At 73.3% G+C, this 922746-nt stretch carries 756 protein-coding genes, 12 tRNA genes, 3 rRNA genes, 1 other RNA gene, 2 pseudogenes and 1 riboswitch (2 of these 775 running past the window's edge); of the genes and pseudogenes, 313 read left to right on the top strand and 461 right to left on the bottom strand.

Features of this window, described 5'->3' with window-relative positions; translation table 11 throughout:
- The 6 genes in view from OUQ99_RS10925 to OUQ99_RS10900 are tightly spaced (at most 57 nt apart) and all read left to right on the top strand, a layout consistent with a single transcriptional unit that may run on beyond the window.
- Window positions 1-2009, top strand: the 3' portion of a protein-coding gene (locus tag OUQ99_RS10925; protein ID WP_267949324.1) for a hypothetical protein. 433 nt of this gene lie to the left of the window's left edge; the window shows 2009 of its 2442 coding nt (coding positions 434-2442); its start codon lies off the left edge, out of view; it ends in the stop codon at window positions 2007-2009.
- Window positions 2006-3130, top strand: coding sequence for a hypothetical protein (locus OUQ99_RS10920; RefSeq protein WP_267949323.1), 1125 nt, complete (start codon window positions 2006-2008; stop codon window positions 3128-3130). Before OUQ99_RS10925 ends, OUQ99_RS10920 begins: the two co-directional genes overlap by 4 nt.
- A gap of 18 nt (window positions 3131-3148) precedes the next feature.
- Window positions 3149-4189 carry a TRAFAC clade GTPase domain-containing protein gene (locus OUQ99_RS10915; RefSeq protein ID WP_267949322.1) on the top strand — a complete coding sequence of 347 codons (1041 nt, stop codon included), beginning with the start codon at window positions 3149-3151 and terminating at the stop codon, window positions 4187-4189.
- A complete protein-coding gene (locus OUQ99_RS10910; RefSeq protein ID WP_267949321.1) occupies window positions 4186-5748 on the top strand; it encodes a hypothetical protein in 1563 nt (520 codons plus the stop codon). Before OUQ99_RS10915 ends, OUQ99_RS10910 begins: the two co-directional genes overlap by 4 nt.
- 46 nt (window positions 5749-5794) lie before the next feature.
- The gene (locus OUQ99_RS10905) at window positions 5795-6214 is read left to right on the top strand and encodes a Fur family transcriptional regulator (RefSeq protein WP_267949320.1); all 420 of its coding nucleotides are present in this window, start codon (window positions 5795-5797) and stop codon (window positions 6212-6214) included.
- A gap of 57 nt (window positions 6215-6271) precedes the next feature.
- A complete protein-coding gene (locus OUQ99_RS10900) occupies window positions 6272-7777 on the top strand; it encodes a catalase (RefSeq protein ID WP_267949319.1) in 1506 nt (501 codons plus the stop codon).
- Window positions 7778-7962: 185 nt separating this feature from the next.
- On the opposite strand, the gene OUQ99_RS10895 is transcribed toward OUQ99_RS10900, so the two are convergent.
- Window positions 7963-8808, bottom strand: a complete 846-nt coding sequence (locus OUQ99_RS10895) for an SDR family oxidoreductase (protein WP_267949318.1) — start codon at window positions 8806-8808, stop codon at window positions 7963-7965.
- Between the two features lie 384 nt (window positions 8809-9192).
- The gene (locus OUQ99_RS10890) at window positions 9193-9570 is read right to left on the bottom strand and encodes an ankyrin repeat domain-containing protein (protein WP_267949317.1); all 378 of its coding nucleotides are present in this window, start codon (window positions 9568-9570) and stop codon (window positions 9193-9195) included.
- Window positions 9571-9796: 226 nt separating this feature from the next.
- On the opposite strand from OUQ99_RS10890, the gene OUQ99_RS10885 reads away from it, so the two are divergent.
- Window positions 9797-11242: an acyl-CoA synthetase gene (locus OUQ99_RS10885; protein ID WP_267949316.1), complete on the top strand. Its 1446-nt coding sequence runs from the start codon at window positions 9797-9799 to the stop codon at window positions 11240-11242.
- Window positions 11243-11430: 188 nt separating this feature from the next.
- Here OUQ99_RS10885 and OUQ99_RS10880 read toward each other — a convergent pair whose 3' ends face one another.
- Window positions 11431-12117, bottom strand: coding sequence for a glycoside hydrolase family 11 protein (locus OUQ99_RS10880; protein WP_267949315.1), 687 nt, complete (start codon window positions 12115-12117; stop codon window positions 11431-11433).
- Window positions 12118-12705: 588 nt separating this feature from the next.
- Window positions 12706-13794, bottom strand: a complete 1089-nt coding sequence (locus OUQ99_RS10875; RefSeq protein WP_267949314.1) for a type I restriction endonuclease — start codon at window positions 13792-13794, stop codon at window positions 12706-12708.
- Between the two features lie 783 nt (window positions 13795-14577).
- Between OUQ99_RS10875 and OUQ99_RS10870 the strand changes: the two genes are divergently transcribed.
- Both OUQ99_RS10870 and OUQ99_RS10865 read left to right on the top strand, forming a co-directional pair.
- A complete protein-coding gene (locus OUQ99_RS10870) occupies window positions 14578-16311 on the top strand; it encodes a hypothetical protein (protein ID WP_267949313.1) in 1734 nt (577 codons plus the stop codon).
- A complete protein-coding gene (locus OUQ99_RS10865) occupies window positions 16308-17240 on the top strand; it encodes a hypothetical protein (RefSeq protein ID WP_267949312.1) in 933 nt (310 codons plus the stop codon). The genes OUQ99_RS10870 and OUQ99_RS10865 overlap by 4 nt, the downstream gene beginning before the upstream one ends.
- A gap of 87 nt (window positions 17241-17327) precedes the next feature.
- Here the strand turns inward: OUQ99_RS10865 and OUQ99_RS10860 are convergent, their stop codons facing one another.
- The gene (locus tag OUQ99_RS10860; RefSeq protein ID WP_267949311.1) at window positions 17328-17687 is read right to left on the bottom strand and encodes an MmcQ/YjbR family DNA-binding protein; all 360 of its coding nucleotides are present in this window, start codon (window positions 17685-17687) and stop codon (window positions 17328-17330) included.
- A 295-nt stretch (window positions 17688-17982) separates the two neighbouring features.
- Here OUQ99_RS10860 and OUQ99_RS10855 point away from each other — a divergent pair, with 295 nt between their 5' ends.
- Both OUQ99_RS10855 and OUQ99_RS10850 read left to right on the top strand, forming a co-directional pair.
- Window positions 17983-19041, top strand: a complete 1059-nt coding sequence (locus tag OUQ99_RS10855; protein WP_267949310.1) for a type III polyketide synthase — start codon at window positions 17983-17985, stop codon at window positions 19039-19041.
- Window positions 19042-19074: 33 nt separating this feature from the next.
- Window positions 19075-19506 carry a nuclear transport factor 2 family protein gene (locus OUQ99_RS10850; protein WP_267949309.1) on the top strand — a complete coding sequence of 144 codons (432 nt, stop codon included), beginning with the start codon at window positions 19075-19077 and terminating at the stop codon, window positions 19504-19506.
- Window positions 19507-19555: 49 nt separating this feature from the next.
- Here OUQ99_RS10850 and OUQ99_RS10845 read toward each other — a convergent pair whose 3' ends face one another.
- Entirely contained in the window at window positions 19556-20575 is a 1020-nt protein-coding gene (locus OUQ99_RS10845; protein WP_267949308.1) for a methyltransferase, read from the bottom strand.
- A gap of 636 nt (window positions 20576-21211) precedes the next feature.
- On the opposite strand from OUQ99_RS10845, the gene OUQ99_RS10840 reads away from it, so the two are divergent.
- The 9 genes from OUQ99_RS10840 (at window position 21212) to OUQ99_RS10800 (ending at window position 32966) form a co-directional block, all read left to right on the top strand.
- Window positions 21212-21916, top strand: a complete 705-nt coding sequence (locus OUQ99_RS10840; protein WP_267949307.1) for a class I SAM-dependent DNA methyltransferase — start codon at window positions 21212-21214, stop codon at window positions 21914-21916.
- Window positions 21917-22260: 344 nt separating this feature from the next.
- Window positions 22261-23208, top strand: coding sequence for a SagB/ThcOx family dehydrogenase (locus tag OUQ99_RS10835; RefSeq protein WP_267949306.1), 948 nt, complete (start codon window positions 22261-22263; stop codon window positions 23206-23208).
- Between the two features lie 4 nt (window positions 23209-23212).
- Complete coding sequence (locus tag OUQ99_RS10830) at window positions 23213-24484, top strand: MFS transporter (RefSeq protein ID WP_267949305.1); 1272 nt, start codon at window positions 23213-23215, stop codon at window positions 24482-24484.
- 425 nt (window positions 24485-24909) lie between these two features.
- Window positions 24910-26508, top strand: a complete 1599-nt coding sequence (locus tag OUQ99_RS10825; protein ID WP_267949304.1) for an ABC transporter substrate-binding protein — start codon at window positions 24910-24912, stop codon at window positions 26506-26508.
- Complete coding sequence (locus tag OUQ99_RS10820) at window positions 26508-27467, top strand: ABC transporter permease (RefSeq protein ID WP_267949303.1); 960 nt, start codon at window positions 26508-26510, stop codon at window positions 27465-27467. The genes OUQ99_RS10825 and OUQ99_RS10820 overlap by 1 nt, the downstream gene beginning before the upstream one ends.
- Window positions 27464-28363 carry an ABC transporter permease gene (locus OUQ99_RS10815; RefSeq protein ID WP_267949302.1) on the top strand — a complete coding sequence of 300 codons (900 nt, stop codon included), beginning with the start codon at window positions 27464-27466 and terminating at the stop codon, window positions 28361-28363. Before OUQ99_RS10820 ends, OUQ99_RS10815 begins: the two co-directional genes overlap by 4 nt.
- Window positions 28360-30213, top strand: a complete 1854-nt coding sequence (locus OUQ99_RS10810; protein WP_267949301.1) for a dipeptide ABC transporter ATP-binding protein — start codon at window positions 28360-28362, stop codon at window positions 30211-30213. Before OUQ99_RS10815 ends, OUQ99_RS10810 begins: the two co-directional genes overlap by 4 nt.
- A gap of 81 nt (window positions 30214-30294) precedes the next feature.
- Window positions 30295-32298 carry a CocE/NonD family hydrolase gene (locus OUQ99_RS10805; protein WP_267949300.1) on the top strand — a complete coding sequence of 668 codons (2004 nt, stop codon included), beginning with the start codon at window positions 30295-30297 and terminating at the stop codon, window positions 32296-32298.
- On the top strand, window positions 32295-32966 hold the full coding sequence (locus OUQ99_RS10800) for a TetR/AcrR family transcriptional regulator (RefSeq protein WP_267949299.1): 672 nt from the start codon (window positions 32295-32297) through the stop codon (window positions 32964-32966). Before OUQ99_RS10805 ends, OUQ99_RS10800 begins: the two co-directional genes overlap by 4 nt.
- Window positions 32967-33170: 204 nt before the next feature.
- Here the strand turns inward: OUQ99_RS10800 and OUQ99_RS10795 are convergent, their stop codons facing one another.
- From OUQ99_RS10795 to OUQ99_RS10785, 3 genes are all read right to left on the bottom strand, one after another.
- Entirely contained in the window at window positions 33171-33734 is a 564-nt protein-coding gene (locus OUQ99_RS10795) for a CG0192-related protein (protein WP_267949298.1), read from the bottom strand.
- A gap of 76 nt (window positions 33735-33810) precedes the next feature.
- Window positions 33811-35115 (bottom strand): PP2C family protein-serine/threonine phosphatase, encoded by a 1305-nt coding sequence (locus OUQ99_RS10790; protein ID WP_267949297.1) that lies wholly within the window; start codon window positions 35113-35115, stop codon window positions 33811-33813.
- Window positions 35112-35924 (bottom strand): alpha/beta fold hydrolase, encoded by an 813-nt coding sequence (locus OUQ99_RS10785; RefSeq protein ID WP_267949296.1) that lies wholly within the window; start codon window positions 35922-35924, stop codon window positions 35112-35114. The genes OUQ99_RS10790 and OUQ99_RS10785 overlap by 4 nt, the downstream gene beginning before the upstream one ends.
- A gap of 529 nt (window positions 35925-36453) precedes the next feature.
- On the opposite strand from OUQ99_RS10785, the gene OUQ99_RS10780 reads away from it, so the two are divergent.
- The 7 genes from OUQ99_RS10780 (at window position 36454) to OUQ99_RS10750 (ending at window position 44347) form a co-directional block, all read left to right on the top strand.
- Window positions 36454-36960 (top strand): hypothetical protein, encoded by a 507-nt coding sequence (locus OUQ99_RS10780; RefSeq protein WP_267949295.1) that lies wholly within the window; start codon window positions 36454-36456, stop codon window positions 36958-36960.
- Between the two features lie 238 nt (window positions 36961-37198).
- On the top strand, window positions 37199-37642 hold the full coding sequence (locus OUQ99_RS10775; protein WP_267949294.1) for an immunity protein YezG family protein: 444 nt from the start codon (window positions 37199-37201) through the stop codon (window positions 37640-37642).
- Window positions 37643-38191: 549 nt separating this feature from the next.
- The gene (locus OUQ99_RS10770; protein WP_267949293.1) at window positions 38192-38521 is read left to right on the top strand and encodes a DUF6507 family protein; all 330 of its coding nucleotides are present in this window, start codon (window positions 38192-38194) and stop codon (window positions 38519-38521) included.
- A gap of 243 nt (window positions 38522-38764) precedes the next feature.
- On the top strand, window positions 38765-41584 hold the full coding sequence (locus OUQ99_RS10765) for a DNA/RNA non-specific endonuclease (RefSeq protein WP_267949292.1): 2820 nt from the start codon (window positions 38765-38767) through the stop codon (window positions 41582-41584).
- A gap of 3 nt (window positions 41585-41587) precedes the next feature.
- Window positions 41588-42028, top strand: coding sequence for an immunity protein YezG family protein (locus OUQ99_RS10760; protein WP_267949291.1), 441 nt, complete (start codon window positions 41588-41590; stop codon window positions 42026-42028).
- Window positions 42025-43473: a DUF6177 family protein gene (locus OUQ99_RS10755; RefSeq protein WP_267949290.1), complete on the top strand. Its 1449-nt coding sequence runs from the start codon at window positions 42025-42027 to the stop codon at window positions 43471-43473. Before OUQ99_RS10760 ends, OUQ99_RS10755 begins: the two co-directional genes overlap by 4 nt.
- A gap of 277 nt (window positions 43474-43750) precedes the next feature.
- A complete protein-coding gene (locus OUQ99_RS10750) occupies window positions 43751-44347 on the top strand; it encodes an HD domain-containing protein (protein WP_267949289.1) in 597 nt (198 codons plus the stop codon).
- 417 nt (window positions 44348-44764) lie between these two features.
- Here the strand turns inward: OUQ99_RS10750 and OUQ99_RS31660 are convergent, their stop codons facing one another.
- The 8 genes and pseudogenes from OUQ99_RS31660 to OUQ99_RS10715 all read right to left on the bottom strand — a co-directional run bounded on the left by OUQ99_RS31660 (window position 44765) and on the right by OUQ99_RS10715 (window position 54102).
- Window positions 44765-45094, bottom strand: coding sequence for an N-6 DNA methylase (locus tag OUQ99_RS31660; protein ID WP_431061496.1), 330 nt, complete (start codon window positions 45092-45094; stop codon window positions 44765-44767).
- Between the two features lie 290 nt (window positions 45095-45384).
- Window positions 45385-46167 (bottom strand): hypothetical protein, encoded by a 783-nt coding sequence (locus tag OUQ99_RS10745; RefSeq protein ID WP_267949288.1) that lies wholly within the window; start codon window positions 46165-46167, stop codon window positions 45385-45387.
- Window positions 46168-46747: 580 nt separating this feature from the next.
- A complete protein-coding gene (locus OUQ99_RS10740; protein WP_267949287.1) occupies window positions 46748-48079 on the bottom strand; it encodes an FAD-binding oxidoreductase in 1332 nt (443 codons plus the stop codon).
- Window positions 48080-48458: 379 nt separating this feature from the next.
- A pseudogene (locus OUQ99_RS31655) lies at window positions 48459-48854 on the bottom strand (DNA helicase UvrD); the annotation flags it as partial.
- Between the two features lie 57 nt (window positions 48855-48911).
- Window positions 48912-49070 carry a type II toxin-antitoxin system RelE family toxin gene (locus OUQ99_RS10730; RefSeq protein WP_267949285.1) on the bottom strand — a complete coding sequence of 53 codons (159 nt, stop codon included), beginning with the start codon at window positions 49068-49070 and terminating at the stop codon, window positions 48912-48914.
- A 445-nt stretch (window positions 49071-49515) separates the two neighbouring features.
- On the bottom strand, window positions 49516-50058 hold the full coding sequence (locus OUQ99_RS10725) for a class IV adenylate cyclase (protein ID WP_267949284.1): 543 nt from the start codon (window positions 50056-50058) through the stop codon (window positions 49516-49518).
- 314 nt (window positions 50059-50372) lie between these two features.
- Window positions 50373-52202, bottom strand: a complete 1830-nt coding sequence (locus OUQ99_RS10720) for a UvrD-helicase domain-containing protein (RefSeq protein ID WP_267949283.1) — start codon at window positions 52200-52202, stop codon at window positions 50373-50375.
- Complete coding sequence (locus tag OUQ99_RS10715) at window positions 52192-54102, bottom strand: ATP-dependent nuclease (protein WP_267949282.1); 1911 nt, start codon at window positions 54100-54102, stop codon at window positions 52192-52194. The genes OUQ99_RS10720 and OUQ99_RS10715 overlap by 11 nt, the downstream gene beginning before the upstream one ends.
- 233 nt (window positions 54103-54335) lie before the next feature.
- Between OUQ99_RS10715 and OUQ99_RS10710 the strand changes: the two genes are divergently transcribed.
- A complete protein-coding gene (locus OUQ99_RS10710; protein WP_267949281.1) occupies window positions 54336-54776 on the top strand; it encodes a hypothetical protein in 441 nt (146 codons plus the stop codon).
- Between the two features lie 205 nt (window positions 54777-54981).
- Here OUQ99_RS10710 and OUQ99_RS10705 read toward each other — a convergent pair whose 3' ends face one another.
- The 10 genes from OUQ99_RS10705 to OUQ99_RS10660 all read right to left on the bottom strand — a co-directional run bounded on the left by OUQ99_RS10705 (window position 54982) and on the right by OUQ99_RS10660 (window position 68585).
- Window positions 54982-59019 carry an Eco57I restriction-modification methylase domain-containing protein gene (locus tag OUQ99_RS10705; protein WP_267949280.1) on the bottom strand — a complete coding sequence of 1346 codons (4038 nt, stop codon included), beginning with the start codon at window positions 59017-59019 and terminating at the stop codon, window positions 54982-54984.
- Between the two features lie 560 nt (window positions 59020-59579).
- Window positions 59580-60167: a hypothetical protein gene (locus OUQ99_RS10700; protein WP_267949279.1), complete on the bottom strand. Its 588-nt coding sequence runs from the start codon at window positions 60165-60167 to the stop codon at window positions 59580-59582.
- Window positions 60168-60866: 699 nt separating this feature from the next.
- Window positions 60867-62852, bottom strand: a complete 1986-nt coding sequence (locus OUQ99_RS10695) for an N-6 DNA methylase (protein ID WP_267949278.1) — start codon at window positions 62850-62852, stop codon at window positions 60867-60869.
- Window positions 62849-63442 (bottom strand): restriction endonuclease subunit S, encoded by a 594-nt coding sequence (locus tag OUQ99_RS10690; RefSeq protein ID WP_267949277.1) that lies wholly within the window; start codon window positions 63440-63442, stop codon window positions 62849-62851. The genes OUQ99_RS10695 and OUQ99_RS10690 overlap by 4 nt, the downstream gene beginning before the upstream one ends.
- A gap of 89 nt (window positions 63443-63531) precedes the next feature.
- On the bottom strand, window positions 63532-63957 hold the full coding sequence (locus tag OUQ99_RS10685; protein WP_267949276.1) for a hypothetical protein: 426 nt from the start codon (window positions 63955-63957) through the stop codon (window positions 63532-63534).
- Between the two features lie 633 nt (window positions 63958-64590).
- Window positions 64591-65175 carry a DUF4276 family protein gene (locus OUQ99_RS10680; protein ID WP_267949275.1) on the bottom strand — a complete coding sequence of 195 codons (585 nt, stop codon included), beginning with the start codon at window positions 65173-65175 and terminating at the stop codon, window positions 64591-64593.
- Entirely contained in the window at window positions 65176-66354 is a 1179-nt protein-coding gene (locus OUQ99_RS10675) for an AAA family ATPase (RefSeq protein ID WP_267949274.1), read from the bottom strand.
- Between the two features lie 92 nt (window positions 66355-66446).
- Window positions 66447-66926, bottom strand: a complete 480-nt coding sequence (locus OUQ99_RS10670) for a hypothetical protein (RefSeq protein WP_267949273.1) — start codon at window positions 66924-66926, stop codon at window positions 66447-66449.
- A complete protein-coding gene (locus OUQ99_RS10665) occupies window positions 66926-67456 on the bottom strand; it encodes an ATP-binding protein (RefSeq protein WP_267949272.1) in 531 nt (176 codons plus the stop codon). The genes OUQ99_RS10670 and OUQ99_RS10665 overlap by 1 nt, the downstream gene beginning before the upstream one ends.
- Window positions 67457-67610: 154 nt before the next feature.
- Window positions 67611-68585, bottom strand: a complete 975-nt coding sequence (locus OUQ99_RS10660) for a helix-turn-helix domain-containing protein (RefSeq protein ID WP_267949271.1) — start codon at window positions 68583-68585, stop codon at window positions 67611-67613.
- 223 nt (window positions 68586-68808) lie between these two features.
- On the opposite strand from OUQ99_RS10660, the gene OUQ99_RS10655 reads away from it, so the two are divergent.
- Entirely contained in the window at window positions 68809-69651 is an 843-nt protein-coding gene (locus tag OUQ99_RS10655) for a helix-turn-helix domain-containing protein (RefSeq protein ID WP_346660242.1), read from the top strand.
- On the top strand, window positions 69651-69863 hold the full coding sequence (locus OUQ99_RS10650; protein WP_267949269.1) for a DUF397 domain-containing protein: 213 nt from the start codon (window positions 69651-69653) through the stop codon (window positions 69861-69863). Before OUQ99_RS10655 ends, OUQ99_RS10650 begins: the two co-directional genes overlap by 1 nt.
- Window positions 69864-69927: 64 nt before the next feature.
- On the opposite strand, the gene OUQ99_RS10645 is transcribed toward OUQ99_RS10650, so the two are convergent.
- The 3 genes from OUQ99_RS10645 to OUQ99_RS10635 all read right to left on the bottom strand — a co-directional run bounded on the left by OUQ99_RS10645 (window position 69928) and on the right by OUQ99_RS10635 (window position 83380).
- Window positions 69928-73914, bottom strand: coding sequence for an Eco57I restriction-modification methylase domain-containing protein (locus OUQ99_RS10645; protein ID WP_267949268.1), 3987 nt, complete (start codon window positions 73912-73914; stop codon window positions 69928-69930).
- Complete coding sequence (locus OUQ99_RS10640) at window positions 73914-76970, bottom strand: DEAD/DEAH box helicase (protein ID WP_267949267.1); 3057 nt, start codon at window positions 76968-76970, stop codon at window positions 73914-73916. The genes OUQ99_RS10645 and OUQ99_RS10640 overlap by 1 nt, the downstream gene beginning before the upstream one ends.
- Before the next feature lie 182 nt (window positions 76971-77152).
- Window positions 77153-83380 (bottom strand): protein kinase domain-containing protein, encoded by a 6228-nt coding sequence (locus OUQ99_RS10635; protein WP_267949266.1) that lies wholly within the window; start codon window positions 83378-83380, stop codon window positions 77153-77155.
- A gap of 492 nt (window positions 83381-83872) precedes the next feature.
- On the opposite strand from OUQ99_RS10635, the gene OUQ99_RS10630 reads away from it, so the two are divergent.
- Window positions 83873-85543 (top strand): HsdM family class I SAM-dependent methyltransferase, encoded by a 1671-nt coding sequence (locus OUQ99_RS10630; RefSeq protein ID WP_267949265.1) that lies wholly within the window; start codon window positions 83873-83875, stop codon window positions 85541-85543.
- Window positions 85544-85720: 177 nt separating this feature from the next.
- Here the strand turns inward: OUQ99_RS10630 and OUQ99_RS10625 are convergent, their stop codons facing one another.
- Both OUQ99_RS10625 and OUQ99_RS10620 read right to left on the bottom strand, forming a co-directional pair.
- Window positions 85721-85849 carry a hypothetical protein gene (locus tag OUQ99_RS10625; RefSeq protein ID WP_267949264.1) on the bottom strand — a complete coding sequence of 43 codons (129 nt, stop codon included), beginning with the start codon at window positions 85847-85849 and terminating at the stop codon, window positions 85721-85723.
- Window positions 85846-86022, bottom strand: coding sequence for a hypothetical protein (locus OUQ99_RS10620; RefSeq protein WP_267949263.1), 177 nt, complete (start codon window positions 86020-86022; stop codon window positions 85846-85848). Before OUQ99_RS10620 ends, OUQ99_RS10625 begins: the two co-directional genes overlap by 4 nt.
- Window positions 86023-86161: 139 nt before the next feature.
- Between OUQ99_RS10620 and OUQ99_RS10615 the strand changes: the two genes are divergently transcribed.
- The 4 genes from OUQ99_RS10615 (at window position 86162) to OUQ99_RS10600 (ending at window position 92841) form a co-directional block, all read left to right on the top strand.
- Window positions 86162-87103, top strand: a complete 942-nt coding sequence (locus OUQ99_RS10615) for a serine/threonine-protein kinase (RefSeq protein ID WP_267949262.1) — start codon at window positions 86162-86164, stop codon at window positions 87101-87103.
- 381 nt (window positions 87104-87484) lie between these two features.
- On the top strand, window positions 87485-89593 hold the full coding sequence (locus OUQ99_RS10610; protein ID WP_267949261.1) for a UvrD-helicase domain-containing protein: 2109 nt from the start codon (window positions 87485-87487) through the stop codon (window positions 89591-89593).
- Window positions 89594-89640: 47 nt separating this feature from the next.
- On the top strand, window positions 89641-91914 hold the full coding sequence (locus OUQ99_RS10605; protein WP_267949260.1) for a GmrSD restriction endonuclease domain-containing protein: 2274 nt from the start codon (window positions 89641-89643) through the stop codon (window positions 91912-91914).
- A 42-nt stretch (window positions 91915-91956) separates the two neighbouring features.
- The gene (locus tag OUQ99_RS10600; protein WP_267949259.1) at window positions 91957-92841 is read left to right on the top strand and encodes a hypothetical protein; all 885 of its coding nucleotides are present in this window, start codon (window positions 91957-91959) and stop codon (window positions 92839-92841) included.
- A gap of 691 nt (window positions 92842-93532) precedes the next feature.
- Here OUQ99_RS10600 and OUQ99_RS10595 read toward each other — a convergent pair.
- On the bottom strand, window positions 93533-93808 hold the full coding sequence (locus tag OUQ99_RS10595) for a hypothetical protein (protein ID WP_267949258.1): 276 nt from the start codon (window positions 93806-93808) through the stop codon (window positions 93533-93535).
- Window positions 93809-94067: 259 nt separating this feature from the next.
- Here OUQ99_RS10595 and OUQ99_RS10590 point away from each other — a divergent pair, with 259 nt between their 5' ends.
- Together OUQ99_RS10590 and OUQ99_RS10585 are read left to right on the top strand one after the other, a co-directional pair.
- Window positions 94068-94313 carry a hypothetical protein gene (locus OUQ99_RS10590; RefSeq protein WP_267949257.1) on the top strand — a complete coding sequence of 82 codons (246 nt, stop codon included), beginning with the start codon at window positions 94068-94070 and terminating at the stop codon, window positions 94311-94313.
- Entirely contained in the window at window positions 94310-95242 is a 933-nt protein-coding gene (locus OUQ99_RS10585; protein WP_267949256.1) for an SRPBCC family protein, read from the top strand. The genes OUQ99_RS10590 and OUQ99_RS10585 overlap by 4 nt, the downstream gene beginning before the upstream one ends.
- Window positions 95243-95305: 63 nt before the next feature.
- Here OUQ99_RS10585 and OUQ99_RS10580 read toward each other — a convergent pair whose 3' ends face one another.
- Complete coding sequence (locus OUQ99_RS10580) at window positions 95306-96286, bottom strand: bile acid:sodium symporter family protein (RefSeq protein ID WP_267949255.1); 981 nt, start codon at window positions 96284-96286, stop codon at window positions 95306-95308.
- 349 nt (window positions 96287-96635) lie between these two features.
- On the opposite strand from OUQ99_RS10580, the gene OUQ99_RS10575 reads away from it, so the two are divergent.
- Window positions 96636-97157 carry a restriction endonuclease gene (locus OUQ99_RS10575; RefSeq protein ID WP_267950336.1) on the top strand — a complete coding sequence of 174 codons (522 nt, stop codon included), beginning with the start codon at window positions 96636-96638 and terminating at the stop codon, window positions 97155-97157.
- Window positions 97158-97235: 78 nt separating this feature from the next.
- Here the strand turns inward: OUQ99_RS10575 and OUQ99_RS10570 are convergent, their stop codons facing one another.
- The gene (locus tag OUQ99_RS10570; protein WP_267949254.1) at window positions 97236-98204 is read right to left on the bottom strand and encodes a TIGR03557 family F420-dependent LLM class oxidoreductase; all 969 of its coding nucleotides are present in this window, start codon (window positions 98202-98204) and stop codon (window positions 97236-97238) included.
- 337 nt (window positions 98205-98541) lie between these two features.
- Here OUQ99_RS10570 and OUQ99_RS10565 point away from each other — a divergent pair, with 337 nt between their 5' ends.
- The 3 genes from OUQ99_RS10565 to OUQ99_RS10555 all read left to right on the top strand — a co-directional run bounded on the left by OUQ99_RS10565 (window position 98542) and on the right by OUQ99_RS10555 (window position 102738).
- On the top strand, window positions 98542-100059 hold the full coding sequence (locus tag OUQ99_RS10565) for a hypothetical protein (protein ID WP_267949253.1): 1518 nt from the start codon (window positions 98542-98544) through the stop codon (window positions 100057-100059).
- Window positions 100060-100089: 30 nt separating this feature from the next.
- Window positions 100090-100728 carry an NUDIX hydrolase gene (locus OUQ99_RS10560; RefSeq protein ID WP_267949252.1) on the top strand — a complete coding sequence of 213 codons (639 nt, stop codon included), beginning with the start codon at window positions 100090-100092 and terminating at the stop codon, window positions 100726-100728.
- A 324-nt stretch (window positions 100729-101052) separates the two neighbouring features.
- Window positions 101053-102738: an ABC-F family ATP-binding cassette domain-containing protein gene (locus OUQ99_RS10555; protein ID WP_267949251.1), complete on the top strand. Its 1686-nt coding sequence runs from the start codon at window positions 101053-101055 to the stop codon at window positions 102736-102738.
- Window positions 102739-103066: 328 nt separating this feature from the next.
- On the opposite strand, the gene OUQ99_RS10550 is transcribed toward OUQ99_RS10555, so the two are convergent.
- From OUQ99_RS10550 to OUQ99_RS10520, 7 genes are all read right to left on the bottom strand, one after another.
- Window positions 103067-103999 (bottom strand): hypothetical protein, encoded by a 933-nt coding sequence (locus OUQ99_RS10550; protein ID WP_267949250.1) that lies wholly within the window; start codon window positions 103997-103999, stop codon window positions 103067-103069.
- Window positions 104000-104161: 162 nt separating this feature from the next.
- The gene (locus tag OUQ99_RS10545; RefSeq protein WP_267949249.1) at window positions 104162-105415 is read right to left on the bottom strand and encodes a cytochrome P450 family protein; all 1254 of its coding nucleotides are present in this window, start codon (window positions 105413-105415) and stop codon (window positions 104162-104164) included.
- A complete protein-coding gene (locus tag OUQ99_RS10540) occupies window positions 105415-106632 on the bottom strand; it encodes a cytochrome P450 (RefSeq protein ID WP_267949248.1) in 1218 nt (405 codons plus the stop codon). Before OUQ99_RS10540 ends, OUQ99_RS10545 begins: the two co-directional genes overlap by 1 nt.
- A 158-nt stretch (window positions 106633-106790) precedes the next feature.
- Complete coding sequence (locus tag OUQ99_RS10535; RefSeq protein WP_267949247.1) at window positions 106791-107414, bottom strand: GTP-binding protein; 624 nt, start codon at window positions 107412-107414, stop codon at window positions 106791-106793.
- Window positions 107395-107754 (bottom strand): DUF742 domain-containing protein, encoded by a 360-nt coding sequence (locus OUQ99_RS10530; RefSeq protein WP_267949246.1) that lies wholly within the window; start codon window positions 107752-107754, stop codon window positions 107395-107397. The genes OUQ99_RS10535 and OUQ99_RS10530 overlap by 20 nt, the downstream gene beginning before the upstream one ends.
- On the bottom strand, window positions 107751-108155 hold the full coding sequence (locus OUQ99_RS10525; protein WP_267949245.1) for a roadblock/LC7 domain-containing protein: 405 nt from the start codon (window positions 108153-108155) through the stop codon (window positions 107751-107753). The genes OUQ99_RS10530 and OUQ99_RS10525 overlap by 4 nt, the downstream gene beginning before the upstream one ends.
- Window positions 108155-109525 carry an ATP-binding protein gene (locus OUQ99_RS10520; RefSeq protein ID WP_267949244.1) on the bottom strand — a complete coding sequence of 457 codons (1371 nt, stop codon included), beginning with the start codon at window positions 109523-109525 and terminating at the stop codon, window positions 108155-108157. Before OUQ99_RS10520 ends, OUQ99_RS10525 begins: the two co-directional genes overlap by 1 nt.
- Before the next feature lie 898 nt (window positions 109526-110423).
- Between OUQ99_RS10520 and OUQ99_RS10515 the strand changes: the two genes are divergently transcribed.
- Window positions 110424-110807 carry an RNA polymerase-binding protein RbpA gene (locus OUQ99_RS10515; protein WP_267949243.1) on the top strand — a complete coding sequence of 128 codons (384 nt, stop codon included), beginning with the start codon at window positions 110424-110426 and terminating at the stop codon, window positions 110805-110807.
- A gap of 228 nt (window positions 110808-111035) precedes the next feature.
- On the opposite strand, the gene OUQ99_RS10510 is transcribed toward OUQ99_RS10515, so the two are convergent.
- The 5 genes from OUQ99_RS10510 to OUQ99_RS10490 form a co-directional block, all read right to left on the bottom strand.
- Window positions 111036-111836: an HAD-IIA family hydrolase gene (locus tag OUQ99_RS10510; RefSeq protein WP_267949242.1), complete on the bottom strand. Its 801-nt coding sequence runs from the start codon at window positions 111834-111836 to the stop codon at window positions 111036-111038.
- 205 nt (window positions 111837-112041) lie between these two features.
- Window positions 112042-112794, bottom strand: a complete 753-nt coding sequence (locus OUQ99_RS10505) for an SCO1664 family protein (protein WP_267949241.1) — start codon at window positions 112792-112794, stop codon at window positions 112042-112044.
- Between the two features lie 64 nt (window positions 112795-112858).
- Window positions 112859-113440, bottom strand: coding sequence for a DUF3090 domain-containing protein (locus OUQ99_RS10500; RefSeq protein ID WP_267949240.1), 582 nt, complete (start codon window positions 113438-113440; stop codon window positions 112859-112861).
- Between the two features lie 133 nt (window positions 113441-113573).
- On the bottom strand, window positions 113574-114365 hold the full coding sequence (locus tag OUQ99_RS10495; protein ID WP_267949239.1) for an MSMEG_4193 family putative phosphomutase: 792 nt from the start codon (window positions 114363-114365) through the stop codon (window positions 113574-113576).
- Window positions 114366-114464: 99 nt separating this feature from the next.
- Complete coding sequence (locus tag OUQ99_RS10490; RefSeq protein ID WP_267949238.1) at window positions 114465-115304, bottom strand: undecaprenyl-diphosphate phosphatase; 840 nt, start codon at window positions 115302-115304, stop codon at window positions 114465-114467.
- A 245-nt stretch (window positions 115305-115549) separates the two neighbouring features.
- On the opposite strand from OUQ99_RS10490, the gene OUQ99_RS10485 reads away from it, so the two are divergent.
- The gene (locus OUQ99_RS10485; RefSeq protein WP_267949237.1) at window positions 115550-116503 is read left to right on the top strand and encodes an aldo/keto reductase; all 954 of its coding nucleotides are present in this window, start codon (window positions 115550-115552) and stop codon (window positions 116501-116503) included.
- Window positions 116504-116576: 73 nt separating this feature from the next.
- Here OUQ99_RS10485 and OUQ99_RS10480 read toward each other — a convergent pair whose 3' ends face one another.
- Complete coding sequence (locus OUQ99_RS10480; protein ID WP_267949236.1) at window positions 116577-118853, bottom strand: LLM class flavin-dependent oxidoreductase; 2277 nt, start codon at window positions 118851-118853, stop codon at window positions 116577-116579.
- A gap of 98 nt (window positions 118854-118951) precedes the next feature.
- Here OUQ99_RS10480 and OUQ99_RS10475 point away from each other — a divergent pair, with 98 nt between their 5' ends.
- Window positions 118952-119497 (top strand): MarR family winged helix-turn-helix transcriptional regulator, encoded by a 546-nt coding sequence (locus OUQ99_RS10475; protein ID WP_267949235.1) that lies wholly within the window; start codon window positions 118952-118954, stop codon window positions 119495-119497.
- Window positions 119498-119620: 123 nt separating this feature from the next.
- Entirely contained in the window at window positions 119621-121582 is a 1962-nt protein-coding gene (locus OUQ99_RS10470; protein ID WP_267949234.1) for a helix-hairpin-helix domain-containing protein, read from the top strand.
- 55 nt (window positions 121583-121637) lie between these two features.
- Here the strand turns inward: OUQ99_RS10470 and OUQ99_RS10465 are convergent, their stop codons facing one another.
- From OUQ99_RS10465 to OUQ99_RS10435, 7 genes are all read right to left on the bottom strand, one after another.
- A complete protein-coding gene (locus OUQ99_RS10465) occupies window positions 121638-122264 on the bottom strand; it encodes a TetR/AcrR family transcriptional regulator (RefSeq protein ID WP_267949233.1) in 627 nt (208 codons plus the stop codon).
- Between the two features lie 154 nt (window positions 122265-122418).
- Complete coding sequence (locus OUQ99_RS10460; RefSeq protein ID WP_267949232.1) at window positions 122419-123180, bottom strand: SDR family NAD(P)-dependent oxidoreductase; 762 nt, start codon at window positions 123178-123180, stop codon at window positions 122419-122421.
- Window positions 123181-123367: 187 nt separating this feature from the next.
- Complete coding sequence (gene fabI, locus OUQ99_RS10455; protein ID WP_267949231.1) at window positions 123368-124132, bottom strand: enoyl-ACP reductase FabI; 765 nt, start codon at window positions 124130-124132, stop codon at window positions 123368-123370.
- Between the two features lie 98 nt (window positions 124133-124230).
- On the bottom strand, window positions 124231-124935 hold the full coding sequence (locus tag OUQ99_RS10450) for a beta-ketoacyl-ACP reductase (protein WP_267949230.1): 705 nt from the start codon (window positions 124933-124935) through the stop codon (window positions 124231-124233).
- 249 nt (window positions 124936-125184) lie between these two features.
- Window positions 125185-125553, bottom strand: coding sequence for a VOC family protein (locus tag OUQ99_RS10445; protein WP_267949229.1), 369 nt, complete (start codon window positions 125551-125553; stop codon window positions 125185-125187).
- Between the two features lie 116 nt (window positions 125554-125669).
- Window positions 125670-126329, bottom strand: coding sequence for a response regulator (locus OUQ99_RS10440; protein WP_267949228.1), 660 nt, complete (start codon window positions 126327-126329; stop codon window positions 125670-125672).
- 115 nt (window positions 126330-126444) lie between these two features.
- A complete protein-coding gene (locus tag OUQ99_RS10435; RefSeq protein WP_267949227.1) occupies window positions 126445-127704 on the bottom strand; it encodes a sensor histidine kinase in 1260 nt (419 codons plus the stop codon).
- Between the two features lie 364 nt (window positions 127705-128068).
- Between OUQ99_RS10435 and OUQ99_RS10430 the strand changes: the two genes are divergently transcribed.
- From OUQ99_RS10430 to OUQ99_RS10420, 3 genes are all read left to right on the top strand, one after another.
- Window positions 128069-128836, top strand: coding sequence for an ABC transporter ATP-binding protein (locus OUQ99_RS10430; protein WP_267949226.1), 768 nt, complete (start codon window positions 128069-128071; stop codon window positions 128834-128836).
- Window positions 128837-128839: 3 nt separating this feature from the next.
- Window positions 128840-131611, top strand: a complete 2772-nt coding sequence (locus OUQ99_RS10425) for an ABC transporter permease (protein WP_267949225.1) — start codon at window positions 128840-128842, stop codon at window positions 131609-131611.
- Between the two features lie 96 nt (window positions 131612-131707).
- Entirely contained in the window at window positions 131708-133321 is a 1614-nt protein-coding gene (locus tag OUQ99_RS10420; protein WP_267949224.1) for an MFS transporter, read from the top strand.
- A 282-nt stretch (window positions 133322-133603) separates the two neighbouring features.
- On the opposite strand, the gene OUQ99_RS10415 is transcribed toward OUQ99_RS10420, so the two are convergent.
- The 4 genes from OUQ99_RS10415 to OUQ99_RS10400 all read right to left on the bottom strand — a co-directional run bounded on the left by OUQ99_RS10415 (window position 133604) and on the right by OUQ99_RS10400 (window position 136058).
- The gene (locus OUQ99_RS10415) at window positions 133604-134029 is read right to left on the bottom strand and encodes a hypothetical protein (RefSeq protein ID WP_267949223.1); all 426 of its coding nucleotides are present in this window, start codon (window positions 134027-134029) and stop codon (window positions 133604-133606) included.
- Window positions 134030-134104: 75 nt separating this feature from the next.
- Window positions 134105-134923, bottom strand: coding sequence for a polyprenol monophosphomannose synthase (locus tag OUQ99_RS10410; RefSeq protein WP_267949222.1), 819 nt, complete (start codon window positions 134921-134923; stop codon window positions 134105-134107).
- Between the two features lie 143 nt (window positions 134924-135066).
- Complete coding sequence (locus OUQ99_RS10405) at window positions 135067-135873, bottom strand: DeoR/GlpR family DNA-binding transcription regulator (protein ID WP_267949221.1); 807 nt, start codon at window positions 135871-135873, stop codon at window positions 135067-135069.
- A gap of 50 nt (window positions 135874-135923) precedes the next feature.
- Window positions 135924-136058 (bottom strand): hypothetical protein, encoded by a 135-nt coding sequence (locus OUQ99_RS10400; protein ID WP_267949220.1) that lies wholly within the window; start codon window positions 136056-136058, stop codon window positions 135924-135926.
- 95 nt (window positions 136059-136153) lie between these two features.
- Here OUQ99_RS10400 and OUQ99_RS10395 point away from each other — a divergent pair, with 95 nt between their 5' ends.
- Window positions 136154-136933 (top strand): 4'-phosphopantetheinyl transferase family protein, encoded by a 780-nt coding sequence (locus OUQ99_RS10395; protein ID WP_267950335.1) that lies wholly within the window; start codon window positions 136154-136156, stop codon window positions 136931-136933.
- Window positions 136934-137128: 195 nt separating this feature from the next.
- Here the strand turns inward: OUQ99_RS10395 and OUQ99_RS10390 are convergent, their stop codons facing one another.
- Window positions 137129-138286 carry an acyl-CoA dehydrogenase family protein gene (locus OUQ99_RS10390; protein ID WP_267949219.1) on the bottom strand — a complete coding sequence of 386 codons (1158 nt, stop codon included), beginning with the start codon at window positions 138284-138286 and terminating at the stop codon, window positions 137129-137131.
- 235 nt (window positions 138287-138521) lie between these two features.
- Here OUQ99_RS10390 and OUQ99_RS10385 point away from each other — a divergent pair, with 235 nt between their 5' ends.
- On the top strand, window positions 138522-139547 hold the full coding sequence (locus OUQ99_RS10385) for a LysR family transcriptional regulator (protein WP_267949218.1): 1026 nt from the start codon (window positions 138522-138524) through the stop codon (window positions 139545-139547).
- Between the two features lie 485 nt (window positions 139548-140032).
- Window positions 140033-141361: an ABC transporter substrate-binding protein gene (locus OUQ99_RS10380; protein WP_267949217.1), complete on the top strand. Its 1329-nt coding sequence runs from the start codon at window positions 140033-140035 to the stop codon at window positions 141359-141361.
- A gap of 39 nt (window positions 141362-141400) precedes the next feature.
- Here OUQ99_RS10380 and OUQ99_RS10375 read toward each other — a convergent pair whose 3' ends face one another.
- The 12 genes from OUQ99_RS10375 to OUQ99_RS10320 form a co-directional block, all read right to left on the bottom strand.
- A complete protein-coding gene (locus tag OUQ99_RS10375) occupies window positions 141401-142060 on the bottom strand; it encodes a TVP38/TMEM64 family protein (protein ID WP_267949216.1) in 660 nt (219 codons plus the stop codon).
- 24 nt (window positions 142061-142084) lie between these two features.
- Window positions 142085-143161 (bottom strand): AI-2E family transporter, encoded by a 1077-nt coding sequence (locus OUQ99_RS10370; protein ID WP_267949215.1) that lies wholly within the window; start codon window positions 143159-143161, stop codon window positions 142085-142087.
- Window positions 143162-143174: 13 nt separating this feature from the next.
- Window positions 143175-144581, bottom strand: coding sequence for a sensor histidine kinase (locus OUQ99_RS10365; RefSeq protein ID WP_267949214.1), 1407 nt, complete (start codon window positions 144579-144581; stop codon window positions 143175-143177).
- A gap of 116 nt (window positions 144582-144697) precedes the next feature.
- Window positions 144698-145546, bottom strand: coding sequence for a TIGR03943 family putative permease subunit (locus OUQ99_RS10360; protein ID WP_267949213.1), 849 nt, complete (start codon window positions 145544-145546; stop codon window positions 144698-144700).
- Window positions 145543-146625, bottom strand: a complete 1083-nt coding sequence (locus OUQ99_RS10355) for a permease (RefSeq protein WP_267949212.1) — start codon at window positions 146623-146625, stop codon at window positions 145543-145545. The genes OUQ99_RS10360 and OUQ99_RS10355 overlap by 4 nt, the downstream gene beginning before the upstream one ends.
- Before the next feature lie 132 nt (window positions 146626-146757).
- Window positions 146758-148362, bottom strand: a complete 1605-nt coding sequence (locus OUQ99_RS10350) for an alanine/glycine:cation symporter family protein (RefSeq protein WP_267949211.1) — start codon at window positions 148360-148362, stop codon at window positions 146758-146760.
- A gap of 289 nt (window positions 148363-148651) precedes the next feature.
- The gene (locus OUQ99_RS10345; RefSeq protein WP_267949210.1) at window positions 148652-150277 is read right to left on the bottom strand and encodes a DEAD/DEAH box helicase; all 1626 of its coding nucleotides are present in this window, start codon (window positions 150275-150277) and stop codon (window positions 148652-148654) included.
- 418 nt (window positions 150278-150695) lie between these two features.
- The gene (locus OUQ99_RS10340) at window positions 150696-151535 is read right to left on the bottom strand and encodes an enoyl-CoA hydratase/isomerase family protein (protein ID WP_267949209.1); all 840 of its coding nucleotides are present in this window, start codon (window positions 151533-151535) and stop codon (window positions 150696-150698) included.
- Between the two features lie 73 nt (window positions 151536-151608).
- Window positions 151609-151815 carry a helix-turn-helix domain-containing protein gene (locus OUQ99_RS10335; protein ID WP_267949208.1) on the bottom strand — a complete coding sequence of 69 codons (207 nt, stop codon included), beginning with the start codon at window positions 151813-151815 and terminating at the stop codon, window positions 151609-151611.
- Window positions 151816-152033: 218 nt separating this feature from the next.
- Complete coding sequence (locus OUQ99_RS10330; RefSeq protein ID WP_267949207.1) at window positions 152034-153632, bottom strand: ABC-F family ATP-binding cassette domain-containing protein; 1599 nt, start codon at window positions 153630-153632, stop codon at window positions 152034-152036.
- 284 nt (window positions 153633-153916) lie between these two features.
- On the bottom strand, window positions 153917-155245 hold the full coding sequence (locus OUQ99_RS10325) for an AI-2E family transporter (protein WP_267949206.1): 1329 nt from the start codon (window positions 155243-155245) through the stop codon (window positions 153917-153919).
- A gap of 126 nt (window positions 155246-155371) precedes the next feature.
- Window positions 155372-155779 (bottom strand): YccF domain-containing protein, encoded by a 408-nt coding sequence (locus OUQ99_RS10320; protein ID WP_267949205.1) that lies wholly within the window; start codon window positions 155777-155779, stop codon window positions 155372-155374.
- A 789-nt stretch (window positions 155780-156568) separates the two neighbouring features.
- Between OUQ99_RS10320 and OUQ99_RS10315 the strand changes: the two genes are divergently transcribed.
- On the top strand, window positions 156569-156868 hold the full coding sequence (locus tag OUQ99_RS10315; RefSeq protein ID WP_017588640.1) for a WhiB family transcriptional regulator: 300 nt from the start codon (window positions 156569-156571) through the stop codon (window positions 156866-156868).
- Between the two features lie 150 nt (window positions 156869-157018).
- Here the strand turns inward: OUQ99_RS10315 and OUQ99_RS10310 are convergent, their stop codons facing one another.
- Both OUQ99_RS10310 and OUQ99_RS10305 read right to left on the bottom strand, forming a co-directional pair.
- A complete protein-coding gene (locus OUQ99_RS10310; protein WP_267949204.1) occupies window positions 157019-158326 on the bottom strand; it encodes a phosphoribosyltransferase family protein in 1308 nt (435 codons plus the stop codon).
- 133 nt (window positions 158327-158459) lie between these two features.
- Window positions 158460-159020, bottom strand: a complete 561-nt coding sequence (locus tag OUQ99_RS10305; protein ID WP_267949203.1) for a GNAT family N-acetyltransferase — start codon at window positions 159018-159020, stop codon at window positions 158460-158462.
- 248 nt (window positions 159021-159268) lie between these two features.
- Here OUQ99_RS10305 and OUQ99_RS10300 point away from each other — a divergent pair, with 248 nt between their 5' ends.
- Window positions 159269-160522 (top strand): MFS transporter, encoded by a 1254-nt coding sequence (locus tag OUQ99_RS10300; protein ID WP_378554707.1) that lies wholly within the window; start codon window positions 159269-159271, stop codon window positions 160520-160522.
- Window positions 160523-160643: 121 nt separating this feature from the next.
- Here OUQ99_RS10300 and OUQ99_RS10295 read toward each other — a convergent pair whose 3' ends face one another.
- From OUQ99_RS10295 to OUQ99_RS10280, 4 genes are all read right to left on the bottom strand, one after another.
- Entirely contained in the window at window positions 160644-161369 is a 726-nt protein-coding gene (locus OUQ99_RS10295) for a DNA primase (RefSeq protein WP_267949202.1), read from the bottom strand.
- A gap of 47 nt (window positions 161370-161416) precedes the next feature.
- Window positions 161417-162883 carry a hypothetical protein gene (locus OUQ99_RS10290; RefSeq protein WP_267949201.1) on the bottom strand — a complete coding sequence of 489 codons (1467 nt, stop codon included), beginning with the start codon at window positions 162881-162883 and terminating at the stop codon, window positions 161417-161419.
- Between the two features lie 460 nt (window positions 162884-163343).
- Window positions 163344-164120 (bottom strand): hypothetical protein, encoded by a 777-nt coding sequence (locus OUQ99_RS10285; protein ID WP_267949200.1) that lies wholly within the window; start codon window positions 164118-164120, stop codon window positions 163344-163346.
- A gap of 185 nt (window positions 164121-164305) precedes the next feature.
- Window positions 164306-165316 carry a YihY/virulence factor BrkB family protein gene (locus OUQ99_RS10280; RefSeq protein ID WP_267949199.1) on the bottom strand — a complete coding sequence of 337 codons (1011 nt, stop codon included), beginning with the start codon at window positions 165314-165316 and terminating at the stop codon, window positions 164306-164308.
- Window positions 165317-165703: 387 nt separating this feature from the next.
- Here OUQ99_RS10280 and OUQ99_RS10275 point away from each other — a divergent pair, with 387 nt between their 5' ends.
- The 9 genes from OUQ99_RS10275 (at window position 165704) to OUQ99_RS10235 (ending at window position 176270) form a co-directional block, all read left to right on the top strand.
- On the top strand, window positions 165704-167401 hold the full coding sequence (locus tag OUQ99_RS10275; protein WP_267949198.1) for a nitrite/sulfite reductase: 1698 nt from the start codon (window positions 165704-165706) through the stop codon (window positions 167399-167401).
- 99 nt (window positions 167402-167500) lie between these two features.
- On the top strand, window positions 167501-167707 hold the full coding sequence (locus OUQ99_RS10270) for a hypothetical protein (RefSeq protein ID WP_267949197.1): 207 nt from the start codon (window positions 167501-167503) through the stop codon (window positions 167705-167707).
- Window positions 167704-168405, top strand: coding sequence for a phosphoadenylyl-sulfate reductase (locus OUQ99_RS10265; protein WP_267949196.1), 702 nt, complete (start codon window positions 167704-167706; stop codon window positions 168403-168405). The genes OUQ99_RS10270 and OUQ99_RS10265 overlap by 4 nt, the downstream gene beginning before the upstream one ends.
- A complete protein-coding gene (locus OUQ99_RS10260; RefSeq protein WP_267949195.1) occupies window positions 168402-169175 on the top strand; it encodes a sirohydrochlorin chelatase in 774 nt (257 codons plus the stop codon). The genes OUQ99_RS10265 and OUQ99_RS10260 overlap by 4 nt, the downstream gene beginning before the upstream one ends.
- 237 nt (window positions 169176-169412) lie before the next feature.
- A complete protein-coding gene (locus tag OUQ99_RS10255) occupies window positions 169413-170117 on the top strand; it encodes a pyridoxine/pyridoxamine 5'-phosphate oxidase (protein WP_267949194.1) in 705 nt (234 codons plus the stop codon).
- A gap of 169 nt (window positions 170118-170286) precedes the next feature.
- On the top strand, window positions 170287-171918 hold the full coding sequence (locus OUQ99_RS10250; RefSeq protein ID WP_267949193.1) for an acyl-CoA dehydrogenase family protein: 1632 nt from the start codon (window positions 170287-170289) through the stop codon (window positions 171916-171918).
- 372 nt (window positions 171919-172290) lie between these two features.
- Window positions 172291-174438, top strand: coding sequence for a glycogen debranching protein GlgX (glgX, locus tag OUQ99_RS10245; RefSeq protein WP_267949192.1), 2148 nt, complete (start codon window positions 172291-172293; stop codon window positions 174436-174438).
- Between the two features lie 79 nt (window positions 174439-174517).
- On the top strand, window positions 174518-175324 hold the full coding sequence (locus OUQ99_RS10240; RefSeq protein WP_267949191.1) for a pyrimidine reductase family protein: 807 nt from the start codon (window positions 174518-174520) through the stop codon (window positions 175322-175324).
- A gap of 166 nt (window positions 175325-175490) precedes the next feature.
- A complete protein-coding gene (locus OUQ99_RS10235) occupies window positions 175491-176270 on the top strand; it encodes a GntR family transcriptional regulator (RefSeq protein WP_267949190.1) in 780 nt (259 codons plus the stop codon).
- 76 nt (window positions 176271-176346) lie between these two features.
- Here the strand turns inward: OUQ99_RS10235 and OUQ99_RS10230 are convergent, their stop codons facing one another.
- Window positions 176347-176778 carry a hypothetical protein gene (locus OUQ99_RS10230; protein WP_267949189.1) on the bottom strand — a complete coding sequence of 144 codons (432 nt, stop codon included), beginning with the start codon at window positions 176776-176778 and terminating at the stop codon, window positions 176347-176349.
- Window positions 176779-176983: 205 nt separating this feature from the next.
- On the opposite strand from OUQ99_RS10230, the gene msrB reads away from it, so the two are divergent.
- The 3 genes from msrB to OUQ99_RS10215 all read left to right on the top strand — a co-directional run bounded on the left by msrB (window position 176984) and on the right by OUQ99_RS10215 (window position 179160).
- Window positions 176984-177427 (top strand): peptide-methionine (R)-S-oxide reductase MsrB, encoded by a 444-nt coding sequence (gene msrB, locus OUQ99_RS10225; protein WP_267949188.1) that lies wholly within the window; start codon window positions 176984-176986, stop codon window positions 177425-177427.
- 268 nt (window positions 177428-177695) lie between these two features.
- Window positions 177696-178364, top strand: coding sequence for a phosphatidylserine decarboxylase (locus OUQ99_RS10220; RefSeq protein ID WP_267949187.1), 669 nt, complete (start codon window positions 177696-177698; stop codon window positions 178362-178364).
- Window positions 178351-179160, top strand: coding sequence for a CDP-alcohol phosphatidyltransferase family protein (locus OUQ99_RS10215; protein WP_267949186.1), 810 nt, complete (start codon window positions 178351-178353; stop codon window positions 179158-179160). Before OUQ99_RS10220 ends, OUQ99_RS10215 begins: the two co-directional genes overlap by 14 nt.
- Before the next feature lie 233 nt (window positions 179161-179393).
- Here OUQ99_RS10215 and hemQ read toward each other — a convergent pair whose 3' ends face one another.
- Together hemQ and hemG are read right to left on the bottom strand one after the other, a co-directional pair.
- The gene (gene hemQ, locus OUQ99_RS10210) at window positions 179394-180104 is read right to left on the bottom strand and encodes a hydrogen peroxide-dependent heme synthase (RefSeq protein ID WP_267949185.1); all 711 of its coding nucleotides are present in this window, start codon (window positions 180102-180104) and stop codon (window positions 179394-179396) included.
- A complete protein-coding gene (gene hemG / locus OUQ99_RS10205) occupies window positions 180101-181747 on the bottom strand; it encodes a protoporphyrinogen oxidase (protein ID WP_346660248.1) in 1647 nt (548 codons plus the stop codon). The genes hemQ and hemG overlap by 4 nt, the downstream gene beginning before the upstream one ends.
- Before the next feature lie 110 nt (window positions 181748-181857).
- Here hemG and OUQ99_RS10200 point away from each other — a divergent pair, with 110 nt between their 5' ends.
- On the top strand, window positions 181858-182964 hold the full coding sequence (locus OUQ99_RS10200; protein ID WP_267949183.1) for a DUF4349 domain-containing protein: 1107 nt from the start codon (window positions 181858-181860) through the stop codon (window positions 182962-182964).
- 108 nt (window positions 182965-183072) lie between these two features.
- On the opposite strand, the gene hemE is transcribed toward OUQ99_RS10200, so the two are convergent.
- Window positions 183073-184098: a uroporphyrinogen decarboxylase gene (gene hemE, locus OUQ99_RS10195; RefSeq protein WP_267950333.1), complete on the bottom strand. Its 1026-nt coding sequence runs from the start codon at window positions 184096-184098 to the stop codon at window positions 183073-183075.
- A 298-nt stretch (window positions 184099-184396) separates the two neighbouring features.
- Here hemE and OUQ99_RS10190 point away from each other — a divergent pair, with 298 nt between their 5' ends.
- The 6 genes from OUQ99_RS10190 (at window position 184397) to OUQ99_RS10165 (ending at window position 192276) form a co-directional block, all read left to right on the top strand.
- On the top strand, window positions 184397-184972 hold the full coding sequence (locus OUQ99_RS10190) for a DUF3000 domain-containing protein (protein WP_267949182.1): 576 nt from the start codon (window positions 184397-184399) through the stop codon (window positions 184970-184972).
- A 181-nt stretch (window positions 184973-185153) separates the two neighbouring features.
- On the top strand, window positions 185154-186404 hold the full coding sequence (locus OUQ99_RS10185) for a ribonuclease D (RefSeq protein ID WP_267950332.1): 1251 nt from the start codon (window positions 185154-185156) through the stop codon (window positions 186402-186404).
- A 202-nt stretch (window positions 186405-186606) separates the two neighbouring features.
- Entirely contained in the window at window positions 186607-187611 is a 1005-nt protein-coding gene (locus OUQ99_RS10180; protein ID WP_378554633.1) for a tetratricopeptide repeat protein, read from the top strand.
- Window positions 187612-187966: 355 nt separating this feature from the next.
- Window positions 187967-189166, top strand: a complete 1200-nt coding sequence (locus tag OUQ99_RS10175; RefSeq protein WP_267949181.1) for a thiolase family protein — start codon at window positions 187967-187969, stop codon at window positions 189164-189166.
- Window positions 189163-191256: a 3-hydroxyacyl-CoA dehydrogenase NAD-binding domain-containing protein gene (locus OUQ99_RS10170; RefSeq protein ID WP_267949180.1), complete on the top strand. Its 2094-nt coding sequence runs from the start codon at window positions 189163-189165 to the stop codon at window positions 191254-191256. The genes OUQ99_RS10175 and OUQ99_RS10170 overlap by 4 nt, the downstream gene beginning before the upstream one ends.
- A gap of 195 nt (window positions 191257-191451) precedes the next feature.
- Window positions 191452-192276 carry a hypothetical protein gene (locus OUQ99_RS10165; RefSeq protein ID WP_267949179.1) on the top strand — a complete coding sequence of 275 codons (825 nt, stop codon included), beginning with the start codon at window positions 191452-191454 and terminating at the stop codon, window positions 192274-192276.
- A gap of 50 nt (window positions 192277-192326) precedes the next feature.
- On the opposite strand, the gene OUQ99_RS10160 is transcribed toward OUQ99_RS10165, so the two are convergent.
- The gene (locus tag OUQ99_RS10160; RefSeq protein WP_267949178.1) at window positions 192327-193418 is read right to left on the bottom strand and encodes an NAD-dependent epimerase/dehydratase family protein; all 1092 of its coding nucleotides are present in this window, start codon (window positions 193416-193418) and stop codon (window positions 192327-192329) included.
- A 78-nt stretch (window positions 193419-193496) separates the two neighbouring features.
- Between OUQ99_RS10160 and OUQ99_RS10155 the strand changes: the two genes are divergently transcribed.
- Window positions 193497-193958, top strand: coding sequence for a MarR family winged helix-turn-helix transcriptional regulator (locus OUQ99_RS10155; protein WP_267949177.1), 462 nt, complete (start codon window positions 193497-193499; stop codon window positions 193956-193958).
- Window positions 193959-194010: 52 nt separating this feature from the next.
- Here the strand turns inward: OUQ99_RS10155 and OUQ99_RS10150 are convergent, their stop codons facing one another.
- From OUQ99_RS10150 to OUQ99_RS10120, 7 genes are all read right to left on the bottom strand, one after another.
- Window positions 194011-196230 (bottom strand): MMPL family transporter, encoded by a 2220-nt coding sequence (locus OUQ99_RS10150; RefSeq protein WP_267949176.1) that lies wholly within the window; start codon window positions 196228-196230, stop codon window positions 194011-194013.
- A gap of 22 nt (window positions 196231-196252) precedes the next feature.
- On the bottom strand, window positions 196253-197428 hold the full coding sequence (locus OUQ99_RS10145) for an alpha/beta hydrolase (protein WP_267949175.1): 1176 nt from the start codon (window positions 197426-197428) through the stop codon (window positions 196253-196255).
- Between the two features lie 53 nt (window positions 197429-197481).
- A complete protein-coding gene (locus OUQ99_RS10140; RefSeq protein WP_267949174.1) occupies window positions 197482-198651 on the bottom strand; it encodes an alpha/beta hydrolase in 1170 nt (389 codons plus the stop codon).
- On the bottom strand, window positions 198638-201022 hold the full coding sequence (locus OUQ99_RS10135) for an MMPL family transporter (RefSeq protein ID WP_267949173.1): 2385 nt from the start codon (window positions 201020-201022) through the stop codon (window positions 198638-198640). Before OUQ99_RS10135 ends, OUQ99_RS10140 begins: the two co-directional genes overlap by 14 nt.
- 144 nt (window positions 201023-201166) lie before the next feature.
- A complete protein-coding gene (locus tag OUQ99_RS10130) occupies window positions 201167-202822 on the bottom strand; it encodes an FAD-dependent monooxygenase (RefSeq protein WP_267949172.1) in 1656 nt (551 codons plus the stop codon).
- Window positions 202819-203496 carry an HAD family hydrolase gene (locus tag OUQ99_RS10125; RefSeq protein ID WP_267949171.1) on the bottom strand — a complete coding sequence of 226 codons (678 nt, stop codon included), beginning with the start codon at window positions 203494-203496 and terminating at the stop codon, window positions 202819-202821. The genes OUQ99_RS10130 and OUQ99_RS10125 overlap by 4 nt, the downstream gene beginning before the upstream one ends.
- Window positions 203487-204524, bottom strand: a complete 1038-nt coding sequence (locus OUQ99_RS10120) for a ScbA/BarX family gamma-butyrolactone biosynthesis protein (protein ID WP_267949170.1) — start codon at window positions 204522-204524, stop codon at window positions 203487-203489. Before OUQ99_RS10120 ends, OUQ99_RS10125 begins: the two co-directional genes overlap by 10 nt.
- Before the next feature lie 558 nt (window positions 204525-205082).
- Between OUQ99_RS10120 and OUQ99_RS10115 the strand changes: the two genes are divergently transcribed.
- A complete protein-coding gene (locus tag OUQ99_RS10115; RefSeq protein WP_267949169.1) occupies window positions 205083-205871 on the top strand; it encodes an AfsR/SARP family transcriptional regulator in 789 nt (262 codons plus the stop codon).
- A 171-nt stretch (window positions 205872-206042) separates the two neighbouring features.
- Here OUQ99_RS10115 and OUQ99_RS10110 read toward each other — a convergent pair whose 3' ends face one another.
- Window positions 206043-208265, bottom strand: coding sequence for an MMPL family transporter (locus OUQ99_RS10110; protein ID WP_267949168.1), 2223 nt, complete (start codon window positions 208263-208265; stop codon window positions 206043-206045).
- 149 nt (window positions 208266-208414) lie between these two features.
- On the opposite strand from OUQ99_RS10110, the gene OUQ99_RS10105 reads away from it, so the two are divergent.
- Window positions 208415-209197, top strand: a complete 783-nt coding sequence (locus tag OUQ99_RS10105) for a TetR/AcrR family transcriptional regulator (protein WP_267949167.1) — start codon at window positions 208415-208417, stop codon at window positions 209195-209197.
- Window positions 209198-209294: 97 nt separating this feature from the next.
- On the top strand, window positions 209295-210782 hold the full coding sequence (locus tag OUQ99_RS31575) for a neutral zinc metallopeptidase (RefSeq protein ID WP_346660240.1): 1488 nt from the start codon (window positions 209295-209297) through the stop codon (window positions 210780-210782).
- On the opposite strand, the gene OUQ99_RS10095 is transcribed toward OUQ99_RS31575, so the two are convergent.
- The 7 genes from OUQ99_RS10095 to OUQ99_RS10065 all read right to left on the bottom strand — a co-directional run bounded on the left by OUQ99_RS10095 (window position 210783) and on the right by OUQ99_RS10065 (window position 220457).
- The gene (locus OUQ99_RS10095) at window positions 210783-212180 is read right to left on the bottom strand and encodes an FAD-dependent oxidoreductase (protein ID WP_267949166.1); all 1398 of its coding nucleotides are present in this window, start codon (window positions 212178-212180) and stop codon (window positions 210783-210785) included.
- A 118-nt stretch (window positions 212181-212298) separates the two neighbouring features.
- On the bottom strand, window positions 212299-214227 hold the full coding sequence (gene dxs / locus OUQ99_RS10090; RefSeq protein ID WP_267949165.1) for a 1-deoxy-D-xylulose-5-phosphate synthase: 1929 nt from the start codon (window positions 214225-214227) through the stop codon (window positions 212299-212301).
- Between the two features lie 361 nt (window positions 214228-214588).
- Window positions 214589-215380 carry a sulfite exporter TauE/SafE family protein gene (locus OUQ99_RS10085; protein WP_267950329.1) on the bottom strand — a complete coding sequence of 264 codons (792 nt, stop codon included), beginning with the start codon at window positions 215378-215380 and terminating at the stop codon, window positions 214589-214591.
- A 242-nt stretch (window positions 215381-215622) separates the two neighbouring features.
- Entirely contained in the window at window positions 215623-216903 is a 1281-nt protein-coding gene (locus tag OUQ99_RS10080; protein ID WP_267949164.1) for a sugar ABC transporter permease, read from the bottom strand.
- On the bottom strand, window positions 216900-217700 hold the full coding sequence (locus OUQ99_RS10075; RefSeq protein WP_267949163.1) for an ATP-binding cassette domain-containing protein: 801 nt from the start codon (window positions 217698-217700) through the stop codon (window positions 216900-216902). Before OUQ99_RS10075 ends, OUQ99_RS10080 begins: the two co-directional genes overlap by 4 nt.
- A gap of 85 nt (window positions 217701-217785) precedes the next feature.
- Window positions 217786-218925: a substrate-binding domain-containing protein gene (locus OUQ99_RS10070; protein WP_267949162.1), complete on the bottom strand. Its 1140-nt coding sequence runs from the start codon at window positions 218923-218925 to the stop codon at window positions 217786-217788.
- A 356-nt stretch (window positions 218926-219281) separates the two neighbouring features.
- Window positions 219282-220457 carry an ROK family transcriptional regulator gene (locus tag OUQ99_RS10065; RefSeq protein WP_267949161.1) on the bottom strand — a complete coding sequence of 392 codons (1176 nt, stop codon included), beginning with the start codon at window positions 220455-220457 and terminating at the stop codon, window positions 219282-219284.
- Between the two features lie 112 nt (window positions 220458-220569).
- Here OUQ99_RS10065 and OUQ99_RS10060 point away from each other — a divergent pair, with 112 nt between their 5' ends.
- A complete protein-coding gene (locus tag OUQ99_RS10060) occupies window positions 220570-221175 on the top strand; it encodes a uridine kinase family protein (RefSeq protein ID WP_267949160.1) in 606 nt (201 codons plus the stop codon).
- Between the two features lie 91 nt (window positions 221176-221266).
- Here the strand turns inward: OUQ99_RS10060 and OUQ99_RS10055 are convergent, their stop codons facing one another.
- Window positions 221267-222139 carry an alpha/beta hydrolase gene (locus OUQ99_RS10055; RefSeq protein WP_267949159.1) on the bottom strand — a complete coding sequence of 291 codons (873 nt, stop codon included), beginning with the start codon at window positions 222137-222139 and terminating at the stop codon, window positions 221267-221269.
- Window positions 222140-222297: 158 nt separating this feature from the next.
- Here OUQ99_RS10055 and OUQ99_RS10050 point away from each other — a divergent pair, with 158 nt between their 5' ends.
- Complete coding sequence (locus tag OUQ99_RS10050) at window positions 222298-222963, top strand: TetR/AcrR family transcriptional regulator (RefSeq protein ID WP_267949158.1); 666 nt, start codon at window positions 222298-222300, stop codon at window positions 222961-222963.
- A gap of 147 nt (window positions 222964-223110) precedes the next feature.
- Here the strand turns inward: OUQ99_RS10050 and OUQ99_RS10045 are convergent, their stop codons facing one another.
- From OUQ99_RS10045 to OUQ99_RS10010, 8 genes are all read right to left on the bottom strand, one after another.
- Entirely contained in the window at window positions 223111-224832 is a 1722-nt protein-coding gene (locus tag OUQ99_RS10045; protein ID WP_267949157.1) for a serine/threonine protein kinase, read from the bottom strand.
- Window positions 224833-224872: 40 nt separating this feature from the next.
- Window positions 224873-227191 (bottom strand): serine/threonine-protein kinase, encoded by a 2319-nt coding sequence (locus OUQ99_RS10040; protein ID WP_267949156.1) that lies wholly within the window; start codon window positions 227189-227191, stop codon window positions 224873-224875.
- Between the two features lie 171 nt (window positions 227192-227362).
- A complete protein-coding gene (locus OUQ99_RS10035) occupies window positions 227363-228721 on the bottom strand; it encodes a hypothetical protein (RefSeq protein WP_267949155.1) in 1359 nt (452 codons plus the stop codon).
- On the bottom strand, window positions 228711-230729 hold the full coding sequence (locus OUQ99_RS10030; protein ID WP_267949154.1) for a hypothetical protein: 2019 nt from the start codon (window positions 230727-230729) through the stop codon (window positions 228711-228713). Before OUQ99_RS10030 ends, OUQ99_RS10035 begins: the two co-directional genes overlap by 11 nt.
- Before the next feature lie 35 nt (window positions 230730-230764).
- Complete coding sequence (locus tag OUQ99_RS10025) at window positions 230765-232756, bottom strand: hypothetical protein (RefSeq protein ID WP_267949153.1); 1992 nt, start codon at window positions 232754-232756, stop codon at window positions 230765-230767.
- A 146-nt stretch (window positions 232757-232902) separates the two neighbouring features.
- A complete protein-coding gene (locus OUQ99_RS10020) occupies window positions 232903-233328 on the bottom strand; it encodes an SRPBCC family protein (RefSeq protein WP_267949152.1) in 426 nt (141 codons plus the stop codon).
- Between the two features lie 324 nt (window positions 233329-233652).
- The gene (acnA, locus tag OUQ99_RS10015; RefSeq protein ID WP_276567190.1) at window positions 233653-236376 is read right to left on the bottom strand and encodes an aconitate hydratase AcnA; all 2724 of its coding nucleotides are present in this window, start codon (window positions 236374-236376) and stop codon (window positions 233653-233655) included.
- 396 nt (window positions 236377-236772) lie between these two features.
- Entirely contained in the window at window positions 236773-237708 is a 936-nt protein-coding gene (locus OUQ99_RS10010; protein ID WP_267949150.1) for an LLM class F420-dependent oxidoreductase, read from the bottom strand.
- Window positions 237709-237833: 125 nt separating this feature from the next.
- Here OUQ99_RS10010 and OUQ99_RS10005 point away from each other — a divergent pair, with 125 nt between their 5' ends.
- The 6 genes from OUQ99_RS10005 to OUQ99_RS09980 all read left to right on the top strand — a co-directional run bounded on the left by OUQ99_RS10005 (window position 237834) and on the right by OUQ99_RS09980 (window position 244444).
- Window positions 237834-238421, top strand: coding sequence for an RNA polymerase sigma factor (locus tag OUQ99_RS10005; RefSeq protein WP_267949149.1), 588 nt, complete (start codon window positions 237834-237836; stop codon window positions 238419-238421).
- Window positions 238418-239218: a zf-HC2 domain-containing protein gene (locus OUQ99_RS10000; protein WP_267949148.1), complete on the top strand. Its 801-nt coding sequence runs from the start codon at window positions 238418-238420 to the stop codon at window positions 239216-239218. The genes OUQ99_RS10005 and OUQ99_RS10000 overlap by 4 nt, the downstream gene beginning before the upstream one ends.
- Window positions 239215-240189, top strand: coding sequence for an ATP-binding cassette domain-containing protein (locus OUQ99_RS09995; protein ID WP_267949147.1), 975 nt, complete (start codon window positions 239215-239217; stop codon window positions 240187-240189). The genes OUQ99_RS10000 and OUQ99_RS09995 overlap by 4 nt, the downstream gene beginning before the upstream one ends.
- A complete protein-coding gene (locus tag OUQ99_RS09990) occupies window positions 240186-241814 on the top strand; it encodes a hypothetical protein (protein ID WP_267949146.1) in 1629 nt (542 codons plus the stop codon). The genes OUQ99_RS09995 and OUQ99_RS09990 overlap by 4 nt, the downstream gene beginning before the upstream one ends.
- Window positions 241815-242044: 230 nt before the next feature.
- On the top strand, window positions 242045-243163 hold the full coding sequence (locus tag OUQ99_RS09985; RefSeq protein ID WP_267949145.1) for a hypothetical protein: 1119 nt from the start codon (window positions 242045-242047) through the stop codon (window positions 243161-243163).
- Between the two features lie 342 nt (window positions 243164-243505).
- A complete protein-coding gene (locus tag OUQ99_RS09980) occupies window positions 243506-244444 on the top strand; it encodes an EamA family transporter (RefSeq protein ID WP_267949144.1) in 939 nt (312 codons plus the stop codon).
- Window positions 244445-244698: 254 nt separating this feature from the next.
- On the opposite strand, the gene OUQ99_RS09975 is transcribed toward OUQ99_RS09980, so the two are convergent.
- Together OUQ99_RS09975 and OUQ99_RS09970 are read right to left on the bottom strand one after the other, a co-directional pair.
- Entirely contained in the window at window positions 244699-245079 is a 381-nt protein-coding gene (locus tag OUQ99_RS09975) for a DUF427 domain-containing protein (protein ID WP_267949143.1), read from the bottom strand.
- A 116-nt stretch (window positions 245080-245195) separates the two neighbouring features.
- Window positions 245196-246488: a class I SAM-dependent RNA methyltransferase gene (locus OUQ99_RS09970; protein WP_267949142.1), complete on the bottom strand. Its 1293-nt coding sequence runs from the start codon at window positions 246486-246488 to the stop codon at window positions 245196-245198.
- Between the two features lie 225 nt (window positions 246489-246713).
- Here OUQ99_RS09970 and OUQ99_RS09965 point away from each other — a divergent pair, with 225 nt between their 5' ends.
- Together OUQ99_RS09965 and OUQ99_RS09960 are read left to right on the top strand one after the other, a co-directional pair.
- Entirely contained in the window at window positions 246714-247409 is a 696-nt protein-coding gene (locus OUQ99_RS09965; RefSeq protein ID WP_267949141.1) for a potassium channel family protein, read from the top strand.
- Window positions 247402-248094, top strand: a complete 693-nt coding sequence (locus OUQ99_RS09960) for a potassium channel family protein (RefSeq protein ID WP_267949140.1) — start codon at window positions 247402-247404, stop codon at window positions 248092-248094. The genes OUQ99_RS09965 and OUQ99_RS09960 overlap by 8 nt, the downstream gene beginning before the upstream one ends.
- A 145-nt stretch (window positions 248095-248239) precedes the next feature.
- On the opposite strand, the gene OUQ99_RS09955 is transcribed toward OUQ99_RS09960, so the two are convergent.
- On the bottom strand, window positions 248240-249079 hold the full coding sequence (locus OUQ99_RS09955; protein ID WP_267949139.1) for a DUF3159 domain-containing protein: 840 nt from the start codon (window positions 249077-249079) through the stop codon (window positions 248240-248242).
- A gap of 339 nt (window positions 249080-249418) precedes the next feature.
- Here OUQ99_RS09955 and OUQ99_RS09950 point away from each other — a divergent pair, with 339 nt between their 5' ends.
- Entirely contained in the window at window positions 249419-250522 is a 1104-nt protein-coding gene (locus OUQ99_RS09950; RefSeq protein ID WP_267949138.1) for a serpin family protein, read from the top strand.
- Window positions 250523-250652: 130 nt separating this feature from the next.
- Here the strand turns inward: OUQ99_RS09950 and OUQ99_RS09945 are convergent, their stop codons facing one another.
- The 5 genes from OUQ99_RS09945 to valS form a co-directional block, all read right to left on the bottom strand.
- Complete coding sequence (locus OUQ99_RS09945; RefSeq protein ID WP_267949137.1) at window positions 250653-251447, bottom strand: alpha/beta hydrolase; 795 nt, start codon at window positions 251445-251447, stop codon at window positions 250653-250655.
- A 397-nt stretch (window positions 251448-251844) separates the two neighbouring features.
- Window positions 251845-252585, bottom strand: a complete 741-nt coding sequence (locus OUQ99_RS09940) for a PIG-L deacetylase family protein (protein WP_267949136.1) — start codon at window positions 252583-252585, stop codon at window positions 251845-251847.
- Window positions 252586-252639: 54 nt separating this feature from the next.
- Window positions 252640-253497 carry a DUF3710 domain-containing protein gene (locus tag OUQ99_RS09935; RefSeq protein ID WP_267949135.1) on the bottom strand — a complete coding sequence of 286 codons (858 nt, stop codon included), beginning with the start codon at window positions 253495-253497 and terminating at the stop codon, window positions 252640-252642.
- Between the two features lie 57 nt (window positions 253498-253554).
- Window positions 253555-254031: a dUTP diphosphatase gene (gene dut, locus OUQ99_RS09930; protein WP_267949134.1), complete on the bottom strand. Its 477-nt coding sequence runs from the start codon at window positions 254029-254031 to the stop codon at window positions 253555-253557.
- A gap of 166 nt (window positions 254032-254197) precedes the next feature.
- The gene (gene valS / locus OUQ99_RS09925; protein ID WP_267949133.1) at window positions 254198-256774 is read right to left on the bottom strand and encodes a valine--tRNA ligase; all 2577 of its coding nucleotides are present in this window, start codon (window positions 256772-256774) and stop codon (window positions 254198-254200) included.
- A 188-nt stretch (window positions 256775-256962) separates the two neighbouring features.
- On the opposite strand from valS, the gene OUQ99_RS09920 reads away from it, so the two are divergent.
- Window positions 256963-257241: a DUF4235 domain-containing protein gene (locus OUQ99_RS09920; protein ID WP_267949132.1), complete on the top strand. Its 279-nt coding sequence runs from the start codon at window positions 256963-256965 to the stop codon at window positions 257239-257241.
- Between the two features lie 234 nt (window positions 257242-257475).
- On the opposite strand, the gene OUQ99_RS09915 is transcribed toward OUQ99_RS09920, so the two are convergent.
- The 3 genes from OUQ99_RS09915 to OUQ99_RS09905 form a co-directional block, all read right to left on the bottom strand.
- Entirely contained in the window at window positions 257476-257772 is a 297-nt protein-coding gene (locus OUQ99_RS09915; protein ID WP_087100666.1) for a DUF4193 domain-containing protein, read from the bottom strand.
- A gap of 555 nt (window positions 257773-258327) precedes the next feature.
- Entirely contained in the window at window positions 258328-259578 is a 1251-nt protein-coding gene (locus OUQ99_RS09910) for a sensor histidine kinase (protein ID WP_267949131.1), read from the bottom strand.
- A complete protein-coding gene (locus OUQ99_RS09905) occupies window positions 259575-260228 on the bottom strand; it encodes a response regulator transcription factor (RefSeq protein WP_267949130.1) in 654 nt (217 codons plus the stop codon). Before OUQ99_RS09905 ends, OUQ99_RS09910 begins: the two co-directional genes overlap by 4 nt.
- A 686-nt stretch (window positions 260229-260914) precedes the next feature.
- On the opposite strand from OUQ99_RS09905, the gene OUQ99_RS09900 reads away from it, so the two are divergent.
- Complete coding sequence (locus tag OUQ99_RS09900) at window positions 260915-261079, top strand: hypothetical protein (protein WP_267949129.1); 165 nt, start codon at window positions 260915-260917, stop codon at window positions 261077-261079.
- A gap of 75 nt (window positions 261080-261154) precedes the next feature.
- Here OUQ99_RS09900 and OUQ99_RS09895 read toward each other — a convergent pair whose 3' ends face one another.
- On the bottom strand, window positions 261155-261967 hold the full coding sequence (locus OUQ99_RS09895; protein WP_267949128.1) for an inositol monophosphatase family protein: 813 nt from the start codon (window positions 261965-261967) through the stop codon (window positions 261155-261157).
- 586 nt (window positions 261968-262553) lie between these two features.
- On the opposite strand from OUQ99_RS09895, the gene OUQ99_RS09890 reads away from it, so the two are divergent.
- Entirely contained in the window at window positions 262554-262736 is a 183-nt protein-coding gene (locus OUQ99_RS09890; RefSeq protein WP_267949127.1) for a DUF397 domain-containing protein, read from the top strand.
- Window positions 262737-262969: 233 nt separating this feature from the next.
- Here the strand turns inward: OUQ99_RS09890 and OUQ99_RS09885 are convergent, their stop codons facing one another.
- Together OUQ99_RS09885 and OUQ99_RS09880 are read right to left on the bottom strand one after the other, a co-directional pair.
- The gene (locus tag OUQ99_RS09885; RefSeq protein WP_267949126.1) at window positions 262970-265006 is read right to left on the bottom strand and encodes a S9 family peptidase; all 2037 of its coding nucleotides are present in this window, start codon (window positions 265004-265006) and stop codon (window positions 262970-262972) included.
- 268 nt (window positions 265007-265274) lie between these two features.
- A complete protein-coding gene (locus OUQ99_RS09880) occupies window positions 265275-266288 on the bottom strand; it encodes a ferrochelatase (protein ID WP_267949125.1) in 1014 nt (337 codons plus the stop codon).
- A gap of 148 nt (window positions 266289-266436) precedes the next feature.
- Between OUQ99_RS09880 and OUQ99_RS09875 the strand changes: the two genes are divergently transcribed.
- A complete protein-coding gene (locus OUQ99_RS09875; RefSeq protein WP_267949124.1) occupies window positions 266437-267735 on the top strand; it encodes a D-arabinono-1,4-lactone oxidase in 1299 nt (432 codons plus the stop codon).
- A gap of 124 nt (window positions 267736-267859) precedes the next feature.
- Here OUQ99_RS09875 and OUQ99_RS09870 read toward each other — a convergent pair whose 3' ends face one another.
- Window positions 267860-268936 (bottom strand): hypothetical protein, encoded by a 1077-nt coding sequence (locus tag OUQ99_RS09870; protein WP_267949123.1) that lies wholly within the window; start codon window positions 268934-268936, stop codon window positions 267860-267862.
- 568 nt (window positions 268937-269504) lie between these two features.
- Between OUQ99_RS09870 and sepH the strand changes: the two genes are divergently transcribed.
- Window positions 269505-271076: a septation protein SepH gene (gene sepH, locus OUQ99_RS09865; protein ID WP_267949122.1), complete on the top strand. Its 1572-nt coding sequence runs from the start codon at window positions 269505-269507 to the stop codon at window positions 271074-271076.
- Window positions 271077-271217: 141 nt separating this feature from the next.
- Here sepH and OUQ99_RS09860 read toward each other — a convergent pair whose 3' ends face one another.
- On the bottom strand, window positions 271218-272717 hold the full coding sequence (locus tag OUQ99_RS09860) for a PH domain-containing protein (protein WP_267949121.1): 1500 nt from the start codon (window positions 272715-272717) through the stop codon (window positions 271218-271220).
- A gap of 743 nt (window positions 272718-273460) precedes the next feature.
- Window positions 273461-274048, bottom strand: a complete 588-nt coding sequence (locus OUQ99_RS09855) for a PH domain-containing protein (RefSeq protein WP_267949120.1) — start codon at window positions 274046-274048, stop codon at window positions 273461-273463.
- Between the two features lie 145 nt (window positions 274049-274193).
- Here OUQ99_RS09855 and OUQ99_RS09850 point away from each other — a divergent pair, with 145 nt between their 5' ends.
- Window positions 274194-275168 carry an ATP-binding cassette domain-containing protein gene (locus tag OUQ99_RS09850; protein WP_267949119.1) on the top strand — a complete coding sequence of 325 codons (975 nt, stop codon included), beginning with the start codon at window positions 274194-274196 and terminating at the stop codon, window positions 275166-275168.
- Complete coding sequence (locus OUQ99_RS09845; protein ID WP_267949118.1) at window positions 275165-275998, top strand: ABC transporter permease; 834 nt, start codon at window positions 275165-275167, stop codon at window positions 275996-275998. Before OUQ99_RS09850 ends, OUQ99_RS09845 begins: the two co-directional genes overlap by 4 nt.
- A 64-nt stretch (window positions 275999-276062) precedes the next feature.
- Here the strand turns inward: OUQ99_RS09845 and OUQ99_RS09840 are convergent, their stop codons facing one another.
- The gene (locus OUQ99_RS09840) at window positions 276063-279344 is read right to left on the bottom strand and encodes an ATP-binding protein (protein ID WP_267949117.1); all 3282 of its coding nucleotides are present in this window, start codon (window positions 279342-279344) and stop codon (window positions 276063-276065) included.
- Between the two features lie 268 nt (window positions 279345-279612).
- Between OUQ99_RS09840 and OUQ99_RS09835 the strand changes: the two genes are divergently transcribed.
- The 3 genes from OUQ99_RS09835 to OUQ99_RS09825 all read left to right on the top strand — a co-directional run bounded on the left by OUQ99_RS09835 (window position 279613) and on the right by OUQ99_RS09825 (window position 285727).
- Window positions 279613-280248 (top strand): YbhB/YbcL family Raf kinase inhibitor-like protein, encoded by a 636-nt coding sequence (locus OUQ99_RS09835; protein WP_267949116.1) that lies wholly within the window; start codon window positions 279613-279615, stop codon window positions 280246-280248.
- Window positions 280249-280602: 354 nt separating this feature from the next.
- Window positions 280603-283014, top strand: a complete 2412-nt coding sequence (locus tag OUQ99_RS09830; RefSeq protein ID WP_267949115.1) for a hypothetical protein — start codon at window positions 280603-280605, stop codon at window positions 283012-283014.
- A gap of 346 nt (window positions 283015-283360) precedes the next feature.
- Window positions 283361-285727: a bifunctional SulP family inorganic anion transporter/carbonic anhydrase gene (locus tag OUQ99_RS09825; RefSeq protein ID WP_267949114.1), complete on the top strand. Its 2367-nt coding sequence runs from the start codon at window positions 283361-283363 to the stop codon at window positions 285725-285727.
- Here the strand turns inward: OUQ99_RS09825 and OUQ99_RS09820 are convergent.
- Window positions 285676-285825, bottom strand: a complete 150-nt coding sequence (locus OUQ99_RS09820) for a hypothetical protein (protein ID WP_267949113.1) — start codon at window positions 285823-285825, stop codon at window positions 285676-285678. The genes OUQ99_RS09825 and OUQ99_RS09820 overlap by 52 nt on opposite strands.
- Before the next feature lie 496 nt (window positions 285826-286321).
- Here OUQ99_RS09820 and OUQ99_RS09815 point away from each other — a divergent pair, with 496 nt between their 5' ends.
- Window positions 286322-286531 carry a hypothetical protein gene (locus OUQ99_RS09815; RefSeq protein WP_267949112.1) on the top strand — a complete coding sequence of 70 codons (210 nt, stop codon included), beginning with the start codon at window positions 286322-286324 and terminating at the stop codon, window positions 286529-286531.
- A 262-nt stretch (window positions 286532-286793) separates the two neighbouring features.
- Here the strand turns inward: OUQ99_RS09815 and rnpB are convergent.
- The 5 genes from rnpB to OUQ99_RS09790 all read right to left on the bottom strand — a co-directional run bounded on the left by rnpB (window position 286794) and on the right by OUQ99_RS09790 (window position 290618).
- Window positions 286794-287181: RNase P RNA component class A (rnpB, locus tag OUQ99_RS09810), an RNA gene on the bottom strand.
- 14 nt (window positions 287182-287195) lie between these two features.
- On the bottom strand, window positions 287196-287876 hold the full coding sequence (locus OUQ99_RS09805) for a histidine phosphatase family protein (RefSeq protein ID WP_267949111.1): 681 nt from the start codon (window positions 287874-287876) through the stop codon (window positions 287196-287198).
- The gene (locus tag OUQ99_RS09800; protein ID WP_267949110.1) at window positions 287873-288634 is read right to left on the bottom strand and encodes a zinc ribbon domain-containing protein; all 762 of its coding nucleotides are present in this window, start codon (window positions 288632-288634) and stop codon (window positions 287873-287875) included. The genes OUQ99_RS09805 and OUQ99_RS09800 overlap by 4 nt, the downstream gene beginning before the upstream one ends.
- A gap of 111 nt (window positions 288635-288745) precedes the next feature.
- Window positions 288746-289615 (bottom strand): Nif3-like dinuclear metal center hexameric protein, encoded by an 870-nt coding sequence (locus OUQ99_RS09795; RefSeq protein ID WP_267949109.1) that lies wholly within the window; start codon window positions 289613-289615, stop codon window positions 288746-288748.
- Between the two features lie 4 nt (window positions 289616-289619).
- The gene (locus tag OUQ99_RS09790) at window positions 289620-290618 is read right to left on the bottom strand and encodes a helix-turn-helix transcriptional regulator (RefSeq protein WP_267949108.1); all 999 of its coding nucleotides are present in this window, start codon (window positions 290616-290618) and stop codon (window positions 289620-289622) included.
- 88 nt (window positions 290619-290706) lie between these two features.
- Here OUQ99_RS09790 and OUQ99_RS09785 point away from each other — a divergent pair, with 88 nt between their 5' ends.
- On the top strand, window positions 290707-292236 hold the full coding sequence (locus OUQ99_RS09785; protein ID WP_431061522.1) for an FAD-binding oxidoreductase: 1530 nt from the start codon (window positions 290707-290709) through the stop codon (window positions 292234-292236).
- Between the two features lie 198 nt (window positions 292237-292434).
- A complete protein-coding gene (locus OUQ99_RS09780; RefSeq protein WP_267949106.1) occupies window positions 292435-293301 on the top strand; it encodes a deoxyribonuclease IV in 867 nt (288 codons plus the stop codon).
- On the opposite strand, the gene OUQ99_RS09775 is transcribed toward OUQ99_RS09780, so the two are convergent.
- The 3 genes from OUQ99_RS09775 to OUQ99_RS09765 form a co-directional block, all read right to left on the bottom strand.
- A complete protein-coding gene (locus OUQ99_RS09775; protein WP_267949105.1) occupies window positions 293204-294757 on the bottom strand; it encodes an MFS transporter in 1554 nt (517 codons plus the stop codon). The two genes, OUQ99_RS09780 and OUQ99_RS09775, sit on opposite strands and share 98 nt — an antisense overlap.
- 52 nt (window positions 294758-294809) lie before the next feature.
- Window positions 294810-295520, bottom strand: coding sequence for an ArsR/SmtB family transcription factor (locus OUQ99_RS09770; protein ID WP_267949104.1), 711 nt, complete (start codon window positions 295518-295520; stop codon window positions 294810-294812).
- Window positions 295521-295586: 66 nt separating this feature from the next.
- On the bottom strand, window positions 295587-296954 hold the full coding sequence (locus OUQ99_RS09765; RefSeq protein WP_267949103.1) for an MFS transporter: 1368 nt from the start codon (window positions 296952-296954) through the stop codon (window positions 295587-295589).
- Between the two features lie 208 nt (window positions 296955-297162).
- On the opposite strand from OUQ99_RS09765, the gene OUQ99_RS09760 reads away from it, so the two are divergent.
- On the top strand, window positions 297163-297513 hold the full coding sequence (locus OUQ99_RS09760; RefSeq protein WP_267949102.1) for a hypothetical protein: 351 nt from the start codon (window positions 297163-297165) through the stop codon (window positions 297511-297513).
- Between the two features lie 542 nt (window positions 297514-298055).
- Window positions 298056-300437, top strand: a complete 2382-nt coding sequence (locus OUQ99_RS09755; protein ID WP_267949101.1) for a Tex family protein — start codon at window positions 298056-298058, stop codon at window positions 300435-300437.
- Window positions 300438-300663: 226 nt separating this feature from the next.
- Here OUQ99_RS09755 and OUQ99_RS09750 read toward each other — a convergent pair whose 3' ends face one another.
- Window positions 300664-301131 carry a MarR family winged helix-turn-helix transcriptional regulator gene (locus OUQ99_RS09750; RefSeq protein ID WP_267949100.1) on the bottom strand — a complete coding sequence of 156 codons (468 nt, stop codon included), beginning with the start codon at window positions 301129-301131 and terminating at the stop codon, window positions 300664-300666.
- A gap of 72 nt (window positions 301132-301203) precedes the next feature.
- On the opposite strand from OUQ99_RS09750, the gene OUQ99_RS09745 reads away from it, so the two are divergent.
- The gene (locus tag OUQ99_RS09745; RefSeq protein ID WP_267949099.1) at window positions 301204-301578 is read left to right on the top strand and encodes a cupin domain-containing protein; all 375 of its coding nucleotides are present in this window, start codon (window positions 301204-301206) and stop codon (window positions 301576-301578) included.
- Window positions 301579-301620: 42 nt separating this feature from the next.
- On the opposite strand, the gene OUQ99_RS09740 is transcribed toward OUQ99_RS09745, so the two are convergent.
- Window positions 301621-302367 (bottom strand): GTP pyrophosphokinase, encoded by a 747-nt coding sequence (locus tag OUQ99_RS09740; RefSeq protein ID WP_267949098.1) that lies wholly within the window; start codon window positions 302365-302367, stop codon window positions 301621-301623.
- A gap of 73 nt (window positions 302368-302440) precedes the next feature.
- The gene (locus tag OUQ99_RS09735; RefSeq protein WP_267949097.1) at window positions 302441-303943 is read right to left on the bottom strand and encodes a carboxylesterase/lipase family protein; all 1503 of its coding nucleotides are present in this window, start codon (window positions 303941-303943) and stop codon (window positions 302441-302443) included.
- A 166-nt stretch (window positions 303944-304109) separates the two neighbouring features.
- Here OUQ99_RS09735 and OUQ99_RS09730 point away from each other — a divergent pair, with 166 nt between their 5' ends.
- A complete protein-coding gene (locus OUQ99_RS09730; RefSeq protein ID WP_267949096.1) occupies window positions 304110-305066 on the top strand; it encodes a quinone oxidoreductase family protein in 957 nt (318 codons plus the stop codon).
- Window positions 305067-305210: 144 nt separating this feature from the next.
- Here the strand turns inward: OUQ99_RS09730 and OUQ99_RS09725 are convergent, their stop codons facing one another.
- The gene (locus OUQ99_RS09725; RefSeq protein WP_267949095.1) at window positions 305211-305504 is read right to left on the bottom strand and encodes a GNAT family N-acetyltransferase; all 294 of its coding nucleotides are present in this window, start codon (window positions 305502-305504) and stop codon (window positions 305211-305213) included.
- Between the two features lie 151 nt (window positions 305505-305655).
- On the opposite strand from OUQ99_RS09725, the gene OUQ99_RS09720 reads away from it, so the two are divergent.
- From OUQ99_RS09720 to OUQ99_RS09705, 4 genes are read left to right on the top strand one after another with little or no spacing between them, the layout of a single operon-like run.
- Complete coding sequence (locus tag OUQ99_RS09720; RefSeq protein WP_267949094.1) at window positions 305656-306411, top strand: SDR family oxidoreductase; 756 nt, start codon at window positions 305656-305658, stop codon at window positions 306409-306411.
- A gap of 1 nt (window position 306412) precedes the next feature.
- On the top strand, window positions 306413-307189 hold the full coding sequence (locus tag OUQ99_RS09715; RefSeq protein ID WP_267949093.1) for an SDR family oxidoreductase: 777 nt from the start codon (window positions 306413-306415) through the stop codon (window positions 307187-307189).
- Entirely contained in the window at window positions 307186-308208 is a 1023-nt protein-coding gene (locus OUQ99_RS09710; protein WP_267949092.1) for a phosphotransferase family protein, read from the top strand. The genes OUQ99_RS09715 and OUQ99_RS09710 overlap by 4 nt, the downstream gene beginning before the upstream one ends.
- Entirely contained in the window at window positions 308208-309419 is a 1212-nt protein-coding gene (locus OUQ99_RS09705; RefSeq protein WP_267949091.1) for an acyl-CoA dehydrogenase family protein, read from the top strand. The genes OUQ99_RS09710 and OUQ99_RS09705 overlap by 1 nt, the downstream gene beginning before the upstream one ends.
- Before the next feature lie 216 nt (window positions 309420-309635).
- Here OUQ99_RS09705 and OUQ99_RS09700 read toward each other — a convergent pair whose 3' ends face one another.
- The 3 genes from OUQ99_RS09700 to OUQ99_RS09690 form a co-directional block, all read right to left on the bottom strand.
- Window positions 309636-310250 (bottom strand): TetR/AcrR family transcriptional regulator, encoded by a 615-nt coding sequence (locus OUQ99_RS09700; RefSeq protein ID WP_267949090.1) that lies wholly within the window; start codon window positions 310248-310250, stop codon window positions 309636-309638.
- Between the two features lie 104 nt (window positions 310251-310354).
- Window positions 310355-311194, bottom strand: coding sequence for an HD domain-containing protein (locus OUQ99_RS31570; protein ID WP_344184088.1), 840 nt, complete (start codon window positions 311192-311194; stop codon window positions 310355-310357).
- A 77-nt stretch (window positions 311195-311271) separates the two neighbouring features.
- Entirely contained in the window at window positions 311272-311688 is a 417-nt protein-coding gene (locus tag OUQ99_RS09690) for a VOC family protein (protein WP_267949089.1), read from the bottom strand.
- Between the two features lie 77 nt (window positions 311689-311765).
- On the opposite strand from OUQ99_RS09690, the gene OUQ99_RS09685 reads away from it, so the two are divergent.
- Window positions 311766-312362 (top strand): TetR/AcrR family transcriptional regulator, encoded by a 597-nt coding sequence (locus tag OUQ99_RS09685; RefSeq protein ID WP_267949088.1) that lies wholly within the window; start codon window positions 311766-311768, stop codon window positions 312360-312362.
- Between the two features lie 53 nt (window positions 312363-312415).
- Window positions 312416-312943, top strand: coding sequence for a GbsR/MarR family transcriptional regulator (locus OUQ99_RS09680; RefSeq protein WP_267949087.1), 528 nt, complete (start codon window positions 312416-312418; stop codon window positions 312941-312943).
- 10 nt (window positions 312944-312953) lie between these two features.
- Here the strand turns inward: OUQ99_RS09680 and OUQ99_RS09675 are convergent, their stop codons facing one another.
- From OUQ99_RS09675 to OUQ99_RS09655, 5 genes are all read right to left on the bottom strand, one after another.
- Window positions 312954-313736, bottom strand: coding sequence for an ABC transporter ATP-binding protein (locus OUQ99_RS09675; protein WP_267949086.1), 783 nt, complete (start codon window positions 313734-313736; stop codon window positions 312954-312956).
- On the bottom strand, window positions 313733-314809 hold the full coding sequence (locus OUQ99_RS09670) for a FecCD family ABC transporter permease (protein WP_267949085.1): 1077 nt from the start codon (window positions 314807-314809) through the stop codon (window positions 313733-313735). The genes OUQ99_RS09675 and OUQ99_RS09670 overlap by 4 nt, the downstream gene beginning before the upstream one ends.
- Window positions 314806-315771: a FecCD family ABC transporter permease gene (locus OUQ99_RS09665; protein WP_267950327.1), complete on the bottom strand. Its 966-nt coding sequence runs from the start codon at window positions 315769-315771 to the stop codon at window positions 314806-314808. Before OUQ99_RS09665 ends, OUQ99_RS09670 begins: the two co-directional genes overlap by 4 nt.
- Window positions 315772-315841: 70 nt before the next feature.
- Window positions 315842-316882, bottom strand: coding sequence for an iron-siderophore ABC transporter substrate-binding protein (locus tag OUQ99_RS09660; protein WP_267950326.1), 1041 nt, complete (start codon window positions 316880-316882; stop codon window positions 315842-315844).
- 254 nt (window positions 316883-317136) lie between these two features.
- The gene (locus tag OUQ99_RS09655; RefSeq protein WP_267949084.1) at window positions 317137-318819 is read right to left on the bottom strand and encodes a glycoside hydrolase family 13 protein; all 1683 of its coding nucleotides are present in this window, start codon (window positions 318817-318819) and stop codon (window positions 317137-317139) included.
- A 174-nt stretch (window positions 318820-318993) separates the two neighbouring features.
- Between OUQ99_RS09655 and OUQ99_RS09650 the strand changes: the two genes are divergently transcribed.
- The 5 genes from OUQ99_RS09650 (at window position 318994) to OUQ99_RS09630 (ending at window position 324042) form a co-directional block, all read left to right on the top strand.
- Window positions 318994-320250 (top strand): MFS transporter, encoded by a 1257-nt coding sequence (locus OUQ99_RS09650; protein ID WP_267949083.1) that lies wholly within the window; start codon window positions 318994-318996, stop codon window positions 320248-320250.
- A 216-nt stretch (window positions 320251-320466) separates the two neighbouring features.
- Complete coding sequence (locus OUQ99_RS09645) at window positions 320467-321249, top strand: ABC transporter ATP-binding protein (RefSeq protein ID WP_267949082.1); 783 nt, start codon at window positions 320467-320469, stop codon at window positions 321247-321249.
- Complete coding sequence (locus OUQ99_RS09640; protein WP_267949081.1) at window positions 321233-322087, top strand: ABC transporter permease; 855 nt, start codon at window positions 321233-321235, stop codon at window positions 322085-322087. Before OUQ99_RS09645 ends, OUQ99_RS09640 begins: the two co-directional genes overlap by 17 nt.
- Window positions 322084-323103: an ABC transporter substrate-binding protein gene (locus OUQ99_RS09635; protein ID WP_267949080.1), complete on the top strand. Its 1020-nt coding sequence runs from the start codon at window positions 322084-322086 to the stop codon at window positions 323101-323103. Before OUQ99_RS09640 ends, OUQ99_RS09635 begins: the two co-directional genes overlap by 4 nt.
- Before the next feature lie 132 nt (window positions 323104-323235).
- On the top strand, window positions 323236-324042 hold the full coding sequence (locus OUQ99_RS09630) for a cyclase family protein (RefSeq protein ID WP_267949079.1): 807 nt from the start codon (window positions 323236-323238) through the stop codon (window positions 324040-324042).
- Window positions 324043-324102: 60 nt separating this feature from the next.
- Here the strand turns inward: OUQ99_RS09630 and OUQ99_RS09625 are convergent, their stop codons facing one another.
- The 3 genes from OUQ99_RS09625 to OUQ99_RS09615 form a co-directional block, all read right to left on the bottom strand.
- Entirely contained in the window at window positions 324103-325320 is a 1218-nt protein-coding gene (locus OUQ99_RS09625) for a PP2C family protein-serine/threonine phosphatase (protein ID WP_267949078.1), read from the bottom strand.
- A 116-nt stretch (window positions 325321-325436) separates the two neighbouring features.
- Window positions 325437-326723, bottom strand: coding sequence for an ATP-dependent Clp protease ATP-binding subunit ClpX (clpX, locus tag OUQ99_RS09620; protein ID WP_267949077.1), 1287 nt, complete (start codon window positions 326721-326723; stop codon window positions 325437-325439).
- A gap of 454 nt (window positions 326724-327177) precedes the next feature.
- Window positions 327178-328275, bottom strand: a complete 1098-nt coding sequence (locus OUQ99_RS09615; protein WP_267949076.1) for a TetR/AcrR family transcriptional regulator — start codon at window positions 328273-328275, stop codon at window positions 327178-327180.
- Window positions 328276-328648: 373 nt separating this feature from the next.
- Between OUQ99_RS09615 and OUQ99_RS09610 the strand changes: the two genes are divergently transcribed.
- Window positions 328649-330769 carry an acyltransferase family protein gene (locus tag OUQ99_RS09610; RefSeq protein WP_431061495.1) on the top strand — a complete coding sequence of 707 codons (2121 nt, stop codon included), beginning with the start codon at window positions 328649-328651 and terminating at the stop codon, window positions 330767-330769.
- Between the two features lie 121 nt (window positions 330770-330890).
- Here OUQ99_RS09610 and OUQ99_RS09605 read toward each other — a convergent pair whose 3' ends face one another.
- Window positions 330891-331289 (bottom strand): ArsR/SmtB family transcription factor, encoded by a 399-nt coding sequence (locus OUQ99_RS09605; RefSeq protein ID WP_267949075.1) that lies wholly within the window; start codon window positions 331287-331289, stop codon window positions 330891-330893.
- 213 nt (window positions 331290-331502) lie between these two features.
- On the opposite strand from OUQ99_RS09605, the gene OUQ99_RS09600 reads away from it, so the two are divergent.
- The 4 genes from OUQ99_RS09600 to OUQ99_RS09585 are packed head-to-tail and all read left to right on the top strand — an operon-like array spanning window position 331503 to window position 336615.
- Window positions 331503-333113, top strand: a complete 1611-nt coding sequence (locus OUQ99_RS09600; RefSeq protein WP_267949074.1) for an ABC transporter substrate-binding protein — start codon at window positions 331503-331505, stop codon at window positions 333111-333113.
- Window positions 333101-334144 carry an ABC transporter permease gene (locus tag OUQ99_RS09595; RefSeq protein ID WP_267949073.1) on the top strand — a complete coding sequence of 348 codons (1044 nt, stop codon included), beginning with the start codon at window positions 333101-333103 and terminating at the stop codon, window positions 334142-334144. Before OUQ99_RS09600 ends, OUQ99_RS09595 begins: the two co-directional genes overlap by 13 nt.
- Window positions 334137-335918 carry a dipeptide/oligopeptide/nickel ABC transporter permease/ATP-binding protein gene (locus tag OUQ99_RS09590; protein WP_267949072.1) on the top strand — a complete coding sequence of 594 codons (1782 nt, stop codon included), beginning with the start codon at window positions 334137-334139 and terminating at the stop codon, window positions 335916-335918. Before OUQ99_RS09595 ends, OUQ99_RS09590 begins: the two co-directional genes overlap by 8 nt.
- Entirely contained in the window at window positions 335902-336615 is a 714-nt protein-coding gene (locus OUQ99_RS09585) for an ABC transporter ATP-binding protein (RefSeq protein WP_267949071.1), read from the top strand. The genes OUQ99_RS09590 and OUQ99_RS09585 overlap by 17 nt, the downstream gene beginning before the upstream one ends.
- A gap of 129 nt (window positions 336616-336744) precedes the next feature.
- On the opposite strand, the gene OUQ99_RS09580 is transcribed toward OUQ99_RS09585, so the two are convergent.
- The 6 genes from OUQ99_RS09580 to OUQ99_RS09555 form a co-directional block, all read right to left on the bottom strand.
- A complete protein-coding gene (locus OUQ99_RS09580) occupies window positions 336745-337476 on the bottom strand; it encodes an urease accessory protein UreD (RefSeq protein WP_267949070.1) in 732 nt (243 codons plus the stop codon).
- A gap of 34 nt (window positions 337477-337510) precedes the next feature.
- Entirely contained in the window at window positions 337511-338212 is a 702-nt protein-coding gene (ureG, locus tag OUQ99_RS09575; RefSeq protein WP_267950324.1) for an urease accessory protein UreG, read from the bottom strand.
- A gap of 79 nt (window positions 338213-338291) precedes the next feature.
- Complete coding sequence (locus tag OUQ99_RS09570; RefSeq protein WP_267949069.1) at window positions 338292-338978, bottom strand: urease accessory protein UreF; 687 nt, start codon at window positions 338976-338978, stop codon at window positions 338292-338294.
- Between the two features lie 8 nt (window positions 338979-338986).
- A complete protein-coding gene (locus OUQ99_RS09565; RefSeq protein ID WP_267949068.1) occupies window positions 338987-340696 on the bottom strand; it encodes an urease subunit alpha in 1710 nt (569 codons plus the stop codon).
- Window positions 340693-341232 carry an urease subunit beta gene (locus OUQ99_RS31650; RefSeq protein WP_267949067.1) on the bottom strand — a complete coding sequence of 180 codons (540 nt, stop codon included), beginning with the start codon at window positions 341230-341232 and terminating at the stop codon, window positions 340693-340695. Before OUQ99_RS31650 ends, OUQ99_RS09565 begins: the two co-directional genes overlap by 4 nt.
- Window positions 341229-341531 carry an urease subunit gamma gene (locus tag OUQ99_RS09555; protein ID WP_267949066.1) on the bottom strand — a complete coding sequence of 101 codons (303 nt, stop codon included), beginning with the start codon at window positions 341529-341531 and terminating at the stop codon, window positions 341229-341231. Before OUQ99_RS09555 ends, OUQ99_RS31650 begins: the two co-directional genes overlap by 4 nt.
- A gap of 755 nt (window positions 341532-342286) precedes the next feature.
- On the opposite strand from OUQ99_RS09555, the gene OUQ99_RS09550 reads away from it, so the two are divergent.
- Window positions 342287-343618, top strand: a complete 1332-nt coding sequence (locus tag OUQ99_RS09550) for a cytochrome P450 (protein ID WP_267949065.1) — start codon at window positions 342287-342289, stop codon at window positions 343616-343618.
- Window positions 343600-344700, top strand: coding sequence for a cytochrome P450 family protein (locus tag OUQ99_RS09545; RefSeq protein ID WP_267949064.1), 1101 nt, complete (start codon window positions 343600-343602; stop codon window positions 344698-344700). Before OUQ99_RS09550 ends, OUQ99_RS09545 begins: the two co-directional genes overlap by 19 nt.
- Window positions 344701-344752: 52 nt before the next feature.
- Here the strand turns inward: OUQ99_RS09545 and OUQ99_RS09540 are convergent, their stop codons facing one another.
- A complete protein-coding gene (locus OUQ99_RS09540) occupies window positions 344753-345982 on the bottom strand; it encodes an MFS transporter (RefSeq protein WP_267949063.1) in 1230 nt (409 codons plus the stop codon).
- 273 nt (window positions 345983-346255) lie between these two features.
- Between OUQ99_RS09540 and OUQ99_RS09535 the strand changes: the two genes are divergently transcribed.
- Complete coding sequence (locus OUQ99_RS09535; RefSeq protein WP_267949062.1) at window positions 346256-347242, top strand: aldo/keto reductase; 987 nt, start codon at window positions 346256-346258, stop codon at window positions 347240-347242.
- A gap of 190 nt (window positions 347243-347432) precedes the next feature.
- On the opposite strand, the gene OUQ99_RS09530 is transcribed toward OUQ99_RS09535, so the two are convergent.
- Window positions 347433-348992, bottom strand: coding sequence for a pectate lyase family protein (locus tag OUQ99_RS09530; RefSeq protein ID WP_431061494.1), 1560 nt, complete (start codon window positions 348990-348992; stop codon window positions 347433-347435).
- A 490-nt stretch (window positions 348993-349482) separates the two neighbouring features.
- On the opposite strand from OUQ99_RS09530, the gene OUQ99_RS09525 reads away from it, so the two are divergent.
- Entirely contained in the window at window positions 349483-349788 is a 306-nt protein-coding gene (locus OUQ99_RS09525; protein WP_267949061.1) for a hypothetical protein, read from the top strand.
- 274 nt (window positions 349789-350062) lie between these two features.
- On the opposite strand, the gene OUQ99_RS09520 is transcribed toward OUQ99_RS09525, so the two are convergent.
- From OUQ99_RS09520 to OUQ99_RS09505, 4 genes are all read right to left on the bottom strand, one after another.
- Window positions 350063-350136: transfer RNA gene (locus OUQ99_RS09520), tRNA-Val, on the bottom strand.
- Between the two features lie 44 nt (window positions 350137-350180).
- Window positions 350181-350651, bottom strand: coding sequence for a peroxiredoxin (locus tag OUQ99_RS09515; RefSeq protein WP_267949060.1), 471 nt, complete (start codon window positions 350649-350651; stop codon window positions 350181-350183).
- Window positions 350652-350781: 130 nt separating this feature from the next.
- The gene (locus tag OUQ99_RS09510; RefSeq protein ID WP_267949059.1) at window positions 350782-351207 is read right to left on the bottom strand and encodes a DUF3052 domain-containing protein; all 426 of its coding nucleotides are present in this window, start codon (window positions 351205-351207) and stop codon (window positions 350782-350784) included.
- 192 nt (window positions 351208-351399) lie between these two features.
- Complete coding sequence (locus tag OUQ99_RS09505) at window positions 351400-351810, bottom strand: secondary thiamine-phosphate synthase enzyme YjbQ (RefSeq protein ID WP_267949058.1); 411 nt, start codon at window positions 351808-351810, stop codon at window positions 351400-351402.
- Between the two features lie 128 nt (window positions 351811-351938).
- Here OUQ99_RS09505 and OUQ99_RS09500 point away from each other — a divergent pair, with 128 nt between their 5' ends.
- On the top strand, window positions 351939-353597 hold the full coding sequence (locus tag OUQ99_RS09500; protein ID WP_267949057.1) for an alkaline phosphatase D family protein: 1659 nt from the start codon (window positions 351939-351941) through the stop codon (window positions 353595-353597).
- A 110-nt stretch (window positions 353598-353707) separates the two neighbouring features.
- Here the strand turns inward: OUQ99_RS09500 and OUQ99_RS09495 are convergent, their stop codons facing one another.
- Both OUQ99_RS09495 and OUQ99_RS09490 read right to left on the bottom strand, forming a co-directional pair.
- Window positions 353708-354805, bottom strand: coding sequence for a hypothetical protein (locus OUQ99_RS09495; protein ID WP_267949056.1), 1098 nt, complete (start codon window positions 354803-354805; stop codon window positions 353708-353710).
- A 334-nt stretch (window positions 354806-355139) separates the two neighbouring features.
- Window positions 355140-356417, bottom strand: a complete 1278-nt coding sequence (locus OUQ99_RS09490) for a PucR family transcriptional regulator (RefSeq protein WP_267949055.1) — start codon at window positions 356415-356417, stop codon at window positions 355140-355142.
- 252 nt (window positions 356418-356669) lie between these two features.
- Here OUQ99_RS09490 and OUQ99_RS09485 point away from each other — a divergent pair, with 252 nt between their 5' ends.
- The 5 genes from OUQ99_RS09485 to OUQ99_RS09465 all read left to right on the top strand — a co-directional run bounded on the left by OUQ99_RS09485 (window position 356670) and on the right by OUQ99_RS09465 (window position 361797).
- Window positions 356670-357653 carry an ACP S-malonyltransferase gene (locus OUQ99_RS09485; protein WP_267949054.1) on the top strand — a complete coding sequence of 328 codons (984 nt, stop codon included), beginning with the start codon at window positions 356670-356672 and terminating at the stop codon, window positions 357651-357653.
- A gap of 2 nt (window positions 357654-357655) precedes the next feature.
- On the top strand, window positions 357656-358612 hold the full coding sequence (locus OUQ99_RS09480; RefSeq protein WP_267949053.1) for a beta-ketoacyl-ACP synthase III: 957 nt from the start codon (window positions 357656-357658) through the stop codon (window positions 358610-358612).
- A 106-nt stretch (window positions 358613-358718) separates the two neighbouring features.
- Window positions 358719-358961, top strand: a complete 243-nt coding sequence (locus tag OUQ99_RS09475) for an acyl carrier protein (RefSeq protein ID WP_267949052.1) — start codon at window positions 358719-358721, stop codon at window positions 358959-358961.
- Window positions 358962-359095: 134 nt separating this feature from the next.
- Complete coding sequence (gene fabF, locus OUQ99_RS09470; protein WP_267949051.1) at window positions 359096-360334, top strand: beta-ketoacyl-ACP synthase II; 1239 nt, start codon at window positions 359096-359098, stop codon at window positions 360332-360334.
- A gap of 236 nt (window positions 360335-360570) precedes the next feature.
- A complete protein-coding gene (locus OUQ99_RS09465; RefSeq protein ID WP_378554928.1) occupies window positions 360571-361797 on the top strand; it encodes an EAL domain-containing protein in 1227 nt (408 codons plus the stop codon).
- A 169-nt stretch (window positions 361798-361966) separates the two neighbouring features.
- Here OUQ99_RS09465 and OUQ99_RS09460 read toward each other — a convergent pair whose 3' ends face one another.
- Window positions 361967-362860 (bottom strand): SGNH/GDSL hydrolase family protein, encoded by an 894-nt coding sequence (locus OUQ99_RS09460; protein WP_267950322.1) that lies wholly within the window; start codon window positions 362858-362860, stop codon window positions 361967-361969.
- 744 nt (window positions 362861-363604) lie between these two features.
- Here OUQ99_RS09460 and OUQ99_RS09455 point away from each other — a divergent pair.
- Window positions 363605-365971 (top strand): hypothetical protein, encoded by a 2367-nt coding sequence (locus tag OUQ99_RS09455; protein ID WP_267949049.1) that lies wholly within the window; start codon window positions 363605-363607, stop codon window positions 365969-365971.
- Between the two features lie 164 nt (window positions 365972-366135).
- Entirely contained in the window at window positions 366136-366894 is a 759-nt protein-coding gene (locus OUQ99_RS09450) for a DUF2470 domain-containing protein (protein ID WP_267949048.1), read from the top strand.
- Window positions 366895-367020: 126 nt separating this feature from the next.
- Here the strand turns inward: OUQ99_RS09450 and OUQ99_RS09445 are convergent, their stop codons facing one another.
- The 8 genes from OUQ99_RS09445 to OUQ99_RS09410 are packed head-to-tail and all read right to left on the bottom strand — an operon-like array spanning window position 367021 to window position 373668.
- The gene (locus tag OUQ99_RS09445; protein ID WP_267949047.1) at window positions 367021-367398 is read right to left on the bottom strand and encodes a metal-sulfur cluster assembly factor; all 378 of its coding nucleotides are present in this window, start codon (window positions 367396-367398) and stop codon (window positions 367021-367023) included.
- Complete coding sequence (gene sufU / locus OUQ99_RS09440; protein WP_267949046.1) at window positions 367398-367874, bottom strand: Fe-S cluster assembly sulfur transfer protein SufU; 477 nt, start codon at window positions 367872-367874, stop codon at window positions 367398-367400. Before sufU ends, OUQ99_RS09445 begins: the two co-directional genes overlap by 1 nt.
- 19 nt (window positions 367875-367893) lie before the next feature.
- Complete coding sequence (locus OUQ99_RS09435; RefSeq protein ID WP_267949045.1) at window positions 367894-369195, bottom strand: cysteine desulfurase; 1302 nt, start codon at window positions 369193-369195, stop codon at window positions 367894-367896.
- Between the two features lie 3 nt (window positions 369196-369198).
- A complete protein-coding gene (sufC, locus tag OUQ99_RS09430; RefSeq protein ID WP_267949044.1) occupies window positions 369199-369960 on the bottom strand; it encodes a Fe-S cluster assembly ATPase SufC in 762 nt (253 codons plus the stop codon).
- A gap of 9 nt (window positions 369961-369969) precedes the next feature.
- Complete coding sequence (locus OUQ99_RS09425) at window positions 369970-370305, bottom strand: non-heme iron oxygenase ferredoxin subunit (protein WP_267949043.1); 336 nt, start codon at window positions 370303-370305, stop codon at window positions 369970-369972.
- Complete coding sequence (gene sufD / locus OUQ99_RS09420; protein ID WP_267949042.1) at window positions 370298-371458, bottom strand: Fe-S cluster assembly protein SufD; 1161 nt, start codon at window positions 371456-371458, stop codon at window positions 370298-370300. Before sufD ends, OUQ99_RS09425 begins: the two co-directional genes overlap by 8 nt.
- Before the next feature lies 1 nt (window position 371459).
- Window positions 371460-372872 carry a Fe-S cluster assembly protein SufB gene (sufB, locus tag OUQ99_RS09415; RefSeq protein WP_267949041.1) on the bottom strand — a complete coding sequence of 471 codons (1413 nt, stop codon included), beginning with the start codon at window positions 372870-372872 and terminating at the stop codon, window positions 371460-371462.
- Window positions 372873-372891: 19 nt separating this feature from the next.
- Window positions 372892-373668: a helix-turn-helix transcriptional regulator gene (locus OUQ99_RS09410; RefSeq protein ID WP_267949040.1), complete on the bottom strand. Its 777-nt coding sequence runs from the start codon at window positions 373666-373668 to the stop codon at window positions 372892-372894.
- A gap of 296 nt (window positions 373669-373964) precedes the next feature.
- On the opposite strand from OUQ99_RS09410, the gene OUQ99_RS09405 reads away from it, so the two are divergent.
- The 3 genes from OUQ99_RS09405 (at window position 373965) to OUQ99_RS09395 (ending at window position 376612) form a co-directional block, all read left to right on the top strand.
- On the top strand, window positions 373965-374906 hold the full coding sequence (locus tag OUQ99_RS09405; RefSeq protein WP_267949039.1) for an ABC transporter ATP-binding protein: 942 nt from the start codon (window positions 373965-373967) through the stop codon (window positions 374904-374906).
- On the top strand, window positions 374903-375748 hold the full coding sequence (locus OUQ99_RS09400; RefSeq protein WP_267949038.1) for an ABC transporter permease: 846 nt from the start codon (window positions 374903-374905) through the stop codon (window positions 375746-375748). Before OUQ99_RS09405 ends, OUQ99_RS09400 begins: the two co-directional genes overlap by 4 nt.
- A 66-nt stretch (window positions 375749-375814) precedes the next feature.
- Window positions 375815-376612, top strand: a complete 798-nt coding sequence (locus OUQ99_RS09395; RefSeq protein WP_267949037.1) for an inositol monophosphatase family protein — start codon at window positions 375815-375817, stop codon at window positions 376610-376612.
- A 54-nt stretch (window positions 376613-376666) separates the two neighbouring features.
- Here OUQ99_RS09395 and OUQ99_RS09390 read toward each other — a convergent pair whose 3' ends face one another.
- Window positions 376667-377356, bottom strand: a complete 690-nt coding sequence (locus tag OUQ99_RS09390) for an RICIN domain-containing protein (protein WP_267949036.1) — start codon at window positions 377354-377356, stop codon at window positions 376667-376669.
- Between the two features lie 133 nt (window positions 377357-377489).
- Here OUQ99_RS09390 and OUQ99_RS09385 point away from each other — a divergent pair, with 133 nt between their 5' ends.
- The 4 genes from OUQ99_RS09385 (at window position 377490) to OUQ99_RS09370 (ending at window position 380718) form a co-directional block, all read left to right on the top strand.
- A complete protein-coding gene (locus tag OUQ99_RS09385; protein ID WP_267949035.1) occupies window positions 377490-377927 on the top strand; it encodes a hypothetical protein in 438 nt (145 codons plus the stop codon).
- Between the two features lie 6 nt (window positions 377928-377933).
- Window positions 377934-378878 carry an EamA family transporter gene (locus tag OUQ99_RS09380; protein WP_267949034.1) on the top strand — a complete coding sequence of 315 codons (945 nt, stop codon included), beginning with the start codon at window positions 377934-377936 and terminating at the stop codon, window positions 378876-378878.
- A gap of 248 nt (window positions 378879-379126) precedes the next feature.
- Window positions 379127-379327, top strand: a complete 201-nt coding sequence (locus OUQ99_RS09375) for a hypothetical protein (RefSeq protein WP_267949033.1) — start codon at window positions 379127-379129, stop codon at window positions 379325-379327.
- Window positions 379328-379584: 257 nt separating this feature from the next.
- Entirely contained in the window at window positions 379585-380718 is a 1134-nt protein-coding gene (locus tag OUQ99_RS09370; protein WP_267949032.1) for a COX15/CtaA family protein, read from the top strand.
- On the opposite strand, the gene OUQ99_RS09365 is transcribed toward OUQ99_RS09370, so the two are convergent.
- Window positions 380645-381940 carry a PrsW family intramembrane metalloprotease gene (locus OUQ99_RS09365; protein ID WP_267949031.1) on the bottom strand — a complete coding sequence of 432 codons (1296 nt, stop codon included), beginning with the start codon at window positions 381938-381940 and terminating at the stop codon, window positions 380645-380647. The two genes, OUQ99_RS09370 and OUQ99_RS09365, sit on opposite strands and share 74 nt — an antisense overlap.
- A gap of 183 nt (window positions 381941-382123) precedes the next feature.
- Between OUQ99_RS09365 and OUQ99_RS09360 the strand changes: the two genes are divergently transcribed.
- Window positions 382124-382525 carry a hypothetical protein gene (locus OUQ99_RS09360; protein WP_267949030.1) on the top strand — a complete coding sequence of 134 codons (402 nt, stop codon included), beginning with the start codon at window positions 382124-382126 and terminating at the stop codon, window positions 382523-382525.
- A 72-nt stretch (window positions 382526-382597) separates the two neighbouring features.
- Here OUQ99_RS09360 and OUQ99_RS09355 read toward each other — a convergent pair whose 3' ends face one another.
- The 6 genes from OUQ99_RS09355 to OUQ99_RS09330 all read right to left on the bottom strand — a co-directional run bounded on the left by OUQ99_RS09355 (window position 382598) and on the right by OUQ99_RS09330 (window position 396981).
- Window positions 382598-384535, bottom strand: coding sequence for a hypothetical protein (locus tag OUQ99_RS09355; protein ID WP_267949029.1), 1938 nt, complete (start codon window positions 384533-384535; stop codon window positions 382598-382600).
- A gap of 286 nt (window positions 384536-384821) precedes the next feature.
- Complete coding sequence (locus OUQ99_RS09350) at window positions 384822-388700, bottom strand: DUF5682 family protein (RefSeq protein WP_267949028.1); 3879 nt, start codon at window positions 388698-388700, stop codon at window positions 384822-384824.
- A 5-nt stretch (window positions 388701-388705) separates the two neighbouring features.
- The gene (locus OUQ99_RS09345; protein ID WP_267949027.1) at window positions 388706-389848 is read right to left on the bottom strand and encodes an ATP-binding protein; all 1143 of its coding nucleotides are present in this window, start codon (window positions 389846-389848) and stop codon (window positions 388706-388708) included.
- Window positions 389849-390031: 183 nt separating this feature from the next.
- The gene (locus tag OUQ99_RS09340; protein ID WP_267949026.1) at window positions 390032-394885 is read right to left on the bottom strand and encodes a hypothetical protein; all 4854 of its coding nucleotides are present in this window, start codon (window positions 394883-394885) and stop codon (window positions 390032-390034) included.
- Entirely contained in the window at window positions 394882-395775 is an 894-nt protein-coding gene (locus OUQ99_RS09335) for a DUF4132 domain-containing protein (RefSeq protein ID WP_267949025.1), read from the bottom strand. Before OUQ99_RS09335 ends, OUQ99_RS09340 begins: the two co-directional genes overlap by 4 nt.
- Before the next feature lie 240 nt (window positions 395776-396015).
- The gene (locus OUQ99_RS09330; RefSeq protein WP_267949024.1) at window positions 396016-396981 is read right to left on the bottom strand and encodes a heme o synthase; all 966 of its coding nucleotides are present in this window, start codon (window positions 396979-396981) and stop codon (window positions 396016-396018) included.
- 669 nt (window positions 396982-397650) lie between these two features.
- Between OUQ99_RS09330 and tkt the strand changes: the two genes are divergently transcribed.
- The 6 genes from tkt to OUQ99_RS09300 all read left to right on the top strand — a co-directional run bounded on the left by tkt (window position 397651) and on the right by OUQ99_RS09300 (window position 405061).
- Window positions 397651-399744, top strand: a complete 2094-nt coding sequence (gene tkt, locus OUQ99_RS09325; RefSeq protein ID WP_267949023.1) for a transketolase — start codon at window positions 397651-397653, stop codon at window positions 399742-399744.
- Between the two features lie 84 nt (window positions 399745-399828).
- Complete coding sequence (gene tal, locus OUQ99_RS09320; protein WP_267949022.1) at window positions 399829-400935, top strand: transaldolase; 1107 nt, start codon at window positions 399829-399831, stop codon at window positions 400933-400935.
- 150 nt (window positions 400936-401085) lie between these two features.
- Window positions 401086-402651, top strand: a complete 1566-nt coding sequence (gene zwf, locus OUQ99_RS09315; RefSeq protein ID WP_267950321.1) for a glucose-6-phosphate dehydrogenase — start codon at window positions 401086-401088, stop codon at window positions 402649-402651.
- Window positions 402652-402679: 28 nt separating this feature from the next.
- Complete coding sequence (locus OUQ99_RS09310; RefSeq protein ID WP_267949021.1) at window positions 402680-403606, top strand: glucose-6-phosphate dehydrogenase assembly protein OpcA; 927 nt, start codon at window positions 402680-402682, stop codon at window positions 403604-403606.
- Window positions 403603-404349 (top strand): 6-phosphogluconolactonase, encoded by a 747-nt coding sequence (gene pgl, locus OUQ99_RS09305; RefSeq protein WP_267949020.1) that lies wholly within the window; start codon window positions 403603-403605, stop codon window positions 404347-404349. Before OUQ99_RS09310 ends, pgl begins: the two co-directional genes overlap by 4 nt.
- 109 nt (window positions 404350-404458) lie before the next feature.
- On the top strand, window positions 404459-405061 hold the full coding sequence (locus OUQ99_RS09300; protein WP_267949019.1) for a pyridoxamine 5'-phosphate oxidase family protein: 603 nt from the start codon (window positions 404459-404461) through the stop codon (window positions 405059-405061).
- Between the two features lie 82 nt (window positions 405062-405143).
- Here the strand turns inward: OUQ99_RS09300 and OUQ99_RS09295 are convergent, their stop codons facing one another.
- From OUQ99_RS09295 to OUQ99_RS09265, 7 genes are all read right to left on the bottom strand, one after another.
- Entirely contained in the window at window positions 405144-406004 is an 861-nt protein-coding gene (locus OUQ99_RS09295; RefSeq protein WP_267949018.1) for a MerR family transcriptional regulator, read from the bottom strand.
- A 214-nt stretch (window positions 406005-406218) separates the two neighbouring features.
- On the bottom strand, window positions 406219-407721 hold the full coding sequence (locus tag OUQ99_RS09290; RefSeq protein ID WP_267949017.1) for a UDP-N-acetylmuramoyl-L-alanyl-D-glutamate--2,6-diaminopimelate ligase: 1503 nt from the start codon (window positions 407719-407721) through the stop codon (window positions 406219-406221).
- Window positions 407722-408208: 487 nt separating this feature from the next.
- Window positions 408209-410335, bottom strand: coding sequence for a multicopper oxidase family protein (locus tag OUQ99_RS09285; RefSeq protein WP_267949016.1), 2127 nt, complete (start codon window positions 410333-410335; stop codon window positions 408209-408211).
- Window positions 410336-410569: 234 nt separating this feature from the next.
- The gene (locus OUQ99_RS09280) at window positions 410570-412180 is read right to left on the bottom strand and encodes an alpha/beta hydrolase (RefSeq protein ID WP_267949015.1); all 1611 of its coding nucleotides are present in this window, start codon (window positions 412178-412180) and stop codon (window positions 410570-410572) included.
- 142 nt (window positions 412181-412322) lie between these two features.
- The gene (locus tag OUQ99_RS09275; RefSeq protein ID WP_267950320.1) at window positions 412323-413897 is read right to left on the bottom strand and encodes an alpha/beta hydrolase; all 1575 of its coding nucleotides are present in this window, start codon (window positions 413895-413897) and stop codon (window positions 412323-412325) included.
- 328 nt (window positions 413898-414225) lie between these two features.
- The gene (locus OUQ99_RS09270) at window positions 414226-416388 is read right to left on the bottom strand and encodes a CRISPR-associated protein (RefSeq protein ID WP_267949014.1); all 2163 of its coding nucleotides are present in this window, start codon (window positions 416386-416388) and stop codon (window positions 414226-414228) included.
- A gap of 164 nt (window positions 416389-416552) precedes the next feature.
- Window positions 416553-416927 (bottom strand): hypothetical protein, encoded by a 375-nt coding sequence (locus tag OUQ99_RS09265; RefSeq protein WP_267949013.1) that lies wholly within the window; start codon window positions 416925-416927, stop codon window positions 416553-416555.
- A gap of 375 nt (window positions 416928-417302) precedes the next feature.
- On the opposite strand from OUQ99_RS09265, the gene OUQ99_RS09260 reads away from it, so the two are divergent.
- Window positions 417303-418454, top strand: a complete 1152-nt coding sequence (locus OUQ99_RS09260) for a hypothetical protein (protein WP_267949012.1) — start codon at window positions 417303-417305, stop codon at window positions 418452-418454.
- A gap of 145 nt (window positions 418455-418599) precedes the next feature.
- Here OUQ99_RS09260 and OUQ99_RS09255 read toward each other — a convergent pair whose 3' ends face one another.
- From OUQ99_RS09255 to OUQ99_RS09230, 6 genes are all read right to left on the bottom strand, one after another.
- Window positions 418600-420882, bottom strand: coding sequence for a TIGR03986 family type III CRISPR-associated RAMP protein (locus OUQ99_RS09255; RefSeq protein WP_267949011.1), 2283 nt, complete (start codon window positions 420880-420882; stop codon window positions 418600-418602).
- Window positions 420876-421637 (bottom strand): hypothetical protein, encoded by a 762-nt coding sequence (locus OUQ99_RS09250; RefSeq protein ID WP_267949010.1) that lies wholly within the window; start codon window positions 421635-421637, stop codon window positions 420876-420878. The genes OUQ99_RS09255 and OUQ99_RS09250 overlap by 7 nt, the downstream gene beginning before the upstream one ends.
- Before the next feature lie 48 nt (window positions 421638-421685).
- Window positions 421686-423320: an RAMP superfamily CRISPR-associated protein gene (locus tag OUQ99_RS09245; RefSeq protein ID WP_267949009.1), complete on the bottom strand. Its 1635-nt coding sequence runs from the start codon at window positions 423318-423320 to the stop codon at window positions 421686-421688.
- On the bottom strand, window positions 423317-425284 hold the full coding sequence (locus OUQ99_RS09240; RefSeq protein WP_267949008.1) for a hypothetical protein: 1968 nt from the start codon (window positions 425282-425284) through the stop codon (window positions 423317-423319). Before OUQ99_RS09240 ends, OUQ99_RS09245 begins: the two co-directional genes overlap by 4 nt.
- An 82-nt stretch (window positions 425285-425366) precedes the next feature.
- Window positions 425367-426047 carry a hypothetical protein gene (locus tag OUQ99_RS09235; RefSeq protein ID WP_267949007.1) on the bottom strand — a complete coding sequence of 227 codons (681 nt, stop codon included), beginning with the start codon at window positions 426045-426047 and terminating at the stop codon, window positions 425367-425369.
- Window positions 426044-427948 (bottom strand): hypothetical protein, encoded by a 1905-nt coding sequence (locus tag OUQ99_RS09230; protein WP_431061493.1) that lies wholly within the window; start codon window positions 427946-427948, stop codon window positions 426044-426046. Before OUQ99_RS09230 ends, OUQ99_RS09235 begins: the two co-directional genes overlap by 4 nt.
- A 303-nt stretch (window positions 427949-428251) precedes the next feature.
- Between OUQ99_RS09230 and OUQ99_RS09225 the strand changes: the two genes are divergently transcribed.
- Window positions 428252-428431 (top strand): hypothetical protein, encoded by a 180-nt coding sequence (locus OUQ99_RS09225; RefSeq protein WP_267949006.1) that lies wholly within the window; start codon window positions 428252-428254, stop codon window positions 428429-428431.
- A gap of 263 nt (window positions 428432-428694) precedes the next feature.
- Here OUQ99_RS09225 and cas6 read toward each other — a convergent pair whose 3' ends face one another.
- Window positions 428695-429654, bottom strand: coding sequence for a CRISPR system precrRNA processing endoribonuclease RAMP protein Cas6 (gene cas6 / locus OUQ99_RS09220; RefSeq protein WP_267949005.1), 960 nt, complete (start codon window positions 429652-429654; stop codon window positions 428695-428697).
- Window positions 429614-430273, bottom strand: a complete 660-nt coding sequence (locus tag OUQ99_RS09215) for a DUF1697 domain-containing protein (RefSeq protein WP_267949004.1) — start codon at window positions 430271-430273, stop codon at window positions 429614-429616. The genes cas6 and OUQ99_RS09215 overlap by 41 nt, the downstream gene beginning before the upstream one ends.
- Window positions 430274-430468: 195 nt before the next feature.
- Here OUQ99_RS09215 and OUQ99_RS09210 point away from each other — a divergent pair, with 195 nt between their 5' ends.
- Window positions 430469-431494, top strand: coding sequence for a hypothetical protein (locus OUQ99_RS09210; protein WP_267949003.1), 1026 nt, complete (start codon window positions 430469-430471; stop codon window positions 431492-431494).
- Between the two features lie 12 nt (window positions 431495-431506).
- Here OUQ99_RS09210 and OUQ99_RS09205 read toward each other — a convergent pair whose 3' ends face one another.
- Complete coding sequence (locus tag OUQ99_RS09205; protein WP_267949002.1) at window positions 431507-433300, bottom strand: solute symporter family protein; 1794 nt, start codon at window positions 433298-433300, stop codon at window positions 431507-431509.
- Complete coding sequence (locus OUQ99_RS09200; RefSeq protein ID WP_267949001.1) at window positions 433300-433731, bottom strand: DUF485 domain-containing protein; 432 nt, start codon at window positions 433729-433731, stop codon at window positions 433300-433302. The genes OUQ99_RS09205 and OUQ99_RS09200 overlap by 1 nt, the downstream gene beginning before the upstream one ends.
- A gap of 529 nt (window positions 433732-434260) precedes the next feature.
- On the opposite strand from OUQ99_RS09200, the gene OUQ99_RS09195 reads away from it, so the two are divergent.
- On the top strand, window positions 434261-434536 hold the full coding sequence (locus tag OUQ99_RS09195) for a hypothetical protein (protein WP_267949000.1): 276 nt from the start codon (window positions 434261-434263) through the stop codon (window positions 434534-434536).
- A 160-nt stretch (window positions 434537-434696) separates the two neighbouring features.
- Here the strand turns inward: OUQ99_RS09195 and OUQ99_RS09190 are convergent, their stop codons facing one another.
- From OUQ99_RS09190 to OUQ99_RS09160, 7 genes are all read right to left on the bottom strand, one after another.
- Window positions 434697-435794 carry a GNAT family N-acetyltransferase gene (locus OUQ99_RS09190; protein ID WP_267948999.1) on the bottom strand — a complete coding sequence of 366 codons (1098 nt, stop codon included), beginning with the start codon at window positions 435792-435794 and terminating at the stop codon, window positions 434697-434699.
- Between the two features lie 198 nt (window positions 435795-435992).
- Window positions 435993-437198: an imidazolonepropionase gene (gene hutI, locus OUQ99_RS09185; protein WP_267948998.1), complete on the bottom strand. Its 1206-nt coding sequence runs from the start codon at window positions 437196-437198 to the stop codon at window positions 435993-435995.
- The gene (locus tag OUQ99_RS09180; protein WP_267948997.1) at window positions 437198-438586 is read right to left on the bottom strand and encodes a formimidoylglutamate deiminase; all 1389 of its coding nucleotides are present in this window, start codon (window positions 438584-438586) and stop codon (window positions 437198-437200) included. Before OUQ99_RS09180 ends, hutI begins: the two co-directional genes overlap by 1 nt.
- A gap of 68 nt (window positions 438587-438654) precedes the next feature.
- Window positions 438655-439896: an allantoate amidohydrolase gene (locus OUQ99_RS09175; RefSeq protein ID WP_267948996.1), complete on the bottom strand. Its 1242-nt coding sequence runs from the start codon at window positions 439894-439896 to the stop codon at window positions 438655-438657.
- Window positions 439893-441551 carry a urocanate hydratase gene (gene hutU / locus OUQ99_RS09170; RefSeq protein WP_267948995.1) on the bottom strand — a complete coding sequence of 553 codons (1659 nt, stop codon included), beginning with the start codon at window positions 441549-441551 and terminating at the stop codon, window positions 439893-439895. The genes OUQ99_RS09175 and hutU overlap by 4 nt, the downstream gene beginning before the upstream one ends.
- A 56-nt stretch (window positions 441552-441607) precedes the next feature.
- Window positions 441608-443155 carry a histidine ammonia-lyase gene (gene hutH / locus OUQ99_RS09165; protein ID WP_267948994.1) on the bottom strand — a complete coding sequence of 516 codons (1548 nt, stop codon included), beginning with the start codon at window positions 443153-443155 and terminating at the stop codon, window positions 441608-441610.
- A 139-nt stretch (window positions 443156-443294) separates the two neighbouring features.
- Window positions 443295-444050 carry a TioE family transcriptional regulator gene (locus OUQ99_RS09160; protein ID WP_267948993.1) on the bottom strand — a complete coding sequence of 252 codons (756 nt, stop codon included), beginning with the start codon at window positions 444048-444050 and terminating at the stop codon, window positions 443295-443297.
- A gap of 283 nt (window positions 444051-444333) precedes the next feature.
- Here OUQ99_RS09160 and OUQ99_RS09155 point away from each other — a divergent pair, with 283 nt between their 5' ends.
- The gene (locus OUQ99_RS09155; protein ID WP_267948992.1) at window positions 444334-445095 is read left to right on the top strand and encodes an IclR family transcriptional regulator; all 762 of its coding nucleotides are present in this window, start codon (window positions 444334-444336) and stop codon (window positions 445093-445095) included.
- On the opposite strand, the gene OUQ99_RS09150 is transcribed toward OUQ99_RS09155, so the two are convergent.
- Window positions 445087-445767, bottom strand: coding sequence for a hypothetical protein (locus OUQ99_RS09150; RefSeq protein WP_267948991.1), 681 nt, complete (start codon window positions 445765-445767; stop codon window positions 445087-445089). The two genes, OUQ99_RS09155 and OUQ99_RS09150, sit on opposite strands and share 9 nt — an antisense overlap.
- Window positions 445768-445900: 133 nt before the next feature.
- Here OUQ99_RS09150 and OUQ99_RS09145 point away from each other — a divergent pair, with 133 nt between their 5' ends.
- Complete coding sequence (locus OUQ99_RS09145; RefSeq protein WP_267948990.1) at window positions 445901-446158, top strand: hypothetical protein; 258 nt, start codon at window positions 445901-445903, stop codon at window positions 446156-446158.
- Between the two features lie 374 nt (window positions 446159-446532).
- Here the strand turns inward: OUQ99_RS09145 and OUQ99_RS09140 are convergent, their stop codons facing one another.
- From OUQ99_RS09140 to uvrC, 10 genes are all read right to left on the bottom strand, one after another.
- Window positions 446533-446907 carry an RNA polymerase-binding protein RbpA gene (locus OUQ99_RS09140; protein WP_267948989.1) on the bottom strand — a complete coding sequence of 125 codons (375 nt, stop codon included), beginning with the start codon at window positions 446905-446907 and terminating at the stop codon, window positions 446533-446535.
- A gap of 81 nt (window positions 446908-446988) precedes the next feature.
- Complete coding sequence (gene secG / locus OUQ99_RS09135; RefSeq protein WP_267948988.1) at window positions 446989-447225, bottom strand: preprotein translocase subunit SecG; 237 nt, start codon at window positions 447223-447225, stop codon at window positions 446989-446991.
- Between the two features lie 290 nt (window positions 447226-447515).
- A complete protein-coding gene (gene tpiA / locus OUQ99_RS09130; protein WP_267948987.1) occupies window positions 447516-448292 on the bottom strand; it encodes a triose-phosphate isomerase in 777 nt (258 codons plus the stop codon).
- Window positions 448293-448364: 72 nt separating this feature from the next.
- Window positions 448365-449549: a phosphoglycerate kinase gene (locus tag OUQ99_RS09125; RefSeq protein WP_267948986.1), complete on the bottom strand. Its 1185-nt coding sequence runs from the start codon at window positions 449547-449549 to the stop codon at window positions 448365-448367.
- A gap of 136 nt (window positions 449550-449685) precedes the next feature.
- Complete coding sequence (gap, locus tag OUQ99_RS09120) at window positions 449686-450690, bottom strand: type I glyceraldehyde-3-phosphate dehydrogenase (protein ID WP_267948985.1); 1005 nt, start codon at window positions 450688-450690, stop codon at window positions 449686-449688.
- 331 nt (window positions 450691-451021) lie between these two features.
- Window positions 451022-452002 (bottom strand): DNA-binding protein WhiA, encoded by a 981-nt coding sequence (gene whiA, locus OUQ99_RS09115; RefSeq protein ID WP_267948984.1) that lies wholly within the window; start codon window positions 452000-452002, stop codon window positions 451022-451024.
- 201 nt (window positions 452003-452203) lie between these two features.
- A complete protein-coding gene (locus OUQ99_RS09110) occupies window positions 452204-452596 on the bottom strand; it encodes a DUF488 domain-containing protein (protein ID WP_267948983.1) in 393 nt (130 codons plus the stop codon).
- Window positions 452597-452632: 36 nt separating this feature from the next.
- Entirely contained in the window at window positions 452633-453607 is a 975-nt protein-coding gene (locus OUQ99_RS09105; RefSeq protein WP_267948982.1) for a gluconeogenesis factor YvcK family protein, read from the bottom strand.
- Window positions 453608-453892: 285 nt separating this feature from the next.
- Window positions 453893-454777: an RNase adapter RapZ gene (gene rapZ, locus OUQ99_RS09100; RefSeq protein WP_267948981.1), complete on the bottom strand. Its 885-nt coding sequence runs from the start codon at window positions 454775-454777 to the stop codon at window positions 453893-453895.
- Entirely contained in the window at window positions 454774-456801 is a 2028-nt protein-coding gene (gene uvrC, locus OUQ99_RS09095) for an excinuclease ABC subunit UvrC (protein WP_267948980.1), read from the bottom strand. Before uvrC ends, rapZ begins: the two co-directional genes overlap by 4 nt.
- A 231-nt stretch (window positions 456802-457032) precedes the next feature.
- Between uvrC and OUQ99_RS09090 the strand changes: the two genes are divergently transcribed.
- Complete coding sequence (locus OUQ99_RS09090) at window positions 457033-458166, top strand: mechanosensitive ion channel family protein (protein ID WP_267948979.1); 1134 nt, start codon at window positions 457033-457035, stop codon at window positions 458164-458166.
- A gap of 95 nt (window positions 458167-458261) precedes the next feature.
- On the opposite strand, the gene OUQ99_RS09085 is transcribed toward OUQ99_RS09090, so the two are convergent.
- The 14 genes from OUQ99_RS09085 to OUQ99_RS09020 form a co-directional block, all read right to left on the bottom strand.
- On the bottom strand, window positions 458262-458648 hold the full coding sequence (locus OUQ99_RS09085; protein ID WP_267948978.1) for a Rieske (2Fe-2S) protein: 387 nt from the start codon (window positions 458646-458648) through the stop codon (window positions 458262-458264).
- 133 nt (window positions 458649-458781) lie between these two features.
- A complete protein-coding gene (locus OUQ99_RS09080) occupies window positions 458782-459483 on the bottom strand; it encodes an RDD family protein (protein ID WP_267948977.1) in 702 nt (233 codons plus the stop codon).
- A 231-nt stretch (window positions 459484-459714) separates the two neighbouring features.
- Entirely contained in the window at window positions 459715-462549 is a 2835-nt protein-coding gene (gene uvrA / locus OUQ99_RS09075; RefSeq protein ID WP_267948976.1) for an excinuclease ABC subunit UvrA, read from the bottom strand.
- Between the two features lie 333 nt (window positions 462550-462882).
- Window positions 462883-463902 carry a TerC family protein gene (locus OUQ99_RS09070; protein WP_267948975.1) on the bottom strand — a complete coding sequence of 340 codons (1020 nt, stop codon included), beginning with the start codon at window positions 463900-463902 and terminating at the stop codon, window positions 462883-462885.
- A gap of 374 nt (window positions 463903-464276) precedes the next feature.
- The gene (locus OUQ99_RS09065) at window positions 464277-465359 is read right to left on the bottom strand and encodes a glycosyltransferase family 4 protein (protein ID WP_267948974.1); all 1083 of its coding nucleotides are present in this window, start codon (window positions 465357-465359) and stop codon (window positions 464277-464279) included.
- On the bottom strand, window positions 465356-466978 hold the full coding sequence (gene murJ, locus OUQ99_RS09060; RefSeq protein WP_267950318.1) for a murein biosynthesis integral membrane protein MurJ: 1623 nt from the start codon (window positions 466976-466978) through the stop codon (window positions 465356-465358). The genes OUQ99_RS09065 and murJ overlap by 4 nt, the downstream gene beginning before the upstream one ends.
- 10 nt (window positions 466979-466988) lie before the next feature.
- Window positions 466989-467969: a hypothetical protein gene (locus tag OUQ99_RS09055; RefSeq protein WP_267950317.1), complete on the bottom strand. Its 981-nt coding sequence runs from the start codon at window positions 467967-467969 to the stop codon at window positions 466989-466991.
- 86 nt (window positions 467970-468055) lie between these two features.
- Window positions 468056-469159 carry a copper transporter gene (locus OUQ99_RS09050; protein ID WP_267948973.1) on the bottom strand — a complete coding sequence of 368 codons (1104 nt, stop codon included), beginning with the start codon at window positions 469157-469159 and terminating at the stop codon, window positions 468056-468058.
- Window positions 469156-470328 (bottom strand): putative cytokinetic ring protein SteA, encoded by a 1173-nt coding sequence (steA, locus tag OUQ99_RS09045; RefSeq protein ID WP_267950316.1) that lies wholly within the window; start codon window positions 470326-470328, stop codon window positions 469156-469158. The genes OUQ99_RS09050 and steA overlap by 4 nt, the downstream gene beginning before the upstream one ends.
- Before the next feature lie 207 nt (window positions 470329-470535).
- Window positions 470536-472245, bottom strand: coding sequence for a DNA repair protein RecN (gene recN, locus OUQ99_RS09040; protein WP_267948972.1), 1710 nt, complete (start codon window positions 472243-472245; stop codon window positions 470536-470538).
- Between the two features lie 75 nt (window positions 472246-472320).
- On the bottom strand, window positions 472321-473247 hold the full coding sequence (locus OUQ99_RS09035; protein WP_267948971.1) for an NAD kinase: 927 nt from the start codon (window positions 473245-473247) through the stop codon (window positions 472321-472323).
- 111 nt (window positions 473248-473358) lie between these two features.
- Window positions 473359-474159: a TlyA family RNA methyltransferase gene (locus tag OUQ99_RS09030; RefSeq protein ID WP_267948970.1), complete on the bottom strand. Its 801-nt coding sequence runs from the start codon at window positions 474157-474159 to the stop codon at window positions 473359-473361.
- A 21-nt stretch (window positions 474160-474180) separates the two neighbouring features.
- Complete coding sequence (locus OUQ99_RS09025) at window positions 474181-474360, bottom strand: hypothetical protein (protein ID WP_267948969.1); 180 nt, start codon at window positions 474358-474360, stop codon at window positions 474181-474183.
- A 30-nt stretch (window positions 474361-474390) separates the two neighbouring features.
- A complete protein-coding gene (locus tag OUQ99_RS09020; RefSeq protein WP_267948968.1) occupies window positions 474391-475122 on the bottom strand; it encodes a membrane fusogenic activity family protein in 732 nt (243 codons plus the stop codon).
- 195 nt (window positions 475123-475317) lie between these two features.
- Here OUQ99_RS09020 and OUQ99_RS09015 point away from each other — a divergent pair, with 195 nt between their 5' ends.
- Entirely contained in the window at window positions 475318-475668 is a 351-nt protein-coding gene (locus OUQ99_RS09015) for an SCP2 sterol-binding domain-containing protein (RefSeq protein WP_267948967.1), read from the top strand.
- Window positions 475669-475720: 52 nt separating this feature from the next.
- Window positions 475721-477010, top strand: coding sequence for a DUF1015 domain-containing protein (locus OUQ99_RS09010; protein WP_267948966.1), 1290 nt, complete (start codon window positions 475721-475723; stop codon window positions 477008-477010).
- Here the strand turns inward: OUQ99_RS09010 and OUQ99_RS09005 are convergent.
- Entirely contained in the window at window positions 476991-478490 is a 1500-nt protein-coding gene (locus OUQ99_RS09005) for a serine hydrolase domain-containing protein (RefSeq protein WP_267948965.1), read from the bottom strand. The two genes, OUQ99_RS09010 and OUQ99_RS09005, sit on opposite strands and share 20 nt — an antisense overlap.
- A gap of 281 nt (window positions 478491-478771) precedes the next feature.
- Between OUQ99_RS09005 and OUQ99_RS09000 the strand changes: the two genes are divergently transcribed.
- Window positions 478772-479779, top strand: coding sequence for an HAD-IIA family hydrolase (locus tag OUQ99_RS09000; protein ID WP_267948964.1), 1008 nt, complete (start codon window positions 478772-478774; stop codon window positions 479777-479779).
- Between the two features lie 17 nt (window positions 479780-479796).
- On the opposite strand, the gene OUQ99_RS08995 is transcribed toward OUQ99_RS09000, so the two are convergent.
- Window positions 479797-480315, bottom strand: a complete 519-nt coding sequence (locus OUQ99_RS08995) for a single-stranded DNA-binding protein (protein WP_346660239.1) — start codon at window positions 480313-480315, stop codon at window positions 479797-479799.
- Between the two features lie 350 nt (window positions 480316-480665).
- On the opposite strand from OUQ99_RS08995, the gene OUQ99_RS08990 reads away from it, so the two are divergent.
- A complete protein-coding gene (locus OUQ99_RS08990; protein WP_267950314.1) occupies window positions 480666-481664 on the top strand; it encodes an MBL fold metallo-hydrolase in 999 nt (332 codons plus the stop codon).
- Window positions 481665-481729: 65 nt separating this feature from the next.
- Window positions 481730-482677 (top strand): GNAT family N-acetyltransferase, encoded by a 948-nt coding sequence (locus tag OUQ99_RS08985; protein WP_267948963.1) that lies wholly within the window; start codon window positions 481730-481732, stop codon window positions 482675-482677.
- Here the strand turns inward: OUQ99_RS08985 and OUQ99_RS08980 are convergent.
- A complete protein-coding gene (locus OUQ99_RS08980) occupies window positions 482653-483081 on the bottom strand; it encodes an NUDIX hydrolase (protein WP_267948962.1) in 429 nt (142 codons plus the stop codon). The genes OUQ99_RS08985 and OUQ99_RS08980 overlap by 25 nt on opposite strands.
- Before the next feature lie 65 nt (window positions 483082-483146).
- Window positions 483147-483836, bottom strand: a complete 690-nt coding sequence (locus OUQ99_RS08975; protein ID WP_267948961.1) for a tetratricopeptide repeat protein — start codon at window positions 483834-483836, stop codon at window positions 483147-483149.
- Between the two features lie 54 nt (window positions 483837-483890).
- Between OUQ99_RS08975 and OUQ99_RS08970 the strand changes: the two genes are divergently transcribed.
- Complete coding sequence (locus OUQ99_RS08970) at window positions 483891-484841, top strand: hypothetical protein (RefSeq protein ID WP_267948960.1); 951 nt, start codon at window positions 483891-483893, stop codon at window positions 484839-484841.
- A gap of 232 nt (window positions 484842-485073) precedes the next feature.
- Here the strand turns inward: OUQ99_RS08970 and rrf are convergent.
- The 4 genes from rrf to tyrS all read right to left on the bottom strand — a co-directional run bounded on the left by rrf (window position 485074) and on the right by tyrS (window position 492362).
- A 5S ribosomal RNA gene (gene rrf, locus OUQ99_RS08965) occupies window positions 485074-485189 on the bottom strand.
- A gap of 107 nt (window positions 485190-485296) precedes the next feature.
- A 23S ribosomal RNA gene (locus OUQ99_RS08960) occupies window positions 485297-488390 on the bottom strand.
- Window positions 488391-488723: 333 nt separating this feature from the next.
- Window positions 488724-490255: ribosomal RNA gene (locus tag OUQ99_RS08955) — 16S ribosomal RNA — on the bottom strand.
- The 16S, 23S and 5S rRNA genes sit together here, the layout of an rRNA operon.
- 808 nt (window positions 490256-491063) lie before the next feature.
- Window positions 491064-492362: a tyrosine--tRNA ligase gene (gene tyrS, locus OUQ99_RS08950; RefSeq protein ID WP_267948959.1), complete on the bottom strand. Its 1299-nt coding sequence runs from the start codon at window positions 492360-492362 to the stop codon at window positions 491064-491066.
- 242 nt (window positions 492363-492604) lie between these two features.
- Here tyrS and OUQ99_RS08945 point away from each other — a divergent pair, with 242 nt between their 5' ends.
- From OUQ99_RS08945 to OUQ99_RS08935, 3 genes are all read left to right on the top strand, one after another.
- Window positions 492605-492820 carry a hypothetical protein gene (locus OUQ99_RS08945; RefSeq protein ID WP_267948958.1) on the top strand — a complete coding sequence of 72 codons (216 nt, stop codon included), beginning with the start codon at window positions 492605-492607 and terminating at the stop codon, window positions 492818-492820.
- Entirely contained in the window at window positions 492813-493421 is a 609-nt protein-coding gene (locus OUQ99_RS08940; RefSeq protein WP_267948957.1) for a TetR/AcrR family transcriptional regulator, read from the top strand. Before OUQ99_RS08945 ends, OUQ99_RS08940 begins: the two co-directional genes overlap by 8 nt.
- A gap of 418 nt (window positions 493422-493839) precedes the next feature.
- A complete protein-coding gene (locus OUQ99_RS08935) occupies window positions 493840-494529 on the top strand; it encodes an HNH endonuclease family protein (protein WP_267948956.1) in 690 nt (229 codons plus the stop codon).
- A gap of 49 nt (window positions 494530-494578) precedes the next feature.
- Here the strand turns inward: OUQ99_RS08935 and OUQ99_RS08930 are convergent, their stop codons facing one another.
- The 32 genes from OUQ99_RS08930 to OUQ99_RS08775 all read right to left on the bottom strand — a co-directional run bounded on the left by OUQ99_RS08930 (window position 494579) and on the right by OUQ99_RS08775 (window position 534043).
- On the bottom strand, window positions 494579-494989 hold the full coding sequence (locus OUQ99_RS08930) for a hypothetical protein (RefSeq protein ID WP_344186025.1): 411 nt from the start codon (window positions 494987-494989) through the stop codon (window positions 494579-494581).
- A 245-nt stretch (window positions 494990-495234) separates the two neighbouring features.
- Window positions 495235-496458 (bottom strand): L-2-hydroxyglutarate oxidase, encoded by a 1224-nt coding sequence (lhgO, locus tag OUQ99_RS08925; RefSeq protein ID WP_267948954.1) that lies wholly within the window; start codon window positions 496456-496458, stop codon window positions 495235-495237.
- A gap of 186 nt (window positions 496459-496644) precedes the next feature.
- Window positions 496645-497100: a DUF742 domain-containing protein gene (locus tag OUQ99_RS08920; protein ID WP_267948953.1), complete on the bottom strand. Its 456-nt coding sequence runs from the start codon at window positions 497098-497100 to the stop codon at window positions 496645-496647.
- Window positions 497090-499732 (bottom strand): sensor histidine kinase, encoded by a 2643-nt coding sequence (locus OUQ99_RS08915; protein WP_267948952.1) that lies wholly within the window; start codon window positions 499730-499732, stop codon window positions 497090-497092. The genes OUQ99_RS08920 and OUQ99_RS08915 overlap by 11 nt, the downstream gene beginning before the upstream one ends.
- A 273-nt stretch (window positions 499733-500005) precedes the next feature.
- On the bottom strand, window positions 500006-500923 hold the full coding sequence (locus OUQ99_RS08910; RefSeq protein ID WP_267948951.1) for a sirohydrochlorin chelatase: 918 nt from the start codon (window positions 500921-500923) through the stop codon (window positions 500006-500008).
- A 157-nt stretch (window positions 500924-501080) separates the two neighbouring features.
- Window positions 501081-501677 (bottom strand): GTP-binding protein, encoded by a 597-nt coding sequence (locus OUQ99_RS08905; protein WP_267948950.1) that lies wholly within the window; start codon window positions 501675-501677, stop codon window positions 501081-501083.
- Window positions 501658-502152, bottom strand: a complete 495-nt coding sequence (locus OUQ99_RS08900; protein WP_267948949.1) for a DUF742 domain-containing protein — start codon at window positions 502150-502152, stop codon at window positions 501658-501660. The genes OUQ99_RS08905 and OUQ99_RS08900 overlap by 20 nt, the downstream gene beginning before the upstream one ends.
- Window positions 502149-502583 (bottom strand): roadblock/LC7 domain-containing protein, encoded by a 435-nt coding sequence (locus OUQ99_RS08895; protein ID WP_267948948.1) that lies wholly within the window; start codon window positions 502581-502583, stop codon window positions 502149-502151. Before OUQ99_RS08895 ends, OUQ99_RS08900 begins: the two co-directional genes overlap by 4 nt.
- Before the next feature lies 1 nt (window position 502584).
- Window positions 502585-505113 carry a sensor histidine kinase gene (locus OUQ99_RS08890; protein WP_267948947.1) on the bottom strand — a complete coding sequence of 843 codons (2529 nt, stop codon included), beginning with the start codon at window positions 505111-505113 and terminating at the stop codon, window positions 502585-502587.
- A 459-nt stretch (window positions 505114-505572) separates the two neighbouring features.
- On the bottom strand, window positions 505573-506991 hold the full coding sequence (gene argH, locus OUQ99_RS08885) for an argininosuccinate lyase (protein WP_267948946.1): 1419 nt from the start codon (window positions 506989-506991) through the stop codon (window positions 505573-505575).
- 100 nt (window positions 506992-507091) lie between these two features.
- The gene (locus OUQ99_RS08880; RefSeq protein ID WP_267948945.1) at window positions 507092-507625 is read right to left on the bottom strand and encodes an arginine repressor; all 534 of its coding nucleotides are present in this window, start codon (window positions 507623-507625) and stop codon (window positions 507092-507094) included.
- Window positions 507622-508569: an ornithine carbamoyltransferase gene (gene argF / locus OUQ99_RS08875; protein WP_267948944.1), complete on the bottom strand. Its 948-nt coding sequence runs from the start codon at window positions 508567-508569 to the stop codon at window positions 507622-507624. Before argF ends, OUQ99_RS08880 begins: the two co-directional genes overlap by 4 nt.
- On the bottom strand, window positions 508566-509774 hold the full coding sequence (locus tag OUQ99_RS08870) for an acetylornithine transaminase (RefSeq protein ID WP_267948943.1): 1209 nt from the start codon (window positions 509772-509774) through the stop codon (window positions 508566-508568). The genes argF and OUQ99_RS08870 overlap by 4 nt, the downstream gene beginning before the upstream one ends.
- A complete protein-coding gene (gene argB / locus OUQ99_RS08865) occupies window positions 509771-510775 on the bottom strand; it encodes an acetylglutamate kinase (RefSeq protein ID WP_267948942.1) in 1005 nt (334 codons plus the stop codon). Before argB ends, OUQ99_RS08870 begins: the two co-directional genes overlap by 4 nt.
- Window positions 510772-511548, bottom strand: a complete 777-nt coding sequence (locus tag OUQ99_RS08860) for a bifunctional ornithine acetyltransferase/N-acetylglutamate synthase (RefSeq protein WP_267948941.1) — start codon at window positions 511546-511548, stop codon at window positions 510772-510774. Before OUQ99_RS08860 ends, argB begins: the two co-directional genes overlap by 4 nt.
- A gap of 18 nt (window positions 511549-511566) precedes the next feature.
- On the bottom strand, window positions 511567-512595 hold the full coding sequence (argC, locus tag OUQ99_RS08855; RefSeq protein WP_267950313.1) for an N-acetyl-gamma-glutamyl-phosphate reductase: 1029 nt from the start codon (window positions 512593-512595) through the stop codon (window positions 511567-511569).
- A 150-nt stretch (window positions 512596-512745) separates the two neighbouring features.
- The gene (locus OUQ99_RS08850) at window positions 512746-514161 is read right to left on the bottom strand and encodes an NAD(P)/FAD-dependent oxidoreductase (protein WP_267948940.1); all 1416 of its coding nucleotides are present in this window, start codon (window positions 514159-514161) and stop codon (window positions 512746-512748) included.
- Between the two features lie 195 nt (window positions 514162-514356).
- Window positions 514357-514851 carry a MarR family winged helix-turn-helix transcriptional regulator gene (locus OUQ99_RS08845; RefSeq protein ID WP_267948939.1) on the bottom strand — a complete coding sequence of 165 codons (495 nt, stop codon included), beginning with the start codon at window positions 514849-514851 and terminating at the stop codon, window positions 514357-514359.
- A 244-nt stretch (window positions 514852-515095) separates the two neighbouring features.
- Window positions 515096-516322, bottom strand: a complete 1227-nt coding sequence (locus tag OUQ99_RS08840; RefSeq protein ID WP_267950312.1) for an aspartate aminotransferase family protein — start codon at window positions 516320-516322, stop codon at window positions 515096-515098.
- Window positions 516323-516807: 485 nt separating this feature from the next.
- Window positions 516808-519297, bottom strand: a complete 2490-nt coding sequence (gene pheT, locus OUQ99_RS08835) for a phenylalanine--tRNA ligase subunit beta (RefSeq protein ID WP_267948938.1) — start codon at window positions 519295-519297, stop codon at window positions 516808-516810.
- Entirely contained in the window at window positions 519297-520415 is a 1119-nt protein-coding gene (pheS, locus tag OUQ99_RS08830; protein WP_267948937.1) for a phenylalanine--tRNA ligase subunit alpha, read from the bottom strand. The genes pheT and pheS overlap by 1 nt, the downstream gene beginning before the upstream one ends.
- 178 nt (window positions 520416-520593) lie before the next feature.
- Window positions 520594-521832, bottom strand: a complete 1239-nt coding sequence (locus OUQ99_RS08825; protein ID WP_378554910.1) for a sensor histidine kinase — start codon at window positions 521830-521832, stop codon at window positions 520594-520596.
- A gap of 533 nt (window positions 521833-522365) precedes the next feature.
- Window positions 522366-523208 (bottom strand): TrmH family RNA methyltransferase, encoded by an 843-nt coding sequence (locus OUQ99_RS08820; protein WP_267948936.1) that lies wholly within the window; start codon window positions 523206-523208, stop codon window positions 522366-522368.
- A gap of 28 nt (window positions 523209-523236) precedes the next feature.
- Complete coding sequence (gene rplT / locus OUQ99_RS08815; protein WP_267948935.1) at window positions 523237-523608, bottom strand: 50S ribosomal protein L20; 372 nt, start codon at window positions 523606-523608, stop codon at window positions 523237-523239.
- A 168-nt stretch (window positions 523609-523776) separates the two neighbouring features.
- On the bottom strand, window positions 523777-523971 hold the full coding sequence (gene rpmI, locus OUQ99_RS08810; RefSeq protein ID WP_267948934.1) for a 50S ribosomal protein L35: 195 nt from the start codon (window positions 523969-523971) through the stop codon (window positions 523777-523779).
- Between the two features lie 183 nt (window positions 523972-524154).
- Window positions 524155-524721 (bottom strand): translation initiation factor IF-3, encoded by a 567-nt coding sequence (gene infC, locus OUQ99_RS08805; protein WP_267950310.1) that lies wholly within the window; start codon window positions 524719-524721, stop codon window positions 524155-524157.
- A 423-nt stretch (window positions 524722-525144) separates the two neighbouring features.
- Window positions 525145-525966 carry a shikimate dehydrogenase gene (locus OUQ99_RS08800; RefSeq protein ID WP_267948933.1) on the bottom strand — a complete coding sequence of 274 codons (822 nt, stop codon included), beginning with the start codon at window positions 525964-525966 and terminating at the stop codon, window positions 525145-525147.
- Complete coding sequence (mltG, locus tag OUQ99_RS08795; protein WP_267948932.1) at window positions 525966-528680, bottom strand: endolytic transglycosylase MltG; 2715 nt, start codon at window positions 528678-528680, stop codon at window positions 525966-525968. The genes OUQ99_RS08800 and mltG overlap by 1 nt, the downstream gene beginning before the upstream one ends.
- A complete protein-coding gene (gene ruvX / locus OUQ99_RS08790; RefSeq protein WP_267948931.1) occupies window positions 528680-529165 on the bottom strand; it encodes a Holliday junction resolvase RuvX in 486 nt (161 codons plus the stop codon). The genes mltG and ruvX overlap by 1 nt, the downstream gene beginning before the upstream one ends.
- A 1194-nt stretch (window positions 529166-530359) precedes the next feature.
- The gene (alaS, locus tag OUQ99_RS08785) at window positions 530360-533029 is read right to left on the bottom strand and encodes an alanine--tRNA ligase (RefSeq protein ID WP_267948930.1); all 2670 of its coding nucleotides are present in this window, start codon (window positions 533027-533029) and stop codon (window positions 530360-530362) included.
- Window positions 533030-533363: 334 nt separating this feature from the next.
- A complete protein-coding gene (locus OUQ99_RS08780) occupies window positions 533364-533654 on the bottom strand; it encodes a hypothetical protein (RefSeq protein ID WP_267948929.1) in 291 nt (96 codons plus the stop codon).
- Entirely contained in the window at window positions 533651-534043 is a 393-nt protein-coding gene (locus OUQ99_RS08775) for a DUF948 domain-containing protein (RefSeq protein WP_267948928.1), read from the bottom strand. Before OUQ99_RS08775 ends, OUQ99_RS08780 begins: the two co-directional genes overlap by 4 nt.
- A 385-nt stretch (window positions 534044-534428) precedes the next feature.
- On the opposite strand from OUQ99_RS08775, the gene OUQ99_RS08770 reads away from it, so the two are divergent.
- Window positions 534429-535991, top strand: a complete 1563-nt coding sequence (locus tag OUQ99_RS08770; RefSeq protein WP_267948927.1) for a serine/threonine protein kinase — start codon at window positions 534429-534431, stop codon at window positions 535989-535991.
- Window positions 535992-536240: 249 nt separating this feature from the next.
- On the opposite strand, the gene OUQ99_RS08765 is transcribed toward OUQ99_RS08770, so the two are convergent.
- Both OUQ99_RS08765 and OUQ99_RS08760 read right to left on the bottom strand, forming a co-directional pair.
- The gene (locus tag OUQ99_RS08765; RefSeq protein WP_267948926.1) at window positions 536241-537644 is read right to left on the bottom strand and encodes a replication-associated recombination protein A; all 1404 of its coding nucleotides are present in this window, start codon (window positions 537642-537644) and stop codon (window positions 536241-536243) included.
- A 76-nt stretch (window positions 537645-537720) separates the two neighbouring features.
- The gene (locus OUQ99_RS08760) at window positions 537721-539775 is read right to left on the bottom strand and encodes a SpoIIE family protein phosphatase (RefSeq protein WP_267948925.1); all 2055 of its coding nucleotides are present in this window, start codon (window positions 539773-539775) and stop codon (window positions 537721-537723) included.
- Window positions 539776-540357: 582 nt separating this feature from the next.
- Here OUQ99_RS08760 and OUQ99_RS08755 point away from each other — a divergent pair.
- The gene (locus OUQ99_RS08755; RefSeq protein ID WP_267948924.1) at window positions 540358-540501 is read left to right on the top strand and encodes a hypothetical protein; all 144 of its coding nucleotides are present in this window, start codon (window positions 540358-540360) and stop codon (window positions 540499-540501) included.
- Window positions 540502-540604: 103 nt separating this feature from the next.
- Here OUQ99_RS08755 and aspS read toward each other — a convergent pair whose 3' ends face one another.
- Entirely contained in the window at window positions 540605-542365 is a 1761-nt protein-coding gene (gene aspS / locus OUQ99_RS08750; RefSeq protein ID WP_267948923.1) for an aspartate--tRNA ligase, read from the bottom strand.
- A gap of 266 nt (window positions 542366-542631) precedes the next feature.
- On the bottom strand, window positions 542632-543309 hold the full coding sequence (locus tag OUQ99_RS08745; RefSeq protein WP_267948922.1) for an MBL fold metallo-hydrolase: 678 nt from the start codon (window positions 543307-543309) through the stop codon (window positions 542632-542634).
- A gap of 451 nt (window positions 543310-543760) precedes the next feature.
- Between OUQ99_RS08745 and OUQ99_RS08740 the strand changes: the two genes are divergently transcribed.
- On the top strand, window positions 543761-544993 hold the full coding sequence (locus OUQ99_RS08740) for a DUF349 domain-containing protein (protein ID WP_267948921.1): 1233 nt from the start codon (window positions 543761-543763) through the stop codon (window positions 544991-544993).
- 92 nt (window positions 544994-545085) lie between these two features.
- Here OUQ99_RS08740 and OUQ99_RS08735 read toward each other — a convergent pair whose 3' ends face one another.
- From OUQ99_RS08735 to pyrR, 14 genes are all read right to left on the bottom strand, one after another.
- Window positions 545086-545775, bottom strand: coding sequence for a hypothetical protein (locus OUQ99_RS08735; protein ID WP_267948920.1), 690 nt, complete (start codon window positions 545773-545775; stop codon window positions 545086-545088).
- Between the two features lie 182 nt (window positions 545776-545957).
- On the bottom strand, window positions 545958-547151 hold the full coding sequence (metK, locus tag OUQ99_RS08730) for a methionine adenosyltransferase (protein WP_267948919.1): 1194 nt from the start codon (window positions 547149-547151) through the stop codon (window positions 545958-545960).
- A 299-nt stretch (window positions 547152-547450) separates the two neighbouring features.
- Window positions 547451-548641: a bifunctional phosphopantothenoylcysteine decarboxylase/phosphopantothenate--cysteine ligase CoaBC gene (coaBC, locus tag OUQ99_RS08725; protein WP_267950309.1), complete on the bottom strand. Its 1191-nt coding sequence runs from the start codon at window positions 548639-548641 to the stop codon at window positions 547451-547453.
- A 211-nt stretch (window positions 548642-548852) separates the two neighbouring features.
- The gene (gene rpoZ / locus OUQ99_RS08720) at window positions 548853-549119 is read right to left on the bottom strand and encodes a DNA-directed RNA polymerase subunit omega (RefSeq protein WP_267948918.1); all 267 of its coding nucleotides are present in this window, start codon (window positions 549117-549119) and stop codon (window positions 548853-548855) included.
- Window positions 549120-549262: 143 nt separating this feature from the next.
- On the bottom strand, window positions 549263-549850 hold the full coding sequence (gene gmk, locus OUQ99_RS08715) for a guanylate kinase (protein WP_267948917.1): 588 nt from the start codon (window positions 549848-549850) through the stop codon (window positions 549263-549265).
- Between the two features lie 319 nt (window positions 549851-550169).
- Entirely contained in the window at window positions 550170-550493 is a 324-nt protein-coding gene (mihF, locus tag OUQ99_RS08710; RefSeq protein ID WP_267948916.1) for an integration host factor, actinobacterial type, read from the bottom strand.
- 414 nt (window positions 550494-550907) lie between these two features.
- The gene (gene pyrF, locus OUQ99_RS08705; RefSeq protein ID WP_267948915.1) at window positions 550908-551615 is read right to left on the bottom strand and encodes an orotidine-5'-phosphate decarboxylase; all 708 of its coding nucleotides are present in this window, start codon (window positions 551613-551615) and stop codon (window positions 550908-550910) included.
- A 319-nt stretch (window positions 551616-551934) separates the two neighbouring features.
- Window positions 551935-552876, bottom strand: coding sequence for a dihydroorotate dehydrogenase (locus OUQ99_RS08700; RefSeq protein ID WP_267948914.1), 942 nt, complete (start codon window positions 552874-552876; stop codon window positions 551935-551937).
- Window positions 552877-552913: 37 nt separating this feature from the next.
- A complete protein-coding gene (locus tag OUQ99_RS08695) occupies window positions 552914-553813 on the bottom strand; it encodes a dihydroorotate dehydrogenase electron transfer subunit (protein ID WP_267948913.1) in 900 nt (299 codons plus the stop codon).
- Window positions 553814-554121: 308 nt separating this feature from the next.
- Window positions 554122-557424, bottom strand: a complete 3303-nt coding sequence (carB, locus tag OUQ99_RS08690) for a carbamoyl-phosphate synthase large subunit (protein WP_267948912.1) — start codon at window positions 557422-557424, stop codon at window positions 554122-554124.
- A gap of 16 nt (window positions 557425-557440) precedes the next feature.
- A complete protein-coding gene (gene carA, locus OUQ99_RS08685) occupies window positions 557441-558586 on the bottom strand; it encodes a glutamine-hydrolyzing carbamoyl-phosphate synthase small subunit (protein ID WP_267948911.1) in 1146 nt (381 codons plus the stop codon).
- A 59-nt stretch (window positions 558587-558645) separates the two neighbouring features.
- Entirely contained in the window at window positions 558646-559947 is a 1302-nt protein-coding gene (locus OUQ99_RS08680) for a dihydroorotase (RefSeq protein WP_267948910.1), read from the bottom strand.
- Between the two features lie 159 nt (window positions 559948-560106).
- The gene (locus OUQ99_RS08675; RefSeq protein ID WP_267948909.1) at window positions 560107-561015 is read right to left on the bottom strand and encodes an aspartate carbamoyltransferase catalytic subunit; all 909 of its coding nucleotides are present in this window, start codon (window positions 561013-561015) and stop codon (window positions 560107-560109) included.
- Window positions 561015-561638 (bottom strand): bifunctional pyr operon transcriptional regulator/uracil phosphoribosyltransferase PyrR, encoded by a 624-nt coding sequence (gene pyrR / locus OUQ99_RS08670; RefSeq protein ID WP_267948908.1) that lies wholly within the window; start codon window positions 561636-561638, stop codon window positions 561015-561017. The genes OUQ99_RS08675 and pyrR overlap by 1 nt, the downstream gene beginning before the upstream one ends.
- 558 nt (window positions 561639-562196) lie before the next feature.
- Here pyrR and bldD point away from each other — a divergent pair.
- Complete coding sequence (bldD, locus tag OUQ99_RS08665; protein ID WP_013154123.1) at window positions 562197-562691, top strand: transcriptional regulator BldD; 495 nt, start codon at window positions 562197-562199, stop codon at window positions 562689-562691.
- 271 nt (window positions 562692-562962) lie between these two features.
- Window positions 562963-563577, top strand: coding sequence for a GNAT family N-acetyltransferase (locus OUQ99_RS08660; RefSeq protein WP_267948907.1), 615 nt, complete (start codon window positions 562963-562965; stop codon window positions 563575-563577).
- On the opposite strand, the gene metF is transcribed toward OUQ99_RS08660, so the two are convergent.
- Window positions 563489-564418 (bottom strand): methylenetetrahydrofolate reductase [NAD(P)H], encoded by a 930-nt coding sequence (gene metF, locus OUQ99_RS08655; RefSeq protein WP_267950308.1) that lies wholly within the window; start codon window positions 564416-564418, stop codon window positions 563489-563491. The genes OUQ99_RS08660 and metF overlap by 89 nt on opposite strands.
- Before the next feature lie 202 nt (window positions 564419-564620).
- Between metF and OUQ99_RS08650 the strand changes: the two genes are divergently transcribed.
- The 4 genes from OUQ99_RS08650 (at window position 564621) to OUQ99_RS08635 (ending at window position 569255) form a co-directional block, all read left to right on the top strand.
- Entirely contained in the window at window positions 564621-565712 is a 1092-nt protein-coding gene (locus tag OUQ99_RS08650) for a polyprenyl synthetase family protein (RefSeq protein ID WP_267948906.1), read from the top strand.
- Between the two features lie 110 nt (window positions 565713-565822).
- Window positions 565823-567136, top strand: a complete 1314-nt coding sequence (locus OUQ99_RS08645; RefSeq protein WP_267948905.1) for a DUF418 domain-containing protein — start codon at window positions 565823-565825, stop codon at window positions 567134-567136.
- 68 nt (window positions 567137-567204) lie between these two features.
- On the top strand, window positions 567205-568098 hold the full coding sequence (locus OUQ99_RS08640; RefSeq protein ID WP_267948904.1) for an SDR family oxidoreductase: 894 nt from the start codon (window positions 567205-567207) through the stop codon (window positions 568096-568098).
- 152 nt (window positions 568099-568250) lie between these two features.
- Window positions 568251-569255: a zinc-binding dehydrogenase gene (locus OUQ99_RS08635; protein WP_267948903.1), complete on the top strand. Its 1005-nt coding sequence runs from the start codon at window positions 568251-568253 to the stop codon at window positions 569253-569255.
- Window positions 569256-569392: 137 nt separating this feature from the next.
- Here OUQ99_RS08635 and thiE read toward each other — a convergent pair whose 3' ends face one another.
- Together thiE and OUQ99_RS08625 are read right to left on the bottom strand one after the other, a co-directional pair.
- Window positions 569393-570061 (bottom strand): thiamine phosphate synthase, encoded by a 669-nt coding sequence (gene thiE, locus OUQ99_RS08630; protein WP_267948902.1) that lies wholly within the window; start codon window positions 570059-570061, stop codon window positions 569393-569395.
- A gap of 138 nt (window positions 570062-570199) precedes the next feature.
- The gene (locus tag OUQ99_RS08625; RefSeq protein ID WP_267950307.1) at window positions 570200-570577 is read right to left on the bottom strand and encodes an Rv2175c family DNA-binding protein; all 378 of its coding nucleotides are present in this window, start codon (window positions 570575-570577) and stop codon (window positions 570200-570202) included.
- Window positions 570578-570684: 107 nt separating this feature from the next.
- A riboswitch (TPP riboswitch) is annotated at window positions 570685-570798 on the top strand.
- Between OUQ99_RS08625 and thiO the strand changes: the two genes are divergently transcribed.
- From thiO to thiI, 7 genes are all read left to right on the top strand, one after another.
- The gene (gene thiO / locus OUQ99_RS08620) at window positions 570794-572035 is read left to right on the top strand and encodes a glycine oxidase ThiO (protein WP_378554912.1); all 1242 of its coding nucleotides are present in this window, start codon (window positions 570794-570796) and stop codon (window positions 572033-572035) included. It overlaps the preceding riboswitch by 5 nt.
- A gap of 8 nt (window positions 572036-572043) precedes the next feature.
- Window positions 572044-572259 (top strand): sulfur carrier protein ThiS, encoded by a 216-nt coding sequence (thiS, locus tag OUQ99_RS08615; protein ID WP_267948901.1) that lies wholly within the window; start codon window positions 572044-572046, stop codon window positions 572257-572259.
- Window positions 572260-572261: 2 nt separating this feature from the next.
- Window positions 572262-573044 (top strand): thiazole synthase, encoded by a 783-nt coding sequence (locus OUQ99_RS08610; RefSeq protein ID WP_267948900.1) that lies wholly within the window; start codon window positions 572262-572264, stop codon window positions 573042-573044.
- A gap of 494 nt (window positions 573045-573538) precedes the next feature.
- A complete protein-coding gene (gene pknB / locus OUQ99_RS08605) occupies window positions 573539-575506 on the top strand; it encodes a Stk1 family PASTA domain-containing Ser/Thr kinase (protein WP_267948899.1) in 1968 nt (655 codons plus the stop codon).
- A 176-nt stretch (window positions 575507-575682) separates the two neighbouring features.
- Window positions 575683-576339: a response regulator gene (locus OUQ99_RS08600; protein WP_267948898.1), complete on the top strand. Its 657-nt coding sequence runs from the start codon at window positions 575683-575685 to the stop codon at window positions 576337-576339.
- A 164-nt stretch (window positions 576340-576503) separates the two neighbouring features.
- Window positions 576504-577529, top strand: a complete 1026-nt coding sequence (locus OUQ99_RS08595; RefSeq protein WP_267948897.1) for a 6-phosphofructokinase — start codon at window positions 576504-576506, stop codon at window positions 577527-577529.
- A 340-nt stretch (window positions 577530-577869) separates the two neighbouring features.
- Complete coding sequence (gene thiI, locus OUQ99_RS08590; RefSeq protein WP_267948896.1) at window positions 577870-579159, top strand: tRNA uracil 4-sulfurtransferase ThiI; 1290 nt, start codon at window positions 577870-577872, stop codon at window positions 579157-579159.
- Window positions 579160-579225: 66 nt separating this feature from the next.
- Here thiI and aroF read toward each other — a convergent pair whose 3' ends face one another.
- Window positions 579226-580272, bottom strand: a complete 1047-nt coding sequence (gene aroF / locus OUQ99_RS08585) for a 3-deoxy-7-phosphoheptulonate synthase (protein WP_267948895.1) — start codon at window positions 580270-580272, stop codon at window positions 579226-579228.
- A 453-nt stretch (window positions 580273-580725) separates the two neighbouring features.
- Between aroF and OUQ99_RS08580 the strand changes: the two genes are divergently transcribed.
- Window positions 580726-581310: a molybdopterin-dependent oxidoreductase gene (locus tag OUQ99_RS08580; protein WP_267950305.1), complete on the top strand. Its 585-nt coding sequence runs from the start codon at window positions 580726-580728 to the stop codon at window positions 581308-581310.
- On the opposite strand, the gene macS is transcribed toward OUQ99_RS08580, so the two are convergent.
- Genes macS through OUQ99_RS08565 form a run of 3 tightly spaced genes read right to left on the bottom strand, consistent with a single transcriptional unit; the run spans window position 581274 to window position 584317 of the window.
- A complete protein-coding gene (macS, locus tag OUQ99_RS08575) occupies window positions 581274-582548 on the bottom strand; it encodes a MacS family sensor histidine kinase (RefSeq protein WP_431061521.1) in 1275 nt (424 codons plus the stop codon). The two genes, OUQ99_RS08580 and macS, sit on opposite strands and share 37 nt — an antisense overlap.
- A gap of 57 nt (window positions 582549-582605) precedes the next feature.
- Complete coding sequence (locus tag OUQ99_RS08570; protein WP_267948894.1) at window positions 582606-583523, bottom strand: hypothetical protein; 918 nt, start codon at window positions 583521-583523, stop codon at window positions 582606-582608.
- Window positions 583520-584317, bottom strand: a complete 798-nt coding sequence (locus OUQ99_RS08565) for an alpha/beta hydrolase (RefSeq protein WP_267948893.1) — start codon at window positions 584315-584317, stop codon at window positions 583520-583522. Before OUQ99_RS08565 ends, OUQ99_RS08570 begins: the two co-directional genes overlap by 4 nt.
- A 404-nt stretch (window positions 584318-584721) precedes the next feature.
- Here OUQ99_RS08565 and OUQ99_RS08560 point away from each other — a divergent pair, with 404 nt between their 5' ends.
- Window positions 584722-585549 carry a lysophospholipid acyltransferase family protein gene (locus tag OUQ99_RS08560; RefSeq protein WP_267948892.1) on the top strand — a complete coding sequence of 276 codons (828 nt, stop codon included), beginning with the start codon at window positions 584722-584724 and terminating at the stop codon, window positions 585547-585549.
- Between the two features lie 97 nt (window positions 585550-585646).
- On the opposite strand, the gene OUQ99_RS08555 is transcribed toward OUQ99_RS08560, so the two are convergent.
- Both OUQ99_RS08555 and OUQ99_RS08550 read right to left on the bottom strand, forming a co-directional pair.
- Complete coding sequence (locus tag OUQ99_RS08555; RefSeq protein WP_267948891.1) at window positions 585647-586594, bottom strand: ROK family glucokinase; 948 nt, start codon at window positions 586592-586594, stop codon at window positions 585647-585649.
- Between the two features lie 141 nt (window positions 586595-586735).
- Window positions 586736-587230 carry a hypothetical protein gene (locus OUQ99_RS08550; protein ID WP_267948890.1) on the bottom strand — a complete coding sequence of 165 codons (495 nt, stop codon included), beginning with the start codon at window positions 587228-587230 and terminating at the stop codon, window positions 586736-586738.
- Window positions 587231-587769: 539 nt separating this feature from the next.
- Between OUQ99_RS08550 and OUQ99_RS08545 the strand changes: the two genes are divergently transcribed.
- Window positions 587770-589569, top strand: coding sequence for an AMP-dependent synthetase/ligase (locus OUQ99_RS08545; RefSeq protein WP_267948889.1), 1800 nt, complete (start codon window positions 587770-587772; stop codon window positions 589567-589569).
- A gap of 380 nt (window positions 589570-589949) precedes the next feature.
- Here OUQ99_RS08545 and qcrB read toward each other — a convergent pair whose 3' ends face one another.
- The 4 genes from qcrB to ctaE are packed head-to-tail and all read right to left on the bottom strand — an operon-like array spanning window position 589950 to window position 594323.
- Entirely contained in the window at window positions 589950-591602 is a 1653-nt protein-coding gene (qcrB, locus tag OUQ99_RS08540) for a cytochrome bc1 complex cytochrome b subunit (protein ID WP_267948888.1), read from the bottom strand.
- A gap of 3 nt (window positions 591603-591605) precedes the next feature.
- Window positions 591606-592748, bottom strand: a complete 1143-nt coding sequence (gene qcrA, locus OUQ99_RS08535; RefSeq protein ID WP_267948887.1) for a cytochrome bc1 complex Rieske iron-sulfur subunit — start codon at window positions 592746-592748, stop codon at window positions 591606-591608.
- Complete coding sequence (gene qcrC, locus OUQ99_RS08530) at window positions 592741-593679, bottom strand: cytochrome bc1 complex diheme cytochrome c subunit (RefSeq protein ID WP_431061492.1); 939 nt, start codon at window positions 593677-593679, stop codon at window positions 592741-592743. The genes qcrA and qcrC overlap by 8 nt, the downstream gene beginning before the upstream one ends.
- Before the next feature lie 17 nt (window positions 593680-593696).
- Window positions 593697-594323 (bottom strand): aa3-type cytochrome oxidase subunit III, encoded by a 627-nt coding sequence (ctaE, locus tag OUQ99_RS08525; protein ID WP_431061491.1) that lies wholly within the window; start codon window positions 594321-594323, stop codon window positions 593697-593699.
- A 481-nt stretch (window positions 594324-594804) separates the two neighbouring features.
- Here ctaE and OUQ99_RS08520 point away from each other — a divergent pair, with 481 nt between their 5' ends.
- The 3 genes from OUQ99_RS08520 (at window position 594805) to trpD (ending at window position 596624) form a co-directional block, all read left to right on the top strand.
- A complete protein-coding gene (locus tag OUQ99_RS08520; protein WP_267948885.1) occupies window positions 594805-595242 on the top strand; it encodes a hypothetical protein in 438 nt (145 codons plus the stop codon).
- A gap of 20 nt (window positions 595243-595262) precedes the next feature.
- Entirely contained in the window at window positions 595263-595385 is a 123-nt protein-coding gene (locus tag OUQ99_RS08515) for a hypothetical protein (protein ID WP_267948884.1), read from the top strand.
- A gap of 147 nt (window positions 595386-595532) precedes the next feature.
- Complete coding sequence (gene trpD / locus OUQ99_RS08510; protein WP_267948883.1) at window positions 595533-596624, top strand: anthranilate phosphoribosyltransferase; 1092 nt, start codon at window positions 595533-595535, stop codon at window positions 596622-596624.
- Window positions 596625-596720: 96 nt separating this feature from the next.
- On the opposite strand, the gene OUQ99_RS08505 is transcribed toward trpD, so the two are convergent.
- From OUQ99_RS08505 to OUQ99_RS08490, 4 genes are read right to left on the bottom strand one after another with little or no spacing between them, the layout of a single operon-like run.
- Window positions 596721-597149, bottom strand: coding sequence for a protein-tyrosine phosphatase family protein (locus OUQ99_RS08505; protein WP_267948882.1), 429 nt, complete (start codon window positions 597147-597149; stop codon window positions 596721-596723).
- 6 nt (window positions 597150-597155) lie between these two features.
- Window positions 597156-597431 carry an Lrp/AsnC family transcriptional regulator gene (locus OUQ99_RS08500; protein ID WP_267948881.1) on the bottom strand — a complete coding sequence of 92 codons (276 nt, stop codon included), beginning with the start codon at window positions 597429-597431 and terminating at the stop codon, window positions 597156-597158.
- A gap of 55 nt (window positions 597432-597486) precedes the next feature.
- On the bottom strand, window positions 597487-598251 hold the full coding sequence (locus OUQ99_RS08495; RefSeq protein ID WP_267948880.1) for a rhomboid family intramembrane serine protease: 765 nt from the start codon (window positions 598249-598251) through the stop codon (window positions 597487-597489).
- Entirely contained in the window at window positions 598229-599953 is a 1725-nt protein-coding gene (locus OUQ99_RS08490) for a DEDD exonuclease domain-containing protein (protein ID WP_267948879.1), read from the bottom strand. The genes OUQ99_RS08495 and OUQ99_RS08490 overlap by 23 nt, the downstream gene beginning before the upstream one ends.
- A 131-nt stretch (window positions 599954-600084) precedes the next feature.
- On the opposite strand from OUQ99_RS08490, the gene OUQ99_RS08485 reads away from it, so the two are divergent.
- From OUQ99_RS08485 to OUQ99_RS08465, 5 genes are all read left to right on the top strand, one after another.
- On the top strand, window positions 600085-600366 hold the full coding sequence (locus OUQ99_RS08485) for a hypothetical protein (protein WP_267948878.1): 282 nt from the start codon (window positions 600085-600087) through the stop codon (window positions 600364-600366).
- Window positions 600363-601754: an NYN domain-containing protein gene (locus tag OUQ99_RS08480; protein WP_267948877.1), complete on the top strand. Its 1392-nt coding sequence runs from the start codon at window positions 600363-600365 to the stop codon at window positions 601752-601754. Before OUQ99_RS08485 ends, OUQ99_RS08480 begins: the two co-directional genes overlap by 4 nt.
- A 388-nt stretch (window positions 601755-602142) precedes the next feature.
- Window positions 602143-603144 (top strand): C40 family peptidase, encoded by a 1002-nt coding sequence (locus OUQ99_RS08475; protein WP_267948876.1) that lies wholly within the window; start codon window positions 602143-602145, stop codon window positions 603142-603144.
- A gap of 344 nt (window positions 603145-603488) precedes the next feature.
- Window positions 603489-604523: a C40 family peptidase gene (locus tag OUQ99_RS08470; protein WP_267948875.1), complete on the top strand. Its 1035-nt coding sequence runs from the start codon at window positions 603489-603491 to the stop codon at window positions 604521-604523.
- A gap of 310 nt (window positions 604524-604833) precedes the next feature.
- Entirely contained in the window at window positions 604834-605982 is a 1149-nt protein-coding gene (locus OUQ99_RS08465; RefSeq protein WP_267948874.1) for a glycosyltransferase family 4 protein, read from the top strand.
- Between the two features lie 22 nt (window positions 605983-606004).
- Here the strand turns inward: OUQ99_RS08465 and OUQ99_RS08460 are convergent, their stop codons facing one another.
- The 4 genes from OUQ99_RS08460 to ctaC all read right to left on the bottom strand — a co-directional run bounded on the left by OUQ99_RS08460 (window position 606005) and on the right by ctaC (window position 610610).
- The gene (locus OUQ99_RS08460) at window positions 606005-607306 is read right to left on the bottom strand and encodes a L,D-transpeptidase (protein WP_267948873.1); all 1302 of its coding nucleotides are present in this window, start codon (window positions 607304-607306) and stop codon (window positions 606005-606007) included.
- A 252-nt stretch (window positions 607307-607558) separates the two neighbouring features.
- Window positions 607559-607984, bottom strand: a complete 426-nt coding sequence (locus OUQ99_RS08455; RefSeq protein ID WP_267948872.1) for a cytochrome c oxidase subunit 4 — start codon at window positions 607982-607984, stop codon at window positions 607559-607561.
- A 10-nt stretch (window positions 607985-607994) separates the two neighbouring features.
- Window positions 607995-609662 (bottom strand): aa3-type cytochrome oxidase subunit I, encoded by a 1668-nt coding sequence (ctaD, locus tag OUQ99_RS08450; RefSeq protein ID WP_267948871.1) that lies wholly within the window; start codon window positions 609660-609662, stop codon window positions 607995-607997.
- On the bottom strand, window positions 609663-610610 hold the full coding sequence (ctaC, locus tag OUQ99_RS08445; protein ID WP_431061490.1) for an aa3-type cytochrome oxidase subunit II: 948 nt from the start codon (window positions 610608-610610) through the stop codon (window positions 609663-609665). It abuts the gene before it with no gap.
- A 412-nt stretch (window positions 610611-611022) separates the two neighbouring features.
- Here ctaC and OUQ99_RS08440 point away from each other — a divergent pair, with 412 nt between their 5' ends.
- Window positions 611023-611271: a sulfurtransferase TusA family protein gene (locus tag OUQ99_RS08440; RefSeq protein ID WP_267948869.1), complete on the top strand. Its 249-nt coding sequence runs from the start codon at window positions 611023-611025 to the stop codon at window positions 611269-611271.
- A gap of 176 nt (window positions 611272-611447) precedes the next feature.
- Here the strand turns inward: OUQ99_RS08440 and rpsD are convergent, their stop codons facing one another.
- From rpsD to OUQ99_RS08405, 7 genes are all read right to left on the bottom strand, one after another.
- A complete protein-coding gene (gene rpsD, locus OUQ99_RS08435) occupies window positions 611448-612059 on the bottom strand; it encodes a 30S ribosomal protein S4 (RefSeq protein ID WP_267948868.1) in 612 nt (203 codons plus the stop codon).
- Window positions 612060-612422: 363 nt separating this feature from the next.
- Window positions 612423-613394: a carbohydrate kinase family protein gene (locus OUQ99_RS08430; protein ID WP_267948867.1), complete on the bottom strand. Its 972-nt coding sequence runs from the start codon at window positions 613392-613394 to the stop codon at window positions 612423-612425.
- A 233-nt stretch (window positions 613395-613627) separates the two neighbouring features.
- The gene (locus OUQ99_RS08425; RefSeq protein ID WP_267948866.1) at window positions 613628-613975 is read right to left on the bottom strand and encodes a HesB/IscA family protein; all 348 of its coding nucleotides are present in this window, start codon (window positions 613973-613975) and stop codon (window positions 613628-613630) included.
- 292 nt (window positions 613976-614267) lie between these two features.
- A complete protein-coding gene (gene pspAB, locus OUQ99_RS08420; protein WP_267948865.1) occupies window positions 614268-614867 on the bottom strand; it encodes a PspA-associated protein PspAB in 600 nt (199 codons plus the stop codon).
- Window positions 614868-614911: 44 nt separating this feature from the next.
- Entirely contained in the window at window positions 614912-615835 is a 924-nt protein-coding gene (gene htpX, locus OUQ99_RS08415) for a zinc metalloprotease HtpX (RefSeq protein WP_267948864.1), read from the bottom strand.
- 347 nt (window positions 615836-616182) lie between these two features.
- A complete protein-coding gene (gene pspAA, locus OUQ99_RS08410) occupies window positions 616183-616461 on the bottom strand; it encodes a PspA-associated protein PspAA (RefSeq protein WP_267948863.1) in 279 nt (92 codons plus the stop codon).
- Window positions 616458-617225 (bottom strand): PspA/IM30 family protein, encoded by a 768-nt coding sequence (locus OUQ99_RS08405; protein WP_267948862.1) that lies wholly within the window; start codon window positions 617223-617225, stop codon window positions 616458-616460. Before OUQ99_RS08405 ends, pspAA begins: the two co-directional genes overlap by 4 nt.
- Before the next feature lie 96 nt (window positions 617226-617321).
- On the opposite strand from OUQ99_RS08405, the gene OUQ99_RS08400 reads away from it, so the two are divergent.
- Both OUQ99_RS08400 and OUQ99_RS08395 read left to right on the top strand, forming a co-directional pair.
- Entirely contained in the window at window positions 617322-617996 is a 675-nt protein-coding gene (locus OUQ99_RS08400; protein ID WP_267948861.1) for a DUF3043 domain-containing protein, read from the top strand.
- A gap of 145 nt (window positions 617997-618141) precedes the next feature.
- Entirely contained in the window at window positions 618142-619149 is a 1008-nt protein-coding gene (locus OUQ99_RS08395) for an aldo/keto reductase family protein (protein ID WP_267948860.1), read from the top strand.
- Window positions 619150-619354: 205 nt separating this feature from the next.
- On the opposite strand, the gene OUQ99_RS08390 is transcribed toward OUQ99_RS08395, so the two are convergent.
- Window positions 619355-619561: a hypothetical protein gene (locus tag OUQ99_RS08390; RefSeq protein ID WP_267948859.1), complete on the bottom strand. Its 207-nt coding sequence runs from the start codon at window positions 619559-619561 to the stop codon at window positions 619355-619357.
- 206 nt (window positions 619562-619767) lie between these two features.
- On the opposite strand from OUQ99_RS08390, the gene OUQ99_RS08385 reads away from it, so the two are divergent.
- From OUQ99_RS08385 to OUQ99_RS08360, 6 genes are all read left to right on the top strand, one after another.
- Window positions 619768-620763, top strand: a complete 996-nt coding sequence (locus OUQ99_RS08385) for a bifunctional adenosylcobinamide kinase/adenosylcobinamide-phosphate guanylyltransferase (protein WP_267950302.1) — start codon at window positions 619768-619770, stop codon at window positions 620761-620763.
- Window positions 620764-620834: 71 nt separating this feature from the next.
- On the top strand, window positions 620835-621593 hold the full coding sequence (locus OUQ99_RS08380; protein WP_267950301.1) for an adenosylcobinamide-GDP ribazoletransferase: 759 nt from the start codon (window positions 620835-620837) through the stop codon (window positions 621591-621593).
- A 306-nt stretch (window positions 621594-621899) separates the two neighbouring features.
- Entirely contained in the window at window positions 621900-623417 is a 1518-nt protein-coding gene (locus OUQ99_RS08375; protein WP_267948858.1) for a leucyl aminopeptidase, read from the top strand.
- A gap of 142 nt (window positions 623418-623559) precedes the next feature.
- Window positions 623560-624936 (top strand): dihydrolipoyl dehydrogenase, encoded by a 1377-nt coding sequence (lpdA, locus tag OUQ99_RS08370; protein ID WP_267948857.1) that lies wholly within the window; start codon window positions 623560-623562, stop codon window positions 624934-624936.
- Between the two features lie 104 nt (window positions 624937-625040).
- On the top strand, window positions 625041-626831 hold the full coding sequence (gene sucB, locus OUQ99_RS08365) for a 2-oxoglutarate dehydrogenase, E2 component, dihydrolipoamide succinyltransferase (protein WP_267948856.1): 1791 nt from the start codon (window positions 625041-625043) through the stop codon (window positions 626829-626831).
- Window positions 626832-627040: 209 nt separating this feature from the next.
- Complete coding sequence (locus OUQ99_RS08360; RefSeq protein ID WP_267948855.1) at window positions 627041-627607, top strand: NADPH-dependent FMN reductase; 567 nt, start codon at window positions 627041-627043, stop codon at window positions 627605-627607.
- Between the two features lie 231 nt (window positions 627608-627838).
- Here OUQ99_RS08360 and OUQ99_RS08355 read toward each other — a convergent pair whose 3' ends face one another.
- Both OUQ99_RS08355 and OUQ99_RS08350 read right to left on the bottom strand, forming a co-directional pair.
- Window positions 627839-628888, bottom strand: a complete 1050-nt coding sequence (locus OUQ99_RS08355) for a glucose 1-dehydrogenase (protein WP_267950300.1) — start codon at window positions 628886-628888, stop codon at window positions 627839-627841.
- Window positions 628889-629023: 135 nt separating this feature from the next.
- Window positions 629024-630247, bottom strand: coding sequence for an FUSC family protein (locus tag OUQ99_RS08350; protein ID WP_431061489.1), 1224 nt, complete (start codon window positions 630245-630247; stop codon window positions 629024-629026).
- A gap of 577 nt (window positions 630248-630824) precedes the next feature.
- Between OUQ99_RS08350 and OUQ99_RS08345 the strand changes: the two genes are divergently transcribed.
- The 4 genes from OUQ99_RS08345 to OUQ99_RS08330 all read left to right on the top strand — a co-directional run bounded on the left by OUQ99_RS08345 (window position 630825) and on the right by OUQ99_RS08330 (window position 634458).
- The gene (locus OUQ99_RS08345; RefSeq protein ID WP_267948854.1) at window positions 630825-631757 is read left to right on the top strand and encodes a TIGR01777 family oxidoreductase; all 933 of its coding nucleotides are present in this window, start codon (window positions 630825-630827) and stop codon (window positions 631755-631757) included.
- A gap of 9 nt (window positions 631758-631766) precedes the next feature.
- Window positions 631767-632468, top strand: a complete 702-nt coding sequence (gene lipB, locus OUQ99_RS08340) for a lipoyl(octanoyl) transferase LipB (protein ID WP_267948853.1) — start codon at window positions 631767-631769, stop codon at window positions 632466-632468.
- A 96-nt stretch (window positions 632469-632564) separates the two neighbouring features.
- Window positions 632565-633518, top strand: coding sequence for a lipoyl synthase (gene lipA, locus OUQ99_RS08335; protein WP_267948852.1), 954 nt, complete (start codon window positions 632565-632567; stop codon window positions 633516-633518).
- 214 nt (window positions 633519-633732) lie between these two features.
- Window positions 633733-634458, top strand: coding sequence for a DUF4191 domain-containing protein (locus OUQ99_RS08330; RefSeq protein WP_267948851.1), 726 nt, complete (start codon window positions 633733-633735; stop codon window positions 634456-634458).
- A gap of 629 nt (window positions 634459-635087) precedes the next feature.
- On the opposite strand, the gene OUQ99_RS08325 is transcribed toward OUQ99_RS08330, so the two are convergent.
- From OUQ99_RS08325 to OUQ99_RS08315, 3 genes are all read right to left on the bottom strand, one after another.
- Window positions 635088-636470, bottom strand: coding sequence for an LCP family protein (locus OUQ99_RS08325; protein ID WP_267948850.1), 1383 nt, complete (start codon window positions 636468-636470; stop codon window positions 635088-635090).
- Window positions 636471-636658: 188 nt separating this feature from the next.
- Window positions 636659-638092 (bottom strand): LCP family protein, encoded by a 1434-nt coding sequence (locus OUQ99_RS08320; protein WP_267948849.1) that lies wholly within the window; start codon window positions 638090-638092, stop codon window positions 636659-636661.
- Between the two features lie 170 nt (window positions 638093-638262).
- Window positions 638263-638745 carry an RDD family protein gene (locus tag OUQ99_RS08315; RefSeq protein ID WP_267948848.1) on the bottom strand — a complete coding sequence of 161 codons (483 nt, stop codon included), beginning with the start codon at window positions 638743-638745 and terminating at the stop codon, window positions 638263-638265.
- Between the two features lie 330 nt (window positions 638746-639075).
- On the opposite strand from OUQ99_RS08315, the gene glnA reads away from it, so the two are divergent.
- Both glnA and OUQ99_RS08305 read left to right on the top strand, forming a co-directional pair.
- The gene (gene glnA / locus OUQ99_RS08310; protein ID WP_267948847.1) at window positions 639076-640500 is read left to right on the top strand and encodes a type I glutamate--ammonia ligase; all 1425 of its coding nucleotides are present in this window, start codon (window positions 639076-639078) and stop codon (window positions 640498-640500) included.
- A gap of 596 nt (window positions 640501-641096) precedes the next feature.
- A complete protein-coding gene (locus OUQ99_RS08305) occupies window positions 641097-644147 on the top strand; it encodes a bifunctional [glutamine synthetase] adenylyltransferase/[glutamine synthetase]-adenylyl-L-tyrosine phosphorylase (RefSeq protein WP_267950298.1) in 3051 nt (1016 codons plus the stop codon).
- A 54-nt stretch (window positions 644148-644201) separates the two neighbouring features.
- Here the strand turns inward: OUQ99_RS08305 and OUQ99_RS08300 are convergent, their stop codons facing one another.
- Together OUQ99_RS08300 and OUQ99_RS08295 are read right to left on the bottom strand one after the other, a co-directional pair.
- Window positions 644202-645341 carry a sensor histidine kinase gene (locus tag OUQ99_RS08300; protein ID WP_267948846.1) on the bottom strand — a complete coding sequence of 380 codons (1140 nt, stop codon included), beginning with the start codon at window positions 645339-645341 and terminating at the stop codon, window positions 644202-644204.
- A complete protein-coding gene (locus tag OUQ99_RS08295) occupies window positions 645338-646012 on the bottom strand; it encodes a response regulator transcription factor (protein WP_267948845.1) in 675 nt (224 codons plus the stop codon). The genes OUQ99_RS08300 and OUQ99_RS08295 overlap by 4 nt, the downstream gene beginning before the upstream one ends.
- Window positions 646013-646180: 168 nt before the next feature.
- Here OUQ99_RS08295 and OUQ99_RS08290 point away from each other — a divergent pair, with 168 nt between their 5' ends.
- Window positions 646181-646795 (top strand): M15 family metallopeptidase, encoded by a 615-nt coding sequence (locus OUQ99_RS08290; protein WP_267948844.1) that lies wholly within the window; start codon window positions 646181-646183, stop codon window positions 646793-646795.
- Between the two features lie 175 nt (window positions 646796-646970).
- Here OUQ99_RS08290 and OUQ99_RS08285 read toward each other — a convergent pair whose 3' ends face one another.
- The 3 genes from OUQ99_RS08285 to OUQ99_RS08275 all read right to left on the bottom strand — a co-directional run bounded on the left by OUQ99_RS08285 (window position 646971) and on the right by OUQ99_RS08275 (window position 650253).
- Window positions 646971-648767 carry a carbohydrate-binding module family 20 domain-containing protein gene (locus OUQ99_RS08285; protein WP_267948843.1) on the bottom strand — a complete coding sequence of 599 codons (1797 nt, stop codon included), beginning with the start codon at window positions 648765-648767 and terminating at the stop codon, window positions 646971-646973.
- A 411-nt stretch (window positions 648768-649178) separates the two neighbouring features.
- Entirely contained in the window at window positions 649179-649517 is a 339-nt protein-coding gene (locus OUQ99_RS08280; protein ID WP_267948842.1) for a hypothetical protein, read from the bottom strand.
- An 88-nt stretch (window positions 649518-649605) separates the two neighbouring features.
- Window positions 649606-650253 (bottom strand): hypothetical protein, encoded by a 648-nt coding sequence (locus tag OUQ99_RS08275; RefSeq protein WP_267948841.1) that lies wholly within the window; start codon window positions 650251-650253, stop codon window positions 649606-649608.
- Window positions 650254-650517: 264 nt separating this feature from the next.
- Here OUQ99_RS08275 and OUQ99_RS08270 point away from each other — a divergent pair, with 264 nt between their 5' ends.
- The 3 genes from OUQ99_RS08270 to OUQ99_RS08260 all read left to right on the top strand — a co-directional run bounded on the left by OUQ99_RS08270 (window position 650518) and on the right by OUQ99_RS08260 (window position 655593).
- Complete coding sequence (locus OUQ99_RS08270; protein WP_267948840.1) at window positions 650518-650697, top strand: hypothetical protein; 180 nt, start codon at window positions 650518-650520, stop codon at window positions 650695-650697.
- A gap of 212 nt (window positions 650698-650909) precedes the next feature.
- The gene (locus OUQ99_RS08265) at window positions 650910-653927 is read left to right on the top strand and encodes a helix-turn-helix transcriptional regulator (protein ID WP_267948839.1); all 3018 of its coding nucleotides are present in this window, start codon (window positions 650910-650912) and stop codon (window positions 653925-653927) included.
- 304 nt (window positions 653928-654231) lie between these two features.
- Window positions 654232-655593 carry a glutamine synthetase family protein gene (locus tag OUQ99_RS08260; protein WP_267948838.1) on the top strand — a complete coding sequence of 454 codons (1362 nt, stop codon included), beginning with the start codon at window positions 654232-654234 and terminating at the stop codon, window positions 655591-655593.
- Window positions 655594-655823: 230 nt separating this feature from the next.
- Here the strand turns inward: OUQ99_RS08260 and OUQ99_RS08255 are convergent, their stop codons facing one another.
- The 4 genes from OUQ99_RS08255 to OUQ99_RS08240 all read right to left on the bottom strand — a co-directional run bounded on the left by OUQ99_RS08255 (window position 655824) and on the right by OUQ99_RS08240 (window position 662731).
- The gene (locus OUQ99_RS08255) at window positions 655824-658832 is read right to left on the bottom strand and encodes a helix-turn-helix transcriptional regulator (protein WP_267948837.1); all 3009 of its coding nucleotides are present in this window, start codon (window positions 658830-658832) and stop codon (window positions 655824-655826) included.
- A gap of 118 nt (window positions 658833-658950) precedes the next feature.
- Window positions 658951-660123, bottom strand: a complete 1173-nt coding sequence (locus OUQ99_RS08250) for a globin domain-containing protein (protein WP_267948836.1) — start codon at window positions 660121-660123, stop codon at window positions 658951-658953.
- A gap of 465 nt (window positions 660124-660588) precedes the next feature.
- The gene (locus OUQ99_RS08245) at window positions 660589-661044 is read right to left on the bottom strand and encodes an RrF2 family transcriptional regulator (protein ID WP_267948835.1); all 456 of its coding nucleotides are present in this window, start codon (window positions 661042-661044) and stop codon (window positions 660589-660591) included.
- Between the two features lie 100 nt (window positions 661045-661144).
- On the bottom strand, window positions 661145-662731 hold the full coding sequence (locus tag OUQ99_RS08240; RefSeq protein WP_267948834.1) for an MFS transporter: 1587 nt from the start codon (window positions 662729-662731) through the stop codon (window positions 661145-661147).
- 411 nt (window positions 662732-663142) lie between these two features.
- On the opposite strand from OUQ99_RS08240, the gene panB reads away from it, so the two are divergent.
- The 3 genes from panB to OUQ99_RS08225 all read left to right on the top strand — a co-directional run bounded on the left by panB (window position 663143) and on the right by OUQ99_RS08225 (window position 666290).
- Complete coding sequence (panB, locus tag OUQ99_RS08235) at window positions 663143-663997, top strand: 3-methyl-2-oxobutanoate hydroxymethyltransferase (protein WP_267948833.1); 855 nt, start codon at window positions 663143-663145, stop codon at window positions 663995-663997.
- 204 nt (window positions 663998-664201) lie between these two features.
- Window positions 664202-665083, top strand: coding sequence for a sulfurtransferase (locus tag OUQ99_RS08230; RefSeq protein ID WP_267948832.1), 882 nt, complete (start codon window positions 664202-664204; stop codon window positions 665081-665083).
- Between the two features lie 166 nt (window positions 665084-665249).
- Window positions 665250-666290: an LLM class F420-dependent oxidoreductase gene (locus OUQ99_RS08225; RefSeq protein ID WP_267948831.1), complete on the top strand. Its 1041-nt coding sequence runs from the start codon at window positions 665250-665252 to the stop codon at window positions 666288-666290.
- A 63-nt stretch (window positions 666291-666353) separates the two neighbouring features.
- Here OUQ99_RS08225 and npdG read toward each other — a convergent pair whose 3' ends face one another.
- Together npdG and OUQ99_RS08215 are read right to left on the bottom strand one after the other, a co-directional pair.
- Window positions 666354-667049: an NADPH-dependent F420 reductase gene (npdG, locus tag OUQ99_RS08220; RefSeq protein ID WP_267948830.1), complete on the bottom strand. Its 696-nt coding sequence runs from the start codon at window positions 667047-667049 to the stop codon at window positions 666354-666356.
- 45 nt (window positions 667050-667094) lie between these two features.
- The gene (locus OUQ99_RS08215) at window positions 667095-667292 is read right to left on the bottom strand and encodes a hypothetical protein (RefSeq protein ID WP_267948829.1); all 198 of its coding nucleotides are present in this window, start codon (window positions 667290-667292) and stop codon (window positions 667095-667097) included.
- 124 nt (window positions 667293-667416) lie between these two features.
- Between OUQ99_RS08215 and map the strand changes: the two genes are divergently transcribed.
- The 7 genes from map to OUQ99_RS08180 all read left to right on the top strand — a co-directional run bounded on the left by map (window position 667417) and on the right by OUQ99_RS08180 (window position 675329).
- Window positions 667417-668268 (top strand): type I methionyl aminopeptidase, encoded by an 852-nt coding sequence (map, locus tag OUQ99_RS08210; protein WP_267948828.1) that lies wholly within the window; start codon window positions 667417-667419, stop codon window positions 668266-668268.
- 203 nt (window positions 668269-668471) lie between these two features.
- Entirely contained in the window at window positions 668472-669305 is an 834-nt protein-coding gene (locus OUQ99_RS08205) for a M55 family metallopeptidase (protein ID WP_267948827.1), read from the top strand.
- Window positions 669306-669381: 76 nt separating this feature from the next.
- Complete coding sequence (locus OUQ99_RS08200; protein ID WP_267950297.1) at window positions 669382-670767, top strand: M20/M25/M40 family metallo-hydrolase; 1386 nt, start codon at window positions 669382-669384, stop codon at window positions 670765-670767.
- Between the two features lie 287 nt (window positions 670768-671054).
- The gene (locus tag OUQ99_RS08195) at window positions 671055-671984 is read left to right on the top strand and encodes a S66 peptidase family protein (protein WP_267950296.1); all 930 of its coding nucleotides are present in this window, start codon (window positions 671055-671057) and stop codon (window positions 671982-671984) included.
- A 166-nt stretch (window positions 671985-672150) separates the two neighbouring features.
- Window positions 672151-672441: a helix-turn-helix domain-containing protein gene (locus OUQ99_RS08190; RefSeq protein WP_267948826.1), complete on the top strand. Its 291-nt coding sequence runs from the start codon at window positions 672151-672153 to the stop codon at window positions 672439-672441.
- Between the two features lie 120 nt (window positions 672442-672561).
- Window positions 672562-674532 (top strand): acyl-CoA dehydrogenase, encoded by a 1971-nt coding sequence (locus OUQ99_RS08185; protein ID WP_267948825.1) that lies wholly within the window; start codon window positions 672562-672564, stop codon window positions 674530-674532.
- Window positions 674533-674690: 158 nt separating this feature from the next.
- Entirely contained in the window at window positions 674691-675329 is a 639-nt protein-coding gene (locus OUQ99_RS08180) for a PadR family transcriptional regulator (RefSeq protein ID WP_267948824.1), read from the top strand.
- 90 nt (window positions 675330-675419) lie between these two features.
- Here the strand turns inward: OUQ99_RS08180 and OUQ99_RS08175 are convergent, their stop codons facing one another.
- From OUQ99_RS08175 to OUQ99_RS08165, 3 genes are all read right to left on the bottom strand, one after another.
- Window positions 675420-676268 carry an ABC transporter permease gene (locus OUQ99_RS08175; RefSeq protein WP_267948823.1) on the bottom strand — a complete coding sequence of 283 codons (849 nt, stop codon included), beginning with the start codon at window positions 676266-676268 and terminating at the stop codon, window positions 675420-675422.
- Complete coding sequence (locus OUQ99_RS08170) at window positions 676265-677284, bottom strand: ATP-binding cassette domain-containing protein (RefSeq protein ID WP_267948822.1); 1020 nt, start codon at window positions 677282-677284, stop codon at window positions 676265-676267. Before OUQ99_RS08170 ends, OUQ99_RS08175 begins: the two co-directional genes overlap by 4 nt.
- A 196-nt stretch (window positions 677285-677480) precedes the next feature.
- A complete protein-coding gene (locus OUQ99_RS08165) occupies window positions 677481-678272 on the bottom strand; it encodes a glyoxalase (protein ID WP_267948821.1) in 792 nt (263 codons plus the stop codon).
- A 179-nt stretch (window positions 678273-678451) separates the two neighbouring features.
- On the opposite strand from OUQ99_RS08165, the gene OUQ99_RS08160 reads away from it, so the two are divergent.
- Complete coding sequence (locus OUQ99_RS08160; protein WP_267948820.1) at window positions 678452-679741, top strand: MFS transporter; 1290 nt, start codon at window positions 678452-678454, stop codon at window positions 679739-679741.
- A 71-nt stretch (window positions 679742-679812) separates the two neighbouring features.
- Window positions 679813-681138 carry a GH1 family beta-glucosidase gene (locus OUQ99_RS08155; protein WP_267948819.1) on the top strand — a complete coding sequence of 442 codons (1326 nt, stop codon included), beginning with the start codon at window positions 679813-679815 and terminating at the stop codon, window positions 681136-681138.
- 54 nt (window positions 681139-681192) lie between these two features.
- On the opposite strand, the gene OUQ99_RS08150 is transcribed toward OUQ99_RS08155, so the two are convergent.
- From OUQ99_RS08150 to OUQ99_RS08120, 7 genes are all read right to left on the bottom strand, one after another.
- Entirely contained in the window at window positions 681193-681381 is a 189-nt protein-coding gene (locus OUQ99_RS08150; protein ID WP_267948818.1) for a hypothetical protein, read from the bottom strand.
- A 101-nt stretch (window positions 681382-681482) separates the two neighbouring features.
- A complete protein-coding gene (locus OUQ99_RS08145; protein WP_267948817.1) occupies window positions 681483-682046 on the bottom strand; it encodes a hypothetical protein in 564 nt (187 codons plus the stop codon).
- Window positions 682047-682176: 130 nt separating this feature from the next.
- Window positions 682177-682791: a TetR/AcrR family transcriptional regulator gene (locus OUQ99_RS08140; protein ID WP_267948816.1), complete on the bottom strand. Its 615-nt coding sequence runs from the start codon at window positions 682789-682791 to the stop codon at window positions 682177-682179.
- A gap of 113 nt (window positions 682792-682904) precedes the next feature.
- Entirely contained in the window at window positions 682905-684077 is a 1173-nt protein-coding gene (locus tag OUQ99_RS08135) for an acyl-CoA dehydrogenase family protein (protein ID WP_267948815.1), read from the bottom strand.
- A complete protein-coding gene (locus OUQ99_RS08130) occupies window positions 684074-686164 on the bottom strand; it encodes a biotin carboxylase N-terminal domain-containing protein (protein WP_267948814.1) in 2091 nt (696 codons plus the stop codon). Before OUQ99_RS08130 ends, OUQ99_RS08135 begins: the two co-directional genes overlap by 4 nt.
- A gap of 10 nt (window positions 686165-686174) precedes the next feature.
- Complete coding sequence (locus OUQ99_RS08125) at window positions 686175-687773, bottom strand: acyl-CoA carboxylase subunit beta (RefSeq protein WP_267948813.1); 1599 nt, start codon at window positions 687771-687773, stop codon at window positions 686175-686177.
- A 67-nt stretch (window positions 687774-687840) separates the two neighbouring features.
- Window positions 687841-689577 carry an acyclic terpene utilization AtuA family protein gene (locus tag OUQ99_RS08120; RefSeq protein ID WP_267948812.1) on the bottom strand — a complete coding sequence of 579 codons (1737 nt, stop codon included), beginning with the start codon at window positions 689575-689577 and terminating at the stop codon, window positions 687841-687843.
- A 151-nt stretch (window positions 689578-689728) separates the two neighbouring features.
- On the opposite strand from OUQ99_RS08120, the gene OUQ99_RS08115 reads away from it, so the two are divergent.
- The 4 genes from OUQ99_RS08115 (at window position 689729) to OUQ99_RS08100 (ending at window position 693454) form a co-directional block, all read left to right on the top strand.
- On the top strand, window positions 689729-690205 hold the full coding sequence (locus OUQ99_RS08115; protein ID WP_267948811.1) for a hypothetical protein: 477 nt from the start codon (window positions 689729-689731) through the stop codon (window positions 690203-690205).
- Window positions 690206-690727: 522 nt separating this feature from the next.
- Window positions 690728-691309 carry a hypothetical protein gene (locus tag OUQ99_RS08110; protein ID WP_267948810.1) on the top strand — a complete coding sequence of 194 codons (582 nt, stop codon included), beginning with the start codon at window positions 690728-690730 and terminating at the stop codon, window positions 691307-691309.
- A 184-nt stretch (window positions 691310-691493) separates the two neighbouring features.
- Window positions 691494-691943, top strand: a complete 450-nt coding sequence (locus tag OUQ99_RS08105) for an Rrf2 family transcriptional regulator (RefSeq protein ID WP_267948809.1) — start codon at window positions 691494-691496, stop codon at window positions 691941-691943.
- Between the two features lie 86 nt (window positions 691944-692029).
- Window positions 692030-693454: an MFS transporter gene (locus tag OUQ99_RS08100; RefSeq protein ID WP_267948808.1), complete on the top strand. Its 1425-nt coding sequence runs from the start codon at window positions 692030-692032 to the stop codon at window positions 693452-693454.
- A 137-nt stretch (window positions 693455-693591) separates the two neighbouring features.
- Here the strand turns inward: OUQ99_RS08100 and OUQ99_RS08095 are convergent, their stop codons facing one another.
- From OUQ99_RS08095 to OUQ99_RS08050, 10 genes are all read right to left on the bottom strand, one after another.
- Window positions 693592-694881: a thymidine phosphorylase gene (locus OUQ99_RS08095; RefSeq protein ID WP_267948807.1), complete on the bottom strand. Its 1290-nt coding sequence runs from the start codon at window positions 694879-694881 to the stop codon at window positions 693592-693594.
- A gap of 94 nt (window positions 694882-694975) precedes the next feature.
- On the bottom strand, window positions 694976-695416 hold the full coding sequence (locus OUQ99_RS08090; protein WP_431061488.1) for a cytidine deaminase: 441 nt from the start codon (window positions 695414-695416) through the stop codon (window positions 694976-694978).
- The gene (locus OUQ99_RS08085) at window positions 695395-696654 is read right to left on the bottom strand and encodes an ABC transporter permease (protein WP_267948805.1); all 1260 of its coding nucleotides are present in this window, start codon (window positions 696652-696654) and stop codon (window positions 695395-695397) included. The genes OUQ99_RS08090 and OUQ99_RS08085 overlap by 22 nt, the downstream gene beginning before the upstream one ends.
- The gene (locus OUQ99_RS08080) at window positions 696651-698234 is read right to left on the bottom strand and encodes an ABC transporter permease (protein WP_267948804.1); all 1584 of its coding nucleotides are present in this window, start codon (window positions 698232-698234) and stop codon (window positions 696651-696653) included. Before OUQ99_RS08080 ends, OUQ99_RS08085 begins: the two co-directional genes overlap by 4 nt.
- Window positions 698231-699838 carry an ABC transporter ATP-binding protein gene (locus OUQ99_RS08075; RefSeq protein WP_267948803.1) on the bottom strand — a complete coding sequence of 536 codons (1608 nt, stop codon included), beginning with the start codon at window positions 699836-699838 and terminating at the stop codon, window positions 698231-698233. Before OUQ99_RS08075 ends, OUQ99_RS08080 begins: the two co-directional genes overlap by 4 nt.
- Before the next feature lie 244 nt (window positions 699839-700082).
- Window positions 700083-701138 carry a BMP family lipoprotein gene (locus OUQ99_RS08070; protein ID WP_267948802.1) on the bottom strand — a complete coding sequence of 352 codons (1056 nt, stop codon included), beginning with the start codon at window positions 701136-701138 and terminating at the stop codon, window positions 700083-700085.
- A gap of 318 nt (window positions 701139-701456) precedes the next feature.
- Window positions 701457-702188 carry an alpha/beta fold hydrolase gene (locus OUQ99_RS08065; RefSeq protein ID WP_267948801.1) on the bottom strand — a complete coding sequence of 244 codons (732 nt, stop codon included), beginning with the start codon at window positions 702186-702188 and terminating at the stop codon, window positions 701457-701459.
- Window positions 702189-702336: 148 nt separating this feature from the next.
- Window positions 702337-702681 (bottom strand): biotin/lipoyl-containing protein, encoded by a 345-nt coding sequence (locus OUQ99_RS08060; protein ID WP_267948800.1) that lies wholly within the window; start codon window positions 702679-702681, stop codon window positions 702337-702339.
- Window positions 702682-702688: 7 nt separating this feature from the next.
- Window positions 702689-703717, bottom strand: coding sequence for an alpha-ketoacid dehydrogenase subunit beta (locus tag OUQ99_RS08055; RefSeq protein WP_267948799.1), 1029 nt, complete (start codon window positions 703715-703717; stop codon window positions 702689-702691).
- Window positions 703714-704715 (bottom strand): thiamine pyrophosphate-dependent dehydrogenase E1 component subunit alpha, encoded by a 1002-nt coding sequence (locus OUQ99_RS08050; protein WP_267948798.1) that lies wholly within the window; start codon window positions 704713-704715, stop codon window positions 703714-703716. The genes OUQ99_RS08055 and OUQ99_RS08050 overlap by 4 nt, the downstream gene beginning before the upstream one ends.
- An 879-nt stretch (window positions 704716-705594) precedes the next feature.
- On the opposite strand from OUQ99_RS08050, the gene OUQ99_RS08045 reads away from it, so the two are divergent.
- Window positions 705595-706086 carry an Lrp/AsnC family transcriptional regulator gene (locus tag OUQ99_RS08045; RefSeq protein WP_267948797.1) on the top strand — a complete coding sequence of 164 codons (492 nt, stop codon included), beginning with the start codon at window positions 705595-705597 and terminating at the stop codon, window positions 706084-706086.
- Between the two features lie 6 nt (window positions 706087-706092).
- On the opposite strand, the gene OUQ99_RS08040 is transcribed toward OUQ99_RS08045, so the two are convergent.
- The 5 genes from OUQ99_RS08040 to deoC form a co-directional block, all read right to left on the bottom strand.
- Window positions 706093-707772, bottom strand: a complete 1680-nt coding sequence (locus OUQ99_RS08040) for a phospho-sugar mutase (RefSeq protein ID WP_267948796.1) — start codon at window positions 707770-707772, stop codon at window positions 706093-706095.
- A 13-nt stretch (window positions 707773-707785) separates the two neighbouring features.
- Entirely contained in the window at window positions 707786-708583 is a 798-nt protein-coding gene (locus OUQ99_RS08035; RefSeq protein ID WP_267948795.1) for a purine-nucleoside phosphorylase, read from the bottom strand.
- Between the two features lie 163 nt (window positions 708584-708746).
- Window positions 708747-709715: an aldehyde dehydrogenase family protein gene (locus tag OUQ99_RS08030; RefSeq protein ID WP_267948794.1), complete on the bottom strand. Its 969-nt coding sequence runs from the start codon at window positions 709713-709715 to the stop codon at window positions 708747-708749.
- Entirely contained in the window at window positions 709708-711138 is a 1431-nt protein-coding gene (locus OUQ99_RS08025; protein ID WP_267948793.1) for an aldehyde dehydrogenase family protein, read from the bottom strand. The genes OUQ99_RS08030 and OUQ99_RS08025 overlap by 8 nt, the downstream gene beginning before the upstream one ends.
- A 4-nt stretch (window positions 711139-711142) precedes the next feature.
- A complete protein-coding gene (gene deoC, locus OUQ99_RS08020; protein ID WP_267948792.1) occupies window positions 711143-712090 on the bottom strand; it encodes a deoxyribose-phosphate aldolase in 948 nt (315 codons plus the stop codon).
- A gap of 417 nt (window positions 712091-712507) precedes the next feature.
- Here deoC and OUQ99_RS08015 point away from each other — a divergent pair, with 417 nt between their 5' ends.
- Complete coding sequence (locus OUQ99_RS08015) at window positions 712508-713188, top strand: GNAT family N-acetyltransferase (protein ID WP_346660238.1); 681 nt, start codon at window positions 712508-712510, stop codon at window positions 713186-713188.
- Between the two features lie 34 nt (window positions 713189-713222).
- Entirely contained in the window at window positions 713223-713912 is a 690-nt protein-coding gene (locus tag OUQ99_RS08010; protein WP_267948791.1) for a hypothetical protein, read from the top strand.
- Here OUQ99_RS08010 and OUQ99_RS08005 read toward each other — a convergent pair.
- Complete coding sequence (locus OUQ99_RS08005) at window positions 713887-715158, bottom strand: heparan-alpha-glucosaminide N-acetyltransferase domain-containing protein (RefSeq protein ID WP_267948790.1); 1272 nt, start codon at window positions 715156-715158, stop codon at window positions 713887-713889. The genes OUQ99_RS08010 and OUQ99_RS08005 overlap by 26 nt on opposite strands.
- A gap of 108 nt (window positions 715159-715266) precedes the next feature.
- Window positions 715267-715584, bottom strand: coding sequence for an ArsR/SmtB family transcription factor (locus tag OUQ99_RS08000; RefSeq protein ID WP_267948789.1), 318 nt, complete (start codon window positions 715582-715584; stop codon window positions 715267-715269).
- A gap of 146 nt (window positions 715585-715730) precedes the next feature.
- Between OUQ99_RS08000 and OUQ99_RS07995 the strand changes: the two genes are divergently transcribed.
- Window positions 715731-716660: an alpha/beta fold hydrolase gene (locus OUQ99_RS07995; protein ID WP_267948788.1), complete on the top strand. Its 930-nt coding sequence runs from the start codon at window positions 715731-715733 to the stop codon at window positions 716658-716660.
- Between the two features lie 111 nt (window positions 716661-716771).
- Here the strand turns inward: OUQ99_RS07995 and OUQ99_RS07990 are convergent, their stop codons facing one another.
- The 4 genes from OUQ99_RS07990 to OUQ99_RS07975 all read right to left on the bottom strand — a co-directional run bounded on the left by OUQ99_RS07990 (window position 716772) and on the right by OUQ99_RS07975 (window position 720757).
- Window positions 716772-718766: an acetoacetate--CoA ligase gene (locus OUQ99_RS07990; protein ID WP_267948787.1), complete on the bottom strand. Its 1995-nt coding sequence runs from the start codon at window positions 718764-718766 to the stop codon at window positions 716772-716774.
- A 237-nt stretch (window positions 718767-719003) separates the two neighbouring features.
- Window positions 719004-719678: an HAD family hydrolase gene (locus OUQ99_RS07985; RefSeq protein WP_267948786.1), complete on the bottom strand. Its 675-nt coding sequence runs from the start codon at window positions 719676-719678 to the stop codon at window positions 719004-719006.
- A 53-nt stretch (window positions 719679-719731) separates the two neighbouring features.
- On the bottom strand, window positions 719732-720382 hold the full coding sequence (locus tag OUQ99_RS07980) for a DUF4126 domain-containing protein (protein WP_267948785.1): 651 nt from the start codon (window positions 720380-720382) through the stop codon (window positions 719732-719734).
- Between the two features lie 129 nt (window positions 720383-720511).
- Window positions 720512-720757, bottom strand: coding sequence for a DUF2630 family protein (locus OUQ99_RS07975; protein WP_267948784.1), 246 nt, complete (start codon window positions 720755-720757; stop codon window positions 720512-720514).
- Window positions 720758-721011: 254 nt separating this feature from the next.
- On the opposite strand from OUQ99_RS07975, the gene OUQ99_RS07970 reads away from it, so the two are divergent.
- Window positions 721012-721302, top strand: coding sequence for a metal-sensitive transcriptional regulator (locus OUQ99_RS07970; protein WP_267948783.1), 291 nt, complete (start codon window positions 721012-721014; stop codon window positions 721300-721302).
- 113 nt (window positions 721303-721415) lie between these two features.
- Here the strand turns inward: OUQ99_RS07970 and OUQ99_RS07965 are convergent, their stop codons facing one another.
- Window positions 721416-722792, bottom strand: coding sequence for an NAD(P)/FAD-dependent oxidoreductase (locus OUQ99_RS07965; protein WP_267948782.1), 1377 nt, complete (start codon window positions 722790-722792; stop codon window positions 721416-721418).
- Between the two features lie 301 nt (window positions 722793-723093).
- Between OUQ99_RS07965 and OUQ99_RS07960 the strand changes: the two genes are divergently transcribed.
- Window positions 723094-723786 carry a hypothetical protein gene (locus tag OUQ99_RS07960; RefSeq protein ID WP_267948781.1) on the top strand — a complete coding sequence of 231 codons (693 nt, stop codon included), beginning with the start codon at window positions 723094-723096 and terminating at the stop codon, window positions 723784-723786.
- A gap of 179 nt (window positions 723787-723965) precedes the next feature.
- On the opposite strand, the gene OUQ99_RS07955 is transcribed toward OUQ99_RS07960, so the two are convergent.
- From OUQ99_RS07955 to OUQ99_RS07940, 4 genes are all read right to left on the bottom strand, one after another.
- Entirely contained in the window at window positions 723966-724235 is a 270-nt protein-coding gene (locus OUQ99_RS07955; RefSeq protein WP_267948780.1) for a DUF6510 family protein, read from the bottom strand.
- The gene (locus OUQ99_RS07950; RefSeq protein WP_267948779.1) at window positions 724232-724966 is read right to left on the bottom strand and encodes an FAD-binding oxidoreductase; all 735 of its coding nucleotides are present in this window, start codon (window positions 724964-724966) and stop codon (window positions 724232-724234) included. Before OUQ99_RS07950 ends, OUQ99_RS07955 begins: the two co-directional genes overlap by 4 nt.
- Complete coding sequence (locus tag OUQ99_RS07945) at window positions 724966-725565, bottom strand: sulfite oxidase-like oxidoreductase (protein WP_267948778.1); 600 nt, start codon at window positions 725563-725565, stop codon at window positions 724966-724968. Before OUQ99_RS07945 ends, OUQ99_RS07950 begins: the two co-directional genes overlap by 1 nt.
- A 191-nt stretch (window positions 725566-725756) precedes the next feature.
- Window positions 725757-726347 carry an SACE_7040 family transcriptional regulator gene (locus OUQ99_RS07940; RefSeq protein WP_267948777.1) on the bottom strand — a complete coding sequence of 197 codons (591 nt, stop codon included), beginning with the start codon at window positions 726345-726347 and terminating at the stop codon, window positions 725757-725759.
- A gap of 146 nt (window positions 726348-726493) precedes the next feature.
- Here OUQ99_RS07940 and OUQ99_RS07935 point away from each other — a divergent pair, with 146 nt between their 5' ends.
- From OUQ99_RS07935 to OUQ99_RS07925, 3 genes are read left to right on the top strand one after another with little or no spacing between them, the layout of a single operon-like run.
- Window positions 726494-728104 carry a carboxyl transferase domain-containing protein gene (locus OUQ99_RS07935; RefSeq protein ID WP_267950294.1) on the top strand — a complete coding sequence of 537 codons (1611 nt, stop codon included), beginning with the start codon at window positions 726494-726496 and terminating at the stop codon, window positions 728102-728104.
- Between the two features lie 7 nt (window positions 728105-728111).
- Window positions 728112-730238, top strand: a complete 2127-nt coding sequence (locus tag OUQ99_RS07930; protein ID WP_267948776.1) for an acetyl/propionyl/methylcrotonyl-CoA carboxylase subunit alpha — start codon at window positions 728112-728114, stop codon at window positions 730236-730238.
- Complete coding sequence (locus tag OUQ99_RS07925) at window positions 730235-731392, top strand: acyl-CoA dehydrogenase family protein (protein WP_267948775.1); 1158 nt, start codon at window positions 730235-730237, stop codon at window positions 731390-731392. The genes OUQ99_RS07930 and OUQ99_RS07925 overlap by 4 nt, the downstream gene beginning before the upstream one ends.
- Window positions 731393-731436: 44 nt before the next feature.
- Here the strand turns inward: OUQ99_RS07925 and OUQ99_RS07920 are convergent, their stop codons facing one another.
- From OUQ99_RS07920 to OUQ99_RS07900, 5 genes are all read right to left on the bottom strand, one after another.
- Window positions 731437-731985: a MauE/DoxX family redox-associated membrane protein gene (locus OUQ99_RS07920; protein WP_267948774.1), complete on the bottom strand. Its 549-nt coding sequence runs from the start codon at window positions 731983-731985 to the stop codon at window positions 731437-731439.
- Between the two features lie 5 nt (window positions 731986-731990).
- A complete protein-coding gene (locus OUQ99_RS07915; RefSeq protein ID WP_267948773.1) occupies window positions 731991-732446 on the bottom strand; it encodes a S26 family signal peptidase in 456 nt (151 codons plus the stop codon).
- Entirely contained in the window at window positions 732440-734314 is a 1875-nt protein-coding gene (locus OUQ99_RS07910) for an ABC transporter ATP-binding protein (protein ID WP_267948772.1), read from the bottom strand. The genes OUQ99_RS07915 and OUQ99_RS07910 overlap by 7 nt, the downstream gene beginning before the upstream one ends.
- Window positions 734315-734317: 3 nt before the next feature.
- On the bottom strand, window positions 734318-734872 hold the full coding sequence (locus tag OUQ99_RS07905) for a hypothetical protein (RefSeq protein ID WP_267948771.1): 555 nt from the start codon (window positions 734870-734872) through the stop codon (window positions 734318-734320).
- Between the two features lie 83 nt (window positions 734873-734955).
- Entirely contained in the window at window positions 734956-735159 is a 204-nt protein-coding gene (locus OUQ99_RS07900; RefSeq protein WP_267948770.1) for a hypothetical protein, read from the bottom strand.
- 360 nt (window positions 735160-735519) lie between these two features.
- On the opposite strand from OUQ99_RS07900, the gene OUQ99_RS07895 reads away from it, so the two are divergent.
- A complete protein-coding gene (locus tag OUQ99_RS07895; protein ID WP_267948769.1) occupies window positions 735520-736299 on the top strand; it encodes an AfsR/SARP family transcriptional regulator in 780 nt (259 codons plus the stop codon).
- 107 nt (window positions 736300-736406) lie between these two features.
- Window positions 736407-737672, top strand: a complete 1266-nt coding sequence (gene fxlM / locus OUQ99_RS07890) for a methyltransferase, FxLD system (RefSeq protein ID WP_267948768.1) — start codon at window positions 736407-736409, stop codon at window positions 737670-737672.
- 63 nt (window positions 737673-737735) lie between these two features.
- Here fxlM and OUQ99_RS07885 read toward each other — a convergent pair whose 3' ends face one another.
- Entirely contained in the window at window positions 737736-743222 is a 5487-nt protein-coding gene (locus OUQ99_RS07885) for a carboxyl transferase domain-containing protein (RefSeq protein ID WP_267948767.1), read from the bottom strand.
- An 806-nt stretch (window positions 743223-744028) separates the two neighbouring features.
- On the opposite strand from OUQ99_RS07885, the gene OUQ99_RS07880 reads away from it, so the two are divergent.
- Both OUQ99_RS07880 and OUQ99_RS07875 read left to right on the top strand, forming a co-directional pair.
- Window positions 744029-744670 carry a hypothetical protein gene (locus OUQ99_RS07880; protein WP_267948766.1) on the top strand — a complete coding sequence of 214 codons (642 nt, stop codon included), beginning with the start codon at window positions 744029-744031 and terminating at the stop codon, window positions 744668-744670.
- Window positions 744671-744773: 103 nt separating this feature from the next.
- Window positions 744774-744935, top strand: a complete 162-nt coding sequence (locus OUQ99_RS07875) for a hypothetical protein (RefSeq protein WP_267948765.1) — start codon at window positions 744774-744776, stop codon at window positions 744933-744935.
- Window positions 744936-745052: 117 nt separating this feature from the next.
- On the opposite strand, the gene thrS is transcribed toward OUQ99_RS07875, so the two are convergent.
- Window positions 745053-747026 carry a threonine--tRNA ligase gene (thrS, locus tag OUQ99_RS07870; RefSeq protein WP_267948764.1) on the bottom strand — a complete coding sequence of 658 codons (1974 nt, stop codon included), beginning with the start codon at window positions 747024-747026 and terminating at the stop codon, window positions 745053-745055.
- A 580-nt stretch (window positions 747027-747606) separates the two neighbouring features.
- On the opposite strand from thrS, the gene OUQ99_RS07865 reads away from it, so the two are divergent.
- Window positions 747607-747915: a PGPGW domain-containing protein gene (locus OUQ99_RS07865; protein WP_267948763.1), complete on the top strand. Its 309-nt coding sequence runs from the start codon at window positions 747607-747609 to the stop codon at window positions 747913-747915.
- A 107-nt stretch (window positions 747916-748022) separates the two neighbouring features.
- Here the strand turns inward: OUQ99_RS07865 and OUQ99_RS07860 are convergent.
- Window positions 748023-748096, bottom strand: a tRNA-Val gene (locus tag OUQ99_RS07860).
- A 475-nt stretch (window positions 748097-748571) separates the two neighbouring features.
- Here OUQ99_RS07860 and OUQ99_RS07855 point away from each other — a divergent pair.
- Entirely contained in the window at window positions 748572-748994 is a 423-nt protein-coding gene (locus OUQ99_RS07855; protein ID WP_267948762.1) for an SsgA family sporulation/cell division regulator, read from the top strand.
- A 135-nt stretch (window positions 748995-749129) separates the two neighbouring features.
- Here the strand turns inward: OUQ99_RS07855 and OUQ99_RS07850 are convergent, their stop codons facing one another.
- Window positions 749130-749972, bottom strand: a complete 843-nt coding sequence (locus tag OUQ99_RS07850) for an aminotransferase class IV (protein ID WP_267948761.1) — start codon at window positions 749970-749972, stop codon at window positions 749130-749132.
- A 381-nt stretch (window positions 749973-750353) separates the two neighbouring features.
- Between OUQ99_RS07850 and OUQ99_RS07845 the strand changes: the two genes are divergently transcribed.
- The 5 genes from OUQ99_RS07845 (at window position 750354) to OUQ99_RS07825 (ending at window position 751400) form a co-directional block, all read left to right on the top strand.
- Window positions 750354-750785 (top strand): roadblock/LC7 domain-containing protein, encoded by a 432-nt coding sequence (locus OUQ99_RS07845; protein WP_267948760.1) that lies wholly within the window; start codon window positions 750354-750356, stop codon window positions 750783-750785.
- Between the two features lie 172 nt (window positions 750786-750957).
- Window positions 750958-751030: transfer RNA gene (locus OUQ99_RS07840), tRNA-Gly, on the top strand.
- A 73-nt stretch (window positions 751031-751103) separates the two neighbouring features.
- Window positions 751104-751176, top strand: a tRNA-Gly gene (locus tag OUQ99_RS07835).
- A 48-nt stretch (window positions 751177-751224) separates the two neighbouring features.
- Window positions 751225-751296, top strand: a tRNA-Cys gene (locus OUQ99_RS07830).
- 30 nt (window positions 751297-751326) lie between these two features.
- A tRNA-Val gene (locus OUQ99_RS07825) sits at window positions 751327-751400 on the top strand.
- A gap of 288 nt (window positions 751401-751688) precedes the next feature.
- Here OUQ99_RS07825 and OUQ99_RS07820 read toward each other — a convergent pair.
- Window positions 751689-753266 (bottom strand): BCCT family transporter, encoded by a 1578-nt coding sequence (locus OUQ99_RS07820; RefSeq protein WP_267948759.1) that lies wholly within the window; start codon window positions 753264-753266, stop codon window positions 751689-751691.
- 235 nt (window positions 753267-753501) lie between these two features.
- On the opposite strand from OUQ99_RS07820, the gene OUQ99_RS07815 reads away from it, so the two are divergent.
- The 14 genes and pseudogenes from OUQ99_RS07815 (at window position 753502) to OUQ99_RS07755 (ending at window position 767430) form a co-directional block, all read left to right on the top strand.
- Window positions 753502-754386, top strand: coding sequence for a TetR/AcrR family transcriptional regulator (locus OUQ99_RS07815; protein WP_267948758.1), 885 nt, complete (start codon window positions 753502-753504; stop codon window positions 754384-754386).
- A gap of 115 nt (window positions 754387-754501) precedes the next feature.
- Window positions 754502-755401, top strand: a complete 900-nt coding sequence (locus OUQ99_RS07810) for a 3-keto-5-aminohexanoate cleavage protein (protein WP_267948757.1) — start codon at window positions 754502-754504, stop codon at window positions 755399-755401.
- Between the two features lie 52 nt (window positions 755402-755453).
- Window positions 755454-756443 (top strand): 3-hydroxyacyl-CoA dehydrogenase NAD-binding domain-containing protein, encoded by a 990-nt coding sequence (locus tag OUQ99_RS07805; RefSeq protein WP_267948756.1) that lies wholly within the window; start codon window positions 755454-755456, stop codon window positions 756441-756443.
- Window positions 756440-756892: a thioesterase family protein gene (locus OUQ99_RS07800; protein ID WP_267948755.1), complete on the top strand. Its 453-nt coding sequence runs from the start codon at window positions 756440-756442 to the stop codon at window positions 756890-756892. Before OUQ99_RS07805 ends, OUQ99_RS07800 begins: the two co-directional genes overlap by 4 nt.
- A 352-nt stretch (window positions 756893-757244) precedes the next feature.
- Complete coding sequence (locus OUQ99_RS07795; RefSeq protein WP_267948754.1) at window positions 757245-757988, top strand: SDR family oxidoreductase; 744 nt, start codon at window positions 757245-757247, stop codon at window positions 757986-757988.
- On the top strand, window positions 757985-758509 hold the full coding sequence (locus OUQ99_RS07790) for a nuclear transport factor 2 family protein (RefSeq protein ID WP_267948753.1): 525 nt from the start codon (window positions 757985-757987) through the stop codon (window positions 758507-758509). Before OUQ99_RS07795 ends, OUQ99_RS07790 begins: the two co-directional genes overlap by 4 nt.
- Window positions 758510-758856: 347 nt before the next feature.
- On the top strand, window positions 758857-759570 hold the full coding sequence (locus tag OUQ99_RS07785) for a response regulator (protein ID WP_276567189.1): 714 nt from the start codon (window positions 758857-758859) through the stop codon (window positions 759568-759570).
- Between the two features lie 54 nt (window positions 759571-759624).
- Window positions 759625-760029, top strand: a complete 405-nt coding sequence (locus OUQ99_RS07780) for a twin-arginine translocase TatA/TatE family subunit (protein ID WP_267948752.1) — start codon at window positions 759625-759627, stop codon at window positions 760027-760029.
- 175 nt (window positions 760030-760204) lie between these two features.
- A complete protein-coding gene (locus tag OUQ99_RS07775) occupies window positions 760205-760375 on the top strand; it encodes a hypothetical protein (RefSeq protein ID WP_267948751.1) in 171 nt (56 codons plus the stop codon).
- 264 nt (window positions 760376-760639) lie between these two features.
- Window positions 760640-761350, top strand: a pseudogene (locus tag OUQ99_RS31645) (ATP-binding cassette domain-containing protein); the annotation flags it as partial.
- 183 nt (window positions 761351-761533) lie between these two features.
- Window positions 761534-762442: an ATP-binding cassette domain-containing protein gene (locus OUQ99_RS31640; RefSeq protein ID WP_431061520.1), complete on the top strand. Its 909-nt coding sequence runs from the start codon at window positions 761534-761536 to the stop codon at window positions 762440-762442.
- Window positions 762443-762452: 10 nt separating this feature from the next.
- Entirely contained in the window at window positions 762453-762815 is a 363-nt protein-coding gene (locus OUQ99_RS07765; RefSeq protein WP_267948749.1) for a UBP-type zinc finger domain-containing protein, read from the top strand.
- A 202-nt stretch (window positions 762816-763017) separates the two neighbouring features.
- Complete coding sequence (locus OUQ99_RS07760; RefSeq protein WP_267948748.1) at window positions 763018-766392, top strand: pyruvate carboxylase; 3375 nt, start codon at window positions 763018-763020, stop codon at window positions 766390-766392.
- 192 nt (window positions 766393-766584) lie between these two features.
- The gene (locus OUQ99_RS07755) at window positions 766585-767430 is read left to right on the top strand and encodes an NAD-dependent protein deacetylase (protein WP_267948747.1); all 846 of its coding nucleotides are present in this window, start codon (window positions 766585-766587) and stop codon (window positions 767428-767430) included.
- A 110-nt stretch (window positions 767431-767540) separates the two neighbouring features.
- Here the strand turns inward: OUQ99_RS07755 and OUQ99_RS07750 are convergent, their stop codons facing one another.
- The 5 genes from OUQ99_RS07750 to OUQ99_RS07730 all read right to left on the bottom strand — a co-directional run bounded on the left by OUQ99_RS07750 (window position 767541) and on the right by OUQ99_RS07730 (window position 771342).
- Window positions 767541-768533, bottom strand: a complete 993-nt coding sequence (locus OUQ99_RS07750; RefSeq protein ID WP_267948746.1) for an alpha/beta fold hydrolase — start codon at window positions 768531-768533, stop codon at window positions 767541-767543.
- Between the two features lie 109 nt (window positions 768534-768642).
- Window positions 768643-769224, bottom strand: coding sequence for a PadR family transcriptional regulator (locus OUQ99_RS07745; protein ID WP_267948745.1), 582 nt, complete (start codon window positions 769222-769224; stop codon window positions 768643-768645).
- A 122-nt stretch (window positions 769225-769346) separates the two neighbouring features.
- Window positions 769347-769724, bottom strand: a complete 378-nt coding sequence (locus OUQ99_RS07740) for a hypothetical protein (RefSeq protein WP_267948744.1) — start codon at window positions 769722-769724, stop codon at window positions 769347-769349.
- Window positions 769721-770752: a serine hydrolase domain-containing protein gene (locus OUQ99_RS07735; protein ID WP_267948743.1), complete on the bottom strand. Its 1032-nt coding sequence runs from the start codon at window positions 770750-770752 to the stop codon at window positions 769721-769723. The genes OUQ99_RS07740 and OUQ99_RS07735 overlap by 4 nt, the downstream gene beginning before the upstream one ends.
- Window positions 770753-770808: 56 nt before the next feature.
- Complete coding sequence (locus OUQ99_RS07730) at window positions 770809-771342, bottom strand: ArsR/SmtB family transcription factor (RefSeq protein WP_267950292.1); 534 nt, start codon at window positions 771340-771342, stop codon at window positions 770809-770811.
- A gap of 256 nt (window positions 771343-771598) precedes the next feature.
- Between OUQ99_RS07730 and OUQ99_RS07725 the strand changes: the two genes are divergently transcribed.
- Window positions 771599-772108 (top strand): DUF7144 family membrane protein, encoded by a 510-nt coding sequence (locus tag OUQ99_RS07725; RefSeq protein WP_267948742.1) that lies wholly within the window; start codon window positions 771599-771601, stop codon window positions 772106-772108.
- A gap of 150 nt (window positions 772109-772258) precedes the next feature.
- Here OUQ99_RS07725 and OUQ99_RS07720 read toward each other — a convergent pair whose 3' ends face one another.
- From OUQ99_RS07720 to OUQ99_RS07710, 3 genes are all read right to left on the bottom strand, one after another.
- Complete coding sequence (locus OUQ99_RS07720) at window positions 772259-774079, bottom strand: AMP-dependent synthetase/ligase (protein ID WP_267948741.1); 1821 nt, start codon at window positions 774077-774079, stop codon at window positions 772259-772261.
- Window positions 774080-774347: 268 nt separating this feature from the next.
- Window positions 774348-774794 carry a carboxymuconolactone decarboxylase family protein gene (locus tag OUQ99_RS07715; RefSeq protein ID WP_267948740.1) on the bottom strand — a complete coding sequence of 149 codons (447 nt, stop codon included), beginning with the start codon at window positions 774792-774794 and terminating at the stop codon, window positions 774348-774350.
- Window positions 774795-775357: 563 nt separating this feature from the next.
- Window positions 775358-776851, bottom strand: a complete 1494-nt coding sequence (locus OUQ99_RS07710) for an FAD-dependent monooxygenase (RefSeq protein ID WP_267948739.1) — start codon at window positions 776849-776851, stop codon at window positions 775358-775360.
- Window positions 776852-776970: 119 nt separating this feature from the next.
- On the opposite strand from OUQ99_RS07710, the gene OUQ99_RS07705 reads away from it, so the two are divergent.
- Entirely contained in the window at window positions 776971-777558 is a 588-nt protein-coding gene (locus OUQ99_RS07705) for a TetR/AcrR family transcriptional regulator (RefSeq protein WP_267948738.1), read from the top strand.
- 368 nt (window positions 777559-777926) lie between these two features.
- On the opposite strand, the gene OUQ99_RS07700 is transcribed toward OUQ99_RS07705, so the two are convergent.
- Together OUQ99_RS07700 and OUQ99_RS07695 are read right to left on the bottom strand one after the other, a co-directional pair.
- Window positions 777927-778634: a response regulator gene (locus OUQ99_RS07700; protein ID WP_267948737.1), complete on the bottom strand. Its 708-nt coding sequence runs from the start codon at window positions 778632-778634 to the stop codon at window positions 777927-777929.
- A complete protein-coding gene (locus OUQ99_RS07695; RefSeq protein ID WP_346660237.1) occupies window positions 778634-779935 on the bottom strand; it encodes a sensor histidine kinase in 1302 nt (433 codons plus the stop codon). Before OUQ99_RS07695 ends, OUQ99_RS07700 begins: the two co-directional genes overlap by 1 nt.
- A 150-nt stretch (window positions 779936-780085) precedes the next feature.
- Here OUQ99_RS07695 and OUQ99_RS07690 point away from each other — a divergent pair, with 150 nt between their 5' ends.
- Together OUQ99_RS07690 and OUQ99_RS07685 are read left to right on the top strand one after the other, a co-directional pair.
- Window positions 780086-780859 (top strand): ABC transporter ATP-binding protein, encoded by a 774-nt coding sequence (locus OUQ99_RS07690; RefSeq protein ID WP_267948736.1) that lies wholly within the window; start codon window positions 780086-780088, stop codon window positions 780857-780859.
- Window positions 780844-782514 (top strand): hypothetical protein, encoded by a 1671-nt coding sequence (locus OUQ99_RS07685; protein ID WP_267948735.1) that lies wholly within the window; start codon window positions 780844-780846, stop codon window positions 782512-782514. The genes OUQ99_RS07690 and OUQ99_RS07685 overlap by 16 nt, the downstream gene beginning before the upstream one ends.
- A gap of 80 nt (window positions 782515-782594) precedes the next feature.
- On the opposite strand, the gene OUQ99_RS07680 is transcribed toward OUQ99_RS07685, so the two are convergent.
- Window positions 782595-783236, bottom strand: coding sequence for a TetR/AcrR family transcriptional regulator (locus OUQ99_RS07680; RefSeq protein WP_267948734.1), 642 nt, complete (start codon window positions 783234-783236; stop codon window positions 782595-782597).
- 254 nt (window positions 783237-783490) lie between these two features.
- Here OUQ99_RS07680 and OUQ99_RS07675 point away from each other — a divergent pair, with 254 nt between their 5' ends.
- A complete protein-coding gene (locus OUQ99_RS07675) occupies window positions 783491-784666 on the top strand; it encodes an acyl-CoA dehydrogenase family protein (protein WP_267948733.1) in 1176 nt (391 codons plus the stop codon).
- Window positions 784667-784759: 93 nt separating this feature from the next.
- On the opposite strand, the gene OUQ99_RS07670 is transcribed toward OUQ99_RS07675, so the two are convergent.
- Both OUQ99_RS07670 and manA read right to left on the bottom strand, forming a co-directional pair.
- Window positions 784760-785134 (bottom strand): FKBP-type peptidyl-prolyl cis-trans isomerase, encoded by a 375-nt coding sequence (locus tag OUQ99_RS07670; RefSeq protein WP_267948732.1) that lies wholly within the window; start codon window positions 785132-785134, stop codon window positions 784760-784762.
- Window positions 785135-785255: 121 nt separating this feature from the next.
- Entirely contained in the window at window positions 785256-786440 is a 1185-nt protein-coding gene (gene manA, locus OUQ99_RS07665) for a mannose-6-phosphate isomerase, class I (RefSeq protein ID WP_267948731.1), read from the bottom strand.
- A 359-nt stretch (window positions 786441-786799) separates the two neighbouring features.
- On the opposite strand from manA, the gene OUQ99_RS07660 reads away from it, so the two are divergent.
- The gene (locus OUQ99_RS07660; protein WP_267948730.1) at window positions 786800-787297 is read left to right on the top strand and encodes a GNAT family N-acetyltransferase; all 498 of its coding nucleotides are present in this window, start codon (window positions 786800-786802) and stop codon (window positions 787295-787297) included.
- A 71-nt stretch (window positions 787298-787368) separates the two neighbouring features.
- On the opposite strand, the gene OUQ99_RS07655 is transcribed toward OUQ99_RS07660, so the two are convergent.
- Window positions 787369-787920, bottom strand: coding sequence for a TetR/AcrR family transcriptional regulator (locus OUQ99_RS07655; protein WP_267948729.1), 552 nt, complete (start codon window positions 787918-787920; stop codon window positions 787369-787371).
- Between the two features lie 180 nt (window positions 787921-788100).
- Here OUQ99_RS07655 and OUQ99_RS07650 point away from each other — a divergent pair, with 180 nt between their 5' ends.
- Window positions 788101-789834 (top strand): MFS transporter, encoded by a 1734-nt coding sequence (locus tag OUQ99_RS07650; RefSeq protein WP_267948728.1) that lies wholly within the window; start codon window positions 788101-788103, stop codon window positions 789832-789834.
- A gap of 208 nt (window positions 789835-790042) precedes the next feature.
- Here OUQ99_RS07650 and OUQ99_RS07645 read toward each other — a convergent pair whose 3' ends face one another.
- Window positions 790043-791299, bottom strand: a complete 1257-nt coding sequence (locus OUQ99_RS07645) for a molybdopterin molybdotransferase MoeA (protein WP_267948727.1) — start codon at window positions 791297-791299, stop codon at window positions 790043-790045.
- Window positions 791300-791556: 257 nt separating this feature from the next.
- Here OUQ99_RS07645 and OUQ99_RS07640 point away from each other — a divergent pair.
- The 9 genes from OUQ99_RS07640 to OUQ99_RS07600 all read left to right on the top strand — a co-directional run bounded on the left by OUQ99_RS07640 (window position 791557) and on the right by OUQ99_RS07600 (window position 799806).
- Window positions 791557-791629, top strand: a tRNA-Gly gene (locus OUQ99_RS07640).
- Window positions 791630-791670: 41 nt separating this feature from the next.
- Window positions 791671-791741 (top strand) — tRNA-Cys (locus OUQ99_RS07635).
- 15 nt (window positions 791742-791756) lie between these two features.
- A tRNA-Val gene (locus OUQ99_RS07630) sits at window positions 791757-791833 on the top strand.
- Between the two features lie 415 nt (window positions 791834-792248).
- Window positions 792249-792776 carry a lytic polysaccharide monooxygenase auxiliary activity family 9 protein gene (locus OUQ99_RS07625; protein ID WP_267948726.1) on the top strand — a complete coding sequence of 176 codons (528 nt, stop codon included), beginning with the start codon at window positions 792249-792251 and terminating at the stop codon, window positions 792774-792776.
- A 363-nt stretch (window positions 792777-793139) separates the two neighbouring features.
- Window positions 793140-793583: a GNAT family N-acetyltransferase gene (locus OUQ99_RS07620; protein WP_267948725.1), complete on the top strand. Its 444-nt coding sequence runs from the start codon at window positions 793140-793142 to the stop codon at window positions 793581-793583.
- 586 nt (window positions 793584-794169) lie between these two features.
- Complete coding sequence (locus tag OUQ99_RS07615; protein ID WP_267948724.1) at window positions 794170-795813, top strand: pyridoxal phosphate-dependent decarboxylase family protein; 1644 nt, start codon at window positions 794170-794172, stop codon at window positions 795811-795813.
- Window positions 795810-797258: a lysine N(6)-hydroxylase/L-ornithine N(5)-oxygenase family protein gene (locus OUQ99_RS07610; RefSeq protein ID WP_267948723.1), complete on the top strand. Its 1449-nt coding sequence runs from the start codon at window positions 795810-795812 to the stop codon at window positions 797256-797258. Before OUQ99_RS07615 ends, OUQ99_RS07610 begins: the two co-directional genes overlap by 4 nt.
- Window positions 797255-797875 carry a GNAT family N-acetyltransferase gene (locus OUQ99_RS07605; RefSeq protein WP_267948722.1) on the top strand — a complete coding sequence of 207 codons (621 nt, stop codon included), beginning with the start codon at window positions 797255-797257 and terminating at the stop codon, window positions 797873-797875. Before OUQ99_RS07610 ends, OUQ99_RS07605 begins: the two co-directional genes overlap by 4 nt.
- Window positions 797872-799806 (top strand): IucA/IucC family protein, encoded by a 1935-nt coding sequence (locus OUQ99_RS07600; protein WP_267948721.1) that lies wholly within the window; start codon window positions 797872-797874, stop codon window positions 799804-799806. Before OUQ99_RS07605 ends, OUQ99_RS07600 begins: the two co-directional genes overlap by 4 nt.
- A 120-nt stretch (window positions 799807-799926) precedes the next feature.
- Here OUQ99_RS07600 and OUQ99_RS07595 read toward each other — a convergent pair whose 3' ends face one another.
- From OUQ99_RS07595 to OUQ99_RS07520, 16 genes are all read right to left on the bottom strand, one after another.
- On the bottom strand, window positions 799927-800730 hold the full coding sequence (locus OUQ99_RS07595; protein WP_267948720.1) for a methyltransferase domain-containing protein: 804 nt from the start codon (window positions 800728-800730) through the stop codon (window positions 799927-799929).
- Window positions 800727-802343 carry a class I adenylate-forming enzyme family protein gene (locus OUQ99_RS07590; RefSeq protein WP_267948719.1) on the bottom strand — a complete coding sequence of 539 codons (1617 nt, stop codon included), beginning with the start codon at window positions 802341-802343 and terminating at the stop codon, window positions 800727-800729. The genes OUQ99_RS07595 and OUQ99_RS07590 overlap by 4 nt, the downstream gene beginning before the upstream one ends.
- The gene (locus tag OUQ99_RS07585) at window positions 802340-803983 is read right to left on the bottom strand and encodes a CoA transferase (protein ID WP_267948718.1); all 1644 of its coding nucleotides are present in this window, start codon (window positions 803981-803983) and stop codon (window positions 802340-802342) included. The genes OUQ99_RS07590 and OUQ99_RS07585 overlap by 4 nt, the downstream gene beginning before the upstream one ends.
- Window positions 803980-805587, bottom strand: a complete 1608-nt coding sequence (locus tag OUQ99_RS07580; protein ID WP_267948717.1) for a class I adenylate-forming enzyme family protein — start codon at window positions 805585-805587, stop codon at window positions 803980-803982. The genes OUQ99_RS07585 and OUQ99_RS07580 overlap by 4 nt, the downstream gene beginning before the upstream one ends.
- Window positions 805584-806933 carry a protoporphyrinogen/coproporphyrinogen oxidase gene (locus OUQ99_RS07575; protein WP_267948716.1) on the bottom strand — a complete coding sequence of 450 codons (1350 nt, stop codon included), beginning with the start codon at window positions 806931-806933 and terminating at the stop codon, window positions 805584-805586. Before OUQ99_RS07575 ends, OUQ99_RS07580 begins: the two co-directional genes overlap by 4 nt.
- Window positions 806930-807901 carry a UbiA family prenyltransferase gene (locus tag OUQ99_RS07570; protein ID WP_267948715.1) on the bottom strand — a complete coding sequence of 324 codons (972 nt, stop codon included), beginning with the start codon at window positions 807899-807901 and terminating at the stop codon, window positions 806930-806932. Before OUQ99_RS07570 ends, OUQ99_RS07575 begins: the two co-directional genes overlap by 4 nt.
- Window positions 807898-809043 (bottom strand): DegT/DnrJ/EryC1/StrS family aminotransferase, encoded by a 1146-nt coding sequence (locus tag OUQ99_RS07565; RefSeq protein WP_267948714.1) that lies wholly within the window; start codon window positions 809041-809043, stop codon window positions 807898-807900. Before OUQ99_RS07565 ends, OUQ99_RS07570 begins: the two co-directional genes overlap by 4 nt.
- Window positions 809040-810245, bottom strand: coding sequence for a DegT/DnrJ/EryC1/StrS family aminotransferase (locus OUQ99_RS07560; RefSeq protein WP_267948713.1), 1206 nt, complete (start codon window positions 810243-810245; stop codon window positions 809040-809042). The genes OUQ99_RS07565 and OUQ99_RS07560 overlap by 4 nt, the downstream gene beginning before the upstream one ends.
- An 88-nt stretch (window positions 810246-810333) precedes the next feature.
- On the bottom strand, window positions 810334-810864 hold the full coding sequence (locus OUQ99_RS07555) for an EF-hand domain-containing protein (protein ID WP_267948712.1): 531 nt from the start codon (window positions 810862-810864) through the stop codon (window positions 810334-810336).
- A 159-nt stretch (window positions 810865-811023) separates the two neighbouring features.
- Window positions 811024-811494, bottom strand: coding sequence for a DUF6917 domain-containing protein (locus tag OUQ99_RS07550; RefSeq protein WP_267948711.1), 471 nt, complete (start codon window positions 811492-811494; stop codon window positions 811024-811026).
- Window positions 811491-812414: a Gfo/Idh/MocA family protein gene (locus OUQ99_RS07545; RefSeq protein ID WP_267948710.1), complete on the bottom strand. Its 924-nt coding sequence runs from the start codon at window positions 812412-812414 to the stop codon at window positions 811491-811493. The genes OUQ99_RS07550 and OUQ99_RS07545 overlap by 4 nt, the downstream gene beginning before the upstream one ends.
- On the bottom strand, window positions 812411-813499 hold the full coding sequence (locus tag OUQ99_RS07540) for an Ldh family oxidoreductase (protein WP_267948709.1): 1089 nt from the start codon (window positions 813497-813499) through the stop codon (window positions 812411-812413). Before OUQ99_RS07540 ends, OUQ99_RS07545 begins: the two co-directional genes overlap by 4 nt.
- Window positions 813500-813543: 44 nt before the next feature.
- Entirely contained in the window at window positions 813544-814824 is a 1281-nt protein-coding gene (locus OUQ99_RS07535) for a M20/M25/M40 family metallo-hydrolase (protein WP_267948708.1), read from the bottom strand.
- A complete protein-coding gene (locus tag OUQ99_RS07530; RefSeq protein WP_267948707.1) occupies window positions 814821-815699 on the bottom strand; it encodes a sugar phosphate isomerase/epimerase family protein in 879 nt (292 codons plus the stop codon). The genes OUQ99_RS07535 and OUQ99_RS07530 overlap by 4 nt, the downstream gene beginning before the upstream one ends.
- On the bottom strand, window positions 815683-816699 hold the full coding sequence (locus OUQ99_RS07525) for an oxidoreductase (RefSeq protein ID WP_267948706.1): 1017 nt from the start codon (window positions 816697-816699) through the stop codon (window positions 815683-815685). Before OUQ99_RS07525 ends, OUQ99_RS07530 begins: the two co-directional genes overlap by 17 nt.
- 232 nt (window positions 816700-816931) lie before the next feature.
- Entirely contained in the window at window positions 816932-817240 is a 309-nt protein-coding gene (locus OUQ99_RS07520) for a hypothetical protein (RefSeq protein ID WP_267948705.1), read from the bottom strand.
- 513 nt (window positions 817241-817753) lie between these two features.
- Here OUQ99_RS07520 and OUQ99_RS07515 point away from each other — a divergent pair.
- Entirely contained in the window at window positions 817754-818965 is a 1212-nt protein-coding gene (locus OUQ99_RS07515) for an FAD-dependent monooxygenase (RefSeq protein WP_267948704.1), read from the top strand.
- 69 nt (window positions 818966-819034) lie between these two features.
- On the opposite strand, the gene OUQ99_RS07510 is transcribed toward OUQ99_RS07515, so the two are convergent.
- From OUQ99_RS07510 to OUQ99_RS07485, 6 genes are all read right to left on the bottom strand, one after another.
- Window positions 819035-819445, bottom strand: a complete 411-nt coding sequence (locus tag OUQ99_RS07510; protein ID WP_267948703.1) for a spore-associated protein A — start codon at window positions 819443-819445, stop codon at window positions 819035-819037.
- A 183-nt stretch (window positions 819446-819628) separates the two neighbouring features.
- Window positions 819629-820423, bottom strand: a complete 795-nt coding sequence (locus OUQ99_RS07505) for an SDR family NAD(P)-dependent oxidoreductase (protein ID WP_267948702.1) — start codon at window positions 820421-820423, stop codon at window positions 819629-819631.
- Window positions 820424-820452: 29 nt separating this feature from the next.
- Window positions 820453-821778, bottom strand: coding sequence for an MFS transporter (locus OUQ99_RS07500; protein ID WP_267948701.1), 1326 nt, complete (start codon window positions 821776-821778; stop codon window positions 820453-820455).
- 88 nt (window positions 821779-821866) lie between these two features.
- A complete protein-coding gene (locus OUQ99_RS07495; RefSeq protein WP_276567188.1) occupies window positions 821867-823297 on the bottom strand; it encodes an FAD-dependent oxidoreductase in 1431 nt (476 codons plus the stop codon).
- Window positions 823290-824123: an SDR family NAD(P)-dependent oxidoreductase gene (locus tag OUQ99_RS07490; protein ID WP_267948700.1), complete on the bottom strand. Its 834-nt coding sequence runs from the start codon at window positions 824121-824123 to the stop codon at window positions 823290-823292. Before OUQ99_RS07490 ends, OUQ99_RS07495 begins: the two co-directional genes overlap by 8 nt.
- 57 nt (window positions 824124-824180) lie before the next feature.
- Window positions 824181-824594: a nuclear transport factor 2 family protein gene (locus tag OUQ99_RS07485; protein ID WP_267948699.1), complete on the bottom strand. Its 414-nt coding sequence runs from the start codon at window positions 824592-824594 to the stop codon at window positions 824181-824183.
- A gap of 118 nt (window positions 824595-824712) precedes the next feature.
- On the opposite strand from OUQ99_RS07485, the gene OUQ99_RS07480 reads away from it, so the two are divergent.
- Window positions 824713-825417: an IclR family transcriptional regulator gene (locus OUQ99_RS07480; RefSeq protein WP_267948698.1), complete on the top strand. Its 705-nt coding sequence runs from the start codon at window positions 824713-824715 to the stop codon at window positions 825415-825417.
- Window positions 825418-825633: 216 nt separating this feature from the next.
- Entirely contained in the window at window positions 825634-826533 is a 900-nt protein-coding gene (locus OUQ99_RS07475) for an SRPBCC family protein (RefSeq protein WP_267948697.1), read from the top strand.
- A gap of 176 nt (window positions 826534-826709) precedes the next feature.
- Here OUQ99_RS07475 and OUQ99_RS07470 read toward each other — a convergent pair whose 3' ends face one another.
- Complete coding sequence (locus OUQ99_RS07470; RefSeq protein WP_267948696.1) at window positions 826710-827210, bottom strand: hypothetical protein; 501 nt, start codon at window positions 827208-827210, stop codon at window positions 826710-826712.
- Between the two features lie 455 nt (window positions 827211-827665).
- Between OUQ99_RS07470 and OUQ99_RS07465 the strand changes: the two genes are divergently transcribed.
- A complete protein-coding gene (locus OUQ99_RS07465) occupies window positions 827666-828889 on the top strand; it encodes a PucR family transcriptional regulator (protein WP_267948695.1) in 1224 nt (407 codons plus the stop codon).
- Between the two features lie 27 nt (window positions 828890-828916).
- Here the strand turns inward: OUQ99_RS07465 and OUQ99_RS07460 are convergent, their stop codons facing one another.
- On the bottom strand, window positions 828917-829882 hold the full coding sequence (locus OUQ99_RS07460) for an LLM class F420-dependent oxidoreductase (RefSeq protein ID WP_267948694.1): 966 nt from the start codon (window positions 829880-829882) through the stop codon (window positions 828917-828919).
- Between the two features lie 285 nt (window positions 829883-830167).
- Here OUQ99_RS07460 and OUQ99_RS07455 point away from each other — a divergent pair, with 285 nt between their 5' ends.
- The 4 genes from OUQ99_RS07455 to OUQ99_RS07440 all read left to right on the top strand — a co-directional run bounded on the left by OUQ99_RS07455 (window position 830168) and on the right by OUQ99_RS07440 (window position 833420).
- Entirely contained in the window at window positions 830168-830698 is a 531-nt protein-coding gene (locus tag OUQ99_RS07455; protein ID WP_267948693.1) for a YbhB/YbcL family Raf kinase inhibitor-like protein, read from the top strand.
- A gap of 224 nt (window positions 830699-830922) precedes the next feature.
- Window positions 830923-832032: an ATP-grasp domain-containing protein gene (locus tag OUQ99_RS07450; RefSeq protein WP_267948692.1), complete on the top strand. Its 1110-nt coding sequence runs from the start codon at window positions 830923-830925 to the stop codon at window positions 832030-832032.
- Window positions 832029-832835, top strand: coding sequence for an inositol monophosphatase family protein (locus OUQ99_RS07445; protein WP_267948691.1), 807 nt, complete (start codon window positions 832029-832031; stop codon window positions 832833-832835). Before OUQ99_RS07450 ends, OUQ99_RS07445 begins: the two co-directional genes overlap by 4 nt.
- A gap of 114 nt (window positions 832836-832949) precedes the next feature.
- On the top strand, window positions 832950-833420 hold the full coding sequence (locus OUQ99_RS07440) for a DUF1707 SHOCT-like domain-containing protein (protein WP_267948690.1): 471 nt from the start codon (window positions 832950-832952) through the stop codon (window positions 833418-833420).
- Between the two features lie 99 nt (window positions 833421-833519).
- Here the strand turns inward: OUQ99_RS07440 and OUQ99_RS07435 are convergent, their stop codons facing one another.
- Window positions 833520-834014: a DUF3145 domain-containing protein gene (locus OUQ99_RS07435; RefSeq protein ID WP_267948689.1), complete on the bottom strand. Its 495-nt coding sequence runs from the start codon at window positions 834012-834014 to the stop codon at window positions 833520-833522.
- A gap of 460 nt (window positions 834015-834474) precedes the next feature.
- Between OUQ99_RS07435 and OUQ99_RS07430 the strand changes: the two genes are divergently transcribed.
- From OUQ99_RS07430 to OUQ99_RS07420, 3 genes are all read left to right on the top strand, one after another.
- A complete protein-coding gene (locus OUQ99_RS07430) occupies window positions 834475-835086 on the top strand; it encodes an RNA polymerase sigma factor (protein ID WP_267948688.1) in 612 nt (203 codons plus the stop codon).
- Window positions 835083-835517 carry a hypothetical protein gene (locus OUQ99_RS07425; RefSeq protein WP_267948687.1) on the top strand — a complete coding sequence of 145 codons (435 nt, stop codon included), beginning with the start codon at window positions 835083-835085 and terminating at the stop codon, window positions 835515-835517. The genes OUQ99_RS07430 and OUQ99_RS07425 overlap by 4 nt, the downstream gene beginning before the upstream one ends.
- A gap of 236 nt (window positions 835518-835753) precedes the next feature.
- Window positions 835754-837925: a CHAT domain-containing protein gene (locus OUQ99_RS07420; protein ID WP_346660236.1), complete on the top strand. Its 2172-nt coding sequence runs from the start codon at window positions 835754-835756 to the stop codon at window positions 837923-837925.
- Between the two features lie 61 nt (window positions 837926-837986).
- Here the strand turns inward: OUQ99_RS07420 and OUQ99_RS07415 are convergent, their stop codons facing one another.
- The 4 genes from OUQ99_RS07415 to OUQ99_RS07400 form a co-directional block, all read right to left on the bottom strand.
- Window positions 837987-838640: an MBL fold metallo-hydrolase gene (locus tag OUQ99_RS07415; RefSeq protein WP_267948686.1), complete on the bottom strand. Its 654-nt coding sequence runs from the start codon at window positions 838638-838640 to the stop codon at window positions 837987-837989.
- 115 nt (window positions 838641-838755) lie between these two features.
- Window positions 838756-839577 carry an enoyl-CoA hydratase-related protein gene (locus OUQ99_RS07410; protein ID WP_267948685.1) on the bottom strand — a complete coding sequence of 274 codons (822 nt, stop codon included), beginning with the start codon at window positions 839575-839577 and terminating at the stop codon, window positions 838756-838758.
- A 355-nt stretch (window positions 839578-839932) separates the two neighbouring features.
- A complete protein-coding gene (locus OUQ99_RS07405) occupies window positions 839933-840508 on the bottom strand; it encodes a DUF5998 family protein (RefSeq protein ID WP_267950289.1) in 576 nt (191 codons plus the stop codon).
- A gap of 86 nt (window positions 840509-840594) precedes the next feature.
- Complete coding sequence (locus OUQ99_RS07400) at window positions 840595-843315, bottom strand: GNAT family N-acetyltransferase (protein WP_267948684.1); 2721 nt, start codon at window positions 843313-843315, stop codon at window positions 840595-840597.
- 320 nt (window positions 843316-843635) lie between these two features.
- Here OUQ99_RS07400 and OUQ99_RS07395 point away from each other — a divergent pair, with 320 nt between their 5' ends.
- Entirely contained in the window at window positions 843636-844571 is a 936-nt protein-coding gene (locus OUQ99_RS07395; RefSeq protein WP_267950288.1) for a carbohydrate kinase family protein, read from the top strand.
- Between the two features lie 104 nt (window positions 844572-844675).
- On the opposite strand, the gene OUQ99_RS07390 is transcribed toward OUQ99_RS07395, so the two are convergent.
- Window positions 844676-846841, bottom strand: coding sequence for a RecQ family ATP-dependent DNA helicase (locus OUQ99_RS07390; protein ID WP_267948683.1), 2166 nt, complete (start codon window positions 846839-846841; stop codon window positions 844676-844678).
- A gap of 295 nt (window positions 846842-847136) precedes the next feature.
- On the opposite strand from OUQ99_RS07390, the gene OUQ99_RS07385 reads away from it, so the two are divergent.
- From OUQ99_RS07385 to OUQ99_RS07365, 5 genes are all read left to right on the top strand, one after another.
- The gene (locus OUQ99_RS07385; RefSeq protein ID WP_267948682.1) at window positions 847137-850031 is read left to right on the top strand and encodes a glycosyl hydrolase; all 2895 of its coding nucleotides are present in this window, start codon (window positions 847137-847139) and stop codon (window positions 850029-850031) included.
- Between the two features lie 279 nt (window positions 850032-850310).
- Window positions 850311-852791, top strand: a complete 2481-nt coding sequence (locus OUQ99_RS07380) for a DNA gyrase/topoisomerase IV subunit A (protein ID WP_267948681.1) — start codon at window positions 850311-850313, stop codon at window positions 852789-852791.
- A gap of 82 nt (window positions 852792-852873) precedes the next feature.
- Window positions 852874-853404, top strand: a complete 531-nt coding sequence (locus OUQ99_RS07375) for a beta-class carbonic anhydrase (protein WP_267948680.1) — start codon at window positions 852874-852876, stop codon at window positions 853402-853404.
- 223 nt (window positions 853405-853627) lie between these two features.
- On the top strand, window positions 853628-853954 hold the full coding sequence (locus OUQ99_RS07370; protein WP_267948679.1) for a tetratricopeptide repeat protein: 327 nt from the start codon (window positions 853628-853630) through the stop codon (window positions 853952-853954).
- A 202-nt stretch (window positions 853955-854156) separates the two neighbouring features.
- On the top strand, window positions 854157-855299 hold the full coding sequence (locus OUQ99_RS07365) for a PLP-dependent cysteine synthase family protein (protein WP_267948678.1): 1143 nt from the start codon (window positions 854157-854159) through the stop codon (window positions 855297-855299).
- 68 nt (window positions 855300-855367) lie between these two features.
- On the opposite strand, the gene OUQ99_RS07360 is transcribed toward OUQ99_RS07365, so the two are convergent.
- Window positions 855368-857473 carry a DNA gyrase/topoisomerase IV subunit B gene (locus OUQ99_RS07360; RefSeq protein WP_267948677.1) on the bottom strand — a complete coding sequence of 702 codons (2106 nt, stop codon included), beginning with the start codon at window positions 857471-857473 and terminating at the stop codon, window positions 855368-855370.
- A 470-nt stretch (window positions 857474-857943) separates the two neighbouring features.
- Here OUQ99_RS07360 and OUQ99_RS07355 point away from each other — a divergent pair, with 470 nt between their 5' ends.
- Window positions 857944-858168 (top strand): DUF7455 domain-containing protein, encoded by a 225-nt coding sequence (locus OUQ99_RS07355; RefSeq protein WP_267948676.1) that lies wholly within the window; start codon window positions 857944-857946, stop codon window positions 858166-858168.
- An 87-nt stretch (window positions 858169-858255) separates the two neighbouring features.
- On the opposite strand, the gene OUQ99_RS07350 is transcribed toward OUQ99_RS07355, so the two are convergent.
- Window positions 858256-858945 (bottom strand): GNAT family N-acetyltransferase, encoded by a 690-nt coding sequence (locus OUQ99_RS07350; RefSeq protein ID WP_267948675.1) that lies wholly within the window; start codon window positions 858943-858945, stop codon window positions 858256-858258.
- A gap of 281 nt (window positions 858946-859226) precedes the next feature.
- Here OUQ99_RS07350 and yaaA point away from each other — a divergent pair, with 281 nt between their 5' ends.
- The gene (yaaA, locus tag OUQ99_RS07345) at window positions 859227-860024 is read left to right on the top strand and encodes a peroxide stress protein YaaA (protein WP_267948674.1); all 798 of its coding nucleotides are present in this window, start codon (window positions 859227-859229) and stop codon (window positions 860022-860024) included.
- Window positions 860025-860327: 303 nt separating this feature from the next.
- Here yaaA and OUQ99_RS07340 read toward each other — a convergent pair whose 3' ends face one another.
- Window positions 860328-862016 carry an RNA polymerase sigma factor gene (locus OUQ99_RS07340; protein WP_267948673.1) on the bottom strand — a complete coding sequence of 563 codons (1689 nt, stop codon included), beginning with the start codon at window positions 862014-862016 and terminating at the stop codon, window positions 860328-860330.
- A gap of 238 nt (window positions 862017-862254) precedes the next feature.
- Entirely contained in the window at window positions 862255-864306 is a 2052-nt protein-coding gene (locus OUQ99_RS07335; protein WP_267948672.1) for a SpoIIE family protein phosphatase, read from the bottom strand.
- A gap of 570 nt (window positions 864307-864876) precedes the next feature.
- On the opposite strand from OUQ99_RS07335, the gene OUQ99_RS07330 reads away from it, so the two are divergent.
- Together OUQ99_RS07330 and OUQ99_RS07325 are read left to right on the top strand one after the other, a co-directional pair.
- Window positions 864877-865164 (top strand): three-helix bundle dimerization domain-containing protein, encoded by a 288-nt coding sequence (locus OUQ99_RS07330; RefSeq protein ID WP_267948671.1) that lies wholly within the window; start codon window positions 864877-864879, stop codon window positions 865162-865164.
- 202 nt (window positions 865165-865366) lie between these two features.
- A complete protein-coding gene (locus OUQ99_RS07325; RefSeq protein ID WP_267950287.1) occupies window positions 865367-866983 on the top strand; it encodes a hypothetical protein in 1617 nt (538 codons plus the stop codon).
- A gap of 42 nt (window positions 866984-867025) precedes the next feature.
- Here the strand turns inward: OUQ99_RS07325 and OUQ99_RS07320 are convergent, their stop codons facing one another.
- The 4 genes from OUQ99_RS07320 to OUQ99_RS07305 all read right to left on the bottom strand — a co-directional run bounded on the left by OUQ99_RS07320 (window position 867026) and on the right by OUQ99_RS07305 (window position 872235).
- The gene (locus OUQ99_RS07320) at window positions 867026-867823 is read right to left on the bottom strand and encodes a tyrosine-protein phosphatase (RefSeq protein WP_267948670.1); all 798 of its coding nucleotides are present in this window, start codon (window positions 867821-867823) and stop codon (window positions 867026-867028) included.
- A 45-nt stretch (window positions 867824-867868) separates the two neighbouring features.
- On the bottom strand, window positions 867869-868600 hold the full coding sequence (locus OUQ99_RS07315) for a nucleotidyltransferase family protein (protein ID WP_267948669.1): 732 nt from the start codon (window positions 868598-868600) through the stop codon (window positions 867869-867871).
- A gap of 258 nt (window positions 868601-868858) precedes the next feature.
- Complete coding sequence (locus OUQ99_RS07310) at window positions 868859-871330, bottom strand: AAA family ATPase (RefSeq protein ID WP_267948668.1); 2472 nt, start codon at window positions 871328-871330, stop codon at window positions 868859-868861.
- Window positions 871331-871536: 206 nt separating this feature from the next.
- Window positions 871537-872235, bottom strand: coding sequence for a ribonuclease HII (locus OUQ99_RS07305; RefSeq protein ID WP_267948667.1), 699 nt, complete (start codon window positions 872233-872235; stop codon window positions 871537-871539).
- Between the two features lie 442 nt (window positions 872236-872677).
- On the opposite strand from OUQ99_RS07305, the gene OUQ99_RS07300 reads away from it, so the two are divergent.
- The 3 genes from OUQ99_RS07300 (at window position 872678) to OUQ99_RS07290 (ending at window position 874416) form a co-directional block, all read left to right on the top strand.
- A complete protein-coding gene (locus OUQ99_RS07300) occupies window positions 872678-873250 on the top strand; it encodes a DoxX family protein (protein ID WP_267948666.1) in 573 nt (190 codons plus the stop codon).
- A 74-nt stretch (window positions 873251-873324) separates the two neighbouring features.
- Window positions 873325-873981 carry a hypothetical protein gene (locus OUQ99_RS07295; protein WP_267948665.1) on the top strand — a complete coding sequence of 219 codons (657 nt, stop codon included), beginning with the start codon at window positions 873325-873327 and terminating at the stop codon, window positions 873979-873981.
- 243 nt (window positions 873982-874224) lie between these two features.
- On the top strand, window positions 874225-874416 hold the full coding sequence (locus tag OUQ99_RS07290) for a hypothetical protein (protein ID WP_267948664.1): 192 nt from the start codon (window positions 874225-874227) through the stop codon (window positions 874414-874416).
- Between the two features lie 127 nt (window positions 874417-874543).
- Here OUQ99_RS07290 and OUQ99_RS07285 read toward each other — a convergent pair whose 3' ends face one another.
- Window positions 874544-876010: an SPFH domain-containing protein gene (locus OUQ99_RS07285; RefSeq protein ID WP_267948663.1), complete on the bottom strand. Its 1467-nt coding sequence runs from the start codon at window positions 876008-876010 to the stop codon at window positions 874544-874546.
- Window positions 876011-877801: an SPFH domain-containing protein gene (locus tag OUQ99_RS07280; protein ID WP_267948662.1), complete on the bottom strand. Its 1791-nt coding sequence runs from the start codon at window positions 877799-877801 to the stop codon at window positions 876011-876013.
- Between the two features lie 314 nt (window positions 877802-878115).
- Between OUQ99_RS07280 and OUQ99_RS07275 the strand changes: the two genes are divergently transcribed.
- On the top strand, window positions 878116-878415 hold the full coding sequence (locus OUQ99_RS07275; RefSeq protein ID WP_267948661.1) for a hypothetical protein: 300 nt from the start codon (window positions 878116-878118) through the stop codon (window positions 878413-878415).
- Between the two features lie 119 nt (window positions 878416-878534).
- On the opposite strand, the gene OUQ99_RS07270 is transcribed toward OUQ99_RS07275, so the two are convergent.
- Window positions 878535-881369, bottom strand: coding sequence for a vitamin B12-dependent ribonucleotide reductase (locus OUQ99_RS07270; protein WP_267948660.1), 2835 nt, complete (start codon window positions 881367-881369; stop codon window positions 878535-878537).
- Window positions 881370-881523: 154 nt separating this feature from the next.
- Window positions 881524-882027 (bottom strand): transcriptional regulator NrdR, encoded by a 504-nt coding sequence (nrdR, locus tag OUQ99_RS07265; protein ID WP_267948659.1) that lies wholly within the window; start codon window positions 882025-882027, stop codon window positions 881524-881526.
- Window positions 882028-882682: 655 nt separating this feature from the next.
- Between nrdR and lexA the strand changes: the two genes are divergently transcribed.
- Window positions 882683-883402 carry a transcriptional repressor LexA gene (gene lexA / locus OUQ99_RS07260; protein ID WP_267948658.1) on the top strand — a complete coding sequence of 240 codons (720 nt, stop codon included), beginning with the start codon at window positions 882683-882685 and terminating at the stop codon, window positions 883400-883402.
- 230 nt (window positions 883403-883632) lie between these two features.
- Window positions 883633-884730 (top strand): alpha/beta hydrolase family protein, encoded by a 1098-nt coding sequence (locus OUQ99_RS07255; protein ID WP_267948657.1) that lies wholly within the window; start codon window positions 883633-883635, stop codon window positions 884728-884730.
- 41 nt (window positions 884731-884771) lie between these two features.
- Here the strand turns inward: OUQ99_RS07255 and OUQ99_RS07250 are convergent, their stop codons facing one another.
- The 3 genes from OUQ99_RS07250 to leuS form a co-directional block, all read right to left on the bottom strand.
- The gene (locus OUQ99_RS07250) at window positions 884772-885398 is read right to left on the bottom strand and encodes a hypothetical protein (protein ID WP_267950286.1); all 627 of its coding nucleotides are present in this window, start codon (window positions 885396-885398) and stop codon (window positions 884772-884774) included.
- A gap of 44 nt (window positions 885399-885442) precedes the next feature.
- Window positions 885443-886015 carry a hypothetical protein gene (locus tag OUQ99_RS07245; RefSeq protein ID WP_431061486.1) on the bottom strand — a complete coding sequence of 191 codons (573 nt, stop codon included), beginning with the start codon at window positions 886013-886015 and terminating at the stop codon, window positions 885443-885445.
- A 99-nt stretch (window positions 886016-886114) separates the two neighbouring features.
- Window positions 886115-888610: a leucine--tRNA ligase gene (gene leuS, locus OUQ99_RS07240; RefSeq protein WP_267948655.1), complete on the bottom strand. Its 2496-nt coding sequence runs from the start codon at window positions 888608-888610 to the stop codon at window positions 886115-886117.
- 310 nt (window positions 888611-888920) lie between these two features.
- Between leuS and OUQ99_RS07235 the strand changes: the two genes are divergently transcribed.
- Entirely contained in the window at window positions 888921-890498 is a 1578-nt protein-coding gene (locus tag OUQ99_RS07235; RefSeq protein ID WP_267948654.1) for a long-chain-fatty-acid--CoA ligase, read from the top strand.
- Window positions 890499-890576: 78 nt separating this feature from the next.
- On the opposite strand, the gene OUQ99_RS07230 is transcribed toward OUQ99_RS07235, so the two are convergent.
- Window positions 890577-891359, bottom strand: coding sequence for a carbohydrate ABC transporter permease (locus OUQ99_RS07230; protein ID WP_267950285.1), 783 nt, complete (start codon window positions 891357-891359; stop codon window positions 890577-890579).
- Window positions 891360-891656: 297 nt separating this feature from the next.
- Here OUQ99_RS07230 and OUQ99_RS07225 point away from each other — a divergent pair, with 297 nt between their 5' ends.
- On the top strand, window positions 891657-891944 hold the full coding sequence (locus OUQ99_RS07225; protein WP_267948653.1) for a hypothetical protein: 288 nt from the start codon (window positions 891657-891659) through the stop codon (window positions 891942-891944).
- Between the two features lie 38 nt (window positions 891945-891982).
- On the opposite strand, the gene OUQ99_RS07220 is transcribed toward OUQ99_RS07225, so the two are convergent.
- The 5 genes from OUQ99_RS07220 to OUQ99_RS07200 all read right to left on the bottom strand — a co-directional run bounded on the left by OUQ99_RS07220 (window position 891983) and on the right by OUQ99_RS07200 (window position 897941).
- Window positions 891983-892888: a carbohydrate ABC transporter permease gene (locus OUQ99_RS07220; protein WP_267950284.1), complete on the bottom strand. Its 906-nt coding sequence runs from the start codon at window positions 892886-892888 to the stop codon at window positions 891983-891985.
- 108 nt (window positions 892889-892996) lie between these two features.
- Complete coding sequence (locus OUQ99_RS07215; protein WP_267948652.1) at window positions 892997-894283, bottom strand: sugar ABC transporter substrate-binding protein; 1287 nt, start codon at window positions 894281-894283, stop codon at window positions 892997-892999.
- 198 nt (window positions 894284-894481) lie between these two features.
- Window positions 894482-894982, bottom strand: a complete 501-nt coding sequence (locus OUQ99_RS07210; RefSeq protein WP_267948651.1) for a hypothetical protein — start codon at window positions 894980-894982, stop codon at window positions 894482-894484.
- A 160-nt stretch (window positions 894983-895142) separates the two neighbouring features.
- Window positions 895143-896429, bottom strand: coding sequence for an SAM-dependent methyltransferase (locus tag OUQ99_RS07205; protein ID WP_267948650.1), 1287 nt, complete (start codon window positions 896427-896429; stop codon window positions 895143-895145).
- 60 nt (window positions 896430-896489) lie between these two features.
- On the bottom strand, window positions 896490-897941 hold the full coding sequence (locus OUQ99_RS07200; RefSeq protein WP_267948649.1) for an FAD-binding oxidoreductase: 1452 nt from the start codon (window positions 897939-897941) through the stop codon (window positions 896490-896492).
- Between the two features lie 243 nt (window positions 897942-898184).
- Here OUQ99_RS07200 and OUQ99_RS07195 point away from each other — a divergent pair, with 243 nt between their 5' ends.
- Window positions 898185-899018 carry a glutamate racemase gene (locus OUQ99_RS07195; protein WP_267948648.1) on the top strand — a complete coding sequence of 278 codons (834 nt, stop codon included), beginning with the start codon at window positions 898185-898187 and terminating at the stop codon, window positions 899016-899018.
- A gap of 44 nt (window positions 899019-899062) precedes the next feature.
- On the opposite strand, the gene OUQ99_RS07190 is transcribed toward OUQ99_RS07195, so the two are convergent.
- A complete protein-coding gene (locus OUQ99_RS07190) occupies window positions 899063-900607 on the bottom strand; it encodes a hypothetical protein (RefSeq protein ID WP_267948647.1) in 1545 nt (514 codons plus the stop codon).
- 220 nt (window positions 900608-900827) lie between these two features.
- Here OUQ99_RS07190 and OUQ99_RS07185 point away from each other — a divergent pair, with 220 nt between their 5' ends.
- Window positions 900828-901175, top strand: a complete 348-nt coding sequence (locus OUQ99_RS07185) for a hypothetical protein (protein ID WP_267948646.1) — start codon at window positions 900828-900830, stop codon at window positions 901173-901175.
- Between the two features lie 174 nt (window positions 901176-901349).
- Entirely contained in the window at window positions 901350-901877 is a 528-nt protein-coding gene (locus OUQ99_RS07180; protein ID WP_267948645.1) for a DUF6315 family protein, read from the top strand.
- Between the two features lie 119 nt (window positions 901878-901996).
- Here the strand turns inward: OUQ99_RS07180 and OUQ99_RS07175 are convergent, their stop codons facing one another.
- The 4 genes from OUQ99_RS07175 to OUQ99_RS07160 form a co-directional block, all read right to left on the bottom strand.
- Complete coding sequence (locus tag OUQ99_RS07175) at window positions 901997-904105, bottom strand: ATP-dependent DNA helicase (RefSeq protein ID WP_267948644.1); 2109 nt, start codon at window positions 904103-904105, stop codon at window positions 901997-901999.
- A gap of 96 nt (window positions 904106-904201) precedes the next feature.
- A complete protein-coding gene (locus OUQ99_RS07170) occupies window positions 904202-904675 on the bottom strand; it encodes an SRPBCC family protein (protein WP_267948643.1) in 474 nt (157 codons plus the stop codon).
- Complete coding sequence (locus tag OUQ99_RS07165; RefSeq protein ID WP_267948642.1) at window positions 904668-905039, bottom strand: ArsR/SmtB family transcription factor; 372 nt, start codon at window positions 905037-905039, stop codon at window positions 904668-904670. The genes OUQ99_RS07170 and OUQ99_RS07165 overlap by 8 nt, the downstream gene beginning before the upstream one ends.
- A gap of 398 nt (window positions 905040-905437) precedes the next feature.
- A tRNA-Ala gene (locus OUQ99_RS07160) sits at window positions 905438-905510 on the bottom strand.
- A 180-nt stretch (window positions 905511-905690) separates the two neighbouring features.
- On the opposite strand from OUQ99_RS07160, the gene OUQ99_RS07155 reads away from it, so the two are divergent.
- Window positions 905691-905897: a hypothetical protein gene (locus OUQ99_RS07155; RefSeq protein WP_267948641.1), complete on the top strand. Its 207-nt coding sequence runs from the start codon at window positions 905691-905693 to the stop codon at window positions 905895-905897.
- A gap of 66 nt (window positions 905898-905963) precedes the next feature.
- On the opposite strand, the gene OUQ99_RS07150 is transcribed toward OUQ99_RS07155, so the two are convergent.
- Together OUQ99_RS07150 and OUQ99_RS07145 are read right to left on the bottom strand one after the other, a co-directional pair.
- Window positions 905964-907349, bottom strand: a complete 1386-nt coding sequence (locus OUQ99_RS07150) for a CoA transferase (protein WP_267948640.1) — start codon at window positions 907347-907349, stop codon at window positions 905964-905966.
- A 425-nt stretch (window positions 907350-907774) separates the two neighbouring features.
- Window positions 907775-907847 (bottom strand) — tRNA-Ala (locus tag OUQ99_RS07145).
- 154 nt (window positions 907848-908001) lie between these two features.
- Here OUQ99_RS07145 and OUQ99_RS07140 point away from each other — a divergent pair.
- Window positions 908002-908295, top strand: a complete 294-nt coding sequence (locus OUQ99_RS07140; protein WP_267950283.1) for a GroES family chaperonin — start codon at window positions 908002-908004, stop codon at window positions 908293-908295.
- Between the two features lie 75 nt (window positions 908296-908370).
- Here the strand turns inward: OUQ99_RS07140 and OUQ99_RS07135 are convergent, their stop codons facing one another.
- Window positions 908371-908970, bottom strand: a complete 600-nt coding sequence (locus OUQ99_RS07135; RefSeq protein ID WP_267948639.1) for a TetR/AcrR family transcriptional regulator — start codon at window positions 908968-908970, stop codon at window positions 908371-908373.
- A gap of 138 nt (window positions 908971-909108) precedes the next feature.
- Here OUQ99_RS07135 and OUQ99_RS07130 point away from each other — a divergent pair, with 138 nt between their 5' ends.
- Window positions 909109-910866, top strand: a complete 1758-nt coding sequence (locus tag OUQ99_RS07130; RefSeq protein ID WP_267950282.1) for an ABC transporter ATP-binding protein — start codon at window positions 909109-909111, stop codon at window positions 910864-910866.
- Window positions 910867-911134: 268 nt separating this feature from the next.
- Entirely contained in the window at window positions 911135-912298 is a 1164-nt protein-coding gene (locus tag OUQ99_RS07125) for an alpha-hydroxy-acid oxidizing protein (RefSeq protein WP_267948638.1), read from the top strand.
- Window positions 912299-912485: 187 nt separating this feature from the next.
- Here OUQ99_RS07125 and OUQ99_RS07120 read toward each other — a convergent pair whose 3' ends face one another.
- From OUQ99_RS07120 to OUQ99_RS07110, 3 genes are read right to left on the bottom strand one after another with little or no spacing between them, the layout of a single operon-like run.
- Window positions 912486-913385 (bottom strand): carbohydrate ABC transporter permease, encoded by a 900-nt coding sequence (locus OUQ99_RS07120; RefSeq protein ID WP_267948637.1) that lies wholly within the window; start codon window positions 913383-913385, stop codon window positions 912486-912488.
- Window positions 913385-914230: a carbohydrate ABC transporter permease gene (locus OUQ99_RS07115; protein ID WP_267950281.1), complete on the bottom strand. Its 846-nt coding sequence runs from the start codon at window positions 914228-914230 to the stop codon at window positions 913385-913387. Before OUQ99_RS07115 ends, OUQ99_RS07120 begins: the two co-directional genes overlap by 1 nt.
- A 56-nt stretch (window positions 914231-914286) precedes the next feature.
- Window positions 914287-915594: an ABC transporter substrate-binding protein gene (locus OUQ99_RS07110; protein ID WP_267948636.1), complete on the bottom strand. Its 1308-nt coding sequence runs from the start codon at window positions 915592-915594 to the stop codon at window positions 914287-914289.
- 220 nt (window positions 915595-915814) lie between these two features.
- On the opposite strand from OUQ99_RS07110, the gene OUQ99_RS07105 reads away from it, so the two are divergent.
- Window positions 915815-916837 carry a LacI family DNA-binding transcriptional regulator gene (locus tag OUQ99_RS07105; protein WP_267948635.1) on the top strand — a complete coding sequence of 341 codons (1023 nt, stop codon included), beginning with the start codon at window positions 915815-915817 and terminating at the stop codon, window positions 916835-916837.
- A gap of 111 nt (window positions 916838-916948) precedes the next feature.
- On the top strand, window positions 916949-918571 hold the full coding sequence (locus OUQ99_RS07100; RefSeq protein WP_267948634.1) for a glycoside hydrolase family 13 protein: 1623 nt from the start codon (window positions 916949-916951) through the stop codon (window positions 918569-918571).
- A 61-nt stretch (window positions 918572-918632) separates the two neighbouring features.
- Here OUQ99_RS07100 and OUQ99_RS07095 read toward each other — a convergent pair whose 3' ends face one another.
- Both OUQ99_RS07095 and OUQ99_RS07090 read right to left on the bottom strand, forming a co-directional pair.
- Window positions 918633-919271, bottom strand: coding sequence for a dihydrofolate reductase family protein (locus OUQ99_RS07095; protein ID WP_267948633.1), 639 nt, complete (start codon window positions 919269-919271; stop codon window positions 918633-918635).
- A 159-nt stretch (window positions 919272-919430) separates the two neighbouring features.
- Window positions 919431-920408 (bottom strand): helix-turn-helix transcriptional regulator, encoded by a 978-nt coding sequence (locus OUQ99_RS07090; RefSeq protein WP_267948632.1) that lies wholly within the window; start codon window positions 920406-920408, stop codon window positions 919431-919433.
- A gap of 63 nt (window positions 920409-920471) precedes the next feature.
- Here OUQ99_RS07090 and OUQ99_RS07085 point away from each other — a divergent pair, with 63 nt between their 5' ends.
- A complete protein-coding gene (locus OUQ99_RS07085; RefSeq protein ID WP_267948631.1) occupies window positions 920472-921716 on the top strand; it encodes an epoxide hydrolase family protein in 1245 nt (414 codons plus the stop codon).
- Between the two features lie 217 nt (window positions 921717-921933).
- Here the strand turns inward: OUQ99_RS07085 and OUQ99_RS07080 are convergent.
- The 3 genes from OUQ99_RS07080 to rsfS all read right to left on the bottom strand — a co-directional run.
- A tRNA-Ala gene (locus OUQ99_RS07080) sits at window positions 921934-922006 on the bottom strand.
- A 76-nt stretch (window positions 922007-922082) separates the two neighbouring features.
- Complete coding sequence (locus OUQ99_RS07075) at window positions 922083-922706, bottom strand: histidine phosphatase family protein (protein WP_267948630.1); 624 nt, start codon at window positions 922704-922706, stop codon at window positions 922083-922085.
- 37 nt (window positions 922707-922743) lie between these two features.
- Window positions 922744-922746, bottom strand: partial view of a ribosome silencing factor gene (gene rsfS, locus OUQ99_RS07070; protein WP_267948629.1) — the final stretch only. The gene runs 396 nt beyond the window's last position; 3 of the gene's 399 nt are visible here — the last part of the coding sequence; the start codon falls outside the window, past its right edge — the gene reads right to left on this strand; it ends in the stop codon at window positions 922744-922746.

The raw sequence follows: 922746 nt of genomic DNA, 5'->3' as shown, positions 1-922746 counted from the left end.
TGGAGCTGAGCGGCGAGCTGCCCGAGGCCGCCGCCTCGCCCGGCCTGTGCTGGTCCGAACCCGACAGGGGCGGCGGCGCGGCCGATTCCGCGCTGGCCGCGGCCCTGCGGCGGTACGCCTCCGGAGGGGGCGCGTCCGGGGGCGGGACCGGAACGGTCCCGGCCGCCGCGCCCTCCCGGGGGAACCTGCTGGCGGACCTCGTGGCGGGCGCCCACCGGCCCCGCCCCGTCGACGTCGTCGGCGGCACGGGGGAGCTCGGGGCCCGCGAGCGCCACGCCCGGGACGCGGCCGCCGCGGCGGAGGAGGCACTGGCCTCGCTCTCCGCACCGGGAGGGGCGTTCGCGCGCACCACACCCGAACGCGTGCGACGGGAGGAACTGCGAGCGGCCGGGGAGGCGCTGGACGCCTACCGCGCCCATGTCGACCGGCTCTTCCGCGAGCTCTCCCCCCTGACCGGGAACCGGCTCGCGGCCGCCCTGGGCCGGGCCGGGGTCGTGGGCGCGCCGCCCACCCGCGAGGAGGTCGACGAGGCGCTGGGCGCGCTCGCCCGGCTCCTGGACGAAGGGGTGCGCGGGGGCGTCGCGCTCGACGGGCTCGCCCGGGACCTGGAGGAGGTCTCCCGGCGCGTCGCCCCCCGTGACGGCGCCGCCCCTCCGCAGCCGGGCCCGGAGGACCCCGACGACGTGCTGCGGTCCCTGGCGGACCCGCCCCCCTTCCCCCTGCCGGGGCCGCTGTCCCCGCTCCTGCTCCCGGCCTTCCTCCTGCCCGTGCTGCCCGCGCTCGCCGGCGGCCCCGCGGGGATCGCCGGGGGGATCGCCACCGCCCTGGCCTGGGTCCTGGCGGTCACCGCGGGCGCACGGAGGGCCCGCGGCCCGGGCGGCGGGCTGCCGACCGCCGTCGCGCACGCGGTGGCGGCGTTCTCCGGGGTCCTGGCGGGGCTGGGCGCGGGCGGTGTGCTGCAGCTCGGCCTCGTGGTGCCGCCGCCCGTGTGGCTGTCCCTGGCGCTCCCCGCCTGCGCGGCGGCCGGGGGCGGCGTGCTCCTGTACACGTGGTCCCGGCTCGCCCGCAGGTGGCGGGACCGGATCGCCCCGGAGCGGGCCGACGCGTCCGTCACCGCCCTGGCGGCGCTGGTCGACCGGCGTGCGCGCGAGTCCTGGTACCCGGGGGCCGCGCGGAGCGGGGTGGCCGACGCCGCCCGGTCCGCCCAGGGGGCGGTGCGCGCCGTCGCCGACGCCTTCGCCGGGGCGGCCGCCGCCCTGCCGCCGCCCTCCTCGCACCCGGAGGAACTGGAGGCGGTGGTGCGCTCGGACCTGTCGGCACTGGCGCGCGCCGCGCTGGAGCCGGTGCTGGCCGGGCTGCGCTCGGGTACGCCTGTCGGCGACCTCTCCCGGAGGGTGCACGGCACGGCGACCGACCTGTTGGAGGGGTACCGGGAGCACCTGGCCCGTGCGGGCGCCCACGTCCCGCCCCGCTTCGCCGACCCGGACACGCCCCGGCAGGTCCGGGGCGGCCCCGACCTGAACCGGGCGCTGGACACGCTGCGCCTGGCCCCGGAGGACCGCATGTTGCAGCTGTGCGACCCGGGCCACCTGTCCCTGCTGGGCGAGAGCGCCCCCGCGGTGCGGGCGGTGCGCTTCGCCCCGTACTCGCTGCGCGCGGGGGCCGCTGTGTACGGGGACCCGGACTCGGCGTTCCCGGACCGTTCGGCCGTGTGGACGCGCGAGGGGGCGCTCACGGGAGTCCTGCGGCTCGTCCCGCTGCGCCCGGGGGTGGTGCGTACCCGGTGGTCCCGGACGGAGCCGTCGGACGGCGGGCACGGGGGCGCGGCGGGGCGTCCCGTTCCGGACCCGGAGGAGGACCCGGCGGGCGCGTTCGCCGCGGGCGCGGCCGGGGGGCCGGCGGAGGCGCCGGAGGCGCCCTTCGGGGAGGACCCCGCGGACAGGCCCCGCGGGGGCGCGGAGGGCAGGGGGGCCGGGACCGACCGGCCGGAGGAGGACTACCTGCGTTGAACGAGCACAGTGCCGTGGAGGCCGCCTACCTGACGCCCCGCCGGGAGGGCGCGCGGTGCCGCCTGGTCCCGGCCCCGGACCGGACCGTCGACGCGCCGGCGCACCCGCTGCTGGACCTGGTGGCGGTGCACGACGAGGTGTCCGGGCGCGACCTGCTCAGGCTGTCCGTGCGCCCCCTCGACGGCGAGCGCGTCCAGGACCGGGCCCGGGCCTTCGCCGCCCTGGACAACGAGATCCTCGCGGGGGTCAGGCTGGCGAGGGCCTCGCACGGTCCCCCGCCGGCGGAGCTGAGCCGCCTGGTCGGCTACCGCGACGACCCCGCGGAGCCCTTCGCCCTGCTGGAGCCCTACCGGGGCGAGCCCCTCGACGCGGTCCTGGGCAGGCGGCTGCTGTTCGAGGAGGAGCGGGCGGCCTTCCGGGAGGGCCTGTTCCGGGCCCTGTTCTGGCTGCAGGCCTGCGAAGTGGTGCACAGGGACATCCGGCCCGGGACCGTCCGCTGGGACGGCGGGGGCGGGGGCGTGCAGGTGTGCGGCTTCACCAGCGCGACCGTGGCCGGTGTGGCGCGCGAGTCGGTGGGCGTCGGCCCGTGGGCCTCCCACGAGCAGCGCGCGGCGGTGGGGCGGTGCGACCCCCGTGACGACGTGTGGTCGGCCGGCCTGGTCCTGTTCCAGGCCCTGAGCGGCCACGACGTGTCCGGCGGAGGCATCCTTCCGCTGGACGGGCACCCCGGGCTGGCCGTGCAGCTGGAGGGGGTCTTCGCCAGGGAGGCGGAGGAGCGTCCCGGGGCCGGGGAGCTCCTGGCCCGGGTGTCGGGCGCGGTGCCGCCCCACCGGACCGGGGTCGGCGACCACCTCCGGCAGGGCCGCACGAGGTTCCGGGAGAACAGGGAGCGCAAGAGGCTCGCGGCCGGGTGGGTCCCGCCGGACGGGGACGGGTCCGCGCCCGAGGGGCCCGCGCCCCGTGCCCCCGCCGCGCCCGCCCCGGGCGGGCCCCCGCTCCAGAGCCCCGTCCCCGACGTGGAGACCGCCCGCGGGACGGGCCGGTCCGGCTACGTCGGCCTCGCGCTCCTGCTCGTGCTGATGGTGGCCGTGTCCGTCGCCCTGTTCCTCCGTTTCGGCTGACCGAGAGGCTGACCACCCATGACCGACGACTCCGCGGACGCCCCCCGGGTCCTCTGCCCCGTGTGCCTGAGCCGGGTCGGACCGGACAGCGGGGAGCTGAGGGAGTGGCGGGACGGCGAGTACCGCCCGCTGTACGTCCCGGACGGGGCCACCGAGCACATGCGGCTCCGGATCATGCGCACCCGGGCCCAGGTGCTGTGCCCCAACAGGGGCAACGAGTACCCCGAGCACCACCTCCCCTACCAGTACGTCAACCAGCGGCGCGACCCGGTGGTGGTCGCCCTCGTCGGGGCGCCGCGGTCCGGCAAGACCCACCTGCTCGCGTCGATGGTCGGCGCGATCCAGGAACAGGGCCTGAACCGGTTCGGCCTGTCGGCCTCCCCCCTGGACGTCAACGCGTACGAGCGGTTCACCAACACCCGGGTCCGCCCCCTCCTGGGCCAGGGCCGGGTCCTGGCGCGCACCAACGACGACGTGTGGGAGTTCGAGGTCGGACTGATGGTCTCCGACGGCTCCGACCAGCGCGCCGTGGCCTTCTTCGACGTCGCGGGAGAGGTCATGGACACCGTCGGCAAGGTCTCCCGGCAGGCGTTCTTCGACAAGGTGGACGGGTTCGTGTTCGTCGTCTCCCCCGACGACCTGGAGGACGACCGCGCCGACACCACCTTCTCCGCGGTCCTGGACGTGGTCGAGGACAAGCAGGACAAGGCGGCCGTCGTGGTGGTGGGCAAGGCGGACGTGTACCGCTACGAGCACCCGGTGGACCGGTGGCTGCGCGACGGGGTGTGCCTGGACGACGCCTCCCGCATCGCGGCCGAGACGGAGGACCTCTACGCGTTCATCGACCGGTACGACAAGGGCGGGAGCTACCTGAGGCCGTGGACCGAGTTCGGCAGGAGCGCGATCCACGCGGTCTCCGCGACGGGGGGAGCCCGGCTTCCGGACAGTCCCAGCTACTCGCGCCCGGTCCGGCCGCAGCGCACCCTCCAGCCCTTCCTCACGCTGATGGCGATGACCGGGGTCGCGACGGCCCCGGGGGCGCGGGGGGTGGGGCTGTGACCGCGGAGCAGGGCGCCGGGGGGACCGGCAGGGAGCCCTTGGAGCGGATCTCGTTCGGCTACCGCAGGCAGGGCCTGCTGGGGACGGGCATCGGACCCGTGGGAACCTCGCTGTCCGACAGCGCCGAGGGCTACATGCGGCTCGTCACGTGGCGGGACCGGCTGGACGGGGTGGTGGCCCCGGAGCTGCCTCCCGAGCACACGGCGCCGAGCTACTGGTACCGCAGGTTCCAGGACGGGCAGGGCGTCCTCCTGCGCCGCCTGCCCGAACCCGCCCCGTCCGACCGCCGGGGCAGCCGCGCCCAGGCGGTGGTCGGCGACGACCTGAACGCGCCCCGCGCGCTCCTGGTCGCGCTGGAGGCCGTGCCCGAGCTGAGCGCGTGGCTGTCCGAGCCCTGGGACTCCGAGCGGGGGTGGGCCTGCACGGCTCCGGCCCTCGTCCCCGGGAGCTTCTCCGACCTGCCCGGGCGGCTGAATCGCGAGGCCGCGGCCCAGGCGGGCCTGGCGCCCCTGGTGGCGAGGCTGCTGCAGGCCCCCGGCTCCCCCGTGGACGTCGTCGTCCCGGCGGGCGCCCCCGCCCCGGACGAGAGGACGAGGCTGCTCCTGCTGTGGGGCGCCTACGTGGTCCTGCGGGACGTGGTCGGCACCGAGCGCAAGCCCCGGGGCGGGCGGTCCGACTGGTCGTTCTCCACCTACGAGCCCTGGCCGGAACGCGGCACCGTCCCGACACGGCCGAAGATCGCGTTCCGGCCGCCGGGGCCCGCGGCCGGCGCGGGGTCCGGCACCGCGCTCGACGTCCTCTCCGGCGGCGACGGGTCCTTCCACCACGACCTCGCCCGCTGGCTCGTCGGGCACCTGGAGGCGGGCACCCTGCCCGAGGCCACCGAAGGGCTGCAGGAGGACCGCGCGTCCGAGCACCCCCGGGTTCTGGAACTCCTGGCCGGGCGCATGCGGCGGTCGTCGGCGCGCCCCTCCCGGTGGGGGAGCGCCCCCTGGGGCGGCCCGCCCCGGTTCTCGCCCAGCGCCATGGAGGACGCCCTGCGGCCGGCGGAGCCCACGGCCCCGAACGCCTCCGCGGGCCCCGCCGAACCGGCGGAGCGCACCGGCCGGGCCGGGCACCGGGCCCCTCCGCTCCGGCGCCCCTCGTCGCGGACGGAAGGGGCTCCGGGCACGGTCCCCGGTTCCCCCGCGACCGGCGGGCCGCGTGTTCCCCCGGCGGACCGGGGACCGGCCCTCCGGCCGGACGCCGACCCGGCGCCCGGGACCGTCGTCCCCTCCCTCGGGCGCCCCGGCCGGCCGGAACCCGCGGCGGTGCCTGCGGACCGCGCCCCGGAGGAGCTGCTGCGGCTCCTCGACGAGTTGGGCCGGACCCGGGACCCGGACCGGATCAGCGACCTGGCCACCCGGATCGTCGAGCACCGCTACCCGGGGTTCGGGCGCAGGCTCGTGGTGCGCGGAGCCGCGGCGGGCGGGTGGGAGGTCCGCCCGGGGCTCGTGGCCGCCCTGATCGTGCAGCTCCTCCTCGTGCTGATCGCGGTGGCGGTGTTCACGGGCAGTTAGGATGGCCTTTGTTGGAATCATTCCAGAAAAGTGCTTGAATGGGCCCATGCACCAGACGGAGACGGAGGCCCTCCTCCGGGAGGCCTCGCTACGCGTGACCCGGCCACGGGTGGCGGTCCTGGAGGCTGTCGGGGCTCATCCGCACGCCGATGCCAGCACCGTCCTCCAGGCGGTCCGCGGCCAGCTCGGTGCGGTGTCCACACAAGCGGTGTACGACGTGCTCAGGGCTCTGACAGACGCCGGGCTCGTCAGGAGGATCGAACCGGAGGGGTCGGCGGCGCGCTACGAGCGGAGGGTGGGGGACAACCACCACCACGTGGTCTGCCGCAGCTGCGGCGTGATCGCGGACGTGGACTGCGCCACCGGAGCCGCCCCCTGCATGACGGGTTCACAGGACCACGGCTTCGCCATAGACGAGGTCGAGGTCACCTACTGGGGCGTATGCCCCGCCTGCCAAGAGGCCTGACACACGACCGGTGCTCCACCGCAGCACCAAGAGATCCCACCTTAGGACGAGGAACGAATGTCGCACGACAACACCAAGCCGCTGACGACAGCCAACGGCGCCCCCGTCGCGGACAACCAGAACAGCCTGACCGCGGGCCCGCGCGGCCCGATGCTGCTCCAGGACCTGTGGTTCCTGGAGAAGCTCGCCCACTTCGACCGCGAGGTCATCCCCGAGCGCCGGATGCACGCCAAGGGTTCCGGAGCCTTCGGCACCTTCACGGTCACCCACGACATCACCCGGTACAGCAAGGCCGCGATCTTCTCCGAGATCGGCAAGCAGACCGAGATGTTCGCCCGCTTCTCCACCGTCGCCGGTGAGCGCGGCGCGGCCGACGCCGAGCGCGACATCCGCGGCTTCGCCCTGCGCTTCTACACCGAAGAGGGCAACTGGGACATCGTCGGCAACAACACCCCGGTCTTCTTCTTCCGCGACCCGCTGAAGTTCCCCGACCTCAACCGCGCCGTCAAGCGCGACCCGCGCACCAACATGCGCTCGGCCGAGAACAACTGGGACTTCTGGACCAACCTCCCCGAGGCCCTGCACCAGGTCACCATCGTCATGTCGGACCGCGGCATCCCCGACGGCTACCGCCACATGCACGGCTTCGGCTCGCACACCTTCTCGTTCGTCAACGAGGCCGGCGAGCGCTTCTGGGCCAAGTTCCACTTCCGCACCCAGCAGGGGATCAAGAACCTCACCGACGAGGAGGCCGCCAAGGTCGTCGCCGAGGACCGCGAGTCCTCGCAGCGCGACCTGTTCGAGGCTATCGAGCGGGGCGACAACCCGAAGTGGACGTTCTACGTCCAGATCATGCCCGAGGCCGAGGCCGCGGACTACCGCTTCCACCCCTTCGACCTCACCAAGGTCTGGTCCAAGAAGGACTACCCGCTGATCGAGGTCGGCGAGTTCGAGCTCAACCGCAACCCCGAGAACTACCACGCGGACGTCGAGCAGGCCGCCTTCACCCCGGCCAACATCGTCCCGGGCATCGGCATCTCGCCCGACCGCATGCTCCAGGGCCGCCTGTTCTCCTACGGTGACGCCGCCCGTTACCGCCTGGGCGTCAACCACCACCAGATCCCGGTGAACTACCCGCGCGGCGCCAAGCTGGTCAACACCTACCACCGCGACGGCGCCATGCGCGTGGACGGCAACCAGGGCGGCGTCCCCGGCATCGAGCCCAACTCCTACGGCCGCTGGCAGGAGCAGCCCCAGTACGCCGAGCCGGCGCTGGCCGTGGGCGCGACCGCCGACCGGTTCGACTACCGCGAGGACGACGACAACTACTTCGAGCAGCCCGGCAACCTGTTCCGCCAGATGACGCCGGAGCAGCAGCAGGTCCTGTTCGAGAACACCGCCCGTGCGATCGACGGCGCCTCCCAGGCCACCATCGAGCGCCACATCGGCAACTGCACCAAGGCCGACGCCGCCTACGGCGAGGGCGTGCGCAAGGCCATCGAGGCCCTGCAGGCGGGCAAGGTCTCGCCGGCCGAGGCCAACCCGAACAACGTTCCGGCCTGATCACACGCCTGAACGCCTGAGCACCCGGGTGCCAGGACACCGAGCCGACGCGGTCCCGACCGCGTCGGCTCGGCCCGTTTCCGGGACGGGCCGGGGACGGAGGCCGGGCACGGCGAGGATGCCGGCGCCCGGGGAGGGAGGGGAGCACGCCCGGCGCCGTCCCCGTGCGCGCCGCAGTGGGAGGGTCAGGCTTCGACCGGTGTACCGGGGGCGATGTCGTACGCCTTCCGCACCAGGTCGGGGCGGCGTCCGTCGTTGAGCCGCCGGCCCCACTGGGCGTCGACCTGTGCGCGGACCTGCGGCTCCATCTCGGCGGGGAGCAGGTGCCGGTAGCGGCGGTCCTCGCCCAGCAGCACCTCGACGGTCCGCCGGTAGACCGGCTCGGGGTCGTACTGCTCGTGCGGGAAGGCGAGTTCGGCGTAGTCGTAGAGGCGGTCGGCCGGGTCGTCGCGCCACTCCTTCCACGTCTCGAACATGGTGTCGTTGAACCCGGTGAGGAAGGGGCCCGGGTTGATCGTCGCCACCGTGACACCGAACTCCGCGAGTTCCTGGTCCAGGGCGTCGGCGAACGCCTCCACCGCGTGCTTGGAGCCCGCGTAGGCGCCGGTGAACGGGTCGACGGTGAGGCCGGCGACCGAGGACATGAACACGATGCGCCCGCCGCGGCGGGCCGCCATCTGCCGGGCGATGCCCTGGGTGAGCAGGACGGGACCGAAGACGTTCACCTCGAACTGGCGGCGCAGCCGCTCCTCGGGGATGTCGGCCGTGGCGCCGCCTTCGGAGACACCGGCGTTGTTGAGGAGGACCTCCACGTTCCAGGTCCAGGCCCTCTCCCGGTCGCCGGGGTCGGTCACGTCGAGCTTCTCGACCCGCAGTCCGACGCCCCGCTCCCGGGCCTCGGCGCGCAGGACGCCGACCTGGGCGATGATCTCCACGCCCGCGATCACCTCGTGTCCGGCCTCGGCGAGCCGCAGCGCGACCTCCTTGCCGAAGCCGCTGCCCGCGCCGGTGATGAGAATCGGTCCCGCCATGTCGTCGCACCTTTCCCCTGCTGGGTGTCCGGCCCCTCCGGACCACGGATGTCCTCGGCCCGCCCGTACGCCGACACCGGCACCGCTGTTCCCGCAGGCGCCGGCGGGATCCGGCCCCCGGGCGGCCCCCGGGCGGCCCCCGCAGGGCCACGTTAGGTCCCCGGCGGGCACGGCCCCCTCGTGGCACACGGGGACGGAGGAAAAAGCCTTCGCCGGCACCGGCACCGCGTGTGCCCGCCGAGGAGTGGGCCGCGTCTCCGCCGCTGCCCCGGCCGCGCCCATTGGAAGGGCCCCGGTCCGGGGGCTCCCGGGGCGGGAGTCCGCGGACCGGGGCCCGGAGCGGGGCCCTCGCAGGCGCAGGTCAGGGGCAGCGGCCGTCCCGGATCAGGGCAGCAGGTCGGTGCGGCCGAACATCTCGGCGGCGGCACGGGCGCTCGGCGTGCCCGCGTCGAGGTCGGCCCCGGCCTCGACGAGCGCCGCGACCACACCCTCCTCGCCCTTGAACAGCGCCCCGGCCACCGGCGTCTGGTCCTTGCCGTTGCGCAGGTCCACGTCGGCGCCGCGGTTGACGAGGGACCTGACCGTCCCCTCGTGGCCGTGGTAGGCGGCGAGCATCACCAGGCTGTTGCCCTGCTCGTCCTGGGTGTCCACGGGCAGGCCGTGGTCGAGGAACTCCATGAGCTCCTGCGTCCCGCCCTCCCGGGCGAGGTCCATGGCCAGGGCGATGATCCGCCCGGTCTGCTCGGGTGAGAGTTCGTTCATGGGTTCCATGCTAGAAGTGCCCCTCTGCCTCGCCCGACACGTGCTCGCCTCCGGCGCGGTGAGGGCGGCCACGCTTTTGGGGAGCACACCGCGGTCGGCGGCCGGGGCCGCGTGCGCACCGCCTCCTCACGGGGAGTCCACGTGGTCCCCTCCGGGGCGGTGGCGGCCGACGGCCTGTGGTGTACTGGCTCGCGACCGGATCGGAAGCGACGGACGGGAGCGGGGCATGCTGCTGAACCCCAGTGCAGGCGAGGGGTCCGCGGTGCGGGTCGGCGAGGCGGGACTCGACCGCGAGGAGCTGTGGGCCGCGGCGGGCGCCGTGGCCCGCCGGATCTCCGGGGCCGGGGCCGTCGCCGTCCACGGGGAGGCCTCCCTGTCCACGGTCGTCGCGGTCGTCGGCGGCCTGCTCGCCGGGGTCCCCGTGGTCCCCGTGCCCGCGGACGCGGGCACCGCCGAACGCCGCCACATCGTGCGCGACTCCGGGGCCGCCCTGTGGCTGGGCGCCCCGCAGGAGGGGATCGACCTCCCGGTGGTGCCGGTCGACCCGGCCGAGCGCGCCCCGTTCACGGCCCCCGAGCCCCCGCCCGGGGCCGCAGCCCTGATCATGTACACCTCCGGGACCACCGGCCGTCCCAAGGGCGCCGTCCTGTCGCGGCGGGCCGTCGCCGCCGACGTGGACGCGCTCGCCGACGCCTGGGACTGGACCTCCGAGGACGTCCTGGTCCACGGGCTCCCGCTGTTCCACGTGCACGGCCTGGTCCTGGGCGTGCTGGGGGCCCTGCGCGTGGGCAGCTCCCTGCTGCACACCGTCCGCCCCACCCCCGCGGCCTACGCCGCAGCGGCGCGCGGGGACCACGCGGGCCCGGCGGCGCCCGCGAGGAGCGGCGCGAGGGACAAGGGGCGCGGAACCCTGTTCTTCGGGGTGCCGACCGTGTGGTCGCGGATCGTCCGCGACCCGGACTCCGCCCGCGCCATGGCCGGTGCGCGGCTGCTCGTGTCCGGGAGCGCGGCGCTCCCCGACCCGGTGGCCGAGGGCCTGCGGGCCGCCTGCGGACACAGCCCCGTGGAGCGTTACGGGATGACCGAGACCCTGATCACCCTGGCCGCGCGCGCCGACGCGCCCCGCCGCACCGGCTGGGTGGGGACGGCGCTGCCCGGCGTGGAGTCGCGGCTGCGCGGCGAGCACGGCGAGGAGGTCGCCCCGGACGGGGAGGCCGTCGGCGAGCTCCAGGTCCGGGGCGCCACCCTGTTCGACCGCTACCTCGGCCTGCCGGAGGCCACCGCTGCGGCGTGGACCGACGACGGCTGGTTCCGCACCGGCGACGCCGCTGTGATCGACGGGGACGGCTGGCACCGGGTGGTGGGGCGCATGTCGGTCGACATGATCAAGACCGGCGGCTACCGGGTGGGCGCCGGAGAGGTCGAGTCCGCGCTGCTCGGCCACCCCTCGGTGCGCGAGGCGGCCGTGGTGGGCGAGGCGGACGACGACCTCGGCCAGCGGATCGTCGCCTACCTGGTGGGGGACGGCGTCAACCCCGGGGCCGTCATCGACCACGTCGCCGCCCAGCTGTCGGTGCACAAGCGCCCGCGCGAGGTGCGGGTGGTGGACACGCTCCCCCGCAACGCGATGGGCAAGATCCAGAAGAACCTCCTGGGCGGCGCGGCGGGCTGAGCCCCTCCCCCGCCGCCCGGAGTCGGGTGTCCGCGGGGGTGGCGCGGCGGCCGCGGTCCGCCGCGCCACCGTCGCGAGGGGCGGTGTCACAGGTGCAGGGGCGCGAGGGGCCGGCGTTCAGCGGGTTCCGGGGCGGGCCGTCCCCCGGGAGCGCCTGCCGTGCGGTCCCGCCCCCGCGGACCGGCCTCTCAGCCGCTGACCGCGAGGTTGGAGTTCCCGCTGCTCTGGTACCCCTCCGTCGCGAGGACCATGTAGTAGTTGAAGGCGCCCAGCCCCATGCCCGCGCGGTTCCACGCGTCGAAGTGGTTGCCGCTGGTGATGGTCCCGCCCGTCCTCCTGGACTGCCGCACGCTCCAGTACTGCGGGAACGTTCGGATGCCCTCGACGGAGGGGGCGTTGTAGCGCATCGTGCGGTAGATGTCGTACGTGCCGCCGTCGGTGTTGACCGTGCCCCGGTACTCCCCCGTGGGCCGGTACGTCCCGTAGTTGTCGACGACGTAGTACTCCACCAGCGGGTTCGACGTCCACCCGTACAGGCACAGGTAGCCGTTGCCGGACGGGTTGAAGCTGCCCGAGTAGTTCACGTTCCTGCGGCTGCCGTTGCCCCAGCCCTTGCCGCAGACGAAGTTGCCCGTGTTCCTCCACGAGGTGCTGTAGCTGCCGCCGGAGCCCAGCGTCATGGAGACCGACCCGCCGCCGTCGGTCCAGAAGGAGTAGTAGAACCCGTTGTGGGTGCCGGTCTGGTTCTCGGTGATGGTCGTCCGGGCCAGGGCGGGGCCGGCCATCAGCCCGGGCGCCGCCACCGCCAGGGCGCCGGCGCCGCCTATGCCGATGAATCTCCTGCGGTCGAACGGGCGGAGGGGGTTGTCGGTCATGGTCGCTCTCCTCTTCGTGAGGCCGGCGCGGAGCCGGGCGGCGCGGCACGACCCGGTGGGGATGACGGCGACCGGGGGCGGTCACCGCACGTCGGTGCCGTACGGCGCTGGGGGAACGGCGGATTGCCGTGACCGGCAGTATTCGTCCGCCTCCTCGGGGTTGTCAATGGTTTCCGAAATGTTTCGTAAACTGATGCGCGCCACGGATGGCCAAAAGTCCAGTTCAGGAGGTTGCAGAAAGCGAAATCCGGATCATCCCACGACTTGTCGACACACAGAGCCGGGACTCAGGTCCGTTTTTTCGAAATATTTCGAAACCTCTCGGTCTTCCTCGGCCGGGCGGTTCGAGGGAACCGGGGCGCACGGGCTCGGCCGGGACGGACGGGTGGCGACGTCTCCTCACCGGGGAGCAGCGGAGTCGTGACCGGGGTGCCTCGCGCCAGCAACGGACGAGGGCGGGTCCGGCCACGGCCCGGGCCCCACGTGAGCGGGGCGCCGACGGTCCGCACAGAAAAAGACCGCCGGACGCCCCTGGCGGTCCGGCGGGTACAGCGGCGCAGAGCCGACACGGAAGCCGTCGGCACGGCGTCAGGACAGGTAGCTCCGCACCACCTCGCGGATCTTGTCCGCGTGGAGGTAGATGTCGTCGATCGACCCGAGCAGGTGGCGCGTCTCGTTCTTGTCCGCGTCGAAGACACCGAGGTACTTCTTCGACCGGGCGTTGAAGTGCAGGCGGGCGATCGGCCTGCGGTTGTTGTCGTCCAGGAGGATGGCGAAGTAGCTCTTGGAATCGCGGTGGGCGATCCGCTGCGGCTTGACCTCGCTGCACGCGATCGCCTTGACGACCTGGTAACCCTCCAGCTCCTCCAGAGTGGTCTCGATACCGGTGCCGCGCTCCAAGTCCTCGTCGGCGGCCTCCCGGCTGCCGACCGCTTCCTCCTCCGCCTCCGTCTGCGGGCGGGTGGACTCCAACGCCTTCTTCAACCGCATGTTGACCTGGTCGTCGAGGAAGGCGGCAGCGGCCTCCCGGACGAGAGGTGTGAACTGCTCACGAGCCCGCTTGGTGAAGGACTTGTCGTAGACGCGGCTGGCGAAGAACTTCACCCATTCGTCCTCCGGGTCCTGGAACTCCTCGGCCAGGGTGCGCTTGATCGCACCGAGGTACTTGAGCTTCTCCGCGGCGTCGATCACGGAGTTCAGGTCGAAGGTCTCCTTCGTCAGCTTGCGCAGTTCGGGGAGCAGGCTCTCGTCGACATCACTGAAGTCGAGCACCATGAACGGCTTGGAATCCATGCGGTTGGGCGCTTCGAGGTCGGTGTAGAACTGGTATTCCACACCGTTGGTGAGGACCGCGATCCGGGCGTTGGTGACGGAGAAGTAGCGGTAGAGCTGGGAGGCGTGCTCCACCTTCAGCTCGCCGTTCGCCTTCTTGCACTCGATGAGGATCTGCACCTCGTTGTCGCGCACGATGGCGTAGTCGACCTTTTCGCCCTTCTTCATGCCGACGTCCGCGGTGAATTCGGGAACCACCTCACGCGGGTCGAAGACGTCGTAGCCGAGAATGGTCGCGATGAAGGGCATGACGAAGGCGTTCTTCGCCGCCTCCTCCGTCTGGGTCATGTCACGCTGCTTCTGCACCTTGGAGGCGAGCGCCGACACCTTCTCTTCGAACTGCATGACACACCCTTCGTGAAATCCCGGACAAGGGAAACGACAAGAGAGAACCAGGGACCGCCGCACACGCGCGGCAGCACCTCGTCAGCCGAGAACCAGCGCCGCCGTGTCGTGCCCACCGCTCTCGACGACGGGAACGGCGGGCCTTATCCGGGGCGGTGGAGGGTTCTGGTCTTGCCGTAAGCGCCTCTGGGAGAGCACGCGCACCTCCGGGGGGATGAATTGAGGAGGCACCGTGCCCTCCTGAAGCGGCGGACACGGCACCGCGTCCGAACCGGAAGGCAGACCCACCGGACGGACGCACACCTCTGCGACGCTCCGGACAACCAGGTGGATTACACGGGCTCGCGTCGGAGGGCCTCCGGCCACCTCGGCCTTTCCCTTCCCAGGACTGCGCCCCGAGGCGGACGGCGCCGAACTCCCGAGGCCGAGGCAGCACTCCCAGCGCCGTGACCAGCCACAGCGGCAACCGTCCAGGATCGGGTCCCGAAGACGGTGGCGGCGCAGCCCCTCGGCCGAGCCGGAACCGCCCGCCCCGAACCGGCCTGTCCCCTTCGACGAGGGCACGGCGTGCCGAGACCGGCCTCTCCGGCACGGGGTCCGCACAGGCCAGCACGTTAAGACACCGGACTGTCACACCCTGTCGCAATGATGTCGGCATGCCGAGGTGCGGAAGCACCCCACACCCTTTCGCCCTCGATCCATCAGCACTCCTTAGAGTCGCCTTGACCAAAACTCGATACAGAGTTAAGGTCCGACTGACCATTTCCTTGAGCGGGGAGCCCAATGAGCGCTGTCCAGACCCCACCAGGCCGTGAGACCTTCGAACCTCCCACTGGCGCAACCCACCACCTGTGCATCGGCACGTACGTCGACGAGGAGTTCCGCAACCTCGTCATCGACGAGGTCTGCACCGCCCCCTACCGCCGCGTCGCCCCCTCCTACGGGTTCGACCTCGTCCCGGTCATGCGCCATGCCTGGTGGGCCACCCATCTGCAGGCTCTACCCCGCCTGGCGATCGCCGCGTGCGTCCTCGTGCCCCTCGTAGGCGGACAGATCGTCTCGGTACTGCTGTCGCTGTGTGCGCTCGCCTCCCTCCTACTCCTGAGGCGTGCCTGCCAGCTCTCAGTCGCGATCTCCTTCGACAGGCCGTCTCTGAGCCCGTTGTCCAAGAAGAAGCCCTCCCGTGCACGCCTCTCTCCCGAAGCATGGCGAGGCAAGCGCTGGGAGAAAGCAGCCCTGCAGAAGACAGGGATGGGGCTGCTCACCATCGCGGCGGCCTGGGTCCTGCTCACAGGTTCCTTTCCCGGCCAGGCCCTGCTGTCGGCGCTCCTCTTGCTGACGGTGCCCGTCGCAGCCGTACTTGCGGGGACGCTCAGCCAGATCCGGATCAACAAGGTCAGGGAGAGCGTGGATCTACGTCCCCGATGCATCTCACCCAGGGAAAAGGCAGTTGACGCCCAACAGGACCACGCGTGCGTGGTGTACCAACGTCCGGCGCACGACAACAGCGAGGACGACGAAGAAGCCGTCTTCACGCTCTTCGGCGACGACTCCCCCTTCATCGGGGCCGGCGAACTCATCCACCAGTGGAATCCCCCGATGAGCATCCCCCTTTTGCGCCCCGGAAGCGATGAGCAGCCCCTCCACGAGCGCGAGTACGAGACCCCGCCGTTTCGCGCCCACGAACTGGTGGAATACCTGCGCGGCTCCGTCGAACAGTTGCGTTGGGACCAGGAGGACGTGCGTCTGCCTGTGGAGGTACGCGATCGCGTGTACATCGCGGAGACCGATGTCTCGATCGATCGTGAACTGCTGAAGGAGCCGGTGGGACCCGCGGCCATGCGCCGGATCATCGACGGACAGAGCGCTTCGCGACACCACTTCCTGGAGGTGAGTGTTCCTGAGGCGGGCTCCGAGCTCACCGCCACCGTCCTGCTCCAGGTGAACTTGCAGGGCCGTACGTTGAGCCTGTCCTTCGCCGCGTGCGTACTGACCCGCACACCACGAAAGTTCCAGCAGGTCAACGAATTCGGCCAGTACGGAAAAGGCGCCGTACTCCGTGCTGCACTGCGAGAGCTGATACGGCTACCGCGGTTGGTCGAGTCGTCCCCGCGAGTGTTCCGCTACCCCTGGGTGCTGGCGAAGGCCCTGGTCCTGCCTTCCGAACTCACCCACTCCCCTATTCGCAATGTCCTCATCGGTACCCGCTTCAGCGTGCGCGAACACCCCGCACAGGAGTGGCGCAAGGTGCAGTTCGAGAAGACACGGCTCCTGGGCCAGATCAAGACGATCGAGCGCAGGCTCCTTCGTGCCGCCAGCGACTTTCTCACAGCCTCGGATGTGGACACCTCCGAGTTCAACAACCGGGCGACGCAGATCGTCAACAGCGGAATCCTCAATCTGGGCGGCAACAACGAGATCTCCCACTCGTCGGTCGGCAGTAACGCCCAGACCCACAACACGGCACCCTCACAGCAGCCTCCAGCCGGCTCGACACAGAACGGAAGTGCGGCATGAACCACCACAGCGTCCCGGCGGGAAACCAGGGCATCGTCAATCAAGGCGGCAGCAACCATATGAGCGGTAACGCGGTCGGGCACGGAGCCAGCGTCACCAACACGCTCCCGCCCACCGCGCTCCTCACACCCGCCGAGGCGTCCGACTCCACCGCGACGGACCGCTGGGACCTGGGTGTGGTGACGATCCTGCCGGTGGAGACACGGGCCGTGGTCGACGCCTTCGCACTCCGCTCGGAACGCGACAGCACGGGCCTCTACTTCCGGACCGGAACGGTGCGCGAAGGCGACCAGACCCTGCGCATCGCCGCCATGCAGACGCACAGCCCCGGGCAGCGCTCGGTGATGTCGACCCTGGGACACCTGGGCAGCCGATTCGCTCCCAAGCGGTGGGTCCTGCTGGGGATCGGAGGAGGACTCGACCCCGTGGACGCCCGTATCGGCAACGTCATCGTCTCCACACGTGTCGTCTACTACGACCAGCGCAAGATCACCGAAGGCGAGTCGGTGCAGCACCGCGGGGAGGACAGGGAGGCGCCGGCCGAGATCGTCCACGCGGTCAACGCCTACTTCAGCGACCGGGGCTCTCCGGCTCCCCTGCGGGGTCAGGCGCCCGGCTACGAGACCGAGCCCTACGCGGCCCTCCCCGGGTTGATCGGCTCCGGGGAAGCCGTGATCGCGGCCCGCGACAGCGAGGTCCGCGGATACCTGAAGCACTACAACGACAAGGTCCTGGCCGTGGACATGGAGTCCGGAGGGCTCAGCCAGTACTGGCAGGAGAACTCCGTGGGCGGCAGTACCAATCCGAGTTGGCTCGTGGTCCGGGGGATCTCCGACAACGCCGACCAGAAGAAGAACGACGACAGCCACGACCTGGCCGCACGCAACGCCGCCCACGTCCTCCGTGAGCTGCTCCCCTACCTCTGCTGACCTTCGCTCGGCCCCGGCCCGGCGGGCCGGGGCCGAGAGCACAAAACTCTGATGAGCAGGCCGAGGCTCGGCTGCCCGAGATCCGGGTCAGGCCTCGACCAGGGCCGCCGGGGTCGGCGGAACGGTGAGCAGCTCCTCGGGCGCGGTCAGGTACCAGGCCTCCAGGGTGAGCTCGCTGAGCTCGTCCAGGTCGATTCCGTCGAGGTGGACGACCACCCAGCCGAACCCGCCCGCCGTGAACTGCACCTCGAACACCTCGGGCCGCTCGGCCACGAGCGCGGTCTGCTCCAGCAGGGTCTGCTTCAGCCCCACGGTGGCAGTGTCCGGCCACAGGTAGCCGAACGGCTTGCCGCGCACACGGAACGTCGTGTACCGGTCCGACTCCGTGTGCTCGCACCCCGGCAGCGCTCGCACCAACCGCAGAAACCGCTCGATCTCAACACCCATGGGGTGAGACAACCACATCCCACCGACACCGCGCGCCCGGTGGGGGTTGGGGAACGCTCGTCCGCCCGTGCCCTGGTCCACGCGGATCGGAATCCCGGTGGGCACGACCAGCAACACAGCGGAGGCCGTCGGGGAGGAAGCGTGTCCCGGCCCTAGCCAGGGGGCACACCGTGATTCTGGGTAGAGAAGTACACAAAAGGGAGGAACTGGGGCACATTCCCCGACCGGGGCGAGCGGCGGGTACCCGGTGGACACGGCGGTACGGCGTCCACCGGTGCGGCGAGGAGGCTTCGACATGGAAGCGGTGCAGATCAGCAGTATCGGTACGGCCCTGCCGCCCGCTGCCCTGGACCAGGCGGAGCTGCCCGGTCTGCTGCCCGCCGACCACCCCGGGGAGCGGCTTCTGCGCAGGATCCTGGCAGGTTCGGGGATCCGCAAACGCCATCTGGTGATCGACCCCCGCGTCGAAGACGGCTCACACTGGTCCACGTCCACCCGGATGCGCCGGTTCCAGGACGAGGGCCTGCCCCTGGCGACGGAAGCGGTCGGGGAAGCGCTCGACCGGGCAGGGGTCCCGGCGGAAGAGGTCGGCCTGCTGTGCCTCGTCTCCTCGACCGGCTACGGCACCCCCGGGGTCGACTCCCGGCTGCTCCGCGACCTGGGGATGCGCCCCTCCACCCGGCGGCTCGTGGTCGGCCACATGGGATGCTTCGCCGCGCTTCCCGGCCTGGCCGCGTGCGTCGACTTCGCGAGCTGCCACCCGGAACCCGCGGTGCTCCTCAGCCTCGAACTGTCCTCGCTGCACCTCCAGCCCCCGCCGTGGGACGTGGAGCAGTTCGTCATCAACTCCCTGTTCGGCGACGCGGCCGTGGCCCTGGTCGTCGAGGGGGACGCGGGCCGGCCCCCGGACCACCCCGCGCCGCTCGTGCTGGACCTGGCCTCCCACACCGACCACGGGCACGAGGAGCACATGACCTGGGAGGTGGGGGACCAGGGGTTCAGGATGGGCCTCTCCGCGGCCATCCCCGACCTGATCGCCACCTGCCTGCCCGGCCTGGTCGCCGACCTGCTCTCCCCGCACGGGCTGACCCCCGGGGACGTCGACTGGTGGGCGGTCCACCCCGGCGGCCGGCGCATCATCGAAGCCGCCGAGGAGAGCCTCTCCCTCGGCCCCGCGGCGACCCGGGCCTCACGACACGTCCTCCAGGAGTACGGGAACTGCTCCTCCGCCGGGCTCCCGCTTGTCATGGCCGAGCTCCAGGACACCACCCCCCTGGCTCCCGGGAAGCACGGGGTCGCCATGACCTTCGGCCCCGGCCTGACCCTGTACACCGCCTTGCTCCAGGGCACGTGAACCGCGCCGCCGCACCGAACTCGGGGAGGGACCGTGCACGAGGAGACCGCGCGCCTGCGCTCGCTGTTCGACCGCGCCGACATCTACGACCTGCTGGCCGAGTTCGTCCGCTGCCTCGACGACCGGGACTTCACCGGATACGCGGCGCTGTTCACCGAGGACGGGGTCCTCCGCATGCCGGGGAGGGAGCACCGCGGCCGCGCCGGCCTGGCCGAGTACGTGGAGGCCGACCTGGGGCACTACCACCGGACCCACCACCTGAGCGCCAACCACCGGGTGGAGGTCGACGGCGACCGCGCCACGTCCCGCTCCTCCATGCACGCCGTCCACCTGCGCAGCGCGGACGACCCCACGGACTGGTGGTCGGTCGGCGGCTGGTACGACAACACCTACCGGCGTGCGGGCACGGCCTGGCGGTTCCACACGGTGGACATCACCCCGGTCTGGCTCGGTGAGGGACCCTGAGCCCGGTATCTTCCCTCCCCGTTGGGAGGCGGTGCGCGACAGGAGCGGTTCAGCGGGGCACGGCCTCGACGAGACTGTGCGGCGAAGAGGTCGGGACGACGCGTCGGAGTTCCAGGTCCGCCCCGGCCAGCAGTTCGGCGAACTGCTCCTCGGTGCGCTCCCGACCACCGGAGAGGACGAGCATGGACAGGTCCATGGCCTTCCCCGGGTGGGGAGCGCCGTCCGACGGCAGCACCGACTCGATGAGAAGGAGTTTCGCGTCCTCGCCCATGGCCCTTCGACAGCTGCGCAGGATGGCGGTCGCGCGCTCGTCGGACCAGTTGTGCAGGACCCACTTCAGCACGTAGAGGTCGCCGCCCGGCGGCACCTCGCGGAAGAAGTCCCCGCCGACCACCGAACACCGGTCCGCCAAACCCTCGTTCCGGATCCTCTCCCGGGCGGAGTCCGCGACCCCGGGGGTGTCGAAGACGACCCCGCTCGCGCCGGGCTCGCGGTGCAGAACCGCGCTCAGCAGGGCCCCTGATCCGCCCCCGACGTCGACGATGCGGGAGGCGCCCGCGAAGTCGTAGGCGTCGAGCACCGCGGGCGCCGCGACCCGGGTCAGTTCCCGCATCGCCTCGTCGAACAGGCGGCCGTGTTCGGGGTGGTGCGCCATGTAGTCGTAGATGTGCTCCCCCGCGACCACGGGGAAGGTGGCCTCGCCGGTGCTCAGGCTGTGCCGGACTCCCCCCAGGACCAGGGGCGCCACCGTTCCCGCCAGGGCCAGGACGGAACGCACGGACGCCGGGTGATCGGAGCGGAGCGGGCCGCCCGTCTCAGTCAGCTCGAAGACACCGGGCCCGGTCTCGTGGAAGAGGCCGCGGGAGGCCAGCAGCCGCATCATGCGGTGGAGGGCTCCGGGGTCGGAGTCCGTGCGCTCCGCCAGGTCCTCGGACGAGCGGGGCCCCGAAGCCAGGAGGTCGGCGATGCCCAGTTCGGCCGCGATCTGCAGCGCCCGGGCGTGGACGATCTCGTCGCCCAGGTCGAGCAGGGCGTAGGCCCGCTCCTGGTCGCTCCTGTCACAGGCCACGCGTTCCCCCTGTCCCGGCCCCTCGGCACACCCGTCGGCCACCGGCCGGACTGCCACCGACTGTAGGTTCCCCCAGGTGGGGGTTCGGGTAGGGCCCGCGCGTGGCGTGTCGGTCCCGAAGGTGCCCGGAATGACCGCCCGTCCGCTGCCCCTCCTGCTCCTCCGAGCCGCCGACGCAACCACAACCGATGGGGGTGTCGGCCGATGGGCTCGACCGCGCGGCGGGGGACGTCGGGCACGGCAGAACCGGGACGGACGCGGAGCCGCCGGTTCAGGGGACGATCCTGTTATGGGATATGACCTATCGGGATCTTCGCAACTGTCCGGGGTCAAGTCAGGCCCATAGCGCCTCTTTCCCGACCACACCAGCCCCCTATTTCATTGGAAAAACTCGGCCGCATGGCCCTTCTCCGGATATCACCAGTTTGGATGCCCCGTCGTTCCCCCGCTGTCCGTATGTGGCCAGAGCCTTGACCGAAGATAGGGCCTACCATAATTTTTACTCAATAACCTCAGGGTTGATTTTGGAGGCCGAAGATTTCCACTCATCCCCCCTCGGCGTCTCCCCTGGAAGCCTATGAAGGGCTTGCCAGCCAATATGACGCGACATCGAGAACTTCCGACTACCACCGTTGGATGAACCTTTTCGGCGATCTCCTGAAAGAATTCGGCGCACCGGGAGAGCGACTTGTCGACCTCGGCTGCGGCACCGGAAACAGCTCTGTGGAACTCCAGAAGATCGGCTACAGGGTCACCGGAGTCGACCTCTCGCCCGCGATGGTGGCGGCGGCCAGGGGCAAGGAGGAGATGCGGAGGATCGATTTTCTCGTCGGAGGGTTGACCGACCTCCCCCTCCCGCCTTCGACATTCGATGCCGCGATCTCCGCGGGCGAGGTGTTCCACTACCTCTCGGGGGACGAGGAGCTGGACGCGGCCTTCGCCGAGGCTGCGCGTGTGCTGGTCCCCAACGGCCTTCTGATCGTGGAAGTGAACACCGAGCTGTCCTTCCGTGTGCTCTCCCAGGCTCCCAACATCCGCAGGTCCGACAACGGGTTCATCTCCTTCTCGCCGCTGGCGCCGGCCGACTTCTCCCCCGGCGAGGCCATCGACCTCGAGGTGGACTCCTTCGCGCGGGTGGCGGGCGACCTCTGGGAGCGTTCCGTCACGCGGCACCGGCTGCGTCACCTGACGCACGAGCGGATCCTCGCGAGCATCGCCTCCGCCGGCCTGGAGTTCGTCTCCGTCCGCGGTTTCCACGGAGGGGCTCTGGAGGACGGCCTGGACGACGGAAGACACCCCAAGGCTCTGTACGTCGCCCGACGTACAGATTCCGTGGCTTGACCGCGGAAATCCCCCAGTTGGAACTCCGTTCCAACAGCTAAGGAGAAGGCCATGATCAAGATCGAGCCCGTCGAAGAGCTGACCATCATCATCCAGTTCAGCCCGAGCTAGCACGCGGTCAGAGGAGGTCGGCCCCCTGGCGGGGCCGACCTCCTCCTTTTACAGGGAGCACCACTGTGAAGTACAGGTCGGCAAAACACCTCGAATGCTTCTGGGATGCATCCGGTTTCTTCGTCAAGAACCCTCTGACCAAGGCGAAAATCAGCACCGATCCGATCACCGCGAGCGTTCTCCACAGCTTTTCCGAGTTGCGGTCCGTTTCTGATGTCGCACAGGAACTGGGGTTGGACGAGGACGTCCTGGACAGTGCGGCGTCCTCCCTCTATTCCCTGGGATTCCTCGAATCCGAGGAGCAGGACGGAGCAAGAGGCGGCACAGAGGGTTTCGACGCCTGGGCGCCCTGGGGAAGGGAGGGCCTCTCGTTCCACTTCTCCACCAGGGACGCCCCTTTCACGGAGAGCACCGACGAGATCCGTGAGGAGCTCACCAAGGACCCGTCGCCTCCCCTGTTCAAGGAGTACAAGGACGCGGACAGGATTTTCCTCCCCCGGTACCAGGAAGATCCCGGCCGCTCCTACCGGGAGGTCCTCTACCGGCGGAGGACCCATCGGGACTTCGCCGACGCGCCTGTCGGACGGGAGGTCTTCTCGACCCTCATGGCGATGACCTTCGGGGTGAAGGACTTCATCGACGCCCAGCAGTTCGGCGCCCTCATGCTGCGCACCAGCCCCGCCGGCGGCGCCCGTCACGAACTGGAGGCGTACACGGTCGTCACCGGCGTAGCCGGGATCGCCCCGGGGATATACCACTACAACGTCCGGGAGCACTCCCTGGAACTGCTCAAGGAGGGCGAGTTCCGGGACAGCCTGACCCGTGCGTGCGACTCGCAGTCGGGGGTGGGCGAAGCGCCCTTCTCCGTGGTCCTGACCGCGGTCGTCCCACGCCTGAGCTTCAAGTACCGGCATCCTCGCGCCTACCGGGTCATGCTGATGAACTCCGGGCACCTCGGCCAGACCTTCGTCCTGACGGCGACGGCGCTGGGGCTGGGCCCCTTCCAGACCGCGGCCTTCAACGACTCGGCCGTCGAGGAGCTGCTGGGCGTCGACGGGGTCCGGGAGACCGCGCTGTACGTCCTCTCCGCCGGTGTCCCCGCCGTGGACGCCAACGGCAACGCGGTCCTCTCCCACCCGCCGATGAGTCTGGAGGGCTCCCGGAAGGCCAGGTTCGAGTAAGCGCATGGACATCGACTCCTCGCAGGCCAGGGGCGATCCGCCGGCGGTGGGGCTGGGGGGAGCCTTCCACCGCTTCTGGGCCGGACACACGTCGGCCAATCTCGGCGACGGCGTCCTCCTGACCCTCTTCCCGCTCATGGCCGCTGCCCTGACCTCCGACCCCCTCGCGGTCTCGATGCTGACCGCGGCGGCCTACACCCCCTGGCTGCTGTTCGGCCTCCACGCCGGGGCGCTGATCGACCGGATCGACAAGCGTCGCGCCATGGTCGTCGGCAACCTCCTGCGCTGCGTGCTGCTCGGGGTGCTCGCGGTGCTCTCCTGGTTCGGCCCGGTCCCCGTCTGGGGGCTGTGCCTCTTCGTCCTCGCCCTGGCGGTCTGCGAGGTCTTCCACGACGGCTCGGCCCGAGCGCTGCTGCCCGCGCTGGTCGCGCGGAACCTCCTGATCAGGGCCAACAGCCGCCTGCAGGGGACGCGTGTGGTGGCCTCGGACTTCCTCGGCGGCCCGATCGCGGGTCTGCTGTTCGCCCTCTCCACGGGGACGGCTCTGCTGTTCAACGCGGGGGCCTACCTGGTGGGGGCGCTGTTCCTGCTCTCCGCGGCCGTCGCGGCCCGTTCCCTCGGCGGGGAGGGGAAGGACGAGGGCGAGCGGGCCCCGGACACCGGTCGCGCCTCGCTGACCCGCGAGGCGCTGGACGGGCTCCGGTTCGTCAGGGACGACCGCGTCCAACGGGGGTTCGCCGTGGCCGCCGCCTTCTCCGGGTTCGCCACCGGCGGGGTGTCGGCCATCCTGGTGCTCTACGTGACCCGGACCCTCGACGTCCCGGAAGCACTGTTCGGGGTCTACACGATGCTGTCCGCGGTCGGCGCGCTCACGGCCTCGTTCCTGTGCGCCCCGCTGGGGCGGTGGTGCGGCCACGGGCTCCTGCTCATCGTCGCCCACATCCTCGGGGGCGGGGTCCTGCTGACCATGGGGCTCTTCCCCCACGTCGTCGTGGGAGCCCTCGCACTCGGTGTGTTCGGCCTGGCGGCGACGACGATCTCCGTGAGCGCCGCCTCCATCCTCCAGGCGGTGACGCCGATGCCGATCCTGGGGCGCGCGTCCATGGCCCGCATGCTCCTCGCCCAGGCCTCCGTCCTCCTGGGGGTCTTCACCGGCGGCCTGTTGGGAGGGTTCGGGCTCCACGTGCCGTTCGTCGCCGGAGGGGCCCTGCTCCTGGCGGCGCCCCTGGTGTTCGGCCGTGTGTTCCGGGAGGGGGCGAGGCGCGCTGCGGTGTGACCGGCTCCCGCCACGGGTCAGGGGGTTCTTCCGCGCCATCGGTACCCAGGTCGTGGCTCCGCTCACGCGACCGGGCCACACGAAGCGGGCAGCAGGAACGCACAAGGGGTCTCTCGCGCGGCTCCCCGAACACACCGGCACCCATCCGCCGGACTGTCACGGCACCGCCTCTTCCCGTCGGCGGGCGGTGGGCACCGTGCAGGCGGCCGGTGCGCGCGGCGTCGGCGCCGTGTCGGCGCGCGGAACGCCTACCGTCCGCTGACACGTCTGACCTGCGGTGATCGTCGGCGGGCACACGTGACCCCTCGCGTTTACCCGCTTTACCACCCGTTGAACCATCGTCTTCCGACCTCTATCGTGCATGAGTCGTATCAATCGTTCAGTGAACGATTGATCCGTTCGCAGCACACCACGGAGGGGAAGACATGCCGCGTACACCGGGGGCCGAGGGCGCCCCGCCGCGGATCCCGCGCAGAACTGCTCTGCTGGGGGGAGCCGGGGTACTCGGGGCGGCGGTCCTGCTCCCCGGCTGCGCCGCGTCCGGTCCGCAGGCGGCGCCGGCGCTCCCGGAGGCCGCGGCCACGGGCGCCACGGCCGACGGCGGCGTGCTGCGGATGGCCCGGCCGCCGGCGTCGCAGGCCGAGACCCTGGACCCGGCCAGCTCCCTGTCGGCCTACGAGTACCTCGGCGCCCTGTACAGCCGGCTGGTCCGGATGGACGCGGAGGGGCAGACCGTGCCCGACCTGGCCACCGGGTGGGAGTCCGACGACGCCGGTCTGGTGTGGACCTTCCGGCTGCGCGACGGGGTCCGCTTCCACGACGGCCGCGGCTTCACCTCCGCGGACGCCGCCTACACGCTCCGCCGGATCGTCGACCCCGACCTCGCCTCGCCGCAGGGGACGGTGCTGGGCCCGCTGGTCGACCCGGGCCGGGTGCACACCCCCGAGCCGGGCGTGCTGGTGGTCGAGCTGACCACGCCCAACTTCGAGTTCCCGGCGCTGCTCACCAACTACCACTGCTACGTCGTCCCCGACGGGGACGGCGACACGATCGGCGCGACCGGCATCGGCACCGGGCCCTTCCGCCTCGACTCCTTCTCCCCCGGCGGCCGGGGCCGCATCGTCGCCCACGACGACCACTGGGAGGGGCGGCCCGCCCTGGACGCCATCGAGATGTTCTCGATGACCGACATCCAGGCGCGGACCAACGCGCTGCTGGCCGGCCAGGTCGACCTGATCTCGCAGACCAACCTGGACTTCGCCACCGCCCGCGTCGTCGAGGCCTCCGAGCGCGCGACCATCGCGCGCTCGGTCAACGCCCAGTGGTACGTGCTGCCCATGCTCACCACGGCCGAGCCGTTCACCGACGCGCGCGTGCGCCGGGCGATGAAGCTGGCCTACGACCCGCAGCACGTCATCGACGTGGCCCTGCAGGGCACCGGCGTACCGGGCAACGACAACCCGGTCCCGCCCGACACGCCCTACTGGACCGACTACGCGCTCGAACGCGACCCGGACCGGGCCCGCGCCCTGCTCGCCGAGGCCGGGCACGAGGGCCTGAGCCTGGAGCTCTACACCTCCGCCTACGACCCGGTGTTCACCCCGATGGCGCTCGCCTACCGCGACTCCGCCGCCGAGGCCGGGATCGACATCACCGTCCGCAACACCTCGGCGGACTCCTACTACACCCAGATCTGGATGCAGAAGCCGCTGATGGCGACGTACTGGTACACGGGGCGTCCGGCCGACCAGCTGCTCAACCAGGTCTTCCGCAGCGGTTCCTCCTACAACGAGACCGCCTGGTCCGACGGCGCCTTCGACGACCTGCTCGACGCCGCCCGCGCCACGGCCGACGAGGACCGCCGCCGCACCCTGTACCAGGACGCCCAGCGCATGGTCGTGGACGAGGGCGGCGCGATGACCCCGATGTTCGCCGACCGGCTGGTGGGCCTGTCCCGGGACGTCCTCAACTACCACGAGTCGGGTTTCGAGTTCGACTACCTCAACATCGGATTGAGGCCCTGATGATCGTCTACATCTCCAGGCGGCTGCTGTCCGCGGTCGTCACCGTGCTCCTGGCGTCGGTGATCGTGTTCGCCGCCGTGCAGCTGCTCCCGGGCGACGTGGCCACGCAGGTGCTCGGCCAGGACGCCACCCCCGACGCCGTGGCCGCGCTGCGCGAGCAGATGGGCCTGAACCGCCCGGCCGTCCTGCGGTTCCTCGACTGGATCACCGGTGCGGTGCGCGGCGACTTCGGGGTGTCCCTGGTCTCCGGCGAGCCCGTCTCCGCGACCCTGTGGCTGCACCTGCGCAACACCATGCTGATCGCGGTCGCCACCATCGCCGTCGCGGTCACCTCCTCGATCGTGCTGGGCGTCGTCGCCGGCCTGTACCGGGACCGCTGGCCGGACACGGTGGTCTCCACCCTGACGCTGATCGGGATGAGCGTGCCGGAGTTCGTCGTGGCGACCCTGCTCGTGCTGGCGCTGTCCATCACCGTGCCGGTCCTGCCCGCCGTGGTCCTGGACGAGGCGTCCGCGCCGGTCGCCGACCTGCTGCCCGCGGTCGTCCTGCCGACGATCGCGCTGTCGGTGGTGATGACCGCCTACATCGTGCGGATGACCAGGACCAGCGTCATCGACGTCATGGAGAGCGAGTTCGTGACCACCGCGCGGCTCAAGGGCCTCGGCACGGGCCGGGTCGTGGTGCGCCACGCCCTGCCCAGCGCGCTTCTGCCCACGCTGAACGTGATCGCGATGAACGTGGCGTGGCTGGTCGGCGGCGTGGCCGTGGTCGAGAACGTCTTCAACTACCCCGGCGTCGGCCGGATGCTGCTGGAGGCCGTGCACAACCGCGACCTGCCGGTCCTGCAGGCCATCGCCGTGGTCAGCGCGGCCGTGTACGTGCTGTGCAACCTCGCCGCCGACCTGGGGGCGATGGCGCTCAACCCGCGCCTGCGCACCGGAGAGAGGAGCGCCCGATGACCGGGTCCCCGCACGGGGCCTCCGGGCCCGCCGAGACGACCGGGTCAACCGGAACGGCCCGCACGACGCTGCGCTCGCTGGCGCGGTCCACGCCCGCCGTGGTCGGGCTGTCCCTGGTCGCCCTGCACGTGCTGCTGGCGCTGCTCGCACCGCTGCTCACCTCCTACTCCCCCACCGCCAACGACCCCGGCAGCGCGCTGCTCGGCCCGGGCGCCGACCACTGGGCGGGCACCGACGCCTACGGCCGCGACGTGGTGAGCCGGGTGCTGTACGGCGGCCGCTACGCGCTGACGGTGTCCTTCGCCGCGACCGCCTGCGCGGTGGCCCTCGGCACCGTCGTGGGCTGTGCGGCCGCGCTCAAGGGCGGCCGGCTCGACGACGCGCTGATGCGCGTGCTGGACGCGATCCTGGCCATCCCGCCGATCCTGGCGCTGCTGGTCGTGGTGACCGTGCTGGGGACGGGCCCGGCGGTGATCGTCCTCGCCGTGACCGTGGTCTACGCGCCCCAGGTGGTGCGCGTGGTGCGCGCCGCGGCGCTGGGCGTGGCCCCGCTCGACTACGTGACCGCCGCGCGGGCGCGCGGTGAGCGCACCGTCTCCATCCTGGTCCGCGAGGTCCTGCCGAACATCGCCCACGTGGTGTCGGTGGAGTTCGCGATGCGGGCCTCGTGGGTCGTGCTGCTGATCAGCTCGCTGTCCTTCCTCGGGTTCGGCGCCAACCCGCCCACCCCGGACTGGGGGCTGATGGTCGCCGAGAACCGCACCGCCATGGTCGTGGTGCCGTGGGCGACGCTCGCCCCGATCATCGCCCTGGCGACCCTGGTCGTCGGGCTGAACCTGTCCGCCGACGGCCTGTCCCGGGCCTGGGGCGTCGACCGCGCGAAGGAGAGCTCATGAGCGGCACCGAGTCAGGCCCCCTGGTGCGGGTCGAGGGGCTGTCCGTGGCCTACCGTTCCGGCGGCGCCGACGTGACCGTGGCCCGCGAGGTGTCCTTCGAGGCGGCGGCAGGGGAGACGGTGGCCGTGGTCGGCGAGTCCGGCAGCGGCAAGTCCACCGTCGCCGGGGCCCTGCTCGGCCACCTGCGGCACGGCTCCCGGGTCACCGGCGGCCGGGTACTGGTCGACGGCAAGGACGTCCTGTCCCTGGACCGGCGGGGCCTGCGGGAGCTGCGCACCCGCGACATCGCGATGGTGGGGCAGAACGCGGGGCACGCGCTCACGCCGTCGATGCGCGTCGGCGCCCAGATCGGGGAGTCCCTGCTGTCACAGGGGCTGACGCGCGCGCAACGGCGCGAGCGGGTCCGCTCCCTGGTGGAGAAGGTCGGGCTGCCCGATCCCGGGAGGATCGTGCGCCGGTACCCGCACCAGCTCTCCGGCGGGCAGCAGCAGCGGGTGGCGATCGCCATGGCGCTGGCGGCACGGCCCAAGGTGCTGGTGCTGGACGAGCCCACGACCGCCCTGGACGTGGTCACCCAGGCGCGGATCCTGGACCTGGTGGCCGGGCTCGGCGAGGAGTTCGGCCTGACGTCGGTCCTGGTCAGCCATGACCTGGGGGTCGTCGCCCGGATGGCCGGCCGCGTCGTGGTCATGCGGGAGGGCGAGGTCGTGGAGGCGGCCGGGGCGGCCGAGCTGTTCGACGCTCCGCGGCACCCGTACACGCGCCGCCTGCTCGCGAGCGTGCCCAGGATCGGCGACCGGGGACTGGCCGAGGTCGCCGAGGACGGGACGCGGACCGTGCGCGAGCGCGTGCCGGTCCCCGACGACGCGCCCGAGGTGGTGTCCCTGCGCGACGTCACGATCGACTACGGCGCGCACCGGGCCGTCGACGGGGTCTCGCTCGGTCTGCGCCGGGGCGAGGTGCTGGCCCTGGTCGGGGAGTCGGGCAGCGGGAAGTCGACGCTGGCCTGGTCCCTGGCGGGCCTGCGCGCACCGTCCTCCGGAACCATGCGGCTGCTCGGCACGGACACCGGGGGCGGGGACCGCCCCGGGGACGGAAACCAGGACGGCGACGGCGACCTGGCCGTGCGGGCGCGGCTGCGTCCGCCGGGCGTCCGCCGCCGCGTCCAGCTCGTGTTCCAGAACGCCGACACCTCCCTCAACCCGCGGCGGATCGTCCGCGAGGCCGTGCGCCGGCCGCTGCGGTTCTTCGGCCTGGCCGAGCGGTCCCGCGCCGACGACCGGGCGCGCGAGCTGATCGCGGACGTCGCCCTGGACCCGGCGCTGTCGGACCGGCTGCCCGGACAGCTCTCCGGCGGGCAGCGCCAGCGGGTCGGCATCGCCCGCGCCCTGGCCGGGGACCCGCGCGTGGTGGTCGCCGACGAGGTCACCACGGCGCTCGACGTGTCGGTCCAGGCGGCCGTGCTCGCGCTGCTGGACGACCTGCGCACCGAGCGGGACCTGGCGTTCGTGTTCATCAGCCACGACCTGGCGGTGGTGCGCGGGATCGCCGACCGGGTCGCGGTCATGCGCGACGGGCTGGTCGTGGAGGAGGGCCCGGTCGAAGCGGTCTTCTCCGGTCCCAACCACCCCTACACCCGGCGGCTGCTGGACGCGGTCCTGGAGCCGCGGCCGGTCGGGGCGGGCGGCGGCACGACCGCGCAGGCGTCCGAGCCGGCCGGGGAGACGGCCGGGGACACGGCCGCCCTGCCCCGGGACCTGGCGGAGGTCCCCGACCCGGAGTGGATCGACCTGGGCGGCGGCCACCGGATCCGCCGGTGGGACGCCGACGGGACCGGCCCGCGGTCCTGACACACGGGTCCTGACACACGGTTCCTGGCACACGAACGGTCCCGTCACGCACGGGCCCACACGAGAGACGAACGGGGGAGCATGCGCTACCGAGAGGACTTCGCGCGCGAGGTCGAGGTCCGCGAGGACTGGATCCCGATGGCCGACGGCACGCGGCTGCACGCGCGCGTGTGGCTGCCGGCGGACGCCCTGGCGGACCCCGTCCCGGCGCTGCTGGAGTACCTGCCCTACCGCAAGGGCGACTGGACGTCGCCGCGCGACGCCCAGCGCCACCCCTACTACGCGGGCCACGGCTACGCGTCGGTGCGGGTGGACCTGCGGGGGTCCGGCGACTCCGAGGGCGTGATGCTCGACGAGTACGCCGAACAGGAGACCGCCGACGGGGTCGCGGTCGTGGAGTGGCTGGCCGCACAGCCCTGGTGCACCGGCCGGGTGGGGATGTTCGGCATCTCCTGGGGCGGGTTCAACTCGCTCCAGATCGCCGCCCGGCGCCCCGAGCCGCTCAAGGCGATCGTCACGGTGTGCTCGGCCGACGACCGCTACGACAACGACGTGCACTACATCGGCGGCTCGGTGCTGGGCATCGACATGGCCGGCTGGTCCGGCACGATGCTGGCGTTCACGTCGCGTCCGCCGGACCCGATCACGGTCGGCGACGCGTGGCTGCCGATGTGGAAGGAGCGCCTCGACGCGCTGGAGCCGTTCGTCCACACCTGGCTGGACCACCAGACCCGGGACGACTACTGGCGGCACGGCAGCGTGTGCGAGGACTACTCCGCGATCGACGCCGCGGTGCTGGCCGTCGGCGGCTGGGCCGACCCCTACCGGGACACCGTGCTGCGGCTGGTGGAGCACCTGCCCGGCCCGGTGCGCGGGCTGCTGGGGCCCTGGGCGCACCAGTACCCCGACATCGCGCGGCCGCCCGGCCCGCACATCGGCTTCCTCCAGGAGACCCTGCGCTGGTGGGACCACTGGCTCAAGGACGCGGACAACGGCGCCATGGACACCCCCCGGCTGCGCTCCTGGGTCCAGGAGCCGGTGCCGCCCGCGACCGCCTACACGGAGCGGCCCGGCCGCTGGGTCACCGACGACGCCTGGCCCTCCCCGGCGACCCGCTGGTCCGAACAGGCCCTCGGCGCGGCGGGCTGCGCGCCGGTGACGGTGCACAGCCCCCAGCACACGGGCGTGGACGCGGGCCGCTTCTTCCCCTACGGCAACGCCACCGACCTGCCCCCCGACCAGCGGGAGGAGGACGGCCGGTCGACGTGCTTCGACGGCGAGCCGCTGGCCGAGCGCGTCGAGGTCCTGGGCCGGGCGCGGGTCCGCCTGCGCCTGGACGCCGACAGGCCCCGGGGCACCGTCATCGTGCGCGTGTGCGACGTGGCCCCCGACGGGGCCTCGACCCTCGTCACCCGCGGCGTGCTGAACCTGGGCAGCCGGTACGGGCGGGACCGGTCGGTGCCGTGGGAGCCGGGAAACCCCGAGGACGTGGAGGTGGAGCTCACCGGGACGGGATACGCGTTCCCCGCCGGGCACCGGATCCGCGTGGCGGTGTCCACCGCGTACTGGCCGTGGGTGTGGCCGCAGCCCGACGACCCGTCCCTGACCGTGTGGCCCGACCGGAGCGCGCTGCTGCTCCCGGTGCGGCCCGCGGGCACGGACGAGGGGCGCGCGCCGGTGGAGTTCGAGGGGCCGGAGCAGGCGCCGCCGCTGGCGGTGGAGCTGGGCGCGTCGGAGCCCCGGCCCGAGCGCCTGGTGTCGCACGACGTCGGGACCGGCGAGTGGGTGCTCGACGTCGATCCCAACTACGGCGGGTCGCGCACCTACCCCAACGGTCTCGTGTACACGGAGAAGGCGCGGGAACGGTACCGGATCCGGGTCGACGACCCGTTGTCGGCCATGGCAGGATCCGAGTGGGAGATCACCATGCGCCGGGAGGACTGGGACGTTTCCGTGCGGACGTCGAGCGAGCTGACCGCCACCGCGGACCACTTCGTCGTGCACAGCACGGTGGAGGCCCGCTCCGGGGGCGAGGTCGTCGCCACCCGGCGCTGGGAGCGCGAGATCCCCAGGACCGCGGGATGACCGGCCCTGCCGAGGGGGCGCCGGCCGCCGGGACGGCGGGGGCCAGGCGCCGCGCGGTCGCACCGGACAAGCGCACCCGCCAGCCCACCGAGGTGCGGCGGCGGCTCATCCTGGAGGCCGTCGTGCCGCTGGTGATCGAGCACGGGGCGAGCCGGGTGGGCGTGCGCGACATCGCCCGCGCGGCGGGGGTGTCCGTGGGCACGGTCACGTACCACTTCGGCGGTGTGCGGGAGATCCTCAGCGAGGCGGTGTCGATCGAGATCGACGCCTACTACCGCCCGCTCGGCGAGCGGATGCTGGCGTGCCCCACCGCCGCGGAGGGGCTGACCACGCTCATCGAGGGCGTGTTCAGCGCGGAGACCGACCGGCACTGGCGGCTGTGGTTCGACAACTGGGCGGCCGACGCCAGCCTGGAGCCGGACTCGCGCCAGCACCGCCGGTACGAGGAGTGGTCGGACCGGGTGGCCGAGCTGATCGCCCGGGGCCGCGACCGGGGTGAGTTCCGCTGCCGCGACGTCGCCGAGACCACGACCCGCTTCAACGCCCTGGTCGACGGTCTGGCCCTGCGCCGCCTGCGCGGGGCTCCGCCGCTGAGCATCGAGCAGGCCCGCGCGCACCTGCGCCGGTTCCTGACCGGGGAGCTGGGCCTGGAACCCTCCCCGGCCTGAGCCGCACGGGACCGTTCCCTCCTCACTTCTCGGTGGGGAGGGAGCGGCCCCGGCGGCCTGCGCCGTCCGATCCGGTTCGCGGGGGACGTCGGCGGGCCGTATCCGGGCGGAACGGCCGGGGCCGGCGGAGTCGACCGCATCGTCCGCGATCCGCCGGGGCTTCGGTGGAGCACACGACGGAGGCCGGGGTCGGAGGACCTCGGATCAGGACAGGGTCGCGACCACCACCTGCAGGTCCCCGCACCGGGCGCGGAGGCGCGACCTGCCCTCGGCCTCGGCGTCCAGCACGCGCGGGATCAGCACCTGCCCGCCCTGGGCCGAACCGGCACCGGTGTTCTCCTCACCGGATTCCCTGGAGACCAGGACCTGCTGCGGCCTGCGTCCCACGACGCGTCCACCCTCGTGGATCTCCAGCTCCGCCTGTTCCTGCTCGCCCGCCAGGGCCCGCCGGAAGCACGCGAGCGCCACCCCGTCCCGGGTTCCGTCGTAGACCCAGCGCGGCCCGAGGACGGAGTGCTCCAGGGTTCCGACGAGGTGCTCCTCGTGACCGGCAAGGGGCGCGCCCCTGTAGGTCAGCGGCACGTGGAGCAGGCGGTCCCCGCGCCGGACCAGGAACGCCTCCACCCCGACCTCGCCCTCCGGGTCGTCGAACCGGTACGCGCCCAGCACCTCGTCGGGCCCCTGCCCCGCCCACGGACGGCCGTCCAGCCAGGCCCCGATCAGGGCCGGTTTGCTCGGTGTGAGGGTCGCACTGTGAATGATCGCCATGGGCACCAGTATCCGCCAGCGGCTCCGCTGAAGCAGGTCCGGGGGCCGCCCGCGACGACACAGCCCCCGGCGGCCCTCACGCGGTGGCCGCCCTCCCGGCAGCGGTACCCGGGACAGCGGGCACCCCGAGCGCGAGCAGCGCGGTGTCGTCGTCGAGCCCCTCACCGAAGCTCCAGAGCAGGTCGCTCAGGGCGTTGATCACCTCGGAGGGGCTGGAGGGGGCGTGTTCGGCGGCGAAGGCGAGCAGGCCGTCCTCGCCGTACAGGGTGTCGCGCCGGGGTCCCGTGCGGGCCTCGGTCAGGCCGTCGGTGTAGAGCAGGAGGGTGTCGCCGGGCGCCAGGACGGTCTCGGCCGTGGCGAATTCGGCGCCGGGCAGCACACCGACGAGCATCCCTCCGGGGGTGTCCAGGAGGTCGGCCCGGCCGTCGGCGCGCAGGACCAGGGCCGGCGGGTGGCCGCCCGAGGCCAGGCGGACCCGGGCGGTCCCTCCGTCGCTGCCGGGTTCGAGGGTGCCGAGGACGACGGTGCAGTGGCGGGCCTCCTCGTCGTGGGCCTGGCCCTCCAGGAGGACGGTGTTCAGCGTGCCCAGGGCCTCGGCCGGCTCCGAGGTGTGCAGGGCGGCGGCGCGCAGGGCGTAGCGGGCCCGGGAGGTCAGGGTCGCGGCCTCGGGGCCCTTGCCGCGCACATCGCCGAGGAAGAAGACCCAGCGGGTGTCGTCCAGGCGGAGGAGGTCGTAGAAGTCGCCGCCCAGCTGGTCGGGAGAGGCCGGGTGGTAGTAGGAGGCCGCTTCCATGCCCGGCACGGCGGGCAGGCTGTCGGGCAGGAGGGCCTTCCGCAGGACCGTGAGCGCGTCCTTCAGGCGGGCCCGGTCGGTGTCGGCCCGCTCGCGCGCCCGGTCGGCCTCGGCATGGGCCCGTTCGGCCTCCCTGCGCCGGTGCAGCAGCTCTTCCTCGTAGGCGCGGCGTTCGGTGGCGTCGAAGACGTTGGTGTGGATCAGCAGCGGTTCGCCCGCGCTGTCGTGCTTGACGGCGGAGGAGACGAGCACGGGCAGGCGTGCGCCCCCGGCGACCCTCATCTCCAGGGCGATACCGCTGACCTGGCCCCGCATGTACAGCAGCGGCGCGAAGTGCGTCTCGTGGTAGAGCCTGCCGCCCACGGTGAGGAGGTCGCTGAAGCGCATCCGGTCCACCACGGCGTCGCGTTCCAGGCCGAGCCACTCCAGCAGCGTGGCGTTGATCCGGACGATCGTGCCGTCCATGAGCGTCGACAGGTACCCGCAGGGCGCGAACTCGTAGAGCTCCTCCTCCCCCTGCTTCAGCAGCGCGCCGACGGCCGTGTCGGGGCGGCCGCTCCTCTCGGACGGTTCGGCTTCCCCGGTCACGGCGTGCGCCGCAGGGTGTCCAGGAAGCCCAGGATCGCCTCCGCGGTGGCCTGCGGTGCGCTCAGCTGCGGGCAGTGGCCGGTGGCCTCCAGCGTGACCAGCCGGGAGGAGGGGATCGAGTCGTGGACGAAGGCGCCGACCCCGCGGGGCGCGATGAGGTCCTGGGAGCACTCCAGAACGAGGGTCGGGACCTCCACGCCCTTCAGGTCCGCGCGGTTGTCGGACAGGAAGGTGGTGCGGGCGAAGACCCGGGCGATGTCGGGGTCGGTGGCGCAGAAGCTGTCGGTCAGCTCCTGGCCCAGCTCGGGCCGTTCCGGGTTGCCCATGATCATCGGCGCCATGGCCGACGACCAGCCCAGGTAGTTGGACTCCAGGGAGTCCAGCAGTTCGTGGATGTCCTGTGTGCTGAAGCCGCCGCGGTAGTCCCCGTCGTCGATGTAGCGGGGCGAGGGGGTCACCATCACCAGGGCGCCGATGCGCTCCGGCACCGCCTGAGCGGCCAGAACGCCGACCATGGCGCTGACCGAGTGGCCCACGAACACGGCTCCTTCGAGGTCCAGCGCCCGGCTCAGCTCCACCACGTCCTGGGCGTAGCCCCCCAGCGAGGAGTACCTCTCCTCGCTCCAGGAGGCCAGGTCCGACCCGCCGGAGCCGACGTAGTCGAAGAGCACCACCCGGTACCGCTCAGCGAGGGCCGGCGCCACCAGGCGCCACAAGTTCTGGTCGCAGCCGAACCCGTGGGCGAGGACCACCGTGGGCCCCTCGTCCGTCCCGGTGATCGTCACGTTGTTCCTGCGGAGGACGTCCACCCCGGACACCCCTTCACCTGGTCCAGTCCACCGAAAAAGATATCTGATCCCATCAGACCATATTCGGTGGCAAACCTCGTGTTTCAGGCTCTTGGGGGTGAGCGGTTCCTCGGGTCGGCGCCGTATCCGGATTCGGTGTGCGCCCCGGTCGGCTTCGCTCATGGGCCGTTGTCCGTCCGGCGCTGCGGCACCCGCCGCCCGCGTCACCTCTGCCGACCGAGGAGGTCGCGACCACCGGCTTGTTCGGCGCAGGAGTCCGGGTACGGTTCTCGGCTTCCTGCGTGCCCTCTGTCCGTACTGCGCCCGAACCGGGCCGCTTCTGCGGTCATGGACCCGAGGCGTGGGACGGCGAGGCCCACTCCCCCATCCCGATCAGCACGGTGCCCACGACATGCCTTCCCCGAGGACAACAGAGCCGTCTTCAGGCCCTGGAGGAGTCACGGGATGATGGAACCACTCTTCGGGATCGCCGATGTTCTCTCCGACTTGGACGAGATCGTGAATATTTCCATGGAATTCGAGGACCGCTTTGAAAGACCACGCCTCCGCACTGACCGAACGCCTGATCCGTGCCGATTGGCACGGAGGCTTCAACCACACACGGTCCCGAGTCGCCCTGATGAAGGAGTATCTTCGGCGCGCGGCCCTGTGGTCGCACCAGCTCCGCGCCGAGCAATGGCCCTTTTTCGACGCGGCCGCACTGGCCAACCCGAATGTGCGCGCCGGCGAGGAACTCGTTTCCGAAATCATCGAGAAGGAGGAGATAATCCATCAGTTCCCCTTGGTCATGGACACCTGCGTCTGGGCGCTTCATTTCAGCGCACTGCGCGACTCGGGAGAAGCCCTGCCAGATTTGCCGGACATGTTCGATCCGCTGGTCATATTCTATGAACGCGGAGGAGGCTTCGGCATCGACACCACAGGAATGATTCAGGTAGACTACGCGGCCATGAAGCGAGGATCCCCCGCGAGCCATCGGGCCGACAAAGCAAAGACATCCATCGATGCAGAAGCATTGGATCTCTTGGACCGGTAGCCCCTGACACCCGACAGTTCCACCCGGGAAAAAACCCTGCATGATGGTTCCACCCGAGAGCACCGGCGGCCAGGACCCACCCGATGGCACGAAAAACGGTACCGGACCTCCGACGTCAGGGTCGAGTTCTGCGTCCGGGCATTCGGAGAACAGACCTGACTCCATCGACAGGAAACATCCCTTGCGGCTGCTTCTGAGAGAGTCCTCCTGGTCGAACCAAAGGTCGAAGGAACAAAATATGAACGTCGAAGGCACACAGGAGCACCTACAGAAGATCGGCACCGTTCTCTTCGGCTCGGCACCGGAGGGGTGGACGTCGGTCGAAGCCCGCATGTCAGCGGTCGGACACGTGGGCCAATGCCTGGTCTACGTTTCCCCAGGAGGCCGAGGCGAGACTCGAATCACCACGCCAGGCAAGATCTCGGGACACTTCATGCGTCTTCGGGAACTGATGTACCACGAAGGAAAGGGCGCATGGTACACAGCGACCTTCACTTTGGATAACAACGGTTCCTTCAATGTCGATTACGACTACAATGACGAACCGGATTTTCTCCCTCCCGAACCCGGACCTCACGAATACCGACTCGACCACCAGCGTTTCCCCCGCGACGAGGAGCACATCCCTGAGTGGCTGCTTCAGAAACTCCGGGAAGCGGGGCAGGACCGAGAAACCCCCTGACGCATGGCGTGGTCGCCCTGCTCGAGAAGGCGCCCATGCTGCGCGGCATGACCAGGGCCCTGGTCCAGGGAGGGCCACCATGCCGACGGCGCGGTCGTCCGACCAGTCGGCAGATGGTCGGTCCGCTGTGAGCTTCCGGTGTGCCCTCCGCCGGCCCTGCGCGCGAACCGAGCTCTCTGCAGCAAACACCCTGTCAGCAGGTCCCTCTTCCGTCTGTATGGCAATGCGGGGACCGGGTGCCTTCGGTGGGTTGCCCGTGCAATGGCGAACGAAGGTGGTCGAGGCCTGAGTCCGACACTTGATCGGCCATGATCGCGCTGGAATGCCCATGCCTTCCGAAGCGCATGGGACCGACACAGTTGGGCCCAGGCCCACACCTCTCTTGTGCCCTGCCGAAGCAGTACTGGCCGGAATCGGCCACCGATCGTCCGCTTGACCTCTGAGGACGCGGAAACAGTGATGCACGGGGCGAAACCATGGCAATAGAGTCTGCATCGCCACCAGAAATACCACCCCGTCCCCACGCCCCGAGACAGAGGGGAGACCCCCATGTCAGCCTGGAACATCCAGACCGGAGAGGTTTTCGGCGTCCTCTCAGGCGTCTCCGGACACATAGGCGACGAAGAGGGCAGCCAAGGGCTCACCTCGCACTTGAATTCGATGGAAACGCATCTGAACGAGGCCAACAGCGCGGCCAACAGCGACCCGATCGGGGTAGCCCTCTCCGAGTTCGCCGAGCACTACTTCGACGAGGTCGGCGGCATGGTCGAAAAGAGCGCCAGTGCGGTCGGGGGCGCCAGCGATGCCACCTTGCACTATGTCAACGGCAACCTGCAGATGGCCGCGGACGCCCAGGCCAACGCGGGAGAGATCGCGTAAGGACGCTCCCTCCAGGGATCACGTCCACTCCATGAACGTGCCACCCGAACTCCCCGACGGAGGAAGGGACAGCCTCCACAGCGCCTTCCGGCCCCACGGCACTGCCGCAGGCACTCCTTCTCCGACGACCCGTACCAAGGTCACGAGACCCCTCCTCCGCGGACGCGACGTAAGACGACACACAGACCGGCCTCGCCCCAGCCACCGCTGAAGTGCACCCCCTACACGGATAGCGAATGCTCAGTGAGTGATGACCTGATCGACCCGGATGCGATCCCCGTCCCCATCGTGAACACCGTGCTGCTGGAGAGCGCGGCCGGCGGCCTCAGGACCGACGGCGAGAACATCGCCGAATCAGGACAGAGCATCAAAAGCTCATGGGCCGGGCTCCAGGCCGTCTACAGCGCACCCGAGGCCGAGACCCTGTACTCGGCGGTCGACCCCGTCGCCACCACGGGCGACTCGGTGGAAACCGACTTCGGCACGGCGGCCACCGCACTGGAGACCTTCGCTGAGAGGGCGCGTGAGCTGCGCTCCGAGTTGGTCCAGGCCCGCCAGGACGCCAGAGACCTGGTCGCGGAGATCCGGAGCGACGACGACTGGGACGACGGCGGCTTCTTCGGCGGCGAGAGCGACAAGGTCGAGGAGCACAACAACCTGCTCAACCACGTGAACTCGCTCCACCAGCAGTACCAGGAGGCCGAACGGGAGTGCGCCAACGCCATCACCGCACTGTTCGGCGGCACCACCTTCATCGCGAGCAACGCCGACGGAACCACCCAGCCCAACGCCGGCGAGGCCGTCTACGGCTTCGAGGAGGCACCCGAGGACGTCGGGACCCCGTGGGGATCGCCTCAGGGCACCGACCACATGTGGTACGTGGACGCGATCCACGGGGGCGGGGACGTCCTCATGGGCAGCCTGGAGGACATGGGCGGCGCGGTCGGGATCCACGGTTCCGAGGGCTGGTTCACCGGAGGCTGGGGGGGCAACTTCACCTCGTACTGGGGCGACTCGATCGCGGGCCTCGGAGCCATGACCGGCTTCTACAACCCCCAGACCGGTGAGATGGTGAACAGCCCCGGCGAGTGGTGGCACACCGCCAGGGGCGCCTGGGGCGACGCGATCCACGGTTTCTTCCCCTGGACCGAACTGGGAGAGCGTCCCGGCTACGTGTTCGGCACCGTTCTGACCAACATCGGCATGATCGCGGGTGGCGCGGCGTTGAGCGCCACAGGTGTCGGGGCAGTGGTCGGTGTGCCCATGATCGCCGCCCGGGTGTCGCGCATCCTGGGAAGCGCCGGCACCGGCGACGGCCCCATCAGCGGGGGCATCGACGCGGGCGGCTCCGAGGGTTCCGACGGCTCCTCCAACTCCGCGAACAACGGGTCCAGCCCCACTCTCCGGCCTGACGGCACCCACCCGGACGCGCCTACCGCACCGGACAACATCGAGCCCGACGGAAGCGGCGTCCCCGCAGGTCTCGGGGACATGCACGAGTCTCTGAGCGGCCTGGAGGCCCATCAGAACCAGGGGCCGCAATCGGACCCGGCCCCTGCACCGGGCAACAGCCCGGATCCGACGCCGGAACCCTCTGCACCACCCGCCGAGCCCGCCACCCCGGAGAGCAACCCCCCGGAACTCCCGGAGTCCGACAGGGACGGTGCCGGTTCTCAGGACACCGACACACCCGGTCAGCGAGCGGACGAGGATGTGCGACGCGACCCGACGACCGCGGAGGTCGACGCGGCCTTCTCCGAGATCGCGCGGCGCAACGAGGATCTCGCCGATGACATGGACACCGCCGACGGCGGCCGGATGGCCGAACTCGACGGTGAGGCGTCCTGGACCATCGACGCCCTGGAGAACAGCGGCTCCGCCGGACGTGGGGACGGCCCGGGCGGCAACGAGAACTCCCGGGTCCCTGTCACCCCCGACGGCATGGAGATGCACGCCGACGGCACGATCGACAACAGCGCCGACGGCGACGGGCCCCGGCTCGACGAGGACAGCGACCCGGTCACCGTGCACGAGGACGACCGCAATTCCCATGGTTCCAGCGGCCATGGTGGCACAGCCGGATCCGGTGGGAGCGGGGGCGGAGGCCCCGAGAACCCCGGCGCTGGTCCTGAACCGCCTGCCCACGGCGACGGACCGCGCACCTCCGACTCCGGTACGATCTCACTTCCCGAGAACACCGGCGGCCAGAACCCACCGAACAGCGCGGGGAACGGTACTGGATCCGCAGCCTCGGGGCCGAGCGATGTGGTCAGACAGGCGACGAACGGACCTGTCGTCATCGGCCGGGACCATCCCTTGCGACCGCTTCCGCGAGAGCCCCTCGGTGTCGAATTCCCTCTCGAACCCAATACGAAATACGAGATCCCAGACTCACCTGACCGCCCGGGTGCCACCTACTACACCGATGACACCGGGAGAATTGCCGAGGTGCACACTGAGTTCGGCAAGCCAGGAAGATGGAACCCCGACCTGAGATACCCGCTTCCCGACGTCACATATAAAATCGGCAAGGACCTCACGATATCCACGGACGACCTCGGGAGGACGTCCAGGGTGGAAGGAAGCCTGTCCCTTTCCAAAGCCCCCCGTGGGGCGGACCAGACTCCCATGGGACACTTGGGGCGCGACGAGCACGCCGACTTCAATGACAAGGCCGAGGAGCAGCTGGCCGAGAGCCTCTCGGAAGGTGATATTCAGCAGTTCGAGGATGCGGACTGGGATGGCGGACACCTCATCGCCAATGAGTTCGGCGGCGGGGCGGAAAAAATCAATATGATTCCTATGCTACGCACACTCAACCGCGGAAACGGGGCAGACGACGCCTGGGAAGGCAGCTGGAGGGAGATGGAGAAACACTGGGAAAAACTCATATCGGATGATCCGTCCACATCCATTCAAGTGTCGATGGAAATCGTATACCCGGATGACGTTTCCATTTCAAACATCCCGGAGAGGATCGAAGTAGCCTACACGGTGAACGGCGGAACACCCATCCCGAGAAGCTTCGAGAACCTCCCACTATCCCAAAGGCCGAACGATTAAAATATGAGCATCGAAGGCACACAGGAGCACCTGCAGAAGATCGGCACCACTCTATTCGGCGCAGCGCCGGAGGGGTGGACATCGATCGAAGCCCGCATGTCAGCGGTCGGACACGTGGGCCAATGTCTGGTCTACGTTTCCCCAGGAAGCCAAAACGAGACTCGGATCACCACGCCAGGAAAAATCTCGGGGCACTTCATGCGCCTTCGCAAACTGATGTATCACGAAGGGAAAGGTGCATGGTACACAGCGACCTTCACCTTGAAGAACACGGGTTCCTTCAATGTCGATTACGACTACGATGACGAACCGAATTTCCTCCCTCCCGAGCCCGGTCCTCGCGAGTACCAACTCGACCACCAGCACTTCCCCCGCGACGAGGAGAACATCCCTGAGTGGTTGCGCCAGAAACTCCGGGAAGCGGAACAGGGCAGAACCCCATGACACATGACGTGGTCGCCCTGCTCGAAAGGGCACCCACCCTGCGCGGCATGACCAGGGCCCTGGTCCAGGCGGGGCCGGAGCTACAGGTCCGTGCCGTCGCCGGCGGCGCGGTCGTCCAGCTCCGCGACGGGTCGGGACGCATGGTCTCGGCCGTCCAAGCGGCACAGAGGCTCGCGCTGTCCTCCGAGGCCGACCGCCTGCTCGCCGAAGGGATCGCCGACGACCTGCCCGCCCAACCGTGGTGGGTGGAGGCACGCGGAGCCGAGACCGGCCCGGGAGGGGAGGACACGGCAGGGGCGGTCCGCGGCTTCGCCGATGCCCTCGTAGCGGAGTTCGGAGGCCTCGTCTGGGAGCCCGAGCTCCGACTCGACCGCGACGATCCCCTGCTGACCGGCGCCACCGACCACCCCGCGATCACTCGCGTCACGGACCGGGTGGCGCTGACCGTCCAGGACCGCCCGGTGGTCCCGCTCTCCACATGGCTGGTGGACGCTGTCGCCGAGCACGCGAAGGAGGGCCGGGCGTTCCAGCTGGTGACCCCTTCGGGTTCGCGTATCACCCACGCACTGCGCTCGGTTCTGGGCAACCCGATGGCCCGCTGGGTGGCCCGGGCTCCGGACGGCCGGTACTACGACGGCTTCTCCGGGGTTCCCCTGGCCTGGAACGAGGAGGCCGGTTTCGTCCGCGACACGACCGCGGCCCCCGAGGACGTGCCGCATTCGGCCTTCCGGGGAGCGGAGGAGAACCAGGGGAACCAGATCCTCGTCGATCTGAAGGTCCTGAACCCCGCCGATGCCGGGCTCCGCCTGGGGAGGTCGGTGGAGTTCCTGTCCCAGACCCTGGCCGGCTCCGTACCGGCCCTGTGGGGGACCGGTGAGCCCGCCACCCTGGCGTGGGACACCGCGGACCTGACCGCGTTGGCCCGCGAACGCGCTCCAGAAAGTTCGTGGTTCCTCTTCACCGGCCCACCGAACGCCCTTCGCACCGAACCGGTCCGGCCGTTCTCCGGAACCCTGCTCGTCACCCGCGTGCCGGAAGGGGTGAAGGAGAGCATCACGCTCGCTGTCGGACACCCGCCGGGTGAGGAGCCCGACCTGTCGGTCCTGTCCGCTCTGGTCGAGGAGTTCACCTCACGAGGGGTCCTCCAGACGATCAGCGTGCACCGTCGCACCGGACGACCTGACCTGGGCTATGAGGCACGCCGTTCCGGCCCCTCCCTGCCGATCGGTCTGGGCATCGGCGTGGAGGGGGTGGCCTCGATCGGGTCGGAACGGGCACTGGCCGCCCCGGTGCCCGCGGTCCCGGTCGGGCCGCCCCTGACCCATGCGGCCTGGTACCGGATCGGTGACGGCACCGAAGCCGACTCCCAGGAGCGCTTCCGAGCGCTCATGGCGCACCTCCACCCTGGTGGATTCCCCGCCGTCCAACAGCGGACCGGCGGCTGACCGCCGTTCCCGGGGTCCATGCACACAGCGGCCTCTGGGGGCCGGACCCGACCGCCGGTCCGCCACGACGCCTGTCCACCTGGCCGGCGCCGATCCGATCACCGTGCGCCACTGCCTCTGAGGCCCCTCGTGCACCGCCGCGCCCGTGGGCGGGTCACATCACCCCGCAGAAGCTGGCACGGGACAACACACACCCCGGCGCCGACCCCGGCCTGTGCGAGCGCGCCGCGTCGCAGCCCCGTCCTCGAGCGGTCTCCATGCCGGTTACCGTCTGAGCATGGTGATCCCGAACGACGAAGAGATCCGTGCGCTGCACGAACGGTACGCGCCCACCCGGGAGGCGTTCGACCTCGTCCACACCCACTGCGAGATCGTCTGCGCCATCGCCGAGCAGCTCATCGACCGCTCGGACCTCGCGCTGGACCGCGACCTGGTGCGGGCCGGATGCCTGCTGCACGACATCGGGGTCTACCGCCTGTACGACTCCTCCGGCCGGCTCGACCACGCGCGCTACGTGAGCCACGGGGTGCTCGGCCACGAAATCCTCGCCCAGGAGGGGCTGCCCGAGGCACTGTGCCGTTTCTGCTCGCACCACACCGGGGTGGGCCTGACCCGCGAGGACATCCGCGACCAGGGGCTGCCCGTCCCGGAGGCGGACTACCTGGCCGAGTCGGTCGAGGAGGAGCTGGTGATGTTCGCGGACAAGTTCCACAGCAAGCGGAACCCGCCGGTGTTCTTCTCCGCCGACTCCTACGCCGCGTCCGTCGCCCGCTTCGGCGAGGACAAGGTGACCCGCTTCAAGGAACTGCGGACACGTTTCGGCACACCCGACCTGGCGCCGCTCGTGGCGGCCCACGGTCACGCCCTGTTCTGACCCCCTGGCGCTGCGGTGGGCCGGGAACCACACGCAGCGGGGAAGGAGTGGCGTACACGGTGACGGCAGCGAGTGGCTGACAGCCGTGTTTCTCCTGGGAGTGGCACTGGCCACGGCCTTCACTCTCGCCAACACCGGCTTCCTCCTCGGCACGAGCACGGAGGAGGCCACTCCGGACGAACCCTTGGCGTGGATGACATCGTCAGTGCGACGCCCCTGTGTTCGCCGTTTCCCATCAGGTCGTCTGCAGAAGCAGGGCGGGAGCGGACCAGCCATACCTGACGGGACGAGAAGGGAGGAAATCCCTCACCGGAGCAGCCCGTCCTCCCTTTCCGCTGTCGGGCCCGGGTCCAGACCGAGTTCCCTGAGCCTGTCCTGAAATCTGCGGTCCGCAGCGGCGCTCCGCTCCCACAGTGCTCACCCCAGGCATGAACGGTGTGCACGAGCGCTTTCCGCCGGGTCCGGATCAGCTCCCTGGCCTGGGCGAGCAGAGACTCGTCCAGGCCCGCGCAAGAAAGTCTCCAGAGCCGGCGCACCCACGCGCGCAAGAGCGGTCACCAGGGTTCCACCGACTCCCGCGTAGAAGTCGCCCACGAGCATGCCCAGGCGCAGGTCAGCCCGGCGGACGATGAGCTCGTTCACGGAACGGGGGGTGAAGAACTCTCCACCGGCCCTGCCCATACGCTCCCCGGCCAGGCTCCGAAAACGGTCGAAGACCTCCCCGATCCGCACCTCGTTCTTCCGCATCTCGCTCCGGGAGAGAAGGGCACGGACAGCCTGGCGACCTCGCCGAGTCGCGCCTCCGGAAAGTCCTCGAAGGGGGCGCTGTCGGGGAACAGCCCTTCGCTCCTCTGCTTCGTACGCCACTGCTACCACTCGCTCCGCAGAGTGGCCGCCGGCAAGGGGAACACACTGGCATTCTGCGCCGACTCCGCTCCGACGGTTTCGCAACGCCGCCGCGACCGGCGGTGGGTGGACACCTGTGGTCAGCGCTGACGGTGCGTGTCCGATCCGGCAGGCCTGCGGGCCACCCGGCCTCAGGGTGCGGAATCGGTCAGGTAGGCCTGCTGCAGCCGGGTCAGGGTGGTTTCGGCGAGCACGCCCTCGCCCAAGGGGAGGAATCCGCGCCGGACGATGAGCGGGTGGCGTGCGGGGGCGGGGCAGATGAACAACGACATGAACCGCATGAGTCGGACAAGGTTGGCGAAGTCACCGAGGAGGACGTACCCGGCGCACTTCCAGACCGCGGTCAGTGCGACCTCCGCCACGTGGTCCTGCACCTGCCCCCAGCCCGGAGGGGTCTCGCCATCGAGGAGGAGTTCCGCGGCGACCTGGGGGACCCGGTCCGAGTAACGCTGGACGGTATCTCCCGCACCTGAGAGCTGGACCAGGAGGGAGCACCAGAAGTGGCCGGGGAGAACCCTGTCCAGTTCTTTCAGGTCGGGCAGCTGTGCCGAGTGGCGACCAGCGTGGTCGCGCAGCTCCGGCAGGGCCTCCTCATGCAGCCCGCGGCCCAGACGGCGTCCCCGGGCAACGCGGGCGGGGTCGTGGGCGAGCCAGGTCAGCGCGTCGGCGACCGCGCTGTCGTTCGCGGCCTTCCTCATGCGCAGGGTCGGAGCCTTCAAGTGGTTCTGTTGCCGCTTACCGGTTCCGAGTGCCGAGAGCCATTCCAGGTCGGTGTGGCGACGGAACCGTTCGCGTTCGGGTTCAGGTGCTTCGGCGCGGTCGAAGTAGCCTGGCCAGCCGTGCAGGCTGCCGGCACAGCCGGCACACGCGCAGCCGGGGTTCTTGGCGTGCGCGCAGGAATGGTTGTGCGCCATGGGACCTCCGAGAGGGATGCCGACGAGGGACCCGGCGGGGAATGTCGGGACCCTCCGTTCTTCCTCTCATGGGAGGGGCGGTATCCGGTATCCGAGGGACGGCCACTGTGCTGTGACCGGGTGGTGACAGAGTCGTGTTGGTGCTCGGCGCACAGGTGACGGAATCGTGTGGGAACAGGCTGCTGCGAGGACAGGTAGGGGCCGAACCCGTACCCGCGCCAGTGCCTCCGTCGTATCCAACACGGAACAGTGCCGGGAATTCGTCGGGCAGTGCGTGTGGTCGGAGTCGAACGGACCCGCAGTCGCAGCCCGAACATCACCGGTAGGTGCAGGAGCTGACAAGCGCGGTCGCTCGGACCGTATGCGGCTTCGAGGCGGTCCACCGGCGCTCTTGCAGCTCAACCGCAGAAGTCAGGGCGGCACCTTCGCAAGTCTTCTCCGACGAACTGCTGCCGGGCTCCCGTTGGGCTCGTTCAACAGATGGCGGGTCTGCACCGTACCGGGCCTGGAGGTCGAACCGTTTTTCCTGTAGGTCCTCCGGGGCTTCCATGAGCATCCGGAGCCGTGGCCCGGACCCCGGTCACTCCACCGGGATGTTGTGGTTCAGGTGGAAGATGTTCTGCGGGTCGTACCGCCGTTTGAGTGCAACGAGCCGGTCCAGCTTCTCGGATCCGTAGACCGCCCGCGCCGCCTCGTGCCGGTCAGTCCCCTCGTCGCGGCCGAGGAAGTTCACGTACAGCCCGCCCGAGGAGAACGGCTCCATCTCATGGGCGAAACCGCGCACCCAGGCGGTGCGCGTCGCGTCGTCGGCCGGATCGGGCCAGGCCCCGTAGACGTTCAGCCAGAAGCGCGAGGTGCGTGCCGGGAACGGCGTCGCGTCCTCGGGAACTCGGGCGAACGCCCCACCCATGTGGTGGACGTCGATACCGGTACCCACCCAGCGCTGCTCGCGTGCCCGGTGCAGCAGGACCTCGATCACCGCGTCGTCCAATGTGTCGAACGAGGTGTTCTTCCAGTACCCGCGCAGTCCCTTGCGCCCCAGCACGTCCACCGCGGACTGCCAGGCCGTCCAGTCGGTCTCGGCCTCCTCCGCGTCGGGTGGGACGGCACGCCGCAGGTCCTCGAGGAGCCGCTCCCCGGTGGCACGGTCGTCGGGGTCCGACCAGAACGCGGACAGTAGGAGCAACGGCTCGTCGCCGGCCTCGAGTTCGGCCGGTGGAACGATGAACGTCATGATCGACTGCATCGGGTCCGGCAGGTCACGGGTCCACTCCTCCCACGCGCGCACGGCTTCGGGCCACCGCGGTTCGGCGTAGATGAAGTTGACCGCGCACAGCTCCGTCGGCAGGCGGTGGGCGCGGAAGGTGAACTGCGTGACCACGCCGAAGTTGCCTCCGCCTCCCCGCAGGCCCCACAGCAGTTCGGCGTTCTCGGTGTCGCTCGCGCGGACCCGGTCGCCTGTGGCCGTCACGAGGTCCGCGGCCAGGAGGTTGTCAGCGGAGAGGCCGTAGGAGCGGGTGAGCCAGCCGATCCCGCCGCCGAGCGTCAGGCCGCCGACACCAGTCCGCGAGACGACGCCGAGGGGTACCGCGAGCCCCTGGGGAGCTGTGGCGCTGTCGACGTCGCTGAGCGTGGCGCCGCCGCCGACCCGAACCCTCTGCGCGTCGTCGACTTCCACGGTTCTCAAGTCACCCAGGTCCACAACGATGCCACGGTCGACCGTGCCGTTCCCCGAGACCCCGTGGCCGCCGCCCCGTACAGCGAGTGGGAGGTCGTGGTCACGCGCGTAGGCGATCACCGCCGCGATGTCGTCCTCGTCCGCCACCCGCACCACCGCCGAGGGGTGCTTGTCGATGATCCCGTTCCACACGCTGCGGGCGAAGGCGTAGCCCTCGTCCCCAGGGGCGATCACAGGCCCCTTCACCCGAGACCTCAAGTCGATCGCGGCGGTCGGTGCCGCCGCCGTTCCATCGTCCATGGCGCACCTCGATCGCGACTGCTCCGCAGGGAGCAGATCAATCCTATCGCGCACCTTTGACCTGGCCCAATGCGTAATTTCCGCCCTAACGGGGTGTCTCTGGAGCTTCAGGTCGCCCCGCCTGCGTGCGCGCGTCCGCACGGTCTCCTGCCCCACACGACCACCTCCGAGCCGACGACGCCTCTCCGAGAGCGACCCTCTCGACCGGAGGCGAGGAACCGGTCACCTGTCGGCCGGAGCGGAGCAGTCCTCAGGGGGCCGCCCCACCGTCGTCAACCGTCACTTCCGTCACGGCCTTGTTCTCCCGATCAGGTCAGGCGATGCCCGCCTCGGCCGGGAAGGGGCTGGGCTTCCCTGATGCACGACACGTACGGGTGGTCGTGCGCACGGGTGCAGGCGACGAAGAGCAGGCACCGCTCGGCCATCAGGTCGGTCCGGTACTGCAGGGGGTCCACAGCTTCGGATGTGACCGCCTTTATGAAGGGCAAGGTTCCGTCGTTGATGTCGATGGCGGCGACACAGCGGAACGCCAGCCCCTTGAGTGAGTGCATGCTCCCCGCCCTCACCCCCGGAATCCTCCTCACCGGCCTTGCGCAGTGCCCGCGCGGCGACGGCGATGGAGGCGGGTTCGATCCACTCGCGCACCCTGTCCACGAGCGCGTCGAACTCCCCCGCCCGAGGCATCCGCGGCGTGCTCGGTGGGCCTGGGGGCGGACGGCGACCACCAGATCGACCGCCGTCACGCCCCCGGGCGGCGCGGCGGGGCTCACAAGTCGCGGTAGACCTCGCGGCGGTGCGCCACGGTCAGCACGAGCACCAGAAACCGGCCGTCGTGCACGGTGTACACCACCCGGTGGTCGCCCACCCGGACCCGCCAGAACGGGCGCCCCCGGCGAGGTCGTCCATCACGACCTTCAGTGCGCACAGGTGGCTGTCGGGGTGCGGGCGAGGTACACCTTGTCCATACCGCCCGCGCCGAGGCGGGCCAGGATACGGTGCGGGCCGATGTGGCGGGCGTTCCCGGAGCGAGAGGCTGCACGCGAGCGTTCCTCGCAGCGTCGGGGCGCGCGGGCGGGCGTGATTCCTTGGCCGGAATTGACACCGACGATCCAGGGTCCCAGGGCGATGGCCGGGAAGGAGCCCCTCCCCGAGCGTCGGACCGGGAGGGACGGTCGGAGCAGGGACCCGGCGAGGTGGTGGGCGAGGACGCCGGTCGCGGCGGCCGTGACCAGGGGGCTGTTCGGCGCAGGAGAAGCCGGACACCCGTGGTCATCGGTGCGGCCCCGGGCATCGCCCTGGCCTGGTCAGTGTCCTCCACCACTGGTTCGTGCCGTGTGCCCGTCGCACAGCGGGCACACGGCACTCCGGTGTCAGCTCCCCTCGAACCGCAGATCCGTTATCGCGGCCAGGTCGATGCCGTGCCGGGCGTAGACCTTGGTGGCGTTCTCCCCCGTCAGCTCCGCCTTGGTGTAGCCGAGCAGGGCGGCGACGCGCACCACCTCGGCACGGCTGTCCGCTTCGATTTCCAGGTAGGCGGGGATACGCGGCCAGGAGTCGATCTCCAACTGGGCCCCGTCCAGGGTGAAGCTTCGGCGGCGGTTCGCCTGGTAGGCCTTGGGGGTGTGGCCGAGCTTGCCCAGCAGGGCGTTGGCGGTCTCGAAGTCGCCGACCTCGGTCTCGGTCTCGCGGGTGCCGCCGATGGCGTCGGAGTCGATCTCTTTGACCGTGAGCGTGACCTGGCTTCCGGTGTCGCGCAGGCGCACCCACCGCGATGCGTCCCCGGGCTCGATGTCGTACACGTAGCGGCGCTGCAACACCTCGCCCAGGTCTTCCCCGCCTTTGTCGAGGATGCTCTGAGCCACGTGGTCGACGTCAATGTCCAGGACCTTGGCCTCGTACTCGATCACGCTCATGGATCGGATCCTTCCTCTGTACTCGCCGGCTCTCGAAAGGATGTGTCCTCACCGACAGGACATGAGTCATGAGCCATTGCTCTCCAGAGAGAGTGAAGCAGGCTGTTCGCCAGAGGTGGACGATGGGACAGCCCAACCAGATGTTCTCGTCAGATGGTGAGGTCCCCTACCTCCGCCGGTGACGGCCCCGCCTTCCGTGGCGGGGCCGCGGTATCGACACCAACCCCCAGTTCTAAGACAGCACGGAGTCTCCGAGGCCGGCGGCAACCGGCTCTCTTCACATACCGATCCGGCAAGCCGGCAGGACCACTGGTTCAGAGGATGCCGATATCGAAGAGCGCGTCCGGAAGAGGCACGGATTTTCTCGGCTCCTGCCGGACTCGCCGATGGTCCACACCGTATCGGTGAAGAACCCGTGCGGCCCGGTCCAGGTCGTTGGGCGGCACAGCCAGACCCACCAGCTTGCGGGCCCTGGTGACCGCGACGAAGTACACCCGGAGCGTCTCCGCCTCGTCCCGGGTCAGAGGCCGACGCCCTCGCGCCTCCCACAGGGCAACGGCGTTTCCGGGCATGACGACCAGGACGGCGTCAGCCTCCTCACCCTTGACCTGGTGGATGATGCCGGCCCGACCGATGGGCTCGGCCCCCGTGACACCGGCGGTGAACCCGGCCGTCTTGTAGACCGGCGCCGAGGAGGTGCCCCTCGGGCAAGCGCTGTCGAACACCACTCGCCTCGGGTGCACGGAAGGGCGGTCCAAGGCGGACAGGGTTTTCATCGCCTCTTCCTTCCACACCCGTGTGGTGCGGTCGTCGAGCGGCGGTAGCTCGCGGAGCACCCTGGATGCCGCCCGGATCAGTTCGACCGGTTCCACGTTCGCCATGGCCAGGCGTTCACGCTCGGTACCACCTCCTTCCAGGCCCCAGTGATCCAGAAGGCACTCCTTGAGAAGCCCGAACGCATCGGCTCTCCTGGCCGCGGGTGACTCGCCCGAGCGAAGGGTCCCCACCGACCAGAGCAACCGTCCCAGCGGGGAGCTGTGGGGCGGGCGGCGCGTGCCACCCACTCGGGTGGGGAGGGCCGACCCGTTGTAGGCGAGGAGCATCCGCTCATTCACCGGGATTTCGAGCCGCTCCGCCTCCTTGGCGAAGTCGGCCTCTGCACCTGCTCCGCGTTCGTGAGGCAGGAGGAGTACAGGAGGGCCAGAGGCGGAGTCGAGACCGGTCGCGATGTCAGCGGGACGTTCGTGCACTCGCAGGCCGGCCGCAAGGTCACACACCGTCTGACTGCTGCGCCAATTGTGGGTGAGTTCCTTGCGATCGTTGATCACGAGCTCCGGCAGGGCCGGCCGCCCCGTCGATTTGCTCCGGAATCCGTAGATGCTCTGATCAGGATCTCCGACCAGGACCAGGGGTAGCCCGGCAGCGCTCAGATGGTGCAGGATCGCGCGGTCCTCCTTGGAGCAGTCCTGGGACTCGTCGACGATCATCTCGGCGAACCGACTGGTCACGATGGTGGAAATGAGTGCGCCGAGTGCGGGGTCCTGGAGATGGTTGAGTGCGGCGTCTCGCATCAGGTCGCCCGTGAAGTAGCCCTTTTCCCAGAGTGCTCTGATGGTCGTGGTCGCCCACGGTTCCAGGATCCGCCGCTCCGACTCCGAGAACTCCCGACCCTTCGCAGTCCTTCCCCGGAGGGTCGCTCTACCGATGTGCAGGCCGCTCCGGGCATCGAAGGCGTAGTCGAAGTCGTCGAGGCTCACCCCCTTGTGACGCGCCAGCGGGAGCTTGCTCCACGACTCCAGGCGGGTCCAGACACGGTCCGAAGGCTTCCTGGAAAGGTAGGGGCGGACCAGGTGGCGCCACAGGAAGGTGTCGAGCGTACCCACGAAGTGAGGGGATTCCAGAAGTTCGTCCCGTCCCTCCTCGTGGCAGCGTCTGCGGATCTCGCGCCCGGCCACCCGGGTGAAGGAGACCACGGCGCGGCCCTTGCGCGCGGGAACGGGGACGGTCAGGTGTCTCTCGACGATGACGCGGGTCTTGCCCGCTCCGGGGCAGGCCCGGATCTCGACCACTCCTCCTGCAGGAACGGCCAGTCGCACAGCGGCCTGCTGGGCGGCCCTTGCCCGATTCTGGTTGTCAGCGGACATCGTGGTCCTCCTCGGTGATCCACGTGAGCGCTTCGTGCAGGTAGGTCGGGGCGACCAGTCTCTCCTTATGTTCCTTCTGCGCAGCCGAGCAGGCGACCAGGTCCTGGATGAAGGTGCCCTTGCTGATTTTCAGGCTCTTGAACTTCCCCATCAGGAAATCGGCCTGTACGGCCCCTGCCATGGTGTCGATCTCCGCCCAGTCCGCGGTGCTGCTGTTCGGGCGCTGGTGGCTCCAGGCCTCTTCGAACAGAGCCCGGTTGTGGCCACCGGCCTGGAGCAGCGCGGGCTCCAGCGTGGTCTCGTTGTTGAAGACCCGGGCGACCTGGGGTCCGGCCTTCGCGTCGATCAGCATGCGGAGTTTCTGCGGGCGATCGCTTCCGTTGTCCCCGTCGGTGACCACTGCGACCCGGCGAGCGATCCTTTGCCGGGTGACGGTGTCCGCCGACAGCAGGATGTTGAGGTAGGTCGTGAAGTGTGTGCCGTCGATCGGCACCAGAGCGGTGCCCAGGAAGCGTTGCTGACGCGCCTGGGACAGGTGCGTGCGGGCCAGCTCCGGCAGGAGGACCGCTTCGGCGATCCCCTCGACGAGGAGCACCCTGGGGCCGAAGAGCATGGTGCTGCGCGTGGCATTGAGGTACTGGCGGATCTTGTACCTGTCGTGAGGGGACAGGGACATGTTGGCCACTGCGGCACCGGTGGTGAAGTACCTTCGCCGAGGTTCTGCCTGACTGCTCTCCGCCTCCTCGGGTCCGCTCCCCTTCTCCTGACCGGCGCTGTCCGTGTCGGGGACCTGCTGCCCGTGGCGCTGGAGTACCACGAGGTTCTCCGGATCGGTGGCCGTGGCGATGTACGGCGAATGGGTGGTGACGACCACCTGCACGCGTCCCAGCCAGGATGTGCCCGCCGTGACCTGTTCCCTGCTTCGTTCGGCCTCGGCAGCCAGGTGTTGCATGAGGATGCTCTGGAGCTGGGGGTGCAGGTGGGCTTCAGGCTCCTCGACCAGCAACAGGGTCAGGTCCGCCTCTGCGGCCTTGTCGAGCTTGGCCAACACGGCGGACATGAACAGCAGGTTGGCGTAGCCCAGACCGCTGGACGCGAGAGCCTGCACGTCCACTCCCTGCTGCTCCATGCGCAGCCGCAAGGAGCGGATCACCGAGCCGATCGACACGTCGGCGAAACCGAGCCCGGCCTGCTGGTGGCGGGCACCTTCGGTGAGACCGCTGAGGCGTTTCTGGAGCGATCCGAGGGACTGGGGCAAAGGCGAAACCTTCTCCATCTCCTTGAAGTGCTTCTGGAGCGCGTTCTGGAAGTCCCTGCTCTGGCTTTCGTCCGCGAACTGGCTCTCGACGAGGTACTGGATCATGCCGCCGCTCCCGGAGGCGAGTTCGCGTTGGGCGTCGCGCAGGGGTGGCAGGTACAGGTGGCGGATGCGTTCCCGGGCCACCGGATCGGGATCCGGATCAGCGGTAGTGGCATCCCCCGTACGCCAGGACACCTTGCCCCTCTGCTGCCCCCACCGAGGGGGAGCGTAGGTGAGGTGGTGGCTGAGGGAACCGGCGCCCTCGTCGAGCGCCTGGTCGAAGACGGCGAGCGTGGCGACGTCCGCGGAGGCGTAGCGCGCCGAGAGTTCCACGGCGGAACGGCACTTCGAGGTGTGCTTCGCCTCCACGCAACCGTCGCGATGGAGGTCCTCGGCGCGAAGATGGAGATCGCGTCGGCCGTCGAGCGGTGGTGTGAGGTGCCTGATGGCGTCCATGACGTTGGACTTGCCGGCGTTGTTCTCCCCTACGAGGACTGTCACCCCCGGACGCAGGGAGACCTCCGCATCGGCGACCGAACGGAAGCCCTTGATGTGCAGCTGCTCCAGGTACACGAGCCACTCTCCTTGATGTTCAGTCAACAGGACCGTAAAGTCTGTGAGCATAGTTAACAGCACGTTGTGTTGAGTATGACGCACACGCCCGACAGAAGGTTCCCGTTCCCCGGATTTCCCGGGGGCGACTTGCCGATATCGGCGAGGCTCACACTACAGAAAACTTTTCCTGTAACATCTACAGCATCACAGAGGTCGGGGCGACCGTTGTCGGTCCACAGCGAGTTCCACCCGCCTCCCCCAGAAGGAGCGAGAATTCCATGTCCCAGGTCATCCGGGTCGACAGCGACGTGTTCGCGGAACTCCAGAGGCGCGCGCAGCCTTTCGTGGACACCCCCAACGACGTGCTGCGGCGCGTGCTGGAACTCAACGTTCGCGCCAAGGCGACGAAGGAGGCCCCGTCCGTGCCTCTGGCATCTCCCGCGGTCTCGGACAACGAACACGACATAGGCGCCCTGGCCGAGATGATCAGGAAGGGAGACCTCACGGTCGGAGAGAAATTGGTCTGGGCACGGCCCAGGCTCGGCAGGACCCACCTCGCCACCGTGACCGCCGGAGGGCGGATGCGCCTCGACGAGGAGGACGTTCCTCCCTTCAAGACGCCGTCCGGCGCAGCCCAGGCCCTTTCCGGGCATGCGATCAACGGGTGGATCCAGTGGCGCCGTGTCCGGGACGGGGTGCTCCTCCAGGACCTGCGGTAGGGCGCCGCAGGCTACGCCGAAGATCCCATGGGCTCTACTTCCGCAGAGGAGCCTCTATCGGTGGAGCCCATGGGGTCTCATCCCAGGACGGCGGAACGACTATCGATGCGCCGACCACGGTGCCCGCGAATCGACAAGGGGGATGTCGACCTCCCACGTCAATCTCTCCACAGAGGAGCACGACCACAGTTCCGGCCGGCCTGCCTCAGCGGGCGTGGCGCCCCGGCCAAGGGCTGAGGACCGAGGTGTACTCCCGACCGTCCCGCAACGGTCGGTCGAGGGCGACGCCTGCCGAAGCCATCCGGTCGAAGGCCTCCAGCACGAGGTCCTTGGTGCGATAGGCGCCGTACCGGACGATCTCATTGTTCTTCAGCCCGCCCCTGCCGGTCTGGAAGGTCTCCAAGATGTAGTCCACGTCCTCACGGCCTATGCCGTAGAGGTGGAGGCAGTAGGCGTCCAGTTCTGCGCGGATGAGGGCCCTGCGCTCCGCGTCCCACTGAAATGGTGGGCCTTCATGGCCCAGATCCCGGGCCAGGGGCTCCATGTCGTGAGCGGTGTAGACGAGTTCGAGTACCCGGGGGACGAGGAAACCGGTGTGCGGCTCCAGGTCGGCGGGAAGAGGGACAGGCAGCTGTTTCCAGGTCGAGAGGGCCATGTGGATGCCGCTGATCTTCTGCCTGCTCACGTAGTCGAAGACCAGGGAGCTCTGGACGGCACACAACGCTGCTACAAGTCCCGGGCCTTTCAATGAGAGCATCAGCGGAAAGGTGTGCCCGACACCGCCGCGGGGCAGCATCGCCGGGATAGAAGTGCGTTCGTCCGTGGCCCGGCAGACATCCCTCCACCCGTAGAGCCATCCCCGGTCCCAACCCACGGCGGACAATCTTGCGGCCACCCCCTCCTGAACGGAGGGCCGCCCCGCGCGATCGGTCCCGCCGGTCGGCACGTCGTGTTCGGGCACCCAGTAACGGGGCCGGGCGACCACGCTCGAATCGCACTTCTCCCCAGGGGACAGAGACCGAACGCTGTCACTTCCCGTCCCGGTGAAACTGTTCCACCGGTGGTCGAAGTGGTGGGCCATCTTGCCCTCGTACAAGGGCAGCATCCGCTCACCGTCCCGCACGAAGGTGTTGCCCTCCGACTCCCAACCATCGACCTCCAGTTCCTCCCGTGTGTGAAAGAGGCCGGAGTCGTCGGTCATGTGGAAGAGCGTCGCTTTGAAGCGCACTGCCCAAGCGTTACCGTCCCGCTTGGACTCGTCCCACAGAACCGGGAACCGACGATAGACGGATGTGGTGAGGTCGGCGTCACGGCGGGAGCGGAAGACCGGCAGGGTTCCGGTGTTGGGGTTGAGTAGGGAGACCTCCTCCGGGCTGAGCTCGAACACCCTGCGAGCGTCGTCGATCTCTGCCGCTTGACTGAGAAGGAAGGCGATCCTGGCCACGGGCACCGGCGCACTCCTGCCCACCAACGCCAGAAGGCAGAACTTGTGTCGTGCGTCAACAGCGGGAAAGATCTTTTCGGTGTTGTCGAAGTCGTACAGCGAGGCCAGCGACTTCCGGTCGACGAGGCTTCGGAAGAGGTGTTGCCCACCCGCCCCGGTGGCGACCGCAGTGGGAACAACCGCTCCGACCCTTCCCTGACGATGTGCGACGGCGGTAAAACGTTCAAGGAAGAGATGATCCGTCTGTAGCGTGGTCACCCCCTTCACACTCAGACCCTTCGAGCACTGCGCGTAGGAACCGGACCTCGCCGCGAAGTGGAAAGTGGCCTTCACCTGGCGCCGCGCCTGCCGATAGCGCTCCCCCGCCTCGGGAAAGTCCTCCTGCCACTCGGTGATACGCCGCCTGCGCGCCATTCCGGTCATGAGCGCGATGGAAGGTTCTGCCACCGCGAAGTACTTCTTGTCCTCGAAGTCGACCTTGTCCCAGGGCGGGTTGGACAGCACGACGTCGAAGCCACCATCCCATCCCATCTCCGGGTCCACCCCGAGACCGTCCTCGGGCACCCGGAACACGTCGGGGAACTCCAGGTGCCAGTGGAAGAAGCGGTAGCGCTCGCGCAGGCGGGCGATCTCCTCGTGGGTCCGGGCCGAGGCCGCGGCCCTTTGAGGGTCGTCCATGGCCCGGAAATTCTCGGCCGTCACCGGATACGGGGTTTCCGCGGTCTTCTCCCACATGAAGTTCGCGCACCAGGCGTCGGCGACGTGCACGTCCCACAGGTACTCGAGCGACCGGCGCCAGACCTCGTACACCTTCTCTTGGCGGTGGACGTCGCGCAGGCTTCCCGTGCGGATCGCGTAGATCTCGTTCAGGCCCTCGGCGAAAGTGGTGTTGGCGACCTTGACCGCCCCGTCCCCGGTGTCGAAAAGGGTGGCCTGCCCCTCGCGCTCACGGGCATTGGCCTGCATGAGCGCGGTGGCGACCTTGGGATCGTCCCCCTCCACCGCGACGAAAGCGGCGTCGGGAACACCCTCACGCAGTTGCTTCGGGGTGGCGCCGAGAAGGGCGTTGCCATGTTTGAGGTGGGGATCGAGCAGGTCCAGGGGGCGGCCGGGCTCCATCCCCTCCAGCCACAGCGCCACCTTGGCCAGTTCGATCGCCATGGGGTTGATGTCGACGCCGTACAGGCAGCGGGCGACGGCCTCGTGCATGGCGCGGCGGAAAGCCTCCTCCGACGGTTCGGGGGTGTGCTCGCGCACCGCGGCAACCCGTTTGGCGATCCGGTGGGCCGCAGCCACCAGGAAGTGGCCGGAGCCGCATGCCGGATCGCACACGGTCACCGAGAGCAGTTCCTCGGCTATGGTCTCGCCGGCGTCCACCTCACCCCACCCGGCCGCCTTGGCCTCGCCCTGTTTGACCGCATCGTCCAGAACCGGATCGAGAGTGGAGTCCAGGAGGCGCTCGATGAGAGAGGTCGGCGTGTAGTAGGCGCCGGTCCTCTTGCGCTCGTTGCCAGCACGTGCGACGAGGATGAAGGACTGCTCGGCGACGTCGTACTCGGGCACGGTCTCCAGGAGCGCCTCGTAGACACTGCCCAGTTCCCTGGCGGAGAGCGAGGCGTAGTCGACCACGCGCCACCGCCGGCTCCGCGGATCCCATACCTGGGTCAGGTGGCGCACCGCCTCCAGCAGGGCGTGGTTGGCCAGGTGCAGTCCCTTCAGGAGTTCGTCGTCGCGGGTGTGTGTGAACAGCCCGCCCAGGCCGGAGAGCCCCAGTTCGGGACGGCCCTCCTCGTCACCGAGCGCATCGAGCACGACATGCAGGGTCTCGTACAGGTCGTGGTGGGAAGTACCCGCTCTCGCCCGGGCACGACGGCGCAGTCGGGCTGAGGAGAAGTAGGCGGCGTAGCGCTCACGGGTCCGCTCATCGGCTCCGGGCGGGTGCAGGAGGTCCCGGTCCTCGATGACGAACCAGAACAGCAGACGGTAGGTGAGCCGGAGCAGGGCCCGGTGCAGGGTGGCGGCGTCGGTGCGCCGGCGGAGGGCGCTGTTGGCCGGGTGGCGTAGGAAACCCGTGCCCAGAGCGGTCAGGGCACACTCGACGTTGTCCCTGAGCGCGTCCAGGGCGCGGACACCGGATCGGGCCGCTTCGACACGCCACTTCTCCATCCAGCAGGATGAGGGCGTCTCTCCCTCTCCCACCTCGAAACGCGAGGCGTGGAGCATGCGGTAGAGCAAAACGAAGTCACTGAAGAGCTCGCCGTCGAAAATCGCTTCGAGATCGAATTCCACGTACGCGGACATGGAAAAGGTGTTGGAGTCCCGCATCAACCGAACGGCCCGGCCGTTGGTCAGCATTCCCCACTGATGTGCCCGCGTGCTGTTGAGCGCTTCCTGGAGCACGGACCGGGGCGAGGGGATGCCCCGCCGCTCCGGCCTGTCCAGGCCGCTTCCCCAGGCCACGACGTGGATCGGGACATGCTGCCACCGGTAGCCCACGGGGAAGAGCCGCCCAGGGTCGTCATCGGCGCGAATGCCCTCGATCCGAAGAGCACCGAGACGTCCGAAGCCCAGCTCCTCCAGGAGCGGAGCGATCCACTGGTGGACAGCCGAGCCCGTCGGGTCGGACCGGTTCTCTCCCTCGCCGGTCGGCGGGAGCCTGCGGCGGAGCTCGCGCCAGGCGCCGAGGAGGTAGTCCCAGTGCCTCTCGGCCTCGTCCGAGACCGATCTGGCACCGACCACGCCGTAGTCGGCGGGGGTTCCACCCGGGATTCCCCTCCCCTCCCCCACTCGAACGAGCATGTCCTCCGGCAGGAGGGCGCCCATGCTTCGGACGGACGGAAAGGGATGGCGGCGGGGGACAACCGGCATCGAAGGGCCTCCGGCCAGGTCGTGAGCGGGGCAGGGAACACGGCAACAAGAGTCTCGAAGGCGCGCGGGAATTAATCAATCCCGAGGAGGTGGTTTATTTTTCAAGCGAAATCGACTCCCGAAAACAGCAGCAACACCACTCCCTTCAGCACCACCCAAAACAGCCAATCCATCAAAATACCAAACATGCGTTCGATTTTCCCGAGTGTCAGGTTCGGACCGAAAGAAAAAGAGCCTCAGAGCGATCCGCCTGCGCTCGGTATGCCCGGCAGCCTGGTTGTCGCTCTTATCGACTCAACGCATGTGACAGATTCCGAAGCACCGCGCCCGAGCGCATACTCCCGGATCCGGAGAGAGCTGTGGCTGTCGGCTGGCCGTCAGGGACACGGGGCGGCCTCGGGTCCCGGAGCCGTTGGCGCCCTGTGGAAGGCGGGAACCCGAGGTGTCCGCTCAACGACTGGAGGCCGACAGGCAGGGGCGCACACCCGGTCTCAGGGCGCGGGGTTGGTCGAGTAGGCCTGCTGCAGCCTGGTCAGGGTGGATTCGGCGAGTACACCTTCGTCCAGGGGAAGGAAGCCACGTCGGACGATGAGCGGGTGGCGGGCTGGGTTGGGGCAGATGAACAACGACATGAACCGCATGAGGCGGACGAGGTTGGCGAAATCACCGAGGAGAACGTACCCGGCGCACTTCCAGACCGCGGTCAGCGCGACCTCCGCCACGTGGTCCTGCACCTCGCCCCAGCCTGGTGGCCTCTCGCCCTCGAACAGGAGTTCCGCGGCAAGTTGGGGGACCCGGTCCGAGTAACGCTGGACGGTATCTCCCGCACCCGAGAGCTGGACCAGGAGGGAGCACCAGAAGTGACCGGGAAGGATACGGTCCAGCTCTTTCAGGTCCGGCAATTGTGATGCGTGGCGACCGGCGTGCTCACGCAGTTCCGGTAGTGCCTCCTTGTACAGCCCTTGGCCCAGCTTGCGCCCCCGATCGATGCGGTCGGGGTCGTGGGCGAGCCAGGTGAGCGCGTCGGCAACCGCGCTGTTGTTCGCGGCCTTCTTCATCCGCAGGGTCGGGTTCTTCAAGCGACTCTGCTGCCGCTTACCCGTTCCGAGCACTGTGAGCCACTCCAGGTCGGTGTGACGGCGGAACCGTTCGCGTTCGGATTCGGGGGCTTCGGCGCGGTCGAAGTACGCGGGCCAACCGTGCAGGCTGCCGGCACAACCGGAACACGCACAGCCGGGGTTCTTGGCGTGCGCGCAGGAGTGGTTGTGCGCTATGGGACCTCCGTGAAGGGGGTGGGGGAACCGACAGGAAGTGTCGGCGTCTCCGCTCTTCCTTTCACGGAAGGAGTGGTACTCGGTATCCGACGGGCGGCCACTGTGCTGTGACCGATCGGTGACACAGACGTGCCGAAGCTCGGCGCGGAGGTGACCGACGTGTGTCGCAGGGGATAGCGGTGAGGACATGTGCAGCCAAGTCCTGATGCCCACCAGAGCTCTTCGCACCGGCGAAACAGCATCACCCTTCACCGAGGGCAGGCCTCGACGGAACCGCTGAGCAAGAAGGGCGGCGGGCGATTGCTCGACCGCCGTCAGCTACCGCCTCCTGGACGAGGTTCCCGAGCCCGTCCGGGTCGCCCGATTCAAGTGGGCGACCACCCGGACGAACCCTCCCTCGGTGAACAGCACTTCGACCACCTCAGGCCGCTTTCCCACGGGCAGGGTATGTTTCAGCAGGATCTGCTTCATACCCACCGTTTCGGTCGCCGACCACAGTCTCGATCAGGCATTGCTCACGTCAGTTCGAGTGTCGATGATCCTCTCATCAGGGTTTCCCCCCAGATCCAACCCCAGTTCCCGAAGCCTCGCGGCGAACCTGCGATCAGCCGTTTCGCTCTGTTCCAGCAAGTGGCTCAAAGGTTGTCCGTAGCGTTCGCCCCAGTTACGAACGGTGTCCTCGAGCGACCTCTGTCGAAGCCTGACCAACTCCTTGATCTGATCCCTCAGCGGCACTGCGAGCCGCCGACCAAGACAGTCCAAAAGTTCCTGACGATCGTCATGGAACCTTGCCTGGATCTCCTGGGCGTACTCGGCCCACCATTGCGCGAACACACCGGCGAGTTCGTACTCGTCCAGCACCCCAGATTCTGTGAGACGTGCACAGAAACCGTCGACCAGGGACTGTCGAAAGGCATCGAATGTAGGGCGCGCCGTGGGCGGATGTGCCTTTCGGACGATCTCGGGCCAAGAGCGATCGTGCTCCGATGTGACCAGTTCTTCCGCTGGGGCACACAAATCCGGAAGGCGCTCGACCACGTCGGCGAAACCGCCCTGATTTGAAGGAGCCAGGTAGCCGTCGGCTCGTCGATGGAAAAGATCGTCAGGAGCCAAGCCGAATGCGGCGAACCTTTTTCGGGTGATCTCTACTTCATACGGGGGAACCCCTCCGTTCACCATGGCCCCGAGATCGAGGACAGGCGCGTCCTCGGCGAGGGGTTCGACATACCGGCGGATGTTGAGGTTGTAGGAGTTTCGGGCGAGGTCCTCGAACGAGATCACGGCGGAGAAGCCAGGAAGCTCTGCCCGTTGGTGGAACACCCTGGCAATCTTCTCTATATGGCGTGGCTCCAATCGGTTCTGGTTGCGTCCCGTGAGAACTTCTCTCTCTGCGTTGATGAAGAGAACACCGGGTGGCGTCGGTTGAGTGGTGCCCGTGCACCTGAGCACGAGAAGACACGCCGGAATGGCTGTCCCATGAAAGAGGTTGGGGCCGATACCGACAACGGCCTCGATATCCCCGCGCTCCAGAAGCAGGCGGCGGATGGACTTCTCCTGCCCCTCGCGGAAGAGCGGGCCGTGAGCCATCGCCATGATGACGCGCCCTCCCGGCCTGATCGACGCCCGCATCTGCTGAAGCATCATCAGTTCGGACTTACTGCTCGGTGTACGGCCGAGCAGGTCTCGCGGGGCTCGGTACTCGTCCTCGTCGTAGTAGAGGGAGAAAGGTGGATTGGAGAGAATCCTGTCGAAACTCCTGCCCTGGTCGTCCGTGGGCCGCCATGAGGTGAGGGTGTCCTCGTTGCGGATGAGGCCGGGATCCGCGCCGTGGAGGAGAAGGTTGATCCTGGCCAGGAACACGATCTCCCGATTGAGTTCGGCTCCGCTGATGGGTGTCTCCCCCCAGGCCGGAACCCCCACCTGAGCCAGCGCCGCGACCAGCGTTCCTCCGACACCCGCGTAGAAGTCACCTACGACCATGCCCAGACGTAGTTCAGCCAGACGGATGATGAGTTCGTTGACCGACCTGGGTGTGGTGAACTCACCACTCGACTTTCCCCTGCGTTCGCCGACCAGGCTCAGAAAGCGATCAAATACGTGACCGATGTGGGTCCCATCGTCCCTCGACCGTCGATCCACCAGGTCGTGGACGGCCTTCGCAGCCTCCTTCAGGCGTCCCACCGGAAACTCACGGAAGGGCGTCTCGTCCGCAAACAGGTCTGCGCGTCCTCCCACACGCAGCCAGTCCTCCCAGGCGGCCTGCAAGGAGCCTGCCCCACGCAAGGAGGAAGGTTCGATCGCACTGGCCAATCGGCTCCGAGGCGCCTCCACGTCCCAGAGGTCATCGAAGTTCTCCTGATTGGCTTCCGACCCCAATACGAGCATGGCGGCAATCGCCCGGGTGGGAGCTACCTGACCCTTACCCGCGAGTCTTTCGGCGATCCGCAGCAGTTCCTCGGCGTCCGCGGCCTCCACATTGGTGCCACTCATACGGATTCCCTTTCGAGCAGGGCGGCAAAAACAGAAGGGCGCAGAGCTTCCATGCGTTCCACGACGGCGATCTTGGCCGCGATGGCCTCGTCCATGTCGGCCAGAACCTCCACGATTCGGCCTTGCCGGCTGAGCGGGGGCACAACGACCTCCATGCTGCGAAGGGCTCCGGCGTTGAAGGAGGGAATCGTCCCGGACAGGGCGGTCCCCTTCAGCCGTTCCACGGTCTGGGGTTGTGACAGGTAAGCGGCCAGGTATTCAGAGGTCACTTCGACCCCGTCTTTCAAACGCACTCGCAAACAGGAGGAACCGTAAACCCATGTCTCCTGAGCCGGACCGATGACGGCAAGTCGCCCCAGAGTGCCCTGGCGGACGACGAGCAGGTCACCGGCACGCAGCCGATACGCCTCCAGGTGCTGACCCGCCTCCTCGGGGACGCGGCGCACATGCAAGGGACTGACACGGTGATCGACGGTGAAGTCGGAGGGTGTGATGACGGGAACCCCGCGAGGATGGTCACCGAGTTCTTTGAGACGGGCTCCCGAAGGTCCGGCCTTGATCTCCGCGATCTCACCGAGCGAGGATCGCACCGGGACCGCGCCTCCTGACGATCGCACAGGTTCTCTTCTCCCTTGTCGACGAAGTGAGGGGGTGCCCCGTGAGGGGCACCCCCAGAGGGTCAAGCCGGGCAGGCCCGGCATCCGATCAGCGACTGGAGCATATCGGCGAGGAACTCCTTGGCCCTACCCTTGGCCTCCAGCGAGACGTTGTCCACCACGTAGACGATCAACGCGCCGAGGAAGGGCACCGGGTTCTCGTGGGCACCGCCGATGACACCGGCGATGAGGAGTACGACGATGAGGAGCACACCTCGCATCCGGCGGGACAGCTTTCCCGTCCTGCCTCCACAAACCGGGGCATCCTGTTCATCGGGAGTGTTGATCACGCGATTCCTTTCTTTCTCCGTGATAGTCACGGGGAGTTGACCCGCATCGCCCTTCGGGGCATCAACCGTGCGGGACGGTGCGGTGATATCGACTGACAGAGCCGGTGCAAGACCGGACGCCGGGACTCGGAACCGATGGACCACTTCGGCTTCGACCACACCCTCAGGCTAGCAGCAGAAAACTAGCAAAGCTAGCTTCGATTCACTGCAGGGCGACGAAAGGAGGGCGCACTCGAGAAGCTTCACGCCCAACGAGGCTGAGAAAATCGGACACTGAGCAACACAAGCACATCAAATAACCAAGCAGCCTGGGGGCGAGGAAGATTCTCGAGCACAACGCATGTGACTCGCATCACGCAACTCGCACAAGGGCGCTTCATTGAGAATCTTTAGTGGCGAAGTTGACTTCGCTCAACGACTCCGGTGTACTCGGCAGAGCTTCCGGAGACCTGCACCCGGCAACGGCGGTTGATCGCTCCCTGCCAACACACTCATGACTGTTGGCGGGGGTGTCACCGGTGAGGAGCTCGGGCAAAGGTCGACGGCCACCCGGTGACCGAAGGGCGGTCACGTCCGGCGCAGACTTGGCGGCGGTGGTGGAAGCCCGTCGTCAGGTTCGGGTCGTTGACGCGGCATCGGGAGCACGTCCGAGCGTTCCGACCGACGTTCTCGGGGGCAACGGGCCTCTGGGGGATCTCCATCCAGACGGGCGACTCATCTGGAGAGCGGCGTACTGCCGGCGGTGCCTGGCCCGGTTCAGGTCGAGGCACACTTCCACTTCTCTTCGGGGCCCTACCCGCTCAGGGAGCGGATCGCGTTGACCATGCGGCGGAAGGATCGGCTTCGCTCCACTGCCAGGTTCAGGTCCATCACAGCGGTGAACTTCGCCTGGTGGAGGGTCTTCTTGTCGGACTCGTTCATGATGCCGCGCAGCTGAGTCTTGGCGTCGCGCTTGCCTTCAGGGTCCTCAGGAGCCTGCGCGTCATCGTGGACCGAGGGGTGCGAGCGCAGGGATTCTGCGGCGGCCAGAAACCATGCCTCGTACTCATGGCGGGCGATCACGATTTCCACGGGCACGGTGACCAGGTCCGGCTCCGGGGCAAAGGACGCAGCAAGTTCGACCGGGCAGGTGATGTCGGAGCCGTCGCCGTCACGAAGGACGAGGACACCTCCGCGGTCTCGAACCCGCGCTGACTGGAACCTGATCGCCTTGGCCAGCTCCTCGAGTTTGCGCATCTTCGCCGGAGCGAGCCGGAGCGGCTGAGTCACCTCGACGTAGGTGCTGATCGGTCCACGACTGATCCGGTCGATGAGGCTGCGGACCACGGGCATCTCTCCATGGCCCTCGACGATGGGGGCAATCGTCACCTGCGGCATTCAGTTCCCCTTCAACCGCGGGGAGAGCGGTTCCGGTTCGGGGAGCAGCTGGTCGGTGCGGAGCAGTTCGCCCGGGGTGTAGAGGTGTTGGCGCATCGCCATGGCGCCGACCGTGTCAAGCGGGCCGATCCTCGTTTCGCCTCCCACGGAACGGACCGCGCAGAGCTCTTCGGTCCCGAAGTCGTCCCGGTCCAGCAGGTCCGGGCTGTGGCTGGTGATGATGACCTGCCGTCGTTCGCTGGCATCGCGCAGGGCGTCCAGGAGCACACCGGCAGCCGCTGGGTGCAGAGTGCTCTCAGGTCCCTTGATCCCGATGGTGCTCAGTGTGGGCCCGGTGTCGGCGAAGAGCGCGACGAGGACCCCCAGAGCACGCAAGGTGCCGTCGGAGACGGACCGGGCCGGAAAACGCCACGGGTTGTCAGAGCCTTGGACGTCCTGGGCGAACTCCAGGGTCTCCCAGTTGCCGAGGTCCTTGCGCAACATCCCGCGCATCCCGGGAACGATGTGCCGCAAGTAGTCCTCGATACGGCCCTGCGCGGTGTTCTCCAGCCGGTGCAGAACGCTCGCGACGTTGGACCCGTCCCTGCGGAGGAATTCCCCCGAGTCCGGTGTCCGGGGATCTCGCATGGCGTCGGGGTTGAGTCTGAAGACGTTGATGCCGGCGAGGCCTTCGAAGACCGGCTCGAAGATGCCGATACCCGCAGCGGAAACCAGGTACAGCCGCTTCTCACCCGGGGGAGGCATGACAGGCTCCGACTGCTCCGCCAGCTTCCCTCCTCGGATCTTGAAGTATCCGTGTCGGGACTCGCCCTCACCGGTGGTGTGGACGCGGCACTCCTCGCGAGTGATCCTGAAACCGCCGCCCTGGACAGCGCCGACCTCGAAGCCGTACGAGCCCGAGAAGTCAGGCCCCCGGAACTCCAGGTCGATACCGAAGTGGTTCGAATGACCGGTGGAACGGCGACGTACCTCCGCCACCCCGCCCCGACTGCGCAAGGCCTGGTCGAGTGACGTCTGGAGAGCTTCGGAGAGCAGTCTCAGCGCGTCGAGGAAGTTGCTCTTGCCCGAGCCGTTGGGGCCCACCAGGAAGAGCAGATCGCCGAGCCCGACGTCGGTCTTCGCAATGCTCCTGTAGTGCTTCAATCGCACCCGGGTGAGCGAGAACCGGTCGTCCTGCATGGGTTCAGTCTTTCAGGATCTTGAGCTCTGGACGCCACCACGACCCGCGAGGCCGGGCAGCGGAAGCCACCCGGCCTGGGGCGTGTCCAGGGTCAGAGGATGAGGGTGGACAGGTGGTAAGCGAGGGCGCCGACCGCGGCGTCGAGGGTGTAGGCGGTCAGGCGCCAGGCGGCGCGGGCCCGGCGACGCGGCTTGCGGTGGCTGTGCGGTCGGCGGGGCAGGGGCGGTCGCGTCCGGCGCGGGGCGGGCACCGGTGACGGAGGTCCGTCGTCGGAGGCGGGTCGTGGGCGCGGCACCGAAAGCACGGCCGGACGTGACGGCGGGGGCGCGGGAACCGCGGGCCTCTGGGCCAGGCGTGCGTCCTGGATCTCCATCCAGGCGGGCAGGACGCCGTGTTCGAGGCGGTAGGCGACGCGGGGGTTGTCGCGCATCTGGGCGAGGAGCCGCTGTTCGCGGGCGCTGTGACCGGTCGTGGCCGCAGGGCACGGGTGGGTCGCGCCGGAGTGGGCGGAGCGCTGTCCCCGAGGTGTGTCCAGGACCCGGCGGACGCGGGTGGAGGGTTCGGCGCTCATCAGCACCCCGCCGCAAGGCCGGAGGAGCAGGCGGTGTGGGTGAACTCGGCCCAGACGACCATTCCCAGCGCGCCGCAGAACGGGAAGTCGACGACGGCGCGTGTTCCCCACGCCGCGGCGAGGTTGGCGACGAGCAGCAGGCCCCGGCCGCACTCGGCGTCCTCCCACTCCTGGGCGGTGCGCTGGACCGGGATGCGGGGAAGCCCGGCGCTGTCATCGGGAAGGCCGTCGTCGATGACGGACAGGCGCAGGGTGCTCCCGCGGTCGGTGGCGGCGGGGACGGACAGGGTGCGAACGACCCGGCCGTCGGCATGGCCGGAGCGCGTGTGGTTGACCGCGTTGGCGAACATCTCGCTGCCGCACAGGAGGAGGTCGTCCAGCAGGTCGGGAGCGCTTCCGGCGAGTTCGGCCAGGTCGTGGCGGAGGTCCTCGCGGAAGCGCGCGGTGGTGGCGAGGGTCCCGGGGTACAGGCGGGCGTTCCAGGACCGCCCCGGGTAGGCGGACGTGGCGGTCTGCGGCACAATGGCCATGTCAGTGTTTCCTTTGCTTGAGGGTTGGCGCTGGCCGTGCTCTGGGGGTGCTTCGACCCACCCGCCAGAGCTCATTCATGCCCGGCCAGGGGCATGTGGGGGATGGAACAGGGGTCCGGGAGCCATGGGCTCCGGACGTCGGGGCGCGGACCTGTCAGTGACCGAGCACGTGCGCCGGAACGTGTCCCGTGGTCAGCGCCCGCAGCTCGGCTTCAGGGAAGGGTTTGCCGGGGGACGGCTGGGACGGTACGGCCGTGCCGGGGCTCGGAGTCGATGCGGGCGGTGAGAGCCGTTCGACGGCCTTCTCCAGGAGCCGGACCGAATCGTGGGCGGGCAGGGCCACGCCCTGGAGGGTCGCGAAGAGGTCGGAGTAGCCCTTGACCTGGACAGCGTCCGTGACGAGGTGGCCGGGGCCGCGCGGGTGCGGGGTGTAGGCGAGCGCGTGCCGGGGCGAGAAGGACAGCGTCCAGAACGCGCCGCGCAGGCCGGGGTGGTGGGTGACGTCCTCACGGATGACGTGGAGGGCGACGCGTTCGCGTGTGGTGAGCTCATGCAGGTGTTCGAGCTGACGCCGTGTGACTCCGGCGTCGGCGACGACGCGGGTGAGGGCGGCCTCGTCCACCACGAGCCCGAAGTAGGGCGGTCCGGAACCGGCGGTGTGGTGGCTGCCGATGCGGGGTCGGTCCTTGAGCCGGCGGTGGTCCTCCAGGGGGCGTTCGATCCGGTCGAGAGCCCCGGAGTAGTCACCGATGAGGAAGGGTTCGGGAATCATCAGAGGCGCGTAGGCGCGCAGCTGGAAGGCCTGCTCCAGGAGGTCGGCGACGGTCGCGCCCTCCTTGAGCCGCGTGGTGATGTGGGTCTGCGCCCACGCGTCCCAGAGGACACCCTCGGCGTTGAGCGCCCGATCCAGGCCCATCGCCGTGCGCAGGTCGGGGATCTGGTCCCCCTCCTCGATCAGGCTGATCTTTCGGTGGTCGGTGACCAGGTCCGAACCGACCTGCTGGAGGGAGATCCCGGCGCTCTCCCGCGCGGCCCGCACCCGTGTCCCGAACCGAAGCCACGGGTTTGGGGGCGGGCTATCGGTGCCACCGCCGCTCGCATGCTTGCGTATCCGCTGTTCAACGGCCATGACAGTCCTCCATGAAGTTTCCGTGTGCTCGCTCATCGCCGAGCCCGGCCAACGTCCGTCCGGGCTCCGCTTCCACCCCTAAGCTAGATACCTCCCATCAAACTTACAAGGCCTGTATTTAAAGTGGCCCGCATTATGAACACATGTCCTCTTTGGATGCGGTGAGATGATGTCCCCGACCTGCGCCGACCGGCGCGACGTCTTTGGAACGAAGGAGGCTGCCGTGGCCCAGGGCTCCCCCGTCCGCAGGCACTACCTGGTGAGCCAGCTCAAACGGCTGAGAGCTCAGGCCAAGCTGTCTCAGGAACAGGTCGCCGACGAACTGGGCTGGGACACCAGCAAGCTCTACCGAATCGAGAACGGCAGGTTCGTCCGTCTGACGACGGAGGCGGTAGCCGCGCTCTGCCGCCTGTACGGCGCAAGTGATGCCCTTCGGGAAGAGCTGGTGGAGATCGCCAAGGCCGCTCGCAAGCAGAAGCCCTGGTGGTTCCAGCACGAGGACGTAGCGGGAAACGCCTTCTACAGCCTCGAGAACGAGGCCCCCAAGATCCAGCAGTATGCGATGGGCGTCGTTCCGGGACTTCTCCAGCACCCCGACTACATCGAGGCATTGATGTCACGCGGGTTCGTAGCGGATCCGAAGGAGCGACAAAAGCGCGTCGCAGCCCGGATCGAGCGCTGCACCAGCATCCTGGACCGCGACAACCCGCCCCGGATCTGGGCGATCATCGACGAATCAGCGCTTCGCTGTCTCGTCGGCGGGCCAGAGGTGATGCGAACCCAGTTCCAGCATCTGATGGAGCTGAACAAGCGCCCGAATATCGACATTCAGGTCCTGCTACTGTCCAAGGGAATGGCGCAGCCATGCGGCTACACCCTGCTGCATCTCGGCGAAACCGACCGGGTCGGATACATCGACGTCCTTCCGAGCGGACACTTCTTCGAAGGACCCAAGGAGCTGGCCGATCACGAGAGCAGGTTCGAGTACATGCTGGCCGCTGCTCTGCCGTTGGATGACACGCAAGACTTCATCCGCGACCTCGCGGACGAACTGGAGAAGCCCTGATGACTGAGCAGGAAGCCACCGAGACGAGCTTGGTCCACACCGCCACCTGGCATACCTCCAGCTATAGCGCTGAGCGCGGCGAGTGTGTAGAGGTCTCGGAAGGACCGGTCACGGGGGTCCGGGACACCAAACACCGTGAACTGGGCGCGCTCTTCTTCACCGCTGACGAGTGGCATGCCTTCCTCAGCACCACACGGAGAGACCTCCTCTGACACTCCCCAGAGCATTCGGCCCCGCCTGCTGCGAGTCAGCGGGCGGGGCCTCGTGCTTGGTGGGTCAGGCAGGGGCATGCCGAGGACCGTGGCCCGGCGGCGGGGTGAGAGCAGAGGTGAAGTTCTCGCCGTCGATCAGCGGGGTGTCGAGCGAGACACCGGCTTCCGCCATCCGGTCGTAGATCTCCAGGATGCGTTCCTTGGTCCGGTAGGTACCATCGTGCTTCGCCTCATCCTTCCGCTTCACGATCGGGAAGGTCTCCATGATGTAGTCCACGTCATCACGGTTGATCCCGTAGAGATGGAAGAACAGCGCGTCTAACTCCGCCCGCATGATGGCACGACGCTCCTCGTCCCACAAGAACGGCCCCTCTTCATCACCTATATCTCTGGCAAAATCAGCCATAGCATGCGATGTGTAGACCAATTCAAGAGAGCGTGAATCGATAAAACCCTTATGCCCATCAATGACAAGTGGGCCAACGACGGGCATCTGCCTGAGGTAGTTCATCGTCAGATGCGTCCCAGCCACCTTTTGGCGCGCCAAGTAGTCCAATACAAACGAAGAAAGATTTGCAATCAAACAACCCGCAAGTCCAGGGTGGTTCACATTCGCCATTGGAAGCGTATTTGCAAAAGCAGACCTGGGCAGAGCAGAGAAAATAACAGTTCGCTCATCCGTGGATCTGCAGATATCACGCCATCCGAGCATCCACCCCCTATGCCAACGACCATCCAGACGACCATCAACGAGACCCGCAGGAACCCAGTAGCGCGGCACCGGCTCATCAAAGGCGCTCGTACGATCAATCCCCTCAGACCCATAAGTGAGCCAGCGATGATCGAAATGATGCATCATCTTGGCTTCATAAACTGGATACACCCGACTTTTCCCCATTGGAGCAGCAATCAAGCTACTAGCAGCGTGCGAAAGGTGCAGCACCTCAATATAGGAGAAACCCCACTCCCCCTTGGGCGCCCCCCCCGCCTTTGCCAATACCGGAATTCTTCTATAAATCCCGAGGGAAATCTCCGCATCACGACGGGAGCGGAAGACTGGACAGGTCCCCGTGTTGGGGTTGAGGAGAGTGATCTCCTCCGGGGTCATAGTGAATGACTTGTCGACAGCTTCGAGTTCCGTTGGGTCTTGCAGGAAGAACGCGAAGGAGGCTTCGGGTTCACGTGTTTCCCGGCCAGCGAGAGACAGAATACAGAACTTGAATGAGCGATGCACCCCCGGGAACAATGGTGCTGCGTTCTCGAAGTCGTACAGGGCAGCAATCGAACCGTTCAGCACCAGGTCCTTGAAGAAGTACTGTGTGGTCGCGTCCGTGGCGATACCCGTAGGCACGATCACACCCATACGACCGTGCGGACCAGTCAAAGTGCGGTCGGTTTCAGAGAACACTGCATAGGTGTTGATGTCCCCTCGTCCAGTAAGCGGGTAACGCCCCCCAGCACGAAGGAAGTGGCTTTCGCCTTCCGCCCTGCGCTTGGCGTCCTCGAAGTCCTGGTACAGGCCTGAACGGTCCGGGTCGTTCTTCAAACCAGAGATCAGCGCCTTACGGGCAGCAGCATTACGCGCGGTGGCAATCTCCTCGTCGCGCTGGGCGAAAAACTCCTGTTCCTGGAGCTTAATCCGCTCCCACGGAGGGTTTCCGAGCACGCAGGCAAACCCACCCGCCCAACCCGTGAACTCGTCCACTCCCCCATTACCCTCGGGGACGCTGAACACGTTCGGGAACTCCAGGTGCCAATGGAAGAACCGGTACTGGTCGCGCAGCCGGTCGATCTCCTCAACCGTTGTGAACGGCGCCCCGTTGCCCTGCTTGGCCTTGGACAGGTTCCGGAAGACTTCCTGGGTCACCGCGCGCGGAGCATCCTCCGCCTTCTTCCACACGAACGCCGCGCACCAGGCATCCGCCGCCCGTCGATCACGGACGTAGTCGTCCGCACTGGTCCACTCGCGGTAGGCGGCCTCCTGCTGGCGCACCTGCGCCAGCGAATCCGCGCGAGTCGTGGTGATCTGGCGAAGCTGCTGGGCGAAAGCGGTATTGGTGACCTTCACCGACACATCGCCGATATCGAGGACGCTGAGTTGACCTCCGCGCTCCTCCTTGTTGGTCTTGGCGAGGAAACGCGCGTACTTCCTGTCATCACCCTCGATCGGCTTGAACGCCTCATCCGGGATACCGTCCTTCATCAACTTCGGAGTCGCACCGATGAGCGCGTTACCCCGCTTGACGTGGGCATCCAGGAAGGTCAGCGGCTTGCCCGGCTCCAGCGCCTCCAGCCACAGCGACACCTTGGCCAGCTCTACCGCCATCGGGTTGAGGTCCACACCGTAGATACACCTCGCCACCACCTCGTGCATGGCATGGCGGACCGCATCAAGCGTCGGCTCAGGGTTGCGCTCACGCACGGCTGCCACCCGCTTGGCAATGCGCCTGGCAGCCGCCACCAGGAAGTGCCCCGACCCGCACGCCGGGTCGCAGACGGTCAGCTTCAACAGCTCCGCGACGATCGTCTCGGAGGCGTCGAGCTCCCCCTTCTTGGTGGCCTGCTCCTCACCGCGCTTGACCGCATCGTCAATGACCGGGTCCAGAGAGGAGTCCAGCAGAGTCTCGATCAACGATGAAGGCGTGTAGTACGACCCCGTGGTCTTGCGATCGTTCCCGGCCACCTCCACCAGCTCGAAGGTCCGGTCAGCCGCGCTGTGCCGGGGCACCAGCTCCAGCAGGGACTCGTAGACCGAACCCAGTTCTTCGGCGTCCAGGTTGCGGTAGTCCACCCCGCGCCACCGGCGCGACCCGGGGTCGCGTACCTGGGCCAGATGGCGAACAGCTCCGAGCAGCGATTCGTTGGACAGCTCCAGCCCGCGCAGGGGTGCATCTGCCTCTGTGTCGGTGAACAGGCCGCCGAGAGCGGGCAACGCCAGCTCGGGACGCCCGTCCTCGTTCTGCTCACCGTTTCCACCCAGGGCATCGAGCACGATCCGCAGCACCCGGTACTGGTCTGCGTGCGTGGTGCCCCGGCGCCTGCGCGCGTGACGACGCAGCCGCGCTGAGGAGAAGTAGGCCGCGTAGCGCTCCTTCGCCTGTTCGGGGGCGTTCGGCGGGTGCAGGGCGTCCCGGTCCTCGGCCACGAACAGGAAGAGCAGCCGGTACACCATCCGCAGCAGCGCGCCGTGCAGCTCCTTGGTGTCCAGGCCCTCGCGCAGGCGGGTGTTGGCGGGGTGCTTGAGGAAGCCGGTGCCCAGGGTGGTGATGGCTTCCTGTACCCCCTTCCGCAACTGCTCCAGAGCGCGGGTACCCGAGGTGACAGCGTCGGTCCGCCACTTCTCCAGCACACAGCTGGACGGGGCGGCGTCCTCGGCCACCTCGAACCGGGAGACGTGCAGCAGCCGGTACAGCAGCACGAACTCGCTGAACAGCTCACCGTCGAAGATCGCCTCGAGGTCGAACTCCACGTACGACGCCGTGGCGAGCGCGCTGGAGTCGCGCAGCAGCCGCAGCTGGCGGCCGTTGGTCACCACGGCCCACAGGTGGTCGGAGGTCCGGTTGAGCGCCTCCTGCACCAGCGACTGCGGCGGCACGGTCCCGGCGCCGCCGGGACGCCTGTCCAGCTCGGTCCCCCACACCGGGACGTGGATCGGCACGTGCCGCCAGCGGTGACTGAGGGGGAAGGTCTTCTCAGGGTCGTCATCGGCGGTGATGCTCCCGCCGGCCACCGACGTCAGGACTCCGAAGCCGAGTTCGCTGAAGAGCGGTTCCACCCACTGGGTCAGGGCGAGCCCGGTGGGGTCGGAGGCCGGGGAGCCGTCCTTGTCCGCGGGCAGCTGCTTGCGCAGGTCCTTCCACACGGACTTGAGGTACTCCCAGTGGCGTTCGGCGTCGTCGTTGACCGACCGGGAGCCCACCACCTTGTAGTCGGCGGGCTTGGCCCCGGGCACGTCCTTGCCCTCGGCGATGCGCACGAGCATGTCGGCGGGCAGCAGCCCGCCCACGGTGTGCACGGCGGAGAACACCTGGTTGCGTGCGATGGCGGACATCAGGCGTTGCCTCCGGCGGGTGTGGCGGTTGCGGTGGAATCGGACGGGGCGGACGGGGCTGGCATGTAGACGTAGACGCCGAGGATGTCGGCGGGTTCCTGGGCCTTAACCCTCAGACCGCGCCGGATGTCGCCGGAGGCCCCGCGCACGCGGCGGTGGGAGTCGGCGAGTCCGTCGGCCAGTTCCCGGCCGTACGCGGCGAGGTGGTCGGCGGTGTGGGCCAGGCCGTCGAGGGTCTTGGCCATGGTCCGCTCGCCGTAACCGGGGTCGGTGTTGGCGTCGGCCCGGGCCTCCAGCAATGTCAGGGCCTGCTGCGGGTCCACCCACACGGCGCGTTCGGGCGCGCCCTGGAAGGCGACCAGGCGGGCGTCCTCGGCGACCAGCTGACGGGTGCCGTGCCGTGAGGGCAGGGTGAGGTGGAAGCGGTAGCGCACCAGCAGCATCGTCGTGCGGGTCTCGACCGCACGGGTGCGGACCACGCCGCAGCGGCGGGCGGGCCGGGGCCCGGCCACGGCCTCGTCCAGGGCGGTGTCGAGCACGTGGGAGGCCAGGGCTCCCACGGCCGGGTCGGTGCGCACCAGGGCGGCCTCGCCGCGCGCCACCGCGGCGGTGTCGCGGAACGGGAACGGCTTGCCGTCCTCCACGGCGGCCGGGCCGATCACGGGGGCGAGGGCGTCGCGCAGGCCGGCCGGGGTTCCGGAGACGTCCGCGGTGAACCCGTCGGCCCCTCCCCCTCCGGGGCTTCCCCCCTCGCCCAGGGGCCGCAGCAGCGCACCCAGCGCGCGCAGGGACTCCTCCGCGAACGCACGGACCTCCCCCGTGCCGCCCAGCACCTCGCGGACCGCGGCGACCTCCCGGGCCACCTCCTCGGGGTGGATGGAGCGCTGCGCGTACTTGGAGCGGGACAGCTTCTCCCGGTCGGCGGCCGACTTCCACTCGGCCTCCAGCGCGTCGCCCTTCACGCTGACCTCGTCGGTGCCGAACAGGGCCTCCTGCTCGCCCTGGCGGGAGCGCAGGAGCACCCACTCGACGATGGCGTCGGTGACGCCGGAGGACATCTCGTCGGGCACGGACACGGCGATGCCCAGGTCCTTGCGGATCTGGCGGTACTTGCGCAGCAGCACCTCCAGCACCTTGCCGTCGATCCCGTTGTCGTCCCCGTACAGGGTGATGACCCGGACCTCGTCGCGCTGCTGGCCGTAGCGGTCGACCCGCCCCTCGCGCTGGTCGTGGCGGGTGGGGTTCCACGCCAGGTCGTAGTGGACGACGGCGTCGAAGTAGTGCTGGAGGTTGACGCCCTCGGACAGGCAGTCGGTGGCGATGAGGACCCGGCGGGCGGCGGCGCCCTGCCCGCCCTCGGCCAGGCGGGCCGCCTCGGTGGCGGTCTCCTCGGCCAGCTCCTCGATGCGCTGGACGCGCTGCTGCGGGGACAGGGATCCGGTGACCGCCTTGACGGTGGTCTTCCAGCCCCCCTTGCCGCCCTTGTTGAGCAGGTTGCGCCCGCTCCTGCCCTCCTCCTCGAACTCGCCGGACAGGTAGGAGGCGACGTACTCGGCGGTGTCGATGTAGTGGCAGAAGACGATGGGGTTGTAGCCCTCGGCGAGCAGCCCCTTGAGGTGCTTGACCAGTGCCTTGAGCTTGGCGTCGTGGTCGGTGCCCTCCAGCGCGGCGGCGCGGGCGGCCAGCTCCTTCAGCCTGGCCGCCGGGCTGCCGTCGGGCCTGACGTCGGCGCCGGGGGCGGTGTCCATGCCCTCCAGCGCGGCGGCGTCGGCGGAGTCCCGCACCAGCGGCGCGCCGAGCTCGTCGGCCTCCTTCGCCGTCTTCGCGGCAGCGGTGGCCGACCGTGTGGTCAGGGTCTTGGCGGCGGCGCGGGGAGAGGAGACCAGGGAGCGCAGCATGGCGATCGCGGACCACCAGGCGACCCGGTACTCCCGCTCGCCCAGGGTTCCCGCGTGCTCGACCCGCTCGCCGGCGTAGGCGATGGCGTCGTCCAGCAGGGACCGGTAGGCGGGCGAGAGCTTGTACTTCTCGTCCTTGAAGGCGCGGTCAGAGGGGAAGGCCGTCTTCTCCGCGAGACTGTCGTCGACGAGGCCGTCGCCCTCGCGGGTCAGGTACTGGCGCACGTCGGCGCGCTTGCGCTGGACGAAGTGGCGGGCCAACAGCTCCCGACCGACTCTGGTGTCGAAGTCGGCGGTGGCCAGCTCGGGGTTGACCAGGCCGAGGAGGTTGCGGAAGGCCGACTCCTTGCCGCTGTGCGGCGTGGCGGTCACCAGGAGCAGGTGGCGCTCCTCGTCGGCGGCGACCTTCTGGAGGAGCTCGTAGCGCAGCTGGTTCTGGTTCGTCCTGGCCTCGTCGGAGGACACGCAGGTGTGCGCCTCGTCCACGATCACCAGGTCCGGGCAGTGGCGGACGAAGTCGTCGCGGTGCCGGGTGGATTTGATGAAGTCAGTGGAGATGATGACGTGCTTGTGCCTGTCGAACAGCGACTGCCCCAGGTCCAGGCCGCGCTCCAGGCGGGAGACGGTGGAGGAGAGCACGAGTTCGGCGTCGATGCCGAACTTGGTGCGCAGCTCCTCCTGCCACTGCTCGGCCAGCGCCGGGGAGCACAGCACCGCCAGTCCGCTCGCCTCGCCCTGGGCGAGGAGTTCGGCGGCGATGAGGCCCGCCTCGACCGTCTTGCCGATGCCGACGTCGTCGCTGATGAGCATGCGCACGGTCTGCTGACGCAGCGCCATGAGCAGCGGGACGAGCTGGTAGGCGCGGGGCTGCACGGCGATCCCGCCCAGGGAGCGGAAGGGGCCCGCGCCGGAGCGGAAGCCGATGCGCAGCGCCGAGCGCAGCAGCCCCGCGGCACGGGAGTCTCCCAGGTCGGCGGCGTCGGGCGGGGCGAAGCTGGCCGCCTCCACGGGTTCGAAGGCCGGGAAGAGCGCGGCCACGTCGTCGTCGCTGCCGCCCAGGGGGCGCAGCACCAGCATGTCGGGGGCGCTCTCGGGGAGCACCACCCATTCGCGGCCCCTGGCGGAGACCAGGGAGCCGGGGGCGTACGCGGTGGTCATGCGGAGGGGGTCCTCACGTCGTGTCGGGTGGTCGGGAAGAGCGGGGCGGGCGGGGCCGACAAGGGCCGGTGGGAAGCCTGTGCCGACCCCTGTCACGGTGCCCCTGTACTTGTAGCGTGCCCGGGCGTCGGACCTCGCCACAAGTACAGGATCACGTGGAGGCGGAAGGAGATCTGCGAAGGTCAGCGGCGGGATCCGGGGCCGAAGAAGGATTCGTAGCGGGCGATGATCGGAGCCCACTCCGCGTCGTGGGGGACGCGGACGACCTCCCACCCGGCGTCCTCCAGGCGCTCCTCGGCCTCGGCGTCGCGTTCGGCGACCCTGGCGTCCCGGTGCACGGGACCGTCGACGAACACCGCGACCTGGGCGCCGGGGAGCCGGTAGACGAAGTCCGGCTTGGCCGAAGCCTCGGCGACGAGCACCTGCGCGTCGTCGGGGAGGCGGTGGCCGTGGTCCTTGAGCCAGGTGACGAAGTCCTGCTCCAGGCTGGTGTCGGACTCGAAGCTCAGCCGCTTCATCTGCTCGGTGCGCGAGACGCCCTGACCGGTCGGCAGCGTCTCGGAGTCGGCCAGGCGCAGCAGCAGGTCGCGGATCAGGCGACGGTCGATGACCTGGTGGTCGCCCTGGTTGCCGTAGGTGAGCAGGCAGTCGTAGCAACCCCGGGCACAGGGCCTGCCGGTGTCGACCCCGTCCTCGTCCATGTGGCAGATGCCCAGCGCTGTCCGGGCGGCCCTGGCGAGCTTGTCGGGTTCGGCCTGGAGCTGGCGCAGCACACCTGCCCCGCCCTCGGCGGCCTCCGTGAACAGGATCCGGTCCCGGGGACCGTCTTCGGGGGGCAGGAGCTCGCTGGTGAGTTCGGCGTCCTCCAGCTCGAAGGCCGCCTCGATCCCCCGCTCCAGGGCGTACATGAGTGTGAGGGCCTGCTCGCGGGGCAGGGGCTGGGCCAGTTGCAGCACCACGATGTTGCGCCGGTCCTCGACGAAGGGGATGACGCGCTTGCGGTGGCCGCGCTCCTCCCCGCCGTCCTCGATCAGGGGCAGTTCGTCGGTGTCTCCGGTCGCCTTCTTGGCGTCCTGCTCGTTGAGCCACTTGCCGGTGCCCGGGTCCATCCAGAATCCGTCGGGCTCGTTGTCCTTGGCCCGCAGGCGCCCCAGGTTGGTGATGCGCACGGTCGCCGAGTCGCCGTAGTGCAGGGTGGCCAGGGCCCCCGCCGGATCCGCGACCTTGGCGTCCTGGCGGCCGAGCCGCTCGCCGTGGTCCTGGAACCGGTAGGAGGTGACCAAGCGGAACCCGGCCCGGCGGCGCTCCTCCTCGTCGGAGGAGATCTTCTCCCGCTTGGTCGTGTACACGGTGTGCAGCTGGAGCAGGCCGTAGGTGGAGGTCAGCGGCTGGTCGCACAACTGGCAGTTGTCAGCGAAGTGCTCCGGGGCGTGGTGGTAGCCGCAGTTCCCGCACCGTGACGCGGTGCCGGTCGCCAGGTCGCCTGTGGCGTCCGGCGGCAGCTGGACGCGCGTCACCTGGTAGCGGGAGCCCTCGTGGTAGATGAGGGCGCCGGGGCCGAACTCGCGGATGGCCACGAACCGGGGTCGCTGGAGGAAGTCGCCGTCGTCGAAGCGGGTGCGGCGGGTGGGGATGTAGGCGGCCAGGGGAAGACGCGGGAACGAATAGCCGGGAAGGAAGCCCTCGCTGGCCAGGTAGCGGTAGGGGTTGAAGTCGCTCAGCAGGGACTTGCTGTCCTGGCTCTCGTTCTTGAGCAGCTTGATCTGCGTCTCGGCCTCGGCCCGGCGGCGTCCCGCGTTGTGCCGGTCCCGCTCGCCGAGGCTGTGGTCCAGCACGCGCCGGTTCTGCTCGGCCTGGTCCACCAGGGCGGCGCGGAACAGGTCCCGCCAGCGATCGAACGCGCGGTCGAAGACCTCGGGCGCGTTGCGGACCCTGCGCTCCAACCAGGCGTCGTCCCACCAGACCATGGACTCCAGCAGGGGGAGGACGTCGTCGAACACCATCCGGGCGGCGGCGATCGCGCGGCGCTGGGCCGCCGGATCCTCGATCTTGTTCCGGGGGTCGTCCTGGAGCCGAAGGACCGGCGCGGGAACGCGCTGGGTCTCGTCGTAGTCGACGTCCACGACGTCCGGGACGGCACGGCCCAGGGAGAGGCCGGTCTCGGAGAGCCAGATGGCCTGGAGGTGCGCCACGACGAGGTCCTCGTTGGCCAGGTCCAGGCGAGGCGCCTGCACCACGCCGGCGACCATCCGGTCGGACCTGCGGAAGTAGTACTGGTCGTGGCTGTTGCCGGTGGCGCAGTAGGTCGTGATGAGGGCGGGTTGGCCGCTTCGCCCTCCGCGTCCGCTGCGCTGCGCGTAGTTGGCGGGAGTGGGCGGGACGTTGCGCATCATGACCGCGTTGAGCTCCTTGATGTCCACCCCCAGCTCCATTGTGGGCGAACAGTACAGGAGCTTCAGCTCGGCCTCGCTGAACTGCTCCTCGCGCTCCTGTCGGATCTCGGGCGGAACCTGGGCCGTGTGCTCGCGGGCGACCAGGCCCGTCAGGGACGCGGCGGCGCCCCGGTACAGGTCACGGAAGAAGGTGTTGACACGAGGGCCGTCGCCGCTGGCGTAGGTACGGGTGAGCGGATCCTGCGCGCCGAACCTGCCCTCGCCGGCCTTCCAGACGAGGCAGGCCGCATCCACCTGGTATCCGGTGACGGAGTCGCCGTCGGTGCGGCGGAACCTGTTGTGGCGCCCCTGCGGGGCCTCCTTCGTCCGGTGGAGGAGCCCGGCCTCCGCGAGGACTTCGAGGAGTTGACCGATGATGTGCTGGAGGTCGTCGGCGTGGAGGTCCCTGAAGTGCACCCGTCCGAGGTACTTGGCAAACTTGCCGCGCCCGGACAGGAACAGGCCGGTCCGGTTCATACCGGGGCTGGACGGGCGCGGGTAGGCGATCCCCACCCGCGGCCGGTCGGTCTTGGACAGCACCCACGGGTCGACCAGGCGGGTCTCGCTGGCGCCCTGGAGGGACTCGAAGGACTCGTCGCGGAAGAACGGCGTGTCGATGGCCAGCCCTCGCCGCATCTCGTCCATGAGGGCGCGCAGGACCACCCGCCGCACGTGGGGTTCGGCGCCGCGCAGCTCGGGGACGGTCTCCTCCCAGCGGCCCTCCTGCTCCGCCACCCAGTCCAGATCCGCGTAGTCCACGCGGAGCAGCCCGGTCTGCTCCAGGTTGGGCATGGTGACCCGCCAGCCGCGTTCCAGGTCCAGGTACAGGCGGAAGGCGATGACGTCGCGCAGGGTACTGGCGGCCTGACTGGCCAGCCGGGGCGGCGGGTTGGCGCTCTTGGAGTACTCGGCGGGCTTCAGGGCCAGGGTCTCGGCCACACGGGACGCGAGGTGTTCGGAGGTCAGCCCCTCTTCCCCCGCGGCCACCAGAGCCCGGTACAGGCCTCCTCGCAGCTCGGTGACCTGGACGAAGTCGTTGAAGTGACCGGCCTGAAGGGAGGCGTCCTGGCGGTTGTCGACGAAGGTGAGGAGCTTGCGGGCCGCCTGGGGCAGGGAGTCCTCGGGCACGGCCTTGAGGGCGCGCACGATGGTGCCCGACACCAGGGACGTCGCGGAGGAACGACCCTCCTGGTCCAGGCTGGCGAGCTTGCCGAAGTCCCTGCCTCGCTTCTGTTCGTAGCTGATCCCGCAGTGGGGGCAGAACAGGAAGGGCGCGGGGATGAAGGCGGCCTGGAGCTCCCCCCGCCCCTCGACGCCCTGCGCGTCGACCGTGACGGCGCGCGGGACGTGGGCGAGGAAGTTCTTGCGGACGTTCTCCTGGTGGGCGTCGTCCACCTCCAGCCAGGACTCCGGCAGGAGGCGCTTCTCGAGAACGGTGTCCAGGCCGGACGGCCACGGGGCGTCCGGGGAGACGTACAGGTAGCCCTCGACGGCACCCTTCTCCTCGGCGGTGGCGCCGCGTCGGGACTGGTAGACGGTGCCCGTCGGCTTCTCCACCCTCCGAACGGTCATGAAGTCCTGACCGCACTCGCGGCAGAACGCCAGCGGCAACAGGATGTGGCCGTCCGTGCCGGGCTGTTCCAGCTGGTACTCACGAGTGAGGAAGCGGGTCTCGGGATCCTCCAGGGTGACATGGACGGTGTCGCCCTTGGACAGGAACTGGTGGAGCCGGAAGGCGAACAGGGGCCGGCGGTTGCCGGGGTGGAAGGCCTCGGCCCCCGCTTCCAGGGTGCGCCGGATCGCCTCGACGCACTGCTCCTGGGGCACACCGCTGTCGCGGGACAGTTCGGCGGCGGCCGTCTCGACCCGCGTGGGCTTCTGTCGGACCAAACGCCCCCTGGGGTCGGTGGTGAGGCCGAACGTGCTCTCGATCCACCGGGCCAGGGGGTCGCGGTGCAGATCGTCGTAGGAGCGCGGGGCGTCCGGTGCGCTCAGGCGCTCGGCCTCGACCTGCGCAGGGGCGTAGGAGGTGGCGCGGACGAGCGTCTCGGTGATGACGTTGTCGGGGCGTACCGGGGTGCCGAAGATCTTGGTGCCGACGTCGGCGACCACCTGCTTCTGTTCGTCCGCGGTGCCCTCGGAGGACATCGTGGCGGAGGTCCCCACGCACTGCACGTTCGGCGCCTCGCACGCCTGGCGGACCCGCCGGATGAGCATGGCGACGTCGGCTCCCTGGCGGCCGCGGTAGGTGTGGAGCTCGTCGAAGACGAGGAAGTCCAGCCCCCGGGCCATCTTGATGAGGGAGGATCGGTCGGCGGGCCGGGTGAGCATCAGCTCCAGCATCACGTAGTTGGTGAGCAGGATGTCCGGCGGGTTGTCCCGCAGCTCCTTGCGCCTCTCCTCGCTCTCCTGGCCGGTGTAGCGGGCGAAGGTGACGGGCTCCCGTCCCGCACCGTAGCCGTTGGTCAGGAACTTCTGCAGCTCCTTGAGCTGGCTGTTGGCCAGGGCGTTCATGGGGTAGACGATGATCGCCCTGACCCGGTTGGTCCGGTGCCCCTCCGCCTTCTCGCGGTCGCGTTCTCGCAGGACCCGATCCACGATCGGCACGATGTAGGACAGCGACTTTCCGGAACCTGTGCCGGTGGTCAGGATGTAGGAGCCACCGGTTCCGGCCGTCTCCACAGCCTCGCGCTGGTGCTTGTGCAGGGTGAGGGGGCGCCCGTCGCAGACCGTGCCGCCCTCGGTCTTCCCCTCCTGGAAGATCCTGGCGCACTCCTTGTGCAGCAATCCCTCGTTCACGAGTTCGGGGAGCGTGCCGCCGGAGGCGAAGAAGGGGTTGAGCGACAGCCAGGGATCGGGCCACTGGGACTTCTCGTCCAGGTTCTTCTTGAGGAAGTCGGCGATGCGGTCGTCGCGGATCACCGTGCCGCCCTCGGTGAAGGCCCGGTACTCGTCGATGACCTGCTTGTGCAGCGTGAAGACGTCCATGACGCCGAGCGGCGCGTCGTGGACACGTCGGGCCGTGGTGGTGTCGGGCAGTACGGCCGCGGGGGTGGGAGCGGGCAGGTAGGCACGCGGATCGAAGTCGGACCAGCCGTCGACCTCGCCTTCGCCGGCGGCCAGCGGGCGCAGTGCCTCGCGGACCTCCGCTGCGCTCGCGGGCCGATCGGACGGCTTCTTCGCCAAGAGCTGTTCGAGCAGGTAGGTGAGCGGCGGGGGGATGTCACCGCGCAGGAGTCCCAGCGGGGGGACCTGGTCGAACTTGTGCTTGGGACCCAGATCGTAGGGGCCCGTGCCGATGAAGGGCGGGGTACCGGTGAGGAGCTCGTACAGGACACAGCCCAGGGCGTACAGGTCGGCAGCGCTGGAGACCTTGGCCCCCTCGAACTGTTCGGGGGCCATGTACCGGGCGGTACCGACGGTGGCGTCGGTACCGGTGATCCGACTGATGTCGGGGTCGTCGATGATCAGACCCATACCGAAGTCGAGGACCTTGACGCGGCCGCCCCGGGTGATCATCACGTTGGCGGGCTTGAGGTCACGATGGATGATCCTCTCCCCGTGCGCGGCGTAGAGGGCGTCGGCGATCTGGGCACCGATCGCGGCCACCCAGGAGACGGGCAGCTGGGGTTCCTCATCGCCAAGGTCGCGCAGGGTACAGCCGTCCAGGAGCTCGATGGCCAGGTAGGGCAGGTGACCGCCCCCAGCCGTGTCCACCCCGCCGTCGACGACATGGGGAATGCCGGGGTGATCGAGGCGTCGCATGATCTCGACCTCACGAGCGAAGCGTCGTGCCGACGCCTCGCCGGGATCGACCGGCGCTCCCGACCGGCGGCGCAGGATCAGCTTGACCGCGACCTCGCGGTCTGGAGCGTCCTCGGGCGCCGCCGTATCCTCCGCCCGGTGGACCTCGCCCATGTTCCCGCGGTCGATGAGCCCGTCCAGGCGGAACCGCTCCGCCACGTACTGCCGTTCCATTGCTCGTCCCTCACGTTCTGCCGTGTCAGCACCTGCCCCTGGGCGCGTGGCCCATGCTCCCAGGGCCGGATTCACGCCTGCGCGTACACAGATCACCATCACATGACAAGTTGTATGCTGTTTACTTCGCAAACATACATGCCTGATGTGACGAAGGACAACCCCGCGAGAACACTGGGACATCCGAAAACGGGACGGGGAGGCATCTCCTGCAGACCACGCCCGGACAACAGAAAGGACGCCCGAGGCGCCGGGGCGGATTACCCGGACCGCAGCCCCATCCATCCGCCCTTGGTCCCCTTCCCAAAGAATCAGCGCCTCCAACAGGCCTTTGGTCCCTTGTTCACGTGCACAGGGGACCATGCAGAGCAAGGACCCCGCCTGTTCGGCAGGTACACGGAGGCGTGCCTTCCATCCTCGACCCATGGAAGCGTTGACGACGCAAACACCCTGGTTCGGTCCCCCCTGGGGGCTCCCGTGTACTGTGACCGCATGGATTCCAGCGACCAGTCTGTCAGCGACGAGCAGCAGGTCACCGCAGCCGACATCGCCCGCCTCGCCGGTGTCACCCGCGCCGCCGTCTCCAACTGGCGGCGTCGCCACGACGACTTCCCCTCCCCGAGCAGCGGGACCTCCTCCAGCCCCCTCTTCGCCGTCTCGCAGATCCGAGCCTGGCTGGACAGCCAGAACAAGGGTGTCGAGGAATCCACGGAGGTCCAGCTGTGGCAAGCGCTGCGGGCCGAGTACCCCGCTCACATGCTCCGGGGCCTGGCCGACGTCGCCGAGTACCTGACAGAGGGGCACACGGAGGAGCTCGGAGAGTCCACCCTCCGGCTCGTACGGTCTCTGGTGGAGGAGACCTCACCGTCCCACGTCACCTCCGCGCTGACGACGCGTTTCCTCAATTCCCACGAGCGCTCGGGAACCGCGTCGGCGTCCACCACACGGCTGACCAGAGCGCTGACCGCCCTCACCGACCGTTCGGCCACCAGCGTCCTCGACCCCGCCTGCGGCACCGGTTCACTGCTGTTCGCGGTGGGCACCCCATCGGCCTCGCGCACAGGGCAGGACATCGACCCCGACGCCGTCCGATTCGCACAGGCCCGTTCTGCCCTGGAACACGGTGAGACGGCGGACATCCGCGTTGGAGACTCTCTGCGCTCCGACCAGTGGCCCGACCACCAGGTGGAACTCGTGGTGTGCGATCCGCCCCCCGCGACGACCGACTGGGGTCGCGAGGAACTCCTCATGGACCCGCGCTGGGAACTGGCCCTGCCACCCAGGGCGGAGAGCGAGCTGGCCTGGCTCCAGCACGCCTACGCGCACACCGCTCCCGGCGGTCAGACCGCCGTGGTCATGTCCACGTCGTGCGCCTACCGGCGCACCGGCCGCCGCATCCGTGCCGACCTCGTGCGTCGGGGCCTACTCACCGATGTCATCGCCCTGCCCGCCGGCCTGGCAGCCGCGCACGCACAACCCGTCCACCTGTGGCTGCTGAGGAGACCGGTCTCCGACAGGGACAGCGCGTCCGCCGTCCGCATGTGGGATCTGACATCGGTCCCGCCCGACGGCCCGTGGCAGTTGCCGGAGGAGCCGGACGCGGAGGTCCCCCTCATCGATCTGCTCGGCGATGCGGTCGACCTGAACCCGGCAAGGCATGTCACACCCGATGTCAGCGACCTGCCGAACGCCTTCGCCGACGCGCACGAGAAACTGCGTGCCCTGGCCGACCGCCTGGGCGACGGCCTTCCCCCGCTCGCCGCGGGAGGGCCGGCCGTGGCCGAAAGCCGGGTACGGATAGCCGACCTGGTCGACGAGGGCCTGGTGAATGTGGACGGGGACTCCCTGCGAGCGGTGGACGACCAGCTGGACACCGACTTCCTCAACGGGTTCCTGCGCAGTGCGTCCAACACCCGGCGCTCCACCAGCACCAGCGGTACCTTCCGCACCGATGCCCGGGCCTCGTACGTACCGAAGCTGGGTGTGGAGGAGCAACGCCGGTACGGGGCCGCCTTCCGTGCCGTCGCGGACTTCGAGCGGCAGGCCCGGGAGTTGTCGGCACTCGCCGCCACTGCTGCGGAACTGGCGAGGGAGGGGCTGACGAGCGGGATGTTGAGGCCGGACACACCTGCCACTCCTGAGGACACCTCCGCTCCGGAGTGAGCGATCCAGCGACGGTTACGAGGATCCGAACGTCTGGCCGACCCGTACACCGGGCTCCGAGGGCACAGAACCGTCGGTCGAGGCCGTCGTTCCTTCGCGTTGCCAGTGACTTGTCACCCCCTGTAGCGTGACCTGCGCAACTGACCGATCGCCCGTTGGGCGGGGAGGCCTACCCTGTCATTGGAGCACAACGTCCATCAGGGGCACTTCGGTGAGCATTTCGCCCGGGTCCTGGCCGCCGCTGCCGGCCTGACGGTGTCCAAGCCCGAGCCTGATTTCGGCGGGATCGATCTGAACATCGCTCATCCCGGCCCCTCGGCGGCCGGCGTTTCCCCTCCATCGATGTCCAGATCAAGTCGTGGAGCCGTCCGGCGGGCACCGAGACCCACTGGAACTACGACGGCCTCTCCCAGACGCAGTTCAACGCACTCGCCGGCCGGGACATCCGTCTCCCGCGCTTCCTCCTCCTCGTGGTCCATCGACGGCCGTCCTCCGGACGGACGGACGTGACCCCTGTGTCAGCGCCCGATACGGTGGCCTTCCTCCGGCGCGGCCGGGCCTCGACGGCGAAGGCCCGCCGCACAGCCTCCAGACCCGTTCCCCAGAAATGACGACGGTATGAACCCGGCCCCCTCCTCCAACAAGCCCCGCTTGCTCGCGGGCCGTTACGAGCTCGGACGGGCTCCCCTCGGCCGCGGGGGCATGGGGCAGGTGTGGGTCGGTCACGACATCCGCCTCGACCGGGAGGTGGCCGTCAAGTTCCTCCACTTCCCCCAAGGCGTGGAGGACACCGACATGGTGCGCCGCTTCCACCGGGAGGCGCGCATCACCGCCGGCCTCCAGCATGCCGGGGTGCCCGCAGTCTTCGACACCGGCACCGCGGACGGGCTTCCGTACCTGGTGATGCAGCGCGTCCACGGCATCGGCGTGCACGATCTCATCGCCGAGCAGGAAAGGCTGTCGGTGGGCTGGGCCGCCTGCCTTACCGCGCAGGTGTGCTCGGTTCTCGGCTCCGCCCACCGGGCCTCCCTGGTACACCGGGACCTGAAACCCGGAAACCTGATCCTGGAGCCCGAGGGCAGCGTGAAAGTCCTGGACTTCGGTCTGGCCGTCGCTCTGGGCCGCACCGACATGTCCCAGATCACCCGGAGCGGGGACATCCCCGGCACGCCGGCCTACATGGCGCCCGAGCAGCTGCTGAACGGGGAGAGCACGGCGCACAGCGACCTGTACTCGCTGGGTTGCGTACTGCACGAGATGCTGACCGGACGACGGCTGTTCACGGCGTCCACCGCGTTCGCCCTGGCGTCCAAACAGGTCGGTGAGAAGCCCGATCGGATACGCGACCTGCGACCCGAGGTTCCGGTCGAGCTGTGCGAGGTGGTGGCCGCGTTGTTGGAGAAGGAACCGGGCAACCGACCTCGGAACGCGATAGAGGTGTACGACCGCGTCATCAGTTTCGTGACGGACCTCGAACCGATTCCCGGGGTGCTCCATCCCCCGTCGTTGCCGAGCCCGCACAGAATGTACGGGTTCGCCCTGGGGCGGGTCTTCCGTTGAGCAGATCGTCGCAGTCACCACCGGGTGAGTTCCCCGGACACCGCACGACGCCTCTGAGGTGCGTGGGCACTCGAAGGCGGACGAACCAGAGCGACCAAGTCATTCCGGATAACGAGTGGGCAACCGGGACGAGAACACCCAAGCAGTGAAAGCTCGGAAACGTTAGGTTGAGGAGGCACGTTCTGGTACTCGGAACCACCCGCTCCGGTTCCCGTCGTCCCCTCCCGGCAAGGATCCGTTTCATGCGCCGCGGCACCCCCACCCCTCGGGCCTCCGACGGGCCGCCCCTGCCCCATGTGCGGCCTCCTCTGCCGAGCCGCCCACCGCCAAGGCCTCCACTTCCTCTCTCCCCCGGACATCCCCGACGCTAGGACACCAGCCGTGGCCCAACTCGCCCTCGACAAGGATTTTCTCCTCGAGTTCCCCAGTCTCGAAAAGCAGGTCAGGGAACGTGTGAGCGAGGTGTTCGCCAAGTTCGAGCACGCCACCCACGCCGGTCTGCACCTGGAGAAGATCACCGGCGCCCGCGACGACCGCATGCGCACCATCCGCATCGACCAGTTCTGGCGCGGGGTGTTGCTGGCCCCGCCGAACGGCGACACCTACACCCTGCTCAAGGTGTTGCCGCACGATGCCGCCTACGACTGGGCCAAGAGGCGCAAGGCGTCGGTGAACGCAGTCACCGGCGCCATCGAGATCCGTGACATCGCAGCGCTGGACGCGAGCATCCCCCATATGAAGCGGATGGCGGAGTCCGTCCCTGAACGCCTCTTCGAGCACGTCAAGGATGCGGACCTGCGACGGCTGGGTATCGACGAGCACACCCTGCCGCTGGTCCGGGTGCTCACGGCCTCCTTCCAGCTCGAGGCCGCACGTGGGCTGCTGCCCCCGGTCCAGTGGGACGTCCTGTACGGGCTCGCAGCCGGGCTGAGCCCCGAGGAGGTGTGGGACGAACTCGGTGCGTCGATCGTCGGGGACGTCGACCCCGAAGACCTGGACGCGGCGGTCCGGCGCAGCTCGGACCGCGTGCTGCTGGTCGAGGGCCCCGACGAGCTGATGGCCGCACTGGCGCACCCGTTCGACCTGTGGCGGATCTACCTGCACCCCGTGCAGCGCGCAGTCGTCGACGCCTCCTACAAGGGATCCGCCCGGATCAGCGGCGGCCCGGGGACCGGCAAGACCGTGGTGGCCCTGCATCGCGCCCATCGTCTGGCCCGGGCCGGCGGCAGGGTCCTGCTCACCACGTTCACCTCCACCCTGGCCGAATCGCTGCAGGCGAGTCTGACGCTTCTCGCCGAGACCACCGGCGCAGGCGAGGCCCCCGACGTGTTGTCCAGGGTCCGGGTGGAACACGTCGACCGGTTGGCCCACAGGGTGTTCCGCGAGGCGCACGGCTTGCCCGAACTGGTGACCGCACAGCGCGAACGCCGCCTCTGGGAGGAGGTGACGGACCAGCTCGGCCTGGACCTGTCCGCGACCTTCCTCGCCGAGGAATGGCGCCAGGTCGTCCTGGCCCGGGGCGCGCGCACGGCTGCCGAATACCTCAGCGCCAAACGCACCGGCCGGGGGCGGGGGCTCGGTGCGTCGGCCAAGGCACAGGTCTGGCAGGCGGTGACGGCCTTCCAGGAGTTGCTGGCCGAGCGCGGCCTGTGGACCTACGAGACCGTCGTGGAGGAGGGGGCCCGGCTGCTCTCCGAACGCGACGACAAGCCGTTCGACCACGTCGTCGTGGACGAGGCCCAGGACCTGTACCCGGGGCAGTGGCGGCTGCTGCGCGCGGCAGCCGCCGAGGGACCCGACGACATGTTCGTCGCCGGCGACACCCATCAGCGCATCTACGGCCCCCAGGTGAGTTTCTCCGAGGTCGGCATCAACGTCCGCGGTCGCTCGTCGAAGCTGCGGATCAACTACAGGACCACCGCGCAGATCCTGCGCTGGAGCCTGGGACTGATGCGCGGGCAGGCCGTGGACGACATGGACGGCGGACTCGACTCCGTGGCGGGCTGCCGCTCCGAGATGCGCGGAGCGGAACCGGTCCTGAAGGGATTCACCAGTTGGGACACGGAGCTGCGCCATCTGACGGAGACCGTGCGCTCCTGGACCGACGCCGAGGTCCTGCCCGAGGAGATCGGCGTGGCCGCACGGTCCAACAAGACAGTGGAACAGGTGGTCGCCGCTCTCGAGGCAGCCGGACTGCCGGCGCGGGCCCTGGCGAAGGGCGCGCACGAAGGCAAGGGGGTGGCGGTCGGCACCATGCACCGGATGAAGGGACTGGAGTTCCGGTGCCTGGCCGTGGTCGGAACAAGCGGTGAACAGCTGCCCGCTCCGAGGAGCGTCACCCCGGAGGACGAGGATCCGGGAGCCCACGCCCGGGACCTGCTGCGTGAACGCAGCCTGCTCTTCGTCGCGTGCACCCGCGCCCGGGAACAGCTGACCGTGAGCTGGCACCACTCCCCCAGCCCGTTCATCGACGCGGTCCTGTCCGACTGACGCTCCACGCCCCTCGCCCCTCCTCCCCCGAAACGAAAGACTGCCCCATGGCGAAACTGTCCACGCTCCTCGACCAGATCGACTCCGGAACCGTCCTGCTGCCCGAGTTCCAGCGCGGCTACGTATGGAACCAGGACCAGGTGCGAGGACTCATGCTGTCGCTGTACAGGGGTCACCCCGTGGGCAGCCTGCTGTTGTGGGAGACCTCGGCCGACGACATGGCGGTGCGCGGGGGCCTGGTGGGAAGCGGCACCCACCTGCTCCTGTTGGACGGTCAGCAGCGGGTCACCTCGCTGTACGGGGTGGTCCGGGGGCGGGCACCCGCGTTCTTCGAGGGCAACGCCAGGGCGTTCACCGGCCTGTACTTCAACGTGGACACGGAGAAGTTCCGCTTCTACCAGGCCAACCTCATGAACGGGGACCCGCACTGGGTGGCGGTCACCGAGCTCTTCCAGAACGGCCCGGTGTCCTTCCTGACCCGCTTCTCCGAGAATCCGGCCGAAGCGAGGCTGTACCTGGAGCGGCTCAACCGGCTGAGCCAGATCACCGAGAAGGACTTCCCGCAGGAGAAGATCACCGGCGCGGAGCGGACCGTCGACGAGGTCGTGGACATCTTCAACCGGGTGAACTCCGGCGGGACCAAGCTGTCCAAGGGCGACCTGGCGCTGGCCAAGCTGTGCTCGCAGTGGCCGGAGGCGCGCTCGTCCATGCGCGGAGCCCTGGCGCGCTGGGAGGAGGCGGGCTTCTCCTTCAGCCTGGACTGGCTGCTGCGCAACGCGAATGCGGTCGCGTCCGGACGCGCCCTGTTCGACGCCCTGGAGAAGGTGTCCACCGAGCAGTTCCAGCAGGCCCTCTCGGGTTCGGTCGACCACGTCGGCACGTTCCTGGACGCGGTGTCGGGCCGCCTGGGACTGGACCACGACCGGGTTCTGATGGGGCGTGCGGCAATCCCGGTCGCCTCCAGGCTGCTGGAGCTCAACGGCGGGCGCTTCACGGACGCCGGCCACCGGGACCGTGTGCTGTTCTGGTACGTCCACAGCGCCCTGTGGGGGCGCTACGCCGGATCGACCGAGACCTACTGGCAGCAGGACTACGACACCGTCGCCGAGTCCGGCGTGGACGGCCTGATCGCCAACCTGGAGCGGGCCCGGGGCGGAAGCCTCGAAGTGCATTCCCACGACTTCGAGGGCTCCACGAAGGGGTCGCGGTTCTACCCCCTGCTGTACATGCTCACCCGGGTCAAGGGGGCACGCGATTTCGGCAGCGGCCTGGAGCTGAAGGCGGAACTGCTGGGCAAGCTGTCCTCGCTCCAGGTCCACCACGTCTTCCCCAAGCGGGCCCTGCGAGACTCCTACGAGCGCGGTCACGTCAACGCCCTCGCCAACTTCTGCTTCCTCACCCAGCAGACCAACCTGGAGATCTCCGACCGCCACCCCGAGGAGTACTTCCCGGAGGTGGAGGAGCGCCACCCCGGTGTGCTGGCCTCGCAGTGGATCCCGATGGACCCCGACCTGTGGAAGGTCGAGAACTACCTGGACTTCCTGGCAGCGCGCCGGGAGCTGCTGGCCGACGCGGCCGACTCCTTCCTGTCCGAGCTCGCCTCGGGCTCCGACTCCACCGCCGAAGCGGTGGAACCGCTGAGGCCGGTCGTTGTGGTCGCCGGCGAACCGGACGATGCCCGGTCCATGCAGGTTCGGGAGATGGTGGACGAACTGCTGCGTCTGGGGTACGCCGAGCCCGAGCTGGACGCCTCGATCAGCGACCCCGAGCGGGGGCAGGTGATCGCGGTGGCCGAGGCCTTCTGGCCGGACGGCCTCCAGCACGGCTGGGGCAAGCCGGTGGTGCTCGAACTGGACCCCGACCAGGCGGACCTGCCGAGGCTGCAGGAACTGGGCTACGAGGTGTTCACTTCGGTGGACTCACTGCTGGGGTTCGTGAACCGGCGCGACCAGGACGCGGCGGGCGAGCCTGCGGAGGAGGCACGGGCGCAGGGGGAGGCTCCGGCGGACAACCCTGTGACCGCCGACTTCGGCCGTGCAATGCTCTCAGTCTACGAGCGCGGAAAGGCCGAGGCGGACTACACCGCGTCGTTCTTCCTGGGCATGCTCTCGGATCTGGGCCCACTGGGCACGGCGCGCAAGCTGCTGCACGCCCCTGCGGTCTCGGACGGGTTCGCGAACCTGTGGGAGAGGGGACGGCTGGACCTGACGGTGGAGGCGCTGGTCCTTCAGCCGGAGTTCTCACCGCTGTTCACCGAGGAGGAGCTGAACCGGGCCCGGACCAGGCTGGAGCAGTTCGGGCACCGCTTCCTCGACGCCTGACATCTTGCACGCCTGATCCGCCCCCGGTCCGACGAGGAAGCGATGCCCGAACCAGACGAGACAGGAAAGGCCCGGGGGGCCGGGCAGTCCTCCGGCAGCGAGAACCGGTTGCACGGGGACATCCACAGTCCGACCGTGATGGCGCGTGACATCGACGGCGGCGTGTACTACCAGCAGATCACCGTATTGACCCGGAAACGGGAAGGTCTGGACGACGAGGAACGGGAACTCCTCGCCACCCTCGGAGCCGAGACGCTCCGGGCGGGGCAGCTGGCGGGGGAGGTCTCCTCCCTCCGGCATCAGTTGGAGGAACACCGCAAGAACTCGGCGACCGAACACGGCCTCCTGCGCCGACGCATCGCCCACCTGGAAGAGGAGCGCACGCATGCTCTCCACAGGATCGAACAGCTGCACAGCGAGCTCAAGGAGTCGCGTGAGCAGCGTCTGCGGGTCGAGGCCGAGCGGGACGAACTCCAGGAGGACCAGGTCATGCTGCACTTCGCACGGGCGGAGTCGGAGCTGCAGCGCAACGAGGTTCTTCGGAGGGAGATCACGGAACTCTCGCAGCAACGCGATCTCCACTACGAGTGGGCGCAGGAGGAAGAGCGGCGCGTCGCCGGAACGCGTGACGAGCTCGTCCGTGCGCGTCAGGAGGCAGAGGCCCGGGAGAGCGAACTCCTACAGGTCCAACAGGAGCTCGAGCGGACGGTGGCAGAACTGGCCGACCAGCGCGACCTCCACCGGGAGCGGGCCCAGAACGAGGAGCGGCGTGCAGCCGAAGCCCTGTCGGAGCTCGCACGGCTCAGAGAGCGAAGCGGACGGGGGACGCACACGGCATCGGTCGGGCGCTGGCGCGTCCTCCCGTGGCAAGCCGCTTTCCTGGGCCTGCTCGTCGGCCTCGTCCTGATGGCGGTGCTGCTCACCTGACCGCACTGCACGGCGCGGTGTCCGACTCCGCGCAGGCCCGCTGCAGGTGTTTCGATGGCAGCGCGTGAGGGTCGGCCGGTCACGGCCGCGGCCCCGTGTTACCGACCTCCGGGGCCTGGCCTGCACCTCCCGGCCGGGGCTGACCCGAGGACGCACACGCACGCTCCCTGCCCGGCCAACGGCCCGCTGACGGAGTCGCCCTGTCAGCGGGGGTCGGCCTGTCCGTCGGGTGTTCGTTCCACGGTCGAACAGGCTCACGGCGCTGACAGTGCAGCTCACAGGCCCGAAGGGTGTTCGTGTCAGAACCCCGACTTCTATGCGGTTCCCCCGCATCTTCTCTCTCGGTCGGGGCGGGGGTCGACATCCGGGGTTCGGGGCGGGCGGAGCGGCGGAACCGGTCCTCCTCCGAACGCGGTGTCCGATCGCCGCCGGCACACGCGCGGTCCCTGCGGGCCGGGTGGTGGGATGACGACGACACCGACAGACGGCGTGGCAGTACTGGAGGGCACGTACGCGGCCGGGGCCCGCCACCCGGCGGCGGGCGGCCCGGGCAGGGCCGACTTCGCCGAGCCGACGCCTGCGCTGTCCCGGGGCCGGAGGTCTGAGGGCGCTTTGTCGGCGCACCGTGGCACCCCCTGGGGGCCGGCGCCCGGGTCCGCCACGGCCCCGGGCGCCGACGTCTGGGTGGGGGTCAGTCGAAGTGGCAGCGGGGGTGCGGGACCCGGCCCAGGGGGCGCTTCGGGGGCCGGGGGCAGCGGGTGAGCGCGCGGACGCGGTCGTGTCCGCCGCGGGCCCGGCGGCGGGCGGCCGTCTCCCGTTCGTCGGCGGGGACGGGGGCCGGGGCGGCGGTCTGCGTGGGAGGCGCGCAGGGGGCGAGGAGCACGTGCGGGTTTCCCAGGGCTGCGGTGAGGGCGAGCGCGAGGAACCCGGAGCAGGGGATGAAGAGCGGACGTCGTTGCTCAGGCATACACGAAGCCTGACAACAATCACGCTGGGTCGTGCGCCGATCACAGGAAGAGCCGTGTCCGGTTCAGGCCATGTGGAGGACACATGAACCCCGTCCGACACGGGTAGCGCTTCGGCACCGAGGGCGACAGAACAGTTCCTTTGGGCGTTTTCGACCCCATGACACCCGGAGCGCCCTCCTTCCCGGCTGCACGGACGTGCACCGGCACACACGCGCAACCCAGGTTGACAGTCAAGGTCGCGCAACCTAGGTTGACAGCATGGACGCGGTAGAACTGGCAGCCGTCGCATCGGACACGTCGACCCCCGTACAGGGGCTGCGCGCCGTCGCCTCGTTGCGCGCGGTGGTCGACTCCCTGGAACTGCGGCAGGTCGAGGAGGCTCTGCGCTCGGGCGAGTCGTGGTCCTCCATCGCCGCCGCACTCGGGGTGACCCGTCAGGCCGTCCACAAGAAGTACGGGAAACGGCTGCGTCATATCGAAGCGACCGAAAGAGGACAAGGATGACGAACCCGTCACCGAAGCAGGGTCTGCTCAGCAGGAGTTACGACCGGGCCGCGATCCAGGAGGCCGCGAGCCGTGAGGCGGCGCGCGCGGGCCGGTACGAGGTGGGCTTCGAGCACCTGCTCCTGGGGATACTCGTCAACGGCGGCCCGGGCGCCCGTCTGCTCATGAACGCCGGGGTGAACCTGTCCGAGGGACGCTCGGCGATCGACGGGATCCTCCGCGAGGATCTCGCCCTGCTCGGGATCGACGCGCCCGTGCCGCCCCCCTCAGGTGGTGGGCAGCCAGGGCTCCTTCCGCTCAACCCCCGCCTGGAGGAGATCGAGACCGACTGCCCGTGGAGCGGGGGCGACGCAGCCCTGCTCGCGGCGCTGATCGACGACGAGGGCGGCCGGGTGCGCAGGCTGCTGGACCAGCTGGACGTGGACACCGACAAGTTCCGGCGCGACCTCGACGAGCCGGTGGAGGCCCCCGAGCCGTCCCCGGCGGACGGCTCCCACCTCGACGGTCAGCCGCCCGAGGGGCGGGAGTACACGACCTACGACCTCGAGGTGCCCGTGTCGGCGGAACGGGTCTGGGAGCTGGTCAGCGACCCGGAGCGCCGGAGCGAGTGGGAGCCGTCCGCCGTGTCGTCGCGGCAGCTCGGCGGCGGTGTCGTGGAGCTGACCGCCATGTCGGGGCAGACAAGCCGGGAGTCCGTCACGCACAGCGCCCCCGACCGCGAGGTCACCTGGACGCGGGACCCGGACTCCGAGACCCCCCGCAGGGTCCGGATCGTCGTCGAACCGGTCGGCGACCACGCCCGACTGCACCTGCTCATGGACTGGCCCAACGCCGTGCGGGGCCGGATCGCCAACCGCATGCTCCGGTGGATCAGCCGGAACATGCTGCGGGGCAGTGCCCAGGCCATCGCCCACGCCGCCGCGTCGTAGCGGGGCCGCCGGGCGGAGGACCCCGGTCGGTGCCCGGAGGACCTCCGCCCGTGCCGCTGCGGGTCAGTCCCGGGGCGACGCCTCCGTGGAAGCGGCCTCCTCCGTGCCGGCCGCGTCGCGGGGCGCGCGCCGGGCCCAGTAGGTCGCGACGAGCGCGCCCGACAGGTTGTGCCACACGGAGAAGAGCGCGGCGGGCAGTGCCGCGAGCGGGGCGAAGTGCGCGGTCGCGAGGGCGGCGGCGAGCCCGGAGTTCTGCATGCCCACCTCGACGCTGACCGCGCGCCGGGCGCTCTCGGGCATCCCGCCGACCATGCCGACCAGGTATCCCAGACCCAGGCCGAGGGAGTTGTGCAGCACCACGGCCAGGGCGACGAGGAGTCCGGTGGACAGCACCGCGTCGGCGTTGGCGCCGACCACCGCGGCGACGACGAGGACGATGCCCACGACCGACACCAGCGGCAGGACCGGCAGGATCCTCTCCACGAACCGCTTCGCCGCCATGCGCAGCAGCAGACCGGCGACGACCGGGAAGAGGACCACCTGGAGGATCGACAGGAAGAGGTCGGAGGCCGAGACGGGCAGGGACGACCCTGCCAGGCCCAGCACGAGGAGCGGGGTCACGAACGGGGCGAGCATGGTGGAGATGGAGGTCATCGCCACCGAGAGGGCCACGTCGCCGCGGGCGAGGTAGACGATGACGTTGGAGGCGGTGCCTCCGGGCGCGGAGCCCACCAGGACCATGCCGACGACCAGCAGGGGCGGCAGGCCGAGCGCGTGGGCGATGCCCCAGCCCAGGAGCGGCATGACCGTGTACTGGGCGAGGACGCCGAGGACGACGGCCTTGGGGTGCTTGGCGACGATCGCGAAGTCGACCGGACGCATCGTCAGGCCCATGCCGAACATGATGACGCCGAGGAGCAGGGAGACGTGCGGGGCGACGAGCGCGGCCTGGTCGGGGACCGCGAGGCCCACGGCCGCTCCGGCCAGGACCAGCAGGGCGAACCACCGGCCGACGAAGTCGGCGATGTTCTTGATGACCGTCATCGGACTACTTCCTTGTGTGCCCCGGGGGCGGTGGGTACTGTCCCCGGACGGTTGCCGCCGTTGCCGGTCGACACCGCGCGGCCATGGTAGTCCGCCGGTGACGCCTGTGTTTCGTCCGGGGTGCCCGCGGACCAGGGACGGGACCCGGGACCGTCCCGTCGCGCACCGCCCGGCTCCGTGGGAACCGCCACAGGGCCGCGGCCCGGATCCCCGTGAGGAACGGCGTTCCCGGGGAAGGGGTCCGGCAGAGGACCCTGCCCCCGGGAGGAACGTGGACGTCGGAACGAGGGAACGACGGTTCGTGTGGAGGCACCGGCACGGCGCCGTGCTCGCCGCGGTGGTGGCGCTCATGGTCGGCGCGTGGGTGGCCCAGAGCGCCCCGAGGCCCCTGCTGTGGGTCGCGGCGGCGGTGGCGGTGGCCGCCCTGTCCTGGTGGGCCGTGGGCCGTGTGCGCAGGACCCGGGAGAGGCGGGCGCTCGCGCGGACCGACCTGTCGGAGCTGGACCTGATGTCCGGCACGGAGTTCGAGGAGTACGTCGCGGGCCTGATGCGGGTGCACGGCTACACGGCGGTCATCGTGGTCGGCGGGGCCGACGACGGCGGGGCGGACATCACCGCGCGCTCCCCCGGCGGGAGCGAGGTGGTGGTCCAGTGCAAGCGGTGGCGCCACCCCGTGCCCCCGAACGACGTCCGCGCCTTCATCGGGATCCTGAACAGCAGCTTCGAGGGCTACCAGGGGATCTTCGTGGCCTCCAACGGGTTCACCGAGGCCGCGGCCCGCGAGGGCGCGGAGCACATGGTCCTGGTGGACCGGGACGGGCTGGCGCGGTGGATGGGCGGCGTCGAGGTGCCGGAGCCCCGGCGGGCCTGAGCGGCTCGGTCCCCGCGGGCCTGAGCCTCGCGCTCCCCGCCGTCCGCCGGGCACTGCGGGCCCGGCGGACGGCACGGCTCAGGACGGGGAGAGCGCGCGCAGGGGTCCGTCCAGCTCGCGCCGGTAGAAGTCGACGAACCCGTCGGGGTCGGGCCCCGCGTTCTGCATGACCAGGCGGTCGAAGCCCGCGTCCACGTACTTGCGGGCGGCCTCGACGTAGCGCTCGGGGTCGGGCCCGCAGGCGAAGTGCGCCAGGACGTCCTCCTCCCGGACCGTGGTGGTGGCGGCCGCGAAGTTGACCGGGTTGGGCAGCTCGCTCATGACCTTCCACCCGGTCAGGGCCCAGCGGGAGGTCTCCAGGGCCGCCTGCGCGGCGGTGTGCTCGTCCTGCGCCCAGGCCATGGGCACCTCGGCGTAGCCCGGACCGTCGCCGCCGGCGTCGCGGTAGTCCCGCACGATCTCGCCCTTGGCCTCGGTGGCGAACAGCCCGTCGCCGAACTCGGCCGCGAGCCTGGCCGACACCCCTCCGCTGGCCGCCACGGCGATCAGCGGCAGGGTGTCGGGCAGGTCGAAGACGCGGGCGTCCTCCAGGCGCAGGTAGTCGCCCTCGTAGGACTGGTAGCCGCCGCTCCAGAGCAGGCGGATGATCTCCAGGGCCTCGCGCAGCATGTCGTGGCGCACGTGGACCGAGTCGGGGAACTCCTGGCCGACGACGTGCTCGTTGAGCCGCTCCCCGGAGCCGACGCCGAGGACGAAGCGCCCCTGGGAGACCAGGGCCAGGGTCGCGGCGGCCTGGGCGATGATCGCCGGGTGGTAGCGCACCGTCGGGCAGGTCACCCCGGTCACCAGCCCGATCCGCTCGGTCCTGGCCGCGATGGCGCCGAGCACGGTCCAGGTGAACGGCGAGTGGCCCTGGTTGTCCAGCCAGGGGTGGTAGTGGTCGCTGATCTCCACGAAGTCGAACCCGGCGCGCTCGGCCAGCACCGCCTGCCGGATGAGCTCCTCGGGCCCGAAGGCCTCGGTCGCCAGCTTGTACCCGATCTGCATGCGTCCCCCTGCTCGGTGGTGGTCCCGGGCGCCCGGCCGCACTCCCCCGGCCCGGCCCCGTTCACGTACGGGTCGGCGGACGGGCGCCCCGGCCCCGTCCCCTCTCCCCGAGCACCCATACAACTACCGCGCGGGGCGCGGGCGGCGCTCCGACACACAGTGGGTCCCGGCCCCGGGCGCCGGGCCCTGCTGAGCGCGTTCCGGCAGGTCACCGGGGTCCGGACCGCGCAGGGAACCCCGCTGTCCGAGAGGCGACGGGGAGGCCCTCCCGGTCCGCGGGTCGGCCACTCCGCCCCGGCTCCGCCCCGCGGGCACTTCCCGAGGAAGGGCCGCCCCCATGCCCCCTCCGCCCGTCACCGACGACCGCTCCCCCGACGACGGCGCCAGGCTGGGCTTCGACGACCTGCCCGACGCCCCGGCCTTCGCCCAGGCCCTGGACAACCAGTGGATGCCCCCCGACCTGGCGGCCGAACGCCAGGACGCCAGGCCGTGGGACGGCACGGACGAGGTCGACGCCGCAGCCGGCGCGGAGCTGCGCCGCGCGCTGGTCAACAGCGGAACGCTGCTCGTCAACCGTGCTTTCCTGCTGAACAACCCGGTGCTCAACCGCCACTACGCCCCGGGGTGCGACCCCGGGGAGCGGGCGGCCCTGGCCACCCTGCTCGACGAGCGCGCGATCATCCCCTACCTGCTCTACGAGCGGTCGGCCGACGAGAGGCCCGCGTTCACGGTGGACGACGGCGTCTTCGACGCGTGGACCGAGCTCGTGCGCCAGACCCGTCCCGCCTGCCTGCGCTACTCCTGGGACGACGAGGCCAACTCCGCCTTCACGGCCGACACCAACCGGTTCTTCACCGAGCGCGTGGCACGTGTCCACGAGCTCGACCCCCACCGGCTGGCCGAGGGCCTGGGCCTGCCGCGCGAACAGGTGGACGACATGCGCCGGACCCTGCTGCGGGAGGTCGCGGCCTTCGCGGCCGGGGCCGAGCAGGACACCGGGCAGATCACCCGCAGCACGGTCTACCAGCGCTTCCTCACCCGGGAGGGGACCCTGCCGCACGAGCGCCTGCTCCGGGAGGGCGACCACGTCGTACCCGTCAAGCACCTGGTGGACCTCGTGTACAACACGGCCCTGCCCACCCTGGGCGGCGCCAACGCCCACACCCCTCCCCAGTCGCCCCCGAGGAGCGTGCTCCAGGAGCTGGACGGCGCGGGACCGGAGGCGGACCCCGAGGCCCTGGCCCGCCTGCTCACCACCTTCCGCGGCGTCTACGCCGACACCCTGTACCGCGCCCTCGACGGCCCCAACTCCTACACGGACCTGTCGCTGGAGGCCGTCGTCCGGCTGAGGGCGAGCGGGGAGTGGAGGGCCTACACGGACGCGGTGGGCCGCCTGACCACCGGTCTGAGCTGGGACCGGGTCCCCGACCCCGAGGAGTTCGCGGAGCTCACCCGGGCCGCGGCCCGGTCGCACGCGCAGATGCTGCGCACGGCGCGCAGGCTGGGCGGTCCGGCGGCCGGACGGGGCGGTCCCCGCTCGATCGTCACCGACCTGGTCCTCCAGGCGCCGGGGATGACGGTCACCGTCCTGTCGGAGGACAACCTCGTCCTGGCGGGACTGGGGGTGGCCGCGGCCCAGGCCCCGCTGGTGGCGCGCCTGGTGTTCCGCGACCGGTTCTCGCCCGCCGCGAGGAGCCTGTCCCACAGCATCACGTTTCCGACCATGCGGCTGGGGAACGCCAAGAGCGACCTCGACGACATCGTCCGTCTGTTCAGGGAGGACCGCGGCCGGGTCCACGCCGACGACAGTGTCGCCGGCCGCCCCTCCGACCAGCAGGTCAACGACGAGGAGTGACCCCTGGACGGGCCCGACCGTGGGAGACCCGTGGATCCCTACACCGCGTTGCGCGCCTCCCGCCCGGAGGAGTTCACCAACCTCTCCGGGGGGATCGAGATCCTCACCGACCCGGAGGACGTGGCCAAGGCGCGGGAGCGCGCGGGCGGGAGCGTCGGCGTCGTCTACGCGGACGAGTACGTCACGGTGGTGCGGGACGCCGTGCGCTTCCCGGACGGCCGCCTGGGCGCCTACGTGCGCGTGCTGGGCTCGGACCGGGAGCCCGGCGCCGTCGTCCTCCCCCTGCTGGGCGACTCGGTGGTGCTGGTCGAGCACTTCCGGCACGCCACCCGGGCCTGGCACGTGGAGGCCCCGCGCGGGTTCGGCGAGGACGGCGAGCCCGGCGAGGCGGGGGTGCGCCGCGAACTCCGCGAGGAGCTCGGCACGGAGGCCTCGGAGCTGTTCGACCTGGGCTCCGTGCACCCGGACTCGGGGCTGTTCGGCGGGCACGCCCGGCTGTGGGCCGCGCGGGTGGCGTCGCTGGGCCCGCTCGACGTCGGGGAGGGGCTCCGCCGGTCCCTGGTGGTGTCCCCAAGCGAGGCCGAGGGGATGGTCCGCGACGGGCGGATCACCGACGCCTTCACCATCGCGGTCCTGACACGTGCCCGGATGCACGGGCTCCTGGACTGAGTCCGGCGGCGGAGGGTCCCGGCCGGGCGGCGGTGGCCGCTCTCGGCGAGGGCCCGGACCGGGGCTCCCCGGGACCCCGGGCCGACCCGGCGGCGGCCCGGCCGCGCGGCGCGGCCCCCTCGCGCAGGACCGCCGTCACCTCGGCCACGGACTGTCCGGCCGCGCGGCGCGGGCCCCGGTCCGGGGCGCGGTCCCGCCCGCCCGGTCGGGCGGGACCGCGCCCCGCGGAAAACGGGTTGCCGACGCGGAGCGGGGCGTGGAAGCCTTCCGGGACGCGCCCGGCGACCCCGCGCGTCCCGGCAGAACCCCACGTGGAGAGCGGTCTTGGGTTACATCGACGTCAACCAGGTCAGTCACACCCTTCCCGACGGGCGGGTCCTGCTGGACGCGGTGTCCTTCCGGGTGGGCGAGGGTTCCAAGACGGCGCTGGTGGGCGCCAACGGCGCGGGCAAGAGCACCCTGCTGCGGATCGTGCGCGGCGATCAGCGCCCCGGGGAGGGAGCGGTCACCCTGGACGGCGAGCTGGGGGTGATGCCGCAGTTCATCGGGCACGTACGCGACGAGACCACCGTGCACGAGCTGCTGGTGTCGGTGTCCCCGGCGGCGGTGCGCGAGGCGCACGCCGACGTGGAGGCCGCCGAGGCGGCGATGATGGTCGACGACGGCGAGAAGACGCAGATGCGCTACGCCGGGGCGATCGCCCGCTACGGGGACGCCGGGGGCTACGAGGCCGAGGTGGTGTGGGACCAGTGCTGCACGGCCGCACTGGGCGTCCCCTACGAGCGCTGCCGGTGGCGCGAGGTGCGCACCCTGTCGGGCGGTGAGCAGAAGCGCCTGGTCATCGAGGCCCTCCTGCGGGGGCCGTCGCCGCTCCTGCTGCTGGACGAGCCGGACAACTACCTGGACGTGCCCGGCAAGCGGTGGCTGGAGGACGCCCTGCTGGCCTCCCCCAAGACCGTGCTGTTCGTCTCCCACGACCGCGAGCTGCTGAGCCGGGTCCCCGACCGCATCGTCACGGTCGAGCTGGGCGCCGCGGGCAACACCGCGTGGACGCACGGGGGCGCCTTCGGCACCTACCACGCGGCGCGCCGCGAGCGGTTCGAGCGCCTGGACGAGCTGCGGCGGCGCTGGGACGAGGAGCACGCCAAGCTGAGGGCGCTGGTGGCCACCTACAAGCAGAAGGCGTCCTACAACTCGGACATGGCCTCGCGGTACCAGTCGGCCCGGACCCGCCTGCGCCGGTTCGAGGACGCGGGGCCGCCGGAGAACCTGCCCCGGGAGCAGAGCCTGCGGATGCGGCTGCGCGGCGGGCGCACCGGCAAGCGGGCCCTGGTGTGCGAGGGGCTGGAGCTGACGGGGCTGATGCGCCCGTTCGACCTGGAGGTCTGGTTCGGCGAGCGGGTGGCCGTGCTGGGCTCGAACGGGTCGGGGAAGTCGCACTTCCTGCGGCTGCTGGCCGGGGGCGGCAGCGCCCCCGAGTCGACCCCGCTGTCGGAGGAGGAGCGGGCGCGGGTGCCCTCCGTGGAGCACTCCGGGACGGCCCGGCTGGGCGCGCGCGTGCTGCCCGGGTGGTTCGCGCAGACCCACGAGCACCCGGAGTTCGCGGGCCGCACGCTCCTGGACATCCTGCACCGGGGCGAGGGGTCCCGGCGGGGGATCCCGCGGGAGGAGTCGGGGCGGGCGCTGGACCGCTACGAGCTGGCGCCGGCCGCGGAGCAGGCGTTCGACACGCTGTCCGGCGGCCAGCAGGCGCGGTTCCAGGTGCTGCTGCTGGAGCTGTCGGGGACGACCATGCTGCTGCTGGACGAGCCGACGGACAACCTGGACGTGGTGTCGGCGGAGGCGCTGGAGTCGGCGCTGGAAACCTACCAGGGCACGATCCTGGCGGTCACGCACGACCGGTGGTTCGCGCGGGGGTTCGACCGGTTCGTCGTGTTCGGCGCGGACGGGGGCGTGTACGAGGCCCCCGAGCCGGTGTGGGACGAGGCCCGGGTGCGCCGCGCGAGGTAGGGCGGGCGCGTCCCGGGGCGCTCCCTGTGGGAGTCTCCTCGACCGCGCACGTGCTCGGCCTCGCCGGTCCCCGGGCGCTCCCGGCGGGAGGCCGGGCCGCTCCCCCGGGGGGTAGGGGGAGCGACCCGGCCCGTCTGCGCGGCAGCCGGGCGCCGGGCCGCGTGGTCACCCGCGGTGTCCGGACCGGGGGCGCGAGCCCGGGGTCCTCATAGCTTTCGTACGAATTGCGCCGTGTGGCGCCACAATCTATCACCGGGGCCTCCGTGGGGCCACAGCCCCGACGACGCCGGAGGGCGGCCCCCGCCCGGTTCCGCCACGGCCCCGGCGCTCACCGGACGGGCACCGCCAGTTCGACGAGCGAGGAGCACTCCTCCAGGCAGCCGCCCACCCGGAGGACGCCGCCCGAGGAGGCCCCGGGCAGGTGGAAGGCGGCGCGGGCGAGGGTCCCCGCGTCGAGTTCGCGGCGTCCCGCGACGGCGTCCACCCGGCTCTCGTGTCCGCTCCCGCTCCGGTAGACGGCCTGCCCCAGGTCGAGGTCGGCGTTCTCGCGCGTCTCGAAGCCGACCGTCACCACCAGGGCCTTGGCCGTGGTCGACCGGTAGGCGGTCAGCAGGGTGGCGCTCACCCCCGCGGACTCCGCCCGGGGACGCGTGCCCGGGGCAGGGACCAGCAGGCCCGGACCGGGGTCGCCGCCGTTCACGCGCAGGCCGCCGACCAGCCCGTCCTGCGCGGTGAAGCCCCGGTACCCGGAGCAGCCCGGCGCGCCTCCGGGGTCGGACTCGCGGCACAGCTTCCAGCCGTGGGCGGTGCGCTCGGCCTCGAAGACCGCGGCGGGGCTGCCCCCGTCGGCCCCGGCGCGGGCGACGGACACCTGGTGGGCGAGGTAGTCGTGGGCCGTGGAGCCCTCGGCCGCGTACGCCAGCCCGGCGGCCATCCGTGCGGGGTCGCCGGAGGCGAGCGCCTCCATGTACGCCGCGACGGCCTCCTCGGGGGCCTCCTCCGGCTCCCGCGCCTCCCCCGTCGCGGGGTCGGAGGCGGAGGGCCGCTCCTCCGGGTCCGTCCCCGGACCGGTGCGGGGCCCCTCCTCCCCGCCGGGGGTGCGGGCGGGCCCGGGCGCCGGGCGCGCGCCGTCGGGCTCGGACGGCGCGGCCGGCGCGTGCCCGCCGCCGGGCGGGAGGCGCACCCCGGCGGCGTCGCAGCCGGCCGCGGCGGCCCCGAGGAGGATGACGGCCGCGGCGGCGGCCAGCCGGATCGACGCCATTCCCGTTTCCCCCGTGTTCTCCGCGAGAACCCACGACCCGCCGATTTTATGACTCGGCGTCGTCAATGCAGGGGTTTGTCGGCGTAAGGAGTTGTCGACGGTTTCCCGCTCCGCCGGGGCAGGGGCCGCCCCTCCCTGGGGCCCCTGCCCCGGCCGGACCGTCTACGGGCGCAGGACGACGGGGAACTCCCGCAGGCTGGTCACCGACAGCGCCGCCACGACCTCCAGCTCCTCGTCCGGGACCGCCAGGCGAAGGTCGGGGAAGCGCTCGAAGAGCATCGGCAGGATGATCCCGGCCTCCAGGCGCGACAGGGGCGCGCCGGGGCAGATGTGCGGACCGTACCCGAAGGAGATGTGGCGGCCCTGCGTCCGGTCCGGGTCGAACACCGACGGGTGCGGCTCCTCCCCGAACTCCTGCCGGTCCCGCGTCGCGGCGCCGTAGTGCGTCATCAGCGCCTCGCCCTTGCGGATGGTCTGGCCGCCGATCTCGACGTCCTCGGTGGCGAACCGGAACATCATGACGTTGTTGGGCGGGTCGTAGCGCAGGGTCTCCTCGACCACCGCGTCCCACGTGACCTCGCCGCGCCTGAGCCGGTCGAGCTGCCCGGGGTGGGCGAGCAGCGCGCGCACCACGTTGTTGAGCAGGTTGACCGTCGTCTCGTGCCCGGCCGCCACCACCGTCAGCAGGGTGACGGCGATCTCCGTGTCGCTGAGGGCGTCGTCCTCCCCCTCGCCCGCCCGGAGCAGGTCGGCGGTGAAGTCGTCGTGCTCGTCCACGGCCGCCCTCTTGCGGGCCGTCATCTCCGCGAAGAACTGGAACAGGGTCGCGTAGATCTGGAGGTGCTCCCCCTCCTCGGTGGTGCCGGAGAAGAGCTTGGCGTACATCTCGCCCAGGTTGGTGTACTCCTCCTCCGCCACCCCGTACAGCTCGCCGATCACGGCCATGGGCACCTTGAACGTGAACTCCGACCGCAGGTCCAGCCGCTCGCCCGCCCGCTCCTCCAGCGCGTCCAGGGCCTTGGAGGTCAGCGCCTCGATGCGCGGGCGCAGCCTCTCGACCCGGCGCGCCGAGAAGGGGCTGGCGATGAGCCGGCGCATCCTGCGGTGCGGCGCGCCGTCCAGGGCGAGCATGTTGGTGTCGTCGGTGGGGATGGTCCCCATCAGCGGCCACTCCGCGGTGACCGCGCCGCTCTGGAAGTCGGCCCAGTGCGCGACGCTCTTGACGAACCGGGGGTCGTTGAGCGTGGCCCGGCTGACCTCGTGGTGGGTGGTGGCCCACGCGCGCACGCCGCCGGGCAGCTCCACCCGCACGACCGGGCCCTCCTGGTACAGGCGCTCGCGGTCGGCCTGCACGTCCTCGGGCACCGCGTGGACGAGGACCGCTCCGTCGGGGGTGTGCTGAACGGGACAGGGCATCAGATGACTCCTTGGGGGGGTGCTGGAGTGAAGGTGACCGGGAGGGAGACGACCCCCCGGACCCAGGGCGACGGACGCCACCGGACCTCGTCGGCGGGTACCGCCAGCTCGATGTCGGGCAGACGGTCGAGCAGGACCTCGATGGCCGTGATGGCCATGGTCTCGGCCGTCCCCCGCGCGGCGTGGGGGCAGCCGTGTTCTCCGTGGGAGAAGGACAGGTGGGCGTGGTTGGTCCCGCCGCCGGGCGCGCGCGGGCCGGCGTGCACGCGCGGGTCCTTGTTGGCCGCGGCGTACCCGAGCAGCAGCAGGTCGCCCTTGCGGACGACCTTCCCGCCCAGCTCCACGTCGTGGACGGCGAAGCGGCCGGCGTTCATCTGCGACGGGGAGTCCTCCCACAGGACCTCGGTCAGGGCCTCCTGGACGCTGCTGCGCGCCCCGGACAGGGAGGCGGAGAACCGGTCGTCGGTGAGCATCAGGCGCAGCGCGTTGCCGATCCACTCCGAGGTGGTCTGGTGGGCCCCGCCCAGGACCGCCACGAGCTCGGCGACCAGGTCCTCCTCCGTGTAGGCGGCGGGGTGGGCGATCATCCGGGAGACCACGTCCGGCCCGGGCTCGGCCCTGCGGGCGGCGATCAGCCCGGCCAGCTCGGCGGCGATCTCGGCGTGGGCCCTCTGGGAGTCGGGGCCGGCGTCGAAGACGGTCCCCATGAGGGAGGCGATCCTCTCGCCCCGGTCGTCGTCCATGCCGTACATCCAGCACAGGAGCAGGGAGGGCAGGCGCTGGGCGTACTGGGAGCGCAGGTCGGCCGAGGAGGAGGCGCAGAAGCCGTCGACGAGGCGGTCGGCGATGCGGGTGGCGACCATGCGCAGCTCGTGCGGGTCGGCGCCGTCGAGGGCGTCGTTGACCGCCCGCACCCGCCGCCGGTGGTCCTCGCCCTCCGCCGAGAGCAGGTTGGGGAGCGGGACCAGCACCGGCAGCAGCGGCCAGTTCTCCGGCACCCTGTCCCAGGCGTTCCAGCGCCGGGGGCTGCGGGCGAACACGCCGTGGTCGCTCAGCACGTGGTGGAGCTCCTGGTAGCCGATGACCAGCCAGGCGGGGACGTCACCGTCCATGAGCACGGGCACGACCGGCCCGTGCTCCTCGCGCATGGACCGGTAGAAGCCCTCTGGGTCGGCGTTGAACGCGGGGTCGTACAGCTTGACGGGCTGGCCTCGCACGGGGTTCCTCTCCTGGAGGGGGCGCTGCCCCGCGCCGACCGGCTCGTGCCCGGTCGCGCGCGTGGCCTGGGGATGGGCGTGTGCCGGACCTCGGCGGCGCCGGCACCGGTGCTAGTGCCGCGCGGGCGGCCGGGGCCGGGGGGCCTCGCCGGGGCCGCTCACCGGGCGCTCCGCGCCGCGACGAGGGAGCGGACGTGCCGGACCAGCGAGATCAGGACCTGCTTGGCCGAGTCGCGCTCGCGGGCGTCGCAGCGCACGAGCGGGACGGCCGGGTCGAGGTCGAGGGCGGCGCGCACCTCGTCGAGGCCGTGGGAGGTCTCCCCGAAGTCGTTGTGGGCGACGACGAAGGGGGTCCCCTGGGCCTCCAGCCGGTCGATGGCGTACCAGGACTCCTCCAGGCGGCGGGTGTCCACGAGGACGACCGCGCCGAGCGACCCGGCGAAGAGGCGGTCCCACAGGAACCAGAAGCGCTCCTGGCCGGGCGCCCCGAACACGTACAGGACGGCGGTGGCGTCCAGGGTGATGCGGCCGAAGTCGAAGGCGACGGTGGTGGCGCGCTTGCCCTCGACGCCCTCCAGGTCGTCGACGGCCGCGCCCGCCCGCGTCATGGTCTCCTCGGTGTCGAGCGGCCGGATCTCGCTGACCGAGCGCACCAGGGTGGTCTTGCCGACGCCGAAGCCCCCGAGGACGGTGATCTTGAGGGCCTGCTCCGTGGTCCCGGGCAGCGGCGCCTCGGCGGTGCGGGGCCCGGGTGCGGGGGGCTCAGAGGTTGTGGAGTGCAACGAGGACCTTCTCCAGGACGTCCGGTGAGGCGAGGGGCTGGGCCGGCGAGGGGGCCGGCCGGGGGTGGCGCGCGGTGATCCTGCCGGTGTCCAGGAGGTCGGTGAGCAGGATGCGCACGACCGCCACGGGCAGGCGCAGGTGCGCCGACACCTCCACCACCGCCGTCGGGTTCCGGCACAGGCGCAGGATCTCGGCGTGCTCGGACTGCATGCCGGGCACGGCCTCGCTCTCGGCCACGACGAGGGTGACCGCGTCCAGCGACTCGTCGGCTCCCCCGCTCCGGCCGGAGGTGATCACGTAGAGCCGGTCGGGCCCCTCGTGGCGGTGGGCGCCGCTCATGCCGGTCCGGGGACCGCGCGCGGCGGCGTGGTGAGGTGCTCGCCCATCTGCTCGACGAGTTCGTTCATGTTGTGCCCGACCAGGCCGGGCTCGGCCTCCGCCGACGTGATGACGGCGAGGTGGGCCCCGTGCCCCGCCTCGACGATGAACAGCAGCCCGCCGTAGAACTCGGCCATGGCCTGGCGGACGCCGCCCCCTCCGTCGCCGAACTCCACCGACGCGCTGTGCGCCAGGCTCTGCACCCCGGCGGCGATGGCCGCGAGGTGGTCGGCGCTGTCGGCGCGCAGGCCCGCGCTGTGGCACAGCTTGAGCCCGTCGCGTGACAGGACGAGCGCGTGGCGGGTGCCGGGCGTGCGTTCGAGGAGGCCTTCGAGAAGCCAGGTCAACGTGTCGAGGTCCATCATGCGTCCTTCGGTGATCCGGTCGGGTCCTGGCCGCGCACAGCGGAGCGGAACGCGCCGAACCCCTGGGCCGCGGTGGCGGGACGTGTCGTACGGGGTCGGGGCCCGGCGCTCTCGGCCGCCGCGAGGGTCTGCCCGCGGCGGCGCTGGGGCAGCCCGCCGTCCGCGGCGGCCGGCGCCGCGGCGGGGAGCGGTCCGGTCCCGGTGTCCGCGGTCCCCGGGCGGACCGGGGTGGAGGGGGCCTCCTCGGGCTCCGGTCGGACCGGGGGCTCGGGCAGCGGTTTGACGAGTTTGCGGGGCAGGAGCAGGACGACCGCGGTGCCGCCGCGCGAGGAGGGGCGGAAGGAGACCGACAGGCCGTACCGGTGGGCGATCCGGCCCACGACCGACAGCCCCAGTCGCGTGCCGGAGATGGCGGAGAGGTCGAGGCGGTTCTCGACCGCGCTGCGGGCCCGGCGCAGGGCCTCCTCCCCCATGACCAGCCCGCCGTCCTCGACCATGACGGCGATCCCGGCCTGCACCTCCTCCACGTGCACGTGGACCTCGGCGGTGGGCGGCGAGAACTTGGCCGCGTTGTCGAGGACCTCGGCGAGGGCGTGGATGACGCCCTCGGCGGCGAACCCGGCGACGGCCTGCTCGGACACGTTGTGGACGCGGACGCGCCGGTAGGCGCCGATCCGCCCCATGGCTCCGCGGACGACGCTCTCCATCGCGATGGCGCGGCCCCAGCGGCGGCCGGAGCGCGCCCCGGTCAGGACGGCGATGCTGTCGGCGATGCGTCCCGCCTGGGCGGTGCTGTGGTCCAGGTGCATGAGGTCGCCGAGGACGTCGTCGCCGGAGCCGTCGCCGTGGCGCTCCTGCATCCGGCGCAGGTCGGCGAGCATCGTGGTGGTGAGCGCCTGGACCCGCCCGGCCGCGGTGGCGCAGGCGACCATGGCGGCCGACCTGCGGCGTTCGGCGGCGGCGATCTCCGCGGCGACCGCCTTCAGCGCGGCGTGCGCTCCGGGGTCGTCGATCCGGGGCAGCCGGTGCAGGGCGGTCTCGGCGGAGTCCCCGGCGCGCAGGCGCTCGACCAGCCGGGGCAGGTGCTCGTCGGCGAGCGCGGCGGTGTCGGTGCGCAGGCCGGCGAGCTCGGCGCCGAGCTCGCGGACCCGGCGGTCGCGGCGGTCCAGGAGCAGGGCGAGGGCCACGAGCAGCAGGAGGGGCGCGGCGGACGCCGCGGCGGCCGGGAGTTCCCGGAGTCCGGGGACGGCCCACAGGGTCCAGCCCCAGAAGGGCAGGGCGGCCAGCGGGAGCAGGAGGAGCCGGCGCGGGGCGCGCGTCCCCTGCGGCGCGCCTCCCGGGGGGAGGGGGGTCTTCCAGGCAGTCATCGGGCTCCACGTCCGGCGGCGTCTTCACTTGCGGGCAGTGCACGAGGGCACGCGGAAAGATCGTTTTCCGCATACGGGAGTCCACCGAAAGGAAGGACGTAATTGTCTCAACCAGCGCTTTTCGGCGCACAGCGAGTCAACATACCATCAGACGATGGAAGCGACCATGCCAGGACAATGAAGAATCAATGGGGGACACGGCACAGGCGCCCGCATCCCGCCGGGCAGAGGACTTCCCCAACGTGATAGGCACTTTCGCAACCCCTCGGAAAATGAGCAAACGCCATTGTCCGGACAATCCGGGCGCACATATCGTGAACAGCCACGACAGCATGCACAAGCGCCCCGTGTTACAGATGTGGCAGATGTGACTAGCGCGCCCACGGGGTCGCGGAACAGCCGGGCGGCCGCCCCGCCGAACCGCGCGTCCGCGGCGCGCCTCTCCCCGCACGGGCGACCGCACCCCGGGAACGGCGGCGACCTGACGGACACGGAGCGCATGTGCGCGCCGTTCCGCCGGGGGGCCGAACCGGCCTCCGAGCGGACGGCGGCCGGTCGGACCGCCCCACCCCGCGGCGCGGGAGCACCCGGCCCGCACCGTCGGACACGCGGCGCCCGCGACCGGCACGTGAACCGCGACGCGCCGACCGATGGAACAAAGGGGGTGTACGGGATGTTTTTCTTCCAAGGACGCGCGGAATAGAGACACACCCGAAAAGGGCACCCTGGAGTGCCGCAGGTCACATGTGCCAGACTCTGCGCGCCGGACGAAGTTTCCGAGGACGAGTGGCCCCGAGAGCTCCCGGGGTGATTCGACCTCAGGTCAGCGGGGAATCTTGACGTGGAACGACGTGTTACACCCCGCGAGACCGCACAAGCGCCTGGAGGCACCCACACGATGGCCGAGCGAGCACTTCGCGGCACCCGGCTCGGGGCGACGAGCTACGAGAACGACCGCAACACCGACCTGGCTCCGCGGCAGGAAGTCACCTACGACTGCACCCGGGGCCACCGCTTCTCGGTCACGTTCGCGACCGAGGCCGAGATCCCCGTCGAATGGGAGTGCCGCTTCTGCGGCGACCGCGCCCTCCGACGGGACGGCAACGGCGAAGAGCCCAAGAACACCAAGCCGGTGCGCACGCACTGGGACATGCTGCTGGAGCGCCGGAGCATGGAGGACCTCGAAGAGGTCCTCGCCGAACGCCTGGCCCTCCTGCGCGCCCGCCGCCGCGAGGAGGCGGCCAAGGTGGAGGAGCTCGCCAAGCAGCGGCAGAGCGCCTGACCACCCCGCGACACACGGGGGCGGTGGACGATGCGTCCGCCGCCCCCGTCGTCGTGTGCGGGGGTCCGCCCCTCGGGACGGGCGGCCGTGCCCCCCGGCCGCGGCCGAAGGGGTCGGCGGCCCCGCCCCGTGGTCTCGTACCCGCGGCGGGGTTCGGCGTCGGCCGCACGTACGAGGTCATCCGGGCCGGGGCCCTCACGCCGCACGGGCGGCGGTTCCGGTCGGCCCCTAGCCGCGGTTGAAGGGGTCCTGCGTGTGGCCGACGAGCTCCTTCACCGACTCGAGCACCCGTGTGGGGCGGTAGGGGAACTGCTCGGCCGTGTCCCGGCCGGAGATGCCCGTCAGCACCAGGACGGTCTGCAGGCCCGCCTCCAGGCCGCTGAGCACGTCGGTGTCCATCCGGTCGCCGACCATCAGCGTGTTCTCGGAGTGGGCGCCGATCCGGCGCAGCGCCGACCGCATCATCAGGGGGTTGGGCTTGCCGATGAAGTAGGGGCGCCGCCCCGTCGCCTTCTCGATCAGCGCGGCGACCGCGCCCGTGGCGGGCAGCGGGCCCTCGGCGCTCGGACCGGTCTCGTCGGGGTTGGTGGCGATGAACCTGGCCCCGCCGCGGACCAGGCGGATCGCACGGGTGATGGCCTCGAAGCTGTAGGTGCGCGTCTCGCCCAGGACCACGTAGTCGGGGTTGCGCTCGGTCATCACGTAGCCGACGTTGTGCAGGGCGGTGGTCAGCCCCGACTCGCCGACGACGTAGGCGGAGCCTCCGGGGCGCTGGGTCTGGAGGAACTGCGCCGTCGCCAGCGCCGACGTCCAGATGGACTCCTCCGGGATGTCCAGGCCCGTGTTGAGCAAACGCGCGCGCAGATCACGCGGGGTGTACATGGAGTTGTTGGTCAACACCATGAACGGGGTCCCGTGTTCGCGCAGCTCCGCGATCAGCGTGTCGGCGCCGGGGATCAGGTGTTCCTCGCGTACGAGGACGCCGTCCATGTCGAAAAGGTAGTTCCACTCGTTGCTCACGTGCACCATTGTGCATGCCGTGGTCGGTAGTGCACCATTCCTACCCCCCGGTAGTGGACACGACTCACACCCGCCCGTCCGGGACGGGGCGCGGGAGAACACCGCTCGTCCACGCTTCCGACACCCAGGGCCGCCCGCCCCCGCGTCCGGATCATCGCGCCGGAGACCGGCGTGCCGGGGAGGGGCGCGGGCGGGGGCGCCGCGCGGGCCGCGGTCAGACCGGGGGCCAGGGGACGGCCGGCCAGTCCGGGGCGGGGTAGGGGTGGATGCCGTGGCGCACGAGCAGCTCCACCCGGCTGCGGACCGCGTAGGCCTCCGGGCCGGTCAGGTGGCGGCGCAGGGTCGCGGACAGGGCGCTGCCGGAGTCCTCGAGCTGGGCCCCCACCGCCCCCAGCCGCTCCACGACGTCCTCGGGCAGGGGCTGCCCCTGCCACTGCCACAGCACCGTGCGCAGCTTGTAGTCCTCGGCGAAGGTGACGCCGTGGTCGCAGCCGTACAGGTGCCCCCCGGGGGTGGGCAGCAGGTGGCCGATCTTGCGGTCGGAGTTGTTGACGACCGCGTCGAACACCGCCATGCGGCGCAGGCCGGTGTTGTCGGTCTCCCTCGACAGGGCGACCAGGTCCACCGTCGTGTCGCCGTGCACCCACAGCTGCACCATGCCCTCGCCGAAGGGGCCCTCGCGGTGGACCGTGGGCGGCACGACCGCCCAGCCCAGAGCCTCGGAGACGGCGTAGGCGGAGACCTCGCGGCCGGCCAGCGTCCCGTCGGGGAAGTCCCACAGTGGCCGCTCCCCCGCCACCGGCTTGTACACGCACGCCGCCGAGCGGACGCCGTCGGAGACCGTGCAGTACAGGGTGGCGTTGGACGCGGCGGTCAGGCGCCCCTCCACGGTGATCTCCCCGTGGAGGAGGAGTTCGAGCCCCACGGAGGGGCTGAGGCCGTCGAAGGCGTCGGCGGTGTCCCTCATGGCGGCCCTCCGGGGGTCGGGAGTGAGCGTGTCGGGACCGCCGGCGGCGTCGTCGACGGCGAGGTCAGACGAGGCGGTCCGGGCGGTAGCCGTTCTGGCGCGCGCAGATGTGGCCGTTGGGGTCGAGCGGGCGCCCGCACAGCGGGCAGTCCGGGCGGCCGGCGGCGACGACCTTCATCGCGCGTCCGGCGAACGCGCGGGCGGCGCCGGGCGTGAGGTAGACGCGCAGGACGTCGCGGTGGGCGGGGGCCTCCTCGGCGAAGACCTCCAGCTCCTCCTCGTCGTCCTCGACCAGGTCCTCGCCGGCGGTCTCGTCGACCTCCTGCGCCTCGATGATGACGCGGGCCGCCTCGGCGTCCCAGGCCAGGGCGAGGGTGCCCACGCGGAAGTCCTGCTCGATGGGCTGCTCGAGGGGGCCGTCGTCCTCGGGCGAGGCGACGTCGTCCGGCGGGGAGCCGAAGCGCCGGTTCACTTCTTCCAGCAGTTCCTCGATACGGGTGGCGAGCGCCTCGACCTGCGCCTTCTCCAGCACGACGCTGGTGATGCGCCCCTCTCCCACCGCTTGGAGGAAGAAGGTGCGGTCTCCCGGCTGGCCCACGGTTCCTGCGACGAACCGCTCCGGCGGGTTGAACTGAAAGACGGGCATGGAAAGAACCTTAAGGGATAGCGCGGGCCCCGCGCCAAACCCCCCGGATCCGCTGGTGGAGCGTCAGGGCCGGGCGGGGCGGCCCGGCGCCGGGTCCGGACGGGGTCCCGGCGCCCACGCCCGCCCCGGCCCCTCAGGCGGTGCCCGGGGCCGGCGCCCGGCTCCCCGCTCCCCCGCCCACGGCCGCTTCCCCGCCCGCCTCCGCCGGGGTGGGCAGGCCGGCGGCCAGGCCCTCGCCCGTGTCGTTGAGCTTGTTGAGGAACGGGCGGGTGCGCGCGTAGGTGATGGAGGTGACCGAGCAGGGGTCCACGCGCAGGCGCTGGAAGAGGTCCAGGTGCATGCCGAGTGCGTCGGCGACGATCGCCTTGATGATGTCGCCGTGGCTGCACACCACGTACACGGGCGGCGCGGCCGGTGCGTCCCCGTCCCCGGCGGGGGACGGTACCGCCGCCCCCGCCGGGGGCAGCAGCAGGCGGGTGTTCCAGTCGCGGACGGCCCCGACGGCGCGGGCCGAGGCGGCGGCGAGCGACTCGCCGCCGGGGAAGCGGGCGGCGCTGGGGTGGTCCTGCACGACGCGCCACAGGGGTTCGCCGGACAGCTCGGCCAGCGAGCGCCCGGTCCAGGAGCCGTAGTCGCACTCCAGGAAGCGCTCGTCCTCGGTGACGGGGACGCCGAGCCGTTCGGCGACGGCCCCGGCCGTCTCCCGGCAGCGTTCGAGCGGGCTGGAGACCAGGGCCGCCGGGCGGAGTCCGGCCAGGCGGGCGGCCAGGTCGGCGGCCTGGGCGCGGCCCGTGTCGTTGAGGTGGACCCCCGCGGCCCGCCCGGCCAGGCGGGGCCCTGTGGCGTCGGTCATCCCGTGCCGGACGAGGAGGAGGGTGACCGCCTCGGGCGCGGTCGGGGTCTCGTGGGGTGCTGGTGTCGCCATGGGCACCAGGGTAGGCCCGGTCGGGGCCGCCGGGCCGGAGTCCGGGGGCGCGCCCGCCGATTGGGCGGGCCGCGCCCCCGGACCGCTCGGGGAAGCCGGTCAGCCGACCCCGGCTCCGCCCTCCGGGGCGAGCACGCCGAAGAGGACCAGGGCGAGGATGACGACGCCCAGGGCGATCCGGTAGATGACGAACGGCATGAAGCTGTGGGTGGAGATGAACCTCATCAGCCACGCGATGACCACGTAGCCGACCACGAACGCGACCAGGGTGCCGACGAGGGTGGCGCCCCAGCCCGCGTACTCGTTGCCGCCGATGTCCAGCATCTTGTAGAGGCCGGAGGCGAACACGGCGGGCATCGCGATCAGGAACGCGAACTCCGCCGCCGCCGGCCGGGTGAAGCCCAGCAGGCGCCCGCCGGTGATGGTCGCGCCGGAGCGGGAGACGCCCGGCACGAGCGCCAGGCACTGGAACATGCCGAAGACCAGGCCCCGGCCGAGGGTGAGGTCCTCCAGCTCGTTCTGGCGGCGGGCGTAGTGGTCGACGGCGCCGAGGATGACGCCGAAGACGATGAGGGAGAGCGCGATCAGCCGCAGGTCGCGGAACACGCCGTCGATCTGCTCCTCCAGGAGGAGGCCCAGCACCCCGATGGGGATGCTGGCGATGATGACGTACCAGCCCATGCGGGCGTTGACGTCACCGCGCAGGTCGCGGTCGACCAGGGACCGGCACCAGGTGGTGATGACCGCCCAGATGCGTCGGCGGAAGTAGACGACCACGGCCAGTTCGGTGCCGATCTGGCTGACGGCGGTGAAGGCCGCACCCGGGTCGGGCCAGTTGAAGAAGGCCGCGAACACCCGCAGGTGGGCGCTGGAGGAGACAGGCAGGAACTCGGTGAGTCCTTGGATGAGGCCGAGAACGACCGCCTCGAAGATGGACACGCGGTTTCGGACTTTCTGGATAGTCCGGTGCCAGGGGGCGCCGGAGCACTGCTGGGGAACGGCCCGGCCGGGGCGCGCGTACGCGGAGGGGCGGGCTGTGTGCCACCCGGGGGACGGAGAGGGTTCGGTCCCCGCCGTGTTCGAGCCGCGATCGTGGCGAACGTCCCCGGTCCGGGCTGCGCCGAGACTACGCGGCGAGGGTGTACTCGGGGCCGACTCCGGGTGAACAGGGTACTCTCCGCCGCATGGAACAGCGACAGGTGGGCAGATCAGGGCTCTGGGTGTCTCGTACCGCCCTCGGGACGATGACCTGGGGAAAGGACACCTCCGAGGAGGAGGCCGGGCAGCAGCTCACCGCGTTCGTGGACGCGGGCGGCACGCTCGTGGACACCGCCGACATCTACACGGGCGGGCAGAGCGAGCGGATCCTGGGGCGGCTGCTGCGCGCGGCCGTGCGCCGGGACGACGTGGTGGTGGCCACCAAGACCGGCCACACCCCCGAGGGCTACCGGCCGGTGGACGCCTCCAGGCGGCACCTGCTGGCGTCCCTGGACGCCTCGCTGCGGCGGTTGCAGACGGACTACGTCGACCTGTGGCAGCTCCACGTGTTCGACCCGGCCACCCCGCCGGAGGAGTCGCTGGCCGCGATGGAGGCCGCGGTCGCGGCGGGCAAGGCGCGCTACGTGGGCGCGGGCAACCTGGAGGCCTGGCAGTTCGCCACCCTGGCCACCTGGCAGAGGGCGCAGCCCGACCGTGTCCCGCTGGTGAGCGTGGGCACCGAGTACTCCCTGCTCAACCGGGGCGCCGACCGGGGACTGCGGCCCGCCGCCGCGGCCGCGGGCGCCCACGTGATCGCGTGGGCGCCGCTGGGCCGCGGGGTGCTCAGCGCCAAGTACCGCAACGGGACGCCGCCGGACTCGCGGGCGGCCTTCCCGCACATGGCCCCGTACGTGGAGCCGTACCTGGACGACCGCAGCCGCCGCGTCGTGGAGTCGGTGTGCACGGCCGCCGAGGGCCTGGGCGTGCCGCCGCTGGCGGTCGCGCTGAGCTGGGCCCGCGACCAGGAGGGCGTGGCCGCCGCCGTCACCGGTCCGCGGACCCTCGCCCAGCTGGAGGAGGTCCTGGGGGTGGAGGGCGTGGAACTGCCGCCCGAGATCCGCGACGCCCTCGACGACGCGACGGCGCGTCAGGAGCGCTGACCCCTCCGGCCGCCGGCTCCCCCGGTCGGACGCCGCACCCCCGGCCCTCCCCCGGCCGCGCCCTCCCTCCCGCTCACTCCCGGGTCGCGGGCGGGATCGGGAAGTTCTTGTCGAACAGGTTCCCGGGGTCGTACTCGGCCTTGAGGCCGCGCAGTCTGCCCAGGACGGGTTCGGGGAAGGCCCGCGCGAGGACCTCCGGCCCGGTCCTGGTGTCGAAGCTGAGGTACATCCCCTCCAGGTGCTCCTCCAGCTCCGCCCAGCGCTCGTCCATGCGCGGCACGCGCGGCCCCGAGGACATGGTGGCCAGGCAGAAGTTCTGGGTCCGGTGGGCGTAGGCGGTGGCGTCGGCGGGGACGTCGTTGACGGCCCCGCCGACCTGCCGGAGCTGCATGAAGTACGTGTCGCCGGAGGCGAGCAGCTCGGCCATGCCCCCGGCCAGCTCGGGCGTGATGTGCCGCAGCAGCCCGCTCCGCGACGCGGGCAGCCCGTGGCCCCGGTGCGGGGCGTCGTCATGGGGCAGGATCGCCGGGTAGGGCGCGACCTGGGCGCGCTGGTCCAGCACCGGCCCCGCAGCGAGGAACGGTTCGAGGGCCCGCACCGCCAGGTCGGTGTCGTCCCCGGCGTAGACCACCATCGCCTGCGCGACGGGGCCGCCGCCCCCGCGCCCGGGACCGGTGGTGAGGAACGCGGTGACCTCGCGGGGCGCGGCCTCGGCGATCTCGCCCCAGGCCCGCAGGAACCCGGCCGTGTCGCTCGCGTCGTAGGCGAACTGGCCGAGGACGACGTCGCGGAGCGGTGCGGCGGTGGCCTCGACCGCGGTCAGCACCCCGAAGTTGGCGCCCGCGCCGCGCATCGCCCAGAACAGGTCGGGGCGGTGGTCGGCGTCGGCCCGCACGAGCTCCCCGTCGGCGGTGACGACCTCGACGGCGGTGATGTTGTCGATGGTCAGCCCGTGGGCGCGGGAGAGGTAGCCCAGCCCGCCGGTGGTGGCCAGGCCGCCGACCCCGACGCCCCCGTGGTCGCCCGAGCCGAGCGCGAGCCCGTGGGGTGCCAGCGCGGAGGCGACGGCGCCCCAGCGGGCCCCGGCGCCGAGCCGCACCAGTCCGGTGCCGGGGTCCAGGACCCGGACGCCGTCCATGCGGGAGAGGTCGACCACGACTCCGCCGTCGCCGGTGGAGCGGCCGCTGATGCCGTGGCCGCCGCTGCGGACGTGGAGCGGGGCGTCCTGGGCCCGTGCGTAGGCCAGGGCCGAGGCGACCCCTTCGGCGTCGCCCGGCCGCAGGACCAGCCCGGGGCTGCCGTGCTGCATGTAGCCGTGGCGGACCTTGGCGTAGCCCTTGTCCCCGGGCTCGACGGCGTCGGCGCGCAGGGCCTCGGGGACGGCGTCGTAGTCGATGCCGGTGCGGCGGGCGGCCAGGGCGGCGACGGGGCGGACCGGCCCCGTCGGGGTGCCCGCTCCGGCGCGCTCGGCGGCCACGGCCTCACGCAGGGCCGGGGCGACCTCGGCCGCGAGGGTCTGGAGGGTGCGGGGGTCGTCGGAGGCGGCGATGAACGTGGAGAAGCCGTGTTCGAGGACGAGCGGGAGCAGCTCCTCCACCCACTGCTCGGGCGGCCCCTGGAGGAAGCCGCGGTTGGTCGGCAGGAAGGCGTTCTGGGCGAGGTTGAGCATCCGGCGGACCTGTCGGGGGTCGCGGCCGGCCTCCAGGGCGGCCTCGTCGACGGTCTTGTTGGACGAGGCCATGTCCTCGGGCCGCAGGTAGCCGAGGCTGGGCAGCCAGCCGTCGGCCTTGGCGCCGACCAGGCGGAGCATGCGGGGCTTGTAGGCGCCGAGGTGGATGCCGATGTCGTGGGCGGGGGCGGGTCCCCGCTTCATGCCCCGGACGGAGTGGTGCTCGCCGTCGAGGCGGACCCCGCCGCGGGCGTCGGTGTCCCAGACGGCCCGGATGACGTCGATGCCCTCGCCGAGCGCGTCGACGGACTCGCGCGGGGTCAGGCGTCGCGCGCCCATGGCCTCGATGCCGTCCCAGAAGGCCCCGGCGCCGAGGCCGAGCTCGAACCGGCCGCGGGAGAGCAGGTCGAGGCTGGCCGCCGAGCGGGCCAGCATCGCGGGGCCGCGCAGGGGCAGGTTGAGCACGTTGCCGGACACCCTGATCCGGGTGGTGCGGGCGGCCACCCAGCTGAGCAGGGTCCAGGTGTCGAGGAACGCGGGGTTGTAGGGGTGGTCCTGGTAGGTGACCAGGTCCAGCCCCGCCTCGTCCGCGATTTCGGCCAGGGTGACGGCCCGGTCGGGGTCCTGCGCCGCGGGCGTGACGAAGGCGCCGAACTCCAGCGGGTGTCCGTAGTCGGGCATGGGGCTTCTCCTCGGAGGGGGCGAAACTAGTTTGTTCAGCAAATGATGTTGGCAACAACTTATCTTAGCCACCACGTATTCCTGGTACTCTCGGGGACATGACGACCACCACTCCGGACAGCGGACCCGGCACGACCCTGGGGTGGTCCCTGGCCGTCGTGCTGCGCCGCTGGCACGAGCTCACGGAGGCCTCGCTCACCGACATCCCGCACGGCAGCCGCGGCTACCACGTCCTCACCGCGGCGGTCCACGCCGAGCCGCCCACCCAGGCGGCCCTGGCCGAGCGCCTGCTGATCGACCGCAGCGTGATGACCTACCTGCTCGACGACCTGGAGGAGGCCGGGCTGGTGCGCCGCCGGGTCGACCCCGGCGACCGCCGGGTGCGGCGGGTGTGCGCCACCGAGCGCGGGCGCGAGGTGCTGGCCGGCGCCCGCGACCGGGTGGACCGCGTCGAGGAGCGCGTGCTGGCCGGCGTTGACGAGCCCGCCCGGGCCCTGTTCCGCGCGAGCGCCCTGCGCGCGGCGACCAGCATCCAGGAGTCCTCCCCGACCACCGACCCCTGTCTCGCGGTGCGCGAGGTCGTGGGCGGGGGCGACGGGCCCGCCGGGGGGCGCGGGGGCGGGCGCGCGCGGCGCGGAGCCTGAGCGGACGCACCCCGCCGCCGGCCCGCCCGCAGCTCGGCGCGGGTCGGCGCCGGACCGGAACGTCACCGCGAGTCGATAGGCTCCCAGGGTCCACGAACCGCGTGACGAGGGGAACCACCCGAGGTGTCCGAGGCTGTCGAACAGGTCAACGCCGTCCTTGACCGGATGGGCGCCCCCGGCGCCCTGGCTCCCCGGCTGCTGGCCGCACTGGGACCGGGCGCCGCCGCGGACCTGGACGCGAACCCCTGGCTGCTGCTGCGCCTCCCGCAGGTGACCGTGGAACAGGCCGACTTCTGCGCGCGCAGGCGCCTGGGCGACGCCGCCCGCCCCGACGACCCCCGCCGCCTGGCGGCCCTGACCGCCCACGTGCTGCGGCTGGCCGCACGCCGCGGCAACACCGTCGTGGAGGAGAAGCGGCTCGCGGCGGCCGTCGGCAAGCTCGGGGTGGCCGCCCCCGCGGCGGCCCTGGAGGCGGCCGCGGCCGACGGGAGCGCGGTGGTGCTGGAGAGCACCGACGAGCCCGACGACGACTTCGACTTCGAGGAGGGCGGGGTCCCGGAGCTGCCCGAGGACACCGACCGCTACTACGCCCTGGCGGACGTGGGCCGCGCCGAACAGCGCCTGGGCGAGGAGCTGCTGCGGCTGATCAGCGGCAACGACCCGATCATGGACACGGCGACCGCCGGGGAGACCGTGGAGGCCGCCGAGGAGCGGGGCGGGTTCTCGGTCTCCGACCGGACCCGCGAGGCCGTGGTGACCGCGGCCCTGCGCCCGGTGACCGTGCTGAGCCACGGACCGGGCGACACCGGGGAGCTCGCCAGGGCCCTGCTCTGCCTGCACGCGATCGCCGCCGACAGCCGGGTGGGGATCGCGGTGGCCGCGCCGACCGCGCAGGCCGCGGCGGCCCTCGACGCCGAGATCGCGCGCATCCGCGGGACGGACGCCGGGCCCGGCGACGGCCCCGCGCGGGACGCCTCCGGCGAGGGGGACCGGGCGGCGGCCCCCGCCCCGGCCGGGGACCCCGGCGGCGGGAACGGACCGGCCGAGGAGGAGGGCTCCGGGACCCCCGGCGCCCCCGGGGAGGACGCCGGGGACGGGGAGGACGCCGGGGACGGCGGACAAGGATCTCCGGAGGGCGGGGACGCCGGGGACGGCCCCGCAGCGCCCGCGCCCCTGCGCGCGGTCCCGCTGGCCGCCCTGACGGCCGGGGCTCCCCTGGCGGTCGGGCTCGTCGTGCTGTGCGAGGCCATGTCCGTGGGCGCCGCCCGCGCCGCCGAACTGGCCGCGGCGTGCCCCGACGGGGCCCACCTGGTCCTCGTGGCCGACCCCCACCAGGCCCCGTCCGCCGCACCGGGGCGGGTCGCGCTCGACATCGCCGCCTCGCGGACCGCGCACGTGGCGGAGATCGCCGGCGCCGAGGCCCCCGGGCCCCTCGCGGAACTCGCGGAGGCCGTGGCCGCCGGCGGCTTCCCCGAGGTGGAGGCGCCCGGGCGCGAGGTCGTGCGGGTGCCCGCCTCCTCCGCGGAGGAGGCCGCGCACCGGGTGGTACAGCTGGTGACCGACTCCATCCCGCGCGCGCTGGGCATCGGCGCCGAGGACGTCCAGGTGGTGGCCGCCCGCGAGGACGGGCCGGCGGGCACGCGCTCGCTCAACGCCGGGTGCAAGGAGCGGTTGAACCCCGGCCCCGGCGCGCACGGGGGGTTCGACGTCGGCGACCGGGTGCTGCTGGCCGCCTCGGGACCCGGCTTCGCCCCGGGCGACACCGGGTACCTGCGCGAGGTGGACGGGGAGGCGGTGGTGGAGCTCTCCGGCGGCGCCCGGGTGAGGGTCGCCGACCCGGCGGCGCTGCGCCACGGCTGGGCGGTGACGGTGGCCGCCGCGCACGGCGGCCTCTGGCCCGCCGTGGTGGCGGTGTTCCCGCCCGAGGTCCCCGTGTCGCGCCCTCAGGTGTACACGGCGCTGACGCGCGCCACCCGGCACGTGTCGGTCGTGGACGCCACCGCGGGCGCGCTGGAGACGGGCGTGCGCGACAACGCCGCCCTGGAGCGCTCGACCCTCCTGGTCCGGATCCTGCGCGAGGGGTAGCCCCACGCGGTCGCCCCGGGCTCGGCGTCCCGGCCGGGACGGGGCGGGGCGGCCCTCAGCGGGCGTACTGGCGGCACTCACCCGTGAAGACGGAGGCGAGTTCGGCCCCGAGCACCGCCCGCGCCAGCTCGGCGGCGCCGGGGCTCCCCCGGTGGACCCGGGTCGCCAGCCCCTCCGTGACCGCGCCCAGGCGGGCGGCGGCCGCGTCGGCGTCGAGGTCGGGCGCCACCTCGCCGCACTCCACGCCGTTGCCCACGGCGCGGACGAGTTCGGCGTGCATGGCGGCTCCGGCGCGGGCGTCCACCTCGGCCAGGGCCGGGTTGTCCAGCGCCCGTCCGGCGAAGGTCCGGATCACGCGGAACTCCGCGCGTCGGGGCCCGTCCAGCGGCAGGTGCTCGGCCAGGGCCGCACCGAGGATCTCGGCGATGGTCCGCTCGTGGCGGGCGCCCGTCCTGACGATGTCGGCGACACGGGCGGCGACGTCGCCGCTGACGCGCTCGAACGCGTGCAGCAGCATGTCGTCCTTGGACGGGAAGTAGTGCTGCACGAGCCCGACCGACATCCCCGCGCGGGCGGCGGTGCGGGCCACGGTGACGGAGCCGAGGCCGCTGTCGGCGATCAGCTCGCACACGGCCCCGGTGATCTGCGCCCGCCGGTGGGCGTGGTCTGCGGTTCTGGGCACCGCAAGACGGTACCAGGGCACCGACGTGACCATACAGCCCTACGGCTGTGGCGCGGGCGCCCGCGCGGAGGGCGGCATCGGGCAGCTGGAGGAAAACGTGGCCGGGCGGTGGCGCGGAGGAGGGGTGCGCGCCCCGCCGACCGGTGCCCCGGGGTCAGACCCGGTCGAGGAAGCCCCCGTCGACGACCAGGTTCTGCCCGGTGACGAACGAGGCCGCCGGGCTGGCGAGGAAGACCACCGAGCGGGCGACCTCCTCGGGGCGGCCCAGGCGTCCGCAGGGGATGCGCTCGCGGATGCTCTCGTAGAACGCGGGGTCGTTCTCGCGGCGGCGCTCCCACCCCCCGCCGGGGAACTCGGTCGGACCGGGCGAGACGGTGTTGACCCGCACCCCGTCCGGCGCCCACGCACGGGCCAGCGAGGACGCGTGGTGGTTGAGCGCCGCCTTGACGGCGCCGTAGGACCGCGGCCCGGCGGGCGCGGTGGTGTGCAGTGCGGAGGTCGTGGAGACCAGCACGACCGCGCCGCCGCGCCCGGAGGCGCGCAGGTGGGGGCCGGCCGCCCCGGTCAGCCGCACGAACGGCATCAGGTCGGCGTCGAACCCGCGCTGCCACTGGTCCGCGGTGGGGGCGCTGCCGCCGGACACGTTGGACACCAGCACGTCCAGCCCGCCGAGCGCCGTCACCGCCTCGTCGACGAAGGACGGCAGCGCGTCGTGGTCCGTGACGTCCAGCTCGCGGGAGAACACCTTCACGCCGGTCCCGCGCAGCTCCTCGGCGGCCCTGGCGAGGGGTTCGGGGCCGCGGGCGCAGATCGCGAGGTCCGCGCCCTCCTCCGCGAACGCCTGGGCGACGGCGCGGCCGATCCCGCGGCTCGCCCCGGTGACGACCACCCGTGCCCCTGACAGTCCCAGATCCATCCGTCCGTACCTCCGACGCCGTCGTGCTTCCCGGGTTTTCGCGGCCGTCCACCAGGGTCACACGGAAGGCGCCGGGCACACGGGTACACACGCCGCGACCGGCCCCGGGACGACACGCGGTCGGGAGCCCCGGGGCCCCCGACCGCGTCAACCTACCGCACCGGGGTGCGGGCCTCCGGCGGCCGGGTCAGGCCCCGGTGGAGTGGAAGCCGCCGTCGACGTGGACGGTCTCGCCGGTCGTCGCCGGGAACCAGTCGGACAGCAGCGCCACGACGGCCTTCGCCGCGGGCTCGGGGTTGGTCATGTCCCAGCCCAGCGGGGCGCGCTCGGGCCAGTTCTGGGCCAGTTCGGCGAAGCCGGGGATGCTGCGGGCTGCCATGGTGCTGAGCGGCCCGGCGGAGACCAGGTTGACCCGGATGTCCCGGTCGCCGACGTAGCGCGCCAGGTAGCGGGCGGTGGAGGCGAGCGCGGACTTCGCGACGCCCATCCAGTCGTAGGTGGGGTAGGACACGCTGTTGTCGAAGTCGAGGGCCACGACCGAGCCGCCCCCGCCCATCAGCGGCATCAGGGAGGTGGTCAGGGACTTCAGGGAGAACGTGGACGTGTGCATGGCGGTGGCCACGTCCGGCCACTCCGTGTTGAGGAAGTTCCCGCCCAGGGCGTCCTGCGGCGTGAACCCGATGGAGTGGACGATGCCGTCGAGGCCGTCGACGTGCTCGCCGACGCGGGCCGCGAGGGTGCCGAGCTGCTCGTCGTCGGTGACGTCGAGCTCCAGGACGGGGGGCGTCTCGGGCAGGCGCTTGGCGATGCGCTCCACCAGGCTCATCCGGCCGTAACCGGTGAGCACGAGCGTGGCGCCCTGCTCCTGGGCGAGGCGCGCCACGTGGAAGGCGATGGAGGAGTCGGTGAGCACCCCGGTGACGAGGATGCGCTTACCTTCGAGGATTCCCATGGTTCGGGTGGTCCGTCCTGTCTTGCTGTTCCGGAGGGGAGCTCCGGTGGCTGCGGTCTGCGGGGTGCGGGGAACGGCCGGCGGCCGGGTGGGGCGGCTCAGTGCCCCATGCCGAGGCCGCCGTCCACGGGGATGACGGCGCCGGTGATGTAGGCGCCCCCCGGGCCGGTGAGGAAGCCCACGGTCCTGGCGATGTCCTCGGCCGAGCCGAGGCGCCCCAGCGGGACGTTCTTCTTGATCTCCGCCTGGCGGTCCTCGCTCAGGACCGCGGTCATGTCGGTCTCGACGAAGCCGGGGGCGACCACGTTGACCGTGATGTTGCGCGAGCCGAGCTCGCGGGCGAGGGAGCGCCCGAAGCCGACCAGGCCGGCCTTGGACGCGGCGTAGTTTGCCTGGCCGCCGGAGCCGAGGAGGCCCACCACGGACGAGATGAGGACGACGCGGCCGGAGCGCTTGCGCATCATGCCGCGCACCGCGCGCTTGGTGACGCGGAACGAACCGGTGAGGTTGGTGTCCACGACGGACGAGAAGTCGTCCTCGCTCATCAGGGCCAGGAGCTGGTCCTTGGTGATCCCGGCGTTGGCGACGAGCACCTCGACGGGGCCCTGCGCCTCCTCGACCTCCTTGAAGGCGGCGTCCACCTGGGCGGAGTCGGTGATGTCGCAGCGGACGCCGAGCAGGCCCTCCGGCGGTTCGCCGGAACGGTAGGTCACCGCGACGGAGTCTCCACCGGCGGCCAGCTCACGGGCGATGGCCAGGCCGATTCCGCGGTTGCCGCCGGTGACCAGTACCGAGCGCGACATAGGGGCTCCTCTTCTCCTGCGGCTGCTGTGATCAGCCACGACGTGATGTTCCGGGGGTGGGATCGCATTGCAGCGTACCGAGCTACCGGCCGGTAGACGCAACTGAGACGGAGAGCGACATCGCCCTCCATATCGCCACCAAGCGGCCGGACCTGCCCCGATGCGGCCCCACCGCGTCGGCGCGGGCGGCGCCGCCCGTCGCCGCGCCGCGCGGAGTGACCGTTGTCTCGCCGGACGGGATACGGGCTCTCAGCCCCTCACCAGGCAGAAGGGATGGCCGGCCGGGTCGGTGAGGACCCGCCACACCCCCTTGCCCGGCTGGTGGTCCGGTCTGCCCGCGCCCAGCTCCAGCAGCCGGGCCTCCGCCTCGTCCAGGTCCTCGACCGCGAAGTCGAGGTGGAACTGCTGGGGGACGGTCTGGTCGGGCCAGCGCGGAGCCCGGTAGCCGTCGACCCGCTGGAAGCCGACGAAGAGCCCGTCCCCCCGTGTGAGGCCGGCGAAGTCGGCACCCGATCCCGGGTGGGGTTCGAGGCCGGTGGCCTGCTGGTAGAACGCCGCCAGGGCCACAGGATCAGCGCAGTCGAGTGTGATCGCGGTCAACTTCATCAGTGGGGACATGGGCACCTCCGTGCCGGTCGGTGGACGTGCGCGGGATCTGTCGGAGACGGATGTCCTCCTGCCGCGTCGGGCCTCGGACGACAGCCGCGGCCCGCGCCGGGGCTCCCCGCAGCGGTTCAGGCCCACCCCGCGTCGTGGGCGAGGATGGCGGCCTGGACCCGGTTGGACATGCCCATCTTGGCCAGGATGCGGCTGACGTGCGCCTTCACCGTGGCCTCCCGCATCCCCAGGGCCCGGCCCGCCTCGGCGTTGGACATGCCCTGGGCCACCGCCACGAGCACCGACCGCTCCCGCTCGCTCAGCACCGACAGGCGCCGCGCCGCCTCCTCGCGCCCCGCGGCCGAGTCGGCGGGGGCGGGCGAGGCGAAGCGTTCGAGCATGCGCTTCGTGACGCTGGGGGCCAGCATGGCGTGGCCCTCGTGCACGGTGCGCACCGCGGCGATGAGGTCGCGCGGCGGCGTGTCCTTGAGCAGGAAGCCCACCGCCCCGGCGCGCAGCGCGCTGTGCACGTACTCGTCCAGGTCGAACGTGGTCAGCAGGACCACGCGGGGCGGTTCGGGCAGGGACGTGAGGCGGCCGGCGGCGGTGATCCCGTCGGTGCCGGGCATGCGGATGTCCAGCAGGACCACGTCGGGGCGGAGCTCCTCGGCGAGGCGTACGGCCTCCTCCCCGTCTCCCCCCTCCCCCACGACCTCGATGTCGGGGGCGGAGTCCAGGATCATCCGCAACCCCGACCTGACCAGGAGTTCGTCGTCGACCAGGAGTGTGCGGATCACCGTGCGGGTCCTCTCGTGTCGGTGTGCGAAGGCAGCGGCGACCGTACCGGCCGCCGTCGGCGGGTCCGGGCGCGGCGGCCCGGCGGGCCGGGACGCGCGGTCCCCTCGGCGGGGGTCACTCCGCGTCCCGGTCCGGGCTGCCGTCGGTTGGCAAGATAGCGCGCATCCGCCACCCCCCGTCGGGGCACACCCCCGCGCTGAGGCTGCCCCCCGCCAGCACCACGCGCTCGTGGAGGCCGGTCAGCCCGAACCCGCTCTGCGGCATGGGCACGGTCGGCGCGGGCGCGGGCTCGTTGGCGACCTCGACCTCGATCTGGCGGGGGCCGTGGTGCAGGCGCACGGCGACCTCCGCGCCGGGGGCGTGCTTGGCCGCGTTGGTCAGCCCCTCCTGGACGATCCGGTAGGCGGTGCGCTCGACCCCCGGCGCCAGGGGCCGCACCCGCCGCGTCTCCTCCCTGCGCACGACCATGCCCGCGGTGCTCCACTCGCCGATGAGCCGGTCCAGGTCCGCCAGGACGGGCTGGGGCGCCGTGGGCGCGGCGGCGGTCGTCTCGTCGCGCAGCACTCCGAGGATCCCGCGCAGCTCGGACAGCGCCTCCCGTCCCGTGGTGCGGATCAGCCCAGCGGCCTCCACCGTCCGGGCGTCCTCCGAGGACACCTCCAGCCCGCCCGCGTGCAGCACCATGAGGCTGACCCTGTGGGCGACCACGTCGTGCATCTCCCGCGCGATACGGGTGCGCTCGGTGGTGAGGGCCTGCTCGGCCATCAGGTGCTGTTCGCGTTCGAGCCGCTCGGCCCGCTCGTGGAGCCGTTCGACCAGCTGGCGCCTGGTCCCGATCCACAGGCCCGCCGTCACCGGGACGACGAGGAAGAACACCACGGCGATGACGTACATGAGGCCGTTGGTCCCGTATCCGCCGCCGGTGGCCAGGCACAGCAGGGCGAACCAGGCGGCCAGCAGCCTGCGGTCGTCGAAGTAGACGGCGTACGAGTAGATGGCGATGGAGGCCGGGACGGAGTTGCCGAAGCCCGCCAGGAGGACGACCGCGATCAGGAGCAGCCACTTGGGGTGGGTGCGCCGGAACATGATGGCGGCGGCCGCCACGAAGGCCGGGACCACGGAGAGGACGACGGCGAGGCCGAGCAGCGCGATCATCGCACTCACGGACCCGGAGCGCGAGAGGACGGCGGATCCGGACTCGATCGCACCTCGGAAGAGACCGTTCGCGCCCATCTGGAGGAGCAGGCTCAGCGGCAGGGTCCCCAGGGCGTAGAGCCAGTCGGCGATGCGGAGCCTGCGGTCCCACCACCACTGCCAGTTGTTCCGCCACCGGGCGCCGACGGACCGCCCCCTGTCGTTGACCCAGGTCCTCATGGTGCGGATTCTACGGGCGCCTCCCGCCGGCCCCCCGTGTCCGGCGGCCGCCCCGCCGCGCCGTCACGACCACTCGACTTTCGCGTCATCGCAGTTCAGGACCACCGTTTCGGTTGATCAACACGGACGGTGACGGGTCCACCCCCGACGAAAGTCGGCGGGTCGGCCAGACGAAGGAGTCCCGAACCCGGCGCGCACCCCTCCTTCGGCCGACCCCGGGATCGGCCCAGCGGTGGACGCCCGGGCGGTCCCCGCGGACCTAGCGTTGTGGTGTGCCGGGCCGGACGAGGGGTCCCCCGGCGGGCAACACCGATCAACCACTCCCCGTACATCCGTCGTCCCACCGTCTCTGGAGCTGTCTGTCGTGACCGAGTCCACTGTGAAAACCGTCCCCCCGGTCGCCTCGCCACCGGTCGTGGTCGCGCGGGGCCTCACCAAGACCTACGACACCGGCGACAGCAAGGTCCACGCCCTGGCCGGGGTCGACGTGGAGTTCCACCGGGGCGCGTTCACCGCGATCATGGGCCCCTCCGGCTCCGGCAAGTCCACGCTGATGCACTGCCTGGCCGGGCTGGACGTGGCGACGTCCGGCAGCGTGCACCTGGGGCGCACCGAGATCACCGGTCTGCGCGACGCCGAGCTGACCCTGCTGCGCCGCGACCGGATCGGGTTCATCTTCCAGTCGTTCAACCTGCTGCCGATGCTCACGGCCGAGCAGAACATCCTGCTGCCCTCCCAGATCGCCAGGCGCGCGGTCGACAAGGAGCGCTTCGAGCACATCGTCGACGTGGTCGGCCTGCGCGACCGGCTCCACCACCTGCCCGCGAAGCTCTCCGGCGGGCAGCAGCAGCGCGTGGCCGTCGCCCGTGCCCTGCTCAACGCCCCCGAGGTCGTCTACGCCGACGAGCCCACCGGCAACCTGGACTCGCGTTCGGGCTCGGAGGTCCTCGCCTTCCTGCGCGGCTCCGCCCGCGACCTGCACCAGACCATCGTCATGGTCACCCACGACCCCGTCGCGGCCTCCTACGCCGACCGCGTGGTGTTCCTCCGCGACGGCCGCCTGGTGGACGAGGTCCTCGAGCCCACCGCCGAACTGGTCTCCGCGCGGCTGCTGAAGCTGGAAGAGGTCTGATCCATGCTGCGCACCACACTCGCCGGGCTGCGGATGCACAAGTCCCGGTACTTCACCACGGTGATGGCCATCCTGCTCGGCGTCATGTTCGTCTCCGGCACGATGGTGTTCGCCGACACGCTGAACGCCAACTACGAGAAGTCCGTCATGGGCTCCGCGACCAGCGTCGACGCGATCGCGGTCCCCGCCGCCGAGGAGCCGGCGGACCCGGCGGAGCCCTCGGAGCCGGAACCGCTGACCGAGGCCCAGCTGGACGGTGTCCGGGCCCTGCCCGAGGTGGCCGGGGCCGACGGCATCGTCAGCGGACAGGCCGTGCTCCTGGACCGTGACGGCCGCGCGTTCGGCTTCATGCCGCCCGCCGCCATCTCCATCGGGGAGACCAGCCGCTTCTCCGCGGCCGAGGGCGAGCTGCCCGGGGGCCCCGACGAGCTGGCCCTGGCCGGCTCCACCGCCGAGCAGGCCGGCTTCGGGGTCGGCGACACGGTGACGGTGCTCGACCCCGCGCAGGAGGAGCGCGAGTTCACCGTGACCGGCCTGGTCGACTTCGGCGTGGACCCGGGCTACAGCTACGGCGGCGCGCTCGTCTTCTCCCCCGACACCGTCGGGGAGATGACCGGCGCCACCGGCTACACCGAGATCGACGTGCTCGCCTCGGAGGGCCACACCGACGAGCAGGCCGCCGAGGCCGTCGCGGCCCTGCTGGGCGACAGCGCGGACGTGCAGACGGGCGAGGCCTTCGGCCTGGAGATGGCCGAGTCCGCCGGCGGCGACACCGCGATGATGCGGACCGCGCTGCTGCTGTTCGCGTTCATCGCCATGTTCGTGGCGGGGATCGTCATCTACAACACCTTCGCCATCCTCATCGCGCAGCGCCAGCGGGAGATGGCCCTCCTGCGCTGCGTCGGCGCCAAGCGCGGCCAGGTGTTCCGGTCCGTCCTGCTGGAGTCGGTGGCGGTGGGGCTGATCGCCTCCGCCCTCGGCGTCCTGGCGGGCGTCGGCATCGGCATGGCCGGTGCGGCGTTCGGCGGCCCGCTGCTGGGTATGGGCGGTTCGGTCCCCGTGGTGATCACGCCGTCTGCCGTGATCGTGGGCCTGGCGGTCGGCACCGTGGTGACCGTCTGCTCCGCCCTGGTCCCGGCCACGCGGGCCACCCGGGTCCCGCCGCTGGCCGCGCTGCGCACCAGCGCGACCGCGGGCGGCCTGGAGAAGGGCACCGGCTGGATGCGCGTCGTGTTCGGCGTCCTGACCTTCCTGGTCTCGGCCGCGCTGGTGGCCCTGACGCAGGTGTCCGGCCCGAACCAGATGGGGCCGGTCATCGTGACGGCGGCCGCCCTGATCGCCTTCGTGGGCGTGGTCGTGCTGGGCCCGCTCCTGGTGCGCGGCATCGTCCGCCTGGTCGGCGTCCCGCTGCGCAGGGTCGGCGTGCCCAGCATGCTGGCGGTGGACAACTCCACCCGCAGCCCGCGCAGGGCCGCCACCGCGATGATCGCCCTGACGGTGGGTGCCACGCTCATCACGGGCTACTCGGTGGTCAGCGCCTCCCTGGAGTCCACCATGACCCGGATGCTCGACGAGCAGTTCCCGGTGGACTACCAGGTCAGCGCCCAGTACTCGATGGACGGCGCCTCCGGCGGCGACACCGTCGCCGAGGAAGCCCCCGCGGAGGACGGCGCCGGGACGGACGGCGTCCCGGCCGAGGACACCGTGCAGCCCCCGCCCGAGAGCACGCAGGAGGGGCAGGAGGGCGAGGCCCCGGCCGACGGCGCCTCGCCCGAGGACTCGGCGGATGCCGAGGACGGCGGGGCCTCCCCGGAGGAGGGGGCCGACACGTCCGCGTCCGGGGAGACCGGCATGCCCCTCGTCCCCACCGAGGTCGAGCACGCCCTCGCGGAGAGCCCCCTCCTGGACAAGGTGATCGCCCAGCGCGGAGGCACGGTCGAGGGCTACGACGCCTCCCCCGTGGGTTCGCTCCCCGTCAGCACCTACGACGGCGCCGAGCTCGGCGTCGACATCACCGGCGAGACCGTCGAGGGCGAGATCTCCGGTTTCGGTCCCGGCGAGGTGCTGCTCTCCGAGGGGCTGGCCGACGGCCTGGGCGTGGGCGACACCCTCACCCTGCCGTCCCCGGACGGCGAGGTCGACCTGGAGGTCGCCGCGGTCCTGGCCGACGCCCAGACCCTGCGGGGCGCGGTCGTCTCCCCGGAGGACTTCGCCACGCTGTTCCCCGACACCACCGACAGCGAGATGGTCTACGTCCGCGCGGCCGAGGGCGCCGACGCCTCCGAGGTGCGCGACGCCGTCTACACGGCGGTGGACGACCACCCGACCATGCAGGTCATGTCGGTGGCCGAGATGAAGAACCAGTTCTCGGACATGATGGACATCGCCTTCTACACCATCGCGGCGATGCTGGGCCTGGCGATCGTCATCGCGGTGTTCGGCATCTCCAACACGATGGCGCTGTCGGTGCTGGAGCGCACCCGCGAGTCCGCCCTGCTGCGCGCGCTGGGCCTGGCCAAGGGGCAGCTGCGCCGGATGCTGGGCGTCGAGGCGGTCCTGCTGTGCCTGATCGGCGCCGGCATCGGGATCGTGCTGGGCGTGGTGTTCGGCTGGGCGGCGGGCGCGGCGACCCTGCCCGACATGGTGCTCACCGTTCCGGCCGGGCAGATCGCGGTGTTCATCGCCGTGGCCGTGCTCGCGGGCCTGCTGGCGTCCGTGCTGCCCGCCCGCCGGGCCGCCGGGGCCTCCATCACGGGGGCGCTCGCCAGCGAGTAGGCGCAGGTCACATCCTGCACAACTCGGGGACAAGAGACGCGGACCCCCGCCTGCGGGCGGGGGTCCGCGCCGTACTGTGGACCGGGGGTGTGTGCTGTGTCTGGATCTGCTTCGGTACCGGCGACGAGCGGCGCGGTGGCCTGGGGGACGCCGGCCGCCCGGTGGATGCTGACCGCCACCGTGCTCGGCTCGGGGATGGCCTTCCTCGACTCGACGGTGGTGACGGTGGCGCTGCCCGCCGTCCAGGAGGACCTGGACACGGGGCTGTCCGGGTTGCAGTGGATCGTCAACGGCTACATGGTGACGCTCTCCGCGCTCATCCTGCTCAGCGGCTCCCTGTCGGACCGGTTCGGCAGGGTCCGCCTGTTCATGGCGGGCGTGGCCGTGTTCGCCCTGGCGTCGGCGCTGTGCACGTTCGCGCCCACCCTGGAGTGGCTGATCGCCGGACGCGTGGTGCAGGGCGTGGGAGGCGCCCTGCTCACCCCGGGGAGCCTGGCCATCCTCCAGGCGGGCTTTCGCGAGCAGGACCGCGCACGGGCGATCGGGGCGTGGTCCGGGCTGACCGGGGTGGCCTCGGCGGTGGGGCCGTTCGTGGGCGGCTGGCTGGTGCAGATCGGCGACTGGCGCCTCATCTTCCTCATCAACCTGCCGATCGCCGCGGCGGTGCTGGCGATCGCCTGGTTCAAGGTGCCGGAGTCGCGCGACGCCCAGGCCCCCCGGAGGCTGGACTACCCGGGCGCGCTGCTGGGGGTCGTGGCCCTGGGCGGGATCACCTACGCGCTGATCCAGTGGGGCGCGGTCGGCGGCACCCCGGCCGTGTGGACCGGCGTGGTGGTCGGCGTGCTGTCCCTGGGCGCCTTCCTCGCGGTGGAGGCGCGCACCGCGAACCCCATGCTGCCCCTGGGGATCTTCTCCTCCACCCCGTTCAGCGTGACGAACGCGGCGACGGTCCTGATCTACGGATCGCTGGGGCCCCTCCTGTTCCTGCTGGTCATCCACCTCCAGGAGGTGGGCGGGTACTCGCCGGTCGCGGCGGGGGCCGCGTCGCTGCCGATCACGCTCCTGATGCTCGCCCTCTCCGCGCGCTCGGGCAAGCTCGCCGCCCGGATCGGCCCGCGGCCCCAGCTGGTGGCGGGCCCGCTGCTGCTGGCCGCGGGGTTCGTGCTGCTGTCCCGCCTGGGACCGGACGCGCCCTACCTGACGGGGGTGCTCCCCGGGGTCCTCCTGGTGGCGCTGGGGCTGTCGACGACGGTGGCGCCGCTGACGGCGACGGTGCTCGCGTCGGTGTCCGAGCGGCACGCGGGGCTGGCGTCGGGGGTGAACAACACGTTCGCGCGCGCCGCGCAGCTCATCGGCGTGGCCGCCGTCCCCGTCCTGGCGGGGATCGGCGGCTCCGGGAGCCAGGGGTCCGGATCGGGCGCCGCGTCGGCGGAGATAGCCCAGGGGTTCGGCCCGGCGATGCTGATACTGGCGGGCCTGTGCGTCCTGGCCTCCCTGTGCGCGCTGGCGCTGCCGCGCGGGCGGATGCCCGAGGCCGCTGAGGCGGCCGAACGCGGTGCGATGGCCGAAGAGGCCAGTGCCGTGGCCCCGCGCGCCGACGACCAGCCGCTGCGGTTCTGCGGTGTGGCGGGGCCGCCGCTGCGCTCGTGCCCGGGTTCGACGGCCGGGGAGATCTCGGACGGCCGGGGGCCGGGCGCGCCGTCCTCCTGAGGGACCTGTCCTCCTGAGGGGCACTGTGCGCGAGACCCCGGCCCCTTCCCCGGCTTCGGGGCGCACCGCCCTTCCGAGGGACACGGGGCCGGCCGCGTGCGGGACCCCGGAACTGCCGCCGGGGAGGAGCGCCCGCCCGCCGGGCCGGGGCAGCGCGCGGCCCCGGCGGCCGGAGGGCCTGCCGGGGCCGCGAGGGGTACGGCCGCGTGGCGCCGGCCGGATACGGCGGGCCGGTCCCGGGCCGGGTCGTCCGGGCCCCGGTCTCCCGCCACGGGTCCCGGATCAGGCGTCCGGCGCCCCGGTGTCCTTGGGGTCCTCCGCGTCGGGCACGTAGCCGGCCGGGTCCGCGGTGCGGTCGCGCTCGTCCGCGCCGTGCGCGTCGGCCCGGTGGGCGTCGGCCTCACCGGGGTGAGGGCTCCTCACCGCCGCGCCCTCGCCGACGTCGGGGGAGTACCCGTCGTCGATCTCGTTGACGGCCTCCTCCTCGGCGCTCCGGGTCTCCCCGCCCCAGCTCTGCCGCGGGTACACGTCGTTGCGCTCGTCCCGGACCGCTTCGCTGATCCCCCGCTCACCCCGGCTGTCGTCGTCCTCGAAGTCGTACTCCTGGATGTCGTAATCCGGTTCGATACGCCGCTCGAGCTCGGCGGCCTCGCTCTCCTCGGGGTCGTCACCCATGTCGGTGTCCACGTCATAGGGCTCTTCGGTCACTGTTTTCTCCCCCTTCCCACGTTTTCACCGATGCTCTCAGACGAGCGGGCGGATGTGAAGGAAGGCGGGCCGGAGCTAGCGCCTGCGGGACCTCTCGGCGCGACGCAGGCGCAGCGGGCGCAGGGCAGCCTCCAGGGCGACGGCGCCGTCGAGCTTGCTCTCGCCGGCGACGCGGTCCTCGAAGTGGATGGGGATCTCCATCATCTTCTGGCCCCTGCGGTGGGCCCGGTAGTGCATCTCCACCTGGAAGGCGTAGCCGGTGCTCTCGATGCTGGGCAGGTCGAGGACGCGCAGCGCCGAGGCCCGCCAGATCTTGAACCCGGCGGTGACGTCACGCACGGGGATGGACAGCACGGCCTTGACGTAGGCGTTGGCCCAGCCGCTGAGGAGGCGCCGCCGCACGCCCCACTGCTCGGAGAGGCTCCCGCCCGGCACGTAGCGGCTGCCGATGACCACCCCGGCGTTGGTGGAGTGCAGGGTGCCCAGGAGCTGCGGGACGTAGCCCACCGGGTGGCTGAGGTCGGCGTCCATCTGCACGACGTAGTCGGCGCCCTCCTCCAGTGCGCGGTTCATGCCCTCCACGTAGGCGCGGCCGAGGCCGTCCTTGGCGGTGCGGTGCAGGACGCCGACCCGCCCGGGGAACTCGACGGCGAGCTTGTCCGCGACCTCGCCGGTGCCGTCCGGGGAGCTGTCGTCCACGACCACGACCCTGAGGCGGGGCAGGTCCAGGCTCATGAGCTGCCCGACCAGCACGGGGAGGTTGGCCGCCTCGTCGTAGGTGGGGACGACGACCGTCAGGCGCGAGTCCGCCCAGGGCTCGGGGAGCGCCACGGGCTCGGGGGTGACGCGCACCGGTTCGGACGGGACGTGCGGCGGCGTCGGCTGTGAGGGCATGCGCGGCGGCTCCTGCGTATGGGCGGCGGTCGGTCGGGAGGGCGGACTGGGGTGGGCCCAGGATCACGCACCGGGCGCCGATAGCGCAATGGGCGTGAACGGTAGGGTACGCGGTCCTTCCGACCGGTCGCGGCGGGGCGGTCTCACTCGCCCCGTTCGTCGGCGACCACGGCGACGTGGACGAGTGCCCCCAGCTCCTCCAGGGTCATCAGCACCTCGGGGTCGGCGCTGCTGTCGGTGACGAGGTGGGCGATCTCCTCCGGGGCGACGGTGGGCACCATGGTGTCGGCGCCGATCTTGGTGTGGTCGGCCAGGACGATGGTCTCGTCCGCACAGGCCGCCAGCGCGCGGTCCACACTGGCCACCGCGGGGTTGGGGGTGCTCAGCCCGCGGTCGGCGCTGACCCCGTTGCCGGAGAGGAAGGCCCGGTTGACGCGGAGCCCGGACAGGCTCACCTCCGCCGCCGCCCCGACCAGCGCCCGTATCGGCCCGTGCAGGGTGCCGCCGGTCACCACCACCTCGACCCGCGCGGCCTCGGCGAGGACGTCGGCGACGCGCAGGGAGTTGGTGACCACGGTCAGGTCGTGGCGGGTGAGGAGCTCCTTGGCGAAGGCCTCCGCGGTGCTGCCGGGGCCGATGCTGATGGCGTCGCCGGGGCGGACCAGGCGTGCGGCGGCCACCGCGATCGCGGCCTTCTCCGCGGCGCACTGGCCGCTCTTGCCCGAGTAGCTCTGCTCGTGGCCGATCCGGCCGGGCAGGGCGACCCCGCCGCGCCGGCGGTCCACGACCCCCTCGGCCTCCAGCGCGCGCACGTCGCGGCGGACGGTGACCTCCGAGGCGCGGACCTTGGCTGCGATGTCGCGCAGGGACATGGTGCCGTTGGCGCGCACGAGTTCGAGAATGCGCTCCCGTCGCTCGGCGGCGAACGCCGGACGGCTTTCCTCGGCCATGTGGACCCACCTTCACCCGTGCCATCGCACGGGCGTGGTCCCGCGCCGCTCTAGAGTACGGACCGCTCCCGGGCCGCGGGTTGCTCCGCCTCGGGCTTCTCGGTCAGGAGGGTGACGATGACGACCGCCGTCAGCGTGACCAGGCCGATGAGCGCACCTGCTCCGAACAACACGAAGACAGACATTCGGGCCTCCCCAGGGGACGGGCTGACCTGCCATTAACCGAATTCCCGGTTTGGGTTGACCTCACACCACCCAACGCGGGGAAAGTCGGGTGACAATGAGGAGCATGAAGCTCGACCCCGCGCCCCCGGCCCACGAGGTCTGGTGGGCCCACACCTCCACCGCCGACGACCGCCTGCTGCGCCTGCTGGACGAGGAGGAACGGGCGCGCAACGCCCGCTTCCGCCACCAGGCCGACCGCGACCGGCACCTGCTGGGCCGTTCGATGGCCCGCCTGGTCCTTGCGGACCGGGCCGGCTGCCCGCCCGAGAAGGTCACCTTCGACCTGCGCTGCCGCTCGTGCGAGGAGAAGGAGCGCACCGGCGCGGGCACCGGGGACGCCGCTCCGCACGGCAAGCCGCACCCCTCCGGGCCCGCCCAGGGATGGGAGGTCTCCGTCAGCCACTCGGGCGAGTGGGTCGTCCTCGCCGTCTCCGGGGGCGTGCCCGTGGGGGTCGACGTCGAACGGGTCTCCGAGGCCCGCGACCTGGCGGGGCTGGCGGGCTACACGCTGGCCGCGCCCGAGCACGCGGCCTGGGAGCGCCTGGCGCCCGAGGACCGGGTCGGCGCCTTCTTCCGGTACTGGGCACGCAAGGAGGCCCTCCTCAAGGCGACCGGGCTGGGCCTGTCGGGCGGTCTGCGCAGGGTCCTGGTGAGCCCGCCCCACGACGACGCGGCGCTGCTCTCCTGGGAGGGCGGCGGCGGCCCGGAGTCCGCCGCCCTGACCGACCTGGAGTGCGCCGAGGGGTACCGCTCGGCGCTGGCCGCTCTGGCCCCGGGGCCTCTGGAGCCCGTGGTGCGCACCGCCGGGGACACGGCGGGGCTGCTCCGCTCCTAGGCCGTGGTCCGCGGGTCGTTCCGGGCTCGCGAGCGCCGAGCCCGCCGAAAGCATCCACCGAACACGCCCTGGGCCGTGGCCGGGGGTGTGCGGCCCTGCCGCCCCGTACCCGTGACCGGCCACGGGTACGGGGTCATCGGGGCCGGGGCCCCTCGCGCCGGTGTGACGGGACCGGCCGCCGGGTCCGCCGTCCGGTCAGCTCCCCTCCTTGGCCAGGTGGCGGCTGATCACGAGGCGCTGGACCTGGTTGGTGCCCTCCACGATCTGGAGCACCTTGGCCTCGCGCATGTAGCGCTCGACGGGGAAGTCGCGCGTGTAGCCGTAGCCCCCGAAGACCTGGACCGCGTCGGTGGTGACCCGCATCGCGGTGTCGGTGGCCATCAGCTTGGCCATGGCCGCCTGCCTGCCGAAGGGCCGGCCGGCGTCGCGCAGCGCGGCCGCGGACAGGTACAGGGCGCGGGAGGCGGCGATCTGCGTGGCCATGTCCGCGAGCATGAAGCCGACGCCCTGGAAGTCGCCGATCGCGCTGCCGAACTGGCGGCGCTCCCGGGAGTAGGCCACGGCGGCGTCGAGGGCGGCCTGGGCGACGCCCACGGCGCAGGCGGCGATGCCCAGGCGGCCGGAGTCGAGCGCGGACAGGGCGATGCCGAACCCCTGGCCCTCCTCGCCGATCAGGGCGTCGGCCCCGATCCCGACGTCGTCGAGGAGGACCCCGGCCGTCGGGGAGGAGCGCATGCCCATCTTGCGTTCGGGCGGCGCCGAGCCCAGCCCCGGGGTGCCGTCCGGGACGTGGAAGCAGCTGATCCCCCGCGCCCCCGAGTCCGGCGCGCCGGTGCGGGCGAAGAGGGAGTAGTAGTCGGCCTCGCCGCCGTGGGTGATCCACGCCTTGGCGCCGTTGAGCCGGTACCCGCCCTCCACCGGCTCGGCGCGGGTGGTCATGGCGGCGGCGTCGGACCCGGACGCGGTCTCGGAGAGGCAGTAGGCGCCGAGGAGGTCGCCGCCGAGCATGGCGGGGAGGAGGGCGGCCTTCTGCTCCTCGCTGCCGAAGGCCGCGAGCGGGTAGCAGGACAGGGTGTGGACGCTGACGCCCAGCCCCACCGCGAGCCACCCGCGGGCCAGTTCCTCCACCACCTGGAGGTAGACCCCGTAGGGCTGGTCGCCGCCGCCGTACTCGCCGGGGTAGGGGAGCCCGAGCAGGCCGGCCCCGCCCAGGACCCGGAAGACCTCGCGGGGGAAGACCCCCTCCTCCTCGTCCTGGGAGGCGCGTGGGGCGAGCTCCTTGTCGACGATCTCCCCGGTCAGATCGAGAAGCTGTTCCGCCTCGGGTGTGTGCAGCATGCGTTCGACCGTCATGAGCCTCTCCCACGGTTCCGCGCCGGCCCCATCCAACGACTGGATGTAGTAGGACGTCCAACTATATGGTGACGAGCGGCACCCTATCCCAAGGCGCGGTCGCGCACGAGGCCCGGGGCGCCCGCCTCTCGACAAAGGGGAATCGGACCCCCGATCCCCTGGACGGCCCGACTCGCAGCGGCCTCCGCGACAGCACGTCTGTACACGGGCCCCCTCCCCGTCCTAGATTCCACGCATGGACCTCGAACTCCGCCACCTGCGCACCATCTGCCTCCTGGCTGACACCGGCAGCGTGACCAAGGCGGCCGCGGCGCTCTCCACGTCCCAGCCCGCCCTCACGACGCAGCTCCAGCGGATCGAGCGGGAGGTCGGCGGACCGCTCTTCCACCGCGGGCGCTCGGGGGTCCGCCCGACCGAGCTCGGTGAGTTCGTCCTGGTCCGCGCGCGCTCGGTCCTGCTCTCCATGGACGACCTGCTGCACGACATCACCGCGCGCGGGGCCTCCCCCTCCACGCTCCGCGTGGGCGGCGTCGGGCCGCTGACCATCGAGCTGTCGGCGCGGCTCCCGGAGGTCTTCCCGAACGTCCCCGTGCACGTGCGCACCGAGTACTCCCCCAAACTGGTCACCGACCTGGTCCGCGCCGGGCGCCTGGACCTGGGGACCACCATCGACTACGTGGACCGCGACCTGTCCACCGACGGCCCGCTGGCCTGGGCGATGCTCTCGGTGGAACCCCTGCACGTGGCCCTGTGGGCGGAACACCCGCGCGCGCACCAGACACTGATCCGGCTGGGCGACCTGGCCGAGTCCCCGTGGGCGCTGACCCCTCCGGACGGCACCGGATGGCCCGAGTGCTTCTACCTGGCCTGCCAGCGCGCGGGCTTCACCCCCGAGGTGCCCTACCGGCTCTACGACCGGTCGGAGATCCGCGACCTCATCGCCGACCGCCGGGCGATCGCCCCCTGCCAGTCCGACTTCGACACCGGTGAGGACGTGGTGATACGTCCGCTGGAGGGCGCACCCATACAACTGCGGCACCTCCTGGTCTGGCGGCGCGACAGCGCGGTGCACCAGGCCTCCGACGCCGTCGCGCGGCTGGCGCGCGAGATCCTGCGGGGGGCTCCCCGGCCCGCGGGCTCGGTCAGCTCGGTCGAGGCCGTCGCCACCGCCGCCGAAGGCGGTGTCCCCTCCGGCGACGGCACCCCCCGGGCCCTGGCCGGCCCCTCCGGCGGACGGACGTCCGACCGGCCCGACAGCTGATCCCACCCCCGGCGGAAGCCCGCGGGAGCGTCCGGGGACGGCGGCCGGGGACGGCGCCCCTCCGACCGCGGCGGGCGCCGCGTGCGTCGGGAGCGGCGCCTCACGGCCCGGCGCGAGCGGCCCGGCAGCGCGTTCCCGCACCCGCCCCGAAAGGGGCCCTGCCGTGGCGCCCCCGCGCCCGCCGCGCGGTGATCCGCGCCACGGTTCTCGCGCGCCCCACGCCTGTGGCGGCGCGCCGCACACCGGCTCCGGACCGCGATCCCGTACGGGGCCGCCCCTGCGCCCGCCCCCGGCCACGGCGCCCGCGGCACGCGCGGAACCCGCTCGGGTTGCAGTGGTGTGCGACACGCGTATGGTGTTTACTCGCAAGTAACGTACCCGCCAGTAGGGTTTCCCCCCGATTTCCTCTCCCCCATCCGCCCACTACTCCCCCAGGGGCCACCCACCCAGTCTGATCAGGCGCGACCTAGTCCAGGACACCATTCATGCGACCACTGAGCACCATCGCCTCGGCACTCGCCGTCGCGGTTCTCGTCTCCTCCTGCTCCGGCGGACGGACCGCGGAGGAGGAAGCCGCGGCCCTCGAGGCCGACACCCGGGGGGTCAGTGACGACGCCGTCGTCATCGGCACGCACCAGCCCCTCACCGGACCGGCCTCACCCGGGTTCCGTCACGTGTCCACGGGCGCCCGCGCGGTGTTCGACTACATCAACGACAACGGCGGCATCCACGGGCGCCGGATCGAGTACCAGGTCCAGGACGACGCGTTCGACCCCGCGCAGACGATGGAGGCCACCGAGACCCTCATCGAGGACCAGGAGATCTTCGCGATGCTCGGCGGCCTGGGGACGCCGACCCACGAGGCGGTGATCGACGACCTCAACGAGGAGGGCGTCCCCGACCTCTTCGTCTCGTCCGGCGCCCTCGCCTGGGACCAGCCGGAGGTCTACCCCTACAGCTACGGGTTCCAGGTCGACTACTCCAAGGAGGCCAAGGTCCAGGGCAGCTTCATCGCGGAGAACTTCCCCGGTGACGACGTGGGCCTGCTGTACCAGAACGACGACGTCGGCCCCTCCTCCCACGCCGGGATCGAGCAGTACCTCACCGAGGAGATCGTGGCCTGGGAGTCCTACGACCCCGGGGTCCCCGAGCTCGCCGGACAGGTCGCCGAGCTGAAGGCGTCCGGCGCCGACATCGCCGTCTGCTACTGCATCCCCGCGTTCCTGGGCATGGCCATCCTGGAGGCCGCCTCCATCGGGTACACCCCGCAGTGGGTCGCCCCCAGCTTCGGCGGGGACGTGGAGATCATCACCGGGCTCATCGAGGAGTACGCGGAGGGCACCGCCGCCGAGGACGTCCCGCCCGAGTCCTTCACGGACGGGCTCATCATCACCGCGTTCCTGCCGATGGCGGCCCAGCGCGAGGACCCGTGGACCGAGTTCTACCTGGAGATCCACGAGGAGTACAACGAGGGCACACCGTTCACCGACACGACCGTGTACGGCATGGTGCAGGCGACGCTGTTCGCCCAGCTGCTGATGGAGGTCGGCACCGACCTGACCCGGCAGAACCTGGTCGACACCCTGCACGCCAACGAGTGGGCCGGCCCGGGCCTGGTCCCGTTCGTGGCCACCGAGGACGACCACAGCGGGTACTCCGGTGTCATGGTGGTGCGGAACAGGACCGGGGAGGAGCCAGAGGTCCTCCAGGAACCGATGGTCACCGACAGCGACGGCGGGGAGATCCTCCCCTTCGAGCTGGAACGCCCCACCCCCGACGAGGTGGCCCTCTTCGACGGCGCCTCCGGCGGATAGCGCGGGACGGGCGGCGGTCCCGTCCCGGGACCGCCGCCGTCACCCCCCGGTCCGCGCCTCGGACCGTGCGCGCAGCCACCACGCGGCGCCGATCACCACCGTGAGCAGCACCCCGGCCACGGTCACCGGCACGCCCAGGTCGGCTCCCCCGCTCCCGACGAGCACCAGCGCCGCCGTCGCGGGGACCGCACCCGCCAACGTGCCCGCCGCGAAGGGCCACACGCCCGCCCGGGTCAGCCCGAGACCGTAGTTGACCGCCTGGTAGGGCACCACCGGCAACAGCCGCAGCTGGAGCACCGCCACGAACGCGTGACCGCCCACGAGGGCGTCCAGCCGTGCGCGGATGCCCGGGGGCAGTCGCCGTGCCACCGCGTCGCCCGCCACGTGCCGCGCCACCGCGAACTGGGCCAGGGCCGCGCACACACCGCCCGCCAGGGCCAGCACGAGGCCGAGGGGGAACCCGAACACCAGTCCCGCCAGGGCGTTCAGGGCCGGCCGGGGCACCAGCGCGAAGACGGCGACGACGTAGACGACCAGGTAGACCGCGGGGCCGGCCGCGCCCGCCTCCTCCACCCGGCTCCGCAGGGCGTCCGCCCCGGGCACGTGGAGCAGGGCGAACACCACCACCGCCGCCCAGGCCGCGAGCAACAGGAACCGCGACACCCGCACCCCGCGCCCGCCGCCCGTCCCCTCCCCCATCCCGAAAGCCTATGCGGCTCCGCGTCAGCGGCGCTCCAGGCGCGGGAACACCACCTGCTTCAGGATGATCGTGAGCGCCGCCACCGTGGGGATCGCCAGGAGCGCGCCGACGAGCCCCATCAGCGTCCCGCCGACCAGCGCGGCGGTGATGTTCGCGGTCGGCGCCACGTCCACCGCGTGGCGCATCACCCTCGGTGAGATCACGTAGCTCTCGATCTGCTGGTAGACCAGGAAGAACACCAGCGTGACCAGCCCCAGCAGCGGGCTCCCGAGGGCCACCGCCGCGGAGGCGGCCAGCGCGCCGATGGTGGTGCCCACCAGCGGGATGAGCGCGGTCACCGCCACCACGAGCGCCAGGGTGAGGGCGTAGGCCGAGCCGACCGCCCACAGGAAGAAGAACGCCACCACCCCGCCGAAGGCCGCCACCACCAGCTGGCCGGCGATGAACGCACCGATGCGCCGGACGATCTCGTCTCCGATCCGGCGCACCCCGTCGCGGTTGGAGCGGGGCACGAACCGGTAGGACACGTCCAGGATCCCCGGCAGCGACGCCATGAAGAACAGCGTCAGGATGAACACCGTGGACGTGGCGAACAGGGTGTTGAACACGACCTGGCCGACGCCGACCAGCCCTCCGAAGACCTGCTGCCCGAAATCGGGGGCCGTGACCAGGCCCTCGATCCGGTCCAGGACGTCGTAGCGCCGCTCCAGGTCCGCGAAGAACGGCGTGCGCCGGAGGCTGTCCACCGTGTCCGGAAGGTTCGCGGCGAAGCTCGCCGCCTGTTCGGTGAGCGGGGGCGCGATCGCCCAGACGAACACGGCGGCGAAGAGCACCATCGCCAGGCACACCGTGAGGACGGCCCCCCAGCGCGGCATGCGCGCGCGGTCGCGCAACCCCTCGATCACGGGGTTGAGCCCGACCGCGAGGAACAGCGCGACGAGGATGTACACCAGGACCGCGCGGACCCCGATCAGCGCCTCGACGAGGAGCCAGGCGGTGAGGACGCCCAGGGCGCCGACGAACCCGAGGAGGAAGTAGTTGGGGTGCCTCGGCCCGTCCCCGCCCGCGGGCAGTGCGGTCAGTCCGCTTCCGGGTGGCATGTCCCTGTCCCGACTACTCGGTCGTGTCGGGGATGCGGAAGGTGAAGACCGCACCGCCCAGCAGGTCGCTGTGCCCGGCCACGAGGCTGCCTCCGTGGGACTGGACGATCTCACGCGAGATGGCCAGACCGAGCCCGCTCCCGCCCGGGTCGCGCTCACGCGACTCCTTGAGCCGCGCGAACCGCTCGAAGATCCGTTCACGGTCCATGGAGGGGATCCCCGCCCCGTCGTCGTGGACCTCCACCACGGCCGCGTCACCGTCCCGCTCGACGACGATGTCGATCCTGGACCGCGCGTGGCGTTCGGCGTTGGCGACCAGGTTGGTGAGGACGCGGACCAGGCGGAGCCGGTTGACGGTCGCCCGGACGGGCCCGGAGGAGTGCATCCGCAGCGCGGGGTGGCGCCGCTCGTCGACGAACTCCTCCCTGATGAGCGCCTCCAGGTCCACCTCCTCCCGTTCGCGGGCCACGTCCTTGTCCAGGCGGGCGAGTTCGAGCAGGTCCGAGACGATGTTCTCCAGCCTCTCGGTGTCGGAGAGCAGGCCGGTGAGCAGCAGTTCGCGCGAGCGGGCGTCGGGGTCGGGGTCGGAGAGCTCGACCTCCAGCTTGGTGCGCATCCCGGCGATGGGGTTGCGCAGCTCGTGCGAGGCGTCGGAGACGAACCGCCTCTGCCGGGTGACCGCCTCGTCGAGCCGCGCCAGGCTCGCGTTGGCCGTGCGGGCCAGGTGGGCGATCTCGTCGTGGGTCCCGGGGACCGGGAGCCTGCGGTTCAGGTCGGTGACGGAGAGCATGTCGAGCTGGGCGCTGATCCTCTCCACGGGCCGCAGCGCACGCCCGACCCAGAACCAGATGACGGTCGCGGTGATCACGAGGAAGGCCACGGAGGTCCCCACCAGGACCGCCTCGACCAGGGACGTGCCCAGGATGCTGGGCGACCTCGCCGCCGCCAGGACCAGTACCTCGCCGTAGGCGGAGTCGGCGAGGCCGTACCCGACCACGAGCAGGCAGTCCCTGGGCTCGGGGCCCGCGATGTCGCCGCAGACGGTGGTCTGGAGGCGGAAGTCCCCCGGCTTCGGACGCTCGTCCGTCACCGGGGGCTTGCCCTCCATCGCGTCGGTGGCCGCGACCACTTCGCCCGTGTCCCAGTCGACGACCTGCACGCGCAGGACCGTCTCGCCGTCGGGGATCGGGCCCTGGTAGCGCTCGGTGGCGATCCGTTCGGAGACCCGGCGGGCCTCGTCGTCCGCCTGGTCCCTGATCTGGGTCAGCGAGATCTCCCGGATCAGGAAGCTGCTGAGGGAGAGCGACAGGCCGGTGATCAGGATCAGGGTGACCACGGCCCCGGTGGTGACCCTGGCACGGATCGACCGGGGGCGCAGTCGGCCCCACCCTCCCCGGCTTCCGTCGCTCCGCTCTGACACCCGCCCATTGTCACTCAGTGCGACCATAAACCGGCGAATGGTGAACGGTGTGGCGAAGAGTGAGCAGGAGAGGGGCCATCGTCCGACTCAGGGAGGAACCGGACACCCTCCAGGGGCTACTCGTAGGGGTCCGGCGGGTTGGTGACCTCCTGGACCTCCAGGGCCGTCAACTCGTGCTGGCTCACCTCGGAGAGCTCGCCCTCGGGCTCCACCCAGGTGCCGCGCACCGTCCACCAGGTGTCCGCCTCGGGCGCGGGCTCGTTGGAGATGTACACCTTGTTCACGACGGCGTCGGCGGCGCAGCAGGCCATCTGGAGGCGGGCGAGGTACCACCCGTCGCCGTCCTTCTCCGGCACCGCGAACCCGGTGAGCTCGACCTCCTGGCCGACCAGCAGGCGGTCCTCGTCGATCCAGGCGCGCATCACGAACTGGCGGATGTCCATGGAGACGACCTCGCCCGGAGCGGCCTCCTCGACCCCGTCGTCGAAGGCGCCCGCGCGCCGGTCCTCCGGGGGCGGTCCGGAGGAGCCGGAGGTGGCCTCCACCGTGTAGGAGCCCAGCGCGGGCGGGGCGACGACGAACACGGCGAGCACCGGCAGCAGGAGCAGCCACGCGACGCCGGGCGCCCGGGAGTGGTCGTGCCCCTGGGTACCGCGCCCGCGCCCGTACGCCTCCTCGTAGTCCCTCTCCACGGCGGACGCGCTCTCCTGCGCCGACACCGTGTTCCCGGCGGCGACGACCTCGGCGTCCGCCCCGTGCCCGTGCTCTTCCTCCGCCTCGTCCTCGCCGCGCAGCTCGGAGGCGATGACGAGCACGCCGAGCAGGACCATGGCCACGCCTGCGGCGATGAGGAAGGGGCCGAAGCCCGCCTTGACCCAGTTGAGGTAGAGGTCGGTGGGGATCGTGCTGGTCAGCGCGGCCGCGCCGAGCAGGACCAGGGTGAGTCCCTGGGCGATGCGGTTCACAGGATCAGTCCTCCGATCAGGAACGTGCTGAGCAGGCCGACCAGCAGGCACAGCGGGGCGAAGCGGGCCACGAAGCGCCAGCCGAACACGCCCGCCTGCATCGCGAGGAGCTTGAGGTCGACGATCGGCCCGATCACCATGAACGCGAGTTTGGCCGTGGGCGAGAAGTCGGTGAGGCTGACGGCGACGAACGCGTCGGCCTCGGAGCAGATGGACAGCAGGATGGCCAGGAGGGCGAGCACGAGGACCGAGACCACCGGCATGCCGGCGACCGCCAGCAGCCACTCGCGGGGCACCATGATGTTGAGGGTGGCGGCGGCGAGGCCCCCGACCACCAGGTAGCCGCCCGCGTGCATCATGTCGTGCAGCATCGACTCGCGGAAGACCTGCCACCGGGAGGCCCCGGGCGCGTGGTTGTGCGTGGGCAGGCGCAGCCAGTCGGCACGGCCGAAGCGCACCCAGATCCATCCGATGACCACGGCCGCCAGCAGGGAGGCCACGAACCGGGCGAGGATCATCTCGGGCTGCCCGGCGAAGGCCACCGCCGTGGCGATCATGACGACCGGGTTGATGGAGGGCGCCGCCAGCAGGAAGGTGAGCGCGGCGGCCGGGGCGACCCCGCCCTTGATGAGGCTTCCGGCGATGGGCACCGAGGCGCACTCGCAACCGGGCAGCAGGGCCCCGGAGGCCCCCGCGACCGGCACGGCGTGGCTGGGCTTGGACGGGATGAACCGCTGGTAGGCCGAGGGCGGCACGAACGCGGTGAGCGCGGCGGACAGCGCCACACCGAACACCAGGAAGGGCAGTGCCTGGAAGCTGATCGCGGTGAAGATGGTGGCCCACGCGAGGAAGGCCTGACTGGTCAGCTCGTCGGAGATCCAGGCGTGCCCCAGCGCCATCGCGGTGATGAACAGGGCGAACAGCCAGACCGTCCCGGTCCTGCGGCGGCCCCGGGCTCGTCCCCAGTCCTCCGGGGGGAGCTCCTCGCCGCGGTCCGCCCACCCCCCGGCGAGGGAGTCGCCGAGCGAGCTGCTCGGGGGCGGGCCGGGGTCGGTGGCCGGTGTGGTCCGGTCGGGCACGTCGGTCTCCGTGGTGGTCGGGCGGGATCTTCACGCATAGTACCGAAAATCGTTTTCGCCCGGGACGACCCGGCGTTTCCTGTGGACGACGCTCCCCCGGTGGCAGGAGCGCGTCCGCCCGGCGGGACGCGGCTAGCGTTCCCCGGGGCCCTCGTCGCGGCCGTCGTCGGAGGGGCCCTCCTCCTCACCGGGGTCCGCGTGGGCTCCGCCCGCCCCGCCGTCCCGCGTGTCCGCGTCCCGCTCCGCCAGCGCCGAGGCCGGGTCGCCGGGCGCCTCCCCCTCCCCGCGCTGGACGTCGTCGGGAAGGGAGCCGGACGCGGGCCCCCAGCACTCCACGTTCCGCAGGTCGGGCATCTTGGACAGCGTGAACTGCGGGTCGAGCCCGTTGCGCAGCTGGCGGCTGTAGTCGCCCAGCAGCCGGAAGGCGACGGCCGACAGCGGCGCCAGTGCCACGAGGTTGACGGTCGCCATGACGCCCATGGAGATGTCGGCGAGGTTCCACACCAGCGTCAGCGGCGCCACGGAGCCGATGAACACCGCGGCCAGCACCGCGTAGCGGAAGTAGGTCATGTGCTGCGGGTCGGCGTCCAGGAACCGGAGGTTGGACTCGCCGTAGTAGTAGTTGCCCAGCACGGAGGTGAAGGCCAGCAGGAACAGGATCACCGTGAGGGCGTGCACCGACCAGCTCCCCAGAGAGGACTGGAGCGCCCGCTGGGTGACCTCGGCCCCGGTCTCGGTGGTGAAGTCGGGGTTGTACACGAGGACGATGAACGCGGTCACCGAGCACACCAGCCAGGTGTCGAAGTACACACCGAGGGTCTGCACGAGCCCCTGCTTGGCGGGGTGGGAGACCGACGCGGTGGCTCCGGCGTTGGGGGCGGACCCCAGGCCCGCCTCGTTGGAGAACATGCCCCGCCGCATGCCCTGCACGAGCGCCGCGCCCACGCCGCCGGCCGTGAACTCGCGCAGCCCGAACGCGGAGGCGAAGATGTCGCCGACGACCCGGGGCAGCTCGCCGATGTTGAGGACCACCACGGCCAGGCCGAGGAGGATGTAGAGGATCGCCATGAGGGGGACGAGCGCCTGGGCGACCGTCGCGATGCGCCGCACCCCGCCGAAGACGACGGCGGCGGTCAGCCCGACCAGCGCCAGCCCGACCAGGACGCTCAGGAACCAGCCGGTGGGCGCGCCCAGCTCCTGCATAGAGGTGGAGATGGCGCCCGTGATGCTGTTGGCCTGCACGGAGTTGAAGACGAGGCTGAAGGTGACGGTGATGAGGACCGCGAAGAGGGCACCCATCCACCTCTGGCCCAGCCCGTGCAGCATGTAGTACGCGGGTCCGCCCCGGAACCCCGTGCTGGTGCGCACCTTGTACAGCTGGGCCAGCGTCGACTCCACGAACGCCGCGGCCCCCAGCACGCAGGACATGGCCCACATCCAGAAGACAGCGCCCGGCCCGCCGAGCATGATCGCGGTGGCCACGCCGACGATGTTCCCCGTCCCCACCCGGGAGGCGGCGGAGATCGCGAAGGCCTGGAAGGACGAGATCTCCCTGCCACCGTCGGGCGCCGTCCCCGGGCTGCTCCGCAGCACCCGGAACATCTCGGGGAGCAGGCGCAGCTGCACGAAACCCGACCGCACCGTGAAGTAGACGGCGAGAACGACCAGGAGCGGGATGAGGAGGTAGCTCCAGAAGAAGTCGTTGACGGTGACGAGAAGGACGTTGAGGACGTTCACGCGTTCCCCTTCAGGCGGCGTGGTGGTCCCGAGTGCGACATCGGGGCTGTCCCGCAACTGTCCACGCCCCCTGCGGTTCCGGGCGATTCGGACACGCGAAGGGGCGGTAAAGGACCGTAATGGGTCACCACCCCCGGGCGGGCCCGTGGCCGCGCGGCGGCCCTCCCTACGACCGCCCCGTCCCGGGGCTCGGACCCGCGCGGGGCGCCGCTGTCCGAGAGAGGTGTACAACCCCGGAAAAGGCTCGGGCCCGGCAGGAGATCCTGCCGGGCCCGGGTCCGTTCACACCCTAGTGCTGCGGGGCGGAGTCGTAGCGGTCGGTGCGGGGACGGTCGCCCCGGTAGCCGCCGCCACCGCCACTGCCGCCGCGGTAGCCGCCGCCACCGCCACTGCGGTCACCGCGGTAGCCGCCGCCGCTGCCGCCCCGGTAGCCGCCGCCACCGCGGTTGTCACCGCGGTAGCCGCCCTCGGAGCGCGGTGCGTACTCGCGGCGCTCGCCGCCGCGGTAGCCGCCGCCCTCGCCGCGGGGGCGCTCGCCCTCACGGAAACCGCCGCCCTCACCGCGGTCGGTGCGGGGACGGTCGCCCTGGTAGCCGCCGCCACCGCCGCCGCGGTAGCCGCCGCCACCGCCACTGCGGTCACCGCGGTAGCCGCCGCCCCGGTAGCCGCCGCCACCGCCGCCGTAGCCTCCACGGCGGGGGCCGCCGCGTCCGCGGCGCTCGCGCACGGGCTCCGGCGGCTCGATCCACGGCTCCCAGGAGGGCTCCTTGGCCCCGGTCACCTCGGTGAGCAGCTCGTCGCCCGGGTTGACCAGGTGCTGCTTGGCGTCGACGCCGGCGTCGCTGAGCAGGCGGCGGGCCATGCGGCGCTGGTTGGGCGCGACCAGGGAGACGACCAGGCCGGAGGCGCCGGCGCGGGCCGTGCGGCCTCCACGGTGCAGGTAGTCCTTGTGCCCGGTGGGCAGGTCGATGTTGACGACCATGTCGATGCCGTCGACGTGGATGCCGCGGGCGGCGACGTCGGTGGCGACCAGCGCCTGGATCTTGCCCTCGCGGAACTTGGCGAGGGTGCGGGTGCGCACGCTCTGCGTCTTGCCGCCGTGCAGGGACGCGCAGGGCACGCCCGCCGCCGCCAGCTGCTCGCTGATGGCGTCGGCGCGGTACTTGCTGCGCACGAACAGGATCGTGCGGCCGTCGCGCGCGGCGATCTGGGTGATGATCTTGTTCTTGTCACGGGGCAGCACCTTGAGCAGGTGGTGCTCCATGGCGGTGACCTGGGAGACCGGCGGGTCCACGGAGTGGGTCTGCGGGTCGTTCATGTACTTGCGGACCAGCTTGTCGACGTCGCCGTCGAGCGTGGCCGAGAACAGCAGCGTCTGGCCGTCGGGGCGCACCTGGTCGAGGAGCTCGCTGACCTGGGGCATGAAGCCCATGTCGCACATCTGGTCGGCCTCGTCCAGCACCGAGACCTCGACGTCGCTCAGGTCGCAGGCGCCCTGGTCGATGAGGTCGCTGAGGCGGCCCGGGGTGGCGACGAGGATCTCGACGCCGCGGCGAAGTTCGTTGATCTGGCGGGTGTAGGAGCTGCCGCCGACGACGTCGCCGACGCGCACGCCCACGATGCGGGAGTAACCGCGAAGGGCGTCGCGCACCTGGTGGGCGAGTTCGCGCGTGGGCACCAGGATCAGGGCCCTGGGGCGGTTGGCGGCGGCGCGGCGCTCTGCGGCGCGCATCAGGACCGGCAGGCCGAAGGCCAGGGTCTTGCCCGATCCGGTACGACCGCAGCCGAGGACGTCGCGGCCCTCGATGGCGTCGGGAATGGTGGCGGCCTGGATCGGGAACGGGGTGGTCACACCGTTCTTGGCCAGCTCGTCGACGATGTCCTGGGGCAGACCCAGGGAGTCGAAAGCGGGCATTACGGCAGTGTCCGTCGTCAAGTGACGTGTACCTTCCTCATCGTTTGGCGGCGTTTCGAGGAAGGCTCCACACGGCCACAGCGGACCCAGCGAAGAAATCACACAAACGCGCCTGATCACACGCGGAAGCGGACCCCTTCGATTCTCGGGGCTCCTGTGCTCGGTGCATCCCACTGAGTGGATACGAGCAACTCTTCTGGCAAGAGTGGCGCCGACGGGGTCGACACGCTCTCCGCGTCTTGTGCGGCCTCGGCGCGCTCGGATGCGCGCGGCATTACTGGACGACCGCTTGCAGAAGCGTACTAGACATCGTCCGGAAACGGGGACGGGATGGGGGTTTTTCACCGGTGATACGGGTCTCCCCCATCCCTCCGGGGGCGGCGCGGCGCCGGCGCGGTGCGGCGCCGAGCCCGCCGGGTCAGCGGTTGTCGGCCGCCATCGTCCCGGCGAGGGCGGTCAGGCGGGCGACCTGCGCGCGGCGTTCGGCCGCGGCCTGCTCCTCGAGCGTGTTGCCCGCGGCCTGCCGGAGGAGGGCCTTGGTGGCGGCGGCCGCCTCGGCGTTCGTGGCGAGCAGCGCGGCGACGACGTCGTCCACGGCGCCGGGGAGTTCGTCGGCGGGCACGACCAGCTCGGCCAGTCCGAGCTCACGGGCCTCCTGGGCGCCGACGCGGCGGGCGGTCAGGCAGATCTCGACGGCGCGGTGGACGCCGACGATGTCCACGAGCGGCTTGGTCCCGGTGAGGTCGGGGACGAGGCCGAGCGCGGGCTCCTTCATGCAGAACTTGGCGTCGTCGGCGAGGATGCGCAGGTCGCAGGAGAGCGCCAGCTGGAAGCCCGCGCCGATGGCGTGGCCCCGGACCGCGGCGACGGTGACCAGGTCGGGGCGGCGCAGCCAGAGAAAGCCCTCCTGGAGGCCGGCGATGTACTCCTCGACGTCGGCCCCGGTGGAGGAGCCGTCGAGGATGCCGCCGACCATGGAGCGCTCGCCGTCCACGCCCTCGGGGGTGAACATGCCGAGGTCGATCCCGGCCGAGAAGATGTCGCCCTCGCCGGCGATCACCACGATTCGGACATCGGCCGGGAGGGTGTGGCCGATGTGGGCCAACGTGGTCCAGGTGCGCCCGGTCATCGCGTTGCGCCGCTCGGGGCGGCTGATGGTGATGCGGGCGACCGGCCCCTCCACGGCCAGTCCGAGCCCGGCCCGGGTCAGCTCCGCTTCCGTGGGCAGCCGCCCGGGCCCGTTCGACGCCTGTGCCATGGGGTTCCTCCGTCGTGCTCGGTGTCACCCTCGATATTACCCATCGGTAACCACCGGTCGCGCGGGCGGGGCCTCAGGCCTTGCGGGTCGCCCCGCCCCGGCCGCGCAGCTCGGCCCCGGCCTCGCTGAGCAGCCGGTGGACGAAACCGTAGGAACGCCCGGTGGCGGCCGCCAGCATGCGGATGCTCTCCCCCGAGTCGTAGCGCCGCTTGAGCTGGGCCGCGAGCTCGGAGCGGTCCGTTCCCGCCACGCGGGTGCCCTTCCTCAGCGCATCGTCCACAGTCCACTCCTCCGGGTCGTCCGGTCAACGCTTCTGGAATCCCTGCCATGATCCGGCATCGCGCTCACGCCCCGCCACATTCGCCGCGCGCCGCGCCGGGCGCCCCCTTCTCTGCCCGGGTTTCGGAGCGCCGCAAACGTCGTCCGAAAAGGACGGAGGTGAACCTCCCAGCATGCTGGGCGTCCACCTCCGCCGCCGGGGCCCTCACGGCCCCCGGCTCACGCCAGCGAGATCAGGTCCTCGAAATCGGCGTTCCACACGTCCTCGACGCCGTCGGGCAGCAGGATGACGCGCTCGGGCTGGAGGGCGTCGACCGCGCCCTCGTCGTGTGTCACCAGCACGATCGCGCCCTTGTAGTTGCGCAGGGCCGCCAGGATCTCCTCGCGGCTGGCCGGGTCCAGGTTGTTTGTGGGCTCGTCGAGCAGGAGCACGTTGGCGCTGGAGACGACCAGCGTGGCCAGGGCCAGCCTGGTCTTCTCGCCTCCGGAGAGCACGCCCGCCGGCTTGTCGACGTCGTCACCGGTGAACAGGAACGAGCCCAGCGTGCGGCGCGCCTCCACCTCCGGGAGCTCCGGGGCCGCGCTCATCATGTTCTCCAGCACGCTGCGGCCCACGTCCAGGGTCTCGTGCTCCTGGGCGTAGTAGCCGAGCTTGAGCCCGTGCCCCGGGACCACGGCCCCCCGGTCGGGCTCCTCGACGCCGCCGAGCAGCCGCAGCAGCGTGGTCTTGCCGGCGCCGTTGAGCCCCAGGATCACCACGCGGCTGCCCCGGTCGATCGCCAGGTCCACGCCGGTGAAGATCTCCAGCGAGCCGTAGGACTTGGACAGCCCCTCCGCCATCAGCGGCGTGCGGCCGCTGGGAGCCGGGTCGGGGAAGCGCAGCTTGGCGACCTTGTCGGACTTGCGGACGCCCTGCACGCCGTCGAGGAGCCGGTCGGCCCGGTTGAGCATCTGCTGTGCGGCGCGCGCCTTGGAGGCCTTGGCCCGGAACTTGTCCGCCTGCTTGCGCAGGGTGTCGGCCTGCTTCTCGGCGTTGGCCAGCTCGCGCCTGCGCCGCCGCTCGTCGGCCTCGCGCTGCTCCAGGTACAGCTTCCAGCCCATGTTGTAGATGTCGATGACGCTGCGGTTGGCGTCGAGGTAGAACACCTTGTTCACCACGTGCTCGACCAGGTCCACGTCGTGGCTGATCACGATGAGCCCGCCCTGGTGCGACTTGAGGAAGTCGCGCAGCCAGACGATGGAGTCGGCGTCCAGGTGGTTGGTGGGCTCGTCCAGCAGCAGCGTGTCCGCGCCGCTGAACAGGATCCGCGCCAGCTCGATACGGCGGCGCTGACCGCCGGAGAGGGTGTGCAGGGGCTGGGAGAGCACCTTGTCGGGCAGGCCCAGGCTGGAGGCGATGGCGGCGGCCTCGGACTCGGCGGCGTACCCGCCCAGCACGTGCAGGCGCTCCTCCCACCGGGAGTAGGCGCGCACACCCTTGTTCCGGGTCTTGGTGTCGGTGCTGGCCATCTTCTTCTCGGCCTCGCGCATACCGCGCAGGGCCTCGTCGATCCCGCGCGCGGACAGCACGCGGTCGCGGGCGATGACGTCGGGGTCGTCGGTGCGGGGGTCCTGCGGCAGGTAGCCGATGGTGCCGGAGGAGGTGACCGTGCCGCCGGTGGGCAGGCCCTCGCCCGCCAGCACCTTGGTCATGGTCGTCTTGCCCGCACCGTTGCGGCCGACCAGTCCGATCCGGTCCCCGGCGGCGACGCGGAAGGTGGTCGGCTCCAACAGGAGTCGAGGACCGACACGCAGTTCGAGGTCGGTGGCGATCAGCATGGTGGGGCTTCCTACGAGGTGGTGGGACGGTTCGGTACGGCCGGACGCGCACCCGCGGTGCACGGGAGCGGCGGCTCCTCCGCGTGGGTGGGGGGTGGTGGCCTTCGGGCCGACCGACCCAGCCTAACGGCACGGGCGGGGGGTGCGGCGATCCGTTTTCCGGGAGGCCCCCGGACACGGCCGCGCCCCCGCCACCCGGTCAACGGGTGCGGGGGCGCGCCGCATTCCCCGCGGCCGGGCGGCGCCGGTCACCCCGTCGCACGCCCCGCCGCTCCTGAGGGGCCCTATTCCTCCTCGGGAGCGGGGTGCGCGCCCTCGGGCTCCTTGTCCTTGGGGACCTTGGCCACGACGACCGCCGCCGCGACGGGCGGCTCCCCCCCGGTGCCCTCCGGGGACTCCTCGTCGGAGTCCCCGGGCTTGCCCGGCGGGCGGTTGCGCAGCAGGGCCGCCAGGACGGCGGCCACCGGCGTGGCCAGGAACATGCCGGGGACGCCCCCGACCACGGCGCCGACGGAGATCGCGATCAGCACGACGGGCGAGGGCAGGTCGAGCGAGGCCCCGTAGATGCGCGGCGCGAAGACGTTGCTCTCCAGCTGCTGCACGAGGATCACCGCGCCGACGACGACGAGCGCGACGATCCAGCCCTCGGTGACGAACGCGACCAGGGCGGCGAGCAGCCCGGTCAGGAAGGCGCCGATGATCGGCAGGAAGGCGCCGACGAAGGTCAGCACGATCAGCGGGATGGCCAGGTTGATGTCGATCAGGAAGACCAGGGCGATGCCGATGCCGACGGCGTCGAAGAAGCCGACCGCGGCCACACCGCGCACGTACCGTCCCATGACGCCGTAGGCGACGTCCCCCGCGTGGCGCAGGCCCGGACGGGACCGCGGCGGGAACAGGGTGAGGAACCAGTCCATGAGCTGGTCGCCCGAGTGCACGAAGTACACGGTCAGGGCGATGATCAGGACGATGCCGACGAGAACCGAGATGACGGCCGCGCCCGCGGTCCAGGCGCCGCTGAGCAGCTGGTCCTGGTTCTCGCTGATCATGGCCTGGATCTGCACCCAGGCGTCGTCGATCATGTCGGTGAACAGCGCCGGGTCGAGCCCGAAGGGCACCTGGATGTCCTGGAGTTCGCTGACCGCGCTGGTGACGCTGTCGACCAGGGGGCCGAACCCCTGCACGGCGGGCGTGACGATCATCGAGATGACGCCGCCGAACACGATGAGCCCGACGAGGATCGAGATCGTCGTCGACGTGCCCCGACCCAGGCCCTTGCGGCGCAGCAGGTTGGCGAGCGGCATGAGCAGGGCGGTGATGAACACCGCGAGGATCATCGGCAGGGTGACGACCGACAGGTAGACGAGCCCGTAGAGGAGCAGCCCGGCGACGACACCGATGAGGAGGAAGCGCCAGGCGACGTCGCTGACCGACTTCAGGATGTCCCCCGCGCCCACGTCGTCCTGTTCGGCCGGCCCCTGGTCCGGGGACTGGGGTTCGGGCTCGGAGTGCTCCTTCTGAGCCTCCAACTGGGCGAGGCGCTCGGCTCGCGCCCTGCGGGCGGTGAGCCATTTGTTCAGGAGCGCCCACACTCCCGGCCGTTGGGCTTGCACATGGACTCCATTCTCGGGGTGCTGCGTGGTGCCCGCACGGGAGGCGACGGACACGCGGGGGCGGTACCGGGGGGATGCGCGGACGAGGGTCCTGGTTCTCCCGTGTCCGTCGGGAACTCAACGGCGTCAGAACTGCCAGGGTTCCCTGGGACGGCCACTGTGCACGATCTCGTTGCCGAACGGCGCGAGCGCCACGGGGATCATCTTCAGCGAGGCCCACGCCATCGGAATCCCGATGATAGTGACGGCCAGGCCGATCGCGGTGGCGATATGGCCGAGCGTCAGCCACCAGCCCGCGACGATCAGCCAGATGACGTTGAGGAAGGTGCTGCCGCCGCCCGACCCCTGCCTGCGCACCAGTTCGCGACCGAAGGGCCAGATCGCGTAGCTGGCCATGCGGAAGGAGGCGATCCCGAACGGGATGGTGACGATCAGGATGCAGCAGATGACTCCGGCGATCACGTAGCCGACTGCCAGCCAGAAGCCGGCGACGAAGAGCCAGATGACGTTCAGGATGAGCCGCAAGAGGGCCACGGTGTTTCGTCTCCTTCGATCGGGTCCCGGTCGCGGGTGCGCGACCTCCTGGGGGAAGAGTCCCCGCACCCGTTGCTTTCTATCGTCTGGGACGCCGCCGCACCACGAGCCGTTCCGGGCGGTTCCCCTGGTCCTTCCCCTAGGGGCGGGGGGACGGGGCCGCGGGGCCTCCCCGGCACGGGTGCGGGACGGCGCGTCGCGCGGGGACGGGGAGGACCGGGGAAGGGGTCGATCCGGTTCACCGGGGGTCGCCGGCGGGCGTGGCGCCCCCCGGCTGGTGCGACGCAGCGTGAGGACATACGGTCACGCCATATCTCGGAGCTCCAAGCAGACCACAATGTGATCGGCGCATCAGGAGAACCCCCTAGGCAGGAGGGACATCGCACCATACGATGTGCTGTGTCCTGCTTAAGACCGTAGATCTTGTGATTTACGACAAACTCGGACAAACGACCGAAGACCGGTCAGTAGACATCAGGTTTCGGTAACGGTTGGGCGAGTAATTTCCCCACCCCCCGTGCAGGATCGGGAGTGGGGATGGCATGATTACGTACCGGCTCGGACGGAGGCCGTCACCGCCTCCGCAGCCGTTCGCGTGAGAGCACTCCGTCAGCAGCACATCCTGCCGCGTGGTCTGTGCTTCTCGTGGTCTCAGCCACACCGGGGAACATCGTCTGCACCGTCCGGCGTTTGCGTCGTGCGGGGTGGCTCACGCCGCATGACCAATCTTTTGGTGACTGAAGCTTTTTCCGACAGCTTACTAGTGATTTCAGTAGAGGTGGTTCAAGCATGTCTCAGGTACGTCGGCAGGCCGCGCTGCGCCCCCGCCCGAGCTGGGGGTGGCAGGATGCCGCCGCGTGCCGGGGCGAGGACCTTGTGCTCTTCTTCGGCCCGGACGGCGAACGCCAGCCGGAGCGGGAGATCAGGGAGCGCAAGGCCAAGGAGATCTGTGCGGCCTGCCCTGTGCGAACCGACTGCCTGGACTACGCGATCTCGCGTCCGGAGAAGTACGGTACCTGGGGCGGTCTGAACGAGGACGAGCGCGCCTCCGAGCGCCGTCGCCGTATGCGCCGCGCCAACGCTGCCTGACCGAGGTCCACGGACCACGGCACAGCGGATCTCCCCCGGTGGCCCCGGCCCCCGATCAACCCGCGGCGCCCCGACGAGCAACGTCGAGGGCGCCGCGGGTTTTCTCGTGCCCGGCGGGGACGCGGTCCGCGGGCCGGAGCCGCGGCCGGGTCACCCCTCCCGGCCCCCGAGGTGGCGGTCGAACCAGTCCAGGGCCTCCACCGCGACCTGTCTCCACTCCTGCGCGCCGGGGAGCAGCTGTTCGACGCCCGGCACGACCCGCAGGTCGGTCGTCCCGCCCATCCGGCCCCGGGCCCACTCCCCCAGTTCGCGGACGAAGGAGTCCCCGCTCTCCAGCAGGACCAGGACCGGGGCCCGCACGTCCGACAGGTGCGGCTCGGCCAGGTCGATCCGCCCGCCGTGGACCACCACGGCGGCCACCTCCCGGGGGCGCTCCGCCGCGGTGACCAGCGCCGCCGGCGCCGCGCTCCCCGACCCCAGCACGCCCAGGGGCCGGTCCGCCGCGTCGGTCGCGCTGCGGAGCCAGCCGACGGCCGCGCCCAGCCGCTCGCCCAGCGCACCGGCGTCGGCGTCCGCCGGACCCGACGCCTGCTCCTCCGCGGTCAGCAGGTCCAGGACCAGGGTCGCGTACCCGGCCCGCTGCAGGGCCGACGAGACCACCCTCCGGCGCGGGTCCGACCTCCCCTCCCCCGCGGCCAGGACCACCGCGCCGCGCAGGGCGGGGGGCACGGTGAGATCGCCGTCGAGGTAGACCCGGCCGGCGCGCACCCGCACGCCGCGGGCCTCCTCCCCCGGGGGACGGACGCGTCCGTGCTCGTCGAGGATCGCGGTGACGTTCCCGTCGGAGAGCTGGCCGAAGTCGCGGTACCACTCGCCCACCGAGTGGAAGTTGTCCGGCGCGCCGAGCACGACCATCTCGTCGACGTCCTCCCGCAGCGCCTCGACCGCCTCGGGCGCCGCGACCGGCACGGCCAGGATCAGCCGGGACGGCCCGGCCCGGCGCACCATCCGCAGCGCGGCGCGGGCGGTGCCGCCCGTCGCGACCCCGTCGTCCACGACCACGCAGTCGCGCCCGGCGATGCGCGGCGCCGAGCGCTCGCCCCGGTAGACCCGGCGGCGGCGGTCGAGCTCGTCGCGCTCGGCCGCGACGGTCTCGGAGAGGGCCTGGCGGGGCACCCGCATCCGCGCCAGGGCACGGTCGTCGAAGAACACCTGCCCGTTCTCGGCGATGGCCCCCACCCCCGTCTCCGGCCGGCCGGGCAGCCCGATCTTGCGGACCATGAGAACGTCGAAGTCGGCGTCGAGCCGCCGGGCGAGCTCCGCCCCGACCGGGACCCCGCCGCGCGGCAGGGCCAGGACGAGGGGGTCGTCGACCACGAGGGGGCGCACCCGCTCTGCGAGGCGGCGCCCCGCCTCGGACCGGTCGGCGAAGGGCAGTGAAACGGGAACCGGGTTCATGTCCTCACCGGCACCGGGACCGGGGCCCCGGCACCGCTCCTCTCGGCTGTGTGGATGAGCCGCTGGAAAGTGCTACCGGCATACCCCCCGACCCCGCGGTCCCAACCCCGGCACCGGGCAAAAACCGTATGGCTCAGCTCCGCCGGAACCCGCTCCTGAGCACCCCCATCAGCAGCTCGTCGTGGCGGCGCCCCTCCCAGAGCAGCGAGTCGCGCATCCGCCCCTCGACGGAGAAGCCGCAGGAGCGGTAGACGGCGATGGCACGCATGTTGAAGGCGTAGACGTGGAGCCATACCCGGTGCAGCCCGATGTGCTCGAAGGCGTACTCCAGGACGAGCTGTGTGGCCTCCCGGCCCAGGCCCTGGCCGGTGAACTCGATGGCGGACAGGGCGATGCGGTAGCCGGCGCTCTCGTTCTCCGCGGCCACGGCGTAGACGGACAGCTCTCCCAGGTAGCGCCCGTCCCCGGGCGCGAGGATGGCCAGGTCCAGCCGGTCGGTGCTGCCCGCCCGGGTCGCACACCACTCCCTGGCCTCCGCGTAGGTGAGGTGGCGGTGGGTGCCGGTGAGTCTGCGGACCTCCTCGTCGAGGCCTGCGGTGAAGTAGGCGTCGGTGTGCTCCGGCCCCAGGGGCACCAGATGGACGCGTTCCCCGGTGAGAGTGGGTTTTTCTCGCAGCGCGCTCGTGTTGATCATGGGATCTTCCGGTTCCGTCCGGGCCCGCGTGTGGCGGTTCCCGGCGTGGGGGGAGACGGCGGACGGCAGGCTGGGGCCCCGCGCGGGAGCGGGCCCCGGGGCGGGCCGGGTCAGGGCCCCGGGTCTCGGGGTGGCCGAGCGGTCCGGGTCGGAAGCCTCTCGGATACGGAGCGGACCCCCTATGTAAATCGGGTCCGCGTCCTATGGCAAGCCCGCCCGACGCGGTGGCCGAAAACGTCTGTCGTCCCATGAGCGGACTGGATAGCATCTGCGCGCACGGAACCGTCCACGTGGGAGCCGCCTTGAGCACGTCCGCCGAGAAGACCGCAGCACCGCCCCCGGAGGCCCGCCGGGCCCGGGTCGCGGTCTCCACCCTCTTCTTCGTCAACGGATTCACCTATACCAACGCGGTGCCGTGGCTGCCGGTGATCAAGGACCGGCTGGAGCTGAGCAACGCCGAACTGGGCCTGGCGATCGCGGCCATGCCCACCGGGGCGATCCTCACCGGCATGCTGGCGGGGCCGCTGATCCACTGGTTCGGCAGCGGCCGGGCGGCCGTCGGGACCAGCCTGGTCTCCCTGGGAGCGCTTCCATTCATCGCCCTGGCGCAGAACTGGTGGATGCTGGCGGCCGCGCTCTTCGTCCTGGGCAGCGCGGACGCCTGGACCGACTCCGCGCAGAACTCGCACGGGCTGCGCGTCCAGCGGCGCTACCGGCGCAGCATCATCAACACCTTCCACGCGGTGTGGAGCCTGGCGGCGGTCGCGGGAGGACTGCTGGGCGCGGCGATGGCCGGACTCGGGGTGCCGCTCCTGTGGCACCTCGGCGCCGTTTCCGCCGTGCTGCTGGTGGTGAACCTCGTGGTGAGCCAGATGCTGCTGCCCGGACCGGACAGCAGTGAGCGCGAGGACGGGACCAGCGGCGAGGACGGGCGCCGGCTGCGCGTCCCCGGCCGCGCGCTGGTCCTCCTGGTCGGGCTCGGCGTGCTGCTGATGTTCGCCGGGGGCATCGAGGACTCGGCCGCGTCCTGGGGCGCGGTGTACATGACCTCGGAGCTGGACGCGTCGCTGTTCCTCGCCGCACTGCCGTTCGTGGCCTGCCAGGCGATGATGACGCTGGGAAGGCTCGCCGGCGACCGGGTGACCGACCGGTTCGGCGCGGTGGCGGTGGGACGCGCCAGCGGGCTGCTTGCGGGTGGAGGGATCGCGTTCGCCCTGCTCCTCCCCCACCCCGTGACCACCGTGATCGGTTTCGGCGTGATGGGCCTGGGCGTGGCCACGCTGTTCCCGCTCACCCTGGCCGCGGCCGGGAACGTGCCGGGGGTGCGCACCGGCGACGGCGTGACCGTCGTCGGCTGGCTGGGACGCGCGGGGTTCCTCGGGTTCCCGCCCCTGATCGGCCTCCTGGCCGACTCGTTCAGCCTGGGGGCGGCCCTGTGGGTGATCTCCGGTGCGGGCGTCACCGCGTTCCTGCTGGCGGCGGCACTGCGTCCGCGCGGGTGAGCGAGCCGTGCGCCGGGGCGGGGAGCGCCCCCGCCCCGGCACACGGGCAGGGCCCCCGGTCGTGGGACACGACCGGGGGCCCTGGTGCGTCCACGGTCGGGACCGTGGGACGCGGGTACCGCTAAGCGACCGGGGACGGGCGCCGCGCACCGGCCCACAGGGCCAGAACGCCGATACCCGTCACGACGGCGCCACCGAGCACGAAGCCCTGCATGTCGACGCCGGTCTGGGCGAGGGTCTCGTCGGCGCCGCTGTTGACGGGAGCCGGGGCCTCGGGCGTGGTGGTACCACCGGGGGTGGTGCCGCCGGGGGCCTGGCTCTCGTCGCCGTCGTCGTCACCGGGGTCGGTGCCCTCGCCCGGGTCCGGGTCGGGGCCCGGGTCGGGGTCGGGATCCGGGTCGGGATCCGGGTCGGGATCCGGGTCGGGGTCCGGGTCCGGATCGGGGTCGGGATCCGGATCGGGGTCGGGATCCGGGTCGGGGTCCGGGTCCGGATCCGGGTCGGGTCCGGGCGTCTCACCGTCTCCGGGGTCCTCGCCGTCACCCGGGTCACCGGGGTCCGGGTCGACCGGCGGGTCGGGGTTGCCCGGGTTCTCACCATCGCCCGGGTTCTCCGGGGAAGGGGGGAAGTCGGCCGGGAACAGGTCCGGCACAGTGATCGGCGCGTCCTCCAGGACGACCTCGTCGAGGACGGGGAGGACAGGGGACTCGACCGTTGCCTCGGTCACCGCGGGGGCGACGTCGGGGGTGGTCTCGTCACCGGTCACGGCGAACGCCGGGCTGACGGAGAAACCGGCCATGAACAGACCGGCCGCAGTCACGGTCAGAACGCGCTTCTTGGGGGACATCCCACTCCTTTCTCTTCTCTGCGAGTGATCTGCTCAGGGGGAGAGATCTACTCAGGGGGGATGGCATAGAGGTGGTCGTCGTGGACCACCACGGCCCGCTCACCGAGCAGGCCGTTGGGCTGGACCGAGCCTTCGGGGGCCTCGGACGGCTCTCCGGAGGCGTCGACGGCGACGAGTGCGCCGTCGAGCCGGCCGAAGACCCGTGCGCCGACCGCGATCTCGGGGATGAAACCGGGGACCACCGCGGACTCGCCGGTCGCCGGGTCCAGGACCATGGGCCCGTAGGCGACCACGTCGGTCCCGACGGGGCCGGAGCGGTGGCGGACGTCCTCCAGGAGGGCGGGGTCGACGGCAGCGGTACCGATCACGCTGCCGTCCTCGCTGTCGTGGAAGGCCAGGATCGTCTCGTCGCCCTCGCGGGGCTCCCAGCGCACGATGACGTAGTCGCGCAGGGCGGTGACGACCGACTCCATCTCACCGGCCTCGTCCGGGCGCTCGGCGTTGACCTCGACCGGGTCGCCGTCCGGGGAGACCCACGTCCAGGGCCCGCTGAGGACGGCGGCGAGGACGTTCTCCCCCTCGGCCAGCATCGGGGCTGCGCTCCCGGGGACCTCCACGGGCTCCAGCGCGTCCGCGACCGGGACGTAGGCCTCCTCCTCGCTGCGCACGAGCACCGAACTGCCCACGTACTGGGCGGAGGCGTTCTCCGGGATCGGGATGTCGACGGGCTCCCCGCCGTCCGCGGGCCAGAACCAGAGGGTTCCCGCCGTCTCCGCCACGATCGCGGGCCCGCCCCCGTACTCCACGAACCTGGGCGAGCCCAGGAGTTCGCCGGAGCCCATCGGCAGGTCGGCCGCCCAGAGGCGTGAGCCGTCGGCGTCGAACAGGTTGAGCCGGTCCTCGGGGTCGACGTAGGCGAGGAGCTCGCCGTCGCGGCTGACCCCGGGCTGGCTCCCCGTGGCGAGCGCCTCGCTGAAGTCGACGGTCTCGGAGAAGTGGGGCGGCGCGGGGTGGTTGAGGGTGACGTCGTCGGCCGCCTGCTCCGCGGGGTCGGCGCCGCCACTCGGGAGGAAGCGCGTCACGACCACGCCCGCGCCCACGAGCAGGACGAGGGCCAGGGCCGCGGCCCCGGCGATGACCAGGCCGCGCCTGCGCCCGGAGCCCGCGGGCCGGACCGGACTCGCGGAAGGCGTGGGAGTCGCGGGGGCCGCGGGCGGGGGCGGGACCGGGGCGGCGACGGGCGCGGGAGGCTCGGCGGCCTGGACCACCCCGTCGGGCGTGGCGACCAGGCGCCAGACGCCGTTGGCGTCACGGGCGTCGACCAGGACCGGCTGCCCGATTCTGGCGGCATAGCCGGTGGCGACGTCCAGGGCCGCGCGCCGGGTCTCCTTCGGGGCGCGGCCGGTGACGACCTGGCGCTGCCCCTCGATGACGATCTCGGCGCTGTGTTCGTCGGGCGCGATGACGATGACGGCGGTGGGCCGGGACTGCCCCGGTCGGGACGCCCGGCTCATGGTGCCTCCGAAGGCATGGGAAACGTGGACCTGTTCGTGTACGGGTTACGGGAGACCTCGGTCAGCGGTGACGGTAGGTCGCGGCCTGGGTGGTCACCAAGCGGTGGTGCCGGCACACGCGTAGTCGATGCTGCTGGAGATGATACTGATGGTCGTCCTCCGGACCTATTCCGGCCATGGGCCGGTGGACCCGGTATCCGCTGCGAAACTTCCGACAGTGTTTCCGTTGTCCCTCCCCCGACCTGCAAGATCACCCCGGCACGGGATGCGGACCGGACTTTCCGCGCTGTCCCGCCCCTGTTGTGGACCCTCCGACCCGTCGTGAGGTTCACACCGAAAATGGCCGGATCCGGCCAGGGTCCCGCGGTTCGATCCGCCCCGGAGCGCGCACGGCCCCCGGCCGACCACGGCCGGCGCGGTTCCGGGACCGCGCGTCGGCCCCGCCGGGGCGGTGTACCGGTCAACCGGGGAGCCTGAAGAGCCTGATGTACTCCTGGGGCCGGTTCCGCTGGTCGGCGGCCGCGGTGGCGGCCGTTCCCCCCGGTTCGCCCACGAGGTGGACGGTGACGCCCGGGACCGCCGCGAAGGACACCGGGACACTGGAGAACCCGGCGTACGCGCACCGGACGCTGTGCGGTCCCGGGGGAAGGCCCACGACGAGGCTCTCCCCAGGAGCCACCGTCCCCACCCTGTCGCCGTCCACGTGGACCCGATAGTCGACGAGCATGTCCCGCATGCCCGCATGCGGCCGGTGGACCACCACCGGCACCCACCCCCGCGGCACCTGTCCCGGGCTGCGCAGGCCGATCACCTTCGGCCCGGTGAGCACCGGTTCCGCCGCGGCCTCCAGCCGCGCCGCACGCTCCCTCCTCAGGTGGACCCAGGCCAGGACGGCGGACCCGCAGGAGACCGCCAGCAGGGGCATCATCGTCCAGGCGGAGTTGAAGACGACGAACGCCAGGGCGAGCAGGGTGAGGGGGACGGAGGTGACGAGGTTGAACCGGGTCGTCACGGAGAAGAAATGCTCTCCCCCCGCCCAGCGGATCCTCTCCGAGAACGTCATCTCCGTGTGGGCGACCGTCGTGCAGCAGGCGGCGGCCCACCCGAGGAACAGGGCGAGGAAGATCCCGGCCGCCACCGGCACGGGATTCCCCGTGAACCGCACCACCGGGAGGATCACGAAGCAGGCCAGAGGGCCTGCGCTCGCACAGGCGGCGAGCAGGGGCGACGCCCTCATCCGCCGTACCCCCGCTCAGGGGCGGCGACACGGGGCCGGGGGCCGGCGGGGGACGGGGGGACGGTCATGGGGGTGACCTCTCGTGGTGCGGCGTCCGGACCCGGGGCCGCGGGGCCGCGGCCCTCCTCCCGGACGGCTTCCGCGACGGTACCGGGGCGGAGCGACCTTCGGCGAGTCGGCGGGCCTCAGCGGCCGTTGCCCTCCACGATCGTGTCGATGACCGCCTGCTCACGCCGCTGGACGAGGCGGTCCGCCCGCTCGAACCGGCGGTTCGCGAGCTCGGCCCTGGCCGCGGCGGTGCGGACGGTCGGCCACATGGCGTCGATCTCGGAGTTGAACGAGGACCCGACCAGGACGGCGACGGCCATCACGTACAGCCAGGCCAGGATGGCGATCGGCGCCGCCAGCGAACCGTAGATGCTCACCTGGCCCAGGGAGGCGTCCAGGTAGGCGCGCAGGGCGGCCGACCCGCCGATCAGCACCAGCGTGGCCAGCAGCGCGCCGGGCAGGTGGCGCCACAGCGGGGTGCGCACCGGCACGCTCAGCGCGTACAGCAGCGTGACCGCCGCGATGGCGAGCAGCACCACGGTCGGCCAGTAGAGGAGGTTGAGGCGCCCCACGGTGATGGGCAGTAGCGCGTGCACGATGTCGGGCCCGGCCACCAGGACCGGCAGGACCAGGACCGCGAACAGCAGCCCCCCGAGGTAGGCGACGAACGCGAGGACCCTCTGGCGTATCCAGCCCCGCAGCTCGTCCAGCCCGTAGGAGATGGTGATGGAGCGGATGAAGACGTTCATCGCCCGCGACCCCGACCACAGCGACACCGCGAACGTCACCGAGAGGAGCCCGCCCTGGGCGCCGCCGAGGAAGTCGTCGACGAGCGGCCTGACGACGCTGTCCACCGTGCCCGGGGTGAGCACACGCGCGGCCAGGTCCAGGATCCAGACCCGGATCTCCTCCACGATGTCGTCGCCCAGCACGGCGGCCAGCGGCCCCAGCGCCCCCAGCAGGCACAGCAGCAGCGCGGGCAGCGAGATGAGGGTGAAGAACGCCGACTCGGCCGCGAGGCCGACCACCCGGTCCCGGGCGAACGCCCGCACGGTGCGCAGGACGAGCAGCATTCCGCCGTGCGCGCGGGGGTGCCGTCTCAGCCATGCGTCGACGGCGTGCCACAGCGCCTCCCAGAATCCCACCACGGGGAGAACGTTAGCGGGCACAGGCCCCACCGGGCGACGCGGTGAGTGACGTGACTCACGTCGGGGGCCTTTCGGCGCGTCTGGACAAAGTCCGGAAGCCCGTGACATTCTCATTGCATGATCGCTGCCCTGGACCCCATGCTCTGCGTGCGCCGCCACGTGGACTTTCTTCGGGTCCGCAGTGCCATCTGTTGCAGCGTCGGTTAATCTCGCCGCCTTTTGACGCACCCCAGGGGTGCGCGCGGCCCCGGCGCTCTCCCCCTTCTTCGCTTCCCCACACGCGGATCCCACCCGTGACGCCCGACACGACGACGTGCGGCGCCCACGGGCCGGCGGTGCGGGCGCCGGGACTGTGAGCACCCCGCGACCCCATCGGAGACACCCGCGATGCCTCCCTCTTCCGCGCAGCCCGGCAGGACAGCGACCGCGGCCACGCCGCGACGCCGCCGTGGCGAGGGCCAGTGGGCCCTCGGCTACCGCGAGCCGCTGAACAAGAACGAGGAGAACAAGAAGAACGACGACGGGCTCAACGTCCGCGATCGGATCATCAACATCTACTCCAAGCGCGGGTTCGACTCGATCGACCCGGCCGACCTGCGGGGGCGTTTCCGCTGGTTCGGGCTGTACACGCAGCGGGCACCGGGCATCGACGGCGGCAAGACCGCCGTCCTGGAGCCGGAGGAGCTGGACGACAGCTACTTCATGCTGCGCGTGCGGATCGACGGCGGCCAGCTCTCCGCGGCGCAGCTGCGCGCCATCGGCGAGATCTCCCGCGACCACGGCAGGGACACCGCCGACATCACCGACCGCCAGAACGTCCAGTTCCACTGGATCCGGGTCGAGGACGTGCCCGCGATCTGGGAGAAGCTGGAGTCGGTCGGCCTCTCCACCACGGAGGCCTGCGGCGACACCCCCCGTGTGATCATGGGCTGTCCGCTGGCGGGCGTCGCCGAGCACGAGGTCATCGACCCCACACCGCAGATCCGCCAGATCTACGACGAGCACATCGGCAGCCCGCTGTACTCCAACCTGCCCCGCAAGTTCAAGACCTCGCTGTCGGGGTGCAGCTCCCACTGCGTCAACCACGAGATCAACGACATCGCGTTCGTGGGCGTGCGCGACGGGGCGGGCGAGGCCGGCTACGACCTCTTCGTCGGCGGCGGCCTGTCCACCAACCCGATGTTCGCCCAGCGCCTCGGGGCGTTCGTCCGCCCCGACCAGGTCAGCGAGGTGTGGGCGGGCGTCTGCTCGATCTTCCGCGACTACGGCTACCGGCGCCTGCGCACCCGCGCCAGGATCAAGTTCCTCATCAAGGACTGGGGCGCGGAGAAGTTCCGCCAGGTGCTGGAGGAGGAGTACCTGGGGTACGCGCTCCAGGACGGCCCCGCGCCGGAGCTGGACCCCGGGCTGGAGCGCGACCACGTGGGCGTGCACCGCCAGAACGACGGGCGGTTCTACGTCGGTTTCGCACCCAGGGTGGGGCGGGTCTCCGGCACCTCCCTGCTGCGCATCGCCGAGATCGCCGAGGAGCACGGTTCGGACCGCATCCGCACGACCGCCGACCAGAAGCTGGTGATCCTGGACGTCGAGGAGGAGCGGATCGACTCGATCCGCGCCGCCCTGGGCGCGGAGGACCTCCAGGTCGAGCCGAGCGTGTTCCGGCGCCAGACGATGGCGTGCACCGGCATCGAGTTCTGCAAGCTCGCGATCGTGGAGACCAAGGCCCGCGCCTCGACCCTGATCGACGAGCTCGAGAAACGGCTGCCGGACTTCGGCGAGCCCCTGACCATCAACCTCAACGGCTGCCCCAACTCGTGCGCCCGCATCCAGGTGGCCGACATCGGCCTCAAGGGCCAGCTGGTGATGAACGCCGACGGCGAGCAGGTGGAGGGCTACCAGATCCACCTGGGCGGCGGCATGGGCATGACCCGGTCCTTCGGCAAGAAGATCCGCGGCCTGAAGACCACCGCCGACGACCTGCCCGACTACGTCGAGCGGGTGCTGCGCCGGTTCCAGGACCAGAAGAAGGACGGTGAGTCCTTCGCGTCCTGGGTCGGCCGGGCGGACGACGCCGACCTGAAGTAGCGACCGGAGCGGCCCGGCCGGGGCGGGCTCCCGCCCCGCGGGCCGCCCCGGCCGTGCCCGAGCAGGACCCGTGGAACACGACGAAGGAAGAGGTGCGCCATGTCCGAGAGGGCCGCGCCCCACTACTGCCCCTACTGCGGTGACGAGGACCTGGTTCCGGAGGAGGGAGCCGCCGTCAAGGGCGAGGGCTACCCCTGGGCCTGCCTGTCCTGCGCCCGCGTGTTCCGCGTCAAGTACGTCGGGTTGCGCTCCGCGTCGTTCTCCGGCGCGGACGCCCCCTCCAGACCGACGGAAGGGAACTCATGAACTCCACCATCACCGCCGCGGGCGGCCCCGAGCTCGCCGTGCGCGCCGCGCGCGAGCTGGAGGAGGCCTCCGCCCAGGAGATCATCGCCTGGGCCGCGGAGACCTTCGGGGACCAGCTCTGCATGACCTCGTCCATGGCGGACGCGCTCATGGTCGACCTGGCCTCGAAGGCCGCGCCCGGCATCGACGTGATCTTCCTGGACACCGGGTACCACTTCCCCGAGACCCTGGGCACCCGCGACGCCGTCTCCTCCGTGTACGACATCAACCTGATCAACGTCGAACCCGTCCGCACGGTGGCCGAGCAGGACCTGGCCCTGGGGCCGCGCCTGCACGGCCGCGACCCCGGCATCTGCTGCCACCTGCGCAAGGTGGAGCCCCTCCAGCGGGCGCTGGCGCCCTACGCCGCCTGGTTGACCGGCCTGCGCCGCGAGGACTCGGTGACCCGCCGCGACACCCCCGTCGTGCAGTGGGACAAGCGGCGCCGGATGACCAAGGTGAACCCGATCGCCCGCTGGACCCAGGAGGAGGTCGACTCCTACATGGCCGAGAACGGGGTGATGGTGAACCCCCTCCAGTACGACGGCTACCCCTCGATCGGCTGCGAGCCGTGCACGCGGCGCGTGGAGCCGGGCGAGGACCCGCGCAGCGGCCGCTGGGCCGGGACGGGCAAGACCGAGTGCGGGATCCACGTATGAGCGCCGGGACGCCGGGGTGGCGCCCGTCGGCGCCCCTGCTGGCGGTGGCGCACGGCAGCCGGGACCCGCGGTCGGCCGAGACGGTCGCCGCGGTCCTGGACCGGGTGCGGTCGCTGCGCCCGGGGCTGGACGTGCGGGCGGCCTACCTGGACCACGTCGCGCCGGGCGCGGACGAGGCCCTCGGAGAGCTGGCCTCGGGGGGCGCCGGCGAGGCCGTGGTCCTGCCCGTGCTGCTGACCGCGGCCTACCACAGCAAGGTGGACCTGCCGAGGGCGCTCGCCGCCGCGCGCGGGCGCAGCCCGTGGCTGCGGGTGCACTACGCCGACACGCTGGGGCCGCACCCCCTGCTGCTGGACGCCGTGGAGCGGCGCCTGGCCGAGGCGGGGGCGGACGCCGGGCCGGGGACGGCGCTGGTGCTGGCCTCGGCGGGGTCCGGCGACCCGGAGGCCAACGCGACCGTGGGGGCCCTGGCGGAACGGCTGGCGGAGCGCGGGCCGTGGCGCGAGGTGGTGGCGGCCTTCGCCTCGGCGGCCCGCCCCTCGCCGGGCGAGGCGGTCGCCGCCCTGCTCGGCCGGGGGGCGCGGCGGGTCGCGGTGGCCACCTACCTGCTGGCCCCGGGCTTCTTCGCCGACCGCATCCGCTCGCAGTCGCTGTCCGCGGGGGCCTCCGTGGTCTCCGAGGCCCTGGGCGACGTGCCGGAGCTGGCCCGGGTGGTCCTGGACCGGTACGACTCCGCGGTCGCGGTCCGGCGCGCGGTGGTCCGCGCCTGAGAGGCGGCGGGCGGGCCCGGCCCCGGGTCCGCCCCCGCAGGCCCCGCCCCGGTCCGGCGTCCGCCGGCTTGTCGCCGCTCCCGGCCGCCCCGGCCCCCTGACCGGTGCAGACGCCCCCCCGACACGGTCGTCCACAGGCGGGGGGCGTCCCTTGTGCCGGGCGGCGCGGGCGAGAAGAATCAGGACCGGCGGCGCTCCGGCCGGACGCCGCCGGCCGTACGAGCCGTGGAGGTGGCCGTGCCCGGGGACCGGAGCGCGCCGGAGCCGCAGGGGGCTCCGGCGAAGGACGGCATCAGGGACCTGCTGAGGGGGCTGCCGGTGTTCGCGGGCCCGCTGCCGGGGTTCGACCCCGCCGCGGCGCCCGACGACCCGGCGGAGCTGTTCCTGGAGTGGTTCACCGCGGCGCTGCGGGACGGGGTGCCCGAACCGCACGCGATGACGGTGGCCACCGCGGACCAGGCGGGCGCCCCGTCGGCGCGGGTGGTGATCATGAAGGACTTCACACAGCGGGGATGGTGGTTCGCCACCACGACCACCTCCCGCAAGGGCCGGGAGCTGGCCGCCAACCCCGCCGCGGCACTGCTCTTCCACTGGGGGCCGCAGGGGCGCCAGGTGCGGGTGCGGGGCTCGGTGGAGCTCGCCTCCCCGGAGCAGTGCGCGGCCGACTTCCTCGCGCGTCCCCTGGAGTCGCGGGTGGCCGGCCTGCACGGCAGGCAGAGCCGGCCCCTGGCCGATCCCGCCGAGGTGGACAGGGCCGCGGACCGGGGCCGGGAGCTCCTGGAGCGCGAGCCGGGGCTGGCCCCCGGGGACTGGGGCCTGTACGTGGTCTCCCCCGCCGAGGTCGAGTTCTGGCAGGCCGCCCCGGACCGGCGCCACACGCGCCTGCACTACTCCCGCACGGGGCCGGACGGGTCCTGGGAACGCGGTCTGCTCTGGCCCTGACGCATGGGAGGGCTCCCATGCCCCGCGGTCCGCCGCGCCCGGTCTGATCAGGCAGGGGGCGGGGGAAACGTGTGTCCACAGCGTTACCGAATCCTGTTCCGTTCGGCGTCCCGGGCACGGGTAGGATTCCGGAACCCTCCGAACACCGAGCCAGAAGGACGGTAGGTCGATGCCCCCGACACACGAGGTGTTCAACCAGGCCGCACCGCTCGGCGACTACAGCGCCGGGGAGGACCCCGCCCTCCTCGAAGGACTGCGGCGCGAGGGCGCCGAGTGGGCCGAGGCCGACGTGCGCGCGGTCGGCGACGCCGCCGGGTCGGAGCGGGTGCGCGCCTGGGGCGAGTCCGCCAACGCCTATCCCCCGGTGCTGCGCACGCACGACCGCTACGGCCACCGCGTGGACGAGGTCGACTACCAGCCCGCCTACCACGTGCTGATGGACCAGGCGGTCGAGCACGGCATGCACGCCGCCCCGTGGGCGGAGGAGCGGGCGGGCGCGCACGTGGCCCGCGCGGCCAAGTTCTTCCTGTGGTCCCAGGCGGAGAGCGGTCACGGCTGCCCCGTCTCGATGACCTACGCGGTGGTGCCCGCGCTGCGCCACGCCCCGGAGCTGGCGCAGCGGTACGAGCCGCTGCTCACGGCCCGTACGTACGACTTCGGGCTGCGGGCCCCGCACACCAAGCACGGGCTGCTCGCGGGCATGTCGATGACGGAGAAGCAGGGCGGCTCGGACGTGCGCGCCAACACCACGCGCGCGGTGCCCTCCTCCGGGGGGCACTACCTGCTCACCGGGCACAAGTGGTTCACGTCCGCGCCGATGAGCGACTTCTTCCTCACCCTCGCGCAGGCCCCGGAGGGGCTCACCTGCTTCCTCGTGCCCCGTGTGCTGGAGGACGGCAGCCGCAACGGGCTGTCCGTCCAGCGGCTCAAGGACAAGCTGGGCAACAGGTCCAACGCCTCGGCCGAGCTGGAGTACGACGGGGCCGTCGCCCACCTGGTCGGCGAACCCGGCCGGGGTGTGCCCACCATCATCGAGATGGTCAACAGCACGCGGCTGGACTGCGTGATCGGCTCGGCCTCGGGCATGCGCGCCGCGGTCGTACAGGCGCTGCACCACGCCGAGCACCGCCGGGCGTTCGGCGCGGCGCTGGTCGACCAGCCCCTGATGCGCAACGTGCTCGCCGACCTGGCGCTGGAGTCCGAGGCGGCGACGGCCCTGATGACGCGCCTGGCCGGGGCGGTGGACCGCTCGGTGCGCGGCGACGGATCGGAGTCGGCGTTCCGGCGCCTGGGGGTGGCGGTGGGCAAGTTCTGGGTGACCAAGCGCCAGCCCGCCCATGCCGCGGAGGCCCTGGAGTGCCTGGGCGGCAACGGGTACGTGGAGGAGTCGGGGATGCCCCGCCTGTTCCGCGACTCGCCGCTCAACTCGATCTGGGAGGGTTCGGGCAACGTGGCGGCGCTGGACGTCCTGCGCGCGATGGGCCGCAGCCCGGAGTCGGTGGAGGCGTTCTTCGCGGAGCTGGGCACCGCCGCCGGTGTGGACGACCACTACGACGCGGCCGTCAAGCGCCTGGAGCAGTCCCTGGGCGACCAGGAGGAGGTCCAGTACCGCGCCCGGTCCGTGGTGGAGCTGATGGCCCTGACCCTCCAGGCGTCGCTGCTGCTGCGGTACGCGCCGACCCCGGTCGCGGAGGCGTTCACCGCGTCGCGTCTGGGCGGCGAGTGGGGGCACGTGTTCGGCACCCTGCCCCGGGGGACGGACACCGGGCTGATCCTGGACCGGGCCCGGCCGCGCAGCTGAACCGCGTCCGGCCCGCACGGCCCGCGGGCCGGACGCGCACGGCCCGCGGGCCGGACGCGCACGGCGCACGCCGGGTCGGCCGTCCCGCCGCCCCTCCCCGTGCGGCGGCCGCCGCACGGGGAATTCCGGGGGCCGCCCGCCGAGCCGGTGACAACAAATTCCCACAAAGGACACGAAGAGGGACGCCCCTCGACGATCATCGCCCGGGGTCGGCATACTTCGCCCGTCGCGGCGGAAGGAAGAAGTCGTCACGAAACACGTCCGCCCGCTTTCGGGCAGGGGCGTGACGGACGACCACCCTTCCGAACGGAACGGATTCGCGCCGTCCCGTCCAGACCCGAAGGCCCCGACACCAAGAGACCGACAGATCCTATGGTGGAAGTCTGGCCAGGTAGTTCCTATCCGCTCGGTGCGACCTACGACGGGTCCGGCACCAATTTCTCCCTGTTCTCCGAAGCCGCCGAACGGGTGGACCTGTGTCTGTTCGACGACGACGGCGAGGAGACGCGCGTACCGCTGACCGAATACGACGGATTCGTCTGGCACGGGTACCTGCCCGGAATCGGCCCGGGGCAACAGTACGGGTACCGGGTGCACGGCCCCTACGCCCCGGAGCACGGTTTGCGGTGCAATCCTGACAAACTGCTCACCGATCCCTATGCGAAAGCCCTGAACGGCAATCTCACCTGGCACGAGTCGCTGTTCAGCTACCGCTTCGCCGACCCCGACCGCAAGAACACCGACGACAGCGCCCCCTACGTGCCCAAGTGCGTGGTGGTGAGCCCGTTCTTCGACTGGGGCAACGAGTCCCGCCCGCGCACCCCGTACCACCGGACGGTGATCTACGAGGCGCACGTGCGCGGCCTGACGATGCGCCACCCGGGCATCCCCGAGCACCAGAGGGGCACCTACTCGGGACTGGCGCACCCGGTGGTGATCGACTACCTCACCTCGCTGGGGGTGACGGCGGTCGAGCTCATGCCCGTCCACCACTTCGTGCCCGAGCACGCCATGGTGGCGCGCGGGCTGACCAACTACTGGGGGTACAACACCCTCTCCTTCCTGGCCCCGCACAGCGGGTACGCCGCCCGCGGCTCACGCGGCCAGCAGGTCCAGGAGTTCAAGGCGATGGTGAAGTCCCTGCACGAGGCGGGCATCGAGGTCCTGCTCGACGTGGTGTACAACCACACCGCGGAGGGCGACCACATGGGCCCCACGCTGTCCCTGCGCGGCATCGACAACCTCAGCTACTACCGGGTGAGCGACGAGGACCAGCGCTACTACCTCGACTACACCGGGTGCGGCAACAGCCTGAACGTCCGCCACCCGCACTCGCTGCAGCTCATCATGGACTCGCTGCGCTACTGGGTCCTGGAGATGCACGTGGACGGGTTCCGGTTCGACCTCGCCTCGGCCCTGGCCCGGGAGTTCCACGACGTCGACCGGCTCAGCACGTTCTTCGACATCGTCCAGCAGGACCCGGTGATCTCTCAGGTCAAACTGATCGCCGAGCCCTGGGACGTGGGTCCGGGCGGATACCAGGTGGGCAACTTCCCGCCGCTGTGGACCGAGTGGAACGGCAAGTACCGCGACACCGTCCGCGACTACTGGAGGGGCGAGCCCGTGATGGGCGAGCTCGCCTCGCGCCTGGCCGGGTCGAGCGACCTCTACCAGGACGACGGCCGCCGCCCGGTGGCCTCGATCAACTTCATCACCTGCCACGACGGCTTCACGCTCGCCGACCTGGTCTCGTACGACCACAAGCACAACGAGGCCAACGGCGAGGGCAACCGCGACGGCACCGACGACAACCGCTCCTGGAACCACGGGGTGGAGGGGGACACCGAGGACCCGGCGATCATCACGCTGCGCCGCCGCCAGGTGCGCAACTTCCTCACCACCCTGTACATGTCGCAGGGGGTGGTGATGCTCTCCCACGGTGACGAGGTGGGCCGCACCCAGGGCGGCAACAACAACGCCTACTGCCAGGACAACGAGATCGCCTGGATCGACTGGAAGAGCGCCGGGCTGGGGGAGGACGAGGAGCCCGACAACGACCTGCTGGACTACGTGCGCGGGCTGGCGCGCCTGCGGCGCGACCACCCGGTCTTCCGGCGGCGCCGCTTCTTCCGCGGCGGCCCGGTGGAGGAGGCCGCCGCCGGGGAGGGCGGCCTGACCGACATCGCGTGGCTGCGGCCGGACGGCAGGCCGATGTCCGGTGACGACTGGGACCCGGCCGGCCAGGCGCTGGGGGTGTTCCTCAACGGGGACGCCATCACCGAGCCCGATCCGCGCGGGCGGCGCATCCGGGACAGCTCCTTCCTGCTCCTGCTCAACAGCGGCGCGGACGCGGTGGACTTCACCGTCCCGGGAACCGAGTACGGGATGGCGTGGGAGACCGTCCTGGACACGGCCGAGCCGGATGTGTCCGGGAGGCCGTTCGTGGCCGCCTCCGGCCCGGTCCGGGTGATCGACCGGGCGCTGCTCCTGCTGCGCCGCGTGTCGCACAGGAACTCCTGACCCGGGGCCCGGGGAGGGCCGGGGCCGACCCCGGCCCTCTCCGGGCGGCCCGCCCCCGCACCCCCTACGCTGAGTGACCATGTCGACCGAACACGCCGGCGGCGCCGGCACCTCCGCTCCCGTCACGTTCCGCGAACTCCTGCCCTCGCCGGGCGCCGCAGGCGTCGACCCGGCCCTCGCGTACGCCTATCCGCCCGGCCTGGACCGCCCCTGGGTGCGAGCCAACATGGTGGCGAGCGCGGACGGCGGCGCGGTGGGGCCCTCGGGCCGCAGCCGCGACCTGTCCTCCGCTCCCGACCGCAGGCTGATGGGGGTGCTGCGCGGCCTGTGCGACGTGGTGCTGGTCGGAGCGGGCACGGCGCGCACGGAGGGGTACGGCCCGGTCCGGGCCAGGAAGGCGTGGGAGGGGTTGCGCGCCGGACGCGCCCGGACCCCCGCCGTGGCGGTCGTCTCCCGCTCGCTCGACCTCCCGGAGGAGCTGCTGACGGAGGCCCCCGAGGACGCCCGCACACTGGTCCTCACGACCAGGGGCGCGCCGGAGGAGCGGCGGCGGCGGGTGGCCCGGTACGCCGACGTCGTGGTGGTGGACGGGGCGTCGGTGACGCCGGCGCACGTGGTCGGGGAGCTGGCCGCGCGCGGGATGCGCCGGATCCTGACGGAGGGGGGACCGCACCTGCTGGGCGAGTTCGTGGCCGCCGGGCTCCTGGACGAGCTCTGCCTGACCCTGAGCCCGCACCTGCTGGGATCGGGGCCGCCCCGCATCGTGGCGGGAGGCCCCGGAGCCCCCGGAGCGCCGGAGGCGTGGTCACAACAGAGCACACCCGTGCGCATCGCGCACCTGCTGGAGGCGGAGGGGAACCTGTTCGCGCGTTACGTCAGGGGCTAGGGCGTCTCGCGGGGACGCGGCTGTAACCGGTCGGTTTCGGCCGCCCCACAACGACGCATGAACCATCCCGCAATCGGACATACCCGATGTGTGCCCTCCACTGGAATCACCGCCACGGGACACACCGCATTGACGGGGCTTACCGGCTTGGCCCCCGGCCGAGAGGATGAACGTAGTGCCGACGTCCGAAAACGGGTCCCCTCCGGTCTACCGGGAGATAGCCGAGGAACTACGCGGACAGATCCGCTCCGGGCGGTACGCCGACGGCGACCGCCTTCCCGGGGAGAACACCCTCATGGAGCGTCACGGAGTCGCCCGGGCGACGGCCCGGCAGGCGCTCTCCGTGCTGATCAACGAGGGCCTGGCCGTGGCCGTACGCGGCTCGGGCATCTACGTCCGCCTGTTCCGGCCGGTGCGAAGACACGGTGCGCGCCGCCTGTCCAAGGAGCTGTGGGGCCAGGGCCGGGCGATCTGGCAGACCGACGGCGAGGAACGGGGCTACGAGGTCGACGGGCTGTGCGTGGACGAGACCGTCGCGGACGGGCACGTGGCCCGCGCCCTGGGGCTGACCGAGGGGGGCGGGGTGCTCCGGCGCTCGCGCCGCTACCTCGTGGAGGGGAGGCCGGTCCAGCGCGCGGTCTCGTACCTGCCCCTGACGGTCCTGGTGGACTCCGCCGCGGCCAGGCGCGTCCGTGAGCACGACAGCGGCCCCGGCGGGATCTACGCTCGGCTGGCCGAGCTCGGGCAGGCGCCTGCCCACTTCACCGAGGAGATCCGGGTGCGCATGCCCACCCCGGAGGAGAGCCAGGAGCTGAGGCTGGCGCCCGGGACACCGGTGCTGGAGGTGGCGCGCACCGCGCTCACCTCCGAGCACCGCCCCGTGGAGTTCAACGAGATCACGATGGACGGCTCGGCGTACGTGCTCCAGTACGACTTCGACGCCTGACCGCCGCCCCGCCCGCGCACCGGCCCGTACACGGCGGGAGGGGCGCCGTTCCCGGCGCCCCTCCCCCGAACCCGGCTCAGCGACAGCCCCGCTTGGAAGCGAACACCAGGTACGCCAGCGACAGGAACACGAGTCCCACCGCCGGCGCCCCGGCGGCTGCGAAGAGCAGGGAGTTCGACTCGGTCATCGCCCACCGGGCCATGCCGGCCCCCAGGACGGTCGCCACGGCGAGCGCGCACACCGCGAGCACCATGGCGGAGACCAGGAGCTTGCGGTCGCTCCAGGGCTCGGGCCTGGCCAGCTCGGCCCGCCTCGTCGTGGTGCGGAGGCTCAGCTCCGCGGCCCACGCCAGCTCGCGGCCCGCGGCGGCCGCGCCCCCGGCGAGCACCCGGGCCCGCCCCCGTACCCCCGCGGTGGTCCGGTCCAGCCACCACAGCCCGTATCGAATCCTGCCCACACGCAGCGGCCGTCTGCTCACTCCGAGTGCCTGTTGCGTCGCAACCGCCATGTCACCCGCCTCACACGCACCGTACGACCACCGACCTCGTCGGTTGCCGTACCCGTCGCCCGGGCCACTGAACGTCGCCAGAGGTGAAGTTAGGCGGATATAGCCATGAAGGATGATTTACCGGCACCAGAGGCTCTATGTACCGGTCCGTCCGACAGGGGGCGCCGTGGCAGCATCAGGACACGATTCGGGGTAGCGTCGTCACATGGCTGACTCACCGGACCAGGCCCCGCACACCGGCGACGGGACCGAACGTCTTCCCCAGAGCGACCAGGAATGGCGCGACCGGCTCAACGCCCAGGAGTACGCCGTCCTCCGGCAGGCCGCCACCGAGCGCCCCTGGAGCGGCGCCTACGTCGACACGAGGACCAGCGGCGTCTACCGCTGCCGGGGCTGCGGGGCGGAGCTCTTCCGCTCCGACGAGAAGTTCGACTCCCACTGCGGCTGGCCCAGCTTCTTCGATCCGGCCGACTCCGACGCCGTCACCCTGCACGAGGACAGGTCCCTGGGCGCGGTGCGGACCGAGGTGCGGTGCGCCACCTGTGACTCCCACCTCGGCCACGTCTTCCACGGCGAGGGCTACGCCACCCCGACCGACGCCCGGTACTGCATCAACTCCGTCGCGCTCACCCTCGAACCGGCCGACTAGCACCTCCCCGCCCCGCCCCGGACGCGTGGTCCGGGGCGGTCGGCGCGCGTATCACCGTGCGCCCGCGACCCGCCCGCGACGGGATCGGGGATAATCGCATCCAGCGCGTCAACGGTCGGCCCCCTCGGCTGCCCGCGAGGCGCGGCGCGAAGGCCCCCGGACCACACCGGGTCCTCCGCGCACCAGCCGGCCCTCAGCCACCGGGCCGACCCCTCACAGCGGCAACCGATGTGCGGGCGACCCGACCGACCCGCGACGAAAGCGCTCGATGACCGACGACTCACCTTCCTCATCAGTCACCCACCGCCCCCCGGCACGCCCCCGGTTCGGCATGGCCCAGGGGTCGGGCCCCTGGCTGCTCCCCGCTCTCGGAGCCGCCGGGGCCGCCGTGCTGGCGGCACGGGGCTCCCGGGCCCGCACGGCGCTCGCCGTCCCTGTGGTCGCCCTCGCGGCTGGGATGACCTGGTTCTTCCGTGACCCCGAACGGGGGCCTGCGACCGGGCGGGTGCTGTCCGCGGCCGACGGCGTCGTACAGAGCCTCGACCTCCAGCCCGACGGGCGGATCCGGGTCGCGGTGTTCATGAACCCCCTCAACGTGCACGTCAACCGTGCACCCCTCGCCGGTGTGGTGACCGGTGTCGAGCACCGCCCCGGGGGTTTCCGCCCCGCATTCGACAAGGACAGCGAGCGTAATGAGCGCGTCATCTGGACCCTTGAAACCGAGATCGGTGAGATCACGGTCGTTCAAATCGCCGGCGCGATGGTCAGGCGTATCGTCCCGTATCTCGCTGCGGGGCAGAAGGTCGAACAAGGCGAGAGGATCGGTCTCATCCGGTTCGGGTCCCGGGTCGACGTCTACCTTCCGGCCGGGGTCGCCCCGGCGGTGGAGATCGGCCAGAAGGTCCGCTCCGGAGAAACCCGTCTTGACGCCGACTGAGAGCGCGGAGGGCGTGGCCGCGGCCGAACGGCCCGCGGGCGCCGTCGAGGCGGCCCCCCTGCTGCGCCTCGGCGTGGCCGACTACCTGACCCTGGGCAACGCCCTGTGCGGCTTCCTCGCCGTGTGGGCGCTGGTCGTGGCACAGACCGCCCACGCCGCCGCCGGGGCGGCCGGCCCGCTGCCGCGCACCGCGATGGCCACGGTCGTGGGCCTGATGATGGTCGCGGCCGCCCTCGACGTGCTCGACGGCCGGGTCGCCCGCAAGCTGGGCGGCAGCGGCATGGGCGCCGAGCTGGACAACCTCGCCGACGTGATCAGCTTCGGGTTCGCCCCGGCGTTCTTCTTCGTCGTGTGGGCCATGCAGGCCGGGGACGCCGGCCTGCTGCCGGTGGCCGCGGGCGGCGCGGTGCTGCTCGCGGTGATCGTGCGGCTGGCCCGGTTCTCCTGCCAGGCCCCGGGCGCGGACTACTTCACCGGGCTGCCCTGCCCGTTCGGCGCGATGGCGGTGGTGACGGTGGTGCTGCTCGACCCGCCCCTGCTCGCGGGGGTCGCGGCGGTGCTGCTCATCTCCTGGCTGATGGTGAGCCGCATGGAGTACCCCAAGCCCCGCGGCCGCAAGGCCTACGCGGTCCTGGGCGTGCTCGGCTTCGGCGTGGCCCTCATGGCCGCCTGGGGCATGGGGCTCCCCGCCGGGCAGTCGCTCATCTACCTGATGAGCGCGCTCGTGCTGGGCTTCATCGTGACGATCCCCTTCTACGTGCTGGCCACGCGGAGGTCCGCCTCCGCCCGGGGCTGAGGCGGGGACGCACGGGGAGCGCCCCGGACGGAGGCGAGGGCCTCCGCCCGGGGCGCTCCGCGTTCCCGGTCCGCCCCGGCTCCCCGACCGTCACCGACGGCGCGGCAGCCCGGGCGGTGGAACAGCGGGGGCCTGCCGGCGGCCGGTGGGACGTCGCGTCCGCCCGGCCGCCGGCAGGCCACTCCGCCCGTGTCGCGCGGAGTGGGCGTCACCGGCCCCTCCGCCCGGTGGACCTAGGGCAGGGCGTCGACCAGTTCCGCGACGCCCTTGCGGCGGCCGGTGTAGAACGGCAGCTCCTCGCGGGTGTGCAGGCGCGCCTTGGCGCCGCGCAGGTGGCGCATCAGGTCCACGATGCGGTACAGCTCGTCGGCCTCGAAGGCGAGCAGCCACTCGTAGTCGTTGAGGCCGAACGAGGACACCGTGTTGGCGCGCACGTCCGGGTAGGGGGCGGCCATGCGACCGTGCTCGGCGAGCATCGCGCGGCGCTCGTCGTCCGGCAGCAGGTACCACTCGTAGGAGCGCACGAACGGGTAGACGCAGATGTTGTCGCGCGGCTCCTCCCCGGCGAGGAAGGCCGGGACGTGGCCCCGGTTGAACTCGGCCGGGCGGTGGAGGCCCATGACCGACCACACGGGGCTCGAGGCGCGGCCGACCTCCGTGCGGCGGAACGCCGTGTAGACCTCCTGGAGCTGCTCGGGGGTGTCCGCCACCCACCAGAACATGATGTCGGCGTCGGCCCGGAAGCCCTGCACGTCGTAGGCGCCCCGGGTGGTCACGCCGCTCTCGGCCGCCTTGTCCAGGAGCGTGCGCAGCTCGTCGGCGGCCGCGCCCCGGTCGACGCCGTCGAGGCGGTCGACCTTGAAGACCGACCACATGGTGTAGCGGATGAGCTTGTTGAGGTCGGTGCCGTCCTGGCCGACGGCTTCGTTCTGCTGGCCCGTCACGGGTTGACTCCTTGCTGGTTCGTTCCGGCGGCGTGTCCGCCGCCGCTGCGGCCGTGGGTCGAGAGTGCGCCGACCAGGCGTTCGGCCTGCCGGTCGGCGTCAGCGATGCAGGCGGGGATGCCGACGCCTCCGTAGACCGCGCCGCACACCCCCAGCCCCGGGACGCGGTGCACGTCGGCGCGGAGGCGCTCGACGAGGTCGGCGTGGCCGACGGAGTACTGGGGCAGCCCGCCGTTCCACCGGGTGACCCGGCTGTCCACGGGACGGCCGGCCATGCCGGTGACCCGTGCGAGGTCCGCGCGCGCCGCCGCCTCCAGTTCCCCGTCGGAGCGCTCCAGCACGGCGTCGTCGCCGAACCGGCCGATCGAGCAGCGCACGGCCACCAGGTCCTCGCCGGGGTTGGCCTCGGCCAGCGCCTCGGCGAGCCAGGGCCACTTGTTGCTGGAGAACGTGGCGGCCTTGACGGTGAGCCCCTCCCCCGCCGGGACCAGGAACCCGGTCCCGGTCAGGGGCCGCGGGAAGGCGGCGGCGGGCAGGACGAGCGTCACGAGCGCCATGCTGGCGTACCGCACCCCGCCCAGGTCGCGTGCGGCCCCGGGCGCGTGCCCGGTGAGCAGGCGGGAGGCCTCCGGGGCGGGGCACGCCAGGAGGACGGCGTCGCAGGCGACCGGCTCGCCGCCGTCCAGGTGCACCCTCCAGCCCTCGGGGAGGCGTTCGAGGGAGGCGGCGCGGGTCCCGGTCCTCAGGTCCGCGGCGTGGCGCTCGGCGAGCGCGGCGACGAGCTCCGCGACGCCTCCGCGCAGGGAGGCGAACACCGGTCCCGGCCTGGTGGGCGCGGCGCCCCGGCCCCGGAGGCTGGTGTGCACCGCCCTCATCAGGGAGCGGTCGCCGCGCGCCATCGGCGCGATCTGGGGCAGGGTCGAGTCCAGGGAGAGGAGGTCGGCGCGGCCCGCGTACACACCGCCCAGGAGGGGTTCGACGAGGCGGTCGACGACCTCGGGGCCCATGCGGGCGCCGACGTAGGCGGCGACGGACACGTCGCCGCGGACGGGCGTGCGCGGCCGGACCAGGTCGAGCCCGGCACGCACGGTGCCCGGCCACGACAGCACGCCGCTGCGGGCGAGGGCGCGCAGGTCCCCCGGCACCCCCATGAGCTGGCCCCGGGGCAGGGGGCGCACGCGGCCCCGGCTGTAGACGGCGGCGGCGCCCGGCCCGGGGTGCACGACCCGGTCCTCCAGCCCGAGCTCCGAGAACAGGTCGACGGCCTCGGGGCGGCGGGCGAGGACCGCCTCGGCGCCCGCGTCCATGGGCACCCCCGCCACCGGGGACGCGCGCAGCTTCCCCCCGGGGCGGTCGGCGGACTCGACCACCGTGACGGCGGCGCCGAGACCACGGAGGCGGTGCGCGGCGGTGAGTCCGGAGACCCCTCCGCCGACCACGACGACGTGCGGTGCTTCAGGCATGTCACCAGCTTCCCAGATGTCGCGGGTCACAGTGATCCGCCATACCTCCTGGCACCCGGTGGCCTCGGTCCCCCTCCGGCGCCGGGGAGCGGGCCACGGGGGCCGGGACGGTGCGGCGGCGGGGGCGCCCCCTTCCGGCGGCGAGGCGCGGAGCGCTCCGGCGCCCCTCCTCCCACGGATTCCGGCCGGGCCCCGCCGTACCCCCCGGTCCCGCCCGTCCCGGCGGCCCTGTTGCGGGGTCGTTACCGAAGGCCCGCAACCGGGCGCGGAGCCGGGCGCGTCGAACGTTCATGGCTACTTCAGCGGTCCCCCCGGCGCGGCGTGTCGCCGGGGCAGCGTTCTCCGTGGGCCTCGCGGCCCTGCTCCTCACGGCCTGCGGGGCCGGTGGGCTCAGCAGCTCCGGCAGCTCCGACAGCTTCGCGGGCGGGGGCTCCGAGGGGGGTCCCGCCGCGGCCGGGGAGCGCGCCGTGGGCGCCGACGACGGGGGCGGGGGCGTCGAGCAGGAGGACGCCCCCTCCTCCTCGGTCGGAGCCGACGTCGAGGTCGGCGAGCGCGACCTCGTCCACACCGCGGACCTGACCGTCCGGGTGGACGACGTGTCGGAGGCCTCCGAGCTCGCCAAGGAGCTCACGATCGGGGCGGGCGGCTACATCGCCTCGGAGAGCCTCTCCACGCCCGCCGGCGGCACCCCCGAGGGCAACCTGACCCTGCGCGTGCCCAACGACGGCTACGAGGGGGCCCTGGAGGCCCTGGGCGAGCTGGGCGACCGCTCCAACCTGGAGCGGTCCGTGGAGGACGTCACCGAGGAGGTGGCGGACGTCGAGAGCCGCATCGCGTCCTCCGAGGCCTCGCTGGAGACGCTGCGCGGCTACCTGGAGGAGGCCCGTGACGTCGACGACCTGCTGCGGGTGGAGAGCGAGATCCAGACGCGGCAGTCGGAGCTGGAGGCCTTCCAGGCGCGCCTGGAGACACTGACGAACCAGACCGCGTACTCGACGGTGCACCTGCGGCTGACCCCGCCGGAGACCTACCTGGAGGAGCCGTCGGAGGAGGGCATCGGCTTCCTCGGCGGCCTGGAGCGCGGTTGGCGCGCGCTGGTGGCCCTCGGAGGGGGCGTCGCCGTGGTCGCGGGCTGGCTGCTGCCGTTCCTGGTCGCGGCCGCGGTGCTCGGCGCCGGGCCGCTGTGGTGGTACCGCTCGCGCCGGCGCGGCGCGGCCCCCGGGCGCAAGGCCTCGGGCGGGCGCCGCGGGACCGAGGCCGCGCGGAGCGGCGCCGCCGCACCGCGCAAGCCCGGCGGCGGGAGCGCCGCGGCGGCAGCGTCCCCTGCGCCGTCCGGGACCGCCGACGGCGAGGACCCCGGGGAGGGGACCGGCGCGAAGGACGGCAGCGGCGGCTGACCGCGCGCGGCGGCGCCCGGCCCCGAGGGGCGGGCGCCGCCGATGTGTGCCGCGGTCCCCGGCTGCCGGGGGCTCCCGCCGTGTCCGGTCCGGGAGCGCACGCGTCGTCTAGACGGCGGTCTCCTCGTGCACGAACGCCGTGAGGCGCTGGAGCACGTCCGGGTCGGTGCTCGGCAGCACCCCGTGTCCCAGGTTGAAGATGTGCCCGTCCGCGGCGCGGCCGCGGGAGAGGATGTCGCGGGTCCGCTCGGCGACGACCTCCCAGGGCGCGAACAGCGTCGCGGGGTCCAGGTTGCCCTGGAGCGCGGTGCCCGGCTGGACGCGCTGGGCGGCCTTGTCCAGGGGGACCCGCCAGTCCACGCCCACGACGTCGGCCCCCGCCTCGCTGAGCAGGCCGAGGAGCTCGCCGGTGCCCACGCCGAAGTGGATGCGCGGCACCTCGTACTCGCTGAGCTGACCGAAGATCCACGACGTGTACGGGAGCACGGAGGCGCGGTAGTCCTCGGCGCTGAGCGCCCCGACCCAGGAGTCGAAGAGCTGGACCGCGCTGGCCCCCGCCTCGATCTGGGTGCGCAGGAAGCCCAGCGTGATGGTGGCCAGGCGGCGCATCAGCTCGTCCCACAGCTCGGGCTCGCCGTACATGAGCGCCTTGGTGTGCTCGTGGTTCTTGGACGGGCCGCCCTCGATGAGGTACGAGGCCAGGGTGAACGGGGCGCCCGCGAATCCGATGAGCGGCTTGTCGCCCAGCTCGTCGACCAGCAGGCCGACCGCCTCGGTCACGTAGGTCAGGTCGTCGGGCTCGATCTCGCGGAGCCGCTTGACCCCGGTCGCCTCCCGGATCGGGTCGGCGACCACGGGGCCGACCCCGGGCTTGATGTCGAGGTCGATGCCGATGGCCTTGAGCGGCACGACGATGTCGCTGAAGAAGATCGCGGCGTCGACGTCGTACCGGCGCACCGGTTGCATCGTGATCTCGGTGATCATGTCGGGGCGCGCGCACGCCTCAAGCATCGGGACGTCGGCGCGCACCCGTCGGTACTCGGGCAGGGAGCGTCCGGCCTGGCGCATGAACCACACCGGCGTGTGGGTCACGGGAAGGCGCCGGCAGGCGCGGAGGAAAGGAGATTCTTGCAGGGTCACCCCTCGATCGTGCCATGCCCTCCCCGGTACTCCCACTCGGATCGCCCGAGCGGGGTGGCGGCGGCGGGGCCCCGGGACGGCCGAAGGTCCCGAACCGGCGCGGTAGAAGGCGACCCGGTCCCAAGATCATCACAAAACACCGACACGCCGCTCCAACTCCGACCCGCGACCGGTGACTCGTGCCACGGTCGGGTGCGTGCCCCTCCCCCCGCCCGCGGCGGGACGGCGGAGCACGTTCAGACGACACCCGCCGGTGCGTGATCACCAGAGAACGAAGGCTGACGTTTCCACCATGCCCGATGTCGGTAGCGCCGAGGACGCGCATGAGACGTTCCGGCGAGCGGTCGAGGCCCTGCACTCACCCCTCCACCGCCCCGAGATCACCGTCCGGGAGATACCCGCCCCCCAGCGGTTGGCCCCCCACTCCGCCGCCGTGTCCGCCGAGGTGACGGTGGACGGCGAGGAGGTCGCCTGGGGCCGTCTCATCGTGCTGTACGACCCCGAGAACACCCGCGACTGGCCCGGCCCCTTCCGAGTGGTCTGCCAGGTCAACTCCGAACTGGAGTCGGACATCGCGACCGATCCGCTGCTCGGACCGGTCGCGTGGAGCTGGCTCACCGACGCCCTGGAGGCGAGTGCGGCCACGCACCACACCCTGAGCGGCACCGTCACCCGCGCGACCACCGAGGGTTTCGGCACGAAGTCGGACCAGGGCTCCACCACCGAGGTCGAGATGCGCGCCTCGTGGACCCCGGAGTCCGACGACCTGTCCGTGCACGCCGACGCGTGGGCGGCGCTGCTCGCCTCCGCGGCGGGGCTGCCCCCGCTGGACGTCGCCGACATACGCCGCCAGCGTTCGCGACCCTGACCCGGGGCGGTCGGGCCGCCGGGGCGGCGGTGCGCGCCCGGCGGCCCGTTCCCGTGCCCGCGGGGCCCCGGCTCCCGGGTGGCGGGGGCCGGGCGCGCGGAGGGGTGCGCGGCTGCGCGGAAGCCACCCGATTTCCACGTCCGGTGGCGACAGCGCATACCGTAGTGGTGTGGCGAACGCGTTGAACTCCAAGACAGACCCCCGCGAACCAGGCGACGACGACGCTGAGAGGGCGCCCCTGCTGCGGGAACCCCGTGAGGGCCTGCCCGAGGTCACCGCCGACGCCGAGACCCTGGCCGGTGTCATCGCGGCGCTCTCCGCCGGCACGGGCCCCGTGGCGGTGGACGCCGAGCGCGCCTCCGGCTACCGGTACGGACAGCGGGCCTACCTCGTCCAGCTGCGCCGCAACGGCGCGGGGTCGGCGCTGATCGACCCCATCGCGTGCCCGGACCTGAGCGGACTCGACGCGGCGGTGGGCGAGGCCGAGGTGGTGCTGCACGCCGCCCACCAGGACCTGCCGTGCCTGTCCGAGGTCAACCTCCGCCCGAAGCGGCTGTTCGACACCGAACTGGCCGGGCGGCTCCTGGGCCATCCCAGGGTGGGCCTGGGCTTCATGGTGGAGCGGATGCTCGACATCCGGCTCGCCAAGGAGCACTCCGCGGTGGACTGGTCGCAGCGCCCCCTCCCCGAGGACTGGCTGCGGTACGCGGCCCTGGACGTGGAGATCCTCATCGAGCTCCGCGACTCCCTGGAGGCCGAGCTGGAGGAGACCGGCAAGCTCGGCTGGGCCCGCGAGGAGTTCGCCGCGGTCCTGGCGGCTCCGCCCAAGGAGCCGCGGACCGACCCCTGGCGCCGCACCTCGGGCATCCACCGGGTGCGCAACCAGCGCGCCCTGGCCGCCGTGCGCGAGCTCTGGTACGAACGCGACCGCATCGCCCAGGAGCGGGACATCTCGCCCGGGCGGGTGCTCCCGGACGCGGCGATCGTGGAGGCGGCGACGACGATGCCCCGCTCCACGACCGACCTGGCCAAGATCCGGCAGTTCGGGATCAAGCTCGCCCGCCGCTACCTGACGACGTGGATCAAGGCGGTCAACCGCGCGCGCGACATGGCGCAGGCCGACCTGCCCCGACCCAACGCGCCGGGCGACGGCCCGCCGCCGGTGAACCGCTGGGCGGACCGGGCCCCCGAGGCCGCGCGGAGGCTGGAGGCCGCGCGGACCACGGTCACGGGCATCGCCGAGGAGATCGTGATGCCGACGGAGAACCTCCTGCTGCCGGACACGGTCCGCCGGCTCGCCTGGGCGCCCCCGGAGACCGTGGACCCCGACGCCGTGGGGGTTTTCCTGCGCGAGCGCGGGGCACGTGAGTGGCAGGTGGGCCTGACCGCGGAACCCCTGGCCACGGCCTTGCGGGACGCGGAGAAAAGCTAGCGTTTACCCGCTTCTCACCCAATCAATCCAAACGTGACGGAAGTCACCGACCCATAAGGGTGTTTGACGCCTGTTCCGTAGCCCCGTGTCCGATTAAGTTATAGAAACGTGCCTTGGAATATCAGGGCTTCTTGACCTCTTACGGGTGTGACGGCCGTCGGCTGCGAGGCCGCGGTTGCGCGATCAGGGAAATGTGGTGAGTCTGCTGTCGTTCTGGCGTGCGTTGCTGCGCGAGACCGGGTTGACGGGTGCGACCAGGACACGGTCCGCCGATTCCGCCAGCGCCGTACCCGCTCGCGAGGAACGGTCCGTGACCCGTCCGGCCGAGACCCCTGTGCCGAGTCCGGCCCCCGTCGGCGGCGGGGGGTTCGAGACGCTCTCCCTGGCAGAGGAGCGCTCCGAGAGCACCCCGGACGGCGCCCCCGCGCCCACGTCGGGCATGCGGGCCGCCTCCCTGGAGCGCGCCCTGCGCTCCCTCGTGGAGCGGCTGGGCACCGAGCACCCCGACACCATCACCGCCCGCAACAACCTGGCGACCAAGTACGCGCAGATGGGGCGCCGCCAGGCGGCGGTGCAGCAGTTCGAGCTGGCGCTGTCCGAGGCGGTCGCGGTCTTCGGCGACGAGCACCCGCGCACCGAGATCATCCGGGAGAACCTGGCCTGGGCCTACGAGGACGCCGGGCGCCCGGCGGACGCCTCCGGGCAGTGGGAGCTGCTGCTGCGCGAGCGCGAGCGCCAGTTCGGCGCCTCCGACGAGGACACCGTGGAGGCGCGCATGCGCCTGGCCGTCTGCTACCGGCGCAGCGGCCGCCTGGACGCGGCGGTCGCGCACTACCAGCAGGCGATCGAGGACGTGGCCTCGACCGAGCGGCGCGAGGAGCTGCGGCTGGGGCTGAGCGCGGCGCACAACATGTCCGGGCGCTACGACGAGGCGATCAACCAGCTCCGCATGGTCCTGGCCGCGCGGCGCCGCCGCCTGGGCAAGGGCCACCTGGACACCCTGGCGGTGCACCACCGGCTGGGCCGCGCCTACACGCAGGCGGGCCGCACCGACGAGGCGGTGGAGAGCCTGCGCGAGGCCTACCGGGTGGCGCTGAACTCCTCCGGCGACCCGGAGGTGCGGCGCCTGACCCTGCGGCTGCGCCGCGACCTGGCCGGCGCCTACAACGCGGCCGGGCGCCACCGCGAGGCCAACGCGCTGCTCTGACGGCGCAGGCGGGGCGGAAGGCGAAGGGGTCCGATCGGGGCCGGGGTGGACCACCCCGGCCCCGACGCGTGTGCGCGCCGGGTCCCGGCCGCGGTCCCCGCAAGGCCTCGGGTCGGTGCGGAGCGGCGGCGCGCACCCCGCGGCCCCTCTGCCCGAGCCCGCAGCGGTCCGCCCCGGGGCGCCGGCGCGTGCCGGGGCCGCACCGCGCCGGGTCGGAGACCGCCGCCGGCGGCCATGGGCCGGACCCGTTCCCAGGATGTCGCGAAGACGTCGGCCCCGCCGCTCGCACAATTTGTTACTGACGAGTAGCATGGGCGCAACAAGTCCACTCACCCTTGGAGAAGGAGGGCCCATCGTGCCGCGAACTGCCCGCGATGTCGTGTTTGTCGACGGGGTGCGCACCCCGTTCGGCAAGTCAGGCAAGGGCCTCTACGCCGAGACGCGCGCCGACGACATGGTCGTCCGCGTCATCCGCGAACTGATGCGCCGCAACCCCGGCCTGCCGCCGGAGCGCGTCGACGAGGTCGCCATCGCCGCCACCACCCAGATCGGCGACCAGGGCCTCACGATCGGGCGCACCGCCGCGATCCTCGCCGGGCTGCCGCGCAGCGTCCCCGGCTACTCCGTCGACCGCATGTGCGCGGGAGCGCTCACCGCCGTCACCACCTCGGGCGCGGGCATCGCCTTCGGCGCCTACGACGTGGTGATCGCGGGCGGCGTGGAGCACATGGGCCGCCACCCCATGGGTGAGGGGGTCGACCCCAACCCGCGGATCGTCTCCGAGAAGCTGGTCGACCCGTCCGCACTGGTCATGGGCAACACCGCCGAGAACCTGCACGACCGGTTCCCGGGCATCACCAAGGAGCGCGCCGACGCCTACGCGGTGCGCAGCCAGGAGAAGGTCGCCAAGGCCTACGCCGACGGCAAGATCCAGCCCGACCTGGTCGAGATGCTGGTCCGCTCCCTGGAGAAGGGCTACGGCCTGGCCACCCGGGACGAGCCCCCGCGTCCCGGCACGACCATGGAGTCGCTCGCCGGCCTCAAGACCCCGTTCCGCTCGCACGGCAACGTGACCCCCGGCAACGCCGCGGGCCTCAACGACGGCGCCACCGGCGCCCTGCTGGCCGCGGAGGACGTCGCCGAGGAGCTCGGTCTCGACGCCCGCATGCGCCTGGTCGACTTCTCCTTCGCCGGTGTCGAGCCCGAGGTCATGGGCGTGGGCCCCGTCCCCGCGACCGAGAAGCTGTTCGCCCGCCAGGGCATCTCGATCGACGACGTCGGCCTCATCGAGATCAACGAGGCCTTCGCCGTCCAGGTGCTGGCCTTCCTGGAGCACTTCGGCCTCGCCGACGACGACGCCCGCGTCAACCCGTGGGGCGGCGCCATCGCCATCGGGCACCCGCTCGCCTCGTCCGGCGTGCGCCTGATGATGCAGCTCGCGCGCCAGTTCGCCGAGCGCCCCGACGTCCGGTACGGCCTCACCACCATGTGCGTCGGCCTCGGCATGGGCGGGACCGTCCTGTGGGAGAACACCAACTACGAGGGGGGCAAGTGAGCAACGCGATCGAGCAGGCGCGGGAACTGTTCAAGGACGAGGTCGTCACCAACGCGATCTCCCGCGACGTCGAGCTTCCCCACGGCGCGGGCACGGCGGTCCTGATCACCCTGGACAACGGGCACGACCACACCAAGCCCAACACCTTCGGCCCCGGCGGGCTCCTCAGCCTGGACGCCGCGATCGAGGCCGCCCGTGCGCGCACCGACATCGCGGCCGTGGCCGTCACGGGCAAGCCGTTCATCTTCGCCGTCGGCGCGGACCTGACCGGCGTCCCGGCGATCCGGACCCGCGAGCAGGCCCTGGCCATCGGCAAGCTGGGGCACGACGTGTTCCGCAAGCTCGGCGAGCTGCACGTGCCCACCTTCGCCCTGGTCAACGGCGCGGCCATGGGCGGCGGCGTCGAGGTGGCGCTGCACTGCACCTACCGCACCATCTCCTCGGGCGTGCCGGCGCTCTCGCTGCCCGAGACCTTCCTCGGCCTGGTGCCCGGCTGGGGCGGCACGTACCTGCTGCCCCGCCTGATCGGCGCCGAGAAGGCCCTCAAGGTCGTCATCGACAACCCGCTGGCCCAGAACAAGATGCTCAAGGGCCCGCAGGCCTTCGAGATGGGCATCGCCGACGCGATGTTCGACCCCGCCGACTTCGTCGAGGAGTCCCTGCGCTGGGCCGCGAAGGTCCTCAAGGGCGACGTCGTCGTCGAGCGCCCCGAGGTCGACGAGGGCGAGGCCTGGGACAACGCGGTCAACATGGCCCGCTTCACCGTCGAGGGCAAGCTGCACGGCGCCGCCCCGGCCCCGGCCCGCGCCGTCGAGCTCGTCGCCGAGGCCAGGAACCGCACGCGCGACGAGGGCTTCGCCGCCGAGGACGAGGCGCTCGCCGACCTCATCATGAGCGACGAGCTCAAGGCCGGCCTGTACGCGTTCGACCTGGTGCAGAAGCGCGCCAAGCGCCCCGCCGGCGCCCCGGACAAGTCGCTCGCCCGCAAGGTCACCAAGGTCGGCGTCGTCGGCGCCGGGCTGATGGCCGGACAGCTGGCGCTGCTGTTCGCCCGCCGCCTCGACGTCCCCGTCGTCATGACCGACCTGGACCAGGCGCGCCTGGACAAGGGCGTCGCCTACGTCCACGGCGAGATCGACAAGCTCCTGAAGAAGGGCCGGATCGGCAACGACAAGGCCAACCACCTCAAGGCCCTGGTCAGCGGCTCTCTGACCAAGGACGCGTTCGCGGACGCCGACTTCGTCATCGAGGCCGTGTTCGAGAACATGGAGGTCAAGCAGCAGGTGTTCGCCGAGGTGGAGGCGGTGGTCTCCCCCGAGGCGATCCTCGCGACCAACACCTCCTCGCTGTCGATCACCGAGATGGCCTCCGGCCTCCGCCACCCCGAGCGGGTCGTGGGCTTCCACTTCTTCAACCCGGTCGCCGTCCTGCCGCTGCTGGAGATCGTCCGCGGCGAGAAGACCGACGACGCCTCCCTGGCCACGGCGTTCGCCACGGCCCGGAAGCTGAAGAAGACCGCCGTCCTGTGCAAGGACGCCCCGGCGTTCGTGGTCAACCGCCTGCTCACCCTGTTCATGGGCGAGGTCCTGGGCGCCGTGGGCGAGGGCACCGAGCCCGAGGTCGCCGACCGCGCGGTCGCGCCCCTGGGGCTGCCGATGTCGCCGCTCCTGCTGCTCCAGCTGGTCGGCCCCGCGGTCGCCCTGCACGTGTCCGAGACCCTGCACGAGGCGTTCCCCGAGCGCTTCGCGGTCTCCGCCGAGCTGGCCGAGATCGTCAAGGCGGGCAAGACGGCGATCTTCGCACCGGACTTCACCATCGACCCCGAGGTGAGGGAGCTGTTCACCGGAGGCGACAAGCCGTCCGAGGAGAGCGAGATCCTGGACCGGGCGCTGCGCGCGATGGCCAGGGAGGTCCGGCTGATGCTGGACGAGGGTGTCGTGGCCGAGGCCGCCGACATCGACCTGTGCCTGATCACCGGCGCGGGCTGGCCGTTCCACACCGGCGGCATCACGCCGTACCTGGACAAGGTCGGCGTGTCCGAGGCCGTGAACGGCAAGCGGTTCCACGAGGGCGCCCCGAAGGCGTTCTGACCGAGGAGCGCCGCCGGACGCGGACGGGCCCGGCCACCCCTGTCGGAACAGCGGGGGCGGCCGGGCCCGTTCCCGTTCCCCGGGAACGCAAAAGCGCACTTCACAGACATTTCGACTACTCGAACATACCATCCAGTAACTCTGTGCAATGACTGCCTCGTGGCAATCTCCCCTGAGCACCAGATATATGCCGAGTTGTTCGCCGACGCGCCGGACATGGCCGTCGGCTACCTGCGCGACCTCGGCGTGAACGTTCCCGACTACGAACGGAGCGAGGTCACCTCGTGCGACCTCGGCCACGTCGATCCCGTGGAGCGCCGTTCCGACGTCGCGATCATGCTGCGCGGCCCCGGCCCGGACGACCCCCACGACCACCTGATGGGCATCGTCGTGGAGGTCCAGCGCGATCAGAAGGAGCGAAAACGCTTCACCTGGCCCGAATACGTGGCCAGCCTGCGGTTCAGGCACGAGTGCCCGGTCATGCTCCTGGTGGTCTGCCCCCGGCAGTCCGTGGCCGACTGGTACGCCGAACCGATCCACCTGGGCCATCCCGGCTTCGCCCTCCACCCCCTCGTGGTGGGTCCGGACGACATCCCCGTCGTCACCGACCCCGGAACGGTCGCCGTCTCACCGACCCTGGGAGTGCTCTCGGCGGCGGCTCACGGACATCTCAAGAAGGACGTCCTGGACGCGCTGCACACCGGTCTGGAATCGATCGACCAGGACAGGGCCGCGAAGTACATTGGATTCGCGCTGCACCTGCTCACCGACACTGATGGACAGAAGACTCTGGAGTCGCTCGTGATGGCGGACACGTACGAGTACACCAGCGCCTGGACCGAGAGCCTCAGGGCCGAGGGTGAGGCCGACATGCTCCTGAGGATCCTCGGGGCCAAGGGCATCGACATCCCGGACGGGGCGCGCGAGCGGATCAGCCGCTGCCGCGACGTCGGCCAACTCGCCGCGTGGGCCGAGAAATCCGCCGCCATCACCCACATCGACGAGCTGTTCGACGAGTGACCTGAGCCCGGGGCGGGTCCGGGCGCCTCGGCGCCCGGACCCGCCGCCGTTCAGCGGACGGTGGCCGCCCGGAGCGGCCCCGCGGGCAGCGTCCCCTGCTGCCGGTACCAGGCGCCCGTCGCGGCGACGGTCTCGGCGACGGAGCGGAACTCCACGCCCAGGTCCCGCTCGGCCAGCCCCGAGGTGATGTGCCGGTCCTCGCCCTCGCGCAGGACCCGCACCCCGGCGCGGGTCGCCGTCGGCTCGCCGCCGCCCAGACGGGCCTGGAGCTCCATGAGCGACGCCGCGGCCAGTGCCAGCCCGGCCGGGACCGCCCGGGGCGGGCGCACGCCCGTCTCGGTGGCGACCGCCCCGGTCAGCCCCGGCACGGACCGCTTGACCCCGGCCACCACGTAGCGGTCGTGCCGGCCCACGCGGGCGGCGGCCACGCAGGCGAACGCCACGTCGCGGGCGTCCACCACGTAGTTGGACAGCCGGGGCACCGCCTTGACCGCCCCCTTGGCCACGCCGAGGAAGAGGCGCCCCGAGGAGGTGGGACCGGCGTCGCCGGGCCCCCACATCCACCCCGGCAGGACCACCGAGACGCGGGTGGACCCGGTCCGCCCCGATCGGATCATCTCGTCCACGGCCCGCTCGGCGCGGACCTTGCTGGAGGGGTAGCACTCCGAGACCCGGAGCCCCGCGTACTTCTCCGGGGGCGGGGTCGACTCGTCGGCGGGCTGTTCGGGCCCGCGCAGCGCCAGCGTGTTGATGGAGCTGGTGTGGACGAACACCGGCACCCCCGCCTCGGCCGCCGCGGCCAGGACCAGGCGCGTCCCGGTGACGTTGACCCGCTCCAGGGGCTCGGTGAGGGAGGGGTCCTGGAAGTACTCGCGGAAGTAGGCGGCGGTGTGGAAGACCTCGTCCACCCCCGCGAAGAGGGTCCGGTAGGAGTCGGGGTCGGTGACATCGCCCGGGGCCAGGCGCAGGCGGGGATCGGCGGGGAGTAGCGTACGGGCGCGGTCCAGGTCGCGGACCAGGGCGACGACCTCCTGCCCCTGCTTCAGCAGGAGTCGCACGATGTTGCTGCCCAGGAGACCGGTCGCGCCGGTGACCAGGGCCCTCTCCCTCCCCGGGAGCGGTGTGGTGTGGGTGTCCGCCATGGTTTCACATCCCAAATATTATATAGTTGATCTATAATCATTACTCGTGATTATTTATGGAGTGAGGGTGACCGAGTTATGGAGAACGCGGCCGAGTGGGACACCCCCCTGTGGCACACGACCGGTTTCCGGCTGATCAAGCTGGGCGAACTGGCCCAGGCGACCACCGCGTCGATCTTCGGACCCCAGCAGATCTCCTCGCGCGAGTTCCACGTCCTGTCCGCGGCGGCGTCGATGTCCAACCCCTCCCAGAAGGAGCTGAGCCGGGTCCTGGGCGTGGATCCCAACGTGATGGTGGGGCTCGTCGACAGGTTGGAGGAGCAGGGGCTCGCCGTCCGGGAGCGCAACCCCCGGGACCGGCGGCGCTACATCGTGACGACGACGGAGAAGGCGGCGCGCATCCTGGAGGAGGCCCGCGAGACCGTCGCCGAGGCGGAGTCGGAGTTCTTCGCCACGCTGTCGGAACAGGAGGTCAGGACCCTGCACGAGCTGGCGGGGCGCCTGCTCGCCACCCACCCCCGGGTGACCAAGCAGGAGTAGCCGGGAGGGGTCGGTGTCGGGGGCCGCGCGCGGCCCCCGACACGCGGGCGTCCTACTCGGAGATCCCGAAGCGCGCGTGCACGCGCTTCAGCGGGGCCGGCGCCCACCAGTTGGCGCGGCCGGCCAACCGCATGAACACCGGCACCAACACGCCGCGGATGAGGGTGGCGTCCACCAGGATCACCACCGCCATGCCGATGCCGAGCATCATCAGGTAGAGGACGTCGGAGACGGCGTAGGTGGCGAAGGAGGCGGCGAGGATGACCGCCGCCGCCGTGACCAGCGGGCCGCTGCGCTGGAGCCCGGCCGCGACCGCCCTCGTGTTGTCCCCGGTCAGGTCGTACTCCTCCTTGATCCGGGACATCATGAACACCTCGTAGTCCATCGACAGCCCGAACGCGATGCAGAACATCAGGATCGGGAACGTCGTCTCCAGCGTGCCGTTGGCGGTGAAGCCCAGCACCCCGGACAGGTTCCCCTCCTGGAAGATCCACACCAGGACCCCGAACATCACCGCGAGGCTGAGCACGTTGAGCACGATCGCCTTGGCGGGCAGCAGGATGCTCCCGGTCATCAGGAACAGGATGACGAAGGTGATCGCGAGGATGAGCCCGAACACCAGCGGCACCTGGCCCAGCAGGGCCTCGCGGAAGTCGGTCAGGTCGGCCGGGTAGCCGCCGATCTGCGTGTCGCCGGGTGCGGGCACGTCCCGGATCCGCTCGATCAGGTCCTCGACGTCGGTGAGGGCGTCGGAGCCGGGCACCACGGAGAACCAGGTGGCCTCGGCCGAGCCGAACCTGTCGTCGGCCCCGGGCTCGGGCCCCGCGACCTCCTGGCCGCCCGTGTAGCGGCCCGTGAGCGCGTCCACCTGGTAGACGCCCTCCACCTGCGACAGGGCCTGCGCGTACTCGCCGAGGGCGGCCGTGTCGGCCCCTCCGGGCGTGTCCACCAGCACCTGCACCGCGTCCATCTCCTCCTGGACGAAGTTGGTCTCGATCTGGTCCTGGACGTCGCGGCTGGAGTTGCCCTGGGGCAGCACGCGGGCGTCGGGCAGACCGAAGTCGAGCCCCGTGGCCGGGGCCGCCAGGAGGAGCACCGTGCCCAGCGCGGGCAGGCCCCACAGGATCGGCCGGCGCATCATCCTCAGGGCGGTGGAGTGCCACCACCCGCTGTCGGGGTCGGGCTCGCGCTTGGGGCGCACGCGGTGCCCGACCTTGGCGAGCGCGGCGGGCAGGATGACCAGCGCCGCGAAGACCGAGGTCACCACGGCCCCCACGCCCGAGTAGGCGAAGGACTGGAGGAAGGGGAACGGGAAGAGCATGAGGCAGGAGAGCGCGACCGCGACGGTCAGTCCGCTGAAGAAGACGGTGCGCCCGGCCTTGGCCACCGCCAGCGTGACCGCCTCGGGGACCTTCCTCCCCCTGGCGAGCTCCTCGCGGAAGCGGTTGATGACGAACAGGCTGTAGTCGACGCCGAGTCCCACGCCCATGACCAGTGTGAGGTTGGCGGCGAAGGTGGACACGTCGGTGAAGTAGGTGACGCCGCGCAGCAGCGCGAGCGTGGCGATCACCGAGAAGAGGCCCATGGCCAGGGTCAGTGCGGCGACGGAGACCCTGCGGTAGATCAGGAGCAGCAGGACGAACACCAGCGGGAAGATGATCAGCTCGGCGCGGATGAAGTCGGCCTGCGCCTGCTGGGCGGCCTGGCGGAAGATCTCGTCGCCGCCGCCCACCTCCACGCGCAGGACCTCGTCGTCGCGGGTGAACTCCGGGGAGATCTCGCCGAGCGCCGTGCGCGCCTCGGTGACGGTCCCCTCCATGCGGACGGTGATCAGCGCCTGGGACCCGTCCTCGGAGCGCATCGCGGGGGAGTCGCCCCGGCCCCAGTAGGACGCGGTCTCGGCGACCTCCTCGCGGGAGGCCAGGTCCCGCTCCAGCGCGGTCGCCGCCTCGACGACCTGCGGGGCGTCCACGTCGCCGCCCTGGGCGGTGACCAGGAGCAGGAAGTGGTGCTTGCCGGTGCCGAAGCCGTCCTCCAGCAGCTGCTCGACCCGCTCCGACTCCGAGCCCGGGCTCTCGAAGCGGCTGAGGAGCAGCCGGTCCATGGTCCCGGCCGCCAGGACCAGGCTGACCAGGGCCAGTGCGATGCAGGCCAGGATCACCCGGCCGGGGCGCCGGGCCAGGCCCTCCCCGAGCCGGGTCAGGAACGGGGGGCGCCCCGGCGGGGCCCCTTCTGTGCTCGGTGGTGAGGTTGTCGTCGGTGACGAGGCCATCGTGTGTGTTCGCCTTCCAGGGTCAGGAGGTGGGGGCGTGCCGCTCCAACCACGCGGCAGCCGTCTCGTACAGGAGCTCGGATCCGGCGTCGACCGTCACGAAGTGGCCGGCGTCGTCCAGGGTGGTGGCGGTGACGTCGGGGCTGGAGGTGAACAGCCCGGGATAGCCCTCGACGCCCTGGCGGAGGACGTCGTGGGCGCCGAAGACCAGGTGGACGGGGACGTCGATCTCCCCGACCAGGTCCAGGTCGTAGAGGATCGCCATGGGCTCGGAGATCATGACGCCGCAGGGGTTGCGGCCCCAGTGCTCCTCCACCTCGGCGGCCACGGCGGGGTCGGCGTCGGCGCCGAGCCCCCCTTCGCGGAAGTCCTCCAGGGTGGGGTCGAAGTGGACGTAGCCGCGGGGGTCGCCCGGTTCGGCGTGCTCCTCGCCGCCCTCCAGACAGGTCTGGTAGGCGGTGAGGAAGCGCCGGTTGGTGTCGTCGGTGATGCCCACGGCCGCCCACCCGCTCAGGAGCAGGCCGTCCACGTCGCCGAAGGAGACGGAGGCGGTCTCGGCGACCAGGGCGCCGCTGGAGTGGCCGCCCATGACCACGGTGTCGAAGGCGGCGGGCTCGCCCCCCTCCACCCCGTACGCCCCCTCGCGGAGCTGCCCGACCACCTGGTTCGCGATGTCGGCGTGGGCCCCGCTGCAACTGGCGAAGCCGTCGGGGATGTCGCTGGACCCGTAGCCGAGGCGGTCGATGGTGACCGAGGCGTGGCCGCGGGCGGCCAGCTCGTTGACGTAGTTGCGCCCCTCGACGTCCAGCCGCCAGATCCACTCGCCCGTGTTGGTGCCGTGGACCAGCAGGGTCACGGCCGGGGCCTCGGCCTCCAGGACCTCGGCCGGCGCGGTGAGGTGGCCGCGCACGGTGTACTCCTCCCCGTCGGCGGAGCACCGGCCGCGGGTGCGGTTGACGTTGTCGACCGTGAACTCCACGGGGAGGTCCACCACCCCCTCGGGGAGTTCGGCGGGGGAGGCGGGCACGGCGGCGCCCGCCGCCCCGGGAGCTCCCGCATGCGGGGCCCCGGACGAGGTCCCGGGAAGGGGCCCGGGGGCCCCGGGGGCCCCGGGGGCCGCGGCCGTGGTGGCAGCGACGGTGAGGGCCGCGGCGACGGCGGCCGCCAGGCGGGCGGCGCGTCCGAGGGGGCGGGTCATGGGTGCTCCTTGGCGTGCGTGGGCGCCGGTCGGGCGGCGGGGTCCCGTGCGGTTCACCGCTCCTCCAGCCATGCGGCGAGGTCCTCGCGCAAGGCGGCGGCGCCCGGTTCGAGGACGAGGTAGTGGCCGGCGCCGGCGACCGTGACGGTCTCGCTCTCCGGCGCCCCGGTGAAGAGCGCGGCGTGCGAGGCCCCCTCGCCCACCCGGGTGTCGTCCTCGGCGAAGGCGAAGAGGACGGGGACGTCGATGCGGTCCACGCGGCGCATGTCGGTGGACAGTGCCTCCACCTGGGTCCCGAGGTCCCCGCAGGGGGTGCGGTCCTGGAGGGACGCGGCGAGCGCGGCGGCCGGTGTGGAGGTGTCGTGGAAGTTGGCCCTGGTGAAGGACGTGTCGCCGACGTCGACGTAGGTGTATCCGGCGGGGTCGTCCCCGTCCGGGTCGGGCGGACCCGAGCCGGCGTCGGCGGGGACCCCTCCCTGCATGCAGGAGGCCAGGCCGCCGAAGAAGCGGGCGTTGGCGCGGTCGGTGACGCCGGTGCCGCTCCAGGCCATCAGGACCAGGGCGTCGGGCGCCCCGGCCCCCTCGAAGGAGTAGGCGGTGATCTGGGCGATCTGGGCGCCGCTGTGGTGCCCGGCCAGGGTGACCCGGTCGAAGGCCGGGACGCCGCCGTCCAGCGCCGCGGGGTCCCCGACCGTGTAGTCGCCCTCGCGGACCTGGGCGATGACCTGCGACGCCATGTCGGCCTGGCTCCCCAGGCACAGGGCCATGCCGTCGGGGCGGTCGCTGGAGCCGTAGCCGAGCCGGTCCAGCGTGAGGGAGGCCTGGCCGAGCAGGGCCATCTCCTCCGCGTGGTGGAGGCCGGGCTCGTCCATGCGCCAGAACCACTCCCCCGCCGCCTGTCCGTGCTGGTAGACGGTGACGGCGGGGTCCTCCTGCGCGAGTGCCGCCGCCGGGGCGGTCAGGTGCCCCCGGAGGGTGTACTCGCCGCCGTCGCTGTTGCACGGCAGCCGGGAGTCGTTGCCGTTGGTGACGGTGAAGGAGACGGGGACGTCGACGATGTCGGCTCCGGCCATCCGGCGCGCGGTGGCCTCGGCCCGCTCCTCCGCCGTGGGCACGGGCGCCGCGGAGGTCCCGGAGCCGCCCGCGGGCAGCAGCACGAGCACGGCGGCGGCCACGGCGGCGGCGCCGGCCCCGGCGATCAGGGCCTTCCTAGTCCCGGACATGGGCCACCTCGGTGTTCTTCCTGTCGGGCTCCGCGACCGGGGCGGGCGCGGGGCCCTCCTCCGGGGTCGCGGGGCGGCCGGTCGTGGTGTCGGAGGGGGCCGCCCCGGTGTCCGGTGCGTCCCCGCCTGACCCGTGCGGGCGGACGGGCTCGGCCGCGCCCTCGCCGAGGGTCGCGTCGAAGGCCCGGTGGAAGCGGCGCAGCGGCTCGGGGGCCCACCAGGTGGCCCGCCCGGTCATGCGCAGCACCGAGGGCACCAGGAAGCAGCGCACGACGGTGGCGTCGACGACCACCGCCAGGGCCACGCCCCAGCCGAGCATCATCGTGTTGGTGACGCGGGAGGCGCCGATGGCGAGCAGGACGACCGCCAGGGTGACGGCCGCCGCGGTGATGATGCCGCCGGTGCGCCGGAGGCCGAGTTCGACGGCCTTGCGGTGGTCGCCCACCCGGTCGTACTCCTCGCGCATCCTGGACATCAGGAAGACGCCGTAGTCCATGGACAGGCCGAAGGCGATGCAGAACATGAGGACGGGCAGGGCGGTGTCGATGAACCCGGTGGGGGTGAATCCCAGCGGCCCGCTCAGGTTGCCGTCCTGGAAGATCCAGACCACCGCGCCGAACATGGCGGTGAGGCTGAGCGCGTTGAAGAGCACGGACAGCAGCGGCAGGACCAGGCTGCCGGTGAGCAGGTAGACGAGGACGAGCATGCTCACGACGACGGCCGTCAGCGCGAGCGGGATCTGCTCGGCGATCGCGGCCTGCGCGTCCACGACGGCCGCGGCCTGGCCGGAGACGGACGTCTCCAGCGGGGTGTCGACCGCGCGGATGGCGCGGACCAGGTCCTGGCTCTGGGGGGAGATGTCCTCCACCCCGGGGTCGGGCATCACCTGGAGGTAGGCGAGGTCGTCGGACTCGCGCAGGGCGTCCACGGGGGTGCGGGCCCGGGTGTTGGCGCCGTCGGAGTACACGCCCAGGGGCGAGCGGACCTCGTCGACGTCGTCCAGGGAGGACAGGGCGGAGGCGTAGGCGTCGAGGGCGGCGGCGTCGGTGTCCTGCGGGGGGCTGTGGACGAGCACGTCGACCGCTCCGGTCGCGGTCGAGCTGAAATCGTCGCGGATGACGTCCATGACCTGGCGCGACTCGGTCTCGGCGGGCAGCTGGCGGTCGTCGGCCATGCCGAACTCCACCCGGAGGAAGGGCAGCCCGGCGACGACCAGGACGATGAGCGACACGGAGGCGAAGAGGGGGGCGCGGCGCATGACGAGGCGGGTGAGCCGCTGCCAGCGCCGGTCGGCGGCGTCCTCCGGGGAGAGGGGTTCGACCGCGCCGGTGCGGCGGCGGAGCAGGCGGCGCGGGTCCAGGGAGTTGACGCGGTGGCCGAGGAGGGTGAGCAGGGCCGGGAGCACCACCAGTGAGGCGAGGGCCGCCAGCGCCACCACCGTCACGCCCGCGTAGGCGAAGGAGCGCAGGAAGTAGAGCGGGAAGAGCAGCATCGCGGCCAGGGCGGCGGAGATGGCCAGTGCGGAGAAGACCACCGTGCGCCCGGCCGTGCGGACGGTGACGGCGGTGGCCGTGGGCGGGTCGGCCCCGGCGGCCAGCTCGGCCCGGAACCGGCGCACCATGAGCAGGGCGTAGTCGATCGACAGGCCCAGCCCGAGGGCGATGGTGAGGCTCTGGGCGAAGACCGACACGTCGGTGAACCCGGCGATCACGTAGAGGGCGGCGTTGGTCCCGATGATGGCGACCACCCCGACCAGCAGGGGGAGGACCGCCGAGACGACGCTGCCGTAGACCCACACCAGGATGAGCAGGGTCAGGGGGAGGGCGATCAGCTCCGAGCGCAGGAGGTCCTCGGCGATGGTCGACTCGATGTCGTTCAGGACGGCGGTCTGCCCGCCGACGCTGACGGTGAGGGGGCCGTGCTCCCCTCCGTAGGCCTCCGCGATCGCGGCGACGGCGGGCCCCGCCTCGTCCTCCGTGCCGCTCACATGGGCGGCGATGAGGGCGCGGGAGCCGTCGTCGGACTTGAGCTCCTCGGAGCCGGTCTGCCAGTAGGAGGTGACGCCTGCGACGGCGTCCTCGTAGGCCAGCCCCTCGGCCAGTCCGAGCGCCCTGCGGGCGACCTCGCGGTCGTCCACCCCCGCCTCGGCCTCGACCAGGAGGATCAGGTTGGGCCGGCTGTCGGGGAAGTGCTCCTCCAGGACGTCGCCCGCCAGGGCGGACTCGGAGAGGGGGTCCTCCGTGCCCTGCCCCGCGCGGAGCCGGTCCGCGACCCCGGAGCCCAGGACCACGGCCCCGACCACGGCCAGCAGGGCGGTGAACAGCACCCACCAGGGTCTGCGCGTGGTCAGCCCGGTCAACGCGTCGAGCATCGTGCCACCCCCGTTCTTCTTGTGCGCGCGGGACCGCCGGTGGCGGTCGGAAGGCTCCGACCGCCACGGCGTGTACCGTCGTCGCCACAGTATCGTATAAGCATGCGACGATCATTCACCTAAACAATAGGGTTCACATATCGTTTACTTGGGGGAGTGCTGGACCCGCGGCAGCGGCGCGGAGCCGAGGAAGACCTCCGCCCGCCAGCCGGGGTCCAGGACGGCGACCGAGGCGACCACCGCGTCCGGGCGCACGTGCACCACCCACTCGCGCCCGCCCCCGCCCCCCGGGGGCCCGCCCCACCGGGCCACGTCGTGGGCCGCGGGGTCGGGCGCCGCGCCGTCGCGGCCGGTCAGCAGGAGCACGTCCACGTCCTCGGGGACCGCGCGCCTCAGCTCGGCCGCCGCGTCGGCGGCCCTCCGGGAGGAGCCGCCGACCAGCAGCGCCTGCCGCCCGGAGGCGAGGTAGTCGTGCAGGCTCTCGGCCTTGGTCCCGGCCGCGGGGACGAACGGCGCGTCGCCGATCCGCCGGCCCGGGACCGCGTTCCCCACCGCCTCGCGCTCCCGCCAGCCGGGCGGGGGCGCGGTGACGGCGGGGCTCTCCCGCAGGTCCGGGGAGATCTGGGCCAACTGCGGCACCAGCCGCTTCTCCAGCAGGCCCGACGCCGAGAGCGTGCGCATGAGCGTGTCGCGGACCAGGCGCGCCAGGGGCGCCCGCACCATCCACGTGCGGGTCTGCTGGTCCGCGCTGCGCACCACCGCCTGGGCGGTGGGCCGGCGTTCGAGCGGGTAGCTGTCCAGCAGCCCCTCCGGGGCGCCCCGGAGCACGGAGGCCAGTTTCCAGCCCAGGTCGAAACCGTCCTGGATGCCGGTGTTGAGCCCCTGGCCTCCCGCCGGGCTGTGCAGGTGGGCCGCGTCCCCGGCGATGAGCACGCGCCCGCGCCGGAACTCGCGCGCCACCCGGGCGTGGACCCGGAAGCGGCTGCGCCACCACACGCTCTCGATGCGCATCCCCGCGGGTCCCCGCTCGGCGAGCAGCCGGGCGAGCAGTTCGTCGCCGGGCGGCTCGGTGTCCCCATCCGGGGCGACGTCGAAGAACACCCGGTGCCCGCCGCCCGGCAGCGGCACGATCACCAGCACCCCGTCGGGGGTGAGGTGGTACTGGGCCTCCTTCTCGGGCACGGGGCCGCTCACCACCCCGTCGCTGAGCAGGAACACGCGGTCGTAGGTGTCGCCCTCGAAGGCCACGCCGAGCGACTCGCGGACCGCGCTGCGGCTGCCGTCCGCGGCCACCACCCAGGCCGCGGAGACCTCCTCCCGGCTGTCCGGGTCCCCCGAGGGACCGAGGACGACCCGCACGCCCTCCCCCGTCGGCTCCGCCGAGTGGACCTGGGTGGACCACTCGACGGACCCGCCGAGTTCGAGGAGGCGGTCGTAGAGCGCCTGCTCGGTGCCGGGCTGGGGCAGGCAGACCGGGCCGGGGAAGGCGGTCCCCTCCAGACCGCCGAAGCGCACCCCGCCGATCCTGCGTCCGCCGGAGAAGTAGGACGCCGACGCCAGCGGGAGGGATTGGCCGATCACCCTCTCGTGGACGCCGAGCCTGCGCAGGACCTCCAGGGCCCCGCTCCACAGGATGAGCGCCTTGGGCTCCTCGGCGACCCCCGCGCGGCGTTCGACCACGCGGCAGGGCACGCCGTTCTGGAGCAGGGTGCACGCGGCGGCGAGCCCGGTGGGCCCGGCGCCGACCACCAGCACCTGCGGCTGCGGCTGCGGCTGCGGCTGCGGGCCGGGGGCGCTCACAGGACCCCCTCCGCCGCTCGCCGGGGCTCGCCCGCCGCGTCCAGGAGCGCGCTCACGTCGGCGATCGCCTGGGCGTTGTCGCGGAAGCGGACCGTGGCCATGCCCATCCTGGCCGCGGGCTCCAGGTTCGCCTCCAGGTCGTCCACGAAGAGGCAGCGGTCGGGCGTCAGGTCCAGTCGCGCGAGGAGGCGCTCGTAGATCTCGGCGTCGGGTTTGCGCACGCCCTCGTGCGCGGAGTTCACCACGACCTCGAAGAGGTCGTCGGCGGGGACGGTGGCCCGCCAGAGCTCCTCCCACTCGATGACGTTGTTGGTGAGCAGGGCGATGCGGTAGCCGTCCCCGCCCAGCCGGCCCAGGAACTCGGCGAACTCCCGGTTCCCGGTGCGCCCGGCGAACCAGGCCTCGCCGAAGGTCCGGCCCTCGGGCAGCGCCCATCCCCCCTCGGGGAGCTCGGCGGTGATCTGCGAGACGAGGTCCGCCTCCGTGATGGCCCCGACCTCCAGCAGCGCCATGGGGTCGGCGCCGTTGCGCTCGGCGGCGGCCCCCATCGCGGTGAGGATGGCGTCGGGGGTCAGCCCCGCGGCCCCGGCGAAGTGCTCCAGGGTCTCGATGAGCGGGTTGGTGAGCACGCCGCCGTAGTCGCAGACGACGGCCTCGATGCGCTTCAGGACCACTGCGCCACCTCGATCCGGAAGGTGCTGCCCGCGACGCCCTGCTGGATGACGCGGACGTCCGCGCCCATGACCGGGCCGAACCGCTCGTCGCTGCGGAAGGGGACCAGGTCTGCCTCCACGACGGAGGCGAGGTCGTTCTCGGAGAACGAGGAGAAGGACGCCTCCACCGAGACGGGGGCCAGGGTGGCCGGGTCCAGTCCGCTGGAGCGCGCCACGGCCGCGACCGCCAGCTGGCGGGCGGCCTCGATGAGCAGGTTGCCAGGCAGGTGGTCCAGCGGGTGGTCGAACAGGTGGGGGTGGCTGTGGTCGGGGACCACGGTGGCCCTCCAGCCCTCCTCGCCGCGCTGCACCGGTTCGGTGATGACGACGTTGCGCGGGTCGCGCCGGCCGACGACCGAGGGCCGGGCGGGGACCGCGCGGGGCGCGGGTCCCGCGCTCCAGTCCAGGGCGTTGCGCCCCTTGCTGCGCAGTGCCTGGTAGGTGAGCTTGCTGACGAAGATGAGCGCGCCGGTGGCCTTGGCGACCTCGGTGCCGTTCAGCAGGACGTCGCCCCGGAAGTCGTATCCGCGAAGCTTCCCGGCCTGGTTGCGGTAGAGGTCGGCCTCGGTCCGGACCAGGAGCCGGCCGGGCTCGGAGCCCTGGCGCAGACCGTCGAGGTCGGTGATGTCCAGCGACATGCGCTGCATGATGAACGCCCGGTCCATGGGGACGTTCAGGTGCCGGTGGGAGATGAGCACGCCGGTCTGGCGGCACGCCTCCAGGATCAGGGGCAGGTCGTAGGCGGTCGACTCCAGCATGACGTGGCCGCGGGGGAGCTGGGCGGCCACGTCGAAGGTGCTCTCCCCCGTCTGCTGGGAGTCGGTGACGAAGACCTCGGAGACGGCGTTGCGGTGGACGAGCCCCCGGGGCACCGTCGAGTCGTAGTCGAGTTCGCGGACCTCGGCGTGCTCGGGGTCGAGCCCGGCGAGGGTGACGCGGTCGCTGGCCCCGGTGGCGGCCGGCTGCGCGCTGGTCGTTGCGTGGTTCATGTGCTTCCCTTTCGTTCACGTTCCCCGGGCGGGAGGCGTCTCCGCGTCGGGGGACGAGGTTCGGAACGGCAAAGAAGGGTGGTTCCCGTGTCGGGGCGGGCGGGCCACGGGCCGCCTCCGCACAGGACCGAGTATCCGGAGGCGCCCTGAAGGAGCCCTGAACAAGACCTGAAGGCGAATCGCGAAAGAAGTTCGCATTTTGCCGCGCACAGCACATCCACCTGCGAAAATGCACGCGCAATTGATCAAGGACCATGATCGTCATGGGATTGTGACTATCAACACAAGAGATGGCCTTGGGCTTGTCCGTAACCCCAGGGGCTGCGAAGCCACCGCGGTCGGCGCCGGAGCGGAACTTATCCATTACTTACAGGCATGGCCTGCGTGTTTATGATCGACTCGCCGCGCCCCCGGCGGCATCGAAGCGGCTGGGAGCGCTGTTCCACCCCGCAAGACCCTGGAATTCTCTCGGCGCCGGAACCCGGAATGAAGGACCGGAGAACCGAAAGAAGCAGGAGCACGTCAACGCGAGGAAGAGTCAGCTGGAAAGGCTCCTGAATGCACAGAACACAGCCTGAGACCACCACCCTGGGCGTACTGGGCGAACTGGCGGTCACCGACGGCACCGTCTTCCTCCCCCTGGGAGCCCCCAGGCAGCGCGCGGTGCTCGCCGCCCTGGCCATCAACGCCAACCAGTCACTGACCACGCAGCGCATCATCGGCATGGTCTGGGGTTCGACCTATCCGGCCTACGCCAACAACCTGGTGCACAAGTACGTCTCGGGCCTGCGCCGGGCCCTGGCCGGCCTCCCGGTCCACCGCCAGGTCCGCATCGAGAGCGGGTCCGAGGGCTACCGGCTCGTCGCCAGGCTGGACCAGCTCGACCTGACCCTGTTCCACATCCATGTCGAAGCCGCGCGCGACCTCCGTGAGCACGGGGAGCCGGGACGCGCGGCGGAGATGTTCGGGGAGGCCCTCGCCCTGTGGCGGGGCCCCCTCCTCGGCGAGCTGCCCGGAATCGCCTTCGACGACGAACGCGACTTCATGGAGACCGTCCGCCTGGTGGTGCTGGAGGAGTACGCAGCGCTGAGCATCCAGGTCGGCCGCCACAACGACGTGGTGGGGATGCTGCGCACCACCCTGCGCCACCACCCCTTGGAGGAGAACCTGGCCAGGCTGCTGATCCTGGCCCTGTACAAGGCGGGGCGCACGGCCGAGGCGATACGCGTGTACCAGAGGCTGTCCTCACGGATGCTGGGAGAGCTGAACATGCCGCCCCGCCCCGAGCTGAACGACCTGTACCACGCCATCCGGCGCCACGCGCCGATCCCCGCCCCGCACGCCTGACCCCGAGCGGCGGACACCGCCCGACGGCAGCGCGCCCCGTCCCGGCACCGACGCACCGCACCACAGCACCCGACCGCACGCGACGGCCGGCACGCCGGGCCCGGTCGGCCCGGCAGGCGCCGAGCACAGCGCTCCCCGGCGGCATGCCGCCGGGGAGCGCTCCTTGCCGTGTCAGACCCCGGCGGGCTCCCGGTCCCCGTCCCGTGCCCGGTCACCGGGCGCGGCGGCGTCCTCGTCGTCCCCGCCCTCGGAGATCCCGACGCGGTCGTGGAGCCACCGGAGGGGTCGCGGCAGCCACCAGTTGGCGCTGCCGAGCAGGCGCATCGTGGCGGGCACCATGACCGCGCGGACCAGGGTCGCGTCCACGAGCACCGCGATGGCCAGGCCGATACCGATGATCTTCAGGAACAGCAGGCCCGAGGTGCCCATCGCCAGCAGCACCACCATGAGCAGGATCGCGGCGCTGGTGATGATCTGGCCGGTGTGCTGGAGGCCGGCCGCCACCGACCGGGTGTTGTCCCCCGTGCGCAGGTACTCCTCGCGGACCCGGCTGAGCAGGAACAGCTCGTAGTCCATCGCCAGGCCGAAGGAGACGATCGTGATCAGCACCAGGTAGGTGGGGTCGATCGTGCCGACGGCGTCGAAGCCGAGCAGGCCGGCGAACCCGCCCTCCTGGAAGCCCCAGACCGCGATGCCCAGGGAGGCGCCCAGCGACAGCGCGCCCATCAGCACGGCCTTGACGGGCAGGACGATCGACCCGAAGGCGAGGAACAGCAGGAACAGGGTCGCGGCGGCGACGAAGCCCACCGTCGTCGGCACCGAGTCGACGATCGCGGACACGTTGTCCTGCTGCATGGCCGCCACGCCGCCGACCAGGGTCCGCTCGGCCCCCTCCGGCGCGGGCTCGGCCCGCACGTCGCGCACCAGCTGCGCGATCTCCGGGGAGTCCGACTCCCCCTGGTAGGCGACGAAGACGTGGGCGATGCCGTCGCCGGTGCGCTCGACCCGGGAGAGCGAGGCCCCGGGCAGCTCCGCCAGGCGCTCGGCGTACTCCTCCAGCGACTCCTCGCCCGCGTCCCCGACCACCGCCACGTCGAGGCGGCCCAGACCGCCCGCCGGGAAGTCCTCCGCCACCGCCTCGGTGGCGATCCGGCTGCCCGCGTCGCCGGGCAGGTAGCGCTGGTCGGTGGAGCCGAGCTGGGTCGAGGCCAGACCGGAGCTGAAGACCAGCAGGACGGCGCCGACCGCGACCAGGGACACGGCGGGGCCGCGCATGACGGTCCGTGCCAGGCGCGCCCAGGCGCCGGCGTTCTCGTGGACGGCGCCGGTGACGGTGCGCCGGGGCAGGGGGATCCTGAGGCTGTTGATCCTCCGGCCGACCACGGCGAGCAGGGCCGGCAGGAAGACCAGGGCGGCCAGCAGGTCGAACAGGACGACGGCGATGCCGCCCCAGCCGATCGACTTGAGGATGGGCTGGGGGAAGAACAGCAGGCCGGCGAAGGCGATGCCGACGGTGATGCCGGAGAAGGCGACGGTGCGGCCGGCGGTGTCGACGGTGCGGCGCACGGCGTCGCCGATCGCCCGCCCCCGCCCCAGTTCCTCGCGGAACCGGCTGACCATGAACAGGCCGTAGTCGATGGCCAGTCCCAGGCCGAGGATGGTGGCGACGTTGACCGCGAACACCGACACGTCGGTCACGTACGTCAGGGCGCGCAGGACGGTCAGGGAGCCGAGGATGGCCAGGCCGCCGACGGCGAGCGGGACCAGGCCCGCGACGAGGCCGCCGAAGATCACGACGAGGAGGAGCAGCAGGACCGGCAGGGTGACGAGTTCGGCGCGGACGATGTCGGTCTCGGCCGTCTCGGACAGCTCGTGCTCGACCGCGACGGGGCCGCCCAGGTGGGCCTCCAGCGTGCTGGACTCCAGGTGCTCGGCGACCTCCTCGTACTGGTGGAGGCGTTCGGCGTGGCTCTCCCCGGTGAGGGTCACGGGGATGTAGGTCGCGTGCATGTCCTCGGCCACGAGCATGCCGCGCTCGGTCTCGGGGAGTTCCTCGTCGAGGTAGACGTCGAAGTCGGCGACGGTGTCGGGCATGCCGTCGGCGATGCGCTGCACGGCCGCGGCGAAGGTGGGGTTGTCCACCTGGATCTCGTCGCTGCGGTAGACCGCGACGATGTCGACGCCGTCGTGTCCCAGGCCCTCCTCCAGGAGGCGCGTGGCCTCGGAGGACTCCGACCCCGGGTCCTCGAACCCGCTCTCGCTCACGTCGGAGAAGACCCCCGACCCCCACACCGCGGCGAAGACGGCGAAGAGCGCGGTGGCGGTCAGGACGGCCCAGCGCCAGCGGTGGGCCCCCAGACCGAGGCGCCCGAAAAGTCCGGTGTGTGTCGGCATACGCCGCCCTCTCAGCGAACGGCCCTCATGTCCGTCAACGGTGTTTGCTAACGGTGTTCACTAAAGCGTGCGGGCGTTACGCTGTCAATATCGCCAACGAGGACCACAGCGCCCCGGCGGGGCGCCGGAGACGGGGTGTACCGCAGCACATGACGAAATCCCAGTTCGCCCGGGGGGACGGGCGGCCGAGCCGCCGCGAACGTGTGCGCGAGGCCACACTGTCCGAGATCAAGGCCATCGCCCGGCGGCACCTGGTGGACCACGGGACCGCGGGCGTCTCACTGCGGGCCATCGCCCGCGAGATGGGCATGACCGCCCCCGGCCTGTACCGCTACGTCTCCGGCATCGACTCGCTGCTGATACTGATCACGGCGGACATGTTCACGGAACTGGCCGACGCGGTGGCCGAGGCCGACGCCAGCGTGCCCGACCGGGAGACGGACCTGCGCATCCTCACCTCCCTGCGGGCCTTCCGGTCCTGGGCCGTGGCGCACCCGGCCGAGTTCGCCACCATGTTCGGCCCGCGCGCCCGCCTGGACCCGGAGGCCGACCCGGCCCCGGCGCTGGAGGCCGGGCGCAGGTTCGGCGCCACCTTCTACACCCTCTTCGACCGCCTGCTGTCCGAGGAGCGCTTCCCCCTGCCGGACGGGGACCGCATCACCCCCGAGCTCGCCCGCGAGCTGCGCGCCTTCGCCGACAGCTGCGGCTTCTCCGCGCCGCACATCCCGGTGGAGGCGATCATGGTGCTCAGCAGCTGCTGGGTGCGCCTGTACGGGGTCGTGTGCATGGAGGTGTTCCAACACCTCGATTTCGTGATGCAGGACATGGAACCGCTCTTCGAGTCCGAGCTTCAGAACCTGTTGGCGGGCCTTGGCGTCCGGTACCGGCCGCCGGAGAGCAGTACGCCGGTTACCATCGGTACGCCCCCTTAGGCCCCATACTGAAGCTCTGTGCACCTTGTCGGATTCGCCCCGGGGCGTATCCGGCCCCAGCCCGGTGGGCTCTGGCACCCTAGCGAGGACGGACCCCGTGGAGAACCGACCCGGCGGTGAACGGGGCGACGCCCCCCGCCCCGACCAGCCCGGCCCCGCAGACGCCCCCTCCCCCTCCGGAGCGGGCGACGGAGAAGGGTCCCCCCTGCCGTCCGAACCCGCGCCGGAGGGGGAGCACGGGCCTGCCTGGCCCGCGGACCCGGCCCCCTCCTCCCAGGGGGTGACCGCCGCCGGCGGCGCCTACGCCGACCGGGAGGCCGGCCACGCCCCCGCGCCCTCCTCCGAGGACGGGCCGCCCGCCCCGGACCCCGGCTCCACGGGACGGTACGCACACCCTCCCCTGCCGGGCGCGCGGCAGCCCCAGGGCCCGCCGACCTCCTCGTGGCAGGGCCCCCTCCCCGGGCGGCAGGGGTTCCCCGCCCCCGGCCGGCCCCCCGGCCCGCAGGACCCGGGGACGACGGCCCACACGCTCCACCCGTTCCACGCCCCCGGCCACCCCGCGGCGCCCGGGCAGCCGTTCCCGCGGACGGGACCGTACCCGCCCCTCCCCCCGCACGCCGCACCGGTCCACCACCCGTCCGCCCCCTACCACGGGCAGCCCGGCGGACACGGCCCGTGGCCGCCGCCCCGACAGCCGTGGGGGCAGCCCCCGCCGCCGCAGCGCCGCCGCGGCCTCGGCGTCCTGGTCGGCTCGTCCGTGGCGGGCACGATCGCCGTCGCCGCCCTGGTCGCCAGCATCGTCATGGTCTCGACGACGCCGCAGCCGGAGCCGCAGCCGACCGGCACCGACCTGTCCGCCCTCTACGACGAGGACCTGGCGGCCCGGCCCAACACCGTCGAGATCGACATCGCCGACCACCCCCTCTACGACGCTCCGATGCCGGAGGCCGTCGACTGCGACACCCCCGCGCTGGACATCGGCTCGGACGAGTCGTGGCAGGACTTCGCGACCACCACCGGCGAGTGCCTGGACCTGCTCTGGGCCCCGGTCATGGACGACCTGGGCCTGTCCTCCCGGACCCCGGAGATCACCGTCACCCGCGAGTCGCCCGACACCGGCGAGGAGGAGGGGTACACGCTCGCGTACTACGAGAGCGACTGGAACCGCATCACCGTCGTCCTGCCCAACGTGCGCCAGCTCAGCGCCCAGATCCCCGTGGACGAGCGCGAGGACGTCTGGATCGCCCTGATGGGACACGAGTACGGCCACCACGTGCAGTCCGCCACCGGCATCCTCGACGTCTCGCACGACATGCGCTGGAACGCCGGGAGCGAGGACGACGAGCTCGACACCCTCAGGCGCACCGAGCTCCAGGCCGAGTGCATGGCCGGGATCGGGCTGCGCGGTGTCACCGGCGGCGACGGGGACGTCCTGGAGGTGGTCAACGCCAACTTCAACTCGGGCGGGGACCTCGACACCCACGGCAGCGCGAGCAACCGGGCGTTCTGGCTGGAGCAGGGCTGGTCCGAGGAGACCGTGAGCGCCTGCAACACCTACGGCGCCGCACCGGGCGAGGTCACCTGATCAGCCGTCGACGACCTTCCGGTAGGCCTCCCAGCCGTGGAGCTTGACCCGCTCCCCGCGCTCCAGCTCCGCCGCCTGGCGGGCCTCGGCCGCGTCGATGCGCAGCCAGTCGTCGTACCAGCTGTGCGCGATCCCCCGCTCCTCCAGGACCTGTTCCAGCGGCACCGGGTCCAGAACCTCCGCGCGCAGCTCCGGGGCGTCCCGCAGCAGGGACCTGACCGTGGCCGCCGCGTCGGACTTGTTGGTACCGATGACCCCGGTCGCGCCCCGCTTGACCCACCCGGCGACGTAGTCCCCGCGGACCACCCGGCCCCCCTCGTCCAGGACCCGGCCCTCGTCGTGCGGGACCGTGCGCCCCTCGGCGTCGAACGGCACGCCCGGCAGCGGGGCCCCCGCGTAGCCGACCGAGCGCAGCACCAGCCCGGCGTCCAGGTCGGTGGTCCGCCCCGTTCCGACGAGGCGTCCCCCGTCGTCCAGGCGCGTGTGCTCCACCCGCACCCCCGTGGCGCGGCTCCCGCCGAGGACCTCCTGCGGCCGGGCCCAGAAGTGCAGGCGCACGGTGCGGGGACGCCCCTCGGGGGCACGCCCCGCGTGCTCCCGGAGGAGCTTGATGTTGGTGCGCGCGGCGCGGGCCACCATGCGCGTCTCGTGCGTGCCCGTGCCCACCGCCGCGAGGTCGACGTCCACCTGCTCGGCGGGCACGACCACGTCGGCGCCGGGCAGGGCGAGCAGGTCGCGCAGCTCGGGCGCGGTGAACCGGGCCTGGAGGGGCCCCCGCCGGGACAGGATGTGGACGGTGCGCACCCTGCTGGCGGCGAGCACCTCCAGGACCGGCTCGGGTATGTCGGTGTGCCGCAGTTCGTCGGCGGTCTTGGCCAGGATGCGGGCGACGTCCAGGGCGACGTTGCCCGCCCCCACCACGACGGCCTCCTCGGCGTCGAGCACGAACCCCGCGAGCTCGCTGTCGGGGTGGCCGCAGTACCAGTTGACGAAGTCGGTCGCGGCGACGCTCCCGGGCAGGTCCTCCCCCGGCACGCCCATGCGGCGGTCCACCGGGGCTCCGGTGGCGTAGACGACCGCGTGGTAGGAGCGGGCCAGGTCGGCGCGGGTGAGGTCGGAGCCGAACTCGACCCCGCCGACGAAGCGCACGTCGGGGTGCTCCAGCACGCTCCGCAGGGCCCCGGCCACGCCCTTGATCTTGGTGTGGTCGGGCGCGACCCCGTAGCGCACGAGGCCGTAGGGGGTGGGCAGTCGGTCCATCACGTCCACCCGGACGGGGACGCGCCGCTGCCGTGTGAGGGCGTCGGCGGTGTAGACGCCGGCCGGGCCGGAGCCGATCACGGCCACACGGAGCGCGTCGTCGGCCCCGGCTTCCCGCCGGACGGACTGAGAGGTCATGGTCCCATTCTGACAGCCCGGGGACGGATCGAGGGGTCGGCCGCGGTGCGCCGTGTCCCGGACGCGGACCGGCCCGGACGGGGGTCCCGTCCGGGCCGGTCCGCGCGGCGCCCGGGGGTCAGGCCTTCTCGTCGGCCAGCTCCTCGGCGCCCTTGCGCGTCTCCGTGTACCGGGAGACCGTCCCGGTGAGCTTGCGGGACAGCTCCTGGGGCGTCAGCCCCTGTGCCCGGAGGATGTCGTCGCGCTTGGCGTGGTCCAGGAACTCCTGGGCGATGCCGAACGTGCGCACCGGCACGTCCACGTCGTGGTCGCGCAGCAGGCGCGCCACCGCGTCACCCACGGCGCCCGTGCGGCCGTTGTCCTCGATGACGGCCACGACGCTGTGCTCGGCGGCCTCGCCGACCAGGGCCTCGTCCAGCGGCTTGACCCACAGCGGGTCGACGACGGTGACGCCGATGCCCTGGACGGCCATCCGGTCGGCGACCTCGCAGGCGACCTGGGCCATGGTGCCCACGCCGACGATGAGCAGGTCCTTGGCGTGGCCGTCGTCGGCGGCGCGGCGGAGCAGGTCCATGGAGCCGATCCGGCCGACCGCGTCCACCTGCTCGGCCACGGCGCCCTTGGGGTAACGCACGACGGTGGGGGCGTCGTCGACGGCGACCGCCTCGTTGAGCAGGAGGCGGAGGCGCTCGGCGTCGCGGGGGGCGGCCAGGCGGAGTCCGGGGACCACCTGGAGGATGGACATGTCCCACATGCCGTTGTGGCTGGCGCCGTCGTTGCCGGTGATCCCGGCGCGGTCCAGGCAGAAGGTGACGCCCTGGCGGTGCAGGGCGGCGTCCATGAGCACCTGGTCGAAGCAGCGGTTGAGGAAGGTCGCGTAGACCGCGACCACCGGGTGCAGGCCGTTCATGGCCATGCCCGTGGCCGCGGTGGCGGCGTGCTGCTCGGCGATGCCGACGTCGAAGATGCGGTCCGGGTAGGCGTCCGCGAACTTGTTGAGACCGGTGGGGTGGAGCATGGCGGCGGTGATGGCCACCACGTCCTCGCGCTCCGCGCCGATCTCCACCATGGCGTCGGCGAAGACCGAGGTCCACTTGACGGCCTTCGACCCGGGCTTGGCCAGGCCGGTGGCGACGTCGAAGGGGCCCGGGGCGTGGAACTGGTCCTCGTCGTGGTTCTCAGCCGGGGCGTAGCCCTTGCCCTTCTGGGTGATGCAGTGCACGATGACCGGGCCGCCGAAGTCGCGGGCGCGGCGCAGGGCCTTCTCCAGGCCCTGCTCGTCGTGGCCGTCGATGGGGCCGAGGTACTTGAGCCCCAGGTCCTCGAACATCATCTGCGGCTGGATGGCGTCCTTGATGCCCTTCTTGAGGCCGTGCAGGGCCTCGTAGATGGGCTGGCCCACGACCGGGGTGCGGTTGAGGGTGGTCTTGGCCAGGTCCAGGGCCTGCTCGTAGCCGGGGGCCATGCGCAGTGAGGCGAGGTGGTCGGCGAGCCCGCCCCTGGTCGGCGAGTAGGAGCGGCCGTTGTCGTTGACGACGATGACGAGGCGGCGGTCCTTGCGCTCGGCGATGTTGTTGAGCGCCTCCCAGGCCATGCCGCCGGTGAGGGCGCCGTCGCCGATGACCGCGACCACGGTGCGGTCCCTGCGGCCCCGCACCTCGTTGGCCTTGGCCATGCCGTCGGCGTAGGAGAGCGCGGTGGACGCGTGCGAGTTCTCGACGAAGTCGTGCTCGGACTCCGCACGGGAGGGGTAGCCGGAGAGCCCGCCCTCCGACTTGAGGTCGGAGAAGTCGTGCCTGCCGGTGAGGACCTTGTGCGCGTAGGCCTGGTGGCCCGTGTCGAACAGGATGGGGTCCTTCGGCGAGTCGAAGACCCTGTGCAGGGCGATGGTCAGCTCGACCACCCCGAGGCTGGGACCGAGGTGCCCGCCGGTCTGGGAGCAGGAGTCGACCAGGAAGTCCCGGATCTCCTGTGCCAGCGTCGGGAGCTGGTCGGCCGGAAGCTTCTTGAGAGCTTCCGGATTGTGTATCGACTCGAACAGTGCCACTGTCTCGTCAGTCCCCTCGTCCAGCGTGTCCGTTGAGTGTGCCAGCCCGGGCCCCTGACGTGGGCCGGTTTTGGCTACCGGCAGGTATACATACCCGAGTTTATGGGTGTGCGTCCACGGGTCCTACCCAGCCCTGCGACGGCTACGACCCCGGAGGCGGCCCGCGCGCGGCGGACCCCCCGCCAGGCGGCCGGAGCCGCGCGGAACGCCCCGCGTATCGCGGGTTTTGGCGTACATTACTCGGTTTCGGGAACGGAGTTGTCCCAGTTGCCCGGGCCGGGGGTGCCCGAGGGCGCTCCGGGGAGGCCGGGGCTCCCCGGGTCCGCCCCGCGCGTCCCGGCGGCCCCGGACGTGTCCGGGGTCACCCGAGGACGGCCTGTGCGAGCAGGCCGGCGGCGGAGGCGCCCACCACGCACAGCATCGCCACGCGCAGCCGCCCCGCGTCGAAGCGGCGGCGCAGGAGGTTGCCGAGCAGGAACCCGAGGACGACGAAGGGGACGGCGGCAGCACCGACCACGGCGGTGCGGACGTCCATCTGGCCGCCCGCGGTGAGCGCCGCCAGGGAGAACGCGCCGCCGAACAGGAAGAACGCGGCGAGGGTCGCCCGCACCCGCGAGGGCTCCTCGTGCTGGTAGAGCAGGGCCATCGGCGGTCCGCCCACCGAGGTGGCGGTGCCCGCGAAGCCGGACAGGGCCCCCGCGGCCACGAGCGACCCCGGGGTGATGCGCACGCGCAGGGACAGGACCGAGAGGGCGACGGCGACGAGCACCATGACGCCGACGGCGCCGGCGAGGGCGCGGGGTTCCAGGACGGCGACCACCCACACCCCCAGCACGGTCCCGGGCACGCGCGCGGGAAGGCCCCACGCGAGCCCCCGCCAGTCCACGTGCCGCCACTCCTGGAAGAGGGTCAGGACGGGCAGGACGATGACCGTCACCAGCAGGCTCCCCGGCATCAGCGTGGGGTCGAGGAAGGAGATGACGGGCGCGGCGACCAGGCCGAGTCCGAGGCCGACGGCGCTCTGGACCGCCGCCCCGAGCACGATCGCGACGACGCACACGAGGACGAACGCCCACAGGTCCGACTCCCCGAGGAGGCCGTGGCCGGTCGGTGAGAAGTACTCCGCGAGCGCCGGGGCGGCGGCCGGGTGGATCGGGAGGGCGGACGGGGGCGGGACTGCGGAGATATCTGCGGGCACGCCGTGGGACGTTACATCTCACTCATCCCTACCGGGATTAGGAGATAGGAGCATGGGATGACCGAATCGGGTGCGCGTCCGCGACCCGGCGGACGGCGGGGGCCCGGCCCGGCGCACGGGGCGCCGGACCGGGCCGGACGGGAGGCGGGGAGCACCGCCCCCGCCTCCCGCGTCACCGATCTCTCAGGTCAGTACGCCTAGGCACCGCCCCGTGCGTGGGTCTTGCGGCCCCGCCGCGAGACCGCGTCGAGGATGACCGCGACCAGGAGGACGGCCGCGGTGATCATGAAGCGCACCGAGGTGTCCATCTGGAGCAGCAGGAGGCCGGAGGTGATCGCGCCCAGGACCAGGCCGCCCAGGAGGGCGGAGTAGGCGTTGCCCCGGCCGCCGAAGAGGCTCGTCCCGCCGATGACGGCCGCGGCGATGGCCATCATCAGCTCCGCCCCGCTGCCGGTGGAGACGCTGGCGGCGAAGTTGCGGGAGACCAGCATGATGCCGCCGAGCGCGGCCAGGGTCGACGCGATGCCGAACACCGAGATGCGGATCAGGTCGACGTTGATGCCCGCCCGGCGGGCGGCCTCGGAGTTGCCGCCGACGGCGTAGACCATCCGCCCGTAGCGGGTCTTGCGCAGCACGAGGTCGAGGACGACCACGAAGCCCACGAAGATGAGGAACGCCAGGGGCACGCCCTTGTACTGGTTGAGCACCCAGACGCCGCCGACGATCGGCACCGTGAGCAGGGCCGCGCGGAAGAGGACCTCCTCCAGGGGCTTGTAGGGCAGCCCCGCCAGGCGCCGGCGCCGTTCGACCGCGAAGACGGCGATCAGGTAGAGCACGATGACGATGCCGGCGATGGCCCATCCCATGAAGGGGACGAAGTACGTCTGCGTGAGCATCGCGATGGCGCCGCTGGGACTGGTGTTGATGGTGCCGTCGGCGCCCATCAGGTAGAGGTGCACGCCCTGCCAGCCGAGGAGGCCCGCGAGGGTGACCACGAAGGCCGGCACCCCCAGTTTGGCGAAGATGACGCCGTGGAGCAGGCCGATCAGGAGCCCGACCCCGACGGCCGCGGCGATGGCGGCCCACTCGGGCAGGCCCGTGTTCACCGCGAGGACTGCCAGGACCGCCGCGGACAGCCCGGAGACCGAGCCGATCGACAGGTCGATCTCGCCGAGGAGCAGCACCATGATGACGCCGGTGGTCATCAGGCCGACGGCGGCGATCTGCACGGTGAGGTTGGACAGGTTCTGCGGGGACAGGAACCGGTCGTTCATCGACTGGAAGACGATGCCGATCAGCAGCAGTCCGACCACGACGGGGAGGGGGCCGAGCTCCCCGCCCCTCAGGTTGCGCCGGAGCGCCTGGAGCCAGCCCCGGGGAGAGGCCGCCGTGGCGAGGAGGCGGGGGTCGCGCCTGGCCTCGCCCGCTTCGGGTGTCCCGTCCTCGGACTCGTGGGAGAGGTGGGTCTGCTGTGTCATCGGTTGTCCTCCGTGGCCAGGGCCGAGGAGCCGGTGCGGTCGGAGCGGCGGCTGACCGGGTTGTCGGCGGCCCCGGTGATGGCGGCCACGATCTCCTCGTAGCTGGTCTCCGCGATGGGGAAGTCCCCCGCGTTGCGGCCCAGCCGCAGCACCACGGCGCGGTCGGCGACCGCGCGGACGTCGGCCATGTTGTGGCTGATCAGGACCACGCCGAGCCCCTGGTCCCGCAGGCGCTCGATCAGGTCGAGGACCTGGGCGGTCTGGGCCACTCCCAGGGCCGCGGTCGGCTCGTCGAGCATGACCACGCGCGGCTGCCCCAGCAGGGAGCGGGCGATGGCGATGATCTGGCGCTGGCCCCCGGAGAGGGAGGCCACGGGGACGCGCAGGTCGGGGATGCTCACCGACAGGGAGTCGAGGAGCTCCCTGGCCCGGCTCTCCATCTCGACCTCGTCGAGGGTTCCGGGGAAGTGCAGCTTCTCGTTGCCCAGGAACAGGTTGCCGACGATGTCCAGGTTGTCGCACAGGGCGAGGTCCTGGTAGATCGTCGCGATCCCGAGCCGCTGGGCGTCGGCGGGGGCGGAGATGCCGACCGGCTTTCCGTCCCACGCGATGCTCCCGCCGCTGTCCGCGGGGTGGACGCCGGCGATGACCTTGACCAGTGTGGACTTTCCCGCGCCGTTGTCGCCGAGCAGGGCGACGACCTCGCCGGGGCGGACCTGGAAGTCGACCTCGCTCAGGGCCCTGACGGCGCCGAAGGTCTTGGAGATCCCGGACAGTTCCAGGACGGGTGTGCTCATGCGCTCGTTTCTCTCTCCTCGTCCCGGCCGGGGGCGGTGCGGACTCAGCCGCCCGCCCCCGAGCGCTGGGGACTTCGCGCCGCTTCTAGAGGTTTTCCTGGCAGAAGTCGGTGTCGGCGTAGTCGTCGGTGCAGATCTCCTCGACGCTGTAGACCTCGTCGGCCACGACGGTGTCCAGGACGTTGTCCTCGGTCACGACGATGACGTCGAGCAGGACCGCGGTGACGGCCTCCCCGTTGGCGTCCTCGACCTCGGTGATCTCGTAGCCGTCGAGCTGGAGGTCCTCGCCCGTGCCCAGGGCGACCGCCATTGCGGCGGCGACCTCGGCCTCGGGGCGGATCTCCTTGTAGACGGTCATGTGCTGCTCACCGGCGACGACGCGCTGGATCCCGGCGAGCTCGGCGTCCTGGCCGGTGACGGGCGGAAGGTCCTCGACCGCGACCCCGGCACTGCGCAGGGCCGAGATGACGCCCGAGGCCATGCCGTCGTTGGCGGAGTAGACGCCGGCGATCTCGTCGACGCCCAGGGAGGTGATCGCGCCCTCCATCTGGCTGTTGGCCTGGTCGGGCGACCAGTCCGGGGTGTCGAACTCCTGGCCGATCTCGACGGCGCCGTCGAGGACGTCGTGGGCGCCCGCCTTGAAGTCCGCCGCGTTGGGGTCGGTGGGCGAGCCGTTGATCATGACGATCTGGCCGTCCTCGTTGCCGTCCTCCTCCAGGGCCGCGAGCAGGGCCTCGCCCTGGACCTGTCCGACCCGGAAGTTGTCGAAGGAGACGTACATGTCGACGCCGCCCTCGGCGAGGCGGTCGTAGGCCACGACCGGCACGCCCTGGGACCTGGCCTCGTTGACGGTTCCGGCCGCCGCGGCGGAGTCGACGGCGTCGAGGACCAGGACGTCCACCCCGTCGGTCAGCATGGCCTGGGCCTGGGTCTGCTGCTCGTCGACGTCCTGGTCGGCGTTGGCGTAGGAGAGCTCGCACTCCGGGCAGAGCTCGTTGAGCGCCTCTTCGAAGTAGGGCTTGTCGAAGGCCTCGTAGCGGGCGGTCTGGAGCTCGGGGAGGAGGAGGCCGACGTGGAAGCCCTCCTCCACGCTCTGGGTCTCCTGCTCGCCCTCGCCACCGGTGGTGGTGAGGCCGGCGCAGCCGGAGGCGAGGAGGGCGAGTGCGGCGGTGGCCGCCAGGCCTGCGGTGGCCCTGCGGTGCGGTGCGAAGCGTCGTGTACTCAACGCTGGTGCCTCTCATGACGGGGGGTTTCACGGTGGAGAACTCGCGAGTGGTGGTGTGCAGTCAAACCCCGTCGCCACCTTGGCGTCAACTCCTGAACACATAACCGAAACATCACGGGTCTTGAGTTCAGGAGCTGAATGAATCAAAAACCCAGGCCAGAGCGGGGACCCGAGCGTGGGCGTCCATGTGAGGAAGTCTCAGGTTTTACCCGTGACCGGCCCGGCGCAGGCGGTGACCTCGCGGTTCACCGGCCCTTCACCCCCGATCGGCCTCCGGGTCGGTCTGCGCCGGCACCCGCGCCGCCCCGTCGGAAGTCCGCGGGAGCGCACGCGCGCGGCCCGGCGGGGCGGGGGGATCAGTTCGAGTGCTGCGAGGCCATGCGCAGCGCCCCGTACAGGGCGGCGTCCCGCCCCAGTTCGCCGCGCACCAGCGAGAGCCGCTCCAGTGCGCTGCCCAGCGATCCCAGCTCCATCGCCCGCCGCATCGGGTCCAGCAGCAGCTCCCCGGCCTCCGCCAGGTCGCCGCCGACGATCACGCGGTCCGGGTTGAACAGGTTGGCCATGATCGCGATCCCCTGGCCCAGCGCGGTGCCCGCCTCCGCGATGATCCGGCGGCTCCCGGGGTCGCCCTCCGTGGCCGCCCCGACCAGGTCGCCCACCCGTGCCGGCCCCGGCCCCCGGGCGACGTCGGTGTTCTGCGGCAGCATGTCCAGCAGGTAGTTCGCGCCGACGAAGGTCTCCAGGCAGCCCCGGTTGCCGCACCGGCAGACCTGGCCGCGCGGGTCCAGCGCGATGTGCCCGATCTCCCCCGCCGTTCCGCCCGCGCCGCGGAAGAGCCGGCCGGACATCATGATGCCCGCCCCCACGCCGTCGCCGATGACCAGGTGGATGACGTGTTCGGCCCCCGTGCCCGCCCCGCGGTGCTGCTCGGCCAGGACGGAGAGGTTGGCGTCGTTCTCGGCCAGGACCTCCAGGCCCAGCCGCTCGGTCAGCGCCCTGGCGGGGTGGAACCCCGCCCACCGGGGCACGCAGGAGATGTGCCCCACCGCACCGGTGCCCGGGTCGATGGGCCCCGGCACCGAGGCGACCACGGACGAGACCGTGCCCAGGTCGATCCTGGCGCGCTGGAGGGTGGTCTCGGCCAGCCAGGCCGCGCGGCGCACCGCCCGGTCGGCGTCGGACCCCACGTCGTAGTCGATCTCCTCGCGGGCCAGCATGTTGCCCTCGCTGTCGCCGACCGCGACGCGGACGCTGTCGGCGGTGAAGTCGACGGCGACGACGGTGCCGGGCGGGCGCAGGAGCGTGACGGCACGCGCGCGCCGGCCGTTGGAGGAGGTGTCGCGCACCGACACGGTCCCGGCGGCGCGCAGGCCGCGCACGATGTTGGACACGCTCGCGGCCGACAGCCCGGTGGTCCGGGCCAGCTCGGCCTGGGTGCGCGTGCCGTCGCGCCGCAGCACGTCCACGACCCGGCGCTCGTTGGCCCGGCGCAGGGAGGACTGAGATCCCGGCGTCGCTGCGGCGTCGGTCACCAGTGGCCCCTTTGCGGTCGGCACTCCCCAGCGCTTCGGCGCTGCTGCGAGGAATGCTACAAGCATTGAACGCAAGCCGGAACTCGGCTCCCGCGCCGGTTAGGGTCCGAACGTGAACGCACCACGCATCAGCACCGCCGCCGACGGCTGGGAGGAGGCGCTCGCAGAGGCGGTTCCCTCCGGAGGCCCCCCGGGCGGGCCGCGGGTCGTCGCGGTCGAGGGCCGCTCCGGCTCGGGCAAGAGCACGGTGGCCGCACGGCTGCGCGCGGCGCTCGCGCGCCGGGGCCGGCCGGCGGCCGTGCTGTCCATGGAGGACCTCTACCCGGGGTGGGAGGGGCTGGCCGAGGCGCCCGCGCTGTTGCGGGAGTGGGTCCTCGAACCGCTGTCCCGGGGGGAGCTGGCGGCCTGGCGTCGCTACGACTGGGAGCGGGGAGGCTTCGCGCGGGGGTGGACGCCGCTGCCCGGGGACGTCGCCGCGGGCGGGGTCCTGGTGGTCGAGGGGACCGGTTCGGGCGCCGTCGCCGGACGCGGCCTCCTGGACCTGCTGGTCTGGGTGGCCGCACCCGGCGACGAGCGCGCCCGGCGGCTGGACGCCCGCGGTGACGCTCCGGTGTACGCGCCCTACAGGCGCGTGTGGGCTGAGCAGGAGGAGTCCTTCTACGCGGAGAACCGCCCCCGGGAGCACGCCGACCTGGTGGTCGACAACCCCGCCCGGTGACCGTGCGCGGGACGGTCGGCGCCGCCGGGCCCGTCCCGCGCCCCCGCCGGGACGGGCCGGACGGCGGGGCCGGGACGCCCGGCGCCCCGTCTCAGCCCCCCTGGGCGGGGGCGGGGTCGGCAGCGCCTCCGACGAACCCGGCGACCAGGCCGAGGACTGCCTCGTCGGCGAGGATGCCGCTGTGGCCCGTTCCGCGGGTCCGCACCAGCCGGGCCCGGTCCCCGAGCGCGGCGGCGGTGCGCAGTGACTCCCCGATCGGGACGTAGGCGTCGTCCTCGCCGTGCAGGAGCAGCACGGGCCGGTCGAACGACTCCGGCGCGTGCGTGGCCGAGAAGCGGGTCCACACGGTCGGGTCCCCGTCGAAGTAGTGGCGCTCGACGGCCCTGCGCAGCGCCTCCACGGCCCGGGGCCGCAGTCCGAGGGCTCCCGAGAAGGAGCTGACGAGGAACCCGAAGTCCGACACCCCCGAGACCAGGACCGCCCGGTCGGCCCGCAGGCCCTCCCGCAGGGCGTGGACGGCGAAGAGCGCGCCCAGGGAGTGGCCGATCACGGCCGCGAAGTGTCCGTGCCGGTCCTGGAGGAGGCGCATGGCCTCCCGGGCGTCCAGGACGGTGCCCACCGGGCCTCCCGTGGAGCCGTGGCCGGGCGCGTCCCACGAGACGGGGCTGTAGCCGAGTTCGAGCAGGCGCCGGATCACCGGCGCGAGGCGGGCGGCGCGGGAGCGCCAGCCGTGGACGAGCAGGACGGGACGGGCGCCGTCGCCCCAGGCGTAGGCGACGACCTTCCACCTCCCGACGTCGAAGGACTCCGTCCGGGCGCTCCCGTGGAGTTCGAGGTCCTCCGCGGCGACCGGGCGCGGGCCGCGGGGGTCGGCCCACAGGCGTCGCGCCAGGGCCCCCGCGAGGCCGGGGGCGGGGAGGGCGACGGCGTTGACGGCCGCGCCCGCGAGACGGGCTGTGTTCACGGTGGACTCTTTTCCGCGGGACGCCCGCATCCAGAAAACTTTACGAACGATCGTATTATTTGTTTTGCACGTCGCTTCCGTCAAGGGGCAAGTAGGATCGCCTTGTACCCGACCGACCGTTCACCTCCCCCGTGGGACGAGTCCAGCCGAGGAGGAGCATGACGACCCGGACCGACGGCCGCCTGCAGCGGGGCGACCAGACCCGGCGGGCGGTCCTGGACCGCGCGGTGGACATCGCCTCGGTGGAAGGCCTGGAGGGGCTCTCCCTGGGCCGGCTGTCCAAGGAGCTGCGGATCAGCAAGAGCGGGGTGTTCGCGCACTTCGGGTCCAAGGAGGAGCTCCAGCTCGCCGCCGTCGAGGCCGGCAGGGCGGTCTTCGTCCGCCACGTCGTGCGCGAGGCGCTGCGCACCCGGCCGGGCGTCGAACGCCTGTGGCGGCTGTGCGAGGACTGGCTCGCCTACTCCCGGGACCGGGTCTTCTCCGGCGGGTGCTTCTTCTACACCGTCACCGCCGAGTTCGAGTCCCGCCCGGGCCGGGTCCGCGACGCCCTCGTGGAGACCCACCGCGAGTGGCGCGACCTGCTCACCCGGACCGCCGAGGACGCCCGACAGCTGGGCGAGCTCGTCCCCGGGGCCGATCCCGCGCTGCTCGCCTTCGAGCTGCGCGCGTTCCTGGACACCGCCAACGCGGTCTCCCTGCTGGAGGACGACAGGGACGCGCCCTACGCGATGGCGCGCACCGCCGTCACCGCCCGGCTGGACGCCCTGGCCCCGCCGGGCTCCCCCAGGCCCTGGACCGGGCGACCGTCCGCCGCGGCCGGGTGACCCCCGTCGGCCCTGCCCCGCGCCCCCGGGCGGCACGCAGCCCCCTGGAGGCGCCGGGCGGTCGACGACCGTGAGCGCCCCGGCCTCCGCCGAGGCCGCCGCGCTCAGCGCGCCGGAGCGGCGCCGCTCCGGCGGACGCCGGCGGACTCACCGGCCGGGCGCCCCCGGGCGGGGCGCGCAGATCTCCCTGGCCCTTCGCAGGTCCTCCTCCATCGCCCGCAGCCCGGCCCCCAGTGCGGGGAGCGGCAGGTTCTCGAGACGGCGCAGCCTCTCCCTGCGCTCCTCCCTCCCCCCGTGCGCGCGGGAGTCGAGGCGCAACAGCAGCAGCCAGCCCGCCCCGCAGGCGGTGGCCGCCACGAACAGGAGACCCGGATCCACGCCCTCCCCCCAGGCCACGAGGGCGAAGGCCGCGAGGACCAGCACCGCCCCGAGGACGCCCAGCACGCCCTTGCCGAACGCGTAGGCCTCCTGTCTGCGCACCGTCGCGCGCAGGCCGTCGGCCTCGCCCCGCACCGCCGTGGTGCGCTCCCGCCACTGCCGCTGCCGGTGGGCGACCCCGAGCACCGTGGGGACCACCGCGTAGACCGCGGCCGCGTGCCCGGCCCGCGGAGGGCCCGAGGCGTACTCCACCCGGGTCCACAGGATCCGCGTCCACTCACCGACCCCCGGCAGGCCGCCGGGGTCCGGCGGGACCGCCAGCCCGGGGTTGAGCAGGAAGGTCAGGATCAGGGCCGGGTCCACACGGTGGTGGCCGCCCTCCCACCCGCCGAGGCTCCCGGTCAGCTCGCGGACGAACCCGTTCCCCACGAGCTCGCCCTCCTCCAGGTCCCGGGCGAGGGCGAACAGCGCTCCGTCCCCGGCGATTTCCGCCATCCTCCGCAGCTCCGCGGGCCGGGCCAGCGGCCGGAACTCGGCGGCCGCCGCATCACCCGCGAGCAGGGGCCCGGGGTCGTCGAAGAGCTTGCGCAGGTCCTCGATGCCGCGGAACCGCGACAGCATCTCCTCGGTCGCGGGCCCGGAGGGCACGGCGTCGCCGACCGGTTCGACGGACGCCGCCCGGGGCGCGGGGAGTGCGGCCAGGGGATCGCCCGTGACGAGGTGGTGGAGCAGGACCTTGGCGTCGGGCCTGTGCTCCGGTCTCCTGAGCAGACAGGTCCGGAGGGTCTCCCGGAGCGGCTCGGGCACACCGTCGAGGTCGGGTTCCCCGGAGAGGACGCGCGCGATGCGGGCGGCCTGGGTCGGCCCGGGGAAGGCCTCCTTGCCCGTCGCGGCGTAGACCATCACCGACCCCCACGAGAAGACGTCGACCGCCGAGGTGAGGCGCTCCCCCTCCAGCTGCTCGGGCGCCATGTAGCCCACCGTGCCGATGATCCCGCTGGCGGTCACGGAGGTGGTCTCCAGGGCGCGGGCGATGCCGAAGTCGATCACCCGGGGACCGTCCGCGGCCAGCATGATGTTGTCCGGCTTCAGGTCGCGGTGCACGACACCGGCCGCGTGGATCGCGGCGAGGGCGGTGGCCGTGCCGACGGCGAGGCGCTGGAGCTCGACGCCGGCGCGCGGCCCGTCCCCCTTCACCGCGGCCTGGAGGGTGGGGCCGTCGATGAACTCGGTCGCGATCCACGGCTCCGCCGCCTCCGGATCGGCGTCCAGGATCGCCGCGATGCAGAAACCGTCCACCCTGCGGGCCTGCTCCACCTCGGCGGTGAAGCGGCGCCGCATCTCCGGATCCCCCGCCCACGTGGCGTGCAGCACCTTGACGGCCGCACGACTCCCGTCCGGCGCCTCCCCCAGGAACACCTCACCGAAGCCCCCGCGCCCCAACGAGCGCACGAGGCGGTAGTCCCCTGCGGTACGACCAGGGTCGTCCACGGTTCTCCCTCTCCTGTTGTGTCCGCCTGGGCGGATCGGGTCAGACCCCGCAGATCGCACGCGCCTTCCGCAGATCGCCGTTGATGCGGGTGACCCCCGTGGTCAGCTGGGGCAGCTGTGCCGCCACCCCGTTCAGTTCCTGGTAGCGCTGGTGGCGCCGGGCGGGACCGCCCGAGACGACGCGGACGGCGGTCCCCGCGCCGACCACTCCGGCCACGCCCATGACCCCGACGACCACCAGCAGGCCGGTCAGGGTGCCGTCCGCCGACGCGAGCCCCATGACGATCCCGGCCGGGAGGCCGAGCACCGCGAACCGGCAGACCCTCAGCGCGAGGACCAGCTTCTCCTGGAGGTCGACCTTGCGCCGCAGCGCCTCGTGCCGGGCGCCGACCGTGCCGTGGCGGTCCTCCCAGTGCCTGCGCTGCTCTGCGAGCGCCCGCAGGGTGGGCAGCGCGCCGTAGACCACGGCCGCGCACCCGGCGTCGGCCGGGGCGGGGGCGTTCCGGACGCGGCCCCAGAGGATGTCGATCCACTCGCCCACGCCCCTGTCGCCGCCGTCGCCGGGCGGCACCAGCCGCTCCGGGTGCAGCAGGAACGCGAGGATCAGGGCGGCGCTGACGCTCACGCGCGCCGTGCGCCACCCCTCGAGCTCGGAGGTGAGCTGGTCGTGGAAGGCGTTGCCGGCGCGTTCGGCCTCGTCGAGCCGGTCCGCCAGCCGCGTCAGCTCCCCGGAGTCGTCCCCGTGGTGGGCGCCCAGGATCCTGAGCACACCGGGCCTGGCCAGAAGCACCATCTCGTTGGCCAGGGGCGCGCCGGTGAGGAGCGGGCGCGGGTCGGTGAACAGCTCCCCGAGCTCGGCCACGGTGGCGCCCCGGCCCCGGAAGACCGGCGGCAGGTCGGGGCGCAGCTGCGCGATGAACGAGGCGAGCGCCAGGTTGGCGTCGTTGTTGACGTGGCCGCGGAAGAGGGACCGGTCCAGGACGGTGTCGCCGAGGTCGTCGACGAGCCAGGCGCCCAGCGCGGCGCGCTGGGCGGGGTCCTGGAAGACCTGGACGGCGGAGCCCCAGTTCTGCTGCATGGCCTCCGCGAGGTCGCGGGGGTCGGTGAAGCGGACGCCGTGGAAGTGGTACGGCGGCACCCCGCCCTCACGGTACGTCGAGGGGGCGGGGAGGCCGGGCGCACCGGTCCGCGGTCCCGGGTGGAACGGCGGGGGGTACGGCGGCGGCGTGGGCGTGCCCGGCGCCGTGTAGGGCGGCGGGCCCCCGCGGACGCCGGAGGCGTGCCCCGGTGCGGGCGGCGCGTGGCCGGCGGCGTGCGCACGCGCCGCGTCCGGCGCCGACCGGGTGTAGGCCCGGGTGGGGTCCACGGGGGCCTGCGGGGCCACCCTGGTGGGGTCGACCTGCGGGGGCGCGTCGCCGGCGATCCTGGTGCGCTCCACGCCGACGCGGGTGCCGCCGTCGGGCGCGGCCTCCGGGCGCCCGGTGGCGGGGAACGCCCCGTGGGCACCGGTACCGGGCGCGGGCCCGCCGTTCGCCGGGGCGGAGATCAGCCGGTTGAGGAGGGTCGCGGCGTCGGGGCGCCGGTCGGGGTCCTTGTCCAGGCAGGAACGGACGATTCCGGCCAGCGGTTCGCCCAGGGGCCCCAGGTCGGGCTCCCCGCCCAGGATGCGGGCGATGCGCGAGGCCTGGGTGGGCCCGTGGAAGGCCTCCTTGCCCGTCGCGGCGTAGACCATCACCGACCCCCACGAGAAGATGTCCACGGCCGAGGTGAGCCGGGCCCCCTCCAGCTGCTCGGGCGCCATGTAGCCGATCGTCCCGACCACGCCGCTGGCGGTCACGGAGGTGGTCTCGACGGCGCGGGCGATGCCGAAGTCGATCACCCGGGGACCGTCCGCGGCCAGCATGATGTTGTCCGGCTTCAGGTCGCGGTGCACGACACCGGCCGCGTGGATGGCCGCCAGCGCGGTCGCGGTGGAGATCGCCAGCCGGTGCAGTTCCACCCCGGTGCGGGGGCCGTCGTGGGCGACGGCGGCCTGGAGGGTGGGGCCGTCGATGAACTCGGTCGCGATCCACGGCTCCGCCGCCTCCGGATCGGCGTCCAGGATCGCCGCGATGCAGAAACCGCTCACCCTGCGGGCCTGCTCCACCTCGGTGGTGAAGCGGCGCCGCATCTCCGGGTCGCCCGCCCACGTGGCGTGCAGCACCTTGACGGCCGCACGACTCCCGTCCGGGGCCTCCCCCAGGAACACCTCACCGAAGCCCCCGCGTCCCAACGAGCGCACGAGGCGGTAGTGGCCGACGGTCCGGCCCGATGACCTTCCCGCCCCGGCGCCCCCGGCCTGGTTCTGGAGGTCGTCCACCGTCCAGCCCTCGATTCGTCGTCGTGCTTCCCCCTGGATGACCCGAGACGGGCCCGTGGGAACTATAGCCAGGTTCCGGCTGTCCCGAATCCGGTCGCCGCCCTGTTCCGGGGCGTCGGCCCGGGGCGGCGGGAGCACCCGGACAGCCGGCCCGCGGTGGGGCGGACGGGGTCAGCGGGACCTGACGTTGCGCGTGTGGTCGCCCCTCTGGATGCGTTCGACCAGGTCGTCGGTGAGGGTTCCGTACCCGGTGGCCGCCCACACGCTGTCGCTCGCGGGCACCTCGTAGTACGGGACCGTCCGGCCCTCGTGTTCGGCCGGCAGGACGACGGGGCGCACGCGTCCGCGGACGGCCTTGGCGCACTCCTCGCACAGGGGGACGCGGATGGTGCGGGTCCCGCCGAACTCGCGCCAGGCGGTCACCTTGGTGACGGTCCCGTGCAGGGGGTTGGCGTAGCAGTGGCGGCGCCGGACGGCGGACGCCCGCGATCCCCTGGCCGCGTTGTCGATGGCGTCCTCCGCCATGTCCAGGAGGACGAGCACGCCCACGGCGTCGGGCAGGGCGGCGTTGCCGTCCGACATCCTGTCGTGGACCGTGGCCGCGGCGGAGCGGGCGTCCAGGGCGGCGCGCAGGTGCTGCTGCGCCCTCTCCCCCGGGGCGCTGCCCGACTCCAGGCGGCTCAGGCGCTCGCCGACCTCGATGAGGTCCTGCCCGCCCTGCTCCACCAGGGCCTCCAGCTGCGCGCGCTCGGCGTTGGCGAACGCGGCGTGCTGGGCGATCGCGCGGGAGCGCCGCCTCCCCAGGCCCTGGGACGTGCGGCGGTACAGGGGGTAGGCGATCACCGCGACCAGGACCCCGCCGAGGAGCAGGGTGCCCGCCACCAGCCAGCCACCCGCGGAGCCGGACGACCCGCCCCCTCCGGAGAAGGCGGGGCCCGACCCCCGGTCCGTCCCGCTGCGTTCCTCGTAGCCGGCCACGGCCCTGTCGTAGGCGCCCTCCGCGTCGCCCGACAGGGCGGTCTCCACCGCCACGTCCAGCTGGGCGAGCGCGGTTCCGTCGAAGTCGGTGGCGTAGGAGGCGGTGAGCGCGGAGTAGTGGGCGGTGGTACCGCCGCCGAAGTCCGTGCCGAAGACGTCGTCGTCCACGGCGAGGTAGGAGCCCGCCGGCGCGCCCCTGCGGTCGTGGACCACCGAGACCAGGGTCTCCACGTCACCGTTCCAGGGGTCGGCCTCCACCAGGGGGACCGCGATCACGTACAGGTCCAGGTCGGACTCCGCGATGAGCCCGGCGATCCGCTCCTGCTCGGCCTCGGGGATGGCGTTGGCGTAGACCGGGTCGACGTACACGGGGAACTCGTCCAGGGCGTCGGCGATCTCCTGGGAGGGGTTCTCCGCGGGGGCCCCGTCCGCCGGGGCGCCGCTCCCGTTCTGGGCGAGGGCCCCGGACAGGGGGGCCGTGACCAGCCCCGCGCAGGCCAGGGCGGCCAGGAGCCGTGCCGCGTGCCGCGCGGTCGGGAACTCAGCGGGCATCGATCTCCTCCAGGAGTCTCTCGGCCATGCGTGCGGGGCGCTCGGCCCCGAAGTGGTGCCGGACCCACGCGCGGTCGTCCAGCGACAGGTAGGACAGTCTCCCGCCCAGGCGGTCCCGGACGTGCAGGACCCTGGCGGCGCGCGCCGCCTCGTCCGCCCGCGCGCAGGACGCGCACATGGGCACGCTCCCCTCCGCCACGCGCGACCGCTGGGAGGATGTGGAGGGCCCGTGCAGCGGGTTGACCCTGCACGGGGCGCGGCCGACGTTTCCCCCGGGGTCCTCCAGGGCGGCCATGACCCGTCGCGAGACGACGACGGCGCCGACGTGGTCGAGGTCGTCCGGGTCGTGCTCCATGGCGATGAGCACCGCCTCCGCCTGCGGCATCAGCTCGCGGGGGATCTCGCCGGCCCGGTCCGAGTCCAACACCTTGCGAAGCGCTCCGCTCTCGCGCAGCGCCATCCGGCGCAGGGCCCGCGGACCGGTCGCGTGGTCCCGGAGGGGCCGGCGGACGAGCAGCCGTGTGAGGGCCACCGCGCCGACCAGGGCCAGGAAGGCCAGCGGGCCGAGGAGCACCACCCCCACGGGGAAGCCCCCGTCGAAGTAGCGCGGCACGCGCGGCCCGGGGGGCTCGATGCCGGAGTCCATGAAGTACGGCGTCCCGACGTACGCGCCCTCGCCCACCTCGACGCCCTCCAGCGCGTCGAGGGCGGCGTCCAGCGCCAGGGCCGGGCTCGGCTCCTCGATCTCGGAGGTGGCGCTCCACAGTTCGTAGGAGTCCACGGTCCCGAGGCCGACGGGGGACGCTGAGACGCGGACCCCCTCCTCCGCGTACCGGTGGCCGGCGACGAGGTAGACGGCGTCCTCACCGCTGACGGAGGCCAGGGCGTGGGCCAGGACCTCGGGGTCGCCGCTGAACTCGTCGGCGGAGTCCATGGGCAGGACCAGCGCGCGCACCGGGACGGGGGCGTCGGCGAGGCGCTCGGCCGTCGCCGCCAGGCCGTCCAGGGGGAGCGGGGTGCGGGGGTCGACGTAGAGGGGCGCGGTGTTCTCCTCCAGTTCCCGGGCGATCTGCTCCACCCTGGCCGTGGACACCACGTAGGGCGGGGAGGAGAACGCCTCCTCCCGGGGGGAGAGGACCTCGGCACCGCCCTCCGGGACGCTGACGACGTGGGCGAGCGGGGCGAGGGACACCGCCCCGGCCAGGACGACGGTCGCCGCGGCGGTGCCGGTGACGACCGCGACGCCGCCTGCGCCGAGCGCGCCCCGGCGCAGGCGGCGCCAGACGAGGTAGCCGCCCGCGCCGAGCACGAAGCCGCCGAGCGTCCCCGCGAGGAAGCCCGTGTTCCCGGGACCGTTGTGGCTGGTGGGGTCGAGGTCGTCGAGGAGGCCCCGCCACCCCTCGGCGAACCGGTCCCCCGCCGAGGGCGGCCCGTACCGGTCCGCGGCGCCTCCGGCCGCGGGGTCGGTCAGGGCCCGGACGAACCCCTCGGCGACCTGGTCGACGGGGGCGCCGTAGTCGAAGTCCGGGTCGGACATCAGGGCGCTGCGCGCCTCGTCCACGGGCAGGGCGACGCCGTACGCGGCCACGTCGAACAGGGTGGAGTCGGGGCGCAGGTGGACGTAGACCCCGTCGGAGCCGAGCCGGTCGTGCAGGGCGGGCGGCATCGCGCCTCCCCACTCCGTCCCGGGACCGGGGAAGGGGCTGACGACGACGTGGTAGGGCTCGCCCAGCGTGTCGAAGGCCTCGCGCAGGTCGGCCTCGAGCTCCTCCGGGTCGTGGAGCCCGGACACGGCCTCGTCCACCACGACGGCGGCGCCCTCGGGCTCGTCGGCCATCAGGTCCGCGTAGTACTCGGCGGGGGTCACGCGCGTCTCGTACGCGGACGGCGCGTCCGGGAGCGCGGGTTCGGCCGCGGCGGGGGACGCCGTGAAAGGGAGCACCAGCAGGGCCGGGAGGGCGGCCAGGGCGGCCGGGAACCGGATACGGGGGCGGGAGGGACCGGGCATGGGGATGATCATATCGGGGAGTTTCGGCCATCCCCCTACCCCGCCCGGCCCCCCTCCACCTCGCTCAGGAGGACCTCGACCATGCGGGCGGGGCCGTGCGCGCCGAACCGGTGGCGGATCCACGCCCGTTCGCCCTGGTCCAGGTACGAGCGCCACACCCCGTCCGGGCCCCGCAGTTCCAGCCGCCGGAGCACCCGGCGGTCGTCGGGGAGGGCGGCGCACCCCTCGCAGAGCGACGTCCGCTCGGCCCGCGCCCCGCGCTCCCGCCGCTTGCGGCCCGGCGGGGCGGGGGCACTTGCGGTGCCCGGGCCGTGCAGGGGGTTGTTCCGGCACGGGGCCCCGTGGACGGGGGCTCCGGGGTCGGCCAGGGCGGCGCGGGCACGGCGCACCAGGACGAGCACACCGACGAGGTCGAGGGCGTCCGGGGACCCCTCCATCACCATGAGCGCCGCCTCGGCCTGGGGCATCAGCCCGTCCGGCAGTGTGCGGCCCTCGGAGAGCTCCCCGGCCAGGGCCGCCGCCTCCCGCTCCGCGAGCGGACGCAGGGTCGCGGCGCCGACCCTGCCCCCCGCGGAGGCTCCGGGACGCCTCACCAGTGCGACCGCTCCCCAGACGGCTCCCGCGACGAGCGCGCCGACCACCGGTCCCACGAGCAGGAGGGCGAGGAGGAAGCTCTCGGTGAAGCGCGGAAGACGGGGTTCCAGGGGGGTGGAGTAGATCGTGGGAGGGGCGGGCGCCGCGTCGGCGTCGGCGGGGTGGCGCCCGACCTCCCGCAGGACCGCGTCCAGGGCCGCGGCCGGGTCGGCGGCCTCCTCGTCACGGACCTCCTCGAGGAGGGAGTGCCCGTCGACGGGCACTCCGAAGGCCAGCAGGTCCACGGACACCGCCTCGAGGTCGTGGGTGACCACGGCATAGACGCCGTCCTCGCCCAGCACGTGGTGCCAGGCGTGCAGGAACACGTGCGGGTCGCCGGCGGACTCGTCGCTCCCGGCCATCGGCAGCACGACCGCGCGCACGGGCGCGGGCGCCTCCTCCAGCCGCGCCGCGACCTCCGCCAGGCCCTCGCGCGGGAGGGGCGTGAGCGGGTCGACGTAGAGGCGCTCCTCCCCCATCTGCCCGACCACGCGCTCGACCCGCGCCGTGGAGGCCACGTACGGCGGCTCGGCGCGGACCTCCTCCAGGGGGTCGGGCAGCTCCTGGGGGCCCGGGGGCGCCCCGGTCAGGTGCGCCAGGGACCAGGCCACCGCCGCGGCGGACGGCACGAGCGTCGCGACGGCGGCCGACAGCACCGTCGACCGCACGCCCGCGCCCCGCCGCACCCGCACGACCGCCCACACCGCGCCCACTGTGACCAGCGCCCCGACGGGGGCGCCGACGATCAGGCCCAGGTTCTCCGGACCGACCGACCGCGACGGGTCGAGGTCCTCCACGAACTCCTCCCAGCCCGAGGGCGTGTCCTCACCCGCCTCCCGGGCGGCGGCCACCGCGTCGCTCCTGCGCAGGAGGTCGTCCTCGGAGGCGGTGAGCGCCTCGGCGAAGGCGGCCGCCACCTCCCCGAGCGGGGCCCCGTACTCCAGTTCCCCTCGGGTCACCTGCTCCGCCAGGTCCACCGGGAGGTCCGCGCCGTAGGCCCGCACCCCGGCGATCCCGCTGTCGGGGCGCAGGTGGACGTAGATCCCGTCGGCGCCGACCCGGTCGTGCAGGGCCGCCAGCATGTCCGGGGCCCACAGGGACGCCAGGGACTCCGGGAACGGGCTCGCGACGACGTGGTACGGCACGCCCACCGCGCCGAAGGAGCGGTGGAGTCCGGCCTCCAGCTCGGCGGGGTCGTACTCGCCCGCCAGCGCGTCGTCCACGACCACCGCCGCCCCCTCGGGCATGTCCGCCATCAGGGCGGCGTAGTGCTCGGCGGGGGTGACGTGGGTCTCGTACGACGCGGGCTCCGGCGCGGCGTGGGCGGGGGCGCCCGTCGCGGCGAGGGCGGCGAGCACGGCCGGGACGAGGAGGAGCCGGGGGAGGGCGGGCATGCGGGGAGCATACCTGGAGGTTTCGGTCGGCCCCCTCTCCGGAACGGAGCCGGGGGCGGGGACGCGTCCGAGGCCCCCGTACCGCTCGCGGGCGGTGCGGGGGCCTCGGACGTCCCGCTTCCCGGGCCGGAGCCCGGGGCCTGCGGTCAGGCCGTGGACCGGGTGGGCTCCACGAAGGCCTTGAAGCGCTTCATGTCACCCTTGGCACGGGCCTTGACGAGCCCCAGCTTGTCACCGAGCTGCTCCACGGCGCCCTCCGGGACGGTCTTCAGCTGGAGGGTGATCCGGGTGCTCGTGTCCGAGAGGTGGTGGAAGGTCACCACGCCCGCGTGGGTCACGCCGTCGACGGTCTTCCAGGCGATCCGCTCCCCCGGGATCTGCTCGGTGACCACGGCGTCGAACTCGCGCCGCTGGCCGGCGATCTCGATGGTCCAGCGCATGGTGGTGTCACCGGTGCGCACGACCTGGGTCACGCCCTCCATGAAGGAGGGGAACTCCTCGAACCTCGTCCACTGGGCGTAGGCCGCAGTCACCGGGACGTCGACCTCTACCGTCTCCACGATGTCCGACATTGATCGACTCCTTCGCAATAGATTGCGTTTCGTCCTCACCGGGGCCGCTACCCGGCTCCCGGCGTCGCAATCAGGGGATCCGCCCCCGCGGGGCCGCCGGACCACGCGCCCGGAACCCCCCGGGGGAACCGTGGGAACCGCTGTGACCTGGGAGGACGTGAAGAGGGCCGACCGCCGGGGAAAAGTCGTGAAACGGGTCACCGCACTCCGTGTCGGGGCCCCGCCGCACGCAGACGGGGCCGCCACCGTCGGTCGGACGGTGGCGGCCCCGTGGAACCGCGCTGCGCGCCTGGTGGGCGCCGGCGGAGCCCTGTGCGCCGGTCGCTACTTGGCGATCAGCTGGCGGAGCACGTACTGCAGGATGCCGCCGTTGCGGTAGTAGTCGGCCTCGCCGGGGGTGTCGATCCGCAGGACGGCGTCGAACTCCACCCCGGTGTCGGTGCTGACCCTGACCGTGCTCGGCACGCGTCCCTCGTTCAGCTCGGTCACGCCGGTGACCGAGAAGGTCTCCTCACCGGTCAGGCCGAGGGAGTCCGCGGACTGCCCCTCCGGGAACTGGAGGGGCAGGACGCCCATGCCGATCAGGTTGGAGCGGTGGATGCGCTCGTAGGACTCGGTGATGACCGCGCGGACGCCCAGCAGGCTGGTGCCCTTGGCCGCCCAGTCGCGGGACGAGCCGGAGCCGTACTCCTTGCCGCCCAGGACGACCAGCGGGGTGCCCTGCGCCGCGTAGTTCTGCGCGGCGTCGTAGATGAACGACACCGGGCCGTCGGGCTGGGTGAAGTCGCGGGTGTAGCCGCCCTCCGTGCCCGGCGCGATCTGGTTGCGCAGGCGGATGTTGGCGAACGTGCCGCGGATCATCACCTCGTGGTTGCCGCGGCGGGAGCCGTAGGAGTTGAAGTCGCGGCGCTCCACACCGTTGGACTTCAGGTACTCGGCCGCCGGGGTGCCCGGCTTGATGGCGCCGGCCGGGGAGATGTGGTCGGTGGTGACCGAGTCCCCCAGCTTGGCCAGCACGCGGGCGCCGGAGATGTCGGTGACCGGGGACGGGGTGGTGTCCATGCCGTCGAAGTACGGGGGCTTGCGCACGTACGTCGACTCGGCCTCCCACTCGAAGGTGTTGCCGGTCGGCGTGGGCAGCGAGCGCCAGCGGTCGTCGCCGGCGAACACGTCCGAGTACGCGGACTCGTACATGTCGGAGGCGATCGCGGAGTCCATGACCTCCTGGATCTCCTCGGCGGTCGGCCACACGTCGGCCAGGTAGACCGGCTCGCCGTCCTTGCCGATGCCCAGGGGCTCGGTGGTGATGTCCACGTCGAGCGAGCCGGCCAGGGCGTAGGCGACCACCAGCGGCGGCGACGCCAGGTAGTTCATCTTGACGTCCGGGTTGATCCGGCCCTCGAAGTTGCGGTTGCCCGACAGGACCGCGGAGACCGCGAGGTCGTTGTCCTGGACCGCCTGGGAGATCTCCTCCGGCAGCGGACCGGAGTTGCCGATGCAGGTGGTGCAGCCGTAGCCGACCAGGTTGAAGCCCAGCTTGTCCAGGTACGGGGTCAGGCCGGAGCGATCGTAGTAGTCGGTGACGACCTTGGAGCCCGGGGCCATGGAGGTCTTCACCCACGGCTTGCGGGACAGGCCCTTCTCCACCGCCTTCTTGGCCAGCAGGGCGGCGCCCAGCATGACCGAGGGGTTGGAGGTGTTGGTGCACGAGGTGATCGCGGCGATCACGACGGCGCCGTGGTCGATCTCGGTCTCGGTGCCGTCGGCCATGGTGACCTTGACAGACTTGTGCGGGCGGGCGCCGTTGGCGGTCTGGGCCGGGGCGTCGGAGGCCGGGAAGGACTCCTCGCCGGCCTCGTCGGCGTCGTCCTGGACGTAGTCGCGGATGTCGTGGCGCCAGGTGGTCTTGGCGTCGGACAGCGCGATGCGGTCCTGCGGGCGCTTGGGGCCGGCGATGGACGGGACGACGTCGCCGAGGTCGAGCTCCAGGTACTCGGAGAACTCGGGCTCGACGGACGGGTCGTGCCAGAAGCCGTTGGCCTTGGCGTAGGCCTCGGTCAGGGCGACCTGCTGCTCGGGGCGGCCGGTCAGGCGCATGTAGCGGATGGTCTCGTCGTCGACCGGGAAGATCGCGGCGGTCGAGCCGAACTCCGGGCTCATGTTGCCGATGGTGGCGCGGTTGGCCAGCGGCACCGACGCGACGCCGTCGCCGTAGAACTCGACGAACTTGCCGACCACGCCGTGCCGGCGCAGCTGCTCGGTGATGGTGAGCACGAGGTCGGTGGCGGTGGTGCCGGGCTTGAGCTGGCCCGTGAGCTTGAAGCCGACCACGCGCGGGATGAGCATGGAGATCGGCTGGCCGAGCATGGCGGCCTCGGCCTCGATGCCGCCCACGCCCCAGCCCAGGATGCCCAGGCCGTTCTGCATGGTGGTGTGGGAGTCCGTGCCCACACAGGTGTCGGGGTAGGCCTGGCCGTTCCGGCTCATCGTGACGCGGGCCAGGTGCTCGATGTTGGCCTGGTGCACGATGCCGGTGCCGGGCGGGACGACCTTGAACTCGTCGAAGGCGGTCTGGCCCCAGCGCAGGAACTTGTAGCGCTCGTAGTTGCGCTCGTACTCGATCTCGACGTTGCGCTCGAAGGCGTCGGGGCGGCCGAAGAGGTCGACGACGACGGAGTGGTCGATCACGAGCTCGGCGGGAGCGAGCGGGTTGATCTTGTCCGGGTCGCCGCCCAGGTCGCGGACGGCCTCGCGCATGGTGGCGAGGTCGACGACGCAGGGGACGCCGGTGAAGTCCTGCATGATCACCCGCGCGGGGGTGAACTGGATCTCCTGGCTGGGCTGCGCCTTGGCGTCCCAGCCGCCGAGGGCCCGGATGTGCTCGGCGGTGACGTTGGCACCGTCCTCGGTGCGCAGGAGGTTCTCCAGCAGCACCTTCAGGCTGTAGGGAAGCCGCTTGGAGCCCTCCACGGCCTCCAGACGGAAGATCTCGTACGACTCGTCGCCAACGCGCAACGTGTCACGGGCGCCGAAGCTGTTCGTGGACACGGTGTCTGCCTCCTGATCTCGCCACTTTGTCCCCAGCATCCTGCCTCATCAGACGGGTGCGGGACCTGTTGAGGCCGCCCTGGCCGGATGGCCGGGAGCGGAGGACCGCGGGGGTGACCTCCGTTGTCCCCGACCTCCATCATGACCGCTGTGACCTGCGACGACACCACTCGCCACCGGCCAGGCGGCCCACTGGCCACGGGCGCCCACGATGTTCTGGACCGGACGCCGCCGAGCGGTCTACATCACACGCCGGCGCTCGCGTCCGAAACCTGGTGCGGGTCGGGGGGACCCCCGCTGTTATCTTGATGTCAAGGTATCCAACTTGTATCTCGATATCAAGTTATCGGGTGCGGGCCCGGGGCGGGCGGCCACCCCCCGGCAAGCCCCATCCTCTCAGTCCAGTTGCGGCACCACCTGCGACGCGACCAGCTCCAGGTGGTCCAGGTCGGCCATGTCGAGCACCTGGAGGTACATCCGCTCGGCGCCGGCCTCGCCGAAGCGGCCGATCCGATCGACCAGCTCGTCGGGCGAGCCCGCCAGGCCGTTCTCCCGGAGTTCGGGGACCTCGCGGCCGATCCGCTCGGCGCGGCGCGCGACCTCCGCCTCGTCGCGGCCCGCGCACAGCACCTGCGCGGCCGAGTACACCATCGGGGCGGTCCTCCCGGAGGCGCGCACCGCCGCACGGGTCCGCTCGAAGGCCGCGGAGGTGTCCTCCAGCGACGAGAACGGCACGTTGTACTCGTCGGCGTGCTTGGCCGCCAGGCGCGGCGTGCGCTTGGGTCCGGTCCCGCCGATCAGCACCGGGGGCCGCGGCCCCTGCTGCGGCTTGGGCAGGGCGGGCCCCTCCGCCAGCCGGTAGTGCTTGCCCTCGTAGCGGAAGGACTCGCCCGCAGGCGTCGACCACAGGCCGGTGATGATGTCCAGCTGCTCCTCGTAGCGGTCGAAGCGCTCGCGGCCGGAGGCGGGGAAGGGGATCCCGTAGACCGCGTGCTCCTCCTCGAACCAGCCCGCGCCGAAGCCGAACTCCACGCGGCCGCCGCTCATCCGGTCGACCTGGGCGACGGTGATGGCGAGGGGGCCGGGGTAGCGGAAGGTCGCCGCGGTCATGAGGGTGCCCAGGCGGATGCGGGAGGTGTCGCGGGCCAGCCCCGCCAGGGTGATCCAGGCGTCGGTGGGCCCGGGGAGGCCGCTGACGTGGTCACCCATGTGCAGATAGTGATCGGAACGGAACAGAGCGTCGAAGCCAAGGCCCTCGGCTGCCTTGGCGACGGCGAGCTGATCCTCGTAGGTGGCCCCCTGTTGGGGCTCAAGGAAGATCCTCAGGCGCATACGCCCCATTTTCTCCCACTGCGGGGACCAGACCGAAGCCGCCGCGCGGGTACCGTCGAAAAGGCGCCCCGGGCCCGCCCCGCACCGCCGAACCGATCCGCCCACCCGACGCGATAGCCCTCGATGTGAAGCTGCTCCGCCGCGCGCGCCGCCGCGCCCCCTCCTACGGCCCGGAGAGCACCGACCCGGTGCTCCTGGCGGCCATCGCCGTCGGCGAGACCGAGGCCCTGGAGATCCTGCACCGCAGACACGCGCCCTGGCTCCGCGCACGTCTGCGCTACCGCTGCTCCGACACCGACCAGCTCGACGCCGCGCTCCAGGAGACCTTCCTCGCCGTGTGGAGGAACGCGGGCTCGTTCACGCCCCGTCCCGGCGACACCGACGCCGGGGCCTGGCTGTGGACCATCGCGATCCGACAACTCATCTCCCAGCTGCGCAAACGGGCCAACCGCTGGATCTCGGACAGCGACACCGAGCCCTACGAGACCATCGGCGACGCCTCCGCCGAGGACACCGTGCTGCTCAACATCGAGCACGGTCCGCTGGGCGCGGCCCTGCACTCCCTCTCCCCCGAGCTGCGCTCGGCCATCCAGGCCACCGTGCTCGACGGGCTCACCGTCCGTGAGGCCGCGCAGATCCTCCAGATCCCCGAGGGAACCGTCAAGACACGGGTCATGCGCGCCAAGGCGCGCCTACGGGAGGCACTGACATGAGCTGGCACCTGACCCCTGCCCAAGCACACGAGTACGCGAGCCACCGGGCCGACGACGTCACGGCCATGTCCGTGGAGGCCCACATCATGCACTGCGCGCCCTGCCGGGACCTGCTCCCCGGCGACGAGGACTGGCTCGCCGAGAGCTGGGCGGGGCTGCGCGACGTCGTGGACCGCCCCCGGCGCGGCGTGGTCGAGACGCTGCTGGCCTCCCTGGGGCTGCGGGAGGGCACCGCCAAGCTGCTGGCCGCGACGCCCGGCCTGTACCGGGCCTGGCTCCTGGCGTCGGTCGTGGTCCTGGTCGCCGCCCTCTTCGCCGCGCACCACCTTCCGCGCGGTTCGCTGGTCTTCACCTTCACCGCCCCGATCGTGCCCCTGGTGGGCGTCGCCCTGGCGTACGGGCGCGGGGTGGACCCGGCCCACGCGCTGACCTCCGTCACCCCGATGGCGGGCCAGCGGCTCCTGTTCCTGCGCACCTGCGCGGTGCTCGTGCCCTCCCTGGCCCTGTGCGCCGCGGTCGCGCTGATGCTGCCCTCGGCCTCCACCCCGTGGACCGCGGCGTTCTGGCTCCTGCCGTCCCTGACGCTCGTCGCGGGATCCCTCGTGCTCAGCCACTGGCTGCACCTGAGCGCCGCCAGCGCGGTCGTCGGGCTGGCGTGGCTGATCGCGCTGGCCTCCATGGTCGTGTCCGAGCACTCGACGCCGCTCCAGCTGCTCGCCCCCCAGGCCCAGGCGTGGTGGGCGACGGCGCTGGCGGCCCTGCTGGGTGCGATCCTGGTGCGTGTGAGGACGGCATGAGCGCGGAGACCGCGGGAACCGGGACGGGGGGCGCCGCGCCCTCCCCCTCCGGCGCGCCCTCCGTCCGGATCCGGGGCCTGGTCCGCCGGTACGGCGCCCGCACCGCCCTGGACGGCGTGGACCTGGACCTGGGCCCCGGGGTGACCGGCCTGCTCGGCCGCAACGGGGCGGGCAAGACCACACTGCTGCGGTGCCTGGCCACGGACCTGGAGGCCACCCGGGGCGAGGTCAGCGTGCTCGGGCGCAACCCCGAGCGGGCCGCCGAGCGCACCGAGATCCGGCGCCGCCTCGGCTACCTGCCGCAGAACCCCGAGTTCTACCCCTACTTCACCGCGTTCGGGCTGCTGGACTACATGGCGGTTCTCAAGGAGCTCGGCGGGCGCCGGGCACGCCACGAGGAGGTGCGGCGCGGCCTGCGGCGGGTCGGCCTCTACGACCGCCGCCACAGCCGCGTCCGGCGCCTCTCGGGCGGGATGCGCCAGCGGCTCGGCCTGGCCGCGGCCCTGCTCGGCGACCCGGAGCTCCTCCTGCTGGACGAACCGACCATCGGCCTGGACCCGGAGCAGCGCATCCGGTTCCGCGGCCTGGTGTCGGAGCTCGCGGTGCACAGCACCGTGGTGCTGTCCACCCACCAGATCGAGGACGTGGCGGCCCTGTGCCAGCGCGTGCTCTGCCTGGACGGGGGGAGGATCATCTTCGACGGCACCCCGGGGCAGCTGGTGGACCGCGCCCGCGGCCACGTCTGGGAGAGGTCCGGGCACCCGGGCGAGGGGCACACGGCCTGGCGCCTGGCCGACGGCCGGTACCGGGTGCTCACCGTGGCGGGATCCGGTCGCGGCCCTTCGCCCGCGGGTGCGCCCGGGGGGTCCGGCGACGGCGGGCTCGTCCCGGTCGAGCCCACCCTGGAGGACGCCTACCTGCTGCTGACCGGCGTGGACCGGGACCTCGGGCTGGAGCAGTGCGCACGATGAGCGGAGCCGTCACGGGCCGCGGCGGGGAGGGGCCCGGCGGCGGTCCCCCCGGCGCGGGGCCCGGGAGGCCCCGGACCGCGGCCGCGGGGTCCCGGGGCGCCGGGCCCCTCACCGGGAGCGCCCTCACCTTCGGGCGGCTGTCGTGGTTCACGGCGCTGCGGCTGCTCGTCAGCCCGTTCCTCCTCGTCGCCGGGGCCCTTGCGGTGCTCATGGCCCTCTCGACCGCGAACCAGCCCCTCGTGCACACCAGGTCCGACCTGTACGAGAGCGCCGTGACGTCGGCGCTGATCGTGGCCCTGGGCCTGTTCGCCGCTGTGACCTTCCCCGCCATCCGCGAGGTCCGCTACGGACGGAGCCCCGTCGGCCCGCTGGGTCGGGCGGGCCGCTTCCTGGCGGTGGGCGCGGGCGCCGCGCTGGTCGGCTGGGCGTGCGTGGCGGCGCTCCTGGCGCTGGACGCGTGGCAGTACGCGGGACCGGTGCCGGGCCTGGTGCACCCGCTGTCCCACCTGACGCCGTTCGTCGTGGTGCTGGTCGGCCCGGCGGGGGCGATGGCGCTCGTCGCCTGGACCCGGTCGTACACCCCGCTCCTGCTGATCGCACTGGTCGTGCCCACCTACGGCCTGTACACGATCACGGCCTTCGACACGGCCCAGAGCGTCGACAGGGTCGTCACCCGGGTGCAGTCGCTGGCCCTCATGGCCGTCGACCCGTTCCCGGTGCACTCCCCCGGCGTCCCCGTCCTGGTCCAGCTGTACGCGGCCTACCTGGGGCTGGCAGTCCTGGGGCTGGTGGCGCTGGCCCTGGCCGCGACGGGGCGGAGGGCGTCCCGGGCTGCGGCCCTGGGCACGGCCCTCGTGCTCCTGGCCGGCGCCGGCGGCACCGCAGCCCACGGGGCCACCGCCTACACCTGGGGGGTCCCCGTGTCGGACCGCCTCCTGTACGGCGCCGACACCGTCTCCTGCCGGACGCGGGAGGGGGTCACCTACTGCCCCATGCCCGGATACGAGCCGTGGGTGGAGCAATGGCACGCGGTCCTCGGACCCGTGCTGGCGGCCCTGCCGGAATCCGCGGCCGACGACATGCCCGTGGTGTGGCAGGACAGCACGCGCTTCGACCGCGACCCGGCCGGCCTCCCGCCGTCCAGGGTCGTGGTCTACGACGTGCGCTTCACCGACGGGCCGTGGTGGCGCCTGGACATCCTGGACGGGACCGCCCGCGCCGTCTTCGGCCTCACCCCCCTCTGGGAGTCGCTGTGCCGGGCCGACGGGCAGTCGCGCCTGCTCCTGGCCGCGTGGATGGCGGGGCTGGACCCGAAGTCCGGAGACGACGACCGGCGGAGCAGGAGCGGGATGTTCCTGGGGGAGTACTCCCCCTCCCAGCAGGACCTCGAAGTGCTGCACGTCCTCCTGGAACTGCCCGAGGAGCGGGTGTCCGAGGTCCTCCGGGACCACTGGGAGGAGCTCTCCTCGCCCCGCGGGCGCACGGAGGAGCTGGCCGGCCTCCTGGGCATCCCGCTGCGCGGGTCCCCGCACGAGAGCCCGGCGCAGCGCGACTGGGACAGGCTGCTCTCCGGGACGGACATGGCCTATCACGCGAATCCGGCCTCCGGGCCCGTGTGCGCCTGACCGGCGCCCGACGGCGGCACACGCTGCCATCGAACCCGGTCCGACCAGGGGTTATTAACCGCGCCACAAAACCGCGCCGTCCCTTCCCCGGTGGTCAGGGTCAACTACACTCGCGAATGTCCGAATTGTTGATCATTGTCAGCTTTTATGGGCTTCCATCCCTTCTGGAGTTGATCCCTCCCGCGAGCAAGGGGCGTTCCTTGTCTGTTCCCCGTACTCTCACGCGTATCGTGCGCCCCGCCGCCGTCGTCGGCGCGGCCGCCCTGGCCCTCGGCGCGACCGCGCCCGCCCACGCCGACGAGCACTTCCCGGCGACGGCCGGCAGCACCCTCGTCAGCCTGTCCCACCACGGGGGCGGCTCCGTGACGGAGGGGTCCTGGGGCAGGGTCTACGTCGGATCGGACGTGGGGGGCGACTACCCGTCCGCCGACTTCTCCGCCGACCGCGGCGGCGTCGGCGCGCTCGTGGGGACCGGCGGGCCCGTCGAGTCCCGCGTCAACACCACCGCCGCCGGGGACGGCCGCGCCGAGGCGGTCTCCGCCCTCGGCGGCGGTTTCACGCTGGACCTTCCGGGCCATGACGAACCCGCCGTCAGCCTGACCTCGCTGCACAACTCCGTCAGGTGCGACTTCTCGGGCGACCTCGCCTGGGAGAACACGATCGGGAGCTCCGCGGAGGACGACCGCGTCATCTCCGTCTTCGGGACGCCGATCACGGCCGACGCCCCCGAGGTGAACGCCACCGTGGACATCCCCGGCCTCGACACGACGGCCGACGTCACCGTCCTGACCCGCGTGCCGGAGGACCCCTCCGCCGGGCGCGGCGAGGTGTCCACCTCCATCACGGCCTCCGCGGGCGGGGCCGAGCTGTTCGCCCTGGAGCTCGGCGCCGTCGCCGTGGACTGCCTCGGCGACGGAGGGGCCCCCGGGGCCGACGGCGGGGAGGACGCCGACGGCGGGGACGGATCCGGCGGGGACGACACCGCCGCCGTCCGGGAGGACCCCGCCTCCCCGGAGGCCGGGGAACCCTCCGACGGCTCGGACAGCGGGGACGGGACGGACGCGGACGGGGGCGCCCCGGACGGCGGCGCCCGGGCCGACGGGGACGCCCCCGCGGACGGGAGCAGGGACACCGGCGGGGAGCCGCCCGCGGCCCGGGAGAGCCCGGACCCCGTCGGCGCCGCCGACGGTCCCGCGGCCCTGCCCCTGACCGGCGGCGCCCTGGCCGGCCTGGTGACCGCCGGGGTCCTCGCCCTGGGCGGGGGCGGCGCGGCCCTGTACCTCGCCCGCCGCGGCAAGCACGGTGACGGCCCCGGGGACGACGCGGGAGACGGGGCGGCGCAGCGCTGAGGACGTTCCGTGCCCGCGTCGGACGGTCCCCGCGCCCGCCCGGCGGGACGCGGAACGGCACGCGGCGCACCGCCCGGACCCCGCCTGCCGCGGCCGCGCCCCGGGGCGGGGGCGGGCACCCCGCCCGCGGCCCGGGGCGGGGGACGTCCTAGCATGGCCGTGTGAAGAACCACTACTGGCACGTCGTGCTTCCGCCGCTGTGCGCCTGAGCGGGCGCACGCACACCCTTTCCTGACCCCGTCGGAGAGCTTGAACGGCGACCCCCGGTGACCGCACCCGGGTCGCCCCCCGTCGTGCGCCCGTTTCGCCGCCGCCGAAACACACGACGACGAAGGAACCACCGTGCCAGAACACTCCCCTTCCCGGTCCGGCGCACCGACCCGCACCCCCGCCGCGCCCCCGCTCCAGGGGCCCCTGCCGATCCTCGCCGCGGCGGTCCTGTGGGGCACCACCGGAACCGCCGCCTCCTTCGCCCCGGCCGAGGCGCCCGCCGCCGCGATCGGCGCGGCCGGCCTGGTCCTGGGCGGCCTGCTCCTGTTCCTCACCGGGAGGGGCTCCACCGCCCTCCTGGCCCGGAGCGACCGGCCCACCCGCTGGGCCCTCGCCCTCGGGGCCCTCGCCGTCGCCGGGTACCCGCTGTCCTTCTACCCGGCCGTGGCGCACGCGGGGGTCGCGGTCGCCACGGTGATCACTCTCGGCAGCGCACCGGTCTTCTCCGGCCTGCTGGCCTGGCTCACCGGGCAGGCCCGGCCCACCGCGCGGTGGACGGTCGCGACCGCCTCCGCGGTCCTGGGCTGCGCGGTCCTCGTGCTGGGCTCGGAGCTCGGCGCGGGCGGGACACCGGTACGCCCGACCGGGGTGCTCCTGGCGCTGGCCGCCGGGTTCTCCTACTCCGCCTACGCGCTCGTCGCCGAACGCCTGATCCGGCGGGGCCATCCCTCCCCCGCCGTGATGGGCACCATGTTCGCGGGCGGCGGGATCGCCGTCCTGCCCGTGGTGGCGGCCACCGGAGCGGCCTGGCTGGCCACGGTGGACGGCGCACTGGTCGCCCTGTACCTGGCGGTGTTCACCGTGTTCCTGGCCTACCGCCTGTTCGGGCACGGCCTGCGGCACGCCTCCGCCTCCGTGGCGACCACGCTGACCCTCGCGGAGCCCGCCGTGGCCGCCCTGCTGGGAGTGGCCGTGGTCGGTGAGCGGCTGTCCGCGGTGTCCTGGGCCGGGCTCGCCGTGCTCGCCCTCGGCCTGGCCGTCCTGCGCGCGCCCGCCCGCCGCCGCGGCTGAGCCGCCGGACCGCCGCCTCCCCCGGCCCGGCGGCTGGACCGTCGGAGAAGGGGCCCGGACCACGGTGCTCCCCGATGACGGGGGCGGAGGCCGGTGCCGCCTCCCTCCCTGCGAACCGCAGACCGGAGAGCGCAGACAGGCCCGGCACCCGCTCCGCGTCCGGGATCGCACCGCGGTACGCCTCCACGGAACGGGGAGGGGCGCGGACGCAGCAGCGCCCGGGGTAGTGCGCCCCGGGCCCCGACGCGTGGGCCTCAGCCCGGGGCGTCGACCTCGATCTCGATCCGGCCGGGGTAGAAGGCGAGGTACGAGCCGATCTCGGCGACGATCTGGTACGGCTCCTCGTAGGTCCACACGGCGTCGGTGAGCTCCTCGCCGCCCGGCACCGCGAGCGTGTAGTAGGCGGCGGTCCCCTTGAAGGGGCAGTAGGTGGAGGTCTGCGTGCGCCGCAGGAGGGAGCGGTCGACGTCGGCGAGCGGGACGTACTGGACGGGCCGGTAGTCCGCCTCGAGCAGGGTCAGCGCGGCAGTGGTGTCGGCGACGACCAGCCCGCCGACGCGCACCACGACCCGCCCGGTGGTGGGTTCGACGGTGATGGGGTGGTCGGGCCCGGGGATCCTCGTGTCGTGTGCCATGGCCTGTGCGTTCCCTTCGGTCTCCCGTGTACCCGGCCACTGTACGGCGGCCGGCGCCGGAACGGGCCCCGGGTCACGGAGGGTTCGACGGGGCCGGGACCGCGGCCCCGGTCCCCCTAGCCCTGGTCCTCGCGGTGGCGGCGGGCCGGGTTCACGGGCTCCAGCACCGCCAGGCACTCCACGTGGTGCGTCATCGGGAAGGCGTCGAACGCCCTCAGGTCCACCAGGTTGTACCCGGAACGCGCGAACTCCGCGATGTCGCGGGCGAGCGTGGCGGGGTCGCAGGAGACGTAGGCGATCCTGCGCGGACGCGTCCCGGCGATGGAGCGGACGACCTTGGTCCCGGCGCCCGCGCGGGGCGGGTCCAGGGCGACGACGTCGGCCCGCACGTCGGCCCACTCGCGCAGCTGGGCGGCCACGTCGTTCTGCTCGACGCGGACCTGCTCCAGGTCCTTGAGGTTGTAGCGGGCGTCGCGGACGGCCTCGGCGCCGCTCTCCACGCCCATGACGCGGCCCTCCGGACCCACGGCGTCGCCCAGGGCGCCGGTGAACAGCCCGGCGCCGCAGTACAGGTCCATGGCGGTCTCGCCGGGCTTGGGCTCCAGCGCCGCCAGCACCGCGTCGGTGAGGGTCACGCCCGCCGCCGGGTGGACCTGCCAGAAGCCGCCCGCGCTGACACGGAACTCGCGGCCGTTGACGGTCTCGCGCACCCCGCGGCGGCCCTTCACCTGCTGCACGCGCCCGCCCTTGAAGCGGCGCAGCACAGCGCTGGACGCCTTGAGGTCGGGGAGCGCGCTCAGCCTGGCCTTGGTGGGGGTGATGACGACGGCGCGGTCGGCGCAGGTCGAGGAGGCGACGGCCTCCACGTCCTTGGTGTCCTCCCACGTCACGTCGGTGACGCCCAGTTCGGCCACACCGGGGTGCGCGATCAGGCAGCGGTCGACCGGCTCGATGTCGTGGGAGCGGTGGCGCCGCAGCCCCGCGTGGCCGTCGGTGTCCACGGAGAAGCGGACCCGCGTGCGCCAGCCCAGGCCGTCGGGGGTGCCGGGAAGCTCCTCGACGACGACGGCGCGCTCGATGCCGGCGATGTGGCGCAGCTGCTCGGCGACGACCTCGCCCTTGAGCCGGCGCTGGGCCTCCAGGGAGGCGTGCTGCCAGTCGCAGCCCCCGCACTTGCCGGGGCCGGAGAACTCGCAGGGGGCCTCGACCCGGTCCGGGGAGGCGGACAGGACGTCGACGGCCTCGCCGCGCAGGAACCGCGTGGTCTCCTCGGTGACGCGGACGCGGACCCGCTCGCCCGGGAGGGCGTGGCGGACGAAGACGACCTGGTCGTTGTGGCGGCCCACACACCAGCCCCCGTGCGCCACGTCGTCTACTGTCAGCTCGAACTCATTGCCCACACGGGTCATCGCTTCGTCCTTGGGTGGTCGGGTCGGGTCACGTTCCGGGTGACCCTGCGCGCACAGCCACCAAGCGTCCCCAATCTACCTGTCCTCGGGTACCGCCCGCGCTGTTCAGCCGTGTACGCGAGGGCCGGGGGCCGTCGCGCGCGCCGGACCGATGTGTGCCATGGTGTGACGGTGAGGGCACGCGGGACCACAGCGTGCGGCTGTCTCGACGGGAGTGCGGGCGAGGTGCACATCGTGATCATGGGGTGCGGTCGCGTGGGATCCACGCTGGCGCACACGCTGGTGGACCTGGGCCACACCGTGGCGGTGATCGACCAGGACCCCGAGGCTTTCCGGCGGCTGCGCGGCTCCGTCTCCAAGCACGCGGTCCGCGGCGCGGGGCACGACCGAGAGGTCCTGATGTCCGCCGGGATCGACCGTGCGGGCGCGTTCGCCGCGGTCAGCAACGGCGACAACTCCAACATCATCGCCGCCCGGGTGGCGCGCGAGGCGTTCGGGGTCGAGAACGTGGTGGCGCGGATCTACGACCCGCGCCGCGCGGAGGTCTACCAGCGCCTGGGCATCCCCACCGTCGCGACGGTGCGGTGGACGGCCGACGCCTTCCTGCGCCGGATGGTGCCGGGCGACGACCGGCTCACCGCGGGCCCGGAGTGGCAGGACGCGTCCGGGACGCTGGCGATGAACGAGGCGCCGCTGCCGAAGGGGTGGGCGGGCGCCCGCGTCGGCGAACTCGAGGAGGCCGCCCCGCTGCGGGTGGTGTACCTGGTACGGCGGGGACGGATCGTCCTCGCCGGGTCCGACGTGCGCCTGGAGGAGGACGACGTCCTGCACGTGGTCGGGCACGGCCGCGAACCGGACTCCCTCCCCGAGCGGCCGGACGGACCGCCGCGGGTACCGGGCGACGAGACGGGACGTGGGTGAGATGCGGATCGCCATCGCGGGAGCGGGGAGCGTGGGGCGCTCCATCGCCAAGGAGCTGGCGGGCAGCGGCCACGACGTGCTGCTGATCGACCGGGACACCCGGGCCATCGGGGTGGACGACCTGCCCGAGGTGGAGTGGCTGCTGGCCGACGCGTGCGAGCTGGCGACCCTGGAGGACGCCCGCCTGGGCGACTTCGACGTGGTCGTCGCCGCCAGCAGCGACGACAAGGTCAACCTGGTGGTGTCCCTGCTGGCCAAGACCGAGTTCGGCGTGGGCCGGGTGATCGCCAGGATCAACGAGCCCGACAACGAGTGGCTGTTCAACGAGACGTGGGGCGTGGACCTGGCGGTCTCGCCGCCGAGGCTGATCGCCGACCTGGTCGAGGGAGCCCCCGAGGACGACCCGGACGAGGAGGGGACGCTGCCCCCGCTGCCGGGGGCGGAGATCGCCGAGTCGGTGCTGCGCGCCGCCAGCCCGTTCGCGGGGGCCGCGGAGTCCGAGCTGAGCGCGGCGCTGCCGGAGGGCGTGGCGCTGGTCGCCGTGCTCGGCCCCGGCGGGGTGCGCCCGCCCGACCCCGGGCGGAACCTGTCGGTGGGCGACACGGTGGTGTTCCTGGCCGACCCCGAGGCACTGGGACCGTTGGAGGTCCTGCTGGGCCCCGTGGACGACGCCGCGGACGCCTGACCCCGGCCCTCAGGGGGCTGCGGGGAGCGCGGCCCCCGCGCCGGACCGGTCCCCGGACGTCGGACCGGTCACCGGGAGGCCGGGCCACGAGGGTCCGGGCCCGGTACCGGACCGGGCCCGGGCCCTCGAGCCGTGTGCGGGTGCGCTAGGTGCGGTCCCCGCGGGCGCCGTCCCCGGCGCCCGCCGCCCCTGTCTCCTCCAGCGGCGTCCGGCCGCGCGCCAGGACCCACACCATGCCCGCGAACGCGGCGACCTGGAGCGGCCAGCCCATGGCGATCTTGGAGAGGCCCAGGAGCCCGAACGTGTCGGCCCAGCCGTTGGTGTCGGCCATCCAGAGCGGATACTGCACGACCACGCGGACCACGCAGGGCAGCACCAGCAGCCAGGTGAGGCGGGAGGCCAGCCGGACCACCGCCGGGTTGGAGCGCCAGGAGGTGAAGTCCTCCTTGTGCCCGATGAACGGACCGATCATCAGCCCGATGGCGGGCCAGCGGACCAGGACCGACAGGCTGAGGACCACCGCGTAGACGGCGTTGTAGATGATCCCGGGCAGGAAGGCGTCCGCGGCGTTGCCGCTGCGCATCGCGAAGACCGCTGCGATGCCGATGCCGAACAGGCTGGTGACCACGTACTGGACCGAGGAGCGCTGCACGAGCCTGACCGCGCCCAGGACCAGCGCCGCGACCACCCCGAGGCCGATCGACAGCCTCAGGTCCGAGGCGATGACGTAGGACAGGGTGAAGGCCAGCGTGGGCATCGCCGCCTCGACCATGCCGCGCTTGCCGCCCAGGGCCTTGGACAGCTGGGAGCGGACGAGCGCCTCGACCGTGTCCTCGGTGACGGCGGGGGCTCCCGCCGGCGCGGGCCCCTCGGCCGCGCCCGGCGCCGACGCGCCCGCCGGGGCGCCGTCCGGCGCCGCCTTCGCCGTGTCGTCCGCCCCGGCCGCCGGGGCGGCCTCCCCGGCGGCCCTCTGCTGCTCAGTCATCCTGCTCCCGGTCCGGTCGGTCCTCGGTGGCCGTCGCCCCGCCGGGCCTCTCCCGCGCGGGCGCACAGGCCATGATGCCCCACACTATTAGACCCGTCACGGACCGAGGGGGCGCTCACCGTACTCCCTCCCGTCGTCCCGCCCGGCTTTGTCATGCTTGACCCGGTCTTGTCGCGTGCGGCTTCTCACCACGGCCCCGTCGCGGACCGGCCCCCGGCCCCCGGCGACCGCGGAACGGGGCCCGGCGTTCGGCCACCGGGAACGCGGGTCCTGGCGGGCGTCGGCGCGACTCCGTACGCTGGCGGCCAGAACAGCCGGAGCGCCTACGCGAGGAGCACCATGCAGCAGAGCACGCCCCCCCGGCCGGACCACCTGGAGTTCGCCGTCGCCCTGGACCGCGCGCTGGTCCGCCCCGGCGCCTCGCACGTCTGGTCACCGCACTCGGTGGGGACCGTGCTGGCGCTGCTCGCGAGCGGGGCCGCCGACCGCACCCTGGCAGAGCTGGCGGCCCTCCTCGGCGACGACACCGAGGGCCTGCTGGACGCCCTGGACGCCGCGGTGGCCTCCGGCGACGGGCCGGACCTGGCCGCGCTGAACGGGCTGTACGTGCCCGCCGACCTCCCGGTGCGGGCGGAGTTCGCGGCACGCGTGCGCGCGCGTCCCGGCGCGGAGGTGGAGGGCGCCGACTTCGAGAACGACTCCGAGGGCGTGCGCGCCAGGGTCAACGGCAAGGTGTCCGACGTGACCCGGGGGCTGATCGACGAGCTCCTCCCGGCGGGCAGCATCTCCCCCGACGTCCGCCTGCTGCTGGTCAACGCCCTGTGGGTGAAGGTCGTCTGGTCCGACCCGTTCGAGGCGGGCCTGACCCGGGACCGGCCGTTCCACGCACCGGGCGGGAGGCGGAAGGTCCCCACCATGCACCGGTCGGCGCGACTGCCCCACGCTCGGGCGCAGGGGTGGAGCATGGTCGGCCTGGAGGGCGGCCACGGCCTCACCCTGGACGTGCTGCTCCACGACGGGGACGCCGGCTCCCCTCCCCCGCTGACGGCGTCCGCCCTGTCGGAGCTCTACCGGGTCCGCTCGTCCCAGCAGGTCGACCTCGCCCTGCCCCGGTTCACCGTGGAGACCGACACCTCCCTGTTGGAGCCCCTCGCGTCCGCGGGGGTGCGTCACATGGTCACGGACGAGGCGCGTTTCGACGGGATCAGCGAGGAGCCGCTCCGGGTGGACGAGATCCTCCACCAGTCGGTGCTGAAGGTGGACGAGAGGGGCGCCGAGGGCGCCGCGGCCACCGCCGTGATGATGCTCCGCGCGGCGGCCGCTCCCCTGCGGCCGGTCAGGTTCACCGTCGACCGGCCGTTCGTGTTCGTGCTGCGCCGGGGCGGGTCGATCCTGTTCCTGGGACGGATCGCGGACCCGGTGGACCCGGGTCCCGGCTCCTGAGGTCCGCTCGACGGACCGGCCCCGGGAGGACCACGCCTGCCCTCTCCGGGGCCCGCCGGCGGGACACGGGGCGCACACCGGCCCGCGGCGCCCGCCGTCCGGGGGCCGTCCGGGGGCCGGGCGCCCCGTGTCAGGCCTCCGGGGCCGCGTCGGGCGCCAGGAACGCGCCGGTGACCCCGGCCAGCTCCGCGCGTGCCCGCCCGTCCGACAGCGCGGCCTCGCCGTCCCCGTCCTGGGGGCCGTAGGAGCCGAACTGGGCGTGGTTCATCCCCTCCACCGACACCGTTTCCGCGGAACCGGGCAGGTGGCGGACGTTCTCCTCGAACTCCTCCGGGCTCGTGAGGGCGTCCCTTCCGCCCGCGACGGCCAGGACCCTCAGGTCGTCGCGGTCGGCCAGCCCCGCCGACTCGGTGGCGTAGGACGCCCACAGGATCAGCCCCTCCACCCCGGGCGCGGGGTCGCCGCCCGCGTAGGACGCGGCCATCGCCCCGCCCAGGGAGTGGCCGCCCACGTACCAGGTGTCCACGTCCGGGACGGCCGACACCGCGGAGTCGGCCCGGTTCACGTCGAACACGGCCATGTTGAGGCGCATCCGGGGGATGACGACGGTGGCGCCCGTGTCGGCGACCACCGGGGCCCACGAGGCGACGTAGGCCTCCGCCTCGACCCTGGCGCCGGGGTAGAACACGACGCCGGTGCCCGTGCCGTCCCGGGTCGGCGCGACGACCACCGCGTCCCCGGTGTTGCGCACCTGCACGGCGGGGTTCTCGACCGCCTCGGCCAGCGGCACGGGTTCGGCCCGGTACGGGGTGAGGGCCCACCCCAGGAAGGCGGCGCAGGCGGCCAGGAGCACGACCAGGAGCCCCGCGGCCACCCCCCACCAGCGGCGTCGCCGCCGGCGCCCGCCCCGTGCGTCCTCGGTCATGTCCGGTCCCTCGTTTCCGTCCGGCGCCCGGGAGGCCGGGCGGTGCGTGTCCGGCGGACACGCTCAGCCCTTTCTACCGGTGGCTTCCGCCGCACCGCGGGCGGGGCCGGTTCGGGGAGCGCCGTGTCGGCCCCGGTCGGGCGCCCGCGGCGCGTCCGCGTACCGGGACCGGCCGCAGGGGCGCGGACGGCACGGCGCGGGGGCCGCGGTCCCGGCCGACGGCGCAGCGGGCCGGCGCGAGGCGTCCGGCGGGTGCGGGGGTGGGGCGGCGTGGGCGGTGCGGGGCGTCGGGGCCTTCCGGTCCGGTGGCGGACGTCGCCGTCCGCACCGGTACCGGAGGCCCTCTTCGCCTGCGTCAGGCCGGGGTGGGTGTCACCGACCTCCGCGGTCGGTACGCCTAGACCTCGAACACCTCGAAGGCCGTGGCCAGCGGCACCCCCGCCCACGACCCGGCCCGGGCGGCGGCCTCGGGCAGGAACGACCTCTGGTCGAACCCGTCGAGGGCTGCCAGGTAGACGGCGTGCGCGTCCAGGGACGCCACCCCGGCGGCCAGGTCGGCCTCGCTCAGCTCCACGTAGTGCGCGGCCCGCGGCGACGCGCCGAAGGCCACGAAGCGCACACCCGGCCAGGGGGTGAGCCCCTCCTGCGCCAGGTCGGGGAACACCCACCGGTTGGCGGCGTCGCGGACCGCGTCCAGCAGGGCCGGGCCGAGGACCCGGTGGTCGGCGTGGTTGAAGCCCCCGCCTCCCGCGAACTGCTCGCGGAAGTTGATGGAGACGACCGCCTCCGGACGGTGGCGCCGGATCGCCGCCGCGAGGGCCCGCCTCAGGGGCAGCCCGTACTCCAGGGTGCCGTCGGGGAAGTCCAGGAACTCGACCGTGGCGGCCCCCACCGCGGCGGCGGAGGCGCGCTGCTCCGCCATGCGCACCGGCGCGCACTCCTCGGGGGCGAGGCCGTCGATGCCCGCCTCGCCCTTGGTCACCAGGAGCTCCACGACGTCCTTGCCCTGGCCGGTCCAGCGGGCGAGCGCGGACGAACTGCCGAACTCCAGGTCGTCGGGGTGGGCGACCACCGCGAGGACCCGGTCCCAGTCCTCGGGGAGCGGCCGGGGAGCGCTCTTCTCCGTCGTCTCTGTCATGGGGCACAGACTACGGAAGGGCGGCGCCCCCGGCACCTCTCCACGTGGCCGGGCTCAGGAGTCGCCGGAACCGCTCGGGGCGCCGCCGGGCGCGGCGGGCCCGGAGCCGTTCGGCGCGGCGCCGTTGGGCGAGCGCCCGGCGTTGCCGTGCTGGGCGGTCTGCTGGGCGGCGCGCGTCTTGGCCGCCTGCGCCATCTGCTCCTGGATCTGCTTGGGCACGGTGATCTGGAGCAGCTCGTTCGGCGGCACCGGCTGGTCGCCGCGCACCACGACGATGCCCGCGAAGAGCTGTTCGATCTCCGCCATCACCTCGGGCTTGGAGGCCCCCTCGCCTCGGATCACGCCGCGCAGCACCCAGCGCGGGCCGTCCACGCCGATGAAGCGCACCCGCTGGGCGAGCTGCTTGCCGTCCTCGGTCGTGCGTCCCTTGACGGGGACGAGCGCCTTGAGCTCGGGGCCGAAGGTGCCCTCGTGGTCCTCGACCTTCCCGCCCTGCTTGACGACCTGCTCGCGCAGCTCCTCGCGCATCTCGTCCCACAGCCCGGAGGACTTGGGGGCGGCGAAGGGCTGCACCTGGAGCGCGCTCTTGCCGCGTACCAGGGTCACCCCGATGATCTTCTGCTTGCCCGCGCTGTCCTGGGCGACGTTCACCTGGATCTCGGTGCCCTGCTCCATCGGCAGCCGGATGCTGCCCAGATCCATGCGTCCGGCCTCGGGCGCGTCCTCGGTGGAGTCCCACGGACCGGTGGTGCGGTAGCGGTCCGCGTCCTTGACGGGCTGGCCCCGGGACACCTCAGGCTCGACCTCGTTGCCGAAGGAGACGTCGCCGGCGGCCCCGCCCGTGGTGGGGCCGGCCTCCGATCCCGTTCTGCCGGTCTCATTGTCCCGCTTCTTGCGGCGGCGTCCAAACACGCCTTCACCTCTCCGATTCCGTTGGTCCCGGGATCGCACCGGGGTTGGTGGGAGCCGTCACCGCTGCGCGGCGTGGCCCCCCGTCGAACCGAAACCGCCCGTCCCCCGGTCCGACTCCGGAAGGGAGTCGGCCTCGACGAACACCGCGTGCTCCACCCGCTGGACGACCAGCTGCGCGATCCGGTCGCCCCGGGTCAGCTTCACGGGGGTCTCCCTGTCCGTGTTGAGCAGGATCACCTTGATCTCACCGCGGTATCCGGCGTCGATGGTGCCCGGCGCGTTGACCATGGTGACGCCGCTGCGCGCAGCGAGACCGGAGCGCGGGTGCACGAAGGCCGCGTACCCGTCCGGGAGGGCGATCGCCAGGCCGGTGGGAACGGTCGCGCGTTCGCCGGGGGCGAGGACGAGGTCGACCGCGGTGTGCAGGTCGGCCCCTCCGTCGCCGGGATGCGCGTACGCGGGCAGGGGGAGGCCGGGGTCCAGGCGGTGGACCGTGATCGGGATCCGGCCGCCTTCCGGGGCTGTGGTACTCACATCGGTCGAGCCTATCGCCCTCCGGGCTCTGCCCCGGTGTCCGGCGCCGCCGGTTCGCGCCGGGGATCCGGGCGCGACGGCGGGGCGGGACCGGTCCCCGGTCCCGCCCCGTGCGCCCTGGCGGCTGTGCTCCCGGCCGCCGGGAACGCTCCCCGCGGCCGCGGTCCTACTCCCCGGCGGCCTCGGGGAGCGTCACCTCGACGGTGAGGTCGGTGTCGTCGGTGTCCTGGAAGTCGATCCCGGCCGCGCGGCCCGCGGCGGCGATGTCACCGGTGGCCGCGCGGGCGGCCCCGACCCGCTTGCCGGAGACCCGCACGTGCTCGACCTCGGCGCGCATCGACAGCTTGGCCTCGGACTTGGCCTTGCGGATGGCGCGCAGGACCTCGGCCGTGGCGGCGAGGACCACCGGGTCGCCGTCGGCTGCCGCGGCGCGGTAGGAGGCGGCGTCCGGCCACGTCTGGGAGTGCACCGATCCCTCCTGCCACCAGCTCCAGACCTCTTCGGCGACGAAGGGGACGAAGGGCGCGAACAGCTTGTGCAGGGCGCCCAGCGCGACGAGGAGCGCGGCGCGCGCGGAGGCTCCCTCGGCGGACGAGGTGTCGTAGGCGCGGGTCTTGACGAGCTCCAGGTAGTCGTCGCAGAAGTCCCAGAAGAAGCGCTCGGTGCGCTCCAGGGCCCGTGTGTGGTCGTAGGCGGCGAACGCGGCGGTGGCGTCCTCCACGACGTCGGCGAGCGCGGCCAGCATCGCGCGGTCCAGCGGCTCGGTGACCTGGTCGGGGTCGGCCGTGGCGCCCTCGCCCGCGACGGACATGACGAACTTGCTGGCGTTGAGGATCTTGATGGACAGCCGTCGGCCGACCTTCATCTGGCCCTCGTCCATGGCGGTGTCGGTGCCCAGGCGGCCGCTCGCCGCCCAGTACCGGACCGCGTCGGAGCTGTACTTCTCCAGCAGCGCCAGGGGGGTGACGACGTTGCCCTTGGACTTGGACATCTTCTTGCGGTCCGGGTCCAGGATCCAGCCGGAGATGCCGGCGGTGCTCCAGGGCAGGGTGCCGTTCTCGAAGTTGGCGCGGACCACCGTGGCGAACAGCCAGGTGCGGATGATGTCCTGGCCCTGCGGGCGGTAGTCCATCGGGAAGACGCGCTCGAACAGGTCCTGGTCGCGTTCCCACCCGGAGGCGATCTGGGGGGATAGGGAGGAGGTGGCCCAGGTGTCCATGACGTCGGGGTCGCCCATGAAGCCGCCGGGCAGGCCGCGCCGGTCCTCGGTGTAGCCCGTGGGGACCTCGGAGCTGGGGTCGACCGGGAGCTGGTCCTCCGAGGGGAGGATCGGCTCGTCGTAGCGCGGGTTGCCGTCGGCGTCCAGCGGATACCAGACGGGGAAGGGGACGCCGAAGAAGCGCTGGCGGCTGACCAGCCAGTCGCCGTTGAGGCCGCCGACCCAGTTCTCGTAGCGGGCGCGCATGTGCTCGGGGTGCCAGGTGAGTTCGCGCCCGCGCGCGATCAGCTGCTCGCGCAGGTCCTCGTCCCGGCCGCCGTTGCGGATGTACCACTGGCGGGTGGTGACGATCTCGAGGGGCTTGTCGCCCTTCTCGTAGAACTTCACCGGGTGGGTGATGGGCTTGGGCTCGCCGATCAGGTCGCCGCTCGCGCGGAGCATCTCGACGGTGCGCTCGCGGGCCGTGTGGACGGTGGCGCCGACGAGCGCGTCGTAGGCCTCGCGGGCGGCGCCGGACTCCAGTCCCCGGGGCGGGTCGGCGATGAAGCGGCCGTCCCAGCCGATGACGGGGCGGGTCTCCAGCTGGAGCTCGCGCCACCAGGTGACGTCGGTGGTGTCGCCGAAGGTGCAGATCATCGCGATGCCGGACCCCTTCTCGGGGTCGGCGAGGCGGTGCGCCCGGACCGGGACCTCCACGCCGAAGACCGGCGTGCGCACGGTGGTGCCGAACAGGTCCTGGTAGCGCTCGTCGTCGGGGTGGGCGACCAGGGCGACGCAGGCGGCCAGGAGCTCGGGCCGGGTGGTCTCGATGTGGACCGCTGTGCCGTCGGGCCTGTGGAAGGCGACCTCGTGGTAGGCGCTGGGGCGCTCGCGGTCCTCCAGCTCGGCCTGGGCGACGGCGGTCCGGAAGGTGACGTCCCACAGGGTGGGCGCCTCGGACATGTAGGCCTCGCCCCGGGCCAGGTTGCGCAGGAAGGCGCGCTGGGCGGCGGCGCGCGAGTTGTCGTCGATGGTGGCGTAGGTGTGGCGCCAGTCGACGCTCAGCCCGAGCCGGCGCCAGATGGACTCGAAGACCTTCTCGTCCTCGGCGGTGAGCGTGTCGCACAGCTCGATGAAGTTGCGCCGGGAGACGGGGATCTGCCGCTTGGGGTCGGGCTTGGCCGGCGGCTCGAACTCCGGGTCGTAGGGGACCGACGGGTCGCAGCGGACGCCGTAGTAGTTCTGGACGCGGCGCTCGGTGGGCAGGCCGTTGTCGTCCCAGCCCATCGGGTAGAAGACGGCCTTGCCGTTCATCCGCTGGAAGCGCGCGACGGTGTCGGTGTGCGTGTACGAGAACACGTGGCCGATGTGCAGCGACCCCGAGACCGTGGGCGGCGGGGTGTCGATGGAGTAGACGTCCTCGCGGCTGCGGGTGCGGTCGAAGTGGTAGACGCCGGACTCATCCCATACGTCGACCCACTTCGCCTCGATACCGTCCAGCGAAGGCTTGTCGGGCATGCGGAAGGAATGAGAGCGGTTGGTCATGGGGCAATGGTAGTGCTCCGACGACCGTGATCGCTCCGGGTTTCCGGGCGTCACAGAGGGGCAAAAACACCCCCCCGGGGTATCCTGTCCGCAGGAGGTCGGCATGAAAGGATCTCCCCGTACGCACAGGAGGGCGGCGCGCCCGTCGCGCCCCCTCGTACACCCAACGGAAACGGTGGACGATTCACATGGCTAAGAAGGACGGCGGTGACGTCGGTCCCGCTCTCGCCGGGTTCGCGGCCGGGATCGCGGCGGAGTTCGTGATGCGCAAGGCCCTGAACTTCGCCTGGACCCGCGTGACCGGCGAGGAACCGCCCACGGACCTGGAGTCCCCCGACGTCAGCCTCGGCCGTGCCCTCAGCTGGGCCGTGATGGCCGGCGTGGGCGTGGAGGTGGCCCGGGTGCTGGCCGTACGGGCCGCCAGGGCGAAGCTGGTCGGCGCCGGCCCCAAGGAGCTGGAGCTCTGAGGCCCGGGCGCCCGGCGCCCCGTGACGGCGGCGGGCGGCCGACCGCACCACCCAGGTGTGTGGTCGGCCGTCCGCCGTCGTCCCCCCGGCCCCTCGCGTCCGGACGGGCGGGGAATGTCCGGGCGGTACGCGCGACGCGCCCCCGGTCAGGGACGCGTCGAGTCGCGGCGGGGTCCGCTCCCGACGGACCGGAGGTCGCACGGAGCGGGGCGGTTCAGCGTCCGTCCCGTCCGCTCAGGTGCACTCCTTGCAGACCAGCTGACCGGCGCGCTGTTCGGCGAGCTGGCTGCGGTGGTGCACAAGGAAGCAGCGCGAGCAGGTGAACTCGTCGGCCTGGCGCGGGAGCACGCGCACCGCGAGTTCCTCGCCCGACAGGTCGGCACCGGGCAGTTCCATGCCCTCCGCGACCTCGTCGGGGTCGACGTCGATCGTGCCGGTGCCCTTGTCCACGCGCCGCGCCTGCAGCTCCTGGAGGCTGTCCTCGTTGATGTCCTCGTCAGTCTTGCGCGGGCTGTCGTAGTCGGTGGCCATCTCTGCTAACTCCATCCCCCTCGTTCAGTGCCTCGTCGCGCGGGTGTAACGCTTGAGAGACCTTCGTTGTGCCCGGATCTGCCGATGAGTTTTCCCGATGTCGGTGAACCGTGTCCCCTCCCGGGCCACTGTCCACAGGTGAGCAGTAATTTCACGGGATCGTGACCGATGGCGGCCATGTGTGGCGGCTGCGCCAAGGATCGGCTCCCTGTGTACTACCCAACGTCGAGCGCCTCGTAGACCAGGAAAATCCGCTTCCGCCCATTCCGGACAAAGCGCAAAACACTCCCCCAGGGGCGGGCGAAAGCCAAGACATGCCCACGTCAGGAGGGATTCCCTCCGTGTCCACGCCCGGGGAAGCATACCCACCCGAGCGCGACGCTCGTGACACGGGTGGGCGTGTCTTCGGACACGTATAGATACCACGAAGTCCGGCCGAACGCAGCTCGGTCCCGGCCCCCGGCCCCGCCGGGGGCCTCTCCGCGCCGACGCACGGCGTCCGTGGCGGGCCCGGAGGAGCCGGGCCACGGGGGTTCGGCCGACCGCGGGCCCGGGTCAGCGCCGGTCGCCCGGGTCCCCGGAGGGCACGGGGAGGCACACGGTGACGACCAGGCCGCCGCCCGCCCGGGGCCAGGCGGTCACCACCCCCTCGTGGGCGCGCACCACGGAGCGGACGATGGACAGGCCCAGCCCGGCGCTGCGGCTGGAGCCGACCCGGTCGCCGGAGCCCCGGCGGAACGGCTCGAACAGCCCCTCGATCTCGTAGGCGGGGATCACCTTGCCGGAGTTCTCCACCTGGACGGCGGGCATCCCCTCGTACATGCCGCTGCGGACGGTGATCTCGCCCTCGGGGACGTTGTACTTGAGGGCGTTCTCCACCAGGTTGCCGACGAGCCGCTCCAGCAGGACGGGGTCGCCCACCACCGGGGCGGGACGCAGGTCCTGGCGCAGTGACAGGCCGGAACCGGACAGGTCGCCGTCGAGCTGGCTCAGCACCGTCCCGGCGACCTCTCCGAGGTCGACCCTGGCCCGGACCTCCAGCTCCCTGTCGCTCTTGGCGAGGAAGAGCAGGCCGTCGATGAGCCGTTCGTGGCGGGCGTTGGTCTCCAGGAGGGTCTGCCCCACGCTCTTCAGGTCGGACGAGACGTCCGGCGCGCTGAGCGCCACCTCCAGGAGGGTGCGGTTGATCGCCAGGGGCGTGCGCAGCTCGTGGGAGGCGTTGGCGACGAAGCGCCGCTGCCCGTCGAAGGCCCGGTCCAGGCGCTCCAGCATCCCGTCGAAGGTGTCCGCCAGCTCGCGGATCTCGTCGTCGGGACCGGACAGGGCGATCCGCTCGTGCAGGGACCGCTCCGACAGCCGGCGCGCGATGCGGGTGATCTTCTGCAGCGGCGACAGGGCCCGCCCCGCCACCGCGTACCCCAGGGCCACCGCGAGGAGCCCCACCAGGAACAGCGCCAGCAGTGAGAACCGCGTGACGTGGGTGAGGACCTCCTCGATGAGGTAGCTGTGGGCGAGCAGCTCCGAGGCGGACTCCTCCGCCAGGAGCGCGTTGAGCAGGACCGCCACGACCAGGTAGTTGACCAGGACGAGCACGGAGCCCGCGGCGAAGAACAGCATCCCGTAGATGAGGGTGAGCCGCGCGCGCAGGCTGATGTTGTCGGTGAAGTGGTGGACCCGCTCGGAGGCCGTGGAGCGCTCCGCGGCCCCGCCCCGGGGAGAGGTGGAGTGCAGTCGGCGCCACGTCCCGGTGTCGCCGGGGCCGGTGGGTTCCACCTGCCCGGGCTCGGGACGCTCCCCCGGTCTCACAACCGGTACCCCGCACCGGGCACTGTCTGGATGACGGGCGGGTCGCCGAGCTTCTTGCGCAGCGTCATGACGGTGACGCGGACGACGTTCGTGAAGGGGTCGGCGTTCTCGTCCCAGGCCTTCTCCAGCAGCCCCTCGGCGCTGACCACGGTCCCCTGGGCGCGCATGAGCACCTGGAGGACGGCGAACTCCTTGGGCGTGAGGGGGATCTCCCGGTCGTCGCGGTACACGCGGTGGTTGGCCGGGTCGAGGGTGATGCCGTGGCGCTCCAGGACCGGCGGGAGCGGCGGCGCGGAGCGGCGGCTGAGCGCGCGCACGCGGGCGATGAGCTCCGCGAAGGCGAAGGGCTTGGCCAGGTAGTCGTCGGCCCCGATGGTGAGGCCCTCGACCTTGTCCTGGACGCCGCCGGAGGCGGTGAGCATCAGGATGCGGCCGTTGTAGCTCTCGTTGACCAGGGTGCGGGCGACGTCGTCCCCGTGGGTGCCCGGGAGGTCCCGGTCCAGGACGACCACGTCGTAGTCGTTGACGGCCGTGTGCTCCAGGGCGGTGTCGCCGTCGTAGACCACGTCGACGGCCATGGCCTCGCGGCGCAGCCCGACCGCGACGGCGTCGGCCAGGACTCGTTCGTCTTCGACCACGAGTACGCGCACGTTGTTCCTCTGAAGCGTTGGTACCTGGAAGAAAAGGGGCCGCTGCCGGCGCATCCCCCAACACACCGGCAGCGGCGTTCTTGGTCCCGGCCGCGTCATCCGTTCTTTCACAGCCGGGGTAAGGAGACGGTAAACCCGTCGCGGCGGTTTCGCGAACCGGCCGCCCACCTCACCCCCGTGTGACCACGGGCGCTGGGCCGGGAGCTTCACAACTCCCCTTGGCGCACGGGGAGCCGCCGCCGACGAATCCCCCAACCGTCGGCAGCGACCCAACCCCGCACGTCTCGAATGTGTCAGATGAAGAATAAGGAACGAGTAAGCACAAGACCCCGGAGGGAAATGTGTCGTGGGACACCCTTGATCCGGACTTGACCGGGGGCCGGTCGGACGCCGGGCAGTGCCGGCTCCGCGTCCCCTCGGCCGGGCCCCCACCCGTCCCGGCAGCACGCCCCCGCCCGGGGACGGGTCACGGAAGGATCACGTGCGGGGGGCGGGGGTTTGACCTGGATCACAGTGCGGTACACGTAAGGGATGCGCGCGGACACCGGCCCGAGGGCCGGACCGCGACGCGTACGCGTGTCACAGGGTCGTGACCACTTCGATCGTGCGGACGCCCCCCGGCGTGCGCGAACGGATCCGCACCGGCGCACCAGCGTGCCCCGGTGCCTACCCCTGGAAGAGGTGCAATGGGCGAGTTCCTCGCGGAGATCACGGTTCGCATCAACGAGACCAACAGTTCCTTCAAGGCCGCGCAGGCCGCCGGAGACGACTTCCTCGCCGACACGCATGCGTCGGAACTGGAGGACCTGCACCGCATCGCGGCCCGCAACGGCCTCGACACCCGCGCCTAGGACGCCCGGGGCGGATGACGGCGTCGCGGCGCGGTGGGACGAGGAGCTCCCACCGCGCCCTTCGCGTGCCCGGGGTCAGCCGTCGGTGTCGGCGCCCAGCGGCGCCAGGAGCGCGTCGAGGGCGTCGTAGAGCTCCGGGCGCCCGGCGATGACGAGGTCGTTGCCGGGCGGCCCGCCCCCCGGGCCGCCCACGCGGATCCCCGCCTCGCTGGCCACCAGGCCCGGCGCGGACCAGTCCCAGGCGTGGAGCCCGCGCTCGTAGTAGGCGTTGCAGCGACCGGTGGCGAGGCCGGTCAGGTCCACCGCGGCCGAGCCTCCGCGCCGGATGTCGCGGATGTGCGGGACGACCTCCAGGAGGACCTTCGCCTGCTGGATACGCCGCTCGGCGAAGTAGCCGAAACCGGTGGCGACCAGCGCGAGCTCCAGGGGGACCGCGGGCGGGGCCTGGAGGGGCTCGCCGTTGCGGCGGGAGCCGCCGCCCAGGACCGCCTCGAACATCTCCCCCCGCGCGGGCACGTTGACCGCGGAGGCGACCACCACGCCGTCGACCTCGGCGGCCACGGCCACGCCCCAGTCGGGGCTTCCGTACAGGTAGTTGACGGTGCCGTCGATGGGGTCGACGATCCAGCGCACCCCGCTGGTTCCCTCCTCGCCGCCGCCCTCCTCCCCCAGGACGGCGTCGTCCGGGCGGACGGCGAGCAGGCGCGCCCGGATGAGGTCCTCGGTGGCGCGGTCCATCCTGGTGACGACGTCGGTGGGGCTGGACTTGGTGTCGAGCACGGTGATGCCCGCCTGGCCCCCGGCGGCGAGGTCGCCCGCCTCCGCCGCCACTCTCACGGCGAGGTCGCGCAGGCTCTCCCGGTCGGGTGCGGCGTGGGTGGTACTCACTGGTGGTTCTCCCCGTCGTGGCATGGCCCCGTGCCGGCCCCGCCCGGACGCGGGGCCGCCGGGTGCCCGGTACGCATGCTGGTGCGCGGGGCCGGGAGCGCTACCGACGCCCCTGAAGGCCCCGCAACCGCACCCTATGCCCGTCGGCCGGGGCGGCGGCTCGGATCGGCGGGACCGCTGCGGCGGGGCCCCGGGGGGACGGCCCTTCCCCGGGGGCCGGCGGCCGGCGCGGAGCGCCCGGTACCGCGTACCGTGCGGCGCGCCCGGCCGCGTTCCGTCCTCGGAGCGCATCACCCCGCCCGGATCGGGCACTGTCCGTTCCGGGGAGGCGTGAGAGCGAACGCGGGAGGAACCCATCCGGTGCCCGGTCCCGGCACCGCCCTCCCGGGCGCACCGCGAGCGGGCCGTGAACGGTCACGGACGCACGGCGAGAAGCCGGCGCGGGCCCCGGTCCGCGCCCCCTCGCCGCACGGCGGGCGTCCGGAACCGCTCCGGACCCGTCCGGCGGCGTGGACCGACCCTCCGGAAGTCCGCGGGCGCCCTTCCTCCGGACCTCTGGACACTCCGAGGAGAAAGAGGCAGCCTCATGCATCACCAGCAGCAGACCCCGCGGACATGGCACAAGGCCGGTCACAGCCAGGGCGCCACGAACTGCGTCGAGGTGTCCGAGGGCGCGACCGCGGCCGTACGCGACACACGGAACCGGGACAGGGGGTACCTGGAGTTCCCCAACCGCGAGTGGGCCGCGCTCCTCGCGACGGTCGTCTGACGGCCTCCCGCTCCGCCCCCGGAGGGTTCCCGGGGGCGGAGCGGTGCGGTGGGACGCGGGGCAGCGGCCCCGCCCCCACCGCGCCGCGGCCGGGGAGTGTTCTCCGGAGGGCTCCCCGGCCGACGGGCGGCCTCCCGCGCGGCGGGTTCGGCGTCCGGCCCGGCCGTGCGCCAGGGGCGCGGGGGCGCGGGGGCGCGGCGGGAGGAGGACCGGCAGGGGCGGGGAGGACCCGCCTACAGCAGGTCGGGCCTGGCCCACTCCTTGCCGTGGACGTGGTGGTCGAGGAAGGCGAAGACGGTCTTGTACCAGATCTGGGCGTTCCCCGGCGTGAGGATCCAGTGGTTCTCGTCCGGGAAGTACAGGAACTTGGCGTCCACCTCGTGCAGCAGCAGGTCGCGCCACAGGCGCAGCCCCTCGGAGATGGGCACCCGGTAGTCCTTGTCGCCGTGGATGACGAGCATCGGCGTGCGGATGTCCGCCGCGTGCAGGTGCGGCGAGTTCAGGGTGTAGCGCTCCGGCCGCGCCAGCGGGGTGCCGAACTCCCGCTCCCACACCGGCGGGTAGTCGGTGGTGCCGTTGAAGCCGTCCAGGCCCCAGAGGGAGGCGTGCGAGACGATCGCCTTGAACCTGTCGGTGTGCCCGGCGATCCAGTTGGCCATGTAGCCGCCGAAGGAGCCGCCCATCATGGCCGTGCGCTCGGCGTCGATGTCCTCGCGGGCCACTGCGGCGTCCGTGGCGGACATGACGTCGGCGTACGTGCGCGGTCCCCACTTGCCCCAGGCCCGGCGGAGCATGTGCTGCCCGTAGCCGGTGGACAGCGCCGGGTCGGGCAGCAGGACCGCGTAGCCGCGGGCGGCGAGCAGCCACGGGTTCCAGCGCCAGGACCAGCCGTTGAAGCTCATGTACGGGCCGCCGTGCACCCACAGCATGAGCGGTGCGGGCGACTCCGCGGACGCCTCCTCCGGCAGGACGAGCCAGGACCGGATCCGGGTGCCGTCGTCCGCCGTGGCCTCGACCTCGGTCAGGGTGCCGGGCATCGTCAGCGCGGAGCCGGGCGTGCGCAGGTACGCGGGCTCCCCGTCCTCGGTGTCCGAGGACAGGCGCACGGGGGCCGGCGGGGCGTCCCAGGCGTCGCGCAGCGCGTACACGTACCGGCCGTCGGGGGAGGGGTTGAGGCCGCTGTAGGCGCCGTGGTCGCCGGTGATCCGGGTGAGCGATCCGGTGGCCGTGTCGACGCGGAAGACCGGGCGGCGGCCGTTCTCGTCGGCGACGACGAACACGGCGCCGGAGTCGGCGGACCAGGCGAGCTCGCGCGGCCACATCTCGTGTGCGGGGAGCAGGTCGCGGCCCTCGCCGGTCGCCAGGTCGACCAGCCACGCGGTCTCGTCGCGCGGCTCGCCGTCGTACGCGCCCTCGTGGCTGCGGACGAGGAGGACGCTGCGCCCGTCCGGGGAGACCTGCGGGCGGCCGAAGTCGAACTCGGGGTCGGTGGCGATCGTGCGCCGCTCGCCGGTGGCGGTGTCGACGGCGACGACCTCGGTGCGGTGGGCGCCCCCGGCGGCGGGGACCCGCCACTCGGTGACGAGGACCGCGCCGTCGGGCGTGAGGGAGCCGCCCGCGCCCAGGAGCGCCATACCCGCGTCCGGGGTGAGGTCGCGGGGCTCGCCGAGCCGGGCGTCGTCGTCGGCCGGCGGCTCGGCGACGAAGTAGCGGGGGTGGTCGGGGCCGACGTCGCTGTCCCAGTGGCGGACGGGGAGCGCCTCGTGCAGGATGGCGCTGACGCCGGCCTCCTCGCGGGCCTTGCGGGCCTCCCTGTCCCCCTCCTCGTCCTCGCTGCGCGGGAGGACGTCGGAGGTGAAGGCGACCAGGCCTGAGTCGCGGGCGACGGTGAAGGAGCCGACGCCGCCGGGCCGGGAGGCGACCTGGCGGGCCTCGCCGCCCCCGGCGGGCAGGAGCCACAGGGCGGAGGCCGCCTTGTCCTCGGGCCCGGCCTCGGGGTCGGGTCTGCCGGTGGTGAAGAGCACCGAGCCGTCGGGCAGGAAGCCGACGCCGCTCTCGCCCTTGGCGGAGCGGGTGAGGCGTCGGGGAGCGCTCCCGCCCTCGGCCTCGGGGTTGACGTCGATCTCCCACAGGGCGCTGCGGAAGGACTTGGCGTCGGGGGCGATGCCGCTGACGGGTGCGACCAGACGGGTTCCGTCCGGCGAGAGGCGCAGGCCGTTGACGCGGCGAAGTCGGACGTACTCCGGCAGCTCATACCAGGAACGAACCAAGACACATACTCCTGAACGTCGACTCGTGATCCGGTGAGACCCTATCGGGCGGGTCCTGGGCGGCCACTGGCGCCGTCGACTCGGGAGAGGGGCGGTGTCAGCAGCGTTTACCCAACCTACCGGCGCGCCCCCGGCCGCGTCCGGGGCCGGCGCCCGGGGCCCGGGGCCGACGCGCGGCAGGACCGTCGCGGGGCGGGCCGGGGCCCGGCCCCGCGGGCCGTCCGGGGGCGGAGGCCCGGCGCTCCGCCCCGTCCCGGCGCGGAGCAGTTCAGCAGTCGCAGCCGGCGCAGCGCGGGAGGGCGCCCAGCTTCCGGGGTTCCTTCCCGCCGGTGTACTCGCGGACCAGGTCGGTCACCATGGAGACGAACGCGGGGTGCGTGCCCGGGCTGAGCGCGCGCTCGTAGCCGATGCCCAGCTTCTGCGCGGTCTCGCGCGCCTCGACGTCGAGGTCGAACTTGACCTCCATGTGGTCGGAGACGAACCCGTGCGGGACGACGACCACGGCGGGCACGCCCTCGGCGGCGAGCTCCTCCATGCGGTCGTTGACGTCCGGCTCCAGCCAGGGCTGGCTCGGCGGGCCGCTGCGGCTCTGGTAGACGACCTCGAACGGGTACTCGCGGTCGAGGCGGTCCACCACCAGGCGGGCCACCTCGGCGAGCTGCGCCCCGTAGGCGCCCGCGGGGCCGAACCCCTGCCCCGGACCTCCGCTCTCCTGCGCCATCGCCATGGGGATGGAGTGCGCGGAGAAGAGCAGGCGGGCGCCCCGGCGCTGGTCCTCGGGGAGGGCGTCCAGGGACGCGAGGGTGTGCTCCACCAGCGGCTCGACGAACCCGGGGTGGTCGTAGAAGGGACGGATCAGGTCGACCTCGGGGGCGTCCTCCCCCAGTGCGGCGCGGGCGCGGGCGATGTCCTCCTCGTAGGCCGTGCGGCTCGACCAGTTGCAGTACGCGGAGGTGGGCAGGGCCAGCACCCGGCGCACGCCGTCGTCGCGCATCGCGGCGAGGGTGTCGGTGAGCATCGGCGCCCAGAACCGGTTGCCCCAGTAGACGGGCAGGTCGATCCCGTTGGCGGAGAAGTCGTCGGTGATCGCGGCGATCAGGTCCCGGCACTGCTGGTTGATCGGGCTCACGCCCCCGAACAGGAAGTAGTGCTCTCCGACCTCGGCCAGCCGCTCGCGGGGGATGTTGCGTCCGCGGGTGACGTTCTCCAGGAAGGGGATGACCTCGTCCTCGCCCTCCGGGCCACCGAAGGAGATCAGCAGAAACGCGTCGTAAGGCCTCATGGACCTTATGAAACCAGCTCTCCGGGACCTCCTCGCGCGACCCCCCGGATCAGCGCCCTGTGGTCTTGGCCTCCCCTCCCCCGGCGGGCGGAGCACCCGGCGGAGGACCCCCCTGGCGGCAGAAGTGACCAGTGGGTAATGTCGCCGCATGACAGATGTGTCGTGGCACACATGGGCGGACACCTACCAGGCGCGCCCGAGGCGCACGGCGGCTCCCGGGGACACCGCGGCGGTGGCCGCCGCGGTCCTCTCGGCCGCCGACGAGGGCCTGAGGGTCCGCATGGTCGGTTCGGGCCACTCCTTCACCGACGTGGCGGTCACCGACGGCCTCCTCCTCTCCCCCACCTCGTTGGCCGCGGTGCGCTCGGTCGACCCGGAGGCGGGCACCGCCACGGTCGAGGCGGGCCTTCCCCTGTGCGACTTCAACGACGTGCTGGCCGAGCACGGCGTCGCCCTGGCCAACATGGGCGACATCGCCGTGCAGACCATGGCCGGAGCGGTGCAGACCGGCACCCACGGGACCGGCCGGGACTCGGGCGGCCTGGCCTCCCAGGTGGTCGGGCTGGAGATGGTGCTCGCCGACGGCTCCGTGGTCGAGTGCTCCCCGGACCGCGACCCCGGGCTGTTCCACTCCGCCCGGGTGGGGCTGGGCGCGTTCGGCGTGGTCACCGCGCTGACGATGGCGGTGCGCCCGGCCTTCCTGCTGTACGCGAGGGAGGAGCCGATGCCGTTGGACGAGGTGCTGGAGAGGCTTCCCGAGCTGCGTGCGGGCAACGAGCACTTCGAGTTCTTCTGGTTCCCGCACACCGGCAACACCAACACCAAGCGCAACAACACCGCGGACGGGCCGGCACGGCCGCTGTCCGGCTTCCGGACGTGGCTGGACGACGACTTCCTGTCCAACACGGTCTTCGAGAGGGTCAACCGCGTGTGCCGGCGCCACCCCCGGCTCGTGCCCGCCGTGAACCGGATCAGCTCGCGGGCGCTGTCGGCCCGCAGGTACACCGACACGTCGCACAAGGTGTTCGCGTCCGTGCGCGACGTGCGGTTCGTCGAGATGGAGTACGCGATCCCCGCCGAGCACCTGGTGGACGTGCTGCGCGAGGCCCGCAGGATCGTGGACCGGGGCGACCACCGGGTGAGCTTCCCGGTGGAGGTGCGGTTCGCGCCGGCCGACGACGTGTGGCTGTCGACCGCCTACGGGCGCGACACGGCGTACGTCGCGGTGCACGTGTACAAGGGCACCCCCCACGAGGCGTACTTCGCCGACATGGAGGCCGTGTTCACGTCGGTGGGCGGGCGCCCGCACTGGGGCAAGATGCACACGCGCGACCGGTCCTACCTGGAGAAGGTCTACCCGCGCCTGGGCGAGGCCCTGGCGGTGCGCGACCGCGTGGACCCGGGGCGCCGGTTCGGCAACGACTACCTGGAGCGGGTCCTCGGCTGAGGCACCGGGGACGCGGTGCGGGCCCCGGGGCCCGGCTCCCTCCCGCCCGGGGCACGCGTCGCCGCACACGGGCGGCGGGGCCCCGTGCGGGGTCCCGCCGCCGTCGTCCTGTGCCGGGGGCCCGTCAGCCCGCGGGGGGCGCGGGGGCGGGCGCCGGGGCGGGGGCCCCGCCCCCCTGTCCTCCGCCGTCGCCGGTCCCGGGGTCGGGCTGCTGCGTACCCGGGTCCTGGGGTTCCTGCTCCTCGACCGGCGGGTCCGTGGGCTCGGTGGTCCCACCGGTGCCGCCGTCGCCGCCCGTCCCGCCGCCACCGGTGCCGTCCTCGGGCTCCTCGGTCGCGGGGGCGTCCGGCTCGGGCGTCGTCCCGGTCGTTCCCGTCCCCGGCTCCCGGTCGGTGGTCCAGGGCTCGTCCTCGGTGGTCTCCCCGGTCCCGGGGTCGTCCTCCTGCGCCGGGGCGCCCGAGCTGGAACCGCCGAACAGGGTGGGCGAGGTGGGCTCCTCGCCGCCTTGCGTCCAGGCGGTCAGCGACCGTCCCGTGAACAGCTCGAACAGCAGGATCACGAGCATCACCAGAGCGAACACCGCGGCGGCCGGGACCACCACGGAGCGCCAGCCGCGCCGCGGACGGAGGCCGCCCCCCTCCCGCTCCCCGGAACCGCCGCGGCCCCGGCCCCCGGTGTCCGCCGCGGGCAGCAGGGCGGTCCCGTCCGGGACGCCGGCCCGGTTCGCGGGGTCCCCGGGGCCGCCGAAGGCGGCGGTCCCGTCGTCGGTCGCCCCCAGTGCGGGCATGGCCATCGTGCGGGTGGCGTCGAAGTCGCGGGGCGCTCCGTCGGGAGGGCCCGCCTCGGAGACCTCCCTGAGCAGGCCCGACTCGGAGATCTCCTCCGGGAAGGGGGCCACGGGCGCCCCGGGCGCCACGGGTCCGGCCTCGGTGTGGCCGACCGCCTTCCCCGCCAGCTGCCTGGCCTGTTCGCCGCTGCGGGAGAACCAGTGCTGGAGGAGGGGGCTGACCAGGGTGCTGAGCGTGGCCATGACGGCGGCGCCGACGACCGTGCCGTACACGTTGAGGTACGAGGCCGCGGTCGCGGCGGCGAGCGTGGCGGCGCCGGCGCCCGCGACCTGGGAGACGCTCAGTTCGATCCGCTTCTTCTTCCCGGTGCCCTCCTCCGCCTCGTTGTCGTCGTCGTGTCCGGTCCGACCCATCCGGTCGCCCCTCCTTCGTCGGCCGCGCGGGGCGCGACGGGAACTCGTACTGGCGGGATGCGCGTGTGGTGGGGCATACAGCCCCACAGTCACCAAACATCACATTTCGCTCATAGATGGATAACTCACCCTAAGGGGCCCCGGGTTCCGATAACGCCAAGACATAAGAAGCATCACTCTCCGGCATAGGTCGGCGTGTCGGTTTGCCGAAGAGGGGCTTCGTCCGATCGGACCCCGGGCCGAGATCGGAGTTTTTCCCATACCTGGGGTGATTCAGGGGCCCCGGGATACCATCACCGCGGAGCCTTCGCACGGGATCGGCGACATTCCCCCCGATCGCTCCCGGTCGCCGAAGGCTCAGCGTGCCAAGATTGGCAGCGGAAGCGACCGTGAGTGCCCCGGCACCCGGGGCGGCTCCCACCGTGGTCAGTGCCACGGAACGGGAGGCGGGCACAGTTCGGACATGCCGGGCGCGGTACTGGCCGAACCGCTGTCGGCCGACCAGACTTGGAGAACGCGGGGACCGGGTCGCGGGACCTACCCTCGACGGGACGCGAAAGGGAGGGCGATGCACGAGCTTCGCCTCGTGGCCGTGAGCGAGGACGGCACCTACCTGGTGCTCGCCAGCGCCGGCCGTGGAACCCGTTTCACGCTGCCCGTCGACGACCGTCTCCGCGCCGCAGTCCGCGGCCAGTTCTCCCGGCTCGGCCAGTACGAGATCGAAGTGGAGAATCCGTTGCGCCCCAAGGAAATCCAGGCCCGCATCCGGTCCGGCGAGACCGCGGAGGCCATCTCCGAGATCTCCGGCATACCGATCGAACGGGTCCGCTGGTTCGAGGGCCCCGTCCTCCAGGAACGCGAGTACATCGCCCAGCAGGCCCAGCGCGCGACCGTGCGGGCGCACGGCGACGCCGGACCGGGCCCCTCCCTGGGCGACCTGGTCGCCAAGCGGATCGGCGCGCACCAGCTGGAGACCGGCGACGCCGTGTGGGACTCGTGGAAGCGCGAGGACCGCTCGTGGCAGCTCAAGCTCGTCTTCCTGCACGGCAGCGAGGAGCGCGTCGCCCACTGGCTGTACGAGCCCAGACACAACAGCGTGGTGCCCGCGGACGAGGAGGCCGCGCGGTTCTCCTCCCCGGAGCCGGACGCGCCGTCCGCCCCCGGCGCGAACGTGACGCCCTTCGCACCGCGCCGGAGCGAGGCCCCCGCGCACATGCCCCGGATGGACGCGCAGTCGGCGGCGGAGCGGCGCCCCGACCACGCCCCGGCCCGCCGGGCGCCCCGGGAGGAACCCCTCGACGATCCGCTGCCCCCCGTCCGGGCGGCCCGGCCCGAGACCGACCGGTTCGGCGACCCCGTCCGCGACGAGCGCCGGCGCCGGTTCGAGGTGCCCGGCTCGGAGCAGGCCGGTCACCGCCGTCCCGGTCAGCGTGCGGACGGCCGCGACGGGGACGCCGACCCGGACCGCGACCCCCGCCGCGAGCCGCGGTACAGGTCGGAGGAGCACCGCCCCGCCGAGTTCCGCCCGTCCGACGCACACCCCGCCGACAGGCTCCGCGAGGAGGAGCGCCGCCACTCGGAGTACCGTGCCCCCGGCGAGCGCCAGGGCGAGCGCCGCCCCACGGGCCGCCTGCCCACCGAACGCGTCCGAGAGTGGGACGACCGGGCGGAGCGCCCGGGCGGGACGCGCCCCGAGCACCCCTTCGGGGGGCCGCGCGCCGAACCCGGGCCCCGTGCCCCCGAGCCCGACCGGCGCCCCGCGCCCGAGCCGTCGGCGCCCGCGGCGTACGCGGACCACGGCGCGGAGGAGCGGCCCCCGCGCCCCGAGCGCCGCACGGCCCCCGAGTGGCCGCCGGAGGGCCGTCCGGCACGCGCCGCCGAACCCGACACCGCACCGCCGGCGGCCGATCCCCCGGCCCAGCCGCGGCCCGCCGCGCGGCGCCGCCGGGCCACCATGGACCTCAACGACACCGGGACCCCCCGCCGCGCCGCCGACCAGGCGCCCGCGAGCCCCGCGGCCGTGCCGGCGGTCGCCAACGGGAGCAACGACCGCGCCGCGGCCAAGCGCAAGGGCCGCGGCCGACGCGCATCGGTCCCCTCGTGGGACGAGATCATGTTCGGGTCCAAGAAGGACGAGTAGGCGCGTTGACGGCGCCGGGGGCGGCCACACCCCCGGCCCGCCTCGGCGGAGGGCGACCGGAGCCGCACGGCACGGTCGCCCTCCGGCGTTCCCGGCCGCCCCGGCGCGGGGGACCGGGCCGCCCGCCGGCGCGGAGCGGGTTCAGCCCTTGTGCCCCGGCGCGCCGGGATCCTCCAGGAACGGTCGCACCATCTCCGGGGTGACCTGCGCCGCGAAGGCCACCGACTCACCGATCGAGGCGTCCTGGACGGTGTAGCCCCCCGCGCCCGCCCCCACGGTGACCTGGAGGTCGGCCAGGGAGGGTCCCCGCTGGAAGAGGGTCTGCCTCCAGGTCCAGCCGATCACCGCCGAGCGCTCCACCGTCGCCTGGCTCCGGCTCAGCGAACCGGAGCGGACGCTCACCCGCTCGCCGTCGTACCCGTGGCCGAGGGCCCGGTAGCGGTCCACGCCCAGGGGGATCCCCAGCACGGCGAGCACGGCGCCCGCCACCGCGAGCCACTCCGCCCCCAGGGCCGCGGCGACCACCGCCACCAGGGCGAACGGTCCGACGGCCCGCGTGAGCCGCCGGAACAGGGCAGCACGCGGATGGCGCTTCAGGGTGCCCCCGAAGAGGGCCAGCGCCCGGCCGACCACGTCCTCGACCACGGGGCGGGGCCCGGTCGGGAGCAGCACGGCGCGGTTGGCGGCGTCGCCCAGGCCGGTGACGATGGCGCGCAGGCGCACGGCGCCGCGCGTGCGTTCGAGGGGGGTGTCCAGGAGCTCGTGGCCGCGGATGCGGCGCCTCTCCAGCGTGACGCTGCGCCGGGTGAACAGCCCGCGCTCGGCGACCAGGGAGCCGTCGCGCCCGCGGAGCGAGAAACCCCAGTGCGTGAGGGCGTAGGAGACCACGGCGAACACCGGCATCAGCAGCACCAGCACACCCGCGAAGACCAGGGCCGCCACCAGGAGGAAGCCCCGGTCCGACGAGGTGACCCAGTCCACGACGAAGTCGTTGGCCAGCTCTCCCGCCGTCTGCTGGACCGTACCGAAGAGGGTGGCCAGGACCGCGAAGGGGGTGAGCAGGTACCCCAGGCTGAGCGCCCCGTACAGGTACCAGGAGCGCGGCATGGCGAAGTACGTGACGGTGTCGTCCTCCGGGACCGGCGGAGCCTGCGCCTCCCCCCGCGCCGCCTCCCCCGCCTCCGGGGCCCCGCCGCCAGGGGCCGCCCGGGGCCCGGTCTCCTGCCCGGTGAGGACGGCCTTGCGGTGCAGCAGGACGCGGCGCAGGCGCTCGGCCTCGTCCGCCGCCACCGCGTCCAGCTTGCCGTCCTCGGTCGCGGCGGCCGATCCGGCCGCGGCCTCGATGCGCACCACGGCGACACCGAGGAGACGGTGCAGCAGCGTGCTGGTGACGTCGACGCCGCGGACGCGTTCGAGGGGGATCGTGCGCCGGGAGCGCCTGATCAGCCCCTTGCGGATCTCCAGCCGGTCCTCGCCGACCTCGTAGCGGGTGGTCCTCCAGGTGACGAAGCCGCCGACGAGCAGCGCCACGACGGTGGCGCCCGTGGCGCCCAGCACCCAGGCGTTGAACCCGCCCAGCACCAGTCCCGCGGCGATCGGCACCAGGAGGCCCTTGAGCTGGTTGATGGGGCCCACGACCATGCTCCGGGGGCTGATCCGGCGCGCCCGCTCCGGCGCGAGGAAGGGCGCCGCGTCCCGGGCCCGTCCGCCGGGCGCGGCCCCGGCCTCCGGCCCCTCCGCCGGCGCGGGCCCCCACCAGGCGCGCGGAGCCGCCCCGTGCGGGGGCCCGGAGTGCGGCGGGGCGCCGTACGGGGGCACGTCGCCGGGCGCGCCCGGGTGGGGCGCGGGGCCGTGCCACGGGACGCCCCCGGGAGGAGCGCCGTACGGCGGAGGGCCCTGGGGCGGGGCGTCGTGGGGCGGGGCTCCGTACGTAGTGGCCGTGCGGGGAGGCTCCGGAGCGGGAGCCGGCTGCCCGTGCCCCGGCACGGCGCCGGGGCCGGTCCGGGACCGGTCGTCCCACCCCTGCGGCGGACCCCCCGCGCCCTGGGCCGATGTGCCGTACACCGCCGGCGGGCCGGCCGGAACCGCGCCCCCCGCCGCGCGCCCCGGGTCCCGGGGCGCGGGCGTGCTCCCCGGGGCGACCCAGCCCCCGGCCGGGGCCGACCCCTCGGGCGGGGGCGCCGGGTGCGGCTCCGGCCCGGGACCGCCGTGCGCGGGTACGCCCTCCCCGGGTAGAACGCGTGCCGCGCCGTCCCCTTCCGCGGGCCGCGCGCCGTGGCCCCCCTGCGGGCCGCGGCCGGTCCCGTCCGGGACGCCGCGCGCCCCGGACCCGTACCGTTCCCCGTGCTGTTCGGCGCGACCGCCGTCCTCCTGCTCCGTGCCCATCAGGTCGCGTCGTCCCTCAGCGCTCCGGCGCGCACCGCGAGGTCCTCGCTCAGGCGGCGCGCCTGCCCGGCGTCCAGCCCCTCGATCGTGGACGAACCCGCGTAGGAGGCGGTCTGCACCTCCAGCGTGGCAACGTCGAACACGCGCTCCAGCCACCCCTGCGTGTGGTCGACGGTCTGCAGCCTGTTGACGGGCACCAGCTGCCAGGTGCGGCTGATCCAGCCCACCCGCGTGTAGATGATGTCCCCGGCCACCTCCCAGCGGTGCACCCTGTACCGCCAGGACGGCACGATCGCCACCTTGAGCAGCGCGTACACCCCGTAGGCGAGAGGGAGCAGCCACGCGTTGTCCTGCACGCTGAACGGGATCCAGGCCCAGCCGAGCGACGAGGCGCCCCAGGCGACAGCGCTGAGCAGGACGAGGGTGAACACCGACCCGAACAGGATCCTCAGGGTCCACACCCCGATCGCCCTGCTGCTCACGCGGCTCTGCGGGGGCCGCAGCCGCGCGGCCTCCCCGTCCCCTGGTTCGGGGCCGCCCCGGGGCCGGTCCGGGTCGGGAATGGCGTCGTACGGCGGGGTGTTCATCACCTGCACGAGTTTAGGCCCTCCGTGTCCGAAGGCCCCTCCCCGCGGGCCTCCCCGCACGGCCGCCCCGGGGCGCGGGAACTCTGTCAGCGTTCTGTCAGCCCGGCTCGTCACACTGGTGGACGAACGTTGAAACGGAGGAACGATGACTGACGCCATCCGCGCGGAGGGCCTGGTCAAGCAGTTCAAGGGCAAACGCGCCCTGGACGGTGTCGACCTGACGGCCAGGACGGGGGCCGTGCTCGGCGTCCTGGGGCCCAACGGGTCCGGCAAGACCACGATGGTGCGCATCCTGGCGACCCTGCTCAGACCCGACGGCGGGTACGCCGAGGTCGGCGGCTTCGACGTGGTCCGCCAACCGCACGAGGTCCGCCGGCTCATCGGCCTGACGGGCCAGTACGCGGCCGTGGACGCCGATCTGACCGGCACCCAGAACCTGCTCCTCATCGCGCGCCTGCTGGGCTTCGGCGGGGCCGACGCCCGGGCCCGCGCCGCGGAGCTGCTCGAGCGCTTCGAGCTCACCGACGCCGCGGACCGCCCCGCCAAGACCTACTCGGGCGGCATGCGACGACGGCTCGACCTGGCCGCGAGCCTGGTCGGCCGCCCGGCCCTGCTGTACCTGGACGAGCCCACGACCGGGCTGGACCCGCACAGCCGCAACGGCCTGTGGGACGTCGTGCGCGGGCTGGTGGACGACGGCGTGACCGTCCTGCTCACCACCCAGTACCTGGAGGAGGCCGACCAGCTGGCCGACGACCTCATGGTGCTCGACCACGGGCGGATGATCAGCAGGGGGACCCCGGAGGAGCTCAAGAGCCGGGCCGGGAACCAGGTGCTCGAACTGCGCACGGTGGACCCCGGGCAGATCTCCCTGGCGACGAGGATCATCGAGGCGGTCACCAGCACGCCCGTCGTCTCCGACGGGCTGCTCGCCAGCGTCCCGGTCACCAGTTCGGGCGTCCTGCCCGAGGTGGTGCGCCGCCTGGACGAGCAGGGCGTGGCGGTCGCCGAGCTGTCGCTGCGCAAGCCGAGCCTGGACGAGGTGTTCCTCGCCCTGACCGGGCACACCGCCGAAGAGGAGACCGCGGACGCGTCCGCGGACGAGGGGGCCAGAGCATGAGTACCGTGACGACCCGGACCCGGGCCGCGGAGCCCGGGGGCGCCCCGGCGATCCCGGCGAGGATCACGCCGCTGGGCACGATCCGGAACGGCCTCCAGCTGGCCTGGCGCAGTGTCCTGAAGATCAAGGCCAACCCCGAGGAGGTCTTGGGGCTGATACTGCAGCCGGTCATGTTCGTGACCCTGTTCGTCTTCGTCTTCGGGCAGGCGATGATGGGCGACTGGCAGGCCTACCGCGACTTCCTGATGCCCGGCATCATCGCGCAGTCGGTCATCTTCGCGACGCTGGGCACGGGCTTCTCACTGAGCCAGGACGTGGAGAAGGGCATCTTCGACCGGTTCCGGTCGCTGCCCATCGCCCGGTCGGCCCCGCTCACCGGCGCAATCCTCGGCGACCTGGCCCGGTACACGATCACCGTGGTGATGGTGCTCCTGGTCGGCATGCTCATCGGCTTCCGCCCCGAGGGCGGCGTGGTCGGCGTGGTCGTGGCGGCCGGCCTGGTGCTGCTGTTCGCGTTCGCGCTGTGCTGGATGTCGGCCTTCGTCGGCATGATCGTGCGCACGCCGATGGCCGTGCAGGCGTTCGGGATGATCCTCATGTTCCCGCTGACCTTCAGCAGCTCGGCGTTCGTCGCCCCGGCGGACATGCCCAGCTGGCTGCAGGCGGTCGCCGCGAACAACCCGGTCACCCACGTCGTCGACGCCATGCGGGCCCTGATGCTCGGCACGGGCGACGCCACGGGCCCGGTCCTGTGGACGGTGGCGTGGTCCGCGATCTTCACCGCGGTCTTCTTCCCGCTCGCCGTGTGGGCGTACCGCCGCCGCACCTGAGCGGCGTCCCGTCGCGCCGCCCCCGGGCCCCGGGGGCGGCGCGGCCCCTCCGACCCCCGTCCGGTCACCGGCCGGAGCGCCGGTTCCCCGGCCTGTGGTCGGGCACGAGCGGGGCCAGCCACTCGCCCACACCCGCCAGGACCTCGTCCTCGTCCGTGCCCCTCGCCTCCGCGGCCAGCCGTTCGTACGCGGCCCCGCCCAGCTCCGCGCGCACCCGCTCCCGCGCCCGCACCACGAACGGGGTGGTGCGGTCGGGGACGCCGCGCAGCCCCTCGGCGTACCCGAGCATGCGGGCCGCCCGGCGCGGTTCCTCCCCCGCCAGCATCATCGCGAAGACGTCCAGGATCTCCGCGCAGACGGGGCGCAGCCCGTGGGAGGCCGTCCACCACGCGCGGCCGATGTCCCGCCAGGCCGCCTCCCGCTCTCCGGCCTTCCAGTGCAGGAGCGCGGACATGGCCCCCAGGCCCCCCTCCAGGTAGACCGGTGAGAACCCGCCCAGGCCGCTCAGCTCCTGCCGCATCCGGTCGACGACCTCGCGGGCGCGCTCCAGCTCCCCTGCCTCGCCGAGCCAGTGCGCCTCCGCCAGCGACAGCAACACCCTGTGCTCGTCCTGGACCGGGTCCTCGAAGTCGGACAGCGCCCCCAGGTCCCGGCGGGCCGCATCCAGCTCCCCGAGGTCGGTGAGGGTCTGGGCCCGTCGGACCCGGAACACCGCCGCCATCCCCGTCAGGCCCGACTCCGAGGCCAGCCGCATCCCGTCGGTCAGCAGCTCGCGGCAGCGTTCGAGGTCCTCGAAGCGGTACACGTCCACCAGCTGGGCGAGCGCCTGGCACGCGCCCCAGGCGTCGCCGCAGGCACGGAACTCCTCCAGTGCGGCCTCCGCCTTGTCCGCGGACTCCCCGGTGTGGCCGGTGACGGCGTCGAGCAGGGACAGCAGGACGCGCACCATCGCGCGCATCCAGGGGTCGGGCTGGTCCAGGGCCGCGGCCAGGCGCTCGTAGGCGTCACCGGACCGCCCCTGGAGCATCGCCCTGTACAGCAGGCAGTGGACGAGCACGGGATGGCGCTCGACCCGCCCGCCCGACGCCGCGACGACCTCCTCGACCTCCCTGATGGCCGCCTCCACCGTGGCGTGGTGCGTCGAACCGTCGCCCGCCCGGTGGAACAGGCAGCTGGCGTAGGCGACGGCCCTGCCCTCGGGGACGCGGCCGCCGAGCATGTCCAGGACCGCCTCCGACCAGCGGACCAGCCGGCGCCAGGACCCTCCCAGGGTCCAGTACCACTGGGTGTGCTCGACCAGGTCCAGGGCGAGCCCGGCGTCCGCGCGCTCCACCGCCCACCGCACCGCCGCGTCATGGTCCGCGGACTCGGGGGCCAGGCGCGCGAGCAGTTCGCCCTGGCGCCGCCCGCGCAGGAGCGGGTCCGCCGCGCGCCACAGGTCGCGGACGTGGCGCGCGTGGGTGTCGCGCACGCGCACCTCCTCCCCGCTGAGGGCCAGCCTCTCGGCGGCGTAGGCGCGGACGGTCTCCAGCTGCCGGTAGCGGGGCGGGGCGTCGTCGCCGACGGGGTTCTCGGCGATCACGAGCGACTTGTCCACCAGGGAGAACAGGACGGTCCACACGTCCCGGCCGTCCACCCGCCCCTCCGTGCCGGGGCCCGGTGCGGGGTCGGCGCAGATCCGCTCGACGGCCTCCAGGGTCGCGCCGCCGGCGAAGACCGACAGGCGCCGCAGCAGGCGCCGCTCGGGTTCGTCGAGGAGTTCCCAGCTCCAGTCGACGACGGCCCTCAGCGTGCGGTGGCGCGGCAGCGCGCCCCGGCTGCCCCCGGTGAGCAGCCGGAAACGGTCGGACAGCCTCTCGGCGAGCTGGGCGGCGGTCATGGAGCGCAGCCTGGCGGCGGCCAGCTCCAGGGCGAGGGGCATGCCGTCCAGCTCCCGCGCCACGCGGACGACGTGGGCGACGTTGCCGGGCGTGACGGCGAAGCCGGGGCGCACCGAGGCGGCCCGCTCGGCGAACAGGGCGACGGAGGGGTAGGTGACGGCCTTCGCGGCGTCGGCGCCCTCGGGCGGCAGCGCCAGGGAGGGCACGGGCATGAGCTGTTCGCCCGGGACGCCGAGGGGTTCGCGGGAGGTGGTCAGGACGCGCAGGCGGGGGCAGCGGGCGAGAAGGGGCTCCACGGCCCTGGCCACGTCCTCGACGAGGTGCTCGCAGTTGTCGAGCACGATGAGCGCGGGACGGTCGCCGATGTGGGAGACGACCCGTTCCAGCGGGGGGACCGGAGCCCGGGAGGACGCCGCCCGGAGCATGGCGTACTCGCGCAGTCCCAGGGCGCCGGCCAGGGCGTCCGGGACGTCGGCGCCGGACCTGGACGCGAGTTCGACGAACCAGCCTCCCCGGGCGAGCAGGTGCGGAGCGCGTGCGGCCAGGGCGGTGGCGGCCTCGATCGCCAGGCGCGTCTTCCCCGCCCCGCCGGGCCCGGTCAGGGTGACCAGGCGCCCGGTGGTGAGGAGGCCCACGGCGGTCCCCAGCTCGGTGTCGCGCGGCACGAAACCGGTCAGGGTGGCGGGCAGGTGCAGGTTCGGCGGGGTCGCGGGCTCGGGGGAGGGCGCGTCGAACTCGCCGCGCAGCAGCCGCAGGTGGGTGTCGCGCAGCTGGGGCGAGGGGTCCAGGCCCAGGTTGTCGGCGAGGCGGCCGCGGAAGCGCTCGTAGGCGGCCAGGGCGTCCGCCGTGCGCCCGGTCGCGGCCAGCACCCGCATGAGCAGCTCGACGGGGCGCTCTCGGTCCGGCTCGCGCCGGGCGAGCGCCTCGACGCGGGGCAGGATCTCGGCGTGGTGGCCGAGGTCGGCGCGGGCCGCCAGGTGGTCCTCGGCCGCGGACCGGTGGGTCTCGGCCAGGCCCAGCGCGATGTCCTCGGCGATGCCGTGCGCGGTCAGGTCGGACAGCGCCGGCCCCCGCCACAGGGCGAGCGCCGCGCCCAGGTCCCGTTCGGCGTCGGCGGGCCGACCTGCGGCGAGGCGGGCCCTGCCCTTCGCGGCCAGGTCCTCGAAGCGGTCGAGGTCGACCTGTCCGGGGTCGACGTCCAGCCGGTAGCCCGTGCCGTCGCCGTCGACGGCGGCGCCTGTGCCCAGGGCCCGGCGCAGGCGGGAGACGAGCGCCTGGAGGGCGTTGCCCGCCGAGGCCGGGGGGTCGCCCGCCCAGATGCCGTCGACGAGCTGTTCGACGGGCACGCGCCGCCCGGCGCGGAGCAGGAGGAGGCAGAGGAGGACGCGCAGCCGCGCGCCGCCGATGGTGACGGGCCTTCCGGTCGCGTCGTGCACCAGGAGGGGCCCAAGGATGGAGAACCGCACCGACCCATGATCACCGATCCGGCCGGGGAGTGCGCGGAGCCGTGCTCCGGCGGGCCCGCTCCCGGGCCCGCGGGCGGGCCGCGGGCCGGGACGGCCGCCCGAACGCCCGCCTGACCACAGTAGGGTTCGCTCAGGAACGTGTCGCCGGAGCCCTGTGGCGGCTCCCCCGCGTTCCCTCCCCGAGCCCGGCGCCGGGTGTCCTCCCGACGCCGTGCCGGTCCACAGCGAGTCCCGCCTCCACGGCCCGAAAGTCCAGCAGGAGTTCCCATTGTTCCCGGCCCTCCCCTCCCCCCGGTCCACCGGTGCGCGCACGGCCCGCACGTCCCCCGCAGCGCTCGCGGGCGCGGTGGCGGCGGGGGCCGCACTGGTCCTGACCACGGGTTGCGGCATCCTCGCCCCGGGGCAGAACGGTGACATGCCCGACGACATCAACGTCACCAGCCCCCTGATGCAGGAGGGGCAGCCGCTTCCGGCGGCCTACACCTGCGAGGGGGCCTCGGACGGCGCTTCGGCGGACGGTGGGGAGCAGGAGGCGCAGGAGGCGTCCTCGCCGCCGCTGAGCTGGTCGGGGCTGCCCGACGAGGCGGGCTCCATCGCCCTGGTGGTCGACGACCCCCAGGTGGCCCAGGTGTTCTGGGTGGTCTACGACCTGGACCCGCAGCTGGTGGAGCTGCGGCAGAACAGCGTTCCGGCCGACGCCAAGCAGGGGCAGAACTCCCAGGGCGTCGCGGAGTACGGGGCGCCGTGCCCGGAACCGGAGGCGTCGTACGAGTACAGGTTCACCGTGTACGCGCTGGCGAACCCGCTGGACCTGCCGGAGGGCGCGTCGCTGGACGCGGCCCTGGACGCCATCGCCGACCAGGCCGTCGCCCGCGGGTCCCTGGTCACGACCAACGCCGGGTGACATAGGCCATAGGAGATCCTCTCCGGCGCCCCGGATCCCCGTGGCCACGGGAAACCGGGGCCACGGGGATCCGCCCAGGAAGCATCCGTCGCCCTCTGCACACGGGGCGCGACAGCGCATACAGTGGGGCAGTGCCCCTCGCCCCATTTCAGATGACCGATTCCCGTCCACTCGCCGCGCGGCGCACCGACCTGGAACCGCACCGGACCACCTGCACCCCTCGTGCCACGCAGGTCGGACAGACCGGGCCATCACGGAACCAGGCGGCCGCCGCACATCCCCGGCCGGTTCCCGACACTCCGGTCCCCGGTGCGACCCGGGCGCGGCCGACCTCCCCAAGGTAGTGCGTAGACCATGACCGTCACCGTCATCATCATCATCGCCGTCATCGTCGTGCTCGCCGTGCTCGTCCTGCTCCTGCTGGGCATGCGCGCTCTGAGCGTCGGCTCCCGCGAGGACGACTACGACGACGAATACGAGTACGACGACACCGAGGACTCCGGTCGCGACCCCGACCGCGCACAGGAACGCGACCTCCCCGAGGACCGCGGCGACGAGGAACCCGCACCGCGCGGGCGGTCCCGCCGCGGGCACCAGGACGGCGGCGGCCGGTCGGAGAGGCGCTCCAAGGGCCGGCGCAAGCGCGAGGTCGACTGGGACGACGATGACGACGCGGACGGCCTGTCCGACAACGACTTCTGGTCCAGCCTGAGCGAGGACGGCCCGGCCCAGCGCTCCTCGGAGCCCCGCGGCCGCCGCGGCGACCGCGAGGACCGGAGCCCCAGCGTCACCGCGTACGAGTACGAGGAAGACGACTACGACGACGGGTACGAGGACTTCGAGGAGGAGACCGGTCCCCCCGGGGCGACCACGATCCTGCCCGCGGCGACCGGGGCCGGCGGCCCCTCCGCCGACCTGGCGATGCTGGCGAGCCTGGGGCAGGAGCAGGCCTCCCCCCAGCCGGACGAGCCGGCGGGGCGGTCCGGCAGGCACGGACAGTCCGGCGCGGCCGGGCCGGACCCGCTCGGCCCGGACGAGCGCGCGCTCCCGCCGCGTCCGGAGCGCTCCGCCCTCACCTCGCCCCAGGGGGCCGCGCCCGCGCAGGGCCTGCCCCCGGCACAGCACGCCGCACCCGCGGCCTCCGCCCCCCGGGACGACGACCCGCTCGGCTCGGGCTCGTGGACGCCCGGGGCCTCCTACTCCCAGCCGCGGACCGACCCCCTGGCGGGCCCCTCCCCCCTGGGAACCCCGGACTCGCGCGACCCGCTCGGCGGTTCCGGCCCGGCGCCGGGGACCGGCTCCCCGCTCGGCGGCCTCCCGTCCTACGGCGGCGCCTCGCCGGGCCGGTCGGACCACCAGGGCGCGGGCCGCCCGGAGAGCCCGGCCGCGAGCGACCCGCTCTCCCCGGGGTTCCGGGCCACGACCCCGGCGCACGGCTCCGACGTCGACTCGCCGATATGGTCCAGCATGGACACCGGCGCACACCAGCGCTCCGACTTCGGTTACGGCGGCCCCTCCTCCCCCGGGTCCGGCGCGACGACGCCCCCGTTCGGCGGGAGCGGCTCCGCGGACCCCCTGGGCGGCGGCTACCCGGCGGCCCCCCGGTCCGAGGGCGGCTACGACACCGACTCCTTCACCCGATCCGACTACGACACCGGCACCCACACACGGGGGGACCACGCGGGCACCGGGCTCCCCGGCTACGACACGGGCACCCACACGCGGCCCTCCTACGACACCGGCAACCACACCCGGGGGGACCACGCGGGCACCGGACTCCCCGAGTTCGACACCGGCACCCACACCCGCCCCTCCTACGACACCGACTCCTTCACCCGATCCGACTACGACACCGGCACCCACACACGGGGGGACCACGCGGGCACCGGACTCCCCGGCTACGACACGGGCACCCACACGCGGCCCTCCTACGACACCGGCAACCACACCCGGGGGGACCACGCGGGCACCGGACTCCCCGAGTTCGACACCGGCACCCACACCCGCCCCTCCTACGACACCGGCACCCACACCCGCCCCTCCTACGACACCGACTCCTTCACCCGCTCCGGCTACGACACCGGCAACCACACACGGTCCTCCTACGACACCGGCAACCACCAGCGCCCCTCCTACCCCGACGGCAACACCCCCCTGTGGGGTGAGAGCGGCGGCACGTTCGGCTCCCCGAGCGCGCCCACCGTTCCCGGCGTGCAGGGCGGCGGCCCCGGGCTGCCGGGAGGCCCCGGATCCGCCGGCGGACCGGCGGCGCCCGGCTCCCATGCCGGACCCGAGCGGGAGGCTCCGGCGCCCGGCGTGCCCTCCCCCTTCAACGGCGGACCCGTCGGCCACCCCGGACACCCGGGCGGACAGGACGGCACTCCGTACCCGGGCGGCCCGCAGGGCTACCCCCCGCTCCCGCCCACGGGCGGCTATCCCGCCGAGCAGCTGCGCGGCGAGGTCCCGCCGGGCTACGGCGGCTACCAGGACCAGGGGGACCGGTTCGGGCGGCCGTCCGGCCCCGGCGGTCCGGGCAGCGGCTACTCCGAGATGCTGGGCGGCTCCTACCCGGCCCAGCAGCCACAGCAGTCGCAGCCCGACTACGGCGGCTACCCGCCGCTGGACGGGTGGCAACAGCACGGCGACGAGGGACGGCCGGACGGTCCCGGGGCGCCGGGCCCCTACCCGCCCGAGCAGCCCTACGACCAGCGGGGGTACGGCCAGGAGCGTTACGAGGGCGGGTACGAGGACGGCCGCTTCCGCTGAACCGGTGCGGTCCGGACGGCGCTGACGCGCCGTGACCGGCCCGCGCCGCCGGACCCCGTCCGGCCCCACCGCTTCACATCACCGAGGTGCACGGGACAACCCCGTCACCTCGGTGTTTTTTCTGTCCTGATTTGTCCCCACGCCTTGTGAAGCCGGGAAAACAGTCACGGAAACCACAACAGATGGTAACCCTGAGCTACGGAAGTTGACTACAGTTGGTGATTGACAGGCGACCCTTCGGGGTTCCGTCGTGTTCACGCGTTCACCCGCACACCCCCCGATCCGGACACCGTCGTCCCCGTGCGCCTACGCCTCATTTGCCTGGTCCAACCCGAACGGAGCAACCATGCGCAACGACGCCCAGGGAGTACAGCCCGACGCACCGCCCGCAACCGCGGCGCCACCGGGCAGCCACAAGGACCGCAAGGGGGTCGCCGCCGACGTCGGCGCCTCCCTGGTGGTCTTCCTGGTCGCCGTCCCACTGTCACTCGGGATCGCCGTCGCCTCAGGCGCCCCGCTCATCGCAGGAATCATCGCCGCCGTCGTCGGCGGTATCGTCGCCGGACTCGTCGGCGGTTCGATGGTGCAGGTCAGCGGCCCGGCCGCCGGGCTGACGATCATCGTCGCCGACCTCATCGCGACCTACGGCTGGCGGGTGACCTGCCTGATCACCCTGCTCGCCGGTCTGGTCCAGCTCGTCCTCGGGGCCGTGCGCATCGCCCGCGCGGCCCTGGCCGTCTCCCCCGCCGTCGTGCACGGCATGCTGGCCGGGGTGGGCGTCACCATCGCCCTGGCCCAGCTGCACGTGGTCCTGGGCGGGGCCCCGCAGAGCTCGGCGGTGGCCAACATCGCCGACCTCCCCCACCAGATCGCGCACAACCACTCCGCCGCCGTCGCCGTCGGGGTCATCACCATCGCGATCATGTTCACCTGGAACAAGCTGCCGTCCTTCGGGAGGCTGCGCCCGGCGGTGGTCCCGGCCGCGCTGGTCGCGGTGGGCACCGCGACCGCCATCGCGACCGTCGGGGGCTGGAGGGTCGAGACCGTCTCCCTCCCGGACTCCCTGGCGGACGCCTGGAACGGACCGGTGCTCCCCGCGGCCGGGCAGTGGCACGGCATCGCCGTCGGCGTCGCCACGGTCGCCCTGGTCGCCAGTGTCGAGTCCCTCCTCGCCGGGATCGCCGTGGACCGCCTGCACAACGGCCGCCGGATCATGCTCAACCGGGAGCTCTTCGGCCAGGGCGCGGCCAACACCGTCAGCGGCGCCCTGGGCGGCCTGCCCGTCGCGGGCGTGATCGTGCGCAGCACCGCCAACGTGCGCGCCGGGGCGCACACGCCCCGGTCCACCATCCTGCACGGTGTGTGGATCCTTCTGTTCGTCGCCTTCTTCGCACACGTGGTCGAGCTGATCCCGATGGCCGCGCTGGCCGCGCTCCTGGTGTTCATCGGCGTCCAGATGGTCTCGATCGCCCACCTGCGCAACCTGCGGCGCCACCACGAGGCCAGCGTGTACCTGGTGACCCTGTTCGGCGTGGTGCTCCTGGGCCTCATGGAGGGGGTGTTCATCGGTTTCGCCCTGGCCATGATCGTGTCCCTGCGCAGGCTCACCAAGCTGACCGTGACCACGGAGGAGCGCGACAGCCGCGTCCACGTCACGGTGCACGGCTCGCTCACCTTCCTCGGGGTGCCTCGGCTCGCCCACGTGCTGCGCACCGTCCCCGAGGGCGCCCAGGTCGACCTGGACCTGCACGTGGACTTCATGGACCACGCCGCGTTCGAGGCCATCCACGCCTGGCGCGTGGACCACGAGCGCACCGGGGGCGCCGTCGACATCGACGAGGTGCACGAGAGGTGGTACGCGCGCAGCTCCACCAGTTCCGCCCCCGCCTCCAAGACCGCGCCCGGCGGCCTGGCGCGCTGGTGGGCGCCGTGGGGCATGCGCCGTGTCCCCGAGGAGACCGCGCGTGAGGTCAACCCCCTGGGCCTGCTCACGGCCGGCGCCCGCGAGTACCACTCCAGCACCGCCGACCGGATGCGGTCGCTGATGGGCCGGCTGTCCCACGGACAGCACCCGACCGCGCTGTTCATCACCTGCGCCGACTCGCGGGTGGTGCCGAACCTGATCACCTCGAGCGGCCCCGGCGACCTGTTCACCGTCCGCAACGTCGGCAACCTGGTGCCCAGGCGGGGAACCCCCGGCGACGTGTCGGTGGGTGCGGCGGTCGAGTACGCGGTGAACGTCCTGCGGGTGCCGTCGATCGTGGTGTGCGGACACTCGCACTGCGGCGCCATGAAGGCGCTCCTGGAGAAGGCCCACCAGGAGCCCGGGGACGCGCAGACCTCGCACATGTGCCGCTGGCTGGCGAACGGGCACGAGAGCCTGGTGCGGGCGGGGGAGGCGTCCGGGGCCCTGGCCGGCCTGCCCGCCGCGGAGGCGCTGAGGCGGCTCGCCCAGGCCAACGTGGAGGAGCAGCTCGGCAACCTCATGGGATACCCGGTGGTGCGCGAACGCGTGGAGTCGGGCGACCTGGAGCTGTCGGGGATGTACTACGACCTGGAGACGGCGAGGGTCCACCTGCTGGACACCGCGACCGGGGAGTTCCGTCCTGTGCAGGGCGTGGGCGATCCCGTTCCGCACCCCCGACCGGGTGCGGACGGGGATCAGCTGTTGGAGGAGTCGTCGCCGGGCGCGTCGTCACGCTCGTCCTGCTGAACGCCTGAGGCCTGGTAGGAGGCGAGCATGACGATCGCCACGATGGCCAGGACCGGCAGGCCGAAGAGGACCACCCAGAAGACGGTGGAGTCGAACAAGAGTCACCCATTCCCGTGAACGCGGATGCCCGTCGGGCCGTCGACCCCGGACGTCGGCCCACGGACGCACGCGCTCCGGCACTCGGCCCGGGGTATGGAGCGCAAGGGCCAATCTATCGGTGCGCATGGGCGGCAGGCCATCACCGGCAGGCTGTATGCCTGTACCCATAGGACTTCCCGCGCCCCAGGGTTCCCACGCGCCGCGCGCGTCGCACCCCCGCCCGGGGCCCGGCAGGGCTCCGGGCGGGGGCGGCGGCGGGCCGATCGAGGCCGCCGCCCCACCATCCGCGGCCCGGTCCGGACAGCGCACCGCCGTTCGTCGCGGCCCCGCGCCGTCGGTGCGGCCGTGCGTTCCCCGCGGGGGGCTCCGCGAGGGCCTCGGGCCGGAGCGCCGGCCCCGGTGCCGGGCAGGCCGACAGAGAACGTGGAGGGGGAAGGCCTGCTGTAGAAAGGATGTCCCGGGTCCCGCTCCCACCCCCGAGCAAGGAGACGGCTCATGGACGAGATGACACGAATCCGCCGTGTGGTCGGATGCCTGGTGGTCTCCACCTCGATGTCGTTGGCGGCCCTCGGTCTGGGCACGACGACGGTGGGCGGCCACTGGCTGATGTGGGCGCTGTGGGCGTGGTGGGGGGTCCTGGCCGCGGTGACGGTGTGGGCGGTGGTGATGGTCCACCGCATCGGCAGCCGGAAGGAGTACCGGTGATCCTCCCCCGGGAACCGGAGGGGCGCGGGACGGAAGACCTGCACGCCTCGGGCTGAGCCCGCCCGTCCGGATCCAAGGTGCGGGAAGACCTGCCTCTACCTCGCCACCTGCTTTCCCGGCCTGCCGCCGGCCCCGCGATCCATCCCGCGTCCGTCCCGGGTCAAGCCCGGACAGGGCAAGGCATCCGCAGATGAACAGGGGTGTCGGTGGGGGCGGACCCGCGAGCGAATTTCCGGGTATTCGCAGGTCAGGAAGGTGTGGAGGGGGGAGTCGGCCGGTAAGCCGGATTCTGTCGGTCCCCGGAGGGACCGGACGGTCATCCATCTGGGGCCGCCGTTGCCGACGGCCTCGGTGCGGTCTACCCGCGGACTCGGGCGGGCCGCCCTCGAACATCCGCGCAGGAGCCCGGAGGCTCCCTTTTTGACCTTGCTCCGGGTGGGGTTTACCAAGCCGCCCGGATCACTCCGGGCGCTGGTGGTCTCTTACACCACCGTTTCACCCTTACCACCGCGAGCGGTGGCGGTCTGTTTTCTGTGGCACTGTCCCGCGGGTCGCCCCGGGTCGGTGTTACCGACCACCCTGCCCTGTGGAGTCCGGACTTTCCTCGAACCCGCGCACCTGGCGCGGTCCGCGACCGTCTGGCCGACTCCCCTCGCCCCGCATTCTACGCCCGTTCCGGTCCTTCCCGGCCCGCCCCGTCCCGGACGGGGGCCAGGTGGGCGGTGTCGTTGAGGGAGCGCACGAGCATCGGCCCGTCGGAGAAGACGTCCACCTCGGTCAGGCAGGCCGTGTCCAGGTGCATCCGGTACAGCGCGGCCAGCGGCGCCAGGACGGCCTGCTGCACCGTCAGCTTGATGGGGGTCACGTGCGTGACCACGAGGACGGTGCGCCCGCGGTGGCGTTCGACCAACGCGTCGCGGGCCTTCGCGACCCGGCGGGCGACCGCCGCGAAGCTCTCCCCGCCCGGCGGCCCGACCTCGGGGTCGGCCAGCCAGCGGTCGACCGCCTCGGGCGCGCGCTCACGGGCCTCGGCGAACGTCAGTCCCTCCCACGCGCCGAAGTCGGTCTCCACGAACCCCTCGTCCACCTCGACCGGCAGTCCGAGCTCCTCCGCGGCGCGGGCCGCCGTGTCCCTGGCGCGCAGCAGGGGCGAGGACACCACGGCGTCGATCGGCCGCGCGGCCAGGCGGCGCGCGGCCGCCCCGGCCTGCGCGCGGCCCTCCTCGGTGAGGGGGATGTCGCCCCGGCCCGCGAAGCGCCCCTCCACCGACAGGGGCGTCTGCCCGTGTCGGAGCAGGACGAGCCGGGTCGGGGCGGTGTCGGGGGCTCCCCAGCCGGTGCTCACTGCTCGGTCCGGCCCCCCAGACCGGATTCCTCGGTCCGCACCAGGATGCGGCGGCAGTCCTCGCAGCGCACGACCTCGTCGGCGGCGTGGGCGCGGATGTCGTTGAGCTCGACCGTGCTCAGGGCGAGCTTGCAGCCGCCGCAGCGGCCGTAGCGCAGCGGCGCGGCGCCGATCCCGTCGTACTGGGCGCGCAGCTTGTCGTAGAGGGCCAGCAGGTCGGCGGGGATCTCCCCCGCCACGCGCTCGCGGTCCTGGGCGACGCGGGTGCGGTCCCACTGGATCTCGGCGGCGGCGGTGTCGCGGCGGGCGACCACCGCGGTGTGCTCGGCGACGGCCTCCTCGCGCTCGGCGGTCAGGCGGACCACCGTGGCGTCCAGCGCCTCCGCCCGCTCCATCACCTCCAGGACGACCTCCTCCAGCTCGGCCTGGCGGCGGCCCAGCGAGGCGATCTCGGACTGGAGGTTCTGCAGCTCCTTGGCGTTGGTGATCTGGCCCGACTCCAGGCGCTTGGCGTCCCGGTCGGCGCGGCTGCGCACCTGGTCCACGTCGCTCTCGGCCTTGCGCTGCTGGCGTTCGACGTCGGAGACCTTCGTCTGCGCGGCGATCAGGTCGGTCTCGAGCCGGTCGGCGCGTTCCTTGAGCCCGGCCGCCTCGGCGATCTCCGGCAGGGTGCGGGCCCGGTGGGCCAGGAGCTGGAGCTCGGAGTCCAGTTCCTGGAGGTGGAGCAGTCTGGCCTGTGCGGCGGGTTCGGCTTTCACTTGTACACGTCTCCTGGGGTGGCTGGGGAAGGCGAGAACGCCGCCCGCGCCCTACTCTGTGCGGCTCTGTGCAATTGGTGTCGGGGCCGCCCCTCGCGGGGCGGTGTGCTCTCAGACGTGCGGCAAGGCCTGTGACCAGGCGTCCGTCACCGTCGTCGAGACGCGTGTCTCCACGTTAGTCCCCCCGGGCTGCCCCGCGCGCCCGAGTGCGTCCACGAGACGGGCCGCCCCGTCCGCGAGCCAGGGCCACTCACTGGCGAAGTGGGCGGTGTCGATCAGGGCCGGGCCGCCCGGGTTCTCCACGAACTCCGAGGCGGGGTGGTGGCGCAGGTCGGAGGTGACGAACACGTCGACCCCGGCGGCGCGGGCGGCGCCGAGCAGGGAGTCCCCCGCTCCCCCGGACACGGCGACGGTGCCCACGACGCGGTCCAGGTCGCCGGCGACTCGGACCCCGGCGGCCGTGGCGGGCAGGGCGCGGGCCACCTGGGCGGCGAAGTCGCGCAGGACGACCGGGCGGTCGAGGGCGCCGATCCGGCCGATGCCCCGGTGGCCCTCGGGGTCGGTGGTGTCGGGGTCGAGGGGGCGCAGCGGCCCGGTGACGCCGACGGCGCGGGCGAGCGCGTCGGAGACCCCGGGCGAGGCGGTGTCCGCGTTGGTGTGCGCCGTGTACAGGGCCGTTCCCGAGCGGATCAGGCGGTGGACGACCCGCCCCTTGGGGGTGTCGGCCGCCACGCTGGTGACGCCGCGCAGCATCAGCGGGTGGTGGGTGATGATCAGGTCCGCGCCCCAGGTGAGGGCCTCGTCGACGACCGCGTCGACCGGGTCGACGGCGAACAGGACCTTCGCGACGTCCTGCGCCGGGTCGCCGGCCACGAGTCCGACCGCGTCCCAGGAGGCCGCCCAGTGGGGCGGATAGACCTCCTCGAAGGCGGAGATCACGTCGGACAGGCTGGGGTGCGGGGTCGAGGAGCTCACGGCCATGAGACTAGCGCTCTCCCCGCCGACCGGCGAAGCGGTCGCCACCGTGTCCGAGGCGGGCGCCGAGCGCGCGCAGCCGGTCGGCCACCCCGGGAGGGGCGTCGAGGTCGAACTCGGCGCCGAGGGCCAGCACGGCCAGCGCGTACTGGCAGGCCAGGTCGACGGAGTCGGTGCTGATCCTGACCAGGCACGTGTCCGGCCCCAGGGGTTCGATCCAGCCGGGGAAGGGGCCGTGGACGCGGGCGCGCAGGTCTGCGGCCGGCATCCGGACGGTGATCCGGGTGGTGTGCAGGTAGGTCGCCGCGGCGAACGTCCGCACCAGGTGGGCGGCCGGATCGGGCGCGGGCAGCTCCCGGGGGGTGAACCGCCCGTGGGTGGCCCGGGGCCCGATGATGCGGTCGGTCCGGAAGGTGCGCCAGTCGTCGCGGGCGGTGTCGTGCGCGATGAGGTACCAGTGCCCGCCGTGGGAGACCAGGTGGTGGGGTTCCACCCGGCGGGAGCGGACCGCGCCCGACCGGTCCCGGTAGTCGAAGTCGGTGACCACGCGGTCGCGGCGGTGGGCGGCGAGCATGCCGAGCACCGACGGGTCCGCGCTCGCGGGCGCCGCGGGGTGGGCCACCGCGGACGTGGTGTCCCGGACGGCGGCCAGGCGCGGGCGCAGCCGGGCCGGCAGGACGCGTTCGAGTTTGGCCAGGGCCCGCAGCGCGCTCTCCTGGACCCCGGTGACGGTGACCAGGCCGAGGGCGATGGCGACGGCCTCGTCGTCGTCCAGGAGCAGGGGCGGGAGGTCGTTCCCCGAGGCCAGGCGGTAGCCCCCCGCGATGCCCGGGGTCCCCTCCACCTGGTAGTCGAGGTCGCGGAGCCGCTCGACGTCCCGGCGCAGGGTGCGCGCGCTGACGCCGAGGCGCCCGGTGAGCTCCGCGCCGCTCCACTCCCGCCTGGCCTGAAGCAGGGACAGCAGGCGCAGCAGCCGTTGGGGCATCCCCTTGCGGACCGATTCGCTCATGGATCCAGTCTGCCGGACATCGCGGTCACGTTGTGACCGCATCGGTTCCTACGGTGGCGCTGTGAACGAGACGAAGGGGAGCGCGGACATGTCGGAGATCCAGAACGCGGGGAAGGACCGGGGCCCGGCGGGTACCGGGGGCGGCACGCCACGGGCGGCGGACGCGTCCGCCGCCCGTGCGGCGGAGTCCCTGGCGGCCCTCGTCGCCGGGCCGGTGCACGCGCCCGGGTCGGAGGGCTACGAGACGGCCCGCACGGGGATGCAGCTGCTGGACCGCCACCTCCCGGTCGCCGTGGTGGAGGCGCAGGACGCCGGGGACGTGCGGGCGGCCGTGGCCTGGGCCGCCGGGCGGGGCCTGCGGGTCGCGGCCCAGCTGACCGGGCACGGTCTCGGCTCGGGTCTCGGCGGCGGGGAGGCCGCGGCCGGCGACGGGGAAGGCGGGGCGGAGCGGCGGGAAAAGGACGCCGCCGGGGCGGGGGGCGACCGGCCGCCGGCCGGCGTCCTCGTCGCCACCGGCCGCCTGCGCGGTGTGCGGGTGGACCCCGGCCGGGCGACGGCATGGGTCGGCGCGGGATCCACGTGGCAGGACGTCATCGACGCCGCCGCGCCGTACGGGCTGGCGCCCCTGTCGGGCAGCGCCCCGGGGGTGGGCGCTGTGTCGTACACGCTGGGCGGGGGCGTGGGACTGCTGGCCCGCCGGTACGGGTTCGCCGCCGACCACGTGGCGCGGCTCGACATGGTGACGGCCGACGGACGGCTGCGCGAGGTGACGGAGGAGGCCGAACCCGAGCTGTTCTGGGCCGTGCGCGGCGGAGGCGGCGCGTTCGGCGTGGTCACCGGGATGGAGATCGGCCTGTTCCCGGTCGCGCGGCTCTACGGGGGCAGCCTGTACTTCGACGCGACCGCCGAGCCGGGTGTCCTGGACGCGTGGCGGCGGTGGGCGGAGACGACCCCGGAGGAGCTGACGTCGGGGGCCTCGATGCTGGCGTACCCCGACTTCCCGGGCGTCCCGGAGGCGATGCGGAACCGCCTGGTCGTCCAGGTGTCGGTGGCCTGGTCGGGCCCGCCCGGGGAGGGGCCCGCCCTGGTGGAGCCCCTGCGCTCGGCCGGTCCGGTGCTGGCCGACACCCTGGCGGAGCTGCCGTACGCCGGGTCGGGCGCCGTCTTCGACGAGCACGACGACCCGGCCGGGTACCGGGGGCGCAGCGTCCTGGTCGACGGACTGGACGCGAAGTCGCTGGGCGCCCTGACCCGGCTGGCCGGGACGGCCCCGTCGATGTGCGTGGTCGGGGTGCGGCACCTGGGCGGCGCCCTGGCACGCGAGCCGGGGAGCGCGAACGCGGTGGGGCACAGGGACGCCGCCTACGCCCTGACGGTGCTGACGTTCGCCGACGGGGAGGACCCCGGGGCGTCGGAGGCCCTGCGCGAGCGGGCGGCGGGGCTGGTCTCCGACAGGGCGGTGGGGCGCTCGTCCACCCTGGGCTTCGGACCGATGGACGGGGCGGCGGTGCGCGAGGTGTTCGACCCCCGGGCCTACGCGAGGCTGACCCGGGTGAAGGCCGAGTTCGACCCGGACGGGGTGTTCCACTCCAACCGTCCGATCCCGCCGTGCGGCTGACGGGCTCTGCGGGGGCGTCGCCGGTGTGGCGCGTGGACCCCTGCCCGCGGCGAACGCGCACCCACGGCCGGTACCCGCCGGAGGGACGGGACCGCCGCGGGACGGCGCGCCGGGCCCGGGGATCCGGCCGGATCCCCGGGCCGGTGTGAGCACCGGCACGGACGGTCCGCGCCCGGCGCCCCGTAGGCTTGACCGGCGATGAGCAACAGTGAGCAGCGGCGGCCCGCGTCCCCGGTCGGAGCCCACGTCCCGGTGGCCGGCGGCATGGCCGACAAGGGACTGGCCTACGCCGAGCAGATCGGCGCCGAGACGGTCCAGGTGTTCGTGTCCAACCCCCGCGGGTGGGCGACCAACGGCGGCGACCCCGGACAGGACGCCCGGATGCGCGAGCGCACCGACCTGCCGAAGTTCGTGCACGCCCCCTACCTGATCAACCTGGGCACCCCCGGCGACGAGACGGCCGGGAAGTCGGTCGCCTCCCTGGAGCACGCGCTGCGACGCTCCGCGCAGATCGGCGCCCTGGGCGTGGTGGTGCACACCGGCTCGGCGGTGTCCGGCGGACGCGAGGCGGGCCTGGCCCGCACCCGGGAACGGCTGATGCCGCTGCTGGAGAGGGTCGGCGAGGACGTCCCCCCGGTCCTGCTGGAGCCGATGGCCGGCCAGGGCCAGGTGCTGTGCGCCACCGTCGACGACCTCGCGGCCTACTTCGAGGCCCTGGAGTGGCACCCGCGGGTGGGCGTGTGCCTGGACACGGCGCACCTGTTCGCGGCCGGGCACGACATCTCGACGGTGGAGGGCATGCGCGCGGCGCTGGACCGCTTCGGCGAGGTCGTCGGCGCCGACCGCCTGAAGGTCGTGCACTGCAACGACTCCAAGGCGCCCTGCGGGAGCAACAAGGACCGGCACGAGAACATCGGCGCCGGGCACATCGGCGCCGAGCCGTTCGGGGAGCTGTTCCGGCACCCGGTCACCGCGGGCGTCCCGCTCGTCCTGGAGACCCCCGGCCCCGCCGACCCGCACGCCGCCGACGTGGCCACGCTGAAGAAACTGCGCGAGGGGGCCTGACGCCTCCCCCGGCGCCGGCCCCCGGTTCCGGGCCGGTTCCTCCCGCGCGCGGGTGCGTCCCGCCGTTCCCGGATCCGTCGGCCTCCGCCGCCTCGTCGCACGCGCGTGCGGCGTCGGCGACGGCATGGCGCGCGTGGAGGACCGCGACGGCCATCACCAGGCCGCCGGCCACGAACGGCAGCGCCAGGTCGATCCGTCCCAGGAGCCCGCCCAGGAACGCGCCCACCGGGGACAGGCCCCAGCCCACGGTGCGAAAGACCGTGGACGCGCGCCCGCGCACGTGGACGGGGACGACCACCTGGAAGTAGGGGGACCCCGCGATGTTGCTCACGGCCAGGCAGAACCCCAGGAACGCCCAGGCGGGCAGGGCCACGAGGGCGTGCGGTGACAGGCCCATGGCGACCGCGGCGGCCGCCACCCCCAGGTAGCCCGCCATCATCACGGCCCGGCGGCCCAGGGCGGTGACCAGCCGAGCGGTCAGCGCGGACCCGAGGAGCCCGCCGACCGCGATCCCGCCGACGAACAGGCCGTACAGCGCCGCCGGGACGCCGAGTTCGTCCCGCGCGAACAGGACCAGGACGGCCATGCCCATCTGGATGCCGATCATCATCCCGGCGTTGGCGACCATGAGCCTGCGCAGCACACCGTGGCCGAAGACGTAGCGGAACCCTCCGACCAGGTCCTCCACCGCGCTCCGCCGCGGCGCCCCGTCCCCCGGCCCGGCGCCGGCGTCCTCCGCCCCGGGCACCGGCCCGCTCCTGCGCAGGCGCGGCACCAGGCCCAGCACGAGGACGGCGCACAGCGCGTAGGCCCCCGCCGCCCCGGCCACCGGGGCCACGGCGGCGACGGCGAACAGCAGGCCGCCCACGGGGGACCCCAGGCAGTCCTGGACGACGAGGCGGCCGCCCTCCATCCTGCCGTTGGCGCGGTCGAGCCGGTCCCTGGCGACCACACGGGTGACCAGCAGGCGGCTCGCGGGGTCGGTCACCGTCTCGCAGCTCATGACCAGGAACATCGCCGCGTACAGCACCCAGAGGGTGGCCTGTCCCGCCGCGACCGCGACGGCGAGGCCGGCGATGGTCACGGCCGAGACGGCGGTGGACACGGCCATGGCGCGCAGCCGGTCGACCCGGTCGAGCAGCACCCCGGAGAAGGGGCCCAGGAGCAGCCAGGGCAGGTAGCGGGCGACGAGGAGCCCCGACACGGCGAGCGGGTCGTGGGTGAGGGTGGCGGCGACGAGCGGCAGGACGGTGGCCAGCACGCCGTCGCCGAGGTTGGTGGCGACGGTGGCGGCCCAGAAGCGGTGGAAGGGCCCGCCCAGGGGGGCGGGGCGGCGGGGGGAGGCGGCCGCTCCGCCGCCGGTCGGAGCGGGGGTCGCGGAGGCGGGGTCCCCGGCGGGAACGGCGGGAACGGCGGGAACGGTCTCCCCTTGCTGGGGCTCGGGCGGCGTGGTCACGGGGTTCCTCCAACTCGGGGGGGTACGGAGGGTGCGGGGGCCGGCTCGCAGGTCAGGACCCCCCGGGGGCGCCCTCCTCCGGGTCCCGGCCCCGGGGCCCGTCGGGGGCCTCGGGGGACGCCGGGCGCCCGCCGCCCGGGAGGTGGGGGAAGAGGTTCGTCTGGAGCTCGACGTTCTCGGTGTCCGGGTGGCTCCCGGACGTGCGCCCCTGGTACCGCGCGGCGAACGCCCTGAGGAAGTCCGTGAGGGCCCGGCCGAACTCGCGGCTCTCCTCCGGGGTCATCCGCACGGTGGTGACCGAGTCGAAGGCCGCGTCCTTCCACCGGCGCACGTCGGCCGACTGCTCGGTCCGCCAGACGCTCGCGGTCCACTCCCTGAACCGCGCCTCCCTCTCCTGGTAGTAGCGGCCGAGGACCGTCTCCGCGACCGTGCGGGTCTCGGGGTCGCCGAGGAACTCGTGGCCGCGCATCCTCCAGCCCCCGGGCCGGATCCGCCACCACCGCTCGCGGCCCCCGGACCGGCCGGGGTCGGCCTCGATGAACCCGTACCGGGACAGCTGCCGCAGGTGGTAGCTGGTCGACCCGCTGCTCTCCCCCAGCCGCCGGCCGAGGATGGTGGCGGTGGCCGGGCCGTCGAACGTGAGCTCGTCGAGGAGGCGCGCGCGCAGCGGGTGGGCCAGGCCGCGCAGGGCCTGCGCGTCGATCTGCATCGACGCCGGGGCCCCGGGGGCCGGCGGGTGCTCGTGGTCGTCGCTGTCCGTCATGACCCCACCCTAAGACAAAAGCCTCTTTGCAAAGAGAGGTCTGCAAAGTTTTCTCGGCATCGGTCGTCACGGGCGGGGCCGCCCGTCCGCGCGACCGCCCGAGCGCTCCGGCCCGACCCCGCCCGCGGCCGCGAGACCCGCGACGGCCTCGTCGCACAGGCGGGCGCCCTCCGCGATCGCCTTCCGGAAGACCACGACCCCGCCCACCATGACCGTGCCCCCGACCAGGCACGGCAGGACGAGGTCGATCCGGCCGAGGAGCCCGCCCATGAGCGCGCCGAGCGGGGCCAGGCCCCAGCCGACGGTGCGGAAGACCGCCGAGACCCGGCCCCGCAGACGGTCGGGGACCACGGTCTGGAAGAAGAGCGAGCCGGCGATGTTGGAGGTCGTCATGCAGAACCCCAGCAGCCCCCAGGCCGCCCCGGCGACCCACACCTGGGGGAACAAGCCCATCAGCACCAGGCACACGCCCATTCCGGCGTGCCCGCCCACCATGACGGCCCGGCGGCCGACCGCGGCGGCGAGGCGTGTCACGACCAGCGAGCCGGCCACGCCCCCGATCGCGACGGTACCCAGGAAGACCCCGTAGAGCGCCGCGCCCACCCCCAGTTCGCGCTGGACGTAGAGCACCATCACGGCGGTGCCCGTCTGCATGCCGATCATCGTCGCGGCGTTGTTGAACATCAGTCCGCGCATCACGCGGTGCCCGAGGACGTGGCCGAACCCCTCCCCGAGCGAGCGCAGGACCCCCTGGCCGGCGTCGGCGCCCCCGCCGGCCTCAGCCCCTCCCGCGTCCGTGCCGTGCGCGGCAACGGGGGTCGCGGCGCGGCGCAGCAGGGCCGCGACGGTCGCGGCGAGGACACCGCACAGGGCGTAGGACAGGGCGACGCCCGCCACCGGCAGCACGGCGGCGACCGCGAAGAGCACACCCGCCACCGGTTTGGCCACGCAGTCCTGCGCGATCAGCCGCGCACCCTCCAGGCGGCCGTTGGCCCGGTCGAGGAGCCGCCCGGGTACGACCCCGGCCACCGTGATCCGGGTGGCCGGGTCGGTGACGGTCTCACAGCAGACCACCAGGAACAGGGCCGCGTACAGGAACCCGACCGCGGCGTTGCCCGAGGCGATCACCAGGGCGAGCAGGGCGACCGCCGCGGCGGCGATCCCGTTGGACACGGCCATGGCCCGGAGCCGGTCCACCCTGTCCAGCAGCACTCCGGCAAGGGGTGCGACCAGGAGCCAGGGCAGGAACCGGGCGGCCGCCAGCCCCGCGACGGCCAGGGGGTCGTGGGTGAGGGTCGCGGCGACGAGGGGGAGGGCGGTGACGAGCATCCCGTCGCCGAGGTTGGTGAGGGCGCCGGCGGCCCAGAGCCGGTGGAAGGCCGCGCCGAACCGGGCGCTCGGGGCCGCGGCGGGCGGGGAGGTTTCGACGGCCATGGGGGGCTCCTGTGGGTCGGGGTGCCTCCACCGTAAGCCAAAGTTTTCTTTGCAAAGAGGAGTCTGCAAAGAAAACTTTGTCGATACGGAGCGCATCCGCACCGGCGGACGAACGAACCCCCACCGCTCCTCGTCCCCTCGGCGCCCATGGGCGACAATGGACGCGTGCCCCGTACACGGGCGGGTCGAGGAGAGGAGATGTCGCCGGATGGAACCGGTCTCCATGGTCATCGGAGCGACGATCGCGCTCGGCGGTTTCCTCTTCGGCCGCCTGATGACCCAAAGGCAGTCGAGGACCGCCCTGGAACAGCAGCGCAGGCAGGAGCAGGCCCGCGTCCTGAGCGGTCCGCAGAACCCGCAGCCCCTCTGCGGCTGCGGCCACCACCTGGTCTTCCACGACCAGGAGACCAAGAGGTGCCAGACCCAGGTGGTCATCCCCGGCCGCTGGACGGGGCAGACCAGCTCCACCTATCGGCAGTGCATGTGCCAGGGGTACCGCGGCCCCCTCCCCCTCGACGAGTACTACGCCCCCGACTACCTCAACGGGACCGACGGCTGACCCGGCCCCGCCCCGTCCCGGCGGCGGGGCGGGGCCGGTCCCCCGGCGACGGCCCCACGGCCCGCCGGGCGCCCCTCCCCCGCAGAGCCGGCCCGCCGCCACCCTCCGTGAACGAACGCGGCCCCGACCGCAAAGACGCCGCCCGCGGCAGGGCCTGCGCACCCTCCCCTTCGGGCGAACGCCCCCGGGCGCCGGCCCGCGACGCACCGCGGCCGCCCGCGCCGCGCCCCCGCCGGGGCGGCCCGGCCCCGCACCGCCCGAACGCACGGGCCGCCCGGAGCCGCCCGTGCCCGCGGCGGGAACGCACCGGCAGGAAACCGGCACACCGCGCAGGACCGCACACAGCGGGCACCCGCGGAGCCGCCCCGGGAGCGGATCCGCGCCGCGCATGCCCGCGCCCCGGCGCCGCGGGACGCGACCGTCGCCACAGTGCGGGAACCTGGGACGCGGGGACGCACCGGGATGACAATGTCCTCCCCCGCCACGAGAATGTCCCCGCACCGAACAGCCAGAGAGTGGACGTTAAGACAGTGACGACCCCTGTGACACCCACGATCGACCAGCGCATCGCCGAGGAACTCGGCGTGGGCGCACACCAGGTCACCGCCGCCGTCGGACTCCTCGACAGCGGATCGACCGTGCCCTTCATCGCGCGTTACCGCAAGGAGGCCACCGGCGCGCTGGACGACGCCCAGCTGCGCGCCCTCGAGGAACGCCTGCGCTACCTGCGCGAGCTGGCCGAGCGCCGGACCGCGATCCTGGAGTCGATCCGCAGCCAGGGCAAACTGGACGACGAGCTGGAGGCGCGCATCAACACGGCCGACTCCAAGGCCCGTCTGGAGGACATCTACCTCCCCTACAAGCCCAAGCGCCGGACCAAGGCGCAGATCGCACGCGAGGCGGGGCTCGAACCCCTGGCCGAGGGGCTGCTGGACGACCCGGGGCAGGACCCCCAGGAGGCCGCCGCCGCCTTCGTCGACCCGGACCGCGAGGTGGCCGACGTCAAGGCCGCGCTGGACGGCGCCCGCGCCATCCTGGTCGAGCGCTTCGCCGAGGACGCCGACCTCACCGGGGTCCTGCGGGAGCGGCTGTGGGAGAAGGGGCGCCTGGGGTCGGCCGTGCGCGAGGGCAAGGAGGAGGCCGGCGCCAAGTTCGCCGACTACTTCGACTTCTCCGAGCCGCTCACCAAGCTGCCCTCCCACCGGGTCCTGGCCATGTACCGGGGCGAGAAGGAGGAGGTGCTCACCCTCACCCTGGAGCCCGAGGAGCCCCCGGCCGCGAACGCCGACGGCACGACGCCCCGCAGCACCTACGAGAACGCCATCGCCCACCGCTTCGGGATCGTGGACCGGGGCCGCCCCGGCGACCGGTGGCTCCAGGACACCGTCCGCTGGGCGTGGCGCACACGCATCCTGGTGCGCCTGGACATCGACGTGCGGATGCGGCTGTGGCAGCAGGCCGAGGACGACGGCGTCAACGTGTTCGCCGCCAACCTGCGCGACCTCCTGCTCGCCGCCCCGGCCGGCAGCCGCTCCACCCTGGGTCTGGACCCCGGTCTGCGCACCGGCGTGAAGGTCGCGGTCACCGACGCCACCGGCAAGGTGGTCGCCACCGACACGATCTTCCCGCACGCGCCCCGCCACGCCTGGGACGCCTCCCTCGCCTCCCTGGCCAGGCTGTGCGCGGCGCACGCCGTCGAGCTGATCGCCATCGGCAACGGCACCGCCTCGCGCGAGACCGACAAGCTCGCCGCCGACCTGCTCCGGCTCCACCCCGATCTCGGGCTCACCAAGGTGATGGTGTCGGAGGCCGGGGCGTCCGTGTACTCGGCCTCCGCCTACGCCTCCGAGGAGCTGCCCGACCTGGACGTGTCGCTGCGCGGCGCCGCCTCCATCGCCCGCCGCCTCCAGGACCCCCTGGCGGAGCTGGTCAAGATCGACCCCAAGTCGATCGGGGTGGGCCAGTACCAGCACGACCTGGCCGAGGCCAAGCTGTCGCGCTCCCTGGACGCCGTGGTCGAGGACTGCGTCAACGGCGTGGGCGTGGACGTCAACACCGCGTCCGTGCCGCTGCTCACCCGCGTGTCCGGCGTGACCTCGACCCTGGCGCGCAACATCGTCTCCCACCGGGACGCCAACGGCCCGTTCCGGAGCCGGGACGCCCTGCGGTCCGTGCCGCGGCTGGGCCCCAAGGCGTTCGAGCAGTGCGCGGGCTTCCTGCGCGTGCCCGGCGGCGACGACCCGCTGGACACCTCGGCCGTGCACCCCGAGGCCTACCCGGTGGTGCGGCGCATCCTGGACCGCGTGGGGACGGACCTGCCGACGCTGATCGGCGACAAGGCGGTCCTGTCCAAGGTGCGCCCCGAGGAGTTCGTGGACGACACCTTCGGCCTGCCGACGGTCACCGACATCCTCGCCGAGCTGGAGAAGCCGGGACGCGACCCGCGCCCGGCCTTCACCACCGCGACCTTCAAGGAGGGCGTCGAGAAGCTGTCGGACCTGGAGCAGGGCATGGTCCTGGAGGGCGTGGTCACCAACGTCGCCGCCTTCGGCGCGTTCGTGGACGTGGGCGTGCACCAGGACGGCCTGGTCCACGTGTCGGCGCTCTCGGACAAGTTCGTCGAGGACCCGCGCGAGGTGGTCAAGCCGGGCGACATCGTCAAGGTCAAGGTGCAGGACGTCGACATCCCGCGCAAGCGCATCTCGCTGACCATGCGCCTGGACGACGCGGCCCCGGCCCCGGGCGGGCGCGAGGAGCGCGGCGGCCGGGGCGGGGACCGCCGCCGCGGCGGCGGGAACGGCGAACGCGGCGGCGCCCCGAAGGCCGACGGCGGCCGACGGGGCGGCGGCCAGAACAACCGCAGCGCCCCCGCGCCCCAGGGGGCGATGGCCGAGGCGCTGCGCCGCGCGGGCCTGGGCAAGTAGCCGCCCGGGAGGGTGTTTGCGAGCGGGCGTCCTCACCGCGGACCTGTGCTCGGGCGAACGGCGCCCTGCTGTGGGTGCGCCCGGGTGGCCCGAGGAGCACCGGAGCGCGCAGGGGGTCCCGCCCGCGGGTGCACCCGGGCAGGCGGCCCGGAGGACGGCGGTGTGACAGCCTGACAGGAGGGGGAGGGGTCTGAACGGACCCCTCCCCCTCGTGCGTTCGGGGTGGTCACCAGATGGGGCGCAGCGGGGGCAGGTCTGCCCCGGCCAGTCCCCGGATGAGCCCGGCCAGCTCGGTCCGCAGGAGTGTGAGCTCATCCGGGCCCAGTCGCTCGCCGACCCGCGCCTCCAGCTCGCGCATGACGCGTCCCGCCACAGCGAGGTGCTTCTCGGCCCGGTCGGTGAGCACCACCAGGCGGCGCCGACCCCCCTCGGCGTGCTCCACCCGCCGCACGTAGCCGCGCTCCTCGAGGTAGGCCACGATCTGACCGGCGGCCTGCTTGGTCACGCCCAGGCGTTCGGCCAGCTCCGAGCTGGTCGCTCCCCCGTGCCGAAGCACCTGGAAGGCGAGCCCGTGGATCGGCCGGAGCTCCTCGTAACCCGCGGCCTCGACCTCGCGCACGAACTCGGTGAGCACCAGCTGGAAGGCCATGCCCAGCAGGAAGGTCAGTTCGGTGCGCTCCAGCGGGTCGTTCATGCACCCATCTTGACACATCCGAGTCAAGCGACTTTACTCACAGGAGTAAAGCTAGTTTACTCAGGAGGACCCTTGCTGATCGTCACCGAGAGCGACACCCGCACCACCACGACCCCGGCCGGCGTCATGTCCGCTCTGGCCGGTCCCAGCCGGGGCAGCCACCGGTTGAGTACCTGGCGGGTACGGATGGCGCCGGGCGCGGCCTCGCCCGAGCACGTGATCGACCGCGACCAGGTGTGGATGCCCGTCTCCGGACGGTTCGAGGTCAGCGTCGACGGGGAGGAGGCCGAGATGGCCGCCGGCCAGGCGGCGGTCATCCCCGCCGGCGCGGTGCGCAGGATACAGACCGGCGAGGGGCCGGGCGAGGCACTGGTGTGCATGGTTCCCGGCGGCCGGGCGTCTGTGGTCGGGCAGGAGGGAACCGTCCCCCTGCCCTGGGCCGAGTGACCCGGAGGCCCCGCCCCCATGACACCGTGGACCGGGCGGCGCTCAGCCGCTCGCGCCGCGCACCCGGTCGCTCAGGGCGCGGAGCAGGTCCTCGGCCACCGGGAGCGCCCGCAGCTCCTCCGGGCCGGGAAGGCGGTCTTCGGTCCCGTCCCCGAGCTCGCGGACCTCGTTGTGCAGGCGCTCCATCGTGACGTCGAGCCGGTTGGCGGTCTCCGCCGCCTCCCTCAGCTCGTCGAGCAGGTCCCGGGGCACGTCCTTGGCGTACTTGTAGTAGATCTTGTGCTCCAGGCTCGCCCAGAAGTCCATCGCGATCGTGCGGATCTGGATCTCCACCGGGACCTGCTCGGTGCGGTCGGACATCCGCACCGGCGTCTCGACCAGCAGGTGCAGGCTGCGGTAGCCGTTGGCCTTGGGCGCCTCGACGTAGTCCTTGACCTCCGTCACCCGGATGTCCTCGTGCCCGGCCAGCATGTCCCGGATCGTGTACACGTCCGAGACGAAGCTGCAGGTGATGCGGATACCGGCGATGTCCAGGATGGTGGCCCGGATGTCCCCAAGGTCCAGCGAGCAGTTCCGGCGGCGCGCCTTCTCCATGATGCTGGCGGGCGACTTCAGCCGCGAGCTGACGTGCTCGATCGGGTTGTGGTCGTGGACGTAGCGGAACTCCTCGTTGAGGATGTTCACCTTCGCCATCGTGGTGTCGATGGCGAACTTGTACGACATCAGGAAGCGCGCCACGTCGTCGCGCGCCTCCGACAACGCCTTGGACACGTCGTCGTCCCCCACCATCGGCCACCCCCCGTGTCCCCGTAGCCTCATGCTAGCGCCAGGGTCGCAGTGGGCACGGGGCGGCCGGGCGCTCCTACCTGGGCGTGAGGGGGATCTCCGACCAGAGCGCGCGCAGGGGCTCCGCGTCCGCGGAGCCGAGCGCGTCCTCGACGTCCCACACCTTCACCGCGGTGGCGCCGGCGGTCACGGCGGGCCACCCCGGGTCCCCCGTGGCGGCGAAGTCGCGCCAGGCCGCCACCATGCGCCCGGACAGGGCCGTGTGGGCCTCGGTGGGCTTGCCGTCGAGGAGGAACAGCGCGAGGTCCGTGTCCAGGTTGCCGAACGCGAACGGCAGGTCCAGCGCGTGGCAGGCCCCCAGCCGGCCGCCCAGGGCGGGGCTCTCGAAGGCCAGCCGGAAGAGGTGCGCGCGTCCCCCGCCGGAGGCGTGCGCCTCGGCGAGGCGCACCGTGTACTCGCCGAACACGGCGTCGCCCTGGATGGCGGCGTACAGCAGGCGCGGGGAGGCCCCGGGGTCCGCCGCCCGGTAGGCGGCGACCGCGCCCTCCCCGAGCCCCAGGCGGGCCGCTGTCAGCTCGAGGGCCGACTCGTCGTCGATCTCCACGCTCTGCCCCAGTTCGGTGAACAGCCGGTACTCGTGGGCGTTGTGGCCGGTGAGCAGGTCCACCCCGGCCGCCGCTCCGCCGGCGACCGCCTCCAGCGGGGGCAGGGGCAGCTCGGGCCCTCCGACGACGGGGGCGAAGCAGGTGAAGGCCTTGGCGCGCACGCCGCCGGAGGAGCCGGACGGGGCGGAGAGCACGGTGTCGACGGCCTCCAGCACCGCCTCCGGCGCGAGCGCGGCGAGGGCGTCGGCGTCCAGGGGCACCCCGGCGGCCCCGGCCACGCGCTCCGAGACCGAGCGGGCGGTGTCCGGGGTGATCATGTCTCCGGGGACGCTGTGCGCGATCGCCCGGCGGAAGAGCCCGTCGGCGACGGGGGAGGCCATGAGGCACACCACGGACCCGGCTCCGGCCGACTCCCCCGCGACCGTGACGTTGTCCGGGTCGCCGCCGAAGGCCGCGACGTTGTCGCGCACCCAGCGCAGCGCGGCCGCCTGGTCGAGCAGGCCCCGGTTGTCGGGGCGGCCCGGCACGTGGCCGAAGCCCTCGAAGCCGACCCGGTAGTTGACGCCGACGACCACGAGTCCGCTCTCGGCCAGTCCGGTGCCGTCGTAGGCGGCCTCGGAGGAGGCCCCGACGATGTACGCGCCGCCGTGGATCCACACGAGGACGGGCGCGCGGTCGCCCTCGCGCGCGGCGGACCACACGGTGAGCGAGAGGCAGTCCGGGGACATCCGCGCGTTCCAGGGCGCGGCGCCGAGGAGCTGGGCGCCCTGCGGGGGCGGCGGGCCGAAGGCGGTGCAGTCGCGGACGCCGTCCCAGGCGGGTGCGGGGGCGGGCGCCGAGAAGCGGAGGTCGCCGAACGGCGCCGCGGCGTAGGGGATGCCGCGGTGGACGGTGACCCCGCCGTTCTCGGATCGCTGGGAGACGGTGCCCCGGACCCGTCCGGCCCTCGTCCTCACTGTGTGCTCGGCGTCCACGTGCGTCCTTCCCTCGGTTCACGACACCCCCACCTAACAACGTTAGGTATAGGCGCGCAAGCCCCCCGGCCCCACCCCTCCGTCTCCGGCGGGCCGGACGCTCCGCCCGCACGGCGGCCGGTAACATACCACCCGGTCGGTATGAGCACACGAACGAAGGGTCCCCATGCGCGCCATCCAGATCACCGAGTTCGGCGGCCCCGAGGTCCTCGAACTCGCGGAACTGCCCGACCCCGAGCCCGGCCCCGGCGAGGTGCTCGTCGACGTCACCCGCTCGGGCGTCAACTACGCCGACACCCACCAGGCGGAGAACAGCTACCTGTCGCCCGCGTCCCTCCCCCTCGTGCCCGGCATGGAGATCGCCGGGCTCACCCCGGACGGCCACAGGGTCGTCGCCCTGTCCTCCAGCGGCGGCTACGCCGAGCGGGCCGCCGCGGCCCCCGGCATGAGCTTCGAGATCCCCGACGAGGTGACCGACGACGACGCCCTCGCCCTGGTCGTCCAGGGCGCCACCGCGTGGGTCCTGCTGAGCAAGACGGCGCGGCTGGACCCCGGCGAGTCGGTCGTGGTGCACGCGGCGGGCGGGGGCGTGGGCACGCTCGCCGTCCAGCTCGCCAAGCGGTTCGGCGCGGGACGGGTCGTCGCGGTGGCGAGCAGCGCGGAGAAGCGCGAACTGGCGCTGCAGCTGGGCGCGGACGCCGTCGTGGACTCCTCGGCGCCGGACATGACCGAGGCCCTGATCGAGGCCAACGGCGGACGCCGGGTGGACGTCGTGCTGGACATGGTCGGCGGCCGGGTGACGGACGAGAGCGTGCGGGCCCTCGCCCCGTTCGGCCGCCTGGCGTTCTACGGGATGGCCTCCCGCGAGCTGCCCAGCCCGGTCCAGCCGGCCAACCTGATGAAGTACTCCACCACGGTGGGCGGCATGTGGCTGCCCCACGTGTGGCGGCTGCCCGGCGAGGTCATGGGGACGGCGATGGCGGAGCTCTTCTCCCTGGTGGCCGCCGGGAACCTGAAGCCGGTGCTCGGCGGGACCTATCCGCTCGCCGAGGCCCGCCGGGCGCACGAGGCGCTGCGGTCCAGGGGCACGACCGGCAAGCTCACCCTCGACCCCCGGGCGTGATCCCCCCGGGCGGCCACAGGTCGAGCACTGCCTTTACGATGTAGATTCACCAGTTCGGCAGGGCCCGGCGCGTTCGGCCGCCACCCCGGCGGGGCCCGCGGGGCCGCAGGTCCCGCGGGGGCCGGCCCCGGGCCCCCGGCCGGCCTACTCGGACGGGGACCGGTAGACCAGGTCGGCGTACTCGCGGTGCCGCTGGATCCAGCCCTTGACGAACGGGCACAGCGGCAGGACCGCCAGGCCCCGCGAGCGCACGTCGTCCAGCGCGCCGCGGACCAGGGCGCCGCCCAGCCCCCGCCCCTCGAAGGCGGGGTCGATCTCGGTGTGGGTGAAGGTGACCAGCTCGCCGGTGAGGATGTACTCGGCGTACCCGGCGGTCTCGCCGTCGGCGGTGATCTCGTATCGGCGCTGGTCCGGTCGGTCGGCGACGTCGGTTGTCATGGGGAGTCCTCTGTCTGTGGCTCGGAGGCGGGGGACGGTGGCCCGCGCCGCCATTGTCCCGCTTCCGCGCCGCTCGCGCCCCTTGCGGCACGCGCCTCCGGGGACATAGAGTCTCCGTTGCATACCGACCAGTCGGTTTAAGGAGAACGTGATGACTTCCCGGTTCAGCGGCCGGACCGCCATCGTCACCGGCGCGAGCCGCGGCATCGGCCTGGCCGTCGCCCGGCGACTCGTCGACGAGGGCGCGCGCGTGTGCGTCACCGCGCGCAAGCCCCAACCCCTCCAGGAGGCCGTCGAGGCCCTGGGCGGACCCGGGCACGCCATCGGCGTGCCCGGTCGGGCGGACGACCCGCGCCACCAGGACGAGGCCGTCGCCGCGACCCTGGAGGCCTTCGGCAGCGTCGACATGTTCGTCAACAACACCGGCATCAACCCGGTGTACGGGCGGATGGTGGACCTGGACCTGGACGCCGCCCGCAAGATCTTCGAGGTCAACGCCCTGTCCGCGATCTCGTGGGTGCAGAAGGCGTACAAGGCCTGGATGGCCGAGCACGGAGGGGCGATCGTCAACGTCTCCTCGGTCGCCGGACTCAAGCCGGCCCCCGGCATCGGCTTCTACGGGGCCACCAAGGCGATGCTCCTGCACATCACGGAGGAGCTCGCCGTCGAACTCGGCCCCGGCGTCCGCGTGAACGGGGTCGCCCCGGCCGTGGTCAAGACCAGATTCGCCGCCGCCCTGTACGAGGGACGCGAGGAGAAGCTCGCCGCCGAGTACCCCCTGGGCCGCCTCGGCGTGCCCGAGGACGTCGCGGGCGCGGTCGCGTTCCTGCTCTCGGACGACGCCTCCTGGATCACCGGCCGCACGCTCGTCCTCGACGGCGGCGTCACCCTGACCGGGGGCGTGTGACATGGACCTGACCGACAGCGGGGCGGTCGTCACCGGCGCGGGCAACGGCATCGGCGCCGCCATCGCGCGCAGGCTGGCCGGGGCCGGGGCGCGCGTGGTGGTCAACGACATCGACGCGGGCGCGGCCGAGGCCGTGGCCGCGGAGATCGGCGGGGTCGCGGTCCCGGGCGACGCCGCGAGCGAGGCGGGCGTGACCGCGCTCATCGCCGAGGCCGGGGCCCACCTGGGCGCCATCGACCTGTACGCCGCCAACGCGGGGGTGGGGGTGGCCGGGGGCCCCGAGGCCTCCGAACAGGACTGGGACCTGGCCTGGCAGGTCAACGTCATGGCGCACGTGCGCGCCGCGCGGGAGCTGGTGCCCGGCTGGCTGGAGCGGGGCAGCGGACGCTTCCTGTCCACCGTCTCGGCGGCCGGCCTGCTCACGATGCTGGGCAGCGCGCCGTACTCGGTGACCAAGCACGCCGCCCTGTCCTTCGGCGAATGGCTGTCGGCCACCTACGGGGACCGCGGGATCACCGTCCAGTGCGTCTGCCCGCTCGGGGTGCGCACGAACCTGCTGGAGGCGTCCGGGGACACCGGCAAGGCCATCCTGGCGGCGGAGGCCATCACCCCGGAGGAGGTCGCGGACGCCGTGATGGCCGGCCTGGCCGACAGGCGGTTCCTGATCCTGCCCCACCCCCGGGTCGCCGACCACTACGCCGCCAGGGCGAACGACACCGACCGCTGGCTCGCGGGGATGCGCCGCCTCCAGGCCAAGGTCTTCGAGGGGAACGCATGAGCGACGAACGAACCGGCCTGCCGGGGCTGGACCTGGACCGCCTGCGCGCCCACCTGGACGCCGCACGGCCGGGACTGGTCACGGGACCGCTGCGCGGAAGGGTGGTCGCGGGGGGCAGGTCCAACCTGACCTACGTGGTCCGCGACGGGACCGGCGAATGGGTCGTGCGCCGGCCCCCGCTCGGGCACGTGCTGGCGACCGCCCACGACATGTCCCGCGAGTACCGGGTGATGACCGCGCTGCGGGACACCGGGGTACCGGTCCCCCGCACCCACCTCCTGTGCGAGGACCCGGAGGTGCTGGGCGCGCCCTTCTACGTCATGGAGTACGTGGGGGGAACGCCCTTCCGGACCCGGGACGAGATCGCGCCGCTGGGGCCGGGCACCGCCCGCAGGGTCGCCGAGGAGCTCATCGCCACCCTCGGCGTGCTGCACGCGGTGGTGCCCGAGGAGGTCGGGCTGAGCGGCTTCGGCCGCCCGGAGGGGTTCCTGGAACGCCAGGTGCGCAGGTGGGGCAAGCAGTGGGAGGCCTCGCGCAGCCGGGACGTCCCGGGGATCGACGAACTGCGCGCGAAGCTGGCCGCGACCCTCCCCGAGCCGTCGGCCCCCGCCGTCGTGCACGGCGACTACCGGCTCGACAACGTGCTGGCGACCCCGGAGGGGCGCATCACCGCGGTGCTGGACTGGGAGATGGCCACGCTCGGCGACCCGCTCGTGGACCTGGGCCTGATGCTCGTGTACCAGCAGCAGCCCGTCGGGATCGGCGGGGTCCCGGCGACGTCCGCCGAGGGGTTCCCCCCGCCGGAGGAGCTGGTGGCGATGTACGCGGCCACGACCGGCCGTGACGTGTCCCGGCTCGCGTGGTACGTGGCCCTGGGCTGCTTCAAGCTCGCCGTCATCGCCGAGGGCATCCACTTCCGGCACGGCAAGGGACTGACCGTCGGCGCGGGCTTCGACCGGATCGGCGACGTGGTCGCCCCCCTGGTGGAGCGCGCCCACACGATGCTCGAGGAGGACTGATGGACTTCGCCTACGACGAGGGGACCGAGGAGCTTCGCCAGAGGCTGCTGGCCTTCATGGACGAACACGTCTACCCGGCCGAGGCGGTGCTGGAGGAACAGCTCGCCGCGCGGGAGGACCGGTGGTCGACCGCGCCGGTGGTGCGCGAGCTCCAGGCTCGGGCGCGCGAACAGGGGCTGTGGAACCTGTTCCTGGCCGGACACCCGGAGCACGGCGGGTTGGACAACCTCCGGTACGCGCCGCTGGCCGAGATCACCGGCCGCAGCCCGAGGCTGGCTCCCGCCGCGCTCAACTGCGCGGCGCCCGACACCGGGAACATGGAGGTGCTGACGATGTTCGGCACCCCCGAGCAGAAGAAGCGCTGGCTGGAACCCCTGCTGGCCGCGGACATCCGCTCGGCGTTCGCGATGACCGAGCCGGAGGTGGCCTCCTCCGACGCCACCAACATCACCACCAGCATTGTCCGTGACGGTGACGAGTACGTGGTCAACGGGCGCAAGTGGTTCATCACCGGCGCGCTCAACCCCGAGTGCGCGGTCTTCATCGTGATGGGCAAGACCGACCCCGACGCCGACCGGCACCGCCAGCAGAGCATGGTGCTGGTGCCGCGCGACACCCCGGGGCTGACGGTGCGGCGCGGCATGTCCGTGTACGGCTTCGACGACAGCGACCACGGCGGCCACGCGGAGGTCCTGTTCGAGGACGTGCGGGTGCCCGCGGAGAACCTCGTCGGCGGGGAGGGCGAGGGGTTCGCCATCGCCCAGGCCCGGCTGGGCCCCGGCCGCATCCACCACTGCATGCGGCTCATCGGCATGGCCGAGCGGGCCCTGGAGCTCACCTGCCGGCGCGTGCTGGACCGCGTGGCGTTCGGGCGGCCCCTGGCGGAGCAGGGCGTGGTCCGCGAGTGGATCGCCGAGGCGCGCGTGTCGATCGAGCAGCTGCGGCTGCTGGTGCTCAAGACCGCCTACCTGATGGACACGGTCGGCAACCGCGGCGCGCACACCGAGATCCAGGCGATCAAGATCGCCACCCCGCGCACGGTGGAGTGGATCATGGACAAGGCGATCCAGGCGCACGGGGCCGCCGGGGTGAGCCAGGACCTGCCGCTGGCCGGCTGGATGGCGGGCGTGCGCTCCCTGCGGCTGGCCGACGGCCCCGACGAGGTGCACCTGCGCTCGCTGGGCCGGGCCGAGCTGCGCAAGTACCGCTAGCGCGACGGAAGGCCCGGGACGAGCACGGCCCGGGTGCCCGCGGCGCCCCGGAGGTCGCTGTGCGTGTGCCCTCGTTCCCCGGGAACGCGCACGGCGGCCGGGGGCTCCCGCGCCGTGGGACACCCGGGCACGGGGCGGAGGCCCGGAGGAGCACGGCCCGCGGCGCCCCGCGGGCGCCGCGGGCTCCCCCGTCGCCGGGTCCCGGGCCCGGCGTCCTCAGGACGCCGGGCGCAGCCCCGCGACGAGCAGGTCGGCGAAGTGGCGGCCGACGTCCTCGCCGGTCAGCGGCCCGCCCGGGTGGTACCAGGTGCTCAGGTGGTGGACCGACCCGAAGAAGTAGTTGACCACCAGGTCCGCGGAGACGTCGTCGCGGAAGACGCCCTCGCTCTGCCCCTGGGCCACCATGTCGCGGAAGACCTCGTGGTAGCCGCGCCGTTCGGCGCGCACGGCGCGCTGCTTCTCCTCGCTGAGCTGGTGCATGGAGCGGAAGAAGATGACGGTGTCGTCCAGGTTGGCGATGCTGGTGACGATGACGTCGGCCGCGGCCGCGTGGACGCGTTCGGCCACCGGAGCCTCCCGCCCGGCGATCCGGACCAGGTGCTCGGTCTGCATGCGCAGGACCCGGGCGTAGACCTCGTAGAGGAGGTCGTCCTTGGACCCGAAGTAGTGGTACATTGCCCCCTTGGTGACGCCCGCGGCGACGACCACCTCCTGGACGGAGGTCCCCTCGTAGCCCCGCTCGGCGAACAGCCTGGTCGCCGCCCCCAGCAGCCTCTCGGGGACGGACCCGGTGCCCGTTCCCGGATCGACCGCCTGCTGTGCTCGCGCCATGTCCTGCCTCACTTCGTGCCCCCGCCGTCCTGAGGACGCCCGTCGGCCAAGCATACCGACCGGCTGGTACCTTGCGCACACGCCGGGGCGCCCCGCCCGGCCCCTCAGACGGCGACCACGTCCACCGCGCGGCCGTCGGGGTCGGTGAGCGTGTGGCGGCCGGGCTCCAGGGGAGGCGTCGCGAGGCGGCCGTTCACGGTGAACCCCAGGCGGACGGCGCCCGTGGAGCGCTCGGCCGTCGCCGGGTAGATCTCGAACACCACTCCGTCGGCCAGCACGGCCGCGTGGTGCACGGCCCCCCGGCCGTGCTGTTCGCGGAGGAAGCCCAGACCGAGAGCGGTGTAGAAGGACCGGCACTCCTCCGCGCGGTCGGTGTAGATGACCACGAGGGTGGACCTGGGGGTGGCCACCGGTCCCGTGGGACGCCTGTGGTCCGGCCCCGGGGCCGGTCCCGCCGCACCGCCCAGGGGCGGCACCGCCGACAGCCCGCCCTCCAGGATCTCCCGCGCGCGTGCGTACTTGGCGCGCAGCCGGTCCGCCTGCTCCGCGGGCAGCGCGGCCAGTCGTCCCTCGTCGGAGTTGTGGCGGTTGTCGGCGAGCTTGACCAGGCGCCCCAGGGGGTCGGCCGCTGCCCGTCGGACCAGGTCCCCGTAGGACTCCCCCGGTCTCCGGCTCACCGACTCCACCGCCCGGACGACCGCCTCGGGACAGCCGCGTCCGCGCAGGTCGTCGGCGGTGACGGGGGTGTCCTCCAGGACGTCGTGCAGGACCCCGGCCATCTGGGCGTGCACCCCGTGGGGGGCCAGCAGGTCGCGGACCGCGAACACGTGCTCGCTGTAGGGGCGCCCGGCGCGGTCCACCTGCCCGGCGTGGACGGACCACGCCAGTCGCGAGGCCTGGTCCAGTGTCATCTCCACGGTGTGCGCCCCCTGTCCCGTCGGCATTGCCACCGACCCGACCGTACCCCCGCGAGGGGCGCCCGACCAGACCCGTCCGGGCCCCTCCCGCGCGGAGGGCCCCGTCAGGAGTCGGTGTAGTTCTCCTCGTAGCCGCCCGTGGGCGGGACGGGCGTGATGACGTCGACGAGCACCCCGGAGGGGTCGGCCACGATGAAGTGCCGCTGCCCGAAGTCCTCGGTGCGGATCCCCAGCTCGGGGCGGAGTCCGCCGCGTACGACGAGGCGCTCCCACTCCGCGTCGACGTCCGCCACCTCGAAGTTGAGCAGCACGCCCTGCGCCGGCCGGCGGTAGCCCTCCGGGACGGTGGGGTGGCGGTGGTCGAGCAGTGCCAGCTCGCGGTCGGGCGGCCCGGGGCGGCGCAGGCTGACGTACCAGTCGGCCGCGAAGGTCTCCTCGAAGCCGAACAGGTCCACGTAGAAGTCCCTGGCCTCCTGGATCCGGGTGGTGCCGATGACCGGGTAGAAACCGCTGAGCTCCATGACTCCGCCTTTCACATACCGTTGGTATGTGAAGTACGCTATTCGCGTACCTTCGGTATGTCAACAGGTGGGGGAACATGACCGCGGAGACCGGGAGCCGGGCCAGGCAGCGCGAGCGCACCAGGAGGGCCCTCCTGCGCGAGGGGCGCCGGCTGTTCGCCGAGCACGGGTACGCAGGCGTGGGACTGAGCGGGATCGTGGCGGCGGCCGACGTCACCAAGGGCGCCCTCTACCACCACTTCGAGGGCAAGCCGGACCTCTTCCGCGCCGTCCTGGAGGAGGTCCAGGGCGAGGTCGCCGACGCCGTGGCGGCCGCCGCGGACGCCCGGCGGGACCCGTGGGACCAGCTGACCGCGGGCTGCCGGGCCTTCCTCACCGCGAGCACGGCTCCGGACGTGCGGCGGATCATGCTGGTGGACGGGCCGGCCGTGCTCGGGTGGAGCACCTGGCGCTCCCTGGACGAGGCCGGGTCCGCGCGGCACCTCCGGGAGGCGCTCACCGGCCTCGTCCGGGCGGGGGTCCTGCGCCCCCAGCCGGTGCCGCCCCTGGCCCACCTGCTCTCCGGGGCCATGAACGAGGCCGCGCTGTGGCTGGCCGGGAGCGGGGACCCCGGCGACCTGGACGACGTCTGGGCCGCGTTCTCGGGGATGCTGGAGTCCCTGCGCTCGCCGTGACCCGGGCCGCTTCCGAGGACGCCCGGGCACGTCCGGGCGCTATCGTGGCTGCCATGGCGGAGAGCACCGGGGCGGCGGACACGGACGGGGACGAGGGGTTCCGGGACGACTTCGTCCGCGGGTTCTCGGAGTACTGGCAGTCGCAGGGCCGCCCCAGGACCGAGGGGCGCATCGTGGGCTACCTGCTCCTCGCCGACCGCGAGGCGGTGAGCGCCGAGGAGATCGCCGACGGCGCCCGGGTCAGCCGGGGCTCGGTGTCCCAGTCCGTGCGCCGCCTGCGCGAGATGGGCTTCGTCGAGATGGTCGGCGCGCCGGACAGCCGCTCACGGCTGGTCGCCATGGACGAGGACGTGTGGGGCGGGTTCCTGCGCAACGAGCGCTCCTACCTGCGCCGGCAGAGGGACCTCGCGGCGTCCGCGCTGGAGCGGCTCCCCTCCCTGAGCCCGCCCGCGCGCAACCGCCTGCGCAACATGCACGACTACATGAGCTGGCTGGACGACTACCACGACACCCTCCTGTCCCACTGGGAGGAGTTCAAGGCCGGGCGGGACCGGGGGGAGGCGGACGGGGGAGGCGCCTGAGGGCGCCGCCTCAGGAGCGCTCGTGCGGGATGACCAGCGGCGTGCTGGTGCGCGGGTCGGGCACCACGTCGCAGGGCAGCCCGAACACCTCTTCCACCAGTGCCGCGGTCACGACCTGTCCGGGCGGGCCGTCCGCGACGACCCTCCCCCCGTCCATGAGGACCAGGCGGGTCGCGAACCGGGCGGCCTGGGCCAGGTCGTGCAGGACCGCGACGATCGTGCGCCCCTGGCGGTGCAGGTCGGCGAACAGCTCCAGCAGGTCGTACTGGTGCGCGATGTCCAGGAACGTGGTCGGCTCGTCCAGCAGCAGGACGCCGGTGTCCTGCGCCAGGACCATCGCCACCCACGCGCGCTGCCGCTGGCCGCCGGAGAGCGATCCGACCTGGGTGTCGGCCAGGCCGGCCAGCCCGGTGAGCTCCAGTGCCCGGGAGATCGCCGTCTCGTCCCGGGGGCTCCACTGCCGCACCAGCGTGTGGTGGGGGAAGCGCCCGCGAGCGGCGAGGGCGCGCACGGTGATGCCCTCCGGCGCGACGGGGCTCTGCGGCAGGAGCGCCATCCGGCGGGCGACCGCCTTGGCGCGCAGCCCCCGGATGTCCTGGCCGTTGAGGAGCACCCGGCCCGACATCGGCTTGTTCACCCGGCCCAGCGCCTTGAGCAGCGTCGACTTGCCGCACCCGTTGGGGCCGACGATGACGGTGAACTCCCCCTCGGCCACACCGAGGTCCAGGTCGCGCACGACCGGATCGGCCCCGTACCCCAGCGTGAGGCCCTCCGCGGACAGTACCGGACTCACAGCACACCCTTTCGCCATTCACGAACCAGCAGGTAGCCCAGGTAGACGCCCCCGAACCCCATGGTGAAGATCCCGACCGGCAGTCCGTCGCCCACCGGCGACTGCTGCACGGCCAGGTCGGCCGCCACCAGCAGGAGCGCGCCGACCAGGGCCGACAGCGCGAGGTTGGGGCCGGGGGCCCCGCTGAGCCTGCGGGCGATCTGCGGGGCGGTCAAGGACACGAACGCGATCGGTCCGGCGACGCTCACGGCGGCGGCCGAGAGCACCACCGACAGGACGACCGCCCCGGTCCGGGTCGCGGAGGCGCGCGCGCCGAGGGCGTCGGCCAGCTCGTCGCCCATCTCGTTGACGGTGACGGGGCCCGCCAGCGCCGCCACGAAGGGCAGTGCCAGGAGCAGGACCGCCCAGATGGTCCAGGCGTGCTCCCACGCCCTGGCGCCCAGGCTGCCGTTGACGTAGGCGGAGAGGACACCGGCCTGGTCGCGGGCCATCACGGACACCACGAAGTGCGTGAACGCCTGGGCCATCGCGGCCACGCCGATCCCGGCGACGATGAGGCGCCCCGGGTGGCGCAGCCCGGTTCCGGTGGCCGCGGCCACCACGGCCATGGCCAGGGCCGCTCCCGCGAGGGCGCCCATCGGCACGGGGACGACGCCGGGCAGGACGAGGGCGGCGAAGGCGGCCCCCGCCCCGGCCCCCGCCCCGAGGCCGATGACGTCCGGGCTGCCCAGCGGGTTGCGGGTGACGGACTGGAAGAGCGCGCCGGCCAGGCCGAGCGCGGCCCCGGTGCCCACGGCGACGGCCAGGCGGGGGCCGCGCAGCCGTCCGAGGACGAACGCCTCGGTGGCCTCGCCCGCGCCCGTGACCACGGCGGGCAGGCGGGTGAGGGGGATGCCGAGCCTGCCCATGGCGAGGGTGGCCGCCGCGGCGGCGGCCACGAGCACCAGGAGGAGGACCGCGCACAGCACGGAGCGCGGGTGGACGGGCAGGGCGACCGGCCCGAGCGCGAGCACGGGCGGGGCGGCCCCGCGCGGCGGCCGCGGCCGCCGCGTCCGGGTGGTGGACCGGGTCATGAGGCGCTCCGCATCTTCCTGACCGCGTACAGCAGGACGGGGGCGCCGACGAACGCGGTGACCACGCCGACCATCAGCTCCGTGGGGCGGACGATCGTGCGGCCGACGACGTCGGCGGCCAGCAGCAGGGTGGGGCCGACCAGCAGGGCGAAGGGCACCTGGACGCGGAAGTCCACGCCGACCAGGGCCCGCACCACGTGGGGGACGGCGAGGCCGACGAAGGCGATGGGGCCCGCCGCCGCGGTGGCCCCCGCGGCGAGCACGGCGCCCGCGACCAGCCCCGCCGAGCGGATCCACACGGTGTTCGCCCCGGTGGCGATCGCCGCCTCCTCCCCCAGGGCCAGGGCGTTGAGGCCGCCCGCGACGAGGAACGCCAGCAGGACGCCGACGCCGATGACGGGCAGCACGGACAGGACGACGTCGTAGCCGCGTCCGCCCAGGGAGCCGACGACCCAGTAGCGGTAGCTGTCGAAGGTCTCGGGCATGCTCAGCGCCACCGCCTGGACGTAGGCGTTGAGCACGGCGGAGACCACCGCTCCGGCCAGGACGAGGCGCACCAGCCCGCCGTCGCCGCCCCGGCTGCCCACGGTGTAGGCGGCCAGTCCGGCGGCGAGGGCGCCGGGCAGCGCCCACCAGACCGTGCCGGCGACGGAGGTGGGGCCGAGCAGCGCGGTGGCGGTGACCACCGCGGCGGCGGCGCCCGCGTTGACGCCCAGGAGGCCCGGGTCGGCGAGGGGGTTGCGTGTGATGCCCTGCATGAGGGTGCCCGCCAGGGCGAGGGCCGCCCCGGCGACGATGCCGAGGAGGGTACGGGGGTAGCGGCTCTCCACCACGGTGGTGGTGAAGGGGTCCGCCCCGCCCGTCAGCACCTGCCACACCTCCGTGGGGGAGGTGGGCTTGCTGCCTATGACGAGGCTGAGGAGGACCGCCCCGGCGAGGGCCGCGGCGCCCGCGCCGAGCATGAGCACGGCGCGGGCGGGGCCCGGGCGGGACGGAGCCGTGAGTGTCTTCACGTTCGCCCTGTCGGTGGGATCAGCTGTCGGCGTTGGCCGCGGCCTCTTCGATCATGGGCACGTAGCGCTCGATGACCCAGGGGACGGTGAGCGGGTTGATGATCGAGGACGCGGTGACGAAGGAGGTGTCCTCGGCGGCGACCACGGCTCCGCTCTCGACGGCGGGGATCGCCGCGTAGAGGTCCTGCGCCTCGATCTCGGCGCGCGTCTCGTCGTCGGTGTAGAACGTGAAGAGCAGGTCGCTGTCGGCGAGCTGGTCGGCGTTCTCCAGGCCGATGATGGCGGAGTCGGTGCCCTCGGTCTCGGGGAAGGTCTCGACGACGGGGTCGACGGTCAGGCCCAGGCCGCGCACCATGGCGACGCGCTGCTCGTCGGGGAGGAAGACGCCGAGCGTGCCGGGGCCGTCGGTGTAGACGTAGGAGAAGGTGAGGTCGGCGAACTGCTCGTTGGCCGCGGCCGCCTCCTCGAACTGGGTCTCGATGTCCCCGATGAGGCCCTGCGCCTCCTCGGGCTGCCCCAGCGCCTCGCCGATGATCTCGATCTGCTGGTCCCAGTCGGTGCTCCAGGGGAGCTCGGGGTAGGCGACCGTGGGGGCGATGTCGCTCAGGATGTCGTACTGCTCCTGGGTGACGCCGGACCAGGGGGCGAGGATGACGTCGGGGGCCAGCTCGATGATCGCCTCGAAGTCGATGTCGTCGGCGCCGGCGAACTGCTCGGGCAGCTCCTCGCCGGACTCGGTGACGGCCTCGTGGATCCAGGGGAGGTACCCGGTGTCGTCGCTGCCCCACTCGTAGCTCTCGACGCCGACCGGGACGACGCCCAGGGCGATGGCGGTCTCCGCCGAGCCCTGCCCGAGGGTGACGACGCGCTCGGGCTGCTCGGGGATCTCGGCGGTGCCGAGGGCGCTCTCGATGCTGACCGGGAACGCGCCGCCCGCCGTGCCGCCGCTCTCGCCGCCGCTCCCGCCGGTGTCCTCCTCGGCGCCGCCGCAGGCCGTGAGGCCGAGGGCGAGGAGGGCGGTGAGTCCGATGCCGCTGGCGCGGTGGAAGGTGGAGGCCATGCTCACACTGCTTTCTTCGTCATGAGGGTGGCCGCGTCGTACCCGGCGGGCCCGTTCCGCGCAGGGGCTATCGGCCCCGAGGGGAAACACGGAGGACGAAACGGGAGAACCCCGACAGAACGAAGGTTAGTCTAACCTCACTTCCCACGGATTTCAAAAATTCTGAACCCGCCGGACGGACTCCGCCCCAGGTCAGGCGTCGCAGGAGCACGCCCCGGCCCGGGGTCCGGACCCCGGGCCGGCCGGCAGGAGGGTCAGGACCTCCCCAGGTGGACGCGGGCCTCCCAGGGACGCAGGGGCGCGAACAGCCCGTCCTCCTCGGGGTAGTTGCCGATCAGCCGTTCGGGATCGCGCCCGGCGACCTTGGGGTCCAGGTCCAGCGGAGCCGTGTCGGCGCCCCAGTTCACCAGTACCGTCAGCACCCGGTCGTCCAGGGTCCGGGTGTAGGCGTACACCGCGGGGTCCTCCTCCGCCAGGGGCTCGAACCGGCCGTGCACGATCACCGGGTGCTCCTTGCGCAGCGCGATCAGGCGCCGGTAGTAGTGGAACACCGAGCCCTGGTCGGCGACGGCCGCCTCCGCGTTGATCTCGACGTGGTTGGGGTTGACCCCGATCCACGGCGTACCGGTGGTGAACCCGGCGTTGGGCGAGGCGTCCCACTGCATGGGCGTGCGCGCGTTGTCCCGGCTCATCCGGGCGATGCCCGCCATGGCGGCGTCCGCGTCCACCCTGCCGCCCTCCACCGCGGCGCGGTGGTAGTTGAGGGTCTCCACGTCCCGGTAGTCGCCGATGTCGGCGAGGTGGGCGTTGGTCATCCCCAGCTCCTCGCCCTGGTAGACGTACGGCGTCCCCTTCATCATGTGCAGGGTCGTGGCCAGAGCGGTCGCCGACTCGACCCGGTACCGCTCGTCCCCGAAGCGCGACACCGCCCGGGGCTGGTCGTGGTTGTTCCAGTACAGGCTGTTCCAGCCGGTCCCGCCCAGGCCCTCCTGCCAGCGGTTGAGGGAGCGCTTGAGATCGCGCAGGTCCAGGGGGCGCGGGTCGAACTTGCCGCCGGGCCCGTGGTCGAGTTCCACGTGCTCGAACTGGAACACCATGTCGAGCTCGCGGTTGGCGGGGTCGGTGTGCACGCGGGCCTGCGCCACGTCCGCCCCGGGCATCTCGCCGACGGTGAGCACGTCCCTGCCCGCGAAGACCTCCCTGTGCATCTCGTGCAGGAACTCGTGCAGGCGGGGGCCGTTCACGGCGTACTCGGCGAAGGACCCGTGCCCGTGCTCCCCCGAGACCGGGCCGTCGGGCATCTGCCGCGTCTTGGAGACGAAGTTGATCACGTCCATGCGGAACCCGTCGGCGCCCCGGTCCAGCCACCAGCGCGCCACGTCGTGGACGGCCTCGCGCACCCGTGGGTTCTCCCAGTTCAGATCGGGCTGGCGCCGGGTGAACAGGTGCAGGTAGTACTCGCCGGTGGCCTCGTCCTGGGTCCAGGCGGGGCCGGAGAACACCGAGCCCCAGTTGTTGGGCGGCCCGCCGTCGCGCCCGGGCCTCCAGAAGTAGAAGTCGCGCTTGTCGGGGTCCCCCGCGCGGGAGGCGGTGAACCACGGGTGCTCGTCGCTGGTGTGGTTGACGACCAGGTCCATCACCAGGCGCATCCCGCGCTCGTGCAGCCCGTCGCGCAGCCGGTCCCAGTCCTCCAGGGTGCCGAACCGGGGGTGGATGTCCCGGTAGTCGCTGATGTCGTACCCGTTGTCGTCCCACGGCGAGGGGTAGACGGGTGAGAGCCACACGACGTCGACGCCCAGGAGTTTCAGGTAGTCGAGCCTGGCGATGACGCCGGGCAGGTCGCCGACCCCGTCGCCGTCGCTGTCGTGGAAGCTGCTCGGATAGATCTGGTAGACGACGCTGGACTTCCACCAGTCGGCGCTCTGCTCCAGGGGCATAGGGGTCCTCTCCTCCGCGGCCGCGTGTGAGCCAAGTTACTGGAGCGCCCCGGGTCGGGACAGTTTTCCTCGATCCTCTTCCCGATTCCCGCAAGATCCCCGCCAACTGGTCTGGACCGGTAGGGTGGCGAACCGCTCGGACGAACCGTGTCCGATCGAAGGAAAGCGGGAAATATGGGGCGCGGCGCACTGTCGGAGCAGGTCGAAGGCGCGTGGCGGGCGGGCGGCGGACGGAAGCTGTGGTCGCGGAACTTCTCCTTGTTCTTCTCCGCCCGCGTCGTGGCCAAGCTCGGCGACGGGATGCTGCCCGTCGCCCTGTCGGCCGGGCTGATCGCGCACGGACACGGGGCCGGCGGGATCGGCCTCGCGATGGCGTCCTTCTCCGCGTGCTTCGTGGCCTTCGTGGTCTTCGGCGGAGTGCTGTCCGACCGCTGGGGGGCGCGCCGGCTGATGATCGCGGCCGACCTGGTGCGCGTGGCGACCCAGGGCACGGTGGCGGTCCTCTTCCTGACCGGGCACGTGGTGCTGTGGCAGATCTGCGTGATCGGCGCCGTGAACGGGATCGCCGCAGGCGCGTTCCAGCCGGGCGTGGGCTCGGTGATCCCGCGGGTGTCCGGGGACGTGCACGGGGCGAACGCGGTCATCCGCACCGCCGAGGCCCTCGCCATGCTGCTGGGCCCGGCCGTGGCCGGGCTGCTGGTGGCCCTGTTCTCCGCCGCCGGCGTCCTGGCCGTCCACGCGGGCGCCTACGCGGTGGGGGCGGTCCTGCTGGGGCTCGTCCGACTGCCCGGGACGGTCAGACGGCGGGGCCAGGGGCCCGGTTACGCCGCCGACCTGGCGGAGGGGTGGCGCGAGTTCCGCAGCCGCACCTGGATGTGGTCGGTGATCCTGTTGTGGATGGTGCTGATGGTGAGCATGTGGGGACCTCAGGTCCCCCTGACCGCGAGTGAGATCATCACCGGCCACGGCGCCCAGGCGTTCGGACTCGTCAGTTCCGCCCTGGGCGGCGGCACGGCCCTGGGCGGCCTGGTGGCGATGCGGGTGCGGCCGCGGTTCCCCCTCCGGGCGGGCACGCTCGCGCTGTTCGGCGCCGGAGCGTTCTCCGTCAGCGTCGGGCTGGGCCTCCCGGCGTCCGCGCTGGCCCTGGGTGCGGCGGTCAGCGGCGCGATGATGGGCTTCTGGGGCGTCATGTGGAGCACCAGCGTGCAGACCCACACCCCCCGCCCGGTCCTCGGCCGGATCCACTCCTACGAGATGGCGGGCTCCCTGGCGATGATGCCCGTGGGGCAGGCCCTGGCGGGACCGGCCGCGGAGCTCTTCGGGGCGCGGCCCCTCCTGCTCGTCGGCGGGGCGGCCACCCTCGTGGTGGGCCTGGTGCTGCTCATGGTGCGCCCCGTCCGGAACCTCCGCGCCGTCCCGGCGCGGCACTGACACCGCCCGCGGCCGAGCCGGCGCCGACCGCCCCGGGCCGCCCGGGTACCACGCCTGACCTGCACAGGCCCTGATCCACCGCCGCCCCTACAGCCCCCCGTGCGTCGACGCGGTGGCCGGACCCGCCCAAATAGTCTATATTTCCTACTGCTTTAGTCGGAAGATGGCGCCGCGCACCCGCCGGCCACGACACCGCGCAACGAGAGAGGAGTCCCGATGGGCGCAGAACCGCTCCTGTCCGTCGACGGGGTCGCGATCGGGTACCCGGGCCCGGGCGGCCGCGTACCGGCGGTCGCCGGCGCCGACCTCACCGTCGGCCACGGCGAGACCGTGATGCTGATCGGCCGTTCCGGCTGCGGGAAGTCCACCGTCCTCAAGGCCGTCGCCGGCTTCCTCACCCCCTCCGCCGGGCGGATCTCCTTCCACGGCGCGGAGGTGGAGGGCCCCGCCCCGGACCGGGCCGTGGTCTTCCAGGAACTGGACCAGCTCTTCCCCTGGCGCACCGTCCTCGGCAACGTCGCCTACGCGCTGCGCGCGACCGGCACGCCGCGCGACGAGGCGCGCGCACGGGCCACGGCCCAGCTGGAGCTGATGGGGCTCGGACACGCCCTGGACCGCCACCCCCACCAGCTCTCGGGGGGCATGAAGCAGCGCGTCGCGATCGCCCGCGCGTTCGCCCTGGAGCCCCGCATGCTGCTGATGGACGAACCCTTCGGCGCCCTCGACGCCCAGACGCGCGGACGCCTCCAGGCGGAACTGGCCGGACTGGCCCGGCGCACCCGCGTGAGCATCCTCTTCGTCACCCACAGCATCGACGAGGCCGTGCTGCTCGGCGACCGGGTGGTGGTGCTGGGCGGGCGCCCCTCGTCCGTCGTGGAGACCCTCGACGTCGCCGGCCTGGACAGCCCGGACACCGAGGGGTTCACCGCGGCGCGCCGCCGCCTGCGCGCGCTGCTCTCCGACGACAGGGAGGAGGCCGGCCGTGCCGTCCTCGACTGAGACCGCGCCGCCCGCCGACGCCGGCGCAGGGGGCCGGCGGTCGGACGGCCCCTGGTCGCGGCTTCCCGTCGGCCTGCGCAGGAGCGCCCTCCTGGTGGCGCTGCTCGGGGTGTGGCAGTTGTACGTGGTCGCCGCCGGCGTCAGTCCGCTCGTCTTCGCGGGGCCCTGGGACGTGGCCGCCGCGTTCGCGGAGGGGTGGGGCGGCGGCGCCCTGGTGGGACCCACCCTCACCACCCTGCGGATCCTCGGCCTGGGGATGCTCATCGGCACGGCGCTGGCCGTCGTGCTCACCGCCCTCGCGGTCGCCACGCGCTTCGGCGACGACCTGCTGACGCTGCTCACCGCGATGGTCAACCCCCTGCCGTCGGTGGCGATCCTGCCCCTGGCCATGCTGTGGTTCGGCCTCGACGAGACCGTCCTGGTGTTCGTGGTGGCCAACGCCGTCCTGTGGCCGATGGCGGTCAACATCGGCATGGGCTTCCGCACCGTCCCGGCCACCACGCTCATGGTCGGCCGCAGCCTCGGCCTGCGCTCGTGGCGGCTGATCCGGGACGTGCACCTGCCCGCGGCCCTGCCGCACACCGTCGCCGGGGTCAGGACGGGCTGGGCGTTCGGCTGGCGCACCGTCATCGCCGCCGAGCTGGTCTTCGGGGTCGCGGGCGCGCAGGGAGGGCTCGGGTTCTTCATCAACGAGGCCCGCTTCCACCTGGACATCCCGGACGTCTTCGCGGGCCTGGTGACCATCGCGCTGATCGGGATCGCGCTGGACCTGCTGTTCACACTGCTGGAGCGGCGGACCGTCGTCCGCTGGGGCATGAAAGAGGGAGCCGCCCTGTGACCGCCATCCGTACACCACGGTCCCCCGGACGCCGCGACGTGCTCCGCGGCGGCCTCGGCCTGCTCGCGGGCGCCGCCGTCGTGGGCGCCGCGGGGTGCTCCGACGGCTCCGGGGCCTCGGACGGGTCCGGCACGGTGGCGATCGCCACCGGATACGGGCTCAGCTACGCGTCGCTGACCGTCGTCGAGGCCAGGGGGTGGCTGGCGGAGGCGCTGCCCGACCGCACCGTCGAGTGGCAGGTGCTGAGCGGGGGCTCGGCGAGCCGGGACGGCATGCTCGCGGGCAGCCTCCAGGCGGGCACCGGCGGCCTGGCGCCCTTCCTCCAGGCACGCGACAGCGGCGTCCCGTGGAAGGTCGTCACCGGCCTGAACAACATGCCGCTGTGGATGGTCACCACGGACGACCGCATCCGGAGCCTGTCCGACATCACCGGCGCCGACCGCATCTCCTCGCCCCAACCGGGCTCGATCCAGTCGATCGTGCTGGCGCACGCCGCCCGGGAGGAGTTCGGCGACCCGGACCGGTTCACCGGCAACCTGGTGGCCATGCCCCACCCCGACGCCCTCCAGGCCCTGCTCAGCGGACAGATCGCGGCGGCGGTCACCGCTCCGCCGTTCCAGTACCAGGCCGAGGCCGAGGGCGCGCGGGTGCTCCTCGACAGCTACGAGGTCCTCGGCGGTCCGCACGGCTTCAACGTGGTCACCGCCATGGAGGACTACGCGGAGGAGAACCCCGACGTCGTCGAGGCCCTGCACGCCTGCGTGGAACGCGCCAACGAGCTGATCACCGGGGACCCCGAGGCGGCCGCCCGCATCCTGTCCGAGGCCGAGAACGGGGCGGTCACGGCGGAGGAGTACCTGGAGCACCTGGGCCGGGACGGCATCGAGTACACGACCGCGCCGCAGGGCCTGGAGAGGATCGGCTCGTTCATGGCCGAGATCGGCGCCATCGGCACCGCCCCGGAGAGCTGGGGCGACCTGGTGTTCGACACCGTCGCCGCCGAGGACGGCAGCTGACGCGGGGCCCGCGCGGTTCCGCCGCCCGCCGCGCCCGGTAGCGTGTCGGAGCCCGTCCACAGGGGGCCGCGCACAGGTTGTCCCGGTCCCCGCCCGGGCATACGGCAGAGGACACGACACGAAAGGGACCCCATGTGCCTCCACGGAACCGGTGAGACCGTCCGCGCGCGGAACGGCCTGTCCGACTCCGCCCCGGCCGGCCCCCCGCCCCCGCCGCCCGGCCCCCTTCCGTGGCCCCGGGCCTTCCACCGGGTGGCCGACCTGAGCCACGTGATCTCGCCGACGATGGCCGGGTGGGACGACGTGAAACCCGTGCGGGAGACGGTCTCCGAGGCCGCCCCCGAGGGGGAGTTCGGCCTCTACGTGCAGCAGTGGACGTTCGGTGAGCACACGGGGACGCACCTGGACGCCCCCGGGCACGTGATCGGCGGCGGCCGCCTGGTCCCCGACATCCGGCCGGAGGAGCTGGTCGCGCCCGCCGCCGTCATCGACGTCAGGGCCCGCGCCGCGGAGGATCCGGACACCACGGTCACGGTGGACGACGTCCTGGCGTTCGAGCGGGCGCACGGGGAGATCCCGGCCGGGGCGGCGGTGCTGATGAACTCGGGGTGGAGCGCCCGCTGGGCGCGGGGGGACGAGGCGGTGCGCGGGGTGGCGGCCGACGGCTCGTGGCACTTCCCCGGCTTCGGCGCGGAGGCGTGCGAGTTCCTGGTCGCCCGGAGGCGGGTCGCCGGGGTGGGGGTCGACACGCTGAGCACCGACCCGGGTCGCTCCACGGACTTCGCCGCGCACGAGGTGCTCGGCCGCGCCGACCGGTGGGGGCTGGAGTCGCTGACGGGACTGGACCGGCTGCCGCCGACCGGAGCCCTGCTCAGCATCGGGGTGATGCCGGGGCTGGACGCCTCCGGCGGGCCGAGCAGGGTGCTGGCCCTGTGGTGACGACGGCCGCGGCGCGCCGCCCCCGGCGCGGCGGCGCGGCCGGGCCCACAGGGCGGTTCCTCAGCACCCCCGGGAGCGCGGCGCCCCGCGGCCGTCCGGGTGCCATTCCAGCAGCATGATGGTGGCGTCGTCGGTGAAGCTGCCGCGCTGGTGCTCGTGGATGGCGTGGATGAGGCGCCGCAGGGTCTCGGGGGCGGGCTCGTCGGCGGAGGCCGCACGGATGACGAAGTCCGCGAACTGCTCGAGGCCGAACATCCGCCCCTCGCTGTCGTGGGCCTCGGTCACGCCGTCGGTGTAGAGCAGCACCTGGTCTCCGGGTTCGAGCCGGACGCGGTGGACGGTGCGCGCCTCGGTCCCGCCCAGGACGCCGCCGAGGCCGAGGGGCACCTCCGGTTCCCGGTCCAGGGCCCCGGGCACCAGGCGGCGGTCCCGGATGAGCAGGGGCGTGGGGTGGGCGCAGTTGGCCCAGGAGAACATCCCGTCGGCCAGCTCCAGGGTGGCGAAGACACCCGTGCAGAAGCGTTCGGGAAGCCACTGGAGCAGGGCCTTCTCCACACTCGCGGTGAGCTCGGCGAGGTCGGCCCCGTTGCGCCTGGCGCTGCGGGCCCCGGCCATGGCCACCGACGCGGTCAGGCCGGAGGCCAGGTCGTGGCCCATCGCGTCGAGGATGACGGCGTGCAGGGTGTCCTTCGTGATCGAGTGGTCGAAGGCGTCGCCGCCGAGCTCGTAGGCGGGTTCGAGGACGGCGGTGGACACCCCCCGCGTGGTGCCGAGCGTGCGCGGCGGCAGGAAGGCGCGCAGCATCTCGGTGCGCAGCTGCACCGGCCGCGTGCGGGTGTGGCGGACGTAGGTGTCGCTGTAGGCGCGTTTGGAGGTGACCACCAGGGCCAGGAGGGAGGCCAGCGTCTGGCAGCGGCGCAGGGTGGGCTCGTCCAGGGACTCCGTCCTGACGTGCAGGACGCCCATGCGGTCGGCGCCGTCGCGCAGGGGGAGCCACAGGCTCAGTTCGCCGTCGCCCCCCTCGTCCAGCCGCAGCGTGTCGGAGCGGTAGGCCTCCCCCGCCTCGGTGGAGTCGACGCCGAGCGGGGGTCCGCCGGTGAGGGGGAAGAGGAGGTTCTGCTGGATGTCGACCACGTGGACGGTGACCGCCGTGAGGCCGATGGCCTGGCCGTAGCGCTCGGCCGCCTCCAGGACCTCGATCGGCCCGCAGCCGTGCACGGACCTGACCAGCTCCTCGAACAGGAGCTCGCCCTCACCGATCGGGGACCCGTCGACCATGCGCCCACCTCCCCCGCAAGTCTCACACCGGGGGGCGCGCTCGGGGCGGCACGAAGGCCGCGTGTCCCCCGGGACACGCTCCTGCCGTCCGCCCCACGGAGCGGGGACCGCCGGGGTCAGGCCGAGCGGTCGCGGCGCCGCCTGTTCTGCTCGGTGCGGATGCGCGGCACGATCGTGGGGTTCACGTTGTCGATCACCGTCTCCCGACTGATGATCACCTGCCCCACATCCTCACGCGAAGGCACCTCGTACATCACCGACAACAACACCTCCTCGATGATCGCCCGCAACCCACGCGCACCCGTCCCCCGAATAATCCCCTGCTCAGCAATCGCCTCCAAAGCCTCCGGCGTGAACTCCAACCCCACACCGTCCAACTCGAACAACCGCTGATACTGCTTCACCAACGCATTACGCGGCTCCGTCAAAATCCGGATCAACGCCCCACGATCCAGATCATCCACACTCGTGATCACCGGCAACCGACCGATGAACTCCGGAATCATCCCGAACTTCAACAGATCCTCCGGCATCACCTCACCGAACAACCCCGACTCCGCCACCTCACCCCGAGGCCGCAGAACCGCATTGAACCCCATCCCCTGCTGACCCGTCCGCGACTCGATGATCTTCTCCAGACCCGCGAACGCCCCACCACAGATGAACAACACATTCGTCGTATCGATCTGAATGAACTCCTGGTGCGGATGCTTGCGCCCACCCTGGGGCGGCACACTCGCCGTCGTCCCCTCCAAGATCTTCAACAACGCCTGCTGCACACCCTCACCCGACACATCACGCGTGATCGAGGGATTCTCACTCTTACGCGCGACCTTGTCGACCTCATCGATATAGATGATCCCCGTCTCGGCCTTCTTCACATCGTAATCAGCCGCCTGGATCAACTTGAGCAGGATGTTCTCCACATCCTCCCCCACATACCCCGCCTCCGTCAGCGCCGTCGCGTCCGCGATCGCGAACGGCACATTCAGGATCCGCGCCAACGTCTGCGCCAACAGCGTCTTCCCCGACCCCGTCGGACCCAACAGCAAGATGTTGGACTTCGCGATCTCCACGCCCTCCGACCCCGGACGCTCACCCTCCGACCGCACACGCTTGTAGTGGTTGTACACCGCCACCGACAAGGCCTTCTTCGCCTGGTCCTGACCGATCACGTACGAGTCCAGGAACTCGTAGATCTCCCGCGGCTTCGGCAACGAGTCCCACGGGGTGTCGGCGTGGAGGACGGTGTCCTCCTCCTCCATGATCTCGTTGCACAGGCCGACGCACTCGTCGCAGATGCAGATGTGGCCGGGCCCCGCGATGAGTCTGCGGACCTGGCTCTGGTCCTTGCCGCAGAACGAGCACTTGAGAAGGGGTGCGCTGGCGCCGGTGCGTGTCACTAGAAACGTTCTCCTCACGCGGGCCGTGCCCGGGTGGATCGGCGGGGAGTCCCCCTGAGCCAGATGACCGCAGCATCCGGATTCTCACGGTAACCCCTGCTGGTACAGGTCGCAAAGCCGCGCCCGCCGCCCGAGGGGGAGGGCCCGACCGGCGGGCGCCCCCGTCCCCCGGCCGGTCCCCCGCAGCGGTCGGCGCGACGGGGACACGACCGGCGGCGCGCCGCGGAGGGCGGGGGAGGGTGCACCCCGGTGCTGCCGAGCGTACCCCCGGCCGCGCCCCGTACCCGTCCTCCACAACCCCGCCTTGGTCAACCAGGATTGGCTTTACCCGCGGGCCGACTTAGGTCGACTCCTGGGGCGCCGCCCGCGCGTACCGGCGGAGGGCCGGACGGCGGGCCCTGGCACGCCTCCGCCAGGCCGGACCGCCACCGGTCCGGCGCGCCACGGCGTCAGGTCACCTCCGGGACCTGTCGCCTCCGCGGGCACGGGCGAAGGAGCCGGCGGCGTGGCCGGCGCCGCGGTCGTCGGAGCGTGCCACCACACGGCCGCCCACCACGCGGACCGCGGTCTCGGTGGTGTCCTCCACCGAGGCGACCCCGGCCGCCGCGGCGATCGCGCCGGCGTCGTCGAACACCACACGCAGACGGGGCCAGGCCTCCTCGGGGAAGGCCTGGCGCAGGCACCCGCACAGGTCGGCGACGGCGAGCCTGGCCAGGGGCGCCAGCTCGGCGGGATCGGCGGTGACCACCACGGCCGTGACCGCCGCGTCGCCGGGGGCCGCGCGCAGCGCCTCCTCGACGGCTCCGAGCCGGTGCAGCCCCAGGACGGCCACCACGCCGTCGTCGGCGAGGGAGACGGTCCGGCGCCGGACGGCGTCGAACCCCTCCGGAGGCGCCCAGCCCTCGTCCACGGGGGTGGCGGGCGGGATGTGCGCGACGTGGGGGAGCGGCCAGACGTCGTCCGGGTTCAGGCCGGCGAGCCGCTCACAGGCGCGGACGACGTTGAACGGGTCGACGAAACCGGGGGCGGCGGCGGCCGTCTGCCCGGCGCCGTAGAGGGTCGTGAGCACGGTCTCGGCGACGCGCACCCGGCGTCCCCCGGGCTCCGCCGGCGGTTCCAGGGCCTCCAGGGACAGGCCGAGCAGGACCGCGTCCAGCCGCATCAGCTGGGCGAACGCGCGCCGGGTCGGCTCGTCGGACAGGATCTCGGGGGTGAGCCCGGCCGCGGTCCGCAGGGACTCGTCGGAGTCGGAGAGGGGGAACCGGGAGACCCAGGCGCGGGCGAGCGCGCCCAGGGCCGTGGCGGCCGTGGTCCCGGGCCCGGTCCGGGGCGTCGGCGAGGCACGCTCGGCGGTCTCGGCCAGGACCGAGAAGTACAGGGCCCGTTTGCCGGGGAAGTTGGAGTAGACCGCCCCCCTGGTGAGTTCGGCGCGGTCGGCGATGCGGTCGACCTTGGCGTCGCGGAACCCGTGTTCGGCGAACTCGTCCCTCGCGGCGGCCAGTACACGTGCGCGGTTGCGGGCCTGCTGTTCCGCCCTGTTGAGCCGGGCCATCGTTCTCCTCGCTTCGGCGTCACCCCATCCTACTTCGAGATGCCCCCGACACTCGGATACCAACGACACCCGCATGTCAGGGACATTCGAGCGGGGAGGGGCGTACGCACCGGGGGCGGCGCCCGCGCGGCCCCTCACCCTCACCGGCGCCTCCCCGGGGGGAGGGCGCGGCCGACCGGTCACGGAGCCCTCCCACGGGGCGGTGGGGCGCCCCGGCGGGAGCGGCGACGCGAAGTGTGCAGCGGACCATGGCGCGGGATTCAGCCCGCGTACCCCGCACGGTCACGGGAACGGGGCAGCATGGCCGACCACCGGCCGGGCCGCGCCCGCCGGGACCGCTCCCTCCCCTCCCGCGAAAGCGAGCACCGTTCCCGTGTCCCCACTCGCCTCCCGCGCCGGGACCGGGGCCGGGACCGCCCCGCGCACCGGCGGCGCCGACGGCGGCGGCCACCGCCCCGAGATCGACGGGCTGCGGGCCGTCGCCGTGCTGCTGGTCGCCGTCTACCACATCTGGCTGGGCCGGGTCTCCGGCGGCGTCGACGTCTTCCTGATGCTCAGCGGGTTCCTCGTCACGGGGTCCCTGCTGCGAGCGGCCGACCGCGGCGGGATCCGGTTCGGGGCCTTCCTCGGACGGCTGGCCGCCCGGCTGCTGCCCACGGCGGCCCTGGTCATCGCGGCCGTGCTGCTGTGCACACGGTTCCTGCTGCCCGAGCCCCGCTGGCGGGACGTCCTGGGCGAGGCGTTCGCCTCCGCGTTCCACCACCTCAACTGGTCCCTGGCCCTGGACTCGGTGGACTACCTGTCGCGGGGCGACGGGACCAGCCCCCTCCAGCACTTCTGGTCCCTGTCCGTCCAGGGGCAGTTCTACGTGCTGTGGCCGCTGCTCGTCGCCGCGGCGGTGTGGGCGGCGGGGCGCGCCGGGCGCGGTCCGCGCGCGGGCGCCCTCGTCGCGCTGGCCTCCGTGTTCGCGCTCTCCCTGGCCTACTCGGTGTACGCCACCCGCGCCGACCAGCCCTGGGCCTACTTCGACACCGGGGCGCGGCTGTGGGAGTTCGCCCTCGGCGGCCTCCTCGCCCTGGCGCTCCCCCACCTGCGCCTGCCCCTGGCGGTGCGGGTCGTGCTGGGGTGGGCCGGGCTGGCGGCGCTGGTCCTGTGCGGCGTCCTGCTCCAGGTGTCCACGGTCTTCCCCGGCCTCGCTGCCCTGTGGCCGACGCTGGCCGCCGCGGCGGTCGTGGCGGCGGGCGCGACCGGCGCCGGGCCGGGCGCCGACCGGCTGCTGACCCTCCGCCCCGTGCGCTACCTCGGTTCGGTGTCGTACGCGCTGTACCTGTGGCACTGGCCGCTGCTGGTGTTCTACCTGGCCGCCACCGACCGCACCCTGGCGAGCCCGGTGGGCGGGGCGGCGGTGCTGGCCGCGTCGCTGGTGCTGGCCGCGGCGACCACCCCGGTCGCCGACCGGCTGGCCGCGCTCGGAAGGCGGCCGGGCGCCCCCGGCTCCGCGGCGGCCCCCCGCCGGGGCGGGGCCGCGCGGGCCGCCCTGCGGGGGCCGGCTCTGCGCGGAGCGGCGGTGGGCCTGGCCTGCCTGCTCCCGGTGCTGCTCGCGGCCGGGGCCTGGTCGGCCCGGCTGGACGCCGACCAGCGCCGGTGGGAGGAGCTGTTGGCGGACGGCCGCAGCTACCCCGGCGCGGCGGTGCTGGCGGACGGGGGAGGCGCCGGCCGGGCCGCGGACCTCCCGGTCTACCCGAGCCCCGCGTCGGCCTCCGAGGACGTGCCCGCCACCTACGGGGACGGCTGCAACCAGACCATCGCGGACGCCGAGGTCATCACCTGCGTCTACGGCTCGGAGTCCCCGGAGCGCACGGTGGCGCTGGTCGGCGGCTCCCACGCCGCGCACTGGTTCCCGGCGCTGGAGCGGGTGGCGCTCGACCACGACTGGCGGCTGGTCAACATCGTCAAGGGCTCGTGCCTGTTCACCGACGCCCCGCAGACCTACAAGGGAGCCCCCTACACCTCCTGCGCGGAGTGGAACCGCGGCGTGATGGCCGAACTCGCCGCGCTGGAGCCCGACGCGGTGTTCACCACCGGCACCACGACCAGCCTGGACGCCTCCGCCGGGTTCGGGGAGGAGCAGGTCGTGGACGGCTACGTGGAGCGGTGGAGGGAGCTGGAGGAGCTGGGCGTGGAGGTGGTCGCCGTGCGGGACACCCCCCGGTTCGGCTTCGACGTCCCCGAGTGCCTCGCCTCGTCCACGCCGGAGGAGTGCTCGGTGGAGCCGGGGACGTCGATGGCCGCGACCTCGCCCCTGGAGGGGGTGCGGCTCCCGGACAACGTGACCGTGCTCGACCTCAACGACCTGATCTGCGAACCCGCGGTGTGCCGTCCGGTCGTCGGCAACGTGCTCGTGTACTGGGACGGCAGCCACATCGGCGCGACGTTCATGCGCACCCTCGCACCGGCGCTGGACGAGCGCCTCACCGCGGCGACCGGCTGGTAGGCCCTGCGGCGGCGCCCCGCCGGAGGGCCCGGGTCCGCGCGGGGGCCGGGGCGCTACGTCGCCCGGGAGCGCTCCCCGGGTGCGCCGTCCGCGGGCCCGGGGCCGGGCGGGGGCCGGGGCGCTACGTCGCCCGGGAGCGCTCCCCGGGTGCGCCGTCCGCGGGCCCGGGGCCGGGCGCACCGCCCTCCCCCTCCGCCGGAGCGGCTCCGTGCCCGGCGCCGATGAGGTGGAGCAGATCGTGCACGGTGCGGTCGGTGAGCGTGTAGCGCACCGTGCGCCCCTCCCGCTCGTCGCGCACCCAGCCCTGGAGCCTCAGGGTCCGCAGCGCCTGGGAGGCGGTGGCGTCGCTGATCCCGGCCGCGGCGGCGAGCTCCCCCACCGAGGCCGTCCCGGGGCCGGCCTGGTGCATCGCGGTCAGCAGCCGCAGGCGGGTCGGGTCGCCGAGCAGGCGGAACCGGTCCGCCCAGGCGCCGATGTCGAGCTGGGAGTTCGGGTCGAGCCGATCACCGGAAGAAGTCATCGGGGCCATCATCGCAGAGCCGGGGCACTGGTGACGATCGTCTCCACGTCCGCGTTCCGGCCCCGCATCGCCGTGGTGACAGGGGAAGGAGGATCCCGGGGCGGTCCGGTGCGCCCGGTCCGGGCGCCGCGCGCGAAATCGGGACCTTATCATCTGATCAGATGGTCAGATATTGGCCGTCGTTCGTGAGAACCGCCCCACAGGAAGCTCTGAATGACACGACCCGTCCCCACACGCACCCTCCTCACCGGCACCGCACTCGTCGCCGCGCTCGCGCTCACCTCCTGCGCGGGACCGCCGGCGGCCGGACCGTCCGGCTCCCCCACCCGCATCGTCCTCGCCGACGCCCAGCCCCTGGGCGGCTACGACCCCGTCGACGGATACGGCGAACTCGGCGTCTCCCCAGTCTTCGAGGGCCTGCTGCGGCCCGAGTCCACCGGGGACGACCGGCTGCCCGACCTCGCACCGGCCCTCGCCGCCGCCCCTCCCGAACCCAACGGGGACTCCACGGTCTGGGACGTGGAGCTGCGCACCGACGTCGTCTTCTCCGACGGGTCCGCCCTCGACGCGGACGACGTCGTGGCGACCTACTCCGCCGTGCTCGACCCCGCCACGGCCTCCGAGATCGCCGCCTCCTACTCGATGATCGAGTCGGTCACCGCGACCGGCGACCACAGCGTGCGCTTCACCCTGCACCACCCCTACTACGCCTTCCCCGCGCGGATGTCGCTGGGCATCACGCCCGAGGAGGAGATCACCCCCGGCCCGGCCGCGGACTCCGGGCGCAACCGCCGCCCCGTCGGAACGGGACCCTACGTCCTGGCCGAACTCGACGCCGAACAGGCCGTGTTCGAGGCCAACCCGCACTACCACGGCACCGCGCCGCAGGTCACCGAACTGGTCACCCTGTACCTCCCCGACGACAACACCCGCGCCCAGCGGATGCGCGCGGGGGGCGTCGACGGCACCGTGCTGCCCCCGACCGCGGCCGCGACCTTCGCCGGCGCCGACGGCGTCGACGTCCTGTCGGTACGCACCGCGGACTGGCGGGGGCTGTCCCTCCCGGCGGAGAACGCCTTCGCCTCCGACGGGGCCGCCCGGCTCGCCATGAACCTGGCCGTGGACCGCGACGGGATCATCGAGCACGTCCTCGCCGGCCACGGCCGCCCCGCCCACACCCCGGTGGCCGAGGTCTACGGCGAGGCCCACGAGCCCGAGGCCGTCTTCGACCACGACCCCGACGAGGCCGCCCGCCTGCTGGACGGGGCCGGCTGGCGAGAGGGGCCGGACGGCATCCGCGAGCGCGACGGCGACCGGGCCGCGTTCACCCTGTACTACCTCGCCTCCGACAGCCTGCGCCGCGACCTGGCCACGGCGTTCGCCGCCGAGATGCTGCCCCTGGGGATCGAGGTCGACGTCCGCGGCGGCACCTGGGACGACATGGGTTCGCACACCGCCGACGCCGCGATCCTGCTGGGCGGCGGGGACAAGCCCTACGACCTGGACACCCAGGTGTACGCCACCCTGCACACGCGCGAGGAGGGCACGCCCACGTTCGAGAACCCCGGCGACCTCGCCGTCCCGGGGGTGGACGAGGCCCTGGAGGACGCCCGGCGCAGCCCGGACGCCGCCGAGCGCGCCGAGCTCTACCGCGAGGTGCAGAGGGCCTACGTCGAGCACCCCACCTACGTGTTCCTCGCCTTCGCGGACCACACCTACGTCTCCGCCGAGAACGACTGGGACAGCGGACCGCTGGTGCTCGAACCCCATGCCCACGGCGTCTCCTGGGGCCCGTGGTGGAACCTCGCCGGATGGCGGCGGTGACCGCCGGACCCACCGCCCGCGGCGCCGCCCGCCCGCGTCGCACCCTGTGGCGGGACCGCCGCCGCGCCCTGGGCGGCCTGGCCCTGCACCGCGCCGTCGTCGGCGTTCCGATGCTGGCGGGGCTGAGCGGCCTGGTGTTCCTCCTCGCGGACCGGTCCCCCTTCGACCCGCTCGCCGCCCACCTGGGCGCGCGCTACCAGCAGGTCTCCGCCGAACAGCGGGAGTCGCTGAGCGGCGCCCTGGGGTTCGACGCCCCGTGGTGGCAGGCCTGGTGGGCCTGGGTCGGCGACCTGCTCCGCGGGGACCTCGGCTGGTCCCGCGTGTACGCCATGCCGGTGTCCGAGGTGTTCGCCGAACGCCTTCCGTGGACGCTCCTGCTGTCCGGCACGGCACTGGCGGGGGCCGTCCTCGCCGCGCTGCTGCTGGGCACGGCGGCGGGGCTCGCCCCGGGCGGCGCCCTGGACCGCGCGGTCACCCGCACGGGCGTCCTGGTGCAGGCGGTGCCCCCGTTCGTGCTCGCCCTGGGCTCGGTCACCGTGTTCGCGGTGCTCCTGCGCTGGGCCCCCGTGGCCGGCGCGGCCGAGCCGGGCGAGCCCCACACCGCCGCCGGGGTGGCGCGCCACCTGGTGCTCCCGGCGGTGACCCTGGCCCTCACGCAGCTGCCCTGGGCCCTGCTGGCGGTGCGCACCGCCGTGGCGCGGGCCACGGGTTCCGAAGCCGTGCGGGCCGCACGGGCACGCGGGCTGACCCCGGCGCGGGTGGTCGCCGCGCACGTCCTCCCGGTCTCCCTCGCACCCCTGGCCACCATCGTGGGAGCCCGGCTCCCCGAGCTGGTGGTGGGGGCGGTGCTGGTCGAGGAGGTCTTCGCCTGGCCCGGGCTCGCGGGAGCCGTGGTGGGATCGGCGCAGGCGCTCGACTTCCCGCTGCTGGCCGCGCTCACCGTGGCCACCACCGCCGTCGTGCTGGTCGGATCCCTCCTCGCCGACGCCGCCTACCTGCTCCTGGACCCGAGGGTGGGGACCGATGCCTGAACCGGCGACACGTCCCGCGCGGATCGGGCGGGCGGTGTCCGGGCGGGTCCTGCCCGTGGCGGCACTGGCCGCGCTGGTGGTCTACGCCGTCGCCGTCCCGTGGTGGGCGGGGCCCCAGACCGCGGACTTCTCCCAGGCCCTCCGGGGGCCCGGCCCGGCCCACTGGTTCGGGACCGACCACTCCGGGCACGACCTGTTCGTCCGGGCCGCCGAGGGGTTGCGCGTCTCCCTGGCGATCGCCCTGGCCTGCGCCGTCACCGCCACCGTCCTCGGTGTCGCCGTGGGGGCCGCCGCGGCGTCCGCGGGCGGGCGGGTCGACATGCTGCTCATGCGCGTCACCGACGGCGTCAACGCCCTGCCGCACCTGCTGCTCGGCGTGGTGGTCGTGGCCCTGTACCCGGGGTCGCCGTGGGCGGTCATCGCCTCGATATCCCTCACCCACTGGCCGCAGGTCGCGCGCATCGTACGCGCGGAGATGCTCTCCGTGCGCTCGGCCGAGTACGTGGAGGCGGCCTACCTGTGGGGCTCCACCCGACGCGCGGTCCTGCTCCGCCACCTGCTTCCGGCGGCGCTGCCACAGGCCGCGGTGGGCCTGGTGATGCTCCTTCCGCACGCCGTCTGGCACGAGTCCACCCTCAGCTTCCTCGGTCTCGGGCTCCCGCCGGACGAGGCCAGCCTGGGCACGCTGCTCGAAGTGGCCCGGGGTGACGTGTTCACCGGGGCCTGGTGGACCCTGGCCGCCCCGGCCGGGGTGCTCGTGGCCACCACGCTCGCCACGGCCGGGTCGAGCGGCGTCCTGGGTCCGGGCCCCCGCCGGGCGCGGGGGCCGGGGGTCCGGCGCGGTACCGCCGCCGTGCCCGGGACGGCGGCGCCCGGCGCGATCGCGCGGGACGTGCCCGCCGCGGAGTCCCCCGAGCCCGCGGTGCGCGTGCGCGGACTGACGCTGCGGCTCCCGACGGACGACGGCCGGCTGGTGCACGCCGCCACCGGCGTCGACCTCGACCTGCACGCTGGGCGGTTGACCGCGCTGGTCGGGGAGTCCGGGTGCGGGAAGTCCACGCTCGCCTCGGCCCTGTGCGGACTCCTTCCGCAGGGAACCCGGTCGGCGGGCAGCGTGCGGATCGCCGGCCGGGAGGTCCCCGCCGCCGACGAGCGTGCCTGGCGGGGCCTGCACGGAAGGGTGGTCGGCCTCGCCGGACAGGCCGGGGCCGCGACGTTCACACCGGTCCGCAGGCTCGGCCCGCAGCTCGCGGAGGTCGCGGCCTCGCTCGGCGCCCCGACGCCGGTGCCGGAACTGCTGGCGCGCGTGGGGCTGGAGGGGTCCGCGGCGGACAAGTACCCCCACGAGCTCTCCGGCGGGATGGCCGCGAGAGCGGTGCTGGCCGCCGCGCTCGCCGGGGACCCGGCGGTGCTCGTGGCCGACGAACCCACCGCGGGACTCGACCCGGACCTCGCCGGGCAGGTCCTGCGCCTGCTGCGCGGCGCGGCCGACCGGGGTACCGCGGTGCTCGTCATCACCCACGACCTCCAGGCCCTCGACACCGCGGGCGCCGCCGACGCGGTGGCGGTGATGTACGCCGGGCGGATCGTCGAGCACGGACCGGCGGAGCGCGTGCTGACCGCCCCGGAGCACCCCTACACCGGGGCGCTCCTGGCGGCTCTCCCCGGCCGGGGCCTGCGGCCGCTGCCGGGCCTGCCGCCCGAACTGACCGACCCGCCCGGGGAGGGGTCGTTCGCCGAACGATGGGGAGGAACAGATGTCGCTGGTCGCTGAGGGCGTCACCTGCCGCTACGGGCAGCAGACGGTCCTCGACGGGGTGGACCTCACCGTCGAACCGGGCCGCGTCCTGGGGCTGACCGGGCCCTCGGGGAGCGGGAAGTCCTCCCTCGCCCGGATCCTGACGGGGCTGCGCTCCCCCGACTCCGGAACGGTGCTGGCCGACGGCCGGCCGGTGGCCGCACGCCGGGGCAGGATGAGCGGGGACCTGGGGCTGCTGCACCAGTCCCCGCGGGCGGCCACCGACCCCCGGATGCGGCTGCGCGGGATCATCGCCCAGCCGCTCACCGCACGGGCGCGGGGAACCGGCCCCGGGGCCCGGGGGGCCGGGCGGAAGGCCGACGAGGCCCGCCGCGTGGCGGAGCTGGCCCGGCGGGTGGGCCTGACCGGGGACCTGCTCGACCGCCGCCCCGACCAGGTGTCCGCCGGACAGCTCCAGCGGGCGTGCGTGGCCAGGGCGCTGGCCGCCGCGCCCCGCTACCTGGTCTGCGACGAGCCGACCGCCATGCTCGACGCCGCCTCCACCGCCACCGTCGCGCACCTGCTGACCTCGCTCGCCGAGGACGGTGTGGGGATCCTCGCGATCAGCCACGACCACGCGCTGCTGGCCGCCTGGGCCCACGACGTGGTGGACCTGTCGAGGCTGGGGGCCCCGCACACCGGCCACCCGGCCGGCCGGCGCGCCTCCCCGTAGGCTCCGCCCGCCACGGGCCCGGGCGGGACCGGAGGCCCGCAGGGGTACGGCGGCGGAAGAGGGGAGCCGGCGCGGCCGGGCGGCGAGGGGCCGGACGGGGAGCGACTCCCCGTCCGGCCCCTCGCCGTGTCAGACGGCGTCCTCGTAGCCCGCCGGATCGGCGAACCCGGCCCTCCAGCGCTCCCAGGAGCCGGCGACGGCGGCCTCCGCCTCGTGGGCGTGGGCGGCCACCGAGCGCGCCAGGGCCCCCGGCCCGTGGAGCAGCGTCTCCTGGACCCCCACCGCCTGCCCGGGCCGGGCCCCGAGCAGGAACGCGGTGGTCAGCACCCGGTTCCCGCCCAGGACCCCCGGGGCCCCGGCCAGGACCGGGTCGCGCAGGTCCAGGTCCTCCACCAGCAGGGGGCGGCCGTCGGCCGCGACCCTCGTCGTCGACCGCAGGGGGCCTCCGCCGGTCTCGTAGCTGCGGCCCAGCACCAGGGTCTCGTGCACCAGGGCCCGGGCGCCGCCGGACAGCTCGATCCGGGTGCGGCGGGTGACGTCCGCACCCGCCGTCACCACGAACGGCGCTCCCCGCCACACCAGGCACCCGCCGTCGGCGACCCGGACGTCCGCCTGCCAGCTCGCGGCGCCGCCGCGGGCGTCGTAGGCGACGATCCCGGACGGCTCCACCAGCTCCAGCCACACCCCGGGGCCCACCGTGACCTCCATACGCAGGTCGTCCCCGGCCAGCAGCAGCGCGTAGGCGCCGACGAGCGCCACCCGCGCGGCGGCGCCGCGCACGCCCAGGGGCCGAGGGCTCAGGTACGTGCCGCCGGACAGGTCGCTCAGGCGCACCCGTCCGCCGACCCGTTCCGCGGTCACCCTGGCCGGTACCGTCCCACTCACGGGCGCCCGCTCACGCGTGCTCGTGGACGTCCCCCGCGCCCCCGTGGGCGTGGGTGGTGCCGTCGGCGTGCGTGTGCGGGGCCATCGGCCCCGGGTCCCGCGGCACGTGGACGCCGGACCGGTGGTCGGCCAGGACCTGGCGCACCCATCCGGCCAGCGCTCCGAGCGAGGCCCTGTCGTGCTGGCTCAGTGCCAGCACGGGCAGCCCGTCCCTGGCACGGGTGGCGTCGGCCACCATCTGAGCGGCGTCGACCCCCACGTGCGGGGCGAGGTCGGTCTTGTTGACGACGAGCAGGTCGGCGCGTTCGATCCCCGGCCCGCCCTTGCGGGCCACGTCCCCGCCCCCGGCCACGTCGAGGCAGAAGATCTGCGCGTCGGCCAGCGCGGGGCTGAACGTGGCGGTCAGGTTGTCCCCGCCGCTCTCCACGACGACCAGGTCCAGGGGGGCGAACTCCGCCTCCAGGTCCTCGACGGCGATCAGGTTGGGCGTGACGTCGTCGCGGATCGCGGTGTGGGGGCACGCCCCGGTCTCCACGGCGTGGATCCGCTCCACGGGCAGGACGCCGGCGGCCCTCAGCAGCCTGGCGTCCTCGTCGGTGTAGATGTCGTTGGTGACCACCGCCATGCTCAGCTCGGCGGCGAGTTCGCGGCACAGGGACGCGATCAGGGTGCTCTTGCCGGTGCCGACGGGTCCGGCCACGCCCAGGCGCATCGCGCGCCGGGGTGCGGGGGACGCGTCGGCGGCGCGGGCGCCGGCGGCGGGCTCCGTGGACGGGGTTCGTCGAGTCGTGTCAGGCAATGAAGATCCTCCTGGTCTTGTTCCGGTGTTCGAGGGACCATCCCTCGATCTGGGGTGCGGTGGGCGCGGGCAGGTCGGCGGCGTCACGCACCGCGAGCGCCTCGGCGACCACCGAGGTCATCACGTCCCCCGTCGAGAGAACCCACCCGGCGGCGTCCACCGGGTCCACGGGGGCGAGTTTGAGTGCGGCGGAGGCCACCGTCTGGGCGTCGTCGTACAGACTCACCCGGGCGGTCTCGGCCTCCCCCGCCCCGATGACGGCGGCGACCACCCCGAGCGCGACCGGCCGCTGCGGCGCGCGGCCCAGGGCGCGCAGCGCGGCGACGGCAGGGTGGTCCGGCCGGAGCCGGGCGGCCAGGCGCACGAGGCCGCGCCCGAGCATCCCCGAGACCTCCCTCAGGGGGTCGCTCGGCGAGCGGGCCAGCAGCTCCTCGTGCACGGCCTCCAGCGCCCGCGGGTCGACGGGGGCCCCGCCGTCCCCGCCGACCGCCCGGTGCGCCAGCACCGAGGCGGCCGCCTCCACCAGGCCCACCGTGCGCAGCCGAGCGGTCATGTACGCCGGGATCAGCTCCGCGGGCATTCCGGCGATCAGTGCGGGCTCCAGGCCGGCCGAGTAGGTGTGCCCGCCCACGGGGAGGCGGGCGTCGGCCAGCAGCAGGGAGCCCAGTCCCGAAGTCACCCGGCCGCCTAGAACATCGTGTACCGCTGCGCGAGCGGTACCTCGTCCACGGGCCGGGGGCGCACGAACTCGCCGTCGATGCTGATCGCGAACGTCTCGGGGTCCACGTCGATGTCGGGCAGTGCGGTGTTGTTGGGCATGTCCGCCTTGGTGACGCCGCGGGTGGGGCGGACCGCCACCAGCTCCCGGCGCAGCCCCAGCCTGTCGGCCAGGCCGTCCTCGATCGCCAGCGGGGACACGAAGGTCACCGCCAGGTCGGCGGCCGAGGACGCCCGGGCCGCCAGCGCGGGGCGCAGCAGCACCGGCTGCGGCGCGGGCACGGCCCCGTTGGGGTCGCCCAGCGGCGCGGCGACGATCGCACCGGACTTGATCACCGCGGACGGGCGGATCCCGAAGAACGCCGGGTCCCAGAGCACGAGGTCGGCCATCTTGCCGGGCTCCACGGATCCGACCACGTGGTCGATCCCGTGCGCCACCGCCGGGCAGATCGTGTACTTGGCCACGTACCTGCGGGCGCGGGCGTTGTCGGCCGGCAGGTCCGAGGACAGCGGCCCGAACTGGTTCTTCATCACGTGCGCCACCTGCCAGGTGCGGCAGACCAGCTCCCCGATCCGCCCCATCGCCTGGGCGTCGGTGGAGGTGATCGAGAGGGCGCCCATGTCCTGGAGGATGTCCTCGGCGGCCATCGTGGAGGCCCGGATGCGGGACTCGGCGAAGGCCAGGTCCTCCGGGACCCGGGGGTTCAGGTGGTGCACGACGAGCAGCATGTCCAGGTGCTCGTCGACCGTGTTCACCGTGAACGGCAGGGTCGGGTTGGTGGAGGCCGGCAGCACGTTCGCCTCACCGGCGGTGACGATGATGTCGGGTGCGTGGCCGCCGCCCGCGCCCTCGGCGTGGAACACGTGGATGCCGCGCCCGGCGATGGCCTCCAGCGTGTGCTGGACGTACCCGGTCTCGTTGAGCGAGTCGGCGTGCAGCGCCACCTGGAGGCCGAACTCGTCGGCCGCCCGCAGCGCGGCGTCGATCGCCGCCGGGGTGGCACCCCAGTCCTCGTGCACCTTGTACCCGCCCGCCCCGGCCAGGGCGTCCTCGGCGAGGGCCTCGGCGGAGACGGTGCTGCCCTTGCCGAACAGCATGACGTTGAGCGGGAACCGGTCCAGGGCCCGGTGCATCGTCCGCAGCGAGTGCGCGCCGGCGGTCACCGTGGTGGCCTTCGACCCCTCGGTGGGCCCGGTCCCGCCGCCGATCACGGTGGTGGTGCCGGTGGCGAGCGCCTCGTGCATCTCGATCTCGCTGAGGAAGTGCACGTGGGTGTCCACGGCGCCCGCGGTGAGGATCTTGCCCTCCCCCGCGATCACGTCGGTGCCCGGACCGATCAGCAGATCCGGGTGCACCCCGTCCATCACGTCCGGGTTGCCCGCCTTGCCGACGGCCACGATGCGCCCGTCGCGGATGCCCACGTCGCCGCGCACGATGCCCCAGTGGTCCATGACCACGACGTTGGTGACGACCACGTCCAGCGCCCCCTGGGCGCGCGTGGTCAGCCCCTGGCCCATCGACTCGCGGATGGTCTTGCCGCCGCCGAAGACGGCCTCGTCGCCTCCCGCCGTGCGGTCCTCCTCGACCTCGATCCACAGGTCGGTGTCGGCCAGGCGGATCTGGTCGCCGACGGTGGGACCGTACAGCTGGGCGTACTCGCGGCGGTCGATGCGGCTCACTGGTCGCGCTCCTCGGTGTCGGCAGGGGCCACGTCCTGCTCGGCGTCGGTGTCCGGTCCCGCGGTGTCGGGGCGGGGTGTGTGGGTGGGGACCACCTCGGCGGGGTCGCCGTCGCGGGCGTCCGCGTCGCCGACCCGCATGGCGGCGCCGGAGGCGCGCGCGGGTTCGGGCACGTCCACGCCCGGGGTGCCGAAGGGGACCACCGGTCGCGGAACACGCTCCTCGGCGCCGGGTTCCCGGACCAGGTCGCGGATCTGGAGGCCGGGCACGTGGCGGCGGCCGCCGAGGGCCACGAGCTCCACGGTGCGGCTCACCCCCGGTTCCAGTCGCACGGAGGTGCCGGCGGGGATGTCCAGCCGGAAGCCGCGGGCCGCCTCGCGGTCGAACCGCAGGGCCGGGTTGGCGTCGGGGAAGTGGAGGTGGGAGCCCACCTGGATGGGGCGGTCCCCCGTGTTGACCACCACGAGGGAGAGGCGTTCGCGGCCCTCGTTGAGGACCAGGGGGGTGGGACGGGTGCGGATCTCGCCGGGGATCACTGGATCGGCTCCGTGATCGTGACGAGCTTGCGGCCGTCGGGGAAGGTGGCCTCGACCTGGACGTTGGGGATCATCTCCGCCACACCGTCCATGACCTCGTCCCGGCGCAGCACGTTGCGCCCGTCGTTCATGAGGTCGGCGACGCGGGCCCCCTCGCGGGCCCGCTCGATCACCCAGCAGGACAGCAGGGCGACCGACTCGGGATGGTTGAGCTTGACGCCCCGCTCGCGCCGGTCGCGGGCGATCATCCCGGCGACGGCGAGCAACAGCTTCTCGGTGTCCGATGGAAGTAGATGCATGAACCACCTCTCAACAGTTCCGACCCACGCGGTGGTGGGTACGGACCCAGTCTTAGCAGGAGTCCCGGGTCACAGTCGCAGGTGAGGCCCTCGCCGGGGGCTCCGGGGCGCGCCCGCCGGGGCCCGGGCCGGGACCGCTCGGGCGCCGCCGCGGACGGCGCGGGGCGCGGGCCCCGCACGGCTCCGGCCGCCCCCTTCCGGACGCCGCCGGCCCGCCCCTCACCCGACACTGCGGGGATCCATAGGCCCTGTCATCCCATGACTTCCGCGCGATCCGACGCTCCTGCGCCGACGGTCCGGAGCCCCCGGTCGGCCGCCCGGCGGCGGGCGGCGGCCGGGGGCTCCGGACCCCGCCCGCCGCGGCCGCACCGCGCGTCCCGGACGGCGCTCGCCGCACCCCCGGCCGGTGGGGGAGATCACCATGGCGGCCGGGGCCCCGGAGCCCCGGAGGAAGCGGACACGACTCCGGGCGGGCCCGCCCCCGCGCGGCGACGGGCCCGCGGCCGGGGCGGTCCGACCGGTCGCACCCGGGCGGGGCGCCCCCTCCACCCTGGGGAAAGCCCCCTCCCGTCCGGGCCGCTCCCGCGCGGGGGGACGCGCCGATGCTCCGCCGGAGGACCCGGACGCGGGGACCGGTACCGTCCGGAAGCGGAACCCCCTGCGGTACGGGGATTTCGCGTGTGATCCAATGTGGCCGGAGTTCGCTGTGTCCTACTAGACTCTGCGGCCTCCCCACCCCAGAGGACAGGACACCTGTGGCTTCCCGCTGCCCCTACGCCGAACTCCACTCCCCTGACTTCCACGCGGACCCGCACAAGGTCAACCGACGCATGACCGAGGAACACGGACCGGTCTTCCCCGTCGAGATCTCCCCCGGCGTCCGCGCCTGGGTCGTCGCGGACTACGCGATGATCACCGCCTGGTGCAGGGACACCCGTACCTTCGTCCGCGACTCGCGGCTCTGGCTCGACTGGCGGGAGGGGCGCGTCCCCGACGACGCACCGGTCGCGGCGATGATGGCCCACCGGCCCAACCTGCTCTTCGCCGACGGGGACGAGCACGCCCGCCTCAAGCGCTCGATCACCGACTCCCTGGGGCGCGTCCCCGAGAGCCGGGTCGGCGACATCACCCGCCTGCACGCCGACACCCTCATCGACGCCTTCTGCGCGCGGGGCAGCGCCGAACTCGTCTCCGAGTACGCCCGCCTGCTGCCGCTGCTGGTCATGTCCGACCTCTTCGGCTTCTCGCCCGACATCGGCCGGCGGGTCCTGACCTCCCTCAGCGACCTGTGGGACGGCGTGGACGCGGCCAGGGCCAACGGCGAGTACGAGCGCGCGCTGTCCGACGCCATCTCGGCCAAGCACGCCGAGCCCGGCGAGGACATCACCTCCTGGCTGCTCGAACACCGGGCCGGCCTCACCGACGACGAGCTCCTCCACCAGCTCGTCGTCACCATCGGGGCCGGGGCGGAGCCGACCGCCAACCTCATCACCGGGACCACGCGCACCATCCTGGTCGACGCCGAGGTCGGCCAGGCCGTCCGCGGCGCCCGGGTGGGGATCGGCGAGGCGATCGACCAGGTGCTCTGGCGCGAGCCCCCCATCAACAACTACCCCGTCCTCTACCCGGTGACCGACGTGCGGGTCGGCGCGGACACGGTGGTCCGGGCGGGCGAACCGGTCCTGCTCGGATACTCCGCCGCGCACGCCGGGCTGTCCGGGAGCGGACCCGACATCGAGCAGGGCAACCGCGCCCACCTCGCCTTCGGCGTGGGCCCGCACCGCTGCCCCGCCCAGGGGTTCGCCTACTCCATCGCCCAGGTCGGGGTGGAGACCCTGACCAGGCGGTTCCCCGATCTGCGGACGACGGAGGACGAGGCCCAGTGGCGCCCCTCCCCGTTCGCTCGGGCCCTGGCCCGCCTCCCCGTCGCCTTCACCCCCGACACCCCGAAGGGCACCACTCCCCCATGGCAGCAGACATCCCCGTCCTCCACCCCTACGACCTCCACCGCCAGACAGCCGGACTCCGCGGGCGAGGCCCCGTCGTCGAGGTTGAGATCCCTGGTGGCGTGGTTGTTCGGGCGCTGACCGGACACGACGTCGTCATGGAGGCGCTGGCCCACCCCGGCGTGCGCAAGGAGGCGCGCCACTGGGGCCCCTGGGCCCGGGGCGAGATCCCCATGGACTGGCCGCTGATCTCCTGGGTCGCCCCGGACAACATGCTCACCGCGGACGGCGACCGCCACCGCCGCCTGCGCACGCTGGTCTCGCAGGCGTTCACCCCCCGCCGCGTGGAGGTCCTGCGGCCGCGCGTCGCCGAGATCACCGCCGACCTCCTCGACGCCGCCGAGGCCTCCGGCCCCGGCCCGGTGGACCTGAGGGCCGCGCTGGCGCTGCCCCTGCCCATGACGGTGATCTCGGAGCTGTTCGGGGTCGCCCCCGAGCACCGCGACACCCTGCACGGGCTGATGCACTGGGTCTTCGACGCGACCGTCACCCCGGAGCAGGCCGCCCGGACCAACGCGGACATGCTGGCCTTCCTCACCGAACTGGCCGAGGAGAAGGCCGGGGCCCCCGGCGACGACCTCACCAGCGCGCTGCTGGAGGCCCGCGCCGAGGGGGACGAGAAGCTCTCGCAGAGCGAACTGGTGTGGACGCTGATCCTCATGATCGGTGCGGGCTACGAGACCACGATGAACCTCATCACCAACTCCGTGCACGCCCTCCTCACCCACCCGGAGCAGCTGGCGCTGGTGCGCTCCGGCGAGGCCTCCTGGGCCGACGCGGTCGAGGAGACCCTGCGTTGGGACGCCAGCATCCAGTACCTGCCCCTGAGGTACACGGCCGAGGACGTCACCCTGGCCGGGGTGCGCGTGCCCAAGGGCGAGGCCCTGCTGATGGGCTTCGGCGCCGCGGGCCGGGACCCGGGACAGCACGGCGACGACGCGCACGTCTTCGACCTCCGCCGCGAGCAGCGCGGCCACCTGGCCTTCTCGCACGGACCGCACTTCTGCCTGGGCGCGGGGCTGGCCCGGCTGGAGGGGACCACGGCCCTGGAGGCCCTGTTCACCCGCTTCCCGCGGATCCGCCCGGCCGAGGGGGAGGACGTGCCCGAGTCCCCCTCCATCGTGGCCAGCGGCAGGTCCCGCCTCCCCGTCGTCCTGGGCTGAGCCGGCCGGGACCCGCGCCGGCCCCGGGGCCGGCGCGGGTCCGCCGGGTTCCCTACGCGTGCGGCCCCTCCCCCGGGCGGAACCGGACGAGGAGGACGGTGAGGACCAGCGCGAGCCCCGTGAGGACCGACGCGGACAGTCCGACCCCGGCCAGCCCCGCGGTCTCCAGGGCGATCCCGCCCAGTCCGGCTCCGAGGACGATGCCCGCGTTGAAGGCGGCGACGGAGAACGACACCGCCGCGTCGCCCGCGTCACCGCCCAGTTCGTAGATCCTCGCCTGGACCGCGGGCACGAAGCTCCACGCGGCGAGCTGCCAGAGCCCGACCACGGCGACCGCGGCGACCGCGAACGAGGCGGTGGCGAAGAGCAGGACGAGCCCGGCCAGGGCTGCGGCGACGGCCGCCACCAGGGTGGCGCCCGGGGCCCGGTCGGCGCCGCGCCCGCCGACCGCGTTGCCCGCGACGCCGAGCACCCCGGCGAGCAGCAGCACGCCGACCACCGACAGGCCCTCCAGCCCGGCCTCCTCGCGCAGCAGGGGCAGCAGGTAGGTGAAGGCGCAGAACGTCCCCGCCCAGAACACGGCGACCGCGGTGATACCCAGCGCCACCGGCTTCCTCGCCAGGACGGCGAACCGCTCCCGGAGCGACTGGTCTCGCAGGGGAGCAAGCCCGGGCACGGCGAGGAGCACGGCCAGTGCGGCGAGCCCGGAGAGGACCGCGATGGCCAGGAACGGGAGCCGCCAGCCCTCGGTACCGTCGGAGCCGCGCTCCAGCAGCATGCCGAGCGGACTCCCCAGCGCCGTGGCCGTGGTGATCCCGCCCTGGAAGACGGCCAGGGCCCGCGCACGGGCGCCGGGCGCGGCCAGGCGCGCGGCGGCGCCGAACCCCACCGCGAGGTAGAGGCCGAAGCAGGCCCCGGTCACGAGGCGGGTGGCCAGCAGGACCGCGAAGGTGGGTGCGGCCGCCGCCACCGCGTGCGCGGCGCCGAACACCAGGAGGGAGGCCACGAGCACCGGTCGGCCGGCGTACCGGGCCATGGCGGCGCCGAGGAGGGGGGCGCCCAGCGCGACGGCGACCGCGTTGATCGTGACGAGCTGGCCGACCGCGCCCTCGGGCACCCCGAGGTCCACGGAGATCTGGGGCAGCAGGCCCACGACCACGAACTCGGTGCAGCCGATGGCGAACGCGCCGAGGGCCAGGGCGAGGAGGGGGGTCCATGTGCGGGAGGCCGCCGCGGAGGCGGCTCGTGCCGGGGAGGGGGACTCTTTCCGTCGTCTGCTCACACGCCTTTCTACAGGCGCGCCCCCTTGCCGGGTAGGGGACTTCCGACCCTTTCTTAACACTCGTTAAGCAACGTCGGCCGACCCGTGGTCCGGTCGGCTCCGGTCCGCCTCACCGGGCGCCCCCGACCTGCGCGGGCGTCCCGGCTGCCGCACGGAGGCCGGTCCCGGCCACGGAAGGGCCCTCGCCGGGACTTGACCTGGAGCGCACTCCAGGACCCAGACTTCCCTGCAGAGGCCCGGTCGACAGGCGGGCCCGGACCCGAGGGGACCACCATGCGGTACCGCACCATCGGCAGTGACCCGCGGACCCGGCGCGAGGTGAGCGTGCTCGCCCTGGGCGCGATGCTCATGGGCTCGGTGACCGACGAGAAGACGTCGTTCGCCGTCCTGGACCGCTACGTCGAGGCCGGCGGCACGTTCGTCGACACCTCCGGCAACTACGCCTTCTGGACGGACGGCGGCCAGGGCGGGCAGAGCGAGGAACTGCTCGGCCGCTGGCGGAGGAGCCGGGGCATCGGCTCGGAGGTCGTCGTCGCCACCAAGCTCGGGGCGCGCCCGCTCTCCCCGGGGACGAGCTTCACCGACAACCCCGAGGGGCTGTCCGCCAAGATCATCCGGGAGTCGGCCGAGCGCAGCAGGGAGCGGCTCGGCATGGACACCCTCGACCTGCTCTACGCGCACATCGAGGACCGAACCGTGCCCGTGGCCGAGACCGTCGGGGCGTTCGCCGAGCTCGTGTCCGAGGGCTCGGTGGGTCTGCTGGGGGTCAGCAACCACGCGGCGTGGCGGGTCGAGCGCGCCCGCGCCCTGGCGGCGGCCTCCGGGCTGCCCGGCTACGAGGTGCTCCAGTACCAGCACAGCCACCTGCGCCCTCGCACGGACATCCCCGACGCCCTGTCCCAGGACGGCAGCATCGCCGCGGCGGGCCCCGACCTGCTCGGCTACCTGCGCGCGGAGCCCGGCCTGGTCCTGGTCGCGTACTCGCCCCTGCTCGGCGGCGCCTACACCCGGGACGACAAGCCGCTGCCGCGCGACTACGACCACCCCGGCACCCGGGCCCGCCTGGAGGTCCTGCGCGCGGTGGCGCGCGAGGCGGGCGCGACGGTGAACCAGGTGGTGCTCGCCTGGCAGATGGGCGGCGAACTGCCGATCATCCCCCTGGTCGGCGCGTCGTCCGTCGCCCAGCTGGAGGAGAGCCTGGCCGCCGTCGACCTGGAGCTGACCGCGGACCAGCGCTCGCGCCTCGACGCGGCGCACTGACCGCGCGGACCGCCGCCGGGCGGGGTCCGGCCCGGCGCCGACACGCGGAACGGCCGACCCGCCCGGTTCGTCCGGACGGGTCGGCCGGGGTCCGGCCGGTTCGGGTGCTCTCGGCCGGACCGGTCACGGGTCGGCCCCTCTGCCGCCGACCGTCACCGCGGGGCGGCGGGTGTCCCCCGCCGCCCGGCGGCTAGCCGCCGTAGGTCTCGAACTCGGCGACGCGCGGTGTGCCGTTCGAGCCGGTGATCTCGAAGTTGATCTTCCGGAGCGTCGTCGGGGCGAAGGTGATGACGCCCGCTCCGCGCCCGGTGGCCAGGACGGCGCCGGTGTCGTGGTTCACGAGCCGCCAGGAACCGATGTTGCCCTCGGCCCCGGCCGCCTCGCGGATGTTGACCGAGGACACCGTGGTGCCGGAGCCCCACTTGACCGAGACGCGGCCGGTCGAGCCGCTCGGCGACCAGTAGGTGCCCATGTCGCCGTCGACGACGTTCCCGTAGCCGGTCCCGCTGGCCTTGCCGGAGCCGTCGGCGCCGGCCCCGATGCTGAGGTTGGTCCCCTCGGGCGGGTCGGTCGGGTCGGGGTCGGGGTCCGTCGGGTCGGGGTCGGTCGGGTCCGGGTCCGTCGGGTCCGGGTCGGTCGGCTCCTCCGCCTCGCAGTTGCCGTCCGAGACCCGGTTGCCCTGGCCCGCGCCCGCGGTCTGGTTCAGCACGGTCGGCACGCAGCCGGCGTCGTCGAGGTCGTAGGAGTACGGGATGCTCACCGACGTGGTGGACTGCGGGTTGGGCCCGGCGGGGTAGTTCGAGTCGCCCGGGCTGGACCAGGTCACGTTGTCGAAGACGTTGCCGCCGACCTCCCAGGTCCCCCTCTCATCGGTGTAGAAGGTGCCCAGGACGTCCTTGGAGTCCTCGAAGTAGTTGTTCTCCACCTTCGCCCTGGCCCCGGCCCGGGAGTTGATGCCGGACTCGTGGATGTCCGCGTAGTGGTTGCTGTACATGTGCCCGACGCCGCCGCGGAGCAGGGGCGCGCGCGAGTCGAGGTTCTCGAACCGGTTGTGGTGGTACGTGACGTACCCGTTCGAGCGGTCGCTCTCGCTGGACCCGACCAGGCCGCCGCGGCCGGAGTTGCGCAGGATGCTGTAGGAGAGGGTGACGTACTGGGTGTTGTTCTTCATGTCGAAGAGGCCGTCGTAGCCCTCCGACTCCCCGCCCGACGCCTCCAGGGTGACGTGGTCGACCCAGACGTTGCGGACTCCGCTCTCCATCCCGATGGCGTCACCGCCGTTGGACGTGGGCGAGCCGGACTTCTTGACGTTCCGGACGGTCACGTTCTGGATGATGATGTTGCTGGACTCCCGGATGTGGATGCCCAGCTGGTCGAACACGGCCCCGCTGCCGGTGCCGACGATGGTGACGTTGCTGATCTTCTTGAGCTCGATCACGTCGTCGGCGGTCTCGCAACCGGTCCCCGACACCTTCGAGGTGTTGCCGTGGTTGATGGTTCCCTGCACCTCGATGACGATCGGGGTGCTGGTGCTGGGCCGGTTGCACAGGGCCTCGTGGATCTGGGTCCCGGTCGTGGCCCGTACCGTCTGGCCGCCCGCGCCTCCGGTGGTCCCGCCGTTCTGCGTCGCGTAACCCGTGGCGCTGCCGGTCTGCGCCGATGCCGAGGCCATCGGCAGGGCCAGACCGCCCGCCACCACGGCCGCGGCGGCCAGCGTCGACACGAGCCCACGCGTGATTGATCGTCTCACTGCTCACCCTTCTTCTGGAGCACAAGCATGTGACCTGCTTCACTCGAGAGTAGAGAAAGCGCTTTCCATGTCAAGAGGTGTTGGTGCAAACGTTTGCAGGAAGGGGAAGCGCCCATTGTTCTCCACAAGCCTGTTGTACTGCGGGTTTATGGTAATTTCACATCGAAAATCGGGACCGAGTACCTCTATTGGTGCAACCGGTTGTAGCTCCCCGATGAGGGCCCGGCGGGGCGTCCGCAGGCTCCCGCCGCGGCCGGCGGGCGTACCGGCGGGGGTGGGAGGGCTCACGCCCGGAGGGATCGGACGGGTTCTCGCGAACGGCCCCGGCCGGGCGACCGCGACCCGGGGCACGGCGGCGAAGTGCCGGGGCCGTAGGATGGCGGGCGTACGGCCGAAGACGGTTCGAGGAGGTGTCGGTGATGGGTCTCTCGCCCCAGCCGCCCGCCCGGAGGTTCCGGGAGCACGGGCGGCGGGTTCCGAAAGGAACGAGATGTCCCGTACGGACAAGACCAAACCGCTGTGGGTGCGCCAGCGCGAACACGGTCCGGTAGCGGTCCACGACCACACCCGTGGCGACTGCGACCTGCCTCCCGCCCCGACCCGCAAGGAACCGGGGACGCGTTGCCGCTGGGAGCACCCCGACGTCATGCTCTTCAGGCACGGATGCTGCGCCGGGTGCCACAAGCGCGCCTGTACCGCCTCCTGGCAGGCCTACAACAGGGCCGGCAACCGCGGGCGTCGCCACCGGGACCGGCTCCTGGCACTCCGCCGGGTGCGCGAGGCCAACACTCGTTAGACGTCGCACGACGCCCTCACGGCCTTAGCCGTGAGGGCGTCCCGTTCACACGGGACCAGGGTCGTTCCCGAGTGGAGTGGGCCCTGGGCAACCCAACTACAACCCCCGGGGCGAAGCCCCGCGTTGTGAGAGAGTGTCCCGCCCACGTCGCCGATCAGCGCGACCCCGACCAGAGGGGGGTACCTCGGGGGGTTCGGGGGTCTCCCCCCGGGAGACACGAAGGACGACCCGGCGAGGCGGCCGAAGGCCCCCGAGCAGGGTCGTCCTGAGTCCGTGGGCGCGAAGGGACTCGAACCCCTGACCTATTGCTTGTAAGGCAATTGCTCTAACCAACTGAGCTACGCGCCCGTGCGTCGCACGAGATCATACCGGTTCGCGGTGGCCGCCGCGCCTCAGGCTCCGGCGTGCTCCCGCAACCGCGCCAGGTACTCGTCCGTGTCGCGCGGCCGGGAGGCCGGGGAGACCGTCGACCAGCGGACGACGCCGTCGGCGCCGACCAGGAAGGTGCCCCGCCGGGCGACCCCGCGCCGGGGGTCGAGGACCCCGTAGGCCTCGGCGACGCCGCCGTGCGGCCAGAAGTCCGACAGCAGCGCGAACGGGAACCCCTCGCGGTCGGACCAGGTGCGCAGGGCGAACACCGAGTCCACCGACACCGCCAGGACCTCGGCTCCCAGCTCCTCGAACTCGGAGTGGCGTTCGCTCAGGTCGGCGAGCTCCCCCGAGCACACGCCGGAGAACGCCAGCGGGTAGAAGACCACGAGCACGGGCCGGCCGCGCAGGTCGGCCAGGGCCGTGTCGCGCCCGTACTGGTCCTGGAGGGTGAAGTCGGGCGCGACCGCGCCCGCGGTGATGGGATCGCTCATGGTCGCGTTCGTGTTCGGCGGCGCTCGGGCCGGGGACGGCGGCCGTCTGCTGACGGACGCCCCTCAGCGCCGCGCGCCCGCCTCTGGGACGCGCGGCACCGGATGCCTCACCCGGTACGGGTGGTGGACGTCACCGCTTGGGAACGACCAGGCGCGTACCCGACCAGTCGGCGCCGATGCTGACCGCGCTCGTCTGGGACAGGCCCGACGTCGAAGCGGCCTCCGCGACGTCGTTCGGGGACACGTGGAGCTCACGTCCCGCCTTCGGGGTCAGCACCAGGATGGTCCCGCCGTCGGCGATGGTGGTCACCGTGTCCATCAGCGCGTCGGTGAGGTCCTCCTCCTCGTCGGACCGCCACCACAGCAGTGCCGCGTCGACGTCTCCGTCGAAGTCCTCGTCGACCAGCTCCTCACCGGTGAGTTCGGTGATGGATGCGCGCAGGCCCTCGTCGACGTCGTCGTCGAAGCCGAATTCCTGCACCACCTGACCCGGCTTGAATCCGAGTCGGTCAGCCAAGCCACGTTCGCTCTGTGCCTGGCCCGCGGTCGCGCTCACGAAAGTTCTCCTCCACAGATGGTTTTTCTCAATCTTGCCTGCACTGGGCAGTTGTCACAACGATGCCGGGCCATTTCGCGGCCCGTCACGTGGGTCCGTAACCATCGCTGATGGCCTAGTTCACACGCTAGTGGCATGTTCCGTCAACGCGCTCCCAAACCCCGTCCCGGTCCCGGTCACCCGCGGCGGGAATCATGAGGACGAGAGGTAGGACAGCCGGACCAGGCGGTCCGGGTTGTCCACGTTCAGGTCGACAACGGCGATCGACTGCCATGTTCCCAGTTCGAGGCGGCCCGAGAGCACCGGAACGGTGGTCTGGGGCGCGATGAACGCGGGCATCACGTGTGATCTCCCGTGGCCCCGGGAGCCGTGCTTGTGCCGCCACCGGTCGTCGGCCGGCAGCAGGTCGTCCAGGGAGGCGAGGAGGTCGTCGTCGGACCCCGCACCGAGTTCGATGATCGCCACGCCCGCCGTCGCGTGCGGGACGAACACGTTGAGCAGTCCGTCGCCTCCGGTCTCGGCGACGAAGTCACCGCACTCCCGCGTGATGTCGGTGATGCTCTCCGATCCACCGGTGTGCAGCTCAAGGATCTGTGTCCGCATAGCGCCACCTTCGCGCAGGTGCGGCCCTCGTGCAACCATCCCGGTGGCACCCGCGCTCAACTGCGCAGGTCGGCGCACGTCATACTCGTCCGCCACATGTGCGAACCTGGTCCAAAGGAGGGCAAAGGGTGACTGCTTCTTTACGTTTGGGCCCACTGCTGCGTCACGCGGGACCGACCACGGCGACGGTGTGGGTGGAGACCGACACCCCCTGCACCGTGCGGATCCGGGTCGACGGAGCCGTGACGGCCGCCTCGGAGACCTTCACCGTGCACGGGCACCACTACGCCGTGTGCGAAATCACCGGGCTCCCGGAGGGCGCGGCCCTGCCCTACGAGGTCTTCCTGGGCGAGGACCGGGTGTGGCCCGAGCCGGACAGCCCCTTTCCGCCCAGCGTCCTGCGCACGACGGCCCCGGAGGGGCCCACGCGGCTGCTGTACGGCTCGTGCCGCAGGCCGACGGGCGACACGCCCGAGGGGGTCGTGCGGTACGGCCCGGACATGCTCCGCGCCACCGCCCGGCGGCTGGCCCGCGAGGAGGTCGACGGCAACCTCGTCCTCCTCCTCATCGGCGACCAGGTGTACGCCGACGAGCTGGAGGAGCCGATGCGCTCCTTCCTGGCGTCGGTGCGCGGGCCGGCCGTCCCCGACGGGGCCCCGGGGGACGAGGTCGTCCACTACGGCGAGTACGCCGAGCTGTACCGGCAGGCGTGGACCGATCCCCCCGTGCGGTGGCTGCTGTCCACCGTGCCGACGCTGATGATCTTCGACGACCACGACATCCGCGACGACTGGAACACCTCGGAGGCGTGGCGCGGCGCCATGGACGGCCGCCCGTGGTGGCGCAGGCGGATCACCAGCGGGCTGGGGGCCTACTGGGTCTACCAGCACCTGGGCAACCTGTCCGCGGAAGCCCGGTCCAAGGACCCGCTCTGGGCCCGCGTCCGCGACGCGAGCGGGGACGCCGCCGACGCGGTCGACGGGTTCGCCCTGCTGGCGCACGACGAACCGTCCTCCTACCGGTGGAGCCACCGCTACGACGTGGGCTCCGTGCGGGTCCTGATGGCGGACACCCGCTGCTCCCGCGCGCTCGGGGAGGACGCCGTCCACGAGGGGTCGCGGTCGATCCTCGGCGCGGAGGGGCACGAGTGGCTGGACGAGAACCTGGCCGGGGGCCCCGACCACGTGGTGGTCGCCTCGACCGTCCCGGTCGTGCTGCCCTCCGCGGTGCACCACCTGGAGGCGTGGAACGAGGCGGTGTGCGCCGGCGCCTGGGGCGAGTGGCCGCGCCCCCTCGGCGAGCGGCTGCGGCAGGCGATGGACCTGGAGCACTGGGGCGCCTTCCAGTACTCGATGCGCCGCCTGGGCGACGCCGTCGGCGCGGCGGCCCGGGGCGAGCGGGGTCCCGCCCCCGCGACCGTGCTGTTCCTGAGCGGCGACGTGCACTTCTCCTACGCGGCCCCCGTCCGCCACCGGCATGTCGCCGAGGGCGGGACCAGGGTCACCCAGCTCGTGTCCTCGCCCCTGTGCAACCAGCTCTCCGCCGGGACCCGCCGGGTCGTGCGCCTGACGGCGAGCCGCGCCGTCCACGTGGTCGGCAGGGTGCTGACGCGGCTGGCCCGGGTCCCGGGGATCGACCTGTCCTGGAAGCTGGACGGCAAGACCTACGCGGGCAACACCATCGGCGAGGTGGTCTTCGAGGGCCGTGACGCCGAGGCCCTCTGGTACCACGCCTCCGAGGGGGGCATCGACGCGCTGCCCGGCGTGCACCGGCGTATGAGGGTCTGAGGCCGCCCCTTCCCGGGCGGGGCCGCCCGTCCCGTCGTCCCGCACTGCGCCGGGGACCACCGGCGCCGGGGGCGCGGGCGCGGGCTCCGTGCCCGCGCCCCCGGCGGGTGTCAGGGCTTGTTCGAGTGCGGGCGGCGGGTGGAGGGGGCGGCGCGGCGGGAGCGGCGGACCGCGATCCCGAGGGCCCCGCCGCCCTGTTCGAAGAACTGCCGGGCGGCCCGGTGCACGCTGGAGCGCGGTCCCGCGGGGGCGTCGGGGTCGGGGTCGCCGTCGGCCGCGGCGCCGCTGCCCGGCCCCGGCTCGGAGCCCTCCTCACCCGTTCCGGCACCGCCCAGGTGCGGGAGCTGACGCGTCGGCTCCACCTCCTGCCCGGAGGGGAGGTGGGGAAGGACGTCGGTCGGCCTCTCCCGCCCGGTGCGCTGCGCCTCCAGGTGGGGGAGGACGTCCGTGGGCTCCTCGCTCCCGTGCGAGGGGGAGCCCAGGTGCGGGAGGACGTCGGTGCGCTCGTCGGACGGGGTGTCCAGCGGACGGATCGGCCGGGTGCGCTCGTCGGCGGAGGCGGCGGCGGGCGCGGCGCCGTCGGGCGCCCCGGAGCTCTCCTCGCGCACGGCCTTCTTCCAGGCCCTCTCCTCCAGCTTCTGGCGCATCGACTCCCGGGAGCGCTCGACCCGCGCCGCCTTCCAGGAGTTGACCAGCGGGGTGACGATCGGCCAGGTCACCTTGGCCGGGCGCGACAGGGCGTGCCACAGGTAGGCGGTGGTGCCCCACGCCTCCATGGCCCTGCGTGCCCTGGTGATCGTGAAGAAGGTCGGCATGGCCAGCAGGAGCTGGGGCCAGGCCAGCAGGAGCGAGGCCAGCAGCGGGTACATGCCCCCGCCCACGACGGACGCGGCGGCGCCGATCGCGACGGGCACCAGCGCCAGGGCGATCCGCAGACCGGTGAACTGGCGGAAGCGGTGCAGCGAGCGGCGCGCGGAGACCTGTGGAACCAGCCCCTCGGGCAGGGGCGTGGGCTGGACGATGAGCGCCAGCAGCAGTGTGCCCACGCCGACGCTCGCGGCCAGCAGTATCGTCCACCCCGCGGCGGAGAGCGCACCGCCGACCATGAGGTACACCGCGCCCAGGACCGGCAGTGGCGCGGGGAGCCAGAACAGCACCCGCCTGCGCAGCTCGCCCTCCTGCGTTGGCTGGAGAACGAAATCGATCACCGAACGGAAGAACCGGGACCTTTTCCTCGGTCGCTCGACCACAGCGTTGACCCCCCAAGAACGTCGCGACGGAGCGGTGCGGGGACCATCGCCCGAGGGTGTCCTTAACCTCATGGGTCCCGCCAGCAGCCTGCCCATCACAAAGCTATCCCTTTTCATGTAGTCCCCGGGCGCACACGGGCAGTCACAGACATACCCGACCCAGGTGAAACTTCCATAAGTCGGTAGATATGACAGGCAACGATCAGATTACGTCCCCCAGGCCTTCCGGTCACCTCCGTGGCTGGTTCCGGACAACCTCCCCGGTGTGGTGTCGGCCACTCCGCGCCGCGCCTCAGCCCTCGTGCGTCTGCGCCAGCCGCCCCAGGGCGACCGCCACCCGCAGGACGAACGACCCGCGGCCGTCGGAGGGGGTGCGGCCGGTGAGCTCGGCGATCCTGCTGAGCCGGTAGCGGACGGTGTTGGGGTGGACGAAGAGCATCCGCGCGGTGGCCTCCAGCGAGGAGGCGTGCTCCAGGTAGACCGACAGGGTGTCCAGCAGCGGCGAACCGGCCCCCAGGAGGGGGACGTAGACCTCCTCCACCAGCTGGCCGCGGGCCTCGGTGTCCCCCTGGAGGGCCCGCTCGGGCAGGAGGTCGTCGGCGAGCACGGGGCGCGGCGCGTCCGGCCAGGCCACTGCGGCGCGCAGTCCGCTGACCGCCGCGCGCGCCGACGCCCCCGCCGCGCGCAGGTCCGCGACGGCGGGTCCGACCACCACGGGGCCGGGTCCGAAGAGCCCGGCCAGGGGTTCGGCCGCGGCGGCCGGGAGGTCCTCCTCCGGGTAGCGGTCGCCCACGCCGACCACCACCACGACGCGCCTCCCCTGGGCGCCCGCCAGCACGTCGTGCCCGAAGCGGCGCGCGGCCGCACGCAGGTCGTCCAGGATCTTGCCGGGGTCCTCCCCGCCGGTCTCCCCGGCCACCGCGATCACGGGGGTGTGCGACCAGCTCAGCGCCGACCCCCAGGTCTGGAGGCCGTCCTCGTGGTCGCCGTGCAGGAGCGCGTCGACGATCAGGGCCTCCAGGCGGGCGTCCCACGCCCCGCGTGCCTCGGCGGCGCGCGCGTACACCTTCGCGGAGCTGAAGGCCACCTCCCTGGTGTACCGGAGCACCGCCTCGCGCAGCTGCTGGGCGCCGCCGGGGGCGGCCAGCTCGTCGACCTGTCCCTCGACCACGTCGATGACCACGCGGATCATGTCGACGGTCTGCTGGAGGGAGACCGAGCGGGTGAGCTCGCGCGGAGCGGTGCCGAAGACCTCGACGGTGATGGCGGGACGTCCCCGGACGGGGTTGCGGAACCAGTCCACGAAGGCGGCCACGCCGGACTGGGCGACGAGCCCGATCCAGGAGCGGTCCTGGGCGGACATGCGGCGGAACCATCCGAGCCGCTGCTCCATGCGGGAGACGGCGGCCGTTCCGAGGGCTCCCATGGAGCGCTCCAGCCGGCGCACGGTCTCGGCGCGCACGCGCTCCTGTTCCTCCGCGACCGGATCGGTGTCGCCGTCGACGCCGGCGGCGTCCGCCGGACCGGTGCTGCCCTCGTCGTCCCGGGGCGGGTGGGGTTCGGTGTTCACACCTCTAGGTTCGCACCCCCGGGGGACCCGACCGGAGGGCCGCCCCGCGCCGGGGCGCTTCCGCCCCCTCCGCGCACCCGCTCCGTGGTCGGTGCGGAACAGCGCGTACCGTCGGGGGTGATCCCCCACACTGGTTTCGGCCGGGCGGGTCCATGTCAGGCCTCCTTTTGTGGAGTACCTACAAACGCCCCGGCCGAAGTTCGTGTTCCTCCCCATCCGACTGGTGATCTCCTACAGGGCAAGGTTGATGTCGTGCTCGTAATCGTTGCTCCCGGCCAAGGCGCCCAGGTTCCCGGTTTCCTCTCCCCGTGGCTCGAACTCCCCGGCGTCGCCGAGCAGTTCGCCGCGTGGTCCGAGGTGTCCGGACTCGACCTGGCCCGCTACGGCACCACAGCGGACGCGGAGGAGATCCGCGACACCGCCGTCGCCCAGCCCCTGCTGGTCGGCGCCGGCCTCGTCGCGGCCTCCGCCATGCTCTCCCCGCTCTCCGCCCCCTCGCCCGCGCTGCCCGCGGAGGCCTCCCTCGTGGACGCCGTCGCGGGCCACAGCGTCGGAGAGTTCACCGCCGCCGCGATCGCCGGCGTGCTGTCCCCCAAGGACGCCATGGCGCTGGTCGCCGAACGCGGCCGGGGCATGGCCGACGCCGCCGCCCGCACCGGGACGGGGATGACCGCCGTGCTCGGCGGGGACCGCGACGAGGTCCTCGCGGCCCTGGCCGCCGCGGGCCTGACCCCGGCCAACGACAACGGCTCCGGCCAGATCGTGGCCGCCGGGACCACGGAGCAGCTCGCGGCCCTCGCCGGGAACCCGCCCGCGCGGGCCCGGCTCCGGCCCCTGGCCGTCGCGGGCGCCTTCCACACCGAGCACATGGCCCCGGCGGTGGAGCGGGTCCGCGCGACGGCCGCCGCCCTGTCGCCGTCCGACCCCACGGTCCGCCTCCTGTCCAACGCCGACGGCGCCGTCGTGGACAGCGGCGCGGAGTACCTCGAACGCCTCGTCTCGCAGATCTCCTCGCCGGTGCGCTGGGACTCCTGCACCCGGACCCTGGCCGACCTCGGGGTGACCGCCCTGATCGAGCTCACCCCCGCGGGCACGCTGACCGGTCTGGCCAAGCGCGCGCTGCGCGGTGTGGAGCTCCTCGCGGTGAAGACCCCCGACGACCTCGACCGCGCCGGTGCCCTCATCAAGGAGCACGCGGGGGTTCTCTCCCCCTCGGGCACCGACCAGGAAGGCTAACCATGTTCAGCTCCCCGAACTCCCCCGGAGGCGCGTCCGTCGTCGCCCTCGGCGAGTACCAGCCGTCCCAGGTCCTCACCAACGCCGACCTCGAGTCCCGCGTCGACACGACCGACGAGTGGATCCAGAGCCGCGTGGGCATCAGGGAGCGGCGCATCGCCGGTCCCGAGGACACCGTGGCGAGCATGGCCGTGGCGGCCGGCGGCAAGGCCCTCGCCGCCAGCGGGCTCTCCCCCGAGGACATCGACCTCGTCATCGTGGCGACCTGCACCGTGCAGGACCAGATCCCCAACACCGCGGCCACCGTCGCCGCGAAGCTGGGCATCACCGCCCCGGGCGCCTTCGACCTCAACGCGGCCTGCGCGGGCTTCTGCTACGCGCTGGGCGTCGCCGCGGACATGGTCCGCGGGGGCAGCTCCCGCAACGTCCTGGTGATCGGCTCCGAGAAGCTCAGCGACTGGGTCGACTGGGAGGACCGCTCCACCTGTGTGATCTTCGCCGACGGCGCGGGCGCGGCGATCGTCTCGGCGTCCGAGGAGCAGGGCGTGGGCCCCGTGGTCTGGGGCTCCTCCGGCGAGCGCGCCGACAAGATCCACCTGCGCGACGGCAAGTACCTCTACCAGGAGGGCCAGGCGGTCTTCCGCTGGACGACCACCGAGCTCTACCAGGTCGCCCTGGAGGCCCTGGAAAGGGCCGGTGTGGAGCCCTCGGAGCTGACCGCGTTCGTCCCGCACCAGGCCAATCTGCGGATCGTGGAGTCCATCGCCAAGAAGCTGGGCGCTCCCCAGGCACTCGTGGCGCGCGATATCGTCACCGCTGGCAACACCTCCTCCGCGTCCATCCCTCTCGCGCTCTCGCGCATGATCGGGCGCGGGGAGCTGCCGTCGGGGAGCATCGTCCTCACCCTGGGCTTCGGCGCGGGGCTGGTGTACGCCGCACAGGTGATCCGCATCCCCTGAACACCGCCCGAGCCCGCGGCACCACCGCGCGATCCGGGTTCGCAGAACCCCGGCACGCGCGGTGTCCATGAACCGACACCGATACACCAACCAAGGAGATAACGACATGGCGGCTCACAGCGAGCAGGAGATCCTGACCGGCCTCGGCGAGATCGTCGAGGAGATCGTCGGCACCGAGCCCGCCGAGGTCACCCCGGAGAAGAGCTTCGTGGACGACCTCGACATCGACTCGCTGTCCATGGTGGAGATCGCCATCGCCGCCCAGGACAAGTTCGGCGTGGAGATCCCGGACGACCAGCTCAAGGACCTCAAGACGGTCCAGGACGTCATCAACTTCATCCAGAAGTAGCGTGCTCGGGGCGCCGGGTCCCACCCCTGACCCCGGCGCCCCCACAGGCCACCACCCGTGGTCTCCCCAGGTACATCCGCCAACGCCTCCCGGCCCCGCGGCCGGGAAAGTCCCACGAGAAGGGCGAACGGATCATGTCAAAGACCGATGTCGTCGTCACCGGCCTCGGCGCCACCACCCCCCTCGGGGGTGACGTCGCGACCACATGGTCCGCGCTCCTCGACGGCCGCTCCGGAATCTCCACCCTTCCTGAGGAGTGGCACGAGAAGCTCCCGGTGCACTTCGCCGGGCAGATCGCGCAGGAACCCTCCGAGAAGCTGCCCAGGCCGCGCATGCGGCGCCTGGACCGCACCCAGCAGTTCGCGCTGATCGCCGCGAAGGAGGCCTGGGAGGACGCCGGGTCGCCCGAGGTCGACCCGATCCGCCTCGGCGTCGTCGTCTCCAGCGGCATCGGCGGCATCCTCACCATCCTCGAGCAGTACGACATCTTCCGTGAGAAGGGCTGGAAGCGGGTCTCCCCGTTCACCGTGCCCATGCTCATGCCCAACAGCCCCGCCGCCGCGATCAGCCTGGAGTACACCGCGCGGGCCGGGTCCCACGTGCCGGTGAGCGCCTGCGCCTCCAGTGCCGAGGCCATCGCCAACGGTGTGGACATGATCCGCTCCGGCCGCGCCGACATCGTCATCGCCGGCGGCACCGAGGCCGCGATCCACCCGCTGAACATCGCCTCGTTCGCGTCCATGCGGGCCCTGTCCACGCGCAACGACGACCCCCAGACGGCCTCCCGCCCCTGGGACAAGAACCGTGACGGCTTCGTCATGGGCGAGGGCGCGGGCATCCTGGTGCTGGAGTCCGCCGAGCACGCCGCCCGCCGGGGCGCCCGCGTCTACGCGCACGCCTCCGGCGTCGGCTACACCAACGACGCCTACGACATCGTCCAGCCCGACCCCGAGGGCGCCGGCCAGGCCCGCGCCATCACCCAGGCCCTGGACGACGCCGGCCTCGTGCCCGACGACGTCGTGCACGTCAACGCCCACGCCACGTCCACGCCCGCCGGAGACGTCGGCGAGACCCGCGCGATCCGCTCGGCCCTGGGCGACTCCGCCGCCGACCGGGTCTCGGTGACCTCCACCAAGTCCATGACCGGCCACCTGCTGGGCGGCGCGGGCGCGGTGGAGTCGATCGCGACCATCCTGGCACTGCACGACGGCCGTATCCCGCCGACCATCAACATCGAGGAGCTCGACCCGGACGTGGTCGTGGACATCGTCCGCGACAAGCCCCGGGACATGCCCGGCGGCGACGTCGCGGCCGTCAACGAGTCCTTCGGGTTCGGCGGCCACAACATCGCCCTGGTGTTCCGCCGCGCCTGACCCCCGCGCCCGACCCGGCCGGCGCCGCGCACACGCGCGGCGCCGGCCGAGCGCTGTCCGGGACACGTCGTCCCCGCTCCGGTCCGCGGACCCGAAGCAGGTCAGGGGCTTTTCTCGGCCACGGTCGGTCGCGCCTCCGCGACCGTGCGCGCGCCGCGCCGAACAGGTCGTGAAGCTGAGCTGAACAGCCGCGAACAGGTCTTCATGTGCGCCCTGATCGGGGTCACCATGAGTATGTGTCTGCCCTGCATCCCCACCACACGTCAGAGGCGCACCCGTCGGGACCAGGTGCGGGCCCCCGGCGTTCCCCCGGCGTCGCCGGTCCCCCCGGCGCGCCCCGCCCGTCCCGCTCCCCCGGCTACCGGCCCGTCGTGGACCTGGACTCGGGCGCGGTCGTCGCGGTGGAGGTCGTCGCCGCACCGCCCGCACCGCACCCCGCCGTCCCCGGGGGCCCTCCGAACGCGGAGATGGGCGTCCACGAGGGGACGGCCGTGGCCGACTGGGTGCTGGACCTCGTCGCGGAGGCGGCCGGGACCGAGAGCCTGCTGCCGCTCGTCCTCCCCCTGCCCGCGAGGATCCTGACCGCCGGGGAGGGGTTCGTGGCCCTGGTGGAGAGCCGGATGCGGCGCGCGGGCCGGCGCCCGCGCGACATCACCTTCCTGCTCGGCACGGACCTGGCCGACCTGCCGCGGTCGGTGGTCTCGCCGGGGGTGTCGCGCCTGAGGGCGGCGGGGTTCCGGTGCGGCTTCGGCACGTCGATGGTGCGGCCCGACCTCGTGGTCGAGGCCGCCCCCTTCCTGATGCGGATCGACCCGGAGATCGTCTCGGGGGTGGCGACCGACCAGAGGCACGCGACGGTCGTCGAGGGCCTCGCCCGGATCGGCCGGGGCAGCGGCGTGTACGCGATGGCCTCCGGCGTGGGGACGGCCGAGGACGTGCTGCGGTTGCGCGCGTGCGGGATACGGGTGGGGACGGGGGAGTTCTTCGCCGACAGGACGTGGCGGCCCGGGGAGCGCGTGACCCCCGTGCCCGAGCCGACGGCGTCCCAGGGGCGGGAGGAGGACGCGGGGCCGCGGGTCACCGAGTTCATGCTCCCCCCGGTGGGCTTCGACTCCGACACCACCACCGAGCAGGTGCTGGAGGCGTTCACGGGCGACCCGGCGCTGAACAGCGTCATCCTCATCGACCACCGGGAGCGGCCCGTCGGGGTGATCGACCGCACCCGGTTCCTGCTGTCGGTGACGGGCCGGTACGGGCACGCGCTGCACGCCAAGCGCCCGGCGCTGCGGCTGGCGGAGTCGCCGCGCACGATCCCCGCGTGGATGACCGCCCTGGCGGCGCTGCGCGTGGCGGGCCAGGACACCGACCGTGTCTACGACGACCTGGTCGCGACCAACTCCTACGGGCAGTGCCTGGGCGTGGTGCACATCAGCGACCTCATCCAGTCCCTCTCACGGAGCTGACGCGGGCGCCCGGGGTGCGCCCCCGCCGCTCCGTACCCGCAGCGCGCCCGGGCGCCGGACCGGCGGAAACGGGCGGGCCCGCTCCCGGCCGCGGGCCGGGACCCCGGCCGGAAGGAACGGCGGGCCCCGCACCACCCGGGTGCGGGGCCCGCCGGGGCCTCGCGGCGGCTCAGTCCACGGGGTCCGGGCCCTTGGTGCCCGAGGGGCTGCTGGTGGGAGCGGCGCCGTCGCCCGCGGCGTACGCGTCGTAGTCCGACTCCAGGACCCCGGCCTCCTCCATCGCCAGGGCGATCCGGGCGCGGGTGGCCTCGTCGTGCAGGTACTCCAGCTCCGGTCGCTTGGGCAGGCGGCCGTCCCCGGAGGAGCGGCCCATGAGGCGGCGCCGCAGCCACGGCACCCCGTACTGGCGGGCCCAGCGGCGGTTCTCCCGGCGGCGCAGGATGCGGGGCAGCTGCTGGGGCGGTGTGCTCCACGGGTCGGTCCAGGACTCGCGCGGCCCCATGGGGAAGCCGAGGAGGTCGGCGATGCGGGCGGCGACGATCTGGTGGCCGGCCCCGTTGAGGTGCAGGCGGTCGTCGCTCCAGGCCCGGGAGTCGGTGAGGGCGTTGAGCGCCCACAGGTCGACGATCTCGGTGCCGGTGCGCTCGGCGACGGCGCGCATGTGCATGCTGAAGACCGCGATGCGGCCGCGGTAGTAGCGCAGCACGGGGATCCAGCCGGTGTCGTGCCCGGACAGGATCACCACGCGGATCCCGGCGTCGCGCAGGCGGCGGATGCCCCACTCGAAGTGCTCGGCCAGCTGGTCGAGGTCGCCGCCGGGGCGCAGGACGTCGTTGCCGCCCGCGAGGACGGTCACCAGGTCGGGCTTCCAGTCCAGCGTCTGGTCGAGCTGCTCGCCGAAGATGTGGCGCATGCGCCGGCCACGCACACCCAGGTTGGCGTACCGGAAGTCCGGGGAGATCGTGCCGAGGTGCTCCGCGAGACGGTCCGCGAATCCGCGGTACTCGCCGTTGGGGCCGCTGTCGTCTTCCATCCCCTCGGTGATGCTGTCGCCGATCGCCACGAACGACCGGATGACGTCCGGTCTGCTCGCGCGAGCGGCCGCTGGGGGATTCGTCTCAAGGTCTGTCACGTCAACCAATCATCCGGCTCGACCGTCCCACGCCTACGAAGCGCCGAGGGTGCGCGGGAACGGAATCCTGGTACGGGCCGCGGTGTACCGCCGACCCGGGTCCGAACACCGTCGACCCCTGGTCGGCCGCGGAGCGCGGCCACCCGGCCGAAGGTCGTTCGGGCGAGGACAGTGCCCGACCAGCATACCCACGACCGGCGTCGGAACGCCTGACCCGGGGGCCCGCCGGCCCGCTCCGGGTGGTCCCCTCTCCCCGGGCGGCCGCGCGCCCCTGTTTCGCGGAGAGGGCGCGTATATGACGGCACAGTGAATAACAACGACTGCTCGGTTCGATATGAGCCGCATGCCCCCTATGAGCTAGCTCACACGGCTTCGGGTTCCGCGGACACCGATCCCCCTTGTCACGGTCATCACACGGCGCGGTCACGGCGGGGTCGCCGCGGACCGGGCCGACCTGGGGGTACCCATGCGGCTCCGGGGCACGTACGATCTCGGGGAAGTGCTCACGGCACCCCTGTCCCCCGGCTCGCCGTGCCCACCCGCGAAGCACCGGACCGGTTCGCGGTCCGGCCCCCGTCCGGGTGAAGGGCGCGTACTGTGGTGCATCGAACCGAAGGCCCGTGCGGTTCCTCCCCAATTCACGTGCAGACACCAGGAGGTCGAGGTCCCCAGCGGATGAACGCCGTCTCTCCGATCTGCCTCGTCGACCTCGCTCCCGCCCTGCGGTGGTCGAGGTCGCCGGACGTGGCACCCCTTCTCCACCATGACCGGCTGATCGACGGCTGGTGGCACTCGCTCCCGGTCGCGCGCGTCCTGGACATCGCGGGCCCCCCGTGGCTGGCCCACGGCATCGCGCGCCTCGCGGTCGAGCAGTGGGGGCACGTGCCCCTCTCCGAGTTCCTGCCGAGCCTGCGGACCCAGCAGGTGAGCTGCGCGGACCTGTCCGAGCCGGTACGCGGCGCCGTCACCGCCGCCGCGGGCGACTGGGACCGCCTCATCTCCACCGCGCCCCAGGAGATCGGCGAGTGGCCGCTCTCCGGATGCGGGGTCCTCGACGTCGTGAGCACCGTCGCCTGGCGGGCGCTCCAGCCCTGCTGCGAGCTGCCCGGCGGCCCGACCCCCTCGCCGGCCCTGATGCTGGAGGCCGTGCGCACCATCGCGCACTGGATCCCCGACACGGTGCCGGACCACGTGCGCAGCGCCCTGGAGTACCTGAGCGCGGCCACGGGCGCCGACGGCGCGGCCGACGCCTCGGAGTCCGCCGGCCACGGCTCGACGCCGCCGCAGACACCCGCCACCCGCGCCATCCGGACCCTGCGCGCCCTGCGGGCCCAGCGCGAGGAGCGCGAGGGGGCCGAAGCCCCCTTCACGGAGGAGGCGCCCGTCAACGGGCACGGCGGCGCCGCGCCCACCGGCATGGTGAGCTCCGCCGCGATGCTCCCCGGCCCCGCGCCGGGCGCCGAGGCCGCCGGCTCCGATGCCGGGCGCGAGGGCGCCCCGGGCGACCTGCGCTCCCAGTTCCGCAGTTCGCTGGTGGGCCCCGGCCGCACACTGCGCCGGCCCAGCTTCGGCCCGCCCAAGGCCATGCGGCCCGACCACGTCGAGGAGCGCCCCCCGGCCCCCGCCCTGGGCCAGCACCCCCTGGTGGACCTGGTCGAGGAGATGTTCCGCTCCTGGCCCGATCTGGAGCGGACGGTCGCCGCCGAGCGCCTCTTCGCCACCGACCCCATCAGCATCCGCGTGCTCTCCGAGCAGATCGCGGTGGACGTCACCGAGATCCGCGGCGCCCAGCGCAAGGTGGAGGAGCGCCTGCTGCGCTGGCTCAACTCGCCCGAGGGCGCGGCGGTCACCAAGCACATGCGCGAGCTGTCCGACCAGCTGGGGTCCGCGACCACCATCGACCGGCTGATCAACGCGCACCCCGACCACCCGGTGGACGTGCCCACCCTCAACACGCCCCTGTGGCGGGTCATCATCACCCTGTTCACCGACCGCCGCATGCACAACGGCTGGCTCATCGCCGACGACCCCAACCGCCTGCGCTGGCAGACCCGCGAGCTCCTGGGCGACGCCCCCGACATGACCGAGGCCGGCCTGCGGCTCGGCCGTATCGGCATCCGCCAGCAGGAGCTCCGGGCCTGGCTGCTGAGCACCCCCGGGGTGAGCCTGAAGGACGGGCACGTGTTCGTCGACGCCTCGGTCCCGATGGAGGCTCCCACCAGCCACCCGGGGCACATCGCCCCGGAGGACTCGGGCGCCACCACCGAGAACGGGCTGCCGATCCGGCGGCGCGTCGAGGGGCCCGGGGCCCCGGCGCAGCCCGAGCCCGTCGCCGCTCTTCCGGAGCACCGGCAGAGGACCGTCCACGACCAGGCGGGCGCGGTGTTCGTCCCCACAGGCCTCGAACCCCACCGGCCCGTGCTCCTCGGGCACCCGCACGGGGGTCCGGGCCCCGCCCTCCAGCCGGTCCTCGCCTCGCACGCCCCCGCGGCGCGCCCCGGCGCGAGCGACCCGGCGATGGCCGCCCGGTGCTTCCGCGCCCCGGACGGGCGCTGGTGGCACCGCATCGACATCACCGCCGACCACCTCAACGGCGCCCCCGTGGCCGTCCCCAACGGCTATGCCACGCACCTGGGGCTCCAGCCGGGCCGTCTGCTGTGCCTGACCGCGCCCGGAGCGGACCTGCTGGTCCTCGTCTGGAGGGACCAGCCCGCGTTCGACTCGCTGCGGCCGCTGCTGCGCCGCCAGGCCGCCCAGCCCGGCGACCGCATGTTCATCACCGTGGCGGGCGACCGCCTGGACGCGCGCAAGCTGCCCGCCACGGACCTGAGCGGGTACACGCCCGCGGCCCGGGCACTGCACCTGAGCGGGTACACGGCGCCCGCCTCCACCGACGAGGCCCTCAAGATCCTGTCGCGCCGTATCACCGACCACGACGACGACGCGCTCGCCGACCCGCAGTCGCTCATCGACCTGCTGAACCTGCGCGGTGACAACGACATCGCCGGGGAGCTGCGCTCGGGGCTGTTCGCCGCGCACTGACCCCTTCCGGGGGCTCCTGCGGCCCCTTCGATCCTCGCCGCCCCGGGACCGCCGTCCCGGGGCGGCTTCCGTCGTGCGCCCGCCTCTCCGCGAAAAGGCGCGCCCGGGGGTGTCCCACCAGGGGTCGAACCATGTAGGTTAGCCTCACCTAAGTAAGAATCGAGGTGGTTCCCCTGTCCACGTACCAGCACCTGGCTCCCCCGCCCGCCGAACGCGCGCGGTCGGTCCTGGGCCGTCCCAACCCCGTGACCGTGACGACCCGGGACCACGCCGTGCACCTCGACGAACCCGCCTGCCACATCCACCCCAACGGTTCCGTGAGCCTGCTGGTCCCCGACCGCCACCTCCTCCTGGAGCGGATCGGCCGCCACACCACCGCCGCCACGGTCGAGTTCACCGACACGGCCCCTGTGCCCCTGCGCGACCGCACACGCTCCCTCCTGTGGATCAGCGGCACCCTCACCCGGCTGGACCACCCGACGGCCCGTCTGCGCGCCCTCCGCGTCCTGCGCGACGATCCCGACGAACGGCTGCTCGACATCGGCCACGGACGGACGATGGTGGCCCTGGAGCCCTACCTGGTGGTCCACTCCGACACCGACGGCTGCCACCTCCTGCGCACGGACGAGTTCGTCCGCGCGCGCACCGACCCCTTCGGGCGCCGGGAGGGCGAGTGGCTGCGCCACCTGGAGGAGGACCACCCCGACATCCTGCACGCGATCGCCGTGCGCTCCCCCGAACCCCTGCCGCCCGGGCGACCGCGGCCGCTGGGCGTGGACCGGTACGGGATCACGCTCCGCTTCGAGGGCCCCGAGGGCGACGTCGACGCCCGGCTCCCCTTCAGCAGGCCCGCGGACACCCCCCACGACGTCGCGGCGGAGGTCCACGGCATGGCGGGCCTCCCCCACCGCTGCGGTCCCTGAGGAGCGGCCGCGCCGCCGGGGAGGGCGGCCGCGGCGGGAACCGGTCCCCGCGAGAGGCCCCCGACACACGAACGCGGCGGGCCGGGACCCGTGGTCCCGGCCCGCCGCGCGGTCATCCGTGATGCCTCAGACGTTGAAGCCCAGCATGCGCAGCTGGTCCCGCCCGTCGTCGGTGATCTTGTCCGGACCCCACGGCGGCATCCAGACCCAGTTGATCTTGACCTCGCGCTCGAACTCGTCGAGGGCGCTGTTGGCCTGGTCCTCGATCACGTCCGTCAGGGGGCACGCCGCGCTGGTCAGCGTCATGTCCAGGGTGATGACCTGGTCGTCGGCGCTCACCCCGTACAGCAGGCCCAGGTCGACGACGTTCACGCCCAGCTCGGGGTCGATCACGTCCTTGAGCGCCTCGCCGATCTCCTCGGCCAGCGCCTCCGCCTCCGGGGAGAGGGGCGCGGTCTCGGGGGCCTCGGCAGCCTCGGCCGTTGTCGTCTCGTTCTCGCTCATCAGACGCCTTCCTTCTCCATGGACTGCGACACCGCGTCCTTCCACGCCATCCAGCCCAACAGGGCGCACTTGACGCGCGCGGGGTACTTGGACACCCCGGCGAACGCCACGGCGTCCTCCAGGACGTCCTCGTCGGGCTCACCCTTGCCCCGGGACTGCATCAGCTCCGTGAAGGCGTCCAGGGTGGTCATGCCCTCGGCGACCGTCCGTCCGATCAGCAGGTCGGTCAGCACCGAGGTGCTGGCCTGGCTGATCGAGCAGCCCATCCCCTCGTAGGAGACGTCGCTGACGACGGCCTTCTCGTCGAGCCCGGCCGAGCCCTCGGCCGGGGTCAGCGCCACGCGGAGCGTCACCTCGTCCCCACAGGTGGGGTTGATGTGGTGGGCCTCCGCGTCGTGCGGATCCCGCAGCCCCTTGTGGTGCGGGTTCCGATAGTGGTCCAGGATGATCTCCTGGTACATCGCGTCCAGCTGCATGGTCAGGCTGTTCCTCGTTCTAGGGCCGGGTTCCGAAGAACCCCTGGGCGTCCCTGATGGCCCCCACCAGCGCGTCCACGTCCTCCAGCGTGTTGTAGAGGTAGAAGGACGCGCGCGTGGTCGCCTGGACCCCCAGTGTGCGGTGCAGCGGCCAGGCGCAGTGGTGGCCCACACGGACCTCCACGCCCCGGTCGTCGAGCACCTGGCCCAGGTCGTGCGGGTGGATGTCGTCCACGACGAACGACACCGCGCCGCCGCGGTCGACCGCCTCGGTGGGACCGATGATCCGCACGCCCTCCAGCGCGCCCACCCGCTCGAGCGCGTACTCGGTGAGTTCGTGCTCGTGCGCGGCGACCCGGTCCATGCCCACCTTCGACAGGTAGTCGCAGGCCGCGGCGAGGGCGACGGCCTGGGGGGCCATCGGCACGCCGGCCTCGAACCGCTGCGGCGGCTCCGCCCACGTGGAGTACTCCATGTGGACGACGCCGATCATCGATCCGCCGGTGATGAACGGCGGCATCGCCTCCAGCAGCTCCCGGCGGCCCCACAGGACGCCGATGCCGTTGGGGCCGAGCATCTTGTGCCCGGAGAACGCCAGGAAGTCGACGCCCAGCTCGGTGACGTCCACCGGCATGTGCGGAACCGACTGGCAGGCGTCCAGGACCGTCAGGGCGCCGACCTCGCGGGCGCGGGCGACGACGGGCGCCACCGGGTTGACGGTGCCCAGCACGTTGGACTGGTGCGTGAACGCGACCACGCGGGTGCGCTCGTTGACCAGTTCGCCGATGCCGGACAGGTCGAGGCGGCCCTCCCCGGTCACCGGGAACCACCGCAGCGTCGCGCCGGTGCGCCGACAGAGTTCCTGCCACGGCACCAGGTTGGCGTGGTGCTCCATCTCGGTGACGACGATCTCGTCACCGGGACCCACCTGGAAGCCGCGCAGTCCCTCGTCGGCGGTGGCGGCGTTGCCCATGGCGTACGCCACCAGGTTGATCGCCTCGGTGGCGTTCTTGGTGAACACCACCTCGCCGGCGTCGCCGCCGATGAACCGGGCGATGGTCTCCCGGGCCGACTCGTAGGCGTCGGTCGCCTCCTCCGCGAGCTGGTGCGCACCACGGTGCACCGCCGCGTTGTGGCGTTCGTAGAACTCACGTTCGGCGTCGAGCACCTGGCGGGGCTTCTGCGAGGTGGCCCCGGAGTCGAGGTACACCAGCGGACGCCCGTCGCGGACGGTCCGGGAGAGGATCGGGAAGTCCTCCCGGAGCGCCGCGACGTCAAGCGGACCGGCGTCGGCCCGACCGAACTCGCGGACTGTCGTCATGGGTTACGCGCCCACCTTCACGAAGCGCTCGTAGCCGTCGGCCTCCAGCACGTCGGCCAGCTCGGGCCCGCCGGACTCGGCGATGCGGCCCTGGGCGAAGACGTGGACGAAGTCCGGCTTCACGTAGTTGAGGATGCGGGTGTAGTGCGTGATGAGCATGACGCCCATCTCACCGTCGGCCTTGGCGCGGTTGACTCCCTCGGAGACGACCTTGAGCGCGTCGACGTCCAGGCCGGAGTCGGTCTCGTCCAGGATCGCGACCTTGGGCTTGAGCAGCTCCAGCTGGAGGATCTCGTGGCGCTTCTTCTCACCGCCGGAGAAGCCCTCGTTGACGCCGCGGGCGGCGAAGGCCGAGTCGATGGACAGGTCCTTCATCGCGCCCTGGAGCTCCTTGGAGAACTGCCGGAGCTTGGGGGCCTCGCCGCGCACCGCCGTGACGGAGCTGCGCAGGAAGTTGGACATGGAGACGCCGGGCACCTCGACCGGGTACTGCATGGCCAGGAACACGCCGGCGCGGGCGCGCTCGTCCACGCTCATGTCGAGGATGTTCTCCCCGTCGATGAGCACCTCGCCCTCGGTGATCTCGTAGCGCGGGTGGCCGGCGATCGCGTAGGCCAGGGTGGACTTGCCGGATCCGTTGGGGCCCATGATGGCGTGGGTCTCACCGGAGTTGATGGTCAGGTCGACGCCCTTGAGGATCTCCTGCCTCTCGTTCTCACCGATGAGAACGTCGGCACGCAGACCGCGGATTTCGAACTTCGTCATGTCAAAGCCTCAGGAATTCTTCTCGTCCAACGACACGAGTACGTCGTCGCCGTCGATCTTCACGTCATAGGTGGAAACCGGCTGGGTCGCGGGCGGGTTGATCGGCGCCCCCGAACGCAGGTCGAAGCAGGAGCCGTGCAGCCAGCACTCGATGGTGCCGTCCTCGACCTCGCCCTCGGAGAGGCGGACCTCGGCGTGCGAGCACACGTCCCGCACGGCGAACACCTCACCCTCGGAGCGGACCAGCGCGATGGGTGTCTCGTCGTCGGTCTCGACGCCGAGGACCCCCTCCTCGGGGATCTCGGCGAGCTCGGCGACCTTCACCCAGCGAGTGCCCTCACTCATGCTCGGCCAGCTTGCGCTCGACCTTGTCCATGATCCCCTCGCGCAGCTCACCGACCGGGATGCGGTTGATCAGCTCGAGGAAGTAGCCGCGGATGACCAGGCGGCGGGCCTCGTCCTCCGGGATGCCCCGCGAGCGGAGGTAGAACAGGTGGATGTCGTCGAGGCGGCCGCTGGCGGCGGCGTGGCCGGCGCCCTCCACCTCGCCGGTGAAGATCTCCAGGTTGGGCACCGAGTCGACGCGGGTCTCGTCGGTGAGCTGGAGGTTGCGGTTGTGCTCGTACGAGTCGGTGCCGGTCGTGCCCTCGCCGATGATCACGTCACCGATCCACACGCCGTGCGCGCCCTTGCCGCTCAGCGCACCCTTGTACTCCACCCGGGACCGGGTGTTGGACATGTTGTGGTCGATGAGCGAGCGGTGCTCGTGGTGCTGGCCGTCGCCGGTGAAGTACAGGCCGTGGAGCTCGGCGTTGGCGCCGCGCCCCTTGTAGGCCACCTTCGGGGAGAGCCGGACCAGGTCGCCGCCGAGGGTGACCACGATCGACTTGAACGTGGCGTCCTTGGCGACCTGCGCGTTGTGCTGGGACACGTCGACGGCGTCGCGGTCCCAGTCCTGCACGCTGATCAGGGTCAGGCGCGCGCCCTCGGCGACGTGGATGTCCACGCTGCCCGCACGGATGCCCGTACCGGTCTGGTTGAGGACGACGATCGCCTCGGCCAGCGGTTCGACGTCGATGACGTACTGGTCGAAGCGGGTGCCGCCCTGGGCCTCCCGGTTGATGACGACCGGCTGCTCCAGGGCCTTGCCCTTGGCGACCGTGACGATCGTGGCCTCCTCGAAGGAGGTGTAGGCCTGGGCGATCACGCGGTCGGCCGGGAAGCCCGCGGTGCCGAGCCTGGCGTCGCCGCGGCCGACGGTCTCGACGGTGACGCCCTCGGGGGCGTCGATGTCGAGCTTGTCGGCGCCGCCGGCGACGGCGGTGCCGTCGTGCAGGCCCTTGAGGCGGCGGACGGGCGTGAAGCGCCACTCCTCCTCGCGGCCGTTGGGGACGGGGAAGTCGTTCACGTCGAACGACCCGTGGGTCGCCAACTTGGAGAACGGGATGTCCCCGAGGCCGTGGCTGTGGGCCTTGGGTTCGATGCTGGGGCCGGTCAACTTAACCAACCGCTCCTTCCATCTGAAGCTCGATCAGCCGGTTCAGTTCCAGCGCGTACTCCATGGGCAGCTCGCGCGCGATGGGCTCGACGAACCCGCGCACGATCATGGCCATGGCCTCGTCCTCGTTCATGCCCCGGCTCATCAGGTAGAAGAGCTGGTCCTCGCTGACCTTGGAGACGGTCGCCTCGTGCGCGAGCTCGGCGTCGTCCTCGCGCAGGTCGTTGTAGGGGTAGGTGTCCGAGCGGCTGACGGTGTCGATCAGCAGCGCGTCGCACTTGACCGAGGACTTCGCGTTGTGCGCGCCCTCCTGCACCTGCACCAGGCCCCGGTAGGAGGCGCGGCCCCCGCCGCGTGCCACCGACTTCGAGACGATGGTGGACGAGGTGTTGGGAGCGCAGTGCACCATCTTGGAACCGGTGTCCTGGTGCTGGCCCTCGCCCGCGAAGGCGATGGACAGGGTCTCGCCCTTGGCGTGCTCGCCCATGAGGTACACGGCCGGGTACTTCATGGTCACCTGGGAGCCGATGTTGCCGTCGATCCACTCCATGGTCGCGCCCTCTTCGGCGATGGCGCGCTTGGTGACCAGGTTGAAGACGTTGTTCGACCAGTTCTGGATGGTCGTGTACCGGCAGCGGGCGTTCTTCTTGACGATGATCTCGACGACCGCGGAGTGCAGCGAGTCCGACTTGTAGATCGGCGCGGTGCAGCCCTCGACGTAGTGGACGTAGGCGCCCTCGTCGACGATGATCAGCGTCCGCTCGAACTGGCCCATGTTCTCGGTGTTGATCCGGAAGTAGGCCTGCAGCGGGATCTCGACGTGCACGTTCTTGGGCACGTAGATGAACGACCCGCCGCTCCACACCGCGGTGTTGAGCGCGGCGAACTTGTTGTCGCCGGGCGGGATCACCGAGCCGAAGTACTCCTCGAAGATCTCCGGGTGCTCCTTGAGGGCGGTGTCGGTGTCGAGGAAGATGACACCCTGCTCCTCCAGGTCCTCGCGGATCTGGTGGTAGACGACCTCGGACTCGTACTGCGCGGCGACACCGGAGACCAGGCGCTGCTTCTCCGCCTCGGGGATGCCGAGCCGGTCGTAGGTGTTCTTGATGTCCTCGGGCAGTTCCTCCCAGGAGGTGGCCTGCTTCTCCGTGGACCGCACGAAGTACTTGATGTTGTCGAAGTCGATCTTGGACAGGTCCGCGCCCCAGTTGGGCATGGGCTTCTTGTCGAAGAGCTTGAGGGACTTGAGCCGGAGCTTGGTCATCCACTCCGACTCGTCCTTCTTCGAGGAGATGTCGCGGACGACCTCCTCGTTCAGGCCGCGGCGGGCGGTAGCCCCCGCCTTGTCGGAGTCGGACCAGCCGAACTCATAGTTTCCGATCCCTTCGAGCTCGGGATGCGCGATAGACGTCATGCGCGGACTCCTCCAGGACTCAGGTGTCCTTGTGGTGAACTGAGCCGCCCGCCCCCTGGCGGATGGCCTCTGACGCGGGGGTTTGGCTGTCCCCGCCCGCCACGTCGCCCCGAGGGGTGACGTGCGTGGTGCACACACCGTCGCCGTGGGCGATGGTGGCCAACCTGCGCACCGGGGTGCCCAGAAGTCGTGAGAAGGCCTCGACCTCGGCTTCGCAGAGCTGCGGGAACTCCGCGGCCACGTGGGCGACCGGACAGTGGTGTTGGCACAGCTGGTCACCGCCGCCGGGTGCGGGCGCCCGGCCCGCGGTGGCGGCGTAACCGTCGTTGGAGAGTGCCTCGGCCAGGAGCCGGACGCGCTGTTCCGGGGGGACAGCGTCCAGCAGGGGCCTGTAGCGCCTCTCCAGATCGGCGACCTGACTGCGGGCGAACTCGCCGACGGCCCCGTCCCCGGCGGTCTCCGCCAGGAAGCGGAGCGCGCTGGTGGCGAGGTCGTCGTAGGCGTGGACGAAGGCGTCCCGCCCGGCCTCGGTGATGGCGAAGACCTTGGCGGGCCTGCCCCTGCGGCGCTGTCCGCCGTGGGGCCGGGCGTCGCGGGCCTCGACCATGCCCTCACCGGTCAGGTTGTCGAGGTGGCGGCGGATCGCCGCCGGAGTGAGTCCGAGCCGCTCCCCCAGGGAGGATGCGGTGATCGGGCCCTTCTCCAGGATGAGCCGCGCGACGCGGGCGCGGGTGCCGGTCTCGGCCCCGCGGTCGGGTCCGGCCAGGGCACGGGGCACACTGGTCGCCTCGGGCACGGCGCTCCCCTCCCTCGTCGTACGCAGCTCGTGGTTTTGACAACATCAGTGTGGCCTAAATAAGTCCGTTGAGGCAAACGCCGCTCCATGCCCTTCATCACGAAGGTCAGGCTTGCCTAACAGCGGGTTCATGCTCCCGAAACCCGAGGTCGCCACCGCGCGAGGGGCCGAGACGGCCCGGATTGCCCGCATGTTGATACCGCACGACCAGGATGTGGACCTCCCGAGTTTTCGGCGGCTCCTCCCCGAGCGGGGCGGTGAAGGGCCCCGCCCGGCCGCACGTAAACTCAGGCCCCATGGACACAGCCGCGGTCGAGGTCGTCGACCTGGTCAAGCGCTACGGCGCCACCACCGCAGTCTCCGGCCTCACGTTCAGCGCGCGCCGGGGTGCGGTGACGGCCCTGCTCGGCCCCAACGGGGCGGGCAAGACGAGCACCATCGAGATCTGCGAGGGCTTCCGCCGCGCCGACGGCGGGCGGGTCCGGGTCCTGGGCCTGGACCCCGTGGCCGACGCCACCGCCCTCAAGCCCCGCGTCGGGGTGATGCCCCAGTCCGGCGGGGTCCCCACCGGCGCCCGCGCGGCGGAGTGGCTGAACCTGATGGCCTCCTTCCACGCCAGCCCGATCGCCCCCGCCGTCCTCATGGAGCGGCTGGGCCTGAACTCCGTGGCCGCCACCCCCTTCCGCCGCCTGTCCGGCGGCCAGCAGCAGCGCCTCTCCCTGGCCTGCGCCGTGGTCGGACGGCCCGAGCTGGTGTTCCTGGACGAGCCGACGGCGGGCCTGGACCCGCAGGCGCGCATGGCCACCTGGGACCTGGTGTCGGCCCTGCGCGAGGCGGGCGTGGCGGTCATCCTGAGCACCCACCACATGGAGGAGGCCGAACGGCTGGCCGACCACGTGGTCATCATCGACCGCGGCGCCGTGGTCGCCGAGGGCGCGCCGGCCGCGCTCACCGAGGGGCGCCGCGAGGTGTGCTTCTCCAGCACGCCCGTGGACTCCTCCGCGCTCCTGGCCGCCCTGCCCGAGGGCAGCAGGGTCGCCGACGGCGCCACCGCGGACGGCCGCCGCGAGTACGTGGTCACCACCGACGACGCCGCCGCGCTCGGTCCGGAGTTCCTGGCCACGGTCACCGCATGGTGCGCGTCGGCCGGCGTCCTCGCCGAGGACCTGCGCGTGCGACGGCGTACCCTCGAAGACGTCTTCCTCGAACTCACGGGCCGGGAACTGCGCGACCAATGACCGAGCACACCTCCAGCACCACCACGCGGGCCGCCGACGCCGCCCCGACCGCCCCCTCACAGGGCGGCGGCGCCTCGCTGTTCACCCCTGCGCCCGGGGCCGCGCCGATGTGGCGGATGGTCGCCTCGCAGGCCCGCATGGAACTGCGGGTGATGCTCCGCCACGGCGAGCAGTTCCTGCTGACCATGGTCATCCCCGTCCTCCTGCTGGTGGGCTTCAGCCTCACCTCGGTCCTGGACGTGGGCCCGGGCCCCCGCGTCGACGCCCTCACGCCGGGCGTCCTGGCGCTGGCGGTGATGTCGACGTCGTTCACCGGCCTGGCCATCGGCACCGGCTTCGAGCGGCGCTACGGGGTCCTGAAGCGCCTGGGGGCGACGCCGCTGTCCCGGTTCGGCCTCCTGGCCGCCAAGACGCTGGCCGTCCTGGGCGTGCAGGCCATCCAGATCGCGCTGCTGTGCACGGTGGCGCTGGCCCTGGGCTGGTCCCCCGACCCCGACCCGGCGGGCGTGCTGTCGGCGGTCGCCCTGGTGCTGCTGGCGACCGCCGCGTTCAGCTCGCTCGGCCTGCTCATGGCCGGCACCCTGCGGGCGGAGGCGACCCTGGCCGGGGCCAACCTGGTGTACGTGCTGATGCTCGGACTGGGCGGCGTGCTGTTCCCGACCAGCAGCTTCCCCGCGCCGCTGGAGCAGGCCGCCTCGCTGCTGCCGGTCACCGCCCTCAGCTCGGGCCTGCGGACCGTCCTCGCGGACGGGTCCCTGCCGGGCTGGGGCGCGTTCGCGGTCCTGGCCGTGTGGGCCCTCGTCTGCGGACTGCTCGCCAGCCGCCTCTTCCGCTGGGAGTGACGCCCGCGGGCCTCCCGGGAGGGGGCGGTCCCCGCGCCCGCGCCCGCCGCTCCTAGGATGGGGCGCATGCTCGACGTCGACGCGGTCACCGAGATCCTCCGCGAGGCGGCGGAGGCGGCGGTCCTCCCCCGCTTCCGGTCCCTGTCCGAGGGCGAGGTCACCGAGAAGGCCCCCGGCGAGCTCGTCACGGTCGCCGATCGCGAGGCCGAGGAGCTGATCGGCGCCCGCCTGCGCGACGTCGTCGCGGCGCCGGTCGTGGGCGAGGAGGCCGCCTCGGACGACCCCGGCCTGCTCCGCGCCCTGTACGGGGAGCCCGTGGCGTGGCTGGTCGACCCGGTCGACGGAACCCGCAACTTCGTCCGGGGCGACACGCGCTTCGCGGTGATGGCCGCCCTGGTGCGCCACGGCGAGACCGTCGCGGCATGGATCCTGCGCCCCACCGAGGACCGGGTCTACGTCGCGGAGCGCGGGTCCGGCACCTGGCGCGACGGCGTGAGGGTGCGCCGGGAGCCCGCACCGGCCGATCCGGCCCGCCTGCACGGCTCGGCCGCGACGCGGTTCCTCGCCCCCGCCGCGAAGCGGCGCGTGGAGGAGGCCGCCACACGCTTCGCGTCCATGGGATCGGGCTCGCACTGCGTCGGGGTGGACTACCCGCTCCTGTTCGAGGGCGGGCAGGACTTCCTGCTGTTCCACAGGACCCTGCCCTGGGACCACGCCCCCGGCTCCCTGATGCTGACCGAGGCCGGAGGCGTGTGCCTGCGCCCGGACGGCGGCGAGTACCGTCCGGGCGACGACGCCGTGGGCCTGCTCTGCGCCTCCGACGACGAGTGCTGGAAGACCGCCCGGTCGCTCCTCGTCGGCTGACACCGGACCGGGGCGTCGCCGCGGGGCCGTCCGGGCCTCGGGGCCCGTCGCGGATCAGCCCATGGGGAGCAGGCGCCACTGCTGGTGGGCGTGGGAGCCGTCGGGCGCCTGGACGATCGCCGTGCCGTTGTCGGGCGCGCCGCCCTGCCCTTCGAGGGCGCGGCCCGTGGCCCGGTTGACCAGCCGGACGACCCCGCTGCCGACCTCGACCACCGACCAGTGCTGGTTGGGCGCCCCGGTCCGGGTGAGCAGCGTGGCGGCGGGCTGCGCGGGGTCGGCCGCGACCTCCAGGACCTTGCCGCTGCCGACGCCCTCGATCTCGTAGAAGCCCTGTTCGTCGAGCGGGACGAACCTCCACTGCTGGTTCTCCGCGTCGTGGCGGTCCCACAGGTGGACGGGGGCCCCGTTGTCGGTGGAGGCGCCCGCGACGTCGGCGACGCGGTCGCCGTGCACGTTCTGGAGGACGTAGGCGAGTGAGGGGTCCATCCCGGCGGGGTGGACGTACTCCTCTTCCTCCTCGGGCTCCCCGGTCTCCTCCGGCGCGCCGGAGGGCTCGACGAGGATGCCGGAGACCACGTCCATCCCCGGTTCCTCCTGTTCTCCGGAGCCGGCGGCGAGGAGGCCGCCCGTGTAGCCGCCGATGACGGCGACGAGGACGAGCGCCAGCGCTCCGACGAAGACCGGCCAGGTCGGCACGTGCCGTTCCTGGACACGGGGGGCACTGCGGGCTCGGCGTCGGGACATGTGAGGACACTCCAGCGGGCGACGGGTGAGGGCCGTGTCGGCCACGGCCCCGCACTATTTGACACCACTTGACGTACTTCGCGCACGTTCGCCCTCGACCTCCCGCCGGGGCGGGCCTCGATAGGGTCCCGCCATGGAAGCCATCGGAGTCCCCTGGTTCATCGTGGTCCGGTACCTCGGACCGCCGCTCATGCTGCTCGTGGCGGGCGGCGCACTGCTGGTGTGGCGCCCGCCCGCCCGCCGGGGGCTGGTGTGGGCCGCCCTGGTGACGAACCTCGTGGCGGCGGTGCTGCCGTTCCTGTGGATCGGGTTGCAGATCCTCACCGACCAGGCGGAGAGGACGGTGTTCGGCCTGGTCATGACCCTGCTCCAGCCCCTGGTCGTGGTGGTGGCCTGGCTGCTGGTCCTGACCGCCGTGATCCACCGCCCGCCCGCCGTCCCGCCCGTGGTCCCGGCCGCCGGGGCGCATGCGGAACCCCGGAGGTCGCGCGCGCGTGCGGGGACCGCGGGACCGGAGGGCCGCCGGGACGAGGGCGGGGAGGCCGAGCGGAGAACCGAAAACGTAGGATGAATACCCATGAGCACCCCGGCCACCCCCAAGGAACCCTTCTCCCTGCGGACCGCGGCGGAGGCGATACCGCCGGTCTGGCTGGTGATGGTCAGCATCGTCTCCGTGCAGACCGGCGCGGGCGTGGCCAAGAACCTGTTCGAGGAGCTTCCCCCGGCCGCCGTCGTGTGGCTGCGGCTGCTCACCTCGGCGGTGCTCCTGGTCCTGCTGGTCCGTCCCGCGCTCCGGGCCCGCAGCCGGACCGACTGGCTGGTGGTGGTCGGCTACGGCGTCGCGCTGGCGATGATGAACTTCCTCATCTACCAGGCGTTCGCGCGCATCCCGCTGGGGATCGCGGTGACGATCGAGTACCTCGGACCGCTGGCCATCGCGATCCTGGGCTCACGGCGCAGGATCGACCTCCTGTGGGCCGGGCTGGCCGGGCTGGGCGTGGTGGCGCTGGGCCTGGAGTCGGGCTCCATGGACCCGCTGGGCATCCTGTTCGCGGTGCTCGCGGCGGTGGCGTGGGCGGGGTACATCCTGCTCAGCGCGGCCACGGGGCAGCGTTTCAGCGGCGCCTCCGGCCTGGCGTTCGCCAGCGTGGTCGGCGTGGTGATCATGGCCCCGGCCGGGATCGCGGAGGGGGGCGCCGCCCTGCTGGACTGGCGGCTGCTGCTGTTCGGCCTGGTGGTGGGCGTGCTCTCCTCGATCGTCCCCTACACCCTGGAACTGAACGCGCTGCGCCGGATGCCGCCCCGGGTGTTCGGCGTGCTGATGAGCCTGCAGCCCGCCGCGGCCGCGGTGGTGGGGCTCGTCCTGCTGGGCGAACTGCTCTCGCCCTGGCAGTGGTTCGCGGTGGGGTGCGTGATCGTCGCCAGCGCCGGCTCCACCCGCACCTCCGCCCGCGAGCGCGGCGGACGGACGCGCGGCGGCTCGCCCGCCCCGTCCCCGCCGGAGGACCACCGGAGGGGTTGAGACCCGCACGGCGGTTCGACCCGGTTCTCCTGTCAAGATTTTCAGTTACCCGACACCTCTCGTAATCACTTACGAAAAAGGTGTCTTGAGCTGCCATGACACTGACAAGATCGCGACCGCGGAGACCCCCCGCGACCCCACCTTGGAGAACCTGGTTGACTACTCTGCGTTTCCGAACGTGATCAAACGGTTATCAGTCCTGGTGGGTCGGCCGACCTCTTCGAATATTCGCTCTCGAAAGGGAAGCAATGCGCACCGCTGCCAAGATCACCATGACCGCTCTGTTCGCCGCCGGACTCCTCGGCATGGGCACCGGGGCCGCCCTGGCGGGCGAGAAGGGCTCGGACATCGAGGCGTACGAGGCCTGCACCAGCCAGCAGAGCTTCCTCGGTCTGATCAACCTGGACCTGAACCTGCTCAACCAGTGCATCGCGAACTACAACCGCTAATGCCTGTTTCCTGAACCGGGTCCCGGTTCGGGGGAGCGGTTCGTGCGCCCGGGGGCACGCCCCCGGGCGCACGGCCGCGGGCACGGTTCCGGGCAGCGCCCCCGGCCCGACAGGGCGCCGGTCCCCGACCCCGGGAACGAGGCGCCACCCGTCGCACGGCGGTCGGACGGGTCCGCGCCATGACCCCTGCCACCTGGCATTTTCGTAATCAGGGACCCGAGCGCACGACGGTCGGAGAACGTACTACGCTCTGTCGTATGTCTGATTTCCCGGCCGCCGCGGCGCTGGCCCCGAACACGCTCCCCCCGCTCGCGGCGGAGGACATCATTCTTCTCGGCGCCCCCCTGTGGGCCTGGCAGGTCGCCGTGGCCGTCGCCGGGGTGCTCGCCCTGGTCCTCCTGGCCCGGACCATCTGGAACCCGACCCCGAGGTCCCTGCGCGCCTGGACCCTCGGCAACATCGCGGTCAACGCCGGGATCGCCGTGACGGGCGCCACCGTCCGCGTCACCGAGTCCGGGCTCGGCTGCTCGGAGTGGCCCAGGTGCACCCCCGAGAGCTTCGTGCCCGTCGACACGGGACACGCCGCCTTCAACGCCGCCGTCGAGTTCGGCAACCGGACGCTCACCTTCGTCGTGCTGGCCGTGGCCGTCATCACGTTCATCGCCGTCATGCGGATGACGCCGCGCCGCCGCGACCTGGTCCGGATGGCCGCCATCATCCCGTTCGGCGTCCTCGGCCAGGGCGTCGTCGGCGGCATCACCGTGTGGACCGACCTGCACCCCGCCTCGGTCGCCACGCACTTCCTGCTGTCCATGGTGATGACCTTCATCACGGTCGCCCTGTACGTGCGCTGCCAGGAGCCCGAGGGCAAGCCTCAGGTCTCCGTCGGCCCCATGCTGCACGCCATCAGCGTCGGCCTGGTCGTGATCGGCTTCCTCCTGCTGGTCGCCGGCACGGTCGTGACCGGCAGCGGTCCCCACGGCGGCGACGCGGCGGCCCCGCGCTTCGGGTTCGACATCCCGGTCGTCACGCGCATCCACTCCGCGCTGGCCTGGCTCACCCTGGTCGGGGCCCTGGCCGCCACCGTCATCGCCTTCCGTGGCGGCGCCCGCCGCCCCGTCCGGATCAGCAGCGCCGCCCTCGTGGCGGTCGTGCTCCTCCAGGGGGTCCTGGGCTACACCCAGTACGCCCTCGGACTCCCCGAGGCGCTCGTCGTCCTGCACGTGCTCGGCTCCGCCCTGACCTGGGTCGCCGTGTCCCGGCTGTACTTCTCCACCAGCCGCCTGGTGCCCGTCGGCGAGGTCGTCGACGACGGCCTCAGCCGAGGCCCGGAGGGGCCTGCTGGCCGTGACGGGGGACGTACTCCTGCTGGCTCCTCGCCTGCGCTATGACGTGGGCGAAGTCGGCCCGGCGCAGGAACCCCGAGTCGGTCGGCTTCTCCGCCCAGCCCGGGGTGACCGGCTGGGGCACCCGCCCCAGGAAGGTGTCCCGGGCCACGTGCATCAGCGCCAGGAAGGAGTCCCTGCGGACCTTCCAGTCCTGGCGGGCCGACCCGGCGTCCAGCCTCTGGTGCAGCAGTGCCAGCTCGGTCGCGGCCAGCTGGTACTCCTTCATCGCCGTCCGCCCCCGCCGGCCGGCGTTGCGCCCCGCCCACTCACGGGCCCGGCGGCGCCCCTGCATGGAGCTGAGCATGGTGATGTCCGACGGCGTGACCAGGCCGGTGGAGATGTAGGGCGGCAGGTACCGGTCGATGGCGCCGATCTGCCCCCGCCGGTCGCGCGCCGCCAGCGCCAGGACGCCCATCAGCACCGCGAACAGCACGACGTAGGCGACGGCCAGGCCGTACCAGCCGAAGCGGGTGGACGCGTTCCACATGCCGTGCAGCAGGACGGCCAGCGCCCAGCCCCCGACGGGCGCCAGCAGGCGCAGGCGCCCGGTGCGCGTGGCCGCGTAGGCGACGCCGATGCCGATCATCGCGGTGTAGACCGGGTGGCCGAAGGGGGCGATGATCCCGCGGATGGCGAAGGTCGCGACGAGGGTCCCGTCGAAGAAGGCGCTCAGGAAGTACAGGATGTTCTCGGTGAAGGCGAAACCGGTGGCGACCATCCCCGCGTAGATCACACCGTCGGTGAACGTGTCGATCTCGTGTCGTCTGCGCCACAGCAGGATCAGCAGCACCACGCCCTTGGCGCTCTCCTCCACCAGGGGCGCCACCACGGACGTCCCCAGGAAGCCGCCCAGCTCCTGCCCGAACAGCGGCACGGTGACGTGGGCCAGCCCCCAGCCGTTGAGCAGCAGGGACGCCACCACCGCCACGCCCGCGCCCCAGGCGAAGGCGAAGAACAGCACCCACCCGGGCTCGGGCTCGATCCGGTCGAGCATGAGGATGAGCGGCACGAGGATGCCGACCGGGATGACGGCGGCGACCAGGCTGACGACGAATCCGAGAGCGCCGTCGATGCCCGCCGCGGCCCCGCCCGCCATCGCGAGCAGCCACAGGTAGACGAGCATGCCGGCCATGCACACCACGCTGACGGTGATGCCCAGGACGAGGGTCATCGAGTAACGGGAGCGTCGGCCCTGGAGGATGGCCTTGCTGTCGAGTCGGGGCATGGGCACCGATCGTAGCGGGAACCGCGTCGACCACGTGTTTCACCCCCGGCGAGAGGGACGCGGACCCGGGCTGCCGACGGGGGACGACACGCTCCGGCCGCCGCACGCGGGGACGGCACTCCCCGTATGGGGCAGGATCGGAGTCCGCGATGCGCGAGCGCACGAGAACGGAAGGGCCCCGCCATGGAACCGACCACCATGCCGTCCACCACCGCACCACCGCTCCTGTGGTTGATACGGGTGACGGCGCTCCTCCAGCTGGCCGCCGTCCTCTGGGAGGGCGCGACCGCCGGGCAGCTGGTGACGTTCAACACCGCCGCCCTGCCCCTGCACTACTACGGCGCGTTCGGGGTGCACGTGGCGGCGGGCCTGCTCGTGGTCGCGGCGGGCCTGTACTGGTACCGCTCCGGGGGCGGCCCCGGCCGTCCCCGCGCGATCCTGCTGGCCGGCCTGGCGGCGTTCCTGCTCGGCTTCCCGCAGGCCGCGCTGGGGACCTACGGGCCGCTCCAGGCCCACGTCCCGCTCGCCCTGGTCCTGACCGGGGCCGCGGTGTGGGCGGCCGTGCTGGCCTGGCGCAGGCCCTGACCCGCGCGGGACGGATTCCGCGCACCCGGGACGGCCCGGCCCGGGGACGGGCCCGCCGGGTCCGGGCCCCGGTCAGGCCGCCGGCCGGTGCGGACCGCCGACCCGTTCGGCCCACGCCAGGACACGCAGGTGCCGGTGCGCGGCCCCCAGGTAGGTCGTCGCGGCCAGCCACGCGCGGGCCAGGCGGTCCGGCGGGGGGACCACCGACTCGCCCGTGGCGGTGCGCCGGCGCTCACGGGCCGCCCCGACCACCTCGCCGAGGACGTCGGCGGCGGTGGGCAGGTGGTGGCCCCGCAGCCGGGCGGGCAGCGCGGAGCCGTCCGGGGCGGCCTCCCGCCCCGCCTCGGCGATCCGGGCGAGGACCCTGGTCAGGGCGCCCAGGCCGGGGTCGGCTCCGGGCGGCTCCGTCGGCCGGGGGCGGCTCGGGACCGCCGACCCGGCCGAGGGCAGGGTGTCCAAGGAGAGGTTGACCCGTCCCTTCCAGGCGGCGGGCAGCGGCAGCCCCGGAGCGTGCACCGCCACCGGCACGAGGAACCCGGGCCGCTCGGGGACCGGCCGTGCCACCGCGCGCAGCGCGATCCCGGGTTCGGCGGCCAGCCGGAGGAGGTTGCGCGCCCGGAGGAGGTCCTGGGCGCCGTCGGGTGCCAGGACCAGGGGTGCGCCGGTGGCCGCCTCCACGACCGCGGTCCCGCCCTCCGCCTCGCCGGTGACGGTGAGGTCGGCGAAGACCAGGTCGTCGCCGGTGCGGTGGACGGGGGCCGCCTGCGCGGCGACGGCCGCGGCGACCTGATCGGCGAGGGGCCGCCCCCACAGCCCCGCCAGGGGTTCCTCGTCCCAGGCGCACCCGGCGGAGACCGCCGCCGTCGTCGCGGACCCCCCGCTCAGTCGACCGTCGGCGCTGGCCGCGACCCGCTGGGCGACCATGCCCGAGCGGCCGAGGTCGCGGTGGCTCAGCGCGGACCGCCCGAAGGCGATCCCCGCTCCGTAGACGGCGGCGGCCCTGTCGGGGCCCCCGGGGGCGACGTCGCCGATCCGCCACAGGCGCGCCCCGCCGGCGAGGGACACGGCGTGGGTGACGACGCCCGCGTATCCGGACGCGGTGACGACGCGTTCGCAGCCCAGCCCGTACAGCCGGAGGGAGCCGACCTCGGTGTACGAGCGGCGTCCGATCCCCACGTCCGCGAGGGTCGGCGCGGGGCGGGGGCCCTCCGGTCCGCCGCCGAGCCGCCACGAGGTGTCGAGGAGCCCGGTGAGGGCCGCGGTGTACTCGGCCAGGGCGAAGGCCGGTGTGGCGTGGTCGCGCGTACCGGCGGCCACGGCGGTGCAGGCGGCGGCCAGGCGGGGCAGGCGGGCGGCGCGGGCCGTCGCCGCGGCCCGCAGGAGTTCGGAGCGCTGGGAGGAGCCCGCCGCGCGGACCCCCGCCGCCAGGGTCCGGGCCCCGGCGGCCCAGGCGAGCGCGGCCGCGGCGCGGGCGTCGCCGTCCACACCGACCGGGGCGGTGAGGGGGTCCGCGACGGGGTCCCCGGAGGCTCGGGCGGTCTCCGCGACACCGCTCCGGCCCGCGGGGGCGGCCGGGCCGCCCGCTCCCCCCGGCCGCCCGGCCGGCGCGGGCGGCCCCGGCTCCCCGTCCCGCGGGGGGACGGCTCCGGCGGCCCGGTCCCCGGCGGGCTCTCCTGACGGCTCGGAGCGCTCCGGCTCCGGGCCGGGCTCCGGACCGGCCGCGTCGTCGTCGCCCGTGGGCGCCAGCAGGCCGGCGACCGAGAGCAGGTGCAGGCAGCGGGGGGCGAGCAGGCAGGTGCAGGCAGCCTGGGAGGCCTCGGTGATCCGCGGGCCGGTCAGGGTCACGGTCTCGTTCCCCGTCCCGACCGTCCACACGGGGCCGTCCGAGCTCCAGTCCCACTCCTCGGCCGCGCGGGGGGCCGCGTCCAGTTTGCGGCGGACCCGGCCGGGCGCGGCTTCGAGCAGCTCGGCGAGCAGGCCCGGGTCGATGCGGGGGCGTTCGGCGGTCACCTGGGGTCCTCCTCGGACTGCGTGTGCGTACGGGGCCGGTCGGCTCGGCGGCCCCCGGCGGTCGGTCGGGCACGGTGGTCGCCGCACGGCGGCGGTCGGAGTCCGCCGGCGGGACGGTGCGTGCGGGGGCCGGTCCGCGGCCCCGTCCGGCCGCGGGGCGCGGCGCCCCGGGGGCTCCCCTCCTGCGCGGGCCCGGCGGGCGCGTCCCGCAGGGGGGTGCGGAGGGCGGCCGGCCCGCGCGGCGCCGCCGGGGGGACCCCGCCGGCGGCGTGCCCGTCCCGGGCGCTCACCCCCGCACCTTCTCACCGATCCACGACGCCAGCTCCTGCGGGCTCAGCGACGCGACCGGCATGCCCGCGGCGACGAACTGCGCGGCGAGCGCCTGGTTGCAGACCGGCGCCCCCGTGTCGTCGAGGGCGGTCAGCCCGAGCAGGTGGGCCCCTGAGGCGGCGAGCGCGCGTACCTCGGCCAGGGTGCGGGACAGGTTCCCGCCCTCCTCGAAGTCGGTGACGAGCGCGACGATCGTCCTGCTGGGGACCCTGACCCTGGCCCGGGTGTGCGCCAGCCCCGCGCCGATGTCGGTGCCACCGCCCACGGACACCTCCAACAGGAGGGACAGCGGGTCCGGCACCCGGTCGGTGAGGTCCACGACCTCCGTGGAGAAGGTCGTGAACGACACGCTCAGCGCGGGCAGGCCGTGCAGCACCGCCGCGACGAGGGCCGCGTAGACCGTGGAGCGCTCCATCGACCCCGACACGTCCACGACGATGTGGACGTGCCAGTCCGCGCTCCGCCGCGCCCTGGTCCGGAAGACCGGGGCCTCGGGGACCAGCAGCGGTCCGTCCGGGCCGGGGCGGACCGTGCGCAGGTTGGCGCGGACCGTGCGGCCGAGGTCGAGCGGCCCGCCGCGCCGGCGGGTGGGGCGCGGCACGGAGAGGCCCGACAGGGCGGGGCTCATGCGGCGCGCGAGCTGCCGCACCAGCTGCTCAGTGATCGCCGCGACCAGGGGCCGCAGCTTGGCCAGACGCGCCTCGGGCAGCGCCCCGGCCAGCGAGAGCACCTGTTCGAGCAGGTCGACGGAGGCCGTGACCCGGCCGGGGTCGAGGCGGTCGAGGGCGTCGGCCCGGCCACGCGCGGCGGCCCGGCCCAGCACCTCCTCGCGGACCGTGCCGCCGAAGAGGTCCTGGAGCTCCTCGTCCCACCGGCGCGCGGCGGGTTCCGGGCTCCCGTCGCCGCCCCTCGCGCCGGGGCGGTCGGAGGGCTCCTGGGAGCCCTCCCCGTGGCCGCGGCCGTACAGCTCGTCGAGCGCCGCCGACGCCCTGCGGGCCAGGGTCCCGCCGCCCCGGGGCCGGCGCCCGAGGACGAGCCGCCACCGGTCCGCCGCCCCGATGGCGTGCGGGGCGTCCCCACCCGGGACCGGCTGCCCGGCGGGGTCCGCGGCCTCCGGGGGCGCCGCGGCGCAGGCCGCCCCGGGACGCCCCGACCCGTCCGCGGGAGGGACCGCTCCTGCCGGGACGGACGGACCGGCGGTGTCCCCCGCCCCGGTGGGAAACGGTGCGGAGGGGGCGCCGGGGGCGGGCGTGCCCGGTGCGGGGCCGTCCGCGGCCCGGTGGCCGGCTGCGGGAGCGGCGGTCCCCGCCCCCGCGGGGGCTGCGTCCGCGAGGGCCGCGTCCGCGCCGTGGAGGAGCCCCGGCACCAGGGCCTCCAGGGCCGCTCGTGCGGCGGTGTCCGCTCCGGCCAGCGCGAGGGCCAGCTCCGGCGGCACCTCCAGGCGGGCGTCCACCTCGCCGATCCTCTCGGTGACCGCGTCCAGGAAGCGCGAGCGCGACGCCGCCGACAGCGCCTCGAACCCCTCGCGCAGAGCGGGCAGCCGCGTGAGGAAGCCGGGGTCGGACCAGGCCTCCACACGTGCTGTGAGCGCGTCCAGGACGCCGGCGTCGGCCTCGACCACGGGGGCGGCCACGGTCAGTGCCCCGGCCAGGCGCAGGGCGAGCGGCCCGCCCCCGGCTGCCGCCTCCACCCAGCCGGCCAGGCGTACGGCCATGTCCCCGGGCGCGAGGTCGCCCAGGACCATCAGCGCGGCGGAGGCGGCTCCCTGGGCGAGCGGCCCGCCGCTCTCGGCGAGCAGTCCCAGGTGCCACAGGAGTCGCTGGGTCCCCACCGCGCCGGGAAGCGGCGCCTGGTCCTGGACCAGGCGCACGACCTGCAGCAGCGCGGCGGCGTCCGCCGGGTCGGTGCTGCCGGAGACGCCCGGGACGGAGGCGACCGCCGCCTCGGCCAGCCGCACGCGCAGCCGGTGCAGGGGCTCGGGGGCGCGCGGCATGCCCGGCACCTGGCCCGAGACGACGCGTTGGACCCGGTCGTGGAGCTCCACGGCGTCGGACAGGCCCGCCCGCGGCAGCACCTCCTCCCGGACGCGGTCGCCCAGGTCGGCGGCCAGGTCGGTCAGGGCGCACTCGGCGGCCTGGGTGAGGAGGGCGCCGGCCGCCTCCGGTGTCAGGGAGCCCTCCCCGCCGTCGCCGGCGTCGCGGAGGCGTGCGGCGACGCGGCCGCGCGCGGCCTGTTCGAGGGTGGGCCCGTAGCAGGACGCGAGTTCGAGGGTGGCGCTGGTGGCCGGTGTCCAGCGCGCGGTCCACAGGCGGCCCAGGGTCTCCCCGTCGGCGGTGGGGCCGCCCTGCCGGGGCTCGGCGTAGGAGACGCCCGCCGCGTACAGGCGGTGGAGGGCGATGTGGCGTTCGCGGTCGCGGCCGCCGCGCAGGGGGTCCAGTCTCAGGTCCCGGCCCTCCTCGCCCGGGCCGGGCAGCCCGAGCCGGCGGAGGAGGGCGGTGGCGTCGGCGACCAGGCCGGAGACCGGGGCGCCGTGGGCGGGGGCGCCGCGCCGGGAGCCGACCATCTCGCGTTGGGCGGCACGGGCCAGGGCGCGGGCCCGGCCCAGGGGCTCGCCCTGGGCGAGAGCGGAGGAGAGGCCCTCCACCAGCTCGCGGCGGCCCGGGGCGGGCAGTCCGCGCAGGGCCGCGAGGTCGCGGGCCATCCGGTAGGCGGCGGTCGTGTCGGGCACCCCGCACACGTGCCCGTCCGCGCGCAGGCGGCCGCCGATGGCGGACAGGCGCCGGACGGCCGCGCGTTCGATCCCCTCGGGGTCTCCCCCGGCCGCGTGGACGTCCTGCTGCCACTCGGGGTCACGGATTCCGGCCGGGTAGCCCGAACGCGAGTCCAGGAGGGCGAAGGTGTAGGGGATGAGGGCGGTGGAGACCCCCTCGCGGGGCCGCTCCCCGGGTGCGGGGACCGTGATCCCGCCGGTGGGCGGGAGGCCCTCCGGCTCGGGACCCCTCAGGAACGCCGCTGCGGCGGTGTCCGGCGCGCCGCCCGGGACACCCTCCCCCGGCGGCCGGACCGCGGCGGGCAGGGCGTGCGGGGGAAGGAGCGCGGCGGCGTGGAACGCGCCCACGACCGCCACGGGCCTGGCTGCGCCGATCTCGCCGATCCGGCGCCGCATCCAGGCCTCGCGGGCGCGGTCCCGGGCTCCCACCCCGCCCGCGCGGAGGGCGGCGGCGCGGTGCGCCCACCCCAGGGCGAGGGCCGCCCTGCGGACCCTCTCGGGGGCGGCGCCGTACGAGCGCGCCTCCACCAGCCGGTCCCACAGCTCCTCCCCGTCCTCGACGCCGCCGGCGCGCAGCAGTGCGCGGTCCGGCGCCGGGCCCTCGGCCGGGCCGGAGCCGCCGCCGTCGTCGACGGCCAGGGAGGCGGGCAGGTCCACGGCGTGCACGGGCACGCCCCGGGCACGCGCCCAGCGGACCGCCGCGAGCTCGGGCGAGAAGTCGGCGAAGGGGTAGTAGGAGTGGTCCCCCCGTCCCGCGTCGCCGAGCACGAGGGCGACCGGGGCCACCGTGTCCGGGTGGCCCAGCCACTCCAGCCAGGGCCCGGCCTCCAGCGGGAGTTCGACGAGCACGGCGTCGGGGTCCGCCGCGTCCAGGAGCGCGGGGACCGCCGCGGCGAGCACGGGCGAGTGGTGGCGCACCCCGATGAGGAGGGGTTCCGTGCACGCCGCCAGCGCCTCGGGGACGGATGCGGCTCCCGTCGGCCCGCAGAGGGCCTCTGCGGCGTCCGGCGCCGGGGCCCCGCCCTCGGTGGGCGAGGGCCCCCGGTGGTCCGGTTCGTGGGACACGCGGCTCACTCCCCCACGACGTGGCGCAGCTCGTACAGGCGCTTCCACAGCCGGGCCCCGTTCTCCGCCCGGTGGCGGATGGCGGAGTCCCAGTAGGCGAGCAGGCGCCCCTGGTCGTCGGGGTCGTCCTTGCGGACCGCTCCCAGCAGGTAGCCGGGGACGAGGGCGAGGGGGTCGGCCGCCCCCAGGTAGGCGGTCTGCAGACCGAGGGAGGTGGTGACGCCCACCGCCTCGGCGGTGCTCATGACGGTGGTGGGCCGCTCCACGGGCCAGCCCTCGACGGAGGCTCCGGAGCGCAGGTCCCGGAAGGCGGTGACCAGCGCTTCGAGCACGGCGTCGTCCACGGGGAGCTCGTGGCCGTGGCGGGCCAGCGCCGTGCCCGCCTGGCGGCGCACGAGGTCCACCTCGGCCTCCAGGTCGGCGATGGGCGGGACCACCTCGAAGTTGAAGCGGCGCTTGAGCGCGGCGCTCATCTCGGACACGCCCCGGTCGCGCAGGTTGGCGGTGGCGATCACGTTGAAGCCGGGCCGCGCCAGGAACTGGCCGTCGTCGGTGAGCTCGGGGACGGCCATCCGCCGGTCGGAGAGCAGCGAGACCAGGGAGTCCTGGACCTCGGGCAGGCAGCGGGTGACCTCCTCGACCCGGACGACGCGGCCCGTCCGCAGCGCCGTGAGCACCGGGGAGGGCGCGAGGGCGTCGACGGTGGGGCCCTTGGCGAGCAGGAGCGCGTAGTTCCAGCCGTAGCGCAGGTGTTCCTCGGTGGTTCCCGCGGTCCCCTGCACGGTGAGCGAGCCGGTTCCGCTGACGGCGGCGGCGAGGAGTTCGGACAGGAGCGACTTGGCGGTGCCCGGTTCGCCGACGAGCAGCAGGCCGCGTTCGCCCGCGAGGGTGACGACGCAGCGCTCGACGAGCCCCCGCTCACCGACGAACTTGGCGGGGATCTCCATGCTCGACGGGAGCCCGTCGACGGGGGCGGGCAGCCGCAGCGCGGCGCCGCCGCTGCCGACGACGAAGGTCACGACGGCGCGGGGGGTGAGCCGCCAGCCGGGCGGGCGCGGCCCGGGGTCGTGGGCGGCGAGGAAGGCGAGTTCCCCGGCGTACCGGAGTTCGGCGGGCTCGATCTGGACGTCGGGCGCGGTTTCTGGCACCGCTTCTCCTCGGGGTGGGTTCTGGTCGGGTCTGGCGGGGGCGGGCGGGGCCGGTCCGCGCGGCGCGGAGGGCGCCCGCGGCGGCCCCGAGGGGCGCCCCGGCCGGCTCCGGCGGTGCGGAGCCGGCGGGGAACGGGTCCCGGTCCGCGTCCGTGCCCGGGGGCGCGGCCGCGGACCGGCGGGCTACCGGCCGGGCCGGTCCCCGTCGCGGAAGCGTCCCCATGCCTCGGCGAAGAGGTCCGGCAGGGGGCGGGCGGCGTGGAACCTCACCTGTCGGCCGGAGGGCAGGCGGTTCCTCCGCGCGCCCAGGTCGTACAGCGGCAGCTTCCACGCCTCGTACGGCAGGTTGGGCGCCTTGGCGTCGGTCCAGGGGCCGGGGACGAACACCGAGCGCCCCGACCGGGAGCGCTTGGCGGTCAGCACGAGGTCCGTCGCCGCCAGCTCGGCCTGGACCTTCTTGTGGCGTGCGGGGGTCCACCCGTTGACCGCGCGGATCCTGCGGTCGGTGGGTTCGAGCAGCGTCAGCAGCTGGAGGTACAGGCGGGCGGCGTCCGGCGAGAGCCCGAGTTCGGCGCGGGCCTCCTCCAGGACCCCGGGGGCCGAGGCGGCCGGGTCGTGCTCCCGGGCGCCCTCGGGCAGCTTCCCGGAGGAGACCCGCTCGGCCAGGGAGGTGAAACCCTCGCCGAGCAGGAGTTCGACCTCCGCGAGGACCCCCTGCCCGATGTAGCTCGAGCCGTCGACCACCACGCTCCGCAGCACCCGCGAACGGACGTCCCGGCCCAGCCCGGACGGGCGGAACCACACCTGCAGCACTCCGCGGCCGCCGGCCGTCAGCACGGCCACGCCGTTGTCGGCGCTCTCCGCGAACGGGGTGCCGCCCGCGGGGTCCCGGTAGGGTTCGCCCCCCACCTCCTCCAGGCGCCGCCGGGCGTCGGTGACCCACATCGCCCCGACGCCGAGCAGCAGCCCGGGGGCGCCCAGCAGCTCCCGGACCGCGGTCAGGGCGGCGGGGACGCCCTCGCGCACCGGGTCCCCCGCGGGGAGCTCGTTGCAGGCCCACGGGACGAGGTGGGCGAGGTCGACGAGGACGGCGGTCAGCCGCCCCGCCTCCACCGTGGTGTGGAGGAGTTCCGTGTAGTCGTGGTAGTGGCTCTTGGACAGCCGGAGCCGTGAGACGACGTCGCGGTTCAGGGCCGGCTCTCCCGTGTGGTCGGCGAGGAGGCGCAGCCGCTGGAGTCCGACCCGGTCCAGCCCCGACGCCCCGAACGCCGTCAGGGTGGACTCCGGCAGGGCGAACCGGCGTCCGAAGCGGGCGTTCCACGCCCGGGCGACGCGTTCGGCGACCCCGGACACGCCTCCCGGCTCCCACAGGGCGGCGATGCCCTCCGGGGTTCCGGGCAGGGCCTCGCGGTACAGGTCGAGCACGTCCTGCACGGTGACGCCGGCGAACTCCTCCGCGGCGAACCGGGCGCCGACCGCCGACAGTCCCAGCTCGCGCCGGTCCAGGTCGGGAACCGCGCCCGCGCCGACCCTCCACGGGGCGCGCAGCAGCAGTTCCGCGGCCTCCGGGATCAGCCCGGTGTCCCCGGCCAGGGCCTCGGCGGCGCCGGGGTCCCAGGGGATCGGGCCCCGCTCGGCGACGGCGGCGGTGAACGCGGTGAGCTGGTCGGCGTCGCCCCAGGCCAGGTCGGCCCGGCGGCGCTCGTACCCGGCCCCGGGGGACTCCTCGGGCGGGGTTCCGCCCGTGCGGGCCTCCACGAAGGTGTGCACGGTGCCGCGCTCGGAGCGGTTTTCCGCGCCGGGGACGCTGGAACGGGCCCCCGTGTCGGTGCGGCGGATCCCCTCCCCCGCCAGGGGCGTGAACTCCTCCCCGCCGACGACCTTCCCCGTCTCCACGGTCGCGGCGCGGTCGGCGAAGAGGGTCCCCGACCACCTCCGCAGGAAGTCCAGCAGGGCTGACCGTTCGTCCTCGCCGACGGCGGGCAGGGCGGACTGCCAGGCCAGGGCGCCGATCCGGCCGAGGAGGAGGCTCCAGTCCGCGCTGGTGCGGGGCCGGTCCGCGAGCTCCCCCGCGTCGGCCTCCCCCCGCAGGAACCGGGAGGTGGCCTCCAGGTGGGCCCTGGCGTCGTGGTCGTCCCTGCCCAGGGCGGGGAGGAAGCGGTACAGGCCGCGGGCCAGGGGCTCCGACTCGGGCCTCCCCGGCACGCTCTCCACGGTCCGGCGGATCCCGGCGAGGTAGTCGCCCAGCTCCGCCCGGAGCCCGGCGGCCGAGTACGCGAACCCGGTGACGTTCCGGACCAGGCTCTCGTCGGGGGCGGCCCCGTCCGCGGAGAGCAGTGCCCCGGCCGCCTTCGGGGTGAGCTCGATGTCCGCCGTCCTGTTGGCGCGCCGCTCCGTCCCGGCCGCGTCCAGCAGCGGGCCCAGGTCGGCGGCGGACACGCGGCGCAGGAGGGCGGACGAGCGGGGGTCCCTCGCCGTCATGAAGTGCCAGAACACGGGTTCGGGGAGGTAGGGGACGCCCCACTTGGCGGTGCACTCGCAGGCGGTGCCCGTGTGGCAGCTCCAGATCTGCCCGGAGCCGTCCGCCGCCAGGAGGGTGGCGCCCCCGGCGCCGCTGAGTGCGTGGGTGGCGCCGCCCGGGGCGGTGAAGAGGGCGGCCGGGGCGGCGGAGGCGTAGGAGTGGCGCCCCCTCCCGTCCGGGACGCGCACCTCGGCGGAGCGCCCGTCGGGGGCGGTGATCCGGAACGCGGTGTGTCCCGCGCGGCGGCCGAGCCCGACGACCGCGAACCCGGCGACCCCGTGGGCCCCTCCGAGGGGGGATCCCTCCGTGGGCTCGTCCAGGGGGCCCAGCGTGCAGGCGTGCAGGAGCAGCCGCTCCCCCTCGGCGAGGGGCTGCTCCTCCAGGAAGGCGGGCAGGCTCCTGCGGCCCCGGTCCCCGGTGGCGGGGTCCGTCTCGTGCAGCCGGCCGCGGTCCAGCACCCAGTGGGTGCGGCCGTCGCCGAGCACGTGGCGGTCGGCCTTGCCGGGGTCGTCGCCGGCCCGGACGGCGCGGTGGCCGCCCATGCGGGCGCCGTCCGCGGTGAGCTGGGCGGCCCCCGGGCTCCCGCCGCGCGACCCCCAGGAGTACACGGCGGAGTCGTAGCCGGAGAACGCGAGCACGGTGTCGGGGTCGGTGGTCCAGTAGCCGCGGTTCTCGCGGTCGGCCCGGTAGACGACGAGGAAGGCCCCGTCGGCGTACACGGCCCGGACGTCCCCGGCCCCGGCCGGCAGGCGGGGCACGTGCTCGGCGACCCGGCCGCGCGGCCCGACCGCGATCACCTTGGCGGCGGAGGCCAGGGTGAGGACGGGCCAGCTGGCGGTGCCGGTGATCCCGGGACCCTTGCCGGTGCCGGTCGCGCCGAGCTCCCTGGCGGCCTCCTCCAGCGCCTCCCAGGCGTACTCGCCGACGATCCCGGCGCGCAGGGTCACGGCGAGCGCCCCGGCGACGTCGACGGACTCCAGCTGGGCGAGGCGGTCGGGGAAGGCCCGGAAGGCGTCGCCCCCGACCTCGGACCTGAGCTGCTGCAGGTGGAGGCCGAGCTGGGCCAGGGCCGTCCCGCCCATGGCGCCGACCAGCTCTCCGAGCCGCCGGTCCACGTAGGGGTGCAGGTACTCGTAGGGCAGCAGCTCGTCCAGGACCCGGCTGTGGCGCCGGCCGTACCCGGTGGCGGAGGCGGCGAGCACGGGTTCCCACACGGGGTCGGCCCGCACGTGGGCGAGGTCGCGCCGGGGGGCTCCGCTCCGGTCGGACACCCAGGACTCCAGGTCCAGGGCGGCCTCCCCCGGCGGGAGCACGGGCACGCCCAGTTCGAGGCACATGTCGAGCAGCACCGGGGAGACCTCGCCGCGGAACCGGCTGCCGCGCCCTCCGAGGCCGACCGGGTCGCCGTCGGCACGGAGGCGGTCGGCGAGGCGCGGCACCAGTTCCAGGAGGCGGTCCGGCACGCTCCGCCGCCAGCCCCGGCAGTGGGAGACCATCCGGGAGAACCAGGCCGCGGCGCCTCCGGGGACCGGCCGGGCCGGGTCGGCGAGGAGGTCGACGGCCCCGGCGTCGTCGAGCATCTGCAGCCACCACTGCTGGAACGCGGCCCCGCCGGAGACGAAGAGGCCGAGCAGGGCGCGGGCGGCGTCCTCGTCGGAGCGGCCCAGGGCGACCAGGCCCGGCCGCGCCGCCTTCCAGAAGCCCTCCGGGGCCGAGGACGTGGCGGGCACGGTCAGGAGCTCCCGCAGGACGGCGACCTCCTCCTCGGCCGGGTCGAGCCCGGCGGCCCCGGCGAGGGAGCGGATCTGCTTGGGCAGGCCGGTCCAGGGCGGGAGCCCGCCCAGGGTCCGGCGGATGCTGAGCTCGCGGAACTCCGCGTAGGCGCGGGCGGGCTCGTAGCGCGCGGCGAGTTCGGCGGCGTGCCCGGCCAGGGCCTTGACCGTGAGTGCGCCGGCGAAGGCGAACTCCAGGAAGGCCTCCCGGCGGGTCGCCTCGTCCACGGGCAGGCTGTAGACGCGTTCGGCCTCGCGGGCGCGGCCGAACATGACGGCGGCGGTGCGCGCGTTGTCCGCCGCGACGAACGCGCGGCCCGCCTGCTCCCAGTAGGAGGGCAGGTGGTGCAGGGGCACGCCCTCGGCGATGCGCGCGAACTCGTCGGAGGCCGGGCCGGGGCGGTTCGCGGCCAGGCGGGCCGCGCGTTCCATGGGGCGGACCAGGGCGAGCGCCTCGGCGCGGCGCTCCGGGTCGTTGACCAGCGCCCACTCGGGGTAGCCGAGGCCGCGCGGGCGGGCCAGCGCCAGGGGCTCGGAGGCCTCCTCCACGGCGAAGCCGAGGAAGTCCAGGGCCGCGTCCTCGGCGGGGGCGAGGGTGTCGGGGACGAGCCGCACGACGGTGCGCCCGCCCAGCATCGGGTGGGTGTAGGCGCGGGCGCGGACGGTGTCGGCGGCGCCGTCGGCCGGGGCGTCCAGGGGGGCGAGGCCCGCCTCGAGGAGGCCGGTGCCGGGGGTGGTGGTCACGACTGCGTCGTCTCCTCTTCGGTGTTCCTGCGGCCCGCGTGGATCAGCTCGGCCATGCGGATGCCCTCCGACCAGGCGATGGGTCCCACGTCGCCGAGCCGGAGGGGGCGCTCGGCGTCGTCGACCCACAGGAGCCGACCGGTCTCGGTCCCGTAGTCGGGCGCGTCGGAGCCGATCCAGTAGCGGGCCTGGACCGGGCGCCCCCGCTCCGTGACGCGGCAGACGGCGTAGCCCCCGCGGACCGTGAACCCGTACCGCTGGGCGCGGCCGGTGGCGTGGCGCAGCTGGTCGAACTCCCCGCCGGAGTAGTCCTCGACCGCAGTGGCTCCGGCCTCGACGGCGTCGGGCTTGCGGTGGATCGCGCGGGTGAGCTGCGGCAGGCGCTGGGTGATGCCGAGTTCGAGGGCGAACTCGCGGACGTCCTCCAGGTCCTCGACGAGGACGGGGTGGACCGGGACGACCCGGTCGGCGTCCAGCCAGACGCTCTCGGCGTCCAGGTCGAGGACGCCGATCCGGCCCCGGTCGTCCACGCCCCGCAGGAAGCCGCCGTCGCCGCCCCCGGCCGGGACGACGAAGAGGTCGGTGAGCAGCTCCCTCCAGGCGGGGTCGGCCCACACGCGGGCGATCACGGAGGCGGGCACGGGGAGGGAGCCCAGGAGCCAGGACTCGACCCGTTCGACGCACTCGCGCTCGTGGCGTTCGAGCCGGAGCAGGACGCCGCGGAGGTGTTCGGCCTCGGCGGACTCGCGCACCTTCTTGGGGACGGTCTTGAGCCTGCGGCCCCTGGCGTTGCGGCACACGAGGGAGGCGCCGTCGAGGGCGAGCGCGTAGCCGTCCGGGCCCTCGGTCCAGACCGGGTCGGCGGCAGGGGGTGGGGAAGTCGTTGCCATGGTGAGGTTATAGCGGTGACCGGTGACAACACGGGACACAGTCGCCGTAGGCGCCTTCTCCGCCACGAAGGGTGGCGTTCCCGTGCACCGCGGGTCACCGCGGCCGGGGCCCGCGAGACCGGCCCCGACCGGATCCTGCTGACCTCAGCCGGCCCCCGCCCCCGCGCGGGGCCGCGGGCGGCGGACAGCACGGTGGCGCCGCTCCCCGGGGGGACGGCGCCACGTGTGCGTCGGCGGGGGTCAGCCCAGCGCGTTCGCGATCAGCGGGTCGACGGTGACCGCCACGAACAGCAGCGCCAGGTAGGCGTTGGACAGGTGGAAGAAGCCCATCGTCTTGAGCTGGGCGCCGGTGACGCCCGCCCGGGAGCGGCTGAGCAGGCGGTGCGCCTGGAACACCAGCAGCGCGCCGAGGGCGACGGCGACCGCGCCGTAGAACCAGGTGGTGCCGGCGACGGGCCAGAAGACGACCGACACGACGGCGGTGGCCCAGCTGTAGAGCACGCACTCCAGCAGGACCCGGCGGTCGCTGGCGACCACGGGCAGCATCGGCACCTTGGCCTGCGCGTAGTCCTCCCGGTAGCGCATGGCCAGCGTCCACGTGTGCGGCGGCGTCCAGAAGAACACGACCAGGAACAGGACGAACGGCGCCCAGTCGAGGCTGTCGGTGACGGCCGCCCAGCCGATCAGCACCGGCATGCACCCGGCGATGCCGCCCCAGACGACGTTCTGGGCCGTGCGCCGCTTGAGGAGCAGCGTGTAGACGAAGATGTAGAACAGGATCGCGAAGACCGACAGCGCGGCCGACAGCAGGTTCACGAGGAGCGCGAACCCGACCGTGGAGCCGACCGCGAGCACCAGCCCGTAGGTGAGGGCGCCCCGGGGGGTCACCAGGTCCATCGCGCCGGGACGCTGCCTGGTGCGACGCATCTCACGGTCGATGTCGCGGTCGATGTAGCAGTTCATCGCGTTCGCGCTGGCCGCAGACATCGTGCCGAAGAGGAGGGTGGCGACCGCGGTCCACAGCGGTGGCACGCCTCCGGCGGCGACGAACATCACCGGGATGGTGGTGATGAGGAGGAGTTCGATGACGCGGGGCTTGGAGAGCGCCACGTAGGCCTTGACGTACTCGCCCGTGGTGGCCCTGCGGGGGGGCCCGGGTTCGTGGCCGTCGGGGGTGGTGCCCGGTACGCGGTTCGTGAGCGCCATCAGTGCCGCGCCCTCACGGCCGGACGGCTCGCTCGCGTCCCCACGGGGGGTACCGGCTCGGTTTCAGACACGCGGATACCTCGACAACTCTCGGGATTTCGACACTGCTCGCCACGCGGGGCCGAGCGGACCGACAAAGCGTCAGGAACGGCGAAAACCCCGTCAACGACATACTGTAGTACTTCCTCGCGGGGACCGTGGACCAGCCCCCTCACAACGAAAGGCCCTGGTCCCGGCTCCGCGGATCGCACACGGGCCGCCGGGTGTACAGAAGGGTCGCACACGCCCCGTCGCTCATCCAGCCTGCCACGCGCCGGGGTCCCCCGGGCACGGGCCTCCCGCTGCGCACGGCCCGCGCACCCCCGGACCAGCGGAGCTACCACTCGGTAATGAGAGGTGTCGGGCAACGACATCCCGGGGCGCGGACGATAGGCTCGAACACGGCCGAACCTGTCGTGGTCTCCCGGCCGCGGCGGCCGTCGCCGGGGGCACCGATGACGCGTCCGCGCCTTGACAACCGCAGCGCGGCCCGCCCTCCCGCACCCCTCACGGCCCCGTCCCTCCGGCGGGCCGTCCCGGGGTGCCCGGCGCCGCCGACGACCAACGCAACCGACGCACCCAGCCCGCAGCCCGGGCGCGAGGGGTGCCCGAGAAGGAGAACGAAAGTCCGTGAACGCCCACACCCCGCAATCCCTGGAGTGGTCGGACCTCGACCTCCGCGCCGTCGACACGGTCAGGGCGCTGGCGATGGACGCGGTAGAGAAGTCGGGTAACGGACACCCCGGCACCGCGATGAGCCTGGCTCCCGCCGCGTACCTGCTGTTCCAGAAGGTCATGCGCCACGACCCCGCCGCGCCCGACTGGGTCGGCCGGGACCGGTTCGTCCTGTCGATCGGCCACTCCAGCCTCACCCTGTACATCCAGCTCTACCTCGCCGGATACGGGCTGGAGCTGGACGACCTCAAGTCCCTGCGCCAGTGGGACAGCCTGACCCCGGGCCACCCCGAGGTCGGCCACACCGCCGGCGTGGAGACCACCACCGGCCCGCTGGGCCAGGGCGTGGGCAACGCCGTCGGCATGGCGATGGCGGCCCGCCGCGAGCGCGGCCTGTTCAACCCCGACGCCGGCCCGGGCGCGAGCCCGTTCGACCACCACGTCTACGCGTTCTGCTCCGACGGCGACGTCCAGGAGGGCGTGAGCCACGAGGCGAGCGCCCTGGCCGCCACCCAGAACCTGGGCAACCTCATCATGATCTGGGACGACAACCAGATCTCCATCGAGGACGACACCCGTATCGCCCACTCCGAGGACGTGGCCGCGCGCTACCGCGCCTACGGGTGGCACGTGGAGGAGGTCGACTGGACCTCCACCGGCTCGTACGTGGAGGACATCGACGCCCTCTACCAGGCGATCCTGCGCGGCAAGGCCGAGACCGACCGTCCGACCTTCATCAAGCTGCGCACCGTCATCGGCTGGCCCGCGCCCAACGCGCAGAACACCGGCGCGGTCCACGGCGCCGCCATGGGCACCGACGAGATCTCCGCCACCAAGCGCATCCTCGGCCTGCCGGACGAGCCGTTCGGGGTCCAGGACGACGTCATCGCGCACACCCGCAAGGCCCTGGAGCGGGGCGGCGAGGCCCGCGCCGAGTGGCAGACGGCCTTCGACGCGTGGCACCAGGGCGCGGGCGAGCGCGCCGAGCTGTTCGACCGCCTCGCCGCGGGCAAGCTCCCCGACGGCTGGGAGGAGGCGCTGCCCACGTACGAGCCCAGCGAGAAGGGCGTCGCCACCCGCAAGGCCAGCGGTGACGTGCTCTCGGCCCTGGCCCCGGTGCTCCCGGAGCTGTGGGGCGGCTCCGCCGACCTGGCCGGGTCCAACAACACCACGCCCAAGGGCGAGCCGTCCTTCCTGCCGTTCGAGCGGGCCAGCAGCAAGTTCCCCGGCAACCCGTACGGGCGCGTGCTGCACTTCGGCATCCGCGAGCACGGCATGGGCTCGATCCTCAACGGCATGGCGCTGCACGGCCCGACCCGCCCCTACGGCGGCACCTTCCTGGTGTTCAGCGACTACATGCGCCCGGCCGTCCGCCTCGCCGCGCTGATGAAGCTGTCGGTCACCTACGTGTGGACGCACGACTCCATCGGCCTGGGCGAGGACGGCCCCACCCACCAGCCGGTCGAGCACCTGTGGGCGCTGCGCGCCATCCCCGGCCTCGACGTGATCCGCCCGGCCGACGCCAACGAGACGGCCGTCGTGTGGCGCGCGGTCATGGAGAACTCCGGCCGCCCGGCCGCGCTCGCCCTGACCCGGCAGAACGTGCCCGTCCTGGACCGGTCCGAGTACGCCCCGGCCGAGGAGGCCGTCAAGGGCGGCTACGTGCTGGCCGAGGCGACCGGCGGCTCCCCGGAGGTCATCCTGCTGGCGACCGGCAGCGAGGTGCAGATCGCCGTGGAGGCCCGCAAGGTCCTGGAGGAGGCCGGAACGCCCACCCGCGTCGTGTCCATGACGTGCGTGGAGTGGTTCGAGGACCAGAGCGAGGAGTACCGCGAGAGCGTGCTGCCGTCGTCGGTGCGCGCCCGCGTGTCCGTCGAGGCCGGCATCGCCATGGGCTGGCGCTCCTACGTCGGCGACGCCGGCGAGTCGGTGAGCCTGGAGCACTTCGGCGCCTCTGCCCCGTACCAGACCCTGTACGAGAAGTTCGGCTTCACCACCGAGGCCGTCGTGGAGGCGGCTCGCAAGAGCGCCGCCAGGGCCGGACGCTGACAGCGCGGGTCCCGCCGTCGACCGGTGGGACCCGCTCCCCTTGTGCGAGAGGGCGGCAACGCCCGTGAGGAAGGCGCGAACACCATGAGCAACCCACTCGAGGACCTGTCCGAGGCAGGCGTGTCCGTCTGGCTGGACGACATCAGCCGCACACGGCTGCGGACGGGCAACCTGACAGAGCTGATGTCGACCCACAAGGTCGTCGGCGTCACGTCCAACCCGAGCATCTTCGACAAGGCGCTGGCCGAGGGCGACGCCTACGACGAGCAGGTGAGCGAGCTCGCCGCGCGCGGCGTCTCGGTCGAGGAGGCCGTGCGCCTGCTCACCGCCTACGACATCCGCTGGGCGGCGGACACCCTCCGCCCGGTGTACGACGCCACCGACCGCGTCGACGGCCGGGTCTCCCTGGAGGTGGACCCGCGCATGGCCATGGAGACCGAGCGCACGGTCGCCGAGGCCAAGGCCCTGTGGTGGCTGGTCGACCGGCCCAACCTGATGATCAAGATCCCCGCGACCGCGGAGGGCCTGCCCGCCATCACCCGCGTGCTGGGGCTGGGCATCAGCGTCAACGTCACGCTGATCTTCTCCCTGGAGCGCTACCGCCAGGTGATGGACGCGTTCCTGGAGGGCATGGAGCTGGCCCGCGCCAACGGCCACGACCTCTCCCGGATCCAGTCCGTGGCCTCGTTCTTCGTCAGCCGCGTGGACGCCGAGGTGGACAAGCGGCTGCGGGCGATCGGCACCGAGGAGGCCACGGCCCTCCTCGGCCGCGCCGCGCTCGCCAACGCCCGCCTGGCCTACCAGGCCTACGAGCAGGTGTTCGAGGGCAAGGAGTGGAAGGCCCTGGAGGCGCTCGGCGCCAAGCCCCAGCGCCCGCTGTGGGCCTCCACCGGCGTGAAGGACCCCGCCTACGAGGACACCCTCTACGTCACCGGGCTGGTCGCGCGCGACACCGTCAACACGATGCCGCAGGCCACCCTGGACGCCGTCGGCGACCACGCGGTGGTCGCGGGCAACACCGTGCTCGGCAGCTACGCGCAGGCCCACGCCGACTTCGCAGCCCTGGAGGCCGCGGGCGTGAACCTGACCGAGGTGTTCGGCCACCTGGAGACGGACGGCGTCGCCAAGTTCGTCGCCTCGTGGGAGAGCCTGCTCAAGGGCCTCTCCGAGAAGCTGGCCGCCTCGGCCTGAGGCGCCCCCTCCCGGGCCGCGGGCCCGGGAGGGACCCCCGATCCGGTCCCCGTCGCCGCCCGCGCCCGCGCCCCCGAGGCGTGGGCGCGGGCGGCCGGCCACCGCCCACCGGCCGCTCTCAGAAGGAAGAGACCTGTGAAAGAACCGGTGATGCCCGGAGCGGTACCCAACCCGCTCCGCAACGCCCTGGACCGCAGACTGCCCCGCATCGCCGGCCCCAGCGTGCTGGTGCTGTTCGGCGTCACGGGCGACCTGGCCAGGAAGAAGCTCCTGCCCGCGATCTACGACCTCGCCAACCGGGGGATGCTGCCGCCGGGCTTCGGCCTGGTGGGGTTCGCCCGCCGCGACTGGGAGGACCAGGACTTCGCCGAGCAGGCGCACGAGGCGGTGCGCAAGTACGCGCGCACGCCGTTCCGCGAGGACGTGTGGCGCCAGCTCAGCGAGGGCGTCCGGTTCGTTCAGGGCGACCTGGACGACGACGACGCGTTCGACCGCCTGGCGGAGACCGTGCGCGAGCTCGACGAGGTGCGCGGCACGGGCGGGAACTACGCGTTCTACCTCTCGCTGCCGCCCAAGCTGTTCCCGACGGTGGTCAAGCAGCTCAAGCGGTCCGGCCTGGCCGAGCCCGGCGAGGACGACGGGCCCGCGGGCGGGGGCGGCCTGCGGGTCACCCCCTGGCGCCGGGTGGTGATCGAGAAGCCGTTCGGCCACGACCTGGAGAGCGCGCAGGAGCTCAACGCGGTGGTGGACGACGTGTTCCCGCCGTCGTCGGTGTTCCGCATCGACCACTACCTGGGCAAGGAGACGGTCCAGAACATCCTGGCGCTGCGCTTCGCCAACACCCTGTTCGAGCCCCTGTGGAACCGCAGCTACGTGGACCACGTGCAGATCACCATGGCCGAGGACATCGGCGTGGGAGGACGCGCGGGCTACTACGACGGGATCGGCGCGGCCCGCGACGTCATCCAGAACCACCTCCTGCAGCTCCTGGCCCTCGTCGCCATGGAGGAGCCGATCTCCTACAGCGCGGACGCGATCCGCGCCGAGAAGGAGAAGGTCCTGGCCTCGGTGTCGCTGCCGGAGGACCTGGGGACCGGGACCGCCCGCGGCCAGTACGCCGCGGGATGGCAGGGCGGCGCGGCGGTGCGGGGCTACCTGGAGGAGGAGGGCATCCCCTCCGACTCCGTGACCGAGACCTACGCGGCGCTGAAGCTGGCGGTGGACACCCGCCGCTGGTCGGGGGTGCCGTTCTACCTGCGCACCGGCAAGCGGCTGGGCCGGCGGGTGACGGAGGTGGCCCTGGTGTTCCAGGCCGCCCCGCAGCAGATGTTCCCGCGCACCGACGTCAGCGAACTGGGGCAGAACGCCCTGGTGCTGCGCATCCAGCCGGACGAGGGCGTCACGCTGCGGTTCGGCTCCAAGGTGCCGGGCGCGAGCATGGAGGTCCGTGACGTGAGCATGGACTTCACGTACGGGCAGTCCTTCACCGAGGCCAGCCCCGAGGCGTACGAGCGGCTCATCCTGGACGTGCTCATCGGCGACCCGCCCCTCTTCCCGCGGCAGGAGGAGGTCGAGCTCTCCTGGCGCATCCTCGACCCGGTCGAGGAGTACTGGGCCGAGTCGGGCCGGCCCGAGCAGTACGGCTCGGGCACCTGGGGCCCGGAGTCCGCCGAGAACCTGCTCGCCAGGGACGGCCGCCAGTGGCGGCGCCCGTGACCAGCCACGACCACGCGGGGAGGAACCCATGACGCTCTACCTGCCGCGCACCACGACGTCGCAGATCACCGAGGCGCTCATGTCCGAGCGGCTCAGCGTCGGCGGCGGCGCCATGAACATGGTGCTGACCCTGGTCATCGTCACCGACGAGGCCGACCACTACGACGCCGTGCGCGCCGCCACCGAGGCGGGCCGCGAGCACCCCTCGCGTGTGGTGGCCCTGATCCGGCGCGACCCCGACGCCGAACCCGCCATCGACGCCGAGATCCGCAGACCCGGCACCTCCGGGCCGGGCGAGGCCGTACTGCTCCGGCTGTACGGTCCGCTCGGCGAGCACGCGGACTCGGTGGTCACCCCGCTGCTGGTCCCCGACGCCCCCGTGGTGGCGTGGTGGCCGGGCGCGGGCCCCCTCAACCCGGCCGCCGACCCCGTGGGCCGCCTGGCCCAGCGCCGCATCACCGACGCGCTGCGCGCCCCCGACCCGTTGCGGGACCTCGTGGAACGGGTGGCCCACTACCGTCCGGGCGACACGGACCTGACCTGGACCCGGCTGACGCCGTGGCGCTCGCTCCTGGCCAGTGCCATGGACCAGCCGTGCGGGTGGGTGAACTCGGCGAGGGTGACGGCCGAGGCGCACTACCCGAGCGCCGAACTGCTGGCGGCGTGGCTGTCGGACCGGCTGGAGGCGCCCGTGGAACGGGCCGTCTCCCACGGCCCCGGGCTGACCGAGGTCAGGCTGACCACCTCGGAGGGGGACATCGCGGTCTCCCGGGTGGACGGCAGGGTGGCCACGCTGTCCCGGTTCGGGCAGCCGGACCAGACGGTGGCGCTGGCACGGCGCGGCGCCGCACTGGCGCTCGCCGAGGAGCTGCGCCGCCTGGACGCCGACGAGACCTACGAGAGCGCGGCCCACCACCTGGGTCCGCTGCTCGCGGAGAGCGGAGCACGAGGATGAGCGAACCGGAGATCGTCCGCCACGCGGACGCCGCGGGGCTGGCCGACAGCGTCGCGTTGAAGCTGGTCAACATGATCGTCCAGGCCGAGGCGGACAAGCGTGACTTCCACCTGGTCCTGACCGGTGGCGGGATCGGCATCCGCGCCCTGGAGGCGGTGCGCGACCACGCCAACGAGGCCGGGATCAGCTGGGCCCACGTCCACCTGTGGTGGGGGGACGAGCGCTACCTGCCGGACAAGGACCCCGAGCGCAACGAGACCCAGGCGTGCGCGGCGCTGATCGACTCGATCTCCGTACCGAGCCACCAGGTGCACCCGATCCCCGCCTCCGACGGGCTGGACGGGGGCCAGGTGGAGCACGCGGCGACCCGCTACGGCCGGGAGCTGGCGGTGGCGGCGCGCGGGGAGGGACCCGTGCCCGTGTTCGACGTGTGCCTGCTGGGGGTCGGCCCCGACGCCCACGTGGCCTCGCTGTTCCCCGGGCTGTCGGGGGTGCGCGAGGACGAGGCGTCCGTCGCCGCGGTGCGCGACTCGCCCAAGCCGCCGACGGAGCGGGTGACGCTGACGCTGCCGTCCATCCGCGCGGCCCGCGAGGTGTGGGTGCTGGCCTCGGGCGAGGGCAAGGCCGAGGCGGTGCGCCTGGGGCTGGCCGGGGGCAGCGTGGACGAGGCCCCGGTGGCCGGCGCCCGCGGCGCGGAGAGGACCGTGTTCTGGGTGGACGAGGCCGCGGCCTCCGAGCTGTAGCGCGAGACGGCGCGTGCGGGCGCCCCGGCCGGAACCGGCCGGGGCGCCCGCGTGTCCGGCCCCGGTCCCGCCCCGGGCAGCGGCGCCCCCTCCTGCCAGAATGGCCGCCATGGCGAACATCCACGACACCATCGGCCCCCGGCTGGCCCGGTTCCTCCTCGACCAGCCGGTGTTCTTCGTCGGCACGGCGCCCCTGGGCGCGGAGGGCCACGTCAACGTCTCCCCCAAGGGCATGGACGGCACCTTCGCCGTGCTCGGCGAGCACCGGGTGGCCTACCTCGACTACACGGGGTCGGGTACCGAGACCATCGCCCACCTGCGGGAGAACGGCCGCATCGTGCTGATGTTCTGTGCCTTCGACGGACCGCCGAACATCGTCCGCCTCCACGGCCGGGGGCGTGCCGTCCTGCCCGCCGAGGCCGGGTTCGAGGAGCTTCGCTCCCATTTCCCCAAGGAGCGCACCCTCGGGCAGCGGGCGATCATCGTGGTCGACGTCCACCGCGTCTCCGACTCGTGCGGCTTCTCCGTCCCCCTGATGGACGTGCGCGGCGACCGCGACCTGCTGGACCGCCACCACGAACGCCGCGATCCCTCCTACTTCACCGACTACTGGCGGACACGCAACGCCACCAGTATCGACGGCCTGTCCGGCGTGCCCGAGCCGTCCGGTCCGGATGCGGGGACCCCCGGGGACGCCCGCACACGCGCCTGAGGGGGCGCCGGACACGGGAGCGCGGGCACGGCGGGGTCCGGGCACCGCGCGCGGACCCTTCCCCGCGCCCCGGCCGCGTGGCTCAGTCGGCGTCCCCGGCCCCGCCGAGCGGGAGCAGGCGCACGGCGGTCTCCGTCCCGTCCCCGTGCAGGATGTGGCGCATGCCCGAGTGGTCGGGGAAGAGGCCCTCCGGGGTGTGCGCCAGCAGCTGGAGGTGGGCCATGGCGTACTTGGGCGTCGAGTTCCGGCCCGGGAGCCGGATGGACAGCTCCTCACGGGCCTCGAAGTCCTGCACCTCGACCTCCCCGGCCAGGGCCGCCAGCGCCTCGGCCCCCGCGGTGACCGGGACCTTGGCCACCCAGTGCGGGCCCTCCGGGGTGAGTGCCCTCTCCCTCTGCTCGGCGGTCTCCCCGGACCAGGTGAACCAGGGGGCGCCCGTGACGGCGGCGCCGTGTTCGGCGGCCAGGGCGCCGAGCTCCGCCACCGTGGCCGTGACGGCTCCGGTGACCGCGTCCCAGTCGTACTGGTCGGGTCGGCCCGCTCGCCGCTCCACGGCGACCGGGGGAACGGTCCTCGACAGGACCGTCGTCCCCGGCGCCTCCCCGCGCCGGACCGCGGGCGGGGCGGTGAGGAGTGCGCGGGCGGTGGCGATCGCCTCGTCCTCGGCCCGGCGCCGGCGGTGCAGGGCCCCGGTGTGCTCCTCCAGCAGTGCGGCGGCGGTGTCGGGGGCCTCCAGGGCGCGGCGGACGTCCTTGACGCTCATACCGGCGCCGCGCAGCGCCGTGACCAGCACGGCGGTCGCGACCTGCTCGATGGAGTAGTAGCGGTACCCGGTCTCCCCGTCGACCTCGGCGGGGACCAGCAGCCCCTCGGAGTGGTAGAAGCGCAGCGTCTGCGGGGACAGGTCGCTCATCTCGCTGAATTCCTTGATGGACAGGCTCATGCCGCCAGTCTCGGGGTTGCGGTAACCGCAAGGTCAAGCCCGCGGCCGCGAGTCCTCCCGCCGCCCGGGAGCCCGGGCCCTCACACCGCGTGGGGGGCGGCGCCTGTCACGCCGGCCGCGGAGGGGCGCTCCCCCGCCACGCGGGGCGGCCTCCCCGGCGGCCGGGCGCGGGGCGGTCGCGACCCCGTCGCCGCGCTCCCGGGGCCGCCTTCCCTCACGCCCCCGAGTGCACCGCGGGCCGGGCCCGGGAGAGCTCGCGGACGGTCGCCATGTCGTCGAAGGGGAGCATTTCGCCGCCGACGATCTGGTACGGCTCGCTGCCCTTGCCGGCGAGCAGGACGACGTCCCCCGGACCGGCCGAGGCCAGGGCGGCGGAGATGGCCGCACGGCGGTCCCCGTCCCGTTCGTACGGGGTGCCCGTCCCCGTGAGTCCCGGGGCGACCTGGTCCATGATCGCCTCAGGGTCCTCCCACCTCGGGTTGTCCGATGTCAGGAAGCACAGGTCGGAATGGGTTCCCGCGATCTCCCCCATCCGCGCGCGCTTGGTCGTGTCGCGGTCGCCCCCGCAGCCGAAGACGGTGAGGACCCGCCCCCGGGCGAACCCGCGGATCGTCCGGAGGACCTTGTCCAGCGAGTCCGGCGAGTGGGCGTAGTCGACGACCACGGACACCCCGTGCGGGGCCTCGAAGCGCTCGAACCGGCCCGGGATCTGCGGCATGCGTTCGAGCGCGTCCACGAGGGCGCCCAGTTCGTGGCCGAACCAGTGGCAGGCGGCCAGGGCCGCGAGCGCGTTGGACACCGAGAAGCGGCCCGGCACCGGGATGGCCGCCGGGTACCTGCGGCCGCCGTGGTGCAGGACGAAGCGCGTCCCCGAGGCGTCGACCTCCAGGTCCGTCGCCCGGTAGTCGGCCTCCGCGTCGATGGCGTAGGTCGTCACCGCGCCGGGCATCATGGCGGGGATCGCCGCACCGACCGGGTCGTCGGCGTTGACCACGGCGTGGCGGCACATGCCCTGGAACAGGCGCAGTTTGGCGTCGCGGTAGTCGTCCATGGTGCCGTGGTCGTCCAGGTGGTCCTGGGTCAGGTTGGTGAAGATCCCGACGTCCACGAAGGAGCCCTCCACGCGGTGGTGGAGCAGGCCCATCGACGTGGCCTCCAGCACCACGCTGAGGGTCCCCCTGTCGCGCATGCGCCCCAGGATGTACTGGAGGTCGGGGGCCTCGGGGGTGCTCAGCACCGAACGCGGCATCGGGACGGGGTCTCCGCCGGTGCGGCTGCCGGAGGTGCCGATGACACCGACCCTGGCTCCCTTGGAGATGCGCAGCAGCGACTCGTACATGGACGACACCGAGGTCTTGCCGTTGGTCCCGGTGACCGCCACCACATCCATCCCCCGGCCCGGGTGACCGTGGTAGCGGGCGGAGACGAGGGCCGCGGCGACACGGGCGTCGGCCACCTCGACCACGCAGGCGCCCTGGGGCGCGAACCGGGACGAGGGGTCCGGCGGCCCGGTCTCGACGAGGACGGCCGCCGCGCCCCGGGCGAGGGCGGACGCGACGCCTCCGGCCCCGCCCCCCTCGTGTCCGGGCACGGCGACGAACAGGGATCCCGGGGACGCCCTGTGGGCGTCCAGGCACGGGCCGGCGGTGATCCGGATGTCCGGGTCGCCGTGCAGGATCCGGTGGTCATGGCCTTCGAGCAGCTCGCTCAGCTTCACGAGGGGTTCCCTTCGAGCATGGCGCGCGCCGTTCGCACGGGCGGCACCGGTGGGCGCGGCCGACGGGATGCCGTGGGCCGGCGGAGCAGGGAGCGGTGGTGCGGTGTGGCGGGCCCGGTGAGGGGCGGGCGCGGCTCCCGGTCAGGGGGCGGCGCACCGTGTGGGTGGGGGCGTGGCGCACCGTGGCGCACGGGGGCCACGGGGACGACGCGGTGGAGAGGCGGCCGGAACCGCGGGTGGAGGTCGCTAGCCGTGGCCGTGGAGAGCCCGGAGCCCGGTACGGGGGGCCTCGGGCACGGCGCAGGTCGAGCCGGTGACGGCGGAGGGGGCACGGCACGGGGCGGCGAGGGGAGAACCCTGTCCACACGCGCGAGTACCGGCCATGCTCCGAGTGTACGCGCCCGGTCGCGGACCGCGGCGGGCGGAGCGCCGGTACGGGGGCGTGGGGCGGGGGCGCCCGTACACGGGGCGGGCGCGGTGCCGGGCCTCACCCCCGCTCGGCCTCCGACTCCTCCGCCCCGGCGTCCGGCACCTGCGGTTCGGCCCCTCCGACGAGGCGCGGGTCACGGGCGGACCCGCCCGGTTCGCGCCCGGCGGCCCGGGGCGGGCCCTCCCGCGGGAGCTCCTCCGGGCCCGCCGCCTCCCGGGCGATCCGGACCGCCGTCGCCGCGGCGCCGTGGCCCATGGTGTGGCCGAACCTGGCGATCTCCGGGGGCGCCACGTTGAACGGGCGCATCATGCCCATGTCCTCGTGTTCGAGCAGGTGGCAGTGGTACATGTACCGGCCCGTCCCTCCCGTGAACCGGCCCATCACGCTCACCATCGTCCCCGGCCCGACCCGGATCACGTCCTTCCACCCCTCCTCGTCCGGGTTGACCACGCCCGCTCCCGCGAAGGCGAGGGGGTGCCGGGTGGTCTCGCTCACCCGGTCGAAGCCCGAGACGTCGTAGGTGTCGCGGCGCAGCGCCTGGAACCTGGTGAGGTGGATGTGCATCGGGTGCATGGGACCCCCGAGGTTGAGGAAGCTCCACATCTCCCACCCGTCGAGCGGGACCACGAAGTTGATCGTGTCCATGAAGGTCGAGGCGGCCTTGCGGTAGGTGCGCAGGCGTCCCGAGTGGTCGCGGATCCGGATGTGGCCCCCCTCGGGGTGCGCCGCGTGGCCGTCGTCCGCGTGCGCCGGGTGCGCCCCCGCCGCGTGCGGGGAGTGGTCACCGGGCGCCGCCACGTGCTCCAGCTCCAGGAACTTGGGGTGCGCGAACGCGTCCGGCTGCGTGATCAGCACCATCCGGTGGCCGTGGTGGGGGTGGTCCTCGTGCCTCACCCTCACGTAGCCGGCCTTGAGCGCGGGGTCGGCCGGAGGCGTGAAGGAGTCCGTGGCCTCGGTCGCCGAGACCCGGAACTGCATGACGGCGGGGAAGAGCTCGCCGCGGGTCGGCCTTCCCTCGTCGTCGACCATCACCAGCCGCAGCCGGGACGCCTTCCCCGCCTCCGTCCCGAACTTCTTGAAGTCCACGAGGAGGTCGGCCCGCTCGGCCGGGGAGATGGTCAGCCGCCCCCGGAGGTCGATGGGCCTGCCCAGCCGCCCGCTGTCCGTGCCGACCTGGAGCACCGCCCCGCGGACCTCCTCCGGTGTCGGCGCGGTCAGGTTGCCGCCGCCGTCCTCCTTGAACAGGCCCAGCGTGTAGGTGCGGGCGTTGGCCCCGTTGAGGACCCGGAAGCGGTACCAGCGCCGCTCCACCTCCAGGTACGGCCAGATCCTCCCGTTGACCGTCTGGTAGGGCCCGGTGAAGGGGAGCGTGGACGGCCAGGTGGTGGGGTCGTCCGGATCCACGCCGTCGCTGCCCGTACCGGTCGCCGGACCGTCCGCCAGGGCGACCACCTTGTGCAGGAGCTGCGCGGTGGGCGGGCTCCCCGGCCTGCCGTCCGTGGTCTCCAGGTTGCGGTCGCCGAGGATGAGCGGGACCTCGTGGACCGTGCCGCCGTCCGCGCCGCTGGTGGGGGTGAGCGCCTCGTCGTCCTCGTCCCGCAGGATGTAGGCCCCGAACAGCCCGGCGAAGACGTTCCAGCGGGTGATCCCCATCGCGTGGTCGTGGTACCAGAGCAGGGTGCCGGGCTGGTCGTTGGCGTACTCCGAGAGCTGGGCGCGTCCCGTGTAGACGGCGTCGTCCGTCCATCCGTCGCTGCCCCCGTCGGTGTAGCCGCCGTGCTGGTGGGTGACGCTCCACGGACGGATCGCCTCGACGGCGGTCGCGATCGCGGCGCCCTCGCTGCCCGGCCGGGAGGGGGTGCCGGGCGGTCTCGGCGGCACCCAGACGTGGCGTACGGGGTACTTCTCGCCGGTCGTGATCGCGTTCTCCCAGATCACACGGATACGCGTGCCCCTGGCCACGTCGAAGGTCGGCCCGGGGACCGTCCCGTCGTAGGCGAACGCCTCGGTGGCGGGCTCGCCCCGCACGTCCAGCTCCGAGTGCAGGCTCACCTTCGTCCGCTTCAGCCTCACCGTCACCTGGGCCACCCCGTCGGGGCCCTTCTCGGACAGGTCGGCCTCGGCCGGGACGGGCAGGGCGTCCTTGAAGGGGGTCAGTCCGAGTTGCTTGGGCAGGTCGGCCATGGTCATCCTCCGTGTGGTCGGAACGGCTCGCGCGGGCGGTCCCCCTCCCGCGCCGGTACGGGGCGCGCCGGTACGGGGCGCGCCGGTACGGGGCGCGCCGGTACGGGGCGCGCCGGCGACCGGGGCCCGGCCTCCGGCGGACCGCCGGCCGGGCCCCCCTCCCGCGCCGGTGTCGGGGGAGTGCGGCGCCGCGGCCCGCCCGGGGCGGGAGCGGCAGGCGGCCGCGGGCGCGGCCTAGGCGAGGACCTGAGGGCAGGTCAGACCGTGTTCGGGCACCTTCCCGCTGATCAGGTACTCGTCCAGGGGGTCGTCCACGCAGGCGCTCTTGCCCCTGCCGTACACGGTGTGGCCGCCGCCCTCGTAGGTGACCAGGACGGAGGTCGTCAGCCGGGCGTGCATGCGCTGCGCCCACCGGTAGGGGGTCGCGGGGTCCCCCGCGTTGCCGACGAGCACGATCGGCGGGGCGGCGGACGCCGTGAACTCCTGGGCGCCGGTCTCCGCGAGGGGCCACCGCGCGCACGAGGCCGTCGCCCACACGGGCGCGCCGCCGAACAGCGGGGCGCGCAGCTCGGCCGCCTCCACGGCCTCCCGGTAGGCGCTCAGGTCCTCCGGGTCGTCCCGGTCCGCGCACATGACGGCCGTGTAGGCGTCCGCGTCCTCGTCCGCCTCCTCGCCGAAGGCGCGGTCGTACATGTACTCCAGGTACCGCCGGTAGGTCTCGGACCCGGTGTCCCCCTCTGCCAGGTCCGTGAAGAACCCGGCCAGGTAGTCCCAGGTCCACTCGTCGTAGAGCTGCGTGGCGACCATCTCCGCCAGCATCTCGCCGGTGACGGTCCGCCCCCGCACGGTCGGCCGGTCCCGGTCGAACCGCTCCAGGAGGGCCGGCGTCTCCTTCACCGCGGCCCGGCCCGACGTGAACGGGCAGCCCTCCACGGTCCGGGCGCAGTGCTCGGCGACCATCTCCCAGGAGTCCTGGAAGGCCTCCTGGACCTCCACCGCGAGCCGGGCGTTGGAGGGCGCCGTGTCCACGACCCCGTCCAGGACCAGCGCCCTCGTCCGGTCGGGGAACATGTCGGCGTACAGGGCCCCGACGTGGGTGCCGTACGAGTAGCCGACGTACGTCAGCCCCTCGTCCCCGAGGGCGTCGCGGAGGACGTCGAGGTCGCGCACCACGTTGACGGTGCCCATGCGCGACAGGAACTCCCCGCCGACGGCCTCGGCGCAGCTGTGCCCGTAGGCCTCGGCGGCCTCGCCCAGCCCGCGCAGGTCGGCGGCGGTCTTCGCCGCGGGGTCCCCGGGGGCCACGCGTTCCAGCTCCCGCTCCCACGCCCGCGACCCGTCGCAGTCCAGGCCCCCGCTCCGCCCGACCCCGCGGGGGTCGAACCCCACCAGGTCGAAGGAGGCCTGCACCCGCTCCCCCAGGAAGGGGTTGCGCATGCCGTCCACCGTCGAGACCCCCGGCCCCCCGAAGTCGACCACCAGCGATCCCCTGCGCTCCGACTCCGGGCCGTGCGCGGGCCTCCGGGCCAGCGCGATCCCGACCGTCTCCCCGTCGGGGCTGCCGTAGTCGACCGGGACCGTGAGGGTGCCGCACTCCAGCTGCGCCATCCACGGCGGGGTGCCCCCGCCCGCGTCGGCGTCGACCGCGTCCAGCTCCGCCTGCGTGAAGCACGGGCTCCACGCGATGTCCTGACCGTAGAACGGAAGGGGCACGTAGGCGTCGGCGGGCGGCCGCGCGGAACCCGTGGTCACCGCGAGCACGACCGCCAGTCCCCCGGCCCCGAGGACGGCTCCCGCTCCGCCGAACCGCCCGAGAGCACCCGTACACCAGCGCCTTGTCCGCACCGTGGCTCCGTTCCCGTCAGCGCCGACCGGCCGCTGCCGGGGCCTTTCGCACCATTTCAGCGGAGAACACACCGATCACGGACGGTAACATTCCGTTCGGGAGGTAAACAGTCGGTCTTGTTTGCGGGCGTCCGTCCACGTCTCAGGCGCGCGGACAGGTGAGACCGGAACGCGGCGCCTCCCCCGTCAGCAGGTAGGCGTCCACGGGCCGGTCCACGCAGGGGCTGCGCTCCTTGCCGTACAGGGTGTGCCCCGCCCCTTCGTAGGTGACCAGGACGCCCGTCTCCAGCTGGTCCGCGAGTTCCTCGGCCCAGGCGTAGGGGGTGGCGGGGTCCCCGACGGTCCCGATGACGACGATCGGCGGGGCGTCCGGGGCGGTGATCCCCGTGGGCGCCTCCTCGCTCTCCGGCCAGTACGCGCACGGCAGCTGCTCCCACACCAGGTCGGGGCCGAACAGCGGGGACAGCCCGGCCGCGCGGTCGGCCGCGTCCCGGTAGGCCGCCACGTCCTCGGGGTCGGCGCGGTCCGCGCAGTTGACGGCGGTGAACACCGCGTTCGCGTCCTGGTGCTCCAGGCGGGGGTCGACGTCCTCCGGGTCGACGTCCTCGTACTTGCCGAACGTGTTGTCGTACAGCTCACCGAGGTGGCGCGCGGTCGCCTCCCCGTCGTCCGAGGCGAGGGCGCCGAGGAGGGCGGCCAGGTAGTCCCAGCTCTCCTCGTGGTACAGCTCCATGCCGATCATCTGGAGCAGGGTCTCGCCGTCGACGGGGATGCCCTCGACCTCGGCGGGTTCGCGGTCGAGCCCCGCCAGGAGCTCCTGCATCCGCGCGTCGGCGCCGCCCCCCTCGGGGTCCGCCCCGGCGAACGGGCACCCGTCGGCCTCCGCCGCGCAGTGGGCGGCGAACATGTCCCAGGTGTTCTGGTGGGCGGCCACCTGGTCCAGGGCGATCCCCGCGTTGGACAGCTCGGTCTCCACGGCGCCGTCCAGGACCAGCGCCCGCGTGTTGGCGGGGAACATCTCGGCGTAGAGGGCGCCGATGTGCGTGCCGTACGAGTAGCCCACGAAGCTCAACCGCTCGTCGCCCAGCGCGTCGCGGACGATGTCCAGGTCGCGGACGACGTTCACCGTGCCCAGGTGGGCGAGGAACTCCTCCCCCACCGCCTCGGTGCACGCCTCGGCGTAGCGGCGGGCGGCGTCCTCCAGCGGCTGGAGTTCCACGTCGGTCAGGTCTTCGGGGTCGGTGTCCGCGACGCGCCGGAACGCGTCGTCCAGGACGTACCGGTCCCCGCACGCGAAGCCCCCGCTCTCCCCCACGCCGCGGGGGTCGAAGGAGACCAGGTCGAAGGCGGAGCGGACCTCGTCGCCGAAGTACGGGAAGTCCAGCATCTCGATGCCCGACACACCGGGGCCGCCCGGGTTGAGCACCAGGGACCCCAGGCGCTCCTCCGCCGGGCCGGTGGCGGGGGCTCTGATCAGCGCGATCTCCAGCACCGTCCCGTCGGGCCGGTCGTGGTCCAGGGGGACGGCCACGGTTCCGCACTCCAGGGTCTCCAGCCAGGCCGCGTCGGCCCCCCACCCGGCGAGTTCGCCGACCTGCCGCTCGTCGTAGCAGGCGCGCCAGCGCACCTCCTGCCCGGCGAAGGGCCCTTCCTCCCCGGGGGGCGCGGACGAGCACCCGGCGAGCAGCAGCACCGCGGCCGCGGCCCCCGCCGGCACCGCCCTCGGGGCCGCCCCCGCTCCCGTGCCTCCCCCGACGCCCGCTGCTCCCCTGCCCACGCGCGGCTCCGTTCCTGTCCCCGCGCCCCCGCGCGGCGGCCGTGTCACACCGGGACCGGCTCGTCCCTCACCGGAGAGGGTGCCGTACGGACCCCGGGCGATCCACCCGCCGGTCCGGCGCCGTCCCGGAAAACAGAAGTGGCGGCCCCCGGAGGGCCCGCCTCCGGCCGGGCGGCCACCCCCTCGCGGCGAGGGGCCGTCCCGCCGGGCCGCGGGAGGCGGGCGGACCGGAGTGCACGGGACCGCCCTCCCGGGCCCCGGCCGGGGCTCAGAGCAGGGTGACGTCGGTGTCGAACAGGTCAGGGAGGTCCTCCGGGGAGGCCACCGCCACCAGCGGGCGCAGGGGCTCGCCGAAGCCGATCCGCGCGTGGCGCCCCCGCCCTTCCCCCTCGGTCTGGGTGATCCAGTCGACCAGTTCGACGGCGCGGCTGACGTCCCCGCCGGGCCGGGTCAGGGCGACCACGGTCCCCGCCACGTCACAGCCGGTGTTGAGGAGCAGGGTCGCGGAGAACACGCTCTGCGCCCACGCGCCCCGGCCCACCGGGTGCGCGCCGCCCCCGGGGGTGCGGCGGCGGGACCAGCCGGGGGCGGCCAGCCCCACGGCCCGGTCGTCGAAGGTGAGCACGAGGCTGGGCCGCTCCTGCGCGGACAGGCACTCCACCGGGTGGCCGAGCGAGGCGTCCGCCCACACCCCGACCGGGCCCCCGGCCGCCCGGACCAGGGCGTCGCGTGCCGCGTCGAGCAGGTCGGCGTCGACCTGGTCGCGGGCCTCCCCGCACGCCCACTCCGCCAGGGGGCCGGTCAGGGGCGAGTACCCCGGAAGGAGCAGCGGCCAGTCCACGGCGGCGCGCCCCCTCAGGGGCACGGGGCCGTGGGTCATGCAGACCACGGTGCGCCTGCGCCCGAGCTGGTAGGTGACGCAGGCGCCCGACCGGCGCGCGGCCAGGGCCAGGCCGAGGCTCATCGCCTTGGTCCCGGTGGTGATGTCGACGACCACCGGTGCCGCTGCCCCGCCGGACCGCTGTTCGGCGATCCACCGCCGGGCGACCCCGGTGACCGCCTCCGTGTCGGCCCCGTCCACCGGCTCCGGGGTGAAGCGCACGCGGTCGCGGTAACCGCCCTCCTTCAGCTCGGCGGCCTCGGGCCGGTCCGCGCCGGGGTTCTCGGCCGCGTGCAGCGTGCGTGCGGCGGCCTCGCGCACGCCGCTCAGGACGCTCTGCCGGGAGGGCAGGACGAGCGTGTCGGCGGGGCGGTGGGCGTGCACGGCGGTGAGGGTCCCCATGCGGCTGCCGCCCAGGGAGGTGACCAGCAGGGGGCCGTCCCCCGGTCCGGGGTGGCGTTCGGGCGGCTCCGCCCCGTCCGGAGGCGGCTCCGGCGGCACGGGCGTCCGCGCGCCACCGCCGCGACGCGGCGGGGCGCCCAGGCCCGGGAAGAACGCCTTGCGGACCTCCTCGAACGAGGTGAGCCGGGCGAGCAGGTCGTCCAGGCTCCACACGTGGACGCTGCGCGCGCTCAGCGCGGGGTTGTACGCGGTGACCCGGTCCCGCAGCCCCGGGACCGCGGGACCGGAGTGGACGAACAGCACCTGGACCGCTCCGCCGAAGACCCGGCGGGCCTTGGTCACGGTCCACCCGGCGCGGGCCACGACGTCGTCGGGGCGGGACTTGGCCTCGACGCACAGCACGCGGTGGCGGTAGCGGACGACCGCGTCGAAGTCGGCGACGGCTCCGCCGGGGTGGAGCGGGTCGGCGACCTGCCGAGGGCCGAGCACCTCCGTGCCCCGGTGGCGGCGCGTGTGCCGCAGCAGGTGGGAGAGGACCCGGCCCTCGGCGACGACGCCCCGGCGCACCGCCGGGGACATGTCGGGGAACCGCGCCAGGAGTGCCTGTTTGCCGCCCTGGACGAAGAGGCGGACGGGTTCGGGGTCGCGGTCGTCGAGCCAGCGGGCGCCGTGGATCCCGGCCAGGGTGCGCAGGTCGACGCCGTCGCCGACCACGGGGCGTCCCGGATGTGAGCCGTCCGCGGTGCGCAGGATGTCGCGCTGGGCGTCGAGGTAGTGGCGCCAGCGGGGGGCACGGGGGTGTCTGTCGGGGGGCAGCGCCCGTTCGTGGAAGAGCGCGGCGGCCACGCTCATCACCTTGGTCCCGCCGGTGTAGTCGAGGAACCAGGGTTCTCCCCCGTTGTCCCGGTGGAACGCGGCGAGGGTGTCGGTGACCGGGCCGAAGTCGTGCGGGTCGGGTCCCACGCTGGCCACCCGCACCGACGCCCGGCCGGCGAGCCGTTCCACCGCGCGGGCGACCCGGTGCGCGACGGGGAGGGTTCCGTCGCTGCCGAGCAGGAGCAGGCGGTCGGCGGGGAGGGTGAGCGAGGACAACAGGGCCGGGGTGGGGTTCTGCCCGACGAGCACGACGGCGGTTCGGGGACTGTCCACATTGTCCTTCGCACGGGGAGCGGGGGCGGTTTCGGTACGCACAAGCTACTGCCGGGTTCCGCCCTTCCTCCAGGGCGGGCGCCGGTTCGCCGCCGGGCGGTCGGGCCCCGGGGGGAGGCGGGCCGGAAGGGGTCGCTCCGGGGTCCGGCGGGGAGGCCGGGCGGTCAGGCCCCGACCCTCTCCTCGGCGGCGGGGGCCCTTCCGCGCACCGGTGAACCGCTGATCACGAAGGAGCGGCAGGCGGTCACCACGCCCTTGCCGTCGCGCACGAGATCGGAGGGGACCAGGAGGTCGCGGCGCTCGGGGTGGGCGGAGCCGACGACGGAGGACACGATGAACCACACCCCGTCCTGCGGCTCGGGCAGGTTGGCCCTGGTGCGCTCCTCGGCCATCAGCGGCACCCCGGCCACCTCCAGTCCGACGGGCACGCGCACCGCCTCGACCCTGGCCGGCGCGTCGGACCCCGGCCAGCGGCGGATGACGCGGGAGCTCTCGTCCACGACCGTCACCGCATGCGGCGTCAGGTTGACCACCGGCATCCGGCACCCTCCGTTCGTCTCGGTCCGCGGCGGCCGGCCGGCGTGCCGGGTCCGGCCGTACCGCGCACCGGTCCAAGGCCTTCACCGCAGTCTCTCGGACACACGCGCGGGGGGCGGCGGACGTGCGTACCGGGCCAACCCCGGGAAAGAAGTGGGGCCCTTGTTTCGGATGTCCATTTCATCAGCATCAGGACTGGTTTATGCAACCTGATAATCCAGCACAAGAATTGACATTTCCCTATGTGTGGCCCTATTTTGCTATACGACCTCCCGTTCACGCGGGGGTGTCACCTGAGGTCTCACGTCTCTTCCACATGTGCTTTCCCGGAGGGCTGGGAAAGCAACCGGCCCCGGAACACCCGGGGAGAAGAGTTCGTGAGCACGCACCACTGCTCCGCCTGGGAGCTGTTCGGCTCCGCCGCCTTCCTTCGCGTCTTCACGCGCGTCCTGGGGTGCGGGCCGTGCTCCGCGGACGGAACCGCGCAGGGCTGCTCGGGCCACTCCGAACAGTTCTGCGACTACGTCGACCTGTGCGCCGAGCACTGCCCGTGCCCGGTGCACGGAGCGGATCCCGACGGCGTCATCGCCGTGCGCATGCGGCGTGCCGCGCCCGGCGCCGCGGGGGTGGACCGCACCGCCGCGCACCGGCTGCGGGACGCCCTGGACGACGTGCGCCGGGACCGCTCCTACAAGAACCTGCGCCGCGTCTACCCGCAGAGCGCGCCCGACGGCCGGACCCGCTGCGCGTTCTCCGAGCGCCCGCGCCGCTGGGCGCAGCGCCGCGACGTCGCCCTGGTCGCCACGGACGTGGTCGACCAGGAGGCGCTCGCCATGCTGGTGCTCACCGCGGGCTGGGGCAACCCCGCCGCCGACCTGCCCGAGGACATCCACCCGGGCGAGACGGTCTCCTTCACGGAGGACGGCAGCGCCGTGCCGGTCGCCGACCTGCACGGCCGCACGCTCACCGCCGTCAAGGAGCCGCCCATGGTCTCGACCGCCACGGGCGACTACCTGCTGCGCAAGCTGGCCGAGCTGGCCGCCGGGCGCGACGCCGACCCGGGCCGCACCCCCGACCAGCGGCGGCGCCTCGTGCTCCGCGGCCTCCTGCCGGAACTGAACGGCGAGGACGTCGCCCGCCGGCTGACCGGCGTGCTGGGGCGGATGGCCAAAACCATGCCCCGGCACTTCGCACTGGTGCAGCAGGCGCGCGGCCGGGCCCGCAGCGCCCCCTACTCCCCCGTCCCCGACCCCGACCCGGCGGACCCGGCGGAGGACCCCTCCCGGCGGCGCGAGGTGCTGAGCGAGGCGGAGCGCTCCTGGCTGCGCCGTACCGGCCTCGCGCTGACGACGCGGGCCCAGGAGTCGCGGTCGGCCTTCGACGCCGACCCGCAGGGCGCCCTGGAGACCCTGCTGTGCCGGCTGCTCGACGAGGGGACCGACGTCCCCGCCCTGTGGGCGGGGGCCCAGGACGACCCCGACCTGCGCGCGGACCTCGTGGAGGCCCTGGCGGAGGCCATCGACAGGTAGGGCCTCCCCGGACGGCCCGGGGCCCGGACCGCTGCCGGTGCGGAGCGGGGGCGCGCCCGAGGGCCCCGGACCGCGACGGGTCCGGTCGCCGAACCGTGCTCGGGCCGGGGGCCTGCCGCGCGGCGCGCCGGAAGGGCCCCGCCGCTCAGGCTCCCCTCCCCCGGCCCGCCTCGGAGAAGCGCCTGGCCAGCGGGGGGAGCACGGGGTACTCGGCGAACTCGCGCAAGGACATCACCGCCGTCTCCTCCAGGGGCAGGCGTCCGCGCCACCGGCCGGCCAGGCACACGTCGCGCGCCTGCCCCACCTCGCGCCACCGTTCCGGGCCGGGCCCGCCGGGCAGCCGCCGCGCCGCCAGAGCGCCGTCGAAGGCGTCGAGGAACCCCCTGACCTGTTCGTCGGTGGCCCGGACGACCCCGGCGGACGGGTCCAGGTCCAGGGCGCGGGCGCGCCGGTCCACCAGGTACAGCTCCGGCGCCAGGTGCACGCTCCCCATGCCCAGCGACTTGCCCATCCCGATCTTGTGCGCGTACTCGGGGTCGGCGGGGTCCCCGCCGCCGACCGGGTTGTCGAGTAGCAGGGCCCGCAGCAGGACGCCGAGTTCTCCGTCGGTGAGGTTGGTGAAGGTGATTCGCGAGTGAAAGGTGAGGCCGTCCCGGAGGGGAACCACGTCGCGCTCGGTGTCCCGGGGCGGCTTCGCCCGGTGTCCGGGGTCCAGCACCGTCAGGTCCAGCTCCTCCTGGGCGCGCGCGTCGTGGCGGAAGGGGCGGGCGCCGCCCGCGGGGTGGCGGTGCAGGTACACCTTGTACCCGCCCAGGCGCACGTGCCCCTCGTGCGACCAGGTGACGATGTCCGGCCGGTCCCCCGACCCCGCGTCGGGCCCCTGCACCAGGTAGTTCGCGAAGCAGCCGCGCTGGGGCGAGAGCAGGCGCACCCGCAGGACCGCCCCGTCGGGGTAGTCCGGGTCGGGGTCGAAGGAGAGCGCGCTGCCGAAGGAGACGCGCCCCTTGGACGCCCCGGCCTCGCCGGCGAAGGTGTCGGTGTCGCCGAACAGCGCGCGGCACACGTCCACCGGGCGTCCCGCGCGCCCGGCGCGGTCGGGGTCGCCGTGCTGGGGCCCGAGCACGGGCCCGGGGACGGCTCGGCGAACGGGGTTGTCCTCGCTGACCGCGATGCGGTAGCCGCCCGAGCGGCCGAAGGACACCACCGCCCCGGACAGGTCGACGTCGAACCACACGGGTTCGAGGCTGCGGCGCGGCAGTCCGCCGCCGCCGGTCCCGGCCACCGGTTCGCGGGCCGGTTCGGCGCCGCCGGCCCCCAGGCCGTCGGGGAAGGCCGCCCTCTGGTAGCCGGTGACCTGTTCGGCCGACTCGAACAGCTCCACCATGGGCCCGGGCACCCGCAACCGCCCCCCGCGCAGGTCGCGGGGGCGGGGGAAGAGGTAGGCGTTGCGGCGGTCCCCCGCGGCGGCCCCCGTCAGCACGACCAGGGCCTGCACGACCCCTCCCCGGTCGGGGCCGCCCGCTCCGGCGGTCAGGGCCGCGAGGTACTCCCGCGCCTGGCGGGCCGTGGGGGCGACGGCGGCGATCCGCCGCTCCCCCGGCAGGTGGACGGCGTACACCCACCGGTGCTGGAGGCGTCCGTGCTGCTCGTGGGCGGTGGGCACGTAGGTGTTCCCGCGGGGCGGGTCGGGGAAGTCGTCGACCCCGAAGTCCCAGGTGCGCAGGCTCTCGCGCAGGACCGTGAAGGGCACCTTGAGGGCCTGGCCCGGTTCGGCCGAGACAGCGGTGCCGGGGACCTCCACGACGTACCAGCAGCCGTCCGGCGGGGAGTGGAACAGGAACCCCTGCCTGGTGCGCAGCCCCGCGCGGCGCCTGCGGTAGTCGGCGTGCTGCCGGGCCATGACCTGGCGTGCGCGGGTGGACAGGCCGCTGTCCGCGCTGCCGGGATCGATGCGCACGGGAGCGCGGAAGAACAGCATCGGCGTGTTGACCGGGCCGGTCTCGCCGCCGGTGAGCATGCGCACGGTGTTGCGGACGAGGCCGCGCAGGCTCGATCCGGGCAGGGCGGGGAGGAGGCGTTCGCCGTGGGGGAACCGGAGGGAGGAGCCGACCCGGCCGGGTTCGGGGGTCTGGCCGACGAAGGTGGGGGTGAGCGTGGTGACGGCCAGGTCGATCCACCCCGAGCGGGTTCCGTCCACCGTGCGGTCGTGGCTGCGCAGCAGGTCGTCCGTCACGTGCCCGGCGTGCAGGTCGGCCGCGGGCACGGGGGTCTCGGCGAGCGCGACCAGGCCGTAGGGCGCGGTGGCGTGGAACCGCCCGCCCCGCCCGCCCGCGGCCGCGTCCGCCGCGATGGCGGGCCCGGGGGCCGCCCCCGGCGGCGGGCACGGCCTGCCCCCGAAGCGTGAGGCGACGTCGCGGGGGTTCACCATCGGCGCTCCTCCTCGGCGATCTCGTCCCCGGTGCCCACGTCGAACTCCGGTCCTGTCGGCTTGGCGCCGGACCGCATCCCCGTGAGCCGGTGGAAGGCCACCCCCACCGCCCCCGTCCCGGGGTCGGACGCCCAGTACTCCCGCACGGTCAGCCACGTGCCGGCGCTCTCCAGGGCCGCGCCGCGCCCGCCCGGACGCGGGCGGGCGCGGCCGGTGAAGTCGGTCCACCCCACCGGCAGGGCGGCCCGGGTGCCGGAGGGCTCGCTCGTCGCCGAGAAGGGCACGTCCCCGCCGAGGGTGCGGCTGTGCGCCCGGCCGTTCCACCCCTGGAGGAGGAACGAGCGGTCGCGCGGGCGCAGCCACTCCGGGAGCGGGGCGGGGTCGTCCGCGCTGATCCACCCGTCCTCCGCCCCCTCCCCGAGCCTGATCTGGGCGCGGGGGCCGAACACCAGGACCTCCAGGACGCGCCACCGGTCGGTCGCGGGCCTCAGCGCGGGGGCCGACAGGTCGGCGGTGGACGGGTGGTCCGACCGGCGCCAGCGCCCGCCCGGGCACGCGCCGGTGATCCGTCCGTCGCCGAGTTCGGCGAGCAGCCACTGCGGGGCCTCCGGCGCTCCGGGGATCCCGTCGGTCCCGGTGTCCAGGAGGCGGCAGCGGACGCCGCGCGTGAAGACGTCGTCGAGGACGCCCTCGACCTGTCCGCCGTCCAGCCGCCGGACGGCCAGCCCCTCCGGCCTCGGGGGTGTGTGGTCCACCTGTGCTCCCTTCCGTCCCGTCGTCCGTCCCCGCCCCGTGCCCCGGCCTCACCGCTCCCCGCCTGCCCGCGCCGTCCCGCCCCCCGGCGCGAGCCGGCTCCTCAGGGCCGACACCCACCCGCGTGCGGTGGCCGCCTCCGCGCTGCCCGGGGCGAAGAGCGCCGTGAGCAGGTCCACCCGGTGCGGCGGCCCGCCGTCACCGGTCCAGGTGGTGAGGGCGGCCCGGGTCGCGGTCAGGCGTCCGTTCCCGCTCCCCGCTCCGGCCCCGAGGGTGTCGAAGGGGACCGTCACCAGTTCTCGCACGACGAGCACGAGCAGGCCGCGCACCGCGTCGTCGGGGTCGCGGACGTCCAGGACCACCTCGCCGCTGCCGCCGCAGTGCAGGTCGCTCGTGAACACCCGCCCTTCCACCGCGTCGCCGAACAGGGAGTCCACGGTCAGGCGGGTGGCGGTCAGGTGCGCGCCGCCCCTGAGATGGGGGGCCGCCCTCAGGCGCACCCGCGAGGGGCGCGGGCGCGCGCCCCCGGGCCCTGTGTCCGCCCCCCACCAGTGGGCGTGCCATTCCTGCCACCGGGCCCCCTCCGCGCCGAGGTGCTCGGCGGCGTCCCGGACCAGCCTGCCCCCGATCCTCTTGAACAGGGCGAACAGGGCGGTGTCCCCGAGCACCGGCGCGAGGCGGACGGAGGCCTTGTCGGCGTCGGACACGACCGGGCGGTGGCGGTGTGCCCGGTCCACGGTCCCGAGCCTTTCGGGAGCGGGCACGTCGCCGACCATGATCAGGCCGGGGCGGGGGCTGCGCGGCGGCGGTCCGGCGGGCTCGGGCTGCTCGGCCACGGCCAGCGTCAGGCGCAGTTCGGCGCGGTGGCGCCGGTCGGGGCGGGCGGGGCGTGCCTCCAGACGGGCTGCCGCCGCCGCCCGCCCGTGGGCGCGCAGCCGCGCGGCCAGCGCGGTGGACAGCTCGGCGGGGGCGTCCGCGAGCGCCGCGGCCCCGCGCTCCCAGCGGTCGGCCCAGGACCGGGCGTGGTAGGCGAACCAGGCGCGCTCGTCGGTGAGGTCGTGCCGCTCCGCGGTCCAGTGCGTGGCGCGGACGGCGCCGTGGCCGCGTCCGGTGCGCCCCCCGACGCGGATGCCGGGGCCCTCCCCGGAGAACCCGTCGGCGGCCAGGACCAGCAGGTCGAGCAGGAGCTCCTCGTCGGCGGGGGCGGGCACGCGCAGCCGCATGTGGGCGGTGAACACGGTGCCCGCCGGCAGCACCTCCCACTGCCACATGTGCCCCGGGCGGACGGTACCGGAGGCCGGGTCCACCCGGGTGCCGACGCGGACGGCGACGGTCGTGCCCTCGGGCAGCTCGGCGGCGGCGTCGTCGACGTCCAGGGCGCTCGCCGCGGGCGCGTCCGGCTCCCCGCCGGGCGGGGGCCCGGACTCCGGCGCCCCGAAGAGCCGGCTCACCTTGCGGGGGTCCTCGGTGCGGGCCGCGAGTTCGTGGCGAAGCAGGCCCGCCAGGGTGGTCGCGCGCAGCCGGGGCACGCCCGTGCGGGGGTCGCGGTCCACGCGCAGGTCGACGTCGCCCTCCGCGGCGTGGCGGGGCACCGCCCGGGCCGCGCCGATGTGGGTGTCGGAGAGCAGGCACAGCCGGACGGCGATCTCCCAGAGCGGCCCGGGGCGGGCGGGGCGGGTGCTCAACCGCCTCCCCCAGGATCGTGGCGGCCCTCCTGGGCGGCCCGCAGGACCACTCCGGCCTCGGACAGCCAGGAGGAGGCGAGGAGCAGTGCCAGGCGGGGAGCGGCCCGGCGCTCCCACACGCGGGCACGGGAGGAGAGCCCGCTGGGGTGGTCGCGGGGCGGCAGGCCGTCGGTGAGGGAGAGGTCGACGGCGGCGAGTGCCCGGGAGTAGGCGGGGCTGTCCGGGGGCTCGGGCCTGTTGTCGCGCCACCACGCGGCGGCCGCGCCACCGTCGGCCAGGGCTCCGAGCCAGGACTGCACGGAGACGGGACCGGGTCGGCCTGGCCGGGACAGCCGGGCCCCGGCGAGGGCGCGGACGGCGCGGTCGTGCAGGGCCTTGTGCGTGCCCGCCCGGTCGGCCCGGCCGCGCGCACGGCCGGAGACGGTGCGGCCCAGGGCGGTCAGCGCGTCCTCGGGCGTGCGGTGGGGGTGGCCCACGACCTCGCGGAGGCGTCCGAGCAGGCTGGGGGTGAGGGGGGCGAGCCCCCGGGCGGAGTCCCGGGCGAGGGAGCGTGCGTGATCGCGGACCGGACGGGAGGCGGCGTTCCACAGGAGTTCGTCGTAGAGCTCCTCGAGCCCGCCCTCCCCGCCCGTGGCGGTCGGGACCACAGGGACCGCCGAGACCGCCGGAACCGCCGGAACCGCCGGAACCGCCGGGACCGCAGAAACCACTGGGGCCTCAAGGACCTCAGGAACCTCCGGGACCGCAGGAGCCGCAGGAACCGCCCCGGTGGGCGCCGGCGGGGGCGGGACACGCGCGGGGGGCCGGACCGCGGACGGGGCCGCCGCGAGCGGGACGGCGGTCGGCGCGAGGGGGCGGGGCCCGCCCGGCGGGACCGGGAGGAGCGTGAACTGGCCGTGGCCGTCCACCACCCGTTCGCCCAGCGGGTGGGCCTCCAGGTCGCGGGCCTGGTCGGCGGTCAGGCCGCCGTCGAGTCGCAGGCGCACCACCGCACCCGGCACGGCCGCCCACCGCTGCGCCATCGGCCCTCGGTAGCCCCGGTGGTAGGCGCCGAGCAGCCCGGCCTCCACGTGGTGGGCGAGCACCCTGGCGCCGGAGCCGGGGAGGCGGCGGGCGAGGAGGTCGAGCACGGCGGGCACCAGCGCCCGCGGGCTGGACTGGCCCTCCTCGCCGACCAGCAGGGCCGGGGAGAGCAGCAGGAGGTCGAGGGGGGCGCCGGGGGGCCAGTGGCGCGTGTGCGGGTGTGCGACCCGGTCGGACGACAGCAGCCGGTGCGGGTCCGCGGGGGCCACGCTGACGCCGCCGTGGGCCCGGGTGCCGCCGGAGCCGAGGGTGAGGGTGCCGTCCGCCTCGTCGAGGACCTCGGCGACGCGCTCGGCGAGGTCGCGGAGGGAGCCGCTGTCGGCGGCGAGCAGCTGCCAGCGGGCCTCGAAGACCTGGCCGGGGTCGACGGTGGTCGCGAAGAAGGGGACCCCCTGGGACCGGTCGCCCGTGCGGGACCGTCCGAGGTACTGCTCGGCGGTGGTGCGCACGGCGGCGCGCAGGGAGCGGTCGAGGGTGACGTGGCCGCGAACGGCCCGGTAGGGGGTGGCGGGGTCGGTTCCCGCGAAGACGTCGACGGTGGTGTCGCCGTTCTTGCCCGGTGTGTAGAGGTGGGCGGGGGCCGGGTAGGCCACGAGCGCCCGCGCCGGCGCGGAGTCCGCCGGGAGGCCCGGGTCGGCCCCCGGTTCGAGGCGCGGGTAGGCGGGGGCGAAGCGGATCCGGTCGCCGCGGGCGACCCAGTCGAGCAGCTCGCGCTCGCGGCCGGCACGCCGGAGCGCGGCGGCGAGCATGCCGCGCTGGGCGCGCCCGCCGATGGAGTGCTCCGAGTCGATCCGCAGCGGGTCGAGGGAGGTGCGCACCGCCAGGGTGTCGGTGAGCACGTAGCGCAGCGGCAGGTAACCGGTGGCGGGGAGCGGGTTCACGCACCCACCCCCGCGGGCGGCGCGGTGCCCGCCGCGGGGGCGGGGCGCCGGCCGCGGGACGCGTCCTGGAGGAGGCCGGTGTTCACACACGTACCCCTTCCCGGTCCGGCCCCTTCCTCACCGGCGCGGCCAGGCGGAGCGTGACCGCGTGCGGGTCCCCGTCCGCCCCGGCCAGGCGCACGTCCACCCGGCCCCGTCCGCGCGTGGTCCTCAGCCCGATCCGGGTGGTGGCCAGGCAGGCCCGGGCCAGCAGCCGCCAGTGCGCCTCTCCGGGGGCGGTCGCCCAGGTCAGCGTCGCGGACAGGGTCGGCCCCGGCAGGAGTACCCGGTTCGTGCGCAGCCTCCCCGGCTCCGGGGCCCCGTCCGGTCCGACGGCGGTCCCCGACTCCAGGGCGGTGTACGCGTCCGTGACCGCCCGGCGCAGGACGGAGCGCAGGGGTTCGTCCCGGCCGGCCAGGGCGCGCGCGACCGCCGAGCGGACGTCCTCTCCCAGGACGGCGTGGCCCACCCGCAGCATCCGGTCCGCGCCGTGGGAGCGCCTCCGGCCGAACACCTCGTCGCACGCGGCGGCCAGCTCCGGGGCCGCCCCCAGCGCGTCGGCCGCCCCCGCGCGCAGCCTGGCCGCGAGGCGGTGGCGGGGCAGGTAGGGCAGACCGTGCTCGTCGGTGACCACGTCCGTGTCCGCGCCCGTCCCGTCCGCGCTCGCGCCGACGAACAGGGCGGGGGAGGCCAGACGCACGACGATGCGGTCCGGCGGGCTCACGTCCGCGCACCCCCCGGCGGAGCCGGGGGGTGCGGGCCGCCGGAACCCGCCCGCCCCCGCGGCCGGGGCCGGTGGGGCTCGAGCGCCGCCGCCAGCCCGGGGTCCAGGTACAGGTCCATCACCTCGACCGCGTCGAGCAGCGCGCCGGGGGTCCACTCCCGGGGGAGTCCGACGGGGCCTCCGGTCACACGGGCGCGGCGGGCGAGCTCGGGGCCGGGGTCGGCGCCCGACTCCAGCAGGGGCACGAGGGACGAGACCAGCCAGCTCCGCCGCCGGGCGTCCCCCTCCGCGAGCAGGCTGCCGGGGGCGGACGCCGACAGGTACCGGTCGAGGAAGCGGGCGAACCCGGTCCCGGTCAACGGCAGCCCGGTGCGGGGGACGGACGCCAGACGGGCGCCGTCGAGGCGGCGCAGGACCCGGTCGACGCCGTCGAACCGCGTCGTCCAGGCGACGGCGTGCTCGTCCGGCGCCCCGGGGTCGGCCTCGGCGAGCGCGACCCTGTGCTCCTTGGCCCTGCGGCACATCGCCTCGCACAGGTCGTAGCCCAGGGAGAGGGGCGCGCCGACCGGCTGGACCGCGATCCCCACCCCGACCGTGGGCACGAAGGTGGTGTGCCCGCCCCCGTCGGGGCGGCGCACGGTCCGGCCCGCGCCCGCCGGTCCGCCGTGGGCCCCGGCGAGCGCGCGGTGCAGCGCCACCCGGGGGTCGTGGGGGTCGCCGATCCGCTCGGGGTCGGCGTCGAGCCAGTCGAGCGCGTAGCGGGCCAGGCTCAGGGCCAGGCGTGCGTCGCACAGGACGGTGAGGTCGTCCCCGGCGACCACGATGGGGCGCACCGGTATCCGGACGGGGCCGGGCGGGACGTGGTGGAGGGTGACGGGCCGGGCGGCGCCGGCGCCCGGGATGACGGGGGCCCGACCGGGCTCGGCCCGCACCGTGGCGGCCACCGCGCGCACCAGGACCCGGGCCAGTCCCTCGGTGAGGCCGGCGATGCGTCCGGACAGCAGGCGCTGGGCCATCGCCCCGGAGCCGGGCACGCGGGGGTCCCCCGCGCGCTCGCGGTAGGAGCCCAGGATGATCCCGAGGCCGTTGACGTCGATGTGGACCACCGCGATCCTGCTGACCTCGCCGTGGTCGCGGCCGAGCCGGTCGACCTCCATCGGGAGCGCGAGCGCGGGCGCGCCGGTGGCGGTGGCGGCTCCGGCCAGCCAGTCCGCGCTGTGGGCGCGGTGCCAGCGGCGGCCGATCCCGCGGGCCCTGGCGACGTCGGCGGTCACCCGCTCGTGCACGTCGGGGTGGTCGTCCTGGGCCCGGCTGCTGTCCACCGTCTCGGCCGGGCCGCCGCTGACGGAGCAGACCGCGGTGATGCCGTACCCGTGGGCCGGTGTGTGCAGCGCCGACATGTGCCGTCTGGCCTCCCGCAGCCGCTGCGGGAGGACCGCCAGGGCCGCGTCGACCCCGGCGACGGGCGCGGGGGCCGCCGCGGCGCCCGGCCCGCCGTCCGCCGGCGCCCCCGGGCCCGCGGCCTCCGCCGCGCCGTAGGGGACGTGCGCGACCACGGGGGTCAGGTCGCCCGCGCGGTCGCGCAGCCGCCGCGTGTAGCGGGCCGTGAACCGGCGCGCGGCCGCGGCGTCCGGGAAGACCGCCGTGAGCGCCCCTCCCGCGTCGCGCAGGACCACGCAGCCGGGGGGAACCAGGTCGGCGATGCCGTGCTCGGCGTCGGAGGTGTCGGTCAGCTCGGCGACGAGCGCCGCCCGTCCCACCGCGTCCAGGATGCGGCGCCCGCTGTACACGTAGGCCTGGATGCCGCGCAGGTCGACGCCGACCACCACACCGCTGGGCGGCGGCCCCCCGGCGTCCGGGGCGGCGCCGGGCGGGCTGTGCGGTGCGGGAACGGGGGTCACCGTGTCGGGTCTCCTCGTCGGCGGGTGCGGGGAAGGGCGCGGGGAGGGGAGGGCGCGGGCCGCGCGGGGCCGCCTCCCGGGGACTCCTCTCGGACGGTGCCCGCCTTCCACCGGCCGTGAGAGACCACGGTTACCACCCGGGCCCGGGGGCCGCTCCTCCGGGGGCGGTCGACGCCGGGGCTCGACCGCGTGGTGGTGCCGGACCCGGGGACCGCCCCTCCGGGGGCCGTCGGCCCGCCCGGGACCGGGGCTCTGTCCGAGAGAGCTGGGTGCACCGCCCTTCCCCGGCACGGAGGTCTCCCCATGGCACCGCACACGTCCGAGACGATCGCCCTGCGCGGCCGCGACCCGCACGCCCCTTCCGCGGACGCGCCCGAGCTCGTCCCCCGCGAGCTCGTGCCGCACCTGCGGGGGCTGGCCCGCGCGCTCCGGGACCGGGACACCGGGCGGACGGCGCCGGAGGGAGGGGCCCCGCACACCTGAGTCGGCGCGGGGCCGGACGGCGCCGCGGACCGTGCCGCTGCCCGGCCGGGCAGCGGCCCCGGCGCCTGCGGGAGCGGCCTCCGGCACACGCGACCGGCAGGGGCACGGGGGAAGGGGCGCCGGCACACGCGAACGCCGGGGACACGGCGGGGAGGGGGCGCCGGCTCCCACCCCCGTCCACGGGGTGGGAGCCGGCGCGGCCGGACCTGGTCGGGCACCGGTCCCCGCCCGCCGTCCTCGGGCGGGAACCGGCGGTCTGGGGGTCAGTCGAACAGCGTGCCGCCGAACTCCTCGGCCTCGGCGACGGCGCGGACGTGGGCGTCCCCCACCCGCTGGGGGGTGCGCCGGGCCACCCGGTTCGGCATCCTGCGCGCGCGGGACACAGGCGCCTCCGCGAACGGCCGGCCGCAGGTGACCGTGTCCACGCGCACGGAGCCGAAGCCCTGGGCGGTGTACTTGCCGACACCGGCGAGTTCGAGGAGTTCGAGGAGCGCGGCGAAGGCGTCGGCGTGGCGCCGGTCGCCGCCGGCCATCTCCAGTCTGAAGCCGCCGTGCCAGCCCAGGACGGTGCGGTTCTCGGCGTGGTGGTGCTCCGCCAGCCGCACCTCCTCCCCCGGCAGGGGCGTGCGGCGCACCTGGGCCATGCCGCCCAGGACGAGTTCGAGCCAGTTCTCGGCGAGGGCGGGCGGCGCGAACCGCGCCACGGCGCCGACGGCCCCGCTGCCTCCGACGATCCCGCCGCCCGAGCGGTGCACGGCTCCGAAGAGCCGCCGCGGGCTGGGCCAGATGTGCGGTATGCGCTCGCCCGTGGCGTCGCGGGTGGTCATGACGACGGGGGTCCGGCTGCGCACCTCGGCGGCGCGCACCGCCGACGGGCCCCGCGGCTCGACGAGCATCTGGGCGTAGGTGCGCTCGTGCGTGCGCGTCACCGAGAGGGGCACCAGCAGGTGGTCGCCGATCCGCTGCGGGTCGCCGACCAGGTCCTCCGGGTCCAGGGAGGGCGGCACCTCGTCGTCGAGCCAGGTCAGGGTCCAGTGGTACAGGCGGTCGCCCAGGGGGCGAGGCCACCCGTTCATGGACCACCGCTTGGCCGCCGCGTGCTCCTCCGGGGGCTGCGGCCACCACCGGTTGAGGAGGCCGTGGCAGTCCTCGGGCCGGATCGGCCGCGCCGTGTCCGACAGGTCACGCAGGATCACGGTCCACCGTCTCGGCACGGGCACCACCCCTTCGCGTGGTCGTGACGGCGTCCGGTGCGCGCCGTCCTCGGTTCACCGAGGACTTCTCTCGGACAGTCGCGGGCCGGGCCCGCTCCCGGTCCCCGACCATCTCCACCAGGCGCAGCACGGTCCGCCAGTTGCGGCTCGTGACCGTCCCGTCGACGTGCCGGACCACGAGGTCCGGCAGTACGGCGGACCTGATCCCGTCCTCGTGCCAGGTGTAGACCTGGTCGCCCACCAGCGCCATGCGCTCCCCGGGGTGGCGGGAGGGGTCGATCCCGTTCAGCGCGTCCGCGTCCACCGCGCCGGCGCAGAAGAGGACGAGGAACCCGGAGGGGTCGGGGACGTCGAACGGGTTCGCCTCCACCGCGGCGCGCATCCCGGCCGCGGTCCGCACCACCGTGGGGACGTCGTGCCCGAGCACGTCCCTGATGCCGTTCCGCACCGTCTCGGCCACCTCCGCGGGGTCGGCGTCCCCTCCCCCGAAGACGGCGTTCCCGCTCTGCGCGTAGGTGGCGACGCCGGTGTACCCGAGGTCCTCCAGCAGGGCGCGCAGGTCGGCCATGGCGATGCGGCGGTGACCGCCGACGTTGATCCCGCGCAGCAGTGCGACGTACTCGGTCATGGTGTCCAGCCTGCCGCCGCCGGTGCGCCGCCGCAAGCGCGGTCCCGTCCGCCGCCCGTGGTCCGGGGAGGGCGGACCGCGCGCCGCCCCGGCGGACCGGCCGGCGCCTCCCGTGCCCCGGCGGGCGCTCCGGGTGCGTACGCTGGCAGGCGTACGCGACGCGCCCCGCCGACCGCCCACGACACCGGAGACGCCGTGCCCCGCCTGAGCCACACCTTCGACATCACCGCAGTGGACCGGGAGGTGGTCGGGCGGATCGTCTCCGCCCTGCACGAGGTCGCCCGGGGCTGCCGGTTCGACGGCCGGGGATGGCTGCTCCCCCCCGACCCGGAGTCGTGGGAGCGCCTGGTGGCGCGGGCGGACGAGCTGGGGCTGGTCGACCGGGAGTCGGCCGAGGAGCTGCGCGAGGAGCGGCGCGACGCCGCCGCGCGGTTGCGCGAGGGCTCCCCCCGGACGGAGGCGGAGGCCGACGAACTGGAGGTGACCGCCGCGGAGCTCGCCCTCCAGTTGCAGACCGGGCGGCACCTCGCGCCCCGGAGCCACTACCTCGTGGCCGAGCTCTCCCCCGAGGGCGTGCCCGTCGAACCCGCCGACGACGAGGAGAAGGGGTGGAGCGGTACCGGGCTGACCGTCACCGCCTGGGACGAGACGGGCACCTCCTCCGTGGACTTCAGCATGCCCGACGCGGTCGGCGGAACCGAACCGCCGGTCACCTGGGGGACCGTCACCCACGACGCGCCCGCGGGCCTGCTGACCTGGGCCGCCGAGGTGAAGCTGCCGGGGAGGGGCGCCTGGCTGCGGTCCGCGTCGGGAGAGTTCCGGTTCTCCACCGGTGACTGGTACTCGGCGGTCTCCGGCCGGGGCGGCGGCCGTCCGGCCCGCCTGCGCGCCCGCCACGCCGTCGCCGAGGTCGACGCCTGGCTGGCGCCGACCGCCGGGGCGGACGGCCGCTGGTCGGTGGAGGCGGTGCTGGACGTGCGCGGCAAGGGGGTCTTCCGACCGGTGGTGTCGGCGGCCGTGTGGGCGGCCGTCTCCTCGTTCCGGCGGGCGGAACGGCGCGCCGCCAGGCTGGGGACGGGCGAGCCGACCACCCGGCAGCGGCTCGACCGGACGGCCCTCGCCTGGGACCGGATCGCGCGCAACGCGCCCCGCCTGCCGGAGCTGCTGCACGACCTGGCCGCGGCCCTGGCCGCCGCGGGCCCCCGGGGAGGCTCCCGCTGACCCGCGGGCCGCTCAGCCCTGGTCGGCGCCCCAGCCGGTCAGGGAGCGCACGCGGAGTTCGGTGAACCTGGCGGTGTTGCGTTCGGCCGAGAGCAGGCTGCCCACGATCGCGCACGCGAAGCCGATCGGCACCGCGACCAGGGCCGGGTTCTCCATGGGGAAGACCTGGACGTCGATCCCCGCGGGCAGCACGGAGAGGTTCTCGCCGGTCACCGGGTCGGTCCTGCCGGACATGACCGGGGACAGGAGCATGAGCAGCAGTGTGGCCGACAGTCCGCCGTAGACCCCCCACTCCACGCCCCGGGTGTTGAAGCGCCGCCAGAACAGGGTGAGCACGATGACCGGGAGGTTGGCGGCGGCCGCGATCGCGAAGGCCAGCCCCACCAGGAAGGCCACGTTCTGGTCCTGGGCCTGGACGGCGAGCACGATGGCGACCCCGCCGACCAGGCAGGCGGAGAGGCGCGCCACCCCCACCTCCTGCGTCTCCTTGGGCCTCCCCCACATGAGGACGTGGCCGAACAGGTCGTGCGCGATGGAGGACGAGGAGGCGAGGGTGAGGCTCGCGATGACGGCGAGGATGGTGGCCAGCGCCACGGCGGAGATCAGGGCGAGGAGCACGGCGGCGCCGACGGGGCCCGCGGTCAGCCGTCCCACCTCCTCGGCGAGCATCGGCACGGCGGTGTTGCCGGACGGGTCGAGGGCGAGGATGCGGTCGGTGCCCACGAGGGCGGCGGCGCCGAACCCCAGCGCGAGCGTCATGAGGTAGAAGACGCCGACCATGACGATGGTGCGGTGCACGGAGGCCCGCGCGGAGCGGCCGTCGGGGACGGTGTAGAAGCGGATGAGGATGTGCGGCAGCGCGACGGTGCCGAGCACCAGCGCGAGTCCGAGGCTGATCAGGTCGAGTTTGTTGAACAGGGTCCGGGCCGGGTCGCCCGGCACCTCCACCCCGAGGCGCAGACCGGGTTCGAGGAACGCCTGCCCGTGCCCGCTGGCCTCGGCCGCCCCGCCGAGAAGGGCGCGCGGGTCGAAGGAGAACAGGGCGAGCACGAGGGCCGTGAGCAGGCCGGTTGCGCCCAGCAGGGCGACCGCCTTGATGATCTGGAGCCAGGTGGCGGCCTTCATCCCCCCGTACACGACGTAGGCGATCATGAGCACTCCGACGAGCACGATCGCCCCGGTGCGCGCCTGCCCGGCGTCCATCCCCAGGAAGGTCCCGCCGTCGTGCAGTCCGAGCAGGACGGCGACCAGGGCCCCCGCGCCGACCATCTGGGCGACGAGGTAGAACACGCACACGGTGACGGTGGAGACGGCGCAGGCCAGGCGCACCCGCATCCGGCGCATGCGGAAGGCGGGCAGGTCGGCCATGGTGAAGCGGCCGGTGTTGCGCATCAGCTGGGCCATGGGCAGCACCAGGAGCCAGGCCACCAGGAAGCCGATGGAGTACAGGAACCCGTCGTAGCCCTGGAGGGCGATCATCCCGGCGATGCCCAGGAAGGACGCGGCCGACAGGTAGTCGCCGGTCAGGGCCAGCCCGTTCTGCGTGCTGGAGAACCCGCGCCCGCCCGCGTAGAAGTCGACCGCGCCCCGGGTGGTGCGCCTGGCGCGGACGGCGACGGCGAGGGTGACCAGGACGAAGAGGGCGCACAGGCCGATCGTCCACGCGTGGGCGATGCCGAACTGGCCCTCCAGCACGCCCCCCGGCACGACCGCGGTGCCGTCGGCGAGGGCCTGTGCGCGGACGGCGCCGTCCCCCGTGACGGCGCCGACCGCGGCTCCCGCGGAGGGGTCGGCCGCGGCGGGCATCAGCGCACCGCCGCGGCGTCGGCGCGGGCCCGGTCGCGGATCTCCTGCGCCAGCGGGTCGAGGGAGCGGTCGGAGAAACGGCTGAACACCCAGGCGAGCACGAACGTGAGAAGGAACTGACCGATTCCCATGACCAGTGCCACGTTGACCGAATCCACGATCTCGATGCTCATGAAATCGCGCGCGTACGCGGACAGGAGCAGATAGGACAGGTAACCGAGAAGGAATGACGACACCAGCAGGACCGCCTGGAGCGTGAATCCCCTTCGGAGTTTCACGAAGCCCGGATCGACCGACATGCGCTCGCACGCGTGCGCCGCTTCCGCGCGCGCACGGCGCCGATCCGCCTCCGACCTGCCCTCACGGTCGCCGAAGTCCTCCCCCCGGTCCCCGACACGTCCCCGGTACGCGCCCTCCATGTACTCGACCACGGCGCTCCCCCCGTTCCTCGACCGCGCCCGCTCCCCGCGGGACCCGCCATTCGCCGGTGCGCACCCCGCGTGCTCCCCCCACCGGTTTTCCGGGACGGCTCCGCCCGCTGGGCGGCCCGCTCCGGATCGGCAACACACTAGCCACGCGCACCACTCCGCGTTCACCGAATTCGCACATCCACTTCCCGGAATTCCGGCGCGCCGGCACGAGAAATCGGACGAAGAAGAGAGAAGTCGATCACCCGGCCCCATATCGCCCCGGAGCCATTTCCCGGGTCGCGGCGGCGGCGCCCGAACCGCCCCCGGCCCCGCGCGACCGGGATCACAGCCCCTCCCGCACCACGCGGACCCGCTGGTCACCGGGGGCACTCGCGCCACACGTTGACGCATATGTCGCCGGTCTTCGCTAGGCTTCGGGGCGACCCCGAACCCATGACGGAACCCCGGCGTTCAGCCGGTTTCCGCGTTCGTACAGGTGTATGATTAAGGGGTCCGCACATTCACGCGATACCGAAGGGAAATCCCCGCCGTGGTCACCGAGGTCTTCACGCGCAAGTACTGCGATCCCCACGCCGTCCGCGAGGAGAAGGTCGAGGCGAGTGAGGTCATCCAGTTCGCCTGGGACGGCGCCGTCCGTGAGGTCGACGCCTGCGGCGAGTGCTTCAAGGAGCACGAAGCCCGCCTGGAGCCCCTCGTCGACTACTCGCGTCCGGTGAAGAAGCGCCGCGTCACCAAGAAGTCCTCCCCCGCCTCCACCGAGGATTCCGGGAACGGCGACGACGCCGCGGACAGCGACAGCGAGTAGCAGCAGGAGACCTCCGGGGAACGGTCCTCCCGTGCCCCAGGAGACACCTCATCGCGTCAACCGCGAGCGGGGGCGGCGACACCCCCGGTGGTCGCCGCCCCCGCGTCCTCGCGGCCCCGCGGACACGCGGGCCGCGCGCGGCCGGCGCCCGCCGGACCGCTCAGCCCTGCCCCATCAGCCGGGCGAGCCTGCCTCCGTGCCGCGCGGCCCCGCCCGATCCCCCCTGCAGCGCCTCGGCGACCGGGACCCTGGCCTGCACGTACGGGCCGCCCTCCCCGTGGCCCCGCACGGAGGCGCCCAGGCGCCGCATGATCCGCATCATCCCCGCGTTGGCCAGCGCGGTCTCCGCCCGCACCTCGGCCAGGCCCCAGTCCGCGGCGATCACGGTCAGCTCGCGGGCCAGGGCGGTGCCCACCCCGCGCCCCTGCCAGGCGTCCTCCACCAGGAAGGCGATCTCGCCGACCCCCGGGTCGAGGGTGTACATCAGGTGGCCCAGGGCCACCGGGTCCTTCCCGCCCCGGGGGCGCACCGCCAGGGTGAGCCCGCGCCCGGGGTCGCAGAACACCCTCAGCATGTACGGGCTCAGCTCCGCCATCCCCGCGAAGTAGCGGCTGCGCACGGTCTCCGCCGAGCAGCGCCGGTGGAGGCCGCTCAGCGCGGGCGCGTCGGCCTCGCGCACCTGGCGCAGGGACAGCTCCTCGCCCCCGGCGGTACGGACGGTCCGGTCGGTGGGCACCGGCCCGGTCGAGGGCATCACCGAGCGCACCAGCGCCTCGGCCCGGCTCGACTCCGTCCAGGTGAAGGCGTGCGACCGCCGCCGGACGAGGACCCCGCGGAGCGGTCCGACGGGCACCAGCATGGCGGTGCCCGCCGGATCGGCGGCCTCCTCGACACGGGTCAGGTTGGTCCAGTGGGCCCCGTCCGCCGACAGGAGTTCGGCCAGGGCGTCGGGGAGCCGGTTGGGGTGCGACCGCAGCCTCGCGGTGAGCAGCAGCGCCCGGGTGACGTCGTCCCCGACCTCGCGCCTCTGGGCGGGGACGGCCGTGACCGTGCCGGTGGGGCAGTGCTCGCCGAGCGCCCGGACGGCGACGGCGTGGTCGCCGGGGATGTCGACGACGAACTCGTCGACCACCCCGGACACGTCCGTGTGGATGGAGAGTCCGACGATGTCCCCGCCGCATCGCGCGAGGGCGCCGACGACCCCGGCGAGCCCGCCCGGCCGGTCCTCGACAGCCGTCCTGATCCGCCAAAGGCTCACTGCGGCCCTCCCTGGGAGAAGGTGCACCCGCCGCCCCGGAACGACGCTGTTCCGCGGCGGCGGGACGCGCACCGACGTGGAACCAGGGTGGGCGGCCCAGGTTTCGCGGACGTTAGCCGCCCGTTGAGTTCGGACGGCTTTTCACGGGCCCCGGACCTCCCCGCGTCATACTCCGTCGTCCGGCCGGGCGGCCCCGGGTCAGGGCCGTCCGGCGACCAGCTCCCCGTCCTTCCAGACCGCCGCGACCTGCGGGACCCCGGGGCGGTAGGCCAGGTGGACGTGGTCGGGCGCGTCGAGCAGGGTGAGGTCGGCGCGCGCGCCCGGGGCGAGGTGGCCGACGTCGGTGCGGCGCAGGGCCCGCGCACCGCCCGCCGTCGCGGCCCACACCGCCTCGTCCGGGGTCATGCCCATGTCGCGGACCGCGACGGCGATGCAGAAGGCCAGGCTGGAGGTGAAGCAGGAGCCTGGGTTGCAGTCGCTGGCCAGGGCGACGACCGCCCCCGCGTCGATGAGGGCGCGTGCGTCCGGGTAGGGCTGGCGGGTGGAGAAGTCCACGCCCGGGAGCAGGGTGGCGACCGTGGGCTCGGGGCGTCCGCCGGCCTCGGCCAGGGCCTCCACGTCGGCGGCGGACAGGTGGGTGCAGTGGTCCACGGAGGCGGCGCCGAGTTCGACGGCCAGGCGCACGCCCGGCCCCTCGCCCAGCTGGTTGCCGTGCACCCTGGGCAGCAGGCCGCGCTCCCTCCCGGCGGTGAGGACGCGGCGGGAGGCGTCCTCGTCGAAGGCGCCGCGCTCGCAGAAGACGTCGACCCACCTCGCGTGGGGCGCGCAGGCGTCCATCATGGGGCCGGTGACCAGGTCCAGGTAGCCCTCGGGGTCGTCGGCGTACTCGGGGGCGACCACGTGCGCGCCGAGGAAGGTCACCTCGTCGGTGACCCGGGCGGCGACGGCCAGGCAGCGCTCCTCGTCGCGCGTGGTGAGCCCGTAGCCGGACTTGACCTCCAGGGTGGTCGTGCCCTGGGCGCGGGCCTCGCCCACGAGGCGCCGCGCCCCCGCGAGCAGGTCGGCGTCGGAGGCCTCGCGGGTGGCGGCGACGGTGGTGCGGATGCCGCCCGCCGAGTACGGCTGCCCGCTCATGCGCGCGGCGAACTCGCGGCTGCGGTTCCCCGCGAACACGATGTGGGAGTGGCTGTCCACGAACCCCGGGAGGACGCAGCGCCCGGCCGCGTCGACCCTCGCGTCGGCGTCCGGCGCCTGGGAGCGCGGGCCCGCCCAGGCCACCCTGCCGCCCTGCACCACCATGGCGGCGTCCCGGATCTCGCCCACGGCGCCGCGGCCCCGGGAGGGGTCGTTGGTGACCAGGGTGGCGATGTCGTCGATGAGGATGCTCTCGGGCACGTCGGCCATCAGTGGATCTCCTTGATCACCGTGTCGAGTTCGTGCGCGGTGTCGGGCACGAGCGTGTGGACGCCGTCGCGGACGGTCCAGCGGCCGTCGGCCATCACGTGGCGCACGTCGGCCGCGGAGGCCGCGAAGACGACGGCGTCGGCGGCGCGCGCGGGGTCGGCCCCGGCCAGCCGGACGCCGTCCAGGGGGATGTTGACCAGGTCGGCGCGCGCCCCGGCCCGCAGCGCGCCCGCGTCCTCCCAGCCGAGGGAGGCGTGCCCGTGGGCGGTGGCGGCGCGCAGGAGCGCGCCGGTTCCCAGGGTGCCGCGCCTGTGGGTGCGCAGGCGCTCGTGGAGCTCGACCGCCCGGGCCTCCTCGAACAGGTCGAGCTGGGCGTGCTGGTCCGTGCCCAGGGTGATCGGGGCGGGCAGCAGGTCGCCGGTGCGGGGCAGGCCGTCGGCCAGGTCCCGCTCGGTGGTGGGGCACAGGCACACGGTGGCGCCGGAGAGCCGGACGGCGCCGACGTCGTCGTCGGTGAGGTGGGTGGCGTGCACGAGGCTGGTGCGCGGCGTGAGCGCGCCCGCGTCGTCGAGCACCCGTGCCGGGGTGCGGCCGTAGGCGGCCAGGCAGGCCGCGTTCTCGGCCGGCTGTTCGGAGAGGTGGGCGTGCAGGGGCGCGTGGCGGTCGGCGGCGTAGGCGACGACGTCGGGCAGCTGCGCGGCGGGGACGGCCCGTACCGAGTGGACGGCGGCGCCCGCCAGCGCGTGGTCCCCCACGGGGGTGAACCCGGCCGCCCGGTCGGCCCACCGTGCGGCGTCGCCGTCGCCGAAGCGCCGCTGGGCCCCCTCCAGCGGCCGGTGCGCTCCGCCGGGGTCCAGGCCGCCGGACAGGTAGCACACGTCCAGCAGGGTGATGCGGAGCCCGGCCTCGGCCGCCGCCCGCACCAGGGCCGCGCCCATGGCGTTGGGGTCGGCGTAGCGGGTCCCGCCGGGGGCGTGGTGGAGGTAGTGGAACTCGCCCACGCAGGTGACGCCCGCCAGGGCCATCTCCGCGTAGGCGGCCCTGGCGAGCCGCAGGTAGGTGTCCGGGTCGAGCCGGTCCGCGACGCGGTACATGGCCTCGCGCCAGGTCCAGAACGACCCGCCGCCGGTGTGGGTGCGTCCGCGCAGGGCCCGGTGGAAGGCGTGCGAGTGCGCGTTGGCCAGGCCCGGCAGGGTGAGGCCGGTGAGGGTCTCGGCCCCGGCGGGCGCGACGGCTCCCGGGCTCACTGCGGTGATGCGGCCCCCGGCGGTCTCGACGAGCACGCCGTACTCGGGGCTCCCGTCCCCGGCACCGGTCCAGGCCCACTCGCACCACACGCGGCGCGGCGCGGGCCCGCCCCCGGCCGCGGGGGCCCGGGCCCCCGGCATGTCCGGAGCGGTTCCGGCGGCGCCCCCCGCTCGCGGCGGCCCGCCCGGGACCGCCCCCGGAGCGCCGGTCACCGGGCGCCGCCCCGGCGGACGGGGCGGGCGAGGAGGTCCTGGAGGACGTCGGCCAGGGCGAGCACCCCGGCGTGGCAGTCCTCGGGACGGGCGTACTCCTGCGGGGAGTGGGACACCCCGGTCGGGTTGCGCACGTACAGCATGGCGGTGGGCACGTGGGCGGCGAGCACGCCCGCGTCGTGTCCGGCGCCCGTGGGCAGCAGCGGCACGCGCGGGTCCGGGGCCCCCGACCCGACCACGGCGGCCAGGCGGTCGCGGAGGCCGTGCGAGAACTCCACCAGGGGTGTGAGGGACTCGGCGTCCATCGCGTAGCCCACGCCGTGGTCGCGTGCGGCGCCCGCCGCGGCCTCGCGGACCCCGTCGACGACCGCCTCCAGGGACGCGGCGTCGGCGGCGCGGGCGTCCAGCCAGGCGCTGACCCGGGACGGGACGGCGTTGGTGCCGTTGGGGTCGATCAGGGCCCTGGCGACCGTGGCGCGGGCGCCGTGCCGCTCCGCCTGGGCGCGCGCGGCCAGGATCGCGTGCGCGAAGGGCAGCATGGGGTCGCTGCGGTCGTCGAGCCGGGTGGTCCCGGCGTGGTCGGCGCGTCCGGTGAAGTCCATCCGCCAGCGGCCGTGCGGCCAGATCGAGGAGGCCACGCCCACCGGGTGCGCGGTGTCCTCCAGTGCGCGTCCCTGCTCCACGTGCAGCTCCACGAACACGTCCAGGTCGGCGAGGGCCCCGGGGTCGGCGCCCATCGCCGCCGGGTCGTGCCCGGCGGCCTCCATCGCCTGCCCCCAGGTGACCCCGGAGGCGTCGGTGAGCCCGCGCGCGCGTTCGGGGGAGACCTCTCCCGCGCTCAGCCTGCTGCCCAGGCACGGGACGCCGAACCGGCCGCCCTCCTCCTCCGCGAACACCGTGACGGCGAGCGGACGGGCGGGCGCGACCCCGCGCCCGCGCAGCTCGTCCACGGCGGCCAGGGCCGAGGCGACACCGAGCGGACCGTCGAAGGCCCCTCCGTCGGGCACCGAGTCCAGGTGGGACCCGGTGGCCACCGCCCCCGGACCGGGGACGCCCCACCAGGCCCACAGGTTGCCGTTGCGGTCGGCGCGCACGTCGAGCCCGCGCGCGGTCGCGGCCTCCGTGAACCAGGCGCGGGCTTCGGTGTCGGCGCCCGCCCAGGTGTGGCGGCGGTAGCCGCCGCTCCCGGCGTCGCGTCCCACGGGCTCCAGGTCGGCCCACAGGCGGTCGAAGCTCACTCGCCCTCCTTCATGGGGACGCGGACGCCGTGCGCCTCGGCGACGCGCTCGGCCTCGGGGTACCCGGCGTCCACGTGGCGGATGACGCCCGTGGCGGGGTCGTTGGTGAGCACCCGCTCCAGCTTGGCGGCGGCCAGGTCCGTGCCGTCCGCGACGCTGACCTGGCCGGCGTGGAGGGAGCGGCCCATGCCCACGCCGCCGCCGTGGTGGACGGACACCCAGGACGCGCCGGAGGAGGTGTTGACGAGCGCGTTGAGCAGCGGCCAGTCGGCGATGGCGTCGGAGCCGTCCCTCATGCCCTCGGTCTCGCGGTAGGGGGAGGCCACGGAGCCCGTGTCCAGGTGGTCGCGGCCGATGGCCAGCGGCGCCGAGATCTCGCCGGAGGCGACCAGTTCGTTGAACCTCAGCCCGGCCGCGGCCCGCTCGCCCTGGCCCAGCCAGCAGATGCGGGCGGGGAGCCCCTGGAACGCCACCCGCTCCCCCGCCAGGCGGATCCACCGGGCCAGGTGCTCGTTCTCGGGGAACAGGTCGAGGACGGCGCGGTCGGTGCGCGCGATGTCGGCGGGGTCCCCGGACAGCGCGGCCCAGCGGAACGGCCCGCGGCCCTCGCAGAAGAGCGGGCGGATGTAGGCCGGCACGAACCCGGGGAAGTCGAACGCCCGGGTGAACCCGCCCTCGCGCGCCTCGTCGCGGATGGAGTTGCCGTAGTCGAACACCTCTGCGCCCGCGTCGAGGAAGCCGACCATGGCCTCCACGTGCGCCGCCATGGACTCGCGCGCCCGGAGGGTGAACTCCTCGGGCTCGGCCCGGGCCAGGTCCTTCCAGTCCTCGACGGAGACACCCGCGGGCAGGTAGGCGAGCGGGTCGTGGGCCGAGGTCTGGTCGGTGACGACGTCGACCGGGGCACCGCGGCGCAGGAGTTCGGGGAACACCTCGGCTGCGTTGCCGAGCACGCCGATCGACAGGGGCCGCCGCTCGTCCCGCGCCTTCACGGCGAGGTCGAGGGCGTGGTCGAGGCCGTCGGCGCGCACGTCGAGGTAGCGGTGCTCGATGCGGCGGTCGATGCGGCTGCCGTCGCACTCGACCACAACGGCCACGCCGTCGTTCATGGTGACGGCGAGCGGCTGCGCTCCCCCCATGCCGCCGAGGCCCGCGGTGAGGGTGATGGTCCCGGCGAGCGTTCCGCCGAACCTCTTGGCGGCGACGGCGGCGAAGGTCTCGTAGGTGCCCTGGAGGATGCCCTGGGTGCCGATGTAGATCCACGACCCGGCGGTCATCTGCCCGTACATGGTGAGGCCCCGGGCCTCCAGGCGGCGGAACTCGGGCCAGTTCGCCCAGTCCCCCACGAGGTTGCTGTTGGCGATCAGCACGCGCGGGGCCCACTCGTGGGTGCGCATGATGCCGACCGGCCGACCGGACTGCACGAGCAGCGTCTCGTCCCCCTCCAGGTCGCGCAGGGAGGCGGTGATGCGGTCGAAGCTGCGCCAGTCCCGCGCCGCCTTGCCGGTACCGCCGTAGACCACCAGCTCCTCGGGGTGCTCGGCGACCTCGGGGTCGAGGTTGTTGTGGAACATGCGCAGGGCGGCCTCCTGCGGCCAGCCCTTGGCGGACAGTGCGGTGCCGCGCGCGGCTCGGACGGTACGCGGGGTGCTCATGCGGGGCTCCTCGTTCGTGGTGGGCCGGCGCGGCCCGGTGCCGGGCCGCGCCGGGGTCAGGCGAGCGCGGTGACGGTCTCGGCCGCCCCGACCACGGATCCGTCGGCGACCATGGCCGCGACGGCGGCGATCTCGGGGGCCAGGTGGCGGTCGGGGCCGGGGCCGTCGACCCTCTCCCGGACGGCGCGCAGGACGGCGCCGGTGGCCGGGCCGGGCCGCAGCGGCGACCGCAGGTCCAGGGCGCGGGCGGCGGTGAGCAGTTCCACCGCGAGCACGCTGGTCAGGCCGTCCACGGCGCGGCGCAGTTTGCGGGCGGCCGACCAGCCCATGGACACGTGGTCCTCCTGCATGGCCGAACTGGGGATGGAGTCGACGCTGGCGGGGACGGCCAGGCGCTTCAGTTCGGAGACGATGGCGGCCTGCGTGTACTGGGCGATCATGTGCCCGGAGTCCACGCCGGGGTCGTCGGCGAGGAAGGCGGGCAGCCCGTGGGAGCGGGACACGTCGAGCATGCGGTCGGTGCGGCGCTCCGCGATGGACGCGGTGTCGGCGACCGCGATGGCGAGGAAGTCGAGGACGTAGGCGACGGGCGCCCCGTGGAAGTTGCCGTTGGACTCGATCCGCCCGTCGTCGAGCACGACCGGGTTGTCGATGACGCTGTCGAGTTCGCGCCCGGCCACGAGGAGGGCGTGGGCGAGGGTGTCGCGCGCCGCTCCCGCGACCTGGGGGGCGCAGCGCAGGGAGTAGGCGTCCTGGACGCGGTTGCAGTCGGGACCGCGGTGGGAGGCGACGATCGGGGAGTCGGCCAGCAGGGCGCGCAGGTTGGCGGCGGAGGCGGCCTGCCCCGGGTGCGGGCGCAGCCGCTGGAGCTCGTCGGCGAACACCCTGTCGGTGCCCAGCAGCGCCTCGACGCTCATCGCGGCGGTGATGTCGGCGACCTTGAGCAACCGCTCCAGGTCCGTGCAGGCCAGCACGAGCATGCCGAGCATGCCGTCGGTGCCGTTGATGAGGGCCAGGCCCTCCTTGGCGCCCAGCTCCACCGGGCGGATCCCGGCCTCGCGCAGCGCGGTGGAGGCGGGCTTGGCCTCACCGGCCGCGTCGCGCACGTCGCCCTCGCCCATGAGCGCGAGCGCCACGTGCGACAGCGGCGCCAGGTCGCCGGAGCAGCCGAGGCTGCCGTACTCGTGGACGACCGGCGTGATCCCGGCGTTGAGCAGGGCGGCGAGGGTCTCGACGGTGGCGGCCTCGACGCCGGTGCTGCCGGAGGCCAGGGTGCGCAGGCGCAGGAGCATGAGGGCGCGTGTGACCTCGCGCTCGACCTCGGGCCCGGTGCCCGCCGCGTGCGAGCGGATGAGCGAGCGCTGGAGCCGGGCGCGCAGGTCGGGGGCGATGTGGCGGGTGGCGAGCGCGCCGAAGCCCGTGCTGACCCCGTAGGCGGGGACCTTGCCCCGGGCGAGGGCCTCGACACGTTCCCGGCCGTGCCGGACGGCCTTGCGGGACTCCTCGGAGAGGGTGACGCGGGCGCCGTGGCGCGCGACGTCGAGGACCTGGGCCGGGGTGAGCGGGGCGCCGCCGACGACGACGGGAGGAACTGCTGTGGACATGCCCCCATTGGACCGCCCGGACGGCCCCGGGTGAAGCGCTGACACGGCGGTTCCGTCTGACATCTCAGACGCACGGGCGCGGGCGCCCTCCGCCGACCGCGGCCGGGGCGGACGGGCGCGGTTCCGGGGCGTCCGGTCCTCAGCCGGGCGGCGCCCCCGCGGTCCGGCCCGACTCGGCCCGGCCCCGTGCGGCCCGGGCCCGCACGTCCAGGACCCGGCTGAGCAGGGCGGCCGCGTGGAGCATGGCCGCGCCCCGCGCAGTCAGCCTGCCCTGCCAGTCCTCCAGGGCGCCGGCCAGGGTGTCGGCGCCCCCTGCCGTCCGGATCCGCTCGACCACCGCGGCGATGTGCCCCAGGGGGTGGCCCCCGCGCCGGAGGAGGTGGGCCAGCTCGGCGTCGCGGACGTCGTGCGGGCCGAACACGCGGTATCCGGTGGAGGGGTCCCGCCCGGGGGCGAGGATGCCGGCGGCCTCCCAGTTGCGCAGGGTCGCCGGGGTGACGCCCAGGCGGCGCGCGAGCGCGCCGACGGTGCGGGTCCCGGTGTCCGCCGGCGGCTCGGGAGCGGCATCGGCCCGCCCCGTCAGGTGGCCGACCGCCTCCCGCACCGCGGCGAGGGTCTCCCGGTCGCGGAGCAGCTGGAGGTGGCCCCGGTCGATGGCCTCCAGGGCGTCCTCGGTCCGGCCGTCGTGGAGCGCCCGCATGATCCTGCCCGCGGACGGGTACCCGTGGGCCGGGACCAGGGCGAGGTAGGCGCGGAGGGCCGCCGCGTGCGCCTCGGTGTAGATCCGGTAGCCGCTGGGGGTCCGCTCGGCGGGCGGCAGGAACCCGTCCCGCTCGTAGTTGCGTACCGCCTGGGTCGAGATACCGTGCTCGTGCGCGAGGTCGGATGGTCGCATCGTGGTCCCTGGTTCGAGGCTTTGCCGGATGTCCGTCCGGCGAGGACGACCGGGGTCTCAACAGTTTTCCAAGGATAGGGTGCAGGCCCCGGGGTCGGGCCCAGGGGACTCCCGCCCGTGTCCCGCACCGCCGCGGGAGCCCTGGACAGCCGGCACGCCCCCCGGCGGCCGGCCGTCCGCGCCCGCCCGGCGGCGCCGGGGCCCGCGCCGCCCGGGGACCCGGGAGGCGGGACGGGGCCGTTCGGCCCCTGCCGGGGACGGCGGGGCGTGGGACAATCGACGCATGAGCCTCGTTCCGGCCGCGACACGGGCCCTGCGGCTGCTCCGGTTCCTGGCGGCGCGCCCCGGTCCGGTGTCCGCCTCGGCCATCGCCGCCGGGCTCGACCTCCCCCGCTCCAGCGTCTACCAGCTGCTGGAGGCCATGGCGGAGGAGGGGTTCGTGACCCACCTTCCGGAGGAGCGCCGCTGGGGCCTCGGCGTGGCGGCGTTCGAGATCGGCTCCGCCTATCTGCGCCACGACGGCGTGGAACGGCTGGCCCGCCCCCTGCTGCACCAGCTCACCGAGAGCACCGGCGCGACCGCCCACCTGGGCGTGCTGCACGGGGCCGACACCCTGTACCTGCTCAAGGAGCAGCCGCCGCACGCCGCGCCGCTGATCACCGGGGTGGGGGTGCGCCTGCCCGCGCACCTGACCGCGTCGGGGCGGGCGATGCTGGCGCGCCTGCCCCGCGCGCAGGTGCGTGCCCTGTACCCCGACGCGGCGGCGTTCACCGACCGCACCGGGCGCGGGCCGACCACCCCCGGGGAGCTGCGGCGGCTCCTGGAGGAGGAGCGGCGCCAGGGCTGGTCCATCGAGGACGGCCAGGTCACCGAGGGGTTCGTGTCGGTGGCGGCGGCGGCCTCGGACCACAACGGCCACCCCGCCGCGGCGATCAGCCTGACGGTCCCGAGCGCGCGACCGGTGACCCCGCAGGCGCTCGCCGGGAGGGCGCGCGACGCCGCCGCGGAGCTGACCCGGCGGCTGGACGGGCGCGCCTCACCGTAGCGGCGGTGTCCGCTCCACGACCGAGGGCAGCGGTGCGGTGCGCTCCACCATCCGCAGGATCCTCTCCTTGTGCTCCTTGGGCACCTGCACGTAGAACTGCGTGGGCGCGTCCACCGGGTCCAGCCCGAGGCTCTCGGCGGTCTCCGCCCAGCTCGGCAGTTCGGTCCCGGTGCGGTGGGTGTCGAGCACGAACTCGATGAAGTACGTCAGCCGGCGCCCGCCCGTGTGCACCTCGCGGACGCGGCGGATCTCGGGCCACGCGATGAACGTCCCCTCTCCCGGGAACCACCACTTGCGCTCCTGGAGGACCGTGACGCCGTCGCTGTCGGCGCTGATGCCCTGGCGGGTGATGCGCTGGGGCAGTCCCCGCACCAGGAGGAGGTTGCTCCCCGGCCCGACGAAGAGCATGGTCAGGCCCGCCACCGCCCACAGCGAGACCGAGCCGACGGTGGACTCCTCGCGCAGCACGTGCCAGACCATGGAGCCCAGGACGACCAGGAAGCCCAGGGTGAGGGCGCCCGAGAAGTACGCGGCGGTCATCCACATCCGCGTGTTGGGGCCGCGCAGGCTGACGTACCGGCGCAGGTGCGAGACACCGCCGGGGGGCTGGGTCAGGTCCGAGGGGATGCCCCGCACCGCAGGGGGCACGTCCGCGTTTTCGGGGGAGGCCATACCCCCCATTCTTCCAACTCTTTCGGGTGCTCCGTGCGGCGGAACCCCCTGGAACGGGCCCGGCGGTGGCCGCGCCCGGCCAATCCCGCCAAAGTCCGGGCGGCCGGGGCGGCAGCCCACTAGAGTCCGGTCCATGAGGCCCAACGCGAACGAGTACGAGACCGAGCTGCGGCTCAACGGCGAGGTCATCGTCCTCGACGGCATGCCCTACCAGGGCCGCACCGTGCTTCCGGAGGGGCCGGAGCAGTTCGCTCCCCTGGAGCGCTGGGCCAAGGGGGTGGCCGAGACCCTGGGAGAGCCGGTGACCTGGCGTGCCGTGGAGAAGGGCGAGCTCGCCGGACGCGGAACCGTGCAGCCCGGTCCCGGGGCTCAGAACCGCCGGGCGCTCTGAGCCCCGCACTTGGCGCACTGGAACTTGCGGTCGTCGCCGAGAATCCAGTCGTGGTCCCCACCGGTAGGACACGCTGACATCGACACCATCTCCTCAAGGGGCTTCGGGGGTGTGCGTGGCGATCACCCTATGTCCCACCAGCCACATCAGTCCCGAGAATGAGAGAGTTGTTCCCTTCTTCATGTCTAAGGAGGGTTTTCAGTCGACCTGGCCCGAATTTCGCCACTCTCCGATTTTAATCGCACACGCTCCGTGACGACAAAGGCCTTCCGGGCGGGAAGGGCCGACCACGAGCGCCGCGGCGGCCGCGAACGCGGGAAGGGGCCCGTCGCGACGGCGACGGACCCCTTCCGCGAGGTCTTCGGGACCCCGGCCTAGTTCTGTGCGGCGGCCCTCATGTGGGCCTCGACCGCGGCGCGGTCGGCACGCAGCTTGGCGAGGGCCTCGTTCAGGATGAGCTTGCCCTCCTCCTCGCTGCGGCGCTCCTTCACGTACGCCAGGTGGGTCTTGTAGGGCTCGGTGCGCGGCGGGGAGGGGGGGTTCGCCTTGTCCTTGCCCGCGGGGAAGCCGCAGCGCGGGCAGTCCCACTCGTCGGGAACCAGAGCTTCGCTCGCGAAACTGGGCACGACCTCGTGCAGGTTCGCGCAGTAGAACGGAACCCGCACGCGCGGGGCTGCCTCGCCCCGCTCCGCCTCGCCCATGGGGCCGGCTCCGACACGGCTGCCACGGATGGCACTGCCACTACCCACGAAAAACTCCTTCAGCGAACTGGCCCACCGGATGATCGGGCGAGCTTGACTGTGGACTGGGGGCGCCCCGCGGCTCGCGGGTCACATGCCCCGGTTGATCAGCAGGCCGAGAACGACGATCGAGAGGATCCACGCCACCGCGATGACGATGGTCATCCGGTCCAGGTTGCGTTCGACCACCGAGGATCCGCCGAGCGAGGACGTGACGCCACCGCCGAACATGTCGGAGAGGCCGCCGCCCTTGCCCTTGTGCATGAGCACCAGGAGGACCAACAGCACGCTGAGAAGCATCACGAAGATGGACAGACCGAGGATCACACGCTCACCCGTAGCTCGACCCCGCAGCGGGGGGATGGAAACCTCGATCCCCCATTTCCCGCCCGTACCGGCGGCGGCGCCGCGGCACCGGGCCTGTACGGAGAAGGGGAAGGAGGAGACCGGGGACAATTTCGGATTTTACCGTGCCTTGGCGGCACGGGTGGGGAAACCGCGAGGCACGGAGAACCCCACAGCGAAGTCTAGCCCGACCGGCGGACCTGTCGGGCACTCCGCCCGTCACCGTTCGACATCGAAGGGTGACGGGCGGGACGGGACGAGAGGTCCGGGGACTACTTCTCGCCGAAGCGGATCACCTTGACGAACTCGTCCGCCTTGAGGCACGCGCCGCCGACCAGGGCGCCGTCGACGTCGTCCTCGGCCATGATGCCGGGGGCGTTGTCGCCCTTGACCGAGCCGCCGTAGAGCACGCGCACCGCGTCCGCGACCTCGGGCGAGTAGAGCTCGGCCAGGCGGGCGCGGATCGCCGCGCACACCTCCTGGGCGTCCCCGGGGGTGGCGACCTCTCCGGTGCCGATGGCCCACACGGGCTCGTAGGCGACCACGATCCGCTCGGCCTGCTCGGCCGTGACCTCCTTGAGGGCGCCGTCCAGCTGGGCCAGGACGTGCTCGACCTGCTGTCCCGCCTTGCGGACCTCCAGGCCCTCCCCGACGCACAGGATCGGCACGATGCCGTGCCTGTAGGCCGCCTTCACCTTGGCGTTGACCAGGGCCTCGTCCTCGTTGTGGTACTCGCGGCGCTCGGAGTGGCCCACCAGCACGTAGGAGCAGTCGAGCTTGGCGAGCATGGCGCCGGAGATCTCACCGGTGTAGGCGCCCTTGTCCTGCGCGGAGATGTCCTGTGCGCCGTAGCCGATCTTGAGCTTGTCGCCGTCGACCAGCGTCTGGACGCTGCGCAGGTCGGTGAACGGCGGCAGGACGACGACCTCGGCGTTGTCGTAGTCCTTGTCGTTCAGCCCGAACGCCAGCTTCTGGACGAGCGCGATGGCCTCCAGGTGGTTGTTGTTCATCTTCCAGTTGCCCGCGATGAGCGGCAGGCGCTTGGCCATGTTCGTACTTCCTGTCTGGGAGGGATCGGGTCGGTGGCCGACCGTGTGCGTCGGCCTTCCGGGGGCGCGGTCCTACCGGAGGGCGTCGATGCCCGGCAGGTCCTTGCCCTCCAGGTACTCCAGGCTGGCGCCCCCGCCGGTGGAGATGTGGCCGAAGGCCTCCTCGTCGAAGCCCAGCGCGCGCACTGCCGCGGCGGAGTCCCCGCCGCCGACCACGGTGAACGCGTCCGAGTCGACCAGGGCCCGGGCCAGGGCACGGGTGCCTCCCGCGTACGGCTCCATCTCGAAGACGCCCATCGGGCCGTTCCAGAACACGGTCCTGGCGTCGGCCAGCTTCCCGGCGAAGAGCTCCTGGCTCCTCGGGCCGATGTCCAGGCCCATCCGGTCTGCCGGGATGGCCTCGACGTCGACCGGGGCGTGCGGGGCGTCGGCGGCGAACTTCTCGGCCGCGACGACGTCGACGGGCAGGACGATCTCCACGCCCTCGCGCTCGGCGCGCTCCAGGTAGCCGCGCACGGTGTCGAGCTGGTCGGCCTCCAGCAGGCTGGAGCCGACCTCGTAGCCCTTGGCCTTGAGGAACGTGAACACCATGCCGCCGCCGATGAGGATGCGGTCCGCGGTGCCCAGCAGGTTGTCGATGACGCCGAGCTTGTCGGAGACCTTGGAGCCGCCCAGGACCACCGCGTAGGGGCGCCGGGGGTCGGCGGTGAGCGTGCGCAGGACCTCGACCTCGGTCAGGACGAGCCCGCCGACGGCGTGCGGGAGCTTGCCGGGGAGGTCGTAGACGCTGGCGTGCTTGCGGTGCACGGCGCCGAAGGCGTCGCCGACGTACAGCTCGGCGAGCTCGGCGAAGCGGTCGGCGAGCTCACCCCGCTCCGCGTCGTCCTTGCTGGTCTCCCCGGGCTCGAAGCGCACGTTCTCCAGCAGCGCGACCTGACCGTCCCCGAGGGAGGCGGCGGTCGCCCGGGCGGACTCGCCCGCGGTGTCGGCGGCGAAGGCCACCTCGGCGCCCAGCAGCTCGCCCAGCCGGGCGGCGACGGGCCGCAGGGAGTAGCGGGGGTCCGGGGCGCCCTTGGGGCGGCCCAGGTGCGCGGCGACGATGACGCGGGCGCCGCGCTCACGGAGCTTGACGATGGTCGGCAGGGCCGCGCGGATGCGACCGTCGTCGGTGATGCGTTCTCCGTCCAGGGGCACGTTCAGGTCGGCCCGGACGAACACGCGCTTGCCGGAGACGTCGAGGTCGTCGATCGTCCGCATGCTGGTCTCCTCGTTGGGGTGTGGTCTGCTCTGTCCCGGACGGTACGGCCGGGGGGTGCTCACGACGGCACCCCTCCGCGCGCACTGCGGGCGAAGGGGTGCCGTCTCACGCGCCGGTGGCCAGGGGGCCGAGGCGTTACAGGCTGGAGCCGACCAGCTTGGCCAGGTCGGCGAGGCGGTTGGAGTAACCCCACTCGTTGTCGTACCAGCCGAGGATCTTGACCTGGTTGCCCGCGACCATCGTCATCTTCGAGTCGAAGGTGCAGGAGGGCGGGGTGCCGACGATGTCGGACGAGACGATCTCGTCCTCGGTGTAGACCAGGACGTCCTTGAGCGGGCCCTCGGCCGCGGCCTTGAACGCGGCGTTGACCTCGTCCTTGGTGGCCGGGCGCTCCAGGGTGACGACCAGGTCGGTGGCGGAGCCGTCCGGGACGGGGACGCGCATGGCCATGCCGTCGAGCTTGCCCGCGAGCTCGGGGATGACCAGGGCGGTGGCCTTGGCGGCGCCGGTGGTCGTCGGGATGATGTTCTGCGCGGCCGCGCGGGCACGACGCAGGTCCGAGTGCGGGAAGTCCAGGATGACCTGGTCGTTGGTGTACGCGTGCACCGTGGTCATCAGGCCCTGGACGATGCCGAAGCTGTCCAGGAGCACCTTCGCCATGGGCGCCACGCAGTTGGTGGTGCAGGAGGCGTTGGAGATGACGTGGTGGCTCGCGGGGTCGTACTTGTCGTCGTTGACGCCCATCACGACGGTCAGGTCCTCGCCCTTGGCGGGCGCGGAGATGATGACCTTCTTGGCGCCCGCGGCGATGTGCTTCTTGGCGTCCTCGGCCTTGGTGAAGCGGCCGGTGGACTCGATGACGACGTCCACGCCGAGGTCGGACCAGGGCAGCTGGGCCGGGTCGCGCTCGGCGAGGACCTTGATGTTCTTGTCGCCGACGCGGATGAAGTCGTCACCGACCTCGACGTCGCCGTCGAGGGTGCCGAGCACGGTGTCGTACTTGAGCAGGTGCGCGAGCGTCTTGGTGTCGGTGAGGTCGTTGACCGCGACGATTTCGATGTCGCTGCCGCCGGCGGCGACCGCGCGCCAGAAGTTGCGGCCGATCCGACCGAAGCCGTTGACGCCTACACGGATGGTCACGGAACCAATCTCCTCATATGTCGCACATCAGTTTCACCCGCGCGTTCGCACACTCCCGGGGAAACCGGACTGGTACAGCCCGACCCAACCGTGTTGAACAGCGTGAACGCGTAACAGGTGTTCACAAAGAGCCTAGCGGAATGTCGACGGGGAGCCGTTCCGACCCCGCGTCCAGCGACCCGCCACCCCTCGCGGGTTCGCGACCATCCTGACATCGCAAAGCTAAGAGGTCTATACCATTTTCGGAAGTTATCCGGGAGTTTTCCCAGTTAACAAAGCCGAACATCCGCATTGCGGCCCTGTTGCCGCCCCTCCCCTGCCCTCCCGGGGCTCAGGGGACGAGCATGTCCGGAGTGAGGTTGGCCTCGGTCCCCTCGATGCCCAGGTCGCTCGCCCGCTTGTCGGCCATCGCGAGGAGCCTGCGGATGCGGCCGGCGATGGCGTCCTTGGTCAGCGGCGGGACGGACAGCTGGCCCAGCTCCTCCAGCGACGCCTGCTTGTGCGCCAGGCGCAGCTGGCCCGCCGCGACGAGGTGCTTGGGCGCCTCGTCCCCCAGGATCTCCAGGGCCCGCTCCACGCGCGCCCCGGCCGCGACCGCCGCACGCGCGCTGCGCCGCAGGTTGGCGTCGTCGAAGTTGGCCAGGCGGTTCGCGGTCGCCCGCACCTCCCGCCTCATCCGGCGCTCCTCCCACGCCAGCACGCTCTGGTGCGCGCCCAGCAGGGTCAGGAGGGCGCCGATGGAGTCGCCGTCGCGGACCACCACGCGGTCGACGCCGCGCACCTCCCGCGCCTTGGCGTGCACCTTGAGGCGGCGGGCGGCGCCGACCAGCGCCAGCGCGGCCTCCGGCCCGGGGCAGGTGACCTCCAGGGACATCGACCTGCCCGGCTCGGTCAGGGAGCCGTGCGCGATGAACGCGCCCCGCCACGCCGACTCGGAGTCGCAGGCCCCTCCCGCCACCACGTGCCGGGGCAGGCCCCGCACCGGGCGGCCGTTGTTGTCCACCAGGCCCGTCTGCCGGGCCAGGGACTCGCCGTCCTTGATCACCCGCACCACGTACCGGTTGCCCTTGCGCAACCCGCTCGGGGAGAGCACGACCACCTCGGACTCGTGTCCGAACACCTCCGAGATGTCCTTGCGCAGACGCCGCGCGGCCGCACCGGTGTCGAGCTCGGCCTCGATCACGATCCGCCCGCCCACCAGGTGCAGTCCCCCGGTGAAACGCAGGATGGTGGACACCTCCGCCTTGCGGCAGCATGGCTTGAGAATGGCCAGACGGCTCAACTCATCCTTCACCACGCCGGTCATCGCCATCGCTGCGATCCTCCCCTTGGAACAGCCCGAACCGGCACCGCGCGCCCGGTACCGGGGATGCGTCCCCGCGGGCTGGCCGCCGGGGACTTTCTCCGAGGCAGACTACGTTACGGGACGCTCGGTGCCGACCCCCGGACGGCGTGTCGCCCCCGCACCCTCCCTCCCCGCCGGGGCGCTGTCGGCCTTCGTGCCGGTGTGGGGTCAATTGCCCCCCGCCCCCGGTAGGAGCTCCTCCAGGCGGTCGCGAAGGACGACGGCGTGGTTGTGCTCCCCGTCCTTCGCGGCGTACAGGAGGGTGACCGGCCCCCGGCGGGCGGCGTCGAGGATCGGCGACAGCGCGTCGGGGCGCGAGTCCAGCTCCGTCCGGTAGCGCTCGGCGAACTCGCGGAAGCGCTCCGGGTCGTGGCCGAACCAGGCGCGCAGCTCACTGCTCGGAGCCGCCTCCCCGACCCAGCGGACGCCCTCCATGGAGGCCTTGCTCACCCCGCGCGGCCACAGCCGGTCCACGAGGAAGCGGGCTCCCGGAGGCTTCCCGCCGCCCCGGTCCCGCACCTCGTCGTAGACGCGCTCCAGGTACACGTTCCGATCGGCCATGACGCCGGTCTTCCCCGGACGGCGGCCGGAGGAACGTCAGTCGACCAGGATCCGCTCGAAGGCCGCCGCCAGCAGCTCGGCGTCGTGGCGGGGGCTGCCGTCGGAGTGCGACAGGTCGTCCAGTTCCAGGCGTCCGCCCAGCTCACGCGTGACCGCCCGCAGCGGCGCCGCGTCGTCGACGGTGCCGCGGTCGGCCAGCACCACGTCCACCCCCAGCTTGGGGGCGTGCTCGCGCAGGACCTCCAGGTAGGTCTCGGGCCGGAAGTCGTCGGTCTCGCCCCTCTGCGGGGACAGGTTGAGGGTCACCAGCCGCCGGGCCCGGGTGGTGACCAGCGCGTGGGCCAGATCGGGGACCAGCAGGTGCGGGAGCACGCTCGTGAACCAGGACCCGGGGCCGAACACGATCCAGTCGGCCTCGCGCACCGCCTTGACGGCCTGCGGGCTCGCGGGCGGGGCCTCGGGGATCAGGGAGACGGAGCGCACCCGGCCGCTGGTGCTGGCGCACGCCACCTGCCCGCGCACCGTCGTCAGCGCGTCGGGCCGCTCCGGGTCCAGGCCCGAGACCTCGGCGGCGATCTCCAGCGGGACCGAGGACATCGGCAGGACCCTGCCGTGGGCGCCGAGCAGCTGCCCGACCCAGTCCAGTCCGGCGACGGAGTCGCCCAGGAGTTCCCACAGGGCCACGATGAGCAGGTTGCCGACGGCGTGGCCGTGCAGCTCGCCCTCCGAGCTGAACCGGTGCTGGAGCACCTGGCTCCAGGTGTGGCCCCACTCGTCGTCCCCGCACAGGGCGGCGAGCGCCATGCGCAGGTCACCGGGCGGGAGGACCCCCAGCTCCTGCCGGAGCCGACCGCTGGAACCACCGTCGTCGGCGACCGTGACGACCGCCGTCACGTCGGTGGTCACCCTTCGCAGCGCGGAGAGGGAGGCGTGCAGCCCGTGCCCCCCGCCCAGCGCGACCACCCGGGGTGGGCGCGGCCCGTCCCCGTCCGGCCCGGTGCTTCTCGCCATGGCTGTGGCCTGCCCCCTCGTCCCGACTGCAGCGGACGCGCCGGACCGTGCCGCCGAGGACGGCGGGCAGCAGGTCGGCACACGCCCCCGGTCCGCCGGCGCCCCGTCCGCGCGGGGAACGGCACCAGCGGTGACCGGGCCAATCTAGGGGAAGACGCCCCTCTTGGCGATTCGGTTGACCCGCCCTGCCTCCCCCGGGCGCGCGACCGGCCCGGTTCGGCCGTGCCGGCGCCCCCCGTCGGCGCGGGGACGGCCGGCCGGACGTCCCCGCGCGCATCCCCTCCCCTACTCCCGGCCCACGTCGCGGTGCACGACGTGCACGTCGACCCCCTGTCCGCGCAGCCGGTCGGCGAACTGCTCGGCCATGGCCACGCTCCGGTGCTTGCCGCCGGTACAGCCCACCGCGAGGGTCATGTAGTGCTTGCCCTCGCGCTGGTATCCGGCGATGGTCAGCCTGAGGACCTCCGAGTACGCCTCCAGCATCTCCTTGGCCCCGTCCTGGGACAGCACGTAGTCGCTCACCGGCGCGTCGCGGCCGTTCATGGGCCTGAGCTCCGGCACCCAGTGGGGGTTGGGGAGGAAACGGCAGTCGAGGACGAGGTCGGCGTCGACGGGGAGCCCGTGCTTGAAGCCGAAGGAGACCACGTTGGCGCGCGGCCGGGACTCGTCGCTCTCCCCGAAGAAGCCGATCACCCGTGCCTTGAGCTGGTGCACGTTGAGCTGAGAGGTGTCGATGACCAGGTCCGCCTCGCCGCGGACGGCGAGCAGCGTCTCGCGCTCGCGCGCGATGCCGTCGGTCAGGCGGCCGTCTCCCTGGAGCGGGTGCGGCCTGCGCACCCCCTCGAAGCGGCGGACCAGGGCGTCGTCCCCCGCCTCCAGGTAGAGCACCCGTGCGACGATGTCGCGCTTGCGCAGCTCCTCCACCGTGGACAGCAGGTCCTCGGTGAAGGCCAGTGAGCGCACGTCCACGACCACCGCGACCCGGGGGACCGCCCCGTGCGTGCGGCCGGCCAGCTCGATCATCGTGGGCAGAAGGCCCGGTGGCAGGTTGTCCACCACGAACCAGTCCAGGTCCTCCAGGGCCCTGGCCGCCGTGCTGCGGCCCGCACCGGACATCCCGGTGACGATGACCACCTCGGGCGGTAGCTCCCCGCCCAGTTCGACCGTCATGTGTCTCCTTCCCCGTCAGTGGTGTCTCCTGCTGAGGCCCCGTCACCCTCCCCGCCCCGTCCGGCGGGGCCGCCGGACAGGTGCGCGTGCACGGTCTCGGCCAGCTTGGGGCCGATGCCGGGCACGTTCGCGATCTCCTCGGCCGAGGCCGAGGCAAGTCTCTTCACCGAGCCGAACTCCTTGATCAGGGCGGACCTTCGCGCCGGGCCCAGCCCGGGGAGCTCGTCCAGGCTGCTGCCGGTCAGGGCCTTGGCCCGCTTCTGCCGGTGGTAGGCGATGGCGAAGCGGTGCGCCTCGTCGCGCAGCCGCTGGAGCAGGTACAGGCCCTCCCCGGTGCGCGGCAGGATCACCGGGTCCTCGTCTCCGGGCAGCCACACCTCCTCCAGGCGCTTGGCCAGGCCGCAGACGGCGACGTCCTCGATGCCGAGCTCGTCCAGCGCGCGGCGCGCCGCCTCGGCCTGGGGCCTGGCTCCGTCCACCACCACCAGGTTAGGCGGGTAGGCGAACTTCCCGGGTGACGGTTCGTCGTCGGTCCGGTGACCACCGGGGTCGCCGGTCTCGCCCATCCGGGCGACCTCGCCGCTCCTGGAGCTCTCCTCCAGGTAGCGGCGGAACCGCCGCCTGACGACCTCGTACATGGCGGCGACGTCGTGCTGCTCGCGGTCGCCCTCCCCGCTGCCGCGGATGGAGAAGCGGCGGTACTCCGACTTGCGCGCCAGCCCGTCCTCGAACACCACCATGGAGGCGACCACGTGCTCCCCCTGGAGGTTGGAGATGTCGTAGCACTCGATGCGCAGCGGGGCCTCGGCGAGGTCGAGGGCCTCCTGGATCTCGTTGAGGGCGCGGCTGCGCGTGCTCAGGTCCCCCGCCCGGTGGGTCTTGTGCCGGGCGAGCGCCTCCCTCGCGTTCTTCTCGACCGTCTCCATGAGGGACTTCTTGTCCCCCCTCTGCGGCACCCGCAGGTCGACGGCGGAGCCCCGGTGCCCGGAGAGCCAGGCGGCCAGCGCCTCGGGGTCGGCGGGCTCGTGCGAGACCAGGACCTCGCGCGGCACGGCGGTGCCGGTGCCCGCGCTCTCGTCCGTGCCCTCGGCCGCCCCGTAGAGCTGGCCCAGGAACGTCCGCATGAGCTCGGCGGGGCCGGCGTCGGTGACCTTGTCCACCACGTAGCCGCGCTGTCCGCGGATACGGCCGCCGCGCACGTGGAAGATCTGCGCCGCCGCCTCCAGCGGGTCGTCGGCCATGGCGATGACGTCGCAGTCGGTGGAGTCGGGCAGGACGACGGCCTGCTTCTCCAGGGCGGCGCGCAGGGCCTCGATGTCGTCGCGGATGCGCGCGGCGCGCTCGTACTCCATCTCCCCGGCGGCCTCCCTCATCCGCGACTCCAGCTCGCGGATGAACCGCCCGGTGTCCCCGGCCAGGAAGGAGCAGAAGTCGTCGGCGAGCTCGCGGTGCTCCTCCGGGGTGGCCTTTCCCACGCACGGCGCGACGCACTTGCCGATGTAGCCGAGCAGGCACGGGCGGCCGCTGTTGCGCGCGCCGCGGAACACCCCCGCCGAGCAGGTGCGCACCGGGAAGACCCGCAGCAGCAGGTCGACCGTCTCGCGGATGGCCCAGGCGTGGGAGTAGGGGCCGAAGTAGCGCACCCCCTTGCGCTTGGCGCCGCGCATGACCTGGACGCGGGGGAACTCCTCGTTGAGGGTCACCGCCAGGTAGGGGTAGCTCTTGTCGTCGCGGTACTTGACGTTGAACCGGGGGTTGTACTGCTTGATCCAGGAGTACTCCAGCTGGAGCGCCTCGACCTCGGTCCCGACGATCGTCCAGTCGACGTCGGCCGCGGTGGAGACCATCTGCTGGGTGCGCGGGTGCAGCCCCGCGAAGTCCCGGAAGTAGGAGGAGAGGCGGGACCGGAGGCTCTTGGCCTTGCCGACGTAGATGACCTGCCCCGACGCGTCCCTGAACCGGTAGACGCCCGGCGAGGTCGGAATGGATCCGGGTGCGGGACGCAGGTGAGGAGTCACAGCCATGACCCCATTCTGGTAGGTCGGAGGGACAGACGGCCACTCGCGGCCCGCCCGGGGCCGCCGTGGCGGGGCTCACGCCGGCCGCCGGGGGCTGCGGCGCCCCGGTGGCGGAGGGGCCCTCGCGTGCGGGCGCACCCCATGGTCATGCAAACGTCACGATTGCGCATCTGCATGGTCTAGGTTGGGCGGGTACAGACGAACTTCCGGACATGAACGACAAGGAGGACCCTCGTCGTGGACCCCTCCCAATGGATCGCGATCGGCATCGCCGTCACGCTCGCTCTGCTGCTGGTGTTCGCCATCAGATGGGTGCTCAAGAACAAGCTGGCCAAGGCCTGGCGCGTCGCGGACTACGTGGTCGCGCGCACGCGCGTCTCCGGCTACACGGCGGCCGCGGTGGTCGGCGCCAACCTCGCGCTGCCCGAGCGGCAGGACGTGCCCTGGAGCACGTACCAGGTCATCGAGCACGCGATGCAGATCCTCATGATCGGGTCGCTGACGGCGCTGGGCATCAGCCTGGCGCACGCCGTCACCGACATGGTCCTCGCCCGGCTGTCGGTCGCCAACGGCGACGCCGACCGCAAGGCCCGGCGCCTCCAGACCCAGGTGCGGCTGCTGCGCCGGGTCATCACGTCGATCATCGTGGTCCTGGCCATCGCGTCGATACTGTTCACGTTCGACTCCGTGCGGGCGCTCGGCGCCGGGCTGCTGGCCTCCGCGGGCATCATCGGCATCGTCGCCGGTGTCGCGGCCCAGTCGACCCTGAGCAACCTGTTCGCCGGGCTCCAGCTGGCCTTCAGCGACGCGCTGCGCATCGGCGACGTGGTCGTGGTCGAGGGCGAGTGGGGGCGCGTCGAGGAGCTGAGCCTGGTCAACGTCACCATCAAGATCTGGGACGAGCGCCGCCTGGTCGTGCCGGTCGCGAACTTCACCACGACCAGCTTCGAGAACTGGACCAAGCAGGGCACGGCGATCACCGCGAAGGTCATGCTCCCCCTGGACTGGGAGGTCCCGATCGCGGAGCTGCGCGAGGAGGCCGGCCGCCTGATCACCTCCAGCTCCAACTGGGACGGGCGCAGCTGGTCGTGCCAGGTCGTCGACGTCACCCAGACGGGCGAGGTGATCGTGCGGGTGGTCGCGACCGCCGCCGACACCGGGACCCAGTGGGACATCGCCTGCGAGATCCGCGAGCACCTGATCGGGTGGCTGGTCGCGCACTACCCCGAGTCGCTGCCGCGCAGCCGCACCGAGTTCGTCTCGGGGGACGACGACGCCTCGTACGCCACGCAGTTCCCCACCTCGGCGTTCCGCCGCCGGGAGCCGAACGGCGTCACCGGCCCTCCCGGAGGAGACCCCGGGGAGAGCTGATCCGACGCGAACGGCGCCCGGGGCCCCGCGCTCCGGGCGCCGTCGTGCGTGCGGGACCGATCCGTCCCGGGGCCGGGCCCCGGGGGCGCTCCTGGTCAGTCCAGGATGATGTCCTCGCCGTCGATCGTGACGGTGAACCCCTCCAGCGGCTCCTGCGCCGGACCGGTGACCACCTCGCCCGTCGAGATGTCGAACTCGCTCCCGTGGCACAGGCACCGGATGACGTCGTCGACCTCCTGGACGGTGCAGCCCCCGTGCGTGCAGGAGGCGCTGAACGCCCGGTAGTCGTCCTTCTCCGGCTGGGTCACCACCAGCTTGCTGTGGTGGAAGACCGCGCCCGCCCCCTCGGGGACGTCGGTGGTCTGGCCGACCACCTGGCCGCGCCGGACGTCCTGCGGACGGGGCGGTTCCCCGCCGCAGGCGCTCACGGCCGTGACGGCCGCCGCCGCGCCCGCCGTTCCGAGCAGGCTCCGCCTGCTCACCCCGCACCCGCACGTCCTCTTACCGGCCACGACCGAACGCTCCCTCACCTGCGCGGAAATATCACTACACAATGTAGTAGGCATGGAGGGGTGCCCTGCGCCGGGGCCCCTCGGGAAGCTCCTCCGGCCGGGGCTACGGGGCCGGGGGGTGCGCCTGCGGGTCGGCGACGTCGAGCACCACGGTCCCCGCGATCCTGTCGTGCAGGCCCTGCCGGTTGGGCCTGTTCCAGGCGGCCATGCCGCCGGTGAGCACCGCCATGACGGCGACCAGCAGCCACCAGAGCCAGCCGAGGGCGAAGAACAGCAGGTACACGAACAGGAAGGGCAGCGCCAGCAGCGCGGCGCGCACGACCAGGGCGGTGATGCGCACGGCGCCCAGGCTGCCGGTGCCCTCCACCGGCGCCACCTTCAGCCCCAGCCTGCGCTTGCCCAGGGTCTGGTGCCGGCGGGTGAGGGCGAAGGTCTCGTAGCCGGTGTAGAACGCGAACCAGACCACCGACAGGAAGACCGGGTACCGGTCCTCGATGCCCTGCGTCGACCCGTTGGAGACCTGCTGGACCCCGACCCAGGCCAGCGTCACGACGAGTCCGACGAGCAGCGCGGGCAGGGCGACCAGGACGAGGTCGATGAGCCTGGCCAGGACCCGGGTCCGCCAGCCCGCCAGCGGGTACAGCCGCTCGGGCCCGGGAGGGGCGGAGGGGGCCGCGTGCCCGGCGGCGGGCACGGTGGTCTCGGCCGGGTCCGCGGGGGCGTGCCCGTACGCCCGGTCGTGGGGCGGCTCCTGGCGGCCCTCCGGCCGCACTCCGTGTTCGGGTCCGGGCGGGGGAGCGTTCATGGCGGTGGCCGACCTCCTGGCTGTCGAGGGGCTGCCCGGGGCAGGGTGGCGCACGGACACGCCCGACTGTACCCACCCGGCGGCACCCGTCGTGAACGGGCCGATCCGCTGTGGCCGGCCCCTTCCGGGGCCCGCCCGGCGCCGGGCGTCCCGTCCCGGCCCCGGCCCGGGACGGCGAGTGGTCCGCCCCCGCCGAACCCGGCGGGGGCGGGCCCGTTCGGCCCCGGACCGCTAGAGCAGCTTGGCGAGGAACCGCCCGGTGTAGGACTCGGCGACCGCCGCGACCTCCTCCGGGGTGCCCTCCGCGATCACCGTGCCGCCGCCCGAACCGCCCTCGGGTCCCATGTCGATGACGTGGTCCGCGGTCTTGATGACGTCGAGGTTGTGCTCGATGACGATCACCGTGTTGCCGGTGTCCGCCAGCCGGTTGAGCACGCCCAGCAGCTTGCGGATGTCCTCGAAGTGCAGGCCCGTGGTCGGCTCGTCCAGCACGTACACCGTCCGGCCGGTGGAGCGCCGCTGGAGCTCCGCCGCGAGCTTGACGCGCTGGGCCTCACCGCCCGAGAGGGTGGTGGCGGGCTGCCCGAGCCGGACGTACCCCAGGCCGACGTCGTCCAGGGTCTGGAGGTGGCGGCGGATGGCGTTGATCGGCTCGAAGAACTCCAGCGCCTCGGAGATGGGCATCTCGAGCACCTCGGAGATGCTCTTGCCCTTGTAGTGGACCTGGAGGGTCTCCCGGTTGTACCGGGCGCCGTGGCAGACCTCGCAGGGCACGTAGACGTCGGGCAGGAACTGCATCTCGATCTTGAGCGTGCCGTCGCCGGCGCAGGCCTCGCAGCGGCCGCCCTTGACGTTGAAGGAGAACCGGCCGGGCTGGTAGCCGCGCGTCTTGGCATCGGTGGTCTGCGCGAACAGTTTGCGGATGTGGTCGAAGACCCCGGAGTACGTGGCCGGGTTGGAGCGCGGGGTGCGCCCGATCGGGCTCTGGTCGACGTGCACGACCTTGTCGACCTTGTTCATGCCGTTGACCCGCACGTGCCGGCCGGGCACGTCGCGCGCCCCGTTGAGCTCCTTGGCCAGCGCCTTGTACAGGATCTCGTTGACCAGGGTGGACTTGCCCGAACCGGACACGCCCGTGACGGCCGTGAACACGCCCAGCGGGAACGCGACGTCGATCCCGTGGAGGTTGTTCTCCCGGGCGCCCTTCACCACCAGCTCGTGCCCCTTCGTGAGGGGTCGCCTCCCCTCGGGGAGCGCGATGACGCGCCGGCCGGACAGGTACTCGCCGGTCAGCGACGTCTCTGAGGTGAGGAGTTCGTCCACGATGCCGGACACCACGACGTGTCCGCCGTGCTCGCCCGCGCCGGGGCCGATGTCCACCACCCAGTCGGCGGCGCGGATGGTGTCCTCGTCGTGCTCGACCACGATCAGCGTGTTGCCGATGTCGCGCAGCCGCTGGAGGGTCTCCAGGAGGCGGGCGTTGTCGCGCTGGTGCAGGCCGATGGACGGCTCGTCGAGCACGTACAGCACTCCCACCAGACCGGAGCCGATCTGCGTGGCGAGCCTGATCCGCTGGGCCTCGCCGCCGGAGAGCGACCCGGAGGAGCGGGCCAGGCTCAGGTAGTCGAGGCCGACGTCGAGCAGGAAGCCGAGGCGGGCGTTGATCTCCTTGAGGACCTGGGCCGCGATGACCGCGTCGCGGTCGGAGAGCGTGAGCCCGGCGAGGAAGGCGGCGCTGTCGGTGAGCGACATCTGCGCGACCTCGGCGATGGACCGGCCGCCCACCGTCACGGCCAGCACGACCGGCTTGAGGCGGGTCCCCTCGCAGGTGGGGCAGGGCACGGTGCGCATGTACCCCTCCAGCCGCTCGCGACCGTAGTCGCTCTCGGTCTCGGAGTGGCGGCGCTTCACCCAGGGGATGACGCCCTCGAACTCGGTGTAGTAGGAGCGGTTGCGCCCGTACCTGTTGCGGTAGGTGACGTGGACCTGGGTGTCGTGCCCCTCCATGAGCGCCTTGCGCGCGCGGCGCGGCAGCCTCTCCCACGGGGTGTCCAGGTCGAACCCGACGGCCTCGCCGACCGCGGTCAGGATGCGCTCCCAGTAGCCGCTGTTGGGCCCGCCCGACCAGGGGCCGATGGCGCCCTCGGCCAGCGTCTTCTCCGGGTCCGGGACCAGCAGCTCGGCGTCGACCTCCATGCGGGTGCCCAGGCCCGAGCAGTCGGGGCAGGCGCCGTAGGGGGCGTTGAAGGAGAAGGAGCGGGGTTCGAGCTGCTCGAAGGAGAGGTCGTCGTAGGGGCAGTAGAGGTGCTCGGAGAACACCTTCTCCCGCTCGGCGTCGTCGGCGTCCAGGTCCACGAAGTCCAGGACGATGGTGCCGCCGGCGAGCTTGAGCGCGGTCTCGACGGAGTCGTTGAGCCGACCCCGGGCGCCCTCCTTGACGGAGAGCCGGTCCACGACCACGGCGATGTCGTGCTTGTCGTAGCGGCCCAGCTTGGGCGCCTCGTCCAGGCGCACCGCCTCGCCGTCCACGACCGCCCGGGTGTAGCCCTTGGACTGCAGGTCCTTGAAGAGCTCGGTGTACTCGCCCTTGCGTCCGCGCACGACCGGGGCCAGCACCTGGAAGCGGGTGCCCTCGGTCATCTCCAGGACACGGTCCACGATCTGCTGCGGCGTCTGCCGCGCGATCTCCCGACGGCACTCCGGACAGTGCGGCACGCCGATGCGGGCCCACAGCAGGCGCAGGTAGTCGTACACCTCGGTGATGGTGCCGACGGTGGAGCGCGGGTTGCGGCTGGTGGACTTCTGGTCGATGGACACCGCCGGGGACAGTCCCTCGATGAAGTCCACGTCCGGCTTGTCCATCTGGCCGAGGAACTGGCGCGCGTAGGCCGAGAGGGACTCGACGTAGCGGCGCTGCCCCTCGGCGAAGATCGTGTCGAAGGCCAGCGACGACTTCCCCGACCCCGACAGGCCGGTGAACACGATCATGGAGTCACGCGGAAGGTCCAGCGAGACGTCCTTGAGGTTGTGCTCTCGGGCTCCCCGGACTACCAGTTGTTCGACCATCGAGTGAGACATCCTTCGGCATAGGCACACCGGGGCGCGGACCGCGTCCGATGACGGCGGGCGACCCGTGTGTGGCTTCGCGGCGTGGCGGGCGAACGGCCTCAGGCGACCGCCTCGGCCTCGGAATCGGGCCGGTGAGGGGATACGGGGAGGCCTCCGGCCTTCCCCGTCCGTCAAGACTAACGATCGCCGACGTCGGTTTCTTCCACTACGGAGAAGTGGTGGTGCCCCGGCGCTCGCGCGCCAGGACACCACCACTATAGACGAACAGCTGTTCGAAAAAGGCCGTTCCGCAGGATGTCCGCGGGCCGCCCGGAGGCCGCCCGCCCGGGATCAGGACCTGTCGACCGGAACGTCCTTCTCCTCCTCGACGGCGGGCTTGTTGCGCTCGTCGATCCTGGACTTGACGAGGCTTCCGACGATGGTGATCGTCATGATGCCGAGGATCACGGTCAGCGAGGTGCCGATGCCGATGTCGACGATGTGGATGCCGTTCTCGTGCAGCGCGTGGAAGATCATCTTCACGCCGATGAAGACCATGATCGCCGACAGGCCCCAGCTGATGTAGGCCAGGCGGTCCATCAGGCCGGCCAGCAGGAAGTACAGCTGGCGCAGGCCCAGCAGGGCGAAGGCGTTGGCGGTGAAGACGATGTAGGTGTCCTGGGTCAGGCCGAAGATCGCCGGGATGGAGTCGACCGCGAAGACCAGGTCGATGACGCCGATCGCGAGGATGACCAGGAGCATCGGGGTGACGTGGCGCTTGCCGTCGAGCTTCACGGTCAGCTTGGCGCCGTGGTAGTCGCTGCTGACCGGCCAGAAGCGCTTGACCAGGCGGACCACGGGGGTCTGCGTGAAGTCCTTCTCCTCCTCGTCGCCCTTCATGTGGTCACGGACGATCTTGTAACCGGTGTAGATCAGGAAGGCGCCGAAGAGGTAGAACACCTCGCTCCAGGCGTTGATCACCTGGGCGCCGAGGGCGATGAAGATGCCGCGCATGACGATCGCGATGACGATGCCGACGAGCAGGACCTCGTGCTGGTACTTCCTGGGCACCGCGAAGGAGCTCAGGATGAGGTAGAACACGAAGAGGTTGTCGATGCTCAGGCTCTTCTCGGTGACGAAGCCCGCGAAGTACTCCGCGCCGGCCGAACCGCCGCCGAAGTACCAGACCCCGAGACCGAAGAGGATGGCGATGCCGATGTAGAAGACCGCCCACCAGGCGGCCTGCTTGATCCCGAACTCCTGGGGACCCTTGTTCTTGCTCCAGGGGTGGTCGACGATGGCCAGGTCGATCACCAGGATGGCGATCATTCCACCGATCGTCGCAGCCCACACCCACATGGGAACGTCCACGGACGGATTCTCCTCCGGTTGGTGCGCGCGAGCAGTGTGCACGCACGTCGAACTACCGGAGGTCTCTCCCGCTCACGTCCTGAGGACGTGAACCGACGGCACCGGGAGAACGACTCTGTACTCCGTGATGACGACACCGCCGCGACAGGGATACTCCCCTCACGTGAAACCAAGGGTACCGGTCGTGCGCACTCCGTGACACACCTTCGGACCCACGGATCAGGATGGCATCTCCGGCCCCTCCCGGGAAGAGGCGGCGGCGGTGGTATTCATCGCTCCTCCGGGACACATGGGTCAGGCCCCCGGGTAGGGGTCCCCGTCCCCCGGCCCGGGGGATCCTGCCGCGCCCCGCCCCGCCCCCGGCGCCCCGCGGATCAGCGGCGGAGCACCGACTTGTAGACGGCGGCGGCGGCCTCCACCGCGTCCTCCTCGCTCGGCAGCGTCCGCGCGGTCTCCCGTGCACGGGTCCGCAGGTCCGCGGCCAGCACGGGGTCGTCCAGGACCCGCCCCACCGCTGCCGCGAACGCCTCCGTGTCCCCCGGCGGCACCATCAGCACCGTCCCCGCGTACAGGTCGGGGATCCCCCCGACCCGGGTGGAGACCACGGGGAGCCCCGCCCGCAGCGCCTCCATGATCACCAGCGACGGCCCCTCCCACCGGCTGGTGAGACAGAACACGTCCGCGGCGGCGAGGAGGTCGGCCACGTCCGAGCGGTGGCCGAGCATGCGCACGTCGGCGTCCATCTCGGCCGCCGTGTCGTGCAGGCGGCCCCAGAGGGGGCCGTCCCCGGCGATCGCGATCACCGGCTCCGGGCTGCGGTCGGCGATGGAGGGCGCCGCGTCCAGGAGCATGTGCAGCCCCTTCTGTTCCGCGAGCCGGCCGATGGTCAGCAGCAGGGGGCGCTCGGGAAGGACCGCCAGGTCGGCGCGCGTGGCCTCGCGCCCGTTCAGCGGCGTCCCCGTCTCCGGCGCGGCCACCACGGCGAGGCGGGCCTCCCGCGCCCCGAGCGCGCGCATCCGCCGCACCAGGTCGCCGGACACCCCCAGCACCGCGTCCGCGCGGTGGGCCACGATCCGTTCCAGAAGGGGGTAGGCCAGGGCCAGGAGGCCCCCGACCGGCGGCGGCGCGTTGTGCGCCGTCACCACCAGCGGCCGGGCGCCCGCCAGCGCGCAGAGGGCCCCGGCGCGCATCCCGTGCGCGTGGACCACGTCCGCGCCGCGCGTCAGCGAGCGCAGGAGCAGCACCGCGCCGGGGTCCCCCGCCGAGGGCGCGGGGCCGATGGGCACAGGGGAGAAGCGCAGGCCCTCCGAGGTGAACCCGAACTCCTGCTCGGCCTCGGCCGGGCCGAGCACCGCCACCCGGTACCCGCGGGCGCGCAGTCCCGCGCCCAGTGAGCGGACGTGGCGGCCGACGCCTCCTGTGCTGGTACCGACGACCAGCGCGATCCTGCCGTTCACCGCTTCCCCCTCCTGCGTTCGAGTACGGTCCTGGCCCGGTCGGCGACGGCCCGCACGGCGGCACGGTCCGCCAGGGCCGCGACCGCCGCGTAGACCACCAGCCCCGCGGCGCCCGCCGAGGCGGCCGCCCCCGCCGACTGCCACACCCCGTCGGCGGGCAGGAGCCCGGCGACCGCACGGCCCGCCACCCATCCGGCGCCGCCGCCGAGGGCGGCGGCCAGCACCGAGCGCGCCACACCCGCCAGGGCGCCGCGGCCGTGCGCGCGCGCCACGCCCGCGCAGAGCAGTACGGCGGCCAGGGTCAGGCCGACCGTGCTGGCCGCGCCCAGTCCGGCGATCGACCATCCCGGGGGGAGCAGCCACACCAGAACCGCGGCGCACACCGTCACCACGAGCCATCCCACCACCTGGGCCGCGGCGGCGGAACGTCCGTGGTGGGACGCGTACAGGGCCCGGCTGAGCAGGGCGACCAGGCCGAAGCCCACCACACCCGGAGCGTAGGCCAGCAGGGCGCGCTCGAGGGTCTGCGGATCCTGCTGGGCGAAGACCCCGGCCACCGGGGCGGCGGCGGCCGCCAGCGCGGTGCCCACCCCGGCTGTGGCCACCACACAGGCGCGGGCGCCTCCGGCGGCGAGCGCGGCGAACCCCTCCCGGTCGTGTTCGGCGTGGGCCACGGCGAGGGCGGTGAAGGCGCTCGTCGCGATGGGGACCGCGATCACCCCGTACGGGAGGGTGAACAGGGCCCACGCGTAGGTGTAGAGCACGGCCGCCCCCGCGCCCCCACCCCAGTTGGCCAGCGCCACCGACAGCAGGAGGCACACCTGCATGGCCACCAGCGGCAGCAGTGACGCCGCCGCCAGGGAGCGCACCCGCTCCCCCACCCCGGCGGGGAACGTCAGGCGCGGCCGGGGCCCCGTCCTCAGCCGCGCGGCGGGGCCGAGCACCGTCAGGAACAGGGCCGCCGCCCCCGCGGTGGTGCCGAGCGACAGGGTGAGCTCCGCCGCGGCCGGCAGGCCCGCGACGTCCTGGCGGTGGCCGCCGCCCAACGGCACGAAGGCCAGGCAGGCGGCGATCACCACGAGGCTGGACAGCAGCGGCGCCAGTGCGGGCGCCAGGAACCTGCGGTGCGCCTGGAGGACGCCGTACAGGACCGAGGCCAGCCCGTAGAAGACGATCTGGGGTGCGAAGACCACGAGCATGCGGGAGGACAGGGCGAGCAGTGCCTCCCCGTCGCAGCCGGCTCCGGCTCCGAGCATCAGCGCCATCACCGGGGGCGCCGCGAGGGCGAGCAGGACGGACAGCGGGACGGACAGGAGCAGCACCCAGGTGATGAGCGCGGACGCGGTGCGGCGCACCTGGTCGTGGTCGCCGCGGGCGGCGGCCGAGGCCATGACGGGGACGACCACGGCCGTGAGCGCCCCACCGATGACGATCTCGAACAGGACGGCGGGGATCTGGTTCGCGGTGACGTACGCGGTGCCCAGGCAGGTGTCGCCGACGGTCTGCGAGAAGACCACCGTGCGGCCGAACCCCGCCAGGCGCGCCCCCACGGTGGCCACCGCGATGAGCGCCGCCGCCGCGCCGACACCGCTCGTCACGCCGTGGACGGCGCGGGACACCGCGGACACCTCACGCGCACCTCCCCACCGGGCGCCCTTCGCCCGGAGCACCGGCACGCCCGTCGTCCTCCGCCCCTCCGGCGGCCGTCCTGCGGACGGGGCTCCTGCCCCACTGGTCGAGGCGGCGCAGGGCCGGGACGCGGTCGATGACACGGGAGAAACTGGTCACCTCGCTGGCCAGGGTCAGTGCGGCCACCGCGCCGAACAGCGCCAGGCGCACCGGGCGCGGCGCCTGCGCGACGGCGGCGGCCCCGAGGGCCGCGCCCAGGGCGTTGGCCCCCGCGTCGCCAAGCATGGAGCGTTCGGCCAGCTCGTCGGGGAGCAGCGCGGAACAGGCGCCCACCACCGGGCCGAGCAGGGGCGCCGCGGGCGAGGCCAGGGCCGGCGCCGCGGCGAGGAGGGCGAACTTGGCGGCGCGGCCGGGGCGCAGGTCGAACAGGTTGACCAGGTTGGCGCCGGCCGCGATGAGCGCGCCGTCCACCAGGGTGTCCACCGGCCCGCGGCGCAGCAGGGAGGCGGCGGCGACCCCGGTGGCGCCGATGCCGACCATCTTGACCAGGCCGGTGGTGACCTCTCCGCGCGCGAGCGCGGCCAGGTGTCCGCGCAGGCCGCGGGCCTGGCCGTTGCCCGAGAGGTCGTCGTAGGCCCCGAACGCGGCGGCCCCCGCCGCGGCGAGGGCGGACGCGGCGCGCACCCGCGGCGCCGGCCCGGGGACGAGGAGGCTGGCGGCGCACACCCCCGAGGCCAGGGCCGGTCCCTCCTGGAGGGTGACGACGCGGCCCCGGAAGTTGCGGCGCAGCCAGGCGGAGGGGGCGTCCGCCCCGGGTGCCCCCGCGGAGCCCTCCGCCCGGGGGTCTCCGGGAGCCGTGCCGGTCGCGCCCTGCGCCCCCGTCCCGGCGGGGGCGCAGGCGCGCTCGGGCAGGGTGAGCACGGCGTAGGCGGCCCGGGCGGCGGCCGCGCCGACCACGGCGCCCGCCAGGCCCTGCGCCAGGGAGCGGAGGGGCGGCGGGACGGGCCGGCGCCCGCAGCCGGCATGCGCGACCGCGGCCGCGCGCACGGCGTGGGAGGGCACGGGTGTCACTCCCCCTCCCTGACGGTGCGGCGGGACTCGTCGGCGCCGCCCCTCCCGCCGGTCGCCGCCTCCTCCGCGGCGCCGGACGCCGCGTCGTCCGCCTCGCGGGCGGCGGGCAGCGGGTCGGGCAGGAACCCCCGGACCCCCTCACCGATCCCGTACGCCCCGGCGCCCCCCTCCAGGTTCTCGGCCAGGGCCAGAACGGCGATGATGTCGCCCATGGGGCGCCCGGTCACGTCCGCGGTGGCGAACTCCGGCTCGGCCGCACGGGCCTGGGCGAGCATCCCGTCACCGCGGGAGGACGGCACGTCGCCGGCGAGGACGGCGGCGCCGACCTCCCGGTGCAGGGCGGTGGTGACGGTGGTGAGCACCGCGTTGACGGCCTCCCGGTCGGCCCCGTCGGAGGACCCCGCCGCCGGCGCGAGGACGACCAGGGCGTCGGCGGACACGGCGGGGTCGCCCTCGACCTGGACCAGACCGCCCTCGGAGAAGGCGTCCAGGACGGCCTCGGCGTCGTGGGAGCCACCCCCTCCGGGGGTCTCCTCCGCCTCCCGCGGGTCCTCCGTCGCCCGTCCGGCGCCCTCCGCGTCCCCGTCGCCGGACCCCGCCCCGCCGGCGGAAGCCAGGGCGCGCCCGAGCTCCGTGCCCGCCTTGTCGTAGGGTCCTCCGGTCAGGCCGTCGGGGTCCTGGGAGACCTGGATCGACAGCTCGTCGACGAAGGTGGCGTTGCCCGCGTCCACGAGGGCGTCGGTGACCGCGACCCGGCCGACGACCTCGCCGCCCGCCTCCTCGACCCGTGCGGCGAGCCCGTCGGCCACCTCGGGGTTCGCCCCCGGGGCCGTCACCACGACCACGCCCAGGCCGGTGAGGCGGCCGTCGAGCATGTCCGAGGACACGGCCTCGGCCATCTCGTCGGCCCCGGCGTTGACCTTGTCCGCGACGTCGCGCTCGGAGCGCAGGTCCTCGCTCTGGCCGCGCAGGTCCGCGGTCTCGGACTGGAGTGTGTTCAGCAGGGGGTCCTGGAGCATGGTGGTCCCCAGGACCAGCCCCACGGTGAGTGCGAGGAACACCGCGACTATGGACACCAGGTGGTAGCGGAAATCGATCACGTCAGCAGTCCCGTCAGCCAGTAGGAGAACACGTCCCAGCGCGCCGCGAGAAAGGTGAGGTAGACCTGTCCCGCCGGTGAGCTGTAGGCGGCGACCACGATGGTGAGCAGACAGGCGGCGACCAGCCCGAGCAGCGCCCAGGGCGAGATGCGCGAGCGGTACAGGCGGCTGACGCCCTTGGCGTCGACGAGCTTCCCGCCCACCCTGAGCCTGGTCAGGAAGGTGCTGGCCATGCCCGAACGGCCCTTGTCGAGGAACTCCTCCAGGGTGGCGTGCGTGCCCACCGCCACGATGAGGGCGGCGCCCGAACCGTCGGCCAGCATCATCGCCACGTCCTCGCTGGTGCCGGTCGCCGGGAAGACCACCGCGTCGTAGCCGAGGTCGGTGAGCCGGGGGAGGCCGGGGGCCCGGCCGTCCCGGTAGGCGTGCACGACGAGTTCGGCGCCGCTCGCCAGGGCCTGGTCCGACACCGAGTCGAAGTCGCCGACGATGATGTCGGGCCGGTAGCCGCCCTCCATGACCGCGTCCGCGCCGCCGTCCACGGCGATGATGACGGGTCTGAACTCGCGGATGTAGGGGCGCAGGGCGGCGATGTCCTCGCGGTAGTGGTAGCCGCGGACCACGATGAGGACGTGGCGCCCCTCCATGTCGGTCTCGATGTCGGGGATGCCGATACCGTCCAGGAGCAGGTCCCGCTCGTGCTGGAGGTAGGCCATGGTGTTGGCCGCGAACGCCTCCAGCTGTGTGGCGAGCCCGGCGCGGGCCTCGGCCATGGCGGCGCTGACGGTCCCCGCGTCCTGGAGGGTCCCGCGGGCGAGCGCCTCGTCGCCGCGGTACAGGGTGGCGCCCTCCAACCGGAGCCGCTCGCCGTCGCGGACCCGGGTGAAGACCTCGGGGTCGACGTCGTCGACGAGGGGGATGCCCGCCGTGACGATCATCTCCGGCCCCTGGTTGGGGTAGCGGCCGCTGATGCTCTTGGCGACGTTGAGCACCGCCGAGACCCCGCAGCCGACCAGCGCCTCGGCGCTGACCCGGTCCAGGTCGACGTGGTCGATGACGGCGATGTCGCCGGGGCGGAGGCGTTTGGTCAGGTTCTTGGTGCGGCGGTCCGAGCGGACGGGCGCGACCAGCCCTGTGGGAGCGTCCGCCCGGGAGCGGCGGAACCGCATGACTGTGGCGCTGAGCGCATCCGTTACCTTCATCGCTGGCATACTGTCAGAACGCGACTACGGTAAGTCATAACACCTGGGAGATCGGCGTGTTCGGGCAGGACCGCCGTCACCACCCCAACGGGGACGTCGACGGCGGCCTGCCACCGCCCTACCCGGGAACGGGCCCGCGTCACACATCCGCCCCGCGGGTCCCGGGGCTCCCGCTCAGGCGGCGGGGTAGGCGCGCTCCGGAGCGGCGTTGGTGAGCAGCTCCTCTGCGTGGGCGCGGCCCAGCTCGGAGTCCTCCAGGCCGGCGAGCATCCGCGACAGCTCGCGGACCCGGCCCGCGCGGTCCAACCGCACCACGCCGCTCTCCGTGACCAGGCCCTCGGTCGACTTCTCCACCACCAGGTGCGCGTCCGCGAACGCCGCGACCTGCGGGAGGTGGGTGACGACGATGACCTGGGAGCGCTGCGCGAGCTTGGCCAGGCGGCGGCCGATCTCCACCGCGGCCTTGCCGCCCACCCCCGCGTCGACCTCGTCGAAGACGAACGTCGGCACCGGGTCGGCCCCCGCGAACACCACCTCGATGGCCAGCATCACCCGGGAGAGCTCACCGCCGGAGGCGCCCTTGTTGAGCGCCAGCGGCGGTGAACTGGGGTGCGGGGCCAGCAGGACCTCGACCTCGTCGCGTCCGTACGGGCCGAACTCCTCGCCCGTGGTGATCCGCACGCTCACGCGGGCGTGCGGCATGGCCAGGGCGGTCAGCTCCTCGGTGACGGCCGAGCCGAAGCGGTCGGCCGCCTCGGTGCGGACGCGCGTCAGCTCCGCGGCGCACCGGTCCAGCCCCTCGTACAGCTCGGCGGCCTCGGCGCGCAGGGCCTCGATGCGCTCGTCGTCGTTGTCCAGGTCCGCCAGCCGCTTGGCCGCCTCCGAGGCCCAGCCCAGCACCTCGTCCGTGGTCCCGCCGTACTTGCGGGACAGGGAGGTCAGGAGCGCGCGGCGCTCCTGCACCTGGGCCAGGCGGCCGGGGTCGGCGTCCACGGACTCGGCGTAGGACGCCAGCTCGGTGGCCGCGTCGGTGAGGATGTAGGACGCCTCGTCCAGCCGGTCGCCGATGGCGGCCAGCTCCGCGTCGTGCTCGCGGACGGAGGCCACCGCCTGGCGGGCCGCGGAGAGCAGCGCGGCCACGTCGACCTCCACGTCGGAGGCGGGGTCCCCCGCCAGGGCCTCGTGAGCGGTGGTCGCCGCCATGCGCAGGCCGTCGGCGTGCGCCAGGCGCGTCTCCTCTGCCAGGAGTTCGGCGTCCTCGCCGGGCAGGGGCTCGGCCGCGGCGATCTCCTCCACCCCGAAGCGGAGCATGTCGGCCTCCTGGGCGCGCTCGCGCGCCCGCTCGACCAGCTCCTCGAGCTCCGCGGTCACCTCCCGGTGGCGGCGGTAGGCCAGGGTGTACTGCTTGGCGGCCTTCGCCAGCTGCTCGCCGGCGAAGCGGTCCAGTGAGGAGCGCTGCCGGTCGGCGCGCAGGAGCCGCTGCTGGTCCGACTGCCCGTGGACCGCCACCAGGTCGTCGGCGAGGTAGGCGAGCAGGCTGACGGGGGCCGAGCGCCCGCCCATCGTGGCGCGCGACCGGCCCTCCGCGGACACCGCCCGGGTGAGGATGAGGACGTCGTCGTCGATGTCGCCCCCCGCCTCCAGCACGCGGTCGGCCACACGGCCGCCGGCGGGGACGGTCAGCCGCCCCTCCACCACCGCCCGGTCGGCGCCGGGCCGTACGCGCTGGGGGTCGGCCCGCCCGCCGAAGAGCAGCCCGAGCCCGGTGACGACCATGGTCTTTCCCGCGCCGGTCTCACCCGTGACGACGGTCAGCCCCGGTGACAACTCCAAAACGGCGTCGTCAATGACCCCGAGTCCCTGGATACGGACTTCTTCGAGCACCGATCCCTCTCCTGTGGTTGGCTCCACTTCATCGCGCGCGCTCGTGCGAACGCCGCGCCGGAACGCACTCCGCGTTCAGTGACCGTGCTCGACCCGCCCGCGCCAACCCGCGACCGGAAGGCCGAACTTGGCCACCAGGCGGTCGGTGAACGGGGCCCGGTGCAACCGGGCCAGCCGGACCGGCGTATCGGCACGGGTGATCTCGATTCGTGCCCCCGCGGGCAATTCGACCATACGCCGTCCATCACACCAGAGCACCCCCGGCGCCGTGTCCGGAAGCACCTCGAAGGCGATGGTGGCGTGCGGCCCCACGACCAGGGGCCGGGCGAACAGGGCGTGCGCGCTGAGCGGCACGACCAGGAGGGCCTCCACGTCGGGCCACACCACCGGCCCGCCCGCGGAGAAGGCGTGCGCCGTGGACCCCGTCGGGGTGGCGCACACCACCCCGTCGCAGGCCCAGCGGGAGAGCGGGCGGCCGTCGATCTCCAGGACGGCCTCCAGGATGCGCCGGGACTCGCCCTTCTCCAGCGTGGCGTCGTTGAGCGCCCAGGAGCGCACCGACGGAGCCCCGTTGTTGCGCCCCCCGTTGAAGACCGCGACCTCCAGGGTCATGCGCTCCTCGACGTCGTAGTCGCGGTTGACGACGCTGCGCACGGTGGCGCCCAGGTCCTCGCGCTCGGCCTCGGCGAGGAAGCCCACGTGGCCCAGGTTCACCCCGAGGAGCGGCGCCCCGGCGGGACGGGCCATCTCGGCGGCCCGCAACAGGGTGCCGTCGCCGCCCAGGACCATGACCAGCTCCACCCCCTCGGCCGCGTCCGCGGATTCGACGGCCTCGATCGGGGAGAGCACACAGCCCACCGCGGCCAGCTCCTCGACCTCGGCCTTGAGCATGCGCACGGTCAGGCCGGCGCGGCTGAGGCTCTCGTGGACCAGTTGCGCGCTGCGCACCGCCGCGGGCCGACCGGTGTGGGCCAGCAGGAGAACACTGCGTCCGCTGGTCATCGCCGTCCCCTTACGTTCGCTCCCCGACAGGGGAGCCCGAGTACTGGCCGGGAGCTTCGCTGACCCGGCCGGGTCACGTTACCGGACACCTGAGACACGGTGCCATGCCCGTCAGCTCGGCCCCTCCTCGACGGCCCGGGCCAGGTCGGCCGGGTCCAGGGGCGGGGCCCCCGCGCGCAGCCACAGGAAGTACTCGACGTTTCCGGAGGGCCCGGGGAGCGGGCTCGCGGTCACGCCGACGACGCCCAGGCCCAGGGAGAGGGCGTGGGCGGCGACGTCGGAGACCGCCTCGGCGCGCAGCGCGGGCTCGCGGACCACTCCCCCCGCGCCGACCTTGTTCCTGCCGACCTCGAACTGCGGCTTGACCATGAGCACGAAGTCCGCACCGGCCGCCACGCAGTCCTTCAGCGGTCCCAGGACCAGTTTCAGGGAGATGAACGACAGGTCGCCGACGACCAGGTCCGGGCGCGGTTCACCGATCTGCTCCGGGGTGAGCTCGCGGACGTTGACCCGCTCCATCACCCGCACCCGGTCGTTGCTGCGCAACGACCAGGCGAGCTGCCCGTAGCCGACGTCGACCGCGGTGACGTGGGCCGCCATACGGCGGAGCAGCACGTCGGTGAAGCCGCCGGTGGAGGCGCCGGCGTCCAGCGCGCGGCGGTCGGTGACGTCCAGGGCGAAGGCGTCGAGGGCGCCGATGAGCTTGTGGGCGCCCCGGGAGACGTACGGGGGTTCGTCGGAGGGGGCCCTGACCACGATGGGCTGGTCCTGGCCCACCTGGGTCGCGGCCTTGGAGGCCACGACCCCGGCCACCTTGACGAACCCGCCGTCGATGATCTCGGCGGCGTGGCCCCGGGAGCGTGCGTGCCCGCGGCGGACCAGTTCCGCGTCGAGCCGAGTACGTTTTGCCATGGTCACCTACGATACCGAGAGTTATCGGGGGGTGTTCGCGTTCTGGTCGAGCGCCCCGAGCACACCGGACAGCTCCCGGTGCAGGGCGTCGAAGACCGCGACGTGCTCGGACGTGGGTCGGGAGCCCAGTGATTCCAGGCGCTCCCGGGTGCCGCTGAGGGTCTGCTCGGCCACGGCCTCGGCCTGTTCCTTGGGGTCCATGGTTCTCCCGGTGATCGCGTTCGACCGACTCTACTTCTTCGCGGGGCCCTTGCCCTTGGGGGTGCGCTTGGCGGTGGAGCGCGCCCGCGCCGTCTTGGCAGGGGCCCGGGTTCTGGCCTTGGTCCCGGCCGCTCCGGCCTCCGCGGGCGCGGCCTCCTCCCCCTCCCCGGCGGGGTCCCCGGCCCCGTCCCGGTCGTCGGCAGCGGCGCCGGAGGAACCCTCGGGAGCCTCGCCTCCGGGTGCCTCCCGGACCTCCGGGACCCCGCCTCCCGCAGCCCCTTGCGTCTCCGGCGGGACGGCGGGTCCGCGGGCGGCGACCGCGTCCGCGTCCTGTCCGGCGGGACCGGTGGCCGGAGCCACCGGGGAGGCCGCCCCCGCCGCCTCGGGGGCCAGGGCCCTCTCCACCGCGTGGCGGGCGGCCAGCCGCCGCTCCAGCTCGGCGACCCGGCGCACCAGCCGCTCGTGCTCACCGCGCGGGACCACGTCCATCCGCTCCAGCTGGCGCCCGACCTCCGCGCGGACCAGGTCGGCGAGGGCCGACCTGTTCGCCTGGCTGGTCTCGATGAGCTCGCCCGCCAGCGCCTGGATGCTCTGCCCCACCCGCGGAGGCGGGGTGTCGCCCTCTCCCGCCCCGGGGAGGGCGGGGCCTCCGGCGCCGTTCGCCCGCAGCAGGGTCTTGGCGGCGGCGACGGCCTGCTTGCGCGAGAGTTCGGTGAGGCCATTGGCGGCATCGAGATAGGTGCGTACCGCGTCGACGACCATGATTCAGGTGCTCCTTGATGGGACCGCGGGAGAATGGGGAAGGGCCCGGGAAGCAGGGGCCACTGCGCAGCGGGGGGTGCTTCCCACGCTACCCCTGCGGGGCCGCCGTTGACACGCGTTCGCGGCAGGCCATCCCATTCGTCACGGTGGACCCAGAAGGATTCCCGGCACTCCGCGGTAGGGCATGATGTCGCCATGAGCAGCATCGACGCCTGTCTCGCGGGAATCGAGAAGATCAACCGGCGCATCCTCTCCGAGTCCGAGGAGAAGCGGCGCAAGCACATCCGCGAGCGCTCCGTCAGCGTGGTGGTCCCGGACCTGGGGACCGCCTTCGACATGCGCCTGACGGTCGGGGGCCTGACCGGCCTCACCCACCGGCCCGCCGACCGCGCGGCCCCGGAACCGCAGGTGCGGGTCACCGTCGACAGCGACGACCTGGTGGCCCTGTCCGAGGACCGCCTGGACGCCGCCCGCGCCCTCCTGGGCCGCAGGGTCAGGGTGGACGCGAGCGTCGGCGACCTCCTGCGCTTGCGGCGCCTCCTCTGAGCCGGCGCGCGGGCGGACACGACGGCCCCCGCACGGCGGGTACGTTGCTGGGATGCCACGCCACGCTCTCGAACTGGCCCCCTTCCGCGGTCTGCGCTACGCGGACCCGGACGTGGACCGGTTCATCGACGGGGACTTCGACCTCGCACGACTCCTGACGCCGCCCTACGACATCCCCGACGCCGAGGAGGCGCGGAAGCTCCAGCGGTCCGACCCCCACAACGCGGCCCGCGTCACCCTGCCCTACGAACTGGGCAGGCAGGACCCGGACAGCGCCGTGCCGCACCGCTACCGCGCCGCCGCCGACCTCCTGCACAGCTGGATCGGCGACGGGGTCCTCGCCCTGGACGGCGAACCCGCCCTGTACGTGTACGAGCAGGTCACGGCGGACGGCCGGCGCCAGCGCGGCCTGGTGGGCAACCTTCGGCTGCCCGAGGACGGCGCCGGGTCGGCGGTGCGCCCGCACGAGGACGTGGCCGACCCGCCGGTGCGCGACCGGTTCGCCCTGATGGGCCTGGCCCGGGCCAACCTCGAACCGATCTTCCTGGTCTACCGGGGCGGCGGCGGGGCCGCGACCGCCGCGACCGAGGCCGCGGCGGCGCTGGCCCCACTGGTGTCCGCACGCACCCGCGACGGCTCCGAGCACCGCCTCTGGGCCCTCACCGACCCCGGTGAGCTGCGGCGTGTGGCAGCCGACCTGGCCGGCCGCTCCGCGCTGATCGCCGACGGGCACCACCGCTACGCCGCCTACCGCCGCCTCCACCGGGAGTACCCCGACCCGGGATGGGGCTACGGGCTGGCCCTGCTGGTCGACAGCGACACCCACCCTCCCCGCCTGGGGGCCATCCACCGTGTGCTGCCCGGCCTGGACACCGACACGGCGGTCCGGGAGGCCCGGGAGGCGGCCACCGTGGAACCGCTCGGCACGGCCTCGCCGGAGGTCCTGGCCGGGGTGGCGGCCCGGGCCGGGTCGGAGTCCCCCGCCCTCCTGCTGGTGTCGCCCGACGGGGACGCCCACCTGGCGCACGGCTTCGACGAGGGTGTGCTGGAGCGGGCCATGCCGGAGCGGTCCCCCGCGTGGCGCCGCCTTCCCACCGCGGTCCTGCACGAGGTGCTCATGCCGCTGTGGGAGTTCCCGGAGGACCTGGTGCGGATGGTGCACGACGACCCCGCCGAGGCGGTCGCCGCCGCCCACCACGAGAAGGGGACCGCCGTCGTCGTGCCCGCGCTGGGCGTGGGCCAGGTGTACGCGGTGGCCGACCGCGGCGAGCTGACCCCGCGCAAGTCCACCTCGTTCGGCCCCAAGCCGCGCACCGGGCTGGTCATGAGGGTTCTGGACTGAGCGGCCGGCGCGGGCGGGCCAGCGCGGCCGCCCGCGCCGCGTACACCGCGGCGAAGGCCAGCGCGGCGGTCACCAGGAGCACCACGGCCGTGGGCGCGGTGTAGAGGCTCTGGAGCCATGTGAGGTCCCGGCCCTGGGCGAGCAGCGCCACCAGCCGGTGCGGGACCACCGCGGCGCAGACCACGGCGAGGCCCGGTACCAGCCGGAGCGCGGTGCGCCACCGGGCCCGCTCCCTCGCCGCGGCGGCCCACCTCCCGGCTCCGCGCACGCCCCGGACGGCCAGGAAGCACGCCGACACGGCCAGGCCCGCCAGGACCGCGTCCACCACCAGCAGGAACGGTCCGGCGGGAGGCGACGGCTCGCCACCGTCGGCCAGGGCGACCAGTCCGTGGAGCAGCGCCGAGGCGTCGGCGCCTCCCAGTCCGGTGTTGGCCATCACCGCGATCCCGTGGCCGCTCTCCGGCAGGAGCGCCTGGTGGGCGGTGTAGGTGAACTGGATGCCGCCGTGCGAGAGCATCGGCGCACCGGCGGGTGTCTCTCCGACGTCCCAGCCCAGCCCCTTGCGCTCCCCTCCGGCGCCTCCCCCCAGCGGGGCGTGGGTGGCGGCGACGCCCTCCTCCGAGAGGATGCGCGCACCGTCCGCGCCCCGGCCCCCGCTGTTCTGCGCGACGAGCCACCGGGCCATGTCCGCGGCGGTGGTGACCATGCCCCCGGCGCCGTTGACGTAGCTCGCGGGTTCGACGGCGGGGACGGCGTTCCCCAGGACACCGACGTGCCCCCTGGCCACCCCGGCCTCGAAGACCTCTCCGACGGTGTCGACGGTGACCGTGTCGTCCATGCCCAGGGGCGCGAACGTGCGCTGCTCGAGGAACTCGCCGAAGGGCAGGCCGCTGACGGCCTCCACCAGGCGTGCCGCCACGTGGTAGTTGGGGTTGTGGTAGTTCACCTCCGTGCCCGGCTCCGCGGCCAGACCGGCGCCCGCCAGCCGGGCGACCGCGCCGGAGAGGTCGTCGGGGGCGGGTTCGCTCTTCTCGCGGAAGGCGGTGTCGGACATCCCGGAGGTGTGGGTGAGCAGCTGGCGGACGGTGATCTCCGCGCCGCGCGGGTCGGCGAGGGTGAACCCGGGCAGCCGCTCGGCCACACGGTCGTCGAGCCCGACATCCCCCTCCTCCACGAGCTGCATGACCGCCAGGGCGGTGAACGCCTTGCTGACGGAGGCCACGCCCATCGGGGTGTCGGCGGTGATCGGCCGGCCCCCGGAGTCGGTGCCGTACCCCGCGACGTGGACCACGTCGGCGCCCCGGGTGACGGCGACCGCGGCGCCGGGCAGCGGCGAGGACGCCAGGTAGTCGTCCAGGTAGGCGTCCACGGCGCCGGGGGTCAGCCCCCCTCCCCCGGGGTCCGCCGTGTCCGCGGCGGCCGGATTCCCGGCGAGGAGGAGGACGGAGGCGGCGAGCAGCGCCGCGGGAAGTCTGAACATGGGTCCATGGTGTTCGCCGGCGCGCCTCCGGCGCCACGGAGCCGGCCGCAGTACCGACCTGGGGTTCTCCGCACCCGCCCGGTGGGGCCGGCCCCCTACGGCGGCGACCGCCCGTCCCGGCCGGGCCCCCGCCACCGCTGCCGCCGAAAGGGGCCGGGGGCCGACTCCGGCCCCGTGCGACACAGGGCACACCCGTTGCGGGGGTGCGCGGTCACGGGGGCCGGAGGCCAGGCCATAGCCTGAACACCGACCACGCCACCGCACGGAACAGGTTCCCCGACATGTCCCTGCTCGCCGCAGACCGTCCCCTGAACACGCTCTACGACGCGATGCTCCTGGACCTGGACGGGGTCGTGTACATCGGCCCGCACGCGGTGCCCGCAGCCCCGGAGGCGGTGGGCAAGGCGCGAGCCGCCGGCGCCAAGGTGGCGTTCGTGACCAACAACGCCGGCCGCACCCCCGCCCGGATCGCCGAACACCTCACGCAGTTGGGGGTGGCCGCGGCACCCGACGACGTGGTGACTTCTGCCGAGGCGGCCGCCAGGCTCGTGAGCGAGCGCCACCCGGCGGGCTCGGACGTCCTCGTCGTGGGCGACACCGGCCTGCGGCAGGCGGTCCGGAAGATGGGCCTGCGCCCGGTGACGGTGGCCTCGGACTCGGTCGTGGCCGTGGTCCAGGGGTACTCGCGGAGCATGAGCCGGGACCTGCTCGACCAGGGGGCGCTCGCGGTGGCGCGCGGCGCGCTGTACGTGGCCAGCAACGCCGACGCCACCGCGCCCAGCGAGTGGGGCGCCACTCCGGCCAACGGGTCGTTCGTCCGGGTGATCGCGCACGCCACCGGGGTCGAGCCCGTCGTCGCCGGAAAGCCGATGCGCCCCCTGCACGAGGAGGGCATCCGACGTACCGGCGCCCGCAACCCGCTCATCGTCGGAGACCGCCTCGACACCGACATCGAGGGGGCCACCGTGCACGGCGCGGCAGGCCTGCTGGTGCTGTCCGGGGTGACCGCGCCCGCGGACGTCCTCGCGGCCCCCGCGCACCAGCGGCCCGCCTACCTGGCGTGGGACGTGTCGGGCATGAACGACACGCACCCGGAGGTGGCGCACACCGGCCACGGGGCCCGCTGCGGCGGGTGGACGGTGACCGTCACCGGGGGCGCTCCGGCGATCGAAGGGACGGGCGACCGGTTGGACGGCCTCCGTGCCCTGTGCGCGGCCGTGTGGGCGGACGCCACGGTGGACCCTGGCGGCCCGGCCGCGCGCGGCGTTCTGGCCCGCCTGGGCTGGTGAGCACCCGAGCCGCGGCCTCACCGCCCCGGCTCCTCGCGCCCGCCGTGCCCCGATTCGGCCGCGCGGACCAGCGTCGCGGTCCTCGCCTCCACCTCGCAGACACTGCGAACCCCCTCCCGCCCGCGCCAGGTACGGCGGCGCAGCTCCCCGCTCATCTGGACCACGTCGCCCAGCCTCCAGGCGCGGATCCCCTCGTGCAGGTCCTGGTCGAAGCTGGCGCAGGTGATCGAGTCGACCCCCCGGCCGGCGTACCGGCTGTCGGTCGGCCTGGCCACGCAGACCCGCCAGGTGGCGACACGGTCCCCGCTGGGGAGCTCGCGCACGAGGGGCTCCGCGGTGACACGCCCCGCGACCACGATCTCGTTGCGGTGGCCCGGCTCGCGTCGGGCTCCGGCCCCGTCGGAGGGGTCCGGCTCCCCACGGCGGTCGACCGCGCGGGCGCCGGGTCCGGGAGGGGGTTCTGTCGCGGTGCCGGGCTGTTCGGTCGGTGGGCGGGCCGCGGCACGCCGCCGGGCGACCGCCGTCTCCTGTCGCATGCGTCCTCCTGGGATGGTGGGCGGGGGAAGGGGCGCGACACGGCGGAGGGCTGGGAGGCCGCCGGGGGTCCGGCGCTCCGCGGCTGGTCGGGGCGTCTGCGCTGACCTCCAGGATCGCCCGGCCCGCCCCCGCGGGGAAGGCCCCGCCGGAACCTGTGGACAACCTTCGGCGACCCGCACCGGCCCGCGCGCCGCGGGTCCTGCCCCGGACGCCCGCCGGCCCGGCACGACCCGCCCCTCTACTCCGCCCCCGGTCCGACCTGTCATGACGCCCTTGTCCTAGAGTCGGATTCGGTTCGGGACAGGTCCTTCCCGTACCGCACACAACCGAGGGAACAGGGGTGCTTGCCGTGCACGACGACGTGGACGTGAGCGGTCCGCCCGAGGGGATCACCCCCCTGGGCGACGACATCTTCGCCATCGACACGATGCTCGCCGGATACCCGGGGGTCGTGTCGAGCTACCTCATCCGGTCCGAACGGCCCTGCGTCGTCGAGGTCGGCACCGCCGCCTCGGCCCGCGTCCTGCACGGCGCCGTCACGCGCCTGGGGCTCGCACCCGAGGACCTGGCCACCATCGTCGTCACCCACATCCACCTGGACCACGCGGGCGGCACCGGTGACATGGCCGCCCTGTTCCCCAACGCCGAGATCGTGGTGCACGAGCGCGGCGCCCGCCACCTGGCCGACCCGAGCCGGCTGATGGCCAGCGCCGCCATGGTGTGGGGCGACAGGTTGGAGACCCTGTTCGGGCACATGAGCCCCACCGACGCCGCGCGGATCCGCGCTGTGGGCGAGACGGGTGAGATCGACCTCGGCGGCGGCCGAACACTCGTCTCCCACTACGCGCCCGGACACGCCAAGCACCACATGGGCCTGGTGGACTCCCTCACCGGCGACCTCTACGTCGGCGACGCGCTGGGCGTGTACAGGCCGCTCACCGGGGACGTCAGCCCCGCCACCCCGCCGCCGGACTTCGACCTGGACGCGTGCCTGCGCACCCTCCGGCTCTTCGGGGACATCGGCGCCCAGCGGCTGATGTTCTCCCACTTCGGTGCGGTCACGGCGGTCCCGGAGACCCTCGACAAGGCCGAGGGCGAACTCCGCCTGTGGGTGGAGACGGTGCGCGAGTCCCACGGGACCACCGGGGACCTCGACCACGCCATCGCCATGGTCCGGGACAAGGTGGTCTCCAGGTACAGCCCGCTCCCCGCCGACGCACCGCCGGAGTCCGCCGCGGTCCTCGACATCCTCGCCGGACCGGAGACCAACGTGTCCGGCATCGTGCACTGGCTGGACCGGCTCGCGCAGGAGCAGGCCGAGCGGAAGGCGGACGGGGAGCGCTCCTGAGGCTCGGACCCCGGCCTTGCGGAAAAGGGGGTGCGGCCCCCGTCGGGCTCACCTAGTCTCGCCGCATGACAGTCGAGATCCGCCAGGCCCGACGGGCCGACACACCCGGTCTCTTCTCCCTCCTCCACCGGACGAACCCGTGCCGCGTGCTGACGGAGGAGGTCGTCCTCTGGCGGCTGGACCACCCTTCGGCCGAGTTCGAGGAGACCGTCCTCATCGCCGTGGAGGAGGACGGGAGCGTGGTCGGCCACATACGCGCCGTACTCCGGCGCGGCGGAGAGGCCACCCCGAGGACCGGGGTGTCGGTCCTCGCCTCGGTCGCCGCGACGCATCTGGGCACCGGCCTCGACTCCCGCCTCCTGGACGCCTCGGAGGCCGTCCTGGTCGCGCGGGGGGCCGGGAGCCTGCGGGCGGAGGCGGCCGGGGAGGGCGTGCAGGTCGGCGGAGAGGACTTCGCGGCACTGCTGGCGGAGCGCGGCTACAGCCCGGTCGAGAGCCATCACGTCCTGGGCCTGGACCTGGAGGACCTGCCGGAGGTCCCGCCCGCGCCCGAGGGGGTGGAGCTCCGCCCCTTCGAGCGGTTCGCGGACGACCCGCGGCCCGTCTACGACATCGACCGCCTCACCACCGCCGACGAGCCCGGCGCGGACAACGACGGCCGGTTCATGTCCTACGACGAGTGGCGCTCCACCGTGTGGCCCCGCCCGGACAACGACCACGCCGTGAGCCAGGTGATCCTGGTCGACGGCGCACCGGTCGGTATGACCTGCTACACGTCCGACGGCGGCAGCCGCGTCGAGTCGGCGATGACGGGGGTCCTGCGCGAGTACCGCGGGCGGGGTCTCGCCGGCTACGCGAAGACCGCGGCCCTGCACCTGGCCCGGGACCGGGGCGCCGAGCGCGCCTACACCGGGAACCACGAGGACAACGCGCCGATGCTGGCCGTCAACCGGCGGCTCGGGTACGAACCGGTCGCAGCCGCGACCGTCTACTCCAGGGCGGTCGGGGGCTGAGCGGCCGGGGCCCCGGGCAGCCCCAGCTCCCGCAGGAGGTGCGCGTAGACGCCGTCCGCCCAGGACAGCTCCCGGTCGGCGGGCAGGACGTCGAAGGACCGCACCCCCACGGTCTCGAAATCCCCGCTCAGGGGTTCCAGCCCGGTCACCCGGGCGTGGGTGACGACGGTGACGTGCCCGCTCGCGAGGACGTAGTGGCCCACGACCCCGACCTCGCCCAGGGTGGCGCCCGCCTCTTCGCGCGCCTCCCGCCGGGCGGTGTCCTCGACCGTCTCGCCGGGTTCGCAATGGCCTCCCGGGAACTCCCAGCCCCGGTCCCTGTGGCGGACGAGCAGGGGGCGGTCGCCGTCGTAGGTCAGGCAGACCACCGAGTCGTGGGCTCCGGGGAGCGCCCCCAGGCGCACGACGGCGCCGCCGAGCGGCTGTTCACCGCCCGGCGGCGCGGTGCCGTCGGTGTCCCGGAACGGGCTCAGTACCTGTCCCGCGGTGCCCGGCCGCCGCCGCGGTCGTCACGACGGTCACGGCCCTCGCCGGCGGGGGCCTCGTCGGCCTCCGGGAGCTCCTGCTCCTCGGCGTCGGTCCAGACGATCCCGTCCTCGGTGTCGACGTCGACCAGCTCGACGCCCTCGATCGCGGCCAGCCTCTCGTCGGCGTCGGTCACACCATCGCTGTCCACGGCCGAGGCCCGCGAGAAGTACTCACGTGCGTCGTCCTCGCGGCCCAGCTCCTCCAGGACGTCGGCGTAGGCGTAGAACAGGCGGGCGACCCACGGACGGGCCCGGCGCTCCTTGAGCTCCGGAACCTGGAGTTCCGCCAGTGCGGCCTTGGCGTCACCCATGTCGCGGCGCGCGCCCGCGGCGACGATCCGCAGCTCGATGCGGTCGGCGGTGTCCAAGGAGGCCGCGGCGGGGTCGCCGGTGATCTCCAGCGCCCGCTCGGGTCGGCCCAGACCGCGCTCGCAGTCGGCCATGATGGCGAGGAAGCTGTCCCGGCCGCTCATCCGGCGTGCGGCCCGCAGGTCCGACAGGGCCTCCTGCCACTTGCCGACGGTGTAGGCGGCCACACCGGAGGCCTCGCGCACACCGGGGACACGCGACGCCTTGCGGCGGGCGTAGGCGGCATGGGCGTAGGCCCGCTCGGGGTCCTCGTCCAGGAGCATGCCTGCGGCGACGATGTGCTTGCCGATGAGCTCGGCCAGGGACTTGGGCAGCGAGTGGAGGTCACGCCGGGTCTCGGGGTCGAGCTGGGAGAAGGTGGCCTCCTCCGGAAGCTGCGGCGGGATGTCGGCGGGGTCGCGGTCCTCACGGGGAGGGCGACGGTCGTCGCGCCGGTCGTCCCGGCCCCGGAAGCCACCTCCTCCGCGCCGGTCGTCACGGCGGTCCCCGCCCCGGAAACCTCCACCACCACGGTCGTCCCGCCCGCGGAAACCACCACGGTCGCCCTGCGGGGCACGGTCGTCGCGTCCGCGGAAACCACCGCGGTCCCCCTGGGGAGCGCGGTCGTCACGGCGGAAACCTCCACCGCCACGACGCTCACCCTGCGGAGCACGGTCGTCCCGCCCGCGATAGCCACCACGGTCCCCCTGCGGGGCACGGTCGTCGCGTCCGCGATAGCCACCACGGTCCCCCTGGGGGCCACGGTCGTCCCGCCCGCGATAGCCACCACGGTCCCCCTGGGGGCCACGGTCGTCCCGCCCGCGATAGCCACCGCGGTCCCCCTGGGGAGCGCGGTCGTCACGGCGGAAACCACCGCCGCCACGACGCTCACCCTGCGGAGCGCGATCGTCCCGCCCGCGGAAACCACCGCGATCGCCCTGGGGGCCACGGTCGTCCCGCCCGCGGAAACCACCGCGGTCCCCCTGCGGAGCACGGTCGTCACGGCGGTCTCCTCCGCGGTAACCCCCGCCCCGACTGTCGTCACGGCCCCGGGAGCCACCGCGATCATCCCGCCGGTCGTCGCCTCTGTCGTCCCAGGAGCCGCTGTAGCCGGATCGGGAGCGGGGTCCTTCACCACGTCCCCGACCGCCAGGCTCGCCGGAGCGGTCACCACCATGCTCGTTTGCTCCGGAGTCCTCGCGGTCTCCCGATCGGCTGTCCTCAGTCATCCAACCCGTCCGTCAACACTCAAAAGCGCTGCCACCTTGAGCAGTAGCAGCGCGTCATAGTACTCGTGCCCTCCAGCTTACGACATGACATCGCCGCCCACCGCCAAAGCGCCGGCCACCCGACTCCGCCGACCAGTGGGAACTCTCTCCACGGCCATCCCGCACAACACCCCTTTCACAAACGCACAAGCACAGGCACAAAAAAAGAGGGCCAAGACAGCCCCCAAAGAACCACCCCACACACAAAAAAGGAGGGGGCCGCCCACAAGGCAACCCCCTCCCCAACAAAAAACCGTGGCAGCGACCTACTCTCCCACCCCACCACAGGGCAGTACCATCAGCGCAAGGAGACTTAACGACCGGGTTCGGAAAGAGACCGGGTGTGACCCTCCAGCAATAACCACCACGGAAACCAACAACCCACCAGACCCACACCCCACACCACAACCCAGTGCAAGGGGATCACAGCGAGCCGAAACTCCGTGAAAAGTGTGCGCGAACATCCAATTATCTGCAGCGGACAAGCCCTCGGCCTATTAGTACCGGTCAGCTCCACCCCTCACAGGGCTTCCACACCCGGCCTATCAACCCCGTCGTCTACAGGGAGCCTTACCCTCTCAAAGGAGGCAGGAGACCTCATCTCGAAGCAAGCTTCCCGCTTAGATGCTTTCAGCGGTTATCCCTCCCGAACGTAGCCAACCAGCCATGCCCTTGGCAGGACAACTGGCACACCAGAGGTTCGTCCGTCCCGGTCCTCTCGTACTAGGGACAGCCCTTCTCAAGTCTCCAACGCGCACAGCGGATAGGGACCGAACTGTCTCACGACGTTCTAAACCCAGCTCGCGTGCCGCTTTAATGGGCGAACAGCCCAACCCTTGGGACCAACTCCAGCCCCAGGATGCGACGAGCCGACATCGAGGTGCCAAACCATCCCGTCGATATGGACTCTTGGGGAAGATCAGCCTGTTATCCCCGGGGTACCTTTTAGCCGTTGAGCGACACCGCTTCCACACGCCGGTGCCGGATCACTAGTCCCAGCTTTCGCTCCTGCTCGACACGTCCGTCTCACAGTCAAGCTCCCTTGTGCACTTACACTCAACACCTGATTACCAACCAGGCTGAGGGAACCTTTGGGCGCCTCCGTTACTCTTTGGGAGGCAACCGCCCCAGTTAAACTACCCACCAGACACTGTCCCCGAACCGGATCACGGTCCAAGGTTAGATGCCCGAAACAGTCAGAGTGGTATTTCACCAACGCCTCCACCGCCACTAGCGTGACAGCTTCACCGGCTCCCACCTATCCTACACAAACCATCCCAAACACCAATGTCAAGCTATAGTGAAGGTCCCGGGGTCTTTCCGTCCTGCTGCGCGAAACGAGCATCTTTACTCGTAGTGCAATTTCACCGGGCCCATGGTTGAGACAGTGGGGAAGTCGTTACGCCATTCGTGCAGGTCGGAACTTACCCGACAAGGAATTTCGCTACCTTAGGATGGTTATAGTTACCACCGCCGTTTACTGGCGCTTAGATTCCCAGCTTCGCAGGAGCGAACTCCCACTAACCGGTCCTCTTAACGTTCCAGCACCGGGCAGGCGTCAGTCCGTATACAGCGTCTTACGACTTCGCACGGACCTGTGTTTTTAATAAACAGTCGCTTCCCCCCGCTATCTGCGACCCCACCCAGCTCAGACCGCAAAGGCCATCACCAGACAGGGCTCCCCTTCTCCCGAAGTTACGGGGACAATTTGCCGAGTTCCTTAACCATGGTTCACCCGAACGCCTCGGTATTCTCTACCTGACCACCTGCGTCGGTTTAGGGTACTGGCCACACACGAACTCGCTAGAGGCTTTTCTCGACAGCATGGGATCACTCACTTCACCGAAAACGGCTCGGCATCACGTCTCAGCCTCAACAGGGGGCGGATTTGCCAACCCCCCAGCCTACACGCTTACCCCCGGACAACCACCGCCGGGTAGAGCTACCCTCCTGCGTCACCCCATCACTTACCTACTACAAGCTCGGATCCCAGACCGGTCCAGAGGCAGTTCCCGAAGGAACCACCAAGAACCAGCGTGGTTAGCATCACCTGATTCGATACTGGGCGCTCGTGCACGGGTACGGGAATATCAACCCGTTATCCATCGACTACGCCTGTCGGCCTCGCCTTAGGTCCAGACTCACCCTGGGCGGATTAACCTGCCCCAGGAACCCTTAGTCAATCGGCGGCAACGTTTCTCACGTTGCTTTCGCTACTCATGCCTGCATTCTCACTCGCACACCCTCCACCACACGATCACTCGGCAGCTTCACCGGATGCACGACGCTCCCCTACCACACCAACACAAGGTTGGCATCCACAGCTTCGGCGGTGTGCTTAAGCCCCGCTACATTATCGGCGCAGAACCACTTGACCAGTGAGCTATTACGCACTCTTTAAAGGATGGCTGCTTCTAAGCCAACCTCCTGGTTGTCTCAGCAACTCCACAACCTTTCCCACTTAGCACACGCTTAGGGGCCTTAGCTGATGATCTGGGCTGTTTCCCTCTCGACTACGAAGCTTATCCCCCGCAGTCTCACTGCCGCGCTTCACTTAACCGGCATTCGGAGTTTGTCTGACGTCAGTAACCTTGTAGGGCCCATCAGCCAAACAGTAGCTCTACCTCCAGCAAGAAACACGCGACGCTGCACCTAAATGCATTTCGGGGAGAACCAGCTATCACGGAGTTTGATTGGCCTTTCACCCCTACCCACACCTCATCCCCCAGGTTTTCAACCCTGGTGGGTTCGGGCCTCCACGAGGTCTTACCCCCGCTTCACCCTGGACATGGGTAGATCACTCCGCTTCGGGTCCACAGCATGCGACTCAAACGCCCTATTCAGACTCGGTTTCCCTACGGCTACCCCACCCGGGTTAACCTCGCCACACACCATGACTCGCAGGCTCATTCTTCAAAAGGCACGCCATCACCAAAGACAAGCTTCAGCTCTGACGGCTTGACAGCACACGGTTTCAGGTACTATTTCACGACCCCTCACCGGGGCACTTTTCACCTTTCCCTCACGGTACTAGTGCACTATCGGTCATCAGGACGTATTTTGGCTTAGCAGGTGGTCCTGCCAGATTCACACGGAATTTCTCGGGCTCCGCGCTACTCGGGAGAACACCAACGCCTAGACTCTTCCTTCACCTACGGGACTCTCACCCACTACGGTTCCGCTTCCCAACGGATTCAGCTAAAAGAATCACTCAGCGCTCCACGTCGGCAGACCTGGAAAGGTGCATCCCACAACCCCGCACACGCAACGACTGCCGTCTATCACACGCGCACGGTTTAGCCTCTTCCCCGTTCGCTCACCACTACTAGGGGAATCACTGTTGTTTACTCTTCCTACGGGTACTGAGATGTTTCACTTCCCCGCGTCACCACCAACTACCCTATACATTCAGGTAGCGGCAACCCGACACAACTCGGGCTAGGTTTCCCCATTCGGACACCCACGGATCAAAGCTCGGTTGACAGCTCCCCGTGGCCTATCGCGGCCTCCCGCGTCCTTCATCGGCGCCTGATGCCAAGGCATCCACCGTGTGCCACTATCACTTGGCCACTACAGATAACAAGATGCTCGCGCACACTATTCACAAGTCAAAACACCAACCACAATCCCCACTACCTCACACCGGGAAACAAACCCCGAGAGTTCGCAGAGGTGGTCCGCGGGAAACAAACCGACCACCCGCCCCCACAAGGAGGGCCAGATGGTCGAGGTTGCTTCCTCAGACACCCAACAGCGCGCCCCCCGACGCTTCTAGTCGCCGGAGGCAAAGCCTGATTCTCTTACAGCCACTCCCGAAAACAGGCGATCCGAAGACCGACCCGAACGGGTCCACTTACGAGTCCGACCAGCCATAGGAAGAGCTGGTCTTCAAAGACTCCTTAGAAAGGAGGTGATCCAGCCGCACCTTCCGGTACGGCTACCTTGTTACGACTTCGTCCCAATCGCCAGCCCCACCTTCACTCATTCCCTCCCCGAAGGGTTAGGCCACAAGTTTCGGGTGTTGCCGACTTTCATGACGTGACGGGCGGTGTGTACAAGGCCCGGGAACGTATTCACCGCGGCGTTGCTGATCCGCGATTACTAGCGACTCCACCTTCATGGGGTCGAGTTGCAGACCCCAATCCGAACTGAGACCGGCTTTTAGGGATTCGCTCCACCTTGCGGTCTCGCACGCCCATTGTACCGGCCATTGTAGCATGTTTGCAGCCCAAGACATAAGGGGCATGATGACTTGACGTCGTCCCCACCTTCCTCCGAGTTGACCCCGGCAGTCTCCTATGAGTCCCCACCATGACGTGCTGGCAACATAGAATAGGGGTTGCGCTCGTTGCGGGACTTAACCCAACATCTCACGACACGAGCTGACGACAGCCATGCACCACCTGTCACCCACCAACTAAATGACCCTGTATCTCTACAGGTCCACGGGCGATGTCAAACCTTGGTAAGGTTCTTCGCGTTGCGTCGAATTAAGCAACATGCTCCGCCGCTTGTGCGGGCCCCCGTCAATTCCTTTGAGTTTTAGCCTTGCGGCCGTACTCCCCAGGCGGGGCGCTTAATGCGTTAGCTGCGGCGCGGAAACCGTGGAAAGTCCCCACACCTAGCGCCCAACGTTTACGGCATGGACTACCAGGGTATCTAATCCTGTTCGCTCCCCATGCTTTCGCTCCTCAGCGTCAGGTAAGGCCCAGAGACCCGCCTTCGCCACCGGTGTTCCTCCTGATATCTGCGCATTTCACCGCTACACCAGGAATTCCAGTCTCCCCTACCTACCTCTAGCATGCCCGTATCCACTGCAGAACCGGAGTTAAGCCCCGGTCTTTCACAGCAGACGTGACACGCCGCCTACGAGCTCTTTACGCCCAATAATTCCGGACAACGCTCGGACCCTACGTATTACCGCGGCTGCTGGCACGTAGTTAGCCGGTCCTTATTCCCCACCTACCGTCAACCCCCAGAGAACTGGGAGCCTGCGTTGGTGGTAAAAGAGGTTTACAACCCGAAGGCCGTCATCCCCCACGCGGCGTCGCTGCGTCAGGCTTTCGCCCATTGCGCAATATTCCCCACTGCTGCCTCCCGCAGGAGTCTGGGCCGTGTCTCAGTCCCAGTGTGGCCGGTCGCCCTCTCAGGCCGGCTACCCGTAATCGCCTTGGTAGGCCGTTACCCCACCAACAAGCTGATAGGCCGCGAGCCCATCCCCGACCGAAAAACTTTCCACACACCGCCATGAGGCGGTGTGTCGTATCCGGTATTAGACGGCGTTTCCACCGCTTATCCCGGAGTCGGGGGCAGGTTGCTCACGTGTTACTCACCCGTTCGCCGCTCGTGTACCCCGAAGGGCCTTACCGCTCGACTTGCATGTGTTAAGCACGCCGCCAGCGTTCGTCCTGAGCCAGGATCAAACTCTCCATAAAGGTCATACCATCCGTCCCGGCGACCGTGAGGTCGGCCTGGGGCGGATAAACCTAGAAGTAATCCTGACCAACCAGGTTGCCCTGGTTAATCAAAGGAACCCTTCACACCGAACCACTGTTCGGGTGACGGGGCCAAAACAAACATGGCTTAAAGAAAATCAAACACGCGCTGTTGAGTTCTCAAGAAACAACCGCTCTTCCCGTACAAGCGCCAGCCGTTCCGGCCGTCTGCTCTTCCGTGGAAGGCGTCTGCGTTTCCGCTTTGTTGTGTCTTTACTTTATCAGGTGTTCCGCGCCCCGCCAAATCGGCGGTTTGTGGTGGTTCTGATCGGGGTAAAGCCCGTTTGCTTCGTCTGCTTTTGTCCGAATGGACTGGGCTTTTGAAGCGACTCCCTGAGTTTACATGGCCCGAACAGTGCTCGAACCGCGTGATCCAGAGAAGAGATTGTGTCGCCCGTCGCGGACCGGCGCCGAGTCTTCCCAGTGGAAGCTCGCCGTGCCGCAGCGACTTTTTCGAGTATAGGGAGGGTGCGGGTGGACGTCAAGTCAGAGCCCGGAGCCGATGTGGAACCGGCGCTCCGGGACCCTGTCGCCCCGTCCCGGGCGGCTTCTGAAGGCCCCTGACGTGCCCGGTTCCTGTTCCGGAACCGCGTGTCACGTCGCCTGTTGTGCCAGACAACGACGATCGTGCCCGGGAGATTCCCGGCCGAAACCCCCATGCGGCCGCAAAGTTTCGTGGACGACCCGCCCCGGACACAGCCGTGGGCCGACGCCCCTGGGGGCGCCGGCCCACGGCCACAGCACGTCGTCAGCCGTCGAGGACGACACCGCCGATGTTGCGCTTGCCCTTGCGCAGCACCACGTAGCGCCCCTGGAGGACGTCGGCGGTCCCGAGCCTGGCCTCGACGTCGGTGACCTTCACGTTGTTCACGTAGGCGCCGCCCTCCTGGATGGCGCGGCGGGCGGCGGACTTGCTCGGCGTCAGACCGCTCTGCGCGAACAGGTCCGCGACGAGCAGGCCGTCGACCGGTCCCGCGACCTCGGCCCTGGGCACCTCGGCCAGCGCCGCTTCGAGCGTCCGGCCGTCCAGCTCGGACAGGTCCGCCCGGCCGAACAGCGCCAGGCTCGCCTCCCGGACCTTGCGGCACTCCTCCTCGCCGTGGACCAGCGCGGTGAGGCCCTCGGCCAGGGTGCGCTGGGCGGCGCGGGCCTGGGGCCGCTCCTCCGTCTGGCGCTCCAGCTCGGCGATCTCGTCCTCCGAGAGGAAGCTGAAGGTCTTCAGGTAACGGACCACGTCCCGATCGTCCGCGTTGAACCAGAACTGGTAGAAGGCGTACGGCGAGGTCAGTTCGGGATCGAGCCAGATGGTGCCGGACTCGGTCTTGCCGAACTTGGAGCCGTCGGCCTTGGTGAGCAGGTTCGTGGTCATCCCGTGCGCCTGGCCGTGCGGCTCGTTGCCGTCCATCCGGCGGACCAGGTCCAGGCCCGCGGTGATGTTGCCCCACTGGTCGGAGCCGCCGGTCTGGAGAGTGCAGCCGTAGCGCCGGTAGAGCTGGACGTAGTCGTAGGACTGGAGCAGCACGTAGCTGAACTCGGTGTAGCTCATGCCCTCCCCGTCGAGGCGGCTCTTGACCGTCTCCCGGGCCAGCATCTGGTTGACGCTGAAGTGCTTGCCCACGTCGCGCAGCAGCTCGATGGCGTTGATCTCGCGGAGCCAGTCCCCGTTGTTGGCGAGCACCGCGTCGGTGGGCCCCGCCTGCTCGCCCTCGGGGGTGAAGCGCAGGAACGCGGAAAGCTGCCCGGCGAGGTTGTCCACCCAGCCCCGGACGGTGTCCACCGAGTTGAGCCGACGCTCCGCACTGGGCTTCGGGTCGCCGATGAGCCCTGTGCCCCCGCCGACGAGCGCGATCGGACGGTGCCCGGCCTGCTGGAAGCGCGCGAGGGTGAGGATCTGGGTGAGGTGGCCCACGTGCAGGCTGCCCGCCGTCGGGTCGAAGCCGCAATACAGGGTGATCGGACCATCGGCGAGGGCCTTGCGGAGTGCGTCAAGGTCGGTCGTCTGCGCGAGCAGGCCGCGCCACTGGAGTTCGTCGATGATGTCGGTCACTGTGTTGCTCTCTGTTGTGTAGGCGGGCCCCGGGGCCCGATCTGCCTCGGAGTCTAGACGGAATGCCGCTGGGCATCACGTGGATTTCCCCCTCCCCCACGCTATCGGCTGCGCCGGCGCCCCTGGTCGCGCGGTCCGGCCGACCCGGAGCGGGCCTCCCGGTGGGCCCGCGCTCCCCGTTGACACCTTTGGCTAATGCCATTAGCGTTCTGGCTATGAAGATAAGCCATATTGGGAGGACCGTGCGCGACCTTCAGCGCCCCCTCGGCGGGACCGCCTGCGGCATCCGCGGAGCCGGGAGCCTCAGTTCCCCCGTGGTCCTCGTGCCCGGCGTGTTCGACCACCGCCCCTCCGTCCGCCTCGTCGGTGCGGGCGCCGCCGTCGCGGCCTGGGAACGGCCCGGCCCGGTCGTGCCCGCCGTGGAGGCGCTGGCCGAGGGGGGCGTCGCCGGTGCCTAGGGCTGGGCTGACCCCGGCGGTGGTGGCCGAGGAGGCGGCGCGGCTCAGCGACGAGGAGGGTTTCGACTCCCTGTCACTGGCCGCGGTGGCCAAACGGCTCGGGGTGGCCACGCCCAGCCTGTACAAGCACGTCGACGGGCTGCGGGGACTGAGGCGGGAAGTGGCGCTGCTGGGCGCGAACGGCATCGGCGAGGAGGTGCAGCGCGCCACCGTGGGCCGGGCCGGTCCGGAGGCCCTTCGGGCGACGGCCGACGCCTACCGCCGCTACGCGCACGCCCACCCCGGGCGCTACGTCGCCCTCCAGCAGCTGCCGGTGCTGGCCGGGGCCGGGGCCGAGCCTGCCACCGACCCCGTACGGGTCCTGGCAGCGGTCCTGAGCGGGTTCGGTATCGCCGAGAACCAGGCCGTGCACGCGATCCGGGCGCTGCGCAGTGCGCTGCACGGGTTCGTGGACCTGGAGACGCGCGGCGGTTTCGGTCTGCCCGAGGACGTGGACCAGTCCTACGCGCTGCTGGTGGAGGGGTTCGTGCGCGCCTTCCAGGAGTGGCCGGCCACCTCGCCCGGCACGGGTGCGGCACCCGGGGACACGAGGCGGGGGTAGGCGATGCCGTCCGGACCCTTCGGAGTCGCGGGCATCGTCAGGGCGTCGCGCCCGGAGCTGTCCATGGGGGGCGCTCCTGGTCGCGACGCAGCCGCCTGACCTGGTCTCCTTCCGCTGGCGGTGCTGGGGGGTGGAGTGAGCGCCGGTCCCGGCCGGGACCGTCCTGTACGCGTGGCGCACGCTCCGGGACCGTCCGGACCGCACGCGGGCCCTGCTCCACAGCATCGGCACCGGTCTCCTCCTGGTGGGCTCGTTCGTGTACGACCTCACCGCCTCCTGAGTTCTGGGCCCCGGGACCGTCCCGGGTGAGGGATTCCTGACCCCGGACGGAGTTCCCGCAGGGTGGGGGCATGGGCCAAGCTGATGGACACGACCGTTTCGCCCCCGTGTGGCGCCCGACCCGTTGTGGAGTCCCCTGATGCCCAAGAAGTCGTCGAAGATCGGCGGCGCACTGTCCGCCGTGGTCGGCGTGCTCGCCGTCGCCGCGTTCGTCCTGTACCAGCTGGGCGTGATCGACCTGGCGCCCGAGGGCGCCGCCGAGCCGCAGGGCGGCGACGCCACGGCCTCGGAGCCGTCCGTGGAGCAGGCCCGCTCCCAGCTGGAGGAACTGCGGATCGAGGAGGAGAACGACCCGCCCGGGTACGACCGCGCGCTGTTCCCCCACTGGGACACCGGCGTCCAGGAGAACTGCACGACCCGCCAGGCGGTCCTGATCCGCGACGGCGACGCCGTGGAGACCGACGAGGACTGCAGGCCGGTGTCCGGGTCCTGGTACAGCGCCTACGACGGTGAGACCTTCACCGACCCGCAGGACATCGACATCGACCACATGGTCGCCCTGAAGGAGGGCTGGCGCTCCGGCGCCCACGCGTGGACGACCGAGGAGCGCGGCCGGTTCGCCAACGACATGGACTCCACCCAGCTGTGGGCGGTGAGCGCCTCGACCAACCGGTCCAAGGGGGACGCCGACCCCGCCGAGTGGATGCCCCCGCTGGAGTCCTCGCACTGCGACTACGCGGTGTCCTGGATCGAGGTCAAGCACGTGTGGGACCTGACTGTGGACCCGGACGAGGAGTCCGCTCTGCGCGACATCCTCTCCGGTTGCTGATCCGCCCGGACGAGGGCGCGGGGCCCCGGTCGACCGGGGCCCCGCCCGGTCAGCCGGAGTCCGTGCTCGGCGCGATGCCCCCGGCCGTGGCGAGGAGCTCCTCCTGGCCGACGAGGCCGGAGGAGTCGCGGACCTCCACCGCCACGCCCTTCGCGGGCGCCCAGAACACCTCGGTCTCGCCGCGCAGGGCGGTGTGGCCGTTGTTGTCGAACTCCTCGAGCGCCCAGTCGGGCGAGCGCTCGTGGTACTCGGTGAGGAAGTCGCGGACGGCGGACAGGTCGGAGAGCGCGGAGCCGCGCATGACCAGGACCTGGAGGAGGACCCTGACCCCTCCCCCCTCCATCGTCCTCTCCCAGACCCGGGTGGAGAAGGACACGTCGCCCCACTCGTAGTCGAAGTCCGAGACCGAGGTCCGGTCGTCGATCTGTGCGGGCAGGTGCCCGATGCTGAAACCGTCCAACTCTCCCCCTCGTGGGCTGGTGGCGGCCGGGGCCGCCGTGAGTGCGAGCGCGAGCGAGGTGGCGAGTGCCACCGCGATCCACCTGGCAACGGACATGTTCACCTCCGGCGACGGTCGTGGGACCGTCCCGGACCACCGCTGTCTCTCATGGTGGGGCGCTGCGGAAGCCGCTGCCAGAGCGTTCTCCGGCCTGTGGACAACCCGGGCCCGGCGCTCGCGGGAGCGGCGCCGGACCGGGTCGTGTCCTACCCGCGGGGCGGGTGCACGAACGTGTCCGTGAGGAACTCGGCGATCGCCAGTGAGGAGGTCGCCGCGGGCGAGGGGGCGTTGCGCACGCACACGACCCGGCCGTGCGTGTCCACCCGGAAGTCGTCGAGCAGGGCGCCGTCCCGGCCCAGCGCCTGGGCGCGCACCCCCGCCGGCGCCGGGCGCAGGTCGGCCGCCACCAGCTCGGGGAGGAGCTTCCTGGCCTGGGAGGCGAAGGCGGCGCGCGAGGCCGACACGAGGGTCTCCCTGGCCCCGACCGCCCAGTGGCGGCGCGCCAGCCGCCAGAACCCCGGCCACGACAGGGTGCTCGCGAGGTCGCCGGTGCTCAGGTCGCGGGCGCTGTAGCCCTCCAGTGCGGTGGCGAGGATGGCGTTGGGGCCCGCCATGACCTCGCCGTGGACGTGGCGGGTGAGGTGCACGCCGAGGAAGGGGTACCGCGGGTCGGGGACCGGGTAGAGCAGCCCGTTGACCAGGTGGCGGCGTTCGGGGACGAGTTCGTGGTACTGGCCGCGGAAGGGCACGACCCGCGGGTCGTCCGCCGCGCCGGCCATGCGTGCGAGACGGGCGCTGTGCAGTCCGCCGCAGGCCACGAGCCGGTCGAACCGGTGGACGGACCGCTCCCCGCGGGGGTCTCCCGTGAGGGCGCGGACCCCGTCGTGGTCCTGCCGCAGGTCGATGACGGGGGTGTTCAGCAGGACCCTGCCGCCGGAGCGGCGGACGTCGTCGGCGAGCTGTTCGGCGACGGCCACGAAGTCGGTGACGGCCGTGTGCGGTGAGTGCAGCGCACCGGTCCCCGCCGCGTGGGGCTCGATCTCGCGCAGGCCCCCGGGGCCGAGCCGCGTGACGCCCGGGACCCCGTTCTCCCGGGCCCGGCGCCCGATGTCGTCCAGGCGGGCCTCGTCCTCGGCGTCCACGGCGACGAGGACCTTGCCGACCTCCTCGTAGGGCAGGCCGTGCTCGGCGCAGTAGTCCTTGAGCAGCCCGACCCCGCGGCGGCAGAGTGTGGCCTTGAGGGAGCCGGGGCGGTAGTAGAGCCCGGCGTGGACCACCCCGCTGTTGTGTCCGGTCTGGTGCGCGGCCACCCGGTCCTCCTTCTCCAGGACGGTGACCCGGGTGCCGGGGCGGTGGAGGACGAGTCGTCGTGCCAGGGCGAGTCCGACGATCCCCGCTCCGATGATGCCGATGTGTTCGGTGCTGCGCATGGCGGCACGCTAGCAACCCCGGCCGGGGCCCGCGCGGGCGGGGACTGCCGCGCGGCGGCCCGCGAACTGGACGAGTCGGCCCTCCGGGGCCCGCGCGGGCGGGGACGGCCGGTGGACGCGTCCCCGCCGGGGACCGCGGGGCCTCCCGGCGGCCTCGCCGGCGGAGACCCCTCCGAGGGCCCGTGGTCAGAGCGAGCGCAGGCCGACGAGGACGGCGTGCAGGATCTCCCCGCTGCCGAGCGGCCGGGAGGGACCGCACCGCTGGAGCGCCCCCTCGGCGACCAGGGCGGAGACCATGCACCTCACCTGGCCGACCGGCAGTCCCACCTCGGCGGCGAGCTCGACCACGGTGCGGGCGCGCAGGGCGTGTTCGAGAACGGCCTCGCGCTCGGGCCGCAGCCACTCGCGCCGACCGGGGGTGCGGGCCGCCATGACCAGTGTGAGCAGGTCGATCCCGTGCGCGCCCGGGTCCTCGAGGTCCCCGCCCCCGGGGTCCCCCGCCGCCACCGCGAACGGGCGCAGGAAGCGCTCCCCTCCGGGTTCGGTCACGCGGTCGGCGCACCCCGGCGACCGCTCCGGGACCGGCCCCGGCCCGGGGGTCCGTTCGGCGGGACGGCGGGCGCGGGTTCCTTCAGTGCTCACCGTGTCCCCCCGGCGGTGTCGGCACGGACATGCGGGGGTCGCCGGCGCCGTGGGGGCCTTCCTCCCGGCGCGGGGCCGACCGCTTGGGCAGCGCGGGCTGCCGGGGGCCGCCCGTCTGCGCCGGTTCGGGGCGCCTCTGCGGGAGGGGGCCCTGCGGCCCCGTCCGGACGCCGGGACCGTTCGGCCGCAGGCCGTGCTGGGGGCCGGTGGTCCGCGTCGGCGGAGCGGGGTCTCGGGGGTCTCCCCGGTCGGGAACGGCGGAGGGGGCGCCCCCGCCGCCCCCGGGCGCGGCGTACCCGGGGGCGCGGTCGGGGCCTCCCGGCGCGGACACCGGCAGGGCCGTCCGGGGGATCCGCCTTCCGCCGGGGTCGACCGGGTCCCACGGCCCGTCGGCGCGGTGGGCGCTCGGCGCCCCCCTCGGTCCGCGGTACCCGTAGGCGGGGTCGGCGTCCCTCATGCCGTCCGGGGGCGAGGGGACGACGCTCTGCGGACCGCTCCGGCCGGGGTCGGGGACGACACTCTGGGCGCCGGTCTGCCAGGGTGCGGGCACGGGGCTCTGCGGGCCGCTCGGCCCTGGCGGCCCGAAGCCGGCCGAGGGGTGTGCGCCGGTGTCACGGACCGCCTGCTGCGAGCCCGTGACCGTCACCGGGTTCTCGACCGGCTCCAGCAGCGACTCGGGGAGGAGCGCCGTGGCCCGGGTGCCCCCGTAGGGGGACGGCCTGAGCCACACCCGCACGCCGTGCCGCTCGGCGAGGCGGGCGACGACGAAGAGTCCCAGGCGGGGGTCGTCCGGAAGCGCCATCACGTCGAACTCGGGAGGACGGCGGAGCGTCCGCTCGGCCGCGGCGTAGCCGTGGTCGGACATGCCCAGGCCGCGGTCCTCGACCTCGACCACCAGCCCCTCGGCGGTCGGGGTGCAGCTGACGTCCACGGGGGTGCCCGCCGGGGAGAACTGGGTGGCGTTCTCCACCAGCTCGGCGAGCAGGTGGACCACGTCGGCGACCACCTGGCCGTGCATGAGCGCACGGGGGGCGGACGTCAGGCGGACGCGCTCGAAGTCCTCGGTCTCGGCGATGGCGGCGCGCAGCACGTCGACGAGCGGGTGCGGCTGCCGCCAGCGCCGAGCCGACTGCCCTCCGCCGAGGATGATGAGGTTGTCGGCGTAGCGCCGGGCCCGGGTGGCCATGTGGTCCAGGCGGAACAGGCGGCGCAGCGCCTCGGGGTCCTGCTCGTGGTACTCGATCTCGTCGAGGAGGCGCAGCTGCCGCTGGACCAGGTTCTGGTTGCGGAAGGCGATGCCGAGGAAGGCCCGGTTGGCGCCCCGCCTGATCTCCGCCTGGCGCACCGCGGCCTCCACCGCCGTGAGCTGGGCGCTGTCGAAGGCCTCCGCGACCTGTCCGATCTCGTCGTCGCCGCACTCGTCGAGCGGCGGCAGCTCCTCGTGGACGTCGACCTTCTGGCCGCGCTGGGCCCTGTCGACGATGTCGGGCAGGTCCTCGTCCCGCTCCAGGATCTGTCCGCGCAGGCGGAGCAGGCGCACGGTCAGGCGCCGCGAGGACCTGCTCACCACGGCGATGGCCACCACCCCGCCGGCGAGGACCGTCCCGGCCGCCGCGATGCCCAGCGACACGCGGAACAGGGCCGCGCTCCACGCCATGTCGACGGTGCGCTCCGCCTGGGCGAGGGCCAGGCCGTCCAGGGCGGCCACGGTCCGGGGGGACGCCTCGTCCCACTCCTCCGCGCCGACGTCGACGGAGGTGTTCAGTTCGGAGGACGCGGGCCCCGCCTCCGGCACGTCGGGGTCCGACACGGTCTCCCTGAGCGGGGACCGTGTGACCACCTGGCGGCTGAGGTCCTCTGTGCGGGTCCAGGCCTCCGAGGCGGTCATGTCCTCGTAGTGCTCCCGCACGCTCGGGTGCATGACGGGCGCGGCCGACTCCAGGGTGTCCCGGTAGGAGGCGGTCAGGTAGGTGAAGTGCGCCGTCTCCTCGTAGCCCATCTCCCCCCGGGCGATGCTCCCGGCGAGCAGGGCGTCGGCGGTGGCGCTCTCGGCCCTCGCGCCGAGGAGCTCGCTGGTCAGGACCGCGTCGGTGAGGTTCGCACCGCCGTCGGTGGTGTGCACCAGGGCGGTGGTCGCGTCGGTGGTGACGTCGAGGATCTCGCCGAAGCGGAGGAGGGTCTCCTCCCGCACGGCGGCGTGCTCGTCGATGCGCGTGCGGATCCCGGCGAGGGACTCGGGGCTCTCCGTGACCGCGGACGCGCTGCGCCGGACCTCGTCGTCGCGGGTGCCGCGCAGGCGCTCGGCCAGTTCGACGGCGGAGGACAGTGCGGCGTCGGTGGCCGCCCTCTGCTCGTCGAGCGCGGCGGAGGCCTCCTCGTCGGGCCCGCTGTTCTCGAAGCGCCCCTGGTAGACGAGGGAGAGCCTGCGTTCGAGGCGCAGCTCCTCGGCCGCGCGCGAGAAGACCTCGGTCCCCTCGCGGGCCTGGTGGACAGCCCCCATCAGCTGGACCGCCTGGACCGTGCCCACTGCGGCCACGACGAGCCAGAGCGCCAGGAAGCACAGGCTCGGGATGAGCACGATACGGGTGAGCTGTCCTCGGATCGTGGAAGCGTTGTCGCGGTTTCTGCGCATGGCCCCCTCCGGCCTGTGCGGATGCCGGGGCCCGGGAGGGCGCCTCGGCGGCTTTCGGCCCTGCCGAGGCTATCGAAAAATCGTTGCCGTATGCTGTCAAATGATCACTAGCAGTTGCCTTTTCTCTCGCGCGACATCCCGTCAGCTGTGCTAGCACAGCCGCTCGGGCTCGGCGAACCCGCAGGTGGGAACGGCGAAGGGGCCGCCCGTGGCAACGGGCGACCCCTTCGCGACCCTCTCCGGTGCCCGCGGGGGCACGGCGTGTCGCGCCCCTCAGGACTCCGGGCGGTGCCGGGAGCCCACGGGGGCGGGCAGCTCCTCGGCCGTCGGCGGCTGCTCCACGCCCAGCGAGTTGAGGACCTCGGCGTAGCGCAGGGCCGCGATCTTGCCGAGGAGGCTGTCCGCGCCGAGAGACGCGCCGAGTCGGGCACCGAAGCGCGCCGCGATCGCCTCCATCCTCTCGACGGACAGCTCGGGGCCGAGCGCGCTGGGGGCGATCACCGGGCGGCGGCAGCCCCCCTGGCGCAGCTGGCCGACGATCTGCTCCACCGAGGCCTCGTTCTCCAGGTCCGCGGGCAGCACGGTCAGGCCCAGCCGGGCGGCGAGCAGGACCGCGGTCACCCCCGCGGCCCCGACGGCGCCCTCGCCTCCGACGGCTCCCACCACGACGCCGTCCGCCATGGTGGTGTTGCGGGCGACCACGCTGATCAGCCTCATGCGGTCGGCCCGGACGTATCCGGCCTCGGCCAGGCGCAGGTGCAGGACCTCGGCGAGCATCGGGTGCGGCCCGAGCCCCTCGGTGACGCGCACGTCGGCGCCGGTCCGGACGGCCGCGTCCTCGATCGCGGCCGAGACCCTCCGGTGCGGAGCGGTCACCAAGGGGACGATGACGCCGCCCAGGGGCCTTTCGTCCGAGGGGCCGAGGTCGGCGAGCGCCTCGGCCAGGGTCTGTTCGTCGCCCTCGACGTGCCCGTAGCGGATGGTCACCTCGGGGCGGTAGGCGCGCACGAGGTCTGCCATCCGGGCACCGATCGACTCGCCGTCGGCGCCCCTGGCCTGTTCGGCCGTGCCCGGGACCGCCATGATCAGCGCGGGAGTGCCGAACCAGTTGTCGAAGGACAGCGGGTTGCGGTGGCGGCCGGAACGCCGCTTGGGCAGTTCGCGTGGGGGAAGTCGGTCAGAGTTTCGCATACCAGGATTCAGATGAGAGGCGGATTGGGGTGCCCAGTCGGAAGAGTGGTCGTCGGACGCGACATTGTAGCGTTCAACACCATATTCACGGGCGTGTCTCCTGAACGTATACCGAGGCGTCCCCCAGGTGGGGGGCCGGGGGGACGCCTCGCCCGGATCAGCCGCTCATGGCGGGGCTTCGGCCCTGGATCACGTGGGTGACCAGCTCCACCAGCACCTCCTTGCAGGATTCCCGGTCACGCGCGTCGGCCATGACGATCGGCACCTCCCCGGAGATGTCCAGCGCCTCGCGGACCTCTTCCCGGCAGTAGTCGGCGGACGCGTCGAAGCGGTTCACCGCCACCACGAAGGGCACGCCCCTGCGCTCGAAGAAGTCCACCGCGTGGAAGCAGGTGTGCAGGCGGCGGGTGTCGGCCAGGACGATCGCCCCCAGGGCCCCCTCCGCCAGTTCGTCCCACATGAACCAGAACCGGTCCTGGCCGGGGGCGCCGAACAGGTACAGGACGATGTCGGGGTTGATCGTGATCCGGCCGAAGTCCAGCGCGACCGTGGTGGTGGTCTTCTCCTCCACCCCGCCGAGGTCGTCCACCCCGTAGCTGGCCTCGGTCATCACCTCCTCGGTACTGAGCGGGGTGATCTCGCTGACGGAGGAGACCAGGGTGGTCTTCCCCGCGCCGAAACCCCCGGCGACGATGATCTTGACGGCCTGCGGGATCGCCTCCGGCGGCCGGTTCTCAGAGTCTGCGGATGCCATCGAGTACCGCCTGAAGTACTTTCTTCTCGGGAAGCCGTGTGACCGGCGCGGACGCGCGGGTGCGCACGTCGCCGGCGGCGACGAGGTCCCCCAGGAGCACCCTCACCACCGTCAGGGGAATGTCGAGCCTGGCGGAGATCTCCGCCAGCGATATGGGTCTGCGGCACAGACGCATGATCGCCTGGTACTCGGGTTCCAGGGCCCGCTCCTCCCGGTCCCGGGCGGCCACCACGATGGTGATCATGTCCAGTCGCGGCCCCGTGGGCGGCCGGGTGCGGCCCCTGGTCATGGTGTAGGGGCGCACCAGGGACCCGGCGGGGGCGTCTCCGACGCCCGCCGAGGGCCCCTCCGATGTCGGGTGCCCCCTCCCCCGGTTCCACGACGGCGCGGGTCGCCGGGGGAACGGACCGGTCGTCGGCCTGCCGGGGGCGGGACCGGTCCACCCCGTCCCGCGCTGTTCCTCGGAGGTGTTCACGAACCGGTACCTCCCATGAAGCTGAGCCGCCCCGGCCTGCGCGGCGCGGCGGTGAGGAACTGGCCCACCCTCTTGATCCGCAGGTTCATCTCGTAGGCCACCAGGCCCACATCGGCGTCCTCCCTGGCCAGTACGGCCAGGCACGCGCCCGCCCCCGCTGCGGTGACGAAGAGGTAGGAGTGCTCCATCTCGACCACGGTCTGACGGACGTCGCCGCCGCCGAAGTGCCGTCCCGTGCCCCGTGCCAGGCTCTGGAAGGCCGATGCCAGCGCCGACAGGTGCTCGGCGTCGTCAGAGGCCAACCCCCGCGAGCGTCCGAGCAGCAGCCCGTCGGCGGACAGCACGATCGCGTGCTCGGCGCCGACGACGCGGTCGACCAGGTCGTCGAGGAGCCAGTCCAGGTTGTCCGCGGCGTTGCTCTTGCCCACCATCTCAGTCGCTCTCTCCCGTGTGATCGTCGGCTCTGCCGCCGACCTGACCGTCACTGTCGTGTTCGCGGCCGTCGGCATCGACGTCCGCCTCCCGTCCTCGCCGGGTCCCGGCGCTGAAGGCGTCCATCATCCGGCGCGCCTGTTCGGGGCTCCTCTGTGTGGGGCCTGGGGCATCCGGGGTCTCCCGCTCCGGTTCGATCTCCTGTCTGAGCTGGGGCGCGAGACTGGCCTGGCGCCTGCGTCTGGGAAGCCCCTCCCGCTCGGGCCCGGCGCCCACGAGGCCGCCGTGCGCCGCTCCCGGGGCCGGATCGGCGGCGGTCGCGGGCCGCACCGCCACGGGGCCGGACGGGTCCGGGTCGGCCACGGGCTCCGGGACCCGGCGCAGGGGCGGTGGGTTCCGCGTCCCCTGCTCGTCGGTGTCGCCGGCCCCGTCCCGGTGCGGGGGGACCGGCCGCAGGACGGGCCTGGCCCGGCGGGGCGCGTAGCCGGTGTCGAGCAGGTCGGAGTCCGTCTCCGACTCCTCCTGCCGGCGGCGCTCCCGGGCCGCCTGGCGCGCGGCGACCGGGGGCCGCTCCGGAGCGGCGGAGGAGGCGGCGACCAGCGTCCCCGGGATGAGCACCACGGCCCTGGTCCCCCCGTAGGGCGAGGGGCGCAGCTGGGCCTTGATGTCGTGCTTGACGGCGAGGCGCGCGACGACGAACAGGCCCAGGCGCGAGTCCGCGCCCGGGGCCATCACGTCGAACTCGGGTGCTTCGCTGAGTGTCCTGTTGGACGTGTTCAGGACGTCCTCGGGCATGCCGAGTCCCCGGTCCTCGATCTCGATGGCCACGCCCTTGGGCACCGACTCGGTGGCGATGGTGACCTCGGTGTGCGGCGGCGAGTAGGCGGTGGCGTTCTCCACGAGCTCGGCGAGCATGTGGATGACGTCGGCGACGGCCGCGCCGGCGAGCGCCAGGTCCGGCACGGACGTCAGCCTGACCCTGGCGTACTCGTCGGTCTCGGATATGGCGCCCCGCAGGATGTCGATGAGCGGGACGGGGTGGCGCCAGCGCCGTCCGGGCTGGGCCCCGCCCAGGATGATGAGGTTCTCGGCGTGGCGGCGGCCCCGGGTCGCCAGGTGGTCCAGCTGGAAGAGGCTCTCCAGCAGGTCGGGGTCCTCCTCCTCGCGTTCGACCCGGTCCAGCAGCTGGATCTGGCGTTGGAGCAGGGACTGGTGGCGGTGGGCGATGCCGAGGAAGACCCGGTTGACCCCCGCGCGGATGTCGGCCTGTTTGACGGCCGCGCCGACGGCGGTGCGTTGGGCGATGTTGAAGGCGTCGGCGACCTGGCCGACCTCGTCGTCGCCGTGGTCCAGCTGCTTCAACTCGGTGTCGATGTCGACCTGGTCGCCCGCCTCCAGGCGGCGCACGATGCGGGGCAGGTCGCTGCGGGCGGATCCGAGGGTGTCGGCCCGCAGCTTGGCGAGCCGGTGGGTGAGGCGGCCCGCCGAGCGGGCGGCGACCCCGTAGGCGACGGTGCCCGCGAACAGGGAGGTGATGCCTCCGCCGAGGGCGAGCGTGAGCATCCAGGTGCTGGCGTCCTCGGTGGCCGTGACGACGGAGGCCGTCCGGGCGGCGGTGATGCCGGCCAGGTCCGCGTTGACCTGGTCCGCGACCTGGCGCCAGTCCTCGAGCCCCGCGGGGGGATCGGGATCGCGGACCACCTCCGCGGTGAGGGGGTCGACGCTGACGGGCGCCTCGTGGAGGGCGAGGGTGTCGGCGATGCCGAGGGCGTCCTGCCACGCGCCGCTCCCGGCCAGGGCCGCCAGGGCCGGCGGTTCGCGGTCGTCGGACGCGGCGCCCGGGTGGACGGTCTCGACGCGGTGGCGGGCGTCGGCGGTGAGCTCGGCGACCCGGGTCTGCTGGTCGCGGTCGAGGTCCCCGCGGGCGATGACGGCGCTGACGAGGGCGTCGGCGTGGCTGAAGCTCTCCTGGGCCCACATCAGGTCGGTGGCGGCCGAGGCCTCCGAGGAGGCCGGTCCGTTGTCGAGGGCGCGCGCCGTCCCGGCGTAGAGGCGGATGCCCTGCTCGATCGCCCCGGTGTAGGCGCCGACGGTGCTGTCGGCCCGCCCCGGGGCGGCGAGGGTGTCGGCGCGCAGTTCCTGGACGCGCGTCAGCGAGTCGAAGAAGTCCGCGGTGAGCGACTCGGTCGCCGGGTCGTCCAGGTCGCCGAGGGTGTCGCGCAGGTCCCGGACCCCTTCGAGGGCCTCGTCGGTCAGCTCGGCCTCCTCGACGAGGGCCGCCCGCGTGTCGGCCCCGGGCGCCGCGATGTACTCCGCGGTCAGGCGGCGCTCCTCCTGGAGGAGGCCCAGGGCCGCGGCCAGCTGGATCCCGGCGCGTCCCTCGCCGACGGCGGCTCTCAGGGAGACGGCCTGGGCGAGTGTGGCAGTGCTGAGCACCACGAACAGCACCAGGAAGGTGATGCTGGGGATCAGCACGATCTTGTTGATCTGCGCCCTGATACCGCGGCCGGCGCCTCCCGACTGCCCCATTGCGTTCCTCCCACGGACTGGTCGCGGGCACCGGTCGGGTGTGGCTGCGCCGCGTCCCCCGAGGCGTGCCCAGGGCCGCGTCATTCGGGGGTCGGTCACGGTGCGCGCAGGGGGGACCACGCATGGTGCCCGCAGACTCAGGACGCTACAGCACCCGGGCGGCGGGCGCGGGGGGAATGCCGAAATGGATATCCCGCGGTGGGAGGGATCGCGGAGGCGGTCGTGGAACGGGGACGCGCGAACGCGCGGGGGCGCGCACCGGGCGGGGAGGGGCAGCCGCCCCGGGGCGCCGAGGGCCGCGAACGCGCGCGGGCGCGCACCCCCCGGGGGGTGCGCGCCCGCCGGGGGGTGCGCGCCCGCCGGGCCCCGGGGAGGCCGGGGCGTGGTCCGTGGGTGCTCTCGGCGGGCTCGGCGCTCGCGCCGACCACCGCGAGCCCGGAACGACCCGCGGACCGCGGCCTAGGGCCGGAAGGCCTTGCGGTGCTCCTCGACGCCGGCGCGCAGCTTCTCCAGCTGCTCGGCGACCCGGACCGGGGCGGTTCCGCCGCGCCCCGAGCGGGAGGCCAGCGATCCGCTGACGGTGAGGACCTCGCGCACCGCCGGCGTCAGGTGCGGGGAGATCGCGGCGAAGTCCTCGTCCGCCAGGTCGGGCAGGTCGATGCCGCGCTCCTCGCACACCCGCACGCAGGTGCCCGCGATCTCGTGCGCCTCGCGGAACGGCACCCGCTCGCGCACCAGCCACTCCGCGATGTCGGTGGCCAGGGAGAAGCCCTGCGGCGCCAGCTCGGCCATCCGGTCGGTGTGGAAGGTCAGGGTGGCGACCATGCCCGTCATCGCGGGCAGCAGCAGGTGGAGGGTGTCGACCGCGTCGAACACCGGCTCCTTGTCCTCCTGGAGGTCCCGGTTGTAGGCGAGCGGCAGGCCCTTGAGGGTGGTCAGCAGGCCGGTGAGGTCGCCGACGAGCCGGCCCGCCTTGCCGCGCGCGAGCTCGGCGACGTCGGGGTTCTTCTTCTGCGGCATGATCGACGAGCCGGTGGAGAAGGCGTCGTCCAGCGTGACGAAGGAGAACTCCTTCGTCGCCCACAGGATGACCTCCTCCGAGAGGCGGGACAGGTCGACGCCGATCATCGCGGTGACGAAGGCGAACTCGGCGACGACGTCGCGGGCGGCGGTGCCGTCGATCGAGTTCTCCACCGAGTCGGGGAACCCCAGCTCCTCGGCGACGGCGCGCGGGTCCAGGCCCAGGGACGAGCCCGCGAGCGCGCCGGAGCCGTAGGGGGACACCGCGGCGCGGCGGTCCCAGTCGCGCAGCCGCTCGATGTCGCGCAGCAGCGGCCAGGCGTGGGCCATCAGGTGGTGGGCGAGCAGGACCGGCTGGGCGTGCTGGAGGTGGGTGCGGCCGGGCATGGCCGCGCCGGGGTGGGCGCCGGCCTGGTCGGCCAGGGCCTGGACCAGGTCCAGCAGCTGGTCGGCGATCTCGCGGGCCTCCTCGCGCAGGTACATGCGCACGAGGGTGGCGATCTGGTCGTTGCGGGAGCGCCCGGCGCGCAGGCGGCCCCCGAGCTCGGCGCCGACCCGCTCGATGAAGCCGCGCTCCAGGGCGGTGTGCACGTCCTCGTCCTCCAGGACGGGCGTGAACTCCCCGGAGGCCACGTCGGCCTCCAACCTGTCCAGGCCGGCGATCATGCGGTCCAGCTCGTCCTCGTCGAGCAGGCCCGCGCGGTGCAGGGCCCGGGCGTGGGCACGCGAGCCGGCGATGTCGTGGCGGGCGAGCCGCCAGTCGAAGTGGGTGCTCAGCGACAGCCGTGCCAGGGCCTGGTCGGGGCCGCCCTCGAAGCGGCCTCCCCACAGGCGCAGCGCCTCGGGCTGGTCGGCCATGGTGGTCTCCTTGACGTGTGTGGGCGGGGTGCGGGGCCGGGGCTCCGCACCGCCGGGGTGTCTCCTGCCGGGACGCGCGGTCCCGTCCGCGCGGTCGCGGCTACGGTCTGCGGTCCGCCAGCCGCAGGAGGGCGGCGGCCAGCTCCTCGCCCCCCTGGGGGTCGCGGGAGATCACCATGATGGTGTCGTCCCCCGCGATGGTGCCCAGGATGGCGTGGAAGTCGGTGTGGTCGATGGCCGACGCCAGGTACTGCGCCGCACCGGGCGGGGTGCGGACGATCACCATGTTGGCGGAGGCCTCCGCCGAGACCAGCAGGTCCTCGGCCAGACGGGTGAGCCGCGCGCCGGAGACCTGTTCGAGGTCGAGGCTGTCGGGGCGGGTGCGCTGGAGGCGTTCGCCCCCCTCGCCGGGGAGCACGTACGCGAGGTGGCCCGCGGCCGTGCGGAGCTTGACCGCGCCCAGCTCGTCCAGGTCCCTGGACAGCGTGGCCTGGGTGACCTGGACCCCGGCCTCGGCGAGGCGCCGGGCCAGCTCGCCCTGGGACCGGACGTCCTCCCGGGTGAGGACGTCGGTGATCCGCGCGTGCCTGGCCGCCTTGGTCATCGGCGCGCTGCCGCCGATCTCCCCCGTCATCGCTGTTCGGGGCCGGGCGCGTCACTGGATTCGAGCAGGAAGGCGAGGAGCGCCTTCTGGGCGTGGCGGCGGTTCTCGGCCTCGTCCCACACGACGCTGCGGGGGCCGTCGATGACCTCGGCCGAGATCTCCTTGCCCCGGTAGGCGGGCAGGCAGTGCAGGACGATCGCCTCGGGTGCGGCGGCGGACAGCAGAGCGGTGTCGACGATGTAGGGGCGGAAGGGCGCCTCGCGGTCGCCCGCCTCGTCCTCCTGTCCCATGGAGACCCAGGTGTCGGTGGCCAGGACGTCGGCGCCGTCCGCGGCCTCCCGGGGGTCGGTCGTGACCGCGACCGACCCCCCGGTCCGCTCCGCGATCCGGGCGGCACGGGCGAGCACCCCGGGGTCGGGACGGTAGCCGTCGGGGGCGCCGACGCGGACGTGGAGTCCGGCGGTCGCGCCGCCCAGCAGGTAGGAGTGGGCCATGTTGTTGGCGCCGTCGCCGAGGTAGGCGAGGGTGAGCCCGGCCAGGCTCCCCTTGTGCTCGCGGATCGTCTGGAGGTCGGCGAGGATCTGGCAGGGGTGGAACTCGTCGGTGAGCGAGTTGACCACCGGGACGGAGATGTGGGCCGCCAGGGTCTCCAGGTCCTTCTGGGCGAAGGTGCGCCAGACGACGGCGGCGACCTGGCGCTCCAGGACCCGGGCGGTGTCCTCCAGGGGTTCGCCGCGGCCCATCTGGGTGCTGCCGGAGTCCAGGACGAGCGGGCTGCCGCCGAGGTCGGCGACGCCGACGCTGAAGGACAGGCGGGTCCGTGTGGACGGCTTGTCGAAGATCAGGGCGACGGTGCGCGGGCCGGCGAGCGGCCGGTGGCCGAAGCGGTCCTTCTTCATGTCGTCGGCGAGGTCGAGGACCCTGGCCTGCTCGTCCGGGGTCAGGTCGTCGTCGCGCAGGAAGTGGCGGGTCACTGCTGCTCCTTCGTCGCCGCGGCCTCCGCCGCGTCCAGGATGGTCGGCAGTGCCTCGATGAACACGCCGATCTGTTCGGGGGTGATGACCAGGGGCGGGGCGATCCGCACCGCGTCGGGGGCCACCGCGTTCACGAGGAACCCGCGGACGGCGGCCTGCTCCTGGACGTGCGCGGCGTGCGGGCCGGACAGCTCCAGTGCCCGCCACAGCCCGCTGCCGCGCTGTCCGGCGAGCAGGGGGTGGTCGATGCCGTCGAGCTGCTCGGCGAGCAGGTCGCCCATGACGGCGGTGTGGGCCAGCAGCCCCTCGTTCTCGATGGTGTCGATGACGGCGAGGGCGGCGGCGCAGGCGACGGGGTTCCCGCCGAAGGTGGAGCCGTGGTCGCCCTTGTGGAAGGCGTCGGCGTAGTCGCCGAAGCCGACGCACGCGCCGATGGGCAGTCCGCCGCCCAGGCCCTTGGCGAGGGTGAGCACGTCGGGCCGCACGTCCTCGGACTGGTGGGCGAACCACGCGCCGGTGCGGCCGATGCCGCTCTGGATCTCGTCCAGGACGAAGGCGGCGCCCGTGGCGTCGCAGATCTCGCGGACGCCGGCGAGGTAGCCCTCGGGCGCGGGGACGACCCCGGCCTCGCCCTGGGTGGGCTCGGTGAACACGGCGACGCAGGACTCGTCGACGGCGTCGCGGAGCGCGTCCAGGTCCCCGTGGGGGACGAAGCGCACGTCCATGCCGAACGGCCCGAAGGGCTCGCGGATGGAGTCCTTGCCGGTGAGGGCGAGGGAGCCGGAGGTGCGTCCGTGGAACCCGTGGGACGCGGCGACGAAGTAGTGGCGTCCGGGGCCGGCCGCGCGCTTGACCAGCTTGAGGGCGGCCTCGTTGGCCTCGGTGCCGGAGTTGGCGAAGAAGACCTTGGCGTCCCCGCCGAGCAGCCCCACGAGGCGCTCGGCGAGTTCGACCTCCCGCTCGTGGACGAACAGGTTGCTGGTGTGGGCGAGGGTCGCGGCCTGGTGCGCGACCGCCTTGACCATGGCGGGGTGGCCGTGTCCGAGGCTGGACACGGCGATCCCGGCGATGAGGTCGAGGTACTGGCGCCCGTCGGCGTCGTAGACCTCGCAGCCGCGGCCGAGGGTGAGGACCACGGGCGGGACGCCGTAGTTGGGCATGAGCGAGGCGGCGAAGCGCTCGCGCAGGGTGGAACTGCTGGTCACTGTGCGCCTCCTGCGTTCGTGACGGCGGTGGTGGTTGCGGTGTCGGCGGTGTGCCCCGGACGCGGGACGTGTCCGTTCCCGGTGAGCCCGGCCTCCAGCCTCTCGTCGGCGACCATGGTGCCGACGCCCTGGTCGGTGAAGACCTCCAGGAGAAGGGAGTGGGGCACGCGGCCGTCGATGATGTGGGCCTGGGGGACGCCGCCCTCGACGGCGTGCAGGCAGGCCTCCATCTTGGGGAGCATCCCCGACGAGAGGGAGGGCAGCAGCTCCCTGAGCTCCTCGACGGCGAGTCTGCTGATCAGCTCGGTGTTGGCCGGGAAGTCGGCGAACAGGCCCTCGACGTCGGTGAGCACGATGAGCTTGCTGGCGCCGAGCGCGACCGCGAGGGCGGACGCGGCGGTGTCGGCGTTGACGTTGTAGACGCCGCCGTCGTCCGCGCGGGCGACGCTGGAGACCACGGGGATGCGGCCGTCGGCGATGAGCGCCGCGACGGCACCGGGGTGGACCTCGGTGATCTCGCCGACGCGGCCGATGTCGACCGCCTCCCCGTCCACCTCGACGCTCTTGCGCTCGGCGACGAGGAGGTTGGCGTCCTCCCCCGACATGCCCACGGCGAAGGGTCCGTGCTGGTTGACGAGTCCCACGATCTCGCGGTTGACCTGGCCGGTGAGGACCATGCGGACGATGTCCATGGCCTCGTCGGTGGTGACGCGCAGTCCGGCGGTGAAGGTGGACTCGACCCCGGCCAGGGCCAGCTGTGCGCTGATCTGGGGGCCGCCGCCGTGGACCACGACGGGGCGCAGGCCCGCGTAGTACAGGAAGACGATGGACTCGGCGAAGCGGACCCGCAGCTCCTCGCTGATCATGGCGTTGCCGCCGTACTTGACCACGACCGTGCGGCCGTGGAAGCGGGAGAGCCAGGGCAGGGCCTCGATGAGGTGGGACGCCTTGTCGATGGCCTGGGCCTGGTCCGCTGTCGGATGTGCTGAGCGCGCGATCATGTCGGGTTCTCGTCGGTGTCGGGGGTGTCGGCGCCGACCTGGGCGGCCAGCTCTGCGAGCACCTCGGTGAGCAGTGCGGCGAGGGTGTCCTCGTCGGGAGTGGTGCCGCTGGCGCCGCTGGCCATGAGCAGCACCGTGTCGTTGGTGGCGGTCAGCGGGCCGAGGGTCTTGCCCGCGGCGTCGGCGAGCAGGCGTCCGCACTGCTCACCGGTGATGTCGGCGTCGGTCGTCAGGACGTACAGCCCGGTGGAGAGGGAGGCGTCGGGGCCCTTGGCCATGGCGCCGACGGTGTGGCCGTCGGCACGCCTGAAGGCGATCTTGACGACGGTGTCCGTGGTGCGCACGGCGTCGGCGGCCTGCAGCCCTCCGCTCCGGCCGGCCTCGGCCACGGCGGCGGTGAGGCCCGTCCGCACGGCGTCCAGCGGGAGGCGGACGCCGACGGGCCCGGCCGAGCACAGGACGATCTCGGCGGCGGAGTCGCCGAGCAGGTTCGCGGTGTGCTCGGCCAGGGCGTGGGCGTCCTGGAATCCGAGGGGGCCAGTGCCCGCGTTGGCCCCGCCCGAGTTGAGGGCGGCGGCGCGCACGCGTCCGCCGGAGACGACCTGGCGGGTCCACAGGACCGGGGCCGCCGGGTCGGCCGAGCCGGTGAGGACGGCTCCCGCGGCGCGGGAGGGGCCGTCGTTGATGACGACGGCGACGTCCCGGGCTCCGTCCGCCCTCACTCCGGAGACGACTCCGGCGGCGCGGAACCCGAGGGGTGCGGTGACGCTCACGGTGGTGTGGTCCTCGTCCTAGGGGGCGACCGCTGCGAGCGGCAGGCCGGCGGTCTCGGGCAGTCCGAGGGCGATGTTGGTGCTCTGGACGGCGCCGCCCGCGGTGCCCTTGGTGAGGTTGTCCAGTGCGGCGACCGCCACCATGCGGCCCGCCGCGGGGTCGACGGTGACCTGCACGAGGGTGGTGTTGGCGGCCAGCGTCATGGCGGTGCTGGGCCAGGTCCCCTCGGGGAGCAGGTGGACGAAGGGCTCGTCCGCGTAGGCGGTCTCGTAGGCGGCCCGGACCTGGTCGGCGGTGGTGCCGGGGCGCAGGGGCGCGGTGCAGGTGGCGAGGATCCCGCGGGGCAGCGGCGCGAGGACCGGGGTGAAGGAGAGCCGGACCGGCTCGCCGGTGACGGCGGTGAGGTTCTGGACGATCTCGGGGTTGTGCCGGTGGGCGCCGCCGACCCCGTAGGGGCTGAGCGCGCCCATGACCTCGCTGCCCACGAGGTTGGGCTTGGGCGCCTTGCCGGCGCCGGAGGTTCCGGTGACCGCGACGACGGTCAGGTCCGGCTCGACGAGCTGCTCGGCCAGTCCGGGGAACAGGCCCAGGGTGGCGACGGTGACGTGGCAGCCGGGAACGGCGACGCGGCGGGCCCCGGCGAGCCGGTCGCGCTGCCCGGGGAGCTCCGGGAGGCCGTAGGGCCAGGTGCCGGCGTGGGGGGTTCCGTAGAAGCGTTCCCACGCGGCGGCGTCCTCGAGGCGGAAGTCGGCTCCGCAGTCGACGACGAGGACGTCGTCGCCGAGCTGCTGCGCGATGTCGGCGGACTGGCCGTGCGGCAGCGCGAGGTACACGATGTCGTGTCCGCTCAGCGCGTCGATGTCGGTGGGGGCCAGGACGCGGTCGGCCAGGGGCAGCAGGTGCGGCTGGTGTCGGATGAGCGGGGTCCCGGCGTTCTTGGCGGCGGTGACCGCGCCGATCTCGATCTCGGGGTGGCCGAGGAGCAGTCGGAGCAGCTCGCCCCCCGCGTAGCCGCTGGCCCCGGCGATCGCCGCGCTGTATCCCATGCCGCTCCCCCTCGTCTCGTCTGACTGGACTATCATGCATCCCACTGCAAATTTATGCAACCCAGTTCGGAGTGCCCCCCGGGAGGAGGAGCGGGACCGGGGGGAATGAACGGGACGCGGCACGGGGCCGCCGAGCGGCTCCGTGCGGTCTCAGCGGCGTGCGATGCGGGTGGCGATGCCCGCGAGGCGGGAGGTGTGCCCCTTGTCCTCGGTCCGGGACTCGCGGCGGTCCGCGGTGCGGTAGAGGCCGTGGACGACCCTCGTGCCCGCCCAGCGCAGGGGCTCGGGCTCCCAGCCCCGCACCTGGTGGCCGACCCACGGCAGGCGGGTCAGCTCCGTCCGGCGGCCCAGGACCAGGTCGCGCAGCGTGCGGCCGGCGAGGTTGGCCGCGGCCACCCCGCTGCCCGCGTATCCGCCGGCCCAGCCCAGGCCGGAGCCGGTGTCCATGTGCACGCTCGGGCACCAGTCGCGCGGGACCCCGAGCAGCCCGGACCAGGCGTGCTCGACGGGCACGTCGGCCACGTCGGGGAACATCCGGGTGAGTGCGCGCCACAGGTCGGCGATCTCCTGCGGCGGGGTGGAGCCGTCCTGGCCGGCTCCGGGGCGGTGCGGCACCCCGCGTCCGCCGATGGCGATGCGGTCGTCCGCCGTGCGCTGGGCGTAGACGTAGGCGTGGGCCGCGTCCCCCAGGACCTCGCGCCCCTCCCAGCCGATCTTCTCCCACAGTTCGGCGGGCACCGGCTCCGTGACGATCATCGAGGAGCGCATGGGGATCCACTCGCGGCGCTGACCGCGCAGGGCGGAGGTGAAGCCCTCGGTCGCGCGGACGACGTGGTCGGCGGTGACCGTGCCGTGGTCGGTGACGACCGCGGGGCGGGCCGCGCCCCGACGGGGCCGGATCTCCTCGACCGCCGTGTCCTCGAAGATGTCGACGCCCAGGCCGGCCACCACCCGGGCCAGACCCGTGACCAGCTTGGCGGGGTGCACGCGCGCGGCGTGCGGGGAGTGGGCCGAGGCGACGGCCCCGGCCACGGACAGCCGCGGCTCGTGGTCGTGCGCGAGGAGGTGGATGTCGTCGGGCCAGTAGCCCCACTCCTGCAGGTACTCGATCTCGGCCGTCAGGCGCTCCTGCTGCGCCGCGTTCGTGGCGACCAGGCGCATGCCGCCGCGCACGAGGTCGGCGTCGACCCCCTCGGCCTCCGTGACGGAGACCACCTCGTTCACGGTCTCCATCATGACCCGCTGGAGGGCGATCATCGAGGACTTGCCGTGTGACTGCGCGTAGCGTTCGCGGGAACCGGAGAACTCCGCCGAGAGCCACCCTCCGTTACGACCCGAGGCGCCGAACCCTGCGAACTCACGTTCGACGACGGCCACCCGCAGATCCGGCTGCGCCTTCTTGAGGTAGTAGGCGGTCCACAGGCCCGTGTAACCGGCTCCGACCACGCAGACGTCGTAGTCGGCGGCCCCGGGGAGGGACGGTCTGCGCTCGGGGAGCCCGATGTCCCGGAACCAGAAGGAAACGCCCCCGTTCGCGAATCGTGAGGACCGGGGAATCGGCCTCATCTGCGCCGCAGTGGTGAACGGTCTCATCATTCCCCCCGGAACCTTGCGTGCCCACGGCCCATCCCCGCGCGGGACCCACGAACTCCCGCCAACCTACACGGGAACGTCGATCCATGGGATGTTTCCCCTCCGCCCCGTGGACGCGCCCGCCCCGAGAGCAAGGCTTCGGTTACGCAGCGTTCCGACACGCGGTACTCATTCTCCACACGAGCTGTCACGGAGAGTACGCGCGATGACCGCGAGCTGCCGGACCCCCTCGGCTCCCAGAGGTGCGAGCACGTGTTTGCGGAGCCTCTCGACGTGCCTGGTCCGCGCCCTGCCGATGAAGTCCAGTCCCTGCTCGGTGAGCGCGGCGTAGACGACCCGGCGGTCGGAGGAGCAGTTCTCCCTCATGAGGTAGCCCTCGCGCTCCAGCCGGTCGGCGAGCTTGGTGAAGCCGCCCGTGCTCAGGCTGACCTCGCGGGCCAGTCGGCTCATCGGCAGGCGGTGCCCGGGGGTGCGCTGGAGCCGGATCAGGACCTCGAACCACGGCCCCGCCATGTCCTTGCCGTCCGGGGTTATACCGCCCAGGAGCTTGGGCTCGACGACGTTCATCGCCTCGTGGACCAGGCCCCAGGCGGTGATGAGGTCGTCGTCGCCCGGCGTGTCGTCGCCCGCGCCCGCCGCGGCGTCGATCGGCTGTGTCGTCATGGCCCACTCCCTGTCCGTCCCGGGGCGGACGCCGATGCGCATCTCACCCTCAAGAAATATCTTCCCAGTAAACATTACTCGAAGTCTGAGATGTGGCACAGGTTTTTTCCGCGGATACGCGTCACGCCCGGTACGTCGGCGCGACGTACCGGGCGTGGTGGTCGGGAACGGACCCCCTCGGGTGCGTCCCCCTCGTCTTCGACCGGGTCCCGCCGCACCCCCCGGATGGGGCGGGACCCGGTCCTCAGTGGCGGGCGGCCACCGCGTCCAGCGCGGCGGAGAGCGTGGAGACCAGGTGGTCGATCTGCTCCCAGGTGATGACCAGTGGCGGCGAGACCAGGAGCGACGTGGGGATCGCGCGCACGATGACACCCCGGGCCCGTGCCTCGGCGAACACCTCGGCCGTGGTGATCCCCCTGCCGCTCAGCGCCTCCTCCGTGAGTTCGACCGCACCCATCACGCCGACCCCGGAGCGCACCTCGGCCACCAGCGGGTGGGAGGCGAGCCCCTGCAGGGCGACGTCCAGGTGCCGCTCCACCTCCAGCGACACCGTGAAGAGGTCCTCGCGCTCCAGGATGTCCAGGTTGGCCATGGCCGCGGCACATGCCGTCGGGTGCCCGGCATAGGTGGTCCCGTGCATGAACGCGTTGCCCTCGCCGTTGTAGAACGGGTCGGCCACGCGTCCGCCGACGACGATGCCGCCCAGGGGCAGGTAGCCGCTGGAGACCCCCTTGGCGAACACCACCATGTCCGGGCTCACCCCGAACCGCTCGATACCGAACCAGTTGCCCAGGCGGGCGAAGCCGCAGATGACGCTGTCGACGACGAACAGCACGCCGTACTTGCGGCAGATCCGGGCGACCTCGGTGAAGTAGTCCTCCCGGGGCGGGTAGACGCCGCCCGAGCCGATCACCGGCTCCGCGAAGTAGGCCGCGACCCGCTCCGGCCCCACACGCAGGATCTCGGCCTCCAGCGCCGCCGCCGAGTCGTGCGGCACCACCGAGGTGTCCTCGACCACCCTGCCGTAGCCGTGGCGGAAGCGGTCCATGCCGGAGATGCTCGTCCCGAAGCCGTGCAGCCCGTGGTAGCCGCCGGTCCGGCTGATGAGATGCGTGCGCCCGGGCTGTCCCGTGACCGCCCAGTAGCGGCGGGCGAGCTTGGCGGCGGTCTCGATGGCCTCCCCGCCCCCGGAGGTGAGGATCACCCGGGGGTCGGCGACCGGCGCGTGGGCGGCCAGTCGTTCGCTGAGCTCCACGGCGGGGCCGTTGGAGAAGTCCCCGTAGACGGTGTAGGCGTCCAGGGTGCTGATCTGGCGGTGGACGGCGTCCGCGATCTCGGTGCGTCCGTGCCCGACGTTGCAGTACCAGAGGCTGGCCGTGCCGTCGAGGTACCGGTCCCCGGACGCGTCCCACAGCCACACGCCCTCGGCGCGGGCCACCATGAATTCGGGGCCCCTGGCCACGGTGTTCATGTCGCAGAACGTGTGCCAGAGACGGCTGGGCTCCCCGTGTTCCTTGGGAGTGAGCGCGGACGAGACAACCGTTTCGGTCATATGGCGACCTCCGAGCCGTGTCATGCGCAAGCGCGCAGCGGAAAACTCAGGTTGATCCGACCTGCACCGGGCGCCCGGGTGCGGCAGGTGCTTGCAGGCTAAGCTTGCGACCCACCTCACAGCAAGAGCCAAAACGAAGATTCATGCCCCGAAACCCAAACTTCATTCCGGCTACCCGGGGGGATTGGCACCAAAACCCTTACTGGGCTGGAAAAACAGGGCTGAAAATAGTCTGGAATCCGGGCTCCCCCACGAGGCGTTTCGCAACAGGCGAGCCGCGGTGACGACGTCCCGCAGCACTGTCTTAACACAGAGGAGCGGGGCCGGTCACTCCCTTCACGGAAGTGGCCGGCCCCGCCTCCCGGCGCCCGGGAACGGGTCCGCCGACCCGGGCGCCGCGGTCGTCAGCCGCGCAGGACGGCGCCGGTGCGCTCGGCCGCCAGGGCCACGGCGGCGTCGCGGGCCGCGCCCGCCTCCTCCGCCGTCAGCGTCCGGTCCCCCGCACGGAACCGCAGGGTGAAGGCGACGGACTTGCGCCCCTCCCCGACCTGCTCCCCCGTGTAGACGTCGAACAGCCGCACGCTCTCCAGCAGCTCGCCCGCGCCCTCCGCCAGGGCCGCGCTGACGAGGCCGACCGGGACCGACGCGTCCACGGCCAGCGCCACGTCCTGGGTGGCGACCGGATAGGTGGACACCTCGGGGGCGACGACCGGCGGGCGGGCGCGCTCGATCCGGTCCAGGTCGACCTCGACCGCAGCGGCCCGCTCGGGCAGCCCGAACGCCTTCACCGTGCGCGGGTGGAGCTCGCCCGCGTGTCCGACGAGCAGGCGCTCGCCCCCGACCCGCACGTAGAGCGCGGCGCAGCGGCCCGGGTGCCAGGGGGCGTGCTGGTCGGCCTCGACCTCCAGCTCGACCCCGGCGGTCCGTGCGACGTCCCGGGCGGCCTGGACCGCGTCGGCCCACGTCGCCGCGCGGCCGGGCCCCCACCATCCGGCCCGCTCGAAGTCGCCGGCCAGCACCGCCCCCACACGGCGTGGCTGCTCGGGCACGGCCGCGTCGATCTCGGCGAGCTCGTCGGCCCCCGGACCGCGGTCCACCGGCAGCAGCGGGGCCCGGCCGGCCCCCTGGCGGGGCCGGTAGACCAGGCCCGTCTCGAACAGCGCCACGTCGGCGAAACCCCGTCCCACGTTGCGGGCCAGCGCCTTGAACAGGCCCGGCAGCAGCGTGGTGCGCAGCAGCGGCTCCTCCTCGTTGAGGGGGTTGGCCAGGCGCAGGGCGGCGCGGCGCCCGTCCTCGGCGGGGAGCTGGAGGCCGTCGAGGTCGCGCTCGCCCACGAACGGGTAGTTGAGCACCTCGTGGTACCCGGCGTCGGCGAGGGTGCGGCCGACCGCACGGCGCAGGCGCTGCCCGGCGGTGAGTCCGCGCCCGCTCCTGGCGCGCGGCGGGATCGAGGGGATGTTCTCGTAGCCCTCGAAGCGGATGACCTCCTCGGCGAGGTCGTTGGGGTCGGTGAGGTCGGGCCGCCAGGAGGGCGGGGTGACCCGGAGGAGGTCGCCCTCCTCCTCGACACGGCAGCCGATGCGCCGCAGCCACGTCCGGGCGGTGCCCTCGGGGTAGTCCACGCCGGCGACGGAGCCCGCGTGCGAGGCCCGCACGGTGACGGGCTCGCGCTCGGCGGTCCGGTCGATGTGGGTGTAGGCCGTCTCGACCGCGGCGCCGCCCAGCTCGGCGAGGAGTTCGGCCGCGCGCGTGGCCGCGACCAGCTGTACGGCGGAGTCGACGCCGCGCTCGAAGCGGCGGGAGGACTCCGAGGACAGCTGGTGGCGCCGCGAGGCGCGGGCGATGTGCATGGCGTCGAAGTGGCCCGCCTCGACCAGCACCTCCGTGCTGGTGGAGGAGATCTCCGTGGTCAGGCCGCCCATGACGCCGGCGATGTTGACCGGCCCGCTGTCGTCGGCGATGACGATGTCGTCGGGGTCGAGGGAGCGCTGGACGTGGTCCAGGGTCTCCAGCTTCTCCCCCGCCCCGGCGGCCCGGACCCGCAGCGGACCGCGCAGGGCGGCCCGGTCCCAGGCGTGCAGGGGCTGCCCGAGCTCGAGCATCACGTAGTTGGTGACGTCGACGGCCAGGGAGATCGGCCGTACGCCGCTCTGGTGGAGGCGGCGCTTCATCCACAGCGGGGTGGGCGCGCCGGGGTCGAACCCCGTGGCGCCGCGCAGGACGTAGCGGTCGCACAGCGCCGGGTCGACCTCGGCCGCCGGGCCCTCACCGGTGGGTGCGGCGACGGCGACGTCGGCGGGGTCGCGGAAGTCCACCCCGTAGAGGGCGGCGGTGTCGCGGGCGACGCCGCGCAGGGACAGCGCGTAGCCCCGGTCGGGGGTGACGGCGATGTCGAGAACGTCCTCGCGCAGGCCCAGGGGGCCGATGGCGTCCTCGCCCGGGGCGCCGAAGCCCTCGGGGAGCACGATGATGCCGCTGTGGTCGTCCCACAGGCCCAGCTCGGAGGCCGAGCAGATCATGCCCGCGGACATCCTGCCGTAGGTCTTGCGCGCTCCGATCCGGAACCCGCCGGCCAGCTCCGCCCCGGGCAGGCTCGTGACGACGAGGTCGCCCTCCGCGAAGTTGCGGGCGCCGCAGATGATCTCCTGCGGCTCGCCGGTGCCGTTGGCGTCGCCGACGTCCACGCGGCAGTGGCGGATGGGCTTCTTGAAGCCGGTGAGCTCCTCGATCTCCAGCACACGGCCGTAGACGACGGGGCCCTTGACGTCGGAGCCGAGCTCGTCGACGGTCTCGACCTCCAGGCCGGCCAGGGTCAGCCGGTCGGCGAGGGCGCGCGCGGTGACGTCGGCCGGGAGGTCGACGTACTCACGCAGCCAGGAAAGGGGGACGCGCATCAGTTCTCACTCCCGAACGCCGAGGTGAAGCGGATGTCGCCCTCGACCATGTCGTGCATGTCGCGCACGCCGTGCGCGAACATCAGTGTCCGTTCGATTCCCAGGCCGAAGGCCCAGCCGCTGTAGACCTCCGGGTCCACTCCGGCGGCGGTGAGCACGCGCGGGTTGACCACTCCGCAGCCGCCGATCTCGATCCAGCCCTCGCTGGAGCAGGTACGGCACGGTGCGTCCGGGTCGCCCACGGACGCGCCGCGGCAGACGAAGCACTCCATGTCCACCTCGGCGGAGGGCTCGGTGAACGGGAAGTAGGAGGCGCGGAAGCGGGTCCGCAGGCCCGCCCCGAACATGTTCTCGACGAAGGCGTCGATGGCGCCGCGCAGGTGCGCGAGCGTGATGCCCCGGTCGACGACCAGGCCCTCCAGCTGGTGGAAGACCGGACTGTGGGTGGCGTCCAGCTCGTCGGTGCGGAAGGTCTTCCCGGGGGCGACCACGTACACCGGCAGCTCGCGCGACAGCAGCGCGCGGACCTGCACCGGCGAGGTGTGGGTGCGCATGACCAGGCCGGACTCGCCGCCGTCGGGCCCCTCGACGAAGAAGGTGTCCTGCATGGTGCGGGCGGGGTGGTCGGGCTGGAAGTTGAGCGCGTCGAAGTTGAACCACTCGGCCTCGACCTCGGGGCCCTCGGCGACCTCGAACCCCAGGCCGACGAAGATGTCGGCCATGCGCTCGGCGACGGTGGTCAGCGGGTGGCGGGCGCCGCGCGGTGCGCGGTCCCACGGCAGGGTGACGTCGACGCGCTCCTCGATGAGGACCCGCTCGTCGCGCTCGGTCTCCAGGACGGCCTGGCGGGCCTTGAGCGCCTGGCCGACGTCGCGGCGGGCACCGCCCACGCGCTTGCCCGCGTCGGCCTTCGCGGCCGGCGGCAGGGCGCCGATCTCCCTGTTGGCCAGGGCCAGCGGGGAGCGGTCCGAGGCGTGTGCGAGCCGGACCTCCTTGAGTTCGGCGAGGTCGCCGGCCGCCTCGATGGCGGCCAGCGCCTCCTCGCGCATGCGGGCGACCTCGTCGGGGTGCAGGGGGGTCACCTCGACCGGGTCGAAGGAATTGTTCGGTGCAGACATGGTTGGTTGCCTCGCCGCCGTTCCCCGCCAAGGGGTCGGGCGGCAGTCACGGTCCGCGACGGGGCGGACGAAGCCGACAGAAGAGCACAGGCGGATGTCGAGCATGCCCGGGTAAGGACCTGTTGCCGGGTCCGGGACACGCCGTGGAGCCCACCGGGGGCGCTGGAGGTCTGAGGGCTCAGACGAACTCGGGCGTCCCGGCGGGCATGGTAAATCGGAACTCCGCGCCGCCGCTGGGGGCGCGTCCGACGGTGATCGTGCCGCCGTGGGCCTCGACGAGGCCCTTGACGATGAACAGGCCGAGGCCGGTCCCGCTCCGGCGCTTGCTGCGCCAGAACTGGCGGAAGACGCGCGGAATGGTCTCGGGCGCTATGCCCTGGCCTTCGTCGCGCACCGACACCGCTGTTCCTCCCTCGCACGGCTCGATCACGATACTGACAGTACCAGCGCCGTGCCGCACCCCGTTTTCGACGAGGTTGGACAGTATCTGGTGGAGTTTGTCGGAGTCGATCCACATCTGCGGGAGCTCTCCGCGGGCCTCGACCCGGAAGCGCTCCTCCGACTCGCCCGCCGCGACGTATCCGGCGACGACCCGGCGCACGGCGCCGGGGAGGTCGACGACCTGGCGGCGGATCTCCAGGCGCCCCGACTCGATGCGGGACACGTCGAGGAGGTCGTGGATGAGGCGGGTGACGCGGTCGGCGTCGGCGTTGACCGTCTCCAGCATGAACAGCTTCTGTTTGTCGGTGAGCCTCTCCCACTTGGTGAGCAGGGTGGAGGTGAAGCCCTTGACGCTGGTCAGGGGGGAGCGCAGTTCGTGGGCGACCTCCGACACCAGGTCCGCGCGGCTGCGCTCGGCCCGGGTGGAGGCGTCGCGGAGGGTCAGGACCAGGCGGACGAGCTCTCCGCCGGGCCGCGCCCGGACGTAGCGCGCGGCGACCAGTATCTCGCGCTCGTCCGGCAGGAAGAGGGCCCGTTCGGGCTGGCGGACGCGGTCGCGGGCGCCGCCGTAGGGGTCGCTGGCCTCCCACCAGTCCTGGCCGTCGTGGCCGACCAGGGGCAGGACCGCGCGGTAGTCGCGGCCCAGCGCCGCGTCGGTGGGGACGCCGGTGAGCTGCGCGGCCTGGGTGTTGAAGAGGACGACGCGGCCGGCGGCGTCGGCGACGACGACCCCGTCGGGCAGGTCGTCGGCGTGCAGGGGGGCTCCGGCGAGGCCCGCGGAGGCCCCGGCGACGTCCATGAGGGCGACGGAGGGGGGTTCGTTCCACGGTGCGGGGCCGGTCCGGGGGGAGGCTCCGCGTGCCGCGGCCGCCTCGGCGGAGGCGGGGTCGGCTCCCTGCCCGGGGTCGTCCGACGGGTGGGCGGCTCCGCCGCCCGAGTCCTCCGCCGGGTGATCCGCCTTCCGGCCGCTGCCCACGCCTCTCCCCGCTCCCCTTGAAGGTCCACGACCACAGGCTCCTGGGCCGAGGACCGCTGACCGGCCGTGTCCGCGAAACGCCGCGGACACCACCGCAGGTTGTCTACCCTGCACTTCCACCCGGTACGCCTTGCGGCCCGGGTCGGGGCGTACGACGGGGGACGAGCGTACAAGCACCCTCCGCGAGCACCGCCGCCCGGGAACAGGCATCGTCGGCCCTCCCGTGCGAGGTCTGCTCACGCGGTGTCGTCAACCCTGCCCGGTGACGGCGTGCCGCACGGCGCCCCGCCCGCGGCGCGGACAGGGCGGCCCGGGTCCGCGCACGACGCGCACGAACCTCCGTGATCCTGGTCAGACCCTATCTGCACTCGGGCCCCGTGCACGTGCATTTCGGGTGGAAGGGGCAGACCGTGACCGCTCGCTCACAGGGAGCGGATGGGGTGGAACACCCGTCTTCGGCACCCCCGGGGTCGATTACCCGGAGTGATGAACCGGTGTATGAGCTGGCATGATCCGATGGCCCCGGGCCGGGGTCAGGAACGTCTCTGCTGCCGTGCGGTGGTGTAGAGGCACACCGCGGCGGCCGTGGCCAGATTCAGGCTTTCGGCCCCGCCGTAGATCGGAACGCTCACCGCTCCGTCCGTCAGGGCGACGATGTCCTCCGGCAGGCCCCAGGCCTCGTTGCCGAACACCCATCCGACCGGACCGTCCAGGTCACCGCCGTCGGCGACACCGTGGAGGTCCCTCGTTCCGCCGCCGTCGGCGGCCCACACCCTGGCGCCCCTGCCGTGGAGGAAGTCCACGGCGCTCGCCACCGGCACGCCCACGACCACGGGCAGGTGGAACAGGCTCCCGGCGGAGGCCCTCACGCACTTGCCGTTGTAGGGGTCGACGGAGGCGTCGGTGAAGATGACGACGTCGGCCCCGGCCGCGTCGGCGGTGCGCAGCACCGTGCCCGCGTTCCCGGGGTCCCTGACGTGGGAGAGGACGACCGCGAGCCGGACGTCGCCGATCTCGCTCAGGGGGACGTCGACGAACTCGCAGATCGCGATGATCCCCTGCGGGGTCACCGTCTGGGCCAGCTCCGACATCACGTCCAGGCTGACCCTGTGGGTGGGGACGCCCGCCTCCCGGGCGGCGTCCACCAGATCGATGTGGCGCTGCATGGCCTCCGCCGTGGCGTAGACCTCCACCACACCGGGGGCGGTCCCGCCCCGGGGGGACCGCCCGCCGTCCGCTGCGGCGAGCGCCTCCCGCACGGCCTGCGGCCCCTCCGCGAGGAAGCGCCGCTCACGTTGGCGGAAGGTGCGTTTGGCGAGCCGCCGAACCCCCTTGATCCTGGGTGACCGGATACTCGTGAACTCGTGGCTCGCCATCGCTACTCGCTGCTCAGTCCTGGACCGGTTACGCGGCGGCCTCGGTGGGGAGGGCCTTCTTGGCCGACTCCACCAGGGTCGCGAACGCGGCCTCGTCGTTGACGGCCAGCTCGGCCAGCATGCGACGGTCGACCTCGATGCCGGCCAGCTTCAGGCCCTGCATGAAGCGGTTGTAGGTGAGGCCGTTGGCGCGGGAGGCAGCGTTGATGCGCTGGATCCACAGGCGACGGAACTGCCCCTTCCGGTCCTTGCGGTCCCGGTAGGAGTAGGTCATCGAGTGGAGCATCTGCTCCTTGGCCTTGCGGTACAGGCGCGAACGCTGCCCGCGGTAGCCGCTCGCCCGGTCGAGAACGACCTTGCGCTTCTTCTTGGCGTTGAGAGCCCGCTTCACGCGTGCCACTGTGACTCCCTCGTTGTGTCTTCCGGCGCGCGCGGCGCGCCGAACGGCCCGGCTCTGAGAAGCCCGGCGGCCGTGTTCGCTTCGGGTTGTCCCCTCCCGGGGGCCGTCACCGTGCCGGCTGGACCCCGCACGTCGGCGCTTCCGGGAGGGAGGGGAAGGTCCTCGGTCCTACTTGCCGAGAAGCTTCTTGATGCTCTTGGTGTCCGCGGGAGAAAGCACGGCCTCGTTGCCCAGCTTGCGCTTGCGCTTGGAGGTCTTGTGCTCAAGGATGTGGTTCTTGTTGGCACGGCGGCGCATGATCTTGCCGGAGCCGGTGACCTTGAAGCGGTCCTTGGCCCCACTGTGGGTCTTGTTCTTCGGCATGTTCGCCGTGTCTCCTACTCCGTCGGCGTGCCACCCGCGCGAGGCGGACGGCACGGTTCTTCCGCTGCTACAGCGGGGACCCCTGCGCGCCGGTACTCCGACGCATCCTGGCCGTGTCCGCACAGCCCACCCCACCACCCGGTGCCTTCCCGGCGTCCGGGCGGTGGGGGACTACGTCCGCCGCTAGACGGCTTCGTCCTGCTCGCGGCGGGTCTTGTCCCCCGCCGCCGCACGGGCCTCGGCCTTGTGCTCGGACCGCCGCTTGTGCGGACCGATCACCATGACCATGTTGCGGCCGTCCTGCTTGGGCTGCGACTCCACGGTGCCGAGGTCCTGAACGTCCTCGGCCAGCCTCGCCAGCAGTCGGCGGCCCAGCTCGGGGCGGGACTGCTCGCGGCCGCGGAACATGATCGTCACCTTGACCTTGTCCCCGCTCTTGAGGAACCGGACGACGTGACCCTTCTTGGTCTCGTAGTCGTGCGGATCGATCTTCGGGCGGAGCTTGATCTCCTTGATGATCGTGTTCGACTGGTTCTTGCGCGATTCGCGGGCCTTGACCGCGGACTCGTACTTGAACTTGCCGTAGTCCATCAGCTTGGCGACCGGCGGGCGCGCGGTCGGCGCGACCTCGACCAGGTCGAGGTCGGACTCCTGGGCCAGACGCAGGGCGTCCTGCACGGAGACGATTCCGACCTGCTCACCGTTGGGTCCGACGAGACGGACCTCGGGCACCCGGATGCGGTCATTGATACGGGGCTCGGCGCTGATGAGACCCCTCCCTAGCTTTCTCGGATTACCTGGGACCGACCGTCCGCCAGGCGGCGGACGATCTGTTCGACCGGGCCGCCCGAGTCCGTCGGGCCACCCGATAGCGTCGGGGTCCCCGTAAAGCGAAAACCCCGCCAGCGTGTGCAAGCGGGGTGATCCGATCGGATATTCCCGGCGAGGGGCACCGCGCGCGCCGAACGCCCCGGACAAGGGCGTCCGACGAAAAGAGCGCGAGCTCTCCATCGCCAGAACCGGAACCTGCGCGAGCCGTACCCGGCAGGTGGGAGGATCATCTCCGCTTGCGGCTCCGGTGTGAGACACACCGGACCAAGTCGATTACGTTCCCAATATAGCAGCAGACGGAAGCCTGTCGTCCCGTGTGCGCGATCTCCCGGCCGGACGCCCTCAGGACGCCTTCCTGCGGGCCAGTTCGGCCTCGCCCGCTGCGCGCATGGCCTCCACCGGGACGTCCGCGGTCCCGGTCATCAGCCGGACCTGGGCGACGGCCTGGTGCAGCAGCATCGGGAAGCCGCCCACGGTCCGCCCGCCGCGCGAGGCGACCGCCTCGGCGGCGCCGGTGGGCCAGGGAGCGTACACGACGTCGAACAGGTCGGCCCGCGATCGGGCGAGGCGCTCGGCGTACCGGTCCGCGGCCCCGGAGGGCAGGGAGGAGACCACCAGGTCCGCGTCCAGGTACTCGTCGATCGCGGACAGCGGGGCGACCTCCACCGGGTGGCCGAGCCGCCGGGCCGCCGCGGTCACCTCGCCCGTCCGGGCGGTGTCGCGGGCCAGGACGGCGACCGCCGAGGCCACCCCCAGCAGGCGGAGCGCGGCGACGGCGGACGCCGCCGTGGCCCCCGCGCCCAGCACGACCGCGTTCCGCGGCGCGACGCCGGCCTCGGTGAGGGCGGCGGCGATCCCGGCGACGTCGGTGTTGTGAGCCTCCCAGCCCGCGCCCCGGCGGACCAGGGTGTTGGCGCCGCCGACCTGGCGTGCCAGGTCGGTGACCGTGTCGGCCAGGTCCAGCGCACGGCGCTTGAGGGGCATGGTCAGCGACAGCCCCGCCCACTCGCCGCCGAGCCCGGAGAGGAAGGGGGCGAGCCCCTCCTCCCCGCACTCGTACAGGCCGTAGGACCACCTCTCCAGCCCCATCTCCGCGTAGGCGGCGGTGTGCAGGACCGGGGAGAGGGAGTGCGCGACCGGGGATCCGAGGACTGCGGCGCGCACTACTCGCCGCCTCCCCAGGTCTCCTCGAACCTGGCCTTGAGCTCGTTGAACTCCGCCTCCGTGGAGGCGAACTCGGTGACCCCGTTCTCCGGGTCGGTGGCGACGAAGTACAGCCAGTCGCCCTCCGCCGGCTCGAGGGCGGCCTCGATGGCGTCCTCCCCCGGGGCGACGAACGGGCCGGGGGGCAGACCGCTCTTGTGGTAGGTGTCGAACCCGCTGGTGTCCGCCTCGCACTGGGCGAGCTGGTCGTTGTTCAGCGCGATGCCGTACTCGCCGATGGCGTAGAAGCAGGTGCTGTCCATGCCCAGGTTCATGCCGATGTCCAGGCGGTTGTAGATCACCCGGGAGATCATCGGCATGTCCTCGGCCTTGCCGCTCTCGGCCTGGATGATGGACGCCATCGCCATGATCTCGTTGGGGTCGTAGCCGGCGCCCGCGGCCCGCTCCTCCAGCTCCATCTCCTCGGTGACGTTGCGGTGGTGGGTGACCATGGTCTTCAGCATGGACATGGCCTCGGTGCCCGGGTCGAACCGGTAGGTCGCCGGGAAGAGGTAGCCGGCGGACCCCTCCGTCGCGTAGTCGGGGAGTCCGAGCTCGTCGGTCTGCTCGTGCGCCGCCTGGAGCTCCTCCAGGGGGACGCCGGTCCGGTCGGAGAGTTCCTGGAGCACCTGCTCGTTGCGCAGGCCCTCCCGGATGGTGACCTGTCCGCCCAGGCGGCTCTCGGGGTCGAGCAGTGCGGCCACGGCCGCCTCGCCGCTCATCCCCTCGGCCAGGGAGTACGTGCCGGGGACCAGGCCGTCGCCGATCTCGTCCTCGGGGACGGCGTCCAGGGCGTTGACGAAGGCCCGGGAACTGGCGACGACGCCCTGGTCGGCGAGGTTGCCCGCGATGGCGGAACCGCTCTCCCCGTTCTCGATCACGAACACGACCTCGCCGCTGCCCTCGCCGGAGAAGTCCTCCGGGAAGACGTAGGTGCGCATGACGACGTAGCCGCCGCCCCCGACCACCAGGATCAGGACGAGGACCAGGACGATCATCAGACCCTTGCTCATGCCGCGGCGGCCCCTGCCCCTGCGGTTCGCGTTGGCGCGGGCCCGCTTGAGCTCCTTGGCCTTCCTGCGGCTGCTGCGGCCGCCGCCGTAGGCCTCGGCGATGTCGGCGAGCGCGGGCTCCTCGTACTCCTCGACCTCCTCCTCGGGCTCCTCGGCGCGGCGGCCGCCGCGCCTGCGGCGGCTCCGGCGGCCCGCGGGCTCCCCGTCCCCGTCGTCCCCGCCGCGCCTGCGGCGGCTCCGGCGGCCGGCCGGTTCGGACTCGGGCTCCTCCTCAGGTGCGTCCGTCCCCGGGTCGGCGTCCTCCTCCCCGTCGGGGGCGGCGTCCGCCTCGGGGGGCGCCTCCTCCACCGGGGCGCCCCGCCTGCGGCGGCGCCCGCCGCGGCGGCTCCGGGAGGCCTCCTCCGCCTCGTCGAAGGCGCCGGAGGACGCCGCCTCCTCCGGCTCGGGGTCGCGGGCGGCGCCGCGGGTCTCCTCCTCGTCGCGCTCGGCGCGCGCACGGCGGGCGCCGCGGCGGCGGGTCGGCCCGGGCACCGCGGCGAACGCGCCCGTGTCGGCGGAACCGGTCAGACCGGGGAAGCTCCCCGAGTCGAAGGCCCCGCTGTCCTCGGGCGCGTCGTCCAGGAACCCGCCGGTCGGCTCGTCGTCCCGGCGACCGCGCTTGCGCCGGCCCCTGCGACCGGCCGGCTCCTCCTCCACCGGCATCGCACCGGTGTCGGCGGAACCCTCGTCCACGGGAGCGCCACGACGGCGCCGACCGCCCCGGCGGCCCGCGGGCGGCTCGGAGGCCGGGAGCGCGCCGGTGTCCGCGGGGCCCTCGGTACGCGACCGGCCCTCCGGGGCGAAGGCCCCGCTGTCCTCGGGCGCGTCGTCCAGGAACCCGCCGGTCGGCTCGTCGTCCCGGCGACCGCGCTTGCGCCGGCCCCTGCGACCGGCCGGCTCCTCCTCCACCGGCATCGCACCGGTGTCGGCGGAACCCTCGTCCACGGGAGCGCCACGACGGCGCCGGGGCTCGGGTTCGGACCCGGCCTGGCTCCGGCGCCCGCGCCGGGGCGGGGGTTCGTCGGCGGCGCGGTCCCGGGGCCGCGCGGGCTCGTCGGCGGGACGGGCGGGCGCCGAGGGCGCGCCCAGGTTGGCGAGCGCCGCGAGCGCGTCCTGGGTCGGGTCGGCGGCCGGACCGCGGTGCGCGCGGGAGGGGTCCTGCGGCTGTGCGCGGTCCCCAGTCCCCGGCTCGTCGGCGCCCCGCGACCGGTTGGCTCCGGAGCGCGCGGCCCGCCCTCCGCGCAAGGCGTCGGCGGCTCCCGTGCGGCGGGGCTGTCCCGGCGGGGGCTCGGTCGGCGGCTCGGCCCGGCGCCGGCGCCCGGGGGGCGGGGCGTCGGGGCTCAGCGGGTCGTACTCCCCGTCGGCCCGGGACGCGTACCCGTGCGTACGGAACTCGCCCGTGGAGTTCCCGGTACGGCGGAACCCGCCGGTGCCCGCACCGGGGTCGGCGGCGTCGGGAGCGGTGGGGGCGTCGCCCCGTGCCGGGGGCTCAGGACGCGCCCGCCGTCCGCGTGAGGGCGGCTGGGCGGGCAGCGGGTCGCTGAGCGGGTCGTAGTCGTAACCGCGCTCGCGTTCGTTACGTCCACGATAGGGATTATCGGGGTAGTCATCCCTGTCGTTCATCATTCTCCCTGGCTGGAGCGGACGATCTCGCCCGGGGGCTGGCCTGTTGACCGTTCCTGGTCCAAGGCGCTCTGGAGCAGGACGGTGGCCGCCGCCTGGTCGATGACCGACCTGCGGGCCCGACCGCCTCTGGCCCCCTTCTTCGCGAAGGAGGCGCCGGAGAGCAACTGGCTCTGCGCGGTCACCGTGGTGAGGCGCTCGTCGACCAGGCGGACGGGGACGGGGTACAGGTGTACGGCGAGTGCGTTGGCGAACTCCCTGGCGGAGCGGGCCGCGGGGCCCTCCTCGCCCGAGAGCGAGGCCGGGTAGCCCACGACGACCTCCCGCGCCTCGCGCTCGAGGACCAGCAGGGCGATGCGCTGCTTGTCGCCCCGGCCGCGCGGGATGGTCTCCACCGGGCTCGCGAGAGTACCACTGGGGTCGCTGGCGGCCACTCCGATGCGGGCGTTGCCCGGGTCGATGGCCAGTCGCACACCGTGCCTCAAGAGGACCTCTTCCCCGGACCGGGGTTGATGCGCGGGCGGGCCGTGCCGTCGGCGGCACGGCACCGCTGCTGGGGAATCCTCAACACGGTGGTCCTGTTCGTCAGCTGGATTGCGGGAAGCTCCGCACAGACAGCCGTGTGATCGGCTGTGACGCGCCACAGTATGCCCGATTCGATGACAGTGCGCAGCCTCGGCGGCGCTCGTGGGCGTCCGGGGCCGCTGCCCGTGCCGGCGGTCCCGTGCGAGGGGGTCACGACGGGGTTCGGGTCGGGCGCGTTCGCTTCGAGTGTAAATCACACTCGTCCCGCCGCGGGGCGCTGCGGGTCGCCGGGGCCCTCCCCCTCCTGTGCGCTCACCCACGGGTGGACCCCTCGCACGTCCCGCTTCCGGCGGTGGCGGCGCCGGAGGCCAGCGGGGCCGGACGGTCCGGGTCCGGGACCGCCACGAGGGATCCCCCGACGGTCGGCGGAGCGGTCTCCGACGTGCCGGACGCGGCCGGTGAGCTGGGGCGGACCCGGGTTCCGGAGCCGGTCCCGGAACGGGTTCGGAAGCGGGGCCGGGGCCGGTCGGCGGCGCCGGCGGCACGGCCCTCGGCGGCGGTGGCGGGGAGTCGGGCCCCGCTCCGGCCGGAGCGGCCGGGTCCGGGGCCGTGAGCAGCGCCACGGCCGGGCCGATCGGAACCTGTTTTTGCGGGACCATCCTCATAGTCACAAAGAGTTACATTACAGAGGCCTATGTGACTATGCGTGATTTCGCCGTCGTGTCCCGTCTGCGCCCCCGTCACGGGGCGGCGGGACGGGGCGGCGGAACGGAGCCGGGACGGTGCGCGGTACGGCGGCGGTTGCCGCGGGCCCGGGACGCGGTGCGCGGTACGGCGGCGGGCCCGAGCCGGTGCGCGGGGCACGGAGACGGGCCCCGGCGGCGGGCGCCGCGGGCGAGGGAACCGCGGGCGGCGCGTGGACGGCGGAGCCGCCCGGGGCCACGCGTGGACGACCGGGGGCGGTACTGGCGCCCGTGCGGTGCGGATGGCGGCGCGGGCACTGCGGCCGGCGCGGGGAGCCGGTACGCGGCGGGGGTCGTCCACAGGCGCGGCCGAGGGGTTTCCCGGCCGCCCCGCGCGTGGTCCCCTGGAATCAGGGGGACCTCCGCGCGGGGCGGCACGGTCATGCCCTCCGGCCGCTCGGCCCGCGTCTCCTAGGCGCCGGCGACGCGCGCCTCCACGGCGCGCAGCGCCTCGTCGACCTTGGACGGGTCGCTGCCGCCGCCCTGCGCGATGTCCGGCTTGCCGCCGCCACCGCCGCCGAGCGCGCGTGCCGCGACGCCCACCAGGTCGCCCGCCTTGATGCCCGCCTTCTGCGCGGCCTTGTTGGTCGCGATCACCACGACCGGGCGGTCCTTGGGCACGGCGGTCATGGCCACGACCACCGGCTCCTCCTCGCCCAGGCGGCCGCGCACGTCCAGGACCAGCGTGCGCAGGTCGTCGCCGCTCGCGCCCTCGGGGGCGGAGGCCGCGACGACCAGCGCCGCCCCGTGGCGGCGGGCGCCCTCGGCGATGGACCCGGCCGCCTGGAGCACCTGGGCGGCCCGGAGCTTCTCGATCTCCTTCTCCGCGGCGCGCAGTCGGGAGACCATCGAGTCGATGCGCTCGGGCAGCTGCTCGCGCGGCGTCTTGAGCTGCTCGGACAGCTGGCCGACCAGCGCCGACTCCTTGGAAAGGCGCTTGAACGCGTCCACTCCCACCGCCGCCTCGACGCGGCGCACACCGGAGCCGATCGAGGACTCGCCGAGGAGCTTCACGATGCCGAGCCGGGCCGTGGAGGGGACGTGGGTGCCGCCGCACAGCTCGACGGAGTAGTCGCTCATCTCCACGACCCGCACGCGGTCGCCGTACTTCTCGCCGAACATGGCGAGCGCGCCCATCTTCAGCGCCTCCTCCAGGCTCTTCTCCTCGGTCCGCACCGCGATGTCGCCGGCCAGGACCGTGTTGACCTCCTCCTCGACCTCGGCCAGGCGGTCGCCGCCCAGCGCGGTGTCGGAGGTGAAGTCGAACCGCAGCTGGCCGGGCCGGTTCTCCGAACCGGCCTGGCCCGCCGACGGGCCGAGGGCGTTGCGCAGCGCGGAGTGGATGAGGTGGGTCGCCGAGTGGGAGCGCTCGATCGCGTGGCGGCGGCCCGTGTCGATGGTCGCGTGCACCACGTCGTCCAGGACGACCTCGCCGGAGCGGACCGTGCCGCGGTGCACGAACAGGCCCGGGATCGGCTTCTGCACGTCCTCGACGTCCACGACGCCGCGTCCGTCCACCGTCAGCGTGCCCGTGTCGGCGAGCTGGCCGCCGCTCTCGGCGTAGAACGGGGTGCGGTCCAGGACGATCTCGACCTTCTCCCCCGCGCGGGCCGCGGGCGCCGAGACCCCGCCGACGACGATGCCCTTGACGTGCGACTCGCTCTCGGCGTCGGAGTAGCCGAGGAAGTCGGTGGACCCGGCCCCCTCCAGGAGCTGCGCGTACAGCGAGATGTCGGCGTTGCCGAGCTTCTTCGCCTTCGCGTCCGCCTTGGCGGTGTCCTTCTGCTTCTGCATCAGCTCGCGGAAGGAGGCCTCGTCCACCGTCAGGCCCTGCTCGTCGGCCATCTCCAGCGTGAGGTCGATCGGGAAGCCGTAGGTGTCGTGGAGCTGGAAGGCGTCCGACCCGGAGAAGGTGGTGCCGCCCGCCTGGCGGGTGCGCTCGGCCGCCCGGCCGAACAGCGCGGTGCCCGCGCGCAGGGTGTCGGCGAAGTTCCTCTCCTCGGTGTCGATCACACCGTGGACGACGTCGGCCTTGTCGAGCAGGTCGGGGTAGATGTCCTTCATCGCGTCGATGCTGACCTCGGTCAGCTCGTGCAGGAGGAAGGCGTCGTCGCCCGACAGCAGGCGCAGGTTGCGGATGGAGCGGCGCAGGATGCGGCGCAGGACGTACCCGGCCTTCTCGTTGCCGGGCTTGACGCCGTCGGCGACGAGCATGACGGCGCTGCGCACGTGGTCGGCGACCACGCGGAGCATGACGTCCTGCTCGTGCTTGTCGCCGTAGCGCGTGCCGGTCAGCTCCGCCGCCCGGTGCAGGACGCGGCCCATGATGTCGGTCTCGTAGATGTTGTCGACGCCCTGGAGGACCGCCGCGAGGCGCTCGAGGCCCAGGCCGGTGTCGATGTTCTTCTTGGGCAGGTCGCCGAGGATCGGGAAGCCGGTCTTGTCGCCGCCCTCACCCCGCTCGTACTGCATGAAGACGAGGTTCCAGATCTCGATGTAGCGGTTCTCGTCCGCCTCGGGACCGCCCTCGGAGCCGAACTCGGGCCCCCGGTCGTAGAAGATCTCGGAGCACGGGCCGCAGGGTCCGGGGACCCCCATCGACCAGTAGTTCTCCTCCATCCCCATGCGCTGGATGCGCTCGGGGCGCACCCCGACCTTCTCGCGCCAGATCTGCTCGGCCTCGTCGTCGTCGAGGTAGACGGTCACCCACAGCTTCTCCGGGTCGATGCCGAAGCCGCCGTCCTCCACCGGGGTGGTGACGAGCTCCCACGCCAGCGGGATCGCCTGCTCCTTGAAGTAGGCCCCGAAGGAGAAGTTCCCGAGCATCTGGAAGAAGGTCGCGTGCCGGGAGGTCTTGCCGACCTCCTCGATGTCCTTGGTGCGGATGCACTTCTGGACGCTGGTGGCCGTGGCGTAGGGGGGCGTGCGCTGACCCAGGAAGAAGGGCTTGAACGGGACCATGCCTGCGGGGACCAGCAGCAGCGTGGGGTCTTCGGCGATGAGGCTTGCCGAGGGCACCACGGTGTGTCCGTTCTTCTCGAAGAAACTGAGGAAGCGGCGCGCGATCTCTGCCGTCTCCATTGATGCCCTCCTGTGCTCGGCTCCGCCGCCGGGGGCGACGGGTCGTCCCTGCGCGGGACCGTCTGACGCGTGGTCGGTGGTGGCCCATGGTAGGGGGACCCGCCGGCCGGCGCGCGTGGTTTACGGGTGGCCGCCGGGGACCCGTCCTGGTGACGACAACGGCGGCGGCCTGGTTGTTCCAAGGCTATCGCCGCTGACCACCGCCGGGCCCCGTGCTTCCCCGCGCCCGGGGCGGACCGCGTGGCAGGAGGGCCGCGACACGGGTCCGGTCCCGCGGACGGCGGTCACGGGGCCGGGCCGCTGCGCGAACGCGGGGCGGAGCGCGGCACCGGACCTATTCCCCGGGCTCCCCGGGGAGCTCCCGCGCCGGTCGGCGGCGGGACGCGGGCAGGGCACGCTCACGGGCGGGGGCGTACCGGCGGAGGAGTTCCTCCTCCTGTTCGCGGACGGCGTCCGCGAGGTCGTCGTTGAACTCGCGGAGGGCGCCCCGGTACTCGGTGACGCGGCCCTCCATCCGCTCGGCGATCCCGCCGGGGGTGAGCGAGCGCCTGGCGCGGTTGAGGCGGTGGACCGCGTAGCCGCCGATGGCGGCGCCCGCGGCGAGGTAGAACAGCTTGCCGATCACCGGTTCGCCTTCCTTCTGCGGCCCCGGACCACGGCCAGCGCCCGGCGCCGGCCGAGCACGCGGCGCACCCCGTAGGAGAGCGAGGCGACCCGCACCAGGGGGCCGGTGACCACCGAGCGGGTCAGTGCCGTCATGGTGGAGACGTCCTCCGAGGACGCCTGCACGTTGGCGGTGATCTCCTCGACCCGTTCGAGCGAGGTGTTGGTGCGCTCCACGGTGGACGCGACGTCGTCCAGGAGCGGCGGGGTGCGGTCCCCCAGGTCCGAGACGACCTTGGTCGCCTCGTTGATGAGCTTGATCAGTTTGACGAGCGCCACGCACATGAACGTGGCCAGCACCGCCCAGACCACCGCGGCGACGAGCGCGGCGACCTCTCCTCCGGTAAGCATGCGGGCTCCGTGAGCAGATAGAGGTGTACTTCAAGTGTGCGGCGGCCCCCTCGCTCGCGCGTCGGGGCTGGGGGGCCGGTGTGCGGGGGGCCGGTGACTGCGCCAGGTCGGGCCCCCGAGTGGTGAACCGGGCCTCCACGTACGGGCCGGGCCGGTTTCGGCCGACCCTATCGCGTCACGGAGGCGGGCGCGCGGGCGCGCCCCCGTGTCGTGTGGGGTGTCAGGGGTCACGTATCGCTCCTCACCCCTCCCGCGGTGGCCGGTGCAGGACGCGGGGATCGACGCGGGGGCGGCCCTGCCGGAGAATCACCGGGGGGCGGGAACTTCACTACGATGTCCGGACACTCGGCTTCCCGCCTGCCCCTGAAGCGTCGACAGGACACCCATGAGCCCTCGTTCTCCCCGAGAGATCTCCGTACTGGTACCGCCGGACCTCGCCCCCCTCTATCCGGACGACCCCTCGCGGATCGGCCCCTACCTCGTCCTCGGGCGGCTCGGCCAGGGGGCCACCGGAACCGTCTACGCGGCCGTCGACGTGGCGTCGTCCGCCGCCGGCGACCGGCTGGTCGCCGTGAAGGTGCTCAGGTCCCCCGAGTTGGACTCACCGGACGCCTACCCGGCCCTGGAGCGCCGCCTGCGCGCCCTGTCCAACGTGAATTCCAAGCGCGTCGTCGTGCCCTCGGCCTTCGACACCGACGCCAACCCGCCGTGGCTGGCCATGCCCTACCTGGCGGGCGAGCGGCTGTCACACTACGTCACGAAACGCGGCGGGCTCGGCACGGGCAAGCTCATCGCGCTGGCCACCGGTCTGGCCGAGGGCCTGTCCGTCCTGCACGCGCGGGGGGTGGCGCACGGGTCGCTGCGCCCCAGCGAGGTCCTGCTGGAGTCGCACGGTCCGCACATCATGGAGTGCGCCGTCGCCGCCTCCCCCGAGCGGATGCGCGGGCTGGGCGCGACCTGGCTGAGCCCCGAGCGGTTCCGGGGCGGTGAGGCCACGCCCGCGTCCGACGTGTTCGCCTGGGGGGCGGTCGTGGCGTTCGCCGGGACGGGGCGGCTGCCCTTCGGCCCCGGGGAGCCCGAGGAGATCGCCGAGCGCGCCGCGAACGGGGACTTCGACCTGGGCGGGCTCGCCCGGGGCCTCCAGCCCGTGGTGGGCAGGGCCCTGGCCCCCGACCCCGGCGGGCGCCCCGTTCTGCGCGAGGTCATCGGGGCGGTCATCGCGGTGTGGCACTCCGAGCACGGCGGCGAGGCCTCCCCCTCCGGGGGCGCCCCGGCGGGCCGTGACGACCTGGCGCGCATCCTGGAGCGCGAGTGGCACGCCGTGGAACCGCCCGCGCGGGTGCCGGAGGTGATCCGCCTGGAGGGGCGGATGTCCAACCGGCGCCCCACGAAGGCTCTGCTGGTCGCCGGGAGCGCGGTGATCGCGCTCGCGCTGGTCGGCGCCGGCGTGTGGGGGGTGTCCCGCCTGTTGGGCCCCTCGGACGGGGAGGCCCTCGTCGCGGACGCGTCGGAGGAGGACCCGGCGGCGGAGAGCCCGGCGGCCGACGAGGAGCCGCGGACCCTGGTGGTGCGGTTCGACCCGGCCGAGCAGGAGGACCTGGCGGAGGGGCCGTGGGTCTACACCCCGGTGGACCGGGACGACGAGCCGGTCCGCGGCCAGGGCATACCCAGCCACTCGGCGTGGGCGGAGCAGTGGGACGAGGCCGGCGACCCCGGGCAGGCGACGATCGCGCCCGAGGCCGAGGTGCTGTGCGCGAAGTTCTGCGCCGCCCCCGACCACGTGTTCCTCGACGAGGAGGGGCGCGGCACCTGGGAGCTGACCGGGAGCGACTTCGTCGACTACCTGTCGTGGGGCCCGGTCGTGATCGTGGAGGTGACCTTCGCCGGGGGGGAGCCGGACGGGGGGCCACGGGAGATCGTGCAGATCACGGAGTTGTACACCGACTAGACGGACCGGCCTGAGCGGTCGGGGACGCGGGAGGCCCGCGGCGCGCGCCGTGGGACCGGTGGGGCCGTCGCGGTGCGACCGCCCCGTGTGCGCCTCCTGCCGCCCGTTCCACCGGGTAGCGGGCGCCGGCCCTCCGGCCGGACGCGGGGGCGGTGGAAGCGCTCGTCCCCGCCGTCGGCCGGGCGGGGTCGGATCCCTTGCCCCCGGCCCTGCCGCACGGGGCCGGACGCGGGGGCGGGCCCGCCCCCTCTACCCCCCGCTCTTGAGCACTCCCCTGATGCGCTCGAGCACCTCGGAGAACCTGCGCTCCGCCCCGTGCCGGGTGGGCCTGTAGTACTCGCGCTCGGTGAGCCCCTCGGGGGCGTGCTGCTGGGGGGCCACCCCGCCGGGGAAGTCGTGGGCGTAGCGGTAGCCCTTGCCGTGGCCGAGTTCGGCCGCGCCCTTGTAGTGCCCGTCCCGCAGGTGCGGGGGCACCGGTCCGGCGCGGCCCGCCCGCACGTCGGCCATGGCCGCGTCGATCGCGCTGACGACGGCGTTGGACTTGGGCGCCAGGCTGATGTGGATGACGGCCTGGGCGAGGTTGATGCGCGCCTCGGGCATCCCGATGAGCTCCACCGCCTGGGCCGCCGCCACGGCCGTCTGGAGGGCGGTGGGATCGGCCATGCCGACGTCCTCGCTCGCGTGCACGACGATCCTGCGCGCGAGGAACCGCGGGTCCTCCCCCGCCTCGATCATCCGGGCGAGGTAGTGCAGGGCAGCGTCGGGGTCCGAGCCGCGCATGCTCTTGATGAACGCGCTGATGACGTCGTAGTGCTGGTCGCCGGAGCGGTCGTAGCGCACGGCGTGCCGGTCGACGGCCCGCTCGACGTCCTCGGCGGTGATGGTCACCGGTCCGGCGCCGGACCCCGCCGCGTCGGAGCCGTCCTCCGGGGAGGGCGCCCCCTCCCCGGCCGGGGGCCCGCCGGAGGGGGAGGGCCCGGCCACCAGGGCGGCCGCCTCCAGGTAGGTCAGGGAGCGGCGCCCGTCCCCGCCGGCCAGGCGGACGAGGTGGTCGGTGGCCTCGTCGGACATGGCGTACCGGCCGCCCAGACCGCGCTCGTCCGTCAGCGCCCGGTCCACCAGGGCGCGGATGTCGTCGTCGTCCAGCGACTCCAGGGAGAGCAGGAGGGAGCGGGACAGCAGCGGGCTGACCACGGAGAAGAAGGGGTTCTCGGTGGTCGCCCCGATGAAGCTCACCCACCGGTTCTCCACGGCGGGCAGGAGCGCGTCCTGCTGCGTCTTGTTGAACCGGTGGACCTCGTCGACGAACAGGAGGGTGCGCGTGCCGTGCATGCCCATCCGGCGCTTGGCCTCGTCCACGACCGCGCGTACGTCCTTCACCCCGGCGTTGACCGCCGACAGCTCCACGAACCGCCGCTTGGTGACCCTGCTGACGACCGTGGCCAGGGTGGTCTTGCCGGTTCCCGGCGGGCCCCACAGGAAGACGGACATGGGCGCGTCGTCCTCGACCAGGCGGCGCAGCGGACTGCCCCCGCCCAGGAGGTGGCGCTGGCCCACGACCTCGTCGAGGGTGCGCGGCCGCATGCGCACGGCGAGCGGTTCCTGCCCCTTGGCGGCTTCCGCCCCGGCATCGTCGAACAGTGTTTCGGACACCTGCCCAGGGTAGGGCTGGCCGGGGACCGTTCGGTCCGGCGGACGGGGCGTGCGCCCGGCGGCCGTGCCCGGGCGCTCAGGGCGCGGGCGTCGCGGAGGTGGTCGTCGCGGGGGCGTCCGGCGCGGGCTCCGCGGGGACGGGGGTCATCCGGGTGATGAGCAGGGCGATGTCGTCGCCGCGTCCGGCCGGGGCCATCTCGGCGATGACGTGCGCGGCCTCCCCGGGGTTCTCGTAGTGCGCGGCGAGGGCTTCGCCGACCTGGGCGAGGCCGTCGCCCATGGGGAGTTCCGAGCTCTCCACCAGGCCGTCGGAGCACAGCAGCAGCGTGCTGCCGGGCGGGAGCATGCGGGTGGTGACGGCGTACTCGGTGTCGGCGAGCACACCCAGGGGCGGGCCGGTCTCGGGCTCCCACAGCTCGTAGCCGCTCCCGGAGGCCAGGACGACGGGCGGCTGCCCGGCCCAGGCCGCCTGCATGACGCCGCTCTCGCGGTCGACCACCAGGTAGCCGCAGGTGGCGAAGACGATCTCGCCGGTCTCGGTGAGGAGCCGGTTGGTCTCCCCGAGGACGACCCCGGGGTCGGACTGGTTGGTGGCGTAGGCACGGAAGGCCACGCGGATCTGGCCCATGGCCGCGGCGGCCTCGACCCCGTGTCCCTGCACGTCGCCCACGAGCAGCCCGACCTTGTTGTCGGGGAGTTCGATGACGTCGTAGAAGTCGCCGCAGATCCGCCAGTCCGCCCGGGAGGGCAGGTACTTGGTGGCGATGTCCATGTCGGGGAAGCTCGCCACCTGGCGGGGCAGCATGCGGCGCTGGACGGCGTCGGCCAGTTCCAGTTCGGCCTGCTGGGCCTTGATGCGCTGGAGTGCCTGGCCGGCGAGCCCGGCGAAGGTGAGCATGAGCGCGCGCTCGTCGCGGCTGGCGTGGTGGGGGCGGTCCCAGACCATCTGCCAGACGCCGAGGGCGACCTTGCCGTCCCCGAAGATGGGCACGGTCGCCCAGGCCTGGCCGCGCACCTGGCGCATGAGCTCGACGGCCGCGGGGAAGCGGCTGATGATCTCCGCGCGGCTCTCGAAGAAGCGGGGCTGGCGGTCCTGGATGACCGCTCCCATGGGGAAGTCGGTGTCGTCGGCGCGGCGGCCGTCTATCTGGTCGATGTTGCCGCCCCGGGTGCGCGCGCCGGGCGACCCGCGCAGCACGCCGCCCTCGACGTACAGGGCGATGGCCTGGACCCCGCCGAAGATCGGCAGGAACTCCTCGCTGAGCAGGTCCATGACCTTGTCGACCGTGGTGGCCGAGACGAGCTTGGAGGACAGCTCGGTGACGAGGCGGCCGTGCTCGGCCTCGGTGCGGCGGCGGTCGGCGAGGCGGCGGACCAGCTGGACGTGCTCGGTGACGTCGTCGACGATGCCGACGAGCCGGTCGGGGTCTCCGGGGACGTAGCGGGCGCGCACGTGCAGCGAGCGCTCGTCCCCGAGCCGGTCGAAGACGCGGAAGCGCTGCTCGTAGTCGCGTCCGGTGAAGGAGGCGGACATGGCGTCGCGGACGCGGGCGATGTCGTCGGGGTGGACCCGTTCGAGGATGCGCTCGAGCTCCCGGTCGTTCCCGGCCAGGAGGGCGCCGAGCGGGGTGGGGCCGAAGAGCTCGCGCAGGCGGCCGCTGCCCAGTTCCAGGCTCCACAGCACGGAGTCGGAGTTGTCGGTGCGGAGTTCGCCCACGACCCGCAGGTCGGCCTCCTCGGTGGAGAGCACGTGCATCAGGACGACGACGCGGCGGTCCTCCCCCGCGGAACCCTCCCCGCCCGGCCCGGGGAGGGGGCGCAGTTCGACCTCGACCAGGCGGGACCCCTTGTCCGTGACGCCCAGGTGCAGGCGGGAGCGGCGGCCCCGGTTCCCGGCGGCCGCCTCGGCGTGGGCACGGGCGCCGCGCCGGACGTCGTCACCGTCGAGGAGGTCGTGCCACACCAGTCCGGCGAGGTCGGACTCCCCGCGTCCGAAGAGCTCGGTGAAGGCGTGGTTGGCGTGCAGGATCGCGCCGTCGGCCGTGGCCAGCACCATGGGCTCCGGGGCGTGGGAGAACGCCCCCGCGAGCGCGCTCTCGGAGCCGTCGCCTGAAGCGCGTTTTCCGTTCACGTATGACTCATCCTCATGTCGTCTCGGACGTCACACCCGCGTTCAGGCGCGGTCACCCCGGGAACGTTCCGATCGGCTCATTCTAGTGGCCGCGCCGGGGTCTGTTCCGGTGGTGGAGCTGGGCGGGCGGCACGGCCCGCGCCGCAGGGCACCGACGGGACCCGGTCGGGCACGGACCACCATGGTCCACCAGCGGAGGGGGGAGGGCGCAGGGTTCCACGCCCGTGGCCGCATTCGTCCGGACACGGGGCGTGAATCGTTACGCTCGTGTGACTCAATGGCGCAGAATGCACTCCGCCACCACTCCGTACGCGAAAGGGGACATCCCCACTGACACATCGTGTTCACTCCAGGACACGTGTGGATCGCGGTACGGGAAGGGTGATTCGCCCCCAACGGTAGGGGATGGCGGCCCCCGGCGCATCCGCGCCCGGGCGGAGGGGCCGGGTTCGGCCGCCTTCGGACCGAACGGCTACGCCCGATAGTCGACGAATATCTCCGTGTGACCGTTTAGGAAGGTTCAAAGTAGGCCTAATCCGGGCACCGAACATGAAGTGTGAAATTCTCCGACCCCCTGAGGACATGCCCATGTACCTGGTGCTCAAGCGTGCCGTGGCGACGTTCAGGATCAGCGGCACCGTCTGGGACTGGGACTGCCGACTGTGCGGCAGCAGCAACTCCGACGGCGACCACTCCTGCTGGAGCTGCGGGGGCAGGAAGCCGTAGCCGCTCCGTCCCCGGGGCCGACACACTCCCGGAACCGCGCCGGGGGCGGTGCGCGTCCACCGCGCACCGCCCCCGTCACAGGGTTCTCAGGCCCCCTCCGGACCTACTTCCGGCCGGCCCTGGCCTGCGCCTCGGCCTCCGGGTCCGCGTCCACCCCGGCCTCGGCCCGCTGGGCCCCGGTGATCGGGGTGGGCGCCCCGGTCAGCGGGTCGCCGCCCGAAGCGGTCTTCGGGAACGCGATGACCTCGCGGATGGTCGGCTGTCCGGCCAGGAGCATGATGATCCGGTCCCAGCCCACGGCCAGGCCGCCGTGCGGGGGCGGGCCGAACTTGAACGCCTCGAGCAGGAACCCGAACTTGGACTCCGCCTCGGCCTTGCTCAGGCCGATCGTGTCGAAGACGCGCTGCTGCATCTCGGCACGGTGGATACGGATGGACCCCGAGACGAGCTCGTAGCCGTTGAGCACCAGGTCGAAGGCCCGGGAGTTGGTGGTGCCCGGGTGCTCCTGGAAGTCGTCCTCGTCCTCGACGGCCGGAGCCGTGAAGGGGTGGTGCACCGGCTTCCAGGAGCCCTCCTCGTCGGCCTCCTCGAACAGCGGCATGTCGGTGATCCACAGGATCTCCCAGAGGGAGGTGTCGATCAGGTCGCACCGCTTGCCGATCTCCAGGCGCGCGGCGCCGAGCAGCTCCTGGCTCTCGGAGCGCTTGCCCGCCGCGAAGAAGACGGCGTCGCCGGGCGCCGCGCCGACCTCGGCGGCCAGGCCCTCGCGCTCGGTGTCGGACAGGTTCTTGGCGACCGGGCCCCCCAGGGTGCCGTCCTCCTGGACGAGCACGTAGGCCAGGCCCTTGGCGCCGCGCGAGCGGGCCCACTCCTGCCAGGCGTCCAGCTCCTTGCGGGTCTGGGACCCGCCGCCCGGCATGACCACGGCGCCCACGTAGGGGGCCTTGAAGACCCGGAACGGGGTGTCCGCGAAGTACTCGGTGACCTCGACCAGCTCCTGGCCGAACCGCAGGTCCGGCTTGTCGGAGCCGAACCGGTCCATGGCCTCGGCGAAGCGCATCCGGGGGAACCGCCCGGGCAGCTCGACGCCGCGCACCTCGCGCAGGAGGCGGGTGAACAGCTTCTCGCCGACGGCGAAGATGTCCTCCTCGTCGACGAAGCTCATCTCCAGGTCGATCTGGGTGAACTCCGGCTGGCGGTCGGCGCGCAGGTCCTCGTCGCGGAAGCAGCGGGTGAGCTGGTAGTAGCGCTCCATGCCGCCGACCATGAGCAGCTGCTTGAACAGCTGCGGGGACTGCGGCAGGGCGTACCAGTGGCCCGGCTGGAGGCGGACGGGGACCAGGAAGTCGCGGGCGCCCTCGGGGGTGGAGCGGGTCATGTACGGCGTCTCGACGTACACGAAGCCGAGGTCGCGCATGACGTCGTGGGCGACGTAGGTGGCCTTGGAGCGCAGGCGCAGGTTCTCCGCCATCTCCTGGCGCCGGATGTCCAGGTACCGGTAGCGCAGGCGGGTCTCCTCCGCCACGTCCGCGGCGCTGTCCAGCTGGAAGGGCAGCGGGGCGGACTCGCTGAGCACCTCGATCTCGTCGGCGGCGACCTCGATCGCGCCGGTGGGGATCTCGGGGTTCTCGTTGCCCTCGGGCCGGACCCGGACCGTGCCGGTGACCTTGATGCAGTACTCCGCGCGGAGGTCGTGGGCCAGGTCGTCCTCGCGGACGACGACCTGGGCCACTCCGGAGGCTTCGCGCAGGTCGAGGAAGACCACTCCGCCGTGGTCGCGGCGGCGTGCCACCCAGCCGGCGAGGACAACGGTCGCGCCGGCGTGCTCGGCGCGCAACGCACCTGCCTCATGCGTGCGTATCAACGAACTTCTCCTTCAGCGTCTTGGTTCGTGTCCAGTGTGCCCGACCTGCGCTTTGGTACGGGCCGATCCTGTGCACACCGCCCGCGCGCACCCGGGCCCCGGGGCCGGGGACGGCGGTGTGGAAACCACCGGAACCCGCCTCAGGCGGGGCCGGTGCGGGTATCTCGTCCGTCGCGGGGCCGGGGGGGCGCGCTCGGGGCGTCGACGCCTCTGCGGTGTTCGGTGGTCATCACGTCGTTCCTGCGGGGTGGGTCGTCCGGGCGGGCTCAGCCGGCGATGTCGCGCAGGTACGGATTGGTGGCGCGCTCCCGCTCGACCGTGGTGGCGGGGCCGTGACCGGGCAGGACCTGGGTGCCGTCGGGCCGGGCCAGGACCGCGTCGGCGAGGCTGCGCAGCATGGCCTCGTGGTCCCCGCCGGGGAAGTCGGTGCGTCCGATGGACCCGGCGAAGACGAGGTCGCCGGCGAACATGACGGGGACCCCGTCCTCCGTGGTGACCGTGTAGACGACCGACCCGGGGGTGTGCCCGGGGGTGTGCTCCACCCCGACCTCCAGGCCGGCGAGGGACAGGGTGTCGCCCCCGGCCACCTCGACCAGGTCCGAGGGCTCGGCGTGGGGGCCCTCCCCCAGCAGGGAGGACAGCCGGGCGGCGAAGCCGGGGTCGACCCCGGCGGCGGGGTCGGTGAGCAGGTGGCGGTCCCGGGCGTGCACGTGGACCGGCACGCCGTGGCGCCCGCCGAGTTCGGCGGCCGACCACACGTGGTCGAAGTGCCCGTGCGTGAGCAGGACCGCGACGGGCGTCAGGCCGTGCTCCGACAGCACCTTCTCGACCTGTTCGGCCGCCTCCTGCCCGGGGTCGACGACGATGCAGTCGCCGCCGGGGGCCGGTGCCAGCACGTAGCAGTTCGCGGCGAGGGGCCCGGTGGGAAGTGCGGCGATGAGCACGGCGGATGTCGTCCTGTCCTCGGTCGGGTGCGCGGTCGGAGGGGCGGGCCCGCGGTTCGGAACGCGCGAACCCTCAGGTGCAGAGCCTACCGAGGCACGGGAGGAGGGGCGACCCGTCGGGCACCTCGGCGAAAGCGTTTGATCACCATTCGATCACCGCGCGCGGCTCGCCTCTTTGCCAAACCGCGTGGTAATGCCATATTGGTCACCGTCGTCGTGTGCGCCGAGGCCCCGACCTGCGCCTCTTCCGGGCGGGTGCGCGGCCCGGAGGGACACACGGGGACGCGCGGACACGCATGATCTGCGCCGATGTGAATCACGGCGCGTCGCCGCCCGTCGAATCGTATGGATATCGTGCTGAGCACGGTGGTTCCCATCACGACGCGGCGCGCGAGCGGCGCGACGACCCGAGCCCGCCCCACGGCGGGGCTCATGACAGCAGGAGGACACGGTGACCACGGACCCTTGGGGCCGCGTAGACGACGACGGCACGGTCTACGTCCGCACGAGCGAAGGTGAGCGGGTCGTCGGATCGTGGCAGGCGGGGGCGCCGGAGGAGGCTCTGGCGTTCTTCCGACGCAAGTACGACGCCCTGGTCACCGAGGTGGAGCTGTTGGAGAAGCGGCTCCGCAGCACGGACCTGTCCGCCGCCGCCGCGATGTCGAACATCGACAAGCTGCGCTCCGCCGTCACCGATGCGAACGCCGTCGGCGACCTGGAGTCGCTGGGCAGGCGGCTGGACGCCCTCTCCGGCCGCGCCGAGGAGCGCAAGGTCGAGCAGAAGCAGGCGCAGGAGCAGGCCCGCGGGCAGGCCCGGGAGACCAAGGAGCGCATCGTCGCCGAGGCCGAGCGGGTCGCGGCCGAGACGACGCACTGGAAGTCCGGCGGCGAGCGGATGCTGCAGCTCATCGAGGAGTGGAAGAAGGCCCCCCGGGCCGACCGTCCCACCGAGCAGGCGCTGTGGAAGCGGATGTCCGCCGCGCGCAACTCCTTCTCCAAGCGCCGCAAGACGTACTTCGCGAACCTGGACCAGGAGCGCGACTCCGTGCGCGTGGAGAAGGAGCGCATCGTCGCCGAGGCCGAGGCGCTGTCGGGCTCCGACGACTGGGGGCCCACGGCCCGCGCCTACCGCGACCTCATGCAGCAGTGGAAGAGGACCGGGCGCGCGGACAGAGCGAGCGAGGACAAACTGTGGACGCGCTTCAAGGCGGCCCAGGACCGCTTCTTCGACGCGCGCAACGCGACCTTCGCCGAGCGCGACGCGGAGCTGCGGGTCAACGCCGAGGCCAAGGAGCGGATCCTGGCCGAGGCCGAGGCGGAGATCCCGGGGATCTCCGACCCGCGCCGGGCCCGTGCCCGCCTGCGCGACTTCCAGGAGGCGTGGGAGGAGGCCGGTGAGCTGCCCCGCGACGTGCGCGACCAGCTCGAGGGCGCCTTCCGCCGGATCGAGGACGGTGTGCGCCGGGCCGAGGACGCCGAGTGGGAGCGGAGCAACCCGGAGGCGATCGCCCGCGCCAGGGACACGGTGTCCCAGCTGGCGGCGGCGATCACCGACCTGGAGGCCAAGCTGGAGAAGGCCAGGGAGCGGGGCGACGACCGCCGCGTCAAGGAGCACGAGGACGCCCTGGAGGCGCGCCGCTCGTGGCTGGCCGAGGCGGAGAAGGCCCTCGGCGAGCTGAGCTGAGCAGGCCGGGCCACAGCGTGCGCAAGGGCCGCGCCCCGCGGGGCGCGGCCCTTGCGCGTGTGCGCCCGGTACGGCGCGTCCCGTCCGGACCGCTAGCGGTGCGCGTCCAGCTCGTAGACGTCGGCGCCGTCCGTGAGCGTCCTGACGTTCGCGGCGGGCTCCGGTGCGGGGCCGCCGGGCAGGTGCGGGAGCGGGTCGGACCGCCGGTCGCCCCGGTGGCGCGCGTAGCCGCCGACGCAGGCCGCGGAGGCGACCAGGAGGAGCAGCCCCGCGACCACCCAGACGAGGGGCACCGAGCCGTAGACCCTGTGCACGGCGGAGGAGCACGCGGCCAGTGCCGCCCCCGGCTCGGGCCGCAGGCACACGGTGGTGACGGGGTGCTCGCCGCCCTCCCGGACCCCGGTGATCTCCCCGGTGACCCGGAAGTCCGCCCGTTCGCCCGACGCCAGGTCGTGGGTCCACGTCACCTGCCCCTCCTCGACCCCGGCCCTGGTCCCGGCCGAGCCCGAGACGTAGCGCATCGTGGACGGCAGGAACTGGACGATCTCGGCGTCCGGGAGGTCCCCGGCGCCGGAGTTGCGCACCCGGATGGTGTACTCGACGTGGTCCCCGGGGCTCAGCCGCTCCTCGTCGGAGCGCGTCCCCAGGGACACGTGCAGGGTGTCCGCCCCCGGTACGGCCGCGTCGTCCGCCGACGGGCCCGGGCCGGGTGCGTGGTGGGCGCCGGGCAGGGCGATCATGGCCGCCAGGCCCAGTGCCGACATCGCCGTGGTCACGGCCATGGTGCTTCCTCCGCGTGCGAGCACAGAAAATTACCTTTCGTGCATATGTCATAACACGGAGTAGTTGTTTTGGCCGTACGCCATGCGGGAGGCGGGCGCGGACACACCGGGGGCGGGCGGCCGCTCGGGCCGCCCGCCCCCGGGGCGGGCTCCGTCCGGGGACGGAGCGGGAGAGGTCGGGCTCAGACGCCCACGAACGACCGCAGCGCGGCGGCCCGCTCGGTGCTCTCCCACGTGAACTCGGGCAGCTCCCGGCCGAAGTGGCCGTAGGCGGCCGTCGCGGAGTAGATCGGGCGCAGCAGGTCCAGATCGCGCACGATCGCGGCCGGACGGAGGTCGAAGACCTCCTTGACGGCCTTCTCGATCAGCTCCGGTGCGACCGTCTCGGTGCCGAAGGTCTCGATGAACACACCGACCGGGTGGGCCTTGCCGATGGCGTAGGCCACCTGGACCTCGGCGCGCTCGGCGAGCTCGGCGGCGACGATGTTCTTGGCGACCCAACGGGTGGCGTAGGCCGCCGAGCGGTCCACCTTCGACGGGTCCTTGCCGGAGAAGGCGCCGCCGCCGTGGCGGGCGTAGCCCCCGTAGGTGTCCACGATGATCTTGCGCCCGGTCAGTCCGGCGTCGCCCATCGGGCCGCCGATCTCGAAGCGGCCGGTCGGGTTGACGAGCAGCCGGTAGTTGTCGGACTCCAGGCCGAAGGCGGCCACGACCGGCTCGATGACGTGCTCGCGGATGTCCGGGGCGAGCATCTCCTCCAGGTTGATGTCCGCGGAGTGCTGGCTGGAGACGACGACGGTGTCGAGGCGCACGGGGACCTGGCCCTCGTACTCGACCGTGACCTGGGTCTTGCCGTCCGGGCGCAGGTAGGGCACCGTGCCGTTGCGGCGGACCGCCGCCAGCCGCTCGGAGAGCGAGTGCGCCAGCTTGATCGGCAGCGGCATCAGCTCGGGGGTCTCCCGGTTGGCGTAGCCGAACATCAGGCCCTGGTCGCCGGCGCCCTGCCGGTTGAGTGCGTCGTCCTCGTTCTCGACGCGCGCCTCGTAGGCGGTGTCGACGCCCTGGGCGATGTCCGGGGACTGGGCGTCGATGGAGACGTTGACCCCGCAGGAGTCACCGTCGAACCCCTTGGCGGAGGAGTCGTATCCGATCCGGAGGATCTTCTCGCGCACGATGGCGGGGATGTCGACGTAGGTCTGGGTGGTGACCTCACCCGCGATGTGGACCTGACCGGTGGTGATCAGCGTCTCGACGGCGACCCGGCTGCGCGGGTCGTGGGTGAGCATCGCGTCGAGGATCGCGTCACTGATCTGGTCGGCCATCTTGTCGGGATGGCCTTCGGTGACCGACTCGGAGGTGAAAAGGCGGCGGGACACGTTGCGTGACTCCTTGCAGCGGCTGCTGGCTGACATGTGTCGGTGCGGCACAGCGCTCCGGCGGCCTGCCGGGGGCGGCCAATGCCGACCGACGCGGTTGGTTATCGGTCCACTGTAACCGGACTGGTGGGGACGGGCGTCCGGCTGCCGACCGCGTCGCATGTCGGCAAGGACACCCGTTCGCAGTGTGGCGTACTCGGCGGTAGGAATCCAGTCCTGGTGTCCAGGCTGTTCGTCCGCGGGCACCCCGTCTGCCTGTGCGAACGCCCACACAGGCGGACCCGGGGCCGCGGAAGCCGTCAGGGGAGGCGTTCGACGACCAGGTCCCACACACGGTCGGCGAGGTCGTCCTTGGGCCCGGTCGGGATGTCCGTGACGGAACCGTCGGCGCCCAGGACGACCGCCTGGTTGTCCTCTGTGCCGAACGCGCGCCCTCCCCCGACCTGGTTGACCACGAGGAGGTCGCAGCCCTTCCTCTCCAGCTTCGCGCGGCCGTTGGCGACGACGTCGTCGGTCTCGGCGGCGAACCCGACGATGGTCTGCCCGGGCGCCTCCGACGCCCGGGAGGCCACCAGGCCCGCCAGGACGTCCGGGTTCTCGACCAGCTCGATGGGCCCGGGGGCCGCACCGGACTTCTTGATCTTGGAGGCGACGCTCCTGACCGGCCGGAAGTCGGCGACGGCCGCGCTCATCACGACCGCGTCGGCGCCGCGCCTCTCGGCCTCCATCGCCTCGGCGAGCTCGGCGGCCGAGCCCACCCGCACGACACGGGCCCCGGCCGGGTCCGGCAGGGAGACGTTGGCGGCGACGAGGGTGACGTCGGCCCCGCGCGCCGCGGCGGTGCGGGCCAGGGCGTACCCCTGCTTGCCGGAGGAGTGGTTGCCGAGGAACCGGACCGGGTCGATGGCCTCCCTGGTGCCCCCGGCGGAGACGACGACGCGGCGGCCGGCCAGGTCGGGGGCGGCGGTTCCGCGGCGCAGGACCAGCCGTGCGGCCTCGAACAGCTCGGAGGGCTCGGGGAGGCGGCCGCGTCCGCTGTCGGCGCCGGTGAGGCGTCCCACGGCCGGGTCGAGGACGACGGCGCCCCGCGCGCGCAGGGTGGCCACGTTCGCCCGGGTGGCGGGGTGCTCCCACATCTCCGTGTGCATCGCGGGTGCGAACACCACGGGGCACCGCGCGGTGAGCAGGGTGTTGGTGAGGAGGTCGTCCGCCAGGCCGGCGGCGGCCCTCGCCATGAGGTTGGCGGTGGCCGGGGCCACGAACACGAGGTCGGCCTCCTGCCCGATGCGCACGTGCGGGACCTCGTCGACCCCGTCCCACACCCCGGTGGTGACGGGCTGTCCGGACAGGGCCGCCCAGGTGGGCTCGCCGACGAAGCGGAGGGCCTCGGCGGTGGGCACGACCCGGACGCGGTGGCCGGACTCGGTCAGACGGCGGAGCAGCTCGCACGCCTTGTAGGCGGCGATGCCGCCGCCGACGCCGAGGACCACCCGGGGAACGCTCTGTGTCTCACTCACAGGAAGGAGTTCTACCAGGCCCGGCCGGGCGGGCACGCGCCGACCCCGCGGACGGCCGCGCCCCCCGCGCGCCCGACGGGGCGGTGGAGGGCGGTGTGCGGGCTCCGGCGGCACGCCGCGGCAGCGCCGGGCTCCGCCGCGCCTGCCGGCCCGTGGCACGGGACGGCCGCGGCGGAGGGGCGGATCAGGTGCCCTCGTAGGGCTCGGCGGTGAGCAGGCCGGACTTGACCTCGCGCAGGGCGATGGACAGGGACTTCTCCTGCACCTGGGTCTCGACCAGCGGGCCGACGTACTCCAGGAGGCCCTCGCCGAGCTGGGCGTAGTAGGCGTTGATCTGGCGGGCCCGCTTGGAGGCCATGGTGACCAGGCTGTACTTGCTGTCGACGAGCTGCAGCAGGTCGTCGATGGGCGGATTGGTGATGCCTTCGGCGACGGGCTCGGTACCAGCCACTTCGTTTACCCCCAGGGAAGGTCTCCGGCTCGTCGGAAGCCGTGACGTGATCGTTCGGGACGTGTTCGAGGATACGCGGCGCCTCCGGGGGCGAACCCGGCGCGGGCGGACGCGGGCGGCGGTGGCCGTGGGCCCCGCCGCTATCACACCTTGGGCGCGTCGATCAACGCTAGCAGCTCGGCGCACACTTCCTGCACGGACGTGTTGACGAGCGTGGTGTCGAACTCCTTCTCGGCGGCGAGCTCGACCTTGGCGACCTCCAGCCGGCGACGGATGACCTCGTCGGACTCGGTGCCGCGCCCGGTGAGGCGGCGGACCAGCTCCTCCCAGGAGGGCGGCGCGAGGAAGACGTGGTAGGCCTCGGGCATGGTCTCGCGGATCTGGCGGGCGCCCTGGAGCTCGATCTCCAGCAGCACGGGGGCGCCGGCGGTCAGGCGGGCCTGGACGGGGCCGCGCGGGGTGCCGTAGCGGTTGCCCGCGAACCTGGCCCACTCCAGGAGCTCGTCCTCGGCGACGAGGCGGTCGAACTCCTCGTCGGTGACGAAGTGGTACTGGACGCCGTCCTGTTCGCCGGGCCGGGGCGCGCGGGTGGTGGCCGAGACCGAGAGCCACACGTCGGGGTGCTCGCGCCGCAGGTTGGCGACCACGGTGCTCTTCCCCACACCCGAGGGGCCGGACAGGACGATCAACCGCTTCTCGGCCGGACGGGACTCGGATGCGAGTTCAGGCATGTGTGTTCGGGGCTTCCCTTCGGGGCCTGTCCGCCGCGGGGCCGGAGGCCATCGGCCGCGCTCCGGGGACCTGGCGGGACCGGGCGCGTCGCCGTGCGGGCGGCTGCTGTGCGGGGGTGTCCGCGAACGGTCGCGGGAAGCTCCATTTATACCACCGAGCCGCGGTGCGGCGGACGGTTGTGACCTGGGGCCATCCGTCCGCCGACCGCGGCTCGCGCTGTGGCTTCACCGTGAGCCCGCCGCTGTCGCGGCGCGCTCTCCGCCGCGACTGTGGGGGACGCGGACGGGCCGGCGTACTGCGTACTGCTCCTACCGGGTGTTACTTGGTGAGGTCACCGAACTCGGCTTCCAGGGCCGCGCGCTGGTTGGTCCCCAGACCGCGGACACGGCGCGACTCGGCGATGTTGAGACGCTCCATGATCTGCTTCGCACGGACCTTGCCGACACCGGGGAGGGATTCCAGCAGAGCCGAAACCTTCATCTTGCCGATGACGTCGTCCTTGAGGCCGTTGGCGAGCACCTCGGACAACGAGATGCCGCCGTTCTTCAGCTTGTTCTTGACCTCCGCGCGCTCTTTTCTGGCCTTAGCGGCCTTCTCCAGAGCCGCGGTGCGCTGTTCAGGTGTGAGGGGAGGAAGGGCCACGCCGGGTCACCTCGGATTTCTACTCGTTTGTAGAGGGCGGACGCCTGCGCAAGTTAGTAGGTCTGACCCCTGTTAGGCAACGTAAAGTGCCCTTTCAGCGGCTATTTCATCGAACTAACTACGTAGAGTTACCATTCAATTGCGGTCGGAGACGAAATACAGGACCTTGGTCCCGATTGGGCCGAGCATAAAGCGCGTCACCAGCGCAGGTCACAGAGGGGTGACCCGGGTCACTCCGGGCAGCCCGTTCCGAGTTTCGGACACACCTAATTGGTGACCGTCAGTGATCCATAACCGCGCGTGATGAGCTCGCTTCGTTGGTTCGTCCCCGGGATCCTTCGATCCCCTCGCCCCTTCCCCCGGGACACCGTCGAAGGGTGCTCCCGGCGCCGTTCTCCCGTCCGTCCGCCTCCCCTAGACCCTGGCCCCGGCCCGCCGCACGGCGGCCGCGAGGGAGGCCGCCGCCGCGCCGGGGTCCGGCGCCCGCGTGATGGGGCGGCCGATGACCAACAGGTCGGCCCCCGCCCCGATGGCCTCCTCCGGGGTGGCGACGCGCGACTGGTCCCCCCTGTCAGCCCCCGCCGGGCGCACTCCCGGTGTGATGAGGGTGACGTCCGGCCCCACCTCCGAGCGCACCAGCGCCACCTCCCGGGGGGAGCACACCAGGGCGCGCGCCCCGGCGCCCACCGCCAGCGCGGACAGGCGCCGCACCGCGTCCCGGGCCGGGCCGAGCAGCCCCACCTGCTCCAGGTCCGCCTCGTCCATGGAGGTGAGCACGGTCACGGCGGCGATCCTGGTGTCCGGGGCCGCCTCCGCGGCCGCGCGGACCATGTCCGCCCCTCCGGAGGCGTGCACCGTGAGGAAGGAGGGGCGCAGCCACGCGACACTGCGCGCGGCGCCCTCGACCGTGGCCGGGATGTCGTGGAGCTTGAGGTCGAGGAAGACCCCGAGCCGGCTGGCCCCGCGCACCGCGCTGACCACCTCCGGCCCGTAGCGCAGGTACAGCTCCAGTCCCACCTTGACCGTACTCACGTGGGGTGCGACGGCCGAGGCCCAGGTGGCCGCCGTCTCGATGTCCCCGGCGTCGATCGCGACGGCGATGGGCGCGGAAGGCGCGGTCATGTCGGTCTCTCCAATCGTGTGCCACCGGCTCCGTGCCGGTGCGTGCAACATCTGCACGTGCTTACCGATGTGCTTACCGAAGCATCGGCCGATGCACGTCCACTGTCCTGTGCACACCATCAAGGTGTGCGATTCCCCGGATGAGTCGCTTCATGCGCCCATTCCGTATCACTTCCCCGTAACGGCCGCCCAGACGGACGTAGCCCGACGCTCCCCCGAGTCCGCCCCCTTGCGCCAGGATGCGCCTGTTTGGTCGCACAGAGCCATCTCAACGCCGTTCAGGCCGGTCAGGGCCCTTGTGCGCCGTGTGCCCGACCTGTCACGCCCCGGCCCCCTGCCGGTGGGCCGCTCCCACCACGTCCGAGGCCCTGGCGAAGCCCCGCGCCTCCAGCGCCTCGGTGAACTCCCGGAGCACGCGGCTGCACGCGGACGGGTCGGAGAAGTTGGTCGTGCCGACCGCCACGGCGCTCGCCCCGGCCGCCATGAACTCCAGGACGTCGGCGCCCGTGCGGACGCCGCCCATCCCGATGATGGGCACCCCGGGAAGCGCCTCGTGCACGCGGTAGACACACCCCACGGCGAGCGGCCGGATCGCCGGGCCGGACAGCCCGCCCATCCCCCCGGCCACCGCGGGCCGCAGGGTGCGGGTGTCCACCGCCATGCCGCGCACTGTGTTGATCATGGACAGGCCGTCCGCGCGCGCCTCCACGCACGCCGAGGCCAGCTCCACCACGTCGGGGACGTCGGCGGCCAGCTTGGCCAGCACCGGCAGGTCCGAGCGGGCGTGGGAGCGCACCGTCTGCACCACCGCCGCCGCGTGGGAGGCGTCGTCGGCGAAGTGGCGCCCCGACGGGGCGGCCGGGTCGGGGCAGGACAGGTTCACCTCGATGGCGCTGACGCCGTCGGCCGCCGAGATCCGCCTGGCCAGCTCGCCGAACTCGCCCACCCCCGCCCCGGCGATGGAGACGATGGCCCGGCCGCCGCGGGCCAGCAGCCAGGGCAGGTCCCGCTGGAGGAACACGTCCACCCCGGGGCCCTGCATGCCCGTCGTGCTCAGCATGCCGCTGGGCGTCTCGGCCATGCGCGGCGCCGGACGCCCCGCGTGGGGCTCCAGCATCACCGACTTGGTCGTCACGGCGCCGATCGACGCGATGTCGAAGAACTGGGACAGTTCACGGCCGGAGCCGGCGCATCCGGCGGCGGTCACCACGGGGTTGGGCAGGTCCATGCCGCCCACCCGGGTCCTGAGGTCTGCGTTCACGTGCCTTCACTCGGTCGTGTGTGTGTCGCCGCCCGGGTCAGGCGATGTCGCGCGCCGATTCGGCGGCGCGGGCGGCGCTGGAGCCCTTCCACCCCGGGGCGCCCAGGGCGTCGAAGGGGATGGTCCCCACGTCGTCGAAGCGCACCTGTTCGCCGCGGAACACCGGTCCGTCCACGCAGGAGCGCACCATGCGGGTGATGCCGTCCTCCCCCACCACGGGGATCACGCAGGTCATGCAGATCCCCGTGCCGCAGGCCATGGTCTCCTCCACCGCCACCTGGACGGGGACCCCGTGGCTGCCCGCCACCGCGGTGACGGCGCGGAGCATGGGCATCGGGCCGCAGGCGTACACCGCGTCGGACCGGCACTCCTCGATCACGCGGCCCAGGACGTCGGTGACCCGGCCCCTGGTGCCGAACGAGCCGTCGTCGGTGGTGAAGGCGGCGGTCTCGGCGATGCGGCGGGCGGTGATCGCGCTGAACACCCGGTCGGCGGAGGCCCCGCCGAGCACGAAGTCGACCCGGCACCCGCGCCTGCGCAGCGACTGGGCGAGCGGGAACAGCGGCGCGCTGCCGGAACCGCCGCCCACGAGCACGCAGTTGACGGGTTCGCGCGGCAGCGGGAACGGCCGGCCCAGGGGGCCGACCACGTCCAGCAGGTCGCGCGACCTCCGCTCGGACAGCCAGGCGGTGCCGGTGCCGCGCACGGAGAACAGGAACTCGACGGTGCCGCCGTAGTCGGGCTTGACGTCGTGGATGGCGAAGGGACGGCGCAGCAGGGTGCTGGAGTGGTCGCCGCCGACCGCCACCGAGACGAACTGGCCCGAACGGAACCGCTCGGCGATCCCCGGGGCGACGACGGTGATGGCGTAGTAGGCGTCCACCCTGCGCACGTTCAGCACGGGGCACCTGACCTGCACCGGTCCGTTGTCGCTCATGGTCTCGGAGAAGCCTCTCTCGCCTCGGGCGCGCGGGCGCCGCGGAGTCCCCGCGGCGCCCGCACTCTACTGCCGGGGCCCCGCCCGGAGGCGGGGCAGCCCTGTCCCTACAGCCTAGGCCGTTCGGTGGGCGTGCCCCGCTCAGCGCACCGGCGCCGCCCCGGGGGGACGGCGCCGCGGCCGCCTCCCCCGCCCCGTGCCCGGCGGATCGGGGGGGCACGCGCCGCCGGTGTCCGGACCGCCCCGTGGCGCTCCTCACACCCTGTCCCGTCCGGGGCCCGCCCGGGCCCCGGACGGGGAGGCCCCGGCTACTCCCGGCCGGCGTTGAGCGCCCTGGCGTGCTCCTGGAGGGAGCGCACCCCGACGTCGCCGCGCACGCGCGCCTCGATGGCCTGGACGGCCGCGGCCAGCCCCTGCACGGTGGTGACGCTGGGCACGCCGCGCACCACCGCGGCGGTGCGGATCTCGTACCCGTCCAGACGCGGCCCGGCCTGGCCGGCGCTGCCGAACGGGGTGTTGACGATGAGGTCCACCCCGCCCTCGTGGATGAGCTGCACGATCGTGCGCTCCCCGTTGGGGCCGGGGCCCGCGCTGTGCTTGCGCACGACGGTGGCGCGCACGCCGTTGCGGCGCAGCACCACGGCGGTGCCCTCGGTCGCGAGGATGTCGAAGCCCAGGTCGGCGAGCCGCTTGACCGGGAAGATCATCGAGCGCTTGTCGCGGTTGGCCACGGAGACGAACACCTTGCCCCGGGTGGGCAGGGAGCCGTTCACGGCCAGCTGGGACTTGGCGTAGGCGGCGCCGAACTCGACGTCCAGGCCCATGACCTCGCCCGTGGAGCGCATCTCGGGGCCGAGGATGGTGTCGACCCCCTCGCCCTCCTTGTCGATGAACCGGTTGAACGGCAGCACGGCCTCCTTGACCGACACCGGGGCGTCGGCGGGCAGGTCGCCCCCGTCGCCGGTGGCGGGCAGCATGCCCTCGGCGCGCAGGTCCGCGATGGACGTGCCCGCCATGACGCGGGCGGCGGCCTTGGCGAGCGGCACCGCGGTCGCCTTGGACACGAACGGCACGGTGCGGGAGGCGCGCGGGTTGGCCTCCAGCACGTTGAGCACGCCCGAGGCCAGCGCGTACTGGACGTTGATCAGGCCGCGCACGCCGGTGCCGCGGGCGATCGCCTCGGTGGAGTAGCGGATGCGCTCGATGTCCTCCTGCCCCAGGGTGATCGAGGGCAGGGTGCAGGCCGAGTCGCCGGAGTGGATGCCGGCCTCCTCGATGTGCTCCATGACCCCGCCCAGGTACAGGTCGGTGCCGTCGTAGATCGCGTCCACGTCGATCTCGATCGCGTCGTCCAGGAAGCGGTCGATGAGCACCGGGTGCTCGGGGCTGACCTGGGCGTTGCGCTCGATGTAGTCGGCGAGCATCGTCTCGCTGTAGACGATCTCCATGCCCCGGCCGCCCAGCACGTAGGAGGGGCGGACCATGACGGGGTAGCCGATCTCGTCCGCCGCGGCCTTGGCCTCGGCGAAGGAGTAGGCGGTGCCGTACTTGGGTGCGGGCAGCCCCGCCTCGGCGAGGACCTTGCCGAACTCGCCGCGGTCCTCGGCCAGGTCGATGGCCTCGGGGCTGGTGCCGATGATGGGCACCCCGTTCTCCTTGAGCCGGCGGGCCAGCCCGAGGGGGGTCTGGCCGCCCAGCTGGACGATGACCCCGGCGACCGTGCCGCTGAGCTGCTCGGCGCGGACGACCTCCAGCACGTCCTCCAGGGTGAGCGGCTCGAAGTAGAGCCGGTCGCTGGTGTCGTAGTCGGTGGAGACGGTCTCGGGGTTGCAGTTGACCATCACGGTCTCGTACCCGGCCTCGGAGAGGGCGAAGGAGGCGTGGACGCAGGAGTAGTCGAACTCGACGCCCTGGCCGATGCGGTTGGGCCCCGAGCCCAGGATGATGATCTTGGGCTTGTCGCCGTCGGGGACCTCGGTCTCCTCGTCGTAGCTGGAGTACAGGTACGGCGTCCGGGCGGCGAACTCGGCGGCGCAGGTGTCCACGGTCAGGTAGACGGGGTGGATGCCGAGGGCGTGGCGGAGTTCGCGGACGACGTCCTCGCTCCGGCCGGTGATCTCGCCGATCTGGAGGTCGGAGAAGCCGAGGCCCTTGACCTCGCGGAGCAGGTCGGCGTCGAGCTTGGGCGCCTCGGCGAGGACGCGCGCCGCCTCCTCCAGCCGGAGCATCTGGTCCAGGAACCACGGGTCGATCCTCGTGGACTCGTGGAGCTCCTCGACGGTGGCCCCGGCGCGGAAGGCCTGCTGGACCTGGCGCAGCCGGTGCTCGGTGGGGACGGCGGCCCTGCGGAGGAGCTCGTCCTTGTCACCGGGGCTGCCCGCCCAGGTCAGCCCCACCCCGGCCTTCTCCAGCGAGCGCATGGCCTTCTGGAGGGCTTCGGGGAAGGACCGGCCGATGGCCATGGCCTCGCCCACCGACTTCATCGTGGTGGTGAGGGTGGGGTCGGCCCCGGGGAACTTCTCGAAGGCGAACCGCGGGACCTTGACGACCACGTAGTCGAGCGTGGGCTCGAAGCTGGCCGGGGTCTCCTTGGTGATGTCGTTGGGGATCTCGTCGAGGGTGTAGCCGACGGCGAGCTTGGCGGCGATCTTGGCGATCGGGAAGCCCGTGGCCTTGGAGGCCAGGGCGGAGGACCGCGAGACCCGGGGGTTCATCTCGATGACGATGACCCGGCCGGTGGTGGGGTGGACGGCGAACTGGATGTTGCAGCCGCCGGTGTCCACGCCGACCTCGCGGATGACCGCGATGCCGAGGTCGCGGAGCTCCTGGTACTCGCGGTCGGTGAGGGTCATGGCGGGGGCGACGGTGATCGAGTCGCCGGTGTGCACGCCCATGGGGTCGAGGTTCTCGATGGAGCAGACCACCACGACGTTGTCGTTGGTGTCGCGCATGAGCTCCAGCTCGTACTCCTTCCAGCCGAGGATGGACTCCTCCAGGAGCACCTCGGTGGTCGGGGAGAGCGCGAGGCCCTGTCCGGCGATGCGGCGCAGCTCGGTCTCGTTGTGCGCGAAGCCGGATCCCGCTCCGCCCATGGTGAAGGAGGGGCGCACGACGACCGGGTAGTTCAGCGCCTCGGCGGCGTCCAGGCACTCCTGGAGGGTGTGGCAGATGCGCGAGCGGGCGGACTCGCCGCCGATGCGCTCGACGATGCGCTTGAAGCTCTCGCGGTCCTCGCCGGACTGGATGGCGTCGATGTTGGCGCCGATGAGCTCGACGCCGTACTTGTCCAGGATCCCGGCCTCGTGCAGGGAGACGGCGGCGTTGAGCGCGGTCTGCCCGCCCAGGGTGGGCAGGAGCGCGTCGGGGCGCTCCTTGGCGATGATCTTCTCGATCATCTCGGTGGTGATCGGCTCGACGTACGTGGCGTCGGCGATCTCGGGGTCGGTCATGATCGTGGCCGGGTTGGAGTTGACCAGGATGACCCGCAGGCCCTCGGCCCGCAGGACACGGCAGGCCTGGGTGCCCGAGTAGTCGAACTCGGCCGCCTGCCCGATCACGATCGGGCCGGAGCCGACCACGAGGACGGATGAAAGATCACTACGGCGCGGCATGCTCTTGTTCCTCTAACTACTTGGCAGCCGGAGCGGGCTGGGCGTCGGACATCAGGGTGACGAACTCGTCGAAGAGCTCGGCGGCGTCGTGGGGGCCCGCGGCGGCCTCCGGGTGGAACTGGACGCTGAACACGGGCCGGTCCAGCAGCCGCAGGCCCTCGACGACCTGGTCGTTGAGGCCGATGTGGCTGACCTCGGCCCGGCCGTAGGGGGTGTCGAAGGGGGTGTCGAGCGGGGCGTCCACGGCGAAGCCGTGGTTCTGGCTGGTGATGGCGACCTTGCGGGTGCGGGTGTCGATCACCGGCTGGTTGACGCCGCGGTGGCCGAAGGGCAGCTTGTAGGTGCCCAGGCCCAGGGAGCGCCCCAGGATCTGGTTGCCGAAGCAGATGCCGAAGAGCGGCTTGCCCGCGTCCAGGACGCCGCGCATGGCGTCGACGGGGCCGTCCGCGGTGGCGGGGTCGCCGGGGCCGTTGCTGAAGAACACGCCGTCCGGGTCCAGGGCGAGGATGTCCTCCGCGGTGGCCGCGGAGGGCAGGACGGTGACCCGGCAGCCGCGCTCGGCGAGGCGCTGGGGGGTCATGGCCTTGATGCCGAGGTCGACGGCGGCGACGTGGAACCGGGTCGGGACGCCCTCGGGGGGCAGGACCTCGTAGGCGGCGTCCGTGCTGACCTCGGCGGCCAGGTCGGCGCCGGCCATGCGGGGCGCCTCCAGGACGCGGGCGAGCAGCTTCTCCGGGTCGGTCTCGACGGTGCTGACGGCCGCGCGCATGGCGCCCCGGTCGCGCAGGTGGCGGGTGAGGGCGCGGGTGCCGGTGAGGGCGATGCCGACCACGCCCTGGCGGCGCAGCTCCTCGTCCAGGGTCCGGCGGGCCCTCCAGTTGGAGGTGATGCGCGCGGGCTCGCGGACGACGTACCCGGCGACCCAGATGCGGCCGGACTCGGGGTCGTCGTCGTTGACGCCGGTGTTGCCGATGTGCGGCGCGGTCATCGTGACGATCTGGCGGTGGTACGAGGGGTCGGTGAGCGTCTCCTGGTACCCGGTCATGCCGGTGTTGAAGACGATCTCGCCGAAGGTCTCGCCGGTGGCGCCGAAGGATCGGCCGCGGAAGACCCGGCCGTCCTCGAGCACCAGAATCGCCGGTCCGCCGGTTTCCTCGGACACGTTTCCCCCCTCTGCCGCACCAGGACCGGCCTGGGCGTTCGCTGCTGTCGCTGCCGTGTTCACTTGATCTTGCCTTCCAGGACGGTGGGGGTGCCGCGCAGGAACGTGGCGCGGACCCGGCCCGGCAGGGTCATGCCCCGGAAGGGGGTGTTGCTGCTCTTGGTCGCCATGGCCGCACCGTCCACCGCGACCGGGTCGGCCGGGTCGTACAGGACGACGTTGGCGGGCTCGCCCTCCGCGAGCTCGCGGCCGTGCCCCCCGACGCGGCCGATGCGGGCCGGCGCCGCGGACATGCGGTCGGCGACCCCGGCCCAGGTGAGCAGGCCGGTGTCGACCATCGTCCTCTGCACGACCGCCAGGGCGGTCTCCAGACCGACCATGCCCATCGCGGCGGTGGACCACTCGGTCTCCTTCGCCTCCCTCGGGTGCGGGGCGTGGTCGGTGGCGACGATGTCGATGGTCCCGTCGGCCAGGCCCTCGCGCAGTGCCTCCACGTCCTCGGCCGTGCGCAGGGGCGGGTTGACCTTGTAGATCGGATCGTAGCTCTCCACCAGCTCGTCGGTGAGGAGCAGGTGGTGGGGGGTGACCTCCGCGGTCACGTCGCAGCCGCGGGCCTTGGCCCAGCGGATGATGTCGACCGAGCCCTTGGTGGAGACGTGGCACACGTGCAGGCGCGAGCCGACGTGCTGGGCGAGCAGGCAGTCGCGGGCGATGATCGCCTCCTCCGCGACGGCGGGCCAGCCGGGCAGGCCGAGCCGGTCGGAGACGCGGCCCTCGTTCATCTGCGCGCCCTGGGTGAGGCGGGGCTCCTGGGCGTGCTGGGCGACGACGCCGTCGAAGGCCTTGACGTACTCCAGGGCCCTGCGCATGAGCAGGGCGTCGGAGACGCAGATGCCGTCGTCGGAGAAGACGCGCACCCGGGCGGCGGACTCGGCCATCGCGCCGATCTCGGCGAGCCGCTCCCCCGCCAGGCCCACGGTGACGGCGCCGACCGGGCGCACGTCGCAGTAGCCGGCCTCGCGGCCCAGGCGCCAGACCTGCTCGACGACCCCCGCGGTGTCGGCGACGGGGTCGGTGTTGGCCATGGCGTGGACGGCGGTGTAGCCGCCGGCCGCGGCGGAGCGGGAGCCGGACGCGACGGTCTCGGCGTCCTCGCGCCCGGGCTCGCGCAGGTGGGTGTGCAGGTCCACCAGTCCGGGCAGGGCGACCAGTCCGGTCGCGTCGACGGTCTCGGCCCCCTCGGGGGCCTCCAGGTCGGGGCCGATCGCGGTGATCAGGCCGTCGGCCATGAGGATGTCGACGGGGTCCCCGCCGAGCGGGCGGGCGCCGCGGATCAGGTGCGGTCCGTTGGTGTCGGGCATGGCGGTGGTGACTTCCTCGTGTTCTCGGGTGGAGGCGTGGTTCGCGCGGGCGCCGGCGGGAGGGCGCTCACCGCGCGGGGCCGGCTCGGGCGCCGGCGGGCGCCGGCCCCCGGGGCGCCGGTCGCGGGACGGGGCGGCGTCTCCCGGGGAGGGCGCGGGCTAGGAGCCGCCGAGCAGCAGGTAGAGCACGGCCATGCGCAGGCTGACGCCGTTGGCGACCTGCGCGGTGACGGTGCACCGGGGCGAGTCGGCGACCTCGGCGGCGATCTCCATGCCGCGGACCATCGGTCCGGGGTGCATGACGATGGCGTGCTCGGGCATCCGGGCCAGGCGCGCGCCGTCGAGGCCGTAGTTGCGGCTGTACTCGCGCACGGACGGGAAGAACGAGTCGCGCATGCGCTCGGCCTGCACGCGGAGCATCATCACGACGTCGGACTTGGGCAGCACGTCGTCGAGGTCGTAGGAGACCTCGCACGTCCAGGTGTCCACCGAGACCGGCAGCAGGGTGGGCGGCGCGACCAGGGTGACGTGGGCCCCCAGGGTGGTGAGCAGCAGGACGTTGGAGCGCGCGACGCGGCTGTGCAGGATGTCGCCGACGACGGCCACCCTGAGGCCGTCCAGGCGCCCCAGCCGCTCGCGCATCGTGTACGCGTCGAGCAGTGCCTGGGTGGGGTGCTCGTGGGTGCCGTCGCCCGCGTTGAGGACGGAGCCGTCCACCCAGGTGGCGAGGCGGTGGGCGGCCCCCGAGGCGCTGTGCCGGATGACGACGGCGTCGGCCCCCATGGCCTGGAGGGTCAGCGCGGTGTCCTTGAGGCTCTCGCCCTTGGAGACGCTGGAGCCCTTGGCCGAGAAGTTGATGACGTCGGCGGACAGGCGCTTGGCGGCGAGCTCGAAGGAGGTGCGGGTGCGCGTGGAGTCCTCGTAGAAGAGGTTGACGACGGTGCGGCCGCGCAGGGTCGGGAGCTTCTTGACGGAGCGGTCGCCGACCTGGGCGAGTTCGGCCGCGGTGTCCAGGACGAGGGTGGCCTCGTCCCTGCTGAGGTCTCCGGTGGAGAGCAGGTGGCGCATCAGGCGTTCCCCTCGGTGGAGCCGGGGCGGGGGCCGGGGGCCCCGGGTCGGAGGCCTCCGTCCCGGGAGGCGCCGGACGGGGGCCGCGAGGGGCCGAGCAGGACCGCGTCGTGTCCGTCGGTCTCCTCCAGGCGCACGGTGACGTTCTCGCGCAGGGAGGTGGGCAGGTTCTTGCCCACGTAGTCGGCGCGGATGGGCAGTTCGCGGTGGCCCCGGTCCACGAGCACGGCGAGCTGGACGGCGCGGGGCCGGCCCAGGTCGCCGAGGGCGTCGAGGGCGGCGCGCACGGTGCGGCCGGAGAAGAGCACGTCGTCCACGAGGACGACGACGCGGTCGTCGAGTCCGCCGCCGGGGATCTCGGTCCTGCCGAGGGCGCGCACGGGGGCCGATCTGAGGTCGTCGCGGTACATCGTGATGTCGAGGGAGCCGACGGGGACGGCGAGGTCCTCGACGCGTCCGATGCGCTGAGCCAGGCGCCGGGCGAGCGGGACACCGCGGGAGGGGATGCCCAGGAGGGTGACGTCCCCGCCGCCCTTGGTGCGTTCGAGCACCTCGTGGGCGATGCGGGTCAGAGCCCGGTTGATCTCGTTGCCGTCGAGGACGGCGCGGGTGCCGTCGGGCACCTCGGGTGACGGTTCGGCGACGCCTTCGGCATCACCTTGCGTCGACTTTCGGACACGCAAAGCAGTGACCCCTTCCCTGCCTCACAGAACAGGTCGTTAAAGGATGTCGATCGGCCCCACGCTACCAGCGGCGATCGGGTCACCCGAGGGGCGGTCCGAGGTCGAAAACGACCAATGTGACTCTGGTCACACTATTGAGGGGACTCTCATCGCCCAGGAGTGGCCATATCGCCACGCAGTGGATACGACCACAGAATAGTTGAAAGGTGAAATTCCCTGTAGAAACGGGCTTTGTGGACCAGCGCGACGCCCCTCTCGTCCCGAACCGTCCGGACATGAGAGGAGTCTCACTTACGCACGGTTTGGCCACCGATTAGTCGCGTTTCACACCAACGGCTTGACCTGGGGGGCAGACCCCCCTACCGTCACTGTCTGTAACCACTACCGGGTGGGGTTGCACCCCGTGACCATCCGCTGAGCCGCACAGGCGGTTCGCCGAGTACGAGCGGACGTCCCCCCACCACGCCAGCCACCGTCACGGCCGGGAGCGACAAGAACATGCCATCCGAATACGCCAAGTCCCTCGGTGCGCGACTGCGCGCCATCCGCACCCAGCAGGGCCTGTCCCTGCACGGGGTGGAAGAGAAGTCCCACGGACGCTGGAAGGCCGTCGTGGTCGGCTCCTACGAGCGCGGCGACCGCGCCGTCACCGTCCAGAAGCTGGCCGAGCTGGCCGACTTCTACGGGGTCCCCATGTCGGAGCTGCTGCCGGGCGGCGCCGCGCCGACGCCTCTGGGCCCGACACCCAAGCTGGTGATCGACCTGGAGCGCATGCAGCAGCTGCCGCAGGAGAAGGCAGGACCGCTCTCCCGCTACGTCGCCACCATCCAGAGCCAGCGCGGCGACTACAACGGGCGCGTGCTGTCCATCCGCCAGGAGGACCTGCGTTCACTCGCGGTCATCTACGACAAGTCGCCCGGCGACCTGACCGAGGAGCTGATCAACTGGGGGGTCCTCGACCCCGAGGCGCGCCGCGCGGTCGACGCCTTCTAGGGACCGGGGAACACACGAAGGTCGCACCCGCTCGACGAGAACCGGCACCCCGCGGGGCGCCGGTTCTCGTCGTGTCCGGGGCCGGCGCAACGGCGCGGCCGGGCGTGGGGCTTCCCCTCCCCAACCCGGCCGCGCCGCACTCCGCCGGGCGGACCCGGCGGAAGCAAATCGAACTCCTGTTCGATAGAAACCAGTTAACCCCAGCCCGTCCGACCCGTCAAGGTCCCCCGCGCCGAGGGCGCGTCGGCGGCCCGTGCCCTAAAATCGGGCTGTGGTAGCCGATACCGAGTTGCGCGAACTGGCGCCGCCCGCCTTCACGCACGCCGTCCCCGCGCTGCTCCGGGTGTACGAGGCCGCCATGCGCCCGCCGCCCGAGCAGCTGCCCGGCCGCGCGGCCGTCATGAACGGCCACGCCTACTACCCGGGCTTCCGCGCAGTGGTCGCGCTCCGCGACGGGCGCCCCGTCGGCTTCGCCTACGGCTTCCACGGCGTGCGCGGCCAGTGGTGGCACGACATGGTCGCCGAGGGGCTGCACGCCGGCGGGCGGGCGCGCCAGGCGCGCCGCTACCTCGCCGACCCCCTGGAGATCGCCGAGGTGCACGTCCACCCCGAGGCGCAGAACCAGGGCGTGGGACGGGCCGTGCTCCACGCCCTGTGCGAGGGGCGCGGTGAGCGCACCGCCGTCCTGTCCACGCGGACGGGGCCGTCGGCGGCGCGCCACCTCTACCGCTCGTGCGGGTTCACCGAGGTGCTGGAGGACTTCGCCTTCCCGGGCAGCCCCGACCAGCCCTTCTCGATCATGGCCGCGCGTCTGCCCCTGACGGGCTCCGGCGACCGGAGACCTCACGGAAGATCTGCCTGGTGGCCTTGGACTGGTTCGAGGTGATGAAGTGGATGCCCGGCGCGCCCTCGTCGAGCAGGCGCTCGCACATGCGCTGGGCGTGCTCGATGCCGAAGGCCCGCACCGCCTCGGCGTCGTCGCCGAAGGACTCGAACCGCTCCGCCAGGGCGCGCGGGAAGGGGGCCCCGGAGAGCTTCTCCGAGCGCGGGATGAAGGACGAGCGGACCACGGGGAACACCTCGGGGATGATCGGCACCTCGCACCCCCGGGCCGCCACGCGGTCGCGCAGCCGCAGGTAGTCCTCCGGGTCGAAGAACATCTGGGTGATGGCGTAGTCGGCGCCCGCCTCGCACTTGCGCACGAAGTGGTCGGTGTCGGTCTCCACGTCGGCCGAGCGCGGGTGCTTGTACGGGAACGCGGCCACGCCCACGCAGAAGTCGCCGCTGTCCTTGAGGAGGCGGACGAGCTCCTCGGTGTAGGTCAGCCCCTCGGGGTGGCTGACCCACTCGCCGTCGGGGTCGCCGGGGGGGTCGCCGCGCACGGCGAGCATGTTGGAGACGCCGGCGTCCGCGAAGCGCCCGATGAGGTGGCGCAGCTCGGCGACGGAGTGGTCGACGAGCGTCATGTGCGCCACCGGCAGCAGGGTGGTGTCGGTGGCGATGCGCTCGGTCGTCTCCACGGTCAGCCCGCGCGTGCTGCCGCCCGCGCCGTAGGTGACCGAGACGAAGGACGGGCCGAGTGCCTCGATCTCCCGGATCGCGCGCCACAGCCGCTCCTGCGACTGGGGCGTGCGCGGTGGGAAGAACTCGAAGGAGAACATCGGCTCGCCCGCGTTGAGGAGTTCGCGGATATGACGCGGCCTGGGGGCCGGGCTTCGGGGCGCCACGGGGCGTGTCGGTGCTGCCAGCATGTGCACCAGCTTAGGCGAAGCGCACTCACGGACAGGGACCGGCGTCCCACAGTGCGAGACCGTGTCCGGGCCGTCCGGCGCGGGGCGCGCCCGGTGGGGCGCGGACCCGCCCGCCCCGGCGGAGCGGGTCGGCCGAACCGGGGTGAGGACGCCCCGAACAGCCGATAACGTGCAGGACATGGCCCCTTCCTCTTCTTCCACTTCCGCACTCTCCCCGTCCGTCTTCGCGGCCCGCCCCGCGGTGGACCGCGAGCTGGCCGGGTTCGGCGCCGCGCACCGCGAGCTGGTCCTGGGGATCGGCGAGGAGCTGGCACCCGCCATGGACGCCCTGGAGGCGATGCTCTCCGGCGGCAAGCGCCTGCGCCCGACCTTCTGCTACTGGGGGTGGAGGGGCGCCGGGGGCGCCGCCGACGACGAGCGGCTGATCCGTGCCGCCGCGTCCCTGGAGTACCTCCAGGCGTGCGCGCTCATCCACGACGACGTGATCGACAACAGCGACACCCGCCGCGGGCTGCCCGCCACCCACAAGCGGCTGGCCGGGCTGCACGCCGACCAGGGGTGGGGCGGCGACGGCGACGGGTTCGGCCGGGGGGCGGCGATCCTCATCGGCGACCTGTGCCTGGTCTGGTCGGACGAGATGTACCAGGCCAGCGGGTTCCCGCCGGAGGTGCTGCGGGACGGTCGGCGCCCCTTCGACGCGATGCGCACGGAGGTGATGGCCGGGCAGTACCTGGACACCCTGGAGCAGGTGCGCAGCACGGGCACCCGCGAGGCCGCCCTGCGCGTGATGCGGTACAAGTCGGCCAAGTACACGGTGGAGCGCCCCCTGCACCTGGGTGCGGCCCTGGCGGGCCGGTACGAGGAGCTGGCGGGGGTCTACACGGACTACGGCCTCCCGCTGGGCGTGGCCTTCCAGCTGCGCGACGACGTCCTCGGCGTGTTCGGCGACCCGTCCACCACGGGCAAGCCCGCCGGCGACGACCTGCGCGAGGGCAAGCGGACACTCATCGTCGCCGAGACGCTGGCCCGCACCGGGGCCGCCGACGGCGAGCGCTTCGCCTCCCTGCTGGGCGACCCCGACCTGTCGGTGGACGCGGTCGAGTGGATGTGCGGGCTGATCGAGGGCTCGGGCGCGCTGCGCGCCTGCGAGGACCTCGTCGAGGAGTACGCCGGACAGGCCGTGGCCGCCCTGGACAGCCCCGAGCTGGACGCGGACGCCCGCGAGCCGCTGCGCGCCCTGGTGGTGGCGGCGACCGCGCGCACCCACTGAACCCGGCCCTTAGGGGATATTCAGGGGTTTCCCAGCGCAAAAGTACGTTGTGCCCGACTTCGTCCTCCGGTTGAATCGTCGAAAGACCTAGCGCGACCGGAGGACACCCCATGTCTGGGCACACCGTCTCACGAGGCCCGACGGACGCGGGTGAACGGGCGCTCGCCCCCGACCTGGCACGCGGGTTCATGCTCCTGTTCATCGCGATCGCCAACACCGTCTGGTACCTGTGGGCCGTCCCCATGGGCGGCCTGAGCGCCCACCCGGAGCCCGGGGGCGTGCTGGACGCGGCGGCGCAGTTCTTCACCGTCGTCGCGGTCGACGGGCGCAGCTACCCGATGTTCGCGTTCCTGTTCGGCTACGGCATGGTGCAGCTCGCGCGGCGCCAGGAGGCCGCGGGAGCGGACGCGGGGGCCGTCGACGCGCTGCTGCGCCGCCGCAACCTGTGGCTGCTCGCGTTCGGCCTCGTGCACGCGCTGCTGCTGTGGATGGGCGACGTCCTGGGCGCCTACGGACTGGCCGGCCTGCTCCTGGGCTGGCTGTTCCTGCGCCGCAGGGACACCACCCTGCTGGTGTGGGCCGGGCTCCTGACCGGCCTCATGCTGCTGCTGTCGGCCGCCAGCCTGGTCGGCCTGGCGCTCATGCCCGCGGACCAGCCCGCGATGGCGGGTCCGGGCATGGACGACATGGCCTTCAACATCGGCAACCCCTCGATCCTGGGCGCCGCGATCGGGCGGCTGTCGGTGTGGCCGCTCATCGTGCTCGGCCAGGGCCTGCTCGGCCTGACCGTGCCCACGGCGATCCTGCTCGGCTTCTGGGCGGCGCGCCGCCGGATCCTGGAGGAACCGGGCCGCCACCTGGTCCTTCTGCGGCTGACGGCCGCCGCCGGCATCTCCCTCGGGTGGCTGGGCGGCCTCCCCTCCGCGCTCGTCCAGGTCGGGGCGTGGGACCTGACCGTCTCCCAGGGCGGCATGCTGGCCCTGCCCCACATGGTGACCGGCCTGGCCTGCGGCGTCGGCTACGTGGCGCTGATCGCCCTGGTCGCCCACCGGATCCAGGCGGGGGGCCGCGGGCCCGGCCCGGTGGTGACCGCCCTGAGCGCGACCGGCAAGCGGTCGCTGTCGGCGTACCTCGCCCAGTCGGTCCTGTGCGCGCCGGTCCTGACCGCCTGGGGGCTGGGGGTCGCGGCCCACCTGTCGCCGTGGTCGATGTTCCTGTTCGCGGTGGGGGTCTGGCTGGTGACGGTGGCCGGCGCGTACGCGCTGGAGCGCGCGGGCAGGCGGGGCCCGGCCGAGGTGCTGCTGCGCCGGCTGGCCTACCGGGGGACCGGACGGGGCTCGTCGGAGGGCGCCCCCGGAGGCGACGGCGCAGGCCCTCCCGCGGGGCCCGGCGAGGGGAAGGGCCAAGAGCGCACCACCCCCTGACCCGGAGGCGCAAAAAGCCGCGTGCCGGTGAGTGCCCGGCAGGCCCTCGTACCTCAGGATGGGGTGTCATGGGCGACGATCACATGACAAACCACACCATAGGTGTGACCGGGGCGACCGGGGCGCTGGGCGGGCGGGTGGCAGCCCGGATCGCACGGCTCGGATTGGCGCAGCGCCTCGTCGTGCGCGACATCAACCGGGCGCCGGAGTACCCGGGCAGCACCGCGGCGATGGCGGCCTACGAGGACACGGCGGGCTTCGAGCGGGCCTGCCGGGGTGTGGACACACTGTTCCTGGTCTCGGCGACCGAGTCCGAGGACCGGATGGACGTCCACCTGAGCGCGGTGGACGGGGCGGTCCGCGCGGGGGTGTCCCGGATCGTCTACCTGTCCTTCCTGGGGGCTGGTCCGGCCGCCACGTTCACGTTCGCGCGCACGCACTTCTACACCGAGGCCCACATCAGGTCGACGGGGGTGCGGTACACGTTCCTGAGACCCAGCCTGTACCTGGACCTGCTGCCCGGCTGGGTGGGGGACGACGGCGTGGTGCGCGGCCCGGCCGGCGACGGCCGGGTCGCGTGGGTGTCCCGGGACGACGTGGCGGACGTGGCGACGGCGGTGCTGACCGACCCGGCGACCGCGCTCGCCTCGGAGGACACGACCCACGACGTCACCGGCCCGGAGGCCCTGACCCTCGGAGCCACGGTCGACAAGCTGGGCACGCTCACCGGCCGCTCCGTCCGCTACGTGCCGGAGACCTGGGAGGAGGCGCTGGAGTCGCGCCGCGCCACCGGCGCCCCGGAGTGGGCCGTCGAGGGGTGGGCCTCGTCGTACGCCGCGATCGCCGCGGGTGAGCTCGACGAGGTCGCCCCGACGGTGCCCAAGCTGACCGGCCACCCGGCCCAGTCCATCGAGGGGTTCCTCCGGCGCCATCCGAGCGCCCTGTCGCACGTCGGGGTCTGACCACCGCCCGCCCGCCACCGCCGCGCCCCGTGCGCGGCGGTTTCGTCGTCCCGGGGACTTCTCCCGCACCGGGACTTGACCTCAATATTAGTTGAGGTACCAGGCTGGGCACCGCCGGCGGAGAGCACGGCGCGACAGCGAGGAGATCCGGTATGCGAGCGGTACGGGTGGACGGGTTCGGCGGCCCCGAGGTCCTGGTGGCCCGGGAGGTGCCCGAACCGGAGCCGGGGCCCGGGCAGGTCGTGGTGGAGGTGGCGGCGTCCAACGTGATGTACCTGGACACGCTGGTCCGCAGCGGATGGGGGCTGGACCACTTCCCGGTGGAGCCCCCGTACGTGCCGGGCGCGGGGGTGGCCGGGACCGTGGTCCGGGTCGGCGAGGGGGTGGCCCCGGAGAGGGTCGGCGCGCTGGTCGTCACCGACACCGGCCGTGCCGCCCCGGAGGGGGGCGAGCCCGTGCCCCCCTTCGGCGGGTACGCCCAGCGGGTCGCCGTCCCGGCGTCGGGACTGGTCGACGTCCCGGAGGGCCTGGCCCCGGAGCAGGCGCTGGCACTCCTGCACGACGGGCCCACCGCCCTCTCGCTGGAGCGCAGCGGCGGGTTCGGCCCGGGCACGTGGGTGCTCGTGCTGGCGGCGACGGGCGGGGCCGGCAGCCTGGCGGTCCAGCTCGCCGCCGCGGCCGGGGCGCGCGTCGTGGGCGCCGCCCGGGGCCCGGAGAAACTGGCCCTCGCCCGTGAGATGGGGGCGGAGGCGGTCGTGGACTACTCCGAGCCCGGATGGGTGGAGCGGGTCCGCGAGGCCACCGGCGGCGCGGGCGCCGACGTGGTCCTGGACGGGAGCGGCGGCGACCTCGGCGAGGCGGCGTTCGGCGCCGTGGCCGACGGCGGACGCTTCCTCTCCTACGGCTCCGCGGGGGGCCGCTTCTCCGAGGTGGACGCCGGGGAGGCGGAGCGCCGCGGGATCGAGGTGTTCGGCCTCTTCGACCTGGAGGACGGGAAGGAGGGTCGGAGCGGCGCCGTGCGCCGGATCCTGGAGATGGCCCGCTCCGGGCGCGTGAGACCGCATGTGGGGCTGACGCTGCCCCTGGAGCGGGCGGAGGAGGCCCACCGGGCGCTGGAGGAGCGCCGGGTCCTGGGCAAGGTGCTCCTCGTGCCGTGAGGCCGGTGGGGCGGACCACCGGTCGGGCGCGGACGGCCGCGCCGTCGGGGACGGGGCCGACCGCGGGGCCGCCCCCTCCCCCGGGGGCGGGGCGGCGTCCTCGCCCTCCCGGGGTCCGGCGGGGCCGGGGGCGCCGCTCAGCCCCCGGTGCGGGCGGTCAGGCGCTCGCGCAGCCCGGCCGCGGCGGCCCGGGGGTCCTCGGCCTCGGTGATCGCGCGCACGACCACGACCCGGCGGGCGCCCGCCTCCACCACCGCGTCGACGTTGGTCGCGTCGATCCCGCCGATGGCGAACCACGGGCGGTCCGTGCCCAGCGCCGCGGCGCGTTCGACCAGGGACAGGCCCGCCGCGGGGCGGCCCGGCTTGGTGGGGGTGGCCCAGGTGGGGCCGACGCAGAAGTAGTCGCTCCCGGCCTCCTCGGCGGAGGAGGAGGCGGCCGCGATGTCGTTGTTGGAGCGGCCGATCACGGGGTCCGCCCCGATGATGTCGCGGGCCATGGGCACCGGCAGGTCGCGCTGGCCCAGGTGCAGGACGTCGGCGCGCACCGCGCGGGCGATGTCCGCGCGGTCGTTCACCGCGAGCAGGGCCCCGTGCCGCTCACAGGCCTCCCGCATGACCTCCAGGGCCGCGATCTCCTCGCGGGCCTCCAGCCCCTTGTCCCGGAGCTGGATGATGTCCACCCCTCCGGCCAGGGCCGCGTCGGTGAACTCGGCGAGATCACCGCGCCCGGTCCGGGCGTCGGTGCACAGGTACAGAAGGGATGCGTCCAGGCGCTTGCGCAGGCTGGTTCCGTGGCTGGTCCTCACCCCGCCCACCCTAGGCCCTCGCCGGCCGGCCCCCGAGGGGAGGCCGCCCGACGGCGCGCCGCGCCCCGGGCCGTGTTCCGCGGATCGTTCCGGGCCCGCGTCCGCCGACGCCCGCCGAGAGCGTCCGCGGACCACGCGCTAGAAGGCCATGCTCTGGGCGCGGCGGCGCACCTCGGTGCCCCGGTTCTCCCGCATCGCCTGGATGGGCGTGCCCGGCAGGGTGTCGTCGGGGGTGAAGAGCCAGCGCAGGGCCTCCTCCGTGGAGAAGCCCGCGTCGGTCAGCAGCACCAGGGTCCCGGGCAGCCCCTTGACGAGGTCGTCGCCGTCGATGAAGGCGGCGGGGACGGACAGCTGCCCTCCGCGGACCACACCCATCATGCGGTTCTCGCGGATCAGGGTCTTGATCCGGTTGGGGCTCACGCCGAGCGGCGCGGCCGCCTCCTTCAGGGTCAGCCACTCGCCGACCAGCGTGTCTATGTCGATGTCGCTTCGTGTCACCCTCCCAATCTGCCACATCCGCACGGGGCCCGGACACCTTCCGGCGCCGCGGGGGCCGGGCGCCGTGGAGATCCCCACCACTGCCACGCATTCCGGGAGGAGGTTCTAGGATGGGGACAGACCTCTGCACATCCCGCGGGAGCCGGGTGGGACCCGGCTGAGAGGGAGGCTGTGAGCCTCCGACCGCACGAACCTGATCCGGGTCATGCCGGCGAAGGGAGTGGGAACAGCGCCGTGCGCACGAAGAACGATCCCCGCCGCGAAACGATTCGTCCTACCGGTGGCGGCCCCGGGGACGCGCCGGAGCGGACCGTCGTCGTGGTCGGCGGCGGCCTCGTGGGGAGGGTCACCGCCTGGCGGGCCGCCCAGGAGGGCCTCCGCGTCACCCTGGTCGAACCCGACCCCGTGACCGGCCCCGCCGGTGCCCGTGCCGCCTCCACCGTCGCGGCGGGCATGCTCACCCCGGCCACCGAGGCCGTGTTCGGCGAGGAGCCCCTCATGGAGTTCGGGGTCCGCTCCGCGGGCATGTACCCCGGGTTCGTCGCCGAGCTGGAGGCCGCCGGCGGGATCCGCGTGGGCTACCGCACCACCGGGACCCTCCTGGTGGCCTTCGACCGCGACGACATGGCCGTCCTCACCGACCTGCACCGGCTCCAGGAGCGCCTGGGCATCGCCACCGAGCGCCTGACGAGCCGCGAGTGCCGCCGGCTGGAGCCGGTGCTCGCCCCGTCCGTGCGCGGCGGCGTGCTCGCTCCCGACGACCACTCCGTCGACCCCCGGCTGCTGCTGCGCGCCCTGGCCGCGGCGGGCGGACGCGCGGGAGTCACCGAGACCGCCGGTCGGGCGGAGGAGGTCACGGCCCCCGGCCCCGGGGGCGCCCGGCTGGGCGTGCGCCTGGACGACGGCCGGGTCCTGCCCGCCCACCAGGTCGTCCTGGCCGCAGGCTGCTGGAGCGACCGCGTCAAGGTGCCCGAACCGGTGGTGCCGCCGCTGCGCCCGGTCAAGGGCCAGCTCCTGCGCGCCCGGGTGCCGGCCGGCGAGCCGCCCCTCGTCGGCCGCACGGTCCGGGGCCTGGTGAGGGGCTTCACCACCTACCTGGTGCCGCGCGCCGACGGAGAGGTGGTCATCGGCGCCACCCAGGAGGAGCTCGGCTACGACACCTCGCTCACCGCCGGGGGCCTCTGGCAGGTCCTGCGGGACGCGCGCGAGCTCGTCCCGGGGGTGACCGAGCTGGAGGTCACCGAGACCTGTGTGGGCCTGCGCCCGGGCTCACCGGACAACGAGCCCCTGCTGGGGCCGACCCGGGTCCCCGGCCTGCACCTGGCCGCGGGGCACTTCAGGCACGGGGTCCTGCTGACCCCGGCCACCGGGGAGGCCATGGCGCGCGCCCTCACCACGGGCGCCCTGCCGGAGTACGCGCGCAGGTTCGCCGCGGACCGGGTGTCCGGCGACGCGCACACGACGACGTGGGAGTAGGAGAGGCAGTGCAACTCATCATCAACGGCGACCTCCGCGAGTTCGCCGACGGCACGACCGTGGAGGCGGTCGTCCGCGACCTGACCGCGCCGGGCGGCGGCACGATCCCCGGCGGGATCGCCGTGGCCGTCAACGACGAGGTGGTGCGCCGGGCCGCGTGGGCGGACGGCGCGCTGGGCGCGGGCGACCGCGTGGACGTCCTCACCGCGGTCCAGGGAGGCTGAGCATGAGCGCACACGGAACCGGAGGCGTCGAGGACCCCCTGGTGATCGCCGGGACCTCCTTCGGCTCGCGGCTGATCACCGGCACCGGCGGGGCGCCCTCCCTGGAGGTCCTGGAGGAGGCCCTGGTGACCTCCGGGACCGAGCTGACCACCGTGGCCATGCGCAGGGTCTCCCCCGGCGCCCAGGGGTCGGTGTGGGACGTGCTGTCCCGCAACAGGATCCGCGCGCTGCCCAACACCGCGGGGTGCTTCACCGCGGCGGACGCGGTGCGCACCGCCCGGCTGGGACGCGAGGCCCTGGGCACGGACTGGGTGAAACTGGAGGTCGTGGCGGACGAGCACACCCTGCTGCCCGACCCGGTGGAGCTCCTGGACGCCGCCGAGCAGCTGGTGGACGAGGGGTTCACCGTCCTGCCCTACACCAACGACGACCCGGTGCTGGCCCGGCGCCTGGAGCAGCTGGGGTGCGCGGCGGTGATGCCGCTGGCCGCGCCGATCGGCTCCGGGCTGGGGATCCGCAACCCGCACAACCTCGAACTGATCGTGGAGGGCGCGGGGGTCCCCGTGATCGTGGACGCCGGGATCGGCACCGCCAGCGACGCCGCCCTCGCGATGGAGCTGGGCTGCGACGCGGTCCTGCTGGCCACGGCCGTGACCCGGGCACAGGACCCGGTGCGCATGGCCGCCGCGATGCGCGACGCCGTCCGGGCCGGCCGGGGCGCCCGCCTGGCCGGTCGCATCCCGGTGCGCCGGCACGCCCTCGCGTCGTCCCCCGCGGTGGAGTAGCGCCCCGGCGCGGCCTGCCGCCGCGCACGCCCGGGGAGGGCCGCCGACCGCGTGTCCCGTCCCTCCGGGGCGTGACGCGCCCGGGGCCGGGGCGCACGGGGCGCGTGTTCCGTCCGGGCGTGACCGGTCCCACCCTGGCCGGCCCGCCGGGACGGCCCCCGGGGCCGCGACGCCGCGGGGACCGGGCCTCCCGGTCCCCGGACCGGGGGCCCGGCGCGCACCGGTCCCGCGAGGTCCGGAGCGCCGTTCCCGGAACGTTTGGAACCGTCCCCTAACGTGGGATGGGTGTGCGGCCCGACGGAGGGCACCGCACGCTCGCCGATGAACCAGGCGCGAACGCCCGCCACCGAGGGTGGAGAGGCGCGACGCGACCGCGAACCGCGGGGCAGACCTGGCGTGGGCTTCCGCTATCGTGTCGGTTCGACACCCGGTGTCGGGTACGCGCCACCAACCGCGACAGCCCGCGCTCCCCGCAGCAAGGACACTACTCCGCCGTGGACATGACGACTTCCGACCCGCTCGTAGGCGCGACCCTCGACCGACGCTACTTCGTCGAGTCCAGGATCGCCGGAGGCGGGATGGCGACCGTCTACGTCGCCCACGACCTGAGGCTGGACCGCCGCCTGGCGCTGAAGGTGATGCACCCGTCGCTGGCACAGGACCCCACCTTCGTCCAGCGCTTCATCAACGAGGCGCACTCCGTCGCCAAGCTCTCCCACCCCAACGTCGTCCAGGTCTTCGACCAGGGTGAGGACCAGGGACACGTGTTCCTGGCGATGGAGTACGTGCCCGGCCGCACCCTGCGCGACCTGCTCAAGGCCCGCGGACGCCTGTCCCCGCACGAGGCCCTGAACGTCATGGCGTCGGTCCTGGCCGCGCTCGGCGCCGCCCACCAGGCGGGCATGGTCCACCGCGACGTCAAGCCCGAGAACGTCCTCCTCACCGAGGACGGCCGGGTCAAGGTGGCCGACTTCGGCCTGGCGCGCGCCGTGGAGCAGTCCAACCAGGGCCTCACCCGGACCGGCACCCTCATGGGCACCGCCGCCTACCTGGCGCCGGAGCAGATCGAGAAGGGCGTCGCCGACGCCCGCAGCGACGTGTACGCCGCGGGCATCATGTTCTACGAGCTGCTGACCGGCGGCCAGCCGCACACCGGCGAGACGCCCATCGCGATCGCCTACCAGCACGTCAACGAGGACGTGCCCCGCCCCTCGCACTTCCTGCCGGGCCTCCCGCCCGAGGTGGACGCGCTGGTCACCAAGGCCACCGAGCGCGACCCCCGCTACCGTCCGAGCAACGCGGGCCAGTACCTGGCCAAGGTGCTGGAGGTCCTGCACCGCCTGCCGGCCCGGGCCCCCGGCGGCGAGGCGCCGCTCGCACCCGTCGCCCCGACCGCCGCGACGGCGTCCGTCACCGCCCCCCAGCTCATCGCGGGCGGGGCGGGGCCGGGTACCGAGAACGCCACCATGGTCGTGGACATGAACAGCGCGGGGCTGCGCGACGACGGCTACGACGGGGACGACTACGACGACTACCCGGACGACCGCGACGCCCCGAGGCGCCGCGGTCTGCTGATCGGGATCGGCGCCGCCGCCCTGGCACTGGTGCTGCTCCTCACCGGCTGGTGGTTCCTCGTCGGGCGGTTCGAGTCCGTGCCGGACGTGGTGGGGCAGAGCCCCGAGGCCGCGCGCGAGGCCATCCTCGACGAGGGGCTGGTCTACACGCTCGCGGAGGAGCCCGTCTACAGCGACGCCGAGCCGGGCAGCGTCGGTCGGACCGATCCCGGACAGGGCGAGCGCCTGTCGCCCGGGGACGAGGTGACCGTGTACGTCTCCCAGGGCCCGCAGAACGTGACCATGCCCGACCTGGCGGGCGAGGACGCCGCGAACGCCCTCGCGGCGCTGGAGGACCTCGGGTTCTCCCCGGACAACCTCGAACAGGTGGACGTGGACGACGAGGACGTCCCGCCCGGCGAGGTGATCTCCACCGACCCGGAGGCGGGCGCCGAGGCCGACCGGGAGGGCACGGTCACGGTCACCGTCAGCCGCAGCATCTCCGTTCCGGCCGTGGTCGGCCAGGAGCAGGGCGCCGCCCGGACGGCCCTGGAGGAACTCGGCCTCTCCGTCAGGGTGGTCGAGGAGGAGAGCGAGGACGTCGACGAGGGCCTCGTGATCCGGCAGAGCCCGGACAACGGCGCCAGCGTGGGGGCCAACGGCGAGGTCACCCTGACCGTCTCCACCGGCCCCCCGGGCGTCACGATCCCCGACGTGGTCGGCATGCCGGTGCGGGACGCCGAGGAGGAGCTGGAGGACGCGGGCTTCGACGTGAACGTCGAGCGCGTCCTCGGCGGCAGGGTGGTCTCCCACCAGTCGCACACGGGCGAGGCGCCGGAGGGCACGGAGATCACGATCACCGCGACCCCGGGCGGCATCGACTTCGGGGACTTCGAAGAGGACGACTGACGCGCATGCCCGGGACCGGGCGTGTGGGCAGGGGCGTGCGGGCCGGACCGGCCCGCGCGCCCCTGCGCCGTTGCGCACCCCGGACGGCGAACCCGTGCGGCCCCCGCGCCGACACGTCCCGCACGGGTTCGCGAACCGCCCGCACGGGGCCGCCCCGGTCGGGATAGGGTCCCTGCATGGCGACCGAGGAGATCCGGGTACTGGTGGTGGACGACCACCCGATGTGGCGCGAGGCGGTCGCGCGCGACCTGGGCGAGGCCGGGATCGAGGTGGTGGGGACGGCGGGCGACGGCGCCAAGGCGCTGCGCATCGCCCCGGCCGCGCGTCCCACCCTGGCGGTGGTGGACCTGCACCTGCCGGACATGACCGGGGTCGAGCTGACGGCGGGCCTCGTCGCGATGCCCGAGCCCCCGCAGGTACTGGTCCTGTCCGCGAGCGGGGCCGGCGACGACGTGCTGGCGGCCGTGAAGGCCGGGGCCACCGGCTACCTGGTCAAGTCGGCGGGGCGGGACGAGCTGCTCGACGCGGTGCGCCGCGTGAACACCGGCGAGGCCGTGTACACCCCGGGACTGGCCGGGCTCGTGCTGGGCGAGTACCGCAGGCTGTCGTCGTCCGACCGCGTCCGGGAGCCCCGGGCGCCCGCGCTGACCCCGCGTGAGACCGAGGTGCTGCGCCTGGTGGCCAAGGGGCTGGCGTACAAGCAGATCGCCCAGCGCCTGACCATCTCCCACCGCACCGTGCAGAACCACGTGCAGAACACCCTCACCAAGCTGCACCTGCACAACCGGGTCGAGCTCGTGCGGTACGCGATCGACCAGGGCCTGGACGAGTAGCGGACAGCGCCCCCGCCCGGTTCCGGTCGCGCTCCCACGCGTACGGCGACGGCGTTCCGGGGCTGTTCACCTCCCCGGGTTGGCCACGGGGAGCCGGGCCCACTATGGTCTAGACCATATGGCGTCTCGCGCCGTGGGAACACACAACGTCGAGGAGAATTCGTATGCGAGTCGGGGTGCTGACCGGTGGCGGAGACTGCCCTGGTCTGAACGCGGTCATCCGCGCCGTGGTCCGCAAGGGCATCAAGGACTACGGGTACGAGTTCATCGGCTTCCGGGACGGCTGGCGCGGACCGCTGGAGGGCGACACCGTTCCGCTGAACGTCGAGTCCGTGCGCGGCATCCTCCCCCGGGGCGGCACCATCCTGGGCTCGTCCCGCACCAACCTCATGAAGATCGAGGGCGGTGTGGAGCGCGTCAAGGACAACATGGCCGCGCTCGGCGTCGACGCGCTGGTCGCCATCGGCGGCGAGGACACCCTGGGCGTGGCCCGCCAGCTGCACGACCGCGGCGTCAACGTCGTGGGCGTGCCCAAGACCATCGACAACGACCTCAACGCGACCGACTACACCTTCGGTTTCGACACGGCCGTGAACATCGCCATGGAGGCGATCGACCGCCTGCACACCACGGCCGAGTCGCACCACCGCGCCCTCGTCGTGGAGGTCATGGGACGCCACGCCGGATGGATCGCCCTGCACTCGGGCATGGCCGCCGGCGCCAACGTCATCCTCATCCCGGAGCGCCCCTTCGACATCGACGACGTCGTCAAGCACGTCGAGAGCCGCTTCCAGACCCAGTACGCGCCGATCATCGTCGTCGCGGAGGGCGCGCACCCCAAGGAGGGCCAGATGGAGCTGGCCACCGGCGAGACCGACTCCTTCGGGCACGTGCGCCTGGGCGGCATCGGCCAGCGCCTCGCCGAGGAGATCGAGAAGCGCACCGGCAAGGAGGCGCGCTCGGTGGTCCTGGGGCACGTGCAGCGCGGCGGCACCCCCACCGCGTTCGACCGCGTGCTGGCGACCCGCCTGGGTGTGAACGCCATCGAGGCCGTGCACGACAAGTCGTTCGGCAAGATGGTCGGCCTCCAGGGCACCGCCATCGTCCGCGTCGACCTGGCCGAGGCCACCGACACCCTCAAGACGGTCCCGGCCGAGCGCTACGAGGAGGCCGAGGTCTTCTTCGGCTAGGCCCGCCGCGAGCTCCGGGAGCGCCCACGACACGGGCCGGAACCGTCGGAACACGGACCTCCGGTGCCTCCCGGACACCACCGGCCCCGTCGGCCGCCGGCCACGTGCGCCGGCCCCGGGCCGGTGAGCGCCCTCTTCCCAGCTCCCAGGGGAGGGGGCGCGTCCGCGTCCGGGACCGCCGCAACACTGTGTTTACCGCCGCATGCCCTCCCACCCCGTCGGAAAACGGTTCGAGCGGTCGGGGGGATGTTCGATACTGGAGGGCGGCGCTGGACACCCGGTTCCACCGCCGACGCTCCCACCTCGTACCGGGCCGTAGGCATTCACCGGAGGTAGCACCATGTCCGCGTCGCTCGAGTCCGCGCCGCTCCCCGTCACCGAGGTAGGAGCCGAGGCCGGGCTGGGCGAGCTCTGCGTGCTCATGAAGCTCGGCGAGATCGTCCTCAAGGGCTCCAACCGCAAGCTGTTCGAACGGCGGCTCCACAACAACATCCGCGCGTCCGTGCGCGACCTGGGCGAGGTCCGCCTCTCGCAGCGCGGCGCGGGCGTCATCATCGTCCGCAAGCCCGGCGCCTCCGACCTGGAGGTCGCGGAGATCGCCGACCGCATGGCCAACGTCATGGGCGTGGTGTGGGTGCACCTGGTCCGCCGAGTGGCCAAGGACCTGGACGCCATCACCGACATCGGCGTGCGCTCCCTGGCCGGCCGCCAGGGCTCCTTCGCGGTGCGCGCGCGCCGCCGCGACAAGCGCTTCGGGATGACCTCCTCCGAGCTGGCCGGGTACCTGGGCTCCAAGGTCATCGAGGCGCACGGCTACCCCGTGAACCTGAAGCGGCCCGACAACACCCTGTACGTCGAGGTGGACAAGGACGAGGCGTTCGTGTTCACCGACGGCATCCCGGGCCAGGGCGGCCTGCCCGCGGGGATGAGCGGTCGCGGACTGGTGCTGATGTCCGGCGGGATCGACTCCCCCGTGGCCGCGCACCGGATGATCCGGCGCGGGCTGAAGGTCGACTTCCTGCACTTCTCCGGGATGCCGTTCACCGGCCCGGAGTCCATCTACAAGGCCTACAGCCTGGTCCGCCAGCTGGACCGCTACCAGGTGGGCTCGCGCCTGTTCGTGATCCCCTTCGGCAAGGCCCAGCAGCAGCTGAAGAGCTCCGGCATCGAACGGCTCCAGATCGTCGCCCAGCGGCGCCTGATGCTCAAGACCGCGGAGGCCCTCGCCGACGACCTCGGCGCCGAGTGCCTGGTCACCGGGGACGCCCTCGGCCAGGTCTCCAGCCAGACCATGACCAACCTCACCGCGCTGGACGACGCCGTCGACCTGCCGATCCTGCGCCCCCTCGTCGGGATGGACAAGACCGAGATCATGGACCAGGCCCGCAGGATCGGCACCCTGGCCATCTCGGAGCTGCCCGACGAGGACTGCTGCACCATGCTGACCCCGCGCCAGGTCGAGACCGCCGCCAAGATCCCCGACCTGCGCCAGATCGAGAAGCGCCTGGACGCCGAGGAGCTCGTCGAGCACCTGGTCACCACGGCCCAGGTGCACAAGCCGAGCTTCCTCGGCGACGCCGCGCCCAAGCGCCTCGACGGCGCGAGCAAGCCCGCCGCCGCCCGCCTCTGACGCGGGCCCCGCGACGGAGCCGCCCCGCCACGTCGGACGTGGCGGGGCGGCTCCGTCGCCACGGCCTCAGAGACCGGCCAGCTCGCGGCCGGGCGCCGGGGTGAGGGTGCGCCCGCTCAGGGCGGCGAGGGTGCCGGCCAGGTCGCGCAGCTGTGCCAGGTCCTCCTCCAGCAGGGCCTGCGGGCCGTCGCACAGGGCGGTCTCCGGGTGCGGGTGCACGTCCACGATGACGCCGTCGGCGCCGACCGCGACCGCCGCGCGGGACAGCGGGAGCACCAGTTCGCGCTTGCCGCCCGAGTGGGACGGGTCGACGATGACCGGCAGGTGGGACAGGTTCTGGGCGACCGGGACCGCGCTGATGTCGAGCGTGTTCCGGGTGGCCTTCTCGAAGGTGCGGATGCCGCGCTCGCACAGGACGATGTCGAGGTTGCCCCGCTGGGCGATGTACTCGGCCGCCATCAGCCACTCCTCGATGGTGGCGCTCATCCCCCGCTTGAGCATGACGGGCTTGCCCGCGTCGCCCGCCGCCTGGAGCAGGGCGAAGTTCTGCATGTTGCGGGTGCCGATCTGGAGCATGTCGGCGTAGGAGGCGACGAGCTCGACGTCGGCGGCGTCCACCACCTCGGTGACGACGGGCAGACCGGTCTCCTCGCGGACGTCGGCGAGGATCTTCAGCCCCGCCTCGCCCAGCCCCTGGAAGGCGTACGGCGAGGTCCGCGGCTTGTACGCGCCGCCGCGCAGCAGGGAGGCGCCCGCGGTGAGGGCCATCCTGGCGGCCTCGAGGGTCTGCTCCGGGGTCTCGACGGCGCACGGGCCGGCGATGACGGTGACGTTGTCCCCGCCGATCGGCACCCCCCGGACGCTGACGACGCTGCGGCTGTCGTGGTTCTCGCGGCTCACCAGCTTGTACGGCGCGGAGATGCGCAGGACGTCGCTGACACCGGGCTTCGCGGCCAGGCCCAGGTTCTGGAACCGCTCGACGTCCCCGACCAGGCCGATGATCGTACGGCTGACCCCTCGGGTCACGTAGGCCTCGCCTCCGGAGGAGGTGACCAGTTCGACGAGCGAGTCGATGTTGTCGGGGGTGGCGTCCGGCGCCATCACGATGACCATGTGGTTCGTCCCTAGCTGCTTGTCGGTGGGAGTGGCGGGACCGGTTCGCGCCCGGGACACGAAAAAACCCCGGGCTCTACCGGCCCGGGGCTCAAGTCGTCTGTGTCAGCGCAGCGCTTTACAGGCGACCGGGGTATCGGGCCGGTAGCCATAAAAGCGCCAGAAGTTTCGCTGCATGGCTGTGACTATAGCGCACGGTTGCGGCGTGCCCGCACGCACGGGGCGAGTGACCTGGCTCTCGTCGGCGCCTGGCAGGATGGCCGGGCGCCGCGTTCCCCCGCGGCGGACGGGACGGGGAGGTCCCGGCGGGGGACACGCCCGACCCGTCGGCAGGGGCGTAGTGCAAGGGCCGGGCGGCCGGAGCGGGACGAGCAGGGGGACGTGTTGTCCGAGAGAGCGGACGGGGACGGCGGTGCGGGGGAGGATCGCGCCGGGCGCGCCGGGGGGCCCGGGATCCCGCCGGGCCAGGCCGTACGGTACGAGCACAGACCGCTGCACTACGGGCCCGTCCCCGTCTTCCGGCCGCACAGGTGGGACTTCCGGGTCATGGGCGCGACGGAGACCCTGGGCTCCTACCGGTGGACGTGGGAGGAGTTCGGCACGCTGCCCCGCACCGACTCGGTGAGCGACTTCCACTGCGTGATGCGGTTCAGCGTCCCCGGCGTCCCCTGGGGCGGGGTCCGCGCCCTCGACCTGGTCTCCGCCGCGCCCCCGGCCCCGGAGGTGACGCACGTGATGGCCTGGGGGGAGTACGGGTACAGCGCCAACCTGCGCCTGGACGACTTCCTGTCCGAGCAGGTCCTCCTGGCCACCCACCGCGACGGGGAGCCCCTCGCCCCCGAGCACGGTTTCCCGCTGCGGCTCGTGGTCCCCCACCTCTACGGGTGGAAGAGCGTGAAGTGGCTGCGCGCGGTGGAGTACATGACCGCCGACCGGCGGGGGTTCTGGGAGGAGCGCGGCTACCACAACCGCGCCGACCCGTGGAGCGAGCAGCGGTTCTCCTACCAGGAGGAACCGGGCCACGGGCCTCCCCTCTGAGGCGGGTTCCCCCGGGGGACGCGCATCTCCACCTCCGTTCCCTGCCCCGGGACCGAGACGTACTCGACGGTTCCCCCCAGGTCCCGCACACGCCCCCGGATGGACTGGGCCACGCCGAGGCGGCCGTCCGCGTGCGCTTCCTCCAGCCGGCCCGGCGCGATCCCCGGCCCCTCGTCGCGCACGGACACGGTCACCCCGCCGGGCTCGTCCTCCAGCAGCACCCAGGCACGGGTGCCGCCGGGGCAGTGCCGCTCCACGTTGTCCAGGGCCGCGAGGACCGCGGCGGCCAGCTCCTCTGCCGTGCGCGCGGGGAGCAGGACGGGGGAGGCCGGCGCGGACACCGAGACGCGGGACGACTCCGCCCTGCGGACCTGTTCGCGCAGGTCCACGGGGGCGCCGTCGAACCCCGCCCCCGGACCGCCGCCCCGGGGCCCTCCCCCGGACCGCGGGTCGGCGTGCACGGCCGCGGCGCGGCCGGAGGCGCCGTCCCGGGCGCCGGCCCACCGCGGCGCTCCGCGGGCCCCCGGCGCCCCCGCCCGCGCGGCGCCGTCCCCGGACGACCCGCCGGGCGGATCCCCGCCCGGGAGCCCGTCCGCGAAAAGGGCGCGCAGCCGCACCTCCTGCTCGCCCGCCATCCGGCCGAGCTCGGCGGCCTCGCCGCCGGCCTCGGCCCCGCGCCGGCTGACGAGGGCGAGCACCTGGAGCACGGAGTCGTGGATCGAGCGGGCGAGCTGCTCCCGCTCACGGAGGCGGGCCTCCAGGGAGACCGCCTGGGCGAAGCGCCGCTCCGCCTGTTCGGCGACCTTGGCCATGTACCCGACGACCAGGGACGCCAGCAGCAGGAGCACGACCCCCCGTGCGGTGGCGGCGGTGATGTTCGCGTCCATGACGACGCGCAGCGTGAGGTCGGCGAAGCCGTAGAGGAGGGCGACGACACCGGCTCCGCGCCGTCCCCAGATGACGGCGGCGGAGAGCGCCGCCCCCGCGAACCAGTAGCCGCTCAGGGGCGGGGCCTGGGTGAGGTAGAAGGGCGTGGCGGCGGCGGCCGTCGCGAACATGCAGGCGAACGCGACGGCCAGGTCGGCGGTGAGCAGGCGCCAGGTGCGGAGCTCGGGGCGCGCGTAGCCGTAGGTGGCGGCCACGGTCCACACGGCCATGGCCGCCAGGACCGTCCACGCGACCCAGGGCCTGGTCAGGGCTCCGTGGTTCTGGACCAGGAGGACGAGGGAGTAGACCAGGGTCGCGGCGCGGAAGACGGCGAACGCGCGCCAGAGGGGGACGTCGAAGCCCAGCGGTCAGACCACCGCCCCGTTGTCCGGCCCGTTGTCCCCGGGCGGCCGCGAGTCGGTCATGCGCAGGATGAGCACGACGAAGCTGGCGAGGAACGCCACCACGGCGAGGAACATCATCCAGTTCGGCAGGGAGATGCCGGCGAACGCCGCGCCGAACACCAGCACGGGTCCGCCCAGCAGCCCGAACCAGGCGGCGATGCCGACCCGGTCGCCCTTGAGCAGGGGAGGCGGGGGCGGGGGCTCGTAGTGGCCCTCCAGCTCCGCCTCGGCCCGGCGCCGCGCGTCCTCGTCCTCGTCCTCGTCGTCCTCCCCGGCTGCGTCGGGAGGGCCTCCGGCGAGCAGGTCGCCGTCGGGGGCGCCGCCTCCCCCGGGCCCGGCGTCCTCGCGCCGGTCGGAGGCCCCGAGGTTCTCGGCGTCCGGCCAGGCCGTGCGGGTGGGCCGGTCGGAGGCGTCCTCGTCGTAGAAGCGCGCCACCAGGTCGTTCCAGACGTGGTCCTCGTCGGAGGACCTGGCCTGCGCGGCGTCGGGGTCGCCGAGCGGCCCGTCGAGCAGGTCGCCGCCCGCGGGGCCGTCGGCCTGGGCGTCGGGGGCGGCCCCGCCCTCCGCGCCGTCGGCCTCGGGCCTGGAGTCCCCGTGCGGTGCGAGCAGGTCCGGGTCGGAGTGGCCCAGGTCGGGCAGCTCGGCGCCCAGGACCCGTTCCGCCGCGGCCCGCTCCTCGGCGTCCACGTAGAGGTGGTCGGTGGGCGGGTCGTCGGCCCCGCCCCCGGACGGATCCAGGACGTCCTCGTTCAGGGGCACCGCGTAGGCGGCGATCCCGCTGCGTCGCAGCGCCTCCAGCATCGTGTCGGCGTGCGAGGGCGCGAGCAGGATGAGGGGCACGTAGGCGTCGGCGAGCAGGCCGTTACCCCGACGTTGCGTCATCGGTCGGCTCCTTCCCCGCTTCTACGGTGCTCCCGCACGAAGGCGAGGCTTCCGTCGAAGATGGCGGCGGCGTCATGGTCGAGGGTCGCCACGTGGTAGCTGTCGTGCAGCAGGTGGATCGTCAGCCGGGTGTTGACCGCTCTCCTAGCGAGGATACGCAGACTCCGCGGTCCGACGACGTGGTCCTGGGTACTGCGATAGGCCAGAATCGGCGCTCGCAAACCGGACATGCCCTCCTGAACTGCGCGCCACAGCTTCGGGAGTGTCGCGGCGGCCGCGGTGGGGACCCTGTCGTACCCGCCCTCGGTCGTGTCGTCCTTGGAGACGTCGCTGGAGAGCCCCGGCGTGGAGGGCATGATCCGCGAGGCGAGGCGGCGGACCGGCGCGATGAACGGCAGCCTCGCGTCCTCCAGGGCCAGGGACGGGTTGACCAGCACCGCCCCGCGCACGAGGTCCGGGTGCTCCTGGGCCAGGCGCAGGGTGAGGGCCCCGCCCATGGACAGCCCCATGACGTACACCTCCCCGCAGCGCGAGGCCAGGTCCAGCAGGGCCCGTTCGGCCTCGGCGAACCAGTCGTCGCTGGTGGTGAGGTTCATGTCCTGCCAGACCGTGCCGTGCCCGGGCAGGAGGGGGATCTCCACGCTGTACCCCGCGGCGGCGAGGTGCTCCCCCCAGGGGCGCATCGAGTACGGGGACCCGGTGAATCCGTGACAGAGCAGTACGCCGACCTCCGACCCGCGGTGGCTGAAGGGCTCCGCCCCGGGGATGAGGGGTACGGTGTCGGTCGGTCTCACGGAGCGGCTCCAGGGGATCGTGCGGTACGCGTCGGTGTCGGCGGTGCCGGCGTCGGCCGTGGACCGGGCGCCGCCGGGCGGCCCGGCCCCCGACTCCAGCCGTGAGGCTAGCCGCTCGGCGGAGTGTTTGTCATGGGTGCACACTAACGCCCCGGCCTCCGGGGACGAGAGGGGCACAGCGCACCGCGGGGGCCGACTGAGTATCCTCGACTGGGTCGGGCCGAGAGCCCGTTTGGGGGCGCTTTGGCAGTTGCCCCCGCACGGTGGGAGGATGGCGCACGTCAGGCGGCGGCTCCGACGTCCTCCCGGGGCGCGAGCCCTTCTGGCAATGTCGGTCGAGCGGGACAGTGAATCGTGGCAGGCCCTGCCCAGTCCTCCCCGCGTGTGCAGGGGTGATCTGAGCGATGTTCTACTGGGTGGTCAAGGCGTTCCTGGGGCCGATCCTGGCCGTGCTGTGGCAGCCGCGCGCGGAGGGCGTGGAGAACGTGCCGCGGCGCGGTCCGGCGATCATGGTCAGCAACCACCTGTCCTTCTCGGACCACTTCTTCGGTCCGCTGCCGCTGCCGCGCAAGATCACCTTCCTGGCCAAGTCCGAGTACTTCACCGGCACGGGCGTGAAGGGGCTGCTGAGCCGGGCGTTCTTCACCGGCGTGGGCCAGATCCCGATCGACCGGTCCGGCGGCAAGGCGAGCGAGGCGGCGCTGCGCACCGGCCTGCGGGTGCTCAAGCGCGGCGACCTGCTGGGCATCTACCCGGAGGGCACCCGCTCCCCGGACGGCAAGCTGTACCGCGGCCGTACCGGCGTGGCGCGGCTGGCCCTGGAGTCCAAGGCCCCCGTGGTGCCGATGGCGATGATCAACCTGGAGAAGATCATGCCTCCCGGCCGCACCGTCCCCAAGCTGGGCGTGCGCCCCAAGGTCAAGTTCGGCAAGCCGCTGGACTTCTCCCGCTACGAGGGCATGGAGACGGATCCGCGCGTACTGCGGGCCGTCACCGACGAGATCATGTACGCGCTGATGGAGCTGTCCGGCCAGGAGTACGTGGACCGCTACGCGCAGTCGATCAAGGCGGAGCTGGAGGCCGAGGCCAAGGAGGCGCGGCGCGAGCAGCACGCCGGCGACAAGGACCGCAGGCGCGCCGAGCGCGAGCGCCGCAAGGAGGAGCGCCGGGCCCGCAAGGAGGAGAAGCGGGCCGCGCGGGGCAGCGGCGGCGACGACGACGCGAAGGAGTAGTCCTTCCCCACGACGTACGGAGCGGGTCCCCGTGGCGACACGGGACCCGCTCCGTACGTGCGTCGGCCTCGGCGGCCCGGGGCCGGGGCGTGGCGGGTCAGTGGCGGGCGAGGTCCCCGGCTCCGACGATGCCGGCCTCCCCGCCCAGTTCGGCCAGGCGCACCTCGGCCAGGCGCCGGCCGGGCCGGCCCGACACGTGCCGGGCGAAGGAGGCGCGGACCGGGTCCAGCAGGATCGACCCGGCGTCGGAGACCCCGCCGCCCAGGACGAAGCACTCCGGGTCCAGGATGGCGGCCAGGTCCGCGAGTCCCAGCCCGACCCACTCCCCGACGATCCCGAAGCACTCCAGCGCGGCCTGGTCGCCCTCCAGGGCCGCCTGGGTGATGACGTGCCCCTCCACCTGCTCGACGACCCCGTCGGCCAGCTTGAGCATGCGCTCGGCGGCCCGGGGGTCGGTGCGGGCGCGGTCCTGCCCCTCCGCCACCAGGGCCCGGCCGCTGGCGTACTGCTCCCAGCACCCGTGGTTGCCGCAGGCGCAGCGGCGCCCGTGCGGGACCATCCGGTAGTGGCCGACCTCGGCGGCCACGCCGAAGCGGCCGCGGTGCAGGGCCCCGCCCATGACCAGGCCCCCGCCGATGCCGGTGCCCAGGGTGACGCAGACGATGTGGTCGCTGCCGCGACCGGCGCCGAACCGGGCCTCCGCCCAGGCCGCGGCGTTGGCGTCGTTCTCGATGACCACCGGCAGGCCGACGCGCTCCTGGACGCGCTCCTTGAGGGGTTCGTCGTGCAGCCCCAGGTTGACCGCCACCTGGATGGTCGCGCGGTCCTCGTCGACGAACCCGGCCACGCCCACGCCGACGGCCCGGACGGACTCCGGCTCCTGCCTGCCGCACAGCTCGGCGACGGCCTTGGCGACGACGTCGGCCAGGCCCTCCGGGTCTGCGGCGGGGGTGGGGTACTTGACCTTGTCGAGGATCTGCCCGTCGCGGTCGACGACCCCGGCGGCGACCTTGGTTCCGCCGATGTCTACGCCGATGGTCAGCATGGGGGCTGCTCCTTCGCACTTACGCCCGAACTCTGACATAAGTCTCAAGGTTCATGGCAGAGGGTTTTCAAATGGTGTAAACCATTCGATTAAACCAGGCCGGACGCGACCCCCGACACCCCGGGAGCGAAAGCCGCCGGGCTAACCCCGCTCCCCCGCCCCGGCCTGCCCGTCCGCGGTCTCCGGGACGCCGTCCTGCACCGGGGCCGGGGAGGACGAGGAGGGGGCCGGCGGCTCGGCGGCGGGGTCCTTCCCGGCCTCACGACGCCCCGCGTCGTCCGCGCGCCCCTGCTCCAGGGAGCGCTCGACCACGCCCCAGGTGCGACCGAGGGCGTCGAAGGCGGCCAGTCCGGCGCGCCCCAGGTGACCGGCGACCTCGGGGGCGGACCTGCGCACGATGTCGAGGACCTCCTCCAGCGGGGGCCGCTCCTCCTCGCTCTCCAGCCGGATCGCCTCCTCCCACACGTCCCCCTTGGCCGGGGGCGCAGAGGTGACGGCGCCGACCCCGCGCTTCACCCCGGCCACCAGGAGTCTGCGCTGGAGGGTGTCGACCAGCCTCAGCGCGTCGTCGATGAGGTCCGGGGCGTCCCCCCTTCCCGCACCCGAACCGCCGTCGCGACCGGTGTTCTCCGCCATGTCCGCTTCCTCTCCTCGCGCCGTGTTCCTGGCTTCACGGTAACCGGCCCCGGTGCGCCCGGCGGGCTTTCTCAGGGCGGGTTCAGGGACGGGCCAGGGATGAGCCGGGGCTCCCCCGGCGTTGTCGCGGACGGTGGGGTTTCCGCCTTCCGAGCGCGACAAACCGCCTCATACAAGTCATATGACACAGAGTTAACGTGATGTGCACAAAGACCATGGCAGGCGTATAGTCTCGCGTGCGTACGCGAAGTCAGCGAAATCACCCTCCTGACCTGCGCACTTCCGATTTCCCCGAGGGCGCCGCACGCCGTCGGACCGGACGGGCCCGCGTACCGCACGACACTTCAGGGACTCGGACCCGACACGCCTGGCGACAGGGGGACACCACGCTGAACAGCGCGTTCACTCCCTGCCACGCCTCGGCTCCGGATCACCGTTGGATACCGAACGGCAACACGTTCTACTCATGAGTAGCATTCTGTTGTTACGGTCGTCACGTCCCCACTTATCCAGAACCCGTACACGTCCAGGAGCACCACGTGCGCGAATACAGCTCTCCCGCGAAGGCTGAGATCTCCGACGACGCGCGCCTGACCGACACGCTCTACGCGCGCGCGGTCGGCGAGCCCTCTGCCGTCGCCGCCCGCCGGCAGGAGTCCGGCCAGTGGCGCGACGTCACCGTCGCGGAGCTGCACGGCGACATCGCCGCGTACGCCAAGGCCTTGATCGCCGCGGGCGTCGAGCACGGGGACCGCGTCGCCCTGATGTCGCGTACCCGTTACGAGTGGACCGTCGTCGACTACGCGATCTGGTCCGTCGGCGGTGTGACCGTCCCGATCTACGAGACCTCCTCCGCCGAGCAGATCGAGTGGATCCTCTCCGACTCCGCCGCCAAGGCCGCCTTCGTGGAGACCGGGGACCACGCGGAGCGCGTCGAGTCGATCCGCGCCAAGGCTCCCGCCCTCGGCCCCGTCTGGCGCTTCGACGGCCCCGAGTTCGCGGAGCTGCGCTCCAGCGGGACCGAGGTCGCGGACGAGGCGCTGGAGAAGCGACGCACCGCCGTCAAGGTCGACGACATCGCCACCCTCATCTACACCTCGGGCACCACCGGCCGCCCGAAGGGCTGCGAGCTCACGCACCGCAACTTCCTCTTCATCGCCCACAACGCCCTCGCGGGCCCCGCCAAGCAGGTGCTGCGCGGGAAGGAGAACCCCTCCACCCTCCTCTTCCTGCCCCTGGCCCACGTCTTCGCCCGCTTCGTCCAGGTGATGGTCGTCGAGGGCAAGGCGACCCTCGGCCACTTCCCGTCCACCGGTCCGGAGCTGATCGAGCAGTTCTCCGTCTTCCGGCCGACCTTCCTCCTCGCGGTCCCCCGCGTGTTCGAGAAGGTCTACACCAAGGCCGAGCAGAAGGCGACGGCCGAGGGCAAGGGCAAGATCTTCAACGCCGCCGCCGAGACCGCCATCGCCTACAGCAAGGCGCTCCCCACCGGGCAGATCCCGCTCGGGCTGAAGCTCAAGCACAAGCTGTTCGGCAAGCTGGTCTACGGCAAGCTGCTCGCCGCGCTCGGCGGCAACGCCGACTACGCCGTCTCCGGCGGCTCGGCCCTGGGCGCCCGCCTCGGCCACTTCTTCCGCGGCATCGGCTTCACCATCATCGAGGGCTACGGCCTCACCGAGACGACCGCGCCGACCTCGGTCAACAGCCCCGAGTTCAACAAGATCGGCACCGTGGGCCAGCCCCTGCCCGGCACCACCGTGAAGATCGCCGACGACGGCGAGATCCTCCTCAAGGGCGACCACATCATGGTCGGCTACTGGCAGAACGAGAAGGCCACGAAGGAGGCCTTCACCGAGGACGGCTTCTACCGCACGGGCGACCTCGGCACCCTCGACGACGACGGCTTCCTGAGCGTCACCGGGCGCAAGAAGGAGATCATCGTGACGGCGGGCGGCAAGAACGTCGCCCCTGCCGTCCTGGAGGACCGCATCCGCGCCAACGCCCTGGTCAGCCAGTGCATGGTGGTCGGCGACAACCGCAAGTTCATCGCCGCGCTGATCACGATCGACCCGGAGTCGTTCGCGCAGTGGAAGGAGGCGAACGGCAAGACCGGCGAGATCGCGGACCTGACCGGGGACCCGGACCTCAACGCCGCCGTCCAGGAGGCCGTGGACAACGCCAACAACGCGGTGTCCAAGGCCGAGGGCATCAAGAAGTTCAAGATCCTGCCCAGCGACTTCACCGAGGAGAGCGGCCAGATGACCGCCTCCCTGAAGGTCAAGCGGCACGTGGTCAGCAAGCAGTGGAGCAAGGAGATCGACGACATCTACGGCGCCTGATCCCCAGGGCTCCGGAAGGGGGCCGGCCGCCGGGAGGCGGTCGGCCCCCTTCTCCGTGTGCGCCTCCCCGGGCCCGGAGCGCCGTCCGCACCCGTGCGGGACGGCGGAGCCGCCGCCGAAACCCTGGTGGGACCGGGGTTCTCCGTCCCGCACCCGCGGGGGTCGGCGGCGGTGCGTCCCGCACGGACGGGGCCGCCGCCCTGTCCGCGGCTGTGCACCACCGGCCCCCCTTCCGGAGGGGAGGGCCGCCCGGACGTCTCCCGGGGGCTCACGGGGCCGCTGGGGGCCGCCCCGCCCCGGCCGCGCCCCGCCGGTGGGAGGGCGAGAACGCGACGGACCCGGCCGCGCGGTGCGGCCGGGTCCGTCGAACAGGAGGCGTCCTAGTGCGCGGACTCCTTCTCACCCTCCGGTGCGGAGTGGTGGAGGTGGTGGCCGCTGTGCGCCTCGACACCGTCGATGGACACGTTGTCCTTGGTGTACCAGTGGGCCAGGGCGCGGCGGAGCTTGCCCATGCCCTTGCGGGACTCGGGGTTCTCCACCCCCTTGTCGTCGACGTCCGCGTCGTCCGCGAGGGCCGTGGAGCCGATGAGCGGCTTGCTCTCCAGCACCTCGGTGGTCTCCTCGGAGTTGCGCTTGTGGACCTCGATGAACTCACCGCTGGGGAGCTGCCGGATGGTGCCGCTCTCGTAGCCGTGCTCCAGGGTGTCGCGGTCCCTGCGCTGGAGGCCCAGGCAGATCCGCTTGGTGACGATGAACGCCACGACCGGCCCCACGAAGACCAGCACACGGAAGATGTACGTGGTCAGGTACAGGTCGATCGAGAAGGTCTCCGACAGGATGTCGTTGGACCCGGCGAGCCAGAGCACGCCGTAGGCGGTCATGCCCGCGACGCCCAGCCCGGTGCGGACCGGCGCGTTGCGCGGACGGTCGGCCACGTTGTGGACGCGCTTGTCCCCGGTGATCCACTGCTCGACGAACGGCCAGGCGCCCGGCAGGACGAAGAGCATGCCCATGACCCCGAGCCCCGGGACGAGCACCGCGATCGGCACCGCGTAACCGAAGACGCTGAAGTCGAAGGTGTTCGGGAAGATGCGCAGCGACCCCTCCAGGAAGCCCATGTACCAGTCGGGCTGGAGCCCGGAGGTGATGGACGTCGGCGTGAAGGGCCCGAACAGGTGGATCGGGTTGATCTGCACGAACGCGCTCAGACCCGCGATCACGGCGAACGTGAAGAAGAAGAACCCGCCGGCCTTGACCGCGAACGCGGGGAACATGGGCGTTCCCACCACTGTCTTCTCCGTGCGCCCGATTCCCGGGTACTGCGTGTGCTTCTGGTGCCACAGGATCATGAAGTGCGCCACGATCAGGGCCAGGAGCACCGCCGGGATCGCCAGCACGTGCAGCATGTACAGCCGGGTGATGATGTCCTCGCCGGGGAACTCCCCGCCGAAGAGGAACATCGACACGTACGTGCCCACCAGCGGCAGCGCCAGGATCACGCCCTGGAGGATCCGCACGCCCATGCCCGAGGGCAGGTCGTCCGGCAGGGAGTAGCCGAAGAGGCCCTCGATGATCGACAGCGCGAAGATCGCGATGCCGATCAGCCAGTTGATCTCGCGCGGCTTGCGGAACGCACCGGTGAAGAACACGCGGAGCATGTGCACCACGATCGCCGCCAGGAAGATCAGGGCGGCCCAGTGGTGGATCTGCCGGACGAGGAAGCCGCCACGCACATCGAAGTCGATGAACAGCGTGGAGGCGTACGCCTCCGACATGGGAACGCCCTGGAGGCGCTCGTAGGAGCCGTCGTAGACGACCTCCAGCATGCTCGGCTTGAACCAGAGCGTGAGGAAGACGCCGGTGACGAGCAGGATGATGAACGAGTACAGCGCGATCTCGCCCAGCATGAAGGACCAGTGGTTAGGGAAGACCTTGCGGAGGTTCTTCTCACCGGTCTTGGCCAGGTGGAAGCGGTCGTCGATGAAGTTTCCGACGCCGCGCAGCGCCTTGGGTGCTTGCGTGGTCTTACTCATCGACTAGTCCTTCGCATAATCCCAGAACGTCGGACCGGTCGGCTCCGTGAAGTCGCCGGTCGCGATGAGGTAGCCCTCATCGTCGACGCTGATGGGAAGCTGCGGCAGAGCGCGGTGCGCCGGTCCGAAGACGACCTTGGCGGCGTCCGCAGCGTCGAACGTTGACTGGTGGCACGGGCACAGGATGCGGTGCGTCGTGCGCTCGTACAGGGCTGCGGGGCAGCCCACGTGGGTGCAGATCTTGGAGTAGGCGATGATCCCGTTGTGCGTCCAGTTCAGACGCGTCTCATCGGTCCCCTCGATCGGCTCGGTCATGCCCTCCTTCCAGTCGTTCTCCGGGATCTTGATCAACAGGATCACGGATTTCGCCTGGTCGGTGAGGCTCATGCCGTGCGGGTGGTGCCCGTCGTCGATCGCGGGAAGGGCGGAGATCATCCCGTACGGGTCGTTCTCCAGGTCCTCCGCGCGGATCTCGCGGTGGGTCCCCTCGACGAACATGCGCATCCCGGGTTCCCACGGGGTGTGCTTCAGCTTGTCCCCGGGCAGCGGGCCGGTGTCGCGCAGCAGCACGATCGGGGCCAGGCCCAGGGGGACCATCGCGAGGATGAGCGTGCGCCGCATGAGCGGGCGCTTGGTGAAGCCGCTCTCGTCGGCGCTCTTCATGAAGAAGTCGCTGAAGGAGCCCTTCTCCTTCTCGTCGGACGCCAGGTCGTCGTAGGGCGAGTGCACCTCGTAGTGGGGCATCACCTGGCGCGCCCAGACCGTCATGCCCGCGCCGATACCGAACATGGCGACGGTGAGCGTGCCACCGAGCAGCATGTTCGAGTACTGGCCGATCTGCGGGTCGGCGATCGCGGGCTCGCCCGCCGCGTTGGGCGGGAACAGGAAGTAGGAGACGAGGAAGCCGATACCGCCGAGGAAGGCGATGATGAACCAGGCGGACGCGGCCTTCTCGCCGCGGCGCTGGACCTCCTCCGGGCGCGCGTGGGTCTCCGACGCCCGGTAGGGGCCGGCGTGCTCCTCGGGCGCCCCGGCGGAGGACTCGGTCACCACGCGTTCCTCCGCGGCGGCCGTCGGGGTCCCCACCACGCGCTCAGGCGTGTGGGCCCCGGCCTCGTTGTTGTCGTTGTTGTCGTTCTCAGTCATGTGCACGCTGCTTCGCGGTGATCCAGATCGCGCAGGCGACGATCAGGGCCAGGCCGACGACCCACCCGATGAAGCCCTCGGCGACCTGGCCGATCCGTTGGAGGTCGAAGACGCCGCCGGCGTTCGGCTCCGCCTGGAGGGTCTTCACGTAGGAGATGAGCTCGTGCTTCTCCTCGGGGGTGATGGCGCCGTCGCTGAACATCGGCATGGCGCCGGGGCCGCTGACCATGGCCTCGTAGATCTCGCGCGGGGAGGCGTCGTGGATCTCGGGGGCCCAGCGGCCGTCCGTGAGGGCGCCGCCGCCACCGGACCAGCTGTGGCAGTGCGCACAGTTGGTCAGGTAGAGCTTCATGCCCATGTCGGTGTCCTCGGCGCCCTCGATGTAGGAGTCGTACTCGGACTCCCACTCCTCGACGGCCGCCTCGTACGCCGTCTCGTCCTCGAAGTCCGCGCGGTTGGGCTCGGAGTCCGGGACCTCGTAGGGCACCTCGGCGCCGCTCTCGCCGTTCCTGATCTCCGCGTTGTAGTACGCGATCAGGTTGGCCAGGTCCTGTTCGGACATGGCCATGGGCTTGCGCGGCATCTGGCTGCTCGGGTCCATGGACGGCATGCGCCCGGTGCTGACCTGGAAGTCGATGGCCGCGGGGCCGACGTCGCGGAGGTCGGGACCGTTGGTCACGTTCCCCTCGGCGTCGTAGCTGCCGCTCCCGTCGTAGTTGTGGCAGCTCGCGCACGTCTGGTCGAAGACGGTCTTGCCCTCGGCGATGTCCACGTCATCCGGTGACGGGACGTCAGCGGCGAGAGTCTGCGCCTGGGCCTGGTCCGCGGTGGGTGCCAGGGCGGCATACCCCACCCCGAACAGGGCTAGCGCGAGGATGACGACGACATACCCCGCAAGGGGATGCCGTCGCCGCGCGGTAATCCATTTCACGGTTTCCCCGTTTCGGGTTACTGGATGAAGTAGATGGTGAAGAACAAAGCGACCCAGACGACGTCGACGAAGTGCCAGTAGTAGGACACGACGATCGCGCTGGTTGCCTGCTGGTGGGTGAAGCGCTTCGCGGCGTACGTGCGTCCCAGCATGATGAGGAACGCGACCAGCCCACCGATGACATGGAGTCCGTGGAAGCCCGTGGTCAGGTAGAACATCGACCCGTAGGCGTTCGACTGAAGAGTCAGGCCCTCGTGGACGATGAGCTCGTAGTACTCGTAGGCCTGTCCCAGGATGAAGAACAGTCCCATGAAGAACGTCACGAAGAACCACATGCGCAGCTTCTTGACGTCGCCGCGCTCTGCGGCCCAGACGCCGGCCTGCGCGGTGAAGCTCGAAGCCACGAGGACCACGGTGATGGTCGTCGCCCACGGAACGTTCAGGTGGGTCGCCGGCCATGCCCCGAGGTCGGGGTTTCCATTGGTCACCGATCGGATGGTGAAGTACATCGCGAACAGCGCAGCGAAGAACATGAGCTCGTTGGCCAACCACACGATGGTGCCAACGCTCACCAGGTCAGGACGCTTTGCCGCACCATGTGCTGGTGTCGGTGCTGTTTTTGGGTTCGCGGTTGCTGTCGCCACGGGAGCATTATTACGGCATCTCGCGGAGGTCCGTACTCGACCCCCCGTAAGGAGGCGGTTCAGTCCCGATATGGCCTGCCTCGGACCGCCGCCACGGCCCTCACGCCGTGACTCGGGCGTTACTGTAGCGGCTCGGGCACCGCGGGTCCGCATCCGCCGCGCCCTCGGGGGCCGAAAAGCGCGATCCTGGGCGGCTGAGGCGATTCGTACCCCTCCTCCCACCACTCCAACCCACCACGGCCAACGCCCAGGTATCGAAACGATCACTGTTGGACAACGCCGCGCCCGGGGCGGGTGGGCGAACCCCTCCGAGGTACTGGCATCCTGTGGTGTCGAAGGTCTCAGCTGCCCGAAGGACCCGCCGGTTCTCCTGGGCAGCGGGGCCACGAGGCAATACAGTCATAGGCATACAGCCAACGAACGCCTCGGCCGCACCCCCCACGGCGGCGGCCGCGGACAGACGCGATGGGACGGTTGCGCGATGGTGGTCAGCGGTACGGACACGGGTGCCAGGATGCGCGTGCTGGTCTACAGCGACAACGCCGACACCCGTGAGCAGGTCCGGCTGGCGATCGGCCGCCGCCCCGCGGCGGACGTCCCCCGGGTGGAGTTCGTCGAGTGCGCGACCGCGCCCGTCGTCCTGCGCAAACTGGAGGACACCGACCCGGCCGCGGCGATCGACGTGGCCGTCCTCGACGGCGAGGCCTCCCCCGTCGGCGGGATGGGCCTGTGCCGCCAGATCAAGGACGAGATCTACCGCTGCCCGCCGGTCCTGCTCCTGGTGGGCCGCCGCGACGACGGCTGGCTCGCGACCTGGTCGCAGGCCGAGCAGGTCGTCAGCCACCCGATCGACCCCGTCGCGCTCGCCGAGTCGCTGGCCGAGCTGATGCGCCGGCGGGTCGCGGCCCTCAGCGGGTGATCCGGGTGGGAGGCGGACGCGTGGTGGACGACAGCGGCGAGCGGGACATGCGCCGCCGCCTCGTGGTGGGCGGGTCCCTCAACCACGGCGCCGACATCGGGCGATGGCGCGGCCGCGCCCCGTCCCCGTCCCCGGGGGCCTGAGGGCGGCCCGCCCGCTCGTCCGCCGGCGCCCGTGAGGGCCGCCGCGCGGAGGCGGGCCGCCGCCCCGGCGCCGCGCACGCGGAACCCCTCCGCCGTGCGCCGCCTCCCCGGGTCCCTACGCCCGTTCCTCACCGTGGAGTCACCAGAATGAACGCCCCTGCCTCGCCCGCCCCCGCCTCCGAACCGTCCGCCGTCACCGAGCGGACCTGGTCGAACCTCATCACCGCCCTGCTCGGCGGTGTCACCCTCAGCAGCGCCGACACCGTCTGGGCGATGAACGAGATCATGTCGGGGTCGGCGACCGACGCCCAGATCGCCGGGTTCGCCATCGCGCTGCGCGCCAAGGGCGAGAGCGTGTCCGAGGTGACCGGCCTGGCCCAGGGCATGCTCGACAACGCCGTGCGCGTGAGCGTGCCCGGGCCGACCCTGGACATCGTCGGCACCGGCGGCGACCGGGCGCACACCGTGAACGTCTCCACGATGGCGGCGATCGTGGCCTCCGCGGCGGGCGCGCGCGTGGTCAAGCACGGCAACCGGGCCGCGTCCTCCTCCTGCGGCACCGCCGACGTGCTGGAGCGGCTCGGGGTGGTCCTGGACCTGCCCCCGGCGCTGACCGCGCGGGTGGCCGAGGAGGCGGGCATCACCTTCTGCTTCGCGCCCCTGTTCCACCCGTCCCTGCGCTTCGCCGCCAAGCCGCGCCGCGAGCTGGCCGTGCCGACGGTGTTCAACTTCCTGGGGCCGCTGACCAACCCCGCGCAGCCGACGGCCTCGGCGATCGGCGTCTTCGACGAGCGCATGTGCGAGGTCATCGCCGGCGTGTTCGCGCGCCGCGGCTCCTCCGCGCTGGTGTTCCGGGGCGACGACGGCCTGGACGAGCTGACCACGACGACCACGTCCACGGTGTGGGTGGTGCGCGACGGCTCGGCCCGCAGGGAGACCCTGGACCCGGCCGACCTGGGCATCGCCCGGTCCGGGGCCGAGGACCTGCGCGGCGGGGACGTGGAGTTCAACGCCCAGGCGGTGCGCGACCTCGTCGCCGGGCGCCCCGGGCCGGTGCGCGACGCGGTCCTGCTCAACGCGGGCGCCGCGCTGGCCGCCGTGGACGGCGTGGAGGGGCCGCTGCTGGACGCCGTGGGCGCCGGGTACGCGCGGGCGGCCGCCGCCGTCGACTCCGGAGCGGCCGAGCGCACCCTGGAGAACTGGGTGGAGATCAGCCAGAGCCACGCCAAGGCGGCCTGAGGACGCGGCGGCCGGGCCCCGTGCCCCGCCCTGCCGCGGGGGCGGGTGGCCGGGATCCCCGGCGCCCGCCCCCGCGTCCGGCCGCGGGCCCGCCGCTCACCCGAAGCGGCGCGCGAAGCGCCGCTGCCACGGGGTCTCCACCGCGCGCGGCGAGTAGTGCTCCCGAACGTAGGCGACCGCCTCCCCGGCGGGCACCCCGTCCATGACGGCGAGGCAGGCCAGCGCGGTGCCGGTCCGCCCCCGTCCGCCCGAGCAGGCGACCTCGACCCTGTCGGCCCCGGCCCGCTCCAGCGCCTCCCGCAGGGCGCCGCGCAGGCCGGCCGGGTCGGACGGCAGACCGAAGTCCCTCCACCTCACCCAGCGCGCCTCCCAGGGCACGGGGGGCGGCTCCTGCCCGAGCAGGTACACGGCGAAGGAGGGCGCGGGGCCCTCCGGGAGCGGGCGGCGCAGGCCCCGGCCGCGGACCAGCGCCCCCGAGGGGAGCCGGAGCACACCGGGCGCCGAGGGGTCCCAGGAAGATGCCACCGGCCCCTACCAGCCGATCGCGAAGGCGGACTCCAGGTCGTGCTTGGAGTAGGCGCGGAAGGAGATGTGGGTGTCGGAGGACAGCACCCCGGGAACCTTGTTGACCCGCCCCGGGATCACCTCCGCCAGGTCCTCGTGCCGGCGCACGCGCACCATGGCGATGAGGTCGACGCCCCCGGTGACCGAGTAGACCTCGCTCACCCCGTCGATCTCCGCGATCGCCTCGGCGACCTCGGGGATGCGGTTGACGTCGGCCTTGATCATGACGATCGCGGTGATCACTGTGCCTCCAGGGCGGTTGGCCGCGGGAAGGCGGCCCCGGCCGCGCGGGGCGCCCCTAGTAGACGTCGGAGAGCCGCGTCCCGGAGCGCCATCGCAGCCGGTAGACCACCAGTCCCGCGATCACCCCGGCGATGAACCCGTACACGTGCGCCGCGTAGGCGACTCCGCTCCCGGCGCCGGGGGAGTTCGATGTGGTGACGTAGAGAAGATACTGAAGCACGAAGTAGCTTCCGACCAGGGCCCACCCCGGCAGGCGCATCGGGATCACCACGAACACCAGTGTGGTGACCCGGCTGCGGAACTGCACGACGAGGTAGGCGCCGAGCACGCCGGAGATGGCGCCCGAGGCTCCCACCATGGGCATCTCCCCCCCGGGTTCCACCAGGGAGAAGCCGTAGGCCGCCGCCACCCCGGTGACCGCGTACAGCAGCAGGAAGCGGACGCGGCCGATGCGGTCCTCCACGACGGGGCCGAAGACGAACAGGTAGACCATGTTGCCCAGCAGGTGCATGGCGCCGGCGTGCACGAACATCGAGCTGAGCACCGAGAACCACACGGACTTGCCGTCCACCGACCCGCACTCGGGCACCGCGTGCGGGACCCGGTCCACCTGTCCGAGGATCTCGGCGGGCACCGCGCCCCAGCGCATGAAGTAGTCCTGGATGGCGCAGAAGCGGCCCACCATGTCGACCGGGTACCAGACGGCCGTGGCGGCCTGGGGGGACAGCAGGTAGACGAGGACGTTGACCGCGATCAGCGTGTACGCGACGACGGGGGCGCGGCGGACGGGGTAGTCGTCATTGAGCGGAAGCGCGGCCATGCGCCCAGTGTGTCATCTCCGTGTGCGCCTCCGCGCTCCGCAACGGGCATGTCCAGACCCCGTCGATGTCGACGAGCCTCGTCGCGGGGTCGGTGAGCCAGTCCAGGACGAGCTCGGTCTCCGCGGGCAGGGCCCTGGGGCTCGGCCCGTACCCCGGAGGGACGTACTCGGCGGTCGCCAGGAGCGAGGCCAGGAACGCGGTCGGATCGGTGCCCGGCCGCAGGACCGCGCTGGCCGCGAGGCGCCCGTGGCGGACCACGCAGGTCTCCCAGCCCGTGGCGGAGCGCCGGGAGGCGACCACCTGGGCCACCGAGGCCAGGGCCGACAGCCGCTGGGCCCGCCGGGCGCCGCGCAGGAAGGCGGCGAGGCGGTCGCGGAGGGCGGCGGCCTCCTCGTAGCGCAGGGCTCCGGCGAGTTCGGCGATGCGCGAGGTGTGCGCCGAGACGACGGCGGCGGGGTCCCCGGTCATGGCCTCGCGCGCGGCGTCGGCGTGGACGGTGTAGGCCTCGAGCGCCTCGGTGCCGTCGCAGGGGGCGCCGCAGCGTCCCAGCTGGGCCAGGACGCACGGGTCGATCCTCCTGCTCTCGGAGAAGGCGTGCGTGCACTGCCGCAGCGGGAACGTGTGGAGCAGGGCCTCCTTGGCCTGCTCGGCGTCCCTGGCCGAGGCGTAGGGACCGATGTAGGGGGCCCCGTCGTCCTTGACCGCCCGCACCACGGACAGGCGCGGGTAGGCGTCGGTGGTGAGCTTGACCCACGAGGCGCGCTCGGGGTTGCGGGAGCGCCGGTTGTAGGGGGGCTTGCGCTCGGCGATGATCCGCAGCTCGCGGACGGACGCCTCCAGTTCGGTGGCGCACTCGATGGGGGTGACGCCCTCGACCAGCGCGGCCATCTCGCGGATGTGCCTGCGGCTCTCCGCCGCGGTGAAGTAGGAGCGGACCCGCCGCCGCAGGTTGTTGCTCTTGCCCACGTAGAGGCCGGCCCCGCGCGCGTCGGTGAACACGTACACCCCCGGGCCCTCCGGCAGGCCCTCCGCCAGGTGCCGCCTGGCCTTCTGCGCCCGGCTGGCGGGCTTGCTGACGGCGCGCAGCTCCTCCACGCTGGTCACGCCCATCGGCCCGAGGCGCTCGATCAGCCCGTGCAGGACCCCGACCGTGGCACGCGCGTCGTCCAGGGCTCGGTGGTTGGGGGTGACCGGAACCCCGAAGAACGCGGCGAGGGTGGCGAGCCTGTGGTTGCGGGTCTCGCTCCGCGGGAGGATCGCCCGGGCCAGGCGCAGGGTGTCCACCACCGGGTATCCGGGCCAGGCCGACCCGTGGCGCTCGCACGCGGCCTTCAGGAAACCGGTGTCGAAGGCGGCGTTGTGGGCGACCAGGACGGTGTCCGGCTCCTCGTCGAGGAACGCGAGGACGCGGGGCAGGACCTCCTCCATGGGGGGCGCGGTCGCCACCATGGACTGGGTGATCCCGGTCAGCAGGGTGATGGCGGCCGGGACGGGCACGCCGGGGTCGACCAGGGTGGAGAACTCGCCGAGGACCTCTCCCCCGCGCACCCTGACCGCGCCGACCTCCGTGACACGGGCGGCGGACGCGCTGGTCCCGGTGGTCTCCAGGTCCAGCACGACGAACGTCGCCGCGGCCAGGGGCGTGCCGAGGTCGCTGATGCTCGTTTGGACGCCGGCGGGCGCCGCGGACTGTCGAACCACGCGGTCAGGCTAGTCGGCGGTGACGACCGAAAACGGTCGGGATACGGTCTGACCTGCCCGACATGGAAAGATGTGGGGGACGGGGCCGGAAGGTCCGCGGCCCCGTGACGAGCACGACACGAGGAGGAACCGTGGGGATCGCTATGCCGGGTGACAAGGAGCGGTGGCGGTGCACCGGATGCGGGAACCTCACGCGGTTCGACGTGACCAGGACGACCCGTTCGCAGGACTACCTCCACCTGGACCTGGCCGGTGAGGGCCGCGTCGAGGAGCGGACCGTGCTCTCGGAGACGGTCGAGCGCGTGAAGTGCCGCTGGTGCGGCGCCACCGACAGCGTCGAGGTCATCGCCCGCCCCGACGCCGACCGGTCGGCCACCGGTTCCTCGGCGGAGAGCCCGACGGGTCAGGCATGAGCGCCCGCCCCGAGGCGGGCGGCGACTCCGACGGCACCGGCCCGCGCGACGAGAGTGTCGACGTGACGCCCGGCGCCGACAGCGACGGGGAGCGGCTGCGCCGCCCCCTGCCCGAGCCGGTGCGCGCCCGGGTCGTCGAGTACGGTTCCGACGTGCTGGGCGGCATGCGCGCGAGCGAACTCCCCCCGCTGCTGCGCAGGGTCGCCAAGTTCGAGCCGCGCCGCCGTGCCAGGCTCGCCGGCCCGCAGATCGCCGCCCAGCTGGAGACCGACGGCGGCTTCCGCGACATGGTCGCGGCCCGGGTGCGGCAGGTGTGGCCGGAGCTGGCCGAGGGCCTGCACTCGGGCGTGGTGCCCCCTGCCGCGGACCCCGTGGCGGTGGCGGCCTGCGCGTACCTGCTGCGGCCCAAGGGCTGGCCGGAGATCATCGAGGACGTCCACCTGGAGCTGGAGCGCCTGGCCGGCGCCAGGGAGGTGGACGAGGCGGCCGAGGCGCTGGACTCCGTGCGCCGCCAGCTGGACGAGGCCAGGAGCGAGCACCAGTCGGAGACGGAGCGGCTGCGCTCCCAGCTCAGGGAGCAGCGCACGGAGATCGCCGAGCTGCGCCGCAAGGTGCACACGGAGCGGCAGCGTGCCAAGGGCGCCGCGGCGGAGGCCGCACGGGTCCTGGCCGAGACCTCCGACCGCGAGTCGGAGTCGGCCACGCAGATGAACGCCCTGGAGTCGGAGAACCGGCGGCTGCGGTCGCGGCTGGCCTCGGCCGAGGCGCAGGTGGAGAACGCCCGCCGCGCGGTGCGCGCCGGACGCAACGCGGACGAGGCCCGGCTCCGGGTGCTGCTGGACGTGCTGGTCGAATCCGCGCACGGGCTGCGCAGGGAGCTGGCGCTGCCCGCGGCCCTGGACAGCCCCGCGGACCTGGTCGCCGAGGCCGAGCAGCAGCGGCGGGTGTCGCTGGGCGGCCTGCCCGACGACGACCCGGGCCTGCTGGAGCACCTGTTGACGGTGCCCCGGGTCCACCTCCTGGTGGACGGCTACAACGTGACCAAGACCGGGTACGGGACCCTCCCCCTGGCCGACCAGCGCACACGGCTGATGGCCTCGCTGGAGGGGTTGGCCAGCCGGACCAAGGCCGAGATCACGTGCGTGTTCGACGGCGCCGACATCGACGCTCCCCCCGTGGCGGCCCCCACCCGGCGGGTGCGCCTGCTCTTCAGCGCCCCCGGGGAGACCGCCGACGAGCTGATCGTGCGGCTGGTGCGCGCGGAGCCGCCCGGACGCCCGATCGCCGTGGTGACCTCCGACAAGGAGATCGTGTCCGCGGTCCGGCGCGCGGGTGCGCGCGCGGTGCCCTCGGCGATCTTCCTGCGCCGCCTGGAGGCGCACGGCTGAGCCGCCCTCCTCCCCCGGCCGGGTCCTCCGAGGGTCCGGCCGGGGGGGAGCGGCACCTCCCCTCCTGCCGCCGCCGGGGCGTGGCGAGGCGCACAGCGGACAGAAGCCCGCACGTTCCGGGCCACACCGCCCCCGACCGCTCCTTCCAGGCGTAACGTCCCCGCGGGAACGGTGGGTTCCCCCATGATTCGGGGGTTGTGCCCACAGATGTGGTTGAGACGAGCAGAGCGGTCCGCTAGGTTCTTCCCGAACGTGAGTGCTCCATCGGAGCGAAGGCAGGATCTGCGCCCTCCGGTCGGGACCCGCACACTCACCCGCCCCGCCTCCGCGCGGACACTGTCCTCCAGCACCCCTATGCGGACTTCCCAACCTCAAGGAGCGGACCGCCATGAAGAACCCCGGTGGTCGGCGTACAGCCCGCCGCATCGCAGCCACGACCGGTATCAGCGCTGTCGTCGCGAGTACCCTCATCGCCCCGGGCACCGCCTACGCGGAGCCGACCCAGGACGAGGTCGAGGACCGGATCGAGGAGCTCAACGAAGAGGCCGCGGCCGCCGTCGAGACCTACAACCAGGCCAAGGAGGACCACGAGGTCGCCGAGGCCCTGTACGAGGAGCTCGAGGAGCAGGTCGGGGACGAGGAGGAGCGCTACGAGGAGCTGCGCGGCAAGGTCCAGCAGCTGGCCAGCGCCACCTACCAGTCCGGTGAGCTGGACTCCACGAGCACCATCCTGACCTCCGACGGCCCCGAGGCCCTGCTGGAGCAGAACGCCGACCTGAACTACCTCTCCGAGGCCCAGAAGGCCGAGCTGGACGAGTTCGGCGAGTCCTCCGAACGGCTGTTCAGCCTCAAGGACGAGGCGGAGGAGGCCCTGGAGGAGTCCGAGGCCGCCCTGGAGGAGGCCGACGAGGCCAAGACCGACGTCGAGGCGAAGATCGAGGAGCAGCAGGAGATCCTCGCCCAGTTCCCCGACGCCGACCGCTCCGCCGACGGCGCCGACTCCAGCGGCGGCCAGTCGTACACCGGCGGCGCGTCCGGCAGTGCCGGGGCGGCGCTGGACTTCGCCTACTCCAAGGTCGGCCTGCCCTACGTCTGGGGCGGCACCGGCCCCAACGGGTACGACTGCTCCGGCCTGGTCCAGGCGTCCTGGCGCAACGCCGGCGTCGACCTGCCCCGCACCACCTTCTCCCAGGCCGAGGTCGGCCACCGGATCAACGACATGAGCGCGCTCCAGCCCGGCGACATCATGTTCTTCTCCGGTGTGAACCACAACGGCCTCTACGCCGGCAACGGCCAGATGGTGCACGCGCCGAGCAGCGGCCGCAACATCGAGGTCGTGGACCTGGCCGCGTACTGGGCCGGACAGTTCGAGTTCGGCGTCCGCCCCTAGGGCCCGCCCCACGCGCACGGAGAGGCCGTCCCCGGTTCGCCGGGGGCGGCCTCTCCATGTGCGGAGCGTGCCCGGGTAAGGGACACGGAAGGGGTTTCCGGACACCCGACGCCCCACGGTGGAACGTCACGAAAAGGTTGAGGTGAACCCGCGCGATGCACTAGTGTTCATCGCCGACAGCGGTTGCTCCTCTTCACCGCCCCCAGGTGGTGACAGCCGTGTCCCGACCGGGCCCCACAGCGTTCGGGCCGGCTCCCCGGCCCTTGAACCCCCACCCGGCGCAGTCCCTTGCTCCCGCTGAACCCCGCACGGCCCGGGACAAGGGGAGAAAGGTGTAACCCAACGTGTCTGCATCCCCTGGCGGCCGCAGGCGCCGCACAGCGGTCCTCGCCGCCCTCACCCTCGGGGCCCTCGTCATGCCCGCCGCGGTGGCGCACGCCGAACCGACCTCCGAGGAGGTCCGCGAGGAGATCGAGCGCCTCGAAGAGGAGTTCATCGAGCTCAACGCGACCTACAACGAGGCCCAGGAGACCCACGAGGCCGCAGAGGAGAAGCTCGAGGAGGTCCTGGCGGAGATCGAGGCCGCCGAGGAGAACGTGGAGGAGCTGGGCCTGGACGTGCGCAAGCTCGCCGGAGCCGCCTACTCCAGCCCCGACTTCACCTCCTTCAACGAGCTGGTCACCTCGACCGGGCCCGAGAACGCCCTGGCCCACCAGGCGGACCTGACCTACCTCGCCGGCCAGAACGACGGGCAGCTGGCGCGGTACGCCGAGGAGCTCGCGAACCTGGAGACCCTGGAGGCCTCCGCGGCCGAGACCGAGGAGGAGGCGGCCCAAGCCCTCCAGGAGGCCGAGGACGCCACCGAGGAGGCCGAGGAGGCCATCGCGGAGCAGGAGGAACTGCTCTCCCAGCTGACCGCCGAGGAGCAGGAGGCGGCGACCGAGAACGTCGGCGGGTCCGGCGGAGGGGGCAGCGGCAGCACCGGCGGCGGTGGCAGCTACACCGGCCCCGCCTCGGGCAACGCCAGGACCGCCCTGGACTTCGCCTACTCCAAGATCGGTATGCCCTACGTCTGGGGCGGCACCGGCCCCGACGGGTACGACTGCTCCGGCCTGACCCAGGCCGCCTGGGGCGCCGCGGGCGTGAGCCTGCCGCGCACCACCTACTCCCAGGTGAACGCGGGCCAGCGGGTTTCCTGGGAGAACAAGCAGCCCGGCGACCTGCTGTTCTTCTACCCGGGCGGCAGCGGCCCGGAGCACGTGGGCATGTACGCGGGCGACAACGTGATGGTGCACGCGTCCACCTCGACCAAGCCCATCGGCACGGTGACCCTGAACGACTACTACCGCTCCGAATTCGTGACCGCCGTGCGCCCGTAGCGACGGCAGGCGTCCCGGGTCCCGCGGCAGGTCGGCGGGGCCCAGCGGTGGCCGCGACGTCCTGGTTCCCAGGGGGTCGCGGCCACCGCGTCTTCCGTGCAGGGCCGGATCCCTGTCCCCTCTCATCTCGGGGACACCCCCTATCCCGTCACCTGTACGGCGTAGATCACCCCAGGTCGGTCCGCCGCACCCGGGACGGCCCCCGCACCACCGCCCCCGAGGGAGGCGGCCCGGCGCCCGCCGGCCCCGGTTCGGCGCGAACGCCGGGTTCTCCCCGGGCGACCGCGCGGGACGCCCTAGACTCGCTCCCGTGTCGCGCACCCTGATCATCACCAACGACTTCCCGCCGCGCTCCGGCGGCATCGAGTCCTTCGTCCACGAGCTGGCCCTGCGCCGGCCCGAGGGCTCCGTGGTCGTCTACTGCTCCTCCCCCTCCCCCGGCGACGCCGCCGCGGACCCGCACTTCGACCTGCGCCAGCCCTTCCCCGTCGTCCGCGACGCGGCGGGCGTACTGCTCCCCTCGCCCCGGGTGGCCGCGCGGGCGCGCGCCATCGCCGCGCTGGAGGACTGCGACTCGGTGCTCTACGGGGCCGCCGCGCCCCTGGGCCTGCTCGCGGGCGGCCTGCGCGGCCGGGTCCGCCGCCAGGTGGCCCTCACCCACGGGCACGAGACCGGCTGGTCGGTGGTCCCCGGCGCGAGCACGGCTCTGCGCCGGATCGGAGACACCACCGACACCGTGACCTACCTGGGCGACTACACCCGCAGGAGGCTCTCCCGGGCCCTGTCCCCGGCCGCCGCCGACCGGATGCGCCGCCTGGCCCCGGGGGTGGACGTCGAGCGGTTCCGCCCCGGGGCGGGGGGCGGGGAGGTCCGCGCGCGCCACGGCCTGGGCGGGCGCCCCGTCGTGGTGTGCGTGTCGCGCCTGGTGCCCCGCAAGGGCCAGGACACCCTGATCCGCGCCTGGCCCCGCGTCCTGGCGGACGTGCCCGACGCGGCCCTGCTCGTCGTCGGCGACGGCCCCTACGGCCCCCGGCTGCGCTCCGCGGCGGCGGGGATGGACTCGGTGGTCTTCACCGGCCCCGTCCCCGCCGCGGAGCTCCCCGCCCACCACGACGCGGGCGACGTGTTCGCCATGCCGTGCCGCACCCGCCGGGGCGGCCTGGACGTGGAGGGGCTGGGGATGGTCTACCTGGAGGCCTCCGCCACCGGGCTGCCGGTGGTGGCCGGCGACTCCGGCGGCGCACCCGACGCCGTCCTGGAGGGCGAGACGGGCCGGGTGGTGGACGGCTCCCGGCCCGGGCCCGTGGCCCGGGCCCTCATCGGACTCCTGAAGGACCCCGACCGCGCCGCCCAGATGGGCGCACGCGGCCGGGAGTGGGTGGCCCGGACGTGGACCTGGGAACGCACGGCCGAGCGCCTGGAGGCGCTGCTGACGGCTCCGGGGCGTGCGGGCGGCTGAACCGGGCGGCGCCCCCTGCCCGCTACAGGCCCTCGCCGTGCACGCTGCCCGGGGTGCCCGAGCCGTCGGTCACCTGGGGCTCACCGGTCTCGCTGTGCTTCAACCACTCCTTCCAGGAGCGCTGCCAGAAGCCCCACCCGTTGTCCCACTCCAGTTCGCGTCCGGTGCCGGTGGTCTCCAGGATGTCGCCCATCAGCGCCTGGTCGTGGAACCACCGGGCGTCCCGCACCGACATGTTGGTGCAGCCGTTGGAGGTGTTCGCGTGGCCGATACCGCCGTTCCACGGCGCCGCGTGGGTGAACTCGCCGCTGTCGGAGGTACGCACGGCCCAGTCCACGTCGAGCCGGTAGTGGCCGGGCGAGCCCTCGGGGATGCCGACCGTCGCGGAGTCCATCACGAGCTCGGCGTACTTCTCCATGGTGACGTGCGTGCCGGAGGTGGTGGTGTTGAAGCGCTCATGGCCCTTGCCGTTGCTCACCGGGATCGTGCGCACGAGCTCGCCGTCGATCTCCACCTCGAGCTCGTGGTCGGGGACGTGCATCGTGGCGACGAGCTCCCGGCCGACCTCGAAGTCGATACGGTCGTCCTCCGTCCCGTAGACGCCCTCGGACGCCTCCACCCCGGCCAGCCTCAGGTCGACGGAGACCTTCTGACGGGGTTCCCAGTACTCCCGGGGCCGGAACACCGCCGTCTCGTCGTCGACCCAGTTCCACGCGCCCTCGACCGGGTGTTCGGAGGTCACCTCGATGGAGTTCTCCACCTGGACCTTGTTCTCCACCGGCACGTCGAAGCCGACGACGACGGGCATGCCGACGCCCACGGTCTGGCCGCTCTGCGGGTGGTTGGAGACGAGCCCGAGGCGTGAGTCCCCGTCGACGCCCTCGGTGTGGAACTCCGCGACGACCTCGGTCTCCTCGCCGCCGGCGTCCTCCGCCGTGGCGTAGACGCTCACCGACGCGCCGGGGGTGAGGTTCCGGTCGCTCTTCCACCGGGTGCCGTCCCCGCTCAGGGTTCCCGGGAACTCCTGCCCCTCCGCCCCGGCCTCCCCCGCCCCGCCGGCCTCCGCGATCGCGTCCGCGGCGACCTGCTCCACGCGGACGTCCGTGATGGTCCCGCCGGAGGCCTCCACGCGCACCGGCGTGTTGGGCGCCACGGGGGCAGCGCCCGTCCCGGGGGTGACGGTGATCCCGGGACCGGGCGCCTCCTCCCCGCCGGGACCTCCCGGGTCCCCGCCCGCGGTGGTGCAGGCCGTCGCCACGAGGACGACCGCGGCGACCGCGGCCACGAGGCGGCGGACCGCCGATCGGAAGACTCGTCCCTTCACGCCAAGGACCTCCAGCGTCGGTTGCGACGTGGCCCCGGTGCGCGGGACGGCGCCTCGCACGCCGCCGGTCCCGGACACGCCGCGCACCGGACACGAGGCCCCGCGTCACGGCAGGGTCACCGAAAACACGACCCCGGCGGCCGGTCGGCCTCGCGGTGCGAGGCCTTCCGGCCACCGGGGTGGTGACAGTCGCATACTACCCGGAGTGCGCATTTGGGCACGGTATGTGCCCGATGCTCGGGGCGGCGCGTCCTAGTGCTGGAACTCCTTGCGGTAGTACTCGAAGATCCAGCCGATCGAGGTGAGGATGATCGCGAAGGCGCCCGTGATCACCATCCACCAGCCGATGGCCACGCCCACCGCGGTGAACGCGACGGCCATCGCGACGAACATCGGCCACCAGCTGTGCGGGCTGAAGAACCCGTACTCCCCGGCGTTCTCGGCGATCTCGCCGTCCAGCCGCTCCTCCGCGGGGAGCCCGTGGAAGCGCTCGCTGCGGCGGGCCGCCTGCCAGAGCCAGAAGCCGATCATCCAGCCGAAGCCGATGGAGACCACCAGGGCGGTGGTGCCCGTCCACTCGATGGCGCCGGTGTCCTGGTAGGACCAGTACACGTACAGGGCGGCAGCAAGACCGAAGAAGGTCGAGATGCCCATGAACAGATAGGCCTGCGTCTTCATGGCGAGATCCCTAGTTCCTCTCGGGGTCCGTGCCCGCCGGGACCGCGGCGTGCGGGTGGTTCAGGTCGAACGCAGGACGCTCCGAACGGATGCGCGGCAGCGACGTGAAGTTGTGCCGCGGCGGCGGGCAGGAGGTGGCCCACTCCAGCGAGCAGCCGTACCCCCACGGGTCGTCCACGGTGACCAGCGGCGCCCTCTTCGCGGTGATGTACATGTTCCAGAAGAAGATGAGCGTCGAGGCCCCCAGCACGAACGACGACACCGAGGAGATCTGGTTCAGCTCGGTGAAGCCGTCTCCGGGCAGGTAGTCGGCGTAGCGGCGCGGGAAGCCCATGGCCCCGAGCCAGTGCTGCACCAGGAACGTGCCGTGGAAGCCGAAGAACAGCAGCCAGAAGTGGAACTTGCCCAGCTTCTCGTTGAGCATCCTGCCGGTGAACTTGGGCCACCAGAAGTAGAAGCCCGCGAACATCGCGAACACCACGGTGCCGAAGACCACGTAGTGGAAGTGGGCCACCACGAAGTAGGAGTCGGTGACGTGGAAGTCGATCGGCGGGGAGGCCAGGAGCACGCCGGTCAGTCCGCCGAAGAGGAAGGTGACCAGGAAGCCGATCGTGAACAGCATCGGCGTCTCGAAGGACAGCTGCCCACGCCACATCGTGCCGATCCAGTTGAAGAACTTCACGCCGGTCGGGACCGCGATGAGGAACGTCATGAAGGAGAAGAACGGCAGCAGGACCGCGCCCGTGGGGAACATGTGGTGCGCCCACACGGTGACGGACAGGCCCGCGATGGCGATGGTGGCGGCCACCAGGCTCTTGTAGCCGAAGATCGGCTTGCGGCTGAACACCGGCAGGATCTCCGTCGCGATGCCGAAGAACGGCAGGGCGATGATGTACACCTCGGGGTGCCCGAAGAACCAGAACAGGTGCTGCCACAGGATGGCGCCGCCGTGCTCGGCGTTGAAGACGTGTGTGCCGATCATGCGGTCGGCGCCCAGGGCGATCAGGGCGGCGGTCAGGACCGGGAACGCGATGAGCACCAGGACGCTGGTGAGCAGCGTGTTCCAGGTGAAGATCGGCATGCGGAACATCGTCATGCCGGGGGCGCGCATGCACAGGCCGGTGGTGATGAAGTTGACCGCGCCGAGGATGGTGCCCAGACCGGAGACGGCCAGGCCCAGGATCCACAGGTCGCCGCCCAGGCCCGGCGAGCGGACCGCGTCGGACAGCGGCGTGTACGCGAACCAGCCGAAGCTGGCCGCGCCGCCCGGGGTGAGGAACCCGCCCACGGCGATGAGGCTGCCGAACAGGTACAGGTAGTACCCGAACAGGTTGATCCGGGGGAAGGCGACGTCGGGGGCGCCGATCTGCAGCGGCATGAGGATGTTGGAGAACCCGACGAAGAGCGGGGTCGCGAACATCAGCAGCATGATCGTGCCGTGCATCGTGAACAGCTGGTTGAACTGCTCGTTGGACATGACCTGCATGCCCGGTGAGAACAGCTCGGCGCGCATGAGGAGCGCCAGGACTCCGCCGAAGAGGAAGAACGCGAACGAGGTGATCAGGTACATGTACCCGATGACCTTGTGGTCGGTCGACGTCAGCCAGTTGACGATGATCGAGCCCGCGCTCGACGGCGCCTTGCCGTCGGTGCGAGCCGGTGTTGCCGTCGTGGTCATTTACTCGTTCTCCTCGGCGTCGGCCGCGCCCGCACCGGTGCCCTCGGCATCCGATCCCTCGGCGCCCGAGCCGTCGGCGGAGTCCGCTTCGGAATCCACGGCCTCGGCGGCCTCGTTGTCGGCGGTCACGGCCGCCTGCTCCTGCTCGGCGGCCCAGGCGTCGTACTCGTCCTGGGGAAGGACCTCGACGTTGAAGAGCATGCGGGTGTGGTCGACCCCGCACAGCTCCGCGCAGCGGCCGATGTACTGGCCCGCGCTGTCCTCGGTGAGGCTCGCCTGGAACGCGTTGTCACGTCCGGGGACGACGTCCATCTTGAAGCCGAACTCGGGGATCCAGAACGAGTGGATGACGTCGGGCGAGTGGAGGTCGAAGTGGACGGTCGCGCCCTCGGGAAGCACCAGGGTGGTCTGCGTCGAGGGGTCGGCGGTGCCGTCCGGGTTGGGGATGCCCGTCTCGGAGAAGAGCACCTCGCCGCCGTTCTCCTTGGTGTCGTCGAGGTAGTTGAACTGCCAGGCCCATTGGAAGGCCACGACCTCGATGTTCACGTCGGCCGGCTCGTCGGTGTCCAGGATGATCGCCTGGTCCCGCGCGGTGAAGAAGAAGAGCACGGAGATGACGACGATCGGCAGGACGGTGTAGAGCGCTTCGATGGGCATGTTGTACCGCACCTGCGGCGGCAACTGCTCAGAGCGCTTGCGGTGGAAGATGACTGACCAGATGATCAGCCCCCACACGAGAATGCCGACCGCGAAAGCCGCCACCCAGGAGCCCTGCCAGAGCGAGAGAACACGCTCGGCTTGGTCGGTGATCGGCTCCGGCATGCCCAAACGAGTGAGATCGTTCGACGCGCAGCCGGTCGCGGCCAGCCCCAGCACGGCGAGCGCGGCGCCGCGTGGTGCCCATCGGCGCGGATTGGGGCGCCGATTTTCTTGGCGGGTCGGACTCACGGATTGCCTTCCCAGCGGTGAAGCCCGTGGATCCTCCACGGGCGGCCTAAGTGTCCAAAGCTTGTCAAGGGGAAACATTATCGCGAACCGCCCGGCGTGCCGTTCATGGGCTTACCTGGTCAGCGTGTTGCCAGACGCCCCTGCGCGGAACGCGCGGCGGTACGTGGAGCCGGGCCCGTTCGCCCGCGGAGGATACCCTCCCGGCTGGCTACGGAGCGCGGCCCGGCGTCCCCCCGGGCCCTCCTCCCCGCGGGCGACCCCGCCGCTCGTGGGCGGCGGTTCCGGAAGCTTCGCGAGGAAAGACCAAGGCGAGCGTATCGCTGGGTTTACGACGCCCTTAACCGGGTTCGCCTTACGGGGCCGGGCGGGTCAAGATGGTGGGGACAGGACGACGACGCGCAGGGGGTGTTCCGTGCCCGGGTATCCGCCGCAGGCCCCGCTGGTCACGGTCGAGGCGGTGGGCCGCAAGTGCCCCGTCCCGATCATCATGCTGGCCGCCAGACTGGGAGAAGTGCCCATCGGGTCGGTCATCGCGGTCACCGCGGACGACCCGGCCGCGCGGGCCGACATCCCCGCGTGGTGCCGCATGAAGATGCACGAGTTCCTCGCGGAGGAGCCCCTGGGTCGGGGTAGCGCGTTTCACATCCGCCGGATGTACTGAACCGGCTCCGGCGCACGTCCCGCCATCCCGTTGCGATAACGATTCGCCGCCCGGTGTTTCCCGGGAGCGGCGCGGGAGGGCGCCCGCACACGACGAGGCCGCGCGGACGGGGTCCGCGCGGCCTCTCCGGTCCCCGGTGCGTCCCTGGGGACGCGCGCAGGGCGCGGGGTTCGCGACTAGCGGGCGTAGAACTCGACGACGAGCTGCTCGTCGAAGGGCACCGGGATCTGCTCGCGCTTGGGGCGGTCGATGACCGCGATGCGCAGGTCCTTGTGGCTCACCGCGAGGAAGCCGGCGATCTTGTCGTCCGCGTGGACGCCCTCGGCGGCCTCGACGAACGGCACCATGTTGCGGGACTTCTCCCGAACCTCGATGATCTGGCCCGGCTTGACCTGGTACGACGGGATGTCGACCTTCTTGCCGTCCACGGTGACGTGGCCGTGGTTGATGAACTGGCGGGCGGCGTAGATCGACGCGGCCAGACCGGCGCGCAGCACGACCGTGGCCAGACGCATCTCCAGCTCGGCGAGCATCTCCTCACCGGTGCGGCCGGAGCGCTTCTTCGCGTTCTCGTAGATCCTGACCAGCTGCTTCTCGGTCAGGTCGTAGTACCAGCGCACCTTCTGCTTCTCCGCCTGACGGACGGCGAAGTCGCTGCTGTTGCGGCGGACACGGCGACCGTGCTCACCGGGCGGGTACGGACGCTTCTCGAAGTAGCTGACCGCCTTACGGGTCAGCGGGGTGCCGGCGCGCCGGGACAACCGCACCTTCGGTCCGGTGTAGCGCATGCAATGTCCTTTCAGGGTGAATCAGGGAATCCCAGGTAAGGCTTGCCTAGATCTGGGAGGCGCTCACGGCGCCCGAGCCCCGACCGCGTGCCGTGGCACGGGGGTCCGGGGTGGGTTCCCCACCGTCGCGGCGACCCTGCGCGGACGGCTTGGGCTAGGTAACCGGTACGCGTTTCAGCGCACCGGCGGGCACGGGGCTCCCCGTGCGGGCGGCCGGGGCGCCCTGGGGCGCACGGCCGACCGTTCGGGGCGCGGCCCGGTCCGGGATCGGATCGGGTCGTGCGGGTCGCGACTATCTACTCTACGGGTTCCCGGGCACCGCCCCGACCCGCGCGGGCGGGGGACGGCGCCCGGGACCCCCGGTCAGACGAACGGCCGGACCTCGGCGGCGGCCGCGGCGCCGTACGACTTCTCCACGCGCTCCAGCAGGGAGGCGCCGGTCATGGTGTACTCCTGCGGACCGTCCGCCTCCAGGCAGTGCACGGCGGTGGCGTTGCCGACCTGGGCGGCCCGCTCCAGGGACAGACCCCAGGAGTGGGCGGCCAGGAAGCCCGCGCGGAAGGCGTCCCCCATGCCGGTGGGGTCGACGAGGTTGTCGACCGAGGCCGCGGGGACGTGCAGGGCCGGCTCGCCCTCCCGGTCGATGCGGGCGCCCTTGGCCCCGAGGGTGGTGACGCGGGTGCCGACCCGGCTCAGGACGTCCGCGTCGGACCAGCCGGTCTTCTGCTCCGCGAGGGCCTTCTCGTACTCGTTGCCGAACAGGAAGGTCGCCCCCTCGATGAGGGTGCGGACCTCGGGGCCCTCCATCCGGGCCAGCTGCTGGGAGGGGTCCGCCGCGAAGGGGATGCCGCGCGTGCGGCACTCCTCGCTGTGGCGGACCATGGCGAGCGGGTCGTCGGCGCCGATGAGGACGAGGTCGAGCCCGCCGACCCGCTCCGCGACCGCCTGGAGCTCGATGTTGCGCGCCTCGGCCATGGCGCCCGCGTAGAACGAGGCGATCTGGTTCTGGTCGCGGTCCGTGGTGCAGATGAAGCGGGCGGTGTGCCGCAGCTCGGAGATGTACACGGCGGACGTGTCCACCCCGTGGCGGTCCAGCCAGGCGCGGTAGTCCTCGAAGTCGGCCCCCGCCGCGCCGACGAGGACGGGGGCGAGGCCGAAGCCGCCCATGCCGAAGCAGATGTTGGCCGCGACGCCTCCGCGACGGACGTCCAGCTCGTCGATCAGGAAGGAGAGTGACAACTGCTGGATCTGGTCGGGGATGATCTGTTCCGCGAACCGGCCCTCGAAGGACATGAGGTGGTCGGTGGCGATGGATCCGGCAACCGCGATACGCACGGGACGAAGGCTCCTTGGGTGGGAGGCGTCCGGTCGGGGCGACCGGACGGGTGCGGGCAGGCCGAGGACGTGCCCGTTTCGGACCGACCCAGGGTACCGAGTGCCGCTCCCGGCCGGGGTTCCGTCATCGGGATTCCCCGCGCGGGGCTGCGGAAACGACGAGGGGGAGGACGGATGTCCGCCCTCCCCCGGTGCCCCGCCGCCCGCCGCGGCCGGCGGCGGGGGCGTACCCCCTAGTTGAAGGAGTCGCCGCAGGCGCAGGAACCCGTGGCGTTGGGGTTGTCGATCGTGAACCCCTGCTTCTCGATGGTGTCCACGAAGTCGATCGTGGCGCCGACGAGGTAGGGGGAGCTCATCCGGTCGGTGACGACCTCGACGCCGCCGAAGTCGGTGACCACGTCCCCGTCCAGGTCGCGCTCGTCGAAGTAGAGCTGGTAACGCAGCCCCGAGCAACCACCGGGCTGGACGGCCACACGGAGACGGAGGTCGTCCCGGCCCTCCTGCTCCAGAAGCGCCCTGACCTTGCCGGACGCCTCGTCGGTGAGGTTGATCCCCTCGGTGACCTCGCTCTGAACCGTCATGTTGTAAAGCTCCTCTGAAAAGGGGTTGCGGCTGCCTGGCGACCCCTGGTCGCTTGGGGGACCGGCCCGCCGCGGCGGGTCCTGTCCTCTTCAACGGGTCCCAACGCCCGGGGCCGGTCCGGCATTCCGCCGTGCCGCCGCTGTGTTCTCCCTGCCACCGTTCCCCAGTGCCCCCTGGCGTGGGGGAGGTTCCGGCGAAGCACGGGTGTGCTCGTCCTCCCAGGGTAATTTGTCCGGCCCCGGGACGCCATCTCCCGGCGCGGTCCGTGCCGCCGGGAGATGGCGTCCCGGGTCACAGTCCCGGCGCGCCGTAGACCGGGAACCAGCGCGAGCGGTCCCGCTCCAGGGGCAGGTCGTCGCCGACGGCGGCCTCGAGCTGGAGTTCGAGGGCGTTGTCCCTGTGCCGGCCGTCGCCGGTGGGAGCGAAGGGGTAGAAGGTCCCGCGCTTGTACAGGTACACGAGGCCCAGGGAGCGCGTCCCGTCCGTGAACCCGACGAGGGAGCACAGGAGCGAGGGTCCGTACCCGTTGGCCTCCAGGGTGGAGTTGACGGCGTGCAGGTCGGTGACCAGGCCGGTGATGTCGGGGTCGGCGACCTCCCCCTCCGCTCCCGCCGGGTCGTGCGAGCGGACGACCAGCCACGTGTAGCCGTAGTCGTCGGTGACCTGGTCGACCGGCGGCCCGTCGCCGGCGTCGAGCAGCGCGGTGATGTCGCGTTCCAGGTCGGCGAAGGCCGCGCCCTCGGTGGCGCGGAAGGCGACGGACCCCGCGCCGGTGGGCCGGAACCCGGCCGCGGCCCGCAGGGTGACGGCCGCCGAGGGCAGGCCGAAGAGGGCGTCGAGGTCGGGTGCGGTCGGCTTGGAGCGGCCCAGCAGGGCCCGCCAGAAACTCATCGTGTGCTCCCTCGTCGGTCGGGTGGCGCCCGCCGCGACCCCGCTCAGCGGCCCTGTCCGAGCTGCCGGGAGATCTCGGAGAGCTGGGACAGGCGCTGGTCGACCGGGGGGTGGGTCGCGACCAGCCGGCTGAAGCTGAACCCCTTGCGGGAGAGCGCGGGGGCGAAGAAGAACGCGTTGAACGGCTCCACCTGGCGCAGGTCGCGGCTCGGGATCCGCGCCATGTCGCCGGTGATCTTGGTGAGGGCGCTCCCCAGCACGGAGGGGCGCCCGGTCAGGTAGGCGGCGGCCCGGTCGGCCGAGAGCTCCCGGTACCGGGACAGCGCCCGGGTGAGCAGGAAGCTGAGCGCCCAGGCGACGGCGCTGACCAGGACGACCAGGAGGGCGACCACCGCGGGCGCCGGCCCGTTGTTGTTGTTGCCGCGGCTCGCCCCGGCGAACATGGCGAAGCGCAGGCCCGCCTGGGTGAGGAAGCCCGCGACGATGCCGAGGAACCCGGCGACGGTCATGACCATGACGTCGCGGTGGGCGATGTGGGACAGCTCGTGGGCGACGACCGCCTCCAGCTCGGGGCCCTCCAGGCGGCGCATGAGGCCGGTCGTCACGCAGATGACCGCGCTCTTCTCGTTGTGGCCGGTGGCGAAGGCGTTGGGGACGTCGGTGTCGGCGACCCCGACCCTGGGCTTGGCCATGTCGGCCATGGCGCACAGCCGGTCGACCACGGCGTGCAGCTCGGGCGCCTGCTGGGGCGTGACCTCCTTGGCCCCCATGGAGAACATGGCGATCTTGTCGGAGGCGAAGTAGCTGAAGAGCGCGAACCCGGCGACGAGGAGGACCACGAGCCACACGTTGAGCCCCACCAGGACCAGTCCGACCACGAAGGCCGCGTACACCAGGGCCAGGAGGCCCATGGTCGTCACCATCCGGGTGGTGAGCCCGCGGTCCGGCCTGAACTTGGAACCAGCCATGCCGCACTCCTCTCCCCCGACTGTCTCGGAGTGTAGTTCGCACAGGTGAGAAAGGGGTCAAAGCGGTGTACAGCGTGTCCCCCACGGTGCGTCCCCCTCTCCGGTCAACGGGGACCCGGGGGTGCCGGGTTCCACCGGGGCGGTCGGGAGCGGGGTGTTCCGTCGCACACCGGCCCCCGCACACGCCGAGGCCGCCGTGACGGTGTCACGGCGGCCTCGGCGAAAACACGCGCGCGCAGGCACCGAGCGCGGTTCCGACCGGCCGTGGCCGGGCCTGTCGGATCCCGCTGCCCCTGTCCGGCGCACACCTGGACGGATGCGGTGTGCGCGGACGGAGAGGACCGGTCCTAGCCGGGGATGAGCCCGTCGTCCTGGAGCATCTGCCGCACCTCTTCCATGCTGGCGTCGGCGTGCGGAAGGATGAACTCGGACGGCTCCAGGGCGTCGGGGGGCAGCGGCCTGCCGTCCTCCCGGACCTTCGCGAGAAGGTCGTGCAGGGCCTGGCGGAACGTCTCCTCGTCACCCGACTCGATCGCCGACTCCAGCGCGGAGTCGAAGGAGTTGAGCAGTTGCAGGTCGGCCTCGGTCAGGTCGACCTGGCCCTCACCCATGATGCGGACGATCACGAGCCCTCCCGGTTCCCGGTGCTGCCGGCGCCGTTCCCGCCCTCGATCTGAGGGGTGGAGCTGCCGCCGCCGAGCTCCATCTTCATGCGCTCCAGCTCGGCCTCGACGCCGGTGGTGCTGGCCATCCGGTCGAGCTCGCTCTGGATGTCGTCCTTGGCGGTGCCGGTGACGTCGTCGAGCGCGCCGGAGGCGAGCAGTTCGTCGACGGCGCCGGCGCGGGCCTGCATCTCGGCGGTCTTGTCCTCGGCACGCTGGACCGCCATGCCGACGTCGCCCATCTCCTCGGAGATGCCGGAGAAGGCCTCGCTGATCTGCGTCTGGGCCTGGGCGGCGGTGTACGTCGCCTTGATGGTCTCCTTGCGCGTGCGGAAGGCGTCCACCTTGGCCTGGAGGCGCTGGGCCGCCAGCGTGAGCTTCTGCTCCTCGCCCTGGAGGTTGGCGTGCTGCTCGCGCAGGCCCTCGATCTGCGTGGCCAGGCCGGAGCGGCGGGTGAGGGCCTCGCGGGCGAGGTCCTCGCGGCCCTGGGTCAGGGCCGCCCGGCCCTGGTTCTCCAGCTTGCCGGACTGCTGCTCCAGCTGCTGGATCTGGAGCTCGACCCGCTTGCGGGAGGTCGCGACGTCCGCCACCCCACGACGGACCTTCTGCAGGAGTTCGAGCTGTTTCTGGTACGAGTAGTCGAGGGTTTCCCTGGGGTCCTCGACCGAGTCCAAGGCCTTGTTGGCCTTGGATTTGAAGATCATCGAAAGTCGCTGAAACACGCTCATCGGCGTGGCCGTCCCCTTCTCGGTGCGTACATCGGCTGTTCCCAGCGGGCGCTTTGCCCAACCCTACGCGGTCTGGCCCGCGGTCGCCATAAAGCTATGACCGGCTACCCTGTGGGTGTGTTCCGACGTCGCTCCGCTTCCGCAGCCACGGATTCGCACTCTTCCGAATCCGCCAGCCCCGAGGCCACTGAGGCCACCCAACCTAAGGGATACACCCCCAAGAAGGGTGTCCCCACCCCAAAGCGCAGGGAATCCGAGACGATCCCCCGCAAGCCGGTGAAGGCCCCCGAGAGCCGTAAGGAGGCCTACCGCGCCTACCGGGACCGTCTCGACCGTCAACGCGGCCAGACCGTCCGGAGTTCCGGCGGCCTCAAGGGCGTGCCCAAGGACGAGGCCCGCTACTACCGCCAGCAGGACCTGGGCGAGGCCCGCGCGTTCGCCCGCGACTACATCGACTCGCGCCGCAGCGCCAGCGAGTTCTTCCTGCCGTTCTCGATCGTCATCATCGCCCTGCTGTTCATCAACAACCCGCTCTTCCAGGTCGGCGTGGCCTACGTGGCCTGGCCGCTGATGATGGTGACGATCATCGCCGAGGGCGTCCTGGTGGGCCGCGCCGTCAAGAAGCGCGCCCTGGAGTACTTCCCCGACGACACCGCCATCCGGGGCATCGGGATGTACGCGGCCATGCGCCAGCTGCAGTTCCGCCGCCTGCGCCTGCCCAAGCCGCGGATCAAGGTCGGCGAGGACCCGACGCCCCGCGGCGCGCGCTGACTCCCCGCGCCTCCCCGCCCCCCGCGCCACGTGAGTAGGGCCGGTGTCCGCACCGGCCCTTCACTCCTCCCCGGCTCGGGAGCGGTCCCAGTCATGCCGTTACATTCCTGACAAATCGGCACGATCCCCCACTAGAGTGCTGCCCATGGACTTTCGGCATCTAGGCAACAGCGGTCTCATGGTCAGCGAGATCGCCTACGGGAACTGGCTCACCCACGGCTCCCAGGTGGAGGAGGACACGGCCGCGGCCTGTGTCCGCGCGGCCCTGGACGCGGGCATCACCACGTTCGACACCGCGGACGTGTACGCCAGGGGCAAGGCCGAGGAGGTGCTCGGCCGGGCGCTGAAGGGCGAGCGCCGGGACGGCCTCGAGATCTTCTCCAAGGTCTACTGGCCCATGGGCGACGGCAGGAACGACCGCGGCCTCTCCCGCAAGCACGTCCTCCGCGGCGCCGAGGACTCCCTGCGCCGCCTCGGGACCGACTACCTGGACCTGTACCAGGCGCACCGGTTCGACTACTCCACCCCCCTGGAGGAGACGATGCGGGCGTTCGAGGACCTGGTCCGCCAGGGCAAGGTCCTCTACATCGGCGTCTCGGAGTGGCGCGCGGACGAGATCGAGCAGGCGCTGAGGATCGCCGACGAGATGGGCTTCGACCGGATCGTCTCCAGCCAGCCGCAGTACAACATGGTGTGGCGGGTCGTGGAGTCCGAGGTCGTCCCGGTCTGCGAGCGCGAGGGCATCGGCCAGATCGTGTGGTCGCCCCTGGCGGGAGGCGTCCTGAGCGGCAAGTACAAGCCGGGCCAGGACCTGCCGGAGGGCTCGCGCGCGACCGATCCCAAGATCAAGCAGGCCATCGCCGACAAGGTCGGCGACCAGGTCCTGCTGGAGCGGGTCCAGCGGCTGGAGCCGCTGGCGGCCGAGGCGGGCCTGACCCTGGCGCAGCTGTCCCTGGCCTGGGTCCTCCAGAACCCGAACGTGTCGTCGGCGATCATCGGCGCCTCACGCCCCGAGCAGGTCGAGGGCAACGTGAAGGCCGCGGGGGTCCGGCTCGACGCGGACCTGCTGGAGCGGATCGACGAGGTCCTCGGCGACAGCGTCCAGCGCGACCCCGCGCTGACGAAGAGCCCCGAGGACGTCCACGGCATCTAGCCCGGCGTCCGGCCCCGGGCCCGTGACCGGGCTGTCGTCCGGTCACTGGCCCGGGCTGTGGACGGGTGCGCCGCACGACCACGTGCCGGGCCCGCCTTCCGGGGCTCCGCCCGTCGCGCCCGCGGGGGCGGCGGGCGCTCCCCCGCCGGAGCGCGTCCGGCGCCCGGGCCGGGGCGCCGGACCCGCCGCGCGCGGCGCGGGCGCCCTACTCGACGGGCTCCAGGGCCATCGCGTAGACCTCCCGGTCGTCCTCCAGGAGGGCGACGCGGCCGACGCCCCCCTCGGCGAGCTCCTGCCAGTTCTCCCCCAGCCAGCTCTCCGCGTCGCCACGCGAGGTGAACGACTCGGACGGCAGGTCCTCCGCCAGAGGGTCGGCGCCGTCGGCCTCGAAGTACCGCCAGGTCCACGCCATGTTCGACCGCCCTTCGTCACGCAGGCCGCGGTGGTGGTCACCGTGATCCTGTGCCGAGCTTAACCAAGGCGCGGTCCGGCATGCTGTTTACTTTTCCGGTGCGTATCCGATTTCAGGGGACGGCGGGTCCCGCGGGCTGGCCCGCACCGCAGTGCACCTGCTCCTCCTGCAACAAGGCCCTGGCCGAACGCCGCCTGCCCGTGCGGGTGACCGTCGACGACCGCTTCCGCGTCCGCGAGGCGGGCGCGGTCGGCCCCGTGCCCCCGGGATACACCGTGTCCGCGACGCCGGACGGCTGCCTGGTCGAGGCCGCCGACGGCGGCAGGCTGCTCTACGCCCGGTCGGGCCCGGGCCCGCTGCCCGGCGGCCCCCCGGTGGAGGCACGGGCGGAGGGGCTCTCCGGCTACTCCTCGGCACGGCCCGAACAGCAGGTGGACATGGTCGTCGTGGACGCCGCGCGGCGCCCGGAGGTCATCGGCGAGCTGCGGCGCTCGGGGGTGATCGGGGTGACCACCGCCGTCGTGGCCGTGGGCGGCGACCACCGGATCCCCTCGCCGCAGGAGTTCGCCCGGCGCGCGCGGCTGTGGGGCGCCCTGGCCCCCGGAGACGGCCAGGTCATGTCGTGCCCGCCGTCCGTGTGGCCGGAGCCGCGCCCGCAGGGGCCGCACCGGACCCTGGTCACCGGCGGCGCCCGCTCGGGGAAGTCGACGGAGGCGGAGCTGCGCCTGCTCGCGGAGCCGAGGGTGCTGTACGCGGCGACCGGGCCGGAGCCGGACCCGTCCGAGGACCCCGAGTGGGCCGACCGGGTGGACAGGCACGTGCGCCGCCGCCCCTGGTGGTGGCGGACCGAGCAGACCGCCGACCTGGCCCCGCTGCTCCGGCGGGCGGGGGGAGCGGTCCTGGTCGACTGCCTCGGCACCTGGCTGACCCGGGTGATGGACGGGGCGGGGCTGTGGGACGAGGCGCCGCCCCCCGACGCCGAGGAGCGGGTGGAGGCGGCGGTCCGGGACCTGCTGGAGGCCTGGCGCGGGACCCGGGCCTACGTCGTGGCCGTCACCAACGAGGCGGGGTCGGGGGTGGTGCCCGCGACCCGTTCCGGGCGGCTCTTCCGCGACCACCTCGGCCGGCTGAACCAGTGTGTGGGAGCAGAGTCCGAGGACGTGGTCCTCGTGACGGCCGGCCGCGTCCTGGAACTGCCTTGACGGGCGGGCCGACGGAGGGCGGTCCCCCCTCCGCGGGCCCGGCCGCGGCCGACGTGCTCGCGGGGGCCCGGATGGCCCTGGGCACGTTCACCGCCTTCCCCGTGCGGGCGGGGCGGGTGGACCGGGCGGCCGCCGGCTGGGCGATGGCGTGGGCGCCCGTGGTCGGCGCGGCCCTGGGCCTCCTCTCCGGCGCGGTCGCGGCGGCCGGCGCCTGGGCCGGCCTGGCCCCCTCCCTGGCGGCGGTGCTCGCCGTGGGCCTGGGCGCGCTCGCGACGCGGGGGCTGCACCTGGACGGGCTGGCCGACCTGGCGGACGGGCTGGGGAGCGGCAGGCCGGCGGAGGGGGCGCTGGAGGTGATGCGGCGGTCCGACATCGGACCGTTCGGCGTGGTGTCGGTCGTGGTGGCGACGGCGGCACAGGCCCTGGCGCTGGGACAGCTGGTGGCGGCCTCGCCCTGGGCCGCCCTGTCCGGGGCCGCCGTCGCGGGCGCGACGGGACGGCTGGCGGCGACGCTGGCGTGCGTCCCCCGGGTGCCGCCGGCGCGGCCCGAGGGCCTGGGGGCCTTCGTGGCGGGGACGGTGCGCGGGCCGCGTGCGGCGGCGGCCGTGGCGTTCGTCGCCGCCCTCTGCCTCACGGGGGCGGTGCAGGCGCCTGCCCTGGCCGCGGCCCACGCCCTCGCGGCGGCGGCGGGCCTGGTCGCCGCCGGGGCGCTGCTGCGCCGGGCGGTGCGGCGCCTCGGCGGGATCACCGGCGACGTCCTGGGCGCCCTGGTGGAGACGGCCTCGACCGCGGCGCTGGTGGCGGCGGCCGCGGCGACCGCGTGGGTGTGAGGCCGGGCACGGTTCCCACCAGGGGGTTCACTGCCGTGCGGTCGCCTCCGGTGGCGGGATGTCGCCATCGTCACATTTTTTCACACGGAGTTTCACGGCCCTCCGGCACGGGCAGGCGCGGGCCCCTGGGAGCGGGCGTGCGACGCCCCCGGTGGGCGACCAGGGGCCCCCTCCCCGCGCGGGCGGGCCGGGGCCGCCCCCGGGAACACCCCCCGCCCCCGGTCGCGCGGAGCGCGGCGTCAGACCCCCTGGGGAGCCGGGGTGCCGCGTCCCCGCCCGGCGCGGGAGGCGACTAGCATCGGGGGTGTGAGCACGTCGTTGGCAGTAAACACGGAGTCCCCCAGTTCGCTCGACGCCGACGCGGTTGTCGTCGGCTACCACTCCGGAGGCGACGCTCCGGAACCCGCGTCGGGCGCGCATGACGTCGACGCCGCCTTCTCGGGCGGCCTCGCCCCGACCCTGTCGCTCCTGGGAGCGAGCGGCGCACCCGAGGAGGTGCACACCATTGCCTCCCTCGGAGCCGTCAGGGCCCCGGTCGTCGTCGCGGTCGGTCTCGGCCCGGCGCCCGCCGAGGGCCCCGTCGACCCCGACGTCCTGTCCCGCGCCGCGGGCGCCGCCCTGCGGTCGCTCGCCTCGCGCCCCGGGGGCACCGGCCGCGTGGTCCTGGCCCTGCCCGCCGGGAGCGCCGCCGAGGCCGGGGCCGTCGCCCTCGGAGCCCAGCTCGGAACCTACGTCTTCGACCGGTACCGCACCGGTGACGAGGCCCGCGAGCAGGCCGAGGGCCGCGCCGCCGGCTCCCTGGTCCTGGCCAGCTCCGCGCCGGGCGCGGACGCGGCCGTCGAGCGCGCCGCGGTCATGGCCGAGGCCGTCAACTTCACGCGCGACCTGGTCAACACCGCCCCGGCCGACCTGGTCCCCGAGGACCTGGCCGCCGCCGCCCAGGAGATCGCCCAGCAGGCCGGCCTCCAGATCGAGGTCCTGGACGAGCGGGCCCTGTCCGAGGGCGGCTACGGCGGCCTGACCGGCGTCGGCCAGGGCTCGTCCAACCCGCCCCGCCTGGTCCGCCTCGCCCACAGCCACCCGGAGGCGACCAGGACCGTCGCCTTCGTCGGCAAGGGCATCACCTTCGACTCGGGCGGCCTCTCCCTCAAGCCCGCGGGCTCGATGGACTGGATGAAGTCCGACATGGCCGGCGCCGCCTCCGTGCTCGCCGCCATGCGCGCCATCTCCACCCTGGGCCTGAAGGTCAACGTCGTCGGCTACCTGGCCGTGGCGGAGAACATGCCCAGCGGCACCGCCCAGCGCCCCTCCGACGTGCTGAGCATCTACGGCGGCAAGACCGTCGAGGTCCTCAACACCGACGCCGAGGGCCGTCTGGTCATGGCGGACGCCCTGGTCCGGGCCCAGGAGGACCAGCCCGACCTGGTCGTGGACATCGCCACGCTGACCGGCGCGCAGCTGGTCGCGCTCGGCACCCGGGTGTTCGCGGTCATGGCCAACGACGACGACGTGCGCGAGGCGGTCGTCGCCGCGGCCGGGGCGGAGGGCGAGGCCTCCTGGCCGATGCCGCTCCCCTACGAGCTGCGGGCGGGGCTCGACTCCGCGGTCGCCGACATCGCGAACGTGGCGGGCGAGCGCTGGGGCGGCATGCTCTCGGCGGGCGTCTTCCTCCAGGAGTTCATCGGCGAGGGCGTCAAGTGGGCGCACCTCGACATCGCGGGCCCGTCCTTCAACCAGGGCGGTCCGCACGGCCACACCCCGAAGGGCGGCACCGGCGCGGGAACCCGCACCCTGGTCCGCATCGCCGAGGAGTACGCCGAGTAGTCACCGTGCGCGGGTCCGGTCCCGGTGAGCCGGGACACCGCCCGCGCGCGGCCACCGCGGTCGCCGACACCCTCCCCCCTCTGTGGGCGCCACCCGCGGATCCACCACCCACACCAGCCACCACAACTAGGAGTTCGTTCCCGTGAGTGAGAACGGCGGCACCTTCGACCTCGTCGTCCTTGGCGGCGGCAGCGGCGGCTACGCGGCAGCGCTCCGCGCCGCCGAGCTGGACATGAGCGTCGTCCTGATCGAGAAGGACAAGCTCGGCGGCACGTGCCTGCACCGCGGCTGCATCCCCACCAAGGCCCTCCTGCACTCCGCCGAGGTCGCCGACTCCGCCAAGGAGAGCGAGGCCTTCGGCGTGAAGGCCAGCTTCGAGGGCATCGACATCGAGGCCGTGCACAAGTACAAGGACAAGGTGATCGGCGGCCTCTTCAAGGGCCTGACCGGCCTCGTCAAGTCCCGCAAGATCACCGTCGTCGAGGGCGAGGGCAAGCTCACCGGCAAGGACGAGGTGACCGTCGGCGACACGGTGTACAAGGGCCGCAACATCGTCCTGGCCACCGGCTCCAAGCCCAAGACCCTGGGCCTGGAGATCGACGGCGAGAAGGTCATGACCAGCGACCAGGCCCTCGACCTGGGCCGGGTCCCCGAGTCCGTCATCGTCCTGGGCGGCGGCGTGATCGGCGTGGAGTTCGCCAGCGTGTGGCGTTCCTACGGCGCCGACGTCACCATCGTCGAGGCCCTGCCGCACCTGGTGCCGGTCGAGGAGGAGTCGAGCTCCAAGCTGCTGGAGCGCGCCTTCCGCAAGCGCAAGATCAAGTACGAGCTCGGCACCCCGTTCGAGTCGGTCAAGACCACCGACTCCGGCGTGACGGTCACCCTCAAGGGCGGCAAGACCCTCGACGCCGAGGTGCTGCTGGTCGCCATCGGCCGCGGCCCCGTCTCGGAGGGCCTGGGCTACGAGGAGCAGGGGATCACCCTGGAGCGCGGCTTCGTCCAGGTCGACGAGAACCTGCACACCGGCGTCGGCGGCGTCTACGCCGTGGGCGACCTCATCCCCACCCTCCAGCTCGCCCACGTCGGCTTCGCCGAGGGCATCTTCGTCGCCGAGCACATCGCCGGGCAGAACCCGCCCGCGATCGACTACGACGGTGTGCCCCGGGTCACGTACTGTGAGCCCGAGGTCGCCTCGGTGGGCCTCACCTCCGCGGTGGCCAAGGAGCGCGGCCACGACATCGTGGAGATGAACTACAACCTGGCGGGCAACGGCAAGAGCCAGATCCTCCAGACCTCCGGCGCGATCAAGGTCATCGCCGAGAAGGACGGGCCGGTGCTGGGCGTCCACATGGTCGGCAGCCGCGTCGGCGAGCTGATCGCCGAGGGTCAGCTCATCTACAACTGGGAGGCGCTGCCCTCCGAGGTGGCCCAGCTCATCCACCCGCACCCGAGCCAGTCCGAGGCGCTGGGCGAGGCGCATCTGGCCCTGGCCGGCAAGCCGCTGCACGTCCACGACTGACCGCACCACCCGGGGGCGGGCCCACACGGCCCGCCCCCGCACACATCCGCGCTGCCCAGTCAAGGGGTTGGGCAGAGACCGCGCCCAGATCCAACGAGGAACCCATGCCGACTTCCGTTTCCATGCCCGCCCTGGGTGAGAGCGTCACCGAGGGGACCGTCACCCAGTGGCTCAAGAACGTGGGCGACACCGTCGAGGTAGACGAGCCGCTCCTTGAGGTCTCCACCGACAAGGTGGACACCGAGATCCCGTCCCCGGTCGCCGGTGTACTCACCAAGATCCTGGTGGACGAGGACGAGACCGTGGAGATCGGCGCCGAGATCGCCGTCATCGGCGGCGAAGGCGAGAGCACCGACGAGGCCGGGTCCGCGCCCGCCGCCGAGACCGCCCGGCCCGAGGCGGAGCCGGAGCCGGAGCCCGAGCCGGAGGCCGCCCCGGAGCCCGAGGCCGCCGCCGAGCCCGAGCCGGCCGCGTCCCCCGCCGCGTCCGCCCCGTCCTCCGACGGACCCACCACGTCGGTGACCATGCCCGCCCTGGGTGAGAGCGTCACCGAGGGGACCGTCACCCAGTGGCTCAAGAACGTGGGCGACACCGTCGAGGTGGACGAGCCGCTCCTCGAGGTCTCCACCGACAAGGTGGACACCGAGATCCCGTCCCCGGTCGCCGGTGTACTCACCAAGATCCTGGTGGACGAGGACGAGACCGTGGAGATCGGCGCCGAGATCGCCGTCATCGGCGGCACCGGGGGCGAGGCGCCCTCCGCCTCCGAGGCGCCCGCGCCCCCTCAGGCCGAGCCCACGCCGGAGCCGAAGGCCGAAGCGAAGCCCGAGCCCGCCCCGGAGCCGAAGGCCGAAGCGAAGCCGGAGCCCGAGCCGGCCCCCGCCGCGCGCGCGGACTCGGCGGACGACGGCCCCTCCGTGGACATCGAGACCCTCAGCGGCACCGGCCGGGCCTCCGGCACCGACGCCGTCACCGAGGCGTACGTGACGCCGCTGGTGCGCAAGCTCGCGTCCGAGCACCGCGTGGACCTGGGCCGGGTGAGCGGCACGGGCGTGGGCGGCCGCATCCGCAAGCAGGACGTGCTCAAGGCGGCGGAGGAGCAGAAGGCCGCCGCCGCGCGCGCCGCCGCCCCCGCGGCGCCCTCCTCGGCTCCCCGCAAGGTCGCCGCCGACACCTCCCTGCGCGGCCGGACCGAGAAGCTGACCCGCCTGCGCCAGTCCATCGCGGACCACATGGTGGAGTCGCTGCACGTCTCCGCGACGGCCACGCAGGTCATCGAGGTGGACGTCACCAAGATCGCCCGCCTGCGCGAGCAGGTCGCCAAGCGGGACGGGGCCGCCCCGGACTTCTTCGCGTTCTTCGGCCTGGCCGCGGTCGAGGCCCTCAGGACCCACCCCAAGCTCAACGCGGTCATCGACGGTGACAAGCAGGAGGTGACCTACCACGACGTCGAGAACCTCGCCGTCTCGGTGGACACCGAGCGCGGTCTGCTCGCCCCGGTCGTGAAGGACGCGGGCAAGCTGAACCTGGACGGGCTCGCCCGCACGATCACCGACCTGAGCGAGCGTGCCCACACCGGCAGGCTCGGCCCGGACGAGCTGGGCGGCGGCACGTTCACCATCGCCGAGACCGGGTGCACCGGCGCCCTCTTCGGCACGCCGATCATCAACCAGCCGCAGGTGGCCATCCTCGGCACCGGCGCGATCGTCAAGCGCCCCGTCGTGGTCGAGGACCCGGCCATGGGCGGCGAGGTGATCGCGGTGCGCTCGATGGTCTACCTGTCGCTGGCCCACGACCACCGCCTGATCGACAGCGCCGACGCCGGACGCTTCCTCCAGACCGTGAGGGAGCGGCTGGAGGAGGGCGACTTCGAGCGCGAGCTCGGCCTCTCCTAGGATCCGCGTGTTCCGGCCGGGCCGGGCGCCGTCTTCGGCGCCCGGCCCGGTTCCGTTTCCAGCGCGCCTGATTTGACCTGAATCGCGGTTCAGGTCCTAACGTTGTCCCGTCACCCGGAAGAGAACGGACGCCGTTCCGCCCGAATCCCCGTGGGGCCGCCGGTCCCCGCGTGCCCAGGGCCGTCAGGCACGAAGACGACGAGGACCACATGGAAAACCTTCGGATCGCGGTCATCCTCGCTGGCAACAGCAGGGGCCGCACCGGCCCCGCCGTCTCGCGGTGGTTCGTGGAGCGCACGGCGAAGCACCCCGACCCCCGCTTGCGGTTCGATTTCCTGGACGTGGACGGCATCGGCCCCGAGGACGGCCACGGCGGCCCGATGGCGCCCCATGCGGCGGAGGTCGTCGACGCCGCCGACGGGTTCGTGGTCGTCACACCGGAGTACAACCACGGCTACCCCGGCGGGCTCAAGAGCGCGATCGACTCCGCGCGCCGGGAGTGGTTCGCCAAGGCCGTGGGGTTCGTCTCCTACGGCGGGATGTCCGGCGGCCTGCGGGCGATCGAGCAGCTGCGCTCGGTCTTCTCGGAGCTGCACACCGCGACCATCCGGGACACCGTCAGCCTGCACAACGCGCAGTCGATGTTCGGCGACGACGGCGAGCCCGCCGTGGACATGTCCGGCGCGGAGGCGGCCGTGGAGCGGATGCTGGGCCAGCTGGCCTGGTGGGCGCAGGCCCTGCGCGAGGCCCGCGAGCGCCGCCCCTACCCCGGCTAGCGGGCCGGCCGGAAGCGCTGCCCGTACGCCGTGAGTGGTCGCGGGACAGGGTGGGACGGGGTGGCCGCCGGGCTCGACGGCCGCCCCCGTCGGTCCCCGGGGCGGGCCGCCCCGGCCGAGGCGCTCGACTAGCTCCCCGTCGCCGCCACCACGTGACCCCGAGGCGCCGAGCCCCGCCACGAGTACGAGATCGCGGACGAGGGGCGGGTCCGCGCCCGCCCCGGCGCGGGGTCAGAGGTCGATGACCACCTTCACCTGGTCGCCGGCGGGCTCCGCGAACACCCGGGGGGCCAGGTCGAGCGGGAGCCGGCGGGTGATGAGCCCCCGCAGCCAGTCCCGGTCGGCCGCGGCCAGGTGCCGCGCCGCCAGCTCGTAGTGGCGGCGGTTCGCGTTGACCGAGCCGAAGAGCACGTCGTTGTCCAGGACCAGCCTCCGGCTCAGGCGGCCGGGGCTCACCTCGACGCGGGCGCGGCCGGCGCTGAGGCCGACGTAGCAGACGATCCCGTCGGCGGCGTTGTGGACCGCCGTGTCGAGGACGAGGGCTTCCGCGCCGGTGGTCTCGATGATCACGTCGAGCGCGAACTCCTGGGCGATCTCCGCGACGCCCCCCGTGTGGTAGGTCGCCCCCAGCGCGGCGACCAGGTCCGGCTTGGGGCCGCTCCCGACCCTGTCGAGGACGTGCACGTCGAGGCCGCGCCGGACCCCGATCAGGGCCGCCAGGAGTCCGATGGGCCCGGCGCCGGTGACGAGCGCGGTGCGCGGCTCGAACCAGGCCCGCCGTCCGATGCTCTCCACGTGCTCCCACGCCTTCGCCACGATCGTGGTCGGCTCCATCAGGACGCCGACCTCCTCCAGCGCCGGGTCGAGCCGGACCGCGTAGTCGGCCGGGACGGTCCACTGCTCCGAGCCGTAGCCGTGGATCTCCTTGATGCCGCGCTCCGTGAACCCGCCGTTGCGGCACATGTCGAACTCCCCGTGCGCGCACGGCCCGCAGGGGACGGGGTCGGGCCTGCGGACGATGCCGACCACCAGGTCGCCCGGGGCGAATCCGGACCCGGGCGGCGCCTCGCGCACCCGGCCGAGGGACTCGTGCCCCAGGACGAGGCGGTCGTGGCCGGGCGGGGCGGTGCCGTACTCGCCGTCGACGATCTCCTTGTCGGTCCCGCAGATTCCCAGCGCCACGCCGTCGACGAGGAGTTCCCCCTCCTCCGGCACCGGCGGGTCGACCTCGTCCACCGTCACCGACCCGGCCGTCATCGGCGTCACCATCAGAGCCCGCATGAGTCCCCCGCTGTCGTCGTGCGTACGGCGCGGCACGCGCCCGCCCTCGGGTACTGCCCCCGCCCCGCGGCCGGAAAGCCGGGTTGGGGGACTCATGTCCGCGTTATTGCCACGGTGGAGGCTTCGCCCGGGAGGTCAGCGGCGCCGCCGGCGCCACGAGTACCAGCGGTGCCGGTACCTGTCCACGGGCGGACGCCACGGCAGCCACGGCAGCCACGGGACCCCCGGGGGATGCGGGACCTCCAGGTCGGCCTCGTCCTCCCGCAACGCCTCCTCGGCCTCCTCGAACCTGATCCCGGCGAACACCATGATGTCGGTGGCGACCATCTCGACCGCCAGGTGTGTGGCGGTGGTCACGGGGTCGCCGCCCGTGTCCTGCGCGTCGAACCTCCGGGCGGACCGGAGGGCCCCCTCCACCGCCTCCTGGCGCGCCCGGCGGCTGCTGAGGTCGTCGGCGAGCGTGTACAGCACCGAGGCCATGCGGCTGACGACGGGCGCGAGCTCGTGGCGCTCGTCCTCGCTCATGGCCGCGGTGGTCCTCGCGAGGAACAGGCAGCTCTCCCCGAGCAGGATGAGGCGGTCGATCACCTCGTCCTCGGCGAGGACCGGCGCCGGGTCGCCCCACCGGATGGTGGAGAGGCGGACCGTGTGGCGGCTGTTCTCCCTGGCGCGGCTGAGCTCCGCCATCGGCCTGCTCAGGTCTCCCAGCCACGTGACCATCTCCTGGCTGGAGGATTCGTCGTCCCGCCGCAGCGCGCGGCCGGAGACGTCGAGCATGTGGGCCATCTCGGTCAGCGCGTCCGCCTCGATCCGGCGCAGGATGGCGACCAGCCTGGCGGGGAACAGCAGCTGGCTGAACACGAGCGCCACCCCGGCCCCGATGAGCGCGTCGGTGAGCCGGCCCAGCCCCGCGTGCCCTCCCCCGAAGTTCACGGCGAAGACCACGGTGAGGATCGCGCTGGCCGCCGCCTGGCCGATCACGATCCGCTGGACGCCGATCGCCAGGGCGGCCGTCATCGCCAGGCCGACGCCCAGTGCGAGCGCGCCGTAGCCGCCGCCCCCGGTGAGGGCGATCGCGACCTCGCCGGAGATGATGCCGAACACCACGCCCGTGAGCAGCCGGACCGCGTTGGCGCCCCGCTCCCCGCCCGAGGTGTTGAGCGCGATGACCGCCGCGATCGGCGCGAAGAAGGGGTCGTGGTCCTGGACGAGGCCGCCGGCCACGGTCCACGCCACCACCGCGGCCACGACGGCCTGGACCACCGACCAGAAGTGGACGGTCACGCGTTCCCGGGCGTCCTCGGCCGCGACCGCCAGCCGGCGCCGACCGGCGCGCAGCGGCGAGGGAGTCCTCCTCACGGCCGCCTCAGGGGCCGGGGGCCGGCGGGGTCGTGGGATCCGGGACCGGTCCGCCGCGGGGGCGGGTCCCGGCGGCACGGACGTGGAGCATGGCGACGCCTTCCTGTCCTGGACGCCCTGGGCGCGAACGGGCACTGCGTCCATGCTCCGCCGCGAGGGCCCGCGACGGGAGCGGACACACCGCAGGGGGGCGGGCATGGCCCAGTCCTTACCCTCGGCGTGCCGTGCGGGCTCCGGGGCCGCGCGGAGGAATCCTGCGCGAGGAGGGCGGGAAAGGCGGACGGGGCGGCGCCTGTGGCGCCGCCCCGTCTTTCTACCCCACCAATCACCATCCCCTGATGATCCCCATCATCAAAGGTCTGTGGACGGGCGCCACGACAGCCAGCCCGACAGCGTGTCGCCCACAGTGACTCCGCAATGACGCGGAGTTCCCTGCTCCACCTTCAAAGTAGAAGAGCGGAGGGTCTCCCCGCAGCGTTTTCGCAGAAAAAGCCCGAGAAAACTTCTGGGAGGCCCCGCGGGGCCTTCCGCCCCCTCTTCCGCGGGAGGTCCGGGATCCTCCGGGTAGACCCTGGGCATGAGAGTGGCTATCACTGGGGCCTCCGGGCTCATCGGCGGGGCGCTGGCCGCGTCCCTGCTCGACGACGGACACACGGTGGTGCGCCTGGTCCGGCGCCTTCCGCGTGGCGGCACCCCTCCGAACGTGGAGGAGGCGGAGTGGCGCCCCGAGCAGGGGCGCGTCGACACCGTGGCCCTGCACGAGGCCGACGCCGTCGTGCACCTGGCCGGGGCCCCGGTCGGACCCACCGTGTGGACCAGGCACCGGCGCACGGTCATCCGGCGCAGCCGGGTCCGCGGCACCCGCACCCTGGCCCGGGCGCTGGCGGGGATGCCCTCCCCTCCCCCGCGGCTGCTGACGGCGTCGGGGATGCACTACTACGGGGACACCGGGGGCGGGGTGGCCACCGAGGAGAGCCCTCCGGGCGCGGGTTTCCTGGCCCGGACGTGCCAGGCCTGGGAGGAGGCGGCGGCCCCGGCCCTCGAGGCGGGCCTGTCCGTGGCGTACATGCGCACGGCGGTGGTGCTCGACCGCTCGGGGGGCCTGCTGCGCACGCTGCTGCCGCTCTACCGGGCCGGCCTGGGCGGACGCCTGGGGTCGGGGGCGCAGTACATGAGCTGGATCGCGCTGCGCGACCAGGTGGGGGCGATCCGGTTCCTGCTGGAGCACCCGGAGGTGACGGGGCCGGTGAACATGTGCTCGCCGGAGCCGGTGAGCAACGCCGCGTTCACCCAGGCCCTGGGGGAGGTCCTGCGGCGCCCCACGGTCATCCCGGTCCCCGCGACGGCGCTGCGCGCGACCCTGGGCGACTTCGCGGAGGAGACCTCCCTGATCGACCTGAGGGCCGCGCCCGAACGCCTGGAGCGGGCCGGCTATTCCTTCCTGCTGCCCACCATCGACAGTGCGCTATCCGACATCCTGGCCCGACCGGCGCACCGCGCCGGGGCGTAAGGTGGTTGTGTGAGTGATCTCGTTTACGCATGGCTGGGCGACGCTCCCGTCCCGTACCACCAGGGCTGGGATCTCCAGAAGCGGCTCCACGAGGGCCGCGTCGCCGATGAGGTGGCCGACACCGTCCTGTTCCTGGAACACGAGCCCGTGTACACCGCGGGAAAGCGCACCGGGAGGTGGGATCGTCCCATCACTGATCCCGGCGCCCCCGTCGTGGACATCGACCGGGGTGGCAAGATCACCTGGCACGGCCCCGGCCAGCTGACGGTGTACCCCATCGTGCGCATGCCGGACCCCGTGGACGTGATCGCCTACGTGCGCATGCTGGAGGAGGCCGTCATCCGCTCCGTCGCGGAGTACGGCCTGACCGGCAGGCGGGTGGAGGGGCGGACCGGGGTGTGGCTCGACGCCGACCCCGGGCGCGGCCTGATCGAGCGCAAGGTCGCCGCCATCGGGTGCCGGATCGCCCGCGGGGTCGGTATGCACGGACTCGCACTGAACTGCAACAATGACATGTCGTGGTTCGACCGGATCGTCCCGTGCGGAATCACCGACGCCGGGGTGACCTCGCTCTCCGCCGAACTCGGGCGCGAGGTGACCGTGGCCGACGTGAGGCCCCGGATGGAACGGCACCTGGCGGACGTCCTCGGCGCGGAGGGGTACAGCCACGCCGACGGCGCCGAGCTGCTCGGCGCCACCGCCCGTGGATGACACACCACACCATGAGCCAGTCCCCACCGGGACGCAGCCGCCCCCACGAAGGGCGAGAGGGTCCCGTCACGGGGCACAGAAGGGAACGGGTTCACGTTGACCATCGCTCCTGAGGGCCGCAGGTTGCTGCGCGTGGAGGCGCGCAACAGCGAGACCCCCATCGAGAAGAAGCCGCCGTGGATCAAGATCAAGGCGCACATGGGGCCCGAATACACCGAGCTCCAGTCCCTGGTCAAGAGCGAGGGCCTGCACACGGTGTGCCAGGAGGCCGGGTGCCCCAACATCTACGAGTGCTGGGAGGACCGGGAGGCGACGTTCCTCATCGGCGGCGACCAGTGCACGCGGCGCTGCGACTTCTGCCAGATCGCCACGGGCAAGCCCAGCGCCCTGGACCGGATGGAGCCGACCAAGGTCGCCAACTCCGTGAAGAAGATGGAGCTGCGCTACGCCACCATCACCGGTGTGGCCCGTGACGACCTCGAGGACGGCGGCGCCTGGCTGTACGCCGAGACGGTCCGCAAGATCCACGAGCTCAACCCGGACACCGGCGTCGAGCTGCTCATCCCCGACTTCAACGCCGACCCCGACCAGCTGGCCGAGGTCTTCGGCTCGCGGCCCGAGGTGCTGGCGCACAACGTCGAGACGGTGCCCCGGATCTTCAAGCGCATCCGTCCGGGCTTCCGCTACGAGCGCTCCCTCCGGGTCATCACCGAGGCGCGCGCGGACGACCTCGTCACCAAGTCGAACCTGATCCTGGGCATGGGCGAGACCCGTGAGGAGATCAGCGAGGCGATGCGCGACCTGCACGAGGCCGGCTGCGACCTGCTCACCATCACCCAGTACCTGCGCCCCTCCAAGCTGCACCACCCGATCGACCGGTGGGTGAAGCCCGAGGAGTTCGTGGAACTGGGCCAGGAGGCCGAGGAGATCGGCTTCGCCGGCGTCATGTCGGGGCCGCTGGTGCGCTCGTCCTACCGCGCAGGCCGCCTCTACAAGCAGGCCCGCGAGAAGCGCGACGCCGAGAACGCCGCCCTGGCGGGCGGCGTCTGATGGGCGTTTCGCCCGAGTCGTGACCAAGCTGGAACGGTGGCCCACGGGCCACCGTTCCTCATGTAGGGGCACCTCCACATATCCTGGTGGCGAGAGGCGCCCAGCTGGCCGGCGCCGTGAGGCGCAGCACCCAGGTCGACCGCGAAGAGGAGGCAAGGCAGCCCAGGGACCCCGTCCCCGCCGACACCGCGTCGGCGCGCTGCCTGAGAGCACGATGGCGAAAAAGCCCAAGGGTTCAGAGACCACGACCCCCGCCAAGGGCGGGGCCGAGAAGCAGCCCGGTCGGCTCAAGCAGATCGGCATGGTCGCCAAGGTCGTCCACCAGCAGAGTCCCCGCAGCATCCCGCTGGCGGTCGGTGTCGCGGTGGTCGTCCTCGCGGTCTTCGTCGGCATCGGCATCTGGACCGGCTCCTGGATCCTGTGGCCGCTGACGGGCCTGCCGGTCGCCTTCCTGACCGGTTTCATCATCTTCACGCGCTCCGCGCAGCGCGTCCAGTACAAGATGCTGGACGGGCGCCTGGGCGCGGGTATGGCGATCCTGGACAACATGCGCGGCAACTGGGTGGTCGAGCCGGGCGTGGCCGCCAACAAGCAGATGGACGTCGTCCACCGCGTGGTGGGACGGCCGGGCGTGATCCTGGTCGGCGAGGGCGACCCGGGCCGGCTCAAGCCGCTGATCGCCGGGGAGAAGAAGCGGGTCGCGCGGGTCGCGCACGACACGCCCATCTACGACTTCAAGGTCGGCAACGGCGAGGGCCTGGTGCCGATCTCCAAGCTCCAGCGCACGCTGGTCAGGCTCCCGCGCAACCTGGACAAGTCCGGGGCCGCCGAGCTGAACTACCGCCTCAAGGCCCTGCCCGCCAAGATGCAGATGCCCAAGGGCCCGATGCCCAAGGGCGCGAAGATGCCCCGGGGCATGCGGGGCCAGATGGGCGGGTAGCGACCCGGCCGGCCTCTCACGGACACGGGACGGGGGCCGTCGCACCGACAGGTGCGGCGGCCCCCGTTCGCGTGCGCGGCCGTGCCGCTTCCCGCCCGCCCCGGCGCGGCCCGCAGGCCCCCTCCCGGCAGGCGAGCCCCCGGCCCAGTGCGGCACGGGTGGGGAAGCGGATCGCCCCCGCCCGGTCGTTCTCGGGCACGGACGGGTCGACGCCGGTGCCACCGACTCGTTCGGCGGGCCCGGTGAGGGTCGTACCGCGTCGGGCCGAAAGCTCGTCCAGGCGCACGCGGACGCCGTCGTCCTTTTCGGGGGCGTCGGACCGGTCCCCCGACGTCCCGGCGCCTCCCGGCGCCCTTGCGGAGGACCTCCGCCGACGCGGCCGTGAGGAAGCCGGTGAAGAGGTGGACGAGGCAGACGCCGCCCTCACCGATCGGGTCCGACCCGACGTCGAACCCGTCCGGGCCCGGGGCGGCGGTCCGGAGGGGCCCGTCGCGCACCGCCTCGGACGGGGCTCGCCCCCGGCGACGCGAACGGCCCTCCCGGACCGGCCCGGAACACGACGAGGCCCCGTCGGCACCGGACAGGCGCCGACGGGGCCCCTCGACGCGGCAGCGCCGCCGTTCCGGGGCCTACTCGCAGGAGACCGTGTCGTCGGCGGCCGAGGTGCCCTCCAGCTCAGCGAGGGCGCCGCTGCCGCCCCCGCCGTCGCCCCCGAAGGTGATGGGGCCCCAGTCGTCGGCGCCCATCACCAGCTCCAGCTCCGTCCCGAGGTCGGGGACCTCCTCGATCTGGGCGGCGGAGAGCACCGAGGCGAGCTCCTCGGCGTGCGCGGCCTGGCCGGGGCCGTGGTAGACCGTGGTGGCGGTCGGCTGCCGCGCCCCGGGGTTGCCCGTCCCGGTGACGACGAAGCCGCCCTCCAGGAGGCGCTGCTCGACCTGGCTCCCCAGCCCGTCGACGCCCGTGCCGTTGAGGACCCGGACGGAGACGTCCCCCGGCTCGACGGGGGCCTCCTCCTCCGCCTCCTCCTCCGGGGCGGTCTCCTCCTCTTCCTCCTCCAGCACCTCGCCGGAGGCCACCGAGGCGAAGAGCTCGTCGGCGGCGGGCTGCTGGAACGCGACCTTGTTCGGGTCGCTGGGGGCGTCGACGACCGGGACCGTCACCATGTTCATCCGCCCGAGGTCCACCTGGCGCATGGCGATGGCCAGTTCGGCCATCTTGTCGGTGGTCAGGCCGTCGTCGGTCACCATGCTGTCGGTGACCGAGCCGATGAAGTCGTAGAGGGTGGTCGGGCTGCTCAGGATGTCGCCGCCGGTGACCTCGCGCAGGATCGCGCCGATCATCCGCTGCTGGTTCTCGATCCTGTTCAGGTCGCTGCCCTGCTCGGTGCTGTCCCGGGACCGCGCCAGGCCGAGGGCCTGCTCGCCGTTCAGGGTCTGCATCCCGGCGTCCAGCCGCAGGTGGGCCTTGGGGTCGTCGATCGGTTCGGGGACGCACATCTCGATGCCGCCGACGGAGTCGACGATGTTCTGGAACCCGGCGAAGTCGACCATCACCATGTGGTCGAGGTGGATGCCGGTGAGCGTCTCCACGGTGTTGCCCTGGCAGTCCATGCCGCCGTAGGTCATGGCGTGGTTGAGCTGGTCCACCGTCCCGGCGGTCACCCCCGGCGCCTCGCCGTTGGGCGCGCAGTCGGGCATCTCGATGATGAGGTCGCGCGGCATGTTGACCATGGTCACCCCGCCCCGGTCCACGTCGATGCTCACCACGACCAGCACGTCGGGCCGGATGCCGTTCAGCTCGTTGTAGGAGGCGTCCTCCCCCGCGCGCTCGTCGGTGCCGAGCAGGAGGATGTTGTGGATGCCGTCCACCTGGCTGGGGCGGTCCCCCCAGGCGTCGGTGTTGATCTCCTCGGTGGCGATGCTGAGGGCGTCCCGGTACCCCGCGTAGGCGGTCAGGCTCGTCGCTATGAGCACTCCGGTCACCCCGCACGCGACCCACTGACCGAGACTCATCCTCGCGGCGAGGGCCGAAGACACGTTTCTGGGAGCCAAGAGGGCACCTGCGATCCGGTATGGGACAAGGGCGGGTCCGCTCGGAGGAGAGCACCGCGCGGAGGGCGCGGGGCGACGCGGACGTAACGGCCGGATGGTACCGGAAGGGTACGCACCGTGTCAGATCGTATCCGGCTCGGAGGTCCGGATCAGCAGGCGCTCTCCGTCTCCTCCGCGGTGATGCCGCCGAGGTCGTCGGTGACCGAGACCTCCGGCGCGGAGGAGGCCCCGTCGGCGAACCCGGCCCAGTCGGGGGCCAGGACCAGCTCAAGGGTCTGGGAGAGGCCCTCGGCCTCCTCGGTGACCGCGGACTCCATGGACCCGGCCAGCATCTCGGCCGCGGCCTCCTCGCCGGGGGCGTGGTACACCGTCGTGGCCTCGGGGAACCGGGCGACCGGGTTGCCCGTGCCGGTGACCGTGTAGCCCTCTCCGGCGAGGACCGCCTGCACCTCCAGGGCAAGGCCGTCGACGCCCGCGTTGTTGAGGATCTCCACGGAGACGTCCTCGGGGGCCGGGCCCTGCTCGGCCTCCCCCTCCGACTCCCCCTCGGACTCACCGCCGCCGTCCTCCCCGCCGCCCGCCAGGTCGGCGCCGGCGTTGATCGCCTCGAACAGGGCGGGGGCCTCGTCGCTCATGACCAGGCGGTTGGGGTCGGCGGGGTGCTGGCCGTTGGGGACCGTCACGAACTGGATGCGCTGGAGGTCGACCTCGCGCATGGAGATGGCGAGGTCGGTCATGGTGTCGACGGTGAGCTCGTCGTCGGTGGTGACCGAGTCGGTGACGGCGCCGAGGAAGTTGGTGATGGTGACCGGGCTGGTCATGACCTCGCTGCTGAGCACCTGGCGCAGCATCGCGCCCATGAACTCCTGCTGGCGGTCGATGCGGGACAGGTCGCCGCCGTCGCCCTGCGCGTAGCGGGAGCGCACGAACCCGAGAGAGTCCTCGCCGTCCAGGGTCTGGAGCCCGGCGTCCAGGACCAGGTGGGCCTTGGGGTCGTCCACGGGCTCGGGGATGCACATCTCCACGCCGCCGATGGCGTCGACCATGTCCTTGAACCCGGTGAAGTCCATCATGACGAAGTGGTCGAGGTGCACGTCGGTCGCGTTCTCGACGGCCTGCCACTGGCAGCCGATACCGCCGAAGGTCATCGCGGAGTTGATCATGCCGCTGTGCGGCGACATCCCCTCGTACCCCTCGACCGCCTCGCACGCGGGCAGGTCGACGACCAGGTCGCGGGGCAGGTTCACGAGGGTGGCCGCCCCGTTGTCGACGTTGATGCTGGCGATGAGCATCGTGTCGGGCCGCTCGCCCTCCGCCTCGCCGTAGTCGGCGTTCTCCCCCGAGCGGACGTCGGAGCCGATGATGAGCAGGTTCATCACGCCCTCGACGCTGGTGGGGCGGTCCCACGTCGTGTCCACCTGCGTGGTGGTGATGTTGCCGACGATGCCCTGGTACCAGCCGTAGCCTCCCAGGCTGACGACGACGGCGAGGGCGGTGGCGGCGCAGGCGACCCACTGTCCTGCGGACATCCGCACGGCACCGAGCGCGCCCGAGGGGCGGGGAGTGGAGCGTCTTCCAGCCATGCGAACCTTCGGAGGGTGCGATGAGACGTGGGGGGAGGTGCGGGGGCAGGACACCGTGAGGGTCGCGACCGTCCCCGGGGAAAGCGATGAACGGATGCTAACAGCAGCGGAAGCCCTGTCCGTACAGCCGTTCCGGCTGTCCGGTGGGACCGGTTCCTCTCAGTGAGGACTCAGTAACGCGTCGCCACCGTACCCGCGGCGCGGTCGTGCAGCCCGCGGGTGTCCCGGTCGTAGATCACGGCCGGGATGACCAGGCACAGCAGGACCGTGCGCACGGTCATCGACACGAACCACGGCCAGGAGCGCTCACCGGTGGCGGTGATGCCGACGCCGACGAGTCGGCGCCCGACGGTGGTGCCGAAGAGGGTGAGGAGGAGGATGCTCACCACGGCGAAGACCACCAGGGCGGTGTTGCTGAGCATCGGGACGACCTCCTCCTGGGAGGCGGCGCCCGCTCCGACGACGCCCAGGCGGTAGAGGCCCCAGGCGATCATGAGGGCCAGGCACCAGTCCAGGGCGAGGCCGACGAGGCGCCTGATGACGCCGGGGACGGAACCGGACCCCTCCTCCGGCAGGCCGAGGCGGTTCCCCCGGTACTGGAAGTCGTCCTCGTGGATGGCCCCGGCGGCGCCGCCCCGGCTCTCGTCGCTCATGGCATCCACGGTATCCACCCGGTGGAGGGACCGGTCCGCGGGACGGCGGGACGGGGCGTGAGCAGGGCGACGGACACGCGTGGCCCGGACCACAACCACCCGTTCCGTGTGTCCCGATTTCGCACCCCGAGCGGTGGAATCACCGGGTCAGGCTGGTTGGTCTGCGAAAACGCCTGGCTCCGTAACATGCAGGAAACAATAGAGACATGGCACGGAAATCACGCGCTCCTAGCTTCGTTGACGAAGCCGGGAGACGGCGCGTGATCCGACGTGTCCGCGATGGAGCGGGCTCCGGTCCCATCGTCTCAGACACCTGCACGGAGGTTCGTTTTGTTCAGCAGCGTCGACGAGGTGCTCGCCTACATCCGGGACGAGGACGTCAAGTTCCTCGATGTCCGATTCACGGACCTGTTCGGGGGCGTCAACCACGTCACCCTCCCGACCTCGAACGTCGACGCCTCGACGTTCACCGACGGCCAGATGTTCGACGGGTCCTCGATCCGCGGCTTCCAGGCCATCCACGAGTCCGACATGCTGCTGCTGCCCGACCTGAGCACCGGCGTCCTGGACCCGTTCCGCAAGCACAAGACGCTGAACATGACGTTCTTCGTCCACGACCCGCTGACGCTGGAGTCCTACAGCCGGGACCCGCGCAACGTCGCCCGCAAGGCCGAGGCCTACCTCAAGGGCTCCGGGGTCGCGGACACCGCCTTCTTCGGCCCCGAGGCCGAGTTCTACATCTTCGACGACGTCAAGTTCGAGACGCGCTCCAACACCGGCTACTACGAGATCGACTCCATCGAGGGCGCCTGGAACACGGGCTCCGCGATCGAGGGCGGCAACCGCGGCTACCGTCCCCGGTACAAGGGCGGCTACTTCCCGGTCGAGCCGGTCGACCACTACAGCGACCTGCGCTCCGACATGGTGCAGACGCTGATCGACGCGGGCATCGACGTCGAGCTCCAGCACCACGAGGTCGGCACCGCCGGCCAGGCCGAGATCGGCATCAGGTTCGGCACGCTGCTCCAGCAGGCCGACAAGGTGCAGCTGTACAAGTACATCGTCAAGAACGTCGCCAACGAGGCGGGCAAGACGGCCACGTTCATGCCCAAGCCGCTGTTCGGCGACAACGGCTCCGGCATGCACTGCCACCAGAGCCTGTGGAAGGACGGCGAGCCGCTCTTCTTCGACGAGTCGGGCTACGGCCAGCTCTCCGACACCGCGCGCTACTACATCGGCGGCCTGCTCAAGCACGCCGACGCCCTGCTCGCCTTCACCAACCCGACGGTGAACTCCTACCACCGCCTGGTGCCCGGCTACGAGGCCCCCATCAACCTCGTCTACAGCCAGCGCAACCGCTCCGCCTGCATCCGCCTGCCGCTCACGGGCTCCAACCCGAAGGCCAAGCGCATCGAGTTCCGCGTGCCGGACCCGTCGGCCAACCCGTACCTGGCCTTCTCCGCCATGCTGATGGCCGGGATCGACGGCATCAAGAACAAGATCGAGCCGCCGGAGCCGGTCGACAAGGACCTCTACGAGCTGCCCCCGGCGGAGGCCTCGGCCATCAAGACCGTCCCGGCCTCGCTCGACGACGCCCTGCTGGCGCTGGAGGCCGACCACGAGTTCCTGCTCGAGGGCGGCGTGTTCACCAAGGACCTCATCGAGACCTACGTGGACTTCAAGCGCACCGAGGAGATCGACTCCCTGCGCCTGCGCCCGCACCCGCGCGAGTTCGAGCTCTACTACGACATCTAGGCGGTGACGCCCCGGCGTGCGCCTTCCGCAGGAGCGATCCACGGAAGGCGCACGCCGGACGCGTTCCCGGCCGACGCGGGGCCGGGGTCCCGGGGGCCGCCGACGGCGTCGCGCACGCCGTCGGCGGCCCCTCCCGCTCCCTCCGCGAGGGCGTCGGCGCCGCGTACGGCGGGCCCGCGGTTCTCCCCCGGAGGCGGCGGGCCCCTGGCGTCCGGTGGGTTGCGGGTACGAACCGGGATACTTCCACCACCAGGGGCCCCGGCCGGATACACCGTGCGCAGGGGACCGAAACGAGGCGTGTTACCGACAGATGACGCCCTGTCCCGGCAGCCCCCGCCGCCACGGTTCCGGGGCCCCGGCCCCGCGGCGCACGGACGCGCGCCGTGGACACGCCCCCCCGGAGCCGAGCGCCCGACGCCCTCCTCCCCGGGGCCGGCATCCGCCCGGATGCCGGCCCCGACCCGGTTCCGGGGCCTCCCCGCGCCCGCAGGGGCGGCGCGGCGGCCCCGGACCGAACGACCGCAAGCAGAGCCGTACGGTGTGCCCGCGGGCCGTCCGGCTACGGTTGACGCGTGGCAAGGGACGGAAACAACACCATGACAGCAGGCGCGCTCGCCAGGCGTGGCTTCAGCGACAGCACCCGGGCCCTGCGGCTGATGACGGAGGCGGGCCTGGACGCCCGGGCCGACACCGCCGTCATCGACGCCCTCGCGGCCGCCCCCGACCCCGACCAGGCCCTGCTGGGGCTGATCCGGGTCCTGGAGTCCGACCCGGACCCGGCCGAGGTCCTGGACGTGCTGCGCGAGGAGTCCGACCTCCGGGCGCGGCTGAGCAAGGTCCTGGGCACCAGCCCCGCGCTGACCGACCACCTGGTGCGCCACCCGGGCGACTGGCGGGAGCTGCGGGGCGCGGACGCCGCCCGCTCCCCCGAGCCGGACGAACTGCGCCGGGGCCTGCTGCACACCGTGGGGGCCGACCCCCACAGCGCGGCGCCGGCCGCCGACCCGGCCGTGGTCGGGGACGGGACGTCCGAGACCCTCCGGCACACCCTGCGGGTGGCGTACCGCAGGCGCCTGCTGCGGCTGGCCGGACGCGACCTGACGGGTCTGTGCACGGTCGACGAGGCCGCCGCGGAGCTGGCCGACCTGGCCGCGTCCATGCTGGACGCCTCCCTGGCCGTGGCCCGGGCCGAGCAGCCCGAGGACGCCGCGCTGTGCCGTCTGGCGGTGATCGGCATGGGCAAGTGCGGCGGCCGCGAGCTGAACTACGTCAGCGACGTGGACGTCGTGTTCGTGGCCGAACCCGCCGGGTCCGCGGACCCCGGGGCGCCGGTGGACGAGCAGGCCGCCATGCGCGCGGCCACGCGCCTGGCCACGGCGATGATGCGCATCCCGTCCGAGACCGACGCCGAGGGCGCCCTCTGGGAGGTGGACCCCGCCCTGCGGCCGGAGGGCAGGAACGGGCCGCTGGTGCGCTCGGTCTCGGGGCACCTGTCGTACTACGAGCGCTGGGCCAAGACGTGGGAGTTCCAGGCGCTGCTCAAGGCCCGGCCGATCGCCGGTGACGCCGGGCTGGGCCGGGCGTACACGGAGGCGATCCTGCCCCTGGTCTGGGAGGCGACCGGCCGCCAGGACTTCGTGGAGGACGTGCAGGCGATGCGCCGCCGCGTGGTGGCGCACATCCCCGCCGGCGAGGCCGAGCGGGAGCTGAAGCTGGGCCCGGGCGGGCTCCGCGACATCGAGTTCTCCGTCCAGCTGCTCCAGTTGGTGCACGGCCGCACCGACGACCGGCTGCGCTCGGGCAACACCCTGGAGGCCCTGGAGGCCCTGTCGGAGTCCGGGTACGTGGGGCGGCGCGACGCGGCCGGGCTGTCGGAGGCCTACCGCTTCCTGCGGCGGCTGGAGCACCTGCTGCAGCTGGAGCGGCTGCGGCGCACGCACCTCATGCCGGACCCCGGGAGCCAGGACGGCCCCGAGCACCTGCGCCGCCTAGGGCGGGCGCTGGGGTTCACCGCGAACCCGGTCAGGGAGCTGACCGAGGCGCGCCGCCGGGTGACGTCGGAGGTGCGGCGCCTGCACGAGAAGCTGTTCTACCGCCCCCTCCTCAACGCGGTGGCCCAGCTGCCGGGCGAGGAGGCGCGGCTGTCGCCGGAGCACGCCAAGATCCGCCTGGAGGCGCTGGGGTTCGCCGACCCCGGCGGGGCCCTGCGCCACCTGGAGTCGCTGACGTCGGGGGTGTCCAGGCGGGCGTCGATCCAGCGGACGCTGCTCCCGGTGATGCTGGGCTGGTTCTCCGACTCCCCCGACCCCGACGCGGGCCTGTTCGGTTTCCGCCAGGTGAGCGACGCGCTGGGCACCACCCCGTGGTACCTGCGGCTGCTGCGCGACGACGTGCGGGTGGCCGAGCGCATGGCGTGGCTGCTGGGGACGAGCCGCTACGTGACGGAGCTGCTGCTGCGGGCCCCGGACGCGGTGGCGATGTTGGCCGACGACCAGGACCTGGTGCGGCGCGGCCCGAAGGTGCTCGAGGCCGAGGCCGAGGCGGCGCAGCGCCGGTACGACACGGCCGAGGAGTCGGTGGCGGCGGTGCGGGCGCTGCGCCGCCGCGAGCTGCTGCGCACGGCCGCCGCCGACCTGTTGGAGGTGTCGTCGGTCCGGGAGGTGGGCTCGGCGCTGACCGACATCGCCGCGGTGACGATCGAGGCCGCGCTGCGGCTGGCGCAGAACCGGGTCGTCGCGGCGTCCGGGGACGAGCCGCTGACCCGGGTGTGCGTGGTGGCGATGGGCCGGTTCGGCGGCGGCGAGCTGACCTACGCCAGCGACGCGGACGTGATGTACGTGCACGACCCCCTGCCGGGCGTCGACACGGGGGCAGCGACGAAGCAGGCGCTGGCGATCGTGCGCGAGCTGGCGCGGCTGCTGGAGATGCCCGCCGCCGAACCGCCCCTGAAGGTGGACACGGACCTGCGGCCGGAGGGCCGGAGCGGGCCCGTGGTGCGCACGCTGGAGTCGTACGCGGCGTACTACGGCCGCTGGTCCCAGGTGTGGGAGAGCCAGGCGCTGCTGCGGGCCAGGCCGATCGCCGGGGACCCCGAGCTGCGCAGGGCGTTCACGGAGCTGATCGACCCGGTCCGCTACCCCGAGGGCGGTGTCGACCCGTCGGCGGTGCTGGAGATCCGCAAGCTCAAGGCGCGGATGGAGGCCGAGCGCCTGCCGCGGGGGGCGGACCCCACCCTGCACACGAAGCTGGGCCGGGGCGGGCTGTCGGACGTGGAGTGGGTGGCGCAGCTGACGCAGCTGCGCCACGCCCACGAGTACCCGGGCCTGCGGACGACGGGGACCCTGGAGGCCCTGGACACGGCCGTGGCCCACGGGCTCCTCGCGGCGGACGACGGCGCGGTGCTGGAGCAGGCGTGGAGGCTGGCCTCGCGCGTGCGGGGCATGGTGATGCTGGTGCGGGGCCGGGGCGGTGACTCGCTGCCCTCCGACCTGCGGGTGCGCGCCGCGGTCGCGGGCGCGATGGGGTGCCGCAGCGCCGAGGACGAGGAGGGGGTGTGGGAGGGGCCGGCCGAGCAGTTGACGGAGGCCTACCTGCGCGCCACCCGGCGGGCGCGCGCGGTGATGGAGCGCGTCTTCTACGACGACTAGCGGACCGGCCGCGGCGGAGCCCGCCGGGCGTGCGGCCGCTCCTGCGCGGGCGCGTCACACCGGGTGCGCGGGGAGGGTGACCGTGACGACGAGCCCTCCCCCCTCGCGGGGGGCGGTGTCCAGGGTGCCGCCGTGGACGTCGACGACCCGGGCGACGAGGGCGAGTCCCAGGCCGTAGCCTCCCCCCGCCCCGGGGCCGCGCCCGTCCCGCCGTCGGGTGCGCCCCTCGCCCCGCAGGAACGGCTCGCGCAGCCGCGCCGCGGTCCCGGTCGTGTACCCGGGTCCGGTGTTCTCGATCCGGAGCGTGGCGAGTCCCCGGCGGGGGTCGTGGCCGGTGGCGGCCAGGGCGGTCCCGGGCGCGGTGTTGTGGCGGACGGCGTTCTGGACGAGGTTCGCGGCCAACTGCGCGAGGAGTGCCCCGTCGCCGAGCACCGGTGCGGCCTCCAGGCGCAGGTCCCAGGTCACGCCGCACCGCCGCGCCTCGTCACCGGCCTCGCGGACGGCCGCGCGGACCGTCCCGGCGAGGTCGAGCGGTGCGGCCGCGGCGGTGACGGCGTTGGCGTCGGCCAGCCGCAGCAGCGCCTCGGTGAGGCCCACCGCCCTGGCGTTGGTGATGCTGAGCCGTTCGACCAGGGCGGGGTAGTCCTGCCCGTCCGGGTTCTGCCGCGCCACGTCGAGGAGCGTCCCCGTGACGGCCAGGGGCGTCCGCAGTTCGTGGGAGGCGTTGGCGGCGAAGCGCTCCTGCGTGGCGAACGCGTCGTCGAGCCGGTCGAGCATGTGGTCGAAGGCGTCGGCGAGCCGCCGGAACTCGTCGTTGATCCCCGTGAGGCGGATCCGGTGGTCGAGGCGCCCCTCGGCGGCGAGCCGGACGGCCTCGTCGATGCGCTGGAGGGGGCGCAGCACCCACCCGGCCAGGAACCACCCCCCGGTGATCCCGATCAGGGCCAGGGCCGCGAGGAGCGCGCCGGACAGGTGGACGAGGACGGTGAGGATCTTCGACCTCGACGCGATGGGCAGGTGGGCCTCGGACGGGTTGGCGGCGGTCAGGGGGTAGTTCGGGACGTACCGCAGGACCACGTAGACGCCCGCCAGGAGGACGGCTCCGGCTGCGACGAGGAAGGCCGCGTAGCTCAGGGCCAGGCGGAACCGCGCGCTGACCAGGGGCTTCGTCGGCCGCGGGCGGGCGGCGCTCACGCCTTGCCGCCGGGGGCGCCGAGGCGGTAGCCGGCCCCCGGGACGGTGACGACGGGGTCCGGTTCGCCGAGGGCCCGGCGCAGGGTCGAGACCGTGACCCTGGGGGCGCTCGTGAACGGGTCGGCGTTCTCGTCCCACACCTTCTCCAGCAGGGTCTCCGCGCTCACCACCCCTCCGTCCGCGCGCATGAGGAGCTCCAGGACGGCGAACTGCTTGCGCGCGAGCCGCAGGTAGCGGCCGTTCCGGTAGGCCTCCCTCCGGTAGGGGTCCAGGCGCAGGTCCCCGAACTCCAGCACGGGCGGGACCGCGGTCCGCGGGCGCCGGGCGAGCGCCCGCAGGCGCACGACCAGCTCCTCCAGCGCGAAGGGCTTGGTGAGGTAGTCGTCGGCGCCGAGCGCGAACCCGTCCACCTTGTCCCTGAGCCGTGTCGCGGCCGTCAGCATGAGCACCCTCGTGCCGGGGTGGTCCCTGACCACGGTCGCGCACACGTCGTCCCCGTGCGTGCCCGGGATGTCGCGGTCGAGGACCACGACGTCGTAGTCGTTGACGGCCACGCGCTCCAGGGCCCCGTCCCCGTCGGACACCGTGTCGGCGGCGATCGCCTCGTGGCGCAGGCCCGCCTGGAGCGCCTCGGCCATGAAGGCCTCGTCCTCGACGATCAGCACGCGCATGCGGTCCCCTCCTCCTCGGCGGTCCGCGCCCGCGGACGGACGCCCGAGTCTAGGCGGCGGCGTGTTGCGAAAACGTAGGCGGATCACCCGACGTCCCCGCAACATCCCCCCTGCTGGTCTGGTGCGGAGCGCCGGGCGGGCCCGTCCGGCGGAGAGGGGAGGGATCCCGTGGTCCGAGTTCCGCCGGGGCCGCACGCCACCGGCCGCCCGGCCGCCGTCGCGGTCACGTCAGCCCTGTTCGCCGTGGCCCTGGCGGCCCTGTGGGGCCTGTCCCCCGGGCCGGCGGGGGACGGGGGGCCGCCGCTGACGGCGACGGCGCCCGTCACCGGGTTCACGCCGCTGGACGAGGACGACGGCTACCTGGCCGAGGGGGAGGGCGTGTCACCGTTCGCGGAGGGCCTGCCCCTGCTGGAGCGGATGGACCCGGAACTGCTGGAGGCCGTGCGCGCCGCCGCTGCCGAGGCCCGGGAGGACGGGGTGGACGTGGTCGTCACCAGCGGATGGCGCAGCGAGCGCTACCAGCGGTTCCTGCTGGACGCGGCGGTCACGGTCTACGGGAGCGAGGAGGAGGCCGCGCGGTGGGTCGCCTCCGCGGAGTCCTCCTCCCACGTGAGCGGTGACGCGGTCGACATCGGACGGACGGACGCCGCCGACTGGATGGGCCGGTTCGGAGACGCCCACGGGCTCTGCCGGACCTACGCCAACGAGATGTGGCACTTCGAGCTCGCGACCGGGCCCGGGGGCGCCTGTCCGGCCCCGCGGGCGGACGCCTCGGCCGGTTGACCGCCCGGGCCCTTCCGGGGTGCGCCCCCGTGCCGGCGGGGGCGGCACGGGGGCGCGGCCGGCAGGCGCGGGACCGCGCCTGCCGGGTGTCGCCGGGCGGGTCCCGCGGGACGCCGCCCGGCGGTGCGGAACGGGCCCCCGGGAGCGAGCCGGTGCCCGGGCCCGGGCGGAGGGGTCAGCGCGTTCCCCACGTGACGGCGGTGGCGGGGCCGACCCGGTTCCCACCGGGCTCCCACTCCACCCGGCCCCCGCCGTCGACCTTGACGAGCTTCCACTCGGTGTCGGCCTCCAGCGCGACGGCTCCGGACCAGGTGCCGTCGCCCCCGTCCGCCAGGGCGGCCCCGTCAGCGGGGTTCCACGAGCCGAGTCCGGGGGTCTCGCCGACGACGCGCACCACCTGGCCCGGCCGGGTGTCGACCGTCGCGGTGAGGGTCCCGCCGGGTTCTCCCGGGTCGGTGCCGCCGCAGCCGTCGGGGTCGTCGCACTCCCCGCCGACGTGGAGGGCCACGGCGCCGTCCGCGGGCACCCGTGCGGTGACGCGGCCGCCGGCGACGGTGACGGAGCCCTCGCCCGCGGCGTTGTCGTAGGTCCCGTCGGGCAGGCCGGTCGCGGCGTTCAGGTCCCAGGGCCGGCCGGAGGCGTTGAAGGCGGCGAATCCGCTGCCGCCCCGGTCGAAGGCCACCCGGGACGAGCCGTCCCGCGCCCTCTCGGCCAGCGGGGCGTCGCCGACCGCGCTGCGGAAGGCCGCCATGCCGGCGACGGCGCCGTCGCGGTGCTCGCAGACCCAGTCGGCGGAGGCGCAGTCGGCGTCCTCGGTGATCCATCCGGCGGGGTTGCCCTCCACCGTCCCGACGCTGGGCGGTCCCTCGGTCTCGTTGTCGCCGAAGGCGTAGCTCGACATCACCACGGGGGTGCCGTAGGGGTGGGCGAGCATGAAGGCCGTGGCGAGGTGGTAGCGGTCGCCGTCCTTGTGGGTGAGCGTGGGCTCGTAGCGCTGGGTGTCGTGGTTGTCGATGAACACGACGGCCTGGTCGGAGGAGAGCCCCCCGTACTCGGGCATCGCGGTCAGCCCGGCGATGTCGCCCCCGGCGAACCTCCGGGACACGTCGCGCTTGTAGTCGAAGTTGGTGACCTGGCCGTAGGGCGTGTAGGCGGTGTAGGGGATCGTGGCGTCGCCGTAGACCTCGTGGTAGACGCGCGGCCGCCCGCCGAACCCGGGGACCTCGTCCAGACCGCCGAAGATCGCGCCGATGTCCTCCTCGGGGACGTGCTTGGAGGCGTCCACCCGGAAGCCGGCCACGCCGAGGCCGACCAGTCCGTTGAGGTAGCGGGTGATCTGGGCCCGGACGTGGGGGCTGCCCGTGTCGAGGTCGGCCAGGCCCAGGAGCTGGCAGTTCTGGATCTCCGCCTTGTTCCCCCAGTCCGCGATGTCCTCGCGGCAGGGGCTGAAGTCGCCGTCCCCGAAGGCGGCGGAGCCGTCGCCGAACAGGTCGGGGTGGTCGTACTTGGCCCACCGCGTCCCGTTGCTGCCGGTCCCGGACCCGTCACCGGTCATGTGGTTGACGATCGCGTCGGCGTAGATCCTCACGCCGCTGTCGCGGCAGGTGGAGACCATCGCGGCGAACTCCTCGGCGGTGCCGCGGCGGGTGTTGCCGATGCTGTACGAGGTGGGCTGGTAGTCCTGCCACCAGGGGTGGTTCCCTCCCTCGGCGAAGGGGATGACGACGTGCTCCTGGGGCGGGGAGACCTGGACGGCGCCGAAGCCGTTCGGTCCGAGGAAGTCCTCGCACTCGGCGGCGACGGCGTCCCAGCTCCACTGGAACAGGTGGACGACGGTCTCACCGCTGTCCGCCTCCGCGGCGGGGGCAGGCGCGGCCTGGACCGGCGGGGGGTCGATCGGGCCGGGGGCGGCCAGCAGGCCGGCTCCCAGCAGGACCGCCGCGGCTGCTGCGCCGGGGCCTCGTGTACTCATGTGCGCTCCTTGGGGGGTGCGCGGCGGGGCCGTCGAGCCCTGCCGCCATGCCCTTGCAGTATTTGCAAGTTCTTGCATGGGAGTGACGAAGCTAACAGAACGACCCGCCCTTGTGAACAGCTGGTTTCGACCGAACCCCTCCCCTCACCCAGAGCGACGATCTCCGCACTGACGTGCGACGACGAGGCCGATGACGTGCGGCGACCACTGTCGTCACCACCCTGCCCCGCACCGTGAGCTGGACGGATGCGGCACCGTCCGCGTGCGGACGACGACAGAAAAATTCTGCAAGGTTACCGAAAGACACGCACAAAAAACCGGTGGCGGTGCGGATCGCGGGATCCGTACCGCCACCGGCTCCCCCCGGACGGCCTGCGGGAGCCGCCCCTGGAGGTTCTGCGCGGGAAGGCGCTACCAGAAGACGGCCACGCCGATGTTGACGACGGCGAGCACGCCCGCGACGATCGCGAGGTTCCTGGCGGGCTTGCGCAGGTTCAGGACGCCCAGCACCACGACGGCGAGGGCGACGACCAGCTTGACGGCGATCTTGACGTGGTCCAGCTCGGAGAGGTCGGCCATCTCGGCGACCCCCACGAGGAGCAGTCCGGTGACGAACTGGAGCAGCGAGCTGTGCAGCAGGACCTTGGGCGCCTTGGCGTTGTCGGTCATGAGCTGCATGAGGAAGCCCGCGATGATGCCGGCCAGGCCGAGCATGTGGAGGAAGACGAGCGCGGAGTAGAGGATGTCCATGGCCATACACTACTACGAGCCGTAGTTTTAGATTCCGGTTTGATGACACACCGACGTAACAAAACCGGCGCCCGGCCTCCCCCTCGGCTCACCCCCTGCGCAGAACCCCCCTCCGCCGCCACATCAGCCAGGCCAGCCCCACCACCAGGGCCGCCCCCACCGACCTGAGCAGCCACTCCCGGCCGACGTACTCCGAGACCCGGGACATCGCCGTCACCTCGGTGACGACCACCGTGTTGCTGGCGCACGCGGCCGGGTCCGCGTCGCGGTCGAGCAGCAGGCAGGCCGTACTCATCACCCTCTTGTCGGGCACGGCCCCCTCCGCCACCCGGGCCCGCACCGTGTACACGGCCTCCTCCCCCGCCGGGACCTCCACCCGCCAGTTCACGATGCCCTGGTCGGCCGACCCCCCGCCGTCGACCTCCAGGACCTCCAGCTCCTCCGGGAAGTGCTGGGCGAGCAGCGCGCCCCGGACCGGGTCGCCGTCGCTGTTGGCCACGGTCGTGCGCAGGGTGACCTCCTCGCCCGGGTTGGCCGGCTCGTCGCCCACCACCACCGACAGCCCCACCAGGGGCATCCGCCCCTCCTCCCCGGGGGCCGACCCGGGCAGCCCCCGGGGGTTCTCCTCCGCGGACGCGGGCGCGGCGGCCAGGCCGACCGCCACCAGCCCCGCCGCGAACGCGCCTCCCCATCCGGACACCGTGCTCCGACTGCTTCCCCGAACGAGCCGAGCCATCCCGTGCCTCCTGTGTGTTCGCGATCCGACAGCACTAGACAACTACGGGTGACCATCGGAACGCGTGCGGTGACACGCCCCGGGCGGGCGGTCTCCTTCCCGTCCCGGGTCGGAAGGGGCGTCTTAGCCCGTTCCGGGTGCGCCCGGGCGGAACCCGGCCGCGGGACGGGGCATCCTCCCGATGCCCCGGAGCGGCTCTTAGGACGATCGTGGACACCAGGACGGCGGGACACGGGGTCCGCGCCGACGGGGAGAGGACACACGATGTTCCACAGTGAACTGCTCGCTGCCAACGCCCGGATGATGACGGAGCAGCGCGTCCGCGAGATGGCCGACGTCCGCGCCGCGCTGAGCGCCCGGGCCGAGCTGCGCGCCCGGCGCCGGGAGGAGCGCCGCCGGGGCGGCCTCCTCCGCGCCCGCCGGCGCTACGGCCGGGCGGCCTGACCGTGGGGTCCCCGGACCCGTCGGCCACCGCTCCCGCCCCTGCGGCCCCGGGTCCTCCCGGGGCCGCCGCCCTTTCCCGGCGGGCCCCGCACGGCGGCACGGGGCCCGCCGGCTGCGGAACGCGGGACGAGTCCCCCGGGCGGACGGCGCCGGTGGTCCCGTCCGGGCGAAAACCCCTGGAAGAGTCACCTGCGCTCGACATAATGGGCGATATGCCCCTACTTGCCGATATCAGTACCGTCTTCGTCGGCCGTGAGCCCGAGCTCCGGCTCCTCCGAGACCACGCCGCGCGCTGCCACGGCGAGGCGTCGGGCATGGTCCTGGTCGGCGGCGACGCGGGCGTCGGCAAGAGCCGCCTGGTCGGCGAGTTCGTCTCGGCCCTCCCCCCGGGGACGGTGTTCACGGGCGGCTGCCTCCAGCTCGGCGTGGACGGCCTGTCCTACGCGCCCTTCACGGCGGTCCTGCGCCAGCTGCTGCGCGAACGCGGGCGGGCCGCCTTCGAGGCCGCGGCGCCCGGGGGCCTCGGCGAGTTCGCCCGCCTCCTCCCCGAGCTGGGCGACGTGCCGGTCCAGCGCCCGGAGAACCGCGGCATCCTCTTCGAGCAGGTCCTGCGCCTGCTCGACCGCGCGGCGGAGGGCGGCGGGGTCACCGTCGTCCTGGAGGACCTGCACTGGTCGGACCACGCCACCCGCGACCTCCTCGTCTTCCTGGTCCGCAACCTCGACCTCCCCGGCGTCCAGATCATCGCCACCTACCGCAGCGACGACCTCCACCGCAGCCACCCCCTCCGCCGCCTCCTCCCCGAACTCCAGCGCGCGCCGGGCGTCGAGCCGCTGCGGCTGGGGCCGCTCAGCCGCGCCGAGGTCGGGGCCCAGGCCGCCGCGATACGGGGCTCCGCCCTCACGCCCCACGAGACGGACGAGCTGTACCGGCGCACCGAGGGGGTGCCCCTGTTCGTCGAGGCGCTGGCCTCGGCGGCGGTCGACCGGTCCGGCGAGGGGCCGGAGGTGCCCGACCAGTTCCGCGACCTGCTCCTGGAACCGCTCCACCGCTTGGACGCCACCGCCCTGTCGGTCCTGCGGGTGGCCTCGGTCGGCGCCGTGTCGGGCCTCGTCGAGCACGAGATGCTCCACCACGCGGCCGGACTCCCCGAGCGGGAGCTGGAGGCCGCCCTGCACACCCTGGTCGACTCCAACGTGCTGCGCGCGGACCGGACCGGCTACCGGTTCCGGCACGCCCTCCTGCGCGACGCCGTGCACGAGGAGATCCTCCCCGGCCCCCACGCCCGGCTGCACATGCGCTTCGCCCAGCTCATCGACGAGTACCCCGACTCCGTCCCGTCCGACCGCCGCGCCGCCGAGCAGGCGCACCACTACAACGCCGCCCAGGAGCTGCCCAGCGCCCTCCAGGCGTCCTGGTGGGCGGCGGTGCGCGCCGGCGACACCCTCGCCTACGGCGAGGAGCTGGCCATGCTCGAACGCGTCCTGGCCCTGTGGGACCGGGTCCCGGACGCCCGTGAGCGGGTGCAGGGCAGGAGCTGGGCGGAGGTGGTCGGCCTGGCCGCCGGCGCCGCGGTGGAGGCGGGACGCCACCGGCGCGCCGTCGAACTCGCCGACGAGGCCCTGGCCTCCCTGCCCGAGGACGGCGACGGCGACGCGACGCGGGCCGTGCGGGCGCAGCTGCTGCGCCGCCGGGGCATGGCGCGCTCCCAGGAGGCCCGCGGCGGGGGCATCGCGGACCTGACCCGGGCCCTGGAGCTCCATCCGCCCCACATGCCCGGGTACGCCCTGCTGCTGTCCATCCTCGCCCGGGAGACCGCGCTCCACAGGATCGACCGGGAGGAGGGCCCCGACCGGGTGCGCCTGCGCGAGCTGGAGCGGGCCGGGTGGACCTCCCGGGGCCTGGCCGAGAAGGCCCTCGCCCTGGCCGACCCGTCCCGGTCCTGCGACATGAGCGCGGCGGCCGACGCGCGCATCACCCTGGGCGGCCTCCACATGCAGGCGGGGGACCTGGAACGGGGGCGCCCGCTCATCGAGGCGGGCATCCGCCACGGCGCGGCGACCTCGGACCCCTCCCTGGAGGCGCGCGGAGCGGGCAACCTCGCGCACTTCCTCCGGGAGCTGGGCCACCACACGGAGGGGCTGGCGGTCCTGGAGGAGTCCCTGGCCCGCCACGAGGCGATGGGCTGGGCCTCGGTCCACAAGACGTTCAACCACCAGAACCGGGCCGAGATCCACTTCGAGCTGGGCAACCTGGCCGAGGCCAGGAGGATCGTCGAGCCGATCCTGCGCAACAGCTCCGCGAACACGCACCACACCTACATCGACGCGGTGCTGGCGCGGGCCGCGGCGGCGCAGGGGGACCTGGCCGCGGCCCGCCGGGCGGCGTCGGCGGCGGAGCGGGAGCGGGCGCTGACCGGCTCCCGGATGAACATCGTGCAGCTGGCCGTGCTGGCGCAGCTGGAGACCGACCTGGTCGAGGGCTCCGTCGGCGCGGCGCTCTCCCTGTCGGAGAGCGCGCTGGACCGGATGGCGCTGGAGGCGGCGCACGGGTACACGTGGCCGCTGGCGGACGTGATGTCCGAGGCCGTGCGCCGGGCCACCGCCCCCGGTCCGGGCTCCGTGACCGGCCGCCCGGCGGAGACGGTCGCGCTGGCTCGCCGGGTGGGCGCCCTGGTGGCCGGGGTGGTGTCTTCGATGCCGTCCCACGGAACCGCCCAGGAGGCCTACCGGGAGTCCGTGCGGGCCCGTCTCGGGGAGGCGGACGGCGCGGAGCCCGGGGAGGTCCTGGAGCGGTGGTCGTCCGCGGTGGCGGCGTGGGAGGCCACGCCGATGCGGCTGCACCTGGCCGCGGCACGGCTGCGCGCGGCCGGGGCGGCGGTGGCGGCCGGGGACCGCCCGCGGGCGGCGTGCCTGGTGCGTGGGGCGCACGGGGCGGCCGAGGCCTGCGGCGCGGTGCCGCTGGCCAACGCCTCCGCGGACCTGGCGCGGAGGATGGGGGTCGCGCTGGGGGACGGCGGCGCCCCGCCCGCCGCCCCGTCGGGTCTGACCGCGCGGGAGAGCGAGGTGGCGCGGCTGCTGGCGGCGGGCGGCACGAACGCGCAGATCGCCGGTGAGCTGTTCATCTCGGCCAAGACCGCGAGCGTGCACGTGTCCAACATCCTGGCCAAGCTGGGCGTGCCCAACCGCACCGCCGCCGGGGCACGGCTGCGCGAACTCGGCCTGGGCTGACGCCGTCCCCGGCGGCGGCCGGACCGGTCCCGGCCGTGTCCCGCGGGGCTGCGCGGGCCCGCGTCCGCCGGGCCGGTCCGCGCGCGGGGGCCGGTGTGGCGAAGGGCGCGTGCGTCGTTGGCCCCCGGTCCCCCGCCACAGGTCATAATGCGTGTGCGGGGGGCTGTCCGGGCAGGCTGGTTGGCGTGTGCGGAAATACCCCGGAAATATCCGCACGGCACACTGGCCCTGGGACACCGTGCCCGGCCCGGCTCCGCAGGCAGCGGACCGGCGCCGGACCGACCGGCAGCGAGGAAGGTTGATCGTGAATCGACAGCAGGAATTCGTGCTCCGCACGTTGGAGGAGCGCGACATCCGGTTCGTGAGGCTGTGGTTCACCGACGTGCTCGGGTACCTCAAGTCCGTGGCGATCTCCCCCGCCGAACTGGAGGCCGCCTTCTCCGAGGGCATCGGCTTCGACGGCTCGGCGATCGAGGGGTTCGCCCGCGTCTACGAGGCCGACATGCTGGCCCAGCCCGACCCGTCCACGTTCCAGGTCCTGCCCTGGCGCAACGAGCCCCACGGCACCGCGCGGATGTACTGCGACATCCTGATGCCGGACGGCTCCCCGTCGCCGGCGGACCCGCGCCACGTGCTCAAGAGACAGCTCGGCAAGGCCTCCGACCTGGGGTTCACGTTCTACACGCACCCCGAGATCGAGTTCTACCTGCTGAAGAAGATGCCCGAGATGGGCGAGTTCCCCGAGCCGAACGACTCGGGCGGCTACTTCGACCACACCCCGCACAACAGCGCGCACGACTTCCGGCGCAACGCCATCAACATGCTGGAGGCCATGGGCATCTCCGTGGAGTTCAGCCACCACGAGGGCGGTCCCGGGCAGCAGGAGATCGACCTGCGGTACGCGGACGCGCTGACCACGGCCGACAACATCATGACCTTCCGGCTCGTGATGAAGGAGGTGGCGCTGGAGCAGGGCGTCTACGCGACGTTCATGCCCAAGCCGTTCACCGAGTACCCGGGTTCGGGCATGCACACCCACCTGTCGCTGTTCGAGGGCGACCGCAACGCCTTCTACGAGCCCGGGGCGGACTTCCAGCTGTCCAAGGTGGGCCGCGGGTTCATAGCGGGCCTGCTGCGTCACGCCGACGAGATCACCGCGGTCACCAATCAGTGGGTCAACTCCTACAAGCGCCTGTGGGACGACCCCGCGGCCTCCGCCGGGATGGGCGGCGAGGCCCCGGCGTACATCTGCTGGGGCCACAACAACCGCTCGGCCCTGGTGCGCGTGCCCATGTACAAGCCCGGCAAGTCGAACTCCAGCCGGATCGAGATCCGCTCGCTGGACACCTCCTGCAACCCCTACCTGGCCTACGCCGTCATCCTGGCCGCCGGGCTGAAGGGCATCGAGGAGGGCTACGAGCTGCCCCCGGGCGCGGAGGACGACGTCTGGGCGCTGACCGACGCCGAGCGCCGCGCGCTGGGCATCCGGCCGCTGCCCCAGAGCCTGGACGAGGCGCTGCGGATCATGGAGAACAGCGAACTGGTCGCCGAGACCCTGGGCGAGCACGTGTTCGACTTCTTCCTGCGCAACAAGAAGGCCGAGTGGAACTCCTACCGGCGGCAGGTCACGCCGTACGAGCTCCAGCGGTACCTGCCGACGCTCTAGGTGTAACGACCACGGAGGTCGGTGACACCCGCCCCTCCCGTCACAGGCGAAGAGGGCCTCCGGCACCGGTGTGGACGGCGACATCCGCCACCGGACCGGAAGGCCCTCGGCGCCCCGCGCCACCCACGCCGACGCCCGCCCCGTGGACGACGCCGACCGGCGGGTGCCCGCGCGCGCCCCGGCGGACCCGGACCCGTGGGACGCCGGGGCGGGCCCTGCCCGGCGCCGGGTCACCCCAGGCCGAGTTCGCGGGCGCGCACCGCCGCCGCGTTGCGGTTGGACACCCCCAGCTTGGCCATCATGTTCGTCACGTGCACGCTCACCGTCTTCGCCGAGATGAACAGCGCCTCGCCGATCTCCCGGTTCGTGCGCCCCTTGGCGACCTCGGCCAGCACCTCCGCCTCACGCGGCGTGAGACCGGCGGGCCGCCCGCCCCCGCGAGGGGCGGCGGTGGCGGACGCCCCCGCTCCCCCGCCGGGGGGCGACCCGTCGGTGAGGGCCGGGGGGACCGGGGCGGCCCCGACCGCGGCGGGCCGCCCGGGGTCGGGCAGCCCGTGGCGCAGGAACAGCCGCTGCGCCTGGCGCGCGAACAGCCACAGCCCGTACCGGCGGGCGAGGCGCCCGGCGACGGCGAGGTGGGCGCCCGCCCGTCCCCGGTCGCCGGCCCGCAGGGCGGCCCGTGCGGCGACCAGCCGGATGCGCCCCTCGGTGAGCACGTCCTCCCGGTCACCGGCCAGGGAGACCGCGGCCTCCGCCTCGGCCAGCGCCTCCCCGGGGTCCTCACCGATCTGGGCCATGACCTGGTGGCGCAACAGGAGGAGTCCCGGGTGCCGGGTGCCGTGCGGGAACCCGTCGAAGACCTCCCGGAGCCCTGAGGCGAGGACGCGGACCTCCCCCTCCCGGCCCGGTTCCCCGCGCAGGAGGTCGACGGTGTCGCCCACCGGGGACAGGCCGAGCACGTACAGCTCGTCGGAGAAGGGGGAGGGGTGGTCCTCGCCGCGGCCGAGCTGGGCCGTGGCCAGGTCGAAGGCCTCGCCGTAGCGCCCCTCCTCCGCCGCCACCTGCATGTCCGTGAAGCGGAGGGGAAGGTACTCGGAGGGCGAGCTGCTGTGCTCGGGCAGCAGCCTCCGGAAGTCCTCCATCGCCTCCCGGACCCCGCGCAGGTCCCACCGGTGGTGGGCGAGGTTCATCCGGAGGGTGCGGGCCCGCGCCATGAACACGGTGTCGCCGGTGATCATCCCCAGCCGCTCCTCGGCCTCCGCGAAACGGCCCTGGTGGGCGAGCCTGACCGCGATCCCCAGGTGGAAGGGGTCGCTCTGCGTCCGGGCCACGCCGAGTTCCGCGCAGCGGCGCAGCCCTTCCTCGACGACCCGGCCGTGCTCCTCCCCCCTGCCGATCCGCTGGAACGCGCCGCCCAGGTTGTTCAGGCCGCGCAGTTCCACTTCGGCGAAGCCCGACTCCCGGGCGAGGGAGATGCCGTCGGCCAGCATCCGCAGCCCGGCCTCGTGCTCCTCCGTGGAGGACAGGGTGCCGAGGGTGACGAGGAGGTCCGCCTCGCTGTAGCGGTCGCCGGCGGCGCGGGCCTGTTCCAGTCCGCGGAGCGCGCTGCGCCTGGCCTGCGCGTGGTGGTTGCGCATCATCAGGGTGGCGGCCAGGGTCGAGCCGACCGCGGCAGCGAGCGGATGGCCGTGGGGCAGGACGACGATGGCGTCCGCGAGGTCCTCGAGCGCGCCGTCCCTGCCCATCTCCTTGAGCGCGTGGGCCCGGGCGTGCCGGAGCCCGGCGATCAGCTCCGCGTTCCCGGGCGGCGGACCGCCCGGCTCGTGGTACCCGGTGACGCCCAGTTCGCGCAGCCCGTCGGTGGCGTGGTCGACGGCGCGGCGCGGGTGCCCGGCGTCCAGGGAGGCGCGGGAGGCACGGCGCAGCACCTCGCCGCGCGGCTTCCCGACCCTGGAGGCGGCGTCGGGGACCAGGTCCCACAGTTCCAGGACGCGTTCGAGCAGGGCCAGGTGCTCGGGGTGGGCGGCGGCGCTCGACGCGTGGCCGGCGGCCCGCCAGGCGGCGGTCAGGGCGAGGGGCTGGTCGCGGGCGGCGTGGGCGTGGTGGGCGAGCTGGACGGCGGTGTCGGCGGCGGACATGCCCGGCACCCCCTGCGCGAGGGCCTCGGCGTAGCGGCGGTGGGCCCGGACGCGCTCGCCGGGCAGCAGGTCCGTGTGGACGGCCTCCGCGAGGAGGGCGTGCCGGAAGGCGTAGCCGTCGTCGGTGGCGCGCAGCACCCGGGCGTCGGCGGCGCGGCGCAGTGCGTCGTCGAGCTGCTCCTCGGTGAGCCCGGACCTGAGGGCGACGGCGGCCAGGAGGGGGTGGTCGACCCGGTCCCCCGCGGTGGCGGCCAGGCCGAGGACGCGCCGGGTGGTGTCGGGCAGGCGTTCGACGGTGGCGAGGAGGAGGCCGCGGGGTCCCTCCGGGATGGGGCCTCCGGTGGGGTCCTGGCTGTGGAGGAACGACTCCACGAACAGGGGGTTGCCGCCGGTGCGCTCGAGGAGGAGGTCGAGGGCGGCGGGGTCGAGTGCCCCGCCGCGGAGCGCGGACGCCTGGGCGGCGACCGCGTCGCGGTCGAGCGGGTCGACGTCGAGGCGGCCGACGCGGGGCAGGCGCTCGAGTTCGGGGAGGAGCCCGCGCAGGGGGTGGGTGCGGTGGATGTCGTCGGTGCGCACGCTGACCAGCAGGTGGACGGGGACGTCGCCGAGGTTGCGCAGGAGGAACACGAGCAGGTCGCGCGTGGAGGCGTCCGCCCAGTGCAGGTCCTCCACGACGACCAGGAGTCCGCCCGGGCGGGAGCGCTCCTCCAGGAAGGTGAGGACGGACTCGAAGAGGCGGGCGCGGCCGTCGTCCGCCCCCTCGGGCGCCCGGCCGAGTTCGGGGAGGAGCCGGGCCAGTTCACGGCTGTGGGCGGCGGAGGGCGGCGCGCCCTCCTCCCGGGCGAGGTGGCGCAGCAGAGTGGTGAAGGGGGCGAACGGGACGCCGTCGGCGCCGAGTTCGAGGCAGCCGCCGACCGCTGTGCGGCCCGCGTCCGCGCGTGCCAGGTACTCCTCGATGAGCCGGGACTTGCCGACCCCGGCCTCGCCGCACACGAGCGTCGCGCGGGCGCCGTGCGTCCGGACGCGGCGCCCGTCCCCGGCGAGGCGGGCGAGCAGGCGGTCGCGTCCGACGAGGACGGGGGAGGGGCCGTGGGACTGCATGCCGTTCAGTATGTCGGTTTCGCGGTGGGTCGCCCAGTGGCGGCGCATCCGGGCCGACGGCCGCCCGGCGCCGTGCCCCGGGAGGGCGGCGCCGGAACCGGGGCCGCCCTCCCGGGGGTCAGGCCGCGCCCTGCCACAGGTCGGGGCCGAAGACCTCGTAGCGGATCCGGCGTGCGGGCACCCCGGCGTCGAGCAGCTGCGCGCGCACGTCGCGCATGAACGGCAGGGGGCCGCACAGGTAGACCTCGGCGCCCTCGGGGACCCCGACCCCGGACAGGTCCATGCGCCCGTCGCCGCCGTTCCCGTACCAGGTCCGGAGGTCCGCCCCGGGGAGCGCGCCGACCAGCGCGGCGGTCTCGTCGCGGTGCGCGTGCTCCGCGGGCCCGCGGTCGGCGTGCAGGACGAGGACCCGGCGGGCGCTGCGCTGTTCGGCGAGCCGGTGGAGCATGGCGACCATCGGGGTGCAGCCGATCCCGGCGGAGACCAGCAGGAGGGGGTGGTCGCCCCCGGACAGGGCGACGTCGCCCGCGGGGGCGGACACCATGAGGGTGTCGCCGGCGCAGGCGGTGTCGTGCAGCAGGGTGGAGACCTCCCCGGCGGGGTTCTCGCCGGCGCGCAGCCGCTTGACGGTGATCCGGCGGCGCCTGCCGTCCCAGCCGCTCAGGGAGTACTGGCGGGCCTGGTGCACGCCGTCGGGCATGCGCACCCGGACGCTGACGTACTGGCCGGGCAGGAAGTCGGGGACCGGGTCGCCGAAGCCGGGTTCGAGGGTGAGGGAGACGGTGTCGGGCGTCTGCTCGCGGCGTTCGGCCACCCGCCAGGGGCGCCAGACGTCGCGTCCGGCGCACCCGGCCGCGGCGTACAGGCGGGCCTCCAGGGCGGTGAGCGCCCCGGCCATGAGCCAGTACACCTCGTCCCAGGCGGAGACGACCTCCGGGGTGGCGGCGTCGCCGAGGGTGTGGGCGATGGCGCCGAAGAGGTACTTGTGCACGACCGCGTACTGGTCCTCGGTGACCCCGAGGGAGACGTGCTTGTGGGCGATGCGGGAGAGGAGGGCGTCGGGGCGTTCGTCCGGGTGGTCGAGGAGCGCGGTGGCGAAGGCGGCGATCGACCCGGCCAGGGCCCGGCGCTGCTCGCCGGAGGCCTGGTTGCCCCGGTTGAACAGGCCGTCGAGGAGTTCGGGGCGGTCCCCGAGCATCGTCTCGTAGAACCGGGCCGTGATGGTGTCCAGCGACCGGGCGACGACGGGGATGGTGGCCCGGACCGTGGCCGCGGACTCGGTGGAGAGCATGTGCCGTCCTCCTTCGCCGGGAGGCGTGGAACCCTCCCGGATCAGATAATTGGTATCTGAAATGCACATTAAATCCGTCCATGGAGAGCCCGTCCCCGGGGTCCTCCTCCGGGGCCCCGCCGCAGCCCGGGAGGACGCGTCGCCGCAGGCGCGAGGGGGCGGGAGCGGCACGAGGGGCCCCGGCGCCAGGGCCGTGCGGCCGTGCCTGCCGGGACCTCGGACCCCTCCGGCCGGGGGCGGAGGTCGCGTCCCGGTCCCGGCGGCGTACCGGGGGCGCCCGCGCGGAGACCTTCGCCACACGCGGCACGGGAGCCGGGACCGGTGGCGGGAGGGCAGCACGGTGCGGGCGGGACCGGAGCACCCCCTGTATCCATGAAACCGCGGACGGGCGGCCTCCGCCAGGGGCTGTGGACGGCCGGCCCGCCCCGGGCGCGCGGGAGCGCACGCGGCCCGCCCGGGCCGGGGTCAGGCGGAGGGCCCGGCCGCCTGTTCCGGGCGCAGCAGGGAGAGCGCGTCCCGGGTCGGCGGCGCCACCAGCGCCTCCACGGTGACGGCGTCGAGGGAGGAGTAGAACGCCTCGCGCGCGTCGCGCAGGGCGCCGCGCAGGCGGCAGGCCGCGCGCAGGGGGCAGGGCGGGTCGTCCTCGCAGCCGGCGAGGTCTCCCCCGCCCTCCAGGGCGCGCACGATCGACCCGACCGGGGTCCGCCGCCCCTCCTCCGTCAGGCGCAGCCCGCCGTTGCGGCCGCGCCGCGTCTCCACGATCCCCATGCCGGACAGGCGGGCCACGGCCTTGGCCATGTGCGTGTACGGCACGGCGAGCATGCCGGCGGCGGTCCTCGTGGTGAGGAGCTCGCCGTCCCCCGCCACCGCGAGCCGCATGACCAGTCGCAGGGAGACGTCGGTGAAGGCGGTCAGGCGCATGCCCCCAACGTAGGCGACCGGCCCCGCCCCGCGCGTCGGCCGGCGTCCCCGGCCCCGCCGGCACGGGCCGGGTGTGCGGGGTTCCCTCCCGGCGCCGTCCTCAGCTCGCCCCGGCGTCCCCGCCCCGCGGGGCGTCCGCCTCCTGGTGGCGGCCGGCCTCGCGGGGCATCCAGACCAGGACCACCACCAGTCCGACCAGGCCGAAGCACAGGGAGATCGTCGCGGCGGTGTGCAGCCCCGTCATGAACGCCTCCTTGGCGGGGCCGACCAGCGCACGGCCGGCCTCGCCCGCGCCGCGGGCGAGCGCCAGGGTGCCCTCGATCGACTCCCCCGCCGCGCGCAGCTCACCGGGGTCCGGCCGGTCGCCGCCCTCCTCCTGCGCGAACCGGTCGAGGCTCCCGGTGATCCCCGCCCGGTAGCGGAAGGAGATGACCGCCCCCAGGATCGCGACCCCCATCGCGGTCGCGACCTGGCGGACCGTGTTCTGCACGGCGGAGGCCGCCCCGGCCTTGCCCGGCGGGACCGACGACATGATCGCGTCCGTGGCGGGTGTCAGCACGACCGCCATCGACCCCGACTGGAGGAGGAAGAAGCCGATGATCAGCGGGAGCGGCGTGTCCGGTTCCAGCTGCGTGAAGAAGACGAAGCTCGAGCACACCCCGAGCACCCCGCAGGCGGCGACCACGCGCGGCCCCGCCCGGCGCACCAGGGTCGGGCTGAGCGGCGCCATGACCATCTGCCCCACGGCCGCGGGCAGCACCAGCAGGCCCGCGGCGAAGGGCGAGAACTCCCGGACGCTCTGCCAGTAGAAGCTCAGGAAGAAGATGATCCCCGACATGCTGAAGAACATCACCATGATGGTGGCGATGGAGACGCTGAACCGGGGGTCGCGGAAGAAGCGCACGTCCAGGGACGGGTCCTCGGTCCGGGACTCGTGCACCAGGAACAGCGCGAGCACGGCCACGCCTCCGGCCAGCGCGCCCCACACGTCCCAGTCCGCGAGCGAGGCCCGCTCCCCCGCGGTGATGATGCCGTAGATCAGGAGCACCAGGCCGGGGACGGACAGCAGCACGCCGAGGACGTCGGGCCGCCCCGGGTCCGCGTCCCTCGACTCCGGGATCAGGAAGAACACCAGTGCCAGTCCGAGAACGACGAAGGGCACGTTGATCAGGAAGATCGATCCCCACCAGAAGTTCTCCAGGAGCAGTCCGCCCGCCGAGGGGCCGATCGCCATCGCGAGTCCGACCGAGCCCGCCCAGATCCCGATGGCGCGTCCGCGCTGCTCGGGCGGGAACACGTTCGTGATGACCGACAGGGTCTGCGGCGTCACCATCGACGCGCCGAGCCCCATGGCGGCACGGGCGAGGATGAGCTGCTCGGGGCTCTGCGAGTAGGCCGACAGGGCCGACGCCGCCCCGAAGACGGTGAGGCCGGCCACGATCATGCGGCGCCGCCCCACGCGGTCGCCGATCACGCCGAAGGCGAAGAGCAGCCCCGCGAAGACCAGCGTGTAGGAGTTGATCGCCCAGGCCAGCTGCGACTGGCTGGCCCCCAGACCCGCCTCCGGGTCGGAGAGCACGCGCAGCGCCACGTTGAGGATCGTGTTGTCCGCGACGATCACCAGGAGGCAGATGACCAGGACCGCCAGCCCGCCCCATCTTCGCCGGTATGCCGTCTGTGCGTCCACGCGCCACCTCCGCTGCCGGGACCCCGATGGGCGGTTCGGGCCGTGGCACCCGTCGCGGCCGACGGTGTCCCGCCCGGTGGCGCAACCGGTATGACGGCTCACCCCCGCAGGCCCTTCCGCAACAAGAGGTACAGGGAATGAGCAGGCGGCGCAATCCGGTTGTATCCCGCGAGGAGACGCGTGTCGCAGGCATGCGATGATGCTTCCGTGTGGCGGCAGGAACCGGTTCCGCACCGTCGGCCACGGCGGTCGGAAGCCCTCCGGGACACCGGCGCCGCACCGCCCGGCCCCCTCCACGAGGGCCGCACCGGGGCCCCACGGCCCTCACGCGCGCGAGCGCGGACCATCATTCGTCCACATGTCCGGGGACACCCGCCGAGGTGCTTCGAGACGACGGAGGAAGAACACGCCATGACCATCACAGCCAACACCCCGCCCGCGGGCAACTCCCTGTACGGCGGCGTCACCAGCCGCCGCGTCACCGTCCGCGACCTGGCCTCCGCCAAGGTCCGCGGCGAGCGCTGGCCCATGCTGACCGCCTACGACGCCCTCACCGCCCGGGTCTTCGACGAGGCCGGGATCCCGGTGCTGCTCGTCGGCGACTCGGCCGCGAACGTCGTCTACGGCTACGACACGACCGTCCCGGTCACCGTGGACGAACTGGTCCCCCTGACCGCCGCCGTGTCCCGTTCGACCCGGCGGGCACTGGTGGTCGCCGACCTGCCGTTCGGCTCCTACCAGTCCTCCCCCCAGCAGGCGCTGGAGTCGGCGTCGCGGTTCATGAAGGAGGGGCGGGCCCAGGCGGTGAAGCTGGAGGGCGGCCGCGCGGTCGCACCCCAGGTGGAACTGCTGGTGTCCGCCGGGATCCCGGTGATGGCGCACCTGGGCCTGACCCCGCAGTCGGTCAACACGCTGGGCGGGTACAGGGTCCAGGGCCGCGGCGAGGCCGCCGCCGGGCTGCTCAAGGACGCCAAGGAGATGGAGCGCTCGGGGGCGTTCGCGGTCGTCCTGGAGTGCGTGCCCGCCGAGGTGGCCGCGCAGGTCACCGAGCAGCTCTCCATCCCGACCGTCGGCATCGGCGCGGGTCCGTCCACCGACGCCCAGGTGCTGGTGTGGCAGGACATGGCCGGGCTGAGCCCGAAGGTGGCGAAGTTCGTCAAGACCTACGCCAACCTGCACGAGACGCTGCGCGACGCGGCCTCGGCCTACGCGGACGAGGTCGTCAGCGGGGCCTTCCCGGAGGAGCGCCACTCCTACGCGAGCTGAGCGGGGAGCGCAGGACCGGCGTCCCGGTAGGGACGACGGCCGCCGGCCGGGGTGCGTGCGCCCCGGCCGGCGGTCCCCCGTACGGGGCGCGGCGGTGATCCGCGCGGCCGGCGCGGCCCCGGTGACCACCGCCACCAGGGCTTTCGCCGCCCGCCGGATAGCATGCGTTCCTGAACGGACTTCTCGGATACAGGGGTACGCACCATGACAGAACACACCGCACCCACCGTCAGCGTGGAGTGGCTCTCCGACCACCTGGACGACAAGGGCCTCGTCGTCGTCGACTCCACCACCCTCCTGTCCGTTCCCGACGAGGGCCCCTACACGGTGGAGTCGGGCCGGCCGGGCTTCGAGGCCGAGCACATCCCGGGCGCCCTCTTCGCCGACCTGACCACCGACTTCGCGGACACCGGGGCCCCCGCGCCGTGGACCGTGCCGCCCTCGGAGAAGTTCGCGGTCAGCGCGGGCGCACTGGGGATCGGGCCCGGCCGCACGGTCGTGGTCTACGACCGGAGCACCGGGTTCTGGGCGACCCGCCTCTGGTGGCAGCTGCGCCTGGAGGGCTTCGACGGCGCGGTGGTCCTCGACGGCGGGCTGCGCGCCTGGAAGGCCGCCGGCCTGCCGGTCACGGACGAGCCCACCCCCACCCCGATCCCCATGGCCTTCCAGGCCGAGCGGCGCCCCGAGCTGCTGCGCTCCACCGAGGAGGTGGCCGCGGCCGTCGACGACCGGAGGACGGTGCTGGTCAACGTGCTCGACCCGGAGACCTACAGGGGCGACAAGCACACCTACGCGCGCGACGGCCACATCCCCGGCAGCGTCAACCTGCCGGTCGGCGAGGTCCTCGACCCGGAGACCGGCAGGCTCAGGCCGGTGGAGGAGCTGCGCGCCCTCTTCGACGGCGCGGGCCTCCTCGACCCCGGGGTCACCCCGGTCACGTACTGCGGCGGGGGCATCGCGGCCACGGGGGTCGCGCACGCGCTCGCGCTCGTCGGCCGCGAGGACGTCGCCGTCTACGACGGCTCGATGACCGCGTGGGCCGCCGACCCGTCCCTGCCGCTGGTCACCGGCGACTCCCCCCGCTGACCGCCCCCGCCGCCGGCCGGGGCCGTCCCGGGGCGTCCGGGGCGCCTCCCCGGAGGGGTCGCAGGGGTGTGGGCCGGACCACAGGCCGAACGGTACTCGGCAGTAGAGTTGCTCCCGTACCCAGCACCCACACGGGCCGGGGTCCGGCCCTCCCGGGAGGACACACATGCGCATCTCGATGCCGCTCCAGTACGCGGGTGACCCCAAGGCCTCCGTCGACCGGGTGGTCGAGCTGGAGAGGGCCGGGCTCGACACCGTGTGGGTCGCCGAGGCCTACGGGTTCGACAGCCCCACCCTGATGGGGTACATCGCCGCCCGCACCGAGACCGTGGCGATCGGTTCGGCCATCCTGCCGATGTACACCCGCACTCCCACCCTCATCGCGATGACCGCCGCCGGGCTCGACGACCTCTCCGGCGGACGGGCCGTCCTCGGCCTGGGGGCCAGCGGGCCGCAGGTCGTCGAGGGCTTCCACGGCGTCCCCTACACCAGGCCCCTCGCCCGCACCCGCGAGACCATCGAGATCTGCCGCAGGGTCTGGGCGCGCGAGGACCGCCTCACCCACGACGGCTCCGTCTTCCAGATCCCGCTGCCGCCGGAGAAGGGCACCGGGCTGGGCAAGCCCCTCAAGATCATCAACCACCCCCGGCGCCCGGACATCCCCGTCCACGTGGCCTCGCTGGGCGTGAAGAACGTGGCGATGACCGCCGAGATCGCCGACGGCTGGCTCCCCCACCTGTTCATCCCCGAGAAGGCCGACCTGGTGTGGGGCGAGGCCCTGGCCGAGGGGCGGGCGAAGCGGGACCCCTCCCTGGGCGGGCTGGAGATCACCGCCGGGGGCCTGCTCGCCATCGGCGAGGACGAGGACACCCGGAAGCTGCTCGACCTCGTGCGCCCCATGATCGCGCTGTACGTCGGCGGCATGGGCGCCAAGGGGAAGAACTTCTACAACACGGTCGCCCGCCGCTACGGCTACGAGGAGGCGGCCGAGCGGATCCAGGACCTGTACCTGGACGGCAGGAAGGACGAGGCCGCCGCGGCCGTGCCCGAGGAGTTCGTGGAGCTGACCAACCTGGTCGGCCCCGAGTCCTACGTGCGCGAGCGCGTGGAGGCCTTCCGCGCCGCGGGCGTCACCCAGCTCAACGTCACCCCCGTCGGCGGCGACCCGGCCGCCCTGGTCGGGAAGGTCAAGGACTGGCTCTCCTGAGCCGCCGCCCCGGGCCGGGGCCGCGGAGAGCGCCTCCCCGCGGCCCCGACGCGCGCACGGGGTTCACAGACCGGTGATACGCAGGCCCGCGTGGGTCTTGTACCGGCGGTTGACCGCGATCAGGTTGGCGGTGAGCGCCTCGACCTGGTGGGCGTTGCGCAGACGCCCGCCGAAGACCCCGCGCACGCCGGGGATCCGCCCGGCCAGGGCGCGCACCTCGTCGGTGGCGGCGCGGTCCTCGCCCAGCACCAGGACGTCGAGGTCCACCTGCTCGACCCCGGGGTCGAGCAGCACCACCGCCGACACGTGGTGGAAGGCGGCCGTGACCCGGCTCCCCTCCAGGATCCGGGCCGCCTGCTCGGCCGCGCTGCCCTCGGCGACCTCGAGCGCGTACGGGCCCCTCTCGTCGAACCCGAGCGGGTTGACGCAGTCGACCACGATCTTGCCCGCGAGGGGTTCGACCAGGCCCTCCAGCAACTCCCTGTGCCCGTCCCACGGCACGGCGACGATGACGATGTCGCCCGCCGCGGCTGCGGCGGCGTTGTCCAGTCCGCGGACGTCGATCCGCGCGGACTCCCCCTCCACCAGCTCGCGCGCGGCCTTCTGCGCCCGCTCCGCGCTGCGGGACCCGATGACGACGGTGTGGCCCGCCAGCGCGAACCGGCGTGCCAGGCCGCGCCCCTGGTCGCCGGTCCCGCCCAGGACCGCGATGGTCTGCCCGGCGGTGTCAGCGCTCTCGGGCGTGCTCTCTTCAGTCATGGCCCGATCCTGTCAGAGGCGCCGCCGCCGGGGCCCGCGGACCCTTCACGAACCGCCGTCCGCCTCGCGCTCGTCCTGGGCGTCCCACTCCTCGTTGCGGTCGGCCGCGATCGACAGCGCCCGGGCCGCCGTGGCCTCGTCGGGGTACGGGCCCATCCTCTCCCGGTTCGGGCACCCCGCGCCGTGCTCGACCCTGTTGTGGGTCAGGCAGTACCACCAGCCGTCGTCCTGTACGTCGCTCACGCGCGTCCGCCTCCTGTCGGTCGGTCCTCGTCGCGGGTCTACCCGGAGTGGGGTGCTCCTCACACCACCGGCCGGCGCCTCGCCGACGCCGGGCGGGCGCGCCCACGAACTACAATCAGTCTCCATGACTACTCCGCTGGTGCCTGGGCGCATCTCGCCCCAACGTTCGGTTCCCCCCTCCATCGTCCGCCCGGAGTACGTCGGTCAGAAGTACCCGGTGGAGGGCGTTCTGGGCGACGTGCAGACGCCCGAGACGATCGAGCGGATGCGGGTGGCGGGCAGGATCGCGGCGCAGGCCCTGGAGGAGGTCGGCAGGCACGTCCGGCCGGGGGTGACCACGGACGAGCTGGACCGGGTCGGCCACGAGTTCCTGCTGGACCACGGGGCCTATCCCAGCACGCTCGGATACAAGGGCTACCCGAAGTCGCTGTGCTCGTCCCTCAACGAGGTGATCTGCCACGGCATCCCGGACGACACCGAGGTGTCCGACGGGGACATCGTCAACATCGACATCACCGCGTACAAGGACGGCGTGCACGGCGACACCAACGCCACCTTCCTCGCGGGGAACGTGTCGGAGGAGAACCGGCTCCTGGTCGAGCGGACCAGGGAGGCGACCATGCGCGCCGTCAAGGCGTGCCGGCCGGGCCGCCGGATCAACGTGATCGGCCGCGTCATCGAGTCGTACGCCAAGCGGTTCGGCTACGGCGTGGTCCGCGACTTCACCGGCCACGGCGTGGGACCCGAGTTCCACTCGGGCCTGGTGGTCCCGCACTACGACGACCCGCGCGCGGACACCGTGATGGTGCCGGGGATGACCTTCACGATCGAGCCGATGATCACGCTCGGCGGCGTGGAGTACGACATGTGGGACGACGGCTGGACCGCCGTCACCGCCGACCGCAGGTGGACCGCCCAGTTCGAGCACACCCTGGTGGTCACCGAGACCGGCACGGAGATCCTCACCCTGCCGTAGGCGCGCGGCGTCCACGGGCCCCGGAGCGCCGCTCCGGGGCCCGTTCGTCCTCCCGCGGCGTGCCCCGGTGCGCCGGCCCCGTCCGGCGCGCGGCCCGCGCCTCGGTGCCCCGTGCGTCGGACGCCGCGGGGCCCGGCCCCGTGTCGCAAGGGTGACCCCGCGCCTGTGGATCTCCCGCCGGGCCGGGGCGTAGTGTCGTCCGGGTGAAGATTCTCATCTCCGCCGACATGGAGGGCGCCACCGGCGTCACCTGGCCCGCCGACGTCGAACCCGGCACCGAGCAGTGGCAGCGCTGCAGGTCCATGTTCACCAGCGACGTGAACGCCGCGGTGGAGGGGCTGTTCGAGGGCGGCGCGACCGAGGTGCTCGTCAACGAGGCGCACTCCACCATGCGCAACCTCCTGCTGGAGGAGCTGAACGGCGAGGCCACCATGATCACCGGGCGCCACAAGGAGCTCTCGATGGTCGAGGGCGTGCAGTCGGGGGACTGCGACGGCGTGGTCTTCCTCGGGTACCACTGCGGCGCCGGCGACGAGGGCGTGCTCGCCCACACCTACCTGCCCAACGCGGTGACCGGTGTGTGGCTGGACGGCGAACCGGCCGGCGAGGGCCGCCTCAACGCCGCCGTCGTCGCCGAGTACGGCACCCCCGTCATCCTCGTGACGGGGGACGACCGCGCCTGCGAGGACGCCGCCTCCTACGCTCCGTTCGCACGCACGGTCGCGGTCAAGGACCACGTCAGCCGGTACGCCGCCCGCTGCCGTCCGCCCGTGCGGACCGCGCGGGACATCAGGGCGGGGGCCCGCGGCGCCATGCTGCTGGCCGGGCGGGTGGAGCCGGCCGCCCCCTCCCCCAGGGCCGTCGAGGTCGAGGTGGACTCCGCGCATCTCGCCCAGGCCGCCGCCATCGTGCCGGGCGTCACCCGCACCGGGGTCCGGCGTGTCCGGTACACCTCGCCCGACGCCTACGAGATGATCCGGTGCTTCAAGGCGGTGACCACGCTGATATCGAATGCGATGGAAGCCCACTACGGGTAGAACTGTGGCGGGGACCGCCGCCGGGTACGCGGTCGTCCCCTGTCCGCACCACCGCACCGAGAGCGAGGCCGCGCCCGTGGGCCACCCCGTCACACCCTCCCCAGACAGCACCGACGCTCTCGCCGCGGCCGGCGACGACGCCCTCCACCTGGCCCGCGAGCTCATCCGCCGCGACTCCACCAACCGCGGCGGCGGCGACGGCGACGAACGCGCCTCCGCCGAGTTCACCGCCGAGGCCCTGACGGACGCGGGGCTGGACCCGGTCCTCCTGGAAGCCGCCCCCCGGCGCTCCAACGTGGTCGCCCGCGTCCCGGGCACCGACCCCGGCGCACCCGCCCTGCTGGTCCACGGCCACCTGGACGTCGTGCCCGCCGAGGCCTCCGACTGGACCGTCCCGCCCTTCTCGGGGGAGGTCGCCGACTGCCCGGTCACGGGCGTGCCCGCCCTCTGGGGACGCGGCGCGGTGGACATGAAGAACACGATCGCCATGGTCACCGCCGTCGTACGCCACTGGGCCCGGCACGGGCTGCGGCCCCGCCGCGACATCGTTCTGGCGTTCGTCGCCGACGAGGAGGACAGCGCCGCCTACGGCGCCGACCACCTGGTGCGCGAGCACCCCGGCCTGTTCGAGGGCTGCTCCGAGGGGATCGGCGAGGGCGGCGGGGAGACCGTCCACGCCCGCGACGCGGACGGGCGCCCCGTCCGCCTCTACCCCGTGGGAGCGGCCGAGCGCGGCAGCGCCTGGCTGACCCTGCGGGCCAAGGGGACCGCGGGCCACGGCTCCCGCCCGCCCCGCGACAACGCGGTCGGCGCGCTGGCGGAGGCGATCGCCCGCATCGACCGGCACGAGTGGCCGCTGCACCTGACACCGGTCACCCGGGCGTCGATCGACGCGATCGCGTCGGCGCTGGGGGTGGACAGGACCCCCGGCGACACCGACACCGCCGAGGCCCTGGACGCGCTGGTCTCCCGGTTGGGCGTGGCCGGGGGGCTCATCGGCCCGACCACGCGCAACAGCGCGGCCCCCACCATGCTCTCGGCCGGGTACAAGGTCAACGTGGTGCCCGGGGAGGCCACCGCCGCCGTGGACGGGAGGGTCCTGCCGGGGGCCGAGGACCAGTTCGCGGTCACCATGAGCGAGCTCACCGGCGACCGCGTGTCCTGGGAGTACGCCCACGGTTCGCCCCCGGTGGACGCGCCCGTGGACTCGCCGGTGTTCGGGGCCCTGCGCTCCGCGCTGCTGGCCCACGACCCCGGCGCCCACGTGGTGCCGGTGTGCCTGGCCGGCGGCACGGACGCCAAGGTGTTCTCCCGGCTGGGCATCGACTGCTACGGCTTCTCCCCCCTGGCGCAGCCCGCCGGGCTCGACTACACCAAGCTGCTGCACGGGGTGGACGAGCGCGTCCCGGTGGACGGGCTGCGGTTCGGGGTGCGCGCGCTGGACACGTTCCTGCGCGCCTGAGCGAGCCGTCGCGACGCGGAGCGCGCGCGCCGGACATGCTGGGGGGACCCGGTCCGGCGGAGAGGGCCGGCCGGGCGCCCCGCCGGGGCGCCCGGCCCCGGACGACGGGACGGGCGGGTGCGTGCCGCGCCCGTGCGCGGTGCGGTGGGGACACGGACGACGGAGGGTGGGACGTGGGCGAAGTGACCGGGGTGGGCGAGGAGCTGGACGGGTTCGGCACCGTGGTGGAGGGGCGTCCGGATCCGGGCGGCCGGGTCTCGGGGGCGCCGTCCGGGGAGCGCCGGGGGGTGCGGGAGCTGGTCCGGCCGCCGCGCCTGCGCGAGGGCGGCCGGGTGCGCCTGGTCGCACCGTGCAGTCCCGTCCCCGCGGCGCAGCTGGACGCGGCCACGGAGGTGCTGCGCGGCTGGGGCCTGGAGGTGGGGCACGCCCCGCACGTGCGCGACCGGCACCCGCGGCTCCCCTACCTCGCCGGGGAGGACGCGACCCGGGCCGCCGACCTCCAGGAGGCCTGGTGCGACCCGGACGTGGACGCGGTGTTCTGCGTGCGCGGCGGCGACGGGGCGCACCGGACGCTGGACCTGCTGGACTTCGACGCCATGAGGCGTGCCGCGCCCAAGGCGCTGGTCGGGTTCAGCGACATCACGGCGCTGCACGAGGCGTTCGCCGTCGAGCTGGGCGTGGCGACGGTGCACGGGCCGGTGGTGGGCACCAAGTACTTCGTGGGCGACGCGGTGGCCCAGGACGAGCTGCGCACGACCCTGTTCCGCCCCGAGCACCGCACCGTGCTGACCTCGCCGGGCGCGTACGCGCTGGTGCCGGGGCGGGCCCGGGGCGTGACGTTCGGCGGGAACCTCAGCCTGCTCAACGACGGCCTGGCGACACCGCACAGCCGCCTGTCGGCCTCCGGGGGGATCCTGGTCCTGGAGGACGTCGGCGAGGACGTGGCCCGGCTCGACCGGATGCTCACCCACCTCCTGCGCACCGGGTGGATGGACGGGGTGGCCGGGGTCGCGCTGGGCACGTGGACCGACTGCCCGCCGGACCCGGGGGTGATCGCCGACCTGATGCGGGAGCGCCTGGAGCCCCTGGGGGTCCCGGTGCTGTGGGGTCTGGAGTTCGGCCACTGCGCGGCCCAGCTGACCGTCCCGCTCGGGGTACCCGCGGTGCTCGACACCGGGGCCGGCAGTCTGGAGCTGGACGTGCCCGGCCTGGCGTGACACGCGGGGCGGCCGGTGCGGCGCACCCCGCCACGGCGTCCTCCCGGCGGTGTGACAACGGTGTGACGACGGTGTGCGGGTGCGCCGGCCGCGCACCGGCCACACCGTCGAATAACTATACCGGTATTGCTATAGAACCCTGGCGCGGGGGCGTTAGACTCGTCGCATGGTTCGTGAACCGCTGACCGCAGACCAGATCGAGCGCGGCCGCCTCCTCGGCGGGCTGCTCCGGCAGGCCCGCGCCGAGCGCACGATGGTGGACGTCGCACGCCAGGCCGGGATCTCGGTCGAGACGCTGCGCAAGATCGAGGGCGGGCGCATCCCCACCCCGGCGTTCTTCACCGTCGGCTCCATCGCCGCCGCCCTCGGCCTCTCCCTCGACGACCTCCTGCGCCGGGTGCACTCCGCCGTGCCCGTCGCGGGACCCGTGCCCGAACCCGCCTCCCTGGCCGTCTGACCCCGGCCGGTCCCCGTACCTTGGACACAGGCCCGTGACCCGCGCGCTGCCGTGCCGCCCCCGGACCGCGGCGGCGGCGGGCGCGCGGGCCGCGTCAACGAGGACCACCAGGGGGAGACCATGACAGAACAGGCGCTGAGACTGGACGAGGCCGAACTCCGCGGCCTTCTGGACGGCCGCTGGGCCCGCGTCCGCGAACACGTCCGCGACACCGTCCGCGGGGATCTGTTCGCCCCCGTCCACGGCCTGTCCGTGGAGGACCACCGGGCCCGCACGCTCGCCCAGCTCAAGGCCCTGGCCAAGACGGACCTTCCCGCGTACGGCTTTCCCGAGTCCGTGGGCGGCAGCGACGACGTCGGCGCCTCCGTCGTCGGCTTCGAGATGCTGGTCGCCGACCTGTCCCTGATGGTGAAGATGGGCGTGCAGTGGGGGCTCTTCGGCGGCGCGATCCGCGCCCTGGGCACCGACCGCCACCACGCCGAGTACCTGCCCGGCGTGATGTCGGTGGAGCTTCCGGGGTGCTTCGCCATGACCGAGACCGGCCACGGGTCGGACGTCCAGCACCTGCGCACCCGGGCGGTCTACGACCCGGCCGCCGAGGAGTTCGTCGTCCACACCCCGGACGAGTCGGCGCGCAAGGACTACATCGGCAACGCGGCCCGCGACGGCCGCATGGCGGTGGTGTTCGCCCAGTTGGAGGTCGACGGCGAGGAGCAGGGCGTGCACGCCCTGATGGTCCCGATCCGGGACGGCGAGGGACGGCCCGCGCCGGGGGTGCGCATCGAGGACTGCGGGCCCAAGGCCGGGCTCAACGGCGTGGACAACGGCCGCCTGTGGTTCGACCGGGTGAGGGTGCCGCGCACCAACCTGCTCAACCGGTACGGGGACGTGGCCCCCGACGGCACCTACTCCAGCCCCATCGAGAGCAAGAACCGGCGCTTCTTCACCATGCTCGGCACGCTCATCCGGGGCCGGATCAGCGTGGCCGGCGGCGCGGGCAGCGCGGCCAAGGCCGCGCTGGCCATCGCCCTGCGCTACTCCGACACCCGCCGCCAGTTCACCCGCCCGGGCGTGGACGGCGAGCCGGAGCAGGAGGTGCGCGTCCTCGACTACCTGGCGCAGCAGCGCAAACTGCTGCCGGCGCTGGCCCGCACCTACGCCCTGCACTTCGCGCAGGAGGAGCTGGTCACCCGGCTGCACGAGCTGTCGCGGTCGGCGGAGGGCGACGACCACGCCCAGCGCGAGCTGGAGTCGCGGGCGGCGGGGCTCAAGGCGGTGGCCACCTGGCACGCCACGGCGACCATCCAGACGTGCCGGGAGGCGTGCGGGGGCGCCGGGTACCTCTCCGAGAACCGCATCCCGCAGCTCAAGGCCGACTCCGACATCTTCACCACGTTCGAGGGGGACAACACCGTCCTGCTGCAGCAGCTCACCAAGGGCCTGCTGACCAACTTCCAGGACTCGTTCGGCGACCTGGACCAGCTGGGCCTGGCCCGGTTCATGGCGGGCAAGGTGTTCGAGACGGTCATCGAGCGCACCGCCGCGCTCCCGCTGATCGACCGCCTGATCGACGCCGCGCCGGGGCGCGGCGAGGAGGCCAGCCTCTACAACCGGGGCTGGCAGCTGGAGCTCCTGGAGGACCGGGAGAAGCACGTCGTCGAGGGCCTGGCCGGGCGCCTGCGCCGGGCGCGCAAGGACGGCAGCGACGCCTTCGAGGTGTTCAACCGGGCACAGGACCACGTGCTCGCCGCGGGCCGCGCGCACATGGACCGGGTGGTCCTGGAGGCGTTCGTGGCGGGGATCGACCGCTGCGGCGACAAGGCGACCGCCAAGCTCCTCAACCGGCTGTGCGACCTGTACGTGCTGTCGGTCGTGGAGGAGGACCGCGCCTGGTTCCTGGAGCACGAGCGCCTCTCCACCGCGCGGGCCAAGGCGGTCACCCAGGCGGTGAACGACCTGTGCCGGGGCCTGCGGCCGTACGCGGTCCGGCTCGCCGACGGGTTCGGGCTGCGCGACGAGTGGCTGGCCGCTCCGATCGCGCTGGGCTCCGAGCACGCCCGCCAGGGCGACCCGCAGCCCCGGCGCGGCTGATCCGCCGTCCCGCTGCCGCGCCTCCCCGTGCCGGGACCCGTCCGGGCACGGGGAGGCGCGGGGCGGGAGTCGGTGGGATCCGCGGGGCGACGGCGCGCGGAGGATATGCCGGTCAGAGTTGAATGGCGCAGAACGCGCTGGTGAGATGAGGGGTGTGGATGTCGGCCATCCGGTTGCTGGTCCTCGGGGCGGTCCGGCTCCACGGGCGGGCGCACGGCTACCAGGTGCGCAACGACCTGGAGTTCTGGGGCGCGCACGAGTGGTCCACCGCCAAGCCCGGGTCGATCTACCACGCCCTCAAGCAGATGGCGGGGCAGGGGCTGCTGATCGCCCACGAGACGGCCCCCTCCACCGCGGGCGGTCCGCCCCGGACCGAGTACGAGGTCACGGAGCGGGGCGACGAGGAGTACTTCGCCCTGCTGCGCGCGGCGGTGTCGTCCCACCGGGCGAGGCAGGACGTCCTGTCGGCCGGTCTCGGCTTCGTCGTGGACCTGCCCCGGCAGGAGGCCCTGGACCTCCTGCGGGAGCGGGTGCGGGGCCTGGAGGGGTGGCGCGGGAGCGTGACCCAGTACTACCCGCCGGAGGAGGGGCCCGAGCAGATGGGGCACATCGGCGAGGTCATGGGCCTGTGGGCGCACTCCGCGGAGTCGGACGCCGCGTGGACGCGCGGGCTGATCGGGCGGATCGAGAGGGGTGCGTACGTCTTCGCCGGCGAGAGGGGCGAGCCCTACGCGGGGGTCCTCGCCGACGACCCCGCCCACCTGGGCGGCGAGGAGCACCGCCCCGGGGCCCCGTAGGGCGGAGCCCGCCCGCCGGTCGTTGCGCACACCCCGCCCTCCGGCCCGCACACCGTGCGGACCGGAGGGCGGGAGCCGGGACCGGGGTCCTCAGCCGCCCAGTCCGCGGAAGCGGGCCGCGGCGAGCGGGAACGCGACCGCGAGCAGCACTGCGGGCCACAGCACCGCCAGGAGCAGGGCGTTCTCCGCGGGCCAGGACGTCCCGGCGGCGCCGGGGTTGCCGAACAGTTCGCGCACGGCGGTGGCGGTGGCCGACATGGGGTTCCACTCCGCGAGCGCGCCGAGCCACCCGGGCATCGACTCCGGCGAGGCGAAGGCGCTGGAGGTGAACGCCACCGGCCAGACCAGGATCTGCACGGCCATCACCAGCCCCGGCCTGCCGACGATCATCCCGAGCCAGATCCCGCACCACAGCATCGCGAAGCGCAGCAGGAGCAGCAGCCCCACCCCGCCCAGGGCGGCGGCGAGCGAGCCGTGCCAGCGCCAGCCGATCAGGAGTCCGGCGCCGACCATGACGGCCAGTCCGACCACGGACTCCAGCATGTCCGCGACGCTGCGGCCCACCAGGAGTGCGGTCGGCGCCATCGGCATGGACCGGAAGCGGTCGACCACCCCCTTCTGGAGGTCCTGGGTGATCGCGGTCATCGTGCCCTCCAGCCCGAAGGCCATGGTGAGCACGAACATGCCCGGGACGAGGAACTCGCCGTAGTCGCCTCCCCCCGCGACCGTCATGCTGCCGCCGAGGAAGAGCGCGAACATGACCAGCATCATCACCGGGAAGGCCAGTCCGATCGCGACCCCGACCGGCCGGCGCGCCCAGCGGGCGAGCTCGCGCCGGGTCATGGTCCAGGAGTCGGCCAGCCACCAGCCGAACGCGGAGGCGGGGCCCGGCGCCCGGGAGGGGGCCGGGGGCACGGCGGACGACGTCGCGGAGCTCATGCGGACACCTTCCCGTCGTGGCCGGACCGGTCGGCGTGCGGCGCTCCGCCCGCCCGGTCGACCCGGTCGGCGGGACCGCCGGTGAGGTGCATGAACACCTCGTCCAGGGTGGGGCGGCGGACGGTGAGGTCCTCCGCCTCGATCCCGCGGTCGTGGAGCGCCCGGACCACGTGGGTGAGGGCGGCCATCCGGTCGGCGACCGGCGCGCTGACCCTGCGCGCGTCCTCGTCCGCCTCGACGGTCCCGGCCACGGCGACCTCTGCCAGGACGGCGGCGGCCCCGGGCAGTCCGGCCCGGTCGCGCAGGACGACGTCGACGCGGTCGCCGCCCACCATGGCCTTGAGCGTGTCGGCGGTGCCCTCCGCGATCACCCGGCCCCCGTCGAGCACGGAGATGCGGTCGGCGAGCTGGTCGGCCTCCTCCAGGTACTGGGTGGTGAGCAGCACGGTCGTGCCGCCCCCGACCAGTGAACGGACCGCGTTCCACACCTCGGTGCGTCCCCGCGGGTCCAGGCCGGTGGTGGGCTCGTCCAGGAAGAGGACCTCCGGGTCGACGATGAGCGAGGCGGCCAGGTCCAGGCGGCGCCGCATCCCGCCGCTGTAGGAGCCGACGGCCTTGTGTCCGGTCTCCTCCAGCCCGAACCGCTCCAGGAGGGCGTCGGCCCGAGCCGCGGCGCGGGGCCGGCCCAGGCGGTGGAGGCGGCCGAACATCTCCAGGTTCTGGCGGCCGGACAGCTCCTCGTCGACCGCCGCGTGCTGTCCGAGGAGGCCGATGCGCTTCCGCACCTCCCGGGGCCGGGCGCCGACGTCGATCCCCGCCACCTCGGCGCGGCCCCGCTCCACCCGCAACAGGGTGGCCAGGGTGCGGACGAGCGTGGTCTTCCCGGACCCGTTGGGTCCGAGCACCCCGTGCACCGTGCCGCGCGGCACGGTCATGTCGAGCCCGTCGAGGGCCCTCTTGTCTCCGTAGGTCCTGCGCAGGCCCTCGGTTCGGACCGCTGGTACGTGTTCCGTCACGGACCCTCCTATTGATCAAATTTGACTAGTTAGTTGTGCCGTGCCCGGACACGCGCGGTCGCGCCCGGCTCCTCGGACCCCGCTCCGGCCCGGCCGCGCACGACGAAGTCCGCACGCACCCGGGACACGGGAGCCTCCGGCCTCCGCGCGCCCCCGAACCCCGCGGGCGCCCCGCCCCGCTGCCGCGCGGCAGGTCCTAGACCCGGTCGGCGCCGCCGTCCTCGCCCAGCCAGGCCCGGAGGGCCTCGGCGTTGGCCAGCTCCGCCCCGACCCGCTCGCGCTCCTCGTCGGTGAGCTCGACCCCGGCGAGCATCGCCTGCCACTCCTGCGCCTTCGCCCCGTCGCCCAGGGCGACGGAGAGTTCGACCAGGGTCGCGTACGCCAGCGCCCGGTCCGCGGCCGGAGCCCCGTCGCCGTGGCGGCGCAGCGCCGAGTTCGCCCTGCGGTAGGCGGCCTCGTCGTCGTTCTTGAACTCCCGGAAGATCCGCACCTGGTCGAGCGCCCTGGCCAGCCCCTCCAGGGAGGCGGACCCGCCGTACTCCGGTTCCGCCGGCTCGTCCCGCCGGATGAAGATGACCGAGTTGCCCGAGGGGTCCATCAAGGTGAAGCGGCTCGCCCCGGGCCGGTGGCGGGTGATGCGGGGCAGTCCCCTGGCGAGGACCTTCCCGTAGGCGGCGCGCATCGCCCGCGTGAGCTCGGCGTGGTAGGGCGCGACCTCGTCGACCATCACCAGGCAGCCGCCGCTGGTCTCCAGGGCCGGGTCCAACCCCTCCGGCGCCCTGCCGAAGTGCAGGTCGAACCCGCTCCACCGGAACGCCAGGTACAGGTACGGCCTCGTCTGCTCGTAGGTGACCTCGAAGCCGAGGGCCCGGTAGAACGCCAGGGTCTCCTCCGCCGAGACACAGGGCAGCACGGGCACCGTCGTCTCGTCGGGCCGCATCCGCCCCTCCGGCTCCCCGGGTGTCCCCACCGGGTCTCGCACGACCATGGAACCCCCTTCATTAATCAAGTTTGACTACTGATCGAGGCTAGCTCCCTCCCGCGCCACTGGTCAAACTTGACTACATGGCGACGGCGCCGGACCGCGCCGATGTGCGCGGCCCGGGGCCTTCCGCCCCCAGCGATCCCTGCCTAACATGAGACGAATTCACGTTAGGTAGGTCACACGTGCGCACTCCCCCCGCGCAGCCCTCCCCCGCGTCCCGTCGGCCGGTCCCGGCCGCACCGGCCGAACCCGTCCGGCCCGTCCGCCGCCTGTGGGTGGCCGGGATCAGCCTGGCCAACCTGGGCATGTGGATGGCCTTCTTCGGCCCGCTCCAGGTCCTGCTTCCCGAGCAGGTCGGGATGATCGCCCCCGACAGCAAGGAGACCACGCTGGCCTGGGTGACCGGGATCGGCGCCGCCTGCTCGACGCTCGGCACCCCTCTTGTCGGGGCGCTGTCGGACCGCACCACCGGCAGGTTCGGACGCCGCCGTCCCTGGATCCTGGCCGGGGCCGCCCTCGGCGCCCTGGGCCTGGTGGTCCTGGGGCGGCAGGACGGCGTGCTGGGCGTCCTGCTGGGCTGGTCGTTCGTCCAGGCCGCGCTGTCCTGCCTGAACGCGACCCTGCTCGCGGCCGTCCCGGACCGCGTACCGGTCCGCCAGCGCGGCGCGGTGTCCGGATGGATCGGCATCCCCCAGTCGGCGGGTGTGGTGGTGGCGGTGCTCCTGGTGACCGTGGTGGTCACCGGGCCCGCCCCCGGCTACGCCCTGATCGGCGCGCTGACCCTCGTGTGCGCGCTGCCGTTCGCTCTGCTGGCCCCCGATCCGCCGCTGCCCCGGGAGGCGTGTCCGCCCTGGCACGAGTTCTGGCGCGGCTTCCGGGTGTCCCCTCGCCGGTACCCCGACTTCGGCTGGGCGTGGCTGACCCGTTTCCTCATGCAGACGGGCAACGCCATGTTCACCCTCTACCTGCTGTACTTCCTGCGCGACGGCGTGGGCTACGAGGAGCTGTTCCCCGGCTCGTCGGCGGCGGACGGCCTGCTGGTGCTGATCCTCGTCTACACGGCGGCGGTCGTGTCCACGACCGTGCTCGCCGGGCTGGTCTCGGACCGGATCGGCCGTCGCCGGGGACCGGTGTGCCTGTCCGGCGTCGTATCGGCGGTCCCCGCGTTCCTGCTCGCCGCGTACCCGACCTGGCCGATGAGCCTGGCGTGCGCGGTGGTGCTGGGCGTGGGCTTCGGCATCTACCTGTCCGTGGACAACGCGCTGGTCACCGAGGTCCTGCCGACGGCAGGGGGCCGGGCCAAGGACCTGGGGATCGTCAACATCGCCAGTGCCGGTCCGCAGGTGCTCGCCCCCGCCGTCGCCGGGCCGATCGTCGTCCACCTGGGCGGATACCCGGTCCTGTACACCGTGTGCGGTCTGCTCACGCTGTTGGGCGCCGTGCTGGTCTGGCGGATCAGGGGGGTCGCCTGACCTCCCCCTCGATCCCCGTGAACCCCGTGAACCCCGTCGCAACCGCGTACGCACGAAAGGCAGGTCCGTCCATGTCGTCACCGTTCCTGTGGGGGGTGGCCTCCTCCGCCTTCCAGATCGAGGGTGCCCTGGCCGAGGACGGGCGCGCCGCGTCCGTCTGGGACACCTTCGCCCAGAGGCCCGGCGCGATCCGCGACGGCCACAGCCCCGCCGCGGCCTGCGACCACTACCGCCGCTGGGAGGAGGACGTGGACCTGCTGGACCGGCTGGGCGTGAACGCCTACCGGTTCTCGATCGCCTGGCCCCGGGTGGTGCCGCGGGGGCGCGGAGCCGTGAACCGGGCCGGGCTGGACTTCTACGACCGGCTCGTGGACGCCCTGCTGGCCCGGGGCATCACACCGGTGCCGACCCTGTTCCACTGGGACCTGCCGCAGGCGCTGGAGGACGGGGGCGGGTGGAGGTCGCGCGACACCGCGTACGCCTTCGCCGAGTACGCGGCGGTCGCCGCCGACCGCCTCGGCGACCGCGTGGGGCGGTGGATCACCCTCAACGAACCCGTGGTGCACATGGCCTACGGGCACGCGTTCGGCGTGCACGCCCCCGGCCTGACCCTGGACGTGCCCGACGTCCTGGGCGTGGCCCACCACCTGCTGCTCGCGCACGGGCTCGCCGCCCGGGAGCTGCGCTCGCGCGGGCTGGAGGCCCTGCTCACCAACAACTACTCCCCCGTCGCGCCCGCCACCGGGTCCGCGGCCGACGCCGACGCCGCCGGCGCCTACGACGCCCTGCACAACCGGCTGTTCACCGACCCGGTGCTGACCGGCGCCCACCCGGACCTGTCGGCGTTCGGGGCGAAGGAGGTCCCCGGGGTGCGCGACGGGGACATGGAACTGGTCCTGGGCAGCGTGGACGGGATCGGCGTCAACTACTACAACCCGAGCGTGGTCGCCGCTCCCGGTCCGGGGTCGGGCCTGCCGTTCGACTTCGGCGAGGTCCCCGGGGCGCCGACGACGGCGTTCGGCTGGCCGGTGGTGCCCGAGGGGCTCGGGCGCACGCTCGACCTGCTGGTGGAGCGCTACGGCGACGCGCTGCCGCCCCTCTACGTCACCGAGAACGGGGCCTCCTACGCCGACGCCGTCGCCCCCGACGGGCGGGTGGCGGACCCCGAGCGGATCGCCTACCTGGAGGGGCACGTGGGTGCGGTCGAGGCGGCGCGCGGGCGCGGCGTCGACGTGCGCGGGTACTTCGCGTGGACGCTCACGGACAACTTCGAGTGGGCCGAGGGCTACCACCAGCGCTTCGGGCTCGTGCGCGTGGACCACGCGACGCAGGTCCGCACGCCGAAGGACTCCTTCGCCTGGTACCGGGACCTCATCGCCTCGCGTACCGGCGCCTGAGCGCCCCCGGGCCTCCCGCCCCGGCCCCGCACCGGGGGCGGGGCGGGCGCCGTGTCAGTGCCGCCGCGCTCCCCGGGTCCGGCCCCTGGTGTCAGGGGTGTGGCGCAAGAGCCAGAGGAGCAGGAGGAGAACCGAGAGGGCGATCACCGCCGTCGAGGCCGAGAAGAGGGCCGCCTGTTTCCAGGTCTCGTCGAACAGGAAGAAGCGGACGGGCCACTGGAAGAGGGCCGTGAACAGGGCCACCGGCAGGGCCCGGAGGACACGGCCCCTCAGGGTGGACCAGGGGAAGGAGGGCTCGGCCGCGCCGCTCCGGGGGATGCGGCGGAAGGGGGCGGGCGGCGGGGTCAGTCCCTGACGGCGTCGAGCGTGCCGCTGTCCACGCGGTCCGGGGCCTCCTCGCCGCGCAGGCGCGCGGGCTCCCACCACCACCAGTGCGTCTCGGGCACCCAGTCGGGCACCTCCTCCTCGCTGACCGGGCTCGCGCTCCCCGCCACCCCGGCGAGGGCCTCGTCGATGCGCGGGATGGCGTCCAGGTCCACGGGTCGGAGGAACTCCTGCCAGGGCACGAACTCGTCGCCGAGCAGCTGGAGCATGGACCGGCGCCAGCAGGCCGGGCGGTACCCCTCGTGGCGGCCGTTCTCGGCCGCCGTCTGGCTGCGCACCACGTACAGGCTGAGCCGGTCGGGGTTGTTGCCGCTCACCAGCAGTCCGGCCAGGGTGGCGTTGAAGCGGCGTCCCGCCGGGGACTCCCGCTCGGACCGCGACGTCGCGCGGTACAGGTCGAAGAGCGCCGCGAAGGCGGTGTCCACCAGGGAATCGCGGTCCCTGCGCCGTGCGGCGCTCTCCGCGAACGCGTCCGCGGCCCGCCTGGCCAGGCCGGGGAGGTCTCTGCCCGGATCCGCGCTCACCAGTCACACCGCCTTGTCCTGTCGGGGGCCCGGCTGCCGGGGGCGGCCGGCCGGGGCTCTCTCGTCCTGTCGGGGCCGTGCCCGACGGGGTTCGATCATAATCTCCCTCCGTGCCGGGCCGGAAGCGGATTCAGTCCGGCGCGCCGCGCAGCTCCGCGTCGAGCACGCGCGCCCACCGGCGCACGATCCGGCGGCGGCGCGGGCCGTCGTCGGCGAGGAGGTTGGCGAGCCCGAGTCCGCGGGCCAGGTCGAGGGTGGCCTGGACCGTCTCACGGACCCCGGGCGCCGACTCGTCGGCGCCCAGCAGGTCCACGGCGGCCCGGTGGACCTCGCGGCCCATCTGCTCCTCCATGGGGAGGATGCGCTCGCGCAGGACGGGGTCGCTGGCGGCCGCGGCCCACAGCTGGAGTGCGGCCTGGAAGTCCATTCCGCTGAACGCGTCCACGACCATCTGCACGACGGCCTCGGTGCGCCCCGGTCCCTCGGGCACGGCGGCGGCGCCGCGCCTGAGCTCCTCCCCGCGGTTGTCGAGCATGTACCGCAGGGCCGCGAGGAACAGGTCCTCCCGGGTGGGGAAGTGGTGCTGGGCGGCCCCCCTGGACACTCCCGCGCGTTCGGCGACCGCGCCCACGGTGGCCCCGGCCGCGCCCCGCTCGGCCAGGCAGGCCACGGCGGCGTCGAGCAGCCGGGCCCGGGTGGCCCGGCTGCGTTCCTGCCTCGGCTCGCGGCCGGCTCCGGTGTCCACGGTCGCGTCCCCTCGCTGCGCTGGGCGGTTCCCGGGCCGGTGCGGCGGACGGGATCCCGCGTCCGGCCGCCGGACCGGGCGCGGGGACGCGCCGACGGTCCGCCGGCCGCCGTTCAGTACGACTTGGGCAGGCCGAGGGACTGCTGGGCCACGTAGTTGAGGACCATCTCCCGGCTGACCGGGGCGATGCGCGCCAGGCGGGCGGCGGCGATCGCCGACCCCAGCCCGTACTCGCTCGCCAGCCCGTTGCCGCCGAGGGTCTGCACGGCCTGGTCGACCGCGCGCACGCACGCCTCGGCGGCGGCGTACTTGGCCATGTTGGCCGCCTCGCCCGCCCCCGCGTCGTCGCCGGAATCGTAGCGGAGCGCCGCGTGCTGGGTCATCAGGCGTGCCTGCTCCAGTTCGATCTTGACCTGGGCGAGGGGATGCGCGAGCCCCTGGTGGGCGCCGATGGGCCTGTCCCCCCACACGGTGCGCTCCTTGGCGTAGGCGACGGCCTTGTCGAGGGCGTGCCGCGCGCTCCCGGCGGCCAGGGACGCGGCCATGATGCGTTCGGGGTTGAGGCCGGCGAACAGCTGGAGGAGCCCGGCCTCGGGGTCTCCGACCAGGGCGTCGCCGGGCAGGCGCACGTCGTCCATGAACAGCTGGAACTGGTGGTCGGGGCTGACCAGGTCCATCTCGATCCGCCTGGCCTCGAACCCGGGGGCGCCGGTGGGGACGGCGAAGAGGGCGGCCGACAGGGTGCCGGAGCCCTCGTCCCGGATCCGGGCGACCACGAGGACGGCGTCGGCGACGTCCACGCCGGAGATGAAGGTCTTGCGGCCGGAGAGCACCCACCCGTCGCCGTCGCGGCGGGCGGTGGTGGTGATGCGGTGGGAGTTGGACCCCGCGTCGGGCTCGGTGATGGCGAAGGCCATGATGGTCCTGCCCGTGGCCAGGCCCGGGAGCCACCGGCGCCGCTGGTCGGGGGTGCCGAAGCGGGCCAGGACGGTGCCGCAGATCGCCGGGGAGACCACCATCATGAGGGTGGGGCACCCGGCTGCGCTCAGCTCCTCCAGGACGGCGGCGAGGTCGCCGATGCCGCCCCCTCCGCCCCCGTACTCCTCGGGGATGTTGACGCCCAGGTAGCCGAGTTCTCCGGCCTCGCGCCACAGCTCGGTGAGGTACTCGCCCTCCCCTGCCCTGGCCCTGTAGTAGCCGGACCCGTATCCGGCGGCGAAGTCGGCCACGACTGCGCGCAGCTCGACGCGTTCGGCGGGTTCGTTGAAGGTCATGGCACCGGTCACGGGTGGGGCCCTTCGTAGTCGAGTACGGCGAGGGGCGCCCCTGCGGGGACCCTCTGGCCCGCCGCGACCGGGATCTCCCGGACGGCACCGGCGGCGGGTGCTGTGATGCGGTGCTCCATCTTCATGGCCTCGATGCGCAGCAGGGTCTGCCCCTCGGCGACCCGGTCCCCCTCGCGGACGTCCACGGCGACGACGGTGCCGGGCATCGGCGCGGGCAGGGCGCCGGGGTCGACCGCGGCCTCGGGTTCGGGGAGGGGGTCGACGGGGGTGAGGGTGACGGAACCGAGCGAGGACTCGACGTGGACGTCGGGGTCGCCCCCGTAGGTGTGGACGGTGAGGGCGCGGCGCAGGCCGTCGGCCTCCAGGACGACGAGGCCGGGGGCCGCGGAGAGGACGCGCACGCCGGGCTGTTCGGGCTCGTAGGCGCCCCGGACGGTCCGGTAGGCGGTGGTGATCCGGCGGCCTCCGCCGCCCCCGGCGGTGTGGACCCGGGTGTGGGCCCGGGAGGGGAGGTTGCGCCAGTTGGCGGGGATCCCCGCGGGGAGCGGGCTGCCGGGCCCCGGGTTCGGGGCGGCGCCGCCGACGCCCCCCGGCACGGCCCGGGGGGAGCGGGCCGCCTCGGCGGCGGCCAGGGAGGCGGCGAGCGCGGCGAGGCGTTCGGCGGGCGGGTCGGCGAGGGGCTGGGCGAGCGCCGTGAGCCGGTCGGCGCCGAGGTAGCCGGTGTGGAGCCCGTCCGGGTGCTCGTCGGCGGCCCCGAACGCGGGGTGGCGGAGCACCCGGACGAGCAGGTCGCGGTTGGTCCCCACCCCGTGGACGCGGGCTCCGGCCAGGGCGGAGGCCAGGCGGCGGACCGCGTCGCGGCGGTCGCGGCCGTGGGCGACGACCTTGGCGAGCAGGGGGTCGAAGTCGGCGCCGACGGTGTCGCCCGGCTCGACCCCGCTGTCCAGGCGCACGCCGTGCCCGTCGGGGTTCGTGAACCGGGCGGTCGCGTCGGGCACGTCGAAGGCCCGCAGGGTCCCGGTGCGGGGCCGCCAGCCTTCGCGGGGGTCCTCGGCGTACAGCCGCGCCTCGACGGCGTGGCCGCGCGGCGCGGGCGGGCCGCCCCCGGGCAGGGCCCCGCCCTCGGCGATCCGGATCTGCCACTCGACCAGGTCCAGCCCGGTGACGCACTCGGTGACGGGGTGTTCGACCTGGAGGCGGGTGTTCATCTCCAGGAAGACGGGGTCGCCGAGGGCGCCGCCGCCGACGGGGACGAGGAACTCGGCGGTCCCGGCCCCGGTGTAGCCGATGGCGCGGGCCAGGGCCCGCGCCGCCTCGTGCAGCCGTTCGCGCAGGCCATCGGGGAGGCCGGGGGCCGGCGTCTCCTCGACGACCTTCTGGTGCCGGCGCTGGACGGAGCAGTCGCGCTCCCCCAGCGCCCAGACGGCGCCGTGGGAGTCGGCGAGGACCTGGACCTCGACGTGGCGCCCGCGGCGGACGTAGGGCTCGCAGAACACGGCCGGGTCGCCGAACGCCGACGCGGCCTCCGCCCGGGCTGCGGCGGCCTCGGCCGGGAGGTCGGCGAGGTCGTGGACGACCCGCATACCGCGTCCGCCTCCCCCGGAGACGGCCTTGACCAGGACGGGCAGGTGTTCGGGGCGCACGTCCCCCGGGTCGAGGGCGTCGGCGACGGGCACCCCCGCCTCGCGGGCGATCCGCTTGGCGAGGGTCTTGGCTCCCATGCGCTCGACCGCGTCGGCGGAGGGTCCCACCCAGGTGAGCCCGGCCCCGGTGACGGCGCGCGCGAACCCTGGGTTCTCGGACAGGAACCCGTAGCCGGGGTGAACGGCGTCCGCCCCCGCGGAGCGCGCGGCGCGGACCAGGGCGTGCGGGTCGAGGTAGGCGTCGACGGGGCTCCCGCCGCCGGGGACCGGCAGGCGCACCGCCGTGTCCGCCTCGGACACGTGCGCGACGCCCTCCTCCCCGGGTGCGTGGACCGCGACGGTCCCGATGCCCATGGTGCGGCAGGTGCGGAAGACCCGGCGGGCGATCTCGCCGCGGTTGGCGACGAGGAGGCGGTTGACGGGGCGGGGCGGGGTGTGGTTCATGGTCTGTGGCTCACATCCGGAAGACGCCGAAGCGGTCGGTGCCGCGCACGGGCGCGTTGTGGGCGTGGGACAGGCACAGGCCCAGGACGGTGCGCGTGTCCCGGGGGTCGATGACCCCGTCGTCGTAGACCCGGCCGGAGAGGAACAGGGGGAGCGACTCGGCCTCGATCTGGTTCTCGACCATCTCGCGGACGGCGGCGTCCCGCTCCTCGTCGTAGGGGCGCCCCCGCGCGGCCGCGGACCGGCGGGCGACGGTGGACAGGACCTCGGCGAGCTGCCTGGGCCCCATGACGGCGGAGCGCGCGCTGGGCCAGGCGAACAGGAACCGGGGGTCGTAGGCCCTGCCGCACATCCCGTAGTGGCCCGCGCCGTAGGAGGCGCCGATGAGCACCGAGAAGTGGGGCACGGTGCTGTTGGAGACGGCGTTGATCATCATGGAGCCGTGCTTGATGATGCCGCCCTGCTCGTACTCCCGGCCGACCATGTAGCCGGTGGTGTTGTGCAGGAACACGAGCGGGGTGTCGGCGCGGTTGGCCAGCTGGATGAACTGGGTGGCCTTGTGCGCCTCGGCGCTGAAGAGCACGCCGTTGTCGTTGGCGAGGACGCCGACGGGGTAGCCGTGCAGCTCGGCCCAGCCGGTGACGAGCCCGCTGCCGTAGGCGGGCTTGAACTCGTCGAACTCCGAGCCGTCCACGATCCGGGCGAGGACCTCGCGCGGATCGACCGGCACCTTGAGGTCGGGCGGCATGACGCCGAGCAGGTCCTCTGCGGGGTGGAGGGGCTCCGCGGCGGCCCCTCGCGGGGCGGGCCCCTGTTTGCGGTGGTTGAGCCGGGCGACGATCCTCCGTCCGAGGCGCAGGGCGTCGTGCTCGTCCTCGGCGAGGTGGTCGGCGAGTCCGGAGACCTCGGCGTGCATGCGGGCTCCGCCCAGGGACTCGTCGTCGCTGTCCTCGCCGGTGGCCGCCTTGACGAGCGGCGGCCCGCCGAGGAACACCTTGGCGCGGTCGCGGACCATGACCACGTGGTCGCTCATGCCGGGGACGTAGGCGCCGCCCGCGGTGGAGTTGCCGAACACCAGCGCGACGGTGGGGATCCCGGCCGCGGAGAGGCGCGTCAGGTCGCGGAAGGTCCGTCCGCCCGGGACGAAGATCTCCTTCTGCGTGGGCAGGTCGGCGCCGCCGGACTCGACCAGGCTGATCATCGGCATGCGGTTCTGCTCGGCGATCTCGGCGGCCCGCGCCGACTTCCGCAGCGTCCACGGGTTGCTGGAGCCGCCGCGGACGGTGGGGTCGTTGGCGACGACGACGCACTCGACGCCGGAGACCACCCCGACACCGGTGACGACACTCGCGCCGACGTGGAAGTCGCTCCCCCAGGCGGCCAGGGGGGACAGCTCCAGGAAGGGGCTGCCCTCGTCCAGGAGGAGTTCGATCCGCTCCCGGGGCAGCAGCTTGCCCCGGGAGCGGTGGCGTTCGACGTACTTCTCCCCGCCTCCGGCCAGGGCCCTGGCGTGTTCGGCGCCGATCTCGGCGAGCTTGGCGAGCATGGCCTCGCGGGCCTCGGCGAACGCGGGCGAGGCGGGGTCGAGCCGGGTTCCCAGGACGCTCACGGCCGCTCCGTCCCCGGCGGGGGCCGGTGCGCTCGGCGGGGCCCGGGGAGGGCGGGGGTCGGGGCGTTCACTGCCGTGCCACCTCCGGGAGGAGCTTCTCGGGGATCAGGGTCCTGCGCGCCCGCAGCCACTCCCCCAGCCCCTTGGCCTGCGGGTCCGGGCCCTCGCGCCGGGCGCTGCCGGGGGCGAGCATGCCCTCGATCCAGAAGTTGGCCGCGCGCAGGTTGGGCAGCAGGTGGCGGGTGACCACGAGGCCGGCGGTCTCGGGCAGCAGCTCGCGCAGCAGGGGGACGGTGAGGGTGTGGGCGAGCCAGCGCCAGGCGTCGTCGTCGGCCGCCCACACGCCGAGGTTGGCGTCGGCGCCCTTGTCCCCGCTGCGCGCCCCCACGACCAGGCCGAGCGGCGCCTCGCGCAGCGTCCCCTCCGGGAGGGGCGGGGGGAGCGGGGGTTCGGGGACCTCGGCCGGCCGCCGGGTCCGGGGGGCGGGGGCGACGGACACCCGGGCCCCGTCGGGGAGGATGGCGGTGTGCTCCACCTCGTCGGCGGGCACGAGCACGTGCGTGGCGGCGACGCCGTCCGGGCGCGCGTCGCGCGGCGGCGAGGTGAGGTGGAAACCGGCGTACCCGGCCAGGGCCAGCTCGACGGCGGCCGCCCCGAAGGCCCTGCCGACCCTGGACGCGTCGTGGTCGCGCGCGGTCACCCGCAGCCGCGCGGTGGCGGCGTCCTGGGTGGGCCCGTGCGGGTCCTCGGCGGGAACGAACTCGAAGCGCAGGTCCTCGGGGCGGCGGTGGGCGAGCGCGGCGCGCATCTGCCGTTCGGCGAGCGCCGCCTTGTCCTCGGCGTCCAGCCCGGTGATCAGGAACTCGACGTCGTTGCGGAACCCGGTGAGGCCGGTCAGCCCCACCTTGAGCTCGGCGGGCGGTCGCTCGCCGCGCGTGCCGCTGATCCGGACCCGGTCGGGGCCCTCCCGGGTGAGCCGGACGGTGTCCAGGCGCGTGGTGACGTCGGGCCCGGGATAGCGGGCGCCCGCGATCTCGTAGACGAGCTGGGCGGTGACGGTCCCGGTGGTGACCGCTCCCCCGGTGCCGGGGTGCTTGGTGACGACCGCGCTGCCGTCGGCGCCGATCTCGGCGATCGGGAAGCCGGGGCGGTCCAGGTCGTGCCCCTCGCGGAGGAGGGCGGCCGCGTGGGCGTAGTTGCCGCCGGTGGCCTGGGCCCCGCACTCGATGACGTGCCCGGCGACCGTGGCCCCGGCGAGCGCGTCGAGGTCGTCCGGGGTCCACCCGAAGTGGGAGACGGCGGGCCCGACGGTCAGGGAGGCGTCGGTGACCCGTCCGGTGACGACGATGTCGGCCCCGGCGTCCAGGCAGGCGGCGATCCCGAAGGCGCCCAGGTAGGCGTTGGCGGTCAGGGGGCTGCCGAGGTCGAGCTCCTCCGCCCGGTGGAGGAGGTCGTCGCCCGTGACGCAGGCGATGCGGGGGGCGAGGCCGAGCCCGTCGGCGAGCTCGGTGAGCCTGTCGGCCAGGCCCCGGGGGTTGAGGCCGCCGGCGTTGGTGACCACCCTGACGCGGCGTTCCGTGATCAGGGTCAGGCAGTCCCGCATCTGGCCGAGGAAGGTCCTGGCGTAGCCGCGCCCCGGGTCGGCGAGCTGGTCGCGGCCGAGGATGGCCATGGTGAGTTCGGCCAGGTAGTCGCCGGTGAGGACGTCCACCGGGCCGCCCGTGAGCATCTCGTGGACGGCGGCGAAGCGGTCCCCGTAGAAACCGGAGGCGTTCGCGACCCACAGGGGGGACGTAGCGGTCATGGACACGAGGGTGACACCGGACACACCGAAAAACAAGCGTGGGTGATTGTTCTTCCCGGGCGGGCCGTGTGTCACGCCGTGGCCGGAACCGGCCACGGAGGGTGGGTTGCAGACCGGGGGAGCGGGCACGCGCGCGGGGTAGTTTGGCGCGGTGAGTACCTCCCCTGAAGACACGAACCCCACCGACGAGACCCCCGGCGCGGCGGCCGAGGAAACGAGGGCCGCGGGCGACACCGGGGCGGGCAACGCCTTCCTCGAAGGAACCCCGGTCGGCCCGCCCCCCACCCCGGGCGGGCTCTTCGCCGCCGAGACCTTCAGCGTCATCGGCCTGCTGCTGTTCGCCCTCACCACCGTCCACACCCGGCTGTTCGAGCTCTTCAGCTGGTTCTTCCTCAGCGGCGCGGCCCCGTCGCACAGCGCCCAGCAGGCGGCCGTGCTCTCGGCCGAGGTCGCCGTCGCGGGCGGCCTGAGCGCCCTGTCCGTGCTCGCCGCGGCCGTGGCCCTGTTCCGCGGCGGCGCCGCCACCCGGGCGTGGAGCCGCTGGTGCGCGGCCGCCACCGTCGTCGTGGGCAGCCTGATGCTGATCGTCTCCGTGCTGACCTTCGCCGGCCTGCCCTCCGGGTCCTGAGCCCGGAGCCCTCCGGGGTCGGGGCCTTTGATTGCCCCGGTGGTCGGGGTCGCGCGGTCGCGCCCTCCCGCACCCCAACTGGTCCCGCCCCTGAGGCGACGCACCCCGCTCAGGGTCTGAGCGGGCAGCGCGGGTCCTACGGCCGACCCGCGCGTTCCTGCCCGGGCACACCCGGATCCGTTCGCACCCCGCCGTGTCCGGGGAGGGCAGCACCGCCCACCTTCAACCACCAACGGGTGGAGGTGAAAACCCCTCCGTGGCTGAGGTTCACACGCTCGGGGCCGGGGTCCACAACCCCCGGGTCTGAGCGGGCAGCGCGGGTCCTACGGCCGACCCGCGCGTTCCTGCCCGGGCACACCCGGATCCGTTCGCACCCCGCCGTGTCCGGGGAGGGCAGCACCGCCCACCTTCAACCACCAACGGGTGGAGGTGAAAACCCTCTATGGCCGAGGTTCACAACCCCCTGGTGACAGCGGCGATTCTTAGGCTCCGCTTACGGTGACCAACGGGTACGTTGGCCGCGTGAGTACCGCACCAGGAGACAACGACAGCCCCGACCGCAACCCCCTCACCCCGAACGAGGCCCCGAAGCCGACGTTCGAGCCCGGGGTCGCGCCGGAAGTGCCCGACTCCGGGGCGGCCCACCCGTCCGACTCCGGCCCACCGACCGGCGAGGCCGCCGACACGAGGGAGGCCGAGGCCGAGGCCGCCGCGGTGACCGCGGCGCCGCACGCACCGGCGGCCTCCGGCGTGTTCTCGACGGAGACCTTCGGCATCGTCGGACTCGTGCTCCTCGCCGTGACCCTGTTCTCCGGCCAGCTGCTGGAGATCCTCACCAGCATGCTCCTCGTCGACGGCCAGCCCATCGGCGCGGACCAGATCACGCAGATCCGCACGCAGATCATGCTCGGCGGCGCCGTGGCGCTGCTCACCGTGGTGGTGTCCGCGCTCGCGCTGGTGCTCGCCGACTCGAGGACCCGGCCGTGGGGGCGCTGGGTGTCCGCAGCCGCGTTGATCGCCGGACTCCTGTTCGTGGCCGTCGCCGCCGTGTCCTACCTGCTCATCCCCGAGGCGGCCCCGATGATGCCGCCCGTGATGGAGTGACCGCGGGCCCGTGCGCGGAACACCCCGGAGCGGGTCCCGGACGAGCGGTCGCCGAACGGCCGCGCGTCCCCGGGGCCCGCTCCTGTGTCGTTTCCCGTACGGCTCCGACCCCTCCGTGATTGACGCACCCAGAAACTGCAACTATCTTGGTGTCCGTTAACGGCTCGACGGGAAAGGGGCGGACGTGAGCGTCAACAGCCGGAGCGCGGTCGCGATCCACGCGCTGACCTACCTGGCCCGCCGGGGGGACGAACTGCCGCGGTCCTCCGCCGACATCGCCGAGAGCCTGGAGAGCAACCCCGTGGTCGTCAGGCGCATCCTCGGGCGCCTGCGCGACGCCTCGCTGGCGTGGTCCACCGAGGGGCGGGGAGGCGGCTGGCGCCTCGCGCGCCCGGCGGAGGACATCAGCCTCTACGACGCCCACGCGGCGGTCGCGGACGGTCCCCTCCTCCCCCTGCACTCCCACCCCCCGAGCGCGGGGTGCGTCATCGGCAGGCACATCCAGTCCCTGCTCGAAGTGGAATTCGCACAGGCGGAGCAGGCCCTGCGGGACCGACTCGGCCGCACGACCGTCGCCGACATGCTCGCCCAGGTCCTCGAGCGCGAGCGCACCCTCGGCGCACCGCGCTCCTAAATCGGGCGGAAGGGAGACCTTCCGCCTTTTTTTCGCCCAAAACTGCCACCAAATTAGTTGCAGTAAGTGAGAGTCAAGGTGAACACATGAGACCGACGCCGGCCTCCGCGCCCCCCGCCCCCTCGACGTCCGCGCTCTTGGCGGTGCTCGTCGCGGCCATGCTCCTCATGGTCGTCGCCAGCGACATGGTCGGGCTCGTCCTACCCCTCATGGGAGAGCAGTTCGCAGCCTCGGAAGCACAGCTCGCCTGGGTCGTCACCGGCTTCCTCCTGGTCTTCTCGGTCGGCATCCCCGTCTACGGCCGCGTCTCCGACCGCGTCGGCCTCCGGAGCTTGTTCCGCGGGGCCCTGCTGGTCTACGCGGCGGGCAGCCTGGTCTGCGCCCTCGCACCGACGCTGCCGCTCCTCGTCCTCGGACGGCTGGTGATGGGGGCGGGCGCCGCCGCGGTCCCGGTCCTGTCCGTCATCGCCGTCACCCGGGTCCTCCCGCCCGGCAGGAGAGGCACGGGGATCGGGTTCGTCTCCGCCGCGGGAGGCGCGGGCGCCGCCCTCGGCCCGTCCATCGGGGGCGGAATCGGTGAACTCCTCGGGTGGCCCGCGCTCTTCTGGATCACCATGGCGGGCGCGCTGCTGCTGGCCGCCGCCTCACGGGTGCTGCCCGACGACGCCCCCGGGGACGCGCGGCCCTTCGACCTGCTCGGCGGCGTCCTCCTCGGTCTGGCGGCCGGTCTCGTCCTGTTCGGGGTGACCCGGGGGCAGGAGAGCGGCTTCGACTCGCCGTCGTCGTACGGGAGCGTCCTGGCCTCCGCCACCGCGGCCGCGCTGTTCGCATGGCGCACCGTCCGCTCCGAGCAGCCGTTCGTCCCGCCGGCGCTGTTCGCCGACCGGGTCTACGTGTCGGCCGTGGCCACCGTGTTCCTGGCCATGTTCGTGAACATGACCGCCCTCGTGTTCGTCCCCCTGCTCGTCGTCGGCGTGAACGGTCTCGGTCCCGGAGCGGGAAGCCTCGTGATGATCCCGGGCGGGGTCGCGCTGGCGGTCCTGTCCCCGCTGGCGGGCCGGGTCGCCGGGTCCGCGGCGGCGCGGTGGTGGGTGGTCGGGGGCCTGGCTCTGATGGGCGCCTCGACGTTCCACCTCTCCGTCCACGGGGCGTCGCCCGCCGCCGCCGCGCTCGGCGTGGTGGGCGTGGGCGCGGGCTTCGCCTTCGTGGCCACCCTCGTCACGGACAGCGCGGCCGGCGCCCTTCCCCCCGACCGGGTGGGTGTCGGCATGGGTGTCCTCCAGGGCGCCCAGTTCCTGGGGGCCGGTACGGGACCGGCGCTGATCGGCGCCCTGGTCGCGGCCCGCCAGGCGGGCGGGCACGACGCCGTCAACCCGCTCCACACCCTCGCGGCCCCCGCGTACTCGGACGCCTTCCTGGCGGTGACCCTGGTGGCCGTCCTCGGAGCGGCGTCCGCGCTCGGCCTGGCCCGGCGCCCCACCGGGCCGGCGGCGGACCCCGTACGGACCTGACCGGCGGCCCCCGGAAACCGCGGGGACGGCGGGGCCGCTCGCCGGGAGCCGCACGGTTCCCCGACCGACCGGTCGCGGGGCGGCCACCCGACCGGTGGCTGCCCCGCGGCCGGTCCCGGGCCGCGAGGGGTCCGGGCTCAGGCGATGCGGTCGATGACCAGCGGGGCGGCCTCGTGGCGCCCGTCCTGGTCGATCCCGAACGCGCCCTCCAGGGCCTGCGCCGCCCGCTCGAACCGCGCCTCCTCGTCCGCGTGCAGGGTGAACAGGGGCTCCCCCGCCTGCACCCGCTCCCCCGGCTTGGCGTGCAGTGTCACCCCGGCCCCGAAGGAGACCGCGTCCTCCTTGCGCGCCCGTCCCGCGCCCAACCGCCACGCCGCCAGCCCCACCTGGTAGGCGTCCAGCCGGGTGACGGTGCCCGACGCCGGGGCGAGCACCGTGCGCCGCTCGGCGGCCACCGGCAGGGGTGCGTCCGGGTCGCCCCCCTGCGCCCGGATCAGCCGCTTCCACGACGCCAGCGCGCTCCCGTCCCGCAGGGCCTCGGCCGGGTCCTTGACACCGTTCCCGCCGGGGGTGAGGCCTGCCGCGGCCAGCATCTCCCGGGCCAGGGCCACGGTCAGCTCCACGACGTCGGCGGGGCCGCCGCCGGAGAGCACCTCCACCGCCTCGGCGACCTCCAGGGCGTTGCCGACCTGGCGCCCCAGCGGCGCCTCCATGTCGGTGAGCAGCGCCACGGTGCGGACCCCGTGGTCGTTGCCGATGTCCACCATGGTGCGGGCCAGCTCGCGGGCGGACCCGGCGTCCTTCATGAACGCGCCCGATCCCACCTTGACGTCGAGGACGAGCGCCCCGGTGCCCTCGGCGAGCTTCTTGCTCATGATGGAGGCGGCGATGAGCGGGATCGACTCGACCGTCCCGGTGACGTCGCGCAGCGCGTACAGCTTGCGGTCGGCGGGGGCCAGGCCGGTCCCCGCGGCGCAGATCACGCCGCCCGTGGCCTCCAGCACGCCGCGCATCTCCTCCGCGGTCAGCGACGCGCGCCACCCGGGGATCGACTCCAGCTTGTCCAGCGTGCCGCCGGTGTGGCCGAGCCCGCGCCCGGACAGCTGCGGCACGGCGGCCCCGCACGCGGCGACGGTCGGGGTGAGCGGCAGGGTGATCTTGTCGCCGACCCCGCCGGTGGAGTGCTTGTCGGTGGTGGGCCGGTCCAGGCCGGAGAAGTCCAGCCGGTCCCCGGACGCGAGCATCGCCTCGGTCCACCGGCCCACCTCGGCACGGTTCATCCCGCGCAGGAAGACCGCCATGGCCAGCGCCGACATCTGCTCCTCGGCCACCGCCCCCCGCGTGTAGGCGTCGATCACCCAGTCGATCTGCCCGGGGGTGAGCTCTCCCCCGTCGCGCTTGGCCCGGATGATCTCGATGACGTCCATGTCTGTTCCTTTCACCTGGCGGGAACTTCGGCGGCACACAGGTCTCCCCGGCCGCCGCCGGGCGGGCGGGGACCGGGGAGACGGCGGGCACCGGCTATGTGAGGTTGTCCGGACCGAAGGCCTGCGGCAGGATCCGGTCCATGGACAGGATCCCCTCCGGGGTGTCCACGAGCAGGTGCGGCCCGCCGTGCTCGAACAGGAGCTGCCGGCAGCGGCCGCACGGCATGAGGACGCCGCCCCGCCCGTCCACGCAGGCGAACGCCGTCAGGCGCCCTCCCCCGGAGGCGTGCAGGGCGCTGACGAGCCCGCACTCGGCGCACAGGCCGACGCCGTACGACGCGTTCTCCACGTTGCAGCCGCTGACCACCCGGCCGTCGTCGACCAGGGCCGCCGCTCCCACCGGGTAGTTCGAGTAGGGCGCGTAGGCGTGCGACATGGCCTCGCGTGCGGCGGCCCGCAGCGCCTCCCAGTCCACCGTGTCCGCGCCGGGCGGGCCGGCCGTCGGTGTGTGGCTCATGACCGGCTCGCCCTCCACTGCTTGCCGACCCCGGCGGGGGGCCGGAGCCTCTGGGAGGCCAGCGAGAGCACCAGGAGCGTCGCGATGTGCGGGCTGTAGGTGGCCAGCTCCCGCGGCAGGGAGTCGGTCGAGAGGTACCAGACCAGCAGCAGGACGCCGGTGAGCACGGCGGCGACCGCCAGGCCCTTGCGGTCCTTGCGCACCTGCCAGACCGCCACCGCGAGCAGCGCCACCGCCAGGAGCAGCAGCAGGGCGTGGATCGCCGCACCGCCGCCGCGGATCTGGAGGGCGTCGGTGTAGCCGAACAGGCCGGCGCCCATGGCGAGGCCTCCCGGGCGCCAATTGCCGAAGATCATGGCGGCCAGGCCGATGTAGCCGCGGCCGCCGGTCTGCCCCTCCTGGTAGATCTGCGACGCCACGATGGCCAGGAACACCCCGCCCATGCCGGCGAGCCCGCCGGAGATGACCACGGCGACGTACTTGAGGCTGTACACCGGCACGCCGAGGGACTCGGCGGCGTCGGGGTTCTCGCCCACCGAGCGCAGCCGCAGGCCGAAGGTGGTTCGCCACAGCACGAGGTAGGTCACCGGGATCATCATGATCGCGATGAACGTCAGGGCCGACATGCGGGTGGTCAGGCCGATCACCAGCGACGCCAGGTCGCTGACCACGAAGATCCCGCTGCCCGCCACGGGCGCGAGCGCGTCGGCGACGAACGGGAGGTTCCACACCGGGAACGGCGGCGTGGTCGGCGACTGGGCGGCCCCCGCGCCGGGCACGTCGGAGTAGACCAGGATCGACAGGTAGCGCATCGCGCCGAGCATGAGGATGTTGATGGCCACGCCGGACACGATGTGGTCGACCGCGAAGGTGACCGTCGCCACGGCGTGCAGCAGGCCCCCGGCCATGCCGGCCAGGACACCGGCCAGCAGGCCCATCCACGGGTTGTCGGTCGACCAGGCGAAGTAGGCCCCGAACCAGGTGCCCAGGATCATCATGCCTTCGAGGCCGATGTTGATGACGCCCGCCCGCTCGGCCCACAGGCCGCCCAGGGCCGCCAGGCCGATGGGCACCGCGAAGGTGATGGTGGTGCGGATGGTGCCCGCGTCGGTGAGCATGTCCTGGCCGGTGATGACGCGCAGCCCCGCCAGGGACACCAGCACCGCGCCGAACAGGGTGAGGAAGCGCCAGCGCGACCAGCCTCCCGGCCTGGGCGGCGCCTTGACCGGTTCCATCACGTTGAGTTCCTGGCTCACTGGGCCTCCCCGTCGCGCTTGCCGTCGGAGCCGGGGGCCGTGTCGCCCCCGCCGTCGGCGGACCCGTCCTCGGACGCCGTGCCGGAGGGCACGGCCTGCGCGGGTTCAGTGGTGGACTCGGCGGTGGCGCCGAGCTGGTTGCCGATCTGCTGCTGCTGGTAGCGGCGGCCCCAGCGGTGCACGACCTCGTAGACCACGACGACGGTGAGCACGATGGTGGCCTGGGAGATGACCGCGATCTCCTGGGGGATCCCGTCGAAGGGCAGGATGCCCGCCGCCTGGTTCAGGAACGACCAGAAGAGGGCGGCGAAGACGATGCCGACCGGGTGGTTGCGGCCCAGCAGCGCGATGGCGATGCCGATGAAGCCGATGCCGGTCGGGAAGTCCAGGGCGTAGTAGTGCGAGCTGCCCAGCAGCTGGGGCAGGCCGACCAGCCCGGCGACCATGCCCGAGAAGAGCATGGACAGGAACACCATCTTCTTGACGTTGACGCCGCTGGCCTCGGCGGCCGACTGCGACTGGCCGGTGGCCCGCAGCTCGAACCCGAAGCGGGTGCGGTTGAGCATCACCCAGTAGCCGATGCCCACGGCGACCGCGAGGAGGACGAAGCCGAAGATCTCCTGCTCGGAGCCGAGGAAGCCCGCCGGGATGCCGGGCACCCACGACGACTCGGGCATCGGCGGGGTGCCGATGTTGTTGGTGCTGATCTCCACCGCGAGGCGGTCGGTGCTGAGCAGGTAGGCGGTGATGCCGGTGGCGATGGCGTTGAGCATGATCGTGGAGATCACCTCGGAGACGCCCCGGGCCACCTTGAGGTACCCCGCGATGCCCGCCCACGCGCCGCCGACGGCGACGGCCGTGGCGATGACGACGATCTGGCTGAGCACCGGGGGCAGGACCACGTAGCCGCCGACGGCGGCCGCGAGCAGGGCCGCGAGCCGGTACTGCCCGTCGACGCCGATGTTGAACAGCTTCATCTTGAAGCCGATCGCCACGGCCACGGCGGCCAGGTAGTAGGTGGTGCCGTCGTTGATGATCTTGACCAGGCTGTTGGGCCTGGTGCCGTACTCGATCATCCGCGCGAAGGTGGGCAGCGGCGGGATGCCGCTGAAGAAGAGGACGGCGGCCGTGACTCCGATCGCGATGACCCCGGCGGCGAGGACCGCGGCGAAGGACAGCGCGAGCATGGCGGACAGCCGGTGGAACAGCGTGAACGCCACGGCCGAGCCGACGAGCGCGCCCAGGGCGGCGGCGACCGGCTCGATCAGGGACAGGTCCAGGAACCAGGCGGACAGCAGCCCGGAGACCACCGCCAGCACCAGCGCGGTCGGCACGACCAGGGTCGTGTGGAGCGTGGTGCCCTGCTCCTTCGTGCCGTCGGCCCCGGCCCTGCGCTCGTCCGGGACCAGCGGTCCGGACCAGGCCACGAAGGCGAAGGCCGCCGCGACGCCGATGATCAGCGCGGCCCACCACAGCAGCGCGAGATCGAGGGCGGCGGTGACCCCGACGCCGAGGACGACGGCGACGGCCGCCGCGGCCGGGGCGGGCAGGGTCCTGTCGGGGCGGGGAATCCTACTCATGATCCGCCCTCGTTCCCGTTTCGGTCGGCACCGTCAGCACCGCTGTCACCTTCTGTGCTCGCGTCGCCCCCGCCCAGCCCGGCCCCGGTCATGGCGGAGCCCAGCTGTTCGGGTGTGACGGTGGTCGGGTCGGCCTGCGCGACCAGGCGGCCGCGCAGGATCACGTGCAGGGTGTCGGACATGCCGATCAGCTCGTCCAGGTCGGCGGAGACCAGCAGCACCGCCAGGCCGGCCGCGCGGGCGTCGCGCAGCTGCTCCCAGATGGCGGCCTGGGCGCCGACGTCCACACCGCGGGTGGGGTGGGCGGCCACCAGGAAGCGCGGGGAGCCGCTCATCTCCCGGCCGATGATGAACTTCTGCTGGTTGCCGCCGGACAGGGCGTCGGCGATCACGTCGATGTTGGGGGTGCGCACGTCGTACTCGGCGACGATGCGCTCGGAGTCGGCGCGCGCCCCGGCCCTGTCGATCCAGGGGCCGCGCACGCTGGGCGCCTTGGTCTGGTGGCCGAGGATCCGGTTCTCCCACAGGGGGGACTCCAGCAGCACGCCGTGCCGGTGCCGGTCCTCGGGGATGTAGCCGACCCCCGCCTCGCGGATGCGCAGCGTGGACCAGGACGTGATGTCGTCCGTGCCCAGGGAGATCGTCCCCGAGGTCAGCGGGCGCATGCCCATGATGGCCTCGATCAGCTCCGACTGGCCGTTGCCCTCGACGCCGGCGATGCCGACGATCTCGCCCTCGCGGATGTCCACGGTGACGCCGTCGACGACGGCGCGGCCGTCGGCGGAGCTGACGGTGACCCCGTCCAGGGACAGGACGACGTTGTCGGTGACGGTCGACTCGCGCAGCTCGGGGACGGGGAGCTCGCCGCCCACCATCAGCGTGGCCAGTTCCCGGGCGGTGGTGGTGCCCGGGTCGGCCGTGGCCACGGTGGTTCCCCGCCGGATCACGGTGATCTCGTCGGCGACGGAGAGCACCTCGTCCAGCTTGTGCGAGATGAAGATGACGGTGAGGCCCTCGCGCTTGAGCTCGCGCAGGTTGTCGAACAGTTCGTCGACCTCCTGCGGGACCAGGACCGCGGTGGGCTCGTCGAGGATGATGGTCCGGGCGCCCCGGTAGAGCACCTTGAGGATCTCCACCCGCTGGCGCTCCCCGACGCCCAGGTCCTCCATGAGCCGGTCGGGGTCGACCCCGAGCCCGTACTGGGAGGAGAGCTCCCGGATGTGCGCGCGGGCGCGGTTGCCGATGCCGAAGCGGCGTTCGGCTCCGAGCACCACGTTCTCCAGCACGGTCAGGTTGTCGGCGAGCATGAAGTGCTGGTGCACCATGCCGATGCCGTGTTTGATGGCGTCGGAGGGCGAGTTGAGCCGCACCTCCGCGCCCCTGACGTAGATCTGTCCCTCGTCCGGCCGGTGCATGCCGTACAGGGTCTTCATCAGCGTGGACTTCCCGGCACCGTTCTCGCCGACGATGGCGTGCACGGTGCCCGGGGCCACGGTGATGTCGATGTCGTGGTTGGCCACGACCCCGGGAAAACGCTTGGTGATCCCGCGCAGCTCAACGGCGGGGGGCGCCAGGGCCCCGTTGCCCGGTGGCGTGCTGCTCATCTGTCTCCTCGTGAACGTGCGGCGTGGCGCGGACCGCCGGGCCGGGGGCTCCCGGCGGGCGCCACCGTCGCGGAACGGCAACCGGGGCGGCACCGGGACCGGGGGACTCCCCCTGTCCGGTACCGCCCTTGGATGCGGCCGCCGCGGGCCCCGCCCGCGGCGGCTCCGCGCGGGGCGCGGCCCCCGGACACCCATCCTGCTACGCGAGCGGCGGTATCCGCGGGACACGCCCGGAGGGCGCGGCCTACGGCGCGGTCGGGACCTCGATCTCGCCGTCGATGATCTGCTGCTTGATCGCGTCCAGCTCCTCCTGGATGGGGCTGATCGCCTCCTCGTTGGAGGTCGTGTAGTCCACACCGCCGTCGGCCAGCTCGAAGCGCTGGATGCCGCCCTCGGGGGTGCCCTCCACCGTGCTGTTGATGAGCTCGAACACGGCGACGTCCACCTGCTTGATCGCGGAGGTGAGCACGTACGGCTTCTGGTTGTCCTCGGCGTTCTCGTACTGGTCGCTGTCCACGCCGATGAAGGTGAAGTCGTTCTCCACCGCGGACTCCAGGACGCCGTTGCCGGAGGCGCCGGCGGCGTGGTAGATCACGTCCGCGCCGCGGTCGTACTGGGCCTGGGCCAGCTCGCGCCCCTTGGCCGGGTCGCTGAAGCCGCTGAAGTCCGGCGGCTGGCTGAGGTAGTCGACCTCGACGGTGATGTCCTCGGTGACGTGCTCGGCGCCCGCGACGTAGCCGGCCTCGAACTTGTGGATCAGCGGGGTCTCGACGCCGCCCACGAAGCCGACGTGGTCCTCCTCGGAGGTCAGAGCGGCGGCGGCGCCGGCCAGGAAGGAGGCCTGCTCCTCGGCGAAGACCAGGCTGGTGACGTTGTCGACGTCCTCGATCTCGGAGTCCACGATGGCGAAGTGCACGTCCGGGTACTCGGGCGCGACGGCTCGGACGGCCCCGTCGTAGGCGAACCCGACGGCGATGACCAGGTCGTAGCCCTCGTCGGCCATGGTCGCCAGGCGCTCCTCCTTGGCGGAGTCGGCCTCTCCGTCGGAGGGCTCGAAGTCCTGGGTCTCGACGCCGAGCTCCTCGGCGGCCTGCTCGAGGCCGCGGTAGGCGGAGTCGTTGAACGAGCGGTCGCCGCGGCCGCCGACGTCGTAGGCCAGGCCGACGCGCACGTCGGCCGAGTCCCCCTCGCCGCCGTCGCCGGAACCGTCGGCCTCCTCCGCTGCACTGTCGCACGCGGTGAGGGCCAGCACACCCGCCGCCGCCACCGCGGCGAACTTGACTGCGTTGCTGCGCTTCACTGGTAACTCTCCCCTTCGCCCTCTCAGCGGCCCACATTCCGTACGACCGAACTGAGTTCTGCGGTCGGACAATATCCGGTGGCCGAAAGTACACCTAACCAACAGGCGGAGTTGTTATGAAGGCGAGAGCGTAGTGAAACGGGGTCTTACCCGGAAGTTACCGAACACTCGCCGGAAGCGGTCGGCCGGGTTTGTGTTCCGGGTTTTGACCTCCCGTTCCCCGGACCCCGCGGGCATTACTACGCATTGCTCCACGGTGTTCACCCGTTGTCACACCAGCACGTGGGGGCGGGCCGGTCTAGACCGGTATGCGCCGCCTCAGGCGAGGAGGAAGTCCACCACCGCCTGCCGGAAGGCGCGGGAGGACACGGCGTTGCCGTGGTCGCGCCCGGGAACCTCCACGTGCACGCCGCCGCAGCGCCCGGCGAGCCCGGCGGCGCCCTCGGCGACGGCGTCCCGCTCCCCCGAGACGAGCAGGAGCGGAACGCCGTTCAGCAGCGGGTCGGAGCTGAAGGGGCGGGAGGCCTGACCGCGCGCGCACGCCGCGAGCGCCGCGGTGTCGTTGCCGGGGAGGGCCGCGACCGCGCGGTAGACGCGGTCGAACGGGGAGTCGCCGGAACCGGGTTCGGACAGGTCGGTCCCGGCGAAGGCGTTAACGGGTCCGAAACCGCCCAGGGCCACACGCCTCACCCGTTCCCGCATGGTCAGCGCCAGTTCCCACCCCAGGCGGGAACCCATCGAGTAGCCCACCACGTCGACCCTCTCCACGCCCAACTCGTCGAGCAGGGAAACGAGATCCGCGACAAAGTGTTCGGGCAGGTAGAAAGCCTCCTCCACGGGTTTGTCGCTGGAACCGTGGCCGCGCAGATCCGGACCGATCACCCGTAGCCCTGCGGACTCCAGCGCCCGGGTCCACCCGGTGGCACGCCAATTCATGTCGAAATCGGTGCCGAAACCGTGCAGCAGAAGAACCGGCACCGCATCCGCCGGGGCACGCGGAGGCAAATCCACATAGCGCATTGTCACGTCGCCGGTGAGTTTTGCGGACATGAATCCCACTCCATTAAATTCTGAAGAACTTGCCGGGCCGCCCGAGGCCCTGTCGGATATTCCTATGAACGGCTCCCCCTGGGGGGCGCCGCCGTTCGTGCGGACCTCCCAACGGCACCGGCGGTCCGGCCGGCACGGCGGCGGCGGGTCAGGCCGTCGGGGGCTTCAGGCGCACCCGGCGGGCGGGCCGGGCCTCCTCCGGGGGGACCCGGCCGACGATGCCCGCCCGGGGCGCCTCGTCGGCCGCCTCCACCGCGAAGGTCACCAGGGGGTCGCCCACCGGGACCACCTGGTCCTCCGCCGCGTGCAGTTCGGCGATCCGGCCCGCCTGGGGCGAGGGGATGACGACGGCCGACTTGGTCGTCTCCACCTCCACGAGGGGGGCGTTGCGCGCCACGACGTCGCCGACGGCGACCTGCCACTCCAGGACCGTCGCCTCGACGAGCCCCTCTCCCAGGTCGGGGAGGGTGAAGGTGATGCTCTCTTCTGCCATGGTCTGTCTAGTACTCCAGGGTCCGTTGGACCGCGAGCAGGATGCGGTCGATGGTCGGCAGGTACTGGCCCTCCAGGGGCCCGGCCGGGTAGGGCACGTCGAACCCGGTGACGCGCTGGACGGGCCCGGACAGGTCGCGGAAGCAGTTCTCGGTGACGAGCGCGGCGACCTCCGCCCCGAGCCCTGCGGTCAGCGGCGCCTCGTGCACGACCACGGCGCGCCCGGTGCGCGACACCGAGGCGGCGAGCCCCGCGGTGTCGACGGGCTTGAGCCAGCGCAGGTCCAGGACCTCCAGGTCCACCCCGTCCTCGGCGGCCAGTTCGGCCACCTGGAGGCACTTGTGCACCATGGCGCCCCAGGCGACGAGGGTGGCGTGGCTGCCCTCGCGCACCACACGGCTGGTGCCGATGGGGTCGCTGGGCTCGCGCAACCGGACGGGCCTGCGGTCCCAGTAGCGGGCCTTGGGCTCCATGAAGACGACGGGGTCGTCGGAGCGCACCGACTGGAGGAGCAGGGTGTAGGCCTCGGCCGGGTCGGAGGGCGCGACGACCTTGAGCCCGGGGGTGTGCGCGAAGAGCGCCTCCAGGCTCTCCCCGTGGTGCTCGGGCGCCTGGATGCCGCCGAAGGAGGGCAGCCGGAGCGTGATCGGCATCGGCGCCGATCCCCGCGTCCGGTAGTTCATGCGCGCCACCTGGTTCACGATCTGGTCGATCGCCGGATAGGCGAAGCCGTCGAACTGGAGCTCGGGCACGGGCCTCCAGCCGTTCATCGCCAGTCCCACCGCCATCCCCATGATCGCGGACTCGGCCAGGGGGGTGTCGAAGACACGCTTGTCGCCGAACTCCCGCTGGAGCCCGTCGGTGACGCGGAAGACCCCGCCGAGGGCTCCGACGTCCTCGCCGAAGACCAGGACGTCCGGGTCCTCGGCGAGCAGGGTGCGCAGGGCGCGGTTGACGGCCTGCTGCATGGACAGCTCGACGGGCGGGGCCCCGGCGGCGTCGGGGCCGGCCCCGGCCCGTTCGATCAGCTCGGTCACAGCTCGACCTCTTCCTGCCAGGTGCGGTGCTGACGGGTCAGCTCCTCGGTGGTCTCCCGGAAGACGTGGGTGAAGAGCTCGGAGCCGTGGGGCTCCGGGGCCCCGGCCACGCCGTCGCGGATCTCCTCCGCGCGCCCGGCGGCCTCGGCGTCGGCCTCGGCCAGGTCGGCCTCGTCGGCGTGCCCGGCCGCGAGGACGGCCGCGCGCAGCAGGGCGACGGGGTCGCGGTGCACCCGCCAGTGCTCCGCCTCGGTGTCCTCCCGGTAGCGGCCGGGGTCGTCGGAGGTCGAGTGCGGCTCCACCCGGTAGGTGAGCGCCTCGATGAGCGTCGGCCCCCCGCCGGAGCGGGCGCGGGCGACCGCCTCGGCGGTGGCCTCGTACACGGCCCCCGCGTCGTTGCCGTCGACGACGGCCCCGGGCATGCCGTAGCCCTCGGCCCGCGCGGCGACGGATCCGCCGGCGACCTGGCGCTCGTTGGGCACCGACAGCGCCCACCGGTTGTTCTGGCAGAAGAACACGACCGGCGCCCCGAAGACCCCGGCGAAGTTCATCGCCTCGTGGACGTCGCCCTCGGAGCTGGCGCCGTCGCCGAAGTAGGAGAGGGCCACCCCGTCGCCGCCGCGCAGCCGCTCCCCCACGGCCCAGCCGACGGCGTGGGGGACGGGCCCGCCGACCACGGCGTTGACCGCGCCGAACCGGGAGGCCATGACGTCGTAGAGGCCGCCGTGCCACAGGGCGCGGTGGCTCGCCATGTAGCCGACCATGTCCACGCCGTAGGCCAGCGCGGAGGCCATCTCGCGGTAGGTCGGGAAGACGAAGTCGCGCTCGGGGTCGAGCGCCGTGGCGCTCGCGACCTGGGCGGCCTCCTGTCCCCGCACGGACACGTAGGCGGGGAACACGCCCTGGCGCTGGAGGGCGACGGCCTCGGCGTCGAGGTCGCGCGCCGTCCGCATGGCCTGGTACAGGGCGCGGGTGAGGTCCGGCCGGAGGTGGTCCACGCTGATGTGTTCGGGTGCGGCCGATGCGTGGGCGGGCGGGACCGGGCGCACGGGGCCTCCGTCGAGGGGGGTGTCCCCGTGCTTCCCCCGGAGCGGTCCCCGGGGCGATGGTGAGCGGCGGGCGGGCATGTCGAGCGGCTCCCAACGTGGCCCGCCGCGCGTGGTGGCGCGTCCGGACCGGGTGGCGTCTGTCCTCTACGGCGATTCTCCGGACAACTCGACACTTGCGCTAGATATTCAGGAATAGTTGAAACAAAAGAGAACGAAGACCGCCATCACGTTCTTGAATGTCTAACATAGGACCTGGTTCACCTGCGAAAACGACACGGTGACCTATACAGCGCTTACTGTCACCAACCCTCACGAACACCGGGGCATCACCCGAAAACCCCTCGGTTCCGTCGGAGGTAGGGCCTATCATCACGGAACCATCGCGGTTGACTACCAGGGGTGCGTGTTCGACGCCGAGCGCGTACGTTCGGATCAGCCCGACCACCGAGCCAGGGAACGCCCCCCACGACACGACACATGAGGCCGGAAACGGCCGCCGAGCAAGAAGTTCCGTCACCGCCCGGACACGCCGGCGCGGTTACCCGCCGGTCGGGGAAACCCGCCGCCCGCCGTCCGCGTCAACCATGGGTACAGTCGGACTCCCCGCCGACACGCGCCCCGCACTCCGGATCTCCCGAGACGGTTCCCCCGCCCCCGCCCTCCCGGTACGCCACCTCCCGGTGACCGGCCGGACACCCATCCGGACCCCATCTCGCCGACTGAGACTCCGATGGACGCAAACAACGTTTACCTGGTAGTTCGTTAGCCCCGGTCCACGAAGAGGGAAGGGGCTCCATCCTGAGAACAAGAGCACACGAGGAGACCCACATGGCCATGGGCGACCAGCGCAGGAACGGCCGGCGGCCGGACACGACCGACCAGACGATCCTGAGCGCCCTCGCCAAGGACGCGCGAACAGGCATCACCGAGATCGCCGCCCTGGCCAACGTCTCCCGAGCCACGGCCTACAACCGCATCAAGCGGCTCACCGACGAGGGCGTCATCCGCGGGTACTCCGTGGTGACCGACCACTCCAAGATGGGGCTCGGCGTCACCGCGCTCGTCCTCATCTCGGGCAGCCAGCCGGACTGGCGGGCCAACCGGGAGATCCTGTCCTCGTACCCCGAGATCGAGTACTGCTGGTACGTGGTCGGCTCGGCGGACATCGTCCTCCTCGTCCGCGTGGCCAACACCAACCAGCTGCGCGACCTCATCCTGACCCGTCTGCAGTCGCTTCCCGGTGTGACGTCCACCCAGACGCTCACCGTCATCGACGAGGTCGTGCACCGGCCGGTCGTGGAACCCTCGGACGGCGAGTGAGGCCCCTCATCCCCTGACCGCCCCGGCGACCGAGGCCATCAGCTCGGCGAGCATGTCCGAGCCACGCGCGCGGATGGCCGCGACGTCGTCCCCCACCTCCAGCACCACCTCGGCGTACGCCTTCAGCTTGGGCTCGGTCCCCGAGGGACGCAACGTCACGCGTCCCCACGCCCCGCCCTCCAGCCGGAAGCGCAGTGCGTCCGTCGGCGGCAGTCCCGCGTGTCCGCCGGCGAAGTCGTCGACCCCCGCGACCGCGAGGGGGCCGAACGCGGTGGGCGGTTCGGCGCGCAGCCGCCGCATCGCCGCGGAGATGACCGACAGGTCGTCCACCCGCACCGAGAGCTGGTCGCTCAGGTGCAGTCCGTACCGGCGGGCCTGGTCGTCGAGCAGGTCGACCAGGGACCTGCCGCCCCTCTTCGCGTCGTCCGCGAGCGCCGCCGCCACCAGGGCCGCTCCCACCCCGTCCTTGTCGGCGACCGGGCGGCCCCCGTCCCCTCCCACGCAGTAGCCGAGGGCCTCCTCGAAGGCGAAGACCCGCCGCTGCCCGGGACCCCCCGCGCGGGCCAGCCACTTGAAGCCCGTCAGCGTCTCCTCGTAGTGCACGCCGCGGTCGGCGGCGATCTTGCCCAGCAGGCTGGACGAGACGATCGAGGTGGCCACCACGCGGTCCGGCCCGGAGGTGTGGTCCAGCACGTACTCGGCGAGCAGCCCCCCGACCTCGTTGCCGGTGAGCAGGCCGTGCCCGGGGACGGCGAGCGCGAGCCGGTCGGCGTCCGGGTCGTTGGCGATGACCAGGTCGGCGCCGTCGGCGGCGCCGGCCGCCGTCGCCAGGTCCATCGCACCGGGTTCCTCGGGGTTGGGGAACTCCACGGTCGGGAAGTCGGGGTCCGGGTCGAACTGCTCCCGGACCACGGACGGGCGGGCGAACCCGGCCCGCTCCATCGCGGCGAGGAGCACCCTGCCGCCCACCCCGTGCATGGCGGTGTAGGTGGTGGCCAGCGCGCGCTCGCGCCGGGGGACGAGCGCGGTGACCGCCGCCAGGTAGCGGTCCACGGCCTCCTCCCCCAGCACCGTCCACCCCTCCCCCAGGGGGAGGTCGCCGACCGGTCCCGCGGCGTCGATGGCGGCGGAGATCTCGGTGTCCACCGGGGAGACGATCTGGGCCCCCGCGTCGTCCCCCGTCCCGCCGGCGTACACCTTGTAGCCGTTGTCCTGCGGCGGGTTGTGGCTCGCGGTCACCATGATCCCGGCGTCCGCCCCCAGGTCCCGGACGGCGAACGCCAGCACGGGGGTGGGCAGCGGCCCGGGCATCAGGGACACCCGGTGCCCGGCCCCGGTGAGCACGGCGGCGCTGTCGCGGGCGAAGTCCGCCGACCGGTGCCGGGCGTCGTAGCCGACGACCACGTGGGCCCCGGCGCCGCCCCTGCCCCGCAGCCAGGCGGCGATGCCGGCCGCGGCCCGCATCACCACCACGCGGTTCATCCTGTTGGGGCCCGCTCCCAGGGCTCCGCGCAGGCCGGCGGTCCCGAACTCCAGGCGTGCGCCGAAGCGGTCGGCGAGACCGGCCAGGGCGGCGGCCTCGCCCCTGCCGGCGCGCTCCAGCAGCCCCCGCAGCTCCTCGCGGGTGGCGGGGTCGGGGTCCTGGGCGAGCCACTCCCGGGCGAGGGCGGCGGTGTCGGCGGTCATCGGTCCCGTTCCCTCAGAGCCCGGCGACGATGTCGGCGAGCAGGCGGCCGACGGTTCCCGCGGACTCCCGGCCCGTGGCGAGCACGTCCTCGTGGTCGAGGTTGGCGCCCTCCAGCCCGGCGGCGATGTTGGTGACGAGCGACAGGCCGAGGACCTGGGCGCCCGCCTCGCGGGCGGCGATCGCCTCCAGGACGGTGGACATGCCGACCAGGTCGGCTCCCATGGCGCGGAGCATGCGGATCTCGGCGGGGGTCTCGAAGTGCGGGCCGGGCATGGCCGCGTAGACGCCCTCGGGCAGGTCCGGGTCCACCCTGCGGGCCAGCTCGCGCAGGGCCGGGGTGTAGGTCTCGGTGAGGTCCACGAAGGTGGCGCCGGTGAGCGGCGACCTCGCGGTCATGTTGAGGTGGTCGGCGATCAGCACCGGGGAGCCCACCGCGTAGGCGGGGTTGATGCCGCCCGCGGCGTTGGTCAGGACGACGGTCCGGGCCCCGGCGGCCACGGCCGTGCGCACGCCGTGCACGACCGCGTCCGTGCCGTGGCCCTCGTACAGGTGGGTGCGGCCCAGGAAGGCGAGCACGCTGCGGCCGCCGTCGCGGATGCTGCGGATCGTGCCGCTGTGCCCCTCCACCGCGGGGGGCCGGAAGCCCGGCAGGTCGGAGGCGGCCAGCTCGTGCCCCGAGTCGCCGAGCAGGTCGGCGGCGGGCGCCCATCCCGATCCCATGACCAGGGCGACGTCGTACTCGTCGACGCCGGTGCGCGAGCGCAGCTCCGCGGCGGCGTCCTCTGCGGCGGCCTGGGGTGTGCGAGTCACTGGGTGCTCTCCGTTCGTTCGTGCCGCGCCGGCGGCGCGGGGTGTCGCCCCGGTGCGCGGGGGGCGGGACATGACCGGTCGGGGGCGGCCCGGCCCGTCCGCCGGCGCCACCGCTCCTCCGCGCGCGGACCGGCGCCCGCTCCGGGGCGCCGGTCCCCCTTCTCTACACCCCGACGGGGTGCCACACCGTCTTGGTCTCCAGGAAGGGGGTCATGCGCGAGGTGCCCGGGTCGGGGTCGAGCCAGGCGTCCTCTCCCCCGCCGGGCGCGGGCCGGGGCCGCAGCACCCGGGTGAGGGTGGTCGCCGCAGCCCGCTCGAACTCGACCGCCAGCTCCCCGGAGCCGGCGAGGTCCAGGGCGTTGACGTCGGCGTGGGAGGCCAGGTGCGGTCCGATCTCGCCCACCCTGCCGGTCAGCAGGTTGACCACCCCGCCGGGGAGGTCGGAGGTGGCGAGCACCTCGGCCAGGTCGACGGCGGCCAGGGGCGCGGTCTCGGACGCGACCACCACCGCCGTGTTGCCGGTGGCGACGACCGGCGCGATCACGGAGGTCAGGCCGAGCAGCGGCGCGTCCTGGGGCGCGAACACGGCCACCACGCCGGTCGGCTCGGGGGCCGAGTGGTTGTAGAAGGGGCCCGCCACGGGGTTGGCGCCGCCGAGCACCTGGGCGAACTTGTCGGTCCAGCCCGCGTAGTACACCCACCGGTCGACGGCGGCGGAGACCACCCGGTCGGCGTCCGCGCGGGACAGCCCCTGCGCGGCCGCCGCTTGGGCGGCGAACTGCTCCCGCCGGCCCTCCAGGACCTCCGCGACCCGGTACAGGACCTGGCCCCGGTTGTAGGCGGTGCGCGACGACCAGCCCCCGAAGGCCTTGCGGGCCGCGGTGACGGCGTCGCGCGCGTCCTTGCGCGACGCGAGGGAGGCGTTGGCCAGGTGTTCGCCGCTCGAGGAGGTCACGGGGTAGCTCCTGCCCGACTCCGAGCGGGGGAAGGCCCCGCCCACGTAGAGCTTGTAGGTCTTGCGGACCGCGAGGCGCGCGGGCACGCCGGACGCGGGGGCCGCGCTCCCTCCCCGGCCCTCGGCGGCCTCGGCCGCGCCCCTGCCGGCCTTCCCGGTACTCCGCCGCTCAGCCAAGGTAGGCCTCCAATCCGTGCCGTCCGCCCTCGCGGCCGTATCCCGACTCCTTGTAGCCGCCGAAGGGGCTGGTGGGGTCGAACTTGTTGAACGTGTTGGACCAGACCACGCCCGCGCGCAGGCGCTCGGCGGTCCACAGCATGCGGGAGCCCTTCTCGGTCCACACGCCCGCGGAGAGGCCGTAGGGGGTGTTGTTGGCCTTCTCCACCGCCTCCTCGGGGGTGCGGAAGGTCAGGACGGACAGGACGGGCCCGAAGATCTCCTCGCGGGCGACCCGGTGGGCCTGGCTGACGCCGGTCAGGACCGTGGGGGCGAACCAGTAGCCGTTCTCCGGCAGGTCGCAGGCGGGCGACCAGCGCTCGGCGCCCTCGGCCTCCCCGGTGTCGGTGATCTCGCGGATCCGCTCCAGCTGGGCGGCGGAGTTGATCGCCCCGATGTCGGTGTTCTTGTCCAGGGGGTCGCCCAGGCGCAGCTTGGAGATCCGCGCCTTGAGCAGCGGGAGGAACTCCTCGGCGACCGACTCCTGGACCAGCAGCCGGGATCCCGCGCAGCACACGTGGCCCTGGTTGAAGAAGATGCCCGAGACGACGCCCTCGACGGCCTGGTCGATCGCCGCGTCGTCGTAGACGATGTTGGCGCCCTTGCCGCCCAGTTCGAGGGTGAGGCGCTTGCCGGTGCCCGCGACGGAGCGGGCGATCCGGCGCCCCACCCCGGTGGAGCCGGTGAAGGCCACCTTGTCGGCGCCGGGGTGCTCGACCAGGGCCTGCCCGGTCTCGCCCGCACCGGTCAGGATGTTGACCACGCCCGGGGGCAGCTCGGCCTCCTGGCAGATCTGGGCGAAGACCATCGCGGTGAGCGGGGTGGTCTCGGCCGGCTTGAGGACCACGGTGTTGCCGGTGGCCAGGGCGGGTGCCACCTTCCACGCGAGCATGAGCAGCGGGAAGTTCCACGGGATGACCTGCGCGGCGACGCCGAGCGGCTTCGGGTCCGGGCCGAGGCCCGCGTGCGCGAGCTTGTCGGCCCACCCTGCGTAGTAGAAGAAGTGCGCGGCGACCAGCGGCACGTCGACGTCGCGGGTCTCCTTGATGGGCTTGCCGTTGTCCAGCGACTCCAGCACGGCCAGTTCGCGCGAGCGCTCCTGGACGATGCGGGCGATGCGGAACAGGTACTTGCCGCGTTCGGCACCGCTCATCCGGCCCCACACGGTCTCCTGGGCGCGGCGGGCGGCGGCGACGGCGCGGTCGACGTCGGCGGGCCCGGCGACGGCGACCCGCGCGAGCGGGGTCTCGTCGGCGGGGTTGAGGGTGGTGAGGTACTCCCCGCCCTCGGCGGGGGAGAACCCTCCGTCGACGAACAGGTCGTAGGTCTCGCGCAGGGCGACGACGGAGCGGGACTCCGGTGCGGGCGCGTACTCGAAGATCACGGCTCTAGTCCAGCGTGTAGTAGTCGGGGCCCGGGTAGGTGCCGGTGGTCAGCCTGGTGCGCTGCATGAGCAGGTCGTTGAGGAGGCTGGAGGCGCCGATCCGGAACAGGTCGGGGGTCAGCCAGTCGGGGCCGGCGACCTCGTTGACCATGACCAGGTTGCGGACGGCGTCCTTGGTGGTGCGGATGCCCCCGGCGGGTTTGACGCCCACGCGCCGCCCGGTGTCGGCGTGGTGGTCGCGGACGGCCTCCAGCATCACCAGGGTGACCGGCGGCGTCGCGGCCGGGGACACCTTGCCGGTGGAGGTCTTGACGAAGTCGGCCCCGGCCCGGATCGCCAGGTGCGAGGCGCGCCGGACGTTGTCGTAGGTGACGAGCTCGCCGGTCTCCAGGATGACCTTGAGGTGCGCGGCGCCGCAGGCCTCCTTGACGGCGGCGATCTCCTCGAAGACCTTGAGGTAGTCGCCGGACAGGAACGCCCCCCGGTCGATGACCATGTCGATCTCGCTCGCGCCGTCGGCGACGGCGCGGCGGGTGTCGGCGAGCTTGACCTCCATCGGGGCCCGGCCGGACGGGAAGGCGGTGGCCACCGAGGCCACCCCGATCCCGGTGCCGCCCAGCGCCGCGACGGCGGTGGCGACCATGTCCGGATAGACGCACACGGCGCCGACGCGCGGCACGGTGCGGTCCGAGGGGTCGGGGTTGGCGGCCTTGGCGCACAGGGCCCGGACCTTGCCGACGGTGTCGGCCCCCTCCAGGGTGGTCAGGTCGACCATGCTGATGGCCAGGTCGACGGCCCTGGCCTTGGCGGTGGTCTTGATCGACCGGGTCGCCAGGTCCTGGGCCCGGGACCGCGCGCCGACCTCGTCCACGCCCGGAAGTCCGTGCAGGAACGCCCTGAGGGCGCGGTTGGTCGTCGCCTCGGGCGCGAATGCGGTGTGGGGCACGGGCACCTACTGCTCGATCGGGTTGCTGGCCGGTCCGCCCGCCGAGGTCGGCGGAAGCGGTTCGGGGAAGCGTGCGCGAAGGCCCGTTCCCCGGGCGTCCGGCCGGGGTCGCCCCCGGGGCCGGGCACTCAGGCAGTCACCATAACCCCGGGCGGAGCGACCGTCAGTATCCGCCCTGAGGGCATTGCCGAAGGTTGGAGAAGCCTCCAACCAGGACCGGTGAGCCGAGTGGTGGTTTCCTCCAACCCGGGTGGGAAAATCCCTGAAAACGGACACTCGGGCCGGGACCTCACCGGCATCGGGGGCTCACGCGGTCTAGACCGGGGTACTCCTCCACGCCGCCCGGACGGGGTGCGAGACTGGCGCGGACCGGACCCCCGCCGGGCTCCGGAAGGGGCCCGGCCGAGTCGACAGGAGCGAGCGGTGGCACCAGCGAACACGACGGGGCGGACCGGTCCGCGCACGGGCGCGGACGCCGCCGGCCGCACGGGGGACGGGGACGGCGCCGCAGGCCGGCCGGGCACGGCCGGCGCCCGGCGGTCCGGCCCCCCGGGGCTGCGTCTGGTGCGCCTGGACCGGGGAACCTCCGAGTCCGCCCTGCTCAGGGCGGCCGTGCTGGAGCACCGTCCGCTGCCCGGACGGCGCGGGTACGTGAGGGCGCCCGCGGCCACGCTCCCCCTCGCCGACGCCGACCCGGCACGCACCCCCTTCGCGGTCGTGGCGGGGCCCGGACCGGTGCGGGACGCGGCCGGGGCGCGTGCCTCGTGCGCGGGTTTCGGCGTCCTGGACCGGGCGGTGCACGCGCGCGACCTGGTGCCGGATCCCGCGCACGCGGTTCTGCTGCGCGCCTTCCACGTCGCCCCGGACTGGGAGGGGAAGGGGGTGGGACGGGCCTCGTGCTCGGCCCCGCTGCTGGACCGGCTCGCGGCGGAGGTCGCGCCGGACGCCTCCGAGCTGGTGCTGTGCGTCGACGAGGCCAACCGGCGGGCGGCGCGGGTGTACGGGGCCGCCGGGTTCTCCTTCACGGGCCGGCGCCTCTTCACCGAGCCGGACGGCATACAGCTGGTGATGGTCCGGCCGCTCGCCGCCGGGAGCGGGTCCTGACACGCGGCCGCCGGGGTCGGCGTACGCTTGCCCCATGGCGGAGTTCCGGATCAGCAGCGACGACGACCGCGTCGACCTGCGCAGGATGGCGGCTGCCCTCGTCGAGTCCCAGAGGTGGGCGCGCGACGACGTGAGCATCTGGGACAACCGGCGCGGCGAGGTGATCGTGACGGTCGACGACGCGCTGCTGCGCAAGCCCGAGGCCGACCCGATGCACCGCCCCCGGCACACGCCCCGGGACGTCCACGACGCCTGCGAGACCCTGCGCAGGGAGGACCCGTCGCTGCGCCGCGTGGACTTCCGGTTCCTGCGCGAGGAGACGGCGCGCTTCTTCTCCGCCGGGTGGACCGTCTCCGACGTGCTGCACGCCCTGGGCCACCGCCCCGACGGGGCGCCCTGGCCCCTCGGTCCGGAGCGGCAGGGCACCGACTGGCTCCGCGAGCGCATGAGGGCGTGGCGCACCCCCGACGGGGACATCCGCCCCTCGCAGTCGCAGGAGGGCGCCCAGCTCCGGGTGATCAGCCGCGCGGGGCTGCCGGTGGACATCGGCCTGCCCGAGGACGCCGAGGTGTCCCAGCGGCCCGTGGCGAGCCGGTCGGCGGCGCGCTCCGCGGCCGACGACGCCCGGCGGCTCATCCGGCAGAACTCCCGCACCAGCAGCGACTCCCTCGCCCACCGGGACCGCACCTCCGCGAACATCACCCGCCGGGACGGCCTCCGCTAGTCCGTCTTCGCTCGTCGACGAGGGAGACGGCCCCGTTCGCCGCCTCGCCGAGGAGGAGTTCGGCCGGCCCCCTGCCGACGAGCAGCCTCCAGAGGGTGGCGAACAGGAGGGCCCCGAGGACGAACCACTCCAGCAGCCACGGGGAGGCCCACGCGGATCCGGCGGCCCCGATGACCACCGCCAGGACGAGGATGTGCCCGCTGTAGACGGTGAGCGGCATCCGGCCGACCGAGGTCAGCGGGTACATGGCGATCCGGAACCGGTCGCACAGGAACAGGCAGGCCACGAGCACGAGGAGGCCCTGGCCGACCGCCTCGGCGATCTCGAAGGTGGTGCCGGTGTGCGGCGTGTTGACCGCCAGCCACCACCAGGTGTCGGTCGGGACCTGCCCCGAGATCGACTCGGCGTGGTCGGTGACCGCGTACCGCACCTGCTCCGCCACCGCCGGATCGGCGGCGGCCTCCGGTGTCAGGCCGGTGAGCTCCGGGCCGCTGGCCGCGACGAGCCGGTCCAGCCCGCCCAGGGGGCCGAGTGCCAGCCACGACCCCCCGTAGGCGAACACGGACAGCGCCGCGCCCGTGACCGCCAGGCGCACCCTGACGGCGGTGGCGGTGAGGTCGAGCCGTCCGACGGCCATGCCCGCGACCACGAAGACCATGAAGGTGACCGCCGGGTAGTAGCCGGTCAGGAAGAACTCCGTGAGCGTCGGCACCGAGCCGCTCCGCAGCTGCGGGGGGAAGAAGGCCTCGCGCAGCGCGAACGACAGGAACGGTCCGACGGCGGCCAGGGCGCCCGCCACCGCCCACAGCGCGCCCGGGCGCAGCTTCACCAGCGGCAGCGCCAGCAGGAAGAACCCGGCGTAGTAGGTGAGGATGATCGCGATCGGCACCGCCATGACGTCCAGGACCGCGCCGAGGAGCCCGATGAGGACGGCCCGGGTGAGGATGCGCGCGATGGCCCTGCGCAGCGGTTCCCCGGCGGCGGGGACGGTGCGTCCGGTCATGAACGCCAGGGAGACCCCGGCGAGGAGGGCGAAGAGCGCCGAGGAGTTGCCCCGCACGATGCCGTGCAGGTCCCACGCGTAGTTCTCGGGCGACAGGAAACCCATCGAGGCCACCCCGAGGTGGACGACGAACATCCCGAAGACGGCGAGGGCGCGGGCCGCGTCGATGCCGTCGATCCGCGCCTTCGGCGAGGGCGGTCCGGCGGGGGCCGTGGAGGTGTCGTCAGACTGGTTCTGTGCCACGCCCGTCAGGCTATGCCCGTTCTGTCCCCCGCAACAATGCGCGGCGCCGCCACCGCGTGGCCACAGACGGCCACGCGCGGAACGCCGTTCCGCCGGACCGGGGAGCGGTCACGGCGACGACCGCGGAGGGGACGCGGCGAGGAGGATGTCGAGCAGGCCGGGGAAGCGCCCGTCGATGTCAGCGCAGCGCAGGGCGAGGTAGAGCCTGCGACCGTCGGGCCGCTGGCGGATGACCCCGCTCTCCCGGAGCACACGCAGGTGGTGGGTCATGCTCGACTTCGGGATCTCGGGGACGACCTCGCCGCAGAACCGCTCCTCGCCGTCGGCGAGTGTGCGGGCGACCTCCATCCGGACGGGGTGGCCCAGGGCGGCGAGCACGTCGACGAGCTCGATGTCGGCGGTGTCGGGGTGGTGGAGTCCTGCCATGCGACCACTGTACGGGAATGCCGTACGAACAGCGGCCCGAGGGCCTTGACAGCCGACGCACATCCGTACGAGGATTCCGTACAGTTCGTTTGTACGGTTCTTTCGTACAAAAGGACGGCCGCAGCCCCCGGACAGAGGACCCCCACATGACCACGGTCGACCCCCTGAGCGACACCGCGCTCGCACACTCGCTCGACGGCGGCTTCTCCAGCCGCCACGCCGACGTCGACGGCGTCCGGCTGCACTACGTCTCCGGCGGGGACGGGGACGGGGATCCCCTGATCCTGCTGGGCGGGTGGCCGCAGACCTGGTGGCAGTGGAACAAGGTGATGCCCGCGCTGGCGCGCCGCCGCCGGGTGATCGCCGTGGACCTGCGCGGCATGGGATCCTCCTCCAAGCCCGAGGGGGGCTACGACAAGAGGACCATGGCGCGCGACGTCCACGCCCTCGCCGAACACCTCGGGCTGACCCGCGTCAGCATCGCGGGACACGACATCGGCGCGATGGTCGCCTACGCCCACGCCGCCCTCTTCCCGGAGTCGACCGGCCGGATCTGCCTCCTGGACGTCCCCCACCCGGACGGGGACTGGTCCTCCTTCACCCTCCTGCCCGGACCGCACCAGTACGTCGACCCCGACCGGACGGGCGTGTCCGGCTCCTACCTGTGGTGGTTCGCCCTCAACCAGGTGCAGGGCCTGCCGGAGGCGTTGCTGGAGGGCCGCTACCGCCTGCTCTCCGACTGGCTCTTCGACCGCTCGGCCAAGGACCCCGCCTCGATCGACGAACGCTCCCGGCAGGTCTACGGCCGCGCCTACTCCACGGCGGACGCCATCCGCTCCGGCAACGCGTGGTACCGCGCCTTCAACACCGACATCGAGCACGAGAGGGACTACGGGAAGGTGGAGGCGCCGCTCCTCGCCCTGGGCGGCGACGAGAGCAACTACGCCTACCTGAGGGACCTGATGCCCTCCAAGGGCGCCGACGTCCGGGTGGTCGAGATCGCCGACTGCGGGCACTACCTGCCCGAGGAGCAGCCGGAGGCCGTGGTCGACGCGCTGGAGTCCTTCCTGCGCTGACCCCGCCCCGGCGCGAGGGGCCGGGCTCCGCCACGGAGGCGGGCCCGGCCCCTCGCGCGTGTTCCGCGTGATCCGCCCCGGCAGGCCGGCCGCGCGGGCGGAGGGCCCGGGTCAGCCCTTCAGTTCGCTGAAGCGGTCCAGGGCCTCCGGGTTGGCCAGGGAGTCGCGGCTGGCGACCTTCTCGGGGTCCTCGCCCATGAGGATGCGCTTGACCGGGACCTCCAGCACCTTCCCGGACAGGGTCCGGGGCACTGCCGCGATGGCGCGCACGCGGTCGGGCACGTGGCGGGGCGAGCAGTCGGTGCGGATGCGCCGTGCGATCTCCCCGGGCAGGTCGCCCTCCAGGTCGGCCCCCTCGCGCAGGACGGTGAACAGCTCGATCCTGGAGGAGCCGTCCTCCTGGGGCACGTCCACCACGAGGGCGTCCACGACGTCGTCGAGGGCGAGGACGGCGCGGTAGATCTCGCTGGTGCCCATGCGGACGCCGCCGCGGTTGATGGTGGAGTCCGAGCGGCCGTAGATGATCGCCGTGCCGCGGTCGGTGATCTCGATCCAGTCGCCGTGCCGCCAGACCCCCGGGTAGACGGAGAAGTAGCTGTCGCGGAGGCGTTCGCCGTCCTCGTCCCCCCAGAAGAAGACGGGCATGGACGGCGCGGGCTGCGTGACGACGAGCTCGCCCACCTCGCCGGTGAGCTCCCTGCCCTCGGGGTCCCAGGAGGCGACCGCCATGCCGAGCGCCCGGGACTGGATCTCGCCCTCGTAGACCGGCAGCGTGGGCGTCCCGCCGACCAGGCAGCTGCACACGTCGGTGCCGCCGGAGGTCGAGAACAGCCAGAGGTCTTCGCCGAACTCGTCGTAGACCCAGGAGAACGCCTCGGGGCTGAGGGGGGAGCCGGTGGAGCCGATGGCCTTGAGGCGGGAGAGGTCGCGCCCCTCGCGGGGGTGGACGCCCTCCTTCATCGAGGAGGCCAGGAAGCCCGCGCTGGTGCCGAAGACGGTCACCCCGGCGTCGGCGGCCAGGTCCCAGAGCGCGCCCATGTCGGGCGCCGCCGGGCTGCCGTCGTACAGGACGATGGAGGCCGGGGTCAGCAGGACGCTGACCAGGAAGTTCCACATCATCCAGCCGGTGGTGGTGAACCAGAAGACCCGGTCGTCCTCGCGGGCGTCCAGGTGGAGGTGGAGGTTCTTGAGCTGTTCCAGGAGGATGCCGCCGTGTCCGTGCACGATGGCCTTGGGCAGCCCGGTGGTCCCGGAGGAGTAGAGCACCCAGAGGGGGTGGTCGAAGGGGACCGGGGTGAACTCCAGTTCGGCCCCGGCGCCGGACTCCTCCAGCCGCCCCCAGGGCATGGTGCCGTCGAGGGAGGCGCCGGGGGCGAGGTGGTCGAGGAGGACGGTGTGCTCGGCGGTGGGCAGTGCGGCGCGCAGCTCGTCGACCACGGGGCGCCGGTCGAAGTCCTTGCCGCCGTAGCGGTAGCCGTCGACGGCGAGGAGGACCTTCGGCTCGATCTGCGCGAAGCGGTCGATGACGCTGCGGACCCCGAAGTCCGGCGAGCAGGAGGACCACACGGCGCCGAGGGAGGCGACGGCGTAGAACGCGGCGACCGTCTCGGGGAGGTTGGGCAGGTACGCGGCCACGCGGTCGCCCGGGCCGACCCCCAGTCCGCGCAGCCCGGCGGCGATGGCGGCGGTGCGCCGGCGGAGTTCGCCCCAGGTCCACTCGCCGAGTCCGCGCAGCTCGGTGGCGTGCCGGATGGCGACGCGGGCGTCGTCGCGGCCCTCGAAGACGTGTCGGGCGTAGTTGAGGGTCGCCCCCGGGAACCACGAGGCGCCGGGCATGGCGCGTTCGGCCAGCACCCGCTCGTAGGGGGTCTCGGACCGGACTCCGTAGTACTCCCAGACCGCTTCCCAGAAGCCGTCGACGTCGGTGACCGACCAGCGCCAGAGGGAGTCGTAGTCGAAGGACGCGGCCGGGGAGCCCGCCTCCCCGCCGAACGCACGGACCCCCTTGTTCTCCGAGGCCCACCGGGCGAACGCGACGATGTTCGAGGACTCGGTCCGCGCCTCGTCGGGCTCCCAGAGCACACGGGGCACTCTGCTCTCCGTCATTGGCCCGCCTTCCCAATCGCGTGGCTGTGTGTTGCTGTGAGACCCATCTAACAACACCCCACCACCGCCGCCACGCCCCGGCCTCGCGACAGGGAGGACCGGGGCGTGTGGTAGGTGCAGGTCACCGGCGCGGCGGCCGCGGCCGGGCCCGGCCCGGAACGCGTTCGGGACGGGCTCCCGCGAGGGGCCGCGCGCTCCCGTGGGATCCGGTCACGGGACGTCTGCGGCCGCGGCGGGTCAGGCGGCGAGCAGAGCCGCGACGGCGGCCACCGGGGAGTCGACCACGGGGGAGCCCGTGGCCTCCAGCCGCTCGCGCGCCATCAGCCCGCTGGCGACCAGGACGGACCTGGCGCCCGCCTCGCGGGCGGCGCGCGCGTCGTCGTCGATGTCGCCGATCAGCACGACGCCGGCCGGGTCGATGCCCTGGTGGTCGAGGTGGCGCACCAGGTGTTCGGCCTTGGAGTCGTGCTCGGTGGCGAACCTGCGGCCGTCGACCCGCGTGAAGTGGGAGGTGAGCCCGCGCTCGGTGACCAGGGGCACCAGGTGCTCGTGCGAGGCCATGGAGAGCAGGGACTGCGTGCCGCCGCCGCCGGACCACCGGTGCAGCACGTCCGGGACGCCCTCGCTCAGCTCGCAGGTGTGCAGGTGCTCCAGGTAGCTGCTGTCGTAGAGCCGCTCCGCGTGCTCCCACTCGCCGTCGGCGAAGGGTCGGCCGAGGAGGTCCTCGTAGCAGGGGATGAGGGGCCGCCGGAAGACGGAGCGCCAGTAGTCCATCTCCACGGGCTCGCGGCCGAACCGCGCGCAGACGGCGTTCACCGCAGCGAGGTTGGCGTGGTTGTCGTCCAGGAGGGTGCCGTTCCAGTCCCAGACGATGTGGGTGATACCGGTTCGGTCGAAGGTCGTTTCAGTCATCGGCAGCACTTTACGGCCCCTCGCCCCGGTTCGTGAATGCGTTTTCGGCCACCTCACCTCGGGTGACCGGGGTCCGGGGCCTCCGGGACGCGGGCCGCGCGCCGCTCCGCCCGGGTCCGGCGCACGCGCCGGACCAGCAGGGCGCCGCCGACGACCATCACGGGGAAGAGGACGAGCACGAGCAGCGGCACCAGGATCGCGAGCAGCGAGGTGACCAGGCTGACGAAGTCCTCCAGGAGGGAGACGAGGGGGGCCGAGCAGCCGAGCGAGACGCCGTTGGTCACGACCCGCGCCATCGCCTTGGCGACGTGGAAGAGCAGGGCGACCACCACGCCGGCGATCACCGGGATCCAGGAGACCCCGGTCCCGTCCTCCGCCACGGCGCCGGAGGCGGCGCCGGTGATCTCGGACAGCTCGACCGTGGAGGCCCCCGCGCCGAAGACGATGCCTCCCGAGGTGGGCCGCACCACGGTCTGGATGACGTCGTTGACGCTGTCGACGGCGGGGAACTTGTCGGCGGCGAACTCCACGACCAGCAGCACGCCGAGGGTCACGAGGGTGACGGGGTGTTCGAGCCACAGCCAGGCGTCGCCGAGCGGGACGAGGTCGGTGAAGCGGGCGAGCAGGCCGACCGCGAGGAGGGGGATGTAGGCGTTGAGCCCCGCCGCGGAGGCCAGGCCCAACCCGGTGAGAGTGGCGAACATGCTCTTCCTTCTGTGCTCCAGGGGGGACGGGGGCCGTGCGCGCACGGCCCCCGTCCCGGCGCCGGTGTCACCGTGTGACGCTCACGGGGCACATGAAGTTTCGCCTCGGGGTGGCTGGAACCGCCGGGGTTACTGGCGGTAGTTCTCGACCTCGGAGGCGGGGCGGACCCGCGCCTCGTCGGGGTCCTGGCCGAACTCGCTGCGGGCCCGCCGCTGCCGGAGCAGGTCCCAGCACTGGTCCAGCGCGGCCTCCACCTCCTCCATGCGGCCGCGTTCCTCCGGCTCCAGTCCCCCGGGGGCGGAGCGGAGCGCGTGCTCCTCGTCCATCAGTCCCCGGATGGTGGCCATGATGTCGTTCTCGGCGCTTTCGCTCATACGGCCATCGTCGGCTCGGCCGGTGGCGGGGGCAAGGCCCCCGGCCCCGGGCTTGCCCAGATCAGACCGGACGTTTACGGCCCGGGACGGCGAGGCGATCGACCCTCGTTCGTCTGGGAAACTCCTACTACGGCCGCATTGACCACCACGCGCACGGGGCCGGGACGGCGGAATGCGTTCCACACCCCCGCGGTTGGATACCTGTAGGGGGTATGGTAATGGCATCTGGGCAGGAACAACACGGAAGCGGGACCATGGCTGCGACCCACGGTTACAGCAACGACAAGCAGAGTCACATCAACCGGCTGCGCCGGATCGAGGGACAGATCCGCGGACTCCAGCGCATGGTCGAGGACGACCAGTACTGCATCGACATCCTGACCCAGACGTCGGCCGTGAACAAGGCGCTGCGGTCCTTCTCCCTCGCCATCCTCGACGAGCACCTCAAGCACTGCGTGGCCCACGCCGTCGCCAACGGCGGCGAGGAGGCCGACGAGAAGGTCCGCGAGGCGTCCGAGGCCATCGCCCGCCTCGTCCGCTCCTAGGGGGCGCCCCCGGACTCCCCCGCGCCGCGGCCGGACACGGCCCGGGCGGCCGCCGGAGCCCCGACGGCCGGGCCCCGCCCGGGGCCCGGCGCACGCCGCCGGCCCGCGCGGCCTCAGTCCTCTCCGTAGCGCTCCCGCTCGTTCTCCAGCAGGCGCGCCCCCTCCTTGCCCGAGGTCGCGGCGTCCAGGTAGTCGACCGCCTCGTTGGCGACGAACGACGAGGGGCGGCCGTCGTCGGCGAAGCCCAGCCGCGACACCTCTCCGCCGGTGAACGCCCGGATCCCCCAGTTGGCCAGGATGCGGGCCCGGGCGGTCGGGGACGGCACCGCCATCATGTGGTAGCCGCGGGTGACGCCCAGCGCGGGAAGGCCGGTCAGGTCGAACTTGAGGACCCGCGCGAGCGCGTCCCTGCCGCTCAGGTCCACCACCAGTCCCATGTCCTTGTGCCGGAAATCGCGCAGCGGACGCCCCAGCAGGGAGGCGACGACGTTCTCCGCGGCGGTGGCGGCCTGGCGTGTGGCGTACTGCGCGGTCGGCGGGCAGTAGGCGCCGCCGTCCTGGGCGAGGTTGGGGACCGCCGCGGCGTCACCGATGGCGAACACCTCCGGGACCCCGGGCACGCGCAGGTCGGCGTCCACCTCCAGGCGGCCCCGCTGGGTGGGCCTGTCCAGGGTCTCCATGAGCGGGCTGGGCGAGACGCCCGCCGTCCAGATCAGTGTCCGGCAGGGCAGGGCCCGGCCGTCGGTGAGGACCACCTTGTCGGCGCTCACCTCGCGCACGGACACCTTGAGCTTGACCTCGATCCCCAGGGAGCGCAGCAGGTCGAGCGCCTTGCGGCCCAGCCGGTCGCCGAGCTCGGGCAGCACCTTGGGCGCGATGTCGACGAGGTGCCAGCGGATCACCGAGCGCAGCTCCGGGTAGCGCTTGGCCGCCTCCTGGCAGAGCCGCATCAGGGAAGCGGCGGTCTCGACGCCGGTGTAGCCCCCGCCGACCACGACGAAGCGGCAGCGCTCCTCGCGCTCGGCGGGGTCGCGGGTGTCGTTGGCCAGTTCCAGCTGGGCGAGGACGTGGTCGCGCAGGAGCACGGCCTCCGCCAGGGTCTTGGCGCCGTAGGCGTGCTCGGTGAGCCCGGGGATGTCGAAGGCCCGGGTGAGTCCCCCCGGCGCGAGCACCAGCCGGTCGTAGCGGAGGGGCGCGAGCTCACCGGTGGGCCGGCGGACGAGGACGACGCGGTCACGGGTGTCCACGCCGACGGCGTGTCCCGGGACGAGCCTGGTCTCCCTGGTGAGCCGGTGCACGGACATGGCGACCGACTGGGGTGTGAGCAGCCCTGAGGCGACCTGGGGCAGCAGCGGGCTGTAGAGCATGTAGTCGTGCGGGGCGACGAGGGCGATGTCGGCCGCCCCCGCCGGGATACGGCGTTCGAGGTGACGCAGGGTGTGGAGTCCACCGAAACCTGCGCCGACCACCACGATCCGAGGCCGAGACATATACACCGCTCCTTCTCCGTGTCGTGGTACGGGACGTCATGGCGTGTCTGGGGGACGTTGGACGCAGGCGTACCCACTATCACCGCGGCCAAATGTACGACCGGAGGAGGCGATCCGGGACGTTTCCCGCCGGGGGTCCCGGGGACTTTGTCGCCTCTTGGCCCGGGACGGGAAAGGCATACGCGTCCTTCATCCCCGCGAAACCCCGGGATGACCTGCGATCCGGAACACTGGTGACTGTATGTAACGACACGATCACGAAACGTGTCGCCGCCTGACCTGGAAGGAGCAGTGAAAAAGCATGCGTGCGTTCACCAGGATCGCCGCCACCACCGCCCTGGCCGGAGGACTGACCGTGCTCGGCACGGGCGCCGCCCTCGCCGCCTCGGCGGAGGGCCCCGGGGAGTGGTCTCCCCACGGGACCTTCGAGACCGTCACCGTCCAGGCCCTCGTGGACTGGATCGACCGCAACGCCTCCGACCCCGGGAAGGACGCCGACCCCGTTCCGGCGGACGTTCCCGCGGAGGAGGCCCCCGAGGGCGCCCAGGGGCCGAGCGGTCCCGCCGGGCCGAACCAGGGGAACCCGGCGCAGGAGGCTCCGGCCCAGGAGGCTCCGGCACAGGAGGCTCCGGCACAGCAGGCGCCCGGACAGGGGGCCCCGAGCCAGGAGGCTCCGGCACAGCAGGCGCCCGGACAGGGGGCCCCGAGCCAGGAGGCTCCGGCACAGCAGGCGCCGGGCCAGGAAGCACCCGGACAGCAGGCGCCCGGGTCCGCCGCCGAGGACGGCGCCCCCGGCGGGGCGACCGGCCCCGGGAGGCCGCAGGAGGACGCGCCCGCCGACGCGGACGCCCCGGCGCAGGCCCCGGCCGGTGTGGTCGAAGCCCCGTCCGAGGCCACCGCGGAGGAGGCGCCCGCGGAGGAGGCGCCCGCCGACGCGGACGCCCCGGTGCAGGCCCCGGCGAAGCCCGCCGACGCGATCGGCGCGCGGCCGTAGGCGCGCCGCCGGGAGACCCCTCCGCGGGGAGTCCCGGCGCACTCCCGTGGGGGGCGGGGACGGGCGGCAGGCCGGCCGCCCGTCCCCGCCCGTTCCGCCCACCCGGGACCGGCGCCCCCTCACCGCCCCGGAGCCGGGGCCCGTCCGGCGGTCGCCGCCGACCGCCGCAGGCCCCCGCCTCACGTCTCCAGGCGCACCCGCACGACCCCCGTCCCGCCCAGGTCCACCCAGACGCTGTCGGGGGTGCGCACCAGCCGCAGGACCAGGGTCCGGCACACCGGGCAGCTCGCCACCAGTCCCGGGCCGTCCACCGTCACGTGCAGCTCCGCGAACACCCCGCACGCCCCGCACACCGAGCACCGCCGCTCGGCGGCGGTCAGGTCCACGGACAGGATCTCCGACAGCGGACCCGCCAGGGCGTTGGCGTCGACGTGCTCCGGTTCGGTCATCTGGCACCTCCACCGGATCCGAACCGCTCGGTCCGGACCCGTCTCGGGTCGTGCCCCAGGGCCACGAGGGCGTCGGAGGCCGTCTCCACGAAACCGGTCGGCCCGCACACGAAGCACACCGGGGCGAACTCGGCCGGGAACCCGTGGGTGTTCAGCTCGGCCGCGCCCAGGCGCCCGGGTCCGCGGGGCGAGGCCTCCGGGGCCCGGCGCGTGTAGGCGACGAACAGGTCCACTCCCCCGTCTCCGGGCCGGTGGGCGCCCAGCTCCCCCCGGTAGTACCGGTCCTCCGGCATGCGCACCGAGTACAGGACCCGGAAGAGCGCCCGGCTCCCCACCCTGCGCCGCTCACGCACCATCGCCATCAGGGGCACCACCCCGGAGCCGCCGCCCACCAGGACCACCGGGTCCGGGGACGCGGCGTCCCACACGAACCAGCCGCCCAGCGGGCCGCGCACCTCCACCGCGTCCCCCGGCGCGAACACGTCCACGAGGTAGGAGGAGACCTCCCCGCCCTCCACCCGCTGCACGGTGAGCTCGATCCGCTCCCCCTCGTCGGCCGAGGCCACCGAGTAGCCGCGCTGGGCGGTGTAGCCGTCCTCGGCGGTCAGCCGGACGTCCACGTGCTGGCCCGCACGGTGGCCGGGCCAGCCGGGCACGTCGAGCACCAGCGTCCGGGCGCTGTCGGTCTCCCAGCGGTCGGCCGCCAGGGTCGCGGGCCGCCACGCGACCATCAGTCGCCCCGGTAGCGCTGCTCGCGCCACGGGTCGCCGTAGTCGTGGTACCCGGCCTGCTCCCAGAACCCGGGCTCGTCCTGGTGGAGCAGGCTGATCCCGCGCACCCACTTGGCCGACTTCCAGAAGTACAGGTGCGGCACGATCAGCCGGGCCGGTCCCCCGTGCTCGGGGGCGAGCGGCTCTCCGTCGAAGGTGTGCACGATCCACGCCTGTCCGTCGGTGAGGTCCTGGAGCGGGAGGTTCGTGGTGTAGCCGCCGTAGCTGGACGCGAGGGCGTACTCGGCGGTGGTCTCCACGTCCTCCAGCAGGACGTCGAGGCTGACGCCCTCCCAGTCGGTGTCCAGCTTCGACCAGCGGGTGACGCAGTGGATGTCGACGCGGGGCCGCTCCTGGGGCAGGGCCCGGAACTCCTCCCAGGTCCACACCCGCGTCCGCCCCGTCTCCGCCTCGACCGAGAAGGTCCACTCCCCGGTGTCCACCCGGGGCGTGGGTCCGGCGGACAGCACGGGGAAGTCGTGCGTCTCGTACTGCCCCGGGGGAACCCTCGCGGGGTCCTGGCCCCCGCGCCCGCGAAAGCCCCTGGTCACCACGTTCATGTCCGCCTCCCCGGATCGGTGTCCGTCGGGTCTACCCCGGCCGGGGTCACCCCACGGCATCGCCTCCTCCAAATCCGGGCACCCTCGTACCCCGTCCGGGGTCGGCGGGCCACGGCGGCGGTGTGGGGGAGCGCGGGAACGGGGACCGCTGACCGGGGGGACCGCGGGCACGGCGGGGTGCCGGCCCCGCGCTACGCGGCCGGAGGCGCGGCGTCGGGGGAGGTGAGGGCGGCGCGGCCCATGGAGAGCAGCAGCTCGGCCATGTGCGGCCGGGGCAGCTCGCCCCTGCTGTGGGGGGTGGAGTTGAGCAGGCCGAACACGGCGTGCACGGCGGCGCGGAGCACGGTCGGGGACGCCCCTGGCCGGAGTTCGGCGAGCACGCCCACCCACTCCTCGACGTAACCGCGCTGGAGGCGGCGCACGCGCCGCCGGTCGGGCTCGGTGAGGTTGCCCAGCTCCCGGTCGTGCACGGTGATCAGGGAGGGCTCGTCCAGGGCGAACGCGATGTGTCCGCGCAGCAGCGCCTCCAGGGCGCCGTCCGCACTCGCCGCCTCCGCCACCAGCTCCCTGCCCTGCCTCGCCAGGCGGTCGCTGATGTCGACCAGCACCTCGCCGAGGAGTGCCTGTTTGCCGGGGAAGTGCCGGTACAGGGCAGGGCCGGTGGTGCCGACGGCGCGGCCGAGGTCGTCGATGGACACCCCCCGGTAGCCGCGTTCGGCGAAGAGCCCCGCCGCCGCGCCCAGGATCGCCGTCCGGCGCTCGCCCGTCGGTCTCGGCCCCATCCGCTCCGCCCCTCCTCGCCCGCGGGTGGCTCCGGGGTGACTCGCGCCTCCCGGGCCCTGGACACCCATGTTAGTAGTTACTAACATCACGGTTGTTAGTGAGCATTAACATCCCTCCACGAGAGGACACCATGAGCAGGGCACCAGTGCTCGGCTCGGCGGTGGACACCGCCGGGCCCGCGTTCGCCGCCAACGACGCGGCGAACCGCGCCCTCGCCCTGGAGCTGCGCGAGCGGATCGCCGCCGCCGCGCCGGGCGGCCCGGAGAAGATCCGGGCACGGCACGTCGGGCGCGGCAAGCTCCTGCCGCGCGACCGCGTCGACCTCCTCCTCGACCCCGGCTCCCCCTTCCTGGAGATCTCCCCGCTGGCCGCCGACGGGCTCTACGGCGAGGACGGCCGGGACGCGCCCGGCGCCGGGATGATCGCCGGCGTGGGCCGGGTCATGGGCCGACCGGTGGTCGTGGTCGCCAACGACGCCACGGTCAAGGGCGGCAGCTACTACCCGATGACCGTCAAGAAGCACCTGCGCGCCCAGGAGGTGGCGCTGCACAACCGCCTCCCGTGCGTCTACCTCGCCGACTCGGGCGGCGCGTTCCTGCCGATGCAGGACGACGTCTTCCCCGACCGCGAGCACTTCGGGCGGATCTTCTACAACCAGGCCACCATGTCGAAGCTGGGCATCCCGCAGATCGCGGCGGTGCTGGGCTCGTGCACGGCGGGCGGCGCCTACGTCCCGGCGATGAGCGACGAGGCGGTCATCGTCCGCGACCAGGGGACCGTCTTCCTGGGCGGCCCCCCGCTGGTGAAGGCCGCCACGGGCGAGGTCGTGACAGCCGAGGAGCTGGGCGGCGGCGACCTGCACTCGCGGGTGTCGGGGGTCACCGACCACCTGGCCGACGACGACGCCCACGCGCTCACCATCGTGCGTCGCATCGCCGACACCCTCGCTCCGCCCGGCCCGCCCGCGTGGGAGACGCGCGGGCCGCGGCCGCCCGCGCTGGACCCGGACGAGCTCTACGGGGTGGTCCCCGCCGACACCCGCACCCCGTACGACGTGCGGGAGGTGATCGGCCGGATCGTGGACGGCAGCGAGTTCACCGAGTTCAAGGCCGAGTACGGGACGACCCTGGTCACGGGGTTCGCCCACCTCCACGGCCACCCGGTCGGGATCATCGCCAACAACGGCATCCTCTTCGCCGAGTCCGCGCTCAAGGGCGCCCACTTCATCGAGCTGTGCGACCGGCGCGGCGTCCCCCTCGTCTTCCTCCAGAACATCTCCGGGTTCATGGTGGGCCGCGACTACGAGGCGGGCGGCATCGCCAAGCACGGGGCGAAGATGGTCACCGCCGTGGCCTGCGCCCGCGTCCCCAAGTTCACCGTCGTCATCGGCGGGTCGTTCGGCGCGGGCAACTACAGCATGTGCGGCCGGGCGTACTCCCCCCGGTTCCTGTGGATGTGGCCCAACGCCCGCATCTCGGTGATGGGCGGGGAACAGGCCGCCTCGGTGCTGTCCACGGTCCGCCGCGACCAGCTGGAGGGGCGCGGCGAGGCGTGGTCCGCGGAGGACGAGGAGGCCTTCAAGGCGCCCATCCGCGACCGGTACGAGGAACAGGGCAGCCCGTACTACTCCACCGCCCGCCTGTGGGACGACGGCGTCATCGACCCCGCCGACACCCGCGACGTGCTCGCCATGGCCCTGTCCGCCGCCCGCCACGCGCCACTGGACCCGGTGGGCTACGGCGTCTTCCGGATGTGAGGAACCCTTGACCACGACGCCACGAACGTCCCACTCCCCCGCGACCGTGCTGGTCGCCAACCGGGGCGAGATCGCCCTGCGGATCATCCGCACCCTGAAGCGCATGGGGATCGGCTCGGTGGCCGTGCACACCGACGCCGACGCCGGCGCACCCCACACGCTCGCAGCCGACCTCGCCCTGCGCGTGGACGGCTACCTGGACTCCGGCGCGATCGTCGCGGCGGCCCTGGAGTCGGGCGCCTCCATGGTGCACCCCGGCTACGGCTTCCTGTCGGAGAACGCCGGGTTCGCCCGGGCCTGCGCCGGGGCGGGCCTGGTCTTCGTCGGACCTCCCGCCTCGGCGATCGAGGCGATGGGCGACAAGATCCGCGCCAAGGACACGGTGGCCGCCGCGGGCGTGCCGGTCCTGGGCGGGTTCGCCGAGAAGCCCGGACAGCCGCTGGACGACGACGCGCTGCTGCACGCCGCAGCGGAGACCGGGTACCCCCTGCTCCTCAAGCCGTCCGCGGGCGGCGGCGGCAAGGGCATGCGGGCCGTCCACTCCCCCGACGACCTGGTGGCCGCCGCCGCGGCCGCCCGGCGGGAGGCCCTCGCGTCGTTCGGCGACCCCACCCTGCTGGTGGAGCGCCTGGTCCGGCGGCCCCGGCACATCGAGGTGCAGGTCCTCGCCGACGGCCACGGCAACGTCGTCCACCTGGGCGAGCGCGAGTGCAGCCTCCAGCGCCGCCACCAGAAGGTGGTGGAGGAGGCCCCGTCCCCCCTGCTCACCGCCGCCCAGCGGGAGGCCATGGGCGGGGCGGCCGTGGCCGCCGCGCGCTCGTGCGGCTACACGGGCGCGGGGACGGTCGAGTTCATCGCCGAGGCGTCCGGGGGCGACGGGGAGCCGGAGCTCTCGTTCTCGTTCCTGGAGATGAACACCCGGCTCCAGGTGGAGCACCCCGTCACCGAGGAGGTCGTCGCGATCCGCGGCGGGCGCGGCATCGACCTGGTCGAGCTCCAGGTCCGGATCGCCCTGGGCGACCCGCTCCCCTTCGGCCAGGAAGACGTGTCCTGGCAGGGGCACGCGGTGGAGTCGCGGATCTACGCCGAGGACGCCGACCGGGGGTTCCTGCCCACCGGCGGCCCCGTCCTGGCACTGTCCGAGCCCTCCGGCGCCCGGGTGGACTCCGGTGTCGCGGCGGGGGGCGAGGTGACCTCCGCGTTCGACCCGATGCTCGCCAAGGTCATCACCTGGGGCCCGGACCGGGCCGAGGCGCTGCGCCGGATGGACGCCGCCCTGGGCGCGTACGTGCTGCTGGGGTGCGTCACCAACACCGCGTTCCTGCGCAGGCTGCTGCGCCACCCGCGTGTGGCGGCGGGCGACCTGAGCACCGACCTGATCGAGACGGATCCGCCGGAGCCCGCGCCCGGGGCGCTTCCCGAGCACGTGTACGCGGCGGCGGCCCTGGACCACCAGCTCGACCTGGAACCCGGAGGGGCGGGCCCCTCGGCGGACCGGTTCGCCACCCCCGACGGGTGGCGGATGGGCGGCCCGGCGTGGACCCCCTGGCGCCTGCGCGCGCCCCGGCACGACTCCGCGGTCGTCCGGGTCCGGCGCGACGGCGCGGCCGGGGCCCCCGGCGCCTACCTGGTGCGGGTGGACGACGGCGCGCCCGTCGCCGCGACGGCACGCCGCTCCGCGGACGGGTCCTGCCTGACCGTCACCCACGCGGGGCGCACCCGCACCTACGCGCGCGCCGACGACCCCGCCACCGGGCACCGGTGGCTGGGCGCCGGGGGCACCGCGTGGACCCTGCACGAGGAGCCGGTGGCGGCGGCGCTGCGCGACGACGACGCGGCGGTCGACGGCACCGTGCGCAGCCCCATGCCGGGGACGGTGCTCGCCGTCCCCGTGGAGGTGGGCCAGGCGGTCCTCGCCGGAACACCGCTCGCCGTCGTGGAGGCCATGAAGATGGAGCACTCCGTCCCCTCCCCCTTCGACGGCACCGTCACCGGCGTGGCGGTGCGGCCGGGCGCGTCCGTACCCATGGACGCGCCCCTGGTCACCGTCGAACCCGTCCGGGCCGAGCCCGCCGACGCCCCGCCGGACCCGTCCGTTCCCACCCCCGCCACCCGCGAGGAGCACACGCCATGAGCCGTCACGAGCTGTCGACCGAGCACGCCGACCTTCGGGCCGCCGTGGAGGAGTTCGCCCGGACCGAGGTCGCCCCGGTGATCGGCGACTTCTACGAGCGGGGCGCGTTCCCGTACGAGATCGTCGCCAAGATGGGCCGGATGGGCCTGTTCGGGCTGCCGTTCCCCGAGGAGCACGGGGGGATGGGCGGCGACTACTTCGCCCTGTGCCTGGCCCTGGAGGAGCTCGCCCGGGTGGACTCGTCGGTGGCCATCACCCTGGAGGCGGGGGTGTCGCTGGGCGCCATGCCCATCTACCGGTTCGGCACCGACGAGCAGAGGAAGGCGCACCTGCCCCGGCTCACCTCCGGTGAGGCCCTCGGCGCCTTCGGGCTGACCGAGCCGGGCGGCGGCTCCGACGCCGGGGCGACCCGGACCACCGCGCGGCTGGAGGGCGGCGAGTGGGTGATCAACGGGACCAAGTCGTTCATCACGAACTCGGGCACCGACATCACCTCCCTCGTCACCGTCACCGCCGTCACGGGCCGGCGGGAGGACGGGCGGCCGGAGATCTCCTCGATCCTGGTGCCGAAGGGCACGCCGGGCTTCTCCGTGGGCCAGAAGTACTCCAAGGTCGGGTGGAACGCCTCCGACACCAACGAGCTGGTCTTCGAGGACTGCCGGGTGCCCGAGGCCAACCTGGTGGGCGAGCGCGGACGCGGGTACGCGCAGTTCCTGCGGATCCTGGACGAGGGCCGCATCGCCATCGCCGCGCTCTCCGTCGGCCTGGCGCAGGGGTGCGTGGACGAGAGCGTGCGCTACGCCCACGAGCGGCACGCCTTCGGCCACCCGATCGGGCACTACCAGGCGATCCAGTTCAAGATCGCCGAGATGGAGTCGCGCGTGCACGGGGCGCGGCTGGCGTACTACGACGCGGCGTCGCGCATGCTGGCGGGCGAGCCCTTCAAGAAGGAGGCGGCGATCGCGAAGCTGCTGGCCTCCAACGCGGCCATGGACAACGCCCGCGACGCCACGCAGGTGTTCGGCGGCTACGGGTTCATGAACGACTACCCGGTGGGCCGGTTCTACCGCGACGCGAAGATCCTGGAGGTCGGCGAGGGAACGAGCGAGGTGCAGAAGATGCTCATCGCCCGTGAGCTGGGGCTCCCCGCCTAGACCGGAAGTGGTGCCGGTGCGACGCTCGGGCGCCCGGCCGGCCGCTACCCGCGGCGCGGCCGGGCTGCCGGGGCGAACAGGTCCACGATGTCGTCCATGACGACGACGAGGACCCCGGCGACTCCCCCCGCCAGAACGGCCAGCAGCACACCGGCCGGCTCGGGCGCCGCCGCCGGGCCCGGGGCCAGCGCCCCCGCCGCGGCGACGGCGCCCAGCACGGCGTTGCGCGCCACGTGGCGCGGCGCGTAGACCGCCCCCGGCCTCCCGAAGCAGTGGCAGCGCGCCGACGGCCCGCGCCGAAGGGACGACACGATCACCACCGTGAACACGCACAGCAGGGCGAACGAGCCTGCGAAGGCGGCCCGGCCCAGCTGTTCGGCCCCCGACGCCCAGCCCCCGAAGGCCGCGACCACGGCGGCCTCCGCCGCGGGGACGGACCACGTCGCGAGGGGCAGCACTCCTGCGGGGGCCGGTCGCAGCGGTTCCAGCGATGCGGCGAAGCCGCGGGGGTCCCGGGCCTTGCCGAACGCCGAGACGGCGAAGACCGTCGCGAGCAGGGCCGCCGCGCCGGGCAGCAGGTGGTCCCACGGCATCGGCGTCATCCCTCCAACCGGCGCAGTACGGTTCCGACGACACGGCTCACCGGGACCGGTCCGAACCCGCGCGAGTCGAGACTGCTGTCGCGGTTGTCGCCCAGGACCACCACGAAGCCCTCCGGCACGGTCCCGCCCCCCTCGTCGCCGGCGACGCCTCGGGGCAGCGGATCACCGGCCACCGCCGCCACCCGTTTGACCAGGTAGTTGGGCCTGCGCCGGTTGCGCTCGTCACGGATCACCGGGGTCTGCGGATCGCTCAGGACCACGAGTTGGCGCGGGGCGATCACCGTGCCCCTGTGCGTACGCGCGGAGAGCATCCGGTCCCCGTGGCGGAGCGTGGGAAGCATGCTCTCCCCCGACACCACCGCGACGAAGACCCTGGCGCGGACCCACAGGAGCGCCCCCAGCGCAGCGGCCGGGAGGGCGAGCGCGACCGCCGCGCCGATCGCGGTCAGCACGGGGCCTCCTCGTCCCGGCGACGCCTCTCGTCCTCACGATCGCCCTCGTCCCGGCGGTACCCCTCGGCCTGGATCGAGAACAGCCGGGCGTACACGCCGTCCGCCGCCATCAGCTCCCCGTGCGTCCCCGACTCGGCGATCGTCCCGCCGTCGAGCACGACGATGCGGTCCGCGTCGCGCAGGGCGCCGAGCCGGTGGGAGACCAGGAGGCTGGTGCGGCCCCGGCGCTGCTCCCTGAGCCGCGTGTGCAGTTCGTACTCGGCCTCCGCGTCCAGCCCGGCGCTGGGCTCGTCGAGGATGAGCAGGTCCCGTTCCTCGCGGAGCAGGGCGCGGGCGATCGCGATCCGCTGCTGCTGCCCGCCGGAGAGGTCGACCCCCTGCTCGCTCCCGTCCCCCTGGTAGAAGATCCGGGTGATGAGCGTGTCGTACCCGTGGGGGAGGGCGGCGACCGCGTCGTGGACTCCCGCTCGGCGGGCCGCGGCCTCGATCGCCGCACGGTCCCCGGCCCGGGACCGGTCGCCCAGCCCGATGTTCTCGGCGGCGGTCATGTCATAGGTCATGTAGTCCTGGAACACGGCGCCGATCCGCTCGCGCAGGACAGCGGGGTCGACGTCGCGGATGTCGGTCCCGTCCCAGGCGATGGTGCCGCGGTCGGGGTCGTAGAACCGGCACAGCAGCTTGACGAGGGTGCTCTTGCCCGACCCGTTGAGCCCCACCAGGCCCAGGGCCGTCCCCGCCGGGATGTCCAGGTCCACGCCCCGCAGGACCCAGGGTTGGTCGGGGGTGTAGCGGAACCACACGTCGCGCAGCTCGATACGGCCGGTCAGCGGGCCGGCCCCGCCCGTCCCGGCGGCCAGGTCCGGTTCGACCGCGACGACGTCGCGGTAGTGGGTGAACAGGAGCAGGCGCTGGTGGGCCTGGGCCAGGAGCGAGATCATGCCCGCCATCCCCTGCTGCACCGCGCCGACCGCGGCGATGTACAGCGCCACGTCCCCCACGGCCCCCGAGCCGGCGTCCGCCCGGAGGACCACCCACACCAGCCCCCCGCCGGAGATCAGGGCGGACAGGAGTCCGGCGGCGACCTGGACGGACATGTCGCGCCGGTCCATGCGCCGGTTCTCGTCGTTGGCCCTGCGCCGTTCGGTCAGCATGCGCCCGCGGAGCATGTCGCCGAGCCCGAAGAGGCGGATCTCCTTCGCGGCCTCGGCGCTCGACATCAGGTCGCGGTAGAACAGCTCCCTGCGCTCGACCGGGCCCAGCCTCCAGATCATGGCGGCCCGTCTGCGCGACAGCCCGAGCTGCCCCCACAGCGCGGGCAGGGTCCCGAGGAGGACGACCCCGGCCAGCACCGGGTGGATCACCACGAGGGAGCCGACGAAGCCGAGGACCGTCACGAGCCCGGCGACCAGGCCGAGAGCGGCCTGGAGGACCTGCGCCGGGGTCTGCCCGCCGTTGTCGGCCGCCAGCCGCAGGCGGTCGAGGAAGGCCGGGTCCTCGAACCGTCCGAGGCCGGGGAGCCGGTTGACGGCCGTGAACAGGCGGTCGTCCGCGTGGAGGCCGACCCTGCGGCCCAGCTCGTCCTCGGCGTACACCTGCAGCGCCGTGGTCACGGCCGTCGCGACTCCGAGGACCGCCAGCGCGGCGGCCGCGGCGAGGACGGCCGCCGGCGCCGCGCCCACGGCGAGGTCGTTGAGCACCGTGCGCATGAGCCAGGCGTTGGCGACCGGTACCGCGCCCGCCGTCACGGCCAGCGCCGTCAGGCCGAGCGCCCACCAGCGGCCCGCACCCCACACGAGCCGGACGGCGGGGGGAAGGCCCGCGGCGACCTGGCGCCAGCCGTTGCCGGGCCGCCCGTGCGTGTCCTCCATCGCTCACCCGGCCGCCGGGCCGAGGGCCACGCCGCCGGGCCGGGGCGCGAAGACGCTGGTGGCCGCCACCACGCCCCCGACCACCGTCACGAAGCAGGGGGTCCCCCGGACGTCGAGGAGGCGGGGCAGCCCACCGTCCCAGGGTTCGACCACCACCGGCACGGCCGGCTCCAGCAGGGCGACCATCCCGGCCTCGAGCCCGCCCTCCTCGATCACCACGGCGAGGACCCGCTCGCCCGGATACCGGGCGGCGTGGTCGAGGACGAGGGGCAGGCGTTCACGGCACGGGGAGCAGTCGGGGGACAGGACGGCCACCAGGAGGGGGACGGCCGTCTCCTCGAAGACGAGTTCGGAGCCCAGGGTGGAGCGTGCCCGGAACGCGCCGACCCGGGTCCCGACGGGGGCCGCCGACGCGGGGAGGTCGTCGTCGGCCGCCCCCGGACGCCCCTCCAGCAGTGCGGTGTGCTCCCGCAGCCTGCGCACCACCCCGATCGCCAACAACAGGTTCAGGATCCCCAGTGCGCCGACCAGGGCCACTGCGACGACCACGAAGACCACGACGTACCTCCTCGTTGCGCACCGGACGGGGTGGCGGAGCGGGGCCCCGCCACCGGGTCGGCGCCCCGGACGGGGCGGCCCGACTAGCAGGTGCCGCAGTCCAGCTCGCGCACCTGGGTCTCGCTGCCGCACGTGCGCTTCTGGTACTGGACCTTGTTGGTCCAGAAGAAGCCGCAGCGGTTGCAGTGCGAGTCCCTCCACGGACCGCAGGCGGCCGCCTCGACCCTGACCTGCGGAACGACCGACCGGAGTATTCGATCGCCCAGCGACGCGATCATGCTGACCATGTTCGGTTCCTTTCTCGGTGTGCGCCTGGATGGCAATCGACAGACAACCACCGGCGGGTACACCGGGGGTTCACTCCGGATTCATTTCTCCACCCGGCCCGCGGAGCTCTTTTACGGACAGTCCGAATGCCGTAGGATTCGAGGCCCGGACGGCCGGGACCGGCCATTCACGACCGCCGATCGTGACCCCGTGTTACTCTTCGCACACCATCGGACATGGCCTGTTTGCGCACCACCGGGCGGGTCAGAACGTGAGAAGAATCGGCACTCCGGCCGACAGTCCTGTTTCATGGCGGCGCGCCGGAACGACGACGATCAGAGATACTCATGGACTTCAGATTGCTCGGTCCGCTCGAAGTCATGGACGATTCCGGTAATTCCATACCGATCAACCGCAAAAAGCACCGGCAACTCCTCGCCGCCCTCCTCGTGCGCGCGAATACGGCGGTCCCCTGCGTGCAGTTGATCAACAACGTCTGGGGCGAGGATCCGCCCCGTTCCGCCCGGGGCAACCTCAAGACCTACGTCTCGCAGCTGCGGCAGCGGATCGACCGCATCGAGACCAGCGGGGAGGGCTACCGCATCCGGGTCGGGGAGCACGAGCTGGACTCCGCCGTCTTCGCCGCCATGCTGCGGCGGGGGCTGCGCACGCTCGAGGAGGGGCGGCCGGCCGAGGCCGCGCGGACCCTGGAGGAGGCGCTCGGCCTGTGGCGCGGCGCCACCCTCCAGGACACGCCGCTCGACGGCGACCTGGCCCTCACCCACACGCACCTGGACGAACAGCGGCTCACCTGCTTCGAGACCCTCATGGACATCCACCTCTCCCAGGGGCGGCACACCGAGGTCCTCGCGCGGCTGTACCCGGTGATCGGCTCCCACCCGCTGCACGAACGCCTCTGGGGCCTCCAGATGACGGCCCTGTACCGCGACGGCCGCTGCGCCGAGGCCCTCGCCGCGTACCGGACCATGCGCGCCCGCCTGGTGGAGGAGCTGGGGGTGGACCCGAGCCCCGAGCTGGAACGGCTGCACGGCCAGATCCTCGCCCGCGACCCGGCGCTGTCCTCCCCCGCCGGCCTCCCCCCGCGGCCCGCGCCCCGTCGCCCCGCCCCGCGGGCACAGGTCGACGCGCCCGTGATCTGACGCCCGGCCCGTCACCGCGGGGCGGCCCCCCGGCGCCTCCCCGGCCGACGCCGTGCCCGGCCGCCCGTGCCCTGGAGGTCCGGGCCGGCCGCGGAGGAGGTGCCATCATGGGAGTCCAGCCCCTCGCCCCGGCCGCGGAGGAGGACCCGGTGGACGACGACGCGAACACCCCCGAACGCCTGCGCGAGGCCCTGGTGGACGAGATCGCGGCCCGGAGCGCGCTGCTCGGCCGCCCCCTGGCGCCCCGGGTCGAGGCCGCCCTGCGGACGGTGCCCCGCCACCTCTTCCTCCCCGGCCGGTCCCTGGAGCGGGCCTACGCCGACATCCCCGTCGTCACCAGGACGGACTCCGCGGGGCTCCCCACGAGCTCGGTCTCCCAGCCGGCCATGGTCGCCACGATGCTCGACCAGCTCCGGGTCGAACCGGGCCACCGCGTCCTGGAGCTCGGCTCGGGCGGCTACAACGCCGCCCTGCTCAGCGAACTGGTCGGCCCCGCGGGCTCGGTCACCACCGTCGACATCGACCCCGGCGTCACCGCCCGGGCCCGCTCCGCTCTGGACGGGGCGGGCCACGGCCGGGTGGACGTCGTCCTCGCGGACGGCGAGTTCGGCCTCCCCGACCGCGCGCCCTTCGACCGGATCGTCGTCACCGTCGGGACCTGGGACATCCCGCCCGCGTGGCCCGGACAGCTGGCCCGGGGCGGCCGGATCGTCGCACCGCTCCGCCTGCGCGGCCTCACCCGCTCCCTCGCCCTGGAACCGGACGGCGGCCACCTCGTGAGCCGGTCCGATGAACCGTGCGGGTTCGTGCCGATGCAGGGGGCGGGCGAGAGCGCCGTGCTCCGCGTGCCGCTGCACGGCGACGAGGTGGGCCTGCTCGTCGAGGACGGTCCGGCTCCCGACGCGGCGGCCCTGGCGGACGCGGCGGCCTCCCCGCGGGTGGACCTGCGCTCGGGGGTCGCACCCGGCCCCGCCGACCCCTTCGCCGGACCGGACCTGTGGCTGGCCACCGCCCTTCCGGGCTTCTGCCTGCTCACCGCCACGCCGCAGGCCGTCGCCCGCGGCCTGGTCCGTCCCGCCTGGACCACGGGCACTCCCGCCCTGGCTGAGGACGGCGGCTTCGCCTACCTGGGCGCGCCCGAGTCCGCGGGCGCCGGGTCAGGGAGCTCGGAGTTCGTCGTCCACGCGCACGGGCGCCGTGCCGGGGACCTCGCGGCCCGGCTCGCGGGACGGATGCGGGACTGGGACCGCGACCACCGGTCCGGTCCGGGCCCGGTCCTCACCGTCCACCCGGCCGGCACCCCCGACCGGGCGCTCCCGGACGGGTTCGTCATCGACAAGCGCCACACCCGGGTGGTCGTCACCTGGCCCTGAGCCCTCCCGGCCCCGGGAACGCCGGGACCGGCCGTGCCCCCGCACGGCCGGTCCCTCGGCACGTCAGCGCTTCATGCCGTGCTCGATGGCCTCGATGATCCTCGGCCGCAGTTCGGCGGCGCCGATGATCGCGTCCACCGAGCCGACCTCGACGGCGCGCTGGATGCTGTGCACCGCGTCGAACTCCGCGGCGACCTCACCGAGCTTCTCCGCCCTGACCGCGGACTGCACCTCGGCCAGACGGGCGCTCAGCGCCGCCCGCTCGGCGGCGTCGGCCGCCGAGACCCGGGCGTGCAGCTCCGTCACCCTCGGGTCGTTCGCCGTCCGCTTGTTCACCTCGCCGGAGAACACCACGGCCGCCGCGGGGGCGCCGCCGAGCACGGAGGCGTAGGAGCCCTCCAGCGCCAGCACCGTCATGTTCGGGTTGAGCGCCTTGGAGAACACCACGAACGCGCCGCCGTGGTAGCGGGAGATCACGCAGAACACGATGGGCCCGTCGAAGTTCACGATCGCCCGGCCGATCTCGGCGCCGTACTCCAGCTGGAGGTTGCGCATCGACTCCGGGGAACCGTCGAACCCGGACAGGTTGGCCAGCACGACCAGCGGCCGGTTGCCGGAGGCCGCGTTGATCGCCCGCGCGGTCTTCTTCGACGACCGCGGGAACAGCGTGCCCGCGGTGTAGGTGTCCGGCCCGTCGGTGGGCGGGAAGCCGCGCCGTGCCACCGACCGCGACTCGATACCGATCAGGCAGACCGGCCAGCCGCCGATGTGCACGTCCTGGACCGCCGACGTGTCGGCGTCGGCCATCCCCGCCCACCGCTCCAGCGCCAGGTGGTCCTGGTCGGAGAGGGCGCGCATCACCGTGCGGATGTCGAACGGCTTCTTGCGGTCCGGGTTGTGCTCGACGGAGAAGATCTGGCCGACCGTGGTGAAGTCGCTGCCCTCGATCTCGTGCGGGAAGTCCGAGACGTCGCGGTCGACCGGGTCGACCGTGTCCGCCTTGCGCGGCGCCCCCTCCCCCGGGACCACGTAGGTGTGGTCGTAGTGCGCCATCAGCACGTCCCGGGCGGCCGGCAGGTTGGGCGCCCAGTACTGGGCCTGGCCGTTCGGCCCCATCACGCGGTCGTAGCCGCCGATGCCGAAGTTGTCCTCGGCCGACACGCCGCCGGAGAAGTCCAGCGACTGCTTGCCGGTGAGCACCATCGCCGAGTCCGGCGTCATCACGAGGATGCCCTTGGTGTGCATGAGCATCGTCGCCTCGGCGTTCCAGTACGGCTGCGCGCCGACGTTGATGCCCGCGACCACGATGTTGATCTCGCCGCCGTCCTGGGTGTAGGTGACGATCCGCTTCAGGGCGGCCGCGACCCAGTCCATGTTCTCGGTTCCCGAGGACATCGAGATGCGCGCGCCCGCGGAGAGCGCGAACCACTCCAGGGGGACCCGCATCCGCTCGGCCAGGTCGATCGCGGCGATGACCCGCCTGCACTCCGGCTCCGACAGCGCGCCCAGCGCCTTGGTGGGGTCACCGAGCAGCACGACGCGGGTGACGCCCTCGGGGTGCCGCGCGGTGGGCGTCGTGACGACGCCCGCGACGATCGCCGCGGTGTTCCCTCCCCTGGGCCGGTCCACCGGCGCGAGAACGCCGTGCTCGTCGAGGTCGTGCTCGACGAAGCGGCCCTCCGGGCCGGCGAGCAGGCCGGTCAGCTCGTACGGGTAGGTGGTGCCGCGGCGGGCCGCGCGCAGCACCTTCTGGCGGTAGTCGTCCAGCGGCGGCACCGGTTCGGTCGAGGGCTTGTCGACGTGCATGCGCGCGCCGTGGCCCGGGTCGAGGGTGATCCGCACGGCGACCTCGGTCAGCTCGCCCTCGGCGGTGCGCTGGCGGGCGACGAACTGGACCTCCTCCAGTCCGGCCCCCTCCGTGGTGGGCAGGATGCGCTGGACCAGCGTGTCGAGCTCCTCGGGGGTCAGCTCGGTCGCCGGCCAGACGTACATCATGATCCGGTTGGTGTCGAAGCGCCGGTTCTGCGGCCCCTGCGCCCGGATGTTGCGGATCGCGTCCAGGCAGCCCGCGATCGTGTCCTCCACCACGGGCAGTGCGACGAGGCGGCCGTCGGCGTCGCGCAGCGGCGTCAGGTCGCGGACCTGCCCCATCGCGATGAGGCGCTCGTCGGCCGGGTTGCCGCGCGCCACGGCCTTGAAGAGGTAGATCTCCTCGTCGGCCGACGGCAGGCGCGTGAGGTCGAACTCGCGCAGCCGCTGCAGCTGGAGGCGGCGGGCGATCTGCGGGTGCAACCCGCGGATCAGCCGGTCCTCGGTGAGGCCGTCGTCACCGGGCCGGAAGGTGAAGTGGTGGTGCATCACCGCGCCGCTGGTGCCCGCGACGGTGGTGGTGATCCGGCGGACGCCCTCGGGGAGCGGGTGCTCGGCGAGGATCCGTCCGAGCCGCACCGCCATCTCGTCGGCGTCCGGCTGGCCGTCCCACGTGACGTAGAGGTCGGCCACCAGGCCGCGCCCGGCGGCGTCGGCGGCGAAGCCGCCGACCGCCCCGACGGCGTCGGGCAGGGAGGCGATGTCGACCGCGGTGGTCACCAGGCGCGTCGCCCCGTCGTGGCCGGTGTGGTCGGCGGTGACGAACCGGCAGCCCGCGGCCTCCCGAACCGCGACGTCGGACAGCCCCCGGTTGCCGTAGTAGCGGCGGGTCAGGACCTCCAGCAGCGGCGCGTGGTCGCGGCCGGGCCGCCCGATCCGCTGGCCGATCAGCCTGACCAGCGGTTCGGCGCTGGCCACCATGGTCTGGATCCGCTCCGCGCGGTCCGGCGCGTCCGGGTTGCGGTCCAGGTAGCGCAGCCCGTCGCGCACGGAGGCGTAGACCTCGGCGCGGTTGCGGCGCAGCAGCGGCTGGGCGAACCAGCGGAACACCACTCCGCGGGCGAGGTCGGACACCGCGGGGAAGCGCACCTGCGTGGCCTCGACGAGGTGTTCCAGGGCGCGTCCGGCCCGCTCGCCCAGCGCCTCCAGGGGCAGTGGCCCGGCCAGCCACCGGCGCAGCAGCTCCGACACGACCGCGACGTCGGTCGGCATCCGGTGGAGCGCCAGGCAGATCCGGAAGACCGCGGCCTCCAGCTCGGGCGTGCGGTCGAGGTCGGTGATGCCGTAGTGGGCGAGGACCGTGCGGAGCTTGGTCCGGAAGCTCTCGGGGAGCCCGGCCCGCTCGACGTCCAGGCTCTGGAGGTAGCTGTGGAAGAACTCGCGCGGGCTGTGCACGGGGCTGCGCGGCTCGGTCTCGGTGTCACCGGCCGGCTTGTTGCGGCTCAGCTCGGACAGGTCGGCGAACACCGTGATCAGGTCCAGCTCGCCCTCGACCGGCCGCCCGCCCAGCTCGGCCCGCGCGGCCAGGTAGTCCGACAGCACGCGCCGGCGGTCGTGGGGGTCCACGTCGAAGCCGAGCAGCAGGCTGCGCAGGTCCTGGAGTCCGCGCTCGACCCGCTCGGCCGCGGACACCGCCTCGGGCTCCGCGGGGAGCTCGATCTCGGCGGTCTCGGCGGTGGCCGCGGCGCCGTCCTCCACGCCCTCGTCCGCGAGGGGCTCCAGGCGCATCAGCGGGGCGCCGGACTCGACCTGGCTGCCCACCGCCACCGGGCACTCGCGCACCCGGGCGCGGAACGGTGCGCGCAGCACCGTCTCCATCTTCATGCTCTCCAGCACCAGGATGGGCGCGCCTTGCTCGACCTCGTCACCGACGGCCAAGGGCGTCGACACGACCAGCGCGGGCGCGGGCGAGCGCACGACGCCGCCCTCGTCGCGGCTGATCCGGTGGGTGACCCCGTCGACCTCCACCAGGTGGATCGGCCCGTGGGTGGCCGTCACCAGCCGGAAGCGGCGGCCGTTGACGACGATGCGGCCGCTGTGCTCGTCGAAGCGCTCGACCTCGACGTCCGCCGGGTGCACGTCGCCGCCGCCGGAGACCCCGACGCGGAAGCGCCTCTGGCCGACGCGGGCGACGGCGACGCGGTAGCCCACCCCGCGGAGCTTGAGGTCCAGCGGGCGGCCGCTCTCGTGCTGCACCTGCGGACGACCGCCGTGGGCGCTGGACAGCAGCCGCCGGCGGCTGACGTCCTCCTCGTCCTGGTAGGCCTCGATCGCGGCGGCCGCCAGGGCGACGGCGGCGTGCCGGTGGCTGGTCAGGCGGCCCTCGGCGCGCACCCTGTCGATCCAGCCGGTGTCGGCGCTGGCGTCGATCACCTCGGGCTGATCGAGCAGGTCGACGACGAAGCCCTTGTTGGTCGCGCCGCCGTCGATGATGACGGTGGTCTCGGCCATCGCGCGGCGCAGACGGGCCAGCGCCTGCTCGCGGTCGCGGCCGTAGGCGATGATCTTCGCGATCATCGAGTCGAAGTCGGCCGGGATGGTGTCGCCCTCGCTGACACCGGTGTCGACGCGGATGCCGGGCCCGGCGGGCAGGATCAGGCGGGCGATGCGGCCGGGGGCGGGGGCGAAGTCGCGGTCGGGGTCCTCGGCGTTGAGGCGGGCCTCGACGGCGTGTCCGGTCTCTGCGGGCTGGACGCCGTCCAGCCGCTCCCCGCTCGCCACCTGCAGCTGCAGTCGGACCAGGTCGGTGCCGGTGGTGATCTCGGTGATCGGGTGCTCGACCTGGAGCCGGGTGTTGACCTCCAGGAACGCGAACAGCTTCTCGCCCGGGTGGTAGAGGAACTCCACGGTGCAGGCGCCCCGGTAGCCGACGGCCACGGCGAGGCGTTCGGCGGAGGCCTTGAGCTCCGCGGTCTGCTCCGGGCCCAGGACGGGGGAGGCGGACTCCTCGATGACCTTCTGGTTGCGCCGCTGCACCGAGCAGTCGCGGACGCCCAGCGCCCACGCGGTGCCCTGGCCGTCGGCGATGACCTGGACCTCGACGTGCCGGGCCCCGGTGACCAGGCGCTCCAGGAAGACGACGCCGGAGCCGAAGGCGCGCAGCGCCTCCTGGCTGGTGCGCTCGTAGGCCTCGGCCAGGTCCTCGCCCGAGGCGACCATGCGGATGCCCCGCCCGCCGCCGCCCGCGGTCGCCTTGAGCATCAGCGGGTAGCCGATCTCGTCGCCGGCGCGCAGGGCGTCCTCCAGCGTCGCGACCTCGCCGCGGCTCCAGGGGGCGACGGGGACGCCGACCTCCTCGGCGATGAGCTTGGCGCCGATCTTGTCACCGAGCCTGCGCATCGCCTCCGCGCTCGGCCCGACGAAGGTGACGCCGATCTTCTCGCACAGCTCCGCGAAGGCCGGGTCCTCGGCGACGAAGCCCCAGCCGACCCAGGCGGCGTCGGCCCCGGTCTCGACCAGGGCCCGCTCCAGGACGGCGTGGTCGAGGTAGGGGCGCGCCGAGGCCGGGCCCAGCGAGTGGGCGATGTCCGCCTCGCGGACGAAGGTCGCGTTGCGGTCGGCGTCGGTGTAGAGGGCGACCGTCTCGATCCGCGTCCCGATCTCCGCGGAAAGATCCCGAACTGCGTGGATGAGGCGCATCGCGGCCTCTCCACGGTTGACGATGGCGACACGACTGAACACCGGTTGAGCCTCCCAAGTACCCACGCACAGAAGGCGACCTCCAAAGCCCGGAGCGTCGCCTCCACCTATCTATACCTTGCTCGATCGCCACCGGGTACAGCAATGTCCCGAATCGCCCATGGCGGATCTGCTGTGTTGTGGGAACCCCACAAAAAGTGCCCGTGGTCCCCCTGCACGGCCCCGGCTCCATGCGAGGTGTGCCACAAAACGGGCGCGTGTCCGCGACGGCACGGCGGGAGTGTCGCGCGGGGGCGCGCGGGCCGGGACGGCGGCTCCGGCGCCCCGCGGCGCGACCGCCGGGGACCCGCCGCGGGGACCGGCACGGCCCCGGACCCTCCGGACGCCGCGGCGCCCGGCGGACCGTGCCGCTCCCCGGGGAACGGCGTTTCGGGCCGCGCTTCACGGACGGGCCCCGTGACCGGTTCCGGACAATTCTCACCCTGAGTGCCTATTGAATCACCGGCAGTTCTGTCGAATTCGGAGAAAGCGCGTCGGCCGGGTCCCGGGAATGTCCGCGGACGCGGCGGCCGCGGGCTTTCGCGCAGGTCGCGGCCGGAGGCTCGCATGTACTTTCGGCGGTGCTCCGCATGTTTCGGGAGGGTATGGGGACAGCTCCACGGGTACGTGAACTCCGCGGTTCACCGGGGAACAACGCCAAGGGGTGACAAGTAACAGCAATGAGCACAGAATGGACCCGTACGGCCAGAGCGGGTCCCTTGCTTTCCGGGCCCGGAAGGCCCGGCCCGCCGCAGCGGGCCCCTCGGGTCCTCGGCCGCCCCACGTTCCCCAGCCGGAGGAGACACCGGATGGAAGGCGCCCTGCCTGTGATCGCTCTGGTCGTCGTCGTGGTGTCGGCCGGCGCGATCGCGGTCGCCGCGCACTTTCGCAAGGAACGCGTCGCGGAGCTCCGCGTCTGGGCCCGCGAGCACGGGTGGACCTACGCCGAGCACCAGCCGGCCCCGCTGGGCGAAGCGGTCCTGCCGCGTTCCACCAACGGCCCCCACCCGCGCGTCCAGCACGTCCTCTCCGGGCGCCGCGGCCGGCACCCGGTCGTCATCTTCGAGCACACCCACAAGCCGAGGCACGGCGCGGCCGGGGGCCGCCAGGCCTACCGGATCGTCGCGGTCCGCACCCCCGGCCCCAACGCCGAGCTGGAGATCCGCCGCAGGGACCGCCTCACGCCGTCCGACGACGCCTTCGACAGGGCCTTCCACGCCGTCGGCGACACCGGGTTCGCCCGGGCCGTCCTCGACCGCGCCATGACCGCGTGGCTGCTCTCGGATCCGCGGTCGCGGTCGCTGCCGGTACGCTTCAGCGGCGACTACGTCCTCACCTGGGCCGCCATGCGCCTGGACCCCGACCGGTCCCTCACCGCCGCCGACTACCTGATCGACATGGTGGAGCGCATCCCCGCGGAGGCGTGGAAGCGGCACCCCGCGGGCCCCTGACCGGGGTCACGGCTCCCTGCACCCGAACCTGAGCAGGCGGACTCCCCCGCAGGAGACGGATAAGATCCGCTGTGCCCCGAAGCAATTAGGAGTAGCAACCCTCATGAGCGACCCCAACTCGACGCACCGCATCTCGCGCGCGGACCTCTTCCGCGACGACGAGGAGGAGCAGAACGCCCCGGACCCCAACGCGACCGCGCGCATCTCCCGCGCGGACCTCTTCCGCGACGACGACGAGTCCACGGCGCCGCGAGAGCAGCGCTGACCCCGTCGCCGCGGCGACGGACGGAACGGGGAAGCGCCCACCCGGAGGACCGGGTGGGCGCTCTGCCGTGCGCGTCCGGCGCCGTCCGGGACCTCTCCCCGGCGGCGCGGCGGCGCCCTACCGGCGCTCGCGGACGGCGGCGACGATCTCGGCCACGGCCTCGTCGACCGGCACGCCGTTGTTCTGCGAGCCGTCCCGGAAGCGGAAGGACACCGCGCCCTTGCTGATGTCCTCGTCTCCGGCCAGCAGCATGAAGGGCACCTTCTGCTTCTGGGCGTTGCGGATCTTCTTCTGCATGCGGTCGTCCCCGGCGTCCACCTCGACGCGGATGCCCTCGGCGCGCAGCTTGGCCGCGACCTCCTGGAGGTAGGGCACGTGCTCGTCCGCGATGGGGATGCCCACCGCCTGCACCGGGGCCAGCCAGGCGGGGAAGGCGCCCGCGTAGTGCTCCAGCAGGACGGCGAAGAAGCGCTCGATGGAGCCGAACAGGGCGCGGTGGATCATCACCGGCCGCCGGCGGGAGCCGTCCGGGGCGGTGTACTCCAGGTCGAAGCGCTCGGGCAGGTTGAAGTCCAGCTGGATCGTGGACATCTGCCAGGTGCGGCCGATGGCGTCCTTGGCCTGGACCGAGATCTTGGGGCCGTAGAAGGCGGCGCCCCCCGGGTCCATGACCAGTTCGAGCCCCTGCTTCTCGGCGGCCTCGCGCAGGGTGGCGGTGGCCGTGTCCCAGACCGCGTCGTCCCCGATGTACTTCTCCGGGTCCTTGGTGGACAGCTCCAGGTAGAAGTCGTCCAGGCCGTAGTCGCGCAGCAGCTCCAGCACGAAGGTCAGCAGCGAGTCGAGCTCGTCCGCCATCTGCTCCTCGGTGCAGTAGATGTGGGCGTCGTCCTGGGTGAAGCCCCGGGCCCGGGTCAGGCCGTGCACCACGCCCGACTTCTCGTACCGGTACACGGTGCCGAACTCGAACAGGCGCAGCGGCAGCTCCCGGTAGGAGCGCCCGCGCGCGTCGAAGATCAGGTTGTGCATCGGGCAGTTCATCGGCTTCAGGTAGTAGTCCTGGCCGCCGTCGAGCTTCATGGGGGGGTACATGCCGTCCGCGTACCAGTCCAGGTGCCCCGACTTCTCGAACAGGGTGCTCTTGGTGGCGTGCGGGGAGTAGACGAACTCGTAGCCGCTCTCCTCGTGCCGCTTGCGCGAGTAGTCCTCCATCACCCGGCGGATGATGCCGCCCCGGGGGTGGAAGACGGCGAGGCCGGAGCCGATCTCGTCCGGGATGGAGAACAGGTCCAGCTCCGCGCCGAGCTTGCGGTGGTCCCGCTTCTCGGCCTCCTCCAGGAAGGTCAGGTAGTCCTTGAGGGCTTCCTTGGTCTCCCAGGCGGTGCCGTAGACGCGCTGGAGCTGCGGGTTGGTCTCCTTGCCGCGCCAGTAGGCGGCGGCGGTGCGCATGAGCTTGAACGCGGGGACGGCCCTGGTGGTGGGCAGGTGCGGCCCGCGGCACAGGTCCTTCCAGCACTGCTCGCCGGTGCGCGGGTGGACGTTGTCGTAGATGGTGAGCTCGCCGGCCCCCACCTCGACCCCGGCGCCCTCGGCGGCCTCCGTGGCGCCGCCCTTGAGGCCGATCAGCTCCAGCTTGTAGGGCTCGGTGGCCAGCTCGGCCCGCGCGCCCTCCTCGGTGACGACGCGGCGGTCGAAGCGCTGCCCCTGCTTGATGATCTGCTGCATCTTCTTCTCGATGCCCTTGAGATCGGCGGGGGTGAACGGCTCGGCGACGTCGAAGTCGTAGTAGAAGCCGTTCTCGACGGGCGGGCCGATGCCCAGCCGGGCCTCCGGGAAGAGCTCCTGGACCGCCTGCGCGAGGATGTGCGCGGTGGAGTGGCGCAGGATCGCCCGGCCCTCGTCGGAGTCGATCGCGATCGGCTCGACGACGTCGCCCTCGTGCAGCTCCCGGTCCAGGTCGCGCGGCTCGCCGTTGACGAGCGCCGCGACGACGGTCCTGCCGTCGGCCTCCAGTGCCTGCCCCGCCGTAGTGGTGGCCGCCACCGCACGCGGGGTTCCGGCGAGGGTGATGTGCAGCTCAGGCGCGGCGGACACGGTGACTCCTAAGGACGTGGATCGCGGTCTAACGCGTACCGACCGCCCCGTGGGGCGGCCAGGCGTTTTCCCCCCGATGCTATCGGCTCCGGGGTGGCTCCGCCCCGGCCGTCCACAGGTCCGACGGCGTGCGCCCGGGGCCCGCGCGCCCTCTTCCCGGGCCGCCGCGCGGCCCCGGAAGCGCACCCCGGAGCGGCTCCGCCCCCGGTGATTCGGTCGGGGAATTCGGCCGTGTCCGCCCAGGCCGCCCGGTGCCGCCACATCCCGGGGGAACGGTGACATAAGGGAATCCTCTCCCCCCGGGAAGACGTTCTGTCAAAGAACGTCACCTTTCAGGAAGCTGTCCACAGCCATACCAAAGACCATTGATCCGGGGTTCGAGATCGGTGAGAATCAGCAGACATCCGACCACCGGCCCCCGCGGACCCGAATACACCCAGTCTCTGCGACCGAATACTGTGAGCGCATGTCACCGAGCCCACCGACCGGCCCACCGGCCCCGGAGACATCCCCCTCCCGCCGTGCCCACGCGAGGCGGTGGCGACGGCTGCGGGCCAGGCTCCGCCTCTTCCGCAGACGTATGCACACCCACCCGGCGCTGCACCTGCCCTGGCGCATCCTCGTCGGCACGGTCGGCACGCTGGTGGTCCTCGCCGGGCTCCTGATGATGGTGATCCCCGGCCCGGGGCTGGCGTCGGTCATCCTGGGGCTGGTCATCTTCAGCACCGAGTTCCGGTGGGCCCAGAGGCTCGTGCGCCCCGCGCGCGTGTGGTTCCTGCGCGCCGAGCAGCTGGGGATGCGCCTCAGGGACGAGGCCTTCCGCCGCTATCGGGAGCGGCGGGACCGGAGGCGGCGGCGCGCGCTGCCCTGCACCCCGCCGCACGAATAGGCGCGGGTCCGCCGCCGGGCGCGGGCCCTTGCCCCGCCCGTGATACGGACACGACGAAAAGAGGGAGGGCCGGATCCGCGTGAAGCGGATCCGGCCCTCCCCTGCTGTGGGCGATACTGGACTCGAACCAGTGACCTCGTCGGTGTGAACGACGCGCTCTAGCCAACTGAGCTAATCGCCCTGAACTGCTGCGCTGCCCGCCCTCTCGGCCGGACAAGAAAAACTTTAGCGCATGTTCGGGGGTGCTCGACGCACACGGCCCGCCCGGCGGACCCACCAACCTGTGACAGAGGTCACACGTTACTACCGGCGGGTTCGTGGGAGTGTCTTCTGTCGGTGGTGATTCCCGCCCTGAGAAGGAGTTCCCGCCCCCGTGGCCCCGTCGAGTACCGCCGCGACATTACCTCCGCGTGACGCGGACCACCCGACATGGGGAAATCTTTGGTTTCTCCTGGTCATTACAGTGACGAAGGATCGTGGAGCCGCGTTGCGGCGAGCTGGGCCCGCTGGGCGGGCAGCGAGACCTCCGGTCCCATCCGACCAAGAAAGTCTCCGTACTCACGTCATGTTCCGCGGGAAGCCGCGTTGGAGCGGGTGAGACGGCAACCGACCCGCGCCGCAACGAGCAGGGCCGGACGAGAAAAGGTTTGGCGAACATGAACAGTAGCGACACCACTGCCACCGCCGAGCTGGGCCTGCGGCTCGTGGTTCCCGAACGCACCTCGGTTCCGCTGGTCGCGCGGCTGGACTACAGCTCGGACGACCCCTACGCGATCCGGGTCGCGTTCCACACCGGCGAGGACAACCCCGTCGAGTGGATCTTCGCGCGCGAACTCCTCACCGTCGGCATCGTGCGCCCCGTGGGCGAGGGCGACGTGCGCGTGTGGCCCTCCAAGGACGAGAGCGGCGAGCGCAGCGTGAGCATCGCGCTCTCCTCGCCCTTCGGCCAGGCGGAGTTCGACACCCAGGTCTCCCCGCTGGCGGAGTTCCTGCACAGGACCTACGAGATCGTGCCCGCGGGCCAGGAGGCCCAGTTCGTGGACCTCGACGAGGAGATCCAGCAGCACCTCCACTCCTGAGGCCCCGTACGGGACCCAGGGACCCCTGACACGACGGAGGGGCGGCGCACGGAGCGCCGCCCCTCCGTCGTGCCGGAGCCCCGCCTCAGGGGGCGCAGGGCCCGCCGCACCGCCCCCGGTCCGGCCCGCCGCCCGTCACGGGTCGAGGTCGGCGGCGGAGCGCTCCGCGAACACCGCCATGGCCTTGGCCGTCACCGGGCCGACCCCGGGAGAGACCTGCCTGCCGTCGATGTGCAGGATCGGCTGGACGTCGCGCCCGGTGGAGGTCAGGAACGCCTCGGAGACGTCCGGCAGGCGCCCCATGGGCACGTCGGCCTCCTCCCCGCCGAACCACTCCAGGACCAGCTCCCGGGTGATGCCCGCCAGCGGCCCCGCCGACAGGGGCGGGGTGACCAGGACCCCGTCGAGCACCACGAAGACGTTGCTGCCGGTGCCCTCGCAGAGGTTCCCGCTCACGTTGCGGAAGACCGCCTCGCTCGCGCCCCTCTCCTTGGCGTGGGCCAGGGCCCGCACGTTGTCCGCGTAGGAGGTGGTCTTGAGGCCCGCCAGGGCGCCGAACTCGTTGCGCGGCCAGGGGGCCAGCGCCACGTCCGTGTGCGGCGGGATCCCCGGGAAGGGGCCCAGCGCCACGATGACGGTCTGCTCGCCCGGCGAGCGGTCCGAGCCCAGCGGCCCCGCTCCGTCGGTCACGGTGATGCGCACACGGGCGTCGGTCAGCTCGGGGTTGGCGGCCACGGCCAGGCCGACGCCGTCGGCGATCAGCTCCAGGTCCGGCTCGGCCATCCCCAGGCCGGCGGCGGAGCGGGCCAGCCTCCGCAGGTGGCGGGTGAGCGCGAACGGGCGGCCGTTCCGGGACCGGACCGTCTCGAACACCCCGTCCCCCACGGTGATCCCGTGGTCGAGCGCGGGGATGCGCGCCTCGCTCTCGTCGACGACGGCGCCGCGGCCGTACCCGGCACCCGCGATCCACACCCTCATTCCAACCCCCAAGTTCTCAAGTGCCCAGGTCGGGCCGGTGTCTTCCCGATACTCCCACCTCGGAGGCCCCCGAGCCCCGGGACCTCCCTACCCGCCGCCCCTCCGGGTTGGCAAGGGAAGTGACCGGCACCGGCCTCCGGTCCGGTCACGGACCCGCCCGAACCCGCCCATCGCGACTGGTCACACGCCTCGGTTCGGAGCGCGGCCCACCCGGTACCCACCGTGTCGGCCGGACAGATAAGTTACGAATGACTATCATCTGGGCAACGCTTATGCGGGACCGGTCGCAGCTGATCAGAACTCTCCCTCCCGGCCGATCCTGCCGCACCCCCGGTGCGCGTGTCCCGTCACGCCCCGACAACCGACAGAGCAAAGAGAGACATGACCCCACCGAGCACCGCCCGCGGAGAACTCAGCTGGCTGCTGGACGACCTCCTCACGCGCGCCTCCGGAACACAGCACGCCATCGTCCTGTCCACCGACGGACTCCTCATGGCCACCTCCAGCGGCCTGGACCGCCCCGCCGCCGAGCACCTGTCGGCCATCGCCTCGGGGCTGCACAGCCTCGCGGGCGGTGCGAGCAAGCAGTTCTCCGCCGGCGACATCCGCCAGAGCATCATCGAGATGGACCGCGCCTTCCTCTTCGTCGCCGCGGCGGGCGAGGGCGCGTGCATGGCGCTGATGTCCGACTCCGACAGCGACGTGGGCCTGATCGCCTACGAGATGAACAAGGTCATCGAACGGGTCGGCCAGTACCTGTCCGCGCCTCCCCGCCCCGACATGCCCTCCACGCCCGCACACGTGGAGAACTGACTCCTGCCGCCGCGGCAGGTCGTCCGCAGGGCCTGCCACGGCAGGGCGCGGGCGCGTTCCCGCGTGCGCCCCGCCGAATCCGATTTCGCGCTTGGCCGGGAATCCGCTAGAGTTCTTAACGCAGCGAGGGGGACGCACGAGGGAGACCTCGGGGGTCGCCACCACTCGCCGCGCGGACGTGGCTCAGCTGGTAGAGCATCACCTTGCCAAGGTGAGGGTCGCGGGTTCGAATCCCGTCGTCCGCTCGCGAACGGTTCGGCTCCACCATTTTCGGATGGTGGAGCGGTACCGGTGCCGGGTCGTCAGCCCGGCACACATGCGGACGTGGCTCAGCTGGTAGAGCATCACCTTGCCAAGGTGAGGGTCGCGGGTTCGAATCCCGTCGTCCGCTCGGAGAGGCCCGCATGGGTGTCACTCGACGTTCCCCATGTCGTTTCCTGGCGGAGTGGCCGAGTGGTTGAGGCAAGGGACTGCAAATCCCTGCACACGGGTTCGATTCCCGTCTCCGCCTCGCAGTGCGCAGTACCTCATCCCCCGATGAGGGCGATTAGCTCAGTTGGTTAGAGCGCTACCTCGACACGGTAGAGGTCACAGGTTCGAGTCCTGTATCGCCCACCGGCATCATCCAAGGCCAGAGCTTCGGCTCTGGCCTTCGGCGTTTCCGGGGCCCGTACTCCCGGGAGCTTTCCGGGAGGCCGTCTCCGGGGCCGGTCCGCCCGGAGGGCGCCGGAGCCGACGACGCGGTCCCCCTCCCCTCGAGAGGCGGGGACCACGCGCGGGAGGCCCGACCGGGACAGGCCCTGCCGGGGACGCGGGGGTCGCGTGCCGTCCCCGGCACGGGGGCGCGGACGGCGGGGGCCCGCCGGTACCGCGTGCCGGGGCGGGAGCGGTGCGCGCCGGCGCTCAGGCGCCGGTGCGGTCCCCGGGCACCGGCCCGCCGTCCCGGGCGGGGCCCGAGGCCCCGGAGCGGTCGCGGTCGTGCTCCCGGAGCCAGCGCACGAGGGAGGCGGCGACCAGGCTCAGGACGACGATCAGCGGGAAGGCGGTCACGACCGACAGGGTCTGCAACGCGTCGGTTCCGCCCGCGGACATCACCGAGACCGACACCGCCGCGAGGACGAGGGCCCAGAGCACGCGGTTGGGCCGCGAGGGCTCGACCTCGTTCGGCAGGTCGCGGGAGGTGGCCGCTCCCATGGTGTAGGACGCCGAGTCCAGGGTCGTGGCCAGGAAGACCAGCAACAGCAGCAGGAACAGCGGGGTGACGGCCCAGCTGAGCGGGAACGCCTCCAGAGTGGCGAAGATGGCGGACACCGCGCCCTCGGTCTCCAGCGTTTCGACGACAGGGGCCTCCCCCCGCAGCTCGAAAGCCATGCTGGAGTTGCCGAGCAGCGCGAACGACAGCCAGCAGCCCAGGCTTCCGAAGCCGCACATGCCGACGATGATCTGCCTGACGGTGCGGCCCTTGGAGATCTTGGCGCAGAACATGCCGACGAAGGGCCCGTAGGAGATCCACCAGCCCCAGTAGAAGACGGTCCAGACCTCCTCGAAGCCCGATCCGCCGACGGGGTCGGTGTAGGTGCTCATCCGCACGATGTTCTGGGCGAGCAGGCCGACGCTGTTGGTGAAGGTGTCGATGACGAAGACCGTCGGGCCCACCGCCAGGACCAGGGCGCCCAGAGCGGCGGCCAGGTAGAGGTTGAGGTTGGCGAGGCGCTTCAGACCGCGGTGCAGGCCCAGGGCGACGCTCCCGGCGAACAGCAGGGTCCACAGGCCGATGACGACGGTGTTGAGCGTGGCGCCCGGCTCGACCCCCAGCATGCGGGAGGCGCCCTCCGCGACGGTGGGCACGGCCAGGGCCAGCGAGGTCCCCGCCGCGCCGATCATCCCGAGGATGAAGAAGACGTCGATCACCCGCCCCGGCCAGCCGTCGACGCGGTCGCCGAGCACGCCGCGGCACGCCTCGCTCAGGCGCAGGCGGCGGACCCTGCGTACGTGGTAGGCGTAGGCGAGGGCGAGGGTGGGGACGCAGAAGACCGCCCAGGCGGTGGGGCCCCAGTGGAAGAGGGGGTAGGTCGCCGACCACTCGGCGGCCTCGGTGCTGTGCGGTTCGAGCTGGTACGGGGGAGCCCCGTGGTAGTGCGCCCACTCGATGATTCCCCAGTACATGAGGCCGCCGCCGATCGCGGCGGTGAAGATCATCGCGAGCCAGGTGGGGGTGGAGAACTCGGGGCGGTCGTCGGGGTCGCCCATCCTGATGCGGCCGTACCTGCTGAGGACCAGCCAGACGAGCAGTACCGCGAGCCCGGCGACGAACCACATGTAGGCCCAGCCCAGGTCGGACTGGAGCCGGGACAGGACGGCGCCGAGCAGGCGTTCACCCGTCCTCGGCGCGATCACGAACGGCGCGCTGAAGCCGATCACCATGATCAGCGCGGGCCAGAAGACTTTGTTGTCGATGTTCCATCGGATGACTCGGGTCACCTCCGTGGTCGAGGGCGCGGACCATCCAGTTACTACTGTGTTGCGTTTGACTAATCAACCAGTCGGTTATCGCATCGTTGCACTCCACCTCGCCCTCCTACCGCCGTCGGATCGCGGAAAGCGCATGGCGGTAAGAACTTCATGGGTTCGTCGCTGTCAAGCCGAAGCTTCTACAACGAAGTGGCAACCATGCACGCGTTGCGAAAATCGCTACATCGCTGTTACGTTCTCCCCCGTGAGCGACAACGTGGCCGACGACGTGCGCGGCAGGGCCCGTGAGGCGATCCGCCGATCCGGCCTCTCCCAGCGGCAGTTCGCGGCCAGACTCGGCATCGACCCCACCAAACTCTCCAAGTCCCTGACCGGCACCCGGCGTTTCACCGCCCTGGAGCTGGCGGGCATCGCCGACGAGACAGGGGTGACGGTCAACTGGCTGCTCAACGGCCGGGACGACGCCGAGACCGTCTCCGCGGCGCCGCGCGACTCGTCGGCGGTGAGGCCGCCGCCCGCGAGCCTGGCCGACCACCCGGGGGCCGCCCGGGAGCACAACCGCAAGCTCCAGATCATCGAGGCCGCCTGGACCCTCATCGCCGAGCACGGGTACCACTCGGTCCGCGTCGCCCAGGTGGCCCGGGCCTGCGGGACCTCCAGCGCCACCGTCCACTACCACTTCCCCACCCTGGAACACCTCCTCGTGGAGGCGCTGCGCCACTCGGTGAAGCAGGCGTTCGACCGCCAGGTCGCGGGGCTGCACACCGTCGGCGACCCGTACGAGCGCCTTCTCCGGCTCATCGAGCTCCAGCTCCCCGGTTCGGACCGGCTGCGGCTGGAGTGGTCGATCTGGCTCCAGGTCTGGACGGCCGCGGCGCTGAACCCCGAGATGCGGGAGCTGCACGCCGCCTCCTACCGGCGCTGGCACGAGACCATCGCCCGCACCCTCCGGGAGGGGAAGGAGAGCGGGGTCTTCGGTGATTTCGACGTCGAGGAGATGACCCGGCGCCTCACCGCCCTCATCGACGGCCTGGGGATCCAGGTCATGACCGGGATGCCCGGGCGATCCGTCGACCACATGCGCGACACCCTGCGGTCGGTCATCGACCGCGACGTCCTGGGGCACTGAGCCCTCCGGTGCCCCGCCCCTGCGGACCGCACGGCCCGACCGCGCCCCTTCCGGCGCCCGACGGCCCGCCCGGTCCGAGCCCGAGAAACCGCACTCAGAGAGACGGAGCACCGCCGTGAGCGACACCATGAACCACAAGCCCATCCTGACCTGCGCCCTCACCGGCGCGGGGGACACCGTCGGCCGGAGCGAGCACGTCCCCGTGACGCCCGCGCAGATCGCCGCCGCCGCGGTCGAGGCCGCCGGGGCCGGCGCCAGCGCGGTGCACATCCACGTCCGCGACCCCGAGACGGGCGCCCCCTCGCGGGACGGCGCCCTCTACCGGGAGGTCGTCGACCGCATCCGCCAGACCGGCACCGACATCGTCATCAACCTCACCGCGGGGATGGGCGGCGACCTGGTGATCGGCCAGGAGGACCCCCTCCGGTTCGAGGAGGGCACCGACCTCGTCAACGGGCTGGACCGCCTGCCGCACGTGGAGGAGCTGCTGCCCGACATCTGCACCCTGGACTGCGGCAGCCTGAACTTCGGCGACGGCAGTCATGTCTACATCTCCACCCCGGACATGCTGCGCGCGGGCGCCAGGCGCATCCAGGAGCTCGGGGTCCGTCCGGAGCTGGAGATCTTCGACACCGGCCAGCTGTGGTTCGCCAGGACCATGCACGCGGAGGGCCTGATCGACGACCCGACGATGTTCCAGCTGTGCACCGGCATCCCCTACGGCGCGCCGTCGGACCCGGGCGTCCTCCTGTCGATGGTGAACATGCTCCCGGAGGGCGCGCAGTGGGCGAGCTTCTCCATCGGCCGCAAGCAGATGCCGTGGGTGGCGCAGTCGGTGCTGCTCGGCGGGCACGCCCGGGTGGGCCTGGAGGACAACCTCTACCTCAGCCGCGGGGTGAAGGCCACCAACGGCCAGCTCACCGAGAAGGCCGTCGGCATCATCGAGCAGCTCGGCGCCCGGGTGGCCACACCGGACGAGACCCGCGCCATGCTCGGACTCCGCGGCGCGGCCTGACCCGCGGCCGACGACGAACGCCACCGCACAACGCCACCACATGAGGAGCACGATGACGGAGAACGCGAGAACCGCCCCCGGGGCCGTGCGCACGGTCGCCTGCGTCGGAGCGGGTGTCATCGGGGGCGGCTGGGTCGCCCACTTCCTGGGCCGCGGCTACCGGGTGGTCGCCTGGGACCCCGCCCCGGACGCCGGGAGCAGGCTGCGCGGGCTGGTCGCCTCGGCCTGGCCCGCCCTGGAGAGCCTGGGCCTGGCGGAGGGGGCCTCCACGGCGAACCTGCGGGTCGCCGACACGCTGGCCGACGCCGTCTCCGAGGCGGACTTCGTCCAGGAGAGCGCGCCGGAGCGCCTCGACCTGAAGATCGGCCTGCTGGCCGAGATCGACGCCGCCACCCCCGAGGGCGTGGTCATCGCCTCGTCCACCTCCGGCTACAGCATGAGCGAGATGCAGGTGGGGGCGCGGACGCCGGGACGGCTCGTGGTCGGCCACCCGTTCAACCCGCCCTACCTCGTCCCCCTGGTCGAGGTCGTCGGCGGTGCACGGAGCGAGCGGTGGGCCGTCGACTGGGCCTCGGACTTCTACCGCGCCGCGGGCAAGTCGGTGATCACCATGGAGCAGGAGCTCCCGGGGTTCATCGGCAACCGGATCCAGGAGGCGGCCTGGCGCGAGGCCCTGCACATGGTCGCCGAGGAAGAGGCGACCGTGGAGCAGATCGACCTGGCGATGACCAGCGGCCCCGGGCTGCGCTGGGCCTTCTTCGGCCCCTGCCTGACCTTCCACCTCGCCGGGGGAGAGGGAGGCATGGCGCACATGCTCGACCACTTCGGCCCGTCCCTGAAGTCCCCGTGGACCCGTCTGGAGGCGCCCGAGCTCACCGCCGAGCTGCGGGACCGCATGGTGGCGGGCACCGACGAGGTCGTGGCCGGGCGCTCCACCGCCGAGCTGATCGCCCAGCGCGACCGCCGCCTGATCGCGGTGGCCCGGGCACTCGAGGAGGTCGAACGCGAGGAGGCCGCCGAGCGGGCGGGGGGTCAGGCGTGAGCGCGGCCCTCGTCCGGCGGCTCCGTCCCGAGTGGATCGACTACAACGGCCACCTCAGCGAGGCCTACTACGTCCTGCTCTTCGGGTTCGCGACGGACGCGCTGATGGACCGGGTCGGCCTGGACGCCGCCTACCGGGAGCGGACCGGCTGTTCGCTGTACACGGTCGAGGCGCACGTGCGGTACCTGCAGGAGGTCGCCGCCGACGCCGAGGTCGAGATCCGCACCCGGGTGGTGGGCCCGGGCCCGGGCGGCCCCGCCGCCAAGAAGGCGCGGCTCTGCCACGAGATGCGGGTCGGCGGCGAGCTGGCGGCGACCGAGGAGCTCATGGCGCTCCACGTCGACCGGGGCCGGGGCCGGGCGGTGCCCTTCCCCGAGGACGTCGCGGCGGGCCTCGCGGCCCTCGCCGAGCCGGCCCCCGACTACGCGGGCCGCGCCGTCGGCGGGTAGCGCTCCCCCGGCCCGCGGCCGACGGCCGCTCCCGCGGGAGCGGCCGTCGGCAGGGGCGTCGCGGGGCGGTCCGGCGCCTCCCGGCCGGGGCCCGGGCCGTCGGCGGGCCCCCTGGGGCGGGCTGCGCCCGAACGTACCGGCCGGAACGGGTCGGGGCGGGGAACGCTGCCCGCGAGCGCGGGAGGACGGCCCGTGCCGGGGTGTGCCGCACCCAGGACCGCCCGGTCCGGGCGGAGCACGTCCTGGCCGGGCCCGCCCGAACGGTGGACGGTGGATCACGACGGCGCCGCCCCGGCCGCGAGGCCGGGTCGGCGCCCGTATCCGACCGACCCCCGAGAGAGGGCACACCCGTATGAACGACGCCACGCCTGTCCCCAAGAGTGTTCTGATCACCGGCGCGAGCAGCGGTATCGGCGAGGCTACCGCGCGGCGCCTCGCGGCCGACGGCCACCGCGTCTTCCTGGGCGCCCGGCGCACCGACCGCCTCACCCGCCTGGTGGACGAGCTGGCGGAGGGCGGCGCGACCGCCGCGTGCCGGCGCCTCGACGTGACCGACGCGGGCTCGGTGGACGCCTTCGTCGCCGCGGCGCGGGACGCCTTCGGCCGGGTCGACGTCCTCGTCAACAATGCCGGGGTGATGCCGCTCTCCCCGCTGTCGGCCGGCCTCACCGACGAGTGGGAGCGGATGGTCGACGTGAACGTGCGGGGCGTGCTGCACGGCATCGGCGCCGCGCTGCCGGTGATGCGGGCGCAGGGCTCCGGGCACGTGGTGAACGTGGCGTCCGTGGGCGCGTACGAGGTGTCCCCGACCGCGGCCGTCTACTGCGCGAGCAAGTTCGCCGTGCGGGCCCTGACGGAGGGGCTGCGCCAGGAGTCCGGTGGGGCGGTGCGGGTCACGCTCGTCTCGCCCGGTGTGACCGAGTCCGAGCTGGCCGACGGCATCACCGACCCCGAGGCCCGGGAGGCGATGCGGACCTACCGCGCGGTGGCCCTGCCCGCGGCGGCGGTCGCGGACGCCATCGCCTACGCGGTGTCCGCCGCGCCCGGCGTCGACGTCAACGAGATCGTGCTGCGCCCGGTCGGGAGCGCGCAGTGAGCCCGGCGCGGGACGACGGGCGGCCCGGTCCCGCGGACGTGTCCGGGCTGGTGCGGAGACTCGGCCTCCTGGAGGACCGCCTGCGCGCCCTGGAGGACCTCGCGGTCGAGGAGTCCCTGCGCGAGCTGCTGGTGCGGGGCTGGCGCGCCCTCGACGCGCGGGACTGGGACGCCTGGATCGCCTGCTGGGCGGAGGACGCGGTCCTGGAGTTCGGACCGTGGGAGGCGGTGCGCGGCCGGGAGGAGATCCTGCGCACGGTGCGGGACGCGGAGGAGCCGTACGCGCACATGCAGCACCACCTGCTGAACACGGCGTTCGAGGTGGCGGGCGACCGGGCGACGGGGATCGGCTACATGTGGTTCGTGGCGGTCGGCGAAGAGCCGGACCCGGGCGGGCCGTTCCAGATGGGCGGGCCCTACGACTGGGACTTCGTGCGGACGGACGCGGGGTGGCTGGTGGCGCGGCAGCGGCTCGGGGTGTGGTGGCGGGCCGGGGAGGACCCGGTGGGCGGACTGTCCTGAACGCGCCCTCGGGGCCGGGGCCGGGCCGCCCCGGCCCCGCCCCGGGCCGGGGCGGGGCGGGGCGGTGCCCCCGGCGCGGGGCCGGCGCACTGCCATGACGGTGCCCCGGCGGCGCGGGCCGCAGCGCCCCCGAGCCCGCGAACGTCAGGAAGGCGTCAGGATCCCGGCCCGGACCCGCATGGAAACCGTTAGGACCCGCCCCCGCGCCCCCGGGATCCCCTTCGATGGTTCCGGCGGACCGGACGCACCGGGCGCGCCGGGCGCCGGCCCCTCCCCCTCGGCTCCGGCGGGGACCGCCGGACGCGGGCCCGGCCCCGGCGGCGGGGAACCGGAACGGAAGGGGGAGGATGGAGCGGATCCCAGGGGTCCTGGTGGTCGACGACGACCTCACCGTCCGGAGGACGCTCGGCATGAACCTCCGCGCGCGGGGGTACACGCCCCTCTACGCGGCGACCGGGGAGCAGGCGCTGGCCCTGGCCGCTGAACACCGCCCCGACGCGGTCCTCCTCGACCTGTGCCTGCCGTCTCTGGGCGGGTTGGGCGTCCTGCGGAGCCTGCGTGTGTGGAGCGAGGCCCCCGTCCTGGTGGTGTCGGGCGACGACGCGCCCGCGACCAAGGTGGAGGCGCTGGACGCGGGCGCGGACGACTACGTCACCAAGCCCTTCTCCATGGGCGAGCTCTTCGCCCGCCTGCGCTCGGTCATGCGGCGGCGGGCGGCGCCGCACCCGCCCCCTCCCCCGCTCGTCACCGCGGACTTCACCATCGACTTCCGGGCCGAGCGCGTCACCCGGCAGGGGCGGCCCGTGCCCCTGACGCCCCGGCAGTGGCGCATCGTCGAGGTGCTGGCGGCCGAGCCCGGCGCCCTGGTCGCGCGGGACAGGCTGCTGCGTGAGGTGTGGGGGCCCGGGTACGGTACCGAACACCACTACCTGCGCGTGTTCATGTCCCACATCAGGAGGCGGCTGGAACCGGATCCGCGACGGCCACGCTACTTCGTCACCGAGACGGGGGCGGGGTTCCGCTTCCTGCCGGGCGAACCGCCCGGCAGGGACCGGCGGTGAACCCGGGGCCGCCCGCCCCGGGCACGTGATCCCCACGAGGAAAGGAACGACGACATGGGTATCGGCGCACGCGAGATCATGATCCTGCTGGTGATCGCGCTGCTGCTGTTCGGCGCGAGCAGGCTGCCCGCGTTGGCGCGGTCGCTCGGGCGCAGCGCGCGGATCCTCAAGGCCGAGGCCAAGGGGCTCAGCGACGAGGACGACCGCCCCGACGGGGAGGCGGCGGCTCCGCCCGGCCCCCGGGCCGGACACGAGCAGGGGCAGCCGTCGGCGGAGCGGACCGGGCACGTCCCTCCCCGCACCCCCTCCCCGGGGTACGACCGGCCCGAGCCGCACGACCCCGGTCAGCACCCGTACCACCAGGCGCGGCCTGTCCCCCGGGCCTCCCTGGAGGGGCCGGCGCACCGCCCCGAGGACGGGGAGGAGTCCCCGCAGGAGCGGCCCGCCACCGACCGCTGATCCGCGGCCGCCCCCGGCTCCGCGCGGACCGCGGGGCCGGGGGGCCGGGGCGGCGCGCAACCGCGACGGCACGGCGCACCCGCGTCGGCAGCGGCTCCGCGCCCGTGGTTGCCGCCTCGGCACGCGGGTAGACGGGTAGCGCCCGGGAACACACCCACCATCCCTCGGAGGCCCCGTGTTCGCCACCGCCGCCGCGGTCCTGTTCGGACTCGCCCTGCTCCTCGAACTCCTCGGGACGGGCATCCAGGACCTCGTCACCACGAGAACCCTCGCCCTCGCCGGCCTGCTGTGCCTCGCACTGCACGTGGCGGGCTACGGCTCCGGCTGGGGGCGCCGCCGCCGGTGACCCCGCCGGGCCACCGGTCCGGCGGCCCGGCCCCGGTGTCCGCCGGACCCGCGCACACGCCACGGGGAAACACGGTTTACTCCGGGGCGGTCCATCCCCTAAAGTGGCCCACGTCCTGTTGTCGACGACAGAGGTGGACGTTGCGCATCTGAGGTTCGCGATCACCACGCGGTACGGCCCGGCCCGTACACCGGTCACACCCCGACTGGCTTCCACGCCGTCCGTGACCCCGCGTGCTTGCGACCTCGGCGCAGGACGTCCCCGATGCTCCCGGGACACCTCCCGTCTCCTCAGACGCGGCCGCCGCGTGGTGCTCGCCCACGAAGCCACCCCTTCACAGCGCTTGCGACCGCGAGGAACACCATGCCGAGTACGCCTGCCACCGGCGTCTCCCTGACCTGCTCCGCCCTCTCCTTCCGTTGGGCGGACGGCACACCCGTCTTCGACGGGCTCTCACTCTCCGTCGGCCGGGGCCGCACCGGTCTCGTCGGGGCCAACGGCGCCGGCAAGTCCACCCTGCTGCGGCTGCTCGCCGGCCGGCTGAGTCCGGCCGGGGGCTCGGTGTCCGCCGGCGGCAGCCTGGCCTACCTTCCGCAGGACATCACCCTGGACACGTCGCTGCGCGTCGACCAGGCCCTCGGCATCGCCGAGCGGCGCGCCGCCCTGCACGCCATCGAGGCCGGTGACGCGGACGAGGCGCACTTCGACGCGGTCGGCGACGACTGGGACGTCGAGGAGCGGACCCTGGCCACCCTGGGCCCGCTCGGCCTGGGACACGTCGAGCTGGACCGCACCGTGGGGCAGATGTCCGGCGGGGAGACCGTCCTGCTGCGCCTGGCCGCCCTGCTGCTGGAGCGCCCCGACATCCTCCTCCTGGACGAGCCCACCAACAACCTCGACGTGTTCGCCCGCCGCAGGCTGTACGAGGCCGTCGACGACTGGCGCTCCGGGGTGCTGGTCGTGGTGAGCCACGACCGGGAGCTGCTGGAGCGCGTGGACCGCGTCGCCGAGCTGCGGGCGGGCTCGGTCACCTGGTACGGGGGCAACCTTTCCGCGTACGAGGAGGCGCTGGCCACCCAGCAGGAGGCGGCGGAGCGGACCCTGCGGGCCGCCGACGCGGACGTGCGCAGGCAGAAGCGCGAGCTGGAGGAGACCCGGATGAAACTGGCCCGCCGCCAGCGCAACAGCAAGCGCCTGGACGACCGGGGCGGCATCCCCAAGATCATCGCGGGAGGTCTCAAGAGGTCCGCGCAGGAGTCCGCGGGCAAGCTGCGCGGCGTGCACGAGGAGCGCCTCGACGAGGCGCGCGAGCGGCGGGAGGAGGCGGCGGACGCGGTCCGCGACGACGCGGAGATCAGGGTGGACCTCCCGCACACCGCCGTGCCCGGGAGCCGCGTGGTCCTGCGGGCACGGGGGCTGTCCCTGCCGTACGGGAGCCTGCGGGAGGGGGACCTGGAGCTGCGCGGCCCCGAGCGCGTCGCGCTGATCGGACGCAACGGGGCGGGGAAGACCACGCTGCTGCGCACGCTCTCCGGCCTGCTGGGGCCCTCCTCCGGCGAGGCCGAGGCGTTCGTGCCCCTGCGGTTCCTGCCGCAGCGCCCGGACGTGCTCGACGAGGAGCTGAGCGTGGTGGAGAACGTGTCGCGCCTGGCGCCGGGGGTCACCGACCAGCACATCCGGTCCCAGCTCGCGCGGTTCCTGTTCAAGGGCAAGCGCGCCGAGCAGCCCGCGGGCACCCTCTCGGGAGGGGAGCGCTTCCGCGCCGCCCTCGCCGCGACGATGCTCGCCGCGCCCGCCCCGCAGCTGGTCATGCTGGACGAGCCGACCAACAACCTCGACATGGCCAGCGTGCGGCAGCTCTCGGGAGCGCTCGAATCCTACGAGGGCGCGCTCGTGGTCGCCAGCCACAACCTGCCGTTCCTGGAGTCGATCGGCATCACCCGCTGGCTGCTCCTGGACGAGGAGCTGCGGGAGACCACCGCCGAGGGGGTGCGCGAGGCGCTGGCCGCGGAGGAGCGGTCCCGGCCGGTCAGCGGGTCGCGTTCGGATCCGGGCTCCGGTGAGTAGCGTGGTCGCCATGAGCAACGGAGAGAGCGCTGTTCCCGAGATCGACCCGTCCGTCCCGCCGAGCGGGACCGGCTGCCAGGAGTGCCTCGAGGGCGGGGGGTGGTGGGTGCACCTGCGCCGGTGCGCCGCCTGCGGGCACGTCGGCTGCTGCGACTCCTCGCCCGGGCGGCACGCCACGCGCCACCACGAGGGCACCGGGCACCCGATCATCCAGAGCTTCGAGCCGGGCGAGGACTGGTTCTTCGACTTCCGGGGGCAGCAGATGACGATCGGCCCGGAGCTGGCCCCGCCGAGCAGCCACCCGTCGGACCAGCCCGTTCCCGGACCGGAGGGGCGGGTCCCGCCCGACTGGACGGAGCGCGTCAACCCCTGAGGCCGGGGCGGGCGGGCCCCGGCCGCCGCACCGGCGGGCGCCGGCGGGGTGGCCCGCCGGCCCCGCGAAGGGCGCACCCCAGGTGGCGGCCGGGCCCCGCCGGGTGGCTAGGGTGCCCGTGATCCACCCTCCCGTGGGCCCCGGCAACGGCGCCGGACCATGCGCCCCGGCATCACACCTGAAAGATCAGGAGGAACCCGGCATGTTCCGCAAAGTGCTCGTGGCCAACCGGGGCGAGATCGCCATCCGCGCCCTCCGCGCCGGATACGAACTCGGCGCCCGCACCGTCGCCGTCTTCCCCCACGAGGACCGCAACTCGCTCCACCGGCTCAAGGCCGACGAGGCCTACCAGATCGGCGAGCCCGGCCACCCGGTCCGCGCCTACCTCTCCGTGGACGAGATCGTCCGCGCCGCCCGTGAGGCCGGGGCGGACGCCGTCTACCCCGGCTACGGCTTCCTGTCCGAGAACCCCGAGCTCGCCCGCTCCTGCGAGAGGGCCGGGATCACCTTCGTCGGTCCCCCCGCCGACGTGCTGGACCTGACCGGCAACAAGGCGAGCGCCGTGGCCGCGGCGAGGGCCGCGGGCGTCCCCGTCCTGGAGTCCAGCGAACCGTCCTCCGACGTGGACGAACTCGTGGCCGCCGCCGAGGGGATCGGCTTCCCGCTGTTCGTCAAGGCCGTCGCGGGCGGCGGCGGGCGCGGCATGCGCCGCGTCCCGGACGCCGGGCGGCTGCGCGAGTCGGTCGAGGCCGCGATGCGCGAGGCCACCACCGCGTTCGGGGACGCCACGGTGTTCCTGGAGAGGGCCGTGGTGAACCCCCGCCACATCGAGGTGCAGATCCTCGCCGACGGCAGCGGCGGCGTCGTCCACCTCTACGAGCGCGACTGCTCGCTCCAGCGGCGCCACCAGAAGGTCATCGAGCTCGCCCCCGCGCCCAACCTCGACCCCGGCCTGCGGGACCGCATCTGCGCCGACGCCGTGCGCTTCGCCCGGGAGATCGGCTACCGCAACGCGGGCACGGTCGAGTTCCTGGTCGGCGAGGACGGCAGCCACGTCTTCATCGAGATGAACCCGCGCATCCAGGTCGAGCACACGGTGACGGAGGAGGTCACCGACGTCGACCTGGTCCAGGCCCAGCTGAGGATCGCCTCCGGCGAGACCCTGGACGACCTCGGCATCGCCCAGGAGACCGTCTACCTGCGCGGCGCCGCGCTCCAGTGCCGCATCACCACCGAGGACCCGGCCAACGGCTTCCGCCCCGACACGGGCATCATCAGCGCCTACCGCTCCCCCGGCGGCTCGGGCATCCGCCTGGACGGCGGCACCTCGGCCGCGGGAACCGAGATCAGCCCCCACTTCGACTCCCTGCTGGTCAAGCTGACCTGCCGCGGCCGGGACCTGGCCACGGCGGTGAGCCGGGCCAGGAGGGCCGTGGCCGAGTTCCGCATCCGCGGCATCGCCACCAACATCCCCTTCCTCCAGGCGGTGCTGGAGGACCCCGACTTCCAGGCCGGGAGGGCCACCACCTCCTTCATCGAGGAGCGGCCGCAGCTGCTGACCGCCCGGCCCTCCGCCGACCGCGGCACCCGGCTGCTCACCTACCTGGCCGACGTGACCGTGAACAAGCCGCACGGGGAGCGCCCGCACCTGGTGGACCCGGCCACGAAGCTGCCGGCGCTGCCCGCCGGCTCCCCGCCCCCGGGGACGCGCCAGCGCCTGGCCGAGCTGGGACCGGAGGGGTTCTCGCGCTGGCTGCGCGACTCGCCGCGTCTGGGGGTCACCGACACGACGTTCCGGGACGCCCACCAGTCCCTGCTGGCCACCCGGGTCCGCACCAGGGACCTGCTCGCGGTGGCGCCCGCGGTCGCGCACACCATGCCCGAACTGCTGTCCCTGGAGGCCTGGGGCGGCGCCACCTACGACGTGGCCCTGCGCTTCCTGGCCGAGGACCCCTGGGAGCGGCTGGCCGCGCTCCGCGAGGCCGTGCCCAACATCTGCCTCCAGATGCTGCTGCGCGGGCGCAACACCGTGGGCTACACCCCCTACCCGACCGAGGTGACCGACGCCTTCGTCAGGGAGGCCGCCGCCACGGGCGTGGACATCTTCCGCATCTTCGACGCCCTCAACGACGTCGAGCAGATGCGCCCGGCCATCGAGGCGGTACGCGCGACCGGCACCGGGGTCGCGGAGGTGGCGCTGTGCTACACCTCCGACCTGTCCGACCCCTCGGAGAAGCTGTACACGCTGGACTACTACCTGAGGCTCGCCGAGCGGATCGTCGCCGCGGGCGCGCACGTGATCGCGGTCAAGGACATGGCCGGGCTGCTGCGCGCCCCGGCCGCGGCACGGCTGGTCTCGGCCCTGCGCCGTGAGTTCGAGCTGCCGGTGCACGTCCACACGCACGACACGACGGGCGGCCAGCTGGCCACCTACCTCGCGGCGGTCGACGCGGGCGCGGACGCCGTGGACGGGGCCGTGTCGTCGATGGCGGGCACGACCTCGCAGCCGTCGCTGTCGGCCGTCGTGGCCGCCTTCGACCACACCGGGCGCGCCACCGGCCTGAGCCTGGACGCGGTCAACGAGATGGAGCCGTACTGGGAGGCCGTGCGCCGGGTCTACGCGCCCTTCGAGGCCGGGCTGACCTCGCCGACGGGGCGGGTCTACCACCACGAGATCCCGGGCGGCCAGCTGTCCAACCTGCGCACCCAGGCGGTCGCGCTGGGGCTGGGCGACCACTTCGAGGACGTGGAGGCGATGTACGCCGCCGCCGACCGGATGCTCGGCCACCTCGTGAAGGTCACGCCCTCCTCCAAGGTGGTGGGCGACCTGGCCCTGCACCTGGTCGGCGCCGGGGTGGACCCGGCCGACTTCGAGGCCGATCCGGGCAGGTTCGACGTGCCGGACTCGGTGGTCGGGTTCCTGCGCGGTGAGCTGGGCGTCCCGCCCGGCGGCTGGCCCGAGCCCTTCCGCACGCGGGCCCTGGCCGGCCGCGCGGAGGCGCGCCCCGTGGCGGAGCTGACCGAGGAGGACAGGGCCGGTCTGGCCGAGAACACCCGGGCGACGCTCAACCGGCTGCTGTTCCCCGGCCCGACCAGGGAGTTCGAGGAGCACCGCGACGCCTACGGCGACACCAGCGTGCTGTCCAGCGCGGACTTCTTCTACGGCCTGCGCGCCGGGGAGGAGCACTCGGTCGACCTGTCACCGGGCGTGCGGCTCCTGATCGAGCTGGAGGCCCTGGGCGAGGCCGACGAGCGCGGGGTGCGCACGGTGATGGCGACCCTCAACGACCAGTTGCGGCCGCTCCAGATCCGGGACCGGGCGCTGGCGTCGAAGGTGCGCACGGCGGAGAAGGCGAACAGGTCCGACGCGGGGCACGTCGCCGCTCCCTTCGCGGGCGTGGTCACGCTGGCCGTCGCCGAGGGCGACGAGGTCGAGGCCGGTGCGACGGTGGCCACCATCGAGGCGATGAAGATGGAGGCCTCGATCACCGCGCCGAAGGCGGGGACCGTGTCCCGTCTGGCGATCGACACCGTGGCCCGGGTGGAGGGCGGCGACCTGCTGGTCTGCCTCGCCTGACACCGTCCGCCGGGCCGCCCGCACGGCGGCCCGGCGCCGGGGGCCGGGGGCCGGGGCCTCCGAGGCCGCACGGGTCCCCGCCGCCCGGACCGGGGCGACGGGGTTCGGGACGGCGCCCGCGGGGGACGTGCGGGCGGCCGGAGCCGGTCGGCCGGTCGGGGTCCGCTCCGGCCGGCCGCGTACCCTCGAAGCGTGACGACAACACTCGATTCCGTCGACCCCGGGGTCGCGGCGGCCCGGATGCGCGAGGTCCTGGGTCCGGGCCCGGTGGTCGCGCTGACCGGGGCGGGTGTCTCCACGGACTCCGGGATCCCCGACTACCGTGGCCCCGGTTCCCCGCCGCGCAAGCCGATGACGTACCAGCAGTTCGTCGGCGACGCCGCGTTCCGCCGCCACTACTGGGCCCGCAACCACGTCGGCTGGCGCCACGTGCACCGCACCCGGCCCAACGACGGGCACCGGGCGCTGGCCGACCTGGAGGCGGCGGGCGCGGTGTCCGCCGTCATCACGCAGAACGTGGACACCCTGCACGAGGCGGCGGGCAGCCGGAGGGTGGTCGACCTGCACGGCCGCTACGACCGGGTGGTCTGCCTGGGCTGCTCCGAGGTCGTCAGCCGGGCGAGCCTGGCCGAGCGCCTCTCGGCCCTGAACCCCGGCTTCGCGGACGGCGTCGCCGACGTCGAGGTGGCGCCGGACGCGGACGCGGTCCTCGCGTCCACCGAGGGGTTCCGGGTGGCCGACTGCGGGGCCTGCGGGGGCATGCTCAAGCCGGACATCGTGTACTTCGGCGAGAACGTGCCCAAGTCGCGTGTGATGGAGGGCTACCGACTCGTGGACGACGCGTCGGCCCTGCTGGTGGCGGGTTCGTCGCTGACGGTCTTCTCGGGGCGCAGGTACGTCAAGCGCGCCGTCGAGCAGGGCAAGCCGGTGGTGATCCTGAACAGGGGGGAGACCCGTGCGGACGGCGTGGCCGCGCTCACGGTGGACGCGGGCTGCTCCCAGGTCCTGCGCTCCCTCGCCGGCGCCTACACCGCCTGACCCGTCCCCGGGGCCGGGACGGCGCCCGCCGCCGTGGCGTGCCGCCCCGGAGCCGCCGGGCGCCGCGCCCTCGCCGCCCCGGCCGCTCCTTCGGGCCGGGAGGGCGCCGGCTACTCCGACCCGCCCTCCGCCTCGACGTGGGCGAGGAAGTCCAGGAGGGCCGCGTTGACCTCGTCCGGCCGCTCCTGCTGCGTCCAGTGGCCGCAGCCGGGCAGGGTGACGTCCGCGTGCAGCCGGGGGGCGATCAGGGGCAGGACCTCCCGCAGCTCCGGGATCCCCCGCATGACGGTCACCAGGTCCATGTCCCCCACCATGTAGAGCGCGGGGACGTCGATGCCGCGCCCCTGGAAGGGGGCCATGAGCTCCTGGTTGCGCTCGGTGTTGCGGTACCAGTCGAGCCCGCCGGTGAAGGCCCGGGCCCCGTGCGCCGCGTGGTCGCGGGCGAAGGCCGCCACGTCCTCCTCGGTGAGCCAGGAGGGCAGCTCGTCCGCCGGCGGCAGGGCGTCCAGGAGCGTCCCGCCCTCCGGGACCATCCACAGGCGGGGCTCGTCCGTCTCGGGGTTGTCGCCGGAGGCGCCGACCAGGATGCGGCGCATGAACGAGGCGATATCGGCGGCCAGTTCGGCGTCGGCGCGCCCGGGCTCCTGGAAGTAGACCTGGTAGAAGCCCTCCCCGTACATGTGGCGGTTGGCCGAGGGCGTGGGCATCATCGCGGGCGGGAACGGCGGGACGCTCAGTCCCGCGACGCCGCGGACGAGGTCGGGCCGCATCATGGCGGTGGCCCAGGCCACGGGGGCGCCCCAGTCGTGTCCGACGAGGACGGCCTCCTTCTCGCCGAGCGCGGCGATCAGGCCGACGACGTCGCCGACCAGGTGCGGCAGCGTGTAGGCGGCGACGTCCTCGGGCCGGTCGCTGCGGGCGTAGCCGCGCTGGTCGGGGGCGACCACCCGGTACCCGGCCCCGACGAGCGGGTCGAACTGGTGGCGCCAGGAGTACCAGGTCTCGGGGAAGCCGTGCAGGAGCAGCACGAGCGGGCCGCTCCCCTGCTCGGCGACGTGCAGCCGTATCCCGTTGACCTCGATGTCCCTGTGTTCGACGTTCATCGTGTGCTCCTTGGTGCCGTGGGCAACAGTGCTGGACACGCTATCCCAGGCGCAGCAGGCCTTCCCGGCCCCTTGAGGGGGGCGGGAGGCGGTGCCGTGGGCCGCGGGGTCAGCCCGTGGCGGGGCTCCCGTCCACGGCGGCGGCCCGGCGGTCGAGGAGGGCCAGCACCCTCTCCCCCCAGCGGATGTTCTCCTCCTCCAGGGAGATCCCGCCCAGGAGGGTGAGGTAGGGGCCGATCCGCTCGGCGCGGGCGACGTGCTCGTCCTCGGTGCGCCCGTCGAGAAGTCGCAGGCGCAGGCGTTCGTAGCGGGCCAGCTTGCCGCGCGCCCACGCGACCCGCTCGGCGACGGAGGCGCGGACGGCGTCCGCGTCGCCCGCGTCCACCGCTTGGAGCTGGACGAGGAGTTCGTCGCGCATCGCGGCGGGGCGGGGACTGCGCTCCGTGTACTCGCGCAGTGCCCGGTGCCCGGCGGCGGTCAGGGAGAAGACCCGCTTGTCGGGGCGCCTCTCCTGGCGGACGACGACGGCGTCGATCAGCCCGTCCGCCTCCATCCGGTCCAGCTCGCGGTAGAGCTGCTGGGGGGTGGCCATCCAGAAGTTGGCCACGGAGGCGTCGAAGTTCTTCGCCAGGTCGTATCCGGACGCCGCGCCGTCCAGCAGCGCGGCCATCACAGCGTTGCGCAGTGCCATCCGGGCAGCATAGCCCTTCGATGGTCAACGACGCGTGTAGACAACTCGTTGTCCTGCGCGGGCGGCCCCGGCAGGTCGTGGACCGGCCTGTCCACAACGCGGTCCGGCGCTCACGCCCCGGCTCACACGAGCACCACGAGGGCGAGCCCGAGCACGAGGAGGACCGCGCCGCCGGCCGCGGAGGCCCTGCGCGTGCCGGCCGCCCCGTCCTCGCCGTGCCGGGGCAGCTCCGGCCAGCGGAGCGCCGCACCGGACAGCGCCGCCGCCACCGGGAGGACCACCAGCCACCACAGGGCCCCGGGCAGGTGGCCCCACTGCACGAAGACGAGGAGCAGGAGGGCCGCCGCGGCGAGGTGGAGCGCACGGGACAGGGCGTCCCAGCGGTCCGCGAAGCGGAGGCGGCCCCTGCCGCGCCAGCCGCGGAGCGCGATCAGCGCGGCGTCCAGCGCGAGCCAGGCGACGAGGGCGACGCCGACGACGACGGGGAGCCAGGCGGTCACGCGTCCTCCAGGAGCAGGGTGATGCCGATGTCGTCCACCGGCAGGGAGGAATCGGCCAGGACGACGACCGCCCGGCCTCCCTCCCGGTCCAGGGCGAACATCGAGGAGAACCCGCCGGTGCCTCCGTTGTGCCAGGTCACCGCGGTTCCGTCGTGGTCGTCGATCCACCAGCCGAGGCCGACCTCGCCGCCGTCCCCCGCGTCCCAGCGCGGTTCCATGGCGTCGGCGCCGGGGGCGGCCCCCTCCAGCAGGGCGCGGGCCAGGAGCTCCATGTCCCCGGGGGTGGACCGCACGCCGCCCATCGGGGCGTAGGCGTGGGAGGTCCACGGATCGGCGGTGCGCCCCCGGGCCCCGTGTCCGACGGACGCGTCCTCGGGGAGGCCGTCCGGGGTGACGGGCAGCGTGGTCGCGTCCATGCCCACCGGCTCGAGGAGCCGCTCCCGCAGCAGGGTGCGGTAGTCGGTGCCCGCGGCCTCGGCCACGGCCTGGCCGAGGACGGCCGCACCCATGTTGGAGTAGGCGACCTCACCGCGGCCCTCCGTCCCGGCCGCGGCGACCTGGGCGACGAGCGCGGCCCGGTCGGCCCGGTAGGGATCGCTCCCCCGGTAGGCCGCGACGGCCGTGCCGACGCTCTCGGCGAGGCCCGTGGGGAGGCGGGGCAGGCCGGAGCGGTGGCTCGCCAGCTCCGCGAGGGTGACCGACGCGGCGGGCGCGTCCCCCAGGTCGAGGATCGCGCCGAGTTCGGTGTCCTCGGCGACCTCGCCCCTCTCCACGGCGTCGGCCAGGAGAAGGGCGGTCATGCCCTTGGTCACCGAGCCGATCTCGTAGACGGTGCCGCCGTCGGCGCCGAAGTGGGCGACGCGGGTCCGGTCTCCGTCGATCACCACGACGCTGGCGCGCTCGCGCGCGTCCGCGGCCAGCAGGGGGCGGGCCCGGTCGAGCAGGCCGGGGTCCCCCGCCTCCCGGTCCGACAGGGACGGGACCTGCGGGCGCGCGGCGAATCCGAGCAGCAGGACAAGGACGGCCACGGCGCAGGCGGCCGCGACGCCGGGCCCGCGCCCGGCCGCGCCCCCTCCCGCGGCGTTCAGGAGGCACCGCCCGCGGCGGTGAGGACGGCCAGCAGGGGGACGACCCGCTCCGGGGGGACGATGTAGTGCCCGCGCCGGACGGTGGTGAGCCACCCGGCCGCCACGAGCAGGTTGACGTGGTGGTAGATCTGGCCGGTGGTACCGAAGCCGGAGAGCTCGGCCAGGCCGGCCACGGTCCCCGTGCCCTCCCAGACCGCGTGCAGCAGGTGGAGCCGGACGGGGTGGCCCAGGGCGTCGAGGACGGCGGCCGCGCGGGACCAGTCGGCCCCGGCCAGCCGGTCCACGGGCAGGCCCTGCTGCCACTCGATCGCGTCCTCGCCGTCCCCGTCCCGGACGATGCCGGCGAAGACCACGGCCCCCCGCCCCGCGGCGTGCCCCCGGAGCGCCTCCAGGGCGAAGAACGCTCCCCCGGGCGCCCCTTCCGTGCCCCCGCCTCCCCCGGGCGGCGCGGGCGCCGCCTCGGCCCGGCCCTCCAGTTCGGCGACCCGGGCCTCCAGGTCGGCCAGACGCTGCTCGGTCGTTCGGTCCACCACGCCCCCAGGTAATTCGAAATTCCGTAACTACGTAAAAACCATCTTACCCCCGTACGGAACGCGTCCGGCCCCACCCCTCGGCGACACGGGAGATTTGCCCTATCGGGTACGAACAGTGAGATACCGATGACCGGCAGGGGCTGATCATGGAGGGGCGGCGCGCGACCCGCGCACACGCCAGGGACACCCGAGGGGCCGCCCCTGCCCGGACAGGCACCACCCCGGGCGCCCGGGCGGCCGGTGAGGAGCCGACATGCGGACAGAGGCAGCCAACGGCTGGCAGTTCTTCGTCGCCACACTCTTGATCGTCATCGGGGCGGTCAACATCATCCAGGGGATGGTGGCGCTGTTCTCCCCCGACTTCTACATCGCCACGGGCACGGACATGCTCTTCCTCGAGTACGGGTCCTGGGGCGTCCTGCTCGGGCTGTGGGGCGCGGTCATGGTCGCCGCAGGCGTCGCCGTGCTGTCCGGCCGCACCTGGGCGCGGGTGTTCGGCATCGTCCTCGCCTCCCTGAACGCCCTCGCGCAGCTGGCCTTCGTGGTGGCCATGCCCCTGTGGTCGATGGTGGCCATCGCCGTGGACATCCTGGTGATCTACGGGCTGACCGCGGGCTGGCCGACCCGGGCGGGGGACGCGTCCCCGCAGTCCGACGAGGCCGTCTACCGCAGCGGCTACCGGGCGTCCCACGAGGCGCCGCGCCCGACGCGTTCGCCGGAGCAGCGCACCGGCGGGCAGCAGACCACGGGCCAGGGCTCCTGACCTCGGCCGCGACCGCCCCCGTTCCGCGGACGGGGGCGGTTCCGCGCGTCCGCGCCCGCTGCCGGAGGAGGCGGGCACACGCTCCCGGGCGCGACCCCCGGGGAGCGGTCGGCCCCGGGAGGGCGCGCGGCCCGGGGCGCGCCCGCCGGCTCAGTCCCCGTACAGCGCCGCCAGCGCGTCACCGTACCTCTCCCGGACGACCCGCCGCCGGAGCTTGAGCGACGGCGTCAGCTCACCGGTGTCCGGCCCCCACTCCTCGGCGAGCGACCTGTGGGCCTTGACCTGCTCGGCCCGGTTGAGCCGCCTGTTGGCCGCCTCGACCGCGCGCCCCAGCTCCGCCGCCACCTCCGGGTGGGCGGCCAGCGCCTCCCAGTCCCCGCCGGTGTCGATGCCCCGCGCCTCGGCCCACACCGGAGCCGTCTCGCGGTCCAGCACGAGCAGCGCCACGAGGTAGGGCCGCCGGTCGCCGTGGGCGTACGCCTGGCCGATCAGCGGGTGCTCCTTCAGCGTGTTCTCCACGAGGGCCGGCGAGATGTTCTTGCCGTTGGAGGTGACGATCAGCTCCTTCTTGCGGTCGGTGATCCACAGGTAGCCGTCCTCGTCCAGGCGCCCCACGTCGCCGGTGGCGAACCACCCGTCGGCGTCGGCGGCGGGCAGGATCCGCCCGTCCGGCCCCAGGTAGCCGCCGAACACCGACTCCCCCCGCAGCAGGATCTCGCCGTCGTCGGCGAGGCGCAGCTCCACACTGTCGATGGGGCGGCCCACCGAACCCAGCCGGAACCCCGAGGAGGGGGCGTTGGCCGTGGCCACGCCCACGGACTCGGTCAGCCCCCAGGCGTCCATGACCAGGATCCCCAGGCCCGCCCAGAACCGCACGACGTCCATCGGCATGGGCGCCGACGCGCTCGACGCCCAGGCGACCCGGTCCAGGCCGACCCCGGCCAGCAGGGGCCGGAAGACCTGTGCCCTGGCCTCGTCGAAGCGCTCCTGGAGTTCGGCGGGCACCCGACCGCCCCGCTCCCGCACCTCCGCGTGCTCGGTGGCGACGGCCATCGCCGCCTCCACCGCGGCGCGCCCCTCCGCCGGCAGCCGGGCGATCCCCGCCCGCAGGGCCGACGCCAGCTTCTCCCACACCCGCGGGACGCCGAAGAACTGGGGCGGGCGCACCGCCCGGAGGACGCCCACCACGTCCCCCGGGTCCGGGCACATCCACACGTGGGAGGCGCGCAGCACCGGGAGGTAGATGCCGAGGACCCGCTCGGCGATGTGGGCCAGCGGGAGGTAGCAGATGTGGTCGGGGAACTCCGGCAGGTCCACGACCGCGTCCACGGCGGCGGCGTTGGCGAGCATGCCGCTGTGGGTGATCGCCACGCCCTTCGGGTCCCCGGTCGTCCCCGACGTGTAGAGGACGGTGAGCAGGTCGTCGGGGGCCAGGTCCCGCCACCGGCCGAACGCGGCGCCGGCCGGGGCTCCGAGCAGGTCCCCGTAGGCGGTGTGGCCGCGCCCGGTGTCGGCCCCCTCGACCACGACCAGGGTCGCCAGGGGCGTGTCGGGGTCGGCGACCAGGTGCTCCCAGGCGGCCGCGGTCGCGGCGCTCTCGACCACCGCGAGCCGGGCCCGGCTGTGCCGGACGATGTGGGCCACCTGTTCCGGCGCGGCGGTGTTGTAGACGGAGGTGGGGACGGCGCCCGCGTGGACCACGGCGAGGTCGCAGAGCCAGTGCTCCGGCCGGTTGCCCATCATCAGCAGGACGTGGTCGCCGGGTTCGACGCCGTGGGCGGCGAAGCCCTCGGTGAGCTCGCCGACCCGGTCGCGGACCTGGGACCAGGTGAGCGTGGACCACCCGGGGGATCCGGCCGGGGCTCCGGTTCCGGTTCCGCGCCAGGACAGCGCGGGCGCTTCGGGGTGCTCGGCCGCGGTGCGCGCGAGCAGGCTCGGAAGGGTTCGGTCGGTGGGGACAGTGGGGGGCATGCGTGCTCCTGGCGGTCGTCCTGACACTGTGACCTGAAACACGCCGGACTTTATCATTTCCCCTGCCGCGCGGATATTCTCCTTCGCCCTTTGTTTTTCCGATAACAGCGCGGATGAAAAGGCCGTTCCGTCCCGGGCGACACGGCCGGGAGTGCGGGAAATGCGCAGGTGGAAGCGGAGCGAGAGGGGGTTCGGGCGCGGTCCGGGCCCTTCCGCGGAAGGGCCCGGACCGCGCGGCCGGGGCCCTCGGCCCGTGCCCTCCGCCCGGTCAGTTCGCGGGCGGGTGCAGGTGGCTGGTGACCGCGAGCCGGTTGTACAGGTTGATCATCGCGATCGCGGACATGAGCGCGGCCAGCTGCTGGTCGTCGAAGTGCTCGGCGGCGGCGTCGTAGGTCTCGTCGGACACCCCGTGCTCGCCCAGGCGGGTCATCTCGTCGGTGAGCGCGAGGGCGGCCCGCTCCGCGTCGGTGAAGACGGCCCCCGCCTCGTACCAGGCGGAGACGAGGAACAGCCGCCGCTGGGTCTCCCCCTGCTTGAGGGCGACCCGGGTGTGCAGGTCGACACAGAAGGAGCAGCCGTTGATCACCGAGGAGCGCAGCTTCACCAGCTCCAGGAGGCTTCCCTCCAGGTGACCGGCGATGACCTTGTCGATCTCGTCCAGCTTGCTGTAGACCTCCGGGAGCTTCTTCGCCCAGATCACACGCGTCCTGGCCACGGGGGACCGCCTTCCTCGTCGGTCGCCCCTCCCCGGACGGGGCGGGGCGTCACGGGTGCACTGGGGTCAAAGCTACCAACGCCCCCGGCGGCGGAGCGGCCCCGGACCGTTTTCCGCCCCTGTTCATCCTTGGTGGGAAAAGTGTCCTGTGATATCGGAGGTCGCCTTTTTACGGTTCCTCCTTTCGTGGCCGGAGCCGCTACTTTTCTTGGCGTTCACAGGCGCCCGGGAAGTGAGGCCGTACCGACGAATTCTCCGGGCGACGCGGCCTCCCCGTCCCCGGCGGTCCGGAGCGGCCCGTGGCCGGCCCCCGCTGTCCGCCGCGGCGACGGCGGGCGCACCCGGGTCGTTCCCCGGGACGGCCCTGCCGGGGTCGAAGGGCACGCGGCCGTCGCCGTGCGCGTTCGCGGCCCGCTACGGCCTGTCGGCGGCGGTGTCGGCGCCCCTGGCCGGGGCAGGGGGCCGGAACCGCTCCGGTGGGCGTACGCGGTGGCGACGGCCGGCCCGGTGGCGGGCCGGGGCGTCGCGTTCCGGCGTCCGCCGGCACGGGTCCGACCGCCGGCTCAGGGCCGCGGCCCGCCCGCCTCCGCTCCGGCCCACTGCCGGAGCACGGTCCGCTCCTCCTCCGCGTCGGGGTGCGCGTCGTCCCACGCGGCGTAGCCGTCGGGGCGCACCAGGAGGACCTGCGCCCCGCCGGGCAGGTCGCCCCGGACCCGCAGGATCCGGACCCGGTCCGCCCAGGGCAGGGCCGCCTCGGCCGCGGCGCCGTCGGGGGAGGCGTCGAGCAGGGTGAAGCGGACGCCGTCCATCAGCTCGTACAGCCGCGCGGGCCGGTCCCCGACGGTGAGCGGCAGGTCGTCCACGCGCGTGCCCGTGGTGTCGGAGACGGTGAGGCCGTCGGGGAGCTCGTAGGAGTGGCCGAGCCCCGCGAGCCGCAGGCGGACCCTGTCCGCGAACGCGTGGACGCCGGCCAGCGCCGGAACCACCCGGGAGCGCACCGCTCGCACGGGCGCCGGGGCGACGGCCGCGCGCAGGATCATGTCGCTGAGGCGGAGGGTGGCGCGGCCGGCCCGGTGGCGCTCGGCCTCGTAGGAGTCGAGGAGCCAGGCGGGGGCCCACCCCTTCTCGACGGCCGCGAGCTTCCAGGAGAGGTTGGCCGCGTCCTGGAGGCCGGTGCTCGTGCCCATGGCGCCCATGGGCGAGTGGACGTGCGCGGCGTCCCCGGCGAGCAGGACCCTGCCGACGCGGTAGTCCCTCGCCTGTCGGCGTTCGCTGAGGAGGCGCGCCGACCAGCGCACCTCCGCGACGTCCAGGACACCGCCGGAGAGTCTCCGGAGGGACTCGGCGACCTCCTCCGCGTCGACCGGTCCGCCCGGCGGGGCGTCCTGGCGGGCGCGGTCCCAGACGGTGGCGCGGTACCAGCCGTCGCCGTAGGGCGGGAGGAGGGCGACGCCGTCGGGTCCGACGAACGGGTTGACCGCCGGCGGCAGTTCCCGCCTGAGCCGGACGTCGGCGAGCAGGATGCGCGTGTCGTAGCCGTGGCCGCCGAACCGCACCCCCAGGAGTTCCCGGACGGTGCTGTGCGCGCCGTCCGTCCCGACGACGCGGTCGGCCCGTTCGGTGCGCTCGCCGTCGGCGGTGCGGACGGCGAGGTCGACGCCGTCCTCGTCCTGGGCGAGCCCGGTGACCTCGGCGCCCCGGACCACGGGCACGCCGAGCCGTTCGGCCCGCTGCCGGAGGAGGGCCTCGGTACGGCCCTGCCGGACCACGAGGACGAACGGGAAGCGGCTCTCGGGGTGGCGCATGTCGAGGGTGAGGCCGCGGCCGTCGCCGAAGGCGACGCGCACCTCGGGGACGGGGAAGCCCTGGGCGACGAGGGTGTCGGCGAGCCCCCGCACGTCGAGCAGTTCGAGGGCGCGGGCGTGGACGGCGAACCCGCGGGTCGGGCCGGTCTCCCGGGCGCGCTTCTCCAGGACCCGGACGTCGATCCCGGCCTCGGCCAGGTCTCCGGCGAGCATGAGGCCGGTGGGCCCCGCTCCGACGATGGTGACGCTCATGGCTGTGCTCCTCGGGGGCGCGGCGGCTGGTACGCCTCTTCCGGTACTCTGGGTACCGGAACTCCGAGTACCGATACTACGAGTACCCCTACTGCTGTCAAGGCCCGGGAGGAAGCATCATGGGCACCGCGGGAAATGGGGCCAGGGGCGGCCGCCGTCCCGATCCGGCCGTGGACGAGGCGATCCGCGCCGCGGCGCTGGAACTGCTGGTGGAGCGCGGGTTCGGGCTGACCTTCGACGAGGTGGCGGCCCGGGCGGGGGTCGGGCGCACGAGTGTGTTCCGGCGCTACCCGACCAAGCGGGACCTGGTGGCGGCCGTCGCCGGACAGGTCGGCGCCGACCGGATGGAGGTGCCCGACACCGGGTCGCTGGAGGGCGACCTCACCGCAGCGGTCGGCGTCGTCCAGGGGGTGTTCGGCGGGACTCCGCTCCAGGCCCTGGCCCGGCACGCGCTCTCCGACGCCCTCCGGGACGGGGAGGGCGCCGCGGTCCTGCGCTCGCTCCTGGAGCAGCGGACGACCCTGGTCCGGGAGGTCCTCGCCCGCGCCGCCGCACGCGGGGAGGTCTCCGACCCCGACCGCGCCCCGCTGGTCGCCGACCTGCTGTCCGGGGCGGTCCTGGTCCGTCTGGCCACCGGCACCCCCTTCCCCGAGGGCGGCGAGGCGGACCGCCTCGCGCGGGCCCTGGTCGCGGCCGCCCGGGACTGAGCCCGGCCGGCCCCGCGGGCGGCGGAGCGGCGGGACGGGCGGGCGTTCCGCGCCGGGGCACGCCCGGGGCAGTCGGGAGGGTGGCCTGGCGGGTCCACGAGTTCGCCCCTGCCCCGGGCACGCGCGGGGCCGCCGACGGCGGCGGCGGGACCGCGGGGCAACCGACGACGGCGGGGCCGCGTGGCGATGCCCGCGACCGACGCGAGCGGGGGCGGCGACCGGGGCCACGAGCGGGCACGCCCGCCCCGCGGCGTCGACGCGCCGTCCACAGGCCCGGGAACCGTCCGGCGCCCCGGGGCGGCGTGCGGTTTGCTGGGAACAGGGGGGTCCCGGGGCCTGCCCGCCCCGCCGTGCCCGGCGCGCGCCGGTCAGTCCTCCGACCGCGCGTCGTGGGTGAGCAGGGCCAGCTGCACGCGGCCGGTCAGGTCCAGCTTCGCGAGCGCGCTGGACACGTGGGACTTCACCGTCCCCATGGACATGTACAGGCGTTCCGCGATCTCCGCGTTGGACAGTCCCGCGGTCACGGCCTCGGCGACCTCCCGCTCCCGTTCGGTGAGCAGCTCCAGCCTCCGCCGTGCCCGCTCCCTGCGGGTGGGCGCCTCGGAGCGCTCGGCCGGGTCCTCCCCGGCCACCCGGTCCATCAGCGCGCGGGCCACGCCCGGCGAGAGCACGGGCTCGCCGGCCGCGGCGCGGAGCACCGACTCCACGATGCGCTCGGGCTCGGTGTGCTTGAGCAGGTATCCGGCGGCGCCCGCCCGCAGGGCCCGCACCACCGTGGCGTCTGCGTCGAACGTGGTCAGGACGATGACCTGGGGCCGTGCGCCTTCCCCGCCCGATGCTCCGCCGCGCAGGCCCTCGGTGGCGGTGATCCCGTCCACGCCGGGCATGCGCACGTCCATCAGCACCACGTCGGGGCGGTGCTCGGCGACGGCCGCGGCGACCTCGGAGCCGTCGCCCGCCCCGCCCACGACCTCGATGCGGTCGTCTCCGGAGAGCATGATCCGCAGCCCCGCGCGCACCAGGGGGTCGTCGTCGACGAGGAGTACGCGCACGGGGTCGGTAGGCACGGCGACCACTATGGCACCTCCGGGGGTTCCGGCCACGGCAGGGTCGCGGACAGGCGGAAGACCCCGTCCTCCGCTCCGTGGAACAGCTCGCCGCCCTCCAGCGCGACCCGCTCTGTCAGCCCCGTCAGGCCCGCGCCCGCGCCCGGGATCTCGCCGGAGACCACCCCGACCGGCAGCGCGCTGGTCACCGACACCTCCACGCCCCGCCCCGGGCCGCCGGCCACCCGCACGCCCACCCTGGCCCCCGGGGCGTGCTTGCGCGTGTTGGTCAGCCCCTCCTGCACCACCCGGTAGACGGTGCGCGACACCTGTCCCCCCGGCTCGGCCCCTGCGGGGACGTCGAGCTCCCACCCCACCCGCTGCCCCGCGGCGACCGCCTCCCCGACCAGCCGCCCGGTGTCGGCGAGCCCCGTCGCGGGCGCGGCGGTGCCGGCGTGGTCGTCCGCCCCGCCCGGCAGTGTGTCCGTGGAGCGCAGGACCTCCAGGACCCCGCTGAGCTCCTCCAGGGCGCGGTGCGCGTTGTCCCGGATGACCCGGACCGCGGCACCGAGCTCCGCGGCCTCCAGCGGCGCGGCGGCGCCCGCCTCGGCCCGTTCTGTCCTGTAGGCGAGGGCTCCGGCGTGCACCGACAGCAGGGACATGCGGTGCGCGACCACGTCGTGCATCTCCCTGGCGATACGGCGCCGCTCCTCGGAGCGGGCGTCCTCCAGCCGCCGCTCCCGGTCCGCGCGTTCGTGCCGGACGTCGGCCCGCAGGCGCTCCACCAGCTGGCGGCGGGCGCGGATGGCGACACCCCAGCCGACGCTGCCCGTGACGAGGGAGGCCGCGAGCGCGACGGAGAGGACGCTCTCGACCCGTCCGGGCGGCACGGTGACGAGCCAGGGCAGGCCCAGGAGCATGGTCAGCGCCACCGCCCACGCCGCCTGCTGCCAGGGGCGGCGGATCGCGAGGCCCACGAGGCCGACGACCAGGGCGGCGGTGACCGAGTTGGAGAAAGCCGCCAGTACGCACAGGACCAGGGCCACGGCGAGGGGGCGCCTGCGGCGCAGGAGGAGCACCAGGCAGCCGACCGCCCCGGCGACCGCGTCGGGCACGAAGAGCCACTCCGGCACGTGGTGCGACAGGCCGATGAGGTGCCCGGCGAAGTAGCCGGCGGAGACGTTCAGCCACCACAGGAAGGCGGTGGCGAACAGGAGGGCGTCCACCACCGCGTCCCGCCACCGCCGGCGGGAGCCCCCTGGCGTCCCCGCGGCCCCGGGCGCCGCCCCCTCCCCGTCCTTCCCCCCGGTCGCCGCCGGCGTGGTGCGCACTGGCCGCCCTCCCTCTCGTCGCCACCAGCCTAGGACCGCCGCCGCCCCGCCCGCCTCTGCCCGAGGACCGCCCCTCGTTCGGCCGATCGGCCGATCGGCCATGACCACTCGGACGATGCGCCCGGGTCCCCGCAGCGTGAGCATGGGGGTATGAGCGACGACGTGCCCGCGCTGGAACTGGACGGGCTGACCAAGACCTTCAACGAGACCAGGGCGGCCGACGGGGTGTCCCTGTCCGTCCCGCGCGGGGCGATGCTCGGGCTGGTCGGCCCCAACGGGGCCGGCAAGACCACGTCGCTGTCCATGGCGGTGGGGCTGCTCCGCCCGGACAGCGGGACCGCGCGGGTCCTGGGCGCGGACGTGTGGGCGGACCCGGTCTCCGCCAAGCGCCTGCTGGGGGTGCTGCCGGACGGCCTGGCCCTGCCGGAGCGCCTGACCGGCGGCGAGCTCCTCGACTACTGGGGGCGGTTGCGGGGGCTCGAACGGGGGGTGGTCCGGGCCCGGGCCGAGGAGCTGCTGCGCGTGCTGGAGCTGGACGGGGCCGAGGCGGACTCGGTCCTGGTCGCGGAGTACTCGACCGGCATGCGCAAGAAGATCGGCCTGGCCACCGCCCTCCTGCACGCCCCGAAGGTCCTCGTGCTCGACGAGCCGTACGAGGCGGTGGACCCGGTGTCGGCGAGGGTGCTGACGGCGATCCTGCGGCGGTTCACCGACGGCGGCGGCACGGTGGTGGTCTCCAGCCACGTGATGGCGCTGGTGGAGCAGCTGACCGACCGGGTGGCCGTCATCGCCCGGGGCCGGGTGCTGGCCGACGGGTCCCTGGCGGACGTGCGGGGGACGGACGCCACCCTGGAGGACACCTTCGTCCGCCTGGTGGGCGCCCGCGAGGTCGGGAAGGGGGAACTGGCGTGGCTGTCCTCCTGATCCGCCTGAAGTTCACCCTGCTGGGCCACTCCCCGACGGGGATGCGCCTGTTCGGGACCGCCCTCGCGGTCCTCGGTCTCGGCATCACCTGGTACTTCGCCCTGGCGGCCGGTTCGGACGCCGTGCGGGCGGACCTGCTGTCCCTGGCCTTCGCGGTGTGGGCCGCGACGTGGATGCTCGGTCCGACCGTCGCCAACGGCACGGGGGTCCTGCGCTCGCAGTACTTCGCGCTGCTGCCCCTGGACCGGCGCCGACTGGGCGCGATCCTGCTGCTGACCATGTTCTTCGACATCGGCCCCGCCCTGACCCTGGTGGCGCTGGCCGCCCTGGCCTGGCACGCGCTGGCGGTGGACCCGGCGGCCCTGCTGGTGGCGGTCCCGGGGGTCCTGCTGCTGTGGGTGTTCGTGGTCTCGCTGTCCCGGCTGGTGTTCCGCGCCCTGGGCGCGGCGATGCACTCGCGGCTGGGGATGGAGATCGCGTCGGTGCAGTGGGGCCTGATCCTCGCCGGGCTCTTCTTCGGGTGGATGGCGGTCCAGCCCGCGTTCACCGCGACCCTGGACCTGAGCGAGAACGGCCTGGGCGATGGCGCGGTCGGCGCGGTGCTGTCCGCCCTGCCGACCTCCTGGCCGGTGCTCGCCGTCCAGGCCGCGGCCGCGGGGTCCTGGGGGGCGGCCTCCGCCTGGATCGGCGCGCTGGCGCTGCTCACCGGGGCACTGGTCGCGGTGACCGCCGTACTGCTGGCCCCCCGGGTCGGGGCGCGCGGCGTGCGGCGCCGCGGCCGACCCCTGGGCGCGCACCCGCCGACGGCCCGCGGGCCCCGGTTCCCCCTGCTGCCGGACACCCCCCTGGGCGCGGTGGTCGGCAAGGAGCTGCGCCAGTGGTGGCGCGACCCGTGGCGCGGCCTGGAACTGCGCGCGTCGCTGTGGGCGGCGCTGTTCATCGGCCTGCTGACCTGGTCCAGCGGCACGTTCTCCTTCTTCGCGCCGTTCACCGGGGTGATCGCGGCCTTCATCATGGCGCTGTCCACCTCGAACATGTACGGGCACGACGGGACCGCGCTGTGGCTGTCGGTGGTCGGCCAGGGCCGGGACACGGTGCGGGCGGACGTGCGCGGCCGCCAGGTGGCGATCCTGCTGCTGATCGTGCCGGGTGCGGCCCTGCTGAGCGCGGCGTTCGTCGTGGCGACGGGCTCGCCCTGGGCGTGGCCGTACGTGGTCACCGGGATGGCGGTGTTCTTCGGCGTGGGGAGCGGGCTCGCGCTCCTGCTGTCGGTGGTGGCGCTCTCACCCGGGGTGGACCCGCAGCTGAGGGTGGACGCCAACGACTCGGGCGACAACCAGGTGCAGGTGTGGATCGCGCTGGTGGCCCTGCCGCTGCTGTCGGCGCCCGCCGTGCTCGCCGCCGTGTTCCTCGGCCTGGCCGGCCTCCCGTGGGCGGCGGCACCGGTGGGCGTGCTCAACGGGGCGCTCGCCGCGTGGTGGCTCGGCCGGGTGGCGTACCGGCGGTTGGAGGCGCGGCTCCCTGAGGCGTTCGCCCGGATCAGGTACGGCAAGGAGGTCGCCCTGCGGACCGTGCCGGCGAACGGATCCCTGCTGGACCGGCTGGAGCGCACCGCCATCGAGGGCAACGCCGAGACGAGGCCGACCGGCTCCTGAGCCCGCGGGTCCGGGGACCCGGGCAGTCGGCGCGGCGCGGTCCCGGACGGGGACCGCGCCGCGCCTTCCCGCGTACGCGGTCAGTCGCGGGGTGTGACCCGCACCCTGGCGAAGACGTCGGTGAGCCCGTCCAGGAAGGCCGACAGGGCCAGCTCGAAGCTCGCGTCGTCGATCTCCGCGGCGTGCTCGGCGAGCCGGTGGGCCTGTGACAGGTTGGGGTAGCGGTCCCGGTAGACGCGCACGTCGTCGTCGAACCCCCGGGCGAAGGAGTTGGTCGCGGCTCCCACGATGAGGTACTTCGTGGAGGCGCCGATCATCGTGGCGTAGCGGGGCGGCCAGCCCGCGCCGACGAGCCCGCCGTGCACGGCGTCGGCGCGCCGCAGCGCCTCCTCCCGGCGGCCGGGGCCCGCGGACACGACCGGGAGCAGGTGGGGGTGCGCGGCGAGGGCGTCGCGGTAGGAGCGCGCCCAGACGGTGAGGCCCTCGCGCCAGTCGCCGCCGTCGAACCCCGAGACGTCGATGTGGGCGGTGACCTCGTCCGCGACCTCGGTGAGCAGCTCCTCCTTGGTCCGGTAGTGGCTGTAGAGGGAGGCGGCCTGCACGTCGAGCTCCTGGGCCAGCTTGCGCATCGACAGCCCGTCGAGACCGTCGCGGTCGATGAGCGTGAGCGCGGCCAGTCGGATGGCTGGTCTGCTCAGGATCGGCGTCCTGGGTCGGGCCACGGGGGATCCCTCTCTCCGCTGCGGGAGGCGCCCGGTCCGTCCGGCGCCCGGCCCGATCATCGCACGTCAGTACGCGGCGCACGTCCGGCGCCGGGTCCCCGCGGCGTCGGCGGGGCGCTGCCGCGGGCAGCCGGTCACCTCCGGTCCGCGGCCGGAACGCGTGGGAACCCCGATGCCGCGACCTCTTGCACGCACGGCCGGACACACCGTACCCTCAAATAACCGAACACTGTTAGGTTACTGGGGAGCAGGCCGTGATCGATTTCTCGTTGAGCGAAGAACAGCGCGCCGTACGCGACTGGGTGCGGACCTTCGTCGAGCGGGAGCTCATGCCGCTGGAGAACGAGGTGCTGCGCCGCGAGCGCGAGGGCCACCCGCCCGGTCTGAACTCCGAGGAGCGCGCCCGCCTGCGCGAGCTGGCCCGCAAGTCCGACTTCTGGGGCGTGGAGACGCCGACCGAGTACGGCGGCATGGGCCTGGACCCGGTCACCGCGGCGATCATCGAGATCGAACTGGGCAGAACCTTCCTGACCTTCAAGTTCGGCGGCGAGGCCGACAACATCCTGTACCACGCCGACGAGGAGCAGAAGGAGCGCTACCTCCTGCCCACGATCGCCGGTGAGCGCCGCTCCTGCTTCGCCATCACCGAGCCCGGCGCGGGCTCCGACGCCAAGGCCATCCGCGCCCGCGCGGTCCGCGACGGCGACGAGTGGGTGATCAACGGCGAGAAGACCTTCATCACCGGCGGCAACGAGGCCGACTTCGCCATGGTCTTCGCGGTCACCGACCCGGAGAAGGGCGCCGACGGGGGCGTGACCTGCTTCCTCGTCGACCGCGACGCGGGCTGGACCTCCGAGCCCATCGACACCATGGGCGAGCGCCGCCCCGCCTCCCTGGTCTTCCAGGACGTGCGCGTGCCCCACGAGAACATCCTGGGCGAGGAGGGGCACGGGTTCTCCCTCGCCATGAAGTGGATCGGCAAGGGCCGCTACCTGCTGCCCGCCCGCGCGCTCGGCGGGTGCGAGCGCCTGCTGGACATGGCGATCGAGTACTCCCGGACCCGCGAGACGTTCGGGGCGCCCATCGCCGACCGCCAGGCCATCCAGTGGATGATCGCCGACTCCCAGACCGAGATCGAGGCCCTGCGCCTGCTCGTCCTGCACGCCGCCTGGCAGGTGTCGGTGGGACGGGACTCGCGCCACGCGCAGTCCATCGCCAAGCTCTTCGGCGGGGTGAAGGCCAACGAGATCGTCGACCGGGTCATGCAGATCCACGGCGGCATGGGCTACACCCGCGAACTGCCGATCGAGCGCTTCTACCGCGACGTCCGGCTGCTGCGCATCTTCGAGGGGACCGACGAGATCCAGCGCCGCACGATCGCCCGCGACCTGCTCAAGGGCCACATCAAGGTGGGCGCAACCCTGGGCTAGGCGGACGGAGGGGCCCGTGCCGCGCCCGTGGGCGCGGCGCGGGCCCCTCCGCGCTCCGCGTGTCCGGGGGACCGGCCCCCGGCGCCGGTCGGGTCAGCGGACGCCGACGAGGTCGCAGACGAAGATCAGGGTCTCGCCCGGCTTGATGGCGCCGCCCGCGCCGCGGTCGCCGTAGGCCAGGTGCGGGGGGATGACCAGCTTGCGCCGGCCTCCCACGCGCATGCCCAGGACGCCCTGGTCCCAGCCGGAGATGACCTGGCCGGCCCCGAGACGGAAGCTCAGCGGTTCTCCGCGGTTCCAGCTGGCGTCGAACTCCTCGCCGCTGGAGAAGGCGACGCCCACGTAGTGGACGTCGACGGTGCTGCCGTGGCCGGCCTGCGCGCCTTCGCCGACCTTGATGTCGGTGATCTCCAGGTCGGCGGGCGGCGGGCCCTCGATGAAGTCGATCTCCGGACGCTCGAGCGCCATGGTGGTACCCCTCGTGTGTTCAGTGGGAACAGAGAGGCCAAGGGTATCGGCGCGCGGACACCTCCCTGCGCGTCCGGGCCGGGGCGGAGCCCCCGCCCGGCGCGGGCGGCGGACCGCTCCGTCAGTGGGAGCCGACCGTGGCCGCGACGACGTGCCCGTGCCCCTCGACCTTGATCGGCCCGCTGTCCGCCTGCACGAACACCGACTCCCCGCGTTCCAGGGTCAGGCCCTGGCCGACCTCCGCCACCAGTTCCACCCGTCCGTGCAGGGCCAGCACCACCGTGGGCCCCTCCCCCGGCAGGTGGGCCGCGACGCGGCCCGGCCCGATCTCGTGCAGCGCGAACTCGGGGGCGGCCGGGCGGAACTCCCGCCTCCCCTCCAGCAGGCCGGACCGCGCGTAGGGGATCGGCAGCACCGAGAAGTCCACCACGTCCAGGAGCTCGGGGGCGTCCACGTGCTTGGCGGTCAGCCCCGCGCGCAGCACGTTGTCCGAGCTGGCCATCACCTCGACCGCCGTCCCCTGGAGGTAGGCGTGCAGGTTGCCGGCGGGCAGGAACAGGGCCTGCCCCGGCCCCAGTGTGACCCTGTTGAGCAGGAGCGACGCGACCGCGCCCGGATCGCCCGGGTAGCGGACGGCGAGGTCGGCGACGATGTCGCCGTGGGTCCCCCGGGGGCCGGACGCGGACCACTCGGCGACGAACTCGTCGAGCAGGCGCTCCCTGCTGCCGTCGGGGAGGGTGAGCAGGCGTGTGAGGGCCGCGCGCAGGGCCGCGTGGGTGTCGGGCACCGCCAGGTCCGCGCGCAGCAGCACGGCCAGCTCGCACGTGAGCCCGCGCAGCTCGGCGCCGGTGGCCGCGGGCTCGCGGAAGCCGCACAGCGCCTCGAAGGGCTCCAGGGCGAGCAGGAGCTCGGGTTTGTGGTGGGGGTCGCGGTAGTTGCGGTGGGGGGCGTCGAGGGGGATGCCCGCGCGCTCCTCGGCGTCGAACCCGGCCCGGGCGCGGGTGGCGTCGGGGTGCACCTGGAGGGAGAGGGGCGCCTCGGCGGCCAGGAACTTGAGGAGGAAGGGCAGCCGTGCGCCGAACCGCTCGGCGGTCCCGTGCCCCAGCACCCGGTGCGGGTCGTCGGCGATCAGGCGGGGCAGGGGCCTGGGCCCGTCCTCGCAGTGGGCGGTGCTGGGCGCGCCGTGGTGGGCGCCCAGCCAGAGCTCGGCCTGGGGCGTGCCGTCGGGGTCGGCGCCCAGCAGGCGCGGGATGGCCGTGCGCGCTCCCCAGGCGTACGGTCGTACCTGGTTGGTGAGCCTGTGCATCCGCCCCCCGCTTTCCCGTCTGCGTGTTCTCACCCCGTGGACACTCCGGCGAGGTGGCAACAGTCTCGCGAAGGGGGCCGTCCCGGTCGACACGGCACGCCCCACTCGTAGAGGTAGTGCACACTTCACCTCGCGGGGTGGGCAGGCACCCGACTGCTGCGGGGCCCGGCGGCGGCTACGAAGTTACTGGGAAGTAAACCACGATCCCGGACACGTGAACAGCACCACATTGTCACCTCCCGGAGCCCGCGGCGACACCCGGACCGGGGTCCTGGAACCCCTTCCCCGCGCAGCCGTCGTCGCACCGGACCGCTACCGTGTCCCGGTCGTGATCGTTCCCCGAAGCGTGAGGCGGACACATGAGGCTACGGCAGGGAGGCCCGGCCGACCTACCGGCGGTGCTGGAGATGTTCGACCGCACCGTCGCGTGGCTGGCCGCGCGCGGGCGGTCGGGGCAGTGGGGCGACGCACCGTGGTCGCGCGACCCCGACCGGGTGCGGCTCGTCGAGGACCTGGTCTCCGACGGGATGTGGGTGGCCGAGGCGGAGGGCTCCCCGGCCGGGGTCCTGACCGTCCGCGAGGAGGCCCCCGCGTACGCGCCGCCGGCGGGGGAGCCCGAACTCTACGTGCGCCTCCTGCTGGTCTCCCGGGAGCACACCGGGGCCGGCGTCGGCGGCGAGCTGCTCGCCTTCGCCCGGAGGCGGGCCCTCGACCGGGGCATCGGCCTGGTGCGCGTGGACTGCTGGTCCGGCGGCGACGGAGCGCTCATCCGGTACTACGAGGGCCAGGGCTTCACCCCGACCGTGCGGGTCCCCGTGGGCGCCAGGGAGGTGCAGGTCCTCCAGCTCCGGCCCTGAGCCGGCGCGCTCCCCCGGGCCCGCCCGGCGGAGCGCGCCGGGGACCCCGCGGCCCGGGGCCGCGCCGCCCCTCACCTGGTGCGGCGGACCTTGTCCGAGGCCTCGACCAGGCGGTCGATCATCTCCCGGGTGAGCGCGGGCTCGGGCTGCGGCAGGCCGGCGATCGCCGCCATGTAGAGCCCGTCCCCGGCGCGCAGGATGATCTCGGCCAGGACGGGGTCGGTGAGCTCGTCGTGCAGCAGCTCCCCCCAGTGCGAGAACAGGTACTGCACCCTGCGGGTGGCCTCCTCCGGCATGTCCTCCCGACCGCGCAGGGCGGCGATGACGGCCCAGTACAGCTCGCGCTCCTCGGGGCTCTGCGGCAGCGACGTGCGCAGGAACACGCGGACCACGCCCTCGGGCCCCTCCCGGGCCTCGCGGAACTCCTCCTCCGCCAGCTCGCTCAGGCGCTCGATCAGCCCGGTGAGCATCGCCGCCTTCGACGGGAAGTGGTAGAGGAGCCCTCCCTTGGACACCGAGGCGGCGCGGGCGACGGCCTCCAGGGTCACCCCGGAATAGCCCTCGCCGATGAGGATGTCCTGGAGGGAGTCGAGAATTCGGTCGCGGGTGTTCGATGCGTTCACGATTGACACTGTACCGTCCGGACGGTACTGTACCGTCTGGACGGTTGAAGAGTCCTGCGGCGTGCCCGCGGTCGACCAGACTTCCCGCCCCTCCCGACCCGGAGTCCGCTGCCTCCCGTCGGGCCTCCACCGCGCCCCCGGTCGGGGTGCCGCGCAACCAGCAACACGTAACGAGGAATGATGAGCTCCGCCAAGGCCGGAACCGGCCCCACCGACGCGCACGGACGCGACCGAGCGGCCCCGGCCCTCGCCGGGCCGCGGGAGTGGGCCGCCCTCGCCGTCCTGGTCCTGCCCGTGATCCTGATCTCGGTCGACTCGACCGTGCTCGGATTCGCCGTCCCCGCGCTGAGCGAGGACCTGCGGCCCACCGCGGGCCAGCTGCTGTGGATCGTCGACGTGTACGGCTTCGTCCTGGCCGGCCTGCTCATCACCATGGGCTCGCTCGGCGACCGGATCGGCCGCAGGCGCCTGCTCATGATCGGCTCGGCGGCGTTCGGCGCCGCCTCGCTGATCGCCGCGTTCTCGCCCACGGCGCAGACCCTGGTCCTCGCCCGCGCCCTGCTCGGCCTGGCGGGCGCCTCGCTGATGCCGTCCACGCTGTCCCTGCTGCGCAACATCTTCCTCGACGCGCGCCAGCGGCTGCTCGCCATCGCCATCTGGGCCTCCGGGTTCTCCGGCGGCGCGGCGCTCGGCCCGATCCTGGGCGGTTGGCTCCTGGAGCACTTCTCCTGGGGTTCGGTCTTCCTGATCAACCTGCCCGTCATGGTGCTGATCCTGGTCCTGGTGCCGCTGCTGGTCCGCGAGTCGCGCAACCCGGAGGCGGGGCGGCTGGACCTCCTGAGCGCGGTCCTGTCCATGGCCGCGATGCTGCCCGCCGTGTACGGGATCAAGAAGCTGGCCACCGAGGGGTTCGGCGTCGTGCCGATCGCCTCCCTGGCCGTCGGCCTCGGCCTGGGCTACCTGTTCGTGCGCCGCCAGCGGCAGCTCCGCGACCCGCTCATCGACGTGGGCCTGTTCCGCTACCGCGTGTTCAGCGTGGCCGTCGCCACGAACCTGATGATCGTGTTCTCGCTGGTGTCGTCGCTGTTCTTCCTGACGCAGTACCTCCAGCTGGTCCTCGGCATCTCGCCCATGCGGGCCGGCCTCGTGCTGGTCCCCGGTCTCGTCCTGTCGGTCCTCGCGGGCCTGGTGGCGGTACGCCTGTCGCGGCACCTGAGCCTGGCCGCGGTGATCGGCGGGTCCCTGCTGACGACCGCGTCCGGGTTCGCCGTCCTGGTCCTGGCCCCGGAGAGCGGCGTGACCACGGGCGTGGTGACCGTGGCGCTCGGCTTCTCGCTCATCTCCACCGGCGCGGGCTTCGCCGAGACGCTGACCAACGGCGCGATCATGTCCGCGGCCCCGCCCCAGCGCGCGGGCGCGGCCTCGGCGATCTCCGAGACCGCCTACGAACTCGGGGCGGCCCTGGGCGTCGCCGTGCTGGGCAGCGTGCTGACCGCCTCCTACCGGTCGCAGCTGACCGGTGTGGAGGGCGTTCCGGCGGAGGCCGTCGACGCGGCCAGGGAGACCCTGGGCGGCGCCGCGAACGCCGCCGCAGACCTGGGCGGCGGCGCCGGCGACGCCCTCATGGGCGCGGCCCGCTCCGCGTTCACCGACGGGATGCACCTGACCAGCGTCATCGCCGTGGTGATCGTCCTGGCCGCCGCCACCCAGGTCTGGGTGCTGCTGCGGGGAGTGGGCAACCCGACCGTCGAGGCCCCGTCCTCCGCCCCGGAGGACGGGGGCGGCGCGGACGCGGTCGCGGTGGGCCCCGCCGGTACCGAGGTCCTCGCGGACGCCCCGGACGGGGCCGGTCCGGCCGGGAGCACGTCGGCCGCGGGGTCCGCGGCAGGCGCCCCGGACCGGGGCGCGCGGTAGCGGGGCGCGGCGGGACCGCCCCGGCCAGCGGCGGTCCGGCGGCCGATGGGGCCGGGCTCCCGCCGGCACCGCCGTCCCCGGACGGACCACCGGACGGCCGGTGGGAGAAGTGGGGCCCCGTGGCCCCGGAGGATGCCCTCCGGGGCCGCGCGCGTGTCGGGCGCCGACGGGCAGGGGCCCGTGTCGGCGACGGCCGGACGCCTCCGCCTCAGGGGAGGCCGACCAGTTCCACCTCGGCGCCGTCCCAGGCCGGGGGCACCACCGCGTAGGCGTCGGCCAGGGCCGCGCCCCGGAGGCTGCCGGGGCGGTCGTGGCCGACGGGCACGGCCCGGCCGCCGACCAGGCGCACGGCGACCAGCCTGGTGTCCACCGGGTGGGACTCGACCCCGCCGTCCAGGACGGCCGCGGGCAGGCTCCCCCGGGGTCCGGCCGCACCCGCCATGGCCCGCAGCAGGGGCGCGAGCAGCGTCACCGCGGCGACCAGCGCCGCCCCCGGGTTTCCGGGCAGCCCCACGAAGACGGCGCCGTCCGTGTACGCCAGCAGCTGCGGGTGGCCGGGGCGGCAGGCGACCCCGTCCACCACGACGGCGGCCCCGAGGTCGTCCAGGACCGCGCGGAAGTGGTCGGCCGGGCCCCGGGAGGACGAGCCGCACACGGCGACGACGTCGGCGTCGGCGCCCTGCGCCGCCTCCCTGAGCGCCGACCGGTCGTCGCCGAGGTGGCGCACGGACACCAGAGCGCCCCCGGCCCAGTCGACGACCCCCGGCAGCAGCGGCCCGATGGCGTCGCGCACCCTCCCGTCCCCGGGCAGGCCCTCCGTGGCGACCTCGTCCCCCGTCACGAGGGCCGCCACCCTCGGGCGCGCCACGGGCAGGGTCGCGTGCCCCAGGCTCGCGGCCAGCCCGAGCGCCGCGGGTCCGATCACCGTCCCCCTCGTGAGAACGGTCTCACCGGGCGCGGTCTCCTCGCCCGCCCACCGCACGTGGCGGCCGCGCTCCACCCGGCCCTCCACCACACCGCCGCGGACCACCGATCGCTCGTACGGCAGGACGCTCTCGGAGCCCTTGGGGACCCTCGCCCCCGTGGCGATCTCGACCGCCTCACCGGGACGCAGGCCGGCGCCGTCCGCCGGGGCGCCCGCGAGCCGCCTGCCGACCAGCCGCCAGGGACCCGGCCCCGCCACCGCGAAGCCGTCCATGGCGGAGGCGTCGAAGGCGGGCAGTCCCACCAGGGCCCGCACGTCCGCGCCGAGGACCCCGCCGAGCGACCGCTCCAGCGGGGTCTCGCGCGGCTCCGCGCCCCGCAGCCCGCCCAGCGCCACGGCCTCCGCGCGCGCACGGGCCCACGAGAGGTGGGACCCGTGGTCCGCGTGTGTTCCGTGCGTCCGCCCGTCCTCGGACGTCCCGTGTGTGCCCGGGGCCCCGCCCCGGTGGGCGTCGCCGCGGATGTCGCCGTTCCTGCCCATGCCGCCTCCCGGTCGTCGCACCAGCGCGCCCCCATTGTCCACCCGGGCGCCCCGGGGCGGGAGCCACCGCTCCGGCCGTTCCGCGCGGGGGTCCCGGAGCCGCCCCGCACGGGTCGGCGCCGGAGCCGGGGCCGGGCCGGAGCCGGCGGCGGACCCGGTCCTCCCTGCGTCGATTTGCCGTCTGACGACTTTCCGCTAAAGTTCTTATCAGCAGCACGGCGGGGCCGCGGAGGACGCGGACACCGGCCAGGCAGCAAGCGGACGTGGCTCAGCTGGTAGAGCATCACCTTGCCAAGGTGAGGGTCGCGGGTTCGAATCCCGTCGTCCGCTCGGAGGAGACGCGAAGGCGCCCAGGCGCTTCCGTGTGACTCGGTGGAGTGGCCGAGAGGCGAGGCAGCGGCCTGCAAAGCCGTCTACACGGGTTCGAATCCCGTCTCCACCTCACACCGCTTCACGCGGGCGATTAGCTCAGTTGGTTAGAGCGCTACCTCGACACGGTAGAGGTCACAGGTTCGAGTCCTGTATCGCCCACCAGTATCACCCAAGGCCAGAGCTTCGGCTCTGGCCTTCGGCGTTCCCCGGGGCCGCCGCGTCGTCGCAGGGCCGTGGGAGAGCCGGGTCCGGGTCCCGGGAAACGGCCGTTGACCCCGGGGTAAGGAGAATGTAGCCCCCGCCGTGGTCCGGTGGTCATGGCGGGAGTGGTCCACTCCCGACGTGACCGGACCGGCGCCGCCGGAGACCGATCCCCTCGCTGTTCACCGTGAACGCGCCGCAGGCCGGCCGACCGGGCCGGGACCCCGCCTCCCCCGGGTGGTACCCCGCCCGGTACGGGGACGGCCCGGCACCGCGACCACCTCGGCCCTTGACCGAGGGTCACGATCCACCTACCTTCGCCTCACCCCCCGACCCGGGTCCTCCGCTCCCTGGTCATCGAGGAAAGGCTCCGCGCATGAAGCCCCGCTCGTCCCCCCGCCGACTCCGCGCCGCGACCGCCGTGGCGGCCGCAACCGCCCTCTTCTTCACCCTCATGCCCGCCGGCGTCGCGTCCGCGCACGGCTACGTCTCCAACCCCATGAGCCGCCAGGCCCAGTGCGCCGCGGGCATCGTGCAGTGCGGCTCCATCCAGTGGGAGCCGCAGAGCGTCGAAGGCCCCAAGGGCCTGATGCGCTGCGACGGCGGCGTCGGGCGGTTCTCCGAGCTCAACGACGACAGCCGCGGCTGGCGGGTCACCGACGTGGGCCGCTCCCAGACCTTCACCTGGACCCTGACGGTGTCGCACGCCACCAGCACCTGGGAGTACTTCATCGGGAACCAGAGGATCGCCGTGTTCAACGACAACGGCGCCCGCCCCGGGTCGACGGTGAGCCACAACGTCGACCTGTCCGGGTACAACGGGCGGCACAAGCTCCTGGCCCGCTGGAACATCGCCGACACCGGCAACGCCTTCTACGCCTGCACCGACATCAACATCCGCTGATCCGCAGGGGCCCGTCCGGCGACGGGCCCCGACGGCAGGACGCGCCGACGCCCGGGCCGGCCGCGCTCCTCGGCCGCCGGCCCGGGGCCTCCCTGCCCGCGTCCTCGCCTTTCCCCGCACCGTGCCGGGGCGGCACCGCGCCCCGGCACGGTGCGCGTCCCCGTCCGGGGCTCCGGAGTCCGGCATAATCTGCGGGGGCGGGACCACCTGCGGTGTCCCCGCGGCGAGGGGCGCTCCTGCCCCGGCCGCGAAGCCCCGGACGCACCGCGACCGCGTGGGACGCGCCCGTGTCCGACGGCGGAGGGTGGAAGGCCAGTGGAACAGCAGGAGGGCGCGCCGGCGCCGGACCCCCGGGGATCCGGGGTGGACATCGGACCCATGGCGGTGGAGCACCTTCCCGCGGTCCTCGACCTGGGACACCGGGTGTACGAGACGAGCGCCCTGCCGTACACCTCCTGGTCGCTCACGGCGGCCGCCGGCCACCTGGACAGCCCCCGCTCCTCCTGCCGGGTGGCGCTGAGCGGCACGCGGGTCGTCGGGTTCGTCCTCGGCTCGATGGGCTTCGAGCACCGCGACGACTGGGGCTACATGGAGTGGATCGCCGTGGACCCCGGCCTCCGGGGCCACGGGATCGCCGGACGCCTGGTCCGTGAGTGCTGCGCGGGGCTGGAGGCCCTCGGGGCGTCCCGGATCCTCACCGACGTGGAGACGGGCAACACGGCCTCCCTCGCCCTCATGCGCGGCAGCGGGTTCTCGGAGAACACCACCGTCATGTACCTCGAACGGCGGGTCGGGCCGGAGCGGTAGCGCCGCGGGCGCCTTCCCGCGGGAGGACCGCCCGCCGCCGGTGGAACCGGGGCGGACGCCGGGCCGACAGGCGCCCCGGCCGTCACCCGGCGTGCACGCCGCGGGGCCTCTCCCCGGGACCTGCCCCCCGACCGGCCGGAGACCCCGCGGCGCGGAGGACTCCCCTCCGCGGGCCCGGGAGCGCAGGAGCGCTCCTTCCGGGAGCGCCCCCTCGGCCCCCGCCGTGCGCCCTCCCCGCCCTGCGGGCGGACCGTCCCCGGTGGCGCGCCCCCGCCGGGTCTTGCGCCGAGGGCCGTCGACCCGGGGCCGTTGCTGGCCGCCACCTGTAATCATCGCGCGTCAGAGAAACGAACTAACCGCTATAAAAGCTGATGAAAACCCCCTGAACGCCGCCCTCGATGGCAACTCTCCGTAGTTAAACCATCTCGGCATGTAGGGATGGTCACAGTGCGAGCCCCTTTTGGTTAGGTTAGGCTCCCCTTGCTTGGATTTCGCATCCCTGCACCGCATCGACGCAGTTCACCCCCTCATGCCCACATCCGGCCAACGGATGCCTTTGGCATGCCCGCCTTCAGGAGGACGACCCATGAACTTCCTCGCGAGGTCCGTTCAGGACCCGCCGACCGGGGGACGCGGCTCCACGGACGCCGGGGCCGACGACGCCCCCGATACCCCGCCCGTCCAGGGGACCGACCACCGGGCCCACCTCTTCGACGCCCACAGCGCCGAGCGCTACCGCGTCCTCGCCGGCTCCGCCGTGGACCGGGTCGCCGCCCGGATCGCCCGGGTGGACCGGCCGTTCACGGGGGCCACCGCCGAGGACCTCCGCCCCGGAATGGACAAGGTCGACCTGGACCGCCCGCTCGACGACCCGGCCGCCGCCCTGGACGAGCTCGAGCACCTCTACCTCGACGACGCCGTCTACTTCCACCACCCCCGCTACATGGGCCACCTGAACTGCCCCGTGGTCCTGCCCGCCCTGCTGGGCGAGACCGTCCTGTCCGCCGTGAACTCCTCCCTCGACACCTGGGACCAGAGCGCCGGCGGAACCCTCATCGAGCAGCGGCTGATCGACTGGACCGCCGGGCGCATCGGCTTCGGCGAGGACGCCGACGGGGTCTTCACCAGCGGCGGCAGCCAGTCCAACCTCCAGGCCCTGCTCATGGCCCGCGACGAGGCCCACGAGCGCCACGGGGGCCGCCTCTCCGAGCTCCTGCCGCGGATGCGCGTGCTGACGTCCGAGGCCGGGCACTTCAGCGTCGCCAAGTCGGCCGCGCTCCTCGGACTGGGCTACGAGTCCGTGATCACCGTGGCCTGCGACGACCGGCGCCGCATGCGCCCGGACGCCCTGGCGGCCGAGCTGCGCCGCTGCCTGCGGGAGGACCTGATCCCCGTCGCGGTGGTCGCCACGGCCGGGACCACCGACTTCGGCAGCATCGACCCCCTCCCCCGGATCGCCGACCTGTGCTCCCGCCACGGACTGTGGATGCACGTCGACGCGGCCTACGGCTGCGGACTGCTGGTCTCGCGCCACCGGCACCTGCTGAGCGGCGTCGAGCGCGCCGACTCGGTGACCGTGGACTTCCACAAGTCCTTCTTCCAGCCGGTCAGCTCCAGCGCAGTGGTGGTGCGCGAGGGTCGGTCCCTGCGCCACGTCACCTACCACGCCGACTACCTCAACTCCCGCTCCGACGGCAGCACCCCGGTCCTGGCCCCCAACCAGGTGGACAAGAGCCTCCAGACCACGCGCCGTTTCGACGCGCTCAAGCTCTGGCTGACCCTGCGCACGATGGGCGCCGAGGGCGTGGGCGCGCTCTTCGACAGCGTCCTGGACCTGGCCGCCGCCGGGTGGTCGCTGCTCGACGCCGATCCCCGGTTCACCGTGGTCACACGGCCCACACTCAGCACCCTGGTGTTCCGGTGCGCCCTGCCCGGGGTCGACGAGGAGACCGCCGACGGCGCCAACCGGTACGCGCGGGAGGCCCTGCTGGCCTCGGGCCGCGCCGTCGCCGCCCGCACCACGGTCGACGGCCGCCCGTACCTGAAGCTCACCCTGCTCAACCCCCGGAGCACGCGGGAGGACGTCGCCGAGGTCCTGGACCTGCTCGCGGGACACGCCCGGCACTACGCCGCCGAGCACGGCGCGGTGGCCAGAACCGGCGGCGCACCGTCCACCGCGCCGGCCGGCGCACCGCACGACCCCGCGCACACCTCCGGGAGGACCCGTTGACAGGCGACCACAGCCCCGGCGCACACGGCGGAGACCGCGTCCACGACTTCGCCGCGATCGGCCTCGGCCCCTTCAACCTCGGCCTGGCCTGCCTGAGCGCGCCCATCGCCGAGCTGGACGGCCTCTTCCTCGACCAGAAGCCGGAGTTCGACTGGCACAGCGGCATGCTGCTGGAAGACGCCGAACTGCAGACCCCGTTCATGTCGGACCTGGTCACCCTGGCCGACCCCACCTCGCCGTACTCCTTCCTCAACTACCTCAAGGAGTCCGGGCGGCTGTACCCGTTCTACATCCGCGAGCGCTTCTACCCCCTCCGCACGGAGTACAACGACTACTGCCGCTGGGCGTCCCGCAAGCTGGGCGACGCGGTCCGCTTCGGCCAGCGGGTCGACGCCGTCGAGTACGACCCCGAGCGGTCCCTCTACCTGCTGCACAGCACCGACACCGCGACCGGGGCGCCCGGCCTGCACCGCGCGCGCCGCCTGGTGCTCGGCACCGGGACCCCGCCCTACGTCCCCGAGTCCTGCCGGGGCCTGGACGGGGACGCCGTGCACAGCTCGGACTACCTGTACGCCGGGGAGGACCTCCGGTCCAAGCGGAGCATCACGGTGGTCGGCAGCGGCCAGAGCGCCGCCGAGATCTTCCACGACCTGCTCCAGGACGTGGACAGGCACGGCTACCAGCTCAACTGGGTCACGCGCTCGCCGCGCTTCTTCCCGCTGGAGTACACCAAGCTCACCCTGGAGATGACCTCCCCGGAGTACGCCGACCACTTCCACTCCCTCCCGGACGCCACCCGCGACCGCCTGGTGAGCTCCCAGAAGAACCTGTACAAGGGCATCGACACCGAGGTGATCAACGCGATCTACGACCTGCTCTACGTCAAGAGCAGGCTCGGCCCGCCCCCCGTGCGCCTGCTGACCGGCACCGAGGTCACCGGGGCCTCCCGGGCAGCGGAGCTGGACGGCTACCGCCTGGAGCTGCGCAACACCGACCAGGGACGCGACTTCACCCTGGACACGCAGGGGCTGGTCCTGGCCACGGGCTACCGGTACCGGCGGCCGGACTTCCTGGGGCCCGTCTCCGACCGGCTGGCCTGGGACGCGGCCGGGCGCTTCCGGGTGCGCCGCGACTACCGGGTGGACGCGGACGCCCACGGCCCCGGCGGGGACGCGGAGGGGCCGGGCGCGCAGGCCCCGCCCGGGGCGGTGTTCGTGCAGAACGCCGAGCTGCACACCCACGGGTTCGTCTCCCCCGACCTGGGAATGGGCGCCTACCGCAACTCCTACATCCTCCGCGCGATGCTGGGCCGCGAGCCCTACGCCGTGGAGCGCTCCATCGCCTTCCAGGAGTTCGGCGCGCCCGCGCCGCGGGACCCCGGGGCCCGGGACGGGGGCTCCGCTCCCGCGGGGCCGGACACCGAGCTGGAGGTGGTCGACCGATGAGCCGCCCCGCGCCTGCCGCCCGTTTCCCGGCCGGGCTGACCAGGGACGACCCCGAGCTGGGCCGGTTCGGTGTCCGCCCCGTCGACCCGGACGCCGACACACCGCTCCTCCACGGGTGGCTGACCGAGCCCCGGGCCCGCTTCTGGCTGATGACCGAGGCCGACGAGGAGGACGTGGCCCGCCAGTTCCGGGCCGTGCACGCCTCCGACCACGAGCAGGCCTACATCGGCGTGTGGAAGGGCCGGCCCGTCTTCCTCGCGGAGCTCTACTCGCCCGCGGACAGCGAACTGGCCCACCACTACGAGGTGCTGCCGGGCGACATCGGGATGCACTTCCTGGTGGCGCCCGCCGACACCCCGGTCCACGGGTTCACCCGCGCCGTCATCACGACGGTCATGGAGCTGGCCTTCGCGGCCCCGGGGGCCGAGCGCGTCGTCGTCGAGCCGGACGTGCGCAACCGACCCGTCCACGCGCTCAACGAGGCGGTGGGCTTCCGGGTCGAGTCCACCGTCTCCCTCCGGGAGAGCGGCAAGGACGCCTACCTGAGCACCTGTACCCGCGACCGGTTCCGCTCCGCCCTGGCGGCGGCCGCGCCCACGAGAGGAGTCGACAGATGACCGTCAGCCACCCCGGTGGGACATTCACGGCGGAGCCCTCCCCGGGCGTCCGCGCACCGGACCCCGCCGGCCCTGCGGCCGCAGCCCGGGAACGGCGGGCCCCTCGGCCGGCCGGGGCCCCGACCGACCCCCGCGAGGGCGTCGCCCACCTGTCCCCGGACCTGTGGGAGCGCGCCAACCGGCTGCTCGTCCGCAAGGCCCTGGCCGAGTTCTCCCACGAACGGCTGCTCACCCCCGAACGCGGCGCCGACGGCGCGTACACCGTCCGCTGCGACAGCGGGGCCGAGTACCGGTTCACGGCGCGTGTCATGGCCCTGGACCACTGGCGGATCGACGCCGACAGCATCGTCCGCCGCGCCCCCGGCGGCGACGGCTCCCCGGAGGCGACGGACACCCCGGACGCGCTGGAGCTCGTGCTGGACCTGCGCGACACCCTCGGTCTGGGGAAGGAGGTCCTGCCGGTCTACCTGGAGGAGATCACCAGCACCCTGGCGAGCAGCGCCTTCCGCATGGCGGGCGCGCAGCCGGACGCCGCGGAGCTGGCGCGCTCCGGTTTCCAGGCGATCGAGGCGGGGATGACCGAGGGCCACCCGTGCTTCGTCGCCAACAACGGGCGCCTGGGCTTCGGGTCCGACGAGTACCTGGCCTACGCCCCCGAGGCCGCGGCCCCGGTGCGCCTGGTGTGGGTGGCCGCGCGGCGCTCGCGCACCACCTTCTCCCACTCCGCCGACACCGACCCCGGCTCCTTCCTGCGCTCGGAGCTCGGCGACCGCGTCCTGGCCGCCTTCCACGCCGAGCTGGCCGGCCTGGGCCTGGACCCGGACGACTACCACCTGGTGCCGGTCCACCCGTGGCAGTGGTGGAACCGGCTCTCGGTGACCTTCGCCGCCGACCTGGCCCGCCGCGACCTGGTGTGCCTGGGGTACGGGCCGGACGAGTACCGGGCCCAGCAGTCCATCCGCACCTTCTTCAACGCCTCCGAGCCGGAGAGGCACTACGTCAAGACGGCCCTGTCGGTGCTGAACATGGGGTTCCTGCGCGGGCTGTCGGCGGAGTACATGGAGGCCACCCCGGCGATCAACGACTGGCTGGCCGACCTGGTCGGGCAGGACCCGGTGCTGCGCGCGACCGGGGTCGGGGTGCTGCGCGAGCGCGCCGCGGTGGGCTACCGGACCTCGCACTACGCGCGGGCCGCCGCCAAGGGCTCGCCGTACCTGAAGATGATCGCCGGACTGTGGCGGGAGAGCCCGGTGCCGAGGCTCGGCCGGGGGGAGCGGCTCGCGACGATGGCGTCGCTGCTGCACACCGACGCGGACGGCGGCTCCCTCGCCGGGGCGCTCATCGCCGAGTCGGGCCTGGCCCCGGCCGTGTGGCTGCGCCGCTACCTGGACGCCTACCTGGTCCCGCTGCTGCACGCGTTCTACGGGCACGACCTGGTGTTCATGCCCCACGGGGAGAACGTGATCCTGATCCTGCGCGACGGGGTCCCCCAGCGGGTGCTGATGAAGGACATCGCCGAGGAGATCGTGGTGATGGACGCGGACGCGGAGCTGCCCGAGGCGGTGGAGCGCATCCGCGCCGAGGTCCCCGAGGACAAGCGGCTGCTGTCGCTCTTCACCGACGTCTTCGACTGCTTCCTGCGGTTCCTCAACGGCATCCTCGCCGACGAGGGCACCCTGGCGGAGGAGGACTTCTGGCGGACGGTGGCGGAGTGCGTCGCCGACTACCAGGCGTCGGTCCCGCACCTGTCCGAGCGCTTCGAGCGCTACGACGTGTTCGCGGACCGTTTCGCGCTCTCCTGCCTGAACCGGCTCCAGCTCCGCGACAACCGCCAGATGGTGAACCTGGACGACCCCGCGGGGGCCCTCCAGCTGGTCGGAACGCTGGAGAACCCGATCGCCGCCCACCGCCCGGGACGGGTCCCCCGGTAGGGCGTGCCCGGCGGGCGCCGCCCGCCGGACAGCAGTGTCCGCCCTTCCGCGCCCGGTGCCCCGGGCGCGGAGGGGGCGGCCCACGGCGGCGGCCGGCGCCGTCCGCCGCCGCGGCCCGGGTCATGCGGGGCGGCGGCCCCGCACGGAGTAGACCACGCAGGAGCAGGCCCGGAACGACGGGTCGTCCAGCAGGTCCCGCACCCGTGCCAGCCGCTCGTCCGTCATCCCCTCGCGCACGAACGCGTCGCGCAGGTGCAGGGTGTGGTGGCGGATCAGGCGGACCCCCGGGGAGCCGGCGTCCCACAGTTCCACGTGCGGCCGGGGGTCGACGCCGACCAGCCCGGCGCCGCGCATCGCCTCGGCGGCGTTCCTCCCCCAGGCCGGGTCGGCCCCAGCCCGGGTCATCAGCCGGATCTTCGCCTCCAGGAACTCCTCGTACAGCTCGCGGGCCCCGGCGTCGGGCATGAGCAGCGACGGCCCGTAGGTGATGTCGAACTCGTCCAGCTGCAGCACCCCGCCCGGCTTGAGCGCGCGCACGAGGCGGTTCAGGACCTCGATCCGCTCGGGCAGGTGCAGGAGCACCAGCCGCGAGTGGACGAGGTCGAAGGCCGCCTCCGGCAGGGGGTCCCGGGTGATGTCGTGCTTCCACACCTCCAGCCCCTCGGCCGGGGCGATGTGGTCGGGTTTGACGTCGGTGGCGACCACCCCGCCGCCGGGCGCGACGCGCCCCGCCAGCCAGCGGGCGACGCCGCCTCCGCCCGCGCCCACCTCCAGGCAGCGCCACCCGGGTCCGACCCCGGTCTCCGCCAGTCTTCCGGTGGTCAGCGGGTCGTAGGCGGCGGCCAGGAACCGGTGCTGGTCACCGGCGTTCTCGTTGTGGTTGTCGAAGACGTAGCCGGGTCCGGCGGTGGCTGTGTCCGTCATCGTGGGCCTCCTGGGAGTACGGTCGGTCGGTCGCGGACCGCGTCGGCCGCGATCCGGGCCAGGGTGGACGTGCACACCTTCCCGGTCGGGCCGAGCGGCAGCGCGGGGAGGAACAGCACGTGCTCGGGCAGGGCGCGGACGTCCACGCCGTGCCCGTCGCGCAGGTGGGCGAGCAGTTCGCCGCCCGTGGGCGGGTCCACCCCCGGCAGGGGGCAGACGCAGGCGCACATGCGCTCGCCCAGGTCGGGGTCGGGTACCGGGACGCACTGCGCCTCGCCCAGGGCGGGGTGGGCGGCCAGGGCGCGCTCCACCTCGGCGGGGAAGAGGGTGACGCCGCCCCGGATCACCGTGCGGCGCAGGCGGTCCACGACCCACAGCGTCCCGTCGCCGTCCAGGCGGCCCGCGTCACCGGTGCGGACCCATCCGCCGGGGTCGCGCCGCTCGGCGTCGAGTGCGGGGTCCGCGACGTGGCACAGGGGCGTCATCGGTCCCCGTGCCCGGATCTCGCCGACCTCCCCCGGCGGCAGCGGCCGCCCCCGGGGGTCGCACACCCGGATCGCGGCGACGGCCGGGTCGGGGCGCCCGGCCATGCCCGGCTCCCACGCCCCGGGGTCGTGCGCGGTGTGGCAGTTGACCCCGTCGGTGGAGCCGTAGACGTTCACGACCGGTCGGCCGAAGCGGCGTTCGCACAGGTCGCGCACCTCCCGGTGCAGGGGCGCGCCGCTGGCCACGAGCGCCCGCAGCGACCCGGTGTCGGCCGCCTCCCCGACCAGCGCGGTGCGCCTGAGCATGGTGGGCACGCCGATCAGGTGGGTGGGGCGGTCCCGTTCGACCGAGCGCAGCACGGCCACGGGGTCGAACCGCCCCGGAACGACGAGGGTGGCCCCGAGCCGGACCAGGGACACGATGCCCAGCGAGCCGAAGGAGGAGGCCAGCGGCACCGGGATGAGGGCGCGGACGGGCCCGGCGCCCAGCACGGCCCGCGCGTAGTTGCCCCTCCCCCCGGCCATGGCGTTGTGCGAGTAGGCGACCATGGTCGGCTCGCCCTCGGATCCCGAGGAGACGAGGATGCGCGCGGGTGATTCGGCGTCGGGGCGCGCCGGCTCGGGCGCCCTCGCCCCCGCGAGGGGGCCGCCGGGGTCCAGCGTCCCGGCGTCCGCGCACCAGACCGGTGCGTCCGGCGCGTCGTCCGCACGGGCGGGGGCGGTGACCAGGAGCGCGGCGCGGGAGCGTGCCAGCAGGGAGAGCACGTCGGTGCGGGAGCGCCCGTACGGGACCGGCAGGGCGACCGCCCCGAGTGCGGCGACGGCGAGTTCGACCGCGATCGCGTCCCTGCCGTCGGGCAGCAGGACCGCGACGACGTCGCGCTCGCCGCACCCCCTGGCGGCCAGGGCCGCGGCGGCCCGCCGGGCCCTGGCCGCGAGCCCGGCGCGGTCCAGGCTTCCGAGGCCGTCCACGACCGCCTCGCGCGCGGGGTCCTCCCGCACCCGGTCGAGGAACAGGGAGTACAGGTCCCGGCCGGGGCACAGGCCCTCCGCGACCCACCGGGCGCGTTCCTCCGCGGGGACGAGGTCCGCCAGGACCAGCCCCGCCCCGGAGGTCCAGGCCGTCACAGGTCCTCCCCGTCCAGGGGGGCGAACGTCCACGGGGCGCGCGGGAGGGAGGCCCCGCCGACCGTCGTGAAGGCCCCCGGGAAGGCGTCGGCCGCCTCGGCCGGGCCTGCCACCGGCGGCGTGCCGGGGCGGGGCAGGTGGGCGGTGCCGCGCCCGGCCCACCGGAGCAGGCGCGCGGCGTCGACCAGCCCCGTCCTCGCCACCGCACCGGTCCCGGTGCGGGCGCGCAGCAGCAGGCCGGCCAGGGCCGCCTCGGCCGCGATGATGCCGCCGAGCACATCCGTGAGGGTGACCAGGGAGGGGGCGGCGGGCGCTCCGCCGACGGACACCAGGTCCGCGATCCCGCCGTCGGCCTGGACCAGGAAGTCGGTGGCCGGGATCCCCGGTCCGGGGTCCTCGCCGGCCCACCCGTCGGCGTGGACGTGGACCAGACCCGGGGCGCGGGCGGAGAGGTCGTCCGCCCCCAGCCCGAACCGCTCGGCCCGGCCCGGCGGCCAGTTGTAGAGCAGGACGTGGCCGGAGGCCGCCAGGTCGGCGGCCGCGCGGCGGCCACCGGGGGTCTTGAGGTCCAGTCGGACCGCGTCCTTGCCCCGGTTGAGGGCGGCGAAGCGGGCGGAGAGGCCTCCGGCCAGGGGCGGGACACCGCGCATGGGGTCGCCGCCCGGCGGCTCGACGCGCACGGTGTCGGCGCCGAGGAGGGTCAGCAGCAGACCCGCCAGGGGCCCCTGGACCCGGTTGGTGGCCTCGACCACCCGCAGCCCTGCCAGCGGCCCCGTCCCGGAGGCCTGCCACGGCGGCAGGCCCGGACCGGGCTCCCCGCCGGCGCCGCGGAGCCGCCACGGCGAGGCGGGGCCCTCCCCGGCGACCTCGGACAGGGGGCGCAGCGGGACCACACCCACCCCGCACTCCCGGCCGGTGTCGCGGACGACGGCGAGCGGCAGCGCCGCGAGGGTCGCGGACAGCGCGGCGGGCAGCGGGCACACGGCGGTGGCGAACCTGCGCTGGAAGGGCGCCCATCCGGTGGCGACCGCCCGCGCGGGCGCGCCCAGGGCCTCCCAGAACCGGAGCCACGCCTCGGGGTCGAGGGTCTCGATCTCGAACCGGACACCGTCGACGGAGCGGAAGGGCGGCGGTTCGCCCTCCCCCGGGGAGGGCGGCGCCCCCCGCGCGGCGGTGGCGTCGGCGACGTACGGGGCGACCGCGAGGAGCGCCGCGCCGGCCACGGAGACCGACGCCCGCAGCGCCGGCCCCCCGCGCAGCGCGCAGAGCACCGCCGCCGCCACCGCCTGCGCCGCGAGCACCCCGGCGCACACCGACGCGTGGTCGACGGGCAGGAAGCGCGGTCCTCCCCCGGCGAGGCCGTGCAGGTGCGCCAGGCCGCACGCGGCCTGGACGTCGCGCTCGTCGGCCAACGGCTCCGGGGACGCCGACCACACCAGGTCGCACCCGGCCCGGCCGCCTCCCGGACCGGTGAGCAGGTCGATCCGGCCCGCGGGGGCGCTCGCCGCGGCGGGTCCCCGCACGACCTCGCACCCCAGTGCCCGCAGGCGTGCCGCCGCGACGCGCACCGGTACCGCGTCGCCCGAGGCCAGGACCGCGGTCCCCGCCAGCGGAGGAGCGGCGATCGCCGTCGCGGTCACGTCCACCTCCCCTTCCCAGGGGCGTCGGGGCCCAGGCCGAGACTCTCCCGCAGCGCGCCCCGGCGGACCTTGCCGGTACCGGTGCGCGGCAGTTCGCCCCAGGTGAGGACCACCGGTTCGGCCATCGTCGGCAGGTCGACGACGGCCTCCTTCCAGACCCCCGGGGCGAGGGTGCCGTCCTCCGTGGCCACGACCGGCACGGGCGGGCCGTCGGCGACCCCCAGCACGACGCAGTCCAGCGCCTGGGGGAGCCGTTCGTCGACGACGTCCTCGATCTCCAGGCAGCCGCCGTCGGACAGGGAGTCCACCTCCCGGTCCACCAGGCGGACCGCACCGGTGCGGTCGACGGAGCCGATGTCCCCGGTGCTCCACCACTGGCCGACGAGCTTGGAGCGCCAGCGCCCCTCCTCCCCGACGTAGCCGAGGCACAGCGCGTCGGTGCGGCAGAACAGCAGGCCGGGCTCGCCCGCCGGGAGGGGGCGCAGGGTCCTCGTGTCGACGGCGCGCAGCCGGGTCCGCCCGGGGACGGGCCGCCCCAGGTTGCGGGTGGTGGGGTCGACCCACTGCCTGCGGGCCAGCGACCGGCGGGTGAGGAAGCGGAAGGTCAGCGGCCCCGTCTCGCTCTGGCCCCACCCCTGCATCCACACCGGCGCCCGCCGGCGGCTGGCGTTGAGGAAGGTGCGGACGGTGGACGGGTGCACGGCGTCGAAGGTGCTGACGAACAACCGCACGCGCCCGAACTCGTCCCCCTTCCCGTCGACGTGCCGCTGCCAGCGCACCAGGGTGGAGGGCTGGGCCTCCAGGGTGGTGGGCCGGTGGCGGCGCAGCGCGGGACCGGCCTCGTCCCAGTCGGGCGAGGTGATCAGCGAGACCGCCGCCGGGAACATCCACAGCACCCCGGCCGTCCAGGCCAGGGCACGTCCGTGGGCGTAGGAGAAGGAGGAGGCGACCGTGTCGTCGCGCCGGCTGCCCAGCACCGGCCACCGGTGCGACTCGAAGCCCGCCAGCCTGCGCAGGATGGTGCGTGTGGAGTGCACGGCCAGTTTCGGGACGCCGGTGGTGCCGGAGGTGTGCATGACGGCGAGCGGTGCGTCCAGGTGCGGACGGCGCGGCGGCGGCGCGGAGCCCCCCCGCACGTCGTCCGTGCACAGGGCCCGCTCGGCGCGGCCCCCCACCACCAGGGTGCGCGCGGCGTGGGCGGAGGGGTCGTGCCCCGCCCCGCGGGCGGCCTCCAGCAGGGCGGTGTCGGTGACCAGGAGCGCCGGTTCCAGCCTGCGGAGGAGGATTCCCAGGGTCTCGGGGGACAGGTGGGCCGACAGCGACGCGGGGACGGCGCCCAGGCGTGCGGCGGCGCAGGCCAGGAGCACGTAGTCCCAGTGGTTGCGCTTGGCGATGGCGACGCGGTCGCCCGGCCGCACCCCCGCCTCGGCGAACCAGCCGGAGACCCTGCGCACCAGGTCGGCGGCGGCCGGCACGTCGAGTTCGGAACCCGCCTCGGGGGCGATGTCCAGGGGCCTGCTCAGCCGCACGGCGGTGGTGGAGCCGCGCGCCGCCAGGTCGTCGAAGAGGGTGCCCAGGTGGAGGGGTTTGCTCAGGAGTGTCATGGCGCCTCGGTCGTGATCGGTTCGCGGGAGCTGGTGAGCAGGGCCGACGTGCGTTCGGCGGCCGTGAAGGCCGAGGCGACCGCCCCCTCGCTGCACGGGCGCAGGGCGGTCCAGTCGCCGGCGTAGTCGACGGGGGCCAGGGGCCGGTCGGCGAAGGCGGGGCGGGCGGCCAGCGCCCGTGGTTCGGGCAGGGGCAGGCCGTGCCGGAAGCGGTGCACGATCGTCCTCCTCACGCGCTTCCCCACCCCGGGCATGAGGCGCTCGGCGCGTGCGGTGAGGCGCGCGCCCACCTCGTCGTCGGGTGCGTCGATGAGGTCGCGCGCCGCCTGCGGGGAGGCGACCAGGGACACCAGGCCGCGTCCCCTGGGCGCCCGGCCGGGGTGCTTGGCGTGGTCCGCGGTGACCACGGCGAGCACCGGGTCGTCGGGCACCAGGACGGCGAAACCGCGGCGCGCCCCGCGCGGGGCCGTCGGGGCGTCCAGCAGCAGGGACACCCGGAGCATGGGCGCGTATCCGCAGGCCTCCAGGTACTCCCGCTCGGCCGGGGGCGCCCCGGGGTGGAGGCGCAGGGCGACGGGGGCGGGCACGGCCAGGACGACGGAGCGCGCGGTCACCGCTCCCCTCGGGGAGTCCAGGCGCACCCCGCCGGGGGCGTGTGCGACACCGGTCACCGGGTGGCCGGTGCGCACGTCCAGCCGGGCCGCCAGAGCCCGGGGCAGCGTGTCCATCCCGTCCCGGTAGGTGCGCCAGGTGGCGGTGCTGCCGGAGGCGGCCAGGTGGGCGGCGAAGGGCGCGGCGGCGGCCCGTTCCGGCGGCCAGCCGAAGAACCCCGCGGCGAGCGGGCCCAGGAGGCGGTCGCGCACCTGCGGGTGGTACCTCCGCAGGAGGTCGGCGACGGTCTCCTCCCCCAGCGCCGCCCTCTCGGGGCGGTCGGGGTCCAGCCCGGCGCGGTCCAGGCGCCGCAACAGGCGCGCGAGGTCGAGACGGGCCCTTCCGGACAGTCCCATGCCGGTGAGCAGCCCCAGGGGGCGTCCGGCGTGGGGGCGGGCGCGCCCGTTCCACCAGACCGCGAGGGCGTCGCGCACCAGGGGGACCGCCTCCGGGTCGGAGTCCAGGCCGGTGGCGCGCACGAGCCGCCAGGTCGCCGGGTAGGCGTCGGCCGAGGGGATCATCTCGGCGCCGGTGTCGACGAGGTAGCCGTCGGAGCGCAGTGTGCGCGTCCTGCCCCCCACGGCGTCGGCGGCCTCCAGGACCCGCACCGTGTGTCCGGCGGCGGCCAGCAGGTGCGCGGTGGCGAGCCCGGCGGGCCCCGCGCCCACCACCGCCGCGTCGAGCGGCGCGCTCACAGGGCGCCCGGCAGGAACGGGGCGAGCAGGTTGGCCCCGATGAGGAGCACGACCGCGGCCCGGTGCGTGTGGATGGCCGTGCGGCGCGCCCGCAGGATGTCGCCGAGGACGAAACCGGTGTACAGCTGGGCGACCCGCAGGGCGATGACGGGCAGCAGGGCGACGGTGAACCACCAGGGGGCGATCCCGAGCAGGTGGGACCCGGTGACCAGCAGGGTCTCCGTCGCGGTGAGCGCGACGATGAAGGCCGTGTTGGCGCGCGGGGACACCCTCGCGGCGACGGTGACGCGGCCCGCGGCCCGGTCGCCCGCGGCGTCGTTGGTGTTGGAGTACAGGCCGAAGATCATCGGGCCGCCGCCGAACACCAGCGCCTGGACGATCACGAAGCCGTCGACGTGCCCGACGAGCAGGCCGTAGGGGACCAGGACCCAGCCCACCCCCAGGCCGCAGAGGAAGATCTCCTGGAAGCCCCGGTAGCTGAGCTTCAGCCCCCAGGAGTACTGGACCGACGCGACCAGGCACAGGGCCGCCCCGACGACGGCCCACAGGGGCCGGTGCGGGGCCAGCGCGACCACCAGGGCCCACAGGACGACGCTCGCGGCGGTCGCCGCCCGCCCGAAGCGGAGCGCCTGGGGCTCGGTGAGGGTCCCGTGGACCAGGGGTTTGCGGGCGAGTCGGCGCCGCGCGGCGTCGGAGCCGTAGTTGGCGGCGTCCGAGCCGTCACGGTAGCCGGTGACGTCGTCGAAGGAGACCATGGCGGCCACCACCGCCACCTCGGCCACCAGGACGAGCAGGAGGAACCCGAGGGTCTCGGCGCGCGCCCCCAGCAGGGGCAGCGTCATGGCGAACACCAGCGGCAGGCCGATGTAGTAGTCGACGATGTCGAGTTTGGCGAGCCTGGCGTAGGCGCCCGGGGTGGGCCGGGGCGGAGTGGGCGGCGCGGCGGGCGCGGTCGTGCGGTCGGTCATGGTTTCCTCCCGTGGGCGAACGCGCGCACGGCGGTGACCACGTGCTCGACGCGTTCGTCGGTCAGGTGCGGGTACAGGGGCAGGGAGATGTTGCGGCGCGCCGCGTCCCGGGCCCGGGGCCACTGCCCGCCGGGGCGGGCGTGGGGGGCGAAGGCGGGCTGCTCGGGCAGGGCGCGGGGGTAGTAGACGTGGGTGTCGATCCCTTCGGCGGCCAGGTGGTCCCGCAGCCCGTCGCGGTCCTCGCACAGGAGCGTGTAGACGTAGGGGAAGCGGCCGTCCCCGCCCGCGGGGGGCGCCGCGACCCCGTCCTCGCGCAGGTCGGCCAGGTGCTCGGAGTAGTACGAGCAGATGGCGTTCCGGCGGGCCACGCGCTCCTCCAGCCCCGCCAGGCGGTGCAGCTGGAAGGCGGCCATCACCTCGTCGAACCGGCTGTTGTGGCCGATGCGGTGGTGCAGGAACCGGTGGCGGCCGTCCTGGCCGTGGTTGCGCAGCATCCGCACCCGGTCGGCGAGTCCGGCGTCGGCGGACAGGACCACGCCGCCCTCGCCGGGCATGCCGAAGACCTTGACCTGGACGAAGGAGTACACCCCGGCGTCGCCCCACAGGCCGGCGGGGCGGCCCCGGAGCGTGCCGCCCTGGGCCAGCGCCGCGTCCTCGACGAGCCGCACCCCCGCACGGGAGGCCAGATCGCGCAGGCGGGGCATGTCGGCCATGACGGAGAACATGTGGGCGGGCATGAGGGCCCGGGTCCTGGCGGTGAGGAGCTGCTCGGCGTGGTCGGGGTCCATGGTCAGCGTCACGGGGTCGACGTCGGCGAAGACCGGGGTCGCGCCGCACGACAGGACGGTGCTCGCCAGGGGGGCGCAGCCGAAGGCCGGGACGACCACCTCGTCGCCGGGCCCGATGTCCATGGCGGCCAGGACGAGGGTCAGCGCCGAGGTCCCGCTGGAGCAGGCCACGACGTCGCCGGCGCCCAGGGAGTCGCGCAGGGCCTCCTCGAACCGCGCGGTGCGGCGTCCGAGGATGAACTTCTGCTCGGGGTCCGTGCCGACCTCGTACAGGGCCGCGAGGAGCGCCTCGCGCTCGGTGTCGAAGAGGTCGGGGGCGAAGAACGGGACGGTCCGCCCGGTGGCCGCGGTCATCGGGTCCTCCCGGCGAGGAAGCGCTCGATCTCGTCGCAGACCCGGTCGACCCGCTCCTCGGACAGGTCGGCGTACAGCGGCAGCGCCACGGCCGACCGGCACACCTCCTCGGCGCGGGGCAGGTCGCCCGGCCGGTGGCCCAGGTGGGCGAAGCACGGCTGCAGGTGCAGCGGGCGGGGGTAGTAGACCTCGGTGCCGACACCGGCGGCGTCCAGGTGGGCGACGAGGCCGTCGCGGTCGTCCACCTCGACGAGGTGGACGTACACCGCGCGCTCCTCGCCGGGCCGGGCCGCGGCGTCGCCGGGGACGGTCCGTACCCCGGGCAGGCCGCGCAACCGCCCGTCGTAGCGGCGCGACAGTTCGGCGCGGCGCCGGATGTCGGCGTCCAGGCGGGTGAGCTTGGCCAGCAGGACGGCGGCCTGGATGTCGTCCATCTTGCTGTTGCCGCCGACGACGACCGTCGGGTTGGAGATGCCGGGGAACTCGGCCAGGGTGCGCCCGGACCGGCCGTGGTGGCGCAGCATCCGCGCGGTTTCGGCGACGGCGTCGTCGTCGGTGAGCAGGGCCCCGGCGTCGCCGACGGCCCCCAGGGTCTTGGCGGGGAAGAAGGAGAGGACGCCGCCGGCACCGAGCAGTCCCGCGTGCTTGCCGTGGAGGCGCATGCCGACGGCCTCCGCGCTGTCCTCCACCACGGTCAGCCCGTGGGCGCGGGCGACCCGGCCGATGCCCTCCATGTCGGCGAGCCGGTCGAAGAGGTGGACCGGCATGACCATGCGGGTGCGCGGGGTGACGGCGTCCGCGACCGCGTCGGGGGAGAGCCCGTACCCGTGCGCCTCGATGTCGGCGAAGACGGGGACGCCGCCGGCGTGCACGACGGCGGTGGCGGTGGCGACGAACGTGTAGGCGGGGACGATCACCTCGTCGCCGGGGCGCAGTCCTGCGGCGCGCAGGAGAATGACGAGCGCGTCGGTCCCCGAGTTGACGCCGACGACGTGCCGGGCACCGGTGTAGCGCTCCATTTCCCGCTCGAATTCAGCCACCATGGAGCCGTGCGAGAACTTACCGTCGTCCATGACGCGGACACAGTTCTCCTCGATCTCCGGCCACAGTCTTCGGAAGGTGTCCGACTGGTCGAAGAAGGGAATGCGCGAACGACCCCCGCCGCGTTCGTCCGCGGCGGGGGAGGAGAGTGCCGACTTCATTTCTTCCGTTCTGCGTGTGGGGGAGGGACCGGAGCCCGGCCGCGCCGTGGCGCGGCCGGGCCGGAAGGGGGACGGGACCCGAGGGGGGTCAGACGCCCAGGAGGGGGATGTCGTTCTTGCCGAGGTGGTAGTCGCGCACCGCGGCGACCAGCTCGGTGACGGTGAGGACGCCGTCGTTGTCGGTGTCGATCTCACCGAAGGCGTCGGCGGCCTGGGCGGTGCTCAGGCCGATGGCGTCGAACCACCGCTCCAGCTCGGTCGGGTTGATCCGGCCGTCGCCGTCGGTGTCGGCGATGGTCATGATCGCCTGGATGGTCGGCTGGAGGACCTCCGAGAAGCCGGCGTCGCCCTTGCTGACGATCTCGCTCTCGGCGGCCCGGACGAAGTCCTCCTTGCTCATCCGCTCGGTGCCCGCGGACCGCGCCAGGCGGTCGAACAGGCCGAGGTAGGCGCCGCGGAGGCCCTCCGCGGCGGGGGCCGAGGCCTCGACGCCGAAGCGGCTGAGGATGCCCTCGATCTCCTGCTCGAAGTCCGCGCGCTCGATCACGCCGTTGCCGTTGTGGTCCCACAGGCGGAAGCGCTCTTCGAGGCGGTCGTTGGCCTTGACGGCGGTCGTCATCCGTTCTCCTTCAAGAGAATAATTGGGAACAACAAAATGAATAACAAGAAGAAGGGGACTCGAATGCGATTCGAGAATCACCTTCCCCCGACTCGAATATTACCGATCCGAGGGCCCCGGAAAAGCCAATCCGGGAAAATCATCGATGCTTCGTGAAATTTATTTCGGACATTCTTCGACATTTTCCGCGGACGGTGTCCGGAAGACCTCGGCCACGGTCCCGGGGCTCCCCTGCCGGAACACCACCGGCTCCTCCGGTCGCAGCGCCAGCTCGCGCCCCGTGGGGGCCGGGTCCGCGTGGATGAGCACGTTGTAGTGGTTCGGCGTGTGGCAGGCGTCGAACCCCAGCACCACGCCCACCCGGCGCGAACCGATCCATACCTCGTCGCCCCGGTCCACGACGCCGGCGGCGGTGATCTCGGCGAACCCCAGGAACCCCACGCGGTCGATCCGGGCGCCCTCCGCGGTGTCGGTGTGGTCGGTGGCGACCAGCTCGTGGACCTCCCCCGCGCGCACGCACCGGCTCGCGAACGGTTCCAGCCGCATGCCGCGCTCGGTCCTGCGGTGGACCAGGACCTTGAGCAGGGTGGCGGCCACGTCGCGCTTGGCGCCGTCCTCGTGCGGGTTCACCGGGCGGCCCTCTCCCCGAGCTCCGCCGCGCGGTAGGCCTCGCCGACCAGGCGCAGCGCCGACACCCCCGCGCCGTCGTCGGTCCGCCCTTCGCGCACCCGGCGCGCGAAGTCGGCGGCGATGCCCTCGTACTCGTGCCAGAGGGACTCCTTGAAGGCGGGGCGGCCGGCCAGCAGGTCGGCCGCCCACACCTGCCCGTCCGCCGTTCTCACCACCACGTCCTTGCACTCCCCCGGATGGGACCAGTCCAGCAGCACCCGGGCGCGGGCTCCCCCCGCTCGCAGGGCGACGTCCGCCCTCCGGTCCACCCCCGCGTCGTCGTACTCCACCCGGGCCCCGGTCACCTCGGCCCGGCCCAGCAGGGTCTCCACCAGGTCGAAGGCGTTGGGTCCGTTGTCGGCCACGCACCCGCCGCCGCAGCGGCCCGGATCCAGGTACCAGGTGTCCTCCCCGGCGTGCTCCTCGATCCGCTCCAGGTAGCGCACGGTCACCTCCGCCACCGCGCGCTCCCCGATCCGGTGACGCAGCGCGGCGAACCCGGAGTTGTACCGGCGGTGGAAGGCCGTGGTCAACGGCACCCCCCGGTCCCGGGACAGGGCGGCCAGGGCCTCCCCCTCCGCGAGATCCAGGGCGAGCGGCTTCTCCGCGCACACCGCGACACCGGCCGCGAGGGCGTCGGCGCAGATCCGGGCGTGCGCGTCGTTGGGGGCCGTGACCACGACCGCGGCCAGGTCCGCCTCCGCCAGCATCCGCGTGTGGTCGGTGTAGCCCGCCGCCCCCGGCGGCGGGTCCGCGACCCTCGACGGGTTCAGGTCGCACACGGCCGCGAGCTCCCAGTCGGTGGAGGCCGACAGCGCCGCCAGGTGGAACCGGGAGATGACCCCCAGGCCGACCACTCCCACGCGCAGGGGCCCCCTCATCGTCCCTCCCCCGCGAGCGCCGGCGCCGGGATCCCCGCCCGCGCGGCCACGTCCGCCAGTTCGGCGTACAGGCCGGCGGCCAGCGGCACCCCCGTGGCGCGGCGCTCCCGCGCCGTGCGGTGCTCGTGCCAGCCGGGGTAGCGCACCGGGTCGCCGGGGGCGGCCGGAGGGCACGCCGTCACCACGCCGAACAGCTCCTCGGCGTCGGCCGGTGCCCCCTCGCGCAGCGCGTCGGGGGCGATCGCCAGCATCAGGAAGCCGATGTCGTCGTCCCGGCCGGAGGGCCCGCCGTCCCCGGCCAGGGCGTCGGGGTCCGGGCCCCGCCCGGCGCCGGAGACCACCGCGGACAGCACCTCCACCAGCAGTCCGAGGCCGAAGCCCTTGAACCGCCCCGCCTCGCCGCCCAGCCACATCAGGTGCGCACGCCCGGCGTCGAACGCCGCCGGGTCGGTGACGGGGGCGCCGTGGTCGTCGCACAGCACCCCCTCCGGCAGCCGCCGGCCCTCGCGTGCGGCCTGCCGGACCCGGCCGGTGGGCGTCGCCGTGGTGCTCATGTCCAGCAGGAACGGCGGATGCGCACCGGCCGGGGCCGCGGCGCTGAGGGGGTTGGTCCCCAACAGGGCCACGGCCCCGCCCGGCGGCCGCGCGATGCGCTGGCGGCCGCAGTTGCTCGCGACCACGCCGATCATGCCGCGTTCGACGGCGCGCAGTGCGTGGTAGCCGGCGCAGCCCAGGTGCGTGGCCCCGCGTACCGACACCAGGCCCACCCCGTGCTCCCCGGCCCGCCGCGCGGCGAGGTCCATCGCCTCCGACGCGGCCCACAGGCCGAGGGAGCGCCGGGCGTCGAGCAGCACGGCGGCGCCGAGGTCGGCCAGCACGCGGGGCTCCGCGCCGGGGTCCGCCCTCCCCTCGTCGAGCAGGGGGAGGTAGAGCCCGGCCAGGTTGGCGACCCCGTGGGAGTCCATTCCGGTGAGGTCCCCGTGGCACAGGGCGCGCGCCGCCTCCGCGGCCCGGCCGCGGGGCAGGCCCCGGCCGGCGAAGACCTCCGTGAGGAAGGCGAGCAGCGCGTCGTGGTCGACCGTCACGGTCGCCCGTTCCTGTGCCGGCGGTGACTCTGGGGAGAGGGTGGTCACGATCCTCCGTCGGTGTCGTCGGTGAAGGCGGTCAGGAGACGGGCCACCGTGTCGGCGTACCCGTCGAGGTCGCGGAGGCGGACGCGCTCGTCGTCGCCGTGCGCGCCGTCGGCGTCCAGGTCGCCCGGTCCCAGCACGACGGTGCAGGTGTCCGGGACGTCCGCCATCCAGATGGCGTCGCAGGTGAAGGCGGGTTCGTCGGCCGGCCAGGCGGGCACCCCGGCCCGGCGCAGCAGGTCGTGCCCCCACCGGTCGCGGTCGTCCAGGACCGGCAGGCCGCGCTTGGGCCAGTCCAGGCGGGTGAGGCGGCGCGCGTCGGCCGCGGTCCGGGCGAAGAGGGCGGTGTCGGCGAAGGCGGAGCCGAACTCCGCCAGCGCGGTGTCGAAGGCGCCCCGCACCGCCTCCTCCAGGGTCCTGCCGGCGCGGGCGTCGGCGTAGGACAGGTTGAGGAGCAGGTCGCCGGAGCCGTACACGCGGTTGTGCAGTGTGCCCGTGTGCAGCCCGGCCACGCACACCGCGCCGTTCCGGGCGTGGGCGTCCAGGGCGCGGCCCATGCGCTGGGCGAGGAACCCCAGCAGCACCGAGGCGTTGTGCCCGCTGTGGGGCCGGTCGTCCACGGCGTCGTCGCCGCGCACCGAGACACGGGCGGTCATCGAGGCCGTGGAGCGGGTGAGGAACCGTCCGGACGTGGGTTCGCAGAACACGTTGACGCGGCCGGTGTGACCCAGTCCGACCAGGGGGCGGGTGCCCAGGACGCCCATGGCCCCGCCCTCCTCCCCCGCGACCGCCTGGACGAGGACGGCGGTGTCGCGGCCCAGGGCCGGCGAGCGCTCCAGGGCGGCGCGCACCCCGGCCAGGAGCGCCACCGCGGGCCCCTTGGCGTCGACGGCGCCGCGGCCGCGGAAGACCTCGCCGTCGAAGGAGGCGGCGGGGCCGCCCGCGACGGTGTCCATGTGCACGTTGAACATGACCGTGCGCTCGCGCGGCACGGCGTCGGGGCCGAGCCTCAGGACCAGGCTGGGCTGACAGGCGAGGAAGCCGGGGTCGGCGGCGGCCTCGCGCACCGTCTCGGGCACGCCGGGCGCCTCCAGGTCGGCGGGGTCGGCGGGGGCGTGGCGGACCACCCGGAACCCGAGCCGCCCGGCGGCGCGGGCGTAGTCGCGCTGGGCCTCCCACAGCCGGGGCGCCGGGCCCGCGGCCCCGGTCTCCAGGGGGCCGGCCGTGGGGGCGGCCAGCAGCCGCATCAGCAGGGAGCGCTCGTCACCGGTGAGCGTCATCGGACCGCCTCCGCGCGCCAGACCCGGCGCACCGTCTCCTCCAGGGCCCGCCCGTACTCGACGAACCCGGCCGCGTCCCCCCGGCCGGGGTCGCCGCCGGTTCCCCGGAGGTGGGGGCGCAGGTGCAGGTGGGGTTCGATGGACAGTGCGCCCCGGTAGCCGTGACAGGCCAGGATCCGCAGGCACTCGTCCACCCCGGACCGCCCCCGGCCGGGCAGCACGTAGGCGGTGTCCCCTCCGGGGGCGTCGACGGCGTCCTTGACGTGGACGTGGGCCACGTACTCCACGAGCGGGCGCAGCATCGCGGCGGCGTCGTAGCCGTGGGCGACGCCGTTGCCGGTGTCGAACAGCACCCGCAGCGCCGGGCTGTCGACGTGGGCCAGCAGGTCCAGGACACGGGCGGCGTCCTCCCCCGCCCATCCGGCGCAGTTCTCGTGCGCCAGGACCAGGCCGGCGTCCTCGGCGCGGTCGGCCAGCACGCGCATCCGCGTGCGGACCACGCGCCCCCACCCGGGCTCGGCCAGGCCCCCGGAGGGGAAGGACATGATCCGCACCGTGCGCGTGCCCAGGACCGCGCAGCGCCGGGCGAGCACGTCCAGCTCGGCCAGGTCGACGGCGAAGTCCCCGGTGGCGGGCCGGGACCAGTCGCCGATCTTGGCGGCGACGGCGACCACCTCCACCCCGGCCGCGCGGATGCGCTCCGCGGCCCGCGCGAAGGCGGCGTCGTCCGTCTCGGCGACCGGCACGCCGTCCAGGGTGCGCAGCTCCAGCAGGTTCCAGCCGAGCGCGCGCACGGCGGCGATCTGGCCGGGCAGCCCGGGGGCGGCCTCGTCGCCGATCCCCGCCAGGCGGGGTGTCTCAGACGCGGACGGCACTGTCGGCCTCCCGGGGGTCGTCGGTGCGGGAGGAGCAGAGGTTCTTCGCCTCGGACAGCAGGCGGACGGCCTCCACGTGGACGGGCAGGTCCCCCCTGGCGCGCCGGGGCCGGGAGTAGCGGGTGTAGCAGGCGCGCAGGAACGCGGTGAAGGCGTCGTCGTGGAAGGCCGAGCGGGTGGGGGCCCGCCCCGGCACCGCCACCGACAGCTGGGCGGTGTGGTCGGCCTCGCTGCACGGGTAGTGGCCGGTCAGGACGACCTCGTCGAACTCCAGCACGATGCGCCGCTCGCGCAGCGGGGAGGTCAGGTCGGACTCGATCCGGGTGAGCACGCCGGTGTGGTGCACGAGGTCCAGGCGGGCGCCGCCCAGGCCCGGCAGGCGCGTCCCGTCGACGACCATGTCCTCCAGTCCGGCCGCGGCGACGTCGGCGCCTCCCGCGAGCGCCACGACCACGGCGAGGGCGTGGGGGACCTCGATGTCGAAGGCGGTGGGGTGCCCCGGCGACCCCAGGGACCTGGTGAACCGGGGCTTGTGCTGGAGCACCGTGATCGCGCGCAGCGCCCCGAAGGCGCCGGAGCGCCGGGCCGCCGACAGCCGCCTGCTCAACGCGCTGGCCGACCAGGGGGTGGAGACGGCGAGGTCGAGGTCCCAGCGGCGGCGCAGCCGCGCGATCGCGGCCAGTTCGACGAGGTCCAGGGCCAGCGGCTTCTCCACGATGATGCTGCGGTAGCCCAGGCGGGCCAGGGTTTCCAGCGGCTCCGCGCGCAGGTGGGGCGGGGTGCACAGGTGGACCACGGTGTCCCGCGGCGGGCGGCGGCGCGCCGCCTCCTCGGGGGAGGCGACCGCCAGGAGCCCGTCCGCCCCGGGACACAGGGGGTCGTGGCCCATCACCGGGCCCGGGGCGAAGAGGGAGGGGGCCGCCGCCCGCGCCTTGGCGAGCGACGGCAGGTGCAGCCCTCTTCCCGATCTGCCCAGGCCGACGATGAGGGTGTGCAGCATGGAGGGTGCGCGCCTTTCCGTTCGCCGTCATCCTCGTTCCGCGCCCTTCCGGACGGGCGGAACCATCGAACGGAGACCCAGCGTGGAGCACCACGGAAAAAGCGTCAAAACGCGAAACCTCCACCCGCGTCCCAAACCCTACCCCCGACTACTCCTTAATCGGGGGAAACAAGCAGACAAAGCAGGCGTATTGGAAATGCTTAATTTTGCCGCTTTGTCCGCTCTCCGCGGGTCAGGCCACGGAGAAGCTGAACAGGCCGCTGGGCGGGGCGTGCCAGCCCCGGTCGGGGGCCACGGTCACCCCGGGCCCCAGGCACCGCGTCCCGGCGTGGAGGCGCACGTCCGCGTCGGTCAGGTTGACCAGGACGTGGGCCGTCCCGGGGAGGCGCACGCAGCTTCCCGAGGCGGGGTCGGAATAGCGCACGAGATCCTCGAACTCGGTCGTGAAGACCACGACCTCACCGGTCGCCGCCTGCGCGGGAGAGGCACCCAGGAGGACACTGCCCAGGAGCGCCGCGGCCACGGTGGACGAAAACTTCATTCCACCATCCTTTCTGATTCCATGTGCGTTTCACGGAGGCGGCCTCCTCGCCCGGGGAGGACGCGGAGGTTCGCCGGAACGATCTTCTCCGAAAGCCTCGCCCGGCACAACCGGAACACCGAAAGGCATTTTCGGCCCACCGGCCGACCGTGGATAGAAGCATTACGACGTGGCTACATAAAATCAATAAATGCAATCTTATGCTGACGAAACGGACCCGATCCGGCGCCTTCTCCGACCCTGCGGGACCGGGGCCCTCGGAGCTCGCGGAAGTCCCGGCCGGCGGCCTCCCCCGGCACCGGCCGGGACCGGGGGCGGCGGCCGCCCGGCACGTGTGCCCCGCCCGGAGGGGCGCGGGCCTCCCGGCACCCGCGGCGCCCTCCGCTCCCGGCGGTGTGCACCGTCCGGACGGTACGGTTCCTCTGTGGAGCTCCACGGCCCGTGGACGGCTCCCACACGCAGCGGGCGAGGCGGACGGGTCCCCCGCCCTCGCCCCCGACCCGGAGGATTCGAGTGCCGATCAGGAACAGGAACGTGCTCATCGCGGGCGGCGGGGCGGCCGGTCCCGTGCTCGCCCACTGGCTGGCCCGGCACGGGTTCGCGCCGACGGTCGTCGAACGCGCGCCGGAGCCGGCCGCGGGCGGCCACCTCGTCGAGGTGTCCCCGCAGGGGATGGGCGTGCTGGACCGGATGGGCGTGGGCGAGAGGGTCCGGTCCGAGGGCGGGCCCCTCCCCGACGTGCACTCCTACATCAGCGGGCGCGAACGGCCGATCGTGCTGCCGCAGGGGCACGTGGGCGCGGTCGCGATCAGGAGCGGGAACCTGTCCCGCCTCCTGCGCGACCGCGCGGGCGAGGGCGTCGAGTACCTCTTCGGCGACTCCGTCACCTCCCTGGACGAGGACGCCGACGGCGTGGACGTCGGCTTCGCGCACGCGCCCGGGCGCCGCTTCGACCTGGTGGTGGGCGCCGACGGCCCGGACTCCCCCGTCCGCGGGCTGGTGTTCGGCTCCGACGCCGACGGACAGGTCGAGCACCTGGACGCCAACCTCGCCGCCTTCGAGATCGACAACCACCTCGGCGTCGGCGACGTGATGATGTGCCGCGTGTGGCCCTACCGGGGGTGCGTCGTCACGACGTTCCCCGGCAACGACCGGCTGGAGGTGGAGTTCCTGATGCGCAACAGGACCCCGGCCGCTCCGGCCGAGATGGACATGGAGGCGAGGTACCGCTTCCTGGAGGAGGTCTACGGGGAGGACGGCTGGGAGGTCCCCGGCCTGCTGCGGGCCATGCGCGGGGCGGACGTGCGCCTCGCGCCGTCGACCCAGGTCAGGCTGGACGTGTGGAGCAGGGGCCGGACCGTCCTGGTGGGCGACGCGGCCCACGCGGCGGACCCGATGGCGGGCCAGGGGACGGCCCTGGCCCTGATGGGCGCGACGGCGCTGGCCGGGGAGCTGGTCTTCGCCGAGGGCGACCACGAGCGCGCCTACTTCTCGTACGAGGCGTCCATGCGCGGGACGGTGCGGGAGGCGCAGAGCCTGGGGTCCGCCCTCACCAGGGACTACGCGCCGGAGGGCAGCAGGGGGGAGGTGTGGCTGCGCGAGCGGGCCGATGCCGCCCTGCTGCTGGGCAGCCGCCTCATGGCCCAGTACGGCGCACGGTCCGGCTACGAGTACGTGGGCGACGGCTTCCCCGCCGACCGCTACGCGCGCATCCTCTCCCCCTGACCGGACCCCGGGGGACCCGCCCGGCCCGGACCGGCGCGGTGCGCCCCGCCGGTCCGGGCCGGGCGCGGGTCAGCCGCAGTTGGTGGCGGGCAGGGTGATCGTGGCGTTGCCGATCGTGCCGCCCCAGTTCATGCAGTACCCCGCTCCGCTGCGGTAGACCGGCCCGGCGTAGGTGGTGTAGTCGCCGGAGTCGCGCACCCAGGCGCTCTCCCCCGTCCTGCGGACCATGGCCTCCATGTGGGTGGCGGCGCCGGGGTTCGTGCGCACGGTCACCACGCAGTTGTAGCCGTTGGAACTGTTGTAGGTCAGGAACGCGGTCCCCCGGTTGTCGGGGAACTCGATCCTGTTGACCACGGCGTACCCGCTGCCGCAGGCGCCGTTGTAGGCGGCGGCCGCGGCCGGGGCGGCCGAGAGGAGCGAACCCGCGGCGACGGCCGCGCAGAGCACGCTCGTGGCGATGGTTTTCCGGAGCTTGTCCATGTCACTTCCCCGCATCTTTCGCGCCGGGTCCGGCGCGGGGGACATCGTCTCCGGGACGGCTTCCGTTCCCCTTCTCATCCGCTTGCGTCCGGTCCTCCGTCCGGCGGGCGCGGCCGGGCCGTGCCGGAGGACCGGCGGCCCCGCGCGGACGGCCGGAGCGGGCGGGGCCGGAGCGGTGTGCGGTCAGCGCTCCCCGCCCTCCCTCAGGGCACCGGTGATCCGGTGGTAGAGGCCCCCGGAGGTGAGGCCGCCGTCCACGACCATCTCCGCGCCCGTGACGTAGCGGGACGCGTCGGACAGCAGGAAGAGCACGACCTCGGCGATCTCGTCCGCGCCGGCGACCCGCCCGGCGGGCACCGAGCGCAGGCTCTCGTCGACGAAGTCGTCCGGCCCGGAGCGGAGCAGCGGCGTGTCCACCAGGCCGGGGTGCAGGGAGTTCACCCGCACCCCCGCCCCGGCGAACTCCAGGGCGCCGACCTTGCTCAGCCCGCGCACACCCCACTTGCTCGCGCCGTAGCCGGCCGCGAAGTAGCCGGTCATGCCCGCGACGGAGGACACGTTGACCACCGAGGCCGAACCGGATCCCCGCAGCAGCGGAGCCGTGTACTTCATCCCGTAGAACACGCCGGACAGGTTGATGTCGACCACCCGCCGCCAGTCCTCGTCGGCGGTGTCCTCGATCCCGAAGCGGTGGCTGACCCCGGCGTTGTTGACGAGGCCGTCGAGCCGCCCGTCCTCCCGGCCGATCCGGTCGCGCAGCTCCCGCCAGCCCGCGGGGTCGCGGACGTCCAGGCGCGCGGACCGCGCCGAGCCCCCCTCCGCGCGGATGCGGGCCGCCACCTCCTCCCCTCCCTCCTCCGCGAGGTCGGCCACCCAGACGCGCGCCCCCTCGGCGCCCAGCGCCAGGGCCTCCGCCCTTCCCATGCCCCCGGCCGCACCGGTCACCAGGACGGTCCGTCCGGCCAGTCCGTGCTTCATGTCAGCTCCTTCCTCGGTGTGCCCCGTACTCAGTCGACGCGCAGCTCGGTGCCGCGTGTCTCGGCGACGAAGAAGGCCGTCACCAGGGTGATCAGGGCGGTCAGGACGAAGTAGGCCGCGGGCGCCAGCGGTTGGCCGGTCGCGCCGATCAGCCAGGTCGCCACGAACGGCGCGGTGCCGCCGAGGACCGTGTTGGTCACGTTGTTGCCGAGCGCGATCCCGCTGTAGCGGGTGGAGGCGCTGAGCATCTCCGCGTAGGTGACGAACGAGGCCCCGTTGACGACCGAGACGCAGACGAACAGGACCGACTGCCCGACGACCGCGGCCCAGGCGGGGCCCGCGGCCATCATCATGAACATCGGGAACCCGAGGAGCGTCGCGCCGACGCTCCCGATGAGGATGACCTTCTTCCGGCCGATCGTGTCGGCCAGGTAGCCGGAGAGCGGGAGCGTGGCCGCGCCGACCACCATCGCCACCGCGGTGGAGGCGAAGGCCAGCCGCGACGAGTGGCCGGCCGTGGTCTGGAGGTAGGTGGCCGCGTACACCGAGACGATGTAGTACCCGCCGGTGATGACCGCGCCCAGGCCGATGATCTTCAGCACCGACCGCCAGTTGGTCACCAGCAGGGTCTTGACCGGTACCTTCTTCGTCTCGCCCTGGTCGGCCAGCTCCTTGAACTGCGGGGTGTCGTCGAGGTGGCTGCGGATGTACAGGCCGATCACGCCGATGGGGAGGCTGAGCAGGAACGGGATCCGCCACGCCCAGTCCAGCATCTGCTGCTCGGTGAACAGCGAGGTGGCCGCGAGCGCCACCAGCGCGGCGAACAGCGATCCGAGGTAGGTCCCGGAGTTGACCAGCGAGGTCTGGGTGGCCCGCCAGCGGGTGGGGGCCGACTCCGCGACGAACGCGTTGGCGCCGCCCAGCTCGCCGCCCGCCGCGAACCCCTGCACGCAGCGGCACAGGACCAGCAGGGCGGTCGCCCACACGCCCAGCGTGACGTAGGTGGGCAGCAGCCCGATGACGGCGGTGGCCGCCACCATCAGGAGGATGGTCCACGACAGGGCCCTCTTGCGCCCGTACCTGTCCCCGATGTGTCCGAAGAGGATGCCGCCGGGCACGCGCATGAAGAACGCGACGGCGAAGGCGGCGAACGTGCCCAGGAGCGCCGCCGTCGGATCCTCCGAGACGAAGAAGAGCATCGCCACGAAGGTGGCCATGTACCCGTAGATGCCGAAGTCGTAGTACTCGACGACGGTGCCGATGACGGCCGCCCGGATGACCTTCACCCGGGACTGGAAGCCCCCGTCGGCGTGCGTCGTGCCCGGTCCGTCCGCGGACCTGTGGTCCAGTGGCATGCTGCCTCCTCGGGCAGGGTCGGACCGGGGGCGTGCGGGCCGCCCGGTCCTGGTGGGTCAGGGGGAAGAAGGGGGTACGGCGCGGGGGTCAGCCCCGGGCCGCCGCCCCGCGGCCGGCGATGCGGCCCATGGTGATCGCGTTGGCGACGGCGTTGCCGCCGCCGACGTAGCGCAGTCCGAGGACTCCGGCCCCGGCCTCCCCCGCGGCGAAGAGCCCGGGGATGGCGCGGCCCTCGCGGTCGCGCACGGCCGCCCGGGGGTCGATCTCCATCCCGGCGTGCGTGCAGACGAGTTCGGTCGGGAGGAGGAGTGCCGCGTGGAAGGGCCCCTCCCCGATGGGGTCGGGGTCCCCCTGGCCCTTGTCCCGCAGGCTGAGGTGGCGCAGGAAGCGCTCGTCCTCCCCGTGCGGGAGCTGGGTGTTCCAGGCGTCCACGGTGGCGCGCAGGGCTCCGGGCGGCACCCCCATCAGTCCGGCGAGCCCCTCCAGGGTGTCGGCCCGCAGCGTCCTGCCCGCGTCGGCCTCCTCGGTGACGCGCTCCGGCGTCCAGTCCGCGTAGCCGGAGGGCAGGGAGGCCCTGGCCCTGTCGTCGAAGACGCACCAGACGGGGCCGTCCTGGGCGTCGATGACGCCGGTGGAGACCGCGTAGGACGCGTCCTCGTCCATGAACCGCCGCCCGGCCCTGTTGACGTACACCCGCGAGACGGGCGGGAACCCGGACTGCCAGTGGTGGTACCGCTGGAAGTAGGCGGTGGGCAGGCGCAGCCCCCGGCCCGCCCCGGTGACCGAGGCCCCGACCCCGTCCGCGAAGCGGATGTGGTCGCCGCGGCTCCCCGGGGCGGCGACGACGAACGCGTGCTCGCCCGCCTCCAGCGCCGCGGGGTAGTACTCCCGGAGGAGCCCGGGGTCCCGGGCGAGCCCCCCGGTCGTGACCACGACCGCTCCCGCGCGGACCTCGACGCCGTCGGCGACGACGCCGACCACCCGGCCGTCCTCCGCCAGGAGCCGTTCGACCCGGGTGTTGAGCACGGTCTCGACCCCGTGCCGGCGGCAGGCGGCCGCCAGCACCTGGACCAGGCCGAGGCCCTGGTCCTTGGGCACGTGGCCGCGCCAAACGTCCTCGACGCCGGCCCGGCACAGGCCGGGCATGTGCGCGTTCGTGGAGATCCGCGCGGGGATCTCCACGCCCAGCCCGATGAGCCATTCCAGGGTGGGCCCCGCGTTCTCGCAGAAGGCGCGGACGAGCCCCGGTTCCAGCATCCACTGGTTCAGGTCCATGTAGTGCTGGTAGAACCGCTCGGCGGTGTCCTCCACTCCCGCGCCGCGCTGGACGCTCGTTCCGGCGGCGGTGAACAGCCCGGCGGAGAGCTGGGTCGACCCGCCGAGTTCGGTCTCGGCCTCGAACAGCAGCACGCCCGCACCGGCCTCCGCCGCGGTGGCCGCCGCGGCGAGCCCGGCCCCTCCGCCTCCGACGACGACGACGTCGACGGTCTCCCCCGCCCCGGTGGCCGGCTCAGACATGGCGCGATCCCCCGTCCACGGCGATGCTGTGCCCGGTCACGTAGCGGCTGCTGTCGGAGAGCAGGAACAGCAGGACGCCGACGACCTCCTCCGGGGAGCCGACCCGGTGCAGGGGGACGTCGTCGAGGGCGGCGGCGAGCGCCTCGGGGTCGTCCTGGAGCCAGCGGGTCATCTCGGTGTCGATGAACCCGGGGGCGATGGCGTTGACGCGGATGCCCCGGTCCCCGAGTTCGACGGCGAGCGACTCCGTCAGGTGGGCGACGGCGGCCTTGGAGGCGCAGTAGGCCGCGCGGCCCCGGCGCACCCGTACCGCGGAGACCGAGGACATGTTCACGATGGCGCCGCCCGGCCCCATGTGGCGGGCGGCCGCCTGGGCCCCGTGCAGGACTCCCTTGACGTTGACGTCGAGGACGGCGGAGACCTGGTCCGCGGAGATGTCCCCGACCAGGGCGTACGGGAAGACCCCGGCGTTGTTGACCCAGTAGTCGAGGGAGCCGGTCCCCCGGACGGCGGCGAGGGCGAGCTCGTCCTGCTGGGCCGGGTCGGCGACGTCGACGCGGTGGGCGGCGACCCGCCCCGGCCGGACGCCGCCCGGCCTCCCGGCCAGCTCGCGGTTGATCTCGTCGGCGGTCCGCTCCATCCCGGCGTCGTCGAGGTCCGCGCCGACGACGTCGACCCCCCGGGCGGCCAGCGCCGCCGTGAAGGCGCGGCCCATGCCGCGCGCCGCGCCGGTGACGACGGCGGTGCGCCCGGCCATCTCGGGGTGGACGGCCTCCATGGGTCGGTCGACGACGCGTGCGGGACCGGTGCCCTCGTGCTGGGTCATGGGACGTGCCTTTCGGTGGATGTGCGGGGGTCTCTCGGCGGGAGGGGCCGGGGCAGGTCAGGCGGTGTCGTCGCGCCGGACGTCGCGGCGCGCGACGCGCCAGTCGTCCCCGTGCCGGACGAGCCGGTCGTGGAGCGCGGTGAGGCGCAGCACCCGGGTGCCTCCGGCCACACGCGTCGCCATGACCTGGAGGTAGGCGCTGACCCGTGCCTCCTCCGCGTCCAGGGACTCCACGTACACGTTGGTGACCACGTGGCGGTGCACCTCTCCCCCGGCCCGGGCGTCGCGGGCGAAGTCCCGGGCGAAGTCGCGGAGCGGCGTCCGGCCCACGACGGGGGCCGGATAGGTCGGGGAGTGGAACTCGCCGTCGGGGGTGAAGGTGTCCGCCCACCCCCCGGCGTTCCCGGAGTCGATCAGGTGGGACTGGCGCGCGTAGAGCTGGTGGATGCCGGTGACCTGCGTGCCGTCCATGAGCCCCTCCAAGGCGTGCGATAATCGCACTAGGCGTGCAATTAAAAGTCAACGTATGTGTCCCACGTCACCGACGTCAAGAGGCGGGGGTGTATGTTCGCCCTGCGAGAGGAGCCCGATGCCCACCACACCGGCCCCACAGCCGGACCCACGGACGTCCAAGACCCTGCACAACGGGATCGAGGTGCTCGAACTGCTCAGCCGCAGCCCGCACGGGCTGTCGGTGACCGAGGTCGCCGAGGGGATCGGTGTGCACCGCACGGTCGCCCACCGGCTGGTGCGCACCCTGGAGGAGCACCGGCTGTGCAAGCGCGACTCCTTCAAGCGGATCACGCTCGGCCCCGGACTGGTCGCCCTCGCCGAGTCCGTCGAGGTCGACCTCCGGGAGGTCGCGAGGCCGGTCCTGGCCGACCTCGCGGAGGCGCAGGGCGCCACCGCGCACCTGGTGGTGCCCGAGGGCGAGGACGAGGCGCGCGCGCTCATGGTCGTCGAACCGCGGCACGCCAGGGCGCACATCGCCTTCCGCACCGGCCGGGTCGACCCCCTCGGCAAGGGCTCCGCCGGACTGGCCCTGCTGTCGGCCATGCCCCCGCGCCCGGGGGAGCGGGAGGAGGTCTCCCTGGCGCGCCGCCGCGGCTACGCGGTCTCCCACGCGGAGGTGACCAACGCCGTCACGGGGGTCTCCGCCCCGGTGGTCGGCCCCCGCGGCGCCCCCGTGGCGAGCATCGGGATCTCGGTGCTCGAACTGGACGACCCGGCGCCCTTCGGCGAGGCCGTGGTCGACGCGGCCCGGCTGATCGCCGGCATGCTGCACCTGCCCTGACCCCCGGCCCCGGGGCGGTGCCGGGACGGTGCGGAGGGCCGGCCGCGGCGGAGGGGTCCGCCCCCGTGCCCCGGACGGATCGCCCCGGCTCCGCGCGGTGCGTACGCTGGCGGCGTCGGCGGATTCCGGAGGACGGGTCCGCCGGCCTGTCGACGGACCCCGGGCACGGCCCGCCGGGGCCCACCCCTCCCCCAGGGCCCGAGTGGAGACCGCCCCGTGAGGATCAGCACCGAGTTCACCGTGAACGCGCCGGTCGGGCGCGTGTGGCGCCTGCTCACCGACGTGGAGGCGGTGGCCCCGTGCGTGCCCGGCGTGAGACTGACCGGCGTCGACGGCCCCCTGTACTCCGGTGCGGTGCGGGTGAAGGTCGGCCCGCTCGTGGCCGCCTACTCCGGCACCGCCCGTTTCACGGAGCTGGACGAGGGGGCGCGCCGGGCGGTGGTCGAGGCGTCCGGGCGGGCCAGCCGGGGCGCGGGAGGCGCCTCGGCGACGGTGACCGCGCGGCTGCGGGCCGAGGCAGGGAGGACGGTCGTCGGCGTCGACACCGACCTGGTCCTCACCGGCCGGTTCGCCGAACTGGACGCCGGCACGGTCAGCGCCGTGTCGGCCTCACTGGCGGCGCGCTTCGCCGCGGCCCTGGAGGCGAAGTACGGCTTCGCCCCCGCCGGGCCCGGGAGCACGGAGGCGGCCGGGCCGGAGGAGCCGCCGGAGGCCGGCCGGAGCAGGGAGGACGCCGGGACGGGCGCGGCCGGCGGGGCCGCCGGAACACGGGAGACCTTTCGGGCGGACCACGCCTTTCCGGACGCGGCCAGAAAAAGAGCGACAAAAAACCCCGAGCCCTCCGCTGGGGAGGAACAGCACTCCGACCAGGCAGAACACGGGGCCTCCACCCCCCGCCCCGCTGCCTCCGGGGCCGGGGAGGACTCCGCGGAACCCATCGTGTCTGGTATCACAGGCGATGTGACCGGTGCGCAGAAGTTCCCCGACCATGCGGATGTCTCCCCCTCGGCCCCGGCGGCCTCCGCCGCGGGGGCCGTCGCCGACCGGCTCTGGCCGCTCCTGGCCGTGGTGGTCGTGGCGGGCGGGATGATCCTGGGCTACGTCCTCTTCACCTGAGCCCGCGCCTCCGCGGCCCCGGCTCCCCGTTCCGCGGTGGGGCCGTCCGGGCCTGCGGCCCGTCCGGGAACCCCGCTCCCGGGAGCGCCCGGCGGACCTTCGGCGGCGGGGCGGGACCCCGCGGCCCGGGACGGTCACCGCGCCCGGCCGCGCCCCGCGTCTCCCGGGACCGTTCCTCAGGCTCCGCCCAGGGTCGTGCCGGGCAGCCGGGTGGCCAGCCACTGGTCGTCGGAGTCCTGGCGCATCTCCAGGACTCCGGGGTCGTCCTCCCCCGGGAAGACCAGGGTGACCGTGGCGATCGGGGTGTCCCCGTCCAGGTCGGTCCCCATCACGGCGTCCCCGACCTCGGCCCCCTCCGCGTCCGGGAGGGACTCGGCGTAGGCGGGGAAGGCCTCGGCGCAGTCGGCGCCCCCGTGCGCCTCGACCAGCACGTTCTGGGCGGCGGGATCGATCAGGGCGCAGCCCGCCTCGCCGTCGACGGCCTGGAGCGAGGCGACGAACCCCCCGGCGGCGCGCAGGGCGTCGGCCTCGGTGTCGGCGTCCGGCGCCGCGTCCCCTCCCGCCCCCGCGTCCGTCTCCTCCGTCTGCCCGGCGGCCTCCTCCTGCTCCTCCCCTCCCGCGCAGGCCGTCACGGCGAGGAGCAGGGCCAGGGGCAGGGCGGGCAGCAGCCGTCGCATGGGGGGCCTTCCGAAGGGGGCGGGCGGGGCGTCCGCACCATTGTTACCGCATCCACCCGTCCGGTGACCACCGGTGCGCACCGCCGGGTTCCCGGCGCCCTCCGGGCAGGGCGCGGTCCTCCCGCCCCGCCCGCCCCCGCGAAGACGCACCGCCGACGGGCCCGTCCGGGCCCCGGCGCCCCGCGCCCCGCGCCCCGGGCGGACGCGCGGAGGGCGCGCGACGCGGACGGCCCCCGGAGGGCGGACGGGGAAGGCCCCGGACCGGGCGCCGCCGGCCTCCGGCGGCGCCCGCCCCCGCGGGGGCGGGGTTGTCCGCGCGTCCGGGCTCTGGTGATATGGAACCGTGTGGTACCCGTCACCGCGTCGGGTCCCGCCGAGACCCGTACTTTCTGGCGCACAGAGCACGCGCGGGCGTGCCACGGGCGGCTCCGCCGCGCGTCCGCGCCGGAGGTGACATGACCCAGCCACTGCGGGAGGGCCGCGGGACGGAACCGTTCTCGCGGATCCCGCCGGAACTCGGCGCGCGGCTGCGCGCACAGGTCCCCTCCCTCGTCGAGGAGGCCCTGGAGGACCTCCGGCGCAGGTCGCGTGAGCACTCGGCCCCCCTGGGGCCCGCCGACGCCGAGAGGCTGCGCCGGGCGCTCGCGGCCGGTGTGCACGGCTTCCTGGACCGGGTGGAGGTCGGCGGCCCCTCGCCCGCGCTCGCGGACGCGCTGGCCTCGGAGTTCCGGGCGCTGGGCGCCGCCGAGGCACGGCACGGGCGCACCCTGGAGTGCCTGCACACGGGGATGCGCGCGGCGGCCGCCGTGGCGTGGCGGAGGCTCGCCGCCGCGGACGCCCTCACCCGCGAGCACATGGGCGTGGTGGGCGAGGCGATCTTCGTGTTCCAGGAGGAGGTCTCGGGCGCCGCCGCCGAGGGGCACGCCCGGGTGCGCGGCGCCGGCGCGGACGCCCTGCACCGGCGCCGGGTCCGCCTGTTGGAGGCGCTGCTGGCCGAGACGGGCACGGAGTACGACGCGCGCGCGGTGTCGGCGCTGGCCGGGGCCGCCCGGTGGCGGGCCCCCGGGCGGGTGGCCGTGGCCCTGCTGCTCCGGGACGGCCCGGTCGGCCGGACGGCCGTCCTGCCCCCGGACGTGCTGGCCGACCTGGACCGGGCGGAGCCGTGCGCGCTGGTGCCCGATCCGGAGGGGCCCGGCAGGCTGCGGTCGCTGGAGCGCTCGCTGCGCGGGGCCGACGCGGTGCTCGGTCCGAGCGTCCCCCTGGACCGGGTGCCCGTGTCTCTGGCGCGTGCCCGCGACCTCGCCGAGCTGGTGAGGGCCGGGCTCGTCACCGGCGGGGGCGTGCTGCGGTGGAGCGACCACCTCCCCGCCCTGCTGCTGACGCGCGACCCGGCGCTGGTGGGCGAGATGGCGCGGACCCGGCTGGCCCCGCTGGCGGGGCTCCGCGCGCCGCAGCGCGAGCGCATGGCCGACACCCTGCTGGCCTGGCTGGAGTCGGGGCTGAACGCCAACGAGGCGGCGGACCGGCTGCGCATACACCCCCAGACGGTGCGCTACCGGATGCGCCGGCTGGAGGAGCTGTTCGGCGAGCGGCTGCGCGACCCGGCCGAGCGCTTCGAGCTGGAGCTGGTGCTGCGGGCGCGCGGCCTGCTCGGCCCCCTGGCGGAGGGCGGCGGGTAGCGCCCTCCGCCGCCCCGGGCGCTCCGGTCAGTCCCCGGGGGCCAGGGCCCGCACGAGGGCCGCCGGGTCCGCGGACGCCTGCCCGATCGGGGCCAGCACCGGGGTCGTCACACCGTTGTCCGCGTAGGCCCGCACGCGCTCGCGGCAGTACTCGGCGGGACCGTGCACGATCAGCTCGTCCACCACCGAATCGGGGATCGCGGCCAGGGCTCCCTTGCGGTCCCCCTCGTCCCACTTGCTCCACATCGGGTTCAGCTCCTCACGCCCCAGCCACTCGTGGAAGGCCCGGTACACGGGGACGTTGAGGTAGGCGGCCACGGCCCGTCTGCCGATCCCGCGGGCGGTGTCCGGGTCGGTGTCGGGGGCGACGAAGATCCTGGCCACGATCTCCTTGTCCTCCCCGGCCCCGCGGACGTACGGGGCGACCGTGCGCACGTCCTCGGCCGAGAGCCAGTTGACGACGGCGCCGTCGCCCTCGCGGCCCGCGAGCCTGAGCATGCCCGGCCGCAGGGCCGCCACCAGCAGCGGCGGGGCCTGCTCGGGAACCGCGCCGAGGGTGAAGCCCCGGACGCTGAACGTGTCGTAGTCGGCCGTGACCTTCCGGCCGGTGAGCGCGGTCCGCAGGAACCGCACGGTGTCGCGCACCTTCTTGTACGGCTCGTCGAACGGGATGGAGTTCCAGCGTTCCACGATCACGTTGGAGGAGGTGCCGATCCCCAGGGCGAACCTGCCCGGCGCCGCCGCGGCCATGGTCGCCGCGCTCATCGCCAGGGTGGCGGGGCCGCGCGTGTACGCGGGCACGATCGCCGTGCCGAGGCGCAGCGCGGGCGCCCAGACGCTGGCCAGGGCCAGCGGGGTGAACGCGTCGGTGCCGGCGGCCTCGGCCGACCACACGTCGGTGTAGCCCAGGTCCGGCATCTGCTCGACGACGGCGCGCTGGTCGGGCAGCGGGACGCCCTCCAGCGGGATGGTGATGCCCCAGCGAGTGGTCATGGCGACTCCCTGTCGGTGTCCGGGGACCGGCTCGGGTGCGTTCCCCCGTGTCGACAAGCACCGTACCGCCCGGTCGGTTTGTTGTCTGCGCCCCCTCCCCGCCATCCGCGGGGGCGGGCCGCGCGGCCCCCGCCCCGGCGGGCTCCCCCTTCCGGGGCCGGCCGACACGGGGCCGCGGCCCGCAGCGGGCACGGCCGCCGGGGCGTATGTTCGTAGAGTCCGCCCTCCGGGCCCGCCCGGCCGGGCGGAGGCAGCCGACCCAGACGAACGAAGGAGGCCCCTTCCGTGGCCACGCCACCCTCCCCCTACGACTTCCTGCCCCAGGTCGCGCCGTTCACCGTGACCAGCGACGACGTCGCCGACGGGCAGACCCTGCCCACCGCCCAGGTCAGCGGGATCATGGGCGCCGGAGGCGAGGACGCCTCGCCGCACCTGGCCTGGAGCGGCTTCCCCGAGGGGACGCGGAGCTTCGCCGTCACCTGCTTCGACCCCGACGCGCCCACCGCCAGCGGCTTCTGGCACTGGGCCGTGGCGAACATCCCCGTCGGGGTCACGGAACTGGCGACGGGCGCCGGTGACGGTTCCGGACTCCCCGAGGGAGCCGTCACCCTGCGCAACGACGCCGGCGGCCACCGCTACGTGGGCGCCGCTCCGCCCGCGGGGCACGGACCGCACCGCTACTTCTTCGCGGTGCACGCGGTGGACGTCCCCCGCCTCGACGTGGACGGGTCGGCGAGCCCGGCCTTCCTCGGCTTCAACCTGTTCTCGCACGCGATCGGCCGCGCCCTCGTCACACCGGTGTACGAGCAGGAGTAGGTCCGCGGACGGATCCCGCGTGAACCCGAGGGGGCGGTCGGCGCGACACGGCGCCGACCGCCCCCGGCCCTTTCCTCCCGGGGGCTCCTGATACACGCGCAACCCGCCCGTCCGGTTGTCCCGGCAACCGGATTCGGCCAATCACGGGCTTCCCGGCGCCTCGCGGTCTAGGCTCGGGCTGTCCCCCGGCCCGCCTCCCGAACACGCTTGGAAGGGTGCAACCGGTGCCACAGCAGACGCCGAGCAGACCGACCGTCGTCGTCACGACAGCGGGGTCCGCTCCCACCCCCGGCACCATCCTCCACCTGCGGGAGCAGGGGTTCCGTGTGGTGGCCACCGACATCGACCCCGCCGCTCCCGGCCTGTACCTCGCCGACCGCGGCCACCTGGTCCCGCCCGGGGACAGCGAGGCGTTCCTGCCGCGGATGAGGGCCCTGTGCGCCGAGGAGGGGGCCGTCGCGATCGTCCCGCTCGTGGACGAGGAGCTGATCCGGGCCGGCGAGCTCTCCGGGGACGGCCTGTCCGTGCTCCTGCCCCGGCCGGAGTTCGTCGCCGCCTGCCTGGACAAGTACGTCCTCATGCGGGAGCTGGAGCGCGCCGGCATCGGGACCCCCCGCACCTGGCTCGCCTCGGAGCGGCCCTGCGCGCCGGAGCCCGCCGCCCCGGACGGCCTCGTCGTCAAACCGCGCAGAGGGCGCGGCAGCCGCGGGGTGACGGTCGTCGAGTCGGTCCGCGACGTGGCACGGGCCGTGGCCGAGAGCGGCTACGCGGCCGACGAGCTCATCGTGCAGGAGCGGATCACCGGACCGGAGTACACGGTCTCGGTGGTGGTGTGGCGCGACGGCGCCGTCCAGGCCGTCGTGCCCAAGGAGGTCCTCCTCAAGCAGGGGGTCACCAGGTACGCGGTGACGCGGCGCCACCACGAGGTGGCCCGGACCTGCCGGGCCGTCCAGGCCGCGATGCACGCCGACGGACCCTTCAACGTGCAGCTGGCCCTGGACGGGGCGGGCCGCCCGAGGGTCTTCGAGATCAACCCGCGCTTCTCCTCGACGGCGGCGCTGACCGCGGCCGCCGGGGTGGACGAGATCGCCGGGCTGCTCCGGCAGGCCGTCTCCGGCGGCCCCAGGCTCACCGACGAATGGCGTGAGGGCGTGGCGATGGTGCGGCGGTGGACGGACGAGTTCATCAGCGAGGCCGGCTTCGCCTCGCACGGCCTCTCCCCCGCCCCGGCTGGCACGCGCGCCCCCGGACCGCGGGGGACCACCGCACCGCCGGAGCCGCCCGGGGGGCCGGCTCCGGCCGCCGTCCCCGTCGCCCCGGCGCGTGCGCGATGACCCCCGGTCCGTACCCGAGCCCCTCCCACCCCCTGTCGGAGGCGATGGCCGAGGCGGTCGTGGCGGTCGGCGACCGGCTCCGCACCTGGCGCTCCGACCCGGCCGCGCGCGGCGGGGTCTGGGACGGGGACCAGTTCAAGGCCGGGGCCGACGCCCTGGCCCACCGGGCGCTGTCGGAGCGCCTGGCCGCGATCGACGGCCGCATCCCCGTGGTCAGCGAGGAGGACCCCGCGTCGCTGCGCCGGGAGCGGCCGCCCCGGTACTGGCTGATCGACCCGGTCGACGGGACGGCGAGCTACGCGCACGGGTTCCCCGGGTACGTCACCCAGGCCGCGCTGGTGATCGGGGGCCGGCCGGAGGTCGCCGCGGTGTTCGCACCGGAGTCGGAGACCCTGTACACCGCCGTGCGCGGGCAGGGCGCGCGCCGCGACGGGCGCTCCCTCCCCCCGCTCGAAGCCGCCCCGCCCGGGCGGGGCGTGCTCACCGACAACACCCCCGAGCCCCGGGGGATCGCCCGCCGGGTCCGGGAGCACTTCGGCTACGGCGGGTACCTGGAGAGCGGGAGCATCTCCCTGAAGCTGTGCCTGATCGCCGACGGATCGGCGCACCTGTTCGTGAAGGACGTGCCGGTGCGCGACTGGGACGTGGCCGCGCCCGCGCTCGTCCTGGAGGAGGTGGGCGGTCTGGTCACCCGTCTGGACGGCTCCCCCTTCGGGTACCGGGGGCCCTACGAGCACACCGGCCTGGTCGGCGGCGCGGACCCCTCCACCTGCCGCGCCGTCGCCCGCTGGCTGGCCTCCTGACCTGCGGTTCGACAGGACCCCGCAAGGCGTCTCAACGAGTGGCGCGGATCCCTTTTCCCCGCCGGTCGTGGCGCGTATCGTGTGGTCACCAACTCGCGCCTCTGGGGGTGGGAAGTGGAAGGCCGAACTCTGCCGCCGAACCGGATACGCGCCTCGGACGCCGAGCGCGACCAGGCGGTCGACCGCCTCACCGTCGCGTTCGTCGAGGGCCGCCTGGACCACGAGGAGTACGACCGCCGGGTGGGCCTGGCCCTCACCGCGGTGCTCGTCGGCGACCTGCGGCCGCTGACGGAGGACCTCCCCGACCCCGGTCCGGGGACGCCCCGCGCGACTCCGCGCCGCGATCCCCGGTTCCGCGAGGCGCCCTCGGGGGGCGACCTGTCCGTCCTCTCCCTGTCCCGGCGGGAGTGGGGGGACGAGTGGCGCTGGTGGACGGGGGTGGCGGTCACCCTCACCGGCGTGTGGGGGACGGTCAGCCTGATGGGCGGCGAACTCGTGCCCTACTGGCCGCTGGTGCCCCTGGGGATCTGGGCCGCCGTCCTGCTGGCCTCGGTCATCTGGCCCGGCGGGGAGGAACCCCCCTGAGACCGCTCCGGCGTCCGGGCGCGCGCCGGGACGCGGAGGGGGCACGGGCCCGCACCCGCCCCGGCGCACGCGGCGCGGCGCGGCGGGCCCGGTCCCGGGTCAGCCCACGGCGTGGAGCCAGCGGACGGGCGCGCCGTCGCCCGCGTAGCGGAACGGCTCCAGCTCCTCGTCCCACGAGCGCCCGGTGAGCAGTTCGATCTCGGCCGCGAGGTCGGTCCCGTCGGCGGCGGCACGCTCCATGGCGTGGCGCAGCCGTCCCTCGGGCACGAGGACCTCGCCGGCGGCACTGGTGACGGCGGTGAACATTCCGAGCGACGGCGTGTAGCTGTAGCGCACGCCGTCGCACCCGGGCGACCCCTCCTCGGTCACCTCGAAGCGCAGGCGCTGCCATTCGTTCAGCGCCGAGGCCACTGCGCCCGCGGTCCCCGGCTTCCCCTGCCAGTTGAGCTCGGCCCGGTGGTTGCCGGGGGCCGCCGGTTGGGCGACCCAGTCGAGTTTCACGGGTACTCCAACGACGCCCGCGACCGCCCACTCGACATGTGGGCACAGCGCCGCCGGCGCGGAGTGGACGTACAAGACGCCACGTGCGGACACCGAACCTCCTGATACGAACGAGTGCGCTTCCCCGACGCCCTCGTACCACGAGAAGGTTGCATACCCGCCTGAATACTTTTGCCCCATTGTGCCCCAAGGGCACCCTGAGAACCAGCTCACCAGCTGGTATTTTCCAGCGTTCCCCTCCCGGACCGCGACCCCAGGGATTAGCGTGGGCCACGGACGAGCAGGGAGTCCGATCATAGTGGGGGCGGGTTTGTCAGACCAGTCGCACGAGGACATCCGTGGCACCCAGGCATCTCCTCAAACCGTACTTTCGACCCCTTCGGGGGAGGAAGCCCCCCTCCTGTTGTCGGTTTCGGCCAGAACCGGCCCCGCTCCCGCCCGCGCCGAACCGCCCGGCACCGGCCCCCTCCTCCCGGACCGCGCGCCCACCGGCCCCGCCGACGGGCCCGCCGACGGGCCCGCCGCCCGTACCGGAGGAGGACGGCCCCCGCACGTGACGGCCGACCGGTCCCCGCGGGGCGCCTCGGGCGAGCCCCCGGACGGGTCGGCGGAGGACGCCGACCTGGTGCGGCGCGCGCTGCGCGGCGACCACCTCGCCTGGGAGGGGATCGTGGACCGCCACCTGCCGGTGGTGAACGCCATCGCCCGCTCCTACCGGCTCTCCGGCCCCGACCGCGAGGACGCCGTGCAGACGGTGTGGCTCACCCTCAACCAGCACCTGCCCCGCCTGCGCCACCCCGGGCGGCTCCGCGCCTGGCTGCGCCGGGTCGCCCACCGGACCTGCGCCCGCCAGCGGCGCACCGGGTCCCTCGACCGCGCCGTGGACCCCCACGACCTGGCGGCCCTCCCGCTCGCCGGGGCGCCGGACCCCGAGACGGAGTACCTGCGCGGGGAGCGCGACGAGGAACTCCACCGCGCGATCCGCAGCCTCACCGACCCGGCCGAGCGGCGCGCCGCCCTCGCCTACCTCGCCGACCCGCCCGGCCCCGCCGGCCGGACCGCGCGCCCGGAGGGGGGCGACGGCCCCGCGAACCCCCGGGCTGCCTCGAACCAGCGGCGCCGCGTGTACCGCAGACTCCGCCGCCTCCTGGAGGAACCCACGTGAGGAACCGTCCCGACACCGGCCCCGCCTCCCGGCCCCCGCACGCGGAGGACGGGAGGGCCGCCGCCCTGGCGGCCTTCGACCGCTCGGACGACGCGGCGGACCTGGCACGGACCCGCGCGGACACGGTCCCGGCCACCGAGGCGGCACGCTCGGAGGACGGCGCCGTGACCGCCGCGCTGCGGTTCGAGCACGGGGGCGTGGCCGTGGACCTCCAGGTCCGGGCGCACGGGCGCACGCGCTCGCTGTCCGGACTCGTCACCGGGGACTTCGAGCACGCCGTCCTGCGCGTGCGCCGCCCCGGCGCCACCGCCAGCCCGACGGTGGGCGAGGACGGCCGGTTCTCCCTGGACGGGCTGCCACGGGGGCCGATCAGCCTGTCCCTGCTCAGGACGGGGCGCCCTCCGGTGGTCACCGCCTGGTTCACCGTGTGACGACGGGCCGGGGCCGACCACCGTGACGACGGACCGGAGCCGACCACCCGGAACAGGACGCTCCGAACCCGGATTGGGGACGCGCGCGAACCCGCTCCCCTTCGTCCGCACCCGCACCGCTTCGTCCGTTTTCGCTCCCCCCGGTTCGTCCACAGCGGCGCGGACACCGTTCCCCCGCGGACTCCGACCCTGCTATCACTGGTTCCGGCCCGCCCCTCGGCGAAAGGCAGCCGGTCGTGTCCCTCGGTCCACCGACGTCCCCCTCCGCCTCCCCTCCCGCGCTCCGGCCCGGCGACCGCGTGTCGCGCTCCGGAGGCTCCCTCCTCTCCCGGGTCACCCACGGGGTCCGGCTCGCCCAGGACGGCAGGTTCGAGGAGACCGTGGACCTCCTCACCGACACCCGCCTGCGCCTGGACGGCCATCCCGTGTCCGAGGCGGCCCAGGTGGTTCCCGGGCTCCTCGTCAACCTGGGCCTGGCGCAGATCCTGTGCGGCCGCTTCGACCGGGCCGAGGACCAGTTGCGCGAAGCCCTCTCCCTCACCGAGGAGCGGGGGCTGCCCCTGCTGGGCATGGTGGCCGGCCAGAACCTGGGCTGCCTCAGCCTCTACCGGGGCGACGCCTCCGCGGCCATCGCGGCGTTCCACGCGCTCGCCCCGCACCTGCCCTCCTCCCGGAGGGAGGCCCTGCACGTGGACCTCGCGGAGGCGCTGCTGGCCGAGGGGCTGGTGGAGGAGGCCGCGGAGGTCCTCGCGGACGGCCCCTGGGCGGGCGGGGGGTCGTCATCGGCGAGCACGCTGCTGGTGGAGGCCAAGCTGTGGCTCCTGCGGGGCGACCACCGCCGCGCGGCGGAGCTGGCCCGCCGCGTCCGCCGCGGTTTCGGCAGGGGATCGCTCTGGCACCGGCTGGCCGCCCGCCTGGAGCACAGGGCCCTGCGCGAGGCCCGCCACCGCCCGCTGTCACCCGTCGAGCGGGCCGAGAACGCCCTGGCGGCGAGGGTCCCGCTGGCCGTCACCGCGCGGGGCGCGCCGACCGCCCGGCACGGGGCGCCGGCGTCGCCGGCCCGGGCGGGCGGGCCTGCCGCGCCCCGGTCGGACGGGCCGGTCGAGGACCCGCACGTCGTGCGGGCGGGGCTGGAGAGCGCCCTGGCCGCCGGGGACGCGTCCGCCGCCGTGGAATGGGCCGAGCTGGCCCGCACCTGGGCCGTGCCGCGCGTGCCCGGTCCCCTGGCGCACGCCCCCGGGACGGCCGCGCTGGCGGACGGGTACCGCGAGGCACTGGTCCACGACCGGGACGCGGACGCGGCGGCCCGCCTCTGGGAGTCGGAACGCTGGCGGGCCCACCACGCGGCCCGGGCCGCGGGAGAGCCCGGCGACGCCCCGTTCCCCCGGCAGGCCGGGAACCGGCGGCGGAGCCGACCGCCCCGTACCGCCCCCGCACCGCATCCGGACTCCCCGGAGCGCGCCGACCGTCCGCGCCCCGTCACCGGCCCCCTCCTGGAGCGGCTCGGGGACAGGGCGTTCCTGCGGTACACCAGGGCCGCGGGGGACGCGGTGGTGCTCGTCGCGGTGGCCGGGCGCGTACACGCACGCGTCCTGGGCCCGCTCCCCCGGGTGGCGCGGGCCCTCTCCCGGTTCGTCCACCCGCTCCTCGTCCCCGGCCGCCCGCCCGGCGCGACGGCGCGCGAGGCGGCCGCCCTCGCCACCCGGGCCCTGCTCGGCCCCGCCCTGCCGCTGATCGGGGACCGGCCGCTGGTCGTGGCCAGCGACCCCTTCCTGGGCGACCCGCCCTGGGGCATGCTGCCGGCGCTGCGCGGACGCCCCGTGAACCTGGTGCCCACCGCCCGCTTCTGGCTGGACCGCCGACGGGAGCCCGGTCCGGGCGCTCCCCGCCCCGGGCGCGTCCTCCTGGTGGCCGCTCCCGAACCCGGCGGAGCCGTCCGCGAGGTCTCCCGGCTGGCGGACCTCTACCCGGGGGCGCGGGTGCTCGCCGGCGACCGGGCCAGGCGCGGGGAGGTGCTGGCCGGGATCGGGCGGGCCGACCTGGCGCACGTGGCCGGGCACGGGCGCGTACCCGACCGCTCGCCCATGCTGGCCTCCGTCGGCCTCTCCGACGGTCCGATGCTCGCCTGCGACCTGTCGGCCCTCCCGCGTGTGCCGGACACCGTGGTCCTGTCCACCTGCTGGAGCGGCAGGGACTTCGCGGGACGGACGGGCGCTCCGCTGGGGTTCGCCGGCGTCCTCCTGGCCGCCGGGGCCCGCACCGTCGTGGCCAGCCCCGTCCCCGTGGGCGACTCCGGGACCGGCGAGGCCATGCGCCGCTTCCACCGCGCCCTGGTCGGCGGCGTGCCCGCGCCCGAGGCGGTGGCCGTCCACCTCGGGCGGGCAGGCTTCTGCTGCTTCGGCGCCTGAGCCGCGCCGCGGGGCAGTGCGCCCCGGGGCCGACGGCCGCCGCTCCGCCGCGGGGGCGCCCTCACCAGCCGCGTTCGCGCCACTCCCCGAGGTGGGGCCGCTCGGCGCCCAGGGTGGTGTCGGCGCCGTGCCCGGGGTAGACCCAGGTGTCGTCGGCGAGCGCTCCGAACACGCGCTCCTCCACGTCCCCGAAGAGGGTGCGGAAGTCCTCGTCCGACCACGTGCGGCCGACGCCGCCCGGGAAGAGCGAGTCGCCCGTGAAGAGGTGGGTGCGGCCGTCCGGGTCGTCGTAGCGCAGGGCGACCGACCCGGGCGTGTGCCCGCGGAGGTGGATGACGGTGAGGGAGCTCTCGCCGACCGGGACCCGGGTCCCGTGGACGACGGGCTCGTCCACCGACACCGGGAGCTCCTCCCCGTCGTCGGGATGGGCCACCGTCCGGGCCCCGGTCTGGCCGACCACCTCCGCGAGGGCCGTCCAGTGGTCCTGGTGGCGGTGGGTGGTGATCACCCGCGCGAGTCCGCCCTCGCCGACCATGTCCAGGATCCGGTCCGGCTCCGCGGCGGCGTCGATGAGTACCGCCTCACCGGTGGAGTGGCAACGCAGCAGGTAGGCGTTGTTGTCCATCGGGCCGACGGTGAGTTTGCTGATCGTCAGGTTGGTCAGTCGTCGCAGGTCGGCGGGGCCGCCGACCCTCGTATCTCCGGAGTAGCTCACCCGACCATTGTGGCCTGCCGGGGGGAGCGGGCGCACCCGGCCCGCGCATGCCGGACGGCCGGCGGTCCGGACGCCCCGCCTCACGGCCGGGGTCCGCCCCCGTCCCGGGCATCCGCTACCGCGCCCACCGGGGGGCGCGCTTCTCGAAGAAGGCCGCCCGCCCCTCGGCGGCGTCCTCCCCGGAGAAGAACTCGGCGGACAGCTCGCCCATCCGCGTGAACGCCTCCTTGCGCCGTTCGGGTGCGGCCAGCGCTCCCGAGCCGAGCTCCCCCAGGAGCTCCTTGGTGCGGGACAGCGCGCGCGGGGCCGCCCCCCTCAGCCCCTGGAGGACCGCGTCCACGGCGTGGGCCATGTCGCGGTCGGGGACGGCCTGGGTGAGCAGGCCCGCCTTGGCCGCGGCCGAGGCGTCGAACAGCTCGCCGGTGAGGAAGTAGCGGCTCAGCTGGCGCGAGTGCATGCGCGCGGACACCGGCACGGAGATGACGGCGGGGACCACGCCGATCCGCACCTCCGTGAAGGCGAAGGTGGCGCTCTTGGGGGCGAGCGCGATGTCGGCGGCGGCCACCAGCCCGATCCCCCCGGCGCGGGCTGCGCCGTTGAGGACGGCGATCACCGGTTTGGGGGCGCCCATGACCTGCTCGAAGATCTCGGGGAGTTCGGGGGCCGGTTCGGTCGGGGCTCCCTGGAGCGCCGCCGCGACCTCCTTCAGGTCGGCCCCCGCGCAGAACACGGGGCCCGTGCCGGTGAGCACGATCCCCCGCACCCCGTCGTCGGCCACCGCCTCGGCGAGGGCCGCGGACAGTTCGGAGCGCAGCCGCGCGGAGAGCGCGTTGCGGTTGCCGGGGGAGTCGAGGGTGACCGTGGCGATGGCGCGGTCGACGGACAGGCGCACCAGGGGGGCGTCGTCCGGGGGCATCGGGGACGGGTGCTGCGTCATCGCAGGCTGGCCTTTCTCCGTGTCCATCCCCGCGTGCGCGGAGAGGGGGTGAACCGCGCGCGGACCTGTCGGACCCGGCGCGCGTACGCAGGCGGTTCGTGACCGGTCGCGTCTCGCTTGTGGCGGTATGCGCGAATCCGCCTCCACCTTAGACGGACCGATCGCCGAGGCACCACGCTTCGTCACGCCCGGTTCGTTAAGTCCCCGTCACACCCCGACGCGGGAGTGTTACACGAACCGGCGGAGCCGGCCCTGCGCCGTCGCCGACCGGCGCCCCCGGCCCCGCACGCACTCCCGGGGGCGCGGACCGGGCCGGTCCGCGCCCCCGGGAGGACGGCCCGTCCCGCCCTGCGGGTCAGCGCGTGGTGGCCGTGGACAGGGCCTCGGCGAAGTGCATCATCGCGGAGACCGCCGCAGCGCCGTCGGCGGCCTCGCTCACCCGCAGTGTGAGGGGCTCCGCCGTGATCGCGCCGGTGTAGCCGTGGTCGAGCTCGCACGTCTCGTCGGCGCAGGCGGCCGGTTCGAGGTCGATGTTGGCGACGGCGCCCCAGTTGACCGACAGGTTGACGCTGAGCACCAGTTCGCTCGGCAGGCTGCCCGGGGTGTACTGGGCCGGGTTGGGCACCACCCTGGTCAGGGCGACCGACTGGATGTTGCCCATCTGGATGCTGTCCGTCGTGGTGGACGCGTGCGAGGTGCCCTCCGTCTCGTTCGGCGGGTGCTCGTCCGTGTGGCACACCACGAGCCGGGTCGCGGTCAGCAGCATCACGGTGATGTGCCGCCGCATCTCCATCGCCGGGTCGAAGGTCGCCTCGTGGTGCACGATGAACGCCTCGGCGCTCTCGCCGCCCAGGGCCTGGGCGACGGCGTCGATCACCAGCGCGGGGTAGTACCCGCTGCGTTCGATCTCCAGTCGCCAGTCCGTGGACACGGCACGTGTTTTCCTCATACCCCTATCCTGCCCCTTTCCCGTGACACTTCGCGACCGGGCCGAGAAGCGGGCGGACCACCCCCTGATCAGAACGTCACCCCGCGCAGCCTCCGCGGCCCCGCGTCGGGCCGTACCTCGGGCGCCTCCCGCAGCCACATGCGCGCGCCCAGCACGTGGGCTCCGGTGGCGTTGACGAGGACAGGGTCCAGGTCCACGTAGCCGATCTCGGGAAATGCCTCCACCAGGCGCGACACCCGGATGAGGAGTTCCTCCAGCGCCTCCACGTCGGGCTGCTCCGCGAGCGAGGTCGCGCCCGCGGGGAGGCCGAACAGCAGGGGCGCCGCACGCACCGCGTGGATGAGGTCGGCGGCGTCCATGTCGGTGAGGGGCGCCAGGCGGAACGCCCGGTCGTCCAGGAGCTCGGCGGTCACGTCGGCCAGGCCGAACGAGACCACCGACCCGAAGGACTGGTTGTCCCCCGCGCGGATCACCGTGGGCACGCCGGGCGCGGCCATGCGCTGGACGACGAGCCCCGCCTCGGCGCCGAACCGGTCGTACAGCGACAGGAAGGCGCTGCGCACGTCCTCCGGCGTGCGCAGGTCCGCCCGGACGAACGCGCCCCCCGCACGGACCCGCAGGTCGGGCGAGTCGGCCTTGACGACCACCGGGTAGCCGAGGTGCCCGGCGGCGACCACGGCGCCCTCCGCCGAGGACACCGGGATGTCCGGGTAGGCGGTGATGCCGTAGCAGGACAGCAGGTCGCGGGCGTCCTCGCCGGAGATCGCCGTCTCCTCGTCGTAGCGGCGCTCCCCGCCGAACCAGGCGACGTCGTCCGCGGACGGCTTGGCGTTCCTGAGCGCGCGGACCAGCGTCGCGCGGGCACGGGCACCGTCGATGTCGGGCAGCTCGGGGTGGCGTCCCGGCTTGCGGTTGCGCCACTGCGTGTAGCGGGTCGCGTAGGCCAGGGCGCGGACCGCGTCCTCGGGCGAGGGGTAGGAGGGAACCGATCCGCGCAGGGTCTCGCCCCTGTCGCCGACGTGGCGCAGCTCCTCGGGGAGCCCCTGGCGCCCCAGGTATGTGGCCACGATGGGCTTGTCGGAGTTGAGCGAGCGCGCTCTGAGGACCCGCGCGACGTCGTCGGAGATGGGGTGGAGCGCGGGGATGAACACGACCACGACCGAGTGCACGTCGTCGGCCGCCAGGGCCGTCTCCAGCGCGAGGTCGAAGTCCTCGGCGGTGGCCTGGGGGCCGAGGTTGACCGGGTCGTGGGGCTTGAGGCCCTGACGCATCGCGGCGTCCTTGACCAGCAGCTCCAGGGAGTCGGAGTTGCCGATGACGCCCACCCGCGGCCCCTTGGGCAGGGGCTGGTAGGCGAACACCTGGGCGGCGTCGAACATCTGCGTGATGTCGTCGACCCGGACCACCCCGGCCTGCTGGAACAGCGAGGTGACGGCGTAGTCGGGCAGGGCGAGCCCTCCCGCCGCGTGGCCGGTGGGGGTGGTCTGCGCGGAACCGCCGCTGCGCACCGCCACGACGGGCTTCTGTTTGGCGAGGCGCCGGGCCAGGCGTGTGAACTTGCGCGGGTTGCCGAGCGACTCCAGGTACTGCAGGACGACCTCGGTGGCGGGGTCCTCCTGCCAGTACTGCATGAGGTCGTTGCCGGACACGTCGGCGCGGTTGCCCGCGGAGACGAACGTGGACAGGCCCATCCCGCGCTCGGCCACCCGCTGGAGGATGGCCCGTCCCAGGGCGCCGGACTGGGAGAAGAAGCCGATCGAGCCCACCGGGGGCAGGTCGGGCGACAGCGTCGCGTTGAGCGACACCCGGGGGTCGCTGTTGGCGATGCCCAGGCAGTTGGGGCCGACGACGCGCATGCCGGCGGCGCGGGCGGTGCGCACCAGCTCGTCCTGGCGCGCGCGGCCCTCCGGTCCGGTCTCGCCGAACCCGGAGCTGACCACGACCAGCCCGAGCACGCCCTTGTCCGCGCACTGCTCGACGACGTCGACGACCATGTCGGCGCGGACCGCCACGACGGCGAGGTCCACCTGGTCGGGGATGTCCAGGACCGAGGGGTAGGCGCGCACGCCCACGACGGCCTTGGCCTCGGGGTGCACCGGGTAGACGGGCCCCTGGAACTCGCCTCCGAGGAGGTTGCGCAGGGCCGTCTGGCCGATGGTGTGGGCGGTCCGGCTCGCGCCGATGACGGCGACCGAGTCGGGGAAGAGGAGCCGGGCGATGGAGCGCGACTCCGCGCGCTGCTCGCGGGCCCGCATGACCTCGGTGGAGTCGTCCGTGGGCTGGAGGTCCAGCGTGAGGCGGATGACCCCCTCGTCGAAGGTCTGCTGGGCGGTGTACCCGGCTTCGCGGAAGACGTTGATCATCCGCCGGTTCTCGGGCAGCACGTCGGCGATGAAGCGGCGCACCCCCCGTTCGCGCGCGGCCGCGCCGATGTGCTCCAACAGCACCGACGCCAGGCCGCGGCCCTGGTGGCCGTCCTCCACGACGAAGGCGACCTCGGCCTCCTCGGGCGCGACCTTGTCGTAGCGCACCACGGAGACCAGGGAGTCGGAGATGGTGGCGACCAGGGCCACGCGGTCCTCGTAGTCGACCGTCGTGAACCGTTTCACATCGCGGTCGGAGAGCTTGGGGTAGGGCGCGAAGAACCGGTAGTAGATCGTCTCCGGGGAGAGGCGTGCGTGGAACTCGCGCAGCAGGTCGGCGTCTTCAGGGGTGATGGGGCGCAGGTGCGCGGTGCCTCCGTCGGTCAGGACGACGTCGGCTTCCCAGTGATTCGGGTAGGACTGCACGACTGCGAGACTAGACGACAATCGGTCGAATCCGGGGAAAGTCCATGCGGGCACCGCGAAAACGCCCCGGGGCGTCCGCACGGTACGCCCTCCCCGGCCCCCGGTCGGCCCGTGCGGGCTACCGGCCCCACGTGACGCAATGCTCATCGCGGGGGGCTCCCGGGGCGCGGCGACGCCCTCCACAGCGGCGATCGGCGCCCTTCCGCCGACGTGTGGCCGGGGCGCGTTCAGTTCGTTACACGCCGCTGACGGTTCACCTGTTAACGTCGTGCGAGCACGGATTCTTATAACCCTCGGTGGTGGCTGGCGAAATGACACGAGTGGTCGTGATCGGTGACCTGATGACCGACGCCGTCGCGCGCGCGTTCCACCCGTTGGCCCGCGGCAGCGACACTCCGGCGTCCGTGATCATGTATGGCGGGGGCTCCGGGGCGAACATCGCCTCGTGGCTGGCCGTGGAGGGTACCGACACCACCTTCGTCGGCCGCCGCGGCTCCGACATCACCGGCCGGACCCGTGAGATGGAGCTCATGGGCTACGGTCTGGACTCGCGCATGGTGATGGACCCGGAGCGGCCCACGGGGACCTGCGTGGTGATGATCACCCACCGGGGCGACCGCACGATGCTGAGCGACCCCGGCGCCAACGCCCGCCTCCAGCCCGAGGACCTCCCCCGCGACGTGTTCGGCCCCGACGGGCACCTGCACGTGTCGGGGTACACCCTGATCAACGCCGACTCCCGGCGCGCGGCCCGGGTGGCGCTGCGGATGGCCCGCGAGAGCGGGATGTCGATCTCGGTCGACGGCGGCTCGCACGCGCCGCTGGAGCGCGCGGGCGCCGAGAACTTCCTGGACTGGACCCAGGGCGCGCGGCTGCTGTTCGCCAACGTCGACCAGGCCAGGGTGCTGACCGGCCGGGAGGACCCCGAGGCCGCGGCGAAGGTGCTGACCGCCTGGTTCCCCAACGTGGTGCTCAAGCTGGGCCAGGGCGGCGGACTGTGGGCGTCCAAGACCCGTGACGACTGCGTGACCGCTCCCGCCGAGCCGGTGGAGCCCTCCCCCGGTTCCGTGGGGGCCGGCGACGCCTTCATCGCGGGGTTCCTCCCGGCGTGGCTCGCCGGCCGCCATCCCAAGGAGGCGTTGGGCCGCGCCCACCGCCTGGCCGCGCGGGCCCTGCACCAGCCGGGCGCCCGACCCGACCTGGGGGAGGGCCAGCCCGTCCGGCGCGGCGCCCCCCGCGGCCAGCGCATCCGCTGACCCCGCACGCCTCCGTTCCGGCGGGTGTGCCGCGGCGCTGCCGCGGCACACCCGCCGGTCCGCGTCGGGAGGGGCGGCGGGCCCGCACCCCGCCGCGGCGGCGCTCAGCCCCCGGTGGTGGCCAGGGTCAGCGGCAGCACCTCGGGGGCGCCCGCGCTCCTGAGCAGGGCGGCGCCCACGGTCAGGCTCCAGCCGGTGTCGGTGTAGTCGTCCACCAGCAGGACCGGTCCGGGCGTCTCGGCCTGGACCGCCGCCAGCCGCTCGCGCAGCTCGTCGCCGACGCGCAGGGACGCGTACACCTGGGCCAGGCGCATGGCGCTGTTGTGCTTCCTCTGCTCCACGGCCCCTCCGTACTCCAGCGCCCCGATCGGGGTCAGCCTCCCCAGCCGGGACAGGCGGGAGGCGAGGTCGTTGATCAGGGCGGGCCGTGTGCGGGACGGCATCACGACGACGCCGACCGGCCGGCGCTCCCAGCCCCACGTGGCGAGGACCCGTACGACGCCCTGGAGCATCCGCTCGTCCACCGGGGCGTCCGGCGCGTCGTCCGCGAGCACGCGCCTCAGCTCGTTGCCCCACCCGATGTCGGTGAGGCGGCCCAGGGCCCGCCCCTCGCCCGCGCGGAGGTCGTCCTTGATCTTCCCGGTCAGCCCCACGCCCAGGGTGTCCATGCCGGACGGCCACTGCCGCCTCGGGGCGATGGGCGTGCCCGGCCGGTCGAGGTGCTCCGCCGCGGCCTCACGGCGCCCGGGGTCCACGTCGGTGTTCCAGTACTCGCCGGTGCACACGTCGCAGCGCCCGCAGGCGACGCTCTCGGGGTCGTCCAGCTGGCGGCGCAGGAACTCCATGCGGCAGGTGTCGAGGTCGATGTAGTCGAGCATGGCGCGCTGCTCCCGCTCACGCGCCTCGGTGACGGCCGCGTACCGCTCCGCGTCGTAGCTCCACGGCCGGCCGGTGGCCTCCCACCCGCCGCGGACCCGGCGGACCGCGCCGTCCACGTCCAGCACCTTCAGCATCTGCTCCAGCCGGGTGCGGCGCAGGTCCACCCGGGTCTCCAGCGCGGCCACGGACAGGGGCCGGCCCTCCGCCGCGAGCACGTCCAGGGTCTGGCGCACGGTCTGCTCCGGCGGGAACGACAGCCCCGCGAAGTACTCCCAGATCTGGGTGTCCTCGCGGCCGGGCAGCAGGACCACCTCGGCGCGCTCCACGCCGCGTCCGGCGCGGCCGACCTGCTGGTAGTAGGAGATCGGGGACTGCGGCGCACCGAGGTGCACGACGAACCCCAGGTCGGGCTTGTCGAAGCCCATGCCGAGCGCGCTGGTGGCCACCAGCGCCTTGACCCGGTTGGCGAGGAGGTCGTCCTCGGCCTCCCGGCGCTCGTCGGGGTCGGTCTGCCCGGTGTAGGCGCGCACCTCCAGCCCCTGCTCGCGGAGGAAGCGGGCGGTCTCCTGGGCGGCGCTGACGGTCAGCGTGTACACGATCCCCGATCCGTGGATCTTGGGGAGGTGCTCCGCGAGCCAGCTGAGCCTGGCCGTGGGGTCGGGCAGCCGCGCCACGGCCAGCCGCAGGCTCTCCCTCTCCAGCGAGCCGCGCAGCACCAGGGTGTCCTGGCGCTCGCCGCCCGCCTGGAGCTGCTCGGCGACGTCGCGGGTGACCCGCTCGTTCGCCGTGGCCGTGGTGGCCAGGACGGGCACCCCGTCCGGCAGGTCGTGCAGCAGGGACCGGATGCGCCGGTAGTCGGGGCGGAAGTCGTGGCCCCAGTCGGAGACGCAGTGGGCCTCGTCGATGACGACCAGGCCCGCGCCCGCGGCGAGCTCCGGCAGGACCCGGTCGCGGAACTCCGGGTTGTTGAGCCGCTCGGGGCTGACCAGCAGGACGTCGACCTCGCCCGCGGCGACGTCGGCGTAGGTCGCCTCCCACGCGGTGGTGTTGGAGCTGTTGATGGTCCGGGCCCGGATGCCGGCCCGTTCCGCGGCCGAGATCTGGTTGCGCATCAGGGCCAGGAGCGGCGAGACGATGACGGTCGGGCCCGCACCCTCCGCCCGGCGCAGGGCGGTGGCGACGAAGTACACCGCCGACTTGCCCCAGCCGGTGCGCTGGACGACGAGTGCCCTGCGGTGTTCGGCGACCAGGGCGCGGATGGCGGTCCACTGGTCCTCGCGCAGCCGTGCGGAGTCCCCGGCCAGTGCCCGGAGGTGCGCCTCGGCCTGCTCGCGGAGCGCGCCGCCGGAGGCGTCGGCGGGGACGGTGGTGTCAGCGGTGGGTGTGGCCATGTCCTCCTTGGTACCAGAGCCGGGGGACATCGGAGGGGTCGTCCACAGGACGAACGCGCGAGGACCTCCGCTCCGGCGCGGCGCCGGGACGCCCCGCCGCACCCGGTCCCGAGGGGAACCGCGTCCGGGGAGAGCCGCAGAACACACCGAGTAACGAAACGGAAACTATCCGTCTTCCCGGCATTGCACTCCCGAACCGGTATCTGAACACTCGACGCCAGGGCTCACGTCTGGGGCGCTCGCGTCTGGGAGCGCTCCCGACTTCTCGCGACACGCACGGCGGAAGGACACGGACATGCACCGACCACGGGGCCGGACCGGCCCCCGACACGCCTCCCCCGAGGCCCCGGCCCGACGACGGGGAGGGCCCGCCCGGCCCGCGCTCCTGGCGGCCGGCGCCGCCCTCCTCCTCACCGGCGCCGCCCTCCCGGCGCTCACCGGGCCCGTCCCCGCGACCACCGCGGCGGCCACGGGCGCCGCAGCCGTCCCCGTGGGGTCCGGCAGCTACACCGACACCCTCCCGGCCGGGGCCTCCGGCCCCTCCGACCTCAGCGGCGCACCGGCCTCCCCCAAGGTCACCGACGACTACGAGGGCGCGGCCCCCACCAACGAGTGGTGGTCCTCCCTCATCTTCCAGCGCTATCCGGAGAACCCCCACGGCGAGAACCTCTTCGCCCACCCCGCCAGCTACCACCCCCACGAGGGCGGCCTGGAGATGGGCTACCCCGACACCCCCCGGCTCGTGGCCGACGGCCTCAAGTACGAGTTCCCCCACGTCCCCGACCTCTCCCTGGGCGCGGTCGGCCTCGACTCCCCCGACACCCGGGTCGCCGACAGCGGCGACTGGACGGTCACCGCCGAGTGGGCGGGCGGAGGCCCCACCCTCCGCGTCACCATCGGGCAGGGCCTGCCCTTCGCCTACGCCGAGACCAGCGGCGGCGACGCCGAGGTGAGCTTCAGCAGCGCACCCGACGTCTGGCACGAGGACGGCTCCGTCGTCGGCGCGAGCGTCGGCGGCCGCCACTACGCGCTGTTCGCGCCGTCGGGTTCCCCCTGGACCCGGTCGGGCGACACCTTCACCGCCGCCACCGGCGACGGCGGCCACTACTCCGTCGCCGTCCTCCCCTCCCCCGGGGACCTGGACGCCTTCGCCCCCTACGCCCACTCCGTCGTCACCGGCTCCGTGGTCGACTACGACTACGACGAGGCCGGGGCCACCCTGACCAGCACCTACCGGGTGGAGACCGAGGCGGTCGAGGGCGACCGCACCGGCACCCTCATGGCGCTCTACCCCCACCAGTGGGACAACGCCGTCACCGACGTGACCGGCCTGTCCTACACGTCCCCGCGCGGCGAGATGCGCATCGCAGAAGGCGGCAGCTTCACCACGGAGCTGACCACCAACGGCGTCCTGCCCAGCCTGCCCACGGTCGACGGCGCCGACCACGACCGCATGCGGCAGCTCATCGACGAGGTGCTCGCCGGGGAGGAGCTCTTCCCCGAGCCCGGCGACACCTACTGGGACGGCAAGGCCATGGGCCGTCTCGCGCAGCTCGTCCCCATCGCCGACTCCATCGGCCACACCGAGGCCCGCGACGAGCTCCTCGACCTGGTCAGGGGGCGCCTGGAGGACTGGCTGACGGCCGGCGGCACGCGCCAGTTCCACTACAACGCCGAGTGGGGGACCATGCTCGGCTACCCCGACAGCTTCGGGGCCGCCCAGGAGCTCAACGACCACGACTTCCACTACGGCTACTTCGTCTCGGCCGCCGCCGTCGTCGCCCGCTACGACCGCGCCTGGGCAGCCGAGGACGCCTGGGGCGGGATGATCCGTCTCCTGATCCGCGACGTCGCCGCCACCGACCCCGACGACCCGATATTCCCGCGCCTGCGCTCCTTCTCTCCCTACGCCGGGCACGGCTGGGCGTCCGGGCACGCCGGGTTCGCGGCGGGCAACAACCAGGAGTCCTCCTCCGAGGGCATGCACTTCGCCGCCGCCACCGCCCTGTTCGGCTCCCTGGCCGGCGACGAGGAGGTCCGCGACCTCGGCGTGTACCTGCACACCACCCAGGCCTCCGCGATCCCCCGCTACTGGCAGGACCAGGGCGGCGGGACGTTCCCGGAGGACTACGAGCACGACGTCGTCGGCATGGTGTGGGGCGACGGCGGCGACTACCGCATCTGGTGGGACGGCGGCGACGAGGAGCACTACGGCATCAACTACCTGCCCATCACCGCCGGTTCGCTGTACCTCGGGCACGACCCCGAACACGCCGGCGCCGTCTACCGGTCGCTCGTGGACCGCCTGGGCCGCGAGCCGGAGATCTGGAGGGACATCCACTGGGCGCACCGCGCCCTCTCCGACGGCGACGACGCCCTGCGCATGTTCGAGGAGCAGTGGCAGACCTACGAACCGGAGGCGGGCGGCTCCAAGCCGCACACCTACCAGTGGGTCTCCACCCTCGCCGAGGTCGGCACCGTAGACGCCTCCGTCACCGCCGACACCGCCCACTACGCGGTGTTCGACGACGGCGGGACCCGCACCCACACCGCCTTCAACCCGGGCACCGACCCGGTGACGGTCACGTTCTCCGACGGCGTCGAACTGAGCGTGGAGCCCGGTTCCCTGGCCTCCACCAGGGGTGAGGGCGGCGGGGGCGACCCCGGAGACCCCGGTGACCCGGGCGACCCCGGGGAGGGCAACGTCGGTGACGGAGACCTCCACCTGACCCCCTCTGCTCTCTCCGGAACCCCGCACGGGTCCGCCGACGAGATCACCGTGGCCTCCGCCAGAGGGCGCAACCAGGACGGCCTGCCGCCGGAGGACCGGGTGGTCCTGCGGGTCGACGGCCTGACCGGTTCCCACAACGGCGACGCCACCGCGTTCTCCCTGCCGGTGGACTCCGGAAACGCGATCGCCAACGCGGTCCAGGTCCGCGTGGTCTACGACCTGGACGGCGACGGCACCGACGACCGGACGGAGACCTACCGCTACTTCGCCACCAACGACCGGTCCGGCTGGGAGGAGTACACGCAGGGAGGAGGCGCGGCCGACAGCGACGGCGCCCTCGGCGACATGGTCGACGGCTCGGTCCGCGTCGAACTGTGGAGCGCCCTGGGAAGCGACAGCTCACGGATCCTGGTCGGCCCGGACGACGGTGCCTCGGTCACGATCCCCTTCAGCGACTGACGGCGGGCAGGCTCTGACCGGCGGTCAGAGCCTGCTCTTCCGGGCCCCGCCCCGGCCCGCGCCCGGGCGCCCGAACCAACCCCCGTCGGCCAGGTCCCCCTCCGGGGAAGAGGGCCCGGACCCGTCACCCCGTCGCACCACGGTGCTTTTCGCCCCTCCCTGCTTTCAGGGCGAAAACCACGTCGCAAGGGGTCAAAACCCCTCAGTCGCGCGACTCACACACGTCCAACCACGCGTCCGCGTACGTTTCAGTCTCCGGCACAGGCCAGAATTACGGACATGGCCCGTACTACTTCCCGTCCCCCCGAGGATCTCGCCGAGAAGATCATCGACATCGACGTCTCCGAGGAGATGCGAGGCAGCTTCCTGGAGTACGCGTACTCGGTCATCTACCAACGCGCGCTCCCCGACGCCCGCGACGGCATGAAGCCGGTTCAGCGGCGCATCCTCTACCAGATGAACGAGATGGGGCTCCGCCACGACCGCGGGCACGTCAAGTGCGCCCGTGTGGTCGGGGACGTGATGGGACGGCTCCACCCCCACGGTGACAGCGCCATCTACGACGCCCTCGTCCGCCTCAGCCAGTCCTTCGCCATGCGCGTGCCCCTGGTCGACGGCCACGGCAACTTCGGTTCGCTGGGCGGCGACGACGCCCCCGCCGCCATGCGCTACACCGAGGCCCGTCTGGACCGCGCCGCCGAGCTGCTGGTCTCGTCCATCGACGAGAACGTCGTCGACTTCAAGCCCAACTACGACGGCCAGGAGACCGAACCCGAGGTCCTCCCCGCCGCCTTCCCCAACCTGCTGGTCAACGGGGCGTCCGGCATCGCCGTGGGCATGGCCACCAACATGGCCCCCCACAACCTGGGCGAGGTCATCGCCGCCGCACGCCACCTGATCTCCCACCCCGACGCGACCCTGGAGGAGCTCACCGAGTTCGTGCCCGGCCCGGACCTGCCCACGGGCGGCACCATCGTCGGGCTGGACGGCATCCGCGACGCCTACCGCAGCGGCCGGGGCACCTTCAAGACGCGCGCCACCGTCGCCATCGAGAAGGTCTCCGCTCGCCGTACCGGCCTGGTCGTGACGGCCCTCCCCTACAACGTGGGCCCCGAGAAGGTCGTCAGCCGCATCAAGGAGCTGGTGCAGTCCAAGAAGCTCCAGGGCATCTCGGACCTGAAGGACCTCACCGACCGCACCCAGGGCCTGCGCCTGGTCATCGAGCTCAAGAACGGCTTCAACCCCGAGGCCGTGCTGGAGGAGCTCTACCGGCTCACGCCGATGGAGGAGTCCTTCGGCATCAACAACGTCGCCCTCGTGGAAGGCCAGCCCCAGACCCTGGGCCTGCGCGAACTCCTCGAGGTGTACGTCAACCACCGCCTGGAGGTCGTCCGCCGCCGCAGCGAGTTCCGCCGCACGAAGCGGCAGGAGCGCCTGCACCTGGTGGACGGCCTGGTCACGGCCCTGCTGGACATCGACCGCGTCATCGCCCTCATCCGCGAGGCCGACGACACGGCGGCGGCCCGCGAGTCCCTGATGGGCGCCTACGGCCTGTCCGACACCCAGGCCCGCTACATCCTGGACACCCCGCTGCGCCGCCTGACCCGGTTCGACAGACTGGAGCTGGAGACCGAGCGGGAGAAGCTCAACCAGGAGATCGACTCCCTCACCGCGATCCTGGAGTCGGACAAGAAGCTGCGCCGCGTGGTCTCCAAGGAGCTCGCCGACGTCTCCAAGGAGTTCGCCACCCCGCGCCGCACCCAGCTGCGGGAGAGCGACGGGGCCGCCCGCAGCGCGGTCGTCCCGCTGGAGATGGCCGACCAGCCCTGCCACGTGCTGTTCGGCGTCGACGGCGCCATCGGCCGCAGCAAGGGCGCCGCGGTGCCGCGCGTCTACGAGGGGCTGCGCACCCGGCACGACGCTATCCACGTGTCGGTGCCCACCACCTCGCGCTCGGACGTCGGCCTGGTCACCGACCTCGGCCGGATGATCCGCGTCCCGGTGGTGGAGCTGCCCGAGCTGCCGGACCGCGACGACGAGCGCCCGCCCCTGGCCTCGGGCCTGGACGTCGGGGAGTTCGTCCAGCTCGAGGAGGGCGAGCGCGTCGTGTCGGTGGTGGCCATGGACACTTCGGGCCCCGGCTTCGCCGTGGGCACGGTCGGCGGCGTGGTCAAGCGCGTCGCCCCGGACTACCCGCCCAACAAGGACGACTTCGAGGTCATCGCGCTCAAGGACGACGACCGCGTCATCGGCGTCACGCAGCTCTCCTCGGGTGAGGAGGACCTCGCCTTCATCACCTCGGAGGCCCAACTGCTGCGCTTCTCCGCGAGCACCGTGCGCCCGCAGGGCAGGCCGGCGGGGGGCGTGGCGGGCGTGCGCCTGTCGGAGGAGGCCCGCGTGCTCTGGTTCGGCGCCGTCCCGAGCCCGGAGGACTCGGTGGTGGTCACCGTCTCCGGTTCCTCCAGCGCGCTGGAGGGCACACAGGCCGGTTCGGCCAAGGTGACGCCGTTCGAGACGTATCCGACGAAGGGCCGCGCCACGGGCGGCGTGCGGTGCCACCGCTACCTGAAGGGCGAGGACACCCTGCTGTTCGGCTGGATCGGCCGGGCACCGGCCCGCGCCTCGCGGGCGGACGGCAAGCCCGTCCGGCTTCCCGACACCAGCGACCGTCGGGACGGGTCGGGTGACGCCCTCCCGAGGGCGATCGTTACTGTTGGTAGCGGTCAGACCGACTCCGGGATCACCGGTCCCGGCGCCTGACCCCTCCATCCCGTGCCGTGCACACCGGAGTGCTCCGGTGTGCACGGCACAGCTGTGACCAAGGACAAGGGAGTGACTCCACGTGGGTGACAACAACGGTGCCGTCCCCTCCGCAGGCGCCTTCGACGACGTGTTCGCGGCCAACGCGGGCTACGCGGCCGACTTCTCGCTGGCCGGGCTCAAACCGGTCGCGGGGCGCGGCCTCGCCCTGGTGACCTGCATGGACTCCAGAATCGAGCCCCTGGACATGCTCGGCCTGGAGCCGGGCGACGCCAAGATCCTGCGCAACGCGGGCGCCCGGGTGACCGACGACACGCTGCGCACCCTGGTGCTGGCGGTGTACCTGCTCGGGGTCGAGCGGGTGCTGGTCCTTCCGCACACCCGCTGCAAGATGGCGTCGGTGCCCGGCGACGACGCCGTCCACGACCTCATCCAGCAGGAGTACGGGGTCGACACGCGGAGCCTGGAGTTCCACACGAACAGCGACCAGCTGGGCGCGCTGGGGCACGACCTGGAGCGCATCCGCCACCACCCGCTGCTCCCCGCCGGCCTGCCCGTCGCGGGTGCGATCTACGACGTGGACACCGGGCGGATCTCCCCCACGGACCTGTGACGACGCGGCGCGGAGCGCCGTCCGCGCCTCTCGGGGCCCCGGCCCGGAGGGCGGACCGCGTGTGCGGGCCCCGTGTGCGGGGATCTCTCTGATGGGGGTGGTGACGCCAGTGGGTCACACCAGACCTCACAAAGCGCCTCCACCCCACACGCCACACCAGGGAATGCGGCCGGACCCCTGGCCGTTGTGATCCGGGACGGTTCGCGCCGTCGGAAGGAGCACCGTGGAAGAGAGCACCTACGAGACCTACAACCGCGCCCGCATGTTCATGGAACTGGGCGACCCGATCTACGCGGCCCGCACCCTCGAACCGATCGTCGAGCACGATCCCGACAGCAGGTCGCTGCTGGAGCTGCTCGGACGCGCCTACTTCCACTCCGCTCAGCTCAACAAGGCCGAGAGGACCTTCCGCCGGATCATCGAGCTGGACCCGGTGGACAACTGGGCGCACATCGCGCTCGCCCGCACGCTGGAGCGCCAGAGCCGCCACGACGAGGCGGCCACCTACCGGCGCATGTACTCGGTGATGTCCGGGGGATCGCTGGACTGAGGGGCGCCGCCCGGCGCGCCCTCCCCCGCACCGGGGCCGCCGGCCGGGCGGCCGCGCCCCCGCGAACCGGGGCCGGGCCCGAGGGGCCCGGCCTCCCGTGTGCCGGGGCGCCCCCGGGTGGACCGGCGCCCCCGCGCGGCGCGCTCCCGGCCCCCCCGGGGCGCGGAGGGGCCGGGGACCCGGGAGGACTACCCTGCTGACCATGGCATCCTCACCAACCGGTCCGGAACCGGACGACGCCGCCCCGTGGGTGGACCGCAGCGACGACGGTACCCGCGCCTGGGTCGACGAGGCGGTCCGCAAGGTCGTGGCGGACGCGAACCGTTCGGCCGACACCCACCTGCACGTGTTCCCCCTGCCCCCGGAATGGGGCATCGACCTGTACCTGAAGGACGAGTCGGTGCACCCCACCGGCAGCCTCAAGCACCGGCTGGCGCGTTCGCTGTTCCTGTACGGGCTCGCCAACGGGTGGATCCGCGAGGGCACCACGATCGTGGAGGCCAGCTCGGGGTCCACCGCGGTCTCGGAGGCCTACTTCGCGCAGCTGATCGGGCTGGACTTCATCACGGTCATCCCGCGCAGGACCAGCCCGGAGAAGATCGCCCTCATCGAGCGGTACGGCGGCCGGTGCCACTTCGTGGACAGCCCGCCCGCGATGTACACCGAGGCGGAGCGGCTCGCGGCGGAGAGCGGCGGCCACTACATGGACCAGTTCACCTACGCCGAGCGGGCCACCGACTGGCGCGGGAACAACAACATCGCCGAGTCGATCTTCGAGCAGCTCGGCATGGAGCGCTACCCCTGTCCCGACTGGATCGTGGTGGGGGCGGGCACCGGGGGCACGTCCGCGACCATCGGGCGGTACCTGCGGTACCGGCGGATGGACACCCGGCTGGCCGTCGTGGACCCGGAGAACTCGGCGTTCTTCCCCGGCTGGGTCACCGGCGCCCCGGACTACGCCACGGGGATGCCCTCCAGGATCGAGGGCATCGGCCGCCCCCGGATGGAGCCGAGCTTCGTCCCCTCCGTGATCGACCTCATGATCCCCGTGCCCGACGCGGCGAGCATCGCCGCGATGCGGCACCTGTACGACCACACCGGCCTGTCCGCCGGCGGCTCGACGGGCACCAGCCTGTGGGGGGTGTGGCACCTCGTCGCCAGGATGCTCCGTGAGGGCCGCAGGGGCAGCGTGGTCACCCTGATCTGCGACGGCGGCGAACGCTACCAGCACAGCTACTACGACGACGGCTGGGTGGCGCAGAAGGGCCTGGCCCCCGCCCCCTACCGGGCCTCCATCGACCGGTTCCTCGGGGACGGCGTGTGGGAGCCCCCCGCCGCCCCCTGAGGACGCGCGAAGGGCCCGCACCGGGGTGCGGGCCCTTCGCGCGAGGGCCTCTCCGGCCCCCGTCCCGGTCAGATGTCGACGCGGGCGATGTCCAGCTCCTGGGCGCCCTGCTGGATGAACTTGCGGCGCGGCGCCACCTCGTTGCCCATCAGCAGGTTGAACACGGCCGCGGCCTCCTCGGCCTGCTCGACCCGGATCCGGCGCAGGGTACGGTGGCGCGGGTCCATGGTGGTCTCCGCCAGCTGGTCGGCGTCCATCTCGCCCAGGCCCTTGTACCGCTGCACCGGCTCCTTCCAGCCGATCTTGCGCTTCTCCAGGTCCAGCAGCGTGCGCTGGAGCTCGGCGTCGGAGTAGGTGTAGATGTAGCGGTCCTCGGGCTTGGCGCCCCGCTTGCGCCGGACGTTGGTCAGCTCGATGCGGTGCAGCGGCGGCACCGCCGCGAACACCCGGCCGGCCTCCAGCATCGGCCGCATGTAGCGGTAGATGAGCGTGAGCAGCAGGCAGCGGATGTGCGCGCCGTCCACGTCCGCGTCGGCCATGAGGATCATCCGGCCGTAGCGGGCGGCGTCGATGTCGAAGGTCCGGCCCGACCCCGCCCCGATGACCTGGAGGATCGCGGCGCACTCGGCGTTCTTGAGCATGTCGGTGACCGACGACTTCTGCACGTTGAGGATCTTGCCCCGGATCGGCAGCAGCGCCTGGAACTCCGAGTTGCGCGCGAGCTTGGCGGTGCCCAGCGCGGAGTCCCCCTCGACGATGAACAGCTCGCTGTGCTCCAGCCCCTCGCTGCGGCAGTCCACCAGCTTGGCGGGCAGCGCCGAGTTCTCCAGGGCGTTCTTGCGCCGCTGGGTCTCCCTCTGCTGGCGGGCGGCCAGGCGCGCCTTGGCGGCGCCCACGACCTTCTCCAGCACGGTGCGGGCCTTGGCCTTCTCCGGCTTCTTGGTGGAGGTGAGGAACTCGCGGAGCTCCTTGCCGACCACCTGGGAGACGATGCGGGTCGCGGCGGAGGTGCCGAGGATCTCCTTGGTCTGGCCCTCGAACTGCGGTTCGGGCAGGCGGACGGTGACGACCGCGGTGAGCCCCTCCTGCGTGTCGTCCTTGGTGACGGGGTCGTCGCTGTTCCGGAGCAGCTTGGTGGCGCGCAGCTGGTCGTTGACGACCCGCACCAGGGCGCGCTCGAAGCCGTTGATGTGGGTTCCGCCCTTGGGGGTGGCGATCACGTTGACGAAGGAGCGCACGGTGGTGTCGTAGCCGGTGCCCCAGCGCAGGGCGACGTCGACGTCGAGGCGGCGCTCGACGTCGGCGGGCACCATGTGGCCGGCGTCGTCCAGGACGGGGACGGTCTCGGTGAAGCTCCCGCTGCCCTGGATGCGCAGGACGTCGCTGATCGGGTCGTCCGGCGCCAGGAAGGTGCAGAACTCGCCGATGCCGCCGTCGAAGCGGAACTCCTCCTCGTGGGCGGGCTCACCCTCCGCGCGCTCGTCGCGCACCGAGATGGTCAGCCCCGGGACGAGGAAGGCGGTCTGGCGGGCCCGGTCCAGCAGGTTCTCGCGGGCGATCTCCGCGTCCTTGAGGAAGATCTGCATGTCCGGCCAGAACCGGATGCGGGTGCCGGTGGTCCTCTGGGCGACCTTGCGGATCTGGTCCAGGCCGGACGAGGGGGTGAACTCGGCGTCGGGCCCGGGGCCCGCGAAGCGGCCGGGGATGCCCCGGCGGAAGCTCATCGCGTGGGTGCGGCCCTGGCGGTCCACCTCCACGTCGACCCGGGCGGAGAGGGCGTTGACGACCGAGGCGCCGACGCCGTGCAGACCGCCGGAGGCGGTGTAGGAGCCGGAGCCGAACTTGCCGCCCGCGTGGAGCTTGGTCATGACCAGCTCCACGCCGGAGAGCCCGGACTTGGGCTCGAGGTCGACCGGGATGCCGCGCCCGTCGTCGCTCACCGCCACCGAGCCGTCGGCGTGGAGTGTGACGTCGATCCGGCCGCAGAAGTCACCCAGGGCCTCGTCCACGGAGTTGTCGATGATCTCCCACATGCAGTGGGTGAGGCCGCGGCTGTCGGTGGACCCGATGTACATGCCCGGGCGTTTGCGCACCGCCTCCAGACCCTCGAGGACCGACAGGTGCCGGGCTGAGTAGTCCCCCGGGTCGTGGACGGCTGCGGTCAAGGCGGTCACTCGGACATCTCCTGCGTTTCGAGGGCCATCGGGTCTGATGCGGTGCGTGCCCTTTGTACCGCGCCGCACCGACGAAAGGGGGGCCTGGCCGCGGCGCGCCGGTCGCTTTCCGTCGCACGTGGCGGGCTGGGCGGGCGCGCGCCGCCGGGGCGCCGTCCGGCGTCGTCGCCGGGAGCGCACGAGCGTGTTCCGCTGGTACAGGGGCGAAGGGAGCACGGGTCCCGCCCCGCGCGAGACTACCACCTCTGGTGGATGCGACCTGGATACTCCCCTTTTCCGGGGATGCAGGGCCCTCCCCGGGGTAGAACGAGACCGAGAGCAGACGACCGACGAGAAAGGTCCCAAAGCGTTCCTTCCAGGCACCAACCAGGCAGATTCCGCTGTCGGCGTACACGGCGGCTGGTTGGGAACGTCTGGGTCGGGTTAGATGTTGTCAGAGGTGACTAACGCCGAGTATTGAGGATGGCGAAGTGACTGGAACCCTTGCCCCCACCCAGCCGCTGACGGCTGCTGACCGTTGCGACCGCTGTGGTGCACAGGCTTACGTCCGGGTGCTGCTGAACTCCGGCGGCGAACTCCTGTTCTGCGCACACCACATGCGCAAGCACGACGACTCTCTCCGAAAGATCGCTTCGGACATCCAGGACGAGACCGACAAGCTCACCGAGAGCAAGAACTCCGCGGACGAGCGTTAGCCACACGAGCACAAGAGAAGACGGCCCGACAGCGACGGCGGCCCCGCCAGGGGCCGCCGTCCCTTTGTGTGCGGGGTCTCCTCCCCCTCAGCCCAGGACCCGGTTGTGGTAGCGGGAGACCGGGGCGAACCCGGCGCCGCCGTACAGCCGCAGGGCCGGCTCGTTGCCCTCCACCACGCACAGGTAGGCGCTCCGCGCCCCCTCGTCGTACGCCCACCGCAGCAGGTCGGCGAGGAGGCCCGTGGCCACGCCCTTCCCGCGGGCCCCGGGGTCGGTGACCATGGCGCAGATCCCGACCGACTCCCCGTCCAGGACCGCGCAGCCCCGGCCCTCCCCCGAGGCGGCGACACCGTAGGCCGTGCCGACCTGTCCGAGGATGCGCGTGACGGTGTCCGCCGTGCGCGCGTCCACGCCCGTGCGCCCGAACAGGGCGGACCATGCGGAGGTGGGACGCGCGGTGATCAGGGAGGCGCCCTCGGCGGCGGGGCGCTCGTCCAGGCCGCGGGCGAGGACGAGGGTGGGCTCCACCACCTCGTAGCCGTGCTCCGCCAGCCTGGCGTCCACGGCCTCCTCCCCCGGCCACACCTGTGCGCAGGGCCTCACCCCGTGCCCGGTGTAGTAGGCGGTGACCTCGGCGACGTCCGCGCCGGGGTCCAGGACCAGCGCGGAGTTCGCCCGCTTGGTCACCCCGTCGGCGAGGCCGAGCCTCCAGCCCCCGCGCGTCTCCACGGTGAACGCGGGCCAGTCCCGCGCCACCCTCGCCGCCCACTCGTGCATGCCCGCTCCCCGGAGTCCTCGTCGGAAGCGGACGATGCTACCGGGCGGCCCGCCGCGGCGGTCGCGCGGCCCCGAGGACACGGACCCGGCCTCCACGCCGCTCCGCGCCCGCGGCGGCGGGCCCGGCAGGACGGCGCTCCCCGTGCGGGCGCCGGTGGTCCGCCCCGGGACCGGGCGCCGCCGACCTCGCGGGCGGATCCCCGGGGGATCCGCCCGGCACCGCCGAACACGCCCTAACATGGGCGGGAACCCACTGCCCCGCCCCTTCTGGAGTCCGCACCATGCTCGTCCTGCTGCCGCCGTCCGAGGGCAAGGCCGGTTCCGGGGAGGGACCGCGCCTGGACCCGGGCTCGCTCACGCTGCCCGAGCTCGCCCCGGCCCGCGAACAGGTGCTGGCGGCGCTGACGGAACTGTGCGCGGGCCCCGAGGACGTCGCCATGGACGTGCTGGGCCTGACCGCCAACCAGGCAGACGCCCTCAAGCGCAACCTGGACGCGGCCACCGCGCCGACGCTGCGCGCCGCCGAGCTGTACACGGGTGTCCTCTACGAGCGGCTGGGACTGCCCGGCCTCCTCGACTCCCCCGCGGCCGGCCGCGTCCGCGAGCGGGTGCTGGTCTTCTCCGGCCTGTGGGGCGTCGTCGGCCCCGCCGACCGGCTTCCGCCCTACCGGCTGTCCATGGGGGTGCGGCTGCCCCCTCTGGGCGGCCTGGGCGCCCACTGGCGACGTGCGCTGGCGGGCCCCCTGGGCGGGCTCGCCGAGGGGCGGCTGCTGGTGGACTGCCGTTCGGCCGCCTACGCGGCGGCCTTCAGGCCGACCGGCGCGGCGGCCGGGCGCACCGTCGCGGTGCGCGTGCTGCGCGAGCGCGAGGTGGGCGGGACCGTCGAGCGGTCGGTGGTCAGCCACATGGCCAAGGCCACCCGGGGCGACATCGCCCGCGCGCTCCTGGTGGAGGGCGTGGACGCCGACACCCCGGAGGAGCTGGTGGCGGCCCTGCGGGACCTGGGGCACACCGCGGAGCTGGCGCCCGCGGCGCGGGCGGGGGCCCCTCGCGTCATGGACGTGGTCGTCCGCGACTGAGGCGGAAGCGTGAGGCGGGGGTGACCCACAGTCACTCCCCGCGACATAACGACTCGGTATCGCAACTTTATGCCGCACCTACAGCGCGTACGACACCATGGGCGGCGTCGGATGGATGAAGGACACACCCTGGGAGGCCGGACCCGCGCGCGGGAAGGGACGCTCCCACCGGACGCCGGAGGACACGCGGGGGTCGCCACGCCCGTGAGCCGACGCGGTGCCGGAAGCCGTTGTGCCGCCCCGCACGCGGGCGGGACGGCACAACGGTCTCGGTCCTGCTTCGGTCGGGACTACCCGGGGGACCTAGTCCAGGTAGTCGCGGAGCACCTGCGAACGCGACGGGTGACGGAGCTTCGACATCGTCTTGCTCTCGATCTGCCGGATGCGCTCACGGGTGACCCCGTAGACCTTGCCGATCTCGTCTAAAGTCTTCGGCTGGCCGTCGGTGAGCCCGAACCGCATGGAGACGACGCCGGCCTCGCGCTCGGACAGGGTGTCCAGCACCGAGTGCAGCTGCTCCTGGAGCAGGGTGAAGCTGACGGCCTCGCCCGGCTGGATCGCCTCGGAGTCCTCGATGAGGTCGCCGAACTCGCTGTCGCCGTCCTCGCCCAGCGGAGTGTGCAGGGAGATCGGCTCGCGACCGTACTTCTGCACCTCGACGACCTTCTCCGGGGTCATGTCGAGTTCCTTGGCCAGCTCCTCCGGGGTGGGCTCGCGGCCCAGGTCCTGGAGCATCTGGCGCTGGACGCGGGCCAGCTTGTTGATGACCTCGACCATGTGCACCGGGATGCGGATGGTGCGGGCCTGGTCGGCCATCGCGCGGGTGATCGCCTGGCGGATCCACCACGTGGCGTAGGTCGAGAACTTGAAGCCCTTGGTGTAGTCGAACTTCTCCACCGCGCGGATCAGGCCGAGGTTGCCCTCCTGGATCAGGTCCAGGAACAGCATGCCGCGCCCCGTGTAGCGCTTGGCGAGCGACACGACCAGCCGGAGGTTGGCCTCCAGCAGGTGCTTCTTGGCCCGGCCGCCGTCCTCGGCGATCCACTCCAGCTCGTCGCGCAGCTCGAAGGTGAGGATGTCGGCCTCGTCGGAGAGCTTCTCCTCGGCGAACAGGCCGGCCTCGATCCGCTTGGCGAGCTCGACCTCCTGCTCGGCGTTGAGGAGCGGCACCTTGCCGATCTGCTTCAGGTAGTCCTTGACCGGGTCCGCGGTGGCTCCGGCCGCGACCACCTGGGCTGCGGGGGCGTCGTCGTCATCGTCGTAGAGGACGAAGGACTCGTCCTCCTTGTCGGGCTTCTTGCTCGGCGCGCCCACGGCCTCGGGCTTGGCCGGCTTGGCGTCCTTGTCCGAGGGGTCCGGGGTGTCCTCGACCAGCTCCAGCTCGGCGCCGGTGTGCTCGAGGTCGTCCAGGACCTCGTCGTCGTCCTCGAACTCGCCCTCCGCGGCCAGTTCGAGGTCCTTCTTGCCCGCCTTCTTGGCGGTCGCGGTCTTCTTGGCCGCCGGGCCCTTGGACGCGGTCGTCTTCTTGGCCGCCGCGGCCTTCTTGGGGGCGGTCGCCTTCTTGGCGGTCGCGGCCTTCTTGGCCGCGGGCTTGCGGGCGGCGCCGGAGGCGCCCTCCGCGGAGTCGACCACCGCGGTGACCGTCTCGGGCTGCTCGTGGGCGGCCGCGGCGCGCACGGGCTTGGCGGCCCGACTCGTCGTGGTCGTCGTGGTGGACTTGGTCGAGGTGGACCGCGTGGTCGCCGTCTTGCGCCGCGGGGCCTTGCGCCGGGAGGAGGCCGACTCGGGAACGAGTACGGTCACACCCTCCTTGGCGAGGCTGCGGAGCACGGACTGCGCCTGCGACATCGGAATTTCGGCCTCTTCGAAGGCACGGCGCACGTCCTCGGGCTCAAGAAAGCCCTGGGACCGCCCACGCTCGATCAGCTGCTGAATGACGGGCTCTTGCAGTGACTCGGACTGCTTCGAGCGAGTCGAACTGGCAGATGACACAAACACCTCTCGAACGGACGTGTGGCGAGATTGTCGGACCCGGTGGTCCGCCCGGTCGGGACCGGGCACGACACCCTCTCCCACCTGCGGCCTGGGATCGTCCCCACTGGGGCGGGGAAGCCGTTTGTCTTTCAAGCGTATGCGCTCCCGGAGGTCATCCCCCTGGGGGATCACCGCCGCGTCGCGGGGCGGAACGGCTTCTTCACTGTAGGCAAGGCAATGGACTTGTTCGTACGGTCTACCGCTCCGACACGGGATCGATCACCGGAAGCTGAACGGCGAGCAGAGTGACGTCGTCGTCCTGCTCATACCCATCGAGCATGCTCTCAACAAGGTACTCCAGCATCTGCTGTGGATCGCCCACCACCTCCGGAGGAGCCGACGCCGCCACGCTGACGAGCTCGTCGAGTCCGGAGTCGACGGACCGTTTGCGGTTCTCAACCAGTCCATCGGAGTACAGGGCGACGGTGTTACCGGGTTGCACGAAGAATTTGTGGTGACCTCGTGGCGAGCTGATCCCGAGTGGTGTGTCGGGTTCGGTGTCGAGCAGTGAAGGCCCCGCACTGCCGGCCACGACCAGCGGCGGGAGGTGTCCCGCGTTGCTGAGGTCGAGCTGGCCGGTGACGGGGTCGAGGACGAAGTAGACCAGTGTGGTGACCTGGTCCATACCCTCCGTCGCGGTGAACATGCGGTCGAGTCCGGTCAGGACGTCGGCGGGCTCCGGCATGGAGAACGCCAGTGCCCGCAACGCGTTCCGGATGCGACTCATTCCCGCCGCGGCCGGGATCCCCTTGCCCATGACGTCGCCGAGCACCCCGGCCACGCGTCCGTCGGGCAACGGGAAGGCGTCGTACCAGTCGCCCCCGACCTGCACGTTCTGGGAGCCGGACCGGTAGTAGGCGGCGAGCCGGAGGCCCCGGATCGCCGGCAGCTCCTCCGGCAGCAGGCTGCGCTGGAGCTCCTCCGCGGTGCTGTGCTCCTGCTCGTAGAGGGTGGCGCGGCCGATCGCGAGCGCGCACTGGCCCGCCAGGGCCTCCAGGAACACGCGCTCCTCGTCGGTGACCTCGCGCGGCGTGGAGAAGGCGAAGCGCAGCGCCCCGATGGGCCGTCCGGCGACCATCATCGGCAGCGCCACCCAGGCGCGCTCGGATGTGGACCGGACGAGTTCGGCGGCCATGGGCGCGTCGTCGAGCAGCGCGGCGAGCTCGGCCGGGTTGGCGGCCAGGCGGGGCTGGCCGTCGGCGACCGCACGGGCGGCGACGTCCGGGTGGTCCAGGGGGAACGCGGGCCTGGGCAGGGGGTGGGCCTGCGCGGCGGCGATCGTGCGGAGGCGCAGGCGGTCGCGGTCGAGCAGGACCACGCAGGTGTGGTCGGCGCCCACTCCGGAGCGGCCGATCTCCGACATGGCGTTGACGACCTCGTCGGCGGTGAGCGCCTCGGCGAGGTCGGAGGTGGCCTTCTGGAGGCGTGCGGTCCGCATGGCCGCCTCGCTGAGCTGCTGGTTGAGACGCTGGCGCAGCTCGTCCGCCTCGCGCTCGGTGGTGATGTCGACGAGGGTGCCGACCCATTCGGCCGTCTCGGCGCCGTCCATGATCGGGTTGGCGCGCGCACGGTAGTGGCTGTAGGCGCCGGAGCGGGTACGCACCCGGAACATGGCGTCGAAGGGCGTGATGTCGAGGACGGCGTCGTCCCAGGCGCGTTCGACGCGGGGGCGGTCGTCGGGGTGGAGCGCGTCGAGCCAGCCGCGGCCGAGGTAGCGGTCGAGGTCCTGGCCGGTGACGGCCCTCCACTGGGGGCAGTCCTCGTGGACGTCGCCGCCGGAGCCGGCGGCCCAGACGATCTGGTTGCCCGCCTGGAGCAGGGCCCGCAGCCGCTGCTCGTCCCGGCGGGTGGTGCCGCCGTCGTGCGCGGCGATGAGGGCGACGTGCTCGTCCCCGGTGCCGGGGTCGGTGACGGGGAACCAGGTCAGGTCCCAGACCTGCCCGGAGGGCGTGCGGTGGCGGTCGCGGATCGCGTGCCCGCTCTCGCGGACGCCGGCCAGCGAGGCGCGGTGGCTGGCGGCGGCGACCCGGTCGCCGCTCTCCTCCAGGAGGTCGTCGGGCGTCCGGCCGAGGCATTCGGCGGGGGTCCGTCCGAGGAGGACGGCGAGCCGCTGGTTGACCGTGCCGAAGACGTCGTCGGGGCCGAGGAGGGCGAATCCGATCGGGGAGTCGGTGAGAAGGGATTTCACCGCGTCGGGGAGTTGCGCCCTGCTGAGCCGGGGCGGGGGAATGGACGTCTCGGCGCTCAACTGCTCGACACCTCCGGAACCGTCGGATTCCCCACCCGTTTTTCGCTGGGGCTTCTGCCTTGGCCGCGTGGCCTCCGTCGACCGCGCGGGCCGTCCACGGGGTGGAACCGGAGGGTGCGGCGCCGAGGGGGATCGGAGGCTCCGCGGCTCCCGGGAGTCACGCTCCATGACCCCTCTCGGCCGCTGTCACGGCTCAAGCATAAGACACACCCGCCCGCGCGCAACGGCCCTCGCGCCGACGGCCGCCCGTGGCGGCGAGAAGGTAAATGCTAGGTCACCGGGCGGTCCGGACACGGTGGACCGGCGGTTTTCCCGGCGTGTTTTCCCGCAATTACCGGCAATGGGTGTTGGATGTCGGTTTGATCTCGAAACCCCGAAACGCGAATGTCATCCGTCCGATTGATCCCTTTCACCACCTTGACCTGGGAGAACTGCGGGTCCCGGGTAAACGGTGCGTCCATGTTTTTTTATCGACCGCGTGCCGTAGGAGGGGTTGACAGTACGTCCAGAACAAGTGGAATGGGTGGAGGTCACCGTCCAGGCCATCTCCAGCTAGGGGTGTGAGCACGCATGCTCCCGACCTTCCCTGTCCAGGATCTCAGACAGATCTCGGCACGGCTCCACGACGAGTTCGGCGGTCTGTCCCACCGCTGTGTCGAGCGCCGGGTCCGCGACACCTGGCAGTGCTTCGAGCACCTGGGCATCACGGTCACGCCCCACCTGGTCGAGCGGGTCGCCCGGGAGCACCTGCGGGCGATGGTGAACTCCGTGCCGCCCTCCCAGGCCGTCCGGCAGGCGCCGCTCAGGACCGGGGCCACGCTCCTCTCCGGACACCGCACCGCCCCCCGGCCCCGCTGAACCCCTCCCCGGCCCGGACCCCGGGCGCCGCGCCCCGGGGGATGCGGCGCCCCGCCCGCGTCCGGCCGCGGAGGGGCCCGCCGCCGGATCGCGCGGACGGGGAGCCCCACGCCCGGGGCTGTCATACGCTCGGACGGTGCCCTCCCCTACACCTCCCACGCCCACAGGTCCGGAACCGGTGCCCGGCGCCGTCTTCGACGAGATGCTGCGCGCCTCCCGGGCCATGCTCGCCATGCGCCATCCCCTCGACGCCGAACTGGCGTTCAGCGAACTGCTCGGCAGCTGGTGGGGCGAGCGGATGCCGGGCGTGGACGTCGGACGGCTGCTCGGGGAGGGCCTGATCGCGCACGCCACCGCCTCCGGCAAGCCGGCCGGCCTCGGCGTCCTGGCGGCGGTCGCCGCGCTGGGCACGTCCTCCGAGCAGCGCGAGCTCGCCGGGCAGGGCGTGATCGCCCTCCAGGAGCGCGGTCTCCAGGTACCCGGCTGGGCGTCCCAGCTGGGCGCGGTCACCCCGGTGGCCGCCTATGTCAACAGCGACCAGTTCGGCGACACCGACGACGTGGTGTGCGTGTTCAGCCGCGACGGGGACCGCGCCCCCGACGCCGGGCCGCCCCCTGCCGAGCACGCGCTGATCCTGGTCCTGGACCACAACGGCGGCGGCGTCCTCCGCGACGCCTGGGTCACCACCAAGGTCGACCGGCTGCTCGACCGCTGCCGCGAGCGGGCCGACGCGGACGAGTTCGCCCGGTTCTCCCAGGTCGAGCTCACGGAGGCGCGGGCCCTGCTGACCCGGGCCCTGGAGCGCACCGAGCGCATGGTGGCGGGGGCGTCGACCGACCGGTCCTCGGGACCGACCGTCGAGCCGATCGGCCTGACCGTCTCCGATCTGACCGGGGGCTCGCTGGCCTCCCACTTCGCCCTGGCCAGCGCACGGGTGCGCACGCTGCCCGGCCCGCACTCCGGGGCCGGCGCCCCGCAGGCCCCCGTGTGGCGGCGCGACCGGCGCGCCGTGCTGGCCGCCCGTTTCCTGGCCTCGGACGAGGCGGCCGAGCTCTCCGACTCGTACGCGGCGAGCCGCTGCGCCGACCACATCATCGCGCACGGCTGCGACGTCGACAGCGGCCGCCCGACGCGGATCAGCCCGCGCAAGGTGGAGTCCTTCCTCCTGCACTGGCTGCCCGGCCGCGTGGTGCTGCTGCCGGAGGAGCAGGAGGCCATGCCGCACGTGCTGGCCGCGTGGGTGCGCTGGGCGGGCGCCCGGGGCGGGCTTCCGGACGTGGCCGTGGGTGCCACCCTGGACGCGGTGTGGGAGTCCACCGCGGAGTTCGCCCGGGTCTACCGCGACCCCGCGCGCCCGCTGGGGCTGCGCCAGGAGGCGGTGCGCCGGCTGCTGCCGGACGGCGACTTCGCTTCGCTGGCCCGGCGGATGTTCGCGTTCCCCCTGCTGGCGAGCGAGATGGTGACCTGGGCCCCGGAGGAGTTCGACCCGGACACCCCGCACGGCCGCCGGGCGCTGCTGCGGCTGGACCACTACGGCGAGTACGAGGCGGCCACGCCGCACAGCGGCCGCCACTCCAGCGGCCGGGACCGGTGGTACCGGCCGGTCACCGGCGACGACCCCGAACGGGAGAGGGAGCTGGACCGCCACGAGCGCCTGGCCCGGCGGCTGTGGCACGGGAGGCCCGCGAACCTGTGGGCCGCGGCCCGGCGGATGCTGGACCGCGGTGTGGCCCGCCCCGCGGTGCTGGCCGCCCTGGGCGAGGTCCTGGACACGGCGACCTGTGAGAGCGACCTGCGCCGTCGACTGGACTCCCTGTAGGGCGGCCCTCCCGCGCCGTCCGGACGCGGCCCCCGGAGGGCGCTACCGGAGCATGCGCTCCCGGAGCAGGTCCACGGTGCCGCCGGACAGCTCCAGGCCGTCCACGACGTAGTTGTCGAAGGAGCCGTACACCTCGTCGATGTGGCGGAACGAGGTGTCCAGGTACTCGGCCCGGACCCGGGTCATCGGCACGACCTCCTCCCAGGGCAGGCCGCTGTTCTCGGCCAGCAGCCGCATCCACTTGTCGGTGTTCGCCTGGCGGTCGTTGCTGGCCAGGTAGTCGGTGACCACCGTCTCGCGGTCCACCCCCAGCAGGCCGAGCAGCAGTGCGGCGCCCCAGCCCGTGCGGTCCTTGCCCGCGCTGCAGTGGAAGACGAGGGCGGTCGGGCCCTTGGCCGCCCGTTCGACCAGGTCGCGGTAGCCGGTGAGCGCCTCGGCGTCGGTGACCAGCTCGCGGTAGACGCCGAGCATGAAGCGCTCGGCGGCGCCGTCGGCGAACATGCGCCGGGCGACCTCGGGATCGGTGAGCGCGGCGGAGAAGTTGGCGCCCGCCGCCTCCGGGTTCTGCACGGACACGGCGGTGTACGCGGCGCCCTCGGGCGTGATGTCGGGCAGGCTCTCCCGCTCGTGGGGGGTGCGCAGGTCCACGAGCTGCCGGATGCCCAGGCCGTTGTAGACCGCCACCTCCTCCTCGGAGACCGAGTGGAGGGCGTCGGAGCGGTACAGCAGGCCGTGGCGCACCGTACGCCCGGTCGCGGTGCGGAGCCCGCCCAGGTCGCGGAAGTTGGGGACACTGGAGAGGATGAAACCGTCATTCGTCACGTCCGCGACGATACCCACCCGCCCCGGCGTCCCGTCGGCCCGTGCCCGGCTTGCCGGGCGGGGTCACTCCCCGCCGCGCATGGCGGTGATCTCCTCCCCCGCCTCCTTGACGTCCTTGGCGGTGTCCACGCCGCGCCAGAACCCGTCGATCCGGTACGCGGTCAGGCGCCCCTCCGCGGCCAGCTCGGGGAAGGTCGAGGACTCGTGGTCGCCCTTCTCCGGCAGCAGCGGCGTGATGCCCGGCTCGAACAGGTACACGCCGGCGTTGATCCACACCGGCAGCAGCGGGCTCTGGGTGAACCCCTCGATCCGGTCCTGGTCGTCCACGTCCACGATGCCCCAGGTCGTGCGGAACTGGGCCAGGGCGAGGGTGGCCAGGCCGTCCTTGGCCCGGTGGTGGGCGGCCAGCTCGTCCAGCGGGAACCACGTGAGCACGTCGCCGTTGAGCGCGAAGTAGGCGGCGTCCTGGTCGCGCAGGCCGGTCGTGGCGTAGCGCAGGGCGCCGCCGCGCCCCAGCGGCTCGTCCTCGACCAGGAGCGTCACCTCCGGCCCGCCCGGGCGTGCGGCGAGGTGCTCGCGCAGGACCTCGGCCTTGTATCCGCAGGACACCACGACCTGCTCGACGCCGTGGCCGGCCAGCCACTCCAGCTGGTAGTCGATGATGGGCCGTCCGGCCACCTCCACCATCGCCTTGGGGCGGGTGTCGGTGTAGGGCCGCAGCCGGGTGGCCTGCCCACCGGCGAGGATGAGCGCCTGGGTGACGGGGGACGCGGAGGATGAGGGTGCAGCGGTCATGCGTCGGACACTAGCACCACGCCTCCGGGCGCCCCGGAGCGCCCGGAGGCCGTCTCCACGGGCCGACCGGACACGTCGCCGGCGGGGCGCGGGGGACCCGGCCCGGAGGCCGGGCGGCGGGCCGGAGGGGTTCACCGGCCTGCCGCCCGGCGGGGAGGCGTCGCGGCGGAAGGGGCGGGGCCCGAACCCTCGCGGCCGCCGCCGGGGCGCGGTCCGCGGGTGCTCCCGGCGGGCCCGGAACGGTCCGCGGAGCACGGCCTACGTCTGCTGGGTGGCCTCGGCGTAGGCCTTGCGGACGTCCGCGCTCGTGACGAGGGTGAGCTCGACGGCCGTGGCGTCCTCTCCCCTCTCCTGGGACACCCGCAGGTCGCGGTGGGAGCACGCCTTCTCGAACAGGGAGCGCGCGAAGCGCCCGTTGCCCAGGTCGTCGATCCACCCGGCCCCGCACACGTGCCCGAAGATGCTGCGCAGGTCCTCGCGGGCGGTGTCGTCGAAGGTGTCGCCCGTGCGGGCCGCCACCGCCTCGGCGATCTCGGTGAGCTCGTCCGCGCTGTAGGAGGGGAAGCGCACCCGCACGTTGAAACGGGAGGAGAGGCCGGCGTTGGAGGCCAGGAAGCGCTCCATCTCGGCCGGGTAGCCGGCGAGCACCACCACGAGCCGCGAGCGGTCGTCCTCGGCGCGCTTGAGCAGGGTCTGGATGGCCTCGGCCCCGAACGCGTCCCCGCCGCTGTAGCCGGGGTTGACGAGGGAGTACGCCTCGTCCACGAACAGCACCCCTCCCAGGGCGCGGTCCACCAGACGGTTGGTCTTGACGGCGGTCGCCCCCAGGTGCTCGCCGACCAGGTCCGCCCGCTGGGCCTCGACCACGTCGGCGCGCCCGAGCAGGCCGAGGGCGGAGAACACCCGGCCGAGCACCCGGGCGACCGTGGTCTTGCCCGTGCCGGGCGGCCCCGAGAACACGAAGTGCCGCATGGGCGCCTGGTTGAGCAGGCCCTGCTCCTCGCGGAGCTTGGCCACCCTCAGCTGGGCCACGATGGAGCGGACCTGCTGCTTGACCGGTTCCAGCCCGATCATGGCGTCCAGTTCGGCCAGTGCCTCGTCGATCCCGGGAGCGGCCCCGAACCCCGGCAGGCGTGAGGTCAGCTCGGCATGGGCCGCCTCGACGTCGGCGGCGCGGACCGTGATGAGGTCCTCCGCCTCGGGGCGCGGCGCGGGCGTGTCCCCGTCCACCCCGGTGGTGACCACGCGCACGTCGCGGGCCTGGGCGGCCTTCTCCACCACGGAGCGGGCGAAGCGGCCGTTGCCCAGGTCGTCGACCACCTCCCGCTGGACCACCTGGTCGAATCTTCGCCTGAGGGCGCGCGCCGCGTCGGCCTCGAGGGTGTCGCCGCGCTGGTGGACGAGGGACTCGGCGATGCGGAACAGCTCGTCGGCGGAGTAGCTGGGAAAGCTGATCCGGGTGGCGAAGCGCGAGGCCAGGCCGGGGTTGGAGGCCAGGAAGGCGTCCATCTCCTTCTCGTACCCGGCGAGGACCACGACGAGCTGGTCGCGGTCGTCCTCCGCCCTCTTGAGCAGGGTCTGCACCGCCTCGTTGCCGAACCGGTCCGACTGACCGTCCCCTTCGTTGACCAGCGAGTACGCCTCGTCGATGAACAGGACTCCGCCGAGGGAGCGGTCGATGAGCTCGTTGGTCTTGATGGCGGTGGCGCCCAGGTACTCCCCCACCAGGTCGGCGCGCTGGGCCTCGACCACCCGGGAGGTGGGCAGCAGGCCGAAGGAGTGGAAGATCGTGGCCAGGGTGCGGGCGACGCTGGTCTTGCCCGTGCCGGGCGGCCCGGAGAAGACCAGGTGGCGCAGCGGGCGCTCGACGGGGAACCCGGCGTCCGCGCGCAGCCGGGCCGCCTCGATGGAGGCCGCGATGCCGCGCACCTGCTGTTTGACCGGGTCGAGGCCGATCATGTCCTCCAGCTCGGCCAGGGCCTGGTCGACGGGGACCGGTTCGTCGTCGGGGGCGCCGCCCCCGGTCGGCCGGGCCGTGCCGGCGCCGGCGTCCGAGCGGCCGCGCAGCGGCTGCGGACGGCCCCTGCGCTCCGGTCCGTCGGCCCGGCGGGGGCGGTCGGAGCGGGACACGGGCATGGACGAGGCCGCCTCCCGCCGGTTGGCCTCGCTCTCCCGGGTGATCTGGCGGGAGGCGGAGAGGCGCCAGAGCAGGCACGCGCCCGCGGCGGCGTACAGCGCGACGACGCCCCAGGACGCGGAGAAGGGGTCGACGACCATCCCCGCCAGAGCCACCGAGAACCCGGCGATCAGCCCCGCGGTGAGGGAGAGCAGGGCGGTGTGCCAGACGGGGAACTCCCTGGCCCGCCCGGCGGCGAGCACGACGAGCAGCGGCAGCGGCAGCACGAGCAGGGTGACGGGTTCGCCGGTGAGGGGGATCTGGAAGAGGGGCACGGTCACCGCCAGCCACACGACGCACACCAGGACGGTGACGAAGGAGTCGAGGGAGCGCATGAGCGCGGCGAACGCCATCAGCAGGACGAGGGTCGTGCCGACCGCCCCCGGGACGGCGAAGCCGGTGACCAGGGCGGTGACGGCGACGACCGTGACGAGGACCAGCGCCGCCACGAGCCTCCTGGGGAGGGGCACGCCGTGGTAGAGCGCGCGCATGCGGTCGAGCCCCGAGGCGCGGTCCGGCTCCGCGGCGGCGGTGGAGCGCATCTCGCGCGTCATCCGTGCCCCTTCCTGCGTGGGGGTCCGTGGGCGGTCGGCTCTCCTGGCCGTGGAGGGAGGGGCCGGTCGGCGTCGGGGGGACCGACGTCCACAGCCAAAGCCTTGCCCCAAGTGGGGCGGATGTCCAGTGCGGGGCGGCGTGTCGTGTGCGGCGGGCCGGGCCCGCGGACCCTCGCCGCGGAGTGGTTCCGCCCGGTCTGGCGGTCTCAGAGGAGGGGGATCTGTCCCCCCGGGGCGGGGCGGATCCGGCGCAGGTGCTTCCATCGGGGCAGGTCGTCCAGGTAGGCCCAGCTCATGCGGTGGTGGGGGGTGGGCCCGGACTCGGCGAGCGCGGCCCGGTGCACGGGCGAGGGGTACCCGGCGGCCCTCTCGAACCCGTACCCGGGGTGGTCGGCGGCGAGTTCCGCCATGAGGTCGTCGCGGCAGACCTTGGCCAGGATCGCGGCGGCGGCGACGCTGACGCAGGTGAGGTCGCCCTTGACCTGGGTGCGGACTCTCCAGGGGCGGCCGATGAAGTCGTGGACGCCGTCGAGGACGACGGCGTCCGGGCGCGGCGCGAGGGCGTCCAGGGCCCGGCGGGAGGCCCGGTGGAGGGCCTCGGTCATGCCGCACTCGTCGATCTCCTCGGGCGCGGACCATCCGAAGGCGTGGTCGGCGACCCAGGGCCGGAGCTGCTCGGCGAGCTCCCGGCGGCGTTTGGGGGTGAGGCGCTTGGAGTCGGTCAGCCCGGCGGGCGGTTCCCCCTCGCCCGGGACGGCGGCGCAGACGAGGAGGGGCCCGGCCCAGGCGCCCCGGCCCACCTCGTCCACACCGGCGACCACCCGCGCCCCGAGCGAGCGGAGCTCGTTCTCGACGTCGAACGTGGGGGCGGCGGGCGGCGTGGCTGTCCTGGAAGTCGTCGGCACCCTCCCAGCCTAGGACGGGAGGGGACCCCCTCGTGCCCGTTCCCGGGAGGGGGCGGACAGCGGCAGGGCGGCCGTCGGCGCGGCGGCGCCCGCGGAGGGCACGGGACCCCGCGGGCCGTCGGGAGCTCCCGGGGGCGGGCCGCCGGCGGCGCCGCGTCCTCCCCGGGCGCCTCCCCACCGTGCGAACCGGCGCTCCACCCGCGTGCGCGGGCTCGGGGAGACGGGGAGACCCCGTTGTCAAACGCCGGCTCGTGCTCCACCCTCGTGCGCGGGCACGGGGCGGGGCGGTGCCGGGGCGATCGGCTCCGTGGCCGGAGCGGCCCGGTCCGCCTCCGGCGTTCTTTGCACGACTCGCCGTACGTCACAACGAGTCATGAGTGATTACTTTAGGTAGTTTCCGCTTGTGAGGACTGCCGTACCGGGTCGCCCGGGAGGAATGGACATGCAGCGCGCCAAGCCGTACCCCCGGCCGCGGATCCCCCGAGGACGCCTCTACGACGTCGTCGCCGCCCTCACCCGGGTGGGGGTGGGAGGGATGTTCGCCGAGTACGGCCTCGCGCTGCGGGGGCGGGAGGAGGCGGTGGCCGAGCACCTGTCCGCCTCGGGGATGCCCGGGGTGTCCTTCGGCGCGCAGATCGTCCCCGCGCTCCTCGTCTCCCTCTCACTCGCCTTCGCCGTGGGTCTGCTCACATGGCTCACCGGCCCGGTGCTCGCCGGGGCGGCGGTGCTCGGCACCCTCACGGCGGGCTCCCCCGACCTGTCCCCGTTCTCCTCATGGGCCACGACGTCCCTGGTCACAGCGGTGTGCCTGCTGATGGCCGTCAGCGCCGGCCGGTGGTCCTGGGACTATCTCGTCCTGGCTCCGAAGGCGGTCGGGAGGCGCCGGGGACACGACCGCAAACACCCGGTAACACCGAGGAAATCCACCGCCGATTCCCCGCGCCGCCCCGAACACGCGCCGCCACTGCTCTATCCTGTGGGACAGGCCGCGCTACGACGGCCGTATCGCCTGTGACGCGGCCCCGCCCGGCCCCTCTCCATCGTGCCGCGGGCTCGCGTCTCCACACGGATTCGGTGGGGGAGAACGCCATGTCCGCCGCAGCTCCCGGCCCGACCCCTGACGGGTCCGTGGCCAAACTGATCGAGATCGCCGGCAAGCCGACGCTCGGCCAGCGCATGATCAGCTGGGCCTCGCGCCCGCCCGGCCGGCTCTACATCCCCGCCTGCGGAGTGGTCGGCCTCCTCCTGCTGTTCGAGGACAGCGTCCCGGCCGGGCACCTGCCGACGTTCCTCGTCGGCCTGGTCGGCGGGCTCCTGCTCGCAGGGATGGGCGCCCTGCGCCTGGGGATCGCCCTGGCCGTCGCCCGGCCGATGATCCGCCACTACTGGCTCCGCTGGATCTCCGCGCCCCTGATCGCCGCGGCGGCGATCGGCGTCTCCGCGGCCGACCTCCCGCTCCAGGCGCGGATCCAGGCGTCCTCCGAGGACCTGCTGGCCCTGCGGCAGGAGGCGGAGGATCCCACCACCATCCCCCTCAACGGCGAGCAGGTGGGCCTGTACTCGCTGCGCAGCATCTCGGTCTCCGAGGACATCACGCACTTCGCGGTCGAGGGCTCGGGGCTCTTCGGCCCCTCCGGCCTGGCCTACAGCACGGGCGAGGTGCCCGAGGGGGTCTTCGTCCCCGGGCAGGGGTCGAAGATCTACGAGCACGTCTCCGGCGACTGGTACGTGTGGGTCGACCACTGACCCGCTCCATCCGCACCCGCGGCGCCCCGGCGCCCCCGGCTCCCGGGGGCCCGGGGCGCCGTCGTTCCCCGCCCGGGATGTCCGGCTCCGCCCGGCGGTCCGAGGTGTTCCCACCCCGTTCTTTGCCGCCCCCTGTGCCGTTCCAACACTGCTCTCACCCTCACCGTGTACACAGGGGGCATCCCCCCGGAGAGGAGCACGGCTCCTCCCGTGGCAGCGTCGCCAACACCGAGGAGATGCTTCATGCGCGAGTTCATGCTCACCCTTCACCTGCGTATCCACGATTCCGTCACCGCGCTGCACCGGGCGCACGCCGTCGGCGACGACGACCTGGCCAGCGCGCAGGCGGGCGAGATCCAGGGGCTGGTGGAGATCGCGGCCCGCCACGGGATCGACATCGATGCGGGCTACGCCGACCTCGCCCTCGCGGGCTGAGCCCGGGCCGCCGCGGCCCCGTCCGGGCCCCGCACGCACGAGGAGGACCCGCGCCCCGGGCGCGGGTCCTCCCCTGCTTCCGCCTCCGTCCCCGGGTTCCCCACCCGGGTCGGCGGTACGGCCGGGGCTAGCCCCGGCGGCCCTGGCCGCCGTAGCCCTCGCCGTTCTCGAACTGCCGGCGCATCGCGCCCTCCTGCCGGCGCTGGTACTCGTCCGCCATCTGCTGCTGGCGCTCCGCCGCGGCGGCGACCGCCCCCTGGGCCGATTCCATCGCCTCTCGCGCGACGTCCGACGACGGGCCCAGCGGCGTGCGCGGGGACCCCGCGCCGTTCAGCACCTGGGGCAGCAGCTGCGCGGTGATCAGCGTCGACAGCGCCGAACCGTCACCGGAGCCCGCCTCGGTCTGCACGACGACCGGGCGCGGGGCCCGCTCGGCCAGGACCGCGCCGACGTCCAGTCGGCGGCGCGCCAGCTCGTACTCCAGCACGGCCCGGTTGTCCCGGTAGGCGGTGGCGAGGCGCTGCTGCGCCTTGGCCTCGTTCTCCGCGGCGACCAGGTCGGCCCGGCCGCGCGTCTCGATCTCGTAGCGCACCCGCTGGGCCTCGGTCACCTGCTCCTCCAGCATCTGCGCCACGTCCTTGCGCGCCTTGTTGAGGGAGGCGTTGACCTCGACGATCTTCGCGTCGCGGGTCTTCTTGGAGCGCTCGATGTCCATCAGCAGGGTGTCGATGCGGCGCTTGCGCGTCAGCTCCCACTCCTGCTCGTAGGCCACCAGCTCCTTGGCGACCCGCTCGCGGGTGGCCAGGTGCTGCTGGTACTGGTTGGGCAGCTGCACGTCGGGGATGTTGCAGCCGGTGATCCGCACACCGTACTTCTCCAGCTGGCCGTTGAGGAGGCGGCGCATGTCCTCGACGTTGGAGCCGCGCAGGTCGTAGGCCGACTCGGTGTTGACCTGGCGGCTGCGCTGGCGGATGGCGTCCTGCACCGCGCTGGACAGGACCAGGTCGAAGTTGCTGGCGCCGATGATCGTCACGAACCGGATCGGGTCGGTGATCTGGAACTTGAGGAAGAACTCGATCGACTTCAGCGGCACGTTCTCGCGCGTGGGGCAGGCCAGGACCGGAGCCGTGTAGGGGATCTCCGTCCGGGTGTCCACCACGAAGTCCACGCGCGACCAGGGGTGCCACAGGTAGTGGCGGCCCGGGCCGATCGGCCGCACGATCGCGCCGTACCTGGTGAGGATGCCGTGGGTGCCCTCCTCGATCTCGATGATCGAGCCGCGCCACCACCACAGCCCGGCGGCGGCGATGCTGAGCACCCCGACGATCAGCGTCGGGACGGACAGGACGCTGTAGGCGACACCGGCCGCGACCCCGCCGACGAAGGCGTTGAGGGTCATCATCAGCGCCGAGCACAGGGCGAAGAAGCCGAACCAGAGCAGGATCGTCCAGCGCAGGCCCCGGTTGTCGCGCGGTATGACGACCGGGACGATCGCGCCCTGGTCGCCGCCGCGCAGCAGGCCTGCCAGGTCGCCCCAGGAGGCGAGGGACTCCTTGATGCTGGAGCCGCTGCCGGCGTTCACGGACTGGCTCATCTACTGACCTCCCTGGTTCGGGCCGGACCCCTGCGGACCGTGCTGCGACCACGGGGGCGGGGGCGGGTGCTCGGGGTCGTGGCGCGGTCCGCCGGAGGGCGCCGGGGCGTCGGACGGTGCGGTGAAGGCGTCCGCCTCCCCGTCCCCCCGGGGCTGCCGGGGCGCCTCGGCGAGGCGCTCGTCGATGGCCTGCTCGGAGACGGACTGGCGGATCTCCTCCACCAGGTCCTCGCCCGGGTCCTCCCCGGCCGGCCGGCCCGCGGCGTCGCCGTCGTCGTCCGCGAGGAGCGCGTCGATCTCCTGCTGGCGCTCGACGATGCGGCCCCGGATGTCGCCCAGCCGGGAGCGGATGGCCTCCATGTCCTCCTGGGAGAACAGGGCGGTGTCGGCCTGGCCGATGATCTCCTGCGCGATGCGCAGGTAGTCGACGCTGGCGGCGTCGCCCGAGCCGATCCGCAGGACCTGCGGGAGGCTGTCGGCGACCGACTCCAGCTTGTCCAGGAGGTTCTCCCGGAAGCGGTAGTTGAGGATCTCGGGGGCCTCGGCCGCGCTGACCGCGCGGATGTCCAGGGCCTGCGCCTGGAGGAGCGCGGCGTTGGCGTTGGCCTCGGACTCGGCCTCGACGAAGCGCTGGCGGGCGGTGGCCCGCGCCCTGTTGGTCTCCCGCTCCAGCGCGGTGTCCATCTGCGCCTGGTACTGCGCGATGTCGGCCTGGATCGCGGAGAGGGTCTCGTTGAGGGTCGCGAGCTCCTTGTTCAGGTCGCCCTCGTTCTGCTCCTTGCGCAGCTGGAGCTCGTACTCGAACGTGTAGGCGTCCTTGGCCACGCGGACCATCTCCGGCGCCGCCAGGTCCATCCGGTACTCCTGGTTGGAGGGCTCGGCGTGGGTGATGTTGGCGCTGGTCAGCTCGACGATCCCGCTGAACTGCCGGTTGAGCTGCTCCACGAGGCTCTGCGTGTTGTCGCCGACCATGTCGTAGATCGCCGAGGCCTCCTGCTCGTAGACGAGGCTCCGGGTGGTCTCGCTGATCGCGTTGTTGAGCTTCTCCTGGAAGCCGTTCACCCCGCCCAGCGTGTAGACGAAGTCGGTGGCGTTCTTGATCCTGAACTGCACGAACAGGTCGATGGAGGCCTGCACGCCGCTCTTGGTGGGGGCCGAGCGGATCGGCGCGTTGAAGGGGTACTCCCGGGTGGTGTTGACGATGTAGGAGACGCGCTTCCAGGGGTTGAGGAGCGTGACCCGGCCGGGCTGGTAGATGTTCTCCATCTTGCCGAACCGGGTGACGATCGCCTCGCAGCCCTCCGGCACCATCACCATGCCCTGGCGCCACCACATGAACGCGGCGATCGCGAGGGTGATGATCCAGTAGTGAAGGCCGAAGAACGGGTTGATCAGCGGGTTTCCGCCGGCGATGGCCTGCGGGAGGAGCACGGTGAAGGCGCCGAGGACCCCCAGGACGAGGAGCAGGATCGCGGGGAGCATCGTCACGAGGGTGCGGCCCTTGGGGATCACCATCGTGCAGATGACGTGGACCGGGCCGCCGCTGCCGCGCTCGTAGTAGCTGCGGTTGAGCGCCTCGCCCGCGTTGTTGAGCGAGGTGCTCTTCTGCTCGATCCGGGTGCCCACGGAGTCGCCCTGTTCTCGGGCGGCGACGAAGTCGCGGGGGTCGAGGCCACTGCCCTCGGTGACCTGCGAGGAGGCCTGGTGGAGCGCGTCGGACACGGCCTGGCGCGGATCGCCCCCTTGGGCGACGGCGCCGGCCGCGCCGCGCACGGTCTGCGCGAACGACATAGGCGGGAACTCCTTGGTCAGGGGTCGGGGAACTATCCGCTTCGACGCCGCGTACCGCGGTCCGGTTCCAGGTCGGGACCGGTTCCGTGCGCTGCGAGGCGTTAGGGGACAGCATCAACCCTGTCATGAGCTATGCCCGAAACCCAGCCCTCGTGTCCGGAGTGTGACGGGCGGGCTCTCCTGTCACCTCCCAGGTCAACGCCGCTCCCCTCCCCCGACGCATGCGCGCCGCGTGGCGCGCCCACGGGCGCGGGGATAACGTCGGTCCCGCACGCACCGCGCCGGCTCCGGCCGGGACGAGGGAAGGAAGCACGATGCCAGCAGTGCCCAGCGCCGTTCTCACCACCGCGGGTCTGGTCGGCGGGTACTCGGTGGCCCGCGCCACCGGCAACCGGCCGCTGGGCGGGGCGGTGCTGGCCGGTTTCGGCGCCGCGGCGTTCGAGACGTGGCGCCGCCGGTCCGGCGTGGGCACGGCGGTCGCGCTCACCGCGGTGTACGTGGGAGCGTTCGGCCTGGCGCACCCGCTGGCCCGGAAGGTCGGCTCGTGGCCAGCCGTGCTCGGCGTGACCGCCGCCACCGCGGCGGTCGCCGTCGCCGCGGGCGACCGCGGCTGAGGCCCCGGCCGCCGCCGGGCCGGAGGGCGGGCCCCTCCGGAATCGCCGCCGGGGGCGGGGGCCGTACGGCCCCCGCCCCCGGCGGGCGTGTCCCGGCCCCGCTCGGGGCCGTCGTGCGATCAGCTGCAACCGCTGGTGGAGCCGCAGCCCTCGCAGGCGTAGCAGCTGCCGGAGGGCCGCATCCTGGTGCCGCAGGTGACGCACAGCGGCGCGTCGGCGACGAACCCCTGGCCGGCCAGCAGGTCCGCCGTGGAGTGCACCTCGGCGGGCTCCGCCGGGGACGCCTGCGGAGCGGGCGCGTCCGGGGTCCCGGGCGCCTCCGCCCCGTGGGTGGCGGCGGACTGGGCGTAGGACTCCACCTGGGCGGCGACCTGGGCCGGGTCCTCGCCCGCGAGCTGCGCCTGGCGCTCGGAGGCCGACAGGACGCCCAGGGCCGCGCGCTCCTCGTAGGGCAGGTGGTCCAGGGCCAGGCGGCGGAAGATGTAGTCCACCACCGACTGGGCCATGCGGATGTCCGGGTCGTCGGTCATGCCCGCCGGGTCGAACCGCATGTTGGTGAACTTGTCCACGTAGGTCTCCAGCGGCACCCCGTACTGGAGGGCGATGGAGATCGCGATGGAGAACGCGTCCATGACCCCGGCCAGGGTCGAACCCTGCTTGCCGAGCTTCATGAAGACCTCGCCCAGGCCGTCGTCCGGGTAGGAGCCCGCCGTGATGTACCCCTCGGCGCCGCCCACGGAGAACGAGGTGGTCTCGCTCGGACGCTTCTTGGGCAGGCGGCGGCGGACCGGGCGGGCCACCTCGACGGTCCGCACCTCGGGCTCCGCCTCCTCCTTCTCCGACGCGCCCGTCGACAGCGGCTGGCCGACCTTGCAGTTGTCGCGGTAGACGGCGAGCGCCTTCAGGCCCAGCTTCCAGCCCTGGAAGTAGATGTGCTCGAAGTCCTCGACCGTGGCGTCCTCCGGCACGTTCACCGTCTTGGAGATCGCGCCGGACAGGAACGGCTGCACGGCGGCCATCATCCGCACGTGGCCCATGGGCTTGATGTAGCGGCGGCCCATCGCGCAGTCGAACACCTCGTAGTGCTCGGGACGCAGGGAGGGGGCGTCCACGACGTGGCCGTTCCCGGCGACGTACTCGACGATCGCCTCGGCCTGCTCGTCCTGGTAGCCCAGGTTCGCGAGCGCGCGCGGGATGGCCTGGTTGACGATCTGCATCGAACCGCCGCCGACCAGCTTCTTGAACTTGACCAGCGAGAAGTCGGGCTCGATGCCGGTGGTGTCGCAGTCCATCATGAAGCCGATGGTGCCGGTGGGCGCGAGCAGGCTCGCCTGGGCGTTGCGCCAGCCGTTGCGCTCCCCGACCCTGAGGCACTCGGCCCACTCGCGGGTGGCCGCGGCGTGGACGGGCTCCTCCAGGGAGGTCACCGTGCGCAGGTCGTCGTTGGCGGCGGCGTGCTTGCGCATGACGCGCTTGTGGGCCTGCTCGTTGCGCTTGTAGCCGTCGTAGGGGCCGACCACCCCGGCCAGCTCCGCGCTGCGGCGGTAGGCGGTGCCGGTCATCAGCGAGGTGACGGCGGCGGCGACGGCGCGGCCGCCGTCGGAGTCGTAGGCGTGGCCGGTGGCCATGAGGAGGGCGCCCAGGTTGGCGTAGCCGATGCCGAGCTGGCGGTAGGAGCGGGTCGTCTCACCGATCTTCTCGGTCGGGAAGTCGGCGAAGGTGATGGAGATGTCCATCGCCGTGATGACCAGCTCGGTGAGCCTGGTGAAGCCCTCGACGTCGAAGGTGTCGTCCTCGCGCAGGAACTTCAGCAGGTTGATCGAGGCCAGGTTGCAGGACGAGTCGTCCAGGGACAGGTACTCGCTGCACGGGTTGCTGGCGCTGATCCGCCCGGTCTCGGGGTTGGTGTGCCAGTCCTGGATGGTGCCGTCGTACTGGATGCCGGGGTCGGCGCACTCCCAGGCGGCCCTGGCCATCCGGGTGAAGAGGTCCTTGGCGTCCACGGTGGCGACGACCTCGCCGGTGGTGCGGGAGGTGAGGCCGAACTCGGAGCCGGTGTCGACGGCGCGCATGAACGCGTCGGAGACGCGGACGGAGTTGTTGGCGTTCTGGTACTGGACGCTGAACATGTCGGCGCCGCCCAGGTCCACGTCGAAGCCGGCGTCGCGCAGGGCGCGGATCTTGTGCTCCTCGCGGGCCTTGGTCTCGACGAACTCCTCGATGTCGGGGTGGTCGACGTCCAGGACGACCATCTTGGCGGCCCGGCGGGTGGCTCCGCCGGACTTGATGGTCCCGGCCGAGGCGTCGGCTCCGCGCATGAAGGACACGGGTCCGGAGGCCGTGCCGCCCGAGGACAGCAGCTCCTTGCTGGAGCGGATGCGGGAGAGGTTCACACCCGCGCCGGACCCGCCCTTGAAGATGATCCCCTCTTCCTTGTACCAGTCGAGGATCGACTCCATGGTGTCGTCGACGGAGAGGATGAAGCACGCGCTGACCTGCTGCGCCGAGGCCGTCCCGACGTTGAACCACACCGGCGAGTTGAAGCTGAACAGCTGGTTGGCGAGGGCGTGCTTGAGCTCGTGGTCGAAGATCTCCGCGTCCTCGTCGCCGGCGAAGTAGCCGTGCTCGACGCCGGTCGCGGTGTAGACGCCGACGACGCGGTCGATGAGCTGCTTGAGGCTCCACTCGCGCTCGGGGGTGCCGACGGCTCCGCGGAAGTACTTGCTCGCCACGATCTGGGTGGCGTTCATGGACCAGGAGGCGGGGAACTCCACGCCGCGCTGCTCGAAGTTGACCGTGCCGTCACGCCAGTTGGTCATGACGACGTCGCGGCGCTCCCACTCCAGGGAGTCGTACGGGTGCGTCCCGGGGGTCGTGAAGACCCGCTTGATCTTCAGGCCCTTGCGGCTCCCCTTGCCCTTGCGCCCCGTCGAACCGCTGGCGGTTTCCGTCATCGTGGATTCTCCCCCTACCTCGTGGGCACGGCCTGCCCAACCGTGCACGGCGTCCTTGGAATACGGGACGGCCGGTCACGGGAGGACGTGTCCCGCGGTGTCCGGCCGGCCCCTGCGGTGCCCCGCCCGCGGCCCTCTCCCGGCCGCGGGGGCGCTACCCGGTGGTGGTGCTGCTCTCGGGGAGGGGGCCGGCCGCGCCGCCGTCGCCGTCCTCCCGGTCCTGCCGCAGGCTGGCGATCTCGGCCTCGAAGTCGGCGAGGCTCTCGAAACCGCGGTAGACGCTGGCGAAGTGCAGGTAGGCCACCTCGTCCAGGTCACGCATCGGGCCGAGGATGGCCAGGCCGATCTCGTGGGCCGGCACCTCGGCGACGCCGCGTCCGCGGATCTCCTCCTCGACCTGCTGGCCGAGCTTGGCGAGCGCGTCCTCGGAGACGGGGCGGCCCTGGCAGGCCCGGCGCACCCCGGCGATGATCTTGGTACGGCTGAAGGGCTCGGTGACCCCGGAGCGCTTGGCGACCATCAGCAGGACGGTCTCCTGCGTGGTGAACCTGCGCTCGCACACCGGGCAGGACCGGCGGCGCCTGATGGCCGCGCCGTCGTCGGTGGACCTGCTGTCGATCACCCTGGTGTCCGGATGGCGGCAGAACGGACAGTGCATCCTGGTTCACCTGCTTCCCTCACCGAATCGACACCCTGTATCTCTACTAAACCACAACTCCTGGGCAATCCATCCCGCGAAAGCACCAGATGTTGTGGTCGAACTTAGGCGCAGCAAGGGGTGGCCCGCAACTCCGCGGCCCGCGTGTCCCGCACGCGGACACGCGACGGGACCCGCGGCGGAGGCAGGGGGCGGACATGGGGGCGCAGGGGCGCCGGGCCGCCCCGGGGGCGTCCGGCTCCGTCGACAAGAATAGCGGCGGAGGCCCCCGGCGCCCGCTGCGACCGGCGGCCCGCCGCGCCCGGAAGCACGTTCCACGAGGGGGTTCCGACATCGCCCCCGGGATCCGGGAGACCAGTCCCACATCCCCCGGAACCGCCCTCGGGGAGACGTGTTCGCGCATTCCGGGGACAACACCACGTGAACACGTGTACACACGTCGGTAGAGGCCGGAAATTGACCGCGAAAACACGCGGGACAATGGACCGAGCCATCGAACGCTTGTTTGATATCACCGTGCGCAACGTCTAATGTTGACTGTGATTTCACGCTGGTTTCGCCATCACGCGGACCCCAGGTCGGCGCGGTTGCGGACCGGTGGTGGCCAGTCACGCAATCAGGCCCTGACCGAACCGAATGCCGAGGAGGCCCGGCCGTGCCGGAGGAGAATCCCGGAACCGCAGATTCCACCGCCGTTCTCACCGCAGTGGGGAACACGGGGGGATCCACGCCCGAAGCCCCCAAACTCACCGCCCGACAGCAGAGCGTCCTGAACTGCATCCAGCGGTATGTGCGCGAGCGGGGCTTCCCCCCGTCGATAAGGGAAATCGGGGAAGCGGTCGGCCTCTCCAGCCCCTCCAGCGTGGCGCACCAGCTCAAGGTCCTCCAGCGCAAGGGCTACCTGCACCGGGACCAGAACAGGCCCCGGGCGGTGGAGCTGCGCTCGCCCGGCCGCTCCTCCGGCCGGACCGTGACCCCCGAGGACATCGACCCCTCGCGCGCCGCGGCCGTGCCCCTGGTCGGCCGCATCGCCGCCGGCGGGCCCATCCTGGCCGAGGAGTCGGTGGAGGACGTGCTCGCGCTGCCCCGCCAGCTGGTCGGGGAGGGCCGCCTGTTCATGCTCACCGTGGTCGGCGACTCGATGATCGACGCCGCCATCACCGACGGCGACCTGGTCGTGGTCCGCCAGCAGCAGGACGCCAACAACGGTGACATCGTGGCGGCCCTGCTGGACGACGAGGCGACCGTCAAGGTCCTGCGCCGCGAGGAGGACGGCCACGTCTGGCTGATGCCGCGCAACAAGGCCTACGAGCCGATCAACGGGGACGCCGCCACCGTCCTGGGCAAGGTCGTCGCGGTCATGCGACGCGTCTGACCCCGGTCCGGCCCCACTGCCCCGCGCCCCCGGCGCCGTCCTGCGACGGCCCGGGGGCGCCGTGCCGTGCGCGCGGGCGCCCGGCGGCCGGGGCCGCTCGGCACGCGCGCGGTCGCGGGAACCTCGGCGCATCCCCGGCCTCCCGGGCATGGGCCGCCCGGCAGGCGCACGGTCGCGGGAGGGCCTGTGGACGACGGGGGCCCGCCGGGCGGGGCCGCTAGGCTGGAACCGTGTCCACACCACTCTCCTCCCCCTCCGCCCGACCGCGCGCCGCACTGGTCGGCGGTGCCCTCGCGGTCCTGCTCTCCGCCGCCTGCGCCCCGGCCGACACAGGCGGCGCCGAGCCCCCCGGTGCCGGCGGGGTCGAGCGCGAACTCGCCTTCGAGGGCGGCGGGCACGAGGTCTCCGCGAGCTTCCGCACACCGCACGACGCGTCCGGGAGGGTCCCCGGCGCACTCATCATCTCCGGCAGCGGTCCCACCGACCGCGACGGCAACGCGCCCGCGCGGCCCGACGCCGACACCAACCGCAACCTCTCCCGCGTACTCGCCGAAGCCGGTGTGGCCTCGCTGCGCTACGACAAGTTCGGCAGCGGCCCGGACCCGCAGACCGGGGAGGAGACCGGCCCCGGGGGCGTCCGGACGATCGCCCCTGTGGACCCCGGGGTCTTCGACCGGCAGGTCGTGGCGGCGTACGAGGAGCTCGTCGCGCAGCCCGAGGTGGACCCGGGGCGCGTGGTCGTCGTCGGCCACAGCGAGGGCGCCCTCTACGCCCTGCGCGCCCACGAGCTCATCGGCTCCGGGCACCCCTCGCCCGCGCTGGTGCTGGCCGCCCCTCCGGGCACGCGCTACCTGGACCTCCTCGACCGCCAGGTCACCGAGCAGGTCCGCATGGCGGAGGGGGCGGGCCAGATCGAGGAGGCGGAGGCGGTGCAGCTCCTCTCGGACATGCGCGCCGGGCGGGCCGCGGTCAGGGGAGGACGCGACCTCACGTCGCAGGAGAGCGACCGGTTCGGCGTCTACACACCGTGGAACGCCGACTTCCTCGCGTTCATGGACGGCCTCGACCCCGTCGAACTCGGTCGCGACCTGCCCGAGGGCACACCGGTCCTGGTCCTGTGGGGGGAGGACGACGCCCAGGTCTCTCGGGAGGACGTGGACCGGCTCATGACGGGTCTGGACGGCGCCGAACGCGTGGACCTGCCCGGTACCGACCACATCCTCCGAGCCTTCGAGGACGAGCCCGGAGCGGCGGTCCTGGACTCGGACAGACCCTTCGCCGAGGGGGTCGCCCCGGCGCTGGAGGAGTTCCTCGACACCGCCTGGTAGGGCTCCCGGCCGTCGGGGACGCCCGGGGGGGCGCCGGCCCGTCACTCGGGGATCGACTCCGGGAGGGCCCCGACCACCGCCAGGGCGAGCTCCTCCGCGTCGGCGACGATACGCTCCTCGTCGGCCGGCTCGGTCGCGTCGTAGCGGGACGCCACGCTGTAGCAGGACTCCAGGTACAGGTTGGAGACCCGCGTCCCCACGCAGCCGACCGTGAACGGCGCCCCGCGGGTCCAGCGCACCGCCTCCTCGCCGACACCGTCCAGCCCGGTGGTGTCGTGCTGTTCCGTGGTCGCGCGCAGGTTGTCGGCGGCGGTCGTCACCCCGCCCGGGTTGGGAGCGGCCACCATCACCAGCGTCGCCGTGGCCGGAACCGCCTCTCCCGGGCCCTCCGGGGTGGCCCAGCGGCACTGCCACCCGGACCCGGCCGGGTCCTCCGGACCGCCGACCGGCTCCTCCAGCTCCAGTTCGTGCCCCGGCACCAGCGCGTCCAGCGTCTCCGTCGCGACGGCGGCGCACTCGGGGGCCGACTCGTACTCGCCCGTCTCCGGGGAGTCCCGCGTGACGACGTACCAGATCGCGCCGGCCGCGAGCAGGAGCAGGGCCAGGCCGGCGGCGACCACTCCCGCCGTCGCGCAGCCCCTGCTCTGCGGCTGCGCCGACGGCACCACCTCGGGAGGAGGGCCGTACGGGGGCTGGGGGGGGTACTGCGGGCTCACAGGGACTCCCCGATCCGTCCGGCGAACTCGGCGGCCAGGTCGGCCGCGTCCTCGGGGTCGACCGGTTCCTGCCCGGCCAGGCCCGCGTAGGACACGCGCACGAACAGGTTGTCGCTGTGGAAGGCGAGTTCGGCGGTGCCGGGCACCTGCCCGTGCCACACCGCGCCCTCGCCCGTCGGCAGGTCCACCTCCTCGGCGCGCACGGGCAGGAGTGCCGTGTACGCCTCCGCGGCGCGGTCGGCCCCGGTCACCGGTTCCTCCCCCGTGGCGTCGGTGAAGAGCGCCGACACGTCGACGCGCAGTGCTCCCCCGTCGCCGCCGGGGGCCCCGGGCGAGGACCACGCGCACACGAGGTTGTCGCCGCCCTCCAGGGGGCCCTGCTCCCGGGGCTGCGCGACCGCCCCGGGCAGGCGCTCCGCGAGGAGTTCGCCGGTGACGGCGTCGCAGCCGGTCGCCGCGGCGTGGACGTCACCGCTCTCGGGGACGTCCGGGTCGTTCCCGGACAGCCACAGCCCGCCGCCGACGGCGGCCGCGGACAGCACCACCGCGCCCGCACCGATCACGGCCACCCGCACGAGGGGACCCACCCGGCCACCCGCCTCCCTGTCGGTCACCGAGCCGACCGCGGGGGACGGCGGCCGCGCCCGGCGGCCGCCGTCCCGTTCCGGTCAGCCGACGACGATGTTCACCAGCTTCGGCGCGCGCACGATGACCTTGCGGATCTGCTTGTCGCCGATGAAGCCCTGTGCCCGCTCCGACGCCAGCGCCAGCTTCTCCAGCTCGGCGGGGTCGATGTCGGGCGCCACGGACAGCTTGTCACGGACCTTGCTCTGCACCTGCACGACACAGGTCACGGTCTCCTGCACCAGGAGGCCGGGGTCCGCCTCGGGCCAGTGGCCGACGGCGACGGTGCCCACGTGCCCCAGCTTCTCCCAGCCCTCCTCCGCCACGTAGGGCGCGAACAGGGACAGGGCGACGGCCACGAACTCGGCGGCCTCGCGCACCGCGGGGTCGCCCGCCCCGGGGCCGGAGTCGATGGCCTTGCGGGTCGCCGAGACCAGCTCCATGGTGCGGGCGATGGCCACGTTGAACCGCCGCGACTCGACCAGGTTCGTGATCTGGTCGATGGTGCGGTGCGTGACCCTGCGCAGGGCGGTGTCGCCCCCGGCGGGGTCGGCGCCGGGCTCGCTGGCCGCTCCCGCCTCGCTCATCACCCGGTAGGCGCGGTTGAGGAACTTCTGCGCCGCGACGGCGGACACGTCGGCCCAGTCGACGTCCTCCTCCGGGGGGGAGGCGAAGAGCATGGTCAGCCGGACGGCGTCCACGCCGTAGGCGTCGATCTCCTTGCCCAGGTCGACGCCGTTGCCCAGGGACTTGGACATCGCCCGGCCCTGGTTGATGACCTGTCCCTGGTTGGTCAGGTGGCGGAAGGGCTCGGTGAAGGACACCATGCCCAGGTCGTGCAGGACCTTGGTGAAGAAGCGGGCGTACATCAGGTGGAGCGTCGCGTGCTCCTTGCCGCCGATGTAGTGGTCGACCGGCCCCCACTTGTCGACCGCCTCGACGTCGAACGGGGCGGTGTCCAGGCGGGGCGAGCAGTAGCGCAGGAAGTACCAGGACGAGTCCACGAAGGTGTCCATGGTGTCGGTGTCCCGCAGGGCGGGGCCCGCGCAGGACGGGCAGTCCACGTTGACCCACTCCTCGGCCGAGGCCAGGGGCGACACGCCCTTGGGCGCCAGCTCGGCGCCCTTCAGCTCGGGGAGGGTGACGGGCAGCTGGTCGTCGGGGACCGCGACCTCGCCGCACGAGGGGCAGTGGACGATCGGGATGGGCGTGCCCCAGTAGCGCTGGCGGGACAGCAGCCAGTCGCGCAGCCGGTAGTTGACAGTGCCCTCGCCGGTGCCGCGCTCGGCGAGCACCCCGATGATGCGCTCGATCGCCTCGGCCTTGGCCAGGCCGTCCAGCGGACCGGAGTCGCGCAGCGTGCCCTCGCCCGCGGTGGCCACGCCGGTCTCCGCCGGGTCGGGCTCCCCGGTCTCCACCACGACCCTGACCGGCAGGTCGAAGGCCAGGGCGAAGTCGAGGTCGCGCTGGTCGTGCGCGGGCACCGCCATGATGGCGCCGTGGCCGTAGTCGGCCAGGACGTAGTCGGCGGCCCAGACGGGCATGCGCTCGCCGTTGACGGGGTTGACGGCGTAGCGGCCCAGGAAGACACCGGTCTTGGGGCGCTCGGTGGCCTGGCGCTCGATGTCAGAGAGCTTGGCGACCTCGGCGCGGTAGGCGTCGAAGGCCTCCCGCTGCTCGGGGGCGCACAGCTCCTCCGCCAGGTCCGCGTCGGCGGCCACCACGAAGAACGTGGCGCCGTAGAGGGTGTCCGGGCGCGTGGTGAACACCGTGACCGGCTCGTCGCGGCCCTCGATCCGGAAGTGCACGTCGGCGCCGGTGGAGCGGCCGATCCAGTTGCGCTGCATGGCCAGGATCTCGTCGGGCCAGCGGCCTCCGTCGAGCTGGTCCATGTCGTCCAGCAGGCGCTGGGCGTAGTCGGTGATCTTGAAGTACCACTGGTTCAGGCTGCGGCGGACGACGTCGGAGCCGCAGCGCTCGCACCTGCCCTGGACGACCTGCTCGTTGGCGAGCACCGTCTGGTCCTTGGGGCACCAGTTGACCTGGCCGTCCTTGCGGTAGGCCAGCCCGCGCTCGAAGAAGCGGGTGAACAGCCACTGGTTCCACTTGTAGTACTCGGGGTCCGAGGTGTGCAGGCGGCGCGACCAGTCCACGCCGATGCCGTAGCGCCGGAACGAGGCCGCCTGGGTCTCGATGTTGGCGTAGGTCCACTCGGCCGGGTGCGAGTCGTTCCTGATCGCCGCGTTCTCGGCGGGCAGCCCGAAGGAGTCCCAGCCGACGGGGTGCAGGACGTTGTCGCCGCGCTGGAAGCGGTAGCGGCCGATGACGTCGCCGATGGCGTACGCCTCCGCGTGACCCATGTGCAGGTCGCCGGAGGGGTAGGCGAACATGTCGACGATGTAGGAGCGCGGACGGGTGTCCCCGGGGTCCTCCTCGGCCTGGAACGGGAGCTCGGCGGCCCAGCGCGCCTGCCATTTGTCCTGGAGGGCGCGGGCGTCGTAGGTGTCGCCCGTCGTCTGGTCGCCGTCTACCGCTGTCATCGCTGAAGGTTCCTTAGCCGCGTCTGGGTGTACTTCCCACAGGTTAGCGGTTGGCGGGTCGGGTGCAGGACGCGTTCACGCGCCTCGGGCCGCAGACGGTCCCCGCCCGCCCGGGGGCCGGGAACCGTGACGGAGCGTAGCGAAAAGATCGGTGAGATTACGGACCCGCGTCCTCTCCACACCGACTGTTCGGTTTGTTACTCTGCCGTGAAAGTGGCACAGAACACGCGATCCCGGTCACACCGGCTCCCTTCGTGCGTGTCCTGACTTATCCGGATCCACCGGATTCACCTGCCTGCGGGAGGCCCCCATGTTCAACCTGTCCGTGCTTCTGGAGGACGGCGCCCGCTCGGCGCCCGAGAAGGAGTGCCTGGTCTTCGGGGACCTGCGCCTGAACTACGCCCTCACCGACATGATCGCCAACCAGGTGGCCGACCTCCTCGTCTCCCGGGGGATCAGACCCGGCGACCGGGTCGCTCTCGCCAGTCCGAACGTGCCCTACTTCCCGTTCGTCTACTTCGGCGCCCTCAAGGCGGGCGCGGTGGTCGTCCCCCTGAACGTGCTGCTGACCCCCCGTGAGATCGCCTACCACCTGGAGGACTCCGGGGCCAAGGCGCTGTTCGCGTTCACCGGCACCCCGGAACTGCCGCTGGGCCCGCGCGCCTACGAGGCCTTCCAGCAGACGGACGGCTGCGACATCTACGTGGACCTCCCCGCCGTGCCGGGCGCCACCGAGTCCACCATCGACGGCGCCGAGACCTTCTGGAAGGCGCTGGAGGGCCGGTCCGGCGAGTTCGAGAGCGTGCAGACGAGCGCCGAGGACACGGCGGTCATCATCTACACGAGCGGCACGACCGGCAAGCCCAAGGGCGCCGAGCTGAGCCACAACAACCTGATGATGAACGCCATCGGCTCGGCCAAGCTGGTGAACGCGCACCCGGAGGGCCGCGACGTCTCCCTGGTGGTCCTCCCGCTGTTCCACATCTTCGGCCAGACGGTCATGCTCAACGCCTGCCTGTACCGCCACGGGACCATGGTCCTCATGCCGCGCTTCGACGGGGACGAGGCCCTGCGCCTCATGGAGAAGGAGGGCGTCACCGGGTTCGCGGGCGTGCCCACCATGTACTGGGGCCTGCTCAACGCGGTCCAGAGCGCCGGGGCCGGCGAGTACGACCTCGAGGGCATCGCCGCGAACATGGTCGACGCCGTCTCCGGCGGCGCCGCCCTGCCCGGCCGGCTCGCCGAGGACTTCACCAAGGTGTTCGGCGTCGGCATCAAAGAGGGCTACGGCCTGTCCGAGACCTCGCCGGTCGCCTCCTTCAACAACCCCCGGGTCAAGGCCAAGACCGGTTCGATCGGCCGCCCGGTGTGGGGTGTGGAGATGAAGCTGATCGACCCGGACTGGAACGAGGTCGTCCAGGAGGAGGACAGGGAGCCGGTCGGGGAGATCGCCGTCCGCGGCCACCTGGTGATGAAGGGCTACCACAACCGTCCCGAGGTGAACGCCGAGGTCATCCGGGACGGATGGTTCCGTACCGGCGACATCGCCCGCCGGGACGAGGAGGGCTTCTACTTCATCATCGACCGCTCGAAGGACATGATCATCCGCGGCGGGTACAACGTGTACCCGCGCGAGGTCGAGGAGGTCCTGATGACCCACGACGCGGTCAGCCTCGCCGCGGTCGTCGGCGTCCCGCACGACACCCACGGCGAGGAGGTCAAGGCGTTCGTGATCCCCAAGGAGGGCTCCGACCTCACCGCCGACGAACTCGTCTCCTGGTCCAAGGAGCGCCTGGCGGGCTACAAGTACCCGCGCGAGGTCGAGTTCCGCACCGAGCTGCCGATGACGTCCACCGGGAAGATCCTCAAACGCGAGCTGCGCGGCTGACACGCGCCGTCCCCGCGCGTGCGCGCGGGGACGGCCGCCGGGAGCGCGGGACCGGTCCTCCCGGGGCCGGCCCCGCCCCTACCCCTTGACCGCGCCCTGGACCAGGCCCGAGACCAGGAAGCGCTGGACGAGGATGAAGAAGACCATGACCGGGAGGGTGATGAGGGTGGACGCGGCCATCACGTGCCCCCACTCGTTGGCGTACTGGCCGAAGAACTGGCGCAGGCCGACCGCGACGGTGTAGTTCTCGCTCTGGGTCATGAAGGTCAGGGCGAGCACGAACTCGTTCCAGGCCACGATGAACGAGAAGATCGCGGTCGCCACCAGGCCGGGCGCGACGAGCGGGAACAGGACCCTCCAGAACATCTGGAGCCAGGAGGCGCCGTCGATGTAGGCGGCCTCCTCCACCTCCACGGGCACGGCCGCGACGAAGCCCCGCATCATCCACACCGCCAGCGGCAGGGACAGGGCCACGTACACGATGCCGAGGCCGAGCAGGGTGTTGAGCATCTGGAGGTCGCGCACCTGGAGGAAGAGCGGGATGACCAGCGCCTCCAGCGGCACCATCTGCACGATGAGGATCATGACCAGCACGGCGGTGCGGAACCGGAAGCGGAACCGGGCCACCGCCACCGCGGCCAGCAGCGACAGCACGCACGCGCCCACCACCGTGATGCAGGCGACCGCCAGCGAGTTGGCCATGTACGTGTCGAAGTTGCCCTCGGTCAGGACGTAGGCGAAGTTGTCCAGGGTCGGCGCGGTCGGCAGCAGCGCCCCGGTGCCCGAGGTGCTCCGGTCCGAGAACGCGCTCGTCAGCATGAAGTACACCGGGAACAGGGTGAACAGCAGCAGCGCGCCCACCGCGGCGCCCTTGGCCAGGAGGCGGCCTGAGCGGACTGCGCCGCCCCTGCGCCTGGCCCGGCGGACCCGTTCCTCCCAGTCGCGGTCGGTGGCGGCCGATACGTGTGCGGTCGTGCCCAACGGTCCTCCTCGTCAGCGGCGCCCGTAGGGCGGGATCGGGTTGTCCGGCGGCCGGGACGGGCCGTTAGAATCCACCTCTGCCCGGTGCGGGACGCCTGTCCGGCCCCGGCGGGCGAGGAGGGGTGAGGGCCGTGTCGCCAGGATGGTCGGGACCGCCGGAAGCGGCGGGGTAGCGCCGTGCACGACTCCCCGGGCCCCTCCCCCACCGAGGTCGTCATCAGCTGGATCCCGCACGACGCGCGGTTCCGCGACAGGGCGGTCCGGCACGCCCTCGCCGACACGGGCGGCCGGCTGCTGTTCGCGTACGTGGACAACCTGGTCAACCAGGACAACGACGACGGGCGCCCGCTCGACGAGTACGACCTGCGCACCATGTCCGCGGTCCGGGAGGACCTCAACCGGCGCTCCCTGGCCTCCGTGGACTGGCGCCGGGTGCGGGACAAGCTGGTGTCGGGCGTCCACTGAGCCGTGGCCCCCCGTGCGCGCCCCGCAGCCGCGCCCGGTCACCTCAGCCCGTCCTCTCGGAACAGCGCCCTGAGGTAGAACACCGTGACCACCAGCAGCAGCAGGGTGAGCAGGACGGCGATGGCCGCGCCCAGCCCGTAGTCGTTGTGGCCGAAGGACCTCACGTAGGACCACACGCCGAGGTTGAGCATGTCCGAGCCGCCCACGTCGCCGCCGGGCATCAGGTAGATCTGCGCGAACACCTTGAAGTCCCAGATCGTCGACAGCACCGTGACCACCGCGAACACGGGCCGCAGCACCGGGAACGTGACGTGCCAGAAGCGCTTCCAGGCGCCGGCCCCGTCGATCCGGGCCGCCTCGTGGAGTTCGGCGGGGACGGTGAGCAGTCCGGCCAGGACGGTGACCGCCACGAACGGGAAACCGCCGTGCACCACGTTGAGGGTGACGATGGCGTAGAAGAACAGCCGGTCGGCGAACCAGTTGTGCCCCGAGGGGTCGAGCAGCCCGAGGGAGGTCAGCGCCTGGGCGACGACGCCGTTGTCGACGTCGAAGATCCAGACCCAGACGTAGGTCCCGCTGACGGCGGGCATGGCCCAGGCGACCATGATGCAGGAGACCACTACGAGCCGGGGGACCGTGGACAGCGTCGACAGCAGCAGTGCCACGAGCGTGCCGACGACGATCGTGGTGAGGACCGCGACCACGGCGAACACGACCGTGTTCACCATGGCGACCTGCCACAGGTAGGGGTCGGTCAGCAGCGCGACGTAGTTGTCCAGGCCGATGAAGTCGGACTCGCCGGACATCAGGTTGCGCAGCTTGAAGTCGCGGAAGGAGAGCCACAGGATCCGGCCGAGCGGGAACAGCAGGAGCAGCCCGATGACCGTCAGCGCGGGGGCGAGCAGCACCCACGGGAGGAGGGTCCTCCGTGCGCGCCGGCCCAGGAGCGGGGGCCGCCGCCCGGCCCCGGACCGCCTCGGGGACGGTCCGGAGGGGCGGCGGACGCCCTGCCCCGGTCCACTGGTTCCCAGCCCGACCGGTGTTCCCACTGCCTAACCCCCGTTGAGGATGCGCTCGATCTCCGCGGCGGTGTCCGCGGTGGCCTCGTCCACCGAGGCCTCGCCGTTGAGGATGGACTGCTGCATGCCGACCAGGAGCTTCTCGGCCTCGACCTGGGTCCAGGCCGGGGTCACCGGAACGCCGCGGCTCGCCTCGTTGAGCTGGACCGCGAACGGTCCCAGGATCGGGTCGGCCGACTCGGAGAACTCCTCGACCTTCGCGGTGACGCCGGGGAAGAATCCGGTCTCCTCGGACCACCGCATGGAGAACTCGTCGCCGGTGAGGTGCTGGACGTACTGCCAGGCCGCCTCCTCGTTGCCGGTGCCCTCGAAGACCGAGAGCAGGGAGCCGCCGGCGAAGGAGGGCATGTACCCCTCCTCCCGGCCGGGGAGGGTGAAGGAGTCGATCCTGCCCTCCAGCTCGGGGTTGCTCTCCAGGATGGCCTTCGGGTTGGCGCTGCCGAGGATGGCCATCGCCGCCTCCTCGTTGGCGATCGACTCCATGACCTCGATCTCGGTCCAGTTGACCGCGCCCGTGGTGGAGGTGCCGTCCTCCAGGGCCAGGCCGGTGAAGAACTCGATCCCCGCCCGGCCCTCGGGGGTGTCGATCTCCGAAACCCAGGTGCCGTCCGGCTGCTCGACGGCGATCTCCCCGCCGCCGCCCCAGATCCAGGGCATGACCGAGTACTGGGCGTCGCCGGGCACGGGGAAGGCGATCATGCCGTCCTCCGCCTCGGCGAGGGCCGTCGCGGTCTCGCGCAGCTCCTCCCAGTTCTCCGGCACCTCCAGGCCGTGCTCCTCGAAGATGTCCGAGCGGTAGACCACGGAGCGGATGGAGGCGTACCAGGGGACGCCGTACACGCCGTCGCCGAGCCGGCCCATCTCCATGAGGCCGGGGATGTACTGGTCGGTGTCGATGTCGTACCCGGACAGGTCGTGCAGCGCCCCGGCGTCGGCGAACCCGGGGGTGAGCGTGTTGCCGAGCTCGACCACGTCGGGCGTGGTCCCTCCGGCGATGGCCGTGGAGATCTTGTTCTGGGCGTCCTGCCACGGGATGAACTCGACGTCGACCTCGACACCGGTCTCCTCGGTGAACGCGGCGTTGGCCTCCTCGAAGAACCCGGTCTCGTCGGGGTTGGTGCCCTGCATGATCCACACCGTGAGCCCGTCGGCGGCGGAGCCGTCACCGCCCCCGCCGGACCCGCACGCCGTGGCGGCCAGGACCAGCGCCACCGCGGCGGCGGGGAGTGGAACGTACTTGTGGGTTCGTCTGCGGGCCATCGGCACGCCTCCCGTTCCTTTCGAGGGTCCCCTGAGGGTTGGTAGGAAACCTACGTAAAGAACGGCCTCCAGTGAAGTAAACCACTGTGATTTGTGTCTGACCCGTTAGGGGTCGGGGCCCGGGAACCGGCTCACCGCGCGCCCCGGGGCACGCCCGACCCCTCCGCCACCGGGGTCCCGGACCCGCGTGTCGCCGCCCTACTCCGCCAGGCCGGTGACCTGGCGCAGGACGGACAGGAGTTCGGCGCGCTTGTAGACGGCCAGGCCGATGGCGGCCCCGAACGCCGCGAGCATGTGGACGTAGACCATGGGGTCGCCCCGGGTGAAGCGCTCGGCGGCCTCCTCCTCGCCGACCGAGTGGGCCTCCCACGCGGTGGCGACCGCGAACTCCAGTTCGGGCGGGAGCATCTCGGCGACGGTACGGGCGACGGCCTCGCGGGAGTCGGCGGGCTTCCACACCACACCGGTCTGCTGCACCCTGCGGCCGAGGAAGGCGGCGACGACCTTCAGTTCCGACAGGACCTCGTCCACGTCGTCGGCGGCGCGCGGGACGACCGCGTCGAGCGCCTCCCGGTCCCGGTCCGCGTAGGCCTCGATCAGCTCGATCGCGGTCCGCCGGACGCGGTCCGGCGTCTCCGGCGGCGGAGTCCTGCCGTCGCGGGGATCGTGGGATGGTCCGGAGAATGACTCTGAGGACACGGTGGTGGTCCCTTCTGGATGGTGGGGCTCGGGTCCATGATGCCGCGAACGGGTCCCGGCGGAGCCCCGGACAGGCCGGGATCCCCTTCCGGCGAACAGGGGCCGGCGGGCCCCGCCGGCGCGGGCCCCCGGGGCCTCGGGGCGCCGGGGCCCGCCGGCGTCAGAACACCGGGCGCAGGGGCATGTGGGCGGCGGTGCCGTCCAGTTTCACCCCGAGGATCTGGTGCAGCTGCACCACGTCCCGCTCGAACCCCAGCACGGACCCGGCCATGTAGAGCCGCCAGACCCGGGCCGTGCCCTCTCCGACCTCGGCGACCGCCTCGTCCCAGTTGCGCTCAAGGTTGGCGCCCCAGTGGCGGAGGGTGAGCGCGTAGTGCTCGCGCAGGTTCTCCTGGTGGCGGATCTCGAAGCCCGCGTCGTTCATCGCGGTCTGGATCCGGCCCGCCCCCTCCAGCTCCCCGTCGGGGAACACGTACCGGTTGATGACGCCGCCGGTGTCCATCGGCCTGAGGTTGTTGCGCGGCCGGGTGATGGAGTGGTTGAGCAGCCGGCCCCCGGGGACCAGCTTGGCGTACAGCGAGGCGAAGTAGGCGTCCAGGTTCCTGGCGCCGATGTGCTCGGTCAGGCCGATGGAGCTGATCCGGTCGTAGCTGCCGTCGGGCACGTCCCGGTAGTCCATGTGCCGGACCTCGGCGAGCTCCGACAGCCCCTCCTGGGCGATCTTCTTGCCCGCCCACTCGGCCTGCTCCTTGGACAGGGTGACGCCGAGGGCGCGGACCCCGTGCTCCCGGGCGGCGTGCATGACCATGCCGCCCCAGCCGCAGCCCACGTCGAGCAGGCGCATACCCGGCTCCAGGCCGAGCTTGCGCGAGACCAGTGCGTACTTGCGGAACTGGGCGCTCTCCAGCGCGCCGTCCTCCCGGCCCACCCTGTCCGGGGCGCCGTCGGCGTCGTCGAAGACCGCGCAGGTGTAGGTCATGGACGGGCCCAGCACCAGTTCGTAGAACGCGTTGGAGACGTCGTAGTGGTGGTGGATCGCCTCGGCGTCCCGCTGCTTGGAGTGGCGCCAGCCCCGGGTCGCCAGCCGGCCGCGGGTCATCTCCTCCGGCGGCGGGGCCACCCGGTTGACGAACTTGACCCAGCCCACGGAGCGGACGATCTCGGCGAGGTCGCGGGCGGACACGTTGATCCCCTCGGCGAAGGCGAAGTCCGCCATGTGTCTGAGGGCGGTGTACATGTCGCCCTCCAGCTCCAGGTGGCCGGAGACGTACGCGCGGGTGAGCCCGAGCCCGTTCGGGGACTGGGCCAGGTAGTTGACGGCGACCGGTGTCCGCACGTGCAGGGCGACGTCGCTGTCCGGGTCCCCGGCGCTGCTGCCGTCGTAGGCGGTGAACCGGAGGGGCGCGTCAGGCCCGACGACGCGCTCGAAGATCTCGGCAAGACGCATGCTCTCTGTCCTTACCTCTCTCGGAGGCGGTCCGTCCCCACGGCCCGCCTCCCTGTGGTGTCAGCGGTTTCGCACGCACTTGGCGTACAGGTCCAGCAGCCGCCCCCCGGGGTCGTACGCCTCCTTGAGCGCGGAGTACGCGGGACCGTTGTAGAGCCGCCAGAACTCGTCCTCGCCGTAGAAGGAGTCCGAGTACAGGGACTTGTGTCCGCCCAGGTCGGCGACACGCTCCTCGACGAGCCGGTTGTGGTGGGCGCGGCGCTGGTTCGGTTTCATGTCGACGAGCCCCCAGAAACCGAAGTTCACGTAGAGGCGGCCGTCCTCCAGGGGGTAGAGCGGCCAGATGTGCTCGCCCTCCCCCAGCTCGGGCCGCCGGGGCTCGCGGAGCCGGAGGGGGCACATCCAGACCGGGGCCATGCCGATCTCGGAGTGGAAGAAGTCCAGGAACTCGGCCCCCCTCTCGACGCCGACCTCGACGTCCTGGATCAGGGGTTCCTGGGGGCGCTTGCCCCGGTAGTGGGTGAGGAGGCGGAAGAAGTCGGTCCGCCGGTCCCAGGCGACCAGCCTGCGGTACACGTCGGAGCGCTTCAGGGAGCGCGGCCACAGGGGGCGCACGAGCGGGTGCTGGGCGCCGAAGGCGCGCGAGCACCAGAACCAGTCGGTGTCCCAGCGCCACAGGTAGTCGTGGAGGGTGAGGTAGTCGCCCGGGCCGCGGCCCGCGTGGCGCCGGATGGACCGGTAGTAGATGTCGTTCCCGGTGTAGTCGCTGGTCCAGGGCGCCTGGTCGGTGAACCGGGCCAGGGTGAGGTACAGCTCACCGGGCCCGAAGGCCACCCCGTCCACGAAGTCGACCGGCTGCCCCTCGTGCTCGAGGTCCTCGCAGATCCGGGCGAGCGCGTCCATGGCCTCGGCGGCTCCGTGGAAGCGCAGGTGGCGCAGGTGCACGTAGGGGGACGCGGGTTCGAGCTCGATGCGCAGGCGCAGGCTGTAGCCGAGTGTGCCGTAGGAGTTGGGGAAGCCGTGGAAGAGGTCGCTGTGCTCGTTGTCCCGGGTGGCGGTGACGACGTCGCCCGTGGCGGTGAGGATCTCCATCTCCTGGACGCCCTCGTGCGGGAGGCCGTTGCGGAAGGAGGAGGACTCGATCCCCATGCCGGTGACGGCGCCCCCCAGGGTGATGGTGCGCAGCTGGGGGACGACGGTCGGCATCAGCCCGTGCGGGAGGGTCGCCGCGACGAGGTCCTCGTAGGTGGTCATGCCGCCGACGTCGGCGAGGCGCTCGACCGGGTCGATGGCGATGACGCCGGTGAAGCCGGAGACGTCCAGGGCGGGGCCGGAGGAGGGCTCCCGGAAACGGAACAGGTTGGAGGTGGGTTTGGCCAGCCGGACCGGCGCGTCCTGCGGAAGTGCCCGGTAGTCGCGGCGGACCCGCTGGACCGCCGCTATGTGCTCGGCGAACCCCGTCCGCCGTCCGGCCGCGGTGCCGCTGCCCGTTCCCTGCTGTTGAGGAGTCATCCCAGTTCCCGTTCCGGTGTCGGCGACGCACAGTGTGGGTCGGATCGGCCCTGGCCGCCGGGAGCGGCTGGGATGGGCCGATCTCCTCAGTTCTACCTACCGGTAACGGTCTTGTGCCACCCCATTTGTGCCGTGTCTTCCCAGAAGTCCGTCTACCTGGGGTGTTGCCCGGGTCACGTGTTCACCGGGGTCACCGAACCGGTGTGGGCGGCCGGAGGCGGGCACGACGTAGGATCTGGGTTCGTGCGTATCGCTCTCGTAGACTCCGGCATCGGCATGCTCTCGACCGCGGCGGCGCTGCACGCCGCCAGGCCGGACGCCGACCTGTTCCTGGCCATGGATCCGGACCACATGCCCTGGGGGCGGCGGACGCCGGACGAGGTGATCGCCCGCGCGCTGGCCGGGGCCCGCGCGGCGTCGGGCGCCGCGGGCGGCCGGGGGCTGGACGCGGTGGTCGTACCGTGCAACACGGCCTCGGTCCACGGCCTCGCCGAGCTCCGCGCCGAGTTCGAGCCGGACGTGCCGGTGGTCGGGACGGTCCCCGCGATCAAACCCGCCGCCGCGGCCGGAGGGCCCATCGCCGTCTGGTCCACCGTGGCGACCACGCGCAGCGCCTACCAGCGCCGGCTGATCGAGACCTTCGCGGGCGGCGTGGACGTGACGCCGGTCGCCTGCGTCGGGCTCGCCGAGGCCGTGGAGTCCGCGGATCCCCGGCTCATCGACGACGCCGTCGCCCACGCCGCCGACCTCACACCGGGGGACGTGCGCGGCGTCGTGCTGGGCTGCACCCACTACGACCTCGTGGGCGAACGGATCTCCGCCGCGCTGGGCGGCCGGGCCGAGCTCTTCACCGCCGCCGGGGCGGTGGCCGCGCAGACACTGCGGCGCGTCGCCGACGCGGCGGCCCGGCCCGCCCTCGCGGACGGCGGTCGCAACCGTGCCGGCCTGGTGCGGGTACTGGCCAGCGGACGACCCGCCCGGCTGCCCTCCGCCGCCCTCGCCTACCCGGCCGGGCGCGCGATCGCCGGGGCCCAGCCCGCCGCGGCCGGGGTCGCGGGCCGGTCGGCGCCCGCCTGACCTCCGCGCCGGGGTCACCGGCCGGGGGCCGTTCCCGGCAGCGCCTAGAAGGCCGCCCCCGGAGCGGTGGCCAGGACCGGGGGCTCCGCGCCCGGACCGAACCCGGCCTCCGCGTCGGGACCGCCGTTGAGGGCGCCGGCGGCGAGGGTGCGCACCAGGTCGCGCACGCCGGCGGTGTCGTTGTCGTGGAGCAGCGTCTCCAGGAGGGACAGCGCCGCCCGCTGGTCACCGGGCTGTTCGCGCACGTGCCTCCACTGCGGCTCGGTGGCGGCGTCCGACAGCATGAGGGTGCGCCCGACCTGGCCGAGCGCGCTGAGGAGCGGCGTGTCGTGGGGGATCCTCTCCAGGGCCGCGTTGACCTGCTCGGCCTGGAACTCGGGATCGACCTGCTCGGCGGGCTGTGCGCGGAGGAACGCCAGGATCCGCTCGGCGGGCGCCGCCGGGGCGATCGGGGGGATCCCGCCGATCATCGCGCGGGCCTCGACCAGGTCCCCCAGGATCTCGTCGGTGCGGCCCAGCTCCCCGATCAGCCTCTCCGCGCGCTGGGCGGAGCAGGTCGCCACCCAGCGGGCCCCGCGGCCGGCGGCCAGGCGGGCGGCGGCCAGGGCCAGCTCCGCGCCGCGGCGGGGCGCCCCGACCCTCTCGAAGTAGCGGGACCAGGTGGTCACACGGACCCCGAGCCGCCAGTCGTTGCGGACGGCGCCCTGGCAGACGAGGTTCTCGACGGCCTCCACCCAGGCGGGCCGCAGACCCGGGTGGGCCTCCGCCTCCTCGACCGTCGGGAGCGGGGCGATGGCCTCGCGGGGCGCGCACTGGCCGAGCCTGGTGAGCCAGGAGAGGAGCCGCGCCCGCTCGAAGCGGATGCGGCGGCGCAGGGCGTCGCGGCGCGGGTTCGCCTCGTCGAGGGCGAGCTCCGCCTCCATCCGGTCGAGGACCTCCAGGGCCTGCGTGTGCTTGTCCTGGTGGCGCAGCGCGCGCACGAGGGTGAAGACGCCGTCGGCGCCGAGCACCGCCGGTCCGGTGGCGGTGTGCTCGTAGCGCCGCAGCTCCGTCTCCGCCCGGTCGGCCAGGTCCTCGTCGATCAGCAGGTTGACACGGGCCAGGGTGAGGGCGGGCCAGGCCGGGGTGCGCTCCCAGCCGGCCAGGCTGCGGGTGGACAGCAGATCGCGGCGCAGGTCGGTGGTCCCCCTGGCGTCCACGTTCGCGTGGCAGCGCACGAGCGTCTCCTGGAGGGACACCGGCAGCGGGCCGTGCTCGTGCGGCGCCGGCTCGTCGGCGGCGGCCGCCGTCACCTGGGCCAGGGCGCGCCTGCCCTCGGCGAGCACCCCGACCCGCACGGCCAGGGGCCAGTGCGCGAGGAAGAACAGCGTCGGCGGCCCGAAGACCCCCGGCACCGCGGCCTGCGCGCTCCCCGCCTCGGCGACCAGCCGGCGCGCGGTGCGCATCGCCGACCTGGCCACGGCCTCCACCCGTACCGCGTCCCCCGCCTCGCAGAGCACGGGCAGCGCCGTGACCCCGTCCGCCAGCTCGTCCTGCCCCGCCGCCCTGAGCCGGCGGGAGGTCTCCCCTGCCCACGTCCACATCGGCATGCTCTTCTCCCCCTGATGGTGCCGCGTGACAACAGAACGTAGCAGCGCGGTGACAGGGCTGTCCGGGAAACGCGTGAGACCGGTGCCGGGCGGGGCCTGCACGCCCGATCCGTGTGGTTTGGGCGGGATAGACTCTGGGGCACCGCGGCCCCGGGGGATCCGGACACGGACCCCCGCTCCGCACACCACCCGCAGCAGTACCTGAGGGGACAGAGCGCCGATGGGATGGCGAGACCGCTTCGGACTCCGCAAGGCCAACCGCAAGGGCAAGGCCCGTTTCGACCGGGCCTCCGAGGATTCGGACATCAAGGCGCTGATCGAGTTCTCGAAGAGCAGGGTGGGCGTGGAGTTCTTCGTCGAGCCCGAAACGTTCGCCACCCGGACCACGGCCGTCGCCGTGGCCACCGACGGCGAGTGGATCCGGCGCCGCTGCGGTTCCCCCGAGGTGATCCGCAAGGTCGCCCGTGACCTGGCCGCCCCCGCCTACGACGTGCAGATCGTCGGTTACCCCCAGCGCATGCGCGACTGGAGCGCGCGCAACAAGCGCGGCCTGTCGATGGACGAGTAGCGCCGACCCGGCGGAGGAGGACTTGCCACACCGACGCTTCGGGGAGGACGTGTCCGAAACCCTCTACCCGGTCATTTTGGGCATTGATGACGAGGCCTTGCCGCGACTTCCTCTCCGAACGGGTTCCCTAACGGGCTCCGTTCGTCGCATACTCGCCTGGGAGGGGGGACTCTGATGAAGCAGGATCTCACGGCCCTGTGTTGCGAATGCGGCATGATTCGCGAGGTGAGCGACTACCAGAGTGTGGGCGAGGCCCAGTCGGCCTACGGACTGGCCCGCTGCGTCGTCTGGCGCAAGTGCCGCACCTGCGGCTACCGCACCTACCACGCCTATCTGCGCACCGACGAGGACCGCGACGAGCTGGAGGACGCCCTCAGGCTGGACGGCGCCCTCGCGGCGGAGGCCCTCGACGAGGAGATGGAGCAGCTGCGGCTGTGCGGGATCGAGGTCGGCCACGCCCCCGTCCCCGCCATCTGGGACGGCCAGTCGGTCGGCATGGTCACCCAGCGGCTGACCGACCACGCCTACTCCATCGTCCTGGACCCCGAGTCGTCCGTGGTGTCACGCCTGAAGCTCATCGACATGATGTGGAACGAGCTCCTGGTCGGCGAGCACGACGACCGCTGGTTCATCCAGGAGTCCGAGGACGACGAGTCCCCCGCGTACGCGGTCCGCCTCTTCGGCTACCGCACCCGGGGCTGACCGGTCCGGTCCCACCGCCGGAGCGCGAACGCCCCCGGCACCGCCCACGGCCTGCGGCCGGGCGCCCGTGACGGGCGCCCGGCCGCCGCGCGTCCCGGGGCGGGCACGGTCGGCGGCCCTCAGCCCGCGGCCGGCTCGGGTGCCGCCCGCCGGGACAGCCGGCGCAGCGCCGACCGGGCCACCTCGGCGTCCGTGGTGCCCCAGTAGGGCGGCAGCGAGGCGCGCAGGAAGCCGCCGTAGCGGGCGGTGGCCAGGCGCGGGTCCAGGACCGCGATGACCCCGCGGTCGTCGGTGGAGCGCAGCAGCCGGCCGGTGCCCTGGGCGAGCAGCAGCGCGGCGTGGGTGGCCGCCACCGACAGGAACCCGTTGCCGCCGTGCGCGGCCACGGCCCGCTGACGGGCGGAGGCGAGGGGGTCGTCCGGACGGGGGAACGGGATGCGGTCCACGATCACCAGCGACAGGGAGGGGCCCGGCACGTCCACGCCCTGCCACAGCGACAGGGTGCCGAACAGGCAGGACCTCTCGTCCTCGGCGAACCGCCGGACCAGCTGGCCGGTGGAGTCCTCGCCCTGGCACAGGATCGGCTGGTCGAGCCGGTCCCGGAGCTCGTCGCAGGCCTGCTGGGCGGCCCTCATGGAGGAGAAGAGGCCCAGGGCCCGGCCGTCGGCGGCCTCGATGAGCTCGGCGATCTCGTCGAGGTAGGAGGGCGCGAGCCCGTCGCGCCCGGGCGGCGGCAGGTGGGTGGCCACGTACAGGATGCCGCTGCGGGCGTGCTCGAAGGGCGACCCGACGTCCAGCGCGCGCCAGCGGGGCTCCCCCGCCGCGCGGTGGGGGCCGTCGTCGTCCTCGTCCGGGCCGGCGGCCGGAGTGTCCCCGTCCCCGGTCTGCGCCCGCGTCGTCCCGGGGGCGCCCGCGGCGGCCCGTTCCGCGGCCTCCCGGGTGACCTCGCGGCCCAGGCCCCACTGGTTGGCCAGGGAGGTGAAGGAACCGCCGAGGGTGAGGGTGGCCGAGGTCAGCACGACGGTGCGGTCCCCGAAGAGCTTCTCCCGCAGCAGCCCGCCGACGGCGAGCGGGGCGACGTTGAGGGCGGGCTGGCGGCCCGGGGCCCTGGTGAGCCACACGACCTCGGTGCGGTCGCGCAGGGCGGGTTCGTAGGACTCCAGCACGCGCACGGCGGTCTCGCGCACCTCTTCGAGAGCGGCCAGGGCCAGGCGGCGGTCGCTGGCGCCGTCGGGGTCGAGCTCGCCGGGCGAGGGGCCGATGGCCGTGACGCAGGCGGAGGCGGCGTCGCGGGTGGCCGCGACCGCGTTGGCCAGGGCGTCGTCGATGTGGTCCAGGCGGCCGTCGGGCGACTCGGTGAACATCAGGGCGAGCCCGTCGGCGCACTCCGTGAGGCGCTCGCTGATCCCGGGCTCGACCAGGCGGGCGGCGCGCTTGGCCGCGGTGTTGACGACGCGCTCGCTCAGGCTGCCGGTGGACACGGAGGTCGCCCGGTCCACGAGCTCGTGCGCCTCGTCGATCATGATCGTGTCGTGCTCGGGCAGGATGTGCCGGCCCTGCGCCATGTCGATGGAGAGCATCGCGTGGTTGGTGACCACCACGTCCACTCCCTGGGTGGCCTCGCGTGCGAACTCCGCGAAGCACTCCTGTCCGAAGGGGCAGATGCGGGCCCCCATGCACTCGTTGGCGCCCACGGACACCTGCCGCCAGGCGAGGTCGCTGACGCCGGGGACGAGCTCGTCGCGGTCGCCGGTGACGGTCTCCTCCGCCCACTCGTGCAGGCGGGCCACCTGGCGGCCGAGGGAGGAGAGCTGCCGGGGGTCGAACAGCTCGGCGTCCTCCGCGTCCTCGTCCGCGGTCTGGAGCCGGTTGCGGCACAGGTAGTTGCGGCGGCCCTTCAGCACGGCGAACGTGGGCTCGCGCGGCAGCAGCGAGGACAGCGCCCCGGCCAGGCGCGGCAGGTCCCGGTCGATGAGCTGGTTCTGGAGGGCGATGGTGGCGGTGGAGACCACCACGGTGTTCTTCCGGTCCATCGCGTGTCTGACCGCGGGTACCAGGTACGCCAGGGACTTGCCGGTGCCGGTACCGGCCTGGACCACCAGGTGCTCGCGTTCGTCGACCGCCGCGGCCACGGCGTCGGCCATGGCCGTCTGGCCCTCGCGGCGGCTGCCGCCGAGAGCGGTGACGGCGGCGTCGAGCAGGGTCGGAACGTCGGGAAGATCTGCCACGGATCGACAGTACCGGCCCGTGGGGACAGGGCGGGCTCCGTCCACAGGCGGGATCGGCCGGGCCCTCCGGGGCCCGGCCGATCGGCCCGGCGGGCGTCAGGCGAGGCCGCGGGCGAGCCCCTCCAGGGCGTCCAGCGACTGGGCCAGCCCTTCCTCCATGCCGGAGCTGACCATGCCGTCGCGGTCCTCGACCGTCTGGAACACGGAGATCGCCCGGTAGAGGGTGCGGCCGTCCTTCTCCTCCAGCATGTGGGTGTCCATCGCCACGTGGCCCGGCATCCCCTCGAACTCGAAGGTCTGCACGATGCGCTCGGGGGCGACCACGTCGTGGAAGACCCCGTGGAAGGCGTACTCCTCGCCGTCGGCGGCCTTCTCGACGAACCGCCAGGTGCCGCCGGGCCGCACCTCGGCCCGGTCGACGACCGTGTCGGTCTCGTCCAGCCCCCACCACCGGGCCAGGTGCTCCGGCTCGGTCATGGCCCTGAACACCACGTCCCTGGGCGCGTCGAAGGTGCGGGTGATGACGATGTCCTGGCGACCGGGCTCGACGGTCACGGTGAGGTCACTCATGGGTCTTCTCTCCCTCGGTGCTGCGGTCTCCGGTTCCCCGCGCGTCCTGGATGCGGCGGATCTCCTCGTCCAGCCGGTCGAAGCGCTCCTCCCACTGGTCGTGGTACCGCCCGATCCACACCGACGCCTGCTCCAGAGACGCGGGCTCCAGCCGACAGGGACGCCACTGCGCGTCGCGGCCGCGGCTGATCAGGCCGGCCCGCTCCAGGACCTTCAGGTGTCTGGACACCGCCTGGAGGCTGATGGGGAACGGCTCCGCCAGGTCGTTGACGGTCGCCTCGCCCTCCGCGAGCCTCGCCAGCAGCGCCCGGCGGGTCGGATCCGCCAGCGCCGCGAATGTGAGGCTCAGGGGGTCGCTCGCCATCTGCGCATTCAACTTTCTCGTTGATCAACCGTTATGTTGATTATGACCGACGCCACACCCCGGGTCAAGGGGCGGGAGAGCTCTCAGAGGGCCGCCGGGCGACAGGAACCCGCCCCGGAGGATGCCTCGAGGGGGCGGGGGCCTCCCCCGGCAGACATGACGAAGGCGCCCCCGCGAGCGCGGTCAGGATCGCCCCGGAGAACACGGGACACAAGCAGCCCGTACGGGAAACGACCGCGACGGACGGGTGGCATCACCGTCGACAGGTGCGGTACCGCCGCCCAGTCGATCACCGCGACCCCAGCCACAGGGGGTGCCTCGGGGGGCCCGGCAGACATGACGAAGACGACCCCACGAGGAGGCCGAAGGCCTCCGAGCAGGGTCGTCCCAGAGTCGCGTGGAGCTATGGGGATTCGAACCCCAGACCTCCTCCATGCCATGGAGGCGCGCTACCAACTGCGCCATAGCCCCGTGTGCCGTGCGGCAACGGTTCGATTCTATCGGACGCGGAAGGGTGGGGTGAACATGCGGGGTGTCGGGCGGCCCACACGGCGCGTCACGGGAGCCCGCCCGGCCTCCGGCCGCCCGAAGCGCCCCGGGAAGCTGGGCGTGCGGGAGGGGCGGACTCCGCGTTCCGGGCATCATGGCACCATGAGCGACGAACGGAACCCGGTGGAGGTCCTGACCCGGTGGGAGGACCACGGCGCCGTGTGGCGCGTGGTGGACCGCTCCGCCTCGCGGGTGACGGTGGCCCTGTGCAGGTGCGACGGGGGCGAGGAGGTGGACCGCCTGGTCTCCGACGATCCGGACCTCCTCGCCTTCGTCGACGAACGGGTCAGGACTCCGCGATCTCCCTGATGTCGGAGACCGCCTCGGACGGCCCCGGGACGGCGGGCGGGCGGGGCGCGTCCGCGGGCGGGGCGGTCACCACCGCGCCTCGCCCGCCCCCAGGGCCCCCGCCGGCCGCGGCGCCGCGAGGACCACGCCCTCCACCTCCAGCGGCATTCGGAGCCGACGGGCCGGCCCCCACGACGTGTCCTCGACACCCGGGGCGAGGTCGCCGTCGCCCTCCGGATCGAGCGGGCCGGGGTCGCCCGTACCCCGGCGCCCGGCGAGGAGGAGGGCCGTACGAGCCAGGGACAGCCGGGCGAGGGAGCCCTGACCGGTGTCGACCCGCCGCCTCAGCCCCTCCAGGGCGGCGTAGGCCATCAGGCACCCGGTCCCGTGGTCCAGCGCCTGGACCGGCAGCGGCTTCGGAGCGTCCAGCCCTCCTTCGCGCATGGCGGCGTCGGCGATGCCGGTGCTCATCTGCACCAGGCTGTCGAAGCCGCGCCTCGTCCTCCAGGGACCGGTCCAGCCGTAGGCGTCGAGGCCGACCTCGACCAGTCCCGGGCGCACCCCGCGACGGACGTCCGCGCCGAGGCCCAACCGGTCGAGGGCGCCGGGTCGGTAGCCGTGCACGAGGACGTCGCACCGCCCCAGCAGTTCCAGCAGGCGCCCGCGCGGGCCCGCTTCGCGCAGGTCGAGCCGGGCGGACCTCTTGCCGAGCATGACCTCGGGGACCAGTCCGGGCTCGTCCCACCAGGGCGGGTCCACGCGCAGGACGTCGGCCCCGAGCAGCGCCAGGAACCTCGTCGCCACGGGGCCCGCCAGGACCCGGGTGAGGTCGAGGACGCGCACTCCCTCCAGCGGGCGCGCCCCGCCCGCGAGGGCCGGCGCCGTCTCGGACCTGTCGCCGTCCTCCCAGGCGATGAGCGGTTCGCAGGCCACGCTCCGGCCCTGCTCACCGGAGGCCCACGCGGCCGTCGATCGCATCACGGCCGCACAGCCCCCGGCCCCGACGAGACGGGACTCCAGCTCGACCCCGTCCCACTCGGCGACGGCCCGCCGCACCCGGTCCCGCCCGCCGGGGACGCCGAGGACCCGCAGGGCCGCCGCACGGTGGGCGGCGGCGTTGGTGTGGAGCCTGATCCACCCGTCGGAGGTCCGGTAGTCGCCCGCGACGTCGTCCCACGGGGAGGGGGGCCGCCATCCCGTGGGGCGGAGGGACCACGCGAACCACATCGAGGCCAGGCGCCGGTCGACGCGGACGTCCCGGCGGCGCCCGTCGCCCGCCGAGGCCAGGTCGGCGGCGGCGACACCGGCCGCGCCGACGGAAGCGGCGGCGAACTCCGTGACGGGAAAGACCGAGGGGAGTCCGCCCGTTCCCGTGAACGTCAGTCCCGCGCGCGGGGGACACCGGCCCGAATCCAGGATGTCCGTCGCCATGGCCCGGGCGGCGTCGTCCGCGACGTCGTGTCCACCGTCCATCGACCGCCCCTCTCTCCGGAAGGCTCACCACCGTACGGGAGGGGCTCCGGGGGCCGTGCCGGGCCCCGCCACGTCGGCGGAACCGTGGCCGGATGCGCGGTGGGGGGACGAGGTGCGTCGAGCAGGAACGTCTGCGGCGAACGCGGGATGCGGGGTCGCCCACAGCACATGCGCCGACGGGAGGCCCGCGGTCGGCGGCCCAGCGCCCCGGGGGCGCATCGGGCGGCGCGGGGCCGTCCGGGCGGAACGCCTTCGCCAAGCGGCCGGGCATCCCCGTCGACAGGCCCGGCACCGCCGCCCCGCCGATCAGCGCGGCCCCAACCACAGGGGGGGTGCCTCGGGGGGATCGGGGGGTCTCCAGACATGACGAAGACGACCCTGCGAGGAGGCCGAAGGCCTCCGAGCAGGGTCGTCCCAGAGTCGCGTGGAGCTATGGGGATTCGAACCCCAGACCTCCTCCATGCCATGGAGGCGCGCTACCAACTGCGCCATAGCCCCTGGTGTGCCGGGCGGTTTCCCCGCTCGGCGATAGAAGTACTGTACCGGAGGTCCGGGGCAGGTCGGGACGCCGGGGCGGGCGGGCGGCCGGTGGATAGCCGTGTGCGGGGCCGAATACCCTGGGGTCGTGGCCGAATCAAAGCTTGAGATCCAGATGCTCCACGACCGCCTCCTCGTACGGACGGTCGTGGACCGGAGCGAGCGGCGCAGCAGTGCCGGTCTGGTCATCCCGGACACGGTGAAGCTGGCGACCAGGCTCGCGTGGGGTGAGGTCGTCGGCGCCGGGACCGGCGCCCGGCACGTGAAGACCGGGGACCGCGTGCTCTTCGACCCGGAGGAGCAGGGCGAGGTCGAGCTGAACGGCGAGCGCTACGTGATCCTGCGCGAGCGCGACGTGCACGCCGTCGCCAACGAGGCCCCGGAGCGGGGCACCGGCCTGTACCTCTGACCCGTCCTCCCGTCCCCGCGCCGGCGCCGAGGGCCCGGCCCGCGGGGAGCGCTGGGGCCGCCCGAACGGCGGGCGTCAGCCGCGCCCGCCGTTCGCGGCCGGGTTCGCGGCCACCTTCTCCAGGGAGAGCACGCAGAGGTTGAGCGCCTCGTACGCGGAGACCTCCCCGGTGTTGACGTAGGACCACCCGGAGTAGAGCCCCGCCCACAGGAACTGCTGCATCCAGCTCGCGGAGATCGCGGGGTCGATGCTGCCGTCGGCGTGCCCGCGTTCGATGAGGGCGGTGAGCGCGAGGTCGGCCTCCCCGCACTCCTCCTCGGAACCCTCGGTGAGATCCTCCTCCTGCCCGAACGCCAGCATGATCACCTTCTGGAGCGCGAAGTACTCCGGCACGAGGCGCAGGAAGGCCTCCAGACCGGTCCCCTCGGTGGTGCGCGCCCTCTGCATGGCCTCGGTGATCAGCTCGTCGGCGTACTCCCCCAGGGCGCTCGTCAGGTCGGCGCGTTCGGGGAAGTAGCGCTGGAGGGTGCTGCGGGCGACCCCCGCGGCTCTGGCGACCTGCGACAGGGGGGCCGCGGAGTTCTCGCCGAGGACCTGGACGGCCGCTTCGAGGATCGCGCGCCGGGTGCGCGCGCGTGTCCTCGTCTCTTCCTCTGAGGGAGCGCTGTTCACCATGCCAACATCCTAGGCTTGTCGGTACTTGGTTGACAATAATCGGTCACATATGACCTAATTTAGAGCATGACTGAACGATCTACGGTATTAACCGACTCCTCGCCGGGGACGCAAGAGCCCCGCTTCGCCCAGCTCCGGGTGCTGTGGTCGTTCGTGCACCCGCACCGGCGGAAGCTCGCCCTCGGACTGGTGCTCGCGCTGCTCGGGTCGGCGCTCGAACTCGCCAACCCGATGGTGATCAAGCTCGTCCTGGACACCGTCGCCGACGCGGGCAGCCTCGTGGTGCCCATCTCGCTCCTGCTCGGGCTGTTCGCCCTGGGCATCGGGTTCGGCCTGTGGCACTGGATCCTCCTCGGCACCGTCGCCGAGAAGGTCGTCCTCGACGCCCGCACCTCCCTGGTGCGCCGCTACTTCCGGGCCGCCCTCATCCCGATGTCCCGGCGCCCTTCGGGCGAACTCGTCACACGGGCCACCTCCGACACGGTGCTCCTGCGCGAGGCCGCCTCCAGCAGCATCATCAGCCTCGTCAACGGCGGTGTCCTGCTGGTCGGGACCCTGGTGATGATGGGGGTGCTCGACCTGGTCCTGCTCGCCGTCACGTTCACCGCCGTGCTCGTCGTCACGATCCTGTTCCTCACCCTGATGCCCGCCATCGCCAAGGCCCAGGAGAAGGCGCAGAACTCGCTGGGACTCATGGGCGGCGTCCTGGACGGCGCCCTGCGCGCCGTGCGCACGGTCAAGGTGAGCCGCGCCGAGGACCGGCTCGGCGGCCAGATCCTGGAGCACGCACGGCAGGCCGCGCACCACGGGGTGCGGTCGGTGAGGCGCGAGGCCGTGGCCTGGACGATCGCCTACGGCGGCATCCAGATCTCGATCATCGCCATCCTGGGGGTGGGCGCCCTGCGGGTGACCTCCGGCGCGATGGAGGTGTCCTCCCTCATCGCGTTCCTGCTCTACGCGTTCACGCTGATGAACCCGGTCATGGAGCTCTCCCAGAGCGTCACCACCCTCCAGTCCGGCGTGGCCGCGGCCAGGCGCATCCGCGAGGTCGAGGCCATCCCCCTCGAGCCGTCCTCCGACGGACCCGACGTCCCGCTCGCCGACCCCGACGGCGCCGGGGACGCGCTGCTGGAGCTGCGCGGGGTCACCGCCCGGTACGCCCCCGGAGCCGAGGCCGCGCTGGACCGGGTCGACCTGAGCATCCCCCGGCGGGGGCACACCGCCATCGTCGGACCGTCGGGCGCGGGCAAGACCACCGTGTTCTCGCTGCTGCTGCGCTTCCTCGAACCGGTGGAGGGGGAGCTCGCGCTGGCCGGGACGCCCTACCCGTCGCTCACCCCCAGGCAGGTGCGCGGCCACTTCGCGTACGTCGAGCAGGACACCCCGGTGATCCCCGGGACCGTCCGCGAGAACCTGCTGTTCAGCAGGCCCGACGCCTCGGAGGAGGACGTGCGCCGGGTCCTGGACGAGGTCGGGTTGGCGGACAAGGTCGACGCCCTGGAGGAGGGCCTGGACACCCAGCTCGACGCCACGTCGTTCTCGGGCGGGCAGCGGCAGCGCATCGCCCTGGCACGCGCCCTGCTGTGCTCCCCGGACGTGCTGCTGCTGGACGAGGCCACCTCGCAGGTGGACGCGATCACGGAGGCGGCGATCACGGAGAGCCTGCGCCGCCACGCCGACCGGAAGGCCGTGGTCACCATCGCCCACCGGCTGTCGACGGTGATCCACGCCGACAGCATCGTCCTGATGGAGGACGGCCGTGTCCGCTCCCGGGGCACGCACCGCGAGCTGCTGGACCGGGACCCCCTCTACCGGGAGCTGGTCGCCGCGCTGCACATCTCCGAGGCGGGGGACGGCGGAGTCCTGGACGAGGGGCTCCCGGTCGGCTCGTCCTGAGCCGCGCGGCCGGTCCCGCCACGGGGACCGGGCGGAGCTCCGGCCGGGCGGCGGCGCCGCTCGGGTTCGGCGCGGCGCGGTGAACACCGGGCGCCCGGGTGACGTGCGTCACCCGGGCGCCCGGTAGCATCCTCCGTGAGCCGGACGGCGCGAACGGTTCGACCGCCCGGGGCCGCGGGCCCTTCCCCCACGGCCCGGGCCTCCCTGTCCGTCCCGTGCGCCGACCGCGGCGCGCGCACCGGGCGCCCCCGGCGCCAGCGAGGGAACGATGAGCCACTTCGCCCAGTACCAGGACGGCGTCTACGCCGACGCGACCAACGGCGACCTGCCGCGCCTGCCCTACCACCACGAGGCCCTGCGCGACCTGGCCGAGAAGGCCATGGAGCCGGGGCCCTTCGGCTACGTGGAGGGGAGCGCCGGCCGGGAGCGCACCGCCGACGCCAACGTGGCGGCGTTCGCCCGGTACGCGCTCCGCCCGCGCAGCCTGCGGCCGGGCGCGGAGAACGCCGGGGACCTGGGCGTCACCCTGTTCGGGGAGCGCTACCCGACCCCGCTGCTCACCGCCCCGGTCGGGGTCCTGGAGCAGGTCCACGGGGAGGCGGAACTGGCCGTGGCCAGGGGCGCGAACGCCCTGGGCGTGCCGATGGTCCTGTCCACGGCCGCGTCCACGCCCATGGAGGAGGTCGCGGAGGCGGCCGACACGTGGTGGTACCAGCTGTACTGGCCCGGCGACGACGCGCTCGCGGAGTCGTTCGTGCGACGGGCGACCGCGGCGGGCGCGAAGGCGATCGTGGTCACCGCCGACACCAAGAGGCTGGGGTGGAGGCCGCGCGACCTGGCCCTGGGCCACCTGCCGTTCCTGCGCAGCCAGGGCATGGCGAACTACTTCAGCGACCCTGAGTTCCGCTCCCGGCTCAAGGCCGACCCGGAGCCCGGCGGGGTGTTCACGGAAGCGGTGTTCCACTTCCTCGGGGCGTTCGCGAGCAGGTCCTTGAGCACGGACAACATCGCGCGCATCCGCGACTGGACCGACCTGCCGGTCCTGGTCAAGGGCGTCGTCCGCGGCGACGAGGCGATCGAGCTGGTGGAGGCGGGCGTGGACGGCCTCGTGGTGAGCAACCACGGGGGCCGCCAGGTCGACAACGCGGTGGCGGCCCTGGACGCCCTGCCCGAGGTGGTGGAGGCGGTCGGCGACCGGGCCGCGGTGCTGTTCGACTCGGGGGTGCGCTCGGGCGCGGACGTGGCCGTGGCGATGGCGCTGGGCGCCCGGGCGGTGCTGCTGGGACGCCCCTGGGTCTACGGCCTGGCCGTGGACGGGGCGGCGGGGGTCGAGCACGTGCTGCGCGCGGTCCTGGCCGAGTTGCAGATCACGGCCGAGCTGATGGGCAGGGACGCCGCCGACCTGGACCGCGACGACGTCACCCGCCGGTGAGTCCCGGCCCCGGACGGGCGGTGCGGGTCCGGGAGGGGCGCCGAAGGAGTGGTGCGGAGGGCACGTCCCGGCTCCGGCCGACCGCGGCGGCGCCGTGGCGGTCGGCCTCCCGCCCCTCCCCCGGAGGGCCTGGCGGCGGGAGGGGACCGGGGTCCTGGACTGCTCCCCGGGCCACTCCCCGCCGCCGTCAGCCCTTCACTGCCCCCGAGGTCAGGCCCGCCACGATCCGGCGCTGCAGGACCAGGGCGAACAGGATGAGCGGTACCGAGACCAGCACCGACGCCGCCATGATCTGGCCGATCGGATTCTCGTAGCCGACCCGCTCGAACGTTCCCACGAACACCGGCACGGTCTGGACGTTCAGGTCGCGCGGCGCGAAGGAGAAGGCCAGCAGGAACTCGTTCGTGGAGTACACGAACGTCAGGATGGCGGCAGCGCCCACGCCCGGCGCCGCCAGCGGCGCCACCACGCGCAGGAACGCCTGGAACGGGGTGGCCCCGTCCACCTTCGCCGACTCCTCGATCTCCCGGGGGATGCCCGCGAAGAAGGTGGCGAGGATGAAGATCGCCAGCGGCAGGGTCAGCGCCACGTACGGGATGATCATGCCCGCGTAGGAGTTGAGCAGGTTGATCCCGGTCCACTGGTTGAGCTTCAGGTACACCTGGTACAGCGGGTTGACCAGTGCCACAGGCGGGAACAGCGTGGCCACCAGGGTGGCCGCCAGCAGCGCGAACTTGCCCGCCATGGGCAGGCGCGCCAGCGCGTAGCCGGCGAGGGACGCGACCGGGATGCAGATCGCCGTGGTCACCGCCGCCACGATGAGCGAGTTTCGCAGGGCGAACTGGAACCCGAGGTCGAAGACCTGCTCGTAGTTGGACAGGCTGAACGGCCCCTGGAAGATGTTCGGGTCCGTGAGCGCCACCGACCCCGACCGGAGGCTGGTCATCCCCATCCACAGGAACGGGAACAGGCACCAGCCCAGCACCAGGAGCAGGCCCAGCAGCTTGAGCGCGTTGACCACCGCCGGGTGCGTCCTGCGGCGCGGCCGGTGGACCGGCCCGCTCGGCTTCACCGTCTCGGCCGTCATCACTTCTCCTTCCGCGCCACGTCGCCGACCATGTGGCGGCCCATGCGGCTGATGAAGGCCAGGCCGACGATCATGACGATGACGAACGTGACGGTGGACAGGGCGTTGGCGTAGCCCAGCTCCGGTTCGGCGACCAGGAAGCGCTGGGCGTACACGGACAGGGTGGCGAGCGAGTTCGAGTACCCGGCGAACACGTACGCGAAGTCGAACATGCGCAGCGCGTCCACCGTGCGGAACAGCAGGGCCACGACGATCGCCGGCCTCAGCAGGGGCAGGGTGATGAACCAGAACCGCTGGACCACGGTGGCGCCGTCGACCCTGGCCGCCTCGTAGTAGTCCTTCGGGATGGTCTGCAGCCCGGCCAGGAGCAGCAGGGCGACGAACGGAGCGGTCTTCCACACGTCGGCGCTGATGATGCCGACCATGGACCACGCGGGGTCGCGCAGCCAGTTGACGTCCGTGCCCAGGACCGAGTTCACGAAGCCCGGGTTGTGGTCGAACATGTACCGCCACACCTGGGCGGCGACGGCCGTCGGGATCACCCACGGCACGAGGATGACCGCGCGGGTCAGGCCGCGGCCGACGAACGCCTGGTGCATGATCAGCGCGAACGCCATACCGACGACGAACTCCAACGACACCGAGGCGACGGTGAAGACCAGGGTGTTCCCGACCGCGTTGAAGAACCCCGCGTCGGTCAGGACCCGCGCGTAGTTGTCGAACCCGGTGAACTCCTGGTGGAATCCGCGGATGCTGTAGAGGCTCATCCCGATCGCGTAGAACACCGGGAAGAGGGCGATGACGGCCATGAACGCGAACGACGGGGCGAGGAAGATCCTGCCCATCGCCCGCTCGCCCAGGCCGCGGCGCGTACTGACGCTCTGGGTCTTCGCCATCGGACCTACTCTTGCTCTAGGGCTTCGTCGGCCGACCGGTCCACGGCCTCCAGGGCCGCGGCCGGGTCCTCCTGCCCCAGGTAGGCGGCGTGCAGGTTCTCCTGCATGACCAGCGACATCGAGTTGTATCCCGGCACCGGCGGACGCGCGTGCGCGTCGCCGAGGATCTCGCCGAGCACCTCCAGGTGGGGGTCCTCCGTGTCCTCGTAGGCGCTCTGCATGGTCGGCGGCAGGCTGTTGGTGGCCAGGATGTCCTGGGCCTCGGGATCGGTGGCCGCCCACAGGACGAACTCGCGGGCCAGGTCCTTGTTCTCGCTCAGGGTGCTGACCGCGTTGTTGAGCCCGCCGAGCGCGCTGGTCGTGCCCTCGCCCGTGAAGGTGGGCAGCGGCGCCACGGCGAAGTCGTCGGCGACCGCGCTCTCCTCGCCTCCCTCGCCCTCCAGGAGCGGGATGGCGTAGGGCCAGTTGCGCATGTACACGGCCTCGCCGGCCTGGAAGAGGGCGCGTGCGTCGTCCTCGACCATGGAGTCGAACCCCTCGGCGTAGAAGCCGCTGTCGTAGGCCTCGGTCATGAAGTCCAGCGCCGTGGTGGCGGCGTCGCCCTCCAGGAAGGTGCTCTGCGACTGGGCGTCGTCGAACAGCTCCCCTCCCGCGGACCAGTACAGCTCGAGGAAGTTGACGACGAGCCCCTCGTACTGGTCGCCCTGGCCGACGTAGCCGGAGATGCCGGCCTCCTCGGCGGCCTCGGTGCCGGTCTCGTACAGCTCCTCCCACGTGGCGGGGGGCTCGTCGACGAGGTCGGTGCGGTAGTAGAGGAACGCTCCGTTGGAGGAGTACGGGAGCGCGTACAGCTCCTGCTGCCACTGCGCGCTGTCGACGGCGCCGTCCAGGCTGACGCCGTCGACCTCGGATCTCAGGTCCTCCAGGCTCTCGATGTACCCGTAGTCGGCGAACTCGCCGGTCCAGATGACGTCGAGGCCGAGGACGTCGAACTCCCCGGCCTGGCTCTGGAGGTCCTGGAACATGGCCTGCCGCTGTTCGTCCGCGGTCGGCGCCAGGAAGAAGATGTCGACCTGCCGGTCGGGGTTCCTCTCGTTCCAGAGGCGGGCGACCTCCTCGTGGACCTGCCGGTCGGCGCCGGTGACCGCCCACACGAACTGCGGGTCCTCGGCGAGTCCCGCGCTCTCCCCCTCCTCTTCCGACCCCTCCCCCGGAGGCGTTCCGCACGCGGTGGCCAGTGTCAGGCCGAGTGCGGCCAGGCCCGCCGCACCGGTGCGCACCGCGTACCTCTTGTGGCGTGAAAGCTCTGACATGACTCTCTCCTTCCGCGCCGGGCGGTGGCCGGGCGCGCGCCGTCGAGTGTGTCCTGGGTCATCCCCCCGGGGTCGTGCGAAAACGATGCCACCGCCATGTGATCCAGTCAACACAAAACTTATCCGGATCTGCCTGCTACAGGGGGAATGGCGTTCCTCGTGTCGGCAGACTCGTTGAAAACGTTGCCATGACACGGGCCACACTCTTAACGTAGGCAGCATGTCCAGCCAACCCGCGAGCATGCGGGACGTCGCCCACCGGGCGGGCGTCTCGCTCTCGACGGTCTCCCGTGTCCTGCGCGGCGCCCCCGGTGTCGCCCCCGACGTGCGCCTGCGCGTCCAGCGCGCCGCGGACGAACTCTCCTACGTGGTCTCTCGGAACGCTTCGGGCCTGGTCACCGGCCGCACGGGCCGGGTCGCGGTGGTCGTCCCCTTCCTCCAGCCGTGGTTCTTCGGGGTGGTCCTGTCGGGGGTCAGCGACGCGCTGCGCGAGGCGGACCTCGACATGCTCGTGTACCAGGTCGGCGAGACCCGGGCCCGCGAGGGCTGGACGCGCGCGCTCCCCCTCCGGCGCAACTCCGACGCCGTCGTCACGGTGTCGATGGACCTGTCCGAGGACGAGTGCCACCGCCTGGACGACGTCGGGGTGCCCGTGGTGCTCGTGGGCCAGTGCGTCCCGGGACGGGCAAGCGTGTACATCGACGACCGCGCGGGCGCCGCCGGAGCCACCCGGCACCTGCTCAACCTGGGGCACACCCGTATCGCCTACATCGGGGCCCGGCGGGAGGAGTGGTCCAGCACCAGCTCCCGGCACCGGCTCGAGGGGTACGGGGCGGCGATGGCCACGGCGGGCCTGGCGCCCTGGAGCGTCGGCAAGGCGACCGGCCACGCGGGGGGCGAGCTCGCCATGGGAGAGCTCCTGTCCGACCAGGACCCGCCCACGGCGGTGCTCGCCGAGTTCGACGACATCGCGATGGGCGCGCACCGGATCCTGCGGCGCTCGGGGGTCCGCGTGCCCGGCTCCATCTCCCTCATGGGGTTCGACAACCACGACGCCGCCGCCGTCCTGGACCTGACGACCGTGGACCAGGCCCCCTACGACACCGGCCTGGCCGCCGGACGGCTCACCGTGGGCATCCTCGACGGGAAGGCCCGGACCGACACGCACGTGGAGATGCCCACCCAGATCATCCTCCGGCAGTCCACCGCGGCCCCCCGGGGCGCGCGCGGGCTGTCCACCTGACCCCGGTCCCCGGGGGCGGGGCAACGGCGTGAGCGCGCCGGGGCGGGGCGCCCGCACGGCCCGCCGACGACCCGCACGACGGCCCGAACACCCGATCAGCGAAGGGGAACCATGCAGCAGTGGTGGCGCGACGCGGTCCTTTACCAGATCTACCCGCGCAGTTTCGCGGACTCCGACGGGGACGGGGTCGGTGACCTCCCCGGCATCACCGCCCGGCTCGGTCACATCGCCGACCTGGGCGCGGACGGGATCTGGCTGTCGCCGTTCTACGCCTCCCCGTGGGCGGACGGCGGGTACGACGTGTCCGACTTCCGGGCCGTGGACCCGCGGCTGGGCACCCTGGAGGACTTCGACGCGATGGTGGCGGCCGCGCACGGACTCGGCCTGCGCGTGATGGTCGACATCGTGCCCAACCACACCTCCGAGGAGCACCCGTGGTTCCGGGACGCCCTGGCCGCCGGCCCCGGCTCGTCCGAGCGCGACCTGTACGTCTTCCGCGACGGCAGGGGCGAGGACGGCGGGCTCCCCCCGACCAACTGGCGGTCGACGTTCGGCGGACCGGCGTGGACGCGCGTGGAGGACGGCCAGTGGTACCTGCACCTGTTCGCGCGCGAGCAGCCCGACCTGAACTGGGACGAGCCGAGGGTGCGCGAGGAGTTCCGGGGCATCCTGCGGTTCTGGAGCGGTCGCGGGGTGGACGGGTTCCGCATCGACGTCGCCTACGCACTGGTCAAGGACCTGCGCGAGCCGCTGCGCGACCTGGTCCTGGTGGACGGCGGCCGGTTCGAGGACATCGCGGCCAACCCCGACCACCCGCTCCTCGACCGGCCCGGGGTCCACGAGGTGTACCGGGACTGGCGCCGCGTGCTGGCGGAGTTCGACCCGCCCCGGGCCACGGTGGGCGAGGTGTGGCTGCCCGGCGACCGGCGGCGGCTGTACACCCGGCCGGACGAGCTCGACCAGGCGTTCAACTTCGACTTCCTGAGGACGGAGTGGGACGCCGACTCCTACCGCCGCGTGATCGACGCGTCGATCGCGGACGCCGCGCACGTCGGCACGGCGCCCACGTGGGTGGTGGGCAACCACGACGTCGTGCGCCCGGTGTCGGTGCTGGGACTGCCCCGCGGGACCGACCAGGGGACGTGGCTGCTCTCGGACGGGCGCGACCCCGAGCCCGACCTGGAGCTGGGGACCCGGCGGGCCCGGGCGCTCGCACTGCTGGAGCTGGCGCTGCCCGGGTCCGCGTACGTCTACCAGGGCGAGGAGCTGGGCCTGCCCGAGGCGGCCGGCCTGCCCGCCGAAGCCCTGGAGGATCCCCGCTGGGAGCGCAGCGGCCGCACCGACAAGGGGCGCGACGGGTGCCGGGTACCGCTGCCGTGGACCCCGGACGGCCCCTCGTACGGGTTCGGTGCGGGCGGCTCCTGGCTCCCCCAGCCCGAGGGCTGGGGACGGTGGTCCGTGGAGGCCGAGTCCGGGGACCCCGGTTCGGTGCTCAACCTGTACCGGAGGGCTCTGGCGCACCGCCCGGACTTCTGCGCGGACCGGACCCTGGTCTGGGACGACACGCTGAACCTGGGCCCGGTGCTGGCCTTCTGGAGGGGGCCCGGGGTACTGGTCCTGGTCAACACGGGCCGGGAGCCCGTGGAGCTGCCGCCCGGCGAGGTGCTGGTGGCCAGCACGGAACTGGACGGGCGGCTTCCCGGGGACGCCGCGGTCTGGCTGCGCCGGGTCTGAGGGGCGGGCGCCCGCGGAACCCGCCCCCGGCCGGTGCGGGCGCCGCACGCGGCGGCCCCCGTCAGAGGACCGTCTCACGCCCGTCCACGACCCCGAAGCCGCCGGTGGTGAAGGGCGCGGGGCGCAGGGTGAGCGAGAGGAGCCCGGCGGGCGTGGCGGCGCTCCCCTCGACGGTGAAGCCGAGCGGCTCCGTCCTCTCGTCGAACAGCCGCTTGCCGTCTCCCACGACCGTCGGGAAGACCAGCAGGCGGAACACGTCGACCAGCCCGGCCGCGTGGAGGGCCCGGGCGAGCCGCCAGCTGCCGTGGACCTGGATCTCGCCGCCCGGGCGCTCCTTGAGCGCCCGCACGCTCCCGAGGACGTCCTCGGCGATGAGCGTGGTGTCGCCCCAGTCCGCGCCCGTCCGGCCCGCGGTGGTCGAGACCAGGTACTTGGGACGGCTGTTGAGCGCCGTGGCCACCCGGTCCCCGGGGTCGGTGACCTCCCGCCAGTAGTCGCGCATCATGGCGTAGGTGGAGCGGCCGAACAGCAGCGCCTCCCCCGCGGCGAACCACCCGTCCACGATCCGGCCCATGTCCTCGTCGGCGTGGGGGACCAGCCAGCCTCCCCTGGTGAAGCCGCCGCTGGTGTCCTCGTCCGGCGCACCCGGCCCCTGCATCACGCCGTCGAGGCTGAGCAAGGTGTTGACGCTGAGTTCCATGGTCTCTCCTGTCCCGCCGACCGGCCCCCGTTCCCGTCTCCATCATGACGCCGTTCCGCCGGTCAGGGCCCCGACATGCCGAAGGGGACGACACGGAGGCCGCCCCCGGCGCCTCGAGCGGGGGCCCGCCGGCGCCTGGAGACCCCTGCCCCGGGGGCCTCACCGCGCCCGGGACGGGCCGTCCTCCACCGCGGCCGTGCAGCGGGCGGCCTGGTCGCGGAAGGCGTCGACAAGTCCGCCCGGGCCGCTGACCAGGGTGAAGTCCAATCCCACCGACGTGATCATCCAGACCAGGTCGGAGGGGGATTCCGAGCCCACGTGGAACAGGCAGCTGTGCTCGTCGACGGCCTCCAGGACACCCATGCCCGGCCACACGCGGTCGGCGGCGACCTCGGAGGAGGCGTGCAGCCTGACGACGGCGCGGAAGGGCCAGGTCTCCGAGGACAGCTGACGGGCGAGGTAGGCGGCCGCGTCGCCGTGGGGAGGCTCGCGGGGGACGAACCGGGGGCCCGTGGGGGTCCGGGGGGTGAGCCGGTCCACGCGGAAGCTTCGCCAGTCCTGCCTGTCGGTGTCGAAGGCGACCAGGTACCAGCGCCGGCCGAAGCTGACCAGGTTGTGCGGTTCGACCGTCCGGACCGTCGGACCCCCGCGCGGACTCGTGTAGCCGAAGCGCAGGAGCTCCCTGCGCCGGCAGGCCTCGGCGACGGCCATCAGCGTCTCGTGTGACACGGTCGGCCCAGGTTCCGCCCCGGCCCGCAGGGTGGCGCCGTGCAGGGTGTCGACCCGGCTGCGCAGACGCGGGGGCAGGACCTGTTCGAGCTTGGCGAGCGCGCGCAGCGAGGCCTCCTCGCCGCCGCTGACGGAGCCGTCGGCGGCGGTGCGCAGGCCCACCACCACGGCGACGGCCTCCTCGTCGTCGAGCAGCAGCGGCGGCATCGCGGCGCCGGCCCCCAGCCGGTACCCGGCGGTGCCCCTGGTCGCGTGCACCGGGTAGCCGAGCCCCCGCAGGCGGTCCACGTCGCGGCGGATCGTGCGCGCGGTGACGCCGAGCCGCTCCGCCAGCTCGGCGCCGGACCGCTCGCGGTGGGCCTGCAACAGCGAGAGCAGCGCGAGCAGGCGCGTCGAGGTTTCTGCCATGGATCCGATTCTCCCCTCCGGTTGGGAACGGATCCGACCTAACCGGTTCCTAGGCTTCCACCCATGACGAACACGGAGCAGGACCAGCAGGAGATCCGGCCCTTCCGCATGGAGGTTCCGCAGGAGCAGCTGACCGACCTCGCGGAGAGGCTGGGCAACACACGGTGGCCGGACGAGGTCCCGGGGGTGGGCTGGGACCGCGGCGTCCCGGTGGGATACCTGAGGGAGCTGGCCGAGTACTGGCGTTCGGCCTACGACTGGCGGGCCTGCGAGGCGGAGCTCAACGCCCACCCCCAGTTCACCACCGTCGTCGACGGGCAGAACCTCCACTTCCTGCACGTGCGCTCGCCGGAGCCCGGCGCCACGCCGCTGCTCATGCTGCACGGCTGGCCCGGGGCGGTCACCGACTTCCTGGACGTCATCGGTCCGCTCACCGACCCGCGCGCCCACGGGGGCGATCCGGCGGAGGCGTTCCACCTGGTCGTCCCGTCCCTGCCGGGGTTCGGCCCCTCCACGCCGCTGGCCGGTCCCGGGATGGGGGCGGCCAGGATGGCCGGGGTCATGGTCGGTCTGATGTCGCGGCTCGGCTACGAGCGCTACGGCGTCCATGGCTACGACACGGGCTCGTGGGTCGCCCCCGAGGTGGGGAGGCAGGCGCCGGAGCGGGTCCTCGGGGTGCACCTCAACGCCATGATCACGTTCCCCGTCGCGGAGGGCGACACCGAGGGCCTGACGGGGGTGGAGGAGGAGCGGTGGAAGTCGATGCAGGACTACAACGACGGCTACCTCCAGTGCAACGCGAAGCGCCCCCAGACGGTGGCCTACGGGCTCAACGACTCGCCCGTGGGTCAGCTCGCCTGGATGGTGGAGAAGTTCAAGGAGCTCAGCGAGCCGGAGGAGGCCCTGCCCGAGGCCGCCCTCGACCGCGACCGGATGCTCACGTGCGTGTCGCTCTACTGGCTGACCGGCACGGCGGGCTCGTCCGCGCAGATCTACTACGAGGAGATGTCCGCGAGCTCCTGGGGTGAGGACTCCGCGAGCGGATGGGACAGCGGGGAGACGGCGGACGGGGGGGCGGACGGGGGGGCGGACGGGGGCTGGGAGGCCGGCGGCTGGGCCCCCGAGCGGGGGACGGTGCCGACGGGGGTGCTGGTCTCCGCGCAGGACGTGACCGTGCGGCGCTGGGCGGAGCGGGACCACCACGTGGTGCGGTGGACCGAGCTCGGCCGGGGCGGCCACTTCCTGTCCATGGAGGAGCCGGAGCTCCTGGTCGAGGACGTCCGCGCGTTCTTCCGGGCGCTGCCCTGACCCCGGTCCCCCCGGGGCCGCTTCCCGCGGCCCCGAGGGGACCCGCCACGGCCGGACGGGCGTCACCGCCGACAGGTGCGGTACCGCCGCCCCGCCGATCACCGCGACCCCAACCCCAGGGGGGGTGCCTCGGGGGGTTCGGGGGGTCTCCCCCCGGCAAACACGAAGGACGACCCGGCGAGCGCGGTCACGCGCGAGCAGGATCGTCCTCAGTCCGTGGAGCTATGGGGATTCGAACCCCAGACCTCCTCCATGCCATGGAGGCGCGCTACCAACTGCGCCATAGCCCCGTGTGGGAGTCGGGGGGCTTTCGCCCTCACGACTCCCAGAACCATAGCGGAATCCGGCGAGAACGTCGAAACGGTTTCAGGCGTCGTCGCTGAGGACCACGGGTTCGGGCAGGCTCGCCGCGTTGTGCTCCATGAGCCGCCACTGCCCCCGGCGCTCCTGGAGCACCGACCAGGAGCAGTTGCTGAGGGGGCCCAGGATCTCGCGCTGCTCGTCGGGGATGCCGAGCATGCGGGCGATCCCGATGCGTACGGCCGCACCGTGGCTGACCACCACGAGCAGTCCCCCGGCCGGGGTTCTGGCCAGTCCCCGGTCGACGGCCGCCCGCATGCGGTCGCCGACCTCGGAGATGGGCTCCCCGTCCGGGATGGCCATCCGAGCGTGCTCGGACGGCCAGCGCGCGGACAGCTCCGCCCCCGTCCGCCCCTCCCAGGACCCCCCGAACCGCTCGCGCAGTCCCTTGTCGAACTCGATGGGCACCCCTGTGGCGCGGCTGAGGTACCCGGCCGTGTCGGCGGCCCTCTTCAGGTCGGAGGCGACGATGACGTCGGGGCCGAGCGAGGCGAGCAGGCCGCCCGCCCGCCGGGCCTGGGCGTGGCCGACCTGGTCGAGTTCGATGTCGGTCTGACCCTGGAAGCGGTTCTCCACGTTCCAGGCCGTGCGTCCGTGCCGCCAGAACAGCACGCGAGGGGTGTCGCTCACAGGGTGTTTCTCTCCGCTCGGGGTGGGTCCGAAAGGGTTA

The organism is Streptomonospora nanhaiensis, from assembly GCF_026642255.1.
GTDB classification, from domain to species: domain Bacteria; phylum Actinomycetota; class Actinomycetes; order Streptosporangiales; family Streptosporangiaceae; genus Nocardiopsis; species Nocardiopsis tropica.
This window is presented reverse-complemented; position numbering and strand designations above follow the sequence as displayed.

Bases quoted from the DNA above. Each gene is read 5' to 3' on its own strand.
- OUQ99_RS10915 (WP_267949322.1), top strand. From the start codon at position 3,149: ATGACCGACGACTCCGCGGACGCCCCCCGGGTCCTCTGCCCCGTGTGC.
- OUQ99_RS10905 (WP_267949320.1), top strand. From the start codon at position 5,795: ATGCACCAGACGGAGACGGAGGCCCTCCTCCGGGAGGCCTCGCTACGC.
- OUQ99_RS10900 (WP_267949319.1), top strand. From the start codon at position 6,272: ATGTCGCACGACAACACCAAGCCGCTGACGACAGCCAACGGCGCCCCC.
- OUQ99_RS10895 (WP_267949318.1), bottom strand. From the start codon at position 8,808: ATGGCGGGACCGATTCTCATCACCGGCGCGGGCAGCGGCTTCGGCAAG.
- OUQ99_RS10890 (WP_267949317.1), bottom strand. From the start codon at position 9,570: ATGAACGAACTCTCACCCGAGCAGACCGGGCGGATCATCGCCCTGGCC.
- OUQ99_RS10885 (WP_267949316.1), top strand. From the start codon at position 9,797: ATGCTGCTGAACCCCAGTGCAGGCGAGGGGTCCGCGGTGCGGGTCGGC.
- OUQ99_RS10880 (WP_267949315.1), bottom strand. From the start codon at position 12,117: ATGACCGACAACCCCCTCCGCCCGTTCGACCGCAGGAGATTCATCGGC.
- OUQ99_RS10875 (WP_267949314.1), bottom strand. From the start codon at position 13,794: ATGCAGTTCGAAGAGAAGGTGTCGGCGCTCGCCTCCAAGGTGCAGAAG.
- OUQ99_RS10870 (WP_267949313.1), top strand. From the start codon at position 14,578: ATGAGCGCTGTCCAGACCCCACCAGGCCGTGAGACCTTCGAACCTCCC.
- OUQ99_RS10865 (WP_267949312.1), top strand. From the start codon at position 16,308: ATGAACCACCACAGCGTCCCGGCGGGAAACCAGGGCATCGTCAATCAA.
- OUQ99_RS10860 (WP_267949311.1), bottom strand. From the start codon at position 17,687: ATGGGTGTTGAGATCGAGCGGTTTCTGCGGTTGGTGCGAGCGCTGCCG.
- OUQ99_RS10855 (WP_267949310.1), top strand. From the start codon at position 17,983: ATGGAAGCGGTGCAGATCAGCAGTATCGGTACGGCCCTGCCGCCCGCT.
- OUQ99_RS10840 (WP_267949307.1), top strand. From the start codon at position 21,212: ATGAACCTTTTCGGCGATCTCCTGAAAGAATTCGGCGCACCGGGAGAG.
- OUQ99_RS10830 (WP_267949305.1), top strand. From the start codon at position 23,213: ATGGACATCGACTCCTCGCAGGCCAGGGGCGATCCGCCGGCGGTGGGG.
- OUQ99_RS10825 (WP_267949304.1), top strand. From the start codon at position 24,910: ATGCCGCGTACACCGGGGGCCGAGGGCGCCCCGCCGCGGATCCCGCGC.
- OUQ99_RS10820 (WP_267949303.1), top strand. From the start codon at position 26,508: ATGATCGTCTACATCTCCAGGCGGCTGCTGTCCGCGGTCGTCACCGTG.
- OUQ99_RS10815 (WP_267949302.1), top strand. From the start codon at position 27,464: ATGACCGGGTCCCCGCACGGGGCCTCCGGGCCCGCCGAGACGACCGGG.
- OUQ99_RS10810 (WP_267949301.1), top strand. From the start codon at position 28,360: ATGAGCGGCACCGAGTCAGGCCCCCTGGTGCGGGTCGAGGGGCTGTCC.
- OUQ99_RS10805 (WP_267949300.1), top strand. From the start codon at position 30,295: ATGCGCTACCGAGAGGACTTCGCGCGCGAGGTCGAGGTCCGCGAGGAC.
- OUQ99_RS10800 (WP_267949299.1), top strand. From the start codon at position 32,295: ATGACCGGCCCTGCCGAGGGGGCGCCGGCCGCCGGGACGGCGGGGGCC.
- OUQ99_RS10795 (WP_267949298.1), bottom strand. From the start codon at position 33,734: ATGGCGATCATTCACAGTGCGACCCTCACACCGAGCAAACCGGCCCTG.
- OUQ99_RS10775 (WP_267949294.1), top strand. From the start codon at position 37,199: ATGAACGTCGAAGGCACACAGGAGCACCTACAGAAGATCGGCACCGTT.
- OUQ99_RS10770 (WP_267949293.1), top strand. From the start codon at position 38,192: ATGTCAGCCTGGAACATCCAGACCGGAGAGGTTTTCGGCGTCCTCTCA.
- OUQ99_RS10760 (WP_267949291.1), top strand. From the start codon at position 41,588: ATGAGCATCGAAGGCACACAGGAGCACCTGCAGAAGATCGGCACCACT.
- OUQ99_RS10755 (WP_267949290.1), top strand. From the start codon at position 42,025: ATGACACATGACGTGGTCGCCCTGCTCGAAAGGGCACCCACCCTGCGC.
- OUQ99_RS10750 (WP_267949289.1), top strand. From the start codon at position 43,751: ATGGTGATCCCGAACGACGAAGAGATCCGTGCGCTGCACGAACGGTAC.
- OUQ99_RS31660 (WP_431061496.1), bottom strand. From the start codon at position 45,094: ATGCGGAAGAACGAGGTGCGGATCGGGGAGGTCTTCGACCGTTTTCGG.
- OUQ99_RS10745 (WP_267949288.1), bottom strand. From the start codon at position 46,167: ATGGCGCACAACCATTCCTGCGCGCACGCCAAGAACCCCGGCTGCGCG.
- OUQ99_RS10725 (WP_267949284.1), bottom strand. From the start codon at position 50,058: ATGAGCGTGATCGAGTACGAGGCCAAGGTCCTGGACATTGACGTCGAC.
- OUQ99_RS10720 (WP_267949283.1), bottom strand. From the start codon at position 52,202: ATGTCCGCTGACAACCAGAATCGGGCAAGGGCCGCCCAGCAGGCCGCT.
- OUQ99_RS10710 (WP_267949281.1), top strand. From the start codon at position 54,336: ATGTCCCAGGTCATCCGGGTCGACAGCGACGTGTTCGCGGAACTCCAG.
- OUQ99_RS10705 (WP_267949280.1), bottom strand. From the start codon at position 59,019: ATGCTCGTTCGAGTGGGGGAGGGGAGGGGAATCCCGGGTGGAACCCCC.
- OUQ99_RS10695 (WP_267949278.1), bottom strand. From the start codon at position 62,852: ATGAGTGGCACCAATGTGGAGGCCGCGGACGCCGAGGAACTGCTGCGG.
- OUQ99_RS10680 (WP_267949275.1), bottom strand. From the start codon at position 65,175: ATGCCGCAGGTGACGATTGCCCCCATCGTCGAGGGCCATGGAGAGATG.
- OUQ99_RS10675 (WP_267949274.1), bottom strand. From the start codon at position 66,354: ATGCAGGACGACCGGTTCTCGCTCACCCGGGTGCGATTGAAGCACTAC.
- OUQ99_RS10670 (WP_267949273.1), bottom strand. From the start codon at position 66,926: ATGAGCGCCGAACCCTCCACCCGCGTCCGCCGGGTCCTGGACACACCT.
- OUQ99_RS10665 (WP_267949272.1), bottom strand. From the start codon at position 67,456: ATGGCCATTGTGCCGCAGACCGCCACGTCCGCCTACCCGGGGCGGTCC.
- OUQ99_RS10660 (WP_267949271.1), bottom strand. From the start codon at position 68,585: ATGGCCGTTGAACAGCGGATACGCAAGCATGCGAGCGGCGGTGGCACC.
- OUQ99_RS10650 (WP_267949269.1), top strand. From the start codon at position 69,651: ATGACTGAGCAGGAAGCCACCGAGACGAGCTTGGTCCACACCGCCACC.
- OUQ99_RS10645 (WP_267949268.1), bottom strand. From the start codon at position 73,914: ATGTCCGCCATCGCACGCAACCAGGTGTTCTCCGCCGTGCACACCGTG.
- OUQ99_RS10640 (WP_267949267.1), bottom strand. From the start codon at position 76,970: ATGACCACCGCGTACGCCCCCGGCTCCCTGGTCTCCGCCAGGGGCCGC.
- OUQ99_RS10635 (WP_267949266.1), bottom strand. From the start codon at position 83,380: ATGGAACGGCAGTACGTGGCGGAGCGGTTCCGCCTGGACGGGCTCATC.
- OUQ99_RS10630 (WP_267949265.1), top strand. From the start codon at position 83,873: ATGGATTCCAGCGACCAGTCTGTCAGCGACGAGCAGCAGGTCACCGCA.
- OUQ99_RS10625 (WP_267949264.1), bottom strand. From the start codon at position 85,849: ATGAGCGATGTTCAGATCGATCCCGCCGAAATCAGGCTCGGGCTTGGA.
- OUQ99_RS10620 (WP_267949263.1), bottom strand. From the start codon at position 86,022: ATGGACCACGAGGAGGAGGAAGCGCGGGAGACGGATGTCCCGGCCGGC.
- OUQ99_RS10615 (WP_267949262.1), top strand. From the start codon at position 86,162: ATGAACCCGGCCCCCTCCTCCAACAAGCCCCGCTTGCTCGCGGGCCGT.
- OUQ99_RS10605 (WP_267949260.1), top strand. From the start codon at position 89,641: ATGGCGAAACTGTCCACGCTCCTCGACCAGATCGACTCCGGAACCGTC.
- OUQ99_RS10600 (WP_267949259.1), top strand. From the start codon at position 91,957: ATGCCCGAACCAGACGAGACAGGAAAGGCCCGGGGGGCCGGGCAGTCC.
- OUQ99_RS10595 (WP_267949258.1), bottom strand. From the start codon at position 93,808: ATGCCTGAGCAACGACGTCCGCTCTTCATCCCCTGCTCCGGGTTCCTC.
- OUQ99_RS10590 (WP_267949257.1), top strand. From the start codon at position 94,068: ATGGACGCGGTAGAACTGGCAGCCGTCGCATCGGACACGTCGACCCCC.
- OUQ99_RS10585 (WP_267949256.1), top strand. From the start codon at position 94,310: ATGACGAACCCGTCACCGAAGCAGGGTCTGCTCAGCAGGAGTTACGAC.
- OUQ99_RS10580 (WP_267949255.1), bottom strand. From the start codon at position 96,286: ATGACGGTCATCAAGAACATCGCCGACTTCGTCGGCCGGTGGTTCGCC.
- OUQ99_RS10575 (WP_267950336.1), top strand. From the start codon at position 96,636: ATGGTCGGCGCGTGGGTGGCCCAGAGCGCCCCGAGGCCCCTGCTGTGG.
- OUQ99_RS10570 (WP_267949254.1), bottom strand. From the start codon at position 98,204: ATGCAGATCGGGTACAAGCTGGCGACCGAGGCCTTCGGGCCCGAGGAG.
- OUQ99_RS10565 (WP_267949253.1), top strand. From the start codon at position 98,542: ATGCCCCCTCCGCCCGTCACCGACGACCGCTCCCCCGACGACGGCGCC.
- OUQ99_RS10550 (WP_267949250.1), bottom strand. From the start codon at position 103,999: ATGGCGTCGATCCGGCTGGCCGCCGCCGCGGCCGTCATCCTCCTCGGG.
- OUQ99_RS10545 (WP_267949249.1), bottom strand. From the start codon at position 105,415: ATGCCCTGTCCCGTTCAGCACACCCCCGACGGAGCGGTCCTCGTCCAC.
- OUQ99_RS10530 (WP_267949246.1), bottom strand. From the start codon at position 107,754: ATGAGCGGCGCCCACCGCCACGAGGGGCCCGACCGGCTCTACGTGATC.
- OUQ99_RS10525 (WP_267949245.1), bottom strand. From the start codon at position 108,155: ATGGACCTCGACACGTTGACCTGGCTTCTCGAAGGCCTCCTCGAACGC.
- OUQ99_RS10520 (WP_267949244.1), bottom strand. From the start codon at position 109,525: ATGACTGCCTGGAAGACCCCCCTCCCCCCGGGAGGCGCGCCGCAGGGG.
- OUQ99_RS10515 (WP_267949243.1), top strand. From the start codon at position 110,424: ATGGCCGAGCGAGCACTTCGCGGCACCCGGCTCGGGGCGACGAGCTAC.
- OUQ99_RS10510 (WP_267949242.1), bottom strand. From the start codon at position 111,836: ATGGTGCACGTGAGCAACGAGTGGAACTACCTTTTCGACATGGACGGC.
- OUQ99_RS10505 (WP_267949241.1), bottom strand. From the start codon at position 112,794: ATGAGGGACACCGCCGACGCCTTCGACGGCCTCAGCCCCTCCGTGGGG.
- OUQ99_RS10500 (WP_267949240.1), bottom strand. From the start codon at position 113,440: ATGCCCGTCTTTCAGTTCAACCCGCCGGAGCGGTTCGTCGCAGGAACC.
- OUQ99_RS10495 (WP_267949239.1), bottom strand. From the start codon at position 114,365: ATGGCGACACCAGCACCCCACGAGACCCCGACCGCGCCCGAGGCGGTC.
- OUQ99_RS10485 (WP_267949237.1), top strand. From the start codon at position 115,550: ATGGAACAGCGACAGGTGGGCAGATCAGGGCTCTGGGTGTCTCGTACC.
- OUQ99_RS10480 (WP_267949236.1), bottom strand. From the start codon at position 118,853: ATGCCCGACTACGGACACCCGCTGGAGTTCGGCGCCTTCGTCACGCCC.
- OUQ99_RS10475 (WP_267949235.1), top strand. From the start codon at position 118,952: ATGACGACCACCACTCCGGACAGCGGACCCGGCACGACCCTGGGGTGG.
- OUQ99_RS10460 (WP_267949232.1), bottom strand. From the start codon at position 123,180: ATGGATCTGGGACTGTCAGGGGCACGGGTGGTCGTCACCGGGGCGAGC.
- fabI (WP_267949231.1), bottom strand. From the start codon at position 124,132: ATGGGAATCCTCGAAGGTAAGCGCATCCTCGTCACCGGGGTGCTCACC.
- OUQ99_RS10450 (WP_267949230.1), bottom strand. From the start codon at position 124,935: ATGTCGCGCTCGGTACTGGTCACCGGCGGCAACCGCGGAATCGGCCTG.
- OUQ99_RS10445 (WP_267949229.1), bottom strand. From the start codon at position 125,553: ATGTCCCCACTGATGAAGTTGACCGCGATCACACTCGACTGCGCTGAT.
- OUQ99_RS10435 (WP_267949227.1), bottom strand. From the start codon at position 127,704: ATGAGGACCTGGGTCAACGACAGGGGGCGGTCCGTCGGCGCCCGGTGG.
- OUQ99_RS10425 (WP_267949225.1), top strand. From the start codon at position 128,840: ATGCTGCGCACCACACTCGCCGGGCTGCGGATGCACAAGTCCCGGTAC.
- OUQ99_RS10410 (WP_267949222.1), bottom strand. From the start codon at position 134,923: ATGCCCTCACAGCCGACGCCGCCGCACGTCCCGTCCGAACCGGTGCGC.
- OUQ99_RS10405 (WP_267949221.1), bottom strand. From the start codon at position 135,873: ATGGCCGAGGAAAGCCGTCCGGCGTTCGCCGCCGAGCGACGGGAGCGC.
- OUQ99_RS10400 (WP_267949220.1), bottom strand. From the start codon at position 136,058: ATGTCTGTCTTCGTGTTGTTCGGAGCAGGTGCGCTCATCGGCCTGGTC.
- OUQ99_RS10395 (WP_267950335.1), top strand. From the start codon at position 136,154: ATGAGGAGCATGAAGCTCGACCCCGCGCCCCCGGCCCACGAGGTCTGG.
- OUQ99_RS10390 (WP_267949219.1), bottom strand. From the start codon at position 138,286: ATGACGGTCGAACGCATGCTGCACACACCCGAGGCGGAACAGCTTCTC.
- OUQ99_RS10385 (WP_267949218.1), top strand. From the start codon at position 138,522: ATGGACCTCGAACTCCGCCACCTGCGCACCATCTGCCTCCTGGCTGAC.
- OUQ99_RS10380 (WP_267949217.1), top strand. From the start codon at position 140,033: ATGCGACCACTGAGCACCATCGCCTCGGCACTCGCCGTCGCGGTTCTC.
- OUQ99_RS10375 (WP_267949216.1), bottom strand. From the start codon at position 142,060: ATGGGGGAGGGGACGGGCGGCGGGCGCGGGGTGCGGGTGTCGCGGTTC.
- OUQ99_RS10370 (WP_267949215.1), bottom strand. From the start codon at position 143,161: ATGCCACCCGGAAGCGGACTGACCGCACTGCCCGCGGGCGGGGACGGG.
- OUQ99_RS10345 (WP_267949210.1), bottom strand. From the start codon at position 150,277: ATGCCCGCTTTCGACTCCCTGGGTCTGCCCCAGGACATCGTCGACGAG.
- OUQ99_RS10340 (WP_267949209.1), bottom strand. From the start codon at position 151,535: ATGGCACAGGCGTCGAACGGGCCCGGGCGGCTGCCCACGGAAGCGGAG.
- OUQ99_RS10330 (WP_267949207.1), bottom strand. From the start codon at position 153,632: ATGCTGATCGCCACCGACCTCGAACTGCGTGTCGGTCCTCGACTCCTG.
- OUQ99_RS10315 (WP_017588640.1), top strand. From the start codon at position 156,569: ATGTCTCAGGTACGTCGGCAGGCCGCGCTGCGCCCCCGCCCGAGCTGG.
- OUQ99_RS10310 (WP_267949204.1), bottom strand. From the start codon at position 158,326: ATGAACCCGGTTCCCGTTTCACTGCCCTTCGCCGACCGGTCCGAGGCG.
- OUQ99_RS10305 (WP_267949203.1), bottom strand. From the start codon at position 159,020: ATGATCAACACGAGCGCGCTGCGAGAAAAACCCACTCTCACCGGGGAA.
- OUQ99_RS10300 (WP_378554707.1), top strand. From the start codon at position 159,269: ATGAGCGGACTGGATAGCATCTGCGCGCACGGAACCGTCCACGTGGGA.
- OUQ99_RS10295 (WP_267949202.1), bottom strand. From the start codon at position 161,369: ATGTCCCCCAAGAAGCGCGTTCTGACCGTGACTGCGGCCGGTCTGTTC.
- OUQ99_RS10290 (WP_267949201.1), bottom strand. From the start codon at position 162,883: ATGAGCCGGGCGTCCCGACCGGGGCAGTCCCGGCCCACCGCCGTCATC.
- OUQ99_RS10285 (WP_267949200.1), bottom strand. From the start codon at position 164,120: ATGAGGGCGTCGCCCCTGCTCGCCGCCTGTGCGAGCGCAGGCCCTCTG.
- OUQ99_RS10275 (WP_267949198.1), top strand. From the start codon at position 165,704: ATGCCTCCCTCTTCCGCGCAGCCCGGCAGGACAGCGACCGCGGCCACG.
- OUQ99_RS10270 (WP_267949197.1), top strand. From the start codon at position 167,501: ATGTCCGAGAGGGCCGCGCCCCACTACTGCCCCTACTGCGGTGACGAG.
- OUQ99_RS10265 (WP_267949196.1), top strand. From the start codon at position 167,704: ATGAACTCCACCATCACCGCCGCGGGCGGCCCCGAGCTCGCCGTGCGC.
- OUQ99_RS10260 (WP_267949195.1), top strand. From the start codon at position 168,402: ATGAGCGCCGGGACGCCGGGGTGGCGCCCGTCGGCGCCCCTGCTGGCG.
- OUQ99_RS10250 (WP_267949193.1), top strand. From the start codon at position 170,287: ATGCCCCCGACACACGAGGTGTTCAACCAGGCCGCACCGCTCGGCGAC.
- glgX (WP_267949192.1), top strand. From the start codon at position 172,291: ATGGTGGAAGTCTGGCCAGGTAGTTCCTATCCGCTCGGTGCGACCTAC.
- OUQ99_RS10240 (WP_267949191.1), top strand. From the start codon at position 174,518: ATGTCGACCGAACACGCCGGCGGCGCCGGCACCTCCGCTCCCGTCACG.
- OUQ99_RS10235 (WP_267949190.1), top strand. From the start codon at position 175,491: ATGAACGTAGTGCCGACGTCCGAAAACGGGTCCCCTCCGGTCTACCGG.
- OUQ99_RS10230 (WP_267949189.1), bottom strand. From the start codon at position 176,778: ATGGCGGTTGCGACGCAACAGGCACTCGGAGTGAGCAGACGGCCGCTG.
- msrB (WP_267949188.1), top strand. From the start codon at position 176,984: ATGGCTGACTCACCGGACCAGGCCCCGCACACCGGCGACGGGACCGAA.
- OUQ99_RS10220 (WP_267949187.1), top strand. From the start codon at position 177,696: ATGACCGACGACTCACCTTCCTCATCAGTCACCCACCGCCCCCCGGCA.
- OUQ99_RS10200 (WP_267949183.1), top strand. From the start codon at position 181,858: ATGGCTACTTCAGCGGTCCCCCCGGCGCGGCGTGTCGCCGGGGCAGCG.
- OUQ99_RS10190 (WP_267949182.1), top strand. From the start codon at position 184,397: ATGCCCGATGTCGGTAGCGCCGAGGACGCGCATGAGACGTTCCGGCGA.
- OUQ99_RS10160 (WP_267949178.1), bottom strand. From the start codon at position 193,418: ATGGCGGACACCCACACCACACCGCTCCCGGGGAGGGAGAGGGCCCTG.
- OUQ99_RS10155 (WP_267949177.1), top strand. From the start codon at position 193,497: ATGGAGAACGCGGCCGAGTGGGACACCCCCCTGTGGCACACGACCGGT.
- OUQ99_RS10150 (WP_267949176.1), bottom strand. From the start codon at position 196,230: ATGGCCTCGTCACCGACGACAACCTCACCACCGAGCACAGAAGGGGCC.
- OUQ99_RS10145 (WP_267949175.1), bottom strand. From the start codon at position 197,428: ATGACCCGCCCCCTCGGACGCGCCGCCCGCCTGGCGGCCGCCGTCGCC.
- OUQ99_RS10140 (WP_267949174.1), bottom strand. From the start codon at position 198,651: ATGTCCGGGACTAGGAAGGCCCTGATCGCCGGGGCCGGCGCCGCCGCC.
- OUQ99_RS10135 (WP_267949173.1), bottom strand. From the start codon at position 201,022: ATGCTCGACGCGTTGACCGGGCTGACCACGCGCAGACCCTGGTGGGTG.
- OUQ99_RS10120 (WP_267949170.1), bottom strand. From the start codon at position 204,524: ATGAACCACGCAACGACCAGCGCGCAGCCGGCCGCCACCGGGGCCAGC.
- OUQ99_RS10115 (WP_267949169.1), top strand. From the start codon at position 205,083: ATGCACAGAACACAGCCTGAGACCACCACCCTGGGCGTACTGGGCGAA.
- OUQ99_RS10110 (WP_267949168.1), bottom strand. From the start codon at position 208,265: ATGCCGACACACACCGGACTTTTCGGGCGCCTCGGTCTGGGGGCCCAC.
- OUQ99_RS10105 (WP_267949167.1), top strand. From the start codon at position 208,415: ATGACGAAATCCCAGTTCGCCCGGGGGGACGGGCGGCCGAGCCGCCGC.
- OUQ99_RS10095 (WP_267949166.1), bottom strand. From the start codon at position 212,180: ATGACCTCTCAGTCCGTCCGGCGGGAAGCCGGGGCCGACGACGCGCTC.
- OUQ99_RS10080 (WP_267949164.1), bottom strand. From the start codon at position 216,903: ATGACACAGCAGACCCACCTCTCCCACGAGTCCGAGGACGGGACACCC.
- OUQ99_RS10075 (WP_267949163.1), bottom strand. From the start codon at position 217,700: ATGAGCACACCCGTCCTGGAACTGTCCGGGATCTCCAAGACCTTCGGC.
- OUQ99_RS10050 (WP_267949158.1), top strand. From the start codon at position 222,298: ATGACGACCCGGACCGACGGCCGCCTGCAGCGGGGCGACCAGACCCGG.
- OUQ99_RS10035 (WP_267949155.1), bottom strand. From the start codon at position 228,721: ATGCCCGCTGAGTTCCCGACCGCGCGGCACGCGGCACGGCTCCTGGCC.
- OUQ99_RS10030 (WP_267949154.1), bottom strand. From the start codon at position 230,729: ATGCCCGGTCCCTCCCGCCCCCGTATCCGGTTCCCGGCCGCCCTGGCC.
- OUQ99_RS10025 (WP_267949153.1), bottom strand. From the start codon at position 232,756: ATGCCCGCCCTCCCCCGGCTCCTCCTCGTCCCGGCCGTGCTCGCCGCC.
- OUQ99_RS10020 (WP_267949152.1), bottom strand. From the start codon at position 233,328: ATGTCGGACATCGTGGAGACGGTAGAGGTCGACGTCCCGGTGACTGCG.
- OUQ99_RS10010 (WP_267949150.1), bottom strand. From the start codon at position 237,708: ATGCGCCTGAGGATCTTCCTTGAGCCCCAACAGGGGGCCACCTACGAG.
- OUQ99_RS10000 (WP_267949148.1), top strand. From the start codon at position 238,418: ATGAGCTGGCACCTGACCCCTGCCCAAGCACACGAGTACGCGAGCCAC.
- OUQ99_RS09995 (WP_267949147.1), top strand. From the start codon at position 239,215: ATGAGCGCGGAGACCGCGGGAACCGGGACGGGGGGCGCCGCGCCCTCC.
- OUQ99_RS09990 (WP_267949146.1), top strand. From the start codon at position 240,186: ATGAGCGGAGCCGTCACGGGCCGCGGCGGGGAGGGGCCCGGCGGCGGT.
- OUQ99_RS09975 (WP_267949143.1), bottom strand. From the start codon at position 245,079: ATGGCACACGACACGAGGATCCCCGGGCCCGACCACCCCATCACCGTC.
- OUQ99_RS09970 (WP_267949142.1), bottom strand. From the start codon at position 246,488: ATGACCCGTGTGGGCAATGAGTTCGAGCTGACAGTAGACGACGTGGCG.
- OUQ99_RS09955 (WP_267949139.1), bottom strand. From the start codon at position 249,079: ATGACTGAGCAGCAGAGGGCCGCCGGGGAGGCCGCCCCGGCGGCCGGG.
- OUQ99_RS09950 (WP_267949138.1), top strand. From the start codon at position 249,419: ATGCAGCAGAGCACGCCCCCCCGGCCGGACCACCTGGAGTTCGCCGTC.
- OUQ99_RS09945 (WP_267949137.1), bottom strand. From the start codon at position 251,447: ATGACCGAGGACGCACGGGGCGGGCGCCGGCGGCGACGCCGCTGGTGG.
- OUQ99_RS09940 (WP_267949136.1), bottom strand. From the start codon at position 252,585: ATGACAGAGACGACGGAGAAGAGCGCTCCCCGGCCGCTCCCCGAGGAC.
- valS (WP_267949133.1), bottom strand. From the start codon at position 256,774: ATGACCAACCGCTCTCATTCCTTCCGCATGCCCGACAAGCCTTCGCTG.
- OUQ99_RS09920 (WP_267949132.1), top strand. From the start codon at position 256,963: ATGGCTAAGAAGGACGGCGGTGACGTCGGTCCCGCTCTCGCCGGGTTC.
- OUQ99_RS09915 (WP_087100666.1), bottom strand. From the start codon at position 257,772: ATGGCCACCGACTACGACAGCCCGCGCAAGACTGACGAGGACATCAAC.
- OUQ99_RS09900 (WP_267949129.1), top strand. From the start codon at position 260,915: ATGGGCGAGTTCCTCGCGGAGATCACGGTTCGCATCAACGAGACCAAC.
- OUQ99_RS09890 (WP_267949127.1), top strand. From the start codon at position 262,554: ATGCATCACCAGCAGCAGACCCCGCGGACATGGCACAAGGCCGGTCAC.
- OUQ99_RS09880 (WP_267949125.1), bottom strand. From the start codon at position 266,288: ATGAGGCCTTACGACGCGTTTCTGCTGATCTCCTTCGGTGGCCCGGAG.
- OUQ99_RS09875 (WP_267949124.1), top strand. From the start codon at position 266,437: ATGACAGATGTGTCGTGGCACACATGGGCGGACACCTACCAGGCGCGC.
- OUQ99_RS09870 (WP_267949123.1), bottom strand. From the start codon at position 268,936: ATGGGTCGGACCGGACACGACGACGACAACGAGGCGGAGGAGGGCACC.
- sepH (WP_267949122.1), top strand. From the start codon at position 269,505: ATGCACGAGCTTCGCCTCGTGGCCGTGAGCGAGGACGGCACCTACCTG.
- OUQ99_RS09860 (WP_267949121.1), bottom strand. From the start codon at position 272,717: ATGGTCGTGGGCCCCATCAACCAGCTCAAGGGCCTCCTGGTGCCGATC.
- OUQ99_RS09855 (WP_267949120.1), bottom strand. From the start codon at position 274,048: ATGAACACCCCGCCGTACGACGCCATTCCCGACCCGGACCGGCCCCGG.
- OUQ99_RS09850 (WP_267949119.1), top strand. From the start codon at position 274,194: ATGACTGACGCCATCCGCGCGGAGGGCCTGGTCAAGCAGTTCAAGGGC.
- OUQ99_RS09845 (WP_267949118.1), top strand. From the start codon at position 275,165: ATGAGTACCGTGACGACCCGGACCCGGGCCGCGGAGCCCGGGGGCGCC.
- OUQ99_RS09830 (WP_267949115.1), top strand. From the start codon at position 280,603: ATGACCGTCACCGTCATCATCATCATCGCCGTCATCGTCGTGCTCGCC.
- OUQ99_RS09825 (WP_267949114.1), top strand. From the start codon at position 283,361: ATGCGCAACGACGCCCAGGGAGTACAGCCCGACGCACCGCCCGCAACC.
- OUQ99_RS09815 (WP_267949112.1), top strand. From the start codon at position 286,322: ATGGACGAGATGACACGAATCCGCCGTGTGGTCGGATGCCTGGTGGTC.
- OUQ99_RS09795 (WP_267949109.1), bottom strand. From the start codon at position 289,615: ATGGCCGTGAGCTCCTCGACCCCGCACCCCAGCCTGTCCGACGTGATC.
- OUQ99_RS09790 (WP_267949108.1), bottom strand. From the start codon at position 290,618: ATGAGCGAATCGGTCCGCAAGGGGATGCCCCAACGGCTGCTGCGCCTG.
- OUQ99_RS09785 (WP_431061522.1), top strand. From the start codon at position 290,707: ATGTCGGAGATCCAGAACGCGGGGAAGGACCGGGGCCCGGCGGGTACC.
- OUQ99_RS09780 (WP_267949106.1), top strand. From the start codon at position 292,435: ATGAGCAACAGTGAGCAGCGGCGGCCCGCGTCCCCGGTCGGAGCCCAC.
- OUQ99_RS09770 (WP_267949104.1), bottom strand. From the start codon at position 295,520: ATGACGGACAGCGACGACCACGAGCACCCGCCGGCCCCCGGGGCCCCG.
- OUQ99_RS09765 (WP_267949103.1), bottom strand. From the start codon at position 296,954: ATGGCCGTCGAAACCTCCCCGCCCGCCGCGGCCCCGAGCGCCCGGTTC.
- OUQ99_RS09760 (WP_267949102.1), top strand. From the start codon at position 297,163: ATGGAACCGGTCTCCATGGTCATCGGAGCGACGATCGCGCTCGGCGGT.
- OUQ99_RS09750 (WP_267949100.1), bottom strand. From the start codon at position 301,131: ATGAACGACCCGCTGGAGCGCACCGAACTGACCTTCCTGCTGGGCATG.
- OUQ99_RS09740 (WP_267949098.1), bottom strand. From the start codon at position 302,367: ATGGTGGGGGACGACGACGTGTCCAAGGCGTTGTCGGAGGCGCGCGAC.
- OUQ99_RS09730 (WP_267949096.1), top strand. From the start codon at position 304,110: ATGCGCGCCATCCAGATCACCGAGTTCGGCGGCCCCGAGGTCCTCGAA.
- OUQ99_RS09725 (WP_267949095.1), bottom strand. From the start codon at position 305,504: ATGACAACCGACGTCGCCGACCGACCGGACCAGCGCCGATACGAGATC.
- OUQ99_RS09720 (WP_267949094.1), top strand. From the start codon at position 305,656: ATGACTTCCCGGTTCAGCGGCCGGACCGCCATCGTCACCGGCGCGAGC.
- OUQ99_RS09715 (WP_267949093.1), top strand. From the start codon at position 306,413: ATGGACCTGACCGACAGCGGGGCGGTCGTCACCGGCGCGGGCAACGGC.
- OUQ99_RS09710 (WP_267949092.1), top strand. From the start codon at position 307,186: ATGAGCGACGAACGAACCGGCCTGCCGGGGCTGGACCTGGACCGCCTG.
- OUQ99_RS09705 (WP_267949091.1), top strand. From the start codon at position 308,208: ATGGACTTCGCCTACGACGAGGGGACCGAGGAGCTTCGCCAGAGGCTG.
- OUQ99_RS09700 (WP_267949090.1), bottom strand. From the start codon at position 310,250: ATGGCGCGAGCACAGCAGGCGGTCGATCCGGGAACGGGCACCGGGTCC.
- OUQ99_RS31570 (WP_344184088.1), bottom strand. From the start codon at position 311,194: ATGCCGACGGGACAGGGGGCGCACACCGTGGAGATGACACTGGACCAG.
- OUQ99_RS09690 (WP_267949089.1), bottom strand. From the start codon at position 311,688: ATGGAGCTCAGCGGTTTCTACCCGGTCATCGGCACCACCCGGATCCAG.
- OUQ99_RS09685 (WP_267949088.1), top strand. From the start codon at position 311,766: ATGACCGCGGAGACCGGGAGCCGGGCCAGGCAGCGCGAGCGCACCAGG.
- OUQ99_RS09680 (WP_267949087.1), top strand. From the start codon at position 312,416: ATGGCGGAGAGCACCGGGGCGGCGGACACGGACGGGGACGAGGGGTTC.
- OUQ99_RS09670 (WP_267949085.1), bottom strand. From the start codon at position 314,809: ATGACCCGGTCCACCACCCGGACGCGGCGGCCGCGGCCGCCGCGCGGG.
- OUQ99_RS09665 (WP_267950327.1), bottom strand. From the start codon at position 315,771: ATGCTCGGCGCGGGCGCCGCGGCCCTCGCCGGGGCGGTCCTCCTCAGC.
- OUQ99_RS09660 (WP_267950326.1), bottom strand. From the start codon at position 316,882: ATGGCCTCCACCTTCCACCGCGCCAGCGGCATCGGACTCACCGCCCTC.
- OUQ99_RS09655 (WP_267949084.1), bottom strand. From the start codon at position 318,819: ATGCCCCTGGAGCAGAGCGCCGACTGGTGGAAGTCCAGCGTCGTCTAC.
- OUQ99_RS09650 (WP_267949083.1), top strand. From the start codon at position 318,994: ATGGGGCGCGGCGCACTGTCGGAGCAGGTCGAAGGCGCGTGGCGGGCG.
- OUQ99_RS09645 (WP_267949082.1), top strand. From the start codon at position 320,467: ATGGGCGCAGAACCGCTCCTGTCCGTCGACGGGGTCGCGATCGGGTAC.
- OUQ99_RS09630 (WP_267949079.1), top strand. From the start codon at position 323,236: ATGTGCCTCCACGGAACCGGTGAGACCGTCCGCGCGCGGAACGGCCTG.
- OUQ99_RS09625 (WP_267949078.1), bottom strand. From the start codon at position 325,320: ATGGTCGACGGGTCCCCGATCGGTGAGGGCGAGCTCCTGTTCGAGGAG.
- OUQ99_RS09615 (WP_267949076.1), bottom strand. From the start codon at position 328,275: ATGGCCCGGCTCAACAGGGCGGAACAGCAGGCCCGCAACCGCGCACGT.
- OUQ99_RS09605 (WP_267949075.1), bottom strand. From the start codon at position 331,289: ATGACTTCTTCCGGTGATCGGCTCGACCCGAACTCCCAGCTCGACATC.
- OUQ99_RS09600 (WP_267949074.1), top strand. From the start codon at position 331,503: ATGACACGACCCGTCCCCACACGCACCCTCCTCACCGGCACCGCACTC.
- OUQ99_RS09595 (WP_267949073.1), top strand. From the start codon at position 333,101: ATGGCGGCGGTGACCGCCGGACCCACCGCCCGCGGCGCCGCCCGCCCG.
- OUQ99_RS09590 (WP_267949072.1), top strand. From the start codon at position 334,137: ATGCCTGAACCGGCGACACGTCCCGCGCGGATCGGGCGGGCGGTGTCC.
- OUQ99_RS09585 (WP_267949071.1), top strand. From the start codon at position 335,902: ATGTCGCTGGTCGCTGAGGGCGTCACCTGCCGCTACGGGCAGCAGACG.
- ureG (WP_267950324.1), bottom strand. From the start codon at position 338,212: ATGCGCCTGGGCGTGGCCGGACCCGTCGGCACCGGCAAGAGCACCCTG.
- OUQ99_RS09555 (WP_267949066.1), bottom strand. From the start codon at position 341,531: ATGCATCTACTTCCATCGGACACCGAGAAGCTGTTGCTCGCCGTCGCC.
- OUQ99_RS09535 (WP_267949062.1), top strand. From the start codon at position 346,256: ATGCGGTACCGCACCATCGGCAGTGACCCGCGGACCCGGCGCGAGGTG.
- OUQ99_RS09525 (WP_267949061.1), top strand. From the start codon at position 349,483: ATGTCCCGTACGGACAAGACCAAACCGCTGTGGGTGCGCCAGCGCGAA.
- OUQ99_RS09515 (WP_267949060.1), bottom strand. From the start codon at position 350,651: ATGAGCGATCCCATCACCGCGGGCGCGGTCGCGCCCGACTTCACCCTC.
- OUQ99_RS09505 (WP_267949058.1), bottom strand. From the start codon at position 351,810: ATGCGGACACAGATCCTTGAGCTGCACACCGGTGGATCGGAGAGCATC.
- OUQ99_RS09480 (WP_267949053.1), top strand. From the start codon at position 357,656: ATGTTCAGCTCCCCGAACTCCCCCGGAGGCGCGTCCGTCGTCGCCCTC.
- OUQ99_RS09475 (WP_267949052.1), top strand. From the start codon at position 358,719: ATGGCGGCTCACAGCGAGCAGGAGATCCTGACCGGCCTCGGCGAGATC.
- fabF (WP_267949051.1), top strand. From the start codon at position 359,096: ATGTCAAAGACCGATGTCGTCGTCACCGGCCTCGGCGCCACCACCCCC.
- OUQ99_RS09455 (WP_267949049.1), top strand. From the start codon at position 363,605: ATGAACGCCGTCTCTCCGATCTGCCTCGTCGACCTCGCTCCCGCCCTG.
- OUQ99_RS09445 (WP_267949047.1), bottom strand. From the start codon at position 367,398: ATGAGCGAGAACGAGACGACAACGGCCGAGGCTGCCGAGGCCCCCGAG.
- sufU (WP_267949046.1), bottom strand. From the start codon at position 367,874: ATGCAGCTGGACGCGATGTACCAGGAGATCATCCTGGACCACTATCGG.
- OUQ99_RS09435 (WP_267949045.1), bottom strand. From the start codon at position 369,195: ATGACGACAGTCCGCGAGTTCGGTCGGGCCGACGCCGGTCCGCTTGAC.
- sufC (WP_267949044.1), bottom strand. From the start codon at position 369,960: ATGACGAAGTTCGAAATCCGCGGTCTGCGTGCCGACGTTCTCATCGGT.
- OUQ99_RS09425 (WP_267949043.1), bottom strand. From the start codon at position 370,305: ATGAGTGAGGGCACTCGCTGGGTGAAGGTCGCCGAGCTCGCCGAGATC.
- sufB (WP_267949041.1), bottom strand. From the start codon at position 372,872: ATGACGTCTATCGCGCATCCCGAGCTCGAAGGGATCGGAAACTATGAG.
- OUQ99_RS09405 (WP_267949039.1), top strand. From the start codon at position 373,965: ATGGACACAGCCGCGGTCGAGGTCGTCGACCTGGTCAAGCGCTACGGC.
- OUQ99_RS09400 (WP_267949038.1), top strand. From the start codon at position 374,903: ATGACCGAGCACACCTCCAGCACCACCACGCGGGCCGCCGACGCCGCC.
- OUQ99_RS09395 (WP_267949037.1), top strand. From the start codon at position 375,815: ATGCTCGACGTCGACGCGGTCACCGAGATCCTCCGCGAGGCGGCGGAG.
- OUQ99_RS09390 (WP_267949036.1), bottom strand. From the start codon at position 377,356: ATGTCCCGACGCCGAGCCCGCAGTGCCCCCCGTGTCCAGGAACGGCAC.
- OUQ99_RS09385 (WP_267949035.1), top strand. From the start codon at position 377,490: ATGGAAGCCATCGGAGTCCCCTGGTTCATCGTGGTCCGGTACCTCGGA.
- OUQ99_RS09380 (WP_267949034.1), top strand. From the start codon at position 377,934: ATGAGCACCCCGGCCACCCCCAAGGAACCCTTCTCCCTGCGGACCGCG.
- OUQ99_RS09375 (WP_267949033.1), top strand. From the start codon at position 379,127: ATGCGCACCGCTGCCAAGATCACCATGACCGCTCTGTTCGCCGCCGGA.
- OUQ99_RS09370 (WP_267949032.1), top strand. From the start codon at position 379,585: ATGTCTGATTTCCCGGCCGCCGCGGCGCTGGCCCCGAACACGCTCCCC.
- OUQ99_RS09365 (WP_267949031.1), bottom strand. From the start codon at position 381,940: ATGCCCCGACTCGACAGCAAGGCCATCCTCCAGGGCCGACGCTCCCGT.
- OUQ99_RS09360 (WP_267949030.1), top strand. From the start codon at position 382,124: ATGGAACCGACCACCATGCCGTCCACCACCGCACCACCGCTCCTGTGG.
- OUQ99_RS09335 (WP_267949025.1), bottom strand. From the start codon at position 395,775: ATGGCAACGACTTCCCCACCCCCTGCCGCCGACCCGGTCTGGACCGAG.
- OUQ99_RS09330 (WP_267949024.1), bottom strand. From the start codon at position 396,981: ATGGCGCTCACGAACCGCGTACCGGGCACCACCCCCGACGGCCACGAA.
- tal (WP_267949022.1), top strand. From the start codon at position 399,829: ATGAGCAACCCACTCGAGGACCTGTCCGAGGCAGGCGTGTCCGTCTGG.
- zwf (WP_267950321.1), top strand. From the start codon at position 401,086: ATGCCCGGAGCGGTACCCAACCCGCTCCGCAACGCCCTGGACCGCAGA.
- OUQ99_RS09310 (WP_267949021.1), top strand. From the start codon at position 402,680: ATGACGCTCTACCTGCCGCGCACCACGACGTCGCAGATCACCGAGGCG.
- pgl (WP_267949020.1), top strand. From the start codon at position 403,603: ATGAGCGAACCGGAGATCGTCCGCCACGCGGACGCCGCGGGGCTGGCC.
- OUQ99_RS09300 (WP_267949019.1), top strand. From the start codon at position 404,459: ATGGCGAACATCCACGACACCATCGGCCCCCGGCTGGCCCGGTTCCTC.
- OUQ99_RS09295 (WP_267949018.1), bottom strand. From the start codon at position 406,004: ATGAGCCTGTCCATCAAGGAATTCAGCGAGATGAGCGACCTGTCCCCG.
- OUQ99_RS09285 (WP_267949016.1), bottom strand. From the start codon at position 410,335: ATGGCCGACCTGCCCAAGCAACTCGGACTGACCCCCTTCAAGGACGCC.
- OUQ99_RS09265 (WP_267949013.1), bottom strand. From the start codon at position 416,927: ATGCCGGTGGTCAACCTGACGCCGCATGCGGTGACGGTCGTGGACGAG.
- OUQ99_RS09255 (WP_267949011.1), bottom strand. From the start codon at position 420,882: ATGGTGAACCCCCGCGACGTCGCCTCACGCTTCGGGGGCAGGCCGTGC.
- OUQ99_RS09225 (WP_267949006.1), top strand. From the start codon at position 428,252: ATGGCACCGCACACGTCCGAGACGATCGCCCTGCGCGGCCGCGACCCG.
- OUQ99_RS09215 (WP_267949004.1), bottom strand. From the start codon at position 430,273: ATGACCGAGTACGTCGCACTGCTGCGCGGGATCAACGTCGGCGGTCAC.
- OUQ99_RS09205 (WP_267949002.1), bottom strand. From the start codon at position 433,300: ATGCCCGCCGCGGCCGACCCCTCCGCGGGAGCCGCGGTCGGCGCCGTC.
- hutI (WP_267948998.1), bottom strand. From the start codon at position 437,198: ATGGCCGACGTGCCCGAGAGCATCCTCATCGACGACATCGCCACCCTG.
- OUQ99_RS09180 (WP_267948997.1), bottom strand. From the start codon at position 438,586: ATGCCGGGGGCCCGGGCCCCCGCGGCCGGGGGCGGGCCCGCGCCGCGC.
- hutU (WP_267948995.1), bottom strand. From the start codon at position 441,551: ATGAGCACCCCGCGTACCGTCCGAGCCGCGCGCGGCACCGCACTGTCC.
- hutH (WP_267948994.1), bottom strand. From the start codon at position 443,155: ATGTCCACAGCAGTTCCTCCCGTCGTCGTCGGCGGCGCCCCGCTCACC.
- OUQ99_RS09160 (WP_267948993.1), bottom strand. From the start codon at position 444,050: ATGCGACCATCCGACCTCGCGCACGAGCACGGTATCTCGACCCAGGCG.
- OUQ99_RS09155 (WP_267948992.1), top strand. From the start codon at position 444,334: ATGAGCCTCGTTCCGGCCGCGACACGGGCCCTGCGGCTGCTCCGGTTC.
- OUQ99_RS09150 (WP_267948991.1), bottom strand. From the start codon at position 445,767: ATGGCCTCCCCCGAAAACGCGGACGTGCCCCCTGCGGTGCGGGGCATC.
- OUQ99_RS09145 (WP_267948990.1), top strand. From the start codon at position 445,901: ATGAGGCCCAACGCGAACGAGTACGAGACCGAGCTGCGGCTCAACGGC.
- tpiA (WP_267948987.1), bottom strand. From the start codon at position 448,292: ATGGCCAAGCGCCTGCCGCTCATCGCGGGCAACTGGAAGATGAACAAC.
- OUQ99_RS09125 (WP_267948986.1), bottom strand. From the start codon at position 449,549: ATGCGGACGATCGACGACCTCGACGTCTCCGGCAAGCGCGTGTTCGTC.
- whiA (WP_267948984.1), bottom strand. From the start codon at position 452,002: ATGGCGATGACCGGCGTGGTGAAGGATGAGTTGAGCCGTCTGGCCATT.
- OUQ99_RS09110 (WP_267948983.1), bottom strand. From the start codon at position 452,596: ATGGCCGATCGGAACGTGTACCTGGAGCGCGTCTACGACGAGGTGCGG.
- OUQ99_RS09105 (WP_267948982.1), bottom strand. From the start codon at position 453,607: ATGGCGAGAAGCACCGGGCCGGACGGGGACGGGCCGCGCCCACCCCGG.
- rapZ (WP_267948981.1), bottom strand. From the start codon at position 454,777: ATGACGGTCGAACTGGGCGGGGAGCTACCGCCCGAGGTGGTCATCGTC.
- uvrC (WP_267948980.1), bottom strand. From the start codon at position 456,801: ATGGCTGTGACTCCTCACCTGCGTCCCGCACCCGGATCCATTCCGACC.
- OUQ99_RS09080 (WP_267948977.1), bottom strand. From the start codon at position 459,483: ATGAACGCTCCCCCGCCCGGACCCGAACACGGAGTGCGGCCGGAGGGC.
- uvrA (WP_267948976.1), bottom strand. From the start codon at position 462,549: ATGGTCGAACAACTGGTAGTCCGGGGAGCCCGAGAGCACAACCTCAAG.
- steA (WP_267950316.1), bottom strand. From the start codon at position 470,328: ATGCGGTTCCGCCGCTCCCGGGCGGACGCTCCCACAGGGCTGGTCGCG.
- OUQ99_RS09035 (WP_267948971.1), bottom strand. From the start codon at position 473,247: ATGACCAGCGGACGCAGTGTTCTCCTGCTGGCCCACACCGGTCGGCCC.
- OUQ99_RS09030 (WP_267948970.1), bottom strand. From the start codon at position 474,159: ATGGCAAAACGTACTCGGCTCGACGCGGAACTGGTCCGCCGCGGGCAC.
- OUQ99_RS09025 (WP_267948969.1), bottom strand. From the start codon at position 474,360: ATGGACCCCAAGGAACAGGCCGAGGCCGTGGCCGAGCAGACCCTCAGC.
- OUQ99_RS09020 (WP_267948968.1), bottom strand. From the start codon at position 475,122: ATGGTCGTCGACGCGGTACGCACCTATCTCGATGCCGCCAATGGCCTC.
- OUQ99_RS09015 (WP_267948967.1), top strand. From the start codon at position 475,318: ATGAGCAGCATCGACGCCTGTCTCGCGGGAATCGAGAAGATCAACCGG.
- OUQ99_RS09010 (WP_267948966.1), top strand. From the start codon at position 475,721: ATGCCACGCCACGCTCTCGAACTGGCCCCCTTCCGCGGTCTGCGCTAC.
- OUQ99_RS09005 (WP_267948965.1), bottom strand. From the start codon at position 478,490: ATGTTCAGACTTCCCGCGGCGCTGCTCGCCGCCTCCGTCCTCCTCCTC.
- OUQ99_RS09000 (WP_267948964.1), top strand. From the start codon at position 478,772: ATGTCCCTGCTCGCCGCAGACCGTCCCCTGAACACGCTCTACGACGCG.
- OUQ99_RS08995 (WP_346660239.1), bottom strand. From the start codon at position 480,315: ATGCGACAGGAGACGGCGGTCGCCCGGCGGCGTGCCGCGGCCCGCCCA.
- OUQ99_RS08985 (WP_267948963.1), top strand. From the start codon at position 481,730: ATGACAGTCGAGATCCGCCAGGCCCGACGGGCCGACACACCCGGTCTC.
- OUQ99_RS08975 (WP_267948961.1), bottom strand. From the start codon at position 483,836: ATGCTCCTGGACGAGGACCCCGAGCGGGCCTACGCCCATGCCGCCTAC.
- OUQ99_RS08935 (WP_267948956.1), top strand. From the start codon at position 493,840: ATGCCCAAGAAGTCGTCGAAGATCGGCGGCGCACTGTCCGCCGTGGTC.
- lhgO (WP_267948954.1), bottom strand. From the start codon at position 496,458: ATGCGCAGCACCGAACACATCGGCATCATCGGAGCGGGGATCGTCGGA.
- OUQ99_RS08915 (WP_267948952.1), bottom strand. From the start codon at position 499,732: ATGCGCAGAAACCGCGACAACGCTTCCACGATCCGAGGACAGCTCACC.
- OUQ99_RS08910 (WP_267948951.1), bottom strand. From the start codon at position 500,923: ATGCGAAACTCTGACCGACTTCCCCCACGCGAACTGCCCAAGCGGCGT.
- OUQ99_RS08905 (WP_267948950.1), bottom strand. From the start codon at position 501,677: ATGGCATCCGCAGACTCTGAGAACCGGCCGCCGGAGGCGATCCCGCAG.
- OUQ99_RS08895 (WP_267948948.1), bottom strand. From the start codon at position 502,583: ATGGTGGGCAAGAGCAACGCCGCGGACAACCTGGACTGGCTCCTCGAC.
- OUQ99_RS08890 (WP_267948947.1), bottom strand. From the start codon at position 505,113: ATGGGGCAGTCGGGAGGCGCCGGCCGCGGTATCAGGGCGCAGATCAAC.
- argH (WP_267948946.1), bottom strand. From the start codon at position 506,991: ATGGCCGACCAGCCCGAGGCGCTGCGCCTGTGGGGAGGCCGCTTCGAG.
- OUQ99_RS08880 (WP_267948945.1), bottom strand. From the start codon at position 507,625: ATGACGGGGGAGATCGGCGGCAGCGCGCCGATGACCAAGGCGGCCAGG.
- argB (WP_267948942.1), bottom strand. From the start codon at position 510,775: ATGATCGCGCGCTCAGCACATCCGACAGCGGACCAGGCCCAGGCCATC.
- argC (WP_267950313.1), bottom strand. From the start codon at position 512,595: ATGGGATACAGCGCGGCGATCGCCGGGGCCAGCGGCTACGCGGGGGGC.
- OUQ99_RS08850 (WP_267948940.1), bottom strand. From the start codon at position 514,161: ATGAGGCCGATTCCCCGGTCCTCACGATTCGCGAACGGGGGCGTTTCC.
- OUQ99_RS08845 (WP_267948939.1), bottom strand. From the start codon at position 514,851: ATGACGACACAGCCGATCGACGCCGCGGCGGGCGCGGGCGACGACACG.
- OUQ99_RS08840 (WP_267950312.1), bottom strand. From the start codon at position 516,322: ATGAACACCGTGGCCAGGGGCCCCGAATTCATGGTGGCCCGCGCCGAG.
- pheT (WP_267948938.1), bottom strand. From the start codon at position 519,297: ATGCGCGTCCCCCTTTCCTGGCTGCGTGAGTACGTCGACCTCCCGGCC.
- pheS (WP_267948937.1), bottom strand. From the start codon at position 520,415: ATGTCTGCACCGAACAATTCCTTCGACCCGGTCGAGGTGACCCCCCTG.
- OUQ99_RS08820 (WP_267948936.1), bottom strand. From the start codon at position 523,208: ATGGCGAGCCACGAGTTCACGAGTATCCGGTCACCCAGGATCAAGGGG.
- rpmI (WP_267948934.1), bottom strand. From the start codon at position 523,971: ATGCCGAAGAACAAGACCCACAGTGGGGCCAAGGACCGCTTCAAGGTC.
- mltG (WP_267948932.1), bottom strand. From the start codon at position 528,680: ATGAACGACAGGGATGACTACCCCGATAATCCCTATCGTGGACGTAAC.
- alaS (WP_267948930.1), bottom strand. From the start codon at position 533,029: ATGGAGACGGCAGAGATCGCGCGCCGCTTCCTCAGTTTCTTCGAGAAG.
- OUQ99_RS08775 (WP_267948928.1), bottom strand. From the start codon at position 534,043: ATGCTTACCGGAGGAGAGGTCGCCGCGCTCGTCGCCGCGGTGGTCTGG.
- OUQ99_RS08770 (WP_267948927.1), top strand. From the start codon at position 534,429: ATGAGCCCTCGTTCTCCCCGAGAGATCTCCGTACTGGTACCGCCGGAC.
- OUQ99_RS08755 (WP_267948924.1), top strand. From the start codon at position 540,358: ATGCCCATGTACCTGGTGCTCAAGCGTGCCGTGGCGACGTTCAGGATC.
- OUQ99_RS08735 (WP_267948920.1), bottom strand. From the start codon at position 545,775: ATGGCCGTGACCACGGCGATGTCGGCACTGGGCCTGGCGGCCATGATC.
- gmk (WP_267948917.1), bottom strand. From the start codon at position 549,850: ATGCCTGAACTCGCATCCGAGTCCCGTCCGGCCGAGAAGCGGTTGATC.
- pyrF (WP_267948915.1), bottom strand. From the start codon at position 551,615: ATGACCGCGCCTTCCGCGCCCATCGCCGTCGCGATCGACGCCGGGGAC.
- OUQ99_RS08695 (WP_267948913.1), bottom strand. From the start codon at position 553,813: ATGAGCGACAACGGACCGGTGCAGGTCAGGTGCCCCGTGCTGAACGTG.
- carB (WP_267948912.1), bottom strand. From the start codon at position 557,424: ATGCCGCGCCGTAGTGATCTTTCATCCGTCCTCGTGGTCGGCTCCGGC.
- OUQ99_RS08680 (WP_267948910.1), bottom strand. From the start codon at position 559,947: ATGCCCGACACCAACGGACCGCACCTGATCCGCGGCGCCCGCCCGCTC.
- OUQ99_RS08675 (WP_267948909.1), bottom strand. From the start codon at position 561,015: ATGCGCCACCTGCTCTCCACCGGAGACCTCAGCAGGGACGAGGCCACC.
- bldD (WP_013154123.1), top strand. From the start codon at position 562,197: ATGCCATCCGAATACGCCAAGTCCCTCGGTGCGCGACTGCGCGCCATC.
- OUQ99_RS08650 (WP_267948906.1), top strand. From the start codon at position 564,621: ATGGCCCCTTCCTCTTCTTCCACTTCCGCACTCTCCCCGTCCGTCTTC.
- OUQ99_RS08645 (WP_267948905.1), top strand. From the start codon at position 565,823: ATGTCTGGGCACACCGTCTCACGAGGCCCGACGGACGCGGGTGAACGG.
- OUQ99_RS08640 (WP_267948904.1), top strand. From the start codon at position 567,205: ATGGGCGACGATCACATGACAAACCACACCATAGGTGTGACCGGGGCG.
- OUQ99_RS08635 (WP_267948903.1), top strand. From the start codon at position 568,251: ATGCGAGCGGTACGGGTGGACGGGTTCGGCGGCCCCGAGGTCCTGGTG.
- OUQ99_RS08625 (WP_267950307.1), bottom strand. From the start codon at position 570,577: ATGTGGCAGATTGGGAGGGTGACACGAAGCGACATCGACATAGACACG.
- OUQ99_RS08610 (WP_267948900.1), top strand. From the start codon at position 572,262: ATGAGCGCACACGGAACCGGAGGCGTCGAGGACCCCCTGGTGATCGCC.
- OUQ99_RS08600 (WP_267948898.1), top strand. From the start codon at position 575,683: ATGGCGACCGAGGAGATCCGGGTACTGGTGGTGGACGACCACCCGATG.
- OUQ99_RS08595 (WP_267948897.1), top strand. From the start codon at position 576,504: ATGCGAGTCGGGGTGCTGACCGGTGGCGGAGACTGCCCTGGTCTGAAC.
- thiI (WP_267948896.1), top strand. From the start codon at position 577,870: ATGTCCGCGTCGCTCGAGTCCGCGCCGCTCCCCGTCACCGAGGTAGGA.
- aroF (WP_267948895.1), bottom strand. From the start codon at position 580,272: ATGGTCATCGTGATGGCGCCGGACGCCACCCCCGACAACATCGACTCG.
- OUQ99_RS08570 (WP_267948894.1), bottom strand. From the start codon at position 583,523: ATGACGCAACGTCGGGGTAACGGCCTGCTCGCCGACGCCTACGTGCCC.
- OUQ99_RS08560 (WP_267948892.1), top strand. From the start codon at position 584,722: ATGTTCTACTGGGTGGTCAAGGCGTTCCTGGGGCCGATCCTGGCCGTG.
- OUQ99_RS08555 (WP_267948891.1), bottom strand. From the start codon at position 586,594: ATGCTGACCATCGGCGTAGACATCGGCGGAACCAAGGTCGCCGCCGGG.
- OUQ99_RS08550 (WP_267948890.1), bottom strand. From the start codon at position 587,230: ATGGCGGAGAACACCGGTCGCGACGGCGGTTCGGGTGCGGGAAGGGGG.
- qcrB (WP_267948888.1), bottom strand. From the start codon at position 591,602: ATGAGTAAGACCACGCAAGCACCCAAGGCGCTGCGCGGCGTCGGAAAC.
- qcrA (WP_267948887.1), bottom strand. From the start codon at position 592,748: ATGACTGAGAACGACAACAACGACAACAACGAGGCCGGGGCCCACACG.
- OUQ99_RS08520 (WP_267948885.1), top strand. From the start codon at position 594,805: ATGGTGGTCAGCGGTACGGACACGGGTGCCAGGATGCGCGTGCTGGTC.
- trpD (WP_267948883.1), top strand. From the start codon at position 595,533: ATGAACGCCCCTGCCTCGCCCGCCCCCGCCTCCGAACCGTCCGCCGTC.
- OUQ99_RS08495 (WP_267948880.1), bottom strand. From the start codon at position 598,251: ATGGCCGCGCTTCCGCTCAATGACGACTACCCCGTCCGCCGCGCCCCC.
- OUQ99_RS08480 (WP_267948877.1), top strand. From the start codon at position 600,363: ATGAGCGCCCGCCCCGAGGCGGGCGGCGACTCCGACGGCACCGGCCCG.
- OUQ99_RS08475 (WP_267948876.1), top strand. From the start codon at position 602,143: ATGAAGAACCCCGGTGGTCGGCGTACAGCCCGCCGCATCGCAGCCACG.
- OUQ99_RS08455 (WP_267948872.1), bottom strand. From the start codon at position 607,984: ATGAAGACGCAGGCCTATCTGTTCATGGGCATCTCGACCTTCTTCGGT.
- ctaD (WP_267948871.1), bottom strand. From the start codon at position 609,662: ATGACCACGACGGCAACACCGGCTCGCACCGACGGCAAGGCGCCGTCG.
- rpsD (WP_267948868.1), bottom strand. From the start codon at position 612,059: ATGCGCTACACCGGACCGAAGGTGCGGTTGTCCCGGCGCGCCGGCACC.
- OUQ99_RS08425 (WP_267948866.1), bottom strand. From the start codon at position 613,975: ATGACGGTTCAGAGCGAGGTCACCGAGGGGATCAACCTCACCGACGAG.
- pspAB (WP_267948865.1), bottom strand. From the start codon at position 614,867: ATGAGTTTCTGGCGGGCCCTGCTGGGCCGCTCCAAGCCGACCGCACCC.
- htpX (WP_267948864.1), bottom strand. From the start codon at position 615,835: ATGGCTGGTTCCAAGTTCAGGCCGGACCGCGGGCTCACCACCCGGATG.
- OUQ99_RS08405 (WP_267948862.1), bottom strand. From the start codon at position 617,225: ATGAGCGTGTTTCAGCGACTTTCGATGATCTTCAAATCCAAGGCCAAC.
- OUQ99_RS08400 (WP_267948861.1), top strand. From the start codon at position 617,322: ATGACCGGCTACCCTGTGGGTGTGTTCCGACGTCGCTCCGCTTCCGCA.
- OUQ99_RS08395 (WP_267948860.1), top strand. From the start codon at position 618,142: ATGGACTTTCGGCATCTAGGCAACAGCGGTCTCATGGTCAGCGAGATC.
- OUQ99_RS08390 (WP_267948859.1), bottom strand. From the start codon at position 619,561: ATGGCGTGGACCTGGCGGTACTTCGAGGCCGACGGCGCCGACCCTCTG.
- OUQ99_RS08380 (WP_267950301.1), top strand. From the start codon at position 620,835: ATGGCCCTGGGCACGTTCACCGCCTTCCCCGTGCGGGCGGGGCGGGTG.
- sucB (WP_267948856.1), top strand. From the start codon at position 625,041: ATGCCGACTTCCGTTTCCATGCCCGCCCTGGGTGAGAGCGTCACCGAG.
- OUQ99_RS08360 (WP_267948855.1), top strand. From the start codon at position 627,041: ATGGAAAACCTTCGGATCGCGGTCATCCTCGCTGGCAACAGCAGGGGC.
- OUQ99_RS08355 (WP_267950300.1), bottom strand. From the start codon at position 628,888: ATGCGGGCTCTGATGGTGACGCCGATGACGGCCGGGTCGGTGACGGTG.
- OUQ99_RS08345 (WP_267948854.1), top strand. From the start codon at position 630,825: ATGAGAGTGGCTATCACTGGGGCCTCCGGGCTCATCGGCGGGGCGCTG.
- OUQ99_RS08330 (WP_267948851.1), top strand. From the start codon at position 633,733: ATGGCGAAAAAGCCCAAGGGTTCAGAGACCACGACCCCCGCCAAGGGC.
- OUQ99_RS08325 (WP_267948850.1), bottom strand. From the start codon at position 636,470: ATGAGTCTCGGTCAGTGGGTCGCGTGCGGGGTGACCGGAGTGCTCATA.
- OUQ99_RS08320 (WP_267948849.1), bottom strand. From the start codon at position 638,092: ATGGCTGGAAGACGCTCCACTCCCCGCCCCTCGGGCGCGCTCGGTGCC.
- OUQ99_RS08315 (WP_267948848.1), bottom strand. From the start codon at position 638,745: ATGAGCGACGAGAGCCGGGGCGGCGCCGCCGGGGCCATCCACGAGGAC.
- OUQ99_RS08305 (WP_267950298.1), top strand. From the start codon at position 641,097: ATGACAGCAGGCGCGCTCGCCAGGCGTGGCTTCAGCGACAGCACCCGG.
- OUQ99_RS08295 (WP_267948845.1), bottom strand. From the start codon at position 646,012: ATGCGCGTGCTGATCGTCGAGGACGAGGCCTTCATGGCCGAGGCGCTC.
- OUQ99_RS08285 (WP_267948843.1), bottom strand. From the start codon at position 648,767: ATGAGTACACGAGGCCCCGGCGCAGCAGCCGCGGCGGTCCTGCTGGGA.
- OUQ99_RS08280 (WP_267948842.1), bottom strand. From the start codon at position 649,517: ATGGACATCCTCTACTCCGCGCTCGTCTTCCTCCACATGCTCGGCCTG.
- OUQ99_RS08275 (WP_267948841.1), bottom strand. From the start codon at position 650,253: ATGGCTCGGCTCGTTCGGGGAAGCAGTCGGAGCACGGTGTCCGGATGG.
- OUQ99_RS08270 (WP_267948840.1), top strand. From the start codon at position 650,518: ATGTTCCACAGTGAACTGCTCGCTGCCAACGCCCGGATGATGACGGAG.
- OUQ99_RS08265 (WP_267948839.1), top strand. From the start codon at position 650,910: ATGCCCCTACTTGCCGATATCAGTACCGTCTTCGTCGGCCGTGAGCCC.
- OUQ99_RS08255 (WP_267948837.1), bottom strand. From the start codon at position 658,832: ATGCAGTCCCACGGCCCCTCCCCCGTCCTCGTCGGACGCGACCGCCTG.
- OUQ99_RS08250 (WP_267948836.1), bottom strand. From the start codon at position 660,123: ATGCTCTCCACCGAGTCCGCGGCCACGGTCCGGGCCACCATCCCCGTC.
- OUQ99_RS08245 (WP_267948835.1), bottom strand. From the start codon at position 661,044: ATGCGCCTGACCGCCTTCACCGACGTCTCCCTGCGACTGGTCATGCGG.
- panB (WP_267948833.1), top strand. From the start codon at position 663,143: ATGACCATCACAGCCAACACCCCGCCCGCGGGCAACTCCCTGTACGGC.
- OUQ99_RS08230 (WP_267948832.1), top strand. From the start codon at position 664,202: ATGACAGAACACACCGCACCCACCGTCAGCGTGGAGTGGCTCTCCGAC.
- OUQ99_RS08225 (WP_267948831.1), top strand. From the start codon at position 665,250: ATGCGCATCTCGATGCCGCTCCAGTACGCGGGTGACCCCAAGGCCTCC.
- npdG (WP_267948830.1), bottom strand. From the start codon at position 667,049: ATGACTGAAGAGAGCACGCCCGAGAGCGCTGACACCGCCGGGCAGACC.
- map (WP_267948828.1), top strand. From the start codon at position 667,417: ATGACTACTCCGCTGGTGCCTGGGCGCATCTCGCCCCAACGTTCGGTT.
- OUQ99_RS08190 (WP_267948826.1), top strand. From the start codon at position 672,151: ATGGTTCGTGAACCGCTGACCGCAGACCAGATCGAGCGCGGCCGCCTC.
- OUQ99_RS08185 (WP_267948825.1), top strand. From the start codon at position 672,562: ATGACAGAACAGGCGCTGAGACTGGACGAGGCCGAACTCCGCGGCCTT.
- OUQ99_RS08180 (WP_267948824.1), top strand. From the start codon at position 674,691: ATGTCGGCCATCCGGTTGCTGGTCCTCGGGGCGGTCCGGCTCCACGGG.
- OUQ99_RS08175 (WP_267948823.1), bottom strand. From the start codon at position 676,268: ATGAGCTCCGCGACGTCGTCCGCCGTGCCCCCGGCCCCCTCCCGGGCG.
- OUQ99_RS08165 (WP_267948821.1), bottom strand. From the start codon at position 678,272: ATGGTCGTGCGAGACCCGGTGGGGACACCCGGGGAGCCGGAGGGGCGG.
- OUQ99_RS08155 (WP_267948819.1), top strand. From the start codon at position 679,813: ATGTCGTCACCGTTCCTGTGGGGGGTGGCCTCCTCCGCCTTCCAGATC.
- OUQ99_RS08130 (WP_267948814.1), bottom strand. From the start codon at position 686,164: ATGAACCACACCCCGCCCCGCCCCGTCAACCGCCTCCTCGTCGCCAAC.
- OUQ99_RS08120 (WP_267948812.1), bottom strand. From the start codon at position 689,577: ATGACCGCTACGTCCCCCCTGTGGGTCGCGAACGCCTCCGGTTTCTAC.
- OUQ99_RS08100 (WP_267948808.1), top strand. From the start codon at position 692,030: ATGAGACCGACGCCGGCCTCCGCGCCCCCCGCCCCCTCGACGTCCGCG.
- OUQ99_RS08095 (WP_267948807.1), bottom strand. From the start codon at position 694,881: ATGGACGTCATCGAGATCATCCGGGCCAAGCGCGACGGGGGAGAGCTC.
- OUQ99_RS08080 (WP_267948804.1), bottom strand. From the start codon at position 698,234: ATGAGTAGGATTCCCCGCCCCGACAGGACCCTGCCCGCCCCGGCCGCG.
- OUQ99_RS08075 (WP_267948803.1), bottom strand. From the start codon at position 699,838: ATGAGCAGCACGCCACCGGGCAACGGGGCCCTGGCGCCCCCCGCCGTT.
- OUQ99_RS08065 (WP_267948801.1), bottom strand. From the start codon at position 702,188: ATGTCCGCAAAACTCACCGGCGACGTGACAATGCGCTATGTGGATTTG.
- OUQ99_RS08060 (WP_267948800.1), bottom strand. From the start codon at position 702,681: ATGGCAGAAGAGAGCATCACCTTCACCCTCCCCGACCTGGGAGAGGGG.
- OUQ99_RS08045 (WP_267948797.1), top strand. From the start codon at position 705,595: ATGGCCATGGGCGACCAGCGCAGGAACGGCCGGCGGCCGGACACGACC.
- OUQ99_RS08040 (WP_267948796.1), bottom strand. From the start codon at position 707,772: ATGACCGCCGACACCGCCGCCCTCGCCCGGGAGTGGCTCGCCCAGGAC.
- OUQ99_RS08010 (WP_267948791.1), top strand. From the start codon at position 713,223: ATGGCGGAGTTCCGGATCAGCAGCGACGACGACCGCGTCGACCTGCGC.
- OUQ99_RS08000 (WP_267948789.1), bottom strand. From the start codon at position 715,584: ATGGCAGGACTCCACCACCCCGACACCGCCGACATCGAGCTCGTCGAC.
- OUQ99_RS07995 (WP_267948788.1), top strand. From the start codon at position 715,731: ATGACCACGGTCGACCCCCTGAGCGACACCGCGCTCGCACACTCGCTC.
- OUQ99_RS07990 (WP_267948787.1), bottom strand. From the start codon at position 718,766: ATGACGGAGAGCAGAGTGCCCCGTGTGCTCTGGGAGCCCGACGAGGCG.
- OUQ99_RS07985 (WP_267948786.1), bottom strand. From the start codon at position 719,678: ATGACTGAAACGACCTTCGACCGAACCGGTATCACCCACATCGTCTGG.
- OUQ99_RS07980 (WP_267948785.1), bottom strand. From the start codon at position 720,382: ATGTTCGCCACTCTCACCGGGTTGGGCCTGGCCTCCGCGGCGGGGCTC.
- OUQ99_RS07975 (WP_267948784.1), bottom strand. From the start codon at position 720,757: ATGAGCGAAAGCGCCGAGAACGACATCATGGCCACCATCCGGGGACTG.
- OUQ99_RS07970 (WP_267948783.1), top strand. From the start codon at position 721,012: ATGGCTGCGACCCACGGTTACAGCAACGACAAGCAGAGTCACATCAAC.
- OUQ99_RS07965 (WP_267948782.1), bottom strand. From the start codon at position 722,792: ATGTCTCGGCCTCGGATCGTGGTGGTCGGCGCAGGTTTCGGTGGACTC.
- OUQ99_RS07960 (WP_267948781.1), top strand. From the start codon at position 723,094: ATGCGTGCGTTCACCAGGATCGCCGCCACCACCGCCCTGGCCGGAGGA.
- OUQ99_RS07955 (WP_267948780.1), bottom strand. From the start codon at position 724,235: ATGACCGAACCGGAGCACGTCGACGCCAACGCCCTGGCGGGTCCGCTG.
- OUQ99_RS07950 (WP_267948779.1), bottom strand. From the start codon at position 724,966: ATGGTCGCGTGGCGGCCCGCGACCCTGGCGGCCGACCGCTGGGAGACC.
- OUQ99_RS07945 (WP_267948778.1), bottom strand. From the start codon at position 725,565: ATGAACGTGGTGACCAGGGGCTTTCGCGGGCGCGGGGGCCAGGACCCC.
- OUQ99_RS07940 (WP_267948777.1), bottom strand. From the start codon at position 726,347: ATGGGGCCGAGACCGACGGGCGAGCGCCGGACGGCGATCCTGGGCGCG.
- OUQ99_RS07925 (WP_267948775.1), top strand. From the start codon at position 730,235: ATGAGCCGTCACGAGCTGTCGACCGAGCACGCCGACCTTCGGGCCGCC.
- OUQ99_RS07920 (WP_267948774.1), bottom strand. From the start codon at position 731,985: ATGCCGTGGGACCACCTGCTGCCCGGCGCGGCGGCCCTGCTCGCGACG.
- OUQ99_RS07910 (WP_267948772.1), bottom strand. From the start codon at position 734,314: ATGGAGGACACGCACGGGCGGCCCGGCAACGGCTGGCGCCAGGTCGCC.
- OUQ99_RS07900 (WP_267948770.1), bottom strand. From the start codon at position 735,159: ATGGTCAGCATGATCGCGTCGCTGGGCGATCGAATACTCCGGTCGGTC.
- OUQ99_RS07895 (WP_267948769.1), top strand. From the start codon at position 735,520: ATGGACGATTCCGGTAATTCCATACCGATCAACCGCAAAAAGCACCGG.
- fxlM (WP_267948768.1), top strand. From the start codon at position 736,407: ATGGGAGTCCAGCCCCTCGCCCCGGCCGCGGAGGAGGACCCGGTGGAC.
- OUQ99_RS07880 (WP_267948766.1), top strand. From the start codon at position 744,029: ATGGAAGGCGCCCTGCCTGTGATCGCTCTGGTCGTCGTCGTGGTGTCG.
- OUQ99_RS07875 (WP_267948765.1), top strand. From the start codon at position 744,774: ATGAGCGACCCCAACTCGACGCACCGCATCTCGCGCGCGGACCTCTTC.
- OUQ99_RS07865 (WP_267948763.1), top strand. From the start codon at position 747,607: ATGCACACCCACCCGGCGCTGCACCTGCCCTGGCGCATCCTCGTCGGC.
- OUQ99_RS07855 (WP_267948762.1), top strand. From the start codon at position 748,572: ATGAACAGTAGCGACACCACTGCCACCGCCGAGCTGGGCCTGCGGCTC.
- OUQ99_RS07850 (WP_267948761.1), bottom strand. From the start codon at position 749,972: ATGAGGGTGTGGATCGCGGGTGCCGGGTACGGCCGCGGCGCCGTCGTC.
- OUQ99_RS07845 (WP_267948760.1), top strand. From the start codon at position 750,354: ATGACCCCACCGAGCACCGCCCGCGGAGAACTCAGCTGGCTGCTGGAC.
- OUQ99_RS07805 (WP_267948756.1), top strand. From the start codon at position 755,454: ATGACGGAGAACGCGAGAACCGCCCCCGGGGCCGTGCGCACGGTCGCC.
- OUQ99_RS07795 (WP_267948754.1), top strand. From the start codon at position 757,245: ATGAACGACGCCACGCCTGTCCCCAAGAGTGTTCTGATCACCGGCGCG.
- OUQ99_RS07785 (WP_276567189.1), top strand. From the start codon at position 758,857: ATGGAGCGGATCCCAGGGGTCCTGGTGGTCGACGACGACCTCACCGTC.
- OUQ99_RS07780 (WP_267948752.1), top strand. From the start codon at position 759,625: ATGGGTATCGGCGCACGCGAGATCATGATCCTGCTGGTGATCGCGCTG.
- OUQ99_RS31640 (WP_431061520.1), top strand. From the start codon at position 761,534: ATGAAACTGGCCCGCCGCCAGCGCAACAGCAAGCGCCTGGACGACCGG.
- OUQ99_RS07765 (WP_267948749.1), top strand. From the start codon at position 762,453: ATGAGCAACGGAGAGAGCGCTGTTCCCGAGATCGACCCGTCCGTCCCG.
- OUQ99_RS07760 (WP_267948748.1), top strand. From the start codon at position 763,018: ATGTTCCGCAAAGTGCTCGTGGCCAACCGGGGCGAGATCGCCATCCGC.
- OUQ99_RS07750 (WP_267948746.1), bottom strand. From the start codon at position 768,533: ATGAACGTCGAACACAGGGACATCGAGGTCAACGGGATACGGCTGCAC.
- OUQ99_RS07745 (WP_267948745.1), bottom strand. From the start codon at position 769,224: ATGGCACTGCGCAACGCTGTGATGGCCGCGCTGCTGGACGGCGCGGCG.
- OUQ99_RS07725 (WP_267948742.1), top strand. From the start codon at position 771,599: ATGCGGACAGAGGCAGCCAACGGCTGGCAGTTCTTCGTCGCCACACTC.
- OUQ99_RS07720 (WP_267948741.1), bottom strand. From the start codon at position 774,079: ATGCCCCCCACTGTCCCCACCGACCGAACCCTTCCGAGCCTGCTCGCG.
- OUQ99_RS07710 (WP_267948739.1), bottom strand. From the start codon at position 776,851: ATGAGCGTCACCATCGTCGGAGCGGGGCCCACCGGCCTCATGCTCGCC.
- OUQ99_RS07705 (WP_267948738.1), top strand. From the start codon at position 776,971: ATGGGCACCGCGGGAAATGGGGCCAGGGGCGGCCGCCGTCCCGATCCG.
- OUQ99_RS07690 (WP_267948736.1), top strand. From the start codon at position 780,086: ATGAGCGACGACGTGCCCGCGCTGGAACTGGACGGGCTGACCAAGACC.
- OUQ99_RS07670 (WP_267948732.1), bottom strand. From the start codon at position 785,134: ATGGCGCTCGAGCGTCCGGAGATCGACTTCATCGAGGGCCCGCCGCCC.
- manA (WP_267948731.1), bottom strand. From the start codon at position 786,440: ATGCACAGGCTCACCAACCAGGTACGACCGTACGCCTGGGGAGCGCGC.
- OUQ99_RS07660 (WP_267948730.1), top strand. From the start codon at position 786,800: ATGAGGCTACGGCAGGGAGGCCCGGCCGACCTACCGGCGGTGCTGGAG.
- OUQ99_RS07650 (WP_267948728.1), top strand. From the start codon at position 788,101: ATGAGCTCCGCCAAGGCCGGAACCGGCCCCACCGACGCGCACGGACGC.
- OUQ99_RS07645 (WP_267948727.1), bottom strand. From the start codon at position 791,299: ATGGGCAGGAACGGCGACATCCGCGGCGACGCCCACCGGGGCGGGGCC.
- OUQ99_RS07625 (WP_267948726.1), top strand. From the start codon at position 792,249: ATGAAGCCCCGCTCGTCCCCCCGCCGACTCCGCGCCGCGACCGCCGTG.
- OUQ99_RS07615 (WP_267948724.1), top strand. From the start codon at position 794,170: ATGAACTTCCTCGCGAGGTCCGTTCAGGACCCGCCGACCGGGGGACGC.
- OUQ99_RS07605 (WP_267948722.1), top strand. From the start codon at position 797,255: ATGAGCCGCCCCGCGCCTGCCGCCCGTTTCCCGGCCGGGCTGACCAGG.
- OUQ99_RS07600 (WP_267948721.1), top strand. From the start codon at position 797,872: ATGACCGTCAGCCACCCCGGTGGGACATTCACGGCGGAGCCCTCCCCG.
- OUQ99_RS07595 (WP_267948720.1), bottom strand. From the start codon at position 800,730: ATGACGGACACAGCCACCGCCGGACCCGGCTACGTCTTCGACAACCAC.
- OUQ99_RS07580 (WP_267948717.1), bottom strand. From the start codon at position 805,587: ATGACACTCCTGAGCAAACCCCTCCACCTGGGCACCCTCTTCGACGAC.
- OUQ99_RS07570 (WP_267948715.1), bottom strand. From the start codon at position 807,901: ATGACCGACCGCACGACCGCGCCCGCCGCGCCGCCCACTCCGCCCCGG.
- OUQ99_RS07565 (WP_267948714.1), bottom strand. From the start codon at position 809,043: ATGACCGCGGCCACCGGGCGGACCGTCCCGTTCTTCGCCCCCGACCTC.
- OUQ99_RS07560 (WP_267948713.1), bottom strand. From the start codon at position 810,245: ATGAAGTCGGCACTCTCCTCCCCCGCCGCGGACGAACGCGGCGGGGGT.
- OUQ99_RS07555 (WP_267948712.1), bottom strand. From the start codon at position 810,864: ATGACGACCGCCGTCAAGGCCAACGACCGCCTCGAAGAGCGCTTCCGC.
- OUQ99_RS07545 (WP_267948710.1), bottom strand. From the start codon at position 812,414: ATGAGGGGGCCCCTGCGCGTGGGAGTGGTCGGCCTGGGGGTCATCTCC.
- OUQ99_RS07535 (WP_267948708.1), bottom strand. From the start codon at position 814,824: ATGACGCTCACCGGTGACGAGCGCTCCCTGCTGATGCGGCTGCTGGCC.
- OUQ99_RS07525 (WP_267948706.1), bottom strand. From the start codon at position 816,699: ATGCTGCACACCCTCATCGTCGGCCTGGGCAGATCGGGAAGAGGGCTG.
- OUQ99_RS07520 (WP_267948705.1), bottom strand. From the start codon at position 817,240: ATGAAGTTTTCGTCCACCGTGGCCGCGGCGCTCCTGGGCAGTGTCCTC.
- OUQ99_RS07510 (WP_267948703.1), bottom strand. From the start codon at position 819,445: ATGGACAAGCTCCGGAAAACCATCGCCACGAGCGTGCTCTGCGCGGCC.
- OUQ99_RS07505 (WP_267948702.1), bottom strand. From the start codon at position 820,423: ATGAAGCACGGACTGGCCGGACGGACCGTCCTGGTGACCGGTGCGGCC.
- OUQ99_RS07500 (WP_267948701.1), bottom strand. From the start codon at position 821,778: ATGCCACTGGACCACAGGTCCGCGGACGGACCGGGCACGACGCACGCC.
- OUQ99_RS07495 (WP_276567188.1), bottom strand. From the start codon at position 823,297: ATGTCTGAGCCGGCCACCGGGGCGGGGGAGACCGTCGACGTCGTCGTC.
- OUQ99_RS07490 (WP_267948700.1), bottom strand. From the start codon at position 824,123: ATGACCCAGCACGAGGGCACCGGTCCCGCACGCGTCGTCGACCGACCC.
- OUQ99_RS07485 (WP_267948699.1), bottom strand. From the start codon at position 824,594: ATGGACGGCACGCAGGTCACCGGCATCCACCAGCTCTACGCGCGCCAG.
- OUQ99_RS07480 (WP_267948698.1), top strand. From the start codon at position 824,713: ATGCCCACCACACCGGCCCCACAGCCGGACCCACGGACGTCCAAGACC.
- OUQ99_RS07470 (WP_267948696.1), bottom strand. From the start codon at position 827,210: ATGCGACGGCTGCTGCCCGCCCTGCCCCTGGCCCTGCTCCTCGCCGTG.
- OUQ99_RS07465 (WP_267948695.1), top strand. From the start codon at position 827,666: ATGACCCAGCCACTGCGGGAGGGCCGCGGGACGGAACCGTTCTCGCGG.
- OUQ99_RS07460 (WP_267948694.1), bottom strand. From the start codon at position 829,882: ATGACCACTCGCTGGGGCATCACCATCCCGCTGGAGGGCGTCCCGCTG.
- OUQ99_RS07445 (WP_267948691.1), top strand. From the start codon at position 832,029: ATGACCCCCGGTCCGTACCCGAGCCCCTCCCACCCCCTGTCGGAGGCG.
- OUQ99_RS07410 (WP_267948685.1), bottom strand. From the start codon at position 839,577: ATGACGCAGCACCCGTCCCCGATGCCCCCGGACGACGCCCCCCTGGTG.
- OUQ99_RS07390 (WP_267948683.1), bottom strand. From the start codon at position 846,841: ATGGCCACACCCACCGCTGACACCACCGTCCCCGCCGACGCCTCCGGC.
- OUQ99_RS07385 (WP_267948682.1), top strand. From the start codon at position 847,137: ATGCACCGACCACGGGGCCGGACCGGCCCCCGACACGCCTCCCCCGAG.
- OUQ99_RS07380 (WP_267948681.1), top strand. From the start codon at position 850,311: ATGGCCCGTACTACTTCCCGTCCCCCCGAGGATCTCGCCGAGAAGATC.
- OUQ99_RS07365 (WP_267948678.1), top strand. From the start codon at position 854,157: ATGGCATCCTCACCAACCGGTCCGGAACCGGACGACGCCGCCCCGTGG.
- OUQ99_RS07350 (WP_267948675.1), bottom strand. From the start codon at position 858,945: ATGCACGAGTGGGCGGCGAGGGTGGCGCGGGACTGGCCCGCGTTCACC.
- yaaA (WP_267948674.1), top strand. From the start codon at position 859,227: ATGCTCGTCCTGCTGCCGCCGTCCGAGGGCAAGGCCGGTTCCGGGGAG.
- OUQ99_RS07330 (WP_267948671.1), top strand. From the start codon at position 864,877: ATGCTCCCGACCTTCCCTGTCCAGGATCTCAGACAGATCTCGGCACGG.
- OUQ99_RS07325 (WP_267950287.1), top strand. From the start codon at position 865,367: ATGCTGCGCGCCTCCCGGGCCATGCTCGCCATGCGCCATCCCCTCGAC.
- OUQ99_RS07315 (WP_267948669.1), bottom strand. From the start codon at position 868,600: ATGACCGCTGCACCCTCATCCTCCGCGTCCCCCGTCACCCAGGCGCTC.
- OUQ99_RS07310 (WP_267948668.1), bottom strand. From the start codon at position 871,330: ATGACGCGCGAGATGCGCTCCACCGCCGCCGCGGAGCCGGACCGCGCC.
- OUQ99_RS07300 (WP_267948666.1), top strand. From the start codon at position 872,678: ATGCAGCGCGCCAAGCCGTACCCCCGGCCGCGGATCCCCCGAGGACGC.
- OUQ99_RS07295 (WP_267948665.1), top strand. From the start codon at position 873,325: ATGTCCGCCGCAGCTCCCGGCCCGACCCCTGACGGGTCCGTGGCCAAA.
- OUQ99_RS07290 (WP_267948664.1), top strand. From the start codon at position 874,225: ATGCGCGAGTTCATGCTCACCCTTCACCTGCGTATCCACGATTCCGTC.
- OUQ99_RS07285 (WP_267948663.1), bottom strand. From the start codon at position 876,010: ATGAGCCAGTCCGTGAACGCCGGCAGCGGCTCCAGCATCAAGGAGTCC.
- OUQ99_RS07280 (WP_267948662.1), bottom strand. From the start codon at position 877,801: ATGTCGTTCGCGCAGACCGTGCGCGGCGCGGCCGGCGCCGTCGCCCAA.
- OUQ99_RS07275 (WP_267948661.1), top strand. From the start codon at position 878,116: ATGCCAGCAGTGCCCAGCGCCGTTCTCACCACCGCGGGTCTGGTCGGC.
- OUQ99_RS07270 (WP_267948660.1), bottom strand. From the start codon at position 881,369: ATGACGGAAACCGCCAGCGGTTCGACGGGGCGCAAGGGCAAGGGGAGC.
- nrdR (WP_267948659.1), bottom strand. From the start codon at position 882,027: ATGCACTGTCCGTTCTGCCGCCATCCGGACACCAGGGTGATCGACAGC.
- leuS (WP_267948655.1), bottom strand. From the start codon at position 888,610: ATGACAGCGGTAGACGGCGACCAGACGACGGGCGACACCTACGACGCC.
- OUQ99_RS07235 (WP_267948654.1), top strand. From the start codon at position 888,921: ATGTTCAACCTGTCCGTGCTTCTGGAGGACGGCGCCCGCTCGGCGCCC.
- OUQ99_RS07215 (WP_267948652.1), bottom strand. From the start codon at position 894,283: ATGGCCCGCAGACGAACCCACAAGTACGTTCCACTCCCCGCCGCCGCG.
- OUQ99_RS07205 (WP_267948650.1), bottom strand. From the start codon at position 896,429: ATGCGTCTTGCCGAGATCTTCGAGCGCGTCGTCGGGCCTGACGCGCCC.
- OUQ99_RS07200 (WP_267948649.1), bottom strand. From the start codon at position 897,941: ATGACTCCTCAACAGCAGGGAACGGGCAGCGGCACCGCGGCCGGACGG.
- OUQ99_RS07190 (WP_267948647.1), bottom strand. From the start codon at position 900,607: ATGCCGATGTGGACGTGGGCAGGGGAGACCTCCCGCCGGCTCAGGGCG.
- OUQ99_RS07185 (WP_267948646.1), top strand. From the start codon at position 900,828: ATGGGATGGCGAGACCGCTTCGGACTCCGCAAGGCCAACCGCAAGGGC.
- OUQ99_RS07180 (WP_267948645.1), top strand. From the start codon at position 901,350: ATGAAGCAGGATCTCACGGCCCTGTGTTGCGAATGCGGCATGATTCGC.
- OUQ99_RS07170 (WP_267948643.1), bottom strand. From the start codon at position 904,675: ATGAGTGACCTCACCGTGACCGTCGAGCCCGGTCGCCAGGACATCGTC.
- OUQ99_RS07165 (WP_267948642.1), bottom strand. From the start codon at position 905,039: ATGGCGAGCGACCCCCTGAGCCTCACATTCGCGGCGCTGGCGGATCCG.
- OUQ99_RS07155 (WP_267948641.1), top strand. From the start codon at position 905,691: ATGAGCGACGAACGGAACCCGGTGGAGGTCCTGACCCGGTGGGAGGAC.
- OUQ99_RS07150 (WP_267948640.1), bottom strand. From the start codon at position 907,349: ATGGACGGTGGACACGACGTCGCGGACGACGCCGCCCGGGCCATGGCG.
- OUQ99_RS07140 (WP_267950283.1), top strand. From the start codon at position 908,002: ATGCTCCACGACCGCCTCCTCGTACGGACGGTCGTGGACCGGAGCGAG.
- OUQ99_RS07135 (WP_267948639.1), bottom strand. From the start codon at position 908,970: ATGGTGAACAGCGCTCCCTCAGAGGAAGAGACGAGGACACGCGCGCGC.
- OUQ99_RS07125 (WP_267948638.1), top strand. From the start codon at position 911,135: ATGAGCCACTTCGCCCAGTACCAGGACGGCGTCTACGCCGACGCGACC.
- OUQ99_RS07120 (WP_267948637.1), bottom strand. From the start codon at position 913,385: ATGACGGCCGAGACGGTGAAGCCGAGCGGGCCGGTCCACCGGCCGCGC.
- OUQ99_RS07115 (WP_267950281.1), bottom strand. From the start codon at position 914,230: ATGGGCAGGATCTTCCTCGCCCCGTCGTTCGCGTTCATGGCCGTCATC.
- OUQ99_RS07110 (WP_267948636.1), bottom strand. From the start codon at position 915,594: ATGTCAGAGCTTTCACGCCACAAGAGGTACGCGGTGCGCACCGGTGCG.
- OUQ99_RS07105 (WP_267948635.1), top strand. From the start codon at position 915,815: ATGTCCAGCCAACCCGCGAGCATGCGGGACGTCGCCCACCGGGCGGGC.
- OUQ99_RS07100 (WP_267948634.1), top strand. From the start codon at position 916,949: ATGCAGCAGTGGTGGCGCGACGCGGTCCTTTACCAGATCTACCCGCGC.
- OUQ99_RS07095 (WP_267948633.1), bottom strand. From the start codon at position 919,271: ATGGAACTCAGCGTCAACACCTTGCTCAGCCTCGACGGCGTGATGCAG.
- OUQ99_RS07090 (WP_267948632.1), bottom strand. From the start codon at position 920,408: ATGGCAGAAACCTCGACGCGCCTGCTCGCGCTGCTCTCGCTGTTGCAG.
- OUQ99_RS07085 (WP_267948631.1), top strand. From the start codon at position 920,472: ATGACGAACACGGAGCAGGACCAGCAGGAGATCCGGCCCTTCCGCATG.